The organism is Herbaspirillum seropedicae (genome assembly GCF_001040945.1).
Classification (GTDB): Bacteria; Pseudomonadota; Gammaproteobacteria; order Burkholderiales; family Burkholderiaceae_D; genus Herbaspirillum; species Herbaspirillum seropedicae.
Genome location: NZ_CP011930.1, coordinates 3698188 through 4620933 on the forward strand (window position 1 = coordinate 3698188; position 922746 = coordinate 4620933).

Sequence of the window (922746 nt, forward strand, 5' to 3'; positions counted from 1 at the left end):
CAAGCACCTCGTCGCCACCGCCGCCCTGACCCTCGCCAGCCTCGCCTCGGGCGTGGCCATGGCGCAAGACAAGCAATCGATGAACAAGCCCGCCGTCGAGAAGTGCTATGGCGTTTCCATGGCTGGCCAGAACGACTGCAAGGCCGGCGAAGGCACCACCTGCGCCGGCACCGCCAAGATGGATTACCAGGGCAACGCCTGGAAGAACGTGCCGGCCGGCACCTGCACCTCCATCAAGACGCCGCGCGGCATGGGTTCGCTCAAGCCGGTCTGAGTCGACGGGAGACCGTGGCCATGACAGCACACCTCCTCAGCGCCGGCCTGGGCCTGAAGCCGCAACACTTCGACGCGGCGCTGGACTGCACCGCACCGGGCCTGTGGTTCGAAGTCCATCCGGAGAACTACCTGATGGACGGCGGCCCCCGCCTGGCCTGGCTGCAAGCCATCCGGGAGCATCATCCGGTGGCCTTGCACGGGGTGTCGCTGTCATTGGCCGGGCCCGATGCGCCCGATCCGGTTCACCTGCGCCAGCTGGCGCAGCTGGCCGCCCGCATCGAACCGGTGCTGGTGTCCGAACATCTGGCCTGGTCGCGCGCAGGCGGACATTACCTGCCCGACCTGCTGCCAGTTCCGCGCACCACCGAGACACTGGCGCGGCTGGCCGCCAACATCAGCCGCACCCAGGATGGGCTCAAGCGTCGCATCGCCCTGGAAAATCCTTCCCATTACCTGCGCATGGACCAGCACAGCTGGAGCGAGCCCGAATTCCTCCACGAGCTGGTGCGCCGCACCGGCTGCGGCTTGCTGGTCGACGTCAACAATGTCCACGTCAGCGCCTGCAACCTGGGCATCGATGCCCGCCAGTATCTGGACCAGTTGCCCGTCGATGACATCCTCGAAATCCATCTCGCCGGCCACAGCGCCGACGCCAGCCTGCCCGGCTTGCTGGTCGATTCGCACGATGCCCCGATTGCCGCGCCGGTGTGGGCGCTGTACCAGCATCTGCTGGCGCGCACCGGTGCGCGTCCCACGCTGATCGAACGCGATGGCAACGTCCCCGCTTTCAAAGAACTGATGGCAGAGCGCGAGACCGCCGCGACGCTGTTGCAGGAGACTGCCGCCGCGCCCCAGGAGCAGACCGCATGAACGCGCCCGCCACCCGCTATTACGACGCCTTCCTGCAAGCGATCCTGGAAGGCCACAGCAATGACGACGCGGTCGCCGCGTTGCTGGCGCAACCGGCCTTCGCGGTCTATCGCAATACCATCTTCAAGGGCTGTGTCGATGCCCTGGTCGCCAACTATCCGACCGTGCGTCGGCTGGTAGGCAGCGCCTGGATGGAATCGGCCGCGCTGCAGTTCGCCCGTCACCACCTGCCGCGTCAAGCCAGCCTGATTGCCTATGGCGAAGGCTTTTCCGAATTTCTCTGCACAGTGGAGGCCGTGCGCGAACTGCCCTACCTGCCGGGCGTCGCCGCACTGGACCGTTGCTGGACCGAATCCCACCTCGCCGCTGACCAGCCCATGCTGGCGGTGGCGGCCCTGCACATCGCACTGGAGGCCGGCCAGGATGTGACGCTGGTCCCGCATGCCTCCAGCCGCTGGCATCACGATATGCAACATCCGGTCTACACCATCTGGAGCGCCAACCGCAGTGAAGACGGCCAGGCCGAACTGGCCCCTGAATGGCGGGGCGAAGGCGCCCTGCTCACGCGCCCACACGCCCAGGTGCAATGGCAGCCGCTGAGTCTGGGCGCATGCCGTTTTCTCGACGCCTGCCGCGACGGCTTCAGCATTGCCCGCGCCGCCGGCCAGGCGCTGGAACACGAACCGGATCTGGATATCGCGACCATGCTCGGCCAATTGATCCAGGCCGACGCCTTCACCTCGTTTTACTGAACGGAGTCCCCCATGAACCAGCCCACCTCCCTACCCGCGACCATTACGCCTTCTCCCACCCTCTGGAACCGCGCCGCCGATCTCGCCACGCGCCTCATCAGCGACAGCTTGCTGGCCCTGGTGGCGCGCGTGGCGGTGGCGGCGATCTTCTTCCTCTCTGGCCGCACCAAAGTCAGCGGTTTCCTGGACATCAAGGACAGCACCTACATCCTGTTCCAGGAAGAATACCGCCTGCCGCTGCTGCCACCCGAGCTGGCAGCGCACCTGGCCACCTATGCCGAACACTTTTTTCCGTTGTTGCTGATCCTCGGCCTGTTCACACGCGGCGCCGCGCTGGCGCTGCTGGGGATGACGGCGGTTATCGAGATCTTTGTCTATCCCGATGCCTGGCCAACCCATCTCTCCTGGGCCGGATTGCTGCTGCTGCTGGTAGCGCGTGGTGGCGGTGCGTGGTCGCTGGACCGTCGCTTCGGCCTGCGTTGAATGAGGCGCCGATGAACAAGCTCCAAGCCAGTCCCCTGGCGCAGATCATCGAAGAACAGTTCGCTGCCGCTTTCGCCCATCATGCGGCGGGCCGCCTGGAAGAGGCCGAAGAAGACTATCGTGTCACCCTCGCCATGGAAGAACACCATGCCCCGACACAGCACTATCTGGGCATGCTGCTGCACCAGCGCGGGCGACATGAAGAAGGCGTGACGCTGATGCGCCAGGCCGCCCTTGCAGCGCCGGCCGATGCCGATTGGTGCAACGATATTGGCAATGTGCTCTTCGCCTGCAGCCGCTTCGACGAGGCCGCCCAGGCCTACCAACAGGCATTGGCCCTGCGTCCCGACGATGCCCAGCTATGGACCAACCTGGGCGCCACACGGCGGGCGCAAGGGCAGCATCAGGCGGCTATCGCCGCCTGCGAACAGGCACTGGCAACAGCACCGCACTCTCTCGCAGCCCTGCATCAGCTCGCAGAAATCCATGCCCATCTGGGCGACCGCATGCAGAGCTCGCGCTACCAGTGCATGGCCTTCGTGCTGCCGCCACACGAGGGCAAGTCGCGCGAGTTGCTGGCGATCTCGTTCTACTTCCTGGGACGCGTGGCCGAAGCGGCCGAGGTGTGCCGACGATGGCTGCAGGAAGAACCCGGCCATCCTATCGCCAACCACATGCATGCCGCCTACGCCGGTCTGCCCAGCCACACCGTGCCACGCGATTACATCGTGCGGCGCTTCGATGACTATGCCGATCACTTCGACAGCAACCTGGTGACGCACCTCGACTATCGCGGACCGCAAGTGCTGAACGCGGTGCTGCAGGCCAGCTTGCCCGCCAACGCAGACATGCGCGTGCTCGACGCCGGTTGCGGCACCGGCCTGTGCGCCCCGGTACTGGCGCCTTACGCACTCTCGCTGGAAGGCGTCGATCTTTCTTCCAACATGTTGCGCCATGCCGCACAACATGGCCGCTACAGCACGCTGGCGCAAGCCGATGTGGTGGAATGGATGACGGCGCATCCGTCCCGCTACGCGCTGATCGCCGCCTGCGATGTGCTGATCTACTGCGGACAGCTGGCGTCGTTCTTCACGGCGGCTCAGCTGGCCTTGCAGGAAGGTGGCCATCTTGTCTTTACGGTTGAGCTGGCCGGCGCAGAGCGGCCCGATTCCTACTATCTGCACGCCAGCGGCCGCTTCCGCCACCAGCGCGCCTACATCGAAGACTGCCTGCACGCCGCTGGCATGCAAGTCGTGATGTTGCGTGAGGAAAGCCTGCGCGTGGAAATGCAACAGGCCGTGCCGGGACTGGTAGTCCTGGCAAGACGCTGAAAACAGCGCAAGTATCGGCCCCATTTCGGCATGCCGGCAGTCATCTGCATGCCAGAACGGCAACGCAGCAGCAGGAGATATGTCCGCAGCACAACATGACTGCAAGAAGTTTCGTTTTTTTCTCGCACTTTTCGACCAAGGTACAGTCGTACCGACATCTGGCATGGCTTAGAATAGCCACAGCTCACGACGTAATCGATTAGTACGTACCGGCCTGCGGCGCGGTGAATCCCCGCTCTTCCTTGCTTGCAGGCACCCACGGTGCGCCATCTGAAGAGGAAAACGTAATGACGCAGTCACCCAAAAACATGTCGGCGCTGATGTGTGAACTCAGCGTGGCGCTGGCGGAATTGTCCGAGAAGATGAGCAATCTCTCCGTCACCCTGGAAAATTCCTACCTGGAATCGAATGCCCCGGAATCGGCCGCCATGCTGGAAGCCGCCCGGGAAACCATCGAGAAGGCGCGCAGCAGCTGAAGCCAGACTGATCGGAAATCGTATCGCCCTGGCTAGCTCGCCTCATCCTGCAGCCGACAGCCGGCGCGCCCCCGCACGGGGATGCGCCGGCGCCTCACAACACCTCATTCCCTCGCTCAGAAGTCATACTTCAGCTCAGCCAACACCGTGCGCTGCGGGAAGGGATGAAACAGGAAGTAGGACCTATTTCCCAGGTTGTCCACGCCCAACGCAGCACTCCAGTGCCGATCGAAACGATAGCGCAGCCGCGCATCAAAGACCGTGTAGCCATCGAAGCCCTGGTAGGTGTGGGTGTTGATATCGGTATTGTCCACCGTTGCATAGACCCGTGCGCTGTAGCGTCCGGCCAGCGTATAGGTCCAGTGTTCGTCAGGCTGGTAGCTGGCCACCAGCGTCGCGCGCCACTCTGGCACGTAGGGCGTACGCTGTCCTACCGAAGAGGCGCCGGCGATGGTGGGCACATAAGCCTTGTTCTCCAGGATGCGGGCATCCACCCAGGTCACGCTGCCGTTGAGGGAAAACCCGCGCACCAACACATCATTGCGCTCGAAGGCGGCCTCGATGCCGCGCTGACGGGTGCGGTCCACGTTCTGGGTGAACGAGGCCACGCTGCTACCGATGGTGGAGGATTGCGAGATGAGGGCGTCGCTCACCCGTTCCTCGAACAGCGACACGCGCCACTTGCCCTGCCCTTCCTTCAATTGCCTTTCGATCGCCAGTTCAGTGGACCAGACCTTCTCGGGCTTGAGATTGGGATTGGCCTGCAGGAAGACACTGCCCACCGACACATTCTGGTACAGCTCGCCCACCGTCGGAAAGCGCAGTGCGCGCCCGGTCGAGAGCGTGACCAGCCAGTCCTCGGCAAGCGCCCAGGCCAGCGTCGCCTTGGGCGATAAACCGCTGTGACTGACCTCGGGCTGCGTCACGGGGAAGCCCACGCCACTGCCGTTGGTCGAATAATTGAATCCGCCAAACGCACGCCACCATTCGTAACGCGCGCCCAGCGTGGCTTTCCAGCCAGGGGAGAAACGCCAGGCATCCTGCGCCCACAACGCCGAGGTGGTGGTCTTGCCGCGTGAATCGGCATTGAGCGCGCCAGCGCTGCCGCTGCTCCAGTTGCTGGTGTTCCAGGTGGGAGTGGCCAGGGTATAGCGGTCGTAATGCGCACCGACACTGATGACCTGGGCGCTCCCCTGCGGCCGCCAGATGCCCTTGGCGTCGAGCGTACTCCAGCCGGTGCCGCTGGCGTCAGCGATGCTGCCCGCCCCGGCCAGCCCAGCCGGCAAGGTAGTGGTCGAGGTGCGTGTGAGGTCGCGCGAGGAGGAGATCGCCGATGCCGCCACTTGCCAGTCCCAGACGCCATCGGTATGACTGCGCACTTCCAGCCCCTGCATCCACTGCTGCTGTTCCACCGTATTGCTGTTGAAGCCGCTGGTATAGACCGGTGCGCCCACCGCATTGCGCAGGAAGGTGTGCGGAGTGGCGTTGGCCTGGTTCTGCCAGAAGCCCAGCGTATAGGTGGCCGTGAGCGTGGGTGTGAAGTCATAGGACAGCTTCAGGCGCGCCGTGTCCTGCACCGTGTGGGTCAGGTTGCCCGCACCCAGCACCTGGATATTGCGGCCCAGCCGGTCCTGCGTGGCGACCGCCCCTGTGCTGCCGGCAGGCGCAGTGGCGGCGGTGACGTAGGTCACCGGCGGGGAATAGCTGTCCAGGTGATTGACCGAGAAGCGCCAGGCCAGCGCCCCGCTGCGATTGCCCAGGCCGACGTTGACCTCCTGGGCGCGATAGGTACCGGAGACGCCATACTGGCTGAAATCCTGCTGCGCATACTGGGTCTTGATGCTGGCCTCGAAACGCTCGGGCATGCGGGTGGTGATCTCGGTGACTGCTCCGTAGGAATTGCCCGGATACTCGGCCGCAAAGGGCCCATACATGACATCAATGCGGGCGATTTCCTCCGGCGCCACCATGAACCAGCGCGGCGAGCCGTTGCCATTGTTGTTGTTCACCAGCGCCGAGAGCAGGATGCCGTCGGCATACACCAGGCTGCGCGCGCTGGCGTTGACGCCGGTGGTGCGGGTGGCCAGCGGCGACTGCGTATCGCCGATGTAGCGCTTGCGCACCGACAGGCTGGGCAGGTACTTGAGCGCATCGGCGCTATCGGTGACGTTGATGGTATCGGCGGCGGTATCGGCCGTGACGCTGGCGCTGGTCTGCGGCAATTGCGTGCGCTGCGGCGCTGCGACCGTACCGCGCACCTCGATGGTGGGCAAGGCAGCCGCATCACTGGCCTCGACAGCGCTCTGCTGGGCCAGCGCAGCGCCGCTCCAGGCCGACAGGACAGACAGTATCAGCCGGCGCCTGCGCAGGGGGAATGGGTTCATGGCGAAGGAAACCTGATCTTGTCGGGCAATGCGCGCAATCGCACCCGCGACTGCCGTAGGCGTCGCACTCCCCGTTTTTTGTCCGCGCAATCTAGCATGCAGGCGCATCACTGCGAATGCGGAAGCCATGCCGCCATCTGGCAGGCAAACGCCTACCCGGAGAAAATCTCCTTGCGCCACAAGGATTTAGCACCGACAAGCAGGATAAAAAAAGGGCTGCGACATATTGCCGCAGCCCGGAAATACAACAGAGAGGAGTAGTGATTGGACTCCAATTCGCCGCCCCGCCCCTTAATCCAAATCAAACCTGACGCGCACCGATGCAAGTCGCACCGCCCTTCACAAGGAACGCTCCAGCCACCACAACAGCAACAGCAGCGGCAGCGCGCAAAGAATGCGCCGCGCCAGCCAGGGCGTGCGCGCCGGCCAGTAACTGAGCGACAGCACCTGCAGGATGCCGGCCAGCGTCAGCACGCCAATGCCTCCCACCACGCCAATGCTCCAGCCCTGCATGCCAATGGCCACCGCCAGGCTGGCCAGCAGCGCCAGCGCACCCAGCCAGCGCAAGCGCTGCCGCAGCGCCGGTGCAGGCTCGGCGCCGCGACCATGCACATCGGCGTAGTGACGGTCCATTGCCAGCGCCAGCGCGCTCCAGGCGCAATAGGCCAGGCCCAGCGCCAACAGGAAACCCGAGAGCGTCATGCCGCCTCCTTGATCAAGGCGCCCTGCCTGCCCGGCTGCACCGCCGCGGCGGCGCGCTGCCTGCGCTGACGGCGCGCCAGGATGCGCTCGGCCAGCCACAGCGACGCCCCCAGCGCCAGCATAGTGAGATCGAAACCAGCCACGGGCCAGGGACCGCGTCCCAGCAACAGCGTCACGCCGAGATGGGAATGCGTAGTGAAGATGTTGAGCACCACAATGCCCGCAAACAGCAGCGCCCCCGCCCCCAGTTGCACCCGCCACATCGCCAGGCCCGGGCGCAGCTGCGCCAGCACCGCCGCCACCGCCCAGGCGATGAAGAAGACATTGATCTCCGCCTGGGGCCGCTGCGTCATCTCCAGCGGCAGCAAGCGGTTGGCCCAGAAGTAGCTGGCAAAGGCGATCGGCAGGCCGGCAATGGCGCCGATATTGAGTGCATCCACCAGGCGCAGGCCCCAGCCGGGACGCGCCCCCTGGGCGATGGCCTTGGCCTCTTTCTGGCGCGTCTTCACCGCCCACAGCAGGGCCCCGCTGGCCACCATCAGGTAGCCCGACAGACCGCACAGGAAGAACAGCCAGCGCAGCCAGGGATCCGCAAAATGCCCCAGGTGCAAGCCATAGAGCACCGCACGAGTCACGCCCGTATTGCTGGGCTGTTCCCCCACGCTGGCCTTCTGCACGCCGCTCACGCCATCGAAGACCAGCGCCGGTTGCAGATAGGACAAGGTGGCCGCCTTCTGGCGCGTGAGCACCACGGTAGCCTTGGCGTCCCCCGGGTGATTGATCGTCACCAGCGCCAGCGGCGCGCCCTGCCAGTGCTGCTGCGCCTGCGTGACCAGCGGCCCGATGGCCGTGAGCGGCGCGGCCTGTCCGGCAGCCTTGCCGCGCCCCGCGACATTGGGAAAGACCTCCTCGAAGAAGGCGCTCTCGCCACCCTTGCCAGGGTAGGCCGTCTGCACGCCCCAGGGCATGATCATGAACATCAGCGTGACCAGCCCGGTGTAGGTGATCATCAGATGGAACGGCAGCGCCAGCACCGCCGCAGCGTTATGGGCATCGAGCCAGGAACGTTGGCCCTTGTTGGCGCGGAAGGTGAAGAAATCCTTGAAGATACGCTTATGGGTGATCACCCCGCTGACAATGGCCACCAGCATGAAGAGCGCACCGATGCTCACGATCCAGCGCGCCCACTGCACCGGCATGTAGTGCAGGTCGAAGTGCAGGCGATAGAGGAACTCACCGCCCCGCGTTTCGCGCACGGCCGCCATCTTCTGGCCGGTCGTGACATCGACCAGCTCGCTGGTAAAACGGCTGCGCGCGCTGCCCGCCGGGCCATCCTTGGGCGGCGGCGCGATCCAGCCCACCCGCATGGCCACGCTGCGCGCCGACGGCAGGCTGATGAACCAGCGTTCGGCCTGCGGCGCCTGCTGCTGCAAGTGCGCGATGGCGCGTTCCACCGCCAGCGGCTGCGGCACCGGCTGACGCTGAGTGGCGTGCAGCTCGGGCATCATCCAGAAACTGATCTCGTCCTTGAAGTAGCTGGCCGAGCCGCCGGCAAACACCAGCAGCAACAGCCAGCAGACCAGCAGGCCGCTCCAGGTATGCAGCCACGCCATGGACTGCCGCAATCCCTCCTTCATGCCGCCACTCTCCCCATCCAGGCCGCCAGCGCCAGCACCAGGGCCGGCGCCGCCAGCCCGGCCCAGGCGCGCCAGGCGCTGCGGGCCGCGAAGACCCAGATCACCGCGCAGGTAAAGATGGCGAAGGACAGCATGGTCGCCGTCATCACCGCATCGGCCCGGCTCATGGGCAGATAGCGCGCCGCCACCACAGTACACAGGGCCGTGAGCAGATAGCCGCCGGCAACGGCGGCCACCACGCGGGAGAGCACGGCCAGGCGGTAGGCCAGGGTCGGGCTGCAGACAGGTTTCAGGCTGAACATAGGATCAATGCTGGATCAATGCGGGATCAAGGTGACATCAAGGCTGGATCAATGGCCGGACCGCTTACTTGTTGGGCTTGGCCGCCGGCGCTGCCGGCAGCGCCTTCATGCCCTTGGCCTGGACCAGCGAGAGCGTGGTCACGAAACTGGCCGTGTCATAGGGCTTGCCGTCACGCTCGCCGGCCGTCTTGTCGGTGTGGTGGACCTCCGCCACATAGACGCCCTGCCAGGGCAGATCGAACTGCACCAGGCCCTGTTCGTCGGAATGGGCTTCCTTCATCCAGCCCGACGGCGTCACCAGGCCGACCTTGGCCTTGGGCAACGCCGCGTTCTTGTAGGTCACCTTGAACTGGCCCGGCTTGCCAGTGGGCAGCAGGTCCAGCGTCAGGCGCGGCTCCTGGGCCGCCGCCGAGGTCACCAGACGCGCCGCCGGGGTCCAGGCGGTGCGGGTGGGCGTGGCCGCGTGCTTGTTCTCGAAGACCGGATAGTGCGCATCCTCCGCCACGAGGGATTCGCCCTGCCCCGCCTTGGCTGACAAGCTGAAGGCATCGGACTGCTTGCTCAACGCCAGCGTACGGTCGCCCTGGGCGCTGATGAGCACGGCGCTGGGCGAGACGAACTTGTCCAGCAGGCCGGGCGAGACTTCGCGCAGGTTGTCACCGAACTCGCCGAAATACAGTTTCGCCTCCTTGCCATCCTGCTGCAGCCAGATCTGGTGCGCCGATGCCGGCAGCGCCAGCAGGAGGGAGGTGAACAAGCCGGAGACAATCGCCAGACGCTTCATAGACGGATTCCTTTCGAATGAGGGGAACAAGTGGTTTGGTTGTGCAGGAGCGTGGATGCAAGGCGGCACGTCATGAAGCAAGCCCATGGCGGCCTGCCCCGACGCTTGGCGCGGCCATGCTGCGATCCCATCGGGATCGATATTATTTGAGAATGATTATCAATTATATTGTGGATTATAGGTATCGACAAGCATTCACGGACCTCAAGGGCCACTGTTCCGGGCGGGTGCAAACAGGGTATGATCGCTACCCGTTTGAACGCGCCCGCCGCGCTGGGCGCATTTCCGCCCAGCGGCCCGGCCCGCGCCCCACTGCACTACCAGGAGAGATTGTCCCCCATGCTTCGCCGCAACCCATCCGGCCACCGGCCCCAAGTCCACGAATCCGCCTATGTCGACCACACCGCCATCCTGTGCGGCAAGGTGATCGTCCACGAGAACGTCTTCATCGGTCCCTATGCGGTGATCCGCGCCGACGAAGTCGATGAGCATGGCGAGATGGAACCCATCATCATCGGCGCCCATTCCAACATCCAGGATGGCGTGGTGATCCACTCCAAGTCAGGCGCCGCCGTGACCATCGGCGAGCGCACCTCCATCGCCCACCGCGCCATCGTGCACGGCCCCTGCACCGTGGGCGACGATGCCTTCATCGGTTTCAACAGCGTGCTGTTCAATTGCAGCATCGGCGCCGGCTGCGTGGTGCGCCACAATGCCGTGGTGGATGGTTGCGACCTGCCGCCGGGGTTCTATGTCCCCTCTACCGAACGTATCGGGGCCAAGACTGATCTGTCGACCATTCCGCGGGTGACGGTGGCGGCGTCAGAGTTTTCTGAAGATGTGGCGCGGACTAATAATGAGTTGGTGTTGGGGTATAAGAAATTGCAGAATGAGTTTTGAGGTTGTGGGGGTGGTTTAGGAATGGAAGATCCGGCTTCTGGAGAAAGGAAGGCCGGATTTTTTATTGGTTGCGGAGCGGGAATATCTACGGAGATTCTCTGATCTATAGAGGCTGGAAAACCTGGATCAAGTCGGTGTTTAGAGTGAGCAGGTTTGGCTGGGTCATTACATCTGGGTCTGAATTTTGCGGAAATTCTCAGATCTTCAGACGGATGGAAATCTTGAGCAAGTCAGTTTTTAGAGTGAGCAGCTTTTGACCTGCGCCGGTAATTTGCCGCCAGTCAGGCAGTGAGTCGGTTGTCAAATTACCGACGCAGGTCAAATCACTTACCCGATGCATTTCTGCTCCTGTTTTTTAGACTTTCTCAATCGGCGAACTATTTATTTAAAGTCATCCAACCAATCTCCCATCGGATCTCTCGAATACTTAAAATTATAGTCCCCAAATTTTCTTACAAAATCAGCAACAATAGCATCACTCACGTCAATTTCATGAAATTCATTTCTACCCCTATCAGTTTGAACATAGATTCTCTCAATTTCAATTTCATTATTTTTATTCTTCTTACCAATGACTTTTGCTTTATAAAATAGAGCCGATCTGCCACCGCCCAGCATTGGAACTACGTTAAGTATTGGATAAATTACATTTGGATCAGAAATCTTAACTTTTACAGGAAAGTCAAAGTTTTCCGGATAATGTTCCCCAAGAAGAAACAATCCATTTTCTTGATCAACAAGCCATCCTGTTATTTCAATGATGGCATCTGTTGAAATAAAATTAGAGCCAAGCAATTCTTTCACATCCATTATTATTTTCCAATCACGATTGAATTTGCGCTATTTTTCATTGCATTATCCAGAATACTTGCACGTACACCACGCGGTCCTGCGGAAGGGTCTCGTGTCATGTAATACAGTACACCGTCAACCTTCGCTACACTATCAACAATGAAAAAATGATTATTTACATTCACAATTACTGTTTTACCATCTGCTAATGCGCGGTTCAGCTCTCCGGGGAACATATTAAGGTTCACAGTGTTTTTTACACCAGCCTTACTGATAACATCGGACAGTTCTGCAGTGTTTACGCCTGAAGGGCGAATACCCTTCTCAAAACTGCCGATTACATTTTCCAAAGTTACTGAAGCACCAGTATTATCAGTAATCGTCATCGCAGCGCAAGCCGGACCACAAACTGGCGCATCGCCCTGCCGAATAACTGAGCCCGTTGGTTGATACGGGATAGTATTAGGTGCGTTAACAGCGGCTCCTGCGCCGTCAATTGGGCCCGACCGTCCTCTAGTTGCTCCAGAAGGATTTATAGCAGCCGCCTGATTCAGAGCCGTTCCCGCTGCGCTCAGCAGCCCCACGGCGACATTTTCTAATCCAGCTTGATCACCATTTCTTAGTTCCTCCACCCCAGTACCAAGCTGATAGCCTGCTTGCGCCATCGCCACCAACCTGATCAGGTCGCCGACCGGCCCCGACATCACCTCAAGGGCAGGAGAACCGATTGCCGCTTGAGCCTGATGTACATCCTGGATACTTTGCAGCTGCCGTGCGAATAGCGCTAGTTCAGGCACGTCAGCTGGCTGCACAGAAGAACCTGGCCCCGCCTTCAACAGGAATTGAGCCGCTGCAGATCCATTTTGTTGCGCGTAATACGCGATGTAGAGGAACAATTCATTCTTTTCCGCACTACTCAATGAGTCTGGATTAGCATGATATGCACTCAATAATTGGTCGCTGCGATTGTCGAGATAATTTAGCGCCAACAAAACTTGCGCGCTTTCGCTCCTTCCTTTTACAGGATTAACCAATTTATCAAGGAAGCTTTGATTGTATGCTTTTTTTAGCTTGGCAAGCGCCTCATTCCGCTTGGCATTGGTTTTATCACCAAGGAAATTGTTCGTCACCGCATTTTCGGAAATATTGCCGCCTATAGCTGCATCAAGTGGAGTCCCGCCTGCAATTCCAGCCAATACGGTACCGGCAACCGTGGATAATGCGATAACCGTTTTACGCTGATTATCATTAAGCTTTTCTGGATGGAATTTTCCGTCTGCATCATAAGCATCCGGATACAATTCGCGCGTTATGGCTTCTGCGGCAAGCTCTCCTGTGGCCCCTGCAAGTGCACCGGCTCCGGCATGGGCGCCGTTAGCTGATGCAAGGATTCCTCCTAATATTGCATGACTTAATACCTGGGCACTCTTGTTCTCGTTTCCAGGTTGAGAAAAATAGCGACCAATAGCATCCGCCAGATACGGGGCGCTGGCATTGGCTAACAGTTGCCCAGCACTCTGACCACCGAGGCCACCAATCACAAGAGTCGTAATGGCTTTAAGAGCCCGCTTATTCTCGCCGCCATCTTTCCATTGGTCTGCTTCTGCACCCAACAGCAGGGCCTGTGTTTGATCGCCATTCTGTGCGGCATTGCTGGCTGCTTGTCTCAGCTCCTTCTCTTTTGACTCCGCATAGGCGCCTGCTAGCTGAGCAACCTGTTGCCCAAAAGCCCGCGTAATCTCTGCCTGCGCTTCAACATCGGCCTGCAGCTCCTGCCCATTCCACGTCTTAGCTATCTTTCCGCTGGTATCACGCTCACTGCTCACATCAGCATTGATGCTCGCAATGGTCTGTTCAGCCGTCTTCCCTGTCTTGGCCTGCTGGGCAGCATCATCGGTAATCTTGATATCAGCCTGGCTGATCCCGCTCCGGGTCGTGCTGCTATCGCTACCGCTGACATTCCCCCTCCCGAGCGCGCTGCCAGCAAGTCCCAGCACCGAACCTGCCAGATTCGTCCCCATACCCACGCTTTGGCTCTCGGCCTTGAAGTCACTCCGGTTCTTGATATCGGATTGCGTCAAGGTCTCAGTCGTCAGGCTATTCTTCCCATCGGCAGCAGCCTTATCCGTGCTGGCAATCTTCGCCCCCTTCAGGTCCGTATTGCCCGCCACATTGATCTGGAATCCATCGTCCCCAGCCTTGATGCCCGATTGCTCATTCACACTGGCGTAATTCCCATCCACACTGCTACGCGCCAGGTTGAGACTGCCGCTCATCCGCCCCATCCCCGCCGAGATACTCACCCCTGCGCTTTGCTGGCGGCTCTTGTAGGTACTCGTGTCCTGCAGGCTTTCGATATTGAGATTACCGCTGCCGCTGGTGCCGACGTCGATCACCACCTGCTTGCCGCTGGCCACGGCTCCCTTGATCGTGGTATCCGTGCCCGATGCAATGGTGAGCTTGTTGCCCGCATCAACATGCGTATTGACCTGCGCAACATCACTCCCGTCACCACGCCCCCGGCTCCCCGACAAGCCTGCATTGACAAGGAAGCCATCGGTGCCTATCGAGATCCCCACCGATCCCGACATCGCCTTGTTGCTGCTGCTCTGTTCGGTTGTGCTTTGTGCTGCCAGCAGGCGCACTTCATTGTCGGCTTTCAGGAGCGTGTTGGCTCCCGATCTGATATCGCTACCCTGCACGATGACGTTGCTGTCCGCACCACCACCCTGCGCCGTCAGGCTGATGTTGCCACCTGCATTGAGCGTGGAGCCGCGTGCAGTGCTAGCACTGGATTGGCTGTGGTTCTCGCTCTTGCTCGCGCCTACGCTGATGGCCAGGTTGATGCCGCCGGCCTTGTCGGCTGCCGTGGCGTCGCGGGTCTCGGGCTTCTTGTCGGCCCCGAGCTTGAGATCGCCGTTTTCATCGAGGGCATTGGTGCGGACTTGCGGATTGTCTTTGCCATCGACCGCAAAGCCTTGGCCGGTCCGGACGGCATCCACTGCATTCTTGCCCGCAAAGCCGATATTGGCCGCCGCCAGCAATTGCATCCGTCCGCCCGAGGTACTCTTGGCCGCCTGCGCCATCTGCTGCGCCGTCTGAATCGCTGACAACACCGGGCTGGTGATCTGTATCGTCAAGCCGCTTTGCTTGAAGACCATATCCTGCGTGCTACGCTCGGTCTCCGCCGCGGCCAGGATACTGATCTGCTTGGCCACCACATCAATATCGCCCTTCGGCGCCAGCACATTGCTGCCGCTCTGCGTATAGGCATTGCCCGCCTTGATCGAGACATTGCCATCAATGCTGCCCACGTTGGACGATACGGCAGTGCTGTTGACAGTGGTGTTCTTATTATCCAGCTCGCGCGTGCCGATGGTGAAACCCAATCCCCCTCCACTCAACAGACCGCTGCTCTTCTTGTTGCTGCCCTCGGCGGATTCGACCTTGTCACTGGCGGAGGCGACCGTAATATTGTTGGCCGCCACCAGCGAAGTTCCGGCGCTCGATACGACGTTGCTGCCGACGATGCTCATGTCCTTGCCCGCTTGCAGCACTGTCGTGTCACCGCTCAGGGTGCTACCCACGGCGTTGGTGTAGGCGCGCTTGCCATAGCTGGTGCGCGTGGTGCTGGAGAGCAGGCCGCGTGAGGTGCTTTTCGCGTATTCGCTGTGACTCTGGAAAGACTCTTCGGAGACGACGTTGATGTCGCCAGTGGCCGCTACTTCCAGCGCCTTTCCAGCAGTGATACTGCTAGCGGCCACCTTCACATCGGCTTTCTCCATCAGGCCCGCTTTGATACTGATGCCGCCAGCGGCATCAATGTTGCTGCCTCGTACCGCGACGCTCTCGTCATCGGCTCTACTGTATGACCTGGAGGCCGCGCGGCCGATCGTAGATTCAGCTCTGTCCAACGCTGCGCCTATCGTCACGGCGCGTCCTGCCATCAACGAACCGTTGCCACTGCCATTGGTGCCGATGGCTACCTGCGCGGCAGTCAAGCTCAGATCGCGCTGCGCCACCATGGTCAGGTCACCGCCCGCGTTGACGGTCGATCCTACGCTGCTAACACTCTGCGCGTGACCAAAGTAACCGCTGAAGTTGGCGTCATAGGTGCTGCCGGTCTTGACAGTACCCAAATTGATATCGCGGCCCGCGCTCATGGAAAGCTTGCCGGTGGCGGCGTCTCCGGAACGGCCACTGGCCACCGTTGCACCGAGGTTGGTGATGTCTGCGCCGGCGGTGATGGTCAGGTTCTTGTCGGCGGCGATGCTGCCCTGGTTGGACAGGGAGGTATAGCTGCCGCTGGTCTGGCCATTGTTGTAGGTCTGGGTAGTGGTGAGCGTTTCGTTGCGCACGTTTCTCCCCGCGCTGATCACGATCTCGTCGCCGCTGATGCCGCCGCCCAGGTTGGCGATATCGTTGGACGCCACCAGTACGGTGCGGCCTGTGCCGCTGGCGCGACCATCGATGAAGCCACCCTTGTTGCTGATGTTCTCGGCCTGGATGGTGATGTTGTCGCCGCTGACCAGGGCGCCGCTGTTCTTGAGCGCGTCCTTGTCAATATGGGCCAGATAGAGCTTGGGCACCAGGACCTCTTCGGTGCGTCCATCGGGCAGGACGACCTTCTGCGTTTCCAGCCAGACGATGTCGCTGGTCAGGTGGCTGACCTGGTCCGGCGTCAAGGCCACGCCAGGACGCAGGTTCCAGCTTTGCGCCACGCTCACGGCATTGTTCAGCAGCTTCTGGTATTGGGAGTCGTCGTTAAAGCTGCCACTGGGCCGTCCCGTCAGTTGCGCCATCTGCTCGCGCACCATGCGCTGCTCGTAGAAGCCGTCGCCCAGGCGTTTCTGGGTGGTGGAGGGATCGACATTGAGCGCGGTGAGCAGGTAGTCGCTGCTGAGCCAGGTGCGGCGGTCGGTGAACTGCGTGCGAGTCTCCAGCAGGTAGTTGCCGCTGGTGGCTGGGACGAACATGGGGTTGGGTCGGACCGGAACAGGCGCGTCGGGAGCCGTTGCGCCAGGGCGCGCGCTGGCGTCATTGAGCACGCTGCCTACTGACTGGCCGCTGCCGGTGGTCAGGGTCAAGTCGCTACGGATGTTGGCGGCGCTTCCGGCGGCAATGTCGGCATTGCTGAAATTGCGCGCCATTATGTTGACGCCTTGCTTGCCGACAATGGCCCCTTGGGTGGTGCCGATCACTTCCGAGATGTCGGGCATGCTGTAGCCGGTCACGGTGCCGCCGGTGGTGACGAAATTGCCGTCGAAGCTGTGCCGGCGATACAGGGTCTGGCCAAGGTTGTTGATGTCGGCGTTGCCGCCACCGAGCCACAATGCACCGCTAACCACGATATTGCTGAACTCATTGTTCAGCGACTGGGCGATGCGGATATTGGCATTGCCGCCTGCACGAATTTCCGCCACCGCTCCGGCGCCTGCCGCGAGCCGGTCTTCACTGGCGGTATGGTGTGCATTGCGGGTCAGTTCCAGCGAATCATGCTGGGGCGCCAATGCGCGCTGCGTGTCGCGCCGGAAGATGCCGTTGGGATCGGTATAGTCCACCTCCGCCACGAAGCGTACGCAGTTGGTGGTGCAATTGCCGTACTGGTTGGAATAACCCGGCATGGGCTGCCAATTGACGTCGCCGCGGCCATTGCGCGGATCATCGCCGCCTGCCACCTTGTCGGGGTTGCTGACGTTGTTCCGTTGCTCCGTGAAATACACCACTCGAGTGCCGTCGGTTGCACTGCCTCGGGTGACTTGACCGAAGGTAGCCCAATTACTGGAAAGACCTTTATAGAAAACGGTATCGTCGGCATGCGTGCGGATCACGGCCCTGCCGATCACGTAGCCGTCGGGGGTGATGATGCTCTTGGTCTCCAGCACATCGGCCGGATTCACATACAGCATTTCGTAGAAGTTGAAGTTGGAGGAATCAGGCTTGTAATACATCTGATTGCCGCCGTTGTGCCACCAGGAAGGAGCCCGCATTGCATAGGTCTCATCCAGCGTACGCACGGTGGTGACAGCCACACCGCTGCGGGTGTTGCGCACGTTCACCGCTGCGATGTCGAGATTGCCACCGGCTTCGATGACCGAATCTTCGTTGACGATCTGCGCCGTGTTGTTGACCAGCCCATTGGCGTCCCGCACGCCATTGGCAGCGATGGCCATGTCGGCGCTGCTGTAGATGATGGCCTTGCCCCGGTTGGCCAGCATCTCGGTCAGCCAGAGCGACATGCCGTTGCCCGCTCCCAGCAGGGCGTTGGCGCCGGTGTTTTCCAGTGTCCTGGCGTTGACCACGAGATCCTTGCCAAGGATGGTCGCGCTGTTGAGGATGCTGTCGGCGGTGATGTTGAGTTGCCGGTTCGCACTGATCTCGCCGGCGTTGTCGAGGCGATTGAGTGCGGTGAGCGTGATGTCTGCCGCCTGCAATGCTGCGCCGCTGCGATTGCCGATATTGGCGGCGCTCAGCGTGAGGGTATTGGCTTGCACGCGACCTGCGTTGTCGTAGTCGCCCTGCATGGTGAGATTGAGGTCACTCACTGCGCTGAGCCGCCCGTTGGCGCCCTGGACCAATCCTTGTTGCAGCGTAAAGGCGGCGTTGCTGCGCGTGCCGATGCTGCCGTTGTTGCGCAAGCCCTGTACCCCGGCGCGGATGGACTGCGCGGTGATGCTGCCATCGTTGCTCAACATGCCATCGGCTGTCAGACCCAGCTGGCCAGCGGCCTCGATGTTGCCGGTATTGCTGATGTCTGCGGCGGCGTTGCCCTGAGGCTGGGTTGCGCTGATCGAGATATCGCCCGCCGCCTGCACCTTGCCGCTGTTGTTGACCGCACCATGCGTATCCACCTCGACATTGCCGGTAGCCGCGCTGATGGCGCCGCTGTTCTGCAAGCTGGCAGCGGTGAGCGTCACCCCGCTCTGCGCGCTGATCGTATTGCTGTTGTTGATGCCCCCATCTGCCTGGAGCTTGACCGCGGCGGCCGAGGACGCAACGCTGCCGCTGTTGACGATATCGCCACCCTGCCCCGTTGCACGGACGCCCAAAGACGCCGTGGCGGCCAGGGAGCCGCTGTTCTCGATACGCCCCGCCGCTGTCAGCGTGAGCTCGCCAGCGGCGGCGCCGATGGCGCCGGCATTGCGCACGCCGACCCCGGACTCGGTGCCGACCAGCACGATCTTGTTGGCGTACATCCCGCCCAGTTGCGCGACGTCGATGCCGAATTGCGGCTTGGCGGGGTCCGCGCTCACGGCGGTCACTGTGGTGTTGTCGGCATTGACCTGGTTGGTCCCGACGGTGACTTTCAGTTCCTTGCTCCAGATGCCGGCATTGATCTTGGCGGCGCGGGCGATGAGGTCGGTGAAACTGGACTGGCTGTCATTGAGGCCATTACCCTTGATGCTCACCACGCCACCCCGCACCAGATAACCGTCCAGGCTGCCATTGTTGATGATGGGCGTGCCGGTGGTGAGGGTGCTGCGGCTGGCGTTGATGAAACCGCAGCCGTCGCAGGTCACGCCCGAGGGATTGGCGATGATCACCTGGGCGCGGTCACCCGCCACTTCCACAAAGCCGCGCAACATGCTGGGATTGCTGGAATTGACTTCGTTGAGGATCACCCGCGCCGTGCCGTTGGCGAGGTTGGGATTGCGCTGGACCCATCCACCCAGCTGGGTCTGCACGTCGCTGCGGGAATTGTTGAGGATCGCGCCAGCGCGGTTGACGTCGAACTGGCTATAGGTATTGCGCGAAACGCCCGCTGCGCTCGGCGTCTGGATGTTGACCTGGGGAATGCCATTGGCGGTATTGACCACCACCGGCTGTTGCGCGCGCGGCGCGTTGGGGTCGGCGATGATCTGCGCATAGGCGCGCGGCATCGTCGTCACGAGCGCGCCTGTGGCCAGCAGCACGGCCAGTCCGATCCAGCTCAGGCGCGCCATGGGCAGGCCGCCGAGGGCCACGCCTGGGCGGCTGCCCACGGCGCGCTTGCCGGCGCAGGCGCGGGTGGTCTCGGCCACGGCCATCAGCAGGCCACGGGTCTTGTTGAAGATGATGCGATAGCAAAGCTGGTTCATGATGTTGCTTTCTTGTTGTCGTTCATGCGCGTAGGCTGGCCGGTCAGAAAGACCACATCAGACTCATGCCGGCGGTGAGGGGGGAGGTCTTGAATCGGTCTGGCTGGGAAATCGGCACGCCGGCGAAGACTTCGTAATTGGTGCGGCCCAGCGCACCGCGCAGGCCCAGTACTGCGCCGGCCAGGCGGCGTCCGACCAGCAGCTCCGTGGAGGGACCGCCGACTTCGCCATAGTCCAGGCCGGCATAGATCTCTTGCTTGCTCGCGCCCAGGGCGGCGGCCAGTTCATTGCGCACATACCAGCCGCGCTCGGCCAGCAGGTTGCTCTCGCCATCGAAGCCGCGCACGCTGTAGCGCCCGCCGAGCGAAAACTTGTCTTGCGGGGTCAGGGGCGTGCGGTTCCATTGGGCGCGCGCGCCCAGGGTGTAGCGCATGGCCTGTTTGCCCCAGGGCATGGGCAAGGCAAAGGGAGCGTTCAGGTTGAGGTCGGCGGTCATGAGACGAAAGCGCGAAGTGCCTTCGCCAAAGGCTTCCTCGGGCGCGGCCATGGCGTCGAAGGCGCCGGTGCCACGCTTGTAGGCCAGGGCCAGATCCAGGGTTCCCTCGCCGATGAATTCGCGATGCGCCAGCCCCATCTCCCAACCGGCCACGCGACGGCGCTGCACCTGCACTTCGGTGTCATCGACATAGTTGCTGGAAGAGCGCACGAAGCCCTTGAACGAGAGCGTGGTCTTGCGCACGGCGTCGCGGTAGACCAGGCGGCTCAGTTTCAATTCGTTGGTCTCGCTCTGGCCGCTGTAGAGATAGGTCTGGTTGATGCCGGCCACGGCCTGGTGATAGCGATTGCTGCTGTTGGTGAAGGCCAGCGCCCAGTAACCCAGCGGCAGCGAGTAATGCACCACCTGGCTCTGGCTGCCGCGCGCGCCGGGGTCGCCGCCGCCCAGATCGTGGCTGAAGCTGATGTAGAAGAGATCGTTGAGGGTGAGCCAGTTGTCCAGCGAGACGGTGGCGCTGCCCTGGTATTTGCCGGTGGCCTTGGTGCCGCTATCGTCCACCGACAGGGTCAGGCGAATGGGGATGCCCTGCTGGTAGCTGATGACCAGGTCGCTGTCGCCGGGGGCCGCATCCTTGCCTTCGCTGGGGGCGATCTGGACGTCGGCCTCGGCGGTGGGGACGCGCTTGAGGTTTTCCAGTCCTTGCTCGATGTCGCGCAGATTGAGGAGATCGCCGGGCGATGCCGGCAGTGCATTCCACTGGGTGGCGCGGGGATCGGCATTGTCGGCAAAGCGGATCGCGCGGATCTTGCCTGGGACGATGGTCAGGCGCAGCTCGCCGCTGGCAATATCCTGCGGCTGGGCCAGTATGCGTGTGGTGACGTAGCCGCGGGCGACGATGGCGTTTTGCAAGGCCGACATCACGGCGTTGATCCCCTGCACGCCCAGGCAGCGCCCGCCGGGATTGGCTTCTGGCAGATCGAGCAGCCAGTCGAAGCGCGCGCTGCCGGGGCCATCCAGCACGACGCGATGCACCGCAAAGCACGGTGATTCCTGAGCGGGGACGGCCTCGGCTGCCGCACCGGGTTGCGCCGGCAGGCGTACGTCGGGACCGCGCTCCTGCTGCCGGCGCAATTCGCGCTCGCGCTCTTGCTGGCGCTGGAATTGCTGCGTCGACAGATCGGCCTGCGCCCAGGCGCTGGACATCACGCCCGCCTGGCACAGACACAAAACGATGGGCAAAAAGCTGCCCCTCCCACGCAGGCGCACGTGCCTGCGCAGGCTCCCCTGAGGATCCTGGCTCATTGTTGTCTTGTTGTTCTGGTGAAACTGAAGTGGGTGCGGGGCGTCGTTTGATGGCCCCACTGCCTGGCTGCGGGGCAATTTCCACGCGGAAATGGTGCCGCACAGCAATTTTACCTAAAATTACAATCTCATTGAACAGGAACGTAACAGGTTGCGCTCGATCAGCGGCGATATGGCCAACTTCGTTGCTCTGTTACACCCTCATGGGGAAGTTACACCAAAGAAATAAAAAGTCAATATCTGTTAAATATAAAAGTCATCAGGGAACAAAAAACAATCAACCGCGCAAAAGTATTAAATATAAAACCCAATAATTTCCCATCTAACAACTTGGGGGAGCTTGCGTGGCCAACGACGACGCGTTGTTGATCACTATGGCCGGATCACCTCAGTGACTCACTGCCGATCCCGAACGCGCATCGGCAGCAACTCCCCGGCGCTCCCGCACTCAACTACCGCGATAAGTGGAATAAGCCCACGGCGACACCACCAGCGGCACGTGGTAATTCTGGGATGCATCGGCAATGCCGAAGGCAATCACCACCTCATCGACGAAACGCGGTTCCGGCAACTGCTCGCCCTGGGCGGCGAAGTAATCACCGGCGGCAAACACCAGTTCGTACTTGCCCACCTGCAGCGCCTCACCGGCCAGCAGCGGTTCATCACAGCGGCCATCGCTGTTGGTGACGGCCTGCTTGAGCAGGGTCTTGCCGACCGGCCCGACGGCATACAAGGCCAGCTTCACGCCCACGCCCGGCTTGCCCTTGGTGATGTCCAGCACGTGCGTGCTCAGTTTGCCCATGATGTGTTCCTTTCCCTGATGGTTGAATGACTGAATGATTGAATGACTGAATGCTTGGATCGTAGGATGCTTGGCTTGATGACCAACCGCGATCATATACGGCCTCGCCGGACTGCCTATACGCACCTGCTTATATCCGCCATCGCGGCAGTGGGTCACGCGGGCCACCTTCTTCAGCGTTTTCAGTCGCTACCTTGCGGCCCATTCTCACGCTCTGCGACGGCCAGAATTCTCGCTCCACAAATCGAATTTTTAGCGGTCACAGTCCGCTAGCGGCTACCTATACTCGCCCAGATCCGACATGGAGGTAACGATATCCGCCGCTACCCGCCGATGCCGGATACCGCCCTCAATCTGTTCGCCAGCCAAGCCTGTCGGCCCTTTCCGACCCTCGCGCAATCTGTGATGCGCGCTCATCGCCAGCCAAGAGATTCCTCAACCCTTTCTCTCGGAACCTGTCATGAGCTTTATCAAGAGTCGCAAACACGCGTCGCCGGCCCACGCCGCGCGGCTTCCTTCGCTGGCCGTCGCCAGCGCGCTGCTGCTGCCGGTCATGGGCGCACATGCCCAGACCTCCGGCAGCGGCTTGCCGCCCACCCGGGTCGACGGCGCCCGCGAATCGCCCTACAAGAGCGAGTATTCGGCCTCGCCCAAATACACCCAGCCGCTGGTGGATACGCCGCAGACGCTACAGATCCTGCGACGTCCGCTAATGGCGCAGCAGGCGGCCACATCGCTGTCCGACGTACTGCGCAATACCCCGGGCGTAGGCGCCTTCTTCCTCGGCGAGAACGGCAGCACCAGCACCGGTGACACCATCTACATGCGCGGCTTCGACGCCACCGGGGTGATCTTCGTGGACAATGTGCGCGACCTGGGCGCGATCTCGCGTGACGTCTTCAATATCGAACAGGTGGAAGTGCTCAAGGGCCAGGCCGGCACCGACAATGGCCGGGGCTCGCCGACCGGTTCGATCAACCTGGTCACCAAACAGCCCGAGCTGGTCGATGCGGTCACTGTCTCGGCGACCTATGGCAGCTGGATCCAGAAGCGCGCCACGCTGGACTGGAACCGCATCCTGGACGCTGACCGCGGCCTGGCGCTGCGCCTGAACCTGATGAAGCAGCATAGCGGCGTGCCGGGTCGCCATGTCGTCCACAATGCCCGCGACGGGTTCGCGCCCTCGCTGGCCTTCGGGCTGAACACGCCGACCCGGATCTTCTTCAACTACCTGCACATCCAGCAGGACAACGTCCCCGACGGCGGCGTGAGCACCATCGGCCTGCCGGGCTATTCAACGCCCGACCCGAACCGCCCCTATATCAGCAACGCGCCCAAGGTCAGCACCAGCAACTTCTACGGCCACGTCAACGACTACAACCGGGTCAACACCGACATGACCACGCTGCGCGTGGAGCACGACTTCTCGCCCGACCTGAAACTGCAGAACACCACCCGCTATGCGCGCACTGATCAAGACTATCGCCTCAGCTCCTTCGTTGCGATCGGGGTGAAGACGGACCGATCCTCGGTCAGCCTGTTCACCCCTTCGCCGGAGGACCGCTCCACCTGGGAGGTGTCGCGCAACATCATCACCCGGCGCGACCAGAGCAACGAGATCCTGAGCAACCAGACCCATCTCACGGCCTCGTTCCAGAGCGGCGCCCTGCAGCACACGCTGGTGGGCGGACTGGAACTGACCCGCGAGCGGCAACATGCCCTCTCCTTCACCGGCCCCTCCCGACGTCCCCGGGCCAATCTCTACCAGCCCAATCCGGAATTCGACGACTCCGGCACCCTCATCAGCGTGAACGGGCGCAACAAAGGCCAGACCGATACCGTCTCGCTCTATGCGCTGGACACCCTCAAGTTCAACGAGCGCTGGTCCCTCAGCCTGGGCCTGCGTGAAGACTTCTATCGCACCTCCTTCGACGACACCAAGCCAAACGCTGGCGGACCGCTGCACAAATCGGGCGGGCTCTTCAACGCCAAGGTGGCGGTCGTCTTCAAACCCACCAGCTACAGCAGCCTCTACGCCCTGTACGCGAGCGCACAGCAACCGCCCGGCGGCGCCAACTTCAACCTCAGCGCCAGCCGCAGCAACGCCTCCCATACCGACTACGCCCCGCAGAAGACCGACACTGGCGAGATTGGTACCAAGTGGGAACTGCTGGATCGCAAGTTGATCGCCACCGCGGCCCTCTATCGTACCGAGGTCAACAATGAGGTGGAACTGGATAGCCTGACCAACACCTACTTCCAGACCGGCAAGAAGATCACCCAGGGACTGGAACTGGGCGTGACCGGCGATCTCAGCCCCACGGTCTCGCTCACGGCCGGTTACAGCCACATGCAGAGCCAGGTTTCGCGCGGCGCCCTGGTATCGGCCACGGGCGAGAATTTCCTGGCCTACGCCCCGCGTCGTTCCTTCACCTCCTGGGTCAGTTGGCGCTTGCCGCAGGGCTTTACCCTGGGCGGCGGGCTGCGCTACTCGGGCGGACTGCTGCGTGGCCGCGACACCAATGCGATCGGCACGCCCAAGGACACCGGCGCTTATTGGGTGGCCGACGTCATGGCCAGCTATGTCATCCACCAGCATGCAGAGATCCAGCTGAACGTGAACAATCTGTTCAACAACAGCTACGTCAGGTCCATCAACAAAAGCGGCTATCGCTACCTCCCCGGCGATGCGCGCAACATTTCCCTGACCGGCAATTTCCACTTCTGATCGCAGGCGGCGCTGTTAGCGCTGCCGCCCTGCACCTCCCCTGACGATGGCCACCGCTGATGGTGGCCATCGCGTTTTTGCCTCATCACCTTCCCCCATTGGCGCCTCGCAGCCCAGCCGCATCAACGCGACTTCTGCGCCACATCGCGCTGCGCTCGCCATCCTTTCCGCCAATCCGCCCGCGCCCGCCTCCCGCAAGGACGAACACAGGCGCGCCTGCGTCGACAACGAATCAGCGAAGAAAAAATTTAATAAACAAGAATCACTTTTATTTACATTTTATTTATAATTGTCACAGTCCCGTCGTTAAGTGACATTTCACCCGGTGCGGGATAAAAAAAACTAGATCAGCCAGCCGAACCGCCGGTCCCGGGCAACGCCATGCGCGCGCGCCCTCCTCCGACTGCATCACCGCCAGCCAAGAGAACACGCAACCATTCTCTCGGAACCTTGCTCATGACCTACATCAAAAGCCGCAAGCACGCGCCAAGTACGCGTGCTGCTTCCCTTGCCTCGACCAGCCTGTCGGCAGCCGTGGCCAGCGCTCTCTTGCTGCCGGCCATCGGCGCGCAAGCGCAAAGCGCCAATGCCGCCCTGCCCAGCGTGGAGGTGACCGCTTCCCAGGAACCGGCCTACAAGGCCGACAAGGCCTCTTCGGCCAAATACACCCAGCCGCTGGTGGACACGCCGCAGACCCTTACCGTGATCAAGCGTCAGCTGATCGACCAGCAAGGCGCCACCACCCTGACTGAAGCCCTGCGCAACAGCCCTGGGGTGGGCACCTTCTCCCTGGGCGAAAACGGCGCGACCAATACCGGCGACGCCATCTACATGCGCGGCTTCGACAGTTCCAGCGCCATCTTCGTCGATAGCGTGCGCGACCTGGGTTCGGTCTCGCGCGACATGTTCAACATCCAGCAGGTCGAGGTCCTGAAGGGCCCGGCCGGCACCGACACCGGTCGCGGCTCGCCGACCGGCTCGATCAACCTGGTCACCAAGCAGGCCGAGACCACCGACGCCTTCAGCGCCAGCGCCATGTATGGCAGCTGGAACCAGAAGCGCGTCACCGCCGACTGGAACAAGGTGCTCAATGCCGAGACCGGCACTGCGATGCGCCTGAACCTGATGAAACAGGACAGCGGTGTTCCCGGTCGCCACGAAGTCAAGAACGACCGCACCGGCCTGGCGCTCTCGCTGGCCCATGGCCTGGGCAGCGATACCCGTGTCTTCCTCGACTACCTGCACATGGAGCAGGACGATGTGCCTGACGGCGGCGTGCCCACCATCGGCCTGCCGGGCTACACCACGCCCGACGCCACGCGCCGCTTCCTGTCCTCGGCCGGGCGGGTGGACTCGTCCAATTTCTACGGCCTCACCAGTGACTACAACCAGGTCAACACCGATCGCCTGACCCTGCGGGTGGAACATGATTTCTCACCGGACCTGAAGCTGCAGAACACCACCCGCATCGGCAAGACGCACCAGAACTATCTGCTGACGGCCTTCATGGCGTCGTCGGCCAACCTGCTCACGCCCAACGCCAACGATGCGTCCAGCTGGACGCTGGCGCGCTCCCTGCCGACCATCAAGAACCAGACCAATACCATCATCACCAACCAGACCTACCTGACCGCCAAGCTCAAGAGCGGCAGCCTGGAACATACGCTCATGGGCGGGGTGGAGCTCACCCAGGAAAGGCAGAACAACAGTGGCGTGCTGACCAGCGGCACGCTGCCGGCGGTCAACCTGTACAACCCCAACCCCAACCCCAACGCCGGACGTGGCAACTGGATCATGGGCGCCGACCCGAGCACCAACGCCTGGGGCAAGACCGACACCGTGTCGGCCTATCTGTTCGACACTATCAAGGTCAACCAGCAATGGTCCTTCAACGGCGGCGTGCGCGTGGACCACTATGACACCAGCCTGGCCAATGGCTACCGCTGCGTGAGCTCGGGACGTGGCACCCTCTGCCCCACCGGTGTGGCCGCCGGCACGGCGTTCCGTCAGAGCTTCAGCACCAGCGGCAACCTGTTGAACTGGAAGCTGGCGGGCATCTACAAGCCCACCGACTACAGCAGCCTCTATGCGCTCTATGCGACTTCGCAGCAGCCGCCGGGCGGCAGCAGCTTCAGCCTGAGCGCCTCCAACAGCAGCGCCGACAATCCCAAGTTCGATCCGCAAAAGGCCAAGACCGCTGAACTGGGGACCAAGTGGGATCTGTTGAACAAGAAGCTGGCCCTCACCGCCGCCCTGTACCGCACCGAGATCACCAACGAAGTCGAACAGGACGCCACCTCGGGCCAGTACTTCCAGACCGGCAAGAAGACCGTGCAAGGCGTGGAACTGGGCGTGACCGGCGAGGTGACCCCGGACCTGTCGCTCACCGCCGGCTACACCTACATGAAGACCAAGGTGGACAGCGGCGCCATCGTCACTGCCAGCGGTGAAAACACACTGGCCTACACGCCCAGGCAGGCCTTCACCTCCTGGGCCACCTATCGCTTGCCCAAGGGCTTCACGCTGGGCGGTGGTGCACGCTATGTCAGCTCGCTGGTACGCGGCAGTGACAACCCCACCAGCGGCACGCCCAAGTACGCAGATTCCTACTGGGTCTTCGACGCCATGGCCGGCTATGTGGTCAACAAGAACCTCGACCTGCAATTGAATCTCTACAACATCTTCAACAAGGATTACGTTGCAGCGATCAACAAGAGCGGCTACCGCTATACTCCTGGCACGCCGCGCGCGGTGACCCTGACGGCCAACCTGAAGTTCTGATGCAGAGGGCTTGATCTGCCTCAGTCCCGGCGCCACCGCTCTTCTCTACAGTAGTGGCCCGGGCCTGCATTTCATGGCAAGGCCACCACGGCCCCTCCTCGCTGGAGGGGCTTTTTCATTCGCCACAGGAGAATCCCAACATGATGCTGCACATCCCCGAGGTCCTCAGCGCCGAGCAGGTGCGCCATATCCGCGCCGAGCTGGCGCGCGCCGACTGGGTGGACGGCCGCGCCACCGTGGGCGACCAGGGCGCGCGCGTCAAGCGCAATCGCCAGTTGCCGGAACATTCGCCGCTAGGCTTCAAGCTGGGCGAGATCATCCTGGAAGCCTTGCGCAAGAATCCCTTGTTCTTCGCTGCCGCCCTGCCCAAGAAGACCATCCCGCCGCTCTTCAACAGCTACGAAGGAGGCGAACACTATGGCCTGCATGTGGACGGCTCGGTGCGCAACCTGCCCAATGCAGTCGGGAGCATCCGCACCGACGTGTCGTCCACGCTCTTCCTCTCCGATCCGGAGGAATACGATGGCGGCGAACTGGTGGTGGTCGATACCTATGGCACCCACGAGGTCAAGCTGCCGGCGGGTGACCTGATCGTCTATCCCTCCACCAGCCTGCACCGCGTCGAGCCGGTCACGCGCGGCGCGCGGGTATGTTCCTTCTTCTGGACCCAGAGCATGGTGCGCGACGACTGGAAGCGCAGCATGCTCTTCGAACTGGATCGCAACATCTTCGGCCTGCGTGAAAAGATCGGCGATACCGAGGAAGTGCTGGGCCTGACGGGGCATTATCACAATCTGCTGCGGCAGTGGGCCGAGGTATAACGCGGTTCACCACGCAGATGACAAAGCGGATAAATCGTTTATATCATTCAACCGCTTCCAGGATCCAAAGAACAAGGCCGTGCGGGCTCGCCCCGGACGGCCTTTGTTTCGAGAGCGCCGATGACATTTCTTTTCACATATATTTGACATAATCATGTCGATATACAAAAATGCAGCCTCGATGAGGCGCGCTTGTGCGCCTTCACGCCACGCACAAGACCCCGGAGACATCTCAATGTCCAGGCTGCCCGACCATCTCGACCTCCACCTCATCCGCATCCTCTATCTCCTGCTGTGCGAGAAGAACGTGTCGCGCGTGGCCCTGAAGCTGAACCAGCCGCAACCCTCGATTTCGGCCTCGCTGCGCAAGCTGCGCGAGTTGACCGGCGATCCGCTGCTGGTGCGCGGCGCACGCGGCATGGTGCCGACCCAGCATGGCGAGAGCCTGTTGAAGCCGGCCAAGCGCATCCTCGACGAGACCGAGCGCCTGTTCATTCCCAAGACCGAATTCGTGCCGCAGGAAGAAGAGCGCATCTTCCACATCGCCGCGCCCGACTACATGAACACGCCCTTCTTCACCGAGGTGATCGCCCGCCTGCGACGCGAATCGCCGCGCAGCCGCATCGTCATCCATGCGCTCGGGCCGGATACCGACTATGTGCGCCGGCTCTCGGACGGCGAACTGGACCTGGTCATCGCCAACTGGGACGCCCCGCCCGCGCACCTGCATCTCTCCAAGCTGTTCGACGATCCCATCGTCTGCCTGATGCGGGCCGACTGCGCCTACGCCCGGCGCACTGCGCGGGAGGCCATGAGCGTGGAAGACTATCTGAGCCTGCCCCATGCCGCGCCCTCGCAGATCCTGCCGGGCTACCACGGCAGCATCGACAGCTTCCTGGAAAAGCAGAACCTGCGCCGCAATGTCGTGGTGGAGTCTGCCCACTTCCGCATGCTGCCCTACATGGTGGCGCAGACCGACCTGGTGCTGACGGCCGGACAGCAGTTCGCCAGTTTCTATGAAAAGCTGCTGTCCCTGAAAAGCTATGCCGTCCCGATCAAGTTTCCGCCGCTGCGCTTCTACCAGCTCTGGCATGAGCGCAGCCATCAGGCCACCGAACATAAATGGCTGCGCGCCCAGGTCGGCGCGGCGGCCAAGCTGCTGGCCCAGCCCCGCCGCTGACTGCGGACATGGCCGCAGCGCCGCCGTGATACGTCCAGAGCCATAACCACCAGAAGAAAGCGCTGATGCCATCCCGGCCAAGATGTTTTAAAGTCTCATCTGCGTCGAAGCGCCCACCGGGCGGGCCTGGGCGCAGCGTCCACGAGGACAATGACAAGCAACAATCGGCAGCGACAATCCGCAATGACAGATGAGCCGCGCCGTTTCCGGCATCACCAACCACGAACCAGCGAGGGAGCCGGCGATACGCCGGTCGGCAAGCACATGACGATCACACTGCAAGACCTGAACCAGGCTAGCGCCTCTGACTTCACCGCCGCCCTGCAGGGCATCTATGAGCACTCTCCCTGGATCGCCGAGCGCGCCGCCCCGCAGCGCCCCTTCAGCACCATCACGGCGCTCAAGCTGGCCCTGCAAAGCAGGGTCAACCAGGCCAGCCGCGCCGAGCAGCTGGGCCTGATCCGCGCCCACCCCGAGCTGGCCGGCCGCGCCGCCATCGCCGGCGAACTGACCGCCGAGTCCACCGGAGAGCAAGCCAAGGCCGGCCTGCACCTGTGCAGCCCGGAAGAGTTTGCCCGGCTGCAACAGCTCAATGCCGACTACAACGCCAGGTTTGGCTTCCCCTTCATCCTGGCCGTCAAAGGCCCGACCGGCGCGGGTCTGACGCGCCAGCAGATCATCGCCACCTTCACCCGCCGCCTGCGCAACCAGGTGGAAGACGAACTGCGCGAATCGCTGCGCCAGATTGGCCGCATCGCCGAGATCCGCCTCAACGAACTGCTCGGCCATCAGCCCACGCTGGGCGCGACCGTGATGCAATGGGCCGAAGAGATCGGCGCCCTGTCCGAAGAAGAGGGAGCGCTGACCTGTACCTACCTGACCGAGACGCACCAGCGCACCGCCGCCCAGATCGCGCAATGGATGCGCGAGGCCGGCATGCAGGTCCACATCGATGCGGTGGGCAACGTGGTGGGCCGCTATCAGTCCCCGCATCCGCAAGCCAAGACCCTGCTGACCGGCTCCCACTACGACACCGTGCGCAACGGTGGCAAATACGACGGCCGCGAAGGCATCCTGTTGCCGATCGCCGTGGTCAAGTATCTGCATGAACGTGGCGAGACCCTGCCCTTCCATCTTGAAGTGATCGGCTTCTCGGAAGAAGAAGGCGTGCGTTTCAAGAGCACCTTCCTGGGCAGCAACGCCATCACCGGTCATTTCGATATGGCGCTGCTCGACCTGCGGGACAAGGAGGACGTCACCATGCGCGAGCTCATCATCCAGGCAGGTCACGACGTGGCCGCCATTCCGCAGATCGCACGTGATCCGGCGGAGATCCTGGCTTATGTGGAAGTGCATATCGAACAAGGTCCGGTGCTGCTCAAGCGCGATTTGCCGGTGGGCATCGTTACCTCCATCGCTGGCAGCTCGCGCTATCTGGTGGATCTCAAAGGCGTGGCCAGCCATGCCGGCACGACACCGATGGACATGCGCAAGGACGCCGCCGCAGCGGCGGCGGAGATCATCCTGTATGTGGAACAGCGCTGCTCGCAGGACCAGCATGCTGCACTGGTGGGCACGGTAGGCCAGTTGCAGGTACCGCGCGGTTCCACCAACGTGATCCCTGGCGCATGCCAGCTCTCGCTGGACATTCGCGCCGCCACCGACGAAGTCCGACTGGCGGCCGTCAAGGACATCCTGGCGAAGATAGAAGAGATCTGTACACGCCGCAGCATCGACCTCAAGCTGGAAGAAACCCTGAGCGCCCCCGCTGCCCCGTGCGCGCCATGGTTGATGGCGCAATTGAGCGCCGCCACGCAACGCGCAGGCGTGCCGCCGTTCGAACTGGCCTCCGGCGCCGGGCATGACGCCATGGCCATGGTCAGGCTGACGGACGTGTGCATGCTGTTTACCCGCTGCGGCAATGGCGGCATCAGCCATAACCCGCTGGAGACGATGACGGCGGATGATGCCGAGGTATCGGGGCAGATCCTGTTGGACTTCCTGCGCAACTTCAAGGCAAAAATCTAATTATTTATATGATTTATATGGTTTATAGAATGACGCGTCTTCGATACGCGGCGTAGCCGCTACTCAGCCCGAACGGCCGGTAGCTGATCAAGAAAGATAATGCCGGCGACAGGCTGATCGAAGAAGAACCCGATGCCGCAGGCGAGCCAAGACAAAGCCGAAGGCGAGTCGGAGAAGAGCGAGATAGAAGGCGATTCAGAGAAGTGCGAGGCCGAAGGCGAGTCGGAGAAGTACGAGGCCGAAGGCGAGTTGGAGAAGAGCGAGGCCGAAGGCGAGCCCGTCTGGCCTGTCCCCTTAGAGCCAGCCGCCGCAGTGGCGCAAAAAGTGGGTCAGAAAAATAGTCGGAGCGAAGCGACTCTATTTTTCCCACTTTTTGCGCCACTGCGGCGGGGACCCTCCGAAGGAGGGCTGGATCTTAGGGGTCGCCTTCTTTTGCTTACTTTTCTTGGCGAGACAAGAAAAGTGAGCGGCTGCCGGGCCGCTCCCGGCGCGTTCTTCCGACCGGAGAAAGAAAGTCATTAAGCTAGAGCGCAGGAAAGCATTCCGTGCAGACCACCCCAGAAACCAGAAACCAGAACATCAGCATTAAACCAGCCTTAACGCCAACCAGAAACAGCATCACCCGGACCTAACCCACCCAACAACCCCACCCGTCGCAGCCGTTAATAGGGAAAGAAAGGGACTCCCCCTGTCACCTGCGCCGACCCGCAAGCCATCACCCAACAAGGAACCCAAGAAGGAGTCCATCACCATGCAAGCCCAAGCAACAGGCAAGACCCTGCTGATCAGAAACGCCCGCATCCTCGTCACCATGAACGAGAGCCGGGAAGAGATCCCCGACGGCGCCCTCTACATCAGGAACAACGTCATCGAGCAGGTCGGCCAGACCGCTGATCTGCCGCAAGACGCCGACGAGATCATCGACGCCCGCCACCACATCGTCCTCCCCGGCCTGATCAACACCCACCACCACATGTACCAGAGCCTCACCCGCGCCATCCCCAGCGCGCAGAATGGCGAACTGTTCAACTGGCTGACCAAGCTCTACCCGATCTGGGCTGGCCTCACCCCCGAGATGATCCAGGTGTCCACGCTGACCGCCATGGCCGAGCTGATCCTCTCGGGCTGCACCACCAGCAGCGACCATCTCTACATCTACCCCAACCAGACCCGCCTGGACGACAGCCTGGAAGCCGCCGCCCGCATCGGCATGCGCTTCCACGGCGCCCGCGGCGCCATGAGCGTGGGCCAGTCCAAGGGCGGCCTGCCGCCGGACCGCGTAGTCCAAGACGAAGCCGCCATTCTCAAGGATACCCAGCGCCTCATCGAGACCTACCACGACCACCAGCGCCACGCCATGCAGCGCATCGTGGTCGCCCCCTGCTCCCCCTTCTCAGTCTCGCGCGAGCTCATGCGCGAAGCCGCCGACCTGGCGCGTCACTACGGCGTTTCGCTGCACACCCACCTGGCCGAAAACGTCAACGACATCGCCTACAGCCGGGAGAAATTCAACATGAGCCCGGCCGAGTATGCCGAAGACTGCGGCTGGGTCGGCCACGACGTCTGGCACGCCCACTGCGTGCAACTGGATGCGCATGGCATCGATCTGTTTGCCCGCACCGGCACTGGCGTGGCGCACTGTCCCTGTTCCAACATGCGACTGGCCTCCGGCATCGCCCCGATCCGCAAGATGCTGGACGCCGGTGTGCCGGTCGGTCTGGGCGTGGACGGCAGTGCCTCCAACGACAGCGCCCACATGCTGGGCGAAGTCCGTCAGGCCATGCTGCTGCAACGCGTGGGCTTCGGCCCCGATGCCATGACCGCGCGCCAGGCGCTGGAAGTGGCCACGCTGGGCGGTGCCAAGGTCTTGAATCGTGACGACATCGGCGCGCTCAAGCCCGGCATGTCGGCCGACGTGGTGATGTTCGATACGCGTCAGATCGCCTTTGCCGGCGCCCTGCATGACCCGGTGGCGGCGCTGGTATTCTGCACACCGGCCAACGTCGACTGCAGCATCATCAATGGCCGCGTGATCGTGCGCGAGGGGCAGCTCACGAGCATCGAACTGGGGGCCGTGCTGGAGCGGCACAATCAACTGTCGCTGGCACTGGCGCAAGGGGTGGACTGACAAGATCAAGGAAAGCAAGCTGGCGGAAACACAGTCAGCCTCTCCGATCAAGCAGTCCCCGTGCGATGTTCCAGGCGAAGCATCGCACGGGGCTGCTTCATTGTTTCATTGCTTCATTGCTGCATCGCTTCCGCGCCCCCTGCGCCACCCGCGCAGACTAAGCGGCAAAAGAAATTAACCCAGGGCAACAAAAATTCCCAAAACCCCCGATCGCCATAAAACTGGCAAAATCTCGCCTGAGCCACACCCGATTCCATACCCGCGTATCACCAATGCGCAGCAACCAGCTCCAGCGCCCATCCCGATTTCCGTCCGACCTCCCGCTTATAAGGCCAGCTTGATACTGGCTATGTGATAGCCCTTACATTCCTCCCATGAAATTCAACGACATTAGCAACGTTGCCAGAACCATGCGAAAAGCCATTTTTTGCCTGCCCCTGGCCCAACTGCACCGGCATCCGTATCCACAGGCTGCACACCCCGCATGTCTTGCAGAGAACAAGAACGGACCCAACGGAGACCACCCACAATGAACGCCCTGAACAAGTTCTTCCGCCTGGATGAGAACGGCACCACCATCCGCACCGAACTGCTGGCCGGCCTGACCACCTTCCTGACGATGGCCTACATCATCTTCGTCAACCCCTCCATCCTCGGTGACGCCGGCATGCCCAAGGACGCCGTCTTCGTCGCCACCTGCATCGCCGCCGCCGTCGGCACCCTGATCATGGGCCTGTACGCCAACTACCCCATCGGCCTGGCGCCCGGCATGGGCTTGAACGCCTACTTTGCCTATGCCGTGGTCAAGGGCATGGGCTTCCCCTGGCAGGCCGCGCTGGGCGCGGTGCTGATCTCGGGCTGCCTGTTCCTGCTGGTGAGCGTGCTGCGGGTGCGCGAGCTCATCATCAGCAGCATCCCGCGCTCGCTGCGCACGGCCATTCCCGCCGGCATCGGCCTGTTCCTGGGGATCATATCGCTCAAGAGCGCCGGCATCATCGCCGCCAACCCCGCCACCTTCGTCACCCTGGGCGACCTGCACCAGCCGCCGGCGGTGATGGCCATCATCGGCTTCCTGGTGATCGTGGCGCTGGACCGCTTGAAGGTGCGCGGCGCGCTGCTCATCGGCATCCTGCTGGTGACGGTGCTGTCCTTCGTCTTTGGCGGCAACCACTTCTCCGGCATCTTCGCCGCCCCGCCCTCGATCGCCCCGACCCTGCTGCAACTGGATATCAAGGGCGCGCTGTCCATGGGCCTGCTCAATGTGGTGCTGGTGTTCTTCCTGGTTGAACTGTTCGACGCCACCGGCACCCTGATGGGCGTGGCCACCCGCGCCGGGCTGATGAAGGAAGGCAAGATGGAGCGCCTGAACAAGGCCCTCATGGCCGATAGCACCGCCATCGTCGCCGGCTCCCTGCTGGGCACCTCCTCCACCACGGCCTATATCGAAAGCGCCGCTGGTGTGCAGGCAGGCGGCCGCACCGGCCTGACCGCAGTGGCCATTGCCGTGCTGTTCCTGCTGTGCCTGTTCATTGCGCCGCTGGCCGGCGTGGTGCCGGCCTATGCGACCGCACCGGCGCTGTTCTTCGTGGCCTGCCTGATGCTGCGCGAGCTGGTGCATATCGACTGGGAAGACACCACCGAATGCGTGCCGGCCGTGATCACGGCGCTGGTGATGCCCTTCACCTATTCCATTGCCAACGGCCTGGCGCTGGGCTTCATCAGCTATGCCGCGCTCAAGCTCCTGACCGGACGCGCCAAGGACGTGTCGGTGGTAATCTGGGTCATCGCCGCGATCTTCCTGTTCAAGCTGATCTATCTGGGCGAGTAAGATACCCTACCGTCGGGGCGACCCCGGGCTCAGCAATGGGCCGCCCCGTCGGGATTGTGAAAAGAGCAAACACCACCATCGTCTGCAACAATCCTGTGCGGACAATCCGTTTCCTCTTTTGACAACCCCGGCACGTTTCTTGAATGCCATCTGGCCACGGGAGACACCACAGGCAGAGCGCCCACCCAGGGGCGCCCTGCCTGAAAGCAGATCCAACAATAAGAAGCACGCCCCACGATACGCCCTGGAGCGCGCCATAAAGCAGTCTGTTTTGTAGACAATTCACCAGAGTAAAGTCATGTCAGAAACGCACAGTTCCATCCAGTTCTATTTCCGCGGCCAGACCCATAGCGTGGCCGGGCATTCTCCTACCCGCACCGTTCTGCAGCATCTGCGCGAAGACCTGCACTGCACCGGCACCAAAGAAGGTTGCGCCGAAGGGGATTGCGGCGCTTGCACGGTGGTGGTGGGCGAACTGCAGGGCGAGCAACTGGCGCTCAAGACCGTGAACGCCTGCATCCAGTTCCTGCCCACGCTGGACGGGCGCGCGCTCTTCACCGTGGAAGACCTCAAGCAGGCCGATGGCAGCCTGCACCCGGTCCAGCAGGCCATGGTGGAATGCCATGGCTCGCAATGCGGCTTCTGCACGCCGGGCTTCGTGATGTCGCTGTGGGGCCTGTATCTGCGGCATGAGCAGGACGGCGTGACGCCCAGCAAGCGCGAGATCGACGACGCCCTTTCCGGCAATCTCTGCCGCTGCACCGGCTATCGTCCCATCATCGATGCGGCGCGCCGCATGGGCGAATTGCCCAAGGTGGAGTTCGACCGCGAAGCCATCAAGGCGGCGCTGCGCAGCATCGATCAGCAGCAGCCGCTCGCGCTCACGCATGCCGGCCAGACCTTCCACGCGCCGCGCACGCTGGCGCAACTGGCGCAGCTGCGCGCGGACCTGCCGCAGGCGCGTATCCTGGCGGGCTCCACCGATGTGGGCCTGTGGGTGACCAAGCAGATGCGCGAGCTGGGCGATCTCCTCTACATTGGCCGTGTGGAAGAGCTGCGCGCCATGCAGGTGCGGGACGAGATGCTGGAGATCGGCGCGGGCGTCTGCCTGGAAGAGGCCTATGCCGAGGCTGCCCGTCACTATCCGGAAGAACTGTCGGAACTGTGGCAGCGCTTCGCCTCGCTGCCGGTGCGCAATGCCGGCACCCTGGGCGGCAACCTCGCCAATGGCTCGCCCATCGGCGATTCCATGCCCTGGCTGATCGCGCTGGGCGCGCAGATCGTGCTCTACAGCGTGCGCGGCCAGCGCGTCATGCCGCTGGAGGATTTCTATCTGGCCTATCAGAAATCGGCCCTGCAGGCTGATGAACTGGTGCAGGCGGTGCGCATTCCGCTGCCACGCAAGGAGCTGCGTTTCCGGGTCTACAAGCTCTCCAAGCGTTTTGACCAGGATATCTCGGCGGTCTGCGCCGCCTTCGCCTTGCAGATGCAGGGCGATACCATCGTCCAGGCACGCATCGCCTATGGCGGCATGGCGGCCACGCCCAAGCGCGCCGCCCAGGCCGAGGCCGTGCTGCAGGGCGGTCCCTGGAGCGAAGCTCAGGCCCAGGCGGCCATGGCCGCACTGGCCCAGGATTACGCGCCCCTGTCGGACATGCGCGCCAGCGCCGCCTATCGCCTGCGCACGGCGCAGAACCTGCTCTATCGCTACTGGCTGGAAACCCGCAGCGACGCGCCGCTGGCGCGCCAGGAGCTACGGGCCTGCGCCGTTGACGCGGCATGAAGCAGCCCATCCAGCGCCGCCCCAGAATCCGCAGGAGAACGCCATGAACCAACATACCGAAGCCTTCCTCGCCCCGCTGGCCCAGCCGCCCCATGACTGGGCCGCCGTGGGCAAGCCGCATCCGCACGAATCGGCGCGGCTGCACGTCACCGGCGAGGCCGTCTATACGGACGACATCCCCGAACTGCGCGGCACCCTGCATGCAGCGCTGGGCCTATCGCAGAAGGCCCATGCCCGGGTGCGCGCCATCGACCTGGAAAAAGTGAAGGCTGCGCCGGGCGTGAAGGCCGTCTTTACCGCCGCCGATATCCCTGGTGACAATGAATGCGGCGCCATCCTCCATGATGACCCGGTGCTGGCCGACGGCCTGGTGCAATACGTGGGCCAGCCCCTGTTCATCGTGGTGGCCGACAGCCATGAACTGGCCCGCCGTGCTGCGCGCCTGGCGGTGATCGACTACGAAGAGCTGCCCGCCATCCTTACCCCGCGCCAGGCCCATGCCGCCCAGTCCTATGTGCTGCCGCCCATGCATCTGTCGCGCGGCGAACCGGCCATTGCACTGGCGCTGGCGCCGCACCGGCTGCGCGGGCAGTTCGATGTGGGCGGACAGGAGCAGTTCTATCTCGAAGGCCAGATTTCCTATGCCATCCCCAAGGAGGGGCGCGGCATGCATGTGTATTGCTCCACGCAGCATCCCAGCGAGATGCAGCACCACGTGGCCACCGTGCTGGGCCTGGCCTCGCACGATGTGCTGGTGGAATGCCGGCGCATGGGCGGCGGCTTCGGCGGCAAGGAATCGCAATCGGCGCTATGGGCCTGCGCGGCAGCGGTGGCGGCGGCGCGGTTGCAGCGTCCGGTCAAGCTGCGCGCCGATCGTGACGATGACATGATGGTCACCGGCAAGCGCCATTGCTTCGCCTATGACTACGAGATCGGCTATGACGACCACGGCCGCATCGTGGCGGCGAAGATCGAGATGATTTCGCGCGCGGGATTTTCCGCCGACCTCTCCGGGCCGGTGGCCACGCGGGCGGTCTGCCACTTCGATAATGCCTACTACCTCTCCGACGTGGACATCCGCGCCATGTGCGGCAAGACCAACACCCAGTCCAACACGGCGTTCCGCGGCTTTGGCGGCCCGCAGGGGGCGCTGGCCATCGAATACATCATCGACGACATCGCCCGCCATCTCGGACGCGATCCGCTGGAGATCCGCCGCAACAACTTCTACGGCCCCAGCGACGAGGAAGGACCGCAAGCCCGCAACGTCACCCACTACGGCCAGAAGGTCGAAGACAACATCATCCCTGCACTGGTGGACCAGCTCGAACGCAGCAGCCGCTACCAGGAGCGCCGCCAGGCCGTGGCCGCATTCAATGCCGGCAGCACGGTGCTCAAGAAAGGCCTGGCGCTCACGCCGGTGAAGTTCGGCATTTCCTTCAACGTGCCGCACCTGAACCAGGCCGGTGCGCTGGTGCATGTCTATACCGATGGCTCGGTGCTGGTCAATCACGGCGGCACCGAGATGGGACAAGGGCTCAATACCAAGGTGGCGCAAGTGGTGGCGCACACGCTGGGCGTGCCGCTGGAACGGGTGCGCTGCAGCGCCACCGACACCAGCAAGGTCGCCAATACCTCCGCCACCGCCGCCTCCACCGGCAGCGATCTGAACGGCAAGGCGGCACAGGATGCAGCCTTGCAGGTCCGCACCCGGCTGGCGCAGGTTGCGGCCACACTGTTGGGTGTGGAGCCGACGGCGGTGCGCTTTGCCGACGGACGGGTGATGGCCGGCGCGCAATCGATGGCCTTTGCAGAACTGGTGATGAAGGCTTACCTGCAACGGGTGCAGCTCTGGTCCGACGGCTTCTATTCCACCCCCAAGGTGCATTGGGACGCCAAGCGCATGCACGGCCATCCCTTCTTCTACTTCGCCTATGCGGCGGCGGTGTCGGAAGTGGTGATCGACACCCTGACCGGCGAATGGAAGCTGTTGCAGGCCGACCTGCTCTACGACGCCGGCCAGAGCCTGAACCCGGCGCTGGATATCGGCCAGGTCGAAGGTGGCTTCATCCAGGGCATGGGCTGGCTGACCACCGAAGAACTGTGGTGGAACAAGGACGGCAAGCTGATGACCCACGCCCCCTCCACCTACAAGATCCCGGCCATCTCCGATTGCCCGGCCCGGCTGCGCACGGAGCTGTTCCAGAACAGGAATGTCTCCGACACCATCCACCGCTCCAAGGCAGTGGGCGAGCCGCCGCTACTGTTGCCGTTCTCGGTGTTCCTGGCCATCCGTGACGCGGTCTCGGCGGTGGGCGGCCATCGTGTCAATCCGCCGCTGCGCGCACCGGCCACCAGCGAGGCCATCCTGGATGCTGTGGATGCGGTGCGGGCCGCCACGGCCTCGCGCTGATCCGGCCCGCGGAGAACGATCATGACGACATGGCTAGCCGCCCTGCGCAGGATGCAGCGAGATGCGACACCAGCGGTGCTGGTCACGGTGGCGCAGATCCAGGGTTCGACGCCTCGTGCGCCGGGTGCGCGCATGCTCTATACCGCCGATACCCAGTTCGACACCATCGGCGGCGGCCATCTGGAATGGCGTGCCGCGCAGATGGCCCGCGCCATGCTGCAGGCCCCGCTCGGCCAGCTGGCGGGCCAGCGCCGGCTGGAGCGTATCGCCCTCGGTCCCAGTCTGGGGCAATGCTGTGGCGGCGTGGTGTTTCTCTGCTTCGAACGCATCGCTACCGATGATGAGGCGATGCGCACCTGGCAGGCGCTGGAGCAGTCCTGGTCCAGCGGACAAGACCTCTGGCGCGCGGTACCGCTGGATCACGCTGGCGCGCAGTTGTTGATCGAAGGGAACATTGAAGACCTGCCACCCGATGCCTACGCGCACGGCCTGCCGCCGGACACGCTGGGGCAACAACGGCAGACCCGCCTGCTGCGCGATGCACAAGGCCGGCGCTGGCTGCTGGACTGGTGCCACGCCTCGCGGCCCCAGGTGGTGCTGTGCGGCGCTGGCCACGTCGGCCAGGCCATCGTGGCGGTCTTGTCCACGCTGCCCTGCCGCGTGCTATGGGTCGATGCGCGGGAAGAGATGTTCCCGCCCGGACTGCCTCCGCAGATCCGCACCGAGGCGACCGATGTCCCCAATGCGGCGGTCGACATGGCCGATCCCGGCGCGTATTTTCTGGTGATGACCCACAGCCATGCGCTGGACCAGCAATTGAGCGAGCGCATCCTCAAGCGCCAGGACGTGGCATGGTTCGGACTGATCGGCTCGCTCACCAAGCGTAGGCAGTTCGAGCACAGGCTGGCCGAGCGCGGCTTCAGCGCCGCCCAGCTGGAACGCATCACCTGCCCCATCGGCATCGACGGCATCGATGGCAAGGAGCCTGCCAGCATTGCCATCGCCGTGGTGGCGCAACTGCTGCAACTATGGGAAAAGCGCCAGGCTGCACCAGAGCTGCAACCCTCTCCAGCGGTCCTGGCCACACACGCTCTGGACGGCAGAGGCTGAAGGAACAACCCTGCCGTCACCCTCGGGAGCCGACGCACTGACAAGCGCAGAGGCACATTCCCGCTGCGATCCCCCCCTTCCCCCGGAAAGCGCCGCCCGCCGTGCGCCTTCCAGTATGATGACCACTGAATGGACGGTCTGCGCGCCTGCGTCCGTCCACCTTGAGGAAACACCATGAACACACCCTTGCACGCCTATCGCGCCAGCCTGCTGTACTTCACCAACGACCCGGCCTTCGACGAGCACGCGACCCGCTGGCATAGCGATGGCCTGCTGCTGGTGCAGGACGGCAAGATCCGCGCCGCTGGCGACTACGCCGAGCTGTCGGCCAGTCTGCCGCCGGAGGCCGTCACCGAAGACCTGCGCGGCAAGATCCTCTGCCCCGGCTTCATCGACACCCACGTCCACTACCCGCAGACCGACATCATCGGCTCGCCCGCCCCCGGCCTCCTACCCTGGCTGGACAACTACACCTTCCCCGCCGAACGCCGCTTCCAGCAGCCTGAGCATGCGGCAGAGGTGGCCGACTTCTTCCTGGCCGAACTGCTGCGCAACGGCACCACCAGCGCAGCGGTGTATTGCACGGTACACCCGCAATCGGTAGACGCCTTCTTCGCCGCCAGCCATGCCCGCAACCTGCGCATGGTGGCCGGCAAGTGCCTGATGGATCGCCATGCCCCCGACTTCCTGCGCGACACGGCCGAATCGGGCGTGCGCGAGAGCGAAGCACTGATCGGCCGCTGGCACAACAAGGGGCGCCAGCACTATGCGATCACGGTGCGTTTCGCTCCCACCTCCACGCATGAACAGATGAAACTGGCGGGTGAATTGGCCGCACAGTATCCGGATACCTATATCCAGACCCATGTGGCCGAGAATACCGATGAAGTGAAGTGGGTCAAGGAGCTGTATCCGGATGCGCGCAGCTATCTGGATGTCTATGACGGCTACGGCCTCATGCGCCAGCGGGCGCTGTATGCCCACTGCATCTGGCTGGATGACCAGGACCGCGCCCGCATGGCCGCCACGCAATCGGCGGCGACGCTGTGTCCGACCTCCAACCTGTTCCTGGGCAGCGGCCTGTTCGACTTCGCCCGCGCCGATGCGGCGCGCCTGCCCTTGTCAGTGGCCACCGACGTGGGCGGCGGCACCAGCTTCTCGATGTTGCAGACCATGAACGAGCTGTACAAGGTGGCGCGCATGGGCGGCACCTATCTGCCGGCCCAGCGCATGTTCTACCTGGCCACGCTGGGCGGCGCCCGCGCCTTGCAGCTGGAAGGGACCATCGGCAGCTTCACCCCCGGCTGCGACGCCGACTTCATCGTCCTCGATCCCCAGGCCACGCCCTTGCTGGCGCGCCGCAGCGCCACCACCGAGAACCTGGAAGAACAACTCTTCGCGCTGGCCATCCTGGGGGATGACCGGGCTGTTGCGGCGACCTACTCGGCGGGGGTGCGGGTGCATCAGCGCTGATCGACTACACCCACGCGGCGGCATTACGTTTCTGAGCCGCTCAGCGCGGCTGGTACAGATACAGGAAAGCCTCCACCGCCCGCTGTGCCGAGGCGTCCAGCTGGTCCTCGGCGATGTCGGTGACCACGTTGAGCATGCGCACTTCCATCCATTCGGCCTCCATCAGGCCGCGGTACTGCATGGCGGCCAGCCAGGGATCGGTGCGGTGCAGCTTGCCCTCCTCCATCTTGGCCTGGAGGAATTCGGCAATGCGCGTCCAGCCGCGCTTGGGGCCGCGCTCGTAGAGCAGCGGGCCCAGATTGGACTTGCCGGCATAGTAGATGCCGAGCCGCTTGACCGCGACGATCTCCGGCCGGAACACCACCCGCAAATAATGTCGCGCCAGGCGCAATAAACCGCCTTTCACATCGTCTTCATTGCGCAGGGCCATGAACAGTTCTTCAAACTGACATCCCACCTGCTTGATCATCACCTCCACGAAGATCTCTTCCTTGGAGTTGAAATAGTTGTACAGCGTGGCCTTGGAGCCGCCGATGCGGGCGGATATCTCCGCCATGGAAGCGGCTTCGAAACCGATTTCGTTGAACACCTCCGCAGCGATGTCGATCATCGCTTGCCGGCGTTCTTCACTCTTCTTGCGCATGAATTTTCCTGTGATGCGGGCCGCACGAGCGGCCGGTTCCAGATTATAGGCGGAGTTACCACCCAAAGCCGCCAGATTCACCTCAAATGCAGGCAAAAAACCTGTGTTGCCGCTTTGCCGCATAAAAACGAGCAATTTATCGCAACTGCCTTGACTATTCACAAAACCAAATACTATACTGAACTGTACGGTTATATAAGACGACGATCCTGCTTTAGTAGTTCACCTCACACCACGCCATCATGAATAGCAATTCATCAACCCTCGACCTGCCGATACAGCCGCCCCAGCGCTCCGGCCGCGCCTGGCCGCGCGCGGTATCAGTCTTAGCAGCCGTGCTGGCCGCCACGCTCATGGCTGGCTGCGCCTCCTTCAGCGACCTCGGCGAGCGCGCCCAGCCCAAGTCCATCGACCGCTACCAGAGCCAGCAAAGCCTGGCCGCCAGCGCGGTGCAGGCCGCCTGGCCGAGCGACCAATGGTGGCGGGTCTATGGCGACGCCCAGTTGAACGCCCTCATCGATGAAGCCCTGCAAAGCGCGCCCTCCATGGCGGTGGCCAAGGCGCGTCTGATGAAGGCCGAAGGTGCGGCCCAGCAGCAAGGCGCGGCGCTGTACCCGCAAGTGAGCGCCAACGCCTCGCTGGACCGGATGAAGCAGTCCTATAACAATGGGGTGCCGCCTGATTTCGTCCCCAAGGACTACAACAATGCCACCCGCGCCACCCTGGACTTCAGCTACGAGATCGACTTCTGGGGCAAGAACCGCGCAGCGCTGGCCGCCGCCACCTCGGAACTGGAAGCCAGCCGCGCCGACGCCGCCCAGGCCCGCATCACGCTGGCCACCTCGATCGCCTCGGCCTATGCCGAGCTGGCCCAGCTCTACGCCCAGCGCGATACCAACGAAGCCGCCCTCAAGGTGCGAGTGGAAAGCCTGGACCTGTTCAACCAGCGCTTCACCAACGGTCTGGAAACGCGCGGCTCGGTCAAGCAGATGGAAGCGCGCCGCGCCATCGCCCAGGCCGACCTGAAAGCCACCGACGAATCCATCGGCCTGCAACGCAACAAGCTGGCCGCCCTGCTGGGCGCGGGTCCGGATCGGGGACTACAGCTGACGCGCCCGCAGATCGACCTGTCCCGCCCCTTCGCCCTGCCGGCGCAATTGCCGGTGGAACTGCTGGGCCGGCGCCCCGACATCGTCGCCGCGCGCCTGCGCGCCGAGGCGGCTGGCAAGCAGATCAAGGTGGCGCGCGCGGCCTTCTATCCCAACGTCAACCTGACGGCCTATTTCGGCTTCCAGTCGCTGGGCATCGACATGCTCACCCGCGCCGGCTCCGATATCGGCAGCATCGGCCCGGCCATCTCACTGCCGATCTTCAATGGCGGTCGTCTGCGCGGGCAGTTCCGCTCGGCCAGCGCCAGCTATGACGAGGCCGTGGCCAACTATGACCAGGCCGTCACCCAGGCGCTGCAGGACGTGGCCGACGTCGGCGTGAGCGAAAAAGCCCTGGCCGGACGCCTGGCCGACGTGCAAGCCGCAGCGGACGCCGCCGAAGAGGCCTACCGCATCGTCAGCAACCGCTACAACGGCGGCCTGGCCACCTACCTCGACGTACTCAATGCGCAGGACACGCTCATCAGCAATCTGCGCCAGCTTTCCGATCTGCGATCGCGCATGTTCACCCTGGATGTGGCGCTGGTGCGCGCCCTGGGTGGCGGCTACCGCGCCGCCGACGACAGCAGCAGCCAGAACAGCGCCGACGCGCCCCTCCACGACACGCAAGCAAAAGGTTGATCATCATGTCCCATAGCGATTCCCAAGCCGCCCACACCCTGGCCGAAGAAGCCAAGCAACGCAATGAAGCCGCCAGCGCCGCGGCGGCCGCGCAAAAGCGCAAGAAGCTCTTTTCTATCTTTGGCGGCGTGGTCGCCATTGCCGCCATCGGCTATGGCGCTTACTGGTACCTGATCGGCTCGCGCTACGTCGAGACCGACAATGCCTACACCGCCACCGAGATCGCCACCGTCACCCCCGCCATCAATGGCATCGTGGCCGCCGTCGATGTGGTCGATACCCAGGCCGTCAAGAAGGGCGACGTGCTGGTGCGCATCGATGACGCCGATGCGCGCCTGGCGGTAGACCAGGCCGCTGCCGACCTGGATCGTACCGAACGCAAGGTCAAGGGCTTCTTCGCCAACGATGCCGGCCTGGCCGCCCAGGTGCTGGCGCGCGAAGCCGAGCAGAAGCGCGCCAGCGCCCAGTTGCTGTCGGCCCAGGCCGACCTCAAGCGCGCCGAGATCGATCTGCAGCGCCGCGAAGCGCTGGCCAAGTCGGGCTCGGTCTCGGGCGAAGAACTGAGCAACGCCCGCACCGCGCTGTTGACGGCCCAGGCCAACCTGAAGGCGGCCGAAGCGGCAGAAGTGCAATCACGCGCCAACATCAAGGCCACCCAGGGGGCGCAGAAGGCCAGCACCGTGCTGACCGCCAACACCACCGTGGACGACAACCCGGAAGTGGTGCTGGCGCGCGCCAAGCTGGAACAGGCCAAGCTGGACCTGGAACGCACGGTGCTGCGCGCCCCGGTCGATGGCGTCATCGCCCGTCGCCAGGTGCAGGTCGGCCAGCGCGTGCAGAGCGGCGCCACCCTGCTGTCGGTAGTGCCGCTGCAGCAGATGCACGTGGACGCCAACTTCAAGGAAGGCCAGTTGACCAAGGTGCGCATCGGCCAGCCGGTGACCATGAAGGCAGACCTCTATGGCGGTTCAGTGGAATACCACGGCGTGGTGACCGGCCTGTCCGGCGGCACCGGCTCGGCCTTTGCAGTGATCCCGGCGCAGAACGCCACCGGCAACTGGATCAAGGTGGTCCAGCGCCTGCCGGTGCGCATCTCGCTGGACCCCAAGGAGCTGGCGCAGCGTCCGCTGTCGGTAGGCCTGTCGATGGTGGTGGAGATCGATACGCGCGGCCAGATCCAGGCCGGTGACGCCCAGCGCAAGAGCGCCCGCAACGACAACGCCCAGGCTGCCGCGCTGTAAGCCAGGCCCGCGCCCCATCAGAAGAGGTTTCCCATGTCATCCACACTGAGCGCAGACGCGGCCGGCGCGCCCGCCCCGGCGCCGCAACCTGCGCCATTCGAAGCGCCCTTGAGCGGCGGCCAGCTGGTCGGCGCCGGCATCCTGCTGGCGGCGGCCAACTTCATCGCCGTGCTCGATACCACCATCGCCAACGTCTCGGTTTCCACCATTGCCGGGGCGCTGGGCGCCTCCACCAGCCAGGGCACCTACGTCATCACCTCCTATGCCGTGGCCGAGGCCATCACGGTGCCCTTGACCGGCTGGCTGGCCAACCGCTTTGGCACGGTGCGCGTGTTCATCCTGTCGATGGTGATGTTCGGGCTGTTCTCGGCGCTGTGCGGCATGGCCAATTCGCTGGGCATGCTGATCGCCTTCCGGGTCCTGCAAGGCCTGGCCGGCGGCCCCCTGATGCCGCTCTCGCAGACCCTGCTGCTGCGCATCTTCCCCAAGGAAAAAGCGCCCGCCGCCGTGGGCCTGTGGGCCATGACCACGCTGGTGGCGCCCATTGCCGGGCCGATCCTGGGCGGGGTGCTGTGCGACCAGTACAGCTGGCCCTACATCTTCTGGATCAACGTGCCGGTGGCGCTGATCTGCGGCTATATCGGCTGGCGCATGCTCAAGCGGTATGAAACCAAGATGTCCAAGCTGCCCATCGACCGGGTCGGCCTGGTGCTGATGGTGGTCTGGGTGGCCGCCCTGCAACTGATGCTGGACGAAGGCAAGGAAAAGGACTGGTTCGCCTCCACCGAGATCGTGCTGCTGGCGGTGACGGCCGTGGTGTTCTTCATCGCCTTCCTGATCTGGGAGCTGACCGAGCGCAATCCCATCGTCGACCTACGGGTATTCCGCCATCGCGGCTTCACCGCCAGCGTGACCACCATCTGCCTGGCCTTCGGCGCCTTCTTCGGCTCGGTGGTGCTCACGCCCCTCTGGCTGCAGGGCTACATGGGCTATACCGCCACCTGGTCAGGCTGCATCTCGGCGCTGACCGGCATCCTGGCCGTCATGACAGCACCGATGGTGGCCAAGATGTCCACCACCATCGATGCCCGCAAGCTGGTCTGCATCGGCGTGACCTGGCTGGGCTTCATCACCTTCCTGCGGGCCTTCAACACGACCGACATGTCCTTCTTCCAGATCGGCTGGCCGCTGTTCCTGCAGGGCATCGGGCTGCCGCTGTTCTTCGTGCCGCTGACCGGGCTGGCCTTGTCCAGCGTGAACGAAGAAGAAACCGCCTCGGCGGCGGGTCTGATGAGTTTCTGCCGCACCATGGCCGGCGCCATTGCCACCTCCATCGTCAACACCAGCTGGGAAAACGATGCCACCTACTTCCACGCCGAGTTGTCCGGCCTGGTCGATCGCGGTGGCGATGCCATCCATACCATGATGGCCTCAGGCATGAGCGCCGAACAGGCCACCGCCTCGCTGGCGCAGACAGTACAGAACCAGGCCGTGATGCTGTCCACCAATCACATCTTCATGATGGCGGCGGTGTCTTTCTCGCTGGCGGCCCTGGCCGTGTGGCTGGCTCCCAAGCCGACCCGGGTGGCTGACACCTCGGCGGCGCACTGAACCAGGCTGGCCCTTACCGCTCCCCTACAGTCCGTCCTCCCCTGCGGACTGGGCAGGCGACCGCTCCCGTGGTCGCCTGTTTTTTTTTGCCTGCCAAGCGCAGCGCCACGTTGTCAGCCTGTGCTGGCCGGCACTGGCAAACTGCATCGGCGAAAAAGATCAGTAGATCCTTCAATCGAATTCGACCCGCAGCCAGTGCCAGGCTTGGCTGCACCCGCCCAATGCGCGTACAATCCTCGCTCGAGCATGCGGACCACGGTCCGCATTTTTGATTTATGGCGCCCCGCCCGCCGGGACGCCAGCAGACTTCCCGCCGCCCGCCAGGGCCGGGACGCGGATCGATGATCCGCCCTCCGGACCAGCACGCGCGGCCTCGCATCCCCGAACTTGCAAGACGCGATCCACGCATCGCCATGAGTGACCAATGACCAAAGACCTCGCCGCCCATACTCCGATGATGCAGCAGTATCTACGCATCAAAGCGGACCACCCCAACACGCTGGTGTTCTACCGCATGGGCGATTTCTATGAACTGTTCTTCGAAGACGCCGAGAAGGCCTCACGCCTGATGGGCGTCACGCTCACCCAGCGTGGTTCCTCCAACGGCACTCCCATCAAGATGGCTGGCGTGCCCTTCCACTCGGTGGAGCAATACCTGGCGCGCCTGATCAAGCTGGGCGAATCGGTGGCCATCTGCGAGCAGATCGGTGACCCGGCCACCAGCAAGGGGCCGGTGGAGCGCAAGGTGGTGCGGGTGGTCACGCCGGGCACGCTGACCGATTCCGACCTGCTGCCGGAAAAGGCCGAACGCTGCCTGCTGGCCATGCAACTGGTGCCGTCGAAGTCGCGCAAGCAGATGCAGGTGGGGCTGTCCTGGCTGTCCATGGCTAGCGGTGCGCTGAAGATGATGGAATTCACGGTCGAGGCTGCGCTGCTGGATGGCCGCGTGAAGCAGGAACTGGAGCGCATCTCGGCTGCCGAAGTGCTGGTGGCCGACGGCCAGCTGGAATGGTGCGAACCGCTTTTGCCCAACCGCGCCGTGACCGTGCCGGACTGGCATTTCGACCAGCCCAGCAGTGAAAAGGCCCTGCTCGACCAACTGGGCGTGGCCACCCTGCACGGCTTTGGCGCCGACGGCCTGGGACCGGCCATCTGTGCAGCCGGCGCCCTGCTGCGCTACGCGCAATCGACCCAGGGACGTGGCCTGCAGCACGTGCGCACCCTGACGGTCGAATCCGAGAACGAATTCATCGGCCTGGATGCCGCCACCCGCCGCAACCTCGAGCTGACCGAGACCATCCGCTCGCAGGACGCCAACGCGCTGGCCCCCACCCTCTTCTCCACACTGGACCATTGCCGCACCGCCATGGGCTCGCGCCTGCTGCGCCACTGGCTGCACCATGCGCTGCGCGACCAGCAGGTGGCGCGCGCCCGTCATGCCGCCATCAACGCCCTGATGCGCACCGACGCCTGCTCGGGCCTGTCGGCCACGCTGGCGGCGGTGCCCGATATCGAACGCATCACCACCCGCATCGCCCTGCTGTCGGCGCGTCCGCGCGACCTGGCGGGCCTGCGCGCCGGCCTGCAGCAACTGGGCTCGCTGCGCGCCTACGTGGAGATGTGCGGGCGCGACGCCGACGCATCACTGCTGACGCAGCTGCACGAGGACCTGGCCACACCCGTGGAATGCCTGGACCTGCTGGAACGCGCCATCATGCTGGAACCGGCGGCGATGGTGCGCGACGGCGGCGTGATCGCACGCGGCTTCGATGCCGAGCTCGACGAACTGCGCGGCCTGTCCGAGAACGCCGGCCAGTACCTGCTGGACCTGGAAGCGCGCGAACGCGAACGCACCGGCATCGCCAACCTGCGGGTGGAATACAACAAGGTGCATGGCTTCTATATCGAGGTCACGCACGGCCAGACCGACAAGGTGCCGGAAGATTACCGCCGCCGCCAGACCCTCAAGAATGCCGAGCGCTACATCATCCCCGAGCTCAAGGCCTTCGAGGACAAGGCGCTGTCGGCCCAGGAGCGCTCGCTGTCGCGCGAGAAGTTCCTCTACGAACAGCTGCTGGGCGACATGGGCGCGCACATTGTGCGCCTGCAGGCCATCGCCCATGCACTGGCCCAGCTCGACACCCTGGTGGCGCTGGCCGACCATGCCGTGCGCAACAACTGGTGCGCGCCGCAACTGGTCGATGAGCCCTGCATCCAGATCGAACAGGGCCGCCACCCGGTGGTGGAAAACCAGATCGAGCGTTTCATCGCCAACGATTGCCAGCTGGCCGCCGAGCGCCGCCTGTTGCTCATCACCGGCCCCAACATGGGGGGTAAATCGACCTTCATGCGGCAGGTGGCGCTGATCACGCTGCTAGCCTATGTGGGCAGCTTCGTGCCGGCCACCAGCGCCGTGATCGGGCCGGTGGACCGCATCTTCACCCGGATCGGCGCGGCCGACGACCTGGCCGGCGGGCGGTCGACCTTCATGGTGGAAATGACCGAATCGGCCGCCATCCTCAACAATGCCACCGAACATTCGCTGGTGCTCATGGATGAGGTCGGGCGCGGCACTTCCACCTTCGACGGGCTGGCCCTGGCCTGGGCCATTGCCAAGCATCTGATCGACGTCACGCGCAGCTTCACGCTCTTTGCCACCCACTACTTCGAACTGACGCAGTTGCCCGAGATCCATCCGACGGCGGCCAACGTGCATCTCTCGGCAGTGGAACACAAGGACAGCATCGTCTTCCTGCACGCGGTACAGAGCGGCCCGGCCTCGCAGAGCTATGGCCTGCAGGTGGCGCAGCTGGCGGGCGTACCGGCGCAGGTCATCCGCGCCGCGCGCAAGCATCTCTCGGCGCTGGAAAGCCAGTCCATGCAGGCCACGCCGCAGTTCGACCTGTTCAGCGCCCCGGCATTCGCCACACCCGGGACACAGGATGAGCCGGACCCAGCCGATGAACGCAGTGAGTCCGATGCGGTCGAACCCGATCCGCTGGCGCAGGCGCTGCTGCAGACGCTGGCGCAGATCGACCCCGATGCGCTTACACCGCGCCAGGCGCTGGAGGCCTTGTATCAGCTGAAGGCCTTGCAAGCGCCGCAGTGAAGCGCAAGCCGCCGGCCCGACTCTTTCCCAGGAAACACGCATGAGCTTACGCCGTCTCCTGCCTCGCACCCTGCTGGCCTGCGCCTTGTTGGCGGCGGGCGCGGCGGTGGCGGCGCCGCTGGATTTTTCCTTCGGCGTCATCAATCATGCCGCCGCCGGCAAGGGCGAGGACACGCTTCGCCAGGCGCTGGCCGAGACCGATGCGGACAATCTGGCCTTCGTCGTCGTCAATGGCATCAAGTCGCCCTCGGAGAGCTGCGACGATACGCTCTACAACGCCCGCCACGAGCTGCTCTCGCAGGCCCAGAACGGCGTCTTCCTGTCCTTGGCCGGCAGCGACTGGATCACCTGCCGCGACCGTGAAAACCGCTCGGACGCAATCGAACGGCTGGCGCGCATGCGCGAGATCTTCTATTCCGGCGAATTCTCCCTGGGGGCGACGCGCCTGCCGATGCTGCGGCAATCCCTCACCCCCAAGTTCCGCAGCTATGCCGAGAATACCCGCTGGGAAGTGGGCAACGTGATCTTTGCCACGGTCAACCTGCCAGCGGGCAATAACCACTTCCTGCTCGATGGCGGGCGCAACAATGAATTCGAAGACAGGCTCATCGCCAACCGCAACTGGCTGCAGCACCTGTTCGCCTTCGCCGCGCTGAAGAAAAGCGCCGCCATCGTCTTCTTCAGCGATGGCAATCCCTTCGGCCCACCGCCAAAGCGCTCCTTCTTCCGCGCCCAGCGCGACGGTTTTGCCGAGACCCGACGGCTGTTTTCCGACCTGTCGGGCAACTTTGCCGGCCGCGTCCTGGTGGTCCACGGCCAGGCGCCCAAGCCCAAGACGCCCAGCCATATCCTCTGGACGGGCAAGCTAGGCAATGTCGCCGTGGGCGAGCGCTGGCTCAAGATCGTGGTGGACGACCATCTGCCGCAACTGTTTGCCGTGGCGGATGCGGACGGTGAGCGGCGTTGAGTCCAATTGAGTCCAATTGAGCCAGGTTGAGCTGGGCCACCCGAACCCTGAAACGAAACAACAACGCCCGCCGGATGACCCGGCGGGCGTTGTTGTTTCATCTTGCTTCCTCTTGCGGTGTCCGCCTGGTCCGCCAGACGGTGACCGATCCAGCGAGGTGATCAGTTCAGCGGCTGGCTGCGGAAGTGGTCGCCGGCTTCGCCTTCATCTTCGTCATGATGGTGGTGGTGATGGCCATGCGGACCATGCACGTGGCCATGGGACACTTCTTCCTCGGAGGCGGCGCGCACTTCGGTGACGGCCAGTTCGAAACGCAGGGCGATGCCGGCCAGCGGATGGTTGCCATCCAGCACGGCCTTGCCGTCGGCCACTTCGGTGACGGTGAAGATGACCGATTCTTCGCTATCGTCATCGGGCGAGCCTTCGAACTGCATGCCCACTTCCAGCGGTTGCGGCAGGCGCTCGACCGGCTCGATCTTGACCAGTTCGGAATCGTATTCGCCGAAGGCGTCTTCGGGCTCGACCTGGATGGTGGTGCTGTAGCCGGCTTCCTTGCCGTCCAGCGCTTCTTCGATCTTGGGCAGGGTGTTGTGGTAGCCGCCGTGCAGGTAGACCATCGGCTCACTGCTTTGCTCGATCAGGTTGTTCTGGGCGTCCGACAGCTTGTAGTTGACAGAAACGACGGTATTCTTCGCGATCTTCATCGTAAGGGTCCTTTGTATCGATAGTGGTGCGGGAGCGGCAGGCGCTGCGGTCTGGTCGCGCGGTACGCCTGCCACCCGGGTTGGGGCCTAAGAACCATCCCCCTGCCATTCCCGCAAGGCAAGGACTCTTTCAAAACGGTTTCTCGACTCCGTGATTATACCTGCATCAAACTTGGTGGCTGCCAATGGCTTGCTGCTGTGCCAGCCCGCCTATAATGGCGGGCATGAAAAAACTCGATCTGCTCGGCGGCATCACGCCCGCCCAATTCCTGCGTGACTACTGGCACAAGAAGCCGCTCCTGATCCGCAACGCCATTCCCGGCTTTTCCGCACCGCTGCCGCGCCAGGAGCTGTTCGACCTGTCCCGCCGCGACGATGTCGAATCGCGCCTGATCACCCACCGCGAAGGCGGCTGGGACATGCAACACGGCCCCTTCAACAAGCTGCCTCCCCTGAAGCAGAAAGCCTGGACCCTGCTGGTACAGGGCGTGAACCTGCACCATCCGGCGGCTGACGCCCTGCTGCGCCAGTTCCGCTTTGTGCCGGATGCGCGCCTGGACGACCTGATGATCAGCTACGCCAGCGACGGCGGCGGCGTCGGTCCGCACTTCGATTCCTATGACGTGTTCCTGCTGCAGGCCCACGGCCAGCGGCGCTGGCGCATCAGCGCCCAGGACGACCTGACGCTGGAAGAAGGCGTGCCGCTGAAGATCCTGAGCCACTTCCAGGCCGAAGAAGAGTTCGTGCTGGAACCCGGCGACATGCTCTATCTGCCACCGCATTACGCCCACGACGGCGTGGCCGTGGGCGAGTGCATGACCTACTCCATTGGCTTCCGCGCGCCGACCTACCAGGAATTGGGCGAGTCCTTCCTGGAATTCATGATGGACACCATCGACCTGCCCGGGCGCTATGCCGATCCCGACCTCAAGACCAGCGCCCGTCCGGCCGAGCTGCAGGCCGACATGATTGCGCGCATCCGCGATGAGCTCAACAAGATCCGCTTCACCGACGACGACATCACCATCTTCCTCGGCCAGCATCTTTCCGAACCCAAACCCTCGGTGTTCTTCGAGGCGCCGCCCCAGGAACTGTCCTTTGCTCGCTTTTTCCAGGGGGCCAAGAAACGCGGTCTGGTGCTGCATCGCAAGACGCGCATGCTCTATCGCGGCTCGCACGTCTTCATCAATGGCGAATCCTTCCAGGTATCCCGTCAGGACAAGGCCATCCTGGCAAGGCTCGCAGATCAGCGCATGCTGGAGAAAAACGACTTCGACTTGGCCTCCGAAGACCTGCTCGAAGCCCTGCATCAATGGCATGAAAGTGGCTGGATAGAATTTGTTTGAGATTTGTTTGAGATTAATGCAAAACTAAGCTTGAGCAATCTCGAAATCACTTGAGAATGCTCCGGAAAGCTGCGCCAACAAAGGCCTTCCGGGCGCATGGTCAAAAATGTAAGAACTTACAAATTCTTACGAATTAGAATGATTGCGGTGTGATTTCGGAAAAAAATAGCTATAATGATGGGCTGGAAAGTTTTCGTTGTCCGGAAAAGTTTCGGCAGTAAAAAGAAGCAAGAACCGAAGCACGACCGTAAGGTCATACCCTGCGGCGAAAGCCTCCTAGCTTAGAGCGATAATTACCGGTAATTATTCATCGCACAATTTTTAAATACTGAAGGAATATTCATGAAAAAGACTCTGTTGATCGCTTCGTTGTTGGCTGTTGCCCTGGCTGCTTGCGGCAAGAAGGAAGAAGCTCCGGCACCTGCTGCTGCTCCTGCTGCTGAAGCTCCGGCCGCTGCTGCTCCGGCTGCTGATGCAAAGCCGGCTGACGCCGCTCCTGCTGCTGACGCTGCCAAGCCGGCTGACGCCGCTGCTCCGGCTGCTGACGCAAAGCCTGCTGACGCTGCCGCTCCGGCTGCTGATGCAAAGCCGGCTGAAGCCGCTCCGGCCAAGTAATCTTCGGATTATTTTCGGAAAAAACCGGCCGCAAGGCCGGTTTTTTTTCGTCCCCACGTCCGTGCGGACAATCACGCACTCTCCCCCGCTCTCTCCCGATCCACGCCAGCGATGTTTCTGCGTGGCGCCCGCCGTACCGTCACCCCCCTCCAGAACGCGTCAATTGCGCCTACAGGCGCATTTCGCACGAGCTAGCTGCCGTGACTACTTACAAGGGGCTGACAAGCGCCAGCCGCCTGCTGTGACGAACAAGCGAGATCGCCTCCGATACGGCGACGCAGGCATGCGAAAGGAAAGTAAAAGGAAACAAAATGTTTCTGCTGCGGCGCAGCGCAGCCTGACAAGCGGCTGACCAGCTCGCTTTTCTTTCAGACGTCCAGCCAGCCAAAGCCCTCGGCCTGGCAGGCAATGCCGATGTTGCCGAAGGTCATGCCGAGCACGCCTTCCAGCGCGGCGCGGGCCAGCTCGGGCGTATTGTTCTGCTGGCTCAGGTGCGCGCCGATGACGCGCTTTAAGCGGCTCTTGTCGAGCATGCGCAAGATCTCTGCACTGGCGTCGTTGGCCAGGTGCCCATAGTCGCCGCCGATGCGACGCTTCAGGAAAGCCGGATAGGGCGAGCGATCCAGCATGTCGCGGTCGTGATTGCATTCCAGCAGCAAGGCGTCGCAGGCGCCCAGGGCTTGCACCAGATGGGCCGTCGGCTGGCCGGCATCGGTGAGCACGCCCAGACGGCGGTCGCCATCGCCGGCCACGTACTGGATGGGTTCGCGCGCGTCATGCGGCACGGTATAGGGGGAGAGTTCGAGGTCACCGATGGCCAGCTTCTGACCATCGGCGCAGAATTGCACATCGACATCGGTCGCCTGGTCGGCCACCGCCTGCCAGGTGCCATAGCTGAGCCAGACCGGGATGCGATAGCGGCGGGCGAACTTGAAGACGCCGCTGACGTGGTCCGAATGTTCGTGGGTGACGACAATGGCCGACACGTCCGAGGGGTCCAGCCCCAGGCGCAGCATGCGCCTTTCCGCTTCGCGCAAAGTAAAGCCGCAGTCCAGCATGACCGTGGTCCCGGAAGAGGGACGCTGGTCGCCGGCTGCGGCCGAGATCAGCAGCGCATTGCCTTCGCTGCCGCTACCGAGGCTCGCGAACTTCATCTGAGCCCCGGGTCCTGCTTACTTCAGCTGCTCGTTGAGCAGGCCCAGGATCTTGTCGGAGATGCCCGAGGTATCCGGACCGCCCTCGCCGTTCTGCACGACGATGTTGCTGCTGTCACTGCCAGCGCCCTTGACCACGATGCGGTACTTGGCGGCCTTCTTGTCCTTGTCCTTGGAGCTGAAGATGCGCGAGAAGAAGCCCTCGTCCTTCTTGTCCTTGGCGTCCTGGTTCTGGTCCACGTAGCGGACGTAGTAGATGCCCTGGCTGCGGTCGCGGTCTTCGACGGTGAAGCCGACGCGATCCAGCGCCAGGCCGACGCGACGCCATGCGCGTTCGAAGCCTTCATCCACTTGCACGCTGGTGCCGGCAGCGGTCTTCTGCAGGCGCGAACGGGCCTGCAGCGAGGGCGCATTGGCCACGGCGGCCTTGGCCTTGGTTTCCTCGGCGCCCAGGCGCACCATCAGGCGCGACAGGAATTCGGCTTCCAGGCCCGGGTCGGAAGGACGCGCGGTCCACACCGAGGTTTCCTTGGCCGAACCGGTCAGCACTTCTTCGGCGCCGCGATGGCTGATGAAGATCTCGGTGGTGCCGTTGGGGCCGCGCTCCAGGCGGGTGCGGAACTTGTCACGCTCGCCGGTGGAGTACAGCGAATCGAACACCTTGCCCAGCGTGTTGCGCACGAAGTCCTGGGGGATCTTGGCGCGGTTCTCGGCCCAGTCGGTTTCCATCACGCCGGTGTCGGGCGATTCGATGTTGATCAGGAAACCGCTGTCCTGCCAGAAATCCTTGATCTGCGGCCACAGCTGCTCGGGAGTCTGCTTGACCACCAGCCAGCGCTGCGAGCCATCGCGCTCGATGCGGATCTCGTCGCCCTTGGCTGCCGGGGCCACCGAAGTGATTTCGTTGGCCGGACGGGTCTGCTGTTCCAGCTGATAGCCCGACGCGGTCGCCACGCCCTTGTTGGCTTCCGGAATGGCGTAGCGGTTGTCGCGCTGCAGCTGGGTCAGGTCGGGCGGCACTTCCAGACGCGGGCCGCGGGCTTTTTCCGCACTCTTGTAATCGATACGGTCGCCGTCGAGCAGGTTGCCGACGGACGAGCATCCTGCCAGGCCGGCCAGCGCCAGTGCGACGACAATGCTGCGTTGGGTAAGTGTGGCCGCCGAGCGGACAACCGGACGAACGTTCTTGCTATTAGTCATATCGTTACTATTGAAAGCGGAATCGAATTTCAGGAGACCTGCGCCGGAGCGGCCAAGCCGTTTATTTTAATACACCCGACTCGCGCAATGCCGCGCGCACGGTGTCGTGGTAAGCCGCCCCCAGCGGCGCCAGCGGCAGGCGCATGCCCGACGGGATCAGCCCCATTTCCTGCATGGCCCACTTCAGCGGCACCGGATTGGGTTCGACGAAGAGCTTGTTGTGCAGCGGCAAGAGCTTGTTGTTCAGTTCCACGGCGCGGGCGATGTTGCCGCTCATGGCGGCCACGCACAGCTCGTGCATGTCGCGCGGGGCGACGTTGGCCGTGACCGAGATGTTGCCGGCGCCGCCGTACAGCATCAGCGCGATGGCGGTGGCGTCGTCGCCCGAATAGACGGCGAAGCTCTTGGGCGCCAGGCGGATCAGGTCGGTGCCGCGGGCGATGTTGCCGGTGGCGTCCTTCACACCGACGATGCCCTTGACCTGCGCCAGGCGCAGGATGGTCTCGTTGCTCATGTCAGCAACCGTGCGGCCGGGCACGTTGTACAGGATCACGGGAAGATCGACCGACTCGGCGATCTTCTTGAAGTGCAGGTACATGCCTTCCTGGGTAGGACGGTTGTAGTACGGCACCACTTGCAGCGAGGCATCGGCGCCGACCTTCTTGGCGAATTCGGTCAGTTCGATCGCCTCGGAGGTGGAATTGCCGCCAGTGCCGGCGATGATGGGGATGCGTTTGGCGGTGTGCTCGACTGCGACCTTGATCAGTTCGCAGTGCTCTTCCATCGAGACGGTGGGGGATTCGCCGGTTGTGCCGACGATGACGATGCTGTCCGTTCCCTCGGCGATATGCCAGTCGATCAGCTTGCGCAGGCCGTCGTAGTCGAGGCTGCCGTCCTGATGCATGGGAGTGACGATTGCAACAATGCTGCCCTTGATCATGATGTACGTATTTTGGTGATGGTCAAAATAAAGGCCTGATTGTAGCGGATAGACGCCTCAACAGGTCAATTTGGGGCCGACTGAGATGAAACCGGACGTAAAAAAGAGTGTCCGCCCCCCTGCAGCCGCCTCAGAGCGGCTCGCGCACGCCCCGATTCAATAGCCCAGCCCCATGGCCTCGCGCACGTCGCGCATGGTTTCCTGGGCCAGCTTGCGGGCTTTTTCGCAGCCATCGGCAACGATGGCGCGCACCAGCGAAGGATCGTCCAGGTAGGGCTGGGCGCGTTCCAGCATCGGCTGCTGCTCTTGCAGGATGGCGTCGATGACGGGCTGCTTGCATTCCAGGCAACCAATCCCGGCCGAACGGCAGCCCTTGGCGGCCCATTCCTTGACCTCCGCCGACGAGTAGACCTGGTGGAATTGCCAGACCGGGCATTTGTCGGGGTCGCCCGGATCGCTGCGGCGCACGCGTTGGGGGTCGGTGGGCATGGTCTTGACCTTCTTGGTCACCGATTCCTTGTCTTCCCGCAGGGCGATGGCGTTGCCGTAGCTCTTGGACATCTTGGCGCCATCCAGCCCCGGCAGGCGCGACGCCTCGGTCAGCATGGCCTGGGGCTCGGTGAGGATCAGCTTGCGGCTGCCCTCCAGATAGCCGAACAGGCGTTCGCGGTCGATCATCGACAGGTTCTGGGCATCGTCGAGCATGGCCTTGGCCTGCTCCAGCGCCTCGTCGTCGCCCTTTTCCTGGAATTGCGTACGCAGTTCTAGGTACAGCCGGGCGCGCTTGCTGCCCAGTTTCTTGGTGGCGGCCAGGGCCTTTTCCTCGAAGCCCTTTTCCTTGCCGTAAAGGTGGTTAAAGCGGCGCGCAATCTCGCGCATGATCTCGATATGCGGTACCTGGTCCTCGCCCACCGGCACCTGGCTGGCACGGTAGATCAGCACGTCGGCCGCCTGCAAGAGCGGATAGCCGAGGAAGCCATAGGTGGCCAGGTCGCGGTCGGCCAGCTTTTCCTGCTGGTCCTTGTAGGTCGGCACGCGCTCCAGCCAACCCAGCGGCGTGGCCATGGACAGCAGCAAGTGCAGTTCGGCATGCTCGGGCACGCGCGACTGGATGAACAGCGTGGACTGCGCAGGATCGACACCGGCGGCAAGCCAGTCGATGACCATCTCCCAGGTGCTGGTCTCGATCACCGAAGGATCGTCGTAGTGGGTGGTCAGCGCATGCCAGTCGGCCACGAAGAACAGGCAGGGCAATTCGGATTGCAGCTTGACCCAGTTCTTGAGGGCACCGTGATAGTGGCCCAGGTGCAGCGCGCCGGTGGGGCGCATGCCGGAGACGACGCGGTCAGGATACATGGCGGTTGGCTCGTGGTCGGTAGTCGGTTGAGGCTGGATGCATCATTGGAACAGCAGGGTAATGGGATAAGTGATCAATTGCAGCAGCAGGCTGGCCCCGTACATCACCGGCGCCATCCACCAGGTGTAGATGACCTTGGCCAGCACCAGCGCCATGACGATGAAGAATCCGTAGGGCTCGATCTGGGCAAACTTGTAGGCGTAGCGGTTGGGCAGCAGGCTGGTGAGGATGCGACCGCCATCCAGCGGCGGGATCGGGAACAGGTTGAAGGCGAACATGACCAGGTTGGTCAGCACCCCAGCCTTGGCCATGAGCATGAAGAATTCTTCCTGCACCCCGCCCAGCGCCAGCGCATAGATGGTCAGTGTCCACAGCAGCGCCATGAAGAAATTCGCCGCCGGGCCGGCCAGCGAGACCCAGGCCATGTCGCGCTTGGGCTTGCGCAGGTGGCCGAAGTTGATCGGCACCGGCTTGGCGTAACCGAACAGGAAGGCGCCGCTGGTGGCGAAGTACAGCAGGATGGGAATGAGGATGGTGCCGAAGGGATCGATGTGCTTGATCGGGTTCAGGCTCATGCGGCCCATCGAATAGGCCGTATTGTCGCCAAAGAACTTGGCGGCGTACGCATGCGCGGCCTCGTGCAGGGTGATGGCGAAGAGCACGGGCAGCGCGTAGACCGCGACAGTCTGGATGAGATCGTTCATGGGCCGGGATTTTATCAGAGGGACAATACGGGTTCCGGGAATTGGCGGTTTTCCGGTCCGCGCAGACAAGAATAAATCACTTAGGCAGCCTGCAACCCGAATATTCCAGCATCCCCCCTGCCCTGCCGCACCAACACCGGCTGCTCGTCGTCGGTGAGGTCGATGACGGTGGTAGGCTCCAGGCTGCAAGCACCGCTGTCGATGACCAGGTCGATCTGCTTTTCGAGGTGGCTGCGGATATCTTCCGCGCTGGTCAGCGGCAAGTCGTCGTCGGGCAGGATCAGGGTGGTCCCCAGCAGCGGCTGGCCCAGCTCTTCCAGCAGCATATGGGCGATGCGGTTTTCCGGCACACGCAGACCGATGGTCTTGCGGGACGGGTGCGAAAGCCGACGCGGCACTTCCTTGGTGGCTTCCAGGATGAAGGTATAGGCGCCCGGCGTGGCGGCCTTGAGCAGGCGGTACTGGCGGTTGTCCACCTTGGCGTACTGGGCGATTTCGGAGAGGTCGCGGCACAGCAGCGTGAGGTGGTGCTTTTCATCGACGCCACGGATGCGGCGCACGCGTTCGACCGCATCCTTGTTGTCCAGCTGGCAGACCAGGGCGTAGCAGGAATCGGTAGGCAAGGCCACCAGGCCGCCCTTGTGGATGATCTGCGCGGCCTGCTTGATCAGGCGCAGTTGGGGGTTGTCGGGGTGAATCTCGAAAAACTGGCTCATGAGGCGGTTTCCAATTCCAAATTCAAATTCAAAAATTCCGATTCGTAAAAAGCACAACGGCGGTGTCGCCACCGCCGTTGTCGCTGTCCGCAGGACTCAGCGTTGACCGCGCAGGGCGGCAATACGCTGTTCCAGCGGCGGGTGCGTCGAGAACAGTTCCATCACGCCAGGCTTGTCGCTGATGCCCAGTGCGGCCAGGTTCTGCGGCAGGCCCTCGGGCGAGAAACCGCCCAGGCGCGCCAGTGCATTGATCATCGGCTGGGGCGTGCCCAGCAGGCGGGCGGCGCCGGCGTCAGCGCGGAACTCGCGATGGCGCGAGAACCAGGCCACGATCAGCGATGCGCCGATGCCAAAGACGATCTGGCAGACCAGCACCGTGACGGTATACCCGATGCCGGGACCGGAATCATCGCTGTTGCGGCGCAGGGCCGAGTCGACGAAGAAGCCCACCACTCGCGACAGGAAGACCACGAAGGTGTTCACCACGCCCTGGATCAGCGTCATGGTGACCATGTCGCCATTGGCGATGTGCGCCACCTCGTGGCCCAGCACCGCTTCCACTTCGTCCTGCGTCATGCCCTGCAGCAGTCCGGTCGAGACCGCGACCAGCGCCGAGTCCCGGAACGCGCCGGTGGCGAAGGCGTTGGGTTCGCCGTCATAGACCGCCACTTCGGGCATGCCAATGCCAGCGCGCTGGGCCAGCTTGCCTACGGTCTGCAGCAGCCAGGCCTCGGTGCCGTTCATCGGCGTCTGGATCACGCGGGCGCCGGTGGACCACTTGGCCATGGTCTTGCTCATCAGCAAGGAGATGATGGAGCCGGTGAAACCCACCACCAGCGAGAACACCAGCAGCATCGGCAAATTCAGGCCGGAGCGGGTCAGGAAGCGGTCTACGCCCAACAGCGACAAGATGACGCTCATCACGACCAGCACGGCGATATTGGTCGCGATAAACAGCAAGATGCGTTTCATGGGGAAAACTCCTATCAGGAAAGTGGTTATTAGATAGGAATCCGCTCCCGGAATTCAAGTGCAGAGCTTACAGCGCCCAGTCGTGCCAGACCGGCTTGACACCCTGGGGCAGGGGCGGCAAGCCGCCCAGGTCCACCCGTGATTCGCCTGGACCGTGGAAGTCCGACCCCATCGAGGCCAAAAAGCCATAATGGCGCGCCACCTGGGCGTATTGCTGGTACTGCTCCGGCGTGTGGCTGCCGGTATTGACCTCGATGGCCGCGCCGCCGAGCTGCCTGAATTCGTCGAAGAAGGCGCCGAACTGGGTCTCGCTGTATTTGTAGCGGCCCGGGTGGGCGATCACCGCCACCCCGCCGGCCCCGCGGATCCAGCGCACGGCTTCTTCCAGCGTGGCCCAGCGGTGCGGCACGTAGCCGGGCTTGCCTTCGGTAAGGTAGTTGGCGAAGACTTCCCGGGTATCGCAGCAGCGACCGCACTCGACCATGAAGCGGGCGAAATGGGTGCGCGAGATCAGGTCCGGGTTGCCCACATGCTTGAGCGCGCCTTCATAGGCCCCCGCCACGCCATGCTGCTCCAGCTGCGCGGCGATCTCGCGGGCGCGCCGTTCGCGGCCGTTGCGAGTGGCGGCCAGACCCTGCACCAGCGCAGGATTGGTTTCGTCGATCTGCAGACCCACGATATGCACCGTATGGCCAGCCCAGGTCACTGAAATCTCTACGCCGCCCACATGCACCATGCCCAGGGCCTGGGCCGCGGCACGGGCGCGCGCCACGCCATCGATCTCATCGTGGTCGGTCAAGGCCCACACTCCCACGCCATTGGCCTTGGCACGTGCTGCCACCTGCTCGGGCGGCAGCAAGCCGTCGGAGACGTTGGAATGGCAATGCAGATCGAACTTGAGCTCAGACATAGACAATGCGCGATGACACGGGCCGGTCGCTTGTGGCTGCCGCCGATCAGGGGATGCAGTAAGGTTGGAATGGGTCTATTTTACGCCCTTCCCCCCGGCCCCGCTCAGACCGGCTGTTGCAGGAAGGCTTCGATCAGTTGCGCCAGCTGCTCGGGCTGGTCGTGGTGCAGCATGTGACCGGCATCGGCGATCATCTCGACCTGCACGCGCGGGATGCAGGCGATGCGCCGGTCGATCTCTTCGCGCTTGAGCGAGGCCGGGCCGAAGAAGCGCCAGATGTCGCTGTCGATAGCCTCTATCCACAGCACCGGCGCGGTGATGCGACGCCAGCAGGCCATCATCTCGTCGGCGCGATACAGGATGGGGCTGACCTGCTTGTGCGCCGGATCGCCCAGGATCTGCCACAGGCCGCTGTCGTCCTGCTGCGCCCAGTGCTGGGCCAGGAAGGCAGCACGTTCATCGGACAGGCGCGCATTGTTCCTCTGTAGGCGCTGGGCTACTTCTTCCAGGGTGGCATAGCCGCGCAGCACGGGACGGTTGCGCACCTCGTCCATCCACTGCGCAAACCGTCCGGGCGCCTGCTCCGGCTGGGTCGCGGGCAAACCCAGTCCCTCCAGGTTGATCAGGCGCTTGATGCGCTGCGGCCGCACGCCGGCATAGAGCGTGACGACGTTGCCGCCCATGCTGTGGCCCAGCAGGTTGATGGCTTCCGATCCGGCGTAGTGATCGATGATGGCGTCCAGATCGGCCAGGTAGTCCGGGAACCAGTAGGAGTCGGCCTGGCTGCGCTCGGTCAGGCCGAAGCCGCGCCAGTCGGGCGCGATCACATGCCATTGCCCTTGCAGGGCGTCGACCATGAACTGGAAGGATGCGGACATATCCATCCAGCCATGCAGCATGAAGATCTTGGGCGCCTCCGGGTCGCCCCAGTGGCGCACGTGGTAGCGCAGACCGCGGATGGTCAGGAATTCGGAGCGGGAAGCTGTCTTGGCGACGGTTGGGCGCATGGCGTTCTCTTTGTTATGGTGTAACGGCATCAGATCAAGCCGCAGAGTATAGACAAAAGAGAACGATCGTGCGTCAAGTCGCTTGATTCAGGGCAGAAATCGGCCGAGGTCGAAGGTGGAGGCATGGCCGACCTGGGCAAAGTTCTGCTCCAGCCATTCCGCCGCACGCTCCCTGCCCTGCTGGAACAGGCTGCCGATGAAACTGGCCTGGGTATTGAGCTTGGAGAGGTTGGTGAGCTGCTCCATGAGTTCATTGGCGTCGATCATGTGCATGTTCAGCTGGCGCAGACGCCGTTCCAGCGAACCGAAGGCCAGGGTCGAGTTCTCGGCCTCGCGCTTGGCCAGCGCCAGTGCGCTCAGTTCGGTGAAGAAGGCCGAACTGAAGCTGATCTCGGACAGACGCTGGCCGATATCGTGCGTGGAAGTCGGCGTGCCGGCGCGGCGGCTGGGATGCAGCAGCACGACCATGACATCTCGTGCCGCGCAGGCATGCAGCAGCGGGAAGATCGGCGGGTTGGCGGTCAGGCCGCCATCCCAGTAGGCTTCTCCCTCGATCTCGATGGGCCGGTGCAGCGACGGCAGACAGGCCGAGGCCAGCAGCGCCTCCACGGACAGGTCGGCATTGCGGAAGATCTTCAGGGTGCCGGTGCTGACCTGGGTGGCGGCGATGAAGAGTTTCAATTCCCGTTGCCGGCGCAGCCTGTCGAAGTCCACCTGTTCCAGCAGGATGTCGCGTAGCGGGTTGATGTCCAGCGGATTGAGCTGGGTGGGCGAAAAGAAGCGCGTCATCGCCAGCAGCGCCTGCATGCCAGGCATGGGAGTGGGATTGGCGATGACTGGCGCGCCTTCGGCATTGATGTAGTCCAGCGGCGCGCCTGTGGAGAGCGCCGTCCAGAAGCGTTCCAGCGCCGCACGCGCGCCCTCGCGGCCATCCTGCACATAGCCCTGGGCCAGCACCACCGCATTCATGGCCCCGGCGGAAGCACCGCTGATGCCTTCGAACCCCAGGCGGCCATCTTCCAGCAGACGATCCAGCACGCCCCAGGTGAAAGCGCCGTGCGAGCCGCCACCTTGCAGGGCCAGACTGATGATCTTGTTCGACATGATGTCCTTTTCCTCGGTCACATCACAGGGCCTGTCACGCCCGCGTCACCACATAAGCTTATGCTGCACTGCACGATCATGGTATAACAGGAACACGGCTGGAGAAAAGTGCTGCATCAAGGCAACATTCTGGCAAGCATGCCCTTCAGCTCAGCCATTGTAACGAGGTATCGACGTAACGACGGACACTGCAGAGGACACATGAAATCGATTTGCGTATATTGCGGCTCTTCTCCCGGCGCGTCTCCGGCCTATGCCGAGGCGGCGCGCAAGCTGGCGCGGGAAATGGTGAACAACAACATCGCCCTGGTCTATGGCGGCGGCAATGTCGGCCTGATGGGCATCATCGCCAGTGAGGTCATGCAACTGGGCGGCGAAGCCACCGGCGTCATTCCCAAGGCCTTGCTGGACAAGGAACTGGGCCATGACGGCCTGACCCGCCTGCACATCGTCAAGGACATGCACGAGCGCAAGGCCATGATGGCCGAGCTATCCGACGGCTTCGTGGCCATGCCGGGCGGCATGGGGACGCTGGAAGAACTGTTCGAAGTGCTGACCTGGGCGCAACTGGGCTTCCACTACAAGCCGATCTGCCTGTACAACGTGAATGGCTTCTACGACAACCTGATCGCCTTCGTCGACCACCTGGTCTCGCAGCGTTTCGTCAGCAGCGACCAGTCCGGCCTGATGATGCATGAGGCCGATCCGGCCAGGCTGATCCAGCGCTTCCAGACCTTCACGCCGACCTACAAGACCAAGTGGGCGGATCGCGAGGCGGTGGCCAACCTGTTGCCCTGAGGCTGCGGCTGCGGCATCATCAGCAGCAACAAGCACAACGCCCGTCGCTCTTGCGAGCTGACGGGCGTTGTCGTTTGGTGCGAGGTCGGACCTGATCAGGCGTCGAGCGCCTGGCGGAAGTCCGCCACCAGATCATCGGTGTCTTCCAGGCCCACCGAGACGCGGATGAGCGACTCGGCAATGCCCATGCTGGCGCGGCGCTCGGCCCCCATCTCGTAGAAGATGGTGTGCGCCACCGGGATCACCAGCGTGCGGGTGTCGCCCAGGTTGCTGGTGGGGATCGCCAGTCGCAGGCGGTTGAGGTAATCGAAGCAGTCGATGCCATCCTTCAGTTCGAAGGACATCAGGCTGCCGAAGGAGCGGAACAGCGCCTTGGACAAGGCGTGCTGGGGATGCGACTCTAGCCCCGGGTAATACACCGCCGCCACCCGCTCATCGGCTTGCAGCATCTGCGCCAGGGCCAGGGCGTTCTTGCATTCACGTTCCTGGCGCAGGGCGATGGTCTCGGCGCCGACGGCGATGTGGTGCGCCGCTTCTGGGCCCAGCGAACCACCAAAGTCACGCAGCGCCTTGGCCCGGATCTGCGCCATGCCCCACTGCGGAGCGGGATTCTTCTTGTAGTTCTCGGCGATGTGGGGATAGCGGGTCCAGTCGAATTCGCCCGTGTCGGTCAGCGCGCCGCCCAGCGCATTGCCGTGGCCGCCGATGGACTTGGTCAGCGAATTGACCACCAGGCCCGCACCCACCGTCTTGGGACGGAACAGGTAGGGCGAGGTCATGGTGTTGTCCACCACGTAGAGGATGCCGCGTTCGCGGCACAGCTCGCCGATGCGCTTCAAGTCCGCCACCTGGGTGCGCGGGTTGGCGATGGTTTCCACGAACACCAGGCGGGTATTGGCCGTAATGGCTGCTTCCACGTTCTTCACGTCGGTCGCATCGACCATCGACACCTTGGCGCCCTGCGCCCCTACCGTCATCCACAGGCTATTGGTATTGCCGAACAGGAAAGCCGAGGACACCACATGATCGCCCTCGCGCAGCAAGCCCTGGACGATGGCGCCGATGGCCGCCATGCCGGTGGCAAAGCAGATGGTGGACTTGCCGTCTTCCATCTTGGTGATCTTGTCTTCCAGCGCGGCCACCGTCGGGTTGCCCTGCCGGCCATAGCGGTAGCCGGGCTGCTTGCCCTGGAACACTTCGGCCAGCTGGCGGGCGTCTTCATAGCCAAAGGTGACGGAAGTGTGGATGGGCTTGTGCAGCGAACCATGCTCGATGCCCTTCTGGCGATCGCTGTGGAGGATGGTGGTGGTAAAGCCGTAGGTCTTTTTATCGTTCATCGCGGAAATCGGAAAGGCTGGATAAGCAGCGCCGGCAAGCGCAGCGCCGAAGGCAAAATGATAAGCCAGAACGCCAGGACAGGTACGCCAATAAGAAACGCCGGCGCCGCGTAAGCGGCCACCGGCGTGCTGTTCAAGTCCCTGGACGGGCGCGGATCAATCCACGCGGGCCAGATTCAGGTTCAGCTGCGAACGCACTGCATCTTCCAGCGCCGGCTTGGGATTCTTGCGGGCGTATTCGATGCGGTCCAGGTATTCCTGGGTGATGTCGCCGGTGATGTAGTGACCATCGAAGCAGGAGGCTTCAAACTGCTTCAGGGCCGGGTTGGCGTCGGAGATGGCGCGCTTCAGGGCTTCCACGTCCTGGTAGACCAGGGCGTCGGCAGTGATTTCGCGGCACACTTCCTCTTCGCTGCGGCCGAAGGCGATGAGCTCGTCACGGGTCGGCATGTCGATGCCATAGACGTTGGGGAACTTCACCGGCGGTGCGGCCGATGCGAAGATCACGTTCTTGGCGCCCGACTCGCGGGCCATCTGCACGATTTCCCGGCTGGTGGTGCCGCGCACGATGGAGTCGTCCACCAGCAGCACGTTCTTGCCCTTGAATTCGCTGCCGATGGCGTTGAGCTTCTGGCGCACCGACTTCTTGCGCAGCGCCTGGCCCGGCATGATGAAGGTGCGGCCGATGTAGCGGTTCTTGATGAAACCTTCGCGGTACTCGATGCCCAGCTTCAGCGCCAGTTCCATGGCGGCCGGACGCGAGGAATCGGGGATCGGCATGACCACGTCGATCTCGCCGTGCTTGAACTGGCTGCGGATCTTGTCGGCCAGGAATTCACCCATCTTCAGGCGGGTGGCGTAGACCGAGGCGCCATCGATGATGGAGTCCGGACGGGCCAGGTAGACGTATTCGAAGGCGCAGGGGTTCAGCGACGGGTTCTCGGCGCATTGCTGGTTGTACAGCTTGCCGTCGTTGTCGATGAAGATCGCTTCACCCGGATTGACGTCGCGCAAGAAGCGGAAGCCCATGCCTTCCAGCGCCACCGACTCGCTGGCCATCATGTATTCGACGCCCTTGTCGCTTTCATTGAAGCCCAGGCACATCGGACGGATGCCGTACGGATCGCGGAAGCCCAACAGGCCATAGCCGGCGATCTGCGCCACCACGGCGTAGGAGCCGCGCACGCGCTTGTGGACCATGGCCACGGCCTTGAACAGCGCCGCCGGGTCCAGCGAATAGCCGGTGGTGGCTTGCTGGATCTCGTGGGCCAGCACGTTCAACAGCACTTCGGTATCGGAATCGGTGTTGATGTGGCGGCGATCGTTCTTGAACATCTCGATCTTCAACTGTTCCGCATTGGTCAGGTTGCCGTTGTGCGCCAGGATGATGCCGAAGGGGGCATTGACGTAGAACGGCTGCGCTTCTTCTTCCGAGGAAGAGCTGCCTGCGGTCGGATAACGCACCTGGCCGATACCGGTGTTGCCCGGCAGCGAGCGCATGTTGCGGGTGCGGAACACGTCGCGCACCAGGCCGTTGGCCTTGTGCATCGAAAAACCGTTGCTGTGGTTGGTTGCGATCCCCGCCGCATCCTGGCCGCGATGCTGCAACAGCAGCAGTGCGTCATACAGCATCTGGTTGACGGGACTATGAGAGACGATACCGACGATGCCACACATGGTGGACTCCTAACGAAAAACGAAAACGAAAAAGAACCGCGTTGCCCTCCCCGCCCGACCCGCCCCGCCACGGGGCGCTGCCATCACACAGGGGTGGCGAAACTCACATGCTCGGCCAGCTTGCCCGGCAAGTAGGGCAATACCGCTTCGGCGGCCTGCTCGACCCAGGGACTGAAGCGGGCTTCCTTCCAGAACGCCTGCTGCGGAATGGCCGTGGTGCCGCACAGGAGCGCCGCCACCACCACCAGCAGGACGCCGCGCGCCACCCCGAAGAAACTGCCCAGGGTGCGGTCCAGCAGCGTCAGGCCCGTGGCCTTGACCAGTTCGCTCAAGGTGCGCGCCACCAGCGCCACCAACAGCCGCGTCCCGATGAACAGGGCGATGAAGGCCACGATCAGTCGCGTCAGCTCGCCCGGCACCATCTCGGGCAGCATGGTCGCCAGCGCCTCGCCGTAGGTATCGGCCACCACCAGGGCGACCACCCAGCCCGCCAGCGACAACACCTCGCGCACCAGCCCACGCAGCGTGCCAATGATCACGGAACATCCCAGGATCAGCAGCACCAAGTAGTCAAATATCGTCACGATGACAACAATATGCGGCTATATGCAGCCAAATTCAAGCAGGAACAATCGTGGCATTCAGGCCCAGCTTCTTGATTCGGCCTCCCATGCGCTCCGCTTCCTCGCGGCTGCCGAAGGGGCCGACGCGGATGCGCGTGCGATCGCCAGCCTGGGTGGCGATCTTTTGTGTATAGGAGTGAATCCCTGCGGCGCTGAGCTTGTTGCGCAATTCATTGACCTTGTCCTGGGTCGCCAGCGCGGCAACCTGGATGACGAACTTGCCGCCCGAGGCGGCCGGTTTCTTCTCCGCCGGAGCCGCTGCAGCGCCGCTCTTGCCTTCCAGGATCGCCAGGGCGCGCGCCGAATCGTCATGCGCCGAAGGTGCGGACGCCTTGGGCTTGGCCGCTTCCTTCTTGGGCTCTTCCCGGTGCTCGACGACGATGGGCTTCTTTTCCTCGATCTTGGGTGTGGGCTTGTCGGCCGGCTTTTCAGCGGGCTTTTCCACTGGCTTCTCTATGACCTTCGGGGCGACCGCCGCCACCGGCGGTGTGGCCGGCTGGGTTGCCGCCGGTGCAGTGGCTGCAGGCGCCGGGGTCGTAGCGGGCTCAGGGGCGATACTGGCGGGCTCGACGATCTCTTCCTTCTGGTCCAGCGAAGCCTGCTTGGCGTCACCCGCAGCCGGCTGGGCCGCACCGGAGGCCGGCTGGTCCTTGGAGGGAATCTGGATGGCGATATCGTCGTTGAGCGGCTTGGGCTCGGAATCGAGGATCATCGGCAACACGATCACCACCGCCAGCGCCAGCGCGACCGCACCGATCAGGCGGCGACGGGCGCGTTTCTTTTCCGGCAACAACGGATCGGCGCCGCCATCCTTGCCGGCCTTGGCCCGCGTACCGGTGGCGCGGCCGGAGGTATTGGCAGTGCTACGGCTGCTGCGGCTGCGAATGACGGAAGACTGCTCTTCGGAACGCGAACGGAAAGCGCCTTGATCGGAAGCAGCGTCCTGCTTGTTTTTACGGAAAAACGAGAACAAGCCCATGCGGAGTCGTCTTGAATTGATCTGAATAACTTGGAAAGGCTGCCCGGCCAGTCAGGTCCTGGCACCGCCGGGCGTGGCGGCCGGCTCCGGAAATCGGGTTCGGAATCAGTGCAGACCCGGACGGCGCGCTTGCATCACACCGGCCACGGTCAGGAATGACCCGAAAACCACAATTCTATCATTCTCCCCTGCTCTGCTTAATGCATTTGCATAGGCAGCGGCGGGCGTGGTGAAGGTTTCGATGCTGCGCGCCGCGTCCCGCCTGAATTCTGGCTGCACGCCGGCTCCCAGCAGGGCGTCCTTGAGCTGTTGCGCGCTGGCCGCGCGCGGCAGCGGCAGGTCGGTCACGCACCAGTGGTCGATCTTGTCCTTCAGGTGCCCGATCACGCCTTCGATGTCCTTGTCCAGCATGGAGCCGAATACCGCGTAGGTGTAGGGATGGAAGCCCATGTTGTCCAGGTTCTGCGCCAGCGTGGCGGCGGCATGGGGATTGTGGGCCACGTCCAGGATCACCAGCGGCTGGCCCGGCAGAACCTGGAAGCGGCCCGGCAGCTCCACCGTGGCCAGGCCGGTACGCACTTCCTGGGCCCCCACGGGCAGCACCTCGCGCAGCGCCTCGAGCGCGGCCAGCGCCGCCGAGGCGTTCAGCAGCTGGTTGGCCCCGCGCAGGCTGGGATAGGCCAGCGAATTGCGGCGCATGCCGCGCCCGCCATAGGCCCATTGCTGCTTGTCGCCCTGGTAGTTGAAGTCGCGCCCCATGAGCCACAGGTCCGCACCGATCTTCTCGGCATGGGCGATGAGCGACTTGGGCGGCAGCGGATCGCCGCACACGGCCACCTTGCCGGGACGGAAGATGCCGGCCTTCTCGAAGCCGATCTCTTCACGCGTCTCGCCCAGGTATTCGGTATGGTCGATATCGATGCTGGTGACGATGGCCACATCGGCATCGATCACATTGACCGCATCCAGGCGGCCGCCCAGGCCGACTTCGAGGATCACCACGTCCTGCCGGGCATCGGCCAGCAGCTTCATGATGGCCAGGGTGGTGAATTCGAAATAGGTCAGGGAGATATCGCCGCGCTGCGCCTCCACCGCCTCGAAGGCGGCGATCAGCTGGGCGTCGCTGGCCATGTCGCCGGACAGGCGCGCGCGCTCGTTGAAGTGCAGGAAATGCGGCTTCATGTAGAGGCCTACGCGGTAACCGGCGCGCAGCAGGATGGATTCCAGCATGGCGCAGGTGGAGCCCTTGCCATTGGTGCCGGCCACCATGATGACCGGGCAATCGAAGTGGATATCGAGCTTCTGCTTGACCTGCATGACGCGCTCCAGGCCCATGTCGATCTGCTTGAAGTGGCGTTGTTCCAGCAGGGCCAGCCATTCATTGAGGGTGGTGGGCGTGGGGGAGGCTTGGGAAGTCATGGCGCGTCTCGGTGGGTGAAGCTACTGCACAAAAACGAAATACGAATTACGAATTACGGGACTGTTCCGCAATCCATGCGATACAGATTGCCGTTCGTCCTGAGTAGCGGCATGACCGCGTATCGAAGCCTGTCCTGAGCTCGCCGAAGGGGCGCTCCGTCCTGGCTGGCTTGCACAATCCACAATCCTGTGCGCCTTCGATACGGCCCTGCGGGCCTACTCAGGTCGAACGGTAGATGGGCGCTTCGAAAGAAGCATGTCAAAAAACAAGGCCCGGATTTGCACTTCTGCAAATCCGGGCCTGAAGTATAACGCTTATCAGGAAACCGTTTCGGCGGCCTGGTTTTGCAGCAGCGCCAGCAGATGGGCGATTTCCTCACGCATCTTGCGGCGGTCGACGATCATGTCGATGGCGCCCTTGGTGACCAGGAATTCAGCACGCTGGAAGCCTTCAGGCAGCTTCTCGCGCACCGTGTTCTCGATCACGCGCGGGCCGGCAAAGCCGATCAGGGCCTTGGGTTCGGCCATCACCACATCGCCCATGAAGGCAAACGAGGCCGACACGCCGCCCATGGTGGGGTCGGTCAGCACGCTGATGAAGGGCAGTTTCTTTTCCGACAGCTTGGTCAGCATGGCCGTGGTCTTGGCCATCTGCATCAGCGACAGCAGGCCTTCCTGCATGCGCGCACCGCCCGTGGCGGTGATGCAGATGAAGGGCACCTTCTGCTCCAGCGCCGCCTGGGCGCCGCGCACAAAGCGCTCGCCGACCACAGAGCCCATGGAGCCGCCCATGAATTCGAACTCGAAGCAGGCCACCACGACCGGCAGGGTCATGATGGCGCCGCCCATGACCACCATGGCGTCGGTTTCGCCGGTGGATTCCATGGCGTCCTTGAGACGATCGGGGTACTTCTTGCTGTCCTTGAACTTCAGGGTATCGACCGGCAGGGCTTCCTGACCGATCTCATAGCGGCCGCCTTCGTCGAGCAGGGCATCGAGACGAGCGCGGGCGCGGATGCGCATGTGGTGGCTGCACTTGGGGCAGACATGCAGGTTGGATTCCAGGTCGGTACGGTACAGCACCGCTTCGCAGGAGGGGCACTTGACCCACAAACCTTCCGGGATGGCTTTGCGGCTGGTGGAGCCGCGTTGAATCTGGGGTGGCAATAACTTCTCGAGCCAGCTCATAGAGACCTCATAGATTTTTCCGGTGGCGCGCATTGTACCAGAGCCCACCGAGGGCGGATGTAAAGCACGGTCATGCTTTCCGGCAGGCAAGAACATCTCCTGTTCCTGCGGGCAGCAGCTGCGGTCGCCTTGTCAAAAAACAAAGCCTCCGGCAGCCACCGGAGGCTTGTCACTTCCTTCCCCCCTGCCCTGGCGGGCCGAGGTCACCCCCTTCAGGCATCCAGCGCCTGGCGGATATCGGTGACGAAGGCTTGCACCGCGTCACAGGCCTGGTCTTGCGGGGTATTTTCCAGTTCGGCGATGATGCGGCTGCCGATGACGACCGCATCGGCCACGCTGCCCACGGTACGGGCGGTAGCGCCGTCACGGATGCCAAAGCCCACCGCAATGGGCAGCTTCACATGCTGGCGGATGGCGGCGATGCGCTCGGCCACTTCAGCCGTATCGATGTGACCCGCGCCGGTCACGCCCTTGAGCGAGACGTAGTAGCAGAAGCCGCTGCTGACGGCCGCCACCTGGCGGATGCGCTCTTGCGAGGAGGTCGGCGCCAGCAGGAAGATCGGGTCCATGCCCTTGGCCTGCATCTTCTGGGCGAATTCTTCACATTCCTCGGGCGGATAGTCCACCACGATAGTGCCATCCACGCCCGCTTCGCTGGCCGCCGCGATGAAGGCGTCCACGCCAAAGCGCTCGATCGGATTGGCATAGCCCATCAGCACGATGGGGGTGTGGGTATTGGTCTTGCGGAATTCGCGCACGTAGCCCAGCACGTCATGGGTGCTGATGCCGAATTTCAGGGCGCGCTCGCAAGCGCGCTGGATCACCGGGCCTTCGGCCATGGGGTCGGAGAATGGCACGCCCAGCTCGAGGATATCCACGCCACCGGCCACCAGCGCGTGCAGCAGCGGCACGGTCAGCTCGGGGGCCGGGTCGCCGGCGGTGATGAAAGTGATCAGGGCCTTGCGCTTTTGCTCGGCCAGTTGGGAAAAGGTGGTCTGGATTCTGGACATGATGTTGTGAAGTTTTTTGTCGAACCAGCCGGCAGGCCCACAAGGACCGGCCGGCACGTGCGGGCCAGGCCGGGGATCAACCCTGGCGCTGTTGCACGGTATGCATGTCCTTGTCCCCCCGGCCGGACAGGTTGACCAGCACGATCTGGTCCCGCGGCAAGGTGGCCGCCAGCTTGGCCGCATGGGCCAGTGCGTGGCTGGACTCCAGCGCGGGGATGATGCCTTCGATGCGGCAGCAGGTATTGAAGGCTTCGAGCGCCTCGTCATCGGTGATGCAGGCATAGCTGGCGCGACCGCTGTCCTTGAGCCAGGCGTGTTCCGGGCCCACGCCCGGATAGTCCAGGCCGGCCGAGACCGAGTGGGTCTCGATGATCTGGCCGTTGGCGTCCTGCAGCAGGTAGGTACGGTTGCCGTGCAGCACGCCGGGCGAGCCCAGGGTCAGCGAGGCCGAGTGACGGCCAGTGTCCAGGCCATCGCCGGCGGCTTCCACGCCGACCAGCTTGACGTCCGGGTAGTCGATGTAGGGATAGAAGATGCCCATGGCGTTGGAACCACCACCCACCGCCGCCACCACGTAGTCGGGCTGGCGCGAGGCGATTTCCGGCATCTGCTGGATGCACTCGTTGCCGATCACTGACTGGAAGTCGCGCACCATCATCGGATAGGGGTGCGGACCGGCCACGGTGCCGATGATGTAGAAGGTGGTCTCGACATTGGTGACCCAGTCGCGCATGGCTTCATTGAGCGCATCCTTCAGGGTCTTGGAACCGGACTCCACCGGCACCACCTTGGCGCCCAAGAGGTTCATGCGGTAGACGTTCTGCAATTGGCGCTTCACGTCTTCACTGCCCATGTAGACGATGCATTCCATGCCGAAGCGCGCGCAGATGGTGGCCGTGGCCACGCCGTGCTGGCCGGCGCCGGTCTCGGCGATGATGCGCTTCTTGCCCATGCGCTTGGCCAAGAGCGCCTGGCCGATCACGTTGTTGATCTTGTGGGCGCCGGTGTGGTTCAGGTCTTCGCGCTTGAAGTAGATCTGCGCGCCACCCGCCATCTCGGACCAGCGCTTGGCGTGGTACACCGGGCTGGGACGACCGACGAAATGCTTCAGTTCGGTATGGAATTCGGCCAGGAACTGCTCATCGTGCTGGTAACGCGCATAGGCCTCGCGCAGCTCGTTCAAGGCCAGGGTCAGCGTTTCGGACACGAAGCTGCCGCCGTACGGGCCGAAATGGCCGCGGGAATCGGGCAGGTTGTAGTGGGCCGTCTGGTGCAGGGCGGCGGCAGGAATGGCTTGACGCTCGGCGAAACCGCCGAGGGGATTCAATTCTTTCATGATGTTCCTCTGAAACTCTTTAAGGGGGCTACGCCGAGGTAGCATCGGCCAGACGCACAGCCTGGATGAAGGCTTCGATCCTGGCGGCGTCCTTGATGCCCTTGGCGGCCTCGACACCACTGCTGATGTCGACCGCGTAGGGACGAACGCCTGCGACCGCCTCAGTGACGTTGTGTACGCTCAAGCCACCACTCAAAACGGCCCGAGGCGCGAGTTCTTTTGGAATGAGAGACCAATCGAAAACCTTTCCGCTGCCGCCATACTCCTCGACCAGGGTGTCGAGCAGCAATCCGGTGAAAAACGGACTGGCAGAGCGATATGCCTGCTCATATTCTAACAAATCCGCGGGCTGCGTCGAACTTCCTATTCTGGCGGCGCGCATGAAGGGTCTGACAACGGCGCGGGCAATCGCCGCGCACTGCTCGGGCGTCTCGTCGCCATGGAACTGCAGCACGGTCAGCGGCGCCTGGGCCAGCACCTGCTGCACCTCGTCCAGGGTGGGATTGACGAACAGGCCGACGATGCTCACGAACGGCGGCACGGCGCGCGCCAGTTCGCCCGCGCGCTCGGGTGTGACGTAGCGCGGGCTCTTGGGATAGAACACCAGGCCCATCGCGTCGGCGCCAGCGGCCACGGTGGCGCGGACATCCTCTTCACGGGTCAGGCCGCAGATCTTGATGCGGGTACGGTGCGTCATGGACTTGCCTCTTTGCAAATACGTGGATTACAGCCAGGGCCAGGCGCGGCTCTCCTGCGGCAGCGCCCAGGCATCGGGATAGTCTACCCGCGCCAGGTAAAGCCCGTCGGGCATGAAGGTCGGCGCGGCGCGGCTGCGGTCGCGCAGGGCCAGCACCTGGCCCATCCAGTCGGGCTCCTGCTTGCCGCTGCCGACCACCACCAGCGAGCCGACGATATTGCGCACCATGTGATGCAGGAAGGCATTGGCCTTGAGGGTAAAGACAATCATGTCGCCATGGCGGCGCACCGCGATGCTTTCCATCTTGCGCACTGGCGACTTGGCCTGGCATTCGACGGCGCGAAAGCTCGTGAAATCATGCTCGCCGATGAGGTGCTGGGCGGCGCGGTGCATGCGGTCGGCGTCCAGCGGACGGAAGGTCCAGCCGGCCTTGCCGGCCAAGAGCGGTGTGCGCACGGCGTGGTTGTAGAGCACGTAGTGATAGGTACGGGCAATGGCCGAAAAGCGCGCATGGAAGCCGAACTGCGACAGGCTGTCCGCCCCCGCGCGATCGGCCCCATGCAGCTCAGCGGCCTGGCTGGCGGCACTGGCGATGGCGGCGTCATCCACATAGGGCAGTTCGCAGGCCCAGCGCACGGCAATGGTGGGCGGCAGGAAGGCATTGGTGCCGCGCACCCAGGAAAAGCTGTCGCGGGCGATGGGGGTATCGAAATGGACGATCTGCTCCAGCGCATGCACGCCGGAGTCGGTGCGGCCCGCACAGGTGGTGGCGATGGGCTGGGTGCTGAAGCGCTGCAGCGCGGCTTCCAGCTGATCCTGTACGGTCTGCCGGTGTGGCTGGGTCTGCCAGCCCTGCCAAGAAGCGCCGTCGTATTGCACGCCCAGCACCACGCGGCGCAGGCCTTCGGCTTGGGGATCGAGTTCTGTCATGGAATCTGGCTGGCCGGCGGCGCGCACTCCGTGTCCGGGGTGCCGCGGCCGGCTCGATGAAAACAAACGGGCAGCTCATGCGAGCTGCCCGCGAGATGACGCTATTGTAATCGCTCAGGCCAAAGGCTTCAGCCCAGGCCGGCCATCATTTGCTTGGCCCGCGCCACCTGGGCGTCGTTGCCGCCGCGCATGACTTCTTCCAGCAGTTCGCGCGCACCTTCCTTGTCGCCGATTTCCTCGTAGGCGGCGGCCAGGTCCAGCTTGGTCGTCATTTCTGCCTCGAAGGCCGATTCCTCGTCCTCTTCCAGCAGGTTGGTGGCCGACGGCGGTGCGCTGGCTTCATCGGGCAGGCTCAGGTCCAGGTCGGAGAGGCTGCTGGCCTGGGGCTGGTCATCCAGGCTGTCCAGCAGCGTCGAGGCCGAGGCGGCTGCGGTGGAAGCCGGCAGCAAGGGCTCGTCGGCGTCGGGCTTGGCGCCGTTCTCCAGGTCGAGGTCGAAGTCGATATCCTTGCCCAGGTCCATCGGTGCAGGCGCCGGGGTGGCGTCGGCGCGGATCTCGGCGCTCTTGAAGTCATCGAGATCGAACTCCATGCCGGCCTCTTCCGGCTCCGGCTCGGGTTCCGGCTCAGGCTGGCCGCCGTAGAGCGGATTGGTCGGATCGATCTCCAGGCCCAGCGCGGCCGCCTTGACCCAGGTTTCGTTGAGACCGCCGCTGAGCGCGTGCAGGTTCAGGGCCACCCGGTTGAAGGCCGCCACGTCGTTGCGCTTGGCGTAGATCTCCAGCAGCTTGGCGTGCAAGGCCTGGCGCTCCGGCTGGGTCTGCAGGGCCAGCTTGAGGATGTCCTCGGCCTGCTCGTCGCGGCCGTAGGCGATGTACATGTCAGCTTCGGTGATGGGATCGACCGGGGCTTCTTCGGCGACCGTTTCGGCCACGGCAACCGGCTCGGCAACGGCCTCCACAGCAGGCTCAGCGCTGACCGGCGGCTCCGGCTCCGCCGCCACGGCGGCTGCGACCGGCTCAGGCTCGGGTACGCTCGCAGGCTCAGGTTCGACGGCGGGCTCGGCGGCCGCCGCTTCATCCTTTTTCTTGCGCCGACGCATGGCCAGCACCCCGCCGCCACCGGCCAGCAGCGCGACCAGCACGCCTGCGCCAGCCAGCACGTAGGGGTTTTCCTTGATCTTGTCGACGAAGCTGCCACCGGACTTCTCGGCCGGCTTGGCCGCCATCGGGGGCGTGGCGGCAGGTGCTGGCGCTGGGGCCGGCGCAGGAGCCGCCGCCGCAGGCGCATCAGCAGCAGGTGTCGCGCCCTCGGCTGGCTTGACCTCGGCGTTGGCCGCCGGGGCTGCCGCTGCGGGCGATTCGGGCTTGGCCTCCTTCTGTTGCGCGCTGAGGTCGGCAATGGTCTTGTTCTTCAGCTCCAGCAGCTTCTGCAGGTTGTCGACGTTCTTTTCGAGATCCTTGACGCGGTCGTTGGCTTCGGCCAGGGCGCGTTCGGCCGCGGCCTTATCCTCGGCGGCGGCAGCGCCAGCGTTACCGGTCTTGCCACGGCCCTTGTTGGCGCGCGATAGCTCCAGCCGGTCGCGTGCTTCCTGTGCGCCCGAACGTTCTTCCACCCGCGTGGTGATCTTGCCACCGCCGCTCTGGCGGCTGGCGCCGGGCTTGCCGGCCGGCGCACTGGCGACCTGGCCCGCGAGCTTGTTGCGGTAGGCGTTGAAATCCTGGGCCTGGGCCACCACCATGCCACGCGCTTCAGTCTGATCCACGGCGGCAGCGGTGGGCTGGTCGGGAATGGACAAGATCTTGCCGGCGCGCAGGCGGTTGATGTTGTTGCCCATGAAGGCGTCCGGATTGGCGCGATACAGGGCGATGAGCATCTGGTCCAGCGAAACGTTGGCCTGCTGGTTGCGGGCTGCGATGCCAGCCAGCGTGTCGCCCGGCTTGACGCGATAATCCCCCGTCTTGCCAGCCGGCGCAGCAGCAGCCTGGCCGGTGGCGCCCTGCACTGGCGCGGCAGGTGCTGCGGCAGAGGGGCTGGCGGAAGCCGGCGTGCTGTCGGGTGCAGCCTGCTGGCGACGGATCAATTCTTCGGCCAGCGCCGACGGTGCGGGCCGCTGGACGATATTGCTGGCGGGCTCTTCGCTGCTCACAGGGATCGGCGCGCTGCTCGTCGGCGCGGCAGGGGCTGCAGCAGCAGGCGCTGCCGTAGTAGAGGCAGACGCCGCCGCAGGTGCGGGTGCTGCCGCAGCAGCGGCCTGGGTTGCCGCAGCCGGGGCTGGCGCCGGTTCTGCCGCCGCAGCGGGCGCTGCCGGCGCAGCAGCGGCCTCGCCCTTGGCGGCGGCGCCTACGGCATTGCTCGGCGTCAGGGGCGCGACCTGGGCATTGCGCGGCGACTTGCTGTCGGCCGGGTCGAGCAGGAATGTATATTCACGGATCAGGCGGGAATCGCCGGCGCTCAACTCCAGCAGCAGATCGACGAAGGGATCGCTGACCGGCTGGGACGAACTGATGCGGATGAAATGGCGGCCCTGGCGCTGCTCCACCGCGAAGGACAGCGAACCAAGCACCGGGTTGTAATCGACATTGGCGCGCCGGAAGGCTTCGGCGGGGGCCAGTTTGGCGGAGAGCTTGCCGGCCTCTTCGGCGCTGACGGCCGTGACTTCGATCTCGGCCCGCAGCGGCTGGCCCAACGCGGACAGCACGGTCAGCTTGCCCAAGGAGGCCGCCTGCGCGCCCAGCGGGACGGCCAGCGCCAGGGCCACGGCGGCGCTCAGGGTCTTGATCTGGGACAGGTGCGGCTTCTTGTTGGTATTCAGAGGCATGTTTTAATTAACTTAGAGAAACGTTCCGCTGGAAACCCGTCACGCTCGCATTGGATTCGGTGGAAGCCGTGAATGGGGCTGGTGTTGCGCGGCCTGGCATGGCGGCCGGCGCCACTTCCACACCTTGCTCCAGGCGATTCGCCTGGGCGAATGAGCAGGATCAAGGGGGCAGCACAAATCCATTTCATCAAATCCAGCAGCGCGACGACCACTACCGTACTCGCATGTTGGTTTTCATGAAATGAATGGGCTTTTCAAATTATCATCAAGTACTTACACCCGCAAGTGTACTTAACTTCTCAAGATGAGAAAAACCCGCCGCCCCTCCCTTGCGGGAAGAGCGGCGGGCTATTGTTGCAGACTGACAACGGGATAGGCAAGTGCTATCGCGCTTAAACCACATCCAGCCTGCTCAGCTTGTCACGCAAATTACGCCAGGTTGCCCAGGATGATGCGCAGCATGCGACGCAGCGGTTCGGCCGCGCCCCACAGCAGCTGGTCGCCGATGACGAAGGCCGAGATATATTCCGGACCCTGGTTCAGCTTGCGCACGCGCCCCACGCCGATCTCGAGGCCGCCGGTGATGGACGCCGGGGTCAGCTCCTTGACCGTGATGGCGCGGTCATTGGGCACCCACTTCACCCACTGGTTGCCGGCGCGGATGATGGACTCGATCTCGGCCAGGGGCAGGTCGCGCTTGAGCTTGATGGTCAGCGCCAGGCTGTGGCAGCGCATGGCGCCGATGCGCACGCACAGGCCGTCGACCGGGATGATCTGCTCGTTGCCGAGGATCTTGTTGACTTCGGCCTGGCCCTTCCACTCTTCCTTGGACTGGCCGTTTTCCAGTTGGGCATCGATCCAGGGGATCAGGCCACCGGCCAGCGGCGCGCCGAAGAACTCGGTGGGCACGTCTTCACGGATGGTCTTGGCGACCTTGCGGTCGATGTCCAGGATGGCCGAGGACGGGGTGGCCAGCTCGTCGGCGACCGCCGCGTTGATCACGCCCATGCCCTTCAACAGTTCGCGCATGTGATTGGCGCCGCCGCCGGAAGCAGCCTGGTAGGTCATGGAGCTGACCCACTCGACCAGGCCTTCCTTGAACAGGCCGCCCACGCCCATCAGCAGGATGGAGTTGGTGCAATTGCCGCCGATGTAGTTCTTCACACCCTTGGCCAGCGCATCCTTGATGACGTTGTTGTTGACCGGGTCCAGCACGATGACGGCGTCATCCTTCATCCGCAGCGAGGACGCGGCATCGATCCAGTAGCCGTCCCAGCCGGCAGCGCGCAGCTTGGGGAAGATCTCATTGGTGTAGTCGCCGCCCTGTGCGGTGATGATGATGTCGCATTTCTTCAGCTCGTCAATGCTGTTGGCGTCTTTCAGCGTCGTTTCCTTTTTGGCAAACGACGGCGCCTTGCCGCCCGCATTCGAAGTCGAGAAAAACACCGGTTCGATGTGATCGAAATCACCCTCGTCCTGCATGCGTTGCATCAGGACCGAACCCACCATTCCACGCCAGCCAACCAAACCAACCAGTTTCATCATCTTTCCCTATTTAGAACATCCATGGTGAACAAATCAGATTGAACACATATGCGCCGGACCATCCGGCATTTCAAGCGTCCCGCCGCACCCGGCAAGGGTCGGCGGGCAGCATTGATCTCAGGCGAGGGCCTTGACCACGGCCTCACCCATCTGCTGGGTATTGACCTTGGTGCAGCCTTCTTCATAAATATCGGCGGTGCGCAGACCTTGCGCAAGCACTTTCTTCACCGCGTTCTCGATGCGGTCGGCCTGCTCGGCCTTGTTCAGCGAGAAGCGCAGCATCATCGCCGCCGACAGGATGGTCGCCAGCGGATTGGCGATACCGCGGCCGGCGATGTCGGGTGCCGAACCGTGCGAAGGTTCATACAGACCTTTGTTGTTGGCATCCAACGACGCCGAAGGCAGCATGCCGATGGAACCGGTCAGCATGGCCGCCGCGTCTGAGAGGATGTCGCCGAACATGTTGCCGGTGACGATGACGTCGAAGTTCTTCGGCGCCTTCACCAGTTGCATCGCGGCATTGTCCACGTACATGTGCGACAGTTCCACGTCCGGATATTCCTTGCCCACTTCGGTGACGATGTCCTTCCAGAACTGGAAGGTCTCCAGCACGTTGGCCTTGTCCACGCTGCACAGGCGCTTGCCGCGCTTGGCGGCGGCCTGGAAGGCGACATGGGCGATGCGGCGGATTTCCGGTTCCGAATAACGCATGGTATCAAAACCTTCGCGTGCGCCCTTGAAGGGGCCGTCCGGCGCTTCGCGCATGCCGCGCGGCTGGCCGAAATAGATGTCGCCGTTCAGTTCGCGCACGATCAGGATGTCCAGGTTGGCCACCAGCTCGGGCTTCAAGGACGAAGCGCCGGTCAGTTCCGGGTAGCAGATCGCCGGGCGGAAATTGGCGAACAATTGCAGATGCTTGCGCAGGCCCAGGATGGCTTGCTCGGGGCGCAGGGCGCGTTCCAGCTTGTCGTACTTCCAGTCGCCGACCGCACCGAAGAGGATGGCGTCGGCTTCCTTGGCCAGCTTCAGGGTGCCGTCCGGCAGCGGGTGGCCGTGGGCTTCGTAGCCGGCGCCGCCGACCGGGGCGGTTTCCATCTCGAACTTCTCGTCCAGCGCGTTGAGCACGCGCACAGCCTCATTGACGATTTCGGGACCGATGCCGTCACCCGGCAGGATAGCAATCTTCATGGCTTCTCTTTCTCTGTGTTTCCAGCCGCGCTGGAAGACGTTCTTGGAATAGGTAAGGACAGTAACGACAAGGGCGGCCATCTGACCGCCCCGTGCTGTTGTCTCAGCGATCCTCTCAGATCGTGTTGCTCAGCCAGGGCTGTTCGTGCAGGTGTTTCTCTTCGTAGGCACGAATGGTGTCGGCTTTGCGTAGGGTCAGACCGATATCGTCGAAACCGTTCAACAGGCAGTACTTGCGGAATTCGCTGATCTCGAACGGATAGGTCTGGCTGCCATTGGTGGTGCTGACGATCTGCTTTTCCAGATCGATGACCAGGCGATAGCCCGGGAAGGCCTTGACTTCATTGAACAGGTGATCGACCTGTTGCTCGGTCAGCACGATGGGCAGCAGGCCGTTCTTGTAGCAGTTGTTGAAGAAGATGTCGGCGAAGCTGGGGGCGATCACGGCGCGAAAGCCAAACTGGTCCAGCGCCCAGGGCGCGTGCTCGCGCGAGGAGCCGCAGCCGAAGTTCTTGCGCGAGAGCAGGATGGACGAACCTTGATAGCGCTCCTGGTTGAGTACGAAATCCGGGTTCAGCGGGCGCTTGCTGTTGTCCATGCCAGGCTCGCCGTGGTCCAGATAGCGCCATTCGTCGAACAGGTTGGGGCCGAAGCCGCTGCGCTTGATCGACTTCAGGAACTGCTTGGGGATGATCGCATCGGTATCGACGTTGGCGCGGTCCAGCGGCGCCACCAGTCCTTCATGCACGATAAATTTATTCATGAGCTTGGCCTCGGTGGGCGGGGCGCTTGTTCTGCCCTGCCCTTCCTGTTTTCTGTTCAAAAACTGAAGCTGCGGCACGCTGGCCGCAGCCTGTTGCAATTTACTGCTTACTTCTTGCTGGCGTCCTGCATCTTCTCGCCGACCTTTTCGACATCCTTGCCGAAGCCGTTGACGGTGTTGCAACCAGCCAGCGCACCCAGGGTGACGGCCAGCAGAACCAGAGCGGAGATTTTTTTCATGGTTGTCTTCTCTCGAAAAGATTCACAAGCAGATGCTTACAGCGAGCGCACGTCCACGAAGTGGCCGGCAATCCCCGCGGCGGCGGCCATGGCCGGGCTCACCAGGTGAGTACGACCACCGGCGCCCTGGCGGCCCTCGAAGTTGCGGTTCGAGGTCGAGGCGCAGCGCTCGCCCGGTTCCAGGCGGTCGGCGTTCATGGCCAGGCACATGGAACAGCCCGGCTCACGCCATTCGAAGCCGGCGTCGCGGAAGATCTTGTCCAGGCCTTCGCGTTCGGCCTGTTCCTTGACCAGGCCCGAACCCGGCACCACCATCGCCAGCTTGACGTTGGAGGCGCGGAACTTGCCGCGCACCACCTTGGCGGCTTCGCGCAGGTCTTCGATGCGGGAATTGGTGCAGGAGCCGATGAAGACCTTGTCGATGCGGATGTCTTCGATCGGGGTGTTGGGCTTCAGGGCCATGTAGGCCAGGGCCTTTTCCATGCCGTCGCGCTTGGTCGGGTCCTTTTCCTTGTCGGGATCGGGAACGCGGGCGTCCACCGCCACCACCATCTCGGGCGAAGTGCCCCAGGTGACTTGCGGCTTGATCTCGGCGGCGTTCAGTGTCACCACCATGTCGAACTTGGCGCCCGGGTCCGAATGCAGGCTGCGCCAGTAGGACACGGCGCGCTCCCAGTGCGGACCGGAGGGCGAGAAGGGGCGGCCCTTCAGGTATTCCAGCGTGGTGTCGTCGAAGGCCACCATGCCGGCGCGCGCACCGGCTTCGATGGCCATGTTGCAGACCGTCATGCGGCCTTCCATGGACAGCGAGCGGATGGTCGAGCCGGCGAATTCGATGGCATAGCCCGTACCGCCGGCGGTGCCGATCTTGCCGATCACGGCCAGCACGATGTCCTTGGCGGTGACGCCGGCCGGCAGCGCGCCGTCGACCTGCACCAGCATGGCCTTGGACTTGCGCGCCAGCAGCGTCTGCGTGGCCAGCACGTGTTCCACTTCGGAGGTGCCGATGCCATGGGCCAGCGCGGCGAAGGCGCCGTGCGTGGAAGTGTGCGAATCGCCGCAGACCACCGTCATGCCCGGCAGGGTCGCGCCCTGTTCAGGGCCGATCACGTGAACGATGCCTTGACGCTTGTCGTTCATGCCGAAGTAGGTCAGGCTGTATTCCTTGGCGTTGCCGTCCAGCGTCTCCACCTGCAGGCGCGAGATGGGATCGGCGATGCCGTGGGCACGATCCGTGGTGGGGACGTTGTGGTCGGCCACCATCAGGTTGGCGGAATTGCGCCAGGGTTGGCGACCGGCTAGCTTGAGGCCTTCGAAGGCTTGCGGGCTGGTCACTTCATGGAGCAGGTGGCGGTCGATATACAGGATGGCGGTACCGTCATCTTCCGTATGAACGACGTGCGACTCCCAGAGTTTGTCGTAGAGCGTCTTGAGCATGTTGCGGCCTGGCGAAACTGAAAAGGGATGCTGGTCAGGAAAATAGCATTTGATTATGCCATAAAGTGATAGGTCTGACCTCCCTGCCGTGTTTTCCGCCGCGCCGCAACAACAGTGAATAATGCTGCAAGGTCTCGAAAAAAGCGCAGGCGCTGCGGCAGACGTAAAAAATCCGGCATTTCCCCCACTCGCAGGAGAAATGCCGGATGCGTGCCGCCTGCGCCGCGCGCGGATCAGCGCCTGCGGGTCTGCTGATAGAGCGGCTCGACCCGCTGCGCATAGACCGTCAGGTCGGCGATGCGCTCGCTGCTGGAGGGGTGGGTGGACATGAACTTCATCGGCTCTTCGCCGCCCAGGCTGGCCATCTTCTGCCAGAGCGTGACGGCCGCCTTGGGGTCATAGCCGCCACGGGCTGCCAGTTCCACGCCGATGCGATCGGCCTCGGTTTCATTGGCGCGCGAATTGGGCAAGCCCATCAGGCCCATGTACAGGTATTGCCCGCCCTGCTTGCCCACATCGCCCAGCCCCAGCAGGGCTGCGCCGATGGAGATGGCCGAATTGGCCACCACCTGCTGGGAAGCGCGCTCGCGGGCGTGCTCGCGCAGGGCGTGGGCGATTTCGTGCCCCATCACGGCGGCCAGTTCATCGTCGCTGATCTTGAGTTTCTCGATCAGGCCGGTATAGACGGCGATCTTGCCGCCGGGCATGCACCAGGCATTGGTTTCGTCGGAACTGAGCACATTGACTTCCCAGTTCCATTTCAGCGCATCCGGACGGAACACGCCGGTCTGCGGGATCAGGCGACTGGCGATATTGCGCACGCGCTGCACCTGCGCGGCATTGCGGTTGAGCAGCCCCTTGGACTTGGCCTCGGCCAGCACCTGGGCGTATTCCTTGCTGGAAGCCGCATCCATTTCTGCCGAGGAAACCAGCATCTGCTGCTTGCGGTCGATGCCGACCGCGCCGCCTTGGGTGGTCTGGACGGTTTCGCAGGCCACCAGCCCCGCCAGGGCTAGGGCCAACAGACTGTTCTTGATGATAGGTTTGAGCACCATGCCCGCACTCCTTTTGAATAATTGATCTTGAGTCAGGTATCGGCCTGCCGTGCGGCGGTGCGCCGCAGGTCAGCCAGCCTTGAGCCGCTTCGACCCGGCCCGCAGCAATTCGGTTCAGCCGCCCGATGCCGGGCGGCCAGCGGCCTGGTTCAGCGCAGCACCGGCGTATCGACCTTGACATCGCCGCACTGGGCGCGATGGCGCAAGGCATGGTCCATCAGCACCAGCGCCAGCATGGCTTCGGCAATGGGCGTGGCGCGGATGCCCACGCAGGGGTCGTGGCGGCCGAAGGTTTCCACCGCGATCGGCTGGCCGCTCTTGTCGATGGACGGGCGCGGCGTGCGGATGCTGGAGGTGGGCTTGATGGCGATCGAGGCCGTGATGTCCTGCCCGGTCGAGATGCCGCCCAGGACGCCGCCAGCGTTGTTGCCGACGAAGCCTTCCGGAGTCAGCGCATCGCCATGCTCGGACCCCTTCTGCGCCACCGAGCGGAAGCCGGCGCCGATCTCCACACCCTTGACGGCATTGATGCCCATGAGGGCAAAGGCGATCTCGGCATCGAGCTTGTCATACAGGGGTTCGCCCAGGCCCACCGGCACGTTCTGCGCCACCACGTCGATGCGCGCGCCGATGGAGTCACCGTCCTTGCGCAGGGCGTCCATGTAGGCTTCCAGGCGCTCGATGATGCTGGCGTTGGCAGCGAAGAAGGGGTTGTTGGGCACGTGTTCCCACGACTCGAAGGGAATGGCGATCTCGCCCAGTTGGCTCATGCAGCCTTTGAAGGTGGTGCCGTACTGCTCGAACAGCCACTTCTTGGCGACGGCCGCGGCGCCCACCACCGGCGCGGTCAGGCGCGCCGAGGAGCGGCCGCCGCCGCGCGGGTCGCGGATGCCGTACTTGTGCCAGTAGGTGTAGTCGGCATGGCCGGGACGGAAGGTATCGAGAATGTTGCCGTAGTCCTTGCTGCGCTGGTCCTGGTTGCGGATCAGCAGCGCGATGGGGGTGCCGGTGGTCTTGCCTTCATAGGTACCCGAGAGGATTTCGACGGTATCGGGCTCCTGGCGCTGGGTGACATGGCGGGAAGTGCCGGGACGGCGGCGGTCCAGTTCCGGCTGGATGTCGGCCTCCGACAGCGTCATGCCCGGCGGGCAGCCATCGATCACGCAGCCGATGGCCGGGCCGTGGGATTCGCCGAAGGTGGTGACGGTGAAGAGCTTGCCGAAGGTATTGCCGGACATGGTGGGATTCGCGCAAAAGTGGGGAAAGTCGCGATTTTACCAGTCCCGGGCGCTGCCGACGAGCCGCAGCGCCCTTCCCCATCGGGCTGCTACTTCCACTGGCCGCGCAGCTCGCGCACCTTTTCCTGCAACAGCTCGGGACTGACCTGCTCCGGCGGGATCGCCTCGCCCACCGCCAGTTCCAGCCGCGAGAACAGGCCGCGCTTGAAGGTGCGCGCCACCGGATTGCTGGGATCGCGCGAGAACAGGCTGCCCCACAGGCCGCGCAAGGCCATCGGCAGCACCGGCACCGGGCTGCGGGCGATGATCTTCTGCACACCGCCCTTGAAGGGATTGAGTTCGCCATCGCGGGTGAGCTTGCCCTCGGGGAAGATGCACACCAGCTCGCCCTCATGCAGCGCCTGGGCGATATCGACAAAGGCCTTCTCGGTCAGCCACGGGTCTTCCTTGACCGGCGCGATGGGAATGGCGCGCACGTTACGGAACAGCCAGGACATCACCGGAATCCTGAAGATCTGATGGTCCATCACGAAGCGCACCGGACGCGGACTGGCCGCCATGATGGCGATGGCGTCGACATAGCTGACATGGTTGCACACCAGCACCGCCGGTCCCTGCTCGGGAATGGCCTGGCCATTGATGATGCGCACGCGGTAGAAGGTATGGATCAGGATCCACGCCAGGAAGCGGATCAGGAATTCCGGCACCAGCGAGAAGATGTACGCCGCCACCACGCCATTCATGATGGCCGTGGCCAGGAAGATCTGCGGGATGCTCAGCCCAGCCTTCAGCAGCACCATGGCCACCAGGGCCGAGACCACCATGAAGAGCGCGTTCATGATGTTCATCCCGGCGATGGTGCGGGAGACGTGAGCCGGATCGCAACGGGTCTGGATGAGCGCAAACAACGGCACGATGTAGAGCCCGCCGAACACGCCGATGCCCAGGCAATCGATGAGGATGCGCCAGCTGCCGCCCTGGGCCAGGAAGCCGCCCAGGTCCAGCATCGCCGTCGGCGTCACATAGGCCTGGCTGGCGAAGTACAGCTCCAGCCCGAACACCGACAGACCGATGGAGCCGAACGGCACCAGGCCGATCTCCACCTTGTGGCCGGAGAGCCGTTCGCACAGCAGCGACCCCGCGCCAATGCCCACCGAGAACACCGCCAGCAGCAGCACGAAGACGCTGTGGTCGCCATGCAGGTAGTTCTTGGCATAGACGGGAAACTGCGCCAGCATGATCGCGCCATAGAACCAGAACCAGGAATTGCCCAGCAGCGACAGGAACACTGGCCGATTGCGACGTGAGTAGGCGAGGTTGCGCACGGTCTCGGTGAAGGGATTCCAGTTCACCTTCAACTCAGGCACCGGCGCCGGCGAGAGCGGAATACGCAGGCTGGCCAGCCAGCCCAGCACGGCAATACCAATGGTCATGCCGGCCACCAGATGCAGCCCCCAGGGCTTGTGGACCACCAGCACCGCCCCCAGGATCTCGCCCAGCAGGATGCCCACGAAGGTCCCCATTTCGATGAGGCCATTGCCGCCGATGAGCTCTTCGCGCCGCAGTTGCTGGGGCAGGTAGGCGTACTTGACCGGTCCGAACAGGGTGGAATGGACGCCCATGCCGATCACGGCGGCCACCAGCAGCCACAGGTGGTGCGTCATCCAGCCATAGGCGGCGATGCCCATGATGGCGATTTCCAGCAGCTTCACGAAACGCGCCACCCGGCCCTTTTCCAGCTTGTCGGCCAGTTGGCCGGAAGTGGCCGAGAACAGGAAGAACGGCAGGATGAACAAGCCCGGGATGAGGTTGTTGAGCAGCCCCGGGTCCAGGTCCGTCCAGGACAGTGCGTCATAGGTGAGGATGGTCAGCAGCGCGGTCTTGAAGACGTTGTCATTGAGTGCGCCGAGGAACTGGGTCCAGAAGAAGGGGGCGAAACGCCGCTGGGTGAAAAGCGTGAACTGGCTGTTCTTTTGCATGGGCAATCAGGTCAGGGAAGCAAAGTGCGCAGCCTAGCAGGCTGTGCCGGAATGACAACGACACCAAAGGACAATAAAAAACCGCTCCAGAAGGAACGGTCATGGCGACGCCGCCAGCCCGGCAAGGGCGGCGGCGATGGCGCGGGGAGATGCGCTCAGGCGTTGCCTTCGCGCTCTTCCTCCTCGGCCGGCCAATCGCGGATGTAGGCCTTGAGCATCTTGTTCTCGAAGCCCTGAGCGTCCAGCACCGCCTTGGCCACGTCGTAGAAGGACATCACGCCCAGCACGGTGCGCGCTTCCATCACCGGCACGTAGCGGGCGTGCTTTTCCAGCATGATGCGGCGCACTTCGTTCAGGTCGGTATCGGGTGTGACGGTGATGGGTGCGTCGTTCATGTGCTTGCGCACGGTCGAGCCGCCCAGTTCGCCGCCATTCTTGTGCAGGGTCAGCAGGACTTCGCGGAAGGTCAGCATGCCGACCAGGTCGCCGTATTCCATGACCACCAGCGAACCGATGTCTTTTTCCGCCATCGCAGCCACAGCCTCCTGGATCGGGGTGTCCGGCGTGACGGTGAAGAGGATGTTGCCCTTGACCTTGAGGATTTCAGAGACTTTCATGATGTCGTCCTAGTTGTATGAAGCTGTTTTGACTGTAGGCGATGACGCCGGGAAAATCCAATTCATGGGGGCAACAGGATAACTGATCCTGTATGCAGCCGCTGGCGAGCCGCCAAACCCGCACCCATGCAGGGATGCACTGCACATGGTACGGGCAAGCAGCGCGTTTGGGCAACCGCCGCATACATGGCGGTGCAGTATTGCCCTGCATCATCATCGATGCGCCGGAAATGAAGGATTGAATCTGGCCGCGCCGCTGACTAAGCTGGAAAGGCCAGGCCCCTCCGGAGAAGCCCATGTCCGCTACCCTGCCCGAACGCCACTACGCCAGCTTCAGCGAGTTCTACCCGATCTATCTGGGGGAGCATGCGCACCGGGTCAACCGGCAGCTGCATTTCCTGGGGTCCACGCTGGCCCTGCTGTGCCTGTTGCTGTTGCTGCTCACGCACCAGTGGTGGTGGCTGGGCGTGGCGCTGCTGTGCGGCTATGGCTTTGCCTGGGCCGGGCATTTCCTGGTGGAGAAGAACCAGCCGGCCACCCTGCGCCACCCGCTCTATTCCTTCATGGGCGACTGGGTGATGTATTGGCAGATGCTGACCGGTCAGGTTTCCTTCTGAATGACCGGCTGACCGGCAGCGGCCCGGCTCACTCCGACGCCTGGCGCTCCCAGATGCGACGGCGCTCGGCCAGCGGCACCGCCGCGTAGGGCGTGGCCGCGGGAGCAGACGCAGCAGCCTCCATCGCTTGCTCTTCCAGCGCGGCGCGCCGGGCCGCATCGGCGCTGCAGTAATCCTCCAGCGATTGCGCCAGGACGGCGTCGATGGCGCCCTCTACCCGATGGACCAGGCCCTCTTCTTCGCCCGCCTGGGCCAGCACGGCCGGATCGAACACGAACAGACGGTACACCCGCGCCAACTGGATCGTGCTGGGATTGGCCACCAGGGTCCAGCGGTCCATGTCATCGGTGATGCGGCGGTTCCAGCTGCTGCGGCGGCTGTTGCCGGGCTTGACCGAGGCCACCCAGCCCTCTTCGCTCATCCTGGCCAGTAATTGCTGCAGCTCTCCCAGGCCCAACCGGGTGGCGCGGCGCACCTCATCCATGCTGACCACGGCCGACTCCACCCCGACCCGCGCCGCATGCAGGAAGCGCAAGACCTTGATCGCATCGATGAACTCCGCCCCCGGCGAGGCCACATGCCACCAGCGCTCATAGCGCACCACCGGCAGCGCCGCCGTCAGCAGCGCACCGAAGAGCGTGATCATCCACATCATGTAGATCCACACCAGGAAGATCGGCAGCACCGCCACCGTGCCATAGACCATGGTGTAGGTCGGAAACTTGAGGATGTAGACGGCGAAGAGCCGCTTGGCGATTTCCAGCCCGATGCCCGCCAGCAGGCCGCCGGCCAGCGCATCACGCCAGTCCACGGTCTGGTTGGGGACGGTGCTGTAGAGCAGCGTATAGGCCAGCGTCGAGAACATCAGCGAGACCAGCGTATAGAAACTGGCCCCCAGCCAGGGCAGGCTCTTGACGGCGCCGCCGGTGGCGGTGGAGAGATAGGAGGTTACGCTGATGGAGACCCCGATCAAGAGCGGCCCCAGCGTGATGATGGCCCAGTACACCAGCACGCGCTGCACCAGCGGACGCGACTTCTTGACGCGCCAGATCTGGTTGAACACGCTCTCGATGGTGGACATGGTCAACACCGAGGTCAGGATCAGCACCACCCCGCCCACGGCCGAGATGCGCGCCGACTTGGCGGCGAACTGGTTCAGGTAGCCCAGGATGGTGTTGGCCACGCCCTTGGGCATGAGGTTCTCGACGAAGTAGGCTTCCAGCGAGGCGCGGAAGGTCGAGAACAGCGGAAAGGCCGTAAACAGCGCCAGCGCGATGGTCAGCATCGGCACCAGCGACAGGATGGTGGTAAAGGTCAGGCTGCCGGCCACTTGCGGCAGGCGGTCCTCGCGCAGCCGCCGGCCGGCGAAGCGCAACAGGTCGCTCAACTGCTCTCGGGTCAGGCCACGCATACGGGACAGGGAAATACGCACAGGGGACATCGGTTTGACTTCTCTCGGCAACAGCGCAGGAAGACCGTTCCCGCCACACCATGGTTCCAGCCGCAACGGCGGGCTCGCCGAGGGCAACGTTGGCGATTATCGCCCAAGCTGGCGGCAAATGTCCGCAAAAAGCGCAGGATGCGCGAAAGTTTCACTCATAGAAGTCATGACATGTAGCAAAAGGCTGAAGATCTGCCCCTTTTCCTGATGCCTATGCACAAATAAACGGAAATATAATAGTCCGCATGACGACCTCCGCCACCTCTTCTACCGCTGTGAACGCTGCCTCCAACGCCACCATCCTGGTGCTGTACTACTCGCGCCATGGCGCCACCCGCAAGCTGGCCGAACTGATCGCCCAGGGCGTGGAAAGCGTGCCCGGCTGCGATGCCCGCCTGCGCACCGTGCCGGCGGTGTCCACCGTGGCCGAGGCGGTCGAGCCGGACGTACCGGCCTCCGGCGCGCCCTATGTGGAAGCGTCCGACCTGGAAGAGTGCGACGGCCTGGCGCTGGGTTCGCCCACGCGCTTTGGCAACATGGCTGCGGCCATGAAGTATTTCTGGGATGGCACCGCGCCGCAATGGCTCTCCGGTGCGCTCACTGGCAAGCCGGCCTGCGTATTCACCTCCACCGGCAGCCTGCACGGCGGTCAGGAAGCCACCCTGCTGAGCATGATGATTCCGCTGCTGCACCACGGCATGCTGCTGGTGGGACTACCCTACTCCCACCCGGAACTGATGAATACCCACAGTGGCGGCACGCCCTACGGCGCCAGCCATTGGGCGGGCGTCAACGGCAACCAGCCGCTGTCGGACGACTCGCGCACCCTGGCCATCGCCCTGGGCAAACGGCTGGCGGAAAACGCTATCAAACTACGGAGACCATCATGAACAGCCGCGCGCGCTATTTCCACCTGGGAGCCTGTTCCAGCCTGATCGCCCTGATCCTGCTGGGTCTGGCGTGGGAACTGGTGCTGGCGCCCTTGCGCCCGGGCGGCTCGTGGATGGTGCTCAAGGTCTTGCCGTTGCTGCTGCCGCTGCGCGGCGTGCTCAAGCGCGATGTCTACACGCTGCAATGGTCGTCCATGCTGATCCTGGTCTACCTGGCCGAAGGCCTGGTGCGCGCCACCAGCGACGCCGTCCACCTGTCGATGCAACTGGGCTGGGTGGAGGTGGCGCTGAGCCTGCTGTACTTCCTGTGCGCCCTGCTCTACCTGCACCCCTTCAAGAAGGCCGCCAAGGAAATCGCCCGCCAGGCGATCCAGAAGGCTTCCCAGTAAATCCTCAATCCCTCTCTCCCAGGCGCGTTCGCATGCGCGCCTGCGCCGCTGCCATGAATGAATTCCTGCAAGCCTGCCGGGCCGCCATCGGCGCGCCCCATGTGCTCACCGACGCCCACGACACCGCCGGCTACCTGACCGACCAGCGCGGCCGCTATACCGGACGCGCCCTGGCCGTGCTGCGTCCGGCCGATAGCGCCGAAGTGGCGGCGGTGGTCAGGCTGTGCGCGCAGTTCGCGGTGCCGCTGGTGCCGCAGGGAGGCAATACCGGACTGGTGCTGGGCAGCGTGCCGGACCAGCAAGGCAATGCCGTGGTGCTGTCGCTGCGCCGGCTCAACCGCATCCGCGCCGTCGACGCCCTCAACAACACCATCACCGTCGAATCCGGCTGCGTGTTGCAACACCTGCAGGAACAGGCCGCCGCCGCAGGCCGGCTGTTTCCGCTCTCGCTGGCAGCCGAAGGCAGTTGCACCATCGGCGGCAATCTCTCCACCAATGCCGGCGGCACCGGCGTGCTGCGCTATGGGAATACCCGCGAGCTGTGCCTGGGGCTGGAAGTGGTGACGGCGCAAGGCGAGATCATGAGCAGCCTCAAGGGTCTGCGCAAGGACAATACCGGCTATGACCTGCGCGATCTCTTCATCGGCGCCGAAGGCACCCTGGGCGTGATCACCGCAGCGGTGATGAAGCTCTTCCCGCAACCGCGCGCCCAGGTCACCGCGCTGGCGGCGCTGCCCCACCCGGCGCAGGCGCTGCAGCTGCTGCAGCTGGCGCAGGCGCATTGCGGCCCGGCGCTGACCGGCTTCGAATTGATGTCGGACTTCTGCCTGCAACTGGTGCGCAAGCACTTCCCCGAGCAGCGCCTGCCCTTCGACCGGCCCCATCCGCAGTACGTGCTGCTGGAACTGTCGGACAGCGAATCGGAGGAACACGCCCGCGCCCTCTTCGAAGGCCTCATCGGCACAGCCCTGGAGCAAGGCCTGGTCGACGACGCCGTCATCGCCGCTTCGCTGGCTCAGTCGCGCGCGCTGTGGCGGCTGCGCGAAAGCATCTCCAGCGCCCAGGCCCACGAGGGCAAGAACATCAAGCACGACATCTCGGTGCCGATCTCGCGCATCGCCGAATTCATCGCCGCCACCGACGTGCTGGTCCAGCAGGCTGCGCCCGGCTGCCGCATGGTCACCTTCGGCCACCTGGGCGACGGCAACCTGCATTACAACGTCTCGCCGCCCGAAGGCGTGGCCGACCGCGACTTCATCGCCCGCCAGGCGGCCATCAACCGGGTGGTGCATGACAGCGTGGACCGCTTCGGCGGCTCGATCTCGGCCGAACACGGCCTGGGGGCGTTGAAACGCGAGGAAATCACGCGATATAAATCGCCGGTGGAACTGCAACTGATGCGCGCCATTAAACTGGCGCTGGATCCGCAACAGCTGATGAATCCGGGCAAAGTTCTCTGAAGCCCGCAGCATGAACGGATAAAGCCAGCCGGCGCCGACCGGCGGCAGTGACCTGCCCCCAGGGAGGGTAGCGCGCCGGGGACGGCGCGTCTGCTGAGAACCCATTTCACCGGCGAGCTCACCATGCATCTTTCCCCCCTGCCACGCCAAGGCCTGGCATTGCTCCTGGCGCTGTGTCTGAATGCGTCCAGCCAGGCCGCCGTCTACAAATGCCAGTACGACGGGCTCACGACCTATAGCGACCATCTGTGCCAGCAGGCCGGCACGCTGTCCACTCCGCCCTTGCCCACTGTCCCTGCCTTCAAGGCCGCGCCAGCGCCGCCATCCCCGTCGACGCCGCCCCACGCGCCAAGGGCCTCTCACGCGCGCAGCGCCACCACCGCCCAGCGGCAGCGCTGTGGCCTGCTGGCGCAACAGCACCGCTGGGCGCAAGAAGACTTGCAAGCCGCGCGCAGCCTGGCGCAGCCGCCCGGTTCGGGCAAAGTCGAGCAGGCCCGGCGCAAGCTGCAGCGGCTGGAGCAACGCTTGCGCCTGCAATGTCCAGCCCCCTGAGCCATGCGCCGCCAGCCGGGAGCTGCGGACAACAAAAAGGGACGGACGCCAACCGGGCCGTCCGTCCCAACCTCCCCCTCAGGAGCCTGCCGGAAACGCCGGCCTTGTGGCGCAGCGCTTCCTATGACTGCATCTTTGCATCAAGCCCGGAAGAGCAATCCGAAGAATAAGCGGCGATGCCGCCGCCAATTTGCGGGATAGCAATGCGACCGCCCTGCGGCCGCCTTCAGGCGGCGCTCTTGTGCCGTTCGCGCATGGTCTGCAGGAACAGTTCCGGCGTCATGGGCCGCCCCATCAGGTAGCCCTGCAAGGCATCGCAACCGGCCGCGGTCAGGAAATCCTGCTGCTCCACCGTTTCCACGCCCTCGGCCACGATGCGCAGGTTCAGCGTACGGCCCAGCGCCACGATGGCCGAGACGATGGCGGCGTCTTCGCCGTCCTGCCTGAGCTCGCGCACGAAGCCGCGGTCGATCTTCAACTCATTGGCGGGCAGGCGCTTGAGATAGAGCAGGCTGGAGTAGCCGGTGCCGAAATCGTCGATGGAGATTTCCACCCCCAGGTCGGCAATCTGGCGCAAGGTCTGCAGGCTGGCCTCGGTGTCATGCATGGCGGTGGATTCGGTGACTTCCAGGGTCAGGCATGGCGGTGGCAGCTGATGGCGTTCCAGGGTCGTGCGCACCACTTCCAGCAAGTGCGGATCGGCGAACTGTAGCGCCGACAGGTTCACTGACATGGTCCAGTCCACATAGCCCAGGGCGAACCACTCGCGCATCTGGCGGCAGGCCTCGTCCAGCACCCAGGCACCGATGGGCAGGATCAATCCGGAACGTTCGGCCAGGCCGATGAACTGGTCCGGGGCCACCAGCCCATGCACCGGATGCTCCCAGCGCAGCAAGGCCTCGGCGCCCAGCACCGGGCCAGCGGGCAGGCTGAACTTGGGTTGATACACCAGGCGGAACTGGCCGCGCTCCAGCGCCACCCGCAGGTCCTGCAGCCATTGCAGCTGCTGCTGGGCGTTGGCGTTCATGGAGGGTTCGAAGAAGTGATAGCCGTTACGGCCGCTGCGCTTGGTGTGATACATGGCGGCATCGGCATTGATGACCAGGTCATGGCGGGTCGCGCCATCCTCCGGATAGATGGCGATGCCTACGCTGGCTGAGACGCGCAGTTCGTGCTGGTCCACCTTGAAAGGCTGGTTGACCGCCTCCACCAGCTTCTCAGCGACGCCCATGGCGTCTTCCGGGGTGTTCAAGTCCACCAGGATGACGAATTCATCGCCGCCCAGGCGCGCCACCGTGTCATTGGCGCGGGAACTGCTGGTCAGGCGCTGCGCCACTTCCACCAGCAGGCGGTCGCCCACATGGTGGCCCAGCGAATCATTGATGGCCTTGAAACCATCCAGGTCCATGAACATCAGCGCAAAATGGCCCTGCTCGCGGGCAGCCTTGTTGATGGCCTGGTTCAGGCGGTCTTCCAGCAGGGTGCGGTTGGGCAGACGGGTGAGCTGGTCGTGCAACACCATCTGGGTCAGCTCTTCATTGGCTGCGGCCAGCGAACGCGCCAGCTTGGCGGTGCGCGACTCCAGACGGGCGTCCAGCACCGAGGTCAGCAAGGCGATGGTCAGCGCCGCCAGCGTCACCACGATGATGAGCACGGCCAGCCAGCCTGGCGCCACGCCCTCCCGTGCCGACAGACAGATGGAGTCGCGGCTGAAGCTGGCCGCCCCCATGCCGGTGTAGTGCATGCCGAAGATGGCGATGCCCATCACTACCGAGGCCCCGCCACGGGCCGCCCTGACGTGCGGCGTGTTCCTGCGCAGGCTGAAGGCGATCCACAAGGCGGCTGCCGAGGCGGCGATGGCAATGGCCACCGAGGCCAGGAACAGGAACAGATCGTAGGCGATGCCCGGCTGCATGCGCAGGGCGGCCATGCCGGTATAGTGCATGCAGGCAATGCCGATCCCCATGAACAGGGCGCTGCCCAAGAGGCGTCGGGTCGGCAGTTCGGGACGGGTGACGATCCACAGGGCGAAGCCGGAGACGGCGATGGCAATCACCAGCGACAGCGCGGTGATCCCGGCGTCATACCCCAAGGCGATCGGCAGGCGGAAGGCCAGCATGCCGATGAAATGCATGGACCAGATGCCCAGTCCCATGGCCACGGCGCCGCCAGCCAGCCACCAGCGCGCCGCCCGTCCATGCTGGCTGGCCGTGGTATTGATGCGTTCGGCCATGTCCAGCGCCGTATAGGAGGCCAGGATGGCGACCAGCAATGAGACGACAACCAGCAGCTTGTCGTAGGTGGCAATGAGCATGGCGAAGGGTGCGACGTATCGAGACTATCGGGATTATCGGGACTGCGGTTGAGGGGGGCTCCAAGGGCCGGACCGGCCAGCGCCGCCCATGGGGGCAATGGAGGTCAGCTTAGAGGCGGCAGTATTGTCACACAATCAGGAAATACCCGTTATCAGACAGACATCTTCCACCCCGCAGTGAGGCATTGCGTCACCCCAGGCAACTTTCTCCGCGCCAACCGATCTGTAATGCCAGGCGCCTCGCTGCGTCGCTGCCCTTGCCGGTGCGATGGCCCGGCGCCAGAACAACAACATGCGAATACAACAAGGACACCATGTTCAGCCCACGCCATTGCCTGCCCCGTCTCCCCCTCCCCTTGCGATCCGTCGCCCTGGCCCTGTGCGCCCTCGGCGGCAGCTTGCTGATCGGCATGCCGGCCCATGCCGGCATCACGCTGGTACAGCCGCCCAAACGCATCGATGTCAGCAAGCCCCTGGAACTGACCCTGCTGGTCAGCGAGGAAGACCAGCCCGAACGCACCTACACGCTGCCGTCCACCCTGCTGGTGGCCGCCTCGGCCGACATGATCCCGCCCCAGCAGATCAGCTTGCAACGGGTCGATAGCGAGGGCAGCATCACCCTCAGGCAAGGCCAGTTCCGCAAGCTGCGCTATCGCGGCATGCTGCCAGAACGGCTGCGCGGCATGGTCCGCATCGAGCCCATCGGCATGGATGCCGCGCCGGTGCTGGTGGCCGTGGTACGCCCCGATGCCGCGCTGGGAGCGCTGCCGGAGTCGCCTGACCTGATCAACACGCCCCTGGCCGACTCCTCCAGCACGGTGGCGCCAGTGGCGCCCTCGGCCACGGTCTTCACGCCCGGGGCCGATGCCTCGCCGCTGGATAGCGCCCCGGCGGCCGAAGACATCCTCTCCAACAACCGCCGCCTGTCCTTCAATGAACCGATGTACTTCAGCGTCGGCAACAGCGGCGGCGACACCAACGCGCGCTTCCAGCTCAGCTTGAAGTTCCGCCTGTTCGTGCCGGACGATCCACGCTCGCGCGGCCCGCTGGACAATCTCTACCTGGGCTATACCCAGTTCTCGCTGTGGGACCTGTCAGCCCCGTCGGCGCCCTTCCGCGACACCAGCTACCGCCCCAGCCTGTTCTACTACCTGCCGGACGTGGGCATCCAGAACCGCGTCTTGAGCCGCATCGGCATTGCCACCGGCCTGGAACATGAATCCAATGGCCGCGACGGCGCGCAGTCGCGCAGCATCAACACCTACTTCATCGAACCCAGCTTCAACTTCGGCAACCTCAACGACTACCACTTCAAGGTCGCGCCCAAGGTCTATGCCTATCTCGGCCCCACCCGCGACAATCCCGACATCGGCGACTACCGCGGCCACATGGACCTGAAGCTGTCCTATGGCAAACCCGATGGGCTGGAAGTGGCCACCATGCTGCGCAAGGGCCGGCTGGGCGGCACGCTGACCAGCCAGACCCAGGTCTCCTACCCGCTCTCGCGCCTGTTGCCGGGAACGGCCGGCTACCTGATGGCGAGCTATTTCCACGGCTATGGCGAGAGCCTGCTGACCTACAACCAAAAGGATCGCGCACAGTTCCGCATCGGTTACGCGCTGTGGCGCTGAAGCCCGGTCATGGATGACAAAACGGGGATGCCTGGCATCCCCGTTTTTGCTGGCGAACCTGCACTGCGGATCAGGCCACCGGTGTCCGCAGGGTGACGAATTCCTCGGCGGAAGTCGGATGGATACCGATGGTGGTATCGAACTGGGCCTTGGTCGCACCGCATTGCAGGGCCACCGCAAAGCCCTGGATGACCTCGCCGGCGTCACCGCCAACCATGTGCACGCCCAGTACGCGATCAGTACGGGCATCGACCACCAGCTTCATGAAGGTGCGTTCGGTATTGCGCGAAAGCGTGTTCTTGAGCGGCTTGAAATCAGTCTTGAAGATCCTCAGTTCGCCGAACTGCTGGCGCGCCTCTTCCTCCGACAAGCCCACCGTGCCCACATTGGGATGGCTGAACACCGCCGTGGGAATATTGGCGTAGGACATGCCGCGCTCGCCCTTGCCGAACAGGCGCGAGACCACGGCCATGGCTTCGGCCAGCGCCACTGGCGTGAGTGCGACGCGATCGATCACATCGCCCACGGCCAGGATGGACGGGACACTGCTTTCGAAGTCCTGGTTGACTTCGATCGCCCCATTGGCCTTGAGCTTCACGCCAGCCTCTTGCAGCCCCAGGCCGGCGGTGTTGGCCGTGCGCCCCGTGGCGAACAGCACGCACTGCGCCGACAGCGCCTCGCCATTGGTGAGCCGCACCGTCTTGACGCTTGCCTCGCTTGCCTCGCCCGCCTGCTCCGCCTCGATGGCTTCGATGCTGGCGTTGAAGACGATACGGATACCCTTCTTGGCCATCTCGTCAGCCAGATGGATGCCAAGATCAGCGTCCATATTGCGCAGCAGACGCTCGCGCCGATACACCAGGGTCACCTCGCAGCCCAGGCCATTGAGGATGGAGGCCAGTTCAACGGCGATATAGCCGCCGCCCAGCACCACGGCGCGCTGCGGCAGCGCCTTGAGATGGAAGAAATCGTCGGAGGTGATGCCCAGCTCGGCGCCGGGGATGGCCGGCTTGTCGGGACGTCCGCCAGTGGCCACCAGGATGTGGCGGGCGGTGAAGCGCTGGCCATCGACATTGACGGTGTGGGCGTCCTCCACCTTGGCAAAGCCGCGGTGCAGGCTGACCTTGGCGTTATCGAGCAGGCGCAGGTAGATGTCGTTCAGGTGGGCGATCTCGCGGTCCTTGTTGGCCATGAGCGCGCTCCAGTCGAAACTGGGCTGGCCATTGAGCGTCCAGCCATAGCCAGCCGCGTCGGCGAACTCCTCGTGGTAATGGGCGCTGTAGGACATCAGCTTCTTGGGGATACACCCCAGGTTCACGCAAGTGCCGCCCAGGTCGCCCTTCTCGGCCAGGCCGACGCGCGCACCGGCCTGGCTGGCGAAACGCGCTGCGCGCACGCCGCCGGAGCCGCCGCCGATGGTGAAAAGGTCATAGTCGTATTGGCTCATGGTGGCTCCAGGGATCTGCGCCAGGCGCGCTGGCAGGTTCATCGGTTCGGTCGTGCAGGGGTTATGCGGGCGGCGCAGCGTTTTGCAAGGGCTGGCTGCGCTTGCCATCGAGCGCGCGCATGACCAGCAGCACCGGCGCCAGTCCGACCAGCACGATGGACAAGGCCGGCAAGGCCGCCTCGCCCAGGCGCTCATCGCGCGCCAGGTTGTGGGCGATCACGGCCAGGGTATCGGTATCGAAGGGTCGCAACAGCAAGGTGGCCGGCAGTTCCTTGACCACATCCACGAACACCATCAGGGCCGCCACCGCCAGCGAACGCCACAGCAAGGGCATATGCACGCGCCAGGCAATGACGGCGCGCGAACTTCCCAGGCTGCGCGCCGCTTCATCCAGGCTGGCGGGGATGCGGGTGTAACCGGACTCCACCGACTGCACCGCCACCGCCGTGAAGCGTACCAGATACGCATAGATCACGCCCAGCGAGCTGGCCGTGAGCAAGACCCCCAGGCCCGCCCCCGGCCACAGCGATTGCAGCCAGGCCACCGGCAACAGGATGCCCACCGCGATGACCGAGCCAGGGATGGCGTACCCCATGCCGGCCAGCCGCGCCGTCAGGCGCAGCAATGCTGCTTGCAGGCGCGGCAGGCCGCCGCTGCGCAGCGCAAAGCACAAGGCCAGGGCCAGCACGATGGCGGCCAGCGCGGCCATGCCGCCGAAACGGAAACTGTTCCACACCCAGCCGGCATAACGGCCGACATCGAACCCCATCCCCTGCCCAGCCTCACTCCACCACAGGCGCAGCAGGATCGCCACCGGCAGCACAAAGCCCAGCACCACCGGCAGGCCGCACACCAGCCAGGCCAGTGCGGTCTGGGCGCGCGAGAGCACGGGCAGGCGCGCCTCGGCGCCATCATGGCCACGTCCGCCGCGCGTGGCGGCAAAGCGCATGCGCCCCTGTTCGCGCCGCTCCAGCCACAGCAGCACGGTCACGAACAGCAGCAGCAGCGACGCGTACTGGGCCGCAGCCAGGCGGTCATCCAGCACTACCCAGGCCTTGTAGATGCCGGTGGTGAAGGTGGTCAGGCCGAAGTAGGCCGAGACCCCGTAGTCGGCCAGCGTCTCCATCAGCGCCAGCGCCGCCCCGGCGGCCAGGGCCGGGCGCGCCAGCGGCAGGGCCACGCGTACGATGCGTTCGGACAGCGGTGCGCCCAGCATGCGGGCCGCTTCCATCAGGTGGGTGCCGCGCTCGCTCAAGGCATTGCGGGCCAGCAGGTAGGCATAGGGATAAAGGGTGAGCACGAACATGCAGATCGCCCCCGGCAAGCCGCGCACTTCCATCCGAAAGCCGGGGAACCAGCCCCGCAGGGTGCTCTGCACCACGCCGGCGTACTGCAGGAAATCGGTATAGGCGTAGGCCGACACATAGGCCGGCATGGCCATGGGCAGCAGCAAGGCCCAGGAAAACCAGCGCCGCCCGCGAAATTCGAAGAGGCTCACCGTCACCGCCGTGGCGCCGCCCACCACCACCACCCCCAGCGTGACCATCAGCGCCAGCCATCCCGAGGTCGCAAGGTAGCCCGGCAGCACCGTCTCTGCCTGCTGGCGCAAGGCGTCCAGGCCTTCGGCGTCCAGCCCGAACCAGGCGCAGAGGATGCCGAGGATGGGCAAGGCGATCAGGACAGCGAGCAAACCGATGAAATGCATAGGGAACCAGACCCGTGAGGACAGAATGAAGGAAGACGCGGGCGCATGCGCTACACTGCGCAAACCCCTTCGCAAACGCGAATTGTAACCATTTCATTGAGCATGCCCATGTTTCTGGAAGTCGAACACCTCAGCATCCGCTATCCGCGCACGCCTGCACCGGCCGTGGACGCCGTCTCACTGCGCCTGGCGCCGGGCGAACTGGGCGCGCTGATCGGCCCTTCCGGCAGCGGCAAGACCAGCCTGCTGCGGGCAGTGGCCGGCCTGGAGCCGGCCCAGGCGGGGCTCATCCGGCTGGACGGCCAGTTGCTCGAAGGCGGCGGGGTGCGCGTGCCTGCCGAACAGCGGCGCATCGGCATGGTGTTCCAGGATTTCGCCCTGTTCCCGCACCTGAACGTGGCCGACAATATCGCCTTCGGCCTGCGCGGCCGCGACAAGCGCGAGCGCAGTGCGATCGTGGCCGGGATGCTGGCGCTGGTGGGCCTGCCCGAGGCCGGCGCCAAGTTCCCGCACCAGCTCTCGGGCGGCCAGCAGCAGCGCATTGCACTGGCGCGCGCGCTGGCCCCGCAGCCGCGCCTGTTGCTGCTGGACGAGCCCTTCTCCAGCCTGGATGTGGAATTGCGCGAACGCCTGGCGCACGACGTGCGCGACATCCTCAAGCGCACCCACACCACCGCGTTGATGGTGACCCACGACCAGATGGAAGCCTTTGCCGTCGCCGATGTGGTCGGTGTGATGCGCCAGGGGCAACTGGAGCAATGGGATACGCCGTATGCGCTCTATCACCGTCCGGCCACCCGTTTTGCCGCTGATTTCATCGGCCATGGCGTGCTGTTGCAAGGGCAGTTGCGCGGGCCGGATGCGAACGCGCAAGCGCTTGCCAGCCGGCCAGCAACGGACCATCACCAAGGGGATGAACAGGAAGAAATCGAAGTAGAAACCGCCGCCGGATTGCTGCGCGGCGTGCCGCTGCATGCGCTGCATGGCCAGCAAGCAGCCCAGACCAGCGAGGTCGACGTGCTGTTGCGCGCCGATGATGTGATCCACGATGATGCCTCACCCTTCCGGGCGAGAGTGGTGCGCAAGTCCTTCCGCGGGGCGGAATTCCTCTACACGTTGGCGCTGGAGAACGGCCAGACGCTATTGTCGCTGGCGCCCTCGCATCATGATCACGCCGTGGGCGAGTGGATAGGCATCAGGCTGGAAGTGACGCATCTGGTGACCTTCGCCAGGACCGAGTCGGCCTCGGCGGGCCTGGCTGTGGCAGCTGTAGCACCCGCGGCACCTGTGGCACTTGCGCCCATGGCTGCCGACGCGACCGAACTGGCGCACGAAGCTTCGCGCCGCTGATCCACGCGGGCCGGGCGGCCCAGCGCGTCAACGACCAGCCAGTCAAGGGCGCGCCGCATCAGGCGCGCGCCTTCGACAGGACCAGCAGCCAGCGGCGCAGCAGCAGGATTTCCAGATGGCCCGGCTCGATGCCGGCGCTGCACTCGATGACCGGATTGACCCGGTAGCGGCGCACGTAGGTGTCGCGGCAGATGAAGATTTCCCGGCGGCCCAGGCGGATGCTGAGCGAGGACGGGCTGGACGAAGAAACAGCGAAGCGAGCGTCGGAAGCAAGATCAAAGTGGGTCATGGCAGCGATTCCTCTTCTTGTCTGTAAGAGGCTTCACTTTAGCACAAACACTGTATGCATACACAGTATTTTTTGTACAGTAGTATGGCTGCCATGGCGAGCATACAACAACCCGCCCCACCCTGCCCGCCGGCTGTCGCGTCTAGGCCACGCCCGCCGCCAGGCGCGCCCGTACGAAGCCGATATGCTCGCGCAGGACATAGAACTGGTCAGCAAAGGCCAGCGGCATCTTCATGCGGTTCACGGCCATCTCGATCTCGTCCAGACGCTTGAGGATATCGGCCTGCTCCTGCGGCGAATCACGCGAGATACCACGTTCCAGCGCGATGAGCTCGCCATACCAGCGATAGATGCGCGAACGCACCCGCCAGCCATAGAGCATGGGCACCAGGCGTATCCCCGGAATGAGCAGCAGGATCACCGGCAGCACGATCACCACCGCCCGGTCCAGCAGGCTGGCCAGCCAGAAGGGCAAGGTGCGGTAGAAGAAGGTCTTGCCCGACTTGTAGTAGCGCGCCGCATCGTCGCTGATGCGGTATTCATGTTCCAGCGGGGCCGGGAACTCGCCGGCCTTCTGCATCACATTGGCCTTGCCGTGGACTTCGTGGGCGGCCTCGATGAGCAGGTCCGAGAGCGCCGGATGCAGGTCTTCACGCGCCACCAGTTCGGCGGTGGGTGCGATCAACTGGGTGTCGCGCGCCGGCAGGTTGCGCGCCAGGTCAAAGACGCCCATGGGCATCTTCAGGGTATTGAGGTAGCGGAAGCGCCGCACATAGGCCTCCGCCTGCGAGAAATCCAGCAGGCGGACGCCGGGCGCGCGCAGCAGCTTGCCCATGGTCGCCACCGAGACCGAGTCCCCCATCAGGAAGGCCGCATCGATCTTGCCGCTGGTCAGCGCCTGCGCAGCCTCGTCGCCGCCGATGTTGAGCAGCTGGGTAGCGCCGCCGGCCTCCACGCCATTGGCCTTGAGCAGCGTGGCGGCCAGCACGCTGGAGCCGCTGCCCTGACCGCCGATGGCGATGCGTTTGCCGGCCAGCTCGGAGAGCTGACGCAGCGGCGGTATCGGCTTGCCCTCCGCATTGATGGACGCACTGCGGTAATAGACCGACACCGGCACATAGGAAATACTGCCCAGCGACACCAGCGAGCCCATCGCATCCGCCGGCACCGCACCGGCCAGGCCGCCCTGGACGAAACCGACGTCGATGTCCTGGTCGCTGTCGACCAGGCGTTTGAGGTTGTCCAGGGAACCGCCGGTCTCGACGATATCGAGCTTGATGCCATCGCGCGCCAGGATGGTCTTGTAGCGCTCCGCCACGCGCCAGAAGTTGCTGTCCTTGGGACCGGCGGCGATGGTGATGGACGATGGCGGCGCGGGCCGGATCAGCCAGATCACCAGCCACGCGCCCACCAGGATCAGCAGGATGATGGGACCGAAGCTGACAGCCAGGTCGCGCCAGGAGATGGCCACGAAGCGCGCCCGTATCCGGGTGGCCGAAGGCGCATAGGCGGAGAGTTTCTTGTCTTTGAGCATGCGCGCTATTCTAGCCGCGCCTAGCGGCTTTGACGCGCACGAGCTTGTAACACCATGCAGGGCCGGGCGAGCGACACCCGGCCCGCAGGCATCAGGGCGTCAGCGCATCAGGGCATGTACTGCCCGCCGTTGACATCGATGATCTGCCCGGTCACGTAGCCCGACATCTGTTCCGACGCCAGGTAGAGGAAAGCGCCGCTGCATTCATCCGGCTCGCCGATGCGGCCCATGGGAATGGTCTTGCGGAAGCCTTCCAGCTGTTCCGGTGTAGTAAAACGTTCCTGGAACGGCGTCATGATCACGCCCGGCGCCACCGCATTGACGCGGATCTTGTCGGCCAGCAATTCCTTGGCCATCCCCCGCGTGAGGGTGCTGACAAAGCCCTTGGAGGCCGCATAGATCAGCGCACCGGGGCCGCCCCCATGGCGCGCCGCCACGGACGTGACATTGATGATGTTGCCGCCGCCCTGGGCGCGCATGACCGGGATCACCGCACGGGTGAAGGCCACCACCGAGCGGGCGTTGATGTTGATGATGTCGTCGAAGAGTTCATCGGTGACCGTTTCCAGCGGCGCACGCTTGACCAGCGCCCCGGCGTTGTTGATGAGCACATCGATGCGGCCCATCTGCGCCACCGCCTTGGCCACTGCCGCGTTGATGGCCGACGTATCGCGCACATCGGCGCCGATGGTGATGGACTTGCTGCCCGCGGCGCGCACCTCGGCGGCGACGGCCTCGGCTTCCTTTTCCGAGCTGTTGTAGTGCACCACCAGATGGGAACCCCGGGCCGCAAAGGCCCTGGCGGCGGCCGCGCCGATACCGGTGCTTGCGCCGCTGATGAAGACGACTTTTCCTGCCAGATCCAGCATGCTGTTCTCCTGTCAAAGAAACGGTTGATCACTCATGCTCCGGCTTGTCATGGGGCGGCCCTTTAGCGCCTGCCGGTATCGGGTCTTGTGAGGGACGCCGCGCGCCAGGCGCTGCGGCCGTACTGCCACGCCACCGTTGTGGAATGCCGCACAGGCCAGGCTGGCGGCAACGGCGGCGCTTGCTGCGTTCAGTCGTGGACCGATTCGTTGCGATTGCGGCCAGCGCTGCGGTAGGCATCGCGCACGCGCATCAGATGATGGCGCATGGCCTCGGAGGCCTTCTGCGGATCACGCGCCTTGAGCGCGTCCAGGATCTGGCGGTGGTCCTGCAGGCTGCGCTCCAGCGTAGCCGGGATGCGCGAGGTGATGGAACGGCTTTTCTTGCCCAGCATGTAGAGGCTGCCGGCGATGCTTTGCAGGAAGGGATTATTGCAGGCCTCGATGATGGCTTCGTGGAATTCCACATCGGCGGCCGCGAAGGCAGCGGGATCCGACAGCAGGCGCGCCTCGTCCTCGACATTGCGCGCCAGGCGGTCCAGTTCGGCGTCCTCGATATGGGTGGCGGCCAGCGCAGCCACACCGGTCTCGATGATGAGACGGGCATCGAAGAGCGACTCCAGCGTACCCGGGTTGAGGTCGATGATCATCTCCAGCGGCTCCAGCAGCTCGCGCGTTTCCAGCGAACTGACGAAGGTGCCCTCGCCCTGGCGGATGCGCAGCAGCCCCAGCAGCGCCAGCCCGCGAATGGCCTCCCGCACCGCAGGACGGCCCACGCCCAGCATGGCCGCCAGCTCGCGCTCGGGCGGCAACTGCTGGTCGGGCTTCAACAGGCCGCTGCGGATCATGGTCAGCAGCCGCTGGGCAACCTGTTCGGAAATGGATTTCTGGACGATGGGGTCGAAGGACATGCTCTCTGGATACCTGCCTGTAGGGGTGAATCACTGCCGTCTCGGCAATGTTGTCCTGCCCCGCCGGCCCGGCGCTTGCGGGCGGCGTAAGGTAAGACCAATTGGGAGGTGAGGATAGGTATCGGGGCGGCTTGTGTCAAGCAGCGGGCCTTTGGTGCAATGCAAAAGCAATGGACGGTCTCTGCTCAGGTCCGACGACGGGAATTTCGCGCTCTCGCAGGCCCCCGCTCATGGGATAAAGGCGCCGCAGATGGTGTCATCAATTTGACGAAGATGGTTTTCAAGCGGATTTTTCCTTGTCGCTCGTCGCTCATGTCCTGCAGTCCGGACATGAGTTCATCAAAGAGCTGGCGACGAGGACGATTTTTGGTGTTCATCCCGCAACCATATAAAACTTCGAAGGAAGATTCTATCGGCATAGAGGGTAGCGCCACTTCACCGCGCACATCATTCCTGCCGAAGCGGCTAGGCATCTGGTACGCTACGCTGCCTCTCCCGCCAAGCCGCCAACTTCACTGCCTAGCCCCCATGAACCTGCGTTTCGTCGAGGCCTTCCACTGGGCCGCCTCGCTCAAGAGCATCACCCGCGCCGCCGAGAAACTGCACATCACGCAATCGACCATGTCCAGCCGCATCGCCTCGCTGGAAGAAGAACTGGGCGTGGTGCTGCTGGACCGCCGCGAAAAACAGTTCCGCCTCACCGTGGCTGGCCAGCGCTTCCAGCGCCTGGCCGTCAAGCTGCTGGACATGCAACGCCAGATCCGCCAGGAGCTGGGCGGCCACAGCGCCGGGCCGCTGGCGCTGCGCATCGGCAGCATCGAGTCGGTGGTGCATAGCTGGCTGCCCGCATGGCTGCAGGAAATCCGTTGCCGCTATCCTGACTTCGCCCTGGAACTCACCGTGGAAACCTCGCCAGTGCTGACCGAACAGATCCGGCGTGGCGCCCAGGACCTGGTCTTCACCTCCACGGTCGGCAGCGATACCGCCGTGCGCTCGCGCCTGATGACGCCGATGGAGATGGTCTTCGTCGGCCACCGCGAGCGCTTCGGCACCCGTTCCCATACGCTGGAAGAACTGGCTGCGCACGACCTCATCACCTTCCAGCGCGGCTCGCAGCCGCACCAGGGGCTGCTGCAACTGTGCCAGGAATGGGGTGTGGCCAATCCGCGCATCCACGCCATCTCCTCCATCTCGGCCATGGTGCAGCTGGTCGAAGGCGGCTTTGGTGTGGCCACCCTGCCGCGCGCCTCGGTGCGCCAACTCACGCGCCGTCTGCCGCTGCGCATCCTGCGCTGCCAGGCGCAACTGCCTGCCTTGCAGATCCATGCCAGCTATCGCGAAGATCCCAGCTCCAGCCTGGCCGAATTGGTGCTCGATTCGGCGCTGGAACACGCCCGGCGCGCACAAATAAAAGGCCGCACCGCAGAAAAATGATGCCCTGGCATGGAAATCGCTATAGTGATTTTTCCATTGTCGTCATCGAATAAATCGATAACAAAAGATATAAATTTTTTGTTGGACGCTCTCCCGGCACCCTCCTAAGATCGGCTCCATTCCAGGAAGGAGACCGCCATGCCAGAGACTGCCACTGCCTTGTCCACCGCACCGCATCAGCCCGCCCCACCGCCGGCCCTGTCGGCCGCATCCACCGCGCTGGAAGTGCGCCTGGCCGCCCGCAGCGGCGCGTTCAGCGGCCACACCAGCGGCGTGGCCAGCGCCCACGTGCAGGTCAACCTGGCGATCCTGCCTGCTGCGCTGGCCGATGATTTTCTCGCCTTCTGCGAGCGCAACCCCATTCCCTGTCCTCTGCTGGCTGTCTCGGAACCCGGCTCCCCGGCCCTGCCCGCGCTGGGCCTGGACCTGGACGTGCGCAGCGACGTGCCGCGCTATCACCTGTGGCGCCATGGCGAACGCGTGGCCGAGGTCAGCGACCTGCGCGAAGTGTGGCGCGATGACCTGGTCACCTTCGCGCTGGGTTGCTCCTTCTCCTTCGAACATGCGCTGCTGGCCGCTGGCATTCCACTGCGTCATGTCAGCGAAGGCCGCAACGTGGCCATGTATCGCACCAATATCCCGACCCAGCCGGTGGGCGTGTTCCAGGGACCGACGGTGGTCTCGATGCGTCCATTGAAGGCGGCCGACGCCATCCGCGCCATCCAGATCACCGCACGCACCCCGCAGGTGCATGGCGCACCAATCCATATCGGCGATCCAGCGCTGATCGGGATTGCCGATATCGACCATCCCGATTACGGCGAGGCGGTGGATATCCGCGCCGATGAGCTGCCGGTGTTCTGGGCTTGCGGGGTCACGCCCCAGGCCGCCATCGTCGCCGCCCGGCCCGAATTCTGCATCACCCACGCTCCCGGCTACATGCTGGTGACCGACAAGCTCAATAGCGAACTGCTGCTCGAACCGCAGGCCTAGCGCCTGTACGACCTATCGTTTTCGATCACCGGCTGCGCTTGCTTCGCCTGGCCGGATGATGTCGCACGTCAGTGATTTACATACTTTGATTACAGGGGATCATCATGTGGCTGCAAGAAACAACGACATCCGAGCGGCGCACGCTCACGGCGACCTTCACCGGCTATGCGGTGGATGGTTTTGATTACATGATCTACACCTTCCTCATCCCCACGCTCCTGGCGGCGTGGAGCATGAGCAAGGCCGAAGCCGGCTACATCGCTACCGGCGCCCTGCTGACCTCGGCCATCGGCGGCTGGGCCGCAGGTGTGCTGGCCGACCGCTATGGCCGGGTGCGGGTGCTGCAATGGACGGTGCTGTGGTTTGCGTTCTTTACCTTCCTCTCCGGTTTCACCACGTCCTTCGGCCAGTTGTTCTTTACCCGCGCCATGCAGGGTTTCGGCATGGGGGGGGAATGGGCGGTCGGTTCGGTACTCATTGCCGAGACCATCTCGGCCCGCCATCGCGGCAAGGCCTCGGGGCTGGTGCAGAGCAGTTGGGCGGTAGGCTGGGCGGGTTCAGCGCTGGCGTTCTGGGGCGTCTATGCGGTGCTGCCGCCGGAGACCGCATGGAAGGTGTTGTTCTGGATCGGCGTGCTGCCAGCCCTGCTGACGCTCTACATCCGCCGCGCCATCAGCGAGCCCGCCGTCTACCTGGCTACCCAGGCCCGGCTGCGCGAGAGCGGCCAGCGCGGCAATTTCCTGCGCATCTTCCATCGCGACCTGCTGCGCACCACCTTGCTGGCGAGCCTGCTGGCCACCGGCATGCAGGGCGCGTATTACTCGGTGACTACCTGGCTGCCGACCTTCCTGAAGACCGAACGCCATCTGTCGGTGCTGGGCACGAGCACCTATCTGCTGGTCTTGATCGGCGGCTCCTTCTGTGGCTATCTCACCTCGGCCTGGCTGTCCGACACCATCGGTCGTCGCCGCTGCTTCATGCTGTTCGCCGCGATGGGCATCGTGCTGGTACTGAGCTATACGCAGATGATCATCACCGATGCCTGGATGCTGGCGTTGGGTTTCGTGCTGGGCTTCTTCCTCTCGGGGATCTTTTCGGGGATGGGGGCGTATCTGTCTGAACTGTTCCCCAGCGATGTGCGCGGTTCAGGACAGGGGTTCTGCTACAACTTCGGACGTGCGGTCGGGGCGATCTGTCCGGCGCTGGTGGGCTATCTGAGCAACAGCCTGCCGCTGGGGCAGACCATAGGCTGGATTGCGGCAGGCTGTTATGGGTTGGTGATCGTGGCTTGCCTGGTCCTGCCCGAGACGCGCGGCAAGGAGCTGGAAGCGGTCGCAAAGGCTTTCTGATTCTCCCCCGTTTTCCCTTGCAAGAGGCCGGCTGGATGCCGGCCTCTTGCATTTTGGCGCGCCTCTGGCTTGCCTGCGCCCACCGCCTTCCTGCCCTATACTTGCAACTCGCCGCGGTCAAGCGGGTCTGAAGAACCCGCGCCCCCGTCACAAGAACAACCTACCGCTGCACTCATGGAAATCGTCTTCACCGTGTTGATCCTGCTGCTGGCCGTCGCCGTCTCCGGCGTCGTCGCCCGGCTGGCGCCCTTCAAGCTGCCCCTGCCGCTGTTCCAGATCGCGCTGGGAGCGGTGCTGGCCCTGCCCATGTTCGGGCTGCGCATCAGCTTCGATCCTGAATTGTTCCTGCTGCTGTTCATCCCGCCGCTGCTGTTCACCGACGGCTGGCGCATGCCCAAGCGCGAGTTCTTCCGGCTGGCGCGCCCCATCCTGGCGCTGGCGCTGGGCCTGGTCATGTTTACGGTGGTCGGGGTGGGCTACTTCATCCACTGGATGATCCCGGTCATCTCGCTGCCCTCGGCCTTTGCGCTGGCCGCCGTGCTCTCGCCCACCGATGCCGTGGCGGTCTCCTCCATCGTCGGCAAGGGGCGCTTGCCGGCCTCGATGCAACATGTGCTCGAGGGTGAGGCGCTGATGAACGATGCCTCGGGCCTGGTGGCCTTCAAGTTCGCCATTGCGGCGGTCATCACCGGTACCTTCTCGCTGCTGGACGCCAGCATTTCCTTCGTGCTGATCGCCGCCGGCGGGGTGGCTGTGGGCCTGATCGTAGCCTGGGGCTTCGGGCTGATCCGCCGCAAGATCATCGAATGGGCTGGCGATGAACCGGGCATCCAGGTGGTCTTGCTGCTGCTCATCCCCTTCACGGCCTACATCTTCGCCGAACACTTCGGCCTCTCGGGCATTCTGGGCGCGGTCGCGGCGGGCATGCTGATGCCCTATCTGGAAACCGCCGGCGGCGAGTCGGCCGCTACCCGGCTGCAGGGGCGCAGCATCATGACGATGCTGGAATTCGTCTTCAACGGCATGTCCTTCCTGCTGCTGGGCCTGCAATTGCCGGGCATCGTCAGCCTGGCCCATATGGACGCCAAGATGGCCGGCAATGTGCCGGTGTGGCACCTGTTCGTCTATATCGTCGCCATCACGCTGGCGCTGGTGGTGCTGCGTTTCGTCTGGGTCTGGATCAACCTGCGCATGCGCCGCTTTGCCTCGGCGCTGCGCGGCCAGAGCGGGCGCAATCGCAAGTTCGACCTGCGCCTCATCAGCATCACGGCGCTCTCCGGGGTGCGCGGGGCGATCACGCTGGCCGGCGTGATGTCCATTCCGCTGCTGCTCAAGGAACATACGCCCTTCCCAGCGCGCGACCTGTTGATCTTCCTGGCCACCGGGGTGATCGTCTGCTCGCTGCTGCTGGGCAGCCTGCTGCTGCCGTGGATGCTCAAGGACCTGCAACTGGATGCCGAGGTCAAGCGCCGCCGCGCCGAAGAGATGATGGCCCGGCTGCGCCTGTCGGAGGCGGCCGTGCGCAGCATCGAGACGGCCCAGGAACGCATCGGCATGAACCTCGATGAGAACGACCTGGCCCTGCTCACCGAAGTCAGCGGCAGCCTCTTGGCGACCTACCGGATGCGGATGAATGCGGAAAGCGATTCGGAAGAAACCCAGCGCGCCGCCAACCGATTCAAGCAGTTCGAGCGCGAACTGCGACTGGAGGCGATCCGCGCCGAGCGGCTGGAAGTGCACTACCTGCGCGCCGAGCAGCGCATCAATGACGAGACCTTCCTGATGCTGATCAACCAGATCGACATGGCCGAGACCTGGCTATTGGGCTCGCTCAATGCCCCCGGCCAACATCACTGAGCGCGCTGCGCTCTTCGGAAAAGCCAGGCCAGCAAGCACAAAGCCCGCATCGCCACTGTGCATGGCGATGCGGGCTTTGTCGCAGAAGAAGGGGATTCAGGCGACCGAATTGACGGTCGTGCCGATGATCTCGCCGGTCGCATTGCGCGACGCCTGTTCGCGGCGATTGCGCTCCTGGCGGGCGTTTTCGGCGCGGGTTTCATCGCCCTGGATTTCTTCCAGGCGGCGCTGCTCGGCCTTGACCGCAGCAGCAGCCTCTTCGGCGCGGCGCACGGCGACCGGATCATTGGCCTTGCCCGTGGTGGGCGCATTCCCATTGGGGTCGGAGACGACAGCGTTGACGGCGGAGGCGATGTCCATGGCCATGATGGGCTCCTTTGATACGAAGGACGAGAAATGAATGCTGGTGGCGACAATATGTGCCGTCCAGTGAGGCGAATGTCGCTATCTTACGCCCATTGCCGCGCTCTGCCACAGGAAAAACCTGACATCGCCCATTTTTTGCGCTGACGCCACCTTCATTCTTGCCTGCGTGGCAAGAAATCATGGAGGGCCGATATCAGCCTGGAAACTTCCTCGCCAGGCAGCGCGGCGGTTCAGTGGCAATCCGGCACGTTCTGGTCGAGGTAGACCTCGAAGGCGACGTTATTGACCCACTTCCTGATGGCATTGAGCCAGAACGCATCGTTCCATCTGGCCGCCGCCTGTCGGGCCGCGGCCAGGTCGGCGGGATCATTGCCGCGCACTTGCAATACCAGGACCTGGCGGCTCACCGGGGCCAGTTGGGCGGAGAATTTCTTCCACTCGGGCAGCTTGAGCAAGACTTTCAGAAGGGTGTCGTCGTGCACGGCGGCGTCGCACTGGCCGATGCGCACGGCCAGCAGCGAATCGGCCGGGGCCGGCATCACTTTTTCGATGGCGCCGTAGCGCGCGCTCAGGGTGCCGACATAGGGAGATCCGCTGGAGACACAGACGGTGCGCCCCTTGAGGTCATCCCATTTGCGGATGGTGGTATCGCTGCGCATGATGGCCATGCCGCCGGCGCTGTAGCCGGTCGGGATGAGGGTGGCGTCGGCGGCGCTGGCCTGGGCCGGGTCCACGCGCGTGAGCACGACATCGGGACGCACCCCCTTGAGCGCGGCGCGGTCGGCGACGTTGGGCTGCAGATCGGCCTTGAGTTTCCATTGCGCGGCAAGATCCTCGGCCAGCACGGTGGCGATGTTCTCCGGTGTACGGAATTTCATGCCGCCCTTGTAGACCGGCGGTACGTGGTCCAGCCCGATGCGCAATTGCTCGCTGCGGCGGGCGTCATCGAGCACGCCTGCCTGGGCGGCTCCGACCAGCAGGCAGACCGACGTGAGCAGCGTGTAGCGGTAAAGGGCGCGCATGGAGGGGCCAGCCTTAGACGTACTGGTACTTCAGCAGACGATGCTTGAGGTTTTCCAGGATCACCTGGTCGATCAATGCGGCCAGGATGGCGATGGTCAGGATATTGGCCATCACGCCGACCATGTCGGCAGTCTCGCCCGAATAGGCCAGCGTGCGGCCCAGGCCCTTGCCGAAGCCCACCAGCATTTCCGCCGAGATCAGCGCGCGCCAGGCGTTGCCGAAGGCCAGTTGGGCGCCGGTGATCAGTTCCGGCATCACCGCCGGCAGGTAGACCCGGCGCAGCATGGACAGCCGCGAGGCGCCCATCACGCGGGCCGCCGAGACGTGGACCTGCTGCACGCTCTCGGTCGCGTTCATCACCGACAGCGCCGCCGGGAAGAAGGCGGCGATGGCCACCACCACCACGATGGGCAGGTTGCCAAAACCCATCAGGATCAGGAACAGCGGCACCCAGGCAATCGACGGAATCGATTGCAGGATCACGATGGCCGACTTGAGCACTTCACGGAAGAAGAACAGCACCGCACCGACCAGCCCGAAGCCGATGCCCAGCACCAGCGCCGAACCATAGCCCATGCCCAGGCGATAGAGGCTGCCGAAGAGCGCCAGGCGGAAATTGCTGGACTGCACCTCTTCCCACAGCCGCGCCGCCACCGAAGGCACGCCCGGCATCAGGAAGGACGGCAGCGACCAGGCCGCGATCTGCCACATCAGGAGGATGAAGACGATGGCCAGCACCATGGCCAGCTTCTTGCGGATACCGGTAACGCGACGCTGAGAGCTCATAAGGACAGGAAAGACAATGGCCGGACACGGTCCGGCCAGATTAAAAAAACATAAAAACTACTTCGGCATCACATCCCAAACCGTTCGGGCTGAGTAGGCCCGAGAGGGCCGTATCGAAGACGCTCCGACGATCACAGCTTGCGCGCGTTCTGCCACGACAGGTCGGTGATGGAGTTCACGTCGAAGGGCTTGCCGTCACGGGTCTTGAGCGAACCTTGCGACTGGAGGATATCGGCGATCTCCTGCATGCGGTCCTGGTCCTTCTTGCTGATCTTGGGCGTGAAGGTCTGGCTCTTGATGGCGTCGCGGATCACGTCTTCGCGCAGCATCTCGCCATGCTTCAGGGTCTTCAGTGTAGGCTCGGCGATGAAGTAGCCGGCGATCAGCTTGGAGGCCTCGGCAGGCTTCTTCTGCAGCAGGGTGATGGCGTCGCGCTGGGCGTCGAGCGACTTCCAGACGGCCTCACGCTTCTTCTTCAGGGTCTCGCCGGAAGTGATGACCACCATGCAGGGGAAAGGCCAGACTTCGCCGATTTCATAGACCTGCTTGACCGGCGCGATCAGTTGCGCGATGCGCGCCTGCGGTTCGAACAGGAAGGCGGCATCGACGCGCTTGCCCACCAGCGACTGCACCGCCACCTGGGGCGAGACGCCCATCACATTGACGTCATCGGCCTTGATGCCGGCGTCGCGCAGCACCACGCCCTTGAGCACGGTGTCGGCGGTGCTGCCCTCGGCCTGCGACGCCAGGGTCTTGCCCTTGAGGTCGGCCACCTTGTTGATGCCGGAGTCTTCACGCGCCACCAGGGCGTGATAGCCCAGTTGCGCGCCGCCGACCACCTTCAGGTCCGCGCCCTTGGAGGCCCAGGCCACGGCATTGGAAAAGCCGAACACGCCACTGTCGAGCTGACCGCCGACGATGGCCTTGACCAGGTCGGTGCCGGACTTGAACTCGATCAGTTCCACATCCAGTCCGTACTTCTTGTAGAGCCCCGCTTCATAGGCGGCCATGGCTTGCGCATCGTCCATGACGCGCAGGTAGCCGATCTTGAATTTTTCCAGCGCAAAGGCATTGCCGGAAAATGCCAGGGCGGCGGCGGTGATGGCGGGCGCCAGGATGCGTGCGAGTTTCATACTCCTACCCCTTCAATGTTTTTGGCAAATTCGTCCTGCTCGGCGTGGATGCCCAGCAGGCAGAGGATGTCGCGGCGGATGGCCGCAAATTCGGACAGGTCGTGCGTCTTTTCGTGATGCACGAGATTGAATTCCTTCAAGACCTTGGCCGGACGCGGGCTGAACACGAAGATGCGGTCGGCCAGGAACAGCGCCTCATCCACATCGTGGGTCACCAGCACCACGGTCGGGCCTTGCTGGCGGATCAGGTCGCGCAGGGCGTCCTGCAGGGTCATGCGGGTGAGCGCATCGAGGGCCCCAAAGGGTTCGTCCAGCAGCAGCGCTTTGGGCTGCGAGATGAAGGCGCGCGCCAGGGCGGCGCGCTGGCGCATGCCGCCGGAGACCTGGTGCGGATAATAGTGTTCGAAGCCCTTGAGCTTGACGTTTTCCAGCCAGACGCGGGCCTGCTCGGCAGCCTTCTTCTTGTCCACGCTCTGGAATTCCAGCGCCAGCGCCACATTCTGCTGCAGGGTCAGCCAGGGATAGAGTGCGTTCTCCTGGAACATCAGGGTGCGCTCGGGATGGGGGCCACGGATGGTCTGACCGTCACCGGCGACGCTGCCGCTGCTGGGCTTTTCCAGGCCTGCCGCCATGTGCAGCAAGGTGGACTTGCCGCAGCCGGAGGGGCCGACCAGCGCGACCAGCTCACCCGATGCGATCTCGCGGGTGAATTCCTCGATCACGTGCAGGTCGCCGAAATGCTTGGCGACATTGTTGAAAGATAGCTTCATGTGGTCCTGCGGATGGTCCGCGCCAGGGATGGGTGGAACGGGAAGGAGCGTCGGCCCGCGGCACGGGCGCCACCATGGGCCGCTGCGGTCTCCCCCCTTTTATTCAGGCATGCACTGTACTGTTGCCCGCTATGCAAAACAACTACTTAATAATCGTATGCTTATTCGTATTTCGAATAAGAAAGCAGCCGAAATTGCATAAGGCCGTCAGGCTCTCGTCAGTTTCCATTCCGACAACAAGCTCTGCACGTCCGGATAGCGCAGGCGCACGCCCAGCTCTTCCTTGATGCGGCGATTTTGCAGCCGGCGCGACTCCGACATGAACGACAGCATCATAGGCGAGACGCTGCGTTCCAGTTCGGCACGCGGCAGCCGGGGCGGGCGCGCCAGGCCGGCGGCATCGGCCACGGCGTCGAAGTAGTCACCCATCTTCAGTTCGGTATCGTCCACCGCGTGGTAGAGGCGATTGGGCGCGCCCAGGCGCAGGGCGGCCAGACTGACGCGGGCCAGGTCATCGGCGTGGATGTGGTTGGTATGGACGTCTTCCTGCGCCAGCAGTGCGGGCAGGCCCTTGTGCAGGCGCTCCAGCGGCAGGCGGTCGGCGGCATAGATGCCCGGCACGCGCAGGATGGAAAGCTTGCCGTGACGCCGCCGCGCCCAGGCCCGCAGCACCGTTTCGGCATCGACCCGACGCACGGCGCGGGTGTTCTGCGGATTGACCCGACGCGTCTCGTCGAAGCTTGCGCCAGCGCAATCTCCGTAGACACCGGTGGTGCTGATATAAACCAGGCGCGCGCCCTCGGGTAAAATGGCGGCCAAATTGCGGGTACGGCGGTCGATGCGGCCCTCGGACTGCGGCGGCGCCAGGTGCACGATGGTCGGCGCCAAGCGCGCCAGGCGACCCAGGGTATGGGGCGCATCGAGGTCAGCCACGATGGGGACGGCCCCAGCGGCGCGCAGTTCGGCGCAGCGCTCGGGGTTGCTGGTCACGGCCAGCACGCGGTAGCGCGGCAGCAACAGCGGCAGCAGCCGCAGGCCGACATCGCCGCAGCCCAGGATCAGTACGCGGGGCAGGCCCAGTTTTTTCACGGTATTCAATCCAAATTTATCCAGAAGCAGAATTGTATGAGTTTCCAAGTCACAGTCCAGCCTAGCGGTCGCCAATTCACCTGCGACGCCGACGAATCCATCCTCACCGCCGCCATCCGCGCCGGTGTCGGCCTGCCCTACGGCTGCAAGAACGGCGCCTGCAGCTCCTGCAAGGGCAAGCTGGTGTCCGGCCAGGTCGAGCACGGGCCGCACCAGGAGCGCGCCCTGTCGGCGCACGAGCAGCAATTGGGGATGGCCCTGTTCTGCGTGGCCAAGCCACAGAGCGATGTCACCATCGAAGCGCGCGAGGTGGCCGGCGCGGGCGATATCCCGGTGCGCAAGCTGCCGGTGCGCGTGGCCAAGCTGGACAAGGTGGCCGACGACGTCATCGTCCTCTCGCTGCAACTGCCGGCCAATGACCGCCTGCAATACAAGGCCGGCCAGTACGTGGAATTCCTGCTGCGCGACGGCAAGCGCCGCAGCTACAGCATGGCCACCGCCCCGCACAAGGATGAGCACATGAGCCTGCACATCCGCCACCTGCCGGGCGGGCTGTTCACCGACCAGGTCTTCACCACCCTGAAGGAACGCGACATCCTGCGCATCGAAGGCCCGCTGGGCACTTTCTTCCTGCGCGAGGATTCGGACAAGCCCATCATCCTCCTGGCCTCCGGCACCGGCTTTGCGCCCATCAAGGCCATCGTCGAGCAGCTCGAACACGCCGGTTCCAAGCGTCCGGTCACGCTGTACTGGGGTGGCCGCCGCCCGCAGGACCTGTACATGGACGCGCTGTGCCAGCAGTGGGAGCAGACGCTGCCCAACTTCAAGTACGTGCCGGTGGTCTCCAACGCCCAGGCCGAAGACAACTGGAGCGGCCGCACCGGCTTCGTCCACCGCGCCGTGATGGAAGACTTCCCCGACCTGTCGGGCCACCAGGTCTATGCCTGTGGCGCACCCATCGTGGTGGAATCGGCACAGCGCGACTTCAGCGCCCAGTGCGGCCTGCCGCAAGACGAGTTCTATGCCGACTCCTTCACCTCCGAAGCCGACCTGGCCAAGCCGGTGGCCGACAGCCCGGCCGCCTGAGCCTCGGGCGCGGGCCGCGCTGGTGTCATGCCAGCGTCACGCGCCTCTGCCAAGATGCCGCGCAAGCCTGATGCGGCGCGGCAGGGACGGATGCGATGCAAATGCAACGGCAGCCCGCCGGATGTGGCTGCCAGCGGCGCCGGTGGGAAATTTCTTTTTGACGCTCTGCGCAAAACGTCCTAATATTGACCGCATGATCGCCAACGCCACATTTTTACGACGCCGCAGCCAACCTGAGAAAGGTTTGCTGCTGCGCGCGTGAAGTGAAACGAATCGCGAAGCCACAGGCAAACCCTGTGGCTTTTTTTTATTCGCCATTTTGGGTCTGTCGTGCGCCTGCCGCCTAGCGCTTAGTGCTCATGTGTCAGCAACGGTCTGCACCACCCTCCCAACCACCCTATTCTTGCAGGAGCCTATCGATGCAATACAGCCAGTCCGACGCCAACAAGCTGATGTACGTCACCAACCGCCCCGAGCTGGTCTTTACCGAAGGCCATGGCATGTGGCTGACCGACCATAACGGCAAGCGCTATCTCGACTACCTGCAAGGCTGGGCGGTCAACACCCTGGGCCATGCCCCGCAGTGCATCGCCGACGCTCTGGCCGCGCAGAGCAAGAAGCTGATCAACCCCTCGCCGGCCTTCTACAATGAGCCTTCCATCGAGCTGGCCAAGCTGCTGACGGCCAACTCGGTGTTCGACCGCGTCTTCTTCGCCAACAGCGGCGGCGAAGCCAACGAAGGCGCCATCAAGCTGGCCCGCAAGTGGGGCAAGAAGAACCCGGCAGCCGACGGTTCGGCGCGCTTCGAGATCATCACCTTCAAGCACAGCTTCCACGGCCGCACCCTGGCCACCATGTCGGCCAGCGGCAAGGATGGCTGGGACACCATGTTCGCCCCGCAGGTGCCGGGCTTCCCCAAGGCCGTGCTCAATGACCTGGAGAGCGTCAAGGCGCTCATCGGCGAGCACACCGTGGCCGTGATGCTGGAGCCGGTGCAGGGCGAAGGCGGCGTCATCCCCGCCTCCAAGGAATTCATGCAGGGCCTGCGCAGCCTGACCAAGGAAAAGAACCTGCTCTTGATCGTCGATGAAGTGCAAAGCGGCATGGGCCGTACCGGCCAGCTGTTCGCCTACCAGCACTCCGGCATCGAACCGGACATCATGACCCTGGCCAAGGGCATCGGTGGCGGCGTACCGCTGGCCGCGCTGCTGGCGCGTGAGGAAATCGCCTGCTTCGAAGCCGGCGAACAAGGCGGCACCTACAACGGCAACCCGCTGATGACCGCCGTGGGCGTGGCCGTGATCAAGGAACTGTTGAAGCCCGGCTTCATGGAATCGGTGCGCGAGCGCGGCCAGTACCTGCGCCAGCGTTCGCTGGAAATCTCCGAGAAGTACGGCTTTGAAGGCGAGCGTGGCGAAGGCCTGCTGCGCGCCCTGCAACTGGGCCGCGACATCGGCCCGCAGATCGTCGAGGCCGCCCGCAACCTGGAACCGGTGGGCCTGCTGCTGAACTCGCCGCGTCCCAACCTGCTGCGCTTCATGCCGGCCCTGAACGTGACCAAGGAAGAAATCGACCAGATGTTCTCCATGCTGGAAGAAGTCCTGGCCAAGATCGGGAAGTAAGCGATGACGGGGCGTGTGCGGATTGCTTCGATGCGGATGGCGGTTGCGCCATCCTGCCTGTCCCCCCTCGCGGCGCGTTGCACGGCAGTCTGTGCGGCGCTGGTGCTGGCCGCTTGCAGCACCACACCGACCGCGCCCCCCATCGAACGGCTGCCCGGCGCCCCGCAATCGCAGGCGCCGGCGCTGCCGGCCACCGAGAATGGCAACGAGGTGGCGCTCTACGCCCTCTCCCTGATCGACACCGGCTACCGCTTCGGCGGCAAGAACCCCTCCGCCGGCCTGGATTGCAGCGGCATGGTCAGCTACATCTTCGGCCAGGCCGCCAACTACCGCATCAGCGGCAGCGCCGCCGACATCGCCCGCCAGGGCCGCCAGATCGATCCTTCGCAGTTGCGCGCAGGCGACCTGGTGTTCTTCAACACCATGAACCGTCCCTTCTCGCACGTGGGCATCTACCTCGGCGATGGCCGCTTCGTGCATGCGCCCTCCACCAATGGCAAGGTGCATATCACGCGCATGGACAATCCCTATTTCTCGCGCCGCTTTGAAATGGCGCGCACTTACTTCAACTGAGTGTCGCTCTTGCGGACCGCGCGTTTGCGCGGCCGCTCCTGCTGCTGCACCCGGTCACCATACTCGCGGATCAAATTGGCGCTGTAGCGCGTAAAGGCAATATCCATGTGCCGGCGCATGGCCGCGCGCGCCTGTTCGGGATTGCGCTGGCGTAGCGCTTCCATCACCAGTGCATGCTCGTCGATGGCCTCCTGCCACACGCGGGTGCCGTCGAAATGGCTGTGCAGGCGCTTGAACAACGGTCCCAGGCGGGCATCGAAGAGCTGTGTCACCAGCCCCACCAGCACGCTGTTGCCGGTGGCTTCGGCCAGGCGGATATGGAACAGCCGGTCGGCCTCGAGCGGATCGATGCCGGCCTGGGCGTTGGAGATCATCAGCGCATAGGCTTCCTCCACCGCCGCGATCTGCTGCTTGCTGCCATGCTGGGCGGCGGCATAGGCGACCTCCCCTTCGATCATCTCGCGCGCCCGGATCAGCTCCAGCGGGCCTTCCTCGCTGGAGAGATCGATGCGCCGCTCGCGCTGCACCGGCGGGCAGACATAGATGCCCGAGCCCATCCTGACCTCGATATGCCCCTCCACCTCCAGGGCGATGAGCGCCTCGCGCAGCGAGGGCCGGCTCACGCCCAGCTGCAGGGCCAGATCGCGCTCCGAAGGCAGGCGCGAACCCACGGCGAATTCGCCTTCCACGATCAGCTTGCGCAACTGGTCGCTGATCTGCCGGTACAGCCGCTGCGGTTCGATCGCTTCGATGGGCATGATGGCCTTCAGTTCAGGGTGGCAGGGAACTCCAGATCATAGGCCGCGCCGGCCTCGCGCAGCATGGGCGCAATGGTCGGATGCAGGGTCACGCCCTGCGCCAGTTGCTCGGCGCGACGCTGCATGCCGCGGTCACCCGGCATGCGCACCTGGCCGACGCCAGGGCGTGGCGGATTGGCGCGGCAGGCCTGGGCGATATGGTCCATCTGGCGCTTGAAGTCCTGCTCGCCGCCAAAGGCCGACGGGTCATAGAGCGACATGAACACCGTCGCGCCCCAGCCCGCCGCCGGATCGGCCCGGCCAAAGCCGGACAGGCCGCCGGTGAGCGCCTCGATCAGCACCGCCAGCCCGAAGCCCTTGTGCCCCGCCGACAGCCCGCCCAACGGCAGGATGGTGCCCGGCGGCGTGGCCGAGAGCACGGCCGGGTCGCGGCTGGGATGGCCGGCGCCGTCGATGAGCCATTCTTCCTCGAACTGCTTGCCGGCCTTGTGCAGGCGGTTGCTCATGCCATTGGTGGTGATGGAGGCCGAGATATCGACCAGGAAGGGCGTGCCGGAGGTAGGAATGCCGGCCGCAATGGGATTGGGCGTGAACACCGCCTGAGTGCCCCCGAACGGCGCCACGCTCTGCACCGCCGGATCGGAACTGGCCAGGATCATCATGAAGCCCTCCTGGGTGGCGCGCAGCAGGTAGGCCGCCAGGCAGGCGATGTGATGGCTGTGGTGGATGGTCAGCGAGGCGGTACCATAGTCGCGCGCCTTGGGGATCAGGGCATCGATGCCCTGGTGCACCAGCCAGGGACCCGGCAGGCGGCGGCCATCCCAGGCCAGCGCGGCGGCCCGTTCGGAGAGCACTTCGGGCTGGCCGGACTTGGCCATCGCGCCTTTTTCCAGCTCCTTCACATAGGGGGCCAGCAGCGCCAGGCCGTGGGTATCATGGCCCAGCAGATCGCCATCGACCAGGGTGGCGGCGACGCTGTCGGCCTTGTCGGCTTCCAACCCGGCCTTCTGCAGCAGGGTGGTCGCGAACTGACGCAGCGCATCAGCGGAAAAACGTTCGGGTGCAGCCATTGCAACAACCATCCTTTCCTTGCTTGTCTTCACGAGAGAAACCGGTTTGCCTCACGCCGTGGCCAGGGTCTTCCTGCGCACCAGCTTCAATGCCAGCGGCAGCAGCCACAGCAGCAGCGTGATCACGCCCAGCGTGCCGGCAATGGGGCGCTCGAAGAAGGCCAGGAACTGTCCATCCGCCTTGATCATCGAGGTCACGAAATGTTCTTCCAGCATGCCGCCCAGCACCACGCCCAGCACCGCTGGCGCCACCGGGAAGCCGTTTTCTTCCATCACATAGGCCAAGAGACCAAACACCAGCATGATGCCCACATCGGTCACGCTGTTGTTGGTGGCGTAGGAGCCGACGATGCAGAAGAGCAGGATCAGGGGCATCAGGATGCCACGCGGAATGGACAGGATACGCTTGGCCATCTTGATGCACCAGAAGCCCAGCGGCAGCATCAACAGATTGGCGAGGATGAAGACGATGAAGATGGCATACATCGACACCGGGTTTTCCACGAAGATCATCGGCCCCGGGTTGAGGTTCTTCATGTAGAGCACGCCGATGACGATGGCCGTGATGGAGTCACCGGGGATGCCAAAGACCAGCGCCGGAATCCAGGCCCCGGCCAGCGCCGAGTTATTGGCCGCGCCTGATTCGACGATGCCTTCCGGGTGGCCTGTGCCGAATTTTTCCGGCTCTTTGGACAGCTTCTTGCTCATCGCATACGACATCCAGGCCGCGATGTCCGCCCCCGCGCCGGGCAAGGCGCCCACCAGCGTGCCCAGGACGCTGCCGCGCAATACCGACTTGGGATACTTGATCATCAGGCCCCACATGCCCTTGAAGACATTGCCCACCCGACTCTCGGCCACCTTCATGCTGAAGTCGCGCGAGACCGCAAAGCGCAGCACCTCCGACATGGCGAACATGCCCACCATCAGCGGCACCAGCGACACCCCGCCCAGCAGGTCCGGTTGGTCGAAGGTGAAGCGCGGCGCCCCGGCCGGATTGCCCATGCCGATGGAGGCGATGAACATGCCGAGGAAGAGTGACACGAAGCCTTTGAGCGGATTGTCGGAGGCAATGAAGATGGCGCAGGTCAGTCCCAGCAAGACCAGCCAGAAATACTCGAAGGAAGAGAACTTCAGCGCCAGCTCGGCCAGTGCGGGCGCCGCCAGGATCAGAACGAAGGTGCCGAACAGCCCGCCGATGACCGAGAACACCAGGCTGGCGCCCAGTGCGATCTCGCCCTGCCCTTTCATCGTCATCGCGTAGGCTTCATCGGTATAGGCAGCCGACGAGGGCGTGCCCGGAATGCGCAACAGGCAGCCCGGGATATCGCCCGAGAAGATCGCCATGGCCGTGGCCGACACCATCGCGGCAATGGCCGGCACCGGCGGCATGAAGAAGGTCACCGGCACCAGCAAGGCCACCGCCATGGTGGCCGACAGGCCGGGCACCGCGCCCATGAAGAGCCCGAAGATGGATGACCCGAGGATCACCGCCAGCACGTAGGGATCGAAGACCATCCCGAAGGCCGCATAGATATTGGCGAACATGTCGTCTCCTTACCAGGCCAGGGGCGTGAGGATGCCCCAGGGCAGCGGCACCTTGAGCAGCTTGTAGAAGATGGTGTGGATGATCAGGGCGCAGGCCAGGGCCGTCGGCACGGCCGTCAGCAGGCGGGTGCGGAAGGTCACGAACAGCACCAGCAGCAGCACGAAGGCGGTCGGCAGGAAGCCCAGCGGCTCCGAGACCCAGATGTAGAACAGCAGCGAGGCCGGCACCAGCAGGAAGGCCAGCACCGCATGGCTATTGCCGATCCATTCGGGCAGCGTGAACCAGTGCGCATCCTGATCCGCTGCGTCGGTGGTGGAAAAGGTGGAGACATGCGCCGAGCGCGCCTTTGTCTTGCGCAAGCCGCGCAGGCCGCGCAAGACCAGCAGCACGGCGCAGATCAGCAGGCCTACCGCCAGCGCCTGCGGAAAGACGTTGGGGCCGATATCCTGCCCCATCGCAGGCAGGCGGGAAGAAGCAATCCAGAGCACGACCGCAAACAGCGCGACCACCAGCCCGGACAAGGCATCATTGATTTTCATGGCAGCGATCCTGAATCCTGAAAAAGAGACGACAGCAGACAGCACACGTGCGCCACGCCGCAGATGCAGCGGGGCGCACGCGTTCAGGACATTACCTGGCCATGCCCAGGGTCTTGAGGATGGCGCCCATGTCGGCGTCGCTCTTGTCCATGAACTTGCCGAACTCGGCCGAGTCGGCATACATCACGCCGAAGCCGCGCCCGCTCATGAAGTCCTTGTAGTCCTTGCTCTCGTAGATCTTCTTCAGGCTGGCCGACAGCCGCGTCTGCACCTCCGCCGGCAAGCCCTTGGGCGCGACGATGCCGCGCCAGGCGCCATTGGTCCAGCCGCTGCCAGTCAGGCTCTTGAGGGTCGGCACCTTGGGATAGAGCGCGGCCGGCTCGTTGGCCATCACCACCAGCGGCACGGCCTTGCCGGCATCGATCAGCGAGCGCGCTTCCGGCAGCGAGGCTGCAACGATGTCCACGCCCCCGGCGGCCAGGTCCACCATGGCCGGCGCTGCGCCATTGGAGGGGACGAAGCGCACCGCATTGGGCGCCACCTTGAGATCATTCAACATGCCCGCCAGGCCCAGGTGCCAGATACCGCCCTGCCCGGTGCCGGACGCCTTGAGCTTGCCCGGATTGGCCTTGATGGCCTTGAGCAGGTCATCGAAGCTCTTGTAAGGCGAATCGTGGCTCACCGTCAGCGCGGCCGGGTCGAAGTTCATCAGCGCCAGCGGCGTGAAGTCGCGCGGCGTGAGCTTGGTCAGGCCCTGGTGGTGCATCATCGAGATTTCCACCGTGGCGATGCCGATGGTGTAGCCGTCCGGTGCGGCGCTGGCGATGGCCTGATGGCCCACCGCGCCATTGCCGCCGGTGCGGTTGACCACGTTGACGGGCTGGCCCAGGTCCTTTTCCAGCAGCGCGCCGATGATGCGCGCGGTGGCGTCGGTGCCGCCGCCGGCGCCCCAGGGCACCACCAGCGTGACCGGACGCTCGGGCCAGGCGGCGAAGGCGCAAGGCGCGGCCAGGACCGAGAGCGCCACGGTGCCGGCCATGAGGGATTTCAATACGGTTCTGCGGGTGCTTTTGCAGGTGTTGTTGCGGCTGCTTTTGCTGATAAAGGGCATGTGTCTCTCCTCCGTTGTCAGGCGGGGGAAACGCTTGGCAAAGGGCTTGTCGTTTCCACCAGGGGTACCTGCGTGAGAGCGCCGGTCAGGCCGGCTTTGTTGGTCTCGTGTCCAGCGCAGGTGCGGATGCCTTGCTGCTTTTTTCTTGGTGTCCGTAGCGTCCCGGACTTATGTTCCCGACATCGCCTGAGCAGCCCATCGAGGAGGCGGCTAGCACCATACTCAAGGGCCAACAGGTAATGTGGTCTGACCAGCGGGACCTAGAATTTCACATCCTCCCGGCAGTGTCAAGGATGAATGGTACGCATCAAAATAATTCATCTTCGCTGCCACGCAACAAAATCCACCACCCGCAAACCCTTGCCCCGCCTGGATTACAGCAGAGAGGCCGCAATTCTGTCATGCTGCACAAGCGCATCGCAACACCACAGCGGCGGCACATCGAAAAAGCTTTCCCGCCTTCTGGTATTACCACTTGACCAAACAAATCTGACTGCAATAGACTCGCAGCCAATCATACAAGTCACGTCGCATCAGCGTGCTTTGCTACCGTCGGGGACGGGGCAGGCTGCAGGGCAGAACGGGACGGCACAGACCCAGCCGCGACAGACCCTGCCCGCGGCCTCAGGCAACGGAGACATCGCTTTGACCTATGCAGCGACGAGTGCGAACCGCAGGACACCGCTTGGCTGGGCGCGCAACGCCGCCGCCATGGCGGCAGGCAGCGTGCGAGCCCGCCGCGCCTTGCATCGCGCCTCTTCTTTCGGGTCCCTGCTGGCCTTCCTGCTGATCGATTTTTCCCGCTATTTCTTTGACCAGGGCGACAGTCATCCTGTCCCCGCGCGCGTCCCCGCCTGAACCTGAAGCCTTCAGCTTCACCAGGCCAGACGCGCCCCGGCAGCACAGAACCGCTCTGCAGGCCTACCCGGCCTGCAGCTCATGGATTCACGCGCAGCCTGCACAGGCAGGCCGCGCCAGGGAAAGACAATGACTGACGATACCAAGAAATCCACCCGCCGCAGCCAGGCCTGGTTTGGCCGCCAGGACCGCGATGGTTTCATCTACCGCTCCTGGGTCAAGAACCGCGGCATTCCGCACGACCAGTTCGATGGCCGTCCGGTGATCGGCATCTGCAATACCTATTCCGAACTGACTCCGTGCAATTCGCACTTCCGCGCCCTGGCCGAACAGGTCAAGATCGGCATCTGGGAAGCCGGCGGCTTCCCGCTGGAATTCCCCGTGATGTCGCTGGGCGAGACGCTGTTGCGCCCCACCGCCATGCTCTACCGCAACCTGGCCAGCATGGATGTGGAAGAGTCGATCCGCGCCAATCCGCTCGATGGCGTGGTGCTGCTGATGGGCTGCGACAAGACCACCCCGGCCCTCCTGATGGGCGCGGCCTCGGTGGATGTGCCCACCATCGGCGTGTCGGGCGGGCCGATGCTGTCGGGCAAATATCGTGGCCGTGAACTGGGTTCCGGCACGGGCGTGTGGCAGATGTCGGAAGACGTACGCGCCGGCAAGATGACGCAGGAAGAATTCTTCGAAGCCGAGAGTTGCATGCACCGCTCGCACGGTCACTGCATGACCATGGGCACCGCGTCCACCATGGCCAGCATGGTCGAGGCGCTGGGCGTGGGCCTGCCGCACAACGCCGCCATCCCCGCCGTGGATGCGCGCCGCAATGTGCTGGCCCGCAATGCCGGCCGGCGCATCGTGCAGATGGTGGAAGAAGACCTGGTGCTCTCCAAGATCCTCACGCGCCAGGCCTTCGAGAACGCCATTCGCGTCAACGCCGCCATCGGCGGCTCCACCAATGCGGTGATCCACCTGCTGGCCATCGCCGGGCGCATCGGTATCAAGCTGGACCTGAAGGACTGGGACGACATCGGCCAGCAACTGCCCTGCCTGCTGGACCTGCAGCCGTCGGGCAAATTCCTGATGGAAGATTTCTACTACGCTGGCGGCCTGCCAGCGGTGATCCGCCAGCTGGAAAGCGTGATCGACAAGACCGCCCTGACCGCCAACGGCAAGACCCTGTGGGAGAACTGCCAGGACGCGCCGAACTGGAACGAGGAAGTCATCCGCTCCTTCGACAAGCCGTTCAAGGAAGCCGCCGGCATCGCCATCCTCAAGGGCAACCTGGCGCCGGACGGCGCCGTCATCAAGCCCTCGGCGGCCACCCCTGCCCTGCTCAAGCATCGCGGTCGCGCCGTGGTCTTCGAGAACAGCGACGACCTGCACAAGCGCATCGACGACGAGAACCTGGATGTGGATGAAACCTGCGTGCTGGTGCTCAAGAACTGCGGCCCCAAGGGTTACCCCGGCATGGCCGAGGCGGGCAACATGCCGCTGCCGCCCAAGATTTTGCGCAAGGGCATCACGGACATGGTGCGCGTGTCGGATGCGCGCATGAGCGGCACCGCCTATGGCACCGTGGTCTTGCATGTCTCGCCGGAAGCGGCCGCAGGCGGTCCGCTGGCGGTGGTGCAGAACGGCGACTTCATCGAGCTGGACGTGGAGGCGCGCAAGCTGCATCTGGATGTGTCGGATGAAGAACTGGCGCGCCGCCGTGCGCAATGGCAAAAGCCCGAGCTGCCGCCACAGATGCAGCGCGGCTGGGTCAAGCTCTATGTGGATCACGTGCAGCAGGCCAACCAGGGCGCCGACCTCGATTTCCTGGTCGGCAAGAGCGGGCCTTACGTGCCCAAGGACAATCACTGAACCGGCCTGCCCTTGCCGCTTGCAACGGCGGCGAGGGCAGCAAGAATTTTTAAAGCCAACCGGCTAGACCGAATTCCACCTGCAGCAACGCATCAGGCATCACAGGCTTCACAGGCTTCAAAAAAGCAGCATTAAGCAAAAGTTAAGGGTCATTGAAACAGCATTAAATTCATCTTGATACCAGCATCCGTCGTACCCCGGGACCACGGTACAGCCACACAAGCGGCGGCCGTATTCCAGGAAGTAGTTGCATCAGGTGGACCAAGACAACCATCACGGAGACGAGCAATGAAAGTACTGATCACGGACTACGATTTCCCCGACGTCGACCTGGAGCTTGCGCTCTACAAGGAAGCCGGCGTGGAAGTGGTGACCGCGCAATGCCGCACGGAAGAGGAGGTCATCGCTGCCTCCGCAGGCTGCCAGGGCCTCTTGGTGCAATACGCACCGGTGAACGCCAAGGTCTTTGCGGCCCGCCCTGAAATCCGCATCGCCAGCCGCTATGGCGCGGGCTTCGACACCATCAACACCGCCGACGCCGCCGCCCATGGCGTGTGGGTGGCCAACTCGCCCGACTATGGGGTAGGCGAAGTCGCCACCCATGCGCTGGCGATGGCGCTGGACCTGATCCGCAACATCACCGTCTATGACCGTGCGGTCAAGGCCGGCGAATGGCACTACACCACCGCCGGCATCATCCCGCGCGCCTCTGATCTCACCATCGGCATCATCGGCCTGGGCCGCATCGGCAAGCGCATGGCGCATATCTCGCGCAATCTCTTCAAGCGCGTCATTGCCTATGATCCCTACATCATCGATGGCGACTTCCCCGCCTATGTGGAGCGCGTCGGTCGGGAGGAACTGTTCCGCCAGGCCCATGTGGTCTCGCTGCATACGCCGCTCAACGACGAGACCCGCAACATGATCGACGCCTCCCTGCTCGATCTGCTGCAAGCGCAGAGCTACCTGGTCAATTCTGCCCGCGGCGGCCTGGTCAAGATCGACGACCTGCTGGCGGCGCTGGAAAACGGCAAGCTCAAGGGTGCAGCGCTGGATGTGCTGCCAGTGGAGCCGCCGCAGACAGCTTCGGCTATCGTCCAGCATCCGCGTGTGCTATTGTCGCCGCACGCGGCCTTCTTCTCGGATGTCGCGGCGCGTGAACTGCGACGCAAGGCGGCCAAGAACCTGATCGACTGGGACCGCACCGGACGGCCCTCCTATGTGGTCGTCCAGGGCAAGAACAAATAAGTAAAAAAAACCAGTAAAAAACAAGTAACAGATAAGCACAAATAATCATCAACCCCGGCAACGGGGCGCCAATGCAGCACCCTCGCCTGCGGCCAGCCGGCGAGGCATCAGTGTAGAAAACAGAAAAAAGGGGGCTCCGGAGATCCCCCACATGCCCCCAACGGGCATGCCTGAACAAAGTGCGTTGCGGCCGTCTCCTTCTGGAACCGGTTCCGCAGCGTCGATACGAGGATATACACGAGGAGCATTTGATGGCATCAGTACAGATCCGCGCAGTCAAGAAACAGTTCGGCAGCACCCAGATCATCCGGGGCGTCGACATCGATATCGCCGATGGCGAATTCACCGTCCTGGTGGGCCCTTCCGGCTGCGGCAAGTCAACGCTCTTGCGCATGCTGGCGGGACTGGAAGAGATCACCGGAGGCGAGATCCTCATCGGCGGCACCGTGGTCAACAACGTCCAGCCCAAGGACCGCGACATCGCCATGGTGTTCCAGAACTACGCGCTCTACCCGCACATGACGGTGCGCGACAACATGGCCTTTTCGCTTACGCTGGCCAAGAAGGACAAGGCCTTCGTGGACGAACGCGTCAAGAAGGCCGCCGACATCCTGGGCCTGAACCAGCTGCTGGACCGCTATCCGCGCCAGCTCTCCGGCGGCCAGCGCCAGCGCGTGGCCATGGGCCGCGCCATCGTGCGCGATCCGCAGGTGTTCCTCTTCGATGAACCGCTCTCCAACCTCGACGCCAAGCTGCGCGTGCAGATGCGCACCGAGATCAAGGAACTGCACCAGCGCCTCAAGACCACCTCCATCTATGTGACCCACGACCAGATCGAAGCCATGACCATGGCCGACCAGATCGTGGTCATGCGCGATGGCCTGGTCGAGCAGCGCGGCCGTCCGCTGGACCTGTACGACTACCCGGCCAACCTGTTCGTGGCCGGCTTCATCGGTTCGCCGGCCATGAACTTCATCCCCGCCACCCTGCGCCGCAACGCCACCGGGGCCGAGGTCGAGTTCGCCGATGGCACCCGTGTGCCCGCTCCCTATGGCGCCGCCCTGCAGGGCAATGACGGCCAGAAGGTGACCTATGGCGTGCGTCCCGAACACCTTTCCATCGGCGCAGCCGGGCAAGGCATCGCCACCAAGGTCATCGTGGTGGAACCCACCGGCGCCGACACGGAAGTGTTCTCGCGCTTCGGCGACACCAGCCTCACCTCCATCTTCCGCGAGCGCCATGACTTCGGCGCGGGCGACGTGATCCACCTGGTCCCCGACCACAGCCGCACGCACCTGTTCGATGCCGAGTCGGGCAAGTCGCTGGCAGGACGCTGATTCGAGCAAGCAGCACCGCAGTACCGGCAACACCGTAGCGCAGCATCAGAAGAACAAGAGTCCATCCGCGCCAGCGCAGTAGAGGCGCGGTCCAATTCGACTTTCAACCGAAGGAGTAGGAGACATGAGCAAGCTGACACGACGCGAATTCCTGGTGACCAGCGCCGCCGCCGCCGCGGCTACCGGCATGGGCGCGAACGCCTTTGCCGCAGGACCGGGCGCGGCTGGCGCCGACAGCATCAAGTACCCCATCGAGCAGGGCGCCACCCTGCGCGTGCTGCGCTGGAAGCGTTTCGTCCAGGGCGATGAAGACCTGTGGAACGCCAACATCAAGAAGTTCACCGAACTGACCGGCGTGGCCGTGCGCACCGACAGCGAAGGCTGGGAAGACGTGCGTCCCAAGTCGGCCGTGGCGGCCAACGTGGGCAGCGGTCCGGACATCGTGCTGGGCTGGTTCGACGACCCGCAGCAATATCCCACCAAGCTGGTCGACATGACCGACCTGGCCGATTCGCTGGGCAAGCGCTATGGCGGCTGGTACGACGTCTGCCGCAAGTACGGCACCAAGGACGGCAAGTGGATCGCCCTGCCGCTGGGCGTGATCGGCAATGCCCTGGTCTATCGCGAAAGCCAGATCAAGGCGGCCGGCTTCGACGCCATTCCCAAGGACACGGCCGGCTTCCTCAAGCTGTGCCAGGCCCTCAAGGCCAAGGACACGCCGGTCGGCTTCGCCCTGGGCAAGGCCGTGGGCGACGCCAACAACTGGGCGCACTGGCTGTTGTGGTCGCACGGCGGCAAGCTGGTCGACAAGAGCGGCAAGGTCGCCATCAATTCGCCCGAGACCCGCGCGGCGCTGGAATACGCCAAGCAGCTCTACGCCACCTTCGTGCCCGGCACCCTGTCCTGGCAAGACCCGTCCAACAACAAGGCCTACCTGGACGGCCAGATCAGCATGACCGCCAACGGCATCTCGGTCTACTACGCCGCCAAGAACTCGCCGGACCCCAAGCTGCAGGAGATCGGCAAGGACACCCTGCACGCGCACTTCCCCATCGGTCCGGTGGGCAAGCCTTCGGAGCTGATGCAGATCACCCAGATGATGGTCTTCAAGCACACCAAGTATCCCAATGCGGCCAAGGCCTTCGTGCAGTTCATGTTCGAGCCGGATCAGTACAACCCGTGGATGAAGGCTTCCATCGGCTACGTCAGCCAGTCGCTGAAAGCCTATGAGAAGAACCCGATCTGGACCGAAGACCCCAAGGCCACGGTCTACCGCGACTCGGCCTCGCTGATGCTGGACCATGGCCACGAAGGTCCGCTGGGACAAGCCTCGGCAGCCTGCATGGCCGACTACGTGGTGGTGGACATGGTGGCCGAGGCGGCCTCGGGCGCCAAGACCGTGCAGCAGGCCATCGACCGCGCAGCCGATCGCGCCAAGCGCTACTACAAGGCTTGAGGCCAGCGCCGTCAGCGTGAAGGACAAGGCGCCGGGTTCCCTCGGGACAGCGGGCAAAGGGGCAGGTTGTCAGGGCCTGCCGACCCGGCGCCGCAGCGCTGACGCAAGGCGACACGTCACAACCGTACCGGCCGCAGGACTGCCCTGCGGCCCTTTCATCGAGGCACATCATGCTATCCCGATTCCTGAACAACCGTAACGTACTGGGCATGCTGTTCATGGCCCCGGCCGTGATCCTCTTGGTGGTGTTCCTGACCTACCCGCTGGGCCTGGGCATCTGGCTGGGCTTCACCGACACCAAGATCGGCGGCGAAGGCAGCTTCATCGGCCTGGACAACTTCACCTACCTGGCCGGCGATTCGCTGGCCCAGCTGTCGCTGTTCAATACCGTGTTCTACACGGTCAGCGCCAGCATCCTCAAGTTCATGCTGGGCCTGTGGCTGGCCATCCTGCTCAACAAGAACGTGCCGCTGAAGACCTTCTTCCGCGCCATCGTGCTGCTGCCCTGGATCGTACCGACCGCGCTGTCGGCGCTGGCCTTCTGGTGGCTGTATGACGCGCAGTTCTCCGTCATCAGCTGGGCGCTGCACAAGATGGGGCTGATCGACCGCTATATCGACTTCCTGGGCGACCCGTGGAATGCGCGCTGGTCCACCGTCTTTGCCAACGTCTGGCGCGGCATTCCCTTCGTGGCGATCTCGCTGCTGGCCGGCCTGCAGACGATCTCGCCGTCGCTGTATGAAGCCGCGGCCATCGACGGCGCCACGCCCTGGCAGCAGTTCCGCCATGTGACGCTGCCGCTGTTGACGCCCATCATCGCGGTGGTGATGACCTTCTCGGTGCTGTTTACCTTCACCGACTTCCAGCTGATCTATGTGCTCACCCGTGGCGGTCCGCTCAATGCCACCCACCTGATGGCCACGCTCTCGTTCCAGCGCGCCATTCCTGGCGGTGCGCTGGGTGAAGGCGCGGCGCTGGCAACCTACATGATTCCCTTCCTGCTGGCAGCGATCATGTTCTCGTACTTCGGCCTGCAACGTCGCGGCTGGCAACAAGGAGGTGACAAATAATGGCCAAGAAAAAAGACGACCAGCAGGAAACCCAGGGCATGGATTTCCTGCAATCGACCCCGCGCAAGTGGGTGACGATCTATATCCCGCTGCTGATCTTCCTGTTCGTGCTGCTGTTCCCGTTCTACTGGATGGTGATCACGGCCTTCAAGCCCGACAATGAATTGCTCTCGCAGTCGGGCAACCCGTTCTGGGTGATCGCCCCGACGCTGGCGCACTTCAAGAAGCTGCTGTTCGATACCCAGTATCCGGCCTGGCTGTTGAACACCGTGATCGTCTCGGTGGTCTCCACCTTCGCCTCGCTGGCGGCCAGCGTCTTTGCCGCCTATGCGATCGAACGGCTGCGCTTCCAGGGTTCCAAGCAGGTCGGGCTGGGTATCTTCCTGGCCTACCTGATCCCGCCTTCGATCTTGTTCATCCCGCTGGCGGCGATCGTGTTCAAGCTGGGCCTGTTCGACACGCGCTGGGCGCTGATCCTGACCTACCCGACCTTCCTGATCCCGTTCTGCACCTGGTTGCTGATGGGTTACTTCCGCTCGATTCCCTATGAGCTGGAGGAGTGCGCCTTGATCGACGGCGCCACCCGCTGGGAGATCCTGGTCAAGATCATCCTGCCGCTGGCCGTTCCTGGCCTGATCTCGGCGGGCATCTTTGCCTTCACGCTGTCGTGGAATGAGTTCATCTATGCGCTGACCTTCATCTCCTCCTCCGAGGTGAAGACGGTGCCGGTGGGCATCGTCACCGAACTGGTGGAAGGCGACGTGTATCACTGGGGCGCGCTGATGGCGGGTGCGCTGCTGGGCTCGCTGCCGGTGGCGGTGGTGTATTCGTTCTTTGTGGAGTATTACGTGTCGGGGATGACGGGAGCGGTGAAGGAGTAGCCGCTCACCGATCCCGCCCTGCAAAGAGAAAGCCCGGCGTTCGCAAGAACGCCGGGCTTTTTGCTGCGGGTGTCAGCAGACTACGCAGTGCTTACTGCTTGGCCACGGGCGCGCTGCCCGCCTCCACCGTCTTCTTCTCCGGCAGTTGCTTGCGCACCTTGGCCACATCCGATGCACTCACCGAGGAAGCCTGGTTGCCCCAGCTGCTGCGGATGAAGGTCACCACCTCCGCCACTTCCTGGTCCGACAGGCGGCTGCCGAAGGCGGGCATGGCGAATTGCGTCGGGGCCTTGTGGGTCCAGGGCATTTCGGCGCCTTCCAGCACGATGCGAATCAGCGAGGCCGGGTTCTCGGCATTGACCGTGGGCGACAGGGCCAGGCTCGGGAAGGTCTCGTCATAGCCCTTGCCGCTGCTGCGGTGGCAAGCCGCGCAGTTGTTCAGGAAGGCCATCGCCCCCGGACTCTGGTCGCTACCCTTGCGCAAGGCCTGGTGGGTCTTGTCGTCATAGGCCAGGGCCGGCGTGCCGTCCTTGACCGGCTTGAGCGACTTCAAGTACTTGGCCATGGCCGAGAGATCTTCCTCGGTCATGTACTGGGTACTGTTGGCGACCACGTCGGCCATGCCGCCAAAGGCTGCGGAATGGCTGTTGCGGCCGGTCTTGAGGAAGGCCACGATATCCGCCTCGCTCCAGTTGCCCAGACCATCGCGGCCGTCGCCGCGCAGGTTGTTGGCCAGGTAGCCATCGATGACGCCGCCGGAGAGGAACTGGCTGCTGTCATTGGACAGCGCCTTCTCCTGCATGCCCACGCCGCGCGGCGTGTGGCAGGCGCCGCAGTGACCCAGGCCTTCGACCAGGTATTGGCCACGGACCAGGGGACTGTTGTCCTCGGGACCATCGACCGCCACTGCCGGTGCGAACACCTTGCGCCAGATCGACAGGGGCCAGCGCATCGACAGCGGCCAGGTGATGTCCACCCCGCGATTGGGCGCAGGATCAGCCTGCACGCCATGCATGAAGTAGGCATACAGCGCCTTCACGTCAGCCGGCTTGACCTTGGCGTAGGACGGATACGGCATGGCCGGATAGAGCGAGGCGCCATCCTTGCGGATGCCGTGACGCAGGGCGCGGTCGAAATCCTCTTCGCTGTAGTTGCCGATGCCGTTTTCCTTGTCCGGTGTGATGTTGGAGGAATACACCGTGCCGATGGGCGTGGCGATGGCCAAACCACCGGCAAAGGGCTTGCCACCCTTGGCGGTGTGGCAGGCCACGCAGTCACCGGCCTTGGCCAGGTATTCGCCACGCTGCACCAGCTGCTGGTCGGCCGAGGGCGCAGCCGGATTGCTCTGCGCTGCGGCGGTCAACGCGGACAGCGACATGACTGCCGCGCAGGCGGCGATGAAATAATGCTTGATCATGGTCGTCATCCTTATGCCTGCACCAGCGGGCCGGGGTTTTTCAGATACTGCTCACGGATGGCCTTGGCAGAGTGATACGCCAGCGCCGTGACCAGCCCGGTCGGGTTGTAGCCCATGTTCTGCGGGAAGGCGCAGGCGCCGTAGACGAACACGTTGGGCACATCCCAGCTTTGCAGGTACTTGTTGACCACGCTGTTCTTGGGCGTGGTGCCCATGATCGCGCCACCGGTCAGGTGGGTCGATTGATAGACCCGGGTATCCCAGGACGAACCGGTCTTGCGCACCGCCTTGACGACCTTTTCCGGATTCATGGCCTGGCCGACCTTTTCCATCTGGCTGGCGATGTAGGTCAGCATCTTGCCTTCGTTCTCCTTCCAGTTCAGGGTCAGGCGCAACAGCGGCTGGCCGTTGGCATCCCTGTAGGTCGGGTCCAGCGACAGGTAGCAATCGCGATAGGCCATCACCGAACCGGACATGCCGATGGTCAGGGTGCGCTGGTAGGCATCCTGCACACTGGCCTTCCATTCGGAACCCCAGCTGGGCACCTTCTCGCCCGGCATGGTGCCGGCCTGCTTGATGGGACGGCCGCCATAGCGCACGTGACGGATCGAGGCGCCGCCGATGAAGCCCAGCGGACCGTGGTCGAACTGGTCGGCGTTGAGGTCATCCATGCCCACGCCACCGGCGCCGGTGCCGATGAAGGGGTTGAATTGCGTGCCCTTGGGCATGATCACGTTGATGCCGCCGTTGTACTGGTAGGCAAAGTTCTTGCCGACCACACCTTCGCCGGTCACCGGGTCATACGGCTTACCGATGCCCGAGAGCAGCAGCAGGCGCACGTTGTGGGTCTGGAAGGCGGTCAGCAGCACCAGGTCGGCGGGTTGCTCGACCTCGCGCCCCTGGGCATCGATGTAGGTGACACCGGTGGCGCGCTTGCCGGAGGCATCCAGGTTGACCTTGATGACCTGGGCCTTGGTGCGCACCTCGAAGTTCTTGCGCTTCAACAGCACCGGCAGGATGGTGGTCTGCGGCGAGGCCTTGGAATACATGTAGCAGCCGTAGTTTTCGCAGAAGCCGCAGTAGTTGCAGGGGCCGATGCGCACGCCGTACGGATTGGTGAAGGGTTGCGAGGCATTGGCCGCCGGGGCCGGATAGGGGTGGTAACCGACATCGCGCATGGCCTTCTCGACCAGCGACGCGCTGTACTGGTATTGCAGCGGCGGGGTCGGGAATTCGTCGCTGCGCTCGCCTTCCAGCGGATTGCCGCCGGGGACGATCTGGCCCTTGAGATTGCCGGCCTTGCCGGAGACGGCCATGACCTTTTCGGAGAAGTCGTAGAAGGGCTCCAGCTCCTTGTAGGTCACGCCATGGTCCTGGATGGTCATGTCCTCGGGGATGAATTTCTTGCCGTACTTCTGCTCGTGGTGGGTGCGCATTTCCAGCTCTTCGGGCAGGTTGCGGTACATCATGCCGTTCCAGTGGAAACCAGCGCCGCCCACGCCATCGCCCAGCAGGAAGGAGCCATGCTGGCGGTACGGCACGGCCACATCCGAGAGGGTGTGACGGATGGTCACGGTCTCGCGCGAGAGGTCCTGGAACAGCGCGCCGCGCACGGAGTATTTCAGTTCATCGACGGCCTTGGGATAGGGCGTGTCGGTATTGGTGTCACGCATGTCGCCGCGTTCCAGCGCCAGCACGCTCAGGCCGGCTTCGGTGAGCTCCATGCCCATGATGGAGCCGGTCCAGCCCAGGCCCACCATCACTACATCCACTTTGTCTTTTTTGATAGCCATGATCAGCCCTTCTCTCCCAGAATCGACACAGGGCCGTATGGATACTTGACGTTGTATTGATCGACCCAGTCGGCGAAATCAGCGCGCGCACCGGGGAAGCCGACCATCTTCCAGCCTCCCATCTTCTGGTTGCCGCCATACATCGGGTCGGCGAAATAGCCTTCCTTGGTATTGCCCAGCATGAAGTTGAAGAAGGTCTTGGCCGGCACGGTCTCGAAGCTGATCTTGCCGCCGTCCATCATCTTGAGCACTTCCAGCTGCTTGGCCTTGTCGAGTTCAGCGAAGACCTTGCCGTGGTTCTTGCTGCACCAGTCGTTGCAGGCGGCGATGCCCTGGCGATAGATGTCGCGCGGCACCAGCGAGAGCTGGTAGCCCAGTTCGGGCACGCTGTCCGGATGGAAGGGACCTTGCATGTACCACAGCTTGCCGGCCCCATAGGGGGTTTCCATCTGGCGGTCGATGAATTCGGGCACGCCGGTTTCCAGCGCACCGGCGCCGTACTGGTCCGAGGGGATGAGGTGATCAACGGCGGCGTTGAGGAAAGCCCATTCGGCTGCCGTGAAGTAGGTGGGGGTATAGGCGCGGGGCTTGCCCGGCTCGCTGCTGTCGGCCATGGCGGCCTGGCTGACGGCGACGGTAGTGGCGCCACCTAGCGTGCTTGCGGCTGGGACGATGGCCAACACCTGGCGCAGAAAGCGCCGCCTGGGCTCTTTATCTTGTGACATGACTATCCTTTGGACTGGAATGGACGAGGGGTACCTGGACCGTGGCACGATCCGCCGCGCAAGCAAGCAAACCCTTGCGCGACGGATGGATGCGGTCTCTTGTTATTGCGGGTGATGCACCCCTGCCCCACCGCTACGGGCACGGTCGGACAAGGGCAAAAACAGGGAAGCTCAGGCCAGCACTTCGCCGAAGAAGGCCTGCAACGCCACCGCCGCACGCTGGGCGGTCTGGCGGTGATAGAAGAAGCCGGGGCTGTTGGCGTCGGGATCGGTAAAGGAGTGAGCGGCCTGGCCATAGTTGACCAATTGCCAATCGATATGGAGTGCGCTCATCTCGTCGATGAAGCCATTGACCTGCTCGCGCGGCACCGAGGGGTCCTGTACGCCATGCAGCACCAGGACCGCGCCCTTGACCTTGCTCTGGGCGGGCGCCGGGGTATCGAGCGCGCCGTGCAGGGACACCGTGCCGCGCACGTCGGCGCCGTCACGCGCCAGTTCCAGCGCAGCCGTGCCACCGAAGCAGAAGCCGCAGGCGCCCAGCCGGGCGGCATCGAGCTTGACGAAGCTCTGTTCACGCAAGACCTTCAACACGCCATGCATGCGCTTGCGCAGTTCGGCGCGGTCCTTCTTCAGGGGGATGATGGCGGCCAGGGCTTCGTCCGGATTGGCCGGACGCAGGGTCTTGCCGAACACATCGGCCACCAGGATGGCATGGCCCGCACCGATGGTGGTGGCGGCAATCTCCAGCGCCTGCTGGCGCAGGCCGAAGTAGTTGGGCACGGTCACCACACCCGAGACCGGCGGCTGGGCCTTGTTGTAGAGCAGCACGCTTTCGTAGGCGATGCCATCGGCGCTGTGGGCGATGGTCTCGATGCCGAGGTCGGTAGCGGGAATGCCGAGCTTGTCGGCGATGGCGGCGGTATTCCAGGGTGTGGACATGAGGGCTCCTTTGGGTGGCCAATGCCGGTGTGGAGACCGGCATCGAGGAAACTTTTATGCTTTGGCGCGACGCTGCGATCGGACCGCAACCGGGCCAGGATGAGCCGACCCTTGTCCGGACGCAGACCTCAACAAGTCGGCAATGTTCGCACAAATGGTGCATTCCTGCAGGAGGTCAGACCACTGGATCTCGTCAAAATGCGAGGCTCATCCATACATTGCCCCTACAAGGCGCACAGGATTGGTCCCAGCTTGACTTTTTACTGCGAGCAATAGATTCTTGCCCCACCCATCGGCAGACTCATCCTATAAATCCAACATCAGCGAGCGTCCATGAACGAACCTTCCGACCTGCCCAGCCAGGCAACGCCCCCCTTCTCCACTGTCCTCAACACTGCAGCACCGGTCAAGCCTGAAGCCTTTTCCTTCAGTGGCCGTGGCGGAGAGTACTTCCGCATCTGGATCGTCAACCTGCTGCTGTCCATCGTCACCCTGGGCATCTACTCGGCCTGGGCCAAGGTGCGGCGGCTGCGCTATTTCTACGACAACACCTCGGTCGCCGGCGGCAGCTTCGACTACCACGGCAATCCGATCGCCATCCTCAAGGGGCGCATCATTGCGGTGGTGCTGCTGGCGGTCTACAACTTCGCCGGCGCAGCAAGCCCGCTACTGGGCCTGGCGGCCGCACTGCTGCTGGTGCTGGCCGGTCCCTGGCTGCTCTGGCGCAGCCTGCAATTCAAGCTCTACAACACCAGCTATCGCGGCATCCGCTTCGGCTTTCGCGGCAGCCTGGGCGGCGCCGCCCGCAACTTCCTGATGTGGCCCATGCTGGCCAGCATCTCCCTGGGACTGCTGGCGCCGCTGGCCTACCAGCGTTTCAAGCGTTACCAGCACAGTGAGGCGCGTTTCGGCGCGACCCACTTCTCCTTCCATGGTTCGGTAGGGGCGTTCTACAAGACCTTCCTGATCGGACTGGGACTGTGGCTGGGCGGCATCATCGTGATCTTCGTCGGCTTTGGCGGCATCACCCTGATCCAGATGGTCCATGCGGGTACAACCGCAGTGTTCAGTCTGATGCTGATGGTGCTGGCGCTGTATGCATGGACTTTCCTGGCCCTGCCGCTATGGATGACGCTGCTGCAGAACCTGGTCTGGAACAACACCCGCCTGGGTGAGCATCGCTTCCAGAGCGATATGCGCTGGGGCCGCACCGCCTTCATCGTCTTCACCAATGTGTTGGGTGTGGTCTTCACGCTGGGCCTGTACACCCCCTTCGCCCAGATCCGCATGATGCGCTATCGTATCGAATCGCTGACACTGCTGCCGGCCAGCAGCCTGGACGACTTCGTAGCGTCCAGCGAAGCGCACGGCTCGGCCACCGGTGAAGGGCTGGGCGACCTGCTCGACTTCGACCTGTCGATGTAAGCCCATGTCAGTACTCGCCTCCTACTACGACGGCAGGACCTCGCGACGACACCAGGTGACCCTGGAGGTCGTCGCCGGCGTGGCGCAGGTGCGCGGAGAGATCGAACGGGATTGCCCGATCGGGCAGTTGCGGGTCTCCGAACGTTTTGCGCGCGCGGCACGCAAGGTCAGCTTTCCCGATGGGGCCTATCTCGAGATCATCGACGGCGCGGCCTTCCGCGAGTTGCTGCAGGAAACCGGCCACCAGGACTCCCTGGTGGTACGCCTGCAGCAAAGCTGGCGTCATGCGCTGGCGGCTTGCGCCGTCCTGGTCGCGGTGGTGGTGCTGAGTTATGTCTACCTGCTGCCGCTGGCCGCGCAAGGCATTGCCGCCACGCTGCCGGTGGCGGTGGATCGCCAGATCGGCCAGGGCACGCTGGAATTCCTCGACCAGCACGTGCTGGCCCCCAGCCAGCTCGATGCACGGCGCACCCAGGCCATCACGGCGCGCTTCCGGGCCTTGACGGCGCCGCTGCCGGATGCGCCGGATTACCAGATCGTGTTCCGCAAGAGCCGTATCGGCCCCAATGCCTTCGCCCTGCCCTCAGGGCAGATCGTGGTGACCGACGAGATCGTGCGGCTGCTGGATGATGACGACGCTCTCATGGGCGTACTGGCTCACGAGCTGGGCCATGTGCATCGACGCCACCTGATGCGACGACTGATCCAGAGTTCAGCCATTGCGGCCACTGCCACGGTGCTCTTCGGCGACGTCTCGGCGGTACTGGCCAACATCCCGACGGTGTTGCTGGATCTGAAGTACTCGCGCGATATCGAGCGCGAGGCGGACGACTACGCCATCGCCATGTTCAAGGCCAATGGCCTGCCGCGCCAGAAGCTGGCGCTGGTATTCGAAAAGCTGGAAAGCGCCGGCAAGGACGACCCGGCCTCGCCTTACCTGTCCAGCCATCCGGCCAACGACGAACGCATTGCACACATCCTCGGCGCCCGCTGAGCGACCTGACCGATCCTGACGAAAATGAAAAACCCGGGGCGCTGACGCGGCCCGGGTTGGCAGATGAGGCTGGATGACTGAATCGGCGATTCAGCGATTCATCGACGCTGCTCTTCCTGCGACATGCTCGACAAGCCCGAATAGAGGCTGCAGCAATGCGGCGCGCCGCGATGCGAGCCGGTGTCGAGTTCACTGGAGTCGTTGAGAAAATCGACCAGCTTGCGATAGAGTTTTGCGAAGTAGTTCATGACTTACCCCCTTTCACTGTTTTCTGATGGCAGCACGACAAGCCCGTCTGCCAGTGCCGGTGAGTCCATGGTCTACACTCATACGGCCGGCACGAACCGTATAAATTGTTTATATCATTTATTCTATGTGCATGCAGCGCTGGCGTCTATCGGGAATTCCCCGACAAAGGTGTGGGTGTTGCGTGTAGTCATCACTTCCAACTGACCTACATGGCCCCTGCGTGGGACTGCAGCCATTGCCGGAAAGCCGCCATGGCAGCGGTCTGCGGGCGCGACTTCAAGCTCGTGAGCCAATAGGCGCCCAGCACGATGCGCTGTCCGAAAGGGCAGACCAACCGCCCCTGTTGCAGTTCGCGCTCGAACATCAGCACCGGCAGCAGCGCCACACCGGCCTCCTGGGCAGCCGCTTCGGCCAGGGCCAGCGACGAGTCGAACACGAAGCCCCGCAAGGGTGGACAAGCTGCACCCGCCGCCGCAAACCAGCGCCCCCATTCGTCGCTGCGATAAGAGCGCAGCAGCGTCTCCGCCCCCAGGTCGGCCGGCGAGCGCAGGCGCGCCGCGATGGCGGGCGCACACATGGGCGCCAGCGGCGCTTCGAACAGACGTTCAGCCTGTGTGCCATGCCATGCACCATCGCCAAAACGGATCGCGTAATCGAGCCCCTCACCGGCCAGGTCGACGCGATTGTTGTTGGTCAGCAGGCGCAGGTCGACGAAGGGATGCTGCTGCTGGAACTGGCGCAGCCGCGGCATCAGCCACCCCACGGCGAAGGTGCCGACCACCCCCACCGTGAGCACCTCGCGCCGCCGGCCATCTTCGAACTGGGCCAGCACATCGGCAATGCGGCCAAAGGATTGCGCCACCACCGGCAGTAGCGCCAGCCCCTCATCAGTCAAGGCCAATCCGCGCGGCAGACGCCGGAACAGCGCCACGCCCAGGCGCTGCTCCAGGTTCTTGACCTGCATGCTCACCGCCGTCTGGGTCACGCTCAGTTCCTCGGCGGCGCGGGTGAAGGAGAGATGGCGGGCCGAGACTTCAAAGGCGCGCAAGGCATTCAGGGGCAGGTACATGGCGACTCCAGGCATCAGTTTTTCTTGGGCTTGCACCCAATTATCATGAATTGTGGGACCTGCCGCTACTGCCTATGATGCAGCCCTGTCGCCATCATTCATCGAGGAGAATTCATGTCCGGAAGACGCCATTTCCTTTCTCTTGCAGCGCTCATTGGCGCTGGCCTGATCAGCCGCAGCTGGGCCGCTGACACCAAAAGCACAACTAAAACTGAGGACTCCAGCGCACTCACGGCGCGCTTGTCGCGGCTGGAAGCCGATATCGGCGGTCGCCTGGGCGTATCGCTGCTGGACACGGCCAGCGGTCGTCATTGGGGCTATCGCGCCGACGAGCGCTTCCCCATGTGCAGCACCTTCAAGTTCCTGGCAGCCGCTGCAGTATTGCGCCGGGTGGATCAAGGCCAGGAGCAGCTGACGCGCCGCATCGTCTATCAAAAGCAAGACCTGGTGCCCTACTCCCCCACCACCGGCAAGCACACCGGCGGCGCGGGGCTGTCGATGGCGCAACTGTGCGAAGCGGCCATGACCCTCTCCGACAATACCGCCGCCAACCTGATGCTGGCGAGCATGGGCGGGCCGGCGGGACTGACCCGCTTCGTGCGCACGCTGGGCGACGAGCTGACCCGGCTGGATCGCAATGAACCCACCCTCAACGAAGCCGTCCCCGGCGATCCGCGCGACACCACCACACCAGCGGCCATGACTGCCGACCTGCGCCAGCTGGTGCTGGGCAATGCGCTCACCCCGGCCTCGCGCCAGCAGCTCACGCAATGGCTGATCGCCAACCAGACCGGCGCCAAGCGCGTGCGCGCCGGCCTGCCCGCCAGCTGGAAAGTGGGCGACAAGACCGGCACCGGACGCCTGGGTACGGCCAATGACATCGGCGTGGTGTGGACGGCGCAGGGCGCGCCGCTGCTCTTTGCGGTCTATCTCACGGAAAATGCAGCCACCGACGCAGGGCGCGACGCCGTGCATACCGAAGTAGGCCGACTGATCGGCCAGTTGATGAGCTAGGTCGGAAGAAGGCGCTCAGCCGGCAAAGTCCAGCCACACCGCGCCGATGCCGTGCAGTGCGGCCTCCACCCGCCGGCCGCCGCGCGCCATCTGCAGGCCGGTGCAAGACCCCGTGGTGATGATCTGCCCGGCCCGCCAGGGCTGGCCACGGCGGGCGCAATGCAGCGCCAGCCAGCCCAGCAGCGGCCACAGGTCAGCGGGATTGCCGCCGGTGGTGTGGCTGACCTGTTGGCCATCGATGCTCAGGCTGGCCTCGATCTGGCGTAGCGACAGCAGGTCTGGCAGTGCTTGCGGCGCGCCGGTCACCAGTGCGCCATGGCTTTGCAGGTCGGCCATGCCAGCCCAGGGATTGGTACAGGGAGGATGCCCCAGGCGGGTCTCCACCACCTCGATGGCGGGCAGGATGGCGTCGAAGACGGTGCGCAGCTCTGCCTCATCGGGGAGTTGCTCGCCCGGATCGTAGTCGCGCCCCACCCGCAAGGCCAATTCCACTTCCAGCCCGCGCATGCGCCATTGCGGCCCGGCCAGCGTGGTCCCGGAAGGCAGCACGCCCGAGGCCGGCAAGGGCGCGCAGCCGGGCGTGCCGCCATCGCCCTTGCTGCCGACCTTCCATCCGCCGACCGGGCCCAGGCGCAGCAATTGCGCATCCTGCACGGCATAGGCCGTCTCGGCATCGCCCACGGCCAGCCGACGCCAGTCCAGGGCCAGGCCGCTGTGGCGGGCGTCGAGCAGAAGTTGGGTAGCGGCGTCGATGTGCATGCGCGAAGTCTCCAGGGCAAAAATGAATGCAGCGCATTGTACTGGCTGGCAGCGCCCGCGCCCACTTGCAGCGCGGCAATGAACTCGCCGCCGCCAGCGCACTCGGACCGGGATGCCGATAATGGCAGTGGACGCTTGACTTCGAGCGCACTCCAACTTCTAGACTGCTTGCCATGACGACTTCCCTGACCATTGCCCAGGCGGCCCAGGCCACCGGCCTGTCGGTGCATACCCTGCGTTATTACGAACGCATCGGCCTGCTCGATCCGGTGGAGCGGCGCGACAACCACCATCGCCGCTACACCCAGGAAGACCTGGACTGGATTGCCTTCCTGAAGAAGCTCAAGGCCACCGGCCTGCCGGTGCGCGCCATGCTGCGCTATGCCGAGCTGCGCCGGGCCGGCAATACCGTGGAAAGCGTCAGCCAGCGCAAGGCCTTGCTGCAGGCGCATACGCTTTGCGTACAACACACCCTGGCCGAGCTGCAGGAAAACCTGGCGGTATTGCAGCACAAGCTGGTCCTCTATGAAGCGCTGGAGCAGCAGGCCAGCGCGGCCGGCCGCGACACCGCGGCCAGCACTTCTCACCCTGAAAGGATGGCATCATGAGCGAACCCCTCACCTCGCACCTGCAAGCGCACTCCCCCGTCGGCACCCGCCGCCTGGGCAGCAATGGCCCGCTGGTCTCGGCCATCGGCCTGGGCTGCATGGGCATGAGCGACTTCTACGCCCAGCGCGACGACGCCGAATCCCTGGCCACCATCGACCGCGCCCTCGAGCTAGGCATCAACCTGCTCGATACGGCCGACATGTATGGTCCCTACACCAATGAAGAACTGCTGGGCCGCGCCATCAAGGGCCGCCGCGACAAGTTCTTCATCGCTACCAAGTTCGGCATCCGGCGCGATCCCTCCGATCCCGGCGCACGCGGCGTGGATGGCAGCCCGGCCTACATCCGCCAGGCCGTGGAAGGCAGCCTCAAGCGCCTGGGCGTGGAGACCATCGACCTCTACTACCAGCACCGCATCGACCCCGCCACGCCCATCGAAGTCACCATGGGCGTGCTGGCCGACCTGGTGCAGGCGGGCAAGATCCGCTACATCGGTCTGTCCGAAGCCTCGGCTGCGACGCTGGAGCGGGCGCACCGGGTGCATCCGGTGACGGCCTTGCAAAGTGAATATTCCCTATGGACACGCGATCCCGAAGCGGAGGTGCTGGCGGCCTGCCGCACGCTGGGCATCGGCTTCGTGGCCTACAGCCCGCTGGGACGCGGCTTCCTGACCGGCGCCATCCAGCGCTTCGAGGATCTGGCCGAGGATGACTTCCGCCGCAGCAATCCGCGCTTCCAGGGCGAGAACTTCGCGCGCAACCTGCAACTGGCGGAAAAAGTGAAGGAAATGGCCGGGCAACATGGCTGCACGCCCAGCCAGCTGGCGCTGGCCTGGGTGATGGCGCAGGATCCGCACATCGTCCCCATTCCCGGCACCAAGCGCCGCCGCTATCTGGAAGACAATGCCGGCTCGGTTGGCGTGAAGCTGGCGCCCGAGGACCTGCAGGCGCTGGATGCGATCTTCCCGCGCGGGGCGGCGGCCGGGGAACGCTATACCGACGCCAGCATGAAGATGCTCAATGGCTGAGGCCGCAGCCCGACACCGGGCCGCTCAGTCCTCGCTGCTGGCCGCCGGGTGCTGGGCCAGTGGCACGAAACGGTTGCTGGCCGCATCCAGGGCCAGGATGGAGCCGGATTCGATGTCATAGACCCAGCCATGCAAGGCCAGCCGTCCCTGCGCCAACGCCACGGCTACCGACGGATGGGTGCGGATGTTGTTGAGCTGGGCGATCACGTTCTCGCGCACCATGCCGTCGATGCGGTCCTTTTCGGTGGCGTGCGGACGCGACTCGTTGATCATGCGCGCCGCATCGGTGTGGTGCAGCCAGTTGCGCACGGCCGGCATGTGGTCCAGGCAGGCACAGGTGGCCACGGCGGTCATCGCGCCGCAATCGGAATGGCCGCAGATGACGATATCGGACACCTTCAGCTGCGCCACCGCATATTCCACCGTCGCACTCACCCCGCCCGGCTCGGGTCCGAAGGAAGGCACGATATTGCCGGCGTTGCGGATGACGAACAGGTCGCCCGGCTCGCGCTGGGTGACCAGTTCCGGCACCATGCGGCTGTCGGAACAGGAAATGAACAGCGCCTTGGGGGTCTGCCCGGTGGCCAGGGTCTTGAACAATTCCTTGCGGCTCGGGAAGACTTCCTGCTGGAAGCGCAGGAAACCGTTGATGATGTCGCGCATGGTTGGCGTTGCCTTCGTTCTTAAAAGCGACATTATGACGCGGATTTAGGCGAAGCCGGCACCGCCCGTCTTTACGCCAAGAAGAAGGCCGCCGCGGCACGGTCTGCCGGTCTGCTTTATACACAAATATCGAATTTCTTCTAGAGACCGCTCACATTTCCCTTTGATAGTCTTGCCCGCTCGATGCGCCCATGGGGGCAATGCACACAGGTGCCGCATCAGTCTGTGCGCCGTCCGGCGGACAGCTTAATCACCACATCGGGGGAACAAATTGATGAACAACAGGTATGTCACGACCGTGGCGGCAGTTGTCATGGTCTCGGCGCTCGCGGGATGCGCCTCGGAGGGCTCGCGCAGCGTCGCAGTAGTCAAGGTCGCCAGCGCCGGCCAGGCTTACCAGGGCGCGCGCAGCCCGATCGCCGTGGGCAAGTTCGAAAACCGTTCCAGCTACCTGCGCGGCATCTTCTCCGATGGCGTTGACCGCCTGGGCAACCAGGCCAAGACCGTACTGATCACCCATCTGCAGCAAAGCAACCGCTTCTCAGTGATGGACCGTGACAGCATGAGCGAACTGGCCCAGGAAGCCAAGCTGAACCAGCAGACGCAGAGCATCAAGGGCGCCAACTACGTGGTCACCGGCGACGTCAGCGAGTTCGGCCGCAAGGAAACGGGCGACCGCCAGCTCTTTGGCATCCTCGGTCGCGGCAAGTCGCAGGTGGCCTACGCCAAGGTCAGCCTGAACATCGTGGACGTGAACACCTCGCAAGTGGTCTATTCGGCCCAGGGCGCGGGTGAATACAGCCTGGACAACCGCGAGATCATCGGCTTCGGCGGCACCGCCAGCTATGACTCCACGCTCAATGGCAAGGTGCTCGACCTGGCCATACGCGAAGCGGTCCAGAACCTGGTGACCGGCATCGATTCCGGCGCATGGAAGCCCTGACCCGACCCCTCCACGCACGCAAGAGACTGACCATGATGAACAAGAAGCTCGCTGCCGGGTTCGCCCTCGGCCTGGCGCTGACCCTCTCCGGTTGCGCCAGCCAGAAGCCGAAGACCCTCTATGGCTGGGGCAACTACCAGGACCAGTTGTACAGCCACTTCAAGAACGAAGGCAACGGCCATGAAGCCGAGATCGCCGCGCTGGAAGAAAACCTGCAGAAGATGCGCGCCCGGGACGAAGCCGTTCCGCCCGGCTATCACGCCCATCTGGGCATGCTCTACGCCGCCGCCGGCAAGGATGATCAGCTGATCCTGGCCTTGCAGACCGAGAAGGCGCTGTTTCCGGAATCGACGGCCTACATGGATTTCCTGATGAACAACTACAGGAAGGGAGCGACAAAATGATCGCCGGAAAATGCAAGGTGCTGGCCGCCGCTATGCTGGTGCTGCTGGCCACCGGCTGCGCCACCCAGCCGCAGAAACCCTACGACTATGCCGAGTTCAAGGCGGCTCGTCCGGCCTCCATCCTGGTGCTGCCGCCGGTGAACACGTCTTCCGAAGTGATCGCCCCCTATGGCGTGCTGGCGCAGGCCACCGAGCCGCTGGCGGAATCCGGCTACTACGTGATTCCGGTCTCGCTGGCCGCAGCGACCTTCCGGCAGAACGGGCTGAGCAATCCCGACGAGATCCATGAACTGCCCGCCCCCAAGCTGCGCGAGATCTTCGGCGCCGACGCGGCGCTGTACATCAAGATCACCCGCTATGGCACCTCCTACCAGGTGGTGCAGAGTGAAACGCTGGTGGCCGCCGAGGCCAGGCTGGTCGATCTGCGTTCGGGCAAGCTGTTGTGGGAAGGTTCAGCGCGTGCGTCCAGCCTGGAACAGCAACAGCAGAACTCCAACGGTCTCATCGGCATGCTGGTCTCGGCGGTGATCAATCAGATCGTCAACACCACCAGCGACGCCAGCTACAAGATGGCCGGCATCGCCAGCCAGCGCCTGCTGCGCGCTGGCAATCCCAACGGCCTGCTGCATGGGCCGCGTTCGCCGCAATACCAGAAGGACTGAGCCCGCCCGACCCAAAGCGGCTGCAAGCACAAAGCGCCGCTGCGAGATGATCGTGGCGGCGCTTTCTCGTAGGTCTGGCAAAGACTGCCCGACCGTCCGGACAGGATCAACTGCCAGCCAGCTGGTATTTGCGGATCTTGTCATAGAGCGTCTTTTTCGGGATGCCCAGTCTTTCAGCAGCCACGGCCACACTGCCCTCGCTGTCCTTGAGGGCAGCGGCGATCAGCCCGGCCTCGAACTGCTCGACCTGCTCGGGCAAGCTCGACAGGACAGGCACGGCCGACGAGACCGCGCTAGCCGCCATCTGCTCCACCCCCAGCACCCAGCGGTCGGCGAAATTGCGCAGTTCGCGCACATTGCCCGGCCAGTCGCGCTGCTGCCATTGCTGCATCTGCGCGGCGCTCCAGGCAGGCGATTCGCGCCGATAGCGCACCGCAGCCGCCTGGCAGAAGTGGGCCAGCAGCAACGCGATATCCTCGCGGCGCTGGTTCAGCGCCGGCAGATCGATGGCCACCACGCCGATGCGGTAATACAGGTCTTCGCGGAACTGCCCTTCGGCGGCCAGCTTGAGCAGGTCGGCCTTGCTGGCGGCCACCACGCGGCAATCGATGGCCACCGACTCATTGCCGCCCAGACGCTCCAGCCGGCGCTCCTGCAATACCCGCAAGAGCTTCACCTGCAGGGCCAGCGGCATGCTCTCGATTTCATCCAGGAACAGGGTGCCGCCATTGGCGTATTCCAGCTTGCCGATGCGGCGCTTCTGCGCACCGGTAAATGCGCCGGGCTCGTGGCCGAAGATCTCGCTCTCGAACACGGTCTCCGGCAAGGCCCCGCAATTGAGCGCCACGAACGGCCCCTTGCGGCCACTGGCGGCATGCAGCTGGCGCGCCACCACTTCCTTGCCGGTGCCGGTCTGGCCATTGATGAGCACATCCACATCGGCCGGCCCGAGGCTGCGAATGAGGGTGCGTACGCGCTCGATGGCAGGCGACTGGCCCACCAGCGGCGGCAATTCCGGATCGTGCGCCCAGGCTTCGCGCAGGCGGCGGTTTTCCAGCACCAGGTTGCGCTTTTCCTGGGCGCGCAGGGCGATTTCCAGCAAGGTATCGGAACTGAAGGGCTTCTCGACGAAGTCATAGGCGCCGGCGCGCATGGCCTCGACCGCCATGCCCACATCGCCGTGACCGGTCACCACGATCACCGGCAGGTCGTGGTCGATGGCCACCACCCGCGCCAGCACGTCCAGTCCCGACAAACCCGGCAGGCGTACGTCGCTCACCACCACACCGGCAAAGTCGCGCGTGATCAGCGGCAGCGCCTCTTCGGCGCTGCCGCAGGCGGTCACGGCAAAGCCGCCCAGTTCCAGCGCTTGCGCCGTGGCGCGGCGCACCGTTTGCTCGTCCTCGATCAATAAGGCGCTGGCTGCGCCGCCTGGCTTGTCCATCAGGTCTCCATCTTCAACAGCGGCAACCGCACCACGAACTCGGCGCCGCCCTCTTCATGATTGTGTGCGCTCAACTGGCCGTTCATCGCCTGCACGATGGACGATGAAATGGCCAGTCCCAGGCCCAGTCCCTTGCTGGAGGACTTGGTGGTAAAGAAAGGTTCGAACAGGTGGGGTGCGACCTCGTCAGCGATGCCGCCGCCCGAGTCGCGGATGCGCACCAGTGCATATCCGCCCGCGACTTCCAGCACGACCGCAATGCGCTTGTGCTCGGCCTCTTCCACCGCATCCAGCGCATTGCGCAGCAGATTGACGAGCACTTGCTCCGTGCGCACCACGTCGCCGGTCACACAGGCGGCAGCGCGGATGTCGATGCTGATCGTCGCACCCAGCTTCTGGCATTCGCTGGCCAGCAGCAGGCTGGACGCCTCGATGGCCTGGCTGAGATCGACACAGGCCACGGCCTCGCCGCTCTTGCGCGCAAATCCCTTCAACTGGGCGATGATCTTGCCCATGGTGGCGCTGGCGCTGCTGATGTACTCCAGGTTCTCGACGGCCTGGGCGCTTTGCCCGCGCGCCAGGAATTTCACCGCATTGTCGGCAAAGGCGCGAATGGCCGTCAATGGCTGGTTCAGCTCATGCGTGACGCCAGCAGCCATCTGCCCCAGCATGGCCAGCTTGCCGGCCTGCACCAGTTCATTCTGGGTGGTGCGCAGCAGCGACTCGGTCTGCTGCAGTTTCTCGTAGCGGGCTTCCAGCGCCTGGTTTGCCGCCGTCAGTTGGCCGGTGCGCTCGGCAATGCGCTGCTCCAGCTCAGCGGCGGCGCGGCGCAAGGCGTCGCGGGACGCCATCCTCTCTTCCAGACGGCGGCGGTGCTGGTACCAGGCCAGCAAGGAAATGGCGAGCGCCAACATCAGCAGCGCACAGGCCATGGTCCAGAGCATGGCCGTGCGCTGCATGCGCGCCTGCGAGGGAAACAGCATCAGCTGCCACCCCAGCCGCCCCACCGGGCGCGAGACATGGCTGCCAAAGCCGCTCTGCAAGGCCGGCGGCAGCGCCGACACCGGCGTGATGGGCAGGTCGGCATACTGGTGCGTCCCGGCCAGCGCCTGCTGCATCGGCGGGCTCAGGGCCTGCAGGCTGTGGTATTTCCACTCGGGCCGGTTGCTCAGGAACACCACGCCGCCGGCATCGGTGAGGGTGATCGGATCGGCGCTGCTGCGCCAGGTGTGCTCGAACTCGGCCAGGTCCACCTTCACCACCATGACGCCGATGGGCAGGTCGCCTTCGGCCTGGTCCTGGCGGCGATAGATGGGCTGGGCGATGAAATAGCCCGGTTCGCTGGAGATATTGCCGATGCCATAGAAGCGCCCTGCCCGCCCCTGCACAGCCTCGCTGAAATAGGGGCGGAAACCGAAGTCGCGGCCTACGAAGCTGAATTCATCGTCCCAGTTGCTGGAGGCCAGGGTCAGCCCGCGCCGGTCGAGCATGAAGATGCTGACTGCCTGCGATTGCTGCTGGATGGTCTTGAAGGCGCGATTGAGACGATCTACCGCCAGCACATCGTCCGGATGCTGCAAGACCTGCCGCACATCGGCCTGGAAACCCAGGGCGAAGGGCAAGGCCTCGTATTTCTGCAAGATGGACTCCAGGTCCAGGGCAGCGATCTGCAATTGCGCCGCGCCCTGGGTCTTCTGGTCCACCTCGGCCTTGCGTAGCGCCAGACGATAGGTGATCCCGCACACCAGCAGGGTGGCGACCAGGAACAAGGTCAGGATGAGCAGGTTTCGTCGGGCGCGCATGAAGAGAAAGGTCGAAAGCAGCGCGGCGCCCCGCAGGGCGCCGCGTTGAAGGCGTCATGATAACGCGCCCTGCGCCATCGGACGCAGCGGTGCTTGCCCCGACCGGTCAAGCCGGCTTGTGCAGCTTGCCGGCAGCGGCATCGGCCTCGCCCTGATGCTCGTCCGGGTTCATGGCGACATCGCCCTTGAGGTGGCCGTCGCGTTGCGGATCAGGCATGCGCAGGCTGATGATCAGCGCCACCAGGCACAGCGCGCTCACGTACCAGTAGAAGGCCGACTCGATCCCGGCCGACTTCAGCGACAGCGCCACGAATTCGGCCGAGCCGCCAAAGATGGCGTTGCCGACCGCATACGACAGACCCACGCCCAGGGCCCGCACTTCCGGCGGGAACATCTCGGCCTTGATCAGGCCGCTGATGGAGGTGTAGAAGCTGACGATGGTCAGGGCCAGGATGGCCAGCGCCATGGCCACGCCGGGGCTGCTGACATCCTTGAGGAAATGCAGGATGGGGAAGGTGCCGACCATGCCGAAGAAAGCGAAGCAGAGCATGGAGTTACGGCGGCCGATCTTGTCGGAAATGGCGCCGAAGATGGGCTGCAGGATCATGTAGACGAACAGCGCGCCGGTCATGACGCCGTTGGCCACTTTCGGGTCCATGCCGGCAGTGTTGACCAGGTACTTCTGCATGTAGGTGGTGAAGGTGTAGAACATCAGCGAACCACCGGCGGTGAAGCCCACCACGTTGAGGAAGGCGCGCTTGTGCTGCAGCAAGCCCTTGAGCGTGCCGGCGTCCTTCTTCTTGCGCGCGCCTGCCGAAGAGGTCTCGGCCAGCGAGCTACGCAGATACATGGCCACCAGCGCACCGACCGCCCCCAGGACGAAGGGTACGCGCCAGCCCCAGGCCATCAGCTCGGCCTTGGTCAGCCACTGCTGCATGCCGAACAGCACCAGCACCGCCAGCAGCTGGCCGCCGATCAGGGTCACATACTGGAAGGAGGCGAAGAAGCCACGACGGCCATTGGGCGCCACTTCGCTCATGTAGGTCGCCGAGGTGCCATATTCACCGCCCACCGACAGGCCCTGGAACAGGCGCGCCAGCAACAGCAGCGCCGGCGCCCAGGCGCCGATGGTGGCGTAGGTCGGCATGACGGCCACGGCCAGGGAACCGCCGCACATCATCAGCACCGAGATCAGCATGGAGGTCTTGCGGCCATGCTTGTCGGCGATGCGGCCAAACAGCCAGCCACCGATCGGACGCATCAGGAAGCCGGCGGCGAACACGCCAGCGGTATTCAACAACTGGCTGGTCGGGTCACCCTTGGGGAAGAAGGCCGGCGCGAAGTAGATCGCGCAGAAAGAATAGACATAGAAGTCGAACCATTCGACCAGGTTGCCCGAGGAAGCGCCAAGGATGGCAAAGATGCGCTTGCGGTATTCCGCCGCGCTCAAGGGGGTGCTCGCTTGCGTGGTGTCACTCATGGAAATCTCCTGTGTGGGCCGCACCTCGTCCGCAGTGGATGGGGGCAGCGGGTCGTCTTGCTTTTCTTGGGTAGGAACAAGGCAGGCGGAGACGCGACATGAAGCTGTCCATGTAGCAACGATGCTGGCCCGCATCAGGGGGTCTGTCTCCGTGCTTGCTTTTGTTTTGTTCGCTTATTGCAGGCTTCGTGCCAGCACAAGGCGACCCACGCGAGCGCGCCAAGTCATTGATTCAACAGGAAATATTCAAGAGCCAGCACTCAGGCCGAATGCGAGCAATGCGGATTCCCGGAATCCCGCCCTGCCGACTGTCCGGGAATCCATCCATCCCGAACCGCTGAGTCCATGAAAAAGCGGCGCATGCCTTTCGACATGCGCCGCTTTCACGGTCTGAAGGAAAGCAGGCCGAGCCTGCAACTCATCAACCTATCAGCCTATCCGCCTAGCCTGCGATCAACGCTCCGACAGCGCATCCATGACGCACAGGGCCGTCATGTTGATGATGCGGCGCACGGTGGCCGACGGGGTCAGGATATGCACCGGCTTGGCGCAACCCAGCAGGATGGGGCCAATCGCCACGCCATTGCCCGACGCCGTCTTGAGCAGGTTGTAGGCGATGTTGGCGGCATCGATGTTGGGCATGACCAGCAGGTTGGCGTCGCCCTTGAGCGGCGAATCCGGAATCACTGCATTGAGCAGCTTGGAATCCAGCGCGGTGTCGCCGTGCATTTCGCCGTCCACTTCCAGCTCCGGCGCGATCTCGCGCAGGATGGCCAAGGCTTCGCGCATCTTGCGGGCCGATTCGCTGTTGCTGGAACCGAAGTTCGAATGCGACAGCAGCGCGGCGCGCGGATGCAGGCCGAAGCGGCGCATTTCCTCAGCGGCCAGCATGGTGATCTCGGCCAGCTCGCGGGCGTTGGGGTTCTCGTTGACGTGGGTGTCCACCATCACCAGTTGGCGATTGGGCAGGATCACCGCGTTCATCGCCGCATAGACATTGACGCCTTCGCGCTTGCCCAGCACCTGGTCGATGTAGTGCAGGTGCAGCTGGGTGGTGCCGTAGGTGCCGCAGATCATGCCGTCGGCGTCGCCCTTGTGGATGGCCATGGAGCCGATCAGGGTGTGGCGACGACGCATTTCCAGCTTGGCGTACTGCTCGGTGACGCCCTTGCGGCGCGACATCTCCAGGAAGGTCTGCCAATAGTCGCGGTAGCGGTTGTCGAAGTTGGGGTTGATCACCTCGAAGTCGGTGCCGGCGCGCAGGCGCAGGCCGAACTTCTGGATGCGCTGCTCCAGCACTTCCGGACGGCCCACCAGGATGGGCTTGGCCAGGTTTTCATCGACGATCACCTGCACCGCACGCAGCACGCGTTCTTCTTCGCCCTCGGCGTAGACGATGCGCTTCTTGGCCTCGGCGGCCTTCTTGGCGACCTGGAAGATCGGACGCATGAAGGTGCCGCTATGGTAGACGAACTGCTCCAGCTTCTCGATATAGGCGTCCATGTCCTGGATGGGACGGGCGGCCACGCCCGAGCTTTCGGCGGCACGCGCCACGGCCGGCGCGATCTTGATCATCAGGCGCGGGTCGAAGGGCTTGGGAATGATGTATTCCGGGCCGAAGGACAGGTTGGCGATGCCATAGGTGGTGGCCACGATATCGGACTGCTCGGCCTGGGCCAGCTCGGCGATGGCGTGCACCGTGGCGATCTCCATCTCGCGGGTGATGGTGGTGGCGCCGGAATCGAGTGCACCACGGAAGATGTACGGGAAGCACAGCACATTGTTGACCTGGTTCGGATAATCCGAACGGCCGGTGGCGATGATGGCGTCGTCACGCACGGCCTTGACCTCTTCCGGCAGGATTTCCGGGGTCGGGTTGGCCAGCGCCAGCACCAGCGGACGCGCCGCCATCTGCTTGACCATCTCGGGCTTCAACACACCGGCGGCGGACAGGCCCAGGAAGATGTCGGCGTCCGGAATCACCTCGGCCAGGGTGCGGGCCTCGGTTTCGCGGGCGAAACGTTCCTTGTCCGGATCCATCAGTTCCTTGCGGCCCTTGTAGACCACGCCGGCCAGGTCGGTGACGTAGATGTTCTCGATGGGGAAGCCCAGGTCGACGATCAGATCCAGGCAGGCGAGCGCAGCCGCGCCGGCGCCGGAGACCACCAGCTTGACGTTCTTGATGTCCTTGCCCACGACCTTCAGGCCGTTCAGGATGGCCGCGCCGACGATGATGGCGGTACCGTGCTGGTCATCGTGGAAGACCGGGATCTTCATCTTCTCGCGCAGCTTGCGCTCGATGTAGAAGCATTCCGGCGCCTTGATGTCTTCCAGGTTGATGCCGCCGAAGGTCGGCTCCAGGGCCGCGATGACGTCGATCAGCTTGTCGGGGTCGGTCTCGTTGACTTCGATGTCGAAGACGTCGATGCCGGCGAATTTCTTGAACAGCACGCCCTTGCCTTCCATGACCGGCTTGGAAGCCAGCGCACCGATGTTGCCCAGGCCCAGCACGGCGGTGCCGTTGCTGATGACGGCCACCAGGTTGCCACGGGCGGTGTAGCGGAAGGCGTTGAGCGGGTCGGCCACGATTTCTTCGCAGGCCGCGGCCACGCCGGGAGAATACGCGAGGGAGAGATCACGCTGGTTGGTCAGCAGCTTGGTGGGCGTGACAGCGATCTTGCCCGGGGTCGGAAACTCATGGTAGTCCAGCGCTGCCTGACGAAGTTGCTGACGCACTTCTTCTTTCTTACTGATCATCGAATCCATACTCTGTATTCTCTAGTTGACTTGCGAAGAGGGACGATTCTAGCAGAGGTCGGCCCCCAATCATAGGCCGACGGACTCATGCTGCCCCGCGCAAAGCCTTTTCGGGACTGGCTTTGCGGCCTGTCAGGCGAAGCCCATGATGTTCGCGAACATGCGCTTTCAAGGCTTAGATGACGTCCGGTTGTCGTGTGATACGCGCAATTGCGCGCAGCTTGATTTCCCATCCCACAGGCTGCCAGTCCCTGTCCGGGGATGGTATTGGGGAAAACCCCTAGCGCGCTGATGCAGCGCAACCAAGCCTGTGCGCAGCGCAACATCGGCGCAGATGCGCGATATTGTGCTCCAGAAGCCATGACGGATTGGTTACAATCCCCGCATGCTTTCCGAATTCGAACTCATCGCGCGCTACTTCAGCCGCCCGCCCGCTCCCGACAGCCGCACTGCGCTTGGCGTGGGGGACGACTGCGCGTTGATGACGCCAGCGCCGGGGATGCAATTGGCCATCTCCAGCGACATGCTGGTCTGCGGTCGCCATTTCCTGCCTGACGCCGATCCCTTCACGCTGGGCCACAAGTGCCTGGCCGTCAACCTGTCGGACCTGGCCGCCATGGGCGCGCAGCCGATCGCCTTCACGCTGGCGCTGGCGCTGCCGGAAGCCCGCGCCGACTGGCTGGAACCCTTTTCGCGCGGCATGCTGGCGCTGGCCGATGCGCATGGCTGCGAACTGATCGGCGGCGACACCACCAAGGGACCGCTGACCATCAGCATCACCATCTTTGGCGAAGTCCCGCCGCAGCAGGCCCTGCGCCGCGATGCCGCGCGCGCCGGCGATGATCTCTGGGTCTCAGGCACGCTGGGCGATGCGCGCCTGGCCCTGGCCGCCTATCGCCAGGAATGCTCGCTCAACGCCGAGGAACTGGCGCTGGCCGCGCCGCGCATGCATGCGCCCACCCCGCGGGTAGCGCTGGGCCTGGCCCTGCGCGGCATCGCCCACGCCGCCATCGACATTTCCGACGGCCTGGCCGGCGACCTCGGCCATCTCCTGCAGCGCTCGCACGTCGGCGCCACGCTGGACGTGGACGCACTGCCCGCCGGCGCAGCGCTGCAACAGCGCGACCTGCACCTGCGCCGCCGCTTCACCCTCTCCGGCGGCGATGACTATGAACTCTGCTTCAGCGCCCCGGTGCGCCAGCGCGACGCCGTCTACAAGGCAGCCCAGGCCGCCGGCACCGCCGTCACCCGCGTCGGCAGCATCGACGCCGCCCCCGGGCTGCGCCTGCTGGACGCCTCCGGCGAAGCCCTGCAGGAGACGCCGGATTCCTTCGACCATTTCCGTTCATGAACCAAGCTTCCACGCCCTTCCCGCCGCCGCCCGCCGCCCCCAGAAAACGCAAGCCCACACCGCATTTCATGCTGGCCCATCCGGCCCACTGGATCGCCCAGGGCTTTGGTAGCGGCCTCTCGCCCATCATGCCCGGCACCGCCGGCACGCTCTTCGCCTGGCTCTCCTATGCCGTGCTCAGCACCCGCTGGCCGCAGGTGTTCACCGCCGCCAACTGGCTGGTCATCATCGCCGCCGGCTTCATCATCGGCATCTGGGCCTGCCAGCGCACCGGGCAGGCGCTGAACTCGCCCGACGACGGCAGCATGGTCTGGGATGAGATCATCGCCTTCTGGCTGGTGCTGGTGCTGGTCACGCCGGCCAGCCTGAAGACGCAGTTCGCCGCCTTCGTGGTGTTCCGCTTCTTCGACATGGTCAAGCCGCCGCCGATCGCCTGGTTCGACCGCCGCCTCAAGGGCGGCTTCGGCGTGATGTGGGATGACATCGTGGCGGCCTTCTATACCCTGCTGGTGTTTGCGTTCTGGCGCACTTACTGGTGATGTGAAGTGAACAATCATCCTCTGTCCGATACAAGAAATCCTGACATGGGAGTATGCTAGCGTCGTTGATCAACCGACCGCGACCCGGCCCGCTACCGATACCGGGATCGCGGCACAGCTGAGGATGAGACTCATGGACAGCACCTTAGACCTAGCCACCCGCGTCGGCCAGACGCTCAAAGCCAAAGGCCTGCTCCTGGCCACTGCCGAGTCCTGCACCGGCGGCGGCATCGCCCACGCCATCACCGAAATCGCCGGATCGTCGGAATGGTTCGACTGCGGTTTCGTGACCTACTCGAACGCTTCCAAGAATGAATTGCTGGACATCTCCGAAGCCCTGATCGCCCAGCACGGCGCGGTCAGCGAAGAGATCGCCGGGGCCATGGCCGAAGGCGCCGTTGCCAACAGCAGTTCGGACGTGGCCGTATCGACCACCGGCATCGCCGGCCCCGGCGGCGCGGTGCCGGGCAAACCGGTCGGCACCGTCTGCTTCGGCTGGCGCGTGGGTGACAAGACCTATACAGAACGGCTGGTCTTCAAGGGCGACCGCCAACAGGTGCGCGCCCAGACGGTGGAGCACAGCCTCAAGGGTCTGCTCAAGCTGCTGGCCGACTGAAGCGGCATCGCCCCGCTCAAGACAAAGGCGGCGCTCCGCACGGAGACGCCGCCTTTTTCATGCATGCGCAGGCCGATTCGGATGCAGATCAGCGGAAGCGGTTGATGGCGTCGCGCGTCTCGATGGCCACGCGGCGCGCCGCCGCAGCGAAGTCCTCGCCGGCCTGCGGCGTGGCGTAGAGGATGGCGCGCGAGGAATTGATCATCATGCCGGTGCCGGCGGCGGTCTTGCCAGCGGTCACGGTGGCTTGCACATCCCCACCCTGCGCACCCACGCCCGGCACCAGCAGCGGCATGTCACCGATGATGGCGCGCACCTGGGCCAGCTCCTGCGGGAAGGTGGCGCCGACCACCAGACCACATTGACCGTTGGTATTCCACTTCTCGGCCACCAGGCGCGCCACATGCTGGTACAGTGGCTTGCCATCGACTTCCAGGAATTGCAGGTCGGAGCCGCCGGCGTTGGAGGTGCGACACAGCACGATGACGCCACGGTCCTTCCATTCCAGGTAGGGCGAGACCGAATCCCAGCCCATGTAGGGACTGACGGTGACGACGTCGGCGTCGTAGCGCTCGAAGGCTTCGCGCGCGTACTGCTCGGCGGTGGCGCCGATGTCGCCGCGCTTGGCGTCCAGCACCAGGGGGATGTCAGGGTAATTGCTGCGCAGATAGGCGCAGATGCGTTCCAGTTGTTCTTCCGCGCCCAGCGCGGCGAAATAGGCGATCTGCGGCTTGAAGGCGCAGGCGGCTTCGGCGGTGGCATCGATGATGGCGCGGCAGAATTCGAAGATCGCGTCAGGCTTGCCCTGCAGCTCGGCCGGGAATTTCTTGAGGTCGGGATCCAGGCCGACGCACAGCAGGGAATTGCGCGAGGTCCACGCAGCGTTGAGTTTCTCGATGAATGTCACGGTGATGCCTTTAACTGAAAGATGCGCTATTGTAGCGCGCCGGCCTGCCCCAATCTCGTTTTTTGACTGATGTTCCGCGGTTTTCACAGAACATCGGGCACTTCATGCAGGTATTCTGGTCTCATGCGCTCCCTTTGCTTCACTTTTTGCTACGAGGAATGACAAAATGAAAAAACTCTTCGCCTGGCTGGCCATCGCCCTCACGGCCCTCACCCTCTCCGGCTGCGGCTACAACGACTTCCAGGCCAAGGATGAAGCCACCAAGGCCGCCTGGGGCGAAGTGGTCAACCAGTACCAGCGCCGCGCCGACCTGATCCCCAATCTGGTCAACACCGTCAAGGGCTATGCCGCCCACGAGAAGGACACCCTGGAAGCCGTCACCCGCGCCCGCGCCGCGGCCACCAGCTTCCAGATCACCCCGGAAGTGCTCAACGACCCCAAGGCCTTCGCCAGATTCCAGGAAGTGCAGGGCCAGTTGTCCTCGGCGCTGTCGCGCCTGATGGCCGTCTCCGAGAACTACCCGCAGCTCAAGGCCGACACCAGCTTCCGCGACCTGCAATCGCAGCTGGAAGGCACCGAGAACCGCATCACGGTGGCCCGCCAGCGCTACATCGCCGCCGTCCGGGACTACAACATCCTGGCGCGCAGCTTCCCCACCAATCTCACGGCCAAGCTGTTCAACTATGAAGTGAAGCCCTCCTTCACGGTGGAAAACGAAAAAGCCATCTCGACCGCCCCCACGGTCAACTTCGGCAAGTAAGCCGGGAGTTCGGACTTGGCCATGCGCAAGTTGCTCCTGAGCTGCTGGCTGCTGGCGTGGCTGGCCCTGGCCGGCCCGGCCCGCGCCGATGACGGCCTGGTGCCGGTGCCGCCGCTGTCGGGGCATGTGATCGACCAGGTCCACCTGCTGCAAGCACAGCAACGCCAGGCGCTCGAAGGCGTGCTCACCGAGATCGAGCAGCGCACCGGCAGCCAGATCGGCGTGCTGCTGATGTCGTCCACCGCCCCCGAAGCCATCGAGCAATACAGCATCCGCGTGGCCGACGCCTGGAAGCTGGGCCGCAAGGGCATCGATGACGGCGTGATCCTGATCGTCGCCAAGGACAATCCCAAGTCCCTGCGCCGCCTGCGCATCGAAGCCGGACGCGGCGTGCAGGGCAGCCTGACGGACGCGCAATCCAAGCGCATCCTGGAAGACGTGATCGCCCCGCACTTCCGGCAGAACGACTTCTATGGCGGCCTGGCCGCCGGCGTGACGGCCATCACCACCCTGCTGGAGCAGGAAAAGCTGCCACCGTCCAAGCGCCAGGCCAGTACGGCACAGCCCAGCGATGGCGGTGGCTGGATCACCTTGCTGGTGATCGGGCTGTTCCTGGTGGTGTTCTTCAGCGTGCTGCTCAAGTCCCGACGCGGCAGCCGCAACAATCTCAATGACAATGACTGGGGACGCGGCCGCAGCACCACCGCAGGCGTCATCATCGGCAGCATCCTGGATGAAGCCGCCCGCCAGGCCAGCTCCGGACGCGGCTGGCCGCGCTCAGGTGGTGGCGGTGGCTTCGGCGGCTCGTCGGGAGGCGGGTTTTCCGGCGGTGGCGGCAGCTTTGATGGCGGCGGCGCCTCGGGAGACTGGTGACATGCCTCACAACAATACCTCCCCTTCCCTGCCTGCACGCCTGCTGCACCACCTGCGCATGACCCGGGCGGCAGCACGGCGGGCATTTCCGTCCACCACGCTCAAAGCCATCCAGGCCAGCATCGGCGCAGGCGAGCGGGAGCATCGCGCCCAGGTGCGCGTGATCGTCGAAGCGGCGCTGTCACTGGGCGCCGTGCGACGCGGCGACAGCGCCCGGCAGCGCGCGCATGAATTGTTTTCGCATTACCGCATCTGGGATACCGAAGAAAACTGCGGCGTCCTGGTCTACATCAACCTGGCGGACCGCAAGGTGGAGATCGTGGCGGATCGCGGAGTCAATGCCCGTGTCACGCGGGAGCAATGGCAGCAAGTCTGCCGCGCGATGACAGCCGGCTATGCCCAGGGTGAATATGAAGCCAGCACACTGCAGGCGCTGGCGAGCCTGCACGAGATCCTGAGGAAGGTCTTGCCGCGGGAACCGGATGCCGCCGGCGATATGCACAACGAACTCTCCGACAAACCCTTGTTGCTCTGACGCGATGAAGATGCTCTTCTGGCTATTAGCGCTGGTCGCGCTGTTCTTCATCCTGCGACTGATCCTGCGCCGCTCGACGCGGCCGCAGCAGCACGCCCTGCTGCCGGCGCGTTATCGCCCGCCCTCCTACTACAACAGTGTCAGGTACTCCAGCCCCGGTGTAGCCGGCGGCAATGGCGCCGCCTGGGCCGGCGATGCCAGCAACGGCTCCGACGGCACTGCCGATGGCGGCAGCAGTGGAGACTGTGGCGGAGGAGATGGCGGCGGTGGCGGCGATGGCGGTGGCGGCGGCTGCGATTGAAGCCGCCGGCCTGCTGATCAACCGTTCTCGTAGACCCACTGCAACAAGGCATCCTGCGCCTTCTGCCCATTGGGCGCAGCGGGATGATTGATCAGGAACACCACCACATAGGTCTTGCCCGAAGCCGCCTGCACATAGCCTGCGATGGAGCGCACGTCATTGAGCGTGCCGGTCTTGATGTGCGCCTGCCCGGCCACGCCCTGGGTCTTCAGGCGGCGGCGCATGGTGCCGTCATAGCCGACCAGCGGCAGCGAGGAAACGAATTCCGGCATCAGCGGCGAGCGCCAGGCCTGCAGCAGCACATTGGCCAGCAAGCCAGGCGTGACGCGCTCGATGCGCGACAGCCCGGCGCCGTTCTCGATGGCCAGGCCATTGGTATCGATGCCCTTGTCGCCGAGCCAGCCACGCACCGCGCGCGCAGCATTGACCGGGTCGCCAGGCTGGCCGGTCATCTCCGCCCCCAGGGTGAGCAGGACCTGACGCGCCATCACGTTGTTGCTGTACTTGTTGATGTCGCGAATCACCTCGGGCAGCGCGGGCGACTGCACCTCCACCATCATCCGCGCCGACGGTGTGACCTGCCCATCGAGCACGCGACCTGCAAAGCGGCCGCCGAGATCGGCCCACATCTGCGCAAAGCTCGCCCCCACATACTGCACATTGCTCATGCGATAGGGATGCACATACCACACGCGCGCGCCGCAATCGGCGGAATAACTGCCGCTGAAGGTGGCGCCGCTGGCGTCGTTATTGAGCATGAGCTTGCCCTGCCAGTCGCCGCAAGGCTCCTGCGACAGGCGCGGCGGCGTGATGGTGAAACCGGCCATGGGCGGGTCCATGCTCACCGAGACCGTACCACTGGCCGCATCCGGCTCGAAGCGGAAGGCCTGGGTGCGATAGTTCAGCAGCAGCGCGTCGGGACCAGCGTTATAGGGCTTTTGCGGATCGCCGTCGAACTGCGCCGGATCATAGCTGGACGGCGCAAAATAGCTGCGGTCCAGCACCAGGTTGCCGCGGATATCCTGGATGCCGCGCGCGCGCAACTGGCGCAACAGCAGCCAGAAATTCTCCAGCACCAGCTTGGGATCGCCGCCGCCCTTGAGGATCAGGTCGCCATTGAGCACGCCCCCGGACAAGGTCCCGTCGATATAGGCCTGGGTCTTCCAGGTAAAGGTCGGCCCCAGCATTTCGAGGGCGGCGTCGGTGGTCACCAGCTTCATCACCGAGGCCGGGTTGAAAGGCTGGCCGATGTTGTTGGAGACCAGCACGCGCTTGCTGCCCTCGGTATCGATCACCAGCACGCCGGTATTCTGTTGCGGGATATGCGCCACCCGCAGCGCGCCGACCACCGCAGGCGGCAGGCTCTGGGCGGCGGCATGGCCCATGGGCAACAACAACACCGCCAGCAGGGGCAGGCAAGACAGACGGGAACGAGGAAGGCGAACAGGGAGGCGCAGCACAGGACGAAGCATGATGGAACCTGGAATGAGGGTCCATCATTATAGGGGAAGCCGTCTGCGCCTTGCCCGGGGGAGCCCGACGCCGACCGCTTGCGCCAGGTCAGGAATGATCACTTGCGGACATGAGCATGTCACTGCGATATGCGACAATCTTCGCCTACTGTCAGGGAGGCCCCATCCCGACGGCGAACAGGACCCAAGAAAAATACCACCATGCCCTCCAGTTCCCCTCCGTCGCACAAGACCGCGCCGCTGCATGAGCGGCTGGCGCTCTGGCGCGAGCTGCTCAATCCGCTGGCGCTGTTCAGCCAGCGTCCCGGCCACCCCGACGATCCGCCACCGGAGGCACTTATCGGCAAGGGCGTGCGTTTCGTCAAACGCATCTATCTGTTGCGCACCATCGGGCTGGGCGTGGGATTCTTCTGCGTCGCGGCGGCTTTCGTGCAGCAGCCGGTGGCCTGGCCGCTGTGGGCGCTGCTGGTCTTCCATGGCTATCTGTGGCCGCAGGTGGCGCGCGCATGGGCGCTCGCAAGCCGCATTCCCTACCGCGCCGAACGCCGCAACCTGGTGATCGACGCCGCCTTCGGCGGCTTCTGGATTGCCGCCATGCAAGGCAATCTGGTGCCCAGCGCCGTCATCCTCAGCATGTTGTCGATGGACAATATCGCCGCCGGCGGTCTGCGCCTCTTCATGCGCGGTCTGTACGCCAGCATCGCCGCCTGCGCGCTGGGCTGGTGGCTGCTGGATGCGCACTGGTCGCCGCAATCGGACCTGCCCACCATCCTGGCCTGCCTGCCGATGATGGCGCTCTATCCACTGGCGCTGGGCAAATCCACTTACGAAATGTCCAAGAAACTGGCCGAGCGCTCGCGCCAGTTCGAGGTCGTCAGCCAGATGGATGGCCTGACCCACCTGTTCAACCGCCGCTACTGGGAGAGCCTGCTCATCGAGGAATTCAGCCAACGCCGCAAGGCGCCTGGCGCACAGCAGAAAGAGTCCTTCCTGCTGCTGCTCGACCTGGACCATTTCAAGCGCATCAACGATACCCATGGCCACCTGGTAGGCGATGAAGTGTTGCGCAACTTTGCCCAGCTGCTGCGCATCCATCTACGTAAAGAAGACCTGATCGGGCGGTATGGCGGCGAGGAATTCGTGGTCATCCTGCGCAACATCGCCCATGCCGACGCGCTGCATCTATCGCAGCGCCTGGTCGAGCGGGCGCGTGCCAGCCAGGACGGCGTCAATAAGCTATACGGTTGCACCGTCAGCGCCGGACTGGTCCCCTTCACCTCTGACATGGAGGCGCATTTCGTCTGGCTGCAGCGCGCCGACCATGCGATGTACTGCGCCAAGGCAAATGGCCGCGACCGGCTGGTGGTCTGGGAAGCTACGCTGGTCCGCAACGCCGAGCCGGCAACGGTATGCTGAATCCTGCGGACGCAAAAAAGACCGATGTCTTCGGGGCCGCCACGAGACCACTGTGAAGACATCGGCCTAGGGAAATCAAGGGCGGGGCGATCGGCAGACCAGATAGGCTAGGTTCCTTGGAAAAATGCCTGTGCCGATGCCCGGCCACTGCCGCAACGAGCGGCAAAGCGGGCTGCGAAAAGCCCGCTAGATTAGCACTGGCAGTGCCTCCAGTACTAAAAGCGCGAGCAGTGCGCCAAACACTGCGCCCACTGCCCTCAAACTGGTACGCACCAGCCGCGACGCCACCGGCACCTCGCCACAGAGCAACAGCCCCGCCAGCGCCATGGGAAGGAAGAACATCAGATTGTTCATGATGAGGTTGGGCATGATGCGTCTCCTTGTCGAGTTTTTATGATGCTGACCTGACTCTTGCGGGGCTTGCCTCAATCTGAGTATAGGCCGCACACCATAGAAGACAAGAGCAACACTCCCAGAATCGGTGCTGCACAGCAGCGTGGACGCGGGCTTCGCGCCGGGATGAAGCATAAGACGTCAGATCAGCGCTTGTTGCAGATGCACAAATTTTCGGCATCCGGTGGTGAATTGCCTTGACCCATTTTTCTGCCCGGGCGTAGAATTCGCCCGTTCTCATTTTCTGGAGTCCCTCTCATGGGCACTTGTTCGGGTGACAGTTGTTGCCGGTTAATGACCGGTTAAGCCTCGGCAAGGATTTCAGCAGGACTTCTTCCTGTCGTCATCTTGCACAAGGCAGATGACGGCATCTCATGTCGGCAGCGCACGGCCTTTATCCTGGCCGCGATCACGAATCAGCAGCGCCGCTGACAACGATATTCCCTCACAACGACAGATCGACGATCGACCGCCGCAGACACGGCGTCAGCACGCATGCCGCATCACGACCGCCCTGCCCGCCTTCGCGCCGGCAGCCGATCGTCTGATGCCGGCTGGCGTATTGGCGCAGCATTTTCCGCATGGCCAGCCGCCATGCGGCAGCACGTCTGCCTGCGCCATCAGGCGCCGATGACAGGGGCTCCGCTCAACCAGGCGGAGGCTGCAATGCGACAGACATATCCATCATGAACACGCGAAGACCCAGCGCGCCGCATCCGGCCGCCCGTTCTTAGCGGGGGCCGGCCACGGCGCTGACCCCGATGCCGGCCCGCACCCTGCTGGCCGACGCGATGCAAACCGCTTCGTCCCCGGGACGAAGACCAACAAGAAAAGAAGCACGCCATGAATCTGAACCTGCTGAAAGAAACCTTTGTCAGCTTCATCCGCGCACGCGGTATGGATCGCCACTTCCGCCGCCTGGGCATGGACATGTTCCGCAGCGCCCCGGTCACCAAGGAAGTCCCGCAAACCCTGGCCGAGCAGCTGAGCGACGCCTCCCGCAGCCACGTCCAGGACCTGCTGCAACGCCTGCATTCGCGCCCCGATGGCCTGACCGAATCGGAAGCCGACGCCATCCGCGCACACAGCGGCCCCAACGAAGTCGAGCACGAGAAGCCGCTGACCTGGTACGTCCACCTGTGGCACTGCTACAAGAACCCCTTCAACCTGCTGCTGACCCTGCTGGCCGCCGTGTCCTTCTATACCGAGGACATGAAGGCCGCCATCGTCATCGGCACCATGGTGGTAGTTTCCACGCTGCTGCGCTTCGTCCAGGAAGCCCGCTCCAACACCGCCGCCGACAAGCTCAAGGCCATGGTCAGCAATACCGCGACCGTGATGCGCCATGACCAGGTCGAAGAGATCGCCGCCGAAGCCCAGCGCTACTTCGACGTCACCCTGCACCCCAAGGGCGCGCGCCGCGTCGAAGTGCCGATCCGTCAGTTGGTGCCGGGCGATATCGTGCTGCTCTCCGCTGGCGACATGATCCCCGCCGACCTGCGCCTGTTGGCGGCCAAGGACCTGTTCGTGAGCCAGGCCGCCATGACCGGCGAATCGCTGCCGGTAGAGAAATTCGTCACCCCCAGCAACCTCAATACCAGCAGCCCACTGGAGTTGGACAACCTTTGCTTCATGGGCACCAACGTGGTCAGCGGCTCGGCCACGGGCGTGGTGCTGACCACCGGCAAGCGCACCTACTTCGGCGCCCTGGCCGAGCGCGTCACCGCCACCGACCGCACCCCGACCGCCTTCCAGGCCGGCGTGAACAAGGTCAGCTGGCTGCTGATCCGCTTCATGCTGGTGATGACGCCGGTGGTGTTCTTCATCAACGGTTTTACCAAGGGTGACTGGGTCGAGGCCTTCCTGTTCGGCCTCTCGGTGGCCGTCGGCCTGACACCCGAGATGCTGCCCATGATCGTCACCTCGACCCTGGCCAAGGGCGCAGTGGCGCTCTCGCGCAAGAAGGTGATCGTCAAGCGGCTGGACGCCATCCAGAACTTCGGCGCCATGGACGTGCTGTGCACCGACAAGACCGGCACGCTCACCCAGGACAAGATCTTCCTGGAGCGCCATACCGACATCCACGGCGAGCCCGACGACGAAGTGCTGCAATACGCCTACCTCAACAGCTACTACCAGACCGGCCTGAAGAACCTGCTGGACGTGGCCGTGCTGGAACACGCCGAACTGCAGCGCGAGATGTCCATCGCCTCGGCCTATCGCAAGGTCGATGAAATCCCCTTCGACTTCCAGCGCCGCCGCATGTCGGTGGTAGTGTCCGAGCGCGAAGATCACCACGAACTGATCTGCAAGGGCGCAGTGGAAGAGATCGTCTCGGTCTGCTCGCGCGCCCGCGTCAATGGCGAAGTGGTGCCGATGACGCCGGCCCTGCTGGAAGAAATCCGCGCCACCACCGGCAGCCTCAACGCCGAAGGCCTGCGCGTGGTCGGCGTGGCCGCCAAGGACCTGCCGCCGACCAAGGAGGTCTATAGCCTGGCCGATGAATCGGATCTCGTGCTGATCGGTTACATCGCCTTCCTCGATCCTCCCAAGGAATCGACCGCCCCCGCCCTGGCCGCGCTGCGCGCACATGGCGTGAAGGTCAAGATCCTGACCGGCGACAACGAACTGGTCACCGCCAAGATCTGCCGCGAAGTCGGGCTGGAGGTCAAGGGCATGCTGCTGGGTTCCTACGTCGAGAAGATGAGCGACGCCGAACTGTCGGAAGCGGTGGAAACCGTGACCGTCTTCGCCAAGCTCTCGCCCGCCCACAAGGAACGCATCGTGCGCGTGCTGCATGACCGTGGCCACGTGGTCGGCTTCATGGGCGACGGCATCAACGACGCCCCGGCCCTGCGCGCCGCCGACATCGGCATCTCGGTCGATACCGCCGTGGATATCGCCAAGGAAGCGGCCGACCTGATCCTGCTGGAGAAGAGCCTGATGGTGCTGGAAGAAGGTGTGCTGGAAGGCCGCAAGACCTTCGCCAACATGCTGAAATACATCAAGATGACGGCCAGCTCCAACTTCGGCAATGTCTTCTCGGTACTGATCGCCAGCGCCTTCCTGCCCTTCCTGCCGATGCTGCCCTTGCATCTGCTGGTGCAGAACCTGCTGTATGACGTCTCGCAGATCTCGATTCCCTTCGACAACGTCGACAAGGAATTCCTGGAAAAGCCGCAGCGCTGGGATGCCGGTGACATCGGCCGCTTCATGGTCTTCTTCGGACCGATCAGCTCGATCTTCGACATCACGACCTTTGCGCTGATGTGGTTCATCTTCGGCGCCAGTTCACCGGAACATCAAACCCTGTTCCAGTCCGGCTGGTTCATCGAAGGGCTGCTGTCGCAGACGCTGATCGTGCACATGATCCGCACCCGCCGCATACCCTTCTTCCAGAGCCGCGCCTCGTGGCCGCTGATGGGGATGACGCTGATCATCATGGCCATCGGCATTGCGATCCCGATGACGCCGCTGGCGCATTACTTCAAGCTGGAGGCGCTGCCGCTGTCCTACTTCCCGTGGCTGGTAGGAATTCTGGTGGCGTATGCGGTGCTCATTCAGGGGATGAAGGGGTGGTATGCCAAGCGGTATGGGTGGCAGTGAGCGTTAGCGTTAGCGTACAAGCCCCGCAAGTCAATCAGCTTGGTCAAGCTGATCAAGTAAGAAATGAAAATGCCTGCTCTTGGGAGCAGGCATTTTTTTACTTGTGCCATTCGTCGCGCGATCCTTGTGAGGCAGGAGCCGGACTGACTGCAACGCTATCCATTAAGTACGTTTCTATTCACCTTCAAAGGATCTATCGTAACCATCCAGTTGCAAAGCACGCGCCTTGGTCAGCTCCATCCAATACGAAGTTGCGGTCAGTTGAAATATCGTTCCCTGCTGTGCAGCGACGATTCTAGAGATGACCTCGCCATCGGCATCTCTGAATTTGATCCATGCTCTTTGAGAAGCGCGCAGGACTTCCTGCTGCGCAGCCGGTAGCCGGCTCATCAGATGCAGGTATGACTTATTCAATTCCTTATCCCACATCTGTCTCGCCTGATTCGTGGCCTCTCTCATGCCGACGGTAGAAGAGTCCTTTTCGATAGCACGCTGGAGCCAGATATCAATTGGATGCGCTTTCTCTTGCGCAAAACTGGTCGCACACACTGAAAACAGAAGCAAGATCGAAAACTTCTTCATCACTTCAAACATATCTATTCCTATCAATACGAGCGCAAATTTGGCCGCTCCACAAGGAACGCCGGAATGCCCTGAGTGGGGAAAGAAGCAGCCTGCACTTCGTCCATCAGGCTGGCACACACCGGATCGCCCGTCTCCCCTAACGGCGGCAGTATCCGCGCTCGATCAATCACGAACGTCATCCGATGGTGTTGACGACATTACCACTGGCGTCACGGATAAACGTCTTCTGCACAAGCCAGGAAACATTGGGCAGTTGAGCCAACTGATAGCTGCCCGCCCGCGCAAGCAGTGTGTGCGCGAAGTCTTGCGCGCACGCAGAGGTCATTGTGATCACCACACGTTGATCGTAGGTGGCCACCCCACACGTCTCTCCAGGCTCGAACTGAAGCCGCCAATCGCGTCCTGCCAGCGTAAAGGGTCTTCCGAAAGGAATCCGCAGCGGCAGCAGCTTGCACAGTTCACCTGCCTGGCGAGCGCCCAGGGTCACCTCAGTGAGAGGCGAACGCAGCAGGCGCCTGCGCTGCGCGATGCCCAAGACATCCGTGTACATGAATCCGCTACTGGAGCCGTCACGCTCCATGCCCGCATTCACCTGGCTGGCCAACGCCGGATCATCCAGCAATGAGCCACGATCCAGGTCCGTAATCCACAATGGCATATGGGGCAGCAGCGCATCCAGGAGATCTTGCGGCGACCATTGTTTTGCTGCGTGCTCTTCTTCCAGGGTGAGGCCGACTACCTGGATAAATCGCAGGTGGCCATTGGGGGTGTCCAGCGCTGGCAGCTCCGGATCACTGGTCATCGCCATGGAGCAGATTCGGGTATCCGTGTCGAGTGCAATCGGACCGTTGGCGGACATCCATTGACCTGGCCTGAAGACATTACCCGTGCTGAAGACATAGCGCGCCAGATTCTGCAGCAACGAAAACACCCAGCTTGGTGGCTCTGTGCTTCCCGGGGCTGCCTGCAAGCGGAAAGTCAGCTCAAAGCCGTAGCCGCTCTCTTCCTGGTCCTCCTGCTCTTTATCGTATAGTTCCGAAAAACCATAGGTCACATAGTGCCAATGCGGCACCGGATGGGAACGGTAATAGACGCTGATGCCATCCAGGGGATCCGGCCCGCCTAGGCGATGCTTGATCAGCGTGCCCATGTGCAGGGGAACCTGGTCCCCATAGAGCGCTGCAAGACTGGCATCGATAGCCGACCAGCCCACGGCATCGACATCGACATCGACATCATCTTGCGAATTGGAAGAATTGAAAGAGTTAGTTTTCTGATCCGTCACAGTCACTCCATTCGATTGCCGATCTGCAAAGATTTTATAGGGAGCGGTGAGCAAAACACCGCATAGCCACAGCATGGACAGGTAAACATAACTTCGGATCTCTCCAATCGTGCTAACGCAGGCCTCGGTTTCTACCCATCACCCCAAAAGACGCTTCTGAAAACGTTTCATCGCATCAGCAAAAACATCGGTCTGATCCAGAGCCCGGGCCAGCACCAGAGCCCCCTGAATCCCTCCCACAACTTCCTCGGCCAGCATCCTGGCTTCCTTCGGTTTGCGCCCCGTCCGCACCAGTGCGGACGCGAGCGCGTCGATCCAGGCGGTAAAGTAATCGCGGACCATCACGGCAAATCGATCGCGCTCGTTGCCCAGCGCGAATACACCCACCAGGCAAACCCGCTGCCCGGAAAGGAAATAGCGGCTCACATCGTCGAACATGGCCTTGATCCCTGCCTCGGCGTCCTCATGCTCAGCGAGCGATTCAAACACATGCCGCCTGAACCACGCATCCACGTGGCCCAGCACGGCCTGCGCCATTTCCTCTTTGCCGCCAGGGAAAAAGTGATAGATGCTGCCCCGGCCAAGCTTGGTGCCTTCGCTGATGCGCGCCAGACTCGCACCCTCGAAACCATAGGTGCGAAATACCTCCGCCAGCAGGGGGATCACATCTTCCTTTTCCGCAATGACTCTAGCCATTCCTCTTCCTTAGATACCGAAATCGCTCAACCCCGGATGATCGGCTGGGCGTGGGCCGCTATTGTCCCACAGGAATTTGCGTTCTTCCGGCTTGATCGGATGCTCGTTGATGCAGGCGTGACGGTGGTGCATCAGGCCCTGCTCGTCGAATTCCCAGTTCTCGTTGCCATAGGCGCGGTACCACTGGCCGGAATCATCATGGTACTCGTAGGCGAAACGCACGGCGATGCGCGCGCCGTCAAAGGCCCACAGCTCCTTGACCAGGCGGTAATCCAGCTCGCGCGTCCATTTGCGCTTGAGCAAGGCGGTGATGGCTTCGCGGCCCTGGGCGAACTCGGCGCGATTGCGCCACCAGCTGTCTTCGGTATAGGCCAGCGCGACTTTTTCGGCATCGCGGGTATTCCAGCCATTCTCGGCAAGACGGACTTTTTCGATGGCGGTTTCACGTGTGAACGGCGGAAGTGGCGGACGGATCGACATGGTTTTTCTCCTTGAATGTACTGAACAACACACAATGTACTGTTCGGTACAGACAATATAGACCGGTCACCTTGGCTTGGCAAGCTATTTATGGAGACATGTCCTATCCGCAACACTCGTCGGGAGGGCTGGTCGGGGCTGCAACAGCGAGGGATAGAGCTGGCTCCAATGCAAAAAGCCCGCTCCAGGGAGCAGGCTTTCAAGGGGAAGATCTATACAAGGGATGGATAGGAACTGGTCAACGCGACCTGCGGACCAAGCGAAACCAGGACGGTGGAGAACCTTACGGTTTGCTATCGGTCTTTGGAAAGTCAAGCATGCCATTGCTTTCCTCTCTTTGATCAGGAGCCGCCGATGTCCACCCTCAATGTCGTTCCCGACAGCCCTGCCGCTACGCCGTACTTGGCCAAGGCGCGCTATCTCATCGTGGCGGGATGGGTGCTGTTCATGATCTCGCTGGGTCTGCCTTTGCAGAACAATGATCTGGGATACGTGGCCTTGCTCTATTCATTCGTCTTTCTGACGTCCATCGTCGAGCGACCGGACCCGCAACTGATCTGGATGGGCAGTTACGCGCTGGTCAACACCGGCCTGATCGCCTCCCTCTTCATGACCAGGAAGGGACGCCTGATCAGCCATCCGGGATGCTCCCTCTTCTTCGCGCTGGCGGCCCTGGACACCTTCTTCGCCCCGCTATTCGCCAAGGAATTCAGCCAGTACCCGGCATTCTGGTGCTGGTCCGCTTCGGCGATCCTGGTCGCTGCGGGAATGAATCTGGCCCGTCTGCGCCAGCAGGATCATCTGGGCGCGCGCCACTAGGTCTGGCGCTTGCATGGGCGGCGATGTCAGGCGAGGGCCGGCTAGCGCCGTGGCAACCTCACCGTCACCATCGTCTGCAACTGATCGTCAGAGCTCATGCTGATACTGCCGCCATGCGCCTTGACGATCTGCTGCGCAATGAACAGCCCCAGTCCCAGCCCTTCCTTGCGGCCAGCCTCGCGCTCGCCGCCACGGAAGGGATCGAAGATCACCGGCAACAGATCCGCCGGAATCACGCCCCGGTTGGCGATGACCATCACGACCTCATGCTCGCTGCGGCCATCGATGCCGATGCAGATCGGATGCCCCGGCTCGCCGTGTTGCAAGGCATTGCCCAGCAGGTTGGCGGCAACCTGGGCCAGGCGGTCGCCGTCCCAGTAGCCGTTGTCGTCACCTTCGATGCGGCGCTCGATGACGCTGCCGGGATAGGTGGCCTGGTATTCCTGCACGACCCGTTCGGTGATCTCGCCCAGGCAGGCGCTGGCGCGCGCCAGCGGAATGCCACCGGCCAGGCGGGCGCGGGCCAGGTCGAGCATGTTCTCGATCAGCTTGGCCATGCGCTTGCCGCCATTGAGGATCTGTTGCGAGGCTTTCTGCGCCACTTCTTCCTTGTAGGTCCGCTGCAGCAGCGTGGCGGCCATCATCACGGCGCTTAAAGGGTTGCGCAGGTCGTGGCCGAGGATGGCGACGAACATTTCGTTCAGGCGCAGTGTCTCGGTGCGTTCGCGCAACTCCAGCGCCAGTTGCTGCTTCTGGCGATACAGCTGGAAGAAGACCTCGGCCTTGTTGCGCAGGATGTGCGGCTCGATGGGCTTGTAGAGGAAATCCACCGCCCCGCTCTCGTAGCCCTTGAACAGGCGGCGCTCGTCGCGCACGCCGGCGGTGACGAAGATCAGGGGCACGTTGCGGGTGCGCTCGCTGCCACGGATCAGCTCGGCCAGTTCGAAGCCGTCCATGTCGGGCATCTGCACATCGATGAAGGCCAGCGCCACCTCGTGCACCAGCAACAGTTCCAGCGCTTCCAGGCCCGAGCGGGCCAGCAGCAGTTCGACATCGTCGCGTTGCAGCAGCGCCGACAGGGCCAGCAAATTTTCGTCGAGATCATCGACCAGCAGGAATTTCACCCGTGGCAGGTCTCTGTCCTTATGTTGTTCTGTCACCTGCGTTCCTTTTCTTGGGCAAGCCCGCTTGCGCCCAGGGTGCGCAGCAGATCGGCGATCTGCTGCAGCGTGAGCACGTAATCGATGTTTCCCATGGCCAGCGCCTGCGCCGGCATGTACGGCACCTGCGCCTGCTGCGGACTCTGCACCACCGTCACGCCACCGGCGCGGGCGATGGCCTGCATGCCGGCTGCACCGTCATGGTTGCCGCCGGTGAGCAGGATGCCCAGCAGGCGCGGTCCATAGACATCGGCAGCGGACTCGAACAGCACATCGATGGCCGGTCGCGAGTAGTTGACCAGTTCGTCATTGGACATGGCCAGGATGGGTCCGTCCTCGCTGCGGTCGACCAGCAGATGATAGTCGGGCGGCGCGAAATGGATCACCCCGGCCTGGGCCGGCTCCTTGTCCTGGGCTTCCACCACCGGTTGGCGGCAACGGTCGGCAAAGATCTGCGCCAGGAGGCTGGGCCGCTCGCGCGGCAGATGCAGCACCACCATGGTCGCCACTGCGGCGCCACGCCGCAGCGCCGGCAGGATCTCCGACAAGGCTTCCACGCCGCCTGCCGAGGCGCCGATGACGATGGCCTCGATGGGGCGCGCAGCCAGCTCGGGCAGGGGCAGCTCGCTCACAGGTCTCCCTTCTTCTGGAAGATGCGGTCTTCCCGCACCACTTCTTCAAAGGCCACGGCGTGACTGGAAAAACGCAGCGACTCCTTGGAACCCAGTCCCAGGAAGCCCTTGCGCACCAGCGACTCGCGAAACAGGCCCAGCGCGCGCTCCTGCAACTGCCGGTTGAAATAGATCAGCACATTGCGGCAGGAGACCAGGTGCATTTCGGCGAAGACGCTGTCGGTGGCCAGGCTGTGATCGGAGAACACCACGTTCTTGCGCAGGGACTTGTCAAACACGACCGCACCATAAGCGGCCGTATAGTAATCCGAAAGTGAAGTTCTTGCCCCTGATTTCTGGTGATTATTGGTAAAGCCAGCAATACGCTCCAGGTCATAGACCCCGGCCTCGGCCTTCTTCAATGCACTCTGGTTGATGTCGGTGGCGTAGATGATGCTGCGTTCCAGCAGTCCCTCTTCACGCAGCAGGATGGCCAGGGAATAGACTTCCTCGCCACTGCTGCAGCCGGCCACCCAGATCTTGAGCGAGGGATAGGTGCGCAACAACGGCACCACCTTCTCGCGCAGCGCCAGGAAGTAGCTGGGGTCGCGGAACATCTCGCTGACCTGCACCGTCAGGTATTCCATGAGCAGCGGGAATACCGCGGCATCATGCAGCACGCGGTCCTGCAGCTGCGACAGGGTCTGGCAGTCGAAGCGGATCATGGCCGTGGCCAGGCGGCGCTTCAAGGAAGCACCGGCATAGCCGCGGAAATCACAGTGATACTTCAGATAGATGGCGTCCAGCAGCAACTGCATCTCGATATCGAAATGCCGGTTGGCCAGGGCCTGGTTTATTTGGGCATCCATACACGTACCAGCGACAACAGTTTTTCCACGTCCAGGGGCTTGGCGATATAGTCATTGGCGCCAGCGGCCAGGCATTTCTCCTGGTCGTCCTTCATCGCCTTGGCGGTCAGGGCGATGATGGGCAGGCGCTTCCACACGGCCTGCTTGCGGATCTCGCGCATGGCGGTCAGGCCATCCATCTCCGGCATCATGATATCCATGAGCACCAGGTCGATGGGCGCATCGGGCTTGTCCTGGCTGCGTTGCAGGGCTTGCAGCGCCTCGCGGCCATTGCGGGCGATCTCGACCTTCATGCCCTTGGGCTCCAGCACCGAGGAGAGCGCAAAGATATTGCGCACATCGTCTTCCACCACCAGGATGCGACGGCCTTCGAAGACCGTCTCGCGGTCGCGCGCGACCTTGAGCATGCGTTGGCTCTCGGCCGGCAGCGTGGTCTCGACCTGGTGCAGGAACAACGTGACTTCGTCAAGCAGGCGCTCAGGCGAGCGCGCATCCTTGATGATGATGGAGCGCGAGAAGCGGCGCAGGTTCTGCTCTTCCTCGGCCGACAGCGAGCGGCCGGTATAGACGATCACCGGCGGGAAGGCCACGTGCTCCTGCTCGGCCATCTTTTCCAGCAACTGGTAGCCGGACAGGTCGGGCAGGTTCAGGTCCATCACCATGCAATCGAAGGTGTTCTGGCGCAGCCGGGCCAGCGCGTCGGCGGCGGTGCGCACGCCGACCAGGTTGATGTTCTCGCCGGCCAGCAGTTGGCGGATGCTGTCGAGCTGGCGGGCGTCGTCCTCGACCACCAGCACATGGCGCAAGCCCTGCAGGAACTTGGCTTCGAGCTTGCGGATCGCGCCAATCAGTTCTTCGCGCTGCACCGGTTTCAGGGCATAGCCGATGGCGCCGCGCTCCATGGCTTCATGCGAATAATCAGCCACCGAGACCACGTGCACCGGGATGTGGCGGGTCTTGGGATTGCGCTTGATCTGGTCCAGCACGCCCAGGCCGGAGAAGTCGGGCAGGTTCATGTCCATCAGGATGGCGCTGGGGCGATACATCTCGGCGGCGGCCACGCCCTCGTTGGCCGAATGCGTGACCACGCACTGGAAGCCCATCTCGCGGGCCAGGTCGCGCAGGATCATGGCGAAGGCGGCATCGTCCTCGATCACCAGGATCAGGCGCGAGGAAGTCTCGATGCGGTCGCGGTCATCATCGATGGAAATCTCTTGCAGGCGCTGCGGCGCGGCGGCCGCCGGGGTGCGGTTGATGCGCACGTCGGGGGCGGTGGCCACGTGCGCGGCCTGCAGGGTCGAGGCCGCCGCTGCGGCTGCCGGCGTGGGCTCCGGGGCGGTGTTGCTGACGGCCTGCTCGCTGCTGTAGAGCGGCGGCAGGGACAGGGTGAAGATGCTGCCCTCGCCCAGGCGGCTGGTGACGCGGATGTCGCCGCCCAGCAGATGGGCCAGGTCGCGCGAGATCGACAGGCCCAGGCCGGTGCCGCCGTATTTGCGATGCGTGCTGCCATCGGCCTGGCGGAAGGCTTCGAAGATGAACTGGTGCTGGTCTTCGCCGATGCCGATGCCGGTGTCGCGCACTGCGAAGGCGATGCGCCCGCCTGCATCGGGATAGATGCGCAGGCTGACTTCCCCCTTCTCGGTGAACTTGATGGCGTTGGAAAGCAGGTTCTTGAGGATCTGGCCCAGGCGCTGGATGTCGGTTTCCATGCGCTGCGGCACGCCCGGCTCCACTTCCACCTTGAAGCCCAGCCCCTTCTGCTGGGCCGTGATGGCGAAGCTGGCGCTGAGCTCGTCGGCCAGCTTGGTCAGGGGGAAGGATTCAGGGACGATGTCCAGCTTGCCGGCCTCCATCTTGGAGAGGTCCAGGATATCGTTGATCAGCGCCAGCAGGTCGTTACCCGCCGAAGAAATGGTCTGGGCGAAGCGCACCTGCTCATCAGAAAGGTTGCCTTGCTTGTTGTCGGCCAGCAGCTTGGCCAGGATCAGGGTGGAGTTGAGCGGCGTGCGCAGTTCATGGCTCATGTTGGCCAGGAATTCGCTCTTGTACTGGTTGGCGCGCTCCAGCTCAGTGGCCTTTTCCACCAGCACCACCTGGGTCTTGGCCAGGTCGTCCTTCTGCAGTTCCAGCAATTGCGTCTGTTCTTCCAGCTGGGCATTGGTTTCTTCCAGCTCGGCCTGCTGGGTCTCCAGGCGCAGCTGCGAGGCCTTCAGTGCCTGGCCCTGCTCTTCCAGCTCTTCGTTGTTGACGCGCAGCTCTTCCTGCTGGGCCTGCAATTCCTCGGACTGGCGCTGGGTTTCTTCCAGCAGTTCTTCCAGGCGGGTGCGGTCCTTGGAGGAACGCACGGCGATGGCGATCTGGTCCGACAGGCGCGCCAGCAATTCCTCTTCTTCCGGTCGCACCTGGCGCAGGAAGCCCAGCTCGAACACCGCCTGGACCATGCCGTCGGCGCTGGCCGGCACCACCATCAGCTCACGCGGCTGGCGGCGGCCCACGGCCGACGAGATGGTGAGGTAATCCTCGGGCACGTCCTTGACGTGCATGGCGCGGTTGAGCTTGGCGGCCTGACCCAGCAGGCCCTGGCCGCTGTGCAGGGTGCGCGGGCCGTCGGCGTCGTCCAGGGCATGGCTGGCAAAGCGCTCGAAGTCGCCGCCATCGCTGCGCAGGTAGATCGCGCCGACCTGGGCGTTGAGATAGGCGGTGAGGAAGGACAGGGTATTGTCGCCCAGCGCATCGAGCCGTTGCTCGCCTTGCAGGCGCTCGGCCAGGCCCATCTGGCCGGCCCTTATCCAGGCCTGTTTCTCACGCTGGCGGTAGTCGCGCGAGGTGGTCATCGCTGCGGCCACGATGAGCACCAGCAGCAGCCCCGAGCCGCCCCAGGCGACCGCCGTGGAAAAACTCACCGCATCGCGCCAGTCAGACTGACGGGCGGCCAGCAGGTCGCGTTCTTCTCCTTCCATCTCGCGCGCCAGGGTGCGCACGCGGTCCATGGACATCTTGCCGCGATCTGACTGCACCACCGCCAGGGCGGCGGCGGCATCGCCCTTGCGGCGCAGGTCGATGGTCTCGGCGAGTTCCTGCAGCTTGTCGTTGGTGATGCCTTCGATCTGCGACAGGCGCTGCAACTGGTCCGGGTTGTCGGCCAGCAGTGCACGCAGACGGGCGATCTCGCCAGGCAGCGCCGCGCGCGCCTGGTTATAGGGAGACAGATAGCTCTCGGTGCCGGTCAGCAGGTAGCCGCGCTGGCTGGTCTCGGCATCCTTGAGGGTGGACACCAGGGACTGCAACTGCTCGCGCACCTTCATGGTATGGGACACGGCATTGGCCGCCTGGCCCCGGCTGACCGAGGCTTCATAGGTAAACAGGGCGATGAGGACCACCGCCAGGATGGCGACGGCAAAGCCGATCAGCGGCCCCAGCGGCAGCGGCGGACCGGAAAAGGCGCCCTTGCCCTGGCGCTTCAACATGGCAATACGTTCTTCTGCTTGGCTGGAATAAACCCGCACGGCGCGCTCCATTGTTCGAATCGTTAGTCGAGCTGCGGGGGCTCTGCGTCCCCCTCCCCTTGTATTGCTGCCAGGAAAGCCGGGATTATACGTCCGGTCCTGGACTTGCACAGAAACCTCGCGTGGCGGCTCCGGTTTCCAAACCCGGCTAGGACAGGCGCGGACAGATTCGGTTCAATTCCCCGCCAGGCCGGCGGCAATATTGATGGACAGGCCGATGATGGCGGCGTTGAAGACGAAGCAGATCAGCGAGTGCGCCAGCACCGTCTTGCGCAGCGCACGCGTGGCCACGCCGACATCGGAGGTCTGCACGGCCACGCTGATGGTGAAGGAGAAATAGAGGAAATCCCAGTAGTCGGGCTGGCGCTGCCCATCGGGAAAGCGCAGCGGCAGCGCCTGGGGATCATCATCCTCGGCATAGAACAGGCGCGCATAGTGCAGCGTGAAGATGGTGCCGATCAGCAGCCAGGCCCCGAAGACGGTCGAGGCCGTAAACGCATAGCGCAACAGCTTGCTGCGGTCGCCATGGCTGTTGCCGGCCAGCTCCAGCAGGATCGCCAGGAGGCTGGCCACGGCCGCCACGCAGACCATCACCAGCACCACCTGGGCGCTCTCGTCCTCGGTCTCGGCCAGACGGCGCACGGCCTCGGCGTCGGCCCGCAGCATCATCAGCCACAAGCTCAGCAGATAGAACCAGACCCCGGCGTTCCAGCCGACCAGGCAGCGCCCGGTCCAGGTGGTGGCCGGCAAGAAGACGGCGGCGACGATCCCGACGGCCAAGCCGATGAGCAGACGGGGGTGGACCTGGACGATCTGGCGGGCAACGGACATATTCTTTTTCTGTAAGGGCTAGCCCATCAGGGGCGGTCATGGGCGCGGCCTCAGCAGGCCGCGCCGTGAAGCTGGATGGTCAACGGCGTCAGAACATCAGAACTCATGCTCCTTGAGGGCGCGCTGGGCGCGTTCGCGGGCGCTGGCCAGGGCTTCCTCTTCGGTGGGGAAGATGCCCACGGGGATATAGGTTTCCGCCAGTTCCGGCTCGCGCGCCAGGCGCACGAAGACCTGCGCCTCAAAGGCATGGTCGGGTTTCTCGACCGCATCATAGCGGGCGATGTGGGTACCGCTTTGCAGGACCTTGTCACTCATGTTGCCTCCTGGTTCATCAAGATGGAGCCGGTTGGACAGGGCCTTGCGCCCGAGGTTCGGCGCTGCGTTGGCTCAGGCTGCCGGCGGCGCCAGCGGGAAGCGCACCGTGAAGATGGTGCCCTGCCCTTGCTCCTTGCAATCCACGCTGATCACGCCGCCATGGTCGTGGGCGATCTCGCGCACGATGGCCAGGCCCAGGCCGCTGCCAGCCACCTTGTCGTTGGCGCGGTAGAAACGATCGAAGATCAGCTCGCGGTGTTCGGGCGCAATGCCCGGTCCCGAATCCTCTACGGAGAGCACGGTGGCGTCCTGCTCTTCCAGGCAGCGCACGGTGACCGTGCCGTGTGGCGGCGAATAGCGCACCGCATTGTCGATGAGGTTGTCGATCAGGTCGCTCAGCAGGAAGCGGTCGCCGCGCAGACGGGCCGGCCGCAGGTCGAAGCCCAGGTCGATGCGCTTCTTGTCGGCCTCTTCGATGAAGTGCTGGACCGACTCTTCCACCAGCTTGTCCAGCGACAGTTCTTCCAGCTTGCGGCTTTCGAACAGGCCAGGTTCGGAGCGCGCCAGCGCCAGCAGCTGGCGGCTCTGGCGGATCATGCGCTCCACCGAGGAATTCATCATCGCCAGCGAACGGGCGGTGTCGGGCTGGTCCTGATGCTTGTCATGCAGCAGTTCGAGCTGCAGCTTCAGGCCCGTGAGCGGGGTGCGCAACTGGTGCGCCACATCGGCCATGAAATTCTGCTGGGCCTGCTCACCCTTGTTGATGCGCGCCATGAGCTCGTTCATCGCCACGATCAGCGGTTGCAGCTCCACCGGCGCACCCCGTCCATCGATGGCGCCCAGCTTGCCGTGGTCGCGCTGCTCCAGGTTGCGCTGCAGGCTCTTCAAGGGACGCAGGCCGCGCCGCACCGCCACCAGCACCACGAAGATGGAGGCGAAGGTCAGCGCCCCGTCCAGCACCAGGAAGGACAGCAGGATAGTGTAGTGGGCGCGGTCGCGCTTGCGGATGGTCTCGGCCACGGCGACCCAGATCACGCCGTTCTTGACCCGCACCTGCATGGCGGCGATACGCACCGGCTCACCGCGCATCTCGCCATCGTAATTGATGGGACGGTCGAAGACGTCGCTTGCCGGCAGTTGCGGGAAGCCCTTGTCCCCCACCACGATCTGGCCCTCGGTATTGCGCACGGCGAAGAAGGTGGTGTCGGAATGGTTGCTGCGCAGGATCTGTTCGGCCTGCTGGGTCAGTTCGGCGGTGGTGCGCTCCTGGCGGTGACGCACCTGGGCGTACAGGCCCCAGGTGGAATCCATCAGGTTCTGGTCGAAAGCGTGCTGGGCCGGCAGCCAGGCCAGCCAGTAGGTCAGGCCTGCGCCGATCAGATTGACCAGCAAGAGCGGCGCGATCAACCACTTGAGCAGGTCGCGCCGGATGCTGGAATGCATTGCGGTCATGCGGTCTGCGGCGGGCTCAGGCCTCGCTCTTTTCGAGCATGTAGCCGAAGCCGCGGATGGTGCGGATGGCCACGCCCGAATCAGCGATCTTCAGACGGATGCGCGAGACATAGACTTCCACCGCATTGATGGTGAAATCCTCGCCCCAGGGCAGCACGGCGTCGATGATCTGCTGCTTGGAGACCACGCGCGAAGCATGTTGCATCAGGTATTCCAGCACAGTCCATTCCCGCAGCGACAGTTCGATCTTGCGGCCATCGATGTCGGCGCGCTTGGTGGCATTGTCCAGCGACAGGCCGCCCACCGTCAGTTGCGCCGGCTGCGGTGCGCTGCGGCGGATCAGCGCCTTGATGCGCGCCACCAGTTCAGGCGTGGCGAAGGGCTTGACCAGGTAATCATCGGCGCCCAGCTCCAGCCCATGCACGCGGTCGGGGATGGTGTCGCGCGCGGTCAGCAGCAGCACCGGCGTATTGTTGCCAGCCGCGCGCATGCGCCGCAGCACTTCGAAGCCATCGATGCCGGGCAGGCCGATGTCCAGCACCAGCACAGCGGCATTGAACCGCTGCGAGAGGGCATCGTTGCCATTGTTGACCGTATGCACGGTAAAGCCGTGCGAATTGAGCACGCGCGAGAGGCCGTCGGTCAGGACCGGGTCGTCTTCGACCAGCAAAACATTCATAGGGACGTTGTCAAAAAAAGGCGCAAAAACGCTGCGTAACCGGTGCATCGTATTGCAGCCGCGACGATGCTGCAAATCAGGCGACTCCCGATCAGGCTGGGGGACGGCGATGAGTGTTACTTTTTCGTCACATTCAGGACGGCGTCAGCCTGATGACAGGAATTTGTCAGACTCCCCCCTTATTCTTGCCGCCCATGCGAATGAGAATCCAACTCATTTGCATACATAACAATACTGGTCATCAGCCAGCCAAACGGTCTTCCTTGTGGAAGCACGGAGTAGCCAGCCATTCGAGCCGGTCCTGCGCGAGCGGGATCGGCTCATTGTTTCCGACTCCACTTCAACACAAGAAAAACATGAACCGTCTGACTCCGATTGCCGCCGCTTTGGTGGCCACCTTCGCCGCTCCTCTGTCCCTGCACGCCCAGCAGGTTTCCCCGACTACCACCAGCGCCGGCAAGCCTGCCGCCGACGGCCAGCTCGCTCCGGTGACGGTGCAAGGCCAGCGCGATGATTTCGCCAGCACCGGCACGGCCCTCACCAAGCTGCCGGCCGACCTGCGCGACGTGCCGCAATCGGTGACTGTGGTGAACAAGGCGCAGATGCAATCGCAAGGGGCGAGTTCGCTGTCCGATGCGCTGCGCAACGTCTCCGGCATCACCCTGGGCGGCGCCGAGGGCGGCCAGATCGGCAACAACATCAACCTCAATGGTTTCTCGGCGCGCACCGACATCTACCTCGATGGCTTCCGCGACCGTGGGCAATACTATCGCGACACCTTCGCCATCGATGAAGTGGAAGTCCTGATGGGCCCCTCTTCGATGCTGTTCGGACGCGGCTCGACCGGCGGCATCATCAACCAGGTCAGCAAGAAGGCCAACCTGAAGGCGGCCACCGAGATCTCTGGCTCGATCACCACCAATGGCCTGGTGCGCAGCACCGTCGACGTCAACCGCCCGCTGTCGGACACCTCGGCCCTGCGCATCGAAGCCATGGCCCAGAACGGCGCGGCCAGCACGCGCAAGCAGACCGATGTGCAAGACTTCGGCCTGGCCGGCTCCTATGTCTGGGGCATCGGCACCCCCACCGAAATCACCCTCTCGGCGCTGCTGCAACACAACCAGGACCAGCCCGACTACGGCCTGCCGCCCTTGAACGGCCATCCCGCCAACGTCGGTCGCGACACTGCCTATGGCCTGAACAGCGACCGCACCATCCAGGACGTGGCCTCGTTCAACGTCGGCGTCAAGCACAAGATCGCGCCCGACGTCACCCTGCGCAACCAGACCCAGTTCAACTACGTCCACACCGATGCGGTGGAGACGGCGCCCAACACCATCGGAACCGTCTCGGGCGCTGGCTTCACGCAGCTCGTCAATGCCTCCAGCAACCTGCCACTGTCCAGCCTGTTCGTGCGTGGCCAGAGCCATGACCGCGTCATCACCGACTATTCCATCTTCAACCAGACCGAGCTGACCGCCAAGTTCGCCACCGGCAGCATCAAGCACGATGCGGTGGTCGGCGTGGAAGTGGGGCATGACGGATACGACAACCAGAACTACTATCGCAACGGCAGTTGCAACGGCACTGCGCTCAATGCCAACGGCGCCACCACCGGCTACGTGGACTGCGTCCCGCTGCTCAACCCCAGCTACAGCGCGGCCGGCAGCAGCGTGAGCTCGAGCACCGGAAACCGCGCCGGCGGCAGCGCCAACACCGTGGCCGCCTATGTGGGCGACACCGTCGAACTGGTACCGCAATTCAAGCTGGTCGGCGGGTTGCGCTATGACCGCTACATCGCCAGCATCACCAACTCCATCGCCAGCGCCCGCACGCCAGCGGCCGCCAGCCAGACCATCAATTTCCTGAGCCTGCGCTCGGGCGCGATCTGGCAACCGACCTCGGCCCAGGCTTACTACGTCTCCTATGGCACCTCGTTCAATCCCTCGCTGGAACAGCTGACCGGCACCCAGGGCCAGCAGAATCTGGACCCGGAAAAGAACCGTTCCTATGAACTGGGCGGCAAGTGGGATCTGGCTGATGGCCTGGCCCTCACGGCCGCCGCCTTCCAGATCACCAAGGACAACGCCCGCAGCCAGGTCGCTACCGGCGTCTACGCACTGGCGGGCAAGGTGCGCGTCAATGGCGCCCGCGCCGGCGCCACCGGCCACATCACGCGCGAGTGGCAGGTCGCAGCCAACTACACCTACCTGGGCGCCAAGGTGCTGGAGGGCGCAGCGGGCGACAACTCGGTCGGCAAGGTCCCGGTCAATACCCCCAAGCACACCCTGACCACCTGGACCACCTACGACCTGGCCCCGCACTGGCAGATCGGCGGCGGCGCCAGCTATATGTCGCAGCGTTATGCCGACGCGCCCAACACCGTGCAGGTGGGCGGCTATACCCGGTATGACGCCATGCTGGCCTACACCACCAAGGCCTACGACATCCGCCTGAACCTCTACAACCTGAGCAACAAGATGTATTACGACGCGCTGATCCAGTCCGACGGCGGCCGCTCCGTCCCGGGTTCGGGCCGCACTGCCCTGCTGTCGCTGACCTATCGCATGTAAAAAAAAGAAAAGAGGACGCGCCCATGCTCATCACCATTCCCCAACTGCTGGATACACAAGCCCTCCAGACAGTGCGCAGCCTGCTGGAGCAGGCCGGCGAGGCCTGGGTGGATGGGCGCGTCACGGCCGGCTATCAGGGTGCGCCGGTCAAGTTCAACCAGCAGATCGACGAGCATTCCGAAGTCGCCCTGCAATGCCAGCGCATCATCGTGTCGGCGCTGGAGCGGCACCCGCGCTTCATCAGCGCGGCGCTGCCCAACCTGATCTACCCGCCCATGTTCAACCGCTACGGCGAGGGCATGCACTTCGGCGCGCACGTCGACGGCAGCGTGCGCATCCATCCGCACAATGGCCGCAAGCTGCGCACCGATGTCTCGGCCACGCTGTTCCTGGCCGACCCGGGCGATTACGATGGTGGCGACCTGCAGATCGATGACAGCTATGGCGCGCACAGCGTCAAGCTGGCGGCGGGAGACATGGTGCTCTATCCGGCCACCAGCCTGCACACGGTCACGCCGGTCACGCGCGGGGTGCGCCTGGCCTGCTTCTTCTGGGTGCAAAGCCTGGTGCGCGACGACGGCCAGCGCCAGCTGCTGTTCGACATGGACAACGCCATCCAGCGCCTGAACCAGACCGAGGCCGATGCCCTGGCCCGGCGTACCCTGGTGGGCTGCTATCACAACCTGCTGCGGCAATGGAGCGATACCTGATCGCCCCCTCTTTCAAATTATTTATATCGTTTTACGTTTACTTGAAGTAGCGCGGATCCATCTTGCGGAACACCCAGGCCGACGCCAGCGTGATCGCGCCGACGATGGCAAAGGTGATCTGGAAGCTGGCGTTGGTAGCCGTGCCGACCTCGCTCTTGAAGAGATTGACCATGGTCCCACCGATGGTCACGCCCAGGCCGATGGCCAGCATCTGCACCATGGAAAAGAGACTGTTGCCGCTGCCGGCGTCGCGCTTGTCCAAGCCCTTGAGGGTGACGCTGTTCATGGCCGCGAACTGCATCGAGTTCGATGCACCGAAGATGGCCAGTTGCACGATGGCCGCCGTCAAGGGCCAGTCCGGCGTGATCAGCGCAAAGGACATGATGGCCGCGCCGACGATGGCCGTATTGACCAGCAGGAAGCGGTCATAGCCGAAGCGCTTGACCAGCGGGGCGATCCAGGGCTTGGCGATGGTGCCGGCAATGGCCGCCGGCAGCAACACCATGCCAGCATGCAGGGGCGAATAGCCCAGCCGCACCTGCAACAGCAGCGGCAGCAGGAAAGGCACCGCCGAGGAACCGATACGGCAGACCAGGTTGCCGGCCAGTCCGATGCTGAAATTGGGTTCGCCAAACAAACCCAGCCGAAACAATGGCCGCGGATGAACCGAGGCATGTCGCCAATAGCCAAGTACTGTAAGCGCCGCCACGACGAACAGGGCGATGCTCCAGCCGGTACGGTGGCTGTCGAACGGCACATCCAGCGCCAGCGAAAAGGCCACCATGCAGGCCGAGAGCAAGACACACCCCAGCAGATCGAAGCGCGGCGTGCCGGCAAGGCTGTCATCGGGAAGGAAATACAGCACAGCGCCCATGCCCAGTACGCCAACTGGCAGGTTGATCAGGAAGATCCAGTGCCACGACAGGCTTTCCACCAGCCACCCGCCCAGTACTGGCCCCACCACCGGGCCGAGCTGCCCGGCAATCGAGATCGACGCCAGCGCAGCGATGTACTGCGCCCCCGGCACCGCCCGCAACACCGCCAGCCGCCCCACCGGCAGCAGCATGGAACCGCCCAGCCCCTGCACCACGCGGGCCGCCAGCAGCATGGGCAGGCTGGACGCCATGGCGCACAGCAGCGAACCCAGCGAAAACAGCAGGATCGCCGCGAAATACATGCGGCGTGTGCCGAAACGGTCAGCCAGCCAACCCGAGGCCGGGGTCAGTGAGGCCATGGTGAGGGTGTAGGCCACCACCACCGGGTGCATGTTCAGCACCGGCTCGCCCAGGCTGCGCGCCATGGCGGGCAAGGCGGTATTGACGATGGTGGTGTCCAGCGTCTGCATGAAGAAGCCGGACGCGACTATCCACAGCAAGGCACGCTGGGTGACCGGATCATTGATGGAGGCAGAAGCAGAGGTAGAAGGAGAGGACGGGGTGTCGCGCAGACGGGGCGGCTGGTTGGCAGACATGGCGAAGGAAGAATGGGAAACGTGCCGACAAGACAAGGCGGGCAAGGCAGGGAGACGGTACAGACAAGCTCGCCGTATCCCCGCGCACTACCGCGACATTCTACGCCCTTGGGCGTTTCCCATCAGAAGGCTTGCGGACGCCACTTCAGCAGACGCCGTTCCAGCGCATGCAAGAGCCAGTCCGCCGCCAGCGCCACCACGGCCAGCACGATCATGGCCGCGAACACGCCGCTGGCGTTGAATGCGCCCTGAGCGGTAGAGATCAGCAGGCCGATGCCCTGCTTGGAACCGAGGAATTCCCCCACCACCGCGCCCACCAGGGCAAAGCCGAAACTCACATGCAGGCTGGCCAGGATCCACGACAGCGCCGAGGGGATCACCACGGCCATGGTGACCTGACGACGCGAGGCGCCCAGGATCTGGGCATTGGCGATCATGTAGCGGTCGGCCTCGCGCACACCCTGGAAGGCATTGGCAAAGACCACGAAGAACACCATCACCACTGCCAGCGCCACCTTGGACGCCATGCCCAGGCCGAAGGCGATGACAAAGATGGAGCCCAGCACCACGCGTGGAATCGAGTTGGCGATCTGGATATAGAGGCTGAAGACATCCGAGAGCAGCTTGTTGCGGCCCAGGACGATGCCGGCAATGACACCGGCCACCGAACCGATCAGGAAGCCCAGCACGGTCTCTTCCAGCGTCACCAGCACCTGGGTCCAGAGCGGGCCCTGCGAGGTGCCTTCGACCATCCAGTCATAGATCTGCGCCACGATCAGGGAGGGTTGCGAGAAGAAGAAGGGATCGATCCAGCCGATGCGCGCGCAGACTTCCCAGCCGCCCAGCACGATCACCAGGATAGCGATGCGCAGGCCGATGACCAGTTGTTTTCGTGCGCGGATCTTGCGCTGGGCCTCGGCTTCGACGGCGGCGATGTCCATCGTCGCGGCGGATTGGCTGGCTTGTGCTTGTGTCATGAGACTCCCCTGTATTTCAACAATGATCAATCACGCGATATGGACTTCTTCACGCAGGTCAGCCCAGATTCTGCGCGAGATATCAATGAAGCGCTGTTCGTAGCGCACTTCTTCCATCACCCGCGGACGCGGCAGGTCGATGGGATAGACGCTCTTCAGGGTCGCCGGACGGGCCGTGAGCACATAGACCTTGTCGGCCAGGGCAATGGCCTCTTCCAGGTCGTGGGTAACGAACACCACCGAGCCCGAATGGGCCGACCACAGGCGCAGCAGTTCGTCCTGCATCAGGGTGCGGGTCTGCATGTCCAGCGCCGAGAAGGGTTCATCCATGAGCAATATCTCGGGACTGTTGATGAAGGTCTGCGCCAGCGCCACGCGCTTGCGCATGCCGCCGGAGAGCTGGTGGGGATAGTGGTCGCCGAACTTGTCCAGGCCCACGCGGCGTATCCATTCATCGGCCAGCGCATGCGCCTGGGCCTTGGGCTGGCCCCGGAACAGGGGACCGGCGGCGACATTCTCGCGCACGCTGCGCCAGGGGAAGACGGCGTCGTTCTGGAACACGAAGCCGATGCGCGGATCGATGCCATTGACCGGCTGCCCCATCACGCGCACCTCGCCCAGGGTGGGCTTGAGCAATCCCGTGATCAGCGACAGCGTGGTCGATTTGCCGCAACCGGTGGGGCCGACCACGGCGACGAATTCGCCCCGCGCCACGCTCATGGAAAAATCACGCAGCGCCACCGTGGCCCGGCCATCGGCAGTGATGAAGCGGCAGCTCACGTTGCGCAATTCGATGGCCGGGGTTTCCTGCGCCGCCTGGCCGGCGGGCGTGAAGGCGTGCTGGTTGATCGCATTCATCGTGGGGCTCTTTCGTGGCTGAGGTTGATTTCAACTTGACTGGGGTGGAGTACGCCCCTGACGCGCCGGCGCGCATCATGGCGCATATCGTTTATATCGTTTATATGGTTTCCGGGAAGACTGGCCATCGGCCAGTCCCGCCTCATTTCACGGCATTGACGAATTCATCCGTATAGGTCTTGGACAAGTCCACATGCTTGCCCTTGACGTTGGGATTGAAGCCCGACAGCACGGCCAGCACGGTTTGCGGCCCACCCTTGGGCATCTTGCCGTCCTGCGAATACATGGGCAGCGAATTGGTGAGCGCCTGTATATACAGCGGCTTGTTGTTGCCGTAGTAGTCCTTGGGCATCTTGTCGGCGATCTGCTCGGCCGTGTGCGTCTGGATGAACCTGAGCGTCTTGACGAAGGCGCGCGCCAGCTTCTGGGCGTCTTCCTTGTGGCTGTTGAGCCAGCTGCGCTGTACATACACGCTGGAAGCCGGATAGAGTCCGCCCAGCGCCTTGACCGTGCCCTCCACGGTGCGCAGGTCCACCAGCACCTGGGCGTCGCCGGTCTTGAGCAATTGCGAGGCGGTCGGCTCGGTGGTCATGCCGGCATCGATGCGACCCTGCTTCATGGCGGCGATGAAGGTATTGTCCGCTCCCACCGGCAGCACCGAGAACTGCTTGGAGGTGATGCCGTGGCGCGAGGCCAGGTATTGGGTCAGGAAGTTGGTGGACGAGCCCAGTCCGGTCACGCCCAGGGTCTTGCCCTTGGCGTCGGCCATGCTCTGGAAGTGCGGTGCGGCCTTGGTGGACACCAGTTCCACCTCGCCCGGCACCTGGCCCAGGATGACGATGGCAGTGATTTCCTTGCCCTTGGTCTGCAGGTCGATGGAGTGGTCATAGAAGCCGACCACCGCCTGCACTGCACCGGCCAGCAGTTCGTTCTCGGCGTCCACGCCGGCCGGCTGCGATTGCAGTTCCACGTCCAGGCCTTCTTCCTTGAAATAGCCCAGTTGCTCGGCCAGCTTGGCCGGCAGGTAGACCATCTTGTTGATGCCGCCGACCATGATGGTGATCTTGGCCGCAGCCCAGGCCGGAGCCGGCGCGCCGGCCAGCACGGTGCTGGCGATGGCCAGGGACAGCAGGCCCTGGCGGATGTGCTTGTTCACGTTACCTCCTGGAATCGATGCGAAAGCCTGCGGATTCTAAGATCTCTTCATGCAGGCCGCAGCAGTCACTTCACCTGGTCCACGAACTCGTTGGTATAGGTCTTGGACAAGTCGATGTTCTTGCCCTTGATATTGGGATTGAAACCGGCCATCACCTTCAGGACCTGTTCGGGCCCGCCGGCGGGCATCTTGCCGTCGGGCGAATACATGGGCAGGGACGCCTTGAGCGCCTGCACATAGATGGCCTTGCTGCCGCCGTAGTAGTCCTTGGGCATCTTGTCGGCGATGTCTTCGGCCGAATGGGTCTGAATGTAGCGCAGGGTCTTGACGAAGACGCGCGCCAGCTTCTGCGACTCGGCCTTGTGGCTGTTCATCCAGGAGCGATGCACATAGAGGCTGGAGGCCGGATAGAGCCCGCCCAGCGCCGCCTTGGTGCCGTCGACGCTGCTCATGTCGACCAGCACCTTGGCCGCGCCCGAGGCCAGCAGGATGGAGGTGGTCGGCTCGGTGGTCCAGGCCACATCGACGCGCTTTTGCTTCATGGCGGCGATCAGGGTATTGCCCGCGCCCACCGGCAGGATCGAATAATCGCCCGCCTTCAGGCCGGCCCGATTGGCCAGGTATTGGGCGATGAAACTGGAAGACGAACCCAGCCCGGTCACGCCCAGGGTCTTGCCCTTGAGATCGGCCATGCTGCGTACGCTGTCGGCCAAGTCGGCGCGCACCATTTCCATGCCGCCCGGCACCAGCAGCAACTGGGCGATGGAGGTGACTTCCTTGCCCTTGCTCTGCAGGTCGATGGAATGGTCGTAGTAGCCCACCACGGCCTGCACCGCGCCGGCCAGCAATTCATTTTCGGCATCCACCCCGGCCGGCTGCGACTGCAGCTCCACGTCCAGGCCTTCTTCCTTGAAGTAACCCAGGCTTTCGGCCAGCTTGGGGGGCAGGTAGATGAGCTTGTTGATGCCGCCGACCATGATGATGATCTTGTCGGCCGCACGGGCCTGCGGGGCCGCCAGGCCGAGCGCGCAGGCGGTGATAGCGGTGCTGACAGTGATGCCCAGGGTGAGGAGCCTACGGCGCAGGCGGCCGTTGAGGGCGGGCCAGACGCAAAAATCGTCACGCATTATGATTATCTCCTGAATATTTTGACTAGGATGGTCGGCCGCCATCTTCAGTTCTTGTAGACTTGCGGACCTATTCTAAGAAGCCGAAACCTTCATCCAGCTTTCCAAAAAACGGCTTTTTGCTTTGCAACGCAACAAAAAGGCACTTCAACAGAAGTCCGGAACCTGCTCGGAACAAGCTCAAAAGAACCTCAAAAGAACCTTAAAAGAATCTTGAGAGAATCGGAAAAGAATCTTAAAGAACCTCAAAAAACACGAGACTAGCGCATGAAATTGCTCCTCATCGAAGACAATCCCCAGCTTGCCCACTGGCTGGAGCAGATCCTCAAGGAACACAAGTTCAAGGTCGATATCGCCGCCGATGGCGAGATCGCCGACCAGGTGCTGCGCGACGAGAACTACGACGTCGTGCTGCTGGACCTGATGCTGCCCAAGCTGCACGGCAAGAATGTGCTGCGCCGCCTGCGCGAGCGCCACAATGGCGTGCCGGTCATGATCCTGACCGCCAGCGGCTCCATCGACGAGAAAGTCGAATGCCTGGGCGCCGGGGCCGATGACTACCTGGTCAAGCCCTTCGAGATCCGCGAACTGGTGGCCCGCATCAAGGTGCTGGTGCGCCGCCAGACCCCCGACAAAGCCGCCGAGATCCACTGCGGCAACCTGGTCTATGACAGCAATACGCGCCAGTTCGCCGTGGGCGGCGTGACCCTGGCGCTCCCGGCGCGGGAGCATGACGTGCTGGAAGTGCTGATCCTGCGGCAAGGCAAGACCGTCTCCAAGACCGCGCTGATGAAGGGCGTCTTCAGCCTCTCGGAAGAACCCAGCGCGGACGCCATCGAAGTCTATATCTCGCGCCTGCGCAAGAAACTGGATCGTTCTGGCGCGGCCATCATGACCCTGCGCGGTCTGGGATATCTGCTGCGCCAGAGAGATTGAATGATCGACAGCCTGCGCCTGCGGCTGCTATGGTGGCTGCTGATCCCGATGGCGGTGTATGTGGGCCTGTCCACCAGCGACGCCTATGACAACGCCGTTTCCAGCGCCACCCTGGTGCAGGACCGCGCCCTGCTGGCCTCGGCCCGGATGATCGCCGGTCAGGTCGGCTGGAACGATGGCGCGCCGGTGGTCTCGGTGCCGCCGGCGGCGCTGGAACTGTTCGCCTCGCCGGCTCAGGACGCGGTCTACTACCAGGTGCTGATGGACGACGACACGCTCCTGGCCGGCCGTCCCGACTTCCCCGCCGCGCCTGATTTCGCGGCGCTCTACCCGGTCTACAGCACGACCAGCTTCAATGGCAAGCCGCTGCGCGTGGTCAGCTACATCCGCGCACTATTCGACGAAGGCACCCTGCGCATGGTGGCCGTGTCGGTCGGCCAGACCATGCAAGGCCGCCAGGAAATGATCGATGACCAGTGGCACGCCTCGCTGCGCCGCCAGATCGTCTTGCTGCTGCTGGCCATCAGCCTGGTGGTGCTGGGCCTGACCATGGAATTGCGACCGCTGCTGGCGCTCAAGGATGAGCTGGCCACGCGCCGGCCAGATTCGCTCACGCCGCTGCGCGCCGGCGGCCTGCAGCAGGAACTGCGCCCCATCGTGGAGGCGATCAACCAGTACATCTTCCGCCTCAACGCCCAGGTGACCGTGCAGAAGCGCTTCGTGGCCGACGCCGCGCACCAGTTGCGTACCCCCCTGGCGGTGATCGATTCGCAGATCCAGTTCGCGCGACAGCTCGACGATCCGGCCAGGGTGGCGCAGGTGCTGGCGTCATTGCAGGAAGGCAGCCGCAGCATGACCGACCTGACCAACAAGCTGCTCCTGCTGTCGCAGGCCGAAGCCTCCGACAGCAGCGCCTTCCCGCGTGCGCCGGTGGACCTGCTGGCGGTGTCGGCGATGGTGCTGGAAGAACTGTCCGGACTGGCCCTGAAGAAGGGCATCGACCTCGGCCTGGAGACCACGCTGGAGAGCGCCATGGTCAACGGCAACGAAGCCCAGTTGATGGGCATGCTGATGAACCTGATCGACAATGCCCTGCGCTATACGCCCGAGGGCGGCAAGGTCACCGTGGGGCTGGAGAAGAAGCGTAGCCAGATGATCATCACCGTGAGCGACAATGGCCCGGGCATTCCGGCCGAGGTGCGCGAGCGCGTGTTCGAGCGCTTCTATCGCAATGCCGCGCCGGACCAGCCCGGCTCGGGGCTGGGCCTGGCCATCGTGCGCGAGATCGTGCAGGCTTCGCAGGGGTCGATACGGCTGGATGCCCCGGCACAGGGGAGCGGGCTGGTGGCGACGGTGAGCTTGCCGGCATTGCAGAGCTGAATTTCTTGGTGAAAACATCCACGAACCGTTCGAACTGAGTAGGCCACTTGGGGCCGTATCGAAGGCGCACCGGCCGCTACCCAGTGCGAACGGTCCGTCAATAGCCTCGTACTGATCTCAGCGCTTGAGAGCGCAGCGATACAAAAACGCACAGCCCGCACAAGAACCGATCAAAAAGTATCAGCCCGCTGCGCGCTTTTGGCGTGGAGCGCCACGCCCTGCCCTCGTACTCTTGCTCCTGCCGTCCAACCGGCCGACCTGACTGCTGTCCTGCTCCCCCCGCAGCGCAAGCGCCAGGCGTGATCGATAAAAACATCAGGAGACAAACCGTGAACAAGATCTGCTTGGGCGCCGCGTGCGCCGTCCTTGGCGCTGCCCTGCCCTTGGTGGCATCGGCGCAGTCCTGCAATGTCCCCGTGCTCAAGGTGCTGGCGCAGAAGAGCCTGGGCCTGACCGTGATGGAAAAATCACTGGCCGATTACCAGAAGCGCAGCGGCACCCGCATCGAGATCAGCTACTTCGGCGAGAACGACCGGCGCGCCAAGTCGCGCCTGGACGCCGCCACCAAGGCGGGCTCCTACCAGGTCTACTACGTCGACGAGGCCAACGTGGCCGAGTTCGCCTCGGCGGGATGGATCGTGCCGCTGCTGAAGTATTTTCCCAAGGATGCCGATTACGACGACTTCCTGCCAGGTCGCCGGGCCGTCGCCAGCTACAAGGACGTGGCCTACTTCGCCCCGCTGATCGGCGGTTCCGACTTCCTCTTCTATCGCCGCGACCTGCTGGAAAAGGCCGGCCTGCCGGTACCGCGCACGCTGGACGAACTGGTGGCCGACATCAAGAAACTGCATTCGCCGCCCAGCGTCTATGGCTGGGTGGCGCGCGGCCAGCGCGGCTCGGGTATGAATGTGTGGCGCTGGGCGCCGTTCATGCTGGCCCAGGGCGGCCAATGGACCGACAAGAACAACCAGCCGGCCTTCAATTCGCCGGCGGCAGTCAAGGCCACGCAGCTCTATGCGGACCTGTTCAAGTACGCGCCCCCGGGCGCGGCCACCTATGACTGGAGCAATGCGCTGGAAGCCTTCCGCTCGGGCAAGGTGGCCTTCATGATCGAGTCCACGCCCTTTGCCGACTGGATGGAAGACAGCAGCAAGTCCAGCGTGGCCGACAAGGTCGGCTATGCCCGCCCGCCGGCGCCGCTGCCTTCGGCGGCCTATGGCCACGGCCTGGCCATCTCCGCGGTGGGCGCCAAGGATGAATGCACGCGCCAGGCCGCGGGCAAGTTCATCGCCTTTGCCACCGGCAAGGAACAGGAGCAGGCGCGCCTGCGCGAAAAGGTCTTCAGCGACTACAACCGCAGCAGCACCATCCAGAGCGATTACTTCCAGAAGAACGTCAAGCCGCAGATCCTGGCTGGCCTGAAGGACACCACGCCGGTGTCCAAGCTGACCATCTGGCCCAGCCCGCAATGGCCGGACATCGGCGACAACCTGGGTGTGGCGCTGGAAGAGGTGTTTACCGGCACGCAGAAGGATATTACCCGCGCCCTGGACGAGGCTGCGCAATATGCGCAGGACGCCATGGAACACGCGCGTAAATAATTTCCTTCCCCATTCGCCCTACACGATGTAGCCGCCCTGGTCCCGTCACGGACCACGGCGGCCTCCGGAGTCCTGCATGTTCAATCGTGGAAAGACCTCGCTGCCCTACCTGTTCCTGGGACCGTCACTGCTGGTGATGCTGGTGCTGGGCCTGGTGCCGACCGTGGCGGCGATCAACCTGGCGCTGAAGAACCGCGTGCTGCGCTACCCCGACAGCGACTATGTGTGGCTGCGCAATCTGGAACGGCTGATGTCGGACCGGCGCTTTCTCAATGCCATCGAAGTCTCGGCGGTCTGGGAGGTGGTGACGGTGCTGGGTGCAGTCATCGTCGGCATCGCCATCGCCGTCTACCTGTTCGAGAACGTCCATGGCAAATGGCGGCAAGCCATGTGCGTGCTGCTGATCACGCCGGTGCTGCTGCCGCGCGTCTCGGCGGCCTTCATCTGGAAGTTCATGTATTCGCCGCTGACCGGCATCCTGGGCTGGCTGCTGGGACTGGTCGGCATCCATGACACGGCCTTCCTGTCCGACCCGGCCCTGGCCCTGTATGCGGTGGCGCTGGTCGATATCTGGCAGTGGGGCCTGTTCTTCGCGGTGATCGTGTTGAAGTTGCTGGAGACGCTGCCGCCCGAACCGCTGGAGGCGGCCCGGCTGGACTATGCACGGACCTGGCAGGTCTACGCCTATATCGCCCTGCCCATGCTCAAGGGGCCGCTGATCAGCCTGGTCTTCATCAAGATGGTGGAGTCGCTGCGCTCCTTCGACCTGATCTACGTGATGACCAAGGGCGGTCCCGGCGTGGCCACCGAAACGCTGGACATGTATGCCTATGCCCAAGGTATCGGGCTGTCGGGCAAGGTCTCGTACGCCTCGACCATGGCGGTGCTGATGATGATCGCCACTACGCTGATCTTTACCCTGATCTGGAAACGGGTGAGCAAATGGGAAGATTGATCACACGCTGCGCCGTCTGGGGCGTGGGCATCGTGCTGGTGCTGGTGGCGGTGTTTCCGCTGTTGTGGGCGCTGCTCAATTCGGTCAAGACCTTGCTGGATATCGTCACGCCCACGCCGCGCTTTCTCTTCACGCCAACGCTGGAGAACTACCGCCAGGTCATCGGCAGTCCGGAAGTGCTGGTGGGACTGACCAACAGCGCCGTCATCGTCGGCAGCGCCGTGCTGCTGGGGACCTTCATGGGCGTGCCGGCCGCCTATGTGATTGCGCGCTATCACGTGCCGGGTAAGCGCGATATCCAGTTCTTCCTGCTCTCGCTGCGCTTCCTGCCGCCGGTAGCGGTGGCCATTCCATTGATCGCCATCTGGGTGGACCTGGGGCTGTATGACACGCGCTTCTCCATGATCGTGACCTACCTGCTGACCACGCTCTCGACCATCACCTGGCTGTCGATCCCGGTGTTCCAGCGCATGCCGCGCGAGATCGAGGAAGCGGCCACCCTGGACGGCTACGGTCCCTATGCGGTGTTCTGGAAGATCGCCCTGCCCAACTGCGCCACGACCCTGCTGGGCGGGATCATCTTCAGCTTCGTGCTGGTCTGGAACGAACTGATGATCGCCCTGGCGCTGACCTCGTCCAACAGCGCCACCCTGCCGGTGGTGGCGTCGGCCTTTACCTCCATGGGGCAGGAAGTGCCCTGGGGCGTCATCAACGCCTCCACCGTGCTGCTGGCGCTGCCGCCCCTGATCTTTGTGGGCGTGCTGAGCCGACTGTTGAATTCCATGCTCAAAGGAAAATAAGGAGATCCCATGCAAGCCCTCGTACTCGAAGCCACCCGCGAACTCAAGCTGCGCGAGATCGACCTGCCGCAACAGATGGGCGCGCAGGATGTGCGCATCCGCATCCACACCGTGGGCATCTGCGGCAGCGACCTGCACTACTACACCCATGGCAGCATCGGCCCCTTCAAGGTGGAAGCGCCAATGGTGCTGGGCCATGAAGCCTCGGGCACCGTCATCGAAGTGGGCAGCGCAGTCAGCCACCTCAAGGTCGGCGACCGCGTCTGCATGGAGCCGGGCATCCCGCGCCTGGATTCGCCGGCCACGCTGCGCGGCATGTACAACCTCGACCCTGCGGTGCGTTTCTGGGCCACGCCTCCCATCCATGGCTGCCTGACCGGCAGCGTGGTGCATCCGGCGGCCTTCACCTACCGCCTGCCGGACAACGTCAGCTTTGCCGAAGGGGCCATCGTCGATCCGGTCGGAATGACCAACGACTGGAGTGAATTGACGATGCCGGATCTACAGGCCGGGTTCGATGAGAAGCTGCATCAGCGCAAGATGATTGCTGACCTGCTCGCGCTGACCGAGCACCACGTACGCCAAGAGGCCCGCCAGGAAGTGGTCTTCAGCGATGCGGTTGCAGAAGCCTCGGCGCACCATCCGGATGGCGATATCTACAACGGCTTGAAGACCTTGGGTGCCATGTTCAAGCTGGGCGGGATAGACCGTCATGAGAAGAAGCTCCAGGAACAGCGCAAGAAATACGGCGAGGACCTGGCCGGACGCCAGCAGGCGGCGGCTGATGATGCCTGGCATGAATTGACCCATGACAATGGAAAACCGACGCTGGACGAAGCGGCGATGAAAGCCTTTCCGGCGATCTACGATGCTGCGCTCAAGCAATTTGAACCGCAACTTTTGCAACTGCTGATGGCGCATCTCGGCTGGCTCAAGAGCGAGCAATTGGCCAACTGGATGGAGGGTGTTCATGACGATGCGGACATCCGCAGTGGTTATGCTTACAGCGAATCCATGTCGCAATGCATCGGCAAGGCCGTCTGTTCAAAGCCATGTATTGATCAACTCGCCAGTTGGATCTCCAGTGGCAATCTTCAAGACAAACGCAATCTCTATGTCCGCGCCTTGCTGCTCAACCAGGCAGACATCATCGCAGCCACCGAAACGCAGTTCAAGGGTAGCGACTTCCAGTTAGAGAACATCCTCCATGTCTACAAAGGCGCTGTCATGCGCTTGGACGATCCGAAGCAGGCGGAGCAACTGATTGATCGCTTGGCGCTGACCACAGGCAATGTAATTGTCAAAGCCATCAGTGGGAGCAGTAGTGCCCTCGCACGAGCAATTGCACTGACTCACCTTCAGCTATTGGGTGGCGTCGGCATCAAGGTCAGCAACATGAGCCGTACCGATGTAGCGCGATGGGCGATCGCACAGGCGAAAGAACAAGGCATACAACTGGAGACAGACCGAAAGGAAACCAGAGTCGATGCGCGCAACCAAGCGCGAAAGGCAGTCAAGCAGGCCAGAGTTCAGAACCACTTCTTCTACGTGCTGGACATCGGCGCTCTTGAAAAGGATGGCCGCATCGCGCCAGGAAGCATCAAGGGTATTGGTATTCCTGGGGTTACCACGGCGAAGAATTGGCTTGGATCGGGATCACCGCGAGACTTCAAGCTTGGCGTCATGACCATGATCGTACAAATGGCGGCGTTGCAATTCGCCATGACAGATCTGGACAATAACGATCAGTTCAATCAGTGGGAAACGCGCACAAAAGCTGCGTTGGCAATTATCAGTCTGAGTGCAACGATGGTCGAGATCGCGATGGTAAGCGTTGAGAAATCGGTGGAGCACCCGCTGGCAGTATTTATCCGGAACCAGTGGGCGGTAGACGCAGAACTCGTTAGCACTATCCTAAAACGTGCTCGTAAAGCCGGAATGGTAGCTGGCGTCTTAGCAGAACTTTATGACCTCGTATTTAATGCTCCGCAAGAATTCAAAGACGAAAACTACCTTCTTATGGCGCTGTATGTGCTGAACGGGATATTAGGAATAGGCATCGCCTTGGCAGCCTATTATGCAATCACATCCATATGGGCACCGCTTCTACTTATATCCTTTGCCGTAGGAATCGCCCTCGCTTTGGTTAACAACAGTCAGCTAAAGACTTGGATTTCCCGATGTGATTTCTCTCTTGGAGAAAAATATAGTTCTTTCGAGGACCAAATTAAGGCCTTCAACGGATAGCCGGAACTTGACTTATGGATGAACGCATCTTTTCCTATAAGGCTGGCGCCCCGATTCCTGCTTGGGATTTGGAACACAGGCTATCTATTCACGAACCAGTCGCTCCGGAATGTAAAGATACTGGCACGGTGTTTAGAGTCAATTCCACGTACATGGATGTTACCGATCAGCCATATAGAGATAGGCAGTGGCACGCAGGTGGAGTCCTTACCTCCTGCATCGGCGTTGCCGCCCCATTGGGGCTCATCGGCTATATGTTGATCCATCCACCGAGAGAGTTTGTCTTCACCTTGGCAATAGTCTGGTTAGTACTTCTGGCTAGTTCCGCCACCTTTGCGTATCTGACTTGGAAGTACGGCAAGGATGAGTTCTTCGCATTGAAACGCCGCCCAATCCGATTCCACCGAAAGGAGAAAAAAATATATGCGATCCGTCATCGCCGATTTTTTTCCAAGCCGGGCCAAGGTGATTTCGCATGGGAGATTGCATGGAACGAGAACGCGATCTTCTGCATCCACAAACGGATAGTCAACTACAGGCCCAGCTACCATATAAGGCACTACGAAGTAGACCAAGACGGCAACGTCATTCGTGCCTTCTCGATTGGCCGGACGTGGGAAGGTAAACGAAATCTTCAAGGCTTACTATCGCAATGGAACTATTGGTGCTGGTACATGAATCACGGACCAGCCGATTTACCCAGGCCGCCGCTCTACTTCAAAGAACACGAAACCGCGCTGGAGAGCTTCCTGTTCTGCCTCTACGACTTCGGCACACGCGCCAGCGTCGCTTATCGTATTTCGGTAATGCCGTTCGTCCTGCTGATGACCAGTCATCGCCTCATGGCATTGTGGACTTGCCGCGACCCCGTCTGGCCACAGGCCATCGAGGCACTCAGCACCATCGAACCTGGCGATCCTTACGATGAACCGAGGGGCGGAACACCAACAGGCTGGGGAGAAACCGCGCAGGCCATCGAGCGAGGCGAATACCCCTATGACCCGAAGAGCGACATGAAGGTATGGCGCGGTCAGAAAGATCCGGCCCGGAATGCCTTGCTTTGGGCTGAAGACATTCCTCCCCGGTATTAGGATATTTCCATGGACGAACGAGCGTGCCCGAGCAATTTCGGACAGCCCATTCCAGAATGGGATCTTAGACATCGTCTACCCATCGATAAGCCGGTCAGTTCAGAGCGCAGAGACACCGCAACCATCTTTAGAATCAACTCGACTTATATGGATGTTACGGATCAGCCATTTAAAGATCGGCAATGGCTAGCGGGTGGGGTATTCATTGCCGCTTTCTTTTCAGCATTATTCGCTGTGACATTAATAAGGATTGTCCTAATTCCTGTACCGACGATTAGCATAGGGGTAGTTGCTGTCTACTGCGCATTAATCGGCTCATTGATTCGCGTCACATATATGGCGTTCAAATATGGTCGCGACGAATTCTTTTCACTAACCCGCCGCCCCGTACGCTTCAATCGCAAAGAAAAAAAAATCTATGCCATCCGCCGACGGCGATTCTTCTCCAAGCCGGGCCAAGGCGATATTACATGGGAAATTCCTTGGGATGAAAATGCCATTTTTTGCATTCACCGTGGTGTGGCCCATCACCGCCGTTTCTACGATATTCGATATTACGAGGTTGACCATGACGGCAACGTCACACGTACAGTCGCAATTGGTAAAAAATGGGAAGATGAGGAAAGTCTGGGAGATCTCCTCGCCCAATGGAACTACTGGTGCTGGTACATGAATCATGGTCCAGCAGAATTACCCAAGCCTTTGTTGTTCTTCAAGGAGAAGGAGAACAGCCTGGAGAGCTTTCTGTTCTGCATGTACGGATTCGGCATGCGCGCCAGCGCAAATTATCGCATCTCCATGATGCCGTTCATCTTGCTAATGACCGGATTCCGCCTCATGGCACTGCGGACCTGCCGCGATCCCATCTGGCCTGAGGCAGTCGCCAAAATCAGCATCATCGACCCCGGCGACTCATTCGATCAGCCCGGGGGAGACACGCCAGTGGGTTGGGCGGAAACGGCTCTTGCTCTTGAACGTAACGAGTATCCCGACGGTGACAAAAGAGAAATGAAAAATTGGACGGGTGAAAAAAAAACCTGCTCTTAACGCGCTCCTTTTGGCTAAGGATGTTCCACCAAAAAATTAGTTCTTCATCGGGCATTCTAGGTCGCACAAGCATTAACGATGGCGTATTCGAAAAAATGGAATTCGAGAATGGATGAACGCGTATTTCAATTCAACGTTGGCCAACCCATTCCTAATTGGGATCTGCAACATCGCTTGAGTATCGAACAAGCTGTTGACCCAGGACACAAAGACTCTGCGACCCACTCCCAGCAGTGATGTCGATTCACTACTGAGGAGCGATCGGCTCCACGAAAGAAAGAAAAACAAAGCAGTTATCGAAGCAATTCAACAGACTTCATGCAGATCCTCATGCAACATCTGCGCTTCCCGATCCGGCCTGCTGAAGTCTTCACCGCCTTCCTCGGGACATCCATTTTTCCCGCAGAAGGAAACGCATGCATTCCCATACTACCCGCTGGGACAAGCTCACCCGGCAGCGCCAGCACAATCGCATCCTGCAACTCTTCTTCATCAATGACGACGCCCCCGACGCCGAACTGCTGATCAATCGGCTCGAGGCCAGCGAGGCCCTTAGCCGCGACTACGTGTACACGCTCGAACTGCTCAGCGATGACGCCCACATCCCGCTGGACGCCATGATGGGCAAGCTGCTGCGTGTGGCGCTGACCCGCGCGGACGGCACGCAGCGCCATTTCACCGGCTATGTCGAGCGCTTTGCCTTCCTGCGCAGCGATGGCGGCATCGCCTTCTATGAGGCCCGGCTGGTGCCCTGGCTAGCGTTCCTGGCTTCACGCCACAACAATCGCATCTTCCATCACCTGAGCCTGGAAGGTCTGAGTGCAGCGATCTTTCGTGCCTATCCCATGCATGCCCGATGGGACTGTCAGCTCCGCCATGGTGATCCGGTTCGCACCGAGATGTTTCAGTTCGACGAGAGCGACAGCAACCTGTTGCATCGCCGCTGGGAGGACGCGGGCTGGCATTACCACTACGAACATCAGGCGGACGGCCATCAATTGAGACTGTCGGATGATTCGACCTATGCCAAACCGATCGATGGAACAGGTCAAGTCCCCTTCCAGCGCCATGGCGGCGCCATCGAGGAAGATGGCATGGCCCAATGGTCTGCGGTGCGCCAGTTCCAACCCTCCAGCACACGCCTCTCCAGCTATGATTTCAAGGCGGCGCGGCCACAAGAGGTGGAAGTACCGACACTGAACAAGCAAGGCGCGGTACTACAGGTAGAACATTATGAATATGCAGGCGCCTACGGATTCGCCAATCGTGACGACGGCGACCGCCAAAGTCGCCTGCGCATGGAGGAGTTCGAGGCCGCGGCGCAGGTGTTCGAGGGCACGGGCAATTGCCGCTTTCTCCAGCCGGGCCGGACCTTCCGCCTGACAGGACACTTTTCGGGATCGGCGGCCTCGCATGACCACGACCGGGATCCGGAATTGCTGATCATCAGCGTGGAGCACAGTGCGACCAACAATTATCTGCAGGACTCGGAAACACCACCTTTCTATGCCAACCGCGTGCGCTGCGTGCGCAAACGCATCCCGTGGCGTCCTGGTCGCAGCTATTACAGTCAGCCGACCGCCTTGCTCGGCATACAGACCGCCACCGTCGTCGGTCCCGCCGGAGAAAACCTCCATGTGGATGAGTATGGCCGGGTCAAGGTGCAGTTCCACTGGGACCAGATCGGCCGCAACGATGAACGCAGCTCAGCATGGCTGCGGGTCGCCAGCAGTTGGAGTGGTGGCGAGCAGGGCCTTGTGTCCGTCCCCCGGATCGGGCAACTGGTGATCGTGCAGTGGCTAGGCGGCCATCCGGATCGCCCGATCATTACCGGCTCGGTGGTGAATCAGCTCAACATGCCGCCTTGGACCTTGCCTTCCCAGTCGGCCTTGTCCGGCATGCGCAGCCGCGAACTGGCGCCCCGGACGGGCAACGCACCTGGCGGACGATCCGGCCATGTGCTCTTCGACGACACCCATGAGGCCATCCAGACACAGGTGCGCAGCGATGCCTTCGACAGCCAGCTGGCGCTGGGCCATATCACCCGCATCGAACGCCATGCCGGTCGGCAGGACGCCAGGGGCGAAGGCTTCGAGTTACGCACGGACGCCCATGGTGTTGTCCGTGCCGCACAGGGCCTATTACTCACCAGCGAGCCGCGGCCAAAGGCACATAGACACACCACCGACATAGGTGAAACCGTCGCCCGCCTCACACAGGCGCGCGGCACCGTGGAGAGTCTGAGCAAGCTGGCCCAGGAACACGAGGCACAAGACAAAAATGCCGATCAGTACGATGCTGCACAGGCGATCAAAGCACAAAACGATGCTATCAAAGGTGACGGAGCCGCCAAGGGCGGTCGCTTCCCTGAGTTGACCGAACCGCATCTGGTTCTCTCCAGCCCTAGCGGCATCGAGGCCAGTTCAGGCGCGTCCACCCACCTGGCCAGCGCTGAACATGCCGCCCTCACTGCCGGCAGCCACATTTCCTTGGCTGCCGGCAAATCCTTCTTTGCCAGCGCCGCCGAAAAACTGTCGCTGCTGGCCTATCGGCTCGGCGCCAAGCTCATCGCGGCCAGCGGACGGGTCGAGATCCAGGCGCAGAACGATGGCATGGAGCTCCTCGCGCAAAAGGTGGTGGACATCATCAGCACCCGCGACTGGATCAATCTCAAGGCCAAGAAAGGCATCCGTCTCAATGGAGGGGGCAGCGAACTGGTGATTGCCGAGGGCATCACCGGCTTTACGCAAGGCGCGCATCACGTCCATGCCGCCGATCACCAAACCCTGGGCCCGCAGGGCAGGCCCGCCGAATTCCCCGGTTCACGGCTCTGCCCTGCGCGCGCCAGCGGTGCGGCGCAGTCCGGCAGCGCCAGTGTTGTGCTGTCCTGATTGTGCGAGGAGAACGCATGCAAGCCATTTCGTTTCCCGATGAGGTCATCACCCATGGCCAGGTGCTGGTGGAACCGGCCAATCTGGATCCGCGCTCGCCCTTGCACGAACTGCCCATGCACGTGTGCGAAGTCGGGCGGATCAAGGACGCGGATGACCTGACGCCCAGGCTCATCGACATGGCCACGCTCACTGCCGACCAGCAGCAATGGATGACCACAGCGCTGCGCAGTGCGCCCCATGCAGAAGAGCCTCCCATCCTGTGTGCCTGGCTGGAGAGCGCAGCGGATCCCGAGCGCCTCGTGCGCAGCGTCACACGCTTCCTGATCGGCCCCGGCGTGGAGGACCGCCAGATCTACTGGCGCTATTACGACCCACGCGTGCTGGCACTAACCCTGCAATTATTCTCTGACGAACAAACCCGCGCCCTGCTGGGGCCGGTCACGCAGTGGCGCTTTCCCTGGAGCGGCCACTGGTGGAGCGTCACCGGGCCGGGCGAGGAGGTCGACGTGCTTGGCGGTAGTCGGCCGGCCTGGCCCGACGCCAGCCAGTGGCACAGCCTGGCGCACTGCGATGTGCTCGACAGGGTCCTGCGGCAGCTGCCGGAGAAGCTGGCCGCGTGCACGCCGCCGGAAATCCTGCTGTATCTGCGGCGCGGCGATTCGGCCTTGATGCGCGCACGAAAGGTACTCAAGCTCACCGACCCCGGTGAACTGACGGAGTACGCCTTACATTGCCTGCGCTATGGCAGCGCTTTTCTGGACCATCCCCCACTGCATGGTGCCTGGCCTGCGCTGGCCAGTGGCGAGCTCAGCTGGAACGCCCTGCTCCAGCGGCTCGGTCCGGATGATTATCGGCAGATGGACGCTGTGCGTCATCTGATTTCCCCTACCACAGGAGCAGCACGATGAACGGATGCAATTTCTGCGACAAGAAAGGCTTGCTGATCTATCCGGTGCGCTATGCCGTGGCCAGTCCTTATGGCGCGGCAGGAGTACCGGGGCTTTCCGGCAATTTCAAGATCGAGGGCGCACCGCAGTCTGCCGGTGCGGCGAAATACAGCTTGCGGGCGCTGCGTCCTGGCTATCTCTATACCTATGACGAGAAGCGCAGACGGCTCAAGGCTTATGTGGTCATGCCGACCGGACACCTTTGGCACTATCCGCTGGAGTACAACCCGCCCCATCCGGCGAAGCTCCGTTTTGCCTGCACCGATCCAGGCGAGCTGGTGCGCGCCTATTGCGTCGACATCCCCCACACGGCGTCCGACCCGGCCGGCAACTTCTGGATCGGCTGGTCCAATGTGCAATGGACCAAGGCCTTGCTAAAGAAGGTCAGTGACGCGGGCTGGCGCAAGAAGCACATGCAGTGCATCGATATCCCGGCGATGCTGGCAGGCAGTGCGGTCCATACCGGCGAGTTCAACGCGAGTGCGGACAAGGTGGCGCATTTCGTAGCGGACGAAGCCGCCATGAAAAAGGCCTACGCCTTCAGCAACACGCCCATTGAATCCGAGACACGCAAGCTCGCCACTGCCGTGCGTTTCAAGGCGATCATGGCGGAGCACGGGCCGCATCACAAAGGTTACATTGCCGCGCTCAATGATCCGGTCGGAATGACCAACGACTTGAGTGAATTGACGATGCCGGACTTGCAGGCCGGGTTCGATGAAAAGATGCATCAGTCAAAAATGATTGCCGACCTTTTGACGATCACCGAGCAAAGCGTGCGCAAGCAGGCTCGGGAAGACGTCGAGTTCAGCGACAAGGTTGCGGAGATGTCGGCCAACCATCCTGATGGCGACACCTACAACAGTGCGAAGACCGTGTTCGCAATGATTAAGGCGGGCGGCCCCGGACGCTATGCCGAAAAGCAGAGGGAAAAGCGGAAAAAGTATGGGGAAGATCAGGCCGGCCGCATGCAGGCCGCTGAAGACGAGGCATGGTATGACCTGACACATGACAATGACAAGCCGACGCTGGACATGAAACGAATCGAGGAGTTTCCCGCGCAGTACGAAGCCGCACTCAGGGAATTCGAACCGCGCTTTCTACAGCTGGTGATGGCGCATCTTGGCTGGCTCAAGAGCGAGCAATTAGCGAACTGGATGGAGGGCGTTCATGACGATGCCGATATCCGCAGTGGTTATGCTTACAGCGAATCAATGTCGCAATGCATCGGCAAGGCCGCTTGCTCCAAGCCATGTATTGAGCAGCTTACGCGATGGATCTCCAGCGACGATCTCAAGGACCGGCGCAACTTGTATGGCCGCGCCCTGCTGTTCAATCAGGCCGATATCATCGCCGCGACTGAGACGCAGCTCAAGGGCAGCGATATCCAGTTCGAGAACATCCTCAACGTCTACAAGGGTGCTGTTGAGCGGTTGCACGATCCGATGATTGAGGAGCAACTGATTGATCGTTTGGCGCTGACAACAGGTAATGTAGTTTCAAAGGCCATCAGTGAAAACAGCAATGTCCTGGCGCGAGGACTGGGGAGAATCCACCTTCATCTGCTCGGTGGTGCCGCCATCAAGATCAGCGACATGAGAAGTGAAGACGTGGTGCACTGGGCTCTCTCTCAGGCACGCGAACAGGGTATCAAACTTGAGACACGTCGACAGCAAACCAGAGCAGACGCCCGCCAAGAGGTAGCCCGCGTACGCAAGGAAGTCAAGGAAGCTAAGGTGGGTCAGCGCTTCATCGCCTACGAGTTGGATATCGCCAAACTTGAAAAGGAAGGGCGCATCGCACCGGGAAGCATCAAGGGCATTGGCCTTCCTGGCGTTGCCATGGCGCAGAAGTGGCTTGGGTCTGGATCACCGCGTGATTTCAAGCTTGGCGTGGTGACCATGATCGTACAGATGGTGGCTCTCACATTTGCGACGAAAGATCTTGCGAACAACGATCAATTCAACCGGCTAGAAACACGCTTGAAAGTAACGCTGGCAATCGTCAGCCTGACAGCGACCATTGTAGAAATTGCAGCGGTAAGCGCTGACCCAGCGATGGAGCATCCATTGGGAGCGTTTATTCGGAGGCAATGGGCGGTGAGCGAAAAGGCTTTAGAAAGAATAATAAAAGGAGCTAGATTTTTCGGGGCTCTCGCAGGAGTCGTGGCAGGTTTCTACGACATCTTGGTCAACTCATCAAATGCCAATAAGGCCGGGGACGAAAGGCTATCCGATCTATATTTCATCAATGGAATATTGGGAATAGTGCTCCCGGCCGCGATCTATTTCTCGATAGGCGCAATAGCTTGGCCTCTCTTCATTTTTTCTTTCGTGGTAGGAATCGCAATAGCTTATTACAACGCCAGCGCATTAAAGAATTGGGTGGCCCGCTGCGAATTTTCAACCGGTGAAAAGTACAACTCCTTTGAGATGCAATTGAAAGCATTTAACGATGCGACGGGAGGATGACCTATGGATGAACGTATATTTCAATTCAAATCAGGCCAAGCCATACCTGAATGGGACCTAAGACATCGTCTCCATATTCAAAGATCTGTTGGTCCTGAACGGAAAGACTCATCTACGATCTTCAGAATCAATTCCAGTTACATGGATGTTACAGATCAACCCTATCGGGATCGTCAATGGCAGGCTGCTGGGGTGCTCACCTTTCTCCTGGGAATCGCTGCATCACTTTTTTATGGCACCAGCGTCATGCAAAACTCAAGCAACAATCCTGATAGCGATCCGATCATGTCAATTTTCTTAGTAATGGCAGCAATTTCAATGTTGGGATTTTTTTCCTTCAAATACGGTCGAGACGAATTCTTCTCATTGAAACGCCGTCCTATCCGCTTTGATCGAAAACAGAAAAAAATCTATGCCATCCGCCGTCGCAGATTCTTCGCCAAGCCGGGTCAAGGCGATATCACATGGGAAGTTCCCTGGGATGAAAACGCCATCTTCTGTATCCATCGCGGCGTGGTCCATCACCGGCACGTCTACCATATTCGACACTACGAGGTTGACCAGGACGGCAATGTATTGCGTGCATTCTCGATCGGTCGAAAATGGGAAGGTGATGAAAGCCTGGAAGATCTTCTCTCGCAATGGAACTACTGGTGCTGGTACATGAATCACGGCCCTGCGGAGTTACCCAAGCCCCTCCTCTTCTTCAAGGAAAAAGAGAACATGCTGGAGAGCTTTCTATTCTGCATGTATGACTTCGGTATGCGCGCCAGCGCAGCCTACCGCATCATTATGATGCCGGCCATTCTTCTGATGACCAGTCACCGCTTGATGGCGCTCTGGACTTGCCGCGCACCGATCTGGCCTGACGCTGTTGTCAAGGTCAGCGCCATTGAACCTGACGATCCTTTCGACCAACCTTCGGGCCCCACTCCGGTAGGTTGGGCCGAGACAACACATGCCATTGATCGCAACGAATATCCCGATGGCGACAAAAGAGAAATGAAAAACTGGAGTGGAGAAAAGAATCCTACAGTTAACGCTCTACTCTGGGCCAAAGACGTTCCTCCTGAACATTAAAGCATCGGCAAAAAAAACGTATCTCGCAAAGGCGGGAACCAGAACGACGTGGGGCAAGAATGGACGAACGCATATTCCAATTCAAAAAAGGCCAGCCAATTCCAGAATGGGATTGGCAGCATCGCTTAAGCATTGACCAGCCTGTTGGCCCTGAATGCAAAGATACCGGCACGATCTTCAGAATCAATTCCACTTATATGGACGTCACTGATCAACCCTACATGGATAGGCAGTGGCAAGCCGGTGGGGTGCTCGTTGCCTGCATCGGCATCGCTGCATTTCTCTCGTTTTCGATAAGCGCAGTACGCCATTCCCTCATCACGCGTCAAAGCATTCCAATGCTGACGATCTTCATCGTTGTATTCGCGCTGTCCGCCTTAGCGTTTATCGCCTTCAAATATGGACGCGACGAATTCTTCGCATTGAAGCGACGTCCTATCCGCTTCAATCGTAAAGAGAAAAAAATCTACGCCGTCCGTCGTCGGAGATTCTTCGCCAAGCCAGGTCAAGGAGACGTCACCTGGGAAATTCCCTGGAATGAACATTCGATTTTCTGTATTCATAGGGGAACATCCAACCACCAGAATACCTATCACATTCGACATTACGAATTAGATGAAGACGGCAAGGTTGTGCGAGCGTTTGCGCTCGGTCGAAAGTGGGAAGCCAAGGAAAACCTCCAAGGTTTGCTCTCTCAATGGAATTACTGGTGCTGGTATATGAATCGAGGTCCGGCTGAATTACCCAAGCCGCCGCTCTTCTTCAGCGAGCGCGAAAATACCCAGGAGAGTTTCCTTTTTTGCTTGTACGACTTCGGCCTGCGAGCCAGCGCTTCGTACCGAATTGCGATGATGCCATTCATCCTAGTTCTAACCAGTCATCGTCTCATGGCGATGTGGACCTGCCGTGATCCTATCTGGCCAAAGTCAGTGGAAGATTTCTGCGTACTTGAACCTGACGATCCTTACGATCAACCGAACGGCAATACACCCATCGGTTGGGGAGCCACCGTGCTTGCGAAACAACGTGAGCAATATCCCCACGATCCAAAGTGTGAAATGGAAACATGGCGCGGTGAAAAAGATCCTGCTCTGAATGCCTTGCTTTGGGCTGCAGACATTCCTCCACGAAATTAGGAATTCCCATGGATGAACGTGCGTTCCCCTATAAAGTCGGCCAGCCTGTTCCTGAATGGGATTTGAGGCACCGCCTGCCCATCGAGAAACCAGTCAGTTCCGAATGCCAAGATGCCGGCACCATCTTCCGAATCAACTCCACTTACATGGATGTGACGGATCAGCCATATATGTATCGGCAAGATCAAGTCTTTTTAGTACTGATCTTCGCTTTTACTTCGGTAATTCTCGCGGTGGCTCCAATATGGCTTTTTTCAAACTCCGTACCAGACCTGGACATAGGGACGGTTGTCATCTTCGGTATCGCCATCGGCACATCGATACATTACGCACGGATTACCTTCAAGCATGGGCGAGACGAATTCTTTTCATTGCGCCGCCGTCCTATCCGCTTTCATCGGAAAGATAAAAAGATCTACGCCATCCGACGCCGCCGGTTCTTTGCAAAACCAGGCCAGGGCGATGTCACATGGGAAGTTCCCTGGAATGACAGTTCCATTTTCTGCATCCACTACGGCATGGTTCATTTCAGACGTGTCTACCATATTCGATGCTATGAGGTCGATCAAAACGGTAACGTCATACGTGCTTTTTCCATCGGCCGGAGTTGGCAGGAGCACGAAGGATTGGAGGGTCTACTAGCCCAATGGAACTATTGGTGCCGGTACATGAATCAAGGCCCCGGGGGAATTGCCATCGCCGCGACTCTACTTCAAGGAGCGGGAAGACAGAGCAGAGAGCTTCCTTTTTTGCATCGGTGGTTTTGACGTACGCATCGGTCCGATCTTTCTTCGGCTGTTAATCATACCGTTCGTTCTGATGGAGACCAGTCACCGCCTTCTGGCACTCTGGACTTGCCGGGATCCAATCTGGCCTGACGCAGTGGCCAAGCTCAGTGCCATTGAAACCGACGATCCTTTCGATCAACCGTCAGGGCGCACTCCGGCAGGTTGGGCGGAGACAACACATGCCATTGATCGCAACGAGTATCCCAACGGCGACAAACGAGAAATGAAAAACTGGCACGGCAAAAAAGACCCCGCCGCCAACGCTCTGCTCTGGGCACAAGACACCCCACCCCTCCTCAAATGAAAGCCCCCCATGAAAGACCAACAAGGTAGAGCCGTGATCCGCCTGGGTGACAAGACCTCCCACGGCGGCGAAGTGATTTCAGCCAGCGATACGCTCAAGGCCATGGGCAAAGGCGTTGCGCTTGAAGGGGATATGACGACCTGCCCCAAGTGCAAGGGGCAATTCGCCATCCAGCCAGGCGGTGGCAACAGCACCCGCAAACATCATGGCAAACAAGTCGCCTATCACGGAGATACGACGACCTGCGGCGCCAGCCTGATTGCATCGCTTTAAGCGCTTTAATCGCTTCAGGCCGTCACGGCAAGCAAGACCATCACTGCCCGTCCTCGGACTGCTCCTTGTTGATCTCGGCGAACTTGGCCGCCATGGTCGGATTGCCCCGCGTCAAGCGCTTGATGGTCACATCCTGCGCCTTGTCATTGGCCAGGCGCAGGTTGCGGTCGGTGCCCAGCAAGGCTTCCTTGGTCTTCTGCAAGTGGTCGATGGACTTGTCGATCTCGTCGATGGCGGTCTGGAAGCGGCGCGAGGCCAGGTCGTAGTTCTTGGCGAAGGCCGCCTTGAAGGTGTCCAGCTCGGATTCGAAGTTGGTGATGTCGATGTTCTGCGCCTTCACCAGCGCCAGTTCGTTCTTGTATTTCAGGGAATTGAGCGCGGCATTCCTCAGCAGCGTGATGATGGGAATGAAGAACTGCGGGCGCACCACGTACATCTTGGGATAGCGATGGAAGACATCGACGATTCCCGTGTTGTAGAGCTCACTGTCCGGCTCCAGCATCGAGACCAGGACGGCGTATTCACAGCCCTTTTCCTGGCGGTCCTTGTCCAGCTCCTTCAGGAAATCTTCGTTGCGGTTCTTGGTGGCGGTGCGATCGCTCTCGTTCTTCATCTCGAACATAATGGAGACGATCTCGGTGCCGCCTTCATCCGTATCGCGGAAGATGTAGTCGCCCTTGCTGCCGCTGCGGGCGTCATTGTCCTTCTCGAAATAGGCGCGCGGAAAGGCGGTGGCGCGGATGCGGTTGAATTCGGTCTCGCAGTGCTGCTCCAGGGTTTCGCCGACCATCTTGGTGGAGAGCCGCGCCTTCATGTCGCGCAGGCGCTCGATCATGTCTTCGCGATCCTTCAACTGGGTTTCGTACTTGTCCTTCAGGGATTGCTCGGCCAGCTGCTTTTCCAGCTCGGAGCGCATGAGGCTGCTCTTGAGCTCGTCGCGCTCCTTCTCCACCGCACCGACGGCTTCGTTGACGGCCAGCTTCTGGGACAGTGCAATGGATTCCATGCGCGCCTTGAGGGTCTGGATTTCGGCGTCCTTGTCGCTGACGGTCTGCTGCAATTGCTGCGCCAGGCGCGCTTCGGCCAGTTGCAGGTCAGCTTGTTTTTCCTTCCGGGCCTGCTCCAGGTCGTAGGCCAGCTTGTCGCGCTCGCGCTCCACCTGGGCCATGGCTTCGGCCACCGCCATCTTCTGGGCCAGCTCGCCGGCTTCGAGCCTCGATTTCAGTTCCTGGATCTCGGCATCACGGGCCGCCGCGGCCTTCTGCAACTCCGCCTCGGCCTTGGCGCGGGCCAGTTCGATGGCGTTGCGCTTGTCCTGCTCGGCCAGTTCCAGGCGCTCGTGCAATTGCTGCTCGAAGGCGCTGTCGCGGACTTGCGCGAGGATGTCGGCGTAACCGGCTTCATCGATCTTGAAGGCTTTGTTGCAGTAGGGGCAGATGATGTCGTGCATGAGTAGTCGAAATCCTGATGGGCGGGTGAGCGGTGCTGGCTAAAAGAAAGACGACAATGCGGTCAGCGGAAAAATGGGATCGGAAACGGGCATGCGACCAGACTGCATCGCGCTTCATTCATCCGATCGTCGATTCAGCAAGCAGTTGGCTCATTCACTATTGTGCGAAGACTTCTTGCAGCGCTTCCAATGTATGCGCAAGGGTCTTGTCGGTTACGCGACCGAGTTTCTTGACCAACCGCTCTTTGTCGAGCGTGCGCATCTGATCCAACACGATGAGCCCTTTTTTCTTCTCAAACGTGATGGGAACTCGATACGGTGCGGGCTTACTGCCTGTGGTCATCGGAACGACAATCACCGTGCGCAGATAATCATGCATCTCTGCCGGCGAGACAACAACGCATGGCCTGGTTTTATTGATTTCGCTACCCACTGTTGGGTCGAGCGCAGCCAACCAGATTTCTCCGCGCCTCACCATTCCAAGTCCTTGTCACCATCGTTTGCAAACTCAGGCCAGACAAGGGCGTCATCGTGCGCAGCCGCAATTTTCTGACTCGCTTGAGCCCAACCCTCTCGCGGGCGCTTTTCCAACTTGCGGATCACGATCTTGTCGTCTTCAACGTCAATATCGATATCCTCATCGACAAGCATTCCGATCTTGGCCAGAAATGGCTTGGGAATCAGTACACCTTGCGAGTTACCCATTTTGCGGATTGATGTCTTCATTGGTCTCACCGAGTCAATACAATGTTGTTACTTCAAATAGCCACGTCCATACAATGTTATTACAACGTAGGTGAAACATCTATCACTGAAATACATCAGCAAACATATATATCTCATAAAGTCTTTGAATCGAGTGAGCCATCATAACCATGATCAGGTGCTTCTGGCGCTGAGAGACCGTGGGCGATGAAGCGTGGTGCAAGTGCGGGCTGCTTCAGCCAGCGATGGAGGGTGGGGGAGACGCAGGGGGGAGATCCGTAGCGCCAATGCGAAAAGCCCGCACAAGGCGGGCTTTTCTGAATTTTGGTGGAAAGTGCAAGGTTTGAACTTGCGACCCCTGCAGTGTGAATGCAGTGCTCTACCACTGAGCTAACCTTCCATACCTGACTGGCTTTTTGCTGCAGCGCCAATCGAGAAGCGAGATTATGCCAATGTTTTTCGTCCTGCGCAAGTGCTTCGTAAATAATTCTTCATTTTTATCGAAAGCGCTGCCGTACGACGACAAAGACCCCAGCGCTGCGCCGTTTCACGCTGCCTCTGCAGTCGCCTCCGGCGGCGGCGGTTCGAAACGCCAGACGCAGCTGCCGCGGGCTTCCTTGTCGAGCTGGTTCAGCACATCTTCATGCAGACCCAGCTCTTCCTCGCTGGCCGCCACCACGATCACCTCGGCCAGCGGCGCCAGCTCCAGCTTGCCCTCGCCTTCACTGACATCTTCCTCCGCGCCCAGATCCATGGTCAGGGAATTCTGACCACGGGTCATGGAGAGATAGACTTCGGCCAGCAACTCCGCATCCAGCAGCGCGCCGTGCAGGACGCGGTGGGCGTTGGAAATGCCATAGCGGTCGCACAGCGCATCGAGCGAATTGCGCCGGCCAGGGTGCAGTTCCTTGGCCATCTGCAGCGAGTCCACCACGTCGATCACGTGATCCTTGAAGGGCGGCAGGCCCAGCAAGGCCAGTTCGGCATCGAGGAAGCCGACGTCGAAGGGGGCGTTGTGGATGATGATCTGCGCCCCGCGTACATAGTCGAGGAACTCGGCGGCGATCTGCTTGAAGGTGGGCTTGTCGGCCAGGAATTCGGTGGTCAGGCCGTGGACGGCCAGCGCGCCTTCTTCGGAGTCACGCTCGGGGTTGATGTAGAAATGCAGGTTCTTGCCCGACAACTGGCGGTTGAGCACTTCCACGCAACCGATTTCCAGGATGCGGTTGCCGTTGCGTGGCGAAAGGCCCGTGGTTTCGGTATCGAGGATGATCTGACGCATGTTTGCTCCTGCTGATGCTGTTGCTTGTGCTGATACGGGGGACTGCTGCGGATGGAACGACGGACGTGTCTTTAAATACTTTCCACGCCGCGATTGGCCAACTGGTCGGCGCGCTCGTTGCCGGCGTGGCCGTTGTGACCGCGCACCCAGCGCCACTCTACCTGATGCTGCTGCTGGGCGGCGTCCAGCGCCTGCCAGAGGTCGGCATTCTTGACCGGCTCCTTGCTGGCGGTCTTCCAGCCACGGGCCTTCCAGCCGTGGATCCACTCGCTGATGCCCTTCTGCACATACTGGCTGTCGGTATGCACCACCACTTCGCAGGGGCGCTTGAGGGCATTGAGGGCCTGAATCACCGCCATCAGTTCCATGCGGTTGTTGGTGGTGTTGGGCTCGCCGCCGAAGATTTCCTTTTCCTTGCCGCCGGCTACCAGCAAAGCGCCCCAGCCGCCACGGCCAGGGTTGCCCTTGCAGGCGCCATCGGAATAAATCTCTACTTTGTCCATGCTCTTCAATCTATCTGCACTATTTGCTTACAGGCTCGGGTGGCCGGGCCGCGATGATACCTGATCGCGCCGCCCTGCTCCCGGTTTGTTCAGTCGATCTTCAGTCGGTCTTGTGGATGCGGTTGGTCACTGGCACGCCACGCGGCGCCTTCACTTTCTGGCGCTGCAGGGCCGGGCCGATCAGGCGCATGCCGGGCACGCGCTTGATGGCCTGCACGATGTAGACCGCGCCCAGATAGGGCCACCAGCGGTCGCCGGCCTTTTCCATGAAGCCGAAACGGTCCAGCCATTGCGTGGTCTCGCAGGGCGGCGCATAGCAGCCGAAGTGGCCGCGATTGACTTCCATGTTCAGCAGCTTCAACCAGTCCTTCAGGCGCGGCAGGCGGATGAATTCGCCATCCTGCGGCAGGAAGTGCGCGCCGGTCAGCCGGCCGGCGACCTGCCGCACGCCCCACAGGCTGCTGGGATTGAAGCCGCAGATGATGACCTGGCCTTCCGGGATCAGCACGCGCTCGACCTCGCGCAGCACCTGGTGCGGCTCGGCAGCAAACTCCAGCACGTGCGGCAGCACTACCAGGTCCAGGCTCTGGGTGGCAAAGGGCAATTCACCAAAGTCGGGGATCACCACCTGCGGGATCTCCAGCTCGGACTGGCCCTCTTCGGGCATGCTCTTGTCGGCCAGCCAGCGGTAGGGCATGCGGTTGGCCTGCAAGGCGTGGATCTGGGGCGAGCCGATCTGCACGGCGTTGAAACCGAAGATGTCGGCGGTCAGCGCATTGAGGTGACGCTGCTCCCATTGGCGCAGGTAATTGCCGGTGGGCGTCTGCAACCAGGCCGCGAGGTCTATAATTTCCGCGTTGCTAGCGTTTTCAGCAAGTTCAGCCTTGTCAGCCATCTCTTCTTTCGCGCCTCATGACCCAGCCAGCCAAGCCAGCCCAACCGGATCAGAAAACTTCATTGGACGTCCTGGCCGTACCGGCGTTCGACGACAACTACCTATGGATCATCCACGACGGGCGCTACGCTGCCGTGGTCGATCCCGGTGACGCCGTGCCTGTACTGGCCGCATTACAGGCCGAGGGCCTGACACTGGCCGCTATTCTACTGACTCATCATCACGCTGACCACGTCGGCGGCGTGGTCGAACTGGCAAGACAGGCCGCCAGCGATACATTCCCCATCATCCCGGTCTACGGGCCTGCCCGTGAGCAATCCCGCATCAAGGGGATGACAGTCCCGCTGCACGGGAATGACCAGGTGGATATTGCCGTGCTGGGCCTGCGTCTGGAAGTCATCGAAGTGCCCGGCCATACGATGGGCCATATCGCCTACCATGCGCCCGAGCAAGCCATGCTCTTCTGTGGCGACACCCTCTTTGCCGGTGGATGCGGCCGGCTCTTCGAAGGAACGCCGCAGCAGATGGTGGATTCGCTGAGCCGGCTGGCCAGCCTGCCGGGGCAGACCGCGGTCTACTGCGCTCATGAATACACGCTCTCCAACCTGAAATTTGCTGCTGAGGTGGAGCCCGGCAATGCCGAGCTGCACGCGCGGATCACCCGGGAGCGCGCGCGCCGGGAACGCGGAGAACCGACGGTGCCGACCAGCATCGCGCTGGAGCGCCAGACCAATCCCTTCCTGCGCGCAACCGAAAAGGAAATCCTGGATTCGTTACAGAAAGCAGGACGTTTGAAGGAGTTGGACGAAGTTAGCAGCTTCGCGGCACTGCGCGAATGGAAGAATAGCTACAAATAAGCCGATGTTATGCGCGACTTAGGGCCAATTCCCTGCCAAATCAAGGACTTGCCTTTGTAACAGCGCCAATTTTTACTTGACTGCGGAAAAGGGTCTTCCGTACACTCCTCCAATTCCCCAAATCGGGCGCCAGTGGTTTTACGTTTTTTTACGAACTGGTGTCCTCTACGCGCCACGCCGGGGAAACCCGCTGCTTCCGCCCTTGCATCAGCCTCGACCTGCACGCGCCCGCGACCGCATTCCGGTCGGCCGCAGACCAGAGGTGACGAGCTTCATCACAGCTCTGCCACGGAAGCGCCGCACGCTAACTTTTGCCTCTGGCACAGGATATCGCCCACATGCAGCGTACTTTGAAACAACTCGCCATTGCCGCCCTGTTCTGCGCTGGTGCCCCGCTGCTCTCCTACGCCAACGATATCTCGATCTACCCCGCCCCCTTCAATGCGATCAATCCCGAACTGGCTGGCAATGCCCTGCCGGGGATGAATGACATCGACATCTGGACGCGCATCCGCAAGGGCTTCGGGATTCCGGATCTGGACAATTCGCTGGTGGAGAGCCAGACCCAGTGGTACAGCTCCCGCCCTGACTACATCCAGCGCACCACGGTGCGCGCCTCGCGCTACCTGTTCCACGTCGTGCAGGAACTGGAAAAGCGCGGCATGCCCACCGAACTGGCGCTGCTGCCCTTCATCGAGTCGGCCTTCAATCCGGAAGCGCTGTCCACCGCCAAGGCAGCCGGCATGTGGCAGTTCATCCCCTCCACCGGGCGCGACTACAACCTCAAGCAGAACATGTTCACCGACGAGCGCCGCGATGTGCTGGCCTCGACGGACGCGGCGCTGACCTACCTGCAGAAGCTCTACGGCATGTTCGGCGACTGGCAGCTGGCGCTGGCGGCCTACAACTGGGGCGAAGGCTCGGTGCAGCGCGCCGTCAACCGCAACCTCGCGGCCGGCATGCCGATCGACTTCAATACACTGTCGGCGCAGATGCCCAACGAGACACGTAACTACGTGCCCAAGCTGCAGGCGGTCAAGAACATCATCGCCAACCCGGCTGCCTTCGACATCGCCCTGCCCAAGGTGGACAACCAGCCCTACTTCGTCACCATCGGCAAGACCCGCAACATCGACGTGAAGGTCGCGGCGCAACTGGCCGAGCTGTCGCTGGACGAGTTCAAGGCCTTGAACCCGCAATTCAACCGCCCGGTCATCATCGGCGGCGAAGACACCAAGATCCTGCTGCCGGAAAGCAATGCCGAGAAGTTCAAGGCCAACATGTCCAAGTGGACGCAGGCCTTCTCGACCTGGACCGCACACACCGTCTCCAGCGCGCGCGAGCGCATCGAGACCATCGCCAGCAAGTTCGGCACCACCCCGGAAGTGATCCGCAGCGTAAACCAGATCCCGCCGCGCATGGTCTTGAAGGCCGGCTCCACCATCCTGGTGCCCAAGACGGAAGAGACCGCCGCGCTCGATACCGACCTGACGCCCGAAATCGCCGACAACGCCCGCCTGGCCATCGCCCCGGACGTGCCGGAAACCCGCCGCATCTATGTGAAGGCCGGCAAGCGCGACACCCTGGCCGGGATCGCCAGCCGCTATCGCGTGACCGTGGCGCAGATCAAGGAATGGAATGGACTCAAGCGCGACACCCTGGCTGCTGGCCAGAGCCTGCAATTGCAGGTCCCCAATGTCGCCGGCCACGCCACTACGCGGGTAGCCTCCCATCATCGTGCCGCGCCGGCGCGCCGCCAGGTCGCCTCAGCCAAGGCGCCGGTGCGCAAGGCTGCGCCGGCCCCGGCGCGCAAGGTCGCCGGCAAGCCCTTGACGCTGGCCTCGGGCAACGACGCACGCAAGCAATAATCCGGAGGAAACCGGAGGAGACCCGGGCGGCCTGACCGCCCAACACAAGAAGACGCGCCTTAAGCACGGAAACAAGAACAACGATTGCAGTCTGCATGGACCCGAAGCCCCGGAGCTGATCCGGACTTCGGGTTTTCTTTTTGTCCTGCGGCCCGGGCGCGGTTCAGGGGGCCGCTTCGGCGTAGGTGGCAGCCGCCACCAGCCGGCGCGTGTATTCCTGCTGCGGTTGCTGCAGCACCTGGGCGGTGGCGCCGCTCTCGACCACCTTGCCATCCTTCATCACGATCACCTGGTGCGCCATGGCTTGCACCACGGCCAGGTCGTGGGTGATGAAGAGATAGGCCAGTCCATGCCGGCGCTGCAATTCGGCCAGCAGTTGCAGCACCTGCTGCTGCACAGTCACATCCAGCGCCGAGGTGGGCTCATCCAGCAGCAGCAGCTCGGGTTGCAGCACCAGCGCACGGGCGATGGCGATGCGCTGGCGCTGGCCGCCGGAGAATTCATGGGGATAACGTTCCAGCACGGCGGCGCTCAAGCCGACCTCTTCCAGCGCGGCGACGATGGCCTGGCGCTGCTGCTCGGCGCTTCTGTCGGGATGATGCAGCTCCAAGCCTTCGCCGACGATCTGCTCGACCGTACGGCGCGGCGAGAGCGAGGCGAACGGATCCTGGAACACCACCTGCATGCGCGAGCGCAAAGGCCGCAGCTCGCGCTGTGGGCGCTCGGAAATGGGCACGCCGTCGAAGCGGATGCTGCCCGCCACGCTGGCCGCTGACAGCCGCAGCAAGGCCATGCCCAGGGTGGACTTGCCGGAACCGGATTCACCGACGATGCCAAGGGTTTCGCCCCGGCGCAATTGCAGGTCGACGCCATCGACGGCATGGAAGGCGCGCTTGGCGAACCAGCCCTGCTTGATGTGATAGGTGCAGCGCAGCCTTTCTGCCTGCAAGACCACGGGCGCATCGGCTGCCACGTCGGCCGCATTGCGTTGCGGCCGGCTCTGCAACAGCTTGCGTGTGTAAGGCTGCTGCGGATTGGCGAACAGCTCGGCCACGCTGGCGCTTTCCACCAGCTTGCCCTTCTCCATCACGCCGACGCGGTCGGCGAAGTGGCGCACCAGGTTCAGGTCGTGCGAGATGATGAGCACGGCCATGTTCTCTTCGCGCTGCAACTGGTTCAGCAGCGCCAGGATCTGCACCTGGATGGTCACGTCCAGGGCCGTGGTCGGTTCGTCGGCGATCAGCAGCTTGGGCTTGCAGGCCAGGGCCATGGCGATCATGGCGCGCTGGCGCTGGCCGCCGGAGAGTTCATGTGGATAGGACAAGGCCCGGCGCGCCGGCTCGGGGATGCCGGTCTTTTCCAGCAGCGCCACGGCGCGCCGGGCGGCGTCACGGGCGTTGAGGCCTTCGTGATGCATCAGCACTTCGGCGATCTGGTTGCCGATGGTGAAGAGCGGGTTCAGCGCCGTCATCGGTTCCTGGAAGATCATCGCCACGTCGTTGCCGCGCACCTGCTGCATCTGGCGTTCACTCTTGGCCAGCACGTCCTGGCCGTCCAGCAGGATGCTGCCTTCGTAGCGGGCGTCCTGGTTGAGCTGCATCACGGCCAGTGAAGACACGGTCTTGCCTGAGCCGGATTCGCCCACCAGGGCGAACTTCTCCCCGGGTGCTATGGCAAAGCTCACGCGGTCCACCACCACGGTATCGCCGAAGCGCACCGTCAGGTTATTGACTTCCAGCAGCGCGGCGCTCATGCCTTCCTCCGTACATCCAGGGCATTGCGCAGGGCATTGCCGATATTGGTCAGCAGCAGCAGGGTCACGGTGAGGACCACGAAGGTGGACAAGGCGATCCACCAGGCATCGAGATTGTTCTTGCCCTGCGCCAGCAATTCACCCAGGCTGGGCGTGGACGGCGGCACGCCCAGGCCGAGGAAGTCCAGGCTGGTCAGCGCCAGGATGGCGGCGCTCATGCGGAATGGCAGGAAGGTCACCACCGTGGTCATGCTGTTGGGCAGGACGTGACGCCAGATGATGAGGCGATCCGGCAAGCCCATGGCGCGGGCCGCCTGGATGTATTCCAGGTTGCGGTTGCGCAGGAAATCGGCGCGCACGTAATCCGACAGGCTCATCCAGCCGAACAGCGACAGCAGCACCAGCAGCAGCCCCAGGCTGGGCTGGAAGATCGACGAGAAGATGATCAGCAGGTACAGCTCCGGCATGGAGCCCCAGATCTCCAGCAAGCGCTGGGTGAACAGATCGGTACGCCCGGCGAAGTAGCCCTGCACCGCCCCGGCGGCCACGCCCAGCACCACACCGATGAAGGTCAGCGCCATGCCGAACAGCACCGAGACGCGGAAGCCATAGAGCAGGCGCGCAAACACATCGCGGCCGCGGTCATCGGTGCCCAGCCAGTTCTCGCTGGAGGGGGCGGCCGGGTTGGGCTGCTTGGCGAAGTAGTTGAGAGTGTTGTAGCCGTAGCGATTGGGCGGATAGAGGACCCAGTTGCCGTCCTTGCGCAGTTGCGCCTGGATGAAGGGGTCGAGGTAGTCCGCCGGCGAATCGAAATCGCCGCCGAAGCTCTTGTCGGAATAATCCTGGACGATGGGGAAGATCAGCTTGCCCTGGTAGCGCGCCATCAGGGGCCGGTCATTGGAAATCAGTTCCGCGCCCAGGCTCAGCACGAACAGAAGGGAAAACAGCCACAGGCTCCAGTAGCCGGCACGGTCAGCGCAAAAGCGCAGCCAGATCCGGCGGCCGGGCGAGATCGAGGGGGCCGGGGAAGTGGTCGTGCTCATTTGGCCAGGCTTTCGAATTGGACGCGTGGATCGGCCCACACATAGCAAAGATCCCCCACCAGCTTGACCACCAGGCCGATGAGGGTGAACAGGTAGAGCGTTCCCATGACCACCGGGTAGTCGCGCCGGATCGCCGACTCATAGGCCAAGAGGCCCATGCCGTCCAGCGAGAACAGGGTCTCGATCAACAGGCTGCCGGCAAAGAAGGACGCGATGAAGGCCGAGGGGAAGCCGGTCACCAGGGGAATGAGCGCATTGCGGAACACGTGCTTGTACAGCACCCGGCGCTCGGAGAGGCCCTTGGCGCGCGCGGTGAGCACGTATTGCTTGCGGATTTCCTCGAGGAAGGTATTGCGGGTGAGCATGGTGATGACGGCGAAGGACCCGATCACGGAGGCCGTCACCGGCAAGGTGATGTGCCACAGGTAATCGGTGATCTTGCCCATCAGCGAGAGGCTTTCCCAGTTGTCCGAGGTCAGTCCGCGCAAGGGGAACCACTGCACGAAGCTGCCGCCGGCAAACAGCACCAGCAGGAACACGCCCAGCACGAAGCCCGGAATCGAATAACCGACCAGCACCAGCCCGGTGGTGGCCGTATCGAAGCGCGTACCCTCGCGCACCGCCTTGGCAATGCCCAGCGGCACCGAGATCAGGTAGCTCAACAGGAAAGTCCATAGTCCGATGCTGATGGAGACGGGCAGCTTGGATTTGACCAGCGTCCAGACATCGCCATGATGGTAGAAGCTCTTGCCCAGATCGAAGGTGAGGAAGCCCTTCAACATCGTCCAGAAGCGCTCCACCGGCGGCTTGTCGAAACCGTAGAGCTGCTTGATCTCGGCGATGCGCTGCTCGTCGATGCCCTGCCTGCCGCGATAGGCCGAGGCCCCGCTGGCGGCGCCGCCACCGGAGGCTTCACCACCGCCGCCACGCCCTTTCATCTCCAGCATGGCCTGTTCCACCGGGCCGCCCGGCACGAACTGGATCACCGCAAAGGTGATGGCCACCACGCCAAAGAGCGTGGGGATCATCAACAGCACCCGCTTCACTATGTAGGACCAGATATTCATGCCTGCCACCATCCTCGTTCAAGCCCGGCGCTGCCGGCCTTTGCCTTTGCCGTTGCCTCTGCCCTTGTATTGCAGCTCGTCGTCATCGTCCCTTCTCCTCCCACCAGGTGCTGATCACGTAGGGATCGGCCTGGTAATACAACGGCGCCACCTGGGGAATGCCGAAGCGGTTCTGGTAGGCGATGCGGTGCGTCGAGGAATACCAGTGCGGCACCACGATGTACTTGTGCAGCAGCACCCGGTCCAGGGCGCGCGCGGCGGCCGTCAGCTTGACGCGGGTGTCGGCCGCGATCACGGTCTGCACCAGCTGGTCCACCACCGGGTCCTTCAGGCCCCAGGCGTTGTTGGAGCCTTTTTCATCGGCTGCGCGGGAGCCGAACATGTCCAGCAGTTCATTGCCGGGACTGCTGGTATCGGGGAAGCGGATCGAGGTCATGTCGAAATCGAAATCTTCCATGCGCTTGGCCACCAGCGCGTAATCGGCGCTGCGCTGGACCACGTCGATGCCCAGCGTGCGCAGGTTGCGGGCGAACACGCTGATGACGCGCGACATCGAACTCTGGTCATCGAGGATTTCAAAGGATAGCGGCACGCCCTGGGCGTTGCGTACCGCGCCATCGCGATAGACCCAGCCTGCCTGCGCCAGCAGTTCGCGCGCCTGGCGCAGGTTGGCGCGCAGCGACGACGGGGGATTGGTCGACGGTGGCACCGGCGCCGGACCGAATACCGCCGGATCGATCTTCAGGCCCTTGGCCTGCAAGGACTTCAGCAGGGCCAGCTCATCGCCCTGCGGTTCGCCCGTGGCGGCCAGGTCGCTGTTGTTGAAGAAGGAATAGATGCGGGTGTACTGGCCGTAGAACAACTGGCGGTTCATCCATTCGTAATCCAGCGCCAGCCCGATGGCCTGGCGCACGCGTACGTCCTTGAACTGGTCGCGCCGCAGGTTCATCACGAAGCCCTGCATGCCGGCGCCGTTGGAGTGCTTGAATTCTTTCTTGATGATGCGGCCATCGCGGAATTGCGGGCCGGTATAACTGCGCGCCCAGTTCTTGGCGCTGTATTCCACCACCACATCGAACTCGCCAGCCTTGAAGGCTTCCAGCCGCGCCAGGTCATCCTTGTAGAAACGGTAGACGATGCGCTCGAAGTTGAACATGCCGCGTCGCGCCGGCACGTCCTTGCCCCAGTAATCAGGATTGCGCTTGTAGGTGATGCTGCGGCCAGTGTCGTAGCGTTCGATCAGATAGGGGCCGGTGCTGATGGGCGGGGTCAGCTGGATCTGGTCGAAGGGCGTGCCCTGCGCCCACTTCCGCGAAAACACCGGGACGCTGGCGACGATCAGCGGCAGCTCATGGTTGCTGCTGGCGAAGTCGAAACGCACCGTGGACGCATCCACCACCACGCAAGCCTTGACGTCGGCAAAGACCGACTTGTACTGCGGCGCGCCCTTGGCCATCAGGGTGTCGAAGGAATACTTCACGTCGGCGGCGCTGACCTTGTCGCCATTGTTGAAGCGCGCCTTGGGATTGAGGTGGAAGGTCATGGACATGCGATCCGGGGCCAGTTGCATGTCGTCGGCCAGCAAGCCATAGACGGTCGCCACCTCGTCACCGGAAGACACGGCCAGGGTCTCGAACATCAACTGGTCCAGCCCGGCCGCGGCAACGCCCTTCATCGACATGGGATTGAACTTGTCGAAACTGGTGCGACGGTCGGGATTGGCCAGGTAGAGCGTGCCGCGCCGGGGCGCGTCGGGGTTGACGTAGTCGAAATGGCTGAAGCCGGGACCGTAACGGGGCGTGTCGTACAGGGAAAAGGCGTGCTCGGCGCGAGCGGGGGCTGGGGCGTGGGCCAGCACCGTGGCCAGCAGGCAGGAAAGGAGAAACTTGTGCTTCTTCAGGGGCTTGACCATGCGTTTGTCTGTCTGCGCTCAAAGCGTTGATGTCATGGGGCAGGCAAAGCCATGCCTGCCAGCGGAAACGAGTCCGATCGGCGCATTGTAAAGAGTGGAACGATTACAGGGAAGCAATTAAAACGCCTGTGAAGGCGGGAGGAAGCATCCATGAAGTATCAATGCAGTATCAATGAATCCCCCGCCAAGCGCCGGCAAAGAGGCGGCCCATCCCGCCACCCTGCCCAGCCTGGCAGGGCGCAAAGGTTGCCGCGCCTGCCGCAAGCCCCTACAATCCGGGTCTGTCCCAGCCCGGCGACCGCCCCCTGCGCGGCGCCGCTAACATCACCGGCCGCGCCGCGCCTGCTTCTGCCCCGCAGAGAAGCGCACTACGCGGCGGACCACACGGAGTCAACATGGCATTTCTGCAAGGCAAAAAAATCCTGATCACCGGCTTGCTGTCCAACCGTTCCATTGCCTACGGCATCGCCCAGGCCTGCAAGCGCGAAGGCGCCGAACTGGCCTTCACCTATGTGGGTGAGCGCTTCAAGGACCGCATCACCAAGTTCGCCGAAGAATTCGACAGCAAGCTGGTCTTCGACTGCGACGTCGGCAGCGATGAGCAGATCAATGCCCTGTTCGCCGACCTGGGCAAGTCCTGGAGCCAGCTCGACGGTCTGGTCCACGCCATCGGCTTTGCGCCCTCCGAAGCGATTGCCGGCGATTTCCTGGAAGGCTTCTCGCGTGAAGGCTTCAAGATCGCCCACGACATCTCCGCCTACAGCTTCCCGGCCATGGCCAAGGCCGCCATGCCGCTGCTGTCGTCCAATGCAGCCCTGCTGACCCTGACCTACCTGGGCTCGGAACGCGTGGTCCCCAACTACAACACCATGGGCCTGGCCAAGGCTTCCCTGGAAGCTTCGGTGCGCTACCTGGCCGAATCGCTGGGCCCCAAGGGCGTGCGCGTCAATGGCGTCTCGGCCGGCCCCATCAAGACCCTGGCCGCCAGCGGCATCAAGGGCTTCGGCAAGATCCTGGGCGCCGTGGCCGCCACCGCCCCGCTGCGCCGTAATGTGACCATCGAAGACGTCGGCAATGCCTCGGCCTTCCTGCTCTCCGACCTGGCCTCGGGCATCACTGGCGAGATCACCTATGTGGATGGCGGCTTCTCCCGCGTTGTGGGTGGAATGGCTGAATAATCAAGCACCACCCACAATAAAGAGACAGTTTCTTGAAATAGCTTCGTGCTAATTTCGAGCTTTTCAGGTATGATTCGCCTTGTGCATTGCAATAACCAATGCGCAGGCGAATCGGACGTGAAATCTGTCCTGCAGAGTTTCCAGCCGTATCCGCCCAAGCAGCTTCGCAAGCCTTACCTGTCATAACGACAAGTTCCCAGTAAAAGCCCCCCGCCCCTGGCATCCCTTGATGATGCCGTCCCGGCGCAAAGCTTTTGTGCCGAAATTTCTTTGTATTTTTCATAGTCATTTCGTCGGTTGGCGTTGCTTTTTTTCGTTCAGGCACTCGATGCCCGGCGCGCTTGCGTGCGCCCGTCTCGTGCCTGGCGTTCACTTTCACGAAAGAGATTATGACTTTTGAAGCACTCGGCCTGAACCCTTCGATCATCAAAGCCCTGACCGAAGCAGGCTATACCTCCCCGACCCCGGTCCAGGAAAAAGCCATCCCCGCCGCCATCAGCGGCCAGGATCTGCTGGTGTCCTCGCAGACCGGCTCGGGCAAGACCGCCGCCTTCATGCTGCCTTCGCTGCACCAGCTGGCAGACCTGCCGCCGGCGCCGCAAGCAGCCCGTACCCCCAACCAGGAACGCCAGGCCAGCCGCGCCCGTGGCGAGCGTCCGCGTTACCAGCCGGCACAGCCGAAGATGCTGGTGCTGACCCCGACCCGCGAACTGGCCCTGCAAGTGACCACCGCCACCGACAAGTACGGCGCCTACATGCGCCGCGTGCGCGTGGTGTCCATCCTGGGCGGCATGCCGTATCCGAAGCAGATGCAACTGCTGTCGCGCAACCCGGAAATCCTGGTGGCGACCCCGGGCCGTCTGATCGACCATATGGAGTCCGGCAAGATCGATTTCTCGCAACTGCAGATCCTGGTGCTGGACGAAGCTGACCGCATGCTGGACATGGGCTTCATCGACGACATCGAAAAGATCGTCGCCGCCACCCCGGCGACCCGCCAGACCATGCTGTTCTCGGCCACGCTGGACGGCGTGGTTGGCAACATGGCCAAGCGCATCACCAACAATCCGCTGACCATCCAGATCGCCAGCTCGTCGACCCGTCATGAAAACATCATGCAGCGCGTGCACTTCGTGGATGACCTGTCGCACAAGAATCGCCTTCTGGATCATCTGCTGCGCGACACCAGCATCGACCAGGCCGTGATCTTCACCGCCACCAAGCGTGACGCCGACACCATCGCCGATCGCCTCAACATCGCCGGTTTCGCTGCTGCCGCACTGCATGGCGACATGCACCAGGGCGCCCGCAACCGTACCTTGAACAGCCTGCGCCGCGGCCAGGTGCGCATGCTGGTGGCCACCGACGTGGCTGCCCGCGGCATCGACGTGCCGGGCATCACCCACGTGTTCAACTACGACCTGCCCAAGTTCGCTGAAGACTACGTCCACCGCATCGGCCGTACCGGCCGTGCCGGCCGCAATGGCGTGGCGATCTCGCTGGTGAACCACGCCGAAGGCATGCAGGTCAAGCGCATCGAGCGCTTCACCAAGCAGACCATTCCGGTCGATGTGGTCGAAGGTTTCGAGCCGAAGAAGTCGGCTGCTCCGCGCAGCCCGCGCAAGCCGGGCGGCTGGCGTCCGGGTGATGGCCGCAGCAACAACGGCCCGCGTTACGGCGCCGGCAACCGCGAAGGTGGCGGTCATCGCGAAGGTGGTTTCGGCGGCAATCGTGAAGGTGGCCATCGCGAAGGCGGTTTCGGCGGTAATCGTGAAGGCGGCTACAACCGCGAAGGCCGCAGCTTCGGCGGCGCCAAGCCGGGCAACGGCCCGCGTCGCGAGGGTGGCGGCGGTGGCGGCTACAAGGGCAATGGCGGCGGTTTCCGCGCCGACGGTCCGCGCCGCTCCTACGGCGATCGTTGATCGCTGGACGCTGTCCTGATGTTGAAAAGCCGCTTCCTCGGAAGCGGCTTTTTCTTGGGCGGGATCATCGACATCTGATCATGCCAGCAGCCAATGACCATTGCGCTTGATTTCGTCATGCATGGCGTCGGGTGCAAGATCCAACTCGCCGGGCCAGGTCACTACACCTTCGATCAAGCGGACCTGGTTGAACTGGGCCTGATCCTTCAAGGATGCAAAGACTCCCCTAAAAAAGCTTGGGAGAAAGCTGACCCGACCTTCCACCCCATCCCTGAAGCGAACCTGCAACGCATATTCACCGCAAAGTTTGACTTCCACTACGTCCCATTGCATGGCGGATGCCCCTCAGGTAAATCGGTTCAATCCGATTTGGCTTATTCCCTCCCGCGGGCCATTTTACAAGCATCGCGGAGCGACTGCGATTCCCTCCAGCCGCAGAACGAACTCAAGCGGAACACTGCCCTCCCTGCCCCGCCTGCAAAGCTCGCACGTTATCGGCAATGGCCTGCACCGCCTGTCCCACCGCCTTCTGCGTGGCGGCCACTACATCCGCATTGGCGCTGCCTGCCACGCGCTCGACCACCGTCAGACGGCAAGCCGCGCTGCGGCGGTCGTCGGAGCGGGTGATGGTCCAGCCGAAGCTGGCCTGGACCTGGCCATTGCGCATGGCGTCGAAATCGCGCAGTTCGACGTTGATGCGATAGCTGGGCTGGTCCGCCGGACGCCCGCCGCGCGAGACATCGATGGCGCCCAGCCTGGCCGCCACCCCCGCCGCCAGTGCATCGCGCAACTCATTGTTGAAGGGCGAGGACCAGCGCTCCTGCTCCAGCACATCCACCCGCGTGGCATCGCTGCGCACCACCAGCTGCGGTCGCGCCAAGCGCTCGGGCACAGCCACCGGCATGACTTCGATGAAGGTCTGCGGCCCCTGGGCGGCGCTGCGTGCGGTCGCGCCTGCGTCGGTGGGGGCGGCCAGGGTGTAGAACTGCGTGGGCGGGGTGCTGCCGCAGGCGGTCAGCAGGCCAGCGGCCAGCGCCGCTGCGCCCAGGGTCTTGAGGGAAAGGCTCTTCATGGCTTGCATCATGGCTCCTGTTTGCCCCGGATCAGCGATTCCGGATGCTGTTGCAGGTAATCGGTGAGGATACGGATCGAGGCCGCGGCCTTGGACAGTTCCTGCATGGTCTGGCGGATGTCCTGCTGCAGCGGTGCGTCGTCCGACAGCGTGCGCTCGGCTGCATTGAGGGTCTTGCGGGCATCCTTCATGGCCGCCTGCATCTCGGGCGCGATATCGTTGTTGATGCGCGCAGCGGTCTGCTCTGCGGTGGACAAGGTCTTGTTCAAGGTCTTCAGCGTAGTCTGCAGATCACGGCCGATCTCGTCGAAGGGCACCTTGGAAAGCTTGCCGGCGATATCCGAGAGCTGCTGCTGCAATTCATCCAGGCTGCCCGGGATGGTGGGCAGTTCCAGCGGCGTCTTGTCTGGATCGATCTGGGCCGGCTTGGCCTTGGGGAAGAAATCGATCGCTACATACAGCTGGCCGGTCAGCAGGTTGCCGTTGCGCAGCTGGGCGCGCAGGCCGCGCTTGACCAGCGTGCGCAGCAGATGCGCATTGGAACGGCGTTGCTCGCCGGTCTCTTCCTGGAAGCGGCGGCCCAGGCGCTCGGGATAGATCTGCACCACCACCGGCATGCGGAATTCGCCGCGCGCCTTGTCATACTCGACGCCAATGCTCTTGACCTCGCCCAGCACCACGCCGCGGAAGTCCACCGTAGCGCCCGGCTGCAGGCCGCGCAGGGACTGGTCGAAATACAGCAGCGCAGTCTGCGGCACGCCGTCGGGCTCCTTCATGGCGGCGCTTTCATCTTCCACCAGCGCATACTCGGCGCCTTCCTTGGCGGGTGCGCTCACGCGGTCCTCATCACGGTCACGGAAGGCGATGCCGCCCAGCACCACGGTCGCCAGCGCCTGGGTGTGCAGCTTGAAGCCGCTGGCGTTGAGCTCCATGTCGAAGCCGCTGGCATGCCAGAAGCGCGAAGTCTGGGTGACGAACTTGTCATAGGGCGCATTGACGAAGATGCGCAAGGTCACGCCACGACCATCGGCATCGAGGTCGTAGGCCACCACCTGGCCCACCTTGATGCGGCGATAGAAGATGGGCGAGCCGATGTCCAGTGAACCCAGATCATTGGTATGCAGCACGAACTGGCGGCCGGAAGCGTCGCGTGTGACGATGGGTGGCTGTTCCAGGCCGACGAAGCTCTTCTTGCTCTGCTCGGAGGCGCCAGGATCAGCGCCGATATAAGCGCCCGACAGCAGCGTGCCCAGTCCCGAAATGCCCGAGGCTGCAATGCGCGGACGCACCACCCAGTAGCGCGTGTCTTCGGCATCGAAACCGGCGGCTTCCTTGTTGAGCTGGATGCCCACCAGCACGTGCGAACGGTCCGGGGCGAGTTTCAGGGTCTGCACCTGGCCGATTTCCACATCCTTGTACTTGACCCGCGTCTTGCCCGCCTCCAGCCCTTCGGCGGAGCGGAAGGTCACCGTGACCAGGGGGCCGCGATCGATCAGGATCTTGGCTACCAGCGAGAGGCCGACCACAGCGGCGATGATGGGAATGAGCCACACCAGCGATGGCAGCCAGTTGCGCTGGCGCGTGCGGCGGGGCTGCAGCAGCGCCGGCTTGTCCTCGGGGGTGTCAGGTGGAGTCATGCGGGTTCCTGTTTCTTGTTGGCAGGGGGAGTCGGGTCGGCATCGTCCCAGATCAGGCGTGGATCGAAGGCCAGCGAAGCCAGCATGGTCAGCACCACCACCGCACCGAAGGCGGCGATGCCGATGCCGGCGTGGATATTGGCAAAACCATGGATCTTGACCAGCCCGGTCAGCACCGAGACCACGAAGACGTCCAGCATGGACCAGCGGCCGATGGCCTCGACCAGGCGATACAGCTTGGCGCGTTGCAGGCGCTGCCAGCGGCTGCGGCGGCGCGCCGAGAACACCAGGATGCCCAGCGCCACCAGCTTGAACAGCGGCACCAGGAAGCTGGCCACGAAGACCACCAGCGCCAGGCCCCATTCGCCCGAGGTCCAGAAATAGATGACGCCGGAGAGGATGGTGTCGCGCTGCTCGTCGAAGAGCGTGCGGGTGACCATCACCGGCATCAGGTTGGCCGGGATGTACATGATGCAGGCCGCGATCAGCAGCGCCCAGGTGCGGGTCAGGCTGTCGATCTTGCGTACGTGCAGTGGCGCGTGGCAGACGCCGCAGCGTTCACCGGCCTGCGCATCCTGCCAGACCGTGCCGCAGTGATGACAACCGATCACGTCCAGCGACGCGGCCTGCTGCACCGGCAGGTCTTGCGCGCCGTCCTCGGCCAGGCCGGCGGAGGTGGCGGCGGAGGTGGATGCAGGGCGGCTCACGGACGGACCTCGCCGCTGCCCTGGTGCTGCTCCCACAGATGCCAGAGATAGCGCGGGTTGAACGACACCACCACCGTCAGCAGCACGGTCAGGCCGCCGAAGGACCACAGCGCCGGGCCGGGAATGACCTCGGCGATATTGGAGAGCTTGATCAGCGCCACCAGGATGCCCAGCATGAAGACTTCGATCATGCCCCAGGGGCGCGCGACCTGCATCAGCCGCAGCAACAGCACGAAGCCGGGCGGGCGCTGGCGGCGCGAACCCGGCATGAGCAGATAGAGCAGCACGAAGAGCTGGATCATGGGAAACAGCAAGGTCGTGGCCAGCACCAGCAGCGCCACTTCCGACATGCCGTCGCGGGTGAGCGCTACCACCGCACCCATCAGCGTGGTATCGGCCGACAGGCCCTGCAGCTCGATGGTCACGATGGGAAACACATTGGCGATCACGAACAGGATCAGCGCGCCGATGGTCAGCGGCAGCAGGTGCTCCAGCCTGCGTCCGGTGTCGCGCTCGAGCTCGGCGTGGCAGCGCAGGCAGCGGGCCACCTCGCGCTGGCCCAAGGTGGGGCGCTGGTAGACGGCGTCGCATTCTTCGCAAACGATCAGGTCCGGACGTTTCTGCATGGATGAGGATGGCTGGAGGCGCAGGGCGCTCTGCGGTTCGCTGTGGTTTTATGTTGTGTTGTGATGACCCGGCAAGACCGCAACGGCCATTGCCGGGCTTCGGTTGGAGCGCATTCTCTGGCCGGCGTTCCATCACGACAGGCCCTGTGCGGCGGCCGGACGCAAAATAAATGACTCACTGGTTATTAATTAGCAGCGATTGTAGCAACAAATTGCCGGGACTCTGGCAGAGTTTTATCTGGCTTTTCCTTCGCCCGGCCAGATAGCGCTTGACAAGATCGCCGTCGATCTTCTACATTGAACAGATGACTTCCGCAGCAACATTCTCCCTACGCCACAACAGCGCCAGCGCCCTGCTAGCGTTGCTACCGGTGTCGCTACTACTAGCCTCGCGCTAAAATCCGTATTTCCTGCCGTACCCGCTGATTCCACGCGATCCGGCAAACCCAATCAAATCCAGCAGCACCGGCAGTAAAACCAGGCAGTGACGCGCCAGCCGTACCGAGCCGACGTCGCAGCCCTATCAGGCGAAGCGATCATGCATTCGAAGACCAGCACAATCCGCACTCCGCGCCGGCAGCCATGCCAGCCAGCCCGCGCGCGGCGGGAGACGCCGCCTCTGGCTCTATGACGGGTTGTCTGGCCACGCGCCCGTGGCAGCCAGGCAACCCGATCCGCCACATCTGACGCACTCAAGCATTGCAGCAAGTCCAGCATCCCAGCAAATCCGAAGACTAAGAGGTCCATCATGATGTTAAGCAACCCCGCCGCCAAATACCGTCCCTTCCCGGCCATTGACCTGCCCGACCGCACCTGGCCCAGCAAGGTCATCAACACCCCGCCGATCTGGATGAGCACCGACCTGCGCGATGGCAACCAGGCCCTGATCGAACCGATGAACGCCGAACGCAAGCTGCGCTTCTTCGAACTGCTGCTGAAAACCGGCCTGAAAGAAATCGAAGTGGGCTTCCCCTCGGCCTCGCAGACCGACTTCGATTTCGTGCGCAAGCTCATCGTCGAGAACCGCATTCCCGATGACGTGACCATCATCGTGCTGACCCAGTCGCGTGAGGAACTGATCCGCCGCACCATCGAATCGCTGGAAGGCGCCAAGAAGGCCATCGTCCACCTGTACAACTCGGTGGCTCCGGCCTTCCGCAAGATCGTCTTCAACATGTCGCGTGAAGAGATCAAGAACATCGCCGTCACCGGCACCCGCCTGGTCAAGGAACTGACCGATGCGCGTCCTGGCACCGAATGGCGCTTCGAATACTCGCCCGAATCCTTCAGCACCACCGAACTGGATTTCTCCAAGGAAATCTGCGACGCCGTCTGCGAAACCTGGGGCGCCAGCCCGGAACGCAAGGTGATCCTGAACCTGCCCTCCACCGTCGAATGCGCCACGCCCAACGTCTATGCCGACCAGATCGAATGGATGTGCCGCAACCTGAAGGATCGCGCCAGCACCATCATCTCGGTACACCCGCACAATGACCGCGGCACCGCCGTGGCCTCGGCCGAACTGGCCGTCATGGCCGGCGCCGACCGCGTCGAAGGCTGCCTGTTCGGCAATGGCGAACGCACCGGCAACGTCGACCTGGTCACGCTGGCGCTGAACCTGTACACCCAGGGCGTGAACCCGGGCCTGGACTTCTCCGACATCGACGTGGTGCGCCAGGTGGTGGAAGAATGCAACCAGATCCCGGTGCACCCGCGCCATCCGTATGTGGGCGACCTGGTCTTCACCGCCTTCTCCGGCTCGCACCAGGATGCGATCAAGAAGGGCTTCGCCAAGCAGCAGCCCGACGCCATCTGGGAAGTGCCCTACCTGCCGATCGACCCGGCCGACCTGGGCCGCAGCTATGACGCCGTCATCCGCGTCAACAGCCAGTCCGGCAAGGGCGGCATGGCCTACCTGCTGGAACAGGAATACGGCCTGGCCCTGCCGCGCCGCCTGCAGATCGAGTTCTCGCGCGCCATCCAGCGCGAGGCTGACGCCACCGGCAAGGAAATCGCCGCCTCCGACATCCACGCCATCTTCCAGCGTGAATACCTGGAGCGCGTGGAGCCGTATGTCTACCGTGCGCATCGCATGTCCGAAGACAGCTCCAAGGCCGAGTCCATCAACATCGAAGTCGATATCGTGCGCAATGGCCAGCCGGTGACCGTGCGCGGCAGCGGCAACGGCCCCATCGATGCCTTCGTGCATGCCCTGGGCCTGGACATCAAGCTGATGGACTTCCATGAACACGCCATCGGCGCCGGCGCCGACGCCAAGGCCGCCAGCTACATCGAGCTGCGCCTGAACGAAGCGCCGACCGGTTTCGGCGTGGGCATCGACGCCAACATCGTTACCGCATCCTTCAAGGCCGTGCTGTCTGCCGTGAACCGTCAGATCGCCATCAGCGAGAGCGCCAACCAGGCCGGCTCTTCGCAAGCCAAGGCTGCCTGAAAACGGAACATCGCCGGCGATCCCGGCATGCTTCCCTGAGCGCAACGCCGGCCTACAGGCCGGCGTTGTTTCGTTCTGCCCCCCTTTCTCGTTTTGCATTTCGCAACAGTTCACCCTCGCCTGCTTGCCGCTCTGCTGGGCTGGCCGATCTTTCCCGAGGTCAACGGGCCGCACCCTCAGCGCCGATGGCAGTACGCGCATCATCTTCCTGATCATCAGCGTGGCGGCCTTTTGTCGCATCGCTGCCACGTTGTCGCTTAGCAATGCCTATCTGCTCCAGCTCTCGGCGCTGTGCTGGGCGCTGGCCTTCCTGCTGTTCGTGGCGCGCTATGGTGCATGGCTGCTGCGCCCGCGCCTGCGCTGAAAAGACTACGTTTTCCCTGCGCCCCGCCTCGCCAATCGCGGGGCATTTTTTTTGGGCCGCGTCATGGCGCAAGCTCAGCCGTTGCGGAATGCGTGCGCGGAAGTTGATTAGGGTCACGCAAATTTGCGTAATTGGTGAGTTTTCAAAATACGTAACTCGCTTATTATTAATTTTTCTGGGGGTCCATCAACAAGTCGCTGTTCATTTTTCGGGGGAAAAATAATGCGCTTCAACAATCTGAGTATTGCCACACGCCTGGCCATTGCGTTCAGCATCCTGATCCTGGTGATCGCGGGCATCGTCGCACTGGGCCTGGCCCGCTTGGCTGATATCAACAAAGCGCTCGACCTGGTGGTCAATGACCGCTACAAGAAGATCGCCATCATCAATACCATCTCGGGCAAGGTCGACGATGTCGCCATCTCCCTGCGCAACCAGTTGCTGATGACCGATCCGGCGCAGATTGCGGCCGAGCAGAAGACCATCGAAAGCCTGTCCGCCGAGAATACCAAACTCTACGACGAGCTGACCCGCCTGGTCGCCAATCCCGAGGCCAAGGCCAAGCTGGACAAAGTCACCGAAACTCGCAAGAGCTACGCCGCCTTGCGCAAGCAGATCGACAAGCTGCAGAGCTCGGGTGACAAGGATGCCGCCATCAAACTGATGCTCAGCGAAATGGTGCCCCTGCAGAAGATCTACTTCAGCCAGCTCGACGAACTCTCCGACACCCAGCAGAAGCTGATGGACCAGTCCGTCGATCAGGCCGAAGCCGCCTATGAGACGACTCGCATGATCATGGTCATTGCAGGGGTGCTGGCGGCCACGTTCGCCGCCTTCATCGCCTGGACCATCTCGCGCAGCATCACCCGCCCGCTCAGCCGCGCCGTCGAAGTCGCCGAAACGGTGGCTGCCGGCGACCTCACCGCCGTCATCGCTGCCCACTCCAATGATGAAACCGGCCGCCTGCTGCAGGCGCTGGCGGCCATGAACCAGAAGCTCAAGGCCATCGTGCTGGAGGTGCGACGCGGCACCGATTCCATGGTCACCGCCTCGACCCAGATCGCCACCGGCAACCTCGATCTTTCCTCACGCACCGAAGAGCAGGCCAGCGCCCTGGAAGAGACCGCCTCTTCGCTGGAAGAACTGACCTCCAGCGTCAAGCAGAACGCCGATCACACCCGCAAGTCCAGCGAGCTGGCGGCCAATGCCTCGCAGGTCGCCAACCAGGGCGGCCTGGCGGTCAAGCAAGTGGTGCAGACCATGGGCGCCATCAACGATTCTTCCCACAAGATCGTCGACATCATCAGCGTCATCGACGGCATCGCCTTCCAGACCAACATCCTGGCCCTGAACGCCGCCGTGGAAGCGGCGCGCGCGGGCGAACAGGGACGCGGCTTTGCGGTGGTGGCCTCGGAAGTGCGCGGCCTGGCGCAACGCTCGGCCACGGCCGCCAAGGAAATCAAGGAGCTCATCAACGACTCCGTCAACCAGGTCACTTCCGGTACCGAACTGGTGGCGCAGGCCGGCAGCACCATGGACGCCGTGGTCAACAGCATCGAGCAGGTCAGCCATATCGTCGGGGAAATCTCGGCCGCCACGCGCGAGCAGAGCGATGGGATCGAGCAGGTCAACCAGGCCATCATGCAGATGGACAACACCACCCAGCAGAATGCCGCGCTGGTGGAAGAAGCCGCCGCTGCCGCCCAGGCCCTGCAAGACCAGGCGCAACGGCTGCTGGACCTGGTCGGCGTATTCCGCCTGGATGAGGTGGGCGGCAGCGGACCGGCGCCCAGCGCGGTCGCTCCGGTCGCTCCAGTATTGCGCAAGGTCAGCGCTGCGGCCCCGCGCGCCACCAAGAGCTTGCCGGCCAAGCCTGCCGCACCCGCCGTCACGAACGCACCGGCGGCACCGGCGGCACCGGCCCTGCCCGCCAGCAAGCGGGAAGACAAATCGGAAGAGTGGGAAACCTTCTGAACCCGGCCGTGCCAGGGCGCTAGCCCTGGCGCGCCAGGCGGATGCCGCTGACCTGCCAGCGCGCCGTCGCCGGGAAGAAGTTGCGATAGCTCAGCCGCGCATGGTTCAAGGGCGTGGCCGAGGATGAGCCGCGCAACACGTACTGGTTGACCATGAACTTGCCGTTGTATTCGCCCACCGCACCGGCAGCGGCGACGAAGCCGGGGTAAGGCGCGTAGCTGCTGCTGGTCCATTGCCAGGCCACGCCGAAGAACTCGCGCCCGCCGCCCTGCAGGTGCGCAGCGGCATGCTCCCATTCCGCCTCGGTCAGCAGGCGCGCGCCCGCCCAGCGGGCATAGGCATCGGCCTCGTAATACGACAGATGCACAGCCGCACGATGCGGCTGCAAGGCCTGCACGCCATATTCGGTAAACTCGCTCCACTGTCCCTGCGCATCCCTGCGCCAGTACAGCGGATGGCGCAGCGCCAGTTGCTCCTTCCAGTCCCATCCTTCGGCCAGCCACAGGCTAGGGTCTTGATAGCCGCCGGCCTGGATGAAGTCCAGGTATTCGGCATTGTTGACCAGCCGCGAAGCGCACTGGTAAGCCTCGACGAACTGGCGGTGGCGCGGCGTCTCGTTATCGAAACAGAAGCCCGGCCCGGCATGGCCGATCTCCACCACGCCGGCCTCGATGCGATGCCATTGCAGCGCCAGCTCGGCCGGATCGTCGAGCGGCACACTCTCTGGCAGCGGCTGGTAGGCGGGCTGGAGCGGATTGAGCGAGAGCAGCATCTTGATGTCGGTCAGCATCAGCTCCTGATGCTGCTGCTCATGCTGCATGCCCAGTTCCAGCAAGCTGAGGAACTGCGCCAGTTGCGGCTGGGCGTCACCGCCGCCGGCGGCCACGGCGCTAGTGCTAGCGCCATTGGCGTCGAGCGCATCGATCAGCAGCAGCATGCGCTGGTCCACCTGCTCGCGATAGGCCAGCACCTCGGCCAGCGCAGGGCGCGTGAGCATGCCGCGCTGCGGTCGCGGGAAACGCTCGCCCACGCCCTCGTAGTAGGAATTGAACAGCATGCGGAATTGCGGATGGAAGGGCTTGAAGCCGCTCTCGAAGCGCTCCAGCAAGAAGGTCTCGAAGAACCAGGTGGTATGGGCCAGATGCCACTTCACCGGACTGGCGTCGGGCATGGCCTGGACACAGCAATCCTCGGGCGAGAGCGGCTCGGCGATCACCAGCGACTGCCGTCGCAATCGCCGGTAGCGGTCACCCAGCTTCTCGCGGCTGCGATGGTTGAGCTGATGGAGGGCGGCGTCGATGACGGCATCGATGACTGCCGAGGTGGCCGGGTCGGATTGGCTGTCAGCGATGAGGTGGGGTGACGTCGGCATCGCAGTGCTGGGTGGGGACATCCGTTCTCCTGCAAGAAAAGTTCAGCGCAAGATCAGCGCACAATCAGCGCGGCCGCGCATGGCAAACCGCAAACCAGCGCTGCGGGTCGCACCACATCTGGCAGTCGCCGAAACCGGCCTGGGCCAGCAGGTCGGCGATTTCGTCGGCGCGGAACTTGTGGCTGTTCTCGGTATGGATGCGCTCGCCCTGGCGGAAGGTGCGGCGCCCGCCCGGCCAGCGCACGATCAGGTCACGGCGCGCTTCCAGGTGCATTTCTACCCGCTGCTGGGCTTCGTCGTAGAAGGCCAGGTGACGCCAGTCCCGCGCATTGAAGTCTGCGCCCAGCAGGCCATTGATGTGGTTCAGCGCATTCAGGTTGAACGCCGCCGTGACACCCAAGGCATCGTCATACGCCGCTTCCAGCACCGCGCTGGGCTTGACCAGGTCCAGCCCCAGCAGGACGCCGCCGGCAGCGTCGGGCAGCGCCGCGCGCAGGCGGCGCAGGAAGACCAGCGCCTCATCCCGATCGAAATTGCCCAGCGAAGAACCGGGATAGAAGAACAGGCGACGCTCCCGCTGCACCTGCGCCGGCAACGCCAGCGTGCTGGAAAAATCCATGCCCAGCGGCAACATGGGAATATCCGGAAAGCGCCGCTGCAAACCCGCTACCGATTGCTGCAGGAATTGCGCCGAGATATCGACCGGCACGTACTGGCGCGGCCGCAGGGCTGCAAACAGGCTGGCGGCCTTGGCGCAATTGCCGGCCCCGAGGTCGATCAGGCAGGCGTCCTGGCCGACGGCGGCGGCGATCTCATCGCGGTGCTCGGCGAAGATGGCGGCCTCGGTGCGGGTGGGGTAATACTCGGGCAAGGCGCAGATGGCTTCGAAGAGCTTGCTGCCCAGGACATCGTAGAAATACTTGGGGGAAATGAAGGCGGCCGGCGCGGTCAGGCCGGTCACCAGTTCGGCGCGACGCTGGCGGTCTTCGGACAGGCTGTCCAGGTCAGCGGGGATCAGAGCGGGTTGGGCCAAGCGTGTCTCCTTGCCTATGCATAGGCTGGGTGGGGATTGGATGTTGCGCCAGAGATGCCGCGCCAGGCAATGGCTGACAGGCAACTTTGCGACATTGCGCTACACTGCATGGGCGGCGCAAGCGCTGCGCCGCCCGGCTTTACCGATGCTTGTTCCGACTGAGGCATACCGCGGTGGTTCAACGCGGCAATAAGATTTTCCGCTGCAGGTGATGGTCCATTGGTCCATTGGTCCACTGACCACTGACTGACAATACGCTGCCTGCCTTCCGACAACCCAGTTCATTCCTATGTCTTCCACGCCCAGTTCCTCACCCTTGCCTGCCCAGGCAGGCCACCCTGCCGACGACCACGCCGCGGACTCCCCCACCGCCCGCAAATCGGCCCTGGCGGCGCTGCGCGGCCTGCTGCCTTTCCTGGCGCCCTACAAGAAGCAGTTCCTGCTGGCCGGCCTGGCACTGGTGGTGGCGGCCGCCGCCACGCTGGCCGTTCCCTATGCCTTCAAGCAGATGATCGACCTGGGCTTTGGCGCGGCCGGCAGCAAGAGCGCCAGCCACATCAACCTGTACTTCCTGGCGCTGTTCGGCGTGGCCTGCATCCTGGGCGTGGCCACGGCGCTGCGCTTCTACATGGTGTCGTGGCTGGGCGAACGCGTCACGGCCGACCTGCGCAGCGCCGTCTATGCGCACGTGGTCACGCAGAGCCCCGAGTTCTTCGAGACTACCAAGACCGGCGAAGTACTCTCGCGCCTGACCACCGACACCACCCTCATCCAGACCCTGGTGGGCACCAGCATTTCCATGGCCCTGCGCAATGCGCTGCTGTTCATCGGCGGCATGAGCATGCTCTTCTTTACCAGCGCCAGGCTGACCTCGATCATCATCGTCATGCTGGCGGCGGTGGTGCTGCCCATCGTCTTCTACGGCCGCCGCGTGCGCAAGCTCTCGCGCGCTTCCCAGGACCGCGTGGCCGACGCCTCGGCCATGGCCGGCGAAATCCTCAACGCCATGCCGACCGTGCAAGCCTTCACCCATGAAGAGATCGAGGCGCGCCGCTTCGCCCAGTCGGTCGAGCGTGCCTTCGGGACAGCGATGGAACGCGTGCGCGCGCGCTCGCTGCTGACGGTGGTGGCCATCCTGCTGGTGTTCGGCGCGATTGTCTTCGTGCTCTGGCTGGGTGCGCACGCGGTGATGGAGGGCAGCATGAGTGGCGGCGAACTGGGCCAGTTCATCCTCTACGCCTCGCTGGTAGCGGGCTCGCTGGGAGCACTCTCGGAAGTGATGGGCGATACCCAGCGCGCAGCCGGCGCCACCGAGCGCCTGCTCGATCTGCTGGCGGCGCACTCGCCGGTGCAGTCGGTACTGCTGCCCGAAAAGCTGCCGCCGCGTACCGCCAACGGCGCCGCGCTGACGGTGCAGGGGGTGGACTTCCACTATCCCTCGCGTCCCGGCCATCCCTCGCTGACGCAACTGTCGCTGACAGTGCAGCCGGGCGAGACGGTCGCCATCGTCGGGCCCTCCGGGGCGGGCAAGACCACGCTGTTCCAGCTGCTGCTGCGCTTCTATGATCCGCAGCAGGGCCAGATCCTCCTCGATGGCGTCGATATCCGCTACCTGGACTTGCAGGCCCTGCGCGGCGCCATCGGCATCGTGCCACAGGATACGGTGATCTTCTCGGCCAATGCCATGGAAAACATCCGCTTCGGACGCCCTGAGGCCAGCGACGCCGAGGTCATCGCCGCCGCCCAGATGGCCGCCGCGCACGAGTTCATCGAACGCCTGCCCGGCAGCTATGCCTGTTTCCTGGGCGAGCGCGGCGTGCGCCTCTCCGGTGGCCAGCGCCAGCGCATCGCCATTGCCCGCGCATTGTTGAAGAATCCGCCGCTGCTGTTGCTGGACGAAGCCACCAGCGCCCTGGACGCCGAATCCGAACGACTGGTGCAAGGCGCTCTGGAAGCGGCCATGGTGGGCCGCACCACCCTGGTCATCGCGCACCGTCTGGCGACGGTGCAGCGGGCTGATCGCATCATCGTGCTGGAGCATGGCCGCATCGTCGAGAGCGGCACCCATGCCGAGCTGGTGGCGCGCGACGGCCTCTATGCCGGACTGGCGGCGCTGCAGTTCCAGACGCAATGACGACCGCGCCGACGCGTCCGCGCAAAATCGCCTAGACTGCGGCTTTTGCCAGCCAACGACATGACCGGAGTCCTGCATGAGTAGCCACCTGTTCTCGCCCCTGCCCCTGCGCGGCGTAACCCTGCCCAACCGCATCGCCGTTTCGCCGATGTGCCAGTATTCGGCCGAAGACGGCTTCGTCAACGATTGGCACCTGGTGCACCTGGGCAGCCGCGCCGTGGGCGGCGCCGGGCTGGTGCTCATGGAAGCCACCGCGGTGGTCGCCGAGGGCCGCATCAGCAGCGCCGACCTGGGCATCTGGAAGGATGAACACATCGCGCCGCTGCGCCGGATCACCCGCTTCATCGAGCAGCAAGGCGCGGTGCCCGGCATCCAGCTGGCCCATGCCGGCCGCAAGTCCAGCATCTTGCGCCCCTGGGACGGCCCCGCCGGCAGCGTGCCGCCCTCCGCCGGCGGCTGGACGCCGCAAGCGCCATCGGCACTGCCTTTCGACGATGGCTACAGCACGCCGCAGGCGATGAGCGTGGAACAGATCGGCGCCCTGGTGCAAGCCTTTGCCGACGCCGCCCAACGCGCCCTTGCCGCCGGCTTCAAGGTGATCGAACTGCACGGTGCGCACGGCTACCTGGGCCACCAGTTCCTCTCGCCGCTGAGCAACCAGCGCTCCGATGAGTATGGCGGCAGCTTCGAGAACCGCATCCGCTTCCTCCTGGAGATCACCCGCGCCACGCGCGCGGTCTGGCCTGAAGAACTGCCACTGCTGGTGCGCCTGTCGGCCACCGACTGGGTCGACGGCGGCTGGACGCCCGAGGAAACCGTCACGCTCTCGCAGCGCCTGCGCGAGTTGGGAGTGGACCTGGTGGATGTCTCCAGCGGCGGCAATGCCCCCAAGGCCGTCATTCCGGTCGGCCCCGGCTACCAGACCAGCTTTGCCGCCCGCGTGAAGGCCGAGGCCGGCATCGCCAGCGGCGCGGTGGGCATGATCACCGACGCCATCCAGGCCGAACACATCCTGCGCACCGGTCAGGCCGACCTGGTGCTACTGGCGCGCGAACTGCTGCGCGATCCGTACTGGCCGTTGCATGCCGCGCAGCAATTGCGCGAAGAGGTGGCCTGGCCGCCGCAATATGTACGGGCGGCGTCCAGCAAGACGCCGTTGCGGCCGGAGGTGCAATACGGTTTGAAGGAACAATGACACGCTGCATTGCTGCAACCAGTCGGACTGCGTAGCCACGCCTTCGATACGATCCTGGCGGATCTACTCAGGACGAACGGCATGCGATGGATCGTTCATGAAAAAATGCCGATCAGTTCTACACTGTGAACTGATCGGCATTTTTCTTGCCCTGAAGCCGGACCGCGCAATCAGCCCGGACGACGCTTGTGGCGGATGTATTCGATGATGCCCGGCAGGATGGACAGGATCACGATGGCCACGATCAAGAGGCTCAGGTTCTTCTTCACGATGGGCATGTTGCCGAAGAAATAGCCGGCATACGCGAAGCTAGCGACCCAGGCGATACCGCCGACGACGTTGTAGAGGAAGAAGCGGGTATAGGTCATCGCGCCCACACCGGCAACGAAGGGCGCAAAGGTGCGCACGATGGGGGCGAAGCGGGCAATGATGATGGCCTTGCCGCCGTGCTTCTCGAAGAAGGCATGGGTCTTGTCCAGGTACTCCTTCTTGAAGATGCGTGAATTGGGCTTGTCGAAGACCTTGATGCCCAGCATCTTGCCGATCTGGTAGTTGGTGCTATCGCCCAGGATGGCGGCCACGATCAGGGTCAGCACCATCAGGTTGATATCGTAGGCGCCGGTGGCGGCCAGCGCACCGGTGACGAACAGCAGCGAGTCGCCCGGCAGGATGGGCGTGACCACCAGGCCGGTTTCGCAGAAGATGATCAGGAACAGGATCAGGAACAGCCAGGGTCCATAGGAAGCGGCCAGCTCGGCCAGGTGACGGTCGATATGGACGATGAAATCGACCAGGAACAGAAGAATATCCATAAAGCCTGAAAATGAGAGAAAGCGGCATTGTACCAACTGCTCACGTCGCTCCTGCAAAAAAATCCCGCCTCCACAAAACGCCCTGCAAGCCTTGCCGGGCAAGCTCTTCAGTAGGCCGTCAGACTTGCAAAGCGGCGCCTGACGCCGTCTTGCATTTCTTTACCAGCCTATCCCCGCAAGTTGTCGCCACGGGCTCCGATATCAGTCACAGGCAGCGCAGCGCGCTTGCCACTGCCGACCGAACTTTCCATCCACCGCCGCAAGCGCACCCCGGAGAACATGATGAAGACCCCACTGCTGCATCTGCTGGACAAGACCCTGGACGCCCTCCCCCTGACCGCTGCGGCCATCTGCTTGACTGTACTCTCCTGCATCCTCTCGGGAGTGATGCGAGATCTGCTGCTGCAGGCCGATCTCGACATGCTGGCCGCCGCCGTGGCGCTGCTGCCGCTGACGACGGTCTTGCTGGCCTTTGGCTGGAGCATGCGCTCGCCGCGCCAGCGCTTCCCACGTCGGCAGCGCTCGCCGCGCCAGACCGAGGTGGAGCGGCGCAAGGCCCTGCTGCGCGCTACCTACGATATCGAAGAACGTTCCTGACACCCCGTCTGCGGCTGCCCCGACGCTGCCTCAGTCGGGCAGGCCGTCGCCGGCCAGGATCATCTCGGCGGCGCTGAGCAAGTCGCCTTCCAGCCCGGCGCGGGCTTTTTCTGGCGAGCCCGCGCGCAAGCCCTCCAGCAGCCGCGCATGGTGAACCAGCGCCGGCGCTTCGGCCAGGCGCCGCGAACCGGCGCGCAGGTCGAGGTTGATCACCGGCCCGACCTGCAGCCACAACCCGGCGATCAGGTCCACCAGGGTCGGCATGCCCGACCCCTGATAGGCGGCAAAATGCAATTGCTTGTTCAGGCGGATGACCAGGTCCACATTGGGCCTCTTGCGCTTCATCTCGACCGACAGGGTGTCATGCAGACGCGCCACTTGCTCCAGTCCCACCGCATCGATATGGCGGGCGGCATGTTCGATGGCCAAGCCCTCCAGCGCCAATCTGATCTTCAGCAATTCACGAAACTTGCCCTTGGTCATGAGCGGCACCCGCATGGCGCGGTTGGGCAGGATTTCCAGCGCGCCCTCGGCGGCCAGCTGGCGCACTGCTTCGCGCACCGGCATCGGACTGGTGCCCAGTGCATCGGCCAGGCCCTTGAGCGTGAGCTTCTGACCGGGCCGCACCTGCCCCGCCTGGATCAGCTCGCACAGGTCCTGATACACCCGCTCGGACAGCGTGGCGTGCTGGATCTTGCGCATGGTGGAAAGGTCGGCGATGAGGGTCGGGTCCATGGCGATGTGTGAAAATTTTTTGCGGATTATATCCAAGCACTGCGCAGACCACTGACCGGACTATCGCGCCCAACCAGCCGTCCGCCCAGCCAAACTATCTGACCTTGCCGCAAAAGCCGCCTGCAGCCTGCCCGGGCGGCCGCTTTCCCGCGGCATGCCACTGTCCCTGCGGTCAGGAATGGCGAGTTGACGCTCCTGATTCTATTCAATACATTTGATCACATGTCAAATAAATGACATGCAAACGATATCCGCAGACCGCAAGGGATCGGCGCCCCACCTGGCCGACGCGCCCCTGCGCGACCACACAAGGCAAGGACATCTCCTCATGGACCTGAATCTGAAAGACCAGAAAGTCATCGTCACCGCCGGCGCCCAAGGTATCGGCCTGGCCATCACGGCCGCCTTCGTGGAGGCCGGCGCACACGTCCACATCTGTGACGTCAGCGAGGACTTCCTCGCCAGCGCACGCGCACGCTTCGGCCACGCCCCGGTCAGCTACAGCCGCACCGACGTCAGCAGCGAGCGCGAGGTCGACGCCATGTTCGCCGACCTCGCGCAGCGCTGGAGCGGCAGGCTGGACGTGCTGATCAACAATGCCGGCATCGCCGGCCCCACCTCGCCGGTGGAAGAAGTGGCACTGTCCGACTGGGACCAGACCCTTGCCGTCAACCTCACCGGCCCCTTCCTCTGCACCCGCCGCGCCGTGCCCCTGCTCAAGAAGAACGGCGGCGGCGCCATCGTCAACATCTCCTCGGTGGCGGGCCGGCTGGGCTTTGCGCTGCGCACGCCCTATTCGGCTTCCAAGTATGGCGTCATCGGACTGACCGAGACCTGGGCTATCGAACTGGGGCCGTCCCACATCCGCGTCAACGCCGTGCTGCCGGGCATCGTCGAGGGCGCGCGGCAGGAACGCATCGTCGCCGCCAAGGCGGCCGCCTATGGCATCGGGCATGAAGAGATGCGCCAGCGCTTGCTGTCCAGGGTCTCGCTGCGCAAGATGGTCACGGCCGAGGACATCGCCAACCAGGTCATCTTCCTCTGTTCCCCTGCAGGCGCGAGCATCAGCGGTCAAAGCCTGTCGGTGTGCGGCAATGTCGAAGTGCTGGGGTGACCGCCCATCCAGGCCAACAGGAAAAACCAGCGCAACACCCCATCCCATCCCCCCCTACAACTACGCAGATCAAAGGAGCACACAGCATGGCCCAGCCGCGAAAAGTCATCATCACCTGCGCCGTCACCGGCGCCATCCATACGCCCTCGATGTCCCCCTATCTGCCGGTGACACCCGAGCAGATCCGCGACGAAGCCCTGGCCGCCGCCGAAGCCGGGGCGGCCATCGTCCACCTGCATGCGCGCGATCCCGGCAACGGCAAACCCACGCAGGACCCGGACGCGTTCCGCAAGTTCCTGCCGCAGATCAAGGCCCGCTCCAACGTGGTGATCAATCTCACCACCGGCGGCGCGCCCACCATGGGCGTGGAAGAACGCCTGCAACCGGCCTTGCAGTTGAAGCCCGAGGTGGCGTCGCTGAACATGGGCTCGATGAACTTCGGGCTGTATGAAATGCTCAACCGCTTCAAGGACTTCAAGTACGACTGGGAACAGCCCTACCTGGCCGGCTCGGACGACCGCATCTTCCGCAACACCTTCAAGGACATCGCCTACATCCTGGAATCCTGCAGCGCCAACCAGACCCGCTTCGAGATCGAGTGCTACGACATCGGCCATCTCTACACGGCGGCGCATTTCATCGATCGCGGGCTGATCAAGCCGCCCTTCCTGATCCAGTCGGTGTTCGGCCTGCGCGGCGGCATCGGCAATGATGTGGAAGACGTCATGCACATGAAGCGCACCGCCGACCGCCTGTTTGGCCAGGACTACTTCTGGTCGGTACTGGGCGCCGGGCGCGGCCAGATTCCGATTGCCACGATGGCCGCCGCCATGGGCGGACATACCCGCGTGGGGCTGGAGGATTCGCTCTGGGACGGCCCCGGCAAGCTGGCCAGGAGCAATGCCGACCAGGTGCGCCGCATCCGCACCGTGATCGAAGCGCTCTCGCTGGAAGTGGCCAGCCCCGAGGACGCCCGCGCCATGCTCAAGCTCAAGGGCGGCGACCAGGTCGGTTTCTGAGCGGGCGCTGCCCTGGCCAGGCCGGAGCCGCAAGGGTCTCCGGCTGGCTGCCCCTCCTTGCTGCAATGACAAGCTGGCCGGCCATCGGGTGCCGGGCGTGCCGATACGCTACAATCCCCCATCTTCCGGCCTAGCGGCCAGCCTCCCAGACATTGCAATGAAACAATATCAAGACCTGATCCAGGACGTGCTCGAGAACGGCTCCTGGCAAGACAACCGCACCGGCATCCGCACCCTGAGCATCCCCGGCGCGATGATGCGCTTCGACCTGCAGAAGGGTTTTCCGGCGGTGACCACCAAGCGCCTGGCCTTCAAGTCGGTGGTGGGCGAGCTGTGCGGCTTCCTGCGCGCCACCCGCAGCGCGGCTGACTTCCGCGCGCTGGGCTGCAAGGTCTGGGACCAGAACGCCAATGAAAACGCCGACTGGCTGGCCAATCCCTTCCGCAGCGGCGCCGATGACCTGGGTCCGGTCTACGGTGTGCAATGGCGTCAATGGCCGGCCTACAAGCTGATCGACGCGGCCCACACTACGCAGATCGAGGCCGCCCGCAGCAAGGGCTTTGCCATCGTGTCGTCGCTGCAGGATGAGGGCGTGGAGAAGGTATTGCTCTACAAGGCCGTAGACCAGTTGCGCGAATGCCTGGACACCATCGTCAACAATCCCGGCAGCCGCCGCATCCTCTTCCATGGCTGGAACTGCGCCGTGCTCGACGAAGTCGCCCTGCCGGCCTGCCATCTGCTGTACCAGTTCCTGCCCAACCAGAGCACCGGCGAGATCTCGCTCTGCCTGTACGTGCGCAGCAATGACATCGGCCTGGGCACGCCCTTCAACCTGGCCGAAGGCGCGGCGCTGCTGCACCTGGTGGCGCGCCTGACCGGTTACAAGCCGCGCTGGTTCAGCTACTTCGTGGGTGACGCCCATATCTACGAAAACCATATCGACATGGTCAAGGAGCAGCTGACGCGCGCGCCCTACCCGCTGCCGCAACTGGAGATCGCCGACCGCGTGCCCGAATTCGCCCGCACCGGGCGCTACGAGCCGCAGTGGCTGGAACTGGTCGAGCCATCCGACTTCTCGCTGGTGAACTACCAGCACCATGCACCGCTGACCGCGCCCATGGCGGTCTGAGCCCCCTGTGCAAGCCAGGCTGGCCGCACGCCAGCCGGCCTGCGCCTCCCTGGAGACATGCATGCACACTCCCACCCCACTGATGCAACGACTGGGCCTGGCCCATCCCATCATCCAGGCACCGATGGCGGGCAGCTCCACCGTGGTCATGGCTGCCGCCGCCTCCAATGCGGGCGCGCTGGGTTCGCTGGCGCTGGGCGCGTCCAATGCCGAGCAAGCCCGCGAGGCGCTGGCGCAATTGCATGCGCTGACCGAAAAACCCTATAACATCAATGTCTTCTGTCACCAGCCCGCCGTGCTGGACAGCGAGCGCGATCGCGCCTGGCTGGCCCATCTGCAACCGCTGCTGGACGAGTTCGGCGGTCGTATCGCCGCGCCTTTGAAGGAGATCTACCAAAGCTTCAACGCCGACACCCAGATGCAACAGGTGGTGCTGGAACATGCGCCTGCCGTGGTCAGCTTCCACTTCGGTCTGCCGCCTGCTGACGTGATCGGCGCGCTCAGGCAGGCCGGTATATTGCTGATGGCCACCGCGACCAATCTGGATGAAGCGCGCCAGATCGAGGCCGCCGGGCTGGACGCCATCGTCGCCCAAGGCTTCGAAGCGGGCGGTCATCGCGGCATCTTCGACCCAACCAAGGATGAACAGATCGGCAGCTTCGCGCTGCTGCGCCTGCTGGTGCAGCACACCCGGCTGCCGGTGATCGCGGCCGGCGGCATCATGGATGGCCACGGCATTGCGGCCGCGCTGCAGCTGGGCGCGCAGGCGGTGCAGATGGGCACCGCCTTCCTGTTGACGCGCGAATCGAACGCCAATGCGTCCTACCGCGCCCTGCTCAAGAGCCCGCGCGCGCAGCATACCCGCGTCACCGCAGCCATTTCGGGCCGGCCTGCGCGCGGCATCGTCAACCGCTTCATGGAAGAAATCGATACCCCCGCCGCGCCGCCGATCCCGGCCTACCCGGCCGCCTACGACGCTGGCAAGCAACTGCATGCGCTGGCCGCGGCCAGGGACGTGCATGAGTTCGGCGCGCACTGGGCCGGCCAGGGCGCGGCGCTCATCCGCGATGGCTATACGGTGGCGGAACTGGTGCACCTGCTGGTGCAGGAGTGGCAAGCCCAGCAGGCCTGAGCATTGACCTGAGGAGCAGCCTGAGACCGCGCCTGCTCAGGAAACGCTGCTGGTGCCCGAATCGCCCGGCGCCTGGCTATCCTGCCAGCCGCCACCCAGCGCCTTGTACAGCGAGACGGTGGCCTGCAGGCGCTGCAGCTTGATCTGGCCCAACTGGTTCTGGGCTTCGGAGAGAGTGCGCTGGGTGTCCAGCACCACCAGCAGGTCCTCGGCCCCGGCGCGATAGCGGATCTCGGCCAGCTCGAAGGCGAAACGGGCCTGGTCCACTTCACCTACCTTCAGGCGGTAACGCTCTTCCAGGCTACGGATCGCACCGAGCGCCTTTTCCACTTCGGAGAGCGACGTGATGACGCGCTGCCGGTAGACCTGCACCAGCTCTTCCTTCTGCGCGATGGCCAGGTCACGCTGGCCGCGCAGCTTGCCGCCGTCGAAGATGGGAGCGATCAATCCCGCGCCCAGGTTGGCGAACAGGTTGGGACCGTCGAACAGCGACAGCAAGGCGCTGCTCTGTGCGCCGGTGGAACCGGTCAGGGTGATGCTGGGGAAGAGTGCTGCGCGCGCCACGGCCACGTTGGCATTGGCGGCCGCCAGGCTGGCTTCGGCGCGACGGATATCCGGGCGGCGGGTCAGCAGTTCCGAGGGCAGGCCGGCGGAGATGCGCGGCATCTGGATGCGCGCCAGGCCTTTTTCTTCCACCTTGAAATTCTGCGGCGGGCGGCCCAGCAGGATGGCCAGCGCCGTCTGGGCGTCCTGTTCCTGCTGCTGCAGGTCGGGGATGAGCTGGCGCTGGTTGGCCAGGGCCGACCGCTGCCGCGCCAGGTCCAGCGGCGAAGCCGAACCGGCGCGGCTTTGCGCCTCGACCAGGCGCAAGACGCGCTCGGCATTCTGGACGTTCTGGCGCGCAATGGCCAGACGGTCGCGCAGCGACAGCACCTGCAGATAGGTGGAGACGATGCCGCTGGTGACCGTCAGGGCGACCGTCTCGCGGTCGTAGCGGTTGGCGCGCAAAGTGGCCTCGGCAGCCTCGACGCCGGCCCGGTTCTTGCCCCAGAAATCGATCTCGTAGCTGACCTGCAGGCTGGCGTTGGCCGTGTTGGTGGGCGTGCCACCGGAGATGGGAATCTCGCGTGCAGCGCCAGCATTGATGCCGGCGCTGGGCAAGAGCGGCGCACCGGCGATGCGGGCCTGGGCTTCGGCCTGCTTCACGCGTGAATAGGCGGCGGCGATCTCGTAGTTGTTGCGCTGCCCTTGCTCCACCAATTCAGACAGTTCATTGCTGCCAAACTGCTTCCACCAGTCGGTATCGGGCCAGAGCTGCTCGGCGTGGGCGACATCGGCCGAGGCGCCGCCGCCCCATTTGTCGGGCACCTGCATTTCCAGGATGGGATCGGTCTGCACTTCGCGCATGGCGCAACCGCCGACGGCCAGCACCAGCGCGGCCGCCAGCGCCACGCGGGTGAACGCGGGCAACATAATGGGACTAACGGGGCAATGGGAGGAACGACTCGATCTCATGGGGCTGGTGCATCCAAACAGGGGACAGGAGGCCGCCCTGGCGGCAGGGCCTCTACTCTACATCAAGCAAGGGCAGACACGGCGTTCACTGGCGCGCAGCGGGCGCAACCGTGCTGGCCGCCGGGTTGGCCGGCAGCAGCACCTGCTCGCCTTCCTTCAGGCCCGACAAGACCTGGGCGCGCTCGTTATCGCGGATGCCGATCTTGATCTTGCGGGTTTCCAGCTTGCCATCGGCGAGCACTACCTTCACGGTCTGGGTGCCATCCATGCCCGGCTTGGTCACCAGCGTGCGCGGAATGGTCGGCACATGCTCGGCGCGCGCCAGCACGAAATAGACATCGGCGCTCATGCCGCTCATCAATTCACGGCTGGGGTTGGCCACGTCGAAGAACACCGTGTAGAAGGCCTTCTTGCCCTGGCGACCGGAGTCGTCGGTGGGCAGCAGCATGATCTGGCGCAGCTTGCCGCTCCAGCGCTTGCCGGGATAGCCAGGGGTGGTGAAATAGGCTGTCATGCCCTTCTGCAGCCGGGTCACGTCTTCCTCGGCCACCGGCACCTGCACGGTCATGCGCGACAGATCGGCGATGCGCATGAGGGCTTCCTGGTTGGCGGCCACCATCTGGCCGGGACGCGCATTCAGGGTCACGATGGTGCCGCTGACCGGCGCTTCGATGCGGGTCTGCTTCTGCACCGCCTCGTCCTCGCGGATGGCTGCTTCGGTCTGCTGGATCTGGGCATTGGTGGCGTCCACTCTGGCCGCTGCCGCATACATGTTCATGCGGCTGGACTCATAGGATTCTTCGCGGGTGGCGTTCTCGGCCTTCAACTGGGTCTGGCGCTGGAATTGCAGCTGGGCGAAATCGAGCTGGGCATTCTGCCCGGCCAGCTCGGCCTTCAGGCGCGCCAGCGTGGCGCGGTTGTTCTCGATGCGGCTGCTCTGCACCGCCGGAGCAACGGTGGCCAGGAGCTTGCCCGCCTTGACGGTCTCGCCCACGACTACGTCCACGTCGGAAATCTGCCCGGCCACCTTTGACCCCACATCCACATAATCCTGGGCCACCACATTACCGGTGGCGTTGACGACCTGCTCCAGGTCGGCGCGCTCCACGGTCACCGTCTCCAGCTTGACCGGAATCGGCTTGGGCGCGGGCGGCGGCGGTTGCTGCCGCGAATACAGCCAGTAACCGCCACCCAGCACGATCACCAGGGCCACGCTGCTCCACCAGGCCTTCTGTCGGGTCGGGGCATGCGTGGTGGGGACGATATGGGGAAGCGGGTCGTGCGGCTCGGTCATGATGGCTCGCGGCAAACGATACAAAAAAACGATACAAAAAAAGGGATACGACAAACGATACGACAAAGGGGATACGAAAAAATCATCCCAGAAAATGATGACGGCCGGATGTCCCCGGCCGTCACAGCATTGCCCGCCCCCTCAGGCGGCCAGTGCTTGCGGTACTTGCTGGCCCAGCGCGACGCGCCAGTCCGGATGGATCTCCGGCGCGCCACTCCAGACCGCCTGGTGCAGCTGGGACAGCAAACCCGGTTCTTCCAGGATGCTGTTCTTCTGCTTGTCGCTGAGCGCGTCCGGTCCCTCCCTGAGCGCGGTGCGCACCAGCTTCTCGCGCAGGTGCTGGGTGAACTGTGGCACCTGCGGATGGGCATGGGCGGTGGCGCATACCAGCGCATTGAAGGAGGGATCGACCACAGCCTCGACGAAGCCCGGCAGCGGCGGCGTTTCCTGCAACAGGCGCACGGTCTCGCGCAGCTCGAACGGTGGCGAGGTCTCTTCGGGGATCTTGAACAGACCGGCGCGGCGGAAGCCGCGTCCATACGTCACCCGCGAGGACAACACCGACACCGGCACCGACACCGCCAGCGAACCGGCGATGGGGATCAGCCACCAGATGAAGGAAGGATTGAGCCAGTAGACCAGCGCGCCCCAGGCCACGCCCAGCAGCGAATGCCAGCCATGGCGGCGCATCGCCTCGCCCCAGCCGGTTTCGTTGTCGGCCCGCGGGGGCGACTTCCAGCCGGCATTCCAGCCCAGGAAAGCACCCAGCACGAAGCGGGTATGGAAGAGCATGCGCACCGGCGCCAGCACCATGGAGAACAGCAGTTCGATCACCATGCTCAGGAACAGCGCCAGCGCGCCGCCGAATCCACGCGCGCCCTTCACCGCAAAGAGCAGCACGGCCAGGATCTTGGGCAGGAACAGGATGGTAGCCGTGGCTGACACCAGCGCCAGGGCCTTTTCCGGATGCCATTCCGGCCAGATCGGGAAGAGCTGGCGCGGCGAAGTGAAATACTGCGGATCGATCAGCGTATGGGCCGCCAGCAGCACCGTGGAGAGGATCAGGAACAGCCCCCACAGCGGCGCCGACACATAGGCCATCACGCCAGTGACGAACACGGCGCGGTGCACGATGTGCATGCCGCGCGCCAGGAACAGGCGGAAGTTCATCAGGTTGCCCTGGCACCAGCGGCGATCGCGGCTCAACTCGTCGAGCAGGTTGGGCGGCATCTCTTCATAGCTGCCGTCGAGGTCGTAGGCGATCCACACCGACCAGCCGGCGCGGCGCATCAGTGAAGCCTCGACGAAGTCGTGCGACATGATGGGCCCGGACAGGTTGCCCTTGCCCGGCAGCGGCGCCAGCGCGCAGTGCTTCATGAAGGGCTGCAGCCGGATGATGGCGTTGTGGCCCCAGAAGTGCGACTCGCCCAGTTGCCAGTAGTGCAGGCCGGCCGTAAACAGCGGCCCGTACACGCGGGTGGAGAACTGCTGGATGCGGGCATACAGCGTATCGCGGCCCGCTGCGCGGGGTGCGGTCTGGATGATGCCGGCACCCGGATGGGCTTCCATCAGGCGGGTCAGCTTGGTGAGGCATTCGCCGGTCATGACGCTGTCGGCGTCCAGCACCACCATGTAGCGGTAGTCCGCGCCCCAGCGGCGGCAGAAGTCATCCAGGTTGCCGCTCTTGCGCTTGACGCGACGGCGGCGATGGCGATAGAAGATGCGCCCGAAGCCGCCGGTCTCGCGGCAGAGGCGATTCCATGCAGCGGTTTCGGCTGCGCAGATGTCGGCCTCGCCGCTGTCGCTGAGGATGAAGAAGTCGAAATGCTGGATCTGGCCGGTGCGCTCCAGCGACTCATAGGTCGCCCGCAGGCCCGCGAAGACCCGCGCCACATCCTCGTTGCAGATGGGCATGACGATGGCGGTGCGCGCCTCGGGCGCGATCTCGGTATTGCCGGCCTTCTCGTGCGAGATCAGGTATTTGTCGTCGCCCCGCATGAGGACCAGGAACCCGGTCATGGCCGTCCAGAAGCCCGCCGACACCCACAGGAACAGCAACCCGAACAGGAACAGCACCACCATTTCCAGCGGCTTGGTGCCGTGATACGGCAGCACGTCGCTCATGAAGTAGGTGGCCATCGAGGTCTGCAACACCATCAGGATCAATAGCGTGATACGGCGCACATTGCCCGTATGCTGCCAGTGGCCCTTGGGATCGGGCGCCTCGGACTGGTCCAGGTGATCTTCGATGTAGCGCGGTTCGTCGTCCACCGGCGGGGGCGTTTCCACCACCTTGGCGCGGCCCTTGCGGGCGCGCCGCCAGCGGCTGGGACGGCGTTCCAGGCGGCGGTTTTCTTCTTCCACCCAGCGCGAGAACGGATTGAGCTCGCCCCAAGGACGCGGCACCATGGACTTGCGATGCATGGGCGGCCCCACCGGAATGCGCGGCTGGCCGCGTTCCTGGCCGATCGGTGGCACGGGGGCGCCCTGCACTGTCAGTGCAGCCTGCGCAGCGGGGACGGCAGAGGGCGTGGCAGCCGGATAGAGCAGGCGCAGGCGCGCATCGACCGAGGCCTGCGCAGCGGGGCCGGCCTGGCTAGCGTCAAGGCCAGAGGCCTCGGCCAGCACGCGGTGCAGATCGGCCACCGGATCACCGGAGCCGATCGCCCCCGCCCGCGCTGCCAGGTCCTGGCGTTGCTCAGGCGACAGCGGCAGGCGCGCGAGATAATCGTCGAGCGCCTGCGAAGCTGCCGAAGTCTGCCTTAGTTGGGGGGTAATATGTAGCTCCACGTTTCAGACAAGGTTGTGCCGCCATTGGCGTTGCGCAGGAAACCGCGCAGCTCGACAGGCTTGTTTTCTTCAGTCCGGCGCAGCTTGACTTCCACGCGCCAGCCGCCGGTCGCTTCATTCTTGCGGGTGGTCACGCTGGCCAGCTTGCCATTGGCATCGGCCTCGACCACCCCTTCCACACGCGCATTGGCGGGCAGTTTCTTGAGGTTGCCGCCGTCGAAGTCGATCGACAGCTGCTGCACATCATCGGTCTTGCCTTCCTGCTTGGGCCGGTAGCCGTGACCGAACAGGGTCTGGGTGACATAGGCCAGGGGCGGACGCTTTTCATTGTCCTTCTGCCACGACAGGCGGTATTCCACGTTGAACGGCTGGCCCGGCTTGGGCAGCGTATTGGGAATCCAGTAGGCCACGATATTGTCGTTGGTCTCGTCGGGCGTGGGGATCTGCACCAGCTCCACGCGCCCCGAACCCCACTTGCCCTTGGGCTCGACCCAGGCGCTGGGACGGGCCTGGTAGTTGTAGTCCAGGTCTTCGTAATGCGAGAAGCTGCGATCACGCTGCATCAGGCCAAAGCCCAGCGGATTGTCGAAGGAGAACGAGGTCACCAGCAGGCGCTTGGGGTTCACCAGCGGACGCCACAGCCATTCGCCCGTCCCCGACTGCATGGCCAGGCCATCCGAATCATGCACTTCCGGACGGAAGTCGTCGGCCGGACCGGGCTGGTTCTCGCCAAAGAGGAACATGCTGGTCAGCGGGGCGATGCCCAGCTTGGTCACGTTGCTGCGCAGGTAGAGCTGGGCCTTGACGTCCATGACCGTATCGGCGCCCGGCTTGAGCACGAAGCGGTAGGCCCCAGTGGCGCGTGGCGAATCCAGCAGCGCGTAGATCACCAGTTCCTTCGATTCGGCGGAGGGACGCTCCAGCCAGAATTCGGTAAAGCGCGGGAATTCCTCGCCCGAATAGAGCGCGGTGTCGATGGCCAGGCCGCGTGCCGACAGGCCGTAGCTTTGTCCCTTGCCGAGCGCGCGGAAGTAGCTGGCGCCGTGGAAGGTCAGCACATCATCCTTGACCTTGGCCGAATTGACCGGGAAACGCACCCGGAAACCGGCAAAACCGAGGTTGCGCAGGCTGCGCGGATCAACGCTGCGGGTGGCGCTGTAGTCGAACAGCGCGGGATTGAAATGGATCTCGCGCACCGCATCGCCGACCACTTCATTGACCTTGATCGGCTCGGTATAGCTGGCGCCGAGGTGGATGAAGGACAGTTCGAAGGGCAGCTTCTGGGCGCGCCAGTAGGACTTGTCGTCGCGGAAATAGATCTGGCTGGCCTGTTCGTAGCTCAGGTCCTTGAGGGACTTGGGCAGCTCGTCGGCGGGCTTCTTGTAGGACTTGCCGGCCAGCGCCTTGGCGCGGGCGGCGACCGTATTGAAATCGAACGCCAGGGCGGCCTGCGGCAGCGCCAGGGCCAGCAAGCCCGCAAGGGTTGCCGGAACGGCAAGCCGACGCCACCAGGATGATCGTAAGGCGCTGCGCTCGCACAAAGGTGCGCAGGCAGGCCCGGAGGTGGTGTGAAGCAGCATTATTGTTTTGTCTGACATGCAATTTTCTGGTTGAGTGCCTTCCGCTGGCGCAGAGGCTGCAGCGCCGGCCCGGAAAGCAGGCGCTAGTTTACCCAAATGTCGTGGGGAGTGTTCGTATAGATGGGAGGTTCCGCATCAAAGTGCAAGCTTGATGGTCAGCAAGCTGCCCTCGCCCACCCAAGTGCTGCGTGCTCGCAGGAGCACGGTTTCAGGTATAAAGGCAGGCGCAGGTGCAGAAAGTTCCGTGGCGCAGCATGGCTGCTGTAACATTATGCGTCTGAAGACAAGCTCGCCGGCCCTTGCGCCGGCCTGCTCCCACCCATCCCAGGCAAGACAGCATCCGCATGACCACCTCCTCCGGCCAGCTCACCCTCATCGTCGCCACCGACCTCAACAACGGCATCGGCATCAACAACACCCTGCCTTGGCGGCTGCCGGAAGACCTGGCGCATTTCAAGCGCACCACCTCGGGCCATGCCATCCTGATGGGACGCAAGACCTTCGATTCCATCGGCCGCCCCTTGCCCAACCGTCGCAACATCGTCATCACCCGCAATGCCGGCTGGCAACATGACGGGGTGGAAACCGCGGGCTCGCTGCAGGAAGCCGCGGCCCTCTGCGCCGGTGCGCCGGCCTTCATCATCGGCGGCGCACAGATCTATGCCGAGGCGCTGCCCCTGGCCGATCGCCTCATCATTACCCGCATCGCCCAGACCTTCGACTGCGACGCCTTCTTCCCGGCGCTGGACCAGCAGGTCTGGCAGGAAACCGCGCGCGAAGAACACCACTCCGAAACTTCCGGATTGGACTACGCTTTTGTGACATACGAAAGACGTTGAAAGCAGGCCGCAGGCAAGCTGTTGTTTTTTCCCATTTTTGCATAAACTGCCCAGCTCTTTGGCGCATATTCCGCACACGCGGCGCGCATATCTGCGACAATCCCGCTTTCATTTTTTCCGGCGCGCAAGCACTGCCAGCCCAGGCGCTTTTCCTTTGACCCCTGCGCGCGCCCGCCTACCCGGCCCCAGCGCGCGCGAAGCCTGGAGAATTCCATGAAATTCCGATTCCCCATCGTCATCATCGACGAAGACTTCCGCTCCGAAAACACCTCGGGCCTGGGCATCCGCGCCCTGGCCGACGCCATCGAAGCCGAAGGCATGGAAGTGCTGGGCGTGACCAGCTACGGCGACCTGGCCCAGTTCGCCCAGCAGCAGTCGCGCGCCTCGGCCTTCATCCTCTCCATCGACGACGAGGAAATGGGCGCGGGTTCCGACGAAGAGACCGACCACGCCCTCAAGGCCCTGCGCGCCTTCGTGAGCGAGATCCGGCACAAGAACGCCGACATCCCCATCTACCTCTACGGTGAAACCCGCACCTCGCGCCACATCCCCAACGATGTGCTGCGCGAACTGCACGGCTTCATCCACATGTTCGAAGACACCCCGGAGTTCGTGGCCCGCCACATCATCCGCGAAGCCAAGTCCTACCTGGACGGCCTGGCCCCGCCGTTCTTCCGCGCCCTGGTCGATTACGCCCAGGACGGCTCCTATTCCTGGCACTGCCCCGGCCACTCCGGCGGCGTGGCCTTCCTGAAGTCGCCCGTGGGCCAGATGTTCCACCAGTTCTTCGGCGAACGCATGCTGCGCGCCGACGTCTGCAACGCCGTGGAAGAACTGGGCCAGTTGCTGGACCACACCGGCCCGGTGGCCAACTCGGAGCGCAATGCGGCGCGCATCTTCAATGCCGACCACTGCTACTTCGTCACCAACGGCACCTCGACCTCCAACAAGATGGTCTGGCACTCGACAGTCGCCCCTGGCGACATCGTGGTGGTGGACCGCAACTGCCACAAGTCCATCCTGCATTCCATCATCATGACCGGCGCGATCCCCGTGTTCCTGATGCCCACGCGCAACCACCTGGGCATCATCGGCCCGATCCCGCTGGAAGAGTTCACCCTGGAAAGCATCCAGAAAAAGATCGAAGCCAACCCCTTCGCCCGCGAAGCCAAGAACAAGAAGCCGCGCATCCTGACCATCACCCAGTCGACCTACGACGGCGTGGTCTATAACGTCGAGACATTGAAGGACATGCTCGACGGCGAGATCGAGACCCTGCACTTCGACGAAGCCTGGTTGCCGCACGCCACCTTCCACGACTTCTACAAGGATATGCACGCCATCGGCAAGGACCGTCCGCGCGCCAAGAAGTCGCTGATCTTCTCGACCCAATCGACCCACAAGCTGCTGGCCGGCCTCTCCCAGGCCTCGCAGATCCTGGTGCGCGAATCGGAAACCGTGAAGCTGGACGAGGACGCCTTCAACGAAGCCTTCCTGATGCACACCTCGACCTCGCCGCAATACTCCATCATCGCCTCCTGCGACGTGGCGGCCGCCATGATGGAAGCGCCGGGCGGCACCGCCCTGGTGGAAGAAAGCATCCTGGAGGCGCTGGACTTCCGTCGCGCCATGAAAAAGATCGACCAGGAATTCGGCGATGAGTGGTGGTTCCAGGTCTGGGGCCCCAACAGCTTCGCCGCTGACGGCATCGGCGAGCGCGAAGACTGGGTCATCAAGGCCGAGGACGACTGGCACGGGTTCGGCAATCTGGCCCCGGGCTTCAACATGCTGGACCCGATCAAGGCCACCATCGTCAACCCCGGCCTGGCCTTGAACGGCCAGTTCGGCGAGACCGGCATCCCCGCCTCCATCGTGACCAAGTACCTGGCCGAGCACGGCGTGATCGTGGAAAAGTGCGGCCTGTATTCCTTCTTCATCATGTTCACCATCGGCATTACCAAGGGCCGCTGGAACACCCTGGTGACGGCGCTGCAGCAGTTCAAGGACGACTACGACAAGAACCAGCCGATCTGGCGCATCCTGCCCGAGTTCGCCCAGCGCAACCCACGCTACGAGCGTCTGGGCCTGCGCGACCTGTGCCAGCAGATCCACGAGACCTACCGCGCCTATGACGTGGCCCGCCTGACCACCGAGATGTACCTCTCGGACATGCAGCCGGCCATGAAGCCTTCGGACGCCTTCTCCAAGATGGCGCACCGCGAGATCGAGCGCGTCCCCCTGGACGAACTGGAAGGCCGTGTCACCTCGATCCTGCTCACCCCCTATCCGCCGGGTATTCCCCTGCTGATCCCGGGCGAGATCTTCAACAAGACCATCGTCGACTACCTGAAGTTTGCACGTGATTTCAACGAGAAATTCCCCGGCTTCGAAACCGACGTGCACGGTCTGGTCAAGCGCGAAGTCAACGGCCGCCGCGATTACTTCGTGGACTGCGTCAAGCAGTAAGCCTCAGCGCTGCCAGTAAAACAAACAGCCGATGCCTGCGAGGGCATCGGCTGTTTGTTTTTGCTCCGGCAGACGCGCCGTCAGAAAGTACCGAGATAGAAGAAGCCCGCCAGGGCCCCGCCAAACAGCAACCACAGCGGATGGATCTTGGTCTTGAGGGCGATGATGGCAGTGGCCGCCGTGATCGCAGCGAGGAAGCCGTGGGTGATCGACGCCTGCGTGATCAGCAGCGCCGAAGCCGCAACCAGCCCGCCCGTGACGGGCAGCAGGCCAGCCTGCACATGCCGCCGCCAGGGCTTGTCCTTGAACCTCTCCCATACGTGCAACATGATGATGGTAATGATGGACGAAGGCCCGAACTTGGCCAGGCTGGTCACCAGCATCCCCCAGAAACCGGCCACGTGCCAGCCCACCAGCGTGACCACCATCAGGTTGGGACCGGGTGCAGCCTGCCCCAGGGCAAACAGCGCGCTGAAATCCTCGGCGCTCATCCACTGGTGGACTTCCACCACCTGGCGCTGCATCTCCGGCAGGATGGTGTTGCCGCCACCGAAGGCCAACACCGACAACTGCGTGAAGATGATGACCAATGCGATCAGGGTCTGGCTCATTGCGCGCCCTCCTTCTTGCCCTCATCCTGCACGGGCACACTCTGCGGCTTGGCCGCAAAGCGCTCGCCGTAGCGGGCGGTGAGGACCACGCTGATGGGCGTCATCACCAGCATCACCCACAGCAGCGGAATGCGCAGCAAGGCGATGGCCACGAAACAGACCACTGCCACGCCCGCCAGCACCAGGTTCTTGCGCAGCGGCAGCGCGATCTTCACCGCCATCTGGATCAGCAGCCCGGCAGCCGCCGCAGCCAATCCCGCGAAAAGATGCTTGACGTTGGGATCATGCTGGAAGTGCTGGTAGATCATGCCCAAGAGGATCACCACCATGGAAGGCACGGCGATCAAGCCGGTAACGCCAGCCAGTGCGCCCTTCCAGCCGCGGAACTTCATGCCCAGCGCTACCGACAGGTTGATGATGTTGCCGCCGGGGAGGAACTGGCACAGCCCTAGCAGCTCGACGAATTCAGGATCGGTCAGCCATTTGCGGCGCTCGACGATCATGCGGTGCGCCAGCGGTAGCGCGCCGCCGAAGGCGGTCATGCCCAGGCCGAGAAAGCCCAGGAACAGTTCTCTGGTAGTAGGGACAGGCCGCTCGGGGGCCAGGAGGTCAGGAGTGCTCATCATCATCTCGTGCAGGCGCGGCGTGATTGCCGCATGCATGAAAGGCTACTCTTGGGGAGGGTTTTTGTCTAATATATGTCAGACACCCTATCCATATTATTACGATATGCCACCTTCCATCGACCTGCGCCTGTTGCGCTACTTCATCGCCGTGGCCGAAGAAGGCCACCTGACCAAGGCGGCCGAGCGCATCGGCATCCAGCAGCCACCGCTGTCGCAGCAGATCCGGGTGCTGGAGCGCGAACTCGGCGTGACCCTCTTCAACCGCCTGCCGCGCGGCATGGAGCTCACCGACAGCGGCGCCGCCCTGCTCATCGATGCGCGCGCGCTGCTGGCGCAGCTCGATACGACGGTCGCCAGCGTACGCCGCATCGCCCAGGGCAAGATGGGGCGCATCGCCGTGGGTTTCACCGAATCGGCCTCGCTGCATCCCTTCGTGCATTCGGTCATCCGCGCCTTTCGCGCCGATGCGCCGGATGTGGCCATGACCGTCGAAGAGAGCAACACCAACGAACTGATCGAAGCGCTGCGCGGCAAGCGGCTGGACCTGGCCTTCGTGCGTTCCCCCGTGGGCGACTCGGGGGGCCTGACGATAGAGACCATGCTGGAAGAAGACATGGTCGCCGCCCTCCCCATCGATCATCCCCTGGTCGATGGCGGCAAGCGCAAGAGCATCGCCCTACACGCCCTGGCCGAGGAATCCTTCATCATGACGCGCCGGCCCAACGGTCCCGGCCTGTACGACACCATCATCGCCGCCTGCCACGCCGCTGGCTTCTCGCCACAGGTGATCCAGGAGGCGCGCAAGAATCTCTCCACGCTCTCGCTGGTGGCCGCAGGCGTAGGGGTGACGGTGATCCCGGCGTCGATGACGCGAGTCAATGCGGAGGGTGTGGTGTATCTGAAGCTGACCGGCGCACCCGACCTGAAAGCGCCCTTGCACCTGGCTTACCGGACGGGCAGCATCAGCGGTGCGGCGCGCTTGATGCGGGAAGAGGCATTGAAATTGAGTGCGGGGCGCAAGCGACGCTGAATCCGGCAGGCATATTGCCGAGATAGGGCAATGCGTTGATCGATACAAAAATGGCTTCCCCCAGGAAGCCATTTTTTATTGCCGATATGGTTTATATCGTTTTCAGGTCTTGGGCAAGGTCACCCCATGCTGCCCCTGGTACTTGCCACCGCGATCCTTGTAGGAAGTCTCGCAGACTTCATCGCTCTCGAAGAACAGCACCTGGGCGCAGCCTTCGCCAGCGTAGATCTTGGCTGGCAGCGGCGTGGTGTTGGAGAACTCCAGGGTGACGTAACCTTCCCATTCCGGCTCGAAGGGCGTGACGTTGACGATGATGCCGCAGCGCGCATAGGTGGACTTGCCCAGGCAGATCGTCAGTACGCTGCGCGGAATGCGGAAGTATTCGACGGTACGCGCCAGCGCGAAGGAGTTCGGCGGGATGATGCAGACATCGCCCTTGAAATCCACGAAGGACTTCTCATCGAAGTTCTTGGGATCGACGATGGTGGAATTGATGTTGGTGAAGATCTTGAATTCGTCGGCGCAGCGGATATCGTAGCCATAGGACGAGGTGCCGTAGGAAACGATCTTGCTGCCGTCGGCCGCCGTGCGTACCTGCCCCGGCTCGTAAGGTTCGATCATTCCTTCCTGCTCCGCCATGCGGCGGATCCACTTGTCTGACTTGATGGCCATGGTGTTCAACGTATCCAAAGAATCCGGCATTTTACGCGAAAACCGGCCCGGGTTGGGGCATCCCGGGCCATCGCAGGGCTCCATGACCTGCCGCGGCAGCCCGGCGGAGCTGGGCGGCTCGGCCTAGCGCCCCCCGCCAAACAGGGACTTGAAGAAGCCCACCCGCTCGCGCTGCTGGCGCTCATAGAACGGTTTGGTCTCGGCCAGCATGTAGTCGGCGATGCCGTTGCCGGGCTCCACGCGCAACATGTCCACTGCCGTATTGGCTGGCGCGTGCTGTGCGATCACCGGGCCGACTTCGCGCATCACCCGTTCCATGTGGCTCGCAGGGAGGTCGATGCCGACCACCAGCGCAGGCTGCGGGTCATGGGCCGGGTCATGCATCATGGACAGGTAGGCGGCCTTGACCTTGTCATGGCGCGCGAACAGCGTCGACAGCGCCTCCAGCATGGCCTGCGGCGGCTGCGCGGGGCTGCCCAGCTGCACGCTGCCGCCTCCACCCACCTCACGCGCCACGGGCACGCCGCCGTTATCCTCCTGCAGGACATGAGCCACTTCGCCGGGCACGAAATACTTGGCGTGGGGGCTGTCCGGATAGAGGATGAAGATCGTCCGCCCATCGCCACACATGCGGAACAGCTCGCGCACCGTCATGCCCACGCAGGAGGCGTCTTTGTCGAAGGCTTGCTCGATCTCCAGCAGGGAACTGAACATGGGCAGCATCATGGCCCCATCGTCACCGGGCCAGCGCATGATCTGGACCTGCTCGCGGTTGCCGTCCGGCGGCGGGTTGCCGCGCACGAAGACGGTGGAATCCAGCAGCATGCGGTAGAAGGCGGGCCGCGCTTCCGGGTCGCCCCGGGCGCGGAGCAAGGCTTCTTCAAGGGGAGACAGGGATGGGGAGGTTTCGGCTTGCATGGCGCTCTTTCTGGTTGTTGGGGGGACCATGCCGCCCCGGTAGCGGGACCGGAGCAAGGCGACTCTTCGAACCGGCCGCGCAAGGAAGGTTCCCAGAGCACGGGAGATGGGCGACAATGCAGTTCCCTTTCCAAGGAGCAACCCCATGTTGGCATCTATCGCGCGATGGCTGAAACAATGGACCCGCCCGATCCCGCCTGCGGCTGGCGAAGGCAGCCGCGACCAGTTGCCGCCACCGGACGGGCGCGCGCTTGCCGACTGGGGGCCCACCGTGTACCTGCCGGGCCACGGACAGATGTCCCTGCGAAAGGCCCTGCCCAAAGTCGCGACCATGGAGCAGCCGGCGCTGGTCAGCGAATGCATCATCCACTCCTCCGGCTACCTGCGCCAAGCCGGCATCGAGCGCGCCGTGCGGCTCTCCGACACCCGCTACCTGCCCCTGATCGCCATGCGCCTCAACGACTGGAGCGCAGCCGTGCGCCAGGCTGCGCGCCAAGCGCTGGAACAGTACCGCGAAACGCATGCAGCTGCCGACTTCGTCCCCGCACTGACCGCCCTGCATGGCGCCGCGCGCGGCCAGCGCGCAGACCATGCGTGGATCGCCGCGTTCATGCAAGGGCTGGCGGCAGAGGACGGACCGGACTGGCTGCTGCCTGCACTGCGCGCGCGTGACCCTCAACTGCGCCGTGCAGCCTATGGGCTGGCGCTGGATCATCTGCCGCAACGGCGCGCAGAGCTGGTGACATTCGGTCTGGCCTCGCGCGATCTGATGCAGGCCCACCGGGCGTTACACGCCTTGCTCCAGCTCGATGAAGATGCGCGCCTGGCGTGCATTCCCCTCGGTCTGCGCTCGCCCTTTGGACAGGTTCGGCAATTCGCCGTCGACCATGCTCCCGCTGCGCTGTCCAGGGAACAATTGCTGAGGCTGCTGTTCGATCCGATGCCGCGCATACGCCAGACGGCCGCCAGGCAATTGGACGCAGCAGGCGAGGATGTGGCAGCTCATGTCAATCAGGCCTTGCTTGAAGGACAACTGGCCGCCCGCGAGCTGTGCGCGGCGCTGGCGCTGTTGGTGCAGAACCGGCAGCCTGGCGTGGAAGTGCTGCTGCGCGACTACGCCAAGGATCCGCGCGAGCGGGTGCGACGGCAGGCCTTGTTCCTATGGGCAAGCAGTTTGCCGCAAGAGCGCGATGCCGTGGCCGCGCTTGCCTTGCAGGACAAGGCTGTCTCGGTATGCAAGCTGGCGGTGCAGCTTGGCCGGGCCGGAGCCTATGTCAGCTTTGCGGACATCGCCGCCATGCTGCGCCAGCATGGCCATCAGACGATCGCCTTGTCACTTTGCGCGCGTCATCCTTGGGATTTGATGGCCTGCATCGCGCTGATCGATAGCCTCGAGCAGCCCCAAGCGCATCAGGATGAACGGCTGCGCGCCGCCCTGGCGCCGTGGCTGGACAACCCCGGGCATGGCTGGACGAATCCGCAACGCTGGCATGTCGAGTTGATGGCGCAGTTGGAGGGGGTGCGGCGACTGCGGCGTATCGTGCCGCCGGAGTGGCATGCGCAGTTGCAGAATTTGCTAGGGAACGCAGGAGCATGAACGGCGATGCAGTGGAGACTCCAGCCTCACCGCTGCATACTCTCCCAAACCTTCTGCAAGCGCTTCACCGACACCGGCATCGGCGTCTTCAATTCCTGTGCATAGAGCGACACGCGCAACTCCTCCAGCATCCAGCGGAACTCGGTCATCTTCGGATCCGCCCTGCCGGCGCGGTCCTTCAGGGCGCGTTGATACGGCAGCGCCACCGAATTCCATTCCGCCAGCAATCGTGTATCACGTGCCGGATCGGCGCGCAGCTTGTCCAGCCGCACGTTGATGGCCTTCAGATAACGCGGATAGTGACTCAGATTGCCGTAATCGGTCTCGGCCACGAAACGCTTGCCCACCAGTTGCGATAGCTGCGCCTGCATGTCAGCCGCTGCCTGCGCGTGCGCCTTGATGCCTTGCAGTTTCTTGGGCAGGGCATGGTACTCGGCCAGTATCTGGCCGCACAGGCGGGCAATCTCGTTGACCAGCAAACCCAGCCGGGCCTTGCCTTCATCACGGCGGCGATTGAACTCGTCGGCGTTGCGCGGCAGCGGGTCCTGCAGGAAGGCGCGCTCCAGGCCGGCATTGAGGATCTGTTCGCGCAATTCTTCCTGCGAACCCAGGGCCATGAATTGCATGCCCATCTGCTGCAGGCCCGGAATATTCTTTTCCAGGTACTTGAGCTGCTCCTTCATCTGCAAGGCAAACAGACGACGCAGCCCGGCATAGTGGAAGCGCGCCGCCTCGGCCGGATCATCAAAGACTTCCAGGTCACAATGCGTCTTGCGGTCCACCAGCGCGGGGAAACCGATCAGCGTCTGCGCCTGCTTACCGCTGCCGCGTGTAATCTCCAGCAACTCAGGCAATTCACCAAAACTCCAGCTGGTGAGGTTGCTGTATTCGCCTACCGAAGCCGGCGCAGCAGCAGCCGGCGCGGCGCTGGTCCCGCCCTTGCTGGTGGCGGCGGCGGGCGAAGGCGCGGCATTGTCCTCGTCCTCGCGGGGAGCAATGGCCACCTGCTCGGCCAGCTTCTGGAACTGCTGGCGCGCCTGCCCGCCGAACTCGGCTTGCAGGGCGGCGAGGTTGCGGCCCATCTCCAGCTGGCGCCCATGCTCATCGACGATCTTGAAGTTCATCGCATGGTGGGCTGACAGCGTTTCCTGCTTGAAATCGCTGGGCTTGACTAGCAGGGTGATCTGCTCGCGGATATCAGCAATGATGGCGTCGATGAGGTTGCCGCGACCAAAGGCCTTGCGCTCTTCCATGCGCTCGCAGAAGCGGGCGGCGTAGTCGGGCAGCGGCACGCAATGGCGACGCAGCTTCTGTGGCAAGGACTTCAGCAGCAGATGCACCTTCTCCTTCAACATGCCCGGCACCAGCCATTCACAGCGATCCGCCGAGACCTGGTTCAGTGCATACAGCGGCACGGTCAGCGTGACGCCATCACGGGCAGCGCCGGGTTCGAAGTGATAGCTCAAGGCCATGGCGATGCCTGCCACGTTCATGGTCTTGGGGAACAGCTCCGTGGTCACACCAGCGGCCTCGTGACGCATCAGGTCGTCACGGTTCAGGTACAACAGCTTGGGATCGGCGGCAGTGGCCTCCTTGTGCCACTTCTCGAAGTCCACGCCATTGCAGATGTCATGCGGGATCAGCTTGTCGTAGAAACCGATGATGAGCTCATCGTCCACCAGCACATCCAGACGGCGCGACTTGTGTTCCAGATTCTCGATCTCGCGCACCAGTTTCTGGTTGTGCGCGAAGAACGGGGCGCGGGTCTCGAAGTCGCCGCCGACCAGGGCGTCGCGGATGAAGATCTCGCGTGCTTCAGCCGGATTGATCTTGCCGTAGTTGATGCGGCGCTGGCTGTACACCACCAGCCCATACAGCGTGGCGCGTTCGGAGGCGGTGACCTGGGCCGCGCGCTTTTCCCAGCGCGGCTCGCCCCAGGATTTCTTCAACAGGTGGCCCCCCAGCTTTTCCAGCCATTCGGGCTGGATGTTGGCCACGCAGCGTGCATACAGGCGGGCAGTATCGACCAGCTCGGCGGCCATCACCCAACGCCCCGGCTTCTTGGTCAGATGCGCGCCGGGCCAGATGTTGAACTTGATGCCGCGTGCACCCAGGTATTGCGCATCGTCCTCGCTCTTGAAACCGACGTTGCCCAGCAGGCCCGTCAGCAGCGCCAAGTGCAGCTGATCGTAGGTGGCGGGGGCTTCATTGAGACGCCAGCCCTGCTCCTTGACGATGGTCAGCAATTGCGAATGGACATCGCGCCACTCGCGCAGGCGCAGTTGCGAGAGGAAATTCTCGCGGCAATGCTCCTGCAATTGCCGGTTCGATTTCTTGTGGGCGATGGCGTCTTCGAACCATTTCCAGATCTTGAGGTAGCTGGCGAATTCGGACTTTTCATCGGCGAATTTCTTGTGGGCGTTGTCGGCCGCATTCTGCGCATCCATGGGCCGGTCACGCGGGTCTTGCACAGACACGGCGGCGGCGATGATCAGCAGTTCGGTCAGGCAGGCATTGTCGCGGCCGGCCAGGATCATGCGGCCCACGCGCGGGTCCAGCGGCAGGCGCGCCAACTGCTTGCCCAGCGGCGTCAGGCGGTTCACGCCGCCCTGCTCTTCCACCGCGCCCAGTTCCTGCAGCAGCTGGTAGCCGTCGGCAATGGCGCGGCCCAGCGGCGGTTCGATGAAGGGGAAGCTCTCCACATCAGTCAGATGCAGCGACTTCATGCGCAGGATCACCGAGGCCAGCGACGAACGCAGGATTTCGGGATCGGTGAACTTGGGACGCTGCAGGAAATCCTGTTCGTCATACAGACGGATACACACACCCGCCGCCACCCGGCCGCAACGACCGGCGCGCTGGTTGGCCGCCGATTGCGCCACCGGCTCGATCTGCAACTGCTCGACCTTGTTGCGGTAGCTGTAGCGCTTGACCCGCGCCAGGCCGGCATCGACCACATAGCGGATGCCGGGCACGGTCAACGAAGTCTCGGCCACATTGGTGGCCAGCACGATGCGGCGTGCATTGCTGGTCTTGAAGACGCGCTCCTGCTCTTGCGCGGACAGGCGCGCAAACAGCGGCAGGATTTCCACATGCGGCGGATGATGCTTGCGCAGCGCTTCGGCGGCATCGCGGATTTCGCGCTCGCCGGGGAGGAAGACCAGCACGTCGCCCGCGCCGATGCGTGCCAGTTCATCCACGGCATCGACCACGGCGTCCATCAGGTCGCGCTGCTCGCGGTCCTTCTGGGCCTGGCTGGCGCGCCCCTCGGCGCGCGCCCGCGCCTGCGCCACCTCGGTGGAGACGCCGCTGCGGTCGGCATTGTCGATGGGCCGGTATCGGATCTCCACCGGATACAGCCGACCCGAGACCTCGATCACCGGCGCCGGCACGATCTCGCCCTTCACCTCACGCCCGAAATGACGGGCGAAGCGGTCGGCATCGATGGTGGCCGAGGTGATGATGATCTTCAGGTCGGGACGCTTGGGCAGCAACTGCTTCAGGTAGCCCAGCAGGAAATCGATGTTGAGGCTGCGTTCATGCGCCTCGTCGATGATGATGGTGTCGTACTGGCGCAGCAGCGGATCGGTCTGCGTCTCGGCCAGCAGGATGCCGTCGGTCATCAGCTTGATCCACGCGCCCTTGGACAGCGTGTCGTTGAAGCGCACCTTGTAGCCGACCAGCTCGCCCGGCGGGGAATTCAATTCCTGCGCGATCCGTTTGGCGGTAGAGGATGCGGCGATCCGGCGCGGCTGGGTGTGGCCGATCAGGCCCTTTTCTCCACGGCCCAGCTCCAGGCAGATCTTGGGCAATTGGGTGGTCTTGCCGGAACCGGTCTCGCCGCTGACGATGATGACCTGGTGCGCCCGCAGCGCCGCGGCGATCTCGTGGCGGCGGCCAGAGACGGGCAGCTCTTCGGGGAAAGTCACCGGCGGCAAGGGATTGCGCAATGGCGCAGGCGCGGGCGCGGCCTCGGCGGCAGAGTCGGTGCGGCGTGGACCGCGGGCGTCGCGCTGTCCGCGCGCGCGCTCCTGCTGCGGGTTCTTCTGCGGCTGGGCGGCGGGGGCTGGGGTGGGGGCTTTGGTAACAGACATGAGGCCGACATTATACCTGCCACAGCCCGCCCGGTCAGGCTGCAGGCGGCTGCGGGGGCGATGGGGCCGTCCTTTGAGGTGATGTCAGGCCGATTGCTTCCGGATTGCAACAGCTGGGACCGAAATCGGGCCGCAAACGCCCATGGGCCAACGGATGGGCGCGACGCTGGTTATAATGCGCGTCATGGAAAAACAGACCGAATTCGTCAACTGGCTGCGCTCCGTCGCGCCCTATGTCCACGCCTTCCGCGGCAAGACCTTCGTGGTCGCCTTTCCGGGCGAGCTGGTCACGGCCGGCGACCTGCAAGTGCTGGCCCAGGATCTCTCCCTGCTGCATGCGCTGGGCATCCGCGTGGTGGTGGTGCATGGCTCGCGCCCGCAGGTGGCCGAGCAGCTGGCGCTGCGCAATGTCGAGGCGCGCTTCCACAACGGCCTGCGCGTGACTGACAGCGCCGCCCTGGAATGCGCCAAGGAAGCCGCTGGCGAATTGCGCCTGGACATCGAGGCCGCCTTCAGCCAGGGCCTGCCCAATACGCCCATGGCCCATTCGGCCATCCGCGTGATCTCGGGCAACTTCGTCACGGCCCGCCCCATGGGCGTGATCGATGGCGTGGACCTGCAACTGACCGGCGTGGTGCGCAAGATCGCCGCCGACGTCATCCAGCCCATCATGAACGCGGGCGGCATCGTCTTGCTCTCGCCGCTGGGCTTCTCACCCACCGGCGAAGCCTTCAACCTGACCATGGAAGACGTGGCCGTCTCGGCGGCCATCGCGCTGCGCGCCGAAAAGCTGATCTTCCTGTCGGAAACGCCGATGATGACCGACGCCGGCGGCGCCGAAATCCGCGAACTGTCCTCGCACCAGGCCGAGGCCGTGCTGTCGGCCGGCTTCCTCTCGCCGGAAGCGGCCTTCTACCTGGCCAGCGTGGTCAAGGCCTGCAATGCCGGCGTCTCGCGCGCCCACATCGTGCCCTTCGCCACCGATGGCTCGGCGCTGCTGGAGCTGTTCACCCACGATGGCGTGGGCACCATGGTCACCTACGAAAACCTGGAAAGCCTGCGCCAGGCCACCATCGAAGACGTGGGCGGCATCCTCAAGCTGATCGAACCGCTGGAAGCCGACGGCACCCTGGTCAAGCGGGGCCGCGAACTGATCGAACGCGAAATCCACTATTTCTCGGTCATCGAGCACGACAACGTCATCTTCGGTTGCGCCGCCCTCTATCCCTTCCCCAAGGAGCGCATGGGCGAGATGGCCTGCCTGACCGTGAACCCCGAAGTGCAGGGCCAGGGCGATGGCGACCGTATCTTGAAGCACATCGAGACCCGCGCCCGCGAGGCCGGCCTGACCAAGCTCTTCGTGCTGACCACGCGCACCTCGCACTGGTTCTTGAAGCGCGGCTTCGTGCTGGCAGGCGTGAACGACCTGCCGCAAGACCGCCAGCAGATCTACAACTGGCAACGCAAGTCACAGGTCCTGATCAAGAACCTGTACTAAGTTTTCCGTCAGGACGTGAGCAGGCTCAACCGCTGACACCCATCGCAGGCCCGCCCGTCCCAGGCATTTCATCTTAACGAACCAAGGAATCGACATGGCACGCATGGTCCACTGCATCAAACTGAACAAGGAAGCCGAAGGCCTGGACTTCCCCCCGTACCCCGGCGAACTGGGCAAGCGCATCTTCGAGAACGTCTCCAAGGAAGCCTGGGCCGCCTGGCTCAAGCACCAGACCATGCTGGTCAACGAAAACCGCCTGATGCTGGCCGACGCCCGCGCCCGCAAGTACCTGGCCGCGCAGATGGAAAAGCACTTCTTCGGCGAAGGCGCCGACGCTGCCGCCGGTTACGTGCCGCCCAGCGAATAAGGCCGCGCCCCGCTGGGGCCGCCACCCGGAACGCCGCCCTGGTCCGCCACGGCGGCGTTTTTATTGCCCCCGCGCCAGCCGCGCTAAGCACTACAATGCGGATTCCTTTTCCGATTCATGCAGGAGTCCACTTTGTCCTTGCGTTGTCCGCGTCTTGCCCTCCTGGTCCTGAGCCTGGGTTTCTTCCTTTCCGTCCCCGCCGCGCAGGCTGCTACTGCAACTGCTGATGCTGCGCCGCCAGCGGCCATCAAGTCCCTGCCAGCGGGCGTAAGCGCCGGCCCCAGCGCCGAAGGCATCAGCGAATACCGTTTCGCCAACGGCTTCAAGCTGCTCCTGCTGCCGGACGACTCCCAGCCCACGGTCACGGTCAACATCACCTACCTGGTCGGCTCGCGCCACGAGAACTATGGCGAGACCGGCATGGCGCACCTGCTGGAACACCTGATGTTCAAGGGCTCGCCGCGCCATCCCAGCATTCCGCAAGATTTCAGCAAGCGCGGCATGAACTTCAACGGCACCACCTGGCTGGACCGCACCAACTACTACGAGACCTTCCAGGCCAGCCCGGACAACCTGCGCTGGGCCATCGCCATGGAAGCCGACCGCATGCTCAACTCGAAGATCGCCCGCAAGGACCTCGACAGCGAGATGACCGTGGTGCGCAACGAGTTCGAAGCCGGCGAGACCTCGCCCACTCGCGTGATGTTGAAGCGCATGCAGAGCGTGGCCTATGACTGGCACGCCTATGGCCGCAACACCATCGGTGCGCGCAGCGATATCGAGAACGTGCGCATCGAGAACCTGCAAGCCTTCTACCGCACCTACTACCAGCCCGACAACGCCGTGCTGCTCATCGCCGGCAAGTTCGATGCGGCCCAGGTGCTGCAATGGGTGGACCAGAGCTTTGGCCGCCTGCCCAAGCCCAAGCGCACCCTGCCCGCGTTCTGGACGGTCGAGCCGACCCAGGACGGCGAACGGCAATTCGTGATCCGCCGTCGCGGTGACCAGCAACTGGTGGCGCTGGCCTACAAGATGCCCTCCGCCCTGCACCCCGACGCCACCGCCCTGGGCTTTGCCGCCGACATCCTGACCGACACGCCCAATGGCCGCCTGCACAAGGCGCTGGTGGAAACCGGCATGGCCACCGAGGTCTACGCGATGCCCTTGGAAGGAATGGCCCCTGGCCTGCAGATGATGGTGGCCAAGGTCAAGGTCGGCGGTGATCTGGACGCGGTGCGCCAGGCCATGATCAGCGCCGTCGAATCCTTCAGCACCCAGCCGCCCACGCCCGAGGAAGTGGCGCGCCTGCATCGCGAAGCCGCCAACAGCTTCGAAACCCTGCAAAACAATCCACAACAGCTGGCCGTGGCGATGTCCAACGCCATCGCCCGCGGCGACTGGCGCTTGCTCTTCATCGAACGTGACCGGATGCAGCGCCTCTCCAGCGCCGATATTGCCGCTGCAGCGGGCCGTTACTTCCGCCGCGACAACCGCACCGTCGGCCTCTACCTCCCCGACGACCATCCCCAGCGCGCCGAGATCCCCACCGCCCCGGCTCTGGATACCCTGCTCTCGCAATACCAGCCGCGCACGGCCATTGCCTCCGGCGAAGCCTTCGATCCGGCCCCGGCCAATATCGAACAGCGCACTACCCGCATCGCCCCCGGCCAGCCGCCCCATACCGCCCTGGACCTGGCGCTGCTGCCCAAGCAGTCACGCGGCCAGACGGTATCGGTCAGCCTGCACCTGCGCTTTGGCGACGCCCAGAGCCTGTTCGGCCAGCGCAACGTGGCCCAGTTGACCGAGGCCATGCTCATGCGCGGCACCGACAAGCTGGACCGCCGCCAGCTGGCCGATGAATTCGCCCGCCTGAAGATCAATGGCAGCCTCTACCGCTTCCAGACCACCCGCGAGAACCTGGTCCCGGCCATTGCCCTGGTGGGCGAGGTGTTCCGTCATCCACGCATGGATGCGGCCGAGTTCGAGCAATTGAAGAACGAGACCGTGGCCGGGCTGGAAGCGGGTCGCAAGGACCCTGACACCCGTGCAGGAGAGGCGCTGTCGGTCCACTTCGACCATTACCCGGCGGGCGACTGGCGTGCCGCGCAGACGCTGGAGCAGCGTATCGCCGCCGTGCGTGCTGTGACGCTGGAGCAGGTGAAGGATTTCCATCGCCGCTTCTACGGCGCATCCCAGGGCGAGCTGGCGGTCGTGGGCGACTTCGACCCCGCCCAGGCGCGCAGCGCCATTGACCAGGCCTTTGGCGGCTGGACCAGCGCCGCGCCCTATGCACGGGTGTTGCAGACCTGGGCCGATATCCCCGCCAAGCGCCTGCTCGTCGATACCCCCGACAAGGAAAACGGGGTCTATTTCGCCCGCCAGAACATTCGTCTGAGCGACACCGATCCCGACTACCCGGCCCTGGCCGTGGCCAACTTCCTGCTGGGTGGTTCCAGCCTGAAGTCGCGCCTGGCCGACCGCGTGCGCCAGCAGGACGGCCTGTCCTACGGCATCTACAGCGGTCTGCAGGTGGCCGCCCTGACCGACGCCGGCCACTTGACCATCTACGCCATCGCCGCGCCCCAGAACCTGGACAAGGTCGATGCCGCCGTCCGTGAAGAGATCGCCCTTGCCCTCAAGGACGGTTTCAGCGAAGAGGAATTGCAGCGCGCCAAGTCCGGCATCCTGCAACAGCGCAACCAGCAACGCGCCGGCAACGACAATGTGGCCGCGACATGGACCTTGCTGATGAACCAGGACCGCAACTTCCTGTGGCAGCAGGAAATCGACCGCAAGCTGGCCAGCCTGACGCTGGCCCAGGTCAACGCGGCCTTGCGCAAGTATGTCGATCCGGCCCGCATGACCACCGTCATCGCCCGCGACGAGACCAAGGTCCGCAAGCCCTGATGGCATGAGGTGGCGCAGCCGCGCCCTTCATGAATGCGCCCAAAACAAAATGGCCGTGTCGCGATGACACGGCCATTTTTTATCCTGCATTGACTGCTGGCTTAACTGCTCTGGCTTAACTGCTGGTTTGATTTCTTGTTGACTATTTACCGATGCCCAACTGAACCAGGCCAGTACCAACAATCACTACAAGGCAAATTGCAAGTCAAAACGGCGGTCAGGACCTCCCTCAAAACTCCAGCTTCTTCACCCCGTCAGCCGTGCCCAGCAGGCAGACATTGGCCCCCTGGCGCGCGAACAGGCCATTGGTGACCACGCCGACGATGTTGTTGATCTTGTCTTCCACATCAGCCGGATCGGTGATGGACAAACCCAGCACATCGATGATGTAGCAGCCGTTGTCGGTCACCACCGGCTTGCCATCCTTGACCCGCAGGCGCGGCTCGCCGCCCAGCGCCGCCAGCTTGCGCGCCACCACCGCATGCGACATCGGGATCACTTCCACCGGCAGCGGGAACTTGCCCAGCACCTCCACCAGCTTGGAGCCATCGGCGATGCAGACGAACTTCTGCGCCACCGAGGCCACGATCTTCTCGCGCGTGAGCGCCGCGCCGCCACCCTTGATCATGGCGCCGCCGCCATTGATCTCGTCGGCCCCGTCGATATACACCGGCATGGTCTCAACCTCGTTGAGATCGAAGACGGTGATGCCGTGCGAGCGCAGGCGCTCGGCCGTGGCCTCCGAGGAAGCCACGGCGCCCTTGATGCGGTGCTTGATCTTGCCCAGTTCATCGATGAAGAAATTGGCAGTGGAGCCCGTTCCCACACCGATGATCTCGCCATCGACCACATATTCGATGGCGGCCTTGGCCACGGCCTGCTTCAGTTCGTCTTGAGTCATGATTTCTTGTTAATAGAACGTAAATAAAAACTTGATTCCCCACGCCGCAGAACTTACCAATTCTCAAATCATTAATTCTCAGCATGCGGGAGAAAAAATCTCAGTGCGCATCGTCCGGTTGCTCATCCAGCGTCTCGAAGAGCGCGATCTGCAAGCGCGAATGCAGCTTGACCAGCTTGCTCCACAGCAACCACAACAGCCCCGCCGCGCCCGCCAGCACGAAGGCCAACAGGTTCAGCGGCGGCAGGATGCTGGCGCTCAGCACGAAAATGAGCAGCATGATGCCGACGATGGACATGATGGGCAAGACCTCGGAGACGATCTTGCGCACCCCCGAAGTATACGCTCCCGCGAACTCGGGCTTGACGCTGACCTCCGCCAGCAGCATCGAGAGGGCTTGCAGCTTGCGGTAGGTAGCGATCAGGAAGGGCAACGACAGCACCAGCGCGCAGCCCCAGATGATGGCCTTCTGCACATCCGGGTCCGGGGTCCAGCCCGACAGCTGGCGCGAGAGCCCATCGACGAAGAAGGCTCCGCCCAGGAAGATCGCGATCACCAGCGCCAGGTTGACCATCACCTGCATCAGGATGCGGCGGATGATGCGCGTGAGCTCGGCGCGGTCGCCGGTAGGCTGCAGGCTTTCCAGCCAGCGCGAATACATGCCCATCAGGCCCGAGACCCGCGCCGGCACCAGCGTGACCGCCTTGGCCGAGAGCGGGTCGGCGGCCTTGATGAGATAAGGCGTCAGCAAGGCAGTGACGGCCGAGACCGCCACCACGATGGGATAGAGGAAATCGCTGGTGACCTTGAGGCTCTGGCCGAGCGCCGCGATGATGAAGGAGAACTCGCCGATCTGCGCCAGGCCCATGCCCACGCGCATGGGCGTGCGCCCGCCCTGCCCGGCAATGAAGGTCCCCAGACCGCAGCTGATGAGCTTGCCGAAGACCACCGCCAGGGTAATGACCGTGATCGGCATCCAGTACTTGACCAGCACATTGGGATCGAACAGCAGGCCGATGGCCACGAAGAAGATGGCCGAGAACATGTCGCGGATCGGCTCGACCAGGCGCTCGATGCGGTGCAGGTGGCGCGACTCGGCCATCACCGCGCCGACCAGGAAGGCCCCCAGCGCCACGCTGTATTGCAGCTTCATCACCAGCAGGCAGAAGCCGAACAGCACGCCCAGCACCGCCACCAGCAGCATCTCGTTGCTCTTGAAGCGGGAGATGAAGCTGAGCAGGCGCGGCACCGCCAGGATGCCCACCACCAGCGAGACCGTCATGAACAGCACCAGCTTGCCCACCGTGGTAAAGACTTCGGTGGAATCCACCGAGCCGCTGGTGGCCACGCCCGAGAGCAGCGCGATCATGCCGATGGCCAGGATGTCCTCGACGATGAGGATGCCGAAGATGATCTGGGCGAACTTCTCGTTCTTCATGCCCAGCTCATTCAAGGCCTTGACGATGATGGTGGTGGACGACACGGCCAGCATGGCGCCCAGGAAGATGGCGTCCATCCGCTTCCAGCCGAAGTAGAGGCCGATCTCGTAGCCGATCCAGATCATCAGCAGGATCTCGGCGGCCGCGCCGATGAAGGCCGTCGCCCCCACCTTGGCCAGTTTCTTGAGACTGAATTCCAGCCCCAGCGAGAACAGCAGGAAGATCACGCCCAGCTCCGAGAGGATGTGCACGGTCTTTTCATCCTGGATCAGGTCGTAAGGCGGAGTGTGCGGGCCGATGATCACGCCCGCCACGATATAGCCCAGCACCACTGGCTGCTTGAGCTTGTTGAAGACGACGGTGACGATGCCGGCAATCAGCATGATGATCGCCATGTCCTGGATGAATAACTCGACTTCGTGCATCGTACGGGGATTCCTTTCTGGTTGAGGTGGCGGCGGATGGAGCGGGTCCAACGGCAACCGTGTCTTGATCGCGGCGCAGCCCGGTTGCAGTGCTCACTGCGGCCATGCCTGCGCCATTTTGCAGCGCCCTTGCACCACGACAGGCTTTGCTGCGGCCAGGAAGGCTGGCGCAGAGGTGGCGCGGTGCTCGATGTCAGGGATGTCTGGTGCTGCTGGCGGGCCGGCGAACGGCCGGCGCTGGGTGCTGATCTGTGTCCGCTCTTGGTGCGTAGGGTCGCGGCGGCAAAGGCGCAAGGGACGGCCCTCGCCACGGGATTCCCCGAAAATAACACAAGAGGCAACCCGCCCGCAATGCAAACGACACGGCCAACCGGCCCTGTCGCGTAGAAAGTTAGTAAACCTCGGGCATTTCCCTCAGCGCCTCGGTCAAGGGACTAACAAAGCAGCAATGGCGCCGCCAGGCATGAAACCTGCTAAATGGAAAGTCTCGCGCAGCGGGAGATCATCCGGGCGGCCGGCCGGCTCACCCCGGCACGCGCACCAGCACTTCGGCAGCCTTTTCGTCGAAGGCGATGCGGGTCGTGAACTTGGCGCGCTTCATCGGGAAGCGCGACTGGAAATGGCGCACATTGCCCGACCCGGAAATGACCCGCCGCACGAACTGGTAGTAGGCGTCCATGTCGATGACGTGCACCGCCAGGAAGTAGTCGTATTCGCCCGAGACGAAGTAGCACTGCATGACCTCGGCCTCCTTGGCCATGCGCTGCTCGAAGTCCTGCATGTGCTGGTCGGACTGGTTGTTCAGCGAGATTTCCAGGAAGGCCAGCATGCCATAGCCCAGCGCGAAGGGGTCCACCATGGCCACCTCGGCGCTGATGATCCCGGCCTCGCGCAGGTCGCGGATGCGGCGCAGGCAGGTGGGTTGCGAAATATGCAGTTTCTCGGCCAGCACGCGGGTGGAAATCTGGTTGTCCTTCTGCAGCATGTTGAGCAGTTTGCGGTCCACCTTGTCGAGCGTGTGATGTTTGGCAGCCATGGGGGCAAAAGTCAGGAGGGTTTTATTTGGGCAAGCCGCTTAAAAAAAACTTGGCGAAGCCGATTCTTATGTTGTACCGTCTGCATTATTCAGAAAGTCGGGGACGAAAGCAAAGCGGGACGCCCAGCCCCCGCAACAGGGATCTGAATAAAGCTTGAGTAGTGAGACAAATTAAAAGTGGTCAATTCAATCTACAGAGGAATTCTATGAAACTCAAGAGCGCCATTATTCCATTAACCGCTGCAATCGGCCTGGCCTTCGCAGGCGCCGCGTATTCCCAGGAAGTCGTCAAGATCGCCCACGTCGGCCCGCTGTCCGGCCCCAACGCCCACATGGGCAAGGACAACGAGAACGGCGCGCGCATGGCCGTGGACGAACTCAACGCCAAGGGATTCACCATCGGCGGCAAGAAGGTCAAGTTCGAGCTGGTTGGCGAAGATGACGCATCCGATCCGAAGCAGGCCACTGCCGTCGCCACCAAGCTGGTCGACCAGAAGGTCGCCGCCGTGATCGGCCACCTGAACTCGGGCACCACCATCCCGGCCTCCAAGATCTACAGCGACGCCGGCATCCCGCAGGTCTCGCCGTCGGCGACCAACCCCAAGTACACCCAGCAAGGCTTCAAGACCGCCTTCCGCGTGGTGGCCAACGACGCGCAGCTGGGCGCAGCCCTGGGCAAGTATGCCGTGCAGAAGCTGGGCACCAAGCAGATCGCCGTGATCGACGACCGCACCGCCTATGGTCAGGGCGTGGCTGACGAATTCGCCAAGGGCGCCAAGGCGGCCGGCGGCACCATCGTCGGCACCCAGTACACCAACGACAAGGCCACCGACTTCAACGCTATCCTGACCTCGCTCAAGGGCAAGAAGCCCGACGTGGTCTTCTTCGGCGGCATGGACGCCGTGGGCGGCCCGATGCTGCGCCAGATGAAGCAGCTGGGCATCAGCGCCAAGTTCATGGGTGGTGACGGCATCTGTACCGGTTCCCTGCCGGGCCTGGCCGGTGACGGCCTGGGCGACGACCAGGTGATCTGCGCCGAAGCCGGTGGTGTGGACGAGGCTGGCAAGAAGGGCATGGACGACTTCCGCGCTGCCTACAAGAAGAAGTTCGGCATCGACGTGGTCTACAACGCCGCCTACGCCTATGACGCCACCATGACCGTGGCCGACGCCATGGCCAAGGCCGGCTCCGCCGATCCCAAGAAGTACCTGCCCGAACTGGCCAAGATCAGCCACAAGGGCGTGACCGGCGTCATCGCCTTCGACGCCAAGGGCGACATCAAGGATGGTTCGCTGACCCTGTACACCTACAAGGGCGGCCAACGCACCCTGCTGGCCGTGACCAAGTAATCGGTTGCGACAGCAGGCCGGCCCCTGGGCCGGCTCAGGCGACATGCCAAGCAAATGCCCCCGGTGCAAGCCGGGGGCATTTTTGTTGATACGATTTATACGATTTATACGGATACGCGCTTATACGGTTCCGGGCGTCCTCAGGCGCGCAGCGCCTTTTCCAGTTCCGCCTTGTTCATGCTCGAGCGGCCCTTGATCTTGCGGGAAGCCGCTTCAGCATAGAGCTGCTGATAGGTACGACCACCCGGGCCGCTATGCGAGCGCAAACCGCCGCGGCGAGCGGAAGACATATCCTCGGTCGAAGTCTTGCTGGCCGTTTTGGATTCGCCATGGCGGGCGCGTTCCTTGTTGACGGTGCGCGCCGCGATCTCCTCGGCGCGCTTGGTCCCGGCCCCGTGCTTGAGGGCGCCGGACTTGATGTGTTCGTACTGGCGTTCGCGTTTATTACTCCATGCAGCCTGGGGCATGATGACCTCCTCATGAAGATGAAGACGATGAAGACGGCGGATGTCGCTCGCCCATGCCTACATCCTAGTCACGGCCGCCCTGCCCTGCCATCCTCCGGGCGCTGATATGCCTGTAGGAGAGGCAGCGACGCCGGTTACGGCCCGATGCTCAGCGGATGCCCGGCGAGGCAGATTTCCCGCCAGGCAATATCGCGACAATGATAAAGCTGTACAACCTTTCGCCACCGGGCCAGTCCAAACGCTTCAACCACAGGGAATGCGGGAGGACTTAGTGAAAAAGATCATGGCCATGTTTGGCCTCGTGCATGGGGTGATTGCGGTGCTGTTTGCAGCGGGCGCGCTTGCCCTGATCGCGATTGCCGCGCGCATGGGATTTGAAGCGGTGATGGAAGGATGGGGCCTGCCGCAGGCCCAGGCGCTGATCGAGGCCATCGGGATCCTGGCCGCGGCAGTGGTGGCCTTTCAGATTGCCGAGACCATCACCGAGGAAGAGGTCGTCCGCGACGCCAACATCAGCGCCCCGACGCGGGTAAGGCGTTTCCTGTCGCGTTTTTTCGTGGTGGTGGTGGTCGCGCTGGCCATCGAGGCGCTGGTAATGACCTTCCGCGCCGTGCATGAAGAGCCCGAAGAGCTGGTCTATGCCGCCGCCCTGCTGGCCGGCACCGGCGCGCTGCTGGCCGCGTGGGGCTATTTCATTTATTGCAACCGCGTGGCCGAGGAACTGGAGCCGGACGCCATGGAAGAGGCCAAGGAAGAGGACAAGAAGCTGGATAACTGAGCCGGGCTTTTCCTCGCCGTATCGTCCCGCAGCAGGTGTCCAGGGCTGTACCTTGGGGAAGGACGGCGGGGAATTTTTCTGCAGGGAGTGGAAGAAGGAAAAAGAAACGGCTATAATCGCGGACTTTTGCTGATGTAGCTCAGTTGGTAGAGCAACTGATTCGTAATCAGTAGGTCGACGGTTCGATTCCGCCCATCAGCACCAGAATAGAAGCGGCTTGCAGTGATGCAGGCCGCTTTTTTTTGCTCCGCAATTCTGGCTTTGCTCCGCAATTTTTTCACATACGAGCATGGACCCGGAAATGGCCCGCTTCTTTACGCACCGGCTCCGGATGCAAAAGCGCCCGAGCTCGGCTTGTTCACTTCGTGGGTATGACCTTCTTCGTAGCCCAGATGCCCACACAGACCGGCACACCGACCCAGGTCAGCACCTGATGGCGGATGGCCTGGCCCATGTCGCTCATGCTCGGCCATAGGCCGGCCAGGCCGTCCAGGGCGAGGAAACTCTCATCGATGGAATACACCTCCAGGCGCGGGCTATATTGGCGCAGCACCTCGGTGACGCGGTTGCTCATGTCGGCGTAGAGGGTGTAGTTCGAAGAGAGCGCCACGATGCCGTGCTGGCGCGCCAGCTCCTGCATCATGAACCAGGGCGCGGCCATCTTGATGCCCAGTGCCTTGGCCTCATTGGAGCGCGCCACCGTGCACCCGTCATTATTGGACAGCACCACCACGGGCCGGGCCCTGAGCTTGGGGTCGAAAACACGCTCGCACGAAACGTAGAAATTATTGACGTCAACCAGGGCGAAGCCTGCCCGCCTGGCCTGACTTGGCCGCTGGCTGCTCACAGCATCTTCCTGGCTACGCCCACCACCACGCCGAAGACTTCCAGCACCTCGCCGTCGCCGAAGCGGATCGGACGGAAATCAGGGTTCTCCGGATGTAGCTCATAGGCGCCGTTGACCAGGCGCAGGCGCTTGATGGTGAACTCCCCGTTGACGATGGCCACCACGATATGGCCCGGCTGGGGCGAGACTGAGCGATCCACCACCACCTTGTCGCCCTCGACGATGTGCGCGCCGCTCATACTCCAGCCGGCCACATCGAAAAGGAAGGTGCAGGCAACGCGATCTACCAAGTATTGATTCAGGTCCAGCGGATCAGCGGTGTAATCGGCTGCCGGGCTTGGGAAGCCGGCATGGAGCTTGTGCGTGATGTGCAGGGCCAACGGCCCGCCGACGAACTGGATCGCTGGTACGGGCTGTATCATGCTTCCTGGCGGTGCTGGCGCGGGATAGGTGAGGCTTGACATATTGATAACGGGAAACGGCGAGCGATCAACGGAACTGTACATACGTACAGTATAAATCACTTTTTCGGCCCCGCGCGCGGTTGCCCCCACCCCCGCGCCTGCTCGCTACATCGGTCGGTTTTGACGCAAATTTGCGTCAAGCGTCCAAGCCCGTCCGGCCTTGCTCGACGTTCCGTCCAGCAGTCACAAAATTTGACGCATTTTGATGCATCCGCGAGCCACTTTTGAGTGCGAGATGGACAGTAGACACGCATGAGGGGGAAATTTGTGAGTTGAAAAAAAGCCCGCTAAAAAGCAGGCTTTTGGGGGAGGGCGAATTAGAGCGTCATTTCTTTACGGTCTTGGCCGCCGCTTTACGCGGAGAGCTCTTTTTATTCGGGGAATGCTGCGAAGAAGCAACTTTTTTCTTGGACTGGTTCCCGAATGCCGCGAGAACACGCTCAACAGCGGCCCTATCCTCGGGCACGCTGCGACGCCCTTGATAATCCCAACGTAGAACTGCACTCATAGCTGACTCCTCAAAAAAACCGACAACAAAGTATTATCGGTTGCATTCGCTTCAGAGAATTATAACCAATCCGGTGGGTTATTTAGCGCCAGTGGCGTTTGAGAAACAAATTTCAACATTTGTGTCACAGTACCGTCAGCCCGGGTATCAAGAGTATGTTGTTCTGTAGCCTCTGCTCTCAATTTCAACAACAATCCGTGCTCAGAAGTTGAAATCAGAAGCTGCCTTGGCATGGGGGCTCCCGCCTCGCCCCACAAGCCAATTGACCGTAACGGATTGTGCTCTCGCTGGTTAGAGCGATCTACCATACCAGCACAAGTAATTGACAATACCGACGAGCCGGGATCCTCTGCCAGAACCGTTGCATATCTCCCTGGCCAACGCAAAGGTAGCTGAGGCCCATCCATCAGCAGCGCCAAAATGAGATTTGGACCGACAGCCCGTATCACTGGCATAGCCGGATCACTACGGGCCAAATCCTCACATACAAGTACTGTCAAAGAAAGATCTTTGCCAATCGAATAAAACGGTAAGTGTCGTTCAGAAATATCAATATCTTCCCACCACTTACTGGATTTGGACGAACGGGCAAATGACAATCCATAACGATCAACCTGACTTTTATCCAATCGCCAGCGGTGATGTTTAGACTGAATACTCGTTAGCCCTCCTGCTCCACCAGGCAAAAAGGAAAAGGTTCTCGCGCTGTTTCTAGCTCTTCCTTTAATATTCTTGAGCGTCCCCGTAATCAAGAGCGGCAAATTTTCTTTTGTCAACGCGGACGCAACCTCGTACGCCAGCTCATCTGAAAGTGCGCACTCAGGCATCACAACGGCATCGATATCCCCGTCTCCCACGATACGCGCTTTTTCGAGCAACGGTTTTATTAGATGTTCAACTAACATCTTCCCACTGATCCTCTTTCGATCCTTTGTCAGTAGCCACATCTGCTTTAGCTTAAAAAATGCAGCCGTGTGCAAACCTTTGGTCAGCTCTACAGGATCCACCGATAATCGAAAAGATTTATCGGGAACAGTAAACGGAAATGGGATGATCAGCAATCTCAAGCCATTTTGAGCAACATTATAAGGTTGAGCCATAAACCACGAAGGCTTAACTTGAGACCTCGCAGGCAGCAGGGCAAGATGGTGACTGAGAGACCGCACCGTACACCCTACTGAAGCCGTAATTGATTTTGGCAAGACCACCGCCATTTCTGGAGGAACAAACGCACATACCGAATAAGGCGTATGAGGCAACTTCGACACTTTGCTATCTGAATCCGGCGTCAGACTCAGCATCGCATAATCGGCAAAAACTGACGGAGGCGACTTAGGTTTGCTGCGATCAGGCTCCCATCCAATCCCCACCGATGCCTCGTCGGCGACAGCAAACATAGTCAAGAGAATCCGTACCAATTCTTCGTGCGCGACAACACCATCTATTGCGTAGGTGCCGTACTTTTTTAATAGCTTTTCCCATAACGCCTGCAAGCGGCGTGGGACGTCAACATCTCTTTTCCACTCATTGGATATTTCTTTGACACGTCTCAAAAATTTCTTGTGCTCTGTGGAATCATCAAGACTGGGACCCGCAAATGTATAACATCCCGACTGCTCGACGATGGTGCCAATCACCGCAAACAAATCTGGCGGCCAGAATGGACATGGCTCCCATATTGCATCACCATTGATAAACGCATCCCGATTGGTGCCGTCTTTCATCAGGGTTTTAATAACTTCAAAAATAGTCAATTTCTCTCCCCGTATATTTTTACTATTTCTGCTTCATCTACGAGTGTAAATAATCTACTTTCAAATGGGTGTTCGACTTAATGAAATGTAGGTGCAGAAAAACTAATTTTAGTATGCCTGTTGAATTGCGTTTACAGATTATCCACTTCTCCCGTTGCGAGCCAAATACAAAGGCCAACTTGACAGGGCCTTTGTATAAAACTCTAGGGATTTCTGACGGTAATCGGAGTGCGAGCGGGTAGTGGCTCCCTAATCCAGTTGGTCGCGGCGAGAGCTCTCTGACCCTCTTCATAAATATTCGGGTTGTTATCTAAAGCACGCAAAGTGACGATAATAATTACCCGTACCGGCTTAGCGAGACGTGGCTCTAATGCTCTTTTGAGTAATGTCGCCTGAAGAGCCCAGTTTGTTCCGGACTTGCCGTTGGGAAAACTTCTGCGATAGATCTTGATCGGAGACCACTTTCCGCCATACTCGACTTGCGCCTGTTCATGGCCGGTAGTTCCAAGCTCACCTTTAGCAGGAACTTGACCCTTAAACTGAATTTTTCCCGTGGCGTCCGGCTCCAGTAAGCCGAATCCAACATCAACGTTAACCCGTACATATTCCGCGCCCGCGTTGGGATCGAGAACGGGTGCGTAAGCAGCCGTGATAATCACTTCGCAATTTAATTTGCCTGCCTTGAATAGCGAGGGGGGAATAGGGAAGGGACTCTTTCGCCATTTTGTAGATTCGGTTATGTCCAACTCGAACATCATCGTGAAGCTCGAGTTTGAGTCATAGAGTACGCTCAGCGGATCTAGAGGAGTCCCAGACCCAAAATACCGCTTCTCTGTCGCAGACCTTTCTGGAGAATTTATTTCAGCGCTATGCACCAGGAGCGCCTTGACGATATTAGGTGTGACAGTAAATCTATGTTTCCGAGCGCCTCCCTCCAATTGTCTCCATGTATGTGCTGCTAGCGCAGATATGATAGGAGTGGCAAAACTGGTACCACACAAAGTAGCAATAGCGCCGCCGGGAGAAAGAACATTTAGGCCAACACCTGTGGCGTCTAAATTATGGTCGGCATTTCCTCCTAAATGGGCGAGATCCGGCTTCGGAGTGAAAAGGGGGCCAGGACCCCGGCGCGAATAGGGCGCAGGCTCGCCAATTTTGACAAGACTTGATGCATTCTCCAAATGCGCAACAGCACCTACAGTTATGGCGCGTACTGAGTCACCGGGACTCGAAAGCCTATCGGACAACGTGTTGTTTGTGACGGGCCAACTACGACGCGGTAGATCAACATAGTTGCCCGCTGCCACAACAAAGAGAACGCCATGCGCATCGCTCAACGCATCTAATTCGCGCCCGAATTCGGTAAATTCCTCGTCTGAGACTTCATTCGCTCCTAGCGACAAATTCCAAATTTTCACGTCGGACGCTTTGGCGACAGCCTCCCTCAAGCGGATAATCAGGTCACCAATGCGCGAACCAGGAACCTCTAGTGCGCATACATCGTGCACACGGCAAGGTGAAGATGGGATTAGCGTATGATTCAAATTCAATCCAGCGCTATCAACTAACAATGAGCCAACTGCCGTGCCGTGCACATAGTCGGTATCCGGCGGGAGGATATAGGTGTCACGCTTCACAATCCACGGATTCAAGATAGCTGTAAGAGGATCAACGCCCGTATCAAAGACCGCAACAACAGGTAAATCAGCGCTTGGTTGTAGAGCCGTGAAAGTAACATGCTGACGAGTGCCGCGAGTGGACGCGTGAGGCCAAACCAATGGCTCGGGCTCAATTCGCCGAATTGCTGGGAACGATGCAAGTAACAGGAAACGTTCTTGGGTGAACTTTTTGTTTGTCTCGACGAAGAAAATGGGAATGCCAGCACTATGCGAAAACTCTTCGTACTGGATATGATTTTCCCGTAGTAATGCCCTGAATTTATTTAAAACGTGGGTACGCTGCTCTACGGAGCTATAGCGGAAAAGTCGGATTTTCAAGCGCCGCTCTGACAAGATCACGGCTTGCCATAACTCCTTCTTCGACATCTCCCTCCATTGCAGAGGGAACCTCCGCTTGAGCCCCCAGGGCTCGAAGCGCTCCACTGCGCTTATGTTGGCTCGCACCGCTTTGACGTTGCGTGTAGCGACTACCCGATCAAGCTTACTTAGGTTGACTTGGGTGGCCGTTACTAACATCTCGTCCATAGCACCGTGGCCTACAGGGGTCATTTCCGCTTCGGCGGCTATGGTAAGAGGGCGATGTGATTTAGCAACTGCAATATCTCTTAGACGAAAAATCAATATGCCAGGTATGTCAGGATGGAGGCTGCTCTCTCTTTCAATCTCCAATGCTGCTTTTTCAATCGTGCGGCGCAAAAATCGCCTAAGCTCAGGTGTAACAGGGACGAGCTCCTTTGCTCCACCCCCACCATTTACTTCTACCGCTGACAGATCAGACGGTTGATACCCAATGTGTGCAATTGGATTGTCCCGAAGAGACTTTTCCCTAACTATGCCCTCTCTTTTCTTCGCCATCCTCTTCCTTTGTTAGTTGTGAAACTTTTCTTATCGAAATTGAATACAGACGCGATAATTCCCTTAATGAAAATATCTTTCGTTCCCACTTCCTTAGCCAACAAATCTCGTCTTCCAATGAAGGTAGAGCGACCCGCTGTACTAATGCCAGAGATAACCCTAGACGCTTGAACAATTCGGCTGGATCAATAGCGGTCGCGCCAGCGAAGATTGCTGTGCGCTTACTATCAAGCACGATCTGTTCTATGAGTGCCCCTGATATCCCCTCAGACTTCTCGGCAAGCAAATCAAAGTCTAGAGCACTGGAAGAAAACTTCCCTAACATTTCCTTCCAGAGCTCTTTTCTTAATTGAAAATCTGGTAGCGGAAGTGGCACCCTAAAAGGAAATCTTCGCCATATCGCGCTGTCCAGAAGTTGATCATGATTTGAAGCCGCAACCACTATCGTATTCTCGGACAAGGCGTCGAGGTTCTGAAGTAGAGATATAACGACTCGCTGGAGTTCTCCAACGTCTCTCTCATTGCCACGCGCGCTACCTAACGCATCAAACTCATCCAGGAACAATACACACGGCCTTTGTTCAACGTATTCAAAAACCTGTCGCAAATTTTTACTTGTTTGGCCTAACAAGCTGCTTATTAGCGTGTCGCAACGTACTGTTAGTAACGGAAGTTTTAGTTCACCCGCAATCCAACGCGCAGTCTGAGTTTTCCCCGTGCCTGGTGCTCCGTAAATCAATAGTCTAAGAGGTGACGCTGCCTCAGACGCTTGGAGCGCATCGTAATATCGAACCGTGTTAAGAAATTCTCTGATTCTAGAATCTACACCACTTGGAAGATACAGTTTCACTGCATCAACCATAGGATGACTTACATCAACCGTATGCATTCGACTTTCGGTGTCGATCGGTAGGCCAGTAGAAATTCTTCCAGCGTCTTGCGCATGAGCTATACCTGTCGGTGCTCTTGCCAGCCTTTCGCGAACCCGCAAAGCCTGTTCCCGATTCCCTTCTTGCTCTAATTTGTCCGCTAGAAGGCCTGCATAATTGGCGGCCATGCTCGAGTTTGCCCGCAAGGCCCCATCAATAATCTTCAAGATTTCTGAGAGGTGCGGAAATACTTGAGTGTCTGTTTTTGACATAATTAACTCCAAATTAGTGCACATCGTAACGGATTAAGAGCATTTCGTCTCGGTTTTCGATGGTTTTGTTTCGCGACTCGATGTCGCGCGACGTTATTTTACTGTATAAAAACACAGTAACATATCTGCGTCCAATGTTTGGCGTAAGAAACAGATGATTTCCCTTTTTGTAGCGGGAATTGGTTTCTTTTTTGAAATAATTCTCAAAAGAAATTTTGCACTTGCGCGCTATCCGACATAGGCGCGTTAGGTGGGAAGGGCATAGGAAGCTTGTTCCTGCTGTGCTGGCAACGGAGAATTGCTAATTGAGCATCAGGGGCGATACCATATACAAAATTGCGTTCGCGTTTTTCACCGAACGGTAGAGATTACTATCGCATTTCGCAACGGAAGTTCTTTTCCACAACTCCAGATCGAGCGGGACTATAACCGGCTTTGTGAGCCGCTGACTTTTTTGAATTTGTGGAGCAAGAATCCACATAAACTATTGATCTAATGAAATTACTTCTAGATTTTCCGTCCCTTGGGCAGGCGCGCTATGTTAGCTTCACTCGCTGTTTCTAAACAACAAATTCCGCCCGTGATTTGAATATACAAACGCCCGCACAATGCGGGCGTTTTTTCTTGCAAGTTCGATGTCCGCTGCTGGCCGATTGCGGACATTGATTCTCTATAGCCGCCCAGCTCCATGTCCGTCGAACATAGTGCAAATGTGAAATTGCCTTATTGACGTCGTTGGATGAACTCAAGCAATTCCTGGAAAAAGTCCACCTTCAGTTCCGAACCATATAGATCTGATGCTTGCATAAACCTATAGTAATCAGACAGGCACCGCTCCGCCAACTCGAACCTTGATTTTGTAGACGACACCAAATAAGCGATCTGGCAAAAGCGAGCAAAATGACTTGAATCATATCTCCATTCAAATGGAGGAATATTCGACAAGTAAATATCGAGCAACTGTTCCTCAGACCGCACCGACAACAACACCTGTTCCATAAACAATTTGAACGGGCCTGAGAATATATCCGGCAAATCTGGTTCCTTTGTACTCAGATTCAGGCGGTAGTTTATAGAGTCCCATATCAGCGGCCAAGTGAACCAACAAGCCGGTCTCTCTTTATTCATCTGATCAATTGCCAATCGTATTTCAAAAGGTAAATACGGCATCTGATGCGCAAAAAAAGAGCGGACGGATGAAGCGTTAAAACCAAAATCGAATTCATATCTTTGAGTCCGTGAAAGATAACGGACTGCTAAAAGTGACTCAACGTCGGTACCACGAGAGCCATTGCAAACGAAGTAACTTATGTCACTCGAATTGACCTTCTGCTCAGGAAGAAACGAAAACCCCAGGCCCTCAAGTTGCTCGATCACTATGCGATGTTTTTTCATTCGACGTTAAAGTCAAAAACTGTAATTTTTGAAGTGATGTTGAAAGTCGGCCTCTGGCCGATAACAGACATCTTTAGCGATTCACAAGGAGAACGATTGCCGAAAAGATCATGCCCCAAAACACCAAAACGCCTGCCAACCCCATCAGCATGAGAATTTGGCTCAGATAACGTAGGTCTGACCGGGATTGGCGGAATTTATCATTTATTATTGCAAGGAATAGGATGGCGAACCCCGAACAAATCGTGAAGAAGATGGTGCCGCTGATACCGTCCGAAACAGCCCGGTTCCCCGCTTTCAACCACCAGGAATAGGACCGATCCATGAAGCTCATTACAGTTAGCCATTGAATCGCTATAAAGACGGTCGCAAGGACCAGTCCAATTTTTGTCTTCATTGAAAATGAGGAAGTTTAATTACAGGCCTTTTACCAATAGGACTACGCCAAGGACCATTCCTGGCTGATTGCGGACTGTACAAGTGCGATTCGTTGAGAGGTTCCTGAGACGTCTGCTTCTGGCCGTTAGTGGACCTTTTTTGACGAACTGTTGCGAACATAAGATGAAGTTCGCAGCAGCTAATTAACAAATCTCTTTCTCAATCCAACGGACGTCGCTCGGCGCCAGGGTTTTCCAGTCACTATCATCTACACCGAACTGCGAAGCGGCCTCTACACGTGCTTCGGCTAACGATGTGTAAAGGTGATCACCTTCGCTACCACCTGGTTCCGGATATTGTGTCCGATAACGAATCAGCAGCCAGACATAATCTCCACATTCGTCCGCAAGCGGCGCGAGTACGAGAGAACCTATTTCAAGGTTGTGCGGCATTGGGCGAAGATTATCAGCAACTTGCCATTGTGGGAGAGATTCAAATTGGCTCACGGTCAAGTCGCTTCGATCAGTAAATGATCCCAAAATGATTGAATCGTCGATCCATGTTTGGAATGGAGTGCTCCTGGCCGATTGTCAATCACGCCGGTTTCGGCAACGGACTACCATCCTCAAAAACACCTAGTTCAGTACGTGCCATGAGAACCAGTTTCTCAATCAGCGAAAATGGTAGCTCGTCGATAAACAAAGAGACTGTCAGCGAATGATCAGCATCGCATCTGAAGACTTCGGCAAGGACTTTTCCAATGGGATCTACTAGCTCCACGCCTAGGCCATCACGGATAACGTCCGACGCAATCTGAAACCGATATTCCATACTGCCCTTTCTAAAGATTCGGAACGTCCGCTAATGGCCGATAGAAGACGTCATATTCCATGTCTTTAGCAAGTCTGTTCGCACTGGGAGCCTATGCCGCCGAACGTTGCGAGAGAACAAAAAACATTTCCTCTTCATTCTCGTCAAATGCCGCATCATGTCGGAATCCGACTTACCAGTCGTACGCTTCACCCTCATCGCCTACGATGACGGCCCCTAGAGCAAAAGCGAGCTTAGCCGCTGCGACATGCGTTAGGTCTCTGGAAGACTGAATGTTCTCCGTAGCTTTGAATGAAACTTGGCCATGCATGAAATGGAAGCAAGGCACCCATTGCCCCATCTCTAAAAGTATTTCTGCGGTGCCGGCATGACTATCAATGGAGATTACTTCACCGCTTGAAGGATTCACGGCGGACGTGTTTTTACTGGCAAGCCTGACTCCGTCCAACTGGCTCACCGCGGCATTCCACTCGTCAATGGTCAGAGGATGATGCTTCCGCTCGATGTGAAGTTCGTAAGCCATTTTTCTTTAGTTAATTTGTTAGCCATTGGATTGCCGAGGGCCTTTTCCCATGTAGTCCGATTCTGGCCGTTTACGGACGTCCATCGGAAACGAACTGACTCAGCAAGCTCCGTGAATTTTCGCTGCCAATGACGCCAAATTCTCTAATGCATGAGATTGATAAGATCTGCCGCTTCAGCTTAAGACAGAATCCCCCCGCCAATCACCATGCCGAGAATTCCTAAGATATAAGCCAACAGGAATTTCCCATAGAAGCCGTGCCTTTTAGCAATCAAGAAGGCATATCCTGGAATCACAAAACACAACACGCCTTTTGAAGCACTTACCGTAAACGTCTTAAGCGTCACATATACCTGTGCGGCCACCATTACCGCCAGCCCCACAAGCAACACTCCCGTTCCTACTGTACTCATTACCCCACCCTTTTTATCAATTTAGGAATCAACCATGTGAGTTTAATTGATTAAATTCCTGTGAGGCAATAATTTGGCGCGACTGTGCACTCAAATGCCAGATCTTTAAGGCCTGCAGTCTTTGAACTTATGATCACTTCCCGGAGAGGGGCGGATTTGGCATGGATCTTCGGAATGGAAGATAGCCAGACCGTACTTTCGAACGAAGGCGGTTATGCTTTGATCAACGTCCGTTTCTGGCCGGAAGCGGCCTTATTGAAATGTCGTTTTGACAAGTGCTGCCCAGTCTGACTTTGCCTCTTCACCGGACAAGAATATCTTTATCGTTGGAGCCCAAAATTCCCCCTCCCTTACGGCACACTCCAAGGTCGAATCTTGGAACGTGAAGACATAGTGAACTAGGTCTGCCATAAATCTGCTGCTGCCATAAATCTGCTGCTGTCATGATTTGGATGCACAGCGTTCCGTCGATCAAGTTCAGCAAGCCAGGAAGAATTCTCGATCCGATGAACGCTGTAGCGCTTTAGACCGAACTGGGCAAGTGGATGCCCACCTAGTGCCTCATCGTTTGGAGATCCAAAGCGGAATGAATTGACCAATGGAAATTGAATCAGGGCGATTTCATCTCTTTGGGTGAAGTATCGCAAACACAATTTTGTCTCGGTCGCTAATAAAGTGACTTCAGAGGAACTACTTGGTATGGGCCAAGAATCAAGCAAAATGACAATCGGCGATGGCATGGTTTCCTATTCTATTAAGACGTGAGCGGCTGCTTATGGCCGATGGAAGACGTCAGTTCATTGAGCCGTCATTATCCTTCCGCGAAAACTACGGCATCCTAATCGGGAACATACCTAAGATATTTCTCAGTAAGAAATGGTTGATTCCAGGATCTGTCCAAAATCGTGTTTTTGCAAGTCCAACTTCGATATATTCCGCTCGCTTCTTCAACTCCTGCGGATGTAAATTACCGTCGTTCGCGGTTGATACTTCGCCTAAATTATCGAGCTCGACTGATGCAAATACGCCATCAATTCTACCGAGCAAAAACCTGGCAGTAAGCACCGTCCAGACATCGTCATTGAGCCAAAAGATAAGCAATGGCTGTTCGTACCCCTCTGTTGCATCGAGTATCTTCCTCGCCGCCACTTCGTTCGAAATTAAAAAACCATTCCACAAACAAGATTCAAGGCGATTTTTTCTCGCACGCCACAATATCCGATTTTCATACCATTCCAATTTCTTCATTTCAGAGAAATTACTAAATTTTTGATCATAGGATTGACCACTTCTGGCCGATTGCGGTCTTCACGAATAGCCGTCTTAACTGATCACTGATCCTAGCTTCTTAAATTCTCGGCATATTCCAAAGAGCAGGTAAATCAGAGAAGTGCCCCCATTCAGACCACGATGCGCTAGCTTGATCTACGGGTCTTGAGGCTAACCTCCATTCAGGAGGGTCTGGAAAACCATGCCAAGTATTTTGGATCAGGATCAGATCCTCGCTATCAAAAGTGGCATAGAAAGCAATCTCATTCGATACAAACCAATCACGGCTTTGTCCAAAAATACCTTTCTGCGGGAAGTTATCGAACGGAGTAGCCAACCAAGAGATCTTCTTCATTGCACGCTCGTGGAAGCCTAATTCTTGTGCATCCGCGGTCGCTCCTTCTATATCCAATGGGATCGGCTCCCATTCAGGCGATACGTCGTCTCGGCGGTAAATGCTCATAGAGTCTCAACATAGGGGGGGAAGACAGCTTCTGGCCGATTGCGGACCTCGGCAGATCATAGTGAATATGCGCGCTTTCTCCAGAAGCGATAACCACTAACAAAGAAAATTACTCCAGAACCAAATGCCAACCAGATAGATTTACCGATGATTGGAGAGTCTGCTGGCAGATCTAACATCCTTGCACCAAGAAACGGCAAATACCAAGCACCGAAGAAAACACACAACCACGCGAGCATTAGACATGCAAACACTAATTTCCCGAAAAATGTGTAATCACGAGGCGGAGACGATAGCAACTGAATGAAGTCATTTTGCGTGGTTAGAGGAATGCCGGCCTCAGTATGCCGATGCGCGCATATGCCCACGCCCAAAGGGATAAACACCACGGCACCAGTCGTTGCACCAAGAAATAAAATTACAAAGTCGGTCATCTGTAAAAATTAATAAGTAACAATGACGGCTTCTGGGCACCACCTAACAGCTATCGATGGCATGCAGCTTCGAGGTTGCGTGATAAGTCCCCGGGAAGAACATCGTATCCGGTTGCTCGTTCGCCTGACCAGTTCAAGCCTGCCAATAGACCATCGTTCTCCAAACCAGGAATCCAGCGAGCGAAAAATTCATCCAGACTGATTGCAACGATTTTGAAACCAAAATATGCCGAGACATTCTTCACGACCAAAGTCGCTCTGGATTCAGACGACCAAAACGGTATTGCCCGGCCGCTGCTAGTTGATTTTGGCGCAGGAAAACCTGCAGCGTCTCTTATTGTCCAAATTACCTTCGACGCCGCGACTTCGGAATAGAACGCAGTTGCGTGAGCTGATGAAATCCCCATTTCTTAAATTTTTATCAATAATTAAAGGTAGCACCTGGCCGATTGCGGACATTGGAGACTTTAGCAAACAATCGCATTCTGGAACGAAAATTCCGCTTCGCAATTTTTAAACGACCGAGGCCCAATAAGGGCTTACGAGGCTCTAAATTTCTCAATTGCGAAGCAAAAATCGGCCTAGCTATCTGATTTCTATAGTTTTCGCACCGGACTTGTAATCAGGCGCTCCGCACGAGAAAACGCCCGCGACCTGCGGGCGTTTTTTGCGCTGAGGATGTCCGCTTCTGGCCGGAAGCGGACCTTAAAACATCTGTTAAGAATATTCTTCAGAAATTACATATGCGTGTCTGGCTTGATCAATCAGGAGCACGCCTCCCCACAGCGCTGCAACAATGATCCATGCAAGTAGTGCACTCCTTCTTTTTTCAGCAGTGCGGATGATGCGAAAAAACGATATCACGTGCATCACCAAAATGATGAGGAGAAATGGCCAAAGTACGAAGAATACATAGAAGGCATCTCCCGGACCGCCAGGAGTTCCCTCCTCACCATCGATTGGCCATATGCGAGATGCTAGTAGCAAGTAAAGCGCCATTCCAGCAAGGTTGCAAAGAGTCCAAGTCGAGTACGTAGGCAATGGTTTGCTCGGGAGTCGCATAGAAAATATCTGGTTCTTCGGATATGCAATTTATGACCGCAAGAGCTAGGGCTACAGGAGTCCGCTTCTGGCCGTAAGCGGGCGTCCATTAAGTCAGATTTCATTCCGAGCTCCCGTCCTCACGCCAATATTTCCATTCACCGGACTCGACTCCGTGCTCATACTGGCCCTCTGCTGCCAATTGACCATTTTTATGAAAATCGCGCCAAGTGCCGTGCTCATGGCCGTCAACATAATTCCCGTCGGACTGCAACTCGCCCGATGGATAGTAGGCGCGGAAGAGACCGTGCCTCAGCCATCTTGAGCCATCTCGTGAAAGATAGCGAGAATATCGAAACTTCAATTCGCCAGTCTCGTAGGGGATTTCTGCAATGTTCAGTTCCGCCATGGTGTTAGATCGTTAATGGATCGGGGGCTTACTCATAGTTTTTCTGGCTATTTCATCGCTCTATGCTTTAACCGACGTCCGCTTCTGGCCGATAGCGGAATAAATGCGAAGTTAGTCCGGGCGATCCTACTTGGCCCGCATCTCGTCGGAGACGAAGCCGAGGTCGCAGACGGAACAATAATACCCCTCAACAAATTGCTCCAGAGGTGCATCGCTGATTTTCTCTGGATTGCATTCATCCACTGCGAGTTGATCCTTGCGCCTATACCCAGCGCGCTCCTCTAAAAATAGGGCCTTCGGACTCGCTCGACCAATGAGGACTGTTTTCCTACGGACATGCGTGCTTGAGCCGCATTTTGGACAGGTGTCAGTATTTTTCATCACCATATTCCCCCAAGACTTGAGTGCTTTCCAGCACAGATATTGTCCGATTGCGGATGCAGTGCATCGCACTTTATCACCGCCCGCGACGCCTGCCTATTTGAGGGTAATTAGACGAAAGCCATTCCAATTAAATCAAGTACTTACCGATGCCTGCTAATGGTTTGAATAGCCCGGCCTCCCCACCCTAACCTGCTGTTTGTTATAAATTGTCAGCCACTAGGGTAGCCATTCCGCAATCAGTAGTTCGACGGTTCGACTCCGCCCGTCAGCGCCAATAAGATCAAGCAATCAAGCCAACTCTTCGGAGTTGGCTTGATTGCGTTTCAGCCCGGTGCAGGCAATGCATAGATTGTTGCGAAGACCTGGAACTTAGGCCGGTTGACCAGATTTTGCAATTGGCTTCGGGTGTTGGTCAGAAACCCCAGGATCCAGGGCACTAGAACTCTCAGACTGCTCAAGCGCAGTAATTTTTAACTGGGCGGTCCATATGCCCATACTGCGCAGGCTGGCAAAGTCAGGATAGACGTTTGCAGTATCCCTCAGCAATTCGACCCTCTTTCCCTTTTTCAGCTCTATGGCCAATCGCCAACCGCCGCCAATTTCATAGCCAACGATCATTACTTCAAACCCGCGGTAGGAATAATTAAAGGTCAATGAAGCCACAAGCGGCCCTTAGGGTTTAGGCGGGGGAGTCGCGGGTGTCGCGCCTCCGTCTGCACGTGGAATGGGTGCGCGGCTTAATAACGTTGTGTGTGATTAAGTATTATCGCCAGCTCTGCAGATACATCACAGAATGATGGGTTTCGCTTTCCTGCAATATAAGAACTATTGCAGATAACTACAAGCTCAACAGGGAAGACTCAGGCCGCAGGAAAGCGTTTCTCGTCTCGACCAATACCTCTGCCATCATCACGAGTTCCTGAAGGGCGCGGCCTTGGCTTGAACGGTGACCCGAGAGGTGTGTTCACTGGCAAGAGTCCCGCCAGACGGAGCGGCGAGAAACTGTTTTTTCAGACCGGAGCGATGTTCGGAAGCGAACATGTGGACTCTCCCCAAAGACCGCAGGCCATCATCGTTGCGTTATAGAGCTGCTGACCGCTCAGACGATCAACCGCCCGCGCATCAAAGTCCCGCAGAAAAATAGCCGGCCCGGCTGGCAGCCATTGCCATGCGTAAGCTTGCGAACGATTCCGTTTGCTGAAGAAATTTTCTAAAAAAGCTACCAACTGTACACCGACCTTCGCTCTTTTGTTTAATTACTCGTTTTTATTGTGGAATAACACACACACTTTTGCTCTTAGGGAAAATTCGAGAACTCCATATGGTCTGATCTTGAAGGGTTTAGCCAGGAAGGATAACACTCGGATTTTTGATATGGATTAAATAGCTCGCATTCAATTTCAACCATAAAAGGGGGTTCCATGTTCAAACACATGAAAATCGGCACGAAGCTTGCGCTGGGGTTCGGGGCGCTGGTCGTTCTCACCATTCTCGTCTCGGGCATATCGTTAAGCAGTATTCGCGCCCTGACAAGTTCGATCAAAGCCGTTCTCGCTGTACAAGATCAAAAGTTGGCGCCCTTGTATGCTGCGCGGGAAGCCCTGGATCAGACTGGCATCGCCGCTCGTAATGCCTATGTTTTCCGCAGTGACGCCGACGCTCAGAAAGAGCTGGCGATCGTGGATGAGCAGAAGCAGTTATATCTGAAGGCCATCAAAGATCTCGGGCCCCTGTTCGCCGGGAACAAGGAATTTGAAAAAGTGCGATCCGGGATGTTGCAGATGGCGGAAGAACTCAAGCGTCCTCGGCTCTATCGCGAAAGCGGGAGATCCGAGGAGTATCGTGATTTCCTTGTCAATGAATGCAGCCCTTTGCGGCGCCAGATCGTCTCGGATATTGGGACCGTCCTTGCTCAGGTAGAAGCGGAAAACAACAGGGCCCAGGATGCGACGGACAAAATGGCCCAACTGGCCGCTCTTACCGTTGCAGTGTTGACGCTCGTTGTGGTCGTCATTTCCATCCTCATCGCCGTCCTTCTTACACGAGGGTTGCTGAAACAACTCGGCGGAGAACCGACGTACGCGGCGCAGATCGCGCAGCAGATCGCCGACGGCGATTTGACCGCAAACGTCCAGACCAAAACTGGAGACAACTCCAGCCTCTTGTTTGCCATCAAGAACATGCGTGACAGTCTGGTGTCGATTGTTGCCCAGGTCCGGCAAGGCACTTTCACTATCGAACAGGCCTCCTCTGAGATCGCTTCAGGCAATCTTGATCTCTCGTCGAGAACCGAACAACAGGCCAGCTCGCTGGAAGAAACGGCGTCCGCCATGGAAGAGCTGATGACCACCGTCAAACAAAACGCTGACAACGCAAAACAGGCAAGTCAGCTTGCCGTTTCTGCTTCAGAGGTCGCCAGTCAAGGAGGCGAAGTGGTCGCCCAGGTGGTGACGACGATGGATGGCATCAACGCGTCTTCGCGAAAGATCGTGGACATCATCAGTGTCATCGACGGTATCGCCTTCCAGACGAATATCCTTGCACTCAATGCGGCGGTGGAAGCCGCCCGTGCAGGGGAACAAGGACGCGGCTTTGCGGTTGTGGCATCGGAGGTCCGCAGTCTGGCGCAGCGCAGCGCGACCGCGGCGAAGGAAATTACCGAATTGATCAATGATTCAGTCAGCCAGATCGAGCGTGGCAGCAGCCTGGTGGAGCAAGCTGGGCAAACCATGGAGAACGTAGTCAACAGCGTCAAGCGGGTGACGGATGTGGTTGCCGAAATATCAATGGCCAGCCAGGAACAGAGCCACGGGATTACCCAAGTCAATACCGCGATCACTCACATGGATGAGGCCACGCAACAAAATTCGGCACTCGTGGAAGAAGCCGCCGCAGCAGCCAATTCCATGAAGGAGCAGGCTGGTGCATTGTCGGGGCTGGTCGCGACCTTCCGACTGGATGCCCAACAAGCACGCCAATCAGGCTATTCCCAAGCGTCCGCGCCCGCTCACGCCCATCACGTGACGGGAAATCTGCCCCTACTTAACTAGGATTCTGCGCCTTTTTGAATTGAATAAACGAACGCCCGCACCAAGCGGGCGTTCTGCCAAGGAAGCGAGGCAATTATCTCGGCCTCCCCCTGTAGGGACATCCCTAGCGCTCGGCTATCAGGTTCTTCCCGATATAGCTCATCGGTTCAACCGTGTATAAAGAGCGAGATAAACAGGGAGGGCGCATGCTGGAGGCAGTGTGGGAAAAGATAGTTGATCGTTATGTGCAGGAAATCCGTGCATTAGGAAATAAGGCGGAACAGGGGGAACTGGTAGGCGATCTGGTGCGAAAGAAAGTAAGAAAATGCCTGATTGAGATGCATGCATCAGGTGCGGAGCCGGAAGATATCCGAGCGATCTTTGGCAGTCTGGAAATTCAAGCCCGCGTCCCCTGCCCGGTTTCGGAGCCGAGATTATTTCAGCTGCTGACCGCAGCAAGAGCGCATGCCGAATTTCTGCTATTCATTGAAGAAAACCGCAAATCATGTGCTCGCTCGGATGGAAAGGGCGAAGACCTCGGCCCTTTTCATTAGGCGGTTTCGATATGGTCGACAGGCACAGCAATTCTTACCTTGGGGCCTGAACATTCTCGCCGCACTTTCAACTGCGTATATAAGCGCCCAATCCTGCCACCAACGCCGCAAATGTCACAGCGCAGCGTGGACTCGCTCGCAAATCCTCATGCATGGCTACCCAGGTTTCCATCTTGAGTGCGAATTGCCTGGGCAGAAGACGCACCAGGGCAACGTCCCTCGCCGCTAGCGCCACCTGGCAGATGCCGATGCCGAAGCCGGCGCGAATGGCGGCCAATTGCGCCAGATCGCTGTCGGTGCGCAAGGCCAGGGCGGCGCGCGACAGCCAGGGGATTTGCTTCAGTACGTTGCGCACATAGGCGCTTTCCTGGTCGAAGCCGATGAGCGTATGATCGGCCAGCGCGTCAACCGATTTCGGTGCGCCGTGGACCGTGAGGTAGGACTGGTGGGCATGCAGCCCCAATTCAATGCTGCCCAGCCGCTTGGCGACCAGCGCATCCTGCGCCGGCCGGAACATGCGCACGGCGATATCCGCCTCTCGCTGCAGCAAGTCATCGGCCTTGTTTGACAGGACCAGTTCGACGCGCAGCTCCGGATGTCGATGCCTGAGCGCCGCCAGGATAGGCGGCAGCACTTCCACGCTGATGACTTCGCTGGCGGTCAGCCTGACCGTACCGCGTACTTCCTTACCCTGGCTACTGGCAGCCCGGCGCAACGCGGCCGAGTTGGCGGCAATCGCGGCCGCATAGGGCTTGAGTTCCAGGGCAGCATCGGTGGGCGAAAAACCGTCGAAGGAGCGGACGAAGAGTTTCAGTCCCAGCGTCGATTCCAGGTTTTCGATATGGCGGCCTACGGTCGGCTGCGTCAGGCCCATCTCGCGTCCGGCCGCTGACAACGATCCCGTCTCCAGGACCTTGAGGAAGCTACGGTACCACTCCCAGTTAGGTTCGATATCGGCCATGGTATTAATTAATGTATAGGTGCTAGGCTAATTTATGCAATTTTCATTGGCGCGTCAATTTCGCACAATGGGGTCTCTTCCAACCACACCCTAAGCAAGGAGCATCCCATGTCCAAGATTGCCCTGTTCGGCGCTGCTGGCGCCATCGGTCGAAGCATCGCCTCTGCCATCAGCGCCCAAGGCCAGCATTACCGCGTTGTAGGTCGCAGCGAGGAGACCTTGCGCCAGACCTTCGGAGCAGACCCGCGCGCCGAGATCGTCAGTTGGGACCCCGATTCACCTGCTTCGGTGGAAGCCGCCGCGCACGGCATCGACACGCTGATCTACCTGGTCGGCGTCCACTACACGCGGTTCGAGCTGCATCCCGAACTGATGCGCAAGACCTTGGCCGGCGCCATCAGCGCTGGCGTCAGGCAGATTCTCCTGATCGGCACGGTGTACCCCTACGGTTTGCCGCAGACCACCCCGGTGCGCGAAGACCACCCGCGCGCGCCGCATACCTTCAAGGGGCGCATGCGCAAGGCGCAGGAAGATCTGCTGATGCAAGCGCACACCGAAGGGCGCATCCGCGCGGCCGTGCTGCGCCTGCCGGACTTCTACGGCCCCGGCGTCGAAGCCAGCCTGTTGCATGGTGCGATCAAGGCGGCTGCGCAAGGCGGCACGGCGGACATGATCGGGCCACTGGATCGTCCACACGAGTTCGTGTTCGTGCCTGACGTCGGACCGGTCGTGGCGAAGCTGGTCGGCACCCCGGCTGCATTCGGCAAGATCTGGCACCTGGCTGGCGCGGGCGTGACGACGCAAAAAGCGCTGGTTGCCGAAATGGAGCGCCAGACCGGACGCAAGCTGAAAACCCGTGTGGTGGGAAAAACCATGCTGCGGCTCATCGGCATGTTCAATCCGGTGATGCGCGAGCTGGTGGAGATGCATTATCTGCAGACGCAGCCGGTGATCATGGATGATTCGGCGCTTCAGCAGTTGATCGGACCGATAGAAAAGACGTCCTACGCTGATGGCATCCGCAAGGCGCTCATGGGCTAGGGTAAGTTGGCCATCGGAGTCGCGCGAGGGCCAAGGACGACGATGTCGGGATGACAAGACAACTGTTCCGGTGAAATGCGGGAGAAATTCAGGTTTGTTCCCTCCTTTAAACAGTTAGACTTTTCTCATACTGCCGGTAGCAGATGCCCCCTCAATGCGTGTACTCACGCATTACCTCTCAAGGAACCAATGCGATGATCATTTCCGGCACCCAGGCTTCACCCCAAGCGCCCGCCAAGCTGAGTTCTCCTTTGCCTCAGACCGCAGCAGATCCGGCCACCAGCCAGGCAGAAGATTCGGCCAAGGTCACGATTTCCTCCAAGGCCTTGCAGAAAGCCAGCGACGCTGAGGGAAAGACTGATGAGCTTGCAAGTCCGTATCGTTTGACGGGCCCGGCCACCCTGGTCAGTTCCTTGAACCCCGTCGTTTATCAAATGCCGGAAGCCTTGATAAAGGAAATGGAGGTCCGCGGCAAAGAGGAGGCGGCCCGCAATCAGATCAGCTCGCAGTACGCACGCGATCACCAATACCAGACCGTCGGGCAGGTACTGGTCAACGGCAAGCTATTTGCCGAAGTCAATGATGCTGGCGGTTATGCCTCCGTAAAGAATTCCATTCCCGGGCTGAGTGACGCCGCCCTGAATCCTCAGGAGCGCCTGGAAGAGATCGCCCAAGCCTTGAAGGGCCAAGGAAAGGTGGAAATCAGGTATGCCAATTTTGAGCCCGGCATTGGTGGCTCGGGAGGCCCTGGAGCGCCGGAATCCATGCTCCCATCCTTTACGGCGCGAAACATCCATGACATCTTCGCGGAAGCCATTGAAGCGGCCGGGCGTTTGCGTGCCGCGTCATTGCAAGCGTCAGAGTCCAAGGCTTCGTAGAAGCGGCTGTAATGCCCGACCAAAAGCCCGCTCAAAAAGGCAGCTCCAAGGTGTCAATACGGATATGAACAGCAGGCATTACCCTGCTCGCGATATGAAGCCTGGTCATCCTGCTAGTTGGGCCATTTTATTGAGATGACCTCTTTTGGCCAGTGCAGGCCTTCACGCAATCAGAAATCTTTCCATTGAACTGTCGACAAAGCAGGAGCCGGCTGGAAGTCTTATCCACTTCGAAAATCTTCCTCTTCAGCGAAGCCGAAACAATCGCTTTGATTTATTTCACCGGCACTGTGACTGCGGGCTGAATCACCCGACGGGTCGTTCTATCACCTTCCCATGTTCCCAGTGGCAGCAGTCTGATTTCCGTGCGACCGGCGAATTGCGGATACTTCTTTCTGATGATGGCCAAGTCTCGATCCTGGCGATCCCGGATCTCAGGAGATGCGTCTGCTATTACTGGAAGGCCGAGCACGTTGTTGCCTTCGGCGAGGTTCAGGTGCAGATTGCCAATATATTGGACTTTGCCGGCCTCTACCTGAAACTCCAGGGGGACCATCTTCTCCGATGGCGAAAGGGTATATCCAGCGCTGCGGACTAGACGCCATGATGAGATAGTATGCCTGCCAGCGGGTAATGAAATGGCGAGGACCTGACCATAGCTGTCCTTGAACTGGCTTCCCATACGAATCGTCACATGCTCAGCGAGCGCCTCCAGACGCCTGGCCGGGACAGGCGCACCGGGAATGTCTTCGTCCAGATAGAACATGGCCTGAAAATTTCGGGATCCGATGCGATCAAAGGAAACCGAGGCAATGACGATGCCTTGATCCGGATTGTTATCCAACGAAAAATTGCGATCCACGTTCGATACGGCACAACCAGTCAGCAATATGGCAAGCAGACAAAGAACAGCACTTTTGTAAGACATCTTTATTATTTCCCCCGGGATTATTTTTAGAGAACTGTAGCAGAAAATTTATCTGAGGTGATTCAGTTGCAGATCTGCTTACAGACCTCGGCGGCCGAAGCAAACATCTGCATCCGGCAACGAAAATTCCGCTTCGCGATTTTTACACGACCGATGCCCAATCAGAGCTTGCTAGGTGTCAAATTTCCCCATTGCGAAGCAAAAAAAGCTTATACATCTAATTTTATTGAATTCTGCCCGGGACTTATAATCAAGCGCTCGAGACAAAACGCCCGCAATCCGCGAGCGTTTTAATGTGCTGACAATGTCCGATTGCAGACTTCACCAAAGACGTTTCAATTCCTGGCCTTATTCCATATTGTTAGTATGAGCCAAGATGTATAGGCCGCTTTCCTTAGCCCAATTGCAGGCTAATTTTTCTACTTCTGGGAATGTTAGGAAATAGGACAACATCTGACTACGGAGCCTCCGCGAGAGGAAGCATCTCTATCGCCTCCACCCAAATCGATTTACATTTAAATGTTCCCTCCATGCCCCAAGAGGACTCGATGCTTACACTCGCTACCCGCGTATTTCCCGACGCATCGACGGAGATCTCGAGTGACGAAATAACGTTCTGAACGCCGAAGTTTGAAATTGCGAGATCGTGAATTCCCAGAAAGACGAGATGCACAAGCATGTTCTTGTTCATACTCAAATGATACTGAGACGTTCCAATTCCAATCTGCTCATACCTTCGGACATGAATACTAAGGCGCATTGATGCCTTTTCTTCAGGGTCGAGGCCTGCTTCACGATCAAGAAGAACAGCGACCACTTCATCATCGTGAAATGACGGCCACTCACCAAGTTCAGACACTAACTTTTCTGAACCATCGATGAATTCCGTAATCTTCATGGGCGCACGCTAAATTATTGAACTGCTTCCGAGAGTTATTTCCGACCGCTTATTAGCCAACCTACAATCAACCCAAGCGGCAAATCAACGGTCAGCATCTTTTGCTTCGCAGTCACTCCCCGCCACCACCGCACTTGCTCCACGAGCTTTACCGCACGCCCACTCCATCCAGAAACAGATCAGTCAAATGCGCAATACGCGATTTCGTCGTACTGCCCTGTTCGATGCTGAGTGAAATCGCGGTCACCATGCAGACGAGGTCATCCACCGACACGTCCTTGCGAATGGCGCCCGCCTTCTGGGCGCGCAAGAGCAAGCGCCGGGCTTCCTCGCCGCTGGCGCGGCACCCCGGTGTGCCGCTCTTGAGCACCGTCCCCAAGGCCGCAGCCAGTCCGCGATAGTGACAGGCATGCGCCACCAGATCCTTGATGAAGGCGCGCACGGAAGCATCAGGGTCGAGCTTGTCGTCGCGCCGCCGGCTGGCCTCGGTCAAGGCCATGAGGCGCTCGTCGTTGGTTGCGGCAAGCAATGCCTCCCTTGTCGGAAAGCGACGATACAGCGTGCCGATCCCCACTTTTGCGCGCTTGGCGATGTCGTCCAGAGAAGCGTCAGCCCCGCGTTCCAGGAACACCTCTTCGGCCGCAGCCAGGATGCGCTCGCGATTGCGGGCGGCATCGGCTCTCAGGGTCGGCTCTTCCGTCAGGGGCAGTTTGTTCGTCATATTCAAAGATGCTTGCAAAAGTGGATGATATCTCCACATAATAAGTGGAGCAATTCTCCACTTTTAAAAGGAATGAACATGGCAAAGCGATTCGAAGACAAGGTGGTCGTGGTCACCGGTGGCAGCGAGGGAATCGGGCTGGCGACCGCCAAGCTATTTGCGGCCGAAGGCGCCCGGGTCTATGTGAGCGGGCGCAGGGCCGACAAGCTCGAGCAGGCGGTCCGGGAGATCGGCAATGGCGCCGTCGGCGTGCCAGGTGACGCGGCCAAGCTGGACGATCTGGATCGTCTTTATGCTCGCGTCCAGGCCGACCACGGAAGACTCGATGTGCTGTTCGCCAATGCCGGCACCGCCTCGACCGAAGCCAAGCCGTTGGGGATGATCGGAGAAGAAGACTTCGATGGGCTCTTCAACCTGAATGTGCGCGGACTGTTGTTCAGCGTGCAGAAGGCGCTGCCTTTGATGTCGCAAGGGGGCGCAATCGTCCTCAACGGTTCCGTCGCCGGCGTCAAAGGATTTCCGGGCCAGTCGCTGTACAACGCCAGCAAGGCAGCGGTGCGCTCGTTCGCGCGCAGTTGGACGGCGGATCTCAAGGAGCGGGGAATCCGTGTGAACGTGGTGGCGCCCGGCGGAACCGAGACGCGCCTGATGCGCGATTACCTTGAGGCACGTCCCGGGATGGAAGACGTATTGAAGCAAGTTGTTCCCCTGGGGCGTCTAGGCGAGCCGGATGAGATCGGGCGCGCGGTGCTGTTCCTGGCGTCGGCCGAGAGCAGCTACATCGCGGGTGTCGAGTTGTTCGTGGATGGGGGCTCTGTCGCTGTCTAGGGCAAGACAACCTAGTGCAAGTGTTCAGCGCTCTTGCGCGCTAATCGGTGAACCCGCCTTCAGTGATCGAAGGCGGTTTCCTCCCGCCAGCTCAACGGCGTGCAATCGATTTCCCAGTATTGAGGACCGCACCAGAAATGATGCCGAAGATCCGATCTGCCCGCGAGGCATGGGAAGGCTGCTCGCGCAGCCAGGCCAGCGCTGCGATGAGGTCGAACAGTTCTGCTCCGTCCAGGTCGGCGCGCGCCTTGCCATCGGCCTGCGCGCGAGACAGCAGCGCGGCGCCTGCGGCGCGCAAGCTGACGCATGAGGCGTGCAACGCGGACTCATGATCTTCGATGGCGCTCACCATGGGCGCAATCACGCCGCGATGCTCGTGCGTGAAGGCAATGATTTCCTGCAACCACTCCATCAGCGCGGCAGCGGAATCGTCCGCGGCCTGCAGCTCATCGGCCCTCTCGGCCAAGGCCTCGAAGCTCGAGCGCAGCAGTGCCTCCAGCAGGGCTTCACGGGTCGGGAAATGGCGATACAGCGTGCCCAGGCCGACCTCGGCTCGGCGGGCGATATCCCGCAAGGAAGCATCGCTTCCCTGTTCCATGAAGACCGTCCTGGCAACATTCAACAGGTGGTCGTAGTTCTTTTTTGCATCTGCGCGCATAGGGCTCCTTGACAAACGGAACACAGCTCCGTATATTCGGAGCACTGTTCCGATCACGATACCCCATTTTGTCAAAAGGAGAAAGCCATGACGCCAGCAACCATGAAGGCCATCCAACAGCATGCGTTCGGCGGACCCGAGGTCCTGCGCTATGAAGACGCCCCCGTTCCCGAACTGCAACCTGGGGAGGTGCTGGTGCGCGTGCACGCGGTTGGCCTCAATCCGCCTGACTGGTATTTGCGCGAAGGCTACAAGATGTTGCCGCCAGAATGGCAGCCGACGGTCGCCTTCCCCTTGATCCTTGGCACCGATATTTCCGGGGTAGTCGAGGCTGTGGCCGATGACGTCAAGGACTTTGCTGTCGGCGACGAGGTGTATTCGATGGTGCGCTTCCCCAGCGGCCTGGCTGGTGGCAGCCGGGCGTATGCGCAATACGTCAGCGTTGCGGCAAGCGAGATCGCGCTCAAGCCCCAGCGCATCAGCCACGCGCAGGCTGCTGCGGCGCCGATGTCCTTGCTGACCGCATGGCAGTTCATGATCGAGCTGGGGCACGATATACAGAATCCGCTCCAGCCACACCGGCATGAACCCGTGCCGCTGAAGGACAAGACCGTCGTCGTCAACGGTGCGGCGGGTGGCGTGGGCCATTTCGCGCTGCAATTGGCGAAATGGAAAGGGGCGCGCGTCATCGCCATCGGTTCGGGCGGGCATGAGGCGTTCCTGCGCGACCTGGGTGCTGATGAGTTCATCGATTACACCAGAAGTGCCGCTGAAGACGTGCTCAGTGATGTCGACCTTGTCATCGACGCAGTCGGCGGACCGGCCTCGGGGCGCTTCTTGCGCACGCTCAAACGAGGTGGTGCGCTGTTTCCGATATTCCCGCTGGGCTTCTCCGGCGCAGAAGAAGCGGCCAGACTGGGGGTCAATGTCTCGACGACACAGGTCCGTTCAAGCGGCGCGCAACTTCAGCAGCTTGCCGGCCTGCTCGACAGCGGGGTAGTCCGCGTCGCCATCGACAGTACGTTTGCCCTGCAGGATGCTGGCAAGGCGCATGAGCGCGCGGCACAAGGGCATATCCGTGGAAAGATCGTCCTGTCCGTCATCGATCAAGGGTGAGCTCCATGGCGTCGCTCAAGGAAGCCATCGAGGATCTCTTCAACAACCGGCTGCTCACTGCCGAGGAGGCCGTGGATCGGCACTTCGCGCCGACGTTTCGTCAACGCGTGAATGGAAGCTGGATCGACCGCGCCAGCTTTCTGGCTGCCATCGTTTCACTGCGGGCATCGGTGGATCGCGTCGAGGTCACGGTGCTCGATGAATTGTCGGAGGGCAGCCGTTATGCCGAGCGCCATCTGATCGATCTGTCAAAGCGCGACGGCAAACAGTTACGCCAAGAGGTGTATGTGTTTGCGCAGCGCGCTGACGATGGCCGCTTCGGCCAGATCGAGGAGACTACGCTAGCGCTCGGCGCTTGATGCAGTCTCAGTGCGCCCCTCCCCTAGATCGACCGCACTCTTCCACACCCCGTCTGCGCGTGGCCAATCATCTTGGTCAAGCCAACGCCGCCTGGGTCTCTGCAACCAGCACCCGCACCAGTTCAGCCGCAGGAATGGCTTCGGCACGTCGGCGGCTCATCCCTGCGGCCTGCCCGGCCCAGAGCGACATGAACTCGGGGCGGTTGGCCTGGCCAGCGGCTTTGCGGATTTCGGTAGTCAGTGCATGCTGGACCGGATAGGCGGGCAGCTCCTGCTCGTATCGCCCCATGCGCAGCATGAAGTCGTTGAGGATGCCGCGCGCCGGGCGGCCGGTAAATGTCCGGGTGGTGCGCGTGGAGGTGTCGGTGGAGAGGCGGATCTTTTCCTGCCATGCCGCGTGGATGGGGGACTCCGCCGTCATCAGGAAAGCCGTTCCGAGCTGCGCGGCCTGCGCGCCCAATGTCAATGCGGCTGCGATGCCGCGGCCATCCATGATGCCGCCTGCAGCGATGACAGGAAGCGCGACTGCATCGACGATCTGCGGCACGAGCGCCAGGGTGCCGATCATGCTGGCGTCGGGATGACCGATGAAGGTCCCGCGGTGGCCGCCAGCCTCGGCCCCCTGTGCGCAAATGGCATCGGCGCCATTGGCTTGCCAGGCAAGCGCCTCGGCCACGTTGGTGGCGGTTCCGATGACCAGGCTGCCGGCAGCGTGCAGGCGCTCGATGGACGCTGCGTCGAGCAGGCCGAAGGTAAAACTCGCCACCGGCGCCTTCAGCGCGATGAGCGCATCAAGCTGCTCACGAAATTCTTCGCAGTATCGCTCGGGCGCGGCTGCCGGCGGCAGGCCCAGCTCGGCCCGTATAGGCTGCAGCCGGTCCAGCGCGTCACGGATCTCGCCGGGCGTCGGCGCGGGTGTTTCCAGGACAAAAAGATTGACGCAGAAAGGTTTGGTGGTCAGGGAACGAATGGCGTTGACCTTCGTGCGCATCGTCTGGACATCGAAATTGGCCGCCGCCAGCGCACCGATGCCGCCGGCATTGGAAACCGCCGCGACCATCTCCGGCGTGGAACCGCCATTCATGGGGCCCTGGACGATGGGAAAATCGATGCCGAACTTGCGGGTCAGCGGGGTGGACAGTGAACGTGGCATCAGCGGTATCTCTCGATAGGGAAGAAAAACGGATGACTTGATTCTTCAAGTAATCGGGGCATTCGGCCAATGCCATTTTTCTTCTTGCAGTGTGGAGGTGGATGGCCTATGCCGGCCTGCGGCCTCAGCCATTATCCGCTTATACCCTGAAGATCCCTCCAGGCATATTCCAGTTGCAGGGCGACCAGGTCCGCAGTACTGCGTCCATACCGCTGGGAGATCGCCCCGAGCGACCGCTCCAGGTGCGCCGCAGGAGGGATATCTCCCGCCAGCGTAAGCGTCAGGCCGCTGGCCTTGCTGTTCTTGTCCGCGTCTGCCTGCACCGGCTGGGCATGCAACAGCAGGCCATCTTGGCTCATCACTTCGGATTGTTGTGCGATGAGCACAGCCTGGGAACGATAGGTCCGCGACCAGGGATCGGCAGTCAAGGCCAAGGCGATCCCATCGACACCTGGCTCGACCAAGATCCGGACCTCTTCATGCAGATAGAAGGCGGCGCGATTGGCGATCACGCGCCAGAGGTGGCGTGCCTCCAGTTGAAAACCTGCGCTCTCATGCTGGGCGCTGTAACCGGCTAGCCCCAGCTGCGCGGCCAAGCGCCGTGCGGCCGCCGCTCCGGCAATGGCTTCGACGATGGCCAGCGAGGCCGGGATCGAGGCGGTTACGCCAGTGGTGGTCATGACGCTGCGGTCTACCACGTATCGGCGATCGCGTATCCAGCGCAGGGTCGGATGGGCGCTGCGCAGGTCGTCGATGGCATACCAGTGGGTGGTGGCGTCGCGTCCGTCCAGAAGCCCGGCCTTTCCGAGGACCTTGGCTCCTTCGCAGATACCCGCAATGAAGGCATCGCCGGCGAACTGCTTCTTGATCCATGCAATGATCCGCGCATCCCCCTCGCCATGGAAGGCCGGGACGATCACGTAGTCGGCCCCCTCCGGGTGCATCGCATCGAAGGCATCGAGCGTCTGTTGCGACGTCATCGACAGTGCGGGCATGAGCGTAATGCTACCCGCCAGCGGGGAGACGACGACGACGTCAGCCGCGCCCGAGCGCGTCAGGATCGCATGGGGAATCATCAGGTCGGTGGTCTCGGTACCGATATTGTCGGCCACGATGGCGACCAGCGGGCGCTTGCGTTTGGCCGGACGTGGTGGCGCTACGTCCGCGTTTGCGCTCACTGCATGGCTACCAGCAGAGACCACTACAATGGCAGCCGTTGCCAATTTCGCCGTCATCCTGGCCAGGAATTCTCGTCTGTGCATCGTACCGTTCCGGTAAGACTGTAAGGGATGAGGATCTTAGGACGGTTACGGATACATCGCCATGACAGAGATATCGGATTTCCTGCCACATCGTCCCAGCCATCTGGCGGCCCGTACGGTTGTTTTCATCGCCTTCGACGGCGCCGAGCCGCTGGACCTGATGGGGCCGATCGGTGTGTTCTCGCGCGCAGAAGAACTCGCGCCGGGCAGCTACGCGCTGCGCGTGGCCTCGGTCGACGGCGCCCTGCTCAGGACGCGGTCGCCGCTGAGCCTGGCCGGCATCGTTCCCTTGTCGTCCATCGAGGGGCGACTGGACACGGTCCTGGTGGCCGGTGGCCATGAGCAAGCCATCCACCAGGCCGCCACAGAAGTCGCCCTAGTGGAGTGGCTGAACCGCCGCGGCCGGCAGGCGCGGCGCATCGGCAGCATCTGTACCGGCGCCTTCGTCCTGGGTGCGGCGGGCTTGCTGGATGGACGGTATGTCACCACGCACTGGGCCGCCGTGGATCTGTTGCAGCAATACTTCCCCAAGGCCAAGGTCGATCCCGACGCGATCTACCGGATCGATGGCCCGATCTGCACCTCGGCCGGCGTCACCACCGGCATCGACCTGGCGCTGGCCCTGGTGCGGGATGACCTGGGCCAGGAAATCGCCAGCGCCATCGCGCGCGACCTTGTGCTGTTCCTGCATCGCCCGGGGCGGCAGCAACAGATCAGCGCCACGCTGGTGGCGCAGCAATCGGCGGGCGACCTGTTTTCGGCGCTGCTGGTCTGGATGCTCGATCATCCGCAGGAGGACATGAGCGTGAATGCACTCGCCGAACGTGCAGCGATGAGCCCCCGCAATTTCGCCCGCCGATTCCTGCGCGAAGTCGGCAAGCCGCCGGGACAATATGTCCTTGAACTGCGCATCGACCATGCCTGCCGCCATCTTGAAAAAACCGGCTGGAGCATTGAGCGTATCGCCGAGCGCAGCGGCTTGAAGAATGCCGACACCCTGCATCGGGTCTTTCGCCAGCATCTGGGCATGACGCCGGCGCAATACAGGGCGCGTCTGGCCGAAGAATAATCAAGACTTTTTCGTAAAGAAGCACGCCAGCTTGCGCGCTTCTATCGACCTCAGCCTCAGCCTCGCGCATTCACGCCATGATCAGTGAGCGATGCACACTCACCCCTGCCATCACGCCCGACGCCGACGCCATGGTGCCATTGCTGAACACCAGCGCCGCATCGCCGGCGGCGAACACATTGGCCACCGAGGTCTGGCGCATGTCATCGGTGCGGATGTAGGGTCCCATCGGCCCCTGCTCGAAGGCGCAGCCCAACTGCATGGCCAGCGGACTGGACATGTGGACGCGCGGCCCCACGAAGATCGCACCGATGGGCAGGGTGCGACCATCGGCCAGCTCCACCGCATCGATCTCGGGCGCGCTGCCGAGGATCCTGACGACGGGTGTGCGCTCGATGACGACGCCGCGTTTGCACATCTGTTTCAGTTCCGCCTCTTCCGGTTCAAACTGGCCCTGGGTGAAATAGGTGGTCGGCCCCCAGTCCGGCAGCAGGATGCCCTGGTGGGTGGAGTGCGGCGAGGTGGCGATCACGCCCAGCCTGCGGTCGCGGACTTCGTAACCGTGGCAATAAGGACAATGAATCGCGGTCTGCCCCCAGCGCTCCTGCAGGCCAGGAATGGCCGGCAGCTCGTCGCGCACGCCGGTGGCGAGGATCAGCCGGCGCGCGCGGAAATGGCGACCATCTTCCAGCGTCACGCTGGCGCCGTCGGCATCGGCGCTCGCCTGTTCGGCGTAGGCCACGACCAGTTCGAAGCTGGGATAGGCCATCAATTGCTCCACCGCGATGGCCATGATCTCATGCGGCGGCGTACCGTCCTGGCCGAGAAAACCGTGGGAAGCATCCGAGAAACGATTTCGCGGCTGGCCGGCATCGATCATCAGGACCGTGCGGCGGGCGCGTACCAGTTGCATGGCGGCCGATGCGCCGGCAAAGCTGGCGCCGACGACGATGACATCGTATTGCATGGTGTCTCCTTTCAAGAGCGCAGGCGTGAGCGGCCCCTCACGCGCTGGCGGGCAGGCGTGGAGGCGGAAAAATCAAACGGGAAACCTGACAAATGGCCGTCAATGCGGCGGCGGTCGCCACGTATGGAAATGCGGACCGACATCCTGGGCCAGAGCCGCCAGGGTGATGCCGGCCAGGCGCTGATCGAGGATGCGGTTGGCTTCCTCCATCACATCGTCGAGGGCGCGGTTGACGGCGATCTCAACCAGGCAACCGGGCGATTCCTCCCTCGCGCCCAGCGTCACCAGGCGCTCGCCCAGCGCCTGCTGGACCTGGAGCAGGCTGATCTCCTCCATCGGCCGCGCCAGCGACCAGCCACCGCCGTGTCCCTTGGTGGACGTGACGATGCCCGCCTCGCGCAGCCCGGCGAAGGTGCGGCGGATGACGACGGGATTGGTGTTGACCCAACCGGCGATCTCTTCCGAGGTCATCGGTGCGTCGGTGCGTTGGCCCATGTGCAAGAGAATGTGCAGGGCAATGGAGAGGCGGTCGCTGCGTTTCATGTAACTTATATTATTACGTAACAAGGGATGCGTCAAACCCGCAAGATATTCCCGTATCACTGGCTACGTATTCAGTTCGCAGCTCAACCTCGTCGCAACATCTTGCCAAGCTGCGCAACAGCGGCACGCGTGATATCGCGGCCTGTCCCCCGGATAGGGGATAATAGCGCCCACTCTCGTTTCAGCCTCATCTGGCTCATCATTGGAAATACGCCATGGAAATCAAAGTCAACTTCCTCGACAAGCTGCGTCTTGAAGCCAAGTTCGACGACTTTACCGTCATCGCCGACCAGCCTATCCGCTACAAGGGAGATGGCTCGGCGCCTGGCCCCTTCGACTACTTCCTGGCGTCCTCGGCGCTGTGCGCAGCCTACTTCGTGAAGCTGTACTGCAATACGCGCAACATTTCCACCGAGAACATCCGGCTGTCCCAGAACAATATCGTCGATCCGGAAAACCGCTACCAGCAGACCTTCAAGATCCAGGTGGAACTGCCGGCCGACATCGAGGAGGCGGATCGCCGCGGCATCTTGCGCTCCATCGAGCGCTGTACCGTCAAGAAGGTGGTCCAGCAAGGGCCGGAATTCGTCATCGAGGAAGTGGAAAGCCTGGACGCTGATGCGCAATCCCTGCTGACCCTCAAGCCCGAGGCCGGTGTGAGCACGCACATCCTGGGCAAGGATCTGCCGCTGGAACAGACCATCGCCAACATGTCGGGCTTGCTGGCCGAACTGGGCATCAAGATCGAGATCGCTTCCTGGCGCAACATCATTCCCAATGTATGGTCGCTGCACATCCGCGACGCGCACTCGCCCATGTGCTTCACCAACGGCAAGGGCGCCACCAAGGAAAGCGCGCTGGCCTCGGCCCTGGGCGAATACATCGAACGCATCAGCAACAACCACTTCTACGCCGGTTCCTACTGGGGCGAGGACATCGCCAACGCCGAGTTCGTGCATTACCCCAATGAGCGCTGGTTCAAGCCCGGGCGCGGAGACAAGCTGCCCAAGGAAATCCTGGATGCGTATTGCCTGGGGATCTACAACGCCGATGGCGAGCTGCGCGCTTCGCATCTGGTCGATACCAATTCCGGTAACGCAGAGCGCGGTATCTGCTCGCTGCCTTACGTACGCCAATCGGACGGCGAGGTGGTGTATTTCCCGTCGAACCTGGTCGAGAATCTCTTTGTCAGCAACGGCATGAGCGCCGGCAATACCCTGCCCGAAGCGCAGGTGCAATGTCTCTCCGAGATCTTCGAGCGCGCGGTCAAGCGTGAAATCCTGGAAGGAGAGATCTGCCTGCCCGACGTGCCCCAGGAAGTGCTGGCGAAATACCCCGGCATCGTCGCAGGCATCCAGGGCCTGGAAGAGCAGGGTTTCCCGGTGCTGGTCAAGGATGCCTCGCTGGGCGGCGTCTATCCGGTGATGTGCGTGACCTTGATGAACCCGCGCACAGGCGGCGTCTTTGCCTCCTTCGGCGCCCACCCGAGCTTTGAGGTGGCGCTGGAGCGCAGCCTGACCGAACTGCTGCAAGGGCGCAGCTTCGAGGGTCTCAACGATCTGCCCCAGCCGACCTTCGAGAGCAATGCCGTGACCGAGCCTAACAACTTCGTCGAGCACTTCATCGATTCGTCCGGCATCGTGTCGTGGCGCTTTTTCAGCGCCAAGCCACACTACGAGTTCGTGGAATGGGATTTCTCCAGCCAGGGCGACCATGCCAACGCCGAGGAGGCCGCTACCCTGTTCGCCATCCTCGAGGACATGGGCAAGGAAGCCTATGTCGCGGTGTACGACCAACTGGGCGCCACGGCTTGCCGTATCCTGGTGCCGGGCTATTCCGAGGTGTATCCGGTGGAAGACCTGATCTGGGACAACACCAACAAGGCACTGCTGTTCCGCGCCGATATCCTGAACCTGCATCGCCTGGACGACGAGGCCCTGGCCGCCCTGCTCGACCGCCTGGAAAACAACGAGCTGGATGAGTACTCCGATATCGCCACCCTGATCGGTATCGACTTCGATGAAAACACCGTCTGGGGCCAGCTCACCGTGCTCGAGCTGAAGCTGCTGATCCACCTGGCCCTGCAACAGTTCGAAGAGGCGCATGAACTGGTTGGCGCCTTCCTGCAGTACAACGACAACTCGGTCGAACGCGGTCTGTTCTACCAGGCCCTCAATGTCGTGCTGGAAGTGGAACTGGATGAGGAATTGGCGCTGGAAGACTACGAGACCAACTTCCGCCGCATGTTCGGTAACGAGCGCATGGACGCCGCCATCGGATCGATCACCGGAAGCGTGCGCTTCTTTGGCTTGACGCCGACCAGCATGAAGCTCGAAGGCCTGGACCGCCATCAACGCCTGCTCGACAGCTATCGCAAGCTGCACAAGGCGCGCGCCAGGTTTGCGCAAGCGGCTGCGGCGGCCTGATCCGGACCATCAGACGGGGCTTTGCCTGCTTCGCAAGAGGCGGCGGCCCCGTGCTCTCTTCCCCCTCCCTGTTCCTTTCGCTTCCTCACCAACCTGGCTGCGGTCTGCACGTAAGCGTTTCTCCTACTGGCTTGTCAGAGTTCCTGAACATGGCTTTTAGGGAAACGCCTGATCCCGCGCTACAGGTCACCGTTCCATAATTCTCTGTCGGTCCCATTTCTGCGGGCCACTTCTTGTGGGTTCGCACATGCATGGAGCGTCGGGCACTTCTACCGTACTGGTTGTTGAAGACAATAGCGAAGTCCGGGCGCTTTATTCTGAAGTGCTAAGGAGCGACGGATACCGCGTGCTCGAGGCGGCGAATGGGACACTGGCCCTGAGCGTCCTGTTTGATCGCCCGGGAGACGTGGACGTGATCCTGACCGACCTGCGGATGCCGTTGATGGACGGTCTGGAGTTGGCTGAAACACTAAAAGCGGATGAACGATTTTCGGCAATACCCCTCGTACTGTTAAGCGCCACCCCGATGACGAACTCCTGGCATGCGAGAAAGAACTTCGCCGCCTTGCTGACCAAGCCCTGTCCATTGAATCTGCTGCTTTCAACCATTGAAGCCGTGCTCTAGCCAGCGATCGTTTTGCAATCGATGTCAGGGTGAGCGGATCTGGTCGCGCCATCCGCTCGTCCACGCCCCGCTGCGGCTGTAGCACCTCCACGATTTACTCCTTGAAGAGATGGGTCAGCACATTCAATAACTAACAAGAGAAAAAGCTATGTCTGGAAGACCGATCCTACGATTGTCCGACTTCATTCGTTCGCGCATGGAACCCATCCTCGAAGCCTGGGAGGCATTTGCAAAGACGATTCATCCTCCTGCCTTGACGATGGATTCGAAAGCCTTGCGCAATCACGCTTCGCTGATGCTCGCAGCCATTGCCGACGATCTGGAGAAGACACAGACCGAGGAGCAGGAGATCGCGAAGTCGGAAGGACGGGCGCCCGCCCACGCTGACGACACCGCAGCGGAGACCCACGCCATCGCCAGGTTGTTGTCGGGGTTCAGCGTTGAACAGCTGGCTTCCGAATATCGGGCGCTCCGTTCCAGCGTATTGCGGCTGTGGGCGAAGGAGTGGAAAGAAGGATATGAAACCAACGTGGATGACATTACGCGGTTCAACGAGGCGATTGATCAGGCCCTCGCGGAATCGCTGGCCCGCTATACGAAGCTGCTGGATCAGTCGCGCAACCTCTTCCTGGCCATATTGGGACACGACCTGCGCAACCCGCTGGGGGCGACCATCCACGGCGCGCAGATCATGCTGCTGGCAGAGGATATCGACGATAGGCACCGCAAGATTGCGGCGCGCATCTACAACAGCGGGCAACGCATGAGCAAGCTGGTCGCCGATCTGCTCGACTATACCCGGACCCATCTGGGATCTGGACTGCCACTGGAGATCAGCTCCGCCAACGTGGGTGACATCGCGCAACGTGTCATTGACGAAATCTCCACGTCACACCCCGACAAAGTCATCACCTTGAAGACGTCGGGCGAGCTCAATGGAGAATGGGACAAGGAGCGCATTGCGCAGGCCATTTCCAATCTGCTGGGCAATGCCGTGCAGCATGGCGCCACTGGCGAAGCGATCAAGGTAGAAATTTCGGCTTCTCGAGGTGAAGTCCATGTGGCCATCAACAATAAAGGCCCCCTGATCCCCGAGGAAAAGCTGCATACGATATTCGACCCGCTCGTGCGCCTCGTCGCCAATGGCGGAGAAGGATCCGGGCAAGGCGGCAGCATGGGACTTGGGCTCTATATCGTCAGAGAGGTGGCAAGCGCCCACGGCGGCTCCGTTACGGCAAGCTCCTCGACGGCAGAAGGCACCACCTTCACGATCCGACTGCCACGCGATCCATCGAGGCGGCCGGCGGACCACCAGGCATCACCGCAGGTCCGTCACTGGGAAGGCGACAAGTGAGCTGACGCCTCCTCAGCGCACCCACCCTTTCGCATCCTTTCGCATCACTGGATCAACGCCACCCGCCCTCCATGCGGATATCGCCGCTGCCCAGAACATGGGTCCGGATAGTCGTCGGCCTGGTCAGCAAGGTGATATCCCCGCTTCCCTGAAGCGACAGGTCTGCTTCTTCGCTAGGGCCAAGCTTGACCTCCCCTGAACCGACCACCTTCACGGTGGCGCGCAGGTGTTCGAGCAGGCTCAGGTCGATCTCGCCCGAGCCCATCACGTTCGCCGTCACGTGTTGCGCGCGTCCTGCGACCCGGATGTCGCCGCTGCCACAGAGCTCCAGGCGCAAGGCAGCCTGGGAGACGTTGAGCAAACGCAGATCGGCGCTACCCACCGTTGACCAGGTTTCGATGGCAGGGCCTTCCAGCTCCAGCCGAAGATGGTTGCTATGGAACAGACGCCATTTGAAGCGGCCACGCAATTGCTGGCTATCCAGGCGCACGTGTTCGATCAGCCACGCTGGGCCACGCAACACCGCCCGCGCCTGTTCGGCGGGTCGCCAGGACACTTCTGCGGGCAGGCGGATGACCATGCGGGAACCTGGTATCCAGGCCAGTTCGCGCTCGGTGTTGTCGCCCACGCGCTGGCGGCGCTGCCTCATGCCAGTCCAGAAACGTTTTACCGCCCCAAGCCATCCACCCGCCTCATCGCGCAAATCTGCGAGGTGTTCGCGGCCCAGCCACACGGGATCGCCCAGCGCTGCCGCCGTGGCCTCCTCGCTGCGGCCACTGGCGGAGGATTCATCGAAATGGTTGCGATAGTCCGCAAGGATGTCGTCGATCTCACTGGGCGCAGCGCCGTGCAAGGCGCTGCGTAGGGTTCGCAGGAACTCTTCCTTATTCATGGGTGACTCCGAGGATGGAATTGACGGAGGCAGTGAAGCGCTGCCAATCCTGTTTCTGGGCCGTCAGCGACAACAAGCCTGCTTCGGTGAGACGGTAGTACTTGCGCGAAGGCCCGCTCTCGGACTCCTGCTGGTAGCTGTCGACCAGGCCGTCGGTCTGCAGGCGGCGCATCAATGGATAGATCGTCCCTTCCCCCATGTCGACCGCCTGCGCAAGATTGCGCGCCAGGTCATAGGCGTAACTGTCACCCTGGGCGAGCAAGGCCAGCACGCAGAGCTCGAGCACGCCTTTCTTCAACTGGCTGGGGATGTGATCGGCCATGGCCTGCTTCCTTCTGTTCAAGTGAGGTATAGCTTATAGCAAGCTACCTTGCATTGCAAGTTAGCTTGCCCCATCGGTGTTTGGCTGACTAGGCAAGCCACCTGGCATGCCTCTCACCCATCTTGACCTGACCAGCGCTAGCGCATATCCAGTCGGTCGCGCAGCCGATTACGCATCAGATCCGAGGCAGTTTGACGCAGGGCATGGACGTATCTGCCACGCGTTTCCAAGTGCGTTGCTTGGTGAAAGTGTTCAGCGCGAGCTGGCGGGTCGCACAGGCGAGAGACGACCCTTGGAACGGATGTTCCCGGACCGAGTTAGCTGGGGTAGGAAGGATCGTATGATCCGAAGATGGACCTTCGCAAACCGAAACGTACACTACTGACACTCAATTCGCAGATCGGTGATGAATCCCTCTCTGCGCTCAAGTGCTGATAATGCTTCCGATCCAAGGTCTCGCGCGACCAGGTTCATCAGGCCCTCGGAAAACACTACGTATGCACCTATGCTGTTGCTGAAGAAGCTGCTTTCGTGGGGCACAAAGAAGGCGTACTTCGCAGAAGACACTAACGGAGAGGCGCGATTGTCTGTGAGGGCGATCACATTCAAACCAGCGTTACTGGCCGCTTGAGCTACCTCGGCGACGATGCGGGTATAGGGTGAGACGCTGGCCACGACGAGCACATCGCCGCGTTGCAACTGAGCCAAGCCCTCAGCGATACCCTGCCCTGGCGCATCCAGAAGACTGACTTCCGAACGTATCATTCCGAGCCCGTAGCAGAGAAAACTCGCCAGTGAGTGCATCTGGCGAACACCATAAATGCGGACATGTCTGGCGCGGGCCAATAACTTTACGGCGCCACGCAATTCAACTGCGGAGAGCTGCGCCAAGCAACTCTCCATGTTTCGCGCTGATTCCGCAGCAAGCTGCGCCACGGCCAGAACATCACCTTCATGGCGCCCAGGTCCGTCGGTGATCAAGCGCTGCGCCTGCTGGCTGTAGAAATTACGGTGCGAGCTGGCCAGCCCATCCCTGAAAACGTTCTGAAAATCGACGAATCCGCTATATCCTAGCCTTGTCGCCAGTCGGGTCAATGTTGATGCATTGACCCCCAACGAGGCAGCCAGGTCAGTAATACTGCGAACAGCGACTTCCTCGGGACGCTCAACCAGCTTCGCCAAGACTGCATGCGCCTTAACGCCCAGTGAGAATTCCGCTTTTCCACGTCCTATACGGACGGTCAAAGAACGCAGCTCCTCAACTGTTCGCGGAACGGAATCGTCTCGCGATTCAGTCGTGCTTGCACGCTTAATCTTGTTTTTCAGCTCTGCGGCCATCGATCATATGGAATTGCGGTGGTCCATTTCTGGAAGAATAGACCTGCCATTCTATTCGATTCCGGGAAACACGGATATCAGCCGTGGCCAACGTATTCTCGTGATCGCAATCATCGGACGCATCCCGATAAATTGGGAAATTCTGGTTATCTTGATTGCGCAGGATCGCGAGCGCATCTTTACTGGGATCGGCTGAGTCGGCGAGCAGTTGGTCACCGACGATTTGCCGCCATCCAGAAGACCCGGTAATTATTTGCGGACGATCACGCAATGACCGATGAATCATATGGTTTGCATGCAGCGAGGGAGCCTCTACCACTTGAATCGAACAATGCGTATCGATGAATTCCACACTCAGCAAATCAGGAGAATCACGATGCGCCAAAGTCAGATGGAATCCTCCTGCACGAGGCGACTCATTTAACAGACGTGTGGCGCCGGCAAGATCCCGCTCGCCTAGAAGAGCACGGACCAGGACCATCCGAGGCACGCCTGCTCCGACATGCAATCCGCGTAGATTATTGACGGTCACAGCCAAACCTGAATCCGTCACGGCGATTGTATGACCAGGTAACGATGCAGGATATACAAACGAGGAAAATTTGACGCCGCCCACATCCATTTCTGCGATTGCGCAGTGCCCCGCGAAACCAGGATCTCCATCCTCATTGTGAACCAGTCCCCTGACATCTCTGCCAGGAAGAAGAACTGTCGTGCATCCGTCTGGAGTCATCGCCAGGACATCACCGCGACAATTCCAAAGAAAGACATCCTTGAGAGGCAGCCCCAACCCATGGGCCATGCCTTCAAGCTCCCGCCAGCAACTCGGATGCCTCTCCCGCACCAGCGCTTCCATGTGCGCAAGCTTGTCGCTATCGCGCCAGCACATGACCTTATGCCAGGCGGGACTATGGATGAGGTGCTCATGTACGGCCTCTCTGCCATATTCTCCTAGCGCCAGACCAGCGTCATATGGCGTTCCAGATATCTTCAGGTATTTCAGCATAGTGGTGTTACTCGACATGTTTCAAGAATTCGCGCAGCCTGGGGTTGCAGGAATTTTCTATAAGTTCACCCGGGTTTCCGTCAATTGCAATATGACCGTTCTCCATGAAAATCAGACGTGTCCCAACCCTTCTCGCGAAAGAGATTTCGTGAGTAACGACGATCATAGTCATGCCTTCCTCCGCCAGTGATTGCATGACGCGCAGAACTTCCTGGCGAAGCTCTGGATCAAGCGCCGAGGTCGGCTCATCGAACAACATCAACTTGGGACGTACGGCAAGTGCGCGTGCAATGGCGACTCGTTGTTGTTGGCCACCTGACAGTTCATTCGGATAATGATGTTTCCGCTCAGCGAGGCCGACCTTGGCCAGAAGTTCACTAGCCAGGGCATTGGCCTCTTCCGAAGAAGCGCCTCTCACATGGCGCGGACCAAACGCCACATTTTCCAATGCCGTCAGCTGCGGAAAAAGATTGAACTGCTGAAACACCATTCCAGCTTCCTGCCGGATCGCACGAACGCTCGAGCTTCCACTGAGTACGCTGATACCGTCTACCAGAAGATCGCCACCATCGATCTCCTCCAGAGCATTGATACACCGTAGCAGCGTCGACTTCCCCGAGCCGCTGGGACCGATCAACACCACGACCTCTCCTTTGCGGATGGTGAGATTGATACCATCCAGCACCACGTTGCTGCCGAACCGCTTGCTCACCGATTTGAATTCAACCATCGCCGCTTCGGCGATCAATGTCCGCTCTGGTTTTTGTTGATTCATCATAGGATCCGCATCCTCTTTTCGAAGGTCCGCAACGCGTATGTCATTACACCGATCATGCACAGATAAATGGCGGCCACAGCAATCCAGATTTCAACCGCTCGGAAATTTGCCGCCATGATCTCTTGACCTTGCCTGGTAAGTTCTCCGACGCCAATGACGATGAACAGCGATGTGTCCTTCAGGCTGACGATAAACTGATTGCCCATTGCCGGCACCATCCGTCGTATTGCCACCGGGCCTATCACGAACGCAAGGACTCTCCACACCGGAAGGCCCAAAGCAAGGCCAGCTTCTCGCAATCCACGTGGCACTGACAAGAAAGCTCCACGGACGATCTCGGCAATATAGGCCCCCGAGTTGACAACAATTGAAGTGACCGCTGCCGTCATGGGATCTACGCGTATTCCCAGGAGCACCGGCAAAGCGAAGTAGATGAACATCACTTGCACGACGATCGGTGTCCCTCGGACGAACTCCACATACCCAAAACCAATTCCCTTCAATAAGGTATTGCCGTATGCACGCATCAGTCCAGCCAAGAGGCCGACCAGCGTGCCGCCAACCAGGCCTGCGGCCGTGATCAGCACCGTGACCTTCGCCCCTTCCAAGAGCGCAGGCAACGAATCAGTAATGACCGAAAAATCGAAATCCACCGTCTATCTCCCCAATTTCCTCTGCGCGCCTCACTGCTTCGGCGGCTCCGCTCCGAACCACTTGCGGTAGATTTCCGCATATCGCCCATCCGCCTTGATCTTGGCCAGAGCGGCATTGACCTTCGGCACCAAAGGGCTACCTTTGGGGAAACCGATCCCGTACTGATGCGCCATCATCTGGGTACCGACAACTTTTGCCCTGCCTTTTCCTGCAGTAGCGATGTAGTACAGGACATTCGGCGTATCGTGCATCGCCGCGTCCACGCGGCCCGTCTGCAATTCAAGATATGCGTTATCGATATTGGGGAACTGATGCAACTCGGTTGCCTTGAAATTTGCCTTCGCGTAATCAAATGCGGAGGTTCCGCTTTTAACCGCGAGCGCCTTGCCAGCCAGATCCGCGACACTCTTGATGGAACTGCCGACCGGCACCATCAGCGAGAAACCGCTGTCGTAATAACCGTCAGAAAAATCAATCACCTTCTTCCGCTCGTCCTTGATGGTGATACCCGCCAGAGCCACGTCAACATTCTTGGTCTGAAGCGCAGGAATAATGCCGTTGAAGTCCATGGGCTGCAGCTTGTATGTCACCCCGATGTCCTTTGCAATGGCGTCCCAGAGATCGATGTCAAATCCCACGTATTGGTTACGGTCCTTGAATTCGAAAGGAACGAAGGCGGTGTCACAGGCCACGACAAGAGTCTCCGCTCGGGCACTGGCGCCAACAACGGATAAAGCTACCAACGACGCAAAAACCAGCTTTGCAAAAGGCAATTTCATGATGAACCTTTCAAAAGGGAGGGAAGCAAAGAGCAAGGATCTACAAGTGCATTTGCGACGCAAGCACACAAGCAAGTATAGTTGCACGCAAACGAATAATGCAAAATTATTTGCATATATATTTCTATCGGCTGTACGGGGACTATAGGCGCCCAAGCCCGCAGACTTTTGTAGGGCAGATGCTGCTGGGCGTGGACTATTTGGGGCAGGGAGGACCGCATGAGCGCACGACTGCCTTCCAAGCCAGTGGAAAATGAGGAAACTCGCGACGCTCAGTCACGCGAGTCAATCCACACCAACAGCATCGTCATGCTTGCAGAGCTCCCCCCTGGGCAACGATATCGATGCGTACGGGCGTATCGGCTATATCAGTCGCTGGGCGGAGTGGTGAGCCAATCAAGACGTAGCCGCCTGGCGTACAGGCGTACGGATCGCAGTACGGGGACGTCAGTGCGAAAGGATCTTTGAGAGAAACTGCCTGCTACGCGCTGAGTGATCGCCTCCGCCAGCAAAGAAATCATCCTTGCTGCGGTCTTCGACGATGCTGCCCTGATCCATGAAGATCACACGATGCGCAACCATGCGGGCGAATCCCATTTCATGGGTAACACACACCATGGTCATGCCTTCCTGCGCTAGCTCGACCATGACGTCCAGTACCTCGTTGACCATTTCCGGATCGAGTGCCGAGGTGGGCTCGTCGAACAACATGCAAATAGGATCCATGGCCAGAGCGCGGGCAATCGCGACGCGCTGCTGCTGCCCTCCGGACAACTGACCAGGATATTTTCCGGCATGTGCTTTCAGGCCGACACGCTCTAGATATTTCATGCCGTGCTGGTGAGCCTCATCCTTCTTCCGGCCCAGTACCTTTATCTGCGCCAACGTCAGGTTCTGGATGATCGTCAGATGTGGAAACAATTCAAAATGCTGGAACACCATGCCGACCCGCGAGCGTAATCTGGGCAGGTTCGTGCTGCGGTCGTTGACCTTGACGCCATCGATCGTGATGCTGCCTTCCTGAATCGGCTCCAGCGCATTGATGGTCTTGATCAGTGTCGACTTGCCTGACCCCGAAGGTCCGCACACCACCACCACTTCTCCTTTGGCAATGACGGCGTTGCAAGCGGAGAGCACCTTGAAGTCGCCGTAGTACTTCGATACATCTTGCAGCGTGATCATGTTGCAACTTTCTTCCTGTAACGCTTGACCATGAGCGACATGGAAAAGCAGATGATGAAATACACCGCACCTGCGACAAACAGCATTTCGATGATGCGGCCATTGCGCTCGCCAATGCTGTAGGCACGTCCGAAGAAATCGGCCAATGCACTGACATAGACCAGCGACGTATCCTGGAAGAGGACGATACCTTGCGTGAGCAGAAGCGGCACCATGTTGCGGAAGGCCTGGGGCAGGATCACCATGCCCATGGCTTGCGGATACGTCAGGCCCAATGCATAGGCGGCGGCCATCTGTCCGCGCGATACGCTATTGATGCCGGCGCGGATGATCTCGGCGTAATATGCCGCTTCAAACAACGCGAACGCCACCAGGGCCGAAGTCATGCGCAGGTCGTTGGCCGGCGACAGACCGAACAACTTTTGCAGCAACTGGGGCACGATCAGGAAGAACCACAACAACACCATCACCAGCGGGATGGAGCGGAACAGGTTCACATACCCTGCGGCAAACCATTGCAAGGGACTATGCCTGGACAAGCGCATCATCGCCAGCAGCGTACCCCAGACCATGCCGAACACAATCGCGACCAGCGTGATCTTGAGCGACACCAGCAAGCCATCGCCGAGCACCCTGAGTGCCGCCGGTGTCACCGCACTGAAATCGAATTCGTATGCCATGCCTGTCTCCTTCACTTTCCAGCCATGCCGGGCAGGCTGGTCTTGCGTTCCAGTATCCGCATCAGGGACATGACACAGATATTGATCAGCATGTAGGCCAGCGTGACCGCAATAAATGCTTCATAGGGCTGGGCGGTATAGTCAACCAGTTGGCGCCCTTGCGCGGCAAGCTCCAGTAGGCCGATGGTGGAGGCCACGGCCGAGTTCTTGAAAATGTTGAGAAATTCTGAAGTCAGCGGTGGCAGCACGATGCGCATGGCCATCGGCAGCAGCACGAAGAGATAGGTCTGCCCCAATGTCAGGCCCAGCGCCAGACCAGCACCCTTCTGGCCGCGCGGCAGGGACTCGATGCCCGACCGCACCTGTTCGCAGACCCGGGCCGCCGTGAACATGCCGAGGCATAGCATCGCCATGACGAACTGTTGCGTCATCGGTGGAAGCGCTTTGACTGCATCGCCCCAGGGCAGCAATTCCGGCATGGCGAAGTACCAGATGAAGATCTGCACCAGCAGCGGCACATTGCGGAACAGTTCCACATAACATGCCGCAAAACCGGACAAGGCGCGGTTGGGCAAGGTCCGCAGGATGCCCAGGAAAGTCCCCAGGACCAGCGCCAGGATCCACGCAGACAGACCAAGTGCGACCGTAACGCCCAAGCCCGAGAGGAGCCAGTCGAGATAGGTCTGCCCCGTGCTCGGCGCCTGGAGGAATACTGACCATTGCCATTGGTATGCCATCGCTGCTTCCTTCTCTGACGCTCAGAGCACAGTTTCGGCGAAGGGCAGGTCCCCCTCGCCTTGTCCTTCGGCCCGCATGCCGAAGGCGTTCAAGGTCATCGCCACCAGTGCGTAATAGCCCAGCAACCCCACCAGATTGACGACGACCGGCAGGCCGAACATCGCAACGGCTGCTGCGTAGGTGCGCTCAGAAACACGCTTGTCGCGGTATAGCTCATTGGCAAAATTCCAGATCACCCGCTCGTCCTCCAGCGGGAAATCCGGCGTGGCGCCCTGACGAATCTGTTCTGCGACATCAGGCAGGATCCCCGCTTCGACGGCGATCGGCAGGTGGATGTGCCATTCCGCCTGTGATTGCCATGCAGCCGCCGTCGCGAGGATCGCCAGTTCCGACAACCGCAGCGGCAGGCCCGTCTCATAGCGGCAGAAAGCCCCAAGCCGCTGCGCCAGCTCGCCCAGCGCAGGACTGTGAATCCAGGCCACGAAAGGACCATTCAGATTTTTTCGCGGCCCGGCAAGAATTGCATCGAGCATGGCGGTCTGCTCGGACGTCATCTGCTCACGGACGATGGCGGGCAGGCGGTTGGACTTGGTCATACGTGTCTCCTCGAGGATGGGCGTGGCAACTTCCTGCCTCAATCCATCGGCTTGTCGCTCGGTGTCGCATACAACTTCATGACGGTGTCCGACATCGGGAAGTTGAAGCTGACGTTCTTGGGTGGAATCGGGAAGGTGAACCACTTGGCATATATCTTCTTGATCTCGCCGCTCTTCATCAGGCCGGACAGCGTGTCGTCCACCAGTTGCTTGAATTGCGGATCATCACGGCGCACCATGAACGCATACGGTTCTGCACCGAAAGGATTGCCGGTCAACACCCAGTCATTGGGCTTTTGCGCAGTGGTACGGGCTCCTGCCAGCAGAACGTCATCCATCACATAGGCCGCCACGCGACCCGATTGCAGGATCAGGAAGGCTTCGCCATAGTCCTTGGCGCTCTGGATCTGCATACCCATCTTGCGGTGCTCATTGAGGTTGCGCAGCAGCTGCTCGGACGTGGTGCCGGCATTGGTCACCACCGCCTTCCCGGCCAGGTCGGGGAAGTCCTTGATACCGCTGTCGCGCTTGGTCAAAATGCGGCTGCTGGCGACGAAGAAGTTGGTCGCGAATGACACCTGCTGCCAGCGGCTTTTCAGATTGCTGGTCACGCCGCATTCGAGATCGATGGTGCCGTTCTGCAGCAAGGGCGTACGATTCTGCGACGTGACCGGCACCATGCGCACCTCCAGTTTGGCCGCGCCGATCTTGGTCTTCACCGCATCAATCACCTTATTGCAGAGGTCTTGCGAATAGCCGATCACCTGCTGGTTCTCGTCGTAATAGGAAAACGGAATGGAGCTGGTACGATGGCCGATGGCGATCAGGTTGGCGTCCTTGATCTTCTGCAGCGTGGGGCCCAATGCGGAATCCGCAGCACAGGCTTGCTGTGGCAGTACGGCCAACATCATGGACAGCATGGCGGCCGGTACGGCCAGATTGACTAGGCATTTCATCGTTTACCCTCCTTGTAAAATATGGCTCTCAATGGGTTCAGGCGACCGATGCCGCAACGGCGTCGGACAGTCGTTGCACGATTTCGCTGATATCGTTCGACGAGGCGATGAACGGCGGCGCCAGCAGGATGTGGTCACCATTTTTGCCGTCGATAGTGCCTCCCATCGGATACACCAGCAGACCACGCTTCATGGCTTCGGCCTTGACACGGGCATGGGTGCGCAAGTCGGGGGACAGTGGCAGCTTGCTGCTGCGCTCGGCCACCAGCTCCACGCCCACGAACAGGCCGCGGCCTCGGATATCGCCCACATGCGCCTGGTCGCCAAACGCCTGGCGCAACTCGCTACGCAACTGTTCTCCGCGCTGGCGAACGTTTTCCAGCAGGCGCTCTTCCTGAATCGTTTTCTGTACGGCCACGGCCGCGGCGCATGCCGTCGCATGACCGATGTAGGTATGGCCATGCTGGAAGAATCCCGAACCTCGCAACACGGCATCGTAGATGTGGTCGCTGCAAATCATGGCGCCTATCGGCTGGTAGCCGGCGCCGAGCCCTTTTGCAATCACGACGATATCGGGTACGACGCCATCCTCTTCGCAAGCGAACAGATAGCCGGTACGGCCCATGCCAGACATGACTTCATCCAGAATCAGCAACACACCGTATTTATCGCAGACCGCCCGGATCTTGCGGAAGTAGTCCCCTACCGGAGGGACTGCACCGGCTGTTGCGCCAACCACCGTTTCGGCTACGAAGGCGATCACCTGATCGGCGCCGAGGGAAAGAATCTTCTGTTCCAGTTCATCGGCCAGGCGTTGTACATATTGCACATCACTTTCGCCGTCGGCGCGGTTGCGATAGGCGTAGCAGGGTGAGACGTGGTGCGCCTCGATGAGCATCGGCATGAACATTTCGCGACGCCATGCGTTACCGCCGATGGCCAGCGCACCCAGCGTATTGCCGTGATAGCTCTGCCGGCGCGCAATGATATGGCGGCGTTGCGGCTGGCCGACTTCGACGTAGTACTGGCGCGCCAGCTTCAATGCCGCCTCGACCGCTTCGGAGCCGCCTGACAGGAAGTAGACATGGTTGAGCGATCCTGGCGCAGCATCGGCCAGCATCGCTGCCAATTCTTCTGCTGGCGCAGTGGTAAAGAATGATGTGTGGGCATAGGCCAGTTCGCCGACCTGCTTGCGAATGGCTTCGATGACACGTGGGTGGCCATGCCCAAGACATGACACGGCAGCACCGCCGGAGGCGTCGATGTAGCGCTTGCCATCCTGGTCGATCAGTTCCATGCCTTCGCCGGCAACGGCCATGGGAAGTTTGCTACGGGGATTGCGATGGAAAACATGGGTCATTGCGTCTGTCCTTTTGCCTTTGCCTTTTGATGCGCAACGGGACGCCATGGCCAGAATGACCTGCCATGCAACATTCGTTGCGTTGAGAATTTGAGACGCAATATAAATGAACAAAATCGTCAGTGCAACATATGTTGCAAATATATTTTCAAATGATTTTTATGGTGCAATTGCGGCATTTTTTTGGTGCGTAGAATCGCCGGGAAGCACACCAATGGCGCATTTGCGGCGATGTCGTCGTGCAACATTGCCTCGCAAACCAGAAGGGCGAGAAGAGGAGAAGAGGAGATACGCAGGTGCACGAGGCACCTGGCAAAACGAGCGCGGAAGGTCTAGCGGACGATGTAGGCGCCGGTGCTGTGCAGATCACTTTCTGCCAGCTCCAGGCGCCTGACTGCGTGCTCATCGTCAATAGAAATCACCAGTTCTATCAAGCTTTCCGCAATAGCGGTAGCAGCAGCCATGGATGGGAAAAAGGAGGGACTTTCGTGGGAAAACAGGATGCAATGGTCGGCCTTCAGAGCGATTGGCGCGACAGCGCTGTCCGTCAATGCGATCAATTTGGCGCCGGCCTGCTTGGCGGCTTCGGCAACCCGCACTGCCTCGGTCGAGTACGGCGCAAAACTGACTACTATCACCGCATCATGTGCAGCGATGGCGCGCAACTCCAGCTCGATCGAGCCTTCGCTGCCCCGCACCAGCGATACCGATGTCCGGAACAGGCGATACAGGTAATGCAGCAGGAAGGAAATGGAAAACGCGGCGCGAAAGCCTGCGATGTGGACGTGATGAGCCTTCAACAGCGCCCGTGCGGCGCCCAGCATGCGGTCGGCGCTCTTGGGCTCCGACGCATCGAGATTGGCGCGCTGCGCGGTAAATAGCTCGGCCACCAGCTTATCGCTATTGCTGCGCCGGACAATGCTCTTCGCTTTGAATGCATAGGCCTTGGGCTCCCCGGCCAGCCGCTCGACAAAGAGCGCGCGCAACTCCGCCCAACCGGCAAATCCCAGATGCTGGGCGAGACGCACAAACGTGGACGGTTGCACCTGGGCTTTTTGCGACAGGGCGCGCATGGTCGACACGGCCACTTCGCCGGGATTGTCCAGCAGGAAGGCGGCGCCTGCCTGGAACTGCGGTCGCATATCAATGAAACGTTCTCGGATCAATGCTTCCAATTCACTGAAACTGCTCGGAGGTCGTGCGGCTTTGCTCATAGATGTCGGCTGGAACATTTGAAACAAGTCGATGGTAGCAAAGATTGCTCTTGCTCGTGCAACATCTGTTGCATCGACAGACCTCCAGGCTGCCGCGCCGATCACATCCAGGAAGGTCCGCTATCGCGCCGACAGCCGACCTTCCTCACATTCCGGTGGTTCAGAACCCAGGTAATTTCGTGCTAACGGTCTCATCAGTTCTTGGCGCAGGGGCCAATCTTTCCGGAGTAGATAGTCATCCACCCTCTGGATGAGCTTACGTTACAACGGCACCACGACCATTTGGCAGCGAAGAGTTTTCGTCCAGGAACTGGAAGATGCGGACCATGGACGTAAGTTGCTGAGCCTCGTGTCGGAGCGATTGCGCTGCGGCGGCGGCTTCCTCCACAAGCGCGGCATTCTGCTGCGTCACGTCATCAATTTGGATGATTGCTTGATTGACTTGCTCGATGCCCTTGGTTTGCTCGTGACTTGATGCGCTGATTTCACCGACTATGCTTGAGACACGTTCGATGCCGGAAACTACGTTATCCATTGTCTCCCCAGCCTGCTGAACTAACTTGTTTCCTTTTTCCACAGTGTCGACAGAATTGTCGATAAGCTGCTTGATCTCCTTGGCCGCAACAGCCGAACGTTGAGCCAGGTTGCGGACCTCACTTGCCACCACTGCAAAACCTCTTCCACCTTCGCCCGCGCGAGCGGCTTCCACTGCGGCGTTCAACGCGAGAATATTCGTTTGAAAGGCGATACCATCGATGACACTGATGATATCGACCACTTTTTTGGCGGATGTCTCAATCTGATTCATCGTTTCCACGACATCCTTTACCAATTTGCCGCCTTCCACTGCGACTTGAGTCGCTGATAGCGCCAGCACATTTGCCTGGTCCGCATTCCCGGCATTTTGGCGAACAACGGATGTTAGTTCTTCCATGGCAGACGCGGTTTCTTCCAACGAACTCGCCTGCTCTTCGGTTCGCGACGAAAGATCCATATTGCCCTTGGCGATTTCGTTGGTGGCAATAGATATCCGATTTGCACTTGATCTAATACCCGAGATCATATCAATCAGTCGCTCTTGCATTGCCCTCATCGAAAATAACAAGCTGCTACGATCATTGTTCGTAACGTCAACGTCGTAGGAGAAATCGCCACCGGAGATTCTCTGCGAAACAGCAACGGCATACGCTGGTTCTCCTCCGAGCAAGATCATCACATTACGTATCAGCCAATACCCGATGACCAAGCCCGTCAGGGCAGCTACAGCGCCCAGGGCGATACTCAACATCAGCATCCGCTTGCTAAACGCATCCATCTCCTCTTTACTTTTACCGACATCTGCATTTTTGGTTTTAATCAACGCTAATACCTGTTCTCGAATTCTTCTCCAAACTGGTGTTTCCTCGGTTGTCAGCGCCTTGATCGCTTTGTCCGGGTCAGAAGCGGCTAGCTCTACGATCTTTTTCTGCAACTGCAGTTGTTGTTGACTGAGTCCGGCAATCTCTTCAATCTTCTGAAAATAGGCAATATCGTCTCTGGTCAATTCAGCGCTCGCCGCAAGTGCATCACTGAATCCCTTGCGTGAATCGTCCAGATTCTTATATGCCGCCTGGTTTTTGGGATCCAGGACGATATTGCGAAGCGCTTGCCCCATCTGCAGCCCATTCGTGTAGAGCGACGTCACCGCGTTCAGCGTTGCCTGATCGCGCATCAGAAACACGTCAAAACGATCTCTGATATTGAGCATGCTGGACATGGCCACGCAAAGCGCGGATATGAAAGACAAGCAAACTAACGCCATACCGACGGTCATTCTCGTTTTAAGCTTCATCTTTCTTTCTCCATCGCAATTCGCGCCAGGGAATCAGGCATGGTTGAAGCCGAGATATCAGCTATCTCGGTACGGATGAATCCCGCTCGACATGGCCCCAAGGATAAAGTGTCAGAACTGGAAGGACGCCGGCCATTGCGCACCAATAATCGCCGTCAACTGGACCAGAGCAAAAATCACGCCAGCCAACCTTCCGATCCCATGTTGCGACCCCGACGCACTCCTGCTAGCGCAACCGCACCCCATCCGCCCATTCAGGACGTAACCGATAATTTCATATTTTGCTTGATCAATTACACCGACACTCCTTGATCAATAAAAGCCTCCGTCATTGTAGAGTCGCATTACCCACAGGGAACAGATACCACTGGTTTGCCAATATCGATGCTGACTACCATGAATGACATCCCTATCGCAATGCCCCTAAATCCCTATGTGACGATTCCGCCCTTATGCTTTACGCTGCAAACAGTTAGATTAGATTGTTAGATTGACGAAAAATAAAAAGTCCGAGAGCCACCCTCGAAGGTGCTCCGAGACAACGGAGACGCAATACCACCCTGCCTGCCCCTCGCCGCCCGCTGCCCCTGGTCTGCGGCGTCGATGCGCGTCTTGCTTGCCGTCTCCGAATGTTGTCCAGGCTGGAACGAAATTTGCATCCGCTTACACAAAACAACAGGAGCCGCGCCATGCATTCCGATCATTTTTCCGTCCATGCCGTGCAGTTTTCGGACGTGGACGAACAAGCCAGCATGCTCACCGGATGGGAGCAGGAATATCAGCAACTGGGAAGCGGTCGCTTCGACGGCGCGCTGGGCATGGTGCAGACCGAGGATTTCTGTTTCATCCGCGAGCGCACCAATACCGCCCTGCATGAGCGCATGGTGCCGCCGCCCGGACAGATGGTCATCGGCATCTGCAACAGCAGCGAGCGGGGCCACCTGCTCAATGGCCGGCCGCTCGGGCAAGACCAGCTGATCGTGCTCGACGGCAGCCGGGCCCACCACATCCGTACCACGGGTCCCATCGAACTGATGGGGATCTCGATGCAGCGCGATCTCTTCCTCTCGCAATTGCATGAGCAGGATGACGCCAGCGTGCGCAAATGGCTGGACCTGTCGGTGCTGCAGCTGGATCCGGCGACGGCCGGCATGCTGCGGCACTACTTCTCGCTGGCCTTTGATCTGCTCAATACCGCGCAGGGCAAGACGGTACACCCGATCAGCCCGCGCGCACTGGCTTCCACGGTGATCAGCAACGTCGCCCTGGCGCTGTCGCTCAATCATGGCAGCAATGATCTCGAATCCACGCTGCCCTCGCGCCAGCGGCGCGAACGCATCGTGCAGAACGCCATCGACTATATGCGCGCCCATGCCGGCGAGGAAATCGGCATCCTCGATGTCTGCCGCGCCACCCACGTCAGCCGCCGCACGCTGCAATACTGCTTCGAGGAGCGGCTCGACATCTCGCCCCTGCAATACCTCAAGGCCCTGCGCCTCAATGCCGCCCACCGTGAGATCAAGCGCCGTACCGGCGAGGACCGCGCCCATGATCGCCATGCCACCATCGGCAACCTGGCGGCCCTGTGCGGTTTCAACCATCCCAGCCGCTTTGCCTCCGAATACAAGAAGATGTTCGGCGTCCTGCCTTCGGAGACGGTGCTGCGCGCGGTCTCCGATGCCTGAGCCAGGCGGCGTGGGCGCATTGGTATCGGGCGTTACCATCTGCGCCCGCTCCGCCTCCTTGCCGCGCTGCTTGCGGGCTTGAGCAATCTTGGGGCGAGGGCTTAGCCGATTTTGGCAAAACCGCCCTGTCCTGGACTGAGGCGCCTGCCGGAACACCCCCGCTCCACTACGATCCGTTGCTGCATGGATAGCTTGCCCATCCGGGCGCCGCCATAAATGCGAGTATTTATACCTATAAAATCGACCAATTGGTCGATTTATTTTATTTTGATCAACAATCAGTGCCCTGAAAAGCGGTGAGATTCTGCGGCCGACATCGTCCATTGGTGTTATACCAGATCGATTTAAAGCTTTCCCCTAGTCGATCGACCTTCCTAAAGTCCGCTCCTGCATTCGCTTTTTCAGCTTCTGCCCCATTTTCGTCCAGCGCCGTCTTTGTTGGTTTCTGAAAATTGCTAAAAGTGGCTAACAGCTTCAACGGCGTCCCTTCTACAGTCTTCTTCGTCCACTGTTCCCAAAACTACACCTATCAAGGACAACGCCATAAGCGAGTCAACATCCCATTCCTGCGCAGTCCTGGCGGAATGCGGCCCCGCCCGACCGGGTGAGGCGATAGGGGCGACCCCGCGCGTCTTGGGAATCGGTCATCCATCCGGACTGCGTTGCCGTCTTCCCCGGGCCAGCACGCAAGCCGAACTACGCGACTCGCACCACCAATAGGGAGAACAGCAATGAAGATCACCAAGATGAGCGTCACGGCCTTGGCACTGGCCGCCGCTTTCGCGCACGCCGCCACGCCGGCCGACCTGGGCGCCAGCCTCACGCCGCTGGGCGGCGACAAGGCCGGCGGCAATGGCGTGCCGGACTGGAAGGATGAAAACGTGACGCTGCCGGGCTGGTCGTATGGCAAGTTGCGGCGCGACTTCTTCAAGTACAAGGACGACAAGAAGAGCGAGACCATCGACGCCTCCAACGTCGACAAATACGCCAGCAAGCTCAGCGCTGGACAGATCGCCCTGATCAAGCAGATCAAGGGCTACAAGATGGATGTCTACCCCAGCCACCGCTATTGCAGCGCCCCCGATTTCGTGGTGGACAACACCAAGAAGAACACCAGCGCCAAACTCGGCGCGGACGGCTGGAGCCTGGCCGAGGCTGTGGTGCCGGGCATTCCCTTCCCGCTGCCCAAGAGCGGCGAGGAAGTCATGTACAACAGCAAGATGCGCTATCGCGGCGTGGCCCAGGAATGGAAGTCCACCATCACCGCCGTGTCGCCGCGCAAGGGCGGCAGCGAATGGATCAAGGCGGGTTCGCAGCAGACCATGTTCTTCCCCTGGGCCGCCAAGGGCAGCGTGAACCTGTCCACGCTGCCGCCGGTGGAGTACTACACCTACTTCGCCTACAACTCGCCGACCGCACTGGCCGGACAGGCGCTGTCGCTGACCACCTTCCTCAACCAGCCCGGTGGCGAAACCTTCTACTACTTCCCCGGCCAGCGCCGCGTGCGCCGCATGCCGTCCTACGCCTATGACTCGCCGCAGATCGGCATGGAAAACCAGTACACGCTGGATGAACCCATGGTCTTCAACGGCACCATCGACCGCTTCGACTGGAAGCTGGTGGGCAAGAAGGAAATGTACGTTCCCTATGGCAGCTTCGGCGCGACCGATTTCAAGGCCAAGTTCGAAGATGTGGCCGGTGAGGAATACATCGCCGAGAACGCCCGCCGCTACGAGCTGCACCGCGTCTGGGTGGTGGAGGCCACCGTCAAGGCCGGTGTGCGCCACCTGGCGCCCAAGCGCACCTTCTACGTGGATGAAGACAGCTGGAACCTGGTGGCCGCCGACGACTACGACGCCCAGGGCAAGCTGTGGAAGCACCGCGAAGCCTACATCATTCCGGTCTATGAGACCGGCAGCTGCGACCAGGCCGGCTTCACCCAGTACAACCTGGCCGAAGGCCGCTACGTGTTCGACCTGCACTCGGCCGGCACCGGCAAGGACATGGCCTGGGAAGTCGATGGCAAAGGCAACCCCCGCGCCAAGGCCAGCTTCTACAGCGCCGACAACCTGCGCGCCATCAGCGATCGCTGAGCGATCCTGAGACGGCATCTGCAACGGGAGAGGAACAACAATGAACAAGCAAATCCACTACAAGATCATCGCCCTGGCAGCCGCGACGCTGTGCAGCGGCGGTGCACAGGCCATGACCTTCGAGGGTGAGACGGTGTCCGGCAACTTCGATTCCACCGTGTCCTTCGGCGTCGGCGTGCGCGCCAGCAAACAAGCTTGCGGACTGGTGATCGGCAGCAGCGCCGGCAACGCCGCTGGGGCCAGCGGCCCCAGCGCACCGGGCGGCTGTGCCGATGCGCTGTCGTCGCTCAATGACCAGGGTGACCTGAACTACAATCGCGGCGACCGCTTCACCACCTACCTCAAGGGCACGCATGAACTGCTGCTGAACATGCCGGAGGATGTCAAATTCCTGGGCCGCGTGAGCTGGCTGCGTGACTACTCGGCCACCCGCAACACCGGCAACATCAGCGGCGGCAACCCCACCGGGCGCTCGCTCTCGGACGACGCCACCAATGAGCTGCATTCCAAGGTGCGGCTGCTGGACCTGTGGGTCAGCAAGTCCTTCGACCTGGGTGAGGAACGCGCCCGCATCCGCGTGGGTAACCAGGTGGTGAACTGGGGCGAGAGTCTGTTCATCGCCGGCGGTATCAACCAGACCAACGCCATCGACATCATGCGCCTGTCCAATCCGGGCACGCAGTTGAAGGAAGCCATCCTGCCCGCGCCCATGGTCAACTTCGCCATTGGCCTGGGCCGTGGCTTCTCGGTGGAAACCTACGTGCAGCAAGGCTGGGAGAGCAACTACTTCCCGCCGGTGGGCAGCTACTGGTCCACCGCCACGGTGGGCATCGGCGCCGAGGCGCTGGGCGTACCGGTTACCAGCCGCCCGCGCTCCACCGGCCAGTACGGCGTGGCGTTGCGCTATACACCGCCGGGCGCGGACGTGAACTTCGGCCTGTATGTGATGAACTACCACGACAAGTCGCCCGTGCTGTCCACCGCCAACACCCCCAGCGGACTGGGCTATTCCTACCTGGAAGACCGCAAGATGGTCGGCCTGTCGGCCAACTTCCCGCTGGGCAACTGGGCCATCGGCACTGAACTGTCGTATCGGCCCAAGGATCCGGTATCACTCAATGGCTCGGTACCGAATGCCAATGGCGGCTTCTGCATGGTCAATGGCAAGTGCTATGTCGAGGCCGAGAAGTACCAGCTGGCCGTCACTGGGCTGCTGAGCCTGTCGCCCAGCGAACACGGCAGCGTGCTCAAAGCCCTGGGCGCCGATACCGCTACCTTGATGGTCGAAGCAGTGGCGATCAAGTATCCCAACCTGAAGAGTTCCTATGGCGGCATTCCTGTGGCCGCAGGCCTGTGGGGCTGGGGTTACGACACCACCGCCAACGCCAACCGCACCCTGGCCAATGGCGGCAACACCGCCGGCGTGGGCAGTTCCACGTCGTATGGCTACAACTTCGACTTCAGCTGGGTCTACGATGGTTCGGTGATTCCGGGCTGGCAGGTGATTCCGGAGGTCTACTTCTTCCACGCTGTGAAAGGCCGCACGCCCAATGCCACGGCCACCTTCATGGAAGGCGCGAAGATGGCCAACTTCACCGTCACCTTCATGCAGAACCCGGCCAAGTGGCAGGTGGCGCTGAACTTCGCCAAGTTCTGGGGCGGGGCCAGCGTGTTCGATCAACCGCTGCGTGACCGCAGCTTCTACGGCATGACCGTCAGCCGCAACTTCTGAACTGCTGCGCCCGGCCCCTCCACGGACCGGGCGCTGCCCTTGCTGCCGCCTGCGGGCGGCAATTGCATTTCCACCAGACCCACGACCGAGACCTCGCACCATGGCCGCCACCCCTTCCCTGTTCAGCCTGGATAGACTCGAAGCCAGCCTGTTCCGCCTGCGTATCCCCATCCTGGCCTTGCTGCTGGCCTTCACCGCCGTACTGTCCTATTTCGCCCTGCAATTGCGCATGGACGCCGGCTTTGAAAAGCAGATGCCGACCCATCACGAATACATCGACACCTTCAAGCAATACCGCGACGACGTGCTCGGCGCGAACCGCTTGAACATCGTGCTGCGCGCCCGTCATGGCAGCATCTGGACCAAGGAGGGACTGACCCGCCTGTCGGAGATGACCCAGGCCGTCATGTTCCTGCCCAACATCAGCCGCCTGGGCGTGCAGTCGCTGTGGACGCCCAACACCTTCGTCAACGAGATCACCGAGGAAGGCTTCCGTGCCGATCCGGTCATCCCCGGCACAGTGATTCCCTCGGCGCTCACGCCCGAGATCATCGAGCAGATCCGCAACACCGCCATCAACGGCGGTTTCGTCGGCACCCTGATCTCACGCAACCAGGACAGCGCCATGATCGTGGCCGAGATCAACGAGTTCGACGCCAAGGGCGAGAAGGTCGACTATCTCGCCTACAACAAGCTCTTGAATGACTTGCGCGCCAAGTACGAGAACGCCGATTTCGAAGTCCAGATCATCGGCTTTGCCAAGCAGATCGGCGATGTGGCCGATGGCGCCGAAGGCGTAGTGAAATTCTGCATCATGGCCTTGCTGCTGACCGCCATCGCGGTGTACTGGTATTGCCGTTCGCTGCCCTTCACGCTGTTGCCGGTGGCCTGCTCGCTGGTGTCGCTGGTGTGGCAGTTCGGCACCTTGCGCCTGCTGGGCTACGGACTCGATCCCCTGGCCGTGCTGGTGCCCTTCCTGGTGTTTGCCATCGGCGTTTCACATGGGGTACAGCAGATCAACACCATCGTGCGCGGCATCGCCAGCGGACAGTCCTGCGAGGCCGCCGCCCGCGCCAGCTTCAAGGGCTTGCTCATTCCGGGTGTGCTGGCCCTGGTCACGGCCCTGGTGTCCTTCGTCACGCTGGTGATGATTCCGATTCCCATGGTGCGCGAGCTGGCCATCACCGCCTCCATCGGCGTGGGCTACAAGATCATCACCAACCTGGTCATGCTGCCGCTGGCGGCCTCGCTGCTCAAGGTCGGCAAGACCTATGCCGATGCCGCCATGCGCGCCCAGCAGGCGCGCGGCCGCTGGCTGGCGGTGCTGTCGCGCTCGGCCCAGCCGAGGGTGGCGCGCAGCATCGTGGTGATCACGCTGCTGGTGCTGGCCGGCTCAGCCTGGTACAGCCATGACCGCCTGGTCGGCACGCTCCAGCCGGGCGCACCGGAGCTGCATGCCGACGCCCGCTACAACCGCGACGCCCGCTGGATTGCCGACAACTACGGCAATGGCCTGGACTGGCTGACGGTGATCCTGGCCACACCCGCCAACTCCTGCGACCAGGTGCGCTTTGGCCGCTACCAGGACCAGTTCGATACCGTCATGCGTCATGTGCCGGGGGTGCTCTCGGTGAGCTCCTTCGCCGACCAGATGAAGATCTACAACGAAGGCTATAACGAAGGCAATCCGGCCATGTTCACGGTGCCGCTGGACGCTGGCAACTATGCCGCGCTGGCCGTGGAAATCGGCCGCGTGCGCGGCTTCCTGTCCAAGGACTGCAACATGCTGGCCAGCCACCTATTCCTGGCCGACCACAAGGCCGCCACCATCAATGGCGTGATCCAGGCCGTCAAGCGCTACCGCGACCAGCACAAGCTGGAGGGACTGGAGATCCGCCTGGCTGCCGGCAACGCCGGCGTGATCGCGGCCGTCAACGATGAAGTGGAAAAATCCGAACTGCCCATGATGCTCTACGTCTATGGCGCGATCGTCTTGCTGGTGTTTGCGGTCTATCGCGACTGGCGCGCCATCATCGCCTGCTGCCTGCCGCTGACGGTGGCCACCTTCATCGGCTATGCCTTCATGAAGCAGCTGCAGATCGGCCTGACGGTGGCCACGCTGCCGGTGATGGTGCTGGCCGTGGGCATCGGCGTGGACTATGCCTTCTACATCTACAACCGCCTGCAACTGCACCTGGCGGCAGGGCTGGCCATCGAAGAGGCCTTGCACAACGCCATCCAGGAAGTGGGCATCGCCACCATCTTCACGGCCATCACCCTGGCCATCGGCGTGGCGACCTGGTCCTTCTCCGACCTCAAGTTCCAGGCCGACATGGGCAAGCTGCTGGCCTTCATGTTCCTGGTCAACCTGATCATGGCGATGACCGCCCTGCCCGCCTTCGCGGTGGTGCTGGACAAGATGTTCCCGCGCAAATCGCCCATCAAGCTCAACAGCGCCCTGGCGCACTGATCGCAAGGACGAGTCATGACCTTCTTCAAGACATCCGCCATTCCCCTGTCCCTGGCCCTGCTGGCCGCCAGCGCCGCCGGTGCAGTGTTCGCCCAGGCCGCCGCGCCCGTCACGCTGGCCGCAGCCCGCACCGACGCCCACGCCCTGCACAACATGATGCTGGGCGCGGCCCGCGCCGGCAGCCGCATCGTCGCGGTGGGAGCGTATGGCTACATCATCCTCTCCGACGACGGCGGCGCCAGCTATCGCCAGGCCGACCAGGTGCCGGTCGATACCACGCTGACCTCGGTCAGCTTTGCCGATGCCTCGCAAGGCTGGGCGGCCGGCCATGGCGGCGTGATCCTGCACACCGCCGATGGCGGCAAGACCTGGGCCTTGCAGCGCAGCGATACCAGCGTGGACCAGCCGCTGTTCTCGATCTGGTTCGCCAACGCCAATGAGGGCTGGGCAGCGGGATTATGGTCACTGCTGCTGCACACCCAGGACGGCGGCAAGAGCTGGCAGCAGGTCAAGCTGCCCGCCGCGCCCGGCCAGCAACGCGCAGACCTGAACCTGCTGCATATCTTCCCTGGCCGGGATGGCGCGCTCTTCGTGGCGGCCGAACAGGGGGTGTTGTATCGCTCCCGCGATGGCGGCCAGCATTGGGAAGCGCTTGCCACCGGCACCAAGGCTTCACTGTGGAGCGGCGTGAGCACAGCCTCCGGCGCCATCGTGGTCGGCGGCCTGGGCGGCAAGCTGCTGCGCAGCGACGACGGCGGCCAGCATTGGCAGGTGATCGCCTCGCCGACCAGCGGCTCCATCACCGCCTTGCGCAGCGAGGGCAACCAGGTGATGGCCAGCTCGCTCTCGGGGGCATTGCTGGCGAGCGACGATGATGGCCGCCAGTGGCGCATCAAGGCTACTGCCCGCGATGCACTGACCACGCTGGAATTGCAGGAGGGCCGGGCCGAGCGGCCACTGGCCTATGGCAAGGGTGGGCAGGCGAAGCTGGAGGTCAGCGCCTCGCGCTAGCGATCACGGGGGCGGTGCGAGCGCATCGTCGCCTGTTTTTCCTGAGTCGTGGGGTGGGCGTGTATCGAAGCGGGGACTGAGGTGCGCCTTCGATACGGCCCGTTGGGCCTGCTCAGGACGAACGGTAGTCGTGGCATCCGCATCAGATGAATGCAAAAGAGGATATCCGCGGATATCCTCTTTTTTCATTCGCACCCAGCGCTAGGGCTTACTTCTTCAGGCTGATCACCTGTGGCTGGGTCACGCCCTTCAAGCCTTCCTGGCCAAATTCCACGCCCCAGCCCGAACGCTTGTTGCCGCCGAAGGGCACCATGGGATGCACCATGCCATGCTGGTTGACCCACACCGTACCGGCCTGCAAGCGCGTGGCCACCTGCGCTGCGCGCTGGCTGTCGCTGCTCCAGACCGACGCCCCCAGGCCGACATCGAGCCGGTTGGCGTTGGCGATGGCCTGCTCGAGATCGCTGTAGCGGATGATGGGCAGCACCGGGCCGAACTGTTCCTCGTCCACCAGGCGCGCGCCATCGCGCAGTCCGGTCACCAGAGTGAGCGGATAGAAATTGCCCGGGCCGTCCGGCAGCACGCCGCCGCAGACGATGGTGCCGCCCTCTTCGCGGGCGCTTTCCACCAGCGCCACGACCTTCTTCAACTGCATCGGATTCTGGACCGGCCCCATGGCGATCCCCGGCTGCAGGCCATCGCCCATGGGCAGCGCAGCGATGATGGCCTTGAGCTCATCGACGATCTGGTCATGCAGCGCGTCGGGCACATAGAGCCGCTTGGCGCAGGCACAGGTCTGCCCCATGTTGAGGAAAGCGCCCCAGAACAGACCCGGTGCAATCGCCTTGGGATCGGCATCGTCCAGCACGATGGCCGCATCATTGCCGCCCAGCTCCATGGTGGTCGGCGTGAGGTTGCGCGCCGCAGCGGCGACGATGCGCGCACCGGTCGCTCCCGAGCCGGTGAACATGATCTTGTTGACGTCGCCATCCTCCACCAGCATCGCGCCCACGCTGCCATCACCGCTGACGGTATTGAGCACGCCCGGCGGCAAGGCGTCGGCCACCACGCGGGCCAGTTCCAGACCGCACACGCTGGTGTATTCCGAAGGCTTGAGCACCACGGTGTTGCCGGCATAGAGGGCGGGAATGACCTGCCAGATGGAAATCATCAGCGGCCAGTTCCAGGGGGCGATGGCGGCGATCACGCCATAGGGCTTGCGGTGCAGTTCATCGCGCCGGGTCTCGTCCTCGAACACCACTTCCGGGGCCAGTTCCAGGCTGGCGGTGGCGCGCGTCCAGGCTTCGCAGCCCCACAGTTCGAAGCGCGATCCCGGCACCTGGTCCGGACCGACGCCGCCCAGAGGACGCCCCTGTTCCTGCGTCACCAGCGTGGCCAGGCGCTCAGCGTTGGCGGCGATGGCGTCGGCCACGCGATTCAAGTACTCGCGCCGTTGCACCAGGCTCAACGCGGCCCAGGCCGGCTGCGCCTGGCGCGCGGCGGCCACGGCGGCGGCCACTTCGATGGCGTCGGACTGGGGAAAGCGGCCCATCACCGCGCCAGTGGCGGGATTGTGGGAATCGCGCTGGCGGCTGCCTGCGCGCAGCTGGCCGCCGATGATGTTGGATGCGATGTGCATGGAGTCTCCTTTTTTCAAAAAAAAGACCGCCGGGCCGGGGCGCAGGCGGTCAATGATGACAAGCTTGGGAAAGCCTTATTTCTTCTTGTTCAGTCCGAGGGTGGGCGTCTCGTCGAAGAAGTTCCAGGGCTTCAACAGGACGTGCACCCATTCGGTCGGCATGATGGGCCACTCTTCGGCCCGCGCCACGTGGGTGGTGCCAGTGGTCAGCCAGACCACATCGTCCTGGTTGACGATGGACTGGTTGTCCTTGACGAAGGCGCCCAGGCCGGTGTCTTCATGCGAGCGGTTGGGATACTTGCCTTCCGGGAAGCGCTGCTGCGGGTCATAGCGGGTGACCCACAGCTGACGGTCCATGAAGCTCAGGCGCTTGTTGAGCCATTCGTCCGGCGAGAAGTTGGCGCCCTTGGCGATCGGATGGGTGCCGCCCGCATAGGGGATCAACTGGTAGGACACCGGATTGCCGACCTTGTTGAACTTGTTGGGATTGCTCAACAGCCGGATGGTCGAGGCATCGAACTTCTGCGCGGCCTGCTGCTCGGTCTCGGCGGTGCGCTGCACGGTCTGCATGGTGCTGCTGCGCGGGCCGCCAGGGGTATTGGGCAATACCACCGGATCGACTTCGGTGAGCGAATTGTTCTGGCCATCCACATCCAGGTCGAGGCGGAAGTTGTAGATGTGCTGGTGCGTGGTGCCGACGATGTTGTGATCGATCAGCGTGCCGTAGCGGGTATCCTCGGCGGCGCTGGCGTCACGCATGGTGGAAGACTTCACGCCCTTGACGGCCTCGATGCCGGTGGCGCCGGCATTGATGCCGATGGTGCCGTTCTCGGCAAAGACCCAGTCGAAGATGTAGTCGTAGTTGCCCACCGTGCTGATCCAGCGGATCACCAGTTCGCGCCGCTCCACCGAGAGATTGGGCTGGCCGTATTCCTGGTGCTTGAATTCGGGGCCGGCATAGCGCTCGAATACCCCGATGGCGCGCGGGATGGTGCGTGGCTTGCCACTGGTATCGGCCAGGGTGGCGTCGAGCAGGACGACGTTGTCGGGGGCGTCCTTGCCGCGTTCGATGGGTGAGGTCAGGGTGCCCATGCCATATTCGCCGGAATCCAGATAGGCCTTGAAATACCAGCCCACATCCGGATCACCGTAAGGCACGATCATGCCGCCCAGCGAACCCTCATACATGATCTGGCGCTTCTTGCCGTGGTCATTGTAGGTGACGGTGGAGAACATCAGGCCCACGCGCGAATCGAGCTTGAAGTGCATCTCCCAGTTGCGCCAGCGCAGGGTGTTGCCGGTGATGGTGTAGTTCTTGCCCTCAGGCTCGCTGATGTCCAGCGGCTTGGGCGGCGGCACCAGGGCGCGGCCGCTGCCGTCATAGCCGGTGGGCTTCATCGGCACGGGAATGACGCCATTGTCTTCGATCTTGATGACCTTCTTCTGCACCAGATCGACCACCGCCACCAGGTTCTCGATGGGATGCGCCCAGTAATTGCCATCGCCCACATCGAGGTAGCTGACCACCTTGAGCAGGCGGGCGTCTTCCTGCAGGGCGTCCTTGCCGCCGAAGTAACCCACGGTCAGCGGTGTGGCCACCACCTTCTTGATATCGGTGATGCCGCGCTTGGCGAGGGCCTGGGCGTATTCGGGGCTGCTCTCCATGGCGTTCTGGACGGTCGCGAAATCATCCACCAGCACCATGCCATGCACGCCCTCCTTAGGCTCCCAGCGCGTCACATTGCGCTGCCCCAGATCCACCGTGCCTTCGATGACCTTGCTGCCATCGAGCAGGGTGAAATCAGCACGTCGCGCAATGGTCTGCCCACGCTCGCCCAGGGCGAACTTCCAGACCTGCTCCTTGGGTGGTTCGGCCAGGGTGATCTCGGTGAAGCGATAGTTGGGCTGCCAGCGTCCGCTGGCCTTCAACACCTCCAGCGCGGCATTGATCTCATCGGCACTGAGCGGATTGAGCGGATGCGGTACGGCCTCGATCTGGAAGGTCTTGTCCAGGCTGGGCGCGAAGACGGTATTGATGAATTCGTCCGAGACATAGGGCTGGCCGCCCTTCATCACCAGCGGCACCGGCAGCTTCACGCTCTGGCCGTTGACCAGCGCCGTCGTGGCGCGTGGCTTGACGCGCACGGTCACGCTGTTGCGCTGGATGGTCCACAAACCGGCATAGGCATCCCAGCGCACGGTGGCGCCGAAGTCTTCCATGGTCTTCTTCAAGGGCAGCATATGAGCGGCCGCGCCGTGGGCCGCTGCCGGCAGCGGCCCCAGCAAGGCAGTGGACAGACCGGCGGCGGTGAGCGTAGTCAGCGCCGCCTTGAGCAGGGGGCGGGAACGGAAACGATTGGAGGTCATGGTCGGAACATATCGGTGAGGATAGGGTGTGCACACATTATTGCGTTCCCCTTCCGCACGGACGTAGCCCGATTTGGCAAACCTGCAGCCTTCCTCCGGTGGCCCGATGCAGGCTTGCCTGCTCCCGCAGCCTGCGTTTCAGCGCAAACCCTGGTGCTCCCCCCTGCCGATGACCTTCTGCGAGCGCGCCCAGCGATGCATGGCAGCGCCGATTTGCCGATTCTGGATAGGCTTGTTCAAGCGGATGCGCGCCGACGACGTGATCAAGCTGGGACGTGATCGACGAGAAAGCAAAACGCGAGGAAATGTGAGAAAGCACCAACATCAGAACGTCAATCCACTCAAATTTTCACGTAATCGCCAGTTCACATCTGGAAATTTCCCGGCAAGTACGGCGTCTTCTTGTTCCAGATCAGATTGCCGGCATTTCCCGCTTTCCTTTATTTCCGCCGACGCTAGTCTGTATGAAACGTCGAACGCCATCCGGGGGGAAAAGCGTCATGTATATCGTCTGTCTGATATTTGCCATTTTGGCTCTCGTTGGTTGCATAGGGGTGGCCACCATGTTCTTGAAAAACCGTAAATACATCGAGCAAGATGCGCTGGAGGCGGCGCGCCGCATGTTCCGCGCCGGCCAAAATGACGATCAGACCGCCGCGAAATAGAAGACCATCAACGGATCCCCACGCAGCTGCCACCTGAGCCGGCGCGGGGAGCAGACCGCCACGCATCCACCTCAGAAGAAGCGGTAACCCACTCCAACGGCAAAGCTGACATAGCGCGAATCGCTCTTGGGCTCATAGTAGGCAAGTCCGTTGGCGGTGCGCACGTTGGCGCTGCGCCCGTACCTGAAGGCGTAGTAGTCCACGCCGGCGCTGGCGTGCAATGCCGGGGTAAGGGCGTAGTCAATGGACAGGGCGGCCTTGTAGAGCTGCGAATTGCCCAGGCTGGTGGAGAAGGCATTGCTGGCCTGGGCCGAGTCGCTGTTGGCCACATCGATGTGCGCATCCACGGTGCGCGCCAGGATGGCCGTGGCGCTGACCACCATCTTGCTCATGACGTTGGCCTGCAGCATGAGGCCCACGCCATACGAGCCATGTCGATAGGTCTCGCCGGCATTGACGCCGCGCTGCCATTCATGGTGGCCGATGTCGGCGAACGGGGTCAGCAGCAGACTAGGGTGCAGCGTGAAGGCTTTGCCGAGCCGCAGGTTGTAATCGGTCAGCACCGCACCGGAGCTCGCCGTGACCGAGCCGTAATTGCCACCGCTCATCAACGCGCCCACGTAATGGGTATGGCCCCGTTTGCGGGCATAGGAAAACTGCAGGTAGTCGTTGCCCAACCAAAGATCACGCATGATCACCGCTGTGATGGCGCCTCCGGGCACGGTGCCTCTCTCCGTATCCAGGACGGTGTCATTCTTGCCGTCGCGCTTTTCGGTGTAATCGATATTTCCGGACAGGTACTGGAGCGCTATCTGGTTATCGGCCGACAGGATGTCCTGGTTCGCTTTGCAGGTGCTACTGGAGAATACGGCGGCCGCACAGGCCACGATGATGAATCGGTCTTTCATGCTCCCCTCCTGTTTTTCTATGCCCGAATGGCAGCTTGATTCTAGGAGGTCCGACATGAAAACCTGCGCACGCGAACAGAGTTTTGCCAGCATCAAGAATGCCTTAGCATTCCTTTGCGGTCGCTGGGCAATGTGCAGAAATCTTGACATCAAGCAAAACTGACTCGCAATTTTATGGGGGATTTTCGCTGCGTCGCGAACGCTGACAGGCAGGCAGAATGACTGACAAAACACTGACACCTCCACACGTCCTCCACACTCTCCGCACAAAATCCTTGCATTCCTGCTCACACGACAAAACATCCGACCGCCCGAATTTCCGCTTCCGGCCTGGCTCAAATGCCTTCCCTTGCGCTTGCCGGCGGGCCTGGGCAGGAATATTTTTACAGATGAGAATTTCTCTTATAATTCCCAACGTACTCTGTGGCGCGGGGTCCATGGGCTGGTGATGAGACCAGATTCATGGCACAGACGCCGTCAGTCAAGTTTGACTCGCATTTATTTGCAAGCTGCCAGATGAGTTCCTATCCGATATCCGACCATCCCCCTGCCATGAGCAGGATCGAAGCCATTTTCATCGAGCATCATGGCTGGCTGCGCACGCGCCTGCGGCGCAGCGTCGGTGACGCCTTCACGGCCGAGGATGTGGCGGCGGAGACCTTCACGCAGTTGCTGCACTCGCCGCCACCGCAGGAAGTCAGGGAACCACGGGCCTTGCTGACGACGATCTCGCGCCGCATCGTCTATGAGCTGTGGCGTCGCCGCGACCTGGAAGAAGCCTGCCTGCAGGCGCTGGCCCATGTGAGCGGCGATGTCCAGGCGATCTCGCCGGAAGACCAGCTGCAACTGCTGCAGGCCCTGCGCGCCATGGACCAGGCGCTGGCCGGTCTCTCGGCCAAGGAATGCGCCGCCTTCCTGCTCTACAAGCTCGATGGCCTGACCTACCAGGCCATCGGCGCGCAATTGCGCATCACGCCCAGCGTGGCGCGGCGCTATGTGGCCAAGGGCCTGCTGCAATGCTACAAGGCCGCCGGCTTCGCGCCGCTGGAATAGACCACGGCATGGGCAAGGATGAAAAGATCGTCGAGCAGGCCATCGAATGGATGCTGCAGCTGGAGCAAGGCGACTTGCCGCCCGGCGAGCGCGCCGCCTTTGAACAATGGAAGGCGGCCGATCCGCGCCACGCGATGGCCTACGCCAACCTGAGCCAGTCGGTGCAGCAATTCGACGTCCCGCGCCAGGTGGGTGCAGCGCCGGTGATCTTGCGCAACACCCTGCAACAGAAGAGCAAGCGCCGCAAGGCGCTCAAGCGCATCGCTGCGCTGGCCGGGCTGGCGGTGGGCGCGGCTGCGCTGCTGGACCGCGTCACGCCGGTCGCTGCGCTCACCGCCGACCTGCACACCGGCACCGGCCAGCGCCAGCGCACCACGCTGGCCGATGGCAGCATCATCACCCTCAATGCGCGCAGCGCCATCGACCATCTGATCTCGCCCGTGCTGCGCCAGGTACGCCTCTTGGAGGGTGAAATCCAGGTCCAGATCGCAGCGGCCAATGCGCTGCCGTTTTCCATCGAGACGGTCCATGGCAGCGTGAGTGCAACGGCGGGCACGCTGATGCTGGGCTTGCAGCCACTGCGCACGGATCTCGTGGCGCAGCAGGCGGCGGCGCTGCTGAGCACCCGCAATGGCCAGCACGCCACGCTGGCGGCAGGCCAGCGCACCTGGTTCGACCAGGACGAGATCGGCGCGCCGCGTGCCGCCGGTGGCGCAGAGAATTCCTGGGTGGAAGGCTATTACACCGCCTCCGACAATTCGCTGGAGGAAGTGGTGGCGGCCTTGCGGCCCTATCGCAAGGGGCTGCTGCGCCTGGACCCGGCGGTGGCGCAGTTGCGCATCAGCGGCGCCTTCCCGCTGGACGACACCGACCGCGCCCTGTCGGCGCTGGCCAGCGCGCTGCCCATCACGGTCAACCGGGTCAGTCCTTACTGGGTCAGCATCAGCGGCCGCTCCTGACCTCTCATCCATTCATCAGCCCTCCCATGCCCGCGCGACGCCTTGCCCGCCTGATGGCGCACTGCCTGGCTGCCACGCCGGCGCTGCTGGCCGTGACCTGCGCGCCCACCGTCCAGGCCGCTGCGGCCGGCCTGGTCCAGCCGCAGGCGGCGCTGTTCGATTTCCAGGTCCCGGCGGGGACGATGGAACAGGCGCTGGTAGCCATTGCGCGCTCGGCCGGGGGTATCGTGCTGTTCGACCCGGCGGCAGCGGCCAGGCTCAACTGCGCTGGCGTACAGGGCAGGTTCACCCTGGAGGCGGCCCTGCGGCAAGCGCTGGCGGGCAGTCCGCTGGAACTGGTCAGCCATCCCGATGGCTCATTCGGCGTGCTGCGCGCCAGCGTACCCGCTGCCCTGAGCGCCGACCCCGCCACTCCCGAACACTACAATCCACCGCTGCCGCCGGTGCTGCGCTCGGGCCAACGCGATGCGGGCGACACCAGCCACGGCTATGCCGACAGCGGTTTTCTGGCCACCGAAAGCCGGCTGGCCACGCGCAATGAGATGCCGCTGTCTTCGCTCCCGGTATCGCTTCAGGAAATCACCGGCGGCCTCATCGAGAGCCAGCAGTCGCAATCGGTGGTGAGCAGCCTGCAGAACATCAGTTCGGTCGCCTATGGTCGCGGCGATGGCGTGGACCAGGCCGGCACGCTCTACGTGCGCAGCTTCGTCGCGCCGGTCATGCGCGATGGCTGGGGCGACCTGGTCTCGCTGGTCAATGCCACCAATGGCCGGGTCTCGGGTTCGCGCGCCATCACCTCGCTGGATGTGCCCACGGCGGCCATCGAGCGGGTGGAAGTGCTGGGCGGGGCCGACTCCATCATCGTGGGCGGCCCCATGGAGCCGGGCGGCTCCGTCAACATCGTGACCAAGCAGCCGGTGGCCGACACGCTGCGCGAGCTGACCCTGGAGGTGGACCAGCGCGGCCACCGCCGCAGCGCCCTCGACCTCGGCGGCAGCCTGTCGGCGGACCGCGCCTGGACCTATCGCACCATCGTCTCGGTCACGCACGACAAGCGCACCCTGGATGGCTACGACGGCGCGCGCGAGTTCTATCTCGCTCCTTCCCTGGGCTACAAGGACGCCAGCACCTCCGTGGTGGCAGGCCTGAGCCATCAGGTGGCGCGCACACCCTTCGGCGGCTACCAGAGCGCACTGCTGGGCGAGAACGGCCCCGGCCCGGACCTGCGCAGCGCCCCTTGGGGCCGGGCCGACGACCGCAGCCTGGCCACCAAGACCGAGCTGTTCTATCGCTGGGAACAGGCGCTGGGCGAAGACTGGCGCTTCACCAGCCGGGCCAGGATCAACCGGCTGCGCTACCGTGCGGCGGGCTACACCAATTGCGCGCCGGTGGACCTGGATGCCGGTACCGGCGTGTGCGTGGCCGACCAGTCCCTGCTGCAGACGGACAGCATCAGCCTGGACAACAATGTCTCGTACAAGATCGTCAGTGGCCCATGGCAGCACCGCATCATGGCCGGCGCCAGCTTCTCGCGCACGCGGCTGCGCAGCTACAGCGATGGTGACAACAGCGTGGCCGTCAATGTCCCCTGGCCGCCCTCCCAGGCAGCGCTGCCGCCGCTGAGCGGCCAGCCCAGCCTGACCGGGGGCGATGACGCCATCTATACCTCCAACCTCTACCTGCAGGACCAGATCACCTGGCAGCGCTGGTACGCGCTGATCAATGCCGGCTACGAGCGGGAGCGCAACAATTTTTCTTCGGATGTGGATGCCGATGGCGTGCTGCGCGATACCTCGCCGCCGCGCAATGTCCCGGTCTACAACCTTGGCCTGGCCTATCGCCTCAGCCAGAACGCCACGCTCTACGCCAACTACTTCCGCAGCTTCACGCCCGGCCAGGTGCTGCTGGACTCCAGCCTCAACGGCAGCCGGCCCGGCATCAACTCGGCCCCGGCCACCACGGGCAGGTCGGCCGAGATCGGCCTGAAGCTGGAGTTGCTGGAGCGGCGTGCGGTGTTCACGGCGGCGCTCTTTCGGGCCACCCATACCAATGTGCTGCAATCGGTCTTTGCCGACGCCAGCGCGCCCCTGAACCGCTATGTCCTGCTGCCCTCGGCGGTGAGCCGGGGGTTGGAGCTGAACCTGTCGGGCCGCCTGGCGCGCGGCTGGAACCTCATCGCCAGCTACAGCTATAGCCTGTTCCATCCCGCCCCGGGGCCGGAACAGGACAGCCGGCTGGGGCAGTTCCCCCATCACCGGGCCAGCCTCTGGAGCACCTATGACCTCCAGTCCGAGGCATGGCGCGGCTGGGGATTCGGCTTGGGCATGACCGCGCGCAGCGGCTACACCGCCGTCAGCGACGCCGACACCCAGGTGCGCATCGGCGGCCAGACCCGCACCGACGCCAGCCTCTACTATCGCCGCCCCGGCAGCCGCACCACCCTGGGCATACGCAACCTGTTCGACCGCCGCCTCTTCAGCGACTTCGCTACCAACCTGATCGGGGTGGAACCGGGACGCACCCTCACGCTGACCCACATCATCGAATTCTGATGGGCCCCGCCCCGCCGGGGGCCTGCGAAAAAAATTTGTAACAGACCGTCATTTTGGCCGGCCCGTTGCACAAGCAAGACAGAGAGAACGATTTCTCTGTGTTCATCGTGCAAGGAGACGATCCATCATGACTTCCCTCAGTCTGCCTCATCATCCCGGCCCTTACGGGCTGTTGCTGGATACCCAGGAGCCTCTGCTGGCCTGCCTGAGCCTGTTGCTGTTCGCCGTGGGCTTCTACCTGGTCTGGCCTGGCATCGCCCTGTGCTACCGGCAGCTGCGCATGAGCGCCGGCTGGCTGGCCGCCCCTGTCCAGCGTATCCAGCCAGCCCAGCCCGCCCGCACGCCGGGCGAAGGGGCGTCCGCTGCGCGCCCGGTCCATCTGTGGAGTGCGCCCGATCATCCGCGCGCGCTGGGCTCCAGGCTGGCGCGCCAGGTGAAGCTGGCCAGCCGCTATCTGCTGCATCCCGCCCTGACCCGGCGCTGGCTGGATTTCTGGAACCTCAGCGCCACCCATCGCGCCCTGGCCGTAGCCGCGCCGCGCCTGCTGGACAAGGTCTATCGTCCCTACCAGTCGCTGCAACTGAGCCGCGCCGAGCGCCTGGCCCTCCTCACCAGCCACTATGACTTCATCATCCGCAAGGGGCTGGCCCCGCTGGTCCTGCGGGCGGCGCGGCAAGCGGTCCCGGTGGCCTGCTTTGCGGGCAAGTCGGGGGATCGCTACGAGGTGCGGCTGGCGGCCATCGACAGCCTGACCCTGGAGGGCGAACTGGCCCTGCATCTCTATCACGGCGACCAGCACCTGTTCTCCACCGCCTTCAGCGTCTGCGCGCAAGAGAATGGTTGGGAGCTGCGCGTAGGTTGCCTGCAAGGTCCGCGCGGCCAGCAGACCCGCGAGCGGGTGCGTCATGCCACCCGTGACCTGTTCGGCCTGCGTCCCAAGGCGCTGATGATCCGCCTGGTGCGCGCGCTGGGCGTGGCGCATGGCTGCGCCCGCGTGGTGCTGGTCAGCAATGCCCACCGGGTAGCGCGCCATCACTGCCGGCGCGAACACGTCCATGCCGATTACGACGCCTTCTGGCAGGAACTGGGCGCGGCCCGACGCAGCGACGGCGACTACGAGCTGCCCTGCGACGAGGCCGTCAGCGACATCAACGCCCTGCCCTCGCGCAAGCGCGCCGAAGCCCGTCAACGCCTGGCGCTGACGCAGCAGGCGGCGCTGGCGATGCGCTGCGCGCTGGTGCGCCCGATCCACTGAATCTCCCGAAGGAGGCAGCATGGCAACTTCGACCGGATCCATTTCGACCTCGGCAGGCCCGCTGGATGTGGCCAACCTGGTCAACCAGCTCGTCTCGGTGGAGAGCAAGTCGCGCCTGACGCCCCTGGCCAGCAAGGCGGACAGTTTCAATGCGCTGATCTCGGCCTACGGCAAGCTGGGCACTGCCCTGACGACCTACCAGAACGCCCTGGCCGAGTTGACGGCGGCCAAGTTCAGCGCCCAGAAAGCGGCCGTCAGCAACACCGGCCGCAGCAGCGACGGCAAGAGCGGCAATGACGCCGTGAGCGCCGACATCAATAGCGACGCCTCCACCAAGGCCCAGGCCCAGATCATCAAGTCGGCCGGCTTTGCCAGCGGCCATCTGTTCAAGGCCGGCGACTCCGTGGCCATCAAGGTCGGCGAGGCCAGCCCCCACTTCATCACCCTCAAGGCCGACGCCACCATCAACGGCCTGCGCGATACGATCAATGCCGCCCGCGCCGGGGTGACGGCCAGCGTGGTGCGTGATGACGCCGGCGATCATCTGGTGCTGGAATCCAATACCGCCGGCACGGCCAACCTGCTCAAGGTGCGCGCCAACAACAGCCTCTCGGCCATCAGCTTCGATGCACAGCAGAGCCGCCCCGGCGCCATGACGCAGACCCAGGCGGCGCGCGACGCCACCAGCGCGGCGCCGGGCAGTTACGCCATCAGCGTGGAGCAACTGGCGCAGTCGCACAAGCTGAGCTCGGCCGGCATTGCGCCGGGCAGCACCTTTGACCTGGGCGTGCTGGCCATCAAGGCCGGCAGCGGTTCGACGACGCTCATCAAGCCGGCCAGCAATACCCTGGCGGGAGTACGCGACGCCATCAATGCCGCCGCAGCCGGTGTGAACGCCTCCATCGTCAGCGATGGCAAGCAGGAACACCTGGTGCTGACAGCCAAGGAGAGCGGTGCGAACAATGCGCTGCGCATCTCCGGCACGGGCGATTTCGCGGTGTTTTCGTCGGACCCGTCCGGCAACGCCAGCACGGCCTCGGTGACGCCCGAGAAACGCTTCAGCCAGGGTGCGGTGAACCTGAGCGTGGGCGCCCGCACGATCAGCCTCAAGCCAGCCAGCGCCACTGCCGGCGCCGCGCCAGGCCTGGCTGATGTGGCCCGCGCCATCAATGAAGCCAAGGCCGGCGTGAGCGCCACCGTGCAGCGCGAAGGCCAGGGCGACAAGGCCGTTGAACGCCTGGTGCTCAGCGCCAGCGGCAGCGATCCGGTCAGCCTGCGCGGCAGCGGCGACTATGCCGTGCTGGCCGCCAGCGCCATGGGCCAGTTGCAAAAGCCGCAGGATGCGCGACTGAGCATCGATGGCGTGGCCATCACTGCGACCAGCAATACGATCAAGGACGCCATCTCCGGCGTGACCCTGAACCTGAACAAGACCACCTCCGCCACCGACAAGCTCACCCTGGCCATCAGCAATGACAGCAGCGGCGTGGGCGCGGCTGTCAACAGCTTCGTCAATGCCTTTAACACGCTGGCCAAGGCGATGGCGGAGATGACCCGGCAAGCGCCGGCCAAGGTCCGTGGCCAGGCGGGCGAGCAAGGCCTCTTGGCCGGCGAATCGATGGTGCGCGCCCTCACCGGAGAACTGCGCAACGCGGTGCTGGCCAGCATGCCGGGCAACGCCCTGGGATCGCTCACGGCCATCGGCGTGGGCTTCAAGAAGGACGGCACCCTGGACCTGGACAGCGCGCGCCTGGCCAAGGCGGGCGAGCGCAATTTCGAGGCGGTGGCGCAGCTGTTCGCGGGCAAGGAGGGCCTGGTGGCGCGCACTCGCTCGCTGCTCGACAAGGTGCTGGGCGAGCAGGGGCTGCTGGCCGGCAAGACCCGCGGCCTGCAGGGCAGTCTCAAGATCGTGTCCGACCAGCAGGCCGCCGCCCGGGCGCGGCTGGCCAACCTGCGCGACAGCTACACCAACCAGTTCAATCGCCTCAACGTGACGCTATCGAAGATGCAAGCCTCGCAGAACTACCTGACCCAGCAACTGGCGCGCCTGCGCCGGCCCTGAGCCGATAGCGGCATCACCACGACCCTAGAACGGAGTAACCAGCATGAGTTTTCAACAGGGGCTCAGCGGCCTGCACGGCGCCAGCAAGCATCTCGATGTCATCGGCAACAACGTGGCCAACGCCAGCACCGTAGGCTTCAAGCAGGGACAAGTCCAGTTTGCCGACGCCTACGCCAATTCCATGAACCGCTCCGGCAACTCTCCGGTAGGCATAGGCGTGACCGTGGCCAACGTCAGCCAGGCCTTCACCCAGGGCAATATCGCCACCACCAACAACGCGCTGGACGTGGCGATCAATGGCGATGGCTTCTTCCGCATGGCGGCCAGCCTGACTGACCAGTCGCCGCGCTATGGCCGCAACGGCCAGTTCCAGTTGAACAAGGACGGCTACCTGATCAATCCCAGCATGAACGGCGCCTACCTCACCGGCTATCCGGCCGGGACCAACGGCGGCGATCCCGTGCCGCTCAAGATCGATACCGCCACCCTGCCGGCCACCGCCACCACGCGCGTGAGCACCAAGGTCAACCTGGATTCGCGCAAGAGCGTGCCCACCGTGAGCCCATTCGATCCCGCCAATCCGAACAGCTACAGCAATTCCACCGGCGCCACGGTCTATGACAGCCTGGGCAATCCCTATTCGCTGCAGACCTTCTACGTCAAGGGCGCCGCCACGGGCACGCCGCCCAGCACCACCTGGTCGGTCTATGCCACGCTGGACGGCAAGACCATCATCAATGCGCCGCCCGCCACCGGCCCGCAATTGCTGGGCACGCTGCGCTTCGACGCCACTGGCGCGCTCACGGCCAGCACCGGCATGTCGCTCAACCTGAGTACCTTGGCCAAGGGCGGCGCGACCTTCCCCGGCCCGATCGCACTGGGCTATGCCGGCTCGACCCAGACCGGTTCGGCCTTCGCCAACCTGGCCCAGAGCCAGGACGGCATGCCGCCGGGCACGCTCTCCAGCTTCAGCATCGGCAAGGATGGCAGCATCATCGGCGCCTACAGCAACCAGCAGACCCGGGTGATGGGCCAGATCGTGCTGGTCAACTTTGCCAATCCCCACGGTCTCCAGCCGATCGGCAACAACCTCTACCAGGCCTCGGAGGCGGCCGGCAGTGCGCTGGTCGGCACGCCCACCACCGGCGCCTTTGGCGCGCTGCAGGGACGGGCCGTGGAGCAGTCCAACGTCGACCTGACAGCGGAACTGGTCAACATGATCGTGGCGCAGCGCGTCTACCAGGCCAATTCGCAGACCATCAAGGTGCAGGACACGGTCTTGCAGACCCTGGTCAGCCTGCGCTGAGGGTGACGGTCATGGAAAAGCTGATTGCCCGTGCTGCCGCCTGCAATGACAGCTCGTCGCAGCCCAAACGGCCGGTCCTGAGCGTGCCGGTCGCGCCGGCCATGCGCGACCTGATCGACACCGCCCTCAACACCGTCATGGAACAGGCCGCCGCCGAGGCGGGCCTGAGCCGCGGCACGCTGGGCCGCTGCGCCGACTACGCGCTGGTCGGCGCGCGCGTCTTGAGCGTGCTGCTCGACCATCCCTACGAGGCCGTGTCGGGCGGCGAGATCATCGATTGTGGCGGTGGCCTGTACGTGGTGTTGCAGCCGGGACGGGAAGCGCGCCGACGCGCGCGCAGGCTGTCCGAGCTGAGGGATTACCACTGCTGGATCGAAGCCTGGTATCCCCTGCCCGATGGCAGCCGGCGGCGCGAGACCATCGATTTCACGATGCGTCATGACCGCCTGGTGGCCGAGGTGTTTTCCTTGCCCTATACGCGCGCGCAGCCGCCCTCCTATCTGTGGGAATGGCAGGACCAGATCGCTCCGGTGCCGCAGGAGGCCCGCGCCCATCTCTCAGCCAACGGCCGCAACGGTGCATGGATGTGGGCGGACAAGGATTGCCAGCGCCTGCTGAAGAAATACGATGCCGATCACCAGGCGCTGCTCGACCGGCTGGCCGGGCAGGTCTTGCATGCGCTGATGCAGGTCTTGCTGCTGGAGCGCCCCGACACCACCCGCAGCGCTTAGGCTGCGCGTAGGCAGCTCATAGGCAGCACGCTCAGCGGCGCAATTCGGCCATGATCTTCTCGGCCAGGAAATCGCAGGGCGGACGCTTGGACTTGGTGCTGCGCGCCAGCACCACTTCCAGCGGCGCGATATCGGGCAGGCCGTGTGCATGATCGAGCAAGGTAAAGTGCGGCGGCACTGCGCAGCGCGCCAGCGGCGCAATCGCCAGGCCGGCTTCGACCATGCTCAAGAGGCCCATCAGGCTGGGACTTTCATAGGAGGTGCGATAGCCTATCCTGGCCTTTTCCAGACTGCGGATGGCGTTCTCGCGCGCCACGCTGCCAGGCAGGAACACGGCGATGGGCAAAGGCCGCTCGCGCCAGAGATCGCTGGCGCTGGGGACGGTGGCCCACACCATCGGTTCGAAACGGATGAATTCACCAGAGATGCCCTTGACCCGCGTCGCGCACACCAGATCGACCGTACCGTCCTTGACCATGGGCGCCAGCGCCGAACTGGGCAGGCCGACCACCTGGATTTCCACCTTGGGATAGGTCGCCGAGAATTTCTTGAGAATCGAGGGCAGCAGCGACGAGGCATAGTCATCCGGCACGCCGATGACCACGCGCCCGGTCACATCAGGCCGCACCACCGCGGCCCAGGCCTCATCGCGCAGGGTCAGCATGCGCCGCGCATAGGTCAGCAAGACCTCGCCGTCCTGGGTGGGAACGACGCTGCGCGGCTTGCGCAGGAACAGCGGCTTGCCCAGCGCCAGCTCCAGCGTCTTGATCTGCATGCTCACCGCGGACTGGGTCCGGTGCACCAGTTCGGCCGCCCGGCTGAAGTTGCCGGTGTCGGCCACGGCCACGATCATGGCGAGCACATCCAGGTCGAGAGTTTTCATGAGTATCAGAAAAATTGATAGCAACAATAAATATTACGCGATTTTCTTGGATTAAATCCTCGGGCATAGTGCGCTCAAAGGAATTTTTCCCCCATGAATGCACGTACCGACGCCACCCTCTTTGCCGATCCTGACCTGCGCCTGCTGACTACCCGCAGCGGCAGCCGCATCCCTTTCCTCAGCCAGGGCAGCGGCGAACCGCTGGTCTTCGTCCACGGCTCGCTGTGCGATTACCGTTACTGGAAGGGCCAGGTGGCGGCGCTGTCGCGCCATTTCCACTGCATCTCCGTGAGCCTGAGCCACTATTGGCCGGGGCTGCAGGATGAGGCGGGCGCATCCAAGGAATTTTCGTGGGCCGCGCACGCCGAGGAGGTCGCAGACCTGGTCGCCGCGCTGGGCCTAGGCCCGGTGCATCTGGTGGGGCACTCGCGCGGGGCTTGCGTCGCCTTCCACGCGGCACGCCAGCATCCGCATCTGGTACGCACCCTGACCCTAGCCGATCCAGGCGGTCCGCTGCAATCGGACAGCGCCGCCGAGGCGGCCTTGCCGCCGGCCACCCAGGCCCTGCGCGCGCGGGTGGCCGAGCTGATCGAGGCAGGCCAGACTGAGCAAGGGCTGGAGATGTTCGTGGATTCGGTCAGCGTGGCGGGAGCCTGGAGCCGCAGTCCGGCGGGCTTCCGCGCCATGGCCTCGGCCAATGCCGCGACCTTGCCGCTGCAATTCAAGGATGCGCTGCCGGCCTATACCGAAGAAGATGCCGCCGCCCTGCGCTGCAAGACCCTGCTGATCGGCGGCGAGAAAAGCCCGCGCATGTATCGCGACAACATCGCGGCGCTGTCGCAATGGATCCTGACGGCCGAAGAACACGTCATCGCCGGCGCATCCCACGGCATGAACGTCTCGCATCCCGCCGCGTTCAATCGTGCGCTACAGGCCTTCCTCGAGGCGGCCTGAGCCAGCAGCCTGACAACAGGCTTGCAATAACAACAATCAAGGGGAGTGACAGAGGTGGGGTCGCACCCGCCGTTGCTTTGCGCAACGGCAGCCGATTGGATGCGGGACAGCAGCGCTGGGGGGCAGCGTTACATCAGAGCAGTTCTTCTTCCTTTTGCCGGGCGTCTTCCCGGACATCTTCGATAAGCCTGCGCCGGTCCACCTTGGCGCGCCGGTTGGCGGCGTGGACCTCAGGGCTGATGGGGGTGGCCGTCATCAATTCCTTCAGATCGGCCGTACTTTCGTCATATCGTTGCGGCATGCTTGCTCCTGGCTGGATCAATCGAGATTCGAACTCAACTACGTACCACGGATGTGCAGCAGCCCGGCTGGGCCGGACTCAACGCAATCGTGTTCCCGGGGCACGGTGCAACTAGAACCCATTTCATAAATAGGCGTGAGATGCGTTCTAGGGCCCGGTGAGCGACGATAAGGTCTTCTGTGAGTATAAATCATTGCGCCGCAACAGGGCAGATTTACTCGGCCCCTGTCGAGGAGGCAACATGCATGAAAAAACCGGCCAGCGGCCGGTTCGGGATGACAAGGCAAAGCCGGCTCAGGCGGCCTGTTTGGCTTGCAGCATCGATTCTTCCAGCGCCATCAGCGATTCGATGGCGGCGATCAACAGGCCGATGCGGTGGCGGCGGTAGATCAGGCGTTTTCTAGAGCGGTTGTTCATGGTTTCTCCTGCGGCCAGCCTACGCGGCTGGCGGTTTCACTGACAAGGCCGTGGCAAGGCGCGCAGCGCGCCCCACGTCCGGGAAGGCGACATTATAGCCGAGCCCGGGCGCTCCCCCTCTCAGACGATGCAGCGGGTGCGGTAGCACTGGCTGAACAGGCGGGTCGCTTCCAGCCCCGGCGGCAGATGATGACAAGCAGGGCTCAATGGCGCCACCAAGGCGTCCAGCCCCGCGTCCAGGTGGGAAGGCGCCTCCTGGTGCGGCTGCTCCGGCTGCTCCGCCACGCCCTGGCGGCCGCGCGCCTGCGCGCGGAAGCTGGGCTGGCGGGGTGCGTCGTCCCAGCCGGTCTCGATCCATTCGCGGATGACCTGCTTTTCATAGCCATTGAAGACGCCGAACATCTCGCCGCCCGGCGCATCGATGAGTCGCCAGAAGCGGCTGTGTCCGGCCGGCTCGCCACGCAGGATCCATTTGCCCTGTTCCATCGCCGCCAGGAAATCGCGCATGCCCTCGGGGCGCTCCAGCCATTGATTGACGGTCTTGCCGCCAATGCGGCAGTAATCCGAATGCATCATCCGGCCAAAGGCGGCCTTGTCGGCCAGCACGCGTTGCACTTCCTGGTCCAGATCGAAGGAGCCGATCACGCCCAGCGTGCTCGCCCCCAGTTCATTGAGCAGGTAGCCGCGCCGCATGCGCTGCAGGAATTCTTCCCGGTCCGGCCATTGCGCGGCGGCCTCCAGGACTGCGTCGACGGCCTTGCGGGCGTGGCCGCTGGCGGCGTTATCGATGGTCACGTGCAGCGTGAAATAGTAGGGATCGATGCCGAGTTCGTTGAGTTCGTAGGCCGTGATCAGCAGGTGCAGCGGCAACTGCTCGTAACCCAGGTTGAAGCCGAACATCTCGGGAATGAATTCGTCGCCGTGCCAGCCCAGCGCCAGTTGCAGCGCTCCCTGCACATAGTGCGCCTGCGAGAGCCAGTCGGCCTGCTCGCAGCCATGGGCCTGCAGGAGACTGCGATACAGGCTCACGTGGTTCATGGCGACCTCGCCATCGCCCAGCTCTTCCAGATAGGTCAGGATCAGGGGACGAAACACCGGATCGCGCCAGTGCTTCACGGCGCTGTAGAGCCAAGCGCCATCGACCAGCTTGGTGGGCGCCACGCGCAGCAGGAAATTGAGCGCATGGGCGCGCCCCGAGAAATACTGGCGCGGCGCGCCGGCGCGGCGTTCCTGCAGATAGGCCTCATAGGCCACGCCAACCTGGGCGGCGCGGGCCTGCATCCAGGCGGCCATGTCCTGGCCCGCGGGGGGCAGCTCGCAGGGCAGCGCCTGCGTCGCCTCCAGCTGCGTCACCAGATAGCGGCGCGCCTGGGCCAACGCCGCCGCATCGGGCTCGGCCACATTCAACTGCGCATAGATGCGCGCCGGCAACAGCCCGGCGCCGTGGGGGTCGTGGTGGGGATCACTGTTGGGGTGATATCGGCGGGAAGCCGATGCGGCTGCCTGCATTTCTTCCAGGGTGGCTTGCATACTTCCTCGCGCAAATGGACATTGCGCCCAGCATGCGATGTTCGCGCCGGCAGCGCTATCAGCCAGGGGCCAGCGCTGCTGTCGGAGAACGCCGCCATCCGGGTAGGACGACGGGACTGCCAAGGCGGCGGCGCCTGTCAGAGGGGCGGCCAGCGCCGAAAGGATTGTCTTGGCCGGGCAGATATCCGATAATCGCGGCCATGAACGATACCGCACAACGCCCCAGCTTCCCCGACCGCCTCTCGGTCGATCCGCGCAGCCCGCATTACGTCGCCGCCATCTTTGAATTCGACGTGGGCATCAAGCTCAATGGCAAGGAATTCAACAACGTCAGCGAATACTGCATCAGCGAAGGCTGGATCAAGATTCCCGCCGGCCGCGCGCTGGACCGCAAGGGCAATCCGATGATGACCAAGCTCAAGGGCCAGGTCGAACCGTTCTATCGCTGATCCGCCTTACTCCGCACTGTCACCCAGAGGCCCGCATTTTCGTGCGGGCCTTTTCTCTTAGCGGCAACATTGTCTGTCTGCCAAGCTGCGCACGCAAAACGACCCGCGCGAGAAGCGTCTTCCTTCCAGGCAAGGGCCACGTATCAGGCTGCCGAGGCATCCCTACGCCGCCGCGCCAGTATCACCCCCAACAGTCCGATCCCCAGCATGGCGCTGGAGGCTGGTTCGGGGACCTCAGCCTGACGCGAACTGACAGTCAGGACCGGGGTGACGGAGTGCAGCTCCTGACCACGGGAAGGAGCCGGATGCGCGCGCAGTTGCAGCTCCACAATGGGGTTGCGCGACCAGTCGATGGCGCGCAGGGCGGCGTTGAGGTCGCTCAATTTGCTCACCGAGGTCCGATAGTCCTGCAGCGGTTGCCTCGTTCCCTCCCGCACGCCCTCTGCGAAGGTATCGGTCCATAGATTCCGGTTACCCTGCCTGAGGGCGACGTACAGATAATTGGACGCCGGATCAGAGGCTCCCCAGCCCTGGTCAAAGGTGCGGGAGCGGCCAGTTACAGCTGTGAAAGTCCGGATTCCCGGCGTGATGAAAACACCCAGCACGCGCTCATCCTTGATTCCTCGGGAAGCACTGCGATCGTAACGGTCCACCGTAGCGGACTGCGTAACGATGGTCGCCGATGCGCAGGTGCTGAAAGCGGCCAGAAACGCCAGGCTGGCAAAGGTGCTTTTGAACGAAGACATGTTGGTTTTCTCAAAGAGTATTGACGGGGATGGCGGTGTGGCGATGGATATCTTCACGCATAAAACATGCCATTCAAACAAGCTCTTTGAAAATCAGCTACTTGTCTTTTCGGGCCTCTGCACTCCTGCCCATCATGTAATATTCTCCGACAGTAACATCTGTTACCATTTTTATGATGTCTTCCACAAGCCTTTACCGGTGGGGTTTTGCGTCACTTCCCTATTTTTATGATGCATTTCAAAAAACAGGTTTTATTAGAAAAGTGGACCACCACGGCATTTCCTGAAGAGACCTGCTGCGCCTGATTTCCGCTTCGGCAATGCAGGCGCAGTCGAGGTTTTTTACACTGTCACGGCGCGCTGCCCCAGGCGGAATACTGCCACCGCCTGCACCAGTTCCCGCGCCTGGCCGGACAAGCTGATGGCCGCTGCCGCGCTTTCTTCGACCAGGGCGGCATTCTGCTGCGTGGTGGTGTCCATCTGGGTGACGGCCTGGCCGACCTGGGCAATCCCCGTATTCTGCTCGGCGGTGGCGGCGTTGATGCCGACCATGATGTCGCTGACGCGGCGAATCGAGGTCACGATCTCTTCCATGGTCTTGCCGGCCTGGTCGGCCAGTTGGGTGCCCTGCCCCACCTGCTCGACGCTGGCGGTGATCAGTTCCTTGATCTCGCGCGCAGCGGTCGCCGAACGCTGGGCCAGGCTGCGCACTTCGGTGGCGACCACGGCGAAGCCGCGTCCTTGCTCACCTGCGCGCGCCGCTTCCACGGCGGCGTTGAGGGCCAGGATATTGGTCTGGAAGGCGATGCCGTCGATGACGCCGATGATGTCGCTGATGCGATCCGAACTGGCATGCAGCCCCTGCATGGTCTGCACCACCTGCTGCACCACCTGGCCACCCTGACCGGCCACGTGCGCGGCCTCACGCGCGAGGTCACCGGCCTGGCGCGCGCCGTCGGCATTCTGCGCTACGGTCGACCCCAGTTCTTCCATCGAAGCGGCGGTCTGTTGCAGGGCGCTGGCCTGTTCCTCGGTGCGCTTGCTCAGATCGGCATTGCCCTGCGCAATCTGCGCGCTGGCCGTGGCCACGCTCTCGGAATTGCTGCGCACGCTGCTGACCACCGTGCTCAGGCGGGCGGTCATGGCCTGCATCGCGGTGAGCAGGCGTGCCACTTCATCGCTGCCGTTGATCTGCACATGCTGGGTCAGGTCGCCCGCAGAGATCGCTTCGGTCAGGCGCACGGCGTCGTTGATGGCGCTGGTGGTAGCGCGGGTGATGGCCACCATCACCCACAGGGCGGCCGCGGCCAGCAGGCCCAGCAGCGCGCACAGCATCAGCAGCTCATTGCGTACGCGCGGAATCTTGGCTTGCAGCTCATCGCGCATCAGGTCGAAGGAAGCATTGACCAGCACGAACTGGGTATCGATGATGCGCGTCATCGTGGCGACCCATTCAGGCGCCGGCATGCTCAGGTTGTCGGCGCGGATGATGGCGCTGTCGGCCAGCTTGAAGCCTTCTTCGGCGGCCTTCAGGGCCTCGGCTCGGGCGCGTTCCAGATTGGCCGGCAAGGCATGCCGGCCAGCCGCCAGCGTCAGCGACTTGCGCGCGCTGTCATAACTGCGGCGGGCGCGATCGGCCAGGTTTTCCAGACGGGCGCGCTCTTCCGCGCTGGCTTGGCCTCGGCCCAGCATGACCGCACCGCGCGCCCGGGTCTGGCCCAGTGCTTCGGTCAGTTGCGGCAGTTCGTTCATCACGGCGCGCTGCACGTAGAAGAGCGCTGCTTCGGCCTCCAGCGCCAGGCCGGAGCTGTTGGCCAGTTGATCGATGAGGTCGAGCTCGAGGGCGATCAGTTCTGCGTGCTGCAGGTTGCTCTGGGCGCCGGTGATGGCCTTGGAGGAGACGGCCTGCGCCAGTGCGCGCCACTGCGAAGCGACGCGTTCCAGCGATTCCATCAGCTCCTTGTCCTGCAGCGGCAGGATGCCGGTGCGTACACGTTCCAGCGTGGCCTCCACCTGCTTCTGGCGCTCGGCGCGGTCAGCTGCGCCTGCATTGGTGTCGGAAAGATAGAGCGCCGACAGGCCGCGATGCTGCTGCATCTGCTTGAGCATCAGCAGCAGATCGCGCCCCGGCTCCACCGCCAGCTGCTCGCGCTCGGCGATGGCCAGGTCTTGCAGGTTGCTACGCACCAGCAAGGTGGTCGGAACGATGAACAGGAGAAAAGCGAGTGCGCCGATCAGGGCGAACTTGCGTGAGAATCGGAGATGATTGATCAAGGAGCGCATGGGCTTGTTCTTTGAATTAGGTGGAGGATCGTCATTGATCCCTGTGATGGTTTGCCCGCCAGCGCTTCGTTACGCTGCCGATCCGCACCGTTGCGAATCTTGTAGAGCGGCAATTCTAATGAGGCTGCGTTTTTTTTCTAACTGATTTCGTTCGCGACGCGGCTTTGTTGTTGTTTAATTCCGACCGTCTCGCCTCGGCAGAGCTCATCCGCAGAAACACGAGTATTCACAGAGTCCGTGGACAGGACGCGAGTTCCCAGATGCGCCGATTAAATTTCCCGACGGCACAAAACACACCAAACCTCATACCGATCACGGTGCTTAACGCAAGGGGGGAATGGCCGCAGTGGACTCGATGCGCAGATCGGTTTCGAATTTTTGCAGCACCGCGCGCAGCTCGCCGCGTTTTTGCATCGTTTCCAGTTGGGCGTTGATGCGCGCCAGGTGCTTGATGCAGGGACTGGCCTTGCTCAGGGCCAGATAGTTGTCAGTTTCACTGACGAAGGGACGCAAGGGCATGAAGCGGTCTTGCTGCTGCGTCTGGTTCAGATAGATCATGCCGCTGTAATAGCCGGTGAGGAGATAGTCGATCCGTCCCGAATCGAGCTTGGTGAAATTCATGTAAGTCTTTTGCGCGGTCTCGATGATCAGGTTGTCGCGCATGAACTCATCGAAGCCGCCGCCGAACTGGTTGCCCAGCGTGATGGCGCCACGCTTGCCGACCAGATCTTTCCAGCCGCCATAGGCGAAGCGGCGGTCACGGGCGACGAAGACCGCAATGGGATTGACGAACAGCGGTACCGAGGTAAAGGCCAGGTATTGCTGGCGTTCGGGCGTTATCTTGAGCGAGGCGATCATGGCGACTTCGCCACTCTCTGCGGCCTTGAGCACGCGGTGGAAGGGACCGACGTAGCGCACCTCGAAAGGAATGTTCAAGGCCTCCAGCGCGCGGGTGGCGATCTCGATACTGGCGCCGGTGAGGTGCTTGCCGTCATACCAGTGCAAGGGGGCGTAATCGGAATCGGCCGACACCACCAGCCTGGTGCATTCGGCCGCGCCGGCGGCAGGTGCGATCATGACGGCCAGCGACAGTGCGTAAGCGGACAGCAGTTTGAACATGGTCCCTCCCCCCGTATCGGTTTGCTTGTAATCGCGCTGTGATCGCAATTCTGCAATATCGTTCTGCTGCCAAGCATAACCCTGTTTGGCGCGACAGGCCAAACCGGATATCGACCTTCGTGCTTGCTGCGATCAATCTCTCCACGAGGCCAGACCCACCCGTTCGGCCTGCTTGCCCTAGAATGGCGCTTTTTGCCTGCGCGGGAACCCATCCGCCCGGACCACCGTACACACTGGATCTGCGTAATGTCTGCAATGCATCATCACGAAATCGGCCGCGGCGTCGGCCTGTCGGTACTGGCCTCGGCGCTGTTCGCGCTGCTCTCCGGCTATACCCGCCTGCTGGCGCCGCTGGACGGCAATGACATCTTCGGCTGGCGCATCCTGGCCACTGCCGTGGCGGTGCTGGCGCTGATCGCCTGGCGCGGCCAGTTGTCGCGCCTGCGGGCGGCCTGCGCCGAGCTGCTGGGCAGCCCGGGGCGTTGCCTGCTGCTCCTGCTGATGGCGGCTCTGCTGGGTTTCCAGCAATGGCTGTTCCTGTGGGGCTCGGTCAATGGCCAGGCGCTGGAGGTGTCGCTGGGCTATTTCCTGTTGCCGCTGTCGATGGTGCTGGTGGGCCGCCTGCTCTATGGCGAACGGCTCAACCTGCTGCAGCGGCTGGCGGTGCTGCTGGCCTGCATCGGCGTGGCGCATGAGATCTGGATGACGCGCAGCTTTTCCTGGCCCACCCTGGCCGTGGCGCTGGGCTATCCCCCCTATTTCATCCTGCGCCGACGCCTGCAGCTGGACTCGCTGATGATCTTCGCGGTCGAATTGCTGATCCTGGCGTTGCCCGCCCTGATCGCCGTGGCGCTCGGGGACACGCTGGCCACTACCCTGCGCACCCCGGCCATGCTGTTGCTGCTGCCTGGCCTGGGGCTGCTGAGCATGGTGGCGCTGGCCTGCTATCTGCGGGCCGGCAAGCTCTTGCCGATGGGGCTCTTCGGCGTGCTGGGCTATGTCGAGCCGATCTTGCTGGTGCTGGTCGCCATCGCCGTGCTGGGGGAGTCGCTACCCCTGGCGCAATTGGGCACCTATGTGCCGATCTGGCTGGCGGTGCTGCTTACTGCTATGCACAGTGCCAAGTTGATGCGACAAACGCCGCGCTAGCCGCCAAACAAGGCGGCTTTTCGCGATCTCTTCGCGGCGCTGACGCCCTCGCCTTCTTCCTATACTGGCTTCAAGGCGGCTCCCTGGAGAGGGAGACCGGTCACCTGGAGGGGGAGAAAACCATATGCATCCGCTACTGGCAAAAGCGGGCTCGCACGCGCGTCATTCGGTCGCGCGGCGGGCCCGGCTGTTTGTCGTCCTGATCTGTGCCGCCATCGCCGGTGGCCACCTGTGGCAAAGCATGACGGCGCGGGGAGTGCAACTGGAAAACAACCGCAGCTATTCCGGCAACGTCGCCAAGGCGCTGGCGCGCCATGCCTACGATGTGTTGCAGGCCACCGACGGACTGCTGCTGGACATGAGCGACCGCATCGACAGCGTCGGCATTGCCCACGCCCGCCTGGTGGACCTGATGCCGATGCTGCGCCGGCTCTCCTCCGAGATGCCCCAGCTTGATGGGCTGTATGTCTTTGATGAACACGGCAAGCGCTTGCTGACCTCTTCCGCACCGCCCCTGGCGCCCGCCAACAACAGCGACCGCGACTATTTCATCTGGCATCGCGACCATGATGACGTCGGCCCGCACGTCGGAAAAGCCTTGCTCAGCCGCAGCACGGGGCGCTGGATCATCCCCATGTCGCGCCGGCTCAATCATCCGGATGGCAGCTTCGCGGGCGTGCTGCTGGCCACGCTGGATATCAACCACTTCAACCAGTTGTACCGCACCGTGGAGATCGGCAAGGGCGGCTCCATCGCACTGCTGCTGCGCGATGGCACGCTGCTGACCCGGATGCCCTTCGATCCCGGCTACATCAATCGCGACTTCAGCCAGGGACGGCTGTTCCTGGAAGGCTTGCCGCACAGTCCGTTCGGCTACCTGGAGGTGGTGTCGCCACTGGATGCGCGGCAGCGCTTCCTGTCCTACCAGGCCGTGGACAAGTATCCGCTGGTGCTGGTGGTCACGCTGGCGCGCGAAGAGGCGCTGGCTGACTGGAAACAGCAGACCTTCGTCTATGGCGCGGCCGTGCTGCTGTTGCTGGCCATCATCGGGGTCTTTGGCTGGCGTCTGGTCGGCCAGATCGAATTGCGCCTGCGCGCCGAAGACCGGGCCTTGCAGGCCATGGGTGAATTGCAGATGGCCAACCATCGGCTGGAAATGCTGGCGCATCAGGATGGACTGACGGGGCTGGCCAACCGGCGTCACCTGGATACCATGCTGGAGACCGAGTTCAAGCGGGCCGAACGCAGTGGCGCGGCGCTCGCGCTGATCATGATCGATGTCGATTTCTTCAAGCAGTACAACGATCTCTATGGCCACCAGGCCGGCGATGAATGCCTGCGCCGCGTAGCGGGCGTGCTCAAGGAGCGGCAGCGACGGCCCGGCGACCTGGCGGCGCGCTATGGCGGCGAGGAAATGGCGATGCTGCTGCCGGGCACGGACGCCGAGGGCGCCTGCGCGGTGGCCGAGAAACTGCGGGCAGGCATCCAGGCGCTGGAACTGCCCCATCGCGGCAATCCGGTCGGGGTGGTGACGGTGAGCGTGGGCGTGTGTGCGCTGGAACTGCTGCCCAGCGCTGCGCGCTCGGTGCAGGCGTTGCTGGGCGCTGCCGATGCCGCCCTCTACGAAGCCAAGCACGAGGGACGCAACCAGGTCCGCCTGGCCGCGCCAATGAAAACGGCGCCCTCGGGCGCCGTGTCCTAGGGCGGCTGATTGCAGCTTATTGCTGGTGGTAGGAAGTCACCAGGTCCACTTCATTCTTGGAACCCAGGAACACCGCCACGCGCTGGTGCAGCTTTTCCGGCTGGATGTCGAGGATGCGCCGGGTGCCATCGGTGGCCGCGCCGCCGGCCTGCTCGACGATGAAGGCCATGGGGTTGGCTTCATACATCAGGCGCAGCTTGCCGGGCTTGTTGGGTTCGCGGGCGTCGGCCGGGTACATGAAGATGCCGCCACGATTGAGGATGCGATGCACGTCGGCCACCATGGAGGCGATCCAGCGCATGTTGAAATCCTTGCCGCGCACACCGGTGGAACCGGCCAGCATTTCATCCACATAGCGCTTGACCGGCGGGAACCAGTGACGCTGGTTGGAGGCGTTGATGGCGAATTCCTTGGTGTCTTCGGGAATCTTGATGTCCTTCTGGGTCAGCACCCAGGCGCCCATTTCGCGGTCCAGGGTGAAGCAGTGCACGCCGTCGCCAGTGGTCAGCACCAGCACGGTCTGCGGGCCATACACGGCGTAGCCGGCGGCGACCTGCCTGGTGCCGGGCTGCATGAAGTCCTGCTCGGTCGGCTCGGTCATGCCCTCGGGCGCCTTGAGCACCGAGAAGATGGTGCCGATGGAGACGTTGACGTCGATGTTGGAAGAGCCATCCAGCGGATCGAACATCAACAGGTATTCGCCCTTGGGATAACGGTTGGGAATACGGTGGATGGTTTCCATTTCCTCGGAAGCCATGGCCGCCAGGTGCCCGCCCCATTCGTTGGCTTCCAGCAGGATCTCGTTGGAGATCACATCGAGCTTCTTCTGCACTTCGCCCTGCACGTTCTCGCTGCCGGCGCTGCCCAGCACCTCGCCCAGCGCGCCCTTGCCGACGGCGTGCGAGATCGACTTGCAGGCGCGGCCCACGACTTCGATCAAGAGGCGCAGTTCGGACGGGATCTTGTTGTGCAAGCGCTGCTGCTCGATCAGGTGTTGCGTAAGACTGATGCGTTTCATGATGGTCTTCCTTGCCTATCGGATGGTAAAAATATAAACAATATAAAAAATATCGATGATCAGTTGGCCAGCGCCTTGGTGACCACTTCGGCCACATCGCGCGAGAGCTTGGGCGCGGCCGCCACCTGTTGCAGCGCCAGGCGCATCTTTTCCTGCAGGGCCGGGCTGTACTTGCGCCAGCGGTCCAGGCTGCGCGCCAGGCGCGCCGCCACCTGCGGGTTGCTGGCGTTGAGGGCGATGACCTGCTCGGCCCAGAAGCTGTAGCCGTTGCCGTCGGGCGCGTGGAAGGCCGAGGGATTGCCGTTGCAGAAGCTGAAGATCAGGCTGCGCGCGCGGTTCGGGTTCTTCAGCGTGAATGCGGGATGCTCGGCCAGGGTGCGTACGGTGTTCACATCCGCGTTGCGGGCGGTGGCCTGCAGGGTGAACCACTTGTCGATGACCAGGGCTTCCTGCTCGAATTCGGCGTAGAAGCGTTGCAGCGCCTCGCTCTTGCCGGGCGCGGCGCTGTTCAAGATGGCCGAGAGTGCGGCCAGGCGGTCGGTCATGTTGTTGGCCTGCTGGTCCTGCTGCTGCGCCAGGGTCATGGCTTGTTCATCATCCAGCTCGGCCAGGTAGGACAGCGCCACGTTCTTGAGCGCGCGGCGGCCAGCCGAGGCGGCGTCCGGACTGTAGTCGCCGGGGGTCTGGTTGGCGTGGTAGGCGGCCAGCAGGTCCTCGCGCAGTTCACGCGCCAGCGAGCGACGCAGGAACTGGCGCGCTACGTGGATGGCGTGCGGATCGATGATCTCCATCTGTTCGGCGATCATGGTTTCCGAAGGCAGCGTGAGCACCAGTTCGCGGAAGGCCGGGTCCAGCGCTTCGTCGCGCAGCGTGGCGCGCAGGGCGTTGGCCAGGGCGCCGTCGTGCTCCAGGTTGTTGAGCACGGTATCGACCGAGACCACATGCCCGGACTGGCGCGCGGCCTGCACGGCCACGGTGAGGTTTAACAGGCGACGGGTGGCTAGGCGCTGGCCGGCTTCCCAGCGATTGAAGGCGTCGCTGTCATGGGCCATCAGGAAGGCCAGCTCGGCATCGCTGTAGTCGTATTGCAGCAGTACCGGTGCGGAGAAGCCGCGCAAGAGCGAAGGCACCGGTTTTTGCTCGACGTTGACGAAGCGGAAGCTCTGCTTGGCCTTGGTCAGCTCCAGCACGCGGGTGGTGGGACCGGCCTTCTTCTCGCCCTCGAGCGTCAGCGCCAGGTCACGGCCCTGGGCATCCAGCAGGCCCACGGCCACCGGGATGTGGAAGGGCTGTTTCTTCTTCTGGCCGGGCGTGGGCGGGCAGCTTTGCTCCAGCGTCAGGGTCAGGGTCTTGCGCTTGGCGTCGTAGTCCACGCTGGCTTGTACCTGGGGCGTGCCAGCCTGGCTGTACCAGCGCTCGAACTGCGACAGGTCGCGGCCGTTGGCGTCAGCCATGGCGGCGCGGAAATCGTCGCAGGTCACGGCTTGGCCGTCGTGGCGCTCGAAGTACAGGTCCATGCCCTTGCGGAAACCGTCGCGGCCCAGCAGGGTCTGGTACATGCGCACAACTTCAGCGCCCTTTTCATAGACGGTGACGGTGTAGAAATTATTGATCTCGACATAGGAGTCGGGACGCACCGGGTGCGCCATCGGGCCGGCGTCTTCCGGGAACTGCGCCTGGCGCAGCACGCGCACGTCGTCGATGCGCTTGACGGCGCGGCCACTGTCGCTGCCGATCATGTCGGCCGAGAATTCCTGGTCGCGGAAGACGGTCAGGCCTTCCTTCAACGAGAGCTGGAACCAGTCACGGCAGGTGACGCGGTTGCCGGTCCAGTTGTGGAAGTATTCGTGGCCGACCACGGCTTCGATGTTGGCAAAGTCGACATCGGTGGCAATGCGCGGATTGGCCAGCACGTACTTGGTGTTGAAGATGTTGAGGCCCTTGTTTTCCATGGCGCCCATGTTGAAGTCCCCCACGGCGACGATCATGAAGCGGTCCAGGTCCAGGTCCAGGCCGAAGCGTTGCACGTCCCAGGTGATGCTGTTCTTGAGCGAATCCATGGCGTGCTGGGTCTTGTCGAGGTTGCCCTCTTCCACCCAGACCTGCAGCAGCGCATCGCGGCCCGAATGCAGGCGTACGGTTTCTTCCTGGCAGACCAGGTTGCCGGCCACCAGGGCGAAGAGGTAGGAGGGCTTCTTGAACGGATCTTCCCACTTGGCGTAGTGGCGGCCGTCGGGCAGATCCCCCTCTTCGATCAGGTTGCCGTTGGACAGCAGCACCGGATAACGGGCCTTGTCGGCGCGCAGCATGACGGTGAACTTGGCCATCACGTCCGGACGGTCGGGGAAATAGGTGATCTTGCGGAAGCCCTCGGCCTCGCATTGGGTGAAGAAATTGCCGTTGGACACATACAGGCCCATCAGGGACGTATTGCGATCCGGATGCACCAGGGTCTCGATCTCCAGCACCACCTTGGCCGGCGCGGCGGGGATGGTCAGCACGCCGCCAGCGATGCGGAAGTCCCCCTTGGCCTGGGTGAGCAGCTTGCCGTTCAGGCGCAGGGCCACCAGTTCCAGCTCTTCGCCGAAGAGCACCAGATCGCGGCTTTTGGCTGCCGGATTGCGGGTCATGGTGATGCGGGTGGCCACACGGGTGTCAGAGGGATCGAGGTCGAAACCCATTTCGACGGTGTCGGCCAGGTAATGGGGGGCGGCGTAGTCTTTACGGTAGATCGTCTGGGGCGTATCGGTGCGCATGGAGGCCTGTCCGGAAGGGAAATAGAAACGGAAATGGAGATGAAAAGTGAACGCGACGGCAGTCGCAAGCTAATTCAGGTGCAGCAAAAACCTGATTTTACCAATCATCCCGCCGACAGCGGATGGATTTGCCCCTGCCTCTGTCACAGACCAGACTGCGCGGCCATGGTTCGCACCAGACCACGCAGGACGCTGCCGCACTACAATGGAGGCCATGGTGCGCACCAGACCGGGGCAGGCAGGATAGAAATGCCCACAGCACGGTCCTAGCACTGCGGCCTGGCGCCGCCTTTTCCGACTGGAGTTCCTTCATGAAACGCTGGATTTACCCTTTGCTCGCGCTGGCCACCCTGCTGCTCTCGGGCTGCGCCACGGTGATCGACAACAATGTCACCTCCTTCCACGCCTGGACGCCGTCCTACAACGACAAGCCCTACGCCTTCGCGCCCACCAAGGAACAGGAAAACAACCTGGAATACCAGAACTACGCCAGCCTGATCCGCCAGGAACTGCAGTTCCTGGGCTTCACCGAGGCCAAGGAGGCGCGCCAGGCGCAGCTGCAGGTCAGTTTCAGCTATGGCATGAATACGGAACAGGTGGTGGTCACGCGGCCCGCCTACGATCCCTTCTTCTATGGCCCCGCGCCCGGCTGGGGGCGCTTCGGCCCGCGCCCGTTCGGCTTCTACGGCCCCTATGGCCCGTTCTATGATCCCTTCTGGTATGGCGGACCGATGCAAAGCACCAGCTATCCGGTGTTCCTGCGCCGGTTGCAGATCGGCATTACCGAGGCCGGCGGGGGCAAGAAGCTCTTCGATGTGGTGGTGGACAGTGAAGGCAGCCGCGCCGGACTCGCCGCAGCCATGCCGGCCATGGTGCGCGCCGCCTTCGACGACTTCCCCGGCCCCAGCGGGGTGACGCGCCAGGTCCGCATCAAGGTGGACAAGGACGGCCAGCCGATGGACTGAGGCTGGCCACCGCTAGTTGATGAAGCGCCCGCCGCTGCCGATGGCGGTGAGGTCGACAAAGTCCGAGCCGCTGTGGTCGGTGCGGCTGAAGTGCTGGCTGAAGCCGCCGCCATCGTAGTTGGCCGGGGAAATCGTCTCCAGCGCCCGGATCAAGCCTTCCCGGGTCAGGGCGCGGCCAGCACGGCGCAGGCCTTCGACCAGGGTGCGGGCGGCGATATAGCCTTCCAGGCTGAGGAAATTGTCCACCGCGCCCGGATGCTGGGCCACCGCCTTGCGGTATTCATAGACCAGCGGCAGGCGCGCCTTGTTGGGGAAAGGCACGACCTGGGCGATCTCCGCCCCTATCCCGCACTCCTTGAGTCGAGCCGACAGCGATAGGCTGCCTACGAAGGAATAGTGCGAAAAACCGCCCAGGTAGCCCGCCTGGCGCATGCGCGCAATGAGCGCTGCCGCCGGCCGATAGGAGACCACCTGGATCACCACGTCCGGCTTGACCTTCAGCAAGGCCTGGGCCGCGCCCTCCACGGCATCGCTGTTGCGCTCCACGGCGGCGGTGCCGACCAGGGTCAGCCCATAGACCAGGGCGCGCAGGCGCAACTGCTCCAGCATGCTCTTGCCCAGCTCATCGTTCTGGTAGAACACCGCCACCTTGCGGCGCCCGGTGCCTTGCAGCTGGCGCAGCAGGAAGTCGGTCTCCTGGGCATAGCTGGCGCGCACATGGAAGATCAGGCGATTGAAGGGCTCGCGCAAGGCCAGCGCCCCGGAGACCGGAGCAAACAGCGGCACGTTGGCCTCGCGGATGGCGGGCAGCGCCGCCAGCGTGGTGGCCGTGCCGGAATAGCCGAACAAGGCAAAGACCTTGTCGCGCCAGATCAGTTGCTGGGTATTGGCGGCAGTGCGCTCGGGCTCATAGCCATCGTCCAGGCTCAACAGCCGCACGCGTCGGCCATGCACGCCGCCCTTGGCGTTGACCATGGCGAAATAGCTCTGCGCACCGACCAGGAAATCCCGGCCCAGATCGCTGGCCGGTCCCGAGAAAGGCGCCGACTGCCCCAGCACCACTTCGGTCGCGCTGACTCCGTCTTCGGCGGCGGCCCCCACCGCCAGCAGCGACATTGCAAGCCCCAGGCAACCGCGCAGGCGGTGGCACCAGTTCCATCCCATCTCCCTCTCCTGGCAAAAATGTTCTCTCTGGGCGTGGTGCAGTGAAAGAACAGTTCACTGCCCACGCCAAGGAGGCATTTGACGGCCTGGATCGGTAAAAATGCGCTAATGACGCATAGTCTTCATGAATTCCCGATATCTTGCGAGATCGATGCCGAACTAATTCGATAAAAGACTAGGAAAAATACGCTTCGCTGGCAAAGGTGATGACGACGATCAGCAACACCGCGCTGATGAGCACCAGCAGCAGGCGACCGAACTTGGGCGAGCCATCGGCCCCGGCGGGCTGCTCCGGGGGATGGTCCATGGGATTGGCGCGCTCCGGTGGGCGGGATGGCTGGTCCATGGGCGGGCTCAGGGAATGAGGATGGTGGAACCGGTGGTCTTGCGGCCTTCCAGATCGGCATGGGCCTGGGCCACATCCTTCAAGGCATAGCGCTGGTTGATCTCGATGCTGATCTTGTTGCCGAGGACCATGTCGAACAGGTCGCCAGCGGTCGCATCCAGTTCGGCGCGGGTGGAAGTGTAGTTGCCCAGCGAGGGACGGGTCAGGAACAGCGAGCCGCGCGAGGCCAGCTCGGACACGCCGAACGGCGCCACCGGACCGGAGGCATTGCCGAAGCTGACCATCATGCCGCGCGGACGCAGGCAGTCCAGCGAGCCCAGGAAGGTATCCTTGCCGATGGAGTCATAGACCACCTGCACGCCGCGGCCGCCGGTGAGCTCCTTGACGCGCTCGACGAAGTTCTCGGTCTTGTAGTTGATCACATGGGCCGCGCCGTGCTGCAGGGCCAGGGCGGCCTTTTCATCGCTGCTGACGGTGCCGATCAGGTTCACCCCCAGCGCACGCGCCCACTGGCAGGCGATCAGGCCGATACCGCCGGCGGCAGCGTGGAACAGGATGGTGTCGCCCGGCTGCACCGCGTAGGTCTGGCGCAGCAGGTATTGCACGGTCATGCCCTGCAGCATCATGGCGGCGGCGGTATCGAAGCTGATCGCGTCGGGCAGCTTGACCAGGATGTCAGCGGGCATGACGCGCTCTTCGGCATAGGCGCCATTGGGACGGCCGGCATAGGCGACGCGGTCGCCCACCTTGAAGCCGCTCACCCCCGCGCCGACTGCCTCGATGGTGCCGGCAGCCTCCTGGCCCAGGCCGGCGGGCAGGGGTTGCGGATAGAGGCCCGCGCGGAAATAGCAATCGATGAAGTTCAGGCCGACGGCGGCGTGGCGGATGCGCACTTCACCCGCGCCCGGCTCCCCCACCTCGACGTCCACATATTCCATTACCTCGGGGCCGCCGGTCTTGCTCATGCGGATTGCTTTTGCCATCTGGGTCTCCTTGTTCGCAGTCAGTTTCAAGCCTGGAAATTCACTTCGGGTGAGGCAGTATAGAACGCCTCAGCGCTTCTTGCGCGACAGCAGCCACATGCCCGCCAGCACCAGCGCCGTACCCACCAGCTGCAGGGCGGTGATGGGCTCGTCCAGCAGCACCGCGCCCATGAAGAGCGTCGAGACCGGTCCCACCAGCCCGGCCTGGGCCGCCGTGGGCGCGCCGATGCGGGCCACCGCCACCATGGTCAGGAACACCGGCAGCACGGTGCAGAACACGGCATTGAAGAGTGACAGCTGGTACACCGGCGCCACCTGGGTGAGCAGATCGGCGGGGGCGCGCAGCACGAAGAACTGGATCACGCAGGCCACGCTGGAGACGCACATGGCATAGGCCACCAGCCGCACCGCGCCCACGCGCCGCACCAGCTCGCCCGAGGAAATCAGGTAGATCGAGTAACTGAAGGCCGAGCCCAGCACCAGGGCGCTGCCGAGGATGACATCGCTGCCGCCGACGTGCAGGTCATGCTGCAACACCAGCACGGTGCCGAAGTAGGACACCAGCAAGGCCGCCCATTCGATCCAGCCGAACTTGCGCTTGAAGAAGAAAAAGGCGATCAGCATCACGAAGGAAGGCGTGAGGAACAGGATCAGCCGCTCCAGCCCGGCAGAGATGTATTGCAAGCCGAGGAAATCAAGGAAGCTCGACAGGTAATAGCCCATCAGCCCCAGCACCACGATGCGCCAGCCATCGCCCCGTCCCAGCGGCGGCTGGGTGCGCGCCTTCCACAGCGCCACGGCGGCGAACATGGGGAAGGAAAACACCATGCGCAGCGTGATGACCATGACGGCATCGACGTGATAGCGATACATCAGCTTGGCCACGATGGCCTTGGCGGAAAAGAAGACGGCGCCGACGATGGCGAGCAGGAGCCCGCCCAGGAAGGCCTGGCGCGGAGTGGGATGGGGAGTGGCGGCAATCATGGCCGCGATTGTAAACCTTGTCACGGCGCTGCGCCCGGGCCACCGGGGCGCAGCGCATCAGCGCTTCTTCATCAACGCTTCTTCATCAGCGAGCCCAGCACGCCGCGGATGAGCTCACGCCCCACCTGCGAACCGATGCTGCGCGCCGCCGACTTGACCATGGCCTGCAAGGGCGAATCGCTGCGGCGGTTGCCGCCGTTGCCGAAGATGCCGCCGGCAGCATCCTTGAGCAGATCGCCCAGTCCGCCACCCTCGCCCTGCTGCGGGATGGGCTGAGGCTGCGGCTGCGATTGCTGCGGCGGGATGCGCGTGCCGCCGCTGGGACGCGAGGGACTGGCGGGTCCCGGGGCGCTGCGGCCGGCCGAGGCGCCCCAGGCATTGTCATCCACCGGTGATGGCGCAGGCGCGGATTGCGGCACAGACTGAGGAGCGGCTGGCGGCTGCTGGACGGCACGCCCTTTCAGGCGTTCATAGGCCGATTCGCGGTCGATGGCCTGTTCATAGACGCCCGCCACCAGTGAGGAGGCGATCAGCGCGCGCCGTTCGGCCTGGCTGAGCGGGCCGATCTGCGAGGCCGGCGTGAGCACGTAGCCGCGCTCGACCATGTTGGGCCGGCCCTTCTCATCGAGGAAGGACACCAGCGCCTCGCCCACGCCCAGTTCCGTGATGGCCTGGGCGGTATTGAGCATGGGATTGGGGCGGAAGGTCTCGGCGGCCGCCGTCACGGCCTTCTGGTCGCGCGGGGTGTAGGCGCGCAGGGCGTGCTGCACGCGGTTGCCGAGCTGGCCCAGCACGGTGTCGGGAATATCCAGCGGATTCTGGGTGACGAAATAGATGCCCACGCCCTTGGAGCGGATCAGGCGCACCACCTGCTCGATCTTCTGCAGCAGTGGCTTGGGGGCTTCGTCGAAGAGCAGGTGGGCTTCGTCGAAGAAGAAGGCCATCTTGGGCTTGTCCAGGTCGCCCACCTCGGGCAGGTGTTCGAACAGCTCCGAGAGCATCCACAGCAGGAAGGTGGAATACAGGCGCGGCGCGTTCATCAGCCTGTCGGCGGCGAGGATGTTGATGACGCCGCGTCCGTGGGCGTCGGTCTGCATCCAGTCCTCGATGTTCAACATGGGTTCGCCGAAGAAACGGTCGCCGCCCTGCTCGTCGATGCCGATCAGGCCGCGCTGGATGGCGCCCACGCTGGCCGCCGAGATGTTGCCGTATTCGGTCTTGAACTGGGCGGCGTTCTCGCCCACGTGCTGCAGCATGGCGCGCAGGTCCTTGGTGTCCAGCAGCAAGAGGCCATGGTCGTCGGCGATCTTGAACACCAGTTGCAGCACGCCCTGCTGGGTGTCGTTGAGGTTGAGCATGCGCGCCAGCATCAGCGGCCCCATGTCGGAGACGGTGGCGCGCACCGGATGGCCCTGCTCGCCATAGACATCCCAGAAGGCCACCGGCGCCGCCGCCCAGGCGGGCTCGGGCAGGCCCAGCTGGGCCAGGCGCGCAGCGGTCTTGGGCGAGGCGCTGCCGGCCTTGCCCAGGCCGGAGAGATCGCCCTTGACGTCGGCCATGAAGACCGGCACGCCGATCTCGGAGAGCGCCTGGGCCAGCACCTGCAGGGTGACCGTCTTGCCGGTGCCGGTGGCGCCGGTGATGCAGCCATGGCGGTTGGCCAGTTGCGGCAGCAGGCACAGTTGCCCGCCGGAATGGGTGGCGATGGGAAGAGGATGAATCATGTCAACTCGGCCTTGAAGGCAAAAAATCACGAAGAGGCGGTATGGTAAAATGCCCGCCCGATTATAGTCAGAACCTGGCGGCAGGAAGTGCATTATCGGTCCTGTCCGAGCCTGGCCCTGATCTGCGCCGATCCGTCGGTTGCGCGCGCCGGCCTGGCCGGAACGCCCCGGATCGCTGCAACAGGACGGTTCTGCCCCACCACCCTCGCAGGAAAGATTCAACATGGCTGGACACAGCAAATGGGCCAATATTCAGCATCGTAAAGGCCGTCAGGATGAAAAGCGCGGTCGCGTCTGGACCCGCCTGATCAAGGAAATCACCGTCGCGGCCCGCATGGGCGGCGGCGACCCGGACACCAACCCGCGCCTGCGCCTGGCCGTGGACCGCGCCTCCGACGCCAACATGCCCAAGGACAACGTGACCCGCGCCATCCAGCGCGGCACCGGCGCCCTGGATGGCGTGAACTATGAAGAAGTGCGCTATGAAGGCTACGGCATCAATGGCGCGGCCATCATCGTCGATTGCATGACCGACAACCGCGTCCGTACCGTCGCCGAAGTGCGCCACGCTTTCTCCAAGTTCGGCGGCAACATGGGGACCGAGGGTTCGGTGGCCTTCCTGTTCAAGCACTGCGGCCAGCTCATGTACGCCCCCGGCACGGATGAGAACGCGGTCATGGAAGCTGCGCTGGAAGCCGGCGCCGAGGATGTGATCACCGATGAGGAAGGCGGCATCGAAGTGCTGACCGCCCCCAACGACTTCTCCGCCGTGAAGGCCGCCATGGAAGCCGCCGGCTTCAAGGCGGAAGTGGCCGAGATCACCATGAAGCCCTCCACCGAAACCGTGTTTGCGGGCGAGGATGGCGTCAGGATGCAGAAATTGCTCGACGCGCTGGAGAACCTGGATGACACCCAGGAGCTCTATACCAATGCCGTGATCGAAGAATAATTCACATCGTTCTCACATTTCGCCACCCTTATTTCCTCTAATCCCATGAAAATCCTAGTTGTCGGCTCTGGTGGCCGTGAACATGCCCTGGCCTGGGCCATTGCCAAGTCGCCGCGCATCCAGACGGTCTATGTCGCTCCCGGCAATGGCGGCACCGCGCTCGACGAGCGCCTGCAGAACATCGCCATCACCGATCCCGCAGCCCTGGCCGACTTCGTCGAGCAGGAGCATGTGGCGCTGACCGTGGTCGGTCCGGAAGGCCCGCTGGCCGCCGGCATCGTCAACGTCTTCCGCGCCCGGGGCCTGAAGATCTTCGGCCCCACCAAGGAAGCGGCGCAGCTGGAAAGCTCCAAGGACTTCGCCAAGGCCTTCATGCAGCGCCATGCGATCCCCACGGCCGAATACCAGACCTTCTCGGACGTGGCCGCCGCCCATGACTACATCGCCAGCAAGGGCGCGCCCATCGTCATCAAGGCCGACGGCCTGGCCGCTGGCAAGGGCGTGGTGGTCGCCATGACGCTGGAAGAAGCGCATTCGGCGGTCGACATGATGCTCTCCGACAACAAGCTGGGCGACGCCGGCGCGCGCGTGGTGATCGAGGAATTCCTGGCCGGCGAAGAAGCGTCCTTCATCGTCATGGTGGACGGCAAGAACATCCTGCCGCTGGCCACCAGCCAGGACCACAAGCGTCTGCAAGACAATGACCAGGGCCCCAACACCGGCGGCATGGGCGCCTACTCGCCCGCGCCCATCGTGACCCCGGCGCTGCATGCGCGGGTGATGCGCGAGATCATCATCCCGACCGTGCAGGGCATGGCCAAGGATGGCATCCCCTTCTCCGGCTTCCTGTATGCCGGTCTGATGATCGATGCCGAGGGCAATCCCAAGACGCTGGAATTCAACTGCCGCATGGGCGATCCGGAAACCCAGCCCATCATGGCGCGCCTGAAGACCGATCTGCTGACCGTGTTCGAACATGCCGTCACCGGCACGCTGGACAAGATCGAGCTGGAATGGGACCGCCGCACCGCGCTGGGCGTGGTCATGGCCGCGCATGGCTATCCGGAAGAACCGCGCAAGGGCGACCTGATCACCGATATCCCGGCGGAAACCGCCGATTGCGTGACCTTCCATGCCGGCACCACCCTCAATGGCGAGAAGCTGACCACCTCCGGCGGCCGCGTGCTGTGCGTGGTGGGCCTGGGCGACAGCGTGAAGGTCGCGCAGAAGCATGCCTATGACGCCGCCGACCTGATCCACTTCGCCGGTTCGCAGATGCGCCGCGACATCGGCTGGCGCGCACTGAAGCGCTAAGCCAGGCGAGACGCCACCGACGTCCCCCGCAACGCCCCGCGTGTTGCGGGGGACTTTGTTTTGGAACCGGGCCGTCCTGCAACAAAACGCCGTGGCGGCGGACTAAGCAGCACCGCCCCGCCACGACTGGCAACGACCCGCAACAACAGAAGAAAAGGAAATCCGATGTCTGACCATCTGCTCAACTTCGACACCCTCATCAATCTCTACCTGGTCCCCTTCGGCCTGAAGGTGATCGCCGCCATCGTCATCTGGATCGTCGGCGGCATGTTCATCAATACCCTCTCGCGGATCGTGCGCCGCGTGCTGACTGCGCGCCAGTTCGAGACCACCCTGATCAACTACGCCAGCTCGGCCATCCACGTGATCCTGCGCGTGCTGCTGGTGATGGGCATCCTGGAAGTGTGCGGCATCCCCACCACCTCCTTTGCCGCCATGATCGGCGCGGTCGGCGTGGCGCTGGGCGTGGCCTGGTCGGGCCTGCTGTCGAACTTCGCCGCCGGTATCTTCCTGGTGGTGCTGCGCCCCTTCAAGGTGGGCGACTACATCACCGCCGCCGGCCAGACTGGCACCGTCTCCGATATCGGCCTGGTGACCACCATCATCACCACCGACAACAACCTGCGCGTGATCATCGGCAACAACAAGCTGTTCTCGGAAAACATCATCAACTACAACGTCAACGCCACCCGCCGCACCGACCTGCGTTGCCAGATTGCCTACAGCGTCGATCCACAGCAGGCCATCGCCAAGCTCAGCGAGCGCATCAAGGCCATCCCCAATGTGTTGCAGACGCCGGCGCCGGGCATCGTGATCCAGGAATTCAATGCCACCGGCACCCTGATCGCCCTGCGCGTCCACGCTCCCACGCCCAATTTCGGCCAGGTCTACAACGACGTGCAGAACGCCATCGCCGAGGTCTGCCTCAAGGAAGGCTGGCCGGCCCCCGCCACCTACCAGGTCGCGGTGCCGCTGGCGCAACCGCCGCAAAGCTGAGGCTAAGGCCCCACAACACCGGTCCGCGGCAGGCCTCGGACCGGCTTTTGCCGCCCCAGCGAGGGGCTGGCAAGGTACAATGCCCGGTTGGAACGCATTTCCGTCCAGTAACCGTGCATCAGAGCGACCGTCCGTGACCACCCATTCCAACGCCTCCACCAACACCGCAGCCGTCAAGGCTTACCTGCAGGACCTGCAACAGCGCATCGTCGCGGCTCTGGAAGCCGCCGATGGCAAATCCTTCCTGTCGGACTCCTGGGAACGCCCCGAAGGCGGCGGCGGCACCTCGCGCCTGCTGGAAGAAGGGAATCTGCTGGAGCGCGGCGGCGTTGGCTTCTCCCATGTGATGGGCAAGAACCTGCCGCCCTCGGCCGCAGCCAACCGCCCGCACCTGGCCGGGCGCGCCTGGGAAGCCATGGGCGTATCGCTGGTGCTGCATCCGCGCAACCCCTACGTGCCGACGGTACACATGAACGTGCGCTTCTTCACCACCCATGCCGAGGGTGAAGAAGCGGTCTGGTGGTTCGGCGGCGGCATGGACCTGACGCCCTACTACGGCGTGGAGGACGACGCCCGCCATTTCCACCGCACCTGCCGCGATGCGCTGCAGCCCTATGGGGATGAGCTCTACCCGCGCTTCAAGACATGGTGCGACGACTATTTCTACCTGAAGCACCGCAAGGAGCCGCGCGGCGTGGGCGGCATCTTCTTCGACGATTTCAACGCCCTGCCCTTCGAGCAGGCCTTTGCCATGCAGCGCAGCGTGGGCGACGCCTTCCTGGCCGCCTACCTGCCCATCGTGGCGGCGCGCCGCGATACGCCGTATGGCGAGCGCGAACGCGACTTCCAGGCCTATCGCCGGGGACGTTACGTGGAATTCAACCTGGTCTTCGACCGGGGCACGCTGTTCGGCCTGCAATCGGGAGGACGCACCGAATCCATCCTGATGTCGATGCCGCCGCTGGTGAAATGGCGCTACGACTGGCATCCCGAGCCCGGCAGCCCCGAGGCCGCGCTGTATTCGGACTTCCTGGTCCACAAGGAATGGCTGTAATGGCGCCGCCTGCGGCGCAGCGCTGCATTGCCGTGCTGGGCGGGAGTTTCGATCCGGTGCACAATGGCCATGTGCGCCTGGCCGAACATTTCGTGCAATTGCTGCAGCCCGATGAGCTGCGCATCATTCCGGCCGGCAATCCCTGGCAGAAGCATGGTCTGCAGGCCAGGCCGGCGGACCGCGTGGAGATGGTGCGGCGCGCCTTCGACCGCCAGCAGGTGCCAGTGGTCATCGATGAGCAGGAAATCCGTCGCGCCAGCGCGACCTATACCATCGACACCCTGCGCGCCCTGCGGGCCGAGCTGGGACCGCAGGTCTCCATCGTCTTCCTGATGGGTGCGGACCAGCTGCAACACCTGGATACCTGGCAACACTGGCAGGAACTGTTTGACCTGGCGCACCTGTGCGCCGCCTCCCGGCCCGGCTTCGAGCTGGCCGACGCCCACGTGCCGCCGGCCGTGAGGGAAGAATTCAAGCGGCGCAACGCTGCGCCGCAAGAGATCCGCAGCACCACGCACGGATACGGCTACCTGGCCCTCGGGCTGGCGGTCGATATCTCATCGACTGAAATCCGTGCCCAGCTGCAACGCGGCACCCGACCCGATTCGCTGATCCCGGGCAGGGTGCTAGACTATATCGAACAACAACATCTGTACCGAAATTAATCCAATGGACATCAAAAAACTGCAAACCCTGGTCGTGGACGCGCTGGAAGACGTCAAGGCGCAAGAAATCCGCATCTATGACACCACCCACCTGACCAGCCTGTTCGACCGCGTGGCAATCGCTTCCGGCACCTCGAACCGCCAGACCAAGGCGCTGGCCGCCTCGGTGCGCGACAAGGTCAAGGCCAAGGGCGGCAACGTCGTCAGCGTCGAAGGCGAAGACACCGGTGAATGGGTGCTGGTGGACCTGGGCGACATGATCGTACACATCATGCAGCCGGCCATCCGTACCTACTACCGCCTGGAAGAAATCTGGGGCGACAAGGAAGTCAAGCTGGGTGCGGCCAAGCGCACCGGCACCTCGGCCGCCGCCAAGCGCGCCGCCGCCGACGAGGCGCCGGCGCCCAAGACCCGCCGCACCCGCGCCCAGGCCGAAGCCGTCGAAGCCAGCCAGGCCCTGGACGACGACGAGGACGCACCGAAGAAGCCGGCGCGCAAGCCCCGCACTACCTCGGCCACCAGCGGCGCCCGCGCCGCCACCGGCACGACCCGTACCACCCGCACCACGGGTACCAAGACCACCGCCGCCAAGACCACCACCACCCGTGGCACGGCCGCCGGCAAGGCTGCCGCCGGCAAGGCTGCCGCCCCCAAGGCCGCCACCACCCGCAAGGCGGCAGCGCCCAAGACCCCGACCGGCAAGACCGTGCGCGTGGCCCCGGCCAAGAGCGAGACTGCCAAGAAGCCGGCCGCCAAGCGTTCCAGCAAGGCTTGATGCAGCTGGTCATCGCCGCCGTCGGCCACAAGATGCCGGCGTGGATAGAAACCGGCTTCCAGGAGTATGCCAAGCGCATGCCACCGGAATGCCGGATCATCCTCAAGGAAATCAAACCTGTCGAACGCTCCGGCAGCCGCACAGCGGAAACCGTGATGGCGCAGGAGCGCGAGAAGATCGAAGCCGCGCTGCCCAAGGGCGCGCGCGTGATCGCGCTGGACGAGCGCGGGCGCGACTGGACCTCGGTGCAGTTGTCGCAGCAGCTGGTCCAGTGGCAGCAGGATGGCCGCGACGTGGCCTTCGTCATCGGCGGCGCCGATGGCCTCGATCCCGGCTTCAAGGCCGGCGCCGATACGCTCATCCGCATCTCCAGCATGACCCTGCCGCACGGCATGGTGCGGGTGATGCTGGCCGAGCAACTGTACCGGGCGTGGTCGATTACGCAGAACCATCCGTATCACCGCGCCTGAAATCGTCCACCGCCGGCGCCCTGTGCAATGCGCCGGCTTTTGACTTGATGGCTCCATGAAACCAGCGGATCAGAAAATCTACCTCGCCTCGAAAAGCCCGCGCCGACGCGAGCTGTTGCGCCAGATCGGCATCGATTTCGAACTGCTGCTCTCGGACAAGGAAGTCGACGAGAGCGTGCTGCCCGGTGAAGCGCCGATGGACTATGTCGCCCGCGTGACCCGCGCCAAGCTCGACAGCGCCCAGCAGACCATGATCCTGCGCCAGTTGCCGCACCGCCCGCTGCTCTCGGCCGATACCACCGTGGTGGTCGATGACCTGATCCTGGGCAAGCCCGCCGATCACGACGAGGCCGTGCGCATGATCTCCCTGCTCTCCGGCCGCACCCACCAGGTCTTGACCAGCGTGGCCGTGGGCGTGACGATGGGCGTGGAAACCCAGGTCTGGCAGATCGTGCAGCAATCCGACGTCAGCTTCGCGCCGCTCACAGAACAGGCCATCGCCGCCTACTGCCATACCGTCGAGCCTTATGACAAGGCCGGCGCCTACGGCATCCAGGGACTGGCGTCGGTGTTCATCAGCAATATCGTAGGCAGCCATTCCGGTATCATGGGGCTGCCGCTATTCGAGACGGCTCAACTACTACAACAAGCGGGCGTTCGAATCCTATGAGCGAAGACATCCTCATCAACATCACCCCGCAGGAGACGCGCGTGGCGCTGATCCTGCAAGGCGCGGTCCAGGAACTGCACATCGAGCGCACGCTCTCGCGCGGCCTGGCCGGCAACATCTACCTGGGCAAGGTGGTGCGGGTGCTGCCGGGCATGCAATCGGCCTTCATCGACATCGGCCTGGAACGCGCTGCCTTCCTGCACGTGGCCGACATCTGGGAAGCCCGTTCGCACGATGGCCAGAACACACCGGCCATCCCCATCGAGAAACTGCTGCACGATGGCCAGAGCATCACCGTGCAGGTGATCAAGGACCCCATCGGCACCAAGGGTGCGCGGCTGTCCACGCAGATCTCCATTGCCGGGCGCATGCTGGTCTACCTGCCGCAGGACAAGCACATCGGCATTTCGCAACGCATCGAGAACGAAGCCGAGCGCGAACTCTTGCGCAGCAAGGTGCAGGCCCTGCTCCCGCCGGAAGAAAAAGGCGGCTTCATCATCCGCACCATGGCCGAGGACGCCTCCGACGCCGACCTGCAGATGGACGTGGAATACCTGCGCAAGACCTGGGCCACCATCGTCAAGCAGGGCAAGACCAACCCCGCGCCCACGCTGCTGCACCAGGACCTGTCGCTGGCGCAGCGGGTGCTGCGCGACTTCGTGGGCGACCACACCGCCACCATCCAGGTCGATTCGCGCGAAAACTTCCACATGCTGCAGGAGTTCGGCGCCATCTACACCCCTTCGGTGCTGACCAAGCTGACGCATTACCGGGGCGAGCGTCCCCTGTTCGACCTGTATGGCGTGGAAGAGGAAATCGAGCGCGCCCTGGGGCGGCGGGTCGATCTGAAGTCGGGTGGCTACCTGATCGTCGACCAGACCGAGGCGATGACCACCATCGACGTGAACACCGGCAGTTTCGTCAACGGCCGCAATTTCGACGACACCATCTTCAAGACCAACCTGGAAGCCGCGCATGCGATCGCGCGCCAGCTGCGGCTGCGCAACCTGGGCGGCATCATCATCCTGGACTTCATCGACATGGAGAGCACGGAGCATCGCCAGGCCGTGCTGGCCGAGCTGGGCAAGGCCTTGCAGCGCGACCGCACCAAGATTTCGGTGTCGGGCTTCTCCACGCTGGGGCTGGTGGAGATGACCCGCAAGCGCACCCGCGAATCGCTGGCCCACATCCTCTGCGAGACCTGCCCCGCCTGCAAGGGCCGCGGCCAGGTCAAGACCCCGCGCACGGTGTGCTACGAGATCCTGCGCGAGGTCATGCGCGAGGCCAAGCAGTTCAACCCGCGCGAGTTCCGCATCCTGGCCTCGCAGGTGGTGGTGGACATGTTCCTGGAAGAGGAATCGCAACATCTGGCCATGCTGGGGGATTTCATCGGCAAGCCGATTTCCTTGCAGGTGCAGAGTGATTATCAGCAGGAGCAGTACGACATCATCCTGATGTGACACGAGCCCTCCCAGCCAGCGCCATAGCAAGCTTTTCACCGACGGGCTTGCGCATTCCTTGATCAATAGCGCATTGCTGGCGCTGATCAAGGAAGAACGCAATTCAAAAAATACACACCAGACGTGCAGTTTGTGTCAGATTTCGCATGCATTACAATGCGCACTTTGCCGCTCAAGCCGGTCACGCGCCATTGCCTTCCATGCCTTTCTACAGCTCTCTCGCCGTTTTCCTCCTCGTGGCACTCTCTCTGGTCGTCCCCAGCGGATTCTCGCTGGGGTCCCTCATGCTGATGCTCGGCGCAGCAGTCCTGCTACGCAAGGGCAAGCCACGCGCGATTCTGTATCGCGAAGACTGGCTCATCATGCTGGCGCTGCTAAGTTATTTCTTCGTCAATGCCGGGCTGAACCTGGTACATCAAGCACCTGGGCGTGAATATGATGCCCCGCTGCGCTTTCTCCTGGCCATCCCGGCGCTGTTGCTGCTAAGGGCCTACCCGCCGCGTCCGGGCGCGTTATGGACAGGCGCGGCCATCGGAGCGGTCGGGGCAGGCTTGCTGAGCCTCTGGCAGTGGCTGGCCGATGGCGCCGCCAGGCCTGGTGGCAGTACCAATCCCATCCAGTACGGCAACATTGCCGCCCTGCTGGCCATCTTGGCAGCATGTGGCCTGGCGCGCGCCATCCGGCTCCAACAACCGTTGCGCTGGAAGCTAATGCATGCGGCGGGCCTGATCCTAGGATTGACAGCGAGTATTCTCAGCGGCAGCCGTGGCAGTTGGCTCGCCTTGCCAGTCTGCGCTACCCTGGCGGCTTGGCTGCTCCTGCGTGCCGGTTATGCTCGCCTGGTGCTGCAGTTGGGCGCCGGTTCGCTGGCGATGCTGGTCTGCCTGGCGTTGCTGCCGCAGTCCCCCTTGTCCGCTCGCCTGCGACTGGCACTGGCGGAGACCAACGACTATGTCCAGCGGGCCGACGCAGACTCATCCGTGGGTACCCGCCTGGAAATGTGGCGTATCGGCATGCAATTGGCGCCCCAACACTTGCTGGTCGGGTGGGGCAAGCAGGGCATGATCGACGCCAAGCACGAGATGGTAAGCCAAGGCCAGGCCTCCCCCTCGGTGGATGAACACACCCACCTGCACAATGAATACCTGGATGCACTGGTCAAGCGCGGGATTCCCGGCTTGGCCGCCCTGCTGGTCCTGTATCTGCTGCCGCTGTGGCTGTTTCACCGACAGCGGCGCCTTGCAGCGGGGTATGAAGCCCGCCTGGCGGCTAGCGCCGGGGTCATGATGGTGCTGTCCTATCTGGCCTTTGGCCTGACGCAGGCGTTCCTGACACACAACAACGGGGTGATGCTGTACGCCTTCCTGTGTTCAATCTTGTGGGCCCTGTGCCAGGAACAGGCCGTCCATCCGGCGAACACGGCATAATCTCTCTTTTTCGTCACCCGCATTACCTGCAAGCAAGGATTCCCGGATGCTGTCCAACAACATGAAACGCCTCGCCGCGCTGCACTGGCCTTACAAGAAGCGCCTGGCGGTCGCGTTCATTGCCATGATCGTCACTGCGGCCACCGAACCGGTGGTGCCCTATATCTTCCAGGTATTGCTGGACAAGGGCTTCGTGGGCAAGCCGGCGTTTTCGCTGTGGCTGGTGCCGGTGGCGGTGATCGGCATCTTCTTCATCCGCGGCATCGCCACCTTTACCAGCTCTTACATGATGACCTGGGTCTCGACCCGCATCCTCAATGAGCTGCGCCGCCAGATGTTCGCCCGCATGCTGGACCTGCCGCTGCACTTCTATGCCACCAATACAGTGGGCAAGGTCATCAATTCCATGATGTTCGAGGTCCAGCAGATCATCGACATGGTCACCAAGGTGTTCACCTCCATCCTGCGCTCGGCACTGACCGTGCTGGGCCTGCTGGCCTGGCTGCTGTACCTGAACTGGGTGCTGACCATCGTCACCCTGGTGCTGCTGCCGCTGGTGACCCTGGTGGTGCGCACCACTGGCAAGCGCTTGAAGAAACTCAACCGCGATTCGCTGGCGGTCAACGCCGAGATGACCCAGGTCATCGAGGAAACCACGCGCGCGCAGCAGGTCATCAAGATCTTCGGCGGCCAGGACTACGAGAAGGAACGCTTCAACCGCCGCGCTGAAAACCTGCGCAGCTACACCATGCGCATGACGGCGGCCTTCTCTTCCACGGTGCCGATCACCCAGCTGATGACGGCTACTGCCGTGGCCGTAGTGATCGTCATGGCCCTGATCCAGTCGGGCAATGGCCAGATCACGGTGGGCGGCTTCGTCTCCTTCATCACCGCCATGCTCATGCTGCTGACGCCCTTGAAGCAGCTGGCCGAAATCAACGGCCCCCTGCAACGCGGCATGGCCGCCGCCGAAGAAGTCTACAAGCTCATCGACAAGACCACCGAGCGCATCACCGGCGAGGCCCTGGCCGGGCGCGCTACCGGCCAGCTCGATTTCGTCGAGGTCGGCTTCGCCTATCCCGGCCATGAACAACTGGCCCTGAAGAACATCAACCTGCATGTTGAAGCTGGCGAGACCATCGCCTTCGTGGGCATGTCCGGCGGCGGCAAATCCACGCTGGTGAGCCTGATCCCCGGCTTCTACTCCTGCAGCAGCGGCGAGATCCGCCTGGATGGCCGCGACATCGAGACCATCTCGCTGCCAAGCCTGCGCCAGCAGATCGCCATGGTCAACCAGAATACCGTGCTCTTCGATGACACCCTGGCGGCCAACATTGCCTACGGCGATGCCAATCCGGACCCGGCACGGGTCGAGGCCGCCGTGGAGGCCGCCCACCTCACCGACGTGGTGGCCGGGCTGCCCGAAGGCCTGCAAACCCGCCTGGGCGACAATGGCTCGCGCCTCTCGGGCGGCCAGCGCCAGCGCGTGGCCATTGCGCGGGCGATCTACAAGGATGCCCCCATCCTGATCCTGGACGAAGCAACCTCGGCGCTGGATACCGAATCCGAACGCGCCGTGCAGGCCGCGCTGGATCGGCTGATGCAGGGCCGCACCACCTTCGTGATTGCACACCGCCTCTCCACCATCGAACGCGCTGACCGCATCGTGGTGCTGGCCCACGGCCAGATCGCCGAGATCGGCACCCACCAGGCGCTGCTGGAACAGGAAGGCGTCTATGCCAACCTGTACCGCCTGCAGTTCTCCCAACAAGCCTCGGTCTGAACATGAGCACGCAAGCCACCCTGATCCCCGCCGACCTGCTGAAGAAATCGGACAAGATCCTGTTCATCGCCCACCTCGCCCTTGGCGACTTCACCTACCTGCAGAATTTCTTCAAGGCCTTCGCCGCGCAGCATCCTCACCTCAAGGTCCACCTGTGGGTCGATGAAGTACGCCGCACCGCCGACAGCAGCCAGTGGCCGCATCTGCAGAAGTACGCGCTCTACGACTGGACGGCGGCCTGCCCCTTCTTTGCCAAGGTCTATACCCGCACCTACAGCCCGGCGCTGTACCGCGACAGCATCGAAGAAGCGCGCGCCGAGCACTACCCCATCGTGGTTTCGCTGGCCACGCTGCGCCCGCACCTCTACGCCGGCCTGGCCCGCGAGATCAGCCCCGAGGGCTGGGTGGTGGGCATGAAGAAGAAGGTCTCGCTGCTGCAACCGCATCACCTGCTGGCCTACCGCAAGCTCGATGCGGTCATGCCGCCTTACCGCAGCAGTCAGCCTGAGCACCACATCAGCGACGTCTATGCACACTGGTTCCGGCAACTGAGCGGGCTGGAAGTCACCGGCCAGGCGCGCTTCCCCTTCGTGGACATCCCGCCGCAATGGCGCCAGTACGCGCAAGACCAGCTGGCGGCCTGGCAGTTCGCGCCGCGCACCGGCAAGCTGGTCTTCATCAACCCCTATGCCAAGACCAGGAAACGCTGCTGGCCGCTGGAGCATGTGGCCGACCTGATCCAGGCCATGCAGCAGCGCGAGGGTTGGCAGGATGCCCGCGTCATCGTCAACGCCGTGCCCCAGGAACTGGCCCACGCCCGTGAGGTGATCGGCCGCTATGGCCTGCAAGGCACTGAACTGTTCAGCGCCGAAGAAAACTTCTTCCAGCTGCCCGCCATGCTGGCTGCCTGCGACCTGATCATTTCGGTGGAAACGGCGGTGATGCACCTGGCCAATGCGGTCCATGTGCCGGTCATCGCGCTGATGCGCCAGAAGAATCCAGAGTGGGTGCCGGTCGATCGCGCCCACAGCACCGTCATCACCGCGCCGGGCCGCCGCGACTGGGTCAAGGCGGTCTCTGTCGAACAAGTCATGAAAGCCATCTGATGAACGTCCCCACCCAAGAAGAAATCAAGGCGCACCCCGGCAACGGCAAGCCCTCCTTCCATATCGCGTTCTGCGTCGATAACAATTATTTCCGCGCCATGGGCGGCACCATCGCCTCCATCGTGGCCAACAATCCGGACCAGCACTTCACCTTCCATGTCCTGGCCTTCGAGGTGTCGGAAGACCACCAGCGGCGTCTGAAGCAACTGGAAGCCATGTATCGCGTCAAGACCGAGCTGCACCTGCTGGACCTGAACGATTTCACCCAGTTCTCGCACTTCCTGGGGCATTCCCATTATTCGCTGTCGATCTTCACGCGCCTGGTGATCCCCACGGTGCTGGCCGAGGTCACCGACCGCGTGCTCTACCTGGACGCCGACATCCTGTGCTTCAACCGCCTCGATGCGCTGGTGGACATGGACATCTCACAGGACATCGCGGTGGTGGTGCCGGACGCGCCAGTGACGCTGCAACGCCGTGTGGCTGCGCTGGAGCTGGCGCACAAGGAGTATTTCAACGGTGGCGTCATCTTCATCAACATCCCCAAGTGGCTGGCCGAGGACATCACGCCCAAGACGCTCGACGCCCTGCTCAACAGCAAGACCGACATGCGCTTCAATGACCAGGACGCGCTCAATATCGTCCTCAATGGCCGCGCCCGCTATGTCTCGCCGAAGTGGAACTACCTGTACGACCTGATCCACGACCTGAACGTCAACAAGTTCGCCCTCAAGCCGGTGGGCAAGGCCATCTTCGTGCACTTCGCTGGCGCCGTGAAACCGTGGGCGGCGTGGAGCCGGCATGAGGCCTGCACGCTGTTCCGTCGCTATCTGGACATCTCGCCCTGGGCGGACATGGCGCTGGACCAGGAGCCGCGCAATACCAAGGAATTGCGCATGCATTCGCGCTTCATGTATCGCCAGGGGCGTCCGCTGGAAAGCCTGAAGTGGTATCTGCGCTATCTCGGCAAGCGCGCCGCCAAGTAAGAAAGCCGTACCTGCACCATGACCTCGTCCGCATCCATGCTCCAGAATCCAGCGCATTCCACGACCGCCGCCGATGCGGCCTGGCATATCGCCTTCTGCGTCGATAACCATTACTTCCGGGCGATGGGGGCCATGCTGGCCTCGATGGTGGCCAATAACCCGGGCCGTCGCTTCGTGTTCCACGTCTTCGCCTTCGCCATTTCGGACGACAATGCGCGCCGCATGCGCAGCATCGAAGAGAACCCCAACATCAAGGTAGTGCCGCATCTGGTGGCGCAAGAGACCTTCGCCGAGTTCGGGGAGATGATCGCCAAGTCCTATTATTCGCTGTCGACCTTCACGCGCCTGATCGTGCCAGCCACGCTCAAGGACCAGACCGACCGCGTGCTCTACGTGGACGCCGACATGCTCTGCGTGGGCAGCCTGGAAGAACTGATGGGTATGGATCTGGACGGCACCAATGCACTGGTGGTCGATGATGTGGGCTGGGAAGCGCCGACCGGTCGCGATGGCCGCTATTCGGTGCTGGGACTGAAGCATCCGCGCTACTTCAACGCCGGCATGCTCTACATCAATATCCCCGAATGGGAAAAGAACAAGGTCAGCGAAGCCGCCATCCGGGCGCTGGTCTCCAACCCCGACAAACTGACCTTCAATGACCAGGACGCGCTCAACATCGTCCTGGACGGGCAGGCGCGCTATATCCCGGTGAAGTGGAACTACATCTACAGCATGATCGCCGACCTCAAGCAAGGCCGGCAAACCATGAGCCCGGTGGGTGATGCGCGCATCATCCACTTTGCCGGCCTGGTCAAGCCGTGGATAGACTGGAGCGGCCATGCGGCGCGCGAACTCTATCTGCGCTACCACACCTTGTCAGCCTGGTCCGACCTGCCCCTGGACGCGGCGCCGCTGAACCACAAGGAAATGCGCGTCTATGCGCGCTTCCTGATCAAGCGCGGCGACTATGCCTGCGGCCTGTACTGGAACGCCCGCTTCCTGCTGACGGCGCTGCGCAGGAAGCTGCGCCGCTGATCAACTGCGCGACTCTTCCCCGCGCAGCATGCCCCACAGGATGACCATGGTGAAGCCCAGGGTCATCACTCCCGAGTTATGGGCCAGGAACACCTGGGAAAAACCGAAACCGATGTAGTTGACGATGAGCAGGACGCCACCCAGGGCATAGGGCTTGGCTTGCTCAGGCGCAGACTTCAGGCGCGCGATGAACAGCCTCAACGGCACGAAATACAGGGCCAGCAGGACCAGCAGACCAGGGACGCCGCGCTTGACCAGGGCGTCCAGCCATTCGTTGTAGACGTGGTTGTTGCCAGACATGAGGGCGTTGATCTTGCCGGCTTCGATCTGGCCGGTCTCCCACTGCACGAAACCCGCCTTGCCCATCCCCAGCACTGGCGCTTCAGCCACCGCCATGGCGCCAGCGCGCCACATTTCCATGCGCGTGCCGATGGAGCTGTCGGCATCCTTCTTCTGCATGTAGGTCGAGGCTTCGGAAAAGGCCAGCGATATCCGCGCGCGGAAGTCCGTGCTCGGCATGACGGTAAAGACGATGGCGATGGCCGCCACCAGCGCGGCCAGGCTGCCCCAGACATAACGCGCGGGAATGGAGCGGCTGTAGTACACGCAAAGGATGAGCAAGCAGATCGGCAAGGCCACCCAGCTGCCGCGGCTGCCAGTGAAGAGGGAACCCATCAGGCCCATGACGCCGCCCACGATCAACAGCGCCACCCACGCCCGCGCGGCCCGTTGTTGCATCGCCCAGGTGATGCCGGTCAGGCACAGGATGCCGATGATGAAGCTGATGTCGCCGTACTGGATGGCGTTGGTGTAGCCCGTGGCGCGCACGTTGTGGGCAAAATACTGCCAGCCTGCGAACACGCCCGCGCCGATGCCGCCCAGGATCAGGCCCGACCAGAAGGCCGCTGGTGCGGGCGGATAGGCGCGCAGCAGCAGCAAGGCGGCTGCCGCCAGGAAGAAGCGCAGCGGCAGGTCATATTCCTTGCCGCTCTCGTGGTGCAGCAGCAGCATGGCAACGGTGACGGCGAAGTAGGCCAGCAGCACGGCGAGGATCAGCCTGTCCTCACGATTCAGGGTGGTGCGCACCGACTTGTTGACCAAGGTGAGGCTACCCAACGCCAGCAGCACCGAACCGACCGAAAAACCACTGGGAACAATCAGGGAAATGGCCGAAAAGAGAAAAACCGAGAACGAAGTGAAGCTGCCCATCTAAGTAACATCCTGTTTTAGTTTGAATTGACGAGGGTCAAGCTCCCTCGCTGGTTCCGATCAGCTGCCATGAGCTGCCATCCTCTGCGCACGCTGGACCTCGGGACCCTCCCCCGGTCTCTTGTCGTAAGGTCCTGCGCCGCAGTTCTTGAACTTCAAGGCCGAATCAATACTCGACCACCACCGCTTCCTTGCCAAACGAAGCCACCAACGTCGACTGCAGGCTATCGCTGGGATTGATCCGCCAGGCGTCGCCCAGCACCACCTCGCAGGCCGCATCGGCCTGCTGGTAGCGCATCACGAAGGGCAGCCCCTGCTCCTGCCGATGTGCGGACAAGGTGTCGCGCAGGTGGTTGGGGTCGATCGCCTTGTTGATCGACACCACCATGCGCACACCGTACTGGATGCGCGCCGCGCCCAGGTCCATCACCTTGTCGGCAGCCACCCGCAATCCGCCATTGAAGCGGTCTTCCGAGACCTTGCCCGATACCACCAGCAATTCATCTTCCTTGATGAGGTGCTTGAAGGGTTCGAACAATTCGTTGTAGATCGTGGCCTCGATCACGCCCGTGCCATCGTCGAGCGTGCAGATCACCAGCTTGCCGCGCTGGGTCATCTGCACCCGCACGCCGGTGATGATGCCGGCCAGGCTGCGCGGCTCCCAGGAGGGTTCCAGGCTGGCGATCTTGGTGCGCACGAAGCGGCGCACTTCCTTTTCGTAAGCCGAGAACAGGTGGCCGGACAGATAGAAGCCCAGCGCGCCCTTCTCTTCGGTCAGGCGTTGCTTGTCGCTCCAGGGCGGCACCTGCACGTATTCCAGCGGCGCTTCCAGATCGCTGTCATCGCCGCCGAAGAGACTGACCTGATTGGCCGATTTCTCGGCCTGCTCGGCGCTTTCCCAGGCCAGGTTGACCGAGGCCTGCAGGACGGCGCGGTCGACCTTGAAGCAGTCGAAGGCGCCGGCCCGGATCAGCGAATCGATGGTGCGGCGGTTGATCTGCTTCTTGTCCACCCGCTTGGCGAAATCGAACAGGTCCTTGAAGGGACCGCTCTTGCGCGCTTCCAGGATGGCTTCGATGGCGTTCTGCCCGGCGCCCTTGACGGCCCCCAGGCCATAGCGGATCTGGGTGGCCTTCTTGCCCGGCTCGCCCACCGGCATGAAGCGGTAGTCGGACTTGTTGATGTCCGGCGGCAGGATGGCCAGCTTGCAGATATCGATCGCGTCTTCGATCAGGATCTTGACCTTGTCGGTATCTTCCATGGCCAGCGACAAGTTGGCGGCCATGAACGCGGCAGGGTGATGGGCCTTCAGGTAGGCGGTGTAATAGGACAGCAGCGCATAGGCGGCCGCGTGCGACTTGTTGAAGCCGTAGCCGGCGAACTTTTCCATCAAGTCGAAGATTTCATCGGCCTTGGCCTGGTCCAGCCCGTTCTTGGCCGCGCCTTCGCGGAACAGTTCACGGTGCTTGGCCATTTCCTCGGCCTTCTTCTTGCCCATCGCCCGGCGCAGCAAGTCGGCGCCGCCCAGCGAATAGCCGCCGATGACCTGCGCCATCTGCATCACCTGCTCCTGATAGACCATGATGCCGTAGGTCTCGGAGAGGATGCCCTCGGTGCGCGGGTCAGGATAGTCGAAGGCTTCGCCGTGCTTGCGCTTGCAGAAGTCGGGGATCAGGTCCATCGGACCCGGACGGTACAGCGCCACCAGCGCGATGATGTCCTCGAAGCGGTCAGGACGCGCATCCTTCAACATGCCTTGCATGCCGCGGCTTTCCAGCTGGAACACGGCGACCGTCTTGGCCTTGGTCAGCAGTTCGTAGGAGGGCCGGTCGTCCAGCGGCAGCTTGGCCAGATCGAAATCGGCCATGGCTGGATCGAGCATGCGGATGTAGCGCACCGCCCGGTCGAGGATGGTCAGCGTGGTCAGGCCCAAGAAGTCGAACTTCACCAGGCCGACCGCTTCCACGTCGTCCTTGTCGTATTGCGAGACCACGCCGGAGTCGCCACCCTGGGTATAGAGCGGGCAGAAATCGGTCAGCTTGCCGGGCGCGATCAGCACGCCACCGGCGTGCATGCCGATGTTACGGGCAATGCCTTCGACCTGCTGGGCCAGGCCCATCAGCTGCTTGACCTCTTCCTCGTTCTCCAGCCGTTCCTTCAAGAGCGGCTCTTCCTCGATGGCGTCGGCCAGGGTGACCAGCTTGCCCGGCTTGAAGGGGATCAGCTTGGAGATGCCATCGCAGAAGTTGTAGCCCAGGTCGAGCACGCGGCCCACGTCGCGCACCGCACCCTTGGCGGCCATAGTGCCGAAGGTGGCGATCTGCGAGACCGCCTCCTTGCCGTAACGATCCTTCACATACTGGATCACGCGGTCGCGGCCTTCCTGGCAGAAGTCGATGTCGAAGTCGGGCATCGAGACGCGTTCGGGGTTCAGGAAACGTTCGAACAGCAGGTTGTAGCGCAGCGGGTCCAGGTCGGTGATCAGCAGGCAATAGGCCACCAGCGAGCCGGCGCCGGAACCGCGACCAGGGCCGACGGGCACGCCATTGTTCTTGGCCCACTGGATGAAGTCCGCCACGATCAGGAAGTAGCCCGGGAACTTCATCTTGATGATGGTGTTGTTCTCGAACTCCAGCCGCGCCTCATAGCGCGGACGCTGCTTCTCACGCTCGGCTTCGTTGGGGAACAGTTCCTTCAAGCGCACTTCCAGCCCGGCCTTGGTCTGGGCCACCAGGAAGTCGTCGATGGTCATGCCATCCGGGGTGGGGAAATCCGGCAGTTGCGGCTTGCCCAGTTGCAGCACGAGGTTGCAGCGCTTGGCGATTTCCACGGTGTTGGCCACGGCGCCCGGCAGGTCGGCGAACAGCTCGACCATCTCGGCCTGCGACTTGAAGTATTGCTGTTCGTTGAAACGCCTGACCCGGCGCGCATTGGCCATGATCTCGCCTTCGGCGATACAGGTGCGGGCTTCGTGGGCGATGAATTCTTCCGGGCTCTGGAACTGGATCGGGTGCGTGGCCACGCACGGCAGGCCCAGCTTGGCGCCCAGGGCGACGCTCTGGCGCACCTGCACTTCCATGTTGGCCTGGCCGGCGCGTTGCAGTTCCAGGTAGAAGGCGCCGGGGAAGATCTCGGCCCAGCGGCGCGCGCAGGCTTCGGCCTGGGCCAGGTTGCCGTTGTCGATGGCCTGGCCGATGTCGCCCATGGCGGCGCCGGACAGGGCGATCAAGCCATTGCCGCCCTCCTGGTGGCGCAGCGCGTCCAGCCATTCCATGCGCACTTCGGCGCGGCCCTTGTACTGGTTATTGAGCCAGGCTTGTGACAATACTTCGCACAGTTGCAGGTAACCGTGACGATTCTTGATCAGCACCAGCAGGCGGAAGGGCTTTTCGCGGTCGGCATCGTTGGTGATCCACAGGTCGCAGCCGGCGATGGGCTTGACGCCCTTGCCGCGCGCTTCCTTGTAGAAACGCACCATGCAGAACAGGTTGGCGAGGTCGGTCACCGCCAGGGCGGCTTGGCCATCCTTGGCAGCGGCCTTGACGATGTCGTCGATACGCACCAGGCCGTCCACGATGGAATACTCCGAGTGCATACGGAGGTGTACAAATTGCGGGGTAGTCATGGGGCGACATTTTACCGGACCTTGGCACGGCCGCCCCTGCCGCAAGCTCGGCTTTTGTCAGGAAATTGGACTTTGTTGTGAATGATTTACGCAAAATCGGCCACCGGATCGAGACGGGCTGCCTTGATCTGCATCAGAGAAGCGCCACAGCGCGGGGGCGCAGCCCGCCAAATAGCTGCGGACGCCCTGCCCGCCCGTATATAATGCTGACAATTCAAAGACTTAGAGCTGAGTAACGAACCATGCAGTCCCCCGATACACCCTACGTCAACATTGCCGCCTACAAATTCGTCAGTTTCGACGACACCGCTGAAAAGCGTCCGCAATTCCTGGCCTTTTGCCAACAGCACAACCTGCGCGGCACCGTGATCCTGAGCCCGGAAGGCATCAACCTCTTCCTGGCCGGCCTGCGCGCCGACATCGACGCCTTCCTGGCCTGGCTGCGCGCCGATGCGCGCTTTGCCGACCTGATCGTCAAGGAAAGCTATTCCGAGAAACAGCCCTTCACCCGCATGCTGGTCAAGCTCAAGGCCGAGATCATTACCATGAAGCATCCGCTGATCAAGCCGGAACTGGGCCGCGCGCCCTTCGTGGAGCCCAAGGACCTCAAGCGCTGGCTGGACCAGGGCCATGATGACGAGGGCCGTCCGGTGGTGATGGTGGATACCCGCAACGGCTTTGAAGTCGACGTCGGCACCTTCGACAACACGGTGGACTACCGCATCAGCAAGTTCACCGAATTCCCCAAGGTCATCGAAGACCACAAGGCCGATTTCGAAGGCAAGACCGTGGTGACCTTCTGCACCGGCGGCATCCGCTGCGAAAAGGCGGCCATTCATATGCAGAACATCGGCTATGACCATGTCTACCAGCTCGAAGGCGGCATCCTGAAGTACTTCGAAGACGTCGGCGGCGCCCACTACCAGGGCGATTGCTTCGTCTTCGACTACCGCACCGCGCTGAGCCCGGAACTGAAGGAAACCCAGACCGCGCAATGCTTCGCCTGCCGCGCCGTGGTCACTCCGCGCGAGCAGCTCTCGCCGGATTACGTCCCGGGCAAGTCCTGCCCCCATTGCGCCGGCAAGCAGCAGGCGGCGCAGGAAGCCAGTTCCGCCGCAGCCTGATCGCCACGCCGCCCAGGCCAGGAAAAAGCCGACCCTTGTGAGGTCGGCTTTTTTACATCTTCACTTCTTCGATATACCAAATGAAGATTACTTCTTGAACCGGGCCGCCGTTTCCACCACGCGCGCACCAAACAGCTTGGCCGTTTCCAGGTCACCCGGCAGTGGGCCCTCTTCCGGCGAGGAATCCGACGGGCTTTGCGCCATCAGGCCCGAGAAGGAACCGACGAAGTTGATGTCGTTGCGTTGCGCGGCCTTGCTGTTGGCAGGCATCAGGCCGGTGCCGACCCAGATCATGCTGTGCTGCATGCCCAGCGTGAACAGGTAGTGCAGGGTCGAGAGCTTGTCGCCGTTCATGGTGGCCGAGTTGGTGAAGGCGGCGCCGACCTTGTCCTTCCACTTCTGGCTGAACCAGGGCTTGGAGGAGGCGTCGGCGAATTTCTTGAACTGCCAGGACACGGTACCCATGTAGGTCGGCGAACCGAAGATGATGGCGTCGGCCGCATCCAGGCTGGCCCATTGTTCATCGGTGATGGTGCCTTCGGCGCTGATGGCGATCAGCTCGACATTGGCACCGGCAACGCCGGCAGCACCAGCCTGTACCGCTTCAGCCTGCTTCTTGGTGTGGCCGTAGCCGGAGTGATAGACGATGGCAACTTTGGTCATGACGAAATTCCTTCTCTAGAGAGTGAGGTAACACGGGAAAAACCGCCGGTGTGATCGGTACCGGCGGAGGGGGCTACTGCAAACTGCCTACGACATCCGGGCGCTGAAGTTCTCAGCGCGGCAGGTCGAACAACAACACTTCAGCCTTGTCGCCACCGCCGATCTCGATGCGGTCGACCGCACTGAGCTTGACGGCGTCGCCGGCTTCCAGGGCCTGGCCATTGACGCTGATCTTGCCGCGAGCCACATGCACATAGCCCAGGCGGCCTTGCGGCAGGGTGTACTCGGCGGTTTGGGCGCCGTCGAAGAGGCCCGCATACAGCTGGGCGTCCTGGTTCATGCTGACCGAACCGTCGCGGCCATCGGCCGAGGCGACCAGACGCAGCTTGCCGTCCTTGTCAGCCGCCGAGAAGTGCGCCTCCTGATAACCCGGTTCAGCGCCGGCGCGGTCAGGCATGATCCAGATCTGCAGGAAGTGCGTGGTGCCGTCCTGGGAGTGGTTGTACTCCGAGTGACGCACGCCCGTGCCTGCACTCATGCGTTGCACGTCACCGGGACGGATCACGCTGCCATTGCCCATGCTGTCCTTGTGGGCCAGTTCGCCTTCGAGCACATAGGAAATGATCTCCATGTCGCGGTGGCCGTGCGTACCGAAGCCCTGGCCGGCGGCCACGCGGTCTTCGTTGATCACGCGCAAGGGGCCGAAGCCCATGTGCCTGGGATCATAGTAGTCCGCGAATGAAAAGCTGTGATACGAATCCAGCCAACCGTGGTTGGCGTGGCCACGATCGTTCGCTTTGCGAATTTCCATCATGTCAACACCTCTTTCTTCAGTAAGGTACGCACCGGAATTGGTTTGTACAAAATGTTTGTCGATGGCGTCACTATAGTTGCTATCTTTTTCGCAGATAAGGTCTAAAATCCGTAGTGTTCATTCAAAAAATTTAAACAAGTGGAAGTCTCGTGAACCTGACCCTCGAATCCCTGCTGATCCTGGACATGATCGACCGCAAGGGCAGCTTTGCCGCGGCCGCGGTGGCGCTGGACCGCGTGCCCTCGGCGCTGACCTATAGCGTGCGCAAGCTGGAAGACGACCTCGACGTCTTGCTGTTCGACCGCCGTGGCCACCGCGCCCAGTTGACACCGGCGGGCCTGCAGTTGTTGCAGGAAGGGCGTCATCTGCTGCTGGCGGCCAATGACCTGGAGCAGCGCGTCAAGCGCACGGCGACCGGTCGCGAGACCGAATTGCACATCGTGCTCAACAGCCTGATTCCCTTCGACAAGATGCTGCCCATCATCGCCGCCTTCGATCGCGAACAGTCCGGCACACGGTTGCGCTTCACTCCCGGGGTGCTCACCGGCGCCTGGGAAAAGCTCATCGAGGGGCGCGCCAACCTGGTCATCGGCGTCACGCTGGACGGCCCCGAGGTGGTGCGCACCAGCGGCCGCTTCCAGATGCAGGAACTGGGGGCGGTGGACTGGGTGTTCGTGGTAGCCCCGCAGCATCCCCTGGCCGGGGTCGAAGAACCGCTTTCCGCCGAACTGGTCCGCAGCCATCGGGCCATTGCGGTGGGCGACAACAGCCAGTCGCTGCCCACCCTGACCATGGGCCTGCTGTCCGGCCAGGAGACGCTGACCGTAGCCACCGTGGCCGACAAGCTGCAAGCTCAGTTGGCCGGCCTGGGCTGCGGTCATCTGCCGCGTATCTGGGCCGAGCCCTACCTGGCCTCGGGCGCGCTGGTGGAAAAGCAGACGCTGGCGGCCAAGCCGAATGACAACTTCATGGTGGCCTGGCCCAAGGCTGAGCAGGGCAAATCCTTGAAATGGTTCATCCAGCACCTGGCGCAGCCGCATGTACGCCAGTCGCTGATCGGACCGGTACCGATGCGGGGGCCAGCGTGAGCTGCCACGCCTATGTCGGCCGCTTTGCGCCCTCGCCTTCCGGCCCGCTGCATGCCGGCTCGCTGGTGGCGGCCCTGGCCAGCTATCTGGACGCGCGCGTGCATGCTGGCCGCTGGCTGCTGCGTATCGAAGACATCGACGAAACCCGCACCGTGCAAGGCGCTGCACAGGACATCATCGCCACCCTGGCAGCGCTGGACATGCGTTCCGACGGCCCGGTGCTGGTGCAGAGCCAGCGCAAGGCGCGCTACCAGCTGGCGCGCGATCGGCTGGGCGCACTGGCCTACCCCTGTGGTTGCAGCCGCAAGGAAATTGCCGATTCACGGGTGGGTACCGCCAGCGACGGCGCAGCCCTCTATCCTGGCACCTGCCGCCATGGCCTGGCGCCAGGAAAGCAGGCGCGCACGCTGCGCCTGCGCGTGCCCGACCCGGGCCAGGCAGGTGAACTGGTGCAATTCGAGGATCGCTGGCTGGGTCCGCAGGCGCAGCACCTGGCCGCCGAGGTGGGCGACTTCGTGCTGCAGCGGGCCGACGGTTTCTGGGCCTATCAACTGGCCGTGGTGGTGGATGACGCCGAGCAGGGCGTGACCGACATCGTGCGAGGAGCAGACCTGCTGGATTCGACAGCACGACAGATCTACCTGCAAGGCCTGCTGGGCTATCCGACGCCGCGGTATCTGCACGTGCCGTTGCTGATGAATGAAACCGGAGAGAAGTTTTCCAAGCAGAACGGCGCGCAGGCGCTGGACCTGAACCAGCCGCTGCAAGCACTGCAGCAGGCGGCCGCCTTCCTGGGACTGGACACGGGCGCCGCCCGTGACAGGGAGGGATTCTGGGCCCTCGCGCTCACCGGCTGGCAAGCGCGTTTCGGCCCCCGTTGAAGAGCAAGATCAGCGCTTGGGCATGCCGCCCAGCAGCGCCGCCACCTTGGCCTTGGGACGATTGTTCTTGGCCAGTTCCGGCTTGGTGGAGACGGTCTCGACGGCGCTCGGTTCGTAGGGCTTGAGGAACCACGGATCGACTTTCTCGCGGCGCATCGGCGCAGCGCCTCCTTCGCGGCTGCTGCGGCTGCGCTCGCCACGATCACTACGGTCGCCGCGATCGCTACGCTCACCCCGCTCGCTTCGTTCGCCACGCTCGGCACGATCACTGCGTTCATGACGCGCGCGCGGGGCAAACCCGGTCAGCTCGGCGCGTTCGAACTTCTTCTTGATCAGCTTCTCGATATCGGTCAGCAGGCGGTCGTCCTTGTCGCAGAACAGGGAGATCGCATCGCCCGATGCGCCGGCACGGCCGGTGCGGCCGATACGGTGGACATAGTCTTCGGCGTTATAGGGCAGATCGTAGTTGATCACACAGGGCAGCTCGGCGATGTCCAGCCCGCGCGCGGCCACGTCGGTGGCCACCAGCACTTCGATCTGGCCCTGCTTGAAGGCTTCCAGCGCGGCCATGCGCTCGGACTGGGTCTTGTCACCGTGAATGGCCGAGGCCTTCACACCTTCGGCCACCAGGGTGCGCGCCAGGCGGGAAGCGCCGATCTTGGTATTGGAGAAGACGATCACCTGCTTCAGTTCGCGCTGGCGGATGATGAAGCTGACCGCATCGGCCTTGGCCGCTTCCTCGACCTTGTAGATGGTCTGGGTCACGTTTTCGGCCGTGGCATTGCTGCGCGCCACTTCGATGGTGACCGGGTTGTTCTGGAAGCTGGCGGCCAGCTTCTTGATTTCCGGCGAGAAGGTGGCCGAGAACAGCAGGTTCTGGCGCTGCTTGGGCAAGAGGTTGATGATGCGCTGCAGGTCCGGCAGGAAGCCCATGTCCAGCATGCGGTCGGCTTCGTCCATCACCAGGATCTGGGTCTGCGACAGGTTCACTGTCTTTTGCTGCACGTGGTCCAGCAGGCGGCCCGGCGTGGCGATGACGATCTCTACGCCGGCGCGCAGGATCGCGGTCTGCGGGGCCATGTCCACGCCGCCGAAGACCACCGTGGAACGCAGCGGGGTGAAGCGGCAGTAGGCAGCCACGTTGTCGGCGACCTGGTCGGCCAGTTCGCGGGTGGGTGTCAGGATCAGGGCGCGCACCGGATGGCGGGCGGGCGAGGCGCTATGGCTGGCGTGCTGCAGCAGGCGCTGGATGATGGGCAGCGAGAAGCCGGCGGTCTTGCCGGTACCGGTCTGGGCGGCGCCCATCACGTCCCGGCCTTGCAGCACCACAGGAATGGCCTGGGCCTGGATCGGGGTCGGGTGGACGTAGCCTTGTTCGGCCAGGGCCTTCAGGATGTCGGGCGAAAGGCCGAAATCTTCAAAGCGGACGGCGGGTGCAGCCGGTGCTGCGGACGCGGACGTGGTGTCGGACATGGTGTATTGCGAACGGTGCGACAGCGCCGCGGCAGCCGCCCTGGCGGCTCCGGTGCATGGGGTGCATGCGCACGGGTTCTGATTGCTTTCTGTGTTGATGTGTTACGGGCGAACCGGCCAAACCTGCACGGCCGGGCGCTTCGAATGATGCAAAGATGCTGACCGGGCCAGCTGCTGCCAATTGCCCGGAACTGCGTATTATACGCCGCATCTCCTTGCACTTCATGACAGTTTGGTGTCCGGGCCCGGCCAGCCGTGGCAAAACGTCTGCAAAGGGCGCTGCCACGGGGCTCGTGCTGTGATCAGCCAATGGTGATATTGATGTCCGGCAAGCCGTCAACATGGCCTTGCAGCTTGTCGCCCTTGACGACAGCCCCCACGCCTTCAGGCGTCCCAGTGAAGATCAGGTCGCCCGGGAACAGCTCGACCAGGCCCGACAGATAGGAGATGGTCTCGGCCACGCTCCAGATCAGGTCCGCCAGGTCGCCCTGCTGGCGCACTTCGCCATTGACCTTGAGCCAGACGGCGCCCTGGTCGGGGTGGCCAGCCTGCGCCACCGGCACGATGGGCGCGCAGGGGGCGGACTGGTCGAAACCCTTGGCCATGTCCCAGGGGCGGCCCAGCTTCTTGGCCTGGCTCTGGATGTCGCGGCGGGTCATGTCCAGGCCCACGGCGTAGCCGAACACCAGTTCCAGCGCCTGTTCCACCGGGATATTGCGCCCCCCCTTGGCCAGCGCCACCACCAGTTCGATCTCATGGTGATAGTCGGAAGTGGCGACCGGATACGGCACCACGGAGTCGGTGGGCACGACGGCGTCAGCCGGCTTCATGAAGAAGAACGGCGGCTCGCGGTCCGGATCGTGGCCCATTTCACGGGCGTGGGCGGCGTAATTGCGCCCTACGCAATAGATGCGGCGAACCGGGAAAGCTGCACCGCCGACCACGGCAACCGTGGCCTGGGCGGGGGCGGGAATGGCAAAGCTCATCAGGAAGACTCCGTCGTGGCGAAAATGTTTGTTGTTGGTACCGGCACAGATCGTCAGACAACGATGAACACCAAGTTGTCTGACATCGTCGTAGTGTAAAAGAAAAGTCACCGTCCCGCTTGCGGGCCGGCGCACGCGCCTCGAGCGCAGATATAGGTGGCAATTCGGCCTGTAATCCACTGGCTAAAAACGGGCGAATTTGGGACACTGGCAAGAACTCATTGCATCGACAGGCATGAGATGCGTTTCAGCTTCATGCCGGCCCTGCCGCCTACCCGCCTTCTTACCCAGAACAGAACAACACCATGCGTCAGCAAGCCAACGCTAACCAGATCCTGCTGCAAAAAGCCCTCGCCCTGCATCAAAAAGGCCAACTGGCCCCGGCCGAAGAACTCTACAAGAAGGTGCTGGTGAAGCTGCCCCGGCACTTCGAAGCCAACTACCTGTATGGCATGCTCAAGCTGCACCAGGAAGACTGGGAAACCGCCGAAGCCCAGCTGGCCAAGGCCATTGAACTCAATCCCGATCACCTGGACACCTATTTCGACCATGCCGGCGCGCTGGCCCACCTGGGCCGCGACGACGAGGCGGTGGCCCGTTACGACCTCGTCCTGACCGTCAACGCCGACTTCGTCGAGGCCTTGCTCGCGCGCGGCGCCGCGCTGCGCCGCCTGGGCCGCAACCGCGAGGCGCTGGCCGATCTGGAACGCGCCACCGCGCTGGCGCCCGACAATGCCGACGCCTGGTTCCAGCGCGGCAACGTGCTGCACGACAGCTACGCCTACGGCGACGCCCGCGAAAGCTACGAACGCGCTGTCGCGCTGCGCCCCGACTTCATCGAGGCCTGGTTCAACCTCGGCAATACCTGCAAGGACGGCAACCAGCTCGACCAGGCCCTGCGCGCCTATGACCGCGCCCTGGAAGTACAGCCGGACTTCTTCGAGGCGATTTCCAACCGTGGCTACGTGCTCTTCAAGATGCAACGCCCGGCGGAAGCCCTGCAGGCCTACGATCGCGCCCTGGCGCTGGACGAGCGCGCGCCGGACCTGTGGTTCAACCGCGGCTCGACGCTGGAACAGCTGTACCGCTTCGAGGAAGCCAGCGAAAGCTACCGCCGCGCCAAGGCCCTCAAGCCCGATGCCGGCTCGGCGACCTGGAACGAGGCCCTGATGCAACTGCGCCAGGGGGACTTCGTCAATGGCTGGAAGGGTTTCGAGACACGCTGGGCGACCGAGCAGATGCGCGGCCAGCAGCGTCAGTTCATGCAACCGTTGTGGCTGGGCGAACAGCCGCTGGAAGGCAAGACCATCCTGCTGCACGCCGAACAAGGCTTTGGCGACACTCTGCAGTTCGTGCGCTACGCGCCGCTGCTGGCGGCCCGCGGAGCGCGCGTGATCCTCGAAGTGCAGCCAGCGCTCACGCGCCAGTTGGCCGGACTGCCGGGTGTGACCCAGGTCATCGGCACCGATCATTTCATGCGTCCGCCCTTCGACTTCCACTGCCCGCTGATGAGCTTGCCGCTGGCCTGCAAGACCTTCAGCGAAGCCGACATTCCGCGTGCGCCCTACCTGCTGCCGGAGGCCTCCAGCTGGGCCGCCTGGCACCAGCGCCTGCCGCGCAACCGCGCCCTGCGCGTCGGCCTGGTGTGGGCAGGCAGTTCGGCCCAGACCCATCCTGATGCGGTGCGCATCGATGGCGAGCGCTCGCTGCCTTTCGCCACGCTGGCGCCATTGGTAGAGCTGGCGCGCGAGCATGCCGCACTGGAGTTCTATTCCCTGCAGGTCGGCCAGGACGCCGTAGCGCAACTGCATGCCCATCCGCTGGCAAGCCTGGTGCGGGACTGCTCGCCCGAACTGCACGACTTTGCCGAAACCGGCGCGCTGCTGGCCAATCTGGACCTGCTCATCACGGTCGATACCTCGGTCTGCCACCTGGCCGGGGCGCTGGGCCGCCCGGTCTGGCTGCTCAATCGCCACAACGGCTGCTGGCGCTGGCAGGTGGAGCGCGAGGACAGCCCCTGGTACGGCGGCATGACCATCTTCGGCCAGCGCACCGCCGGACAATGGGACGAGGTCATCGCGCGCGTTCGGGCAGCCTTGCAGCAGCAGCTGGCGTGATGCGGCCCGGCGCTGGAACCTGAAGCGCCGCCTCCCCTCATAACCTGAAGGGAGGTTCATCTCCTCACCGACCACACTGGCGATCACGATGGCCGGGCGCACCGCTGCGCCAGCCCCAAGAACACAAGGATAACAACATGCAACACGTTCCCACCTCCCCTGCCGGACTGCACGCTGACGGTCCGCGCCTGCTGGCCGACATCGGCGGCACCAATGCCCGCTTTGCACTGGAAACCGGCCCCGGCCGCATCGAGCAGGTACAGATCCTGCGCGGCGCTGACTATGGCGAATTCACCGATGCGGTCCAGGCCTACCTCAAGCTGGCAGGCCACCCGCCGGTGCGCCATGCGGTGGTGGCCATCGCCAACCCGGTGCAGGGCGACCAGATCAAGATGACCAACCACGATTGGGCCTTCTCCATCGAAGCGGCGCGCCAATTGCTGGGATTCGAATTGCTGCTGGTGGTCAATGATTTCACGGCCCTGTCGATGGCCGTGCCGCAACTGCGCGCCGATGAGCTGCAACAGGTCGGCGGCGGCGCACCCAAGCCGGGAGCACCGATCGGGCTGGTGGGCGCCGGCACCGGACTGGGCGTGGGCGGACTGCTGCATGCCGACGGTCACTGGCTGCCGCTGGCCAGCGAGGGTGGCCATGCGGCCTTTGCCCCGGCGGATCCGCGTGAGGCCGCCGTGCTGGCCTATGCCTGGCAATTCCATGAGCATGTGTCGGCCGAACGGCTGGTCTCGGGTCCGGGACTGGAGCTGATCCATCGCGCCTTGCTGGCCATCGATGGCCATCCCGCTGCCGAGCTGAGCGCAGCGCAGATCGTGGAAGGCGCACGCCAGCATGGCGATGCGCTTTGCCAGGAAACGCTGGCGCTGTTCTGCAGCATGCTCGGCACCGTGGCGGCCGACCTGGCGCTCACGCTGGGCGCGCTGGGCGGCATCTACATCGGCGGCGGCGTAGTGCCGCACCTGGGCGACTACTTCGCCCGTTCGCCCTTCCGGGCGCGCTTCGAGAACAAGGGACGCATGTCCGTGCTCACCAAGGCCATTCCCACCTATGTGATCACGGCGGAGTATCCGGCCTTCACCGGGGTCTCGGCCATCCTGGCGGACCGCCTGGCGACACAGCAGTAAGCCTGGCCGCTTCAATGCAAGGCCGATGTGCTGCCATGCGCGTCGGCCGGTCTGGCGGAGCAATCGCGGCGGCTGGTACTGGATGGGCGCTGCTACGGGGGAAAGGTACTGCGGGAGAACTGCGGAGATAAAAACGGAAGGAGGCGAGCCTTGTCTGCGGCACTTGCGGGAAATGGCTGTGGCTGCTTCGTTCCCGACCTGACCAGGTTGACCATGCCACAATGCGCAGGGGCCCGCCGGGGTGAATTGTATCTCAAATCACACCGACCGGGCCAGCTAATTCATTCGGGGCAAGCAGGAGCGGCGCTGCCGCGCGAAATACGTAAACCATTTACGCATTTCGCCGCCCCTGGAACATCAGATGCCCAGGTCTTGCCAGATGGCGTCCACACGCTTCTTAACGTCCTCGTCCATGACGATGGGCGTACCCCATTCACGACTGGTTTCACCCGGCCATTTATTGGTGGCGTCGATCCCCATCTTGCTGCCCAGGCCGCTGATGGGCGAGGCGAAATCGAGGTAATCGATGGGCGTGTTATCCACCATGACGGTGTCGCGCACCGGATCGACCCGCGTGGTAATGGCCCAGATCACTTCCTTCCAGTCGCGGATATTCACATCCTCGTCCACCACCACGATGAACTTGGTATACATGAACTGGCGCAGGAAACTCCATACTCCGAACATCACCCGCTTGGCGTGCCCGGCATAGGACTTCTTCATCTGCACCACCGCCATGCGGTAGCTGCAACCTTCTGGCGGCAGATAGAAATCGGTGATCTCGGCAAACTGCTTCTGCAGCAGCGGCACGAACACCTCATTGAGGGCCACGCCCAGCACGGCCGGTTCATCGGGCGGTTTGCCGGTATAGGTGGAGTGATAGATGGCGTCGCGCCGCATGGTGATGCGGTCGATGGTGAAGACCGGGAACCAGTCCTGCTCATTGTAGTAACCGGTGTGGTCGCCATAGGGACCTTCCAAAGCATGCTCGAATCCGGAGGCATGCTTTTCATCCGGATAGATATGCCCCTCCAGCACGATCTCGGCCGAGGCCGGTACGCGCAGCTCGCTGCCCATGGCCTTGACCAGCTCGGTGCGGCTGCCGCGCAAGAGGCCTGCAAACTGGTATTCGGACAGGTTGTCCGGCACCGGCGTGACCGCACCTAATATAGTGGCCGGGTCGGCGCCCAGCGCCACCACGACCGGATAGGGCTTGCCCGGATTGGCGATGCAGTGCTCGCGGAAATCCAGCGCACCACCGCGGTGGGCCAGCCAGCGCATGATGACCTTGTTCGGCCCCAGCACCTGCTGGCGGTAGATGCCCAGGTTCTGGCGCTTCTTGTGCGGCCCCTTGGTGACCACCAGGCCCCAGGTGATCAGTGGCGCAATGTCGCCCGGCCAGCAATGCTGGATCGGCAGGCGCGACAGGTCCACATCCTTGCCTTCCCACACCACGTCCTGGCAAGGCGCCGAGCCGCGTTCCTTGGGCGCCATGTCCCACAGCGACTTCACCAGCGAACCGAGATCGAGCACATCCTTGATGCCCTTGGGCGGCTCAGGCTCCTTCAGACGCGCCAGCAGGTGGCCGATGCGGCGCAGCTCGCCGATATTGTCGGCCCCCATGCCCAGCGCCACACGGTGCGGTGTACCGAAAAGATTGGCAAGCACCGGGATATTTTTTTGATCGACATGCTCAAAAAGAAGCGCCGGACCTTCCGCCCGGAGGGTGCGATCGCAGATCTCGGTCATCTCCAGATGCGAGGAAACAGGGTGAGAAACACGCTTGAGCTCCCCTTTTTGTTGCAACTGGGAAATAAAATCGCGTAGATCAGTGTATTTCATACTTTTTAACAAATTTCTTTTTGCATCACAGCCGGCTTAGCTATTCCCGGCAAACGCTTGATTCTATTGATTTTTGAGGAAAGGCCACGCGCAATATGAGACACAAAAGTTATAAAGAACTATTTTAATAGTATTGACTCGATATAAAGTGGCTTCTACAATGCGCCCACTCTCAACCGAAGAGCAGAGCCATGAGCTCGTAGAGGCTTGCAGTAAAACAGTCAAGTCAAGCAAGGTATCCAGGGACACGGGGTCCCAGTAACTCAAAGAAGTGTCATCCAGGGCGTCAGCCCTACTCCCCGAAACACTGCCATCCGACGGCAGGGCCAGCAGGCCTCGCGGATGGCCTTGCCGTAACGCCTTGCGACGGTAACGAATAGATTGCAGCGACGACAGCACAGCCGTTTGGTCTTCACTTCTTGGCCAGGCGCGCCCTGTTTTTGCCGCAATAACGCAGGAGGTTCAATGTCCAACCAAGCCACCGAGGCGCCTTTATCAGGCACCTCGCAGATGCTTCAGCGCGTCTCGCTCCGGAATCTCTCCGGCAACGCGCGTATTGCCCGTTTCTTTGGTATCGCCCATCGTCTGCTGACAATCCTGGGTATCGCCGCCCTGTTCGTACTGGGCCTGATGTTCTTCAACCCTGATCTGGCTGACCGCCTGATCAGCATGTCGCCCTTTAGCACCGACGAGGTGCAGGAAGCCGATGCGCCGTCCACCCCGGTCCTGGCCGACCTGATGGCGCCCACGGCGCCGGTCGCGACCGTCAGCGCAATGGCCGGTGCGGCCGCCGCCACGGCAGTCCAGACGGCGCCCATGGCAGCCCAGGAGCTCACGCCCGAACAACGCCAGTTGCTGGGCACCCCGCGCCAGCAGAAGCTGGTCACCAACTGGCTGGCCAAGCGCTATCGCGTGGCCACCGACGCGGCCGACATGCTGGTCTCGGCAGCCTACCTGACGGCACGTGACATCAAGCTCGATCCGCTGCTGATCCTGTCGGTGATCGCCATCGAATCGCGCTTCAACCCCTTCGCTGAAAGCCCGATGGGCGCACAAGGGCTGATGCAGGTGATGGCCAAGGTCCACCACGACAAGTTCCAGGAACTGGGCGGCATCAAGGCAGCGCTGAACCCCGTGGCCAATATCCGCGTCGGTTCGCAGATCCTGAAGGAATACGTCACCCGTGGCGGTTCGGTCGAAGCTGGCCTGAAGAGCTACGTCGGCGCGGCTGACATGGCCAATGACGGCGGCTATGGCATCAAGGTGCTCTCGGAGTACCAGAACCTGAAGCAGGTCGCCATGGGCAAGAACGTCTCGATCTACACCACTGCCACCGTGAAGCTGCCCACCCCCGGTGTGTCGGCCAGTGCCGAGCAGCCCAAGCCGGCCAGCAACAACGTGGCCGCGGCCGCCAAGCCCAAGGCAGAAGAACAGCTCGCCGCCCTGTAAGGGCAGCGTGTTGCGATTTGAATATTACCGGTATTCAGGACGCGAAAAAGGAGCCCTCGGGCTCCTTTTTTTTTGACCTGCTTATATATAGAGAAGAGATAGAAGTGCTCTAGTGCGCCAGTGCGGATCAGGCGGCCTTGCGGCGCTTCTCGAAGAACACCCGCAGGCGCGCCACGGCCTCTTGCAGGTTCTCCATCGAGGTCGCATAGGACAGGCGGATATAGCGGCGCGCCGTGAAGGGCCCGAAATCCAGGCCCGGCACCAGCACCACGCCTGCTTCGTTGAGCATGTCCAGGCTCAGTTGATCCGCATCATCGGCCAGCGCGCTGCAATCGGCATAGACATAGAAAGCGCCATCCGGCATGACCGGCACCGTGAAGCCCAGGCTTTCCAGCGCCGGTACGATATAGTCGCGACGACGCTTGAACTCGGCCTTGCGCTCTTCATACAGGGCGAGGGTCTGCGGGGTGAAGCAGGCCACGGCCGCATGCTGGGCGATGGAGGATGCGCAGATCAACAGGTTCTGCGCCAGCTTCTCCACCTGCGGCACCAGCGCCGGCGGCAGCACCAGCCAGCCCAGGCGCCAGCCGGTCATGTTGAAATACTTGGAGAAGCTGTTGATGACCACCACGTCATCGCCCAGCGACAGCGCCGAGAACGGTGCGCCCTCATACGACAATCCCTGGTAGATCTCATCGACGATGGTAAAGCCGCCGCGCTGGCGCACTTCGCCCACGATGGCGCGCAATTCGTCGGGCAGGATGGAGGTGCCGGTGGGGTTGGAAGGCGAGGCCAGCAGGACGCCACGGGTGGCGCTGCCCCAATGCTCGCGCACCATTTGCGCCGACAGCTGGAAACGATGTTCCGGCCCGCTGGCGATGAGCTTGGCGCGCCCTTCGAAGGCCGCCACGAAGTGACGGTTGCAGGGGTAGCTCGGGTCTGGCATCAACACTTCGCTGTCGCGCTCCACCAGCGCCGCACAGGCCAGCAACAAGGCGGCCGAGGCGCCGGCAGTGACCACGATGCGCTCCGGCGCGATCTCCAGGCCGTAGACACTGCGGTAGTGATCCGAGATCGCCGCGCGCAATTGCGGCAGGCCCGTGGCCGAGGTGTATTGCATCTTGCCCTCGGTCATGGCGCGGGTGGCCGCTTCGACCACCGCGGGCGGCGCGGTGAAATCGGGCTCGCCGATGCCCATGTGGATCAGGTGACGCCCCTGCTGCTCCAGTACGGCAGCCTTCTTGGACAATTCCATGACATGGAAGGGGGCGATGTGCTGCAGGCGTGCAGCCAGTTGATTCAGGTTCATGCACTCATTCCGGACAACAGGGAGAAGAACAGGGAGAACAATGGGACGCGGGTACAACGCGGTACATCGGCACAGCAACAACCAGCCAGCCCGTCCCGCAGGACGGGCTACATCGATCAGCGACGGCCCGCCGCTTCCACTTCGGTAGCGCGGGTCTGGGCAGCGAAGCGGTCCAGCACGCCATTGACGTACTTGTGGCCATCGATGCCGCCAAAGGACTTGGTCAGCTCCACGGCTTCGTTGATGACGACCTTGTAGGGAATCTCGATATGGTTCTGCAGCTCGTAGGCGCCGATCAGCAGGGCAGCGTGTTCCACCGGCGAGAGTTCCTTGATGGGACGGTCGATCAGCGGCGCGAGGCCGGCGCGCAGCTTCTCGGCATCGCGGATGGCGCCGGTGAGCAGCGTATCGAAATGCTCGGCGTCGGCCTTGTCGAAACCGTGCGCCTCGCGGATATGGGCTTCGATGGCGCCCGCGTCCTCGTGGTTGAGCAACCACTGGTACAAGCCCTGCAACGCGAACTCGCGCGCGCGGTGACGCGGGGTGCGGTTCTTGTTCGAATTGGCGTGTTGAGTTTTGTTCGACATGATGAATGCGGCCGGAGCCTTGAATGACTATGACAGATACTGATGAATGCACATGCCGGCCCCGGGCCGGCACGGGCCGTGTCCGGAAGCAGGAGCCCGGACGCGGCGCAAAGGGACTTACTCTTCTTCGGTGACCTGGCCGAGCTCTTCCAGGACGATGGCCAGGTTGGCCATTTCCACGGCCACGCGGGCAGCGTCAGCGCCCTTCTCGGCCATGCGGACTTCGGCCTGCTCGTCGTTCTCGGTGGTCAGCACGGCATTGGCGATGGGGACGCCAAAGTCCAGGCCGATACGGGTGATGCCCGCGCCGGATTCGTTGGAGACCAGCTCGAAGTGATAGGTCTCGCCCCGGATGACCGCGCCCAGCGCGATGAGGGCGTCGAACTGTTCGGTCTCGGCCATCTTCTGCAGGGCCAGCGGGATTTCCAGCGCGCCCGGCACGGTCACGTGCAGGATGTCCTCGTCGGCCACGCCCAGGTGCTTGAGCTCGGCCAGGCAGGCGGCCAGCAGGCCGTGGCAGACGTCTTCATTGAAACGCGCCTGCACGATGCCGATGCGCAAGCTCTCGCCATTGAAGTCTGGGTCATAGGTTCCGATGGTCATGGCTGTTCCTTCTCGATAGGTTGACTTGCGTAATTGCTTGATTTCTTGCCGCAGCGCTCATGCGCCTTCACGGGCCTGGTAACCGGTCACTTCCAGCTGGAAGCCGGTCATCGACGGCATCTTGCGCGGGCTGGCCAGGAGCTTCATCTTGCACACACCGAGATCCTTGAGGATCTGGGCGCCGATGCCATAGGTGCGCAGGTCCATGCGGTCCGCGCGGCTGGGCTTGGCGGCCTCGGGCGTACCGACCTTGTTCAATGCGCCGAACTGGTCGAACATCTGCTGGGCCGACTCCTCGCAATTGAGCAGCACGATCACGCCGGACTCGGCTTCCTGCACGGCCTTCATGGCAGCGGCCAGGTTCCAGGAATGGGTGGTCACGCCGGCGTCCAGCAGGTCCAGGATCGACACCGGCTGGTGCACCCGTACCAGGGTTTCACGGCCGGGCTGGATGTCGCCGCGCACCAGCGCCAGATGGGCGCCGCCGGAGGGCGTATCGCGGTAGGCGATGGCCTTGAAGGCGCCGTGGGCGGTCTGCATCTCGCGCTCGGCCACGCGTTCGATGATGCTTTCGTTGCGGCTGCGGTAATGGATCAGGTCGGCGATGGTGCCGATCTTGAGCTTGTGCTTCTCGGCGAACTCCAGCAGGTCCGGCAGGCGCGCCATGGTGCCATCTTCCTTCAGGATCTCGCAGATCACCGACGCGGGCGTGAGGCCGGCCATGGCGGTCAAGTCGCAGCCGGCTTCGGTATGACCGGCGCGCATGAGCACCCCGCCCTTCTGCGCGCGCAGCGGGAAGATGTGGCCCGGCTGCACCAGGTCGGACGGCTTGGCGCCCTTGGAGGCGGCCACCTGGATGGTGCGCGCGCGGTCGGCGGCGGAGATGCCGGTGGTCACGCCTTCAGCGGCCTCGATGGAGACGGTGAAGTTGGTGCCATAGGGCGTGCCATTGCGGGTGGCCATCAACGGCAGGTCGAGCTGGTCCACGTGTTCTTCGGTCAGCGTCAGGCAGACCAGGCCACGCGCATGCGTGACCATGAAATTGATGGCTTCGGGCGTGACGAAGTCGGTCGCCAGGACCAGATCCCCCTCGTTTTCGCGGTCTTCTTCATCGACCAGGATCACCATGCGGCCGGCACGGAGTTCGGCGACGATTTCTTCGGTTGTTGCAAGTGGCATGTTCACGCTCTTTTCCCTGTTGGAACCCGCTATTTTAAAGGATTGCGGGCCTGCTCCGCTGGCCAATTGCGCCAATTATGCCGGCAACGCTGCCTGTGCAGCCTGGGTGCGCTGCAATGCCTCCAGCAGCAGCGCCGGGTCGCCCAGCGCCAGCCGTTTGGAATCCGACAAGGTCTGGCGGAAGGCGCGTGCTCCCGGCATGCCGGCCATCAAGCCCAGCATGTGCCGGGTGATGCTGTTCAAGCGCAGGCCCCGGCCATTGTCGCCATGCAACTCCAGCTGGCGTTTGATATAAGGCAACATCGCCTCGATCACCTCGGCCCGGCTGCGCTGCAGGCCGCCCTCAAGAGCAGCGTAGTAGCGGGCATCGAAGCCAGCCATCAGGTAGGGGTTGTGATAGGCCTCACGGCCCAGCATGACGCCGTCCACATGCTTGAGGTGCTCATCGATCTCGGGCAGGGTCTTGATGCCGCCGTTGATGAGGATTTCCAGCGACGGGAAATCCTTCTTCAACTGGTAGGCGTAGTCGTACTTCAGCGGCGGGATTTCACGGTTTTCCTTGGGGCTCAGGCCCTTGAGGATGGCATTGCGGGCATGCACGATGAAGGTCTGGCAGCCAGCCTCGGCGATCTGGCCGACGAAATCGCGCACGAAATCATAGGACTCGACCTCATCGATGCCGATACGGTGCTTCACGGTCACGTCGATGGAGACCGCATCGCGCATGGCCTTGACGCAATCGGCCACCAGCGTCGGCTCGCCCATCAGGCAAGCGCCGAAGGCGCCCTTCTGGACCCGCTCGGAGGGGCAGCCGCAGTTCAGGTTGATCTCGTCATAGCCCCATTGCTCGCCCAGCTTGGCGCTGTGCGCCAGGTCAGCGGGTTCGCTGCCGCCCAGTTGCAGGGCCACAGGATGCTCCTGCTCGTCGAAATCCAGGTGGCGCGGCACGTCCCCATGCAGCAGCGCACCGGTGGTGACCATTTCGGTGTAGAGCCAGGTGTGGCGCGTGATCTGGCGATGGAAGACGCGGCAGTGGCGGTCGGTCCAGTCCATCATGGGGGCGACCGAAAGCGTTCGAGGCGGTAAACTCGGGCTATTTCCAGCACTGACGCGGCTTTCCACCGCCTTATTGGCCACTTCAGACTTCACGATATTTCACGAAAATAAATGGTTTATCATTCGCCATTGGACAAAAATCAGATGGCGACATTCCAGAAAATTGGCAAGCGTTGGCGTGCGAGGATTCGGAGGAAGGGATTTCCCGCGCAGAGCGAGATGTTCGACACAAAGCCGCAGGCACAAGACTGGGCTTCGCGGCAGGAAGCCGACATGCGGGCGCTCAAATTTCAGGACGTGCGTATCATAGCAGACAAGACCCTCGGGGCCGCGATAGACCGATATACAGAAGAGCAGACCCAGGTCAAACCGTTGGGCAAAAACAAAAAGGCCGTGTTAGCAACCTTGAAACGGCATCTTGGGAAGCTAACAATGCCAGAGCTGTTGAATTGCACTAAAAACCGGCCCACTTTCCCCGGAAATTTGCATCCTAAGTTGACCCATGTTTAGACCACAATCCTGCTCATGACAGCGAGCAGGAGAACGGAGTGATAGACGTGGCCCTACTTGGAATCATTCGACGCTGGTACATCAGAGACCGCATATCGATTAGGGAAATCGCCCGCAGGCTCGACATTTCCCGAAACACTGTTCGTCGCTCCATTCGAACGGAGGCGATTGAACCTTCCTATCCCAGCAGGAAATCATCGAGTTCGCTGGACGAATTCGCGCCCCAACTCACCGCCTGGTTGAGCGCTGAGGCAGTCAAATCTCGCAAGCAAAGACGAACCCTGAAACAGATGTTCCTGGACCTTAAGGAGTTAGGTTACAAGGGGTCGTACGACCGCGTCGCAGCCTTCGGAAGGCGGTGGAAGGTGGGTCAGATGGAGAGGGTCAATTCTGCGAGCAAATCAACAATCTGGGATGCCGTCGACGACATTCGGAACGGAAAAATTACTCCGCTCCTGGTTCAGAATGGCATCGAGGAAGCCGGTGTGTATGCGGTGTTTCATGCAACGAAGTACATGCCTCCTCGTGTGCGGGCCATGCTAGATTTCCTTGTGATGAAATTTGATAGTGCCACGTCAGAGTTGCTCACGATGCCCAATTCCGGGACATTTAAACCTCAGAAAAAAGCCGCGGCGCGTCGATGATTGTGTTGAGAGAAGTCTTAGACTACCGTGTAGAGAAATGCTGAAGTCCGCAATCGGCCAATTTGAGGCATTCAATTGTCCTCATACAATGCGTATCCCGTTAATGAATCTCACGCAATGAATCAAGTGCATCTCATTGAAGGCCCTGTCGGGGCTGGAAAAACCACCTTTAGCACCGTCTTGGCGCAAAATATCGGAGGTATACATATTGCCCTCGACGAGTGGTTCGCCAGGCTATTTAGTCCTGATCGCCCCGAAGGTGATTTTGTCCCTTGGTATGTCCAGCGCAAAGAACGCTTGTTAGACCTGATCTGGATTCATAGCCAGAAAATACTGGATTCAGGGCGAGATGTTGTACTGGAGCTCGGCTTGATCCAACAATTACCTCGAATGGCATTTTGCCGGCGAATCGTAGAGGAAGGATTTTCACTTCGTATCCAAGTGCTTGATGCCCCTCTGGAACTTCGACGCGAACGCGTCCGACGAAGGAATGAGGAGAAAGGTCCCACATTCTCAATGCTTGTGCCGGCTCACATATTCGAAATCGCGAGCGCACTTTGGGAGCCGCCGGATGAATTTGAGCGTGAGGAATTCGATATTGATTTCGTCAGCACTAGCTCGATAGCGCCGACTCTTAGCTAAAAAATATGATAAACATTAGAAAATCACACCGCGAGGATGGTGATCGAGTGCTGGAAATCTGGCGCAACGCCGTGCTGGCCACGCATGATTTTTTGAGTCCGACTGACTATGCGGAAATTACCGGTGAAGTCCGGGATTTTCTTCCAGATGCTCCACTGCTATTAGCCGTCGACGAGAACGACAGACCGTTGGGCTTCATGTTGTTGAACGACTCGCACATGGAGGCGTTGTTTATCGATCCCGCTCATCATGGCAAAGGAATCGGCCGTGGCCTTGTCGAATACGCATTAGGCTTATCGCCTTTTCTGACGACGGATGTCAACGAACAGAATGAACAAGCATCCGCGTTTTACTTGCACTTGGGCTTCGTCAAGACAGGGCGATCGGAACAGGACGGTCAAGGACGTCCTTACCCGCTGCTTCATTTGCAATTTCGGGCCCAGCGGTCAATCTAGTGTCGACGTGGTTCGCGAGCAGTGTCGAGACATAGGGCATTGCAATTTCGTAAGCGCCGCAATCGGCCAGATACGGTCATTCACGCGCAAGGGGATTAAAGGGACGCGAAAAAAAGCGAGCTACGGCGCAGGCTACCCCTAACGAACAAATAAGATATCCGGCCAACAGTCCCAGCTTTACCTCCGATGAAGCGGTGATGGGAGGGATTGCGGTGCGCATTAGGCCCAGGACGATCAGGTGAAACAGGTAGATTTCGTAGCTAAGGCCACCGCAGAACGCCAGGAATGAGTATCCCGCGGACCTTGCCGCTACAGTTTTTCCAGAGGCGCCGGCCAGCAGCAGAGCGGTTCCCAGCGCCATCGCAGTCACGCCCAGTACATTGCTACGGGAAATCGGCCAACACAGATAGAGCAATGCCATCGCCAGGATCGTCATGCACTGCAGCCAGCGCGTTGAGATCCACGGATGCGTGCCTCGTGCAACCAGGATCGCCGTACAGCAGCCGATGGCAATGCCGTCAAAGCAAGCCAGGTACGCATACAGAAAGCCACCTTCATCTCCCTGGTGCGCCAAGCGGTATAAGGGGCCCGCCACGATGAACAGCAGGCAGAACGCACCGATGAAGAGCGGCCTGCGCAACGTCAAGCAGACCACCGGAAACGCCAGATAGAACACCCCCTCCACGGAAAGCGACCAAAGCACACCCAGCGGATAGTTCACCCAGCCATGCTGCGCAATCAGTACGTTCATCCAGAAGGTGAGGCTGGCCAGGGCGGTCATCCACATCGGCAGCGGCGGCTCGCCAAATCCGCGGTTCTGGAAGAGCGTCCCGCCCAGCGCGGCCAGGAGCGACACCATTGCCAGTAGCAAGAACATGCATGGCAGTATGCGCCACGCGCGCAGCGCGTAGAAGCGCCTCGCATCGATGGCGTCGAGCCGCCCCCATCGACGCAAGGTGTTGGCCGTCATCAGATAGCCGGAAATCACGAAGAAAATGGTGACGCCATAGTTGCCGTTGCGAGCGATCGCCTGCACCACGGGGGTAGCAAAAATCGTTGCCGGCACGGTATCTTTGAGCGGGTAGGCGATGTTGAAATGATGGAACAACACCAGCAATATGGATACGCCGCGCAGGACATCGATACGCGCATTGCGCTGGGCGATGCTCATCGCGGTCGACCTGCGAGATGATCGGTCAACGCCGGAAGGTCGTCCAGCAGGCCGTCACGAGCCCTCAGGCCAGCATTGGGCTGGGTCGGACGATCGTCCTGGATAAGGCGGGCGAACACGAGCTTCCGGTCGTCCTTGATCGCCCAGCCCACGAACCACCCATAAGCATGCGCAGGATCGTAGCGCCCATCGGAACCCGGTGAACCGGTGCCGGTCTTGCCGTGGATCTCCCAGCCGTCCGGCGCGGCCGTGATGCGCGTGATCCTGCCGGTCATCTCATACGCGCGTGCGTTGACCGGTAGTTGCCGGTTCACCAGCCTGCGCAGGAAAGCGATCTGTTCCAAAGGCGAGATGCGCAGCGATGAATTGATCCATGCTCCCTTTGTGCCATTGCGCTTGCCCGGTTCACCCGACACGTCCTGGTTGCCATAGCGGAAATCGCGCGTATAGCGTTGAAACCGCGTCGCCCCCAGCTGCTGCGCTACACGCTGCGAAAACCAGACTACCGAATACTGTATCCATCGGCTGGCATCGGTGGGCTGGCGCCAGGCAGCGCCGCCCCAGTCAGGGTATTCCGGCTGATAGGGCCAGGCCGGCGTATGTTCGTCCTGCAGGACGCCGGCATCGAAGCCCATCAGGCTGATGGCGATCTTGAAGGTGGAGGCCGGTGTGAAGCGGCTGGTGCAATCTCCGCTCTGGACGATGGAACCGTTCTCCGACGCGTCGGCCACGATGGTGCATATCGTCCGTGCCGACGCCGCGGTCGAGATAATCCCGCCTGCGATCAGGGCCGCGAACATCCTTGTCTTGCGCATTTCTACCTCTTCAGCATGATTAAAAGAATTGATTTCATCGGTGACGGGTGCCCGCTATGGCTTCTCGCCTCAGCCGAACGCGTGTCACCACGATGGCCGGGGCGGTGCAAGTGCGTTGGAGGCCAGCCGGCTTTCCAGGTCCGCAAAATGGTCGAGAAACCAGACGGTGTTTCCGCGATTGGATTCTCGGACATAGTCAGTAAGCGCCCGACTGGCATCAAGATGGCGGCCGAGCTGGCCGAGAATGGCGAGCGGCATGCGGTAGTTCACGAAGCGCTGGACAAGCCGGCCCGCCAATCCAGAGGACAGATGAAAAAAGGATTCGTCCAGGCAGCTGGCATCGATGGCCACCAGCTGCACACAGTGCTCCCATGCGGCACTGAGCAGGGAGTCCGTATCACCTTCGCTGGCAATACGCCCTTCCTGGGCCGGGCAATGCAGTATTCGGACCGGGCCCATCGAAATGATCACGCTTCTCATGGCATGCCGCGCGCGTCAGGCGCGAGAAGAAATGCCTGGATGGTTTCTGCTTCACGGGTGATGAAGTGAAAGGCCTCTGGCCTCCAGTGTATGCAGGCGTGCGGCACGCACCGTTCTAGCCGCACCCGCGTGTGGGCCGAATCAAGCAGCACGTCTTTTCCTCCCAGCACGGCCATGACTGGCATGGCCAGGGAACCCAGAGCAGCATCGCTGAACCTGGGTAGCACGATAGGTTGAATACGCGCATGCAGGCCGATGTATTCCATCAGCGAGGCAAGCTTGGCGTGGAACGGCGACAGCGTACCGGCAACAGGCCCGATCACCATGCGGCGAATCCTGCGCAATCCCCACTGCCCGAGCATCAAACAGGGCCAGGCTTTAAGCAGGAATGCCCGTTGCCGTCCGATGCCGGCGGGCGAGATGAGCACCAGTTGCGCTACCCGCCCTGGACGCGATACTGCGTAGCTCAGTGCCATCCAGCCACCCAGCGAAATGCCGGCGAACGAGGCGTTCACCACTCCAAGCCCATCCATCACGTCGTCGAGCCAGCATAAGGCCGCGTGACTGGTGGGAACCAGGCGGGATGGGGCGCTCAATCCAGGCTGGCCTGGCATGTCAAGGATATGGACGCGGAAATGCCGCGCCCATGTCGCTGCGTCCGCCAGCCAGCTTGCCGCGTTGGCCTGGGCGCCATGCAGCAGCACCAGCGGCGGCCTGTCGGACGGGCCGCAGGAAAGGACGAAGGTTTCCCCGATGCCGCTTGGCACCATGCAGTGGCTATGGGGGACCGGCCACTCGTCCAGCAGATCGCGATAGCGTGCCAGGGCAAGGCGCTCTGCATCACGCGTCCTGAATATCGGCGTCATTGCGCCGCGCCAAGAAAAGAGTCGAGTGCCTCCAGCACCGATGCGGCCTCTCTGGGCGAAGCAACCAGGATGATCTTCAGATGGCTTTCCAGCGGGTTATAGGCGGTATCAAGATGCATGGGCTGACCGTGCCCTCTCCGGCTGTTCAGCAAAGCCTGCAGGTTGGTTGCGATGCGGCTGGCAAATTCGGCCGATATCCCGGGTACCTCTACGATGCTCGTGGTACGTGCCGCAATTTCGCCTTGGTTCGCGACTGGCGCCGCCAACCCGGCAAAGTCATTCAGGTCCGGACCGGAAATCCGATAGGACTTGCCGATCTTGGAGGCCCGTAGGCGGCCCTCCTTGATATGGCGTAGCACTGTCTTGACGTGCAATTTGAGTTGCCGGGCGACTTCTTCAACGGTGTAGGTGTTTCCATGCATGATGCCATTCTATACCGAAATTATCCTAAATGTTACCAATATAGGTAGCAATTGGGATATTTCCAAATTCCTTCTTGAACCGCAACCCAACTCGCGGCAGCCGCACGTAGGCTGGGACACGAGGGGCGCATGAGCGAATGGCCGCCTTCGGAAGACGATGGAAGGTGGGACCAGATGGCAAGCGGCCATCCCGCAAGCGAGGCAACATGGATTGCGCTGTTTCCTGTGGCGGATCATCGCTAAGTGAGCCTCCCCGTTATCGAACGGACGTCCTTGTTTATACGACGGTCCGCCTAGCTGCCTGTCGAAATGAAGGGCTAAGGGGTTACTCCGACTTACCCAATCAAATCGAATAATGATTTTTTTACCTCGGCTTATTCCCGCAACTAAGTCGCCTTGAGCCGCGGATCATCCAGCATCCGCCAGGCTCTGCGTTCTACGGTGATCAGGCCGGATTCCATCACATAGCTGTGGAGCCCCCCCTTCCAACGCCAGCTTGGCGTTCTGCCTCCAGCACGATGGTGATGCCCTAATGCTAGAAAGGTGGGGAGTAGCTGCTCCATCTATTTGCTGATCGCTGGAACCAAATATCCGTTTATAGCTGCCTCATCGGACATGTCGATGGCACTTGCCAAGATACTGGATCGCCCTTTTCGGAAAGTATTCAGCCGCCGTCAGCTTTAAACTTGGCTCACTCTGATGAGCTCGATCTTCATCAGGGCTATCAACGCTTGCCAACAACCCGATAACTCTTTCCTGTGCGAACAATCTGGACGAAGCCTTCTTCACCGAGGTGCATACCGGCGATAAGCAGTTGGTCCGCACTCACCATATCCAGCAAATGAACCCGGGTTGCCGTCGCCAGATGCGGATCGAGGTCGAATGCAATGGAGACGTCGGGGCGAGCGATCTGTAGGTGCGGGAAATGCACGATGTCGCCCCAGATCAACAGACCCTGCCCATTTGAGTTGATGTGATAGCCGCAATGTCCGTCGGTATGTCCAGGCAGCAGCTGGGCGCTAATGCCGGGAAGGACCTCGCCGCCGGCGAAGGTGCGCAGCCTGTCCCGATACTTGACGAATACCCGGCGCGCGAAGATGAAATTTCCGCGCGCCCGCTCGCTGGCGCGGCAGAAATTGGCGTCGTTCTCCCAGAAGTCCAGTTCCTGCCCCTGCACTACCAACTCCGCATCGGGAAAGGCGCGGTCTCCTGCGCTATCGAGCAGGCCACCAATGTGGTCGGGATGAGCATGGGTCAGAAGGACTGTATCGATGTCGGAAGGCAGCACTCCGGCCCGCTTGAGATTGTCCTGTAATCGGCCGCCCCATTGCTTGAAGCCACCGGCGCCGGCATCGACCAACACGGTTTGCGTCGGGCTGCGAATCAGGTAGCAATTGATATGGATGGCAGAAGGGTCGCTCATCCCTGCCGCATGCTGAAGCCTGGTCGCCTCTGCGGGATCGATATTGGACAGCAGCTCCAGAGGTGCGCTGAGAAAGCCATCACTGATGGCGGTGACAGAGAAATCACCGATTTGCTTAGTGGGGAAATGCATTTTCGTTTCGTTGGCTGTGGGTAGGAATCAATGCCTTGCGCTGATGGACTGCGCGGCATAGGCGAAACAGCGGATACGCGTCAGCAGTCCGGTATGGTCCTGGATGGCCTTGTCCAGTTGCTGCATGAACTCTTCCAGGACGGCCGGCGTCCTGTTTGCCGACATCCGATAGCGGATGTCGACGAACGCAGGATGGCCCGTCCCATGACCGACCGCGACGTAGATGATGTGGATGTTCTCGGGCAGCGCCTCCAGAATCTTCGTGCAGAGCTGTGCGCAGCGCGCGGTGAGCCGATCCAGGGATTGCGCCGCGGGCATCTGGTCCTGGCGGATGTAGAAAGTGAGATTGGGCATCGTGCTAGCTCGCGCTGACGATGGCCGGCTCGCTACTGCTGCGCAGTTGCGCAGTCATCGGAGCATAGAGATGCAGTCCTTCGGGCAGGGCAAGACCGTTGATGTCGGCGGGATCGGGCAGGACCGCCATCCATCTCCATTCCGGGGATTTTTCCAGGGCGACGGCATGCAGGATCGATGGCGATAGCCCCATCGTTATCAAGGGGTCGGGGCCACGCGCACTGAGCAGCAGGTACTCCCCGCTACGCACCGCAGGCGCAGTACCCGATGTTTCATAGAGATTGCGATGCCAGTCAGTGATGTGTTGTTGCCATCGAGCGAAATTGCCACCGCCTTTTCGCCGGTATTCGTCAGAGAGAAGCACGTCGTGATGGTCAATGGTATGCAGCGCGAGATAAACCGGGCAGCGTTCGCTCAAAGCCCTGAATCGCTGCGAAGTGTGAAAGCCGCGCACGGAGATGAGGGCGGGCAACTTTTCCAGGCTGTAGAAATCGTTCCATTCTGCTTCGCTGATGGGGTCGGCGAAGCTGCATTCGACGGTATAGATCATAATGATGATGGGCCACGGCCACCCTTGTGGCAGCCTGCTTGGTTGAGGAGTTGTCATGATAGGCAGCCCATCCCGGCCAATAAATCGATATTTAGGCAAGCTTCACTGACAAAAAGTAAAGCTGTCGTGATCAACCCGGTCAAGGAACACGATGCGGCGCAGAATTCCCAGCAACAGCTCACTGATGGCATTCGAGGCCGCGGCGCGTCACGGCAGCTTTGCGCGTGCCGCGGAAGAACTGGCCTTGACGGAAGGTGCCATCAGCCGCCAGATCAGCCGCCTGGAAGGGTTTCTGGGAGTGACACTGTTCGAGCGGATCGGCAACCGCGTGCGCTTGCTGCCGCATGGCCAACGTTATGCCAGCCACGTCCGGGAAACGCTGGAGCGCCTGGACCGAGACAGCCAACATCTGATGTCCCAACCTCCCAACGGAGCCAGCCTGGATATCGCGGTCAGCCCTACGTTTGCGATGCGCTGGCTGATTCCCCGCCTGCCGCGCTTCGCTGCCCTGCATCCGCACATCACGGTGCATCTCTCTGAACGCATGGAGCCGTTCCTGCTGCCTGGTAGTGGCCTGGATGCAGCGATTCATTTCTTACATCCGGCCTGGACCGGGATGCAGACCTATTCCCTGCTTGACGAGGTGCTGGTGCCGGTGTGCCATCCCGCCCTGGTAGCAGGAACGAGCGGAGTCCCCGCCCTGGACGCTTTGCCGCGCCTGCACCGGCGTCAGAATCACGATGCCTGGCAGCGCTACGCCGCGCAGACCGGAATCAGCCTGAGCCATTCTGCGCAAGGTCCCCGCTATGACTTGCATGGAATGCTCATCGAGGCCGCATTGGCTGGTCTCGGCGTAGCGCTGGTGCCGCGCCTGTATGTGGAAACGGAATTGGCGCAAGGCCGTCTGGTCGCGCCATGGCCACAGGACAGCCGCATCTCCAAGACGTTTTGCCTTGTGCTCCCTGAGCCGTTGCAACTTGGCAGCGAGCCTCTCAAGGCGTTCGCACAATGGATTCTTGAAGAATCGAGTCCGTTGGCCGGACTTGAATGAGCGAATGGCCGCCTTTCGTATGACCACGTGGCTCCCTCCGGAAGGCAATGAAAGACGGTCAGGTGGAGCGACTCATCCTGCGAGCGAATCATGAATGGCTATGTCCCCCGGATGATGCGGTTCATCGGCGCAGAAAACGCGCGTGAGATGGCTTGGGCCAGCGCAGCCGAAATCATGAAGTAGGCGGGCAGGAGCACCATCTTTCCTCCTCCTGATACGGCCTCTTCATGCGCGATTTCCCGCGCGAGCTGAATGCCTGGACAGTCGATTCGTTCCCCATCCAGCGCGTGCGCAAGAAACTGCGTCTGGGACAGCACGAGGCTGGCAAGATCTTCGGCGGTGGCATCAATTCGTTTTCGCGCTATGAGACGGGCTAGGTCAAGCCGCCTGTCTCTCTGGTGAAGCTGCTCGGCGTGCTCGACCGCCATCCAGAGTTGCTGGACGAGGTTCGGGCGCGGCAGGTGGCAAGCCTGGGCCGGTGAGCGGCGCCATGTGAGACCATTCTGCCGTAGGCATTGGTGAGCGCATCCGAGAAGCGAGGCAGGCGCGCAGGCTCTCTCAAGAGGCGCTGGCGCTAGAGACCGATGTCACTCATGGTGCCGTCTTCATGTACGAACGTGGGGCCAATTTGCCGTCGGTAGAGACGTTGCTGCCTGAATCGAGGTCAGATTGCTGGAGGCAATCCTTATTATCCAACATCGGACTCCTCTACAGCGATAGCATCAAACTGACTTCGGCATAGCCGAGATGTCGCTTATCGGCAAGAAGCGGACTTCTGACGCTTATCCCCGCCTTGGTAACCGCCGCGCCTGTCCAGCACCTTCCAGTTTGATTTTCTAATCCCGCCCCGTGTGCCTACAGGCCTTCCGACTATGCAAATTCTGCGCGTAGTGGACATAAATTGGACAAAAAACACTAGCAACCCATTACCGATAGGACATCTAGGCCTAATTCGCTCCAGTCCATCATGGGCGCAACAGACAGCGTGCGCGGAGGCAAGGCTTTCTTCATAAGCTGACGAAATGCTTCAAGGTTCTTGGTTGCCTGCGGACGAGCCAGGCACAACGGTCTGCGCTGCGCGGCAGACGGGCAAGCGTTCGGGCTCCAGCCGTGGCGGCAAATAGAAAGCCCGCAAGGCTTGCGCGTTGCGGGCTGGTGTCCCCTCTATCCTCTTCGAGATAGGATTTTTCGTACAGCGGACTCGATTCTGCACCACAATCCGGCAGCCGTCATTTCGCAATGCACAAAAACAGCGCAACACAAACTATTTTGGACAAACGTTCATCTCATGCAGAGATGAAAAGCAACAAAGTGATTCAGGTCCCACCTGCCTGGCAGGCGCTCAGGGGCGAGCGCGCTGGCTTGCCGGAGAACGGCAAAAAAAAAGCCCACAACCGAAGTTGCGGGCTTGAATCCAATTCTTTAGGAGGAAATTGGAGGAGACAGGTGTAACTATATGGCAGTGCATCATGGCTGTCTGCTTTATTGTGCTGATATCAGTTATTCACAAACCTCATATCAACACCTCCCAGCCTGTCTCCCGGGTGCCCCGCTTCTGCCAGGCCGCCCTCCCGCATCAGATGGATTCTTCGCGCGAGGCCTTCTTGCGCTCATGTTCCTTCAGGTGACGCTTGCGCAGACGGATGCTCTTCGGGGTGACTTCGACCAGCTCGTCGTCCTCGATGAATTCCACTGCGTATTCCAGCGACAGTTCGATCGGCGGCACCAGGCGCACGGCTTCGTCGGTACCGGAAGCGCGCACGTTGGTCAGCTGCTTGCCCTTGATCGGGTTGACCACCAGGTCGTTGTCGCGCGAGTGGATGCCGATGATCATGCCTTCATACACCGGGTCGTTGTGGCTGACGAACATGCGGCCGCGATCCTGCAGCTTCCACAGTGCGTAGGCCACGGCGGCGCCGTCGTCCTGGGAGATCAGCACGCCGTTGCGACGGCCGGCCAGTTCGCCCTTGGTGGTGTCAACCGGCTTGTAGTCATCGAAGACGTGGCTCATCAGGCCGGTGCCGCGGGTCAGGGTCATGAATTCACCCTGGAAGCCGATCAGGCCACGCGCCGGGATGTGGTATTCCAGGCGCACACGGCCCTTGCCGTCCGGTTCCATGTTCTGCAGGTCGCCACGACGACGGCCCAGTTCTTCCATGACGCCGCCCTGGTGGGTCTCTTCGACGTCGACGGTCAGGTTCTCGTACGGCTCTTCGCGCACGCCGTTGACCATGCGGAACACCACGCGCGGACGCGAGACGGCCAGCTCGAAGCCTTCACGACGCATGTTTTCGATCAGGATGGTCAGGTGCAATTCACCACGGCCCGACACTTCGTAGGTCGAGTCGTCGTTCTCGGCCTGCACCACGCGCAGGGCCATGTTGGACTTCAGTTCCTTTTCCAGGCGGTCGCGGATCTGGCGGGTGGTGACGAACTTGCCTTCGCGGCCAGCCAGCGGCGAGGTGTTGACCATGAAGTTCATGGTCAGGGTCGGTTCGTCGACCTTCAGCATCGGCAGGCCGTTGGGCGCATCCGGGGAACAGATGGTGGAGCCGATGCCGATTTCCTCGATACCGTTGATCAGGACGATGTCGCCAGCCAGGGCTTCATCGACCAGCACGCGCTCCAGGCCCTTGAAGGTCAGCACCTGGTTGATGCGGGCCTTGGTCGGCTTGTCGTCCGGACCATTCATCCACACCACGTCCTGACCGCCCTTGACGCGACCGGCCAGGATGCGGCCCACGCCGATCTTGCCGACGTAGGAGGAGTATTCCAGCGAGGTGATCTGCAGTTGCAGCGGTGCGTCCGGATCATCCTTGCGGGCCGGGACGTACTTCAGGATGGCGTCGAACAGCGGCTCCATGTTGCCCTCGCGCGCTTCCGGATCCAGGCTGGCGTAGCCGTTCAGGCCCGAGGCGTAGATCACGGGGAAGTCCAGCTGCTCTTCGGTCGCACCCAGCTTGTCGAACAGTTCGAAGGTGGCGTTGATGGCCCACTCGGCGCGTGCGCCCGGACGGTCGATCTTGTTCAGGACGACGATGGGCTTCAGGCCCAGGGCCAGCGCCTTGCGGGTCACGAAGCGGGTCTGCGGCATCGGGCCTTCCTGGGCATCCACCAGCAGCAGCACCGAGTCCACCATCGACAGCACGCGCTCGACTTCACCGCCGAAGTCGGCGTGGCCTGGGGTGTCGACGATGTTGATGTGGGTGCCCTTGTATTCCACCGCGCAGTTCTTCGACAGGATGGTGATGCCGCGTTCCTTTTCGATGTCGTTGGAGTCCATCACGCGGTTGTCCACTTGCTGGTTGTCACGGAAGGTGCCGGACTGGCGCAGCAGCTGGTCCACCAGGGTGGTCTTGCCGTGGTCAACGTGGGCGATGATGGCGATGTTGCGAATTGCGCGGATATTGTTTGACATGGTGAATGTGGTTGGGAATGCCGATTCTCGGGAGGCGCGCATTATAGCATGTTGCGACGCATGAACTTTGGAAAAACCTGTGTTATCAACGGCTTGCCGCTGCTTCGGGGCGGTCCCGGAAGTCGCGCTGCAAGCCGCTTCGACGCTATCTGTCCTCAGGCGGTGGAGACCAGCCGTTCGGGGGCCAGGATGGCGTATTCCTGCAACAGTCCGGTGCCCAGCAAGGCAGCATCGGAACTGCGGTAGACGCGTACGCGACCAGTCTGCTGGGGCACAGCCACGCCTTCCTTGCCCAGCGGCAAGCGCTGGCCGTGCAGGAAGCGGCGCGCCAGCTCATCACTCAGTTGCACCGCAGGGAAGCTGCGCAAGAGGCCATCCACCGGCAACAGCAGGGCCTTGCGGGCTTCCAGCTCACCGGCGGCGTCAACGCTCTCCAGCGTGACCGCGCCCTCCAGCGTCAGCGGACCCACGCCAATACGGCGCAGCGCATTGAGGTGCGCGCCGCAGCCCAGCACCTCGCCGATATCTTCGCCCAGCACGCGGATGTAGGTGCCTTTGCTGCAGGTGACGCGGATGCGCAGCATCGGCGCCTGGTAATTCAGCAATTCCAGCGCGTGGATGGTGACGTTGCGGGCTTCGCGCTCCAGCGTGATGCCGGCGCGCGCATATTCGTACAAGGGCTTGCCGTCGCGCTTCAAGGCCGAGTGCATGGGCGGCACTTGGCTGATAGGGCCACGGAATTGCGCCATGGCCGCTTCGATCTGCTCCACGCTGACCTCGACGGGACGCTCGCTGAGGACCTGCCCTTCGGTGTCGCCGGTATCGGTGCGCACACCCAGGTGGACCACTGCCTCGTAGGTCTTGTCGGCTTCCAGCAAGTCCTGCGAGAACTTGGTGGCTTCGCCGAAGCACAGCGGCAACAGCCCCGTCGCAAACGGGTCCAGCGTGCCGGTATGGCCCGCCTTGGGCGCATTGAGCATGCGCTTGGCGCGGATAAGCGCGTCGTTGGACGACAGGCCCACCGGCTTGTCCAGCAACAGCACGCCATGCACGGGCACGCGCGGAAGACGTGGCGTGCGGACCGGCTGGCCACGTTTGGCGCGCGGTTGCGCAGTATCAGGAGGAGCGGACATGGTATCCGCCGTCGTATCGTCGGCCATGAAATGCAAGAACGGCAAGAACGGCCTCACGCTCCGATGAAGGAAGATGCAGACCGGTGTGAAGAAAATGAAGAAAACTGCAAGACTGCGCACGCAGCCGGCGCCGCCGCCCGCATAGCGCGGCCAGGCGTCAAGCCTCGTCGTCCGAATCCTTGGCGCGGGTAGCGTTGGCTTCGTCGATCAGGCGCGACATTTCAATGCCGCGTGCAGTCGAGTTGTCGTGCACGAAATGCAGTTCCGGCAGGGTGTGGATGGTCAGCCTGCGGCCCAGCTGGGTGCGCAGGTAACCGCCCGCCTTGCGCAGGCCGGCCAGGGTGTTCTTGATCGCCTCGGGGTTGTCCACCAGCGTGGTGAAGAAGACCTTGGCGTGCGCGTAGTCCGGCGTGACCTGCACTTCGGTAATGGTGATCATGCCCACTCGCGGATCCTTCAGCTCGAAGGCGATCAACTCCGACAGGTCGCGCTGGATCTGGTCGGCGACGCGCAAGCCGCGTCCGGGAATGGATTTGCTGTGTTTTGCCATGCTTTAAAAAAACAATCCGCCGAGGGCGTGGCGGGAGGATTCCCGCGTTGCTGCGACGGATCTTGCCAGTGAGGCCGGCGCATCGCGAACGATACGCCGGCGTATTGCATTACAGGGTACGGGCGACTTCCTGGACTTCGAAGATCTCGAGCTGATCGCCCACTTCGATGTCGTTGTAGCCCTTGAGAGACAAACCGCACTCGAAGCCCGACTTGACTTCCTTGACGTCGTCCTTGAAGCGCTTGAGCGAGTCCAGTTCGCCGGTCCACACCACCACGTTGTTGCGCAGCAGGCGCACTTGCGAGCCACGCTTGACCAGGCCTTCGAGCACGTAGCAACCGGCGATCGAGCCAACCTTGCTGACCACGAACACCTGGCGGATTTCCACCAGGCCCAGCGCCTGTTCGCGCTTTTCCGGAGACAGCATGCCCGACATCGCGGCCTTCACCTCGTCCACCGCATCATAGATGATGTTGTAGTAGCGGATGTCCACGCCCGAGGCTTCGGCCAGCTTGCGTGCGGAGGCGTCGGCACGGGTGTTGAAGCCGATGATGACCGCCTTCGAAGCGACCGCCAGGTTGACGTCGTTTTCGCTGATGCCACCCACGGCGGCATGCACCACCTGGACGCGCACTTCGTTGGTCGACAGCTTCTGCAGCGACTGCACCAGCGCTTCCTGGGAACCTTGCACGTCGGTCTTGATGATCATCGGCAGGTTCTTGACCTCGCCTTCGGTCATCTGGTCGAACATGTTTTCCAGCTTGGCGGCCTGCTGCTTGGCCAGCTTCACGTCGCGGAACTTGCCCTGGCGGAACAGGCCGATTTCGCGCGCCTTGCGCTCGTCGGTCATGACCACCACTTCTTCACCGGCGGAGGGCACTTCGGTCAGGCCCTGGATTTCCACCGGCAGGGACGGGCCTGCCTCGGCGATGTTCTTGCCGTTTTCATCCAGCATCGCACGCACACGACCGTAGGCCGAACCGGCCAGCACGACGTCGCCGCGCTTCAAGGTACCGGACTGCACCAGGATCGTGGCCACCGGGCCGCGGCCCTTGTCCAGCTTGGCTTCGATCACTAGGCCACGGGCTGGCACTTCGACCGGGGCCTTCAGTTCCAGCACTTCGGCTTGCAGCAGGACGTTTTCCAGCAGCGAGTCGATGCCTTCGCCGGTCTTGGCGGAGACGGGGATGAACGGGGCGTCGCCGCCGTATTCTTCCGGCACCACTTCTTCGGCGATCAGTTCCTGCTTGACGCGGTCGGGGTTGGCGCCCGGCTTGTCGATCTTGTTGATCGCCACCACCAGCGGCACACCGCCGGCCTTGGCGTGGGCAATCGCTTCCTTGGTCTGGGGCATGACGCCGTCGTCGGCGGCCACCACCAGAATCACGATGTCGGTGGCCTTGGCGCCGCGGGCACGCATGGCGGTGAACGCCTCGTGGCCCGGGGTATCCAGGAAGGTGATCATGCCGCGCGGGGTTTCCACGTGGTAGGCGCCGATGTGCTGGGTAATGCCGCCAGCTTCACCCGAGGCCACCTTGGTGCGGCGGATGTAATCCAGCAGCGAGGTCTTGCCGTGGTCGACGTGACCCATGACGGTGACCACCGGTGCGCGCGGCAGCGCTTCCGCGTCGCCGTGTTCTTCGCCTTCGACCAGCAAGGCTTCGGGATCGTCCAGCTTGGCGGCGTGGGCGCGGTGGCCCATTTCTTCCACCACGATCATCGCCGTTTCCTGGTCCAGCACCTGGTTGATGGTGACCATCTGGCCCAGCTTCATCAGGTGCTTGATGACCTCGGACGCCTTGACCGCCATCTTGTGGGCCACTTCGGCCACGGTGATGGTTTCGGGCACGTAGACATCATGCACGACCGCTTCGGTGGGCACCTGGAAGTTGCTTTCACGCTGGTCATCGCCATGCGAATGACGACGGCCCTTGGGGCCGGCGCGCCAGCCGTCGCGACCACCGCCACCGGTGGCGCCGCGCGACTTCATGCCGCCGGTGCCACGCTTCTTGGCATCATCCTGCCAGGTGGAGGAGACATTGGCCGACTTGATCGACTTCTTGTCTGCGGCCACGGCTGGCTTCTTGTCATCCTTCTTCTCGCCCGGCTTGGCAGCGGTGGCCGGCTTGTGCAGCGTGCCTTCGGAGGTCTTGGCGGCGGCCGGAGCAGGCTCAGGCGCCTTGATGACGCGACGCGGCGCATTCATCATGGCCTTGATCTGCGCCACTTCGTCTTCCACGGCCTTGCGCGCACGATCAGCGGCGGCAGCACGGTCAGCGGCTTCCTTGGCGGCGGCTTCAGCCTTCTTCTTGGCTTCTTCGGCGGCAGCGCGCTTCTTTTCTTCGGCAGCCGGATCGACCGCCGGAGCCGGCGCGGCAGCAGCGGCAGCCGGTGCAGCGGCCTTGGCCTTTTCGGCTTCGGCAGCAGCGGCGGCGGCTTCAGCAGCCTGGCGCTTGGCTTCGGCTTCGGCTTCTTCGCGGGCGCGTTGCTGTTCCAGTTCGGCTGCCTTGGCCTGGGCGGCGCGTTCGGCCTCCAGTTGCGCCAGGCGCTCCTGCTGGGCCTTCAATTCGGCCTGACGGCGAGCCTCTTCCTGCTCACGTTCCTGCGCTTCGATGGCCGGGTCGCGCTGAGGCGCCGCAGCACGCGCTGCGGTCTCTTCCACGCCGGGCTCGTCACGCTTGATGAAGGTGCGCTTCTTGCGCACTTCCACCTGGATCGTGCGCGATTTGCCGGTTGCATCGGCCTGCTTGATCTCGGTGGTTTCCTTGCGGGTCAGCGTGATCTTTTTCTTCTCGCCTTCCGGCGCGGCCCCGCGCGAACGGCGCAGGTGTTCAAGCAGGCGGTCCTTGTCTTCCTTCGACAGGGAATCGGATGCAGAGCTCTTCTCGACCCCGGCCGAACGCAGCTGGGTCAGCAGCAGGTCAGCAGGCATCTTAAGCTCGGTGGCAAATTGGGCAACGTTGTTACTCGCCATTCAGTCCTCTTTTCTATGTGGCTCGGCAGATGATGTGGAGACGCTCCGCTTTTCAGCGGCCTTCGACAGCGCTCCATGCCTTGGCCTGCAGGGCCTTGGCGCGCTCATCGTATTTGGAATCGATGAGCTTCATTTCATCGTCGGTCACATCTTCAAATGCATTTTCAATCAGTTGGCGCGCGCGCTCGGAAGGCAGGGCCAGGATCGCGCCGAATTCGTCATAAGCCAGGCCGGCGAAGGCCGGCAGCGTCTTCACGCCAGCCAGGCCCAGCTTGCCGGCCAGCACACGGTCCAGGCCTTCGAAGTTGATCAGCTCCTCTTCCATGCCTTCCAGGCCTTCTTCGGAGGCGATCGCTTCGGTCACCAGGGCGTCGCGGGCGCGGTTGCGCAGCTCATTGACGGTCTCTTCGTCGAACGATTCGATCTCGAGCATCTCGTTGATCGGCACGTAGGCGATTTCTTCCAGGGTCGAGAAACCTTCCTCGACCAGGATGTCGGCCACTTCCTGGTCAACATCGAGCTTTTCCATGAACAGCGTACGGATCAGCGCGGTCTCGGCCGCCGACTTGTCGGCCGATTCCTCGGCCGTCATGATGTTGATCTGCCAGCGCGTCAGTTCGGCTGCCAGACGCACGTTCTGGCCGCCACGGCCGATGGCGATGGCGAGGTTCTCTTCATCCACCACCACGTCCATGGCGTGCTTTTCTTCATCGACCACGATGGAGGTGACGTTGGCCGGGGCCAGCGCGCCGATGACGAACTGCGCCGGGTCTTCCGACCACAGCACGATGTCCACGCGCTCGCCACCCAGTTCGCCGGTCACGGCCTGCACGCGCGAACCGCGCATGCCCACGCAGGTCCCGATGGGGTCGATGCGCTTGTCGGCGGTGTAGACGGCGATCTTGGCGCGCACGCCCGGGTCGCGGGCGGCCGACTTGATTTCCAGCGAGCCTTGTTCGATTTCCGGCACTTCCAGCTCGAACAGCTTCATGATGAATTCCGGCGCGGTGCGCGACAGGATCACCTGAGGACCACGGGCGCTGCGGTCCACGCGCAGGATGTAGGCGCGGACGCGGTCGCCGATGCGCAGGTTTTCCTTGGGGATCATCTGGTCGCGCGGCAGGCGGGCTTCGATCTTGCCGGATTCGATGATGGCGTCACCGCGCTCCATGCGCTTGATGGTACCGGTCACCAGGGCGTCGCCACGGGCCAGGAAATCCGCCAGGATCTGCTCGCGCTCGGCGTCGCGGATGCGCTGCAGGACGACCTGCTTGGTGTCCTGGGCGAAACGGCGGCCGAACTCGACGGATTCGATCGGATCTTCGATGTACTCATCGACTTCGATATCGGGGAACTGTTCCTTGGCTTCGAACAGCAGCACTTCTTGGTCGGGCAGCTGCAGGCCGGCCTCGTCGGGCACCACGTGCCAGCGGCGGAAGGATTCGAACTCGCCGCTTTCACGGTCGATCGAGACGCGAATGTCGACCTCGCCTTCATAGCGCTTCTTGGTAGCCTGCGCGAGCGCATGCTCCAGGGCGCCGAAGACGACTTCCTTATCGACGTTCTTTTCGCGCGCCAGCGCATCGACCAACAACAAAATTTCGCGACTCATCCTTTGCGACTCCTAAAATCGACCTGCGGCACCAGGTGTGCCTTATCCACATCGGCCAGCGTGAAATTCAACACGGCGGCCGACCCATCGTTTGCTTCAAATTCCAATACCAGTTCCTCACCCTCGGGCTCGCGCAGCACACCTTCGTAGGTCTTGCGGTTGGACGTGCCGGGCAGCGGTACACGCAGCTTGATGACGGCTTCGCAATCGACGAAGCGCACGAAGTCCGAGAACTTCTTCAGGGGGCGGTCCAGCCCGGGCGAGGAGACTTCCAGACGTTCATAGAGCACGTTTTCAACGGTGAAGACGTGCAACAGCTGATGCGTCGCCTTCTCGCAATCCTCGACGGTGATCGAACGCGCTTCTTCTGCTTCAGGGTCGAACGGGAAATCGATGAAGACGCGCACCAGACCGCGCGGCGCCTTCTCGAACTCGACCAGTTCGTAGCCCAGGCCCGAGAGGGTGGATTCGATCAGCTCCAGCAATTGCAAGACTATTTCTCCATCAGGATGCCGGTTTGCCAGCGGGGGCAAGCAGACATCTAAAATTGATCAGCAAAAAAAAAATGGGCATCTGCCCATCTTTTGTTATCTCACGCAACGCGAGATCACACATCACGCGAACCACCGTACTTCCATCGTTCATGGCGCAGGCGGATCTATCAATGATTTATCACATATGCGATTCGCGGCAGGTTGCGTTTAACTAACACATTATAACCGATTCAGGTATCGGCAGCAATTCCAGAATGGGCCGAAATGAGTCCAAAACGTCAAAAACGTTCATAAAAAACCTCATCGACGCAGACTCATCAGCCCATCAAGCGCACGCTACGCGATCGCGCTTGCCTGCCGGAAATGTGCAGGCAAGCGCAGTCTCGCAGGCTCAGCGACCGCCGCGACGGCGATTCATGCCCGGCAAACCGCCGAGCATGAAGTTGGGCGCACTGTTGCCGCCGCGTTGCGGACGGTTGTTGCGACGCTGGCCGGCATCGGGGAAGCCCAGCGCGGTCTGCAGCGGATCGGGCTGGCGGCTCTTGGGCTGACCACCCTTGTTGCCGCCACCATAGCCACCACCCTGGTTGCCATAGTTGCCGCCTTGATTCCCGTAGTTGCCGCCCTGGTTGCCGTAATTGCCGCCACGGCCCTTTTGCGGCCCCTTGTTCTGCATCGCATTGCCACGCGGGCCATTACCGTTGCCCTGCCCCTTGCCTGCATGGCCGCCGTTGCCGGACTTGCCTTCGCCGGCCTGCTTTTCCAGGCCACAGGCCGCCATCAGGTTGCGCACGGCGTTTTCTTCCAGCTCTTCCCAGCGACCGCGACGCAGGGTCTGCGGCAGGGTCATGGCGCCGTAGCGCGTACGGATCAGACGCGAGACGGTCAGGCCGACGGCCTCGAACATGCGGCGCACTTCGCGATTACGGCCTTCGCCGATGGTCACGCGGTACCACTTGTTGACGCCTTCGCCTCCACCATCGGCGATACGCGAGAACTGCGCCGGGCCGTCATCGAGCTCCACGCCGGACAGCAGCTTCTGGCGCATGCCTTCTTCCAGCTCGCCCAGCGTGCGCACGGCATACTCGCGCTCGATGTTGTAGCGCGGGTGCATCAGGCGGTTGGCCAGGTCGCCGGAGGTGGTAAACAGCAGCAGGCCTTCGGTGTTGTAATCCAGGCGGCCCACCGCCAGCCACTTGCCGGCCTTCATGGTGGGCAGGCGGTCGAAGACGGAATTGCGGCCTTCCGGATCGGCATGGCTGACGATCTCGCCGGCAGGCTTGTGATAGACCAGCACGCGCGGCGGGCGCTTGCTCACCTTGCGCTGGATCAGCTTGCCGTTGATGCGCACGGCATCGGTGGGCAGGATGCGCTGGCCGATGTGGGCGGGCTCGCCATTGACCGAGACGCGGCCGGCCACGATCAGCTCTTCCATGTCGCGGCGCGAACCCAGGCCGGCGTCGGCCAGCACCTTGTGCAGCTTGGGAGCATCGTCCTCGGCGGTCAGGTCGCGACGGCCGTTCTTGCCGCGCATCTGATGCGGCTGGCGCGCGCCGCCCTTGGGGTTTTCGTCGCGGTCATAGGCTTCGGAAGTGACGTAGGAGAAGATATCGTCCACCGGCTCGGCGGCGCGCAGACCCAGTTGCGGCGCCTTGGGCTTCTTGCCGTTCTTGTCGAAATTCTTCTTGCCCTGCTGGCCCTGGCCGTTCTGAGCATTCTGGCCACCCTGGCCATGGCCCTTGCCAAACTGGCCGCGCGGCTGTTGCTCGGGTGCAGCGCCGTTATCGGCCTTGCCGGGAACACCACCCTCGGCGCTGGCGGCAGCGCGTTGCGCGGCACGATTGTTGCGCAGTGCGCGCGGACCGCGCACGCCACGGCGGGCAGGCTTGTTGCGATTGGGATCGGCGGGCGCATCCAGCAGCACCGGCGGCGCCACCACCTCGTCGCCGACCGTGACGATCACCTTGGGCAGCTCGGCCGGCGCCGGGGCAGCGATCTGCTCGGCCTCGACCGGCTTGGCCTTGCCACGCGGCTTGGCGGTCTTGGCCGGCTTGGCCTTGGCCGGTGCATCCATGTCCAGGCTCATTTGCGCAGGCGCGGCAGCCTCGGCCACTTGCGGCTCTTCAGCCTTCTTGGCGCGCGGCTTGGTGGCGCGCGGCTTTTTCTCCGGCGCCGGAGCTGCAGCCGCCTCGGCCACTACCGCCGCTTCGTCAGCCGCTGGTTTCTTGGCGCGCACGGCGCGCTTCTTGGGCGCAGGCGCAGCGGTATCGGCCGCTTCGGCCGCCGCGGGCGCAGCAGCAGGCGCATCGGCGCTGGCCGCCGTCTTGCGGGTGCGCTTTTTCACCGGCTTATCGGCGGCAGCGGCGTCGGCCGCAGCAAGTTCGACCTGGGTGTCGTCTTTGGAACTAGTTGGCTTCATTCTTCGAATCTTGATGTGGCGGACGTGCGTCGTCTTCCCGCTCTTCGGCCCGCTCGGTGGTGTCGTTATGCTCGCCTGTCGCTTCTGCATCGGCGGCTTCGATGGCGTCTGTGCCTGTTACGGCAAGGTCTTGCTCAAATGGTTCATGCGTTTGCGCAGAATCGTCTGCCTCGCTGGGTGCTGCTGCGGCGGCGTCCTCATCCCCGTGGACGTCCGCTGCCTCGGCTTGCCCGACGGCTTCTTGCTCTGCCGCGTTCACTTCGGCGAGGGCTTGGTCAACAGTTTCAGGCGATGGTGTCGCCTCTGCCGATTCAGTCGCTTGGGTTGCGGCGCTGTCTTGCAGTTCCGCCTCGTCCTGGGGCGCCTGGGCTGACTGATCGTCCTCTCCGGACTGCTCATCGGCAGGCCGCTCCTGCTCTTGTCCCTGCTCTTGTCCCTGCTCTTGCTCTGCCAGCGCGGCCACGCCGCTTTCCAGCGCCTGCAGCTCCAGCAGGGCGCCCTGGGCTGCCGCTTCGCCGCTGACCTGCTGCAGCGGCGGCAATTCTTCCAGCGCACTCAGGCCCAGGTCATCCAGGAACTTGCGGGTAGTGGCAAACAGGGCCGGCCGTCCCGGCACGTCGCGATGGCCGATCGATTCGATCCAGCCGCGCTCTTCCAGCATCTTGATGGTCTGCGAATTGACCGCCACACCCCGGATGTCTTCAATGTCGCCGCGCGTCACCGGCTGGCGGTAGGCAATGATGGCCAGGGTTTCCAGCGTGGCCCGGGTGTACCTGGGCGGCTTCTCGGGATTGAGGCGCTCCAGGTAGACCTTCATTTCCTTGCGGCTCTGGAAGCGCCAGCCAGTCGAGAGGCTGACCACTTCCACGCCCTTGTCGGCCCATTCGGTGCGCAGTTCGTCGAGCATCTGCCGGATCATCTCGGCATTGATGTCGCTGCTCTCCTCGCTCTCGGGATCGACGTACAGCTTCTTCAGATCATTGATCGACAGGGGCTCATGCGTGCACAGCAATGCAGTTTCGAGGACTTTCTTGGCCTCAGCAATATTCATGTACCACTCTTGTGCGTCTTGTTGTTAACAAAAGTTCGGCTTGCAGCTTGGCTCCAGCCCGCCATGCCTGCGACGACTCCGCCCTCGGACAAGCCAGGTGCGGCAAGTCTGGCGCAGTGTTGGCGCAATGCTGGATGCAGCGGCGCTGCCTTCCGGTATTTGGAGATTGAATGAGCTGGAATCTAAGACCCGGGCAAATCGGCGTCGCGGAGGTATCGCGCTTTCGCAAAGCCGTCTTGTCGCGGGGTTGCGGACGGCCGACCTGCACCTTTTCAACTACCGGCCTTGCGTCATGGTTCCGTTATTGGCCGCACAGGCTGCGGCGATGGGGCGCAAGGCTTAAAAAAGTACTGCGCGGAGTGTAGCACAAACAAATCCGGCGATGCAGCCTGTTGCAGCCTGCGGACAATTATTTGCATGACAGGACCTGACCTGCCTGCGCCTGCTCGCTCATCCAGGCGGTAAATACCGCGACCTCCATGGGCTTGCCAAAGTAATAACCCTGTACTTCATCGCAGGCATTTTCCTTCAGGAAAGCATGCTGTTCCTCATCCTCCACTCCTTCGGCGATGACGCGCAGGTTCAGGATATGCGCCAGCGAGATGATGGCCTTGACGATGGCTGCGCTGTCGGCGTCGCGGACGATGTCGCGCACGAAGGACTTGTCGATCTTGAGTGCATCGACCGGGAAGCGGCGCAGGTAGGACAGGCTGGAATAACCGGTGCCAAAGTCATCCACCGAGATCTGCAAACCCAGGCGTTTCAAGGCATGCAGGGTGGCGACGCTCTTCTCGGCATCCTTCATGACGACGTTTTCGGTGATCTCCAGCTCCAGCCAGGACGCCGCCAGTCCGCTCTGCGCCAACACCCCGGCCACGAAATCGGGCAGGCTCTGGTTCAGCTGCCGCGGCGACAGGTTCACCGCCACCGGGATAGGCGGCAGCCCAGCCTGCTGCCATGCCTGGTTCTGCCGGCAGGCGGTACGCAGCACCCATTCGCCGATGGGCACGATCAGCCCGGCCTCCTCGGCAAAGGGAATGAAGCGATCCGGCGGCACCATGCCCTGCTGCGGCGACTCCCAGCGGATCAGGGCTTCGGCGCCGATCAAGCGGCCGTCCTGCAGGCTCAGCTTGGGCTGGTAGTACAGCTTGAACTCGTCCTGGTCGAGTGCGCGGCGCAGGTTGATCAGCATTTCCAGCCGATTGCTGACCTGGCTGTCCATCCACGGCGCGAAGAACTGGAAATTGTTGCGCCCCTGCTCCTTGGCCCGATACATGGCCGAATCGGCGTGCTTGAGCAGGCTTTCCACATCCTTGCCGTCGGCCGGATAGCGGCTCACGCCGATGCTGGCGGTGACCTGGAACTCGCGGTCACCGGCCTGCCAGGGCCGCGCCACCGCCGCCAGGATGCGCTGCATCACCTCGGCGATGCCCGCTTCGCCCTCGGTCTGGTTCTGCAACACCAGCACGAATTCGTCGCCGCCCTGGCGCGCCACCATGTCGGCCTCGCGCAGGCAGGCCTGCAAGCGCTGCGCCACGGTCTTGAGCAGCTCATCGCCGACCTGGTGCCCCAGGCTGTCATTGATGAACTTGAACTGGTCCAGGTCCACGAAGGCCACGGCCGTCAGCGCCCCCTTCTGCCGCGCCACCCGCAAGGCGCGCTGCAGGTGTTCGTGCAACATGTTGCGGTTGGGCAATCCGGTCAGGGCGTCGTGGGTGGCCTGGTGGCGCATCTCGGCCTCATGGGCCTTGCGCTCGGTGATGGCCTCTACCGTCCCTTCGTAGCAGCTCAGCTTGCCGGCCTCGTCATAGACTGCGCGGGCGTTTTCGGAAATCCAGATGATCTCGCCGTCGCGGCGGTAGACCCGCGACTCGAAATTGGACACCGAGCCCTGCTCTTCCATCAGCCGCATGAACTCCTGGCGGCGCTCCGGTTCCACGTAGAGCTGATGGCTGATGTCGCGCAGCCCCACGATCAGGTCTTCCGGGGAGTGGTAGCCATAGATGCGCGCCAGCGCCGGATTGACCGCGATATAGGTGCCGTCGGGCGTGGTCTGGAACACCCCTTCGATGGCGTTCTCGAAGATGCTGCGATAACGCCGCTCAGCCTCCTGCAGGGCCTGGGCCGCCTCCTTGCGCTCGGTCACGTCCTGCAGGAAGCCCTCTATCGCCTCTACCTGGCCGTTGGCGTTGTAGATCCCCACCCCGCGCTCCCACACCCAGCGCACCGCGCCATCGGCCCGCACGATGCGGTATTCGATATCGATGCGGCGACGCTCGCGCATGCAGGCGTCGACATGGTTGCGCACCAGGGTGCGATCCTCGGGATGGGTCAGCTCCAGGAAGGACAGGCGCTGGTTCAGCAACAGGTCTTCCGGCAGATAACCGGTCAGCGCCAGGCAACCTTCGCTGACAAACTCCATAGTCCATTGCGCGTCGTCGCGGCAGCGATAGACCACGCCATCGAGGTTGACCAGCAGGGTTTCCAAGAGCCGCGGCGAGCGCGGGATGGCCACGACGGCCCTGTTCTGGTCCGGGTCCGGGCGGCAAGAAGCCGGTGAGGCAGCTGTTTTCATAACGACATGTAATGTCTCGCCCCGCCAGGCGGGCAGGCGGAGTGTGTGGTGGTAAGTCGATGAACCCGGACGCCGAATCCCCGCGGCGGCTGGGTGGATGATTCAATGAAGCAATAACGATGCCACTGCCGTAAAAACCGCGTCCATCCTCAGCCCGTCCGCAAATCGACCGGAAACACCCCTCAGTTCGACGCGCCCGCCCTCTGGGCCAAGGCGTTAGAATCCGGATGAGCTGTCGCCAGGGCTGTGAGCACGTCAGCGTCGGCTCGACCATGACAACCATCGGACTCTCTTATGTGGGCAAACCGCTATCTGGCCTTCTGGGCTGCACTCGTTCTCACCGCAATACTGCTGGCGCTGGCCGCCAGCCACCAACTGGGCTGGGGCTGGGGGCTGATCCCGCTGGCGCTCACGGCCGTGGGCCTGCATGACCTGCTGCAGAAACGCCATGCGGTACTGCGCAACTATCCCATCATCGGCCACTTCCGCTTCATGTTCGAAGCCATCCGGCCTGAACTGCGTCAGTATTTCTTCGAAGACGAGATGGATGGCCGCCCCTTCTCGCGCAAGAAGCGCAGCATCGTCTACCAGCGCGCCAAGGCCGAGGTCGACAGCCGCCCCTTCGGCACCGAACTGGACATGCAGCAGGCCGGCCATGAATGGATAGGCCACTCGCTGTCGCCGACCAAGATCGCCAGCCATGATTTCCGCGTCATCGTCGGGGCGGACCGGGCCCAGCCCTACTCGATGTCAGTCTTCAATGTCTCGGCGATGAGCTTTGGTTCGCTCTCGGCCAACGCCATCCGGGCGCTCAACCAGGGCGCCAAGAAAGGCAACTTCGCCCACGACACCGGCGAAGGCTCGGTCTCCGAATACCACCGCGAATTCGGCGGCGACCTGGTCTGGCAGATCGCCTCGGGCTACTTCGGCTGCCGCAATGCCGATGGCAGTTTCAACGACGAGAAATTCACGGCGCAAGCGCAATCGCCGCAGATCAAGATGATCGAGGTGAAGCTCTCGCAAGGCGCCAAACCCGGCCACGGCGGCGTGCTGCCGGCCGCCAAGATCACCCCGGAAATCGCCGCCACGCGCGGCATTCCCATGGGGGTGGACTGCATCTCGCCGGCCGTGCACTCGTCCTTCTCCACCCCCATCGGTCTGCTGGAATTCATCGAGAAGCTGCGCGGCCTGTCCGGCGGCAAGCCGGTCGGCATCAAGCTGTGCGTGGGCCACCCCTGGGAATTCTTCGGCATCGCCAAGGCCATGCTGAAGACCGACATCGTGCCGGACTTCATCACCGTGGATGGCTCCGAAGGCGGAACCGGCGCGGCCCCGCTGGAATTCGTCGACCACGTCGGCATGCCGCTGCAGGAGGGGCTGGTCATGGTGCATAACACGCTGGTGGGAATTGGCCTGCGCGACAAGGTCAAGATCGGCGCCAGCGGCAAGATCATCACCGCCTTCGACGTGGCGCGCACGCTGGCGCTGGGGGCGGACTGGTGCAATTCGGCGCGCGGCTTCATGTTCGCGCTGGGCTGCATCCAGTCGCAGAGCTGCCACACTGACCGCTGCCCCACCGGCGTGGCCACCCAGAACGCCGACCGGGCCCGCGCCCTGGTGGTGCCGGACAAGGCCGAGCGCGTCTTCCGCTTCCACCAGAGCACCCTGCACGCGCTGCAGGAGCTGGTGCAGGCGGCCGGCCTGCCGCATACCTCGGCGCTGCGCCCGCATCACATCGTGCGGCGCATCAACGACCATGAAATCCAGCTCATGTCCAACGTCCTGAAATACCTGCAGCCCAATGACTTGCTGGACGGCAATTATCGCTATCGGGTCTATGAAAAGTTCTGGCCCATCGCCCGGGCAGAAAGCTTCCATCCGGAATTCTGAGCGCAGGCTGGCGCAGGACGATAAAAAACCCGCAGTTCGGACGAGCTGCGGGTTTTTTCATCTCCGGCCTGGTTGCAAGGACCTGGGCGGCATTGGACGGAACAGGAATGGATTACTTGCGCTTCATGAAGAAGATGAACTCGTGCTCATCATTCTGCGACTGCTCCAGCAGATCGTTGCCGGTCTGCTTGGCAAAGGCCTGGAAATCGCGCACCGAACCGGTATCGGTGGCGGTCACCCTGAGCACCTGTCCACTGGCCATGTCGGCCAGGGCCTTCTTGGTCTTGAGGATGGGCAGCGGACAGTTCAGACCGCGCGCATCGAGTTCCCGGTGAAATTGAATGGCCATTACATCGACTCAAAATGGATCACGACGAAAACGATTTTACTGCAAAATGCGCCGACTTGATGCATTGCACAAGTTATGTTGTTTTCGCCGCACTAGGCTTGTGCAAAAGCAATCAATTTCCGCCCGAACGGAACGTGGCGTCTTGCCTCTTGCCGGTGGCTTACTTCAGCACCTGCGGGGTAGCGATCGGCGTACTGGAGCCGGCAAACTCGACATACTGGACGTCCAGCCCGCGCCGACGCATCCAGTCTGCCACCGCATGGCCGGTGCCGGCCGGCCAGGGACGCAGGTCGGCCGCCTCGGTGAGCCGATATTCCACCAGTTCCGGCGACAGTCGGATCGAGCCGCTCGCCTTGACGTAGTAGGCGATGATCAGCTCGTTCTTGCGCATGAATTCATAGACGCCGATGAGCTCGATCTCCTGGGCGTCCAGGTCGGTCTCTTCCTTCAGTTCGCGGGCGATGCCCTGTTCGGGCGTTTCGTCGCGTTCCATGAAACCGGTGATCAGGGCAAAGCGCCCTTCGGCCCAGGCGGCGTTGCGTGCAGTGAGCATCTTGCCGTCGATTTCGACCAACGCGGCCAAGACCGGCAAGGGATTGTCCCAATGCGTCCAGTGACCATCGGGACAGGCCAGCCGGACTTTCCCAGCCTCGCCTTCATCGGCGCGCAGCTCCAGCGATGCTGCGCAGACCGGGCAGAACTTGAATTGACTCATGCGCGCTCCGGACCGAGGGCCAATGAAGATTACAGCTTGGACTGGACCCAGCCCGCCACGCCTTGCAGCGCGCCCGGCAGGGCTGCCGGCTCGGTGCCGCCCGCCTGGGCCATGTCCGGACGACCGCCCCCCTTGCCGCCGACCTGCTGGGCGACGAAGTTGACCAGCTCGCCAGCCTTGACCTTGGCGGTCGCATCAGCGGTCACGCCAGCGATCAGGCTGACCTTGCCATCCTTGACACTGCCCAGCACGATGGCGGCGGTCTTGAGCTTGTCCTTCAACTTGTCCATGGTCTCGCGCAGGGTCGCCACATCGGCGCCTTCCAGCGTGGCCGCCAGCACCTTGATGCCGTTGATGTCGACCGCCTGGTTGACCAGCTCGTCGCCCTGGCTGGAAGCCAGCTTGGACTTGAGTGAAGCCAGTTCCTTTTCCAGCGCCTTGACCTGATCCTGCACCTGGCCGATGCGCGGCAGCAGTTCTTCCGGCTGGGTCTTGAGCGCCGCAGCGGCTTCGGCCACGCGGCTCGACAGCGATTGCACCAGCGCCAGCGCACCTTCGCCGGTGACAGCTTCGACGCGACGGATGCCGGCCGCAACGCCGCCTTCCGAGACGATCTTGAAGAGGCCAATATCACCGGTACGCGTCACGTGGGTACCGCCGCACAGTTCGGTGGAGGTGCCGATGGAAAGCACGCGCACCTGGTCGCCGTACTTCTCGCCGAACAGCGCCATGGCGCCGGCGGCGATGGCGTCGTCGTAGCCCATCAGTTGCGCGCCGGTGGCCACGTTGGCCAGCACTTCGCGGTTGACGATCTCTTCCACACGACGGATTTCCTCGGCGGTCATCGGGGCGTTGTGGCTGAAGTCGAAACGGGTCTTGTCGGCATCGACCAGCGACCCCTTCTGCGACACATGCGAACCCAGCACTTCGCGCAGGGCCTTGTGCATCAGGTGGGTGGCCGAGTGGTTGCGCATGGTGCGGGCGCGCTGGTCGGCATCGACCTTGGCTTGGACGGCGTCGCCGACGGCCAGGCTGCCCTTGATCAGTTGACCGTGGTGGCCGAACACCTCGGCCTGGATCTTTTGCGTGTCCGCCACGGCGAACAGGCCATTGGCCGCTTCCAGCGCACCGGCGTCGCCGCACTGGCCGCCGGATTCGGCGTAGAACGGCGTGGTGTCCAGCACCACGATGGCGTCCTGGCCGGCCTCGATCTTCTGCACCGGGCTGCCGGCCACGTACAGGGCCACCACCTTGGCCGACTGCGCCAGCGATTCGTAGCCGACGAAGCGGGTCTTGTCGCCGGTGTATTCGATGGCCGCGGCCATCTTGAATTTGCCGGCGGCGCGGGCGGCGCTCTTCTGGCGTTCCATGGCGGCGGTAAAGCCCGCTTCATCCAGCTCGACATTGCGCTCGCGGCAGATGTCGGCGGTCAGGTCCAGCGGGAAGCCGTAGGTGTCGTACAGGGTGAAGGCGGTTTCGCCATCCAGCTTGCCGGTGTTGGCGGCCAGCGCGGCTTCCAGGATCTTCATGCCGTGTTCCAGCGTTTCGCCGAAACGTTCTTCTTCCTGCTTCAGGACCATCTCGACGCGCTCGGCGGCTTCCGGCAGTTCCGGATAGGCCGCACCCATCTGCACCACCAGGTCCTTGACCAGCTTGTGGAAGAAGGGCTTGGTCTGGCCCAGCTTGTGGCCATGACGTAGCGCGCGGCGGATGATGCGGCGCAGGACGTAGCCACGGCCTTCATTGCCGGGGATGACGCCGTCGACGATCAGGAAGGAGGTCGCACGGATGTGGTCGGCGATCACGCGCAGCGAGGCGTTGGACAGATCGGTCTCGCCGGTTTCGCGGGCGGCGGCCTTGATGAGCGCCTGGAACAGGTCGATCTCGTAGTTGCTGTGCACGTGCTGCAGGATCGCGGCCAGGCGCTCCAGGCCCATGCCGGTATCCACGCAAGGGGCCGGCAGCGGGGTCAGGGTGTATTCGCCGGTGGCCGGGTCGAGCTGGCGGTCGAATTGCATGAACACGTTGTTCCAGATCTCGATGTAGCGATCGCCGTCGGCGTCGGGGCTGCCCGGGGGACCGCCCCAAACGTCCGGACCGTGGTCGTAGAAGATTTCGGAACAGGGACCGCAGGGACCGGTCTCGGCCATCTGCCAGAAGTTGTCCGAGGCATAGGGTGCGCCCTTGTTGTCGCCGATGCGCACCACGCGCTCCGGCGGCAGGCCGATGTCCTTGGTCCAGATGTCGTAGGCTTCGTCGTCGGTCTGGTAGACGGTGGCCCAGAGCTTGTCGGCCGGCAGGCCGTAGACCTGGGTCAGCAGCTCCCAGGCCCACTTCAGCGATTCACGCTTGAAGTAGTCGCCGAAGGACCAGTTGCCCAGCATCTCGAAGAAGGTATGGTGACGCGCGGTGTAGCCGACGTTTTCCAGGTCGTTATGCTTGCCGCCGGCGCGCAGGCAGCGCTGCACGGAGGCCGCGCGCACGTAGTTGCGCTTGTCGGTGCCCAGGAACACGTCCTTGAACTGAACCATGCCCGAATTGGTGAACAGCAGGGTCGGGTCATTGCCCGGCACCAGGCTGGAGGAGCGGACGATGGTGTGTTCTTTGGATTCAAAGAATTTCAGAAACTTGTCGCGAATTTCGGCTGAGTTCATGTTCGAAGACGGATAAATGGGCCAGATGCCGCCACAGTAGCGCCAGCCGGACCCGGATGATGGTCGGTGCAAAAAACGATTGCGAACCAACGATTATACGTGATCCGGGCGCCATTAGGCCGCCTTCGCCAGCGCGGCCGATCTCGGCGATACCGGCGGTATCGCAGGCCGGCACTGGGCCCAGGCGAAAAAAAACCCGCCGGGGTGACCCGACGGGTTACAGGTTCGGCTGATGGCGCTGCGCGATACCCTGCGCGCGCATCCCTTAACAGTATCAGCCGTCCCTTCCGGTAAACCGGTTGGCAGGGAGACCCGGACTCAGGCGCCCTTGTTGATCGGCATCGAAGGCGCGGCCTTCTTGGCGTGCTTCTTGTGCTTCTTCTGCTTCTTCTTGGCGTGCTTCTTGTGCTTCTTGGGCGCGGGCTTGGCGGCCGGTGCTTCGGCGGCGGGAGCCGGGGCAGGTGCGGGCTGTGCCATGACCGGCATGGCGAAGGCGGCGACGAGTACGGCAGCCAGCAGTTTGTTGATCTTCATCGTTTTCCTCTATCTCTCAGTGTTGTGTGCTTCCACAAGTCCACCGGCGTGCTCACTGGCGCCGGCCTTGTGCATCCTTAACGCAAACTTTTTGCGCCACGTTGACAACAACTGTCGACTGCCCTCCAGTTGTTCTCCCCGTGTGCAAATCATAGCCAGCGCGCGGCGATTCAGTCCGCCGGTAAGAGCATCATTTCCGGTTCATTTCCAAACTGCGCGATGAACGGTGAACCGTTGGGATCAGCCTGGATCGGCCGGGATCAGATCGATGCGGTCGGTGCAGAAGGCGTCCACGCCCCAGGCCGTGATCTCGGCGGCACGCGCCGTCTCGTTGACGGTGTAGCAGAACAGCCCGTAGCCGGCCGCCTTGACGGCGGCCGCCAGGGCCGGCGTGAGATGCTTGTGGTTGGTGTGCAGCGCCACGGCCTGCAATTGCGCCAGCCGCGCCTGCCAGTCATCCGGGATCACCTCCACCAGGAAGCCGCGCGGCAGTTGCGGCGCCGTTTCCTGGACCGCCAGCAGGGCCTCGAAGGAGAACGAAGACAGCACCGGCAGCGCCGCGCCCGCGTCCCTCGCGAAACGCCGCGCCACCGCCTGCGCGGTCAGCTCGGCGGTGCGGCGGGCGGCCGCTGGCGTGGCCGGCTTGATCTCGACGTTCATCCAGATGCCGTGCTCCTGGCAGAAGTCCAGCGCCTGCTCCAGCGTGCAGAGGCGTTCGCCGGCAAAGACCGGATCGCGCCAGGTGCCCGCATCGAGTTCGCGCAACACGGCCCAGTCGGTCTCGGCGATCTTGCCGCTGCCGGGCAGGGTCCGACCGCGCTCCGGGTCGTGCATGAGGATGGGGACTTCGTCGCGGGTGAGCATGACGTCGAACTCGACCGCCCGATAACCGTATTGAAGCCCGGCGCGAAAGCCGGCCAGGGTGTTTTCCGGGGCCAGGGTGCCGCCGCCGCGATGGGCCAGGATCTTGGGATAGGGCCACATGATGTTCTCCGTCCAGGTGAAGGAAAGTCCGATGGCCGCATAAGGTAGAGCAGTTCACGCCCGGCCACAAGCATTCCACCGCCCCGGACCGACCGTCGGTCGCAGCTCGCTGGCGCGGGCGGGCGCGCACAGGCATGCTGGCCCCATTCCTTCACTGCCCAGCGAGATCATCATGCCCGACATCGCTCCCACCCCGACCGATCCTGACTACGCCTGCGCCGAGCGCCGTGTGGCCCGGCAACTGGGTTTCCTGCGCCACCTGGCGCTCTACCTGGCCGTCAATGCCGGGCTGGTCCTGCTCAATCTGCTGGACCGTCAAGACCATTGGTGGAGCCTGGGGCCTCTACTTGGCTGGGGAATCGGGGTACTATTCCACGCCTTGAGCGTATTCGCACGCTTTCCCGCCGGCATCAGGCAGGCGATGATCGCGCGCGAACTGCGCCGCCGCTGACGGACTTGCGCCCTCGGCGGCCCGCCCGCATTCCCAGACCACACGCATGAGTTCACCAGACACTTCCGTTTCGCCCCGTATCATCCTGCTGCTGCGCGAGCTGGCCCGCGCCCTGCTGCCCACGCTGCTGATCAACCTGATGTGCGCGCTGGCCGTGACCTACCTGCTGCGCATCGGCGACGGCTTCTATGAAAACCTGCAGATATCGATGTGCATCGGCCTCTTGGCGATGTTGCTGATCAATGGCGCGCGCCTGCTGATCTGGGGGGACGATGAGCCCAACAAGCTCGGCTTCGCCGTGCTGCTGGCCGTGCTGGCGCCGCTGGCGGTGCTGCTGGGACGGGTGCTGGCCACCCTGCTGCTGGGTCAGCCCGTGGTGAGCCTGGTGCCCGAGCACAGCGACAACATCATTGCGGTCATGGTGCTGACCTTCCTGGTCTGCTTTGGCGCCACGGTGTTCTTCTGGAATCGCCAGAAGATGGCCACCCTCCAGGCCCACGCCAGCGAAGTCGAGAAGCATGCCGTGCTGGCCCAGCTGCAGACGCTGCAGGCGCAGATCGAACCGCACATGCTGTTCAACACCCTGGCTACCTTGCAATCGCTCATCAGCACCGATCCGCTGCAGGCCGAGCTGATGCTCAACCAGCTGGTGCAATACCTGCGCACCACCCTGTCGGCCTCGCGTGCCGACAGTTGCTCGCTGCAACAGGAATTCGACCTGATCAAGGCCTACCTGGGCCTGATGTCGCTGCGCATGGGCCTGCGCCTGTCCTACACCCTGCAACTGCCGTCGCACCTGGGCCGGCTGCGCCTGGCGCCGATGCTGTTGCAGCCGCTGGTGGAAAACGCCATCAAGCATGGCCTGGAACCCAAGGTGGACGGCGGCAACTGCACCGTACGCGCAGCGGTCCACAACGACATGCTGGTGCTGAGCGTGCTCGACACCGGCGTGGGCCTGCCCACCAGCGTGAGCCTGAACCAACCGCCCGCGCAGAAGGAACCGGTCATCGGCATGCATTTCGGGCTGGACAACATCCGCGAGCGCCTGTCCACCCTCTACGGCCCGCTGGCCGAGCTGATCATCACCCACAACGTCCCCGCCGGCGCGATGGCGCAGATCACCATCCCGCTCAAGTCGCTCAAGAGCGCCCACCGCAGCGGCAAAGCGGGCCGCTCGCCCGCGCTGTAAGCCCCGGAGCATCCAGCATGGCCGTATCCGCCCTCATCGCCGAAGACGAACCCCTGCTGGCGCGCGCCCTGCAGAACACCCTGCAACGTTGCTGGCCGGAACTGGAAACGCCGCGCTTGGCGGCCAATGGCGTGCAAGCCTTGGAGATGGCGCTGGAAAGCCTGCCGGACGTGCTTTTCCTGGACATCCGCATGCCCGGCCACAGCGGACTGGAGGTGGCGCGTGAGCTGGCCGAGCAATGGCCGCAGCGGCAGCCCTTCCCGCTGATCGTCTTTGTGACAGCCTATGACGAGCATGCGCTGGAAGCCTTCGAGCGCGCCGCCATCGACTACCTGCTCAAGCCGGTCAACGAAGAGCGCCTGGGCAAGACCGTGCAGCGCCTGCGCGCACTGCTGGCGCAACGCGCCGCCAGCAGCCAGGAGCTGCACCTGGAACAGGCCCTGGCGCAACTACGCCAGCTGGTCAGCGCCGACAGCCCGGTCGCGGCTGCGCCGCCGGCCCGTCTGGAGGTCATCCGCGCCGCCGTCGGCAACCGCACCCGCCTGATCCCGGTGGAAGAGGTGATCTACTTCGAAGCCACCGACAAGTATGTCAACGTCGTCACCGCCGATGGCCAGGCGCTCATCCGCACCAGCCTGCGCGAACTGATCCCGCAGCTGGACCCGGGCCAGTTCTGGCAGATCCACCGAGGCACCGTGGTCCAGGTGCGCAAGGTGGAGGCCGCCGTGCGCGACGAGGCCGGCAAGCTCTCCCTGCAACTGCGTGGCCGGCCCGAGAGGCTGGCGGTGAGCCGGCTGTTCGCCCCGCTGTTCAGGCAGATGTAGGACCGCCGACCTCAACGGCCATAGTAGTAGCCTGGCCCATAGTACGGGCGGTAGTAATGTGGCTGCGGCGGCCCGGCCGGCACCACCACGCAGGCCGACAAGGTGGCCGCTGCGACAGCGGCGGCGACGATGAGCTTGAGCCACGATTTCATGATCTCTCCCAGATTCAATTTGATTACGGGACCGGGCAAAACGCCCATCCACGCAGGCAGGTTGCCAGCGCAAGACCATGACATGTCATGCAGAGCCGTATCATCTGTAACAAGAAAACGGCAGCCCGCGCGCCACTGGCGGCAAAAAATGCGCCTGGAGCGGGCGCACAGGCCGATGAAACCGGGCGCGTAAGGTAAAATGCAGGCCATCTGAATAAACAGGCCCCCTCCCCCGATTCATCTCATGAGCAACGAACTGAAAAACGGACATACCCCTGCCCCCTCCACCAATTTCCTGCGCGGCATCATCGAATCCGACCTGGTCTCGGGCGTCTACGCCCAGCGCAGCAACCGTGAAGGCGAAGCCCTGCCGCAGGTGGTGACCCGTTTTCCGCCCGAACCCAACGGCTACCTGCACATCGGCCACGCCAAGTCGATCTGCCTGAACTTCGGCCTGGCCGCTGACTACGCCGGCCGCTGCCACATGCGCTTCGACGACACCAATCCCGAGAAGGAAGAACAGGAATACGTCGACACCATCCTGGACTCGGTCAAGTGGCTGGGCTTCTCCTGGGAGCATGAAGGCAAGTCGCACCTGTATTACGCCAGCAACTATTTCGACGTCATGTACGCCTGCGCCCAGGCCCTGATCCGCAAGGGCCTGGCCTACGTGGACGAGCAGAACGCCGAGCAGATGCGCGAGAACCGCGGCACCCTGACCGAACCCGGCAAGAATTCCCCCTGGCGCGACCGCCCAGCGGAGGAATCGCTGCGCCTGTTCGAGGAAATGCGCGACGGCAAGCATCCGGACGGCTCCATGATCCTGCGCGCCAAGATCGACATGGCCAGCCCCAACATGAACCTGCGCGATCCGGCCATCTACCGCATCCGCCACGCCACCCACCACAACACCGGCGACAAGTGGCGCGTGTACCCGATGTACACCTTCGCGCATCCCATCGAAGACGCGCTGGAAAACATCTCGCACTCCATCTGCACCCTGGAATTCGAAGACCAGCGCCCGTTCTACGACTGGCTGCTGGAACAGCTGGCCGAGGAAGGCTTCTTCAAGAAGCCGCTGCCCCATCAATACGAATTCGCCCGCCTGAACCTGACCTACATCATCACCAGCAAGCGCAAGCTGCGCCAGCTGGTCGATGAAAAGATCGTCTCCGGCTGGGACGACCCGCGCATGCCCACCATCGTCGGCCTGCGCCGCCGTGGCTACACGCCCGAGGCGATCCGCCTGATGTGCGACCGCACCGGCGCCTCCAAGAACAACAGCTGGATCGACTTCAGCGTGCTCGAAGGCGCCCTGCGCGAAGACCTCGACCCCAAGGCCCCGCGCGCGGTGGCCGTGCTGCGTCCCTTGAAGCTGATCATCGACAACTTCCCCGAAGGCGTCTCCATCGATTGCAGCGCCCCGGTCTATCCGCCCGCGCATCCGGAACACGACACCGCGCACCGCCACTTCCCGATTACCAAGGAACTGTGGATCGAGCGCGAAGACTTCATGGAAGAACCAACCAAGGGCTACTTCCGTCTCTTCCCCGGCAACAAGGTGCGCCTGCGCTACGGCTACGTGGTCGAATGCACCGGCTGCGACAAGGATGAACACGGCAACGTCATCGCCGTGCACTGCAACTACTTCGAAGACAGCAAGAGCGGCACCGAAGGCAGTTCCAACTACAAGGTCAAGGGCAACCTGCACTGGGTCAGCGCCGAACACGCCCTGGCCACCGAGGTGCGCCTGTACGACCGCCTGTTCTCGGACCCGCATCCGGACGCGGGGGGCAAGGACTTCCTGGCGGCCCTGAATCCGAACTCCAAGGAAGTCATCACCGCCTACCTGGAGCCGACCCTCAAGACCGCCCAGCCGGGCGAGATCTACCAGTTCGAACGCCACGGCTACTTCGTGGCCGACCGCGTCGATTCGACCGCCGGCCAGCCGATCTTCAACCGCGCCGTGACACTCAAGGACAGCTGGGGCAAGTAAGCCTGAACAGGTAAAGTCGGACCCGGGAGGGTCCGGCCAGGGGAATTCGGCCACAGGGCCACACGGGCGGCAGCGCGCCAGCCGTCCGTGCCATGGGAAGGCGCAGCTGGGCGGCAGCCGCCGCCAGCAGAGCAAGGGGAAGGCTCATGTTCGAGCAGATCAAGATCCAGCGCCTGTCGATGTCGTCCATCTACAAGCTGCTGGCCGTGGGTACCACGTTTTCGCTGGTGCCGTTTTCGACGCTGATGGGCGTGCTCTCGCTGTTCGGTGCACAAACCATCACCTGGGATGGCAAGCACCTGATCGGCTACGACGGCCTGATCGCCTCGCCCTTCATCGGCCTGTTCCTGTCGGCCTTCATCACGCTCTTCATGGGCACCATGTGCTGCATCGGCCTGTGGCTGTATTCACTGTGGCGCCCGCTGTCGCTGAAGGTGGAAGCGGTGGACAACCTGGATATCGACAAGCTCATTCGCGAAAGCGAAGAGGCCATGGCGACCCGCGACTGAGGTCCAGCCCGCATGAGCGCCACCGCAGCTGTCCGGCTGCGGTGGCGCATCAGAAGAGATCAGAATATCTTCATCCACTTCAGGAAGGCCACGGTCGCCACACCGAGGCCGCCCATCACCCCCATCACGATCCAGAACGAGGCCTCGTCATGCAGGCCCGGCAGCCCCGCCACGTTCATCCCGAAGATCCCCGACACCAGCGTGGCCGGCATCAGCAATGCGGTCAGGATCGACAGCGCCATCAGGTTGCGGTTCATCTGTTCCGACATCTGCGAGGCAATCTCTTCCTGCAGCAGCTTGGCGCGTTCATAGACTGCTTCCACGGTGGAGTGCAATTCATTGAGTTCGTCCAGCGCATGGGTCAGGTCTTCCAGCGCCGCCAGCGGCACCCAGGACGGGCGCAGGCGATGGAATTGCGCCAGGATGCGCCGCTCCGGCGCGATATAGCGGCGCAGCTCGGCCAGTTGGCGACGGATGCCGGAGAGCTCGCTGCGGTCTTCCGCACGGCGGTCCGAGAGCACCGAGAATTCGATGTCATCGACCTTGTCATTGAGCTTGTCCAGGCGCGCATTGAAGCCATCGGCCAGGCAGCGCAGCAGCTCGGCGAACAAGTCCATGGGATTGTCGAAGTCGCCGCCGTCCAGCACCTTCTGGCGCAGCATGTTAGTCGACAACAGCGGCTGAGTGCGCAGCGTCAGCAGGCGCGTGCGGTCCAGGTAGAAATGCAGCGCACCCTTCTCGGTGCCGGTGTCGCCGATCTCCATCTTCATGTCGGTCAGCGTGCCATAGACGCCGTCGGGCGTGGCATGCAGGCCGGGATGGGTATCGCTGCTGAGGAGGAATTCGGTGATGTAGTCGGGAATACCGCTGTGGTGCTGCATCCAGTGCTGGATCTTCACATCGGCGGTCTTCACGTGCAGCCAAGTGAAGGCGGGCTCGACGGGCCGGTAATCGACCAGGTCGTTCCAGTTCATCTGGCGCGCGCGCCCCTCTTCGAAACGGAATGCACAGATGAATCCGGCCGGCTCATAGAGCAGGTGCAGGGCTTGCGGGGTGTCCGGCGGATTGTGCATGTGCGGCCAGGTCAGTAGGAAGCTTCAAGAACGAGGCATTCTAACGACCGTCTTTGACAGATTTGTGACAGCGCCGTGACGGCGCCTGCCCGCACCCGCCGGATCAGTAGTTGAAGTTGCGGTTGCCCCAGGCTTCGCGTGCGGCGCCGCAGACCCGGATCTGGGCCTCGTTCATGCCGGAAGTGCCGTTCAACTGGCATTGGTCGGAGACCGACTTGGCCTCCTCGATATTGGCGCGGAAGTAGGCGTAATCCTTCTTGCCGGACTCAGGCTTGCAGGCCGACAGCAAAGGCATCGCGATGCACAGCAGCGCTGGCAGGCGGAGGGCAGAGTTCATGCGGTGTTTTCCCTGAAAACCAGGCCAGGCCCGGTGAAAGGCAGCGGCGCGTCCCGGCTCCTTCCCCAGGGCCGTTGTGGCGCGATTTCCACTCAAAAGCTACGCTGCGACGCCGCAGAGTATAGACAGCAAATCAGGATTGCTCAACGGAAATCTACCCCTTGTCAGCAGCCTGTCATCCAATAAAAAGGCCGGTCCCGAAGGACCGGGTCCCGAAGGACCGGCCTGCACAGGGTGTCAGACGGGCGTCAGGCTGTTATCAGCCCGACAAGCCGTCGCAGTATCAAGCGCGACGCTTGAGCAAGGCGTGCAGGATGATGGCGCCAAAGGTGGCGGTCCCGATGCCGCCCAGCGCAAAGCCGCCCAGCTTGAGGGTAAAGTCGCCTGCCCCCAGCACCAGGGTGACGGCCGCCACGATCAGGTTGGTGTTGTTGGAGAAGTCCACCTTGTTTTCCACCCAGATGCGCGCCCCCGAGATGGTGATGAGGCCGAACACCACGATCGACACGCCCCCCAGCACCGCGCCAGGAATGGTCAGGATGACGGCGCCGAACTTGGGCGAGAAGCCCAGCAGGATGGCGATGACTGCCGCCACCACGAAGACCAGGGTCGAATAGATCTTGGTGACGGCCATCACGCCGATGTTCTCGGCATAGGTAGTCACGCCGGTGCCGCCCACGCTGCCCGAGAGCATGGTCGCCAGACCGTCGCCGACGAAGGCGCGGCCGATGTAGCGATCCAGGTTCTGGCCGGTCATGGCCGACACCGCCTTGATGTGGCCCAGGTTCTCCGCCACCAGGATGATGGCCACCGGGGCCAGCAGCGCCATGGCGCCCGCGTGGAATACCGGGGCGGCAAAGTGCGGCACGCCGAACCAGGCGGCATTGGCCACGGTGGAAAAATCGATCGGCTTGCCCAGGCCCAGGCCATTGGTCAGCACCGCATACAGCACATAGGCCAGCAGCAGGCCGACCAGGATCAACAGGCGTTGCAGCATGCCACGCGTAAACACCGCCACCCCACCCACGCAGAGGATGGTCGCCAGCGCCATCCAGCTATCGAAGCTGCTGCCGGAGACGCCCTTGACGGCAATGGGCGCCAGGTTCAGGCCGATCACCGCCACCACCGCACCGGTCACCACCGGCGGCATCAGCGACTCGATCCAGCGCGTGCCCACACCAGCGACGATCAGGCCGATCACGGCGTAGACCGCGCCGCAGGCGATGATGCCGCCCAGCGCCACGCCCAGGTTGGTGTTGGGACCGGAACCGGCATAGCCGGTCACGGCGATGACCAGGCCGATGAAGGAAAAGCTCGATCCCAGGTAGCTCGGCACCCGTCCGCCCACCAGCAGGAAGAACAGCAGCGTACCCACGCCCGACATCAGGATCGCCAGGTTGGGATCGAAGCCCATGAGCAGCGGCGCCAGCACGGTCGAGCCGAACATGGCCACCACGTGCTGCACACCCATGGCCAGGGTCTGCGGGGCCGGCAGCCGCTCATCGGCGGCAATCACGGCGCCCTGGCCGTCGTTGGTGCTTTGGCGCAGCCGCCATTGGGGGAAATACGAACCCGACATGGAGATCCCTTTCGTTGTGGATTTGTTTTGATGAATGGACGTGGAGACGAAACGGGGGCTAGTGTATTGAGCGGACGCACAAATAACAATTGCTGCCGCCCGCCGCCGCAAAAAAAAATCCGTAAAACAATTCGGCCCCGCCGCCTGCTGCCGCTGCACGGTGCAAAAAACATCGGCAAACCCGGCCCCTGCCCCAAAACGGAACAGGCGTTTGCGCAAACGGGGCCGCCTCCTCACAGGCATGTTTCTTGCGGATCGGGAAAGGTTAGAATTCGCTCCCGCCTTCGTTCCGCCATGTCGATGATCAACCTCACCACGCCCGCCCTGCTCTTTCCCGCCACCTCGCTGCTGCTGCTGGCCTACACCAACCGCTTCCTGGTGCTGGCGCAACTGATCCGCAATCTGCAGCACCAGGGCCAGAACGACGAGCGCGGCCTGGTGATCCGGCAGATCCTCAACCTGCGCAAGCGCATCGTGCTGACCCGCTACATGCAGGCGCTGGGGGTGTCGAGCTTCATCATGTGCGCCATTTCCATGTTCCTCATCTTCGTGGACCGCAACCGCGCGGCAGAAGTGCTGTTCGGCCTGAGCCTGTTCCTGCTGGTGCTGTCGCTGCTGGTCTCGCTGTGGGAGATCATGATCAGCACCCGCGCCATCGAAATCACCCTGGAAGACATGGCCCACAAGCTCGAACGTGCGCCCATCGTGGTCGAATGAAGGCTGGCCCCCGCCTCGCTTGAACCCTTTTCACGGCCCCGCAAATTCTATTGAACGCCTGTTGCGTCCGAAAATGTGATAATCGGGCAGCCCCGACCGGCGCACCACGGCGCCGGGGAGCCCTCTCAAGACTAAGGAGACCCACATGATCCTGGAACTGGCGGACATCCGCATCCAAGCCGGCAAGCAGGCCGAGTTCGACGAAGCCATCCAGCGCGGCATCGCGCAAACCATCGCCAAGTCCAAGGGCTATCTCGGCCATCAGGTCCAGAAAGGCGTCGAATCGCCCGAGCGCTACCTGCTCATGGTGCGCTGGGCAACGCTGGAAAACCACACCGTGGACTTCCGTGAATCGCCCGCCTTCACCGAATGGCGCGGCATTGTCGGCCCCTTCTTCGCCGGCGCCCCGCAGGTCGAGCACTTCGCCCTGCTGAGCGGCTCCGACTAAGCCCCCCTGACCGCTTCCCCGCAGCGGCCCAGCACGCCGCCGCGGAACGTTTGTGGCGGCGCCCAGACTAAGCGCGTACCCAGGACGTGTACTGCCGCACGTTTTGTGACCCGCGCCGCCACGACAAGAGCGCCCGTTCATCCGGGCGCCAGGATGACCAGGATGACCACACTGCCCCGCTCCCTCCGCTCGCCCCTCCCTGCCCTGGCCGCCCTGCGCGCCCTCGCCTGTGCGCTGGGCGTGCTGCTCGCGCTTTCCGGCTGCAACAGCGAGAGCAGCGATGAACAGCGCCAGGCCGACGTCATCGGCAATTTCTACCGCATCCATCTGCACAACCACGCCCCCGGCCTACCCTCGGCGGACGAACTCAAGCAATTCGAACCGCTGCTCAGCCACGCCCTGCAGGCCCTGCTGACCCAGGCCGAGGCGGCCGAGGCGCGCTACCATGCCGCCGCCGGCCCGCAGGCCGCGCCGCTGGTGGAAGGCGACCTGTTCACCTCGCTCTACGAGGGCGCGACCTCCTTCGCGGTGCAATCCTGCGACAGCGACGCCCAGCGCTCGACCTGCGAGGTGGCCTTCCGCTACCAGAAGGACGGCGCCGATGAATCCTGGAAGGACAAGATCCTGCTGGTGCGCGAAGGGCAGCAATGGCGCATCGATGACATCGAGTTCATCGGCAACGACCAGTCCAGTCAACGCGAATACCTGACCGACACCCTGGCCGACGCCATCAGCCAGGTCCAGTAGGCCGCGAGACGGCCTGGCTCGCCCCGCCCGGCCCGGGCAGGCGAGGGCGGAATTGGCGGCTTTTTGGCGATGTGTTCTCTGGCTTCCGGATGAGGTGCAACGCGTAAGATCGCACCTGACAGGCTGGTCGGCGGCCCGCCAGCGCTCAGCGGCGCCCGGCAGGCAGGACCGCCAGCTCGATGGACGGGCGGCAGTCTGCCGCGCCGTCCCTTTGTGCGTGCGCCATGGCAAGCAGCCCGGCCAGATATAGAACCCCAGATAAAACCGATGACAAGCCGCCCGCTCCAGCGGACGGCACAGGGAGAGATGGATTGAAGCGGATCGGCAAGATACTCGTGCTCGCTACCAGCCTGCTGCTGGCGGCCTGCTCGTCCAATGAAGAGAGCGCGGCCAAGGAACTGGTCAAGGAGTTCTACCAGACCCATGCCTCCACCCGCCCCAGCGGCGCGCTCACGCTCAAGGAACTGATCACCTTCCGCCGCTTCCTGTCGGTGCCGCTGTTCGACCTCCTCAAGGATGTCTCAGTGGCAGAGGAAGCCCGCGTGACCCAGGCCGCGTCCCGTGCGGACGATGAACCGCTGCCGGCGCTGGTGCAAGGTGATCTCTTCACCACCAACCCCAACGGCGCCTCGACCTTCCGCATCGTCCAGTGCGAAGCGCAGGAACGCGAAGCCAGCTGCGCCGTGGAACTGATCTTCAGCGACGCCAAGCTGCAATCGCCGGCCAAATGGACCGACAAGGTCGTGCTGGCGCGCGATGCGCGCGGTTGGGTGATCGACAACATCCAGTTCGCGGGCGGCCCCGCACCGATGCGCAGCGGCACCCTGCAAGAGGCCATGCGCAAGGTCCTCAAGCGCGACGCCGCGCCCTTGCAGTAGATCTGCCCCGCCCTGGACGGGACCGTCCAAGTCCTTCGAGAATACCGCCCTGATCCCCCCTGCGCCACCGGCGCCAGGGGCGATCTCGCCGCAAGGCGCCTTGCAAGGCTCTATAATCGCGCGATTCCCCTAGAAGCCCGCTGCGATGTCCAACCACACCTTCCTCTGGCACGACTACGAAACCTTTGGCGCCGTGCCGCGCCGCGACCGTCCCGCCCAGTTCGCGGCCGTGCGCACCGATGCCGAACTCAACGAGATCGGCGCGCCCATCATGATCTACTGCAAGCCCGCGCCGGACTACCTGCCCGACCCGGTGTCCTGCCTGATCACCGGTATCACGCCCCAGCACTGCCTGGCACACGGGCTGCCCGAGCATGAATTCGCGGCCCGGATCGAACAGGCCCTGGGCGAACCCGGCACCATCGGCGTGGGCTACAACACCATCCGCTTCGATGACGAAGTCACCCGCTTCATGTTCTGGCGCAACCTGATCGATCCCTACGCCCGCGAATGGCAGAACGGCTGCGGCCGCTGGGACCTGCTGGACGTGGTGCGGCTGACCTATGCGCTGCGCCCGCAGGGCATACAGTGGCCGAAGAAGGACGACGGCAGTATCAGCTTCAAGCTGGAACATCTGTCCAAGGCCAATGGCCTGGTTCACGAGGCGGCCCACGACGCGCTCTCCGACGTGCGCGCCACCATCGCCCTGGCGCGCCTGATCCGCCAGAACAATCCGCGCCTGTTCGACTTCGCCCTGGCCCTGTACAAGAAGGACAAGGCCGCCGCCGAAATCGGCCTGCCGGTGCCGCGCCCCTTCCTGCACGCCTCCGGCATGTTCCCGGTCGCGCATGGCTGCCTGGCGCTGATGTGGCCGCTGGGCATGCATCCCACCAACAAGAACGAAGTCATCGCCTGGGACCTGCGCCATGACCCCAGCGAACTGGCGACCCTGGACGCGGCCACCGTGCGCGAACGCCTCTTCAGCAAGCGCGACCAGTTGCCCGAGGGCGTGGAGCGCCTGCCGGTCAAGAGCATCCATCTGAACAAGTCCCCCATGGTGGTGGGCAGCCTGAAGACCCTCTCCGCCGAGCGCGCCGCCGAACTCGACATCGATGTCGAGGCTGCCCTGCGCCACGCCGACAAGGCCGCCGCCCTGCCCGACCTGACGAGGCTGTGGAGCGAGGTCTACCAGCGCGAGAGCGAAGGCCCGGCAGATGTGGATGAGGACCTGTACGGCGGCTTCATCGGCAACGGCGACCGCCGCCAGTTGAACCAGTTGCGCGCCCTCTCGCCGCAAGCCCTGGCCACGGCCAGCGTGGCCTTCGACGACGCCCGCCTCAATGAGATCCTGTTCCGCTATCGCGCCCGCAGCTTCCCCGAGACCTTGAGCCCCGAGGAAGCGCAGCACTGGGAAGAGCACCGCGCCGCGCGCCTGTTCGAGGGCGCTGGCGGAGCCCGTACGATTGCGCAACTGTTCGAGCAGATCGACCAGTTGCAGGAAGAAGCGGACGACGAACGCACCCAGGACATTCTGGGCGCGCTCTATGACTATGCGGAAATGATCGCGCCCGCCAACCAGTAAGGCAGGCCCAAACCGGTCGTCTCTACTGCGCGGCCGGCTTGCCCTGCGACTTGAGCTTCATGATGAAGGCGCGCAGGGCCGGCTGGATCTCTTCGAACAGCGGATGCTGGCGGTTCTTGAGCATCACCTCACTGAATAGTTTGAGGCCCAGCGCCAGCTGGGCGCTGGTGTCGCTGTCGAACTGGCCATTGCCGCGCAGCCGGGCGATGATGCCGAAGAGGTCATCATGATTGCCCGCCTCGAAGCGGATGGGCTCATGCAGCGTCTGCCCTTCCGAGGCCGTGGCCAGGTGTTCCAGGGTGATGCGGTAGCGGTGTTCTCTCATGTTCTTTTCCTTCCTTTTCCTTCTCTTGTCAGGATGGCGCTGGACCAGCGCTCAGACGCGTTCCACCGCCACGGCGGCGCGGTCGATGATGTCGATGATGGCATGCAGTTCTTCCCGGGCCAGCTTGCCCTTGGCCAGGCGTGTATGCAGGGCCATGCGGAAGTTCTGCACAGCGCGCTGCAGCTCGGGCGAGTCGGCGTCCGGACGCTCCTGGCGGCGCAGTTCGAACTTGCGCAGCACCTGCTGCAGCGCCGCCACGTTGTCCTTCTCTTCCAGGTGCGCCTGGCCCTCGGGGCTGAGGGTGTAGAGCTTCTTGCCGCCGTCCTCGCCTTGTACCGAGGCATAGCCCATTTCTTCCAGCAGGGTCAGGGTCGGATAGATCACGCCCGGGCTGGGGCTGTAGCCGCCGCCCACGAGCTGCTCGATGGCCTTGATCATGTCGTAGCCGTGGCGCGGCTTTTCCTGCAACAGGTGCAGCATGACGATGCGCAATGCGCCCTGCTCGAACATGCGCGCACCGCGACCGCCGCCCTCGCGGCCGCGGGGGCCGTGGTGACCATGATGCGCGCGCGGACCGCGCTGCTCATCGTCGTCGAACATGCCGCCGCCATGGTGCGGGCGGTCATCACGCTGGTGCTTGGGGCCGTGGCCGGGCTGGCCTTGATGGCCAAACAGATGCTTGAACATGGTGTGTTTCCTTCGTGTCGGGTGGTTGGGGCAGCGACTGACGCACGCTGCGTGTCGATCGATATAGCCAAGATATATCTTAATCAGCAGCATTTCAAGATATATCTTAATAATATTTTCATTGCATCGGGGCAATGTGGTGAAGCAAAAAGCTTCACCGTCAGCCCGGTGACATTGCCAGGCGCGCAAAAGTGCTACCTTCTTCATGCCGCATCCACAACAAACGCCACCAGGAGACCCGCATGACCCAGCCCGCCGCCCCAAGCGCACCCATCGGCCGCTTCCCCATCCCCGACCTGGACAGCCTGCCGGAAGACATCCGCAGCCGCATCCTGGCAGTCCAGGAAAAATCCGGCTTCATTCCCAACGTATTCCTGGTGCTGGCGCACCGGCCTGATGAATTCCGCGCCTTCTTCGCCTACCACGACGCCCTGATGGACAAACCCGGCCGGCTCACCAAGGCCGAGCGCGAGATGATCGTGGTGGCCACCAGCAACGCCAACCAGTGCCAGTATTGCGTGGTGGCGCATGGGGCGATCCTGCGCATCCGCGCCAAGGATCCGCTGCTGGCCGACCAGGTCGCCATCAACTACCGCAAGGCCGATATCAGCGAGCGGCAGAAGGCCATGCTGGACTTTGCGATGAAGGTGTCGGCCAGCGCCTGGGCAGTCGGCGAAGAGGATTTCGCCACGCTGCGCAAGCATGGCTGGGAAGAGGAAGACGCCTGGGACATGGCCGCCATCGCGGCCTTCTTCGGCATGTCGAACCGGCTGGCCAATGTGACCAGCATGCGGCCCAACGACGAGTTCTATCTGATGGGACGGGTACCGCTGCAATGAAGATGAAGAGCCAGCAGGCTCATTGACGCGCCCGCTTCAGCGCTGGCCCGCATGCCAGCGCGCCACCCCTTGCAGGCAGTCGCGCAGGTCACCCTGTACCAGTTCGGCGGCATGGACCAGCATGAGATTGCGCGGCAGGCCGAAGTCTTCGATCAGCATACCCTGGCGGCAGTAGCCGGGTGCGCCCTGCGGCACCTGGCTCAGCAGATCCTGCGCGGGCGTGTTGTAGCCCCAGACCTTCTTGCCCCGTCCCACCGCATAGCCGATCTCGAAGACGGTGCCGGAATCCGGCTCGTGGCCGCGAAAGTCGCAGACATTGGCGACCACGTAATCGGCCGAGTCGATCAAGGCGATGTTGATTTCGTAGATGCGACGGGCCACCTCGGCCTTGTCTTCGCCGCTGACTTCATCATCGCCCGGGCACAGCGCCACCAGGCCCAGTTCGGCGCACCACTGCTTGATGCGCGCCTTGTGCCGGGCATAGTCAGGCTGGAAGACATCGGGGCCGGCCATATAGATGCGGGGTTGCGCGCTCATGCTTGATCCTGTGGAGGGTGCAGAAAACCGGCAGGATAGCGCATCGCCCAGGGCTGCGGTATCAGGAGGACTGCGCCGCGACCTGCGCCACCATCTCGGCGCGGTCGAAGTCAGCGGCGAAATCATCCACCGCGACGCTCTGATGGCCGTATAGGGCGAAGGCGTCCAGCGCCTCCTTCTCCTGCAGCGACAGCAGCCCGCGTTCCAGCGCCAGCGCGCTCCAGGCGGTGAGCTCCAGCAGGCTCTGCGGCATGGGCGGCAGCTTGCCCTCGCGGATGTCGGGCTTGAGGCGATGCTCCAGCTGCTGCACCACCGGCGTGAGCGCAAAGGCCTGTTCACCGCAGGCCAGCGGATCGCCCGCGCGCGGCAGGTAGGCATCGGCCAGCAGGCGCTCGCGGCTTTCGCCTGGGGTCTGCATGGCCTTGGCCACGTGCGTGCCCAGCACATCGGCGGGCTTGCGGTACGGCAGGCCCAGCGGGAAGATCGCCAGCCGCAGCGCGAACGCCACGAAGGGATTGGGGAAGTTGTGCAAGACCTCGACGATGGCTTCCTGGGCCCGGTTCAAGGCCTCCTGCACCGACCAGTCCACATAGGGCAGGTCGGCCTCTTGCCGGCCCTCGTCCTCATAGCGCTTCAACGCCGCCGAGACCAGGTAGAGCTGCGAGAGTACATCCCCCAGCCGCGCCGAGATGCGCTCGCGGAACTTGAGCGTGCCGCCCAGCACCGCCATGCTGGCGTCGGTCAGTAAGGCGAACGCCGAAGACAGGTGGACCACCGCCCGGTAATAGCGGCGCGTGGCATGCGCAGCCTGCGCCGGCGCCGCCAACAGCCAGCCGCCGCTGAGCCCGCCCACCAGGCTGCGCGCTGCATTGGCCGCCACGAAGGACAGGTGTCCGAACAGCAGGCGATCGAACTCCTGGACGGCGCGCTCGCGATCTTCATCGGCGGCCGCGGCCAGTTCCTTGAGCACATAGGGATGGCAACGGATCGCCCCCTGCCCGAAAATGATGAGGCAGCGCGTGAGGATGTTGGCGCCTTCTACCGTGATGGCAATCGGGATCTGCTGGTACACCCGCGCCAGGAAGTTGCCCGGCCCCATGCAGATGCCCTTGCCGCCGATCACGTCCATGCCGTCATTGACCACCATGCGCCCGCGCTCGGTGATGTGATACTTGGAGATGGCCGAGATGACCGAGGGTTTCTCGCCCGCATCCACGGCCAGCGCCGACAACCGCCGGGTGGCGTCCATCATGTACAGATGCCCGCCCATGCGCGCCAGCGCTTCCTGCACGCCTTCGAACTTGCCGATCTCGATCTTGAACTGGCGGCGCATGGCGGCATAGCCGCTGGTGCCGCGCACGGCCATCTTGGAAAAGCCGACGCTGGAAGAAGGCAGCGAAATGGCCCGCCCCGCCGCCAGGCATTCCATGAGCATGCGCCAGCCGCGCCCGACCTGGGCCACGCCGCCGATGACCCATTCCATAGGGATGAAGACGTCCTTGCCCTCGGTCGGTCCATTCTGGAAGACCGCATTGAGAGGCCAATGGCGGCGCCCCGTGACCACGCCCGGATGATCGGTGGGAATCAGGGCGCAGGTGATGCCGGCTTCGCGCTCGCCGCCCAGCAGGCCGTCCGGATCGCTGGCCCGGAAGGCCAGCCCCAGCACGGTGGCAATCGGCGCCAGGGTGATGTAGCGCTTGCTCCAGGTGACCCGGAAGCCCAGCGTCTCGCGCCCCTCATGCACGCCCTTGCAGACGATGCCGATATCGGGAATGGCCGCCGCATCCGAGCCCGCATAGGGACTGGTCAGGGCAAAGCAGGGAATCTCCAGTCCCTGGGCCAGGCGCGGCAGGTAGTGGTTCTTCTGGACTTCGGTACCGTAGTGCAACAGCAGTTCGGCCGGCCCCAGCGAATTGGGCACCATCACCGCAATGGCCGCCGCCGAACTGCGCGAGGCGAGCTTCATCACCACTTGCGAATGCATGTAGGCCGAGAACTGCTTGCCGCCGTACTGGCGCGGGATGATCATGCCCAGGAAGCCCTTGTCCTTGATGAATTGCCAAGCCTCGGGCGGCAGGTCCTGGGTCTTCACGGTGGCGTCCCAGTCGCTGACCATGCCGCACAACTGCTCGACCTCGTTGTCGAGGAAGGCCTGTTCTTCAGCGGTCAGGCGCGGCGCCGGCAACGCGAACAGGCGCGACCAGTCCGGCTTGCCGGAGAACAGTTCAGCATCCCACCACACCGTGCCGGCCTCGATGGCGTCGCGCTCGGTGGCCGACATGGCCGGCATGATCTTGCGGAAGATATCCAGGGCGGGACGCGTCATCAGCGCTTGGCGCACCGACCGGATGGCCACCAGCAGCGTAGGCGTGAAGAACAGGATCGCCAGCAGCACCAGCACCGGCCATTCGATCTCGGCCAGGCGCGCGCCCAGCCAGAGCAGCACCGCCTCCGCCGCCAGCCAGGCCCAGGCGCTGGCGCGCATCATCATGAGGGCCAGCGCACTGGCAATGAGAAGGATGAGCCAGATGATCATGTCGCCTCCTGTGCTGTTGTCGTTCTTGGGTTCTCGGGAGTGTGGCACGCAATACCGGCAGCGCCAAGCGGCCAGGCTGCGGGCTCAGCGTACCCCGCCAGCTCAGCCGGTGGAATCGGACAGTGCAGTCTGCCCCCGTCAGACAACGCCTGACAAGCCGCGGCCCCATGGCATCCATTACAATCCCGGCATTGCAGACAGCAGCACCGGAGAAGACATCATGAAATGGGAAGGCAATCGCGAAAGCGACAACGTGGAAGACCGGCGCGGCGAGGATGGCGGTGGTGGCGGCTTTGGTTTCGGCGGCCGCTCGATCGGCCTGGGCACGGTGGCAGTGGCCCTGGTGGCGTCCTACTTCCTGGGCATCAACCCGCTGACCATGCTCAGCCTGCTCTCCGGCGGCAGTCCCGCCCCGGTGCAGCAGCAGGCCCCGGCGCACAAGCCTTCGCCCAACGACCAGATGGCGCGCTTCGTCGCCACCGTGCTGGCCGATACCGAAGACACCTGGGACAAGATCTTCGCCGCCAACGGCAAGCAATACGTGCGGCCCAAGCTGGTGCTCTTCTCCGGCAGCACGCCCACGGCCTGCGGCACCGGCCAGAGCGCCACCGGCCCCTTCTACTGCCCGGGCGACCAGAAGGTCTACATCGACCTGTCCTTCTATGAACTGATGAAGCAGCGCTTCAAGGTCTCCGGCAATTTTGCCCAGGCCTATGTGATCGCCCATGAAGTGGGCCACCACGTGCAACATCTCATGGGCATCTCCGACAAGGTCGATGCGGCCCGCCGCAACGCCACCGAGAAGCAGGCCAATGCCATGTCGGTGCGCCTGGAGCTGCAGGCCGACTGCTTTGCCGGCGTCTGGGCCTATCACGCCAACCAGGCCCGCCACATCCTGGAAGAAGGCGATATCGAATCGGCCCTGCATGCGGCCTCCGCCATCGGCGACGACGCCCTGCAGCGGCAGGCGCGCGGCGTGGTCGTGCCCGATTCCTTCACCCACGGCAGCTCCGCGCAGCGCATGACCTGGTTCAAGCGCGGCATCAGCGAAGGCAAGGTCAGCGCCTGCAATACCTTCGCCGCCAAGGAACTCTGATTTTCTGATTGCCTGACATCACAACGAGGAGACGCAACGCATGACCCTATCCTACTGGTGCATCCTGATCGCTGGCCTGATGCCAGTGCTGACCATTGCCGTAGCCAAGTATGGTCGCCGCGATTTCGACAATGCCGAACCGCGCGCCTGGCTGGACAAGCAGACCGGCGTGCGTCGCCGCGCCGACTACGCCCACCGCAACCATTTCGAAGCCTTCCCCTTCTTTGCCGCCGCCGTGCTGGTGGCGCAGCAGGTCGGCGCGCCCCAGGGACAGATCGACATCGCCGCACTGGTCTTCATTGCGGCGCGCATCCTCTACACGGCGCTGTACCTGAGCGACAAACCCTCGGCGCGCTCGGCGGTGTGGATCATCGGCTATCTCAGCGTGATTGCCCTCTTCGTCATCGCCGCGCGCGCGTGAGCGGGGAGCCCATCATGAGCCACCCCGCCGCCCCGCAACTGGCCCTCATGCGCGCAGCGCTCGACGACCTGCGCACCGGCCGCGCCAGCATCGCCGATCTGTGCAGCGCCTGGCGCGCCCGCAGCGACGTGATGAACGCCCTGCCGCCGCGTTACCAGCAGGTCGCCGAAGACCTGCTGGGACGCCTGGAAGCAGGCAGCCTCTTTACCGAAGAGAGCTGCTCCTTCAGTCAGAAAGACCTCACCGACAGCCTCTCGACCTGGCTGGACAAGGCGCAGCAGACGCTGGCGAGCGACTGAAAAGCGCGATGAAGCCGGACTTGGAAGTGCTCACCCATTTCCTTGCTCTTGTCCCTCCCGTTCGGACTGAGTAGGCCCAAAGGGCCGTATCGAAGGCCTGACTCCCGTGCGTCTTCGATACGCGGCTATGCCGCTACTCAGTCCGAACGGTAGTGTCAGCGCCTCTCCCTTAGCCAAAAGAACTAGTCCTTCCGGCAGCTCCCCTCCTCCTTCTCCCTTCCCCCGCCTCACCGACGGACCGATATGGCCCGCCTGCCCTGATCGCTAAGCTGAAGCCATCGATCAACATCCGCAGGAGGCTCCATGTCCGACCCGCGCAAGGCCAACGGGGTGCTGGCGTCCAGTACGCTGGCCTTCACTGTCTGCTTCACCATCTGGATGATGTTTGGCGTGATCGGCATCCCGATCAAGAACGCCCTGCATCTCAACGAAACCGAATTCGGCCTGCTCACCGCCATGCCGGTGCTGACCGGCTCGCTCATCCGTGTGCCGCTGGGCATCTGGACCGACCGCTACGGCGGGCGCATCGTCTTCTTCCTGCTCATGCTCAGCACCGTCATCCCGATCTGGCTGATCTCCTATGCCCATGCCTTCTGGCACTTCCTGGTGCTGGGCCTGTTCGTGGGCCTGGCCGGCGGCTCCTTCTCGGTCGGTACGCCCTACGTGGCGCGCTGGTTCAAGAAGGAACGCCAGGGGCTGGCCATGGGGGTGTTCGGCGCCGGCAACTCGGGGGCGGCGGTCAACAAGTTCATCGCGCCGGTGCTCATCGCCAGCGCCGGCTGGACGCTGGTGCCGCAGGTCTACGCTGGCCTGATGCTGGCCGCGGCCCTGATCTTCTGGCTAGGCTCGGCCACCGATCCCAGCCACCAGGTCAGTTCCGACACCCGCTTCATGGACCAGGTGCGCATGCTGCGCGATCCGCGCGTCTGGCGCTACTGCCAGTACTACTCGGTGGTCTTCGGCGGCTATGTCGGCCTGAGCCTGTGGATGGTCAAGTACTACGTCACCGAATACGGCTTCGACATCCGCCACGCCGCCCTGCTGGCGGCCTGCTTCTCGCTGCCCGGCGGCGTGCTGCGCGCCCTCGGAGGCTGGCTGTCCGACCGCTTCGGCGCCTATCAGGTCACCTGGTGGGTGATGTGGGTGTGCTGGGTGGCCTTCTTCCTGTTGTCTTATCCACAGACCGATTTCGTCATCCAGACCGTGGGCGGCCCGCAAGCCTTCCACATCGGCCTCAATCCGGTGCTGTTCACCATCCTGCTGTTCGTGGTGGGCGTGGCCATGGCCATCGGCAAGGCCTCGGTGTTCAAGTTCATCTCCGACGACTACAGCAGCAACATCGGTGCGGTCTCCGGCATCGTCGGCCTGGCCGGCGGACTGGGAGGCTTCATCCTGCCCATCCTCTTTGGCCTCGCGCTGGACCTGACGGGCGTACGCAGCTCCTGCTTCATGCTGCTCTACGGCACGGTCTGCATCTCGCTGGTGTGGATGCATTTCCAGTTCCGCCGTGAATACCCGCAGACATCATCGGTCGCCCCGGCAGCGCCGGTCACATCTGACGCTGCCTGACTTCCCTCTCTCAAGGACACCCATCATGAACCACGTACTGCAACGCTGGGAGCCGGAAAACCCGGACTTCTGGCACAAGCAAGGCGAGCAGATCGCCCGCCGCAACCTCTGGATCTCCATCCCCTGCCTCATGCTGGCCTTCGCGGTCTGGATGCTGTGGAGCGTGGTGGCGGCCAACCTCGACAAGGCTGGTTTCCACTTCAGCAAGGACCAGCTGTTCTTCCTGACCGCCCTGCCGGCGCTGTCGGGGGCGACGCTGCGCATCTTCTATTCCTTCCTGGTGCCGGTCTTTGGCGGCCGCAAATGGACCGCCATCTCCACCGCCAGCCTCTTGATCCCGGCCATCGGCATGGGCCTGGCGCTGCAGGACCCCACCACCCGCTATTCCACCCTGCTGGGCCTGGCGCTGCTGTGCGGGCTGGGCGGCGGCAACTTCAGCTCCAGCATGGCCAACATCAGCTTCTTCTTTCCCAAGGCGCGCAAGGGCTACGCCACCGGCATGAACGCTGGCATCGGCAACCTCGGTGTGTCGGTGGTGCAGTTCGTCACGCCGCTGGTGATTGCCTCGGCCATGTTCGGCAGCGCGGTGTCGGGCCAGGGCTTCCTCTTCCACGATCCCAAGAGCGGCCTGGAGAGCAGCTTCTGGCTGGCCAATGCCGGTTTCATCTGGGTCCCCTTCATCATTGCCGCAACTGTCGCAGCCTGGTTCGGCATGAATGACATCGCCTCCGCACACGCCTCGCTGGCCGACCAGGCGGTGATCTTCAAGCGCAAGCACAACTGGCTGATGTGCTGGCTGTACGTCGGCACCTTCGGCTCCTTCATCGGTTTCTCGGCGGCCTTCGCCATGCTGATCAAGGCCGAGTTCCCCGAGATCGCGGTGGCGCAATACGCCTTCCTGGGCCCCTTGGCCGGTGCGCTGGCGCGTCCGCTGGGCGGCATGATCTCCGACCGCGTGGGGGGTGCGCGGGTGACCTTCTGGGTGTTCCTGGCCATGGGCCTGATCATCCTGCTGGGCATCCTGCCGGCGCTGCATACGCACCAGTTCATGCTCTTCCTGGCCTCCTTCATCGGCATGTTCATCCTCACGGGCCTGGGCAATGGCTCCACCTTCTGCATGATCCCCGTGATCTTCCAGACCGAGCGCGAGCGCGCCGTACAGGGCCAGGGCGAGGCCGCGCAGCAGCAGGCGCGGCTGGACGCGGGCAAGGAATCGGCCGCCGTGCTGGGCTTCTCGGGCGCCATCGGGGCCTATGGCGGCTTCTTCATCCCGCAGAGCTTCGGCACCTCCATCAAGATGACCGGCGCGCCGGACATGGCCATGTATGTCTTCATCGCCTTCTACGCCAGCTGCATGGCCATCACCTGGTGGTACTACGCGCGTCGTAACGCGCCCATGCCGTGCTGAGCCCAGAACCCATTTCATAAATAGGCGTGAGATGCGTTCTAGTTCTTTCGAACTAGGCGGCCTCCTCCTGCTGGCAGGGGCCGGCCGCCAACTCGGCGAATAGGCGCGAGGCCGCCGCTTTCCTACACTTTCATCAGTCAACGCAGGTGGGTATCCACCCACGCAACCGAGGATTCACGATGAGTCATTTTCTGGACCGATTGAAATTCATGTCGCGGGTGAAGTCCACCTTCGCCAACGGCCATGGGGCGGTGGTCAATGAAGACCGCCAATGGGAAAACGCCTACCGCAGCCGCTGGCAGCATGACAAGGTGGTGCGCTCCACACACGGGGTGAACTGCACCGGTTCCTGTTCCTGGAAGGTCTATGTCAAGAACGGCCTGATCACCTGGGAAACCCAGCAGACCGATTACCCGCGCACCCGTCCCGACCTGCCCAACCATGAGCCGCGCGGCTGTCCGCGTGGGGCTTCCTACAGCTGGTACGTCTATTCAGCGCAGCGGGTGAAGTATCCGATGATCCGGGGCCGCCTGATGAAGCTGTGGCAGGAAGCCCGCAAGACCATGGAACCCGTCCAGGCCTGGGCCGCCATCACGGGCGACGCCGCCAAGGCGCAGCACTACAAGTCCGTGCGCGGGCTGGGCGGCTTCGTGCGGACCGACTGGGAGACCGCCAACGAGATCATCGCCGCCGCCAATGCCCATACCATCAAGGAATATGGCCCGGACCGGGTGGTCGGCTTCTCGCCCATCCCGGCCATGTCCATGGTCTCCTATGCCGCCGGGGCGCGCTACCTGAGCCTCATCGGCGGGGTGCCGCTGTCCTTCTACGACTGGTATTGCGACCTGCCGCCAGCCAGTCCGCAGGTCTGGGGCGAGCAGACCGACGTGCCGGAATCGGCCGACTGGTACAACGCCGGCTATCTGATGGTGTGGGGCTCCAACGTGCCACTCACCCGCACGCCCGACGCCCACTTCTACACCGAGGTCCGCTACAAGGGGACCAAGACGGTGGCGGTCTCCTCGGACTTCGGCGAGATGGTCAAGTTCGGCGATATCTGGCTGGCCCCGCGCCAGGGCACCGATGCGGCGCTGGCCATGGCCATGGGGCATGTGGTCCTCAAGGAATTCCATCTCGAACGTCCCTCGCCCTACTTCCGTTCCTACGTCAAGCAATACACCGACCTGCCCATGCTGGTGCGCCTGGTCGAGCGCGATGGCCGCTACCTGCCGGAACACCTGCTGCGCGCCTCGCAACTGCCGGGCCAGCTGGAAGAAGCCAACAATGCCGACTGGAAGACCCTGGCCATCGATGCCGCCACCGGCGAGATCGTCGCCCCCAACGGTTCCATCGGCTATCGCTGGGGCGAAGGCCAGGTCAATGACGGCGCCAAGGTCGGCCGCTGGAACCTGGAAAGCCGCGACGGCCATTCCGGCCGCGAGATCGATCCGCTGCTCTCGCTGGTCGAGGCGCATGACGAGGTGGTGGCGGTGAGCTTCAACTACTTCGGCGGCGACGACGCCGAGCAATTGCTGGAGCGCCGCGTGCCAGTGCGTCACGTGCGCCTGGCCAATGGCAGCACCGCACGGGTGGCCACGGTGCATGACCTGATGATGGCCAACTATGGCGTGGACCAGGGCCTGGGCGGCGACGTCCCCCGCTCCTACGACGACGACCTGCCCTATACCCCGGCCTGGCAAGAGAAGCACACCGGTGTGAAGCGCGAGCTGGTGATCCAGGTGGCGCGCGAGTTCGCCCAGAACGCCCACGATACCGAGGGCCGCAGCATGGTCATCCTGGGCGCGGCGCTGAATCACTGGTACCACAACGACATGATCTATCGCGGCATCATCAACCTCTTGATGATGTGCGGCTGCATCGGCAAGTCCGGTGGCGGCTGGGCCCACTACGTCGGCCAGGAAAAGCTGCGTCCGCAGTTCGGCTGGGCGCCGCTGGCCTTCGCCACCGACTGGGTGCGTCCGCCGCGGCAGATGAACAGCACCAGCTTCTTCTATGCCCACACCAGCCAGTGGCGGCATGAAAAGCTGGGCTTGGACGAGATCGTCGCGCCCACCGCCGACCACGACAAGCTGGCCGCCATGAGCATGATCGACATGAACGCCAAGTCCGAACGCATGGGCTGGCTGCCCTCGGCGCCGCAGCTGGAAACCAATCCGCTGGATGTCTGCGACGCCGCCCAGGCGGCGGGCCAGAGTCCGCAGGACTATTTGAAGGCGGCGCTGAAGTCGGGCGCTGTCAACATGAGCTGCGACGACCCCGACAACCCCAAGAACTTCCCGCGCAACATGTTCGTCTGGCGTTCCAACATCCTGGGCAGTTCAGGCAAGGGCCATGAGTATTTCCTGAAGTACCTGCTGGGCACCCAGAACGCCCTCTTCGATGATGCCGCTGAGGCCATCCGCCCCAGCGAGGTCAAGTACCGCGAGCAGGCCGCCGAAGGCAAGCTGGACCTGCTGGTGACGCTGGACTTCCGCATGAGCACCACTTGCCTGTACGCCGACATCGTGCTGCCCACCGCGACCTGGTATGAAAAGGATGATCTCAACACCTCCGACATGCATCCCTTCATCCACCCCTTGAGCGAAGCCGTGCAACCGCTATGGGACAGCAAGACCGACTGGGAAATCTACAAGGGCCTGGCCAAGAAGTTCAGCGAGATCGGCGGCGAGCACCTGGGCACCCGCAGCGACATCGTCCTGCAACCGCTGATGCATGACACGCCCGCCGAACTGGGCCAACCCTTCGAACCCAAGGACTGGAAGAAGGGCGAATGCGATCTCATCCCCGGCAAGACCGCGCCCAACTTCGTGGTGGTGGAACGCAACTACCGCGACATCTACAAGAAGTTCACCTCGGTGGGCCCGCTGCTGGACAAGCTGGGCAACGGCGGCAAGGGCATCAACTGGAATACCGAACATGAAGTGGGCGAACTGGCCGGCTTGAACAAGCGCGTCACCGAAGCCGGCGTGAGCCAGGGCCGTCCGCGCCTGGACACGGCCATCGATGCCTGCGAGATGATCCTCACCTTCGCGCCGGAAACCAATGGCCATGTCTCGGTCAAGGCCTGGGAAGCCCTGGGCAAGATCACCGGGCGCGACCACACCCATCTGGCGGTGGGACGCGAGCACGACAAGATCCGCCTGCGCGACGTCCAGGCGCAACCGCGCAAGATCATCTCGGCGCCGACCTGGTCCGGACTGGAATCCGAAGAGGTGAGCTACAACGCCGGCTACACCAATGTGCATGAATACATTCCCTGGCGCACCCTGACCGGACGCCAGCAGTTCTACCAGGATCACCGCTGGATGCTCGACTTCGGCGAAGGCCTGTGCGTCTACAAGCCGGCCATCGATACCAAGACGGTCGCGCCCATGCTGAACCGCCATCCCAATGGTGAAAAGGAGATCGTGCTCAACTTCCTCACGCCGCACCAGAAGTGGGGTATCCACTCCACCTATTCGGACAACCTGCGCATGCTCACCCTGAGCCGTGGCGGACCGCATGTGTGGATCTCGGAAGACGATGCCAGGCGCGCCGGGCTGGTGGACAACGACTGGGTCGAAGTCTTCAACAGCAACGGCACGCTGACAGCGCGGGTGGTGGTGAGCCAGCGCATCCCGGGCGGGATGTGCCTGATGTATCACGCCCAGGAAAAGATCGTCAACACGCCCGGCGCGCAACTGAGCGGCCAGCGCGGCGGCATCCACAACTCGGTCACCCGCGCCGTGCTCAAGCCGACCCACATGATAGGCGGCTACGCGCAGCTGTCCTATGGCTTCAACTACTACGGCACGGTGGGCAGCAACCGCGATGAATTCATCGTCCTGCGCAAGATGAACAAGGTGGACTGGCTGCAAGGCTCTCTGGAAGAAAGGACTGCATCATGAAGATACGCGCACAAGTGGGCATGGTGCTCAACCTGGACAAGTGCATCGGCTGCCACACCTGTTCGGTCAGCTGCAAGAACGTCTGGACCAGCCGCGACGGCGTCGAATACGCCTGGTTCAACAACGTCGAGACCAAGCCTGGCATCGGCTATCCGAAGCAATGGGAAAACCAGGAGAAATGGCAAGGCGGCTGGCAGCGCACCGCCGAGGGCAAGCTGGAACCGCGCCAGGGCGGCAAGATGCGCATCCTGTCCAATCTCTTCGCCAATCCCAACCTGCCGGCCATCGATGACTACTACGAGCCCTTCACCTACGACTACGAGCACCTGCAGAAAGCCCCGCTGATGCAGACCCCGCCCACGGCGCGCCCGGTCTCGGTGCTGACCGGCAAGAAGATGGACAAGATCAGCTGGGGCCCGAACTGGGAAGACGACCTCGGCGGCGAATTCAGCGCGCGCAGCCAGGACGTGCTCTTCGAAGGCGTGCAGAAGGAAATGCACAGCACCTTCGAATCGACCTTCATGATGTACCTGCCGCGCCTGTGCGAACACTGCCTGAACCCGGCCTGCGTGGCCTCCTGCCCCTCGGGCTCGGTCTACAAGCGCGAGGATGACGGCATCGTCCTGGTGGATCAGGACAAGTGCCGGGGCTGGCGCATGTGCATCTCCGGCTGCCCCTACAAGAAGATCTACTTCAACTGGAGTTCGGGCAAGGCCGAGAAATGCACCCTGTGCTATCCGCGCCTGGAAGCCGGCCAACCGACGGTGTGCTCGGAAACCTGTGTGGGCCGCATCCGCTACCTGGGCGTCATGCTCTACGACGCCGACCAGATCGAAGCCGCTGCCGCCGTGGAAAACGAACAGGATCTCTACGAAGCCCAACTGGCCTGCTTCCTCGATCCGCATGATCCTGCCGTGATCGCCGAGGCGCGCCGCCAGGGGATCGCCGAGAGTTGGCTGGAGGCGGCACGCAAGTCGCCCGTGTACAAGATGGCGATGCAATGGAAGATCGCCTTCCCGCTGCATCCGGAATACCGCACCCTGCCCATGGTCTGGTACGTACCGCCGCTGTCGCCCATCCAGAAGGCCGCTGAAGCGGGCCAGATGGGCATGCAAGGGATGATCCCGGACGTGAAGTCGCTGCGCATCCCGCTGCGCTACCTGGCCAACCTACTCACGGCCGGCAAGGAAGCGCCGGTCTTGAGCGCCCTGGAACGACTGCTGGCCATGCGCGCCTACAAGCGCGCCGAGACCATACACGGCCAGCGTGACGAGGCCCTGCTGCAACAGGTGGGACTCACTGCCGCCGAGGTGGAAGACATGTACCAGACCCTGGCCATCGCCAACTACGAAGACCGCTTCGTGGTGCCGTCCTCGCACAAGGAAATGGTGGAAGACAGCTTCAACGAGAAAGGCAGTTGCGGCTTCAGCTTCGGCAATGGCTGTTCCGGCGGCGCGTCCGAAGGCAGCCTGTTCGGCAAGAAGCCGCAGGGCAGCGTGATCTTCGTGGACATGCCCAAGTCGCGCAAGAAAACCCCGCTCACCGAATGACACCGAACCAAGGGACCATGATCATGCCGCAACCCATCTACCGCATCCTCTCGGCACTGCTGAGCTATCCGCAGCCCGAGCTGATCGACGCCCTGCCCGAGATCAGCCAGGCGCTGCAAGCCGAACCGGCGCATCAGGCAGCCTTGCAGGACTTGCTGGAACACCTGCGCCAGACGCCGCTGCTGCACCTGCAGGAAAGCTATGTCGATACCTTCGACCGCAGCCACGCCCTGTCGCTGCACCTGTTCGAACACATCCACGGCGAGAGCCGCGACCGTGGGCAGGCCATGGTGGACCTGCTGGAAGAATACCGCCGTCATGGCTTCGAACCGGTCAGCGCGGAGTTGTCCGACTACGTGCCGCTGTTCCTGGAATTCCTGAGCCTGCTGGAGCCAGACACCGCCAGCGCCCTGCTGGGCGAAGCCATCCATGTGCTGGCTGCGCTGGGCCAGCGCCTGCAACAGCGCGACAGCCTCTACGCCAGCGCCCTGCTGCTGCTGACCCGCTTCACCGATATCGCGCCGCGCCAGCAGGATGAACCACCGGTGCGCGACATGGACGAGGCCATGGAAGTCTTCGGCCCCGGCGCCGATGGCGTGGAGCCGCTGCTGCGGCCGGCCATGGCGAACATGAACATGAGCGGCGTGCAGCCGCTGCATTTCCATCCCAGGCCCGCGGAGGTCCGCGCCGGCCAGACCTCGGGGAGACTCTCATGAACTTCACCACCTACCTGCATCAATTCCTCTACGGCATCTACCCCTACATCGCCCTGACGGTGTTCTTGCTGGGCAGCCTGGTGCGCTTCGAGCGCGAGCAGTACACCTGGAAGAGCGATTCTTCCCAGCTGCTGCATGCGGGCCGTCTGCGGCTGGGCAATATCCTCTTCCACGTCGGCGTGCTCGGACTGTTCTTCGGTCACCTGGTGGGCCTGCTCACGCCGGTGATGGTGTGGGACGCGCTGGGCGTGACGCACAGCTTCAAGCAACTGGTGGCCATGGCCGCTGGCGGCCTGTTCGGTTCGCTCTGCCTGGCGGGCTTGCTGATCCTGATCCACCGCCGCCTCACCGACGCCCGCATCGCCGCCGTCACCCGCCCCGGTGACAAGCTGCTCTTGCTATGGCTGCTGGTGACGCTGGCCCTGGGCCTGTCCACCATCGCCGAATCGGCGCAGCACCGCGATGGCCACATGATGGTGCTGCTGATGACCTGGGCGCAGCACATCGTCACCTTCCGAGGTGATGCGGCCAGCTTCATCGTCGGGGCGCCGCTGCTGTTCAAGCTGCACCTCTTCATGGGGCTCACGCTGTTCGTGATCTTCCCCTTCACCCGGCTGGTGCATGTGTGGAGCGGCTTTGCCACGCTGGGCTACCTCGGTCGCGCCTGGCAACTGGTGCGTCCGCGCTGAGGCATCATGGCCGCCTCCACGCATCCGCCTGCCGTGCTGCAAGACCGCTTCGGCCGCCGCATCAGCTACCTGCGGATATCGGTGACGGACCGTTGCGACCTTCGTTGCAGCTATTGCCTGCCCAAGGGGCATACCGGCTTCGAGGAACCGCAGAACTGGCTGCGCTTCGATGAGATCAGTCGCGTCGTCGCCGCCTTCGCCCGGCTGGGCGCCGGGCGGGTGCGGCTGACCGGCGGCGAACCGCTGCTGCGACGCGGCCTAGCGACGCTGGCCGCGCAACTGTCGGCCTTGCCGGGTGTGGATGAGCTGTCGCTGTCCACCAACGCCACCCAATTGCACAAGCATGCCGCCAGCCTGCGCGCGGCGGGCGTGCAGCGCATCAACGTCAGTCTGGACAGCCTGGACCGCGCCTGCAGCGCAAGCATCACCGGACGCGACAGCCTGGCCAGCGTGATGAGCGGCTTAGAAGCGGCCAAGGCCGCCGGCTTTGCGCCCATCAAGATCAACATGGTGCTGCTGCGCGGCGTCAACGAGCAGGAAGTCCCGCAGATGGCGCAGTTCTGCTTCGAGCATGGATTCATCCTGCGCCTGATCGAAACCATGCCCATGGGCGCGACCGGACGCAGCAGTCCGGCGCTGGAACTGGGTCCGCTGCGCGAGGCCCTGGTGGCGCGCTTCGGCCTGCGTCCGCTGGCCGCCGAGCTGGGCGGCGGGCCGGCGCGTTACTGGAGCACGCCCGATGGGCGCAGCACGATAGGCTTCATCTCACCCATCAGCCAGCACTTCTGCGCCACCTGCAACCGCGTGCGCCTGTCCGTGGATGGCACGCTCTACCTCTGCCTGGGGCAGGAAGAGCGATTCGAACTGCGTCCCCTGCTGCGCGCCGGGATCGACGATGCCGGCCTGGAGAGCGCCATCCGCGCAGCGATCGAACTGAAGCCGGAACGCCATGAATTCAACGAGGCGCCACAGAAGATCGTGCGTTTCATGTCACAGACGGGTGGCTAGCCGGACTGCCTGTTGCAGTTTCCCAGGCTTTCTGCTGCTTTTTTAAGAAACATTGACTTGGCTTCCATACATGCTGGCAACGATGGGCATAGACTGCCTGTCGTTCCCGCCCCGAGTACCCTCATGGACCCTGCCGCCGCTCCCTTCGCGCCCTTGCCCCCGCACAAGCGCCTGACCTTCCGCATCCTGCTGATGACCCTCATCGGCCTGGGCCTGACCATGACGGCCATCGGCTATACCCTGCTGCTGTCCTGGCAATTGGAAGGCGGCGGCACCGTCATCAATGAAGCGGGCAGCCTGCGCATGCGCTCCTACCAGCTGGGACTGGCGCTGGAAATGCACCAGCGGGACAGTGCGGTGCTGCCGGAGATCGAACGTTTCGACCAGATCCTGCGTAGCCTGCATACCGGCCAAGGCGACCAGAGCGGCCAGGGTGGCCAGCCCAGCTTCGTGCCGCCGCGTGGTCCCATCCACGAACAGTTGCTGCGCGTGCAAGATGGCTGGACGCATCGCATGCAGGTCCACGCACGCGCTGCGCTTGAGACCGCTGATCCGGTGCTGCGCCGCCAGGCCATCACGCTGTACCTGCAGGAATTGCCCGACTTCGTGGATGACATCAACCTGCTGGTCGCCCTGGTGGAAGCCGACCTGGCCGGCAAGACCACCTGGCTGCGCCTGTGCCAGACCGCACTGATCTTCCTGGCGCTGGCGGCCAGCATTGCCGTGCTCTACCTGCTCTACCTCTGGATCGTCGGGCCGGTGCGGCGCATGCAGGCCGGCATTGCGCGCATGTCCATGAACGACCTCGACGTGCGCCTGCCCATCGAGTCGGCCGATGAATTCGGCCAGCTCGCGTGCGCCTTCAACCAGATGGCCGACCATGTGCGCAGCGTGCATCGCACCCTGGAACAGCGCGTAGCCGAGAAGACCGCGCAGCTGCAGGAACAGAACGACGAAGTCAGCACCCTCTACGAAGTCACCGGCTTCCTCTCCGGCGCGCACGCCATCGAGGCGCTGTGCGGCGGCTTCCTGCAACGCATCATGGCGCGCCTGCAGGCCGATGGCGGCACGGTACGCATCCTCGACGAACGCGGTCATCTCCACCTGACCGTGCATGAGGGGGTATCCGAGGCCATCATCGAAGCCGAGCGCTGCCTCAAGGTCGATGACTGCCTGTGCGGCTCGGCCACGCAGCAAGGCGTGATCATCGTGCGTGACTTCCACGAACTGGGTGAGCGCCGCCGCTACCGCTGCAAGGAAGAAGGGGCGCGCTCCATCGGCATCTTCCAGATCCTGGTGCGCGAACAGGTCATCGGCAGCTTCTCGCTGCACTTCTCGCACCCCCGCGAGATCAGCGCCGATGAACGTCGCCTGCTGGAAACCCTGGGCCGGCACCTGGGCTCGGCCATCGAGAACCAGCGCCTGATCGCCCGCGAAAAGGAATTCGCCATCGCCAACGAACGCAACCTGCTGGCGCAGGGCTTGCACGACAGCATCGCCCAGGGCCTCAACTTCCTCAACCTGCAGGTGCAGATGCTGGAGGATTCACTGGCGCGCGACCGCCTCGACGAGATCCGCGACATCGCGCCCCTGCTGCGCACCGGCGTGCAAGAGAATTACGAAGACGTGCGCGAGCTGCTGCTGAACTTCCGCACCCGCCTGCAAGACAGCAATCTCGACTCCGAGATGCGCAAGGCGCTCGACAAGCTGCAACGCCAGAGCGGATTGCAGGGCCAGATCACGCTCACCGGCGACGGCCCGCCGCTGGCGCCGGAACAGCAGTTGCAGGTGCTGTTCATCCTGCAGGAAGCCTTGTCCAACATCCGCAAGCATGCGCGTGCGCAACAGGTGCAGATCAGCGTGGACAACCGCCAGGACTTCCGCATGACCGTGTCCGACGACGGCCACGGCTTCACGCTCGAATCGGCCCGCGCCAAGGGGCTGGAACACGTAGGCCTGCGCATCATGCAGGAGCGCGCCGAACGGCTGGGGGCGAACCTGGAGATCGACAGCCAGCCCGGCCACGGCACCCGCATCGCCCTGACGCTGCTGCGCCAGGAACGGCTGGTGGCCTAGCCGGCAATCTCACGCACAGACAGGAAAGAAGATGGCAATCCGTATTCTGCTGGTCGATGACCACACCCTCTTTCGCAGCGGCATCCGCCTGCTGCTGCAACGGCACCCCGACATCGACGTGGTGGGCGAGGCCGTCGATGGGCTGGACGGCGTCAAGCGCGCCCTGCAGCTGCGTCCCGACGTGGTGCTGATGGACCTGAACATGCCCGGCCTGTCGGGCCTGGAAGCCATGCAGCTGATCGTGCAGGACCTGCCCGAGACCGCCGTGCTGATGCTGTCGGTCTCGGAAGAAGCCGACGACCTCACCACGGCCCTGCACAATGGCGCGCGCGGCTACCTGCTCAAGAACATCGAGGCCGACTACCTGGTGCAATCCATCAAGCGCGCCGCCGCGGGCGAACCGGTGATCTCCGAATCCATGACCGCCAAGCTGGTCATGCAACTGCGGGCTGGGGCCGGCAACCCCGCCGCCAGCGCCGCCGAGCCCACCGACAAGCTCACCGCACGCGAACGCGCGACCATGGTCTGCATAGCGCGCGGCCAGAGCAACAAGGAAATCGCGCGCAGCCTGGAAGTGGCCGAAAGCACCGTCAAGATCCATGTGCAGAACCTGCTCAGGAAGCTGCAGCTCTCCAGCCGGGTGCAGATAGCGGTGTATGCTGTGGAACACGGCCTGGACAAATCGTCCTGACCGGCGTACCGTACCGCTCCGCCCGGGCCTGCCCCGGGCACCGTCCAGGACAGAAAGCCCATGCAAAAGATCACCTTCCCCCTGCAAGACCACCCTTATGTGGAACTGAACCAGCTGCTCAAGCTCTGCGGCCTGTGTGACAGCGGCGGCGCCGGCAAGCAGCTGGTGGCCGAGGGGCATGTGCGGGTCGACGGCAAGCCCGAAAGCCGCAAGACCTGCAAGATCACCGCTGGCCAGAAGGTCAGCCTGGGTGACGTGCAGATCACGGTCGTGGCGCAATGAGCCTCCAGCCGCAGGCCGAGGAGCTGCTCAGCTTCTGGTTCGGCCCCGACTGGGACCGCCTGCCGGCGCACCAGGTGGCCGAACGCCAGAAAGCCCTGTGGTGGAGCAAGAACCCCGAGACCGACGCCCTGTGCCGCACGCGCTTCGAGCCGCTGGTGCAGGACGCCGCCGCCAACCGGCTCAGCGACTGGGCCGATACGCCGCGTTCACTGCTGGCCCTGGTGCTGCTGCTGGACCAGTTGCCGCGCAACATCTACCGCGACACCCCGCAAGCCTTCGCCTTCGACGAACTGGCGCGCCAGTGCACCCATCTGGCCCTGGCCATGGGCGTGGAGCAGGAACTGCCGGCCATCGCCCGCGTCTTCCTCTACCTGCCGCTGGAGCATTCCGAAGACATCGACGACCAGCACTACGTGGTGCAGCTCATGGGCGCGCTGGCCAAGGCGGCCCAGGGCGAGGACAAGCCGGCCTTCGATGGCTATGCCGACTATGCCCGCCGACACCTGGCCGTCATCGAGCGCTTTGGCCGCTTCCCGCACCGCAACCGCATCCTGGGGCGCGCCTCCAGCGCCGAGGAAAGCGCATTCCTGAAGCAGCCCGGCTCCTCGTTCTGAACTTTTCGATAGTGGACCACTGAAAGCGCCTCCTGCTGGAGGCGCTTTGCGCTTTTGCCTACACTCGCGGCTTTCCATGGAGGAATGCCGCATGCGCGCGCCAGCCCTAGTCTCCGGTTTTTCCCTGATCGAAGTGCTGGTGGCCATGCTGGTGGTGGGGACCGGGGCACTGGCCATGGTCATGCTGCAACTGCATGCCCTGCGCAGCAGCCACGACAGCGCCCTGCACGCCCGCGCTACCCTCATGGCGCTGGAACTGGCCGAATTGCGCGCCGCCCTGGCACCGGCCCCGGGCATGGCCGATCCCACCCTGTTTGCATTCGACGGTGGTCGCGCTCCAGGCTCGCACATCGCCTGCAGCAACACCCCATGCAGCGCCGCCGACTTCGCCAGCGCAGCCATCGCCGACTGGAGCGCACGCCTGGTGCGCGGGTTTCCCGGCGCGCGGGTGGCGGTCTGCCGTGATGGCGGCCAGACGCCGCAACAAAGCTGGTCCTGTGACCACACCCCCGCTGCGCCGGTGATCTTCAGGCTCTCCTGGCGGCGACCGGGGACAGCCAGCGCAGCCGCGCTGCCGATGCTGACCCTGGCGCTGGGCCACTGATGCGCGCGCCATCGTCTCCACGCAGGCAGGCCGGCCTCACCCTGGTCGAACTGATGGTGGCGCTGGCCGTGGGGCTGCTGGTGGTGCTGGCCGCCGGCGTGCTGCTGCAACAGGCGCGCGAGAGCTACGAAGACATCGACGACGCCAGCCGCGTCAACGAGACCGGCCGCCTGGTGCTGGATCACCTGCAGCAAGCGCTGCGCCAGGCCGGCCACCTGCCCTGGGAAGACCTGCGCCAGCCACCGGCGCTAGCCGCCGGCCTGCGCGGAGTGGACGACAGCCGCCAGGCCGAACTCCATGATCCGGCAACCGGCCAGTTCGGCGGCAGCACCGGTGATGGCCTGCATCACAGCGACCTGCTGATGCTGGGCCTGTTCGGCGCAGCGCCTGCCAGCCGCGCTCAGGTCGGCAACTGCAGCGGTGCGCCCGCGCCCACCGGCCCTCTGGAAGAGTCGGCGCGTCACTGGATGATCTACTACATCGCCGCCGGTTCCAGCGGCGAACCCGAACTGCGTTGCCGCTACCAGGGCCGCCATGGCGTGTGGACTTCCGACGCCATCGCCCGAGGCGTGGAAGCCATGCAGTTGCGCTACGCCATCGACAGCGATAGCGACGGCGCGCCCGATCAATGGCGCGATGCCTCCGACATGTCAGCGGCGCAGTGGTCCCAGGTGGTGCTGGTGCAGATCGCGCTGCTGGTGCGCGGCGAGCGGCAACGGCCCCGCGACGTCGTCAGTCCACGCCGCTACGAACTGCTGGCCGCGCCCCCGCCGACCCCGCCCGGCTGGACCGTGGACGCCGCCCCCGGCGAGGACAGGCGGCGCGCCGTCTTCCGCGCCACGGTCTTGCTGCGCAACCTGCGCTCGCCTGGAGCAGGCCCATGAAGCACACGCGCCAGCGCGGCGCCACCCTGATGATTGCACTCACCCTGTTGAGCCTGATCCTGTTGCTGGGCGCAGCGGCGACCTCGCTGCTGTTGCTCTCCGAGCAGGCTGCCCGCAATCACGCCGAACACGCCCAGGCCCATCTGGCCGCCCAGGCCGCGCTGGACGATGCCTGCCTCGACCTGCGCCAGGGGCGTGCGCCCAGCAAGGATGCCGCCGCACCGCAGGCAGGCTGCCGCCACGACCCGGCAGGCGCTGGCTGGTGCCTGGGACGCGCGCACCGCAGCACCTGGCAAAGCGCGCAGTTGCATGGCGCGCAGGCCATCTCGGCGCAGTACGGGCAGTTCACCGGACGCCGCTTCCCCGCTCTGCCGGGTATAAGCCCACCGCGCTACCTGATCGAGCAGTTGACCGACGGCGCTGCCGCCACCGGCGCTGACGACACGACCACCGCGCTGTACCGCCTCAACGCCATCGGCTATGGCCGTGATGGCGCGCAGGTGGCGCTGCAGGCGCTGGTGCGGCATCCCGACCCGCACGCAGCGCCTGCCAGTTGCCGCACCCTGGCCTGGCGCCCGCTTTTCCTTCCCGACATGGAGTGAGCATGACACCCTTCCCGCCCCCTTTCCTCTTGATCCGCCGGCTTCACCGCCAGCCAGGCTTCACCCTGACCGAACTGATGGCCGCCCTGCTGGTGGTGATGGTGCTGGCCGGACTGAGCTGGAGCAGCTACCAGCACGCCGTCCTGAAAGCGCGCCGCGCCGAAGGCCGCGCCGCCCTGCTGCAAGTGCTGCTGCAACAGGAGCGCCAGTTCGCCTACCAGCAGCGCTACCAGGCCTTCGAGCCCGCCCAGGGCGTGCCGGGCGAGAGCGACGACTTCAAATGGTATTCCGGCGGCACGCCCCAGACCAGCGCCTACGCCCTCTCGGCGCGCGCCTGCGACGGCGCCTCGCTGGACAGCTGCGTGCTGGTGACGGCCACCCCGGGCGGCCCCGGCGTCCATGCCGGTTTCAGCGACAGCGCCTGCGGCCGGCTCCACGCCGACAGTCGCGGCGGCCGCAGCGCCGATGGACCGGACTGCTGGTGAGCGCATGGACGCGCGCGGCTTCACGCTCATCGAGCTGATGGTGGTGCTGCTCATCGTCAGCCTGCTGCTGGCCGCAGGCGTGCCGGCGCTACAGCAGGCCGCGGCCGAACAGCGGCTGGTCGCCGCCGCCAACCAGTTCTTCCACGGCGTGAGCCTGGCGCGTGCGCAGGCGCTGCGCCACGCCCGCCGCGCCGAGATGCGCCCCAGCGACGGCCTGCATTGGGAGCGCGGATGGCAGATCGAGGTCGGCCAGCGCGTGCTGCGGCGCGAGCCGGCGCTGCCCGCCGGCATCAGCGTGGCCCATACCGCCGGCGGCGAAGTGCTGGGCTACCAGCCCAATGGCCAACCGCTCACCCGCGGCAGCTGGCACTTCAGCAGCGACGGGCGCAGTCGCGTGGTGGTGATCAATTTCCTGGGCCGCGCGCGGGTCTGCAATCCCGCCAGGGAGACCCAGTGCAGCAAGGCCGAGCTTGACTGAGCCGGTCTTGCCGCCCGGCCAAAGGCGTGTATATTGGCGGGCATCGCCCGGGCCTGCCTGGGCAGCTTTCTCTATCGCCCATGACTTCCATCACCGAACCGCTCTACCAATTCGAGATCGAGAACGACCAGCAGGCCATGGCGCTGGCCCTGATCCAGGCCGGCTTCGGCATGCTCGACACCACGCCCAATCCGCGTGTGGGCTGCGTCATCGTCAAGGACCAGCGCATCATCGGCGCCGGCTTCACCCAGCCGCCCGGCGGCAACCACGCCGAGATCCAGGCCATGGCCGACGCCGCCGCGCGTGGCCACGACGTGCGCGGCGCGACCGTCTACGTCACCCTGGAACCCTGCAGCCACTTCGGCCGCACCCCACCCTGCGCCGACGCCCTCATCCGTGCCGGCGTAGCGCGGGTGGTCGCGGCCATCGCCGACCCCAACCCCATGGTGGCCGGACAGGGCCTGGCGCGCCTGCAGGCCGCCGGCATCGAGGTCAGCTGCGGCCTGCTGGAAGAAGAAGCGCGCGACATCAATATCGGCTTCCTGCACCGCATGCGCACCGGCCGCCCCTGGGTACGCATGAAGAGCGCCGCCAGCCTGGACGGCAAGACCGCCTTGCACAATGGCGTGAGCCAGTGGATCACCGGCCAGGCCGCCCGTGACGACGGCCACATCTGGCGCGCCCGCGCCTGCGCCATCATGGCCGGCATCGGCACCATCCAGAAGGACGACGCGCAACTGACCGTACGCGCCATCGAGACCCCGCGCCAGCCGCGCCGCATCGTCATCGACAGCAAGCTCATCGTTTCACCCGAGGCGCGGGTGATCCAGGGCGGCAACACCTGGGTCTTCACCGCCACTGACGACCGCGACAAGCGCGCCGCCCTCGAAGCCGAGGGCGCCGAGGTGATCCTGCTGGCCAATGAGCAGGGCAAGGTCGACCTGCCCGGCCTGATGCGCGAACTAGGCCAGCGCCAGATCAATGAATTGCACGTGGAAGCCGGCGCCCGGCTCAATGGCGCATTGCTGCGCGAAGGCTGCGTGGATGAACTGCTGGTCTACCTGGCGCCGTCCCTGATCGGCGACGGCCGCAACATGTTCGAGCTGCCGCCGCTGGAAGACCTGTCGGGCAAGATCGGCATCCGTTTCCATGAGGTCAAGCAGGTCGGGGCGGATTTGCGTATCCTTGCTCGTTTCGAATGATCGCGTTTGGATTTCTCTTTTTTAGATTTTCGTCTCAGGACTGAACCATGTTTACAGGAATCGTCGCCGCCATCGGCACCATCACTTCCGTCACCCCTCTGGCCGCCGGCCCGGACGCTGGCGTGCGCCTGACCATTGACGCCGGCAGCCTGCCCATGGCCGATGTGGGACTGGGCGATTCGATCGCCCTGAACGGCGCCTGCATGACCGTGGTCGAGAAGACCGCCAACGGTTTCACCGTCGATGTCTCGCGTGAAAGCCTGCGCCTGACCGCCGGCCTGGACGCCCCCGGAGAAGTCAACCTGGAAAAAGCCCTGACCCTGGCCGAGCGCCTGGGCGGCCACCTCGTTTCCGGCCACGTCGATGGCCTGGGCCAGGTGCATTCCTTCGAGCCGGTGGGCGAATCGCGCGAACTCATCGTCGATGCGCCCAAGGCGCTAGGCAAGTACCTCGCCTACAAGGGATCGATCGTGGTCAATGGGGTGTCGCTGACGGTCAACCGCGTGGAAGACCTGGCTGAAGCCTGCCGCTTCTCCATCAACCTGATTCCGCATACGGTGGAAGTGACCACGTTCAAGCATCTGAAGGCGGGTAGCAAGGTCAATCTGGAGATCGATCTGATTGCGCGGTATGTGGAGCGCATGCTGTCGTCCTCGCAGGCTTCCTGATCCCTCGTCCTTGCGCAGGCCTTGCCCTAGCGCCGGCCTGCGCTGTTCATTTCCGCAATCACCGCCCTGCACACGGAACTGTCCGCATCGGCCAGCGGGAACAGCACCGTGTAATGATGCGTATCAGGCACCACATGATGCGCCACCACCTGCGGCCAGCAATTGGCCATCACCGCCGCCTGCAGGTGGAATTGCAAGGTCTCCAGTTCACCGATGATGGTGTGCACGCGGGTCTGCGCCGGACCCGTCTGCAACACTGGCGAGAGCGCATCGGCGCGCACCTGATCCAGCGTCAGCGCCTTGTTGAGCGACGTCGGGATCAAGGGCGCCAGATCGAATACACCACTGATGGCGAACACCGCCTGTACCGGCATCCTCCCCGGCTGCGCGGCGACAAAGGCCGCCAGATGACCGCCCGCCGAATGCCCCATCAGCGAGATGCGATCCACATCGATGCCGAGACGCTCGGCCTGCTGCGCAATGGTGGAAAGACAGGCCTGCACCTCCTTCACCATATCCTCGATGCGCGCCTGCGGCGCCAGCGAATAATTGATCACTGCCACGCTGATGCCCGCCTTGACGTAAGGCGCAGCAATGAAGCCGATATCGCGCTTGTCGCCCCCTTGCCAATAGCCGCCGTGGATGAACACCAGCAAGGGCCGCTGCGCGCCCTCTGCACGATAGAAGTCGAAACGCTGCAGCGGCGCGTCACCATAGGAGATGTCGGACTCGGTCAGCAGCGTATCGGCAATGGCGGCGGTGGCCTGCTGCCACTGCTGCAGCACCTGGGGAAAATCCGGGAAGGCCGCCTTGAGGTTGTAACCCGCCTCGCACTCGGCGACGGGACAAAGGACGCGACGGGTGTCCGTACTGATGCTGATGCCGGAATGAAGCATTCAATTTTCCTTAAGGCTGATTGCCACAGCATTAACCACGAGTTAATGGCTCATTGTTCATTGTTCATTGCCCGGAGAAGCCAGGTGCTAGACGCTCAGATACTGATCCCACAATTCCGTCTGCACCGACAGCTGCGCCGAATCGCCCTGCCAGACCACCTTGCCCTTTTCGAGAATGGTGTGCTGGTCGGCAAAGCCGATCAGGCGCTTGATGTACTTGTCGATGACGATGATGGTCAGGCCGTATTCGCGCAGGGCTTTCAGGCAGGACCAGATTTCCTCGCGCACCAGCGGCGCCAGGCCTTCGGTGGCTTCGTCGAGGATCAACAGATGCGGATTGGTCATCAGCGCGCGGCCGATGGCCAGCATCTGCTGCTCGCCGCCGGAGAGCTGCCCGCCGCCATTGTGGCGGCGCTCCTTCAGGCGCGGGAACTGTTGATAAATCTTTTCCAGTGTCCACGGATTGTCGCGGCCATTGCGGCGCGCCGCGAAGGCGGAAAGATTTTCTTCCACGCTCAGGTTCTTGAAGATCTGCCGTCCTTCCGGCACGATGGCCATGCCGCGGCGGGCAATGGCGTCAGCACTGGCGCTGTGGATGGCTTCACCACGGAAGCGCACCACGCCGCCGGTCGGGCGATTCAATCCGAGGATGGTGCGCAGCGTGGTGGTCTTGCCCATGCCATTGCGGCCCAGCAGGGTTACCACTTCGCCTTCCCTGACCTGCATGTCGATCCCGAACAGCACCTGGCTCGCACCATAGCCGCCGGTCAGGCCTTCCACTTCCAGCAAAGCACTCATTGCGTTTCCTCCTCGCCCAGGTAGGCCAGCTTGACCTCGGCATTGGCGCGGATCTCGTCCACGCTGCCGGTGGCCAGCACCGCCCCCTGTACCAGCACCGTCATGCGGTCGGCGAGGGCGAAGACGGCCTCCATGTCATGTTCCACCAGCACCACCGTCAGCTCCTCCTTGAGGGACTGGATCAGCGCGATCATGTCGCCGGACTCCTCATGCCCCATGCCGGCCATCGGCTCATCCATGAGCAGCACACGCGGACTACAGGCGATGGCCAGCCCCACGTCCAGGCGACGGCGGGCGCCGTGCGAGAGCTGTGAGGACAATTGATGCACCACCTTCTCCAGGCCCACCCGACGCGCCACCGTCATCGCCGCCTCGCGTGCAGCGCGATCACCGGCGCTGGCGTGGAAGAAACCATAGCTGCGATGCTGGCCGCGCTGCACGGCGACCTGGAGATTCTCCAGCACGCTCAGTTCATCGAAGACACTGGTGATCTGGAACGAACGCACCAGTCCTGCCGCGACCCGGGCCTGCTCGGCATGGCCATGCATGGGCTGGCCGAACAGGTGGATCTCGCCCGCATCGGCCGCCAGCGCCCCCGAGAGCAGCGACAGCAAGGTCGTCTTGCCCGCCCCGTTGGGGCCGATGATGGCGTGCACCTGGCCGGCAGCAATCTCCAGATCCACATCGCGCGTGGCGGCGAGGCCACCGTAGTTCTTCTTGAGGCCCTTGACCACGAGCGCCAGGGCTGCCGGTTCACGCACCATGCTGCTCTCCCTGCTTGAGTGTCTTGCCGATGCTGACCAGTGAACTGACGCCACGCGGCGCCACCATCACCACCAGCAAGAGGATCAGGCCGACATAGATCTGCCAGTATTCGAAATGGGTGGACAGCACCTCTTCCAGCAACAGGAAGGCCGCTGCCCCCAACAGGCCGCCGTAGAAATAGCCGACCCCGCCCAGCGCCACCATCACCAGCAGGATGCCGGACTGTGACCAGTGCAGCAGCTTGGGACTGGCGAAGAGATTGCTCATGCCGATGAGACTGCCGGCGATGCCCGCGATGACGGCGGCAATCACGAAGGCCGCCAGCTTGTAGCGCAGCGCCGGATAGCCAATGGCCTGGGCGCGCCGTTCGTTCTGCCGGATCGCATTCAAGGCCAGCCCGAAGCGCGAGGCCAGCAGCCGCTGCAGCAAGATAAAGCTGGCCGCCAGCCAGGCCAGCACCACCCAGTAGAAGGCGTTGTCACCGCTCATGTCGAGACCGAAGCCCAGCAGCGGACGCGCCGTCACCTGCAAACCATCGTCACCGCCGTAATACCGGAAGCCCACGAAGAAGTAGTAGAACAATTGCGCCAGCGCCATGGTGATCATGATGAAATACACCGCCCGCGTGCGCAGTGCAATCACGCCGATGACCAGCCCCACCAGGGCCGTCACCAGCGCGGCGAGCAGCCAGATCAACCAGGCGCTGGTCACGCCATGGAAACTGGCGATGGCCGTGACGTAGGCGCCCAGACCGAAGAACACCGCATGGCCGAAGCTGACCATGCCGCCGTAGCCAAGGATGAAATTGAGGCTGGCCGCCACCATCGCAAAAATCAGGATGCGGGTGAGCACGCCGATGTAGTACTCCATCCCGCTGGCCTGCGCCAGCAAAGGCAACAGCAGCGCCAGGACGAGCAACAGGGGAATGAACAGACGTTGCATGGAACTCCTCAGGTACGGGCAGGGAACAGACCGCTGGGTCGCCAGAACAGCACCGCGATCATCACCAGATAGATCATCATCGAGCCCAGCGCCGGACCGACCGAGGCCGCCGCATCGGCGCTGAGGAACAGCGCGAACAGCTGCGGCAGCAAGCTGCGCCCCAGTGTATCGACCACCCCCACGATGAGCGCGCCGATGGCCGCGCCCGGCACCGAACCGATGCCACCGATGACCACCACCACGAAAGCCAGGATCAGCACATCGTCACCCATGCCGGCCTGCACCGCCACCAGCGGCCCCAGCATGATGCCCGCCAGCGCCGCCAGCAGTAGCCCGAAGCTGAACACCAGCCGGAACAGCAGGCGGATGTTGATGCCCATGGCCGTGACCATCTCCAGGTTGTTGGCGCCGGCGCGCACCCACATGCCGATCCGGGTGCGATTGATGAGGAAGTACAGCGCAATGGCCACCACCACGCCCACCGCCATCACCAGCAGGCGATAGCTGGAATACGGCAGTCCGAACAAATTGACCGGACCGGCAAAGGCCGCCGGCATGTTCAGCGGCAGCGGCTGCGGCCCCCAGATCATGCGCACGCCATCATTGAAGATCAGGATGAAGGCAAAGGTGGCCAGCACCTGCACCATGTGGTCCTTCTGGTAGAGCCGCCGGAACACCACCCACTCCAGCAGGAAACCCAGTGCAGCCGTGGCCGGCAGCGCCACCAGCAGACCCAGCCAGAAGGAACCACTGGCGCCGGCCACCACCGCCGCCACGTAGGCGCCGATCATGAAGAAGCTGCCGTGCGCCAGGTTCACGAAGTTCATCACGCCAAAGATCAGTGTCAATCCTGATGCGATCAGGAACAGCATGACGCCGAACTGCAGACTGTTGAGCACCTGCTCGAAGATCAGATTACCCAAGGTGCACCGTCCTCATGGCATCTTGCATTGGCCGACATAGGCATCGACGTGGTCCGTCAGCACCGTCTGCGTCATGTTGTTGACGTACTTGCCGTCGGCGCCCTTGGTCACTACCCGGGCATACTGGTTCTGGATCGGGAAATGGTTGGCCGCAAACCTGAACCCACCGCGCACCGACTTGAAGTTGGCCGTCTTGATCGCCGCGATCAGGGCTTCGCGGTTCTCGACCTTGCCGCCGACGGCCTTGACGGCGCTATCGATGAGCATGGCCGCGTCATAGGCCTGGGAGGCAAACATCGAGGGCTGACGACCATATTCCTTGAGGTAGGCCGCCACGAAGGCGCGGTTCTGCTCATTGGGCAGGTCACTGGACCACTGGCCGGTATTGGCCACGCCAGCGATGAGGTCGCCGTTGGAGAGCATCTGCTGGTCGGCGTCATAGGCGGGCATCACGCGCACGATCTTGGGGTCCATGCCGGCGGCCGCATATTGCTTCACGAAATTCACCCCCATGCCACCCGGCAGGAAGAAATACAGGGCATCGATATTGGCGGCGCGCAGCTGGGCGATCTCGGTGGCGAAATCGAGCTGACCAAGCTTGGGGAAGAGTTCGACGGCGGGATCTTTCTTCAGGAAGCGCTTGAAGCCAGCCGAAGCATCCTTGCCCGCCGGATAATTGGGGGCGATGATGGCCACGCGCTGGTAGCCCTTGTCGGCCATGAGCTTGCCAGCCGCTTCATGAGCGGCGTCGTTCTGGTAGCTGGCGCTGAAGAAATACGGGTTGCAGCCCGCACCGGCCAGTTGTGCCGGACCGGCGTTGGCGCTGACCACCACGGTCTTGCTGGCGAAAGCGGCAGGCGCCACGGCCAGCAGGATGTTGGAGTAGACGAAGCCGCTCAGGATATCGACCTTCTCGCGCTTGATGAGACGGTCCGCGCCCTGCTTGGCGGCGTCGGGACTGAACTGGTCGTCCACCACGATGACTTCGGCAGGCACGCCGCCGAGCTTGTTACCCAGGGTCTTCAAGGCCAGCATGAAGCCCTCGCGTTCATCCACGCCCGGCGCGCTGGCCGGACCACTCAGCGTGGTCAGGAAGCCCACCTTCACCACATCGGCCGCCTGGGCGGGCAGGCTTGCGCCCACCGCCATCGCCATCATTACCGCACCTGCCACTTTGCTCAGTCGATTCATGCCTGGATTCCCCTCTAGGTTCTATGGTTTGAATTCGGTGTGAAGCTGCAATGCCGTGAAGCTGGCGCGCATGGTCGCGCATGACACCGGAGCATCACGCGCAACGACCCGGAAACTATTTCCGCAGGTCTGCCCTGGAAACGAAGGCATCGGCAAAGAACGCCGTCTCCGACAACCCGCAGGCGGCCGTGAAATCGCGCCGCGCTGACTCTACCACGACCGGCGCGCCACAGGCATAGACCTGATATTGCTGCATCGCAGGCACATCCTGCATCACGGCCCGGTGGACCAGGCCGGTGCGACCGCTCCAGCCACTGGTCGCATCGGCCTCCGAGAGCACCGGCACGTAGTCGAACCACGGCAGGCTCGCCGCCCAGTCACGGCACAGGGCATCGAGATACAGATCGGCTGCACGGCGACCGCCCCAGTACAAGCGCATCGCACGGGTGCTGCCGCTGGCGATGGCTTCTTCCACCAGCGCCTTGACCGGAGCAAATCCTGTGCCACTGGCCAGCAGGATCAGCGGCTGCGTGCCCTCGCGCATGAAGAAGCTGCCGGCGGGTCCTTCGAGCGAGAACTGCTGACCCGGCTGCATACCGTTGAAGAGGCGGTCCGTGAACAGTCCGCCGGGCAGGTGGCGCACGTGCAGCTCCAGCAGATCACTGCCGTCCTTGGCATAGGTCGCCATGGAATAGCTGCGGCGCTGGCCATCTTCCAGCAGCAGGTCGATGTACTGGCCGGCGCGATACGACAGCGGAGCAGCACAACGCAGACGCAGGATGGCCACATCCGGGGCGGCGCGGGTGAGGCTTTCCAGGGTGGCCTGTACTTGCTGCGCTGCTGGTGCGGGGCTCGCGACGGTGAGCACATCGCCCCCACCGCCCTCCCCGCCCACCCCGATCTCGACCCGGCCCGCGACCACGCGCACCGGGAAGCTGCGCACCGCCTCCGTCACCGGCGCACAGCGCGGTGCGCCGCTACGGATGTCGAACAGGCCCTGGTGCAGCGGACACTCGACGCAGCCATCTTCCACATAGCCATCGGAAAGCTTGGCATTGCCATGGGTACACAAGTCCTTGAGCGCAAAGATTTCCTCGCCCAGGCGAAACACCGCCACCGCCTGGCCGCCCGCTCGGGCTGCCGCCACCTCGCCCTCGGCGAAATCATCGGCATGGCCGACATCGAACCACTCGCTCATGGCCGCCTCAGATCGGGGTGGCCAAGAGGGTCGCCACGCGCAACGTGTCGTAGATCACGCGGCGACGGGCATAGCGCCAGCCGGCCTCGGTCTTGACCACGCGGTCTTCATAGCGTCCCGCCTGATAGACGAAGGACTCGCCGTTCTGCAGCGTCTGCACCACCACATAGCTGGAGTGCGCATCGACCGAACCATCGGCGTTCTGCGTGAACACCAGGCCGGAGCTCATGTGGCGATAGGTATGCGCCTCGTAGATGTTGGCGTGGCGCAGCGAGAGCACGCGGTCGTGCAGCATCTTCTTGCTGTCGCAATAGATGATGCCGATCGGCAGGCCCTCATCGGCGTTCTCGCGCGGCACGATCTCGTACAGGCAATCGTCGGTGAAGAATTCCGGCCATTGCTCCAGCCGGTCATTGTCGAGCGCATGCACGTAGCGTTCCTGCAATTGGTGCAGCTCGAACCACAAGCTCATCTGTTCCGTGTTTTGCATCTGCTTTGCCTCGCTCATGCCTTCTCGATGGACGGGAAGCCCATCAGTTTCTGGTAGCCCATCCAGAACTTGCGGATCAGGCTTTCGGTGATCAATGTGTCTTCCTGGTCGGGGTTGTCGCGCGCCATGTCGATCACCGAGCATTGATCGGGATCGCGGGCCGTGCCACGCTGCACCAGTTCGGTGGCCTCGGTGTCTTCCATCGAGATGTAGCCGGCCGGCCCCACCAGGTTGGCCTGCTTGATGCGCAGCGCGCGCAGTTCGGGGGTATCGTCTTCGTAACCGAAGAAGTGGAAGACCAGCTCGAAGTTGCTGGGCCCCTTGGGCAGCAACTGGCGCGCCACGAGCGTGTTGTGGATCTGCTGCACCACCAGCTGCGGGAAGATGGGCTGGATGTGGTTGGTGGTCAGCTCCTCGAATTCCTTGATCTGGCCCAGCACCGACGGGTCCTGCAGCGAGAAACCCTCGTCGAAGGAACGGATCTCCTGCTGCTTGTAGGCATCGGCCGTCTCCACTTCATTCTTGGTAGCGGTGATGATGCTGTGCAGGCCGTGATGCTTGTCGGCCAGCGAGCGCGCCTTCATGCCCACGCGGAAGATGTTGAAGGTGGTGTGGAACAGGTGCAGCAGGCTGGCGTGATACGGGTCCTTGACGTTTTCCAGGTAGAGCTTCCAGTTCGACTTGGAATACTGGCGCGTGCAGCCGAGGTAGACGATGGGCTTGTGGAAGATGCGGTCGATCCACGGACGCATCTCGGCGCCGATGTAGTCGGGCAGCGCTTCCACGGTCTCGCTGAAGGTGGCGAAGACCAGGCCCTTGTAGCTGTCCACGCGCAACTGGCGCAGGCCGTGGCATTTCGGATCGAAGTCCTTGGCCATGCCGGTAGCGCCCTTCTGGCCCCGGCGGAACGGCACGCCCAGCAGGTTGCCGCGCGAATCGAAACTCCATTGATGGTAAGCACAGCTGTGCGAGCTGGCATTGCCGCGCGGGGTGCGGCAGACCATTGCGCCCCGGTGCGAACACTTGTTGACCCAGGCCGCCAGGGCGCCATCCTCGGTGCGGGTGACCACGACCGGGGTATCGCCCACGAAGGTGCTCTTGTAATCGCCATTGTTGGGAATCTCGGCTTCCAGCGCCAGGAAGCTCCAGGTTTCGCCCCGGTAGATGCGCTCCTGTTCCAGGTCATAGACCTCCCTGGAGCTGAATACCTTGTACGGGGTGCGCGCCCCGTCGGTGCGGGGGAATTGCACCAGCGGTGCATAGCCTTGCTGTTCAAGCGGAGTGGATGTATTCATGCTGCGGTCCTCATCGTTGGATGCCAGGTGGGGCCTGGACGATGAGCCATCTTAGGCAGACCGCCCGAGGACGGATATCCGCCATTTGCATACTTGCCGACCAGTCTTGTCCGTTTTTTGCACAGCCGCTTCGTTATACCCAAAAGGTATGCAGCATGCCCAAATCGGTCTTGGACACCAGCACCGCTTTGTTTCTATCATTCCTCCCAGGTCAGACATTGTCAGCTTTCGCCATCCCTTTTCCACGGACTGCATCTTGAATCCCACCCTCCCCGCCACCTCCATCGAAACCGTCGAGGTCCTGCTGCTGGACGTTCCCACCATCCGCCCGCATCGTCTGTCGATGACCACCATGCATCGCCAGACCCTGGTGCTGGTGCGCATCACCGGCAACGATGGCGTGGCCGGCTGGGGCGAGGCCACCACCATCGGCGGCCTGGCCTATGGCGAAGAAAGCCCGGAAAGCATCAAGGTCAACATTGACACCTACATCACGCCCTTGCTGCTGGGTGCGGATGCCAACCAGGTCGCCGCCCGCATGCACCACATCGATGAACACGTGCAAGGCAACCGCTTCGCCAAGTGCGCTATCGAGACTGCGCTCTCGGATGCGCTGGCGCGCCGCCTGGGCGTGCCCTTGTCCACGCTCTTCGGTGGGCGCGTGCGCGACAGCCTGCCCATCGCCTGGACCCTGGCCAGCGGCGACACCGCCCGCGATATCGATGAAGCCGAGAAGATGCTGGCCCAGCGCCGTCACAATCTCTTCAAGCTCAAGATCGGCGCGCGCACGGTGCAGCAGGATTGCGCCCACGTGGCCGCCATCAAGCGCGCCCTGGGCGAGCGTGGCAGCGTGCGCGTGGATGTGAACCAGGCCTGGACCGAGACCGAGGCCATGCTGGGCATGCAATGGCTGGCCGACGCCGGTGTGGACCTGGTGGAACAGCCCATCGCCGCCAGCAACCACGACGGCCTGCGCCGCCTGCGCCAGAAGAACCGCATCGCCATCATGGCCGATGAAAGCCTGCACGGCCCGCAAGACGCCTACCAGCTCGCGCGCGCGGGCGCCGCCGATGTCTTCGCCGTGAAGATCAACCAGTCCGGCGGACTGGCCGGTGCGCAGCAGGTGGCCGCCATCGCCAGCGCCGCCCAGGTCGAGCTGTATGGCGGCACCATGCTCGAAGGCGCCATCGGCACCATGGCGTCGGCCCAGCTGTTCGCCACCTTTGGCACGCTGGCCTGGGGCAGCGAACTGTTCGGCCCGCTGCTGCTGACCGAAGAAATCCTGGCCACGCCGCTGCGTTATCGTGACTTCGCCCTGGAACTGCCGACCGGTCCCGGCCTGGGCATTACCCTGGATGAGGATCGCGTCAACGCCCTGCGCCGCGACCGCAAGACCCCGCTGGTCTCGCTGGTCTGAAGGCGCAAGCCCGAGACCGGACGGACCGCCCCACCCCACACATATCCAACCAGAGACAGGAGAGACAAAGTGGACAAGAAAGCCATCGACGCCGTACTGCAAAAAATCGAAAGCACCGAACTCGCGGAGGGCAACCAGCGTGTCAAGACCGTCGTCAACCGCCTCGTGCGCGACATGTTTTATACGATTGAAGAACTGGATGTGCAGCCGGAAGAATTTTGGGCTGCCGTGGATTATCTGACTTCGGCCGGCAAGTCCGGCGAGTTCGGCCTGATCGCCGCCGGCCTGGGTTTCGAGCATTTCCTCGACCTGCGCATGGATGAAGCCGAAGCGCGCCGTGGCGTGCAGGGCGGCACCCCGCGCACCATCGAAGGACCGCTGTACGTCTCGGGCGCACCCGAGCAGAAGGGCTTTGCGCGCATGGACAAGGACCCCCAACCGGGCGACACCCTCTTCATGCAAGGCCAGGTCTTCGACGAGCACGGCAAGCCGCTGGCCAATGCGCTGGTGGAAGTCTGGCACGCCAACCACCTGGGCCGTTATTCCTTCTTCGATCCGGACCAGAGCCCGTTCAACCTGCGCTGCTCCATCCGTACCGACGAGCAAGGCCGCTATCGCTTCCGCAGCCGCGTGCCGGTCGGCTACAGCGTGCCGCCAGGTGGCGCGACCGATCGCCTGCTGACCAAGCTGGGCCGTCATGGCAGCCGTCCTGCGCACATCCACTTCTTCGTCACCGTGCCGGGCTATCGCAAGCTGACCACGCAGATCAATATTGCGGGCGATCCGTACCTGTGGGATGACTTCGCCTTCGCCACCCGCGAGGGCCTGGTGCCGGAACTGAAGCACGTCACCGACCCAGCCGAGATCCGCAAGCATGAAGTCGATGCGCCCTTCTATGCCATCGAGTTCAACTTCAACTTGCTGCCGGAACAGGCTGACCTGCCCAAGGCCGATATCAATCGGCCGCGGCTGGCGGCTTGAGACGGTCGGGCAGCGATCGGACCTTGATCTGATCTCATGCTGATCAGCAGGACTCCCGTTCGGACTGAGTAGGCCCACAGGGCCGGATCGAAGACGCGCATGCCTGTACCCTCCGCAACACCTTCGGAGCGCCTTCGATACGCGGCTGCGCCGCTACTCAGTCCGAACGGGAGGAGGTGAGGCAAGACTGAGCAAGAGCCTGCGGACCCAATGTACGCTACTCCCGCCTATCGAATCTTCCTGACTCCCGTTCGGACTGAGTAGGCCCGCAGGGCCGTATCGAAGACGCACATGCCTGCACCCCCGCAACACCTTCGGAGCGCCTTCGATACGCGGCTGCGCCGCTACTCAGTCCGAACGGGAGGAGGTGAGGCAAGACTGAGCAAGAGCCTGCGGACCCAATGTACGCTACTCCGGCCTATCGAATCTCGACTCCCGTTCGGACTGAGTAGGCCCGCAGGGCCGTATCGAAGACGCACATGCCTGCACCCCCGCAACACCTTCGGAGCACCTTCGATACGCGGCTGCGCCGCTACTCAGTCCGAACGGGAGGAGGTGAGGCAAGACTGAGCAAAGGCCCGCGGTCCAAAGACCAGCGAGTACGCCATATCGATCAGGTATATTCCTGCGCATGCAAGCGCGCAATCGTCGCGGCCGTGGTGCGCAGTCTTTCCAGCAGCAACGACCGGTCATTGGCGCGGAAATTCATGATCACCGGCGAATGCACGCCCTTGTTGGACAACGGCCGGTACACCACATCCGAACGATGCAAACCCTGCACCGAACGCGGCACCAGGGTCACGCCCACACCGGCTGCCACGAGACCAATGGCGGTCTGCATCTCGTTGGCTTCCTTGACGATGGACGGACGCAATGCACGACTGGAAAAGATGTCCAGCACCTGGTCCGCATAGCTGGGACGCGGTCGCGCCGGGTAGAGGATGAAACGTTGCGCCGCCAGTTGCGCCAGCGTCACCTTGTTGCGCGCCAGCAGCGGATGCCCCAGCGGAAACACCGCCACCAGCGGCTCTTCCACGATGGTCTCGCAGACGATGTCGGGATCGCTGATGGGCAAGCGCCCGAAGCCCACGTCGATGCGTCCGGACTTGAGCGCCTCGACCTGTTCCATGGTCACGATTTCCGAAAAACCGATCTCGATCTCCGGCATCTCGGTGCGGAAACGCTTGATCATCTCCGGCAACAGACCATACAGGGCCGAAGGCACGAAGCCGATGTTGAACCAGTGCTGCCGCCCACGGGCGATCACGCGCGTGCCCTCCTCGATCTGTTCCAGCCGGGACAATACCTGCAAGGTCTGTTCATAGAAGAACTTGCCCGCCATGGTCAACGCAATCGGGCGCGAGGCGCGGTCGATCAGTTCTACCCCCAGCATCTCCTCGAGCTGGCGGATCTGCCGGCTCAGGGGTGGCTGGGCGATGTGCAGCAACTCGGCTGCGCGGCTGAAGCTGAGCGTGCTGGCGACGGCATTGAAATACTTGAGATGACGCAGTTCCACTATACCTCCGAGGCATACCATGATGCAGATTTGATATTGTACGTTCTTGCGCCAAGGGCATAGAATCCAAGGCCAGCGGGCCAGAGAGCCACGCGTCCAGAGCAACGAGGCCCGCGTCCACGGCAGCAGGGTCCGTCCAGAAGACCGTAGAGGAGACCGACATGCATCAACCCGCCCACGCAGGCGTCCTTTGGCCTGCCCATCCCCGACGACGCCCGCACCCGGGCACGAAACTTGCAACTTCCTGACAGTGAACGCCGTCGCCGCTGACTGAGGGAAAGCAGGCAGCGCGCACTGCGTTTGCACAGTCCATGAAGGTGCAGGGCATCGCGGCGCATGCGTCGCATGCCGGCAGCAGCACCCCTACCCGGTATCACCGCCCCTCCGCCGCCCGCACTGTGCGGACGGGCAGCGTTAAGAGGTTAACATGCTCAACACTGTCCACGCGCTCAGTCTGGAGCCCCTGTATCGTCGCCGCGTCTTCCAGTCCAGCCGCAAGGTCGACTGTCACGCCCAGGTCGCCAATGAACTGTCCGAACATGACCTGTTCTGGAAGGGTGACGATGTCGATACGGTACTGTTCAAGGCTGCCATCCAGCAGTTGCAGATCTTCATGCTCAAGTATGGCGCCGAGGTGATCGTGCGCCCGCGCCTGTTCAATGGTTTCGCGCTGGTCCACATGACGCTCTCGGGCAGTGCCGAGATCGAATCGGATGGCCGCAAAGTGTGCATCCCGCAAGGCCACACCGCGCTGATCGCACCAAAACGGAATCTGCGGCTGTGGTGGCAAGCCGGTTCCGAACAATTGATCCTGAAGGTGCCGCTGGCGCTGTTCGAGGAATTGCGCGCGGCCGGCCAGAGCGCTCCGCTGGAGCTGCCGTCGGTATTGCTGTTGCCGCCGCAGGCCGCACCCTACTGGGACTTGCTGATCCAGTCGCTGCTGCGCGTGCTGGCCCTGCCGGAGCAAGGGCAAGGCCAAGGCCAGGGCGAATGGGTGCGCCACTTCGAACGCAGCGCCGTACAGTTCCTGCTGTCGCAATTGACCAGCACGGTCGAGCCTGTGACCAGTCCGAGCGGCGCACAGCGCGGCGCCAGCCAATGCGCCGACAGTCTGGTGGGCGCGGGCAAGCTGCAACGCCTGGACATGCTGGAGCGCTACATCCGCAGCCGCCTGTGCGCACCGCTGGCGCTGGCCGACCTGGCTGGTGCGGCCGGCGTGAGCGTACGCACGCTCAATGCGCTGTGCCACCAGCAATACGGCGTGGCGCCGATGGACCTGCTGCGCAACATCCGCCTGGATGCCGTGCGCGAACGCCTGCTCACGCATCCCGGCGCCAACGTCACCGACACCGCCTTCGAGTTCGGCTTCGGGCATCTGGGCCGCTTCTCGGCCTACTATCGCGAGCGCTTCGGGGAATTGCCCAAGCAGACCCGCGGCATGCTGCGCTAAGGCCCGCTGGCTGGCCTTGACAGTCCCGTCGGATCGTCGCGACGGGCACAGCGCATATACTTATGAGAAATTATTGCTTGGCGCTGGCTCCATGCTCGCGCTAGCTTCTCGGGTGCGCCTTGCCCTTCCCGCATTCCATCAACGATAAGAGAGACGACATGCCAGACAACCCGCAATGGAAATTCGAAACCATCTCCGTGCATGGTGGTTATGATCCCGATCCGACCACCCGCGCCGTGGCCGTGCCGATCTACCAGACCGTGGCCTTTGCCTTCGACGATACCCAGCATGGCGCCGACCTGTTCGACCTGAAGGTCCAGGGCAATATCTATTCGCGCATCATGAACCCCACCCAGGACGTGCTGGAAAAACGCCTGGCCGCCCTCGAAGGTGGTATCGGCGCGCTGGCGCTGGCGTCGGGCCAGGCGGCCGTGACCTACGCGATCCAGACCATTGCCGAGGCCGGCGACAATATCGTCTCCGCCTCCACCCTCTATGGCGGCACCTACAACCTGTTCGCCCATACCCTGCCGCAATATGGCGTCCAGACCCGCTTTGCCGATCCGCGCCAGCCGGCTTCCTTCGAGCCACTGATCGATGACCGCACCAAGGCCATCTATATCGAATCCATCGGCAATCCGCTGGGCAATATCACCGACATCGCCGCCGTGGCCGACATCGCGCATCGCCATGGCGTGCCCCTCATCGTCGATAACACGGTCGCCACGCCCTACCTGCTGCGTCCCTTCGAACATGGCGCCGACATCGTGGTGCATTCGCTGACCAAGTACCTGGGCGGCCATGGCACCACCCTGGGCGGGGCCATCGTGGATTCGGGCAAGTTCCCCTGGGCCAAGCACAAGCAACGCTTCAAGCGCCTCAACGAACCGGATGTCAGCTATCACGGCGTGGTCTATACCGAGGCGCTGGGCGAAGCGGCCTATATCGGCCGCGCACGCGTGGTGCCACTGCGCAACATGGGCGCGGCGCTCTCGCCCTTCAATGCCTTCCAGATCCTGCAAGGCATCGAGACCCTGGGCCTGCGCCTGGACCGCATCACCGCCAATACCCTGGCCGTGGCGCAGTACCTGAAGCGTCACCCGAAAGTACGCTGGGTCAACTATGCCGGCCTGGAAGACCATCCCGACCATGCGCTGGCGCAGACGTATTTCAAGGGCCGCGCTTCGGGCGTGCTGACCTTTGGCGTGGCCAATGGCCGCGAGGGCGGTGCGCGCTTCCAGGATGCGCTGCAATTGTTCACGCGCCTGGTCAACATTGGCGACGCCAAGTCGCTGGCCACGCATCCGGCCTCCACCACCCACCGCCAGCTCTCGCCCACCGAACTGGAAAAGGCGGGCGTGACCGAGGATACGGTGCGTCTGTCCATCGGCATCGAGCATATCGATGACTTGCTGGCCGATCTGGAGCAGGCCTTGCAATCGGCCTGAGCTCTCCCGGCCCGAACCGGCCGTGCTGCATCAGGACAATGGCTCCGCATGACGGAGCCATTGCCTTTTCAGGGCTGCAGGGGGTCTTGGCCCAGCTCCAGCGGCGTGACGCCGGGGACGCCCTGGCGGATCAGGCGGCTGTAGTCGCCCTGCGCACTGCCCTCCAGGGCGCGCCCGGTAATGCGCCCGGCCTGGCGCAACTGCGCGAAGGAATAGCCCGGCGTGAGCACGCCATGGTCGAACACGTAATCGGCGAAGTAGCCCGACAGCAGCAGCCGGTAATCCAGCGGCAGCGCGGGCGAGAGACGGCGCGCCAGTTCGAAGACGATGGTGGTGCAATTGCTGGTGAGGGTGTTGTAGAAGCGCGGATGCTGGCGTAACTGCGAGGCACGCTCCAGGTAGCCGAGGAAGACTTTACGTAACTGGTCGTGACGTAACTGCAGACGGTAGAGATAGACATCTTCGCCACGCGCATTGGTACGGGTGCGGATGATGTCGCGCTCATCGGCGGCGACGATGACGGTTTCGAACTTGCGGAAGAATCCGCCCAGGGCCGAGAAGGCTTCACCGCGTTCACGACGGATTTCCAGCGAGAACACCAGCCGCCTGCCATCGGCAAACCCGAACGATACCAGCGTATGGGCAATGGCCGGCCCCATCCAGTAGGACAGCAGCAGGTCCGCCGAGACCAATTGAGCGAGATCGTACTGGCGCGATTCCCAGCTGATGTCGTAGTCGGTCTCGGTGCGCCAGTCGAAGTTGCGCACATTCTCCAGCCGCACGATATCGCCCTGCACCTGCGGCGCCAGCATGCGCGCCACATCGTCGGCCCATTCCCGCTCATGACTGGGGCGGATGCCGTGCCACCATACCGCCATTGCCAGGGTCGCCAGCGCAAAGGCCGGCAGCGCCCAGCGCCAGTGGCCAGGCGCACCCGCCAGCGCGGCATACGCCGACAGGGCCATGCAGCACCACAGGCCGCTGGCCAGCATACGCCCCCAGGCCGGTCCCGGCAGCTGGAACCACAGCGCCAAGCCGCCCCATAGGCCCAGCCCCAGCGTGAGCAGGCCCAGCACGATCAACAACGCTATCTGGAAAAAAGCCATCGGCACATCTTCTTGTCGGAGTCATCAACAGTCCCGGCGCTGCCGGGTCAGCCCATTGTAGCGGCCTGCACCTGCACCGGCTTGCTGGCGCGCAGCGCGGCGATCATGTTACGCACCGCCGGGGCGCGTTCGAAGCGGCGATAGACCGCCGCCACCTCCGACACCACCGCGGCCCCGGCGAGCGCCCGGTAGCTGACGTTGGGCAGGTTCACCACCGTGGTCAGCACGCCCGGCACCACGGCCACGCCCGCTCCCACGGCTACCTCGGCCAGCACCGCCAGCAGCCCGCCGGGCCGGCTCACCCTGCGCGGGGCAAAGCCGCCGCGCCGCCACACTTCGCGACTGCCCAGTTCCTGCTCGGGGAGGATGAAGTCTTCACCGGCCAGGGCGCGCGAACGGATCGCGCCCGGCTTGCTGGCCAGCGCGTGATCCGTGGGCAAGGCCAGGCAGAAGCGATCGCGCAGCAGCACATGCGATTGCAGCGTCTGCCCCAGCGGCACGGGCAAGCGCACGAAGGCGATATCGAGCTTGCCCTCTTCCAGCGCCGCACCCAGCTGCAGCATCGGCCACTCGCGTGCATGCACCAGCACCTGCGGCCAACGCTGGCGAAAGGCGCTGAGCTGCTGCTGCAGGATGCCGCCGAACACGGCTGAGCCGACATAGCCCACTTCCACCCGCCCCATCTCGCCGCGCCCGGCGCGACGACCGGCATCGATGGCCTGTTCGAAGCGCGCCAGCACGGCGCGCGCCTGGACCACGAAATCCTCGCCGGCCGAGGTCAGCGCGATGGCGCGCTTGCCGCGCACGAACAGTTGCGCCTGCAACTGCCGTTCCAGCTGCTGGATCTGTACGCTCAGGGTGGGCGGCGCGATGCCGAGGACCTCGGCGGCGCGGGCGAAATGCAGTTCCTCGGCAACGGTGAGGAAATAACGCAGGTGTCGCAATTCCATCGTATAGGGCTCCTTGGCGATGGCGGCAAAAGGGAATGGACTTGGAATGACTTGATTAGCTTATACCTAATCAAGTGCTTGAAATCCATGATTGAAGCGAATCATGGATCTTGTTTCAATGAAGGCCCGTTCCTCTTGCCCTTTAGCCTTTACCCTGCCGCCATGTCCCTGCGCCTGTCCACCTCCGCTGGCCGTATCCTGCTGACCGGATCATTCGGCTGCGCCATGACGGTGCTCGACACCAATGTGGTCGGCATCATCCTGCCCACGGTGGCGCGTGACCTGGGTGCGTCCTTCAGCCAGATCGAATGGGTGGTCAGCAGTTACGTCCTCTGCTTTGCCGCCCTGCTGCTGCCGGCCGGCGCCACCGCCGACCGCTATGGCCGCAGGCGCGTGCTGCTCGGGGGCATCGCGCTCTTTGCGCTGACCTCGCTGGCCTGCGCGCTGGCCCCCTCCGCACAGGCCCTGTATGGGGCGCGCGCCTTGCAGGGCGTGGGTGCGGCCTTCCTGCTGGCGCCGGCGCTGGCGGTGATCGGCCACGCCTTCCATGACGAAGACCAGCGCGAGCGCGCCTGGGCGCTCTGGGGTGGGATCATGGGCCTGACCATGGTGCTGGCCCCGCTCATCGGCGGCGTGGTCAATACCCTGCTGGGCTGGCGCTGGGCCTTTGCCGTGAACCTGCCGGCCTGCCTGCTGCTGGCCGTGGCGGTGTGGCGGCATGTGCCGGAGTCGCGCAATCCCTTGCCGCGTCCGCTGGACCCGCTGGGCATCCTCAGTTCCTCCAGCGCGGTCTTCCTGTTGACTTGGGCTCTGATCACCGGGCCGGAACACGGGTGGACCAGCGTTGCTTGCGTCGCCCGCGGTCTGGGTGGCGCTCTTTTATTGGTGCTCTTCATCGCCTGGCAGCGTCGCGCTGCGCATCCGATGCTGGAGCTGTCGCTGTTCCGTCACGCCGGCTTCGTGGCGGCGGTTGCGGCCATGTTCGCCTATGCCGCGTCGGCCCAGGTGATGGCGTCGCTGCTGCCACTGTTCCTGCAGAACGCACGCGGCCTGAGCGCCTGGCAGACCGGACTGGCGATGCTGCCCTTTGCGCTGGCCATGCTGCTGTTGCCGCAGGTGGGCAGCCGGCTGGCCCGCTGGCTATCCTCACCGCAGATGCTGGCGCTGGGACTGGGCGTGACGGCGCTGGGCAACCTGCTGATGATCCAGGCGGCGCTCTCCGGGGCCGCCGCCTGGACCGCGCTGGGCATGGCGGTGCTGGGCAGTGGCGGCGGTTTGTTGAATGGACAGACGCAAAAGGCCATCATGGGCAATGTGCCGCGTGAACGCGCCGGCATGGCCTCGGGGATCAGCACCACGGCGCGCTTCACGGGCGTGCTGGCGGGCTTTGCGGGACTGGGGGCGGTGCTGGCCGACACGGCGCGGCACGCCATGCAGAACGCCCTGGCAGCACTGGATGCCTCAGCCAGCGCTGCCGCCTTCGTGGAACGCGCCATGGCCGGTGACCTGGCGCAGGCCGCAGCCCTGCTGCCGCAACACGGCCAGGCTGCCGTGATGCTGGCGCGCCAGGCCTATGCCCAGGGCTTTGCCCACGCCTTTGCGGCAGCGGCGCTGCTGGCCGTGGCCACGGCCTTGCTGGTGCTGTGGTCGATCAGGCGGACGGCGCGCCCAGCAGCGCGGCCAGGCGCGGCAGCACGGCTTCGGCGTCCGCCTGGAGCTTGAGGGACAGCAAGGCGTCGGCGCGGGTCACGCCGCGGTTGATCGCCGCCACCGGCTTGCCCGCCTCGGCCACCATGCGCGGCAGCCGAAAGCCCGACAACACCATCAATGACGACCCCACCACCAGCATGGCGTCACAGGCGCGCGCGGCGGCCTCGGCCTGGGCGCTGCGGGCCGCTGGCACGCCATCGCCGAAGAACACCACATCCGGTTGCAGCACCCCGCCACAGGCCGGGCAATCGGGCACATGGAAGGCGGCGTCGGCCTCTGGTTCAAGCTGGGCGTCGCCATCAGGCAAGGGTGCGGCCTGGAGGTGGGTGAAGGCTGGATTGCAGCGCGCCAGTTCCTGCTGGATCTGGGTGCGCGGATAGACGCTGGCGCACGCCAGGCAGCGCACCGCATGGATGCTGCCATGCAGCTCGATGACCTCGCCGCTGCCGGCCTGCTGGTGCAGGCCATCGACGTTCTGCGTCACGATCGCCCCGAGGTAGCCCGCCTGCTGCAGTTGCGCCAGCGCCCGGTGCGCGGCATTGGGTGCGGCTTGCGCCAGGCGCGGCCAGCCCAGCATGCTGCGCGCCCAGTAACGCTGGCGCGCCGCAGCGCTGCGGCGGAATTCATCCCCCTGGATGGGCAGGCGTCCACGGCGTACGCCGGCGTCGTCACGGTAGTCGGGGATGCCGGAGGCAGTGCTGATGCCGGCCCCGGTCAGCACCACCACCTGGCGATGGCGACGCAGGAGCTGCGCCAGCGCTGGCAGGGCGGCGGCGGGGTCAGTGGACCCGGTGGACCCGGTGGACTCGATGGGCTCGGTGGACAACGCTAACCCGGTCAGGATCTGGCTCATGGGAGGACTCGCTGGACGATGACAGCCCAGAGCCTACGCGAAATGGCGGCCGGCTGCTCGCGCCATGGGTCGCCTCGGCTCAGAGCTTTTCGGTCTCGCCACTCTTGGGCTGCCACTTCATCAGCCGCTTTTCGATCACGCCCACGGCCAGGTCCAGCACCAGCGCAAAAATGGTCAGCACGACGATGCCGGCAAAGACGGTGTTGATGTCGAAGGTCCCTTCGGCCTGCAGGATCAGGTAGCCGACGCCGCGCGCCGAGCCCAGGTATTCCCCCACCACCGCACCGACGAAGGCCAGGCCGATGGAGGTATGCAGGCTGGAAAACACCCACGAGGTGGCCGAAGGCAGGTACACCGTGCGCAGCAGCTGGCGCGCATTGGCGCCCAGCATGCGGGCATTGGCCAACACCACCGGGCTGACTTCCTTGACGCCCTGGTAGACGTTGAAGAAGACGATGAAGAACACCAGCGTCACCGCCAGCGCCACCTTGGACCAGATGCCCAGGCCGAACCACATCGCAAAGATCGGCGCCAGGATCACGCGCGGCATGGAGTTGGCCGCCTTCACATAGGGATCGAGGATGGCCGAGGCGGTCGGCGAGAGCGCCAGCCACAGGCCGATGGCCAGGCCGAAGACAGTGCCGATCACGAAGGCCAGCACGGTTTCGGTCAGGGTGATCAAGAGGTGGGAATAGATTTCAGCGGGGAAGCTGAGCGTGAAGAAGGTGGTGTCGCCGATACCCACCTCCAGCGAGCCACTGCCCACCGTAAACCATTCCCAGATGCGCTGCGCCACCTTCAGCGGTTCGCCGAAGAAGAAGGCGGTCTGCGGATTGCGCGTGGCGACGTGCCACACCACCAGCACGATGGCCAATACCATCAACTGCCAGAAACGGATGTTCTTGTGATTCGGTTTAAATAATTTCCACATGGTGCTGGTTCTCTTCCCTGATCTTTTCGCTGTCTTTTCCGCTGCGGCTTAGGCGGCGCGCTTCTGTTGCTGATACCCCTTGAGCACTTCATCGCGCAGCACGTCCCAGATCTGCTGGTGCAGTTCGACGAAGCGCGGGTGCATGCGGATCTCGGCCACATCGCGCGGGCGCGGCAGGTCGATCCTGAATTCGCCGATGGGATGGGTGCCGGGGCCGGCGGCCAGGACGATGACGCGGTCGGACATGGCAATGGCTTCGTCGAGGTCGTGGGTGATGAAGAGGACGGCCTTCTTCTTGGCATTCCACAGGTCCAGCACTTCGTTTTCCATCAGTTGGCGGGTCTGGATGTCCAGGGCGGAAAAAGGTTCGTCCATGAGGATGATGTCGGGGTCCAGGATCAGCGTCTGCGCCAGCGCCACGCGCTTGCGCATGCCGCCGGAGAGCTGGTGCGGATAGCGGTCGCCAAAGCCTTGCAGGCCCACGCGCGCGAGCCACTGCTCGCCCAGCTCTGCGGCGGCCTTTTCTTCATGGCCGCGATATTGCAGGCCGGCGATCACGTTCTGCAGGGCGCTGCGCCAGGGCATCAGCGCTTCGGCCTGGAACATGTAGCCGGCGCGGCGGTTGATGCCCTTGAGTTCTTCGCCAAAGACCTTGACGCTGCCCGAGGACGGTTGCAGCAGGCCGGCGCCGACGTTCAGGAGCGTGGACTTGCCGCAGCCGGTGGGACCGACCACGGAAACGAATTCGCCCGGCGCAATCGCAAGATCGGTATTGGCCACGGCGGTGTAGCGCTGGGAACGGTCGTCCTTGGAGACGAAGGTGCAGGTGATGTTGTCGAACTGGAGGGCTGGCGTCATGGCAATGCGGGCCGGTGGGGCCACGGTGGATCAACGGAAAGAGGATGGCAGCGCCCAGATGCGCAAATGCCCGTTGCCGGGCATCTGCGGTCGCTGCAATGGCTGCGCATCAACGGGGAGCGCCGCGCTTACTTGTACTTGGCGTTGGCCTTCTGGACGAAGGAGTTGGTGAAGGTCTTGGACAGGTCGATCTGCTTGTCCGCCAGCGAAGGCTCGAAGGCCTTCAAGGTGCGCAGCGCGGTATCCGGGCCGCCCGGCGGAAAGTAGCCGTCCGGCGAGATGGCCTGGCGCACCTTCATGAAGGCATCGATGTAGAGCGAGCGGTCGCCCAGCAGGTAGCTCTCCGGCACCGCCTTGATGATGTCGGAGGGACCGGCCTTCTGGATCCACTTCAGCGCCCGCACCATGGCGTTGGTCAGGGCCTGCGTGGTGTTGGGATACTTCTGGATGAAGGCAGCCGGGGCATACAGGGTGGCCGCTGGCATCGGGCCGCCGAAGACGTCATTAGTGTCCTTCAGGGTGCGGGTATCGGCGATGGTCTTGATTTCCTTGCTCTGCTCCAGCATGGAGATCACCGGATCGAGGTTGGCGATCGCATCGATCTGTCCCGAGCGCACGGCCGAGATGGCGCCGGCTGCGGCGCCCACGCCGATGAAGGAGACATCGCTGGGCTTCAGGCCCGCCTTGGCCAGCACATAGCTGGCCATGACGCTGGTGGAGGAGCCCGGTGCGGTGACGCCGATCTTCTTGCCCTTGAGGTCGGCCACGGTCTTGTAGTTGGGCATGGTCTTGTTGTTGACCGCCAGCACGATCTGCGGCGCCCGGCCCTGCAGCACGAAGGCTACGATGGGCTGGTTCTTGGCCTGCATGTTGATGGTGTGCTCATAGGCGCCCGAGACCACGTCGGCGCTGCCGCCGACCATGGCCTGCAGCGCCTTGGCGCCGCCAGCGAAGTCGGAGATCTCGACCTGCAGGCCTTCATCCTTGAAATAGCCGAGCTGTTCGGCAATGGTCAGCGGCAGGTAGTAGAACAGGTTCTTGCCACCCACGGCGATGGAGACCTTGGGTTTTTCCAGCGCCTGCGCGCCGGCGCTGCCGTTGAAGGAAAAGTAGCCGGCCAGGAACAGGCCAGCGGCGATCAGCAATTGCTTCCAGCTCAATTTCATTATGTCTCCTCCGTGTCGTGGATGGGGGTGCTGCCTGTTGTGATGATGCTCGTACGGGACCCCGGGCAGATCACCGTCGCCTTGCTGCACTGCTTCAGACCACGCCCTGGTCCCGCAGCATCTTGATGTGGGCCTCATCATACCCCAGCGATTGCAGGATTTCATCGCTGTGCGCGCCCAGTTCCGGGCCCAGCCATTTGGTCTGGCCGGGAGTCTCGGACATCTTGGGCGTAATGCCGGGCAGCTTGACCGGGGTGCCATCGGCAAACTGGTGCTGCTCGAACATGTCGCGCGCGAGGAACTGGGCGTCGTTCATCATGTCCTTGACCGAATAGATCTTGCCCACCGGGACATCGGCGGCCTGCAGCGTGGCCAGGGCCGTTTCGATGGTCTGGGTGCTGCACCACTGCTGGATGGCGGCGTCGATTTCCTCGGTGCGGGGCACGCGGCCATCGTTGCGCGCCAGGCCGGGATCATTGGCCATGTCCTCGCGGCCGATGGCGCTCATCAGGCGCTTGAAGATGGCGTCGCCATTGCCGGCGATGACGATGTTCATGCCCTCGCCGGTGGTGTAGGTGTTGGAGGGCACGATGCCCGGCAGTGCGCCGCCGGTGCGCTCGCGCACCACGCCGGCGAAATCGAATTCGGGGACCATCGATTCCATCATGTTGAAGACGGCCTCGTACAAGGCCACGTCCACCATCTGCCCCTGCCCTGCCACGCAATCGGCGCCCTGCTTGCCGTTCCAGCGTCCGCCGGTGACGTCGCGATGGCGCAGCGCCATCATCGCGCCGATCACGCCGTGCAGCGCGGCGATGGAGTCGCCAATGGAAATACCGATACGCACCGGCGGGCGGTCAGGATGGCCGGAGACGTAACGGATGCCGCCCATGGACTCGCCGATGGCGCCAAAGCCCGGCAGGTCGCGCAGCGGCCCGGTCTGGCCGTAGCCGGACAGGCGCACCATGATGGTGGCGGGATTGAGCTGCTTTAAGTCCTCATAGCCGAGCTTCCATTTCTCCAGCACGCCGGGGCGGTAGTTCTCGATGATGACGTCGGCTTCCAGGGCGAGCTTGCGGGCGATCTCCTGGGCCCGCTCGTCCTTCATGTTCAGGGTGATGCTCTTTTTGTTGCGGGCCTGGACCGACCACCACAGCGAGGTGCCGTCCTTCAGTACCCGCCACTGGCGCAGCGGATCGCCATTGCCGGGCGCTTCGACCTTGATCACGTCAGCGCCGAATTCGGCCAGCATGCGCGAGCAGAACGGTCCTGCGATCAGCGTGCCCAGTTCCAGTACCTTGATGCCGGCCAGCGGGCCGGGCTTGGATGTGCCTGTGGTCATCGTGCTTGCACCGGCCGCCTGAGGGAGCGATCCGGTGTTCTCCTGTTGATCGATGGGGTGGGACCTGGCTCTTGTGGGTGGGGAGGCCAGTGTCCTGACTGCGGGCGGATGCATCTGCACCCTGCACGGCTGGCGATGCGGCGGCGCGCGGGTCGGTAGACTGGGCTGGCGCCGCCAGATCGCCTGACGTCGTACGTGCAAGCCGGCAGCCGTCATTCTATTGCAGCATGCGCCTGATGTCGCGCATTTTGCCCGTCATTGCAGACGACTTGCCTGCAAGTTTTTCATCTGAAAACGATTCCGGCCAGACTCAGGTGGTGCGACGGTCCAGCATGGCGCGGGCGATGGTGCCGGCGTCCACGTATTCCAGCTCGCCGCCCACCGGCACGCCGCGCGCCAGGCGACTCACCTTCAGGCCGCGGGCCTTGAGGGTTTCGCTGATGTAGTGGGCGGTGGCTTCGCCTTCGTTGGTGAAGTTGGTGGCCAGCACCACTTCGCTGACCACGCCATCGGTGGCGCGGGTGATGAGTTTTTCCAGGTGGATGTCGCGCGGGCCGATGCCGTCCAGTGGCGAGAGCCGGCCCATGAGCACGAAGTACAGGCCCTTGAAGGTCAGGGTCTGCTCGATCATGACCTGGTCCGAGGGCGACTCCACCACGCACAGCTGGGTGTGGTCGCGCTGGCTGTCCTGGCAGGTCTCGCAGACGACCTGCTCGGTGAAGGTATTGCACAGGGCGCAGTGACGGATGGTGTCCAGCGCCTTGGCCAGCGACTGGCTCAGGTCGGCGGCGGCGTCGCGGTCGTGCTGCAGCAGGTGGTAGGCCATGCGCTGCGCGGTCTTGGGGCCGATGCCGGGAAGCCGGCGCAGCGAGTCGGTCAGGACGGTGAGACTGGAGGGCGTTTTCAATTGCGGTCTACGGAATAGCGGAAAGCTTCCAGCGCCTCGGCCGTCATGGAGGGGACGAATTCGATGATCTCGTATTCGGCCACGCCGCCGATGAAGAAGGGATCGGATTCCATGATGGCTTCGATCTCGGCGCGATCGGCGCAGTCGGCGATGATGATGCCGCCGGTGCGCGGGACCTTGCGGCCCGACATCAGGAACACGCCCTCGGCGTATTGCTGGTTGAGGAATTTCTTGTGCGCGGTCAGCAGGGCGTCGATGTCGCCTGCCGGCTTGGTATACGTGATCGAGACGATGAACATGGAGCCTCCACTAAGCAATCCTGCATTCCATCATAACCCACTCTCCTGCGCGGTCTGGTCTGCCCCGAGGGCGCTGCCCCGGGGTGCAGCCAGCCTCAGAACGGCATCTTGAAGCCCGGCGGCAGCGGCATGCCGGCGGTCACGCCCGACATCTTTTCCTGGGCGGTGGCTTCGGCCTTGCGCACGGCGTCGTTGAAGGCGGCGGCGACCAGGTCTTCCAGCATGTCCTTGTCGTCAGCCAGCAGCGACGGGTCGATGGAGACGCGCTTCACGTCGTTCTTGCAGGTCATCACCACCTTCACAAGGCCGGCGCCGGACTGGCCCTCGACCTCGATGCTGGCCAGTTGCTCCTGGGCCTTCTTCATGTTGTCCTGCATGGCCTGTGCTTGCTTCATCAGACCTGCCAGTTGACCTTTCATCATGCTCATGCTCCTTGTTTCAATTCACGGGATTCTATCGCGTTTGGCCCGCAGGCCGGCGACTCAACGGGGCTGGATCGATCCTGGCACGATGGAAGCGCCGAATTCGCGCATCATGGTCACCACGAAAGGATCGTTCTTCATCTTGTGCTCGGCCTGGCGCTGGCGTTCTGCGCGCTCGGCCTCGGCGACCGCATTGGCGGTGTCGGCGACGGCGCCGATCTCGGTCTCGACGCGGATTTCCTTGCCGAAGCGTTCACTCAAGGCTGCCGTCAGCTTTTCGACACTGCCGGAAGAGCGCAGGGTTTCCAGCGGGATGCGCAGGTGGAAGCAGACGTTGCCGCCATTGAGCGGCTCGCAGCGCACCAGTTCACTCTGGAAAGCCATCTGGTGCGCCACGCCGCGCAGGGAGGCGAGGCTGGCGGCCAGGGTCGGCCAGTGGCCGTCCCAGCCCAGTTCGGCGGCGATGCGGGCGGTTTCCTGCTGCTGCGCGGGGGTGGCGGCCGGGCGCTGCGGCGCGGGTGCGGCGGGCGGCGCTACGGCGGCGGGCTCAGTTTTTTTTTCAGCGACCTCGGCCATCGGGATGGGCGGCGGCATGGACGAGGCGGCACCGGTCTCTTCTTCCCATGGCGGAATCGCATCGAAAGGCGGCGGCTCGGGCATGTCCGGCGGCATCGACGCAGCGGCGCGTTCGGCCCTGGCGGCGGGTGCAGGCGGTGCGGACGGGGCCGGGGCTGCAGCCGGTGCAGGCGCGGGCGTGGCGGCTGCGGGAGCCGCTGGCCGCGCGGGGGCCTTGCCCCCCTTGCCGCCACGCAAGGCCATCAGGGCGGCTTCACGGGCAGAAGTGGGTGCGGCCGGCGCGGCTGCCTGGACGGGCGCCGACGGGGCGGCAGCGGGAGCGGATGCGGCAGGGACCGCAGCCGCAGGAGCGGCCGGCGCTGGCGCGGTGGCGGCTTGGGTACGGCTGACCGGGGCGCTGGTCACGGCCACTTGCGGGGCCATCAGCGGCGCGGCCTGACGCGGTGCGGTCGGTCGGCCACCTGCGGCAGCCGGTGCAGACGAGGCGGCCGGTATGGGCGCAGTGGCGCTGGCGCTGACCGGACGGAAGGCCAGCATGCGCAACAGCGTCATGCTGAAACCGGCGTATTCATCCGGGGCCAGGCCCAGCTCGTTGCGGCCATGCACGGCGATCTGGTAGAACAGTTGCACATGTTCCGGGCTGAACTGGCCGGACAGGCGCAGGATATCTTCGCGATTGGGCAGGTCGTCGGCCAGCGCGGCCGGCACGGCCTGGGCCAGGGCGATCTGGTGCAGCAGCGTGCCCAGGTCTTGCAGGGCGGCGTTATAGGACAGGCTGCGGGTGGCCATGTCGTCGGCCACGCCCAGGAGGGCTGCGCCATCCTGCACCGCCAGCGCATCGAGGATGCGGATCAGGTAGGACTGGTCGAGCGCGCCCAGCATGCCCTGCACGGCTTCCAGCGTGACCTTGCCGGCGGCATAGGCGATGGCCTGGTCGGTCAGCGAGAGCGCATCGCGCATGGAACCGGAAGCGCCCTGCGCCAACAGGCGCAGGGCCGGCGCATCGAACTCGATGCCTTCCTGGTTCAGGATGTTGTCGAGATGGCCGATGATGTGGCCGGGCGGCATCTGCTTCAGATTGAACTGCAGGCAGCGCGAGAGCACCGTCACGGGAATCTTTTGCGGGTCGGTCGTGGCCAGGATGAACTTGATGTGCTCGGGCGGCTCTTCCAGCGTCTTCAGCATGGCGTTGAAGGCGTGGTTGGTGAGCATGTGCACTTCGTCGATCATGTAGACCTTGAAGCGGGCGTTGGAGGGCGCATAGATGGCCTGCTCCAGCAGTTGCGCCATCTCGTCCACGCCGCGGTTGGAGGCCGCGTCCATCTCGATGTAATCGACGAAACGCCCGGCGTCGATGGCCACACAGGCTTCGCACACGCCACAGGGGGCGGCAGTGATGCCGCCCGCGCCATCGGGACCGACGCAGTTGAGCGACTTGGCCAGGATGCGCGAGAGCGTGGTCTTGCCCACGCCGCGGGTACCGGTGAAGAGATAGGCGTGGTGCAGCCGCTGCTGTTCCAGCGCGTGCGTCAGCGCGCGCACGACGTGCTCCTGGCCTACCAGGGTGTCGAAGCTGCGGGGACGATATTTACGGGCAAGAACTTGATAGGACATGAGGTGGCTGCTGTCGGCTTTTTGGCTCAGGGGGGCATTTTAAGCTATTTCGCCGCCCGTATCGCCTTTGCCTTGCCGCCATCGCCTGCATCGTTCATCCGGCCTGGGCGCGGCGGGTTTTCTTGCGTTCGTACATGAGCGCATCGGCGCTGTGCTGCAAGGCCGCCAGATCGGCATGGCGGGCCGCATCATACTGCACCACACCGACGCTGTAGGCCAGCGCATAGGGGCGCGGACGCAGCACATTGAATTCGCGCACGGACTGCGCGAAGTGGGCCAGCACGGTATCGGATTCGGCCAGGTCAGCATTGGTCAGGAAAACGGCGAACTCGTCACCGCCCAGGCGGGCGATCACATCGGATTCGCGGAAGCTGGAAGACAGCAGCGCGGCGAAATCGACCAGCGCGGCGTCCCCCTCGGCATGGCCGAAGCGGTCGTTGATCTGCTTGAACTGGTCCAGGTCGAAATACAGCATGCAGGCAGGCCAGTCCATGCGTCGGCTGTTGGCCAGCGCATGCCGGGCCAGTGCATCGAAGCCGCGCCGGTTGGATATGCCGGTCAGTTCATCGATGGTCGCCATCCTGACCGCGGTGAGCTCCTGCTCGACCATCGCGGCCAGGTCCTTGAGGAGGGCGCGCTCATCGGCGTCGAAGCTGCGCGGGACGGTATCGACCAGGCACAGCGTGCCCAGCGTGAAACCGCTCTCGCTCTTGATGGGGCAGCCGGCATAGAAACGGATGAAGGGTTCGCCGGTGACTTGCGGATTGCCGGAGAAACGCGGGTCCAGCGTGGCATCGGGCACGATGGTCATCTCTTCGTGCAGGATGGCGTGGGCGCAGAAGGAAACCTCGCGCGAGGTCTCGGTGGCGTCGCCCAGCCCGACACAGGACTTGAACCACTGGCGGTTGACGTCGATCATCGTCACCACCGCCATGGGCACGTCGAAGAGGCGACGGGCCAGGCGTGTCAGGCGGTCGAAACGTTCTTCGCGGGGAGTGTCGAGGATGCGCAGCGAATGCAAGGCGTCGATGCGGGCAGCTTCATTGGCGGGTAGCTCGGCGATTCTCATATTCGTAGGCGCACGGTGGAGAGTTTTGCCCTGATTTGCGGCTTGCAATCGGCCCACTTTAACCTCAAATTTTTTGAGAAACAAGAATTTGTTGTGATGCTCACCCCAACACGGCGGCAGGCGCGGCATCGCAGCAAAACCTGATCGGGATGGCGGCCCCCTTGCCCTGCCCTGCCATCTCGCCGGCGCGCTTGGCCGGTCTTATCCGGCGGGACTTACTTGCCGTTGCCGCCGGGCTCGGCCGCCATGGGCTTGGCTTCCCGGGCCGGGCCCTTGCCCGGCTTGGACGACGTGGTCGCCGCAGCCTCGGCGCCCGGCCTGGACTGGCCGTTGACGGTCAGGCCATAACCCGAGAGCTTGGTTGCGCTCTTGTCCTTGATGCCCTTGACGCGCTTTTCCAGATCGCCCCAGTCCTTGAAGGCGCCGCCCTTCTGGCGCTCCTCCAGGATGCGCTTGGACATCGAGGGCCCGATGCCGCGCACCCCATCCAGAGCGGCCTGGTCGGCCTTGTTGACATCGACCTGGGCCATGGCCAGCCCGGTGCAGAAGATGAAACCGAGAATGAACAACAGGGATTTCCTGAACATGCTGCTTCCTTTCGACTATGCAGTTGAGATGGAAAACAAAAAGGCAGCACATCCAAGGATGCACTGCCTTTGCTCAACGACGCCGCAGGCGGCCTGTTGACAGTAAATCAGCTAGAAAACCGGCTTCAAATCAGCCCAGCAATTCCTCGCGGGTGACGGTGGCGGTGCCCAGCTTGCCGACCACGATGCCGCCGGCGCGGTTGGCCATGGTCACGGCCTCCACCAGCGATGCGCCAGCCCCCAGCATCACGGCCAGCGTGCCGATGACGGTATCGCCCGCACCGGAGACATCGAACACCTCGCGCGCCATGGTCGGGAAGTGCGTAACCTCGCCATCGCGGTACAGGCTCATCCCCTCTTCCGACCGGGTCAGCAGCAACGCTTCCAGCTGCAGCTCGGCGCGCAGCTTCTGGGCGCGGGCGGTGAGATCGTCCTCGTTCTTCCACTGGCCGACGATACGCACCAGCTCGGACTTGTTGGGCGTCAGCAACGATGCGCCCACATAGCGCTGGAAATCATCGCCCTTGGGATCGACCAGGATGCGCTTGCCGAGCTTGCGGGCGGTGGCGATCATCTCGGCCACATTGACCAGGCTGCCCTTGGCGTAGTCGGAGAAGAGGATGACGTCGTAGTCGGCCACCAGGGTATTGAACTGCGTGAGCTTGTCGCGCAGCACGGTATCGGTGGGAGCTTCCTCGAAATCGATGCGCACCAGCTGTTGCTGGCGACCGATCACGCGCAGCTTGACGATGGTGGAGATGCTGGGATCGCGGTTGAGATGGCTGGCAATGCCCATCTCGCGCAACATGGCGTCCATCACGCGGGCCGGTTCGTCGTCGCCGGTCACGCCCAGCAACGCCGTCTGCGCGCCCAGGCTGGCGATGTTGCGCGCCACGTTGGCCGCGCCCCCGAGGCGCTCTTCCTTGCGCTCGACCCGCACCACCGGAACCGGGGCTTCGGGCGAGATGCGGTTGACTTCGCCGAACCAGTAGCGGTCCAGCATCACATCGCCCACCACCAGGATGCGGGCGTTGCTCCAGGCAGAGACGAGGTCTTTGTTCACGTTATTGTCCACGGGCGAGAAGCGAACGGCCGATGCCATAGTATTCGATGCCGCTGTCGGCCATGAGCTGCGGATCGAAGAGATTGCGGCCATCGAAGATGACCGGGTTCTTCAGCGTCGCCTTGACGCGCTCGAAGTCGGGGCTGCGGAAGGCCTTCCATTCGGTGACGATGGCCAGGGCGTCGGCATCCTGCAGCGTATCCATGGGCGAGGTGCCGAAACGGATGCGCTGCAGCAGCGCGGCGTCGTCGGCAAAGTCCAGCTGCAGCACGCGCGAGGCTTCCTTCATGGCTACCGGGTCATAGACCGCCACGGTGGCGCCACGACGCACCAGTTCGCCGATCAGCACGCGCGAGGAAGCCTCGCGCATGTCGTCGGTGTTGGGCTTGAAGGCCAGGCCCCACAGCGCGAAATGCTTGCCGGCGAGATCTTCGCCGAAGCGCGCCACCACCTTCTTGCCCAGCACATGCTTCTGCAGGTCATTGACCTGTTCGACGGCGCGCAGGATCAGCAGCGACTGGTCATAGTCGCGCGCAGTACGTTCCAGCGCCTGCACGTCCTTGGGGAAGCAGGAACCGCCGTAGCCGCAGCCGGCGTACAGGAAGCTGTGGCCGATGCGCGGGTCCGAACCGATGCCGTGGCGCACCGATTCGATGTCGGCGCCGACCTTGTCGGCCAGGTTGGCCAGTTCATTCATGAAGGAGATGCGCGTGGCCAGCATGGCGTTGGCGGCATACTTGGTGAATTCGGCCGAGCGCACGTCCATCCAGTAGGTGCGTTCGTGGTTGCGGTTGAAGGGGGCGTAGAGCTTCTTCATCAGGGTCTGGGCGTGCAGGCCTTCGGGGCTCTGGTCGTGGCCGATGACGATGCGGTCGGGGCGCATGAAGTCTTCCACCGCGGCGCCTTCCTTGAGGAATTCGGGGTTGGAGACCACCGAGAAGCTCAGCTCGGTCTTGCCGCGCTGAGCCAGCTCGTCGGCGATGGCGGCCTTGACGCGGTCGGCGGTGCCCACCGGCACGGTGGACTTGTCCACCACGACCTTGAAGCCTTCCATGTAACGGCCGATGTTGCGGGCTGCAGCCAGCACATATTGCAGGTCGGCAGAACCGTCTTCGTCAGGCGGGGTGCCCACGGCGATGAACTGGATATCGCCATGCGCCACGCTGGCGGCCACATCGGTGGAAAACTGCAGGCGACCGGCCGCGCGGTTGCGCTCCACCACTTCTTCCAGGCCGGGTTCGTGGATGGGAATGCCGCCATTGTTGAGGATGTCGACCTTGCGTTGATCGACGTCGAGACAGAACACGTCGTTGCCCAGTTCGGCCAGACAGGCGCCGGTCACCAGGCCAACATAGCCGGTGCCGATGATAGTGATTTTCATGGTGTTTCCAGGTTCTTCAGTACAGTACGCAGTAAGGCCAGCCAGCAGCCTCAGTTCATGACATTGAGTTCTTCGGTGCGGCGCGGCGGATAGGTTTCCCAGCGGCTGCAGCCAGGGCATTGCCAGTAGAACTGGCGCGCCTTGAAGCCGCAGTGGCTGCACTGGTAGCGGGCCAGCTTCTGCGTATAGCCATGCACCAGCGTCTTGACCACCGACAGTTCCGAACGGGCGGTTTGGGGGGCGTTCATCATGCGCGCCTCCAGGAACTTGTCCAGGGCCAGCAGCGTGGGGGTGCGGCGCAGTTCATCGCTCACCAGCAGGTTGGCCGCGTCCACGCCATCGACTTCGAGCACGGCCTTGAAGACCACTTCCAGCAGGTCGATCGAGGGGGCTTCGGCCAGGTAGGCGCGCAGCAGGTTGATGCCTTCCTGCACGCGACCCACTGCGACATAGCCATCCATGAGACGCTGCGCCACCAGGGCGGTATGCGGCACGCTCTGGTGTTCCACCCGGCGCCAGGTTTCCAGCGCACCTTCGATGTCGCCCTGGGCGCGCAGGGCGTCACCCATGAGCATGGTGGCGCGCACGCTCTTGCGGTCGGCGGCCAGGGCTTTTTCCAGCAGCGCCATGGCGGCTTCGGTATTGGTGCGCACCAGCTCATCGGCAGCCAGCTCGCAATAGAACTGGGCGATCTCGCGCTGGCGGCCACCGGCGCCGGTGGCTTGCAGGATCTCGGCGGCGGAGATGGCGCGTTCCCACTCCTTCTCGCGCTGGTAGATTTCCAGCAGGGCGCGGCCGGCCTGGGCGCTGTACTGGGTATCGATGAGCCTGTTGAAGCTTTCTTCGGCGCGGTCCAGGAGACCCGCCTTCAGGTAATCCTGGCCCAGTTCATAGAGAGCATGGCCATGATGTTCCGCCGGCAGGTCGGGACGCGCCAGCAGGTTCTGGTGCACGCGGATGGCGCGTTCGGTCTCGCCACGGCGGCGGAACAGGTTGCCTAGCGCAAAGTGCAACTCCACCGTCTCGGGGTCCAGCTTGACGATCTCGATGAAGGCGTCGATGGCCTTGTCAGGTTGCTCATTGAGCAGGAAATTGAGTCCCTTGAAGTAGCCGCGCGGCAGCGTGCGGGACTCGGAGAGCAACTGGTTGATATCCACACGCGCGGCAATCCACCCCAGGCCGAAGAAGACCGGGATGCCGAGCAACCACCAAAATTCAAATTCCATAAAGAGAGGGGGACGATTAGAGGATGTGCTGCGCGGTGATCACGCTGTCAGGCTGGGGCGGCTGGGCCTGCACCTGGGCGATCTCTTCCTGCTGCTTCTGGATCTGCGACAGCGCCTTCTTGTAGCGCGCGGCTTCGCGGCGGTGACGCAGCACCAGCGGGGCCATGGCCAGCACGCCCAGCACGGCGCCGACGACGAAGAAGGCCAGCAGCACCAGCACCAGCGGGTCGGTGCGCTCATAGCCGAGGAAGAAATGCAGGGTCACTTCCTGGGTGTTGCGCAGCGCGAAGAAGAAGAAAAAGACGAACAGGATGGCCGCGATCAATCGGGAAATAATTTTCATGGCGTAATCCTTTCTGGCGGGTCGTTGTGAGGCCCGGAAGGCAAGTCCGACCGCATCGCGGTAGGGATGAAAGCGCAAGTTCACTGCGTTGGCCGCGAATTTGGGCCCTTTTCCCGTGCTTTTCCGAGTCAAAGCGGGATTGTACGTGAAAAAAAACGGCATCCAAAGATGCCGTTCATTTTGTTGACCTGCCTTTACACCGGCTCGCCACGCGCTTGCGCAGGTGGTTTGCCGGTCGGGGGCGGTCAACCAGGACTGCCCGATACTGCAAGACTGTACTTCCCGGATGGCCCAGCCGGTTCAATCCTCGCGGATTGGCTGGCCGACCATCGCATCCACGCGCTCGCGCAATTCCTTGCCCGGCTTGAAGTGGGGCACCCGTTTTTCGGGGACCATCACCTTGTCGCCAGACTTGGGATTGCGGCCGATACGCGGCGGACGGCGGTTGAGCGCAAAGCTGCCAAAACCACGGATCTCGATGCGCTGGCCGGTCGCGAGAGCGTCGACCATGGCATCGAGGATGGTTTTGACCGCGTAATCCGCATCCTTGGCGACAAGTTGCGGATAACGCTCAGCCAGACGGGCGATCAGCTCCGACTTTGTCATCGTGAGCGGAAGATCAGTTCTTGTTGTCGAGCTTGGCCTTCAGCAGCGCGCCCAGGCTGGTGGTGCCCGAAGCAGCGTTGGAGTCAGCCGACATCTTCTGCATGGCTTCCTGGGTCTCGGCGTTGTCCTTGGCCTTGATCGACAGCTGGATGCTGCGTGCCTTGCGGTCGATGTTGATGACCAGGGCTTCGACGGAATCGCCAACCTTCAGGTGGGTGCCGGCATCTTCCACGCGGTCGCGGGAGATTTCGGAAGCGCGCAGGTAGCCTTCGACTTCGTCGGTCAGCTGGATCACAGCGCCCTTGGGCTCAACCGACTTGACGGTACCGGTCACGATCGCGCCCTTGTCGTTCAGCGCAGCGAAGTTGTTGAACGGGTCGCCTTCCAGCTGCTTCACGCCCAGGGAAACGCGCTCGCGTTCCACGTCGATGGCCAGCACAACGGCTTCCAGCTCGTCGCCCTTCTTGAACTTGCGCACGGCTTCTTCGCCAGCTTCGGTCCAGGACAGGTCGGACAGGTGCACCAGGCCGTCGATGTTGCCCGGCAGGCCGATGAAGACGCCGAAGTCGGTGATCGACTTGATCGAACCCTTGACCTTGTCGCCCTTCTTGTGGCTCATGGCGAAGTCGTCCCACGGGTTCGGCTTGCACTGCTTCATGCCCAGGGAGATACGACGACGCTCTTCGTCGATTTCCAGAACCATGACTTCGACTTCGTCGCCCAGCTGGACAACCTTGTTCGGGGCCACGTTCTTGTTGGTCCAGTCCATTTCGGAGACGTGCACCAGGCCTTCGATGCCTTGTTCGACTTCCACGAATGCACCGTAGTCGGTCAGGTTGGTGACCTTGCCGAACAGGCGGGTGCCTTGCGGGTAGCGACGCGACAGACCGGTCCACGGATCGTCGCCCAGTTGCTTCACGCCCAGGGAGACGCGGTTCTTCTCTTGATCGTACTTCAGGACCTTGGCGGTGATCTCTTGGCCAACCGACAGCACTTCCGACGGGTGACGCACGCGACGCCATGCCAGGTCGGTGATGTGCAGCAGGCCGTCGATGCCGCCCAGGTCAACGAACGCACCGTAGTCGGTGATGTTCTTGACGATACCGGTGACGACGGTGCCTTCCTTCAGGGTTTCCATCAGCTTGGCGCGCTCTTCGCCCATCGAGGCTTCGATCACGGCGCGGCGCGACAGCACCACGTTGTTGCGCTTGCGGTCCAGCTTGATGACCTTGAATTCCAGGGTCTTGCCTTCGAACGGGGTGGTGTCCTTGACCGGACGGGTGTCGACCAGCGACCCCGGCAGGAAGGCGCGGATGCCGTTGGTCAGCACGGTCAGGCCGCCCTTGACCTTGCCATTGACGGTGCCGGTGACGATCTCGCCAGACTCCATCGCCTTTTCCAGCGAGAGCCACGATGCCAGACGCTTGGCCTTGTCGCGCGACAGGATGGTGTCGCCGAAACCGTTTTCCAGGGATTCGATCGCAACGGAGATGAAGTCGCCGACGTTGACTTCGACTTCGCCGTTGTCGTTCTTGAATTCTTCAACAGGGATGAAAGCTTCGGACTTCAGGCCGGCGTTGACGATCACGAAGTTGTGATCCAGGCGCACGACTTCTGCCGAGATGACTTCACCCGAACGCATGTCCTGACGCGACAGCGATTCTTCGAACAGAGCAGCAAATTCGCTGGAGGTATCAACACCTGCAGCGATAACGGTAGTGGTAGACATAAAAGAAAGTAAGAAAGATTGGCCGGTATCCGTGTGATGCAATCATGCCGACTTGCACTGCCGCCTGCGTTGCCGCCGACGACATGGGTACTGGGTTAGGTTTATCAACACCCGTCAGACTTTGCATCTGCCGGGCACCAATGGCACTACGGGTACAACTACGGGTACAACAAGGACTTGCCCCTTGCGGGTCTGGAAAGCGCCTTTGCAGGCGGCTTTCAGTGCCCCAGGGCAGCGTACCAGCTGAGTACCTGCTGCACCGCTTCGTCAGCGGTCATGTCGGATGTATCCAGGTGATATGCGCCCTCCGCAGGCTTCAAGGGGGCTGACGAGCGACTCATGTCGCGTTCGTCGCGCTCCTTCAAATCTCTGGAGAGGTCTTCGATATTAGCAGAAAAACCCTTGTCAATCAATTGCTTATAGCGTCTTGTGGCGCGCGCTTCCACAGAAGCGGTCAAAAATACCTTCAGACGGGCGCCAGGGAAGATGACGGTGCCCATGTCGCGGCCATCGGCGACCAGGCCGGGAGGTTTCCTGAATGACAATTGCAGGCCGTACAAAGCCTGGCGCACCGTGATCAGGGCGGCGATCTTGGAGGCGGTGTTGCCGACTTCCTCGGCGCGGATGGCCTGGGTCACGTCTTCATTGGAGAGGAAGATGTGGGCGCCGTCGAAATGGCAATGCAGGTGCTCGGCGGCCTTGGCCAGCGCGTGCTCATCATTGAGCGCAATGCCCCGGCGCAGCACCGACAAGGCCGTCAGGCGGTACAGCGCGCCCGAGTCGAGATAGTGGAAACCCAGTTGCTGGGCCACCTTCTGCGCCACGGTGCCTTTGCCCGAGGCGGTGGGGCCATCGATGGTGATGACCGGTATCTTTGGTTTTTCCATGGCCTGAACCCTGAATGAACAAATAATTTAGTAGTTTTTGCCTAATGCACAGGGTGTATCAGATCAAGGTTTGCTCGGCAATCTTTTTGAAGACATCGAAATAGTCGGGGAAGGTCTTGGCCACGCACTTGGGATCATTGATGCGCACACGGTTGCCGCGACGCAATGCGCCATCCAGCGATGCCAGCGAGAAACACATGGCCATGCGGTGGTCATCATAGGTGTCGATGGTGGCCGTGCCGATCTCGGCCGGCGGCGTCACGGTGAGGTAGTCGGCGCCCTCTTCCACTTGCGCGCCCAGCTTGCGCAGTTCGGTGGCCATGGCGGCCAGGCGGTCGGTTTCCTTGACGCGCCAGCTGGCGATATTGCGCAGGGTGCTGGGACCGTCGGCATACAGGGCCGCCACGGCAATGGTCATGGCGGCATCGGGGATGTGGTTGAAGTCGGCATCGACGGCCTTGAGCGGGCCATTGGAAGACGCCTCGATCCAGTTCTCGCCCATGGTGATGGTCGCGCCCATCAGCTCCAGCGCCTCGACGAAGCGCACGTCACCCTGGATGCTGTCGCGCCCCACGCCTTCCACGCGGATCGGGCCGCCGGTGATCGCGCCGGCCGCCAGGAAGTAGGAGGCCGAGGAGGCATCGCCTTCGACATGGATGCTGCCGGGGCTGCGGTAATGCTGGCCCGGCTTGATGATGAACTGCTGCCAGCCGTCGCGTTCGACCTCCACGCTGAAGCGGCGCATCAGGTTCAGGGTGATTTCGATGTAGGGCTTGGAGATCAGTTCGCCAACCACGTCGATCTGCATGGCTTCTTCGCGCGCCATCAGCGGCGCGGCCATCAGCAGCGCGGTCAGGAACTGGCTGGAGACATTGCCGCGCACCTTCATGCGCGACGAAGTCAGCTGGCCGCGGCGGATATGCAGCGGCGGATAGCCCGGATTGCCGGTGTAGTCGATGCGCATGCCCACCGCATTCAAGGCATCCACCAGGTCGCCGATGGGACGCTCATGCATGCGCGGCACGCCGTGCAGCGTGTAGTCGCCGCCCAGCACGGCCAGGGCGGCCGTGAGCGGACGGATGGCGGTGCCGGCGTTGCCCATGAAGAGGTCGGCCTGGTGCACCGGCAACACGCCGTTGACGCCGTGGACGATGTAATCCTGGGTGCCTTCGATCTGCTCCCACTTCACGCCCAGCGTCTGCAGGGCCATCAGCATGACCAGGGTATCGTCGGAGGCCAGCAGGTCGAAGATGCGGGTGGTGCCGCCCGAGAGCGCCGCCAGCAGCAGGATGCGGTTGGAGATGCTCTTGGAGCCGGGCAGCTTGACCGTGCCCTGCACGTGATGCACCGGAGCCAGGTCGATATGGCGGGGATAGGAAGGCTGTTTCATCGTCATGGTTTTCTGTGGATGAATCGGGCCGCCAGAGCGGCAAACATATAAGCGTTAAGGGCTGTTAAGGGGCTGCAGGGACTGTTGATTCAGGACGCCTTGCGCTCGGCCGCCTCGATGGCGGCCGCCCACTGCTGGCGCGCATGCTGGGCGCTGGCATAGATCTTCTCGATGCCGGGGCCATCGCCAGCGGCGATCATGGCGCGGATGTTCTGCAACTGCAGCAGATAGGCATCGACTTCGGTGAGCAGCGCATCGCGGTTGGCCAGCGTGATATCGCGCCACATCTCGGGCGAGGACGCAGCAATGCGTGTGAAATCCCGGAAGCCGCTGGCTGCGTACTGGAACAGCGTGGCCGCATGCGGCTTGGCGGCGATGTCGTCCACCAGCGCAAAGGCCAGCACATGCGGCAGATGGCTCACCGATGCGAACACGGCGTCATGCTCCTGCGGCGAGAGGCGGTGGATGACCGCGCCGCAAGCACGCCAGGCGGCAGCGACGATCTCCACGTCGGCGGCGTCATTCTCGGGCAAGGCGGTAATCACCACCTTCTTGCCCTCGTACAGCTCGGCCAGCGCGGCTTCCGGACCATGTTTCTCGCGTCCGGCAATCGGATGGGCGGGGATGAACTGGACAATACGATCGCCCAGCGCCATGCGCGCAGCCGCCACCACATCGCTCTTGGTGCTGCCGGCATCGGTGACGATGGCCTGCGGCTCCAGGTGCGGGGCGATAGAGGCCAGGATAGGGCCGGTCTGCGCCACCGGCGCGGCGACCAGGATCAGGTCAGCGCCCTGCACGGCGCTGGCCGCATCGGTGGCCACGGCGTCGATGATACCCAGCTCGCGGGCGCGTTCCAGGCTCTGCAGGGAGCGGCCCACGCCGACGATATGCGCGGCCTGGCCGGCGCGGCGCAGGGCCAGGGCGAAGGAGCCGCCGATGAGGCCCACGCCGAAGATGACGACTTTCTTGAACACGTTGGACTCTGGCTGGATGGAGATCGGGATGGCCGGCACTTACAGGCCCAGCGGATAGGAACCCAGCAGCTTGAAGAAGGCGGCGTTCTGGCGCAGCTCTTCCAGCGCCTGGGCAACCTTTTCATCCTGCTCGTGACCTTCCAGGTCGACATAGAAATAGTATTCCCACGCCCCCATGCGCGCCGGGCGCGACTCGAAGCGCGTCATCGACACGCCGTGACGCGCCAGCGGGGCCAGCAGATTGTAGACCGCGCCGGCCTTGTTGGGCACCGACAGCACGATGGAAGTCTGGTCACGGCCCGAGGGCGCGGTCCGCAGCCGACCGATCACGGCAAAGCGGGTGCGGTTGTGCGGATCGTCCTGGATGTGGGCGTTGACCGTCTGCAGGTTGTACTTCTGCCCGGCAATCTCGCCGGCAATGGCGGCCACGCTCTGGTCTTCACCGGCCATGCGGGCAGCCTCGGCATTGGAGGCGACGGCCTGGCGTTCGATGGACGGATAGTTCTGGTTCAGCCAGGCATTGCACTGGGCCAGCGCCTGCGAGTGGGCGCAGATGCGGGTGATGCCCTCCATCTTGCCGCTGGCGGTCATCAGGCTGTGATGCACGGGGATGGACACCTCACCGCTGATGGTCAGGGTGGTCTGCAACAACAGGTCGAGGGTGCGATTGATCACGCCTTCGGAAGAATTCTCGATGGGCACCACACCGAAATCGGCGGTGCCGGCTTCGGCATCGCGGAACACTTCATCGATGGAGACGCAGGACAGGCCTTCGATGGCGTGGCCGAACTGCTGGTACACCGCCTGTTCGCTGAAGGTGCCCTCAGGGCCGAGGTAGGCCACCACCACGCGCTTTTCCAGCGCGCGGCAGGCCGACATTACTTCACGGAAGATGGTCTGGATATCGGCGCCCAGCAAGGGACCGGGATTGCGGTCGGCGGCGCGGCGCAGCACCTGGGCTTCGCGCTCGGGGCGGAACACCGGGGCATTGGTCTCGGCCTTGACGTGGCCCACTTCCTGCGCGACGCGGGCGCGCTGGTTCAGCAGGTCGAGGATCTGCGCATCGATGGCATCGATCTTCTGGCGCAGGGGCAGCAACTTGTCGTCACTCATCTTGGTCTTTCTCAGTCTGCTCGCCGCGCGCCGGCGCGAAGACCGGCCTGCGGCGCACATGGCGTGGCATGGCGTTGGCTAGGCGCACGGCCATGGCCGGCACCGCACGGGCTGTCCGCCCGCAGAGGTGCAGGCCTCAGCCGTGCTGCTTTTCGAAGTCTTTCAGATAATCGACCAGGGCCTGTACGCCCTCGATCGGCATCGCGTTGTAGATCGATGCACGCATGCCGCCGACCGACTTGTGGCCTTTCAGCTGCAGCAGGCCGCGCTCTTTGGCGCCGGCCAGGAATGTGTCATTGAGCGCATCGTCACGCAGGAAGAACGGCACGTTCATGCGGGAACGGCAGTCCGCTGCGATGCGGTTGCTGTAGAAATCGGTGCTGTCCAGGTAGCCGTAGAGCAGGCGGGCCTTGGCGATGTTGCGCGCTTCCAGCGCCGCCACCCCGCCCTGGCGCTTGATCCACTGGAACACCAGCCCGGCGATGTAGATCGCGTAGGTCGGCGGGGTGTTGTACATGGAATCGTTGTCGGCCACGATCTTCCAGTCGAAGGCCGAGGGGCAGAACGGCAGCGCGTGACCCAGCAGGTCTTCGCGCACGATGACGATGGTCACGCCGGCCGGACCGATGTTCTTCTGGGCGCCGCCGTAGATGACGCCGTATTTCGACACATCCACCTCGCGCGAGAGGATGTGCGAGGACATGTCGGCCACCAGCGGTGCGCCGTCGGTGTCGGCCGCGACTTCCGGTGTGTATTGGTATTCGACGCCGTCGATGGTCTCGTTGCTGCAGATGTGCACGTAGGCGGCATTGCGCGAGAGCTTCCAGTCGGCGCGCGCCGGGATGCTGGCGAACTTGCGGTCGGCCGAAGAGGCGGCCACATTCACGGTGCAGTAACGGCCCGCTTCCTTGATCGACTTGGTCGACCAGGAACCGGTGTTGATGTAGTCGGCCACGCCGACTTCGTGCTTGCCGGCCGGCGAACGCAGCGCCGCCAGGTTCATCGGGATGATGGCGTTCTCGGCGATGGCCCCGCCCTGCAGGAACAGCACCTTGTAGTTCGACGGAATGTTCATCAGCGCGCGCACGTCGGCCAGCGCGGCCTCGATGATGGACATGTATTCCTTGCCGCGATGGCTCATCTCCATGACCGACATGCCGCTGCCATGCCAGTCCAGCATCTCGTCGGCTGCCTGTTGCAGCACTTCCTTGGGCAATACCGCCGGACCGGCGGAAAAGTTATAGACCATTTCTGCGTTCGCCATCAAAAAAGGCGGCAGGCGCGTTGCCCACCGCCCAGGACTTGCTACTTACTCGCCAGCGGCAGGAGCCTCGCTGCCGGCGCCCTCGGCATTGTCGCCTTCGACTGCATCTTCCACATCGGACTCGACCACGCGTTGCAGGCCGGACAGCTTGGTGCCGTCTTCCACGGCAATCAGGGTCACACCCTGGGTGGCGCGACCCATCTCCCGGATCTCCGAGACACGGGTGCGGATCAGCACGCCACCGGTGGTGATCAGCATGATCTCATCGGTGGAATCCACCAGCGTGGCGGCCACGACCTTGCCGTTGCGTTCGCTGGTCTGGATGGCGATCATGCCCTTGGTGCCACGGCCGTGACGGGTGTACTCGGTGATCGGAGTGCGCTTGCCGAAGCCGTTTTCGGTGGCGGTGAGCACGGACTGCTGTTCGTTCTCGGCCACCAGCAGGGCGATGACCTGCTGGGTTTCTTCCAGGTTCATGCCGCGCACACCGCGGGCGGTACGGCCCATCGGGCGCACGTCGTTTTCGTCGAAGCGCACGGCCTTGCCGCCGTCCGAGAACAGCATCACGTCATGCTGGCCATCGGTCAGCGCAGCGCCGATCAGGAAGTCGCCCTCATCCAGGTCCACTGCGATGATGCCGGCCTTGCGCGGATTGGAAAAGTCCGACAGCGGGGTCTTCTTGACCGTGCCCAGGCTGGTGGCCATGAAGACATAGCGGTCATCCGGGAAGCTGCGGTTGGCGCCCGACACCGGCAGGATCACCGTGATCTTCTCGCCATCCTGCAGCGGGAACATGTTGACGATGGGCTTGCCGCGCGAATTGCGCGAACCCTGCGGCACTTCCCACACCTTCAGCCAGTACAGGCGGCCACGGTTGGAGAAGCACAGGATGTAGTCGTGCGTATTGGCGATGAAGAGCTGGTCGATCCAGTCGTCATCCTTGGTCGCCATGGCTTGCTTGCCGCGACCGCCGCGCTTTTGCGCGCGGTACTCGGAAACCGGTTGCGACTTCATGTAGCCGGTGTGCGAGAGTGTGACCACCATGTCCTGCGGCGTGATCAGGTCTTCGGTGGCCAGGTCGGTGGCGTTGTGCTCGATGGTGGAGCGACGTTCGTCCTTGGCGCCGATGCCGAAGTCGTTCTTGGCGGCGTTGAGTTCGTCGGTGATGATGGCGGTCACGCGGGCCGGCTTGGCCAGGATGTCCAGCAGATCGGCGATCTGCGCCATCACGTCCTTGTATTCGTTGACGATCTTGTCCTGCTCCAGACCGGTCAGGCGTTGCAGACGCATCTGCAGGATTTCCTGGGCCTGTTCGTCGGAGAGCTTGTAGAGACCATCGGACTGGATGCCGTAATGGGCCGGCAGGCTTTCCGGACGGAAGGCTTCGATGCCGCCTTCATTGGCCTCGCCGGCGCGGGCCAGCATCTCACGCACCATGGACGAATCCCAGGCGCGCGACATCAGTTCGGCCTTGGCGATCGGCGGGGTCGGTGCGGCACGGATGATGGCGATGAAGTCATCGATATTGGCCAGCGCAACCGCCAGGCCTTCCAGCACGTGGCCACGTTCGCGCGCCTTGCGCAGTTCGAACACGGTGCGGCGGGTGACCACTTCGCGGCGGTGCGACAGGAAGCATTCCAGCAATTGCTTGAGGTTCAGCAGGCGCGGCTGGCCATCGACCAGCGCCACCATGTTCATGCCGAAGGTGTCTTGCAGCTGGGTCTGCTTGTACAGATTGTTGAGCACCACTTCCGGCACTTCGCCGCGCTTCAATTCGATGACCACGCGCATGCCCGACTTGTCGGACTCGTCGCGCAGGTCGGAGATGCCTTCGAGCTTCTTGTCGCGCACCAGCTCGGCGATGCGTTCGAGCAGCGCCTTCTTGTTGACCTGGTAGGGCAGCTCATCGACGATGATGGCGATACGGCCTTCGCGACCATACTCTTCGAAGTGGGTCTTGGCGCGCATGACCACGCGGCCACGGCCGGTGCGGTAACCATCGCGCACGCCCGAGACGCCATAGATGATGCCGCCGGTGGGGAAGTCCGGCGCCGGCACCAGCTCGATCAGTTCATCGATGGTGCATTGCTCGTTGGCCAGCAGGTGCAGCGCGCCATTGATCACCTCGGTGATGTTGTGCGGCGGAATGTTGGTGGCCATGCCCACGGCGATGCCGGAGGAGCCGTTGACCAGCAGGTTGGGGATACGGGTCGGCAGGACCGAGGGTTCCTTTTCCTTGCCGTCGTAGTTGGGCACGAAATCGACGGTTTCCTTCTCGATGTCGGCCAGCAGTTCATTGGAAATCTTGTCCAGGCGGCACTCGGTATAACGCATCGCAGCCGCGCCGTCGCCGTCGATGGAACCGAAGTTGCCCTGGCCATCGACTAGGGTATAGCGCAGCGAGAAGTCCTGGGCCATGCGCACCAGGGTGTCATAGATGGAGGCGTCGCCGTGCGGGTGGTACTTACCCATGACTTCGCCGACCACGCGCGCGCATTTCACGAACGGGCGGTTCCAGACGTTGTTCATCTCGTGCATCGCATACAGGACACGGCGGTGCACCGGCTTCAAGCCATCGCGCACATCCGGCAGTGCCCGGCCCACGATCACGCTCATGGCGTAATCGAGGTAACTCTTGCGCATCTCTTCTTCGAGGGAAATGGGGATGGTTTCTTTAGCGAATTGATCCATTGGAGAGTCGAAAGATGTTTCTCGGTCAAAAAAATCACACCGAGCGGGCCTTGCCCTTGGACATGATCAGAACAGCACATTCTAGCACGCCGGAGCCCCCAAAACCCCGTTTGCGCGCCCGCCAGCCGCCTCGAGCCAGCGCCCCAGACCGCGCCACCGCCCTCCCGGCGCGCGAGAGCAGCCGTGCTGCCGCCATAAAACGCCTATATATATTAGAAGGGGCAGGATGACCTGCGCAGGCGACCATTCGTCTTTCCGGCCGGATATTGATGCCCACCGGCAAACCGCACCGGGAAGAAAGTTCCGCGTTCGCGAACTTCCGCTGACCTCATCAAGAAATATTGCGACATTAGGGGAGCCCCACAGGCGAGACAATACCCGGGAGAAAAAGGCAACTACTTGCCGCAACGAAAATGGCCGAACTGTATGAAAAATAAGGATATTCTTAAAAAAAGCGAAGTTTTTCGGCCCCTGATGGAACAAAAACAGCCCGAAAATATCCCGTTGCGAAGAAACAACACAGTCCCAAAAACGTTGTCTGGACCAATTGGCAAGCATCGCTCAAGGGCAATCCGTGTGGCAGAATGGCGGCTAAGTTCATTGCAAGCCCCATGGAACAAGGGCCTGTGACGACCTGAACACATGATATTATTCATTTTTTGATGTCGTAATCTTGTAGCGCAGTTTATCTGCGGATATCTCACCCGAGAGGAGAAACATGAACAAATTAGCAAAACTCGTCTTCGCTGCTGCGTCCGCAGCCATCGCTCTGTCGGCAACTGCTCAGGAAACCAAGGACATCAAGGTTCGTCCGAACAGCCTGTACCTGCAAGATGGTCGTGACGTCGTTACCCGCAGCGGTTACGGTCTGTGCTGGCAAACCGCTTACGTGAACGGTCCGTGCGAAGAACCGCCCGCACCGGCTCCGGTTGCTGCTGCTGCTCCTGCCGCTCCGGCTGCTGCAGCTGCTCCGACCTCGGAAAAGGTCACCTACGCTGCTGACGCGTTCTTCGATTTCGACAAGGCAACCCTGAAGCCGGCTGGCAAGGCCAAGCTGGACGAACTGGTTGGCAACCTGAAGGCCATCAACCTGGAAGTCATCATCGCTGTCGGCCACACCGACTCGATCGGTTCGGTTGCCTACAACCAGAAGCTGTCGGTTCGCCGCGCTGAATCCGTGAAGGCCTACCTGGTCTCCAAGGGCGTCGAAGCCAACCGCGTCTACACCGAAGGCAAGGGCAAGTCGCAACCGGTCGCCGACAACAAGACCGCTGCTGGCCGCGCCAAGAACCGTCGTGTGGAAATCGAAGTTGTGGGTACCCGCAAGTAATCGATTGACGCTACAAGGCTCAATGAACCCCGCTTCGGCGGGGTTTTTTTATTCCTGTTTCGTTTGCGCTTCAAGATGGTTTCAGAAGCCGCCTTGATCTGGCGCGGCCAACTTCGATGGCGTCTTTGGGCTATCATTAGGCCCTATGAATACGACCACCGCACCCCAGGCGAACGTGAACGCCGATCCCCAAGAGATCCAGAAATTCAGTGAACTGGCCCATCGCTGGTGGGACCCGGGTTCCGAATTCCGCCCCCTGCATGAAATCAACCCGCTGCGCCTGGAGTGGATCAATGCGCGCGCCCCGCTGGCCGGCAAGAAGGTGATCGACATCGGCTGTGGCGGCGGCATCCTGGCCGAATCGATGGCCCTCAAGGGCGGCGATGTCACCGGCATCGACCTCTCCGACAAGGCCCTGAAAGTGGCCGACCTGCACAGCATGGAATCGGGCGTGCAGGTGCGCTATGAAAAGATCGCCGCCGAAGACATGGCCGCCCGCGAAGCCGGCCAGTACGACGTGGTCACCTGCATGGAAATGCTGGAGCACGTCCCCGATCCCGCAGCCATCGTGCGCGCTGCCGCCACCCTGGCCAAGCCGGGCGGCAAGCTGTTCTTCTCCACGCTCAACCGCAACATGAAGTCCTACCTGATGGCCATCATCGGCGCCGAATACGTGCTGCGCCTGCTGCCCAAGGGGACCCACGACTACGCCAAGTTCATCACCCCGGCCGAACTGGCGCACTACACCCGCCAGGCCGACTTGCAGATCGACGGCTTCAAGGGCATGGGCTACAACCCGCTGACCAAGATCTATTCGCTCAACGACGATACCAGCGTCAACTACCTGGTGGCCTGCACCAAGCTGGCCTGATCTGGCTGACCAGCATCAGGATTGCCCGCTCTGCATGAGCGGCAGTCCTGATGCCCCTCCCTCCCTCTCGTTTTCATTGTCTCCGCCATGCCCTTACGCCCTCCGCGCGCCATCCTGTTCGACCTCGACGGCACGCTTGCCGATACCGCCCCCGACCTGGCCGCTGCCGCCAATTTCCTGCGCCAGCAACGCGGCCTGGAAGACGCTCCCTACGAGCAGTTGCGCCCGGTCGCATCGGCCGGCGCGCGCGGACTGATCGGCGCAGCCCTGGGCATCCGTCCGGGCGAGGATGAGTATGAGGAACTGCGCGTGCGCTTTCTGGATCGCTACCAGGCCAACATGACCACCCACAGCCGCCTCTTCGACGGCATCCCTGAATTGCTGGTCCAGCTGGAAGCGCGCGGCATCGCCTGGGGCATCGTCACCAACAAGGCAGCCCGCTTCACCGATGTACTGGCGCCGCAGATCGGCCTGGGTCATGCCGGCTGCATCGTCTCCGGCGATACCACGCCGCATTCCAAACCGCACCCCGCCCCGCTGCTGGAAGCCGCCCGCCGGCTACAGCTGACGCCCGAGGATTGCTGGTACGTCGGTGATGACCTGCGCGACATCCAGGCAGGCAAGGCCGCCGCCATGCCCACCATCGCCGCCGCCTGGGGCTACTGCGGCCACACCGAACCTGCGGGATGGGAGGCCGATGCGCTATTGCATGCGCCATTGCAGATCCTGACCCTGCTGGACTGACCCCTTCCGCGCGTGCGGCCAGGGAACCCTGGTCGTCGCCGCCTCCTCTCAGTACCGTCCTCTTGCTGGCCGCCGCCCTCACAGCGGCGCGCCATCGCATTAGAATGACGGCTGCAGTCACGCCGCGTCGGCAACCAGAACAATCACGATCAGAACGGTCACGCTGCCCACCGGGCGCAGCAGCGCCGGCATCGACAAGGGAAACACCTCATGAGCAAGCCGGGCCTCGCCTCACTGACCAAGCAACCTGCATGGCAACGCCTGCGCCGCCCGCTGAAGTGGCTGGCGTGGATGCTGGCGGTCCTGCTGGCGCTGGCCGCGCTGAGCTGGGCCGCCCTGCCCGCGCTGGTACGCAAGCTGGCCGTCGAGCAGACCCAAGCGCAACTGGGCCGCAAGCTGGACGTCGGCGCGGTGAGCTTCAATCCCTTCCGCCTGGCGCTGCAGGTCTCCGACATCACCCTCTACGAAGCCGACGGCAAGACCCCTTTCCTGGCCGTCCAGTCCCTGCTGGTGGACGCCTCTTCGGCCTCGCTGCTGTGCCTGGCGCCGGTGCTGGATGAAGTGCGCCTGAGCAAGCCGCAACTGCGGGTGCAGCGCATCGATGCCGACCAGGGCGGCCACTACAATTTCTCCGACATCCTCGAACGCCTGGCCGCCCAGCCCAAGAGCGAAGGCCAGGCCCGTTTCTCGCTGGCCAACGTGCAGCTGCAGGATGGCGCGATCCACTTTGAAGACAAGCTCACCGGCAAGACCATCGACATCGCCGCCCTGCAAGTCGGCCTGCCCTTCATTTCCAACCTGCCGGGCAACATCGACAGCTTCGTCCAGCCGCAACTGTCGGCCACCATCAACGGCACGCCCCTGCACCTCAAGGGCCGCAGCAAGCCCTTCAGCAGCACGCTCGAATCGGCCTTCGCCATCGATATCGAGCGCCTGGACCTGGTGTCCTACCTGCCCTTCGTCCCGATGGAGCTGCCAGTGCTGCTCCAGAGCGGCCATCTCAGCACACGCCTGGACCTGGGCTTCAATCGCCAGCAAGACAAACCCACCATCACGCTGGCAGGCGACGTGGTGCTGGACGATATCGCCGTGGCCGACCGCGCCAAGGCGCCGCTGCTCAAAGCCCGGCAACTGGCCGTCAAGCTGGGCCAGTTCGACGTGCTCGCCGCCAGCGGCCAGATCAGCCAGGTGACCCTGGAACAGCCGCAGATCTGGGCCTCGATGAACGGCCGTGGAGAGATCAACTGGGTGCGCGCCCTGGCTGCTCCTGCCACAGGCAAGCGCACCGCGGCCAGCCAGGCAGCGACCTCCGCGCAAGCTTCGGCCATCGTATTGCAGCAGTTGAACGTGCGCGACGGGCGCGTGAACTGGCGTGACGAAGCCAACGCCTCGCCAGCCCAGAATGTGCAGCTGAGCGGCATCGAGATCGACGCCGCGCAACTGTCCACCGCAGCGAACGCCCAGCCCGCCACCCTGAAAGTCACGGCCATCGAGAATGGCCATGGCCGCCTAGGTTTCGAAGGGCAGGTCGCGCCGCTCAAGCCGGCCGTGGCCGGCAAGCTGACGCTGGCCGGCATCGATCTGGCCGGCTATCGCAACTACCTGCACCGCGCGCCGGTGAGCGGCTTGGCCGGCAAACTCTCGGGCAACAGCACCCTGCAATGGCGCGACGGCCACCTCAAGCTCGACGACAGCACCGTGGAACTGGCCAGCCTGCAGCTCACCCCAGAGGGCAAAAGCACACAGCCCATCAGCGTCGAATCGCTCAAGCTGCGTGTGCAGAACGTCACCGATACTTTCGACCAGGCCATGCCGCTGACGCTGCAGGCGCGCCTGGACAAGAACGGCAGCGCCGACATCACCGGCCAGATCGCGCCGCACCTCAAGAATGCCGATCTCGACCTGGACCTACGCGAGTTGCCCATCGCTCCCGTCCAGGGCTACTTCACCGATATCCTCAACGTGAGCATCAGCAATGGCGCGCTCAGCGCCAAAGGCAAGCTGGCGCTGACGCTACCGCTGCAACAGCAGAAGTTCGCGCTCGACTACAAAGGCAACGCCGCTATCGCCAACCTGCGCATGCAGGACAAGCTCACCTCCACCGACTTCCTGCGCTGGCGCACCCTCACCCTGGCCGGCATCAACGCCAAGCTGGGCGGGCGTGCGCAGATCGCGCTGGACAAGGTCACCCTCAACAGCTTCTACGCCCGCGCCATCCTTTCCGAAAAGGGACGCCTGAACCTGCAGGACATCCTGGTGGCCGACGGCCAGCCGCAGGGCTCGATCACCGACGACAGCAAGAAGGACGACAAGGAGAACCGCCGCGACAGCAGCCGCAAGAGCGTCTCCAGCACACCGGTCACCAGCCCGGCAGCGCGCGCGGACGCCCCCATCGTCAGGGTCGGCCAGGTCGTGCTCGAAGGCGGCAACATCAACTACACCGACAACTTCGTCAAACCCAACTACACCGCCAACATGACAGGCCTCGCCGGCAGCATCGGCGAGATCTCTTCCGAAAAGCCGCAACCCGCCCCCGTGAACATCAGCGGCAAGATCGACAACGACGCGCCCCTGCAGATCTCGGGCGCGCTCAATCCGCTGTTCAAGCCCATGTACCTGGACCTCAAGGCCAGCGCCAACGGCGTGCAGCTGCCGCGCCTGACGCCCTACTCGGCCAAGTACGCCGGCTATCCCATCACCAAGGGCAAGCTGTCCATGGACGTGCAGTACAAGATCGAGAACGACAAGCTGGTCGCCCAGAACGATCTGCGCATCGAGCAACTGACGTTCGGCGAACGGGTCGACAGCCCCAACGCCACCAATCTGCCGGTGATGCTGGCGGTGTCGCTGCTCAAGGACCGTAACGGCAACATCAACCTGAACCTGCCCATCTCGGGCTCGCTCTCCGATCCCGAGTTTTCGGTGGGCGGCATCATCGTGCGGGTGTTCGTGAACCTGATCGCCAAGGCCGTGACCTCGCCCTTTGCGCTGATCGGCTCGATGTTCCGCAGCGACGAGAACATCGGTGAATTGCGCTACATCGAGTTCCCCGCCGGCTCGGCCGAGATCGATGCCGAGGTGCGCAAGAAGCTCGATGCGCTCGGCTACGTGCTGCACGAGCGCCCCGGCATCAAGCTCGACATCATGGGTCGCGTCGATCCCCAGGTCGACGACCAGGGTCTGCGCAAGGAAGCGCTGGAGCGCCAGATGCGCGGCTACAAGCGGGCCGAGCTGATCGCCCGCGAAGGCCAGCCATCCGGCCCGGTACGCCTGACCGACGTCGAGCGCAGCAAATACCTGGAACGCGCCTACAAGGAAGCCAAGTTCGACAAGCCCCGCAACATGATCGGCCTGGCCCGCTCGCTGCCGCCGGCCGAGATGGAAAAGCTGATCCTGGAGCACACCCAGGTCAGCCCCGACGACCTGCGCAGCCTGGCGCAGCGGCGCGCCGACCAGGTCCGCAACTACCTGCAGGAGCAAAGCGTGATCGAACCTGCGCGCATCTTCCTGATCGCCCCCAAGCTGGACGGCGCGGGCATCCCCGACAAGGAGCCCAAGGCGCGAGTGGACCTGACGATACAATGAGCGCCGCCGGCTCTTGAAAAGGCCGGCGCTGCCCATACCATAGGGAGTAGGTTATAATTGACCTCCCGCCGCACTGGCGGGCGCATCTTTCGAGATGCAAGCGTAATACGCAAGTTCATGCGCCCAGCGGGATTTGCGAAGCTTCAACACCACGGGGCCGACTTGGTTTCGACAGGGGTTGCAAAGCGGAACAGGGCATGCCGAGGACTGGTTACCTCGTTAATCCATCCGGAACTGCTTAAATGCAAACGACGAATCTTACGCTCTCGCAGCGTAAATCGCACCTAGAAACCTAAGAAACTTCTAGCTCTACAGCACTTCTTCCCTGGGGTGTGCTGGCAACAGCGGTAGAGTCATTTACAGGGAATCGTGGCGTATCGGGTTACTTGATACGTCATTAAATCCAAGGTAACTCGTCCTGTCGAAGCGTGTGCGTCCGCGTCGCCAGGATTAAAACCAATTGGCTGCACTACGCATGTAGAACTGTCTGTAGAGTGCTTCTGGACGCGGGTTCAATTCCCGCCGGCTCCACCAACATCACGACCACCAGCAACCGGCGCCAAGCAGGTTTCTGGTGGTTTCGTCTTTCTGGCCCGACATCCCTAGCGGCCCGCCAAGATCGCGGCGCCTCGTCACAACGCTGACTGAGCATCCAAGCTTATCGAATGAACAAGTTTGCGATCGGGGCGATGCGCTCCATGCCGTTCTTGAATCATTTGTTAGAGAATCAGGTACACACTCAAAAGCGCCCTCATCTGCCCTCAGATGAACAAAACGTAAGCTATCGGCAACGATTACATTGCGCATAAGCCCCCTGGACGTGGCTTTCCGCGTTTCCCGGTGAAAAAATCGTGTTATTTGAAGAGGGTTTTGTCGTACCATTGCCGGGTCTTACAAAATGTAACATTCAAGACGCCCGGATAAATGCCGTCAATAAAAAAGAAAACGGCATGTTCCCTGATGCTCCTCCAGTGCAAGGGCATAACGGCATGCACCGGGGAGCAGGGGAATCCGGTAGATAACACCGCCAGAAAGAAGCCTCGGGGCTTTCGACGATATGTATTCAGGGGATGTCAGTTTTTCAGTTGCCGCGCATGCGCAATGGGTTCCGGGTATCGAATCCGCCATCGATTGGCAACAATGGATCAGGGGTGATCGCCAGACGGCCGGTTCGGGGGAACCAGCGGTCAAGGCCATGCCGCCCATGCTGCGGCGGCGTACCAGTCCGGTGGGCAAGCTGGCGCTGGAAACGGCCTACGGCGCATTGACCGCTGCGGCGTCCCATCCCTCCCACGACGCCCGTCCCGCCGCCTCGGACCTCGACATCCCGGTCGTCTTTGCCTCGCGCCATGGCGAATGCGCGCGCTCGGTGGAGTTGCAGATGGCCCTGGCCGAAGCCGCGCCGATGTCACCCACCGCCTTCAGCCTGTCGGTCCACAACGCCAACGCCGGCCTCTTTTCCATCGCCCGCGGCAGCGCGGCCAACACGGTGGCCATCGCCGCCGGCCAGAGCACGGTCGAACACGCCGTCATCGAAGCCTGCGGCCTGCTGGCCGATGGCGCGCCGCAGGTCCTGGTGGTGGTCGCCGATGCGCCGCTGCCGACGATGTTTGCCGATTTCGCCGATGAACAGGAAGAACCCTGCGGCTGGTCCTGGCTGATCCAGGCGGCCGATGAACAGGACGCCTTGCCCACGCTCTCGCTGCAATGGCAGCAGGCGCCAGCGGGCGGGGACGTGGACGTGGCGTCCCACGCCAACAACGCCGCTGCAGGCGCTGCCGCCGTGCTGCGCTTCTTCCTCGATGCGGACGCCTCCACCCTGCACCGCCACGCCGACGGTCGCCGCTGGCAATGGATGCGGCATGCTTGATCGGGTCTTCGCGCTGATCGACCGTGGCTGGCGCATCCTGGCCACGGGCATGTGCTTTGCGCTGTTCGGCCTGGGTGGCCTGCTGTTGCGGCTGGTGGTCTTCCCCATCCTGCAGCTGCTGGTGCGCGACGCGCAGCAGCGCGTGCTGTGGGCGCGCCATATCATCCGCCTGGCGTTTCGCGCCTTCGTCGAACTGATGCGAATCTGCGGTGTGATCCGTTATGAAATCTCGGGCCTGGAACGCCTGAACCGCAATGGCCAGTTGATCCTGGCCAATCACCCTACGCTCATCGACACGGTGCTGCTGATGGCCTTCGTGCGCCACGCCGACTGCATCGTCAAGAACGCCCTGTGGCGCAATCCATTTACCCGCGGCCCCATCCGCGCCGCCGGCTACATCAGCAATGACCAGGGACCGGACCTGATCGAGGATTGCATCCGCTCCATCCGCAGCGGTGGCAATCTCATCATCTTCCCCGAAGGCACCCGCACGCCCACGGACGGCCAGATCAGCCTCAAGCGCGGCGCCGCCAACGTGGCGGTGCGCTGCGGCTGCCCCATCACGCCGGTGCGCATCCGCTGCACGCCGGTGACCCTCTCCAAGGGAGAGAAATGGTGGCAGGTGCCGGCCAGGCGCGCGCACTTCCGCCTGCAGATCGGCGACGACCTTCACCTGGACCACATCATCGGCGCCGGCCAGCCGCACCCTGCCGACAATCCCACGCTCGCCGCCCGGCAGCTGACGACCTACCTGCAACAGTACTTCATGAAAGAGAACTAGGCGATGCAAGACCTGGAACAAGATATCAAGCAACTCATCATCGAGGCCCTCGACCTGGAAGACCTGGCCCCCGAGGACATCGACAGCGCCGCGCCCCTGTTCGGCGATGGCCTGGGCCTGGATTCCATCGACGCGCTGGAACTGGGCATGAGCCTGCAGAAGCGCTATGGCATCAAGCTCTCGGCCAATTCCGAAGAAACCCGCAAGCATTTCGCCTCGGTGCAGGCGCTGGCTGCCCTGGTGGCCAGCCACCAGGCCACGGCCTGAGCAGCCTCCACGCTGCACGCACCCTGACGCCCCCTCCCAGCCATTAGCAAGAGAAGCACATCATGACCACTCTGACACCTGACATGACCAAGGACGAAATCACCGTGTGGATCGTCGATATGCTGCACGAGATGTTCGAGATCGACAAAGCGGCCATCACGCCCCAGTCCAACCTCTACACCGATCTCGACATCGACAGCATCGACGCCGTCGACATCGTGGTCAAGCTCAACCAGACCACCGGCAAGCGCATCCAGCCCGACGTCTTCCGCAGCGTGCGCACGGTGCAGGACGTCGTCGAGATCCTGGCGACCCTGATGCGCGAACAAGCGCACGCGTGAGCGCATGAAGCCTCCCGCGATGCCCAGGCTGGCCACGCTGGCCGGTCCGCTGTTGATCCTGCTCTATCCCCTGTTGATCTGGTACGCCCACGGCAAGCTCGAGCCACGCACCCTGGCCTTGTCCCTGGTGCTCATCGCCGTGGTGCGCCTGTTCGCCACCCGCACCGGCGGCCCCCTGCGCTGGATGGGCGTGGCCGCCCTGGCGCTGGCCGCACCGGCCGTGTACTGGAATGCGCTGCTGCCGCTGAAGCTCTATCCGGTCGCCATCAGCGCCGGCATGCTGGCCCTGTTCGGCTACAGCCTCTACAAGCCGCCCACCGTGATCGAACGCATGGCGCGGCTGGGTTCGCCGGACCTGCCGCTGTTCGTCATCGCCTATACGCGCCGGGTCACCCAGGTGTGGTGCCTGTTCTTCGCCATCAATGGCAGCATCGCCCTGGGTACGGCCCTGTGGTGTTCGCCTGCGGTATGGTCGATGTACACCGGTGTCATTTCCTACATCGCCATGGGCCTGCTGTTTGCCGGCGAATACCTGGTGCGCCTGTATGTACGGCGCCAGCATCATGCGTGAGGCGTCCGCAATGACGGCCGCCCCACGGCTGGACCTGCTGCAACTGCCGTTCCTGGCCTTTGCCGGCGCAGACGTGATCGGCTGGCGTGATGGTGTGGCGGTCACGCACGCGTCCTGGCGCGCCGAGCTGCGGCGCTGGCAGCACCTCGTGCAGACCACACCGGGACAGCGCATGGCGCTGTTCCACCACGACACCCTGCAGTTCGCGGCGGCCCTGTTCGCGATCTGGCTGGCGGGCAAGACGGCCTACCTGCCCAGCGACGCCCTGCCCGACACCTGCCGTCAACTGCAAGGTGAGGTCGATGCCTTCCTCGGCGAGTTCGGGGCGCATTGTCCGGCCTTGCACCCTGCCGGCGATGCAGCGGAAGGCGATACGCCCGACGCCTGGCCGACCTTGCGCGCCGACTTTGGCGGACTGGTGGTCTATACCTCAGGCAGTACCGGTCTGGCCCAGGCCATTCCCAAGCAACTGGGCCAGATGGCCAATGAAGTGGCTACGCTGGAGGCGCTCTTCGGCGCAATCGTGGGCGAGGCCGAGGTCATCGCCACGGTCTCGCACCAGCATATCTACGGCTTGCTCTTCAAGGTCTTGTGGGCGCTGTGCGCGGGACGTCCGGTGCACGCGGGCAGCGCCTTCTTCCCGGAAGACCTGCAGCGCATGGCCGGCGCGCGCCCGTGGATACTGCTGTCCAGCCCGGCGCATCTGAAACGCCTGCCCGAACAGGGCGCCCAGCCGGATGCGCGCCAGCTGCGCGCCATCTTTTCCTCCGGCGGTCCATTGCCGGCCCAAGCTGCCGCCGATAGCGCGCGCCTGCTGGGCCAACGCCCGCTGGAAATCTATGGCAGCTCCGAGACCGGCGGTATCGCCTGGCGTCAGCCGCAGACCGATCCCTTGCAGCGTCAGGAACACTGGCAAGCCATGCCAGGCGTGGAGGTACGGCTGGGCGCCGAGGGCGAGCTGGAGGTACGCTCGCCCCACCTGCCCGATAGCGCCTGGTTCGGCATGGCCGACCGCGCCGCGCTGGTGCCAGGCCAGCCAGGACAGTTCGAACTGCGTGGACGTAGCGACCGCATCGTCAAGCTGGAAGAAAAACGCATCTCGCTGACCCGCATCGAGCAACTGCTCAACGCCAGTCCGCTGGTGGAAGACGTGCGCGTGATCGTCCACCAGGGCCGCCGGGCGCGCCAGTTCATCGCCGCCTTCGTCGTCCCGAGTGCGCCCGCGCACGCCATGCTCGCCGCGCAAGGCAAGCTGGCGCTCAATACGGCCCTCAAGGCCGTATTGGCCGGCGCCATCGAATCCATCGCCCTGCCGCGCCTGTGGCGCTACCTGCCGGCGCTGCCGGTGAACCCGCAAGGCAAGGTCACGCTATCGGCGCTGACTGCGCTGCTGGAGAGCCCCGCGGCCGCTCCCGTAGTCAGCGCCCCGACCCTGCCGCAGGTCAGCGAACTTGAACGCAGCAGCGAACATGTGCAACTGGCGCTGGATATTCCTGCCGACCTGCTCTATTTCCGGGGCCACTTCCCCGGTTCGCCCATCCTTCCGGGCGTGGTGCAGACCGACTGGTCGCTTGCCCTGGGTCGGCGCTACTTCGACCTGCCGCCGCACTTCCTGGGGCTGCAGGCCTTGAAGTTCCAGCGCGTCATCACGCCGGGCATGCGCGTGCTGCTGGACCTGCAATTCGAGGCGGGCAAGTCGCAGCTGTCCTTCCGCCTGCATTCCGAGGGCGGCCAGCATGCCAGCGGACGCTTCCTGCTGGGGGCGGCATGAACGCATCGGTCGCCCACCGCACCGTGGTCGTGATCCCGGTGTTTGACCACGAGCACGCCATCGGCGCGGTCGTGGCCGCCGTGCGCAGCCATGGCCTGCCCTGCATCCTGGTCGACGATGGCTGCAGTCCGGGCTGCGCCGCAGTGCTGCGCCAACTGGCTGCGGCCGACCCGCAAGCGACCACCCTGCTGGTCCATCCCCACAACCAGGGCAAGGGCGGCGCCGTCATGACCGGCCTGCGCCACGCCGCCGCCGCCGGCTACACGCACGCGCTGCAGATCGACGCCGACGGCCAGCATGACAGCGCCGATATCCCGCGTTTCCTGGCCGCTTCGCAGGCGGCTCCGCAAGCCGTCATCAACGGCAGGCCGGTCTACGACGAGAGCGTCCCCAAGGGGCGGCTCTACGCCCGTTACCTGACCCACGTGTGGGTGTGGATCAATACGCTCTCGCTGGAAATCGTCGATTCGATGTGCGGCTTCCGGCTTTATCCGCTGGCGCCGACGCTGCAGCTGATCGACCGCACCACCATCGGCCGCCGTATGGATTTCGACACCGAGATCCTGGTCCGTCTCTACTGGCGCGGCCTGCGCGTGCACAACCTGGCCACGCGGGTGCGCTATCCGGCCGATGGTGTCTCGCACTTCCAGGTCTGGCTGGACAACGTGCTGATCTCGCGCATGCATGCCCGCCTGTTCCTGGGTATGCTGCTGCGCGCGCCGCTGTTGCTGGGGCGTAGCTGCTGGCGCCGCCTGGGCGTGGGCGTGGGCGGACGCAAGCCATGAGCGCCCCCTCGCGCACGCGCCACTGGGCGCAGATCAACGAAGTCAGCTTCGTGGCCGGCATGCGCTTGCTGTTTGCGGTCTATCGCCTGCTGGGCCGGCTGCCCTTCCGCCTCATGCTCTATCCGGTGCTGTGCTGGTACATCGCCGTCAATGGTCCGGCCCGCTGTGCTTCGCGCCGTTTCCTCGAGCAGGTCCGGCGCTATCGCCCGGACTTGCCGCTGCGGACCGGCATCGCCGGGGTCTTGCGTCACTTCGCCGCATTCGGGGAAAGCCTGCTCGACAAGATGCTGCTCTGGGGTGGCCTGTTCCCGGTGGAGCGGGTCCAGCTGCACGGCAGCGCCCACATCACCGACGCCATCGCCGCCGGACGGGGCGGGCTCATCATCTGCACCCATCTGGGCAACCTCGAACTGTGCCGCGTGATCGGCCGCCAGCATCCCGCGCTCAAGCTGACGGTGCTGGTCCATACCCGTCATGCCCAGGCCTTCAACCAGATGCTGGCCCAGCTCGATCCGGGCAGCCAGCTCAACCTGATGCAAGTCACCGAGATGTCGCCGGCCACCGCCATCGTGCTGGCCGAGAAAGTGGCCCAGGGCGAGTTCGTGGTCATTGCCGGCGACCGGGTCCCGGTCTCGCCCCAGCCACGGGTCGCGCATGCCTCCTTCATGGGCAAGAATGCGCCGTTCCCGATCGGCCCCTATGTCATGGCGGCGCTGCTGCAATGCCCGGTCTACCTGATGTTTTCGCGGCGCAGCGCCGAGGGCGCGGAGGTGAGCTTCGAGGCGTTCCGCCAGCAGATCATCCTGCCCCGCAAGCAGCGCGACCAGGTCCTGGCAGAGCTGGCCGCCGCCTACGCAATACGACTGGAAGCACATTGCCTGCAAGCGCCCTACCAGTGGTTCAATTTCTATGATTTCTGGGCCGATTCGGCCCTGGACGAACACCATGCCTCACACTGACCTGACTTCTTCGGCCAGCAGCACCCCCATCCGCTTCGGCGCCCAGCCGCTTGCCATCGAGGATGTGGTTGCGCTGGCGCGGCGCGAGCGCAGCGCGCAACTGCACGACGCCCCCGACTTCCGCGCGCGCATCGCACGCGGCGCGGACTTCCTGGACCGCCTGCTGCGCGAAGATGGCACCATCTATGGCGTCACCACCGGCTATGGCGATTCCTGCACGGTCACCTTGCCGCCCGAGCTGGTGCCGGAATTGCCGCATCACCTCTACACCTACCACGGCTGCGGCCTGGGTGCGTTGTTCACGCCGGAGCAGGCGCGCGCCATCCTGGCCGCTCGTCTGAACTCCCTGTGCCAGGGTTTCTCGGGCGTGAGCGTGGCGCTGCTGGAACAGATCACCGGCCTGCTGCAGCACGACCTGCTGCCACAGATTCCTTGCGAGGGTTCGGTGGGCGCCAGTGGCGATCTCACCCCGCTGTCCTACCTGGCCGCCGTGCTGTGCGGTGAACGTGATGTCTGGCGCGAGGGCGCCACCGTGCCCGCCGCCCAGGCGCTGGCGGCCGCCGGCATGACGCCGCTGCGCCTGCGTCCCAAGGAAGGCCTGGCCATCATGAACGGCACCGCCGTCATGACCGCGCTGGCCTGCCTGGCCTTCGACCGCGCCCGCTACCTGTGCCAGTTGGCCACCCGTATCACGGCCATGAGCAGCTTCACGCTGGATGGCAACGCCCACCATTTCGACGCCACCCTGTTCTCGGCCAAGCCGCATCCGGGCCAGCAGCAGGTGGCGGCCTGGCTGCAGCGCGACCTGCCCTGCGGCCAGGCGCACCGCAATGAAAAGCGTCTGCAGGATCGCTACTCGGTGCGCTGCGCGCCGCATGTGATCGGGGTGCTCAACGACGCCCTGCCGTCACTGCGCCAGTTCATCGAGAACGAACTCAACAGCGCCAACGACAACCCGCTGATCGACCCGGACGGCGAGCGTGTGCTGCATGGCGGCCATTTCTATGGCGGCCACATCGCCTTCGCCATGGACAGCATGAAGACCGCCGTGGCCAACGTCGCCGACCTGCTCGATCGCCAGATGGCCCTGATGGTGGACCAGCGCTACAACAACGGCTTGCCGGCCAACCTGTCCGGCGCGCAGGGTGCGCGCGCACCCATCAACCACGGTCTGAAGGCGCTGCAGATCAGCGCCTCGGCCTGGACTGCCGAAGCCCTCAAGCTGACCATGCCGGCCTCAGTGTTCTCGCGCTCCACCGAATGTCACAACCAGGACAAGGTCAGCATGGGGACCATTGCCGCGCGCGACTGCCTGCGTGTGCTGGAGCTGACCGAGCAGGTCGCCGCCGCGCTGCTGATCACGGTGCGCCAGGGCGTATGGCTGCGCAGCCAGCGCCAGCAGGTCGGCGACACGCCCTTGCAGGATCTGCCGGCAGGCCGCCTGGCCGCGATGCAGGCGGCGCTGTCCGAGGATATCGCCGTGGTCGCCGAAGACCGCATGCTGGAACCCGACCTGCGCCTGCTGCTGCAGCGCATCCGCGCCCAGGCCTGGAGCCTGTATGACTGAGACCGTCCTGCCTGCGGGCAAGCTCACCCTGGCCAATTCGCCCTGGCGCGGCGAAGTCGAATTGCAGATCCAGTTCTATGACCTGGACCCGATGGAAATCGTCTGGCATGGCCGTTATGTCGAATACATGGAAGCCGCGCGCTGCGCCCTGCTCGACGGCATCGGCTACAACTATCCGGCCATGAAGCAATCCGGCTATGGCTGGCCTGTGATCGACCTGCACCTGCGCTATGCCGCGCCGGCCCGCTTCGGCCAGCGCATCCGCGTGAAGGCGGCCATCGTCGAATGGGAAAACCGCCTGCGCATCGATTACCTCATCAGCGACGCCGCCAGCGGCGCCCGCCTGACCCGCGCCTCCACCGTCCAGGTGGCGGTGCAGATGAACAACCACGAGATGTGCTTCGTATCGCCGCCGGTGTTGTGGCACAAGCTCGGACTGACGCCTCCTGCCCCATGAACACACGCTCCCTCCTCTGCTCGCTGGCCTTGCTGGCGCTCCTGCCCACCGCCCGCGCCGCCGCGCCCGTGCAACAGATCCAGGCCACCCTGGCCAAGCCGGCCGTGATGTGCGGACGCTTCGACCAGACCAAGCAGCTGACCGGCATCAAGAAGCCGCTGCAGGCCTATGGCCGCTTCTGCGTCCTCAAGGGGCGCGGCATCCTGTGGCAGACGCTGCAACCGTTTCCCAGCACCCTGCGCATCACCCGCGACGCCATCGTGCAGATTCAGGATGGCCGCGTGGCCATGAAGCTCGATGCGCAGCAGGAACCGGTGGTGAAGATGATCAACAGCGTCCTGTTTTCGCTGCTGGCGGGTGACCTGAGCCAGCTTGACCAGCTCTTCGAACTCGACGGCAGCCTGCGCGACGGCCACTGGCAGGTCGCCCTCAAGGCGCGCCAGCCGGCGCTGGCCAAGGCTATCGGCGACATCAGCCTGGCTGGGGCCAGCTATGTGGACAAGGTCAGCATGAAGGAAGCCAGCGGCGACCGCACCGACATCAGCTTTTCCGCCATCAAGACCGGAGAGGGCGCGATGACGGCAGAAGAAGGAGCGCTGTTTGACTAAGCCGGCCCGCCACCTGCAGCGACTGCCGCGACTATTGGCGCTGGCCTGGCTGCTGGCCGTGCTGCTGGTGGCCGGCCATAATGCCTGGCTGTGGCTGGGCCAGCGCGCCAGTCCCGACACCGACATCCTGGCGCTGCTGCCGGGCGCCAGCAGCAAGGACGCCGTACGCCAGCAGGCCTTCTCCCACATGGTCGACTCGGCCCAGCAAAAGCTGGTGGTGCTGGTCGGCGACCGCGACTGGAAGCGCGCCCAGGCTGGCGCACAGGCTTACCTCACGGTCCTGCATGCGCATGCCGACCTGGTCGCGCCCATCAACGACGACAGCGCGCAATGGCAAAGCCAGTGGCTGGGCAGCCTGGACCGCAGCCGCAGCCTGCTGCTGGGCGACGCCCAGCGCGCCCAACTGGCCACGACAACGGCGCAGCAGTGGAACCAGCGCGCCCTGGGCGGCCTGTACGGCGCCTTTGGCGGCCCCCGCCTGGGCGCCTGGCAGGATGATCCCTTCGGACTCTTCGGCGACTGGGTGCAGGAGCGCGCCAGGGAGACGCCGGTGCGCCCGCGCGATGGCATGCTCTTCGTGGAACGCGATGGCGTGAGCTACGCCCTGCTGCTGCTGGAGTTGAAGGCCCCGGCCTTCTCCATGCAGGCGCAGGAGCAGGTGGTGCCGCTGCTGGCGCAGGCGCGGCGAGCCGCGCGCACCCAGGCCGGCGAAGTCGTCAGCGGCGGCGTAGTCTTGCACGCCGCCGCCGCCAGCGCCCAGGCCAGCAGCGAAAGCGCCACCATCGGCGCGGGTTCGCTGCTGGGCATCCTGCTGTTGATGTGGCTGACCTTCCGTTCGCTCAAGCCTATCCTCTACATCGCCCTGTCCATCGCCGTCGGCTGTCTGGGTGCGCTGTCGGTGAGCATGCTGGTGTTCGGCAAGATCCATCTGCTGACCCTGGTCTTTGGCGCCAGCCTGATCGGCATCGCCCAGGACTATGGCATCTACTTCCTCTGCGCGCGTCTGGCCGCGCCGGCTACGCAGGACTCGGCCACCCTGCTGCGACGTCTGTTGCCGGGGCTGGCGCTGATGCTGCTGGCGGCGCTGATCGGCTATCTCGGCATGGCCTTGACGCCCTTCCCCGGCTTGCAGCAGATGGCCGTGTTCTCGGCGCTGGGACTGGTGTTTGCCTGGCTGACCGTGGCCTGCTGGTTCCCGCAGCTGATCGGCCCGCAGACCCTCTGCGCAACGCCGCGTGCGCAAGGCTTCGGCCAGAGCATCGCGCGCTGGCCCGACCTGCTGGGCGGCTTCGCCTGGCACCTGGTCCTGCCCGCTGCGGTGGCGCTGATCGGGCTGGCCATCGCCGGCGTCGCCCGCCTGCACAGCAGCGATGACATCCGCGCCCTGCAGAAGAGTCCGCCCGAATTGCTGCAGGATCAGATGCGCATCAGCCAATTGCTGGAGTTGGCCGCGCCGGTGCAGTTCTACCTGGTGCGCGGCGCATCGGCCGAGGCCGTGCTGCAACAGGAAGAAGCCTTGCGCGAGAAGCTGCAAGCGCTGGTGCAGCGCAAGCTCATCACTGGCGTGCAGGCAGTGTCCAACTGGGCGCCCTCGCAACAGCGCCAGCAGGACAACCTGGCCCTGCTGCGGCGAGCGCTGCTGGAGCCCCAGGGCGAATCGCCCGACGCCGTCACGCTGACCGCACAAGCCATCGGCGAGAGCCCGCAGTGGGCGCAAGCGCTGCGCCAGCGCATGCTCGACAAGACCCAGCCGATCACGCCCGAGGAATTCCTCGCCACCCCGGCCGGGGCAGCCTCGCGGCACCTGTGGCTGGGCCAGGTGGACGGCCAGTTCGCCAGCATCGTCGCCCTGCGCGGGTTGACCGACTATCGCCAGCTCGGCCAGCTGGCCGCCGTCGCCGAGGGGATGCCAGGGGTGCAATGGGTGGACAAGGTCGGCGAGATCTCGTCGGTGCTGCGCCAATACCGGATCTACATGGGCTGGGCGCTGCTGTGCGCCTACGCCGCCATCTTCGCCCTGCTGGCGCTGCGCTACCGCCGCCGCGCCTGGCGCGCGCTGGCGCCGCCGCTGCTGGCCTCGCTGCTGACGCTGGGCCTGTTCGGCTGGCTGGGCCAGCCGCTGCAACTGTTCCACGTGCTGGCCGGACTGCTGGTGCTGGGACTGGGCGTGGACTATGGCATCTTCCTGCTCGAATCATCCCGGGACCAGCGTCCGCATGCCTGGCTAACCGTCGCTCTGTCGGCAGCCAGCGCGCTGCTGTCCTTCGGCTTGCTGGCCTTGAGCCACAGCCCGCCGCTGCACGCCTTTGGTCTCACCATGCTGTGCGGCATGCTGCTGGTGTGGCTGCTGGCCCCGCTGTTCACCCATCCCGGCCCTGCCGCGCACGCTACGCCAGACGCGCAGCCGGACAAGGAATCCGCATGAAGCCCACCCTCCTGCTGGCCGCCGCCAGCGCCGCCATGATCCTGCTGCTGGGCGGCTGCGCCAGCCCGGTTACGCCCGATACCCGGCCGTCGGCTCGGCTGTCGCTGCGCCTGGCGCCGGCCGCCCTGGGACAGAGCATCAGTCTGCAACAGCACCTGAAGGTGGAGCGCGGCAGCCGCATCGACGAACTCGATACCGCCCTGGAAATCGATGCCGAGCATCTCGACCTGGTCGGCCTGGCGTTCGGCCAGCGTGTCATGTCGCTGCACTTCGACGGGCGGCAACTGCAGGTGTGGCGGCATGCCCTGCTGCCCAGCCAGGTACAGGGCGAAGATGTGTTGCAGGATGTGCAACTGACCCTGTGGCCCGCCGAGGCCATCCGCCAGGCGCTTCCCGAGGGATGGGAGTTGCGCGAAGCCCAGGCTCAACGTACTCTCCTGCTCCACGGCGAAAAGATTGCCGTGATCGACTATCCCGACCAGCGACGCTGGGGCGGCACAGTGATCCTGAACAATCTGCGTTACCACTACAAGCTGACGATACAGTCAGTGGTGACCTCTGAATGACATCGCCACACGCATGAGCCTTTATCTGAACGCCCTCGGCATGGTCTGCCCGCTCGGCAGCGCGCATGACGCCATCCGCACGCGCCTGCTGGCCGGCGTGAGCGGCCTGCGCGCCGATGCGCGCTACCTCGATGCCCATGGCGAGCCCTTGGCCCTGGGCGCTGTGCCCGATGACACGCGCCTTCCCGAGGACGACCACCTGCCGCTGCGCGAACGCAGCCGCAACAACCGCCTGGCCCTGGCCGCGCTGCAACGCATCCGTGTGCAGGTCGATGCCGCCATCGCGCGCTATGGCGCAGAGCGCATCGGCATTGTGCTCGGCACCAGCACCTCCGGCATCGCCGAAGGCGAAGCCGCCTTTGCCGCACGCGCAGCCAGCGGCAGTTTCCCGCCCGGCTATCACTACGGCCAGCAGGAGCTGGGTTCGCCCGCCACCGCGCTGCAACTGACGCTGGGCACCACGGGTCCGGCCTATGTGCAATCGAGCGCCTGCGCCTCCAGCGGCAAGGCCATCGCCAGCGCCGCGCGCCTGCTCAACATGGGGCTGTGCGATGCGGTCCTCTGTGGCGGCGTCGATACCTTGTGCCAATTCACCATCGCCGGCTTCACCGCGCTGGAATCGGTGAGCGCGCAGCGCTGCAATCCGCTCTCGCTGCATCGCCAGGGCATCAACATCGGCGAGGGCGCGGCCCTGTTCCTGCTCACGCGTGAACCGGCGGCGGTGCAACTGAGCGGCTGGGGCGAGTCCTCCGACGCCTATCACATCTCCGCGCCCGACCCCGAAGGCCGGGGCGCGCAACTGGCCATCGGCCAGGCCCTGCGTCGCGCTGGCCTCACCGCGAGCCAGATCGACTACATCAACCTGCACGGCACGGCCACGCCGCAAAACGATGCGATGGAATCGAAGGTGGTGCAGGCGCTGTTCGGCCTGGAGGTGCCGGTGAGTTCGACCAAGCCCTTCACCGGCCACACCCTGGGTGCGGCCAGCGCCATCGAAGCCGGACTGTGCTGGCTGTTGATGCAGGATGACAACCCGGACGGCCTGCTGCCGCCGCATCTGTGGGATGGCGTAGCCGATCCGGCGCTGCCGGCGCTGGCGCCGGTCCAGGTCGGACAGCGGCTGGGACGGCCGCTGCGGCATGTGCTCTCCAATTCCTTTGCGTTTGGCGGCAGCAACGTGGCGCTGGTATTTTCGCGCGGGGAGAACGCATGAGCCCGACCCTGCCAACGATCCCGCCGATCGAGCAATTGCTGCCGCACGCCGCGCCCATGATCCTCATCGACCGCGTAGTGGCGGTCAATGAAGAACAGCTGCAGGCCGAGCTGGAGATCCGCCCCGACAGCCTCTTCCACACCGGCAGCGGTGTGGGCGCGTGGGTGGGCATCGAATACATGGCCCAGAGCATCGCTGCCTGGGCCGGTTACCAGGAACTGCGCCAGGGCGGCCGCGCCAAGATCGGCTTCCTGCTGGGCGCGCGGCGCTACAGTTGCTCGGTACCGGAGTTTGTCACCGGCCTGCGGCTGGGCGTGTCGGTGCAGTTGCTGCTGCAGGCGGAGAACGGACTGGGGTCCTTCGACTGCCGCATCACCGACCTGGCAACCCAACAAGAACTGGCGCAAGCCACCGTGTCGGTGTTCCAGCCGCACGATGCAACACACTATCTTCAAGAAGGCATGGCATGACCACAACGGGAGCACACAGCATTTTCGTCACCGGCTCGAGCCGGGGCATTGGCCGCGCCATCGCGCTGCGCCTGGCGCGCGAAGGATACGACATCGTCCTGCACTGCCATGCGCGGCGCGACGCCGCCGACCAGGTCGCGGCCGAGATCGCCGCGCTGGGCCGCCAGGTCCGCGTGCTGCAATTCGACGTGGCCAATCGCGAGCAGGCCGCGCAAGTCCTGCTGGCCGATGTGGAACAGCACGGCTGCTACTACGGCGTGGTCTGCAATGCCGGCATCACCCGCGACAACGCCTTCCCCGCCATGCCCGGCGAAGACTGGGACAGCGTGCTGCGCACCAACCTGGATGGCTTCTACAACGTGCTCAATCCTTTGGTCATGCCCATGGTGCGCCGACGTGCGGCGGGCCGCATCGTAACCCTGGCCTCGGTGTCGGGACTGATCGGCAATCGCGGCCAGGTCAACTACAGCGCCGCCAAGGCCGGCGTCATCGGCGCCACCAAGGCGCTGGCGCTGGAACTGGCCAAGCGCGACATCACCGTCAATTGCGTCGCCCCCGGCCTGATCGATACCGACATGACCGAAGACGCCCCCATCGATGAGATCCTCAAGCTGATCCCCGCCCGCCGCGCTGGCAAGCCCGAGGAAGTGGCGGCCGCCGTGGCCTTCCTGATGTCGCCGGATGCGGCCTACATCACGCGCCAGGTGATCTCGGTCAATGGAGGCCTGGCATGACGCGTGCCCGCACCGAGCGCCGGGTAGTCGTCACCGGCATGGCCGGCATCAGTCCCATCGGCACCGACTGGAATAGCGCGCTGGCGCAGTTGAAGTCCGGCAGCAACGCCGTGCAACGCATGCCGGGATGGGATGAATACGTCGGCCTGCACACCCGCCTGGGCGCACCGGCGGCGGAGTTTTCGCTGTCCGAACGCTATAACCGCAAGACCACCCGCAGCATGGGCCGGGTCGCCCTGATGGCCACCCGCGCCAGCGAGTGGGCGCTGGCCGATGCCGGGCTGCTGGACGATCCCCTGCTCAAGAGCGGGCAACTGGGCATCGCCTATGGCTCCTCGGCCGGCACCCCTAACGCGATTGCCGACTTCGCCATGATGTTCGCCGAAAAGAATACCCGCGACATCAACGCCAACACCTATCTCAAGATGATGGCCCACACCGCGCCGGTCAACATGGGAGTGTTCTTCGGCATCACCGGCCGCATCATCACCACCTCCAGCGCCTGCACCTCGGGCAGCCAGGGCATCGGCTATGCCTACGAGACCATCCGCAGCGGCCGCCAGCTGGCCATGGTGGCCGGCGGCGCGGAAGAACTGTGCGCCACCGAAGCGGCGGTGTTCGACACCCTCTACGCCACCAGCGTGCGCAACGACACGCCCCAGGTCACGCCCAGCCCCTTCGATCGCGACCGCGACGGCCTGGTGCTGGGCGAAGGCGCCGGCAGCCTGATCCTGGAAGACCTGGAACACGCCCAGGCGCGTGGCGCGCACATCCATGCCGAAATCGTCGGCTTTGGCACCAACAGCGACGGCGCCCACGTCACCAATCCCAATGCCGCCACCATGCAGGCCGCCATCCAGATGGCGCTGGACGATGCCGGCCTGCCCGCCTCGGCCATTGGCTACATCAACGCCCACGGCACCGGCACGCGCCAGGGCGACGTCGCCGAGACCCAGGCCACCGCGCGCGTATTCGGCAAGGCCACGCCCATCAGCTCGCTCAAGAGCTACATGGGCCACACCCTGGGCGCCTGCGGGGCGCTGGAAGCCTGGCTGTCCATCGAGATGATGCGCCACGGCTGGTTCGCCCCGACCATCAACCTGCAGCATCCCGACCCCGACTGCGGCGAACTGGATTACCTCACCGGCAATGGTCGGGCGCTGGAGTGCGAGTACGTGATGTCGAACAACTTTGCCTTCGGTGGCATCAACACCTCGCTCATTTTCAAGCGCTGGCCCTGAACCGGGCCTGCTTTGCAGTTCCCCTGTCTCCACCCATCACAAGGAAAACAAAGCCATGAAGACCTCCTCCCTCGCCCTTGCTGTGACCCTCGCGCTGAGCGCCGCCCTGCCAGCCCAGGCGCGCGACACCAAGCACCTGCTGCCACTGGACAGCGCCAGCAGCATGAAGGACAAGGAAGGCGTCCTGGATGGCTCGGTCAAGTTCTATTTCGCCGGCCAACCGCACCCGGCCGTGCTGGAAAAGATCTCTACCGATGTCACCAACATGAAGACCAATGCCTTCGGCAAGAGCGATGAAGAAGCCTGCAAATGGGCCTTCCTTTCGGGCCTGGTGCAGCTGCACAAGAAGGCCAAGGAGCTGGGCGGCAATGGCGTGGTCAACATCGTGAGCTACTACAAGAAGAACGAGATGGCCAGCGCCACCGAATTCGAATGCCATGCCGGCGCGACCATGGCCGGGGTCGCACTCAAGGGCGACATCGTCAAGCTGGGCAAGTAAGCCGGCAATGCCCTCCAGCCTGGCCTGGATCGTGGATGGCCGCCGCATGGTCCAGGCGGGCCGGCGCGCAGCCATCCCGGCGCACCTGGCGGCGCTGCTGTCACCCAGCGAACGCAGCCGCCTGCAGGGTTTCCGGCGCGCGCCACGCGCCTGCGAATTCCTGCTCGGCCGGCTGCTGATGCGCCGTGCGCTGATGCAGGGCAGCGCTGGCCGTCTGGAAGAGATCGAGGTCGAAGAGCGGCCCGGCTATGCCCCCATCGTGCGCATCGCCGGAGTGCTGGCCGATGGCGTCGCACAGCCCGCCGTGAGCCTCTCGCACAGCCGTGGCTGGATCGCCTGCGCCATCGGGATGGGCACGCCAATCGGCGTGGATATCGAAGCGCCACTGGCTGGACGCGATCTGGCCACGCTGGCCGGGCACGCGTTCACGCCGGCAGAGCTGTCCTGGCTGGCGCTGCAGGCCAAGGACGACGCCGGATCCAGGGAAGACGCCTTCTATCGCCTGTGGTGCGCCAAGGAGGCCGAATACAAATACCGTCACCACGCCGGAGAGCACCATGCACTCGCCGCCAGCGTGCCGCCCACGCTGCATCATGAACGACAGCCGCATTACCACCTGTGCATCTGCAGCAGGGCGGAAGCCGGGCAGCACCGCAGCGAAGAGATCGCGCTGGAGGCCTTGCTGGAATGGACCGCGGGCCGCGGCTCGAGCGGCTGATCCATCTTCCGGGCAAACGCCATCAACACAGTAGCCAGCTAGTAGCAACCAGGTAGCAATACAGCAGCAGCAACACGGCAGCAATACACAAGAACACACAACCACGCTGACACATCAAGGGGAAAACCATATGTCCGCATCACGCACCTGGCTGCTTGCAGCCGCCACCCTCCTGTTGACCACCGCCTGCTCCACGCCGGAAGAGCGCATGGCCAAGCTGCAGATCAAGCAGCAGCGGCTGGAAATCAAGGCGCAGCAGGCGGCCCAGCGCAACGAAGTCATCAGCAAGGCGCAAGGCGCGGCGGTCATCGACCAGCGCGCTCCGTTCGAAAACGTCCTCAAGGCCCTGGCCAATTGCGACGCCAGCTTTGCGGCCACCCTGGGCCAGTTCCCGGAAGCCTTGTCGCCCGCCTTCGTGGTCACCAGGAAGGGCAAGATCGCCAGCATCGACGTGCCTGACCGCCGCACTCCTGGCCGCGACCGCGTCGCCGCTGCCGGTAGCGCCCTGGCTTATGGCCAGACCCTGAGCGCCTACTATGACGAAAGCGTCGAGATCAACGGCCAGCCGCAGAAGATCAGCTGGGGCTTCTACAGCCCCTCCACGCCGGAACAGCTGGCCAGGATCCTGGGCGCGGCCATTCCCAACTTCAAGCGCACCAGCCGCGAACTGAACGGCAACTACGTGCGCATGGAAATCTTCGATCGCGGCGGCTGGCATCGCACCACCCGTTTTGATTACTACCGCGGCCAAGCCAATGTGCTGGGTGAACGCACCCTGGTCATCGAACCCTCGCGCGACCCCGCCTTCCCTGGCAGCCGCATCGGCTGCTCGGTGCGTGGATCACAGGTGGCCCAGTTCCAGGATGAATTGCGGCCCGAGGTGGATTGATATCTGCTGAAAGGCTAGGACTGCCGTGCGGTTCCATGCGTCCTGCGCCCGGCAGCACGCTCTGCAAAAACAGAACGGCCGCTGATGCGGCCGTTCTTTTGCTTCCTTCCTTGCTACTTCACTTCAGCGCCAGCGATCGCCCGACCGGCAGGTTGGCACGCCGGCCCATCGCGCCGACCACCGCTGAGACCGGACCCGGAGCCGGCGAATGAGCGAGCTTGAAGGTGGACACCAGTCCCGCCAGCTGCTCTGCTTGCGTCTTCATCGAGTTGGCTGCCGCTGCAGCTTCTTCGACCAGGGCCGAATTCTGCTGGGTGGCTTCATCCATATGCGTGATGGCCAGATTGACCTGCGCGATGCCATGACTCTGCTCCTGGCTGGCGTGCGAGATCTCGGCCACGACATCGGTGACGCGCTTGACGCTGGTGACCACGTTTTCCATGGTCGCACCGGCCTGCCCCACCAGGCTGCTGCCCTGCTCGATCTGCCCGACCGAATCATTGATCAGGTCGGTGATCTCCTTGGCCGCCGTGGCGCTTCTTTGCGCCAGGCTGCGCACCTCCGAGGCCACCACCGCGAAGCCGCGACCTTGCTCGCCGGCGCGGGCCGCTTCCACCGCCGCATTCAAGGCCAGGATGTTGGTCTGGAAGGCAATGCCGTCGATGACGCTGATGATGTCCACGATCTTGCGCGAGGAAGCATTGATGCCTTCCATGGTGCTGACCACCTGCCCCACCACCTGCCCGCCCTGGCTGGCCACGTCCGAAGCCGACACCGCAAGCTGGCTGGCCTGGCGGGCATTGTCGGCATTCTGCTTCACCGTCGACATCAGTTCTTCCATGGCCGAGGCCGTCTCTTCCAGCGCGCCGGCTTGCTGTTCCGTGCGGGAAGACAGGTCCATGTTGCCGGTCGCAATTTCGGCCGAGGCTTGCTCGATGGCGTGCGTTCCTTCCCTCACCTTTCCGACGATGGCGGCCAGGTTGTCACGCATCTTCTTGATGGCGAACAGCAGACTGGTGGTGTCGCCCGGCTTGGCGTCGACATCCGCAGTGAGATCCCCTGAGGCGATCTGCTGGGCAATGTCAGCCGCATAGGCCGGTTCGCCGCCCAGTTGCTTGAGCAGACTGCGTGTGATGACAAATGCGACAAGGGCAGAAATGACAGCCACGATGCCGGTCAGCACGGCAACCAGCGAGGAGGCCATCGCCGCCATATCGACCGTCGTCTGATGCGCCTTGATGTTGTCGGCATCGGCCTCTTCGATGACCTTGTTGATATCCAGCACGATCTGGCGGCGCAGCGGGCTGCATTCGTTGACCAGGAAGTCGCGGAACTCTTCCATCTTGCCACTCTCCCGGTAGATGCGCGGCCGTTTCAGTTCTTCGGCCATCTGCAGCAGGCCGGTGCGCACTTTGTCAAATCCCTTGTGGCCGACGAAATGCGGTTCCATGTCTTTGAGGGCCTTGAGGTAGATCTGCTTCTGCTCATCGACGATGGCCAGCTCTTTCTGCGCGTCGGCCTCGGTACGGAATACATAGGCATTACGCGCCGCCAGGCCGGTCTGGTCGAGCGCTTCCCGCGCCAGGTACAACGGCAGGAGCCGCTCGACCTGGACGTCGTCTGCGGCCTTGATGGAGCCTGTCAGCCGGTTGATGCTGAACAGCGAAATGCCGGCCAGTATGATCGTCAGCGTCAGCAGCAAAGCAAACCCCAGTGACAGCTTGGTGCCGATCTTCATGTTCTTGAATCCACTCATGGATGTTCCCTCCGAATTAATCATTAATACGAGTTTTCGATAGAAGTGAATTCAGTGAGAATCAATCTATGTCGGAACCGACTATAGACGAAGCCCTGCGGCAAGGATTTAGGAGAATTCCTGATAGGGACGAGCTTTGATGCGATAACGACAAGCAATGCGAGTTATCGGCGTAGGGAAGGGAAAGGAAGTGCCTCCGCGCCAGCATGGCGGGCCGCGCAGGCCAGCGCTCTGTGCGGATGTGGATGGGAATCGCTGCCAACGAGCCCTAGACGCCCCTGCACACGCCAGGCCTAAGACTGGCTCAGTCGCGCCCGCCCGCTGGCGGACGCCCATGCCAGGCATCCTCCAGCAGGGCATGCAGGGCTTCGCGCTGCAAGGGACGCGGATTGGCATAGGCATTCTGCAAGGCGATCTCGGTGCATTGCGCCAGGGCCTCATAGGGCATGCCCAGTTCCTTCAGGGACAGCGGGGCGTGCAAGGCGCGCGCCAGCGCATAGACGCCCTGCGCGGCGTCCTCGACCCCGAGGGCGCGCGCAATGCGCTGCATCGCCTGCGGGGCGGCGGCAGCGTTATAGGCCAGCGCATGCGGCAGGATCACCGTGTGCGTCTGCGCATGTGGCAAGTTGTAGCTGCCGCCCAGCGTATGGCAGAGCTTGTGATGCAGCGACATCCCCACATTGCCCAGCACCGTGCCGCACAGCCAGGCGCCATACAGGCAGCGGCTGCGGGCGTCGATATCGTCGGCGCGCGCGGCCAGCTGCGGCAGACCTTCGGCCAGGGCGCGCAGACCTTCTTCGGCCAGTAGCGACATGATGGGATTGGCGTCGGGCGCATACAGACCCTCGGCGGCGTGCGCCATGGCGTTGATGCCGCTGGTGACCGACAGGTCCAGCGGCAGCCCCAGGCTCAGCGCGGGATCGTAGATGACCGTGCGCGGCAGCACCCGGGCATCGCGCCCGGTCTTCTTCCGTCCCGCCTCGGTGAGGCCATAGATCGGCGTCATCTCGCTGCCCGCGTAGGTGGTGGGAATGGCCAGGATAGGCAGTTCCGACTCCAGCGCAATGGCCTTGCCCAACCCCATGGTGGAGCCGCCGCCGATGGCGATGGCGCAATCCGCGCCCAGCGCGCGGGCGACCTCGCGGGCGTGGCGGGCGGTTTCTATCGGCACGTGCATCACCGCCTGGTCGAAGATGCCGGCGCAGCGCGCACCGATGAGGGCGGCCACGCGTTCGGCCTCGGCGCGCTGACCGGGCGTACACAGCACCAGGGCGCGCTGCGCGCCCAGCAGTTCGGTCTCGCGCACCAGGTGCTGCAGGCTGCCGTGGCCGAAGATCACGCGGGCGGCGGCGCTGGTATAGGTAAAGGCTTGCATGGCGATAGGCTCGGTGGGCTCAGTAGGCGCGAAGGCTGGTCGTTGGCGTGCGTGACGTCGTCAGCCTACTTGCGCAGGGGATTGAGGACGAAATCATAGTCCAGCGTATAGAACGGCTGCTCGCACTGTGTGCCGTCGGGAGCCGTGCCGGCGGGATGGCACGGCCAGTCGGCGATGAGGGTGGAGCGTACGCCGAAGACCGCGTCCGAATCGAGATAAACGTCGTCACGCCGGAAGACGTGGGTGATGAGCGTTTCATATCCCTCGGCCTGGATGCGGAAATGCAGGTGCGCCGGCCGCCAGGGATGGCGACCCAGCTTTTCCAGCATCCGTCCCACCGGACCGTCATGGGGAATCGGATAGGGATTGGCCAGGATGCTGCGGAAATGATAGCGCCCCTCGGCGTCGGTGAAGAGCGTGCCGCGGGCGCGGTACTGGTCCAGGTCGGCGTATTGCACGTCATAGAAGCCGTTTTCATCGGCCTGCCAGACTTCCATGCGGGCATGGGCCAGCGGCCGGCCATTGCGCCCGCGCACGCTGCCGCTGACGAAGCAGGGCTCGCCCTTGGCGCCATTGGCGATATCCGCGCCCAGCGGGTACTGCGGCGCATCTTCGACGTGGAAGGGGCCGAACACGGTGGCCTCGGTGCATCCGGCGGGCTTGTGGTTCTGCTGCGCCATGACCAGGGTGGACAGGCCCAGGGTGTCGGAAAGCAGGATGAACTCCTGGCGCTGGTCCGAGCAGATCTGCCCGGTCTCGGTGAGGAAATCGATGCCGGCAAACCATTCTTTCTCGGTCAGCTTGACCTCGCGGGCGAAGGCGTGCAGATGCTGGACCAGGCTGGTCATGATCTCGCGCAGGCGTTGGTCGGTCAGCCAGGCGTGGCGGGACAGGACGGCTTGGGTGATGGTGTCTTCGTTCAGGTTGAGCATGGTCTCCTCCTTGGCAGGATGCATTATTTTTCCGGTGAACGGTAATATAAAGGGCAGTTGCGCCCGGATATATGCACAAATCGGAAAACTGTTTTCCACTTCGGGCCAGGAGCTGGCATGGATCGCTGGAGTCAATTCGAACTGTTCGTCCAGGTGGCCGAACTGGGCAGCCTGTCCCGCGCGGCCGAAGCGCTGGGCCTGTCCAATGCCGCCGCCAGCCGGGCGCTGGCGGCCCTGGAACAGCGCCTGGGCGCGCGCCTGGTGGAACGCAGTACGCGCCGGCTGGGCCTGAGCCGTGCTGGCGAGGACTTCTACCGCCACTGCAAGGCGGCGCTCACGCAGATGAAGGAGGCCGAGCAACAGGTCAACGCCGCCAGCGCGGCGCCCAGCGGCACGTTGCGCATCACCTCGTCGCTGTCCTTCTGCATGAAGCACATCAGCCCGCTGCTGCCGCGCTTCCACCAGCGCTATCCCGAGGTCAGGCTCGAGGTCATCGCCGCCAACCGCTACATGGACCTGCTCGACAGCGATATCGACCTGGCCATCCGCACCCGCGAATTCGAACCCGACGCCAACATCGCCGTACGCCGCCTGGCCACCACCCGCCGCATCCTGGCGGCCGCGCCAGGCTACCTGGCCGCACGCGGCACGCCGCGCACCTTGGATGATCTGGCCCAGCATGACCTGCTGGTCTACAGCCACGCCAAGGAGCCCAACCGTCTGCATCTGAGCGGACGCGACGGCAGCCAGCGCACGCTGGAAATCAAGAGCCTGATGCAGTCCAACGATGGCCAGATCATCCGCGCCGCCGCCCTGGAGGGCTTGGGCATCCTGATCCAGCCCAACTACATCATCTACGACGACATCGTGGCGGGCCGCCTGGTGCCGGTCCTGGACGAATGGGACCTGCCCCGCCTGAGCATCAACATCGCCTATCAGGGACGCAAGCATCTGCCGGCCCGGGTCAGGGTCTTCATCGATTTCCTGGTACAGCATTTCGAAGAGATGGACTACGAGCGGAAATGGACGCGCTGAGCTGCGACGCCGAAAAATACCTTTCGGTAAATAATAATACCGATCAGTAGCAAACCCTTGCGATTGAGGTTAAGCTAGCGCATGGCTGCCATTTCACCAGGAGTCGTTCCCATGTCCATCGCTTGCCTCTCCGCTTGCCCCTCCGTCTTCCTGCGCATGCGTTCCGCACGCCTGGCCGCGTGCGTGCTGCTGCTGGCCACCGCCCTGGCGGCGCTGCCCGGCCACGCTGCGGCGTCCTGGCGCGAGGCCCTGCCTGCGGCCCAGCCCATCGGCAGCGGTACCATGACCTGGCTGGGTTTCCGCATCTACCAGGCCACCCTGTGGGCGAGGCAGCGGCCGCTGGATCCCAGCCAGCCCTTTGCCCTGCAGCTGGACTACAAGGTCAAGATCAGCCGCGACAAGCTGGCCAGCACCTCCGTCGAGGAAATCCAGCGCATGAGTCCCACGCCCATCGCCGCGGCCACGCTGGCGCGCTGGAAGGAAGAGCTGGTGCGCGCCTTCGTCGATGTGGCCGATGGCGATGAGCTGGTAGGCCTGTACCTGCCGGGGCGCGGCATGCGTCTCTACGACCGCGACAAGCAACTGGCCGAGATCGCCGACCCCGAGCTGGCGAAAGCCTTCTTCAACATCTGGCTGGGCCAGCCCAGCCGCGACGAGGGCCTGCGGCGCCGCCTGCTGGGGGAAAATCCTTGAGCACTGCCGCCAGGCGCGGCCAGGACGCTGCCTACGGCTTGCTGGGCGCACCGCTGGCGATGGCGGCCTTGCCGCTGTTCGTCCAGATCCCGGCCTACTACGCCAGCCATGTCGGCCTGGCGCTGGCGCCGCTGGGCTGGGTGCTGTTCGGTGCGCGCCTGCTGGACATGCTGCAAGACCCCGTGTTCGGCCACCTGCTGGATCGCTCGGCGCAGCGCCAGAAGCGCTGGATGGCCATGGCGGGCGCCGTGCTGGCCGTGGCCTTCGTCTGCCTGTGGAAGCCGCCGCATGATCCGCAAGCCGCCATGCTGTGGCTGGTGGCCATGCTGGTGCTGGCCTACGGGGCGCATAGCATGCTCAGCATCGCCTACCTGTCGTGGGCGTCGCGACTGCCGGAGAAGGGCTTGCGCGCCGTCGCCTGGCGCGAGGCGGCGGGACTGGCCGGGGTGATCGTGGCCAGCGTGATCCCGGCCGCCATCCTCGCGGCCGAAGCCAGCCAGATCGATGCGCGCATCACCTTCTACTGCGCCGGCTTTGCCGCCTTGCTGGGGCTGGCATTGCTGGTGCTGCTGCGGCAGAACCCGCCGCCGCCGCAGGCCGACGGCCATCACTGGAAGAGCGCCCTGCGCGGCCTGTGGGAGACCCCCGCCTTCCGCACGCTGTTGCCGCCCTACCTGCTCAATGCCCTGTCGGCAGCGATTGCGGCCACGCTGGCGCTGTTCTTCATCGAGGATCAATTGCAGCAGGGCCGGCTGGCCGGGCTGTTCCTGGCGGCCTACTTCGGCGCCGCGGCGCTGGGCTTGCCGCTGTGGGGCGCGCTCTCGCGCCGCGTCGGCGCGGTGGCCTGCTGGCGCTATGCGATGCTGCTCTCGGTGGCCGGCTTCATCGGCGCAGCGCTGCTGGGGCCGGGTGATCGCCTGGCCTTCCTGGCGGTATGCCTGGCCACTGGCGCAGCGCTGGGGGCCGACCTGCTGCTGCCGCCGGTGCTGCTGGCGCGCTCGGTGCGGCAGGCGCAGGCCGTGGGCGTCGCCTTCGGCATCCTCACCATGCTGGGCAAGCTGGCCCTGGCGCTCTCCGGCATCGCACTGCCGCTGCTGGCGGCGCTGGATTACCGCCCGGGCCAGGGTCCCAGCGTGAGCTTGCCGCTGGTCTATGCGCTGCTGCCCTGCCTGCTCAAGCTGCTGGCCTGGCAGGTGCTGGGGCGCTATGGCCGCCGCTTTCCTGATTCCGGACAGGCATGAGCAAGGACCCTTCCGCCCCGCCCCGGGCCGCCACGCTGCGCCTGATCCTGGGCGACCAGTTGAACCCCCGGCATTCCTGGTTCGACCAGTGTGACGACCAGGTGGTCTACCTGCTCATGGAAGTACGCAGCGAGACCGACTATGTACTGCACCACGCGCAGAAGGTCCTGGCCCTCTTTGCGGCCATGCGCGACTTCGCCGCGCGTCTCAAGGCTGGCGGCCACCGGGTGCGCTACATCCGGCTCGACGACCCCAGCAACCGCCAGTCGCTGGTGGACAATCTCAGCGCCCTGGCGCGGCACTACCAGGCCAGCCAGGTGCAATGGCAGGCCCCCGACGAGTGGCGTGTCGATGAGGCGCTGCGGCAGTGGGCGCAAGCACAGCCGCTGCAAACCTCCATGGCCGACAGCGAGCACTTCCTCACCGATCGCCACGAACTGCCCCGCCTCTTCAGCGGCCGCAAGCAGTGGCTGATGGAACATTTCTACCGCCAGATGCGGCGGCGCTTCGAACTGTTGCTGGAAGCCGACGGCAGCCCGACCGGCGGCCAGTGGAACTTCGACCACGACAACCGCAAACGCTGGCCCGGCACGCCCGCCGAGCCGGCCGACTGGCGCCAGCCGCACGATCACAGTGCGCTCTGGGAGATGCTGCAGGCCTGCGCGGTGCCGACCTTCGGCGATCCCCAGGCCAGCCAGTTGCGCTGGCCGCTGAACCGCGAAGAAGCGCTGGCGCACCTGGAACACTTCATCACCCATGCCCTGCCCTGCTTCGGCGACTTTGAAGACGCCATGAGCAGCCGCGCCCAGCGGCTGTTCCATTCGCTGCTGTCGTTCGCCCTGAACGTGAAGATGCTGCATCCGCTGGAAGTGGTGCGGCGCGCCGAAGAAGCTTACCGCGAGGGCCAGGCGCCGCTGGCGGCGGTGGAAGGCTTTGTGCGCCAGATCATCGGCTGGCGTGAATACGTGCGCGGCATCTACTGGTCGCAGATGCCCGGCTATGAAGACCGCAATGTGCTGGACCATGGACTGCCGCTGCCGGCCTGGTTCTGGACTGGCCAGACCCGCATGCGCTGCCTGCAGCAGGCCATCGGCCAGTCCCTGCAGAGCGCCCACGCCCATCACATCCAGCGCCTGATGGTGATCGGCAATTTCGCGCTGCTGGCCGGCCTTGATCCCAAGGCCCTGCACCAGTGGTACCTGGGCGTCTACATCGATGCCTTCGAATGGGTGGAATTGCCCAACACCCTGGGCATGAGCCAGTGGGCCGACGGCGGCATCATCGCCACCAAGCCCTATGTCAGCAGCGCCGCCTATATCGGGCGCATGAGCGACTATTGCCAGGGCTGCGCCTACGACCCCAGGCAGAGGCATAGCGAGGACGCCTGTCCTTACAACGCCCTCTACTGGGATTTCTTCCTGCGCCACCAGGAGCGCTTCGGCAAGAACGCCCGCATGGGCATGGCCTACCAGCAGCTACGCAAGATGGATACGCAGGAACTGGCCCGCCTGCGTGAACGCGCGGCTCACCTGCGCGAACGCCTGGACCAGCTCTGAGGCGGCGGCGGGCGTCGCGGGAGCCGACGCAGGCGGCTGAAAAATAACAGAAACTGACGAAGTCGCACGAAATCGCTGCATAATGCAAAGAAAAAGTTCCATCCAGCACAAGTGTCGTCCCGTCATCGGGAAATCTCTCCTCGGCACTGTTGTTTTTGAAGAAAAACGATTATATTGAATTTAAATTCTATCTAATGAATTTGATTTATTTGTGTAAAACACTGATAATAGAGCTATGAAAACCGCAAAGACTAGCAGCCCCGAGGTGTGTACCACGCAAGAAGCGGCCCACATCCTTGGCATTTCGGTGTCCTCGGTTCAGCAACTGGTGGAAGCCGGCATCATCGAAGCCTGGAAGACCAAGGGCGGCCACCGCCGCATCCCGTTGACCGCCGTGCACGCCTACAAGGCTACGCCTGGCAGCGCTGGCGATGCCGGTGAACACGGCCGCAGTCACGTCGCGCAGCGCGCCGGCAATGGCCGCACCGCCGTGCTGGTGATCGAGGACAACCAGTTGCAGCGCGAGCTGTACGCCAAGGCACTGGCCTCATGGGGGCTGCCGCTGGACCTGGTCTATTGCGAGAATGGGTACAAGGCGCTGCTGGAAATCGCGCGCAGCAAGCCCGATGTGGTGCTGGCCGATATCGTCATGGAAGGCATGGATGGCTATGAAGTCGTCAAGACCATCCTCAACGATCCGCAGCTGCGCGATGTCAGCATCGCCATCGCCAGCAGCCTGGACAAGGACGAGATGGCGCAGCGCGGCGGTATTCCGGCGGGGGTGGTGTTCTTCCCCAAGCCGATCAATTTCGATGAACTGCGCGGCTACATGCGTGCCTGCTGTGCCCGCAGGGAGCGCGAAGCCCGATAAACCAACGGCGAAGGCCAGAGTGCTTCATGGATGACCGGAAACAACAATCTTTCCCGCTCCGGTTTGCGCGCATCGATCTGCGCGTAGCCCTCTCGCTGTTTTCGCTGTTGCTGATCTGCGGGCTGTGGCTGGGGGCGTTCAAGGAGCTGCAGAACAGCCGCAATAACTATCTCGACGATGCGCGCCGCGACGCCCAGTCGCTCTCGCGCCTGTTCCTGGAACACGCCTACCGCACCATCGAGGCGGCCGACCAGGCCGCGCTCTACCTGCGCTACCGCTACGCCGAGCGCGGCAATGCCCTGAACCTGGCCACCGAGATCGACAACGGCCTGGTGGCGCGCAATGTCTACAACCTCTTCTCCATCGTCGACGCCCAGGGCGACGTGGTGCTCTCCAGCAAGCCCTTCACGCCCGTCAACCTGGCCGACCGCGAACATGTGCAGGTCCACATGCAAGGCGGCCAGGACCAGCTCTTCATCAGCAAGCCCGTGCTGGGCCGGGTTTCCAAGAAGTGGTCGCTGCAGATCACGCGCCGCATCAACCGCCCCGATGGCGGCTTTGGCGGGGTGGTCGTGGTGTCGATGGACCCGCAATACTTTACCCGGCTGTACCACCAGATCGACGTCGGCCATCACGGCGTCATCACCCTGGTCGGGGCCGACGGCGTGGCGCGCGTGCGCCGCACCGGCGACATGGACGCCATGGGCGAACAGGTCGCTGGTGGCAAGGTCTATGCGGCCATGCTGGCCCAGGGCAGCGGCACCATCGAAGCCGTCAGCAAGATCGATGGTCGCGAACGCCTGTACGCCTTCCAGAAGCTGCGCGATTATCCCTTGTTCGCCGCCGTGGGCATTGATCTCAAGGAAAGGCTGGCGCCGTATTACCGCGAGCGCGAACGCACCCTGATGCTGGCCGCCCTGTTGTCGGTGGCGGTGCTGGTCTTCAATGCGGTGCTGCTCTGGCTGGCCGGTTCGCTGGTGCGCAGCCGGCGCGAGGCGCTGCAGGCCAACCAGGCCAAGTCGCGCTTCCTGTCCAACATGTCGCATGAATTCCGCACCCCCTTGAACGGCGTGCTCGGCTATTCCGACGCCCTGCGCGAAGAGCTGGGCGAATCGCCCCTGGCGCAATACGCCGTGGCCATCCACGACAGCGGCAACCGGCTGCTGGACCTGGTCAACGCCATCCTCGAAGTGACCGAACTGGAAGACCGCCGGGTCGCCGTCCACCTGGATCCAGCCAACATCCGCGAACTGGTCGGCCAGGCCATCGCCCGCCATTACCCGCAAGCCCAGGCCAAGGGCCTGCCACTGGAGTGCCGCATCGGCGAGGATGTCCCGCAGATCCTGGTCTGTGACGAGCGCAAGATCCAGCGCGTGCTGGACAACCTCATCAGCAATGCGGTGCGCTATACCGACCATGGCCGCGTCATGGTCGAGGTCGAACGCAGCGGGCCGCAGCAGTTGACCATGCGCATCAAGGACACCGGCATCGGCATTGCCGCCAGTCAGCAGAATGACATATTCGAGAAATTCACCCAGGCCGACGACAGTCCGCGGCGCAGCCAGGAGGGCGCAGGGCTGGGATTGACCATCGCCCAGCGTCTGGTCATGCTCATGGGCGGTCAACTCGTGCTACAGTCGGAACAGCACCAAGGTTCTACATTTAGCTTCACTCTGCCATTACAAGAGCCGAAGTAGCAGTCACCCAAAACTACAAGAGCGGGGAGCAATAGTGCAGCCGGGCCAAGACCCACACCAATATCGCCACATCGATCCCAGCGCGCTGTTGCAAGCCGTTGGGGGAGACGCCCGCACGGTCGCGTCGCTGGCCCGGACCTTTGCCGACAGCGCCCCCGAGATCTTCGCCCGGCTGGCGCAGGCCGTGGGCGAGGGCAAGGCTGAGGCGGCGCGCCACGAGAGCCATGCGCTCAAGGGCATGAGCGCCCTGTTCAACGCCCGCGCGCTCACCGAGCAGCTGCAGCAGACTGAAGCGGCCGCGCGCGCCGGCAGCTTGCCGGCGCCGGAACAATGGACGCAGCTGCAAGCCTCTTTCGAGCAGGCGCTGGAAGAGATCCGGCGCTACGCGCAGTCGGCAGGCCCCGCCTGAGCCCACCCTGTGCTGTGCGTGTGTTGACGACATGAACGAACCCCTCCCCAACGATCAGCGCAAGACGCCGCGCATGCGCATCTCCGCCCTGACGGTGGGCGCACTGCTGCTGATCCTGCTGACGGTCACGGTCATCGTTTCCGGCACGCTGCTCTATCGCGCCAGCCTCAATGACTGGCGCAACGACCTCTCCACGCTTTCCACCGTGCTGGCCGAGAACACCGCCCAGACCATGTCCTCGGCGCGGCTGGTGATCGACAGCATCCAGGCCGACATTGAACAGGCCAATCCGACCGACCAGCAACAATTGCAGCGGCATGTGGGCAGCGTCGAGTTCTCGCAGATCATGCGCGAAAAGATCCGCGGCCTGCCTTTCATCAGCGGCATCGGCGTGGCCAACGCCGAGGGCCGCATCCTGGCGCTGTCGCGGGTATATCCGGCCCCGCCCATCGACCTCACCGACCGCGACTACTACCTCCACCATCGCAGCTCCGACTCCACCGCCGACTTCGTCGGCGAGACCGTGCTCTCGCGGGCGGGCGGCGTGCCGACCTTCTACGTCAGCCGCCGCGTCAACGATCGCCAGGGGCGGCTCCTGGCCATCATCGTCATCGGCCTGCCCTGCGCCTTCTTCGAGACCTTCTTTGACAACGTCACCCGCGACAAGCCCTTCTCCATCGTGCTGGCGCGCAAGGACGGCAAGACCCTGACCTCCACCGACCTGCTGCCGGAGCAGGGCCAGCGACGCAGCATCACGCCGCTGGCGCAGTTGCATCCCAGCATGCCGGCCGACGATGAGGGCCGCCAGTCGCACGTGTTCATGCAGTCGCACTGGCTGGGCATCCATCGCCCGGTGCGCAACTGGCCCATGTACCTGGAAATCGGCGTCACCGACGAGGTCTATTTCGGCGAGTGGATGGAATCCATGTATCCGCTCATGCTGGTGGCCGCCATCAGCCTGGTCGGACTGATCGGCGGTTTCGTGCTGACCTGGCGCCAGGTGCGGCGGCGCGAAGAGGACGCCCTGCTGGCCACGCGCCTCAAGGAAGAGGCCGACCACGCCAACGAGGCCAAGTCGCATTTCCTGGCCATGGTCAGCCATGAGATCCGTACCCCCATGAACGGCATCCTGGGCCTGTCCGAACTGTTGATGGAATCGGGCCTGAGCAGCAAGCAGCGCGACTATGCCGACAGCATCCACGGCGCTACCGGCGGGCTGGTGCGCATCATCAACGATATCCTCGACTTCTCCAAGATCGAATCCGGCAAGCTGGACCTGGAAATGGTGGCCTTCCACCCGGTGCGGCTGGTGCAGGAACTGTCCGATCTCTACCGCCCTTCGCTGCAGCGCAAGGATGTGCAATTCGACCTGCACCTGGATTGCCCGGAGAACCTGAGCGTAGTGGGTGATCCCGCGCGGCTCAAACAGGTGCTGGGCAATCTGCTGAGCAACGCCATCAAGTTCACCCAGGCCGGCCATGTCCAGTTGAGCATGTCGGCGCGCCAGGATGAGAGCGGGCCGAGCCGCTGGCGGCTGTTCTTCGCCATCACCGACACCGGCATCGGCATCTCGCCGGAGGCGCTGCAACAGCTGTTCCGCCCCTTCGCCCAGGCCGACAGTTCGATCTCGCGCCGCTTTGGCGGCACCGGACTGGGCCTGGCCATCAGCAAGAACCTGGTCGAACTGATGGGCGGGACCATTGCCTGCCAGAGCATTCCGGGCGAATCGACCCGCTTCAGTTTCGAGATCCTCTGTCCCGAGGCCAGCACGCCGGCGCCTGAACCGGTGAGCGAGGCGGCTGCACCTGCGCCCGCTACCGCGCTGGCGACGACAGCGCCGGCTTTGCCGCCTGCCGCCGAGGCGCCGGGTACGCTCATGCCCCCCGACAACGCTCCCCAGCCGCCATCCAATGTCGATGCGTCGGCGACAGTACTCCCCTCGCTGCTGGCGGGAGCGCGCATCCTCATGGCCGAAGACACCGAAATCAACCGGCAGTTGCTGCGCATCCTGCTGGCCCGCAAGGGCTGCATCCTGCAGGAAGTGGAAAACGGCCTGCAGGCGGTGGAAGCCATCCGGACTGGCCACTATGACCTGGTGCTGATGGACTGCATGATGCCCATCATGGACGGCTACCAGGCCACCGCCGAGATCCGCGCCCACGAAGCAGCGCGTGGTCTGCCCCGCACTCCCATCATCGCCCTCACCGCCAGCGCCATCGAGGGCGACCGCCAGCGTTGCCTGGACGCCGGCATGGACGACTACCTGAGCAAGCCCTTCACCCAGGTCGGGCTGATGCAGACTGTGGAAAAATGGCTACAAAAGTCGTAAAAAAGTAAATTCAGCAAATAAATAATGCAACTGCTTAAATTGTTTTATTTGATTTATTTGTAGTACGTGATTATGATGACTCCATCAGGCATAGAAATGCCTTCAGCAAGACTCAGGGGGAGTCATCATCATGAACTGGTTCTACAATCTCAAGATTGCTCACAAGCTCAACGCCGCCTTCCTGGTGGTGCTGGTCTTCATCATCGGCCTGGGCGGCTTTTCCAGCCTTGAGCTGGCCGCCGTCAACAAGAGCTCCACCGACATCGCGCGTAACTGGCTGCCCAGTATTGACGCGCTGTCCAAGATGAGCCTGGCGCTGGCCCGTTCGCGCAGCTTCGACATGCAGCAACTGCTGACCGCCGACAAGCAGGAAGAAAAGGCCTCGCGCGAACGCGCTGACAAGCAGATGGCCACCCTGCTCAAGGAAGTCGCCCGCTACGGCAAGCTGGTCTCGGAACCGCGCGAAAAAGAGCTGTACCCCGAGATCGAGCGCAACATCGCCCTCTACAAGGAAGCCCACGAGCGCATGAGCGCCCTGTTCGAGCAGGATCAGAAGCAGGCTGCACACGCCCTGATGAACAGCACCTCGACGCCTGTGTACCGCAAGCTGCAGGAGCAGATCGGCGAGCTGAGCGAAGTCAACAGCAAGGGCGCCGCCCTCTCCGACGCCGACGCTGACCATATCTACGGTCAGGCCAACATGGCGATCCTGGCGCTGGTGACGACCTGCGTGGTGCTGGCCATGGCCCTGTCCTGGTGGATCGCCCGACTGGTCGCCCGTCCGCTGGCCAATGCCGTGGACATCGCCCGTCAAGTGGCCGCCGGCGACCTCACGGCCGACATCCCCACCGCCCACCGCGACGAGACCGGTCAGCTGCTGGAAGCGCTGCGGCAGATGAACGGCAACCTGCTCAATATCGTGCGGGAAGTGCGTCAAGGCACCGACACCATCACCACCGCCTCGGCCGAGATCGCCACCGGCAACATGGACCTGTCGTCGCGCACCGAACAGCAGGCCGGCGCGCTGGAAGAAACCGCCTCGGCCATGGAAGAGCTGACCTCGACCGTGCGCCAGAACTCCGACAACGCCCGCCAGGCCAACCAGCTGGCGGTCAACGCCTCCGAGGTGGCCCAGGCTGGCGGCACCGTGGTGGGCAAGGTGGTCGCGACGATGAGCGCCATCAATGATTCCTCACGCAAGATCGTGGACATCATCGGCGTCATCGACGGCATCGCCTTCCAGACCAACATCCTGGCCCTGAATGCCGCAGTGGAAGCGGCCCGGGCCGGCGAACAGGGCCGCGGCTTCGCCGTGGTGGCCTCCGAGGTGCGCACCCTGGCCCAGCGCAGCGCTGCGGCGGCCCACGAGATCAAGGCGCTCATCGACGACTCGGTGGCCAAGGTCGATACCGGCAGCAAGCTGGTCGACGAGGCCGGCCAGACCATGAACGAGGTGGTGGCCAGCGTCAAGCGCGTCTCCGACATCGTGGCCGAGATCACCGCAGCCGGCGCCGAACAGACCCAAGGCATCGAGCAGATCAACAACGCCGTGGTGCAGATGGATGAAAACACCCAGCAGAACGCCGCCCTGGTGGAACAGGCTGCCGCCGCCGCCAAGGCCCTGCAGGAGCAGGCCGGCCGCCTGAGCGAAACGGTCAGCGTGTTCCGCCTGGACGCGCAGCATGTGCCGGTGGTGGTCAGCCGCGCCGCTGCGACGGCCCAACCTGAACGCGATATCACACCGGCGCGCCCGGCCCTGGCCCAGTCCCGCAGCAAGGTCATGGCCCGTCCCGCCCACAGCAACACCAGCGCCAGCGCCGAGCAGGGCGACTGGGAACAATTCTGAAGAGAGAGAAAACCATGGACTCCTTCCAAAAAGAAATCGACGAACGTACCAACCTGACCTCCACCAACAAGTTCGAACTGCTGCTGTTCCGCCTGGGCACGCCCGACGGTTCCACTGACAAGCCCGGCGAACTGTATGGCATCAACGTGTTCAAGATCCGCGAGATCGTCCCGATGATGGACATCACCGCCGCCGCTGGCATGCGCTCGCCGATGATGGGGATGGTCAATATCCGCGGCCAGGTCATGTCGGTGGTGGACCTGCCGGCGGTGGCCGGTTGCAAGGCCGGCCACGGCAACAACATCCTGCTCATCACCGAATTCGCCCGTCACACCCAGGCCTTCGCGGTGGAGTCGGTGGAAGAGATCGTGCGCCTGGACTGGAGCCAGGTGCTGCCGGCCGATTCGCACTCGCCGGGCAGCCTGGTCACCAGCATCGCCCGCCTGGATTCGGAAGTCGACGGTGGACGGCTGGTGCAGGTGCTGGATGTGGAACACATCCTCAACCTGGTCTCGCCGGTCAAGGAACAGATGCAGCCCGCCCCGCCTGGCGCGGCCGAACTGAAGCTCAAGCCGGGCGCGGTCGTGCTGGCCGCGGACGACTCGCGCATGGCGCGCGCCCTGATCGAGCAATGCCTGAAGGACCTCAACCTGCCCTTCATCATGGAAACCGATGGCCTGCAGGCCTGGAAGAAGCTGCAACAGCTGTCCCAGGCCGCCGCCCAGGAAGGCAAGCCGCTCACCGACAAGGTGGCCATGGTGCTGACCGACCTGGAAATGCCGGAGATGGACGGCTTCACGCTGACCCGCAAGATCAAGGCTTCGGATCAATACAAACAACTGCCGGTGGTGATCCACTCATCGCTGACCGGCTCCGCCAATGAAGACCATGTGCGTTCGGTGGGCGCCAATGGGTATGTGGCCAAGTTTTCCCCGCCGGAACTGGCAGCAATGCTGCGCCAGGTGCTGCCCCCCTGACAGCCCCTACTGCAGAGCCAGTGACGGCGCTTTTTACAAGCGCACGGCCGACCAGCCTGTCGGCCGCCCCGACGCCGCCAGTTCGCTGGCGGCGTTGTCGTTGTTGTTGTCGGTGTGATGTGGTCTTTGCCGCGCAGGATGAAGGAATCCTGACCGGCTTGCGCTATCTCAAACTCCTTCGAATTCAAGCTCTTAGAATGAAAGTGAACGTTCCTTCACCCGGCCCAGGCGCCGGGCCCTCCTCCTGAGCGTCTCCGCCAGCGACCGGCGTTGCGGTCACATCCTGTTCCGGGAGCCAGACCATGTCAGAGGCCGACCTTTCCCCCCGTATTCCCGCCTTGCTGGCGGCCATGGATGCCGAACATCGTCACGTGCTCGATGGCGTGGCTGCGCTGATGCTGGTGCCGCAGGAGCGCTTCGGCGCAGCCTATGGGGCGCTGGTGGACGAGATTGAAGAAGGATTCCGGCAGGAAGAGCTGATGATGGACGAGATCGACTATCCCACCCTCAAGGCGCACCGGCGCGACCATGCCGAGCTGCTGGCGCTGCTGCACCGGCTGCGTCCCTACCTGGAAGAAGGCAATGCGCCGCTGGCGGACATTGTCATGGGGATGATCCCGCACATGCTCATCCGCCACATGTCGGCGATGGATCAGGAACTGGCGCTGGCGCTGCGCCAGCAGGAAGGACACACAGTTGCGGGCGCTGAAGTGGCTAACGTGGCTGAGGTGGCTGAGGCGGCGGAAGGGGCTCAAGCGTCCAGCGCTGCCGGGCTGTCAGTCGATGCCGGCTGCGGTCCGCGGATGATTTCCGGTCCGCTGCCATAGTCGGCCAGCGTGGCGCAATAGAAGGCGACGAACTCCTCGACCGGCAAGGGCCGGGAAAACAGCCAGCCCTGGGCGAAGTCAACGCCCCGCTCGGCGAGGTAGGCGGCCTGTTCCAGCGTTTCCACCCCTTCCGCGACGATGTAGAGCTTCAGGCTCTTGGCCATGGCGATGATGTGATCGATCACGGCGCTGGTGGCCGCGCCGGTGCCGATGGTGCTGACGAAGGATTTGTCGATCTTGAGCGCATCCATCGGCAAGCCCTGCAGGTATTGCAGGTTGGAATAGCCGGTGCCGAAGTCGTCCAGCGCCATCGAATGCCCCATTTCGCGGGCGCGCGCCAGGGTCAGACTGGCTGAGGCGATATCCATGCAGCCGCGCTCGGTGGCTTCCATCCACAGCTGTTCGGGGCGGATGTCGCTGCCGGCCAGGGCCTGGCTGACCACCTCGAGGATGCGCCCGGTCTTCATGTCCTGGGCGGCGACATTGATGGCAATGTGCAACGCCCGGTCCTGGCGCAAGGTGTCGCGCATTTCCCTGACCACGGTATCGACCACCAGATCGGTCAACGGCAGGATCAGCCCGCTCTCCTCGGCCAGCGCAATGAAGAAGTCAGGCCGCACGATGCTGCCATCGGGCCGCCGCCAGCGCAGCAGCGCCTCGGCGCCGATGCAGCGGCCGCTGGCCATCTCGATGATGGGCTGGTAATGGACGATGAATTCCTTCTTCTTCACCGCCAGCTGCAGGTCGGCCAGCGGTGACAGGCGGGCCTGCGAGACCCGCAGCACCAGCATCACCAGGCCAATGCCCAGCAGGATGCCGACCGGCAGGAACCAACGCTGCTGGCCGGTCATCTCTTCCAGTACATGATCGCCATCGACGATGGCCGCGGCGGTCCAGCCATCGCGGCTGACGGTGGAGATGAAGAAACCGTCCACGTCCTGCCTGCCCAGTCCGTCCAGCGCATGCTCGGCGACGCCCGCTGCGACCGGGCCTCCATACTGCGCCACCGGGCCGAAACCATTGCGCGCCAGCACCACATGCACGCCCTTCTCCAGCACCACGTCCACGAAACGCAGGCGATGCACCAGCGCACTGTGCGCGCCATACTGGATCGACAGCATCGTGGGCCCATCAGCGACGAAGGAGCGCTGGTCCAGCGCCACCTCGACACCGTCGGCCGTGGTAAAGACCGGCTCGGCCTGCCGGCGCCGCCGCGCGCCGACGCTGCTGTCCCAGGAGGTGCACTTGAGCTGGCCATGTTCGTAATAGCCCATCTCCTCGATGCTGCGGGAATTGACGCTGATCAGGCGCATCTGGGCAATGTGCTCGTCCGAACAGGGCAACAGCAGCAAAGGCGACAAAGACTTCAGCGAGCGCTGGGTCTCGTCGAAACTGTGCGCGGCGCGCGCGATGACGCTCTCGGCATAGCGCGCCAGACGTTCATGCTCGGCCTGCGCCACGGCCTGGCGCGACAGCCACATCATTGCCGCCACCGGTGCAATGGCCGCCACTGCCGTGGCCACGATGGTCCATGCCACGATCCTGTTCTTGTTGCTCACCCCGTCCTCCGATGGCTGCCCGCTGGCGACCGGAACGGCGCAGGACGGGCAGGTTCAAGGCGAATGCGTTCGCCGGATACTCATCATTAGACCCGCATTAAACAAATAAATCAATTTAAACATTTATCGATCGATCCCCCATGGCCTCGCGAGGACCGGGGGCGCTAGGCGAAACGCCCCGTTCAGCCGGCCAAGGAAGGCGAAGATCCGCTTCCCAGGCGGATCTTGCGAGATGCCATCCAGGCAAGAACAAGTTGGACTGGCGCAACGAATTAACTATTTATATCTATGCGGAATCATTTTTTTGGTTTATTTGGTTTTTTTGTGTTTTAATGATTCCAGTGCTCAAGGTTTCCACAGAGAGGATGAGCCAAGCCAGGCCAACGTAGCCGTCAGCGAGAGAGCAAGGGGAGCCGATCATGGGACATTGCGACGTATTCGAGGTCAGTCAGGTCTGCCCTCTGCCCGCAGCCAAGGAAGAGGCTCCCGACTTCTGCGCCCTGATCAAGGCCAACGCCCGCTACCGCCACATCATCGGCAATACCCCGGCCATCATCTACAGCAGCGTGCCCTCGGGCGACTTCCGGCTGACCTTCGTGAGCGAGAACGCCTCGCGGGTGCTGGGCTACGAACCCTGCGAGATGCTCGATGATCCCAATTTCTGGTTCAACCACATCCATCCCGACGACACCGCCCAGATCTTCTCCAGCCTGGCCATGCTCTTCGTGGAAGACCAGAAGATCTATGAATACCGCTTCCGCACCAGCAATGGCAGCTACCTGTGGATGCACGATACGCTGCGCCTGATCCGCGACCCTGACGGCACGCCCCAGGAAGTCATCGGCCTGATGACCGACATCACCGGCCGCAAGGAAATGGAAGACACCCTGCAACGCCAGGCCGAAGAACAGCGCAAGCTGATCGAACAGCTGAAGATGGCGCAGGCGCAGCTGATGCAATCCGAAAAGCTGGCCTCCATCGGCCAGCTGGCCGCGGGCGTGGCCCACGAGATCAACAATCCGATCGGCTTTGTCAGCGCCAACCTCAATACCCTGGGCAACTATGTGGCCACGCTGCTGGAAGGCATCCAGCTGCATCAGTGCCTGCAGGGCGGCGCGCTGCCTGCGGCCATGGCCCAGGAACAGTTGCGCAGTTTCGAAGCGCGCGCCGACCTGGCCTTCCTCAGCGAAGACGTGACCGAGCTGCTGGCCGAATCCAATGAAGGATTGCAACGGGTGCGCAACATCGTGCAATCGCTCAAGGACTTCTCGCGCATCGGCGAGAGCAACTGGCAGATGACCGACCTGCATCGCGGCCTGGACAGCACTCTCAACATCGCCAACAACGAGCTGAAGTACAAGGTCAGCATCGTCAAGCAATATGGTGAACTGCCGCTGGTCAAGTGCCTGGCCTCGGAACTGAACCAGGTCTTCATGAACCTGCTGGTCAACGCTGCCCAGGCCATCAGCGAACGCGGCACCGTCACCATCTGCACCGCGCGCGCAGGGGACAAGGTCAGCGTGAGCATCAGCGACACCGGCCACGGCATCGCACCCGAAAACCTCAATCGCATCTTCGAACCCTTCTTCACCACCAAGCCCGTGGGCAGCGGGACCGGCCTGGGACTGTCGCTGTCCTATGGCATCGTCAAGAAGCATGGTGGTGACATCCGGGTCAGCAGCGCACCAGGCTGCGGGACCACCTTCACGATCGAGTTGCCCATCGATCCAGCCAGTGTCCTGGCGCAATCCAGCGCCACGGAAACCTCAGGAGAAGCATCATGAGTGCCATCCACAGCCATGAAATCGACACCCTGCAACAGGCCGATCCCTTTGCCCTGCCGCCGCCCTGCGTGCTGCTGGTGGACGATGAACAGAGCATCCTCTCGGCCTTGAAGCGCACCTTCCGGCCCCAGGGCTACCGCCTGATCATGGCCACCAGCGCCGAAGCGGCCCTGGAGATGATGGCGGCCAGCGAGGTCGACCTGGTGATCTCCGACATGCGCATGCCCGGCATGAACGGCGCCCAGTTCCTGGCCAAGGTGCGCCAGCAATGGCCGTCCACCATGCGCATCCTGCTGACAGGCTATTCCGAGATCGGCAGCACCATCTCGGCCATCAATGATGGCGGCATCAACCACTATCTCTCCAAGCCCTGGGATGATCGCGAACTGCTGCTCATCGTCGCCCACGCCCTGGAAGAACAGCAGCTGCGCAAGCAGAAGATGGCGCTGGAACGCAAGGTGCGCGAGCAAAACCTGCAACTGGCCGACTTCAATCGCCAGCTCGAACGCCAGGTGCAATCCCGCACCGAGGAACTGCGCCAGACCGTGATGTTCCTGGAGAGCGCGCAGGAAGAAGAGCAAAAGTCCTTCCTCTCCATGCTGCGCGTGTTTTCCGACATCAGCGAGCTGCGCGCCGGGCTGGCCACGGGCCAGTCGGCCCGGGTAGCGCGCTGGTGCGAACAGCTGGCGCTGCGCATGGGCATGACCACGCACCATGCCCGCGACACCATGATGGCCGGCATGCTGCACGGCATCGGCAAGCTGGAATTGCCCGACGAACTGGTGCGCAAGCCCATCGAAAAGATGAACAGCGATGAAGTGCAGCGCTTCCTGTGGCATCCGGTGCGGGGGCAGATGCTCCTGACGCCCATCCCCAGCCTGGCGGAGTCGGGCGAAATCATCCGCCACCAGCACGAGCGCTACGACGGCCGCGGCGTACCGGAAAGCCTGTCGGGCGACGCCATTCCGCTGGGTGCGCGCATCCTGGCGGTGGTGCGCGATTTCGAGGGCCTGTGCAATGGCGGCATCACCAGCCTCAATGCCTCGCCCGAAAAAGCCCTGTCCATGCTGCGCGCCCACGCCGGCCATCGCTACGATCCGCTGGTCGTGGAAAGCTTCATTGCCATGATGGAAGAACAGCAGATGGCCCTGGAACAGCAGACCCGCCTGCTGGCCACGCAGGAACTGCGGGTGGGCATGAAACTGGCCGAAGACCTGCGCACCAAGTCTGGCGTATTGCTGCTCAACAAGGACCATGTGCTCGACGACGCGCTGCTGGCAAGGCTGCGCCGCTTCGAGCAGCTCGATGAGATGCCGCTCAAGGCCAGGATCGTCTTGCACTGAACCCGCTGCGCCGCAGTCCCGGGCCTGGCGGCCAGCCGCAGGCTCGGGAATTTCCTGATTGTCCGCCAGCGTCGTCGGGCGGATGCTATGGCCCCAGGGCCATGTTCGCATTGGGGGGAGGCGAACGCATCAGAAAACCAAGACAAGAGAGATACCCGTCGACCATGACCAGAGTCACCCGCAACACCGTCGTCTTCCTGCTCATCACCTTGCTGTTCATGCTCGCCGGCGCGGCCACCGTACGCTACCTGAACGAGCGCGAACTGCATGACAGCCTGGCCGTGGACAGCCGCTGGATCGGCGACGACATCGAATCCCTGCTGCGCCGCTATGAACATGGCCTGCGCGGCGAGCGCGGCGCCATCCTGGCCATCGGCGAACATGCGCTCACGCGAGAGCGCCTGTTGCGCTACATGGACAGCCGCGACCTGGCCACGGAATTCCCCTGGGCCGGCGGCTTCGGCTTCATCCGCCATGTCCCGCTGTCCGCGCGCGCAGCCTATGAGCAGCAGGTGCGCCAGGGACGCATGCTGTTTCCGTCCATCACCCAGCTCGCCGAGAATCCGGGCGAGCTGTACGTGATCGAATACATCGAACCGATAGAGGCCAACCGCAAGGCGCTGGGGCTGGACATCGCCTCTTCGCAGGCACGCCGCTCCGCCGCCGACCACGCCATGCTCACCGGCCGGGCCGAGCTGACCCCGCCCATCCACCTGGTGCAGAAAGACGGGGCGTCGGCCAATGCCTATCTGTTCCTGCTGCCCATCTATGCCGGCTCGGTTACGCCGCCCACTCTGCATGAACGTCAGGAAAAGATCATCGGCTGGGCCTATGCGCCGCTGTCGGTGCACGACATCATTTCCGAACTGAGCCGGCGCTGGAAGACGCACGCGCTGGAAGTCCTGATCAAAGACGCGGCGGCGGACGGGGACAATGTCGAACTGTTCCGCAGCGACGGTTTCGATGCGCTGGCGCAGGACAGCGGATTGGACTCGGCCCTCTCGCTGTATGGCAGGACCTGGAAGCTGCAGCTGCGTCCTTCGACGGACTACCGCCAGACGCACCAGTTCGTCAGCGACCGCGCCATGCTGCTCTCCTGCGGCAGCCTGCTGGTCCTGGCGCTGGTGATCGCGCTGGCCTACCAGACCTATTCACGCCGCGAGGAAAAGCTGCAGCAAGCCCAGGCGCTGCTGGCCGCCGTGGTGGACAGCTCCCCCGACGCCATCGTCACCACCGATGCCCTGGGCCGCATCAGTTCCTGGAACCGCGGCGCGGCCGACTATCTGCCATCCAGCCCGGCGCAGGCGCTCAACACGCCCCTGGCGCAGCATCCCGACCTGCGCGAACTGGACGCGCGCGCGGCGTCCGACGCGAGCGGCCAAACCACGCCCCATATCGTCAGCCTGCACGGTGCGCCGGTGCGCTACGCCTCGGCGCAGGTGTTCGCCTTGCATGACCGGGCTGGCCGCGCGGTGGGCAAGGCCTTCATGCTGCGCGACATCACCCACGAAAAGAACATCGAGCGCCAATTGCAGCGCATCAACGAAGAACTGGAATGGACGGTGCAGCAGCGCACCCAGGCCCTGCATCAGGCCAAGACCATGTTGCAGACCGTGCTCAACGTCATGCCTTCGCTGGTGGCCTACTGGGACCGCCACCTGATCAACCACTTCGCCAACGCCGCCTACGAGCGCGCCTTCCAGCGCGAAGCCGGCCAGCTCAACGGGGTCTACATGCCTGACCTGGTGGGCCCGGCGCTGTTCGAGAAGGCGCTGCCGCATATTAAGGGCGTGCTGGCCGGCGCGCAGCAGACCTTCGAGCGTAGCGTCGACGATCCGGTGCTGGGCGCCAGGCACATGCTCACCACCTACATTCCCGAGATCGGCGACCTGGGCGAGGTGACCGGCTTCTATGTCGTGGCCCATGACGTCACCGAGATCACCCACAACCGCAACCAGCTCTCCGAGACGCTGGCGCAGAACCAGTCGCTGCTGGACCAGGTGCAGGACGCCAACACCCTGCTCAACAACGTGCTCAGCTCGGCCAAGGGCGTGGCCATCATCGCCACCGATACCGAGGGCCTGGTGACACTGTTCAACAGCGGCGCCGAGCAGATGCTGGGCTACCGCGCCGAGGACGTCGTGGGCAAGCTCAAGGAAGAGCATTTCTCGTCCCGGCCCGAAGCCGCCCTGCCGGGCCAGGACAGCCATACCGAGCTGCTCTACCGCCGCCATGACGGCGCGACCCTGCCGGTGGCGCGCCAGCAGACCTCGATGTTCGACCATCGCCAGCGCCACCTGGGCTATCTCTACATCGCCCTGGACGTGAGCCTGCAACGCCAGCAGGCCTCCGCCCTGGCAGCTGCGCGCGACCAGTTGGTGCTGGCCGCCGAAGTGGCCAAGCTGGGCGTATGGGTCTGGGACAAGGACAGCGACGTGCTGGAATACAACCCCCAGGTCGCCGAGATCTACGGCTTCGGCGATCGCGGTGGGGCGCCGCGGGTGAGCACCTATGCCGACTGGCGCCGACGGGTTCACCCGGACGACGTGGATTATGTCGAAAAAACCTTGCGGGCTGGGCTCGCCGTCGATGGGGACCATGAACCGGTGTTTCGCGTGGTGCGCGACGATGGCGGCATTCGCTACGTGCAGGCGCGCGCCTACGTACAGCGCGACGGTGCGGGCAGGCCCGTGCGGGTGATCTGTATCAATCTGGACATCACCCAGCGCATCGAATTCGAGAACAACCTGGTCGATGCCCGTCTCAAGGCCGAACAGGCCAACTCGGCCAAGAGCCTGTTCCTGGCCAGCGTGAGCCACGAGATCCGCACGCCCATGAATGGCGTACTGGGCATGATCCAGCTGCTGCAGCGCACCCAGCCGCTGCCGGCCCAGCAGGACTACCTGGACAAGGCCGAGATCTCGGCCAAGTCCTTGCTGAACCTGCTCAATGACTTGCTGGATTTTTCCAAGATGGATGCAAAGCAGTTGCAGCTGGACCTGCAGGCGTTCGAGCTGGAGCGCTTCGGCCACAACCTGGCCGCCGTGCTGGCGGGCAGCCCGCCGCAAGCGGGCGTGAGCCTGCACATCGCGCTCGATCCGCAATTGCCGCGCCGCCTGGTGGGCGACGCCCATCGCTTGCAACAGGTGCTGGTGAACCTGACCGGCAATGCCCTCAAGTTCACCCACCAGGGTCACATCGATGTGCACTTCACCCGCCTGGACCCCTTGCCCGGACGCACCGTGGCCTTGCGGGTGGAAGTCAGCGATACCGGCATCGGCATCGCCGCCGACCGCCTCGACGACATCTTCGACGCCTTCACCCAGGCCGAAGCCTCCACCACCCGGCGCTATGGCGGCACCGGGCTGGGACTGGCCATCAGCAAGCACCTGGTCGGCCTCATGGGCGGTCAGTTGCAGGTCAGCAGCGAGCCTGGCCGCGGCAGCCGCTTCTGGTTCGACCTGCAATTGGCGGTCGACGATGACAGCGTGCTGGGCCCGGCTGCCGCCGACGACGCTGCCCGACCGCAGCCGCTGCAGGCAGCCAGCCACACAGCCGGCTCCCGTGCTCCTGAAACAGCGCGCTCCGCGCCGGATGCGCAGTGCCTGCAGGGCGTGCAGATCCTGCTGGTGGAAGACAATCCTGTGAACCGCCAGGTCGCCAGCGAACTGCTGGCGCTCTCCGGTGCGCAGGTCACCTGCGCCGACAGTGGCAGCATGGGCGTGGCCATGGCCTGCGATCCAGCGCGCCACTTCGACCTGGTGCTGATGGACCTGCAGATGCCCGGCATGGACGGCATCGAAGCGACCCGCCGCATCCGCGGCCAGTATGAGCTGCGCGGCCTGCCGATCCTGGCCATGACCGCCAATGCCTCGCCGGAAGACAAGCAGCGCTGCATCGAAGCCGGCATGGCCGGGCACATCGCCAAGCCTATCGACATCGCCACCCTGATTCCGGTGCTGCTGGCCCATCTGCACCATGAGCGTCCGGTCCCCGAAGCCGCCCCCCAGGCTGTGCCGCAGGACCTGGCCGACGACCGCCTGAGCGTGGAAGATTATTCTTCCATCCTGCACCGCTTCCAGCAGGCCAGCGATATCTATCGCACCACCCTGGATGCCGCCGGCCCCGAGCTGGAGCGGCTCCTGGCGCAATACTGCGCCGCGCTGGCGATGTCCCCGGAGCAGGCGCAGGAAGCGATGGCAGCGCTGGCCCAGGCCAGCCACGCCTTGCGCGGCGTGACCGCCACCATCGGTGCGCGCGGCCTGGCGGCCTATTTCGGCGCGCTGGAGCAGCGCTGCCGCCAGGCCATGGCCGGGCGAACGCCGGACCTGGACTGGCTGGAGCGCTGCCGCACCGAGATGGACGCCTGCCAGCACGACGCCATGCTGGTGCGGCAACGGCTGGTCATGCAGGCGCTGCGTCCCCCTGCCAGCGATGCGGGGCCGGCAGCTGCGGCGCTTGCCACGGTTGCGGCTTCCGATTTTCCTGATAGGCAGCGCCTGCGCGAATTGCTATTGTCCAACAATCTGGAGGCGCTCGACCTGATCGAAACCCTCGGCAAGCGACATGGGCTGACGCAACAGGAGCCCTACCGGCAACTGAACAGGCTGATCGAGAAACTGGACTTCGCGGCTGCGCTGACCTGTCTCGATCACCACTTTGGAGATGCGACTTGAAACAGATACTGGAAGAACTCTCCACCCTGCGCGGCGGCCGCCCCAGGATCCTGCTGTGCGACGACCAGCCCATCAACATCCGCCTGGTCAACGCCCTGCTCAAGGGAGACTACGAGATCTTCATGGCCACCAGCGGCCTGCAGGCCATCGAACTGAGCGAGAGGGTGACGCCGGACCTGATCCTGATGGATGTCAACATGCCCGGCCTGAACGGCTATGACACCTGCGCACGGCTCAAGCAGAACACCCTCACGCTGGGCATTCCCGTGATCTTCCTGACCGGACTCAAGAGCGAGGAAGACGAGGTCAAGGCCTTCGAGGTGGGCGGCGTGGACTTCATCAGCAAACCCATCAACGGCACCGTGCTCAAGGCGCGCGTGCTGACCCACCTGACCCTGAAGCTGCAATCGGACTTCTACCTCAATATCGCCGTGACGGACTCGCTCACGGGCCTGTTCAACCGCCGCAAGTTCGACAGCGAACTGGCCGAGAAGTGGGAGCTGTGCAAGCGCTCCGGCCAGGCCATGTCCTTGCTGCTGATCGATATCGATCACTTCAAGCAATACAACGACCACTATGGCCACCAGGCCGGCGACCATTGCCTGGCCGAAGTGGCGCACACCATCCGCTCCAATTTCCATCGCAGCTATGACTGCGTGGCGCGCTATGGCGGCGAAGAATTTGCCTGCATCCTGCCCATGACCGGACGCGAACAGGCCATCAGGCAGGCCCAGGAAGTCTGCCATTCGGTCGCCCGCCTGCACCTGCCGCATGCCCGCTCGGACACCTCGGCGTGGGTAAGCCTGAGCATAGGCGTGGCCACCATGATTGCGCCCGATCACAACGCCAGCCCGGTTGCCCTCTTGGCCCTGGCCGACAAGAACCTGTACGCCGCCAAGGCCAATGGCCGGGCGCAGGTGTTTGCTGCCGAGCTGCCCCTGTTCAATGACGCGGCCTGAGCCGCCTCCTGCTTGCCCTTCACGGCCGCACTGACACTTGCGGCCGTCCTTGCCTTGTGCTTTCCGTCTTCCCCTTCTGCTCCGCCGTCTTTCCCTTCTGATCGCCGTCTTTTCCTTTTGCCCCCCTGTCTTTCCCTTCTGCCTCCCCTCCCCGCCTGCTGCCCCGATGGTCACGTCCGCAGGGGCGTTCCCGCCACATTTATCGAACTTCTTCTAGGTAAAGTTGGAATTCATTCGAGATTTCATGCGTTATTTACCTGACCAATCGACTATTTTCGACGACACGGCGACACTTCATTCCGCCTTTCCGCATGTTCCGCCTAGCCGGAGCAAAGGCAACTCCGGTTCGCCTTAGCGGATAAGGCCTCCCTCTTCGAATGTTCTGTCTCAGTCAAGGAATCGCACATGACCAATGCACATCTCGCCCATATCGTCGGTGGGGACGATAGCCTGGGTGGCCCGCTGGGGCGCCTTCTGGAAGAAGCTGGTTTCCACGTCGCGCATCATCGCTCGGCCGACCAGTTTCTCGAGCACGCCACCGCCACCGGTCCCGGAGGACTGGTGCTCGCAGTGAACATGCGGAATATGGATGCTCCCCAATTGCGCAGCCTGCTCGATGAAAAGAAAGAAGGTATTCCCCTCATCGTCATCACGGGCAACCAGCCGGGGGCGGCGCCGCTCGGGCAAAGCAGCGCGCAGCAAGAACCCGAAGTCGCGCAGCAACTGGTGGCGGCCTTTCGCGAAGCGCTCATGCCCTACGATGAAAGCGCCCCGCATCAACAGCAGCGCCGGATACACCAGGCCCGCCTGGCGACGCTGACGCGACGCGAGCGCGAAGTGCTGATGTTGCTGGTCAAGGGGAGATTGAACAAACAGATCGCCGCTGAACTGGGCACCTCTGAACGCACCGTGAAGGCGCATCGGCAGCAGGTCATGCGCAAGATGTACGCTGGTTCGCTGGCCGAACTGGTGGCGGCGATGACGCGCTACTAAAGGAAGCCCGTGCTGGTCCTGCTGGCCGCACTGGCCATCCCTCTGCCGTCCCGGCGTGTCAGCCGGTGACGGTTTCCTCCGACTCCACCCGATTGCGCCCGCTGCGCTTGGCCTGGTACAGGGCCTGGTCAGCGCGCGCATAAGCCTGTTCGAAATCGCTGCCGGCGGTGGCCCAGGCCACGCCGAAGCTGGAGGTCACCGGCCGCGCCGGCAGGCAGCCGAAGCGCTCGCCGGCAATCGCCTGCCGTATCCGTCCGGCCAGCACCACTGCGGGCTCCAGCGCCATGCCGGGCAGCAGGATGGTGAACTCTTCACCGCCCACCCGCCCGATCACCCCCACGCCATCGACCGTCGTGCGCAGCCGCGCGACCAGCTCGCGGATCACCGCGTCGCCGGTGGGATGGCCAAATTCATCATTGATGCGCTTGAAGAAATCGATGTCCAGCACCACCAGCGACATCGGCGATTTCTGCAACACCTGGTGGGCACGCTCGAACACCGCGCCGCGATTGAGTGCGCCGGTGAGATTGTCGTGCCGGGCCTTGTAATCCAGCTCGTCGCTCAGTTGCTGCAAGCGCGCATTGAGCTGGTTGAGCTCGCGCTCGGTGCGGTCGCTGCGCGAGATGAGACGGCGGCTCTGGCGCATCAGCTGGCCGTAGTGCTGCACCAGCTCCTGCAGCGCCGTGCGGTAGGCGCTCGGATCCGGCGCGGCCATGGCCAGCACGTCGTTGGCGCGTTGCAGGGCCAGTGCTTCCTGTTCGAAGAGATCGACCTTGCTCATCCGTTCGATACCGCGTGATCGTGGAACACCAGGGCGGGAAAATCTTCCTGCAGCTCCTGGCCGAATTCGAAGATGGTGTCGTCGTCCTCGTCGTGGTACCAGTTGAGGATCACTTCGGTGCCCGCCTCGGCTTTCTCATTGAGGGCGTCGAACAGGGAAAACAGCATCTTGGTGCTGGAGCTGTTGAAGTAGGCCAGCGCCACGTTCACGGTGAGTGGTGCGTCGGCGCTATCATCGGCCAGGAAGCGGCGCAGCGTGGCGATGATCTCGCCCCAGAACTGGGCCGCATTCTCGGGATAGGATTCGCCCTTGAGCGAAAGCTGGCGCTGCTCGAAGCGGAAGTCCACCTCGGGTGAGCTGGCGCTGGCAGCGATGAAAAGATTGTCCATGATGTCGTGTCCGGAATAGGCTGGGCCGTCGCGCAGGCCGCCTCAGATGGTGGCCCGCAGGTAGAAGGTCTGTGCGCCATCAGCCTGGGGGGCAGAGAATTCGAATTCCAGCGGAGCGCTGGCGTCACGCGCCACCGTCAGGAAACCCAGGCCCGCCCCCTTGCTGTCGACGGGCGTCTCGGCGCGCAGCATTTCCTTGTAGGCCGACTTGATCTCTTCGTTGGTCAGCGAACGCAGATGCTCCAGCTTGACGCGCAGCTTCTCGGCCATGTCGGCATCGACCGGATTGGCGCAGTGCAGGTAGTAGTGTTCGTCGGTCTGGGTGATGAAGACCGCGCCGTGGCGCATGGACGGCTCGGTGACCTTGCCTTCCTTCTCGTGCAGGTCGGCCGAATAGTGGACGATGTTCTGCGCCATCTCGATGAAGGAAGAAAACAGCTTGCGCCGCGTCTGGCCCACTGCGCCAGTGTGCTCGGCGCGCAGCTTCACCGCTTCGGCCATGGCGGCGATGATGGTCTGGGAAAAATAACCGACGTAGTAGAACACGATGTCGCGCCGCGCTACGTAGCTGTGGAGTTCAGTCCACTGTTGCTGGATGCCGTTCATGCCTGTACCTCATGCTGGCTGGAGAAGACGCCGCCGATGCGAGCGCCGAAGAAGCTGATATCGTCGCGGCGGCGCTGCGCGCCCTGGTAATCCCGATGCACATCCATGAGCGTGCGGCCCAGTTCGGCCAGCGGCAGGCGACGGTATTCCAGCAGCGTGCGACGCAGGCGCTGCTTGCCAAACGCAATGTGCTTGGCGCCGCCGATCTGGTCGATGATGCCATCGGTGCAGACGAACACCATGTCGCCATCGGCCACGGGCAGGCAATGGTTGGTCCATTGCATGTCCTCGGGCGTATCGACATAGCCCAGCCCGACGCGCTTGCCCTCGACGGTCTGCACCTGCTCGTCTGCCGCGGGCAGCAGGAACAGGGCCATCTTGGCGTTGGCGCAGGTGAGCGTGCGGCTGGCGCTGTCGAACCAGAAGAAACAAGCGTCCATGCCGTCATCCGATTCCGAGGGCTTGTCCTGCGCGCCATGCTGACCCAGCACCCGTTTCATGCTGCGGTTGACTTCCTGCATCAGGCGCGCCGGATCGCGCGGGCCGTGCAGCTCCAGCGCCTGCTTGAGCGCCGAGGAGGCGATCAGGGTCAGGAACGCGCCCGGCACGCCATGGCCGGTGCAATCGGCCACGGCGGCGAACCAGCCCTGCGGATGCTCTTCGAAATGGTAGAAGTCGCCACCGACCACGTCACGCGGCTCCCAGATCAGGCAGGCATCCTGCAGCGCCGCTCCCATGGCCGCACGTGAGGCGCTGAGCATGGCGCGCTGGATCACGCTGGCGTAATCGATGCTCTGCATGACCTGGCGATTCTTTTCCACCTGCAGGTCCACCAGCTCGCGCATGAGGGCCAGGCCCGAGCCCAGGCCATTGAGCTGGCCCTGCTCGACGATCATGAAACCGTCGGCCAGGGTCTTGTCGCCCGAGGCCACGGCCAGCGCGCCCAGGGTTTCGATGGGCGTGTCGGCGTCGACGATGAGGGGATCCTTGTCCATGAAGGCGATGCAGCTCTTGCGTTCATAGAGTTCGCGATGGTAGGGCTTGGACATCTGCGACATGAAGATATGCCGGCTGATGAGCCCGATGGGACGCTGCTGTTCCACCACCGGCAGGCTGACCAGCTCCTTGTGCTGGTCGAAGATCTCCAGCACTGCAGCATTGTTCTGATCGAACTGGACGACCGGCACCTGCACCGCCAGCGCCCCCGCTGTCGGTTGGAACAACTTGCTCCCTGTCGCCGGAGTCAGACTGAAATGACTTTCCACAGTGCTCGCCCGCGTCGTGATGTTTTGGATAGAGGGCGGATCATATTTCATTGCTGTGACAACAATGTGACGCTGTTGAGCGACAAACTGGGGATCAGGCGAGACGCACAGTTTCATTCGGTGGTGAACAAGCTTCGCAGTTGGTCACGGCTTGATCCGAAGGTAGCGTGTGACGGTTTCCCAAGTCCCATGCCAGTGCGCCAGATCTGGGCAACGCCAATGAATCAGTGACTGGATGCTGGCCTGCAAGTGCGGCAAGGGATCGCTCAGGATGGGCTCATGATGCGCAATCCGGTTGCGGAACCGCCGCAGGCATTCAAGTTCGGCGTGGATGGTCTGTCGCACCAGCGCAGGCTGCGTCGGGTGAGGGAAATGGGGAAAGCACGGCAGCACCTGGCTATCCCATATGCGGCCCTGGTAGCGCGCAGTGAACATGTGGCACCAGAAGGCAAACTTGAGTTCGGCAATGACTTTGCCCGTAGCGCCGATGGGCATTTTGGCGCGGGCGCGCTGCAGCTCGGTTCGAGGCTGGAAATGGGGTCCACCGGGATTGGCCAGGCTGCGCTCGAAATTGCGATTCCATGGCCAGTCCTGTCCGTAGACGGCGCAAAGCGCGTTGTCCACGGCATTACGCATGCTGACCTCGCACACATGGAGCGATGCAAAGAAAGCCGCCGACATCAAAGCATGCCAACTGTATTTTTCTACTGCACAGGTGGTGGCCGAAAAACCGGCCGCGTCCTCAAAGGTGGCCAACCGTGCTGCCGAGAGCGCGCAGGTGATGTTGTGGATCTGCGCTATCGTCAAGACATTGCTCATGCTCCATCTTCCTAATTGTTGGTGCGTGTGCTACCATTTTTCGGTGAGCTTGTGGACACGCGGGCGTCAGCCTCCCCCACAGGACAGATGATATGGAACACGGCCCACTTCGGTGGGCCGTTTTTCATTTCAGGCATGGACGATCAAATTTGTTGGGGTGTGCGTCCCCTTCGTCAGATCGGGAAAAAGCTGTGAAGCGCCGGCTTGATCCACCACACCGGCTCATCTTCAGCCTCTCCGTCATCATCGTCAGTGAGCCACTGCACCCACATCAGGGTGCGGGACTACAGACCCCGGCGCGCGCCGCTTCTACCATGAACGATCATTCCATGGAGGACAGCATGAGCAAAACCGAAATCGACGCCCTTCCAGCCCAGCACCAATCCCACCAGCCCGGCAGCGAGCAACAGATGGAGCCGCGCCCGCACAGCGCTCCGGCCGGCGAGCCAGGGCGGCGCCTGGCGGGCAAGGTGGCCTTGATCACCGGCGGCGACAGCGGCATCGGCCGCGCCGTGGCGCTGGCCTACGCCCGCGAAGGGGCGCGCCTGGCCATCGTCTATCTGGATGAAGAAGAGGATGCGCGCCAGACCCAGAAGGATGTGCAGGCGCTGGATGCTCCTTGCCTGCTGCTGCCCGGCGATGTCGGTTCGCCCGAGTTCTGCCGTAGCGCCGTGCGCGCCGTGATGGATGCCTATGGACGACTGGATGTGCTGGTCAACAATGCGGCCCAGCAGTACCCCGCCCAGAGCATCGAGGAGATTTCCCAGGCGCAGCTGGAGCACACCTTCCGCACCAACATCTTCTCGATGTTCTACATGGTCAAGGAAGCCATGCCCTTCCTCACGCGCGGCGCGCGCATCATCAACACCACCTCGGTGACGGCCTATCGCGGCAGCAAGCATCTGGTCGACTATGCCGCCACCAAGGGCGCCATCGTCGCGTTCACGCGGTCGCTGTCGCAACAGCTGGCCTCGGCAGGCATCCACGTCAATGCGGTGGCGCCCGGTCCGATCTGGACGCCGCTGATCCCGGCCAGCTTCAGCGCCGAAGAAGTCGCCAGCTTCGGCAAGAACGTGCCGCTGGGCCGCCCGGGACAACCCGATGAGGTGGCGCCGGCCTATGTCTTCCTGGCCACCGAGGGCGCATCCTACATGACCGGGCAGGTACTGCATCCCAATGGCGGGGAGATCGTCAATACCTGAGCATGTCTGCAGACATCGCTCGCCGCAATCCCTACAAGGAACCACCATGAGCACCACTACCCAGACCGTTTTCGATACCGGCAATGTCGGCCAGTCCAGCCAGCAGATGAGTTCGTCCTCGTCTTCCATGCTGACCTGTATGCAGGCCTGCCAACAGTGTCATGAAGCCTGTCGCAAGGCGGCTTTCGGCATCAGCCCGCCGGCGGCGCAGGAGCTTGCCGCGGACGACGTGCGGATGCTGCTGGAGTGCGCCGAGCTGTGCCAGCTGTCGGCCAACTGGCAATTGGCCGGCTCGCAGTATTGCCGCCAGATCTGCGGCGTCTGCGCCGCCCTCTGCCGCCAGTGCCAGGCCCGCTGCAACGACAACGACGGCATGCAGGAATGCGCAGCGGCCTGCCAGCGCTGCGCTGAAAGCTGCGAAGCCATGAGCAGCATGGCCTAGGCAGGCTCAGGAAAACCCCGATGGCGGCCATGTTGCCGCCAGTGCATGATGAGCTTGTCCTATGACTTGCAGAGAGTCCATCATGCACAAGACCGCCCTGATCGCCACCGCCCAGCCCGAAGTCAGCCGCGCCCTCACCGAGTGGCTGGCCATCAACGACATCGACATCCAGATCGCCAGCAACGGCAGCGACGCCATCGAGCACATCGCCCTGGACCGGCCCGACGTGGTGCTGGCCCAGTTGGCCATGGAAGGCATGAGCGGCCTGCGGCTGGCGCATTACCTCAAGGCACAGAAGCAGCTGGCCGACGTGCCGGTGATCCTGCTGTGCCGTGACGAACGCGAAATGGACCTGGTCAAGGGACAGTGGCCGGCCTTCCTGTGCGGCGGCGCGCTGCATCCCGCACTGATTTCCGAACTCAAGCGCGAGCTGGTCAACTAGTCTTGTTCACACGTCGGCGGCGGCGCCACTGCGCCACGCCGAATCCGCCTCCCACCATCGCTGCCAGCAGCAGCGCCGCACTGACGGCGCGATGCCGCGCCACCCAGCCCCGCGCGCCGCGCCACGCCTGGACATAGGGGAACCGCGCTGCGGCGGCAAAATCCGGCTCCACGCAGTTCTGCCCGAAGTCCGCCGAAAACGGCACCGCTGCTCCCTCCTTCACGTAGCGCCGATAAAGTTGCTCTGCGCGCGGCTGATCGTAGTAGACAAAATTCACCCCCTGGCACAGCACCGCCGCAAAGGCCTGCGAACGCGGCGGCAAGGCGTCGGCTGCCTTCATGACGTAGTCCGCCGCCACGTCACGGTAGTGGAAGCGCTTGTAGGGCTTGGCCTCGCTGGCGGCATAGCGCTGGCGCTCGCCATCGGTCACCAGGGGGCCCGGCAGATCCGCCTGGGCGCGGGCTTGCGGGTTGTCCGGAACGGGTCTTGATTCGTCTGCATACATGCCCGTGCCGCGTCCGGCGCCGCCGGGGTAACTGCCGCCATAGACGGCGAAATCCGGTCCCTGTTCGTAACCCATGATTTCCATGCCCTGGCGCCGCGCGATCAGGGCCGCCTCATACCAGCCCTGGGCGCGGCTGTTGGCGCGCCAGGCATGCTGGCCGCGTTCCAGCGCCCGGCCATAGTCGCGGGCCTTGGCGCGCAAGCGCCAGGCGTCCGGGGTTTCGCGGCCCTCGGCGTCGTAGCTGCTCTGCACGAAGCGCTCGTCGCGCTCATCCGGGAAGTAGGCCAGCGCGTCCTCCACCCGGCCCTCGCGTACCAGCCGCCGCGCCAGCAACTGGCGCAGGTTGTCTTCCACCGTGATGGCCGACAGGCCCACCGCCGCCCAGCGTCGCGACTGCCGGCCTTGCTGCTGCTGGACCGCCTTGGCCACGGCTTCGGGCGCGGGCATGGGAGACGCCGGCGCATGGGCGTCCACGTAGGTCTTCAGTTCATCGACGGTGAGCACCCGCTCGGCCACATAGGCGAGGTCATTGTAGTAACCGTACATGCCGAAGTAGCCATTGCCCGACTGCCGCGCAGTCTCGCTGGCGGCGCGATGGAACTGCGCCAGCGCCTCCACGTACTGGCCGCGCGAGAGCGTCAGCACGCCCTGTTCGCCCATGAGCAGATTGGCGTTGCCCGGCTCCAGGCTGGCGTCGTTGCGCGGGAAGGCTTGCACGGCGCGCGTATAGGCTTGCACGGCGGCCTCGTTATCACCCCGGCGTAGCGCCAGCTTGGCGCGCACCCACCAGGCCAGCGCCGTGTCCTGACGGCCCGCCAGCGACGCCGCCAGTTCATAGCGGCCCGTGCGATAGGCCAGTGCGGCCACACGATCAGCGCCGTCGATCTTTTCCAGCCCGCGCCGCTTGAGCGCATCGATCAGGTTCACCAGGATAGGGCTAGGTTTGAGCGTATCGCTGCGCGCCGCATCGGCGTACCCGGAAGAACCGCTGGTGGGCGCAGTGGGATCGTAGTCGTAGCCGCCGGCCTGGGGCCCCTCGCCCACATCCCCCAGGCGCGCCAGGGCATAGGCCACCAGCAGCCTCTGCGCCACGGCGTCATCGATGAGCGCTGCGCTTCTTTCAGCATTGCCCAGGTTCCACGCGGCCAGCGCTTCCAGCGACGATTGCGCGCTGGCCGAGCCGCGCGCGGCCTGCTCGGCATAGAGATGGATGGCTTGCTTGAAGTCCGCCGGGGCGATGCTCTGGGCGCAATCGCGGCCTTCATTGAAATCGGACCAGTTGCACGATCCCGCCTCCCCCACCAGCATCAGCCGCGCCTGCTCGCCATAGCTGGCCACGGCCAGTCCCATGGGATCAGCAGCGCCGGCCACCGCCAGGGCGCGCGCCTTGGTGAAGCTGGCGATGGCCTGCTCGCGCCTGCCCTCGATGGCGTGCAGGCGACCCAGCATGTAGGCCGCCCACACGGCGCGTTCGCTGGCCTGTTGCGGCGGCAGCGCCAGCACGGCCTCGAAGCGCTGGCGCGCCGCGGCCAGCGCATTGGCGCGGAAATCCTGGGCGGCGGCGGTGTAGAGTCGGATGGCCGGCGGCAAGGCCGCGCCGGCCGCGTAGGCGCTCTCGCCATCGGCGGCGGCGCGCATGGCCTGCAGCGCGGTCCACTGCGCCGCATCCAGCCGGCCCTTCTCAATCATGCGCAGCGAACGCGGATCATCGGGCTGACCCACCGCTTGCTCGTAGCCGCTGCCTTCATCGGCTTGCAGCTTGTCTGCGGGCGTCACCAGATGCGCGGCTTCCCAGGCGAAGGAATTGGCCGGCGTGTTGCGCAGGGCGCCGACGCGGTCGTCCAGCAACTGCATCGGGAAGTCCGGGCCGCAGGCCACCACCGTGGCTGCGCCCAATACCAGCAGGCCGCTGGCGGCATAGGCGAGTTTCTTCATGCGGCCCATGCTGCTGTTGGCCGAGTGCTGCATCTGTTTCATCAGGATCCCATTTCCAGTGTGATATCCGGCGCGGCCCCGCCCTCGGCGCAGCGCAGCCAGCCAATGGTGCGGCTGGCGCCAGCGCGGAGCAGGCCGGCCTGGCCCAGGCGCAGGTAGCGCCCCTGGGCATCGTTTTCCAGCGTGTAGCCATTGATACCGTCACCGCTGCAGACGTTCCCCGCTGATGCAGCATCGCCTGCCCGGACCTTGATCCGGACACGCAAGGGCAAGGACACATCGGCGTTGCCCTCATTGTTCAGGCGGATGTCGCTGGGCGTATTGCCGCCCTGCCCGGCGACCAGTTGCACCTGCAGCCCGGGCTTGAGGGGCTTGCCTTCCAGCACGGCGATCCAGGTCGAGAGGCTCCAGGCGCGGCGATCATCGCCGGTCGGCAGGCGGAACCAGGTGATGCCGGCCATGCCCGCTGGCGGCGAGGCCTGCAGTTGCGCCACGAAGCGCGCCATCACCTGCGGGTCGACCATCAGTTCGTTCCCCAGGCCACCGGCCAGCAGCGGGCGTTCGCTCTCCACGGCAGCGATGCGGCCCTGCGCATCCCAGCTTACCCGCGCGCCATAGGCCGGCAGCGCCACATGCCAGGGGCGGCGCGTACGCTGGGCGTACTGGTGCAGCCAGTCCTGGGCCAGACGGGCGTCGAAGAGGCCCAGGCGCGGGTCCAGCACGGCATGCACCTGCAAGGTCGATTCATCGGCCACCGCCAGCAAGGACGCCAGCTGCGGGCTGGACAGCCAGGTCGGCAAGGCGGTCACGGCCAGGTCCAGCGGGGCCACCCGCGCCTTGAGACTGCGCAGGAAGGCGATGTATTCCGGCAGGCGCGCCGTGGCGCAATCGTAGTCGATCTCCAGCGCGGCGGGCTGCAGGCCGCGCCGGCGCCAGGCCGACAGCCGTTCCAGCAGATGGTCCTGGATGGCGGCGGCGTCCAGGCGCGCCAGTTGGCCGTTGATGCGCACGGTCATCAGTAAGGGCCGGCCCGTATTGGCCAGCGCCTCGACATCCGGATCGATGTCGATCCAGCGCCCGGATGCGCCCAGTTCCGCCGCCAGCACGTGCCAGCGCGCCACATGCGCATGGGAAGCCGACAGCGCAGTGCGCAGCGCCGGCGTCCACTGGCGCTGCCAGATGTAGGCGTCCTGGGGCAGGCGCGCTCCCGGCGCGGGAGCGCGGGAACAGGCCGCCAGCAGCAAGGCCAGCAGCATCCAGGACAAGCCCCGGCAAATGCGTCTGCAGGAGCGCTCGGGCAGGAAGGCGAAGGGCATGGTCGAAGTCGTGGTCGTGTCGGCTGTCGCCCGGAATGGGCGGCATTGTACGGACCAGGCGCGCAAAAAGACAAGGCCCGGCGCCTTGCGGTCACCGGGCCTGAGCCTGCGGGAGAGGGAGCGATCAGGCCCGGTAGCCCTTGCTGCTCATCGGCACGAAGGCCAGCAGCACGCCCAGGATGGACAGCCCAATCACATACAGCGCCGGACCTTGCGGGTCGGCCTTGATCCACAGCGAGATCAGCACCGGCGTGAGGCCGCCAAAGACGGCGTAGGCCATGTTGTAGGCGAAGGACAGGCCGGTAAAGCGCACCGGCGGCGGGAAGGCGCGGGTGGAGACGATGGGGGTGAGCGAAATGCTGCCCACGAACAAGCCCACCAGGGCATAGCCCCACACCAGCGACTCCGGCGAGCCAGGCAGTTGGCCATAGAACCACCAGGTGGACAGGCCCAGGCCGCCCCAGCCGATGATCATGCTGGCGCGGGTGCCGATGCGGTCGCACAGCCAGCCGATGGCCAGGCAGCCGATGGTCAGCATCAGGGTGCCGGCGCAGTTGGCCTGCATCACCAGCTTGGGCGAGAGGTGGTGCACGGTCTGCAGGTAGGACGGCGTCATCAGGATCACCACCACCACCGCGCCGGACAGGCACCAGGTCATGCCGGCGGTCAGCACGCTGGCGGCGCGGTGCTCGCGCAGCACGGTCTTCAAGGGCAGTTCATTGGCTTCTTTGCGGCGGGCGGCCAGTTCGCGGAATACCGGCGTCTCTTCCAGGTAGCGGCGCAGGTAGACCGACACCAGGCCGAACACACCGCCCAGGATGAAGGGAATGCGCCAGGCATAGCCGGCCACCTCGGCCGGTTCGAAGGCGCTGTTGATGAAGATGCCCATCAAGGAACCCAGCAGGATGCCGCCGGTGATGCCTGCGGTCAGCGAGCCCACGCCGAAGCTGTAACGGTTGGCCGGCACGTGCTCGGCCACGAACACCCAGGCGCCCGGCATTTCACCGCCGATGGCCGCGCCCTGCAGGGTGCGCATCAACAGCAGCAGGATGGGCGCGGCCACGCCAATGCTGGCATAGGTCGGCAAGAGGCCGATCACCAGCGTAGGTACGGCCATGAGGAAGATGGAGAGCGTGAACATGCGCTTGCGTCCGATCACATCGCCATAGTGGGCAATGATGATGCCGCCCACCGGGCGCGCCAGGTAGCCGGCGGCGAAGATGCCGAAGGTCTGCAGCATGCGCAGCCATTCCGGCATGTCGGCCGGGAAGAACAGCTTGCCGACCACGGCGGCAAAGAAGACGTAGATCACGAAGTCATAGAACTCCAGCGTGCCGCCCAGGGCCGACAGGCCCAGGGTCTTGTAGTCGGAGGACGAGAGGGGGCGATGCTGGGACTCGTTCAAGGCCCCGGTAAATTCAGCAGAAGTGGTCATGTTGGTTCAGTCGAAGCAAGGGCAATATCCCGCCCCGCACCGGCCGGGCGCGAACGCCAAGGCGGTGCAGCGGGCCGGAGGGCCTGCCTGATCTTTTCTGGGACGGGTGATCGCGGGCGAAGCGCCGGCGAAGGACAGAATCAGCGGAAAACGTAAAGCGAAGAACTACGATTTAGCGTCGAAACCTGACTAAATGATACCTGAAAGCGGCAGAACTTTCGCGTTGCAGCATTTCTTGCGGCGTTTGTCGCCGTGGGCAGCATGGGAAGAGCAGCGGGATCAGGCAGCCTGGCCATCGGCATTCATCGGCATTCATCGGCCGGGGCGGGTCCCGCGCCAATGCGAGCTGACGGAGGACGAAGCAAAGCCGGGCGAGCCTCTGCACTCGCCCGGTGGGCAGACCCTGTCACGAGCGCAGTGCGCTCAGGGTTCCAATACGATATCGACCGAGGAATTGCGCCGCAGCATCAGGAAGCCTTCGCCATAGATGTTGCGAATCTGCATAGGCGACTCCTCCAGGGAGCGCAGTTTCTGGCGCACGCGGTAGATCAGGGCGTCGATGCGGTGGGCGTCGTATTCCTCGCCGCCGGAGCGCAGCAGGTCGAACAACTGGCCATGCGAGACCGGATAGTTGGGACTTTGCAGCAGCGCGGCCAGGGCCGTGCTTTCCTTGTCGGTGAACTGCAGGGCGGTCACACCGTTGCTGGAGAGCCGCCCGGAGCGGCGGTTGAAGGCCCACTTCTCGGACTGCGGCGAGCTCTGGTGCGGCACGGTCTTCATGCGCCGCGCCAGCGCGGTCAGGGTGGCCGAGACTTCTTCGAGCTTCACTGGCCGGGCCAGATAGTAGTCCGCGCCATCGCTCATGCAGCGGATGCGTTCTTCCATGCGCTGGGCCGCGGTGAGGACGACAATGCCCATGGACGGAAAGTGCTGCCGCAGCGACGCCAGTTCCGGCAAGAGGCTGCCGTCAGGCAAGCCGACGTCGGTCAGGAGGATATCGGGCTGGCGACCCCTGAGCACTTCGCGGGCCTGGCCCAGGGTAGCGCAGACCGAGGTCTCGTAACCCAGATCCCCCATGTGGGCGCTTAGCGAATTGCGCCAGTCGAGATCGCTTTCAACGATGAGTACTTTCATGACTGTAGTGTTCCGGACGGAGCTGTTCTTATGATTGCCGGAGCATCCCCCGTACTGTTGTACGTGCATCCGGGTCAGCTTGCTGACACGGAGATGCTTTCCATAATCACAACGTTATACAGAAAATATCTGCGCATAAAATCATAAAACCTCGCAGACCCCTTACAACTGAAACCTGCGCCTGCAGCGGCTTTCAGCGCAGCAACTGGGTCACCGTGGTCAACAGGTGATCCACGGAACAGGGCTTGAGCAGAAAGGCCGAGATTTCCGGCACGCGGGCGTTCGCCGCGGGCAAGTTGGCGCTGATCAACGCCACCGGGATATGGCCAAAGCGCTCATCGGATTTGATGTAGCGCGCCAGCTCCATGCCATCCATGCGCGGCATGCGCAGGTCGGTCAAGACCAGCGAAGGCGCTTGCGACTGCATCAGGGCGATGGCCTCCACGCCATCACTGGCGGCCATGACCGAGAGGCCTTTGTGCGCCAGGATCTCGCACAACAAGTCGCGCGAATCTGGGTGGTCTTCCACCACCAGCACGGTTTTCTGTTTGCTTCTGGACATCTTCTTCCCCCTCCCGCACGTTGTACTGGGCTCAGCGCTGGCCTGACAGACCAGGTGACTTCTTGTGAAGGATAGTGATGGTTGGCGACCAATCGCGGTATCAGGAAATTCCTGACGAGACTGACAACATTGCCCGTCCCCAACAATCTGGGGTCGCACGGCCAAGGGAGGCGCGACAGAGGAGGAAGAAAGGAAAATACGGAAAGGGAATCAGGGACGGCCAGGCAGCAGCCGCCCGATCTCCTCGAGCAGGCGATCGAAGAACACCGGCTTGCGCAGGAACAGGTTGTGACTGGATTGCGACAGATCGTGGCGCTCCGGCGCGCCGCTGCACAGGATCACCGGCAACTGCGCCCCGCCCGGCAGGCGGCGCAGCGCTGCACACAGCTCCAGCCCGTTCATCACCGGCATCATGCAGTCGGAAATGACCAGGTCGGGCCAGTGCTGCCGGGCCTTGTCCAGCGCATCGGCGCCGTGGCAGGCAGTGATGACGCGATAGCCGTGCAGCTCCAGCAGCATGGAATAGGTGTCGGTGATGTCGACCTCGTCATCGACGATCAACAACAGCGGCAAGGCCGCCTGCGGGAGCGCTGACGCAGTGGACATGGTCAGCGTCCATCCACCAGAGGGGTACTGGCGGGCGACACCAGGCCATCGATCTCGATGCCGGCGTCGGAGATGTTCATCAGGCGGGCAGCGCCGTCATAGCCATTCTCGCGCAGTTTCATCACGGCAATCTGGCGGCGGTTGACGTCGTCCTTGACCACGTATTCCAGCAGCATCATGTTTTCATAGAGCTGCGAAGAACTGGGATCGACCTGCGGGCGAGACTCGCGGAAGTAAGGCAACTGCTCGGTGATGAAGGTGGTCACCCCGCGCGCGCGCAGTTCATTGGTCAGCGCCACCAGGAAGGGACGCATGCGCTGCGGCTGCACTACGATGCTGCGCAGGCCATCGACACCGTCGATGAGCAGGCGGGTCACGCCGCGCCGGGCGATGTCGTCCAGCATGCGCTTGGCCAGGTCGTCGCAGAGCATTTCCAGCGGCAGTTGCCACATCACCTGCAGGGCCCCGCTGTCGATATGGGCGTCGAGCTGCATGCCCGCCTTGCGCGCCTTGGCCAGCAGGCGTTCGGGCGATTCATAGAAGCCCAGGATCAGGCATTGCTGGCCATCCTTCAAGCCCTGCTCGATGAAATGCAGGCCCATCAGGGTCTTGCCCACGCCGGGGCTGCCCAACAGGCAGGTCAGCGAACCGCTGACCACACCGCCGCCGATGCACTTGTCCCAGGACGGGATGCCCACGCTGACATAGCGATCGGAAGTGCCCGGCACCTTGCCGGCGCGGGTGGCGGTGGCCTCGAAGCGGGGGAAGATCTCGACCCCGCTCTGGTTGATCTCGAAGACATGCTTGCCCAGCAAATGGTTGGCCCCACGCAGCTTGAAGACCTTGATCTCGCGCACCAGCTGCATGCCGGACTCGTACTGGCTCAGTTCGATGACGCCATCGACCAGGGTGTTCTCGGACTCGGGCAGGTTGCCTTCCACGGGCGAGAGCAGCAGCGTGGTGCAATTCATGGTGAAGACCAGGGCATTCAGCGAATGCATGAATTCGGACAGGTTCAGGTCCGAAGGCCCGGAATCGCGCACCGAGCGGAAGCCATCGATGATCAGCATGGCCGGACGGTGCCGGCTCAGTTCGGCGCTGATCATGCGCAGCAGACCGCGCAGCCCCTCGCTGGCCAGCGCGGCATAGCCGCTCAACATCTGCATGCGGTCGCCGACCAGGCTTTCGTCGAAGAAGTCGAAATTGCTCACATGATTGAGCATCTTGGCATGCGACTCGGCGATGAGCGTGAGCAGCATCACCTGGTTGCCGCCGCGCGCCTGCGCCCAGCCGATCTGGGAGGCCAGCGTGGTCTTGCCGCTGCCGGCCAGGCCCTGGATCAGATAGAGGCTGCCGGCCGGCAAGCCGCCGCCGAGGATCTCATCGAACCCGGCGATGCCCGTGCTGAGCAGGGAAATGCGGCTGGGCCGCCCACCCGTCGGGGCTGGCGGAAGGGACTGCGGTTGCTCGTTCATGTGGATGAATGCCTGGTCTCGTAGTGGCGAAGGAGGTGACTTTTCATGTGATTATACGTTCGCGCCTGTGATGACTATGGTTGTCATACAGACCGAAAGTTGCATACCCGCGCCAAACAAACTTCCTGACATCGCCCAAGTCGGCGCCGGAGGGCGTCGATATGCATGGCAATCTCATCAATGGGCGACGCCGCCATGCATATTCCTTCCCTACCTCCCTCCCCCATCCCGGCCGCCGGCAAGGACGGCGCTGCGCCCCTGGCCGCAGACGCGGCAGGTGCGCCGGCCCCGACCGCCTCCAGCATCGTGACCCTGTCGGAACAGGCGCGCCAGCAAAGCGATCAGCACCTGCAGCAAAGCGTGCTGGCGGCCCTGCCTGATGGACAGGAGCAGGCCGCGCTCATGCAGGTGCAAATGCAGGCCAGCCTGCGCAAGCAGTTGGACAAGCTGCTCAAGCGCACGGCACTGCTGGAAATGGATGTCTTTAGCGAATTGCGCGAAAAGCTGCGCGCGCAGCTGCTGCAAAAGCCGGTCTTGCCGCCCACACAACGGCAGGCCGCCGACGAGCAGTTCCTGCAACGCCAGCGCGACCACCTGCCGCCGACGGCGCCAGGCACAGACTGAGCCTGCCGACTCAGCGCAGCTTGAATACGCTGACCGTGGCGGCCAGGCGGGAGGCCTGTTCCTGCATCGATTGCGCGGCCGCGGCGGCCTCTTCGACCAGGGCGGCGTTCTGCTGGGTGACTTCGTCCATCTGCGTGACGGCGCGATTGATTTCGTCGATGCCCACACTCTGCTCGGTGCTGGCCGCCGAGATCTCGGAGACCACGTCGGTGACCCGCTTGACGCTCTCCACCACCTCCGACATGGTGGACCCGGCCTGACGCACCAGCGATGTGCCGGCGCCGACCTTGCTGACCGAATCGTCGATGAGCTGCTTGATTTCCTTGGCGGCCGAGGCCGACCGCTGCGCCAGCGAACGCACTTCCGAGGCCACCACCGCAAAGCCGCGTCCCTGTTCACCCGCGCGGGCCGCTTCCACCGCCGCATTCAGGGCCAGGATATTGGTCTGGAAGGCAATGCCATCGATGACGCTGATGATTTCCACGATGCGATTGGAGGCCTCGTTGATGGCTTCCATGGTTTCCACCACCTGCCCCACCACGCCGCCGCCGCGCGCGGCCACGCCTGAGGCCGCCATGGCCAGCTGGTTGGCCTGGCGGGCATTGTCGGTGTTCTGCTTGACGGTGGAGGTCAGTTCTTCCAGCGCCGAGGCGGTTTCTTCCAGGGCCGTGGCCTGCTGCTCGGTGCGGCGCGAGAGATCGAGGTTGCCGGTGGCGATCTCGGTAGAAGCCGTGGCGATGCTGTCGGTGCCGCTGCGCACCTGGCCTACCACCTTGCGCAGGCCTTCGTTCATGGTGTCCAGGGCCTGCATCAGCTGGCCGGTCTCATCCTTGCTCTGGACCTGGATCTGCGCGCCCAGGTCGCCCTCGGCCACGCGTCGGGCGATGTCCACGGCGTCCTGCAAGGGACGGGCGATGATGCGGGCCACGTACAGCGCCAGGCCCATGCCGATGGCCAGCGCCGCCGCCAGCAGCACCAGCACGCCTACGCGCGACTTGCTGAAGGTGTCGTCGGCATCAGCGGTGGCGGCATTGCCGCCGTCCTGGTTGATCTTGATGAGCTTTTCCAGGTCGCCCAGGATCTGTGGATAGAGCTTGTTGGAATACCCCAGGAAGAGATCGCGCCCCTGGGGATTGTCGCGCGCCAGGAAGGCCGCCACGATCTTCTTGTGCTCCGCCAGGAACTCGCCGATCTGGCCCGCGACCTTGGTATAGAGCTCGCGCTCGGGGACGTTGTCCAGGCTGGCTTCGTAATCCTTCATGGTCTTGTCCAGGCCAGTGAGGATGGCCTGGCTGCGCGAGACCAGGCCATTCATGGCCTCGACATCGCCGTCATAGATGGCCAGTTGCGATTCGGTGCCGCGCAGGCGCACGAAATACAGCTTGAGGTCGCCCAGCTTCTTCTGCGCCGGCATCCAGTCGGTGGAGATCTCCGAGGAGGCGTTCTTCACCTTGGCCAACTGGGAGATGGAGAAGATCCCCAGGATCGCCATCAATACCAGCACAGCCAGAAACGCCAACTGCAACTTCCTGGCTATCTTCAGATTCTTGAACCATCCCATCATTGCTGCCCCCCTGATTGAAAGACCCGCTTGTCCCCGCTGCTGCATCGGCAGCGAGTCGACATGAGGTTCGGGCAACATTATCCCCAGCGTCTTTTGCGTTCAATCGCCGGAAGAGAGGGCCAATTACGTAGCAGACCAGCCATGCCGCAGCAGGCATGGACGAAACGGCAAGCGCAGCCATTGCGCAGATGCCGTTCTGCAACAGCGCCTGAAAGTTCAGGCAAACCCTGTTAGGATGCGCACCGTTCCAGGCTTTTGCCGCCCCTTTCTCCCGACCACAAGACGCATCGTCTTGGCTACGGCAGGCCCCTCACGCCAGGCTGACTTCCGCGCCAAGCACATGCAGGACTCGCCAATGAAACGACTCTCCAACAACGTGACGATGTCGCGACGCAGCCTGATGCTGACCGGCGTCAGCATCCTGGGCAGCTATGTCGCGCTCTCCAGCCTGCCCTCCTGGGCCATCCCTGCGGCCGACAGCCCGCAGCTGGCGCCCTTCATGCGCCTGTCCGGACTGCTGGTCAATCACCGCCTCAATCCCGCCATCGGCGCGCGCATGCTGGAAGTGGCGGCGCGCGAGCACGCCGGCCTGGACGCACTGATGAGCACCCTGCTGGCCCTGGCCCAGAGCAAGCAGGCGCGCAAGGTCGAGGACTTCTATGCCGACATCCCGGCCGGCCCGCAACAGGCGCTGGCCCAGTGGATCATCTTCGCCTGGTACACCGGCTGTTCCTCGGCCAAGCGCGACGCCGCCGTCTTTACCTATGAAGAAGCGCTGACCTACCAGACCACGCTGGACGTGGTGGCCATTCCCTCCTATGGCCTCAGCGGTCCCAACCGCTGGTCCCAGCGCACCGTGCCGCTGGCTGACATGCCGCGCTTCTGAACCCTGCAACCTGGAAGAATCATCGTATGAACAGCAATAACAAGGCCGAGGTGGTCATCGTCGGCACCGGCGTGGTGGGCGTACTGATCGCCGAGCAACTGCTGAACGCCGGCATCCCGGTGCGGATGCTGGAAGCCGGTCCGCGCGTGGCGCGCGCCGAGGTGGTGGAGAACTTCCGCAACCTGCCGCTGGCGCTCAAGGGCGATCCGTCCTCCTGCTATCCGCCGCGTCCCTGGGCGCCGCATCCCATGCCCTCCAGCGAGAACCCGGACGATCACTACCTGGAACTGTCCGGCCCCGACAAGTACGCCCAGACCTTCATCCGCTACGCCGGTGGTTCCACCTGGCACTGGGCCGGCACCTGCTGGCGCCTCACGCCCGAAGACATGCGCCTGCACAGCCTCTACGGCGTAGGCCGCGACTGGGCCTTCGGCTATGACGTGCTGGAGCCCTACTACACCCGCGTCGAACACCAGCTGGGCATCTGCGGCCCGTCGGACCCGGCCCTGCAATGGCCGCCGCAACGCTCGGCGCCCTATCCGATGCCGGCCCTGCCCTTCAGCCCCGGCGAGCAACGCTTCACCGAAGTGGTCCAGGCGCTGGGCTATCGCAACATCCCCACGGCGCAGGCGCGCAACAGCGGCATGCCCTACGACGACCGTCCGGCCTGCTGCGCCAACAACAATTGCGTGCCGGTCTGCCCGGTCGGCGCCAAGTACGACGCCGCCACCGCACTGGCGCGCCTGGAAGCCAAGGGCGCTACCATCCTCACCGACGCCGTGGTCTACCGGGTCGATACCGATGCCAACGACCGCGTCGAGGCCGTCAACTATTTCGACGCCAACAAGCTCAGCCACCGCATCACCGGCAAGATCTTCGTGCTGGCCTGCAATGGCATCGAGACCCCCAAGCTGCTGCTGATGTCGGCCAACAGCCGCAACCCGCACGGCCTGGCCAACCGCTCCGACCAGGTCGGCCGCAACATGATGGACCACCCGCAGCTGACCATGACGCTGACCCTGTCCGAACCCTACTGGTCGGGCGTGGGTCCGGTGGTCAACAGCGGCATCATGGAAACCTCGCAGGGCGCGTTCCGCTCCGAACACGCCGGCGCCTACTTCCGCTACAACAATTTCGCGCGCAACCGCTTCGTCACCTTCGCCGCGCTCAAGAAGGGTCTGGTAGGCCAGGCGCTGGATGAAGAAATCCGCCGCATGACCGCCTGCACCGCCGACATCGTGCTGGCGCACGAAGTGCTACCCGACGCCGAGAACCGCTTGACGCTCTCCAGCAAGAAGGACTGGCTGGGCCTGCCGCGTCCCGCCATCCACTATGACGTGGGCGACTACACCCGCCGGTCGGCCGAACTCTATTCGCTGCCGATCGGCCGCAAGATCGCCGAGGCCATGGGCGCCACCGACATCAAGGTCAGCCCCAAGTTCGCCCAGAGCAAGCACATCATGGGCGGCACCATCATGGGCCTGGACCCGGCCAATTCGGTGGTCGATCCCGACTGCCGCGCCCACGACCATGACAACCTGTACCTGCCCGGTGGCGGCGCCATGCCCAGCACGGCCTGCGGCAACAGCACCATCAGCATGGCGGCGCTGGGCCTCAAAGCGGCCGACGCCATCCTGCGTCAATTGCAGAAAGCCTGAGGCCGAACATGCACAAGACTCTCTTGACCGTCCTGCTGGCCGCGCTGATGGCTGGTTCTGCCCTGGCGCAAACCACCGACAGCAACACCACCCCGAGCGCCGACGCAACGGCATCCGCAGCTGCGCCAGCGCCCGCACCGGCCATCTCCCCCGAGGCCGCCCTGATCGAGCGCGGCCATTACCTGGCCATCGCATCGGACTGCATCGCCTGCCACACCGCACCGCGCGGCAAACCCATGGCCGGCGGCCTGGCCATTGCCTCGCCGGTGGGCGAGATCATCGCCACCAACATCACGCCCTCCAAGACGCATGGCATCGGTAATTACACCGAGGAACAATTTGCGGCGGCCCTGCGCCGGGGCGTGCGCGCCGATGGCGCCAACCTGTATCCGGCCATGCCCTACACCGCCTATGCGGCCCTGAGCGACGCCGACGTGCAGGCGCTGTATGCCTACTTCATGAAGGGCGTGGCCCCGGTGGATGTGGCCACGCGCCCGACCGACCTGCCCTTCCCGATGAACCTGCGCTGGTCGATGAAGGCGTGGAATGCGCTCTTCCTGAAGGAGCAGCCGCTGCCGCCACAGCCGCAGCGTTCGGCGCAATGGCTGCGTGGCCGCTACCTGGCCGAAGGTCCGGCGCATTGCAGCACCTGCCACACGCCGCGCGGCTGGCTGATGCAGGAAAAGCCCGACCTGCAACTCGCCGGCGCCCAGGTCGGCCCCTGGTACGCGCCCAATATCACTTCCCATCCCAGCGCCGGCATCGGCAGCTGGAGCCAGGATGATCTGGTCGCCTACCTGCGCACGGGCCGCCTGGAAGGCCGCGCCCAGGCTGCCGGCAGCATGGCCGAGGCGATCACGCACAGTTTCTCCAGGCTGACCGAGGAAGACCTGCGCGCCATTGCCGTGTACATCAAGGATCGTCCGGCCATCGCCACTGGCGATGCGCAAGGCAGCGGCAGCCGCTTCGACCAGGGAAAGGCCGGTAACGCCCTGGCGCAGTTCCGTGGCCGCACGCTCAGCGCCGAGAGTCCGGAAGAGATCCGTGGCGCGCGCATCTTCTCGGCCAGCTGCGCCTCCTGCCATGGCTACAATGGCCAGGGCAGCCGCGACGGCTACTATCCCAGCCTGTTCCGCAACTCCGCCACCGCAGGCGTGAATGCCAACAACCTCATCGCCACCATCCTCTACGGCGTAGACCGCGAGACGGAGCAAGGCGGCCATGTCTTCATGCCCCCCTTCGGCGACCAGCCCAATGCGCTCAACAAGCTCTCCAATGCGGACGTGGCGGCCTTGTCCAACTACCTGCTGAAGTACTATGGCAAGCCTGCAGCCACCGTCAAGGCCGAGGACGTGGAAGTGATCCGCCAGGGAGGGCCGCGTTCGCCGCTGCTGCTGATGGCGCGCATCGGCATGGGCGTGGCCGTCGCGGTGCTCGTGCTGCTGTTGCTGGTGGGCCTGATGGTGGCCTTGCGCAAACGGCCTGATCCGGAACACGACTGGAAATAGCGTTTCCCCTGTGGATAAGAAAACCGCTGTTCCCCTTGCAAGGAACAGCGGTTTTTCTTTGTGCGGATGGTACGGCTTGCGCGGCAGCGGCTGGGCGTTGGGGTCACCCAGCTTCTCCAGCGGGATGCGGTAGGTCCGCATGACCGTGATGGCCGTGATGGCCGTGCCCAGGTTCTGCGCGATGGCCATGGCCGAGACGCGGGCGCGGGCCGGGAACAGGAAGACAAGCTTGACGTCACGAATTCCAGGTATATAATAAAACTTATATAGAAGGAGGAGTCATCATGCTCACATTCAAAGTGACAACCGTAGGTGCATCAGAAGGGCTGATTCTGAACAAAGAGGCCAAGCGCATTCTGAACGTTCAGAAAGGCGACACCTTATACCTCACCGAGGCTCCGGATGGTGCAATGCGTATTACGCCGTACAACCCCGAATTTGAGCGGCAGATGACGCTGGCCGAGTCGATCATGCATGACGACCGCGAGATACTGCGCGTGCTTGCTAAATGACTTGGCAGTGGGTTCTACGCGAAACGTTATTCGCGGTCCACGATAAGCAGCTTGCTGTGCATGGTGGTTTGGCAGGGATCCGGGACCTTAACGCAGTTGAGTCGGCGCTTAATCGGGCGAGAAATCTCGACTCTTACGGTAAACCGCCGCCAGACGTTGCCGATCTCGCAGCGGCCTATATCTACGGTCTCGCTACCAGTCATGGGTTCAGCGATGGATACAAGCGCACCGCATGGGTGATGGGTCGTCTTTTCCTTATGCTCAACAACCAAACTCTTGTGTTTGAGCAGGTCGAGGCGATCAACTTCATGTTGTCCGTTGCGGCCGGTGACCTGTCAGAGAACCAAGTTGCAGACTGGGTGAGACGCCACCTGGGTTAGCAGTTTTCCTGCTGATTCAATGCGGGCAATTTGGGGAGGATAAGAAAACCGCTGTTCCCCTTGCAAGGAACAGCGGTTTTTCTTTGTGCGGATGGTACGGCTTGCGCGGATCAGGACTTGGCGTAGCGCCCCGCCACTTCAGCCTCGGCGCGCAGACGGTCATACTCGTTGCGCGGCAGCGGCTGGGCGTTGGGGTCATCCAGCTTCTCCAGCGGGATGCGGTAGGTCTCGCGTGCCGACAGCGCGGCCAGGGCCGAGACGATCGTGATGGCGAAGGCGATGCTGCCCACGGTCAGCCAGATATTGCTCGATCCCGGCGGGGCGACGGCGGTGAACAGCGCCGGCAGCATGGCCGTGATGGCCGTGCCCAGGTTCTGCGCGATGGCCATGGCCGAGACGCGGGCGCGGGCCGGGAACAGCTCCGGATAGAAGCTGGGGAAGACCGCGTTATACCCCTGGTAGACCACGCCCCACATCAGGATAGACATCACGAAGGCCAGTTCGACATTGCGGATGCTGATGGCGTACAGGTAGGCGAAGGCGAACAGGCCCGCCAGCAGCGAACCCACGATGATGGGTGGACGACGGCCGATGCGGTCCGACAGCTTGCCCACATAGGGAATGACCAGCACGGCCACGATATTGCCCACCACCGGAATCCACAGGTAGACATCCTTGGCAAAGCCGATGCCATAGGCCGGCTGCACCGCATAGGCCGCCCCGAAGATGGTGGCCACCACCGGGATGACATTCATCAGCGCCATGCAGACCACGCGCAGCATATTGGGCGAGCAGTCACGGAAGGCATCGACCACCGGCGAGCGGCGCTTGAGTTCTTCCTTGTCGGCGGCCTTGAAGACCGGCGTCTCATCGACGGTGCGGCGGATCACCCAGCCGGCGATGATGACCAGGAAACTGAGCAGGAAGGGAATGCGCCAGCCCCAGACATTGAACTGCTCGGCCGGCATGTAGTGCGCCAGCGGCAGGAACACGGCGGCGGCCAGGATCTGCCCGGCCTGCACGCCCTGCAGCGTGAAGCTGGAGAAATAGCCGCGCCGTCCGAACGGTGAGTGTTCCAGGATCATGGAGCTGGCCCCGGAAATCTCGCCGGCCACGGCAAAGCCCTGCGCCAGGCGCATGATCACCAGCAAGGCCGGCGCCCACAGGCCGACCTGGTCATAGGTCGGCAACAGCCCCACCCCGATGGTGGAAAAACCCATCAGGAACATGCACCACAGCAGCACCTTCTTGCGGCCATGGGTATCGCCCAGGTGGCCCAGCACGAAAGCGCCGATGGGACGCGCCACATAGCCCACCCCATAGGTCGCCAGCGAGGCGATGATGGCCGTGGTGGGGTCGCCCTTGGGGAAGAACAGTTGCGGGAAGATCAGCGACGCCGCCGTGGCGTAGATGAAGAAGTCATAGTATTCCAGCGCCGAGCCGATCCAGCCGCTGGCGGCGGCCTTCTTGCTCTGCTGGTGATGTGCATTGGATTGCGTGGATTGCATGGTGTCTCCGTCTGGTGATTCCGGTGATGCTGGGCAAGCCGCCCTGGGTGGAGCGGGCCGGCTTGCGGGGATGAGGTCAGAAGCGATGCAGGATGCCCATCTGCAGGCCGACCAGGCTCTTGCCGTTGATGTCGGCCCCGGCCAGGTTGCTGCCCGGACCGGCCGAACCGCTGAAGCGCCAACCGGCATTGGCCTGGTTCTTCATGTAATTGGCAAAGCCGTACAGGGTAGTACGCTTGGACAGGTCGTAGTACGCGCCGACGTTGCCGCCCTGCGCGCCGCCCTCCTTGTGGGAGGTATCGACCATGACGCCATAGAGCGCGCCGATGCGCAGCTGCGGCGTCAGGCGATAGTCCGCCGAGATCTGGTAGACGTTGTAGAAGCGCTGGACGTTGGCGTCGTTGCCGGCGAAGAAGTTGTTGGGATTGCTGACATTGTTGAGTATCGTGGCGGCATTGTTGCCGTTGGTGTTGGCGGTGGTGTTATTGCTACGCACATAGGCCAGGTACACCTTGCCCGGACCATAGTCGTAGTTGAGGTAGACATTATGGTATTGCACCGCATTGTCGTACAGCCCCCCGGCATTGGGCTTGGCCATCAGGCCGGCATAGCCCGCGCGATAGGGGCCGTTGATGTAGTCGATGCCGAGCTGATAGACGCCGCGCCGGCCCAGGCCTTCGCCGGCGGTCTCCGGCATCGCATAGTGCAGGTCGATCTGCAGGCCCGCCCAGCGCGGCGACTTCCAGGACAGGTCATTGTCGAAGCGCGAAGGCACGCCAAAGGTATTGATGATGGAGCCGTAGGTGGTGCGCTCGGTATAGTCGATGGCGCCGCCGATGAAGAAGGGCACGCTGTTCTGGCGGCCGATGCGGAACTCGCCGGCCGCAGGCGTCTTGATGCCGACCCAGGACTGGCGGTCGAACAGGCGCGTCCCATCGGCCTGGGCGCCGGTATCGGCGGAAAAGCCGTTTTCCAGTGTGAAGGTGGTGGCGTAGCCGCCGCCCAGGTCTTCGTATCCCTTGAGGCCAATGCGGCTGCGCAGGATGGCGCCGTCATTGAGCGCCCACAGGCTCTTGCCGCTGCTGCTGCGCATATAGCCCAGGTATTGATCGAGGGTGCCGTACAGGGTCACGTTGCTGGCGCTCTGGGCCAGCGCGCTGCCGCTGGCGGCCAGCAGCAGGCCCATGGCCACGGGGGTGCGGATGGATGGCTTTGTCATGTCTCGGTCTTCTCTGTTGTGTTGTTCTGTCGTTCTGCTTTTGCCAGCGCAAGCGCTGCCCGGCCAGCGCGGGCCTGGCGGTCGGAACTGCTTGATGGGAAAGAGGGCAAGGCGCTGCGGCAGCGGTCTACGCTGCGCCAATCAGCTGGATGGGGGCCAGGTGCTCATGTCGTCTCCTCTAGGTTGATCGTAGTCACGGTCATGCGCATGCGCAGTGCGCGCTGTTGCATGCCGACGGTTCTTGTTATTGTCCTTGCCGGATTTTTCCGGATTTCTGCTTCTAGGCAAATGCCGGTTCGCGCACGCGCAGGCCGCGCCGCAACACCTGGTCGGTGACCCACTTGGCCGAGCGTCGGGCGCGCTCGGCCACCACGGCCGGCGACATCTGCAGGTAGTCGTCATTGAAGACTTCGAAACTGTAGTCGCCGCGATAACCGCCGCGATGCAGGCGCCGCACCATGTCCGAAAGTTCAGCCGAATGCTCGCCCTCGCCGGGGAAGACGCGCAGGTGGCGCGCCGTCTCCAGCCTTTCCTCGGGGCTGCGGATCTCGCGCCACATGAAGTCCGACAGCTGCACCATCACGATACGGCGGCCAGGGATGGCGTCCAGGTCTTCCAGCGTGCCCCGGTTGGCCAGGATGTGGAAGGAATCGATGACCACGCCCAGGTTGGCGTGATCGGCCATCTCCACCACTTCCCAGGATTGCATGTACTGGTTGATATGACGGCCCCAGGACAGCGCCTCGAAACCCACCCGTATGCCCAGCGGCACGGCCAGGTTGGCCAGCTTGCGCAGGTCGCGGGCGATGTGGGCGGTGTCACCGCTGGCATGCTGCGAGGTCGAGGAACACACCAGCAGCAGCGGCGCACCGACCGCCTTGCAGATCTGCAAAAGGTTCTTGGCGACGTCGATCTTGTAGTCGTGCAGGGTGCCTTGCAGGCCTTCGTAATCGCGCATGACCTGGATGCCGGTCACGCGCACGCCGCTCTCGCGCACCAGTTTCACTGCTGCTTCCAGCCCGCCGGGATAGCCCACCAGGTCCTTGGACCACAGCATCAACTGTGAAAAACCGGCGGCCCGGGAAGCCTGCAACTTGGATTCCAGCCCACCCGGCAGGGTGATGGTATCCATGCCGAAATTGTCGAGGTTCACAATGCCTCCAATGCACGGAAGTCGTCTGCGGACACGCCCGGCCAGCCGAACAGCTCGAGGTAGAGCGGGGCCTGCTCGATGAGCATTTCCTTGCCCTTCTGAATGCGGCAGCCCAGCGCCTGCGCCTGCACCAGCAGCTGGCTCATTTCGATCTTCATGCCGCAGTCGGCGACGATGGCGTCGCGGCGCACGCCCTCCAGCGCGAAGGGCATCGGGTCGCCCACATGCATGCCCAGCGGCGTGCAGTTGACCAGCAGATCGAAGCCGCTCGCATCAGGCTGGGCAAAGCCCACGCGGGTGGCCGGGAAGGCGGCTGCAGCGCGCGCCAGCAAGGCTTCTGCGCCAGCGCGGTTGGTATCGAAGACACTGATCTCGGCCACGCCCTGGGCCGCCAGCGAGGCCACGATGGCGCAGCCCACACCGCCGGTGCCGACCACCAGCGCGCGGGTCTGGTTCCACACCAGCGGACGATCGGCGGCAGTGCGCGCCAGGGCGCGGATGAAGCCCTCGCCATCGATCAGGTCGCCCCAGATGACGCCGTCGGCATCGCGATACACCGCATTGCAGGCCCCGGCCACGCGGGCGCGCAGGGTGGATTGCTCGACCGCCTCCAGCGTCATGGGCTTATGCGGGATGGAAACGAAGATGCCGCCCACGTTCTCGGTCTTCATGAACATGCGCACCGCCTCGCAGTAACGCTCCGGTTCGATCTTGAACGGGATCACGCGGGCGTCGATGCCGTGGTGCTCGAAATAGGCATTGAACAAGGTCGGGGCCTTCACCTGTTCGACCGGCCAGCCGATGACGGGGAAGATGCGGGTGGTGCCTGTGATTGCCTTCATAGGTTTATTTCTTTTCTTTCTGGCTGCGCACCAGTTCGAAACTGACGCCGCCCTTGTAGAGCTGGGTGAGCGCACCGCGCTCGCTGATCTGGGTGGGAGCGCGATCGACGAAGACCACGCCGCGTTCCTGCAATTGCCGCACGGCCTGCAAGACATCAGGCGTGCCCAGGCCCAGGCGCAGCAATTCTTCTTCCCAATGGATGTCTTCGGTGCCGGCGGGCGGTTCCACCAGCTGGATGTAGAACTGGCGGCAGGGCGAGACCAGCAGGCTGCCCTTGGGCAGGATGCCGAAGAACTGCCCTTCCGGCAGGACCGAAAAACCCATCAGGGTCGAATAGAAGTCGATCCACTCGCGCAGGCGATCCGGCTGCACCGCCTGCACCAGGCCGAAGAAATGCAGGCCGGCCAGCGCACTGGTCTGGCGGCGCTCCTGGCTGGCAGGCTTGAAATCGACGTCGTAGATGGAAAAGTCGCGATAGCGATCGACGAAATAGATGATGGAATCGCCACAGCCATGCACGCCCGGAATATTGAGTTCCATCGCCCCCGCGCGGGTCGGGATGGCCCAGGCGCCCAGCTCGGTGACGCGCCGGTAGGCCTCGTTGGCGTCGCGCACGCGCAGGGCGATGGCGCTCAGGCTGGTGGCCTGCACCTCATGGTCGAAACCGGCCCAGGCGGTGGCGTCGGCATTGACGATCACGTTCATCTCGCCCTGGGTGTAGAGCACCACCTCGCGTGAACGGTGGCGGCCGACCTGTTCGAAGCCCATGCGCTCCAGTACCGCCCCCAGCGCCAGCGGCTCGGTGGTGGCGTATTCGATGAACTCGATGCCATCGATGCCCAGCGGATTGGTGGGGACAGGATTGTTTTCTATGGTGTTCATCATGATCCCGATGATTTGTCTCGGTGGCGAGTATAGCCAAGGCCCACCCCCTCAAAAAGGTCGAAAATCGGTCAAACGTGCGATAATCGCGCAACTTGTTCGCCAATCACTCATTTCTCGGTTTTTTTTACGATGATCGACCAAAGCCCGGTAGACCTGGACATCCAGAAGCGCGATCTGATCGAAGGCCTGATGAAGGGATTCGACGTCATCACCGCCTTCGACAGCGATTCGCCCCAGCTGAGCGCCAGCGAAGTTGCCGAGCGCGTGGGCCTGACCCGCAGCGCAGCGCGGCGTTACCTGTTGACGCTGGTGCACACCGGCATGGCCGCCTCCGACGGCAAGAAATTCTGGCTCATGCCGCGCCTGCTCAACCTGGGCCAGTCCTATCTGGAATCAGCGCGGGTGCCGCGCGCGGTGGTGCCCTTCCTGCAGCGGCTGACGCAGCAATTGCAGGAATCGACCAACTTTTCCCTGCTCGATGGCGACGAGATCGTCTATGTGACGCGGGTGACGGCGGCGCAACTGGTCAATGCCGGTTTCGAACCCGGCACCCGCCTGCCGGCCTACACCACCACGGCTGGCCGGGTGCTGCTGGGCATGCGCGAGGATGCCGAGATCCAGGCCTATCTGGAGCGCGTGAACCTGATCCCGCACACCCACATGGCCATGACCGACAAGGCCGCGCTGTTCCAGGAGATCCTGACCATGCGCAGGCAGGGCTATGGCATCACCGAGAACCAGTTCGAGATGGGCATGCGCGGCATCGCCATTGCGGTCAAGAACCGCAATGGCCGTGTCATCGGCGCGCTCAGCGTGACCTCCAACATCGCCGCCTGCTCGCGCGAGGAAGCCATCGCACGCGGCGTGCCGGCGCTGCAGACTACGGCCAATACGTTGATGATGTGGGTATGAGGACGAAGGATCAGGGATGAACGAACGGGACAAGAACGGCCCCGCCGACGACAGCAGGGAGGTGTGCGAGCCCACCGAAGGCGGCCTGTCGCGGCGCGACTGGATCGCCGGCCTGGAGAAGGGCCTGCTGATCCTGGAAGCCTTCGACTTCGACAACCAGCGCATGACCTCGGCCCAGGTGGCCGCGCGCACCGGGCTCTCACGCACGGCGGCGCGGCGTTACCTGTTGACGCTGGAACACCTGGGCTATCTGCACAGCGAAGGCAAGACCTTTGCATTGACGCCACGGGTGCTCAAGGTGGGCTGGTCGTATTTCGATTCGGCGCCCTTGCCGCGCATCCTGCAACCCTTCCTGCAACAGATCACCGGGCAGACCGGCGAGGCCGTCTATGCCAGCGTGCTCGACGGCTGGGACCTGGTCTTCATCGCCCGCAACGGCGCCACCCGCGTGATGACCACCGGCTTCGTGCTGGGTGCGCGGGTGCCGGCGCAACTGGCCTCGCCCGGCATCGTCATGTTGAGCGCGCTGCCCGAGCAACAGGTACGCGACTGGCTGGCCACCTGCGCCATGACGCCCTTCACGCCGCACACCATCACCGATCCGGATCAGCTCTACGCCTTGATCGCGCAGGCCCGCCAGCTTGGCTATGCAGTGGTGGAACAGCAATTGCAGACCGGCGTGCGCGGCATTGCGGTGCCGCTGAAGAATCGCCATGCCAAGGTGATCGGCGCACTGAGCCTGAGCCTGCCCATGGCCGCCGAAGCGCGCGAGCAGACGCTGGCGCGCATCCTGCCGGCCTTGCAGCAGGCGGCCAATGCGCTGATCAACCTGGTCTAGGGCCTGTTCACATTCAGAGTTCGGTGAAGACAGTCTCGGCAGCCAGGCGCGACTTGGGCAGCTTGGCATTGAAATCATCCGCGCCGCTGTAGCCCAGGCCCACCAGCACCACGCTGGTCAAGCCCTGCTCGCGCAGGCCCAGTTCTTCATCCAGCACCTTGGCATTGAAGCCTTCCATCGGCACCGCATCCACTTCCAGCGCAGCCGCGCCCAGCAGCAAGGTGCCCAGGGCCAAGTAGACCTGCTTTTCCATCCAGTGCTGGGCATCCTTCAAGTCATAGCGATGCAGGTTGCTGTAGAGCAGGCGCGACCCACGCTGGCCGGCCTTGGCTTCGGCATTGACGAAACGGCCATCGGCTTCTTCCTTCTCCAGCAGCGCTTCCAGATGCGATTCGCTGATGGCGGTGCGGGCGCACAGCACCAGCACATGCGAGGCATTGAGGATCTTGCTCAGGTTGTAGGGATAGCCCGCCTCAGCGGCCTTGCCGATGCGGGCCTTGCCGGCCTCGCTCGAGGCCAGCACGAAATGCCAGGGCTGCGAATTCACCGACGACGGCGACAGGCGCAACAGCTCGCGCAGTTCGGCGATGAGGTGGTCGGGGATCTTGCGGGAGGGGTCGAAGGCCTTGGTGGAGTGGCGCTTGCGGGCGGCTTGGAGCAGGCTCATGATAATTCCTTGAGGTCGATGATAGGGAACCGCAGCAAAGAGGGGCAGACGGTTGGCTTGCCTGACATCATCGGCCAGAACAGCATGCCGAAACAGCCCAGTGCAGCGGAAACATTTTCAAAAAATAATTGAAAGTATGAAAGTACAATAGCGCAGCTAACGTCATGCGACTCGCTCCTCCCGTTCGGACTGAGTAGCGGCGCAGCCGCGTATTGAAGGTGCTGCTTCCGTTCAATCGACGCGACCTGCGCCTTCGATACGGTCCTGCGGCCCTACCCAGTCCGAACGGTGGTTTTTCCATCCGCTACCTTGCTATCCAGTCTCATCATGATCCGCCTGGAAGACCTCGCCATCTTCGTCTGCGCCGCCGACAACGGCAGCCTCTCTGCCGCTGCGCGCCAGCACGACGTCACCCCCGCCGTGGCCAGCGCCGCCATGAAACGCCTGGAAGGCGAACTGGGCGCGCGCCTGCTGGCCCGCTCCACCCGCAGCCTGCGCCTCACGCCCGACGGCGAGCGTTACTTGCAGCATGCCCGCAATGTGCTGGCCGAGGTCAATGCCGGACGCGACGCCGTGGCCCATGGTCGGCGCGTGATCGGCGGCAACCTGTCGCTGTCGGCGCCGTCGGACTTCGGGCGCAACCTGATCGGTCAGTGGCTCGATGAATTCCAGGCCCAGCATCCGGCGGTGAGCCTGCAGGTGCATGTCAGTGATCGCGTCGCCGATATGTACCGACAGCCGGTAGACGTGGCCATCCGCTACAGCGCGCCGGACGACTCCAGCCTGGTGGCGCTGCCGCTGGCCCCCGACAATCGCCGCGTACTGTGCGCCTCGCCCGACTACCTGGCCCGGCATGGCCGACCGCGCAGCCCGGCCGACCTGCGCCAGCACAACTGCCTGCGCTATGTGCTCTCGGACACCCTGCATTCGCAATGGAATTTCTTCAAGGACGACGAACCGGTGCAAGTCCAGGTCAGCGGCGACCGCACCTGCGACGATGGCGAGCTGGTACGCCGCTGGGCCGTCAATGGCCGGGGGATTGCCTACAAGTCGCGCCTGGACGTGCTGGCCGACCTGCGCAACGGCAGGCTGGAAGCGCTGCTGGAAGATTATGAGGGCGAGCCTTCTCCGCTGCACCTGGTCTGCACGCACCGCATGTGCGTCTCACCGACCGTGCGCGCCCTGCGTGAATTGCTGGGCGAGCGCATCGCCCGCTACCTCAAGGATCGCTGAAAGGGCCTTCAACCCTTGGTCGCCAGGCGACGCAAGCCCAACGAAGGCAGCGCCGGCAGCACCAGGCCCAGGCACAGCAAGCCCATGCCCAGCACCAGATCGGACGAGAGACGTTCGCCGAACACCAGCGAAGACAGCGTCAGCCCCACCACCGGCACGCCCAGCATGCACACCGACACCGTGACCGGCGACAAGCGCTGGGTCATCTGCAAGACGATCAGGAAAGTCAGGGCCGTGGCCAGCGGGCCGGTGTAGGCGATCACGCCCCAGGCATGCGGATCGGCCAGGAAGCTGGGGGCGCCATCCACGGCCAGGGCCAGCAGGGACAAGGGCAAGGCCGCCACCAGGGTCTGCCAGGGCAACAGCGCGAAGTCCAGCTTCACGCCCGGGCTCATCTTGATCTGCAGGATGTTCATGGCCCACGACAGCGAAGCCACGCCCAGCATCAGATACCCGATCATGCTGTGCAGGTCTGCATGCAGCAGCGCCGGCAGCACGATCACGGCCATCCCGGCATAGCTGCAGACGGTGGCCAGCGATTGTTGCGGGCTCAGCTTCTGCTTCAACACCAGCGCCGCCCCCGGCACCACCCAGATCGAGGTAGCGTAGGCGATCAGCGAGGCGCGGCCCGGCATGACGAAATGCAGCGCGCCCGTGACCAGGGCCGTGAACAAGCCCATCTGCAGCACCCCTACCCCCACCACCACCGGCCATTCCTGGCGGGTCGGCAGGCGCAGCTTGCCCAGCACGACCGCGATCACGAAGCTGAGGATGGCCGCCGACAGGAAGCGGCTGGCCGCGAACCACAGCGGCGGAATGAACTGGCTGCCGAACTTCATCACCGGCCAGTTGCCGCCCCAGATGCAGATGGCCAGCACCACGCACACCAGGAACAGGCGGCTCATCGACGCAGGCGCAGGCGAGAGCGCAGCCGGGCGGGCGGCAGCGGCGGGTACGGTAGGGGTAGCGACGGCGGTGGACATCTCGGACTCCAGGAAAGTGGCAGGAGCGCGACAGCCGGAGCAGCCATGAAAAAAGGCCGTTCCGATGCATGTTGCAGCGCATCCAAACGGCCTTCATGGTAGAGAAGAGAGTGCAAATAGTGCTGCCGTATTGACGGCTAAAAACCGTCTTCGGCGGCATTTAATACTGCCTAAAATCAATTTTATAAATATTTATACTGCTGATTCTTTTTTGTGCAGCATGCAGCCCTGCAACAGCCCGTTCCTCCGGGCCGTCTGCCCCCCTTGGTCTCACTGCAGCAAAGGCTGGGCGGACGTAACGGCGGGCGCGGTGCGGCCACGCTCCAGCGTGAACACGCCCACCAGGCGCACCAGCTTGTCGGCCTGGTCCTGCAGCGACTGCGCGGCCGCGGCGGCCTGTTCCACCAGGGCGGCGTTCTGCTGGGTGGTTTCATCCATCTGGGTGATGGCCTCACCGACCTGTTCGATGCCCGAGCTCTGTTCATGGCTGGCCGTGGCGATCTCGCTGACCACGGTGGAGACGCCCTGGATGCTGGAGACCACCTCCTGCATGGTTTGCCCGGCGCGCTGCACCAGGTGGGTACCGGCATCGACCTTGCCCACCGAGTCATCGATGAGCTGCTTGATTTCCTTGGCCGCCGCTGCCGAGCGCTGGGCCAGCGACCGCACTTCCGAAGCCACCACCGCAAAGCCGCGTCCCTGCTCACCGGCGCGCGCTGCCTCCACCGCCGCGTTCAGGGCCAGGATATTGGTCTGGAAGGCGATGCCATCGATGACGCTGATGATATCGACGATCTTGCGTGAAGACGCATTGATCGATTCCATGGTCTGCACCACCTGCCCGACCACCTCGCCGCCCTGGATGGCGACCTGGGCCGCGCCCGAGGCCAGCTGGTTGGCATGCTGGGCGTTGGCGGCGTTCTGCTTGACGGTGGCGGTCAGTTCTTCCATGGTGGAAGCGGTTTCTTCGAGCGAACCGGCCTGCTGCTCGGTGCGGTTGGACAAGTCCATGTTGCCGGTGGCGATTTCATCGACCGAGGTCTTGATGGATTCGGTGGCCTGCTTGATGCCGTGTACGGTATCGACCAGGCGGTCGCGGGTATAGGCCACGGCGGCGACCAGGCTGTGTTCATCGCCCTGGGTGGTATGGATGACGCCGGTGAGGTCGCCGGCGGCGATCTTGCGCGCCATCTCGGCGGCCTCGCCGGGTTCGCCGCCGATGGAGCGGAAGATATTGCGCGAGACCATGCCGGCGATGAGCGAGAGCAGCACGCCCAGGCCGATCAGCACGACCACGGCCTGGATGAGCGCGCGGCGGAAGTCGGCCTGGATATCATCGGAGTAGACGCTGCAGATCAGATCCCAATTCCAGGGCTTGAAGCGTTTGACGAAGCCCATCTTGGGGCTGGGCTGGTCGCTGCCGGGGCGGGGCCACCAGTATTCGAGGTAGCCCTTGCCGGCGCCTGAAGAGCCGGTGGCGGCGATCATCTTGTAGAGTTCGTTGCCCTTGGCGTCTTTGAAGTCGAGCATGTTGCGGCCATCGAGCTTGCTGTTGATGGGGTGCATGACGATGACGGAGTTGGCATCCACCAGGGTGACGTAGCCGTCGCCGGTATAGCGCTGGTCGCGTATGCGGGCGATGGCGGCTTTCTGCGCGTCTTCGCGACTGAGCTTGCCGTCGCTTTCCAGCTTGGCGTAGCCGGCGATGGTGGTGTAGGCCATTTCGGTGACATCCTGCAGACCGCGCTCGCGTTCGGCGATCTGGAGGTCGCGGGTCTGGTAGGCATGCCAGACGGAGAGGAACAGCAAGGCCATCCATGAAAACACCAGGGGAAGCCAGAGTTTTTTCTTCAGTGAGAGATTGTTCATCTTGGACTTGAGCGTGGTCGTTATAGGAAGTCAGGATGTCAGGAAGTGGGCTGACTATGCTGACTAATAGGTGGGGTGGCGCGGGTGCGCTTGCTCTTCCTTGCCCTTGCACTTGCTGTCCTTGCTTGGTCGCAAGTCGTGACGGTCCCCGGTTTCCCCTTCGATGTTTACGGTCGGCAAGTGCGTTGGCTAAAGGGCAAATGTGCAAATAGTCGATAAATTATTTTTATTTTCTCGTTGCGCAAGAGAGTTTTGATTTGTTTTTTTAGGGGCTGGGTTATTTGCACTGAATGCTTTCCTGCGCTCTAGCTTAATTCTTATCTTTCTCCGGTCGGGAGAACGCGCCGGGGGCGGCCCGGCAGCCGCTCACTTTTCTTGTCTCGCCAAGAAAAGTAAGCAAAAGAAGGCGACCGCTACTGCCCCGCCCTCCTTCGGAGGGTCCCCGCGTCAGCGCACATAAAAACGGGAAAAATAGAGTCGCTTCGCTCCGACTATTTTTCTGATCCGTTTTTATGCGCGCTGACGCGGCGGGTCAGAAGCGGACGGCCGGTCCGGCTCGCCTTCGGCTTCGCCGGGGGCTCGCTGGCGCTTCGGCTCTCTTCGATCACATACTTTCCGTACTTTTTAGTTTTTTCTTCCTCTTCCTCTTCCTCTTCCTCTTCCTCTTCCTCTTTCCTGCCTTTGTTTTTCTTCTAAATAATTTCCCCCCGTTCGGACTGAGTAGTCGCGCAGCGACGTATCGAAGGCGCTCCGAAGTCAAGCCAAAGCCGCAGGCGAGTCGGAGAAGTGCGATGCCGAAGGCGAGCCCGTTCAGGTTTTTCCCCTTAGAGCCAGCCGCCGCAGTGGAGCGAAAAGTGGATCAGAAAAATAGTCGGAGCGAAGCGACTCTATTTTTCCCACTTTTCGCTCCACTGCGGCGGGGACCCTCCGAAGGAGGGCTGGATCTTAGGGGTCGCCTTCTTTTGCTTACTTTTCTTGGCGAGACAAGAAAAGTGAGCGGCTGCCGGGCCGCCCCCGGCGCGTCCTTCCGACCGGAGAAAGATAAGAATTAAGCTAGAGCGCAGGAAGAAATTCCGTGCAGACTACCTAGAAAGAAATTCCATGCAGACTACCTAGAAAGAAATTCCGTGCAGACTACCCAGGAAGAAATCCCGCGCAGACCACCCCGGACTAAAATAAAACACCCACAAAAACCAAGGAGACAAAAAACATGAAAGACCACCACCCCGACATCCTAGAGAGAGAAGACCAGCAAGGCATCACCACCCTGACGCTAAACCGCCCCCAGCATTTCAACGCCCTCTCTGAAGAAATGCTCACAGCCCTGCAAGCCCAGCTAGACGACATCAAGAGTGACAGCACAGTACGCTGCGTCATCCTGGCCGCCAACGGCAAAGCCTTCTGCGCCGGCCACGACCTGCGCCAGATGCAAGCCACACCGCAACAGACGTACTACGAAGCCCTGTTCCATCGATGCAGCCATCTGATGCAATCGCTGCGCGAACTTCCCGTCCCCGTCATTGCCAAGGTACAAGGCCTGGCCACTGCCGCAGGCTGCCAGCTGGTCGCCACCTGCGACCTCGCCATTGCAGCCGAGAGCGCCCGCTTCGCCGTTTCCGGCATCAACGTCGGCCTGTTCTGCTCCACGCCCGCAGTAGCGCTCACACGCAACCTCCCTATCAAGCGCGCCTTCGAGATGCTGGTCACCGGCAAATTCATCGACGCCGCCACCGCAGCCGCCTGGGGCCTCATCAACCAGGCCGTGCCAGAGCAGGAACTCGACAGCGCCACCCAGGCACTGGCGCGCGAGATCTGCAGCAAGCCCGCCATCTCGATCGCACGCGGCAAGGCCATGGTGTACCGCCAGCAGATGATGGCCCTGCCGGACGCCTATGCCCATGCCGCCGAGGTCATGGCCTGCAACATCATGGACCCCGAGGCGCAGGAGGGTATCACCGCCTTCCTCGACAAGCGCAAACCCAACTGGGCGGCTCCCACCTGAACACCCCGTCCGGCATCCCACATGGACTGGACAATCGGCGACGCTGACGGCAAGATGCGGCATCCTCATCGCTGTCCATTCCAACAAGCTGCCCATGCAAGCCGACTACGCCACCATCCTGCAATGGATCTACCTGTTCAATTCACTGGCCCTGGCCCAGCTGGCCCTCAAGCAACTGGGCCGGCGGCGCAAGGCGCGCGCGCTGGAACAGCGCTTCCGTGCGGCCCAGACGGCCGAATGGCGCAACACCGCGCCGGACTTCCTGACCTCGCGCCTGGGCGCCCCCCACGCCCAGCAGAGCGTTGACGACGGCGCTACGCTGTACCGCTGGCGCGGTGAGCGACACTGGCTGGAGGCGCGCTATCGCGAAGGACAATGCGAGAGCGTGGACGTCTCCGATCACCTGGAAGAAAGCTTCCCCACCGTCAATACCTATTTCAATTGCGCCGTGCTGGCCGCGCTGGTCTGCGCCTGGAAATTCTCGGGCCTGGCCGATGCGCCGGACTTGCCGGTGGCCGCCGCGGGCAAGCAATACCTGGCCAATTTCATCGTCTTCCTGGCCGGCGCCTGGCTGCTCTCCTTCGTGCTCAAGCGCCAGCGCCTGCTGCTCAACCTGGGCTGCATCGCGATGGTGGTGCTGGCGCTGCCGCTGCTGAACTGGCCTTGACGCCTTACCGCGGCATCCTCATTCGGCCACCACATCGGCCACCCGGTAACCGACACCGATCTCGGTGAGGATGTGCACCGGCTGGGCCGCATCGCGCTCCAGCTTCTGGCGCAGGCGCTGCATGTAGATGCGCAGGTAATGGCCGTCTTCCGCATGCGAAGGGCCCCATCCGGCCACCAGCAACTGGCGGTGCGTGATGACGCGTCCGGCATCGCGTAGCAGCGTGGACAGCAGGCGATATTCGATCTGCGTCAGATGCAGCGCCTCGCCATGACGGCTCACGCTGCGCGCTGGCAGATCCACCACCACATCGCCGAGCCGGTAGCGGCCACTGGACTGGCCCGCGCTGGACGCGCGCGCATGACGGCGCAACTGCGCGCGCATGCGGGCCAGCAGCTCGGGCATGCCGAAGGGCTTGACCAGGTAGTCGTCAGCGCCGGCGTCGAGTGCTTCCACCTTTTCCGATTCCTGGGTGCGCGCCGACAGGATCACGATGGGTACGCTGCTCCAGTTGCGGATCTCGCTGATGACCTGCTTGCCATCGCCATCGGGCAGGCCGAGGTCGAGGATGATCAGGTCGGGCTTGCGGGTGCCGGCTTCGGTGACGCCCTCACGCGCGCTCTTGGCTTCGTGGACGACGAAGCCTTCCTGTTCCAGGGCGCTCCTGACCAGCTTGCGGATATGCGGATCATCCTCGATGAAGACGATGTTGCCTGCGTGTTCTTGCATGGTGTGTCCTTATTCCTCGGGCGGGGCCGGCTGGGTTTCCACCGGCAGCGTGAAGCAGACCGTCGCGCCCTGCCCGGCTTCCTGCGGCGCGATCCAGATGCGGCCCTGGTGCGCCTCGATGATGGCGCGGCAGATGGCCAGCCCCAGGCCGACGCCGGGGGTGGCCGATTCATTGTCGCCCCGCGTGAATTTCTCAAAGGCGTGCTGCGTCATGGTCGGCGGGAAACCGCGTCCCTGGTCCATCACGCAGACCTTGACCTGGGGCGCGCCATCGCCGTGCTCGACGTGGGCGCTGATGCCGATGGGCGTGCCGGGCGGCGAATACTTGATGGCGTTTTCCACCAGGTTGGCCAGCACGCGCTCCAGCAGCACGGCGTCCACCCGCAGCAAGGGCAGCTCAGGCGCGATGCGGGTGTCCACCTGCCGCCCTTCGAGCGCCTTGGCCAGCAGGCGCAGGGCCGAGCCGGCCAGTTCTTCCAGCGCATTCCATTGTCGATTGAGCGTGACCACGCCGGCTTGCAGGCGCGCCATGTCGAGCAGGTTGTTCATCAGGCCGACCATCTTCTGCGACTGTTCGCTGATGGTGCGGGCCATGGCGCGGGCGTCGTCGTCCAGCCGGGCATTGGCGGCCAGCACGTCGGCGCTGCCCACCAGCGAGGTCAGCGGCGTGCGCAGGTCATGCGAGATGGCCGAGAGCAGCGAATTGCGCAGGCGTTCGGACTCCATCGTCACCAAGGCATCCTGGGCCACCTCGGCATAGTGCAGACGCTCGATGGCCATGGCGATCTGCGAGCAGAAGATCTCCAGCATCTGGCGGTTCTCGGGCAGCGCCAGTTGCGCCGCGGCAAGCTGGCGCTCTTCCTCGCTGGGCGCTTCGATGGCGAAGGCCAGCACGCCGCGGGTGCGCATGGTGGCCGTAAGCGGCAAGTACAGCGCCGCTGCCGAGGGCAAGGTGGCGGTGCCTTTGCCGGCGGCCTGGCCATTGTCATAGACCCACTGCGCCACGCCGGCGTCGACGTTCCTGAAGACATGCGCAGCGCCGCTGTCCTGCTCGGGCTCGGCCAGGCGCAACTGGTCGGCGCTGTCGGGCAGGAAGAAGGCGATGCGCGCACCAAACACGGCGGCCAGGTGACGGCGACCGATCTCCAGGATCTGGTCCAGCGTCAGCAGCGCCGACAATTCCTTGCCCAGCATGTAGAGATTGGCCGCTCGCGCCTCGCGCTGCATGGCCACGCTGGCCTGGCGACGCAGGCGCGCAGCGAGCGAACTGATGAACAGCGACACCGCCAGCATCACTGCCAGCGTCAGCAGGTATTGCGCGTCGGAGACCGTGATGGAGAAACGCGGATCGACGAAGAAGAAATCGAAGGACAGCACCGACAGCACCGACACCAGCGCCGAGGCGGCACGGCCATAGCGCATCGCCACCAGCATCACGCCCACCAGGTAGAGCATGATGACATTGGCCGGGTGCAGCTTGCCATCGAGCAGGAAGGCCAGCGTGGTCGTGATGGCGCAGCTGGCCACCGCCCACAGCGTGCCGCGGGTGCGGCGGCGGCGCGTGAGCAGGGCTTCGGCGGCGCTGGCGGCGCTATCGGGACTGGCGGGTTCGTGCTGATGGCGGGTGCGGCTGCGGGCGATGGTGTAGAGATCGATTTCGCCGCCGCTGCGGGCGATGCGCTGGGCCAGCGTGCCACGCGGCCAGCGCAGCAGGCGACGCAGACCGCCCTCTTCCTGGCCGATCACCAGCTTGCCGGCATTGCGGCTGCGGGCAAATTGCAGCAGGGCCGCGGCCAGTTCCTCGCCGCTGATGCTGGCCGTTTCCGCGCCCAGCGAGTGCGCCAGCTTGAGGTAGCTCACCACCCGTTCGCGCGCCTCCATGGCCTGGCGCTGACCGGGCAGGTCCACATGCACGGCCAGCCATTGAGCCTGTAGCTTGGCGGCCAGGCGCGCGGCTTCGCGGATCAGCCGTTCTTCACCGGAGCCGCTGCCGATGGCCACCACGATGCACTCGCGCGCCTGCCACAGCTGGGCGATGGAACGGTCGGCGCGATACTGGCGCATGTCGGCGTCGACCCGGTCGGCGGTGCGGCGCAGGGCGATCTCGCGCAGCGCGATCAGGTTGCCCTTGCGGAAGAAATTGCGTCCGGCCTTCTCGGCCTGCTGGGGCAGGTAGACCTTGCCCTGCTGCAGGCGCGCCAGCAATTCGTCCGGCGGGATATCGACCAGCATGACATCGTCGGCTTCGTCGAAGACGTGGTCGGGGACGGTTTCGAAGACGCGGATACCGGTGATCTGGCCGACCACATCGTTGAGGCTCTCGATGTGCTGCACATTGAGGGTGGTGTAGACATCGATGCCGGCGCGCAGCAGTTCGTCGATGTCCTGCCAGCGCTTGGCATGGCGCGAACCGGGCACGTTGGAGTGGGCCAGCTCGTCGACCAGGATCACGCCGGGCTTGCGCTCGAGGGCGGCGTCCAGGTCGAATTCCGGCAGTTGCCGGTCGCGGTAGGCCACCATGCGCATGGGCAGGCGCGCCAGTCCAGCCAGTTGCGCTTCGGTCTCGGCGCGGCCATGGGTCTCGACCACGCCGGCCACTACGTCCCCCCCTTGCGCAGCCAGCGCCTGGGCCGCTTCCAGCATGGCGAAGGTCTTGCCCACGCCGGCCGAGAAGCCAAAGAAGATCTTCAGGCGGCCGCGCGCCTGGCGCTCTTCGTCGCGCATCACGCGTTCGAGCAGGTCGTCGGGATCGGGGCGGGTCGTCATGTCGGGGTTATCGGGGTTGGAGCATTGTAGTGGCAAAAGGCCGGTGCTACCTAGACGTAGCACCGGCTGCGGCGGGCCTCTCCATTGCCGTTCGGACTGAGTAGCGGCGCAGCCGCGTATCGAAGACGCTCCTGAGCCTGTCGAAGGAGGGGGCGCTACGCTGCCGACTCATGCAGAGCAGTCGGCGTACCCTTCGATACGACGCTGCGCGTCTACTCAGGGCGAACGGGTCGGAGGGTGATCCTATTGTCTGGCATCCGTCTTGGGCAAGGGGGCCGCCGCATCCAGCGCCAGATTGAGCTTAAGCACATTCACGCGCGGTTCACCGAACAGCCCCCATTGCGGCGCCTCGCTGTTGACGCGGATCAGTGCGCGCACCTGCTCCACGGTCATGCCCCGCTCACGGGCCACGCGGGCGGCCTGGAAGTCGGCGGCGGCCGGGCTGATGTGCGGGTCCAGGCCACTGGCCGAGGCCGTCAGCAGGTCGATGGGAATGTCGCGGCGGTTCTGCGGATCGGCCTCGCGCAGGGCCTTGGCGCGTTCTTCGGCGGCTTGCTTGAGGGCCGGATTGGTCGGCCCCAGGTTGCTGCCGCCCGACGCCATGCCATTGTCGGGGAAGGTCCCGGCCGCCGAAGGCCGGCCCCAGAAGTAGGCCGGGCTGGTGAAGTTCTGGCCGATCAGTGCCGAGCCGACCACCTGGCCCTGGCGTTCGATCAGGCTGCCATTGGCCTGCTGCGGGAAGAAGGCTTGCGCCAGGCCCGTCACCAGCAAGGGATAGAGGCCGCCCAGCAATACGCCCAGCAGGATGAAGAGCGTGATGGCGGGACGCAGGGGATGGGGTGTGGAGGTGTTCATGTGACTATCCTTGAGAAACGGGTATCAGGAAATCAAGTTCAGACCAGGCCGAAGGCGCTCAGCAGCAGGTCGATCAGCTTGATGCCCACGAAAGGCACCAAGAGGCCGCCCACGCCATAGATCAGCAGGTTGCGGCGCAGGAGCACGGCTGCACCCAGGGCGCGATAGCGCACCCCGCGCAGGGCCAGCGGAATCAGGGCCACGATCACCAGTGCATTGAAGATCACCGCCGACATGATGGCCGAGTCGGGGCTGGCCAGGTGCATCACGTTGAGCGCGCCCAGTTGCGGATAGCTGCCCACGAACATGGCCGGGATGATGGCGAAGTACTTGGCCACGTCGTTGGCGATGCTGAAGGTGGTGAGACTGCCGCGTGTCATCAGCATCTGCTTGCCGATCTCGACGATCTCGATCAGCTTGGTCGGATTGGAATCCAGATCGACCATGTTGCCGGCTTCCTTGGCGGCCTGGGTGCCGCTGTTCATGGCCACGGCCACGTCGGCCTGGGCCAGTGCGGGCGCGTCATTGGTGCCATCACCGGTCATGGCCACCAGCTTGCCCTCGGCCTGGTGCTGGCGGATCAGGGCCAGCTTCTGTTCCGGCGTGGCCTCGGCGAGGAAATCATCAACCCCGGCCTCGGCGGCAATGGCGGCAGCGGTCAGGCGGTTGTCGCCGGTGATCATGACGGTCTTGATGCCCATGCGGCGCAGCTCGCCAAAGCGCTCCTTGATGCCGCCCTTGACGATGTCCTTCAACTCCACCGTGCCGAGGATGCGGATCGGTGCGCCCTGGTTGATCATGGCCGCCTCGGCATGCCATTCGATGACCACCAGGGGCGTGCCGCCACGGCGGGCGATGGATTCGATATCACTCTCGACCTGGGCCGGCAGGCGCTGGTCGGCGGCGCGGGTGAGCTTGCGGATGGCGTCGGCGGCGCCCTTGCGGATGCGGCGGTGCCCCAGGTCGATGCCGGAGACGCGGGTCTGCGCCGAGAACGGGATGAATTCCGCGCCCAGGTTGGCCATCTCGCGCTCGCGCAGGTTGAAGCGGTTCTTGGCCAGCACCACGATGCTGCGGCCTTCCGGGGTTTCATCGGCCAGCGAGGCCAGTTGCGCCACATCGGCCAGCTCGCGCTCTGTGACGCCCGGCGCCGGCATGAAGGCTGCGGCCTGGCGATTGCCCAGGGTGATGGTGCCGGTCTTGTCCAGCAACAGCACATCGACGTCGCCGGCGGCTTCCACCGCCCGGCCGGAGGTGGCGATCACATTGGCCTGCATCATGCGGCTCATGCCGGCCACGCCGATGGCCGAGAGCAGGCCGCCGATGGTGGTCGGAATCAGGCACACCAGCAATGCGATCAGGGCCGTCACCGAGACCGGCGAGCCCGACCCGGCGGCATTGACCGAGAAGATCGAGAACGGCAGCAAGGTCACCGTCACCAGCAAGAACACCAGCGTCAGCGCCACCAGCAGCAGGGTCAGCGCCAGTTCATTGGGGGTCTTCTGGCGGCGCGCGCCTTCGACCATGGCGATCATGCGGTCCAGGAAGGCTTCGCCCGGATTGACCGAGACGCGCACCACGATCCAGTCCGACAGCACCCGGGTGCCGCCGGTGACGGCCGAGAAGTCGCCGCCGGATTCGCGGATCACCGGGGCGGATTCGCCGGTGATGGCGCTTTCATCCACGGTCGCCACGCCTTCGATGACTTCGGCGTCGGCCGGCACGGTGTCGCCCGCTTCGATGAGCACCAGGTCACCCTTGCGCAGGCTGTCGCCTTCCACCACTTCGCACTGGCTGGCCAATACTTGCATGCCATCGCCACGGACGTGGTCGGCGCGGCGCAGCTTCTTGGCCATCACGCTCTTCTTGACGCCGCGCAGGGCGGCAGCCTGGGCCTTGCTGCGGCCTTCGGCCAGGGCTTCGGCGAAGTTGGCGAAGAGCACCGTGAACCACAGCCAGGCGGCGATGGCGAAGATGAAGCCGGCCGGCGCCTCACCCTGGCCGACGGCGGCCTGGATGAACAGCAGCGTGGTCAGGATGCTGCCCAGGTAGACCACGAACATCACCGGATTGCGCCACTGCGCGCGCGGCGAGAGCTTGCGGAAGGAATCGGCCAGGGCCGGCTTGACGATCTTGGGATCGAACATCCAGCGCGCGGTCTGGGCGGCCGAAGGGATGGCTTCAGGCGTGACCGTTGCGCTGGCGGAGGTATTGCTGGAAGGGGTAGTCATAAGGGTATCCGTTGCGGGTTGCTGCGTCGGGCGCCATGCCCGGCGCAATCCATCCAATCATTTACATCGCCATCATCTGCAGGTGCTCGACCACCGGTCCCAGCGCCAGCGCCGGCACATAGGTCAGCGCCCCCACCAGGATCACCGCGCCGATCAGCAGCGCCACGAACAGCGGGCCATGCGTGGGCAAGGTGCCGGAGGTGGCGGCCAGGCGCTTCTTGCCGGCCAGCGAACCGGCCATGGCCAGCACCGGCACGATGATGCCGAAGCGGCCCAGCCAGGTGCAGATGCCGGTGGTGATGTTGTAGTACGGCGTGTTGGCCGAGAGTCCGGCAAAGGCGCTGCCGTTGTTGTTGGCCGCCGAGCTGAAGGCGTAGAGGATTTCGGAGAAACCGTGCGCACCCGGATTGGCGATGCCGGCCAGGCCCGCCTCCACCATCACCGAGAGCGCCGTGAAGATCAGCACCAGGGCCGGGGTCATGAGGATGGCGATGGACATCATCTTCATGTCGAACACGCCGATCTTCTTGCCCAGGTATTCGGGTGTGCGGCCGATCATGAGGCCGGCGATGAACACCGCCAGCACGGCGAAGATCAGCATGCCGTACAAGCCCGAGCCGACGCCGCCGAACACCACTTCGCCCAGCTGCATCTGCAGCATCGGCACCAGTCCGCCCAAGGGCGAGAGTGAGTCGTGCATGGCGTTGACGGCACCGCAGGAAGCGGCCGTGGTGATGGACGCAAACAGCGCCGAGGCCGGGATGCCGAAGCGGGTTTCCTTGCCTTCCATCATGCCGGGGCCGGAGGCGTGCAGCGAAGCCAGCATGGGATTGGGTTGCGACTCGGCATACATCAGCACCAGCGTCATGACCACGAACAGCAGCGTCATCGCCGCCAAGATGGCCCAACCCTGGCGACGGTCGCCCACCAGCACGCCGAAGCTGGTGCAGAGCGCCGCCGGAATGATGAGGATGGCCAGCATCTGCAGGAAGTTGGAGAGCGGCGTCGGGTTCTCATAGGGGTGGGCCGAGTTGGCGTTGAAGAAACCGCCGCCATTGGTGCCAATCATCTTGATGGCTTCCTGCGAGGCCACCGGCCCCATGGGCAGGGTCTGCTTGTCGGTGCTTTGCGCTTCGGTCACCGGTTCGCCCTTGGCGTCCTTGAGCGGCTGCCCTGCGGCGTCCAGCTTGGGCACGGTGTAGTGCGTCACTTCCAGGGTCTTCACGTCCTGGTAGGCGCGGAAGTTCTGGATGCTGCCCTGCTGCACCAGCACCAGCGCCAACACCACCGACAGCGGCAGCAGCACATAGAGCGTGCTGCGCGTCATGTCGACCCAGAAGTTGCCGATGCCCTTGCTGCTGTGGCGGGCAAAGCCGCGGATGAGTGCGAACGCAATGGCGATGCCGGTGGCCGCCGACAGGAAATTCTGCAGCGCCAGCGCAGCCATCTGAGTCAGGTAGCTCATGGTGGATTCACCAGCGTAGCCTTGCCAGTTGGTATTGGTCACGAAGCTCAGCGCCGTGTTGAAGGAGGAGTCCGGGCTGACACTGGCCAGCGCTGCCGGGTTCAGCGGCAGCCATTGCTGCAGGCGCTGCAACAGGTAGACCGCGATGGCGCCGATGAAGTTGAACAGCACGACGGCGATGGCATATTGTTTCCAGTCCATCTCGTGTTCGCGGCTGATGCCGCAGAGACGGTAGAAGACGCGCTCGATGCCGCCGAAGAGGCGGTTGACGCGTGACTTGCCTTCCATCACGCGGGCCATGTACCAGCCCAGCGGCAGGGAAAGCAGCAGCAGGACCGCCAGGTAGAGGCCGAGCTGGTAGTAGTTGTTGCTGTCCATGTCAGAAATCCTCCGGCTTGATCAGGGCGTAGACCAGGTACAGCAACAGGGCGACGGAAACCGCCAGCCCCAGCGCATACATGAGGTTCATTTCTGCTCCCCTTCCTGCCGTTCCAGACGGCTGCACAGGGCGATGAAGGCCCACATCGAGAGGCCGCAGACGAGCAGCATGCCTATGTAGAGAAAATCGCTTTGCCACATTTCCCACTCCATTGTTGACGTTGTTGCGCTCTCTTCCGGGGACGGAAGCGGAGACAGTCGAACGATAGGGAAAGCAGCATTAAATCCCGGTAAATGTTTCGCGCAGGAGCGTAAACAAAACGTAAATGAGACGGTTCGGCTCGCCAGCGCAAGAGATGGGGCGGACGCAGGGGCTGATGAAAAATCTCACCTCCCGTTCGGACTGAGTAGCCCCGAAGGGGCGTATCGAAGGCAAGCCGGCGCAGGAAATGAAAGAAACGTATCGACTGATGAAAAATCCCACCTCCCGTTCGGACTGAGTAGCCCCGAAGGGGCGTATCGAAGACACACCGGAGATGGCGTCACCAGGGAATGCGGACGGGAACGATCGACGGCGCGCCTTCGATACGCCCCCTGCGGGGGCTACTCAGTCCGAACGGGAAGGAAAAACCAGGAGGAATAACAAGAATGCGTAACGGGAAGGTAATGGGAAGGTAACGGGAAGGTAACGGGAAGGTAACGGGACGAGTAACGGGACGAGTAACGGGACGGAGTAACTGAAAGGTGTTGTGAGCAGCAGCGACACGCCGAGCAAATCAGAAATCGCCGACGCGCCCCAGTTCGATGCGGTTCTTGCCCAGGCGCTTGGCGGCGTACATGGCCTTGTCGGCCATGGAGAGCAGTTCTTCCGGGCCGATCTCGCCGTCCAGGTCGGGCTGGTAGACGGCCACGCCAATGCTGCTGGAGATGTGGACAGTGGAATGGGTCAGCTCGAAGGGTTCGCGGATGGCATGCAGGATCTTCTCGGCCACCATGATGGCGTCCTGCTGGCTCTGGAGGTTTTCCAGGATCACCACGAATTCGTCGCCGGCCAGGCGCGCCACCGTATCGACATCGCGCACCGAGGCTTGCAGCCGGCGCGCAAACTCCACCAGCAGTTCATCGCCGGCCTCATGGCCATAGCGGTCATTGATGCCCTTGAAGCCGTCGAGGTCCATGAAGAACAAGGCCAGCAACTGGTGTGCGCGGCGCGCGCGCATCATGCCTTCGGGCAGGCGGTCGCTGAAGGCGCGGCGGTTGGGCAGGCTGGTCAGCACATCGGTGAGCGCCAGCTCACGCATCTGGTCGCGGAAGGCCAGGCGCTCGGTGATGTCGTGCAGGAAGGCGATGAACAGATGGCCGCTCTGGCGCTTGACATGGCCCACCGTGATCTCGACGGGCAACTCATGACCATCGCGATGCAGGGCCTGCAGTTCGATGCGATTGTTGATGACCACGCTGGTGCCGTCCTTGAGGAACTGCGCCATGCCGTGGTTGTGCGCCGCCCGCATGTCGGAGGGGATGATCAGCTCGGCCATGCTGCGTCCCATGACGGTATCGCGCGGCCAACCCAGCAAGAGCTCGGCCTGGCGGTTCCATTCCACGATGTGACCGTGTTCGTCGGCGGCGATGAAGGCGTCCTGGGCGTTTTCCAGGATGGCGCGCAGCTCGGCGGCGCTTTCTTCCAGCTGGATCTGGTTGGTCTGCTGCTGGTCCAGGGCCTGCTGCAGGGCCGTCGCGGTCTCGTGCAGGCGGCTGGTGCGTTCGACCACGCGCTCTTCCAGGCTCTCGTTGAGCGAACGCATTTCGCGCAGGTAGCGCTCTTCGCGCTCGACCATGGTGCCCAGGGCGGAAGACAGCAATTGCAGCTCGCGCACGCTGGTCACCAGCGGAATCTCGACTTCCTGCAGACCGGCGGCGCGCTGTTCCAGCGCCGCCGACAAGGCATTGATGGGCGCCACCAGGCGGCGGGTCAGCATGAAGGCCAGCAAGACCAGCACCGCGCCGGCCAGCGCACCGACCACGATGACGCGCCGCTCCAGATCACGGAAGGCTTCCAGGGCGACCGTCTCGGGCTGGCGCACGATGACGGTCCACTTCAGCTTCATCTCGCCGCCCTGCCCGGTGCGTGCATAGCCGGTGACGTAGCGACGGCCATCCGGCCAGGTCTCGATGAGCGAGCCGCCTGCGCTGGAATGCTGCGCGGCGCGGAAGCTGGCCGTATCGATCTTGGTCTCTTCCATGTCCTTGGGGCCGAGGATGACGGTGCCGTCGGAACGCACGATAAGCACGTCCACGTCATAGCGGCTGCTGGTGGGATTGAGCAGCTTGGAGGCGATCTCGCGCGCCCAGCCCCAGGACAGGTGCATGCCCATCACGCCGATCATCTGGCCTTGCATGTTGAGCACCGGCATGGAGAGATCGACAAAGCGCCAGGGGTCGGACTGCGGCGGCAGTTTCTTTTCCAGCAGCACGGCTGGATGGTAGTCGGCGGCGTACTCAGTCTGCTGGCCTTGCTGGAACCACGGCCGCTCGGCCACGCTCATGCCTTCCAGCAGGCCCTTGGTGGCCGCCAGCACGGTGCCGTCGGGCCTGGCCATGCCGATCCAGGCATAGTGCGGCACGTTGCGCTGCAACTCCTCGAGCACCGCCCGTATGTGCGCCGGGTCCTGGGCCTGGCGGATGGAGGGGCGCGACACCAGCAGGCGGATATCGATCTCGCGCTCGGCCATGCCGCGCTCGAGCGCATCCTGCATCTGCCAGGCCAGCTGCTTGAGGCGCGTCTCGACTTCCGAACGCGCGTAACCGCGGGTGAACTGATCCACCAGGATCAGCACCGACACGGTCGTGACGAGCACAGTGACAACCACCCCCAGCGTGATCAATGACGACAGGTTCGGCGGAGATGGGGCTTTTTTCTTATTCAATTGATACGCTTGGTACGAACTGCAGCAATACGGCTGGATGCATGACGGCTCCCCGGTGAACCGCATCGCGCATCTCACGCCTATTTATGAAATGCGTTCTAGGTATTTCGGCATCTTGCCAGAACACCTATGGTTTTTCATCGCATTTCCAGAAAAAGTACGAGAAATTTTTACCAAGAGGCAAAAATCACCAATACTCCGCTTCCGCATCAGCCAACAAAAGATCTGGAGCGGCCAGCACAAAGGGATGCCGACATTTTTCCCGCAATGCGGGAAATGCAAAAAGACAACGCTCCGACTGGAGGATCAAAGGCCGGCGCAGACGCCATCGGCACGCGGATCGGTCGCGCCCTCGATGAGGCCGTCGGGATGCACGCAGACTGCGCCGGCATGGCCCATCATGTCGGCATAGTCATCCACCACCTGCACCTCATGCCCGGCCCGGCGCAGGGCCTGGATCGTCGCTTCGGGGATGCGGCCTTCGAGCTTGAGGTTGGTGGAGACATCGCCCCAGGTGCGCCCCAGCAGCCAGCGGGGCGCGCTGACGGCGGCCTGCAGGTTCTGGCCGAACAGCACGTGACGGGTAAAGACCGCGGCCTGGGTCTGCGGCTGCCCTTCTCCCCCCATGGTGCCGAAGGCCAGGGTGCGGCCATCGTCCAGCTGCGCCAGCGAGGGGTTCAGCGTATGGAAGGGCAGCTTGCCCGGTTGCAGCTGGTTGACGCCCTCGTCGAGGGTGAAGCTGGCGCCGCGGTTCTGCCAGACGATGCCGGTGTCCGGCACGACCACGCCACTGCCGAATTCCCAGAAGATGCTCTGGATGTAGCTGACCACGCGGCCCTGGGCATCGGCTGCGCCCATCCAGATGGTGTCGCCCGGGCGGGCCGGATGCGGCCAGGGAGCGGCGCGCTGCATGTCGATGTGGCGCACTTCCTGGTCCAGCGCACCGGCCAGGAGCCACTGCGCCGCATCCACGCGCATGTGGGCCGGATCGGTGACGTGCTGGTTACGCAGGATGAAGGCGCGCTTGGTGGCTTCCACCAGGCCGTGGAGATGCGCGAAGCCGTCGGCCTGGGTGACGCCCAGGCGGTCGAACAGGCCAATGATCATCAGCGCCGAGACGCCCTGTGTCGGCGGCGGCAGGTTGTAGACGCGACCTGAACTTAACTGCACCATCAGCGGCTGCACCACTTGCGCGCGGAAGGCTTCCAGATCGCTGCGGCGCAACGGGCTGCCGGCCGCTTGCAGGCCAGCAGCAAGGGATTGCGCCAGGTCGCCGCGATAGAAATCATCCAGTCCGGCCTCGGCCAGGCGCGACAGGCTGGCCGCCAGCGCTGACTGTTTCAGCACCTTGCCCTGGGGCGGGACGCCGTCGGCGGCATAGGTGGCGGCAAATCCTGGCTGGTCTTTCAGCTCGCTCCATTTGTCGCGCGTGAGTTCGTGCTGCGAGCGGGTGACAGGTATGCCCGCCTGCGCATGGCCGATGGCGTCGGCCAGCAACACCGGCAGCGGCAAGCCGCTGGCAAACCGCTGGGCATGCTCCAGCGCCGCGGCCCAGCCCGCGACCGCGCCCGCCACCGTCAAGGCGGCATGCGGACCACGGGTGGGCATGGCGCGGTAGCCGCGCTCGGCATAGAAGGCCTTGTTCGCCAAGGCCGCCGCGGGTCCGCAGGCGCGGATGGCCACCGGGGCGCGGCCCGGCTCGCTGATGAGCCAGAAGCCGTCGCCGCCGATGCCGTTCATGTGGGGATAGACCACCGCGATGGTGGCGGCGGCGGCGACCATGGCCTCCACCGCATTGCCGCCCTGGCGCAGGATCTGCGCGCCGGCCTGCGCGGCCAGGTGATGCGGGGCGCTGACCATCCCGCCCAGACAGGTCTTGCTGTACAACATGCTTGTCTCCCGATGCTCTTGTGTTTTTTATCGTGCTGCGAAGGCCTGGATGATACCTGTATCGGGGCAACCCCTCAGTCAGGGTGGTCCATCCGCTTTTCGAAACGGAACATCTCATCGAGCATCTCCGGGCCGGACTGCTCGTCCCGATGCGGCCCGGGGTGCTGGTGGTGATAGAACTCCACGATCTTGAAGCCGCACTTGTTGAGGTAGAAATGGATGTTGCGTTTCTCGAAGTAAGGGGTGTGGGTCTCCCAGACCCGCGTCTGCGGATAGGCCCGCTCGATGGCCTGCCAGGCCTGCGTGCCCAGGCCCCGCCCGTGCGCCTGCGGGGAGATGAAAAAGAAATCCAGGCTGTTGTGTCCGCTGTGGGCGTCGATGATCAGGACCGCGCCGCCGACCGGCTGTCCTTGCCGCAGCAGGCGATAGCTAACCGCATTGGCGGCCTGGCAGGAAGCATAGACATCCTCCACGCTGGGGATCAGTTCGTCTTGCGGCTGGCCAAAGGCTTCCTGCGCGCCCGCGGTGAAGGCCTCTTGCAGGGCGCGTGCAAATTCGGCGAGGTCGCTTTCCTGCAAGCGCTCCAGGGTGACGAGATCGGGGTGGTGCGGTGCGTCCAAGCTTAGGCTCCTCTTGATGCCGTCCGCGCCTCATGCGCGGACCAGAGCCTGCCATTATCGGCGCCAATGATGGGAATAAGATGGGCGCTTGATGGGGATTGGATGCAGAAAAGACGCAGGCCACGCTGCTGCGGCAGCGTGGCGGCAGCGCGATGGGCCTCAGATCGTGACCGGCTCGCGCAAGGCCTGGCGCGCTTCGGCGGCGATCTCGAAGGAGTGCAGCCGCGCGGCGTGATCGAAGATCTGCGCCGTGATGATCAGCTCGTCGGGCGCATGCTCGTCCATGAAGGCTTGCAGCCCATCCTGGACGGCCTGGCGATCACCCACCACCGCGCAGGCCAGCGAACGCGCCACATGCGCCTGCTCGCCCGGCTGCCACAAGGCGTCGATATCGTCCACGGGCGGGCGCAACTGGCCGGGCGTGCCACGGATCAGGTTCATGAACTGCTGCTGCAGCGAGGTGAACAGGCGCTCGGCCTCGCGCTGGGTATCGGCGGCGAAGACGTTCAGGGCCAGCATCACATAGGGCTTCTTGAGCGTGGCCGAGGGCTTGAAACGTTCACGATAGATCTGCACCGCCGACTTCATGAAACCCGGCGCGAAGTGCGAGGCGAAGGCAAACGGCAGGCCCAGTTCGGCAGCCAGCTGGGCGCTGAACATGCTGGAACCCAGGAGCCAGATCGGCACCTTCAGGCCGGCGCCGGGGACGGCGCGCAGGGTCTGGTAATCGGCGGGATCGTCGAAGTAGTCTTGCAGTTCCTGCACGTCCTGGGGGAAGGTGTCGGCGGTATCGCCGCCCATGTGACGGCGCAGGGCGCGCGCGGTGCGCTGGTCAGAACCGGGAGCGCGACCCAGGCCCAGGTCGATGCGGCCGGGATAGAGCGACTCCAGCGTGCCGAACTGCTCGGCAATGACCAGCGGCGAATGATTAGGCAGCATGATGCCGCCGGAACCGACGCGAATGCTGCGGGTGTTGGCGGCCACATGCGAAATCACCAGGGCGGTGGCAGCGCTGGCGATGCCGGGCATGTTGTGATGCTCGGCCAGCCAGTAGCGGTGGTAGCCCAGCGCTTCGGCGCGCTGCGCCAGTTCCTTGCTGTTGTTGAAGGCCTGGGCGGCGGTGCTGCCCTGGTTGATCGGGGATAGATCGAGGACGGAAAACGGGATCATGAATGGGTCCTTGTGGGCGCGGCAGGATCACCGCCGCGCCGGGTTGCCGGGATGGTGGCCCGGAAGGCGGCAGGCGTTCAGTCCAGCTTGACCACCAGCTTGCCGAAGTTCTTGCCTTGCAGCAGACCCATGAAGGCCTCGGGCGCATTCTCCAGCCCTTGCACCACGTCTTCGCGATAGTGCAGCTTGCCTTGCTTGAGCCAGTTGCCCACTTCCTGCTGGAAGGCGGCGTGCAGGTCGGGACGGTTGACGTAGTAGTCGAAGATGATGAACCCCTGCACGCGCATGCGCTGGGTCAGCGTGCGGCGCAGGATCGCGGCGCTGTCGGTGGCCAGCGTGCCGCCGTTGTAGTGCGCGATGAGGCCGCACACCGGCACGCGGGCGTGGATGTTCAACAGCGGGAAGACGGCGTCGAGCACGGCGCCGCCGACGTTCTCGAAATACACATCGATGCCGCGCGGACAGGCGGCCTTCAGTTGTTCGGGGAAGTCGGCAGCACGGTGATCGATGCAGGCGTCGAAGCCCAGCTCCTTGACCGCCGCTTCGCACTTCTGCGCACCGCCGGCGATACCCACCACGTGGCAGCCGCGCAGCTTGGCGATCTGGCCGACCAGGGACCCCACCGCGCCGGTGGCTGCAGCCACGACGACTGTTTCACCAGGGCGCGGCTGGCCGATGTCGATCAGGCCGGCATAGGCGGTATAGCCGGGCATGCCCAGCACGCCCAATGCATGCGAGGGATGGGCGAAGCCGGCGGGCAGCTTGTTGACGCCCGTGCCATCGGAGACGGCGTATTCCTGCCAGCCGGTGTAGGCCATCACCAGGTCGCCTTCCTTGAATTCAGGATGGCGCGAGGCTTCCACCCGCGAGACCACGCCACCGGTCATGACGCCGCCGATCTCCACCGGCGGTGCGTAGGACGGCGCATCGCTCATGCGGCCGCGCATGTAGGGGTCCAGCGACAGCCACTGGCCGCGCAGCAGCAGTTGCCCTTCTTCCAGCGCCGGAACGGCCACTTCTTCGAGGCGGAAATTGTCGGCCGTGGGCGCGCCGGTGGGGCGCGAGGCCAGCACGATGCGGCGGTTGGTCTGGGGAGTCGTCTTTGTCATGGGGGAATCCTTTCCTGTTGAAGTTCGTCGGAAGATGTAGGCGCGGCTCAGCCAAGCTCAGCCCGCCTCATCCGGCCTCAGGCAGCACCAGCACCCGACGGGTGACCAGCATGGCCGCCTCCATCGGAGCGCGGTCGCGGCTCAGGCGCGACAGCAGGCTCGCGCCCAGCCATTGCTGGTACAGCATGGTGGCCGTGGCCAGCGGATGCAGCACGGTATGCAGGGAGCCTTCTGCTATCCCTTGGGCGATGCAGGCGGCGATGCGTTCGATGAAGGCCTGGGTGCCCTGGTGCAGGGCCTGGCGCATATCCTCGGAGAGGTCGGCCACCTCGGCGGAGAGCTTGACCACCAGGCAGCGTTGCTCCAGTTCCTGGCAGCACTGGCTTTCCAGCCAGTAGCCCCAGTAGGTCAGCAGGCGCTCGCGGGCGCTGGCGCCATGGGCGGGGTCGCCCAGCACACGCTCCAGCGACTCCAGGTAGCCGGCCACGTAGTGCTCGATGAGCTCGCGCCCGTATTGCTCCTTGGAACCGAAGTAGTGATAGAACGATCCCTTGGGAATGGCCGCCGCCGCCAGGATCTCGGACAGGCCGACGCTGGAGTAGCCTTTCTGGGCAATCAGGGCGCGCCCGGCCATGAGGATGTTGCGTTTGTTTTCGCCGTAATGTTCTCGCATGGCGACTATTCTAACGAAAAATTAGACCGGTCGTCTAAGACCGGTCTTTTTCACCTCCGCTGCCCTGCGCCCGCCATCAATGCCTGGCGCGATCCTCGGGCGGAAACAAGGGCCACACCAGCAACGCTACCACCGCGATAGCAAGCCAGACCGCCGGCCATCCCTGCCAGTGCAGCAAGGGCGGAATCGCCTGGGCGGCCAGGAAGAAGACCAGGAACACGCAGCTATTGCCCAGCCCCAGCGCGGTGCCCACCTGCCCTGCCCCGGCCACGACGGCCAGCTCGGTATAGGCCACGCCATGCCAGGCCGACACCACCACGCCGGCCGCCACCAGCAGCGGCGCCAGCACGCCCAGCAGGCCGAACAGCGCGGCGCTGGCCAACGCACAGCCGCGCAGGTAATCGCGCCGCTGGCCGCGCCGGTCGGTCCAGCGCCCGCTGGCGATACGAGCTGCCGCCGCGCCCAGCTGGACCAGGGTCAGCAGCACGCTGATGGCCAGCACACTGGCCTGTGCGCTTTCCTGCAGGAAGATGCCGCCAAAGCTCAAGAGCGCCACCTGCGGCGCGCACAGCAAGCCTATCCCCAGGGCCAGGCGCCACACCAGCTTGCTGCGCAAGGCCATGCTGGCGGCGCCGACGACCGGCGCTGCGCCGTGTGCAGGCGCGACCGGGGCTTCGCGCAGCCAGCGCAAGACCAGGCCCACGCTGGCCAGGCAGGCCGCCATCAGGGCCGCAAAGACCGCGCCGAAGCCGGCCTGCGCGGCCAGCGTAGGCAGCAGCAATGCACCCAGGCCGCCGCCCAGCGGCACGGCGGTCTGGCGTATGCTCATGGCCAGCCCGCGCTCGCCTTCGCCAAACCAGCCCATGATGGCGCGTCCGCTGGCGCCGTTGACGCTGCCCCCCAGGAGACCGGCCAGCATCAGGCCCGCACACAACCAGGCAAAGCTGGCCGCACCCTGGCCAGGCAGGGCGTACAGCATCAGCAAACCGAGTGCGGCGCTGGCGCCCAGCAGTCCGGCCAGCAAGACCTTGCGGTCACCCCAGCGGTCCGTGAGCACACCCCAGGGCAGCTCGCCCAGGGCCACGCCCAGGCTGAGCAGACCCAGCGCCAGGCCCAGCTGGGTATTGCTGAGCCGGTAATCGCTGCGCAAGACGACCGAGGTCACCGGGATGCCCGAGAATACCGCCGAGAAGCTGGCATTGGCGGCCACGCCGGCGGCCAGGACTTTCCAGCGATGGGGTGAGGGTGAGGGCGATGGGCGCGGGAGGACAGGGGCGGCAGCTTGCATGGCGGACTCCGGAGGTGGTCATGCCGTGCAGTGTGCTGTGCAGCGTCATGGCTTGAATGTCATAATTCCGTCCATTCAGGCCATTTGACGTTTTCTGCACCATGCCCCTGCGCGAGACCGCCTTCCTCATCTTCGCCGATTGCAGCATGCTGGACTTCACCGGTCCGCTGTCGGCCTTCGACGCGGCCAACCGGCTCGCGGGCAAGACCCTGTACCGGCTCACGCTGTACTCCGAACCTGGCGGCATGATCCGCAGCTCCGCCGGTGCGCTGATCCATACCGAACGCATTGGCCGCACCAGCTTCGATACCCTGATCGTGGCCGGCGGCGGTGCGCCGCGCGAGGGCCTGGTCTCGCCGGCGCTGCGCCGCCACGTGCTGCGTGCGGCGGCGCGCTCGCGCCGTATCGCCGGCATCTGTACCGGCGCCTTCGTGCTGGCCGCCACCGGCCTGCTCGATGGCAAGCGCGCCACCACGCACTGGCGCATGGCCGCCAAGTTGCAGCAGATGCATCCGGCGGTCAAGGTGGACAGCGACCGGATCTACTCACGCGATGGTGCGGTATGGACGTCAGCGGGCATCTCGGCCGGCATCGACCTGGCGCTGGCCTTGATCGAAGACGATCATGGCGTGGAACTGGCGCGCTCAGTGGCGCGCGAACTGGTGGTCTATCATCGCCGCCCGGGTGGGCAGTCGCAGTTCTCGGCCTTGCAGGAGATGGATGGAGGATCGGAGCGCATACGCCGAGCACTCGGTTTTGCGCGTGAACATCTGCACCAGGCGCTCACGGTAGACCTGCTGGCCGAGGTGGCCTGCCTGAGCCGCCGCCAGTTCGACCGCGCCTTCGCTGCCGAGACCGGCCAGACACCCGCACGCGCCATCGAGCAGATGCGCGCCGAAGCGGCGCGATTGCGCATCGAGCAATCCCAGGACACGCTGGAGAGCATTGCCCGCGCCACCGGCTTCGGCGACGCCGACCGCATGCGGCGCGCCTGCCTGCGCCTGTTCGGCCAACCGCCCCAGGCGATGCGCCGGCTGGCGCGCGCCGAAGACGATCAGGACAGGCTCAGCGCGCCGTCAGGCGTACACGCGTGATTTCAGAGGGCGCCAGCAGGCGCTTGGGCGGTCCCCAATAGCCGGTGCCGCGGCTGACGTAGACCCACAGTCCTTGCAGCCGCTTCAGCCCTGCCACATAGGGCTGCTGCAGCGGCACGAAGAAATTCCACGGGAAGAACTGGCCGCCATGGGTGTGGCCCGACAACTGCAGATCGAAGCCCGCCTCGGCGGCAGCCTGGGCGCTGCGCGGCTGGTGCGCCAGCAGGATGCGCGGATGGCCATCCGGCGCATCGGCGATGGCCGCATGCGGATCGCTGCGATGGGCTGGATCGAAGTGATGCGCGGTGTAGTCGGTCACCCCGGCCAGCACCAGGCCGGCATCGTCATGGCGCAGCACCACATGTTCGTTCATCAGCACGGTGAGGCCCAGTCGGCGCACTTCCTCGATCCATTCATGGGCGTTGGAGTAGTACTCGTGATTGCCCGTGACGAAGTAAGCGCCATGGCGCGCACGCAGTTGCGCCAGCGGCGCGGTATGCGGGGCCAGCTGGCGCACGCTGCCATCGACCAGGTCGCCGGTGATGGCGACCACGTCCGGGGAGAGGGCATTGACCTTGTCCACGATGGCTTGCAGGTAGGGAGCCTTGATGGTCGGGCCGACGTGGATGTCGCTGATCTGCACGATGCTGAACCCCTCCAGCGCCGCCGGCAGGTTGGCGATGGGAACGCTGACCTCGACCACGGCGGCGGTGCGGCGGGCGTTGAGGTAGCCGATCACGGTGGCGACCGCCGTCAGCGCCAGGGCCAGCCAGGCGGTCAGCTCGATCATCTCGTGCCGCTGGATGGGCGACAGCGGCAGCCACGGCAGCAAGGCCAGCGCGATGGCGCGCAGGAGCGTAGCCAGCAAGGCCGAGGAAAACGCGCCCATGGCCAGCATGCCCGCCCAGGACAGGCGGTCGGACCAGACCTCCGGCAAGCCCTGGCGCTTCAGGTAGGGCGCCACCAGGGCGATGGGCATGAGCAGGAAGGACAGCGCCAGCACGACGCCGCCCAGAGTGATCCAGCCGGCCTGGGTGCTCAGCGCCGGCAGCAGCTGCCAGCCGATCCAGACATGCAGGGCCGCCAGCAGGCCCAGAAAGACAGCGACTCCGACATAGCTACGACGCATGGACAGCCTTTTTCGAGGGAGGGGAAACGGGGACCGAAAGAATACGAAGGATTGCCATAAAGCAAACATATGGCGATAGGCTAAGCTCTTTTCAAGCAATTTCTTCGAAAACAACCGTAAACCCTCGCCAAAATAGAGCAAATTTCGGTAAGGCCGACAGTACATGAAGAAAAAGTCAGCATCGGTCATGCAAGAAGACGCTCAGAGGAGGATAATATTGCCTCTATCCCCCGTTTTTAATTTGCGCGCCCTGGCAGCTGAGCTGCCCCGATGTTTCGTTTCGGCCCAGGACGCGCCTGCTTCATTGGAAGAGTTATTTTGAGTTCAAGCAAAACCAAGCGCTGGCATGGCAACGTGGAAGCGATCAAGGCCGAATTCCTCAACGGCGTGATCACCCAGATGACGTCCTATGGCGACCGTGTGCACTTCAGCATGTTCGGTTCGGTGCAGAAGCCGCACTACGAAGTGATCAATAGCTTCGACAAGAAGATGGCCTTCGACGGCAATCACCACTTGCACCGCGCCGAGGAAAGCGAGTTCGGTCCCGGCAACGTGACGCCCATCTTCACGCTGGACCAGATCAAGCGCATCGTCGCCACCGGTGGCAGCGGCACCCGCAGCACCCCGCGTTCGGCGCGCGCCGCCTCGGCCCGCAGCGCCGGCGGCACGGCCCGCCCGACCACCGCCGCCGCCCGTGCGCGCGAAGCGGTGGACAGCGAGAAGTACGCCTACTTCAAGGCCAACCGCCACATGCTGCCCGATGAGATCAACCAGCATTCCGATGAGATCAGCAAGCTCATGCTCAATGGCATGTCGGCTGAACAGGCTTTCGGCGAAGTCATTTCCAAGTACTTCGACTGAGCCGGGCGCTCGGGCCTGTCCTGACGGCAAGCGGGAAGCGCCGAACACCAGACACCAAACGCCAAACGAAAATGGCCGGAGACATATCTCCGGCCATTTTTTTGCCTGGGGCGCGGGTGAGCCCGCCAGCCTGCAGCATCAATAGAACTCGGGGACGATCATCGAGTCCGGCACCGGATGGCGCTCGTAGTCTTCATGACGCTCGCGCTCCGGCAGCAGCACCGGCGGATGCGGCACTTCGGCATAGGGCATCTGCTGCAACAGGTGATGGATGCAGTTCAGGCGGGCCTTCTTCTTGTCCACCGCCTGCACCACCCACCAGGGGGCTTCGGGGATGTGGGTGCGTTCCAGCATCACTTCCTTGGCCTTGGTGTATTCCTCCCAGCGGCGGCGCGACTCCAGGTCCATGGGGCTCAGCTTCCACTGCTTGAGCGGATCGTGGATGCGCGAGAGGAAGCGCAGGTGCTGCTCTTCATCGGTGATGGAGAACCAGTACTTGATGACCTGGATGCCGGCCCGGGTCAGCATGCGTTCGAATTCGGGCACGGAGCGGAAGAACTCCTCGTACTGTTCATCCGAGCAAAAGCCCATGACGCGCTCCACGCCGGCGCGGTTGTACCAGCTGCGGTCGAACAGCACGATCTCGCCGGCTGCCGGCAGGTGCGACACATAGCGCTGGAAATACCACTGCGTGCGCTCGCGGTCGTTGGGCGCGGGCAAGGCTGCCACGCGGGCCACGCGCGGGTTCAGGCGCTGGGTGATGCGCTTGATCACGCCCCCTTTGCCGGCCGCATCGCGCCCTTCGAAGACGATCACCACCTTGTGACCGGTCTGCACCACCCAGTCCTGCAGCTTGACCAGCTCGCCCTGCAGCCGGAACAGCTCACGGAAATACAGACGGCGATACTCCTTCTCTTCCTCGCCGTGGGCGCTGGAGAATTCGCCGGTGACCGGATCTATGGTACGGTCTTCCAGCTCCAGTTCCATTTCTTCGTCATAGCTATCGGCCAGCTCACGGTGGACGCGCTTGACCAGTTCTTCCTTATCCATCATGTCCTCGTATCCAAGATAAAGTGGCGAACGCGGCACTCCTCTTCGCCTGAAAAGTGCGTGACAACATACCTGCCCATTGTGACCAAGACATGACAGGCGGTTAACATCGGAATCGAAGCCCGCCCGGACAGGCGCATGTCCCGCCATCCTGCGCCAACTGGCGGGAAAGCGCCATGATGCCGCACAGAACCTGGCGGGCGAAAATACGCTATAGTCCCGAAAACGATTCCGGCATAACAGCATGACACTTACAGAACTCAAATACATCGTGGCCGTGGCCCGGGAAAAGCATTTCGGCCATGCAGCAGAAGCTTGTTTCGTCGCCCAGCCCACGCTGTCGGTGGCCATCAAGAAACTGGAAGATGAGCTGGGCGTGGTCATCTTCGAGCGCGGCGGCACCGAGGTGTCGGTCACGCCGCTGGGCGCGCAGATCGTAGCCCAGGCCGAGCGCGTGCTGGAGCAGACCGCCGCCATCAAGGAGATCGCCAACCAGAACAAGGACCCGCTCTCGGGCCCCTTGCGCCTGGGCATCATCTATACCATCGGCCCCTACCTGCTGCCCTCGCTGGTCAAGACCATGATAGAGCGGGTGCCGCAGATGCCGCTGATCCTGCAGGAGAATTTCACCACGCGCCTGATCGAACTGCTGCGCCAGGGTGAGCTCGACGCCGCCATCATGGCGCTGCCCTTCCCTGAACATGGCCTCAACGTGCTGCCGCTGTACGATGAAGAATTCATGGTCGCCCTGCCGCGCCAGCACAAGTGGGCCGAGCGCAAGGAAATCGACGCCCGCGAACTCAAGAGCGAGACCATGCTGCTCCTGGGCAATGGTCACTGCTTCCGCGACCAGGTGCTGGAAGTCTGCCCGGAGATGTCGCGCTTCTCCACCAATGGCGATGGCATTGCGCGCACCTTCGAGGGGTCTTCGCTGGAAACCATCCGTCACATGGTGTCGTCAGGCATCGGCGTGACCGTGCTGCCGCGCGCCTCCATTCCGGATGTCGACACCCGCGACGGCATGGTGCGCTACGTCCCCTTCGTCGCCCCGGCCCCCTCGCGTCGCGTGGTCATCGCCTGGCGCAAGAGCTTCACCCGTCAGGCTGCCATCGATGCGGTGCATCAGGCGGTGTTGGCTTGCAAGCTCAATGGGGTGCAGATGCTCACCGACGAGACCGCCTCCACGACCTGACCCGGCATCGTCCGAGCACGGAAAACGGGCCTCGCAGTGCGAGGCCCGTGTCGCTTCTGCTTACGCAATACAGAAAAGCTCAGCCAATGCGACGGGTACTCTTCACATCAAACCAATGCACATCCCCCGCCCCGAACGACGCCCCGATGCGCTGACCCGTCCTGACCTGCACATTGGCCGGGCAACGCAGCACCAGGGCCTGTCCGCCGCAGCGGGCATGCACCAGCAGTTCCGCGCCCAGCGCCTCGACCAGTTCCACCTCCAGTGACAGCTGCGCCGCCGAGCCATCCAGGATGGGCAGCAGGTGCTCCGGCCGCACGCCCAGGATGCGCTCCTGGCCGGCCGCGCCGGTCAGCGGCTGGGGCAGGCGGAGGATATCGGAGGCGTTCCCCTTGCTGACCTCGAAGCTGGCGCCATCGGCGGACAGCTTGCCCTGCAGCAGATTCATCGGCGGCGAACCGATGAAGCTGGCCACGAAGGTCGTGGCCGGGCGCGCATACACCTCAGCGGGCGTGCCGATCTGCTCGGCCACGCCACGGTTCATCACGATCATGCGCTGCCCCAGCGTCATCGCCTCGACCTGGTCGTGGGTCACATAGAGGCTGGTGGTGCGCAGGCTGGCATGCAGCTTCTGGATTTCCAGGCGCATCTGCACACGCAGCTTGGCGTCCAGATTGGATAGCGGTTCGTCGAAGAGGAACACCGCCGGCTTACGCACGATGGCGCGCCCCATGGCCACGCGCTGGCGCTGGCCGCCGGAAAGCTGGCGCGGCGTGCGCTCCAGCAGCGCGCCCAGTTCGAGGATGGCGGCGGCGCGCTGCACACGCGCGTCGATCTCGCTCTTGGAGAGTCCCTGGATCTTCAGACCATAGGCCATGTTCTGGTACACCGTCATGTGCGGATACAAGGCATAGTTCTGGAACACCATGGCGATGTCGCGCTCCTTGGGTTCCAGGTCATTGACCACGCGATCGCCGATGACGATCTGGCCGCTGCTGATCTCTTCCAGACCGGCCACCATGCGCAGCAGCGTGGACTTGCCGCAGCCCGAGGGGCCGACCATGACGATGAATTCGCCATCGGCGATCTCGGCGTCGATGCCATGGATCACGTCGACTGCCTTGGTGCCCGCGCCATAGGTCTTGCGCACTTGCTTGAGATGGATTGCTGCCATGGTTGTCAGTCTCTAACTATGTAAATGATATAAATTATTTCTCGGAATCGACCAGGCCCTTGACGAACCATTTCTGCATCACCACCACTACCAGCCCGGGTGGGAGCATGGCCAGGATCATGGTGGCCATCACCAGGTTCCATTCCACCGCCGAATCGCCGCCGGAGATGAGCGTCTTGATGCCGATGCCGATGGGATACATGCTGGTGTCGGTGGCGATGATGAGCGGCCACAGGTACTGGTTCCAGCCATAGATGAACATGATCACGAACAGCGCAATGACATTGGTGCGCGACAGCGGCCACAGCACATCCTTGAGGAAGCGCAGCGGCCCTGCCCCATCGATGCGCGCCGCTTCTGCCAGCTCGTCGGGCACCGTCAGGAAGAACTGGCGGAACAGGAAGGTGGCCGTGGCCGAGGCGATCAGCGGCACGCTCAGGCCGGCATAGCTATTGAGCATGCCCAGGTCGGACACCACCTGGTAGGTCGGCGTGATGCGCACCTCGACCGGCAGCATCAGGGTGACGAAGATCATCCAGAAGAACAGGCCGCGCCCGGGAAAACGGAAATACACGATGGCAAAGGCCGACAGCATCGAAATCGAAATCTTGCCGATGGCGATGATGAGCGCCGTGGCCAGACTCACCCACAGCATGTGCAGCACCGGCGGGGCGGTGACCTGGCCGGCGGCGCCCTTGAAGAGCACGGTACTGTAGTTGTTCATGAATTCCCCGCCCGGCGCCAGCGACAGCGGCGACAACGCCGATTGCTCGGCGCTCTGGGTACTGGCCACGAAAGCCACATAGAGCGGGAAGAACACAATGAGCACGCCCAGCACCAGCACCACGTGACTGAGGAAATCGAGGATGGGACGGCGTTCGATCATGCGCTCACCTCTGCACTGGGGAAGAAGAAAAGATCATTCATGTGGTCGGCCTTCATGCGTATTGCACTTTCTTTTCAACGTACTTGAACTGCACCACGGTCAGCAGGATCACCAGCGCCATCAGCACCACCGATTGCGCCGCCGAGCCGCCCAGGTCGCCGCCCTTGAAGCCATCCGAGAAGACCTTGTAGACCAGGATCTCGGTATCCTTGCCAGGACCGCCGTGGGTGGTGGCGTCGACGATGACGAAGGTATCGAAGAAGGCATAGACCACGTTGACCACGAAGAGGAAGAAGGTGGTCGGCGAGATCAGCGGGAAGACGATGGTAAAGAAGCGCTTGACCGGCCCCGCGCCATCGATGGCAGCGGCTTCGATGAGCGACTTGGGGATCGATTGCAGGCCGGCCAGGAAGAACAGGAAGTTGTAGCTGATCTGCTTCCAGATGGCGGCGATGACGATGAGGATCATGGCGTGGGTGCCATTGATCATGTAGTCCCACGGCAGGCCCAGCCAGCTCAGCACATGCGAGAGGATGCCCAGCGAGGGACTGAGCAGGAACATCCACAGCACCCCGACCACCACCGGCGAGACCGCATAGGGCCAGATCAGGAAGGTCTTGTAGATCGAAGCGCCGCGGCGTACGCGGTCGGCGAAGACCGCCAGCAGCAAGGACAGCGCCAATCCGAAGAAAGCCACCAGCGCCGAGAAGATGGCCGTGGTGCGGAAGGATTCCAGATAGGTCGGATCGCCGAAGAGGGTCTTGAAGTTGTCGAACCAGACGAATTCGGAATAGCCGCCAAAGGCATCCTGCAACAGCATGGACTGGTACAACGCCTGCACCGCAGGCCAGAAGAAGAACAGCAAAGTGATGATGATCTGCGGTGCCACCAGCAGATAGGGCAACCACTTCGAGGTGAAGCGCGCGCGTTTTTCCACGATCGTTCCAGCCAGGGATCGCCTGGCCGCAGAAGTTGGATGAATCGGAAGCGGATGTCAGCTTCCTGACATGGTCAAATGGAAGCCGGCGCTGCGCTCCGCGATCACTGAGCACATCGCCGGTTCCTGCCCCGTCACCGCGTTCAGGCGGGACGGAGCACCTTACCAAAAGGAATTACTGGTTGCCCTTGTTGGCCTTCTCGAAGCGGGCCAGCAGTTCATCGCCGCGCTTGACGGCCGAGTCCAGGGCGTCCTTGGCGCTCTTCTTGCCGGTCCAGACGTTTTCCAGTTCTTCGTCGAAGACCGTGCGGACCTGGGCGTAGTTGCCCAGGCGCAGGCCGCGCGACTTCTCGGTGGTCTTGACGATCATCTGCTTGACCGCCACGTCGGTGCCTGGATTGCGCTCATAGAAGCCGGAGCTCTTGGTTAGCTCGTAGGCAGCCTTGGTGACCGGCAGGTAGCCGGTGTCCTGGTGCCACTTGGCGGCCACTTCCGGCTTGGACAGATAGCTGAAGAACTTCGCCACGCCCTTGTATTCGTCGGCCTTCTTGCCGTTCATCACCCACAGCGAGGCGCCGCCGATGACAGTGTTCTGCGGTGCGCCCTGCACATCGTTGTAATACGGCAGGGTGGCCACGCCGAACTTGAACTTGGCGTTCTTGCGGATATCGGCATAGGCCGAGGACGAGCCGGTGATGATGGCGCATTCGCCCGCGTTGAACTTGGCGTTGGCCTCGTCCTTGCGACCGGCATAGGTGAAGTAGCCCTGCTTGGCCCAGTTCGACAGGTTCTCGATGTGGCGCACGTGCAGGGGGCTGTTCATCTTCAGGCGGGCGTCCAGGCCGCCGAAGCCGTTGTTCTTGGTCGCCAGCTCGACGTTATGCCAGGTTGAAAACGATTCCAAATGCACCCAGGATTGCCAGGTCGTGGTGTAGGCGCACGCGGCGCCGCTGGCCTTGATCTTGGCGGCCATGCCGACGAATTCCTGCCAGGTCACGGGTGGCTTTTCCGGGTCCAGGCCAGCCTTGGCGAACATGTCCTTGTTGTAGAACATGATGGTGGTGGAGCTGTTGAAGGGGAAGGACATCATGCCCTTGGGGGTCGAGTAGTAACCCGCCACCGCCGGCACATAGGCATTCTGGTCGAACTTCTCGCCGGCCTGGTGCATGACTTCATAGACCGGCTTGACCGCGCCCTTGGCGTAGATCATGGTGGCCGTGCCCACTTCGAACACCTGCAGGATGGCGGGCGCATTGCCGGCGCGATAGGCGGCGATGGCCGCCGACATCGATTCGTCGTAGGTCCCCTTGTAGACCGGCACGATCTTGTAATCGCCCTGGGTCTTGTTGAAGTCGTCGGCCAGGGCATTGACGCGCTCGCCCAGGGCGCCGGTCATGGAATGCCACCAGGTGATCGCGGTAGCGGCGAAGGCAGAGGAAGTGATCGTCGCCAGGACACCGGTCGCGATCAGCGTTTTCATCATGTTCATCAGAGGGGACCTCTCGAAAAAATGGGTTTTGATGCTAACAACGCTCCATGACAGCCGCGTTACATTAGCCGCCCTGCCCGCCCAGGGCAAAGGAATTGCACGCGGCAATGCAGCACAAACAGGGAATGTCTCGAAAAAATTTATTACTTTTTTATAAGAGCGGTGGATTGGAACACAGCTCATACCGTCTTGCGCACTCCAGCCTTTGCACCTTGTCAGCAGCCTGCCAGGCAGGCCAATAAAAGCACGACAGTGCTAAAACGGTCACGCGAATTATAATGCGGACTTTCGATTTTGCGGACATTCCATGGACAGGCTCAGGCTCTACGCGCTGCTGGTGCGCGCCCACAAACCCATCGGCATCCTGCTCTTGCTGTGGCCGACCTTGATTGCGCTATGGCTGGCAGCAGGCGGCGTGCCGGACTGGCGCATCCTGGTGATCTACATTGTGGGTACGGTGCTGATGCGTTCCGCCGGCTGCGCCATCAATGACTATGCCGACCGCAACTTCGACCGCCATGTGAAGCGCACCGAACAGCGCCCCCTGACCTCCGGCAAGATCAAGTCGTGGGAAGCCCTGATGGTGGCGGGCGTGCTGGCGCTGGTATCGTTCCTGCTGATCCTGCCGCTCAATGCGCTCACCTTGCAGCTGTCGGTGGCGGCCGTCATCATTGCCGGCACCTATCCGTATTTCAAGCGCTTCTTCGCCATTCCCCAGGCCTACCTGGGCATTGCCTTCGGCTTTGGCATCCCGATGGGCTTTGCCAGCGTGACCGGCACGGTGCCGCTGGCGGCCTGGGTGCTGCTGGTGGCCAACATCTTCTGGGCGGTGGCCTATGACACCGAGTACGCCATGGTGGACCGCGACGACGACCTCAAGATCGGCATCAAGACCTCAGCCATCACCTTCGGCCGCTACGACGTGGCCGCGGTCATGCTGTGCTACGCAGTGGCGCTGGCGCTGATCTGGATGGTCGGCCTGCAATACGGACTGGGGCTGTGGTTTTCGGCCGGCATGCTGGTGGCCTGCGGCTTCGCCGTGTATCACTACACCTTGATCCGCGAGCGCGACCGTATGCGCTGCTTCGCGGCCTTCAACAACAACAACTGGCTGGGCGCGGCGATCTTCGCCGGCGTCGCGCTGGATTACCTGATGCGCTGAGGCGCTCACGCACGGCTACGGGAGACGAGATGGAAGCAGAATTCTGGCTGGAACGCTGGCGCGACGGGCGCACCCATTTTCACCAGTCGCGGGTGACGCCGCTGCTGCAGAAGTATTGGCCGTCACTGGCGCTGCCCGCCGGAAGCACCGTGCTGGTCCCCCTGTGCGGCAAGTCGCTGGACATGCTGTGGCTGGCCGAACAGGGCCATCGCGTGCTGGGTGTGGAGTTGTCGGAACTGGCCATCACCCAGTTCTTCAGCGAGCACCAGCTGGTTCCGTTGGTGCATGAGAGCGCGCAAGGCCGTCATTACGTGGCCGGCAACATCGAACTGATCTGCGGTGACATCTTCGCGCTGGAAGAGGCGACCCTGGCCGCCTGCGCCGGGGCCTACGACCGCGCCGCCCTGATCGCCCTGCCCCCGGCCATGCGTGCGCGCTACGTGACCGAGGTCTATGGCAGGCTGCCCGCCCAGGCGCGCAGCCTGCTCATTACCTTGGAATACGACCAGCAGAAGATGGACGGCCCGCCGTTTTCGGTGAGCGAGGAAGAAGTGCTGCGCCTGTATGCCCCGCACAGCGAAGCCCAGGCCATCGACCGGCGCGACATCCTGGACAAGGAACCCAAGTTCCTGGAACGTGGCTTGAGCGCCCTGGAGACGGTGGTCTATCGCTTGCAGCGGCGGGAATGAATCGAAGGCGGCCAGCGCATCAGCCAGGCTGCCAGGGCCATTGGGAGCTCATGCGACGTGACGCTGTAGATCATCGAGTTTGATTTCCACCGTGTGCTTGCCGCCTTGCTGGACGCTCTTGTCGCTGGCATTGGCCACGGCGCTCAGAATCGCCTTGATCTCAGCATCGGCGAAGCGCCGCAGGGCTTCGCGCATTAGCGGCTGGTAACCGATATTGTGGATGCGGGCGATCTGCTTGAAGGTCTCGATCAGGTCGCGATCAAGGCGGATGGAGATCGCTTGCATGCCTTGGGCCTCATCAATTTCCCGCTCCAACTCTGCCGATGCACGCTTGACGTAGCGCGCATCCCGGCCCAAGGTGCCAGATTCCCAGTTTTCAACACTACCTTTGATCTTCTTCGGAGCTGTCATTCGCTTCTCCTCAAATAGCGACGCCAAAACGACGCGCCTCATTTTCCATACTTCTCGTAGATCGCAATTTCGATCTCGTTAGGGTCGTAAGCCGTCTTGAGGTGGCGCGTCCCATTCTTGAACACATAAACGATCTTCAACAGCCGACCGGCGTGCGTCTCGGCAATAAACCACAGCGTCGGCGGATCGGTCTGATTATCTTCGCGCTCATCCAGAAGATTGACGCCGCACTTGTTGACGAAGCACTCAGCAATCTCCTCTTCGCTGACCGGCGGCACTTTCTTGTTCAGCTTGGCGCGCACCCCAAGGGAGATAGACAAAGCCCCCATCTTTCACCTCATCATGTATATACATAACAATCGCTCGAACATCAAGACCATTTCACTCAACCCTCTTAAAAGCCATAATTCATGCCATTTTGCGAGGAAAGAAGATGTTCAGAATTCTATTTGTATATACAAGATTTCCGACCAAAAGGACGAAGCTAGGGCGAATGCCTCGCATGAATACGAGGCATGAACTCAGTGAGATTGCTTAACGGGATCGGATCGAGTGAGCAGGCAGGCTTTGCGCTCAGAAAAAGGCGTTGGAGCCCATGTTGATGAACAGGCCCTAGACCTCAGCCGTGGTCCGCACCACCGTCACCCGGCTGATGAAGAACTCATCCTCCACCACCACGCGAAACGGTACGGCGGCGACGTTGAAGCCGGGGCCGCCTTCGTCGTCCCATACCTGGGCCAGCGCGTCGAACTCGCGCGGGCTCATCTGCAGCATCTGGGCGCTGATCACGAAGGTCGCGCCTGGCTTCTGTTTCCTGACGATGTCTTCCAGCTTGGCCATCGAATGTCCTGACTCTCTTCTCTGTTGCGCCGGTCTCAACGCGCCGGCAGCACGGCCATCACGTTGATCGGCTTGCCATTGCGGCGGATCTCGAAATACAGCTTGACCTTGTTGGTGTCGCTGTTGCCCATGGTGGCGATCTGCTGGCCACGGGTGACGGTCTGGCCTTCCTTGACCAGGATGGTCTTGTTGTGCGCATAGACCGACAGCAGCTGCGGGGTGTGCTTGATGATGACCATGTTGCCGTAACCACGGATGCCATGGCCGGCGTACGTCACCTTGCCGGCAGCGGCAGCCACCACCGACTGTCCTTCGCTGCCGATGATGTCGATGCCTTTCTTGTAGCTGTCCGCACTCGGGGCGGACTTGCCGGCGGTCGGCCAGCTCCAGTCGACCTTGGCCTCGGCGCCGGCCGGCGCGTCGTCATCCTGGGGCTTGGCCGCCGGCTTGGCGGTCGGACGGCTGGGCGCGGGCTTGCGCGAGCCCGAGCCCGATGCCGACGGCGAGGAAGACGCCGCCGGACGCGGACTCTGCCCCGCGCCGGTGCGCGCCACCACACCCACAGGCGGACGCACCAGGATACGCTGGCCGACTTCCAGGTCGTCCGGATTGCGCAGGCGATTCCAGGTGCGCAGGTTGGCCGGGCTCTGGTCGAAGTCGCGCCCGATGCTGTAGAGGGTATCGCCGCGTTTGACGGTGTAGTAACCATCGCTGTCGGCGGTGGAGGCACAGCCCGCCAGCAACAGGACCAGGGCCAGCGGCAGCGCCGCCAGCGCGGTGGTTCGGTGGAACTGTCCCATCAGGCCTTGCCGAATTCGTCGCCCAGTTCCTTGCTGCGCACGGCGGCTGCCTGCAAGGCCTTGACGATGGCGTCTTTCACGCCCGATTGCTCCAGGCTAGTGAGGGCCGCGTAGGTGGTGCCACCCTTGGAGGTGACGCGCTCGCGCAGGGTCGCCACCGATTCCTCGGAGCGGCGCGCCAGTTCGGTCGCACCCTCGAAGGTGGCCTTGGCCAGTTCCAGGCCCTCGGCAGGCGACAGGCCCAGCTGCGCAGCGGCCTGCTCCATCGCTTCCAGGAAGTAGAACACATACGCCGGGCCACTGCCCGAGACTGCCGTCACGGCATCGATCTGCGCTTCATCGGACAGCCACAGGGTCTGGCCGACCGCCTTGAGGATGGAATCGGCCTGCGCGCGCTGCAAGGTCGAGACCTTCTCATGCGGCACCAGGCCGGTGATGCCCTTGCCGATCAGGGCCGGGGTGTTGGGCATGGCGCGCACGATGGCTTCATGGCCATCCAGCCAGCGCGACAGGTCGACCATGCGGATACCCGCGGCGATCGACACCACCAGTTGCGCACCGATGAAGGGCTTGAGGCTGCCCACCACGTCGCGCATCTGCTGCGGCTTGACCGCCAGCACCACTACGTCGGCGCTGGCCAGCGCGCCATCCATGGCTGGCGCCACCGAGACGCCGAACCGGTCCTTGAGCGAGGCCAGCGCCTGGGCATTGAGATCGACCACGTGGATGTCCTGGGCGGCGGCGACCTTGCCGACCAGTCCGCCGATCAAGGCCGCTGCCATGTTGCCGCCGCCGATAAACGCTATCTTCACTTCTGCTCCTTGTGTGTGCTTGCGCTGCTGCTATGTGATTGAAAAATTCAGGCGTAGTGCCGCGCGCCGAAAATGGCGCTGCCGATGCGCACGATGCTGGCCCCTTCGGCCACGGCCGCGTCCAGGTCGGCCGACATGCCCATGGAAAGAGTATCGAGCGCCAGCCCCTGGGCCTGCAATTGCGCCAACAGGCTACGCACCGCGGCAAAGGCGGCGCGCTGCTGCGTCACGTCCTCGCTGGGCGCGGGGATGGCCATGAGGCCGCGCAGCTTCAGGCCCGGCAATTGCGCCACCTGGGCGGCCACCGCAGGCAGTTCTGCGGGATCGAGGCCGCTCTTGCTGTCTTCGCCGCTGATATTGACCTGCAGGCAGACATTGAGCGCGCCCAGCGCGGCTGGCCGCTGCTCCGAGAGCCGCTGGGCGATCTTGAGTCTATCCACCGAATGCACCCAGTCGAAGTGCTCGGCGATGGGCCGCGTCTTGTTGCTCTGGATGGGGCCGATGAAGTGCCATTGCAGAGGCACATCCGGCGCCAGCAGCGGCAGGGCCGCGATCTTCTCCAGCGCTTCCTGCAGGTAGTTCTCGCCAAAGGCGCGCTGCCCTGCCCGCACCGCCTCCAGCACCGCCTGCGGGCCGAAGGTCTTGGAGACAGCCAGCAGCTGCACCGCGCCAGCGGGCCGTCCGGCGCGCTCGGCGGCGGCGGCGATCTGCTGTTGTACGTGTTGTAAGTTCTGTGCGATTGACGACATAATCCGGGGCCGGGAGGGCTAGCCTGCGGGGAAATAAACAGATTGACGATGATTGACGATGTAATCCTCGCAAGGATTATAAATGGACATTGCCGTGCTACTGGCATTTGCCGTCAGAAATCAGGCCTCCGACCTGCATCTATGCGCCGGCATGCCGCCCCTGCTGCGGGTCCACGGGGCGCTGCGCCGGGTCAACCTGCAAGCCCCCACCGGCCCCCAGCTGCAACAATGGCTGCAGGCGCTCATGCCTGCGGCCCTGCATCCGCGCTACGCCCAGGGGCGTGAATGCGACTTCGCCATCGAGCTGGCCGCGCTGGGGCGCTTTCGCGTCCATGCCTTCCTGCGCCAGGGCGGACCTGCCGTCGCCATCCGCCACCTGGGCCGCGAACCGCCGACCCTGGCGCAACTGGGCGCACCGCCCCTCTGCGCCGAGCTGGCCGAGCGTGCAGGCGGGCTGGTGCTGGTGACGGGCCCGACCGGCGCGGGCAAGAGCAGCACGCTGGCGGCCATGATCCGCCACCTCAATGAAACCCGCGCCCTGCATATCCTGACCATCGAAGACCCGATCGAGTTCATCCACACGCCGCAACGCGCCCTGATCAGCCAGCGCGAACTGGGCACCCACACGGCGGATCTGCCCGCCGCGCTGCGGGCCGCCTTGCGCGCCGATCCCGACGTATTGCTGGTGGGCGAACTGCGCGACGCCGACACCATCCGCTTAGCGCTCACCGCCGCCGAAACCGGCCATCTGGTGCTGGGAACCCTGCATGCCGCCTCGGCGGCGCGCACCGTGGAGCGCATGCTCGACGTCTTCCCGGCGGGCGAGAAGGAACCAGCGCGGGCCATGCTGGCCGAGTCGCTGCAAGGAGTGATTGCACAAACCCTGCTGCCCACCGCCGATGGCCGCGCCCGGGTGGCGGCGCACGAACTGCTGGTGGCCACGCCGGCCGTGCGCAATCTCATCCGCGAAGGTCGCAGCGCGCAATTGCTGTCGCTGATGCAGGCCGGCGCGGCGCAAGGCATGCAGACGCTGGAAGCCGCCCTGCAGCGCCTGCATCAGCAAGGCCGTATCAGCGCGCAGACACTGCGCCAGCACCTGGGGCAGGAGCCTCAAGCAGGCCCTGGCATGGCGGTTTAGAATGGCGGCCATCCAGATTCCATTACGGAACAGCAAGGAGGACTCTGCATGACCACCATCTATGATTTCCAGCCCCGCCTGGCCAATGAACAAGCGCTGCCGCTGGAACAGTTGCGCGGCAAGGTGCTGCTCATCGTCAATACCGCCAGCAAGTGCGGTTTCACCCCGCAATACAACGGGCTGGAAGCCATCCATCGCCAGTTCCATGCACGCGGACTGGAAGTGCTGGCCTTCCCCTGCAACCAGTTCGGCGGGCAGGAACCCGGCAATGCCGAGGAGATCGGCGCATTCTGCGAAAAGAACTACGGCGTGAGCTTCCCGCTGTTTGCCAAGATCGATGTCAATGGCGACCAGGCCGATCCCCTGTTCCAGTACCTGAAGAAGGAAGCCCCGGGCCTGCTGGGCAGCAAGGCCATCAAGTGGAATTTCACCAAGTTCCTGGTGGGCCGGGACGGCAAGGTCTTCAAGCGCTATGCGCCGCAGACCCGTCCGGAAGAAATCGTCGCCGACATCGAGGCGCTGCTGGCCGCATAAGGCGATGGCCCAACTGTGTTTTCATTGCCGATGCCGATCGCGTGGAGGGCGGCAGTGCGGCAAGGAAATGCAAAACGCCACGGAAATGACTTCCGTGGCGTCTTCCCTGCAGCTCAATTCCTGATCAGCTCCTGATCAGTTCTTGCTCTGATCGACCAGCTTGTTGGCCTTGATCCAGGGCATCATGGCGCGCAACTTCTCGCCCACGATTTCGATCTGGTGTTCGGCGTTGATACGACGACGCGACATCAGGGTCGGTGCACCGGCCTTGTTTTCCAGGATGAAGCTCTTGGCGTATTCACCGGTCTGGATGTCTTCCAGCACCTTCTTCATCGCCGCCTTGCTTTCGGCGTTGATCACGCGCGGGCCGGTCACGTACTCGCCGTATTCGGCGTTGTTGGAGATCGAGTAGTTCATGTTGGCGATGCCGCCTTCATAGATCAGGTCGACGATCAGCTTGAGTTCGTGCAGGCACTCGAAGTAGGCCATTTCAGGGGCGTAGCCAGCTTCCACCAGGGTTTCGAAACCGGCCTTGATCAGTTCCACGGTACCGCCGCACAGCACGGCCTGTTCGCCGAAGAGGTCGGTCTCGGTTTCTTCGCGGAAGTTGGTTTCGATGATGCCGGCACGGCCGCCGCCGTTGGCGGTCGCGTACGACAGGGCCAGGTCACGGGCGCTGCCGGACTTGTCCTGGTGCACAGCGATCAGGTGCGGCACGCCGCCACCCTGGCTGTAGGTCGAACGCACGGTGTGGCCGGGGGCCTTGGGGGCGATCATGATGATGTCCAGGTCGGCGCGCGGCACGACTTGGCCATAGTGGATGTTGAAGCCGTGGGCGAAGGCGACGGTGGCGCCTTGCTTGGCGAACGGGGCGACGTTTTCAGCATAGACCTGGCCGATGTTTTCGTCGGGCAGCAGAATCATGATGACGTCGGCGTCCTTGACGGCGTCGTTGACCTCAGCCACCTTCAGGCCGGCCTTTTCAGCCTTGGACCAGGAAGCACCGCCACGGCGCAATCCGACGGTGACCTTCACGCCGGAATCCTTCAGGTTCAGGGCGTGGGCGTGGCCTTGCGAACCGTAACCGATGATGGTCACGTTCTTGTTCTTGATCAGCGAGAGGTCGGCATCCTTGTCGTAGAAGACTTTCATGAATTTCCCATAATAAATAATTTATATCATTAATAAGATTTACCTGTGTTCAGGCCACGGCGTAGGCCGGATACGCAGGCATGGCCTGGTCGCGCACATGCGGGATATCCAGCTGCCGCAGCTTGCGGTACAGCGATGCGCGGCACATCCCCAGTTGCCGCGAGGCGGCGGAGATGTTCCAGCGGCTGCCATTCAAGGCATCGATGACGCGCGTACGCTCATCCCGGTACGGATCGCCGGAAGAACGCTCGCGCCCTGCTTCCCCCTCGGCTCGTGACGTGAAGGGACGGATCTGGGCTGTGCGGGTGATCGGATGCACCTCGGCCAGCGTAGCAGGCTGGAACTGCATCAATTCCTCGGGCAGGTCGCGCACTTCGATGCGTCCGCCATTCATCACCGCACAGCTGTAGCGGATCACCGCATGCATCTGGCGCAGGTTGCCCGGCCAGGGATAGGCCAGCAGCCGTTGCAGCGCGGCCGCCTCGATGACGCTGTCATCGGCCGGTCGGCCAAGCTCCTCGGTGATCATCTGCATCACCAGGCGGCGGCGGTCGCTGCGTTCGCGCAGCGCCGGCAGACGCAGCACGCCCCCGGCGACACGGTAGTAGAGGTCTTCGCGGAAGCGGCCTTCGGCGATCAGGGTCTTGAGATCCTGGTGAGTGGCGCAGATCAGTTGCACGTCCACCGGCACCGGGTGCCGCGCGCCCAGCGGAATCACTTCACGCTCGGACAGCACGCGCAAGAGGCGCGTCTGCAAGGCCAAGGGCATGTCGCCGATCTCGTCGAGGAAGAGCGTGCCGCCATCGGCCTGCTGCACCTTGCCCTTCATGCCGCCTGGCAGCGCGCCCGAGAACGCCCCCTTGCAATAGCCGAACAGTTCGCTCTCGGCCAGGCTCTCCGGGATGGAGGCGCAATTGACGGCGATCCAGCTGGCCCGGCGGCGCGCGCTGTAGTCATGCAGGGCGCGTGAGAGATATTCCTTGCCGGTCCCGGTCTCCCCCAGGATCAGCACGGGGATGCCCCGATCGATCAGGCGCTTGCCGCGCTCGATCAGGTCGTGCATGCATGCATCGCCAGCGGCGAGCTGGTCGATGTCGCGATAACGCGGGGCATGGCGGGAAGAAGCGGAACGGGCAGCAGTGCTGGTGCGAACGTCACTGTCCGCCTCAGCCTCGGCCAAGGGCTGCTCTACCGGGGTGGTCGGCATGATGGTCTCCTGTCTTGGACTGCTTTTTTGTCGAGCCGGCTTCCCTCGGGGCAGGCTCTTTATACGCGGGATCGCGCTGTGGGCGGCCCGGAGACATGTCGCAATGGCACGTCTGCGGCAAAGAATAGCCAGACAATCCCATGACTTCCAATACAATGTACAGACAGAATCAATACCTTGAAGGTATCAAATGATCGAGTTGAGACACCTCACTTATTTCCGCACCGTAGCAGAAACCCTGCATTTCGGCCGCGCGGCGGAACTGCTGCATATCTCGCAACCGCCGCTGACGCGCCAGATTGCGGCGCTGGAGAAGGAGCTGGGGGCGCAATTGTTCGACCGCAGCAAACGGGCCATCCAACTGACCGCCGCCGGCAAATATTTTTATCGCGACACCACAGAAATTTTCAAGGCGCTGGAGCGCGCCAAGCGCAATGTATCCTCGTCGAGTACCGGCAAGAGCGGTGCGCTCAAGGTCGGTTTCATGATGTCCACGGCCTATAACATCCTGCCTTCGGTGACGCGCCACTATTCGGCCGCCTATCCCGAGGTGGACATGCGCCTGACCGAATACGTCCCCAACCTGCTGGCCACCGACATCGAGGACGAGAAGATCGATGTGGGCATCATGTATCGCCCCGAAGACTGCCGGCGGCTGGATAGCCACACCATCTATGCCGAACCGCTGCTGGCCGTGCTGCCGCGCGATCACCGGCTGGCAGGCCGGCAATCCATCTCGGCCGCCGAACTGGCCGAGGACGCCTTCATCAGCATCCCGCGCATGATCGCTCCTGTGGTGTATGACCTGATCCAGCAGCACTGCCAGTTGCACGGATTCCGCCCGCGCATCGTGCTGGAAACCAATCTCCAGCAGACCATCGTCAACCTGGTCGGCGAAGGCCTGGGCGTGGCCCTGGTGCCGACCTCGATGCAGGCCATGCACCTGGACACCACGGTATTCAAGCCCCTCATCGGCGCACCGATGGTGGAGGTGGCGGTGATCTGGAACAAGGACAACACCAATCCTTGCATCCGCACCTTTGCGGAGACGGCGGTGGAGGTGTGGGGGAGGATGCAGCCGGGGAATCAATGACCGGACATAGGGCGCTTTGGTCTAAGGACGAGCGGTCTTGGTCTTGGGCGTTCCATTTTCCAGGGGAGGTATATCCGCTGCCCAGAGCAATGCATTCAAGACTGGATCCTTCTCGCCGCGCCAGTTTTCCATTGTTCTTTTTGCGCCATCGGGATAATCCTTGCGATTGATCGCGTGAGTGGTCTCGGCCCAGCCTATGGGAGTACTGCCGCGCGGTTCATCGTGGGGATCGTCGAACTCGATACCGCTGACTCTGCCAACATAGTCTGGCCAGACAGGATCGCGGCAAGTCCAAAGGGCTATCAGGCGCAGGCAGGTCATGAACAGAATAAACGGCATCATCGTTATCCGATAAGCCCCACTGGCACGCATCCCAAAGTCGTACATGCAGAACAGAAAACTCTCCAGCATGTCCTCTTTTTCCTTGAAGAAAAGCAGTGGCTTGGGCAATTCTTCCGGGCCGTGATTCATGTACCAGCACCAGTAGTTCCACTGCGACAGCAGGCCATCGAGGCATTCTTGCCCTTCCCATTTCCGGCCGATCGAAAAGGCACGGACAACGTTACCGTCTTCATCCACTTCGTAATGACGGATGTGATAGGCGTACTTGTTGTTGGCCGATCCTCTATGAATGCAGAAGATGGCGTTTTCGTCCCAGGGGACTTCCCATGTGATGTCTCCTTGTCCCGGCTCAGCGAAGAAGCGGCGGCGACGGATGGCGTAAATCTTTTTCTCTTTTCGATTGAAACGAATCGGCTTTCTGCTTAAGGAAAATAATTCATCGCGCCCCAACCTAACCGCGATGTAGCCAAACAAACCGAGACCGAGAAAAACGACAAGCCAAGGGAGGATTAAAGTGATAGCGAATTCTTCAGGTGGATGAAGGAGCATGAATCCGGCAAGCCATAAGAATGACAACGCTCCAAAGCAAGCAATGAGGACCGCTCCGGATTGCCATTGTCTGTCTCTGAATGGCTGGTCTGTTACATCCATATAGGTAGAGTTGATCCGAAAAATCGTACTCGTGTCCTGGCACACTGGCCCAACAGGTTGATCAATGGGTAAGCGATGTGTCCAATCCCATTCCGGAATCGGCTCGCCGGCTTTGTATCGAAAGACACGTTCATCCATGTTTCATCAAGTCCGGAGGAATCTCAGCTGCCCACAAAAGGGCATTGGCCACTGGGTCCTTTTCACCGCGCCAGTTTTCCATTGCTTTTTTATCGCCGTCGGGATATTCCCTGCGGTTCAACGCGTGGGTTGTCTCAGCCCATCCTACCGGTGTTTTTCCGCGCGGCTCATCGTAGGGATCGTCGGGGGCGATAACGCTGACTTTTTTGACATACTCAGGCCAGACAGGATCGCAGCAGGTCCAAAGGGCCATCAAGCGATGACTGGTCAAGAGCAAAATGAAAGGCATCATGCTAATGCGATACGCCGCACTAGCGCGCATCCCCAAGTCATACATGCAGAACAAGAAACTCTCCAGCATGTTTTCCTTTTCTTTGAAGAAAAGCAGTGGCTTGGGCAACTCTTCCGGACCGCGATTCATGTACCAGCACCAGTAGTTCCACTGCGACAGCAGGCCATCGAGGCATTCTTGCCCTTCCCACTTCCGCCCGACCGCAAAGGCACGAATCACGTTACCTTCTTTATCCACTTCATAATGACGGATGTGATAGGTGTTCCTGTGATTGGAATATCCGCGGTGAATGCAGAATATGGCGTTTTCATCCCAAGGGACTTCCCATGTAATATCGCCTTGACCAGGCTTGGCGAAGAACCGGCGACGCCGAATGGCGTAGAGTTTCTTCTCTTTACGATTGAAACGGATGGGACGGCGCTTAAGCGAAAAAAATTCGTCTCTTCCGTGCCGGAAAGCGAGGTAACCGAACAGAATAGTGATGGCCAAGCAATAGAGGTCACCAAGAATTCCGCCGGCATCCGGATACAGTACTCTCGTCAGGTAGTAGCTCCACATTCCCCCGACCACCCCTAAACAAGAAACCAGGACGCCTCCCGCCAGCCACTGTCGTTCTCTGTACGGCTGGTCTGTTATATCCATAAAAGTCGAATTGATCCGGAAAACGGTACTTGTATCTTGGCACTCCGGACCAACAGGGTTGTTGATGGGTAAGCGATGCTTCAGATCCCATTCGGGAATGGGGTGACCAGCTTTAAATTGAAAGATGCGTTCATCCATGTTTAATGAAGTTTGGTGCAATTTCAGCTGCCCATAAAAGGGCATTGGTCACAGGATCCTTTTCACCGCACCAGTTTTCCATTGTTTTTTTATCGCCATCGGGATAATCCTTGCGATTGATCGCGTGGGTCGTCTCGGCCCAGCCTATGGGGGTGCTGCCGCGAGGTTCATCGTGGGGATCATCGGATTTGATACCGCTGACTCTGCTGACATAGTCTGGCCAGATGGGATCGCGACAAGTCCAAAGGGCTATCAGGCGAAGGCAGGTCATGAACAGAATAAACGGCATCATCGTTGTCCGATAAGCCGCACTGGCGCGCATCCCAAAGTCGTACATGCAGAACAGAAAACTCTCCAGCATGTCCTCTTTTTCCTTGAAGAAAAGCAGTGGCTTGGGCAATTCTTCCGGGCCGTGATTCATGTACCAGCACCAGTAGTTCCACTGCGACAGCAGGCCATCGAGGCATTCTTGCCCTTCCCATTTCCGGCCGATCGAAAAGGCACGGACAACGTTACCGTCTTCATCCACTTCGTAATGACGGATGTGATAGGTGTACTTGTGGTTGGCCGATCCTCTATGAATGCAGAAGATGGCGTTTTCGTCCCACGGGACCTCCCAGGTGATGTCTCCTTGTCCCGGCTCAGCGAAGAAGCGGCGGCGACGGATGGCGTAAATCTTTTTCTCTTTTCGATTGAAACGGATCGGCTTTCTGCTTAAGGAAAAGAACTCATCGCGCCCGAACTTCACTGCAATATAAACAAACAAGACGAAACTGAGGAAGACGACAAGCCAGAGAAAAAGTAGAGTGATAACGAATTCCTTAGGAGGATTTCGGAACATGAAGACTGCAAACCATAAAATTGATGCCGCTCCAAAGCAAGCAATAAGGACACCAGTAGCTTGCCACTGTCGCTCCCGATACGGCTGATCAGTAACGTCCATGTAGATTGAGTTGATCCGGAATATCGTACTGGTGTCCTTGCGCTCTGGCCCAACAGGCTGATCAATGGGTAAGCGATGTGTCCAATCCCATTCTGGAATCGGCTCGCCGGCTTTGTATCGAAAGACACGTTCATCCATGGTTCATACGCCAATTCGGCGGAGTATCCTCGCTCCACAGCAGCGCGTTGACAGCGGGATCCTTTTCTCCCAGCCATTCGTTCACTTCTTTTTGGGGATCATACGGATACTCGTTACGGTTTATGGCGAGCAGGGTGTCGCCCCATCCCACAGGAGTTGAGCCGCTTGGCTCATCAAAGGGATCACCAGGTCGCACAACGCTGACTTTTTCAACAGCCGCAGGCCAGATCGGATCGCGACAGGTCCAAAGTGCCATCAAGCGATGACTGGTCAGAAGCAAGATGAAGGGCATCATTGCAATGCGATACGCGGCACCGGCACTGGCACCGAAGTCATAGAGACAAAAAAGGAAGCTTTCCATAGCGCTTTCGCGTTCGCAGAAAAACAAGGGAGGCTTGGGCAAATCCTCCGGTCCTCGATTCATGTACCAACACCAATAATTCCATTGTGACAGGAGGCCCTGAAGATTTTCCTTCTGCTCCCACTTGCGACCAATCGCAAAGGCACGGACGACGTTACCCTCTTCATCTACCTCGTAGTGACGGATGTGATAGGTGTTCTTATGGTTGGAAGATCCTCGGTGAATGCAGAAAATCGCATTTTCATCCCAAGGGACTTCCCAAGTAATATCGCCTTGACCTGGCTTGGCGAAGAATCGACGACGCCGAATAGCGTAGATCTTTTTCTCTTTGCGATTGAAACGGATGGGACGGCGCTTAAGTGAAAAAAATTCGTCTCTTCCGTGCCGGAAAGCGAAGTAGCCAAACAGAAACGTAATGACCAGGCAATACAGGTCACCCAGAATTCCACCGGCATCCGGATAAAGTACTCTCGTCAGGTAGTAGCTCCACATTCCCCCGACCACTCCCAAACAAGAGACCAGGACGGCGCCTGCCAGCCACTGTCTTTCTCTGAAAGGCTGGTCTGTTACATCCATGAAGGTTGAATTGATCCGGAAGATGGTGCTGGTGTCCTTGCATTCGGGACCAACCGGATTGTTGATGGATAAGCGATGCTTCAGATCCCATTCAGGAATGGGGCGACCAGTTTTAAATTGAAAGATGCGCTCATCCATGTCTAGGCCTCCACTGAGTCACGATATGCCTTTAACTGTCCTTCGAATGATCCGTATTTTTCTCCAAGACCAAATTCGCAACGGGATATCCAAGTTTTTAGCGCACTGTCGTTCACGAGCGCTATCGCTATCGAAACCAAAAAAGACGAAACAAGAAATGGCCAGAAAATACCGCCGATAGTGCTGTAGGCAGCGATGGAAATTCCAGCAGAAAGCGTTCCATTCGCTAGATACAACCAACCAAGGAGCTGTTTTTTTTCTCCAAATGCCACGCGAGCGCTAACGGCAATATCGAAAGCGCCCGCCAGGATGCCTGCCCCCATACCTGCCAGACGGGCCCCCTGGATGATCTTTCCCAGTTTCTTGTCGATCGCCCACTGTCCATAAATAAACGCCCCCGATGGATGCCCCACGGATTTCTGCACACTGACCGCCACCGTTTCAACAAGGGTGGCCGTCAAGCTCACAGCCGCCACAGCTGCCTTGACCTGCGTCTCCCGTTCATTGAACTGGTCATTGTGGGCCAGATCATCCATCGCGAAGTTCAACGCCAGCATCTGCACGAGCGTGGTCGCCACCCCCAGCTTGAATTCGGCTGGCACCGAGGATCCCAGCCACTTCTGTGCCAGCGCGATATCGGGAATGGAGATGCCCTTGATGCTCCCTGCGGCGATGCGCCCCTCCCGTTCCAAGCTGGCGATATCGAGTTCGTAAGCAATCATGCGCCGCCCCATTGCCGAACTCCTGACTGCCCCCTTGGCCTGGTGATACGCATCACGCCTGGTCTGCTGCCGATCTGTCTTCAGTTCGATGCCTTGGGCTTTAGCCTGTTCAATCGCCCAGCGCGACACATCAGCAGCACTCATGTTGCTCGCCTTGATCGTCACGCCCGCCAGCAGATGCAGGTGGATCATCGCCAGAGAACGCGCCACGCTCTGGCTGGCATCACTGAGACTCTTACCGATCACATTGGCCGTCGTCAGTGCAAGGCGGTCGATCAGCTGCGGTGCGTACGGGGTGACATCAAGCCGGGCTACTGCCCCCTTGTAGAGATTGAGGATATTTTCGAACTGGATATCACTGCCCTTGAGTTGCGACTCGGTCGCGGCAATCAGGTCTTCCTGGTTGTACAGAAGTGCGCGTCCAAAAAGGTTACCCGGATCGGAGAGACGGCTCCGAGACAGCCAAAGCGCCAGCTGATCCTGACAGGCTTGCGACGCAACCGCCTTGCCGATGCATTGCGCCAGCGACTCGCTGTAGGCGTGACCGCTGCGAATGTCGTTGACGTCATGTACGCCCTCCATCCAGTTGGCCAGTTGCTCGCTCTTGAGCCATGCGACATGGGCCGTCACCAGTTTGAGAAAGCGGGGCTCGAATGCCTTCAATGCAGCGTCATAGATGGCGGGAAACGCCTTGAGCTTTTGCTGGTCCAGCGTCGGCTTGCCATCATCATGGGTCAATTCATGCCAGGCCTCATCTTCGGCCGCCTGCTGGCGCGCCGCCTGATCAGCACCATATTTCTTTCGCTTCTCGCTCTGCTTGCGGACGTAGCGTGCAGGACCGCCAGCCTTGATGACGCCCCACACGGTCTTCAGGCTGCCATAGGTATCACCGTCTGGGTAGTTCTCCGACATCTGCGCCACCTTGGCGTCAAAAGCGATAGCGTTGCGTGCCTCCTGCCGTACGCCCTTTTCGGTCATCGTCAGCAGGTCGGCGATGGTCTTGGCCTGGTAGAGCTTTTCGTCAAAGCCGGCCGCAAGACCCGGAACGCACAACTCGCTCAGGTCATTGGCGACGCCCACCGGATCATTGACGGCGACCACGTAACCCTTGTGATGCGGCGCCTGGGCAGTCATGATGTCGGCCATCTTGCCAGCCCATGCGTGACGCTTGTTCTCCTCTGCAGGCGGTGTATTGCTGAATGAAAAGGCCTTGGCCATCTCGCTCACATCGGCGGCGAAATGAGCCACGTGTTGCTTGCTGGCGTTGAACTCTCCCGTATGGGGCGCCGTGCCGGCCAGCATGGCCGCCACATCGATGCATTGCATGTGCTTCTTGCGCCAGTTCGTTTCGCTGACTTTCTTTTGCAAAGCCTTGGTCCATGTCGTATTGGACCAGCCTATCCAAAAGCGGGTGGCAGGATCGCTGGGCGTATGGGCGATGTCAACACAATAGGCCCGTACGATTTCTCCAGGGTCAATGCAGGAGAAGGGTATCCGTCCCGGATGGGGAGGGGTGTATTCAAGCGGAAAATTCCACAGATGCCCGGTAGGCATCACGACGTAGGCCTTGAGCCGTGCGCGACGCTCGTCGTAGGTATAGAGATAGCCGGGCCTTAAAGCCCGCAAGGTATAACGTGCTTCGCCGATCTGCTGGGGTGCGCCTTCGATTCTGAAATTGCCGGAAAGCGCCGGCACAGCCTGAGCGCCATAAGGACTGGCCACGGCATAGCGGACCGGATAGATCAGCAAGCCTCTTTTGTCGCAATAGTTGCATGTCAACATCGCTGCGTTCCTGTTGAATCATCAGTCCCTCCGGCGCTTGACCAGTGCAGGCTGAAAAGAAAAACGCAGATGTTTGCATGACGACATGCTCACGTCTGTTGAAATACTGCGATAAATCCCAAGCATTTAAAGTTGAGCACACCTACCGCGGTCAATCTGATCAGCACGAAAAAAAGCCCGGACGCTCTTGGACGCCCGGGCATCAAACCGCAGCAGGTCGGCTTCCACGCCCGCCTGGCTGCGATCAACAAACAACTTTCAATGCAGCGACATCATCCCGCGCAACGCAGTGACAGGCCGCCATCGACGATCATGTCCAGCCCCGTGATGTAGCGCGCATGATCGGAAGCCAGGAACAGCGAGGCATGCGCCACATCCCAGGCATCGCCCATGAAACCCATCGGACATTGCGCATTGCGCTTGGCCCGCATCTGTTCAATGTCGCCGCCGTAGGAAGCCTTCAGGGGCTCGCGGATCATCGGCGTATCCATCATGCCGGGCAAGACGCAGTTGGCGCGGATGCCCATGGGCGCGTACTGCATCGCCACGTTCTTGGTGAAGGCCAGGATGGCTGCCTTGGTCGCGGTATAGCCCAGGTAGGGAAAACCGATCCAGCGCAGCGCCGCCAGCGAGGAGATGTTGACGATGGCGCCTTTCCTCTGCTTTTCCATGATGGGCAACACATGCTTGTGGGTCAGGAAGAGACTGGTCTGGTTCACCGCCACCAGCCTGTTCCAGCTCTCTTCGCTGGTCTCCACCGGGCCGCCGACATCGGCGATGCCGACATTGTTGTGCAAGACGTCGACCCGCCCGAAGTGATCCATGGCAGCCTCAGCGATGGCCTTGACCTCGGTGTTGCGCGAGACGTCGGCGGCTAGCACTTCGCAGACACCGCCTTCGCTGCGGATGATGTCCTGGGTCTGCAACGCGGCCTCGATGCTGCGGTCTACCGCCAGCACCCGGCCACCCTCGCGGGCGTACAGCACGGCGGCGGCCTTGCCATTGCCCCAGCCCTCGCCCACTGAACCTGCGCCGGTGACGATGATGGCCTTGCCTTGCATGAGCTTGTCCATGATCGCCCTCTCAGATTTCCAGCACGCCGCCGGCGACGAAGCCGCCGTCGACTGGAATCACATGGCCGGTGATGTAGGCTGATTCTTCCGCCGCCAGATAGCAGACGGCCGAGGCGATCTCATCGGTGGTGCCGTAACGGCGCATGGGAACCAGGCGGTAGTAGCTTTCACGGGTCTGTTCCGAATGCATGGCCTGGGTCATAGGCGTATCGACCGGCCCGGGAGCGACGCTGTTGACGGTGATGCCGTACTGCGCCAGCTCGATGGCCATCTGTCGTGTCAGGCCAATGACGGCTGCCTTGGACGTGCCATAGGCGGTGCGTCCGGCGCCGGCGCGGATGCCCGAGATGGAAGAGATATTGACGATGCGTCCCCACTGCTGTTTCACCATCAGCCGCGCAGCATGCTGGCCGGCCAGCAGCACTCCGGTCACGTTCACGTTCATGGTCTGCAACCAGTTCTCGAGGGGATAGTCGAGGAAGGAATAGGTCCGCGCCACGCCGGCATTGTTGACCAGCACGTCGCAGCGGCCATAGTCCTTCTCGATATGGGCGAAGGCGGCGGCAATCGACTCCGGGCTGCCCAGGTCCATCTGCAGCGGCGCTGCGCGATGGCCGGCGGCCACCAGGGCGTCGGCGGTCTTGCTGGCGGCGTCCAGGTTGATGTCGGCCACCAGGACCGTGTGACCTTTGGCGGCCAGTTGTTGCGAAATGCTGGCGCCGATACCCATGGCTCCGCCCGTCACGAGCGCCACGCGGGCGCCGCTATCATTGCGATTCATATTGTCTCCGTGGATGTGGGCGGCCCCGGAAGAGGGAAAGGGGCCGCCGTTTTTAATTCGTCGTTGGCAGGTCAATCATGGAGGCTTCCCGATCGCTCGCAAGACTATTGAGGGGATCAGAGGAAACCGATGGAAATCCAGGGCACGAAGGCCACCACCAAGAGCGCCACCACCAGCGCCGCCAGATAGCCCCAGACCCGGTTGAAGACACCATCCGGCGACACCTTGCCGATGGCGCAGGCGGCATAGAAGCCCACGCCAAAGGGCGGTGCAAACAGGCCGATGCCCATGGCCAGGATCACCACCATCGCATAGTGCACGTCATGCACGCCCAGCGAACGCGCCACCGGGAACAGCAGCGGCCCGAACAGCACGATGGCGGGAATGCCTTCCAGCAAGCTGCCCAGCACGATGAAGATGACGATGGTGATCAAGAGGAAACCGACGCCACCGCCCGGCACGCCCTGCATCAACGCCACCAGCTTGGCCGAGAAGCCCGACTGCGTGAGCGCCCAGGCCATGGCGGTGGCCATGCCGATGATGAGCAGGATCGCGCCCGACAGGGCGGCCGACTCGATGAGCATGGGGTAGAGGCGCTTGAAGCTCAGGTGCCGCATGAACAGGTGCATGATCAGCCCGACCACCACCGTATAGGCCACGCCGATGGTGGCCACTTCGGTGGCCGTGGCCACGCCTTCGATGACCGCCACGCGGATCAGCATGGGCAGCGCCAGCGCGGGAATGGCGGCGATCAGGGTCTTGACGATCAGCGAGAGCGGCGCGCGCTTGACATCGGGCATCGGCTCGCGGCGTGCGCGCATCCAGCACACCACGGCAATGGCGATGGTGGCGATGGCCGCTGGCATGAGGCCGCCGATGAACAGCGCCGTGATCGAGACGCTGCAGACCGCGCCGATGGTGATCAACACCAGGCTGGGCGGAATGGTCTCGGTCATGGCGCCGGAGGAAGACAGCAGCGCCACCAGCTCTTCCGGCTTGGAGCCGCGCTTCTTCATCTCGGGGAACAGCGCCGGGGCAATGGCCGCCATGTCGGCCGCCTTGGAACCGGAGATGCCCGAGACCAGGAACATCGCGCCCAGCAGCACGTATTGCAGACCGCCGCGCACGTGGCCCAGCAGCGCGGCCATGAAGTCGATCAGGGTCTTGGCCAGGCCCGACATCTCCAACAGCGAACCGAGCAGCACGAACAGCGGCACCGACAACAGGATCAGGCTGGACATGCCCTCATCCATGCGGCTGACCACGATCATCAGCGGCGCCGTGGTGGCCAGCGCCAGGTAGGCCATGGTGGCGGTGCCAAAGGCAAAGGCAATCGGAATGCCACCGGCCACGCACACGCCGATGAGCAGCACGAAGAAGACGATCAGGTTGTAGTTGCCCATGCCCAGCAGCATGGGCTTGGCCAGCCACAGCGCACCGCCGATCACGGCCACCACGGCGAGGGCCGACAGCAGCAGGCGCATGGTCGTCATCGCGGCCATGCGCGAGACCGCCGCCAGCAGCATCAGGATGGCGCCCACCGGCAAGGCGGCGGCGCGCAGACCATCGGGGATTTCCAGGGCGGGCGTGGTGATGGGCATCTGCTCCACCGCATGATCCACGGCGGGATGGATCACCATCAGCACGAAGATGCAGACCACCAGCGCTGCCACCGTTTCCAGCCAGATGCGCCCTTTCTCGGAACACTTGTTGATGATGGCGGTGAGCCGCATGTGCTCGCCGCGATCCAGCGCCAGCACCGCCCCCAGCATGGAGAGCCAGATGAAGAGGATGGAGGCCAGTTCATCGGACCATACCAGGGGATCGTGCAGGGCGTAGCGGTAGATCACGCCAGTGAGCAGCACCACGGTCTCGGCCAGCACCAGGGCGGCGGCCACCGCGCCGACCAGGTGCATGACCATGCGGTTCAGGGCGACCAGCGCGCGCGCAACCGGGTTCATGTTGACCGGGGCGCGGTAAGTCATTGCAGCTTCCATCATCAAGCTCCAGCGAAATGGATTCAGGGCGGGAGACGCGCCAGCCAGCCAGCCAGCCAGCCAGACGGCGGCGACCTCTCCCGCTCATTGGCTCATGGACTCATGCACTCATGTACACGTGCAGTCGTGTACGCATGGGACCATGGCCCGGCAAGAGGGCCTTTCAGGCCAGCTTGCCGGTGTACTTCTCCAGCAAGGCCCAGGGCTCGTCACCGAACTTCTTCTTCCACTCGGCATAGAAACCGGCGGCGCGCAGCTTGGCGCGGAAGGAATCGGCGTCGGCATTGTTGAAGGCCAGACCCTTGCCCTTCATTTCATCGACCAGCGAATCGTTGAGCTTGCGCACGTCGGCGCGTTGGTTCACACCGGCTTCGTTGATGATGCGGGTCATCAGTTCTTGCAGGTCCTTGGGCAGGCGCTCGAAGGACTTCTTGTTGCCCAGGAACCAGAAACCGTCCCACATGTGATTGGTGATGGAACAGTACTTCTGCACCTCATAGAGCTTGGCCGTGGAGATGATGGCCATGGGGTTTTCCTGGCCTTCCACGATCTTGGTCTGCAGGGCCGAATAGACTTCGGCGAAGTTGATCGAGGTCGGCGCCGCATCGAAGGCCTTGAACATCGAGGTCCACAGCGGGCTGGGCGGCACGCGCAGCTTCATCCCCTTGAGATCTTCGGCGACCTTGATGGGCTTGGTGCTGTTGGTGATCTGGCGATAGCCGTTGTCCCAGATCTTTTCAAACGCGAAGAGGGTGGACCTGGCTTCGATCTGCTTGCGCACATGCGCGCCCAGCTCGCCATCCATGGCCGGCCAGACCTGGCTGTAATCCTTGAAGGCAAAGCCGATGCCGGAGATCTGCGCGGCCGGCACCAGGGTGCCCAGGATCAGCGGCGAGAGCGTGAAGAAATCGATGGCGCCGGCGCGCACCTGCGAGAGCATGTCGGTGTCGGTGCCCAGCTGGTTGTTGGGGTAGAGCTGCAACTCGATGCGGCCCTTGGATTGTTCGGCGATGGCGGCGGCCATTTCCTTGGCGCGCGCATTCATCGGGTGGGTGACCGGCAGATTGTTGGCGTACTTGAAGGTGAACTCGGCCGCATGGGCCGACGTCGATACCAGGCCGGTCGCGGCGGCGGCCGAGGCTACCGAGGCGGTCTTCAGAAAATTGCGACGCGTGATCTTGCCAGTGGATTGTGCCATCTGCTTGTCTCCTGTTTATCTGTTTGTATTTGATGTTGCTGAATCCGACGCTGCCAGGGCTTGCTGGATCGGGCGTGCAGCTCCCTGTCCCGGGTTGTCAACACTGCCTGTGCATCGATAGAGCAATTTGGATGCCAAGCCTCCGAAGCTCCCCCGGCGGCGTGACCATGTCCCTCATCGTTATCGGCACTGCGCCTGTATTCTCTGCGATAAGGGCAGGCCTGTACAAGCGCGCAAAGCGGGCAGCGGGTATTTATTTGCATGCCGGCATGCTGCGACACCTGTCGCATGGACTGTCGCCGCACTGTCGCAGATGTCGACACCTGTCTGCGCTGTCCCAGGATGATGGAGGGCAACAAAACCGTGTTGCGGTGCAATGATTTACGTTAACGTAAAGTACGTGCTATCTTCATGCCGTCGGTGGCCGCGCCCTGCCCTTTCCTGCTTTTTCCTGCATGCCGGGGCCGTCTACCGATCACATCAGCACGCATCAACATCAACAACAAAGCGAGACCCGGCGCGGCTTTGCGCCGGCCCTCTCAGGAGACGGGCAATATGCAGGCCGGCCTGGCGGTGGTTTCGCCATCTCCGGCTGCGCGATGTCAGGACAAGGGACCCGCACGACCGCCTGCATGGGGTGGTGAACGAGGTCCTGCGCGTGGCACCGATTTTGCATATTGCCCTTGTGTGAAACGGAGCGACCATGCTCCATCGACCTCGTCTAAGACGGACACAAGGACTCAAGGACACACCATGACTGCTTCTGCATCCTCACCCTGCATCACCGGCTGGCATCATTCCCAATTCGGCAAGCTCGACGGCATCGATCCGGAAGTGCTGATCGGCCAGGTCGCCAAGGCCGCCATCGAACACGCCGGGCTGCAACCGGAAGACATCGATTCGGTCCACGTCGGCACCTTCAATGCCGGCTTCCTGTACCAGGACTTCCCTTCTTCGCTGGTGCTCAACACCTTGCCGCAGCTGCGCTTCAAGCCGGCCACGCGCCTGGAGAACGCCTGCGCCACCGGTTCGGCGGCGATCCATTCGGGCTTGCAGGCGATCAAGGCCGGCGAGTCGAAACACGTATTGGTGATCGGCTTTGAAAAGATGACCGAGCTGGCCACGCCACAGGTGGGCGAGGTGCTGCTCAAGGCCTGCTATGCCAAGGAAGAGGCGGGCATCCCGGGCGGCTTTGCGGGTGTGTTCGGCAAGATCGCGCAGAGCTACTTCGATCGCTTCGGCGACCAGTCCGATGCGCTGGCCATGATCGCGGCCAAGAACCACAAGAACGGCATGGTCAATCCCTATGCCCACATGCGCAAGGATTTCGGTTTCGAGTTCTGCCGCAATGTCTCCGACAAGAATCCCTATGTGGCCGGCCCGCTCAAGCGTACCGATTGCTCGCTCATCTCCGATGGGGCCGCCGCGCTGGTGATCAGCGCCGCCGATGTGGCCAAGGCGATGCCGCGCGCCGTGCAATTCCGCGCAGCGGTCCACGTCAATGATTTCCTGCCACTGTCGCGCCGCGATCCGACCCGCTTCGAAGCGGCCGAGCTGGCCTGGAAGAAAGCGCTGGGCGACGCCAGCCTTACCCTGAATGATCTCTCCCTGGTGGAGACCCACGACTGCTTCACCGTGGCCGAGCTGCTGGAATACGAAGCCATGGGCCTGGCTCCGCACGGTCAGGGCGCGCGCGTGATCGCCGAAGGCATCACCGCCAAGGATGGCAAGCTGCCGGTCAATCCGTCCGGCGGACTGAAGTCCAAGGGGCATCCGGTGGGCGCTACCGGCGTGTCGATGCACGTGATGGCGGCCATGCAGGCGGCCCATGATGCGGGCGACATGCAGATCGCCAATGCGCGCTATGCGGGCGTATTCAACATGGGCGGCGCGGCGGTGGCCAACTATGTGAGCATTCTGGAGCGGGTGAACTGATTGCCGCTGCGCTCAGTAAGCTGATGCCTTGCTTTCCGTTCGACCTGAGTAGGCCTTGCAAAGGTCTACCCGGTCCGAACGGGCTTGAGAAGATCAATAAGAAAAACAAAAAGCAGCACGCCAATTTCCATTAGAAAAATCGGGACGAGTGAGACGATGTTAAGCAAAGTCATGAACCTGGGCCGCCTGCTGTCGGATGTGGCGCGCCGTTTTCCGGATGAACCGGGACTGATCCTGGCGCAAGGCGCCGCCGATGGCAGCGACCGCCTGATCCCCTGGCGCGAGATCAATGCCCGCGTCGATGCGCTGGCCCACGCGCTGACCCGGCGCGGCGTGAAAAAGGGCGACAAGATGCTGGTCCACTCGCGCAACAACCAGCAGATCTTCGAGAGCGCCTGGGCCGCCTTCAAGATGGGCGTGGTCTGGGTGCCGACCAATTTCCGCATCACGCCGCCCGAGGCCGCCTATCTCGGCCAGTCCAGCGGCGCTTGCGTGATGCTGTATGACCGTGGTTTCGCGCAGTATGTCGATGCCGTCAAGGCCGCCTCGCCCGCATTGGAACATGTGGTGGCGCTGGCCGATGCGCGCGCCGGCGAACTGGATTACGAAGCGCTGGTGCGTGAAGGCAGCGGCGCGGCCTTCCGCGAAGCCGAAGTCGATTACGACGATCCGCTCTGGTTCTTCTACACCTCCGGCACCACCGGTCATCCCAAGGCGGGCATGCTCTCGCATGGGCAGATGGCCTTCGTGGTCACCAATCATCTAGCTGATCTCATGCCGGGCCTGACGCATCAGTCGCGCTCGCTGGTGGTGGCGCCGCTGTCGCACGGCGCGGGCGTGCATGCGGTCATCAATACCGCGCGCGGCGCGGCCAGCATCCTGCTCTCTTCCGAGCGGCTGGTGGTGGAGGAAGCCTGGCAGCTGGTCGAGAAATACCGGGTGGACAACCTGTTCACCGTGCCCACCATCGTCAAGATCCTGGTCGAGGATGAGTCGGTGGATCGCTATGACCACAGCTCGCTGAAACACGTGATCTACGCCGGCGCGCCCATGTATCGCGCCGACCAGGTCTATGCCTTGAAGAAGCTGGGCAAGGTGCTGGTGCAGTACTACGGCCTGGGCGAGGTGACCGGCAACATTACCTTCCTGCCGCCCTATCTGCACTTCGAGGATGACGCCCATCCGCAGGCGCGCGTGGGCACTTGCGGCATGCCGCGCACTGGCATGCAGATCGCCATCCTCAACGACGATGGCCAGGAACTGGCGCCCTTCGAGACCGGCGAGATCTGCGTGCGCGGACCGGCGGTGTTCATGGGCTACCACAACAATCCCGAGGCCAATGCCAAGGCCTTCAAGCATGACTGGTTCCACACCGGCGACCTCGGACATGTGGACCAGGATGGCTTCCTCTACATCACGGGGCGCTCATCCGACATGTACATCTCGGGCGGCTCCAACGTCTATCCGCGCGAGATCGAGGAAGCCCTGCTGACGCACCCGGCGGTGTCGGAGGTGGCGGTGCTGGGCGTGCCCGATCCCAAGTGGGGCGAGAGCGGACTGGCGGTGATCGTCTGCAAGGCCGGGCAGCAGGTCGACGGCGAGGCCCTGCTGGCGCATCTGGAGTCGCGTATCGGCAAGTACAAGTGGCCGCGCCGCTTCATCTACTGGGACAGCATGCCCAAGTCGGGTTACGGCAAGATCGTCAAGAAACAGATCAAGGCGCTGCTGGAAGAGCAAGGCGAATATCGCCTATGAAACTCTCCAGCAGACCAGGCCCCTCCATGGCCAGCGCCGGCTTCCTCGAAGTGCGCAAATTCCTGCATGCAGGCCAGCCGAGCTATCCGCGCACGCTGGACCTGGAGGCCGATCCGGCCGAGGAATTGCGCATCACGCTGCAAGCCGGCACGCTGGTCGGCCCGGCCTTGCGGCGGGTGCTGGCGCGCTATGGCCAGCGCGGCGGTGTGGGCCGCTTGTGTGGCGGGACCGCGCGGCGCCTGCATTACCACCGCATCGAACAGACCGGCGACGCCAGCCGGCCCTATGACTATGGACCACCGCACGTGCTGGAAGGCGTCATCAGCTTCGTGACGGGCGCCATCACCATCGGCCAGAACGCCGATGGAAAGGTTCTACTGCATTGCCACTCAGGTTTCATCGATGGCGATGGCACGCTGCATGGCGGCCATCTGCTGCTCGACACGGTGGAGGTGGGCGACGATCCGCTCATCCTGCGCCTGTGCCTGTTCTCTCGCAGCGCCTTCGTCGTCAACAGCGATGAAGAGACGCACTTCAGTCTATTGCATCCGACACCCATGGAATGATGATGACGCTCCCCGCCCATGACAGCGATTTCCTCGACGACCACATCCACGTAGAACAGGGCCAGCTCGGCAAGCTGGTGATGGCCCGGCTCAAACCCAACCAGGACCTGACCGAAAGCGTGGAAGCGCTGTGCCGCCAGCACGGCATGGACAAGGCCATCGTGCGCGGCGCCATCGGCAGCCTCATCGACGCCCATCTGCAATACGCCACGCCGACCGGCCTGCGCGAGATGGAGGTCAACGGCCCCGGTGTGGAAATCCTCAATGTCTTCGGCGAGATCGGCTTTGCCGATGGTCCGGCCAGCGCGCATCCGCTGCAGGGCGTGGTGGCCGATACCGAGGGCCGCATCTTTGCCGGGCGCTTCGTGCGCGGGGCCAATCTCTCTTTCATCACCATCGAGATCACCTTGCAGGAATGGATTGCGGTCAAGCAATCCGAGCCGCTGCCGGCCTGATCCTGCGGTACTCGTCAGGCTCCCGTTCGGCCTCACCCGCCACGGCCCGTTCGGCCTCACCCGCCACGCCCCGTTCGGCCTGAGTAGGGCCGACAGGCCCGTATCGAAGGCAGCGCGCTGGCGGCTGCGCATTTGCATGCACGTCTTCGATACGCGGCTGCGCCGCTACTCAGTCCGAACGGGTGGTGGGTCGCTTTGGAAAGACGAACTGGTGGCGGGTCGCTTTGGAACGGCAAGCGAACGACAGTGATCCCCTCGCCAGAATGAAAAATGCCGCCCGGCTCATCACCGGGCGGCATTGTTCAACGCTTGAACTGAGTACCGAAATCAGGCTTCGGTATGCAGCTTGGCTTCGGCTTCCTGTTCGATCTCGACTTCGGCGCGGGCCGCTTCTTCTTCGGTCATCAGGCCGCCTTCCCACTTGGCCACCACGGCCGAAGCGATCGAGTTGCCCACCGCATTGGTGGCCGAACGACCCATGTCGAGGAAGGTATCGATGCCCAGGATCACCAGGAGGCCCGCTTCCGGAATGTTGAACTGGTGCAGCGTCGCGGCGATCACCACCAGGGAAGCGCGCGGCACGCCGGCAATGCCCTTGGAGGTCAGCATCAGCACCAGCATCATGGTGATCTGGGTGGAGATGGGCATGTGGATGCCATAGGCCTGCGCAATGAACAGCGTAGCGAAGGTGCAGTAGATCATCGAACCGTCGAGGTTGAAGGAATACCCCATCGGCATGACGAAGCTGGAGATCTTGCGCTTGACGCCAAAGCGGTCCAGCGCATCGAGCAGCTTGGGATAGGCCGCTTCCGAGCTGGCCGTCGCAAAGGCCAGCAGGAAGGCTTCCTTGATCAGGGCCAGCAGGTGGAAGATGCGCTTCTTCAGGAAGATGAAGCCCACCGCGATCAGGATCACCCACAGCAGCACCAGCGAGAAGTAGAAGTCACGCATGAACACGGCGAAGCTGACCAGGATCTCCAGGCCATTGACCGCGACCGTCGCAGCCATCGCGGCGAACACCGCCACCGGGGCGAACTTCATGACGTAGACGGTGATCTTCAGCATGGTGTGCGAGAGGTCATCGATGACCGCCAGCAGGTGCTTGCCGCGCTCGCCCAGCGAGGCCAGGGCGATGCCGAAGAACATGGAGAACACCACCACCTGCAGCACTTCATTCTGCGCCATGGCTTCGACGATGGACTTGGGCACCAGGTGGTTGAAGAATTCCTTGACCGTGAACTTGCTGGTGGCCAGACCGGCGCCGGCAGCGTCCGGCGAGGGCAGCGCCACGCCCGCACCCGGTTGCAGCAGGTTGGCCATGATCATGCCCAGCGCCAGCGACACCAGCGAGGCGATGAAGAACCAGGCCAGCGACTTGCCGAAGATGCGGCCCACCGACTTGGCGTCCCCCATGTGGGCGATGCCGACCACCAGGGTCGAGAACACCAGCGGTGCGATGACCATCTTGATGAGGCGCAGGAACAGGTCCGAGGCGATCGAGATGTAGCCGGCCAGCTCCTTGGCCTGGGCCTTGTCGTTGTGGCTGAAAATGAGATAACCGACCAGGATGCCCAGCAGCATGGCTGCAAAGATGTAGGCGGCTTGTGGAATGCGTTTCTTCATGTGTTCTCCTGCCCTCGCTCGCCATCGGCGCATGCGCCGGTGAGAGGACGATGATGTGGCTTGCGGATGACGTCGGCCGGTGCAAAAGACAGGGACGCCGGTGCTATGGATTATCGGTATTGGTCCGTTTCTGATGAGAAACTAGGACCGGTTTTTTCCCGTCAAGCGGAAAAAAGCACGAAGCTTATTGACTTATGCCCCCTGCCGTCAAGCCGCTTCGAAAAAATAGGGTCAAAATGCCTCTAGTGTGAACAAAATGCTCACAAAAAAGCCCCGCAAAGCGGGGCTGGTGTTGTGTTGCGAGAAACTTTGGCGCTTTCCCGGAGGCCGGATGCGGCCTGGTCAGCTCGTCAGCAAATCGTCAGGAAGGCGCTTGCAGAGCGGCGTCCAGCAATTCGATCCAGTGCCGCACGGGCGTGTCGGTGCCAGATTGCAGATGCGTGACGCAACCGATGTTGCCGGTGACGATCATGTCGGGATCGGTGGCCTGCAGCTTGCTGATCTTGTTGTCGCGCAGGCGATAGGACAGCTCCGGTTGCAGGATCGAATAGGTGCCGGCCGAGCCGCAGCAGAGGTGACTGTCGGCGCACAGTTGCACATCCACGCCGGCCGCGCGCAGGATGCCCTCGACCTTGCCGCGGATCTTCTGGCCGTGCTGCAGCGTGCAGGGCGGGTGATAGGCCACGCGCTTGCCGTTGAAGTCCTTGAGCTTGTGCTTCAGCGCTTCTTCGAACTCGGGCAGGATTTCGCTGATGTCGCGGGTCATGTGGGAGATGCGGCGCGCCTTTTCGGCATAGACCGGATCGTGCTGCAGCAGATGGCCATACTCCTTGACGGTGGAACCACAGCCGGAGGCATTCATGACAATGGTATCGGCGCGGATGCCATCGCGTCCCTCGATGTAGGGCCACCAGGCGTCGATGTTGCGGCGCATGTCTTCCAGCCCGCCCTCCTGGTCATTCATGTGATAGCGGATCGCGCCACAGCAGCCGGCCTTGGGCGGCGCGAACAATTGCACACCCAGCGCATCGAGCACGCGCGCGGTGGCGCTGTTGATGTTGGGGGACATCGAGGGCTGCACGCAACCTTCCAGATACAGCATCTGGCGCGCATGCGTGCGCGTGGGCCAGGCGCCCGCCTCCTGCGGCAGCGGCACCTTGTTCTGCAACAGCTTGGGCAGCAGCGGACGCAACATCTGTCCGGCCTTCATGGCGGGACGGAAAATCCACTTGCGCGGCACCAGCTCCTTCAGGGCCGTGCGCATCACGCGCTGCGACAGCGGTCGCGGCACCTGTTCTTCCACCACCTTGCGGCCGATATCGACCAGGCGGCCATACTGCACGCCGGAGGGGCAAGTGGATTCGCAGTTGCGGCAGGTCAGGCAGCGGTCCAGGTGCGATTGCGTCGCGGCGGTGGCGGGCTTGCCTTCGAGCACCTGCTTGATGAGATAGATGCGGCCGCGCGGTCCATCCAGCTCGTCGCCCAGCAACTGGTAGGTGGGACAGGTGGCGGTACAGAAGCCGCAATGCACGCAGGAGCGCAGGATGCTGTCGGCTTCCTGGCCGGCCTGGGTGTTGCGGATGAAATCGGCTAAGTTGGTCTGCATGATGATCGCTGGCTAGAGGGAGCGCTTACAAGCTGGCATACAGGCGGCCAGGGTTGAAGATGCCCTGGGGGTCGAACTGCTGCTTGAGGCGGCGATGGAGGGTTTCCACTGCGGGCTGCAAGGGATGGAAGACGCCAATGGCCTTGTCGCCGCCGCGATGCAGGCTGGCGTGACCGCCCACGGCCAGCGCGGCGGCGCGAATGGTGACGGCGTCCACATTGCCCTCTGGCCGCAGCCAGCGCTGCGCACCGCCCCACTCGATCAGCTGGCGGCCCGGCAGGTCGATGGGTGCGGCCACCGAGGGCAGCGACAGCCGCCACAGCGGCGCTTCTGCATCGGCGAAGAAGGGATGGGTCTGCTCGCGCAGGTCGGTCCAGTAATCGTCAGGATTGCTTAACTCGGTGCCGCCCAGCTTGGCGATGGCTGAATCAACGGCGGCCTGCGCGCCCGACAGGCGGATCGTCAGCACATTGCCGACCCAGGCGCTGGCCACCAGCGGCAGCGGCTGGCCGGCGCTCTGGTTCAACAGGCGCAGTGCGCCTTCCTGGTTGATCTCGAAGACGCGGGTGCTGCTGGCGATGGGGCGCGGCAAGACCTTCAGCGACACCTCCAGGATCAGGCCCAGCGTGCCCAGCGACCCTGCCAGCAGGCGCGAGATATCGTAGCCGGCGACGTTCTTCATGACCTGTCCGCCGAAGTGCAGTGGCTCGCCCTGCGCATCCATCAGCACGGCGCCCAGCACGAAGTCACGCACGGCCCCGGCACTGGCGCGAGCAGGCCCGGACAGGCCGGCAGCGACCATGCCGCCTACGGTGGCGGCGCCGCCAAAACTCGGCGGCTCCCAGGCCAGCATCTGGTTGTGCTGCGCCAGCGCAGCATCGATCTCGGAGAGCGGCGTACCGCAGCGGGCAGTGATGACCAGCTCGGTGGGCTCGTAATCGATGATGCCGCTATAGGCCCGCGTATCCAACAGCTCGCCGGACGGTGTCTGACCATACCAGTCCTTGGTGCCGCCGCCGCGGATCTGCAGGGGGCGGCCAGCCAGGATGCGTTCGCGGAAGGAGGCCAGCACGGCGTCCAGGTCTTGTTGTGCTTGCTCTTGCATGGTCAGAATCTCGGCAGATCGGGGAAGCGCAGCTGGCCGCGCTGCACATGCATCTTGCCGTACTCGGCGCAGCGATGCAGGGTGGGAATGGCTTTGTCCGGGTTGAGCAGGAAGGCCGGGTCGAAGGCGCGCTTGAGCTTGAAGAAGGTCTCGCGCTCGGCGGGCGAAAACTGCACGCACATGGAATTGATCTTCTCGATGCCCACGCCATGCTCGCCGGTGATGGTGCCGCCCACTTCCACGCACAGCTCCAGGATCTCGGCGCCGAACAGTTCGGCGCGGTGGAATTCATCGGCGATGTTGGCATCGAAGAGGATCAGCGGATGCAGGTTGCCGTCACCGGCATGGAAGACGTTGGCGCAGCGCAGGCCGTATTTCTTTTCCATCTCGGCGATGCCCAAGAGCACCTGCGCCAGCTTCTTGCGCGGGATGGTGCCATCCATGCAGTAGTAGTCGGGCGAGATGCGGCCTGCCGCCGGGAAGGCGTTCTTGCGGCCGGACCAGAAGCGCAGGCGCTCGGCCTCCGACTGCGAGCAGGCGATGGCGGTGGCGCCGCTGGCATTGAGCACGTCGGTCATGCGGCCGATTTCTTCTTCCACTTCTTCCACGGTACCGTCGGATTCGCACAGCAGGATGGCTTCGGCGTCGATGTCATAGCCGGCCTTGACGAAGGGTTCCACCATGCGCGAACTGGTCTTGTCCATCATCTCAAGGCCTGCGGGAATGATGCCGGCGGCGATCACGTTGGCCACCGCATTGCCGCCCTTGACCACATCGTCGAAGGAGGCCATGATCACGCGCGCCGCCTGTGGCTTGGGCACGAGCTTGACGGTCACTTCGGTGACCACGCCCAGCATGCCTTCGGAGCCGATGAAGACGGCCAGCAGGTCCAGGCCCGGCGCATCCAGCGCGCCGCTGCCCAGCTCCACCACCTCGCCTTCGATGGTGACCATGCGCACGCGCAGCACGTTATGCACGGTCAGGCCGTATTTCAGGCAATGCACGCCGCCCGAGTTCTCGGCCACGTTGCCACCGATGGAACAGGCGATCTGCGAGGAGGGGTCCGGCGCGTAATAGAGGCCGTGCGGGGCCGCCGCTTCGGAAATGGCCAGGTTGCGCACGCCGGGCTGGACCACGGCGGTGCGGGAATACTTGTCCATCTGCAGGATCTGGTTGAACTTGGCCGTGGACACCACCACGCCATCGGCAATCGGGGTGGCCCCGCCAGAGAGGCCGGTGCCGGCGCCGCGCGGCACGATCTGCACCTGCAACGCGTGGCAGGTCTTCATGATGGCCACCACCTGGGCCTCGTTCTCGGGCAGCACCACCACCATGGGCAACTGGCGGTAGGCGGCCAGGCCGTCGCATTCGTAGGGACGGGTGTCTTCCTCGTCGCAGAGCACGCAGTGCGCGGGCACGACCCGGCGCAGGGCATCGACGACTTCACGCTGGCGAGCCGGCGCGAAGGACGGTTGGACTGGAGCATTCATGCTGGACCTCGGCGGTTGGCTAGGCAGGCGTGGGTGTGGACGTCCCTCTTGCATCCGATGACACGGCGCACGCTGTCTCGTTTGTTGTCAGCCCGCCTGGGACGGGCTTTTTCAGTCCGACAAGTGTAACGAATTTTGCCCGCCTGCACGGCGCCGTGTTGCCCGGCGGCCCACTGAAAAGAATTGCCGGCCGCCGTGAATTATTTTCAGGGCGGCCGGAAGCGGCCAAGCAAGGCCAGGTGAGGCAAAAGCGCGTCAGATGTTGCGGAAGGCGTTCTGCATCCAGCTGATGAAGGTATCGACCTCGGGCCGCTCGCGCACGGCGCGCTCGTAGACCACGTAATAGGCGTGCGGCGGGGTGCGCAGGCGGATGTCGAACAGTTCCACGATCTCGCCGCGCGCCAGCAGTTCTTCGGCAAAGTGCTGGCGGGTCAGGCCCACGCCATAGCCATGGCGCACCGCTTCCAGCAACAGGCCCAGGTCATCCACCCGCAAGCCCGCCGAGGGCTCTACCCAGTCCTTGAGGCCAGCAGCCTCGAACCAGGGCTGCCAGGGTTCCAGCGCCGAGCGCAGCAGGGTGGCCTGCTTGAGGTCGGCGGGCGACTTCATCGGCGGGAGGGTCTTCAGGTAGGCCGGGCTGGCCACGGCGAAGGCGGGTTCCTCGAACAGCTTCTCGGTGATGATGTTGGGATAGTTGCCGGCGCCGAAGCGGATCTCGACATCACTCTCCGACAAGGACAGGTCATACAGCGGCACCGAGAGGTAGAGCTCCACCACGATCTCCGGATGGCGCTGGGTGAAGTCGGCAATGCGCGGCATGAGCAGGTGACGCGCGAAGGTCGGCGGCAGCATCACCTTGATCTTGGGCTGCACGGCGGCATTGCGGTGCGGCATGGGGAAATCGGTCAACGTGCGCAAGGCGCTGCGGACCACGTCGAGATAGCGACGACCGAATTCGGACAGACCGATGGAGCGGCCATCGCGATAGAACAGGCGCTCGCCGACGAATTCTTCCAGCAGGCGGATGCGGTGCGACAGCGCCGACGGGGTGATGCACAGCTCCTCGGCGGCAATCGCAAAGGAGTTGTGGCGGGCTGCCGCTTCGAAGGCGGACAGGGCATGGACGGGAGGTAGGCGGGTGGCCATGGGTGGTGGATTCCTGCTGCTTGTTCAACCAACAAACTGATGAAAACTAACAAACGGGTGCTGCTTAACGGGAGCGGCTCCGTCAGAACACAAGAGCGACCGTTCGGACTGAGTAAGCCCCTTGGGGCCGTATCGCAGCCGCACAGACGGCGCGCCTTCGATACGCGGCCGTGCCGCTACTCAGTCCGAACGGGCAGTATTGATCTCAACGGCAAGCACGCTCTTCGGCCAAAAGCTAACACTTACTGCTCCCAGCGCAAGATCTTGCCGGGATTCATGATGTTCTTGGGATCAAGCGCATGCTTGATGGCGCGCATGACGGCGATGGCGCCCTCGCCATGCTCCTGGATCAGGAAGTCCATCTTGTGCAAGCCCACGCCGTGCTCGCCGGTGCAGGTGCCATCCATGCCGATGGCGCGCGCCACCATGCGTTGGTTGACGCCTTCGGCACGGGCGATGTCGGCGGGATCGTTGGGGTCCACCATCATCTGTACGTGGAAGTTGCCGTCGCCGACGTGGCCGATGATGGCGTGGGTCAGGCCCTGCTCTTCGCAGTCGGCCTTGGTGGCCAGCACGCATTCGGCCAGGCGCGAGATCGGCACGCAGCAATCGGTGGAGATGGCGCGCGCACCGGGACGCAATTGCAGCAGCGCGAAGTAGGCGTTGTGACGGGCGGTCCACAGGCGGGTGCGGTCTTCGGGGCGGGTGGCCCATTCGAAGCCGAGGGCGTGGAATTCCTTGGCAATATCCTGTACCAGCTCGGCCTGTTCCTTGACGCCGTTCTCGCTGCCGTGGAATTCGAACAGCAGCAACGGGTTGACCGGCAGGCTCAGCTTGTCGTGGGCATTGATGGCGCGCACGCCGTTTTCATCGAGCAGCTCCACGCGCGCCAGCGGCACGCCCATCTGGATGGTCTGGATGACGGTGTTGACCGCATCGGCCACGGTGGGGAAGGAGCAGATCGCCGCCGAGATCGCTTCGGGCTGCGGATACAGGCGCACGGTCACTTCGGTGATGATGCCCAGCGTGCCTTCGCTGCCGACATACACGCGGGTGAGGTCGTAGCCGGCCGAGGACTTCTTGGCGCGCGTACCCGTCTTGATGATCTCGCCCTGGGCGGTGACCACGGTCAGGGTCAGAGTGTTTTCCTTCATCGTGCCGTAGCGCACGGCATTGGTGCCGGAAGCGCGGGTCGAGGCCATGCCGCCCAGCGAGGCATCGGCGCCGGGATCGATGGGGAAGAACAGGCCGGTATCCTTGATCTCCTGGTTCAACTGCTTGCGGGTCACGCCCGCCTGGACGGTCGCGGTCAGGTCTTCGGCATGGACGGCCAGCACCTGGTTCATCTGCGACAGGTCCACCGTCACGCCGCCCTGCAGGGCCAGCACATGGCCTTCCAGCGAGGTGCCGGCGCCGTAGGGGATGATGGGGGTGTCGTACTGGCTGCACAGCTTGACGAAGGCCGCCACTTCCTCGGTGCTGTGGGCGAAGACCACGGCGTCGGGCAGCATGGGATCGTAGGAGGATTCGTCGCGGCCATGGTGCTCGCGCATGGCCAGGGTGGTGGAACAACGGTCGCCGAACAGGGCCTTGAGTTCGTCAAGCAGGGCCTGGGGTACGGGCCGTTTCAGTTTCCGGGCGTCAACTAGGTGATTCATGCGGTTTCTCTCAGGTGTCTCGTGTCTCGGTCGTTGTTCTCGGTCTTATGGGTGGGAGATGCAGGGCCGGTGAAGCGGCATCCCCTGCCGCTCCAGTGGACTGACCACTGATCCAATCGATGAATTTTACTCTCTTGCGGGCTAGAGTTTGCGCAAATGTCCCGGCCCAAGCTAGCTCGCTGGGCAAATCAAGTGAATTGTTTACGCCATTTTCCGTCCCATGCGGTCGCGCTCGCAGCGGGTGGGAAGCGCTTGCCTTGAGCGAGGCTTGCCCTTAAGCTGCCCCGATCAACAAGGAGCAATGATGGGCAACCGACTTTCCAAGATCGCCACCCGTACCGGCGACGATGGCAGCACCGGCCTGGGCGATGGCAGCCGGGTGGGCAAGGACAACCTGCGTATCCAGGCGCTGGGCGATGTGGACGAACTCAATTCGCAGCTGGGCCTGCTGTTGTGCGAGAGCCTGCCGGCCGCGCTGCGCGAGGAGCTGGTCTCGATCCAGCATGACCTCTTCGACCTGGGCGGGGAACTGTGCATCCCCGGTTACACGGTGCTGGCCGATGCCCACCTGGCGCGGCTCGACGCTCTGCTGGAGAAGTACAACGCCACCCTGCCCCCGCTGAAGGAATTCATCCTCCCCGGCGGCTCTCGTACGGCAGCGCTGGCCCATGTGTGCCGCACCGTATGCCGCCGCGCCGAGCGCAGCGTGGTGATGCTGGAAAAGGCCGAGGCCGGCGTGAACGCCCCGGCGCGGCAATATCTGAACCGGCTCTCGGACCTGTGCTTCGTGCTGGCGCGGGTGCTCAACCGTGAGGCGGGCGGACAGGATGTATTGTGGCAGAAGGGGCGGGAACGCTGATCCGCCCTTCCCTCGCCCAATAACAAATAACAAACGCCCCGCGGGAAACCGGCGGGGCGTTTGCTTATTTATTTATTTATTTTGTTTATTTAATTTATATCTTTAGCGTTGACTTATACAGATGGTGTCAGCTGATCAGCCATTGTTGACCACCAGCTTGGGCTGATCCTTGCCGAATCGTTGGGCGATGGAGTCGGCGATGCCATTGGCGTCCAGACCGCACTGGGCCAGCAGTTGCGCGGCATCGCCATGGTCGATGAAGCGGTCCGGCAGTCCCAGATGCAGAATCGGCTTGTTGATGCCGGCCGCTGCCAGCGCCTCGGAGACGGCCGCACCGGCGCCGCCCATGATGCAGCCCTCTTCCACGGTCACCAGGGCATCGTGCGAGGCGGCCAGTTGCTTGACCAGTTCCACGTCCAGCGGCTTGATGAAGCGCATGTTGGCCACCGTGGCATTGAGCTTGTCGCCCGCGCCCAGGGACGGGGCCAGCAGGCTGCCGAAGGCCAGGATGGCGACGTTCTTGCCCTGGCGGCGGATCTCGCCACGGCCCAGGGGCAGGGTCTCCAGCGTCTGGTCCACTGCGGCGCCGATGCCTGCGCCGCGCGGATAGCGCACCGAGGCGGGACCGGGATACTGATAGGCGGTAGAGAGCATCTTGCGGCACTCGTTCTCGTCGGAGGCCGCCATCACCACCATGTTGGGAATACAGCGCAGGAAGGCCAGGTCGTAATTGCCGGCGTGGGTCGCTCCATCAGCGCCCACCAGGCCGGCGCGGTCCAGGGCGAAGGTCACGTCCAGGTTCTGCAGGGCCACGTCGTGGATCAGCTGGTCGTAGGCGCGTTGCAGGAAGGTCGAGTAGATCGCCACCACTGGCTTCATGCCTTCGCAGGCCATGCCGGCGGCAAAGGTGACGGCGTGCTGTTCGGCGATGCCGACGTCGTAATAGCGATTCGGGAATTTCTTTTCGAAGTCCACCATGCCCGAGCCTTCGCGCATGGCCGGGGTGATGCCGACCAGCTTGTCGTCGGCAGCGGCCATGTCGCACAGCCAGTCGCCGAAGACCTTGGTATAGGTGAGCTTGCCGCCGGCGCTGGGCTTGATGCCTTCGCTGGGGTTGAACTTGCCGGGACCGTGGTAGAGCACCGGATCGGCCTCGGCCAGCTTGTAGCCCTGGCCCTTCTTGGTGACCACGTGCAGGAACTGCGGTCCCTTGAGGTGCTTCAGGTTCTGCAGCGTCGGCACCAGCGAGTCGAGGTCGTGGCCGTCGATGGGGCCGATGTAGTTGAAGCCGAATTCCTCGAACATGGTGGCCGGCACCACCATGCCCTTGGCATGCTCTTCCAGGCGCTTGGCCAGCTCCAGCACGGGACCGGGCAGCACCGACTTGCCCACGTCGCGTGCACGGGCGTAGAACTTGCCCGACATCAGGCGCGCCAGGTAACGGTTCAGCGCGCCCACTGGCGGCGAAATCGACATGTCATTGTCGTTGAGGATCACCAGCAGCTTGACGTCTTCATGCACGCCCGCATTGTTGAGCGCTTCGAAGGCCATGCCGGCGGTCATGGCGCCATCGCCGATGACGGCGATGGCGTGGCGGTCCGAGCCTTGCGTACGGGCAGCCAGGGCCATGCCCAGGGCGGCCGAGATCGAGGTCGAGGAGTGCGCGGTGCCGAAGGTGTCGTACTGGCTCTCGATGCGGCGCGGGAAGCCGGAAATGCCTTCCTGCTGGCGCAGCGTATCCATGCGCTCGCGACGGCCGGTGAGGATCTTGTGCGGATAGGTCTGGTGACCCACGTCCCAGACCACGCGATCCTCGGGGGTGTTGAAGACGTAATGCAGGGCGATGGTCAGCTCCACCGTGCCCAGGTTGGACGACAGGTGGCCGCCGGTCTTGGACACCGAGTCCAGCAGGAAACCGCGCAACTCTTCAGCCAGGGGCTTGAGCTGGTGGCGGGACAGGCGGCGCAGGTCGGCCGGGTCGTTGATGGTGTTGAGGAGCATCTTTGTTACCGTGTTGGGGTCTGAAGGCCGCGCTTGCCGGAAGCTGGCATGGGGCGCGGTCCGTCTTCATGCCTGGGGTTACGTCGCTTAAGTCTTTCTTTGTACGATCAGGTCGGCCAGTTCGCGCAGGCGGCGCGCCTTCCCGCCGAACGGGGCCAGCGCCTCATGCGCATCGGCCTGCAGCCTGCCGGCCAGGGCCTGCGATTCCGCCAGGCCGAGGATGGACACATAGGTCGGCTTGTTGTCGGCGGCGTCCTTGCCGGCGGTCTTGCCCAGCGTGGCCGAGTCGGCGGTGGCGTCGAGGATGTCGTCGACCACCTGGAAGGCCAGGCCGATGGCGCGGGCGTAATCGTCCAGCGCCGCGCTTTCGGCGGCCGTCAGCGCCTTGCCGCCCAGCGCGCCCAGCAGCACGGCCGCGCGCAACAGGGCGCCGGTCTTCAGGCGGTGCATCTGTTCCAGTTCGGCCAGCGACAGGGTCATGCCCACGCTGGCCAGGTCGATGGCCTGGCCGCCGCACATGCCCACCGAGCCGGCGGCCTCGGCCAACAGCTTGACCATGCGCAGCTGACGTGCCGGCAGGCCGGCGTCGGCGCTGCCCGCTTCACTCTCCAGCGGCGCGGCCAGGGTGTCGAAGGCCTGCGCCTGCAGGGCGTCACCGACCAGCAGTGCGGTGGCCTCGTCGTATCGGATGTGCACGGTGGGCTTGCCACGGCGCAGCGCATCGTCATCCATGCAGGGCATGTCGTCATGCACCAGCGAATAGACGTGGATCATCTCGACTGCGGCGGCGGCGCGCTCCAGCAGCGCGCGCGGCGTATCGAACAGCTCGCCGGCGGCATACACCAGCAGCGGGCGCACGCGCTTGCCGCCATCCATGGCGGTGTAGCGCATGGCTTCATGCAGCCGCGCCGGCACCACCGAGGCGGACGGCAGGAAACGGTTCAACACCTCTTCCATGCCACTCTGCACCTGGCCCATCCACTGGGCGAATGCCGGTGCGGCTACGACGCCGGGGGCAGCCATTGGTGCGCTCATCCTTCTTCCCCATCCATATCGGCGGCCTGGAAGGGCTTGAGCATGTCGCCTTCGAGCAGCTTGACCTGGGTATCGACCTTGTCCAGTTGGGCAGCGCAGAACTTGACCAGTTCCGAGCCGCGCTTGTAGGCGGCCACCGAGGCTTCCAGCGGCAGTTCGCCGGCTTCCATCTGGGCCACGAGCTGTTCGAGCTCCTGCATGGCCTGTTCGAAGGAGGCTGGCAGGGGAGCGGAAGCAGCGGAGGCGGCGGATGCGGTGGCAGAGGTTCTAGGCATATCGACCCATTCAAAAATCTAACCCGTTATTTTAGAACAAACCGGCGAATCCCAAGTCAATCGGGGGCGTGGATTTGACGCCGCATTGCACGAAACATTTCGGGCCGGGATCGTAAATTCGGCCAAAATGCTGGCATTTTGGCCACAAAACCCGGCCCCTTATAGGGGTTTTGTGGCATAATCCACGGTTCTGTCCAAAATTTCCTCTTCATATTATTTGAACATAGGTTTTTGCGGATTTTCTTCCTTAGGTTGGTGCAAATTAATTTGGGGGCGGAAATGTCCGATCTTGCTACTTTTGCCAAATTGGCGCGTTCAAACGCGCAACTTCCAGTCCACGTCTACTTCGACGAACCGCTCTATCAGCGGGAACTGAAACAACTCTTCCAGCAAGGACCTCGTTACGTCGGCCATGAGCTGATGGTGCCCGAAGCGGGCGACTACTCCACTTTGCCGTGGGAAAACGAAGGCCGCATGCTGGTGCGCAACGCGCAGGGGATCGAGCTGGTCTCCAATGTCTGCCGTCATCGCCAGGCCAAGATGCTCGACGGCCGCGGTCATGCCAGCAACATCGTCTGTCCGTTGCATCGCTGGACCTATGATCTGAAGGGTGAACTGATCGGTGCGCCGCATTTCGGCCAGACACCGTGCATGAACTTGTCCAAGACACCGCTGCAGAGCTGGAACGGCCTGCTGTTCGAGGCCAATGGCGTCGACATCGCCGACAAGCTCAAGAACCTGGGCGTGACGCGCGACCTGGACTTCTCCGGCTATCTGTACGACCACACCGAAGTGCATGAGTGCGACTACAACTGGAAGACCTTCATCGAGGTCTACCTGGAGGATTACCACGTCGAGCCCTTCCATCCGGGCCTGGGCAATTTCGTCAGCTGCTCCGATCTGAAGTGGGAGTTCGGCCGCGACTACAGCGTGCAGACCGTGGGCGTGAACCACGGCCTGATCAAGTCCGGTTCGCCCACCTATGCCAAGTGGCAGGAAAAGCTGCTGCAGTTCTCCAATGGCAAGCCGCCCAAGTTCGGCGCGATCTGGCTCACGCTCTATCCCAACATCATGGTGGAGTGGTATCCGCATGTGCTGGTGGTCTCCACGCTGTGGCCGACCGGTCCGCAGAAGACCACCAACGTGGTGGAGTTCTACTATCCGGAAGAGATCGCCCTCTTCGAGCGCGAGCTGGTGGAAGCCGAGCGCGCCGCCTACATGGAGACCTGCGTGGAGGACGACGAGATCGCCCTGCGCATGGATGCCGGCCGTCGTATACTCATGGATCGCGGCACCAGTGAAGTCGGGCCCTACCAGTCGCCCATGGAAGACGGCATGCAGCACTTCCACGAGTGGTACCGCAAGCAACTGGAGGTGCCGCCCGGCACAGCCACCACACCATAAAGAGGCCAAGGGCCAGCAGGGGAAACAGATGCAGAGGCAGGCAAGGCGGCAGAACGACCACGCAAGCAACCTGCAAGACCATCACGACGCCTCCCCGGCTGGCGCGGCCCGCAGCGGGACAATGACGGCAGCAACGGTTCACTCCGTTGCTGCCGTTGTTGCTTGTGCTGCGGCCTGTCTCCCTGCTCCTGCCCTACTCTCCTGAATCGGACACCATGCAATCGCTCTGGATGCTTGTCGCATCATTCCTGTTTTCCATCATGGGCGTGTGCGTCAAGCTCGCCAGTGACTACTACAGCACGTCTGAAATCGTGCTGTGCCGGGGCCTCATCGGCATCTCGGTGATCGCCGCCCTGGTGCGCGTGCGCGGCGGCACCTTCCGCACGCCCTTCCCGCGCGACCACCTCATCCGTGGCGGCGTGGGCGTGATCTCGCTGTGGCTGTGGTTCTATTCCTTCAGCCTGCTGCCGGTGGCCACGGCCACGACGCTGAACTACATGTCCTCGATCTGGATCGCGGTGATGCTGTTTGCGGCGGCCTGGTGGCAGGGCAACAAGAAATTCGAGTGGGGCCTGGCGGCCACCGTGGTGCTGAGCTTCATCGGCGTGGCCCTGCTGATGCGTCCTTCGCTGGACGCCGACCAGTTGCTGGGCGGGGCGATCTCGCTGTTCTCGGGGGTGCTCTCGGCGCTGGTGTACCTGCAGGTGCGCAAGCTGGGGTTGCTGGGGGAACCGGAATATCGCGTGGTGTTCTACTTTTCACTGACCGGCGTACTGGCCGGCCTGGTGGGCAGCGTGGCCACTGGCCGCGTGCCGCTGTGGCACAGCCATTCGTGGCAGGGCGCGGCGCTGGTGATCATGATAGGCTTGACCGCCACGCTGGCGCAGATCGCCATGACCCGCGCCTACCGGCTGGGCAATACGCTGGTCACGGCCAACCTGCAATATACGGGCATCGTGTTTTCAAGCCTGTTTGGCGTACTGGTCTGGAACGATGCACCGGGCTGGCTCGGCTGGCTGGGCATGGGCGTCATCCTGGCCAGTGGCCTGTTGGCGACCTATCACAACCATCGCAGCAGCCAGATCGCCGCGCGCAACTTGCCCAAGGTCGATCCCATTGCCACCGAGGTATAGGCCTGCCAGACCTGCGTCATCCATTGCCGCATCCAAGACAAGGAGAAACCATGATCTACCAAACCCTCATCAGCGCCAGCGAATTGAAGGCGCGCGCCGCCCATATCAACCTGGTGATCGTCGATTGCCGCCACGACCTGGCCAATCCCGACTTCGGCCGCCAGGCCTATGCCGCCGGCCATCTGCCGCAGGCGCGCTTTGCCCATCTGGATGAGCTGCTCTCCGGCCCCAAGACCGATGCCGCGGGCCGCTTCCATGGCCGCCATCCGCTGCCGGACCGCCAGCAGTTCGTGCAGGCCATGCGCGCACTGGGCATCAACAATGACACCCAGGTAGTGGCCTATGACGCCCATGGCGGCATGTTCGCCGCGCGCCTGTGGTGGCTGCTGCGCTGGATCGGCCACAGCGACGTGGCCGTGCTGGACGGTGGCATGGCGGCCTGGCAGGCCATCGGCGAGCCGCTCAGCGCCGAGACGCCGGCGCCAGCCACACCAGGCAGCATCCAGGATCTGACTTCGCTGGTGCAGACCGTCGATGCCCAGGCGCTGGTGGAGAACATCAAGACCCAGGCGCTGCAGGTGATCGACGCCCGCGCACCGGATCGTTTCCGCGGTGAGAACGAGACGCTGGATGCGGTGGGAGGCCATATCCCGGGCGCGAAGAACCGCTTCTTCAAGGACAACCTGCAAGCCGATGGCCGCTTCAAGGGGGCGGCGCAACTGCGCGAGGAATGGCTGACGCTGCTGGGCGATCCGCAGGCAGCGGTGATGCAGTGCGGCTCGGGCGTGACGGCCTGCCATAACCTGCTGGCGCTGGAAGTGGCCGGATTGGCTGGTGCGCGCCTGTATCCGGGATCGTGGAGCGAATGGAGTTCCAATCCGCAGCGGCCGGTCGCCACCGGAAGCTGATCCGCTGCCCTCGGCCTCAGCCGGGGGCCGGAGCGGACAGGCCCGCCTCGTGCAGGCGGGCCACGAAAGCCTCGACGAACTGGCCGACCATGGCGGGCGCATCACGCCGGCGCAGCAAGGCCACTTCGGAGTGGAAATCAGGATCCTTCAGGGCCGGGAAGCTGACCCCGGCCGCCAGCGAGGTGCTGGCCATGCTCTGCGGCACCACGGCGATGCCAAAGCCGGCGTTGACCAGGCTGAGCAGCGAATTCTTGCGCGAGGTGGCGCGCGCCACGCGGGGATAGAAGCCATGCGCGATACAGCGCTCGGCCACCAAGTAGCTCAAACCGCCGCGATCACGATGCGGCACCGTCACGAAGAATTCATCCCGCAATTCGGCGATCTCCACTTCCTGCCGCTGCGCCAGCCTGTGTCCGGCCGGCACCGCCGCCACCAGGCGTTCGCGATACAGCACCGTGCTCGCCAGGTTGGGATTGGCGCGCAGGATGGGCAGGCGCGCCAGGCCGATATCGGCGCTGCCCTCGACGATCTCGCGGGCCTGGTATTCGGACGGCGCCTGCGAGATTTCCAGCGAGATGCCGGGAAAGGCCTTGAGCGCTTCGTTCAACATTGGTCCCAGCGGCGCGGTCAACGGCACCGAGCTGGAATGCAGCAGCCGCAGGGCGCCATGCTCGCCCTTGCCGATGGTGCGGGCCTGGGCCACGGCGCGGTCCAGGTCGAGCAGGATCTTGCGGCTGCGCTCATAGAAATCCTGGCCGGCCTGGGTCAGCTCGAAGGTCTTGGCCTCGCGTCTGAGCAGCACCACATCGAGATCGGCCTCCAGCTCCTTGATCTGCCGGCTCAGCGCCGACTGCGCCACGAAGAGCCGCTCGGCGGCCCGGGTATAGCCACGCGCCTCGACGATCTCGACGAAATAACGCAACTGCCGGATGGAAATCATGCCTGCCCTCCTTGGTCGATGCACTCGACCATATCGTTTTGAGATGGCGCGCCGCCCCATTTGATATTGGCCCCGGGCGCAGCGCCAGCCTACAGTAAAGCCATCTGCAGCGCCCATCCCGGGTGCGCCCTGATGAAAGGATGGCCTGTGCTCGACGACCTCGTCCTCTTCCTTGGCCTCGTTGGCTTCGTGTTCAGCATCGGCATGCGCTGGGTGCTGCGCCAGTCTGTCGATGAGCGCCGCAGCACACCGACCAGGACCGGCCAGGACGAATTCAGTGCGCGTGCGCCTGGTGTGTCAGCGCCAGCACGATCAGTACGCCAGCGGCGATCAGGATCACCTGGGGAATCGTCTCGCGCAGCGTGGCGCGGCGTTGCATCTGCGGCATCAGATCGGAAACGGCGATGTAGATGAAGCCCGAGGAGGCAAAGACCAGCACGAAGGGAATCCACTGCATCCCGCGCTCCAGCATGAAATAGCCCAGCACGCCGCCGGCCACGGCCATGAGGCTGCAGATGAGATTGTAGACATAGGCGCGGGTGCGCGAGAAACCGGCATTGAGCAACACGATGAAGTCGCCGATCTCCTGCGGGATCTCGTGGGCGATGATGGCCAGGCCGGTCACCAGGCCCAGGTGCGGATCGGCCAGGAAGGCAGCGGCGATGAGGATGCCATCGGTGAAATTGTGCAGGCCGTCGCCCACCAGGATCATCCAGCCGGCCTTGCCGGCTTCTTTCTTGTCATGACCGTGATGATGGCCGTGGCCGTCATCTTCGTGATGGTGGGAGTGGCGCAGGATGGCGGTCTTTTCCAGCAGGAAGAAGGCCAGCAGGCCGCCCAGCAGCACCGCAAACAGGGTATGGGGCTCGGCCTGGGACTCGAAGGCTTCAGGCAGCGCATGCAGCAGCGAGGTGGACAGCATGATGCCCACCGACAGGCTGACCAGGCGCTCCACCATCTTCGACAACAGGGCGAACGAAAACACCGCAGCCGCGGTGATGCTGACCGCGCCGGCCAGGGTCGTGGCCAGCAGGATGGAAATGAGTGTGGAGTCGATGACAGGCCTCTCGTCATTGCCGGGCGCTGCCGGCCTGCGCCCAAAGCCCGCTATTGTACGCCCGGCGCAACCGCCATGCCATCGGTGCGGCCAGCGCCGGCCAGCAAGAGCGGATTGATGATCAGCACGATCTGGCCATCGCCGAGCACGGTCGCGCCGACCACGCCGGCCAGGGTGGCCAGTTGCGGACCGACCGGCTTGACCACCACTTCGCGATTGCCGCTGACATGGTCGGCCAGCACGGCCATGAGTCCATCATCGCGCTTGATGAGCAGGACATAGGCCGAATCGCTGCCCTCCCCGGCGGGCTCGGGGGCTTCATCCAGCAGGCAATGCCAGGGATGCAGGGCTAGCCGGGAGCCCTGATGCTCCAGTGATCGTTCCGCCAGCGCCTGGCGGGCCTGCGGGCCGCGCAGTTGCACGATGCTGTCGACCAGCATGGAAGGAATGGCGAAATGCTGCTGCCCATGGCGCAGCAGGCAGACATGCTGGACCGCCAGCGACAGCGGCAGATACAGCGTGAACTGCACGCCCTGCCCGGGCTGCGAATGCACCCGCATCCAGCCGCCCAGCGCGGCCACTTCCGAACGCACCACATCCATGCCGATGCCGCGACCGGCCAGTGCCGAGACCTGCGGCGAGGTGCTCAGGCCGGGCTGGAAGATCAGATCGGCCAGGCGCGCCTGGCTGGCCTCGGCCAGGCCGGCGGCGCCCAGTTCCAGGGCCTTCTGCCGGATTGCTTCCAGATCCAGTCCGCGCCCGTCGTCGCTGACGCGGATGACGGCCTCATTGCCTTCGTGGGTGGCCTGTACGGTCAAGCGCCCCACGGCAGGCTTGCCCTCGGCCAGCCGCTGCTCGGCGCTCTCGATGCCATGCACGGCGGCGTTGCGCAAGAGATGCTCGAGCGGCCCCATCAGCCGCTCCAGGATGGCGCGGTCGATCTGCAGGCGGCAGTTGGACAGGTCCAGCGCCAGCGGCTTGCCGGTCTCGGCGGCGACCTGGCGCACCAGGTGCTGCATGCGCACTTCCATGCTGTTGAACTTGACCATGCGCGCATACATCAGCTCCTGCTGCAGCTCGCGCGTATGCGCGGCCTGCTGGCGCAAGCCCTCGCGGGTGCTGCTGACGCCTTCCTGCAGCCGCCGCTGGTGCAGGCTGGCCTGCTCCAGGCGGGCCGCAAGGCTGTGCGCCAGCGCCTGCATGGCGGCCGCGGCGTCGCCGCCATCCTGCGCCTGCGTCCCGCTCTGACGCAGCCATTGGCGCAGCTCTCCAGACAGCCGCATGAGCTGCTCGCCCAGCGCCTTGCTCTCCGATTGCAGGCTGCCGACCTCATTGTCCAGGCGCGACCGTGCGATGGAGACCTCGCCGACCTGGTTGAGCAGCTTGTCCAGCACCGTGGTGCGGATGCGGATCAGTGGCGCCGGCAGCACCGGTGCACGCGCGCCGCCATCGGCCGAAAGCAGCAGGGCGGCCTGGGTGAGTGCGGCGAAATGGTCCAGTGCAAGGTCGTGCAGCCCCAGCAGCGTTTCCAGTGCGGCCAGCGTTGCGCTGCTGCGATCGTGAACACCTTCGATGCCGGTCTGCACGCCGCGCAGCGCCGTTTCCATCTGGTGCAGGCAATGGCTCAGACGCCGCGCCCCGACCATGCGTGCGCTGCCCTTGAGCGTATGCAGCGGCCGCGCCAGCCCGGCCAGTTCGGCATCGGCCACGCCCTGGCGCAAGGCCTCCAGACCCTCGCCGATGCTGCTCATCAGTTCCTGCGCCTCTTCCAGGAAGACCGGCAGCAGCGCCTGGTCGAGCTCGTCCTGCAACCCCTCCCATTGTTGCTCACGCGGCGCCAGCCAGGGCGCAGGCGCGGTATCGCGGGCGGCGGGCGAGCTGCGCATGCGCGGCGGCTGCGATAGCGCGGCCAGCTCTTCCAGCGCCACCCGGTTGCTGCCGCGCTGGGCTAGTGCAGCGACGGCACGCTCGATGATGTCCAGCGCCGGGATGTCGAGCCCCTGGCCGGGCGGTTGCGCACACTCCAGCACGCGCAGGATGGCGCTGGCGCAGGCTTCCAGGTCGGCCGCGCCGGCGCTGCGGGTGCAGTCGCGCACTGCGGTGAGCGTGCGCAGGTACAGCGGTGGCGCGGGACAGACCAGGCCGCTGTCGACCCGGGCGCGCCAACTGCTGCCCTGCTGGCGCAGGATCTTCAGCAGGGGCTGCAAGGTTTCCTGCAACGCGTCGTTAGCGGGCAGATCAGGGGGCGGATCGGAGGACGGATGGGAGGGCAAAGCGCAGTGCATCGACAAGAACAGCAGTTCAGGACACCGTCACGCGGAAGCGCGACACCGAATTTTCCAGCTGGCGCGCGGCGGCCCACAGCTCTTCATACAGCGCCGATACCTGCTCCCGGCTTTGCTCGATGATGTCATTTTCGGTCAGGATGCCCTGAATCTGCTGCGCCACGCCGTTGGCCGAGACCGCCTGTTCGCGGGTCGAACCGGCCATGCCCTGGATGAGCTCGGCAAGCTTCTCGGAGACGCTGCGGATATCGGCCAGGGCGCTGCCGGCCGCGTCCGAGAGCACGGCGCCTTCGGTCACGCCGGTGGTGGACTTGTCCATGGCCACCACGACATCGCGGGTATCGGCCTGGATCATGCGCACCAGCGCGCCGATCTCGCGGGTGGCGGCGCTGGAGCGTTCGGCCAGGTGCTGCACTTCCTCGGCCACCACCGAGAAGCCGCGTCCGGCCTCGCCGGCGGAGGCTGCCTGGATGGCGGCGTTGAGCGCCAGCACGTTGGTGCGCTCGGTGATGTCGGAGATCAGTTCGGTGATCTCGCCAATCATCTGCGAGGACTCGCCCAGCCGAGTGATGCGGCCCGAGGTTTCCTGGATCTGTTCACGGATGCCGTTCATGGCCTTGATCGCATTCTCCACCGCCCGCTCGCCGCGTTCCGCAGCCAGCACCGCGTGACGGGCGACGTCGGCCGATTCGTCGGCCGATACCGAAATGCCGGTGATCTGCATCGACATCTCCAGCATGGCCTGGGCGATGCGCTGGATGCGGCGCGCCTGGGCGCGGGCTGCGGCGCCCAGTTCGGTGGTGGTGCCGCGCACCTGCTCCGAGCTCTGCGACACCTTGGAGGCCATCTGGGTCACTTGTTCCACCAGCGCGCGCAGCGCCTCCACGGTGTGGTTGACCGAGTCGGCAATGGCGCCGGTGACGTCGTCGGAGACGGTGGTGCGTACGGTGAGGTCGCCGTCGGCCACCTTCTGCAGTTCGGTCATCAGGCGCAGGATCGCGGTCTGGGTCAGATGATTGACGCGCATGGCCTTCTCTTCCTCCTGCTGGGCCAGTTGGCGCTGCAGTTCCGCCTGCTGGCGGCGGGCCTCGGCGGCGGCGGCGTTGTTGCGGCTGCTCTGCAATTGCACCAGGGCGATGCCGATGGCGCTCAACAGCGCCATGACCATCGTGACCAGCATGGCCCAGAAGGTCCAGGAACGCGACTTGAGGGCAATCCGATAGTCGTCCTGGAGCTCGGTGAGCTGGCGCTTCAAGGTCTCGTTCTCGACGAAGACCAGGCGCTCGGCCTGCTTGGCGGCGATGAAGTTCTGCAGATGGCCGAGGATGCCGGCAATCTGCGGCTGGTATTGGGCGAAGACGCGTTCAAGCTCGTCGAGTTTTTCGCGCAGGTCGGGATCGCTGGCCGGACGCAGGCGCAGCATCTCATTGCCGTCGCGCAGGCTGGTCAGCTGGTCGCCGAAGGCCGTGATGTCCTTGCCGAGCATGAAGGCCGTCTCCGGATTGACGCCCTCGGAGGTCAGGAATTCGTTGGCGCTGCGGCCCAGGCGCAGGGTCAGCATCACCAGCTGGCTGGCCGCGTTCATCTCGCGCGGCGTGGGACGGCTTTGCGACTGCAGCATGGAAATCTGCTCGCTCAGGTCCAGCATCACCGGCAGCAACTGGTTGAGCCGCTTGAGGGTGGCGCCAAATCCGGTCAGTTCCTTTTGCAGCGCGAGTATGTTCTCGGCGGCCAGGTCGCTGCGTCGCCACAGCCGCGTGATGCTCTCCAACGCCGGCTTCATGGCCGGCTCCGGCAGGCCGATGGTGTTGCCCTGGTAAGTACCGCCGCTGGTGAGCAGCAACAGCCCCCGGTTGAACTCGACCCGGCTTTGGGCCAGTTGCACGAAGGCCTCGGGATTGCCCTGGATGGCGTTGGGCACGGCCTTGCCCAGGCGCTGCGAGTGCATCACCAGGTCAGAGGCGATGTGGGTCTGCAAGGTGGCGTGGATGTACAGGCGCGAGCCCAGCCACAGGAACAGGAACAGACCGGCCAAGGACAGCGCCAGGATGCCCAGCAGGATGCGCGTCTGGGTGCGCAGCGCGAAGCGGTGCAGGTAAGGCAGGCGCATGCGCGGCCCGATCTCGATCCGGGCGTGCCCGGCAGAGGCGTTGGAAGAATTGGACGCGCTGGGAGAGGTGGCCTGAGCCCGCTCTTTCGATCGGGTGGGCAAGATCAGTTTCATGGCCGGTGCTCCAATCCTTCTTATTTCCTGATGCTGTGGTGACGATGCTGGCATTGTTCGGTCGCGGCCTTGCAGAGAGCGCAACACTAGCGCCCCACTTGCAGAAATGCCTCATGCTTTGCCAGTGCCGCCAGATCCAGTTCATCCCAACAGGTGCCGCCCTTGTCTTTATAACGCCCGTTAACGGTCGGCAATTCGATTCGGTCATCGTCATTTTTCGAGATTGGTGTCATTTCTGAGATATCGCGCAAACCCAGCACCGCAGAAATCAGCAATCCGCACTGCGCCGCCAGGGTCGGCGCCAGCACCAGGGCGTGACTGCCCGGGCCGGTGGACTGGGCCGGCGCGCCGGACAGGGCGGCCAGGTCGGCAATACCGACCAGGTTGCCACGCAGGTTGAGCAGGCCGAGGAACCACGGCCGCGTGGCCGGCACCGGGGTCAGGGACTGGCCATCCAGGGGAACGATTTCACTGGTATGCGACAAGGGGATCAGGCAGGCTTGTGCGCCGATGGCCACGGCCAGACGGCGCGAGCTCTGGCTCTCATGGTCGCAGGCTTGCATGCGTTCGATCAGGGAAGCCTGGAAGCTCTGCAGGTTTTCGCGGGACCGCATGGATGGAGACGACGCAGCGGCCTGCGTGTTGATGACGAAATCCTTGGTATGGGGCATGCCCGCCTCTCGGAACGGTAAGTCAAACCAGTCCCCCACCTCGGCCTGGGCCGTTGTGTTTCTTTGGACTGTGGATGCATGGCCCGTCGTATGCGACCGGAATGGCGCGATCGCGACGTGGCGATACGGCTCATCCGGGAATGCAGGCCTCGGTGTCGATAGGGGCAAGCTGGGAGAGGATCGGAGACGCCCCCGCGTCTGTGTTCCGGCACTGCCCAGCTTGTGCTGCTCGTGCTGAGATTCTACCCAGAAACACCCGCATCTTTGCTACACAGCAAAGAGATTGATGCCTGCCAATATCAAAAATGATGAAAAAAAACGACGAGTTTCAAATTTGATATAAATCAAATTCAATAACTGAAGAAAAAAGGGGATGGGAGTGATGTTCCATCAGGCAGGAAGACACCACGGAGGACGGCACTTCCGGGCCACTGCCGGGGCCGCGAAGGCAGCGCCGGCAGGGCCTGCAGGGTCAGGCGATCAGATCGCCACCATCTCGAAGTCTTCCTTGCGGGCGCCGCATTCCGGGCAGGTCCAGTTGATGGGCACGTCGTCCCAGCGCGTTCCGGGGGCGATACCTTCGTCCGGCAGGCCTGCTTCTTCGTCGTAGATCCAACCACAGATCAGGCACATCCAGGTTTTGAATTCGGTTTGGCTATTGGTCACGGCTGACTATCCCTAAAATCAATCAAGTAAAATGCTAAGTCAGCTATCTTAATCTAGTCGCCGTGCAAAACCAAACTCCTCCCCTCATTCTGAGCTTCGGCGCTGCCGACCCGGTCGGCGCCACCGGCGTGCAGGCTGACCTTGCCACCTATGCCGCCATGGGGTGCCATGGGCTGTCGGTGATCACGTCCCTGCTCATCGGTGATACCGCCCGCGTCGAAGACGTGCAGGTGGTCGAAGTGGACTGGGTCGCCGACCAGGCCCGCGTCATCCTGGAAGACATGGCGGTGGCGGCCTTCAAGGTCGGCAACGTGGGCAGCATCGAGAACATCTCGGTGATCGCCGAGATCGTCTCCGACTACCCGGACGTGCCGCTGATCCTGGATCCCTTCACCAGCGCCCTGGCCAACCAGGAAGACGAGGACGACCGCCTCATCGCCATCCGCGAGCTGCTCATCCCCCAGGCCACCCTGATGGTGGCGTCAGCCGGCGAACTGGCGCGCCTGGCCGAGACCTGGCGCGAGCCGGTGCCGGGCGATGCGCTCATGCTCGACGCCATGCGCATCATCGAGATGGGCTGCGAGTACCTGCTGGTGACCAACACCCAGACCGACCTGCAGGAAATCGCCAATTCCCTCTTCGACGAGTCCGGCCTGGTGCGCCAGGACGCCTGGCAACGCCTGCCGGGCTCCTTCGTGGGCGCGGGCACGACGCTGTCGGCCGCCATGGCGGCGATGCTGGCCAATGGGCTGGAAGTACCGCTGGCGGCGGCCGAAGCGCAGGAATTCACGCTCGCCGCGCTGGCCAATGCCCAGCGCATCGGCATGGGCAAGCTGGTGCCCGACCGCTATTTCTGGGCGCGCGAATCCGAAGATCCCACCGATCTGGACGCGCCCCCTTCCCTCAACTGAACTGAACCTGGACCCGTTTCCCGCAAGCTCATGACCAAGACCAATGCTTCCCTCTTCGCCCGCGCCCAACAGAGCACGCCGGGCGGCGTCAATTCCCCGGTGCGCGCCTTCCGTTCGGTAGGCGGCACGCCGCGCTTCATCGAGCGCGCCGAAGGCCCCTGGTTCTGGGATGCCGAAGGCAAGCGCTACATCGACTACATCGGTTCCTGGGGCCCGGCCATCGTCGGTCACGCCCATCCGGAAGTGATCCAGGCGGTCCAGCAAGCCGCGGCACGCGGGCTGTCGTTCGGTGCGCCGACCGAGGCGGAAATCGAGATGGCCGAGGAAATCATCAAGCTGGTGCCGTCCATCGAGCAGATCCGCCTGGTCTCCTCCGGCACCGAGGCCACCATGAGCGCACTGCGCCTGGCCCGCGGCGCGACCGGGCGCGACAAGATCATCAAGTTCGAAGGCTGCTACCACGGCCATGCCGACTCCCTGCTGGTGAAGGCCGGCAGCGGCCTGCTGACCTTCGGCAACCCGACCTCGGCCGGTGTGCCGGAAGATTTCGCCAAGCACACGCTGGTGCTGGACTACAACGACGCCGCGCAACTGGAAGAAGCCTTCAAGACCGCCGGCAACGAGATCGCCTGCGTGATCGTGGAGCCGGTGGCCGGCAACATGAACCTGGTGCGCGCCTCGGACGAGTTCCTGCGCACCATGCGCCGCCTGTGTACCGAATACGGCGCCATCCTGATCTTCGATGAAGTGATGTCGGGCTTCCGCGTGGCGCGCGGCGGCGCGCAGGAATTGAATGGCATCGTCCCCGACCTGACGGCGCTGGGCAAGGTCATCGGCGGCGGTCTGCCGGTGGCGGCCTTTGGCGGCCGTGCCGAGGTCATGAAGCATCTGGCGCCGCTGGGTGGGGTTTACCAGGCCGGTACGCTGTCGGGCAACCCGGTCACCGTGGCCGCCGGCATGGCGACCCTGAAGATCATCCAGCAACCGGACTTCTACACCAACCTGAGCACCCAGACCCGCAAGCTGGCCGATGGCCTGGCCGCCGCCGCCCAGGCCGCTGGCGTGACGTTTGCCGCCGACGCCATCGGCGGCATGTTCGGCCTGTACTTCGACGCCAAGGTGCCGACCAGCTACGCCGAGGTCATGCAGGGCGACAAGGAACGCTTCAACCGCTTCTTCCACAAGATGCTGGACGCTGGCGTGTACTTTGCGCCCTCGGCCTTCGAAGCCGGCTTTGTCTCGGCGCAGCACAGCGACGCCATCATCGAAGAAACGGTCGCTGCCGCAGCACGCGCCTTCAGCGAGCTGGGCTGACTTGCAGCAAAAGCGCTGCGGCCCATGCGTGTTGGGCCGCAGGCAAAAAAAAGGACGCCATGGCGTCCTTTTTCTTCATCTGGCCCAACCGTGCGTCGGACCGCAAAACTGGCTCGCTTACACCGAGAACGACGAGCCGCAACCGCAAGTGGTCGTGGCGTTGGGGTTCTTGATGACGAATTGCGCACCTTCCAGATCGTCCTTGTAGTCGATCTCGGCGCCCACCAGGTACTGGTAGCTCATCGAGTCGATCAACAGCTGGACGCCGTTCTTGCTCATGGTGGTGTCATCTTCGTTGACGATTTCATCGAAGGTGAAACCGTACTGGAAACCCGAGCAACCACCACCCTGCACGAACACGCGCAGTTTCAGGTCGGGATTGCCTTCTTCCTCGATCAGCTGGGCCACCTTGGCGGCTGCGCTGTCGCTGAAGTTGATCGGGGCGGGCATGTCGGTTTGTTGCAGTTCGGCTACGGCATTCATTTCGGGCTCCTGCTGGGCTTGAGGCGGATCAATACGGGATCGATAAAGTCATTATAAGCCCTTGCGGATTTTCATGCTTCCGACGATGCAGCCAGCTTCAGTACCGGAGCCTCTTCGGCCTGGTCATGACTGAGCTTGCCCGACACCAGCGCGCCGCCATGCATCTCCAGCGCCTTGTAATAGACATTCCCGGTAATGCGAGCCTTGGGTTGCAGCTCCAGCAGTTCGCTGGAATGGACATCGCCGATGATCTCGCCGTTGACGATCAGGTGCGCCGCATGCACCTGGCCGACCACCTTGGCATGCTCGGAAATGACCAGCACGCTGGGCTGTCCGGTCTCGGCGTTGATATTGCCGTTGATGTGGCCATCGATGCGCAGGCCGCCCTTGAAACCGACGTCGCCCTTGATGGATGTTGACATGCCAATCAGGCTGTCGATCGTGCTTTTGGTCTTGCGTGTAAACATGGAATCACCTCACAGATCTACCGACTGCTGGGCACGTACCTGGCCTCGGTCGAGAACTCGGACTGCAACCGACTTGATGGACGCCCCTTCAGGAATATTCAGCAAACCTTCCACCCTCTGGTAATACTTGAATGCGAGCCGATAACGCGCGAGGTCGGTCGAATTACTTTCCGGAAAGTTGATGATAGCACTCTTGCCGCCCTGCACAATATTGACACTTAGTTGTAGGTTTCCTGCAAATTGCTGCGTACCGCCGCCCCCCTGCATCACCAGCACCCGATAACGCAGCTGGTTGGGGGCTGCCTGCTCGGCCTTGAAGCGCTGGATGGTGATACCAGGCGCACCCAGGTTGGTGGGCAGCAGGCTGTCAAAGAAGGCCAGATCTTCCTTCTGCCGGTTGATCTCGGCTTCCAGGTTCTTGACCTGGGTAGCCAGCTGGGCCTGGGCCGACTGGGCAATCTTCAGTTCATTCTGCGACGCATTGGAGGCCGATTGCAAGCGTTCATTTTCGGCACTGAGCTTTTTGACCTGCTCACTCAGCTGCTCGACCTGTTCACTGGCGTCGCCCTGCAGTTGCAGGCCGGGCAAGTGATTGCGGCCCAGCTGGTAGGTCCACACCGCCGCCGCCGCGCCTACGGCAACTACCACAGCCCACAGCAAGGCCATCAGCGGCCAGGGCAGATGCCGCTTGATGGTCATCTTCGGCGCCGAGATCGTCATGCGCCGACGCAATAGGCGGTACTTCACGGCAGAACCGGGACTTGCTGCAAGCCAGTGGTCTCATCCAGCCCGAACATCAGGTTCATGCACTGCACGGCCTGGCCGGAAGCGCCCTTGACCAGATTGTCCTGGACCACCAGCACCACCACGGTATCGCCGTCGCCAGGACGATGCACGGCCAGGCGCAGCATGTTGGAGGCACGCGTGGTGCGGGTCTCGGGGTGCGCGCCGAAGGGCAGCACGTCGACGAAGGGTTCGTCCTTGTAGGCGTCTTCGAACAGCGCCTGCAGGGCGGCGTTGTCGATCTCCTTGGTCAGGCGCGCGTACAGGGTGGAATGCATGCCACGGATCATCGGCACCAGGTGCGGCGTGAACAGCAGGCCGACCTTGTCGCTGGTCAGGTGCGACAGGCGCTCGATGGTTTCGGGCGAATGACGGTGGCCGGAAACGCCGTAGGCCTTGAAGTTATCAGAAGCTTCCGAGAACAGCAGGCTCAGCTCGGCCTTGCGGCCCGCCCCGGAGACGCCCGACTTGCAGTCGGCGATCAGGTGCGAGGCGTCGATCACGCCGGCCTTGAGCAGCGGGGCGTAGCCCAGTTGCATGGTGGTCGGGTAGCAGCCCGGATTGCCCACCACGCGCGCCTTGCGGATGGCTTCGCGGTTCAGTTCGGGCAGGCCGTAGGCGGCTTCCTTCAACAGATCGGTGCAGCTGTGCGGCAGCTTGTACCACTTCTCGAAGGCGGCCACGTCCTGCATGCGGAAATCGGCAGCCAGGTCGATCACCTTCACGCCCGCTGCCACCAGCTCAGGCGCCTGCGCCATGGCCACGCCGTGCGGGGTGGCGAAGAAGACCACGTCACAGTCGGTCAGCCTGGCCTTGTCAGGCGAGGAGAAGGCCACATCCACACGGCCACGCAGGGACGGATACATCTCGGCCACCGGCATGCCGTCTTCCTTGCGCGAGGTCACCGCCTGCACCCGGGCTTCCGGGTGGGTAGCGAAAATACGCAGCAATTCGACGCCGGTATACCCGGTTCCGCCAACGATACCTACCTTGATCATGTCTGGTCCTTGCGAAAAATGGCGAAGAAAATACGCCGTGGCGGCCTGCGCCTGACGCGCGTGCAAAATACACGCTGGAAAGCGTTCAATTCTAGCAGGAGAATATTTCCCGCTGATTTCCGGCCGGGAAGTTATTCCTGTAAAAAATGGAAATTATCGCAGCGATTGCCCCCGGGCCAAGCTCGGCAGCACTGCGGCGAGAAAAGCAAAAAGCCGCCGGCATGGATGCCGACGGCTTTCCGTAATGCAAGAAACGATTAACGCTTCGAGAATTGCTTTGCGCGACGTGCCTTGCGCAGACCAACCTTCTTACGTTCGACCTCACGCGCGTCACGGGTGACGAAGCCTGCGTTGGACAGAGCCGACTTCAGGCCGGCGTCGTAGTCGATCAGGGCGCGGGTGATGCCGTGGCGAACAGCGCCGGCCTGGCCGGATTCGCCGCCACCGTGGACGTTCACCTTGATGTCGAAACGTTCGACGTTGCCGGTCAGTTCCAGCGGCTGACGGATCACCATCAGGCCGGTTTCACGGGAAAAGTACTCAGCGGCGGGCTTGCCATTGACGATGATGTTGCCCGAACCTGCCTTGATGAAAACACGCGCCACTGCACTCTTGCGACGGCCGGTTCCGTAATTGTAGTTACCGATCATGTCTGTTCCTTAGAGGGCGAGGGGTTTCGGTTGCTGCGCGGCGTGCGGATGGTTGCCATCTGCATAGACCTTCAGCTTCTTGATCATGGCGTAGCCCAGCGGACCCTTGGGCAGCATGCCCTTGACGGCCTTCTCCAGCGCACGGCCGGGGAAACGCTGTTGCATCTTCAGGAAGTTGGTTTCGTAGATGCCGCCCGGATAACCGCTGTGGCGGAAATAGGTCTTTTCAGTGGCCTTGGTTCCGGTCACGCGCAGCTTGCCTGCGTTGACGACGACGATGAAGTCACCGGTATCGACGTGCGGAGTGAATTCGGGTTTGTGCTTGCCGCGCAGTCGGAGTGCCACTTCGCTGGCAACACGTCCGAGGACCAAGTCCGTCGCGTCAATCACGAACCACTCGCGCTGAACCTCATGGGCTTTAGCGGAAAAGGTCTTCATGTTTGACTTTCTCTATCAATGTATAAACGCTCAAATGGCGGTTCCGCTCATGCGGGCCAGCCGGCGGATGCCTGCTGTCCTTGGTGTTTCGCTTCGCGGACTCATCCTTTTATCTTCCCGAGCGCATGGGAAAGCCCGCAAGTATAGCCTTTTCAAGGACTTAGCGTCAAAAGGTTTCGCGGGATTTGTGGCGGGAACGGTGCGCCTGGGCCGATTGCTTCGAGCTTTTCGTTTCCTGCTGGACAATTTCAACACCAGGAAGCCGAAAAATGGACAAAAAAAACCCGGACACTGTGGTTCCGGGTTTAATCCACACCATTGAGGAGGGTGGAGGAGACATCGTTACGTGCTGCAAAAACTTCCGTTGAATTGAATATAGCAAAGCGCTTTGTGCGTTGCAATAAGATTGTGGCCTCTAAATTGTAACTGTCTGAAAGCGGCGTCACATTTGGGTTACAGAGAGCTGGGCTGATGAAAACACAGCAGAAAATGAATGTCTAACCGACAATTTTTCTGCGGCGCAAAAATTGCCATCCAATCTCAGCCCACCCTCCTCGCCCCAGCCGCCGCTGCGCCCCGGCCGATCCAAAGCTACAATACCGGCCTTCACTCAACCGATTGGGACGATACAGATGGAATGCACAGTGCGCTGGACCGGCTTGTCCGGCATGACCTTCACAGCTGAAACGGGCTCGGGCCACCTGTTGACCATGGATGGCGCACCCGACGGCGGCGGCCGCAACCTGGCGCCGCGTCCGATGGAAGTGGTGCTGGCCGGCACGGGCGGCTGCACCGCCTATGACGTCGTGGTGATCCTGCGCAAGAGCGGCCAGGACGTACGCGGCTGCGACGTGACCCTCAAGTCCGAACGCGCCGATACCGACCCCAAGGTCTTCACCAAGATCCACTTCCACTTCACTGTGCGGGGCCGCAATCTCAAGCCCAACGTGGTGGAGCGCGCCATCAAGCTGTCCCATGACAAGTATTGCTCGGCCTCGATCATGCTGGAGAAGACTGCCGAGATGACGCACTCCTTCGAGATCATCGACGACCTCACCGACACCTCCTCGGCAGCCGCGCAACAACAGTAAGCGGCGCAGCGCTCACGAAAAAAGCGGCCGAGGCCGCTTTTTTCATGTCCCGCCAGGCCCTGCCTCAGATGCGGTAAGCCACCGTGGTCATGACCTTGGCCATGGCCTTCATCAAGCCCTTGACCGGCGCCGGCATCTCGGCTGCACCCAGGTCGCGCGCAGCCTGGCCGTGCTCGATCTCGTCGATGCGCATCTGGTCGACGATGGCGCGGGAGCGGTTGTCCTGCGCCGGCAGCTTGTCCAGATGGCCCATGAGGTGATGCTCGACCTGGCGCTCGGTCTCGGAGACGAAGCCCAGGTTGCGCGCATCACCCAGACGGGCGGCAATGCTGCCCAGCACATAGGCGCCGCCATACCACAGCGGATTGAGCAGGCTGGTGTGCGAACCCAGCTCGCGCAGGCGCTCGGCGGTCCAGGCCAGGTGATCCTCTTCCTCGATGCCGGCGCGGGCAAAGGCGTTCTTGATCTCGGCCTTCTGCGCAAAACGCCCCTGGGCGTCGTACAGCGCCTGGGCGCACACCTCGCCGACATTGTTGACCCGCATCAGCCCGGCCGCGTGGCGCTTCTCGGCCTCGCTCATGACACCATCCGGCAGACCGCGTCCCGGATTGGGACGACTCTCGAACACCACGCCGTTGATCACGCGCAGGGCCTTGTCGAAATCGCTAATCAGTTCATCGACGAATTGCATACAGCTCGCCTTTCTCTTGCTATTGAGGACATCCCGGCCAGCTCGCCGCCGGGGACGGAGGAACAGGGTCGATGCGCCTATGCGCTCAGACCATCTTCCAGTTCATCTGTTCACCGGCCGACAGCGGCACCACGGTTGCCTCGCCCATGGGCAGTTCAGCCGGGATGGACCAGGTCTCGCGCTTCAAGGTGACGGTGCCGGTATTGCGCGGCAGGTCGTAGAAGTCCGGGCCGTTGAAGCTGGCGAAGGCTTCGAACTTGTCCAGCGCACCCGCGCTGTCGAAGGCTTGCGCGTACAGCTCCAGGGCATGCAGCGCGGTATAGCAGCCGGCGCAGCCACAGGCGTGTTCCTTGGCGCCCTTGGCGTGCGGGGCCGAATCAGTGCCGAGGAAGAACTTGTTATTCCCCGAGGTGGCCGCGGCCACCAGCGCCTTGCGGTGGGTCTCGCGCTTCAACACGGGCAGGCAGTAATAGTGCGGACGGATGCCGCCCTTGAAGATCTCGTTGCGGTTGAACAGCAGGTGGTGCGCCGTGATCGTGGCGGCGGTGGGCCCTTCGCCGGCCAGCACGTAGTCGGCCGCTTCCTTGGTGGTGATGTGCTCGAACACCACCTTCAGTTCCGGCATGGCCTGGCGCAGCGGCTTCATGATGCGCTCGATGAAGACGGCCTCGCGGTCGAACAGGTCGATCTCGGGATCGGTGACTTCGCCGTGGACCAGGAAGGGCATGCCTACTTCCTGCAGCACTTCCAGGGTCTTGTAGCACTTGGAGAGGTCGGTCACGCCGGCATCCGAATTGGTGGTGGCGCCGGCCGGATAGAGCTTGACCGCCTTGACGAAGCCGCTTTCCTTGGCGCGGCGGATCTCATCGGGAGGGGTATTGTCGGTCAGGTACAGCACCATCAGCGGCTCGAAGGACATGCCTTGCGGCAGCGCGGCCAGGATGCGCTCGCGGTAGGCGCCAGCCTGGGCGGTGGTGGTCACCGGCGGCTTCAGGTTGGGCATGACGATGGCGCGGGCGAACTGGCGGGCGGTGTGCGGCAACACGTCCTGCATGGTGGCGCCGTCGCGCAGGTGCAGGTGCCAGTCGTCCGGGCGGGTGATGGTCAGTACGTTGCTCATTGCGGATCTTTCGGTCTTGGTGTGGGTGTCGGTCCGAGGATGACGGATCAGGCGAGGCATCCCGGCGGATGCGGGCTGTGGAGAGCCAGCCGCGATGTCTTCAGGATCGACATTCTACCGTAGCCGTCAAGCACCCCGGCGCGCCCGCCCTGCCCGCTTTTGATATAGCCCAAACGACAAGGGCCGCCCCGTTGCCGGAGCGGCCCTTGCTGCAGGACAGGCTGGCGCGATCAGTGCGTGATGATCTTGGCCAGGAAGTCGCGTGCGCGTTCCGAACGCGGCTGGGCGAAGAACTCGTCCTTGGCGCAATCCTCGACGACCACGCCCTTGTCCATGAAGACCACGCGGTTGGCGACCTTGCGGGCAAAGCCCATTTCGTGGGTCACGACCATCATGGTCATGCCTTCCTGGGCCAGGCCGACCATGACGTCGAGCACTTCATTGATCATTTCCGGGTCCAGCGCCGAGGTCGGTTCGTCGAACAGCATGGCGATCGGGTCCATCGACAGTGCACGGGCAATGGCCACACGCTGCTGCTGGCCGCCGGAGAGCTGGCCAGGGAACTTGTCCTTGTGCGCCAAGAGGCCCACGCGGTCCAGGTACTTCAGGCCCTTTTCGGTGGCCTCTTCCTTGGAGCGGCCCAGCACCTTGATCTGGCCGATGGTCAGGTTCTCGCGGATCGAGAGGTGCGGGAACAGCTCGAAGTTCTGGAACACCATGCCGATGCGCGCGCGCAGCTTGGACAGGTTGGTCTTGGGGTCGCCCACCGAGACGCCATCGACGGTGATGGTGCCTTTCTGGAACGGCTCCAGGCCGTTGACGGTCTTGATCAGCGTGGACTTGCCGGAACCGGACGGGCCGCACACCACCACCACGTCGCCCTTCTTGACGGAGGTCGAGCAGTCGGTCAGGACCTGGAAGCTGCCGTACCACTTGCTGACATTGTTGAGTTCGATCATTTGATTCTCCTGGATTTCTGAATTCTGGATTCACTGGCCGCCAGCCTGTCGCATTAGCGCACGGGCGGCGGCCGTCAAAGGCATTAGCGGATGATGGCGATCTTCTTCTGGAAGCGCTTGACCAGGGTCGACAGACCGAAGCTGAGCACGAAGTAGACCACGGCCACGAACAGGTACATTTCCACCAGGCGGCCATCACGCTGGGCGATCTTGGAGGCGCTGGTCACGAAGTCCGGCACCGAACCCAGCACGTAGACCAGCGAGACGTCCTGGAACAGCACGATGGTCTGCGTCAAGAGGATCGGGGTCATGTTGCGGAAGGCCTGCGGCAGCACCACGTTGCCCATCATTTGCCAGTAGTTCATGCCGATCGCATAGCCGGCGAACACCTGGCCTCGCGGGATGGACTGGATGCCCGAACGCATGATCTCGCAGTAATACGCGGCTTCAAACAGGATGAAGGTGATCAGGGCCGACTGGAACGCACCGACCTGGATAGGCTCGGAGGCGCCAATCATCCAGGCGCCGATGAAGGGCACCAGGAAGTAGAACCAGAAGATCACCAGCACCAGCGGAATGGAGCGGATCAGGTTGACGTAGGTCGTGGCGATGAAGGACAGCGGCTTGTTGGACGACAGGCGCATCATCGCCAAGAGCGTACCCAGGATGATGCCGCCGGCCATGGCCGAGAAGGTCAGGATCAGCGTGAACTTCAGGCCGGTCGTGAACAGGTAGAACCAGGAACGCTGGATGACGTCGAAATCGAAATTGCTGAACATGGATCAATGCCCTCCTGCGCTGGTGCTGCCGCCGGTGATGTAGCCCGGTACGGCGGTGACCTTTTCCAGCAGACGCGCCATGAACAGCGCGATGACCGAAATGATCACGTAGATGATGGTGGCGCCGGTCAGGGCCTCGAAGGTCTGGAAGGTGAACTCACGCATCGAATAGGTCGCAGCGGTCAGCTCGACCAAGCCGATGGTCAGCGCCACCGAGCTGTTCTTGATGATGGCGGCGAATTCATTGGTCAGCGCCGGGATGATGATGCGGAAAGCCATCGGCAGCAGCACATAGCGATAGGTCTGCACCGGGGTCAGCCCCAGCGCCGCACCGGCCATGCGCTGGCCGCGCGGCAGCGCCTGGATGCCAGTGGTCACCTGCACCGCTACGCGGGAAGAGGTAAAGAAGCCCAGCGCCAGGGTCGCGGTCACGAAGGAAGCGTCCGGCAGGCTCTTGATCCAGTCGCCGATGAAGGCCGGCAGCAGCTCGGGCATCACGAAGTACCAGAGGAACATCTGCACCAGCAGCGGAATGTTGCGGAACAGTTCCACGTAGCCGTTGGCGATGCGCACGACCCAGGGCTTGGTGGTGGTACGCAGGGTACCGAAGATGGTGCCAAGGATCAGTGCCATGATCCAGGCGCAGGCCGCAGTGGCCAGGGTCCATTTCAGGCCCGCCAGCAGCGTGTCGATGTAGGGGATACCATCGGGAGACATCTCCCAGAAGATCCCCCAATTCCAGTTGTAATGCATAAATGGCCTCGTCTGTGTATCGAAGTCTGTGTTCTGTCGGGCGCGGTCACCAGGCAAATGCCGCGCCGCTTGTTTTGTGTTCGGTCGCCAGGCGCCGCCGACGATCTTGCCCCCAGGCAAGCGCAGCGGCGCTGGCTAAACAAAACGGGGGACAGGCCCCCGTTTCGTCAGATTGCACCAGGCAATACGCCGATTACTTCTTCTTGCCCATGTTCTTCTGGGCTTCCGGCACGACAGCATAGGCAGCCGGATCGTAGGAGTCGGTCGGCTTGGCCAGCACGGCCTGCAGCTGCGGGCTCATCGGAACGTTCAGGTTCACACCCTTGGGCGGGATCGGCGACTGGAACCACTTGGCGTAGATCTTCTTGATGTCGTCGCCCTTGTAGACCACGGTCAGCGCATCGTCCACGACCGTCTTGAACTCCTTGTCACCCTTGGGCAGGATCAGGCCGTACGGCTCCACCGACAGGGCTTCCGAGGACACCTGGTAGTCGCCAGGAGCCTTGGAGTTGGCCGCCAGCGAGGACAGCAGGATGTCGTCCATCACGAAGGCGGCGGCACGGCCGGTTTCCACCATCAGGAAGGCTTCGGCGTGATCCTTGGCAGCCAGGATGTTCATGCCCAGGTTGCGTTCGGCGTTCAGCGCAGTGATCTGCTTGAGGTTGGAGGTGCCGGAGGTCGAGACCACGGTCTTGCCCTTCAGGTCTTCCAGCGTCTTCAGGTTGGCTGCCTTCTTGGACAGGAACTTGTTGGCGGTCACGAATTCGGTCACCGAGAAGGCCACCTGGTTCCAGCGCTCCTGGTTGTTGGTCGCGGAGTCGCAGGAGATATCGGTGGTGCCGTTGGCGATCAGGGGGATACGGGTGGCCGAGGTCACCGGAACCATCTTGATGTTCAGCGAGGTCAGGCCCAGCTTCTTCTGGATCGCAGTGGCGGCCTTCAGGCACAGGTCGATCGAGTAGCCTTGGTAGGACTGCTTGTCATCCAGATACGAGAACGGAATCGACGAATCGCGCACGCCCAGCGTCAGCGTGCCGGAGTCCTTGATCTTCTTCAGACGACCAGTGAATTCTTCAGCGTGAACCGAGCTCATCAGCACGCTTGCACCGACCAACACCCCTGCTAGCTTCAATAACTTCATTGTGTGACCTCCTGGAAAAATTTTTTACGTAGTGTATCAAAAGGCCTCTCCCCGAAACAGCGCAAACCGCCCGTGGAAAAGGCCGTCGGCTCTATTGAAAAGCCTGTTGTTGTTCTCTGCCGTGATGCCTATTTTCTGCCTTAACTCTCTGCTTTACCAGCCTTGTCTGCCCGCCCCTGGTCGTCCACTTGCTAAAAACCACCCCCACGGCGAACCCACTGCTGGCACATTACTCATACGCAACTCGGCGGGCGCATTGTACGCCATCTGCCCCCGGGTCATGCAATCCGCAAAAACCCTCATCAGGCCGAGGCGTCGCCAGGCGCCTCATCAACACCCTTGGCCCGCACGCACCGAGGCAAACCAATATCGCCATACGGCAGCGATAACGGGATTCCTTCGAGCAATATCCATGCCAGAACATCCTGGTTGCACGCATGCGCGCAACGCATACCAGGTGGCGCCAGACGAACAGGACATGCGCAAGCAACGCAGCGGATGGAGAAATGCGGGAACAAGGGCAGGACTGCCGGAAAACCGCGCCCCAGGCAGGCTGGCGAGGCGGTCAGTAATGCGGGATGGAAGGCTGGAGAACAACGATCGGCAGCGATGGACACCACTACCAGGAAGACGCATGCGATCAGGCCGCTCGCATGCGCCGGACGCACATGCGGCAGCGCCCGGCATGCACATGCCGGGTCCGTCCTGAATCAGTGTGCGCCGCAAGGCCAGCCGGCCTGCGGTGCGCGTATGCACTGCAACCACGTCTCCTCCTTGACCTTCTCAATCGGCCGACGATCTTCTATCGGATCGTCTTGGGCCGGGTCACCCCGGTCGCCCGGGGGTGCTGCGTGATGGAATTACGGATACAGGCCGCGCATCTCACGCGCCTGCAGCACGCGGGTGCAAGCCACGATGAAGGCTGCGGTGCGCAGCGACACCTTCTTCTCGTCGGCCAGCTGCCAGACGGCGGCGAAGGCTTCGCGCATGATGCGGGTCAGGCGCAGGTTGATCTCGTCTTCGGTCCAGAAGAAGCTGGAGAAATCCTGCACCCACTCGAAGTAGCTGACAGTCACGCCGCCGGCATTGGCGATGACGTCCGGCACGATCAGCACGCCCTTGTCGCGCAGGATGTCGTCCGCTGCCGGCGTGGTCGGGCCGTTGGCGCCTTCCAGGATGATCTTGGCCTTGATCTGGTTGGCGTTGGCCTCGGTGATTTGCTGTTCCAGTGCAGCAGGCACCAGAATGTCGCAATCGACCGACCAGAATTGGGCGCGATCGGTGATCTCATCGGCGCCAGCGAAGCCCTTGACGCTGCCGTTCTTGGCGACGTAGGCCTGCAGCGCCGGTACATCCAGGCCACCGGCGTTGAACACCGTGGTCACGTGATCCTGCACCGCGACCACCTTGGAGCCGGCCTCGGCGAACAGGCGTGCAGCGATGCCGCCGACGTTGCCGAAACCTTGCACCGCCACCTTGGCGTCCTTGATATCCAGGCCGCGCTTGGCAGCGGCTTCGCAGCCCACCACGAAGACGCCGCGACCGGTGGCTTCATGACGGCCCAGGCTGCCGCCCAGCGAAATGGGCTTGCCGGTGACCACACCGGAAGAGGTGCTGCCCTGGTTCATGGAATAGGTGTCCATCATCCAGGCCATGATCTGCGAATCGGTGTTCACGTCCGGCGCCGGGATGTCCTTGTTGGGGCCGATGATGATGCCGATCTCGCTGGTGTAGCGGCGCGTGACGCGCTGCAGTTCACCGCGGGAGAGGGTCTTGGGATCGACACGGATACCGCCCTTGGCGCCGCCATAGGGCACGTTCACGGCCGCGTTCTTGATGGTCATCCAGGCCGACAGCGCCATGACTTCCGACAGCGTCACGTCCTGGTGGAAACGCACGCCGCCCTTGCCGGGGCCGCGCGAGGTGTTGTGCTGAACACGGTAGCCCTCGAAGTGGGCGATGGTGCCGTCGTCGCGCTCGATGGGCACATCGACCACCAGCATGCGCTTGGGACGCTTCAGGGTTTCGACCCAGCGCGCCAGCGAGCCCAGGTAGGGCGTGACGCGGTCGATCTGTTCGAGATAGACGCCCCACGGACCGATGCCGTGCGGGACGAGATAGGAAGGCACTTCGTGATTAGGTACGTTCGACATGATGCAATCGCTCCTTTGGGTTGCCGCGCTGTTGAGGACAAATATAGGCTTCCAAATTCCGACGTTCGCCAGGGCATGTTACTCCGTGATCACCTGCGCGCAAATCCTGCCTTGAGGCAAGGCGGCGCATGGCACGGAGGCGCGCCATGCCAGCCCGACGCCTCCTGCGCCTGCTGGAAATTCGTGCCTGTCCGATTCAGCGCCGCCATCGTAGCCAGCCGGCCAATCCTAGGCTAATGCTTTGTGAGCATGTAACTATGCATGCCATGCATAACCATGCAGAACCCACTTCCTATACGGGATTGCGGGTGATCAACAAGGATTTTTTTGGCGTATTCAGCCCTTTTCGGCGGCACGTCCTGCCTTGCCACCGGACGTGCGCGCACTCCCCTTGCCCCCCTCCTGGCGCTGCGCATCGAGCTCCACCAGATACTCCCACAAGCGCGCCACCAGCGCCTTGCCAGCGCGCTGCGCAGTGGGGCGTTCGCGGTAGAGGCGAATCTCCATTTCCACTTCCCATTCCCCGGAGGGCACATCGGTGCGCGCCAACTGGCGGTTACGTACTTCGCGTACCACCGAGGATTCCGGCAGGAAAGCCACCCCATGGCCCTCCAGCGCCATCATCTTGAGGCTCTCCGACATGTCGGTCTCATAGTGCTTGTCCAGGTGCAGCGGGCGTTTGGTATCGGCCATCATCAGCTCGACCATGCGTCCCAGATAGGCGTTGCTGGTGTATGAGAGGAAGGGAACGGGAGCCTTGGCGCTGCCCGGGAAAACGTAATCGGGCTTGCCATTGCGGTCGCAGCGCGAATAGGGACGCAAGGTTTCCGTGCCCATGGTCAGCATGTCATAGCGGCTGCTATCGAGCTGCACCGGCTGGCGCGGGTGGTGGTAGCAGAGAAGCAGGTCGCAGCCGCCTTCGACGATGGTCATGACGGCGTCGTGGACATTGAGGGCGATGAGGCGCGTATTGATGGCGCCAAAGCCGGATTCCAGCGCGCTCAACCACTTCGGCATGTAGGTCAGCGACAGGGTATGCGGCACCGCAAAGTCGATGGTGGTCTGCGCGGTGGGACGCTTGCCGCGCAACAGCGCGCGCGTGTTGTTGATCTGGCCGAGCATGGCCACGGCCTGCTCGTAGAAGACTTCGCCGGCGGCGGTCAGGCGGGTGGGATAGGAGGTGCGGTCGATCAGGTCGGTGCCCAGCCAGGCCTCCAGCGACTGGATGCGTCGCGAAAAGGCCGGTTGCGTCACATGCCGCAACTCCGCCGAGCGACTGAAACTGCGCGTTTCCGCCAGGGAGACGAAATCCTCAAGCCATTTGCTTTCCATTGCCCGCCCACTTCCCGTTCTAGGTCGAATGGCGAATTGTGCCGCTGCGCCCGCGCCGGCGCAAGCTGCCCGCGTTCAGCGCTGCTGCGCAGGCAGCATGACGCTGGGTTCGGCGCCCGGCTCGGCTGGCGCTGCCACCGCCTCCAGCAGCGGCGCAGGGGAGCCGCCCTCCTCGTCCGCGCCGGCCTGCTGGCGCAGCCACATCTGCGCGTACAAACCGCCGGCCATCAACAGTCCGGCATGGGTGCCGCGCTCGACGATGCGGCCATGGTCCAGCACCAGGATCTGCTGGGCATTGACGATGGTCGAAAGACGGTGAGCGATGACCAGCGTAGTGCGCTCACGGGCGATCTCTTCGAGCTGTTGCTGGATCGCCTGCTCGGCGCGCGAGTCCAGGGCCGAGGTGGCCTCATCGAAGATCAGGATGGCCGGGTCCTTGAGCAGCGTGCGGGCAATGGCCACGCGCTGCTTCTCGCCACCGGACAGCTTCAGGCCGCGCTCGCCGACCATGCTGGCATAGCCGTCCGGCAGCGATTCGATGAAGTCGTGGATATAGGCTGCCTTGGCCGCAGCGACGATCTGCTCGCGGGTCGCACCGGGCTTGCCATAGGCGATGTTGTATTCGATGGTGTCGTTGAAGAGCACCGTATCCTGCGGCACGATACCGATGGCCTGGCGCAGCGAGGCCTGCGTGACCGTGCGCAGGTCTTGGCCGTCGATGCGGATCGCGCCGGCATCCACATCATAGAAACGGTATAGCAGCCGTGACAGCGTGGACTTGCCCGAACCGCTATGTCCCACCACCGCCGTGGTGGTGCCGGCCTGCACCGTGAAATCGACATCGAAGAGGATCTGGCGATTACGTTCATAGCTGAAATCAACGTGATCGAAATGCAAGTTCGCTCCTTGTGTCTTCAAGGGCTTTGCATCGGCGCTGTCGGCCACTTCGCGATGTTCTTCCAGCAGCGAGAACAGACGTTCCATATCGGCCAGGCTCTGCTTGATCTCGCGATAGAGCACGCCCAGGAAGTTCAGCGGAATGTAGAGCTGGATCATGAAGGCATTGACCAGCACCATGTCGCCCAGGGTCATGCTGCCATCGATGACGCCCACTGTTGCGCGCCACAGGATGAGCGTGACCGCGATGGCGATGATCGCCGACTGGCCGGTGTTGAGCAGCGACAGCGAACTCTGCGACTTCACCGCCGCGCGTTCATAGCGCTGCAGTCCTTCGTCATAGCGGCGCGCCTCGAATTCCTCGTTGCCGAAATACTTGACTGTCTCGTAGTTGAGCAGGGAATCGATGGCGCGGGTATTGGCGTGCGAATCCAGCTCGTTCATGGTGCGCCGGAAATGCGTGCGCCACTCGGTGACCGTGATGGTGAAGAGGATGTAGCACACCAGCGCGCCAGCGGTGATGACGGAGAACCAGACATCGTAATGCGTGATCAGATAAGCCAGCACCAGGGCGATCTCGATCAAGGTCGGCAGGATGGAAAAGAGCGTGTACGACACCAGCGAAGAAACACCTCGCGTGCCCCGCTCGATGTCGCGCGTCATGCCGCCGGTCTGGCGGTTGAGGTGGAAGCGCAGCGACAGCGCATGCAGATGACGAAACACCTGCAGCGCAATGGTGCGTACGGCGCGCTGGGTGACGCGGGCAAACATCAGTTCGCGCAATTCGGTGAAGAGCGCAGTCGCCAGGCGCAATGCGCCATACGCCACCAGCAGGCCCAGCGGCAGCACCAGCAGCGCCTGCGGATGGGTGGGCGTGATGGTCATGGCGTCGACCAGCCGCTTCAACACCAGCGGCACGCCCACATTGGCCAGCTTGGCCCCGACCAGGAAAGCCAGCGCCAGCAGCACGCGCCACTTGTAGGTCCACAGATAGGGCAGCAGCGTCCTGACCACTTCCCAGTCGCCGCGCTGGCGTTGGATGGGGGCTTGGGGCGAGGACGAGGAATTCGGATAGCGGCGCATTGGGCAGATGACTGGGAAGGAAGGTAGGCATCGCAAGACAGCAGGAGCGCAACATCCGATACACTAGGCCCTTGCCGCGCCTGCGGGCGCAAACCCGAATTATAAGAGCCATCCCGGCGCGCCGCCGGAGCTCACCTACGAAGGAGCCTTCCATGTCATCCACCGTTCCCGAACTTCCACCGGGCAAGGCGCCGCAACTGCGCGTCATGCCCATGCCCTCCGACGCCAACGTCTATGGCGACGTCTTCGGCGGCTGGATCATGGCGCAGGTGGACATTGCCGGTTCGCTGCCGGCCACGCGCCGCGCCAATGGCCGGGTGGCGACCATTGCAGTCAATTCCTTCCTGTTCAAGAATCCGGTATTCGTGGGCGACCTGCTGTCCTTCTACGCCGATATCGTCAAGGTGGGCAATACCTCCATCACCGTCAATGTCGAGGTCTATGCCGAACGCAATCGCCTGCAGACCGAGATCGTCAAGGTCACCGAAGCCACGCTGACCTACGTGGCCACCGATGAAAACCGCAAGCCGCGCCCGCTGCCGCCGCTGGACCCCAGCCGTGAAGCCGGGCTGAACCCGGTACTGTAACGGGCCGGCCTGCGGGATGAAAAATTTTCAGCCCGCAGGGCGGGCGTGCTGCGTATCGTGGCATATACGCGGCATATCGTTCCATCCCGCTCAGTCACCGCCACCGTTTCCCTTATCTGACCATGACTACCAACAACCGCCCCCACGTCCTCATCGTCGCCCGCCTGCCGCAGCATCTGCTGGACCTGCTGCAGCAGCACTACACCTGCCACAACCTGATCCTGCAACCCCACAGCGAAGCCGAACTGGCCGCCATCGCGCCGCAGATACGCGGCATCGCCGCCAATGGCGAGGCCAAGGTCAGCCGCGAGTTCATGGCGCGCTTCCCGGCGCTGGAGATCGTCTCGGTGTTCGGGGTGGGCTATGACGGCGTGGATGTGCCGGCCGCGCGCGAACGCGGCATCCACGTCACCCACACCCCTGACGTGCTCAACGACGATGTGGCGGACCTGGCCATGGCGCTGATGCTGGCCACCGCCCGCAACGTGGTGCGCGCCGACCGTTTCGCCCGCAGTGGCGAGTGGAAGAAAGGGCCCTTCCCCTTCACCACCAAGGTCAGTGGAGCGCGCCTGGGCATCGTCGGCCTGGGCCGCATCGGCCAGGCCATTGCCAAGCGCGCGGCGGCGTTCGACATGCAGATTTCCTATCACAACCGCTCACGCAAGGACGTTCCCTACACCTACGTGGACAGCATCACCGCGCTGGCCCGGGAAGTCGATTTCCTGGTGATGATCACCCCGGGCGGCGCAGGCACGCGCGCACTGGTCAATGCCGAGGTGCTCGAAGCGCTCGGCCCCAAGGGATTCCTCATCAACGTGGCGCGCGGCTCGGTGGTCGATGAAGCCGCGCTGATCGCCGCGCTCAAGACCGGCGTCATCGCCGGCGCCGGGCTGGATGTGTTTGCCGATGAGCCCAATGTGCCGGCCGAACTGGCGGCGCTGGACAATGTCGTGCTCACCCCGCATATGGCCAGCGGCACCCTGGTCACGCGTACGGCCATGGCGGACCTGGCCTTCAACAACCTGCAGGCGCATTTCAGCGGCGCCGGCGTGATCTCGCCAGTGCCGGACTGAGCCTTCGTTTTTCCTCACGGGAGAACAAGAAAAAAGGCCGCCGCCGGATCACTCCGGCAGCGGCCTTGTCATTCCACGTTCAGGTTCAGGCGGCTTGCTTCTGCTGCGCCTTGGCCGGCTCGTCGCGCAGTTCACGGCGCAGGATCTTGCCCACATTGGTCTTGGGCAGTTCATCGCGGAACTCGATGTACTTGGGCTTCTTGTAACCGGTGAACTGCTCCTTGCAGTAGTCCATGAGCTGCGCGGCGCTCAAGGTCTTGTCCTTGCGCACCACGAAGAGCTTGACGGCCTCGCCGGTGTGCTCGTCCGGCACGCCCACGCAGGCGCATTCCAGCACGCCCGGGTGCTGCGCCACCACGCCTTCGACCTCATTGGGATAGACGTTGAAGCCCGAGACCAGGATCATGTCCTTCTTGCGATCCACGATCTTGGTATAGCCGCGCTCGTCCATCACGCCGATGTCGCCGGTCTTGAAGAAGCCGTCCGGCGTCATGACCTTGGCGGTCTCGTCCGGACGCTGCCAGTAACCCGGCATCACCTGCGGTCCGCGGATGGCGATCTCGCCGGGCTGGCCCAGCGGCACCGGCTGGCCGTCATCGTCGAGGATGGCGAATTCGGTAGAGGGCAGCGGCAAGCCGATGGTGCCGGTGTACTCGTCGATGGTGCAGGGATTGGCGCTGGCGATGGGTGAGGTTTCCGACAGGCCGTAGCCTTCGATGATGGGGCAGCCGGTCAGCTTCTTCCACTTGTCGGCCACGCTCTTCTGCACCGCCATGCCGCCGCCTACGCAGCAGCGGTAGCCGGAAAAATCGAGCCGGGCGAAATCGGCATTGTTGAGCAGCGCGTTGTAGAGCGTGTTGACGGCCGGGAAGGTGTTGACCTTGTACTTGGCCAGCTCCTTGACGAAGCCGGGGATGTCGCGCGGATTGGGGATCAGCAGGTTGAGCGCCCCTTCGCGCGTGCCCAGCATGTTGCACACCGTCAGCGCGAAGATGTGATACAGCGGCAGCGCACAGACAAACACCAGCTGGTCGATGGGCTTGCCGGCCTTCAGCGCCGGGGTCAGCCATTCCTCGGCCTGCAGCACGTTGGCCACCAGGTTGCGGTGGGTCAGCACCGCGCCCTTGGCCACGCCCGTGGTGCCGCCGGTGTACTGCAGGAAAGCGATGTCGTCGTGGGTCAGCGTGACCGGCTGCAAGGTCTTGCCGCGCGCCTGCGACAGCGCCTGGCTGAAGGTGATGGCGTTGGGCAGCGACCAGGCCGGCACCAGCTTCTTGACGTGGCGCACCACCAGGTTCACCAGCGTTCCCTTGAGCGCGCCCAGCAGCTCGCCCATGCTGGCCACGACGATGTGCTTGATGTTGGTGTGGGCCACCACCTTCTGCAGGGTGCAGGCAAAGTTTTCCAGCACGAAGATGGCTTCGGCGCCGGAGTCCTTCAACTGGTGTTCCAGCTCGCGCGCGGTATAGAGCGGATTGACGTTGACCACGGTGTAACCGGCGCGCAGGATGGCGGCAATGGCGATCGGATACTGCAGCACGTTGGGCATCATGATGGCCACGCGCGCGCCCTTCTGCAGGCCCAGGCCTTGCAGCCAGCCGCCCAAGGCGCGGGAGAGACTATCCAGTTCACGGTAGCTGAGGTACTTGCCCATGCAGACATAAGCCTGGCGGTCGGCATGCTGGACGAAGGCTTCGTCGATCATCTGCACCAATGACCCATAGCGGCCAGGGTCGATCTCGGCAGGAACGCCTGCGGGATAGGAAGCAAGCCAGAATCTTTCCATAGTGTGTCCTCAGTCTCCGGATAACGTGCGCTGGGGCTGGGCGGGGGAACGAGGCCTCCGCTTGGCGCGCACAGCAAAAAAAGCACGAGTGTTTTTTTATTTAACGCAGATGCTATCCAGCATTGGCCCGGCGAGCAAGCTTTTTAAGCCTGGAACGGCAATATTTTGCAAAAAGCCGCCGGGCCAGCCGACCCGTTGACCTCGATGGCAAGAGCGCTACCCGGCATGATACGCCGTGGCCGGCCGCCTGGGCTGGAATCACTGCCTGGCGGCAACATTGTAGCGCCTGTGAAGTGCAGCTCAGCCCGCCAGCAGGCCCTGCGCCGGCAGCTTTTCCACCTGCACCAGCACGTCGTAGAAGGTGGGCGCATGGCCCATGTCGGTCAGGCGCTGGCTGGTGACTTCGTTGGCGTTCTTGCCATCGGCGGCAAACTTCTTCCACCAGATCGACAAGCCCACCACTAGCCCCACACGCGCCTTGTCGGTCACACGCACGCGCGCCTGCAGGCTGCCGCGGTCATTGAAGATGCGCACCATGTCACCCTGGGAGATCCCGCGCGCGGCGGCGTCCTGGGGATGCATGTCCAGGTGCGGCTCGCCTTCGGTATCGCGCAGGCTCTGCACGTTGACGAAGGAGGAATTGAGGAAGTTGCGCGCCGGGGGCGAGATCATTGCCAGGGGATACCTGGCCGCCAACTGCGGATTGCTGGCCACCGATTCATAAGGCGGGATGTAGGCAGGCAAGGGATCCAGTCCAGCCGCCTTCATCTGCTCGGAGTAGAACTCGCACTTGCCCGAGGGCGTGGCAAACCCGCCTTCGGCAAAGGGCGCGACCGGCACGGCCAGGCGCTGCCAGCCCTTCTGCTTCAACTGTTCCCAGTCGTAGCCGGCGCTACGCGGATCATCGCGCTTGAACGCCACGGCCGCCAGCTGGTCATCGCTGTCCTGGAAGCAGTCCTCGGTAAAGCCCATGGCCGCCGCCAGCCGACGGAAGATCTCGGTATTGGGCTTGGCCTCGCCCATGGGGGCGATGGCGGCGTTGTTGGCCATGATGTAGACGTGACCATAGGAAGCATGCACGTCGATGTGTTCCAGCTGCGTAGTGGCCGGCAGCAGGATGTCGGCGTAGTCGGCGGTATCGGTCTGGAAATGCTCCAGCACTACCGTGAACAGATCCTCGCGGGCAAAGCCCTGGGCCACCTTGGCCGACTCCGGCGCGACCGCCACCGGATTGGAGTTATAGACGATCAGCGCTTCCACCTTGGGACCGAAGTCCGCCGACGCCGGATGGAGCAAGGCATCGCCGATGGTGCTCATGTTGATGACGCGGGCGGGCTTGCCATGGCCGGCGGCAAGGTCGGGCCGGCTCAATGCGGCCGCATCCTTGGGGAAACTGTCCGACACCGACATCTGCACACCGCCTGCGGGATGGCGCCACGCTCCCACCAGCGCCGGCAGGCAAGCCACATTGCGCGCAGCCATGCCGCCGCCACGCACGCGCTGCAAGCCGTAGTTGGCGCGGATGAATACGCCTTCGCCGGCCAAGGCCACGCGGCCGTATTCCCGCGCCAGGTTCAGCACTTCCTCGGCGCTGATGCCGCACACCTCGGCGGTGCGCGCCGGCGTCCACTCGGCCACGCGCTCGCGCAACTGCTCGAAGCCCAGGGTATGGCGGGCGATGTAGTCATGGTCCAGCAGGTCTTCGCTGATGAGCACATGCATCATCCCCAGCGCCAGCGCTGCATCGGTGCCGGGCAAGAGGGCGATGTGCTGATGGCATTTCTCGGCGGTGAGCGAGCGATAGGGATCGATGGCGATCAGGCGCGCACCATTGCGCTTGGCGGTTTGCACGCGGGTCCAGAAGTGCAGGTTGGAGGCGATAGGATTGCCACCCCAGATCAGGATCAGCTTGGCATGGTCGACCTGTTCCAGGTCCGCCCCGACGCGTGCGCCGATGGTGTAGCGATAGCCCGCGCCGCCGGCCGAGGCGCAGATGGTGCGTTCCAGCTGCGAGGCGCCGAGGCGGTGGAAGAATCGTCCGGCCATCGATTCACCCTGCACCTGGCCCATGGTGCCGGCATAGCTGTAGGGCAGGATGGCCTGCGGATCGCGCAGGGCGATCTGGCCCAGGCGCTGGGCGATGGTAGCGATGGCCTCGTCCCAGCTGATGCGCTCGAACTTGCCTTCCCCCTTCTTGCCTACGCGACGCATCGGGTGCAGCAGCCGATCCGGATGGTAGGTGCGTTCGGCGTACCGCGAGACCTTGGTGCAGAGTACACCCGCAGTGGGCGGGTGCGCCGGATCGCCGCGCACCTCGGTGGCCACGCCGTCCTTGACGGTCACCAGCAAGGCGCAGGTATCGGGACAATCGTGAGGACAAGCGGCGCGGACGATGGTGGTGGTCATGGCAGGATCGGCGAGAGGAAAAGGATGAATGCGGGAATGCAGGACTACAGAACTAAAGGACAAAAGGACAAAAAGACCAGAGGTCGGAGATACAGAGGACCAGCAATACAAGCCGACAACGGCACAGCAGCTACTTTATCTTAAAATGCCTCATCACGACTCCCGCGCAGACCCACACATGCCCGCCCTCCAGCACTTCTGGCGCGACCCCGCCCTGCCCTTTCTCGAAGGACGCCGCGCCACCGGCAGCCTGTCCTGCTATGCCCCGCATACGCACGACAGCTTTTCCATCGGCATCGTCGATGCCGGCCACAGCATCTTTGCGCTGGCCGAGCACAGCCAGCCCATCGCGCCCGGCGACGTGGTGCTGGTGCGCGCCGGCGACGTCCATTGCTGCAACCCGGCCGACCTGCAATGCTGGAGCTATCGCATGTTCCACATCGAGCACGGCTGGCTGTCCACGCTGCTGGCCGAAACCCCGGCCACCCGCGGCCTGCCTGAGCGCATGCGCTCGCAGGTGCTGCGTTCGCCGCAAGCGGTGCAACTGCTCGACCGCATGACGCTGGCGCTGGACCACGATGCCAGCGAACGTGTGGCCGAGGTCATCACCTGCCTGCAGGAAATCATGCTCTTGTGCGCCGAAGCCTGCGCCCACGATGCCGCGCCCCTCACCGAGGACGCCCACGGCCTCGGACGCGCCTACGCGCATCTGCAGCAGCATTGCCGTCGCAGCGTGAGCCTGGACGAACTGGCCGAGGTGGCGGGCATGGGCCGCTACCAGCTGATCCGCCAGTTCCGTCGCCGCTATGGCATGACCCCGCACGCCCTGCAATTGGACATGAAGATCCGCCAGGCCCGCACCCTCTTGCAACAAGGCGCCAGTGCGGCCGACGCCGCCTATGACACCGGCTTTGCCGACCAGAGCCATTTCCATCGCGCCTTCAAGTCACGGGTCGCGGCCACGCCGCTGCAGTACACGCGCCGTTGAGCGTTCAGGCGCTGCGCGTGACAGCCAGCGCCGCCGCCGCCACCATCAGCAAGAGTCCGGCCACGCGCTCCACCATCGGCAGGGCCCGGTCCAGCAGCGCCGCCACCCGCGGCTGCGCCATCAGGCAGACCAGTCCCGCATCCCAGGCCAGCACCGCGCCGAACATCCACACCCCATAGAAGAGCTTGCGCGGGAGGCCGGTATGGGCCTCCACCATGAGCGTGAACAGGCCGAAATAGAACAGGCCGTTCTTGGGATTGAGCAAGGCCGACAGGAAGCCCGCACCGACACCACGCCAGGCCGCTGCGGCCTGACGCCCCGCCGACCCAGGCCATGGCGCTGGTTCGAGGCTGGCGCGCATGAACATCCATCCCAGCCAGGCCAGATAGAGGCTGGCCAGCCATTGCATGGCCACCAGCAGGGCCGGGCTGTGCTGCAGCAGGCTGAAGCCGGCGATGGCCAGCGCGATATACAAGCCATTGGCCGCAGCGATGCCAGCACTGGCGGCCAGGCCATAGCCGCGTCCATGGCGCAGCGCGCCGCGCACCAGCAGCAGGAAATCAGGACCAGGACTGGCCAGCGCCAGCAGATGGGCGCTGGCCAGAAGCAGGAATTCGGAAGAAAACATGGGGGGCCTCCTGTGCAGATGTCCGCTGTAAAAAAAGCGCATGCTAGACAGGCACAGGAACGCTGTATTGAACGAAATTGCACAGCGCGCAGTTGGCAGTTGGTCGCAATCACGCCAGTGAAACCACCTTCGCGGTGGAGGTACTGACCGGAGAGTTCGGCGCCGACGCCGAGCCGGCCATGGGCTGGGACCGTGCAACCAGCACAATCCCAGCGTCGATTTCGACCACGACCTGCGACCCATCGGCACCACTGACCGGGTGCGGCTGGCTGAGACATCTCTTTCGATAAAGCAAGCCCGAAAACAGGACCTGAATCGCCGAGGCAGTGCCCCCCTGCCTCGTTGACGGCAATCGATCAGTGAAGGATAGCGACGACCTGCCGACCGAATGCGATCAGGTAGCCTCCGTGCTGACGCTGCCAGTGCTGTGCGACTTCCATATCAGGAAACCAGTTGGTCTGGAAGTCACAGAACTGGCCAAGCTCGAAGCGATAACGGTCCAGCAACGAAGCGGGCCGTGCATCGATCTGCCTGACACATGCTTCCCAACAGGAAAAGCCGATTTCACGCGCCAGCGTGTGCAGCAGATGTTTCAGTTGGAGACTTTCCCGCAAGGCAAACAGCTCACTGACCGACAACTCAGGCGTGACCGACATGGTCACAATGCGGCGCACGATGGGGAGAGCTTCATAGTTCCTGCCGCTGCGGGCGGTGCGCAATAGCCGTTTGCCATAGCGTCGCAAGAAATCACTGTTGCACAAGGCCGGGCCGAAACCTGCCATGACGCCATGCGTGGAGTGGGGATAGTGAGAAGACCACATACGTTTCCTTTCATCAGTCGTTTTCCGCTACGACGGTCAAGGTGAAACGCTGGGTTCGAAAAGAAGGTGACACTGGGCAGATCACTGGGCAGATGCATCGGCTTTCGCGGAAACGGGCGCCCTGCCGCGCCCGCGCTGCGCATTCTAACCGCTGAAGACGAGGTTGCCAATACACCAGCCGCACCGTTCTCGGCACACATTCCCTTGTATTGGCGATGCGGCGGCTTTCAGGCATGATGGCGAGCACACAGGGGAGAGCGGCACACAGCTCCGCCGAAATAATGAAAAAGGAAGAAACCTTGCACACGCTCGCCACCATCCTGATCCTGCTGGTCGCCCTGGAACACGTCTGGATCCTGATCCTGGAAATGTTCCTGTGGACCAAACCCCTGGGCCTGAAGGCCTTCGGCCAATCGCGCCAAGCCGCCGAAAGCAGCCGTGTGCTGGCCGCCAACCAGGGGCTCTACAACGGCTTCCTGGCCGCCGGGCTGTTCTGGAGCCTGAGCACCGGCGACCGCTCGGTGCAGTTGTTCTTCCTCAGTTGCGTGCTGGTGGCCGGCATCTATGGCGGCCTCACCGCCAAGCGCACCATTCTCTATGTCCAGGGCCTGCCCGCCCTGCTGGCGCTGTTGGCGGTACTGGCGAGCTGATCAGACATAAAGTTTCCCGGTCTGCGCGCCGTTAACAAGTTTCCCGATGGCATCACGCATCGACCAGACAGCAGCATTCCGGCCATCCGATGCCGGAACGACAACATCGGCTACGGGCCGAGGGAAAGCCTCATGAAACAGATCAAACTCATCCTCAAGGACGAAATCTACGATTCGCTGGAGCGCGATTACCAGAACTTCGTCCGCTTTTCCACCAAGATCGACTCGGGCTTCGTGAAGCCTTCCTTCGACAACTACCTGCTGGCCAAGCTGTCGGAGAACAGCAATTTCCTTACCGAAGAAGCCGTGCAGCACCTGATGCTCTCGGGCCAGTATGCCTGGGCGCGCCGGGCCATGGACAAGGACTTCCCGGACGTGGTCCAGATCCTCATCGAGCAGGCCGCCAATTACGGCTTCTGGATCGCGGTGCGTCACGACTGGGGAACAGACGAGCTGGTGGCCGCCTCCAAGGCCTGGGCCATGGCCATCATCAAGCAGGCCAAGGGCGATGAAAGCCAGGTCGACGTGCTGGCCGCGCAGATCAAGGCCTCGGCCACTAGCATCGCGGTGGTGCAGGAACGTCTCAAGACGCCGGCCTCGCAACTGGCCCACGCCATGGTGCAGGAACTGCGCGAGACCCATATCGCCATCGAACACGCCTCGGGCATGGTGGCGCGCGAGAAGCTGGGGGCCATGCGCACTCTGCTCAAACTGGGACGGGCCTACGGCAATGTGTCCGAAAAGGCCGAACAGGACATGATGGAAAAGCTCAAGCGCGAAAAGCCCTGGCTCTTCGACGAAGGTCCCAAGGGCTTCTGGGGCCATGTGGCTGCCTGGTGGCGCGGGGTCTGATCGCTAGGCGCAACCGCAAGGCGACATGACTGCGAGACAACAAAGGCCTGCCGACATACGCTGTCGGCAGGCCTTTGAACTTTTTCCCGCGGCTATTTGCTTGTCGGGCGGACATCACTGTGCCGGCATGCTGTGGTCGGGGTCGCGCATGAGGCGGATGTCGCCATACCAGGCTTCCATCTTCTGGCTGGTGTTGTCGGTATCGGTGAGCACGCCCACGCCGACGAGGCGGCCGGGCTTTTCGCCAAAGATGCGTTCGTAGTCCTCGGCGACGTTGCGCTGGTAGCGGCGCCACTGTCCCACATGGGCCGGGCCGCTTTCGGCCACCATCATCTGGATGCGGCCGGTGCGGCCATTGGCGATCACGGTGCCGACTTCGGCCTTGCTGTCCCAGACATACATCAGCGTGGCATAGGGCAATTCATGGCCCGTCAGCAGCTTGGCCGTGTCGAAGAGGATGGTGTCCATCAGCGAGAGCTTGTCATGGTCGCCATCGAAGGCCAGCACGATGCGTACCGGTGAATCATCGGTCTCGCGATAGCGCAGGTCGGCCGTGGGGATCAGGCCGGCCGTCTTCCAGCTCCAGCTCAGCCAGGGTTTCTTGTTGATGTCGATATCGACCGGATGACGCAGTCCCGAGGAGGCGCGATCGGCCCAGGCGTGCAGGACGCTGCGGCCATTCTCATCAATCAGCCGGTATTCGGTGGGGATCTTCTTGCGCGTGAAGGTCAGCGGCTCCCAGCCTGCCGGCAGGCCCCCGGCGGGATTGCTGGAGAACAGCGCCAAGGCCTGGTCCAGCCTAGCCTGCTTGGCCTGCCTGGCGCTGGCATCCAGCGGCGCCGGCTGCTGTGCCGAGCATCCAGCCAGCAAGGCTGCGCCGGCCACACAGGCCGCCCCCAGGATGTGACGCATGCAGGAAGAAGCAAGAACAGGAAAGGCAGCGTGACGCACAGGGCCACGCAGGAAATGCAGAATCATGAAGAGCAACCGGAGAGAGCGCGGCCACCCCGACCGCAGACGAAGGCTAACAGGAAATCGCCTTACTACGACATCGGGGAAAACCCCAGACTGCAAAAAAACGTCAGGAAGCAACAGCTCAGCGCATGGCCATGCAAGGCAAGGCAAGGCCCGCTCAGTTTTGCTGGCGCAGGATCTGGATGAACATCTTGGCCAGCGAAGACAGGGTGGTGTTCTTGCGGGTGACGATGCCGTAGTGCTCGATGCGGGTCTTCAGGTTCACCGGCAGGATGCCCAGCATCTGCTTGGCGGCGAAGAAGTGGGCGATGTCCAGCGGCATGACGGCCACCATGTTCGATTGCGCCAGCAGGGTGATGGTGACGAAGGGCGAGGCGGTCTCGATCACGTTGCCGGGCACCTTCACCCCCTCCAGCTTGAACTCGTGCTCGATCCAGATGCGCATGGGCATGTTGCTCGAATAGAGGATCCAGGAGGCCTCGGCCAGTTCCTGCAGGCGCACCTTCTGGGCTGTGGCCAGGGGATGGTCGATGCCGCTGACGATGCACATGGGCTCGCCGCGCAGCATTTCGTAATGATAGAGGTTGGGCTGGGAGCTGACCGAGGAGCGCCCTATCATCAGGTCGATGCGGCCCTGGTCCAGCAGCAGCAGCTGGCGCGCGCTGGTGTCTTCGCTGATCTCGATGGAGACTTCCGGCTGGATCTCGCGCAGGCGCGAGAGCGCGCGGGTGACGAAGGGCGCTGCTCCCATGATGGTACCAATGGCCAGACGGCCGCCGCGACCGCTGATCATGTTCTGCAATTCATCGCGCAGGTTGGCCACGTCGCTCTGGATCAGGCGCGCGTAGCGGATCACGCAGCGTCCCAGCTCAGTGGCCTCGATCCCACGCGGGGAGCGGTCGAACAGCGTCACCCCCAGCGCATCCTCCATTTCATGCAAGGCCTTGGTGGCCGCCGGCTGGGTCATGTGCATGACCTCGGCGGCCTTGTGCAGCGAGCCCTGCTCGTCGAGCGCCGTCAGCAAGGCGACCTGGCGAAACCGCAGGCGGCTGACGATGGACCCCACCGAGGGCAGCTCGCTGGCGCCCTCGCCGAGTCGGTTATCACCCGATGAATTAAGCTCATTAGACATCGCTGCACTCGCCTCTTATAGTCAGTCCGGAAAAACCACAATGCTAGCGCATCTATCGACCTGCCAAGGCGATGCGTGAAAAAAGCTCAGGAGACGTTGGCAGGAGCGATGGCAAGCGCGCACCGGCATTCCTGCCGCCTGCGAATGCCCATCGCCTGCTAGCCGCCTGCCTGGCTGACCAGAACCGACATGGCGGACAGACAAGGAGACCCGGTGAGGCTGATTCAATACCGCGACCGCGCAGGAACCAGGGCCACTCCAAGCTGCGCCACTGTTCCTTCGGCCCCGAGCTGCTGGTGGGGTTGCCGCCGGCGCACCTGGTGGGCATGACCCGCATCCGCCGCAATGGCCGCGTGATCTGGGAACAGGAATTCCTGACCGGTCCCGACAACATGTGCCACAGCATAGAGAACCTCGAATATCACTACTTCAAGTATTCGCATCTGCTGCATGCCGGCGATGTGCATGTGCATTACATGGGCGCGGCCAACCTGTCCTTCGCCTACAGCGTGCGCACCGAGGATGGCGACAGCATCGAGATCAGCATTCCCGACTTCGGCGCGCCGCTGGTCAATGGCATCGCGCACGTGAAGTCGGCATTCCGGCCGGGTGGCGTCAAGCCGCTGTAACCCGACCCAGGCGCGCCGCAAGGCGCAAAGCACCCAGGCAATCATGCCAAGGCCCTGACCCCGAGGTCACACAACAAGAGGCCGACCCAGGAAAACTGCAAAGGAGACCACCCTCATGCTGATGCATCACCCTTCCCCCGGCTCTGGATCATCGGAGCGCCGATGAATTACACCTTCGATTTCATGAGCGTCTTCGCCAACTGGGATCGCCTGCTCATGGGCGCCTGGCTGACGATACAGCTCTCGGCGCTGTCCATCGTGCTGGGCTTCGCCGTCGGCACGCTCTGTGCGATTGCCGGCAAGAGCCGGCTGGCGCTGGTGCGCGGCCTGGTGCTGGCCTATGTCGAGATCATCCGCAATACGCCGCTGCTGGTGCAGGTGTTCCTGGTGTTCTTCGGCCTGGCCAGCATCGGCTGGAAACTCTCGGCAGAGACCGCCGCAGTCATTGCGCTGACCGTCAACGTCGGCGCCTATACCACCGAGATCATGCGCGCTGGCATCAACTCCATCCATCCCGGCCAGATCGAGGCGGCCGAATGCCTGGGCATGTCGCGCTTCCATGTCTACTGGCATGTGGTGTTGCTGCCGGCGGTGGAGCGCGTCTATCCCTCGCTGACCAGCCAGTTCATCCTGCTCATGCTGGCCTCCAGCATCACCTCGCAGATCTCGGCCGAAGAACTGACCGCCACCGCCAACCTGGTGCAGTCGGAAACCTTCCGCAGCTTCGAGGTGTATGCGGTCATCGCGGTGGCCTACCTGGTGCTGTCCTTCCTGTTCCGTGGCGCGTTCTGGGCAATCAGCCAGATCGCCTTCGTGCGCAAGCGCAAGCTTGGCACCAACCTGTAAGGAGCGGCGATGAACGCATTCAGTTTCCTGCATGTGGAGTACCTGCTGCAAGCGGCGGTCTGGACCGTGGTGCTGTCGCTGGTGGCCTTCGTCTTCGGCGGTGTGGCCGGCTTCGTGATCGCCTTGTGGCGGGTCTCGCCCAATGCCGTGCTGCGCGGCATTGCCAGCGGCTATATCCAGGTGGTGCAGGGTATTCCGCTGCTGGTGATCCTGTTCGTAGCCTACTTCGGACTGGCTATCGCCGGCTTCAAGCTTACCCCGCTGGTGGCGGCCGGCATTTCCTTTGCGATCTACTGCGCCGCCTTCCTCGGCGAGATCTGGCGCGGCTGCATCCAGGCGGTGCCCAAGACCCAGTGGGAAGCCTCGGAATGCCTGGGCTTCAACCGCTTCGAGCAGCTCACCAAGGTGATCCTGCCGCAGGCGGTCAAGATCGCCACGCCGCCTACCGTGGGTTTCATGGTGCAGATCGTCAAGAACACCTCGCTGGCCTCGGTGATCGGCTTCGTCGATCTCTCGCGCGCCGGCCAGATCATCAACAACTCGACCTTCCAGCCGTTCACCGTGTTCGGCTGTGTCGCCCTCATCTATTTTTGCCTGTGCTTCCCGCTGTCGGCGCTGTCCAAGCACTTTGAAAGGAAATTGAATGTCAGCCATCGTTAAGATCAAGGATCTGCACAAGAGCTTCGGCAGCAACAAGGTGTTGAACGGCGTGTCGCTGGATGTACAGAAGGGCCAGATGGTGGCCATCATCGGCAAGAGCGGTTCGGGCAAGAGCACGCTGCTGCGCTGCCTGAATGGCCTGGAAAAGGTGGACGCCGGCGACATCCAGGTCTGCGGCCATGACATCCACCATCCGGACAAGCTGAACCTGCGCGAGCTGCGCAAGCAGGTCGGCATCGTCTTCCAAAGCTACAACCTGTTCCCGCACCTGACCGTGGAGCGCAACATCACCCTGGCGCTGACCACCATCAAGAAGATGTCGACCGAGCAAGCCAAGACCATCGCCCACAAGGTCTTGCAGCTGGTAGGCCTGGAGAACAAGAAGGATGCCTATCCCGAGCAGCTGTCGGGGGGCCAGGCGCAGCGCGTGGCCATTGCCCGTTCGCTGGCGATGGCGCCGGAACTGATGCTCTTCGATGAAGTGACCTCGGCGCTGGACCCGGAACTGACCGCCGAAGTGCTCAAGGTGATGGAAGACCTGGCGCGTGGCGGCATGACCATGGTGCTGGTCACGCACGAGATGGCCTTTGCCCGCAAGCTGGCCGACGTGCTGGTGTTCATGCACCAGGGCCAGGTGTGGGAGATCGGGCCGCCGGATGAACTGTTCAGTCATCCGAAGACGGCCGAATTGCAGAAGTTCGTATCCAGCGATCTGTGAATCCGGTTCGCATGCCCCTTGTTTTCAGCAGCAGCACACAACCACTCAGGAGACTTCAATGAAAAAACTGCTCAGCTTCACCAGAAAAGCCGCCGCTGTCGTGCTAGGCCTGGCTTGTTTCGCCCAGGCCGCGCATGCCGATGCACTGGCCGACATCAAGGCGCGCAAGAAGGTACTGGTCGCCATCGACCTGGGCGCGCCGCCCTTCGGCATGACCAACGCCAAGCTGGAACCGCAGGGCTCGGACGTGGAAACCGCGCGCCTGCTGGCCAAGGACCTGGGCGTGGAACTGGAGATCGTGCAGGTCACCGGCCCCAACCGCATCCCCTTCCTCATGACCGGCAAGGCCGACATGGTGATCTCCTCCTTCTCGATCACGCCGGAACGCCAGAAGGTGGTGGCCTTCACCCAGCCGTATGGCGCATCGCAATTCGTGGTGGCCGCCCCCAAGGGTGAAAACATCAAGAGCCTCAACGACCTGGTCGGCAAGCGCGTCGCGGTGGTCCGCGGCAACATGCAGGATTCTCTGCTGACCCCGATCGCGCCCAAGGGAACCAACATCGTGCGCTTCGATGACGACGCCACCGTGACCGCAGCCATCATCTCGGGCCAGGTCGATGCATTGTGTACACCCAATTCGCTGGCCTCGGCCATTGCCAAGCAGAACCCGTCCAAGAACCTGGAAACCAAGTTCGCCATCAAGGACATTCCCTATGCCATCGGCCTGCGCAAGGGCGAGCCGGCACTGGAGAAGTGGCTCAACGAATGGATCAGCGCCAACCTGAAGAACGGCAAGCTGCCCGGCATCTACCAGCAATGGGTGGGCAGCCCCATGCCTGACCTGGCGCAGTTCGCCGCCAAGTAATTTCCGGCATGCCGCGCCCCACCGGGTGCGGCATGCGCCCGCCGCGTCTGCGGCCAGCCCGTAGCACCCACGTTCTCACCGAGATCAACATGAAAGCACACTCTCCCGTCATCCGCCTGAACCCGGTCGATGATGTCGTCATCGCCCGCCAGCAGCTCATTTCCGGCACCGTGCTGCAGGACGAAGGCGGCCTCAAGGTCCAGGGCCTCATCCCCGCCGGCCACAAGATGGCCACCCGCGCCATCACCGCTGGCGAACCGGTCAAGCGCTATGGCCAGATCATCGGCACGGCCAGCCAGGACATCGCGCCGGGGCAGCACGTCCACACGCACAACCTGGCCATGGCCGAGTTCTCGCGTGAACACCATTTCGGCGCGGACGTGAAGCCGGTCGATTTCGTCGCCACCCCGGCCACCTTCATGGGCATCGTGCGTCCGGATGGCCGCGTGGCCACGCGCAACTACATCGGTGTGCTGACCTCGGTGAACTGCTCGGCCACGGCCGCGCGCGCCATCGCCGACTACTTCCGCCGCGACATCCATCCAGAAGTGCTGGCCGACTATCCCAACATCGATGGCGTGGTGGCGCTGACCCACGGCCAGGGCTGCGCACTGGATTCGCAGGGCGAGCCGCTGCAGATCCTGCGCCGCACCCTGGCCGGCTACGCCACCCATCCCAACTTCGCTGCCGTGCTGGTGGTGGGCCTGGGCTGCGAGACCAACCAGATCTCGGGCCTGATGGAAAGCCACAACCTGAAGGAAGGCGAATACTTCCATACCTTCACCATCCAGGGCACCGGCGGCACCGCCAAGACCGTGGCGCTGGGGATCGAGAAGATCAAGAAGATGCTGCCCAAGGCCAATGACATCAAGCGCGAACCGGTATCGGCCAAGCACCTGACCCTGGGCCTGCAGTGCGGCGGTTCCGATGGCTATTCGGGCATCACCGCCAACCCGGCGCTGGGCGCGGCGGTGGACTTGCTGGTACGCCATGGCGGCACGGCCATCCTTTCCGAGACGCCCGAAATCTATGGCGCCGAACACTTGCTCACCCGCCGTGCGGTCTCGCCGGAAGTGGGTGAGAAGCTGCTGGCGCGCATCGCCTGGTGGGAAGAGTATTGCGCCAAGAACGACGCCGAGATGAACAACAACCCCTCCGCCGGCAACAAAGCCGGGGGGCTCACCACCATCCTGGAAAAGTCGCTGGGTGCGGTCGCCAAGGGCGGCACGACCAATCTGGTGGATGTCTACAAGTATGCCGAGGCGGTCACTGCGCGCGGCTTCGTCTTCATGGATACCCCGGGCTACGATCCGATCTCCGCCACCGGCCAGGTCGCGGGCGGCGCCAACATGATCTGTTTCACCACCGGCCGCGGTTCGGCCTATGGCTGCGCACCGGCGCCTTCGCTCAAGCTGGCGACCAATACGGCATTGTGGCAACGCCAGGAAGAAGACATGGACATCAACTGCGGCGAAATTGCCGACGGAAACGTCACGCCCCAGGAGATTGGCGAACGCTTCTTCCAGATGATCCTCGATACCGCCTCGGGCAAGAAGACCAAGAGCGAGCTGCATGGCTATGGCCAGGACGAGTTCGTGCCGTGGCATATCGGTGTCTATACCTGAGTTGACCTGATCCAGATCATCGGGGCCCGGTTGCGGCTGGGCTACCTTTTATCGATCTTGTCGGTCTTGTCCGTCTTACCCGTCTTACCCGTCTCCCCCTGCAGAACAGAACCATCATGGCGACACCCGCTTCCCGTGTAGTCCGGGTCCGCCTCCCACATAAGGAATCAAGAACATGGCACACACCTTTTCGCTCCAGGCGCATCTGCCTGAAGACCACGCCCAGGCCACGCTGATCGGCCGCATCTGGCAACCGGGCGTGGGTCCGGTGCTGGTCAGGATCGATGCCGATGGCGCCTATGACCTGACCCTCATCGCCGCCACCTCCAGCGAATTGCTGGAGCTGGACAATCCTGCGGCCGCCGTGCGCTCGGCCACCAACATGACGCGCATCGCCACGCTGCAAGAGCTGCTGGATAACGCCGATGCGGCCGGCCGCGATACCTCGCGGCCCTGGCTGCTGGCGCCCATCGACCTGCAAGCGGTCAAGGCCAGCGGCGTGACCTTCGTGGCCAGCATGCTGGAACGGGTGATCGAGGAACAGGCCCGTGGCGATGCCGGCAAGGCCGAATCGGTGCGCAAGGCCATCACCGCCGTCATCGGCGACAACCTCTCCAGCGTAGTGCCAGGCTCGCCCGAGGCCGCGCGCTTGAAAGAAGTGCTGCTGGATCAGGGCGTGTGGTCGCAATACCTGGAAGTGGGCATCGGCCCGGATGCGGAAATCTTTACCAAGGCGCAACCGATGTCCTCGGTGGGTCTGGGCGACGAGGTCGGCATCCATCCGAAATCAGCCTGGAACAACCCGGAACCGGAAATCGTGCTGGCCATCAACAGCCGCGGCAAGGTGGTGGGCGCGACGCTGGGCAACGATGTCAACCTGCGCGACTTCGAAGGCCGCAGCGCCCTGCTGCTGGGCAAGGCCAAGGACAACAACGCATCCTGCGCCGTCGGGCCTTTCATTCGCCTGTTCGACGCAAACTTTTCAATTGACGATGTGCGCCGCGCCGAACTTACAATGCGGGTCGATGGTACGGAAGGCTTTACGCTCAAGGGCAGCAGCTCCATGTCCATGATCAGCCGGGATCCGCTGCAGCTGGTGGAACATGCGATCGGCCCCAACCACCAGTATCCGGATGGACTGGTGCTGTTTCTGGGCACCATGTTCGCCCCGACCCAGGACCGTTTCGGTCCCGGCCAGGGCTTCACCCATCAGGTGGCGGACATTGTCACGATCTCCACGCCCAAACTGGGCGCGCTGGTCAATACGGTCAACTTCAGCGATCAGACGGCGCCGTGGACTTTCGGCCTGACGGCGCTGTTCAAAAATCTGGCCGACCGCAAACTCATTTAACCGCAAAGGAACAAGCATGTCCGCATCCACTGGCCGCCTCGCCGGCAAGACTGTCCTCATCACCGCTGCGGCCCAAGGCATTGGCCGCGCCTCCACCGAGCTGTTTGCGCGCGAAGGTGCGCGCGTGATCGCTACCGACATCAGCAAGCCCCACCTGGACGAACTGGCGGGTATCGCCGGCGTGGAAACCCATCTGCTGGACGTCACCGATGACGCCGCCATCAAGGCGCTGGTGGCCAAGATCGGGACCATCGATGTACTGTTCAACTGCGCCGGCTACGTGGCGGCGGGCAACATCCTGGAATGCGATGACAAGGCCTGGGACTTTTCCTTCAACCTCAATGCCAAGGCCATGTTCCACACCATCCGCGCGGTGCTGCCGGGCATGCTGGCCAAGAAGGCGGGCTCCATCGTCAACATCGCTTCGGCGGCCTCGAGCGTGAAGGGCGTCGCCAATCGCTTTGCCTATGGCGCATCCAAGGCGGCAGTGGTCGGCCTGACCAAGTCGGTGGCGGCGGACTTCGTGGCGCAAGGCATCCGTTGCAACGCCATCTGCCCGGGCACGATCGAATCGCCCTCGCTGAACCAGCGCATCAGCACCCAGGCCAAGGAAACCGGCAAGAGCGAAGAGGAAGTGCGCGCCGCCTTCGTCGGCCGTCAGCCGATGGGGCGCATCGGAAAGGCCGAGGAAGTGGCGGCGCTGGCGCTTTACCTGGCCTCCGACGAGTCCAACTTCACCACGGGTTCCATCCACATGATCGACGGCGGCTGGTCCAACTAAGCTCATCGACGGGGACAACGGACGGCATGCTGCGGCATGCCGTTCCTGTTTGGGCCGGTGCGTCTGCGATCGGGCTGATCAGGTTTATCAATCAACGGCGCAGCGGCATAATAGGCGCTTTCCTTCCGATCAGGTTGCTGCCCATGTCCGTTCCCTCCCCTTCTGCCGCCGCTGTCACCGTCGCCTTCCCGGAACCGATGCTGCTGGGCGAATCGCCGCTGTGGCATGCACAAGAGGCGGCCCTGTACTGGATCGACATCCCCGGCAAGGCAGTGCATCGGCTCCATCCCGAGAGCGGCCAGCACAAGCGTTGGGACCTGCCGGAGGAACCCGGCAGCATCGTCCGCCACGCCCAAGGCGGGCTGGTGGTGGCGATCCGCACGGGCATGTTCCACCTCAATACCGATACCGGCGCGCTCACCTTGCTGCTGGCCGCCCCCTACGACAGCAGCCGCATCCGGTTCAACGATGGGCGCTGCGATGCCTCGGGCCGTTTCTGGTGCGGGACCATCTACGAACCACGTGACCGCGATGGCGGCACGCTGTATTGCTTCGAACGCAACGCCTTGCGCGACGCCCATCACGCGGTCGTGACCTCCAACGGCTTGGCGTTCAGCTCGGACCAGCGGCTGATGTATCACGCCAACACGCCGGCGCACCGCATCAACCTCTACGATTACGACCTGGCCACGGGCGCGACCAGCAATTGTCGTCTGCTGCGCCAGTTCGACAGCGACAAGAGCGCCCCGGACTATGGCGGCCGTCCCGATGGCGCCGCCGTGGACAGCCAGGGCGCATACTGGTGTGCGATGTTCGAGGGCGGCCGGGTCTTGCGATTGTCGCCGCAGGGCGAGATCCTCCAGGAAATCCGCCTGCCGGCGCGTTGTCCGACCATGGTGGCGTTTGGCGGCGATGACTTGCGCACGCTCTACATCACCACCGGTCGCAATGGCCGCAGCCCGGCCGAACTGGCGCAGTATCCCGAGTCGGGGTGCGTGCTGGCGGTGCGGGTGGACGTGCCGGGACAGCTGGAATACAGCTATCGACCATAATGGGCCGGACCTTGTTGTGGACCATGACTTCGATGACGCCAAAATCGGACACGCGAGTATGCATTCTGTACGATTGTGAGAAAATAGCGCCCTATCGCGGACATCAAGATCCGCACGGAATCCCTGCAAAGATATCCTTCAAAACTATTTACGCGTTGAAAGACAATCCATGACTAAACTGAAGAGCCTGGTCGCCAAGATCGCATTCGCTGGTGTGGCCGCCATTGCGGTCCAATCCCCGAGCTACGCCATCGACGGCATGTCGCTGGAGTACGGTACTGGCAACAGCACCCAGCTGGTGCGTCTGGGCGCCCAGTTCAACTGGGGTCCGAACTGGAATTTCTGGCAATCCAACGGCACCCATATCGGTGGCTACTGGGATCTGTCGCTGGCCAACTGGCGCATGAACCACTACAACAACACCAATGACAGCGGCAATCTGGTCGACCTGGGCCTGACTCCGGTGCTGCGCTTCCAGCGTGATGATGGCAAGGGTTTCTATGGTGAAGCCGGCATCGGCGTGCACCTCTTCTCCAAGCTCTACCGCAACAACGACAAGGTGCTGTCCACCGCCTTCCAGTTCGGCGACCACATCGGTGCTGGCTATGTGTTCAGCAATGGTCTGGACCTGGGCATCCGCCTGCAACACTTCTCCAACGGCGGCATCAAGCAGCCTAACGGCGGCGTGAACTTTGCTGTGGCGCGTGTGGCCTACAAGTTCTGATGACAGAACCTTGAAGCAGTGAAAATGAAGAAGCCGGCTTTGCCGGCTTTTTTATTGTCTGGATTTTCCGCGGCATGGCTGCCTGGGTGCTTGATGGTACGCTCGATGGTCCAGGTCCAGTCAATGAAAGCTTGATCCGAAAGACCGGATTTTCGCCTGTGCATAAATTAACTGCCGAGGCGGCTGCGTATCCGCGTTGTGCATAAGTCTAACTATTGGACTTCTGGACAGGCCTGGGGATCAGGCTTTCCAGCCGATCCCATGCGAAAACACTAATATCGATGTGAGTCACCGGCATGCTTGAAGAATCGTAGTGGCAATCTTGGCTGTGTATAACCCAAGGGATTGAAATGCCAGCGATGGCTGAGAGACGGATACGCAGATGGAGATGGAAACGTAACTTAAATGCCAGCGCAAAGAATACGGACGCGGAAAAGCAAAAACCCTCGCTACTTGCGTAACGAGGGTTCTTGGGAGTAACAAGCCTGACGATGACCTACTTTCACACTGGTTGCAGCACTATCATCGGCGCGAAGTCGTTTCACGGTCCTGTTCGGGATGGGAAGGGGTGGTACCAACTTGCTATAGTCATCAGGCATAACTTGTAAAGTCAGTTGCTCTCGCTGGAGCAGCAACCAACCCAAACTGGAAGAAGTATTTTAGATTCTGGGGTGTGATGCACTAGGGCAAACACAATATATGCTCAACTTGTCTATAACAGAGCTAATGTTATAGGAACAAGCCGCACGGGCAATTAGTATCAGTTAGCTTAACGCATTACTGCGCTTCCACACCTGACCTATCAACGTCCTGGTCTCGAACGACCCTTTAGGGGAATCTAGTTCCCGGGAAGTCTCATCTCAAGGCGAGTTTCCCGCTTAGATGCTTTCAGCGGTTATCTCTTCCGAACTTAGCTACTCGGCAATGCCACTGGCGTGACAACCGATACACCAGAGGTTCGTCCACTCCGGTCCTCTCGTACTAGGAGCAGCCCCCTTCAAACTTCCAACGCCCACGGCAGATAGGGACCAAACTGTCTCACGACGTTTTAAACCCAGCTCACGTACCACTTTAAATGGCGAACAGCCATACCCTTGGGACCGGCTACAGCCCCAGGATGTGATGAGCCGACATCGAGGTGCCAAACTCCCCCGTCGATATGAACTCTTGGGAGGAATCAGCCTGTTATCCCCAGAGTACCTTTTATCCGTTGAGCGATGGCCCTTCCATACAGAACCACCGGATCACTATGTCCTACTTTCGTACCTGCTCGACTTGTCAGTCTCGCAGTTAAGCACGCTTATGCCATTGCACTATTAGCACGATGTCCGACCGTACCTAGCGTACCTTCGAACTCCTCCGTTACACTTTGGGAGGAGACCGCCCCAGTCAAACTGCCTACCATGCACTGTCCCCGATCCGGATAACGGACCAAGGTTAGAACCTCAAACAAACCAGGGTGGTATTTCAAGGTCGGCTCCACAGAAACTAGCGTTCCTGCTTCAAAGCCTCCCACCTATCCTACACAGATTGGTTCAAAGTCCAATGCAAAGCTACAGTAAAGGTTCATGGGGTCTTTCCGTCTAGCCGCGGGTAGATTGCATCATCACAAACATTTCAACTTCGCTGAGTCTCGGGAGGAGACAGTGTGGCCATCGTTACGCCATTCGTGCAGGTCGGAACTTACCCGACAAGGAATTTCGCTACCTTAGGACCGTTATAGTTACGGCCGCCGTTTACTGGGACTTCAATCAAGAGCTTGCACCCCATCATTTAATCTTCCAGCACCGGGCAGGCGTCACACCCTATACGTCCACTTTCGTGTTTGCAGAGTGCTGTGTTTTTATTAAACAGTCGCAGCCACCATTTTATTGCAACCCTTTTGTCCTTCTGGCGCAGGCCAGTCAAACTACTTGGGCGTACCTTATCCCGAAGTTACGGTACCAATTTGCCGAGTTCCTTCTCCCGAGTTCTCTCAAGCGCCTTAGAATACTCATCTCGCCCACCTGTGTCGGTTTGCGGTACGGTCTCGTTAGACTGAAGCTTAGAGGCTTTTCTTGGAACCACTTCCGATTGCTTCGCGAACAAGTTCGCTCGTCTCACACCCTTGAATTACGCTGCCGGATTTGCCTAACAGCCTTCTTCGATGCAAAAACCGGGACTTCCAACACCCGGACAACCTTCCGCGATCCGTCCCCCCATCGCATCTAACGACGGTGCAGGAATATTAACCTGCTTCCCATCAGCTACGCATCTCTGCCTCGCCTTAGGGGCCGACTCACCCTGCTCCGATGAACGTTGAACAGGAAACCTTGGGCTTACGGCGTGCGGGCTTTTCACCCGCATTATCGCTACTCATGTCAGCATTCGCACTTCTGATACCTCCAGCATCCTTTACAAGACACCTTCACAGGCTTACAGAACGCTCTCCTACCATATCCTTACGGATATCCGCAGCTTCGGTGACTGGCTTAGCCCCGTTACATCTTCCGCGCAGGACGACTCGATCAGTGAGCTATTACGCTTTCTTTAAAGGATGGCTGCTTCTAAGCCAACCTCCTGACTGTTTTAGCCTTCCCACTTCGTTTTCCACTTAGCCAATCTTTGGGACCTTAGCTGGCGGTCTGGGTTGTTTCCCTCTTGACGTCGGACGTTAGCACCCGGCGTCTGTCTCCCAAGCTCGCACTCATCGGTATTCGGAGTTTGCAATGGTTTGGTAAGTCGCGATGACCCCCTAGCCATAACAGTGCTCTACCCCCGATGGTGATACTTGAGGCACTACCTAAATAGTTTTCGGAGAGAACCAGCTATTTCCAGATTTGTTTAGCCTTTCACCCCTATCCACAGCTCATCCCCTAATTTTTCAACATTAGTGGGTTCGGTCCTCCAGTGCGTGTTACCGCACCTTCAACCTGGCCATGGATAGATCATCTGGTTTCGGGTCTACACCCAGCGACTGAACGCCCTATTCGGACTCGATTTCTCTGCGCCTTCCCTATTCGGTTAAGCTTGCCACTGAATGTAAGTCGCTGACCCATTATACAAAAGGTACGCAGTCACCCCTTTCGAGGCTCCTACTGTTTGTATGCACACGGTTTCAGGATCTATTTCACTCCCCTTCCGGGGTTCTTTTCGCCTTTCCCTCACGGTACTGGTTCACTATCGGTCGATTACGAGTATTTAGCCTTGGAGGATGGTCCCCCCATGTTCAGACAGGATTTCACGTGTCCCGCCCTACTTGTCGCAAGCCTAGTTCCACACCATCGATTTCGCATACGGGGCTATCACCCACTATGGCCGGACTTTCCATTCCGTTTTGCTATCGTTGATGCTAAATCTTGCAGGCTGATCCCATTTCGCTCGCCACTACTTTGGGAATCTCGGTTGATTTCTTTTCCTGTAGCTACTTAGATGTTTCAGTTCGCCACGTTCGCTTCGTTACCCTATGTATTCAGATAACGATGACCTTACGGCCGGGTTTCCCCATTCGGAAATCTGCGGATCAAAGCTTGTTTGCCAGCTCCCCGCAGCTTATCGCAAGCTACTACGTCCTTCATCGCCTGTAATCGCCAAGGCATCCACCATGTGCACTTATTCGCTTGTTCCTATAACGTTAGCCTCTTTTGCAAGAGCGTTATAAAGAAGCGTTGAGTTTTAGCGTTTGCCGTATTCCAAAGTAAGTCTTCTAATTGCTAAGATCACTTCGTAATACTTTGATTGATACAATCACACCCATTTTTACTTTCGCAAGAACCGAAGTCCTGGCGATCGTTTAAATGAATCTTTACTTCTTCCAGATTGTTAAAGAACAAAAACAGCCATTGATCGTAAAAGATCAAACCTAAATCACTACGCCAACTTGAACGCTGACTTAGGTTTGACATTTCTTGGTGGAGGTTGACGGGATCGAACCGACGACCCCCTGCTTGCAAAGCAGGTGCTCTCCCAGCTGAGCTAAACCCCCGAAACCTTGGTGGGTCTGGTTGGGCTCGAACCAACGACCCCCGCGTTATCAACACGGTGCTCTAACCAGCTGAGCTACAGACCCGCTTGGATCAGTATCAGTAGCCAGTCAGTGACGTTTGCCACAGACCGCGCTTCACCAAATAACTGTTCTTTGAATTACAGCCGATAAGTGTGGACGCTTAACTTCGTGCGCACTCTAGAAAGGAGGTGATCCAGCCGCACCTTCCGATACGGCTACCTTGTTACGACTTCACCCCAGTCACGAATCCTACCGTGGTGAGCGCCCTCCTTGCGGTTAGGCTACCCACTTCTGGTAAAACCCGCTCCCATGGTGTGACGGGCGGTGTGTACAAGACCCGGGAACGTATTCACCGCGACATGCTGATCCGCGATTACTAGCGATTCCAACTTCATGGAGTCGAGTTGCAGACTCCAATCCGGACTACGATACACTTTCTGGGATTAGCTCCCCCTCGCGGGTTGGCGGCCCTCTGTATGTACCATTGTATGACGTGTGAAGCCCTACCCATAAGGGCCATGAGGACTTGACGTCATCCCCACCTTCCTCCGGTTTGTCACCGGCAGTCTCATTAGAGTGCCCTTTCGTAGCAACTAATGACAAGGGTTGCGCTCGTTGCGGGACTTAACCCAACATCTCACGACACGAGCTGACGACAGCCATGCAGCACCTGTGCGCCGGTTCTCTTTCGAGCACTCCCAAATCTCTTCAGGATTCCGACCATGTCAAGGGTAGGTAAGGTTTTTCGCGTTGCATCGAATTAATCCACATCATCCACCGCTTGTGCGGGTCCCCGTCAATTCCTTTGAGTTTTAATCTTGCGACCGTACTCCCCAGGCGGTCTACTTCACGCGTTAGCTGCGTTACCAAGTCAATTAAGACCCGACAACTAGTAGACATCGTTTAGGGCGTGGACTACCAGGGTATCTAATCCTGTTTGCTCCCCACGCTTTCGTGCATGAGCGTCAGTGTTATCCCAGGGGGCTGCCTTCGCCATCGGTATTCCTCCACATATCTACGCATTTCACTGCTACACGTGGAATTCTACCCCCCTCTGACACACTCTAGCCGTGCAGTCACAAATGCAATTCCCAGGTTGAGCCCGGGGATTTCACATCTGTCTTACACAACCGCCTGCGCACGCTTTACGCCCAGTAATTCCGATTAACGCTTGCACCCTACGTATTACCGCGGCTGCTGGCACGTAGTTAGCCGGTGCTTATTCTTCAGGTACCGTCATTAGTTCTGGATATTAGCCAAAACCGTTTCTTCCCTGACAAAAGAGCTTTACAACCCGAAGGCCTTCTTCACTCACGCGGCATTGCTGGATCAGGGTTGCCCCCATTGTCCAAAATTCCCCACTGCTGCCTCCCGTAGGAGTCTGGGCCGTGTCTCAGTCCCAGTGTGGCTGGTCGTCCTCTCAGACCAGCTACTGATCGTCGCCTTGGTAGGCTTTTACCCCACCAACTAGCTAATCAGATATCGGCCGCTCCAGGAGCATGAGGTCTTGCGATCCCCCACTTTCATCCGTAGATCGTATGCGGTATTAGCTAATCTTTCGACTAGTTATCCCCCACTCTAGGGCACGTTCCGATATATTACTCACCCGTTCGCCACTCGCCATCAGGAGCAAGCTCCTATGCTGCCGTTCGACTTGCATGTGTAAGGCATGCCGCCAGCGTTCAATCTGAGCCAGGATCAAACTCTTTAGTTTAATCTCTGTTTTGTGCCATTTCTGGCTACCCCGAAGGGCATCGCTCTCTCAAAATACTGACAGGTAATTTCTTGCGAACTTACCTATATTTCTTGTGAGCATTTAATATTTAAAGTTTCCAGAACCGAAGTTCTGTCGCACTTCATTAAACGCCCACGCTTATCGGCTGTTAATTTTTAAAGATCTTGTCTGCCGCAAACGCGCTTGGCGCTGTTTGCATCGCTGCGAATCGTTTTGTTCGTCAGCAGCAGAGAAACGAGATTATGTAGCAGCTTGTTTATCGCGTCAACTACTTTTTTGCGATTCGCTTTAAATTTTTTCGTCTTCGCTTAACTGCCGCTTTGACTACTTCCATTTAAAACGCCCTACAAACTGCTTCACTACTCTTTGCTTCGCCGACCTCCGTCGCTCTGTTTTTCAACTTCGCTTCGTGTGTCGCGTCAGCAGGGGGCGAACTATAGCAACCCACCATCGGCTGTGCAAGCCCTTTTTGAAAAATAATTGAAATAATTTAGAAGATAGCCCTGGCGACCTCCTCTTGATCAGCAGCAAACCCAAGCCACACAAGGCTTTGCGGGCAAAGGCGGGATATTCCCCTGCACAAAAAAATAATGGCCGCCCTGCCGGGCGGCCATTATTGAGCGCGGCGATCGATCAGGAATGCTTGAATACTGGCTGGCGTTTTTCCAGGAAGGCCTTCATCCCCTCCTTCTGGTCTTCGGTAGCAAAGCAGCTATAGAAGAGCGCCCGCTCATACTTCATCCCCTCCGAGAGCGTGGTTTCATAGGCGCGATTGACCGAGTCCTTCACCATCATGGCCACCTGGCGCGGCATCTCGGCAATGATGATCGCTGCAGCCATGGCTTCCTCCAGCAGCTTGTCCGCGGCCACGATGCGCGAGACCAGCCCGGCGCGCTCGGCCTCCTCGGCATCCATCATGCGCCCGGTCAGAGCCAGGTCCATGGCCTTGGCCTTGGACACTGCGCGCGGCAGGCGCTGGGTGCCGCCGGCGCCGGGCACGATGCCCAGCTTGATCTCTGGCTGGCCGAACTTGGCGTTGTCGGCGGCAATGATGAAGTCACACATCATCGCCAGCTCACAGCCGCCGCCCAGCGCGTAGCCGGCCACCGCCGCAATCACCGGCTTGCGGATGCGGCGCAGGGTTTCCCAGTTGCGGGTAATGAACTCGCCCTTGAAGACATCCATATAGTCATAGCCGGCCATGGCGCTGATATCGGCGCCTGCGGCGAAGGCCTTTTCGCTGCCCGTGATGATGATGCAGCCGATCTCCTCCTGCGCATCGAAGGCCAGCAGGGCCTCGCCCAGCTCGGTCATGAGGCCGTCGCTGAGGGCATTGAGGGCCTTGGGACGGTGCAGGCGGATCAGACCGACCTTCTCGTGGGTTTCGACCTGGATATTTTCGTAGCTCATAGGGTCTCCTTCTTATCGATGAATCGGGTGGCAGTGACGGCGTGGCAGCAATCCGTCATGGCGAACCGCAAGAATAAGGCAAAAATCGGGAGGAAGTCCGACCTGGCGCAATGACTGTCCATAATTTCATGCAGGCCCGGCGGTGCAAGACTATATTTGAGTCATCCCATCAGCGCCCCTGGGGCGCATCATTGATCTACATAGATAAGGAGGCCACCATGTTCAAGACCATACTCGTTCCCACCGACGGCTCCGAACGCTCGGACAAGGCCATTGCCACGGCGGTGGACTATGCCAAAAACAGCGGTGCGCGCCTGATCGGCATCACGGTGGCCGAACCCTACCCCTTCTCGCCGCTGGCCGAAAGCTCCATGGCCATCGACCCGGCGCTCTATGAAGAGAACGTCAAGACCCTGGCCCAGCAGCACATCAAGAAAATCACCGATGCCGCCACAGCGGCTGGCGTCCCCTGCCAGACCGAGATCGTCATGTCCTTCAATCCCGATGAGGAAATCATCAAGGCGGCGCAACTGCACGCCTGCGACGCGATCTTCATGGCGTCGCACGGTCGCAGCGGACTCTCGCGCATCTTCCTGGGCAGCAAGACGCAAAAGGTGCTGACCCATTCGACCATTCCGGTGCTGGTGTTGCGCTAAGCAAAGGCAGCGGTACCTACGACGCAAAAAAGCCTGATCCCGGATGAGATCAGGCTTTTTTATTTCCAAAAAGAAATGTCGATCAATTACCCGAAGGCGGCGTCATTCCCTTGGGCAGCAACACCCACATCATCCCACGCTGCTTCATCGAGCCAGCGCGATCCTCGGCCTCGTCACCAAAGCCCCAGAAGTAATCAGCCCGCACCACCCCACGGATGGCGCCGCCGGTATCCTGCGCCACCACCAGTCGCTGCAGAGGACGATCGCTATTGGGCAGGGTCGTGGCCAGGAATACCGGTGCGCCCAGCGGCACATGCTGCGGATCGATGGCGATGGAGCGCTGCGGCGTCAGCGGGATACCCTGAGCGCCCTTGGGCCCCTTGGAGGGATCAGGCAGCTTCTCTTCCTTGAAGAAGACATAGCTGGGGTTGGCGTTGAGCAACTCTTCCTTGCGTGCGGGATTGGCCTGGACCCAGGCCTTGATGTTCTGGGCCGAGGCCTGTGACAGTTCCATCTCACCCTTGTCTACCAGATAACGCCCGATGGATTTGTAAGGACGGCCATTCTGATCGGCATAGGCCAGGCGAATGGTTTCGCGCGATTCGGGCAGGTAGACACGGCCCGAACCCTGCACCTGCAGGAAGAAGGCCTCCACCGGATCATCCACCCAGACGATTTCCTTGCCGGCCAGCGCATTGCCCTGCATCAGTTCAGCCCGGGTGGGGTAAGGCACGACCTTGCGGCCTACCACCTTGCCACGCAGGCGCAGGTTCTTCAATTCGGGATAGACGCTGGCCATGTCGATGGTCAGCAAGTCGTCGGGGGCCTGGTACAGCGGTGTCTGGTAGGGGCCGCTGCGCCGGCGCGAACCGCGCAGCAAGGGCTCATAGTAGCCGGTGACCAAGCCGGTATCGGTGCCGTCCTGGTTGTAGAGCTGGTAAGGCGTGAAGTAGGTCTCGAAATACTGACGCAGCAGACCGAGGTCACTGCCATTGACCTGCTGGGCCGCCGCGCAGGCGGCGCGCCACTCCGGCTTGCGGATCATCACCGAACAGGACGATTGCACTGCCGGCCAGGCCTCGCGCAGGTCGTCATTGTTCCATCCTGGCAACTGCGAGAAGCTGGTGGCGCGCATGGCCGGACCGGGCTGGGCCGTCGGGCGGGGTGAGGGCTGGCTCACGCCGGGCGTGGTGACAGGGGTGGTCTGGCAGGCCGCCAGCAGGACCGCGACCGAGATGGCCATCGCGGGTACACTGAGACGCCGGAGCGAAGAAAGCTTGGTGAAACGATTCAATGACATCGGAGACAGATTCATGTTGTGGTTGATCCTGGAGGCTTGCGCCGCCTTCTTCGTGCTGGTCTTCATCGTCTGGTGGACCATGTTCTCGGGCCGCAAGGAAAAAAATGGCAGGCCCGTGGCCAAGCAACAGAAGCAAGCGCGCGAGACCACAGACAGCGGACCGCGCTGAAAAATCCGCTGGCCTGCGCCAAACCCGGCATGTCAGTGCAGGGTGCGCGGCAGCGAGAGGACGAATTCGGGAATGCGCACGTCGAACTGTTCGCCATCCTCGGCCACGCAGAAGTATTCGCCGTGCATGCTGCCCTGGGGCGTCTTGAGCGAGGTGCCGCTGGTGTATTCGAACTGTTCGCCCGGCTGCAGGAAGGGTTGATGTCCCACCACGCCCAGCCCGCGCACTTCCTCGACGTGGTTGTTGGCGTCGGTGATGACCCAGTGGCGCGAAATGAGCTGCGCCGGCACGGTGCCGGTATTGACGATGGTGATCGCATAGGCGAACACGTAATGCGAACGCGATGGATCGGATTGCTCCTCCAGGTACTGGGTCTTGACCGTCACCGTGAACTCATACGCTGCCATGGAATTTCCTGTCTTGTGAATGTGGCTGGCGGCCCATCGATGAAGCATCGAGGCAGCCACCCCCGATTGCACACGAATTCCGCACCCAGCGCAAGCCGCTACGCCAGCCAAGCTCGTCAGCGGCGCGTGACAAGGTAGAATAGCGCCTTTGCCGCCCGCGCCCCAGGCGCAGGCGTCGCCGTCGATTCAGCCATCCTTTCTCTACAGCCATGCCGACCTACCGTATCGCCCCCAGCATCCTGTCCGCCGATTTCGCCCGCCTGGGCGAGGAAGTGCGCAATGTCGTCGCCGCCGGCGCCGATTTCATCCACTTCGACGTGATGGACAACCATTATGTCCCCAACCTCACCATCGGCCCGCTGGTGTGCGAGGCGATCCGCCCGCATGTGCAAGTTCCCATCGACGTCCACCTGATGGTCAAGCCGGTGGACCGCATCATTCCCGATTTCGCCAAGGCCGGCGCCAACCTCATCACCTTCCACCCGGAAGCCTCCGAGCACATCGACCGCTCGCTGCAACTGATCCGCGACAATGGCTGCAAGGCCGGGCTGGTGTTCAACCCGGGCACGCCGCTGCACTACCTGGATCACGTGATGGACAAGCTGGACATGGTCCTGATCATGTCGGTCAACCCCGGTTTCGGCGGCCAGTCCTTCATCCCCGAAGCCCTGAAGAAGATCGCCGAAGTGCGCCGCCGCATCGATGAGTCCGGCCGCGACATCCTCCTGGAAGTCGATGGCGGCATCAAGATCGAGAACATCGCCGCGGCCGCACGCGCCGGCGCCGACACCTTCGTGGCCGGCTCGGCCATCTTCGGTAAACCAGACTACAAGGCCGTCATCGACGCCATGCGCGCCGAGCTGGCCCAGGTCTGATCGGCCTGCCCTCCTACGAACAGACCACAAGGTTTCCCTGGCATATGAGCAAGCTGACCAATATCAAGGCCGCCATCATCGACCTCGACGGCACCATGCTGGATACCGCCGCCGACTTTCATGTGGCGGTGAACCGCATGCGTGACGACCTGGGTCTCACGCCCCTGTCCCAGGAAACCATCGTCAACTTCGTCGGCAAGGGTACCGAGAACCTGATCCGCCGGGTACTGGCCGTGGACTACGCCGAAGACGAGGCCGCACAATACTTCCAGCAGGCGCTGGCAGCCTGTACCGAGCACTACCTGGCCATCAACGGCGACTATTCCTCGCTCTACCCGGGCGTGCTCGAGGGTCTGCAAGCCCTGCGCAACAAGGGCCTGCGCCTGGCCTGCGTGACCAACAAGCCACTGGCCTTTGCCGTACCGCTGCTGCAGAAGAAGGGCCTGCGCGATTTCTTCGAGATCGTCTATGGGGGCGATTCCTTCCCCAAGAAGAAGCCCGATCCCATGCCGCTGCTGCAGGTGTGTCAGGATTTCGCCCTCGCGCCGGCACAGGTGGTGGCCATCGGCGACTCCAGCAACGACGCCCAGGCGGCCCGCGCGGCGGGATGCCGGGTCCTCAATGTTCCGTATGGATACAACCACGGAGAATCTATACACGACGTCGATTCGGATGGTATAGTTTCGACGCTTGTAGAAGCAGCGCAGCAAATCTCGGTGGACTGACAGCCTGTCAGCCTGCCGGTCGATAGACCGAAGATCCAACCGCGACCCCACATCAATGTTTCGTAACAACAAACGAACCGCTCAACCGACAGCCGCCCCTGAGGCCTGGCTGTGGCGACGCTGGCAATTCCAGGCTCTGTAAATGACGCCTGGACCTGGCCGCACCTGCGTGCCGGGTCGTTTGTTGTAGTACCCGCATCCCCCCGTATTTTCCTTAACGACACCGCTGACGAGAGTCCGCCGCTGTCCACGGTCATCGTGTGCATCGCGCATTGCGCCTGCACACCGCCAGTGGGCAGGCCCGCGTGCCCTACAATGGCGGTCTGGAGTGAAACATGACCGAACTCGAATTCAAATCGCTGGCCACCGAAGGCTACAACCGCATCCCCCTGATCGCCGAAGCCTTCGCCGACCTGGAAACCCCGCTGACGCTCTATCTCAAGCTGGCCCAGAGCCACCACACCGGCAAGAATACCTTCCTGCTGGAATCGGTCGTGGGCGGCGAGCGCTTCGGCCGCTATTCCTTCATCGGCCTGCCCGCCTCGACCAAGATCCGCTGCAGCGGCAAGCAGATCGAAGTGCTCAAGAATGACGTGGTCATCGAAACCGCCGAAGGCAATGCGCTGGAATTCATCGCCCAGTACCAATCCCGCTTCAAGGTCGCGATCCGCCCCGGCATGCCGCGCTTCTGCGGCGGCCTGGCCGGCTACTTCGGCTATGACGCCGTGCGCTACATCGAGAAACGCCTGGAAGACAGCGCCCCCAAAGATACGCTGGGCCTGCCCGACATCCAACTGCTGCTGACCGAAGAACTGGCCGTCATCGACAACCTTTCCGGCAAGCTCTACCTGATCGTCTATGCCGATCCCACCCAGCCGGAAGCCTTCTCCCGCGGCCGCCAGCGCCTGCGCGACCTGCGCGCCATGCTGCGCCGCCCGGCCGATGCGCCGGTGACCACCGGTTCGGTGCGTACCGAGACCATTCGCGAATTCCCCAAGGACGAATATCTGAAAGCCGTGGCCCGCGCCAAGGAATACGTGATGGCCGGCGACCTGATGCAGGTGCAGATCGGCCAGCGCCTCAAGAAATCCTATGTGGATTCGCCGCTGATGCTGTACCGCGCGCTGCGCTCGCTCAATCCCTCGCCCTACATGTACTTCTACAACTTCGGCGACATGCAGATCGTCGGTGCTTCGCCGGAAATCCTGGTGCGCAACGAATCCATCGGCGAAGGCCAGAAGAAGATCACCATCCGTCCGCTGGCCGGCACCCGCCCGCGCGGCTCCACCATCGAACGCGATGAGCAGCTGGCGCGCGAACTGCTGGCCGACCCCAAGGAAATCGCCGAACACGTGATGTTGATCGACCTGGCCCGCAACGACATCGGCCGCATCGCCACCACCGGCAGCGTCAAGGTCACCGACCAGATGGTGATCGAAAAATATTCCCACGTGCAGCACATCGTCTCCAACGTCGAGGGCATCTTGAAGCCCGGCATGTCCAACCTGGATGTGCTCAAGGCCACCTTCCCGGCCGGCACCCTCTCGGGCGCGCCCAAGGTGCGCGCCATGGAAATCATCGACGAGCTGGAGCCGACCAAGCGCGGCATCTATGGCGGCGCCTGCGGTTATCTCTCCTTCGGTGGCGAGATGGATGTGGCCATTGCCATCCGTACCGGCGTCATCAAGGATGGCACGCTGTACGTGCAGGCGGCCGCCGGCATCGTGGCCGACTCGGTGCCGGAAATGGAATGGGAAGAAACCGAAAACAAGGCGCGCGCCGTACTGCGCGCTGCTGAACAAGTGCAAGATGGCCTGGACGGAGAAATCTAAATGCTGCTGATGATCGACAACTACGACTCCTTCACCTACAACCTGGTGCAATACTTCGGCGAACTGGGCGAAGAGGTGCTGACCATCCGCAATGACGAGATCACACTGGATGACATCAGGAAACTGAACCCCGAGCGCATCTGCCTCTCCCCCGGCCCCTGCAGCCCCAAGGAAGCCGGCATCTGCGTGGACCTGTTAAAGGAATTCTCGGGCAAGCTGCCCATCCTGGGCGTGTGCCTGGGCCACCAGGCCATTGGCGAAGCCTTCGGCGGCAACATCATCCGCGCCAAGCAGGTGATGCATGGCAAGACCTCCAAGATCGCCCACACCGGCGTAGGCGTCTTCCAGGACCTGCCCTCGCCCTATACGGTGATCCGCTACCACTCGCTGGCCATCGAACGCGCCACCCTGCCGGATTGCCTGGAAGTGACGGCCTGGACCGATGATGGCGAGATCATGGGCGTGCGCCACAAGGAGTTCGACCTGCAAGGCGTGCAGTTCCATCCCGAGTCCATCCTCTCCGAGCACGGCCACGCCCTGCTCAAGAACTTCCTGAGCGGCAGCGCCCACGGCTGAGACCATCACATCACAAGAGACAAGACATGCCCATCACTCCCCAAGAAGCGCTGCTGCGCTGTATCGAACACCGCGAGATCTTCCACGATGAAATGCTGACGCTGTTCCGCCAGATCATGAGCGGCGAGATGTCGCCGGTCATGATCGCTGCCCTCACCATGGGCCTGCGCGTGAAGAAGGAAAGCATCGGCGAGATCGCCGCCGCCGCCCAGGTCATGCGCGAATTCGCGACCAAGGTGCCGATGGCCGACACCTCGCGCCTGCTCGACATCGTCGGCACCGGTGGCGATGGCGCACACACCTTCAACATCTCCACCGCTTCCATGTTCGTGGCCGCGGCGGCCGGTGCGCGCGTGGCCAAGCATGGCGGGCGCAGCGTGTCGTCCTCGTCCGGCAGCGCCGACGTGCTCGAGGCACTCGGTGCGGACATCAACCTGCAACCCGAGCAAGTGGCGCAATCGATCGCCCAGACCGGCATCGGCTTCATGTTCGCCCCCAACCACCACGCCGCCATGAAGCACGCCGCGCCGGTGCGCAAGGAGCTGGGCGTACGCACCATCTTCAACATCCTCGGTCCGCTGACCAATCCGGCGGGGGCGCCCAACATCCTCATGGGCGTGTTCCACCCCGACCTGGTCGGCATCCAGGTGCGCGTGCTGCAACGCCTGGGCGCGCAACACGCCATCGTGGTCTGGGGCCGCGACAACCTGGATGAAGTCACGCTGGGCGGCGCCACCATGGTGGGCGAGCTCATCAATGGCGAGATCCGCGAGTACGAGATCCATCCGGAAGACTTCGGCCTGTCCATGTTTGCCAGCCGCAACTTGCAGGTCAGCAATGCGGCCGAATCGAAGGAAAAGATCTTCGAAGCCCTGCGCGGGGAACCCGGTCCGGTACACGACATCGTAGTCATCAATGCCGCCACCGCTCTGTATGCGGCCGGTGTTGCGCCCTCGATTGCCGAAGGCCTGCAGACGGCGCGCGCCACCATCGCCTCCGGCGCGGCCCGCGCCAAGCTGGACCAGTTCGTCCAGGTGACCCGCCAGCTCGGTGGCAAGCACTGAGCCGACATCCGACACTCGATATTCGATACCTGACAGGAGCCCCATGTCCGACATCCTCAACAAGATCCTCGACGTTAAGGCCGAGGAAGTGCGCATCGCCAAGAAAGAGCGCGACCTCGCCAGCCTGCGCCGCGATGTCGAAACCGACAGCGAGCTGCGTTCCGAACTGCGCAACTTCGAAGAGAGCCTGCGCGGCAAGATCGCCAACGGCCAGGCCGGCGTGATTGCCGAAGTCAAGAAGGCCTCGCCCTCCAAGGGCGTGATCCGTCCCGACTTCAAGCCCGCCGAGATCGCCGTGAGCTATGCCGAACATGGCGCGGCCTGCCTGTCGGTGCTCACCGATGAACAGTTCTTCCAGGGCTCGCCGGACTACCTCAAGCAGGCACGGGCCGCCTGCGCCCTGCCGGTGCTGCGCAAGGATTTCATGATGGATCATTACCAGATCTATCAGGCGCGCTCCTGGGGCGCGGACGCCATCCTGCTGATCGTGGCCGCGCTGGACCATGGCCTCATGGCCGACCTGGAAGCCTGCGCCCACGAGCTGGGCATGAGCGTGCTGGTGGAAGTGCATGACCAGGCTGAACTGGACGCAGCCCTCAAGCTCAAGACCCGCCTGTTGGGTATCAACAACCGCAACCTGCGCACCTTCGAGACCACACTCGACACCACGCTGAACCTGCTGCCGCGCATCCCCCCGGAAAAGCTGGTGGTCACCGAATCGGCCATCGCCACGCCGGACGACGTCAAGCGCATGCGCGATGCCGACGTGCATGCCTTCCTGGTTGGCGAAGCCTTCATGCGTGCGCCGGAGCCGGGCGTAGAGCTGGCGCGCCTGTTCGCCTGATTGCCGCACGCACGAACAAACCTCGCCCGGTGCAAACCGGAGCGAGGTTTTTTTACGTCCCGAGAGTGACGACCTGAGCAGCGATCAAGCCGAGAAACCGCCATCGATCATCAGGTTGGCACCGGTGATGTAACCCGATTCCGGACCTGCCAGATAAGCCACGAAGCTGGCGATTTCTTCGGCCTTGCCATAGCGCGGCAGCGCCATCAAACCCGTCAGGGAGGCCGCGAAGTCACCGCTGGCCGGGTTCATGTCGGTATCGACCGGACCGGGCTGGACGTTGTTGACGGTGATGCCACGCGGACCGAGGTCGCGGGCCAGACCCTTGGTCAAGCCGACCAGCGCCGACTTGCTCATGGCATACACGGCACCGCCGGCAAAGGGAATGCGGTCGGCATTGGTGCTGCCGATGCTGATGACGCGACCGCCCTCGCCCATGTAGCGCGCGGCCTCCTGGGTCGCGACGAAGACGCTGCGCACATTCACGGCCAGGGTACGGTCCAGGTCTTCCAGCTTGAATTGGTCCAGCGGGCCCATGGCCAGCACGCCGGCATTGTTGACCAGGATATCGAGGCGACCAAAGGTCTCGGCGGCCAGGCGGATGGCTTGTTGCAGGGCGGCAGCATCCGCGCTGTCGGCCTGGATCGCCAGGGCGCGGCCTCCCTTGGCTTGCACGCTGGAGACCAGCGCCTGCGCCTTGTCCGGCGAACTGACATAGGTGAAGGCAACGGTCGCGCCCTCGGCGGCCAGGCGCTGTACGATGGCCGCGCCGATGCCGCGCGAACCGCCTTGCACGAAGGCAACCTTGGAAACCAGGGTGGAGGTGGAAACGGCGGCTTGTTGGTCTTGCTTGCTCATGATCTTGCTCCTTGAAGGTGATGGATTGGCCCCGTCGGCCTGCGCCTGGGTGTGCTGCGGGCGGCTGTGTGCGTCCGGGTTGAAGCAAGTATCGGCGCTGGATTATGTGCTGACTAGCCGGCAATCCCTATCTTCTTTTTAAACCATTGGTTTAGAATCGAGCGATGGAAACCATGACCAGCATCGAATGCTTCGTCGCTGCGGCCCACGCCGGCAGCTTTTCGGCGGCGGCGCGCCAGCTTGGCCTGACCTCGGCGGCGGTGGGCAAGAATGTGGCGCGGCTGGAGAGTTCGCTGGGTGTGCGGCTGTTTCATCGCAGCACCCGCAAGCTCTCGCTGACCGAGGCGGGCGAACGCTTCCTGCAGGAAGTGGGCGGCGGCCTGCAAGCCATCCGCAGCGCCGTGGCCAACCTGGCCAGCGCGGGCGGGCAGCCGGCTGGCACGCTCAAGGTCAGCATGGGGACGGGGTTCGGGCGGCAATACATCGTGCCCTTGCTGGGGGAATTCCTGGGGAGATATCCGGGCATCCAGCCGGACTGGCATTTCGAGAACCGCCCGGTCGATCTCATCAGCGAAGGCTTCGACGCCGCCATCGCCGGCGGCACCGAGCTCTCACCCGGCGTGGTGGCGCGTGAGCTGGCGCCGGCGCACCGGGTCTTGCTGGCGTCGCCCGCTTACCTGGATGCGCACCCACCGCTGCACTCGCCGGCCGATCTGGCCGAGCATGCCGGCATCCTGATCCGCTCGCCGCAGACCGGCCGCGTGCGGCCCTTCTCGCTGCGCGACCGCAGCGGCCAGCAGGCCCCGGTCACGCTGCAGCAACGCATGACGATGAGCGACGCCAATGCCGCCTGCGAGGTGGCCGAGGCGGGCTTGGGCATCACCCTGGTCGCGATGCCGCACGCGCTGCCGTATCTGGAAGGCGGCACGCTGGTGCGGGTGCTGCCGGACTGGTATGTCGACACCGGCATGCTCTCGCTCTACTTCACGGCAGCCAGGCTACTGCCGGCCAAGACCCGCGTCTTCGTCGACTTCGTGGTGGAGCACTTCCGCCGCGAGCGCCTGGCCGAGCGCTTTTCCGCACAGCGCTAGGGCCTGTTCAGCGCTTGCCCGGCGCGGCCCGCATGCCGCCGCCGATGTTGCTGCCGGCGTCGCGCGCCAGGCCGCGATAACCGATCACCGAGATCAGGGTCACCACACCGGCCATGGCAAAGGCCCACTGGAAATCGCCCAGGGTGAAATGCGCACCGCTGGCGTCGATCGCCTCGCCACGCAGGGCCGCAGCAATGCGCAAGGCCAGCGCGCCGAAGGCGATGCCCATGCCGATGGTCATCTGCTGCGCCACGCTCCAGAGCGTGCTGGCCGAAGACTTGCGGGCATCACTGATATCCGCATAGGCCAGCGTGGCCAAGGTCGAGAACTGCATCGAGCGTGACAAGCCGTAACAGAAGATCACGCCCAGGATCACCGGCAACGGTGTGGCGGGCGTCAACAGGCCGCAAGCGATGATGAGGCCACCCGCGATGGCGGCATTGTTGACCGCCACGCTGCGAAAACCGAAGCGCTGCAGGATGCGCGTGGTGAAGGCCTTCATGCCGAGGTTGCCCAGCGCGGTCGCCAGCAACAGCAAGCCCGACTGGAAGGCGGTGAGCCCGAAACCGATCTGGAACATCAGCGGCATCAGGTAAGGCACGGCATCCACCCCGATACGCGTGAGCGAACCGGTCAGCACCGTCACCGAATAGGTCGGAATGCGCAAGTTGGAAAAATCCAGCAGCGGATGTTCGATGCGCTGCATGTGACGCCAAGCGCCATACCCCAACACCACGCCCAGCGCCACGAAGCCGAGCGCCACCTTGATGTTGGATTCCATGTGGCTGGCGATTTCGGTGCCATACAAGAGCGAGGTCAGCGCCGCGCCCGAGAGCAGGAAGCCGACCAGGTCCAGCGGTCGCTTGCTCACGCCATGTTCATTGCGCACCACCATCATCACCGCAGTGAAGGCAGCAAGACCAAATGGCACGTTCATCAGGAAGATCCAGTGCCACGAAGCATAGGTGGTGATAAAACCGCCGATGGACGGCCCCACCACCGGCGCCACGATGGCCGGCCAGGTGATGGTGGCGATGGCTTTCATCAGCCTGTCCTTGCCGGTGCTGCGCACCACGATCATGCGCCCGACCGGCACCATCATTGCCCCGCCCAGCCCTTGCAGCACACGGGCGGCGGTGAACTCCCAGACGTTCTGCGAAAAACCGCACAGGATGGACGCCAGCGTGAAGATGGCAATGGCCATGCCGAACACCGTGCGCGAACCGAAGCGGTCCGCCACCCACCCACTGATGGGGATGAAGACCGCCAGCGTGAGCATGTAGGCGGTCATGCCCAGGCTCAGTTCGTTGGGTCCGACACCGAATGACTGCGCCATCTGCGGCAGGGCCGTGGCGATGATGGTGGTGTCCAGATATTCCATGAAGAAGGTCGCCGCCACGATGTAGGGCAACATGCGCACGCGTGCGTCGGTCAGGCTATTGTCGTTGGTTGCCACGTTGTTTTCGCCTCTGCTTTCTGGATGCTCCATGCGAAACGCCGGCATGTGCCGGCGCTTGCATCAGGAGAATGATCTATATTCCCTAAATTATTTATATCAATAAAAATATTAATATAAATATTAATATCAATAGAACTTCAGGAAGTGCATCAGCAGCTGGATCACGATGACGCCGCCGATGAGCCCGCCGCCGAAATAGACGATCACACCCAGGAACATGTTGGTGCGCCGCTGCTCGGCCAGCAGCTTGCGGATCAGCTCGGTGTTCTGCGGCTGGCTGTCGCCTTCGGTGTAGCGCGTCAGCGCCTGATGCGCCAGGCGCGGCAGCTCGGGCAGCAGGCGGCTGTAACGCGGCACTTCCACCTTCAGCTGTTCGACGAAACCGCGCCAGCCGATCTGCTCGCTCATCCAGCGCTCCAGATAGGGCTTGGCGGTCTTCCACAGGTCGAGGTCGGGATCGAGCTGACGGCCCAGGCCTTCGACGTTGAGCAAGGTCTTCTGCAACAGCACCAGCTGCGGCTGCACTTCCACATTGAAGCGGCGCGAGGTCTGGAACAGGCGCAGCAGCACCTGGCCGAAGGAAATGTCCTTCAGCGGCCGATCGAAGATCGGTTCGCAGCAGGCGCGCACCGCCGCTTCCAGTTCATCGACGCGGGTATCCTTGGGCGCCCAGCCGGATTCGATGTGGGCCTCGGCCACGCGCTTGTAGTCGCGGCGGAAGAAGGCCAGGAAATTCTGCGACAGGTAATCCTTGTCGAAATCGTTGAGCGTGCCGACGATGCCGAAGTCCAGCGCGATATAGCGGCCAAAGCTCTCCGGCGCCACTGACACCAGGATGTTGCCGGGGTGCATGTCGGCATGGAAGAAGCCGTCACGGAACACCTGGGTGAAGAAGATCTCCACGCCATCGCGCGAGAGCTTGGACAGGTCCACACCCTCGGCGCGCAGGCGCTCGGTCTGAGAGATGGGAATGCCATGCATGCGCTCCATCACGATCACCGAGGGCGAGCAATAGTCCCAGTACATCTCCGGCACCATCAAGAGCGTGGACTCGGCGAAGTTGCGGCGCAACTGGCTGGCGTTGGCGGCTTCGCGCATCAGGTCGAGCTCGTCGTGCAGATATTTGTCGAACTCGCCCACGACTTCCTTGGCCTTCAGGCGGCGGCCATCGGCCCACAGCCGTTCCAGCCAGTCGGCGGCGACGTGCATGAGGCCGATATCGTGGTCGATGATGTCGCGCATACCCGGGCGCAGCACCTTGACGGCGACTTCCTTGCCATCCTTCAGGGTGGCGAAGTGGACCTGGGCAATCGAGGCCGAGGCCACCGGAGTGCGCTCGAAGGTGGCGAAGAGCAGGTCGGGATGCGCGCCCAGCGATTTCTCGATCTGCTTGACCGCCAGTTCGGAATCGAAGGGCGGCACGCGATCCTGCAGCAAGGTCAGCTCGTTGGCGATGTCCGGCGGCATCAGGTCGCGCCGGGTCGAGAGTACCTGGCCGAACTTGATGAAGATGGGACCGAGGTCTTCCAGCGCACGACGCAAGCGCTCACCGCGCGGCGCGGACAGGTCGCGCCAGAAGAAGATGCGGTTGATGATGCGGGCAATGCGCGGCGGCGCGAATTCAGAGGCGATGATTTCATCCAGGCCATAGAGAATGGCCACGCGGACGATCTTGAGCAGACGCATGGAACGCAGCAGCATCAGCGACGCTCCAGCTTCTCGATGCGCTTGGACAGGCGTTCCAGATCATCGCGCAGGCGCACGACGTCGGCGGAAAAGTCCTGCAACTGGCGGGGGCGGATCAGCATCGGTTGTTCTTCCAGGAAATACTCGGCAAGGTTGTCGGTGAGCTTGCGGCCGGTGCTGCGGGCCGCCTCGAACAGGCCGCGTGCGCCGGAGACGATGCGGGTGGCGGCGACATCGCCGACCACGCGGGACAGGTCATCCTCGGCATCCCAGCGCAGCGTCTGGCTCAGTTGCGAGATCGCATTGGCGAAATCGGCATCGCCTTCCAGCTTGACGTAGGACACGGCACGCTCGCGGTTGGCGGCAATCAGCGGCAGGTCGGAAAGCTTGATACGGATAGTGACATTGGCCGGCGCATCGGCGGGCACATCCTGCAGGTAGCCATCGCCGGCCACTTTCAGGCGCAGTTGCATGACGCCGGTATCGATGCAGGCCACCTTGCCGGCATGGGCGATGAGCGTGTTGCGCGCCCACGGCTCCTGCGCCAGCAGATGGTTGATCGCCGCTGCGGCGGGTTTCATCGGGTCGAGGGCCAACGTGGCGGGATCAGGCAGCACGGACATGGATTCCAAAGGCGGGTTAGGCCAGGTTCAATAACAAGGACAAAGACAAAGTCAAAACGCGGTCAGCCAGGCAATCAGCGCCGCAAAAACAAAACCGCCCGCAAAAGCCGGGCGGTTTCAAGTGTAACAGCTTGGCGGGCAGGCAAGGTTCGCACCAGGCGGGTTCCTTGATCCGGCACCGCTATCAGCTAACGGCTACACCTGCTGGATGCCGGCCAGCACCCAGCCGCCGCTGCCGTTGAGCGGCTTGGACAGGTTCCAGATTTCGGCGAAGGGCTCGGCCGAGACATCCGGGGCTTCCTTGATCAGTCCCTGGAAGCGCACCGTGGCCAGGTAATCGAAGGCCATGGTCTCGATGCCTAGCAATTGCGCATCCAGCTGGACCACATCGGTGGCGTTGGGGGCCGCGCCCCGTTCGGTCAATTGCATGCGCAGCTCGGCAAACATCTCGGGGGTGGTGAATTCGCGGATGTCGTTGACATCGGCGCGATCCCACGCCGCCTGCAGGCGGATGAAATAGGTCTTGGCATTGCGCACGAAGCCGGCCGTATCAAACCCTTCCGGAATGCCCCATTGCTGGATCTGCGCCGGCTGGGCCGCAGCGCCATACGCATTGCCTTGCAGGGCCGGCGGCGGGTTGATGTCGCGCAGTCCGGAACCGATCTCGGGGGTCGCGCCGGCAGCGCTGCCGATGGGGCTCACACCCGGCATGGGCGTGGCATAGGCCGGATTATTGTTCTGCGCCTCACGGCCGCGGGCAAACATGCGGATCAGGAAGATCACCGCCGCGCACAGCAGTGCGATGGTCAGCAGCGACCCCAGCAGGCCGCCCATGGCGCCGCCAATGCCGAAGTGCGACATCAGCGCGCCCAGGCCAAAGCCCAGCAAGGCGCCGCCCAGCACATTGCGCCAGGGGCTGGCTGGCTTGGGCATGGGTGCGCTTTGCGGCGTGGCGGCCGGCGTCGAGGGACGGTACGGGGTGGCCGAAGGCTGGCTGTAGGATGGCGAGGACGGTGCCGCCTGGCGCGAGTAATTGGACGATTGCTTGCCGAAGGAGCCGCCACCGCCCAGGCGCTTGGCCTCGGCGGGCGACATGATCAGGGACAGCGAGGTGATCGACAGCAGCAGTGCGAGCAGGAGTTTTTTCATGGGCTTGCCTCTTGTGGATGATGCCGAGATGGCGGGCGACCAAGGAAAAAGCAAGCCCGTCGATTCGGAGCGGTCATTGTCGCCGGGCAGAATTAAGCCAGTCTTAATGCCGCTGCGCCCAGCATTTCTTACATCTTAATGCCCGTATGCAGCGCGGCCACACCGGCAGTCAGGTTGAAGTATTGCACGCGCTCCAGGCCCACCTGTTCCATCATCTGCTTCAGGGTTTCCTGGTCGGGGTGCATGCGGATCGATTCGGCCAGGTAGCGATAGCTGTCGGCGTCGTTGGCCACCTTCTTGCCCAGCCATGGCAGGACCGAGAAGGAATAGACGTCATAGGGTTTCTTCAGCGGCTCCCAGACCTTGGAGAATTCCAGCACCAGCAGCTTGCCGCCGGGTTTGAGCACGCGGCGCATCTCGGCCAGGGCGGCATCCTTGTGGGTCATGTTGCGCAGGCCGAAGGCCACCGAGACGCGGTCGAAGTAGTTGTCCCGGAAGGGCAGCTTCTCGGCGTCGCACAGCATGGTGGGGGTGACGATGCCCTGGTTGAGCAGACGGTCGCGACCCACGCGCAGCATGGATTCATTGATGTCGGTATGCCAGACCTCACCGCTGGGGCCGGCCTGCTTGGCAAAGGCCTTGGACAGGTCGCCCGTGCCGCCGGCAATGTCGAGCACCTTGAAGCCAGGACGGATGCCGGCCTGGGCGATGGTGAAGGCTTTCCAGAGACGATGCAGGCCCGCCGACATGAAGTCGTTCATCACGTCGTACTTGGCGGCGACGGAATGGAACACTTCCGCGACCTTGCGGACCTTCTCTTCTTCTTTGACGGTCTCGTAACCGAAATGGGTGGTGTTGGTCATGGCTAGGCCTGTAACAATGAAGACGACATTATAAGAGACGGGCCAGCGCAGAGCTTGCCCTGGATCAGCAGCAGGGCTTGAGACTCAGTGCGCATGACCGCAACCGTGGCCGCCGCCCGCCTCGGGCTGATGATCCCGCCCGCTGTCCCGCGTGAAACCGGCGGCTTCCAGTTTCTGCAGATAGGCTTCCCACAGCGCGGCCTGGTCGCGACCGAGCTGGTAGAGGTAATCCCAGGTGAAGATGCCGCTGGCGTGGCCATCCGAGAACAGCGGTTTGACGCCGTAGTTGCCGACCGGTTCGATGCCGTGGATCTCCACCTCGCGCTTGCCGGTCTGCAGTACTTCCTGACCGGGACCGTGGCCGCGCACTTCAGCCGAGGGCGAATAGACCCGCATGAGCTCGAAAGGCAGCGCATACATCACGCCATCATCGAACTCGACTTCGACCACGCGCGAGAGCTTGCGCACCTTGAAGGAAACGGGAACCGGAGAAGACGGGGCGCTCATGGGCTCTCCCTTGTGAAATTCGTGAGAGGAAACGCAAGCCCGGCCAGGTCATTCCAGACCGGGACTGCAGGTGCAGATCAGGCCGTCAAACCCGCCGCATCGAGCTGCCGGCGCACCGCCTCGCGCAGCTGCGGCAGCCGTGCGCGACGTGCTGCAATGCTGGCGGCGTCAGCGGGCCGGCGTGGCTCAGCCCACACCGGGCTGGGGAAATGACGGTCGTCGGTGAAGCGCGGGATCACATGCCAGTGCACGTGCGGCGTCATATTGCCCAGCGTAGCCAGGTTGACCTTCTCGGGCTGCATGACTTCGCGCAGGGCAGCTTCCACCGCCCACACCGCATTGGCCATCAAGGTGCGCTGCGCCGGGGCGAGGTCGGTCATTTCCTTGACGTGCTCATGGCAGATCACGCGGCAAAAGCCCGGGTAATCGGCTTCGTCCACCAGCACCACCCGGAAAACCGGGTGCTGCCACAGCACTTCGCCGCCGTCTCCGGCGCACAGCTCGCAGGCGGGAACCACAGATGCGCTCATGGCTTACACCAGGATGCGTTCGATGCCGCCATTGTTGGCGCGCTCGACGTATTCCGGCATCCAGTTCTCGCCCAGCAGGTGACGCGCCATCTCGACCACGATGTAGTCGGCCGTGGTGCCGGCATCCTCGTTGTAGCGCGACAGGCCCTGGAAGCAGGACGGGCAGGAGGTCAGGATCTTGACGTCGCCGGTGAAGCCGTCGGCGCGCACCTTGTCGCTGCCCTTACGCATTTCCTCTTCCTTGCGGAAGCGCACCTGGGTCGAGACATCCGGACGCGACACGCCGAAGGTGCCCGACTCGCCGCAGCAGCGATCGTTCTTCTCGATCTTCTGCGCATCTATCGTGGTGATGAGCGAGTTGACGGTCTTCAGCGGGTCCTGCTGCTTCATGGGGCTGTGGCAGGGATCGTGGTACATGTAGCGGGTACCGGTCACGCCTTCGAGCTTGACGCCCTTCTCCAGCAGATATTCGTGGATGTCGATGATGCGGCAGCCGGGGAAGATCTTCTCGAATTCATAACCCTGCAACTGGTCGTAGCAGGTACCGCAGGACACCACCACGGTTTTGATGTCGAGGTAGTTCAGCGTATTGGCCATGCGATGGAACAGCACGCGGTTGTCGGTGATGATCTTCTCGCCCTTTTCGAAGTCGCCGGTCCCGCGTTGCGGATAGCCGCAGCACAGGTAGCCCGGCGGCAGCACGGTCTGTACGCCGACATTCCACAGCATGGCTTGCGTGGCCAGACCGACTTGCGAGAACAGGCGCTCCGAACCGCAGCCCGGGAAGTAGAACACCGCTTCCGTATCGGCCGTGGTGGTCTTGGGATTGCGGATGATGGGGACGATCTTGTCGTCCTCGATATCCAGCAAGGCGCGCGCGGTCTTCTTGGGCAGGTTGCCCGGCATCTTCTTGTTGATGAAGTGGATCACCTGCTCCTTCACCGGCGGCTTGCCGACGGTGGCGGGCGGTTTCTGGGTCTGCTTCTTGGCAAACTTCTTCATCAGATCGTTGCCCAGGCGCTGCGCCTTGAAACCCCACTGCGTCATCACCTTGCGGGTGGCGTTGATGGTGGCCGGATCGGTGGCGTTGAGGAAGAACATGGCCGCATTGGTGCCGGCATTGAAGGACTTCTTGCCCATCTTGCGCAAGAGATTGCGCATGTTCATCGAGACATCGCCGAAGTCGATATCGACCGGGCAAGGCGTGACGCACTTGTGGCAGACCGTGCAGTGGTCGGCCACATCCTCGAACTCTTCCCAATGCTTGATGGAAACGCCGCGGCGGGTCTGCTCTTCGTAGAGGAAGGCTTCCACCAGCAGCGAAGTCGCCAGGATCTTGTTGCGCGGCGAGTAGAGCAGGTTGGCGCGCGGCACGTGGGTCGAGCAGACCGGCTTGCACTTGCCGCAGCGCAGGCAATCCTTGACGCTGCTGGCAATCGCGCCGATGTCGCTCTGCTGCATGATCAGCGATTCGTGGCCCATCAGGCCGAAGGACGGCGTGTAGGCATTGGACAGATCCGCTTCCATGCCGGGCAGGTTCAGCAGCTTGCCCTTGTTGAAGCGGCCTTCGGGGTCTACGCGCTTCTTGTATTCGCGGAATTCGCCGATCTCGTCTTCGGTCAGGAATTCCAGCTTGGTGATGCCGATGCCGTGCTCGCCCGAGATCACGCCATTGAGCGAGCGGGCCAGCTTCATGATGCGCGCCACGGCGACGTGGGCATCCTGCAGCATTTCGTAATGGTCGGAATTGACCGGGATGTTGGTGTGGACGTTGCCGTCACCGGCGTGCATGTGCAGCGCCACGAAGACGCGGCCACGCAGCACGCGCTTGTGGATGGCCTGGCATTCTTCCAGGATCAGCTTGAAGGCCGCGCCCGAGAAGATCTGGCGCAATTGCGCGCGCACTTCCTGCTTCCAGGAGATACGCACGGTGCGGTCCTGCACCACGTGGAAGACGGCGGCTTCGGGCTGGTCGACCAGACGCTGCTCGAATACCGGCAGCATCTTTTCCAGGCCCAGTGCGGCCAGTTCGCCCTTGGCTTCACCCAGCGGCTTGTCCAGGTTGGCCAGCAGGTAGGACCAGCGCGCATGGGTCTGCTCCAGCAGGCTTTCGGCCTGGTGGACGCGGTCTTCCAGCATCTCGGCGGCGGGGATGTCGTCACCCTCGGCGTCGTCGCTCTTGCCCAGCGGCAGGTTGCCCTTGACGAAGAAGCTGTCCAGTTCGGCCAGCAGTTGCAGCTTGTTCTTGATCGACAGCTCGATGTTGATGCGCTCGATGCCGTCGGTGTATTCGCCCATGCGATTGAGCGGGATCACCACGTCTTCGTTGATCTTGAAGGCGTTGGTGTGCTTGGCAATGGCGGCGGTACGCGAGCGGTCCAGCCAGAATTTCTTGCGCGCTTCCGGGCTCACGGCCACGAAGCCCTCGCCCACGCGGTTGTTGGCCATGCGGATCACTTCCGAGGCGGCGGCCGCCACGGCGTTCTCGTCGTCACCGACGATGTCGCCGATCAGCACCATCTTGGGCAGTACACCGCGCTTGGACTTGGTGGCATAGCCGACCGCGCGCAGGTAGCGCTCGTCCAGGTGTTCCAGGCCGGCCAGGATGGCGCCGCCCTTCTTGGTCTCTGCGTCCAGGTAATCCTTGATTTCCACGATCGAGGGAATCGCATCGCGCGCCTGGCCGAAGAACTCCAGGCAGACCGTGCGGGTCTGCTTGGGCATCTTGTGCAGAATCCAGCGGGCCGAGGTGATCAGGCCGTCGCAGCCTTCCTTCTGCACGCCGGGCAGACCGGAGAGGAACTTGTCGGTGACGTCCTTGCCCAGGCCTTCCTTGCGGAATTTCTTGCCGGAGATTTCCAGGATCTCGGTCTTGAAGACTTCGGTCTTCTGGCCCTTTTCGCCGGGGTGCGACCACTCCAGCTTGAAGCGCGCCACTTCCACGTCGTGGATCTTGCCCAGGTTGTGGTCCAGGCGGGTCACTTCCAGCCAGTCACCCTGAGGATCGACCATGCGCCAGCTGGCCAGGTTGTCCAGGGCGGTACCCCACAGCACGGCCTTCTTGCCGCCGGCGTTCATGGCGACGTTGCCGCCGATGCAGGAGGCTTCGGCCGAAGTCGGGTCCACCGCGAAGACGAAACCGGCCTTTTCCGCCGCATCCGAGACGCGCTTGGTGACCACGCCCGCGCCCGAGTAGATGGTGGCGTAGGGCTTGTCCAGGCCGGGCAGGATTTCCATCTCGACCGCGCCCAGTTGCTCCAGCTTTTCGGTGTTGATGACGGCCGACATGGGCGTGAGCGGAATGGCGCCGCCGGTATAACCGGTGCCGCCGCCGCGCGGGATGATGGTCAGCCCCAGTTCGATACAGGCCTTGACCAGGCCGGCCATCTCGTCCTCGGTGTCGGGGGTGAGCACCACGAAGGGGTACTCGACGCGCCAGTCGGTGGCGTCGGTCACGTGCGAAACACGCGACAGGCCATCGAACTTGATGTTGTCCTTGGCGGTAAAGCGGCCCAACACCTTGGTGGCACGCTTGCGCAAATCATAGGTCTGGCGGAATTCTTCGGCGAAGTCGGCAATGGCCTTCTTGGCCGCCTTCAGCAAGGCTTCCACGCTGGCGCTGCGGCGCTGGGCCTCGGCGTCGCCGGCCTCGGCCTGGTCGGTGGCCAGGCGGCGCTTGTCGACTTCGCCCAGGCGATGGTTCAGTGCTTCGATCAGCGCGGCGCGGCGCTTGGGGTTGTCCAGCAGGTCATCCTGCAGATAGGGATTACGGCGCACCACCCAGATGTCACCCAGGACTTCATACAGCATGCGCGCCGAACGCCCCGTCTGACGCTTGCCGCGCAGCTCGTCCAGCAGGGACCAGGACTCTTCGCCCAACAACCGGATCACGATCTCGCGATCGGAGAAGGAAGTGTAGTTGTACGGGATTTCGCGCAAGCGCGGGGGCGTGGCGCCATGCGGCGCGTCTGTAAGCAAGGCCTGGATCTGTGCGGGGGCGTTCATCGATGTATGAGGTAAATCTGCTGCCGGAGGTGCATTTTAGCCTATTGGCAAAACTCGCGATGGCCTGCGCCCGTTTTGGACGGGCTTGCATGAGCTTAGCGGGGCCTTGTGAGGCTGATCGGCGACGTTTGCAGCGACTAGCGCGGCGATAGGCTCTGCCAATTGAATTTATAAATACAATCAATTTCTTATAATTGATTGCAAAAATCTATAATTCATCCAGACATCAGGGGAATGCCCTGAACCCATTCCCACGAGGAGGATCCCATGTTGCAGACCCTGATGACCGAATTCCTGGAAAACCTGGCCATCACCCTGGCCGACTATGCCCAATGCAAGGCCTGAAGCAGGCCGGATCCACATACCAAGGAGCTCACCATGCACACCGCCATCCTCAATGAAGACACCGGCCTGGCCATGACACTGAAGACCCGCCACTTCGCCGTACTGGGCGTGACGGCCACCTTCCTGGCCATCCGCCTGGTCGAAAGCCTGGCCCCGACCCTGGCTGGCTGATTGCCACGCCGGCCCTGCAGACGACGACGGCGCCCTGGCGACGCCGTCCTGCATTCTGCTGGCCGACATCTACGCCAGCCAGTCACCCACACGGTGCCAGAAGCCATCCGGCACATTCAGCAGCAGCCAGGTCATCAGCACGTAGCGGATGAACTTGCCGATGGCCATATACACCACCGAGGGCCAGAACGGCAGGCGCAGCCAGCCTGCCAAGGTACAGATGGGGTCGCCTATGCCGGGCAGCCAGGCCAGCAGCATGGTCTTGGCGCCGAAGCGTTCCAGCCAGTGGAACCAGCGTGTGGAGCGCTCCTTGGCGAAGGCCTGCTTGGCCCCATAGCCCATCCAGTAATCGACGATGCCGCCCAGGGTGTTGCCCAGCGTGGCGATGAGGATCACCGGCCAGAACATGTCCGGGCTGGCCTTGATGACGGCGAAGACGGCCGGCTCCGAGCCCAGCGGCAGCAAGGTCGCCGAGACGAAGCTGATCAGGAAGACGGAGGTCAGGCCCACCGTGGGAATGGCGAGGATGTTGAGCAGCCAGAGGACGGCGGATTCGATCATGCAGGCGGGAAGATGGATTGAAGGGGCTGGCCGCAGCCAGGCGAGTCGCCATCCCTCACACTTTGTCTGAAGAATGGCACAGCGTGCATTCTAGCTGGTGCCGCCGGGCCTGAATTCAAGAAGCGAAGGAAGGTTCACTCTCCCCCGCCCGCCACGTCCGCTTGCCGACGCCGCCCCCGGCTCCTTTATAATGTCCAGTTCCCCTGGCCCCGATCGGCTATCACCCGACCCGGCCCAGCAGGAATCCCAAGCGGCTTACCCAGCCTTTTTTCCCTTTACCTGATTGCGATATGACCGCGCCTGAACCCGCTGCTGCTCGCCTGACTTCACTTCACTGATGACCAACATGAGTAACGATTATCTGAAAAAGATCCTGACCGCCCGCGTCTACGACGTCGCCCAAGAAACCCCGCTGGAACTGGCGAATACGCTGTCGCAAAGGATTGATAATCGAATTTACTTCAAGCGTGAAGACATGCAGAGCGTGTTCAGCTTCAAGCTGCGCGGCGCCTACAACAAGATGGCCCACCTGACGCCGGCGCAACTCAAGCGCGGCGTCATCTGCGCCTCCGCCGGCAACCACGCCCAGGGTGTGGCGCTGTCGGCCGCGCGCCTGGGCTGCCGGGCGGTCATCGTCATGCCCACCACCACCCCGCAGGTCAAGATCGACGCCGTCAAGGCCCGCGGCGGCGAGGTGGTGCTCTTCGGCGACTCCTTCACCGATGCCTACGAACACGCGCTGACGCTGGAAAAGAAGCAGAAGCTGACCTTCGTCCATCCTTTCGACGACCCCTACGTGATCGCCGGCCAGGGCACGGTGGGCATGGAAATCCTGCGCCAGCATCCGGACCCTATCCACGCCATCTTCGTGGCCATCGGCGGCGGCGGCCTGATTGCCGGGGTAGCTTCCTACGTCAAGGCAGTGCGCCCGGACATCAAGATCATCGGCGTGCAGACCACCGATTCGGACGCCATGGCGCGCAGCCTCAAAGCCGGGCGCCGCGTGGCGCTGCCGGACGTGGGCCTGTTCTCGGACGGCACGGCGGTCAAGCTGGTCGGTGAAGAAACCTTCCGCATCGCCAAGGAACTGGTGGACGAAGTCATCATCGTCGACACCGACGCCGTCTGCACCGCCATCAAGGACATCTTCCAGGATACCCGCAGCATCGTGGAGCCTGCCGGCGCCTTGGCGGTAGCTGGCGCCAAGGCTTACGTGGAACGCGCCAAGGCAAGCAAGAAGCCGATCAAGGGTGAATCGCTCATCACCATTGCCTGCGGCGCCAACATGAACTTCGACCGCCTGCGCTTCGTGGCCGAGATGGCCGATGCGGGCGAGGCGCGCGAAGCGGTCTTCGCGGTCACCATTCCGGAAGAACGCGGCAGCTTCCGCCGTTTCTGCGAAACCGTGGGGCCGCGCAACGTCACCGAATTCAACTACCGCATCAGCGATGCCAAGGCGGCGCACGTGTTCGTCGGCATCCAGGTGTCGGCAGCCGACGAGGCCGGCAAGATCGCTCGCAACTTCGAGAAGGCCGGCTTTGGCGTGCTCGACCTGACCCATGACGAACTGGCCAAGGTCCACATCCGCCACCTGGTCGGCGGCAAGAGTGACCTGACCGGCGACGAGTTGCTGTATCGCTTCGAATTCCCGGAGCGTCCGGGTGCGCTGATGAAGTTCCTCTCCAGCATGAACCCGGGCTGGAACATCAGCCTGTTCCACTACCGCAACCAGGGGGGGGACGTGGGCCGCATCCTGATCGGCCTGCAGGTGCCGAAGAAGGAAATGAAGGAGTTCCGCGCCTTCCTGGCACAACTGGGCTATCGTCACTGGGACGAAAGCAAGAACCCGCTGTACAAGCTGTTCCTCGGCTAAGACCGACGCGGCGCGCCACCCCAGTGGCGGCGCGCCGCGGCAGCATCACTGAACGTCATCAGCAGCACCGCAGGAGTATCCACATGGACCACACCAACCCGTCCGCATCCCCCGCCAGCCATTCGCCAGAGAGCTCGCCGCTGGGCAAGAGTTCGCAATATCCGACCCATTACGACCCCAGCCTGCTGTTTCCGATTCCGCGCGCACCCAAGCGCGCCGAATTGCAGATCAGCGGCACCCTGCCCTTCTTCGGCGTGGATCTCTGGACGGCCTACGAGATTTCCTGGCTGAACCTGCGCGGCAAGCCACAGATCGCCATCGCCACCTTCATGGTGCCGGCCGATTCACCGAATATCATCGAATCGAAGTCCTTCAAGCTGTATCTGAATTCCTTCAACCAGGAGCGCCTGGAAAGCGCCGACCAGTTGATCGACAAGATGCGCACCGACCTCTCCGCCGCCGCCGGCGCCCAGGTGCAGGTGGCGCTGACCGAACCGGCGCAGTTCGGCCAGTTGCAGTTCGGTGAACTCTCCGGCCTGCTGCTGGACCGGCTGGATGTGGAGATCGAAGCCGCCGCCAGCGGCGCTCATCCGGACGGCAGCCAGCTGCGCGCCAATACCGAGGAAGCCACCGTGGAGGAAACCCTGGTGTCGCACCTGCTCAAGTCCAACTGCCCGGTGACCAGCCAGCCTGACTGGGGCAGCGTACAGATCCAGTACGTGGGCGCGCCCATCGACCAGGAGCGGCTGCTGAAGTACATCATCGGATTTCGCGAGCACAACGAGTTCCACGAACAATGCGTGGAACGCATCTTCACCGACATCCTGCGCTACTGCAAACCGCAGAAGCTGGCGGTATATGCCCGCTACACCCGGCGCGGCGGGCTGGACATCAATCCCTGGCGCAGCAATTTCTCCAGCGCCAAGCCGCCTTCGCAGTTGCGCAACGCGCGCCAATAAACCCTGGTCAGTAAGTAGCCCGTTGCCGGTGCGCGGCCTCGTTGAGGGCCGCACACCGTCACAAAATTGTTAGCAAATCTTGCAAAAGCACGTTTGTCACCTTTGGCGGACTGCCGCCGTGCCGCATATTTGGTAACATCTTGCCCTTCTGCAATATGAAGGATAACGGGAAACTTTTGGCACAATCCCTGTCAATCCTGCATGGCCCATGCATGAGTTTGCCTGGCCGTGCGATGTCCCACCATCGTTTTTTTAGCAATCCTGCCCATCGCCACGCTCCTGCTCCGCTTTAGCGCAGCCGTGGGGCTTTAGCCTGTAGTTGACAATAAATATGATAACCACCACCTCCTCGCATCCGCGCACCCCGACCCCTGCTTCGCCACTGCGCGCCTGGCGCCGCCTGGCGATGGTCGCCACCGCCGCCATTGCATTGGCTCCCGTCGCGCACGCCGAAGACAACCAGTACAGCCTGTGGCAGCAGACCAAGGACCACGCCGCCAACATCTGGAACCAGGGCGAAAGCGAGCTCTATCTGTCCGGCGTCGCCCACCACGGTCGCGGCACCTACACCAAGGAAAAGCTCAACGAGCTCAACGAACATGCCTGGGGCCTGGGCTACGGCAAGACCCTGCGCAATGAAAAGGGCGACGATGAATCCTTGTACGGTTTCGTGCTCAAGGATTCGCATCGCCACCCGCAGTACATGGCCGGCTACGCCTATGAATGGGTCTTCCCGATCGCCAAGACCGGTCTGGAAGTCGGGCTGGGCGGCACGGCCATGTTGATGAGCCGCCAGGATTACTTCCACAGCGTCCCCTTCCCGGTGCCGCTGCCGCTGGCTTCCATCGGCACCAAGAAAGGCAAGATCATGTTCGCCTACGTGCCGCGCCTGTCGGCCAACAAGAACAACGGCGACGTGCTGCTGATCTTCGGCCGCATCGAAATGTAATATCAGCGGGCATGGCGGGGGTCACCCCGCTGTGCCGCCGCCCGTGTGTCCGCTTGCATACACTGGGCTCTCGAAGTTTTTCTAGAAAAATCCTCAAAAAACACCGGAAACTGACTTGATTGGCAACAAGTTTCCGCGCATCATCGCCGCAGATGGCGCATCTTGCGGCAATTCCCTTCATTCGGCCCGAATTCACCTCCTGTTCGGCGCTTTCAAAGCGTTACCTGCCTCCCAAACAGGCCTATAATCCAGCTCAAAGCTTCAGCCTGTAGCAATTCCTTGAGCGTCATGACTAATCTTGCAAAAATCCTGTCTCCAGAAAACGTTGTTCTGGATCTGGAAGTCTCCAGCAAAAAAAGAGCTTTCGAACAAGCCGGCCTGACCTTCGAAAACAACAGCGGCATCGCCCGCTCCACCGTTTCCGAAAACCTGTTTGCTCGCGAGCGCCTTGGCTCCACCGGGCTTGGGCATGGCGTGGCCGTGCCGCACGGACGCATCAAGGGATTGAAGGCGCCGCTGGCGCTGTTCATGCGGCTGGCCGCGCCGATTCCCTTCGAGTCGCCCGATGGCCAGCCGGTCAAGCTGCTGGTGTTCCTGCTCATTCCCGACCATGTGACGCAGCAGCACCTGGAAATCCTGTCGGAAATCGCCGAGATGTTCTCCGACGACGCCTTCCGCAATGAACTCACCCATGAACCCGATCCTGCCGTGGTCCACGCCCGCATCGTGACCTGGCAGACTTCGATGGAAAAGGCCGGCTGAGGCCGCCCTCTTCCCTTCACCGCCACGCCAGTCAGACCGGAGCTCCATGCCCACCTATTCCGCGTTGTCGATCCAGCAGCTCTACGAAGAAAACCGCGAATCCCTGCAACTGGGATGGTTCGCCGGCTTCCCCGGCGGTGAGCGCCTCATCTCCGGCGACGCCGTCTCGGCCTCGGACCAGGTCGGCCACCTGAACCTGATCCACCCTGGCCGCATCCAGGTCTTCGGCCATCAGGAAATCGAATACTACGACCGGCTCTCCAACACCTCGCGCGCCTACCAGACCGCCGAACTGGTGACCGGCGAGCCGCCAGCCTTCATCATCGCCCAGGGCTTGTCCACTCCGCCCGATATCCTGGCGGTCTGCGACGAAAAGAACATCCCGCTGTTTTCCACGCCGCTGCCGGCAGCGCAGGTGATCGACTACCTGCGCGTGTACCTGTCCAAGAAACTGGCGCAGCAGATCACCATGCACGGGGTGTTCATGGATGTGCTGGGAGTGGGTGTGCTGATCACCGGCGAATCCGGCCTGGGCAAGAGCGAACTGGGCCTGGAACTGATCTCGCGCAGTCACGGCCTGGTGGCCGATGATGCGGTCGAATTCGCCCGCATCGCTCCCAACATGATCGAGGGCCGCTGCCCGCCGCTGCTGGCCAACCTGCTGGAAGTGCGCGGCCTGGGTCTGCTGGACATCAAGGCCATCTTCGGCGAGACCGCCGTGCGCCGCAAGATGCGCCTCAAGCTGATCGTCCACCTGGTCCGCCGCAGCACCCTGGAAGAGAACTACGAACGCCTGCCGCTGGATGCGCAATATGAAGAAGTGCTGGGCCTGCCCATCCGCAAGGTGGTCATCCCCGTGGCGGCGGGCCGCAACATCGCGGTGCTGCTGGAAGCCGCCGTGCGCAACACCATCCTGCAACTGCGCGGCATCGATACCCTCAAGGAATTCATCGAGCGCCAGCGGCGCGCCATGAACGGCGAATAAGCGCCCTCGATATCCCGTCCGCCGGGAATGGATGCGCGCTCTGCGAGCAGCTTGCGCAATGCGTTATTATTGTCGGCATGCGAATCGTTCTGATCACCGGCATCTCCGGCTCCGGCAAATCGGTAGCACTGCATGTGCTCGAAGACGCCGGCTATTTCTGCGTCGACAACCTGCCACCGTCCCTGCTGTGCGACCTGGTGCAGACCCGCATCCAGGAAGGCGCCAGCAGGCTGGCCGTGGCCACCGATGCGCGCAGCGCCGATTCCCTGGCCACCCTGCGCCACGACATCGACCAGTTGCGCGCCGACGGCCACGACGTCAAGGTCTTCTTCCTGACCGCCTCCAGCGAAACCCTGATCACCCGCTTTTCCGAGACCCGTCGCAGCCACCCGCTGTCACACCGCCTGCTGCCGGGCGGCAATCCCAGCGACCGCCTGACGCTGTCCGAATGCATCGAACTCGAGAAGGAAATGCTGGCCGACATGCAGGAGATCGGGCTGGTGATGGATACCTCGCAGTTGAGTTCCAACAAGCTGCGCGGCTGGATCAAGGACCTGGTGGACCTGGAGCGCTCGCCGCTGACGCTGCTCATCGAATCCTTCGCCTTCAAGCACGGCCTTCCACTGGATGCCGACCTGGTCTTCGACGTGCGCATGCTGCCCAATCCGCACTATGACCTGGCGCTACGCCCCTTGACCGGACGCGACCAGCCGGTCATCGATTTCCTCGATGCCGATGCCGAGGTGGCGGAGATGTTCAACGATATCCGTCGCTTCGTGGAAAAGTGGCTGCCGTCCTTCAAGGGCGACAACCGCAGCTACCTGACCGTGGCCATCGGCTGCACCGGCGGCCAGCACCGTTCGGTCTACCTGGCCGAGCGCCTGGCCAGCCATTTCCGCGCCACCGAACAGGTGGTGTGCCGCCACCGCCAGCTAGACCGTCGCCAGCAGGTCGTCGCTGCGCAAAGCCCCCAGCAGTAGTTTCTTGACCGGGGCCGGCAGGGGCGCCTCGCCCAGCCGCGCCACCGGATACCAGACCAGTGCGCCCTCGGCGATGCGCTGGCTGCGGCTCTGCATGGCGACCTGGAACGGCGCCACATGCAGCTTGAAGTGGGTGAAGACGTGCGAGAACGGTTGCAGCTTGCGGCAACCCTGCAGCTCGCCGTAGGGGGCCACCAGCGTGCGCACGGCAGTATCGAACTGCGCCGCACCACCCACGGCGATCTCGGGCAGCGACAACAGCCCGCCCCAGATGCCACTGTCAGGACGCTGCTCCAGCAAGACATCCTCGCCATGGGTGATGACCAGCATCACCGTCTCTCTTTCCGGGACCGCCTTCTTGGGCTTGCTGACCGGCAGTTCGGCCACGCGGTCCTGCGCCAGCGCCACGCAGCGCCCGGCCAGCGGACAGCGCTCGCAGGCCGGCTTGCCGCGCACGCACAGGGTTGCGCCCAGGTCCATCAGGCCTTGCGTATAGGATTCGATATCCTGGTCGGGCAGCAAGGCCACGGCCCGCAGCCAGAGCTTGTCTTCAATGGGCTTGGCGCCCGGATAACCATCAATGCCGAACACCCGCGCAAAGACGCGCTTGACGTTGCCGTCCAGGATGGCGGCGCGCCGCCCATAGGAAAACGCCGCAATGGCCGCCGCCGTGGAACGGCCGATGCCGGGCAGGTCGGCCAGCAGGTCGGGATCATCCGGAAAACGCCCACCATATTGCTCCACCACGCGCTGGGCGCACTTGTGCAGGTTGCGCGCCCGGGTGTAATAGCCCAGCCCGCTCCACAAGGCCATGACATCCTCGCTGGGCGCGGCGGCCAGGGCGAATACATCCGGGCAGCGTTCCAGGAAACGCTGGTAATAGGGAATGACCGCGGCCACCTGGGTCTGCTGCAGCATGATCTCGGAGAGCCAGACGCGATAGGCGTCGCGGGTGTTCTGCCAGGGCAGCTTGTGGCGGCCATGCTGCTTCTGCCAGGCGATGACCGCCGCCGAGAAGGATGGATCTTCGTACTGCCCGGCCTCGGCCGAGGCTGGCGCCTTGCGCCGTGATTCGACGACACCCTTCATTTCTGGCAGCTCACGCAATAAAAAGTGGAACGCTGCCCCTGCTTGATCTGTCGGATCGGGGTGGCGCAGATGCGGCAAGCTTCGCCGGTACGGTTGTAGACGAAGTAATTCTGCTGGAAATACCCCGACTGGCCATTGACGGCAATGAAGTCGCGCAAGCTGCTGCCGCCCTGCTCGATGGCGGCGGCCAGGGTCTCGCGGATGGCTTGGGCCAGGCGTTCATAGCGCGGCAGGCTGATCTTGCCGGCCGCCGTCTTGGGATGGATGCGCGCCTTGAAGAGGCTTTCCGAGGCATAGATGTTGCCCACGCCCACCACGATGTCGCCGGCCAGCAATACTTGCTTGATGGGAGCGCTGCGGCCCCGGGTCTGCCTGAACAGCTCGCGGGCAGTGAATTTTTCTTCCAGCGGCTCCAGCCCCAGGCTGCGCAGCAGCAGATGCTCTTCCACCGCGCCGTCGGCCAGGTCGTGCCAGAGGATGGCCCCAAAGCGGCGCGGGTCGGTCATGCGCATGACCTGTCCGCCGACTTCGAGATCGAAGTGATCGTGCTTCTGCGGGGCGATGCCCGGCGGCAGGATGCGCAGGTGGCCCGACATGCCCAGGTGCACGATGAGCGTGCCATGGTCGAAATGGATCAGCAGGTACTTGCCGCGCCGACCGGTGCTGCGGATGACGCGCCCGCGCAGCAAGGCCTCCAGGCCGACCGGAAAGGGCCAGCGCAGGCCGCTATGGCGCATGACGACGCCGCTGACGGTACGCCCCTCCAGGTGAGGTGCAACACCGCGGCGGGTAACTTCGACTTCTGGTAATTCTGGCATCTGGCTGTTTTGACGGGACAACTGGCAAGCATTGCCGGGAAGGCCCATATGATAATGCAGATGCCGAAAACAAGACCTTGGTGCAGACATTGCAAGCTGCACAAGGCGGCTTGTCAAAGATGGATTACACTGCGCTGTCAGCATAGCCGCAGTTGTTACGCGTAAAATCGAACCCTCCGAAACATCAGGATGACATCTTGAAAAAAACCATCGCCCTCCTCACCAGTTCCCTGCTGCTGACGGCCTGCGCGAGCTTCCAGCCGTCCGGCGAGAAGGCGAATGCCACGGCGGCCCAGGACCAGAAGAGCGCTTCGGCCAAGGCGGCCGCCCGCAAGAAGACGCCCAAGGCCAAGGTCCAGCAGCAGGAAGATGCGCTGCCCGCCGTCGAATTGAGCGAGGACATCCTCTACAAGGTGCTCACCGCCGAGATCGCCTTCCAGCGCGGCCAATGGCAGCCGGCCTACGTGACCATGCTGGCGGCCGCCCAGCAGACACGCGACCCGCGCCTGGCCAAGCGCGCCGCCGAGATGGCGGTGACGGCGCGCCAGCCCAGCGAAGCGCTGGTGGCGGTGCGCCTGTGGACCGAACTGGCCCCGCATTCGGATGAAGCCCTGCAGAACTACCTGGGCCTGATCATGCTCTCGGACAGCGTGGACGAGATCGAACCGTTGCTGACCCAGCGCCTGGCCGACGCCGCCCCGCAGGCGCGCGGGCCGATGCTGCTGCAGATCCAGCGCCTGCTGGTGCGCGCCAAGGACAAGCAGGCCAGCTTCGCCATCCTGCAAAAGATCAGCCAGCCCTACGGCGACCTGATGGAAACCCACCTGGCCCTGGCCCAGGGCGCCTTCAGCGTGGGCGACACCACCTATGCGCAGCGCGAGGCGCGCGCCGCCATGAAGATCAAGCCCGATTCCGAACTGGCCGTGCTGACCGCCGCCCAGGTCGCGCCGGACAACAAGGAAGCCACCAAGCTGGTCACCGAGTTCCTGCGCAAGTATCCGGATGCGCGCGAAGTGCGCGTAGCCTATGCCCGCACCCTGGTCGAGCAGAAGGACTACAAGGACGCCCGCACCCAGTTCGAAGCCCTGCTCAAGGAAGACGGCGAAGACCCGACCACGCTGTTCGCCCTGGGCGTGCTGTCGGCCCAGACCGATCAGCTCAAGGATGCCGAGTACTATCTGCAGCGCTACCTGCAGGTGCTCTCGGCCATGCCCGAGGAAGACCGCGATCCCAGCCAGGCCATCCTGCTGCTCTCGCGCATCGCCGAGGAGCGCCGTGATATCGATGGCGCGCTGCGCTACCTGGACCGGGGCGAGCCCGGCACCGAAGGCTATGTGAACATCCAGGTCCGCCGCGCCCAGCTGCTGGCGCGCAAGTCCGATATCGAAGGGGCGCGCAAGGCGCTGGAAGCGGCACAATCGGAATCGACCAACGACGGTGAACAACTGCAACTGCTGCAGGCCGAATCGGCCCTGCTGCGCGACGCCAACCGCAACCAGGAGGCCGCCGATGTCATCAAGGCCGGCCTGGAGCGCTTCCCCAACAATACCGACCTGCTCTACGACTACGCCATGGTGCTGGACAAGCTGGGCAAGTACGACGAGATGGAAGCGTCCCTGCGTCGGGTCATCAAGCTGGCCCCCGGCAACCAGCATGCCTACAACGCGCTGGGTTATTCGCTGGCCGATCGCAATGTACGCCTGCCCGAGGCGCTGGAACTGATCAGGAAGGCCGCCGAGATGGCGCCCGAGGATGCCTTCATCGCCGACAGCCTGGGCTGGGTGCTGTTCCGCATGGGCCGACTGGATGAGGCCGAGACGCAGATGCGCCGCGCCTATGGCCTGCGCCCCGACGCCGAGATCGGCGTGCACCTCGGTGAAGTGCTGTGGACCCGCGGCAAGCAGGACGAGGCGCGCAAGATCTGGCGTGACGTCGCCCAGAAGGATCCCGCCAACGAAGTCCTGAAAAGCACGCTCACGCGGCTCAATGTGAAGCCATGAGTCGCAGCCGCTTGCTGATGCAGGCCAACACGGCCTGCCTGGTGACCTTGGTTGCGCTGCTGGCCGGTTGCGCCACAGTCTCGCAGGATGCCGTGCCGACCAATGCGACGGCGCCCGCCTACCAGAACAGCATCGAGATCGATGGCCGCATCTCGGTGCAGTACGAGCAGGATGATCGTCCGCAATCGCTGCACGGCAGCTTCTTCTGGAAGCAGACCGCACAGGAGCTGAACCTGGAGATGTTCTCGCCGCTGGGCCAGACGGTGGCCACCATCAACGTCAAGCCCGGCATCGCCACGCTGGTGCAGTCGGGACGCGCGCCGCAGGTGGCCACTGACGTCGATGCGCTGGCGGCGCAATCGCTGGGCTGGCCGCTGCCGGTCTCGGGCATGCGCCAGTGGCTGCAAGGCAGCGGCATCGATGCCGCCGGCAAGCCCTTCGTGGCCAAGGCCGGCGACAACGACGCCAGTTTCGCCACCCGCGATGGCTGGCGCGTCACCTATGCCAACTGGGAGAGCGATGCCGCCAGTGGCCAGGTGCGCCCCAAGCGCATCGACCTCGTGCGCAGCACCACGCAGGCCGGCAAGGTATCGATCCGCATTGCTATCGACAACTGGAAGAAGCCCTGATTCCTCTTCATCCGGCATCACGTTTCACCTTCAACCGAACAATCCGCACTGCGCATGACCACCATCCTCACCGCCTGCCCGGCGCCGGCCAAGCTGAACCTGTTCCTGCATGTGACCGGCCGCCGTCCGGATGGCTATCATCTGCTGCAATCAGCCTTCCAGCTCATCGACCGCTGCGACACCCTGGACTTCGCGGTACGCGACGATGGACGCATCATCAGGACCAACGAAGTGCTGGGCGTGCCCGCCGAGTCCGACCTGGTGATCCGCGCCGCGCATCTCCTGCGCGACGCCGCAGGCCGCCCGGAGCTGGGGGCCGACATCACCGTGCACAAGGTCCTGCCCATGGGCGGTGGAGTCGGCGGCGGCTCTTCCGATGCGGCGACGACCTTATTGGTCTTGAATCATTTATGGAAATGCGGCTACAATCGCGCCTCGCTGATGGAGATGGGCCTCAAGCTCGGCGCTGATGTTCCCTTCTTCCTGTTCGGCCGCAATGCATTCGCAGAAGGTGTGGGCGAAGAGTTGTCGGTGCTGCGTACCGCGGATTGCTGGTATGTGGTGATCGAACCGGGCGTATCTGTTCCAACCTCGATAATTTTTTCTTCAAAGTTGTTGACAAGGGATACGCAACCCGTCAGAATAACGGACTTTCCTGATGCGACGAAACAAGTTGCTTCCAGCTTCGGGAAAAACGATCTGGAAATGGTGGCAACCGCGCATTTCCCCGAAGTTGCAGCAGCAGTCGAATGGCTGGGCAAATTCGGGAATGCAAGAATGACCGGATCTGGCGCCTGTGTGTTTTGTGCATTCGAACACGAACATCAGGCAGACGAAGTGCTCAAGACATTGCCTTCGCGCTGGATCGGCTGGAAAGCCAAAGCGATGCAGGAACATCCTCTCGCCCATTTAGTGCAGTCGTAAAGAGAATTGAGAATTGGTTTGACGAAGACGCAGCGCCTGATGATGAGCGCGCCGGCACGGCAAACAGCAAGTTGCGTAGGGGAATCGCCAAGCTGGTTAAGGCACCGGATTTTGATTCCGGCATTCCAAGGTTCGAATCCTTGTTCCCCTGCCATTTAATTCGGACAGGCCTTTCGTTCAGGCCCGGGTCCAGTCAGAAAAATAAGCCGTCAATGTGAGACCACCAAGTCAAGCATTGTCGGCTTTTCGACTTTTTAACGATTGCATTCAGGGATACCCACATGGCACTTGAAAACCTGATGGTTTTTACTGGCAACGCCAACCCCGAACTGGCGCGCGGCGTCGCTGAGAAACTCGGTATCCCGCTGGGCAAGGCCAATGTTTCCAAGTTCTCCGACGGCGAAGTCATGGTCGAGATCAATGAAAACGTTCGCGGCAAGGACGTCTTCGTGCTGCAGTCCACCTGCGCACCGACCAATGACAACCTGATGGAAATCATGATCATGGTCGATGCCTTGAAGCGCGCATCGGCCGGTCGCATCACCGCCGCCATCCCCTACTATGGTTATGCCCGCCAGGACCGCCGTCCGCGTTCGGCGCGCGTGGCCATCTCGGCCAAGGTCGTGGCCAACATGCTGCAGGAAGCCGGCGTCGAGCGCGTCCTGATCATGGATCTGCACGCAGACCAGATCCAGGGCTTCTTCGATATCCCGGTGGACAACATCTACGCTTCGCCCATCCTGCTGGGCGACCTGGTCAACAAGAACTACGAAGACCTGCTGGTGGTCTCGCCCGACGTCGGCGGCGTGGTGCGCGCCCGTGCGCTGGCCAAGCGCCTGAACTGCGACCTGGCCATCATCGACAAGCGTCGTCCCAAGGCCAACGTCTCGGAAGTGATGAACATCATCGGTGAAGTCGAAGGCCGCAACTGCGTCATCATGGACGACATGGTCGACACCGCCGGCACCCTGACCAAGGCCGCTGAAGTCCTGAAGGAACGTGGCGCCAAGAAGGTCGTGGCCTACTGTACCCACCCGGTGCTGTCGGGTCCGGCGATCGAGCGCATTGCCAATTCGCCCCTGGATGAACTGGTGGTCACCGACACCATCCCGCTGTCGCCGGCTGCACGCGGCTGCCCGAAGGTGCGTCAGCTGACCTGCGCCGACCTGCTGGCCGAGACCTTCAAGCGCATCACCAAGGGTGACTCGGTGATGTCGCTGTTTGCTGAATAAGATTTTGCATTCGCCTCGCTGCGGCGTTGTTGTGTTGTAGTCGTAGCAAGGTTTTTCCGTATTCCCTGGTCGCGGGGAATATTTACCTCACGGGGCAACCGTCGCTTGATCGATTCAACGACGAGTCCCGCCAACATTGGAGTTATCAAATGAAAGTGATCGCCTTTCCGCGTAAAGAACAGGGCACCGGAGCGAGCCGCCGCCTGCGTCGCGCGGGTCAAACCCCGGGTATCGTCTACGGTGGCACCGCTGCCCCGTTGAACATCGCTGTTGACCACAACGCGCTGTACCACGCCCTGAAGAAGGAAACCTTCCACTCGTCCATCCTGGACCTGGAAATCGAAGGCAAGGTCGAGCAAGTGCTGCTGCGTGACTTCCAAGTCCACGCTTACAAGCAACTGGTCCTGCACGTTGACTTCCAGCGCGTGGACGCTTCCCAGAAGCTGCACACCAAGGTGCCCCTGCACTTCGTGAACGCTGAAGTCTCGCCGGCCGTCAAGCTGCACGGCGGCATCATCAGCCACGTCGCTGCCGAACTGGACGTGACCTGCCTGCCGAAGAACCTGCCTGAGTTCATCGAAGTCGACCTGGCCAAGCTGGACGTCGGTCAATCGATCCACCTGGCTGACCTGAAGCTGCCCAACGGCGTGACCGCCGTGACCCAGGAAAACCTGACCATCGCCACCGCCACCGTGCCGGCCGGTCAAGTCTCCGCTGAAGGTGAAGCTGCTGCTGGCGGCGCTGAAGAAGCCAAGTAATCCGCTTTTTCCGCCTCAAGAAAAAACCCGCAAGCGCAAGCCTGCGGGTTTTTTTCATTGTGGAGCAGGAACGACGGCGCGAGCTTCTGCGCGCCGCGCTCATCGACCTCACTTCTGCGCCGCCCCACCCGCCACTGCACCGGCAGTCGCGCTACCCGAAGCCGCACCCACCAGCGCGCCGGTCGTGGCGCCCTTGGCCAGCAAGGGCGTAACGTGATCGAGGAACTGTCGACCCTCGGGGGTCTGGCTCAATGCCGCCAGCATGCCGGTCAGCTTGGTGCCGCCGGCCGGGGTGAACAGGTCACCCAGGCTGGCCACACCCTGCTGCATGTCGCCGGCGTTGGCGATCACCTTCAGGTCGGCATGCTGCATGGCGCGCGCCATTTCCAGGCCGACATCGCGGCCCACCTCGACCTGCTTGATGGTGATCAGGTATTGCTGGTACCCGGCATTGGCGCCGATTTCCTTGGCCAGCTGGATCTGCGTAGTCACTGGCGCCATCAGCATGGCCTGCTCAGCAGCGGCTGCCGCCTCGCCACGGGCGCGGATACCATCGGCTTCCTTGAGCGCGGCGGCCAGGTCGCCTTCGGCCTTGGTGGTGACGGCCTGCTTCTGGGCGTCGGCATTGATGACCTGCACCTGCTTCTGCGCATCCGCATTGACCACGGCCACCTGCTTTTCCTGCTCGGCCCGCACTGCCGCCACGTCACGGGCGATCTCGGCGCCGCGCACTTCCTGCACCTTCTTCACGTCCATATCGCGCTCGGTGGTGGTCTTGGCGGCCGCCTTGATTTCCTGCTGGGCCTGCTCGTTGGCGATACCGACCTGCTTTTCCTTTTCCGCCGTGCGCAGGCCGATCTGCTGGGCCGCATCCTGGCGCTGCACTTCCACGGTCCGCTTGGCGTCGATCTCGGCCAGCTCGGCCTGGCGCTGGTTCTCGGCGACCTTGACGCGGCTTTCCATGTCGATGCGCGACTTTTCCTTGGCCATCACATTGTTGATGACATTGCTGCCATTGGCATCGCGCAGGTCCATGAATTCGATGGTCTTGACCGGCAGCACGCCCCATTGCGAAATCTGCTCCTGCACTTCCGCCGTGAATTGCGCGCCCAGCTCGGCGCGCGACTGCATGATGTCTTCCAGCGCATTGGTGGCCAGCACGCGGCGCACTGCGCCCTGCAAGACGGCCTTGAGGTCGGTGTGCAAGGCGTCGAAGGTGGCCACGCGCTGGGCGGCCGTCTCGGCATTGTCGACGCGGAAGAAGGCCACGGCGTCGATGACGAAGGGCAGGCGCTCCTTGTCATAGGCTTCGTAGTTGTTCAGGGCGACCTGGAAGATGCTTTCCGGGAATTCGGTCACCGTGATACCCAGCTTGGGCACCCAGCTAGGCCAGGCGTAATAGGTGTTGCCGGCTGGCTTGCCACGGCCATAAGGGGTGCTGGAGTGCGACGTCTGGACGATGTGCACCATGTTGGTCGGCACCACGCGCCGCAGGGTGACGGCAATGATGAAGATCGCGATCAGCAGCAGGGCCGCCGCCGCGATCAGACCCAACTCCAGGATATTCAGATTATTCATACCTCTCCTTGTGGATGAAAGACGGATGAGCTTGGACTCATCAGGACGGCAGAAATTGCACATGCGCCAGACCTTCGACGAGGTCTTTCAGCGCCCGTACAGCTTCCGCAGGGCTCTCATCCTACAAGAAATTTTCCCTAACGCAATTCTCTCCAAAAAAGAGAAGCGAAAAAGCGAGGTATTTCGCCAGGCGGGCTTATTTGCCCTCATGAAGCCAGGCCGCCCGCTGGCGCGCCGCCGCCACCGGCTTGGCCAACGCCTGGAGGCTGACCTGGGGAGCGGTATCGGCCTTGAGCCTGACGCTGAACTCCATCAACTCGTCGCGGCGGAAGGCGTGAATGCGCACGGTGTCATTGAGTCGATAGCGGGCCAGCAAGCCATCCGGTCCCGACGCCGGCACGCGCAGGCCATCGATGGCGACCAGCTTGTCGCCGGCCGACAGGCCCGCCAGCATCGCCGGACCGCCCTCATACACGGCGGCCAGCTTGGCGTCGCCACCTTCCTTGCCGATGCGCGCACCGAGCCAGGGCTTGGCGTCGGCCGGGACGTTGGCTTCATAGGCCACGCCAAAGGCCGGCAGCAAATCCTCAAACGGCACGTCCTCGGTGCCACGGATGTGACGGTCATGGAAACGCTTAAGGTCCGCGCCGCTCAACTCTTCCATGATGGCCAGGATCTCGTCTTCCGGCACGCCCTGCTGCTTGCCCTCGTAGAAGTCGCGGCCATAGCGTACCCACAGACCGCGCATCACATCATCCAGCGAACGGCGACCACGGGTCTGGGTGCGTATCGTCAGGTCCAGCCCCAGCGCCACCAGCGAACCCTTGGTGTAGTAGCTGACGATGGCGTTGCTGGCGTTTTCATCCTGGCGGTAATACTTGACCCAGGCATCGAAGCTGGACTCGGCCACGCTCTGCTTCTTGCGGCCCGTGCCGCGCAGCACGCCGGTGACGGTCTTGCCGACCAGCTTGAGGTAGTTGTCGGTATCGATGACGCCGGTACGCACCAGGAACAGATCGTCGTAATAGCTGGTGAAGCCCTCGAAGAGCCACAGCAGCGAGGTGTAGTTCTCCTGGCGCAGGTCATAGGGTGCGAACACCGCCGGCTTGATGCGCTTGACGTTCCAGGTGTGGAAATACTCATGGCTGCACAGGCCCAGGTAGGTGCGGTAGCCATCGGTCTGCTCCGGCTTGCCCTTGACCGACAGGTCGGCGCGCGCGCAGATCAGCGCAGTCGAGGCGCGATGTTCCAGGCCGCCATAGCCATCGCCCACGGCCAGCGTCATGAAGACATAGCGATCCATGGGCGCACGCTTGCTGCGCGGCTCGAAGAAGGCAATCTGCGCTTCGCAGATCTTCTTGAGGTCCTCGCACAGGCGCGCCAGGTCCAGGTTGGGAACGCGACCGGTAATGACCACGTCATGCGGCACGCCATGCGCCTGGAAGGTGGCCAGGGCGAAATCGCCGATCTCCACCGGGTGGTCGATCAGCTCGTCATAGTTCTGCGCCACGTAGGTGCCGAAGCCATAGCGCTTGGCCTTGAGCTCGGACATGGCCGTGGCCACGCGCCAGCGCTTGAACTCCTCGCCTTCGGGGCGGACCAGTTCCACCACGTGTTCACCCTGTTCGAAGCCATGTGCGCACAGGAAGACGCTGGTGCCATTGAAGAAGCCGTGAGTGCGGTCCAGATGCGCGGTGCGCACCGACAGATCCCAGGCATACACCTGGTAGTGCAGTGTCAGTGCTCCCTTGCAGGGAGCGGCTTGCCAGGTGTGCTTGTCGAGCTTCTTCACGCCGACCTTGCGGCCATTGCATTCACCGCGCAATTGCACGATGTTCTTGCCGAATTCGCGGATCATGTAGCTGCCCGGAATCCAGGCCGGCAGCGAGAAGACCTGTCCCTCGGCCGCTGGCGTGTCGACGGTCACGCTGACGTCAAAGAGGTGGGAGGCGGGATCGAGGGAGGTGATGCGGTAGCGGATCGGGGTTGCCATTGCGATATGCGGTAGGGATGGTGCCGGCAGGCGGCGATGGCCCATTTTACACTCGCCGCCGCAGCACATGGCGCGCCTGCCATGGACGAAAAAAAACCGGACCGACTTGCGTCGGCCCGGGTCCAGGGTCAAATGAAGCTAACCGTTTAACCGTTAAAGCGTTCTAATCATTCAAACCATTCAAATCATCTAAATCATATAAATCGTTTGCAGCCATCCAACCGGATCAGCGCGGCAGCAACGAGGAACCCATCAGGAACTCGTCCACTGCGCGAGCGCACTGGCGGCCTTCGCGGATCGCCCACACCACCAGCGACTGGCCACGACGCATGTCGCCGGCAGCAAAGACCTTGTCCACCGAGGTCTTGTAGCAGCCTTCACCATCAGTGGTGGCCTTGGCATTGCCACGGGCATCCTTCTCGACGCCAAAGGCATCCAGCACCTGCTGCACCGGCGAGACGAAGCCCATGGCCAGCAGCACCAGGTCAGCCTTGATCTCGAATTCCGAATCGGGCACTTCGACCATCTTGCCGTCCTTGAACTCGACGCGTGCGGCGATCAGCTTTTCGACCTTGCCGCCCTTGCCTTCCAGACGCTTGGTGGTCACGGCGAAATCGCGCTGGCAACCTTCCTCGTGCGAGGAAGAAGTGCGCAGCTTGATCGGCCAATAGGGCCAGACCAGCGGCTTGTTTTCCGACTCGGGCGGTTGCGGCATCAGTTCGAACTGGGTCACCGAGGCAGCGCCGTGACGGTTGGAGGTACCGACACAGTCAGAGCCAGTATCGCCACCGCCGATGACGACCACGTTCTTGCCGGTGGCCATGATCTGGTTCTTCAGCTTGTCGCCGGCATTGACCTTGTTCTGCAGCGGCAGGAAGTCCATGGCGAAATGCACGCCCTTCAGTTCGCGGCCGGGCACCGGCAGGTCACGCGGAGACTCGGCGCCACCGGCGATCACCACCGCATCGAATTCCTTCTTCAGTTCTTCGGGGGTGACGGTTTCCTTGGACCAGTTGTTGACGGTCTCGGGGAAGTCCTTGCCGACGAACACACCGGTGCGGAAGGTGACGCCTTCGGCCTTCATCTGTTCCACGCGCAGGTCGATGTGCGACTTTTCCATCTTGAAGTCGGGGATGCCATAACGCAGCAGGCCGCCGACGCGGTCATTCTTTTCGAACACGGTCACGTCGTGACCGGCGCGCGCCAGCTGCTGGGCAGCGGCCAGGCCGGCAGGACCGGAACCGACCACGGCGACCTTCTTGCCGGTCTTGATGGCGGCCGGTTGCGGCACCACCCAGCCGTTTTCCCAGCCCTTGTCGATGATGAAGTGCTCGATCGACTTGATGCCCACGGCGTCATTGTTGATGCCCAGGGTGCAGGCGGCTTCGCAGGGCGCCGGGCAGATGCGGCCGGTGAACTCGGGGAAGTTGTTGGTCTGGTGCAGGGTGTCCAGGGCTTCCTTGTAGTTGCCGCGATAGACCAGGTCATTCCAGTCGGGAATGATGTTGTTGACCGGGCAGCCGTTGTTGCAGAAGGGGATGCCGCAGTCCATGCAACGTGCGCCCTGGATCTTGGCGTCGGCGTCGCTAAGGTGCAGGACGAACTCCTTGTAATGCTTGGTGCGCGCGGCAGGCGCCTCGCTGGCCTCTTTCAGGCGCTGGTATTCCATGAAACCGGTTGCTTTTCCCATTTTCCTCTCACATTCTCGCTAAGGATGCGGCGGGCTGCGCTCTCACTCTGGGTGGCGCCACGCCCGCCGGCGTGCTTGATTGATTAGTCCGATCACTGCCTGACGATGGGTCAGGCGGCGACCTTTTCCTTCTTCGTTTGGGCAGCGGCGGCCAGTTCGGCCAGCGCACGCTTGTACTCGGTCGGGAACACCTTGACGAACTTGGCGCGCGACGCCGCCCAGTTATCCAGCAGGTAGCGCGCACGCGTGCTGCCGGTGTACTTGAAGTGGCGTTCAATCAAGCCGCGCAGGATGGCTTCGTCGGTCTGGCGTTCGCCACCGCGCTGCAGGCTGTGCCAGATGTCGCGGCCCAGGGTCTGCTCCTGCTCGGTGTCGGACAAGACCTTCTCCAGGCTGACCATCGAGGTATTGCACTTGCCGGCGAAATCGCCCTCCGGGTCATACACGTAGGCGATGCCGCCCGACATGCCGGCAGCGAAGTTGCGGCCGGTGTTACCCAGCACCACCACGGTGCCGCCGGTCATGTATTCGCAACCGTGGTCGCCGGTGCCTTCCACCACCGCGGTGGCGCCGGAGTTACGCACAGCGAAACGCTCGCCGGCCACGCCGTTGATGAAGGCTTCGCCGCTGATGGCGCCGTACAGGACGGTATTGCCGGAGATCATGTTGTCCACCGCACGGCCACGGAACTCGGTGTTGGGACGCACGATGATACGGCCACCCGACAAGCCCTTGCCAACGTAGTCATTGCCTTCGCCGACCAGGTCCAGGGTCACGCCCTTGGCCAGGAAGGCGCCAGCGGACTGGCCTGCGGTACCTTGCAGCTGGATGTGGATGGTGTCGTCCGGCAGACCTTCGTCACCGTAACGCTTGGCCACTTCGCCCGAGAGCATGGCGCCGACGGTGCGGTTGAGGTTCTTGATCGGGGAGATGAAGGACACCTTCTCGCCCTTTTCCAGCGCGGTCTTGGCTTGTGCAATGAGCTTGTGATCCAGCGCCTTGTCCAGGCCGTGGTCTTGGTGGTCGGTGTGGTACACCGGCAGCTTCGACTCGGGCTGATGGAAGATGCGGCTGAAGTCCAGGCCCTTGGCCTTCCAGTGGGCGATGGCCTTGGAACGGTCCAGCAGGTCGGCGCGGCCGATCAGCTCATCGAACTTGCGGATACCCAGTTGCGCCATGATCTGGCGTGCTTCTTCGGCGATGAAGAAGAAGAAGTTGACCACGTGTTCCGGCTTGCCGGAGAACTTGGCGCGCAGCACCGGATCTTGCGTAGCCACGCCCACCGGGCAGGTGTTGAGGTGGCACTTGCGCATCATGATGCAGCCTTCGACCACCAGCGGGGCGGTGGCGAAACCGAATTCGTCCGCGCCCAGCATGGCGCCGATGACGACGTCACGGCCGGTCTTCATCTGGCCGTCAGCCTGCACGCGGATACGGTTACGCAAGCCGTTCAGGACCAGGGTCTGCTGGGTTTCCGCCAGGCCCAGTTCCCACGGGGAACCAGCGTGCTTGATCGAGGACAGCGGCGAGGCACCGGTGCCGCCATCGTGACCGGCGATCACCACGTGATCCGACTTGGCCTTGGCCACGCCGGCAGCGACGGTACCGACACCCACTTCGGAGACCAGCTTGACCGAGATGGAAGCACGCGGGTTGACGTTCTTCAGGTCGTGGATCAGTTGCGCCAGATCCTCGATGGAGTAGATGTCATGGTGCGGCGGCGGCGAGATCAGGCCCACGCCCGGCACCGACACGCGCAGCTTGGCGATGTATTCCGAGACCTTGTGGCCGGGCAGCTGGCCACCTTCGCCAGGCTTGGCGCCCTGGGCCATCTTGATCTGGATCTGGTCGGCCGAGATCAGGTATTCGGCGGAAACGCCGAAACGGCCCGACGCCACCTGCTTGATGCGCGAACGCAGCGAGTCGCCTTCCAGCAGCGGGATATCGACTTCGATATGTTCCTTGCCGATTTCCGACGCCAGGGTCGCACCTTGCTTGATGGGGATGCCCTTCAACTCGTTGCGATAACGGTTGACGTCTTCACCGCCTTCACCGGTGTTGGACTTGCCGCCGATACGGTTCATGGCGATGGCCAGGGTGGCGTGGGCTTCGGTCGAGATCGAGCCCAGCGACATGGCGCCGGTGGCGAAACGCTTGACGATTTCCTTGGCCGGTTCCACCTCATCGATCGAGATCGCCTTGGACGGGTCGATCTTGAACTCGAACAGGCCGCGCAGCGTCATGTGGCGCTTGGACTGGTCGTTGATGATCTGGGCGTATTCCTTGTAGGTGTTGTAGCTGTTCGAACGGGTCGAGTGCTGCAGCTTGGCGATCGCGTCCGGCGTCCACATGTGCTCTTCGCCACGGATACGGAAGGCGTATTCGCCACCGGCGTCCAGTGCGTTGGCCAGCACCGGGTCGGCGCTGAAGGCGGCGGTGTGCAGGCGCAGCGCTTCCTCGGCCACTTCGAACACGCCGATGCCTTCGACGTTGGAGGCGGTACCCTTGAAGTACTTGTCCACCAGCGCCTTGGACAGGCCGATGGCTTCGAAGATCTGCGCGCCGCAGTAGGACATGTAGGTCGAGATGCCCATCTTGGACATGACCTTCAGCAAGCCCTTGCCGACTGCCTTCTGGAAGTTGTAGATGGCCTTTTCCGGCGACAGGTCGCCCGGCAGACCCTTGGCCATGTCGGCCAGGGTGTCCATCGCCAGGTAGGGGTGGATCGCTTCGGCGCCATAACCTGCCAGCAGGGCGAAGTGATGGGTTTCACGGGCCGAGCCGGTTTCCACCACCAGGCCGGTGGAGGTACGCAGCCCCTTGCTGACCAGGTGCTGGTGGATGGCCGAGGTGGCCAGCAGGGCCGGGATCGGCAGTTGCTCGGCATCGACCTTGCGGTCCGAGATGATCAGGATGTTGTGGCCCGACTTGACCGCATCCACGGCCTTGGCGCACAGCGATGCCAAGCGCGCTTCGATGCCTTCCTTGCCCCAGGCGACCGGATAGCAGATGTTCAGTTCGTAGGACTTGAACTTGCCGCCGCTGTGCGCGCTGATGTTGCGCAGCTTGGCGATGTCGTCATAGTCCAGCACCGGCTGCGACACTTCCAGGCGCATCGGCGGGTTGATGTTGTTGGTATCCAGCAGGTTGGGCTTGGGACCGATGAAGGACACCAGCGACATGACCAGCGCTTCGCGGATCGGGTCGATGGGCGGGTTGGTCACCTGTGCGAACAACTGGCGGAAGTAGTTGTAGAGCGGCTTGTTCTTGTTGGACATGACCGCCAGCGGCGAGTCATTGCCCATGGAACCGATGGCTTCCTCGCCACCGCTGGCCATGGGGGCCATCAGGAACTTGACGTCTTCCTGGGTGTAGCCGAAGACCTGCTGCAGGTCCAGCAGCTTCAGGGACGACGAGGGCTGGCGCGGCTCTTCCTTCAACTCATCGAGCTTGACGCGCACCGAGTTGATCCACTGCTTGTAGGGCTTGGCGTTGGCGTAGGTGTCCTTCAGTTCCTTGTCGTCGATGATGCGGCCGGCGTCCAGGTCGATCAGGAACATCTTGCCCGGCTGCAGGCGCCACTTCTGGATGATCTTGGATTCGGGAATGGGCAGCACGCCCGATTCGGAAGCCATCACCACCAGGTCGTCATCGGTGACGATGTAGCGTGCCGGGCGCAGACCGTTACGGTCCAGCGTACCGCCGATGTGACGGCCGTCGGTGAAGGCCAGCGCAGCGGGGCCGTCCCACGGTTCCATCATGGCGGCGTGGTATTCGTAGAAGGCGCGACGGTTGTCGTCCATCGAGGTGTGGTTTTCCCAGGCTTCGGGCACCATCATCATCATCGCCTGCGGCAGCGGATAGCCGGCCATGACCAGCAGTTCCAGTGCGTTGTCGAAGCTGGCGGTGTCGGACTGGCCTTCATAGATCAGCGGGAACAGCTTCTTCAGGTCCGCACCCAGCACGGCCGACTGCATCACGCCTTCGCGGGCGCGCATCCAGTTGAAGTTGCCCTTGACGGTGTTGATTTCACCGTTGTGGGCGATCAGGCGGTACGGGTGGGCCAGCGGCCATTCCGGGAAGGTGTTGGTGGAGAAGCGCTGATGCACCAGGGCCAGGGCCGAGACGCAGCGCTCGTCCTGCAGGTCCTTGTAGTACACGCCGACCTGGTCGGCCAGCAGCAGGCCCTTGTAGACCACGGTGCGGGCCGACATCGAGGGCACGAAGAATTCCTTGCCGTGCAAGAGGTTCAGCGCCTGGATGGCGTGGCCGGAAGACTTGCGGATCACGTAGAGCTTGCGTTCCAGCGCATCGGTGACCATCACGTCCGGGCCGCGGCCGATGAAGATCTGGCGGATGACCGGTTCCTTTTCACGCACAGTCGGGGACATCGGCATGTCGCGGTCCACGGGGACATCGCGCCAGCCCAGCACGATCTGGCCTTCGGCCAGCACCGCGCGCTCGATTTCCTGTTCACAGGCGATGCGGGAAGCGTTTTCCTTGGGCAGGAAGACCATGCCCACGCCGTATTCGCCGGGCGGCGGCAGGTCCACGCCCTGCTTGGTCATCTCTTCACGGTAATACTGGTCAGGGATCTGGATCAGGATACCTGCACCGTCACCCATCAAAGGGTCGGCACCGACTGCACCCCGGTGATCCAGGTTCTTCAGGATCAGCAGGCCCTGGTCCACGATGGAATGGGATTTCTTGCCCTTGATGTGGGCGATGAAACCGACGCCGCAGGCGTCATGTTCATTTGCTGGGTCGTAAAGGCCTTGCGCGTGCATAACGGTACTCCACCACTTTGACAGTAAGGATTTGAAGAATAGTGCACTGCACCCAATAGTTCAATGAAAATAAATGGGGTCGGAGTGTAATTAAATTCCCTAGAATTTTCAGGATTTTTAAATTAGGGACACAGTGAAAGCAAGCGCATCCAAGTATTTGATTCCAAAGGATTATTTCAGGAGCAGCAGTTACTCTTGCTGTTCGGCATCATCCTCGGCGTCAATGTCGGTCACGCCCAATGCTGGCCGGCCGCGCTTGGCCGGACTGACCCGTCGCCGCGTCACGCGCTCCAGGCCATGCTTGAATTCATCCGATCCCAGCGCCCAGCCCTTGAGGGTAGCGTCGGTGATGCGTTGCACCTCGGCCGCCGGCAGGCCTTCTTCGGTGAGCTGGCGATAGGCGATCTCGCGGTCGAAGGGAGTGTTGCCAATCGACCAATACTGCGGGTGATCCGTGATCAAGCCATCCTGCTTGGCCCCGATATGGTGCATGTAGCTGGACCAGGGGTAATCGCCGGGGCTCACGGTCAGCCCGCTGCGCACCGGATTGAGCTCGATGTAGCGGCACACCGGCAAGAGATACAGATCCGGATCGATGACGGTGGCGCGGTAACGCCCCTGCCACAGGGTGCCGCTGCGGCCATGCTTCTGGTTGAAATAGGGAACATAGTGCCGCCCTACCCACTGCATCATCCGTGCCAGGCCCTGATCGTCGCTGGGCGTGGCCAGCAGGTGCAGGTGATCGGGCATGAGCACGTAGGCATGCACGGCCACCTTGAATTGGCGCGCGGCGTCCTTGAGCCAGCCCAGGAAGGCTAGATGATCGTCGGCATCGCGAAACACGATCAGGCCATCATGGCCACGCTGGATGATGTGATGAGGTTGATGAGGGACAACGAGACGGGGAAGGCGGGCCATGACCGATACGCTAGCAACCTGAAGAAAGGAGCGCACATTCTAATGCACTCCGTCCCCAATAAAAGCATCCTGGCACCACCATGCCAATTTGGCATCGGAATAACGAAAAATGTTGAGTGACGATTTGGGAGGCAATCCGGGCGAAAAAAAACCGGCCAGATTGCTCCGGCCGGACAAGCCCCACGTTGAATTGTTGACAAGTACCGATCAGGCGGCGCTGTTTTCCTTCTTCTTGTCCTTGCTCAGCGCCAGGCTGGCGATGATGGAGACCACCAGGATGGCGCCCACGATGGACAGCGACCACACCACCGGCACATGGAACCAGTAGGACGCCAGCATCTTGAAGCCCACGAACAGCAGCACCAGCGCCAGGCCATACTTGAGCAGGTGGAAACGTTCTGCCGAATCAGCCAGCAGGAAGTACAGCGCACGCAGACCCATGATGGCGAACATGTTCGAGGTGAAGACGATGAACGGGTCCTTGGTGATGGCGAAGATGGCCGGAATGCTGTCCACCGCGAAGATGACGTCGGAAATCTCGATGAGCAGCAGCACCAGCATCAGCGGGGTGAAGTAGCGCACGCCATTGACGCGGGTCGTGAATTTCTCGCCGTCGTAGTCATTGCTGATCTTCAGGTGGCCGCGCAGCCAGCGCAGCAACGGGTTGTCGCCGAGGTCCGCTTCCTTGTCGGCGAAGATCAGCATCTTCACGCCGGTAAAGACCAGGAAAGCGCCGAACACGTACAGGATCCAGCTGAACTGCGCGATCATCCAGGCGCCCAGCAGGATCATCACGGCGCGCATCACGATGGCGCCGACCACGCCGTACAGCAGCACGCGGCGCTGCATTTCAGGCGGCACGGCGAAGTAGCTGAAGATCATCAGGAAGACGAAGATGTTGTCCACCGACAGCGCCTTCTCGATCAGGTAGCCGGAGAGGAACTCGGCCCCTTTCTGGTTGGCGAACTCGCGCCCCACGTGGGCATCGAGATACCACCACATCAGGCCAGCGAACACGAAGGCCAGCGACACCCACACCGCCGACCAGCCCAGCGCCTCCCTGGGCGACACACGATGGGCATTGCGGCCGCCCAGGGCGAACATGTCCACCGCCAGCATACCCAGCACGAACAGGATGAAACCAGCCCACATGGGCCAGCTGGCAAAGCTTTCTACGCCATTCACGATTGACCTCTCTTCTTTGTTTTATCTATCCAGCTTGGTGTTGATGGCTTCCGGTGACCTCTTCAATCGAAATCGAAGATCTCGCCCAGGAAACCTTTCTTCTTGCGCTTGGCATCGTAGCCATAGCCACCGTGATGATGGCGCTGCCCGTGATGCTCGCCACGCTCGTAGCCGCCATGTCCGAAGCGCAGCTCCTGCGCAGGCGCTGCCGGACGCTGGGCCGGCGCCGGCGCCGCCGTGGCGGTCGCCGAACGCTCGATGAGCTTATCGAGCTCACCGCGATCGAGCCAGACACCGCGGCATTGCGGGCAATAGTCGATCTCGATGCCCTGGCGTTCCGAGATCAGCAGATGCTGAGAGGTGCAGACGGGACATTTCATCAGGCTTCTCCTCATGTCAGTGGTCATTCCAGCGCCGATGCGACATGCAGCGGACAATGGCGCTACTCTAGGTGAAATCGATACGCATGAAAATTCGAATATTCTGAGATAATCCATCGGAAAAACCGAAGTATCCGATTTGCGCAAAAGGAATCCGATGGCCGGTCTCAACTACAAGCACCTGCACTACTTCTGGACCGTCGCCAAGACCGGCGGCGTGGCGCGCGCCAGCGAGCGGCTGCACCTGACGGCGCAGACCATCAGCGGCCAGCTCAGCCTGTTCGAGGAAAGCCTGGGCTACCCCCTGTTTCGCCGCGTGGGCCGCCGTCTGGAACTCAACGATGAAGGCCGCATGGTGTTCGACTATGCCGAACGCATCTTCAGCATCGGCGAGGAGTTGGAAGAGGCGCTGCGCCTGCGCCCGGGCGGCCGCGCCCTGCAACTGCGGGTGGGGGTGGCCGACGCGGTGCCCAAGGCGATTGCCTACCTGCTGCTGGAAAGCGCCCTGGCCATGCAAGACCCGATCCGCATCATCTGCCGCGAAGGCAAGCTCGACGTGCTGCTGGCCGATCTGGCGCTGCACAAGCTGGACATCATCATCGCCGACAGTCCCATGCCGCCCAATGTCGACGTGCGCGGCTACCACCACCTGCTGGGCGAATGCGACACCAGCTTCTTCGCCACCCCTGAGCTGGCCAGGCGCTACCGCAAGGGTTTCCCCGGCAGCTTCGACGGTGCGCCCTTCCTGATGCCCGGCGAAGACGCGGCCGTGCGCCCGCGCCTGCTGCGCTGGTTCGAGAAGGAAAAGATCCGCCCGCGGATCACCGGCGAATTCGATGACGGCGCCCTGCTGCTGGCCTTCGGCGACGCCGGCGCAGGCATCTTCGCCGCCCCCGCCGCCATTGCGGCGCAGATCCGCAAGCAATACGGGCTGGTGGAGATCGGCCGCACGGAGGCCATCCGCGAACAGTTCTACGCCATCTCGGTGCAGCGCAAGCTGACCCATCCCGCCGTGCTGGCCATCCAGTCGGCCGCGCGCGGCAATCTCATCGTGGGCAGTAGCCGCTGAGCAGCAAAACAGCAGGACAATGGTTGTGCCGTCTGTAACAAATGGCCGGCCGTTTCTTAACAGATACCGTGATCAGACCAGTGTGAGAATGCATTCCCGCACAACAGGACAAGACCCACGCCCTCAAGTTGACAAAACCCTGACGGCAAGCATTGATGCGCCGCAAACCCAGGCGGGAAGCGGGCAAACGAGGAAATGAAAAGCGTCTGGAGAAAAGAAAAACCCCACGTCCATTGCTGTCCGTGGGGTAAATCCCATTCTCGGGGGGGGAGAATGGAGGGGGAACTTCAATATAAGAAAATCAGCGGTCCGAGGCAGCGCTTTTTACAAATGGTTACACCCTGTTCATATCCTGTAGATATGCTGCAAAAAAACTCATATTCGCAACCGCCTCACTGAATCAAATATATCAAACGCTCGCCATAAGTAAAGCACGCAGGGCCAGAAAGGAGGCGCTGTAACGCTCGCGCCGGCTGATCAGGAAGGTGGTGATCCGGCCATCCCGGCCCAGCGAGTGGGTGGCGAAGCCATGGGGCTCCATCTGCATGGCAATCACCGAGCGCGGCACCACGGCCACGCCCGCCCCAGCCGACACGCAGGCCAGGATGGCGTGATACGAGGCCAGCTCCAGCGTACGCGGCAGCTGGCGGCCGGCCCCGTGACCGGCAAACCAGGCCTCGGCATGACGGCGATAGGCACACCCCTGTTCGAAGACGATCAGCGTATCGAGCATCACCTCCTCGGGCGCCCGCACGCGCCGGTGGCTGCGCGGCGTGACCAGCAGCAGTTCTTCCCGGAACAGCGGCGTGGCGTCGAAGGCCGGATCGCTCACCGGCCCGGCCACCAGCGCCGCATCGAGCTTGCAGGCGCGCACCTGGGCCATGAGCACGTCAGTGGGCGCGGTGGACAGTTCCAGCCGCACCTCCGGCCAGCGCTGGTGGAACTCGGCCAGCGGCCCCGGCAGACGGCTGGCGGCAGCGCTCTCCATGGAACCGATACGCAGACGTCCGCGCGGACTTTGCGGAGCGACGGCCTGCCTGGCCTCCTGGGCCAGGTCGAGGATGCGTTCAGCATAGTCCAGCAGCGCCTCGCCGGCAGCGGTCAGCACCATGCGGCGGCGATCCCGCACGAACAGCGGCACCCCCATCGATTGCTCCAGTTGCTTGATGCGCGTGGTCACATTGGATTGCACCCGGTTGAGCCGCTCGGCCGCGCGGGTGACCCCGCCCTCGGCGACCACGGTACGAAAGATCTCCAGTTCGGCCAGTTCCATATCTATCTCCAATAAAGATGGATTCATCCTTATTATTCATTTTTTCGAATGAATGAAACACGATAGCATAGTCGCTCATTGTTCATACCCACCTCGCCATGCACCAGTCTTCCACCGCCCCAGCCTCTTCCTTGCCGCGCTCGCCGGCGCAGCGCAACCGCCTGTCCTGGAAGGTCTGCCTGGCCGGCATGGTGGCCTTGTCGGTGGCGATGGGGATCGGGCGTTTCGCCTTCACGCCCTTGCTGCCGCTGATGCTGCACGAAGGCAGCCTGAACCTGCAGATGGGTGGCTGGCTGGCCACGGCCAACTACCTGGGCTATTTCGTCGGCGCCATGGCCTGTGCGGTGCATCGCAGCAAGCGCGGCGTGCGCATGCTGCGCATCGGCCTGGTGGCCACCATCCTGCTCACGCTGGGCATGGGCCTGCTGCAATGGAACTGGCTGTGGCTGCTGATGCGCTTCCTCTCGGGCGTGGCCAGCGCCTACGTCTTCGTCTACACCGCAGGCTGGTGCCTGCATCAGCTCACGCAATTGCAGCGTCCCGAGCTGGGCGGCGTGATCTTCTGCGGTCCCGGCCTGGGCATTGCGCTCACGGGCCTGCTGACCGGACCGATGATCTCGGCCGGCTGGGTGGCCGCAGGCGGCTGGATTGCCTACGGCATCATCGCCTTGGGACTGACCGCCCTGGTCTGGCAGACCTTCCGCTTCGACGCCGGGCAGGGACAGGCCAGCGCCGCGACGACCACCACCGATGCCAGCGCACAGGAGTCCCCCCGACAGAAACGGGAAGTCACCGTGCAAGTCATTGCTTATGGCATCGCCGGCTTCGGCTACATCATCACCGCCACCTTCCTGCCGGTGATCGCGCGCCAGGCGCTGCCGGGTTCGGCCTGGCCCGACTACTTCTGGCCCATCTTCGGGCTATCGGTGGCCGCCGGCGCCTTCAGCGCCACCCGTTTTTCGGTCCACACCGACCAGCGCCTGCTGCTCACGGCGGCCTACCTGATGCAGGCGGCCGGCGTGCTGCTCTCCATCCTCTTCCCCAACGCCTGGGGCTTTGCACTGAGTTGCCTGCTGCTGGGGCTGCCCTTCACGGCCATCACCCTGTTCGGCATGCGGGAGGCGCGTCGCCTGCGCCGCGAACAGGCCAGCAGCCTGATGGCGCTGATGACCGCCGCCTACGGCATCGGCCAGATCGCCGGCCCGCCGCTGGCCACTTCGCTGGTCCATGCGAGCGGCTCCTTCACGCCTTCGCTGTGCGTGGCGGCCATCACCCTGATCATCGGCGCCGCGCTCTACTATCGGCTCACTCGCACCCACCGCCTGCCCATCCACTGAATCCTGCGTCCACCAACAAATAACGCCCGCCACCCCGATGGGGTGCGGGCGTCAGTTACCGTCAGCGACCACTAAGAAGCAGAGCGTCAGCGGAAGGCCGGCTCGGCGAAGCTACGCAACTTACGGCTGTGGACCTGCTCGATGCCATTGTTGCGCAACAGCTCCAGCGCGCGGATACCGATCTGCAAGTGCTGCGCCACGCGCTGCTCGTAGAAGGTATTGGCCATGCCGGGCAGCTTGATCTCGCCATGCAGCGGCTTGTCCGACACGCACAGCAAGGTGCCATAGGGAACGCGGAAGCGGAAGCCGTTGGCCGCCACCGTCGCGCTCTCCATGTCCAGCGCAATGGCGCGACTCTGCGAGAAGCGCAACAACGGCGTGCGATGGTCGCGCAGTTCCCAGTTGCGATCATCCACCGAGGCCACGGTGCCGGTACGCATGATGCGCTTCAACTCATAGCCATCCAGCCGAGTGATGCTGGCCACGGCGTCCTGCAAGGCCAGCTGCACTTCGGCCAGCGCCGGGATCGGCACCCATAGCGGCAAGTCGTCGTCCAGCACATGGTCATCGCGCACATAGGCATGCGCCAGCACGTAGTCGCCCATGCGCTGCGAGGCCGACAGACCGGCGCAGTGGCCCAGCATCAGCCAGCCGTGCGGACGCAGCACCGCCACGTGGTCGGTGACCGTCTTTGCATTGGAGGGGCCCACACCGATATTGACCAAGGTGATGCCGCTGCCATCGGCCCGCTGCAGGTGATAGGCCGGCATCTGCGGCTGGCGCGCCGGCGCCACGCCGGAAGCGGCGCGGGTCTCGGCGCCTTCCTGATTGGCGCTCCAGGTGGTGACATTGCCGGGCTCGACAAAGGCGGTGTACTGGCGGCGATAGGCCAGCTCGTCCGGATCGTCGGTGGGCTCCATCAGGCGGCGGCCCAGGCGCACGAACTCATCGACGTAGAAGGCATAGTTGGTGAAGAGCACGTATCGCTGGAACTGATCCGGCGAGGTCGCCGTGTAATGGCGCAGCCGATGCAGTGAATAATCGATGCGCGGCCCCGTGAACAGCGCCAGCGGATGCGGCCCTTCGCGCCAGGCGCCGTTGTCCACCTCATAGGTCCCGTTGGCGATGCGGTCATCCATGGTGGCCAGGTCGGGCAGGTCGAAATGATCCGGCAGCGTGCGCAGGTGTTCAGGGTCCAGGCTGCCCTCGACGTGGATGCCCTCGGGGAAGGCGAAATGCACTGGGATGGGCATGTCGCTCACGCCCACCTCCAGCGGCACTTCATGGTTCTGCAAGATCAGGCGGAACTGCGCCAGCAGGTATTGATGGAACAGCTTGGGACGCGTCAACGTGGTCTGGTAGCAGCCAGGGCCGGCAACGAAGCCGAAGGACTGCCGGGTATCGGTATGGGTGGACTTTTCGGTCGTGATGCGGACGAAGGGATAGCAGGCCCGCACCCGCTGCTGATCCATGGGCTGTCCGCTGGAGAACTGGCGGAAGGCATCGCGCAGGATGGCCGTGTTGTGCTCGTAGATCTCCAGCACGCGCGCATAGGCGGCGTCGGGGTCGGTAAATTTTTCGGTGGCAAACATCATGATTCTCCATCATCGCCGCGCGCCGTACCCGGTGTGGCGTGCGCTGGCACGGCGCGGCCGGTCGTGGCCGGTCATTCATCGGAATTGCTGTGCGCAGCACCATCTTACCCGAGAGTGCAACTTCTCCGGCAGTGCAAGACCAGGGTCGCAGGGGAGCACAGGGGAGCGCCGTCAGCCCCCCGTCAGTTGCGAGTCAGACAGCATCGGCACGCTCTGCAATGGTGCCGCAAAGGCTCATCGAGGTGCAGGCAATCCCGCTCCCGGTGCAGCTTTCTCATCCCCTAAAAAAACCTTTGATCCTCACGCGAGCCAGTGCTATCGTGTGGGCGCTGCGCCGTGGAACGGCTCATCCATCCAGGGCAATAGCGGATCAGACCGGCTGGCGCAGTCCATAAAACAATATCCAATCCACAGTCAGAGGCACACATGCTCATCAGAAAAATCTTCCAACCCTTCCTGGTCCTGCTCTGCCTGGTCGCCGCCGCGGCCGCGCAAGCGCAAAACCTGCCCAACGTGGTGATCCTGGCCACCGGCGGCACCATCGCCGGCACCGGCGCGACCACCACCACCACGGTCGGCTACACCGCCGCCAAGGTCGGCGTGGACGCCCTGATCGCCGCCGTTCCCGAGCTCAAGAAGGTCGCCAACGTGCGCGGCGAGCAGGTCATGCAGATCGCCAGCGAGAACATGAACAACGACGCCTGGCTCAAGCTGGGCAAGCGCGTCAACACCCTGCTGGCGCAGAGCGACGTGGACGGCATCGTGATCACCCACGGCACCGACACCATCGAAGAAACCGCCTACTTCCTGGACCTGGTGGTCAAGAGCAAGAAGCCGGTGGTGATCGTGGGCGCGATGCGTCCCTCCACCGCCATCAGCGCTGACGGCCCGATCAACCTGTACAACGCCGTGCTGCTGGCCGGCTCCAAGGAAGCCATCGGCAAGGGCGTGCTGGTGACCCTGAACGACCAGATCAATGCTGGCCGCGAAGTGACCAAGACCAACACCTCCACCCTGGATACCTTCAAGACGCCTGAACTGGGCTTCCTGGGCTACATCCAGGGCAGCAAGCCGTACTTCTATCGCCAGTCCACCCGCAAGAACACCGTCGACACCCCGTTCGACATCATGAACCTGGACAAGCTGCCGCAAGTGGACATCGTCTACGGCTACGCCAACATGAACCCGATCGCACTGAACGCCTTCGTGGCCGCTGGCGCACAGGGCATCATCCACGCCGGCGTGGGCGATGGCAGCCTGAACAACACCGTGGTGCCGTCGCTGACCGAAGCCCGCAAGAAGGGCGTCGTGATCGTGCGTTCCAGCCGCGTGGGCCAAGGCATCGTGGCGCGCAATGGCGAAGCTGACGACGACAAGCTGGACTTCGTCGTCTCCGACACCCTCAACGCCCAGAAGGCCCGCATCCTGCTGATGCTGGCCCTGACCAAGACCACCGACACCAAGGAAATCCAGAAGATGTTCTGGGAGTACTGATCCGGCCAGGCGCTGCGCGCGCCTGACGCATCACCTTGCTGGTCCCGGCCCGCTGCCTGTGCAGCGGGCTTTTTATTGGGCGGCGCCTGGGGACAGCTCGGGGGGAGGCCGGGTGGAACCAAGCTCGTCCACGTTCACTCTGTAGAGTTCACTGGAATCCACCAGCGACCAGCGTCAACTTATCCGGCCACCCCGGCGCGCACGACCACAGGAGAACATGATGACCAGCCGCCGCCGCTTCCTCTGCGCCACGGGCGCCACTGCCACCGCTGCCGCCCTGTCCGCCCTGGGCCTGCCGTCCGGCGCACTGGCCGCGCAGGGCATAGAGACCAGCGCACCCCAGCCCTTTTCATTCGCGCAATTGATCGAACGCGCCCGCCAGATGGCAAGCACGCCCTACCAGCCAGCAGCCGCCGCGCCGGCCGCCATCCTCGACCGCATCGACTACGACGCCCACGGCAAGATACGCTTCAAGCCCGACAGGGCCGCCTTCGCCACAGGACCAGGCCCCTTCCCGCTGACCTTCTTCCACCTCGGCAAATTCTTCCGCGTCCCGGTGCGCATGTTCCTGCTGGAGGGAGCGGGCGACGCCACCGCACCGACCCAGGCGCGCGAGCTGCGCTACCGCGACGACTACTTCGACATGCCCGCCGACAGTCCCGCCCACGCCCTGCCGCCCGGCAGCGGCTTTGCCGGTTTCCGCTTCCAGGAAAGCCGGCTGGGCGACCAGCAGGTCAAGGACTGGCGCAAGAACGACTGGGTGGCCTTCCTGGGAGCCTCGTATTTCCGCGCCATCGGCGACCTCTACCAATACGGCCTGTCCGCGCGCGGCGTGGCCATCGACGTGGCCGTGGCCGGCAAGAGCGAGGAATTCCCCGACTTCACCCAGTTCTTCTTTGAGCCTGGCGCGCCCGGCAGCGATACCGTAGTGGTCTATGCCCTGCTGGACGGCCCCAGCATCACCGGCGCCTACCGCTTCGCCATGCAGCGCGGCCAGGGCGTGACGATGGAGATCGACAAGCAGCTGTTCCTGCGCCGCGACGTGGAACGACTGGGGCTGGCCCCGGCCACCTCCATGTACTGGTATTCGGAAACGGTGAAAGGCACCGGCGTGGACTGGCGGCCGGAAGTGCATGATTCCGACGGCCTGGCCATCTGGAACGGCGCAGGCGAACACCTGTGGCGACCGCTCAACAACCCGCCGCGCACGATCGCCTCGAGCTTCGCCGACCGCCAGCCGCGCGGCTTCGGACTGATGCAGCGCGACCGCGACTTCGACCATTACCTCGACGGCGTCCACTATGAGCGCCGCCCCAGCCTCTGGGTAGAGCCATTGGGAGATTGGGGCGAAGGCCAGGTGCAACTGATCGAATTGCGCACCGACGATGAGATCCACGACAACATCGTCGCCATGTGGGTGCCCAAGGCTGCCGCCCGGGCCGGGGACCGATATCAGCTGCGCTACCGCCTGCACTGGCAGAGCGAGACGCCCTTCCCCAGCGCACTGGCGCGCTGCGTAGCCACGCGGCTGGGACGCGGCGGCCAGCCGGGACAGCCGCGCCCGCCGCAGGTGCGCAAGTTCATGGTCGAGTTCAAGGGGCCGCCGCTGCAAGCCCTGCCTTTCGGGGTAAAGCCCGAGGCCGTCATCAGCGCCTCGCGCGGCAGCATTTCCTATGTCTATACGGAAGCCCTGCCCAACGGCGTGCCCGGCCACTGGCGCGCGCAGTTCGATCTCACCGCAGAAGGAGAAGAGCCTGTTGAGCTGCGGCTGTTCCTGCGCCACCAGGGGCAAGCGCTGAGCGAGACCTGGCTGTTCCAGTACCATCCCTTCATTGCGCGCGAGGTGTATTGAGGGTGTGGAAGCGCTTGAAAGATTTTTTTACCTGCCCTCGAAAAAATGTTTGTACTTTTTAGAAAAGCTCCTTATAATCTCGTTCTTTCGCGGCTGTAGCTCAGCTGGATAGAGTACTTGGCTACGAACCAAGGGGTCGTGGGTTCGATTCCTGCCAGCCGCACCATATGTAGTAAAAAAAGGGTCCATCGCAAGATGGGCCCTTTTTTGTTTTGCGCATCAGCGCCCAGCTCATCCTCTCCAGCTCATCCTCCATTTCTCGCGCTCACCGACGAGCGATTGCGCCGTCGTCCGACATGCGCAAACCGCCCCGCTGGCGATAATCAAGGCTCCCCTTCCCTCTACCTCTAGCACAGGAGCCGCGATGAAAAAGCTCTCCCTCTTCATGCTGGCTGCCGGGTCATTGGCCATGCTGGCTTGCGCCCGACCCGTGAAGCGCCAGTACGACGACATCAACCGTCGCCGCCGCACCGAGACCGACGCCGGCATGCCGCGCACCCTGGGTGAACAAGACATGCAAGCCGTCGCGCAGGAAAGCAGCATGGTCGCCCCGCCCGCCCAGCAGCACACGCCCAACAGCGCCGCACCGTCACAACCCGCCACGGCCGATGCCGCTGCGCGCAAGGACGGCGATTTCGCGCCGCCCGTCGGGGCCTGAGCTAGCGCTGCACCAAGCACTCAGCCAAGCACTCAGCGGCGCATCAGCCGCACTCAGTCACGCTTCTGCCCGGCCTGGCCACCCCAGGCCGCCGGCAGCATGCGCGTCAAGGTCGCGTCCTTGCGCACGCGATGGTGGAAGGTCGCCGCCGCCACATGCAGGGCCACGACCACCCACACCACCCAGTCGCCGAGGAACTTGTGGACCGCGAAAATGGGCGTCTCCACCTGTTCAGCCGTGAGCTGCCAGGTGTTGGCGATCCAGGCGAACAGCGCCGTCTCGCGGAAGGCCGGAATGATGAACAGGCCGAAATTGGTCGGATCGTAGGTATTGAGATAGCCCGTCAGCGGCATGACGATCATGAACAGGTACAGCGCCCAGTGCGCCAGCCGCGCCAGCAGGTGCTCCAGGGCGCTGCCCGGCACCGGCGCCGGCTCCACATTGATGAGGCGCCAGACCAGCCGCGGCACCACCAGCACCCCGATGCTCACGCCCAGCACCCAGTGGATATTGAGCAAGGGAATCACCAGCGCGCCATTGGGTTCGATGCCGAACAGGGCCGGCTTGATGCTGGTCTCCGGATCGATGAACCAGATCACGTAATAGACCACGATGTAGGCCAGGATGAAGGCCACGGCCATGGACCAGTGGAACAGCTTGGCGATGGAACCGAAACGCTCGGCGGTGTTTTTCAGCATGATCTTCCCTCTTCTGCGCAAATGCGGCGCCAGTTTAATCCATGCGCAGCGCAGCAATGCGCTCAGCAGCAGCAGCCAGCGCCTGCGCCTTCTCGGCGTCGCCCATGGCCACTCCTTCTGCGCGCACCACGCTCACGTCCACGATGCCGAGGAAGCCCAGCAGGTCGCGCAGATAACGCTCCTGGTGATCCAGCGCCGCCTCGGCCGTGCCCTCCGCATATTGCCCACCGCGCACTGAGGCGATGTAGGCGCGGCGTCCCTTGAGCAAGCCTTCCGGACCGGCATCGGTATAGGCGAAGGTAGTGCCGGCCACGGCCACGCGGTCGATCCAGGCCTTCAGTTGGGAGGGCAGCGAGAAGTTGTACATCGGCGCGCCGATCACCAGCAGGTCGGCCTGCAGCAATTCGTCCAGGCAGGCCTGGCCCAGCGCCAGGTCGGCGCGCAAGGCCGGATCGTCCACCTCGGCCCCGCCGAAGGCGGCCAGGTGCTCTGCCGACAAGTGCCGGGGTGCAGCAGCGGCCAGGTCGCGATAGATCACCTCCAGGTCCGGTTGCAGGCTGCGCAGATGCGCCACGATATCGGCCGAAAGCTGGCGGCTGACGGAATGTTCACCCAGGATGCTGGTGTCGAGATGCAGGAGTTTCATGGTCATCTATCAATCAAAAAATTGAAATTATTTATATCGTTTATATCATTTATATCGATTATATCTTTTGTGCAAAAGACGATGCGCAGCGTCTCAAGGCTTGGCCGCCACGCCTTCAACCGGCTTGAGCACGCCCTCCTTGGAAAAGGGCAGCACCTGCCCAAGGCGGTTCACCAGGATCGTCGTCAAGCCCTGCGGCGCACTCCACAAGACCTGCCAGCTCACGCCCTCGTCACGGCTTTGCAGGATCTTGCCTTCCAGCGAAGCGGCTGTCAGCAGCCCAGGCGTGGCCTGGACGCGGGTAATGGAGCCACTGGTGGGCAGCGCCACGGTCTGCCACTGGCTGCCGCCATCGGTGCTGCGCAAGAGCTTGCCGCCCAGGCCGGCCACGATGAGCGCCCCCGCCGGCTGCGCCACCGCCCCGCTCCATAGCGATGCCTTGCTACCAGTGGCCAGGATGTCCCAGTGCTGGCCCGCATCGGTGCTGCGGAACAGCGTGCCTTGCTCAGCGGCCAGGTAGAGCGTGTCGCCGCTGCCAGGGAAGAAGCGCAGCAGGTTCAGGTCGCTGCGCTTGCTGCCTGCGGCCACTGGCAGGTGCAGGGTGGTCCAGGTCTTGCCGCCATCCTCGGTCTGCAACAGCAAGGACCACAGGCCCGCCGCCCAGCCATGCTCACGGTCGCGGAAATAGACCGTAAACAAGGGCTGGTCCACATCGGTGGCGCTGCGCTGCAATTGCCAGGTCTCGCCGCCGTCGGCGGTATGGATCACCACACCGCCATGTCCGACCGCCCAGCCCTCCTTGTCATCGACAAAGCTCACCGCGGTCAGCGTGAAATCCACCGGCACCTGGCGCGCCTGCCGCCATTGCCTGCCGCCATCGTCGGAGAGGATCACCTCGCCGCGCGCCCCCACCGCCACCACACGCTCGCCGGCCAGTGCGGCATCGAGCATCATGGCGCGATCGGCAAAGCGATCCGCCACGGCAGCACGCACCGGCACCGGCTCCATTCCCTGCGCCGCCGCCAGCGTGCTGCAACCCGCCAGCGCCAGCCACAGCAATGTCTTCCAGACGTTCATCACATCGATTCTCCCGTGCATCATCATTTGCCCTGCCGCCTCAATGGTTCATCATGCTGTTGACCTTGATCTTGCCCTTGCGCGGGAACATCCGTTCCAGCACCACAGCAAAGGCCGGCAAGGCGGTCATGGCCATGATCAGGTTGACGATGAACATGAAGGCCAGCAGCTTGCCCATGTCGGCCTGGAACTTCAGCTGCGAGAAGGACCAGGTCGCCACACCGATGGCCAGCGTGATGGCGGTAAAGATGGTCGCCACGCCGATTTCCTGGATCGATTTCTCCAGCGCCACGGCGATGGCTTCACCAGCGGCCAGGTGCATCTGCAGACGACTATAGATATAGAAGGCATAGTCCACGCCAATGCCCACGGCCAGCACCATCACCGGCAAGGTCGCCACGGTCAGCCCGATCTGCAGCTGCTTCATGAAGGCATAGCCGATGAAGGTGGCCACGGTGAGCGGCAGGCAGCAGGCCACCACGGCGCGCAGGTCGCGATAGACTGCGAACACCAGCACGATGATGGCGGCATAGACATACAGCATCATCGGCAGCTCCGACTTTTCCACCTCTTCATTGACAGCCGCGATCACGCCCGCATTGCCCGCAGCCAGGCGGATGGTCAGGCCCGGCAGGGGATGCGCGGCGCGATACTGCTTGACCGCCGCGATGATGCCGTTGATGGTGGAGGCCTTGTGGTCGGTCAGGTAGAGGTGGGTGGCCAGCATGCTGCAATCCTTGGAGAGGAAGCCGCGCACCCGCCCGATCTCCACCGCCAGCGCCGCATAGTTGGCCGGGTCCAGCGGCACCGAATACATGCTGGGATTGCCCTCGTTGTAGCCTTCGTTGTAGATCTTCATCTGCTCGGCGAAGGAGCTCACCGACATCACCCCCGGCACATGGCGCATGGCCGCATCGAACTGTTCCTGGTAGCGCCCGAAGGCCACCTTGTCGCAGGAATTCTCGGGCGTGGCCAGGATCACCGAGAGCCAGTCCAGGCCAGTGTCATAGTTGTCCGAGATGGACTTGGCATCGAGGTTGTAGCGCGAATCGGCGCGCAGCTCGGGCGCCCCCGCCTGCAAGGTGCCCACCAGACGATCGCTGCTGTACCAGACCGAGGCGGCAAACAGCGCCAGCGTCACCACGACGATCACGCGGGCATTGCGCGGATGGGCCGCGCGGGCAAACACCTGCAGCCAGCGCGCACGCTTCTGCTGGGCGCGCATGGCGGCGTCGGCATAGGCCTTGTTGACCTTCAGCAGCGAGGCCGCCAGCGGCAGCATGACCAGGTTGGTGATGATCTTGTAGCCCACGCCGATGGAGGCGGTGATGGCCAGCTCCTTGACCATGGGAATGGGAATGAGCGTGAGCGTGATGAAGGAGACGAAGGCCGTCACCAGCGCCAGCACGCCCGGCACCAGCAGGCCACGGAAGCTGGCGCGCGCCGCCTCTTCGCAGCCCATGCCGGCGGCGATGCCGCGCACGATGTAATTGATCTGCTGCACCCCGTGCGACACGCCAATGGCAAACACCAGGAAAGGCACCAGCACCGCCAATGGGTCCAGCCCGTAACCCAGCAGGTGCAAGGTACCGAACTGCCATACCAGCGACACCAGCGAACAGACGATGGGCAAGAGCGTAAAGGGCAGCGAACGGCAATACCAGTACACCGCCAGCGCCGTCAGCAGCAAGGCCATGATGCAGAACTTGAGCACACCCTGGGCGCCATCGGCCACATCGCCAATCTGCTTGGCAAAACCGATGATCTGCACTTCGAAGTCGGCGTTCTCGTACTTGGCGCGCAAGTCGTTCAAGAGCTTGTTGTAGGCCAGGTAGTCGACCTTCTTGCCGTTGGCGTCGAATTCATTGATCTCGGCAATGATCATGGCGCTGTCCTGCTTGCGCGAGACCAGCGTACCGACGAAGCCGCCGTTGTTGGCGCTGTCGCGAATGCTGGCGATGACCTCGGGCGTCAGGCTCTCCGGGGTGACCGTGCCCGCGATGACGGGATCGGCGCGAAAGCCTTCTTCGGTGATCTCGTTGACGAACGTATTGGGCGTCCACAGCGACTGCACGCCCAGGCGATTGACGTTGGGCAGGAACATGACGGCCTGGGTCATGGCGTTCAGGCGCGTCAGCCCTTCCTTGGTCCAGATGCTGCCGTGGCGGGCGCGCAGCACGATGTTCAAGCGATTGGCCCCGAACAGTTCGTCGCGGTACTGATGCTGCGTGGCGACGTATTCATGGTCCGAGGGAATCTGTTTCTCGAAGCCGGCGTCCATGCGCAGCTGCAGCGAGAACACCGCCATGAGCGCTGTGAAGGCCAGCAGCGCCAGCAGGATGGCGACCCGCGCGCGGAACGCCAGCGCCTCCAGGCGCGCCAGGCTGAGAAAGCCGTTGAGAAAACGCATAGTGATCCTAGTCCAGCAGGAAAGACATGACACGACCGGAACGGACTACGCCCTCCGAGAGGGCGCAGTCCGACCGGGATCAGAAGTTGTAGGTCGCGGTAGCGCCCACGAAATTGCGACCCCGCAGCGGCTGGTCGAAGATCGTGTCGCCGCCCCAGAACATGGCGTAGTTGAGCGAGAACTGCCACTTGGCCGGGTTCTGGATGAAGCTGACGATGAAGTTGGCCGACTTCGCCCCCTGCATGAAGGTGCCCGCGAAGTTGGGCGTGCGTCCATGCAAGGCCTGGAAGTAGAAGATCTCCGGCACCACCTGCCAGCCCGGGATCAGCGAGCCGTCGTAGACCCAGCTGAAGTCCAGGTTGTAGCCATAGGAAAGCGCGGTACCGACGCTGGGCGGCGTACCGGCGCCGGTGGCGCGGGCGTTGGCGGAGGTGTCGTAACCCCAGCCCCAGTTGCCGGCCGCCACCGGGATGCCCTGGTAGGCGCTCTTCATGTTGGGATAGTAGATCCCCACTGCTTCGGCCATCAGGGTCGCGGTATCGGCCCCGCCCAGCGCCTTCAGGATGGTCGGGTTGTCGCTGGGCGTCATGCTCAGCAGGCCCGTGACGGCCAGCTGGTACTTGGCGGTCTCGACATAGCAATTGCCGTTGGCCAGGCAGCCGGTGCCGTTGGTGGTGGGGCTGTTGCCGGCGGTGGAGGTGTTGAGCGTGATCGGATCCTTGGGGCGATACGACAGTTCGGTGCCGACCGCCCAGTTACCCACCGGGAAGTTCATGCTGGCGCCGATCATCTTACGGTCCTGCAGGTAGGAATAGCCGAAGCCCGACAACGACGAGGTCGACGTCGACATCACCGGCGACTTGTCGTGGTAGTTCATCAGGTACAGGCCGAAGTTCATCTCGCTGTCCTTGGGGCTATAGCGCAGCGCCACGCCATACTGGCCGCTGGAACGCGGCGTGCTGGTGGTCGGCACGCCCAGCTCCGGTGCGCCGTTGCCGATGGTGCCAATCGACCAGTAGCTGCCCACCGGCGGGAAGTAGTTGCGCTGCCAGCCTTGCTGCAGATAGGTCTCGATGCTGAAGCCCTTGCCCAGGCCGGTAGCGAAGTTGACCATCGGCGCCGGCAGCACCGCTTCCTTCATCTGCGTACCCGGTTGCGACAGGCGCATCAGGTCCAGCGCGTTGGTCTGGTTGATACCGCCCGGGATGAACAGGCTCTCGCCCCAGTTGACCACCTGGTTACCGACACGCAGGCGGGCGCGCTGGTCACCGATGGAAAACTCCTTGCTCACCCACAGATCCAGCAAGCGGGTCTTGTTGCTGACCTGGCCGGACGCATTGCCGGGGAAGGTGCTGCCACCGCCGCCGCTGACGTAGCCGGTGGTGCTGGTGGCGGCGGCGAAGTCGCGCATCCAGCTCACCCGGCCCAGGAACTTGAAATCGTCCGGCAGCTTCAGCATCAGCTCGTGGGTGCCCTTGAGATAGGTGGTAAAGGCGCTGCCCCGGTCGTAGTTCAGGTTGCCCTGGTCGTTGTACTGCGACAGCGAATCGGCGCAGCCCGCCGGCGCACCGGCGCCGGTCGGACCGGAGGGCTGGCCGCCGTTGACCGTGCCGATGATGCTGCTGCAACCCGGCTTGGCGGCACGGATGCCAACGCCCAGCGTGACCGTGGAGTCAAAGTTGCCCGAGACCGATTCGGTCTCGAAGGTAAAGGCCTGGGCGTTGCCCGAATACAGACAGGCCCCCATCAACGGCAACACCACCGGCAACATCCTTGGCAGCGCCGATCCCGTGCGCCGCAGCTTCTTACGCAATTGCATCTTCATGGTTTTCCCTTCCCCGTCAAGGTATGTCAAAGAGCGCTACGCTGGCATCAGCGGTCGCTGATGGCGCGCAGGTTGTCGGCGCTGTAGAAGTTGTCACGCAGGCGCGGATTGTCCTTGGCCTCGGTCTCCCAGCGGATGTCCTTGCCGGTGCCGGCCGAGTGCGAATCCATCAGGTAGCGGCCTTCGGCCAGGTTGTACTGGGCAAAACCGGAGAGGTCGCAGGCGCCGGTCTCATAGACCGGAATGATGTAGCCCTCACGGTGCTTCCACAGCTTGTTCTGGGCGTCGTAGTCATCGGAGAGCACCAGGTTCCAGCTATCCTCATCGACATAGAAGGTGCGCTTGGGCGCCAGGTGGCGCACACCCGGCTTGACCGTGGCTTCCACCACCCAGACGCGGTGCAGCTCGTAGCGGCGGGCGTTCTCGGCCACGAAGTCAGGCTTGGCGATGTCGTCGAAATTGGCCTTGAAGTTGTTGGCCCCGAAACTGTTGTAGGCGATATAGATTTCTTTTTTTCCGACCAGCTTCCAGTCGAAGCGGTCCATGGTGCCGTTGAAGACGGTCGGTTCATCCATGGTGTACTGGTTTTCCATGCCGATCTGCGGTGCATCGTAGGCATAGGACGGCATGCGGCGCACGCGACGTTGGCCAGGGAAATAATAGAAGGTCTCGGCGCCGGGGCGGTTCAGGTAGGTGGTCACCGTCAGCGCCTGGCCGGCCAGTGCGGTGGGCGAAGAATAGGCGACGTAGGTGTAGAACTCGACCCCGCCCAGCGTGGAGAGCTTGGTGCTGCCCTTGACGTTGGAGGGATAGAACAGCGTCAACTGCTGGCTGGCCTTGATCCACTCATTGCTGCCCTTGCGCGGCGAGACTGCCGTGATGGTATTGGGGAAGTCCACGCCCAGGCCGCGATAGCGCATCTTGCTGTTGTACATCACTTCCAGGCCGGTCTTGGGCAAGGGGAAGGGAATGCCCGGCACATTGGCTTCGGCCAGGCTCCAGCCGTCAGCGCCGATCTTGCCGTCGGCCACGTTCTTCTTGGTATTCTCGACCACGAAGTCCGGCGCCGCACAGTAGCGGTGGGTGGGATAGATATCCATCTTGTAGCCCTTGACCTGCTTGATCAGGGCCACCTGTCCCGGCGTGAGATGGTCGGCGTACTTGTCCACGTTGGAGGCATCGATGACCTCGGTGGGCTTTTCATCCTTGTACTTGAAATAGTCCTTGCGCAGCTTGCCGTAGGACCAGCCCGGCAGTTCCACGTTTTCCGCCTTCCATTCCGGCACGCCCTGGCCGGCAGCCTTGTCGCCGCCCAGCGGTGTCAGGGTAGTGCCCAGATCTTGCACCGAAGCAGCGTGCGCCAGCGTCGCGCCCACCGCCAGGATGGACAAACCGAGGATCGTTCTCTTCATGACCACTTTCTCCAATTGACTCAAGCCTGTTGCGATTGATGAGGAATCAGGCAGGATGCCCGGCCGAGGCCCGGTATCCTGCTTTTCAGGTTCACAGCGAAGCCAGACCCGCACCGAAGATGTCCAGCCCCTTGAACATCAGCGAGCGCGGAATGGTCAGCGAAGGCATCACGCGCATGACGTTGGTATAGCGGCCGCAAGGAATCATCAGCACGCCATGACCGACCACGTAATCCATCAGCTTGCCCAGCTTCTCGCGCGAGAGCGGTTCGCGGGTTTCGCGGTTCTCCACCAGCTCGATGCCGATCATCAGGCCGCGTCCGCGCACCTCGCCCACCCAGGGGCTGTTGAAGCTGCGGATGCGTTCCTGTGCTTCCAGGCCCAGGGTGTGGGCGCGGTTGACCAGGTCCAGGCGCGGGTCTTGCAGGATGCTGATGTTGGTCAGCGCCACCGCCGCCGAGATTGAATTGGCGGCGAAGGTATTGGGCTGCGAACCGTCGGGGATCTTGGCAGCCAGGTCCGAGCGCATCACCAGGCCGGCCATGGGCATGTCGCCGCCGATGCCCTTGCCGAAGGTCAGCATGTCGGGCTTCACGCCGGAATGCTCCACCGCCCACATCTTGCCGGTGCGGCCAGCGCCAGCCTGCACTTCATCGACGATCAGCAGTGCGCCGCTGCGGTCGCAGGCTTTGCGCAGGATCTGCAGGAACTCCGGCGACGGCGGCACGTAACCACCCTCGCCCTGCACCGGCTCGACGATCACGGCGGCCACGTCATCGGCCGCGGTATAGGGGGTGTTGAGCAGGTAATCGACGTACTCGCCGGCGATCTGCTCGGCGCTCTTGTGGCTGGTGTCGAAGGGGAAACGATAGGCGTAGGGATACGGGGCGTGGATCACGCCGCCCATGAAGGGACCGAAGCCCTTGCGGTAGGCAGTGCCGGTGGTGAGCGCATTGGAGGCGTTCCAGATGCCGTGGTAGCCGCCGTGGAAGGCGATGATCTGGTGGCGGCCGGTGACGCGCTTGGCGAACTTGACGGCGGCTTCCAGGGCATCGCTGCCGCCCTGGGTGAAGAAGGTGATGCAATCACCGCGCAGGCCATCGGGCATGATCTCAGAGATCTTGGCGGCCAGCTCGGTGCGCTTGGAGCTGTTGACTTCCATCGAGTGCATCAGCGATTCGGACTGCTTGCGGATGGCTTCGACCACGCGCGGATTGCAGCGCCCCACGCTGCTCACGCCCACGCCAGCGGAAAGGTCGATGAAGGTATTGCCGTCCGGGTCCTTGAAGGTCACGCCGAAGGCCTGGTCCATGGCGATGGGCATGCGGCCGCCGCCGCGCGCCATCGATTCGGTGCGGGCCGACAGTTCCAGCGCCGCCGCGGTCTTGGGACCGGGGTAGGTGGGCGTTACCATCTTGGGAGCGTCGGTGAAGTTGAGCGACTCCAGTTCTGCTTCGATCATACAATTACCTTTCCATAGCGTTTTCGGGAGAGTGTCCGCCTGCGCCAGCGGCAAGCGAGATACCGGGAACCGCGCCGCCAGGAAGCGGACAATCTGCTCCTTGCGGCATGACTGGATTAAAACCCTTGCGCCGGATTAGCCATTAGCCCAAATGAGCAAGTCATCAAGAGCAGCCGGACGGGGAAGGAAATAATTTGCGCCGGCCCGCCATCCTGGCCGTGGCGCACGATATCGGTGCGGCCTGGCGACAGGCGGTGGCGCTCTTCCCCGGCGAGAAACGAAGAAACGAAGAAACGAAGAAACGGAGCAACGGAGAAACGGCCCCGGGAAAAGCCAAAAAAAATGACGGCCTAGGCCGTCATCAAAGGCACAGTCAAGCGCCGTGGACTCACATCCAACCACCAGAAATCATGTCATTGCGCCAGCAAGGGCAAGCCGGACGCCACCGCCGGGAGCGTCTCCGGCACAGGGCCGGCGGCGATGCGGAATACCGACACCGTCCCCAGCAGGTTGCCGGCCTGCTGGCGCAGGCTTTCGCTGGCCGCCGCGCTCTGCTCGACCAGGGCGGCATTCTGTTGCAGGGCGTCATCCAGTTGCCGGATGGCCCCCTCGACCTCGGCGATATCACCGCTCTGGGCCAGGCTGGCCTGGCTGATCTGGGCCACGATGGCCGAGACGCTGCGCACCGCCGCCACGATCTCTTCCATGGTCTGCCCGGCCTGGTCCACCAGGCGCGCACCGGCCTGGATGCGCGCCACCGATTCATGGATCAGGGTCTTGGTCTCGCGCGCGGCCAGCGAGCTGCGCTGGGCCAGCGAGCGCACCTCGGTGGCGACCACCGCAAAGCCGCGCCCCTGCTCGCCCGCCCGCGCCGCTTCCACGGCGGCGTTGAGGGCCAGGATATTGGTCTGGAAGGCGATCCCATCGATGGTGCCGACGATCTCGGAGATGCGCTGTGAACTGTCTTCGATGCCGCGCATGGTCTGCACCACCTGCTGCACCACCTGTCCGCCCTGCAAGGCCACGGCGCTGGCCTGCTGCGCCGTGCTGCTGGCCTCGCGGGCATCGTCGGCATTCTTCTGGACGGTGGCGTTGAGTTCGTTCATGGTGGCGGCCGTCTCTTCCAGTGCGGCGGCCTGGGCCTCGGTGCGGGTCGACAGGTCGGCGTTGCCGGAAGCGATCTCGACGCTGGCCGTGGCCACGTGCTCGGCTTCGCGCCGCACCCCGGCGACGATGCCCACCAGCGCATGCTGCATGCGCTGCATGGCCGAGAGCAGTTGCGCGATCTCGTCACGTCCGTGGACGACGATGTCCTGGTCGAGCGCCCCTTCGGCAATGCGGTTGGCCGCCTCCACCGCCCGCCGCAACGGTGTGGCGATGCCACGGATCAACAGCCGCGCCAGCCCCAGCGTACACAGCAGCGCCGCCACGCTCACGGCCAAGAGCGCGCGCCAGGCGGAGCGATAGGCCTGCTCGCCATCGACGACCGAAGCGGCGGATTCCTGCGAGACCGAATCGCTGATGAACTTGAGGATGCTGGCCATCTGCTCATACGGCTGGGCGCTGTCGGCGGCCAGCATCAGGGCTTCCGACGACTGGCCGGCCTGGGCCAGGGCCACGGCCTTGCCGGCCAGTTCGCGATAGGCTTTCCAGCTGGCCACCAGTTGCCGGCTGGTGGCGCGTTCGTCATCATTGCTGGCGAAATCGACCAGGATCTGGAGGTACTTCTCGGCATAGGCCAGGCCATCACGCCTGGCCTCTTCCGCGGCCTTGCCGCCGCTGCCATCATCGGGCAGCAGTGACAGGGTCACGCCCATGCGGTATTGCGCCATGCCGATGCGGATGCCCGAGACCGATTCCATGGCCGGGACATTGATGCGCCCCAGCTGATCGACCTGGGTATTGATGCGGCTCATGCGGTCATAGGAAAAGACAGCCATGCCGATGAGCATCAGCAACAGCAGACAAAAGGCCAGCCGCAACCTGGCGGCGATGCTGAACCCCGCGAACCACTGCCTCATGTTCCTTCCCCCCTGCTTGGATGCGCGTTGTTCAGGCTGGCACGTGGGTGATCTGGCTGATCATCTTGGTGACCAGGAAGCTCTCGAAACCTTCCACCCCACCCTCGCTGCCGAAGCCGCTCTCGCCGATGCCGCCAAAGGGCAGCTCGGGATGCGCCATGCCCGAATGGTTGATGTTGACCATGCCGGCCTGCAGGTCGCGGGAGACGCGGTGCGCCGTGTCCAGCGATTGCGTGAAGACATAGGAAGCCAGTCCCAGCGGCAAGGCATTGGCCATGGCGATGGCTTCCTCCGCCTGGCTGAAGGGCGTCACCGCGGCGATGGGGCCGAAGGGTTCTTCCTGCATCACCCGCGCCGATGGCGGCACGCCCGTAATGAGCGTGGGCGCATAGAAATGGCCACGCTGGCCCAGGCGCGCGCCGCCCGTGACCAGCTCGCTGCCCTGGGCCAGGGCGTCGTCGATCAGGCCCTGCACCGCTTCGAAGCGACGACCGTGGATCAACGGTCCCATCTGCACGCCGGGTTCATGGCCGGGGCCGACCTTGATCTGCAGCAGCGCTTCGGCAAAGGCCGTGACGAAACGCGCATAGATTCCCTTCTGCACATAGAAGCGCGACGGCGAGACGCAGACCTGGCCCGCATTGCGGGTCTTCAGCCGGGCCAGCAGACGAGCGGCCGGCTCCACCTCGGCGTCATCGAACACCAGCACCGGCGCATGACCACCCAGCTCCATGCTCATGCGCTTCATGTGCAGCGCCGCCTGCGCGGCCAGCTTGCTGCCCACCGGCACCGAGCCGGTGAAAGAGATATTGCGCACCAGCGGCGACTCGATCAGGTGCTGCGAAATCTCCGACGACACCCCCGAGACGATATTGAACACACCCGCCGGCACCCCGGCGTCATGGAACAGCTGCGCCATCAGCACGATGGCCGCAGGCGACTCCGACGGTCCCTTGAGCACCACCGTACAGCCGGCCGCCATCGCGGCTGCGACCTTCTTCATCGCCTGGCCGAAGGGAAAATTCCAGGGACTGATGGCCGCGCACACACCGACCGGCTCGCGCACCACCAACTGGCGCACCTCGGGATGACGCGCCCCGACCACCCGGCCATACAGGCGGCGGCCTTCCTCGGCGTGCCAGTCCAGGTGTTCGGCGGCATTGATGATCTCGGCCACGGCGTCGGCCAGCGGCTTGCCGTTGTCCATGGTGATGGCCGGCGCCATGGCCTGGGCACGCTCACGCGCCAGCGCGGCGGCCCGGCGCAGGATGTCGGAGCGCTCCAGCGGCGACACCTGGCGCCACTGCTGGAAGGCGCGGTGGGCGGCCTGGATGGCCTCCTCGATATCGGCGCGCTCGGCCCAGGGCAGGCGGCCCAGCACGTCGCCGGTGGCCGGATCGCGCACCTCCTGGTAGCGCCGGCCTTCGACGCCATGGAAACGTCCATCGATATAGAGCTGTAGATCTGGATACATGGGTATCACCTTGAAAATGGCAAAAAGAGGCGGCCTAGGCGGCGACCTGGTCGAGGTAGCGCGCCACCACCTCCGGCGCATCCCCGGCACGGCCGGCGGCGGCGATGAAACGGTCGGGACGCAGCAAGACCCAGTCCACGCCCTTTTCCTTGAACCAGGCATTGAGCTTGTTCTCATAGTCCTGGATCACCACGCCCGCGCCGGCCAGCACCTGCCCACGCGGACCAGAACGCGAACGCACGCCCTGCAGGTAATCGCAGCCAAACGCTTGCATGCGGCTGCGCAAGCCGGGTTCGGCCGCGGCCAGCACATCGCAGCGCCAGCTCAGCAGCACGAAGCGGCCGCCGCACAGGTCATCGAGCCGCATCACCTCGCCCGCACCGTTCTCCACCAGCGATTGCAGGAACATGCGTCCCACCAGATCGCTGCGATTGCGCACATCGTCCTGCATCACGGCCTGGCTGCTGAAGCTGGGCATGGGCTTGAATTTCATCTGCAGCACGTAGTCACGCACCCGCGGAATATCCTTGATGGCCAGGAAGAACTTGTCGCGGCACCAGGCCAGCAGGCGGTTCTTCTGCGACAGCACCGCGCCGAACAGATCGGCCAGGTCGATCATGGCCTTCACGTGGGCGTGACGCTCCTCGTGATAGCTGGCCAGCAGCTCGGGCTTCATCCGGCCCTGCAGCACCCAGGCCAGCTTCCAGGCCAGGTTGAAGGCATCGCGCAGGCCGGCATTGAGCCCCTGCCCGATCCAGGGCGGCGTGATGTGGGCGGCGTCGCCGGCCAGGCAGATGCGCCCGCACACCAGCGAACCCGCCACCCGCGAATTGTGGGTATAGACCCGCGCGCGGATGATGTTGAGCGCATCGACATCGCGCACATGTTCGCGCAGCAGCTCGCGCACCTTTTCCGGCGCCAGCATCTGCTCGCCATCCTCGCCGGGGAACAGCATGAATTCCCAGCGCCGCACGCCATAGGGCAGGGCCAGGCAGACATAGGGGCGCTGCGGCTCGCAGTGCAGCGCCGTATAGGGTGCATCCAGCGGATCACCATCACACTCGATGACCACCCACTTGGCCGGATGGGTCTTGCCCTCGTAGGGCAGCTTGAGGATCTTCTCGCGCACGGTGCTGCGGCCGCCATCGCAACCCACCACGTATTGCGCGCGCAGCGTGGCCTGCGCGCCATGCTCATCGATGATGCTCGCCTGCACGCCCGCTTCGTCCTGCACCAGGTCCAGCAGCTCGACGCCCGAGCGCAGGCTGACATGTTCAAAACGGCGCAGACCCAGACGCAAGGTCGCCTCGCCCAGCGGCTGCGAGAACAGGTTGCGGCGATACCAGCCAAACTCGCGCGTGGTCGGCTGGATCTCGGCGAAACAGCGACGGTCGGCGGTGTACATGCGCATGGGCACGTTCTGGATCACGTCGCGCACGATGGCGTCGGCCATGCCGGCGGACTGGAAGGTGCGCAGCGCTTCGTCATCGATGCCGACGGCGCGCGGATAATCGAGCACATCGAGATTGCGCTCGATGAGCAGGGTCGAGATGCCATAGGTGCCCAGCAGATTGCCCAGGGTCACGCCGACCGGGCCGGCGCCGACGATGAGCACCTGCGCTTGCATGACCTGCGCTGGCACGGCCGGCTGCTGTCCCACTGCGCTCATGAAGCGCTCCCGCCCATGGGCGCCGGGGCGCTGGTGAGCAGGCGGCTTTCCTGCTGCACCAAGAGGCCGCGCACCTGCTTGCGGAATTCGGCGAACTGCGGATCGGCCAGCAGCGCGGTGCGCCGGCGCGAACGCTCTTCCAGGCTGTCGAAGGCCCAGTGGTAGACCAGCTGGTTCAGGTCGCCGCTCTCGGGAATCATCATCGCCACCAGATTGCCCAGGATGCGCACCTGGTGCTCGCGGCCACATTCGTTGTAGATGCGCACGTAGTCGCGCACCCCGCCCGGCACCATCGTATAGGTCCGCAGTTCGTGGATCATGGATTCTCCTCTACCGTCTCGTGTTGTTCTTGCGCCAGGAATTGCCGCACCACCTCGGCAAAGGCTTCCGGCTGGTCGTCGTGGATATAGTGGCCGGCGTCGGCGATGGTGCTGGTCAGGATGCGCGCATTGAGCTGGCGCATCTCGGCGGCCATCTCGGCCGACAGGTAGTCGGAACGCTCGCCGCGCACCACCAGCGTGGGACACATCAGGGCCATGATGTGCGGCCGCAGGTCGACCACGCGGCTGAGGTCAGGCGAGAGTCGCGTGCTGCTGATGCCGACGTGGTCATAGCGCCAGGTATAGCCGCCCTGTGCGGCTGGCTTGAGCATGTTGTGCAGGCGCTGCTGGCGCGCCTCTTCGGTGACCGACGGACGCAGCGCGCGCATGAAGGTGCTGGCCTCGTCCCAGCTGGCGAAGTGGCTGGGCGTGGTGGCCAGTTCGCGCCGGATGCGGGTGGCGCCGGGACTGTTCTCGAAGGCGCCGGGGCCGGCGTCCTCGATGATGAGCCGACGCACCTTGGCAGGATGGCGGGCGGCATAGACGATGGCGTTGATGCCGCCCATGGAGTGGCCGAGCAGGTCGAACTGGCGCAGGTTCAGGCGCGCCACCAGCGCTTCCACGTCGGCCACGTAGGCGTCGGTGTAGTAGTTGGCGCCGGCGTCCCAGTCGCTCTGCCCACGCCCGCGCTGGTCCAGGGCGATGCAACGGTAGCCTGGCGGCAGCCGTTGCGCCAGGTCGCCAAAGGTCTCGCCATAGCCGCGGATGCCGTGCAGCAGCAGCAGCGGAAAACCTTGCGGATCACCCCATTCGGTGATGTGGAAATTCAAGGCCGACAGGGTCAGCAAATAATCTCTGCGCTGCATGATGGTCTCCGTAGCGGATGCGCCCAGGGTCCTCAGACCAGGCCGTCCTGCCCCTTCACCTCGGAAGCCTTCAGCCCGCCCAGGCGGGCGTTGAGGCGGCCACGGGTGGCGAAGGCCCAGATCAGCACCACTTCGTCGCGGTTGGGACCATCGTTGAACTGGGCGCTGACGGTGTCGTAATGGGAGCGCACATACAGCGCATCCTTGTGCGCCAAGGGGATATCGATGATGGTGCCGGGGCCACCGCGCTTGCCCGTCGACGGCACCCAGGACTTGGCCCCGCCCACGCCCTCGCGCACCGGATTGGCGGCCGGGTTGGTCAGCAAGGCATTGCCGTGTTCGTATTCACCATCCACGCCCACCAGGCAAGCCTTGCCATAGCTCTCGATGGCCTGGCCCTGGGCCGCCTCGCGGATGCGGCGGGCGAATTCCTGGCCCAGCAGCGGCGAAGGCTCGATCCAGGACGACAGGTCTTCGACATACTTGCCAGCGAAGGGATTGTGGAGGCAGGCGGCAATGACGATCTTGCGCAGCGGCGCGCCATCGGCCTCCTTGCCGCTCTCGCCAGCCAGGGTGTCTTCGATTTGCAGGAACCACTTGCGGATGTGGAAGTTGGCGAAATTGGGGCTCTTCATGGAATGTCCTTTGAACGATGCAATACAGTGCAATGGGATGCAGGCAAGCGGATAGCTGGCGCGGCCTTACAGCGGGTCCAGATGGAAGCTGTCGCTGGGGGCGTTGTACTGGCCCAGCAGGCGCTTGCCTTCTTCGTCGTCGTGCGCGGTCTCGAAGAAGAATTCGAAACGGTGTCCGTCGGGGTCGTGGAAATAGATGCCGTAGCCGACCTTGTGATCGGTGATCTTGAAGATCTCGATGCCCTTGGCGAGCAACATGCCGTAGAGGCGGCGGAATTCCTCCATGTCGCCCTCCACCTCCAGGCCGTAGTGCTGCATGTTGACCTCGCCACGCACGGCCTGGCTGGGTTCTTCCACACGGATGAGTGCGATGTCGTGGTGCTTCTTGCCGAAGGACAGGAACACCCAGCGCTCGGCGCGGGCCGTGACCGTCATGCCCAGCACGTCTTCGTACCAGGGCGCCGAACCATGCGGGTCCTTGACGAACAAGGCCAGGTGGGTGCGGCGGATGCGCGGCTTGATCACCGAAGCTGCGCTAGCGGCGGGGGTGGCGGTTGCGGACATGACGCCCTCCTTTGTCTAGTCGATCGATTGCGGATGGGCGTGCACCGGCGCCACGAAGGGCGTCCACGCCACCGAGGTGATTTCGCTGAAGTCGCGCCATTCCTTGTACCAGCTGCGGCCGCCATCGGTAGAGCGCAGCAGGTAGCCGTACTTAGTGCCAGCGAAGAGCAGTTGCGGGTCCGACGGATGGCCACCAAAGGCCCACACCGTGGAATTGGGTGCGGTATGCAGCACGCTGGCCTGCCAGTTCTGGCCGCGATCCTCGGAGCGGTAGATGCGCGTGCGCGTGCCGGGCGTACCATCGCCAATGGCCAGCAGCAATTGATTGCCCTCTGGGTCCAGCGCCTGGATGGTGCGGGTGTAGTACATGCCGTCGAAGCGTTCCTTGGAGGCCTTGGCCGTGAAGCTGGCGGCATCGTCGGTGCTCTCGCAGACGGAGTTGACGGTCACCACCACATGCTTGACCGGCGCATCAGCGGTCGCGGGCAGCACGGTGATGGCGTGGATGTCGGAATTGTTGATGCCGCGGCCAGGGGTATCGATGCGGGTCCAGGTGTCGCCTTCGTCATTGCTGCGCCAGGCGCCGCCCTCTTCCACGCCGAACCAGACTTCCTGGGGCGCATCGGCACGTACGAAGATGGTCAGGATGCGCGGCTTGTGGACGCCCGAGCAGAATTCCGGCAGTTCCACGTCCAGCTGTTGCCACGACAGCCCGCCATCGCGCGAGCGATACATGCGGGCGCGCGATGGTGCGCCGGTGCCGGCGAAGACCAGCTTGGGATTGCTGGGGCTGAAGGCGATCGACCAGACGGTCTGGTCATCCGCCGGCGAGGCAATGCGCTTGAAGTGCGCGCCGCCGTCGGTGCTCAGGCAAATGCCCGCATCAGCCCCCGCCAGCACGCGTGCGGGATCGGAGGGATCGACGGCCAGGCTGCGCACCACACCGTCGAATTCGATGGCTTCCTTCAGGCCCAGGCGGTGCCAGGTCGCGCCATTGTCGACGCTGCGCACGATGCCTTGGCCGGCGGTGCCGACCAGGATGGTTCCTTGCATGATGGTGTCCTCTTCAGTCATTCAATATGTCGGTAGCGGGTCAGATATAGATGCCGCGGGTGATGCCGCCATCCACCGCAATGGATTCGCCGGTGATGGCCGCCGCACGTGGCGACGCCAGGAACAGCACGACGTCGGCGATCTCTTCCACCTGCAGCACGCGGCGGATCGGTGTGGCCTTGGCATAGTTCTGCTCGACCTGTTCGGGGGTGAGGCCTTGCAGCTTGGCTTCCTTCTCATAGAGCTCGTGGATGTGCGGCGTCTCGACCACGCCGGGATGGATCACGTTGACGGTGATGCCGTCCGGGCCCAGCTGGTCCGACAGGGTCTTGGTGAGATGGCAGATGGCCACGTTGCGCATGCCGGACAGCTGCTTGCTGCCGCGCCCGGTCAGTCCGCCGATATTGATGATGCGGCCATAGCCGCCAGCACGCATGTGCGGGGCGACCGCCTTGGCAAAGCGCATGTAGCCGACCACCTTGATGTTGATGTCTTCGAGCAGGCCTTCGGGACTGGCATGCTGGATTTCCGAACGCACCAGACCACCCGGATGGGCCGCGCCATTGACCAGGATGTCGATGCGGCCGAAATGCTGCGCCGCCTGCGCCACGGCCGCTTCCACCTGTTCGGTATTGCTCACGTCGGCAGCGACCGCGATGACTTCGGTGCCGGTGCTCTGGCTGAGCGCACTGGCCACTTCTTCCAGCTTGCCCTTGCTGCGCGCCACGATGGCCACGCGCACGCCTTCACGCGCCAGCGCTTCGGCCACCGCCCGTCCGATGCCCAGGCTGCCGCCAGTGACGACGGCGGCCTTGCCTTGCAGTTTCAATTCCATGCTTGCTCCTTGTTCAATGCCAGGTCATGCCTGTGATGAGGAAAATGATTTACAGCGCCATCTCGATGAGCGCAGGCCCCGTGCCGGCAAAGGCCGCCTGCAGCTGCTGCTGCAATTGCTGCGCGGTCTCGGCGCGCGAAGCCGGCACGCCATAGGACTGCGCCAGTCCCACCCAGTCGATGCGCGGATGGTCCAGCGCCGTCATCTGCGCGGCGCGCTCCCCCAGGGGGGCGCCGTCGCGGCGCAGTTCGTTGCGCAAGATGGCGTACTGGTGATTGGCGGCGATGAGCACCACCACCCTGGCGTTTTCATGCGCCAGCGACCACAGGGTCTGGATGGTGTATTGCGTGCTGCCATCCGAGAGCAGGCCGACCACGGTACGGTCCGGGCAAGCCACCGCCGCCCCCAGCGCCACCGGCAAGCCCTGGCCGATGGCCCCGCCGGTATTGGTCAGCACCGTATGCGGACGGGCCGCGTCCGAGACGGCATAGAAGGGATAGCCGCAAGTGCCGCCCTCGACCGACACGATGGCGCGCTCCGGCAGCTCGCGGGCCAGCACGGCGGCGATCTTCTGCGGCGTCAGCTCGCCCTCGGGCAGCGGCGGCAGCGCGTGCTGTGGCGTCACATAGGCCGGCGCACCCAGCGCATCGGCCAGTTGTTCCACGCGCCCGGCAGCGGGACGGCCCGGCAGGCTGATGGTCAGCAGGCGCTCCGGCGCCACCAGGGCGCTGGGATGGCCGACATAGCCAAAGTAGGTGATCGGCGGCAGCGCCCCCACCAGCACCACCAGGTCCGCGTCATCGAGGACCTTGCGAGCCGGCTCGGGGAAATAAGGCAGGCGATCAAAGGACGGCAGACCCTGGCCGCGCTCGGCGCGCGCCGGGAAGGTTTCAGCGTAGACACTGCATCCGATGTGCGCGGCGATGCGCGCCACGGCGCGCTGGGCGCGCGCGCCCAGGCCGCTCTCTTCACCGCCGCCGCCCAGCAGGAAGACCACCCGCTGCGCGCCCTGGAGACGCGCCAGCGCCTGATCCGCACGGTAGTCGTCGGCTTGCCCGGTGTCTTTTTCAGTGGCCGCAGCAGGGCTCGCCTCCGCCATGTCCGCATACTGGAAATCAGCCGGGAAGATCAGCGTGCTGCCCTGCCCCCCAGCGGCGGTGCTCTGGCGCACCGATTCTGCGGCGGCCGCAGCGATGTCGGCAGTGCCGGTGATGCGGTGGACCCAGCCCGAGACCGGATGCGCCAGCGATTCGATATCCGAGCTCAGCGGCGCGTCGTAGGGCAGGTGCCAGCTGGTATGGTCGCCGATGATGTTGACGATGGGGGTGCGGGCGCGGCGGGCGTTGTGCAGGTTGGCGATGCCATTGGCAAAGCCCGGCCCCAGGTGCAGCAAGGTGCTGGCCGGACGGCCCAGCATGCGGCCATAGCCATCGGCCGCACCGGTGCAGACGTTTTCCTGCAGCGCCACCACGCAGCGCAGCTTGGGGAAACTCTCCAGGCCACGGACCAGGTCCAGTTCGGTGGTGCCGGGGTTAGCGAAACAGGTGTCCACGCCTTGGTCCAGCAGACCGGCCCATAAGGCGTGCGCTCCAGTGTATCGGGTCATTTCTCTTCCTTTGCCGCCAGCGGCCAGCGCCGCGCAGGCGCTTCTACGAGGTTGAACAGACCAGCCAGGCCGCTGCGGCTGGCTGGTTTGCGGCATCGCAATCAATCCGAAATAAAATCATGTATTCTCGTATAGACGAAATTTGTCCATAATTCCGCTTTCCGGATTAATGATTTATTGCTTGATTTTGAATATAAGAGATTTGTGCAATAGGCTTGAGCCCAAATCGGCAATTGGTTGCCGCCGCGCGTTCCCGCGACGTGGGTGGCCGTACAATAGCCAGCCGCTGGCCTCCCTGATGCCCCTGTTGTCCCTGTTATCCCCGTCGTCCTGTTGCCCTGTCGTCTTCACTGCCCTAGACCATGAATAGCCTGAGCCGCATGCTGGAAGTCCTGACCTTGTTCAAGCCCAGCCAACCCGTCATCGACATCGAACTCATCTGTGCGCAGCTGGGTTACACCCCGGCCAGCGCCTATCGCTATGTACGGGAGCTGGGCAATGCTGGTCTGCTGGTGAAGATGCCGCGCGGCTATGCGGTCGGGCCCAAGGTGATCGAACTGGATCGCCACATGACGCAGTTCGACCCGCTGCTCTCGGCCAGCCGCGACATCGTCGGTGACCTGGTGGCGCAGACCGGGCTGGAGTTATTGATCAGCGAGTTGTATGGCTCGACGGTGATCACCATCCTGCAAGAGTCGGGCAGCAATGATGCGCGCCTGAACTTCGGGCGCGGCACGCCCATGGACCTGTTCCACAGCGCCACCGCGCGCGTGATCCTGGCCTATCTGCTGCCGCGCCAGCTGCGCAAGCATTTCGATGGCGCCAGCGCCGAAGAGCTGCGGCTGGTGGGCAGCAACTGGCGCGATTTCTCGAAGGTGATGCTGAAGATCCGCAAGGATGGCTATTGCGTCAGCGAAGGCGAACTGGACGCAGGCAAGACCGGCATCGCCGCGCCCATCTTCGATGAGAAGCAGCGCATCCTGGGCAGCATCACGCTGGCCGGCAATACGGAACGGGTCAATGCCTTCAATCGGGAGTTTCTGTCCGGGCTGATTACGGATGCGGCGCGCAAGATTACGGCGCGGATTGCGGGCTGAAGCGCACGCAAAAAAAACGCCGGTCCCTCGACCGGCGTCCCTGACCTGGTGACAGGCGTTCCTACTGGAATATCTTCTGCGGCACACGCCGCGCCGTCTGCGACGGCAACTCCCCAAACAAGGCCTGATAATCCTCGGCGAAATGGCTGAGGTGGAAAAATCCCCAGCGTGAAGCGATGTCGCCAATCGAGGCTTCCTGGTGGGTGGTGGACAACAGCTCGCGTCGCACGCCGTTCAGGCGCACGCAACGCAGGTAATTCAACGGCGTGGTCTCGGCCACCGTCTGGAAACTGTTCTGCACCGTGCGCCGGCTCACCTGCAGGCGCTGGCAGACCTCGAAGATGCTGGGCACATTGGCGGCGTCGACGATGGTCTGGCGGTGCAGCTTCTCGACGATATAGCTGCGGGTGGTGCTCATCTGGCGCACGGGGTCGCAGTCGGGGGCACAGAGCAAACCCAGCAGCTCGCCCAGCAACGAGGACTCCAGCGCCTGCTCGCGCTGCAGGGTCTGCACGCTGGGCATATCGGCCTGGCGCGGGCCATCGTCGAACTGCAGCATGGCATGCGAAAAGAGCGTCAGCAGCCGCTCGCGGCAGGCGCGCAATCCCTTGGGCGGGACCTTGATGACGGGCTGCTTGAGCAAGGCCGCGATGCGGTCGGGATCGGGCATCTGGTGCAGATGCTCTTCGAACAGGTCGCGGTCGAAGGTCAGCGAGAGCAGGTCGGTGTCCATGGGCATGTGGAACATGAACTCCTCGCCACCCTGCAGGAACAGGATGCTCTTGTCATCGGCTTCGCGTCCCTGCACGTGCGCTGCGCCCGGGGCGGCGATGGGGAAGGCAAAGCAGATCTGGTCCCTGGGCGCCTCGCCATGCTGCACGACGCGCTTGTTGATGCGCTCGCGGAAGGCGTGGCAACGCCGGGTCGACAACTGCATCAGCGAACTCTCCAGCTTGCCCGCGGAAATCTGTGCATAGGTCTGCTTCCATGCGCCAATGGCGGCGGCATGCACATGTACGTCCTGAAAACGGTGAATGCTTTGCAACATGGTCTCTCTCCAAGTGAACCCCGCTTGCTCCCGGCTAGCGTGGCTCTATCTCCATGCATTTAACGTGCCTGCATTTTTAGTTTTTGTGCGTGTGGCCGACATCGGTATCAAGAACCACGATGGCATCGGGTCTGGGGGCCGTGTGGCTTCTGCCTGTTTGTCTTCTTGCTTCTCTATTTTGTGCAAATTTATCTCAAAGCCAAAATTTAGCAAATACTTTTACAATTTTCCAAGCTTTGGTGATGCGCTTTTCAAAATAGTGCAACTTTAGTTTTTTATGCACAACATCAATGCAGACCGGGCAACTATTGGGCAGGCGATCATTCCCGTGCAGCAATACCTCGCTGCCCGGTTGCGCCGAATTGCTCATTTGGGCTAACTGCGCCGCCCTGCAATCGTTACATTCTGGCTGCATGCAGGCGCCTCTGCGTAACTCCCTGCGTAAGCGGCGCGCAAGCTGCCGCACGCCGTATCCCTCGACAACCGCCAACACGAGAATGAGCATGTCTCTCCATCTTCAGCACTTTATTGCAGGCGAGGCCACCGAGGCCTCCGACGGCCAGCGCATGAACCTGGTCAATCCCATCAACGAGGAAATCTACGCCAGTGCAGCGCAAGGCACGGCAGCCGATGTGGCGCGCGCAGTCGCTGCGGCCAAGGCGCAACTGGAAGGCGGGGCCTGGAGCAAGCTCTCGGGCCTGCAACGCGGACAACTGCTGCACAAGCTGGCGGCGCTGGTCGAGCGTGATACCGATCTGCTGGCCGACATGGATGCCCGCGCCATCGGCCGCTCGCCCATGGAGCCGCGCATGATGGATGTGCCCAATGCCATCAGCCATCTGCGCGCTGCGGCCGGCTGGGCCAACCAGATGGAAGGTCGCACCATTCCCACCGCTGGCTATATGGGCAAGCCCACCTTGTCCTATACGGTGCGCGAACCGATCGGCGTGGTCGGGGCGATCCTGCCGTGGAATGCGCCGTTGATGATCACCAGCTGGAAAGTCGCGGCGCTGCTGGCGGCAGGTTGCACGGTGGTGATCAAGCCGGCTGAGGAAACTCCGCAGTCGGCGTTGCACCTGGCGCGCCTGGCGCAGGAGGCAGGCTTCCCGGATGGCGTGATCAATGTGGTGACCGGCTATGGCAATAGCGTCGGACGCGCCCTGTGCGAGCACCCCGATGTGGCCAAGATCAGCTTTACCGGCAGCCCCGAGGCCGGCCGCGCGATCCAGCGCATTGCCGGTGAGCAGTTCAAGCGCGTGACCCTGGAGCTGGGCGGCAAGAGTCCGCAGATCGTCTTTGATGACGCGCCTTTCGAGGATGCACTCTTCGGTTGCACCCTGGGCCTGTTCGTCAACCAGGGCCAGGTGTGCGCGGCGGGTTCGCGCATCCTGGTGCAGCGCAGCCTGGCGCAGCGCTTTGCCAAGGCGCTGGCCGAGGCCGCCGCCGGCATCACGGTGGGCGATCCCAGCCAGCCGGGTGTGCGCATGGGGCCAGTGGCCAAGAAGGCCCAGTTCGAGCGCGTGAACCGCTACATCCAGCAAGGCCTGGATGAGGGCGCCACGCTGCTGGCCGGCGGCGTCTCGCGTCCGGACAAGGGCTGGTTCGTGCAGCCGACCATCTTTGCCGATGCCAACAATGGCATGAGCATTGCCCGCGAGGAAATCTTCGGGCCGGTGGGCACCATCATCAGCTTCGATACCGAAGAAGAAGCCATCGCCCTGGCCAATGATTCCAAGTACGGACTGGCCGCTACGGTCTGGACCACCAACCTGGCGCGCGCGCATCGCGTGGCTGCGGGTGTGAAGGTGGGTGCGGTGGGCGTCAATTGCTGGAGCCCGCTGGACGCCAACCTGCCCTGGGGCGGCATCAAGGACAGCGGCATGGGACGCGAAGGCGGTCTGGCCGGTGCACTGGCCTACACCGAAGAAAAGACCGTGACCGTGCTGCTGGCTTCCTGAGCCTTGCCCTCTTCTCTCCTGATGGACGCAACGCGGCGCGAGCTGCGCTGCGTCCTTTTTTCATCCTTGCCCTGCTGCTGACATGTCCACTCAACCCACTGCCTCGCTCACTATCGACCTGCCCGCCATCGTGGCCAACTGGAAGACGCTTTCCGCACGGGTGGCGCCGGCGCGCTGTGGTGCGGTGGTCAAGGCCGATGCCTATGGACTGGGGGCGACCATGGTGGTGCGCGCGCTGCTGGACGCCGGTTGCCGCGAATTCTTCGTGGCCCTGGTCAGCGAGGGCGTGAGCCTGAAGCAGACGCTGGCGGACCGTTGGCCCAAGGGTGCGCGGCTGCACATCCTGAACGGAACGCTGCCGGGGGATGAACTGCTCTGTCTGCATTACGGCCTCACGCCCGTGCTCAACAGCCTGGAGCAGGTGCGCAGCTGGCAAGGCTATGCGCGCCAACTGGACTTCCCGTTGGCCGCTGCGCTACAGGTCGATACCGGCATGGCGCGGCTGGGGCTGGCGCCGGCAGAAGTGGCGCAGCTGACCGAATCGCGCGCGGGCCTGGCGGGCATCGCGCCGACCTTCCTGATGAGCCACCTGGTCAGCGCCGAGGAAACCGCCAATCCGCTGAACCAGCATCAGCTGGAACGCTTCGTGGCGATACGTCGGCACTGGCCAGAGATTGCCGGGTGCCTGGCCAATTCCTCGGGCATCTTCCTCGGTGCGGATTTCCACTTCGGCTGTGTGCGGCCAGGGGCGGCCTTGTACGGGGTGCATCCGGGCGGCGCGGGGCCCAATCCCATGCGCCCTGTGTTGCGCCTGCAGGCGCCGCTGATCCAGTGGCGCGAGCTCCAGGCCGGCGAATCGGTGGGCTACAACCACACCTGGCAAGCCAGCCGCCCGACCCGCGTGGGCACGATCGCACTGGGCTACGCCGATGGCTATCTGCGCAGCGCCAGCAATCGCGGCGTGCTGCGACTGGAGGGAGTCGAGGCGCCGCTGATCGGGCGTGTCTCGATGGACAGCATCACCGTGGACCTCAGCGCCATCGATCCGGCGCGCTTGCGCCCTGGCCTGCTCTTCGATGTGCTGGATGCGCAGCAAGACATCAACGCCCTGGCCGTGCAGGCCGGCACCAATGCCTATGAGATCCTGACCAGCCTGCGCCATCGCTATCGCCGTCACTACCTGGAGTGAACGCACGCTGCTGTGGAGGCAGCGATGAAAAAAACGGGCCTTGCAATATTGAATTGCAAGGCCCGTCTTTCTTGTGGCGACGCGGTTGGGCGCGCTTACAGTTTGTGGCTGCCCAGGGCGGCGAAGCGCAGGGGTGCGCAGCGGCGCAGGCGCGTGGCCAGCATCACGCCCAGCACGATGGCCAGCGGGATCATCGAACACAAGGCATAGGACATCGAGCGGCTGGCGCCGGTGAGGACATCGAAATGCAGGATGGCGGTGCTGAGAATGTAGAGCAGCGCCAGCAGCGACACGGCCGGCAGGATACGCACGCGCCAGGCGCTGTTGCAGGCCTCGGGGCGGCGGCGGAAATAGCAGATCACGGCGGCCGAGGTCATGATCATGAGCAGCATCAGGCACAGCGCGGCCAGGCTGGAGAACCAGGCGAACAGGTGCAGGATGGGATGGGCGTCGAAGACGGCGAAGAGCGTGACGACCACGGCGGCAATCGCACTTTGTAGCGCCGACCCCATGTGCGGGCTCTGGTAGGTGCGGTGGGTGGTGCCCAGCAGGCGATGCAGCAGGCCATCGCGGCCCACGGCGTAGAAGTAGCGCGCAGCCGAACTGTGGAAGGCCAGCAGGCCGGCATAGATGCTGATGACGAAGAGGATGCGGATGACGGCTGTCAATCCCGGTCCTGCATAGTGATCCGACATCAGGTAGATGAAGGCGGTCGGATCCTGCATGCCCTCGAGCAGCTTGACCACCTTGTCGCTGCCGGCGCCGATGATGAGCGACCAGAGCGAGATGCCGTAGAAGCCGCCGATCAGCAGCACCGAGGTATAGGTGGCGATGGGGATGGCGCGCTTGGGGTTCTTGGCTTCTTCGCCATAGATGGTGGTGGCTTCGAAACCGATGAAGGCGGCAAAGGCAAAGAGCAGGCCGATGGAAGGCGTGCCGCTCATGACGTTGGCGGGGGAGAAGGAATCCAGGTTGACGCCACGGTCGCCGCCCGAACGCAGGATACAGAAATCCAGCACCAGCACCGCCAGGTACTCGGCTACCACCACCACCGAGAGCAGGCGCGCCGACAGGTCGATGTTGCGATAGCCGAGGATGGCCACGCTCAACATCGCCACGGCGGCATAGACCCACCAGGCCAGATGGATGCCGAAGATGTCCGAGAAGGTCGCCGACATCACGCCGCCGAACATGCCATAGAGTCCGATCTGCAGGATGTTGTAGGCGAACATGGCCAGCACCCCGGCCACGCCGCCGGCGATGCCGCCCAGGCCGGCGCTGGAGAAGGCATAGAAACCACCGGCATTGGTGACATGGCGCGCCATGGTGGTGTAGCCCACCGAGAAGGCCAGCAGCAACAGCAGGATCAGCACCAGCAAGGCCGGTGTGCCGGCGCCATTGCCGAGCATGATGCCGATGGGAAAACCACCGGCGATGACGCTCAGCGGACTGGCGGCAGAGACCACGAAGAAGATGATGAAACCCACGCCCAGGGCGTTCTTGCGCAGCGCATTCTCTTCTTTGTCTTGGGTAGTGCAATCGACCTGGCTCATCGGACCCTTACCTTATCTAAAAACACTTGCGTCTCGTCATCGCCTTGATCGTCTCGTGCTTGCAGCGAGGCAAGCGATCATCGGCGTCTTCCGCGCCCGGCGGGCAGCGTGAGGGGTGATGGCATTCTAGAGAGGTGCGGCTTTTTTCTTTAACCCAAATTGGCAGCTAGGTCGCGCCATCCCGGTAGGGCCGCTGCATCAGTGCAGACGATTGTAGGGCGGAAGAAAACGGTGTGGCGCAAGGCCGATGAAGAAAATGCAAGAGCCGGCCCGCGCTGTGGCGGGCCGGCCTCAGTTGCTGACGCAACGCTGACGGAAAAGGAAAAAACTCAGCCCGCCAGCCGCCGCTCGATCAGTTCATAGGCGCGCAGCAGGCCGGCGATGCGCGCATGTTCGAAGTCGAGGTAGAGCGGGCTGTCCTGGCGATACCGCACCAGCCGCTTGCCTTCATGGAAGATGCGCAGGGCCAGGCTCCAGCCATTGTGCCCCTGGACGGCGATGACGCGGATGTCATGCCCGCGATACTGCGCGTGATGGACCTGCTCGCGGTCATTGAGCAGGCGCTTGCCATACAGGCGCAGGTCGGCGCGCGGGCACATCATCGCCCCTTGCGCGCCAGGCGCTGCGCACAACCCAGCACCAGCACAAAGAACACCGGCACGAACAGCACCGCCAGCACCGTGGCGCTGACCATGCCGCCGAAGACGCCGGTGCCGATGGCGCGCTGCGTCTCGGCGCTGGCGCCCGATGCCAGCATGAGCGGCACCACGCCCAGCGCAAAGGCCAGCGAAGTCATCAGGATGGGGCGCAGGCGCAGCACCGAGGCCTTGATCGCCGCCTCGACCAGCCCCATGCCTTCACTGCGCAGCTGGCGGGCGAACTCGACGATCAGGATGGCGTTCTTGGCGGACAGGCCGATGACGGTGATCATGCCCACCTTGAAGAAGACGTCATTGGGCATGTCGCGCAGGATCACCGCCGCGACCGCACCCACCAGGCCCAGCGGCACTACCAGCATTACTGAGAGCGGGATGCTCCAGCTCTCGTAGAGCGCTGCCAGCACCAGGAACACCACCAGCATGGACAAGGCCATCAGCATGGGCGCCTGCGCCGCCGACAGGCGCTCCTGCAGGGACTGTCCGGTCCAGGCCACGGCAAAGCCCGGCGGCAACTGCTGCGCCAGTCTTTCCATCTCGGCCATGGCTTCGCCGCTGGCCACGCCCGGTGCGGCGCTGCCGGAGATGCGCACCGCCGGGAAGCCCTGGTAGCGCTGCAACTGCGTGGGCGCCTCGCGCCAGGAAGCCTTGACCAGTTCGGCCAGCGGCACCATGCCGCCGCTCTGGTTGCGCACATACAGTTTCATCACATCCTCGAGCTGCATGCGCGCGCTGGCCTGGGCTTGCAGGATGACTTGCTGCATGCGCCCGGCGTTGGGGAAGTCATTGACATAGAAGGACCCCATGGCCGCCGACAAGGTATCGCTGATGCTGGAGAACGACACGCCCAGCGCAGCGGCCTTGTGGCGATCGATCTCCAGCTGCACGCTGGCGCCTGCCGGCAGGCCGTCGGAATAGACGCCGCTGAGCTTGCGGCTCTTGGCCGCCAGCGCCAGCAACTGGGCCTCGGCCGCCTTGAGCGCGGCATAGCCCTGGTTGGCGCGGTCCTGCAGACGCATGGCGAAGCCGGAGGAATTGCCCAGTTCTTCAATGGCCGGTGGCAGCAGGCTCATGACCATGCCATCCACGCCGGACTCCATGGCCGCCTGCGCCGCCATGGCCTCGGCGGCGGAAGTGGAGCCCTTGCGCTCCTTCCAGTCCTTCAGTTCGGTAAAGGCCATGGCCGCGTTCGGGCCTGAGCCGGAAAAGCCGAATCCCAGCACCGACAGGTTCGCGCCGATATCCTCGCGCCCCTTCAGATAACGCTCGAACTGATCCACGGCGCGCGCCGTGCGCTCGGTGGTGGCGTCAGCCGGCAGCTGGAAGGAGGTCATGAAATAGCCCTGGTCTTCTTCCGGCAGGAAGGCCGAAGGCAAGGCCTGCATGCCCACCACCAGCAAGCCCGACAGGGCGGCATACACCAGCATCATGCGCAGACCGCGTGCGATCAGCCGGCCCAGTGCCGATTCATAGCGGGCGGTGAGCCGGTTGAACGCGCGGTTGAAGGCGCCGAAGAAGCCGCGCTTGTCGTGATGACCGGCCGGGACCGGGCGCAACAGCGTGGCGCACAGGGCCGGCGTCAGGCTCAGGGCCAGAAAGGCCGAGAACAGGATCGATACCGCCATGGCCACGGAGAACTGCCGATAGATCACGCCCACCGAGCCGCCGGCCAGGGCCATGGGGATGAAGACGGCGGTCAGCACCAGGGTGATGCCGATGATGGCACCGGTGATCTCGCCCATGGCCTTGATGGTGGCTTCGCGCGGTCCCAGGCCTTCATGCGCCATGATGCGCTCGACGTTTTCCACCACCACGATGGCGTCATCGACGATGATGCCGATGGCCAGCACCATCCCGAACATGGTCAGCACGTTGACCGAGTAGCCGGCCAGCTGCATCACCGCCAGCGTCCCCAGCAGCGCGATCGGTGCGACGATGGCCGGGATGACCGTATAGCGCACGTTCTGCAGGAACAGGTACATCACCAGGAACACCAGCACCATGGCCTCGATGAGGGTCTGCACCACCTTCTGGATCGAGATCTTGACGAAGGGCGCCGTGTTGTAGGGCAGCGAGAAGGCCATGCCCTGCGGCAGGCTGGGGCGCAGCTCTTCCATGCGCGCCTGGATGGCCGCCGCAGTGCGCACCGCATTGGCTCCCGGCGAGAGCTGCACGGCGGCGACACCCGCGGGCTTGCCGTTCTCCCGATTGGCAAAAGCATAAGACTGCGCACCCAGCTCCACCCGGGCGACATCGCCCAGCAACACGCGCGAACCATCCGCCTTGGCCTTGAGCACGATGGCGGCGAACTGCGCCGGCGACTGCAATTGCCCCTGGACCGTCAGCGGCATGGCGATCTGCTGGCCGCGTACGGCCGGCGCATCCCCCAGGCGGCCCGGCGCGATCTGGGCGTTCTGCTGGCTGATGGCCGTGCTGATGTCGGTCACGGTCAAGCCATAGGCATTGAGCTTGAAGGGATCGAGCCAGATGCGCATGGCCTGTTCGGCCCCGAACAGTTGCACCCGCCCCACACCTTCCATGCGGCGCAGCTCTTCCACGATGTTGCGCGCCAGGTAATCGTTCAGGCGCACTTCGTCATAGCGGCCATCCACCGAGGTGAGGCTGACCATGAGCAGGAAACTGGAAGCGGCCGACTCCACCGTCACGCCGTTCTGGCGCACTGTCTGCGGCAGGCGGGCTTCGATGGCCTTGAGCTTGTTCTGTACATCCACCTGGGCCAGCTCGGGATCGGTGCCGGGCTTGAAGGTGACGCTGATCTGGGCGGTCCCCGAGGTATCGGCCGAGGACTCGAAGTACAGCAGGTTCTTCACCCCCGAGAGCTCGCGCTCGATCAGGCTGATGACGCCGTCGTTCATGGTCTGGGGCGTGGCGCCCGGATAGGTGGCGTTGATCGAGACCGTCGGCGGGGCGACCGAGGGATAGCGCGCAATGGGCAGCTGGCTCATGGCGATCACGCCGAAGAGCACGATGAACAAGGCGACCACCCAGGCAAAGATGGGACGGTCAATGAAAAAACGAGGCATGCAGAAACTCCATCAGTCGGGCAGGCGATGCGCGCCGGGTCGGCGGGATGACAGCATTTTTGCCCCTTAGGGCAGGCCGACAGTACAATCGCGAGCGAAGGCGGAGTCTGGGCGATGAGCGTGATGATTGCGCGATACAACGATGGAGTTTTGATGGAGAAGGAAAGATTGTCCCCCATGCACACCGGTGAACCGGCCCCGACCACAGCGCCGCCAGCGGCTGGCGCCCTGATCCTCATTGCCGAGGATGCGCCCGAGATCGCCGAGATCCTGGCCGCCTACCTGGCCCGCAATGGCATGCGTAGCGTGCATGCCGCCGATGGTGCGCGGGCGCTGGAGCTGCATCTGGCGCTCAAGCCCGACCTGGTGCTGCTGGATATCCAGATGCCGCAGGTCAATGGCTGGCAGGTGCTGTCGCAAATCCGCCAGCGCGACAATACCCCCGTCATCCTGCTCACCGCCCTGGACCAGGACGTGGACAAGCTGACGGGCCTGCGCATCGGCGCCGACGATTACGTGGTCAAGCCCTTCAACCCGGCCGAGGTGGTGGCGCGGGTGGAGGCAGTCCTGCGCCGCAGCCTGCCGCGCGAAGAGCGCGATGACCGCCAGGTGCTGCGTGTTCCGCCATTCGTGATCGACTTCGAGCAGCACGAGGTGGTGGCCGAGATCGAGGGGGTGAGCCATACCCTGGTGCTCACCCTGACCGAATTCAAGCTGCTGGCCCAGCTGGCGCGCGCGCCCCGCCGCGTGTTCAGCCGCGCCGAGCTGCTGGCCTCCTGCCTGCCCGAAGGCGATACGCTGGAACGCACCGTGGACAGCCACGTCAGCAAGCTGCGCAAGAAGCTGGAAGACCTGGGCATCGCCGGCATCCCGGTGAGCATACGCGGCGTGGGCTACCGCTTCCAGCAAGGCAGTTGAGGAGAGGCTGGTGAAGCACGGGACCTTCTTCTCGATCTGGCGCAGCAAAGGACTGGCGCGCCAGATCGTCACCGCGGTCGTGGTCCTGGCGGTGGCGATCATGCTCATGGTGCTGCTGGGTTCGTATGCCTTCTATTCGACCATGTTCATCTTCTTCCCCACAGCCATGTCAGCGCCGGACAGCTGGCTGCCCTCGCCGGTGGAGTGGGGCTGGATCCTGGTCACCACCCTGATCGGCCTGTCCATCGCGCTGTGGGTGGCGGTGCGGCTGTCGCGCCGCATCCTCACGCCCCTCAATTCGGTGGCTACCAGCCTGCGTCGGGTCGCGCAGGGCGACCTGTCGGCGCGTGCCGCCGCCGAACGGCAACCGCTGGACGAGGCCTGGCAGCTCATCAATGACTTCAATGCCATGGCTGAGCGGCTGGAGCGCGTCCAGCAGGAACGCATCTTCTGGAACGCCGCCATCGCCCATGAACTGCGCACGCCGGTGACGATCTTGCGCGGCCGCCTGCAAGGGCTGTCGGACGGCGTGTTCCAGCCCGAACCGGCGCTCTTCTCCAGCCTGCTGGCCCAGGTCGAAGGCCTGGGCCGGCTGATCGAGGACCTGCGCATCGTCGGCCTGGCCGAGAGCGGCCATCTGCGCGTGCAGCTGCAGGAGACCGATCTGCAGGCCGACATCATGACCGTGCTCAAGGCCTGCGAACCGGCGCTGCAGGAGAAGGGCTTCCGGCTGCTGCTGGAGACTGGCGTGCAGCGCAGCCGCTGCGATCCTGTGCGTATCCGCCAGGCGCTGCTGGCCTTGCTGGAAAACGTCTTGCAGCACGCCTCTCCAGGGCCCCTGCGCATCAGCACGCGCAGCCTCGCCGGCATGCACAGCCTGTGCGTGGAAGACAGCGGCCCCGGCATTGCCGCCAGCGATGCGCAGATGATCTTCGACGCCTTCCACCGTGGCGCGCGCGCCGGCGACGCCCAGCAGAAAGGCAGCGGCCTGGGGCTGGCCGTGGTGCGCGCCATTGCCAGCGCGCATCATGGTACGGCCGATTGCCGCGCCTCAGAGCTGGGCGGCGCTTGCTTCGAAGTGCGCTGGCCTCATTGAGCAATGATGTGTATATTTTCTTCAGGCAGTTGGCTGGAAGAATGAGCACATAAAGCTCACAAAGCTCACAAAAATCACGAACATCAGAGGGGTCAGACAAACTCGGCGGACCAAGGGGGGGACACCATGCGCAGATCCGGAGCAAGGCGGGTGCTGGCGGGCGTGTTGTTGCTGTGGGCGTTCATGCAGGCCGGATGGGCGCAGGAGCGCAAGACCATTGCACTGGGTTTCACCGGCCGCTTGTCCGAGCCGATCGCCCAGAGCGCGCTGCAGGGCGCCCAACTGGCCATCGACGAGGCCAATGCGCTGGCGGCAAAGCGACGCTCGCCACTACGCTTTGAGCTGTTGCCGCAGGACGATCACGGCAACGAGAACTTCGCCGTCAATATCGCCCGCTATTACGTCAAGGAAAAGGTCGCCGGCGTCATTGGCCCCTGGAGCAGCGATGCCGCCCTGGCCACTGCCGCGATCTATGAAAGCGCACAGATTCCGCAGATCGGCTTTACCGCCACCAGCAGCCAATGGACCGGCATGGGCAACCGTATGCCCTTCCGTGTCGTGGGCGGCACCCGCGAGCTGGCCGCCACGCTGGCCGAGGTGGCCACGCGCTCGCTGCAGGGACGACGCATCTTCGTGATCCAGAGCGACGCGGCCTATAGCCGCGCACTGGCCGACACGCTGGTCGAGAACCTGGGCGGCAGCGCCCAGCAGATCGCACTGGCGCGCTACCAGGTGGGTCGCCGCAGCACCGACTTCCATGCCGCGCTGAAGGCGGCCGAAGCGCACCAGGCCGATGTCATCGTCTTCGTGGGCCTGTATCCGCAAGCGCGGGCCTTCATCGACGGAGCCAACCGGACCCGCACGACGGCGCGCCTCCTGCTCACCGGCGGCGCCAGCAACCTGAGCCTCCCAGCGCCGCTGGAACTGCGCCTGCATGTGCTGGAATACGAAATCGCCCGCCCCCATTGCCCGCAATGGAAAGTGGTGACGCAAACCTACCAGCGCCGCTTCGGCGCCGCGCCCACCACGTACTCCTTCTACGCCTACGATGCCGCCAGCGTGCTGACCGCCGCCATTGTCCAGGCTGGCAGCGACAATGGCGACAAGATCGCCACCGCGCTGCACCGGATGCGCCATGCAGGGCTGCATGGAACGTTGAGCTTCGACGCCACCGGCGCCAATGCCCATCCGCGCTATACCTTGTTGCGCTATCAGGAGCGGTGGCAGGCGGTGGAGGTCTTTGCGCCGGGCAGCGCCAATGCACGGCAGGAGGCGTGCAGTTAGCGTTTGGCCTCAGATATCCCGCGCACCCGGCCAAAATGACAAACCCCTCGTTCCGGGAGGAAGCGAGGGGTTGCCTGGGAAGCGCAGGCTACCTTATGCGGGTAGCCTCTCATGCATGGCGTCAGAACGGAATATCGTCATCCATATCCGAGAAGTTGGGCGCCGGACGCTGGGCCGGCTGCTGGCGCGGAGCACTGCTGCCACCACCACCGCCGCCACCGGCGCTCTGACGCGGAGCGCCGCCGCCGTAGCTGCCGCCACCGCCGCCACCATAGCCGCCCTCATCCATGCCGCCGCCACCGCCGCCCTGGCGGCTGCCCAGCATCTGCATGGTGTCGGCGATGATTTCGGTGGTGTAGCGCTCCACGCCTTCCTTGTCCTGCCACTTGCGGGTCTGCAGGCGGCCTTCGACGTAGATCTGCGAACCCTTCTTCAGGTACTGGCCGGCGATTTCAGCGAGCTTGCGGTAGAAGGTGATGCGGTGCCATTCGGTGAGTTCCTTCTTTTCGCCGGTGTTCTTGTCCTTCCAGCTCTCGGTCGTGGCCACGGCGATGTTGGTGACGGCTTCGCCATTGGGCATGTAGCGCGTTTCCGGATCGCGTCCGAGGTTACCGACGATGATGACTTTGTTGACCGATGCCATTGTTTCTCCTGAATACGTTTAGGCTGTTGCACCCGCCGCCGGCGCAGAGCGGCGCGGCAGGTTTTTCATGTTAGCCGCGATTATAAGCCAGGTCAGCGTGACCACAGCCGATAACGCAAAGACCTCCGAAATCCCGACATTTTGCTTGATCCATCCCCCCAGGGCGCCGCCGCAGGACAGTCCCAGCGCCTGCAGGGTGTTGTAGACGCCCAGGGCGGCGCCCTTGGCGGCGGGCGGTGCGATGCGCGACACCAGCGAGGGCTGCGAGGCTTCCAGGATGTTGAAAGCCACAAAGAACAGGAACAGCAGCGCCACCAGCATCCACCAATGTCCCAGCGGATGGGACAGCACCGCCCAGAAGCCCAGCTGCACCAGCAACATCAGGCCGATGGCGCCCAGGAAGACCTGTTTCATGCGGCCATACTTCTCGGCCACGAAGACCGGCGGCAGCATCAATACGAAGGACGCCAGCACCACCGGCAGGTAGATCTTCCAGTGCTCACCCAGCGGCAGGCCGGCCAGTTGCACCAGCGCGCCGGGCACCACCATGAACATCGCCACCTGGGTCAGGTGCAGCGTGAATACGCCGAAGTTCAGGCGCATCAGCTCGCCATGGCGCAGCACTTCCCTGAGCGGCACCCGCCGGGCCTGGACCAGCGGCGCGGCCGGTACGACCCATACCACCACGGCGATGGCGATCAGCGAGAGCACGCCGGTCAGGCCAAAGATGCCGCCCATGCCGATGGACTTGTAGAGCAGCGGCGAGGCCACCATCGAGACCGCGAAGGTCACGCCGATGGACGCGCCCACCATGGCCATGGCCTTGGTACGGTGCTCTTCGCGGGTGGAGTCGGCGATGAAGGCCGTGATGGCCGCCGAGATCGCGCCGGAACCCTGCAAGGCCCGCCCCACCAGCAGCCAGATCACGCTGGTGGCGGCGGCGGCGACGAAGGAGCCCAGCGCGAAGAGCAGCAGCCCGATCACGATGATGCGCTTGCGGCCATAGCGGTCCGAGGCGATGCCGTAGGGGATCTGGCCGAAGGCCTGGGCCAGGCCGTAGATGCCCAGGGCGATGCCGACCAGGGTGTCGTTGTCGCCGCCGGGCAGGCTGTGGGCGTGCACGGCAAAGACCGGCAAGACCAGGAACAGACCCAGCATGCGCAGGGAAAAGATGGAAGCCAGGGAGGCGCTGGCGCGCACTTCGGCGCGCGACATGCCGGCTTTGGCGGGCTGTGCGGATGAACTCGTGGCGTGAGACATACAGGTAAAGACTGGCGTTGGCGGCCGCGCCGCCTTTCATGAGGGCGGCACTGGCGAGCAAAGACGCTATGGTAACAGCATCGGCCAGCCCGCCGTCAGGTTGAGCTAGGACCGCCCGGTCGATTGTTCTCAGTGAATTGTGGTGCGTCAAACCAACACTTCAAGGGACGACAGGTTAACCATGGAAGAATTATGACGACATGAACTGACAAATTTGTCAGTGAGTAGATTCTTTATGCCAAAATATCGAACTGCTCATTTTTCCTGCCATTTCCTATAAAAGCTTGCGGCGTCAACGATTGACTTTTCGCAAAGCAACATACCCCGCCAAGAAAAATAAGCCGATCACGTGTATCGAGGGGGAGAAGACCCTGTTCGACGCAGCGAGCAAGACGCTCGTGCTACGTCGCCGCGGTTTTCCATATTGCAATTTTTCCCGCGGGCCCTCTGTTGGCTCGCATTCAGTGTCCAGTATGTTCTTGATCAAATCGCCCGCCATCAACAAGGTAGGCCCATCTGTTAGCGCAACGCCCGCATCGACCTACGGTGAACGGGCCACCTTCGCTCGCTTCGGCTGGCTGCTGCTGGTCTTAGCCGGCCTGGCGTGGCTGCTGCCGGGCATCTTCGGACACGGTCCCTGGAAGCAGGACGAGACCTATACCTTCGGCGTCATCCATCACATGCTGGTCTCGGGTGAGTACCTGGTCCCCACCAATGCGGGCCAGCCTTTCATGGAAAAGCCGCCCTTGTATTACTGGACGGCCATGCTGCTGGCCAAGCTGCTCTACCCGCTGCTGCCCTACCACGAGGGTGCGCGGCTGGCCAGCGTGCTCTACAACCTGGTCACGCTGGTGTTCGTGGCGCGTATCGCCCAGTTGATGTGGAACGAGCGCCGGGTGCTGAGCCTGCCGGTGCTGGGGACGGTGGCCCTGTTTGCCGGCTCCCCGGGCATGATCAAGCACGCCCACGACATGTTCACCGATGTGGCCCTGGTCACCGGCGGCGCTATGGCCATCTATGGCCTGCTGGCCATCGCCCTCAATGAAGAGCGTCGCGCCCCGTCGTGGTCGGCCGCCTTCTGGTTCGGCCTGGGCGTAGGCATTACCCAGATGACCAAGGGCCTGTTCGTGCCGCTGACCTTCGCCGCCACGGCCATGGCCGTGGGCGTGCTGGTGCGCCCCTGCCGCAGCCTGTCGTACTGGAAGATGGTGGGCGCAGCCGTGCTGGTGTCGCTGCCCTTCTTCGTGGTCTGGCCGGCCTTGCTGGCGCAGCATTCGGTGCCGCTGTTCATGGAATGGTTCTGGGACAACAACGTCGGCCGCTTCTTCGGTTTCTCGGTCTATAAGCTGGGCTCGGACAACGATCACACGGTGATCCTGCGCGCCCTGATCGGCTTCGCCCTGCCGGGCTCGGTACTGGCCGTGCTGGCGCTGGCCACCGGCGACTGGCGTCAGACCGGCTCGCCGCGCGTGGCGCTGCCGCTGGCCTTCGCGGCCATCAGCCTGGCGGTGCTGCAAAGCTCGGCCACGGCGCGCCAGCTCTATCTGCTACCGGTGCTGCTGCCGCTGGCCTTGCTGGGCGCGCGCGCCATCGCGCGGCTGCCCAATGCCTTCCACCTGGGCTGGGACTGGTTCTCGCGCATCGCCTTCGGTGTGCTGGCGGCGGCGATCTGGGCGATCTACGTGGTCTCGTCCCTGCCGGCGGCGGATCATCACTGGATCGACTTCATGGGCCAGTGGCTGCCGCTGAACTTCGTCACGCCCCTGCAACCGCTGGCGCTGGCTGCCGCTGTCGGCATGAGCGTCCTGTGGCTGTGGGGTCTGGGCCAGTTGCGCCTGGCCGGCCAGTGGCGCGGTGCATTGAGCTGGTTTGCCGGCATCACGTTGATGTGGGGCCTGGCCTTCACCCTGCTCTTGCCCTGGGCCGACTATGGCAAGAGTTATGAATTTGTCTATACCGACCTGAAGCAGCAGATCGCCGCCCAATGGCAGGACGGCGACTGCATGGCCAGCGAGAACCTGGGCGAATCCGAGGCGCCGATGCTGTATTACTACACCGGCATCCTGCATCAGCCCATCGATGGCGTCTATCAGACCCAGTGCCGCTGGGTGCTGCTGGAAACACCAGGCAATACGCCGCTGCCGCAGGGCCAGTGGAAACTGTTCTGGGAAGGCCGCCGCGATGGTGACGATGGGCAACTGCTCAAGGTCTACCGGCGCGCCGACTGACGGCCGCCATTGGCGACACTGCGCAAGCCGGCTTCGCGCCGGCTTTTTTCATGGCTGTGCTTTCATTTTGGGCAGCCGTTCCCACATGGGATTTCTGCCACTGTGGCCGCGCCTGTGGGCCCTGCCCAGTCCTGTTATAGTTACATGTTGTCCCACCGCTGCTCCGCGCACGGCGTCATTGCACGCGGGGGCAGGAAACCCCTAGCTGAAGGCATCCATGGAAGAAATTCGCATTCGCGGCGCGCGCACGCATAACCTCAAGAATATCAACCTAGACCTCCCCCGCAACAAGCTCATCGTCATCACCGGGCTGTCCGGTTCGGGCAAGTCATCGCTGGCCTTCGATACGCTCTATGCCGAGGGTCAGCGCCGCTACGTGGAGTCGCTGTCGGCCTATGCGCGCCAGTTCCTGCAACTGATGGAAAAGCCCGATGTGGACATGATCGAAGGCCTGTCCCCGGCGATTTCCATCGAGCAGAAGGCGACCTCGCACAACCCGCGCTCCACCGTGGGCACGGTCACCGAGATCCACGACTACCTGCGCCTGCTGTACGCCCGCGTCGGCACGCCCTACTGCCCCGACCACCCCGAACATCCGCTGGAGGCCCAATCGGTCTCGCAGATGGTCGATGCCGTGCTGGCGCTGCCGGAAGACACCAAGCTGATGATCATGGCGCCGGTGGTAGCCAACCGCAAGGGCGAGCATGCCGACCTGTTCGAAGAGATGCAGGCCCAGGGCTTCGTGCGCTTCCGCATCCAGAGCGGCACCGGCACGGCCAAGGTGTATGAAGTCGATGACCTGCCCAAGCTCAAGAAGACCGAGAAGCACACCATCGACGTGGTCATCGACCGCGTCAAGGTCAAGGCGGACATCAAGCAGCGCCTGGCCGAGAGCTTCGAGACCGCGCTGCGCCTGGCCGATGGCCGCGCCATCGCGCTGGAGATGGACAGCGGCAAGGAGCACCTGTATTCCAACAAGTTCGCCTGCCCCATCTGCGGCTATTCGCTGCAGGAGCTGGAGCCGCGCCTGTTCTCCTTCAACAACCCCATGGGCGCCTGCCCGGAATGCGATGGCCTGGGCCATATCGAGTTCTTCGATCCCAAGCGCATCGTCGCCTTCCCCAACCTGTCGCTGGCCTCGGGCGCGATCAAGGGCTGGGATCGCCGCAACCAGTTCTATTTCCAGATGCTCACCAGCATCGCTGCCTACTACGGCTTCGACCTGGATGTGCCCTTCGAGCAGCTCGACGACAAGGCCCAGCAAGCTGTGCTCTATGGCTCGGGCCGCCAGACCATTCCGTTTGCCTACGTCAACGAGCGCGGGCGCACCGTGGTCAAGGAGCACACCTTCGAGGGCGTGGTCAACAACCTGCAGCGCCGCTATCGCGAAACCGATTCGATGGCGGTCAAGGAAGAGCTGGCCAAGTTCATCAACGAGAAGCAGTGCCCGTCCTGCCATGGCGCGCGCCTGCGGGTGGAAGCGCGTTACGTGAAGGTGGGCAGCGGCAAGCAGCAGCGCGCCATCTATGAAGTGGCCGCTACGCCCCTGCGCGAGACCCTGTCCTTCTTCGAGACCCTGAAGCTGACCGGAGCAAAGAAGGAAATCGCCGACCGCATCATCAAGGAAATCGTCTCGCGCCTGACCTTCCTCAACAACGTCGGCCTGGACTACCTCTCGCTGGAACGCAGCGCCGATACGCTCTCCGGCGGCGAAGCCCAGCGCATCCGCCTGGCCTCGCAGATCGGCTCGGGCCTGACCGGTGTGATGTATGTGCTGGATGAACCTTCCATCGGCCTGCACCAGCGCGACAACGACCGCCTCATCGATACGCTCAAGCACCTGCGCGACATCGGCAACACCGTGCTGGTGGTGGAACACGATGAAGACGCCATCCGCACCGCCGACTACGTGGTGGACATGGGTATCGGCGCGGGCGTGCATGGCGGTGACGTGATCGCCCATGGTCCACTGCCGGACATCCTCAAGAACAAGAAGTCGCTGACGGCCAAGTATCTCAATGGCTCGCTGGAAATTGCGGTACCCAAGAAGCGCACCCCCTGCGACGAATCGCGCATGCTGACCATCAGCGGCGCCACCGGCAACAACCTGAAGAACGTCGACCTGGAACTGCCGGTGGGCCTCTTGACCTGCGTGACCGGCGTGTCCGGTTCGGGCAAGTCGACGCTGGTCAACGATACCCTGTACCTGTCAGCGGCCCGTCACCTGTATGGCTCGCAGACCGAACCGGCCGCGCATGAGGCCATCGGCGGACTGGAACACTTCGACAAGGTCATTGCCGTGGACCAGGCCCCGATCGGCCGCACCCCGCGCTCCAACCCGGCTACCTACACGGGCCTGTTCACGCCGATCCGCGATCTGTTCGCCACCGTGCCCATGGCCAAGGAACGCGGCTACAGCGCCGGGCGCTTCTCCTTCAACGTCAAGGGCGGCCGCTGCGAAGCCTGCCAGGGCGATGGCGTGATCAAGGTGGAGATGCACTTCCTGCCGGACGTGTACGTGCCTTGCGACGTCTGCCACGGCAAGCGCTACAACCGCGAGACGCTGGAAGTGCAGTACAAGGGCAAGAACATCACCGAGATCCTCGACATGACGGTGGAAGACGCGCACGAGTTCTTCAAACCCGTGCCGCTGATCGCCCGCAAGCTGCAGACGCTGCTGGATGTGGGCCTGGGCTATATCAAGCTTGGCCAGAGCGCCACCACCCTCTCGGGCGGCGAGGCGCAGCGCGTGAAGCTGTCGCTGGAACTGTCCAAGCGCGATACCGGCCGCACGCTCTATATCCTGGATGAGCCGACCACCGGCCTGCACTTCCACGATATCGACCTACTGCTCAAGGTGATCCATCGCCTGCGCGACCAGGGCAATACGGTGACCATCATCGAGCACAACCTGGATGTCATCAAGACCGCCGACTGGATCATCGACCTGGGCCCCGAGGGCGGTGCGGGCGGCGGTCGTATCGTGGCCGCCGGCACGCCCGAGGAGGTGGCGAAGAACCCGGCCAGCGTCACCGGCAAGTACCTGGCGCCGCTGTTGAAGAAGAAGTCGAAGTAAAAAAAGAAGTCCGGACTTGCGCGCGCGCAAACGATACAGATTTTGCCTGCATCTGTATCTTGCGCGCCGCCGGCCTTGGCATACAGTCATGCACCTGGCCGCCATCCGGCGCACAATGAAGGCTGTCTCCTCCATCGGGAGGGGGCTGCCGTGCAACCCCGAAAGTCTTCCATGTCCAAGCCGCTCTCATCCACCCAGGTCGCCTTCTTCCGCGAACAAGGCTACCTCCTGCTCAAGGGCATGGTCCCTGCCGATCTGCGCGAGCGCATGCTTGCCGTCACCCGGGACCACCTGCAACGCGCCGTTGCGCCCCTGGAATACGAAGCCGAGGTCGGCTACGAAGGCGCGCCCGCGTCGCTGGAGGCCGAGGGTGGTCGCACTGCCAGGCGCCTGCGCGCGGCCTGGCAGCGCGACCCGGTCTACCGTGAATGGGCCGGCAGCCGCGCGCTGGTCGCCATCCTGCACCAATTGTTCGACGAGCCGGTCTGCATCACCCTGGCGCACCACAACTGCGTCATGACCAAGCACCCCGCCTTTGGCACGGCCACTGGCTGGCACCGCGACATCCGTTACTGGTCCTTCCCGCGCAATGAACTGATTTCCGTATGGCTGGCGCTGGGCGCGGAAACGCCAGAGAACGGTGCGCTCAAGTTCATCCCCGGCTCGCACAAGCTCAAGCTGCAGCCGGAGCAGATGGATGAACTGGACTTCCTGCGGCCCGACGTGGCCGCCAACCAGGCCCTGTTCGCGCAGGGAATCGCGCTGTCGTTGGAGCCGGGCGACGTGGTGCTGTTCCATAGCGGGCTGTTCCACGCGGCTGGCCGCAATGATAGCGACCAGGTCAAGTGTTCAGCCGTGTTCGCCTATCACGGCGCGAGCAATCCGCCGCTGGCCGGCACCCGTTCGGCCGCTTCCGAAGACTTGCCGCTGGAGGACTGAGCGGCCACGGGCGGCGCGCCCAGGCGTTCAGCGCTGTGCGCGCCGCCCAGCCGGAATGCGCTCATGGCCAGGCTGAGCTTCTCGGCCTGATCTTCCAGCGCCTGTGCGGCCGCAGCGGCCTGTTCCACCAGCGCGGCATTCTGCTGGGTCGAACTGTCCATGAGCACGATGGCGCGGTCGATCTCCTGGATGCCCTGGCTCTGCTCCTGGCTGGCCGAGCTGATCTCGCCGACCATGTCAGTGACCTTGCGCACTGCGGTCACCACTTCTTCCATGGTCTTCCCGGCCTGGTCCACCAGGGCGCTGCCCTTGCCGACCTTTTCCACCGAATCGTCGATCAGGTCCTTGATCTCGCGCGCCGCTGACGCCGCGCGCTGGGCCAGCGAGCGCACTTCGGACGCCACCACTGCAAAACCGCGCCCCTGCTCACCGGCGCGGGCCGCTTCCACGGCGGCGTTGAGCGCCAGGATATTGGTCTGGAAGGCGATGCCATCGATCACTGCGATGATATCGACGATGCGCGTGGAGGACTGGTTGATCGAGGTCATCGTATCGACCACCTGGCGCACCACTTCGCCACCGCGCACCGCCACCTCCGACGCCGAGGCCGCCAGTTGATTGGCCTGGCTGGCATTGTCGGCGTTCTGCTTCACCGTGGAGGTCAGCTGCGCCATGGCCGAGGCGGTCTCTTCCAACGAACCGGCCTGCTGCTCGGTGCGGGCCGACAGGTCGAGGTTGCCGCTGGTGATTTCCTTGGACGCCATGGTGATGGTCTCGGTGCCTTGCCGCACCACGGCCACGATCTGGTACAGTCGCTGGGTCATGTCCTTGAGCGCCTGCATCAGCTGGCCGGTCTCGTCCTGGCTGCGCACCTCGATCTGCCGGCTCAGGTCGCCGCCTGCCACGGCCTGGGCAATGCCCACGGCTTGCGTGAGCGGCTGGGAGATGGCGCGCACCAGCAGCCAGGCCTCCAGCACGGCCACGATCAAGCCTGCGCCCATGGCCAACAAGGCCATCAGGATCAGTTGCCGGTAGCGCTGCTGTTCATGCTCGTAGAGTTCGCGCCCCACGTTGATCTGCAGTTCCTTCAGGTCGGAGAGGGTCTGGTGGACGGCGTCCCATTGCTTGCGCATGGCGCCGCTGTAGATATCGTCAGCGCCCTGGAAGCTGCGCTTGCGCAAGGACTCCACCGCCGGCATCACGCCTTCGTCGGCATAGTGCTGGCGCTGCTTGAGCAGACGCTCGAGCAGCGTGGATTCTTCCGGCGTGAGGTAGGTGGCCTGGTAGCTCCTGATGACGGGCTCTACCGTCTTGAGGTTGTTGACGAGGAGATCCAGGCGCCGGTCGATCTCGTTGGGATCCCAGCCTTCGCTGGAGTCCAGCGTGATGATGCCGTAGATGCCGGAGCGAGCCGACTCGAGCGTTGACTCGATCTGCTCCAGGTAGGCATAGGCGACCAGCCGATCCTCATAGAGCGAACGCATCTTCTCGTTGGTGGAATGGAGCGAGACCAGACCGACGATACCCGAGGCCAGCAGCATGATGGTCAGAAAGCTGATCGCCAGAATCAGCCGAATCTTGATCGAGAATTTGTTCAACGCCCTCTCCTATGGTCGTGATGTGGATGACCATGGGAGTATCACTCAAGAGCGCAGTAGGTTTGCTGACATTTGCTGACCTTTCCTGACAGGCCGACGCTGTCCGGCTATTTGCTCAGCAGGCGTTTCTCAGCCCGCAACAGGCTTTCCGAACTGCCGCGCAACACCACGATGTCGCCCGCCATCAAGACGGTCTGTTCAGGTGGTTCGATACGCTGCTTGTTGCGCCGCAGGCTGGCCACCTCGGCGCCGCAGTGCGCGCGCAGGTCGATCTCGGCCAGGGTGTGGCCCAGCGCGCTGGCGCCGCCGATCAGGGTCACCGCCTGCAAGCGCACGTTCATGCCGACCCCGTCGGCCTCGCCATCGGACATGCCGTGGAAGTAGCCGCGCAGAGAGGCATAGCGCTCGTCCCGCGCATCCTGCACGCGATGCACCACGCGCCGCAGCGGCACGCCCAGCATCACCAGCGCATGCGAGGCCAGCATCAAGCTGCCTTCGAGCGCCTCGGGGACGACTTCGGTGGCGCCGGCGGCGAGCAGCTTTTCCAGATCGGCATCATCGTGGCTGCGCACGATCACCGGCAATTCCGGCTCCAGTTCAGCGGCATGGTGCAAGACCTTCAGCGCCGAGGGCGTGCTGGCATAGGTCACCACCAGCGCAGCAGCGCGGTGGATGCCGGCGGCCACCAGGCTCTCGCGGCGGGCGGCGTCGCCATAGGAGACATTGGCCCCGCCATTGCGGGCGTCCTGCACCAGTTCGGGGTCCATCTCGAGGGCGTGGTAGGCGATGCCTTCCTCTTCCAGCAGACGCGCCAGGCTCTGGCCGCTGCGGCCGAAGCCGGCGATGATCACGTGCTTCTGTACCCCCATGGTGCGCGTGGCCAGTTGCGTGAGGGCCAGCGATTGCAGCATCCATTCATTGGCCGAGAACTTCATGACGATGGCGTCGGACTTGGCCAGGATGAAGGGCGTGGCCAGCATGGACAACACCATCGCCGCCAGGATCACCTGGATGAGCATGGGATCGACCAGCTTGAGGCCGCCCGCCTGGCTGAGCAGCACGAAGCCGAACTCACCCGCCTGCGCCAGCCCCAGGCCGACCCGCAGCGCCACCCCGGGCGTGGACCCGAACAGCCGCGCCAGCGCCGCGATCAGGCCGAACTTCAGCAACACCGGTCCGGTCAGCAGCAACAGCACCAGGAACCAGTGGTCGATCACGGTGCGCACGTTGAGCAGCATGCCGATGGTGATGAAGAACAGACCCAGCAGCACATCGCGGAAGGACTTGATGTCTTCTTCCACCTGGTGCTTGAACTCGGTCTCGGAAATGAGCATGCCGGCGATGAAGGCGCCCAGCGCCAGCGACAGGCCGGCCTTTTCGGTGATCCATGCCGCGCCCAGGGTGATGAGCAGCAGGTTGAGCATGAACAGTTCCTGCGAGCGGCGCTTGACCACGATGCGGAACCAGCCGCGCATGAGCTTGCTGCCAAAGAACAGCAGCAGTGCCAGCACCACCAGGGCCTTGCCTGCGGCCCAGCCCAGCGTGACCATGATGTTGCCGGACTCGTTGGCCAGCGCTGGCACGACGATCAACAGCGGCACCAGCGCCAGGTCCTGGAACAGCAGCACGCCCAGGATGCGACGACCGTGTTCAGTCTCCAGCTCCAGCCGCTCGGTGAGCAGCTTGGAGACGATGGCCGTGGACGACATGGTCAGCGCGCCGCCCAAGGCAAAGGCCGCCTGCCAGCTGATGTTGAAGAACTGCGGCAGGAAGGTCGCCGCCCCCCATCCCAGCACCATGGTGGCCGCAATCGTGGTGGCCACCTGCGCCACGCCCAGTCCGAAGACGATGTGACGCATGGCCGAGAGCTTGGCCAGCGAAAATTCCAGGCCGATGGAGAACATCAGGAACACCACCCCGAACTCGCCCAGGGCGTGGGTGGTTTCATTGTCCTCGGCAAAGCCCAGGCCGTGGGGACCGATGATGATGCCCACTACCAGGTACCCCAGCATCGGCGGCAATTGCATCATGCGGAAGGCCACCACGCCGAGCACTGCGGCAGCCAGCAGGAATAAGGTCAGTTCCAGTCCGGAAAACATGTCTGGTTCAGTTTCTTGTAACGATGATAATTATTTTGTCTGTAGCGCGACCGCCATCGCCCCCCTTGCGCCTGCCGGCGGCACGCACCGGGATGAAGCGCTTTACTTCATCGCCAGTCCAGGTCGGAAGCATATTGCTTCATGCAACCATTGGGTAGCCACCATTTTCGCAACGCCTCCCGGACGACCTCCGCACTGTCGCCGTCCACGGCTTCCGCTGGCCGGCAATCCCCTGTGGCACGCTGCTGCGCTGCGATGCGGCGGGTTGCCGCGGGTTCGCATGTCAGCATTTCCTTACATCTGGCCAGTTGTCTGGCAAGTTTTTTGCTTTGCTAATTCGTTTATACTTCGGTTATGAGTGTAACCGATGACAAAACCACGCCTGCATCTTTTTCGGCCGGGGCCGCCCGCCGCGCCATCGAACTGGCGCGCCAGACCCTGCAGATCGAAGCCGATGCCATCCTGGCCCTGAAGAACCGCCTTGGCGACGACGCCAGCGAACCGCTGGCCCAGGCCGTCCACCTGTTGCTGCAGTGCAATGGCCGCGCCGTTGTCTCGGGCATCGGCAAATCCGGCCATATCGGCCGCAAGATCGCCGCTACCCTGGCCTCGACCGGCACGCCCTCGCTGTTCATGCATCCGGCCGAGGCCGCCCATGGCGACCTGGGCATGGTCACGCCCAATGATGTGTTCATCGCCATCTCCAATTCCGGGGAAACGGGCGAGCTCATGGCCATCATGCCCATCGTCAAGCGCATGGGCGCGGTGATCATCGCCATGACCGGCAATGACAATTCCAGCCTGGCGCGCATGGCCAACGTGCATCTGAACGTGGGCGTGGACAAGGAAGCCTGTACCCTCAACCTGGCCCCCACCGCCAGCACCACGGCCACGCTGGCCATGGGCGATGCGCTGGCGGTCTCGCTGCTGGATGCGCGCGGCTTCCTGGAAGAAGATTTTGCCCGCTCCCACCCCGGTGGCGCGCTGGGCCGTCGCCTGCTCACCCATGTGCGCGACGTCATGCGCAGCGGCGACGCCATTCCGGCAGTGAGCCCGGATGTCTCGCTGTCGCAGGCGCTCATGGAGATCACGCGCAAGGGCATGGCCATGACCGCCGTGGTGGATGCGGACTTCCGCCCCATCGGCGTGTTCACCGATGGCGACCTGCGCCGCCTGCTCGAACGCGGCCAGGACTTCAGCCAGTTCCGCATCGCCGAGATCATGCACGCCAATCCGCGCACCGTGAACCAGGACCAGCTCGCCGTGGACGCGGTGCAGCTGATGGAAGAATTCCGCATCAACCAGCTGCTGGTCACCGATGCCCAGGGCGTGCTGACCGGCGCCCTGCACATCCATGACCTGACCCGCGCCAAGGTGATCTGATGACCGCGCCCTCCTTCGCCAGCACCCTGCCGGCAGCCGCCCTCGAGAAGGCAGCCGGTATCCGCCTGATGATCTTCGACGTCGATGGCGTGCTCACCGACGGCGGTCTGTTCTATGGCGAAGACGGCGAGGCCTTCAAGCGCTTCAACGCGCTCGATGGCCATGGCATCAAGTTGATGCAGCAGTTCGGCACCGCCGCAGCCATCATCACGGCGCGCCAGTCGCCCTATGTGCTGCGGCGCGCGCGCGATCTGGGCATCGCCCATGTGTTCCAGGGCGTGCATGACAAGCGCCAGGCCTTCGAGCAGCTGTTGCAGCATACCGGCCTCAACGCCAATGTATGCGGCTATCTCGGCGACGATGTGATCGACCTGCCGGTGCTCACGCGGGTGGGCTTTAAGGCTTGCGTGGCCAATGGCCACCGCGAGGTCAAGCTGCGCAGCCACTACGTGACCCAGGCCAGCGGCGGCAATGGCGCCGTCCGCGAGATCTGCGACCTGGTGCTGGCCGCGCAGGGCAACTACGAGGCGGCGCTGGCGCCGTACCTGGCATGAGCGGGCGCAGCGGCGAACGTGCGGCCGACCGCATCCGCATCGGCGTGATCCTGGTGCTGCTCATCGGCGCTGCCCTGGGCAGCCTGTGGGTGCTGCAGTCCATGCGCGCGGCCGGCGACCAGCAGGCCGCGCAACGTCCGCGCGGCAAGCCCGACTATTATCTGGAAAACTTCAGCTACGTGAAAATGGGGCCGAACGGCCTGCCGCGCTACGATATGTCGGGCGTGAAGATGGTGCACTACCCGACCGACGATTCCTTCGAGATCACCAAGCCGGTGGTCCACAACCTGGACCAGGGCAAGCCGCCCATGGAGCTCTATTCCGATACCGCGCGCGTCACCGATGAGCAGACCCAGATCCACATGTACGGCAACGCCAACGCCATCCGCGCGCCCTACAAGGGGCGCGAACAGATGCAGGTGGTCTCGGACTACCTGTTGCTGTTGCCGGATGACGAGATCGTCAAGACCGACAAGCCGGTGGCCATGACCATGGGCACGACCCGCCTCAACGGGGTCGGCATGGTGGCCAACAATGCGACCCAGGTCGTGCAGCTGTTCGGCAATGTGCGCGGCTACTACGAACCGACGCCGAAGAAACGCTGACCATACTGATTCGCGCCCCCCGATATTCCGTCAGAACAATAACGCCAAGACCCGACCAGACAGGATTTTATGAAACGCTCATTGCTACTTCCGTTGCTGATGCTGGCTGCCCTCAGTGGCGTGGCGCGCGCCGAGAAGGCCGACACCACCAAGCCCACCAACATCGAAGCCGACCAGATGGTCTACGATGACGTGCGCCAGGTGAAGACCTTCACCGGCAACGTCGTCATGACCCGCGGCACCCTCATCATCAAGGCCGGCCGCGTGGTGCTCACCACCGACCAGTACGGTTATGAAAACGCCGTGCTCTACGCTGCCCCCGGCTCGCTGGCGACCTTCCGCCAGAAGCGTGACGGCGGCCCCGACCTGTGGATCGAAGGCCAGGCCGAACGCATCGAATACTCGGAACAGACCGAAGTCTCCAAGCTGTTCCAGCGCGCCCATATCCAGCGCATGGATGGCAAGCGCATCACCGACGAAGTCAATGGCGAGTTCATCTCCTACGACAGCCGCGCCGAATTCTATTCGGTCAACAATACTGCCAGCGGCCAGAGCAAGCCGGGCGCGGGCCGCATCACGGCCGTGATCCAGCCTCGCAATCCGCCGCCGGCGCAGCCGGGCCAGCCCGCCCAGCCTGCTACCCCGCAGCCCACCCAGCCCGGAAAGGATCAGTAAGATGGCAGCAAGCTCGCTGGTCGTGCGCGGCCTGAAGAAAAGCTATGGGGCGCGCCAGGTGGTGCGCGACGTTTCCATGGAGGTGCGCAGCGGCGAAGTGGTCGGCCTGCTCGGCCCCAACGGCGCTGGCAAGACGACCTCGTTCTACATGATCGTCGGTCTGGTGCCTTCCGATGGCGGCGAAATCGATCTGGACGGAGAGCCCATCTCGCGCCTGGCCATCCACAAGCGCGCCACGCTGGGCTTGTCCTACCTGCCGCAGGAAGCGTCGGTATTTCGCAAGCTGACCGTGGAAGACAATATCCGCGCCGTGCTGGAACTGCGCCAGGAAGACGGCAAGCCGCTCTCCCGCGACGAGATCGAAGGGCGCCTGAACAACCTGCTGCACGAATTGCAGATCGAGAAGCTGCGCGAGAGCCAGGCCCTGTCGCTGTCGGGCGGTGAACGCCGGCGCGTCGAGATCGCCCGCGCACTGGCCACCGATCCGCGCTTCGTGCTGCTGGACGAGCCCTTTGCCGGGATCGACCCGATTGCCGTGATCGAGATCCAGCGCATCGTGCGCTTCCTCAAGGAACGCGGCATCGGCGTGCTCATCACCGACCACAATGTGCGCGAGACCCTGGGCATCTGCGATCGCGCCTACATCATCAACCAGGGCACCGTGCTGGCCAGCGGCAACCCGGAAGAGATCATCGCCAACGAATCAGTGCGCCGCGTTTATCTGGGCGAGCACTTCCGCATGTAACCCAGGCACAGGCGCAAACGACCAGGACACCGGCATTGCAACCAGCGGGCCACGCCGCTTCCAGAAAGAAAGATGAAACAGTCGCTCCAGTTACGTACCTCGCAGCATCTCGCATTGACGCCGCAATTGCAGCAGTCGATCAGACTGCTGCAACTGTCGACGCTGGAATTGCACCAGGAGCTGGAGCAGATACTGACCGACAATCCCCTGCTGGAACGCCTCGACGACGCGCTCGACAATTCGGTGCGCCTGCTGGCCGATGGCGCCGTCTCGGCGGCCCCCTCGAGCGGCGTGAGCGAGACCACCGGCAGTGAGGCCAGCAGCGAAGCCGCTCCCGCAGCGGCCGATGGCGAATCCAGTTTCGAGTACCAGGACACCGCCCCCGAGGGCGTGAGCGGCGACTCCGACTGGAGCTTCGACGATGTGGCCCGCAGCGGCAAGTCGCCCGATGACGAAGACGCCCGCCCCCAGCTGGAAGCGCACGAAATCACCCTGCGCGAACATCTGCTGGAACAGATCCGCGTGACGGCGCGCACGCAGCGCGACCGCGCCCTGCTGGAACTGCTCACCGATGCGCTGGACGACAGCGGCTATCTGGAAGAGCCGCTGGAAGACATCCTCGCGCGCCTGCCCGAAGAGTTGGGCGTGGACCTGGAAGAACTCTCCATTTCGCTGAAGCTGCTGCAAAGCCTGGACCCGGCGGGCGTGGGTGCGCGCAGCGCTGGCGAATGCCTGGCCCTGCAGATCCGCCGCCTGCCCAAGGTGCCCTTCGTCACGCGCCGGCTGGCGCTGAAGATCGTGGAAGATTACCTGCCGCTGTTTGCGCAGCGCGACTTCAACAAGATCAAGAAGGCGCTCGATTGCGATGACGAAGACCTGCGTGAAGCGCAGGCCGTGATCCGCCAGTGCCGTCCGCACCCCGGCGCGGAATTCGCGCGCGATGCCTCCGACTATGTCGTGCCGGACGTGATTGTCAAACAGACAAAGAACGGCTGGCAGGTCATGCTCAACCATGAGGTCATGCCCAAGCTGCGCGTCAACGCCATGTACGCCAGCGCGCTCAAGCAGGCCAAGGGCGAAGGATCGCTATCCTCGCAGTTGCAGGAAGCCAAGTGGCTCATCAAGAACATGCGGCAACGTTTCGATACAATTTTGCGCGTCGCGCAGGCCATTGTGGAACGTCAAAGAAACTTCTTTTCACATGGGGCAGTCGCCATGCGCCCCCTTGTGCTACGTGAAATTGCTGATACACTGGGTCTACACGAGAGCACTATCTCTCGCGTGACAACTCAGAAATACATGCTCACACCGCATGGCATGTTTGAGTTGAAGTACTTCTTCGGTAGCCACGTCGCAACTGAAACCGGAGGCGAAGCTTCCTCCACCGCGATACGGGCGCTGATCAAACAGTTGATAGGAGCCGAAAACCCGCAGACCCCATTATCCGATAGCAAGATTGCGGATATGCTGGCAGAACAAGGCATGGTGGTCGCGCGACGCACAGTCGCCAAATACCGCGAAGTGTTGAAGATTCCGCCAGTCAATCTCCGCAAGTCCCTCTGAGTTTTTCCTCAGTTTTTCTGCAGTACCGTTGCTGTGTTCCGGCAAGCATCCCGCTGATGCCCATGCCATCCGACACGAAGACCGTGCCCGTGGTACAGCTGCAGCAAGGATGAATTGCACGAACCTCCAGTGACTTCACGATAGGAGTCTTGTATGAATCTGACCATCAGTGGACACCACCTCGAACTGACCCCCGCCATCCGGGAATACGTGCAAAGCAAGCTGGCCCGTATCAAGCGCCATTTCGACAACGTGATCGACGTCAGCGTGATCCTGAGCGTAGATAAACTCACAGAAAAGGAAAAGCGCCAAAAAGCGGAAATCAACGTCCACATCAAGGGGAAGGATCTACATGCGGAAAGCATTGCGCACGACCTCTATGCAGCCATCGATGCCCTGATCGACAAGCTCGATCGCCAGGTCATCAAGCACAAGGACAAGTTGCAGGAACATCACTCCATGGCCAAGCGCCTGCCTGAAGAAGCCCCGGACGACGCGGTCGCCGGCGCGGCATGATGCCTTGATCTTCAAGCTTTCATGAGCAAAGGGCGCGCAAGCGCCCTTTTTCATTCATGTCCCCGCACCGGCGATCATTGCCCGGTAGAAAATCCGCATAGGATATAAATAATTTACCTCGTCGGTGGGCTTCGCGGTGGGCTTCGACTTGAAGGCGCCGATGGCGACCTTATCTTTTCCACAGCCCTTCGGATCAGGAAAATGATTTTGATACAAAGCATTTCCCGAAGACAATATTTCACCAACCGCAAGACAAGTCGCCCGTCCGACTCCAACGCACGCGGCGGCTTTTCCCTATAATGTCGGCAATCCCATTTTTAAAGGCATAGCCATGAGCGACGTCCAATCCTGGATCAAAGAAACCGTGACCCAAAACCCTGTCGTGCTGTTCATGAAGGGCACCGCGCAATTCCCGCAATGCGGCTTTTCCGGCAAGGCCATCCAGCTGCTCAAGGCCAGCGGCGCCGAGAACATCGTCACCGTAAACGTCCTGGAAAGCCCGGACGTGCGCCAGGGCATCAAGGAATACTCGAACTGGCCCACCATTCCCCAGTTGTACATCAAGGGTGAATTCGTCGGCGGCTCCGACATCATGAGCGAGATGTACGCCTCGGGCGAACTGCAGACCCTGATCAAGGGCTGATCTTTTTCGCGCCTGAAGCTCCCGTGAGCGTTTCTTCCAGCCGGCCGCGCCAGCGCCTGATCGTCGCCATCACCGGCGCGACCGGCGCCATCTACGGCGTGCGTTTGCTGGAACACCTGCGCAAGCATGGCCAGATCGAAACGCATCTGATGGTCTCTGAAGCCGGCGTGCTCAATCTCCACCAGGAGCTGGACATGCGGCGCAAGGATGTGGAAGCGCTGGCCGACGTGGTGCACAACGTGCGTGATGTAGGCGCCTGCATCGCCAGCGGTTCCTTCGCTTCCACCGGCATGGTGGTGGCGCCCTGTTCGATGAAGACCCTGGCCGCCGTGGCGCATGGCCTGTCCGACAACCTCATCACCCGCGCAGCCGATGTGGTGCTCAAGGAACGCCGCCGCCTGGTCCTGATGGTGCGCGAAACTCCCTTCAACCTGGCGCACCTGCGCAACATGACCGCCGTCACCGAGATGGGCGGCGTGATCTTCCCTCCCCTGCCCGGCTTCTACCAGCGCCCTGCTTCCATGGAAGAGATGGTGGACCATACGCTGGGGCGCGTGCTGGACATGTTCGGGATCTCCATGCAGCTCACGCCGGAGTGGCAGGGCATGAAAGGTGGAGCGGATTGAAGCCGCATACACACGCTATAAAAAACGCGCCGCAGATTCTCCTGGCGGCGCGTTTTTCTTTTGGCCTATCGCGGCCCCTGGCATCGTGAATCAACCACGCCCGATGTAGGGCATCTTGGTCGCCATCACCGTCATGAACTGCACATTGGCCTCCAGCGGCAGGCTGTCCATGTAGAGGATGGCGCGGGCCACATGTTCGGCATCCATGGTCGGCTCGACCTTGGTGGAGCCGTCGGCCTGCAGCGTGCCCTTCTTCATCAGCGTGGTCATGTCGGTGGAGGCATTGCCGATGTCGATCTGCCCGCAGGCGATATCGTAGGCGCGGCCATCCAGCGACGTGGCCTTGGTCAGGCCGGTGATGGCGTGCTTGGTCGCGGTATAGGAGGCCGAGAACGGACGCGGTGCATGCGCCGAGATGGAACCGTTGTTGATGATGCGGCCCCCGCGGGGCGACTGGTCCTTCATGATGCGGAAGGCTTCCTGGGAGCAGAGGAAGACGCCGGTCAGGTTGATATCCACCGCTGCCTTCCACTGCTCCACGCTCAGCTCTTCCAGCGACACGGGCGGCGCGAAGATGCCGGCATTGTTGAACAGCATATCCAGACGACCGAAGCGCTCGCGGGTCTTGGCGAAGAGCTGCTTGACCGACGCCGGGTCGGTCACGTCGGCGGCCACGACCAGCGCATTGGGGCCGTCTTCGCCGGCCAGCCTGACGGTCTCCTCCAGGGCGTCCTGGCGGCGTCCGGCCAGGGCCACGCCATAGCCTTCGCGCAGCAGCGCCAAGGTGATCTGCCGGCCAATGCCGGAACCTGCGCCGGTGACCAGCGCGATGCGTTTGGGTGCTTGGGGTGCTGCCATCGGGTGTACTCCTCAATGTGGCTCATGGACGGGGTGCATCACGGGCCGATAAAAAAAACCGCCTGTGATGCACAGGCGGTTTTCACTATAGCAAACACGCAGCGGGGCCAGATGAGAGATTTTCAATCCGGCCAGCCGCCGTTCATCTATCGCCCTATACCGTGGACGACAAGGGCTTGGCCGTATCGATGCCCAATGTACGCGCTGCTTCTTGCAGCCGCGCACGATCATCACCCCACACTTCGCACAAGGCCGTGTAAGCAATCCAGCGCGCATCGATCTCGAAGAAGTCGCGCAGGTTCACCCGCGTATCGCTGCGGCCAAACCCATCCGTCCCCAGCGTCACATACGGTGCCGGCACAAAGGCGCGGATGCTCTCGGGCAAGGTGCGGATATAGTCGCTCACCGCAATGACCGGCACAGCACTGCCCTGCAACTGCTGCGTCACATACGGCAACGCAGCGCTGCCCGCCAGGCGCTGCGCACGCTGTGCCGCCACGCCATCGCGCGCCAGCTCGGTATAGCTGGTCACGCTCCAGACCTCGGCCTCGATCTGCCAGTGCTGTTGCAGCAGCGCTGCCGCGGCCACGGCTTCCTTGAGGATAGGGCCGGAACCCAGCAGACGCGCCTGCGCCTGCGGCTTGCGCGCCAGGCAGTAGAGACCGCGCAGGATGCCGTCCTGCACGCCTTCAGGCAGGCTGGGCTGGGCCTCGTTCTCATTGGTAACGGTGATGTAGTAGAACACGTCGTCACCGCGTTCCATCATGCGGCGCATGCCCTCATCCAGGATCACCGCGAGCTCATACGCATAGGCCGGATCGTAGGAAACACAGTTGGGAATCGAGGCTGCCGTCACCAGGCTGTTGCCATCCTGGTGCTGCAGGCCCTCGCCGCCCAAGGTCGTGCGCCCCGAGGTGGCGCCGATCAGGAAGCCGCGTGCACGCTGGTCCGCCGCGGCCCAGATCAGGTCGCCGATGCGCTGGAAACCGAACATCGAGTAATAGATGTAGAAGGGCAGCATCGGCGTGCCATGCACCGAGTAGGCAGTGGCCGCAGCGGTCCAGGAGGAAATCGCTCCGGCTTCGGTGATGCCCTCCTCGAGGATCTGGCCATCCTTGGCTTCGCGATAGTAGAGGATGGAGCCGATATCTTCCGGCTCATACAGCTGTCCCTGCGACGAATAGATGCCGACCTGGCGGAACAGGTTGGCCATGCCGAAGGTACGCGCCTCGTCAGCCACGATGGGCACCACGTACTGGCCGAAGTCCTTGTCCTTCAACAGGTTGCCGAGCTGGCGCACCAGCGCCATGGTGGATGACATCTCCTTGCCATCGGCTTCAAGCGCGAACTTGCTGTGCGCCGCCAGCGGCGGCACCGCGCGTCGCGCCTGGCCCGCCTGACGGCGCGGCAGGTAACCGCTCAGGGCGGCGCGGCGCGCATGCAGGTGCTTCATCTCGGGACTGTCATCGGCCGGCTTGTAGAAGGCCAGCGCGCGGCACTGTTCATCGCTCAGCGGCAGCTTGAAGCGGTCGCGGAATTGCAGCAGGCTCTCTTCATCCAGCTTCTTCTGCTGGTGCGTGGTCATCTTGCCTTCACCGGCCGCGCCCATGCCATAGCCCTTCTTGGTCTGCGCCAGGATCACGGTCGGCTGGCCGCGATGCCGGGCCGCAGCCTGATAGGCCGAATAGATCTTTTTCATGTCGTGGCCGCCCCGGCGCAGGCGATTGATTTCCTCATCGGTGAGGGTGGCGCCGATGGCGCGCGTACCCGGCGTCTGGCCGAAGAAATGCTGGCGGTTGAAGGCCCCATCGTTGGCGGCGAAGGTCTGCAATTGCCCGTCCACCGTGCGGTTGAGGGCATCGACCAGTTCGCCGTCCTTGTCGCGGGCGAACAGGCCGTCCCAGTCCGAGCCCCACAGCAGCTTGATGACATTCCAGCCAGCCCCGGCAAAGAGCGTTTCCAGCTCATCGACGATATGGCCATTGCCGCGCACCGGACCATCCAGACGCTGCAGGTTGCAGTTGACCACGAAGATGAGATTATCCAGCTTCTCGCGCGAGGCCAGCGAGAGCGCGGCCAGCGACTCGGGCTCATCCATTTCGCCATCGCCGAACACGCCCCACACCTTGCGGCCCTGGTCTTGCAACAGGCCGCGATGCTCCATGTAGCGCAGGAAGCGCGCCTGGTAGATGGCGTTGATGGGGCCGATGCCCATGGAGCCGGTGGGGAACTGCCAGAACTGCGGCATCAGCCACGGATGAGGATAGGACGACAAGCCCTGCCGTCCCACCCGCTTGGCCTCGATCTCGCGGCGATAGTAAGCCAGGTCATCCTCGCTCAATGCGCCTTCGAGGAAAGCCCGCGCATAGATGCCGGGCGCCGAATGCGGCTGGAAATAGACGACGTCGCCGGCGAACTGCTCATCGCGGGCGCGGAAGAAATGGTTGAAGCCGACCTCGAACAGGTCCGCGGCCGAGGCAAAGCTGGCGATATGCCCGCCCAGTTCGCCATAGGCGCGGTTGGCGCGCACCACCATGGCCAGCGCGTTCCAGCGCATGATGCTGGCGATGCGTTCCTCGATGGCCTGGGCGTCCGAGCCGCCGGGGAAAGGCGGCTCCTGTTCGGGCCGGATGGTGTTGACGTAGGGGGTATTGCGCGCATCACGCCAGTTCACGCCCCATTGCTGGGCCGCTGCCGACAGCCGCGACAGCAGGAAGCGCGCACGTTCCGGCCCCGCCTCGGCCAGCACGCTTTGCAGGGCTTGCAGCCACTCCTGGGTTTCCTGGGAATCGATGTCGATATCGCGCGCGATATCGCTGTCACTGGGGCGGGACATGTCCACTTCCTGTTCTCCTGTCTGTGCGCGCCGGGCCGGCGCATCGCGGTAGGCACAAAAACTGCAACCACTGCAATCGCTGCTATGCAAAGAGACAAAAAGCCGGTAAAACACAGGCCGCGCCATCCGTCTCCTAGCGCCCGACGCCTTTTCGGTCTGGTCTTGGTTGAGGGCTTGCTTGCATGATGGGACTATGGGACTACCGGACTACGATACGCCGGATGCTCCCGCATGAGTCACTTAAAACAGGAAGTTGCCTTACAATATTCAGCATCCAGTGCTGCAAAACTGAAACTGACAGAATTAAATTTCGATAATGGAACTCGATACCACCGATTTGCGCATCCTGAACATCCTTCAGGAGAACAGTTCGATCAGCAATCTGGAGCTGGCCAGCCGCATCAATCTCTCGCCCTCGCCGACCCTGGCCCGGGTCAAGCGGCTGGAATCGGAAGGCATCATCTCGCGCTACGTGGCGCTGGCCGATCCCCACCTGCTGGGCTTGAAGGTCAACGTCTTCGTCAAGGTGATCCTGGAGCGCCAGGGCGCCGAAGCGCTGGCCCAGTTCGAGACGGCGGTGAGCGCCTTCGATGAAGTGATGGAAGTCTATCTGATGACCGGCGATGAGGATTACCTGCTGCGCATCGTGGTGCCCGACCTGCTGACGCTGGAACATTTCATTGTCGATCACCTGACCAAGATCCCCGGCATCAAGAACATCCGCTCCAGCTTTGCACTCAAGCAGATCAAGTACAAGACCGCCCTGCCCACGCCCAAGATCAAGACGCGCCGATGAGCATGGGCGATGCTGGGCGGTAAAGAATGGACGCCTGCACCATCAAGTAACAATGGATCACGTTGAATTACGTTGAATCACATTGTGCCCAAGAAAAATCGCCGCTCCGGACAAGCCGGTAGCGGCGATTTTGCCAACAAGCTGTTCTCGCCATCATCAGAAGCCGTTCGGACTGAGTAGGCCCTTGGGCCGTATCGAAGGCGCTTTTGAGGCTGGTGGTCGAAGCAGATACGCAGGCGCGCCTTCGATACGCGGCTACGCCGCTACTCAGGTCGAACGGTAGTCGGTAGTGGGTAGTGGATAGTGGGTAGGCACTGGTCAGGAAAGCACTACGGCGCCTACGATAAACGCCAGCGTTTCCCCCCGGGCGCCACGAGGTCATCGCGGCGACGGCGTGGATGACCGGGCAAGCCATCCAGTGACTCGCGCGTCAGCGCTTCCTGCACCGGCGCGGCAGCCTCGCTGACATCGCACCAGCGCTCCACCATTTCCACCACGCAGCGCGCATAGCGCTCGCCATCGATGGGCTTGGGCAGGTAGGCGGTGGCGCCCGCATCCAGCGCCTCGCGTTCGCCTTCGGTGTCATGGGAAGGAAAAACCACCACCGGCGCCTCTGCAAGATGGCTGCTGGCGCGCAACTCGCGCAACAGTTCCAGGCCATCGCCGCATTCCATGTCGGACTCCAGCAGGATCAGGCTGGGCGTGGCGCAATCCCCGCTGCGCCGGCCGCTCAACAGGCAGCGGCGCGCCGTGGCCACGTCCTGGCAGGCGCGGAAAGCGCAATGCAGGCCCGCTCGCCACAAGGCGAACCGCGCCAGCTCAGCCGCTTCCGGGCTGGGATCGATCATGATGATGCTGGGGAAACTCATTCTGCTAGGCAAATCCTGTCGTACCGCAACGGCCATGGCGTGATCGGCCACGGCAATAGCAAACGTTTTACAGGACTGCCCGCGCCCTTGGCATCGGGAAATTCCTGAGCCCCCGCCGGAATTTCCCCAGGGCAACGCCCCCAGCGCCTGCGCCTACTTCAGCGGCAGGTAGATATCGGTCAACAGCTCGCCCGGCGGCGTGTCGGGCAGCAGGTTGAGATAGTGGAAGTAGAGCGGAAAATCACGCAGCTCCTCGCCGCTCTCCGGCAGCCACTGGCGATACAGCGGATAGATGCTGTCGCCCAACCGCTCATGCGCACCGACGTGCCGCACGCGCGCGCAGCGTCCTCCCGGGATCAGCGATTCCACCACGCCCTGGGCATTGCCCGGCAGATCGCCTTCGAGCTCGCCACAGATGCCGAAGCGGAACTGCTCCGGCGGGGTGGTATCGGGATTGTCCCAGGCCAGGCCGAAGGTGCGGCAACGCTCCACCGGCGACAGGCCCGACGCCTTGCGCCAGGCGATGAATTGCGCCACCGTGGCATTGAGCCCATTGACCGGCCCGCGATGGGCCAGCAGGGCGATACGGATGGGTTCGACATGGGTGATTTCGACTTGCACGTCCACTTTCCTTTCAGGGATGCGGAATACGAAACGCTCGTGCCAGGATGGCCAGTCCGGTGCGCGCCGAAATTGCGAAGGCGACTGACCGAAGGCGCTCCTGAAGGCGCGCGTAAAGGATTCCGGGTTTTCGAAACCGGCTTCGAGGGCGATGTCGATGATGCGCCGCTGCGGCTGGAAGGCCAGTTGCAGGCTGGCATGCTTCAAGCGCATCAGCAGGATGTAGCGCGCCACCCCCACGCCGGTGAAATCGGCAAACTGCCGCTGGAAATGGAACCGCGAAAAATGCGCGACGTTCGCCAGCTGCTCCACCTCCAGCGGTGCATGGAGATGCGCTTCGATATGGTCGAGCACGCGCTCGAATCGGGCTTGATAGGCTTTTTTGCGTTCGTCACTCATCGTGTCCTCGGTTCACGGGACGTACTGTGCAAGAATTGGCGGCACAAATCCTGACCGAAACTGCGCATCCTGCTGCATCCTCGATGCCGGGGCTGGCCGCCGCGATGGTCGTCATGTTAAAACACCGGCTTTGCCGCCACCCGTCTTTTCGCCCATGCCTTCCTTCATCGTGCTGATGCTGGCCATCTGTGCCGTCTGGCTGCCCGCCCTCCGCCTCACCCGCCTGTCCGTTCCACCCTGGATGCCGCTGCTGTTGCTGGCCGTGACCATGGGCTGGCTCGACGGCCAGCTCAAGGCCGTCGCGGTGCTGGGCATCGTGGTACTGGGAACGCTGGCATGGGGATCGACCCATGCGCTCCACGCATGGCAACGCCGCTGCCTCCTGATGCTGGCGCTCTTGCTGGCGCTGCTGATGGCGCTGCATCGCTGGCCTGGCTTCATCAATACGCTGGTCGTGCCACCCACGCATATCACGGCCGATGCCCGGCCTTTCATGCTGTATGCCAACTTCGACAAGGGTGTGGCCGGGCTGCTGTTGCTCGCCCTCTTGGCGCCACGCTGTCATGCGTGGAGGGAATGGCAGGGCGCGTTGCGCCTGACGCTGCTGCCGGGTCTGGTCACCATCGCCCTGGTGATGGGCCTGGGCTGGCTCATCGGGCTGATCAGCCCCAACCTGAAATGGCCTGGCTTCACGCCACCATTCCTGGCCATCAACCTGTTGCTGACGGTGGTGGCCGAAGAAGCCTTCTTCCGTGGCGTGCTCCAGCATCGCCTGCAGCAGGCCTGGCAGGGGCTGCGCGGCGGCGCGGTACTGGCGTTGATCTTGTCGGCGGTGTTATTCGGCGCGGCCCACCTGGGCGGCGGGCTGGCCTATGCGGCGCTGGCCACCGTGGCCGGGGCCGGCTATGGCTGGGTGTTCCAGCGCACCGGCCGCATCGAGGCGGCGATCGTGCTGCACTTCGCGCTCAATGCGGTGCACTTCATCGGCTTTACCTATCCGGCGCTGGCCTGACGCCAGCAGGCCCGGCGCAAGCAGGCATTCCGGGGCGATCCAGCGGCCCTGCCATCGCCCCGCGCCGCGCCTCAGAATGCGCCGACGTAGTTTTCCGCCAGTGCGGTCGACAGCGCCCGCGAATTGACGACGTTCTCCAGCTCGGCGCGCTGGATCTGGCGCTGGAAGGGTGAGGCATCCTCGAAGGTATGCAGCATGCTGGTCATCCACCAGGAGAAATACTCGGCGCGCCAGATGCGCTTCAAGGCCTGCTCGGTGTAGGAAGCCAAGCCTGCCTCGCTGGCGCTGCGGTAGAAGTCGTCGATGCCCTGGGCCAGGCGCTTGACGTCGCCCACGGCCAGGTTCAATCCCTTGGCCCCGGTCGGCGGCACGATGTGGGCGGCATCGCCGGCCAGGAACAGACGGCCATGCTGCATCGGCGTGGACACGAAACTGCGCATGCCGATGATGCCCTTCTGGAAGATCTTGCCTTCCTTGAGACGCCAGCCATCGCCGTTTTCCAGGCGGGTGTGGAATTCATTCCAGATGCGGTCATCGCTCCAGTTGTCCACGCTGTCCTTGGGATCGCACTGGAAATACAGGCGCTGCACTGTGGGCGAACGTGTGCTGACCAGCACGAAACCGCGCTCATGCTGGGCATAGATGAGCTCATCCGAAGAGGGCGGCGCTTCTACCAGCACACCGAACCAGCCGAAGGGATAGATGCGCTGGTAATCCTGGCGCTTGCTGTCGGGAATGGCCGGGCGCGAGACGCCATGGAAGCCATCACAGCCGGCGATGAAATCGGCCTCCAGCGTATGCTGCTCGCCCTCGTGCATGAAGCGCACGCGCGGCTTGTCGGTCTCGACGCCTTCGATGCTGGTGCCGCTGACACTGAACAGCAACTGCCCCTGCGCCGCCAGGCGTGCCGCCACCAGGTCCTTGATGACTTCATGCTGGGCATAGACGGTGATGGCCTGGCCAGTCAGTTCGGTCAGGTCGATGCGATGACGGCGGCCACCGAAGGCCAGCTCGATACCGTGATGCAGCGCGCCTTCACGCTTCATGCGCTCACCCACACCGGTCTCGGTGAGGATGTCCATGGTGCCTTGTTCCAGCACGCCGGCGCGGATGGTGGATTCGATTTCCTCGCGGCTGCGCGTTTCCAGCACGACCGATTCAATGCCCTTGAGGTGCAACAGGTGGGACAACAACAAGCCGGCGGGGCCGGCGCCAATGATGGCGACTTGGGTACGCATGGTGGAGGTCTCCGGGTAAGGATCACATGCCGTCTCCGCTCTTCACGCCCGATTGCATGAGGCCCGGAAACGGCAAGAGGTCATTTGTTTTTTCTTGATCTGGCAGGAATCTTAGCTGCCGGACGGTGAATAAAAAATGGATGATCCCGCCAAATACTTGTACTATTTTTACAGCGCACGACAACAAGACCCGAGCCCCGCGCACAGGATGGAGACCCTCATGCCCTTGCCTCGCAGCAAACCCCGCACCAGCGACGTGCCGCAATTCTCCTTGTATGGCGAGGCTTCCAGGCCGGAGGACGCCGAGTCTGTCCATATCGAACTGATCGAGACACGCAGCCGCGTGCACGACTGGCATATTGCACCGCACACCCATGCCGGCCTGTTTCAGGTACTTTTTTTAATGTCCGGCCATGTCAGCGCCTTGATGGAAGAACAGGTCTGGGAATACGACGGCCCGGTGGTGCTCACCATCCATCCCTCTCTGGTACATGGCTTCGATTTTTCGGAACAGGCGGTGGGTTTCGTGCTGACGGTAGACCCGCACGTGGTCTTCTCAGCCGGAGCGGGCGAAGGACATGGCGAACTGTTCTCGCCCTTGTTCCTGCGGCCCATGGCCATCGAACTGGGGCGCGCGCCGGACTTGCGCGAGCGCATGGAAACCCTGCTGCGCCTGCTCATCGCCGAATCCGCCGCCCCCCGCACCGGCCACACGCTGATGCTGGAATGGCTGGCGCGCAGCGTCATGCTGCTGCTGGTGCGGCTGGAGGCAGACCACCGCTCGGCCGAGCTGACCGGGCGCGGCGACTTTGAATTGTTCAGCCGCTTCCGCGCCCTGGTGGAGCAGCATTTCAAGCAGCAGTGGCAGGTCGCGGTATATGCCGACAAGCTGCGCATCACGCCCAGCCGCCTCAACCGCCTATGCCTGAAGCTGGCCGGCCACTCCGCCTTCGACCTGGCGCAGCAGCGGCTGATCCTGGAGGCCTGCCGCAAGCTCACCTATGTGCCCTCGGGCGTGGCCACCATCGCCTACGAGCTGGGCTTCCAGGACCCGGCCTACTTCAGCCGGCTCTTCAAGCGCCACATGGGCGTGACGCCCAAGGAATATCGCCGCACCCACGTCGAGGAATGAATTCCCGCTATCCCCGCCACGCCGCCACACTCCTGCCGTTCGGGCTGAGTGGGCCCGCAGGGCCGTATCGAAGCCGCTCTTGTGATGGCGACCAGGCGCCAGGAAGGCATCACAGCAGCGCGCCCAATTCCACCTGTATCTTCAGCATCGCCGGCAGACAACGTTCCACCATGTCTTCCAGCTTCATCCGTCCCGCATGCACGCTGATATTCATCGCCGCCACCACCTCGCCACGGAAATTGCGCACCGGCACGGCCATGGTGCGCAGACCCAGTTCCAGTTCCTGGTCCACCAGCGCATAACCCTGCACGCGGGCGCGCGCGATTTCCAGTCCCAGGCGTTCGACATCGGTGATGGTATGGGCGGTAATGGCTTCCGGCTGGGCGCGGGCGAGGATGGCATCCAGCTGCGCCGGCGGCAGGTTGGCCAGCAGGATGCGGCCATTGGCGGTGCAGTAGGCCGGCACCCGCGTGCCGGGCTGCAAGGTGGTCGACACCAGTTGACCCGCGCTGACCGCCGCCACACAGACCAGTTGGTCATGATCGAGCACCCCGCAGGAAGCCGCCTCGCCCAGCGAGTAGGCCAGCCGGTACAGCAGCGGCTGCACGATGCGCGGCAGGCGCGCCGAATGCAGGTAGGACTGGCCCAAGCGCAACACCATGGGCGTGAGAGAAAAGGTCTTGTTGTCGTGCCGCATGTAGCCCAGGTGCGTGAGCGTGATGAGATAGCGGCGCGCGGCCGCGCGGGTGAGACCCGTCAACTGCGCCACCTCGGCAATGGTCAGGCGCGAGCGCTCCTGGTCAAAGGCTTCGATGACCTGCAGGCCCTTTTCCAGGCCGGCGACCAGGTCGCGCTTGAGAGGCCCCTCGTCGGCATCTCCTGGCTCTTCATCGATTCGCTCTTCTTGCATGCTTCCTTCCCTGCCCTGTGGATAAAACAAGCTGACTCAAACACGCTGACCTGCGCCGTTTTCCGTCTGCAGCAGAAAATCGGCCATTTGTGCGATTCTCGCACAAAGCGTGCGCAGGGCGCATATGCTGCGCTGCATTGGCCTTGAGAGCAGCGCATTGCTTGCCTACTATCTGTCCACACCCAAGCACGGCGCGCCCATCGCACATTCCGGCAGGCAAGGAATCCGAGGACGCCGCCGCGTCATCACCGCCGACCTGAGGAGACCTCATGCAATTCGATGCCATCGAACCCGGTGTCTATCCGGAACTGATCTATCCCCCCTACAAGTCCACCGTCAAACGCGGCCCCACGCAAGCGCCGCTGCGCGTGCGCGACGAGATCGCCACCGGCACCAACCTGTTCGCTTCGCCCAAGCTGATCCTGCCGCACGACATGGACCTCACCAAGCAAGGCAAGGGCGAGCCGCTGGGCGAAAAGATCGTCGTCACCGGCCGCGTGGTCGATGAAGATGGCAAGCCGGTGCGCAACTCCCTGCTGGAAGTCTGGCAATGCAATGCCGCTGGCCGCTACTTCCACAAGAAGGACCAGCACGACGCCCCGCTGGACCCCAACTTCACCGGCTTCGGCAAGATGCTTACCGATGATAACGGGCGTTACCGCTTCGTCTCCATCAAGCCAGGTCCGTATCCCTGGGGCAATCACCACAAGGCCTGGCGTCCGGCGCACATCCACTTCTCGCTGTTCGGCAATGTGTATGCGCAACGCCTGGTGACGCAGATGTATTTCCCCAATGACCCACTGTTCGCCTACGACCCGATCTTCCAGAGCATCCCCGACGAAGCCGCGCGCCAGCGCCTGATCTCGCGTTTCTCGCTGGAAGAAACGGTCGACGACAAGATGCTGGGTTATGAATTCGATATCGTCCTGCGCGGCCGCAACGCCACGCCCATGGGCATCTGAGAACGAGGCAGGAGACCACATGAGCAACATCACCACTTCGCAAACCATCGGCCCCTTCCCGCACGAAGCCTGGGCCTGGGCCGTGGAACTGACCTCCCGCGTGGACAGCAGCGCGCCGCAGGTCAAGATCAACGGCGCCATCCTCGACGGCGACGGCGTCCCCATCAATGACGCCTGGGCCGAAGCCTGGCTGCCCGGCAGCGCCCCGGTGGAAAGCGCGCACGCCATCCCCGGCTATCGCCGCGTGCCCACCAATGAAGAAGGCGGCTTCGCCTTCTCGATCTCGCAGCCGCAGGCGCCGGCCGGCAAGCCGGTGGCCTACGTGACCGTGTTTGCGCGCGGCCTGGTCAAGCACCAGTTCACCGCGGTGTTCCTGGAAGACGATCCGGCGCTGGCGCAATCGGCGTTGCTCGAACAAGTCCCGGCCGACCGCCGCGACACGCTGATCGCCCGCAAGCAGCCCGATGGCAGCTACCTGTGGAATATCCACATGCAAGGCGCACGCGAGACGGTATTCTTCGACTACATCTGAACGCCCGATCCGGCGTGACGATCCTGGGGATCCACAGGCCATGGCCTGTCGGATCCCGCTTGCATTGGATCGCGCCGGGCGGGCAAGCACTGGAGACTTCATGAGCGTTTCGATCTTCGACAGCTTCCTCACCACTTCCGAGATGATCGCGGTGTTCGACGACCAGGCCGTGGTGCAAGCCATGCTGCGCTTCGAGCAAGTGCTGGCCGAGGCCCAGGCCGCCGAAGGCGTCATCCCCGACGCTGCCGCCCGCGCCATTGCCAGCGTCTGCCGCGCCCCGCTCTATGACATCCCGGCCCTGATCGTCGCCGGCCGCCGCGCCGGCGCCCTGGCCATCCCACTGGTCAAGGAATTGCAGCGCACCGTCGCCCTCTACAGCGAAGAAGCTGCCACCCACGTCCACTGGGGCAGCACCAGCCAGGACGTGCTCGATACGGCCATGGTGCTGGTCACACGAGAAGCGCTGCGCCTGGTGGAGGGCGAACTGGAGCAGCTCTCGCGCCGCCTGCTGGACCTGGCGCAATCGCATCTCGACACACCGGTGCTGGCGCGCACCCTGATGCAACCGGCGCAGGTCACCAGCCTGGGCTTGAAGTTCTGCAACTGGGCCGCGCCGCTGCTGCGCTCGCGGGCGCAATTGCAGGCGCTGGCCGAACGCGCCCTGCAGCTGCAACTGGGCGGCGCAGTCGGCACGCTGACGGTACTGGGCGAGAAAGGCCCGGCAGTGGCGGCCCGCATGGCCGCCGCGCTGGAACTGAAGACCCCCGAGGCGGCCTGGCATACCCAGCGCGACCAATGGATCCGCCTGGGCGCCGAGATGGCCGTGCTGGCCGGCAGCCTGGGCAAGATCGCCACCGACCTGTCGTTGATGGCGCAAGGAGAAATCGCCGAACTGGCCGAACCCTCCGGCAATGGCCGTGGCGGTTCCTCGGCCATGCCGCACAAGCGCAATCCGGTGTCTTCCATGATCGCGCTGGCCGCCGCTGCACGCGCTCCGCAACAGGCAGCCGCCCTGCTGGCTGCGATGTCGCAGCAGCACGAACGCGGCCTGGGCAACTGGCAGGCCGAACTGGCCGAATGGCCGGCGCTGTTCCTGGGCGTGCATGGCGCGCTGCGGGCGCTCAACGATGCCTTTGCCGGGCTGGTGATCGACGCACCGCGCATGTTGCGCAACATCGATGCCCTGCAGGGCCTGGTCTTTGCCGAGTCCGCTTCCATCGCCCTGGCCGGCGTGATCGGCCGTCCGCGTGCGCACAGCCTGCTGGAACAATTGACACGCAAGGCCGTGGCCGATGGCGCGCAACTGGTCGATGTACTGGTCGATGCCGTGCAGGCCGATGCGCAACTGCGCAAGGAGATCGACCTGCCCATGTTGCGCGGCCTGTTCGATCCGGTGCAGGCCACCCGCCCCGCCCGCCGCATCGCCGAAGGGCAGCTTGAGCATTTGCGCACACTGCTGGCGCAGTGAGCCGCTGCATTCTCCACCTCCAATCACTACACCGAGACCAAGAGAACACATCATGAGCTACGATCCGCTGGACCACGATTTCGAGCGCGGCATGCGCAACCGCCGCAGCGTACTGGGCGACCAATGGGTAGACCGCTCGGTGGCCAATGCCACCAACTTCAATGCCGATTTCCAGAACCTGATCACGCGTTTCGCCTGGAACGAGATCTGGGGCCGTCCCGGCCTGGACCACAAGACCCGCCGCATCATCGTGCTGGCCATCACCATTGCACTGGGCCGCTGGGAAGAATTCGAGCTGCACGTGCGCGCCGGTCTGACCGCTGATCCGGCCACGCGCTTGACGCCCGACGAGATGAAGGAAGTCATGATCCAGGCTGCGGTGTATGCGGGCGTCCCGGCAGGCAATACCGCCTTCACGCACGCGCAGAAGATCCTGCGTGAAGTGGGCGAGCAGATCGGTTACGCAGTGGCGCCGCAAGCGCCGGCTGCGAGCGTGCATCCGGGCGTGGGTCGCGAGGGCCGTACCGCGTCTTCACCGGCATTGCATTACACGGTGCGCGAGCCGCGCAATGGCAAGGCGCCGCGTCATACGGTGGTGCTGTCGCATGCGCTGGGCACTGACTTGATGATGTGGGATGGACTGGCCAATCAGCTGGCAGCCGATTGCCGGGTGATTGCCTATGATCACCGCGGCCATGGCAGCTCGGAGAAGGCCGATGGGCTCTACAGCATGGCTGACCTGGCCGATGATGCGGCGCGGCTCTTGCGTGAGCTCGATAGCGGGCCGGTGGTGTGGGTGGGCTTGTCCATGGGCGGCATGGTGGGGCAAGAGCTGGCCTTGCGGCATCCTGGGCTGGTGCGGGCGCTGGTGCTGGCCAATACGACCTCGGCTTATCCGGATGCGGCGCGCGAGGCCTGGCAGCAGCGGATTGCGACGGTGCGCGCGGAGGGGATCGAGGTGATTGCCGATGCGGTCATGGGGCGCTATTTCCATGAGGGTTTCCGCTCTGCACAGGCGGCTACTGTGGCGCGTTATCGGCAGCGGCTGGTCACGACCGATGCGGTGGGCTATGTGGGGTGCTGTCATGCGGTCGGGACGGTGGATACTGCGGCTCGACTTGGGTCTATCCGGGTGCCGACGCTGGTGATTGCGGGGGAGCTGGATCAGGGGACGCCTGTGGCCATGGCGCAGGCTTTGGTGGACGGCATCTCTGGCGCGCGGCTGGCAGTCATTGCCGGGGCTTCTCATGTCAGTGCGGTTGAGCAGCCTGCTTTGTTTGCTGAACTGGTTTGTGGGTTTATTGATGGGATTTGATGTTTTACCGTTTTGGGTAGTCTGCACGGGATTTCTTCCTGCGCTCTAGCTTAATTATTTTCTTTCTCCGGTCGGGAGAACGCGCCGGGGGCGGCCCGGCAGCCGCTCACTTTTCTTGTCTCGCCAAGAAAAGTAAGCAAAAGAAGGCGACCGCTACTGCCCCGCCCTCCTTCGGAGGGTCCCCGCGTCAGCGCACATAAAAACGGGAAAAATAGAGTCGCTTCGCTCCGACTATTTTTCTGATCCGTTTTTATGCGCGCTGACGCGGCGGGTCAGAAGCGGACGGCTGGTCCGGCTCGCCTTCGGCTTCGCCGGGGGCTCGCTGGCGCTTCGGCTCTCTTCGATCACATACTTTCCGTACTTTTCAGTGTAGGTCTTCGCTCTTTTGTTTTTCTTACTTATAAATAATTTCCCCCCGTTCGGACTGAGTAGTCGCGCAGCGACGTATCGAAGGCGCACCGTCCCAAGCCAAAGCCGAAGCCGAAGGCGAGTAGGAGAAGTGCGAGGCCGAAGGCGAGCCCGTCTGGCCTGTCCCCTTAGAGCCAGCCGCCGCAGTGGAGCGAAAAGTGGATCAGAAAAATAGTCGGAGCGAAGCGACTCTATTTTTCCCACTTTTTGCTCCACTGCGGCGGGCACCCTCCGAAGGAGGGCTGGATCTTAGGGGTCGCCTTCTTTTGCTTACTTTTCTTGGCGAGACAAGAAAAGTGAGCGGCTGCCGGGCCGCTCCCGGCGCGTCCTCCCGACCGGAGAAAGATAGGCATTAAGCTAGAGCGCAGGAAGAAATCCCGTGCAGACTACCCAAAACACAAAACAAAATCCGCCGCCAAAAACAACAAACCGGCGGTAACCCACAACGTAAAAATCAAACCCCAGGATCCCGCACCTTCTCCACCTGATCAAACTCCACGTTATAGAACTCAGCCCCACGCAACTCAGCCTTGCGCATATAAACGGTCTGCACGATATCCCGAGTCGCCGCATCGACGGCAACCGGCCCCCGCACACTCTCCCAGCTCATCCCCTTCATCGCCGCCAGCAGCTTGTCCCCATCCGCATCCCCCCCGGTCTTCTTGAGGGATTCATACAAGAGATGCATCCCGTCATAAGCCCCCACGGAATGGAAGTTGGCCCGCATCCCCTTGTTCGCCTTGGCCATCGCCTCCACATACTCCTTGTTGGCCGCAGAAGGATGCGCCGCCGAATAGTGATGACTGCTCACCACATCCTTGGCCGCAGCACCGATGCCCGCCATCAGGTCATCATCGAGCACATCGCCGGTACAGATCAGACGAATCCCCGCCGCCGCCAATCCCCGTTCGGTGAACTGCTTCAGCACCGCCGCCCCCTCACCGGAAGGCACAAAGACAAACAAAGCCTGCGGCTTGGCGTCCTTGACCCGCTGCAGGAAGGGCGCATAGTCCGGATTGCGCAAGGGCACCCGCACACTCTCCATCACCTTCCCGCCGGCTTCACCAAAGGTCTTCACGAACACCTTCTCCGCATCCAGCCCCGGCCCGTAATCGGAGACAAAGGTCACAACACTCTTGATGCCATTCTTCGCCGCCCACGAGGCCAGCGGCGCAGTCACCTGCGCCAGCGTAAAGCCGGTGCGCACGATGTAGGGCGAGCGCTGCGGGATGATCGACGTCGCCGCTGCGGTCACGATCATCGGCGCCTTGGCCTGCGTCGCAATGGGCGCAGCCGCCAATGCCAGCGGCGTCAGGCCGAAGCCCATCAGCACCTGCGCCTTCTCGCGTGACACCAGCTCCTGCGCCAGGCGCTTGGTCACATCGGGCGAGACGCCGCCATCGTCCTTCAATACGATCTCTACCTTGCGCCCGGCCACGCTGTCACCATATTTCTGCTGGTACAGCTTCACCGCCGCTTCGATCTGCCGACCCGTAGAGGCAAACGGCCCCGACATGGGCACGATCAGACCGACCTTCAGCACATCGGCTGCACGCGCCAGCATGGGCGCTCCCCCTGCGACCAGCGCAGTCCCTGCCAGCATCACCTGGCGACGCCGGGTGTTGATCATCTCGCTCATCATGTCTCCTCTCGTTCTAATTGGTATAAATGATTTACAGCGTACGGCATCGACTACAGATCCAGCACCAGCAAGGCACTTCTGGCGCGTGAACAGCAAGGCGTGAACTGGTCATTGGCGGCGCGTTCTTCATCGGTGAGGTACTGGTCGCGATGATCAGGCTCGCCCTCCAGCACGCGGGTGAGGCAGGTACCGCAGATGCCCTGCTCGCAGGAGACCGGCACGTCTACGCCATGCTCGCACAGCACCTGGATGACCGTGCGTTCGGGAGGAATGGTGTAGACCTGGCCGCTGCTGGCCAGCTTGACCTCAAAAGCGCCATTGCCATCGGCCTTGACCGGCGCGGCGCCAAAGTATTCGAAATGCACCTGCGCTTCCGGCCAGCCGCGTGCGCGGGCGGTATCGACGACATGGGCGATGAAGCCGGCGGGACCGCAGACGTACAGATGCGTGGCAGGATCGGCCTGCGCGAGCAGCGCATCGAGATCGAGCTTTTGCGCCGCCTCGCCGTCGTCATAATGATGGACCACGCGGGCCGCGAATCCCGATGCGGCAATGCGTTCGCGAAACGCCTGGCGCGCAGGAGAACGGGCGCAGTAATGCATCTCGAAGGAAGCGCCCGCAGCGGCCAAGGCCTCGGCCATGCAGAGGATGGGGGTGACACCGATGCCGCCGGCCAGCAACAGGCTGTGCTGCGCGGGGACCAGGGCGAACTGGTTGCGCGGTGCGCTGATGGTGAGGATGTCGCCGAGCTTCAGCGCCTCATGCACCGCCACCGAACCGCCACGCGAATTGACATCGCGCAGCACGCCGATCTGGTAGCGGTGCTGCTCGTGCGGGGCATTGCACAGCGAATACTGGCGCACCAGTCCACCCGGCAGATGCACGTCGATATGCGCGCCTGCGGTGAAGGCCGGCAAGGCTGCGCCATCCACGGCGACCAGCTCCAGAGCGATGATGTCGTGGGCTTCCTCACGGCGCGCCGCGACCTTGACCTGCAATGTCGTCATGGCCGCTCCTTAGGCTGCTGCGGGCTGGCCATCGCCGGCTTCGCGCGCCAGCCATTTGTCCAGCACCTTGCGCGATTGCACGCCGCCGGCATCGATGTTGAGCGCCAGCAGGCGGCGCTCGGGATGGCGCAGCAGATTGGCTTGCTGCAACTCCAGCATCTCGCGGTCCTCGCCGAAGATCTTGCCCTGGCCTTCGCGGATGGTGTCGGTTAACTCCTTGTCCTGGGGACGGAAATGCCGCGCCATGCCCCAGAAATACCAGTGCGAGGTTTCGGTCTCGGGGGTGATGAAGTCGACCACGATGGAAGAGGCCTTGTGTTCCGGCCCGGCTTCGTAACCACCATGACCGGCATGGGCCACGCCGACTTCGATCATCACGTGGCTGGGGGGCGAGAAGCGGCAGATCTGCCAGCGGTCCACCGGCACATCATCGGCCAGGCCGTTGCCGCGCAAGGCCATGCGCCAGAATGGCGGCGGCATGATGTTGTCCATGAAGCGGCTGGTGATGACCTGCTCGCCCTCGACGCGGGTATTGACGGGCGCTTCGTCGATTTCCTTCTGACCGATGCTGGAGGCGTGGACGTAGGTCTCGTGGGTGAGGTCCATGAGGTTGTCGATCATCAGGCGATAGTCGCAATTGATGTGATACAGACCGCCGCCATAGGCCCACTCCGGATTGTCGGCCCATTCGAGATGATGGATCTGGGCCGGGTCGGCCTGTTCCTTGTCGCCGGGCCAGACCCAGATGAAGCCGTAGCGTTCTTCCACCGGATAGCTGCGGATGCAGGGAAAACCGCGCACCCGCTGTCCCGGCATGCTGATGGCCTTGCCGTCGCAACCCATTTCCAGGCCGTGGTAGCCGCAGACCAGTTGGCCCTCGCGGACGAAGCCCAGGGACAGCGGCGCGCCGCGGTGCGGGCAGAAATCCTCCACCGCCGCGACCTTGCCTCCGGCGCCGCGATAGAACACGATCTTCTCGCCGCAGATCTGGCGGCCCAGGGGCTTGCTGTCGATTTCGTCGGGTGTGCAGGCGACGTACCAGGCATTCTTGGGGAACATGACGGTCTCCTCTTGGGTGAATTCCTCAATGGGCGCGCAGCCACAGCCGGCGCCTTGATCAGTCTTCGGTCTCTCGTTGTATCGAACTCTGTGTCGATCATTCCGCAGTTCTGTTGATCCAGATCCTGTCGGGTCTCTTGGCTTTTTGTTTTAATATTCAGTACACTGAATGTATGAGAAAAGTATCCGCCAATCGGCGCTGCAAGTAAACTCGTCACGGCGGTTTTTTCGCAGTTTTTTTGCAGTTTCCATTGCGCGCCGCATCAATTGACGCCGGGCAAGCGCAACGGCGACGACCGCGCCTACCAGACCCATGCACTGATCCTTGCCACCATGTCCAGACCTCCCAGCCACAGCGACGAAAGCCCTCTGACCGATCTCTACGAGCATCCCGGCCACTTGTTGCGGCGGGCGCAACAGATCTCGGTCTCGATCTTCCATGACGAGATCGGCGGAGTGGTCACGCCGGTGCAGTATGCGATCCTGCGCATGCTGTCCAATCACCCCGGCATCGACCAGGTGACGCTGGCCGGACTGGTGGCCATCGATACCTCCACCGGCGCGACGGTCTGCGCCCGGCTGGAAGAAAAAGGCCTGCTGCTGCGCGAGGTGATCCCGCACAATCGCCGCCAGCGTGCGCTGCGCACCACGGCGGCCGGCGAAGCCTTGCTGGAAGAACTGACCCCGGGCCTGCAGCGGCTGCGCAAGCGGATCCTGGCTCCGCTGGAGGAGGCCGAGCAGCGCCAGTTCATGGCCTTGCTGGACAAGCTGGTGCAGTTGAACAATCCTCAGAGCCGCGCACCGCTGGCCCGGTTGCAGGACGAGCGCTGCGACGAAGACTGACACAGCACACGCTGTGCGCCGGCAGGGAACAGGGCGGCCGCCAGGCCACGCAGCCAGGCATTGCCGGCATCCTTGTGATACTTGCGGTGCCAGTGCTGCTTCAGGTCCAGCATGGGCATCTCGAAGCCCGGTTCGACCAGCCGGATCCCGGCAAAGCGCACGACGAACTCACCGAAGGCGCGCGGCACCGTGGCCACCAGATCGGAAGTCGCCACCAGCAAGGGGATGGCCATGAAGTGCGCCGTCGAGAGCACCACCCGCCGCCGGATCTTGCGGCGGAGCAGGAAGCGCTCGCACATGGGCTGGTCGCGTCCCTCGGCCTTGACCACGATATGCCCTGCCGCCTGATAGTGCTCCAGGCTGATCTTCTGCGCCGGCAAGGGATGCCCGGCGCGCAGCAGGCAGACGAAATCTTGCGAGAACAAGCGCTGCTGGAAGAAATTCCTGTTCCTGAGGTCGGGAAAATATCCGATCGCCAGATCGACTTCGCCACTCTCCAGCGCCGCCACCAGCTCGGCCGGCGCCATCGTCACCGTCACCACCGAGGCGTGTGGCGCTTCATCGCGGATACGCTCCAGCAAGCGCGGCAGCAGCATCAACTCGCCAATGTCCGAGAGCGCCAGCACGAAACGCTTGGTGGTGGTGGCCGGGGTGAACTGGTCGCTGGAGAGCACTTCGGCATGCACCCGCTGCAGGATCTCGCGGGTGGGCCCGATCAGGCTGACCGCCCGCGGGGTAGGTTGCATGCCGCGGCCGGTCTTCACGAACAGCGGGTCCCCCAGCGCGCTGCGCAACTTGTTGAGCGCCACGCTCACCGCTGGCTGGCTCATGTCCAGCTTTCTTGCGGCCGCACTCACGCTGCGCTCTTCGAAGACCGCCAAGGCGATCGGCAGCAGGTTGAGATCGAAATTGGCCATCTCTCCTCCATTCCCCAGATGAAAGATGCCGAACATACCGCGCCTGAAAACGGATACCAATTCCAATATCGAATAAACGTTATTCGTAGTTAATGGATTTTCAAAAAAACTGATAAAGGTATGATTACGCGAGGCAGTTTCCGCATGGATACATTCCAGCATTGCGCGGCGACGCTCCACCACAAGCGCAGCCGCAACGGCCCGGCCAGGCCAGCGCGAAATCCGCGCGGCCAGCCGGCCCTGCAAGGCCCACGCGCCCCGCCCTGCCGGCCCGGCCTTTGTTCACCAGCCAGCCGTCGGGACTTTTTGTGCAGGTTCCGACAGATAAAAAAATGCTCAAGAAAATCAAGGTCGGGGACCTGGTCCTCGGAATGTATTTCTGCGGTTTCGAGGCCAGCTGGCTGGCGCACCCGTTCTGGAAGACGCGCTTCCTGCTCAGCCGCGAGAGCGATCTGCAGCAGGCCCGCGCCAGCGGCATTGCCTATTGCTGGATCGATGTCTCACGCGGGCGGGATGTGGCAGGCGCGGCGCCGGCGAAAGCCGAGGCAGCCGCCGCACCGGCGAGCCCCGACCAGAGCGCCGCCACGCACGCCGGCGCCGACGCCGATCGCGCCAGCGCCGTGGCCCTGCGCGAGCATGCACGCGAAGTCACCCGCCAGATGTTCAACGCCGCCCGCATGGGCAAGATGGTGGAACTGCCGCAGTGCGTGGCATTGGTCGAAGAGATCGCCTGCTCGGTATTGCGCGATCCGAACGGCTTGCTCAGCGTGTTGCGGCTCAAGCTCAATGACGAATATACCTACCTGCATTCGGTGTCGGTCTGCGCGCTGGTGATCGGCCTGGGCCGCACCCTGGGACTGAGCGAGGCGGCCTGCCGCGAAGCCGGACTGAGCGGCTACCTGCATGACGTAGGCAAGGCCTTCATCGATGACGAGATCCTCAACAAGCCCGGCAAGCTGACCGCAGAAGAATTCGCCCTGATCAAGCGGCATCCGGAACTGGGCTACCAATACCTGATCCAGACGCCGGACATGCCGGCCTATGCCAGCGATGTCTGCCGCCATCACCATGAGCGCCTGGATGGACGCGGCTATCCCGATGCGCTGCCGGCCGAGTCGATCACGCTGTATGCGCGCATGACGGCGGTCTGTGATGTCTATGACGCCCTGACCTCGGAGCGGCCCTACAAGCATGGCTGGGATCCGGCTGAAGCGATCTCGCAGATGGCCCGCTGGGAGGGCCACTTCGACCGTCGCCTGCTGCTGGCCTTCGTCAAGACATTGGGGATCTATCCGGTGGGTTCGCTAGTGCGGCTGGAATCGGGCGTATCAGGGGTGGTGATCCGCCAGAACCCGGCGGACCTCACGCGCCCCGTGCTGAAGGTCCTGCATCTGCAGGGACCGCATGAAACCACCATCGGCGGCGTACTCGATCTGATGGCCTGGCCGCGCACGGACACCATCATCGGACGCGGCGATGAAGAATGGACGCGCCTGCGCCAGCAGGATGCGGCCCATGCCCACCGACCGCGCGACGGCGCAGCGGACCAGCAGCGCTCGTGCTAGCTCCCCTAACTGCGGACCATCCTCCGGTGGGCGCAGGCTACGGCGGCTCAAGCCACCGCGACCAGCCGGTCCAGCTTGTCGCCATCGGCCAGCAGGCTCTGGCTGTCCGAGGCATGCACGATGCGACCACGGTCGAGCACGATGGCGCGCTGGGTCAGCGACAGCGCCATGCGCGCATGCTGCTCCACGACGATGACCGACATGCCCTCCTCGCTGACCAGGCGGCGGATCACCTTCAGCAGTTCCTGCACGATGATGGGGGCCAGCCCTTCCATCGGTTCATCCAGCAGCAGGATGCTGGGGCTGACCATCAGCGCGCGCGCAATGGCCAGCATCTGCTGCTCGCCACCCGAGAGCTGGTTGCCCATGTTGTGGCGGCGCTCGTGCAGGCGCGGGAAGATCTGATAGATCTTTTGCAGGTCCCATTTGCCACCGCGCTCTACCACCGTCAGGTGTTCTTCCACCGACAGCGAGGGAAACATGAAGCGCTCCTGCGGCACCCAGCCCAGGCCCGCATGGGCGCGCTTGTGGGTGGCCACGCGGGCGATATCGCCGCCGCGCCAGCGGATGCTGCCGCCATGCAGGCGGGTCAGTCCCATGAGGGTGATGAGCAGGCTGGTCTTGCCCACGCCATTGCGTCCCAGCAGGGCCAGGCTCTCGCCTTCCTGCATCGTGAAGGACACGTCTTCCAGGACGATGGATTGACCGTAACCGGCGCTTACCCTGTCCAGTGCCAGCAACTCAGGCATGTTCGGCCTCCCCCAGATAGACTTCCTTAACGCGCGGATCGGCCGCGATCTCGGCGGGTGTTCCCTCCACCAGCACCTTGCCGCCCACCAGCACGGTGATGCGTTCGGCAAAGCGGAAGACCAGGCCCATGTCATGTTCGATGAAGACGATGGTGACCTCGCGCGGCAATTGCGCGATCACCTCGAAGAGCTCGCGGCTTTCCGCCGAGGGAATGCCGGCCGCCGGTTCGTCCAGCAGCAAGACCTTGGGCTGGGTCGCCAGCGCCAGCGCGATCTCGACCAGGCGCTGCTTGCCGTAGGCCAGGTTGCGGGTGAGGCTGTTGGCTTCCTGGGCCAGCTTCAATGAGGCCAGCAAGGCCATGGCTTCGTCCACCACCTCGGTCTGGCTGGCCACGGTCTGGTACCACTTGTATTGCAGGCCGCGCCGCTCCTGGATGGCCAGCACCACCGACTCCAGCACCGTGAGGCCGGCGAAGAGCGTATTGATCTGGAAGGTGCGGGTCATGCCGCGCTTGACGCGCGCATGCTGGGGCAGCGCGGTGATGTCCTCGCCGCCGAACCAGACCCGGCCGCTGCTGGGCGCAAAGCCGCCGGTGAGCAGGTTGATGAAGGTGGTCTTGCCCGCGCCATTGGGCCCGATCAGCGCATGGCGCGCGCCGGGCGCAAACGTCAGCGAGATGTCGCTGTTGGCCACGAAGCTGCCCCAACGCTTGCTCAGGCCTTCGGTGCGCAGTGTGGTATCGGCCTGATGTGCTTGCTTGCTCATGCGCGACCTCCCTTGAAGAACTTGTCACGCAGCACGGCCAATCCCCCCAGCAGCCCGCCGCGTGCGAACAGCACGATCACGATCAGCAACAGGCCGATCCAGAATTGCCAGTAGGCCGGGTTGAGCCCGGACAGGTAATCCTGCGCCAGCATGTAGACCAGCGCCCCGACCAGCCCGCCATAGAGGCGGCCGGTGCCGCCCAGCACCAGGATGATGAGCAGCTCGGCCGAGCGCGGGAAACCCAGCACATCGAGTCCGACGAACTGCGTGGTCTGGGCCAGCAACGCACCGGCCACACCGGCAACCGCCGCCGCCACGGTGAAGATCACCACCAGGCGACGATTGACGTCCGCACCGATGGCCGGCATGCGACGGCCACCCTCGCGGATGCCGCGCAGGCCCAGGCCGAAGGGCGAATTCACCAGCCGCCGCAGGATCACGAAGAGCAGCAACAGCACCGCAAAACTGTAGCCATAGGCGACGCGGCCATTGAGGTCGAACTCGAAGACGCCGAAGATCTTGCCCATCACCATGCCGGACAGGCCATCCACGCCGCCGGTGATGAAGGCCGCCTTGTTGGCTGCCTCGAAGAGCATCAGGCCGATGCCCAGGGTCACCATCAGGCGCGTCAGGTCAGCCCCGCGCACCACCAGGAAACTCACCAGGAAACCGGCGATCGCCGCCACCACGGCGGCCAGCAGCAGGCCGGTGATCGGCTCGCCCCAGCCATGCACGGCCAGCAGGCCCGCTGTATAGGCGCCCAGGCCGAAGAAGGCGGCATGGCCCAGCGAGACGATGCCGGCATAGCCCAGGATCAGGTCCAGCGACACCGCAAACAGGCCCACGATCATGATCTGGCTGATCAGCACCAGGTAATCAGGGAAGATGAAATAGGCCGCCACCGGCAAGAGCCAGAAGAGGATCTCCAGCAGCGTCCAGCGGTCATTGGGCAGCCGCAGCACAGGCTGCATGGCCGACGGGTTGGGGGTATTGGGGGTATTGACGCTCTTCATCCGCGCCTCCGCATCAGACCGGCCGGGAACAGGATCAGCAGCACCACCATCAGGCCATAGATGACGAAGGCGCCGATCTCCGGCACATAATACTTGCCGGCCACGTCGAACACGCCCAGGATGAGCGCGGCCAGGAGCGGCCCCTTGATGGTGCCGGCCCCGCCCACGGCCACCACCAGCAGGAAGTAGACCATGTACTTGACCGGGAAGGTCGGATCCAGTCCCAGCACATCGATGCCCAGTCCGCCACCGAGACCGGCCAGTCCCGAGCCGAGCGCAAAGGTCAGGCTGAACACACGGCTGACATTGATGCCCAGGCCAGCGGCAGCGACCTGGTTATCGACCGAGGCGCGGATCTGCGCACCGAAGCGGGTGCGCTCGATCAGCAGGCCCAGCGCCACCGTGACGATCACCACCACGCCGATCAGGAAGACCCGGTACGCCCCCACCTCCAGCCCCAGCAACGAGATCTGGCCGCGCAGCCAATCCGGCAGCACCACCGGTTGCTGGGTCGGTCCCCACTGCCAGGTCGCGCCGGCCACGGCCATGAAGGTCAGGCCGATGGAAAACAGCACCTGGTCCAGGTGGCTGGCCTTGTAGAGGCGACGGTAGAGCGAACGCTCGAGGACCAGGCCGACGATGGCCGCGGCGATGAAGGCCAGCGGCAAGGTCGCCAGGAAGGGGACGCCCATGCCGTTGAGCAGGGTCACGCAGACATAGCCGCCCAGCATGGCGAAGGCGCCGTGCGCGAGGTTGATGAAGTTCATCATGCCCATCGTCACCGACAGGCCCACGCTGATGAGGAAGAGAAGGCTGCCGTAGGCAATGCCATCGAAGAGGACGCCGAGGAAGTTGCCTAGCATGAGGCGTCTCCCCGGCAGCAAGGGCGAGGAATGGGCGCGCGCGTATACGGCGCGCCTTCATGATGCAGATGCATGATGCGGGTTGTCTCCTTCTGGCCTGCGGCTCTGTTTTTTGTGGCCGCTTGGTAATGGATATAAATTATTTCCCTATTTTGCTGCGTCCGCCTCAATTTATGCTTGATCAATTTTCACGAAGACATTGGTGATCTTCATCATCGGCCCATCACACGCGCTCGATCACCATCGCGATCCCCTGCCCCACGCCGATGCACATGGTGCACAACGCGTAGCGGCCACCGGTGCGTTCCAGCTGGTAGGTGGCAGTGGTCACCAGGCGCGCGCCGCTCATGCCCAGCGGATGGCCCAGTGCAATGGCGCCGCCGTTGGGATTGACACGTGCATCATCATCAGCCACGCCCAGTTCGCGCAGCACGGCCAGGCCTTGCGAGGCGAAGGCTTCATTGAGTTCGATCACGTCCATCTGGTCGATAGTCATCCCTAGCTGCGCCAGCACTTTCTTGCTGGCCGGGGCCGGGCCCATGCCCATGATGCGCGGCGCCACACCAGCCGTGGCCATGCCCAGGATGCGGGCGCGCGGCTTGAGCTGGTACTTTTCCACCGCTTCGGCACTGGCCAGCAGCAAGGCGCAGGCGCCATCGTTGACGCCCGAGGCATTGCCGGCAGTGACGCTGCCGTCGGGCTTGACCACGCCCTTCAGGCGCGCCAGCGCTTCCATGCTGGTCGCACGCGGATGCTCATCCTGGGTCACGGTGATGGGGTCGCCCTTCTTCTGCGGGATCACCACCGGCACGATCTCCTGCGCCAGCGTGCCATTGGCTTGCGCGGCAGCGGCCTTGGCCTGGCTGCGCACGGCGAACTGGTCCTGGTCTGCGCGGCTGACCTTGAAGTCGACGGCGACATTCTCCGCCGTCTCGGGCATGGCGTCGACGCCATACTTCTGCTTCATCAGCGCATTGACGAAACGCCAGCCGATGGTGGTGTCCTGGATCGCCGCCTGGCGCGAGAAGGCGCTGTCAGCCTTGCCCATCACGAAGGGCGCGCGGGTCATCGATTCGACGCCGCCGGCGATCATCAGCTGGGTCTCGCCGGACTTGATGGCGCGCGCGGCCGTGCCCAGCGCATCCATGCCGGAGCCGCACAGGCGGTTGATGGTGCTGCCCGGCACTTCCTGCGGCAGGCCGGCCAGCAGCAGCGACATGCGCGCCACGTTGCGGTTGTCTTCGCCGGCCTGGTTGGCGCAGCCATAGATGACGTCATCGACGGCCTTCCAGTCCACCTGCGGGTTGCGCTCCATGAGTGCGCGCAGCGGCACGGCGCCGAGATCATCGGCGCGTACGTCCTTGAGCGCGCCGCCATAACGGCCGATGGGGGTGCGGATGGCGTCACAGATAAATACGTCTTTCATGGATTCCTCACAGCGATGACAACAATAAGGTCGATAGAACGGGCGGGCTCAGGCCGCCGGGCGCAGCGGCGCGCCGGTCAGCTTCTGCAGTTCGTCGAAGGACAGCCCCTCGACGATCTCGCGCACCTGCAGGCCGTGCGGGGTCACGTCGATGACGGCAAGGTCGGTGTAGATGCGGTTGACGCAGCCGATGCCGGTGAGCGGATAGGAGCAGGCCTCCACCAGCTTGCTTTCGCCAGTCTTGGTCTGGTGGTCCATCATCACGAACACCTGCTTGGCGCCGATGGCCAGGTCCATGGCGCCACCGACGGCGGGAATGGCGTCGGGCGCGCCGGTGTGCCAGTTGGCCAGGTCACCCTTGGCCGAGACCTGGAAGGCGCCCAGCACGCAGATGTCGAGATGGCCGCCACGCATCATCGCGAAGGAATCGGCGTGATGGAAATAGGCGCCGCCCGTCAGCAGCGTGACCGGCTGCTTGCCGGCATTGATGAGGTCTTCGTCTTCCTCGCCGGGAGCGGGCGCGGGGCCCATGCCCAGCACGCCGTTTTCGCTGTGCAGGAAGATTTCCTTGTCCGCCGGCAGGTAGTTGGCCACCTTGGTGGGCAGGCCGATACCCAAGTTCACGTAAGCCCCTTCAGGGATGTCCTGCGCCACGCGGGCGGCGATCTCTTCGCGGGTAAAGCGCTTCATTGCTGTGCCTCCTTGGTTTGCACGATCCGCTGCACGAAGATGCCGGGCGTGACGATGTTTTCCGGATCGAGCTGGCCCAGCTCCACCACTTCGCTCACCTGCGCGATGGTGCATTTGGCGGCCATGGCCATGATGGGACCGAAGTTGCGCGCCGTCTTGCGATACACCAGGTTGCCCCAGCGGTCGCCGCGCAGCGCCTTGATCAGCGCGAAGTCGGCATGGATGGGCGACTCCAGCACGTAATGGCGGCCATTGATTTCGCGGGTTTCCTTGCCTTCGGCCAGCATGGTGCCGTAGCCGGTCGGGCTGAAGAAGCCGCCGATGCCGGCGCCAGCGGCGCGGATGCGCTCGGCCAGGTTGCCCTGCGGGGTCAGTTCCAGTTCGATCTCGCCGCTGCGGTAGAGGGCGTCGAACACCTGCGAATCGCTCTGGCGCGGGAAGGAACAGACGATCTTCTTCACGCGCTTGGTCTTGAGCAATGCGGCCAGGCCCGTTTCGCCGTTGCCGGCATTGTTGTTGACGATGGTCAGGTCGCGCGCGCCCTGGGCGATGAGCGCATCGATCAGGGCCGAGGGCATGCCGGCATTGCCAAAGCCGCCGATCATGATGGTGGCGCCGTCATGGATGTCGGCCACCGCCTGCTCCAGGGAGTCAGAAATTTTATTGATCACGTTGCTCTCACTTTAGATGCGGCGCGTGCAACTGCGCCTGCTGGATGCCCGTCGCACGTGTTCACCAGGTGCAGCCAGGCGGGTTACGGGCTCGTCTGCGTCGGTGTGGGCGGCCATGCGCGGGTTGACTTTTTCTGCACCGCGATGTTCGATCACCGAACTAATGTTTGATTTTCGCACAAAAAGAGTTTAGCGATCCGGCTTGACGGCCGTCAAGAAAAACCCGCAGGATGTGTTCGCTTGCCGCACAAACCGTTAGAATCCTGACGCACTCTTGTCCAACTCCAACCTGAGCCCATCCGCGCCCATGCCCACCACTCCCGCCGCCAAGCCCCGCAAGAGCGCGCCCAAGCGCGCTGCCGCCGAGCCCGTCCGCAAGGCCCGCAAGCCGGCGCCCGAGCCGGCCGCCGAAGCTGAAGCCGAACGCGAGCTGACCATTGCCCAAGAGATCGACGCCCTCACCGATCCCAGCTTCATGACCTCGCTGGCGCGCGGGCTGGCGGTGATCCGCGCCTTCAGCGATTCGCGCCGCAGCCTGACCATCGCCCAGATCAGCCAGAAGACCGGCATCCCGCGCGCAGCCGTGCGGCGCTGCCTGCATACCCTGAAACAGCTGGGCTATGCCGATTCGGACGTCAACAACTTCTCGCTGCGCCCCAAGATCCTCACGCTGGGCTACTCCTACCTGTCGTCCACCCCGCTGACCGTTTCGGCACAGCCCTATCTGAACAACATCAGCCGCACCCTGGGCGAGTCCTGCTCGCTGGCGGTGCTGGACGACCATGAAGTGCTGTATGTGGCACGCTCGGCGGCCTCGCGGGTGATGTCGGTGGCGCTCAATACCGGCAGCCGCCTGCCGGCCTATTGCACGTCGCTGGGCCGGGCCATGCTGGCGCACCTCCCGGAGGATCAGCTCAAGGCCTATTTCGACAAGGTCAAGCTGCGCGCCCTGACCGAGAAGACCGTGGTGTCGCAGAAACGCCTGCGCGATATCCTGGCCGGCGTGCGCGCCAATGGCTATGCGGTCATCGATGAAGAGCTGGAAGTGGGCCTGCGTTCCATCGCCGTGCCAGTGCGCGGCGCATCGGGCAATGTGCTGGCCGCACTCAATGTAGGCGCACAGGCCGCGCGCGTCTCGGTGGCGCAGATGGAGGAGGAAATCCTTCCCGTGCTCTTGCGCGGCGCGCAGGAACTGTCGGTGCTGCTGCCCTGAAAAAACCGGTCCGGCCCCCTTGCGGCAGCCGGACCGAAGGCAAGGGCAGCGACTGCCCTTGCGATACTGCGGATGTCGGCGCACCCTCGCTGGCTTCCGGGTGCGCCATCCTCCTCAAGAGCGTTTCAGCTCAGACGCGCAGACATCCACGCTATCAGAAGGTATGACGGATGCCCGTCATCACGCCCAGCTGGTTCTTGCCTGCACCGACCGTGCCGCCCGCATCGAGGGCGACGCTGGAAGTACCGCCATTCTTGATGTAGCCCAGCGAGCCATAGACGGCCGTGCGCTTGGACAGGTTGTAGGTCAGGCGCGCCACCGACAGGGTCACATCGTTGGGGCTGTTCTTCACATCCAGGCGCGAGACCTGCGCATCCAGCACCAGCGCCACGCTCAACGGATAGCTCACGCCCAGGTAGTAGAGATCGGAATCGGTATTGGTATTGGCCGCTGCACGGGTGCGGCGGTCCACCACGCCACCGCCGATCTTGACGTCGCCCAGCATGAAGTAGCCGTTCAGGGTCACGCGCTGGTCGGTGTTGTCGCTGCTGGTCATGCCATTGGATGCACCGGTATTGCCGTAGAGGATGTCATAGGAACTGGTCACGCCCCAGCCCTTGCCATCGTAGCCGAGCAAGGCCGTGACCTGGCGGCAGGCCTTGCTGTTGCCGGCCACTTCGCCCGGGCAGTTGGTGGCCGCAGGGCCGGCCGGACCGGCGGCATCGCGTCCGAAGCTGTAGGTGGCGCCGACGGTGAAGCCGCTGAAGTTGCCCAGGTAGCCGATGGCGTTATCGCTGCGGGCATTGGGCAGATAGGCGTCGATGCTGCCGATGGCGAAGAGGTTGGGCCCCATGACATCAGTCTTCAATTGCGACAGATAGGTCATGTTGACTTGCCGGCCCAGCATCAGCTGGCCCCAGCTGTTCTTCAGGCCCACATAGGATTGCCGTCCGAACAGGCGGCCGCCCTGGCCCATGGCGCCAGTGTCAGGCGCAAAGCCGGACTCCAGCACGAACATCGCCTGCAATCCACCGCCCAGGTCTTCGGTTCCCTTGAAGCCGATGCGCGACGGGAAGCTGCCGGTCAGCGAAGGCATCTTGAAGACCGAGTTGCCGTTGGCGTTGGCGTTGGTGGTATAGACCACGCCGGTATCGATGATGCCGTAGATGGTCACCGAACTCTGCGCCATGGCCGAACTGGCGCACAAGGCAGCGGCCAAGGCTACTGCGTGCAAGCTGATTTTTCTTGTCATTACTGTCTCCTCCTGATTTCAATGAAAGATGAGTGGCTGGTCTGCTGCCTGCGCGTCCCTCCTCATGACGCGCGGGCGATTCGCTGCTCGCCTGCCGGGTGGGCTTGGGTACGCCCACGCCTTCTGGTGCTGCTGATATTGCCTGTTGCGAATACCACGGTACCAAGGCGAGCGACATGGCAGGCGCGGGCCAAAGGAAGCCCCCGCCCCATGGCCCAGGCCATCGGCATGCTTGCTACCGCAACGCCAGGGGCGTCACGTCAAGAAAACGGATTGATCGACACCACAAATCAGGCGTCGCAGGATGAAGCGTCTCTTTGCTTATTTTTTATAACTTTTTATTAGCCGTTCGGTTATCGCACATCGGTTTGTTAACCGAACAGATGGTGCGATACTATTGTCCGCACCGAAGCTTTGTCAACAAGGCGAGCCAAGGAAGGGAAATCGATGCGTCGTCCGTCTGCAACAGTCGGACCGGCGATGAGACAATCAGGACGGCAGCAGAACCGCTCACTCATTGCTACACAACACAATCACAAAGGAGACTGAAACATGAGGTTCAAGAAGATTGCACTGCTGGCCGTGATGGCCGCATCGGGCGGCTTGCTGGCGTCGCTGGCGCAAGCCCAGGAAACCATCAAGGTCGGACTCATCGCCGCCTTCTCCGGCCCCTTCGCCGACTACGGCAAGCAGATGGAAGGCGGCATCAAGGCCTACATGGCGCAGCACGGCGACCAGGTGGCGGGCAAGAAGATCCAGATCATCATCAAGGACACCACCGGTCCCTCGCCGGAGATCGCCAAGCGCCTGGCGCAGGAACTGGTGGTGCGCGAGAAGGTGGACTTCCTGGCCGGCTTCGGCCTCACGCCCGAAGCGCTGGCGGTGGCGCCCATCGCCGAGCAGGCCAAGAAGCCGATGATCATCATGAACGCCGCCACCTCGGTGATCACCACCAAGTCCAACTACATCGCGCGCTTTTCGATGACGCTGCCGCAGGTCTCCGGCCCCATGGCGACCTGGGCGCTGAAGAACGGCATCAAGCGGGTGGTCACGCTGGTGGCCGATTACGGCCCGGGCATCGACGCCGAGACCGCCTTCAAGACCAATCTGCTGGGCGGTGGCGGCCAGGTGCTGGAATCGATCCGGGTGCCGCTGCGCAATCCTGAATTCGCGCCCTACATCCAGCGCATCAAGGACGCCAAGCCAGAGGCGGTGTTCATCTTCGTGCCGGCCGGCGAGCAGAGCATTGCCTTCATGAAGGGCTATCGCGAGCGCGGACTGGCCGAGGCCGGGATCAAGGTCATCGCCACGGGCGATCTCACCGATGACCACGTCATGCCCGCCATGGGCGAATCCACGCTGGGCGTGATCACCACCTTCCACTATTCGGCCGCGCATGATTCGCCGGAGAACAAGGCCTTCCTGAAAAGCTTTGCCGCTGCCAATCCGGGCGCTGGCCGGCCCAACTTCATGGCGGTGGCGGCCTATGATGGCATGAACGCGATCTACGAGGTCAGCAAGAAACTGAACGGCAAGATCGACGGCGACCGCGCCATGGCCATCCTCAAGACCATGAAGTTCACCAGCCCGCGCGGCCCGATCGCCATCGACCCGGCCACGCGCGACATCGTGCAGACGGTCTATGTGCGCAAGGTCGAGAAGATCGGCAATGAAGCCTACAACGTCGAGTTCGACAAGTTCGAGAACATGAAGGACACCGGCAAATAAACGCCCCTCCTTACTCCACGGAAACGCCGGTGATGCAGCGCACACCGGCGTTTTTGTTTGCGCCTGCGCCAGCCACGCGGGCCGACGCAAGCCTTCACCTCTGCAAGGCCGTCGATGCGATGCGGCGCAACATGGCAGCCCTGCTTTTTTTGTTCGGCTACCGCCCGGTTTTATTTTTATCGCACAGACAAAAACACAGATGGCGCTTGCGTTTACCGAACATTTACTTATACTGAAAAACAGTTCTAACTTATAACTAATTTCGAGACCGGTGACGACGCCACGACGGGCGACCTCCAGCATCATCAGAACAATCAAAGCCAACGACCAGAGACAATGAACCAGCACAGCGAGCTCCTTGACATCCAGCAGCATGGCGCGATCGCCGAGATCACGCTCAACCGCGCCGCCAAGCGCAATGCCTTGAACGATCCGCTGGTGCGCGCCATCCGCGATTGTTTCGAGAACCTGCCCGAGGGCGTGAAGGTCGCCATCCTGCGGGGCCATGGCGAGCACTTCTGCGCCGGCCTGGACCTGTCCGAACTGCGCGAGCGCGACACCACCGAGTCCCTGCACCATTCGCGCATGTGGCACGCCGCCTTCGAACAGATCGCCTTTGGCCGCGTGCCGGTCATCGCGGTGCTGCATGGCGCTGTCATCGGCGGCGGCCTGGAACTGGCGGCGGCAGCCCATATCCGCGTGGCCGAACCGAGCACCTTCTATGGCCTGCCGGAAGGCCAGCGCGGTCTCTTCGTCGGCGGCGGCGGTTCGGTGCGGATCTCGCGCCTCATCGGCGTGGCGCGCATGACCGACATGATGTTGACCGGACGCGTGCTCTCGGCGGAAGAAGGCCATCAGGCCGGCATCCCGCAATACAGCGTGGACGCCGGCGCCGGCATGGACAAGGCGCGCGAACTGGCCGAACGCATCGCCCGCAATGCGCCCATGACCAACTATGGCGTCATGCATGTGCTGCCGCGCATCCATGACCAATCGATCCAGGACGGCCTCATGACCGAATCGCTCATGGCCGCCGTGGCCGGCAGCGATCCCGATACCAAGGGACGGCTGGCGGCCTTCCTCGACCTGAAGCAGAACAAGGTCAAGCCAGTCTGATCCTTGAGCGCCTCGAGCGCGCAGCCGATCGGGCAGCAGGCATCAAGCATCGAGCAAGTCAGTCATACAGCGCAGCAGATAACAACACATCTCCCGGCACTGACCGGGAGAATCACACCACAGAGACATGTATGAACACTCCACCTCGCTATCGCAGCTTCAGGTTCGGCATCGGCGGCGTTGACGTCGTGCCGGGCGCCGACGGCGTCTCCATCGTCAAGACCCGCCAGCCGCTGGACGCCTATCCGGCACGCCTGACCGACAAACTGATCCACTGGGCCACGGTCGATCCCGATCGCACCTACATGGCCCGCCGTGACCAGGATGGACAATGGCGTCGCATCAGTTACGGCCAGGCGCTGCAAAGCGCGCGCCGCATCGGCCAGGCGCTGCTGCAGCGGGGTCTGTCGGCGGAGCGCCCGCTGCTGATCCTCTCCGAGAACGACCTCGAGCACGCCATGCTGGTGCTGGGCTGCCACTATGCGGGCGTGCCGTATGCGCCGGTGTCGTCGGCCTACTCGCTGCTGTCCAAGGATTACGCCAAGCTGCGCCACGCGGTGCAGTTGCTCACCCCCGGGCTGATCTTCGCCGCCCATGGCGAGAAGTTCGCCGCCGCCGTCAATGCGGTCGCTCCGGAGATCGAATTCGTCGTCACCGAAGCACCGCCGGCCGGGCGCGAATGCACGCTCTACGCCGAACTGGAAGCCACCCGCGCCGGCGACGAAGTCGAGCGCGCCTTTGCCGCCACCGGTCCCGAGACCATCGTCAAGTTCCTCTTCACCTCGGGCTCGACCAAGATGCCCAAGGCGGTCATCAACACCCAGCGCATGATGTGCAGCAACCTGCAGATGATCGTGCAGACCTTCCCCTTCCTGGGCGAAGAGCCGCCCATCCTGATCGATTGGCTGCCGTGGAACCATACCTTCGGCGCCAACCACAACGTGGGCATCGTGCTCTACAACGGCGGCACCATGTACATCGACGAGGGCAAGCCCACGCCGCAGGGCCTGGCCACCACCCTGGCCAACCTGCATGACATTTCCCCGACCGTGTACTTCAACGTGCCGGTCGGCTGGGAAGGCATCGCCCACGCGCTGGAGAAGGACCAGGCCCTGCGCGAGAAATTCTACAGCCGGCTGCGCATGCAGTTCTATGCCGGCGCGGCCCTGGCGCAACCGGTGTGGGACAAGCTGCACGCCACTGCGGAAGCGACCTGCGGCGAGCGCATCGTCATGTGCTGCGGGCTGGGCATGACCGAGACCTCGCCCTCGGCGCTGTTCGTGGCCGATCTGGAGGTGCAGGCCGGCCAGATCGGCATTCCCACGCCGGGCATGGAAATCAAGCTGGTCCCCAATGGCGACAAGATCGAGATCCGCTATCGCGGCCCCAATGTCACGCCCGGTTACTGGCGCGCACCGGAGCAGACCGCCGAGGCTTTCGACGAGGAGGGTTACTTCCGCTCGGGTGATGCGGTGCGCTGGCTGGACCCGGCCCATCCGGATCGCGGCTTCATGTTCGATGGCCGCGTGGCCGAGGACTTCAAGCTCTATACCGGCACCTGGGTCAGCGTGGGTCCGCTGCGCGCACTGATCGCGCATGAAGGCGCGCCCTATCTGCAGGACGCCGTCATCACCGGCCAGGACCGCAAGGAAATCGGCATGCTGATCGTCCCCAACATCGAGCGCTGCCGCCAGCTGGCGCGCCTGCCGGCAGAGGCGTCGCGCGCCGAGGTGCTCAATGCGGCGCCGGTGCGGGACTTCTTCCAGGGCGTGCTGGATCGCCTGCAGAGCCACGCCACCGGCAGCTCCAACCGGGTGACGCGGGCGCTGGTGCTGGTCGATCCGCCCTCGTTCGATCGCGGCGAAATCACCGACAAGGGCTCCATCAACCAGCGTGCGGTGCTGACCCATCGCGCCGCCCTGGTGGAGACACTTTACGCGGGTACCGATCCAGCCGTGCTGACCGTACAGCCTGCGCTCTCACCCGCTCATTGAGGAAGCATCAGACATGGCACAAGCAGCGTTCTACTCCAGCTTCAAGGACATCTGGCTCGTCGGCGGCGTGCGCACGCCCATGGTGGATTACTGCACCAGCTTCAGCCAGCTCTCGCCCACCGACATGGGCATCAAGGTGGCGCGTGAGGTATTGGCGCGCACTGGCATCGACCCGGCTGACATCGGCTCGGTGGTGGCCGGCAACATGGCCCCCGGCGACGCCTACCAGTACATGCTGCCGCGTCACATCGGCTTGTATGCCGGGGTGCCGATCAGCACGCCGGCCATCATGGTCCAGCGCATCTGCGGCACCGGCTTCGAACTGATCCGCCAGGCCGGCGACCAGATCGAGCGCGGCTATACCGAGGCGGCGCTGATCGTGGGCAGCGAATCGATGACGCGCAATCCCATTGCCGCCTTCGGTCATCGTAGCGGCTTTAAGCTGGGTGCACCGGTGGAATTCCAGGACTACATGTGGGAAGCGCTGGTCGATCCGGCCCCCGGCATCACCATGCCGCAGACGGCTGAGAACCTGGCGAAGAAGTACGGCATCACCCGCGCCGAGGTCGATGAATACGCGGCCTATTCCTTCGAGCGCGCCCTGAAGGCGCAAGCGGCGGGCTTCCACGCGGGCGAGATCGTGCCGGTGGTCAACGAGACCTTCCGCCTCGACGGCTACAACGACCGCCACATCAAGCTGCAGGGCAAGCTCAGCGAGGCCGCCGCCGATACCCATCCGCGCCCCTCCCCGGTGGAAGTGCTGGCCAAGCTGCGCACGCTCTATCCGGATGGCGTGCAGACCGGCGGCAACAGCTCGGCGCTGGTGGATGCGGCGGCCGCCACTATCGTCGCTTCCGGCGATTACGTACGCCGCAACGACAAGGCGCCGTTGGCCCGTGTGGTCGCAGCGGCGGTCGCGGGCGTGCCGCCGGAGATCATGGGCATCGGCCCGGTGCCGGCCATCCGCACCCTGCTGGAACGCAACGGCCTGACGGTGGCCGACATCGGCTGCTTCGAGATCAACGAAGCGCAAGGCGCACAGATCGTGGCGGTGGAACGTGAGCTGGGCATCGATCGCGAACGCCTCAACGTCAACGGCGGCGCCATTGCCCTGGGTCATCCGCTGGCGGCGACCGGCGTGCGCCTGTCGATCACCGCCGCGCGCGAGATGAATCGCCGGGGTGCGCGCTATTGCGTGGCGTCGGCTTGCATCGGCGGCGGCCAGGGCATTGCGCTGCTGCTGGAAAATCCCTCGGCTTCCCACTGATAGTCTCATTGAACAAGGACAGACTTCATGCAACTGCAAGGACAAGCCGCCCTGGTCACCGGCGGCGCCTCGGGACTGGGTGCAGAGACCGTGCGCCAGCTGGTACAGGCCGGCGCGCGTGTCTCCATCCTGGACGTCAACATGGAAGCGGCCCAGGCCCTGGCCGATGAACTGCGCTGCCACGCCGTGCGCTGCGACATCACCGACAGCGACTCGGTGGAGACCGCACTCCAGGCAGCCCAGCAAACCAACGGCGCACCGCGCATCCTCATCAACTGCGCCGGCATCGGCGGCGCCAAGCGCATGGTGGGTAAGGATGGCAAGCCGATGCCGCTGGAGGACTTCAGCCGCATCGTCAACGTCAACCTGATCGGCACCTTCAACGTGATCCGCCTGGCCGCCGCTCGCATGGCTGCCGCAGAAGCGCTGGCCGAGGGCGAGCGCGGCGTCATCGTTGCTACCGCCTCGGTAGCCGCCTTCGATGGCCAGGTCGGGCAGGCCGGCTATGCTGCCTCCAAGGGCGGCATCACCGCCATGACCCTGCCGCTGGCGCGCGACCTGGCGCAATACGGCATCCGCGTGGTCACCATTGCGCCGGGGCTGTTCTTGACGCCGCTGCTCTACAAGCTGCCGGAAGAGGTGCAGCAATCGCTGGCGTCGTCCATCCCCTTCCCCAAGCGCCTGGGCAAGGCAGAGGAATATGCGCAGCTGGCCTTGCATATCGCCACCAATCTTTCGCTCAACGGCGAAGTGATCCGACTCGATGGCGCATTGCGCCTGGCACCGCGTTGAGCACCGAGGAGCACGCATGAGCAAAACCATCATTCATCCAGTGCGCGTGGAGTTCGGCGATTGCGATCCGGCCGGCATCGTCTACTTTCCCAATTTCTTCCGCTGGTATGACGCGGCCTCGCGCAACTTCTTCCATGAATGTGGCGTGCCGCCCTGGCGCGATACCGAAAAGACGCGCGGCATCATTGGCACGCCCGTGGTGGACATCAGTTCGCGCTTCGTGCGGCCGGCCACCTATGGCGACCGCATAGAGGTGCATTCCAGCATCGTCGAATGGAATGACAAGACCTTCGTGATGCAGCATGAGATCAAGCGCGATGGTGAGCTGCTGTGCGAAGGACGGGATGTGCGCGTCTTTGCCATTCGTCATCCGGACGATCCTGCGCGCATCAAGGCCATTCCCATTCCGGCAGATATCAGGGAGATGTGCAGTTGAACAGCAACCCTCCTCCCGTTCGGACTGAGTAGGCCCGCAAGGGCCGTATCGAAGACGCTCCGGCGCATCTTCGGCGTATCTCGGCGTGTCTTCGATACGCGGCTGCGCCGCTACTCAGTCCGAACGGGAGTCAATGCACCGGCGGCGCGCGGTGCAGGCGAACCGGCAGCAATCAGCAACATTCAGCAGCAACCGAGGCAGGACACATAAGCCCTGCCCGTCATAAATCGAGCATTCGATACATAAATACAAAGGAGACGGAGATGAAGACGAAACTGGCAATCAAGGCAGGTGTGCTGGCAGCGATGCTGGCCTGTGCAGGCATCGCGCATGCCGAACTGACCATCGGGGTGGTGATGTCGTTGACCGGTCCGGGCTCGGGCCTGGGCATTCCGGCCAAGAACGGCTTTGCGCTGTGGCCCGAGACCATCGCGGGCGAAAAGGTCAAGATGATCATCCTCGATGACGCCACCGATCCTACCCAGGCCAGCAAGAATGCGCGCCGCCTGGTGGCCGAGGACAAGGTCGACCTCATCATCGGTTCGGCCGCCGTCCCGCCCACCCTGGCCATTGCCGACGTGGCGCTGGAGACCCAGACGGTGCAGCTGGCCATCTCGCCCATCGAGACCGCCGAGGGCAAGGATGCCTGGACCTTCCGCCTGCCGCAGTCCACTGCGGTCATGGCCGGTGGCGTGGTGAACCAGATGAAGAAGTTGGGCGTGAAGACCATCGGCTTCCTCGGCTATTCGGACTCCTATGGCGAGAACTGGCTCAAGGAGGTGCAGCGCCTGGCCACTGCGGCGGGCATGAAGATGGGCACGGTGGAGCGGTTCTCCCGCGCGGACACCAGCGTCACTGCGCAAGCCCTGCGCGTGGTCAGCTCCAATCCGGACGCCGTGCTGGTGGTGGCTTCCGGCAGCGGTGCGGCCATGCCGCACAAGGCTCTGATCGAACGCGGCTACAAGGGCAAGATCTTCCAGACCCACAGCGCCGCCTCGCGCGACCTGATCCGCCTGGGCGGCAAGGATGTGGAAGGCGCCTACGTCATCTCCGGTCCTGCCGTGGTGCCCGAAGCACTGCCGGACAGCAATGCGTCCAAGAAGCTGGCCATGGATTTCGTCACCCGCTACGAAAAGCAGTTCGGCGCGGGCAGCCGCAATCTCTTCGCGGCGCATACCTATGACGCCCAGTTGGTGCTGCAGAAGGTGGTGCCGGAAGCGCTGAAGAAGGCCAAGCCCGGCACGCCCGCCTTCCGCGCTGCCTTGAAGGAAGCACTGGAAACCTCGGGACCGATCCAGATCACGCAGGGCACGCTGAACTATTCGCCCAAGGACCACTTCGGCCTGGGTGACGATGCCCGCATCATGCTGACCATCCAGAACGGCAACTGGAAGGCGGTCAATCCGTAATCCGTCCTGTCCTGTCCGCGCGGCGGCGCAAGGTCTCCAGCTTGCGCCGCCGTTTTCCAGCCTGACGTTTTCTGCACCACACCCTAAACATGGACTCCTCCATTGCCGCCATCCTGACCCTGGATGGCCTGACCAACGGCATCGTCTATGGCTTGATCGCCATTGCACTGGTGCTGGTCTTCACGGTCACCCGCATCCTCTTCATTCCGCAGGGGGAATTCGTCGCCTATGGCGCGCTCACCCTGGCCATGCTGCAACAGGGACAGCGCCCTGGCCCGCTGTGGCTGCTGCTGGTGCTGGCGCTTTGTGCAGCGGGCATGCAGGCCGCCTCACTGCTGCGCGCCGGCCAGGCGGCGCTGTTGCCGCGTGCGCTGCTGGGCACGCTGGGTGTGCCGCTGGTCATTGCCGCGCTGGTGTGGTGGGCCGCGCCCCAGCAGTTCGCGCTGCCGGTGCAGGTCCTGCTGACGCTGCTGCTCATCACGGCGCTTGGGCCGCTGATGTACCAGGTGGTCTATGAATCGATGGCCGATGCCAGCGTGCTGCAACTGCTGATCGTCTCGGTCGGCATCCACCTGGCCATGACCGGCCTGGGACTGGTGTTCTTCGGTGCGGAGGGCTTCCGCACGCCGGCCTTCTGGGATGAACGCTGGAACCTGGCGTCGTTGACGCTCAGCGCCCAGACCGTGGTGGTGGTGGCGGCCGCGGCCGCGCTGCTGGTGGCGCTGTGGTTCTTCTCTGGGCGCACGCTGTATGGCAAGGCGCTGCGCGCCACGGCGGTGAATCGTCTGGGGGCGCGATTGATGGGAATCTCCACGACGCTGGCTGGCAAATTGTCCTTTGCCGTGGCAGCGTTTATCGGTGCTCTGTCGGGCGTCTTGATCGGTCCGATGAGCACCATTTTTTATGACTCGGGTTTCCTGATCGGCTTGAAGGGTTTCGTCGCCGCCACCATCGGTGCGCTGGCGAGTTTTCCGGCGGCCGCAGGAGGCGCGCTGCTGGTGGGCCTGCTGGAATCCTTCAGTTCCTTCTGGGCCAGCGACTTCAAGGAGGTGATCGTGTTCCTGGCGCTGCTGCCCATCCTGCTGTGGCGCTCGCTGGTCATACCAGCGCATGACGAGGACGAGGAATGAGCATGAACAAACGAATCCCTCTCTACGCCCTGCTGGTGGTGCTGGCCCTGTTCCCGCTGCTGCCCACGCCGCAGTTCTGGGTGATCCAGGCCAACTACATCGGGCTCTACGCGCTGGTGGCCATCGGCCTGGTGCTGCTGACCGGCATCGGCGGCATGACCTCGTTCGGCCAGGCGGCCTTCGTCGGCATGGGCGCCTATACCACCTCCTATCTCACCACCGTGCATGGCGTGTCGCCCTGGCTGACGCTGCCGGTGGGCCTCTTCATCACCGGCGTGTCGGCCTATGTGCTGGGCCGCATCACGCTGCGCATGTCGGGCCACTACCTGCCGCTGGCCACCATCGCCTGGGGCATCAGCCTGTACTTCCTGTTCGGCAAGGTGGATTTCCTGGGCAAGTACGACGGCATCTCCGGCATCCCTGCACTGCAACTGGCGGGACTGGACCTGGCCAAGGAACGCCACCTCTACTACCTGATCTGGGCCATCGTGCTGGCCGCGGCCTGGGTCTCGCTGAACCTGCTGGATTCGCGTGCGGGCCGCGCCATCCGCGCCCTCAAGGGCGGGCGGTCGATGGCCGAGGCCATGGGCGTGGATACGGGGCGCTACAAGATCCTCATCTTCGTCTTCGCCGCGCTGCTGGCGTCGGTCTCGGGATGGCTCTTTGCGCACATGCAGCGCACCGTCAATCCCTCGCCCTTCAGCCTGGCGATGGGTATCGAGTATCTCTTCATCGTGGTGGTCGGCGGCATTGCCCATATCTGGGGTGCGCTGCTGGGCGCGGGCGTGTTGAAGCTGCTGTCGGACCAGTTGCAGGTGCTGCTGCCGGCGCTGCTGGGCGATGGCGGCAGTTATGAGAGCATCGTCTTCGGCCTGATCCTGATCCTGTTGCTGAAGTACGCAGGCGGCGGCCTGTGGCCGTGGGTGCGGGCGCTGTGGCTGCGCGCTTTCCCGACTGCACCGGCGCCGCTGCGGGTGGCCCATGCGACGGCGATGGACAAGCGCGCCGCCGTGGCGCGCGGGGCGCCGCTGTTGGAGGTGGACCAGATCAACAAGCGCTTCGGCGGACTGGTGGCGGTCAATGATGTGTCCTTCAAGGTCAAGGCGGGCGAGATCGTCGGCCTGATCGGGCCCAATGGCGCGGGCAAGTCCACCACCTTCAACCTGGTGACGGGCCTCTTGCACGCCAGCGGCGGACGCGTGGGCTTCAATGGCCGCGATATCGCCGGACTGCCGGCGCGGGCCATCGCCCGCCTGGGCATTGCCCGCACCTTCCAGCACGTACGCCTGCTGCCGGGCATGACGGTGCTGGAGAATGTGGCGCTGGGCGCGCACATGCGCAGCCAGCAAGGATTCCTGAAGAATACGGTCAACGCCATGCTGCACCTGGAACGCGCCGAAGAACAGGCGCTGCTGGATGAGGCCGCACGCGCCCTGCATCGCGTCGGCCTGCAGCATCTGATGCATGAACAGGCGGGCAACCTGGCGCTGGGCCAGCAACGCATCCTGGAGATCGCCCGCGCCCTGTGCTGCGATCCGCTGCTGCTGTTGCTCGATGAACCGGCCGCAGGGCTGCGCCACCTGGAAAAGCAGGCCCTCTCCAAGGTGCTGCAGGAATTGCGCGCCGATGGCATGAGCATCCTGCTGGTGGAACATGACATGGAATTCGTCATGGAACTGACCGACCACATCGTGGTGATGGAATTCGGCGCCAAGATCGCCGAAGGCACGCCACAAGAGATCGCCCGGCATCCCGCCGTGATCGAAGCCTACCTGGGTGGAATCGAATGAGTGAACTGGTCCTCGACGTCGCGCAGCTGCGCGCAAGCTATGGCAAGGTGCAGGCGCTGCACGACATCCATCTCAAGCTGGAACGCGGCAGCATCGCCACCGTCATCGGCCCCAATGGCGCGGGCAAGTCCACGCTGCTCAACGCCATCATGGGCGTGCTGCCGGCGCAGGGAACGGTGCGCTACCAGGGCCGCTCGGTGGAACGCTGGAGCCTGGAACAGCGCGTGATGGCTGGCATCGCCCTGGTGCCGGAGCGGCGCGAACTGTTCTCTACCATGAGCGTGGAAGACAACCTGCTGCTGGGCGGCTTTCGCCGGCTGCGCTTGCGGCAGGCGCAACCGCTGGACCAGCTGGCCACCGTCTTCGACCTGTTCCCGCGCCTGAAGGAGCGGCGCAGCCAGCAGGCCGGCACGCTCTCGGGCGGCGAGCGCCAGATGCTGGCCATCGGCCGCGCCATGATGGCCAAGCCGCAACTGCTGATGCTGGATGAACCCAGCCTGGGACTGGCGCCGCGCATCGTCAAGGAAATCCTGCATATCGTTTCCGAATTGCGCACGGCGGGGATCTCGGTGCTGCTGGTGGAACAGAATGCGCGCGCGGCCTTGCAGACCGCCGACTACGGCTATGTGCTGGAACTGGGCAAGGTCACCCTGCAAGGGGAGTCTGCGCAGCTGGCGGGCGATCCGCAGGTGATCCAGGCCTACCTGGGATTTGGCAAGAAGGCGCAGGCCGAGGTGGTGGCGGCTTCCTGAGCCCTTGGCGTTTTCTGCACCATGGCATGACAAAAACACATCACACGAGGAGACCAAGATGAAGAAGCTTTTCCTGCTGCTGGCCGCACTGATCCTGAGCCTGCAGGCGCATGCAGCCAGTGACGCCGACAATACCACGCTGACGCCGCCGCAACCCAAGCTGGCCTTCCTGGCGCGCTTCTCGGTGGACCTGGTGGCGCCGATATGGGAACTGGGGAAGACTTCCGACCTGGGCCGCCGCCGCATCATCCCGATCACCGGCGGCAGCTTCAAGGGCCCGCTGATCAATGGCGAGATCCTCAACAACGGTGCTGACTGGCAGACCGTGACCGCCGACGGCCTGGCCCTCATCGATACGCGCTACCTGCTCAAGCTGGACGACGGCGAGCTGGTCTACCTGCAAACCCGTGGCGTGCGCTACGGTCCGCCGGAGGTGATGGCCGAGGTGGCCAAGGGCAAGCCGGTCGATCCTTCGCGCTATACCTTCCGCCTGTTCATGAACTTCGAGACTGCATCCAAGAAATATGACTGGCTCAACCGCGCCATGGGCGTGGGCTATGCGATGCGCCTGGGCAATGCGGTCGTGTACGACGCCTACCTGTTGAACTGAGGCAGCGCGGGTGATGACCATGCATTATGCCCCTCCCCTGCGCGACTTCGCCTTCGTGCTCGACGAAGTGCTGCAAGCGCCACAGGTCCTGCGCGCCCTGCCGGCGCACGCCGAGATCGATGGCGATCTGATGATGCAGGTGCTGGAAGAAGCTGGACGCTTCGCCGCCGATGTGGTGGCGCCATTGAACGGTATTGGCGATCGCGAGGGTTGCCGTTTCAAAAATGGAACGGTCACGACGCCGCCCGGATTTGAGCGCGCCTACGCGCAATTCTGCGCCGGCGGCTGGCCGGCCCTGGCCTGTGCGCCCGAGCATGGTGGCCAAGGCTTGCCGCATGTGCTCGACTGCGCGCTCTATGAAATGCTCAGTGCTGCCAATCACGGCTGGACCATGTATCCCGGCTTGCTGCACGGCGCCTATGCCTGCCTGGCCGCACACGGTTCAGCGGCCTTGCAGGCGCGCTACCTGGACAAGATCGCCAGCGGTGAATGGCTGGCCACCATGTGCCTGACCGAGGCCCAGGCCGGCAGCGACCTGGGCCAGTTGCGCACGCGCGCCGTGCCACAGGACGATGGCAGCTATCGCCTTAGCGGCGACAAGATCTTCATCTCCGGCGGTGAGCATGACCTGACGCCGAACATCGTCCACCTGGTGCTGGCCCGCCTGCCCGATGCGCCTGCTGGCAGCAAGGGACTGTCGCTGTTCCTGGCGCCGCGTGTGCTGGACGATGGCAGCCGCAACGGCGTGCATTGCACGGGCATCGAACACAAGATGGGCATCCATGGCAGCGCCACCTGCAGCCTGCATTTCGAGCAGGCGCAGGCCTGGCTGGTCGGCGAGGCCGGACGGGGTCTGGCCGCCATGTTCGTGATGATGAATGCGGCGCGCCTGCATGTGGGTGCGCAGGGGCTGGGACTGGCGGAGGCTGCCTACCAGCGCGCCAGCGCCTATGCGCGCGAGCGCCGCCAGTCGCGCGCGCCGGGCAGTTCCGGCAACGACCTCATCGTGCATCACCCGGCGGTGCAGAAGCTGTTGATGGAACAACGTTGTCGCATCGAGGGCGCGCGCTTGCTGACCTGCTGGGCGGGACTTCTGCTGGATCTGGCCGAGCATGATCCCGAGGCGGCGCTGCGCAGCCGACACCACGAGCGTCTGGAATTCATCACGCCGGTGATCAAGGCCTTCCTCACCGATCAGGGATTCCAGTGCGCCAGCCGCGCCCTGCAGGTCTTCGGAGGCCATGGCTATGTGGTCGAGACCGGCATCGAGCAGTTCATGCGCGATGCGCGCATCACCATGATCTATGAGGGGACCAACGAGATCCAGGCCATCGACTTCCTGATGCGCAAGGTGCTGGGCGACGAAGGCCGGAGACTGGACGATTTCCTCGGGCTTGTGCGCGCTGACATTGCAGAGGCGTCAGGGCTTGGAGAACAAGCGCGCTTGCTGGGCGAGGCTGTGGATAAATTAAGGATCTTTGCCTCGCGCATTGCTGCCGCCGCGGCGCAGGCGCCCGCGCTGCCCTATTATGTGGCCGACGAGATGCTGCGCCTGTGCGGCCATGTCGCGCTGGGCTGGATGTGGCTGCGGGCGGGGCGGCGCGCGCTCTCGGCGATGGCGCAGGACCCGCTCTGGTACGGCGGCAAGCGGGATGCCGCGTGCTATCATTTCGCCTTTGTGTTTGCGGAAGTCCAGCAGTTGAGCAGCGTCATCGAAGCTTGCCTGGCCACCGGGCTGCCGCCTCTTCCCACCGACCTGGATCACCATGCTGCCCAAGAAGCCAGCTGATTTCGACTCCGACGACGATGCGGCGTCCAGCGCGCCGCTGGACCAGCAGCTGCTATTGAGCCTGGTCGGCTACAACTGCCGCCGCGCCTATATCACCATCATGCCGCTGTTTGAAAAGCGCATGGCCAAGTTCGAATTGCGGCCGGTGGATTTCACGGTGCTGAGCCTGCTAAAGGCCAATCCCGACATCAACCAGAAACGCCTGTCCAAGGCGATCAACGTTTCCCCGCCCAACCTGGCAACGCTGCTGGACCGCCTGGAGCAGCGCGGCCTGGTGCTGCGCCAGCGCAATCCGCAAGACCGGCGCTCGCAGGTGCTGGCCTTGACCACAGCGGGCCTGCGCATGTGCACCAAGGCCGAACAGACGGCCATCGAGCTGGAGCTCAAGGCCACCGAGATGCTCTCGGACGCGGAACGCGCCCAGCTGATCGGGCTGCTGCAGAAGATGTTCCTGCCGCAATAGGTCCCTGCACTGTCCCTGCACTGTCCCTGCACTGTCCCTGCGCGCTCCTGCCTCAGCGCAGGAAGACCAGCTCGGCGTAGCTGGGATTGGCGTGTTCGCGCTGGTAACGCTTCAGATCTTCCAGTACCTGGGCACGGGTGAGACCGCCCTGATGGGCGCTGGCCGTCGCTGTCTGGGTGGTGGCCGGCTCAGTCTTCGCCTGCACCTGCTCGCCCGCGTGGGCGCTGAAGACGGCCACGGAAAGGGCGGCGGCCAGGCCGAGTTTTTTCATGCTGCTCTTCATCATCTGCTCCTGGAATGCCAGCGGACATGCGTTCATGCATATCGCTTATCAATGCTTCATTCCCATGCAGCAATGTTATCGCCCTCCTCTTTCCGGAAAAACCGTCGTGGCCGCAATGCTGTATTGCAACAATCGTAAGAATCGGTCCCGAAAGCCCGATCTGGACGGCTTTTGGCGGTCTCTACGGGGTTTTGTCTGCATGAGGATCAGTCAGAATCACTACTGCAAAAAAATCTTATAAATAATTTACAGGGAGCAGGAAATGAAAATCGGCACCAGGCTGGGCGGTTCCTTCATGCTGGTCACGCTGCTGACATGCGCGCTGATCGTGGCATCCACACTCACCCTGACCCAGATCGGACGGCACTGGAACGATTTTTCAGGCACCGTGCTCGGCAAGCAGGACTACGCCACCCAGGGCTACATCAAGCTGGGCGACGGCGTGCAGAACTTCAAGAACTACGTGGTGCGTGGCAAAGACTACGACCGCCACTTCCTGGCTGACATGGACGCCATCGTCCGGCTCATGGAGCAGTATCGCAAGCTGGGCGTGGACAATCCCAAGGAAGAGGCGCTGCTGGAGAAGATCAGCAACGGCGAGCGTCGCTATCGCGAGGCGCTGGCCAAGGCCCAGGCCATGAAGGCGGCGGGCGCCAGCCCCAGCGAGGTCGATGCGGCCATCAGCGGCGCGGACAAGGTGCTGGGCGCGGGCTTCTCGGGCTTGCTGGCCATTGCGCGCGAGAATGCCGGCAGCACCGGCGAACAGATTTCCTCGGCCATCGGCGCCGGCAAGTCCCTGAGCCTGGCGGTGGGTGCGCTGGTGGTGATCCTGGCGCTGGTGCTGGCGGTGCTGGCCACACGCTCCATCACCCAGCCCATGCGCGAGGCGGTGCGCATCGCCAAGACCGTCGCGGCGGGGGATCTGGGCAGCCGCATCGTGGTCACGCGCAAGGATGAGACTGGCGAACTGCTGCAAGCCTTGAAGGAGATGAATGCCAGCCTGCAAAAGGTGGTCGGCGGCGTGCGCGAAGGCAGCGATACCATCGTGACCGCCTCCACCCAGATCGCTGGCGGCAACCTGGATCTGTCGGCCCGCACCGAGGAACAGGCCAGTTCGCTGGAACAGACCGCGGCGGCCATGGAGGAGATCACCTCCACCGTGCGGCGCAATGCCGATCATGCGCGCCAGGCCAATGCGATGGCCGGCTCGGTTTCGGAAGTGGCCTCGCGCAGCGGCCTGGTGGTCTCGGACGTGGTGGGCACCATGGATGAAATCCAGGCCTCGGCGCGGGAGATCGAGGAGATCATTTCGGTCATCGACGGGATTGCCTTCCAGACCAATATCCTGGCGCTGAACGCGGCCGTGGAAGCAGCCCGCGCCGGCGAACAGGGACGCGGCTTCGCCGTGGTAGCTGCGGAGGTGCGCTCGCTGGCCCAGCGCTCGGCCACGGCGGCCAAGGAAATCAAGGACCTCATCGGCAATTCGGTGGAAAAGATCGCCGCCGGCAGCAAGCTGGTGCAGGCCGCCGGGGCCACCATCGAGGAACTGGTGCGCAGCGTACGCGACGTCACCCAGATCATGAGCGAGATCAGCGCCGCCAGCGGCGAGCAGGAATCGGGCATCGAGCAGGTCAACCAGGCCATCGCCCAGATGGATACGGTCACCCAGCAGAACGCCGCCCTGGTGGAAGAAGCCGCCGCCGCCACGGAAGCGCTCAAGGCGCAGGCGCGCCGGCTGGCCGAATCGGTGAGCGTGTTCCGGTTGGGCGGCGGGCAGATGGCCTGACAACGCCGCTACGAGCGCGCCCGGCCCTCCTGCTCAGGGGCGCTGGGCGCCATTGACGGCCAGGTACACCGCATACAGCGAGGTCGTGGCCGTGATGAAGAGACGGTTTCCACGCGGTCCGCCAAAGACCACGTTGGAGACCACCTCGGGGATGAGGATCTTGCCCAGGAGCGTGCCGTCGGGCGCGTAGCAATGCACACCGTCGCCGGCCGAGGTCCAGACATTGCCCTGGGCGTCGAGGCGGAATCCATCTGCCAGGCCAGGATCGATGGTGGCAAACACTTCCCCGACCTTCAGGCTGATGCCATCGACCACGTCGAAGACGCGGATGTGATGCGGTCCACCGGCACGGTGGGTCAATCCGGTATCGGCGATGTAGAGACGACGCTCGTCAGTGGAAAACGCCAGTCCGTTGGGCCGCTCCAGGTCGCTGGCGACGATGCTGATCTCGCCGCTGTCGCCATCGATGCGATAGACATTGCAGGCGCCGATCTCGCTCTGCGCCTGGTAGCCTTCGTAGTCACTGTTGATCCCGTAGTCGGGATCGGTGAACCAGATCGAACCATCCGATTTCACCACCACATCATTGGGGGAATTGAGCCGCTTGCCCTGCCAGTGCGAGGCCAGCGTGGTGATGCTGCCGTCGTGCTCGGTACGCACCACGGCGCGCCCGCCATGCAGGCAACCGACGATGCGTCCTTCACGGTCCAGCGTATTGCCATTGTTGAAGTTGGAAGGCTGGCGGAACACGCCCGCACCCGCGCCCTCGGACCAGCGCATCAGGCGGTTGTTGGGGATATCGCTCCAGATCAGCTCCTGGGTGGCAGGCAGCCACACCGGGCCCTCGGCCCAGCGGCAGCCGGTGTAGAGGCAATCGACCTGGGCGGTGTCGATGACCATGCGGCGAAAGCGCGCATCGAAGTGCTGGAAGGGAGTCTCAGGCAGGGACATTGGATTTCCTCATCATCAGGTTGGATCGCCTCAACGATACTGGCGACGGCGGCCGGAGCACACGATCACCGCGATGATGATCAGCCCCGAAAGCACCGAACGCTCGCCAGCCGACAGGCCGACCACGTTCAACAGCGTATTGGTGAAATACAGGAACAGCGCCGCGCCCCAGATGCCCGCCACACTGGGCCGGCCACCGGTGACGCTGGTGCCGCCGATGACCACCACGGCCACCGACATCAACAGATATTCATTGCCCATGTCCAGGGATGCGCCACCGGAAAAGCCGGCGATCAGCAAGGCGCACAACGCGGCAAACACCGCGCACAGCACATAGCAGAGGCAACGGATGCGCTCCACCCCGATGCCGGCCAGCCAGGCGGCGCGGGCGTTCTGCCCGACGGCCGAGAGGAAGCGCCCGAACAGGGTGCGCCCCAGGATCCAGGCCAGGCCCAGCGCCACGGCCAGCACCAGCCAGGCCAGCTGCGGCACATGCAGCAACCAGCCGGTGGCAAAGCTGGCCAGCAACTGCGGCGGCGTGATCTTCAAACCCTGGCCCACGTGGATGGCCAGCGATTGCAGGATGAAAGACGAAGACATCGTCGCGATGATCGGTGGAATCTGCAACAGCCTGATCAACAGGTAATTGGCCAGGCCGATCCCGACACCCACGCCCAGCGTGACCACCAGGCCCAGCAGGATGCCGCCGTCCTCGCCACCCATGGTGCGCAAGCCCAGCGCCCCGGCCAGGGCGATGGTGGAGGGAATGGAAAGATCGATGTTGCCCGGGCCGGTGGTCACCACCAGCATCTGGCCCAGGCCCACCAGCACCATCAGCGCGCCGAAGGAAAACGCCGACAGCCCGATGTTGACCGCCGCGTCCGGCCCCGCCACTGCCAGCGTGGCCAGCCACAGCAAGGCCGCGCCGAGGAAGGACCAGACCCAGGGACGCTGTTCCAGCGTGCTGCGCAGGCGGCTCATTGACGTTCTCCCCGTGCCGACAGCAGGATGCGCATGGACAGCACGATGATCAGGATCGCCCCCTGCAGGCCGATCTGCCACTTGGGCGCGATGTTGAGGAAGGACAGGAAGGACGCTGCGATACCGAGCGTGATCGCCCCCAGGGTGGCCCCGATGGGTGAGACCTTGCCGCCGATGAAGCTGCCGCCGCCGAGGATCACGGCGGCAATCGAGATGAGCGTATAGCGCTGGGCGATGTTGGCGTCCGCCGAGGTAGTGATGCCCACCAGGGTCAGCGCCGAGAGGATGCCCAGGACGCCGGCCAGGCCATACATCAAGGCCTTGGCGCGCACCACCGAGCCGCCGCTGCGCACGATGGCCTTGGGATTGCCTCCCGCTCCGCGCAGGCGTACGCCGGTGGAGGAGCGCATCAGGAACCAGTGCGCGCACAGGGCAATGAGGACGGCGTAGACGATGGGCGTGGGGATGACGGGAATGGCCAGGTTCATCACATCCTGTATCCATTGCGGCGTGGCCCCGCCCGGCATGGGCAGCAGGATCAGCGCCCAGCCGCCCCAGACGAAGGACAGGCCCAGCGTCACCACGATGGAGGGCAGGTCAAACAATTCGACCAGCGCGCCGATGGCCGCATACAGCAGCACGCAGGCCACCAGTGCGGCCACGCCCAGCACGGGGCGCTCGGGCAGCCAGGTCACGGCGATGCAGGAGACCAGGCTGATGAAGGCGCCGATGGACAGATCCAGGTCATTGACAGCAATGATGCACAACTGCGCCATGCTGGCCAGGATCATCGGCACGGCCAGGTTCAGCAGCAGGCCCAGGCCGAAGTAGCTCATGGTGTTGGGGTTGATCCAGAAGATCGGCGCCAGCACCACGGCCAGGGTGGCCATGGGCAGCAGCAGGGTCTGGATCTCATGGCGGGACAGCACGCCCATGCGCCGCTGCGCAGTGACGGTGGCGGCAGAGGTGGCGCTCATGCTCGGGCTCCTTCCAGGGGCGCAGCGGCGGCATCGGCGGCGGCGCGGGCATTGCCGAAGGAGGCGGCGATGATGCGCTCCTCCGACAGCTCATGACGGGCCAGCTTCAGGGTGACCTGCTGCTGGTAGAAGACATAGGTGGCGTCGCAGTATTCCAGCTCGTCGTTCTCGGTGGTGTACCAGACGAAGCTGCGCCCGCGCGCGGCTTCGGCGCGGATGAGGCGATACATGTCGACCTTGGTGCCAAAGTCCACGCCGCGCATGGGATCGTCCATCAGGATCAGCTCGGCGTCCGAGGACAGCGCACGGGCGAACAAGACCTTCTGCTGGTTGCCGCCCGACAGTGACAACATGTTGTTGTTCAGGTCGGGCGTGCGGATGGCCACGCGTTCATGCCACTGGCGGCCCAGCTCGCGCTCGGCGGCGCGGTCCACCACACCGCCGCGCGCCAGGTGCGGCAGCTCGCGGATACTGAGATTGCCCAGGATGCTCCACAAGGGGAAGTTGCCATCGCGGGCGCGATCCCCCGCCACGAAGGCCACCCGCATCTTGCCGCGATAGCGTTCGAAGAGCTGGATCAGCATCTCGGTCTGGCCCTGCCCCGCCAGCCCCGACAGGCCAATCACCTGGCCTTGCCGCACGGCCAGGGTGGACACCGCCGAAGTCGCCGGCAAGGCGATCTCCAGCAGGCTTTGCGCGGTGGAGTCGGCGTGCTCGACCTGCTGCTCGACCTGGCGCTCGATCTGCTTCTGGTCGGCGTGGCCCATGGCGTGGACCAGCGCTTCGCGGCTCAGGTTGGCGCTCTGGTCGCTCAGCACCAGCTGGCCATCGCGCATGACCGCGATGTAATTGCAGCAGTCGAAGATCTCGCCCAGCATGTGCGAGATGAAGACCAGGCTCATGCCATCCTCAAGCCGATGGCGGATATAGGCGGTCAGGCGGGCTGCCGTCTGTGCATCGAGGCTGGAAGTCGGTTCATCGAGGATGAGCAGGCGCACCGGTGCATCCACCACCACGAAAGCGCAGGCGATTTCCACCATCTGGCGCTGGGTGATGCTGAGTTCGCCGACGATGCGGTCGGGATCGATGCCATGGCCGGGGAATATCTCATCGAGCTTTTCCGTGACCAGCCGCCGCGCCCGGCGACGCCAGCCCCACCCCTTCAAGGAGGGATGGAACACGCACAGGTTCTCGGCCACGTTGAGGTTCTGGCACAGCGAGAGCTCCTGGAATACGCAGCGCACGCCCAGCCGGTAGGCGGTCTGCGTGGTGTAGGCGGGCTGGGCCTGCCCATCCAGGACGATCTGGCCATCATCACTGGCCAGCACCCCGGCCAGCACGTTCATCAGGGTGGACTTGCCCGCGCCGTTATGGCCGACCAGGCCCCAGCACTGGCCGGGGAGGATATCGAGGCTGACATCTTGCAGCGCCTTGACCGGACCAAAGGACTTGCGGATGTGCGACAGGCTGCACAAGGCCGCCGAGGGGGGATGACTGGCGTTCACGATGGATCACCTGTGTTCTGATGCAGTGGATGCCCCCGCAACACCGGTGCGCCGCCCTCGGCGGGACGGTCACCACCGGCGGCGGGGCTGGACTTACTTGGACTTGGGTGCGTCGAGCAGCTTGACGGTATCGGCCTGGGAGAAACCGATGTCGGCCACGCCGCCCTGCGGGGTCTTGGCCAGGGCCTCAGGCAACTGCTCTGCGGTCAGGTAGAGCAGCGGCGCGACGATATCGACATCCTTGGGGATCTTCTTGCCGGCCAGCACCTGCTGCGCCACCCAGAAGGCCACCGTCACCGCGCCGGGCGGGTTGGAGGCCGAATAGGTCTTGTAGCCGCTGGGGATCTGGGTCTTCCACCATTGCAGCTCATCTTCGCGATTGCCCAGGATGATGATGGGCAGCTCGCGGTTGGCGGCCTTGAAGGCTTGCGCCACGCCGAAGCCGTCACCGCCCTGCGTGACCACGCCGTCGATCTTGGGCAGGGTCGGCAGGATGCCGGCCACGGCCTTCTGCGCCACGGTCTGGGCCCAGTCGCCATTGACCGAACCCACTACCTTCAGGCCCGGATGCTTCTTGAGGCCATCCATGATGCCGGCATGGATTTCACCATCCACGGAGACACCGGCCAGGCCGCGGATTTCGAGGATGTTGCCCTTGCCGTTGAGGCGCTCGGCCAGGTAATCGATCTGGCGCTCGCCCATCTTGCGGAAGTCGAAGGTGACGCGATAGGCGCAGGGTTCGGTGACCACGCCGTCATAGGACACCACTACCACGCCCGCAGCGCAGGCTTTCTTGATGGTGCCATTGAGAGCGGTGGGAGACGCCGCATCCACCACGATGGCCTTGTAGCCCTGCAGGATCAGGTTCTGGATCTGCTGGGCCTGTTCGGTGGGCTGGTTCTCGGAGGTGGTGAAGGCAGGCGCGGCCGCCACCAGCTTGCGCTTGACCGCATCATCGGCGGTGGCCGCCCAGGTCTTGAGCATGGACTGACGCCAGGCGTTGGCAGCATAGTTGTTGGACAGCGCAATCTTGGCTTGCGAGGTGTCGCCGGTGGCGACCTGGGCGCTGGCAGAGCCAGCGGCGAGCATGAGGGGGATGGTGCTGGCTGCGATGGCCGCGAGCTGCAGCCCGACGCCGCGGCGCCGTACAAATGCGTTCATATTGTCTCCGTTGTTGGCTTTCAAAGCGGACATCCTGCACATCCGCGTTTTCCTGCTTTTTACTTTGTTTTTGCTTTATGAACCGCTCGAGCCTGGCAGGCGCATGCCTGCAGAGGTCAAGTTGTATGACGATTTATTCTAGAGAGCAGGTATGAAGATGTCAAATGGTCAGACCACATGAAGACGGCGGTTTGACTATCCCCGGCATTGCATGTGACCAACAATTACCCTGAAATGGTAAGCACACTGTTCGTCAATGTGCGGCTAATCAGCAGTGATCTGTTTCTATATACTGCCAAATCTCTCTAACAGCGGGAAGCTGCACTTATTTTGCTTTCATGCAGGCTGACCAGCTGCAACCGCAGCCGAGGCTACCTGACCTGACTTCTTTCTGCTGCCGTTTGCCGTGAGAGCACGAATCTCGAGTGCATCTGCAGGGCAGCACGGGGGCACGGCGGCCATTTGCAACTCATCACTTCGGGGCAACAAGAACAATGAAACTCTCCATCGTCAACCGGCTGTATATCCTCATCGGCGCCGTGATCATCGGCTGCGTCGTCCTCGCCGGCGCCAACATGGTCAAGATGAACCGCACGTACGCCGACGCCAGTTTCGCCAGCGAGAACGTGGTGCCGAGCCTGTTGAGCCTCTCCACCATCACGCAGGGCATCAACGGCATGCGTATTGCGACCTGGCGTTATCTTGCGCTGACCGAGTCGGTCGATCGCGGCGCCATCGAAAGCAGCTTCAACAGTGCAAAGAAAAGAGTCGAAGACGCCCTGCAAAAGTATGAACAGGAACAGCTTGCCGACGCCACCGACAAGGAGTTGCTCCGGGCGGTCCGTGTCAGTTATCAGGAGTTCGACAAGTCACTCGCCGAGGCGCTGAAGCTGGCCAACGCAGGCCAGTGGAATGAAGCGCGCGCCCTGCTGGCCAACAATCAGCCCGTGATCGACAGGTTGAACAAGGCAATGACCGAACTGCGCGCCTACAACGAGAAGATCAGCCAAGCCGGCGCCCACAGGGCGCAGGAGACCATGGCGGCGGCGCGACTGCATGCCATCCTGATCAGCGCGGCAGTCATTGCCGTGGTGACCCTCATGGGCCTGCTGATCGCACGCAAGATCGCCCGCTCCCTGGCCGAAGCGGTAGAGCTGGCCGAAACGATTGCCGAAGGCGACCTGACCCGCGAGATCGACACCAGCAGCACCGATGAAATCGGCCACCTGATGGCGGCGATGGCCAAGATGAATCGCAACCTGGTCACCATCGTGGCGACCGTGCGCACCGGCGTCAACACTGTCGCGGCAGCTTCCAGCCAGATCGCCACGGGCAACATGGATCTGTCGGCGCGCACCGAACAGCAGGCCAGCTCGCTGGAGCAGACCGCTGCCGCCACCGAAGAGCTGACCTCCACCGTCAAGCAGAACGCCGAGAACGCCCTGCAGGCCGATCAACTGGCCAGTGCCGCGTCCGGTATTGCGGCCGAGGGTGGCGAGGTGGTGAAGCAGGTGGTGACGACGATGGAGGAAATCCGCAGCTCCTCGCTCAACATTGCCGACATCATCTCGGTGATCGATGGGATCGCCTCCAGACCAACATCCTGGCCCTGAACGCCGCAGTCGAGGCCGCCCGTGCAGGCGAGCAAGGGCGCGGCTTTGCGGTCGTCGCCACCGAGGTGCGCAGCCTGGCGCAGCGCAGTGCATCGGCGGCCAAGGAGATCAAGCAGCTCATCGATGATTCCGTGAGCAAGGTCGAGAACGGCAGCCAGTTGGTCATGAGCGCCGGCAATACCATGCAGCAGGTGGTGGAGAGCGTGCGCCGGGTGACTGACGTGGTCACCGAGATCAGCGCCGCCAGCCGCGAGCAGAGCCTGGGCATCGAGCAGGTCAACCAGGCCATCAGCCATATGGACCAGAGCACCCAGGAAAACGCCGCGCTGGTGGAAGAAGCAACGGCGGCAGCGCAGTCGCTGCAGGAGCAGGCGCGGCAGTTGGAGCGTGCGGTGAATGTGTTCAAGCTGCGGCAGGAAGCGATGGACATTCTGGAGATGGAGGATCACCGTGTTACTCAGACTCTGCCCGGGCGCGAATTGTCCTTGCTGCCGGCGCCACAAGTCGAGGGCTAAGAGTAGATAGTCATCAGCAGCAGACTATGGCGGCGTCAGCGATGGCGCCGCTAGGCGAAAATCTTCGCCACCAACTGCACGGACGGACGCATGATCGCCGGCATTCCCTACCTCCCCACAACAGAAGCATAACGGCCAACACGCGCCGCACCCTGCCCGTCCCACTCCGCAGACCTTGTTCTCCCCCATCAGAAATCGAATTAAGTGGACGAACTTCAATAAGTGCTGAAGCGTCGGATGCGAGCATTCGCTTCCACTTCCAAAATACGGGTGTCGCTCGTTTCGGGGCGATAACGTGGTATGCCTGCACCATCAGGCTATGTGCAATTTTTAGATCTTATTGATTTCCATTTGCTGGCAATCCGGCACGATCACTTCATCAAGGCGCAGGCGGCAGAACCGTGCCGGTGTTCGCCATTTCTGTTTCACACCGGCACCAGCCAGAAAAAAGGAGATTCGACGTGGTGTTCCTGCTTATTGCCACCTACCTGTTGGTCAGCGGCCTGGCGATGTGGCTACTGCTGTTTCCTTCCGGTAGAGCGCAGACGCTGCGTTTCCTGCAAACCCGGTGTTCCCGTCTGCGGAACCGCTGGGAACGCTACAACGACAGGGGAGACCAGATGATTGCCGAGGTCACATCGAACATCCGTAGCTCACTGACATCAAGACTGAACTATGTACGCAAAAATTACTTAGTCTTATCAATCATCGTTGCCTTGTTGATCGGCCCAGCCATCGTTGCGCTTCTATTAGCCGGCAAATCCATGTTGCAAGGATTCGACGATACCCAGCGGGCGACCAATTCTCAGATCGCGGAACTTTTGAAGGGCGAGCAACTCGTAGCACCGCCTCCGCTGCCGCCAGACATGTTCACCACCGCTGAAGTCGTACAAGTCCGTCCGATGCTTGTCGATGCCAGCCGCAACTGGCAACTGCTCAATCCTGAATACGCCCAACGCCTGCTCCTGGTTTTCAAGATCATGAAGGAAAAGCATGGCTACGAGATGGCGCTGATTGAGGGCTACCGGAGTCCGCAGCGGCAGAACATGTTGGCCGGGATGGGCGGCGGTATCACGAACGCAGCGGCCTTCCAGAGCTACCATCAATACGGCCTGGCCGGCGACTGTGCTTTCGTCAGGAACGGCAAGCTGGTGATCAGTGAGAAGGATCCATGGGCCATGGCCGGTTATCGCCTCTACGGCGAGGTCGCCGAATCGGTAGGACTGACCTGGGGCGGCCGGTGGAAGCTGATGGATTTCGGCCATACCGAATACCGTATGCCGGGAGTGATGAAGAAGTAGTTCGCGACGCGGATGCGTTCTAGTAATCCGACGAAAGTCAGGCTGTAAAAAATATTGGGGGATATACCATGAGCAGGCCAACCATCTGGGAGGACAAGCGCCCGCGCGGCGAAATCAGCATCGGAGGTTACGGCTAGGTCGCCACGACTGTCTATGCAGAGCAGCACATCACGACAGGGGTAGGGCTCACAATAATAATAATAAAAACACATAAAGCAAACGCTGATGAGCAGACAGATAATGCGGAGCCTGTTGAGCGCCGCAATCTTCTTGGTCACTTGGGTGATATTCATCGCCTACTGGTTCGGCATCAATCACCGGCTGGATCGCGGTGACGCCATTTTTTGTCTACTACCGATGCTTCCAGCCGGGTTTCTCCGGCTGCCGTGGGGCGCGGCCAGGGCTTGGAACGCGCTGAAAGCGACTGTCAGCGCGCCGATCTGCGCCGTGTTGCCAGGTGAACCAGAACCGCCGCCGCAATGCCGATGGCCTCGAGCCATGGTAGCTAACGCATGGCGCTCCGCCTTGGCCACCGAGGCCAGCAACCCGCTGCAAAAATCTCGACAGAGGCCACCGCGTCAACAAAGGGTAGCGGAGTGGTCCGATCTGTCTCGGCTGATCGCCAGTAGCGGCGATCGGCACAGCTCGCAGTTATAGCTGTTTCAGTCCGGCTACGACCGCAGCACCCTCGGCCTCTGATCAGCAACTGTTTCAGGGACCGCAGAACAAAAACTCTCACCCCAAGCGCTCACATCATGCAACGACTCTGGAAAATTCTCAGCGACACGCGCGTTCTCACTCTCCTAGGATTTATGGCGCTGGCCGCCGTGCTTTTCATCGGCGCGGAGCAGCTGGAACTAGCCCCGATCTGGCCAGCAGTGCTGTTCTGCGCGCTGTTGCTAGCGTGGCTGGCATTGCGGCGCTACCAGCGCTGGAAGGCACAGCGCGCGGCGACCAAGCTGGAAAATGTACTAGAACAGCAAGCCGCCCAGCCGCTGCCTGTGGGCAGCGAGGCAGCCCGCCACGACGACGTGGCCGCCCTACGCCAGCGTATGCTGGAAGCCATCAACACCATCAAGACTTCCAAACTGGGACAGAAGTCGGGCGCAGCAGCCTTGTACGAACTTCCCTGGTACATGGTCATCGGTAATCCGGCGGCTGGCAAAAGTACTGCCATCGCCAATTCCGGACTGCAGTTCCCCTTCGCCGACAAGGGCGGCAAGATCGTCCACGGCGTCGGCGGGACACGCAATTGCGACTGGTTCTTCACCACCGATGGCATCCTGCTCGATACCGCCGGGCGCTATTCGGTGTACGAGGAAGACCGCCGTGAATGGTTCAGCTTCCTTGGCTTGCTAAAGCGCTATCGCAAACAGGCGCCGATCAACGGCATCATCATTGCCGTCAGCATTGCAGAACTGACCGGCAATCGTCCGGAATTCGCCATCAATCTGGCCAAGAACCTGCGCCAGCGTGTGCAAGAGCTGACTGAAAAGCTGGAAGTCTTTGCCCCGGTGTATGTGGTCTTCACGAAGACCGACCTGATTACCGGCTTCAACGAATTCTTCCTCGATAGCGAACGTGGCGAACGCGACCGCGTCTGGGGTGCGACCCTGGCCTACGACCGCAAGCACAGCGGACAGGAAGTGAGCAACTTCTTCGACGAGCGCTTCGATGAACTCTATGCCGGCCTCAAGGAGATGAGCCTGGCCAACATGGCCGTCAAGCGTGGCGAGAATCTGGCGCCGGGCGTACTGACCTTCCCCTTGGAATTCTCGGCCTTCAAGGGCGTCCTGCGCTCGTTCGTGACGACCTTGTTCGAAGAAAATCCCTTCCAGTTCAAACCGGTCTTTCGCGGCTTCTACTTCACCAGTGCTCTTCAGGAAGGAGCTACCCTGGGCGCCTCGGCGCAGCGTATCGCTGATCGCTTCGGACTGACGCTGGAAGATCAACCCCAACGCGAAGTCCTCTCAAAGCAAGGCTTCTTCCTGCATAACCTGTTCAAGCAAGTGATCTTCGCCGACAAGCAATTGGTGGCGCAGTACACCAGTCGCAACAAGATCCGCATGCGCTATCTCACTTTCTTCGCCGCATTGGCCATGCTGGGCGCGCTACTGGGCGGCTGGAGCTGGTCTTACATGGGCAATCGACAGTTGGTGGCCAATGTGCAGGCCGACATGGACAAGGCCATCAAGCTGCAAGAAAAACGTCTGGATCTGCAATCACGCTTCGAGGCACTGGAGATATTGCAAGATCGCATCGAACAGCTGGACCGCTATCGCTCTCATCGCCCAGTCTCGATTGACCTCGGACTGTATCAGGGCGACCTTCTCGAACGCAAGCTACGAGAGGAATACTTTGCCGGGATCAAGGAAATCATGCTGAAGCCGGTAGCCTCCAGCATCGAGAACTACCTGATCGAAGTCAATGCCAATTCCAGCAAGTTGGAACCGATGTCGAGGCCGCCTCAAGCCGATAGCCTCGCGACAACTGGCGACAACAACATCCATGCTGGCAACGCCCTGCGGACCTACAAGGACAGCTCGGCTACCAATGTGGAAGATGCTTACAATGCGCTCAAGACCTACCTGATGCTATCGGACAAGTCGCGCGCCGAAGCCAGTCATCTGAACGACCAGATCACCCGCTTCTGGCGTGGCTGGTTGGAAACCAACCGTGGCACCATGCCGCGCGAACAGATGATCCGTAGCGCCGAGCGACTTATCAGCTTCTCGCTGGAGCAGATCGATGATCCGTCCTGGCCGACCACGGAAAACAAGCTGACGCTGGTCGACCAGACCCGAGAGAACTTGCGCCACGTGGTGCGTGGCATGCCGGCCCGTGAGCGCGTATATGCCGATGTCAAGGCACGTGCTGCGACCCGCTTTGCCTCCATGACCGTGGCGCGTATCGTCGGCGACAAGGACCGCGAACTGGTCATGGGCAGCTACGCCATCCCCGGCACCTTCACCCGCAACGCCTGGGAGAAGTTCGTGGAGGACGCTTTCAAGGAAGCCGCCAACAAGGAACTGCAGAGCGCCGACTGGGTGCTCAAGACATCCTCCAAGGAGGACCTGACGCTGGAAGGCAGTCCGGAGCAGATCCAGAAAGCCCTGGTCTCGCAGTACAAGAGCGAATACGCCCGCGAGTGGCAGAAATTCCTTCAAGGCGTGAGTATCGTCGAACTACACAATCTCGACGACGCTACCAATGCCATGAACCGCCTGGGCGACCCGCTGACCTCTCCGATCAACAAGGTCATCAGCACGGTGTACGATGAGACCTCGTGGGACAACCCTTCGCTCATCGGCTCCGGGCTGGCCACCGCCAGCAGAGGGCTCAGCGGGTGGTTCAAGGAGACTGTCTTGCGTCGCTCCCCGGCCCCGCCACCTGCTCCGCCACAGCTCAATACCGATGGCGGCGCCGCCATCCCGATGGGACCGGTGGCCCGCGAGTTTGCAGGCGTGGCACGACTGGTGGTAAGCAAGGACAAGGGCAATTCGCTCATGCGCGGCTACATGGAAAATCTCTCCAAGCTGCGTACCCGCCTTAACACCATCAAGAACCAGGGTGATACCGGTCCTGGCGCCAAACAATTGATGCAGCAGACGCTGGACGGCAGCGGCTCGGAGCTGTCAGACGCACTCAAGTTCGTGGACGAGGAAATGCTACCCGGCCTCAACGATCAGCAGAAGACCACGTTACGGCCCTTGCTGGTACGTCCGCTGGTCCAGGGCTTCAATGCCTTGGTACACCCGACCGAAGGTGAGCTCAACAAGATCTGGCGGGCTCAGGTTTACGAGCCATTCCAGAACAACTTGGCGACCAAGTATCCATTCTCGCCCAGCTCAAAGATCGAGGCTAACAGCGGCGAGATCAACACCGTCTTCGGTGAGAGCGGCGCCATCTCGAAGTTCGTGACCACAGCCATGGGACCACTGGTGGTGCGCCGGGGTGACACCCTGTCTCCGCGCAAGTGGGCTGACATGGGCATCACCCTCTCGCCTGCCATCACCACCAGCTTCGCCGATTGGATCAGTACCCACGGCAGTACCGGCGCCGGTGGCGGCGCAGGGGATGCGCAGACGGTGTTCCAGATTCAACCCCAGCCAGCGCCGGGCGCGCTGGAATACACCATCGAAATCGATGGCCAGCAACTGCGCTACCGCAACACTCAGGCCCAGTGGGTCAACTTCGTCTGGCCCAACCCGCAGGGCTCACCAGGCGCGCGGGTGACTGCTGTGACCTATGACGGGCGCACGGTGGAAGTGGCCAGCCAGCCGGGACGCTTTGGACTGGAGCGTCTGATAAACACTGCCCAGCGCAAGCGCAAGGACAACGGAGCCTTTGAGCTGTCATGGACCAATGAAGGCGTTACGGTGATGGTGAGCCTCAAGATCATCAGCAGCGCCGAAGTCTCCGGCAACGGCAGTGGTACCGCACGCGGTACAGCCGGCCTGCGCGGACTGAAGTTGCCCGAAACCATTGCAGGCGGCGGCTCGGCGCTGCAAGCACAACCACAGACGCTAACCACCACGACAGGGGCTACGCAATGAGTGCAACCGGCACCCATATCAAGATCGGCTATTTCGGCAAAATTCCAGCTCGGGGAGACTTCATCAAGGCAACCGACCAAGCGGCCCTGATCACTCTGCTGGATAACTGGCTGGCGCAGGCCATGGAGCTACTTTCACGTGATGCGCGATGGAAGATCATCTACGACGGCGTCAAACCCTTGCATTTCGTCGTCATGGGACCGCGCAGCCGGCGAGCCGTGGCAGGCCATCTGCGCGCCAGCAGCGACCAGTCGCAGCGACGCTTCCCTTTCATCTCGATGAGCGCCTTCGATATTGATGACCCGGTCGCCTTCGTCGGCAACAGTCCCCTGATTCTTGCAAGGCTTTGGTCGCGTATGGAGTCGCAAATCCAGGAAGTGCTGACTACGCCAGATCCCGGCCAGTCCCTGCAAGCCATGGCCTCGACTACGGTGGAACTCGACATCGACAGCAACGGCTACGGCTACGGCGCGGCATTTACGGACTTTCTGGAGCTTCATACCACCGGCTCGCTGCAGCAGATGCTGGCCGACGCCGGCTTCAACGGTAATCTGCGCCAGTTGTTGTTAGCCCTTGGGTTGCTGTTACACCCGGTGATGGTCAGCACATCCAGCCGTCTCGACAAGAACCTGATCTTGCCGCTGCCTCACGACACGATGTACCGAGGCCTGGTCGCCAGCTTCTGGATGCACCTGATCACGCCATTCCTGACACGCGCCGATTTTGAGTTGTCCTTGTTCCTCACGCGAATGGAGGAGCAACCTTGCATGTTCCTCGGCTTCTCAGGCGCGTCTCCACGGACCTTACATTCAGTCATGGATACCGTGGCCGGCGCAGAACACAACATATCGTTTGACGATGCTGAGTGGGTCGAAGAGCATGTGGGCGGCAACTACGGCGTTCAGAAACTCTCCAGCTACCTGGCCCATCCGGAGCTCTCGCTCAGATCGGCCATCGACTCATTCCACGACGCTTTCACTGGAGCCTGAATCTTGAAGACGAACATTCTCTCCCTTTTCTATCGGCTGGCGTTGAGCGCGGTCTGCTTGTCCTGCACCACAAGCGACGCGCAAAACCTCGCCCCGCCCGTGGCCACCCCAGCACCGGGCCAGGTTCTGGTCACCGGAACTGTCCCGGACGAAGCCAGCAAAGCAGCAGCGCTGACGCGCCTGCGCGAACTCTACGGTCACGACCGGGTGGTAGACCAGATTTCGGTCGGCCCGGTGGTCTTGCCCGCCAACTGGAACAACCATGTGCAGAAACTGATCTCACCCAACCTCAAGGCGGTCAGACAGGGCCAATTGAAGATCGACGGCACCAACGTGAGCATCTCGGGTGAAGTCTCCCATGAAGCGCAACGCCAGCAGATCGCCAGCGACATGGCCACCAGCCTCAATTCATCCTATATCATCAACAATGGCTTGCGCGTCTCAACGTCTGAACAAGGAGTGCTGGACAACACCCTGGCCAATCGCGTTGTGTCCTTCGAGAGCGGGCGCGCCACGCTCACCCCTGAAGGCAAGCGCATCCTCGATGAAATCGCTGCGACCATGTTGCAGCTCAAAGGTAGGCGCGTCGAGATCATCGGCAATACTGACAACGAAGGCCTGCGAGCAAGCAACATCTCGCTTTCTCTGGCCCGCGCAGATGCGGTCAAGGCTTACCTGAGCACCAAGGGCGTCGATGACAGTCTTCTGACCACGTCTGGCCAAGGTCCGGATCGCCCTGTGGCATCCAATGCCACATCCGAAGGACGCGCCAGGAATCGCCGGATCGAGTTCCGGATCGCCAAGTAACAGGGACTGCAGACTTCCTCCCAAAGAAAAAGGAACCGCTGCGAACCGGTTCCTTTTCTTCTGGCCTCATGCTTGGATATGCTCAATCCTGCTGTGGCGCCTGCAATCCCAGTAATT

The 922746-nt window shown here is 63.1% G+C and carries 794 protein-coding genes, 6 tRNA genes, 3 rRNA genes, 2 other RNA genes and 3 pseudogenes (2 of these 808 cut by a window edge); 369 read left to right on the forward strand and 439 right to left on the reverse strand.

Features of this window, described 5'->3' with window-relative positions; all coding sequences use genetic code 11:
* The 6 genes from ACP92_RS16175 to ACP92_RS16200 form a co-directional block, all read left to right on the forward strand.
* On the forward strand, positions 1 to 274 hold the 3' portion of the coding sequence (locus ACP92_RS16175) for a BufA1 family periplasmic bufferin-type metallophore (RefSeq protein WP_013235183.1). Its footprint begins 5 nt before the window's first position; only the last 274 of its 279 coding nucleotides appear in the window; its start codon lies off the left edge, out of view; the stop codon is at positions 272 to 274.
* A 20-nt stretch (positions 275 to 294) separates the two neighbouring features.
* Positions 295 to 1146: an MNIO family bufferin maturase gene (bufB, locus tag ACP92_RS16180; protein ID WP_013235184.1), complete on the forward strand. Its 852-nt coding sequence runs from the start codon at positions 295 to 297 to the stop codon at positions 1144 to 1146.
* Positions 1143 to 1898 (forward strand): HvfC/BufC N-terminal domain-containing protein, encoded by a 756-nt coding sequence (locus ACP92_RS16185; RefSeq protein WP_013235185.1) that lies wholly within the window; start codon positions 1143 to 1145, stop codon positions 1896 to 1898. The genes bufB and ACP92_RS16185 overlap by 4 nt, the downstream gene beginning before the upstream one ends.
* A gap of 12 nt (positions 1899 to 1910) precedes the next feature.
* Entirely contained in the window at positions 1911 to 2381 is a 471-nt protein-coding gene (locus ACP92_RS16190; RefSeq protein WP_013235186.1) for a DoxX family protein, read from the forward strand.
* A gap of 11 nt (positions 2382 to 2392) precedes the next feature.
* Positions 2393 to 3712, forward strand: a complete 1320-nt coding sequence (locus tag ACP92_RS16195) for a tetratricopeptide repeat protein (RefSeq protein WP_013235187.1) — start codon at positions 2393 to 2395, stop codon at positions 3710 to 3712.
* Positions 3713 to 3999: 287 nt separating this feature from the next.
* On the forward strand, positions 4000 to 4188 hold the full coding sequence (locus ACP92_RS16200; RefSeq protein WP_013235189.1) for a hypothetical protein: 189 nt from the start codon (positions 4000 to 4002) through the stop codon (positions 4186 to 4188).
* Positions 4189 to 4304: 116 nt separating this feature from the next.
* Here the strand turns inward: ACP92_RS16200 and ACP92_RS16205 are convergent, their stop codons facing one another.
* The 5 genes from ACP92_RS16205 to ACP92_RS16225 form a co-directional block, all read right to left on the reverse strand.
* The gene (locus ACP92_RS16205; protein WP_013235190.1) at positions 4305 to 6572 is read right to left on the reverse strand and encodes a TonB-dependent receptor; all 2268 of its coding nucleotides are present in this window, start codon (positions 6570 to 6572) and stop codon (positions 4305 to 4307) included.
* Between the two features lie 339 nt (positions 6573 to 6911).
* Complete coding sequence (locus ACP92_RS16210; RefSeq protein ID WP_013235192.1) at positions 6912 to 7274, reverse strand: DUF3325 domain-containing protein; 363 nt, start codon at positions 7272 to 7274, stop codon at positions 6912 to 6914.
* A complete protein-coding gene (locus tag ACP92_RS16215) occupies positions 7271 to 8911 on the reverse strand; it encodes a PepSY-associated TM helix domain-containing protein (protein ID WP_013235193.1) in 1641 nt (546 codons plus the stop codon). Before ACP92_RS16215 ends, ACP92_RS16210 begins: the two co-directional genes overlap by 4 nt.
* Entirely contained in the window at positions 8908 to 9213 is a 306-nt protein-coding gene (locus ACP92_RS16220) for a DUF3649 domain-containing protein (RefSeq protein ID WP_041311007.1), read from the reverse strand. Before ACP92_RS16220 ends, ACP92_RS16215 begins: the two co-directional genes overlap by 4 nt.
* 64 nt (positions 9214 to 9277) lie before the next feature.
* Complete coding sequence (locus ACP92_RS16225) at positions 9278 to 9997, reverse strand: cobalt ABC transporter substrate-binding protein (protein WP_013235194.1); 720 nt, start codon at positions 9995 to 9997, stop codon at positions 9278 to 9280.
* Between the two features lie 339 nt (positions 9998 to 10336).
* Here ACP92_RS16225 and ACP92_RS16230 point away from each other — a divergent pair, with 339 nt between their 5' ends.
* Positions 10337 to 10897 carry a gamma carbonic anhydrase family protein gene (locus ACP92_RS16230; RefSeq protein WP_013235195.1) on the forward strand — a complete coding sequence of 187 codons (561 nt, stop codon included), beginning with the start codon at positions 10337 to 10339 and terminating at the stop codon, positions 10895 to 10897.
* Between the two features lie 381 nt (positions 10898 to 11278).
* On the opposite strand, the gene ACP92_RS24645 is transcribed toward ACP92_RS16230, so the two are convergent.
* From ACP92_RS24645 to uraH, 4 genes are all read right to left on the reverse strand, one after another.
* Entirely contained in the window at positions 11279 to 11707 is a 429-nt protein-coding gene (locus ACP92_RS24645; protein ID WP_156181799.1) for a hypothetical protein, read from the reverse strand.
* A 2-nt stretch (positions 11708 to 11709) separates the two neighbouring features.
* The gene (locus tag ACP92_RS16235) at positions 11710 to 19767 is read right to left on the reverse strand and encodes a two-partner secretion domain-containing protein (RefSeq protein WP_013235196.1); all 8058 of its coding nucleotides are present in this window, start codon (positions 19765 to 19767) and stop codon (positions 11710 to 11712) included.
* Between the two features lie 43 nt (positions 19768 to 19810).
* A complete protein-coding gene (locus ACP92_RS16240) occupies positions 19811 to 21466 on the reverse strand; it encodes a ShlB/FhaC/HecB family hemolysin secretion/activation protein (protein ID WP_041311010.1) in 1656 nt (551 codons plus the stop codon).
* Between the two features lie 547 nt (positions 21467 to 22013).
* Positions 22014 to 22367, reverse strand: a complete 354-nt coding sequence (gene uraH, locus ACP92_RS16245) for a hydroxyisourate hydrolase (protein ID WP_013235198.1) — start codon at positions 22365 to 22367, stop codon at positions 22014 to 22016.
* Positions 22368 to 22827: 460 nt separating this feature from the next.
* Between uraH and ACP92_RS16250 the strand changes: the two genes are divergently transcribed.
* From ACP92_RS16250 to guaD, 13 genes are all read left to right on the forward strand, one after another.
* Positions 22828 to 25095 (forward strand): catecholate siderophore receptor Fiu, encoded by a 2268-nt coding sequence (locus ACP92_RS16250; RefSeq protein ID WP_013235199.1) that lies wholly within the window; start codon positions 22828 to 22830, stop codon positions 25093 to 25095.
* Positions 25096 to 25141: 46 nt separating this feature from the next.
* Complete coding sequence (locus tag ACP92_RS24650) at positions 25142 to 25384, forward strand: hypothetical protein (protein ID WP_156181800.1); 243 nt, start codon at positions 25142 to 25144, stop codon at positions 25382 to 25384.
* Between the two features lie 167 nt (positions 25385 to 25551).
* Entirely contained in the window at positions 25552 to 27876 is a 2325-nt protein-coding gene (locus tag ACP92_RS16255) for a catecholate siderophore receptor Fiu (protein WP_041311012.1), read from the forward strand.
* A gap of 140 nt (positions 27877 to 28016) precedes the next feature.
* A complete protein-coding gene (locus tag ACP92_RS16260; RefSeq protein WP_013235201.1) occupies positions 28017 to 28697 on the forward strand; it encodes a Fe2+-dependent dioxygenase in 681 nt (226 codons plus the stop codon).
* A 235-nt stretch (positions 28698 to 28932) separates the two neighbouring features.
* The gene (locus tag ACP92_RS16265; protein ID WP_013235202.1) at positions 28933 to 29877 is read left to right on the forward strand and encodes a LysR substrate-binding domain-containing protein; all 945 of its coding nucleotides are present in this window, start codon (positions 28933 to 28935) and stop codon (positions 29875 to 29877) included.
* A 264-nt stretch (positions 29878 to 30141) separates the two neighbouring features.
* Complete coding sequence (locus ACP92_RS16270; protein WP_013235203.1) at positions 30142 to 31905, forward strand: allantoate amidohydrolase; 1764 nt, start codon at positions 30142 to 30144, stop codon at positions 31903 to 31905.
* A 132-nt stretch (positions 31906 to 32037) separates the two neighbouring features.
* Positions 32038 to 32427: a hypothetical protein gene (locus ACP92_RS16275; RefSeq protein ID WP_013235204.1), complete on the forward strand. Its 390-nt coding sequence runs from the start codon at positions 32038 to 32040 to the stop codon at positions 32425 to 32427.
* A gap of 229 nt (positions 32428 to 32656) precedes the next feature.
* Complete coding sequence (locus ACP92_RS16280; RefSeq protein WP_013235205.1) at positions 32657 to 34033, forward strand: 8-oxoguanine deaminase; 1377 nt, start codon at positions 32657 to 32659, stop codon at positions 34031 to 34033.
* A gap of 529 nt (positions 34034 to 34562) precedes the next feature.
* A complete protein-coding gene (locus tag ACP92_RS16285; RefSeq protein ID WP_013235206.1) occupies positions 34563 to 35861 on the forward strand; it encodes an NCS2 family permease in 1299 nt (432 codons plus the stop codon).
* Between the two features lie 298 nt (positions 35862 to 36159).
* Positions 36160 to 37644 (forward strand): xanthine dehydrogenase small subunit, encoded by a 1485-nt coding sequence (gene xdhA, locus ACP92_RS16290; protein WP_013235207.1) that lies wholly within the window; start codon positions 36160 to 36162, stop codon positions 37642 to 37644.
* 43 nt (positions 37645 to 37687) lie between these two features.
* On the forward strand, positions 37688 to 40057 hold the full coding sequence (xdhB, locus tag ACP92_RS16295; RefSeq protein ID WP_013235208.1) for a xanthine dehydrogenase molybdopterin binding subunit: 2370 nt from the start codon (positions 37688 to 37690) through the stop codon (positions 40055 to 40057).
* A gap of 21 nt (positions 40058 to 40078) precedes the next feature.
* Positions 40079 to 41167: a xanthine dehydrogenase accessory protein XdhC gene (gene xdhC / locus ACP92_RS16300; protein ID WP_013235209.1), complete on the forward strand. Its 1089-nt coding sequence runs from the start codon at positions 40079 to 40081 to the stop codon at positions 41165 to 41167.
* A 174-nt stretch (positions 41168 to 41341) separates the two neighbouring features.
* Positions 41342 to 42640, forward strand: a complete 1299-nt coding sequence (gene guaD / locus ACP92_RS16305) for a guanine deaminase (RefSeq protein ID WP_013235210.1) — start codon at positions 41342 to 41344, stop codon at positions 42638 to 42640.
* Positions 42641 to 42680: 40 nt separating this feature from the next.
* Here the strand turns inward: guaD and ACP92_RS16310 are convergent, their stop codons facing one another.
* Positions 42681 to 43283, reverse strand: coding sequence for a TetR/AcrR family transcriptional regulator (locus ACP92_RS16310; protein ID WP_013235211.1), 603 nt, complete (start codon positions 43281 to 43283; stop codon positions 42681 to 42683).
* 242 nt (positions 43284 to 43525) lie between these two features.
* Here ACP92_RS16310 and ACP92_RS16315 point away from each other — a divergent pair, with 242 nt between their 5' ends.
* From ACP92_RS16315 to ACP92_RS16335, 5 genes are all read left to right on the forward strand, one after another.
* A complete protein-coding gene (locus ACP92_RS16315; RefSeq protein ID WP_013235212.1) occupies positions 43526 to 45073 on the forward strand; it encodes an efflux transporter outer membrane subunit in 1548 nt (515 codons plus the stop codon).
* Positions 45074 to 45078: 5 nt separating this feature from the next.
* On the forward strand, positions 45079 to 46314 hold the full coding sequence (locus ACP92_RS16320) for an HlyD family efflux transporter periplasmic adaptor subunit (protein ID WP_013235213.1): 1236 nt from the start codon (positions 45079 to 45081) through the stop codon (positions 46312 to 46314).
* A gap of 33 nt (positions 46315 to 46347) precedes the next feature.
* A complete protein-coding gene (locus ACP92_RS16325; protein ID WP_013235214.1) occupies positions 46348 to 47925 on the forward strand; it encodes a DHA2 family efflux MFS transporter permease subunit in 1578 nt (525 codons plus the stop codon).
* 424 nt (positions 47926 to 48349) lie between these two features.
* Positions 48350 to 51034, forward strand: coding sequence for a DNA mismatch repair protein MutS (gene mutS, locus ACP92_RS16330; protein WP_048348596.1), 2685 nt, complete (start codon positions 48350 to 48352; stop codon positions 51032 to 51034).
* 40 nt (positions 51035 to 51074) lie between these two features.
* Complete coding sequence (locus tag ACP92_RS16335) at positions 51075 to 52001, forward strand: hypothetical protein (protein WP_013235216.1); 927 nt, start codon at positions 51075 to 51077, stop codon at positions 51999 to 52001.
* Positions 52002 to 52162: 161 nt separating this feature from the next.
* Here the strand turns inward: ACP92_RS16335 and ACP92_RS16340 are convergent, their stop codons facing one another.
* The gene (locus ACP92_RS16340; protein WP_013235217.1) at positions 52163 to 52705 is read right to left on the reverse strand and encodes an FKBP-type peptidyl-prolyl cis-trans isomerase; all 543 of its coding nucleotides are present in this window, start codon (positions 52703 to 52705) and stop codon (positions 52163 to 52165) included.
* Positions 52706 to 52929: 224 nt separating this feature from the next.
* Between ACP92_RS16340 and ACP92_RS16345 the strand changes: the two genes are divergently transcribed.
* A complete protein-coding gene (locus tag ACP92_RS16345; protein ID WP_232284857.1) occupies positions 52930 to 54051 on the forward strand; it encodes a cupin domain-containing protein in 1122 nt (373 codons plus the stop codon).
* Between the two features lie 342 nt (positions 54052 to 54393).
* Positions 54394 to 54666, forward strand: a complete 273-nt coding sequence (locus ACP92_RS25090) for a hypothetical protein (RefSeq protein ID WP_075259113.1) — start codon at positions 54394 to 54396, stop codon at positions 54664 to 54666.
* 368 nt (positions 54667 to 55034) lie between these two features.
* Here the strand turns inward: ACP92_RS25090 and ACP92_RS16355 are convergent, their stop codons facing one another.
* The 10 genes from ACP92_RS16355 to ACP92_RS16400 all read right to left on the reverse strand — a co-directional run bounded on the left by ACP92_RS16355 (position 55035) and on the right by ACP92_RS16400 (position 64730).
* On the reverse strand, positions 55035 to 55820 hold the full coding sequence (locus tag ACP92_RS16355) for an MBL fold metallo-hydrolase (protein ID WP_013235219.1): 786 nt from the start codon (positions 55818 to 55820) through the stop codon (positions 55035 to 55037).
* An 18-nt stretch (positions 55821 to 55838) separates the two neighbouring features.
* The gene (bamC, locus tag ACP92_RS16360) at positions 55839 to 57020 is read right to left on the reverse strand and encodes an outer membrane protein assembly factor BamC (RefSeq protein ID WP_013235220.1); all 1182 of its coding nucleotides are present in this window, start codon (positions 57018 to 57020) and stop codon (positions 55839 to 55841) included.
* 61 nt (positions 57021 to 57081) lie between these two features.
* Positions 57082 to 57960 carry a 4-hydroxy-tetrahydrodipicolinate synthase gene (dapA, locus tag ACP92_RS16365; protein WP_013235221.1) on the reverse strand — a complete coding sequence of 293 codons (879 nt, stop codon included), beginning with the start codon at positions 57958 to 57960 and terminating at the stop codon, positions 57082 to 57084.
* Between the two features lie 156 nt (positions 57961 to 58116).
* On the reverse strand, positions 58117 to 59316 hold the full coding sequence (locus ACP92_RS16370) for a tryptophan--tRNA ligase (protein WP_013235222.1): 1200 nt from the start codon (positions 59314 to 59316) through the stop codon (positions 58117 to 58119).
* 42 nt (positions 59317 to 59358) lie between these two features.
* A complete protein-coding gene (locus ACP92_RS16375; protein WP_013235223.1) occupies positions 59359 to 60021 on the reverse strand; it encodes a site-2 protease family protein in 663 nt (220 codons plus the stop codon).
* Between the two features lie 80 nt (positions 60022 to 60101).
* Entirely contained in the window at positions 60102 to 60737 is a 636-nt protein-coding gene (locus tag ACP92_RS16380) for an L-threonylcarbamoyladenylate synthase (RefSeq protein WP_013235224.1), read from the reverse strand.
* 96 nt (positions 60738 to 60833) lie between these two features.
* Entirely contained in the window at positions 60834 to 61709 is an 876-nt protein-coding gene (gene htpX, locus ACP92_RS16385) for a protease HtpX (protein WP_013235225.1), read from the reverse strand.
* Positions 61710 to 61776: 67 nt separating this feature from the next.
* Positions 61777 to 62619, reverse strand: coding sequence for a 3',5'-nucleoside bisphosphate phosphatase (locus tag ACP92_RS16390; protein ID WP_041311020.1), 843 nt, complete (start codon positions 62617 to 62619; stop codon positions 61777 to 61779).
* Positions 62620 to 62723: 104 nt separating this feature from the next.
* Complete coding sequence (locus ACP92_RS16395; RefSeq protein ID WP_013235227.1) at positions 62724 to 63626, reverse strand: alpha/beta fold hydrolase; 903 nt, start codon at positions 63624 to 63626, stop codon at positions 62724 to 62726.
* Between the two features lie 87 nt (positions 63627 to 63713).
* Complete coding sequence (locus ACP92_RS16400; protein ID WP_013235228.1) at positions 63714 to 64730, reverse strand: patatin-like phospholipase family protein; 1017 nt, start codon at positions 64728 to 64730, stop codon at positions 63714 to 63716.
* 201 nt (positions 64731 to 64931) lie between these two features.
* Between ACP92_RS16400 and ACP92_RS16405 the strand changes: the two genes are divergently transcribed.
* Positions 64932 to 65528, forward strand: a complete 597-nt coding sequence (locus tag ACP92_RS16405; protein WP_013235229.1) for an LOG family protein — start codon at positions 64932 to 64934, stop codon at positions 65526 to 65528.
* Between the two features lie 95 nt (positions 65529 to 65623).
* Here ACP92_RS16405 and ACP92_RS16410 read toward each other — a convergent pair whose 3' ends face one another.
* From ACP92_RS16410 to ACP92_RS16505, 20 genes are all read right to left on the reverse strand, one after another.
* Positions 65624 to 66865 (reverse strand): cystathionine gamma-synthase family protein, encoded by a 1242-nt coding sequence (locus ACP92_RS16410; RefSeq protein WP_013235230.1) that lies wholly within the window; start codon positions 66863 to 66865, stop codon positions 65624 to 65626.
* A 156-nt stretch (positions 66866 to 67021) separates the two neighbouring features.
* Complete coding sequence (purF, locus tag ACP92_RS16415) at positions 67022 to 68542, reverse strand: amidophosphoribosyltransferase (RefSeq protein ID WP_013235231.1); 1521 nt, start codon at positions 68540 to 68542, stop codon at positions 67022 to 67024.
* Between the two features lie 83 nt (positions 68543 to 68625).
* Entirely contained in the window at positions 68626 to 69126 is a 501-nt protein-coding gene (locus tag ACP92_RS16420; RefSeq protein WP_013235232.1) for a CvpA family protein, read from the reverse strand.
* Between the two features lie 34 nt (positions 69127 to 69160).
* On the reverse strand, positions 69161 to 70144 hold the full coding sequence (locus tag ACP92_RS16425; RefSeq protein WP_013235233.1) for an SPOR domain-containing protein: 984 nt from the start codon (positions 70142 to 70144) through the stop codon (positions 69161 to 69163).
* A gap of 105 nt (positions 70145 to 70249) precedes the next feature.
* Positions 70250 to 71563: a bifunctional tetrahydrofolate synthase/dihydrofolate synthase gene (gene folC / locus ACP92_RS16430; protein WP_013235234.1), complete on the reverse strand. Its 1314-nt coding sequence runs from the start codon at positions 71561 to 71563 to the stop codon at positions 70250 to 70252.
* Positions 71564 to 71881: 318 nt separating this feature from the next.
* Positions 71882 to 72751 carry an acetyl-CoA carboxylase, carboxyltransferase subunit beta gene (gene accD, locus ACP92_RS16435; protein WP_013235235.1) on the reverse strand — a complete coding sequence of 290 codons (870 nt, stop codon included), beginning with the start codon at positions 72749 to 72751 and terminating at the stop codon, positions 71882 to 71884.
* A gap of 212 nt (positions 72752 to 72963) precedes the next feature.
* Positions 72964 to 73761 carry a tryptophan synthase subunit alpha gene (gene trpA, locus ACP92_RS16440; RefSeq protein WP_013235236.1) on the reverse strand — a complete coding sequence of 266 codons (798 nt, stop codon included), beginning with the start codon at positions 73759 to 73761 and terminating at the stop codon, positions 72964 to 72966.
* Between the two features lie 76 nt (positions 73762 to 73837).
* Positions 73838 to 75097 carry a tryptophan synthase subunit beta gene (gene trpB, locus ACP92_RS16445; protein WP_013235237.1) on the reverse strand — a complete coding sequence of 420 codons (1260 nt, stop codon included), beginning with the start codon at positions 75095 to 75097 and terminating at the stop codon, positions 73838 to 73840.
* Positions 75098 to 75125: 28 nt separating this feature from the next.
* Complete coding sequence (locus ACP92_RS16450; protein ID WP_013235238.1) at positions 75126 to 75794, reverse strand: phosphoribosylanthranilate isomerase; 669 nt, start codon at positions 75792 to 75794, stop codon at positions 75126 to 75128.
* A gap of 27 nt (positions 75795 to 75821) precedes the next feature.
* Positions 75822 to 76724 carry a tRNA pseudouridine synthase A gene (locus ACP92_RS16455; protein WP_013235239.1) on the reverse strand — a complete coding sequence of 301 codons (903 nt, stop codon included), beginning with the start codon at positions 76722 to 76724 and terminating at the stop codon, positions 75822 to 75824.
* 128 nt (positions 76725 to 76852) lie between these two features.
* Positions 76853 to 79543: a motility hub landmark protein FimV gene (locus ACP92_RS16460; RefSeq protein ID WP_013235240.1), complete on the reverse strand. Its 2691-nt coding sequence runs from the start codon at positions 79541 to 79543 to the stop codon at positions 76853 to 76855.
* A gap of 429 nt (positions 79544 to 79972) precedes the next feature.
* Positions 79973 to 81085, reverse strand: coding sequence for an aspartate-semialdehyde dehydrogenase (gene asd, locus ACP92_RS16465; RefSeq protein ID WP_041311023.1), 1113 nt, complete (start codon positions 81083 to 81085; stop codon positions 79973 to 79975).
* 120 nt (positions 81086 to 81205) lie between these two features.
* Complete coding sequence (leuB, locus tag ACP92_RS16470; protein WP_013235242.1) at positions 81206 to 82276, reverse strand: 3-isopropylmalate dehydrogenase; 1071 nt, start codon at positions 82274 to 82276, stop codon at positions 81206 to 81208.
* Positions 82277 to 82391: 115 nt separating this feature from the next.
* Entirely contained in the window at positions 82392 to 83039 is a 648-nt protein-coding gene (leuD, locus tag ACP92_RS16475; protein ID WP_013235243.1) for a 3-isopropylmalate dehydratase small subunit, read from the reverse strand.
* Between the two features lie 107 nt (positions 83040 to 83146).
* The gene (locus ACP92_RS16480; RefSeq protein WP_008330868.1) at positions 83147 to 83278 is read right to left on the reverse strand and encodes an entericidin A/B family lipoprotein; all 132 of its coding nucleotides are present in this window, start codon (positions 83276 to 83278) and stop codon (positions 83147 to 83149) included.
* 36 nt (positions 83279 to 83314) lie between these two features.
* Positions 83315 to 84715 carry a 3-isopropylmalate dehydratase large subunit gene (gene leuC, locus ACP92_RS16485; protein ID WP_013235244.1) on the reverse strand — a complete coding sequence of 467 codons (1401 nt, stop codon included), beginning with the start codon at positions 84713 to 84715 and terminating at the stop codon, positions 83315 to 83317.
* A gap of 233 nt (positions 84716 to 84948) precedes the next feature.
* Positions 84949 to 85770, reverse strand: a complete 822-nt coding sequence (locus tag ACP92_RS16490; protein ID WP_013235245.1) for a M48 family metallopeptidase — start codon at positions 85768 to 85770, stop codon at positions 84949 to 84951.
* A 149-nt stretch (positions 85771 to 85919) separates the two neighbouring features.
* On the reverse strand, positions 85920 to 87008 hold the full coding sequence (aroC, locus tag ACP92_RS16495; RefSeq protein ID WP_013235246.1) for a chorismate synthase: 1089 nt from the start codon (positions 87006 to 87008) through the stop codon (positions 85920 to 85922).
* Between the two features lie 89 nt (positions 87009 to 87097).
* A complete protein-coding gene (locus ACP92_RS16500; RefSeq protein ID WP_013235247.1) occupies positions 87098 to 88987 on the reverse strand; it encodes an MFS transporter in 1890 nt (629 codons plus the stop codon).
* A gap of 155 nt (positions 88988 to 89142) precedes the next feature.
* Positions 89143 to 89604 carry a CBS domain-containing protein gene (locus tag ACP92_RS16505; RefSeq protein WP_013235248.1) on the reverse strand — a complete coding sequence of 154 codons (462 nt, stop codon included), beginning with the start codon at positions 89602 to 89604 and terminating at the stop codon, positions 89143 to 89145.
* 296 nt (positions 89605 to 89900) lie between these two features.
* On the opposite strand from ACP92_RS16505, the gene ACP92_RS16510 reads away from it, so the two are divergent.
* Positions 89901 to 90221 (forward strand): Mpo1-like protein, encoded by a 321-nt coding sequence (locus ACP92_RS16510; RefSeq protein ID WP_013235249.1) that lies wholly within the window; start codon positions 89901 to 89903, stop codon positions 90219 to 90221.
* Positions 90222 to 90249: 28 nt separating this feature from the next.
* Here the strand turns inward: ACP92_RS16510 and ACP92_RS16515 are convergent, their stop codons facing one another.
* Positions 90250 to 91662, reverse strand: a complete 1413-nt coding sequence (locus tag ACP92_RS16515) for a YihY family inner membrane protein (RefSeq protein WP_013235250.1) — start codon at positions 91660 to 91662, stop codon at positions 90250 to 90252.
* Between the two features lie 245 nt (positions 91663 to 91907).
* On the opposite strand from ACP92_RS16515, the gene wrbA reads away from it, so the two are divergent.
* The 4 genes from wrbA (at position 91908) to ACP92_RS16535 (ending at position 94953) form a co-directional block, all read left to right on the forward strand.
* Entirely contained in the window at positions 91908 to 92552 is a 645-nt protein-coding gene (gene wrbA / locus ACP92_RS16520) for an NAD(P)H:quinone oxidoreductase (protein WP_013235251.1), read from the forward strand.
* On the forward strand, positions 92549 to 92941 hold the full coding sequence (locus tag ACP92_RS16525; protein WP_013235252.1) for a DUF2069 domain-containing protein: 393 nt from the start codon (positions 92549 to 92551) through the stop codon (positions 92939 to 92941). The genes wrbA and ACP92_RS16525 overlap by 4 nt, the downstream gene beginning before the upstream one ends.
* Before the next feature lie 53 nt (positions 92942 to 92994).
* Positions 92995 to 94401 carry an FAD-binding oxidoreductase gene (locus tag ACP92_RS16530; protein WP_041312090.1) on the forward strand — a complete coding sequence of 469 codons (1407 nt, stop codon included), beginning with the start codon at positions 92995 to 92997 and terminating at the stop codon, positions 94399 to 94401.
* Between the two features lie 123 nt (positions 94402 to 94524).
* On the forward strand, positions 94525 to 94953 hold the full coding sequence (locus tag ACP92_RS16535; RefSeq protein ID WP_041311028.1) for a hypothetical protein: 429 nt from the start codon (positions 94525 to 94527) through the stop codon (positions 94951 to 94953).
* A 226-nt stretch (positions 94954 to 95179) separates the two neighbouring features.
* On the opposite strand, the gene ACP92_RS16540 is transcribed toward ACP92_RS16535, so the two are convergent.
* The gene (locus tag ACP92_RS16540) at positions 95180 to 97267 is read right to left on the reverse strand and encodes a putative bifunctional diguanylate cyclase/phosphodiesterase (protein ID WP_013235254.1); all 2088 of its coding nucleotides are present in this window, start codon (positions 97265 to 97267) and stop codon (positions 95180 to 95182) included.
* 314 nt (positions 97268 to 97581) lie between these two features.
* Here ACP92_RS16540 and ACP92_RS16545 point away from each other — a divergent pair, with 314 nt between their 5' ends.
* A complete protein-coding gene (locus ACP92_RS16545) occupies positions 97582 to 98898 on the forward strand; it encodes a phospholipase A (protein WP_013235255.1) in 1317 nt (438 codons plus the stop codon).
* Positions 98899 to 98968: 70 nt separating this feature from the next.
* Here ACP92_RS16545 and gorA read toward each other — a convergent pair whose 3' ends face one another.
* The gene (gene gorA, locus ACP92_RS16550) at positions 98969 to 100345 is read right to left on the reverse strand and encodes a glutathione-disulfide reductase (protein ID WP_013235256.1); all 1377 of its coding nucleotides are present in this window, start codon (positions 100343 to 100345) and stop codon (positions 98969 to 98971) included.
* A gap of 61 nt (positions 100346 to 100406) precedes the next feature.
* On the reverse strand, positions 100407 to 102050 hold the full coding sequence (locus ACP92_RS16555; RefSeq protein WP_013235257.1) for an ABC transporter permease: 1644 nt from the start codon (positions 102048 to 102050) through the stop codon (positions 100407 to 100409).
* Positions 102051 to 102158: 108 nt separating this feature from the next.
* Here ACP92_RS16555 and ACP92_RS16560 point away from each other — a divergent pair, with 108 nt between their 5' ends.
* A complete protein-coding gene (locus ACP92_RS16560) occupies positions 102159 to 103400 on the forward strand; it encodes an ABC transporter ATP-binding protein (protein ID WP_041311030.1) in 1242 nt (413 codons plus the stop codon).
* Positions 103401 to 103458: 58 nt separating this feature from the next.
* Here the strand turns inward: ACP92_RS16560 and ACP92_RS16565 are convergent, their stop codons facing one another.
* The 5 genes from ACP92_RS16565 to ACP92_RS24975 all read right to left on the reverse strand — a co-directional run bounded on the left by ACP92_RS16565 (position 103459) and on the right by ACP92_RS24975 (position 107377).
* On the reverse strand, positions 103459 to 103689 hold the full coding sequence (locus ACP92_RS16565) for a hypothetical protein (protein WP_041311032.1): 231 nt from the start codon (positions 103687 to 103689) through the stop codon (positions 103459 to 103461).
* Positions 103690 to 103831: 142 nt separating this feature from the next.
* Entirely contained in the window at positions 103832 to 105223 is a 1392-nt protein-coding gene (locus tag ACP92_RS16570) for a TAXI family TRAP transporter solute-binding subunit (protein ID WP_013235259.1), read from the reverse strand.
* A gap of 107 nt (positions 105224 to 105330) precedes the next feature.
* On the reverse strand, positions 105331 to 106092 hold the full coding sequence (locus ACP92_RS16575; RefSeq protein ID WP_013235260.1) for an SDR family NAD(P)-dependent oxidoreductase: 762 nt from the start codon (positions 106090 to 106092) through the stop codon (positions 105331 to 105333).
* Positions 106093 to 106280: 188 nt separating this feature from the next.
* Positions 106281 to 107000 (reverse strand): FadR/GntR family transcriptional regulator, encoded by a 720-nt coding sequence (locus ACP92_RS16580; RefSeq protein WP_013235261.1) that lies wholly within the window; start codon positions 106998 to 107000, stop codon positions 106281 to 106283.
* 185 nt (positions 107001 to 107185) lie between these two features.
* Complete coding sequence (locus ACP92_RS24975; RefSeq protein ID WP_156181801.1) at positions 107186 to 107377, reverse strand: hypothetical protein; 192 nt, start codon at positions 107375 to 107377, stop codon at positions 107186 to 107188.
* 151 nt (positions 107378 to 107528) lie between these two features.
* On the opposite strand from ACP92_RS24975, the gene ACP92_RS16585 reads away from it, so the two are divergent.
* From ACP92_RS16585 to ACP92_RS16600, 4 genes are all read left to right on the forward strand, one after another.
* Positions 107529 to 108434 carry a LysR family transcriptional regulator gene (locus tag ACP92_RS16585; RefSeq protein WP_013235262.1) on the forward strand — a complete coding sequence of 302 codons (906 nt, stop codon included), beginning with the start codon at positions 107529 to 107531 and terminating at the stop codon, positions 108432 to 108434.
* Between the two features lie 138 nt (positions 108435 to 108572).
* Complete coding sequence (locus ACP92_RS16590) at positions 108573 to 109427, forward strand: putative hydro-lyase (protein WP_013235263.1); 855 nt, start codon at positions 108573 to 108575, stop codon at positions 109425 to 109427.
* Positions 109428 to 109531: 104 nt separating this feature from the next.
* Positions 109532 to 110776: an MFS transporter gene (locus ACP92_RS16595; RefSeq protein ID WP_013235264.1), complete on the forward strand. Its 1245-nt coding sequence runs from the start codon at positions 109532 to 109534 to the stop codon at positions 110774 to 110776.
* Positions 110777 to 110950: 174 nt separating this feature from the next.
* Positions 110951 to 112633 (forward strand): Na+/H+ antiporter, encoded by a 1683-nt coding sequence (locus ACP92_RS16600; RefSeq protein WP_013235265.1) that lies wholly within the window; start codon positions 110951 to 110953, stop codon positions 112631 to 112633.
* 96 nt (positions 112634 to 112729) lie between these two features.
* Here the strand turns inward: ACP92_RS16600 and ACP92_RS16605 are convergent, their stop codons facing one another.
* From ACP92_RS16605 to ACP92_RS16630, 6 genes are all read right to left on the reverse strand, one after another.
* Positions 112730 to 112999 (reverse strand): hypothetical protein, encoded by a 270-nt coding sequence (locus ACP92_RS16605; protein ID WP_041311033.1) that lies wholly within the window; start codon positions 112997 to 112999, stop codon positions 112730 to 112732.
* 230 nt (positions 113000 to 113229) lie between these two features.
* On the reverse strand, positions 113230 to 114021 hold the full coding sequence (locus tag ACP92_RS16610; protein ID WP_013235266.1) for a type 2 periplasmic-binding domain-containing protein: 792 nt from the start codon (positions 114019 to 114021) through the stop codon (positions 113230 to 113232).
* Positions 114022 to 114034: 13 nt separating this feature from the next.
* On the reverse strand, positions 114035 to 114808 hold the full coding sequence (locus ACP92_RS16615; protein WP_013235267.1) for an ABC transporter permease: 774 nt from the start codon (positions 114806 to 114808) through the stop codon (positions 114035 to 114037).
* A 131-nt stretch (positions 114809 to 114939) separates the two neighbouring features.
* Positions 114940 to 115941, reverse strand: coding sequence for an ABC transporter substrate-binding protein (locus tag ACP92_RS16620; protein WP_013235268.1), 1002 nt, complete (start codon positions 115939 to 115941; stop codon positions 114940 to 114942).
* Positions 115938 to 116711, reverse strand: coding sequence for an ABC transporter ATP-binding protein (locus tag ACP92_RS16625; protein WP_013235269.1), 774 nt, complete (start codon positions 116709 to 116711; stop codon positions 115938 to 115940). Before ACP92_RS16625 ends, ACP92_RS16620 begins: the two co-directional genes overlap by 4 nt.
* 207 nt (positions 116712 to 116918) lie before the next feature.
* The gene (locus tag ACP92_RS16630) at positions 116919 to 117800 is read right to left on the reverse strand and encodes an NAD-dependent epimerase/dehydratase family protein (RefSeq protein WP_013235270.1); all 882 of its coding nucleotides are present in this window, start codon (positions 117798 to 117800) and stop codon (positions 116919 to 116921) included.
* Between the two features lie 36 nt (positions 117801 to 117836).
* Here ACP92_RS16630 and ACP92_RS16635 point away from each other — a divergent pair, with 36 nt between their 5' ends.
* The 3 genes from ACP92_RS16635 to ACP92_RS16645 all read left to right on the forward strand — a co-directional run bounded on the left by ACP92_RS16635 (position 117837) and on the right by ACP92_RS16645 (position 121081).
* Complete coding sequence (locus ACP92_RS16635; protein ID WP_013235271.1) at positions 117837 to 118886, forward strand: CDP-6-deoxy-delta-3,4-glucoseen reductase; 1050 nt, start codon at positions 117837 to 117839, stop codon at positions 118884 to 118886.
* A gap of 419 nt (positions 118887 to 119305) precedes the next feature.
* Entirely contained in the window at positions 119306 to 120508 is a 1203-nt protein-coding gene (locus ACP92_RS16640; protein ID WP_013235272.1) for an acetylornithine transaminase, read from the forward strand.
* 36 nt (positions 120509 to 120544) lie between these two features.
* A complete protein-coding gene (locus ACP92_RS16645; RefSeq protein ID WP_171941721.1) occupies positions 120545 to 121081 on the forward strand; it encodes a C40 family peptidase in 537 nt (178 codons plus the stop codon).
* Here ACP92_RS16645 and ACP92_RS16650 read toward each other — a convergent pair.
* The 5 genes from ACP92_RS16650 to ACP92_RS16670 all read right to left on the reverse strand — a co-directional run bounded on the left by ACP92_RS16650 (position 121069) and on the right by ACP92_RS16670 (position 126036).
* Positions 121069 to 121839 (reverse strand): FadR/GntR family transcriptional regulator, encoded by a 771-nt coding sequence (locus ACP92_RS16650; RefSeq protein WP_013235274.1) that lies wholly within the window; start codon positions 121837 to 121839, stop codon positions 121069 to 121071. The two genes, ACP92_RS16645 and ACP92_RS16650, sit on opposite strands and share 13 nt — an antisense overlap.
* A gap of 8 nt (positions 121840 to 121847) precedes the next feature.
* Entirely contained in the window at positions 121848 to 122909 is a 1062-nt protein-coding gene (locus ACP92_RS16655) for an Ldh family oxidoreductase (RefSeq protein WP_171941720.1), read from the reverse strand.
* 51 nt (positions 122910 to 122960) lie between these two features.
* Positions 122961 to 124457, reverse strand: coding sequence for a tripartite tricarboxylate transporter permease (locus ACP92_RS16660; RefSeq protein WP_013235276.1), 1497 nt, complete (start codon positions 124455 to 124457; stop codon positions 122961 to 122963).
* Between the two features lie 9 nt (positions 124458 to 124466).
* Entirely contained in the window at positions 124467 to 124997 is a 531-nt protein-coding gene (locus ACP92_RS16665) for a tripartite tricarboxylate transporter TctB family protein (protein ID WP_048348598.1), read from the reverse strand.
* A gap of 91 nt (positions 124998 to 125088) precedes the next feature.
* Entirely contained in the window at positions 125089 to 126036 is a 948-nt protein-coding gene (locus tag ACP92_RS16670; RefSeq protein ID WP_167578411.1) for a tripartite tricarboxylate transporter substrate binding protein, read from the reverse strand.
* A gap of 369 nt (positions 126037 to 126405) precedes the next feature.
* On the opposite strand from ACP92_RS16670, the gene ACP92_RS24660 reads away from it, so the two are divergent.
* From ACP92_RS24660 to ACP92_RS16700, 7 genes are all read left to right on the forward strand, one after another.
* On the forward strand, positions 126406 to 126966 hold the full coding sequence (locus ACP92_RS24660; RefSeq protein ID WP_013235279.1) for a hypothetical protein: 561 nt from the start codon (positions 126406 to 126408) through the stop codon (positions 126964 to 126966).
* Positions 126967 to 127095: 129 nt separating this feature from the next.
* Positions 127096 to 128832, forward strand: a complete 1737-nt coding sequence (locus ACP92_RS16675; protein WP_013235280.1) for an IlvD/Edd family dehydratase — start codon at positions 127096 to 127098, stop codon at positions 128830 to 128832.
* Between the two features lie 288 nt (positions 128833 to 129120).
* On the forward strand, positions 129121 to 130080 hold the full coding sequence (locus ACP92_RS16680) for a C-terminal binding protein (RefSeq protein WP_013235281.1): 960 nt from the start codon (positions 129121 to 129123) through the stop codon (positions 130078 to 130080).
* Between the two features lie 251 nt (positions 130081 to 130331).
* Positions 130332 to 131417, forward strand: coding sequence for an ABC transporter ATP-binding protein (locus ACP92_RS16685; RefSeq protein ID WP_013235282.1), 1086 nt, complete (start codon positions 130332 to 130334; stop codon positions 131415 to 131417).
* Between the two features lie 124 nt (positions 131418 to 131541).
* A complete protein-coding gene (locus ACP92_RS16690; protein ID WP_013235283.1) occupies positions 131542 to 132873 on the forward strand; it encodes an ABC transporter substrate-binding protein in 1332 nt (443 codons plus the stop codon).
* 170 nt (positions 132874 to 133043) lie between these two features.
* Positions 133044 to 133943, forward strand: a complete 900-nt coding sequence (locus ACP92_RS16695) for a carbohydrate ABC transporter permease (protein WP_013235284.1) — start codon at positions 133044 to 133046, stop codon at positions 133941 to 133943.
* Positions 133943 to 134824 (forward strand): carbohydrate ABC transporter permease, encoded by an 882-nt coding sequence (locus ACP92_RS16700; RefSeq protein ID WP_013235285.1) that lies wholly within the window; start codon positions 133943 to 133945, stop codon positions 134822 to 134824. Before ACP92_RS16695 ends, ACP92_RS16700 begins: the two co-directional genes overlap by 1 nt.
* Before the next feature lie 91 nt (positions 134825 to 134915).
* Here ACP92_RS16700 and ACP92_RS16705 read toward each other — a convergent pair whose 3' ends face one another.
* The 4 genes from ACP92_RS16705 to ACP92_RS16720 form a co-directional block, all read right to left on the reverse strand.
* On the reverse strand, positions 134916 to 136241 hold the full coding sequence (locus ACP92_RS16705; RefSeq protein WP_013235286.1) for a c-type cytochrome: 1326 nt from the start codon (positions 136239 to 136241) through the stop codon (positions 134916 to 134918).
* An 11-nt stretch (positions 136242 to 136252) separates the two neighbouring features.
* Positions 136253 to 138034 carry a GMC family oxidoreductase gene (locus tag ACP92_RS16710; protein ID WP_013235287.1) on the reverse strand — a complete coding sequence of 594 codons (1782 nt, stop codon included), beginning with the start codon at positions 138032 to 138034 and terminating at the stop codon, positions 136253 to 136255.
* A 2-nt stretch (positions 138035 to 138036) separates the two neighbouring features.
* Positions 138037 to 138759, reverse strand: a complete 723-nt coding sequence (locus ACP92_RS16715; protein WP_013235288.1) for a gluconate 2-dehydrogenase subunit 3 family protein — start codon at positions 138757 to 138759, stop codon at positions 138037 to 138039.
* Positions 138760 to 138930: 171 nt separating this feature from the next.
* Positions 138931 to 139698: a dienelactone hydrolase family protein gene (locus ACP92_RS16720; RefSeq protein ID WP_013235289.1), complete on the reverse strand. Its 768-nt coding sequence runs from the start codon at positions 139696 to 139698 to the stop codon at positions 138931 to 138933.
* Between the two features lie 333 nt (positions 139699 to 140031).
* On the opposite strand from ACP92_RS16720, the gene ACP92_RS16725 reads away from it, so the two are divergent.
* Entirely contained in the window at positions 140032 to 141123 is a 1092-nt protein-coding gene (locus ACP92_RS16725) for a YjgN family protein (RefSeq protein WP_013235290.1), read from the forward strand.
* A gap of 4 nt (positions 141124 to 141127) precedes the next feature.
* Positions 141128 to 142117 (forward strand): M48 family metallopeptidase, encoded by a 990-nt coding sequence (locus tag ACP92_RS16730; protein WP_013235291.1) that lies wholly within the window; start codon positions 141128 to 141130, stop codon positions 142115 to 142117.
* A 98-nt stretch (positions 142118 to 142215) separates the two neighbouring features.
* Here ACP92_RS16730 and ACP92_RS24875 read toward each other — a convergent pair whose 3' ends face one another.
* Together ACP92_RS24875 and ACP92_RS16735 are read right to left on the reverse strand one after the other, a co-directional pair.
* Positions 142216 to 142365 carry a hypothetical protein gene (locus ACP92_RS24875; protein ID WP_013235292.1) on the reverse strand — a complete coding sequence of 50 codons (150 nt, stop codon included), beginning with the start codon at positions 142363 to 142365 and terminating at the stop codon, positions 142216 to 142218.
* Between the two features lie 206 nt (positions 142366 to 142571).
* On the reverse strand, positions 142572 to 143435 hold the full coding sequence (locus ACP92_RS16735) for a LysR family transcriptional regulator (RefSeq protein WP_013235293.1): 864 nt from the start codon (positions 143433 to 143435) through the stop codon (positions 142572 to 142574).
* 114 nt (positions 143436 to 143549) lie between these two features.
* Here ACP92_RS16735 and bla point away from each other — a divergent pair, with 114 nt between their 5' ends.
* The gene (gene bla / locus ACP92_RS16740) at positions 143550 to 144449 is read left to right on the forward strand and encodes a class A beta-lactamase (protein ID WP_013235294.1); all 900 of its coding nucleotides are present in this window, start codon (positions 143550 to 143552) and stop codon (positions 144447 to 144449) included.
* Positions 144450 to 144464: 15 nt separating this feature from the next.
* Here bla and ACP92_RS16745 read toward each other — a convergent pair whose 3' ends face one another.
* A complete protein-coding gene (locus ACP92_RS16745) occupies positions 144465 to 145208 on the reverse strand; it encodes a 2-keto-4-pentenoate hydratase (protein WP_013235295.1) in 744 nt (247 codons plus the stop codon).
* Between the two features lie 173 nt (positions 145209 to 145381).
* Between ACP92_RS16745 and ACP92_RS16750 the strand changes: the two genes are divergently transcribed.
* Both ACP92_RS16750 and ACP92_RS16755 read left to right on the forward strand, forming a co-directional pair.
* The gene (locus ACP92_RS16750; RefSeq protein ID WP_013235296.1) at positions 145382 to 145816 is read left to right on the forward strand and encodes a MerR family transcriptional regulator; all 435 of its coding nucleotides are present in this window, start codon (positions 145382 to 145384) and stop codon (positions 145814 to 145816) included.
* Complete coding sequence (locus ACP92_RS16755; protein ID WP_013235297.1) at positions 145813 to 146844, forward strand: aldo/keto reductase; 1032 nt, start codon at positions 145813 to 145815, stop codon at positions 146842 to 146844. The genes ACP92_RS16750 and ACP92_RS16755 overlap by 4 nt, the downstream gene beginning before the upstream one ends.
* Positions 146845 to 146868: 24 nt before the next feature.
* Here ACP92_RS16755 and ACP92_RS16760 read toward each other — a convergent pair whose 3' ends face one another.
* A complete protein-coding gene (locus tag ACP92_RS16760) occupies positions 146869 to 147507 on the reverse strand; it encodes a carbonic anhydrase (protein ID WP_013235298.1) in 639 nt (212 codons plus the stop codon).
* A gap of 274 nt (positions 147508 to 147781) precedes the next feature.
* Between ACP92_RS16760 and ACP92_RS16765 the strand changes: the two genes are divergently transcribed.
* Genes ACP92_RS16765 through ACP92_RS16775 form a run of 3 tightly spaced genes read left to right on the forward strand, consistent with a single transcriptional unit; the run spans position 147782 to position 149516 of the window.
* The gene (locus ACP92_RS16765; RefSeq protein WP_013235299.1) at positions 147782 to 148450 is read left to right on the forward strand and encodes a CsgG/HfaB family protein; all 669 of its coding nucleotides are present in this window, start codon (positions 147782 to 147784) and stop codon (positions 148448 to 148450) included.
* 32 nt (positions 148451 to 148482) lie between these two features.
* Positions 148483 to 148854 carry a DUF4810 domain-containing protein gene (locus tag ACP92_RS16770; RefSeq protein WP_013235300.1) on the forward strand — a complete coding sequence of 124 codons (372 nt, stop codon included), beginning with the start codon at positions 148483 to 148485 and terminating at the stop codon, positions 148852 to 148854.
* Positions 148851 to 149516 (forward strand): DUF799 domain-containing protein, encoded by a 666-nt coding sequence (locus ACP92_RS16775; protein ID WP_013235301.1) that lies wholly within the window; start codon positions 148851 to 148853, stop codon positions 149514 to 149516. The genes ACP92_RS16770 and ACP92_RS16775 overlap by 4 nt, the downstream gene beginning before the upstream one ends.
* 106 nt (positions 149517 to 149622) lie before the next feature.
* Here ACP92_RS16775 and ACP92_RS16780 read toward each other — a convergent pair whose 3' ends face one another.
* From ACP92_RS16780 to ACP92_RS16795, 4 genes are all read right to left on the reverse strand, one after another.
* Complete coding sequence (locus ACP92_RS16780; protein ID WP_013235302.1) at positions 149623 to 150960, reverse strand: sigma-54-dependent transcriptional regulator; 1338 nt, start codon at positions 150958 to 150960, stop codon at positions 149623 to 149625.
* Positions 150960 to 152762 carry an ATP-binding protein gene (locus tag ACP92_RS16785; RefSeq protein WP_013235303.1) on the reverse strand — a complete coding sequence of 601 codons (1803 nt, stop codon included), beginning with the start codon at positions 152760 to 152762 and terminating at the stop codon, positions 150960 to 150962. Before ACP92_RS16785 ends, ACP92_RS16780 begins: the two co-directional genes overlap by 1 nt.
* A gap of 106 nt (positions 152763 to 152868) precedes the next feature.
* A complete protein-coding gene (locus ACP92_RS16790) occupies positions 152869 to 154242 on the reverse strand; it encodes an MFS family transporter (RefSeq protein ID WP_013235304.1) in 1374 nt (457 codons plus the stop codon).
* 453 nt (positions 154243 to 154695) lie between these two features.
* A complete protein-coding gene (locus ACP92_RS16795; RefSeq protein ID WP_013235305.1) occupies positions 154696 to 157008 on the reverse strand; it encodes an NADP-dependent malic enzyme in 2313 nt (770 codons plus the stop codon).
* A gap of 376 nt (positions 157009 to 157384) precedes the next feature.
* On the opposite strand from ACP92_RS16795, the gene thiL reads away from it, so the two are divergent.
* The 3 genes from thiL to ACP92_RS16810 all read left to right on the forward strand — a co-directional run bounded on the left by thiL (position 157385) and on the right by ACP92_RS16810 (position 159505).
* Entirely contained in the window at positions 157385 to 158350 is a 966-nt protein-coding gene (thiL, locus tag ACP92_RS16800) for a thiamine-phosphate kinase (protein ID WP_013235307.1), read from the forward strand.
* Positions 158347 to 158889, forward strand: a complete 543-nt coding sequence (locus tag ACP92_RS16805) for a phosphatidylglycerophosphatase A family protein (RefSeq protein WP_013235308.1) — start codon at positions 158347 to 158349, stop codon at positions 158887 to 158889. The genes thiL and ACP92_RS16805 overlap by 4 nt, the downstream gene beginning before the upstream one ends.
* A gap of 133 nt (positions 158890 to 159022) precedes the next feature.
* Positions 159023 to 159505 carry a CinA family protein gene (locus tag ACP92_RS16810; protein WP_013235309.1) on the forward strand — a complete coding sequence of 161 codons (483 nt, stop codon included), beginning with the start codon at positions 159023 to 159025 and terminating at the stop codon, positions 159503 to 159505.
* Between the two features lie 88 nt (positions 159506 to 159593).
* Here the strand turns inward: ACP92_RS16810 and pyrF are convergent, their stop codons facing one another.
* A complete protein-coding gene (gene pyrF / locus ACP92_RS16815; protein ID WP_013235310.1) occupies positions 159594 to 160412 on the reverse strand; it encodes an orotidine-5'-phosphate decarboxylase in 819 nt (272 codons plus the stop codon).
* A gap of 166 nt (positions 160413 to 160578) precedes the next feature.
* On the opposite strand from pyrF, the gene ACP92_RS16820 reads away from it, so the two are divergent.
* From ACP92_RS16820 to ACP92_RS16835, 4 genes are read left to right on the forward strand one after another with little or no spacing between them, the layout of a single operon-like run.
* Complete coding sequence (locus ACP92_RS16820; protein WP_013235311.1) at positions 160579 to 161172, forward strand: LemA family protein; 594 nt, start codon at positions 160579 to 160581, stop codon at positions 161170 to 161172.
* A 21-nt stretch (positions 161173 to 161193) separates the two neighbouring features.
* Positions 161194 to 162045, forward strand: coding sequence for a TPM domain-containing protein (locus ACP92_RS16825; RefSeq protein WP_013235312.1), 852 nt, complete (start codon positions 161194 to 161196; stop codon positions 162043 to 162045).
* 1 nt (position 162046) lies between these two features.
* On the forward strand, positions 162047 to 162580 hold the full coding sequence (locus ACP92_RS16830; RefSeq protein WP_013235313.1) for a TPM domain-containing protein: 534 nt from the start codon (positions 162047 to 162049) through the stop codon (positions 162578 to 162580).
* A gap of 4 nt (positions 162581 to 162584) precedes the next feature.
* Entirely contained in the window at positions 162585 to 162881 is a 297-nt protein-coding gene (locus ACP92_RS16835) for a hypothetical protein (RefSeq protein WP_049788077.1), read from the forward strand.
* 17 nt (positions 162882 to 162898) lie between these two features.
* Here ACP92_RS16835 and dacB read toward each other — a convergent pair whose 3' ends face one another.
* Positions 162899 to 164353, reverse strand: coding sequence for a D-alanyl-D-alanine carboxypeptidase/D-alanyl-D-alanine endopeptidase (dacB, locus tag ACP92_RS16840; RefSeq protein WP_013235314.1), 1455 nt, complete (start codon positions 164351 to 164353; stop codon positions 162899 to 162901).
* Between the two features lie 201 nt (positions 164354 to 164554).
* Between dacB and ACP92_RS16845 the strand changes: the two genes are divergently transcribed.
* Positions 164555 to 165769, forward strand: a complete 1215-nt coding sequence (locus ACP92_RS16845) for a diguanylate cyclase (protein ID WP_081441915.1) — start codon at positions 164555 to 164557, stop codon at positions 165767 to 165769.
* A 186-nt stretch (positions 165770 to 165955) separates the two neighbouring features.
* Here ACP92_RS16845 and ACP92_RS16850 read toward each other — a convergent pair whose 3' ends face one another.
* On the reverse strand, positions 165956 to 166138 hold the full coding sequence (locus tag ACP92_RS16850; protein WP_041311042.1) for a hypothetical protein: 183 nt from the start codon (positions 166136 to 166138) through the stop codon (positions 165956 to 165958).
* 867 nt (positions 166139 to 167005) lie between these two features.
* Between ACP92_RS16850 and mgtA the strand changes: the two genes are divergently transcribed.
* Positions 167006 to 169768: a magnesium-translocating P-type ATPase gene (gene mgtA, locus ACP92_RS16855; RefSeq protein ID WP_013235317.1), complete on the forward strand. Its 2763-nt coding sequence runs from the start codon at positions 167006 to 167008 to the stop codon at positions 169766 to 169768.
* Between the two features lie 174 nt (positions 169769 to 169942).
* Here mgtA and ACP92_RS16860 read toward each other — a convergent pair whose 3' ends face one another.
* The 4 genes from ACP92_RS16860 to ACP92_RS16875 form a co-directional block, all read right to left on the reverse strand.
* Entirely contained in the window at positions 169943 to 170362 is a 420-nt protein-coding gene (locus tag ACP92_RS16860; protein ID WP_013235318.1) for a lysozyme inhibitor LprI family protein, read from the reverse strand.
* Positions 170363 to 170528: 166 nt separating this feature from the next.
* Positions 170529 to 171638, reverse strand: coding sequence for a suppressor of fused domain protein (locus ACP92_RS16865; RefSeq protein WP_240727253.1), 1110 nt, complete (start codon positions 171636 to 171638; stop codon positions 170529 to 170531).
* A gap of 138 nt (positions 171639 to 171776) precedes the next feature.
* On the reverse strand, positions 171777 to 172334 hold the full coding sequence (locus tag ACP92_RS16870; protein ID WP_013235320.1) for a TetR/AcrR family transcriptional regulator: 558 nt from the start codon (positions 172332 to 172334) through the stop codon (positions 171777 to 171779).
* A gap of 9 nt (positions 172335 to 172343) precedes the next feature.
* Positions 172344 to 172814: a nuclear transport factor 2 family protein gene (locus tag ACP92_RS16875; protein WP_013235321.1), complete on the reverse strand. Its 471-nt coding sequence runs from the start codon at positions 172812 to 172814 to the stop codon at positions 172344 to 172346.
* A gap of 354 nt (positions 172815 to 173168) precedes the next feature.
* On the opposite strand from ACP92_RS16875, the gene ACP92_RS16880 reads away from it, so the two are divergent.
* Positions 173169 to 173633 (forward strand): hypothetical protein, encoded by a 465-nt coding sequence (locus ACP92_RS16880; protein ID WP_041311045.1) that lies wholly within the window; start codon positions 173169 to 173171, stop codon positions 173631 to 173633.
* A 41-nt stretch (positions 173634 to 173674) separates the two neighbouring features.
* On the opposite strand, the gene ACP92_RS16885 is transcribed toward ACP92_RS16880, so the two are convergent.
* From ACP92_RS16885 to ACP92_RS16920, 8 genes are all read right to left on the reverse strand, one after another.
* The gene (locus tag ACP92_RS16885) at positions 173675 to 174793 is read right to left on the reverse strand and encodes a hybrid sensor histidine kinase/response regulator (protein WP_013235322.1); all 1119 of its coding nucleotides are present in this window, start codon (positions 174791 to 174793) and stop codon (positions 173675 to 173677) included.
* Complete coding sequence (locus ACP92_RS16890) at positions 174790 to 175425, reverse strand: chemotaxis protein CheB (RefSeq protein WP_013235323.1); 636 nt, start codon at positions 175423 to 175425, stop codon at positions 174790 to 174792. Before ACP92_RS16890 ends, ACP92_RS16885 begins: the two co-directional genes overlap by 4 nt.
* Positions 175422 to 176273: a CheR family methyltransferase gene (locus tag ACP92_RS16895; protein ID WP_013235324.1), complete on the reverse strand. Its 852-nt coding sequence runs from the start codon at positions 176271 to 176273 to the stop codon at positions 175422 to 175424. The genes ACP92_RS16890 and ACP92_RS16895 overlap by 4 nt, the downstream gene beginning before the upstream one ends.
* A complete protein-coding gene (locus ACP92_RS16900; protein WP_013235325.1) occupies positions 176258 to 179740 on the reverse strand; it encodes a response regulator in 3483 nt (1160 codons plus the stop codon). The genes ACP92_RS16895 and ACP92_RS16900 overlap by 16 nt, the downstream gene beginning before the upstream one ends.
* Before the next feature lie 213 nt (positions 179741 to 179953).
* A complete protein-coding gene (locus ACP92_RS16905; protein WP_013235326.1) occupies positions 179954 to 180610 on the reverse strand; it encodes a DUF1345 domain-containing protein in 657 nt (218 codons plus the stop codon).
* Between the two features lie 96 nt (positions 180611 to 180706).
* Entirely contained in the window at positions 180707 to 180925 is a 219-nt protein-coding gene (locus ACP92_RS16910; RefSeq protein WP_041311049.1) for a hypothetical protein, read from the reverse strand.
* A gap of 72 nt (positions 180926 to 180997) precedes the next feature.
* On the reverse strand, positions 180998 to 182377 hold the full coding sequence (locus tag ACP92_RS16915) for a sensor histidine kinase (protein ID WP_013235327.1): 1380 nt from the start codon (positions 182375 to 182377) through the stop codon (positions 180998 to 181000).
* A gap of 16 nt (positions 182378 to 182393) precedes the next feature.
* Positions 182394 to 183056: a response regulator transcription factor gene (locus tag ACP92_RS16920; RefSeq protein ID WP_013235328.1), complete on the reverse strand. Its 663-nt coding sequence runs from the start codon at positions 183054 to 183056 to the stop codon at positions 182394 to 182396.
* A 356-nt stretch (positions 183057 to 183412) separates the two neighbouring features.
* On the opposite strand from ACP92_RS16920, the gene ACP92_RS16925 reads away from it, so the two are divergent.
* Together ACP92_RS16925 and ACP92_RS16930 are read left to right on the forward strand one after the other, a co-directional pair.
* Positions 183413 to 185629, forward strand: a complete 2217-nt coding sequence (locus tag ACP92_RS16925) for a TonB-dependent receptor (RefSeq protein ID WP_013235329.1) — start codon at positions 183413 to 183415, stop codon at positions 185627 to 185629.
* A 23-nt stretch (positions 185630 to 185652) separates the two neighbouring features.
* Positions 185653 to 186339, forward strand: coding sequence for a Fe2+-dependent dioxygenase (locus tag ACP92_RS16930; RefSeq protein ID WP_013235330.1), 687 nt, complete (start codon positions 185653 to 185655; stop codon positions 186337 to 186339).
* A 37-nt stretch (positions 186340 to 186376) separates the two neighbouring features.
* Here ACP92_RS16930 and mdtD read toward each other — a convergent pair whose 3' ends face one another.
* From mdtD to ACP92_RS16955, 5 genes are all read right to left on the reverse strand, one after another.
* On the reverse strand, positions 186377 to 187810 hold the full coding sequence (mdtD, locus tag ACP92_RS16935; RefSeq protein WP_232284858.1) for a multidrug transporter subunit MdtD: 1434 nt from the start codon (positions 187808 to 187810) through the stop codon (positions 186377 to 186379).
* A 122-nt stretch (positions 187811 to 187932) separates the two neighbouring features.
* Positions 187933 to 188787, reverse strand: coding sequence for an ABC transporter permease (locus ACP92_RS16940; protein ID WP_013235332.1), 855 nt, complete (start codon positions 188785 to 188787; stop codon positions 187933 to 187935).
* Positions 188788 to 188817: 30 nt separating this feature from the next.
* Entirely contained in the window at positions 188818 to 189645 is an 828-nt protein-coding gene (locus ACP92_RS16945; RefSeq protein ID WP_013235333.1) for an ABC transporter ATP-binding protein, read from the reverse strand.
* A 142-nt stretch (positions 189646 to 189787) separates the two neighbouring features.
* Complete coding sequence (locus tag ACP92_RS16950) at positions 189788 to 190801, reverse strand: ABC transporter substrate-binding protein (RefSeq protein WP_013235334.1); 1014 nt, start codon at positions 190799 to 190801, stop codon at positions 189788 to 189790.
* A 65-nt stretch (positions 190802 to 190866) separates the two neighbouring features.
* Positions 190867 to 191928 carry an ABC transporter substrate-binding protein gene (locus ACP92_RS16955; protein WP_013235335.1) on the reverse strand — a complete coding sequence of 354 codons (1062 nt, stop codon included), beginning with the start codon at positions 191926 to 191928 and terminating at the stop codon, positions 190867 to 190869.
* 267 nt (positions 191929 to 192195) lie between these two features.
* On the opposite strand from ACP92_RS16955, the gene ACP92_RS16960 reads away from it, so the two are divergent.
* The 15 genes and pseudogenes from ACP92_RS16960 (at position 192196) to ACP92_RS17030 (ending at position 211878) form a co-directional block, all read left to right on the forward strand.
* Positions 192196 to 192864, forward strand: coding sequence for a response regulator (locus tag ACP92_RS16960; protein ID WP_013235336.1), 669 nt, complete (start codon positions 192196 to 192198; stop codon positions 192862 to 192864).
* Positions 192865 to 194244: a sensor histidine kinase gene (locus tag ACP92_RS16965; protein WP_013235337.1), complete on the forward strand. Its 1380-nt coding sequence runs from the start codon at positions 192865 to 192867 to the stop codon at positions 194242 to 194244.
* 329 nt (positions 194245 to 194573) lie between these two features.
* Positions 194574 to 195845 carry an ABC transporter substrate-binding protein gene (locus tag ACP92_RS16970; protein ID WP_041311052.1) on the forward strand — a complete coding sequence of 424 codons (1272 nt, stop codon included), beginning with the start codon at positions 194574 to 194576 and terminating at the stop codon, positions 195843 to 195845.
* A 76-nt stretch (positions 195846 to 195921) separates the two neighbouring features.
* Positions 195922 to 196800: a carbohydrate ABC transporter permease gene (locus ACP92_RS16975; RefSeq protein ID WP_013235339.1), complete on the forward strand. Its 879-nt coding sequence runs from the start codon at positions 195922 to 195924 to the stop codon at positions 196798 to 196800.
* Positions 196788 to 197600, forward strand: coding sequence for a carbohydrate ABC transporter permease (locus ACP92_RS16980; protein WP_013235340.1), 813 nt, complete (start codon positions 196788 to 196790; stop codon positions 197598 to 197600). Before ACP92_RS16975 ends, ACP92_RS16980 begins: the two co-directional genes overlap by 13 nt.
* Positions 197601 to 197609: 9 nt before the next feature.
* Positions 197610 to 199847, forward strand: a complete 2238-nt coding sequence (locus ACP92_RS25240; RefSeq protein WP_048348600.1) for a T6SS effector BTH_I2691 family protein — start codon at positions 197610 to 197612, stop codon at positions 199845 to 199847.
* A gap of 14 nt (positions 199848 to 199861) precedes the next feature.
* Positions 199862 to 200938 carry a DUF6708 domain-containing protein gene (locus ACP92_RS16990; RefSeq protein ID WP_013235347.1) on the forward strand — a complete coding sequence of 359 codons (1077 nt, stop codon included), beginning with the start codon at positions 199862 to 199864 and terminating at the stop codon, positions 200936 to 200938.
* Between the two features lie 9 nt (positions 200939 to 200947).
* Positions 200948 to 201985 (forward strand): DUF6708 domain-containing protein, encoded by a 1038-nt coding sequence (locus tag ACP92_RS16995; RefSeq protein WP_013235348.1) that lies wholly within the window; start codon positions 200948 to 200950, stop codon positions 201983 to 201985.
* A gap of 416 nt (positions 201986 to 202401) precedes the next feature.
* A complete protein-coding gene (locus ACP92_RS17000; protein WP_013235350.1) occupies positions 202402 to 204876 on the forward strand; it encodes a type VI secretion system Vgr family protein in 2475 nt (824 codons plus the stop codon).
* 17 nt (positions 204877 to 204893) lie between these two features.
* The gene (locus ACP92_RS17005; RefSeq protein WP_041311054.1) at positions 204894 to 205787 is read left to right on the forward strand and encodes a DUF4123 domain-containing protein; all 894 of its coding nucleotides are present in this window, start codon (positions 204894 to 204896) and stop codon (positions 205785 to 205787) included.
* Positions 205784 to 208297, forward strand: coding sequence for a T6SS effector BTH_I2691 family protein (locus ACP92_RS24665; RefSeq protein ID WP_048348601.1), 2514 nt, complete (start codon positions 205784 to 205786; stop codon positions 208295 to 208297). Before ACP92_RS17005 ends, ACP92_RS24665 begins: the two co-directional genes overlap by 4 nt.
* 3 nt (positions 208298 to 208300) lie before the next feature.
* The gene (locus tag ACP92_RS17015; protein WP_013235353.1) at positions 208301 to 209377 is read left to right on the forward strand and encodes a DUF6708 domain-containing protein; all 1077 of its coding nucleotides are present in this window, start codon (positions 208301 to 208303) and stop codon (positions 209375 to 209377) included.
* 59 nt (positions 209378 to 209436) lie between these two features.
* Positions 209437 to 210513 (forward strand): DUF6708 domain-containing protein, encoded by a 1077-nt coding sequence (locus tag ACP92_RS17020; protein WP_013235354.1) that lies wholly within the window; start codon positions 209437 to 209439, stop codon positions 210511 to 210513.
* A gap of 8 nt (positions 210514 to 210521) precedes the next feature.
* Positions 210522 to 211605, forward strand: a pseudogene (locus tag ACP92_RS17025) (DUF6708 domain-containing protein).
* Between the two features lie 9 nt (positions 211606 to 211614).
* Positions 211615 to 211878 carry a PAAR domain-containing protein gene (locus ACP92_RS17030; RefSeq protein WP_013235356.1) on the forward strand — a complete coding sequence of 88 codons (264 nt, stop codon included), beginning with the start codon at positions 211615 to 211617 and terminating at the stop codon, positions 211876 to 211878.
* A gap of 40 nt (positions 211879 to 211918) precedes the next feature.
* Here the strand turns inward: ACP92_RS17030 and ACP92_RS17035 are convergent, their stop codons facing one another.
* From ACP92_RS17035 to ACP92_RS17065, 7 genes are all read right to left on the reverse strand, one after another.
* Positions 211919 to 213328, reverse strand: a complete 1410-nt coding sequence (locus tag ACP92_RS17035; RefSeq protein WP_013235357.1) for a DUF2130 domain-containing protein — start codon at positions 213326 to 213328, stop codon at positions 211919 to 211921.
* 157 nt (positions 213329 to 213485) lie between these two features.
* Positions 213486 to 213806 (reverse strand): type II toxin-antitoxin system PemK/MazF family toxin, encoded by a 321-nt coding sequence (locus ACP92_RS17040; RefSeq protein WP_013235358.1) that lies wholly within the window; start codon positions 213804 to 213806, stop codon positions 213486 to 213488.
* Positions 213800 to 214054, reverse strand: a complete 255-nt coding sequence (locus ACP92_RS17045) for an AbrB/MazE/SpoVT family DNA-binding domain-containing protein (RefSeq protein WP_041311057.1) — start codon at positions 214052 to 214054, stop codon at positions 213800 to 213802. The genes ACP92_RS17040 and ACP92_RS17045 overlap by 7 nt, the downstream gene beginning before the upstream one ends.
* 304 nt (positions 214055 to 214358) lie before the next feature.
* A tRNA-Val gene (locus tag ACP92_RS17050) sits at positions 214359 to 214433 on the reverse strand.
* 147 nt (positions 214434 to 214580) lie between these two features.
* Complete coding sequence (gene dnaQ, locus ACP92_RS17055; RefSeq protein ID WP_013235359.1) at positions 214581 to 215315, reverse strand: DNA polymerase III subunit epsilon; 735 nt, start codon at positions 215313 to 215315, stop codon at positions 214581 to 214583.
* A gap of 71 nt (positions 215316 to 215386) precedes the next feature.
* On the reverse strand, positions 215387 to 215818 hold the full coding sequence (gene rnhA / locus ACP92_RS17060; protein ID WP_013235360.1) for a ribonuclease HI: 432 nt from the start codon (positions 215816 to 215818) through the stop codon (positions 215387 to 215389).
* 100 nt (positions 215819 to 215918) lie between these two features.
* Positions 215919 to 216713, reverse strand: a complete 795-nt coding sequence (locus tag ACP92_RS17065; protein WP_013235361.1) for a class I SAM-dependent methyltransferase — start codon at positions 216711 to 216713, stop codon at positions 215919 to 215921.
* Between the two features lie 62 nt (positions 216714 to 216775).
* On the opposite strand from ACP92_RS17065, the gene gloB reads away from it, so the two are divergent.
* Together gloB and ACP92_RS17075 are read left to right on the forward strand one after the other, a co-directional pair.
* Positions 216776 to 217570, forward strand: coding sequence for a hydroxyacylglutathione hydrolase (gene gloB / locus ACP92_RS17070; protein WP_013235362.1), 795 nt, complete (start codon positions 216776 to 216778; stop codon positions 217568 to 217570).
* A 338-nt stretch (positions 217571 to 217908) separates the two neighbouring features.
* The gene (locus ACP92_RS17075) at positions 217909 to 219438 is read left to right on the forward strand and encodes a transglycosylase SLT domain-containing protein (protein ID WP_013235363.1); all 1530 of its coding nucleotides are present in this window, start codon (positions 217909 to 217911) and stop codon (positions 219436 to 219438) included.
* Between the two features lie 163 nt (positions 219439 to 219601).
* Here ACP92_RS17075 and ACP92_RS17080 read toward each other — a convergent pair whose 3' ends face one another.
* From ACP92_RS17080 to ACP92_RS17095, 4 genes are all read right to left on the reverse strand, one after another.
* Positions 219602 to 221191: an ABC transporter ATP-binding protein gene (locus ACP92_RS17080; RefSeq protein ID WP_013235364.1), complete on the reverse strand. Its 1590-nt coding sequence runs from the start codon at positions 221189 to 221191 to the stop codon at positions 219602 to 219604.
* Complete coding sequence (locus tag ACP92_RS17085; RefSeq protein WP_013235365.1) at positions 221188 to 222234, reverse strand: ABC transporter permease; 1047 nt, start codon at positions 222232 to 222234, stop codon at positions 221188 to 221190. Before ACP92_RS17085 ends, ACP92_RS17080 begins: the two co-directional genes overlap by 4 nt.
* On the reverse strand, positions 222231 to 223301 hold the full coding sequence (locus tag ACP92_RS17090; RefSeq protein ID WP_013235366.1) for a microcin C ABC transporter permease YejB: 1071 nt from the start codon (positions 223299 to 223301) through the stop codon (positions 222231 to 222233). The genes ACP92_RS17085 and ACP92_RS17090 overlap by 4 nt, the downstream gene beginning before the upstream one ends.
* Before the next feature lie 82 nt (positions 223302 to 223383).
* Entirely contained in the window at positions 223384 to 225213 is a 1830-nt protein-coding gene (locus tag ACP92_RS17095; protein WP_013235367.1) for an extracellular solute-binding protein, read from the reverse strand.
* A 395-nt stretch (positions 225214 to 225608) separates the two neighbouring features.
* Between ACP92_RS17095 and fabI the strand changes: the two genes are divergently transcribed.
* The gene (gene fabI, locus ACP92_RS17100; RefSeq protein WP_013235368.1) at positions 225609 to 226391 is read left to right on the forward strand and encodes an enoyl-ACP reductase FabI; all 783 of its coding nucleotides are present in this window, start codon (positions 225609 to 225611) and stop codon (positions 226389 to 226391) included.
* Positions 226392 to 226780: 389 nt separating this feature from the next.
* A complete protein-coding gene (locus ACP92_RS17105; protein WP_013235369.1) occupies positions 226781 to 228313 on the forward strand; it encodes a DEAD/DEAH box helicase in 1533 nt (510 codons plus the stop codon).
* 78 nt (positions 228314 to 228391) lie between these two features.
* Here ACP92_RS17105 and ACP92_RS17110 read toward each other — a convergent pair whose 3' ends face one another.
* From ACP92_RS17110 to ACP92_RS17130, 5 genes are all read right to left on the reverse strand, one after another.
* Positions 228392 to 228646 carry a DUF2442 domain-containing protein gene (locus ACP92_RS17110; RefSeq protein WP_013235370.1) on the reverse strand — a complete coding sequence of 85 codons (255 nt, stop codon included), beginning with the start codon at positions 228644 to 228646 and terminating at the stop codon, positions 228392 to 228394.
* A gap of 112 nt (positions 228647 to 228758) precedes the next feature.
* Positions 228759 to 229394, reverse strand: a complete 636-nt coding sequence (locus ACP92_RS17115) for a PqiC family protein (protein WP_232284946.1) — start codon at positions 229392 to 229394, stop codon at positions 228759 to 228761.
* Positions 229394 to 231022 carry a PqiB family protein gene (locus ACP92_RS17120; protein ID WP_013235372.1) on the reverse strand — a complete coding sequence of 543 codons (1629 nt, stop codon included), beginning with the start codon at positions 231020 to 231022 and terminating at the stop codon, positions 229394 to 229396. Before ACP92_RS17120 ends, ACP92_RS17115 begins: the two co-directional genes overlap by 1 nt.
* Positions 231019 to 231729, reverse strand: coding sequence for a paraquat-inducible protein A (locus ACP92_RS17125; RefSeq protein WP_013235373.1), 711 nt, complete (start codon positions 231727 to 231729; stop codon positions 231019 to 231021). Before ACP92_RS17125 ends, ACP92_RS17120 begins: the two co-directional genes overlap by 4 nt.
* Positions 231726 to 232355 carry a paraquat-inducible protein A gene (locus ACP92_RS17130; RefSeq protein WP_013235374.1) on the reverse strand — a complete coding sequence of 210 codons (630 nt, stop codon included), beginning with the start codon at positions 232353 to 232355 and terminating at the stop codon, positions 231726 to 231728. The genes ACP92_RS17125 and ACP92_RS17130 overlap by 4 nt, the downstream gene beginning before the upstream one ends.
* A gap of 748 nt (positions 232356 to 233103) precedes the next feature.
* Here ACP92_RS17130 and leuA point away from each other — a divergent pair.
* The 3 genes from leuA (at position 233104) to ACP92_RS17145 (ending at position 237145) form a co-directional block, all read left to right on the forward strand.
* Positions 233104 to 234807: a 2-isopropylmalate synthase gene (leuA, locus tag ACP92_RS17135; RefSeq protein WP_013235376.1), complete on the forward strand. Its 1704-nt coding sequence runs from the start codon at positions 233104 to 233106 to the stop codon at positions 234805 to 234807.
* Between the two features lie 124 nt (positions 234808 to 234931).
* Positions 234932 to 235171, forward strand: coding sequence for an NnrS family protein (locus ACP92_RS25245; RefSeq protein WP_013235377.1), 240 nt, complete (start codon positions 234932 to 234934; stop codon positions 235169 to 235171).
* 222 nt (positions 235172 to 235393) lie between these two features.
* The gene (locus ACP92_RS17145) at positions 235394 to 237145 is read left to right on the forward strand and encodes a methyl-accepting chemotaxis protein (RefSeq protein ID WP_013235378.1); all 1752 of its coding nucleotides are present in this window, start codon (positions 235394 to 235396) and stop codon (positions 237143 to 237145) included.
* Positions 237146 to 237164: 19 nt separating this feature from the next.
* Here ACP92_RS17145 and egtB read toward each other — a convergent pair whose 3' ends face one another.
* Both egtB and egtD read right to left on the reverse strand, forming a co-directional pair.
* Positions 237165 to 238538, reverse strand: coding sequence for an ergothioneine biosynthesis protein EgtB (gene egtB / locus ACP92_RS17150; protein ID WP_013235379.1), 1374 nt, complete (start codon positions 238536 to 238538; stop codon positions 237165 to 237167).
* Between the two features lie 43 nt (positions 238539 to 238581).
* Entirely contained in the window at positions 238582 to 239550 is a 969-nt protein-coding gene (gene egtD / locus ACP92_RS17155; RefSeq protein ID WP_013235380.1) for an L-histidine N(alpha)-methyltransferase, read from the reverse strand.
* A 289-nt stretch (positions 239551 to 239839) separates the two neighbouring features.
* Between egtD and ACP92_RS17160 the strand changes: the two genes are divergently transcribed.
* Both ACP92_RS17160 and ACP92_RS17165 read left to right on the forward strand, forming a co-directional pair.
* A complete protein-coding gene (locus tag ACP92_RS17160; RefSeq protein ID WP_013235381.1) occupies positions 239840 to 241684 on the forward strand; it encodes an ABC transporter transmembrane domain-containing protein in 1845 nt (614 codons plus the stop codon).
* A 76-nt stretch (positions 241685 to 241760) separates the two neighbouring features.
* Positions 241761 to 242879 (forward strand): NADH:flavin oxidoreductase/NADH oxidase, encoded by a 1119-nt coding sequence (locus ACP92_RS17165; protein WP_013235382.1) that lies wholly within the window; start codon positions 241761 to 241763, stop codon positions 242877 to 242879.
* 170 nt (positions 242880 to 243049) lie between these two features.
* Here the strand turns inward: ACP92_RS17165 and ACP92_RS17170 are convergent, their stop codons facing one another.
* Positions 243050 to 243691 carry a DedA family protein gene (locus tag ACP92_RS17170; RefSeq protein ID WP_013235383.1) on the reverse strand — a complete coding sequence of 214 codons (642 nt, stop codon included), beginning with the start codon at positions 243689 to 243691 and terminating at the stop codon, positions 243050 to 243052.
* Positions 243692 to 243916: 225 nt separating this feature from the next.
* On the opposite strand from ACP92_RS17170, the gene ACP92_RS17175 reads away from it, so the two are divergent.
* Positions 243917 to 244288, forward strand: a complete 372-nt coding sequence (locus ACP92_RS17175) for a hypothetical protein (RefSeq protein WP_240727256.1) — start codon at positions 243917 to 243919, stop codon at positions 244286 to 244288.
* Positions 244289 to 244318: 30 nt separating this feature from the next.
* Here the strand turns inward: ACP92_RS17175 and ACP92_RS17180 are convergent, their stop codons facing one another.
* Positions 244319 to 245023 (reverse strand): GntR family transcriptional regulator, encoded by a 705-nt coding sequence (locus tag ACP92_RS17180; protein ID WP_013235385.1) that lies wholly within the window; start codon positions 245021 to 245023, stop codon positions 244319 to 244321.
* Positions 245024 to 245351: 328 nt separating this feature from the next.
* Here ACP92_RS17180 and ACP92_RS17185 point away from each other — a divergent pair, with 328 nt between their 5' ends.
* The 4 genes from ACP92_RS17185 to ACP92_RS17200 all read left to right on the forward strand — a co-directional run bounded on the left by ACP92_RS17185 (position 245352) and on the right by ACP92_RS17200 (position 249417).
* Positions 245352 to 246137: an SDR family oxidoreductase gene (locus ACP92_RS17185; protein WP_013235386.1), complete on the forward strand. Its 786-nt coding sequence runs from the start codon at positions 245352 to 245354 to the stop codon at positions 246135 to 246137.
* 86 nt (positions 246138 to 246223) lie between these two features.
* Positions 246224 to 247156: a 3,5-dioxohexanoate:acetyl-CoA acetone transferase gene (gene kce / locus ACP92_RS17190; protein WP_013235387.1), complete on the forward strand. Its 933-nt coding sequence runs from the start codon at positions 246224 to 246226 to the stop codon at positions 247154 to 247156.
* Positions 247157 to 247313: 157 nt separating this feature from the next.
* Entirely contained in the window at positions 247314 to 248285 is a 972-nt protein-coding gene (locus ACP92_RS17195) for a thymidylate synthase (RefSeq protein WP_013235388.1), read from the forward strand.
* A gap of 61 nt (positions 248286 to 248346) precedes the next feature.
* Positions 248347 to 249417: an NAD(P)H-dependent flavin oxidoreductase gene (locus ACP92_RS17200; RefSeq protein WP_013235389.1), complete on the forward strand. Its 1071-nt coding sequence runs from the start codon at positions 248347 to 248349 to the stop codon at positions 249415 to 249417.
* Between the two features lie 36 nt (positions 249418 to 249453).
* On the opposite strand, the gene ACP92_RS17205 is transcribed toward ACP92_RS17200, so the two are convergent.
* From ACP92_RS17205 to ACP92_RS17220, 4 genes are all read right to left on the reverse strand, one after another.
* The gene (locus ACP92_RS17205) at positions 249454 to 250890 is read right to left on the reverse strand and encodes an efflux transporter outer membrane subunit (protein ID WP_041311063.1); all 1437 of its coding nucleotides are present in this window, start codon (positions 250888 to 250890) and stop codon (positions 249454 to 249456) included.
* A 127-nt stretch (positions 250891 to 251017) separates the two neighbouring features.
* Positions 251018 to 252226: an efflux RND transporter periplasmic adaptor subunit gene (locus ACP92_RS17210; protein ID WP_013235391.1), complete on the reverse strand. Its 1209-nt coding sequence runs from the start codon at positions 252224 to 252226 to the stop codon at positions 251018 to 251020.
* Positions 252227 to 252367: 141 nt separating this feature from the next.
* Positions 252368 to 255016, reverse strand: a complete 2649-nt coding sequence (gene mdoH, locus ACP92_RS17215; protein WP_041311064.1) for a glucans biosynthesis glucosyltransferase MdoH — start codon at positions 255014 to 255016, stop codon at positions 252368 to 252370.
* A complete protein-coding gene (locus ACP92_RS17220; RefSeq protein WP_013235393.1) occupies positions 254989 to 256614 on the reverse strand; it encodes a glucan biosynthesis protein G in 1626 nt (541 codons plus the stop codon). Before ACP92_RS17220 ends, mdoH begins: the two co-directional genes overlap by 28 nt.
* Before the next feature lie 326 nt (positions 256615 to 256940).
* Here ACP92_RS17220 and ACP92_RS17225 point away from each other — a divergent pair, with 326 nt between their 5' ends.
* Positions 256941 to 257435 (forward strand): dihydrofolate reductase, encoded by a 495-nt coding sequence (locus ACP92_RS17225; RefSeq protein WP_013235394.1) that lies wholly within the window; start codon positions 256941 to 256943, stop codon positions 257433 to 257435.
* Between the two features lie 213 nt (positions 257436 to 257648).
* Positions 257649 to 259901 carry an arginine/lysine/ornithine decarboxylase gene (locus tag ACP92_RS17230; RefSeq protein ID WP_013235395.1) on the forward strand — a complete coding sequence of 751 codons (2253 nt, stop codon included), beginning with the start codon at positions 257649 to 257651 and terminating at the stop codon, positions 259899 to 259901.
* A gap of 80 nt (positions 259902 to 259981) precedes the next feature.
* Here the strand turns inward: ACP92_RS17230 and ACP92_RS17235 are convergent, their stop codons facing one another.
* Positions 259982 to 260512, reverse strand: coding sequence for a chromate transporter (locus ACP92_RS17235; RefSeq protein ID WP_013235396.1), 531 nt, complete (start codon positions 260510 to 260512; stop codon positions 259982 to 259984).
* Complete coding sequence (locus ACP92_RS17240) at positions 260509 to 261141, reverse strand: chromate transporter (protein WP_041312128.1); 633 nt, start codon at positions 261139 to 261141, stop codon at positions 260509 to 260511. The genes ACP92_RS17235 and ACP92_RS17240 overlap by 4 nt, the downstream gene beginning before the upstream one ends.
* A 100-nt stretch (positions 261142 to 261241) precedes the next feature.
* Here ACP92_RS17240 and ACP92_RS17245 point away from each other — a divergent pair, with 100 nt between their 5' ends.
* Positions 261242 to 262168 carry a LysR family transcriptional regulator gene (locus tag ACP92_RS17245; RefSeq protein WP_041311067.1) on the forward strand — a complete coding sequence of 309 codons (927 nt, stop codon included), beginning with the start codon at positions 261242 to 261244 and terminating at the stop codon, positions 262166 to 262168.
* A 102-nt stretch (positions 262169 to 262270) separates the two neighbouring features.
* Here the strand turns inward: ACP92_RS17245 and dcd are convergent, their stop codons facing one another.
* Entirely contained in the window at positions 262271 to 262840 is a 570-nt protein-coding gene (dcd, locus tag ACP92_RS17250; RefSeq protein ID WP_013235399.1) for a dCTP deaminase, read from the reverse strand.
* 123 nt (positions 262841 to 262963) lie between these two features.
* Positions 262964 to 263758 carry an enhanced serine sensitivity protein SseB C-terminal domain-containing protein gene (locus ACP92_RS17255; protein WP_013235400.1) on the reverse strand — a complete coding sequence of 265 codons (795 nt, stop codon included), beginning with the start codon at positions 263756 to 263758 and terminating at the stop codon, positions 262964 to 262966.
* A gap of 106 nt (positions 263759 to 263864) precedes the next feature.
* Between ACP92_RS17255 and ACP92_RS17260 the strand changes: the two genes are divergently transcribed.
* Positions 263865 to 265355, forward strand: coding sequence for a hypothetical protein (locus ACP92_RS17260; protein WP_013235401.1), 1491 nt, complete (start codon positions 263865 to 263867; stop codon positions 265353 to 265355).
* 26 nt (positions 265356 to 265381) lie between these two features.
* Here the strand turns inward: ACP92_RS17260 and hrpA are convergent, their stop codons facing one another.
* The gene (gene hrpA / locus ACP92_RS17265; protein WP_013235402.1) at positions 265382 to 269449 is read right to left on the reverse strand and encodes an ATP-dependent RNA helicase HrpA; all 4068 of its coding nucleotides are present in this window, start codon (positions 269447 to 269449) and stop codon (positions 265382 to 265384) included.
* 184 nt (positions 269450 to 269633) lie between these two features.
* Here hrpA and argA point away from each other — a divergent pair, with 184 nt between their 5' ends.
* The 3 genes from argA (at position 269634) to ACP92_RS17280 (ending at position 274221) form a co-directional block, all read left to right on the forward strand.
* Positions 269634 to 270947, forward strand: coding sequence for an amino-acid N-acetyltransferase (gene argA, locus ACP92_RS17270; RefSeq protein WP_171941717.1), 1314 nt, complete (start codon positions 269634 to 269636; stop codon positions 270945 to 270947).
* Positions 270948 to 271041: 94 nt separating this feature from the next.
* Positions 271042 to 271314 (forward strand): oxidative damage protection protein, encoded by a 273-nt coding sequence (locus ACP92_RS17275; protein ID WP_013235404.1) that lies wholly within the window; start codon positions 271042 to 271044, stop codon positions 271312 to 271314.
* Positions 271315 to 271446: 132 nt separating this feature from the next.
* A complete protein-coding gene (locus tag ACP92_RS17280) occupies positions 271447 to 274221 on the forward strand; it encodes a M16 family metallopeptidase (RefSeq protein WP_041311076.1) in 2775 nt (924 codons plus the stop codon).
* Positions 274222 to 274450: 229 nt separating this feature from the next.
* Here ACP92_RS17280 and rpiA read toward each other — a convergent pair whose 3' ends face one another.
* The 3 genes from rpiA to ACP92_RS17295 form a co-directional block, all read right to left on the reverse strand.
* Complete coding sequence (rpiA, locus tag ACP92_RS17285) at positions 274451 to 275122, reverse strand: ribose-5-phosphate isomerase RpiA (protein ID WP_013235406.1); 672 nt, start codon at positions 275120 to 275122, stop codon at positions 274451 to 274453.
* A 100-nt stretch (positions 275123 to 275222) separates the two neighbouring features.
* Complete coding sequence (locus ACP92_RS17290) at positions 275223 to 276986, reverse strand: cation:proton antiporter (RefSeq protein ID WP_013235407.1); 1764 nt, start codon at positions 276984 to 276986, stop codon at positions 275223 to 275225.
* A 523-nt stretch (positions 276987 to 277509) separates the two neighbouring features.
* Complete coding sequence (locus tag ACP92_RS17295; protein ID WP_013235408.1) at positions 277510 to 278022, reverse strand: Lrp/AsnC family transcriptional regulator; 513 nt, start codon at positions 278020 to 278022, stop codon at positions 277510 to 277512.
* A 206-nt stretch (positions 278023 to 278228) separates the two neighbouring features.
* On the opposite strand from ACP92_RS17295, the gene ACP92_RS17300 reads away from it, so the two are divergent.
* Positions 278229 to 279371 (forward strand): branched-chain amino acid ABC transporter substrate-binding protein, encoded by a 1143-nt coding sequence (locus ACP92_RS17300; protein ID WP_013235409.1) that lies wholly within the window; start codon positions 278229 to 278231, stop codon positions 279369 to 279371.
* 140 nt (positions 279372 to 279511) lie between these two features.
* Here ACP92_RS17300 and ACP92_RS17305 read toward each other — a convergent pair whose 3' ends face one another.
* The gene (locus ACP92_RS17305; RefSeq protein WP_013235410.1) at positions 279512 to 279838 is read right to left on the reverse strand and encodes a hypothetical protein; all 327 of its coding nucleotides are present in this window, start codon (positions 279836 to 279838) and stop codon (positions 279512 to 279514) included.
* A gap of 283 nt (positions 279839 to 280121) precedes the next feature.
* Here ACP92_RS17305 and ACP92_RS17310 point away from each other — a divergent pair, with 283 nt between their 5' ends.
* Positions 280122 to 280616, forward strand: a complete 495-nt coding sequence (locus ACP92_RS17310; protein ID WP_041311079.1) for a hypothetical protein — start codon at positions 280122 to 280124, stop codon at positions 280614 to 280616.
* 128 nt (positions 280617 to 280744) lie between these two features.
* Positions 280745 to 280820 (forward strand) — tRNA-Thr (locus tag ACP92_RS17315).
* Between the two features lie 154 nt (positions 280821 to 280974).
* On the opposite strand, the gene ACP92_RS17320 is transcribed toward ACP92_RS17315, so the two are convergent.
* The 17 genes from ACP92_RS17320 to ACP92_RS25100 form a co-directional block, all read right to left on the reverse strand.
* Positions 280975 to 281463: a Y-family DNA polymerase gene (locus ACP92_RS17320; protein ID WP_013235412.1), complete on the reverse strand. Its 489-nt coding sequence runs from the start codon at positions 281461 to 281463 to the stop codon at positions 280975 to 280977.
* The gene (locus ACP92_RS17325; protein WP_013235413.1) at positions 281460 to 281885 is read right to left on the reverse strand and encodes a LexA family protein; all 426 of its coding nucleotides are present in this window, start codon (positions 281883 to 281885) and stop codon (positions 281460 to 281462) included. Before ACP92_RS17325 ends, ACP92_RS17320 begins: the two co-directional genes overlap by 4 nt.
* A gap of 609 nt (positions 281886 to 282494) precedes the next feature.
* The gene (locus tag ACP92_RS24670; RefSeq protein ID WP_156181802.1) at positions 282495 to 284189 is read right to left on the reverse strand and encodes a hypothetical protein; all 1695 of its coding nucleotides are present in this window, start codon (positions 284187 to 284189) and stop codon (positions 282495 to 282497) included.
* A 203-nt stretch (positions 284190 to 284392) separates the two neighbouring features.
* The gene (gene iteS, locus ACP92_RS17330; protein WP_013235415.1) at positions 284393 to 286723 is read right to left on the reverse strand and encodes a S8 family anti-phage peptidase IteS; all 2331 of its coding nucleotides are present in this window, start codon (positions 286721 to 286723) and stop codon (positions 284393 to 284395) included.
* Entirely contained in the window at positions 286695 to 287864 is a 1170-nt protein-coding gene (iteA, locus tag ACP92_RS17335) for an anti-phage ATPase IteA (RefSeq protein WP_013235416.1), read from the reverse strand. Before iteA ends, iteS begins: the two co-directional genes overlap by 29 nt.
* Before the next feature lie 723 nt (positions 287865 to 288587).
* On the reverse strand, positions 288588 to 289241 hold the full coding sequence (locus ACP92_RS24675; RefSeq protein WP_156181803.1) for a hypothetical protein: 654 nt from the start codon (positions 289239 to 289241) through the stop codon (positions 288588 to 288590).
* A 91-nt stretch (positions 289242 to 289332) separates the two neighbouring features.
* Positions 289333 to 289593, reverse strand: coding sequence for a hypothetical protein (locus ACP92_RS17345; RefSeq protein ID WP_232284861.1), 261 nt, complete (start codon positions 289591 to 289593; stop codon positions 289333 to 289335).
* Between the two features lie 247 nt (positions 289594 to 289840).
* Positions 289841 to 290143, reverse strand: a complete 303-nt coding sequence (locus tag ACP92_RS24680) for a hypothetical protein (RefSeq protein ID WP_156181804.1) — start codon at positions 290141 to 290143, stop codon at positions 289841 to 289843.
* A 497-nt stretch (positions 290144 to 290640) separates the two neighbouring features.
* The gene (locus ACP92_RS17355; RefSeq protein ID WP_013235421.1) at positions 290641 to 290991 is read right to left on the reverse strand and encodes a hypothetical protein; all 351 of its coding nucleotides are present in this window, start codon (positions 290989 to 290991) and stop codon (positions 290641 to 290643) included.
* Positions 290992 to 291170: 179 nt separating this feature from the next.
* Entirely contained in the window at positions 291171 to 291404 is a 234-nt protein-coding gene (locus ACP92_RS17360) for a hypothetical protein (RefSeq protein WP_013235422.1), read from the reverse strand.
* 398 nt (positions 291405 to 291802) lie between these two features.
* Positions 291803 to 292144 (reverse strand): hypothetical protein, encoded by a 342-nt coding sequence (locus ACP92_RS17365; RefSeq protein ID WP_013235424.1) that lies wholly within the window; start codon positions 292142 to 292144, stop codon positions 291803 to 291805.
* Between the two features lie 88 nt (positions 292145 to 292232).
* Positions 292233 to 292652, reverse strand: a complete 420-nt coding sequence (locus ACP92_RS24685) for a hypothetical protein (RefSeq protein WP_013235425.1) — start codon at positions 292650 to 292652, stop codon at positions 292233 to 292235.
* Positions 292653 to 292752: 100 nt separating this feature from the next.
* Positions 292753 to 293136 (reverse strand): hypothetical protein, encoded by a 384-nt coding sequence (locus tag ACP92_RS24690; protein WP_013235426.1) that lies wholly within the window; start codon positions 293134 to 293136, stop codon positions 292753 to 292755.
* 56 nt (positions 293137 to 293192) lie between these two features.
* Positions 293193 to 293570, reverse strand: coding sequence for a hypothetical protein (locus ACP92_RS24695; protein WP_013235427.1), 378 nt, complete (start codon positions 293568 to 293570; stop codon positions 293193 to 293195).
* Between the two features lie 50 nt (positions 293571 to 293620).
* On the reverse strand, positions 293621 to 293977 hold the full coding sequence (locus ACP92_RS25315) for a DUF2750 domain-containing protein (RefSeq protein ID WP_013235428.1): 357 nt from the start codon (positions 293975 to 293977) through the stop codon (positions 293621 to 293623).
* Positions 293978 to 294732: 755 nt separating this feature from the next.
* Positions 294733 to 295020 (reverse strand): toxin-antitoxin system YwqK family antitoxin, encoded by a 288-nt coding sequence (locus ACP92_RS24360; RefSeq protein ID WP_013235430.1) that lies wholly within the window; start codon positions 295018 to 295020, stop codon positions 294733 to 294735.
* Positions 295021 to 295773: 753 nt separating this feature from the next.
* Positions 295774 to 296067 (reverse strand): hypothetical protein, encoded by a 294-nt coding sequence (locus ACP92_RS25100; RefSeq protein WP_216665927.1) that lies wholly within the window; start codon positions 296065 to 296067, stop codon positions 295774 to 295776.
* A 758-nt stretch (positions 296068 to 296825) separates the two neighbouring features.
* On the opposite strand from ACP92_RS25100, the gene ACP92_RS17375 reads away from it, so the two are divergent.
* Both ACP92_RS17375 and ACP92_RS24700 read left to right on the forward strand, forming a co-directional pair.
* Positions 296826 to 298454, forward strand: a complete 1629-nt coding sequence (locus tag ACP92_RS17375; RefSeq protein ID WP_013235431.1) for a methyl-accepting chemotaxis protein — start codon at positions 296826 to 296828, stop codon at positions 298452 to 298454.
* A gap of 185 nt (positions 298455 to 298639) precedes the next feature.
* Positions 298640 to 298987, forward strand: a complete 348-nt coding sequence (locus ACP92_RS24700; protein ID WP_013235432.1) for a hypothetical protein — start codon at positions 298640 to 298642, stop codon at positions 298985 to 298987.
* Positions 298988 to 299054: 67 nt separating this feature from the next.
* On the opposite strand, the gene ACP92_RS17380 is transcribed toward ACP92_RS24700, so the two are convergent.
* Positions 299055 to 299948: a LysR family transcriptional regulator gene (locus ACP92_RS17380; protein WP_013235433.1), complete on the reverse strand. Its 894-nt coding sequence runs from the start codon at positions 299946 to 299948 to the stop codon at positions 299055 to 299057.
* A 108-nt stretch (positions 299949 to 300056) separates the two neighbouring features.
* Between ACP92_RS17380 and ACP92_RS17385 the strand changes: the two genes are divergently transcribed.
* Together ACP92_RS17385 and ACP92_RS17390 are read left to right on the forward strand one after the other, a co-directional pair.
* Positions 300057 to 300989 (forward strand): NAD-dependent epimerase/dehydratase family protein, encoded by a 933-nt coding sequence (locus tag ACP92_RS17385; RefSeq protein WP_013235434.1) that lies wholly within the window; start codon positions 300057 to 300059, stop codon positions 300987 to 300989.
* A gap of 194 nt (positions 300990 to 301183) precedes the next feature.
* Positions 301184 to 301867, forward strand: a complete 684-nt coding sequence (locus ACP92_RS17390) for a hypothetical protein (RefSeq protein ID WP_041311093.1) — start codon at positions 301184 to 301186, stop codon at positions 301865 to 301867.
* A 274-nt stretch (positions 301868 to 302141) separates the two neighbouring features.
* Here ACP92_RS17390 and ACP92_RS17395 read toward each other — a convergent pair whose 3' ends face one another.
* From ACP92_RS17395 to ACP92_RS17405, 3 genes are all read right to left on the reverse strand, one after another.
* Positions 302142 to 302795, reverse strand: coding sequence for a hypothetical protein (locus tag ACP92_RS17395; protein WP_013235436.1), 654 nt, complete (start codon positions 302793 to 302795; stop codon positions 302142 to 302144).
* A 457-nt stretch (positions 302796 to 303252) separates the two neighbouring features.
* A complete protein-coding gene (locus ACP92_RS24370; protein ID WP_013235438.1) occupies positions 303253 to 303693 on the reverse strand; it encodes an immunity 50 family protein in 441 nt (146 codons plus the stop codon).
* Between the two features lie 148 nt (positions 303694 to 303841).
* Positions 303842 to 304414 carry a TetR/AcrR family transcriptional regulator gene (locus ACP92_RS17405; protein WP_013235439.1) on the reverse strand — a complete coding sequence of 191 codons (573 nt, stop codon included), beginning with the start codon at positions 304412 to 304414 and terminating at the stop codon, positions 303842 to 303844.
* Positions 304415 to 304492: 78 nt separating this feature from the next.
* On the opposite strand from ACP92_RS17405, the gene ACP92_RS17410 reads away from it, so the two are divergent.
* Positions 304493 to 305242 carry an SDR family NAD(P)-dependent oxidoreductase gene (locus ACP92_RS17410; protein ID WP_041311099.1) on the forward strand — a complete coding sequence of 250 codons (750 nt, stop codon included), beginning with the start codon at positions 304493 to 304495 and terminating at the stop codon, positions 305240 to 305242.
* A gap of 91 nt (positions 305243 to 305333) precedes the next feature.
* Here the strand turns inward: ACP92_RS17410 and ACP92_RS17415 are convergent, their stop codons facing one another.
* Positions 305334 to 305900, reverse strand: coding sequence for a TetR/AcrR family transcriptional regulator (locus ACP92_RS17415; RefSeq protein WP_048348606.1), 567 nt, complete (start codon positions 305898 to 305900; stop codon positions 305334 to 305336).
* Positions 305901 to 305987: 87 nt separating this feature from the next.
* Between ACP92_RS17415 and ACP92_RS17420 the strand changes: the two genes are divergently transcribed.
* Together ACP92_RS17420 and ACP92_RS17425 are read left to right on the forward strand one after the other, a co-directional pair.
* Positions 305988 to 307016, forward strand: a complete 1029-nt coding sequence (locus ACP92_RS17420) for an NADP-dependent oxidoreductase (RefSeq protein ID WP_013235442.1) — start codon at positions 305988 to 305990, stop codon at positions 307014 to 307016.
* A gap of 5 nt (positions 307017 to 307021) precedes the next feature.
* Complete coding sequence (locus tag ACP92_RS17425) at positions 307022 to 307375, forward strand: hypothetical protein (protein ID WP_013235443.1); 354 nt, start codon at positions 307022 to 307024, stop codon at positions 307373 to 307375.
* Positions 307376 to 307451: 76 nt separating this feature from the next.
* Here ACP92_RS17425 and ACP92_RS17430 read toward each other — a convergent pair whose 3' ends face one another.
* Positions 307452 to 308528 carry an NAD(P)H-dependent flavin oxidoreductase gene (locus ACP92_RS17430; protein ID WP_013235444.1) on the reverse strand — a complete coding sequence of 359 codons (1077 nt, stop codon included), beginning with the start codon at positions 308526 to 308528 and terminating at the stop codon, positions 307452 to 307454.
* Positions 308529 to 308659: 131 nt separating this feature from the next.
* Positions 308660 to 309706 (reverse strand): DJ-1/PfpI family protein, encoded by a 1047-nt coding sequence (locus tag ACP92_RS17435; protein ID WP_232284862.1) that lies wholly within the window; start codon positions 309704 to 309706, stop codon positions 308660 to 308662.
* A gap of 145 nt (positions 309707 to 309851) precedes the next feature.
* Here ACP92_RS17435 and ACP92_RS17440 point away from each other — a divergent pair, with 145 nt between their 5' ends.
* Positions 309852 to 310859 (forward strand): GlxA family transcriptional regulator, encoded by a 1008-nt coding sequence (locus tag ACP92_RS17440; RefSeq protein ID WP_013235446.1) that lies wholly within the window; start codon positions 309852 to 309854, stop codon positions 310857 to 310859.
* Between the two features lie 70 nt (positions 310860 to 310929).
* On the opposite strand, the gene ACP92_RS17445 is transcribed toward ACP92_RS17440, so the two are convergent.
* Both ACP92_RS17445 and ACP92_RS17450 read right to left on the reverse strand, forming a co-directional pair.
* A complete protein-coding gene (locus tag ACP92_RS17445; RefSeq protein WP_013235447.1) occupies positions 310930 to 311826 on the reverse strand; it encodes an NAD(P)/FAD-dependent oxidoreductase in 897 nt (298 codons plus the stop codon).
* Between the two features lie 99 nt (positions 311827 to 311925).
* A complete protein-coding gene (locus ACP92_RS17450; RefSeq protein WP_013235448.1) occupies positions 311926 to 312369 on the reverse strand; it encodes an Rrf2 family transcriptional regulator in 444 nt (147 codons plus the stop codon).
* Between the two features lie 215 nt (positions 312370 to 312584).
* On the opposite strand from ACP92_RS17450, the gene ACP92_RS17455 reads away from it, so the two are divergent.
* From ACP92_RS17455 to ACP92_RS17465, 3 genes are all read left to right on the forward strand, one after another.
* On the forward strand, positions 312585 to 314795 hold the full coding sequence (locus ACP92_RS17455; RefSeq protein ID WP_013235449.1) for an OsmC domain/YcaO domain-containing protein: 2211 nt from the start codon (positions 312585 to 312587) through the stop codon (positions 314793 to 314795).
* 247 nt (positions 314796 to 315042) lie between these two features.
* Positions 315043 to 315420, forward strand: a complete 378-nt coding sequence (locus tag ACP92_RS17460; protein WP_013235450.1) for a response regulator — start codon at positions 315043 to 315045, stop codon at positions 315418 to 315420.
* Between the two features lie 196 nt (positions 315421 to 315616).
* Entirely contained in the window at positions 315617 to 316774 is a 1158-nt protein-coding gene (locus ACP92_RS17465) for a sensor histidine kinase (RefSeq protein WP_232284863.1), read from the forward strand.
* Between the two features lie 52 nt (positions 316775 to 316826).
* Here the strand turns inward: ACP92_RS17465 and ACP92_RS17470 are convergent, their stop codons facing one another.
* The 15 genes from ACP92_RS17470 to ACP92_RS25250 all read right to left on the reverse strand — a co-directional run bounded on the left by ACP92_RS17470 (position 316827) and on the right by ACP92_RS25250 (position 331100).
* Positions 316827 to 317666: a GIN domain-containing protein gene (locus ACP92_RS17470; RefSeq protein WP_013235452.1), complete on the reverse strand. Its 840-nt coding sequence runs from the start codon at positions 317664 to 317666 to the stop codon at positions 316827 to 316829.
* Positions 317659 to 317976 (reverse strand): PadR family transcriptional regulator, encoded by a 318-nt coding sequence (locus ACP92_RS17475; protein WP_374726423.1) that lies wholly within the window; start codon positions 317974 to 317976, stop codon positions 317659 to 317661. Before ACP92_RS17475 ends, ACP92_RS17470 begins: the two co-directional genes overlap by 8 nt.
* A 390-nt stretch (positions 317977 to 318366) precedes the next feature.
* Positions 318367 to 319326 carry a MurR/RpiR family transcriptional regulator gene (locus ACP92_RS17480; protein WP_013235454.1) on the reverse strand — a complete coding sequence of 320 codons (960 nt, stop codon included), beginning with the start codon at positions 319324 to 319326 and terminating at the stop codon, positions 318367 to 318369.
* A complete protein-coding gene (locus ACP92_RS24375) occupies positions 319298 to 320350 on the reverse strand; it encodes a C45 family autoproteolytic acyltransferase/hydrolase (RefSeq protein ID WP_013235455.1) in 1053 nt (350 codons plus the stop codon). The genes ACP92_RS17480 and ACP92_RS24375 overlap by 29 nt, the downstream gene beginning before the upstream one ends.
* Positions 320340 to 321110 carry a glutamine ABC transporter ATP-binding protein GlnQ gene (gene glnQ, locus ACP92_RS17490; RefSeq protein ID WP_269147540.1) on the reverse strand — a complete coding sequence of 257 codons (771 nt, stop codon included), beginning with the start codon at positions 321108 to 321110 and terminating at the stop codon, positions 320340 to 320342. The genes ACP92_RS24375 and glnQ overlap by 11 nt, the downstream gene beginning before the upstream one ends.
* A complete protein-coding gene (gene glnP, locus ACP92_RS17495; RefSeq protein ID WP_013235457.1) occupies positions 321107 to 321763 on the reverse strand; it encodes a glutamine ABC transporter permease GlnP in 657 nt (218 codons plus the stop codon). Before glnP ends, glnQ begins: the two co-directional genes overlap by 4 nt.
* Positions 321764 to 321793: 30 nt before the next feature.
* Positions 321794 to 322543 (reverse strand): glutamine ABC transporter substrate-binding protein GlnH, encoded by a 750-nt coding sequence (gene glnH, locus ACP92_RS17500; RefSeq protein WP_013235458.1) that lies wholly within the window; start codon positions 322541 to 322543, stop codon positions 321794 to 321796.
* A 447-nt stretch (positions 322544 to 322990) separates the two neighbouring features.
* Positions 322991 to 323725 (reverse strand): amino acid ABC transporter ATP-binding protein, encoded by a 735-nt coding sequence (locus ACP92_RS17505; RefSeq protein ID WP_013235459.1) that lies wholly within the window; start codon positions 323723 to 323725, stop codon positions 322991 to 322993.
* Positions 323722 to 324405, reverse strand: coding sequence for a glutamate/aspartate ABC transporter permease GltK (gene gltK / locus ACP92_RS17510; RefSeq protein ID WP_013235460.1), 684 nt, complete (start codon positions 324403 to 324405; stop codon positions 323722 to 323724). The genes ACP92_RS17505 and gltK overlap by 4 nt, the downstream gene beginning before the upstream one ends.
* Positions 324406 to 324416: 11 nt before the next feature.
* Positions 324417 to 325142 carry an amino acid ABC transporter permease gene (locus ACP92_RS17515; RefSeq protein WP_013235461.1) on the reverse strand — a complete coding sequence of 242 codons (726 nt, stop codon included), beginning with the start codon at positions 325140 to 325142 and terminating at the stop codon, positions 324417 to 324419.
* Between the two features lie 21 nt (positions 325143 to 325163).
* Positions 325164 to 325739, reverse strand: coding sequence for a carboxymuconolactone decarboxylase family protein (locus ACP92_RS17520; protein WP_013235462.1), 576 nt, complete (start codon positions 325737 to 325739; stop codon positions 325164 to 325166).
* 38 nt (positions 325740 to 325777) lie between these two features.
* Positions 325778 to 326659, reverse strand: coding sequence for a transporter substrate-binding domain-containing protein (locus ACP92_RS17525; protein WP_156181868.1), 882 nt, complete (start codon positions 326657 to 326659; stop codon positions 325778 to 325780).
* Positions 326660 to 326732: 73 nt separating this feature from the next.
* A complete protein-coding gene (locus ACP92_RS17530) occupies positions 326733 to 328055 on the reverse strand; it encodes an aspartate aminotransferase family protein (protein WP_013235464.1) in 1323 nt (440 codons plus the stop codon).
* 332 nt (positions 328056 to 328387) lie between these two features.
* On the reverse strand, positions 328388 to 329269 hold the full coding sequence (locus ACP92_RS17535) for a MurR/RpiR family transcriptional regulator (protein ID WP_013235465.1): 882 nt from the start codon (positions 329267 to 329269) through the stop codon (positions 328388 to 328390).
* Between the two features lie 256 nt (positions 329270 to 329525).
* Positions 329526 to 331100, reverse strand: a complete 1575-nt coding sequence (locus ACP92_RS25250) for a methyl-accepting chemotaxis protein (protein ID WP_013235466.1) — start codon at positions 331098 to 331100, stop codon at positions 329526 to 329528.
* Positions 331101 to 331789: 689 nt separating this feature from the next.
* Here ACP92_RS25250 and ACP92_RS17545 point away from each other — a divergent pair.
* The 5 genes from ACP92_RS17545 (at position 331790) to ACP92_RS17565 (ending at position 340091) form a co-directional block, all read left to right on the forward strand.
* Positions 331790 to 332785, forward strand: a complete 996-nt coding sequence (locus ACP92_RS17545) for a helix-turn-helix domain-containing protein (protein WP_013235468.1) — start codon at positions 331790 to 331792, stop codon at positions 332783 to 332785.
* Between the two features lie 731 nt (positions 332786 to 333516).
* A complete protein-coding gene (locus ACP92_RS17550) occupies positions 333517 to 334878 on the forward strand; it encodes a DUF1329 domain-containing protein (RefSeq protein ID WP_013235469.1) in 1362 nt (453 codons plus the stop codon).
* Positions 334879 to 334918: 40 nt separating this feature from the next.
* A complete protein-coding gene (locus ACP92_RS17555) occupies positions 334919 to 336610 on the forward strand; it encodes a DUF1302 domain-containing protein (RefSeq protein WP_048348607.1) in 1692 nt (563 codons plus the stop codon).
* Between the two features lie 100 nt (positions 336611 to 336710).
* Positions 336711 to 339080, forward strand: a complete 2370-nt coding sequence (locus ACP92_RS17560) for an efflux RND transporter permease subunit (RefSeq protein WP_013235471.1) — start codon at positions 336711 to 336713, stop codon at positions 339078 to 339080.
* A 15-nt stretch (positions 339081 to 339095) separates the two neighbouring features.
* Entirely contained in the window at positions 339096 to 340091 is a 996-nt protein-coding gene (locus ACP92_RS17565; protein WP_013235472.1) for a WD40/YVTN/BNR-like repeat-containing protein, read from the forward strand.
* Positions 340092 to 340299: 208 nt separating this feature from the next.
* Here the strand turns inward: ACP92_RS17565 and ACP92_RS17570 are convergent, their stop codons facing one another.
* Together ACP92_RS17570 and tynA are read right to left on the reverse strand one after the other, a co-directional pair.
* Entirely contained in the window at positions 340300 to 341730 is a 1431-nt protein-coding gene (locus tag ACP92_RS17570; RefSeq protein WP_013235473.1) for an aldehyde dehydrogenase family protein, read from the reverse strand.
* Positions 341731 to 341805: 75 nt separating this feature from the next.
* Positions 341806 to 344097: a primary-amine oxidase gene (gene tynA, locus ACP92_RS17575; protein WP_081441920.1), complete on the reverse strand. Its 2292-nt coding sequence runs from the start codon at positions 344095 to 344097 to the stop codon at positions 341806 to 341808.
* 500 nt (positions 344098 to 344597) lie between these two features.
* Here tynA and ACP92_RS24885 point away from each other — a divergent pair, with 500 nt between their 5' ends.
* Complete coding sequence (locus tag ACP92_RS24885; RefSeq protein ID WP_167578391.1) at positions 344598 to 344762, forward strand: hypothetical protein; 165 nt, start codon at positions 344598 to 344600, stop codon at positions 344760 to 344762.
* 71 nt (positions 344763 to 344833) lie between these two features.
* On the opposite strand, the gene ACP92_RS17580 is transcribed toward ACP92_RS24885, so the two are convergent.
* Positions 344834 to 345670 (reverse strand): hypothetical protein, encoded by an 837-nt coding sequence (locus tag ACP92_RS17580; protein WP_041311109.1) that lies wholly within the window; start codon positions 345668 to 345670, stop codon positions 344834 to 344836.
* Between the two features lie 552 nt (positions 345671 to 346222).
* Here ACP92_RS17580 and ACP92_RS17585 point away from each other — a divergent pair.
* The 7 genes from ACP92_RS17585 to ACP92_RS17615 all read left to right on the forward strand — a co-directional run bounded on the left by ACP92_RS17585 (position 346223) and on the right by ACP92_RS17615 (position 355588).
* On the forward strand, positions 346223 to 346723 hold the full coding sequence (locus tag ACP92_RS17585) for a sigma-70 family RNA polymerase sigma factor (RefSeq protein ID WP_231944357.1): 501 nt from the start codon (positions 346223 to 346225) through the stop codon (positions 346721 to 346723).
* An 8-nt stretch (positions 346724 to 346731) separates the two neighbouring features.
* Positions 346732 to 347682 carry a DUF4880 domain-containing protein gene (locus tag ACP92_RS17590; RefSeq protein WP_013235477.1) on the forward strand — a complete coding sequence of 317 codons (951 nt, stop codon included), beginning with the start codon at positions 346732 to 346734 and terminating at the stop codon, positions 347680 to 347682.
* A 26-nt stretch (positions 347683 to 347708) separates the two neighbouring features.
* Entirely contained in the window at positions 347709 to 350234 is a 2526-nt protein-coding gene (locus ACP92_RS17595) for a TonB-dependent siderophore receptor (RefSeq protein WP_013235478.1), read from the forward strand.
* 127 nt (positions 350235 to 350361) lie between these two features.
* On the forward strand, positions 350362 to 351489 hold the full coding sequence (locus tag ACP92_RS17600; RefSeq protein WP_041311112.1) for a VirK/YbjX family protein: 1128 nt from the start codon (positions 350362 to 350364) through the stop codon (positions 351487 to 351489).
* A 19-nt stretch (positions 351490 to 351508) separates the two neighbouring features.
* Positions 351509 to 353551: a flagellar filament capping protein FliD gene (gene fliD, locus ACP92_RS17605; RefSeq protein ID WP_013235480.1), complete on the forward strand. Its 2043-nt coding sequence runs from the start codon at positions 351509 to 351511 to the stop codon at positions 353549 to 353551.
* A gap of 43 nt (positions 353552 to 353594) precedes the next feature.
* The gene (flgE, locus tag ACP92_RS17610; RefSeq protein WP_013235481.1) at positions 353595 to 354857 is read left to right on the forward strand and encodes a flagellar hook protein FlgE; all 1263 of its coding nucleotides are present in this window, start codon (positions 353595 to 353597) and stop codon (positions 354855 to 354857) included.
* Between the two features lie 11 nt (positions 354858 to 354868).
* Positions 354869 to 355588, forward strand: coding sequence for a hypothetical protein (locus ACP92_RS17615; protein WP_013235482.1), 720 nt, complete (start codon positions 354869 to 354871; stop codon positions 355586 to 355588).
* A 31-nt stretch (positions 355589 to 355619) separates the two neighbouring features.
* Here ACP92_RS17615 and ACP92_RS17620 read toward each other — a convergent pair whose 3' ends face one another.
* Positions 355620 to 356471 (reverse strand): LysR substrate-binding domain-containing protein, encoded by an 852-nt coding sequence (locus ACP92_RS17620; RefSeq protein WP_013235483.1) that lies wholly within the window; start codon positions 356469 to 356471, stop codon positions 355620 to 355622.
* A gap of 93 nt (positions 356472 to 356564) precedes the next feature.
* On the opposite strand from ACP92_RS17620, the gene ACP92_RS17625 reads away from it, so the two are divergent.
* The gene (locus ACP92_RS17625; protein ID WP_013235484.1) at positions 356565 to 357425 is read left to right on the forward strand and encodes an alpha/beta fold hydrolase; all 861 of its coding nucleotides are present in this window, start codon (positions 356565 to 356567) and stop codon (positions 357423 to 357425) included.
* A gap of 133 nt (positions 357426 to 357558) precedes the next feature.
* Here ACP92_RS17625 and ACP92_RS24890 read toward each other — a convergent pair whose 3' ends face one another.
* The 3 genes from ACP92_RS24890 to ACP92_RS17630 form a co-directional block, all read right to left on the reverse strand.
* Positions 357559 to 357726 carry a hypothetical protein gene (locus tag ACP92_RS24890; protein ID WP_167578392.1) on the reverse strand — a complete coding sequence of 56 codons (168 nt, stop codon included), beginning with the start codon at positions 357724 to 357726 and terminating at the stop codon, positions 357559 to 357561.
* A gap of 294 nt (positions 357727 to 358020) precedes the next feature.
* On the reverse strand, positions 358021 to 358143 hold the full coding sequence (locus ACP92_RS25255; RefSeq protein ID WP_257785547.1) for a hypothetical protein: 123 nt from the start codon (positions 358141 to 358143) through the stop codon (positions 358021 to 358023).
* 120 nt (positions 358144 to 358263) lie between these two features.
* Entirely contained in the window at positions 358264 to 359673 is a 1410-nt protein-coding gene (locus ACP92_RS17630) for an iron-containing redox enzyme family protein (protein ID WP_013235485.1), read from the reverse strand.
* 200 nt (positions 359674 to 359873) lie between these two features.
* Between ACP92_RS17630 and ACP92_RS17635 the strand changes: the two genes are divergently transcribed.
* Entirely contained in the window at positions 359874 to 360122 is a 249-nt protein-coding gene (locus ACP92_RS17635; RefSeq protein WP_041311114.1) for a DUF3297 family protein, read from the forward strand.
* A gap of 143 nt (positions 360123 to 360265) precedes the next feature.
* Here the strand turns inward: ACP92_RS17635 and ACP92_RS17640 are convergent, their stop codons facing one another.
* From ACP92_RS17640 to ACP92_RS17650, 3 genes are all read right to left on the reverse strand, one after another.
* Positions 360266 to 360868 (reverse strand): PEP-CTERM sorting domain-containing protein, encoded by a 603-nt coding sequence (locus ACP92_RS17640; protein ID WP_013235487.1) that lies wholly within the window; start codon positions 360866 to 360868, stop codon positions 360266 to 360268.
* A gap of 342 nt (positions 360869 to 361210) precedes the next feature.
* The gene (locus ACP92_RS17645) at positions 361211 to 363151 is read right to left on the reverse strand and encodes a methyl-accepting chemotaxis protein (RefSeq protein WP_013235488.1); all 1941 of its coding nucleotides are present in this window, start codon (positions 363149 to 363151) and stop codon (positions 361211 to 361213) included.
* Positions 363152 to 363472: 321 nt separating this feature from the next.
* Positions 363473 to 364270: a substrate-binding periplasmic protein gene (locus ACP92_RS17650; protein ID WP_013235489.1), complete on the reverse strand. Its 798-nt coding sequence runs from the start codon at positions 364268 to 364270 to the stop codon at positions 363473 to 363475.
* 255 nt (positions 364271 to 364525) lie between these two features.
* Here ACP92_RS17650 and rarD point away from each other — a divergent pair, with 255 nt between their 5' ends.
* Positions 364526 to 365419, forward strand: a complete 894-nt coding sequence (gene rarD / locus ACP92_RS17655) for an EamA family transporter RarD (protein ID WP_041311117.1) — start codon at positions 364526 to 364528, stop codon at positions 365417 to 365419.
* Between the two features lie 124 nt (positions 365420 to 365543).
* Entirely contained in the window at positions 365544 to 367121 is a 1578-nt protein-coding gene (locus ACP92_RS17660) for a sensor domain-containing diguanylate cyclase (protein ID WP_013235491.1), read from the forward strand.
* A 16-nt stretch (positions 367122 to 367137) separates the two neighbouring features.
* On the opposite strand, the gene ACP92_RS17665 is transcribed toward ACP92_RS17660, so the two are convergent.
* On the reverse strand, positions 367138 to 368139 hold the full coding sequence (locus ACP92_RS17665; RefSeq protein WP_013235492.1) for a class 1 fructose-bisphosphatase: 1002 nt from the start codon (positions 368137 to 368139) through the stop codon (positions 367138 to 367140).
* A 59-nt stretch (positions 368140 to 368198) separates the two neighbouring features.
* Positions 368199 to 370895, reverse strand: coding sequence for an aminopeptidase N (gene pepN / locus ACP92_RS17670; protein ID WP_013235493.1), 2697 nt, complete (start codon positions 370893 to 370895; stop codon positions 368199 to 368201).
* A 311-nt stretch (positions 370896 to 371206) separates the two neighbouring features.
* Here pepN and ACP92_RS17675 point away from each other — a divergent pair, with 311 nt between their 5' ends.
* On the forward strand, positions 371207 to 371860 hold the full coding sequence (locus ACP92_RS17675; RefSeq protein WP_048348608.1) for a DUF4136 domain-containing protein: 654 nt from the start codon (positions 371207 to 371209) through the stop codon (positions 371858 to 371860).
* Positions 371861 to 371872: 12 nt separating this feature from the next.
* Here the strand turns inward: ACP92_RS17675 and ACP92_RS17680 are convergent, their stop codons facing one another.
* From ACP92_RS17680 to ACP92_RS17695, 5 genes are all read right to left on the reverse strand, one after another.
* Positions 371873 to 373024, reverse strand: coding sequence for an ABC transporter substrate-binding protein (locus ACP92_RS17680; protein WP_013235495.1), 1152 nt, complete (start codon positions 373022 to 373024; stop codon positions 371873 to 371875).
* A gap of 175 nt (positions 373025 to 373199) precedes the next feature.
* Positions 373200 to 373370, reverse strand: coding sequence for a hypothetical protein (locus tag ACP92_RS24895; RefSeq protein WP_167578393.1), 171 nt, complete (start codon positions 373368 to 373370; stop codon positions 373200 to 373202).
* Positions 373371 to 373378: 8 nt separating this feature from the next.
* Complete coding sequence (locus ACP92_RS17685; protein ID WP_013235496.1) at positions 373379 to 374353, reverse strand: quinone oxidoreductase family protein; 975 nt, start codon at positions 374351 to 374353, stop codon at positions 373379 to 373381.
* 69 nt (positions 374354 to 374422) lie between these two features.
* Positions 374423 to 375337 carry a DMT family transporter gene (locus tag ACP92_RS17690; RefSeq protein ID WP_013235497.1) on the reverse strand — a complete coding sequence of 305 codons (915 nt, stop codon included), beginning with the start codon at positions 375335 to 375337 and terminating at the stop codon, positions 374423 to 374425.
* A gap of 71 nt (positions 375338 to 375408) precedes the next feature.
* Positions 375409 to 377061, reverse strand: a complete 1653-nt coding sequence (locus tag ACP92_RS17695; RefSeq protein ID WP_013235498.1) for a helicase HerA-like C-terminal domain-containing protein — start codon at positions 377059 to 377061, stop codon at positions 375409 to 375411.
* A 223-nt stretch (positions 377062 to 377284) separates the two neighbouring features.
* Here ACP92_RS17695 and ACP92_RS17700 point away from each other — a divergent pair, with 223 nt between their 5' ends.
* The 14 genes from ACP92_RS17700 (at position 377285) to ACP92_RS17765 (ending at position 391751) form a co-directional block, all read left to right on the forward strand.
* Positions 377285 to 378010 carry a YebC/PmpR family DNA-binding transcriptional regulator gene (locus ACP92_RS17700; protein ID WP_013235499.1) on the forward strand — a complete coding sequence of 242 codons (726 nt, stop codon included), beginning with the start codon at positions 377285 to 377287 and terminating at the stop codon, positions 378008 to 378010.
* A 45-nt stretch (positions 378011 to 378055) separates the two neighbouring features.
* The gene (gene purD / locus ACP92_RS17705; protein WP_013235500.1) at positions 378056 to 379324 is read left to right on the forward strand and encodes a phosphoribosylamine--glycine ligase; all 1269 of its coding nucleotides are present in this window, start codon (positions 378056 to 378058) and stop codon (positions 379322 to 379324) included.
* 165 nt (positions 379325 to 379489) lie between these two features.
* Entirely contained in the window at positions 379490 to 380320 is an 831-nt protein-coding gene (locus ACP92_RS17710; RefSeq protein WP_013235501.1) for a mechanosensitive ion channel family protein, read from the forward strand.
* Positions 380321 to 380399: 79 nt separating this feature from the next.
* Positions 380400 to 381374 (forward strand): oxygen-dependent coproporphyrinogen oxidase, encoded by a 975-nt coding sequence (gene hemF / locus ACP92_RS17715; protein WP_013235502.1) that lies wholly within the window; start codon positions 380400 to 380402, stop codon positions 381372 to 381374.
* On the forward strand, positions 381374 to 382039 hold the full coding sequence (locus tag ACP92_RS17720; RefSeq protein ID WP_013235503.1) for a nicotinate-nucleotide adenylyltransferase: 666 nt from the start codon (positions 381374 to 381376) through the stop codon (positions 382037 to 382039). Before hemF ends, ACP92_RS17720 begins: the two co-directional genes overlap by 1 nt.
* A 4-nt stretch (positions 382040 to 382043) precedes the next feature.
* Complete coding sequence (gene rsfS / locus ACP92_RS17725; RefSeq protein WP_048348609.1) at positions 382044 to 382814, forward strand: ribosome silencing factor; 771 nt, start codon at positions 382044 to 382046, stop codon at positions 382812 to 382814.
* Entirely contained in the window at positions 382814 to 383284 is a 471-nt protein-coding gene (gene rlmH / locus ACP92_RS17730; RefSeq protein WP_006464668.1) for a 23S rRNA (pseudouridine(1915)-N(3))-methyltransferase RlmH, read from the forward strand. The genes rsfS and rlmH overlap by 1 nt, the downstream gene beginning before the upstream one ends.
* A 55-nt stretch (positions 383285 to 383339) precedes the next feature.
* Positions 383340 to 383954, forward strand: coding sequence for a Maf family protein (locus ACP92_RS17735; RefSeq protein ID WP_013235505.1), 615 nt, complete (start codon positions 383340 to 383342; stop codon positions 383952 to 383954).
* Positions 383951 to 385414, forward strand: coding sequence for a ribonuclease G (rng, locus tag ACP92_RS17740; protein WP_013235506.1), 1464 nt, complete (start codon positions 383951 to 383953; stop codon positions 385412 to 385414). The genes ACP92_RS17735 and rng overlap by 4 nt, the downstream gene beginning before the upstream one ends.
* A gap of 146 nt (positions 385415 to 385560) precedes the next feature.
* On the forward strand, positions 385561 to 386841 hold the full coding sequence (locus tag ACP92_RS17745; RefSeq protein WP_013235507.1) for an O-antigen ligase family protein: 1281 nt from the start codon (positions 385561 to 385563) through the stop codon (positions 386839 to 386841).
* A 46-nt stretch (positions 386842 to 386887) separates the two neighbouring features.
* Positions 386888 to 388624 carry a lipid A export permease/ATP-binding protein MsbA gene (msbA, locus tag ACP92_RS17750; protein WP_013235508.1) on the forward strand — a complete coding sequence of 579 codons (1737 nt, stop codon included), beginning with the start codon at positions 386888 to 386890 and terminating at the stop codon, positions 388622 to 388624.
* Between the two features lie 2 nt (positions 388625 to 388626).
* Entirely contained in the window at positions 388627 to 389730 is a 1104-nt protein-coding gene (locus tag ACP92_RS17755; RefSeq protein ID WP_013235509.1) for a glycosyltransferase family 9 protein, read from the forward strand.
* Positions 389730 to 390716: a glycosyltransferase family 8 protein gene (locus tag ACP92_RS17760; RefSeq protein ID WP_013235510.1), complete on the forward strand. Its 987-nt coding sequence runs from the start codon at positions 389730 to 389732 to the stop codon at positions 390714 to 390716. Before ACP92_RS17755 ends, ACP92_RS17760 begins: the two co-directional genes overlap by 1 nt.
* A 36-nt stretch (positions 390717 to 390752) precedes the next feature.
* The gene (locus ACP92_RS17765) at positions 390753 to 391751 is read left to right on the forward strand and encodes a glycosyltransferase family 8 protein (protein ID WP_041311122.1); all 999 of its coding nucleotides are present in this window, start codon (positions 390753 to 390755) and stop codon (positions 391749 to 391751) included.
* Here the strand turns inward: ACP92_RS17765 and ACP92_RS17770 are convergent, their stop codons facing one another.
* Together ACP92_RS17770 and dnaE are read right to left on the reverse strand one after the other, a co-directional pair.
* The gene (locus ACP92_RS17770) at positions 391752 to 392960 is read right to left on the reverse strand and encodes an O-antigen ligase family protein (protein ID WP_013235512.1); all 1209 of its coding nucleotides are present in this window, start codon (positions 392958 to 392960) and stop codon (positions 391752 to 391754) included.
* 166 nt (positions 392961 to 393126) lie between these two features.
* A complete protein-coding gene (gene dnaE / locus ACP92_RS17775) occupies positions 393127 to 396585 on the reverse strand; it encodes a DNA polymerase III subunit alpha (protein ID WP_013235513.1) in 3459 nt (1152 codons plus the stop codon).
* 242 nt (positions 396586 to 396827) lie between these two features.
* Here dnaE and ACP92_RS17780 point away from each other — a divergent pair, with 242 nt between their 5' ends.
* Positions 396828 to 397709, forward strand: a complete 882-nt coding sequence (locus ACP92_RS17780; RefSeq protein ID WP_013235514.1) for a sulfurtransferase — start codon at positions 396828 to 396830, stop codon at positions 397707 to 397709.
* Positions 397710 to 397796: 87 nt separating this feature from the next.
* On the opposite strand, the gene ACP92_RS17785 is transcribed toward ACP92_RS17780, so the two are convergent.
* Together ACP92_RS17785 and ACP92_RS17790 are read right to left on the reverse strand one after the other, a co-directional pair.
* A complete protein-coding gene (locus tag ACP92_RS17785) occupies positions 397797 to 398372 on the reverse strand; it encodes a flavodoxin family protein (RefSeq protein ID WP_048348610.1) in 576 nt (191 codons plus the stop codon).
* A gap of 112 nt (positions 398373 to 398484) precedes the next feature.
* The gene (locus ACP92_RS17790) at positions 398485 to 399186 is read right to left on the reverse strand and encodes a pirin family protein (RefSeq protein WP_013235516.1); all 702 of its coding nucleotides are present in this window, start codon (positions 399184 to 399186) and stop codon (positions 398485 to 398487) included.
* A gap of 149 nt (positions 399187 to 399335) precedes the next feature.
* On the opposite strand from ACP92_RS17790, the gene ACP92_RS17795 reads away from it, so the two are divergent.
* Positions 399336 to 400274, forward strand: a complete 939-nt coding sequence (locus ACP92_RS17795) for a LysR family transcriptional regulator (protein WP_013235517.1) — start codon at positions 399336 to 399338, stop codon at positions 400272 to 400274.
* On the forward strand, positions 400271 to 401155 hold the full coding sequence (gene gluQRS, locus ACP92_RS17800; RefSeq protein WP_013235518.1) for a tRNA glutamyl-Q(34) synthetase GluQRS: 885 nt from the start codon (positions 400271 to 400273) through the stop codon (positions 401153 to 401155). The genes ACP92_RS17795 and gluQRS overlap by 4 nt, the downstream gene beginning before the upstream one ends.
* Positions 401156 to 401164: 9 nt before the next feature.
* On the opposite strand, the gene ACP92_RS17805 is transcribed toward gluQRS, so the two are convergent.
* A complete protein-coding gene (locus tag ACP92_RS17805; RefSeq protein WP_013235519.1) occupies positions 401165 to 402628 on the reverse strand; it encodes a DEAD/DEAH box helicase in 1464 nt (487 codons plus the stop codon).
* 302 nt (positions 402629 to 402930) lie between these two features.
* On the reverse strand, positions 402931 to 403614 hold the full coding sequence (locus ACP92_RS17810; protein ID WP_013235520.1) for a fumarylacetoacetate hydrolase family protein: 684 nt from the start codon (positions 403612 to 403614) through the stop codon (positions 402931 to 402933).
* Positions 403615 to 403919: 305 nt separating this feature from the next.
* On the opposite strand from ACP92_RS17810, the gene ACP92_RS17815 reads away from it, so the two are divergent.
* Positions 403920 to 405731, forward strand: a complete 1812-nt coding sequence (locus ACP92_RS17815; protein ID WP_013235521.1) for a tetratricopeptide repeat protein — start codon at positions 403920 to 403922, stop codon at positions 405729 to 405731.
* A 137-nt stretch (positions 405732 to 405868) separates the two neighbouring features.
* Positions 405869 to 406870 (forward strand): glucokinase, encoded by a 1002-nt coding sequence (locus ACP92_RS17820; RefSeq protein ID WP_048348611.1) that lies wholly within the window; start codon positions 405869 to 405871, stop codon positions 406868 to 406870.
* 139 nt (positions 406871 to 407009) lie between these two features.
* Here ACP92_RS17820 and ffs read toward each other — a convergent pair.
* Positions 407010 to 407108, reverse strand: an RNA gene (gene ffs / locus ACP92_RS24380) — signal recognition particle sRNA small type.
* A gap of 119 nt (positions 407109 to 407227) precedes the next feature.
* Positions 407228 to 408712 carry a 4-hydroxy-3-polyprenylbenzoate decarboxylase gene (gene ubiD / locus ACP92_RS17825; RefSeq protein ID WP_013235523.1) on the reverse strand — a complete coding sequence of 495 codons (1485 nt, stop codon included), beginning with the start codon at positions 408710 to 408712 and terminating at the stop codon, positions 407228 to 407230.
* A 465-nt stretch (positions 408713 to 409177) separates the two neighbouring features.
* On the opposite strand from ubiD, the gene ACP92_RS17830 reads away from it, so the two are divergent.
* Positions 409178 to 410161, forward strand: a complete 984-nt coding sequence (locus ACP92_RS17830; RefSeq protein ID WP_013235524.1) for a lytic transglycosylase domain-containing protein — start codon at positions 409178 to 409180, stop codon at positions 410159 to 410161.
* Positions 410162 to 410288: 127 nt separating this feature from the next.
* On the opposite strand, the gene ACP92_RS17835 is transcribed toward ACP92_RS17830, so the two are convergent.
* From ACP92_RS17835 to dusA, 5 genes are all read right to left on the reverse strand, one after another.
* Entirely contained in the window at positions 410289 to 411470 is a 1182-nt protein-coding gene (locus ACP92_RS17835) for a pyridoxal phosphate-dependent aminotransferase (RefSeq protein ID WP_013235525.1), read from the reverse strand.
* A gap of 116 nt (positions 411471 to 411586) precedes the next feature.
* Positions 411587 to 412057: a transcription antitermination factor NusB gene (gene nusB, locus ACP92_RS17840; RefSeq protein WP_013235526.1), complete on the reverse strand. Its 471-nt coding sequence runs from the start codon at positions 412055 to 412057 to the stop codon at positions 411587 to 411589.
* A 117-nt stretch (positions 412058 to 412174) separates the two neighbouring features.
* Positions 412175 to 412660: a 6,7-dimethyl-8-ribityllumazine synthase gene (ribH, locus tag ACP92_RS17845; protein ID WP_013235527.1), complete on the reverse strand. Its 486-nt coding sequence runs from the start codon at positions 412658 to 412660 to the stop codon at positions 412175 to 412177.
* 57 nt (positions 412661 to 412717) lie between these two features.
* A complete protein-coding gene (gene ribBA, locus ACP92_RS17850; protein ID WP_013235528.1) occupies positions 412718 to 413839 on the reverse strand; it encodes a bifunctional 3,4-dihydroxy-2-butanone-4-phosphate synthase/GTP cyclohydrolase II in 1122 nt (373 codons plus the stop codon).
* A 75-nt stretch (positions 413840 to 413914) separates the two neighbouring features.
* A complete protein-coding gene (gene dusA / locus ACP92_RS17855; protein ID WP_041312159.1) occupies positions 413915 to 414961 on the reverse strand; it encodes a tRNA dihydrouridine(20/20a) synthase DusA in 1047 nt (348 codons plus the stop codon).
* Positions 414962 to 415006: 45 nt separating this feature from the next.
* On the opposite strand from dusA, the gene ACP92_RS17860 reads away from it, so the two are divergent.
* The 4 genes from ACP92_RS17860 to ACP92_RS17875 all read left to right on the forward strand — a co-directional run bounded on the left by ACP92_RS17860 (position 415007) and on the right by ACP92_RS17875 (position 417146).
* Positions 415007 to 415405: a hypothetical protein gene (locus ACP92_RS17860; protein ID WP_232284864.1), complete on the forward strand. Its 399-nt coding sequence runs from the start codon at positions 415007 to 415009 to the stop codon at positions 415403 to 415405.
* A gap of 38 nt (positions 415406 to 415443) precedes the next feature.
* Positions 415444 to 416049, forward strand: coding sequence for a winged helix-turn-helix transcriptional regulator (locus ACP92_RS25320; protein WP_013235530.1), 606 nt, complete (start codon positions 415444 to 415446; stop codon positions 416047 to 416049).
* 117 nt (positions 416050 to 416166) lie between these two features.
* Positions 416167 to 416691, forward strand: coding sequence for a P-loop nucleotide/nucleoside kinase family protein (locus ACP92_RS17870; protein WP_013235531.1), 525 nt, complete (start codon positions 416167 to 416169; stop codon positions 416689 to 416691).
* Positions 416692 to 416696: 5 nt separating this feature from the next.
* Complete coding sequence (locus ACP92_RS17875) at positions 416697 to 417146, forward strand: acetyltransferase (protein WP_013235532.1); 450 nt, start codon at positions 416697 to 416699, stop codon at positions 417144 to 417146.
* Positions 417147 to 417222: 76 nt separating this feature from the next.
* Here ACP92_RS17875 and ACP92_RS17880 read toward each other — a convergent pair whose 3' ends face one another.
* The 8 genes from ACP92_RS17880 to ACP92_RS17915 all read right to left on the reverse strand — a co-directional run bounded on the left by ACP92_RS17880 (position 417223) and on the right by ACP92_RS17915 (position 423359).
* The gene (locus ACP92_RS17880) at positions 417223 to 418317 is read right to left on the reverse strand and encodes an acyltransferase family protein (protein WP_013235533.1); all 1095 of its coding nucleotides are present in this window, start codon (positions 418315 to 418317) and stop codon (positions 417223 to 417225) included.
* Positions 418314 to 419132 (reverse strand): class D beta-lactamase, encoded by an 819-nt coding sequence (gene blaOXA / locus ACP92_RS17885; protein WP_013235534.1) that lies wholly within the window; start codon positions 419130 to 419132, stop codon positions 418314 to 418316. The genes ACP92_RS17880 and blaOXA overlap by 4 nt, the downstream gene beginning before the upstream one ends.
* An 84-nt stretch (positions 419133 to 419216) precedes the next feature.
* Positions 419217 to 419612, reverse strand: coding sequence for a DUF4180 domain-containing protein (locus ACP92_RS17890; protein ID WP_013235535.1), 396 nt, complete (start codon positions 419610 to 419612; stop codon positions 419217 to 419219).
* Complete coding sequence (locus ACP92_RS17895; protein WP_013235536.1) at positions 419609 to 420478, reverse strand: alpha/beta fold hydrolase; 870 nt, start codon at positions 420476 to 420478, stop codon at positions 419609 to 419611. The genes ACP92_RS17890 and ACP92_RS17895 overlap by 4 nt, the downstream gene beginning before the upstream one ends.
* Positions 420475 to 420900: a helix-turn-helix domain-containing protein gene (locus ACP92_RS17900; protein WP_013235537.1), complete on the reverse strand. Its 426-nt coding sequence runs from the start codon at positions 420898 to 420900 to the stop codon at positions 420475 to 420477. Before ACP92_RS17900 ends, ACP92_RS17895 begins: the two co-directional genes overlap by 4 nt.
* Positions 420901 to 421624: 724 nt before the next feature.
* Positions 421625 to 422455, reverse strand: a complete 831-nt coding sequence (locus tag ACP92_RS17905; protein ID WP_013235538.1) for an MBL fold metallo-hydrolase — start codon at positions 422453 to 422455, stop codon at positions 421625 to 421627.
* Between the two features lie 27 nt (positions 422456 to 422482).
* The gene (locus ACP92_RS17910) at positions 422483 to 422809 is read right to left on the reverse strand and encodes a hypothetical protein (RefSeq protein WP_041311128.1); all 327 of its coding nucleotides are present in this window, start codon (positions 422807 to 422809) and stop codon (positions 422483 to 422485) included.
* 4 nt (positions 422810 to 422813) lie between these two features.
* The gene (locus tag ACP92_RS17915) at positions 422814 to 423359 is read right to left on the reverse strand and encodes a hypothetical protein (RefSeq protein ID WP_041311131.1); all 546 of its coding nucleotides are present in this window, start codon (positions 423357 to 423359) and stop codon (positions 422814 to 422816) included.
* A 151-nt stretch (positions 423360 to 423510) separates the two neighbouring features.
* On the opposite strand from ACP92_RS17915, the gene ACP92_RS17920 reads away from it, so the two are divergent.
* The 3 genes and pseudogenes from ACP92_RS17920 to ACP92_RS25325 all read left to right on the forward strand — a co-directional run bounded on the left by ACP92_RS17920 (position 423511) and on the right by ACP92_RS25325 (position 425152).
* Positions 423511 to 424410 carry a LysR substrate-binding domain-containing protein gene (locus tag ACP92_RS17920; protein WP_013235541.1) on the forward strand — a complete coding sequence of 300 codons (900 nt, stop codon included), beginning with the start codon at positions 423511 to 423513 and terminating at the stop codon, positions 424408 to 424410.
* Between the two features lie 227 nt (positions 424411 to 424637).
* Positions 424638 to 424892 (forward strand): annotated as a pseudogene (locus tag ACP92_RS24390) (type II TA system antitoxin MqsA family protein); the annotation flags it as partial.
* A gap of 44 nt (positions 424893 to 424936) precedes the next feature.
* Positions 424937 to 425152, forward strand: a complete 216-nt coding sequence (locus ACP92_RS25325; RefSeq protein WP_354595786.1) for a helix-turn-helix transcriptional regulator — start codon at positions 424937 to 424939, stop codon at positions 425150 to 425152.
* Between the two features lie 834 nt (positions 425153 to 425986).
* Here the strand turns inward: ACP92_RS25325 and typA are convergent.
* The 9 genes from typA to ACP92_RS17970 all read right to left on the reverse strand — a co-directional run bounded on the left by typA (position 425987) and on the right by ACP92_RS17970 (position 440636).
* Complete coding sequence (gene typA / locus ACP92_RS17930) at positions 425987 to 427828, reverse strand: translational GTPase TypA (protein ID WP_041311133.1); 1842 nt, start codon at positions 427826 to 427828, stop codon at positions 425987 to 425989.
* Positions 427829 to 427983: 155 nt separating this feature from the next.
* Complete coding sequence (gene truB / locus ACP92_RS17935) at positions 427984 to 428961, reverse strand: tRNA pseudouridine(55) synthase TruB (RefSeq protein WP_013235543.1); 978 nt, start codon at positions 428959 to 428961, stop codon at positions 427984 to 427986.
* A gap of 157 nt (positions 428962 to 429118) precedes the next feature.
* Complete coding sequence (gene rbfA, locus ACP92_RS17940) at positions 429119 to 429511, reverse strand: 30S ribosome-binding factor RbfA (RefSeq protein WP_013235544.1); 393 nt, start codon at positions 429509 to 429511, stop codon at positions 429119 to 429121.
* A gap of 109 nt (positions 429512 to 429620) precedes the next feature.
* Positions 429621 to 432485: a translation initiation factor IF-2 gene (gene infB, locus ACP92_RS17945; RefSeq protein WP_013235545.1), complete on the reverse strand. Its 2865-nt coding sequence runs from the start codon at positions 432483 to 432485 to the stop codon at positions 429621 to 429623.
* A 52-nt stretch (positions 432486 to 432537) separates the two neighbouring features.
* Positions 432538 to 434097, reverse strand: a complete 1560-nt coding sequence (nusA, locus tag ACP92_RS17950; protein WP_013235546.1) for a transcription termination factor NusA — start codon at positions 434095 to 434097, stop codon at positions 432538 to 432540.
* Positions 434094 to 434588, reverse strand: a complete 495-nt coding sequence (gene rimP / locus ACP92_RS17955; RefSeq protein ID WP_013235547.1) for a ribosome maturation factor RimP — start codon at positions 434586 to 434588, stop codon at positions 434094 to 434096. Before rimP ends, nusA begins: the two co-directional genes overlap by 4 nt.
* A gap of 394 nt (positions 434589 to 434982) precedes the next feature.
* Positions 434983 to 437010, reverse strand: a complete 2028-nt coding sequence (gene rluB, locus ACP92_RS17960) for a 23S rRNA pseudouridine(2605) synthase RluB (protein WP_041311138.1) — start codon at positions 437008 to 437010, stop codon at positions 434983 to 434985.
* The gene (gene scpB, locus ACP92_RS17965; protein WP_013235549.1) at positions 436997 to 438061 is read right to left on the reverse strand and encodes an SMC-Scp complex subunit ScpB; all 1065 of its coding nucleotides are present in this window, start codon (positions 438059 to 438061) and stop codon (positions 436997 to 436999) included. The genes rluB and scpB overlap by 14 nt, the downstream gene beginning before the upstream one ends.
* 409 nt (positions 438062 to 438470) lie before the next feature.
* Complete coding sequence (locus ACP92_RS17970) at positions 438471 to 440636, reverse strand: putative bifunctional diguanylate cyclase/phosphodiesterase (RefSeq protein WP_041311141.1); 2166 nt, start codon at positions 440634 to 440636, stop codon at positions 438471 to 438473.
* Positions 440637 to 440930: 294 nt separating this feature from the next.
* On the opposite strand from ACP92_RS17970, the gene ACP92_RS17975 reads away from it, so the two are divergent.
* Entirely contained in the window at positions 440931 to 442526 is a 1596-nt protein-coding gene (locus ACP92_RS17975; protein ID WP_013235552.1) for an FMN-binding glutamate synthase family protein, read from the forward strand.
* A 112-nt stretch (positions 442527 to 442638) separates the two neighbouring features.
* Here the strand turns inward: ACP92_RS17975 and ACP92_RS17980 are convergent, their stop codons facing one another.
* The 5 genes from ACP92_RS17980 to ugpQ all read right to left on the reverse strand — a co-directional run bounded on the left by ACP92_RS17980 (position 442639) and on the right by ugpQ (position 447762).
* Positions 442639 to 442875, reverse strand: coding sequence for a sulfurtransferase TusA family protein (locus tag ACP92_RS17980; RefSeq protein WP_013235553.1), 237 nt, complete (start codon positions 442873 to 442875; stop codon positions 442639 to 442641).
* A gap of 160 nt (positions 442876 to 443035) precedes the next feature.
* On the reverse strand, positions 443036 to 443590 hold the full coding sequence (locus ACP92_RS17985) for an NUDIX domain-containing protein (RefSeq protein WP_013235554.1): 555 nt from the start codon (positions 443588 to 443590) through the stop codon (positions 443036 to 443038).
* A 29-nt stretch (positions 443591 to 443619) separates the two neighbouring features.
* The gene (gene alaS / locus ACP92_RS17990) at positions 443620 to 446244 is read right to left on the reverse strand and encodes an alanine--tRNA ligase (RefSeq protein WP_013235555.1); all 2625 of its coding nucleotides are present in this window, start codon (positions 446242 to 446244) and stop codon (positions 443620 to 443622) included.
* 318 nt (positions 446245 to 446562) lie between these two features.
* Positions 446563 to 446778 carry a hypothetical protein gene (locus tag ACP92_RS17995; protein ID WP_041311145.1) on the reverse strand — a complete coding sequence of 72 codons (216 nt, stop codon included), beginning with the start codon at positions 446776 to 446778 and terminating at the stop codon, positions 446563 to 446565.
* 240 nt (positions 446779 to 447018) lie between these two features.
* Positions 447019 to 447762 (reverse strand): glycerophosphodiester phosphodiesterase, encoded by a 744-nt coding sequence (ugpQ, locus tag ACP92_RS18000; protein WP_013235557.1) that lies wholly within the window; start codon positions 447760 to 447762, stop codon positions 447019 to 447021.
* Between the two features lie 172 nt (positions 447763 to 447934).
* On the opposite strand from ugpQ, the gene ACP92_RS24400 reads away from it, so the two are divergent.
* From ACP92_RS24400 to ACP92_RS18010, 3 genes are read left to right on the forward strand one after another with little or no spacing between them, the layout of a single operon-like run.
* Complete coding sequence (locus ACP92_RS24400; protein ID WP_013235558.1) at positions 447935 to 448213, forward strand: 2TM domain-containing protein; 279 nt, start codon at positions 447935 to 447937, stop codon at positions 448211 to 448213.
* Positions 448214 to 448259: 46 nt separating this feature from the next.
* A complete protein-coding gene (locus tag ACP92_RS18005) occupies positions 448260 to 449402 on the forward strand; it encodes a sensor histidine kinase (protein WP_013235559.1) in 1143 nt (380 codons plus the stop codon).
* A 17-nt stretch (positions 449403 to 449419) separates the two neighbouring features.
* Positions 449420 to 450226, forward strand: a complete 807-nt coding sequence (locus ACP92_RS18010; protein ID WP_013235560.1) for a LytR/AlgR family response regulator transcription factor — start codon at positions 449420 to 449422, stop codon at positions 450224 to 450226.
* A gap of 11 nt (positions 450227 to 450237) precedes the next feature.
* On the opposite strand, the gene ACP92_RS24900 is transcribed toward ACP92_RS18010, so the two are convergent.
* Positions 450238 to 450378: a hypothetical protein gene (locus tag ACP92_RS24900; RefSeq protein ID WP_167578394.1), complete on the reverse strand. Its 141-nt coding sequence runs from the start codon at positions 450376 to 450378 to the stop codon at positions 450238 to 450240.
* 244 nt (positions 450379 to 450622) lie between these two features.
* On the opposite strand from ACP92_RS24900, the gene ACP92_RS18015 reads away from it, so the two are divergent.
* Both ACP92_RS18015 and ACP92_RS18020 read left to right on the forward strand, forming a co-directional pair.
* On the forward strand, positions 450623 to 452374 hold the full coding sequence (locus tag ACP92_RS18015) for a glutamine--tRNA ligase/YqeY domain fusion protein (protein WP_013235561.1): 1752 nt from the start codon (positions 450623 to 450625) through the stop codon (positions 452372 to 452374).
* A 146-nt stretch (positions 452375 to 452520) separates the two neighbouring features.
* Positions 452521 to 452883, forward strand: coding sequence for a hypothetical protein (locus ACP92_RS18020; protein ID WP_041311147.1), 363 nt, complete (start codon positions 452521 to 452523; stop codon positions 452881 to 452883).
* Between the two features lie 59 nt (positions 452884 to 452942).
* Here the strand turns inward: ACP92_RS18020 and ACP92_RS18025 are convergent, their stop codons facing one another.
* From ACP92_RS18025 to ACP92_RS18035, 3 genes are all read right to left on the reverse strand, one after another.
* A complete protein-coding gene (locus ACP92_RS18025; protein WP_013235563.1) occupies positions 452943 to 453956 on the reverse strand; it encodes a transporter in 1014 nt (337 codons plus the stop codon).
* A 103-nt stretch (positions 453957 to 454059) separates the two neighbouring features.
* Positions 454060 to 454293, reverse strand: coding sequence for a hypothetical protein (locus ACP92_RS18030; protein WP_041311148.1), 234 nt, complete (start codon positions 454291 to 454293; stop codon positions 454060 to 454062).
* A gap of 283 nt (positions 454294 to 454576) precedes the next feature.
* Positions 454577 to 455872 carry a solute carrier family 23 protein gene (locus ACP92_RS18035; RefSeq protein WP_013235565.1) on the reverse strand — a complete coding sequence of 432 codons (1296 nt, stop codon included), beginning with the start codon at positions 455870 to 455872 and terminating at the stop codon, positions 454577 to 454579.
* A 300-nt stretch (positions 455873 to 456172) separates the two neighbouring features.
* Between ACP92_RS18035 and ACP92_RS18040 the strand changes: the two genes are divergently transcribed.
* From ACP92_RS18040 to sbcB, 5 genes are all read left to right on the forward strand, one after another.
* Positions 456173 to 456589 carry a DUF2721 domain-containing protein gene (locus tag ACP92_RS18040; protein WP_041312170.1) on the forward strand — a complete coding sequence of 139 codons (417 nt, stop codon included), beginning with the start codon at positions 456173 to 456175 and terminating at the stop codon, positions 456587 to 456589.
* A gap of 145 nt (positions 456590 to 456734) precedes the next feature.
* Positions 456735 to 457037, forward strand: a complete 303-nt coding sequence (locus ACP92_RS18045; protein WP_013235567.1) for an antibiotic biosynthesis monooxygenase family protein — start codon at positions 456735 to 456737, stop codon at positions 457035 to 457037.
* A gap of 162 nt (positions 457038 to 457199) precedes the next feature.
* Positions 457200 to 457784 (forward strand): DUF3828 domain-containing protein, encoded by a 585-nt coding sequence (locus ACP92_RS18050; RefSeq protein ID WP_041311150.1) that lies wholly within the window; start codon positions 457200 to 457202, stop codon positions 457782 to 457784.
* Between the two features lie 335 nt (positions 457785 to 458119).
* Positions 458120 to 458662 (forward strand): YqhG/Tai3 family protein, encoded by a 543-nt coding sequence (locus tag ACP92_RS18055; RefSeq protein WP_232284865.1) that lies wholly within the window; start codon positions 458120 to 458122, stop codon positions 458660 to 458662.
* Between the two features lie 145 nt (positions 458663 to 458807).
* Positions 458808 to 460244, forward strand: a complete 1437-nt coding sequence (gene sbcB / locus ACP92_RS18060) for an exodeoxyribonuclease I (RefSeq protein WP_048348612.1) — start codon at positions 458808 to 458810, stop codon at positions 460242 to 460244.
* 22 nt (positions 460245 to 460266) lie between these two features.
* Here sbcB and ACP92_RS18065 read toward each other — a convergent pair whose 3' ends face one another.
* Both ACP92_RS18065 and ACP92_RS18070 read right to left on the reverse strand, forming a co-directional pair.
* Complete coding sequence (locus ACP92_RS18065; protein ID WP_013235571.1) at positions 460267 to 460569, reverse strand: DUF3861 domain-containing protein; 303 nt, start codon at positions 460567 to 460569, stop codon at positions 460267 to 460269.
* Positions 460570 to 460620: 51 nt separating this feature from the next.
* Complete coding sequence (locus ACP92_RS18070; protein ID WP_048348613.1) at positions 460621 to 461256, reverse strand: PadR family transcriptional regulator; 636 nt, start codon at positions 461254 to 461256, stop codon at positions 460621 to 460623.
* A gap of 242 nt (positions 461257 to 461498) precedes the next feature.
* Between ACP92_RS18070 and ACP92_RS18075 the strand changes: the two genes are divergently transcribed.
* Positions 461499 to 462095, forward strand: coding sequence for a peroxidase-related enzyme (locus tag ACP92_RS18075; protein ID WP_048348614.1), 597 nt, complete (start codon positions 461499 to 461501; stop codon positions 462093 to 462095).
* Between the two features lie 36 nt (positions 462096 to 462131).
* Here the strand turns inward: ACP92_RS18075 and ACP92_RS18080 are convergent, their stop codons facing one another.
* Together ACP92_RS18080 and ACP92_RS18085 are read right to left on the reverse strand one after the other, a co-directional pair.
* Positions 462132 to 462632 (reverse strand): nucleoside 2-deoxyribosyltransferase, encoded by a 501-nt coding sequence (locus ACP92_RS18080; RefSeq protein WP_013235574.1) that lies wholly within the window; start codon positions 462630 to 462632, stop codon positions 462132 to 462134.
* Between the two features lie 61 nt (positions 462633 to 462693).
* A complete protein-coding gene (locus ACP92_RS18085) occupies positions 462694 to 465168 on the reverse strand; it encodes an acyl-CoA dehydrogenase (RefSeq protein ID WP_013235575.1) in 2475 nt (824 codons plus the stop codon).
* A 220-nt stretch (positions 465169 to 465388) separates the two neighbouring features.
* On the opposite strand from ACP92_RS18085, the gene ypfJ reads away from it, so the two are divergent.
* From ypfJ to ACP92_RS18190, 21 genes are all read left to right on the forward strand, one after another.
* Complete coding sequence (ypfJ, locus tag ACP92_RS18090; protein WP_048348615.1) at positions 465389 to 466264, forward strand: KPN_02809 family neutral zinc metallopeptidase; 876 nt, start codon at positions 465389 to 465391, stop codon at positions 466262 to 466264.
* A gap of 40 nt (positions 466265 to 466304) precedes the next feature.
* Positions 466305 to 466685, forward strand: a complete 381-nt coding sequence (locus ACP92_RS18095; protein ID WP_013235577.1) for an MAPEG family protein — start codon at positions 466305 to 466307, stop codon at positions 466683 to 466685.
* A 14-nt stretch (positions 466686 to 466699) separates the two neighbouring features.
* Positions 466700 to 466984: a hypothetical protein gene (locus ACP92_RS18100; protein ID WP_013235578.1), complete on the forward strand. Its 285-nt coding sequence runs from the start codon at positions 466700 to 466702 to the stop codon at positions 466982 to 466984.
* A gap of 303 nt (positions 466985 to 467287) precedes the next feature.
* Positions 467288 to 468553 (forward strand): MFS transporter, encoded by a 1266-nt coding sequence (locus tag ACP92_RS18105; RefSeq protein ID WP_013235579.1) that lies wholly within the window; start codon positions 467288 to 467290, stop codon positions 468551 to 468553.
* A gap of 22 nt (positions 468554 to 468575) precedes the next feature.
* Complete coding sequence (locus ACP92_RS18110) at positions 468576 to 469961, forward strand: NarK family nitrate/nitrite MFS transporter (RefSeq protein WP_269147551.1); 1386 nt, start codon at positions 468576 to 468578, stop codon at positions 469959 to 469961.
* Positions 469962 to 470140: 179 nt separating this feature from the next.
* A complete protein-coding gene (locus ACP92_RS18115) occupies positions 470141 to 473869 on the forward strand; it encodes a nitrate reductase subunit alpha (protein ID WP_048348616.1) in 3729 nt (1242 codons plus the stop codon).
* Positions 473866 to 475419, forward strand: coding sequence for a nitrate reductase subunit beta (gene narH, locus ACP92_RS18120; protein ID WP_013235582.1), 1554 nt, complete (start codon positions 473866 to 473868; stop codon positions 475417 to 475419). The genes ACP92_RS18115 and narH overlap by 4 nt, the downstream gene beginning before the upstream one ends.
* Positions 475420 to 475442: 23 nt before the next feature.
* Positions 475443 to 476135 carry a nitrate reductase molybdenum cofactor assembly chaperone gene (gene narJ / locus ACP92_RS18125; RefSeq protein WP_013235583.1) on the forward strand — a complete coding sequence of 231 codons (693 nt, stop codon included), beginning with the start codon at positions 475443 to 475445 and terminating at the stop codon, positions 476133 to 476135.
* On the forward strand, positions 476132 to 476824 hold the full coding sequence (narI, locus tag ACP92_RS18130) for a respiratory nitrate reductase subunit gamma (RefSeq protein WP_013235584.1): 693 nt from the start codon (positions 476132 to 476134) through the stop codon (positions 476822 to 476824). Before narJ ends, narI begins: the two co-directional genes overlap by 4 nt.
* A gap of 6 nt (positions 476825 to 476830) precedes the next feature.
* Positions 476831 to 477832: a GTP 3',8-cyclase MoaA gene (gene moaA, locus ACP92_RS18135; RefSeq protein ID WP_013235585.1), complete on the forward strand. Its 1002-nt coding sequence runs from the start codon at positions 476831 to 476833 to the stop codon at positions 477830 to 477832.
* Between the two features lie 123 nt (positions 477833 to 477955).
* Positions 477956 to 479908 (forward strand): HAMP domain-containing protein, encoded by a 1953-nt coding sequence (locus tag ACP92_RS18140; RefSeq protein ID WP_013235586.1) that lies wholly within the window; start codon positions 477956 to 477958, stop codon positions 479906 to 479908.
* A gap of 31 nt (positions 479909 to 479939) precedes the next feature.
* Positions 479940 to 480599, forward strand: coding sequence for a response regulator (locus ACP92_RS18145; protein ID WP_013235587.1), 660 nt, complete (start codon positions 479940 to 479942; stop codon positions 480597 to 480599).
* Between the two features lie 60 nt (positions 480600 to 480659).
* The gene (locus tag ACP92_RS18150; RefSeq protein WP_013235588.1) at positions 480660 to 480881 is read left to right on the forward strand and encodes an RNA-binding S4 domain-containing protein; all 222 of its coding nucleotides are present in this window, start codon (positions 480660 to 480662) and stop codon (positions 480879 to 480881) included.
* Positions 480878 to 481495, forward strand: coding sequence for a DUF924 family protein (locus ACP92_RS18155; RefSeq protein WP_013235589.1), 618 nt, complete (start codon positions 480878 to 480880; stop codon positions 481493 to 481495). Before ACP92_RS18150 ends, ACP92_RS18155 begins: the two co-directional genes overlap by 4 nt.
* A gap of 91 nt (positions 481496 to 481586) precedes the next feature.
* Complete coding sequence (gene pilV, locus ACP92_RS18160) at positions 481587 to 482099, forward strand: type IV pilus modification protein PilV (protein WP_013235590.1); 513 nt, start codon at positions 481587 to 481589, stop codon at positions 482097 to 482099.
* Positions 482099 to 482983, forward strand: a complete 885-nt coding sequence (locus ACP92_RS18165; protein ID WP_013235591.1) for a PilW family protein — start codon at positions 482099 to 482101, stop codon at positions 482981 to 482983. Before pilV ends, ACP92_RS18165 begins: the two co-directional genes overlap by 1 nt.
* Complete coding sequence (locus ACP92_RS18170) at positions 482980 to 483585, forward strand: pilus assembly protein (RefSeq protein WP_041311155.1); 606 nt, start codon at positions 482980 to 482982, stop codon at positions 483583 to 483585. Before ACP92_RS18165 ends, ACP92_RS18170 begins: the two co-directional genes overlap by 4 nt.
* Before the next feature lie 2 nt (positions 483586 to 483587).
* Positions 483588 to 484070 carry a type IV pilin protein gene (locus ACP92_RS18175; protein ID WP_013235593.1) on the forward strand — a complete coding sequence of 161 codons (483 nt, stop codon included), beginning with the start codon at positions 483588 to 483590 and terminating at the stop codon, positions 484068 to 484070.
* Positions 484051 to 484548 carry a GspH/FimT family pseudopilin gene (locus ACP92_RS18180; protein ID WP_232284868.1) on the forward strand — a complete coding sequence of 166 codons (498 nt, stop codon included), beginning with the start codon at positions 484051 to 484053 and terminating at the stop codon, positions 484546 to 484548. The genes ACP92_RS18175 and ACP92_RS18180 overlap by 20 nt, the downstream gene beginning before the upstream one ends.
* Positions 484549 to 484628: 80 nt before the next feature.
* Positions 484629 to 485750, forward strand: coding sequence for a bifunctional diaminohydroxyphosphoribosylaminopyrimidine deaminase/5-amino-6-(5-phosphoribosylamino)uracil reductase RibD (gene ribD, locus ACP92_RS18185; protein WP_048348617.1), 1122 nt, complete (start codon positions 484629 to 484631; stop codon positions 485748 to 485750).
* A 47-nt stretch (positions 485751 to 485797) separates the two neighbouring features.
* Positions 485798 to 486418, forward strand: coding sequence for a riboflavin synthase (locus tag ACP92_RS18190; protein ID WP_013235596.1), 621 nt, complete (start codon positions 485798 to 485800; stop codon positions 486416 to 486418).
* A gap of 26 nt (positions 486419 to 486444) precedes the next feature.
* On the opposite strand, the gene ACP92_RS18195 is transcribed toward ACP92_RS18190, so the two are convergent.
* From ACP92_RS18195 to andAc, 9 genes are all read right to left on the reverse strand, one after another.
* Positions 486445 to 487314 (reverse strand): alpha/beta hydrolase, encoded by an 870-nt coding sequence (locus ACP92_RS18195; protein WP_013235597.1) that lies wholly within the window; start codon positions 487312 to 487314, stop codon positions 486445 to 486447.
* A gap of 87 nt (positions 487315 to 487401) precedes the next feature.
* A complete protein-coding gene (locus tag ACP92_RS18200; RefSeq protein ID WP_013235598.1) occupies positions 487402 to 488112 on the reverse strand; it encodes an ABC transporter ATP-binding protein in 711 nt (236 codons plus the stop codon).
* Positions 488109 to 488876 (reverse strand): ABC transporter ATP-binding protein, encoded by a 768-nt coding sequence (locus tag ACP92_RS18205; protein ID WP_013235599.1) that lies wholly within the window; start codon positions 488874 to 488876, stop codon positions 488109 to 488111. The genes ACP92_RS18200 and ACP92_RS18205 overlap by 4 nt, the downstream gene beginning before the upstream one ends.
* Positions 488866 to 489819 (reverse strand): branched-chain amino acid ABC transporter permease, encoded by a 954-nt coding sequence (locus ACP92_RS18210; protein ID WP_013235600.1) that lies wholly within the window; start codon positions 489817 to 489819, stop codon positions 488866 to 488868. Before ACP92_RS18210 ends, ACP92_RS18205 begins: the two co-directional genes overlap by 11 nt.
* Before the next feature lie 8 nt (positions 489820 to 489827).
* Positions 489828 to 490742: a branched-chain amino acid ABC transporter permease gene (locus ACP92_RS18215; protein ID WP_013235601.1), complete on the reverse strand. Its 915-nt coding sequence runs from the start codon at positions 490740 to 490742 to the stop codon at positions 489828 to 489830.
* Between the two features lie 12 nt (positions 490743 to 490754).
* Positions 490755 to 491933, reverse strand: a complete 1179-nt coding sequence (locus tag ACP92_RS18220) for an ABC transporter substrate-binding protein (protein ID WP_013235602.1) — start codon at positions 491931 to 491933, stop codon at positions 490755 to 490757.
* 115 nt (positions 491934 to 492048) lie between these two features.
* Positions 492049 to 493131 carry an anthranilate 1,2-dioxygenase ferredoxin subunit AndAb gene (gene andAb / locus ACP92_RS18225; protein WP_013235603.1) on the reverse strand — a complete coding sequence of 361 codons (1083 nt, stop codon included), beginning with the start codon at positions 493129 to 493131 and terminating at the stop codon, positions 492049 to 492051.
* Positions 493132 to 493138: 7 nt separating this feature from the next.
* The gene (gene andAd / locus ACP92_RS18230) at positions 493139 to 493639 is read right to left on the reverse strand and encodes an anthranilate 1,2-dioxygenase small subunit AndAd (RefSeq protein WP_013235604.1); all 501 of its coding nucleotides are present in this window, start codon (positions 493637 to 493639) and stop codon (positions 493139 to 493141) included.
* Complete coding sequence (gene andAc / locus ACP92_RS18235) at positions 493636 to 494916, reverse strand: anthranilate 1,2-dioxygenase large subunit AndAc (protein ID WP_013235605.1); 1281 nt, start codon at positions 494914 to 494916, stop codon at positions 493636 to 493638. Before andAc ends, andAd begins: the two co-directional genes overlap by 4 nt.
* 256 nt (positions 494917 to 495172) lie before the next feature.
* Between andAc and ACP92_RS18240 the strand changes: the two genes are divergently transcribed.
* Together ACP92_RS18240 and catA are read left to right on the forward strand one after the other, a co-directional pair.
* Positions 495173 to 496333 carry a muconate/chloromuconate family cycloisomerase gene (locus ACP92_RS18240; RefSeq protein ID WP_013235606.1) on the forward strand — a complete coding sequence of 387 codons (1161 nt, stop codon included), beginning with the start codon at positions 495173 to 495175 and terminating at the stop codon, positions 496331 to 496333.
* 69 nt (positions 496334 to 496402) lie between these two features.
* Positions 496403 to 497314, forward strand: a complete 912-nt coding sequence (gene catA / locus ACP92_RS18245) for a catechol 1,2-dioxygenase (protein ID WP_013235607.1) — start codon at positions 496403 to 496405, stop codon at positions 497312 to 497314.
* Positions 497315 to 497927: 613 nt separating this feature from the next.
* Here the strand turns inward: catA and ACP92_RS18250 are convergent.
* The gene (locus ACP92_RS18250; protein WP_013235608.1) at positions 497928 to 498830 is read right to left on the reverse strand and encodes a LysR family transcriptional regulator; all 903 of its coding nucleotides are present in this window, start codon (positions 498828 to 498830) and stop codon (positions 497928 to 497930) included.
* Positions 498831 to 499257: 427 nt separating this feature from the next.
* Between ACP92_RS18250 and ACP92_RS18255 the strand changes: the two genes are divergently transcribed.
* Positions 499258 to 500280, forward strand: coding sequence for an AraC family transcriptional regulator (locus ACP92_RS18255; protein ID WP_013235609.1), 1023 nt, complete (start codon positions 499258 to 499260; stop codon positions 500278 to 500280).
* A gap of 158 nt (positions 500281 to 500438) precedes the next feature.
* Positions 500439 to 501728 carry an O-acetylhomoserine aminocarboxypropyltransferase/cysteine synthase family protein gene (locus tag ACP92_RS18260; protein ID WP_013235610.1) on the forward strand — a complete coding sequence of 430 codons (1290 nt, stop codon included), beginning with the start codon at positions 500439 to 500441 and terminating at the stop codon, positions 501726 to 501728.
* A 68-nt stretch (positions 501729 to 501796) separates the two neighbouring features.
* On the opposite strand, the gene ACP92_RS18265 is transcribed toward ACP92_RS18260, so the two are convergent.
* Both ACP92_RS18265 and ACP92_RS18270 read right to left on the reverse strand, forming a co-directional pair.
* Positions 501797 to 502834, reverse strand: a complete 1038-nt coding sequence (locus ACP92_RS18265; protein ID WP_013235611.1) for an Lnb N-terminal periplasmic domain-containing protein — start codon at positions 502832 to 502834, stop codon at positions 501797 to 501799.
* A gap of 47 nt (positions 502835 to 502881) precedes the next feature.
* The gene (locus ACP92_RS18270) at positions 502882 to 503784 is read right to left on the reverse strand and encodes a LysR family transcriptional regulator (protein ID WP_013235612.1); all 903 of its coding nucleotides are present in this window, start codon (positions 503782 to 503784) and stop codon (positions 502882 to 502884) included.
* 162 nt (positions 503785 to 503946) lie between these two features.
* Here ACP92_RS18270 and ACP92_RS18275 point away from each other — a divergent pair, with 162 nt between their 5' ends.
* The gene (locus tag ACP92_RS18275) at positions 503947 to 505506 is read left to right on the forward strand and encodes an MFS transporter (RefSeq protein WP_041311158.1); all 1560 of its coding nucleotides are present in this window, start codon (positions 503947 to 503949) and stop codon (positions 505504 to 505506) included.
* Here ACP92_RS18275 and ACP92_RS18280 read toward each other — a convergent pair.
* The 23 genes from ACP92_RS18280 to gyrA form a co-directional block, all read right to left on the reverse strand.
* Positions 505436 to 506347: an NAD-dependent protein deacetylase gene (locus ACP92_RS18280; protein WP_013235614.1), complete on the reverse strand. Its 912-nt coding sequence runs from the start codon at positions 506345 to 506347 to the stop codon at positions 505436 to 505438. The genes ACP92_RS18275 and ACP92_RS18280 overlap by 71 nt on opposite strands.
* A 79-nt stretch (positions 506348 to 506426) precedes the next feature.
* On the reverse strand, positions 506427 to 507278 hold the full coding sequence (locus tag ACP92_RS18285) for an ABC transporter permease (protein ID WP_013235615.1): 852 nt from the start codon (positions 507276 to 507278) through the stop codon (positions 506427 to 506429).
* A gap of 48 nt (positions 507279 to 507326) precedes the next feature.
* Positions 507327 to 508136: an ABC transporter ATP-binding protein gene (locus tag ACP92_RS18290; protein ID WP_013235616.1), complete on the reverse strand. Its 810-nt coding sequence runs from the start codon at positions 508134 to 508136 to the stop codon at positions 507327 to 507329.
* Between the two features lie 128 nt (positions 508137 to 508264).
* Positions 508265 to 509302 (reverse strand): ABC transporter substrate-binding protein, encoded by a 1038-nt coding sequence (locus ACP92_RS18295; protein WP_013235617.1) that lies wholly within the window; start codon positions 509300 to 509302, stop codon positions 508265 to 508267.
* A 94-nt stretch (positions 509303 to 509396) separates the two neighbouring features.
* Entirely contained in the window at positions 509397 to 510644 is a 1248-nt protein-coding gene (locus tag ACP92_RS18300) for a CaiB/BaiF CoA transferase family protein (RefSeq protein ID WP_013235618.1), read from the reverse strand.
* Between the two features lie 310 nt (positions 510645 to 510954).
* On the reverse strand, positions 510955 to 511551 hold the full coding sequence (gene recR / locus ACP92_RS18305; protein WP_013235619.1) for a recombination mediator RecR: 597 nt from the start codon (positions 511549 to 511551) through the stop codon (positions 510955 to 510957).
* The gene (locus ACP92_RS18310) at positions 511548 to 511850 is read right to left on the reverse strand and encodes a YciI family protein (RefSeq protein WP_013235620.1); all 303 of its coding nucleotides are present in this window, start codon (positions 511848 to 511850) and stop codon (positions 511548 to 511550) included. Before ACP92_RS18310 ends, recR begins: the two co-directional genes overlap by 4 nt.
* Before the next feature lie 95 nt (positions 511851 to 511945).
* Entirely contained in the window at positions 511946 to 512272 is a 327-nt protein-coding gene (locus ACP92_RS18315) for a YbaB/EbfC family nucleoid-associated protein (protein WP_008331542.1), read from the reverse strand.
* A gap of 60 nt (positions 512273 to 512332) precedes the next feature.
* On the reverse strand, positions 512333 to 514462 hold the full coding sequence (locus tag ACP92_RS18320) for a DNA polymerase III subunit gamma/tau (RefSeq protein WP_048348618.1): 2130 nt from the start codon (positions 514460 to 514462) through the stop codon (positions 512333 to 512335).
* A gap of 94 nt (positions 514463 to 514556) precedes the next feature.
* Positions 514557 to 515531 (reverse strand): sensor domain-containing diguanylate cyclase, encoded by a 975-nt coding sequence (locus ACP92_RS18325; protein WP_013235623.1) that lies wholly within the window; start codon positions 515529 to 515531, stop codon positions 514557 to 514559.
* Positions 515532 to 515746: 215 nt separating this feature from the next.
* Positions 515747 to 516118, reverse strand: coding sequence for a ComEA family DNA-binding protein (locus ACP92_RS18330; protein ID WP_013235624.1), 372 nt, complete (start codon positions 516116 to 516118; stop codon positions 515747 to 515749).
* A 130-nt stretch (positions 516119 to 516248) separates the two neighbouring features.
* On the reverse strand, positions 516249 to 517220 hold the full coding sequence (gene rfaE1, locus ACP92_RS18335) for a D-glycero-beta-D-manno-heptose-7-phosphate kinase (RefSeq protein WP_216666006.1): 972 nt from the start codon (positions 517218 to 517220) through the stop codon (positions 516249 to 516251).
* Complete coding sequence (locus tag ACP92_RS18340; RefSeq protein ID WP_013235626.1) at positions 517183 to 518562, reverse strand: UDP-glucose dehydrogenase family protein; 1380 nt, start codon at positions 518560 to 518562, stop codon at positions 517183 to 517185. The genes rfaE1 and ACP92_RS18340 overlap by 38 nt, the downstream gene beginning before the upstream one ends.
* A 50-nt stretch (positions 518563 to 518612) precedes the next feature.
* Positions 518613 to 519788, reverse strand: coding sequence for a lipopolysaccharide assembly protein LapB (gene lapB / locus ACP92_RS18345; protein ID WP_013235627.1), 1176 nt, complete (start codon positions 519786 to 519788; stop codon positions 518613 to 518615).
* A 16-nt stretch (positions 519789 to 519804) separates the two neighbouring features.
* On the reverse strand, positions 519805 to 520131 hold the full coding sequence (locus ACP92_RS18350) for a LapA family protein (protein ID WP_013235628.1): 327 nt from the start codon (positions 520129 to 520131) through the stop codon (positions 519805 to 519807).
* A 300-nt stretch (positions 520132 to 520431) separates the two neighbouring features.
* Positions 520432 to 520737, reverse strand: a complete 306-nt coding sequence (locus ACP92_RS18355) for an integration host factor subunit beta (protein ID WP_006462119.1) — start codon at positions 520735 to 520737, stop codon at positions 520432 to 520434.
* Between the two features lie 13 nt (positions 520738 to 520750).
* Entirely contained in the window at positions 520751 to 522466 is a 1716-nt protein-coding gene (rpsA, locus tag ACP92_RS18360) for a 30S ribosomal protein S1 (protein ID WP_081441923.1), read from the reverse strand.
* A gap of 218 nt (positions 522467 to 522684) precedes the next feature.
* A complete protein-coding gene (gene cmk / locus ACP92_RS18365; protein WP_013235630.1) occupies positions 522685 to 523353 on the reverse strand; it encodes a (d)CMP kinase in 669 nt (222 codons plus the stop codon).
* A gap of 58 nt (positions 523354 to 523411) precedes the next feature.
* A complete protein-coding gene (aroA, locus tag ACP92_RS18370) occupies positions 523412 to 524743 on the reverse strand; it encodes a 3-phosphoshikimate 1-carboxyvinyltransferase (RefSeq protein WP_041311160.1) in 1332 nt (443 codons plus the stop codon).
* An 89-nt stretch (positions 524744 to 524832) separates the two neighbouring features.
* The gene (locus ACP92_RS18375) at positions 524833 to 525720 is read right to left on the reverse strand and encodes a prephenate dehydrogenase (RefSeq protein WP_013235632.1); all 888 of its coding nucleotides are present in this window, start codon (positions 525718 to 525720) and stop codon (positions 524833 to 524835) included.
* Between the two features lie 39 nt (positions 525721 to 525759).
* Positions 525760 to 526833, reverse strand: coding sequence for a prephenate dehydratase (gene pheA / locus ACP92_RS18380; RefSeq protein ID WP_041311162.1), 1074 nt, complete (start codon positions 526831 to 526833; stop codon positions 525760 to 525762).
* Between the two features lie 136 nt (positions 526834 to 526969).
* Positions 526970 to 528082: a 3-phosphoserine/phosphohydroxythreonine transaminase gene (gene serC / locus ACP92_RS18385; protein WP_013235634.1), complete on the reverse strand. Its 1113-nt coding sequence runs from the start codon at positions 528080 to 528082 to the stop codon at positions 526970 to 526972.
* A 60-nt stretch (positions 528083 to 528142) separates the two neighbouring features.
* Complete coding sequence (gene gyrA / locus ACP92_RS18390; RefSeq protein ID WP_013235635.1) at positions 528143 to 530788, reverse strand: DNA gyrase subunit A; 2646 nt, start codon at positions 530786 to 530788, stop codon at positions 528143 to 528145.
* Positions 530789 to 531506: 718 nt separating this feature from the next.
* Between gyrA and ompA the strand changes: the two genes are divergently transcribed.
* From ompA to ACP92_RS18510, 25 genes are all read left to right on the forward strand, one after another.
* A complete protein-coding gene (gene ompA, locus ACP92_RS18395; RefSeq protein WP_013235636.1) occupies positions 531507 to 532118 on the forward strand; it encodes an outer membrane protein OmpA in 612 nt (203 codons plus the stop codon).
* A 145-nt stretch (positions 532119 to 532263) separates the two neighbouring features.
* A complete protein-coding gene (gene ubiG / locus ACP92_RS18400) occupies positions 532264 to 532989 on the forward strand; it encodes a bifunctional 2-polyprenyl-6-hydroxyphenol methylase/3-demethylubiquinol 3-O-methyltransferase UbiG (RefSeq protein WP_013235637.1) in 726 nt (241 codons plus the stop codon).
* An 87-nt stretch (positions 532990 to 533076) separates the two neighbouring features.
* Positions 533077 to 533733: an HAD family hydrolase gene (locus ACP92_RS18405; protein WP_013235638.1), complete on the forward strand. Its 657-nt coding sequence runs from the start codon at positions 533077 to 533079 to the stop codon at positions 533731 to 533733.
* A 210-nt stretch (positions 533734 to 533943) separates the two neighbouring features.
* Positions 533944 to 537318, forward strand: coding sequence for a DUF748 domain-containing protein (locus ACP92_RS18410; RefSeq protein WP_013235639.1), 3375 nt, complete (start codon positions 533944 to 533946; stop codon positions 537316 to 537318).
* Between the two features lie 153 nt (positions 537319 to 537471).
* Positions 537472 to 537852, forward strand: a transfer-messenger RNA (tmRNA) gene (gene ssrA / locus ACP92_RS24405).
* A gap of 523 nt (positions 537853 to 538375) precedes the next feature.
* Complete coding sequence (locus ACP92_RS18415) at positions 538376 to 539188, forward strand: beta-ketoacyl synthase chain length factor (RefSeq protein WP_081441924.1); 813 nt, start codon at positions 538376 to 538378, stop codon at positions 539186 to 539188.
* Complete coding sequence (locus ACP92_RS18420; protein ID WP_013235642.1) at positions 539181 to 539969, forward strand: lysophospholipid acyltransferase family protein; 789 nt, start codon at positions 539181 to 539183, stop codon at positions 539967 to 539969. The genes ACP92_RS18415 and ACP92_RS18420 overlap by 8 nt, the downstream gene beginning before the upstream one ends.
* 3 nt (positions 539970 to 539972) lie before the next feature.
* A complete protein-coding gene (locus tag ACP92_RS18425; protein WP_013235643.1) occupies positions 539973 to 540236 on the forward strand; it encodes a phosphopantetheine-binding protein in 264 nt (87 codons plus the stop codon).
* Positions 540237 to 540298: 62 nt separating this feature from the next.
* A complete protein-coding gene (locus tag ACP92_RS18430) occupies positions 540299 to 540577 on the forward strand; it encodes an acyl carrier protein (protein WP_013235644.1) in 279 nt (92 codons plus the stop codon).
* 4 nt (positions 540578 to 540581) lie between these two features.
* The gene (locus tag ACP92_RS18435; RefSeq protein ID WP_013235645.1) at positions 540582 to 541148 is read left to right on the forward strand and encodes a COG4648 family protein; all 567 of its coding nucleotides are present in this window, start codon (positions 540582 to 540584) and stop codon (positions 541146 to 541148) included.
* Positions 541149 to 541158: 10 nt separating this feature from the next.
* Positions 541159 to 542919 (forward strand): ApeI family dehydratase, encoded by a 1761-nt coding sequence (locus tag ACP92_RS18440; protein ID WP_013235646.1) that lies wholly within the window; start codon positions 541159 to 541161, stop codon positions 542917 to 542919.
* Positions 542916 to 543704 (forward strand): glycosyltransferase family 2 protein, encoded by a 789-nt coding sequence (locus ACP92_RS18445; RefSeq protein ID WP_013235647.1) that lies wholly within the window; start codon positions 542916 to 542918, stop codon positions 543702 to 543704. The genes ACP92_RS18440 and ACP92_RS18445 overlap by 4 nt, the downstream gene beginning before the upstream one ends.
* Positions 543701 to 544663 carry an LpxL/LpxP family acyltransferase gene (locus ACP92_RS18450; protein WP_013235648.1) on the forward strand — a complete coding sequence of 321 codons (963 nt, stop codon included), beginning with the start codon at positions 543701 to 543703 and terminating at the stop codon, positions 544661 to 544663. The genes ACP92_RS18445 and ACP92_RS18450 overlap by 4 nt, the downstream gene beginning before the upstream one ends.
* On the forward strand, positions 544650 to 546230 hold the full coding sequence (locus ACP92_RS18455) for an HAL/PAL/TAL family ammonia-lyase (protein ID WP_048348619.1): 1581 nt from the start codon (positions 544650 to 544652) through the stop codon (positions 546228 to 546230). The genes ACP92_RS18450 and ACP92_RS18455 overlap by 14 nt, the downstream gene beginning before the upstream one ends.
* On the forward strand, positions 546223 to 546687 hold the full coding sequence (locus ACP92_RS18460) for an acyl-CoA thioesterase (protein WP_013235650.1): 465 nt from the start codon (positions 546223 to 546225) through the stop codon (positions 546685 to 546687). The genes ACP92_RS18455 and ACP92_RS18460 overlap by 8 nt, the downstream gene beginning before the upstream one ends.
* On the forward strand, positions 546684 to 547295 hold the full coding sequence (locus ACP92_RS18465) for an outer membrane lipoprotein carrier protein LolA (protein WP_013235651.1): 612 nt from the start codon (positions 546684 to 546686) through the stop codon (positions 547293 to 547295). The genes ACP92_RS18460 and ACP92_RS18465 overlap by 4 nt, the downstream gene beginning before the upstream one ends.
* Positions 547288 to 549720, forward strand: coding sequence for an MMPL family transporter (locus tag ACP92_RS18470; RefSeq protein ID WP_013235652.1), 2433 nt, complete (start codon positions 547288 to 547290; stop codon positions 549718 to 549720). The genes ACP92_RS18465 and ACP92_RS18470 overlap by 8 nt, the downstream gene beginning before the upstream one ends.
* Positions 549717 to 550286 carry a DUF3261 domain-containing protein gene (locus ACP92_RS18475; protein WP_013235653.1) on the forward strand — a complete coding sequence of 190 codons (570 nt, stop codon included), beginning with the start codon at positions 549717 to 549719 and terminating at the stop codon, positions 550284 to 550286. The genes ACP92_RS18470 and ACP92_RS18475 overlap by 4 nt, the downstream gene beginning before the upstream one ends.
* 13 nt (positions 550287 to 550299) lie before the next feature.
* Positions 550300 to 551499 (forward strand): beta-ketoacyl-[acyl-carrier-protein] synthase family protein, encoded by a 1200-nt coding sequence (locus tag ACP92_RS18480; protein ID WP_013235654.1) that lies wholly within the window; start codon positions 550300 to 550302, stop codon positions 551497 to 551499.
* Complete coding sequence (locus ACP92_RS18485) at positions 551496 to 551969, forward strand: hotdog family protein (RefSeq protein ID WP_041311165.1); 474 nt, start codon at positions 551496 to 551498, stop codon at positions 551967 to 551969. The genes ACP92_RS18480 and ACP92_RS18485 overlap by 4 nt, the downstream gene beginning before the upstream one ends.
* Positions 551966 to 552703, forward strand: a complete 738-nt coding sequence (gene fabG, locus ACP92_RS18490) for a 3-oxoacyl-ACP reductase FabG (protein WP_013235655.1) — start codon at positions 551966 to 551968, stop codon at positions 552701 to 552703. Before ACP92_RS18485 ends, fabG begins: the two co-directional genes overlap by 4 nt.
* Complete coding sequence (locus ACP92_RS18495) at positions 552700 to 553944, forward strand: beta-ketoacyl-ACP synthase (RefSeq protein WP_013235656.1); 1245 nt, start codon at positions 552700 to 552702, stop codon at positions 553942 to 553944. Before fabG ends, ACP92_RS18495 begins: the two co-directional genes overlap by 4 nt.
* 55 nt (positions 553945 to 553999) lie before the next feature.
* Positions 554000 to 554443: a hypothetical protein gene (locus ACP92_RS18500; protein WP_013235657.1), complete on the forward strand. Its 444-nt coding sequence runs from the start codon at positions 554000 to 554002 to the stop codon at positions 554441 to 554443.
* A 7-nt stretch (positions 554444 to 554450) separates the two neighbouring features.
* Positions 554451 to 555161: a 4'-phosphopantetheinyl transferase family protein gene (locus tag ACP92_RS18505; RefSeq protein WP_041311167.1), complete on the forward strand. Its 711-nt coding sequence runs from the start codon at positions 554451 to 554453 to the stop codon at positions 555159 to 555161.
* 130 nt (positions 555162 to 555291) lie between these two features.
* The gene (locus ACP92_RS18510; protein ID WP_013235659.1) at positions 555292 to 556050 is read left to right on the forward strand and encodes a hypothetical protein; all 759 of its coding nucleotides are present in this window, start codon (positions 555292 to 555294) and stop codon (positions 556048 to 556050) included.
* Positions 556051 to 556168: 118 nt separating this feature from the next.
* Here ACP92_RS18510 and ACP92_RS18515 read toward each other — a convergent pair whose 3' ends face one another.
* The 3 genes from ACP92_RS18515 to ACP92_RS18525 all read right to left on the reverse strand — a co-directional run bounded on the left by ACP92_RS18515 (position 556169) and on the right by ACP92_RS18525 (position 560113).
* Positions 556169 to 557806 (reverse strand): methyl-accepting chemotaxis protein, encoded by a 1638-nt coding sequence (locus tag ACP92_RS18515; protein WP_041311169.1) that lies wholly within the window; start codon positions 557804 to 557806, stop codon positions 556169 to 556171.
* Positions 557807 to 558110: 304 nt separating this feature from the next.
* Entirely contained in the window at positions 558111 to 559181 is a 1071-nt protein-coding gene (locus ACP92_RS18520) for a maleylacetate reductase (RefSeq protein ID WP_013235661.1), read from the reverse strand.
* Positions 559182 to 559246: 65 nt separating this feature from the next.
* Positions 559247 to 560113, reverse strand: a complete 867-nt coding sequence (locus tag ACP92_RS18525) for an intradiol ring-cleavage dioxygenase (RefSeq protein WP_041312192.1) — start codon at positions 560111 to 560113, stop codon at positions 559247 to 559249.
* A gap of 117 nt (positions 560114 to 560230) precedes the next feature.
* On the opposite strand from ACP92_RS18525, the gene ACP92_RS18530 reads away from it, so the two are divergent.
* The 11 genes from ACP92_RS18530 (at position 560231) to ACP92_RS18580 (ending at position 573594) form a co-directional block, all read left to right on the forward strand.
* The gene (locus ACP92_RS18530; RefSeq protein WP_013235663.1) at positions 560231 to 561148 is read left to right on the forward strand and encodes a LysR family transcriptional regulator; all 918 of its coding nucleotides are present in this window, start codon (positions 560231 to 560233) and stop codon (positions 561146 to 561148) included.
* A gap of 111 nt (positions 561149 to 561259) precedes the next feature.
* Entirely contained in the window at positions 561260 to 561841 is a 582-nt protein-coding gene (locus ACP92_RS18535; protein WP_013235664.1) for a chalcone isomerase family protein, read from the forward strand.
* A complete protein-coding gene (locus ACP92_RS18540) occupies positions 561838 to 563082 on the forward strand; it encodes an MFS transporter (RefSeq protein WP_013235665.1) in 1245 nt (414 codons plus the stop codon). The genes ACP92_RS18535 and ACP92_RS18540 overlap by 4 nt, the downstream gene beginning before the upstream one ends.
* Complete coding sequence (locus tag ACP92_RS18545) at positions 563079 to 564638, forward strand: cryptochrome/photolyase family protein (RefSeq protein WP_013235666.1); 1560 nt, start codon at positions 563079 to 563081, stop codon at positions 564636 to 564638. The genes ACP92_RS18540 and ACP92_RS18545 overlap by 4 nt, the downstream gene beginning before the upstream one ends.
* Positions 564639 to 564873: 235 nt before the next feature.
* A complete protein-coding gene (locus ACP92_RS18550) occupies positions 564874 to 565509 on the forward strand; it encodes a response regulator (RefSeq protein WP_013235667.1) in 636 nt (211 codons plus the stop codon).
* A gap of 26 nt (positions 565510 to 565535) precedes the next feature.
* A complete protein-coding gene (locus ACP92_RS18555) occupies positions 565536 to 567206 on the forward strand; it encodes a sensor histidine kinase (RefSeq protein WP_013235668.1) in 1671 nt (556 codons plus the stop codon).
* 34 nt (positions 567207 to 567240) lie between these two features.
* A complete protein-coding gene (locus ACP92_RS18560) occupies positions 567241 to 567615 on the forward strand; it encodes an Hpt domain-containing protein (protein WP_041311170.1) in 375 nt (124 codons plus the stop codon).
* A 31-nt stretch (positions 567616 to 567646) separates the two neighbouring features.
* A complete protein-coding gene (locus ACP92_RS18565) occupies positions 567647 to 569944 on the forward strand; it encodes a hybrid sensor histidine kinase/response regulator (RefSeq protein ID WP_013235669.1) in 2298 nt (765 codons plus the stop codon).
* Between the two features lie 130 nt (positions 569945 to 570074).
* Positions 570075 to 571790, forward strand: a complete 1716-nt coding sequence (locus tag ACP92_RS18570; protein WP_013235670.1) for a methyl-accepting chemotaxis protein — start codon at positions 570075 to 570077, stop codon at positions 571788 to 571790.
* A gap of 14 nt (positions 571791 to 571804) precedes the next feature.
* On the forward strand, positions 571805 to 572767 hold the full coding sequence (locus ACP92_RS18575) for a chemotaxis protein (protein WP_013235671.1): 963 nt from the start codon (positions 571805 to 571807) through the stop codon (positions 572765 to 572767).
* A 302-nt stretch (positions 572768 to 573069) separates the two neighbouring features.
* Positions 573070 to 573594 carry a bacteriohemerythrin gene (locus tag ACP92_RS18580; RefSeq protein WP_081441925.1) on the forward strand — a complete coding sequence of 175 codons (525 nt, stop codon included), beginning with the start codon at positions 573070 to 573072 and terminating at the stop codon, positions 573592 to 573594.
* On the opposite strand, the gene ACP92_RS18585 is transcribed toward ACP92_RS18580, so the two are convergent.
* Positions 573519 to 575153, reverse strand: coding sequence for an EAL domain-containing protein (locus ACP92_RS18585; RefSeq protein WP_013235672.1), 1635 nt, complete (start codon positions 575151 to 575153; stop codon positions 573519 to 573521). The genes ACP92_RS18580 and ACP92_RS18585 overlap by 76 nt on opposite strands.
* A gap of 419 nt (positions 575154 to 575572) precedes the next feature.
* Between ACP92_RS18585 and ACP92_RS18590 the strand changes: the two genes are divergently transcribed.
* From ACP92_RS18590 to ACP92_RS18610, 5 genes are all read left to right on the forward strand, one after another.
* A complete protein-coding gene (locus tag ACP92_RS18590) occupies positions 575573 to 576937 on the forward strand; it encodes an ATP-binding protein (protein ID WP_013235673.1) in 1365 nt (454 codons plus the stop codon).
* Positions 576934 to 578280 carry a response regulator c-di-GMP phosphodiesterase, NosR family gene (gene nosR / locus ACP92_RS18595; protein ID WP_013235674.1) on the forward strand — a complete coding sequence of 449 codons (1347 nt, stop codon included), beginning with the start codon at positions 576934 to 576936 and terminating at the stop codon, positions 578278 to 578280. The genes ACP92_RS18590 and nosR overlap by 4 nt, the downstream gene beginning before the upstream one ends.
* Before the next feature lie 164 nt (positions 578281 to 578444).
* A complete protein-coding gene (locus ACP92_RS18600) occupies positions 578445 to 582956 on the forward strand; it encodes a CHASE domain-containing protein (RefSeq protein ID WP_041311172.1) in 4512 nt (1503 codons plus the stop codon).
* Positions 582953 to 583915: a diguanylate cyclase gene (locus ACP92_RS18605; RefSeq protein WP_013235676.1), complete on the forward strand. Its 963-nt coding sequence runs from the start codon at positions 582953 to 582955 to the stop codon at positions 583913 to 583915. Before ACP92_RS18600 ends, ACP92_RS18605 begins: the two co-directional genes overlap by 4 nt.
* A 405-nt stretch (positions 583916 to 584320) precedes the next feature.
* Positions 584321 to 584908, forward strand: coding sequence for a response regulator transcription factor (locus ACP92_RS18610; RefSeq protein WP_013235677.1), 588 nt, complete (start codon positions 584321 to 584323; stop codon positions 584906 to 584908).
* Between the two features lie 58 nt (positions 584909 to 584966).
* Here ACP92_RS18610 and ACP92_RS18615 read toward each other — a convergent pair whose 3' ends face one another.
* The 5 genes from ACP92_RS18615 to ACP92_RS18635 all read right to left on the reverse strand — a co-directional run bounded on the left by ACP92_RS18615 (position 584967) and on the right by ACP92_RS18635 (position 588768).
* Positions 584967 to 585689, reverse strand: coding sequence for a GGDEF domain-containing protein (locus tag ACP92_RS18615; protein ID WP_013235678.1), 723 nt, complete (start codon positions 585687 to 585689; stop codon positions 584967 to 584969).
* Complete coding sequence (locus ACP92_RS18620) at positions 585686 to 586078, reverse strand: DUF1987 domain-containing protein (RefSeq protein WP_013235679.1); 393 nt, start codon at positions 586076 to 586078, stop codon at positions 585686 to 585688. The genes ACP92_RS18615 and ACP92_RS18620 overlap by 4 nt, the downstream gene beginning before the upstream one ends.
* 42 nt (positions 586079 to 586120) lie before the next feature.
* The gene (locus tag ACP92_RS18625) at positions 586121 to 586684 is read right to left on the reverse strand and encodes a SiaB family protein kinase (RefSeq protein WP_013235680.1); all 564 of its coding nucleotides are present in this window, start codon (positions 586682 to 586684) and stop codon (positions 586121 to 586123) included.
* Entirely contained in the window at positions 586681 to 587949 is a 1269-nt protein-coding gene (locus ACP92_RS18630; protein ID WP_013235681.1) for a PP2C family protein-serine/threonine phosphatase, read from the reverse strand. Before ACP92_RS18630 ends, ACP92_RS18625 begins: the two co-directional genes overlap by 4 nt.
* 144 nt (positions 587950 to 588093) lie before the next feature.
* Positions 588094 to 588768, reverse strand: a complete 675-nt coding sequence (locus ACP92_RS18635) for a hypothetical protein (RefSeq protein ID WP_013235682.1) — start codon at positions 588766 to 588768, stop codon at positions 588094 to 588096.
* Between the two features lie 341 nt (positions 588769 to 589109).
* Here ACP92_RS18635 and ACP92_RS18640 point away from each other — a divergent pair, with 341 nt between their 5' ends.
* The 3 genes from ACP92_RS18640 (at position 589110) to ACP92_RS18650 (ending at position 590854) form a co-directional block, all read left to right on the forward strand.
* On the forward strand, positions 589110 to 589970 hold the full coding sequence (locus ACP92_RS18640; protein WP_041312208.1) for an SDR family oxidoreductase: 861 nt from the start codon (positions 589110 to 589112) through the stop codon (positions 589968 to 589970).
* A 46-nt stretch (positions 589971 to 590016) separates the two neighbouring features.
* Positions 590017 to 590412: a four-helix bundle copper-binding protein gene (locus ACP92_RS18645; protein ID WP_041311174.1), complete on the forward strand. Its 396-nt coding sequence runs from the start codon at positions 590017 to 590019 to the stop codon at positions 590410 to 590412.
* Between the two features lie 82 nt (positions 590413 to 590494).
* On the forward strand, positions 590495 to 590854 hold the full coding sequence (locus ACP92_RS18650; protein ID WP_013235684.1) for a response regulator: 360 nt from the start codon (positions 590495 to 590497) through the stop codon (positions 590852 to 590854).
* Here the strand turns inward: ACP92_RS18650 and ACP92_RS18655 are convergent.
* The 7 genes from ACP92_RS18655 to ACP92_RS18685 all read right to left on the reverse strand — a co-directional run bounded on the left by ACP92_RS18655 (position 590847) and on the right by ACP92_RS18685 (position 599822).
* Positions 590847 to 593327, reverse strand: coding sequence for a tetratricopeptide repeat protein (locus ACP92_RS18655; protein ID WP_013235685.1), 2481 nt, complete (start codon positions 593325 to 593327; stop codon positions 590847 to 590849). The two genes, ACP92_RS18650 and ACP92_RS18655, sit on opposite strands and share 8 nt — an antisense overlap.
* 8 nt (positions 593328 to 593335) lie before the next feature.
* The gene (locus ACP92_RS18660; RefSeq protein WP_041312211.1) at positions 593336 to 594544 is read right to left on the reverse strand and encodes a DUF3142 domain-containing protein; all 1209 of its coding nucleotides are present in this window, start codon (positions 594542 to 594544) and stop codon (positions 593336 to 593338) included.
* 190 nt (positions 594545 to 594734) lie between these two features.
* On the reverse strand, positions 594735 to 596045 hold the full coding sequence (locus ACP92_RS18665; RefSeq protein ID WP_013235687.1) for an MFS transporter: 1311 nt from the start codon (positions 596043 to 596045) through the stop codon (positions 594735 to 594737).
* 423 nt (positions 596046 to 596468) lie between these two features.
* A complete protein-coding gene (locus ACP92_RS18670) occupies positions 596469 to 597179 on the reverse strand; it encodes a response regulator transcription factor (protein ID WP_013235689.1) in 711 nt (236 codons plus the stop codon).
* Between the two features lie 193 nt (positions 597180 to 597372).
* Positions 597373 to 597741, reverse strand: a complete 369-nt coding sequence (locus tag ACP92_RS18675; RefSeq protein ID WP_013235690.1) for a response regulator — start codon at positions 597739 to 597741, stop codon at positions 597373 to 597375.
* Between the two features lie 210 nt (positions 597742 to 597951).
* Entirely contained in the window at positions 597952 to 598347 is a 396-nt protein-coding gene (locus ACP92_RS18680) for a response regulator (RefSeq protein WP_041311178.1), read from the reverse strand.
* A 2-nt stretch (positions 598348 to 598349) separates the two neighbouring features.
* Positions 598350 to 599822, reverse strand: coding sequence for an ATPase domain-containing protein (locus ACP92_RS18685; protein WP_013235692.1), 1473 nt, complete (start codon positions 599820 to 599822; stop codon positions 598350 to 598352).
* 165 nt (positions 599823 to 599987) lie between these two features.
* On the opposite strand from ACP92_RS18685, the gene ACP92_RS18690 reads away from it, so the two are divergent.
* Positions 599988 to 600446, forward strand: coding sequence for a hypothetical protein (locus ACP92_RS18690; protein ID WP_156181809.1), 459 nt, complete (start codon positions 599988 to 599990; stop codon positions 600444 to 600446).
* Positions 600447 to 600456: 10 nt separating this feature from the next.
* Here ACP92_RS18690 and ACP92_RS18695 read toward each other — a convergent pair whose 3' ends face one another.
* Complete coding sequence (locus tag ACP92_RS18695; protein WP_013235695.1) at positions 600457 to 602007, reverse strand: methyl-accepting chemotaxis protein; 1551 nt, start codon at positions 602005 to 602007, stop codon at positions 600457 to 600459.
* A gap of 358 nt (positions 602008 to 602365) precedes the next feature.
* Here ACP92_RS18695 and ACP92_RS18700 point away from each other — a divergent pair, with 358 nt between their 5' ends.
* The 5 genes from ACP92_RS18700 (at position 602366) to ACP92_RS18725 (ending at position 606954) form a co-directional block, all read left to right on the forward strand.
* Positions 602366 to 602896, forward strand: coding sequence for a sorbitol dehydrogenase family protein (locus tag ACP92_RS18700; RefSeq protein WP_171941758.1), 531 nt, complete (start codon positions 602366 to 602368; stop codon positions 602894 to 602896).
* 26 nt (positions 602897 to 602922) lie between these two features.
* Complete coding sequence (locus ACP92_RS18705) at positions 602923 to 604554, forward strand: GMC family oxidoreductase (RefSeq protein WP_013235698.1); 1632 nt, start codon at positions 602923 to 602925, stop codon at positions 604552 to 604554.
* Positions 604555 to 604562: 8 nt separating this feature from the next.
* The gene (locus ACP92_RS18710; protein WP_013235699.1) at positions 604563 to 606062 is read left to right on the forward strand and encodes a cytochrome c; all 1500 of its coding nucleotides are present in this window, start codon (positions 604563 to 604565) and stop codon (positions 606060 to 606062) included.
* Positions 606063 to 606346: 284 nt separating this feature from the next.
* Positions 606347 to 606574 carry an AbrB/MazE/SpoVT family DNA-binding domain-containing protein gene (locus ACP92_RS18720; protein WP_013235700.1) on the forward strand — a complete coding sequence of 76 codons (228 nt, stop codon included), beginning with the start codon at positions 606347 to 606349 and terminating at the stop codon, positions 606572 to 606574.
* Positions 606571 to 606954 carry a type II toxin-antitoxin system death-on-curing family toxin gene (locus ACP92_RS18725; protein WP_013235701.1) on the forward strand — a complete coding sequence of 128 codons (384 nt, stop codon included), beginning with the start codon at positions 606571 to 606573 and terminating at the stop codon, positions 606952 to 606954. Before ACP92_RS18720 ends, ACP92_RS18725 begins: the two co-directional genes overlap by 4 nt.
* A gap of 110 nt (positions 606955 to 607064) precedes the next feature.
* On the opposite strand, the gene ACP92_RS18730 is transcribed toward ACP92_RS18725, so the two are convergent.
* From ACP92_RS18730 to ACP92_RS18750, 5 genes are all read right to left on the reverse strand, one after another.
* Positions 607065 to 608462, reverse strand: a complete 1398-nt coding sequence (locus tag ACP92_RS18730; protein WP_013235702.1) for an MFS transporter — start codon at positions 608460 to 608462, stop codon at positions 607065 to 607067.
* 76 nt (positions 608463 to 608538) lie between these two features.
* Positions 608539 to 609681, reverse strand: coding sequence for a porin (locus ACP92_RS18735; RefSeq protein WP_013235703.1), 1143 nt, complete (start codon positions 609679 to 609681; stop codon positions 608539 to 608541).
* Positions 609682 to 609961: 280 nt separating this feature from the next.
* Positions 609962 to 610834 carry a sugar phosphate isomerase/epimerase family protein gene (locus ACP92_RS18740; protein WP_013235705.1) on the reverse strand — a complete coding sequence of 291 codons (873 nt, stop codon included), beginning with the start codon at positions 610832 to 610834 and terminating at the stop codon, positions 609962 to 609964.
* A complete protein-coding gene (locus tag ACP92_RS18745) occupies positions 610831 to 611676 on the reverse strand; it encodes a shikimate dehydrogenase family protein (protein WP_013235706.1) in 846 nt (281 codons plus the stop codon). The genes ACP92_RS18740 and ACP92_RS18745 overlap by 4 nt, the downstream gene beginning before the upstream one ends.
* A gap of 4 nt (positions 611677 to 611680) precedes the next feature.
* The gene (locus tag ACP92_RS18750; protein ID WP_013235707.1) at positions 611681 to 612562 is read right to left on the reverse strand and encodes a 4-hydroxyphenylpyruvate dioxygenase; all 882 of its coding nucleotides are present in this window, start codon (positions 612560 to 612562) and stop codon (positions 611681 to 611683) included.
* Between the two features lie 129 nt (positions 612563 to 612691).
* On the opposite strand from ACP92_RS18750, the gene ACP92_RS18755 reads away from it, so the two are divergent.
* Together ACP92_RS18755 and ACP92_RS18760 are read left to right on the forward strand one after the other, a co-directional pair.
* On the forward strand, positions 612692 to 613474 hold the full coding sequence (locus ACP92_RS18755) for an IclR family transcriptional regulator domain-containing protein (protein WP_013235708.1): 783 nt from the start codon (positions 612692 to 612694) through the stop codon (positions 613472 to 613474).
* 16 nt (positions 613475 to 613490) lie between these two features.
* On the forward strand, positions 613491 to 614312 hold the full coding sequence (locus ACP92_RS18760) for an IclR family transcriptional regulator domain-containing protein (RefSeq protein ID WP_013235709.1): 822 nt from the start codon (positions 613491 to 613493) through the stop codon (positions 614310 to 614312).
* Positions 614313 to 614325: 13 nt separating this feature from the next.
* On the opposite strand, the gene nfsB is transcribed toward ACP92_RS18760, so the two are convergent.
* Positions 614326 to 614979 carry an oxygen-insensitive NAD(P)H nitroreductase gene (nfsB, locus tag ACP92_RS18765; protein WP_048348620.1) on the reverse strand — a complete coding sequence of 218 codons (654 nt, stop codon included), beginning with the start codon at positions 614977 to 614979 and terminating at the stop codon, positions 614326 to 614328.
* Between the two features lie 327 nt (positions 614980 to 615306).
* Between nfsB and ACP92_RS18770 the strand changes: the two genes are divergently transcribed.
* Complete coding sequence (locus ACP92_RS18770; protein WP_013235711.1) at positions 615307 to 616212, forward strand: LysR family transcriptional regulator; 906 nt, start codon at positions 615307 to 615309, stop codon at positions 616210 to 616212.
* Between the two features lie 8 nt (positions 616213 to 616220).
* Here the strand turns inward: ACP92_RS18770 and ACP92_RS18775 are convergent, their stop codons facing one another.
* Together ACP92_RS18775 and ACP92_RS18780 are read right to left on the reverse strand one after the other, a co-directional pair.
* A complete protein-coding gene (locus ACP92_RS18775) occupies positions 616221 to 617195 on the reverse strand; it encodes a DMT family transporter (protein ID WP_013235712.1) in 975 nt (324 codons plus the stop codon).
* Positions 617196 to 617465: 270 nt separating this feature from the next.
* On the reverse strand, positions 617466 to 619064 hold the full coding sequence (locus ACP92_RS18780; protein WP_013235713.1) for a methyl-accepting chemotaxis protein: 1599 nt from the start codon (positions 619062 to 619064) through the stop codon (positions 617466 to 617468).
* A 1210-nt stretch (positions 619065 to 620274) separates the two neighbouring features.
* Between ACP92_RS18780 and ACP92_RS18790 the strand changes: the two genes are divergently transcribed.
* The gene (locus ACP92_RS18790) at positions 620275 to 621066 is read left to right on the forward strand and encodes an enoyl-CoA hydratase (protein ID WP_013235714.1); all 792 of its coding nucleotides are present in this window, start codon (positions 620275 to 620277) and stop codon (positions 621064 to 621066) included.
* Positions 621067 to 621160: 94 nt separating this feature from the next.
* A complete protein-coding gene (locus ACP92_RS18795; protein WP_041311184.1) occupies positions 621161 to 621733 on the forward strand; it encodes a hypothetical protein in 573 nt (190 codons plus the stop codon).
* Positions 621734 to 621751: 18 nt separating this feature from the next.
* On the opposite strand, the gene ACP92_RS18800 is transcribed toward ACP92_RS18795, so the two are convergent.
* The 13 genes from ACP92_RS18800 to ACP92_RS18860 all read right to left on the reverse strand — a co-directional run bounded on the left by ACP92_RS18800 (position 621752) and on the right by ACP92_RS18860 (position 639834).
* Positions 621752 to 622462, reverse strand: coding sequence for a response regulator (locus ACP92_RS18800; protein ID WP_013235715.1), 711 nt, complete (start codon positions 622460 to 622462; stop codon positions 621752 to 621754).
* A gap of 9 nt (positions 622463 to 622471) precedes the next feature.
* Positions 622472 to 625228 carry a sensor histidine kinase gene (locus tag ACP92_RS18805; protein WP_041311185.1) on the reverse strand — a complete coding sequence of 919 codons (2757 nt, stop codon included), beginning with the start codon at positions 625226 to 625228 and terminating at the stop codon, positions 622472 to 622474.
* A gap of 243 nt (positions 625229 to 625471) precedes the next feature.
* A complete protein-coding gene (gene kdpC / locus ACP92_RS18810; protein WP_013235717.1) occupies positions 625472 to 626083 on the reverse strand; it encodes a potassium-transporting ATPase subunit KdpC in 612 nt (203 codons plus the stop codon).
* Between the two features lie 38 nt (positions 626084 to 626121).
* On the reverse strand, positions 626122 to 628314 hold the full coding sequence (kdpB, locus tag ACP92_RS18815; RefSeq protein ID WP_013235718.1) for a potassium-transporting ATPase subunit KdpB: 2193 nt from the start codon (positions 628312 to 628314) through the stop codon (positions 626122 to 626124).
* A gap of 61 nt (positions 628315 to 628375) precedes the next feature.
* A complete protein-coding gene (gene kdpA / locus ACP92_RS18820) occupies positions 628376 to 630157 on the reverse strand; it encodes a potassium-transporting ATPase subunit KdpA (protein WP_013235719.1) in 1782 nt (593 codons plus the stop codon).
* A gap of 1 nt (position 630158) precedes the next feature.
* On the reverse strand, positions 630159 to 630248 hold the full coding sequence (gene kdpF, locus ACP92_RS18825; RefSeq protein WP_041311187.1) for a K(+)-transporting ATPase subunit F: 90 nt from the start codon (positions 630246 to 630248) through the stop codon (positions 630159 to 630161).
* Between the two features lie 685 nt (positions 630249 to 630933).
* Entirely contained in the window at positions 630934 to 633150 is a 2217-nt protein-coding gene (locus ACP92_RS18830) for a diguanylate cyclase domain-containing protein (protein WP_013235720.1), read from the reverse strand.
* A gap of 240 nt (positions 633151 to 633390) precedes the next feature.
* Positions 633391 to 634974, reverse strand: a complete 1584-nt coding sequence (locus ACP92_RS18835; protein ID WP_013235721.1) for a gamma-glutamyltransferase family protein — start codon at positions 634972 to 634974, stop codon at positions 633391 to 633393.
* A gap of 74 nt (positions 634975 to 635048) precedes the next feature.
* On the reverse strand, positions 635049 to 635594 hold the full coding sequence (locus ACP92_RS18840) for a GNAT family N-acetyltransferase (RefSeq protein WP_013235722.1): 546 nt from the start codon (positions 635592 to 635594) through the stop codon (positions 635049 to 635051).
* A 159-nt stretch (positions 635595 to 635753) separates the two neighbouring features.
* Positions 635754 to 636764: an LLM class flavin-dependent oxidoreductase gene (locus ACP92_RS18845; protein ID WP_013235723.1), complete on the reverse strand. Its 1011-nt coding sequence runs from the start codon at positions 636762 to 636764 to the stop codon at positions 635754 to 635756.
* A 77-nt stretch (positions 636765 to 636841) separates the two neighbouring features.
* Complete coding sequence (locus ACP92_RS18850) at positions 636842 to 637873, reverse strand: NADP-dependent oxidoreductase (protein ID WP_013235724.1); 1032 nt, start codon at positions 637871 to 637873, stop codon at positions 636842 to 636844.
* A 67-nt stretch (positions 637874 to 637940) separates the two neighbouring features.
* The gene (locus tag ACP92_RS18855) at positions 637941 to 638546 is read right to left on the reverse strand and encodes a TetR/AcrR family transcriptional regulator (RefSeq protein WP_013235725.1); all 606 of its coding nucleotides are present in this window, start codon (positions 638544 to 638546) and stop codon (positions 637941 to 637943) included.
* 76 nt (positions 638547 to 638622) lie between these two features.
* Positions 638623 to 639834: an MFS transporter gene (locus tag ACP92_RS18860; RefSeq protein ID WP_013235726.1), complete on the reverse strand. Its 1212-nt coding sequence runs from the start codon at positions 639832 to 639834 to the stop codon at positions 638623 to 638625.
* A 101-nt stretch (positions 639835 to 639935) separates the two neighbouring features.
* On the opposite strand from ACP92_RS18860, the gene ACP92_RS18865 reads away from it, so the two are divergent.
* Complete coding sequence (locus ACP92_RS18865) at positions 639936 to 640928, forward strand: GlxA family transcriptional regulator (RefSeq protein WP_013235727.1); 993 nt, start codon at positions 639936 to 639938, stop codon at positions 640926 to 640928.
* On the opposite strand, the gene ACP92_RS18870 is transcribed toward ACP92_RS18865, so the two are convergent.
* A complete protein-coding gene (locus tag ACP92_RS18870; RefSeq protein ID WP_041311188.1) occupies positions 640900 to 642057 on the reverse strand; it encodes a metallophosphoesterase in 1158 nt (385 codons plus the stop codon). The genes ACP92_RS18865 and ACP92_RS18870 overlap by 29 nt on opposite strands.
* Before the next feature lie 318 nt (positions 642058 to 642375).
* Here ACP92_RS18870 and ACP92_RS18875 point away from each other — a divergent pair, with 318 nt between their 5' ends.
* Positions 642376 to 642918: a hypothetical protein gene (locus tag ACP92_RS18875; RefSeq protein ID WP_041311189.1), complete on the forward strand. Its 543-nt coding sequence runs from the start codon at positions 642376 to 642378 to the stop codon at positions 642916 to 642918.
* 138 nt (positions 642919 to 643056) lie between these two features.
* Here the strand turns inward: ACP92_RS18875 and ppk2 are convergent, their stop codons facing one another.
* Positions 643057 to 643968, reverse strand: coding sequence for a polyphosphate kinase 2 (gene ppk2, locus ACP92_RS18880; protein ID WP_041312217.1), 912 nt, complete (start codon positions 643966 to 643968; stop codon positions 643057 to 643059).
* A gap of 244 nt (positions 643969 to 644212) precedes the next feature.
* Here ppk2 and ACP92_RS18885 point away from each other — a divergent pair, with 244 nt between their 5' ends.
* Positions 644213 to 645160 (forward strand): LysR substrate-binding domain-containing protein, encoded by a 948-nt coding sequence (locus tag ACP92_RS18885; protein ID WP_013235731.1) that lies wholly within the window; start codon positions 644213 to 644215, stop codon positions 645158 to 645160.
* A 79-nt stretch (positions 645161 to 645239) separates the two neighbouring features.
* On the opposite strand, the gene ACP92_RS18890 is transcribed toward ACP92_RS18885, so the two are convergent.
* From ACP92_RS18890 to ugpB, 4 genes are all read right to left on the reverse strand, one after another.
* Positions 645240 to 646334, reverse strand: coding sequence for a sn-glycerol-3-phosphate import ATP-binding protein UgpC (locus tag ACP92_RS18890; protein ID WP_013235732.1), 1095 nt, complete (start codon positions 646332 to 646334; stop codon positions 645240 to 645242).
* A 34-nt stretch (positions 646335 to 646368) separates the two neighbouring features.
* Positions 646369 to 647220, reverse strand: coding sequence for a sn-glycerol-3-phosphate ABC transporter permease UgpE (ugpE, locus tag ACP92_RS18895; protein WP_013235733.1), 852 nt, complete (start codon positions 647218 to 647220; stop codon positions 646369 to 646371).
* 52 nt (positions 647221 to 647272) lie between these two features.
* The gene (ugpA, locus tag ACP92_RS18900; RefSeq protein ID WP_013235734.1) at positions 647273 to 648157 is read right to left on the reverse strand and encodes a sn-glycerol-3-phosphate ABC transporter permease UgpA; all 885 of its coding nucleotides are present in this window, start codon (positions 648155 to 648157) and stop codon (positions 647273 to 647275) included.
* A gap of 175 nt (positions 648158 to 648332) precedes the next feature.
* Complete coding sequence (gene ugpB, locus ACP92_RS18905; protein WP_013235735.1) at positions 648333 to 649646, reverse strand: sn-glycerol-3-phosphate ABC transporter substrate-binding protein UgpB; 1314 nt, start codon at positions 649644 to 649646, stop codon at positions 648333 to 648335.
* Between ugpB and ACP92_RS24905 the strand changes: the two genes are divergently transcribed.
* The 3 genes from ACP92_RS24905 to ACP92_RS18915 all read left to right on the forward strand — a co-directional run bounded on the left by ACP92_RS24905 (position 649552) and on the right by ACP92_RS18915 (position 651497).
* A complete protein-coding gene (locus ACP92_RS24905; protein ID WP_167578369.1) occupies positions 649552 to 649803 on the forward strand; it encodes a hypothetical protein in 252 nt (83 codons plus the stop codon). The genes ugpB and ACP92_RS24905 overlap by 95 nt on opposite strands.
* 150 nt (positions 649804 to 649953) lie before the next feature.
* Positions 649954 to 650808 carry a 4-hydroxybenzoate octaprenyltransferase gene (gene ubiA / locus ACP92_RS18910; RefSeq protein WP_013235736.1) on the forward strand — a complete coding sequence of 285 codons (855 nt, stop codon included), beginning with the start codon at positions 649954 to 649956 and terminating at the stop codon, positions 650806 to 650808.
* Between the two features lie 29 nt (positions 650809 to 650837).
* Positions 650838 to 651497, forward strand: coding sequence for a thiopurine S-methyltransferase (locus ACP92_RS18915; RefSeq protein WP_013235737.1), 660 nt, complete (start codon positions 650838 to 650840; stop codon positions 651495 to 651497).
* A gap of 48 nt (positions 651498 to 651545) precedes the next feature.
* Here the strand turns inward: ACP92_RS18915 and ACP92_RS18920 are convergent, their stop codons facing one another.
* The 6 genes from ACP92_RS18920 to ACP92_RS18945 all read right to left on the reverse strand — a co-directional run bounded on the left by ACP92_RS18920 (position 651546) and on the right by ACP92_RS18945 (position 655109).
* Entirely contained in the window at positions 651546 to 651908 is a 363-nt protein-coding gene (locus ACP92_RS18920) for a BrnA antitoxin family protein (protein WP_041311190.1), read from the reverse strand.
* A 38-nt stretch (positions 651909 to 651946) separates the two neighbouring features.
* Positions 651947 to 652237, reverse strand: a complete 291-nt coding sequence (locus ACP92_RS18925) for a BrnT family toxin (protein ID WP_013235739.1) — start codon at positions 652235 to 652237, stop codon at positions 651947 to 651949.
* 283 nt (positions 652238 to 652520) lie between these two features.
* Complete coding sequence (locus ACP92_RS18930; RefSeq protein ID WP_013235740.1) at positions 652521 to 652748, reverse strand: hypothetical protein; 228 nt, start codon at positions 652746 to 652748, stop codon at positions 652521 to 652523.
* A 35-nt stretch (positions 652749 to 652783) separates the two neighbouring features.
* Entirely contained in the window at positions 652784 to 653548 is a 765-nt protein-coding gene (locus ACP92_RS18935) for a peptidoglycan DD-metalloendopeptidase family protein (RefSeq protein WP_013235741.1), read from the reverse strand.
* Positions 653548 to 654360: a pyrroline-5-carboxylate reductase gene (proC, locus tag ACP92_RS18940; protein ID WP_013235742.1), complete on the reverse strand. Its 813-nt coding sequence runs from the start codon at positions 654358 to 654360 to the stop codon at positions 653548 to 653550. The genes ACP92_RS18935 and proC overlap by 1 nt, the downstream gene beginning before the upstream one ends.
* Before the next feature lie 47 nt (positions 654361 to 654407).
* Positions 654408 to 655109 carry a YggS family pyridoxal phosphate-dependent enzyme gene (locus ACP92_RS18945; RefSeq protein WP_013235743.1) on the reverse strand — a complete coding sequence of 234 codons (702 nt, stop codon included), beginning with the start codon at positions 655107 to 655109 and terminating at the stop codon, positions 654408 to 654410.
* A gap of 82 nt (positions 655110 to 655191) precedes the next feature.
* Here ACP92_RS18945 and ACP92_RS18950 point away from each other — a divergent pair, with 82 nt between their 5' ends.
* Positions 655192 to 656247 carry a type IV pilus twitching motility protein PilT gene (locus ACP92_RS18950; protein WP_013235744.1) on the forward strand — a complete coding sequence of 352 codons (1056 nt, stop codon included), beginning with the start codon at positions 655192 to 655194 and terminating at the stop codon, positions 656245 to 656247.
* 48 nt (positions 656248 to 656295) lie between these two features.
* Positions 656296 to 656781, forward strand: a complete 486-nt coding sequence (locus ACP92_RS18955) for a glutathione peroxidase (RefSeq protein WP_013235745.1) — start codon at positions 656296 to 656298, stop codon at positions 656779 to 656781.
* Between the two features lie 135 nt (positions 656782 to 656916).
* On the opposite strand, the gene ilvC is transcribed toward ACP92_RS18955, so the two are convergent.
* Complete coding sequence (gene ilvC, locus ACP92_RS18960) at positions 656917 to 657933, reverse strand: ketol-acid reductoisomerase (protein ID WP_013235746.1); 1017 nt, start codon at positions 657931 to 657933, stop codon at positions 656917 to 656919.
* Between the two features lie 49 nt (positions 657934 to 657982).
* Positions 657983 to 659140, reverse strand: a complete 1158-nt coding sequence (locus tag ACP92_RS18965; protein WP_041311191.1) for a sigma-54-dependent Fis family transcriptional regulator — start codon at positions 659138 to 659140, stop codon at positions 657983 to 657985.
* Between the two features lie 190 nt (positions 659141 to 659330).
* Between ACP92_RS18965 and ACP92_RS18970 the strand changes: the two genes are divergently transcribed.
* Positions 659331 to 660233, forward strand: a complete 903-nt coding sequence (locus ACP92_RS18970; RefSeq protein WP_013235748.1) for a LysR family transcriptional regulator — start codon at positions 659331 to 659333, stop codon at positions 660231 to 660233.
* A 21-nt stretch (positions 660234 to 660254) separates the two neighbouring features.
* On the opposite strand, the gene ACP92_RS18975 is transcribed toward ACP92_RS18970, so the two are convergent.
* The 9 genes from ACP92_RS18975 to ACP92_RS19015 all read right to left on the reverse strand — a co-directional run bounded on the left by ACP92_RS18975 (position 660255) and on the right by ACP92_RS19015 (position 672145).
* Complete coding sequence (locus ACP92_RS18975) at positions 660255 to 661364, reverse strand: DUF6708 domain-containing protein (protein WP_013235749.1); 1110 nt, start codon at positions 661362 to 661364, stop codon at positions 660255 to 660257.
* Complete coding sequence (locus ACP92_RS18980) at positions 661357 to 662436, reverse strand: DUF6708 domain-containing protein (RefSeq protein WP_041311192.1); 1080 nt, start codon at positions 662434 to 662436, stop codon at positions 661357 to 661359. The genes ACP92_RS18975 and ACP92_RS18980 overlap by 8 nt, the downstream gene beginning before the upstream one ends.
* Entirely contained in the window at positions 662429 to 663517 is a 1089-nt protein-coding gene (locus ACP92_RS18985) for a DUF6708 domain-containing protein (protein WP_013235751.1), read from the reverse strand. Before ACP92_RS18985 ends, ACP92_RS18980 begins: the two co-directional genes overlap by 8 nt.
* Positions 663510 to 664592, reverse strand: a complete 1083-nt coding sequence (locus tag ACP92_RS18990) for a DUF6708 domain-containing protein (RefSeq protein ID WP_013235752.1) — start codon at positions 664590 to 664592, stop codon at positions 663510 to 663512. Before ACP92_RS18990 ends, ACP92_RS18985 begins: the two co-directional genes overlap by 8 nt.
* Before the next feature lie 2 nt (positions 664593 to 664594).
* A complete protein-coding gene (locus ACP92_RS18995) occupies positions 664595 to 667096 on the reverse strand; it encodes a T6SS effector BTH_I2691 family protein (protein WP_013235753.1) in 2502 nt (833 codons plus the stop codon).
* Between the two features lie 272 nt (positions 667097 to 667368).
* Positions 667369 to 668169 carry an SDR family NAD(P)-dependent oxidoreductase gene (locus ACP92_RS19000; protein ID WP_013235755.1) on the reverse strand — a complete coding sequence of 267 codons (801 nt, stop codon included), beginning with the start codon at positions 668167 to 668169 and terminating at the stop codon, positions 667369 to 667371.
* A 10-nt stretch (positions 668170 to 668179) separates the two neighbouring features.
* Positions 668180 to 668950, reverse strand: a complete 771-nt coding sequence (locus ACP92_RS19005) for an SDR family NAD(P)-dependent oxidoreductase (protein WP_013235756.1) — start codon at positions 668948 to 668950, stop codon at positions 668180 to 668182.
* A 116-nt stretch (positions 668951 to 669066) separates the two neighbouring features.
* Complete coding sequence (locus tag ACP92_RS19010) at positions 669067 to 670950, reverse strand: TRAP transporter large permease (protein WP_048348621.1); 1884 nt, start codon at positions 670948 to 670950, stop codon at positions 669067 to 669069.
* A gap of 160 nt (positions 670951 to 671110) precedes the next feature.
* Positions 671111 to 672145 carry a TRAP transporter substrate-binding protein gene (locus ACP92_RS19015; RefSeq protein WP_013235758.1) on the reverse strand — a complete coding sequence of 345 codons (1035 nt, stop codon included), beginning with the start codon at positions 672143 to 672145 and terminating at the stop codon, positions 671111 to 671113.
* A gap of 753 nt (positions 672146 to 672898) precedes the next feature.
* Between ACP92_RS19015 and ACP92_RS19020 the strand changes: the two genes are divergently transcribed.
* From ACP92_RS19020 to ACP92_RS19035, 4 genes are all read left to right on the forward strand, one after another.
* Positions 672899 to 674080: an acetyl-CoA acetyltransferase gene (locus ACP92_RS19020; RefSeq protein WP_013235760.1), complete on the forward strand. Its 1182-nt coding sequence runs from the start codon at positions 672899 to 672901 to the stop codon at positions 674078 to 674080.
* 138 nt (positions 674081 to 674218) lie between these two features.
* Positions 674219 to 675835, forward strand: coding sequence for an acyl-CoA synthetase (locus ACP92_RS19025; RefSeq protein ID WP_269147552.1), 1617 nt, complete (start codon positions 674219 to 674221; stop codon positions 675833 to 675835).
* Positions 675832 to 676401, forward strand: coding sequence for a PPC domain-containing DNA-binding protein (locus ACP92_RS19030; protein WP_041311194.1), 570 nt, complete (start codon positions 675832 to 675834; stop codon positions 676399 to 676401). The genes ACP92_RS19025 and ACP92_RS19030 overlap by 4 nt, the downstream gene beginning before the upstream one ends.
* Positions 676402 to 676403: 2 nt before the next feature.
* Complete coding sequence (locus ACP92_RS19035; protein ID WP_156181810.1) at positions 676404 to 676856, forward strand: PPC domain-containing DNA-binding protein; 453 nt, start codon at positions 676404 to 676406, stop codon at positions 676854 to 676856.
* A 327-nt stretch (positions 676857 to 677183) separates the two neighbouring features.
* Here ACP92_RS19035 and ACP92_RS19040 read toward each other — a convergent pair whose 3' ends face one another.
* The 6 genes from ACP92_RS19040 to ACP92_RS19065 all read right to left on the reverse strand — a co-directional run bounded on the left by ACP92_RS19040 (position 677184) and on the right by ACP92_RS19065 (position 685484).
* The gene (locus tag ACP92_RS19040; protein WP_013235764.1) at positions 677184 to 678479 is read right to left on the reverse strand and encodes a dicarboxylate/amino acid:cation symporter; all 1296 of its coding nucleotides are present in this window, start codon (positions 678477 to 678479) and stop codon (positions 677184 to 677186) included.
* 361 nt (positions 678480 to 678840) lie between these two features.
* Positions 678841 to 680085, reverse strand: a complete 1245-nt coding sequence (glcF, locus tag ACP92_RS19045; RefSeq protein WP_013235765.1) for a glycolate oxidase subunit GlcF — start codon at positions 680083 to 680085, stop codon at positions 678841 to 678843.
* Between the two features lie 25 nt (positions 680086 to 680110).
* Positions 680111 to 681190 (reverse strand): glycolate oxidase subunit GlcE, encoded by a 1080-nt coding sequence (gene glcE, locus ACP92_RS19050; RefSeq protein WP_013235766.1) that lies wholly within the window; start codon positions 681188 to 681190, stop codon positions 680111 to 680113.
* A gap of 2 nt (positions 681191 to 681192) precedes the next feature.
* Positions 681193 to 682680 (reverse strand): FAD-linked oxidase C-terminal domain-containing protein, encoded by a 1488-nt coding sequence (locus tag ACP92_RS19055; RefSeq protein ID WP_013235767.1) that lies wholly within the window; start codon positions 682678 to 682680, stop codon positions 681193 to 681195.
* 255 nt (positions 682681 to 682935) lie between these two features.
* Positions 682936 to 683826: a LysR substrate-binding domain-containing protein gene (locus tag ACP92_RS19060; RefSeq protein WP_013235768.1), complete on the reverse strand. Its 891-nt coding sequence runs from the start codon at positions 683824 to 683826 to the stop codon at positions 682936 to 682938.
* A 242-nt stretch (positions 683827 to 684068) separates the two neighbouring features.
* Positions 684069 to 685484: an FAD-binding oxidoreductase gene (locus ACP92_RS19065; protein ID WP_013235769.1), complete on the reverse strand. Its 1416-nt coding sequence runs from the start codon at positions 685482 to 685484 to the stop codon at positions 684069 to 684071.
* A gap of 304 nt (positions 685485 to 685788) precedes the next feature.
* On the opposite strand from ACP92_RS19065, the gene ACP92_RS19070 reads away from it, so the two are divergent.
* Positions 685789 to 686343, forward strand: a complete 555-nt coding sequence (locus tag ACP92_RS19070) for a cob(I)yrinic acid a,c-diamide adenosyltransferase (protein ID WP_041311195.1) — start codon at positions 685789 to 685791, stop codon at positions 686341 to 686343.
* 135 nt (positions 686344 to 686478) lie between these two features.
* On the opposite strand, the gene dxs is transcribed toward ACP92_RS19070, so the two are convergent.
* The 3 genes from dxs to ACP92_RS19085 all read right to left on the reverse strand — a co-directional run bounded on the left by dxs (position 686479) and on the right by ACP92_RS19085 (position 689654).
* Entirely contained in the window at positions 686479 to 688344 is a 1866-nt protein-coding gene (dxs, locus tag ACP92_RS19075; RefSeq protein WP_013235771.1) for a 1-deoxy-D-xylulose-5-phosphate synthase, read from the reverse strand.
* Between the two features lie 87 nt (positions 688345 to 688431).
* Positions 688432 to 689379 carry a polyprenyl synthetase family protein gene (locus ACP92_RS19080; protein WP_041311197.1) on the reverse strand — a complete coding sequence of 316 codons (948 nt, stop codon included), beginning with the start codon at positions 689377 to 689379 and terminating at the stop codon, positions 688432 to 688434.
* Positions 689376 to 689654 carry an exodeoxyribonuclease VII small subunit gene (locus ACP92_RS19085; protein ID WP_013235773.1) on the reverse strand — a complete coding sequence of 93 codons (279 nt, stop codon included), beginning with the start codon at positions 689652 to 689654 and terminating at the stop codon, positions 689376 to 689378. Before ACP92_RS19085 ends, ACP92_RS19080 begins: the two co-directional genes overlap by 4 nt.
* Positions 689655 to 689933: 279 nt before the next feature.
* Between ACP92_RS19085 and ACP92_RS19090 the strand changes: the two genes are divergently transcribed.
* The 3 genes from ACP92_RS19090 to ACP92_RS19100 all read left to right on the forward strand — a co-directional run bounded on the left by ACP92_RS19090 (position 689934) and on the right by ACP92_RS19100 (position 693099).
* Complete coding sequence (locus ACP92_RS19090; protein ID WP_013235774.1) at positions 689934 to 691058, forward strand: aromatic ring-hydroxylating oxygenase subunit alpha; 1125 nt, start codon at positions 689934 to 689936, stop codon at positions 691056 to 691058.
* Positions 691059 to 691273: 215 nt separating this feature from the next.
* Positions 691274 to 692191, forward strand: coding sequence for a DMT family transporter (locus ACP92_RS19095; protein WP_013235775.1), 918 nt, complete (start codon positions 691274 to 691276; stop codon positions 692189 to 692191).
* Between the two features lie 50 nt (positions 692192 to 692241).
* The gene (locus ACP92_RS19100) at positions 692242 to 693099 is read left to right on the forward strand and encodes a sulfurtransferase (protein ID WP_013235776.1); all 858 of its coding nucleotides are present in this window, start codon (positions 692242 to 692244) and stop codon (positions 693097 to 693099) included.
* A gap of 16 nt (positions 693100 to 693115) precedes the next feature.
* On the opposite strand, the gene ACP92_RS19105 is transcribed toward ACP92_RS19100, so the two are convergent.
* From ACP92_RS19105 to ACP92_RS19130, 6 genes are all read right to left on the reverse strand, one after another.
* A complete protein-coding gene (locus ACP92_RS19105) occupies positions 693116 to 694039 on the reverse strand; it encodes a LysR family transcriptional regulator (RefSeq protein WP_013235777.1) in 924 nt (307 codons plus the stop codon).
* A 274-nt stretch (positions 694040 to 694313) separates the two neighbouring features.
* Positions 694314 to 695072: a ZIP family metal transporter gene (locus ACP92_RS19110; protein ID WP_085943904.1), complete on the reverse strand. Its 759-nt coding sequence runs from the start codon at positions 695070 to 695072 to the stop codon at positions 694314 to 694316.
* A 74-nt stretch (positions 695073 to 695146) separates the two neighbouring features.
* The gene (locus tag ACP92_RS19115; RefSeq protein ID WP_232284871.1) at positions 695147 to 697303 is read right to left on the reverse strand and encodes a chemotaxis protein CheA; all 2157 of its coding nucleotides are present in this window, start codon (positions 697301 to 697303) and stop codon (positions 695147 to 695149) included.
* Between the two features lie 94 nt (positions 697304 to 697397).
* Entirely contained in the window at positions 697398 to 699605 is a 2208-nt protein-coding gene (locus tag ACP92_RS19120; RefSeq protein WP_041311201.1) for a methyl-accepting chemotaxis protein, read from the reverse strand.
* An 86-nt stretch (positions 699606 to 699691) separates the two neighbouring features.
* Positions 699692 to 700276 carry a chemotaxis protein CheW gene (locus ACP92_RS19125; RefSeq protein ID WP_013235781.1) on the reverse strand — a complete coding sequence of 195 codons (585 nt, stop codon included), beginning with the start codon at positions 700274 to 700276 and terminating at the stop codon, positions 699692 to 699694.
* A 480-nt stretch (positions 700277 to 700756) separates the two neighbouring features.
* The gene (locus ACP92_RS19130) at positions 700757 to 700909 is read right to left on the reverse strand and encodes a rubredoxin (RefSeq protein ID WP_034311797.1); all 153 of its coding nucleotides are present in this window, start codon (positions 700907 to 700909) and stop codon (positions 700757 to 700759) included.
* Positions 700910 to 701004: 95 nt separating this feature from the next.
* Here ACP92_RS19130 and thiD point away from each other — a divergent pair, with 95 nt between their 5' ends.
* Positions 701005 to 701853, forward strand: a complete 849-nt coding sequence (gene thiD, locus ACP92_RS19135) for a bifunctional hydroxymethylpyrimidine kinase/phosphomethylpyrimidine kinase (protein ID WP_013235783.1) — start codon at positions 701005 to 701007, stop codon at positions 701851 to 701853.
* Positions 701854 to 701883: 30 nt separating this feature from the next.
* Positions 701884 to 703167 carry a glutamate-1-semialdehyde 2,1-aminomutase gene (gene hemL / locus ACP92_RS19140; RefSeq protein WP_013235784.1) on the forward strand — a complete coding sequence of 428 codons (1284 nt, stop codon included), beginning with the start codon at positions 701884 to 701886 and terminating at the stop codon, positions 703165 to 703167.
* A 117-nt stretch (positions 703168 to 703284) separates the two neighbouring features.
* Here hemL and erpA read toward each other — a convergent pair whose 3' ends face one another.
* The 6 genes from erpA to rplM all read right to left on the reverse strand — a co-directional run bounded on the left by erpA (position 703285) and on the right by rplM (position 706986).
* Entirely contained in the window at positions 703285 to 703650 is a 366-nt protein-coding gene (gene erpA / locus ACP92_RS19145) for an iron-sulfur cluster insertion protein ErpA (protein ID WP_008331898.1), read from the reverse strand.
* Between the two features lie 71 nt (positions 703651 to 703721).
* Positions 703722 to 704117 (reverse strand): bactofilin family protein, encoded by a 396-nt coding sequence (locus ACP92_RS19150; protein WP_013235785.1) that lies wholly within the window; start codon positions 704115 to 704117, stop codon positions 703722 to 703724.
* A 9-nt stretch (positions 704118 to 704126) separates the two neighbouring features.
* Positions 704127 to 704837 carry a DUF6776 family protein gene (locus tag ACP92_RS19155; RefSeq protein ID WP_013235786.1) on the reverse strand — a complete coding sequence of 237 codons (711 nt, stop codon included), beginning with the start codon at positions 704835 to 704837 and terminating at the stop codon, positions 704127 to 704129.
* A gap of 23 nt (positions 704838 to 704860) precedes the next feature.
* Positions 704861 to 705898 carry an N-acetyl-gamma-glutamyl-phosphate reductase gene (argC, locus tag ACP92_RS19160; RefSeq protein WP_013235787.1) on the reverse strand — a complete coding sequence of 346 codons (1038 nt, stop codon included), beginning with the start codon at positions 705896 to 705898 and terminating at the stop codon, positions 704861 to 704863.
* A 257-nt stretch (positions 705899 to 706155) separates the two neighbouring features.
* Positions 706156 to 706548: a 30S ribosomal protein S9 gene (gene rpsI / locus ACP92_RS19165; protein ID WP_006461968.1), complete on the reverse strand. Its 393-nt coding sequence runs from the start codon at positions 706546 to 706548 to the stop codon at positions 706156 to 706158.
* Between the two features lie 9 nt (positions 706549 to 706557).
* Entirely contained in the window at positions 706558 to 706986 is a 429-nt protein-coding gene (rplM, locus tag ACP92_RS19170) for a 50S ribosomal protein L13 (RefSeq protein ID WP_013235788.1), read from the reverse strand.
* On the opposite strand from rplM, the gene ACP92_RS24720 reads away from it, so the two are divergent.
* Complete coding sequence (locus ACP92_RS24720; protein ID WP_156181811.1) at positions 706985 to 707308, forward strand: hypothetical protein; 324 nt, start codon at positions 706985 to 706987, stop codon at positions 707306 to 707308. The genes rplM and ACP92_RS24720 overlap by 2 nt on opposite strands.
* Positions 707309 to 707618: 310 nt before the next feature.
* A complete protein-coding gene (locus tag ACP92_RS19175; protein ID WP_013235789.1) occupies positions 707619 to 708077 on the forward strand; it encodes an OsmC family protein in 459 nt (152 codons plus the stop codon).
* A gap of 64 nt (positions 708078 to 708141) precedes the next feature.
* On the opposite strand, the gene coq7 is transcribed toward ACP92_RS19175, so the two are convergent.
* The 9 genes from coq7 to ACP92_RS19220 all read right to left on the reverse strand — a co-directional run bounded on the left by coq7 (position 708142) and on the right by ACP92_RS19220 (position 718985).
* The gene (gene coq7, locus ACP92_RS19180) at positions 708142 to 708768 is read right to left on the reverse strand and encodes a 2-polyprenyl-3-methyl-6-methoxy-1,4-benzoquinone monooxygenase (RefSeq protein ID WP_013235790.1); all 627 of its coding nucleotides are present in this window, start codon (positions 708766 to 708768) and stop codon (positions 708142 to 708144) included.
* An 85-nt stretch (positions 708769 to 708853) separates the two neighbouring features.
* The gene (pyrC, locus tag ACP92_RS19185; protein WP_013235791.1) at positions 708854 to 709888 is read right to left on the reverse strand and encodes a dihydroorotase; all 1035 of its coding nucleotides are present in this window, start codon (positions 709886 to 709888) and stop codon (positions 708854 to 708856) included.
* Between the two features lie 230 nt (positions 709889 to 710118).
* On the reverse strand, positions 710119 to 710847 hold the full coding sequence (locus ACP92_RS19190; RefSeq protein WP_013235792.1) for an amino acid ABC transporter ATP-binding protein: 729 nt from the start codon (positions 710845 to 710847) through the stop codon (positions 710119 to 710121).
* Positions 710848 to 710930: 83 nt separating this feature from the next.
* Positions 710931 to 711626, reverse strand: coding sequence for an amino acid ABC transporter permease (locus ACP92_RS19195; RefSeq protein ID WP_013235793.1), 696 nt, complete (start codon positions 711624 to 711626; stop codon positions 710931 to 710933).
* A gap of 3 nt (positions 711627 to 711629) precedes the next feature.
* Entirely contained in the window at positions 711630 to 712379 is a 750-nt protein-coding gene (locus ACP92_RS19200) for an amino acid ABC transporter permease (RefSeq protein WP_013235794.1), read from the reverse strand.
* 193 nt (positions 712380 to 712572) lie between these two features.
* Positions 712573 to 713520, reverse strand: coding sequence for an amino acid ABC transporter substrate-binding protein (locus ACP92_RS19205; protein ID WP_013235795.1), 948 nt, complete (start codon positions 713518 to 713520; stop codon positions 712573 to 712575).
* 860 nt (positions 713521 to 714380) lie between these two features.
* Complete coding sequence (locus ACP92_RS19210) at positions 714381 to 715673, reverse strand: Glu/Leu/Phe/Val family dehydrogenase (protein WP_013235796.1); 1293 nt, start codon at positions 715671 to 715673, stop codon at positions 714381 to 714383.
* Between the two features lie 336 nt (positions 715674 to 716009).
* Positions 716010 to 717005: a LysR family transcriptional regulator gene (locus tag ACP92_RS19215; protein WP_013235797.1), complete on the reverse strand. Its 996-nt coding sequence runs from the start codon at positions 717003 to 717005 to the stop codon at positions 716010 to 716012.
* 75 nt (positions 717006 to 717080) lie between these two features.
* On the reverse strand, positions 717081 to 718985 hold the full coding sequence (locus ACP92_RS19220) for an ABCB family ABC transporter ATP-binding protein/permease (RefSeq protein ID WP_013235798.1): 1905 nt from the start codon (positions 718983 to 718985) through the stop codon (positions 717081 to 717083).
* A 152-nt stretch (positions 718986 to 719137) separates the two neighbouring features.
* Here ACP92_RS19220 and ACP92_RS19225 point away from each other — a divergent pair, with 152 nt between their 5' ends.
* Together ACP92_RS19225 and ACP92_RS19230 are read left to right on the forward strand one after the other, a co-directional pair.
* The gene (locus ACP92_RS19225) at positions 719138 to 719572 is read left to right on the forward strand and encodes an acyl-CoA thioesterase (protein WP_013235799.1); all 435 of its coding nucleotides are present in this window, start codon (positions 719138 to 719140) and stop codon (positions 719570 to 719572) included.
* 122 nt (positions 719573 to 719694) lie between these two features.
* Entirely contained in the window at positions 719695 to 720645 is a 951-nt protein-coding gene (locus tag ACP92_RS19230; RefSeq protein ID WP_013235800.1) for a 2-hydroxyacid dehydrogenase, read from the forward strand.
* 85 nt (positions 720646 to 720730) lie between these two features.
* Here the strand turns inward: ACP92_RS19230 and ACP92_RS19235 are convergent, their stop codons facing one another.
* On the reverse strand, positions 720731 to 722431 hold the full coding sequence (locus ACP92_RS19235; protein WP_013235801.1) for a long-chain-fatty-acid--CoA ligase: 1701 nt from the start codon (positions 722429 to 722431) through the stop codon (positions 720731 to 720733).
* 300 nt (positions 722432 to 722731) lie between these two features.
* Complete coding sequence (locus ACP92_RS19240) at positions 722732 to 724837, reverse strand: molybdopterin-containing oxidoreductase family protein (RefSeq protein ID WP_013235802.1); 2106 nt, start codon at positions 724835 to 724837, stop codon at positions 722732 to 722734.
* Positions 724838 to 725015: 178 nt separating this feature from the next.
* Here ACP92_RS19240 and ACP92_RS19245 point away from each other — a divergent pair, with 178 nt between their 5' ends.
* Entirely contained in the window at positions 725016 to 725825 is an 810-nt protein-coding gene (locus ACP92_RS19245; protein ID WP_041311204.1) for a helix-turn-helix transcriptional regulator, read from the forward strand.
* Positions 725826 to 725829: 4 nt separating this feature from the next.
* Here the strand turns inward: ACP92_RS19245 and ACP92_RS19250 are convergent, their stop codons facing one another.
* Both ACP92_RS19250 and ACP92_RS19255 read right to left on the reverse strand, forming a co-directional pair.
* Positions 725830 to 726453 (reverse strand): LysE family translocator, encoded by a 624-nt coding sequence (locus tag ACP92_RS19250; protein ID WP_013235804.1) that lies wholly within the window; start codon positions 726451 to 726453, stop codon positions 725830 to 725832.
* A 356-nt stretch (positions 726454 to 726809) separates the two neighbouring features.
* Complete coding sequence (locus ACP92_RS19255) at positions 726810 to 727274, reverse strand: hypothetical protein (RefSeq protein WP_041311207.1); 465 nt, start codon at positions 727272 to 727274, stop codon at positions 726810 to 726812.
* Positions 727275 to 727573: 299 nt separating this feature from the next.
* Here ACP92_RS19255 and ACP92_RS19260 point away from each other — a divergent pair, with 299 nt between their 5' ends.
* Positions 727574 to 727924 (forward strand): DUF1304 domain-containing protein, encoded by a 351-nt coding sequence (locus ACP92_RS19260; protein ID WP_041312227.1) that lies wholly within the window; start codon positions 727574 to 727576, stop codon positions 727922 to 727924.
* Between the two features lie 132 nt (positions 727925 to 728056).
* Entirely contained in the window at positions 728057 to 728776 is a 720-nt protein-coding gene (locus tag ACP92_RS19265) for a DUF4088 domain-containing protein (RefSeq protein ID WP_013235806.1), read from the forward strand.
* 114 nt (positions 728777 to 728890) lie between these two features.
* On the opposite strand, the gene ACP92_RS19270 is transcribed toward ACP92_RS19265, so the two are convergent.
* Together ACP92_RS19270 and ACP92_RS19275 are read right to left on the reverse strand one after the other, a co-directional pair.
* Complete coding sequence (locus ACP92_RS19270) at positions 728891 to 729688, reverse strand: DUF3047 domain-containing protein (RefSeq protein ID WP_156181812.1); 798 nt, start codon at positions 729686 to 729688, stop codon at positions 728891 to 728893.
* Between the two features lie 220 nt (positions 729689 to 729908).
* Complete coding sequence (locus ACP92_RS19275; protein WP_013235808.1) at positions 729909 to 730883, reverse strand: LysR family transcriptional regulator; 975 nt, start codon at positions 730881 to 730883, stop codon at positions 729909 to 729911.
* Positions 730884 to 731179: 296 nt separating this feature from the next.
* On the opposite strand from ACP92_RS19275, the gene ACP92_RS19280 reads away from it, so the two are divergent.
* The 10 genes from ACP92_RS19280 to ACP92_RS19325 all read left to right on the forward strand — a co-directional run bounded on the left by ACP92_RS19280 (position 731180) and on the right by ACP92_RS19325 (position 740134).
* Positions 731180 to 731512: a hypothetical protein gene (locus ACP92_RS19280; RefSeq protein ID WP_240727263.1), complete on the forward strand. Its 333-nt coding sequence runs from the start codon at positions 731180 to 731182 to the stop codon at positions 731510 to 731512.
* A gap of 162 nt (positions 731513 to 731674) precedes the next feature.
* A complete protein-coding gene (locus ACP92_RS19285) occupies positions 731675 to 732358 on the forward strand; it encodes an amino acid ABC transporter permease (RefSeq protein ID WP_013235810.1) in 684 nt (227 codons plus the stop codon).
* 9 nt (positions 732359 to 732367) lie between these two features.
* Positions 732368 to 733018: an amino acid ABC transporter permease gene (locus ACP92_RS19290; protein ID WP_013235811.1), complete on the forward strand. Its 651-nt coding sequence runs from the start codon at positions 732368 to 732370 to the stop codon at positions 733016 to 733018.
* Positions 733002 to 733736 carry an amino acid ABC transporter ATP-binding protein gene (locus ACP92_RS19295; protein ID WP_013235812.1) on the forward strand — a complete coding sequence of 245 codons (735 nt, stop codon included), beginning with the start codon at positions 733002 to 733004 and terminating at the stop codon, positions 733734 to 733736. Before ACP92_RS19290 ends, ACP92_RS19295 begins: the two co-directional genes overlap by 17 nt.
* 58 nt (positions 733737 to 733794) lie before the next feature.
* Positions 733795 to 734601 carry a transporter substrate-binding domain-containing protein gene (locus tag ACP92_RS19300; protein ID WP_013235813.1) on the forward strand — a complete coding sequence of 269 codons (807 nt, stop codon included), beginning with the start codon at positions 733795 to 733797 and terminating at the stop codon, positions 734599 to 734601.
* Positions 734602 to 734690: 89 nt separating this feature from the next.
* Entirely contained in the window at positions 734691 to 736226 is a 1536-nt protein-coding gene (locus ACP92_RS19305) for a UxaA family hydrolase (protein ID WP_013235814.1), read from the forward strand.
* Between the two features lie 175 nt (positions 736227 to 736401).
* Positions 736402 to 737577, forward strand: coding sequence for a fumarylacetoacetate hydrolase family protein (locus tag ACP92_RS19310; protein WP_013235815.1), 1176 nt, complete (start codon positions 736402 to 736404; stop codon positions 737575 to 737577).
* 16 nt (positions 737578 to 737593) lie between these two features.
* Positions 737594 to 738358 carry an SDR family oxidoreductase gene (locus tag ACP92_RS19315; protein ID WP_013235816.1) on the forward strand — a complete coding sequence of 255 codons (765 nt, stop codon included), beginning with the start codon at positions 737594 to 737596 and terminating at the stop codon, positions 738356 to 738358.
* A gap of 143 nt (positions 738359 to 738501) precedes the next feature.
* Positions 738502 to 739410 (forward strand): SMP-30/gluconolactonase/LRE family protein, encoded by a 909-nt coding sequence (locus tag ACP92_RS19320; protein ID WP_013235817.1) that lies wholly within the window; start codon positions 738502 to 738504, stop codon positions 739408 to 739410.
* 169 nt (positions 739411 to 739579) lie between these two features.
* Positions 739580 to 740134 carry an acyloxyacyl hydrolase gene (locus ACP92_RS19325; RefSeq protein ID WP_013235818.1) on the forward strand — a complete coding sequence of 185 codons (555 nt, stop codon included), beginning with the start codon at positions 739580 to 739582 and terminating at the stop codon, positions 740132 to 740134.
* A 483-nt stretch (positions 740135 to 740617) separates the two neighbouring features.
* On the opposite strand, the gene rrf is transcribed toward ACP92_RS19325, so the two are convergent.
* From rrf to ACP92_RS19355, 6 genes are all read right to left on the reverse strand, one after another.
* Positions 740618 to 740730, reverse strand: a 5S ribosomal RNA gene (gene rrf / locus ACP92_RS19330).
* Between the two features lie 137 nt (positions 740731 to 740867).
* Positions 740868 to 743739, reverse strand: a 23S ribosomal RNA gene (locus tag ACP92_RS19335).
* A 283-nt stretch (positions 743740 to 744022) separates the two neighbouring features.
* A tRNA-Ala gene (locus ACP92_RS19340) sits at positions 744023 to 744098 on the reverse strand.
* 7 nt (positions 744099 to 744105) lie between these two features.
* A tRNA-Ile gene (locus tag ACP92_RS19345) sits at positions 744106 to 744182 on the reverse strand.
* Positions 744183 to 744300: 118 nt separating this feature from the next.
* A 16S ribosomal RNA gene (locus ACP92_RS19350) occupies positions 744301 to 745833 on the reverse strand.
* Together the 16S, 23S and 5S rRNA genes with 2 tRNA genes alongside form the textbook arrangement of a ribosomal RNA operon.
* A 654-nt stretch (positions 745834 to 746487) precedes the next feature.
* The gene (locus ACP92_RS19355; RefSeq protein ID WP_013235819.1) at positions 746488 to 747264 is read right to left on the reverse strand and encodes an enoyl-CoA hydratase; all 777 of its coding nucleotides are present in this window, start codon (positions 747262 to 747264) and stop codon (positions 746488 to 746490) included.
* A gap of 218 nt (positions 747265 to 747482) precedes the next feature.
* Between ACP92_RS19355 and ACP92_RS19360 the strand changes: the two genes are divergently transcribed.
* Positions 747483 to 747920, forward strand: a complete 438-nt coding sequence (locus ACP92_RS19360; protein WP_013235820.1) for a universal stress protein — start codon at positions 747483 to 747485, stop codon at positions 747918 to 747920.
* An 82-nt stretch (positions 747921 to 748002) separates the two neighbouring features.
* Here ACP92_RS19360 and mltA read toward each other — a convergent pair whose 3' ends face one another.
* Positions 748003 to 749235: a murein transglycosylase A gene (gene mltA / locus ACP92_RS19365; RefSeq protein WP_013235821.1), complete on the reverse strand. Its 1233-nt coding sequence runs from the start codon at positions 749233 to 749235 to the stop codon at positions 748003 to 748005.
* Between mltA and ACP92_RS24910 the strand changes: the two genes are divergently transcribed.
* Positions 749234 to 749389, forward strand: a complete 156-nt coding sequence (locus ACP92_RS24910) for a hypothetical protein (RefSeq protein WP_167578395.1) — start codon at positions 749234 to 749236, stop codon at positions 749387 to 749389. The two genes, mltA and ACP92_RS24910, sit on opposite strands and share 2 nt — an antisense overlap.
* A 32-nt stretch (positions 749390 to 749421) precedes the next feature.
* Here the strand turns inward: ACP92_RS24910 and apaG are convergent, their stop codons facing one another.
* Positions 749422 to 749796, reverse strand: coding sequence for a Co2+/Mg2+ efflux protein ApaG (gene apaG / locus ACP92_RS19370; RefSeq protein WP_013235822.1), 375 nt, complete (start codon positions 749794 to 749796; stop codon positions 749422 to 749424).
* A gap of 209 nt (positions 749797 to 750005) precedes the next feature.
* On the opposite strand from apaG, the gene rpe reads away from it, so the two are divergent.
* The 6 genes from rpe to trpC all read left to right on the forward strand — a co-directional run bounded on the left by rpe (position 750006) and on the right by trpC (position 755712).
* Positions 750006 to 750671, forward strand: coding sequence for a ribulose-phosphate 3-epimerase (gene rpe, locus ACP92_RS19375; RefSeq protein ID WP_013235823.1), 666 nt, complete (start codon positions 750006 to 750008; stop codon positions 750669 to 750671).
* A gap of 44 nt (positions 750672 to 750715) precedes the next feature.
* Complete coding sequence (locus ACP92_RS19380) at positions 750716 to 751396, forward strand: phosphoglycolate phosphatase (protein ID WP_013235824.1); 681 nt, start codon at positions 750716 to 750718, stop codon at positions 751394 to 751396.
* A 335-nt stretch (positions 751397 to 751731) separates the two neighbouring features.
* Complete coding sequence (trpE, locus tag ACP92_RS19385) at positions 751732 to 753228, forward strand: anthranilate synthase component I (RefSeq protein ID WP_013235826.1); 1497 nt, start codon at positions 751732 to 751734, stop codon at positions 753226 to 753228.
* Complete coding sequence (locus ACP92_RS19390; RefSeq protein WP_013235827.1) at positions 753229 to 753804, forward strand: aminodeoxychorismate/anthranilate synthase component II; 576 nt, start codon at positions 753229 to 753231, stop codon at positions 753802 to 753804.
* Positions 753805 to 753830: 26 nt separating this feature from the next.
* Complete coding sequence (gene trpD / locus ACP92_RS19395; protein ID WP_013235828.1) at positions 753831 to 754868, forward strand: anthranilate phosphoribosyltransferase; 1038 nt, start codon at positions 753831 to 753833, stop codon at positions 754866 to 754868.
* A gap of 43 nt (positions 754869 to 754911) precedes the next feature.
* Entirely contained in the window at positions 754912 to 755712 is an 801-nt protein-coding gene (gene trpC, locus ACP92_RS19400) for an indole-3-glycerol phosphate synthase TrpC (RefSeq protein ID WP_013235829.1), read from the forward strand.
* An 84-nt stretch (positions 755713 to 755796) separates the two neighbouring features.
* Here trpC and ACP92_RS19405 read toward each other — a convergent pair whose 3' ends face one another.
* Entirely contained in the window at positions 755797 to 756570 is a 774-nt protein-coding gene (locus ACP92_RS19405) for a 3-oxoacyl-ACP reductase family protein (RefSeq protein WP_013235830.1), read from the reverse strand.
* 164 nt (positions 756571 to 756734) lie between these two features.
* Between ACP92_RS19405 and ACP92_RS19410 the strand changes: the two genes are divergently transcribed.
* Entirely contained in the window at positions 756735 to 757661 is a 927-nt protein-coding gene (locus ACP92_RS19410; RefSeq protein WP_013235831.1) for a LysR family transcriptional regulator, read from the forward strand.
* A gap of 7 nt (positions 757662 to 757668) precedes the next feature.
* On the opposite strand, the gene ACP92_RS19415 is transcribed toward ACP92_RS19410, so the two are convergent.
* The 8 genes from ACP92_RS19415 to ACP92_RS19450 form a co-directional block, all read right to left on the reverse strand.
* A complete protein-coding gene (locus ACP92_RS19415; protein WP_013235832.1) occupies positions 757669 to 759165 on the reverse strand; it encodes an MFS transporter in 1497 nt (498 codons plus the stop codon).
* Positions 759166 to 759246: 81 nt separating this feature from the next.
* Complete coding sequence (gene ubiB / locus ACP92_RS19420; RefSeq protein WP_013235833.1) at positions 759247 to 760821, reverse strand: ubiquinone biosynthesis regulatory protein kinase UbiB; 1575 nt, start codon at positions 760819 to 760821, stop codon at positions 759247 to 759249.
* The gene (locus ACP92_RS19425; RefSeq protein ID WP_013235834.1) at positions 760821 to 761429 is read right to left on the reverse strand and encodes a ubiquinone biosynthesis accessory factor UbiJ; all 609 of its coding nucleotides are present in this window, start codon (positions 761427 to 761429) and stop codon (positions 760821 to 760823) included. The genes ubiB and ACP92_RS19425 overlap by 1 nt, the downstream gene beginning before the upstream one ends.
* 195 nt (positions 761430 to 761624) lie before the next feature.
* The gene (locus ACP92_RS19430; RefSeq protein ID WP_048348622.1) at positions 761625 to 762578 is read right to left on the reverse strand and encodes a Tim44 domain-containing protein; all 954 of its coding nucleotides are present in this window, start codon (positions 762576 to 762578) and stop codon (positions 761625 to 761627) included.
* Positions 762579 to 762706: 128 nt separating this feature from the next.
* Positions 762707 to 763441 (reverse strand): bifunctional demethylmenaquinone methyltransferase/2-methoxy-6-polyprenyl-1,4-benzoquinol methylase UbiE, encoded by a 735-nt coding sequence (ubiE, locus tag ACP92_RS19435; RefSeq protein ID WP_013235836.1) that lies wholly within the window; start codon positions 763439 to 763441, stop codon positions 762707 to 762709.
* A gap of 84 nt (positions 763442 to 763525) precedes the next feature.
* Entirely contained in the window at positions 763526 to 763948 is a 423-nt protein-coding gene (locus tag ACP92_RS19440) for a gamma-butyrobetaine hydroxylase family protein (RefSeq protein WP_013235837.1), read from the reverse strand.
* Positions 763949 to 764025: 77 nt separating this feature from the next.
* Positions 764026 to 764478, reverse strand: coding sequence for an HIT family protein (locus ACP92_RS19445; RefSeq protein ID WP_013235838.1), 453 nt, complete (start codon positions 764476 to 764478; stop codon positions 764026 to 764028).
* A gap of 3 nt (positions 764479 to 764481) precedes the next feature.
* A complete protein-coding gene (locus tag ACP92_RS19450) occupies positions 764482 to 768483 on the reverse strand; it encodes a DUF3683 domain-containing protein (RefSeq protein ID WP_013235839.1) in 4002 nt (1333 codons plus the stop codon).
* A gap of 378 nt (positions 768484 to 768861) precedes the next feature.
* Here ACP92_RS19450 and ACP92_RS24915 point away from each other — a divergent pair, with 378 nt between their 5' ends.
* A complete protein-coding gene (locus ACP92_RS24915; RefSeq protein WP_167578396.1) occupies positions 768862 to 768999 on the forward strand; it encodes a hypothetical protein in 138 nt (45 codons plus the stop codon).
* Between the two features lie 69 nt (positions 769000 to 769068).
* Here ACP92_RS24915 and ACP92_RS19455 read toward each other — a convergent pair whose 3' ends face one another.
* The gene (locus ACP92_RS19455; RefSeq protein ID WP_013235840.1) at positions 769069 to 769560 is read right to left on the reverse strand and encodes a YqaA family protein; all 492 of its coding nucleotides are present in this window, start codon (positions 769558 to 769560) and stop codon (positions 769069 to 769071) included.
* A 337-nt stretch (positions 769561 to 769897) separates the two neighbouring features.
* Here ACP92_RS19455 and ilvA point away from each other — a divergent pair, with 337 nt between their 5' ends.
* The 6 genes from ilvA to rapZ all read left to right on the forward strand — a co-directional run bounded on the left by ilvA (position 769898) and on the right by rapZ (position 776068).
* Positions 769898 to 771433, forward strand: coding sequence for a threonine ammonia-lyase, biosynthetic (gene ilvA, locus ACP92_RS19460; RefSeq protein WP_257785549.1), 1536 nt, complete (start codon positions 769898 to 769900; stop codon positions 771431 to 771433).
* Between the two features lie 83 nt (positions 771434 to 771516).
* Positions 771517 to 772392: an NADPH-dependent 7-cyano-7-deazaguanine reductase QueF gene (queF, locus tag ACP92_RS19465; protein ID WP_013235842.1), complete on the forward strand. Its 876-nt coding sequence runs from the start codon at positions 771517 to 771519 to the stop codon at positions 772390 to 772392.
* Positions 772393 to 772726: 334 nt separating this feature from the next.
* Positions 772727 to 773341 carry a hypothetical protein gene (locus tag ACP92_RS19470; RefSeq protein ID WP_041312235.1) on the forward strand — a complete coding sequence of 205 codons (615 nt, stop codon included), beginning with the start codon at positions 772727 to 772729 and terminating at the stop codon, positions 773339 to 773341.
* A 288-nt stretch (positions 773342 to 773629) separates the two neighbouring features.
* On the forward strand, positions 773630 to 774103 hold the full coding sequence (locus ACP92_RS19475) for a PTS sugar transporter subunit IIA (protein WP_013235844.1): 474 nt from the start codon (positions 773630 to 773632) through the stop codon (positions 774101 to 774103).
* 46 nt (positions 774104 to 774149) lie between these two features.
* Positions 774150 to 775088: an HPr(Ser) kinase/phosphatase gene (gene hprK / locus ACP92_RS19480; protein WP_013235845.1), complete on the forward strand. Its 939-nt coding sequence runs from the start codon at positions 774150 to 774152 to the stop codon at positions 775086 to 775088.
* 77 nt (positions 775089 to 775165) lie between these two features.
* The gene (gene rapZ, locus ACP92_RS19485; RefSeq protein ID WP_013235846.1) at positions 775166 to 776068 is read left to right on the forward strand and encodes an RNase adapter RapZ; all 903 of its coding nucleotides are present in this window, start codon (positions 775166 to 775168) and stop codon (positions 776066 to 776068) included.
* Here the strand turns inward: rapZ and mutY are convergent.
* Entirely contained in the window at positions 776021 to 777157 is a 1137-nt protein-coding gene (gene mutY / locus ACP92_RS19490) for an A/G-specific adenine glycosylase (RefSeq protein WP_013235847.1), read from the reverse strand. The genes rapZ and mutY overlap by 48 nt on opposite strands.
* The gene (mutM, locus tag ACP92_RS19495) at positions 777154 to 777975 is read right to left on the reverse strand and encodes a bifunctional DNA-formamidopyrimidine glycosylase/DNA-(apurinic or apyrimidinic site) lyase (RefSeq protein WP_013235848.1); all 822 of its coding nucleotides are present in this window, start codon (positions 777973 to 777975) and stop codon (positions 777154 to 777156) included. Before mutM ends, mutY begins: the two co-directional genes overlap by 4 nt.
* 197 nt (positions 777976 to 778172) lie before the next feature.
* On the opposite strand from mutM, the gene ACP92_RS19500 reads away from it, so the two are divergent.
* The 6 genes from ACP92_RS19500 to ACP92_RS19525 all read left to right on the forward strand — a co-directional run bounded on the left by ACP92_RS19500 (position 778173) and on the right by ACP92_RS19525 (position 783518).
* Positions 778173 to 779975, forward strand: a complete 1803-nt coding sequence (locus ACP92_RS19500) for a tetratricopeptide repeat protein (protein WP_013235849.1) — start codon at positions 778173 to 778175, stop codon at positions 779973 to 779975.
* Entirely contained in the window at positions 779972 to 780604 is a 633-nt protein-coding gene (gene lolB, locus ACP92_RS19505) for a lipoprotein insertase outer membrane protein LolB (protein WP_013235850.1), read from the forward strand. Before ACP92_RS19500 ends, lolB begins: the two co-directional genes overlap by 4 nt.
* Positions 780605 to 780658: 54 nt before the next feature.
* Positions 780659 to 781528, forward strand: coding sequence for a 4-(cytidine 5'-diphospho)-2-C-methyl-D-erythritol kinase (ispE, locus tag ACP92_RS19510; protein WP_013235851.1), 870 nt, complete (start codon positions 780659 to 780661; stop codon positions 781526 to 781528).
* Positions 781529 to 781605: 77 nt separating this feature from the next.
* Positions 781606 to 781682, forward strand: a tRNA-Gln gene (locus tag ACP92_RS19515).
* A 127-nt stretch (positions 781683 to 781809) separates the two neighbouring features.
* A complete protein-coding gene (locus tag ACP92_RS19520; RefSeq protein WP_013235852.1) occupies positions 781810 to 782760 on the forward strand; it encodes a ribose-phosphate pyrophosphokinase in 951 nt (316 codons plus the stop codon).
* A gap of 149 nt (positions 782761 to 782909) precedes the next feature.
* Positions 782910 to 783518 (forward strand): 50S ribosomal protein L25/general stress protein Ctc, encoded by a 609-nt coding sequence (locus ACP92_RS19525; protein WP_041311210.1) that lies wholly within the window; start codon positions 782910 to 782912, stop codon positions 783516 to 783518.
* A 108-nt stretch (positions 783519 to 783626) separates the two neighbouring features.
* Here the strand turns inward: ACP92_RS19525 and ACP92_RS19530 are convergent, their stop codons facing one another.
* The 7 genes from ACP92_RS19530 to ACP92_RS19560 all read right to left on the reverse strand — a co-directional run bounded on the left by ACP92_RS19530 (position 783627) and on the right by ACP92_RS19560 (position 796049).
* Positions 783627 to 785096 carry an SPFH domain-containing protein gene (locus ACP92_RS19530; protein WP_013235853.1) on the reverse strand — a complete coding sequence of 490 codons (1470 nt, stop codon included), beginning with the start codon at positions 785094 to 785096 and terminating at the stop codon, positions 783627 to 783629.
* A gap of 196 nt (positions 785097 to 785292) precedes the next feature.
* Positions 785293 to 787089: a M61 family metallopeptidase gene (locus ACP92_RS19535; RefSeq protein WP_013235854.1), complete on the reverse strand. Its 1797-nt coding sequence runs from the start codon at positions 787087 to 787089 to the stop codon at positions 785293 to 785295.
* A 226-nt stretch (positions 787090 to 787315) separates the two neighbouring features.
* Positions 787316 to 788779, reverse strand: coding sequence for a glutamate synthase subunit beta (locus ACP92_RS19540; RefSeq protein WP_013235855.1), 1464 nt, complete (start codon positions 788777 to 788779; stop codon positions 787316 to 787318).
* A gap of 110 nt (positions 788780 to 788889) precedes the next feature.
* Positions 788890 to 793566 carry a glutamate synthase-related protein gene (locus tag ACP92_RS19545; protein ID WP_013235856.1) on the reverse strand — a complete coding sequence of 1559 codons (4677 nt, stop codon included), beginning with the start codon at positions 793564 to 793566 and terminating at the stop codon, positions 788890 to 788892.
* A gap of 189 nt (positions 793567 to 793755) precedes the next feature.
* Positions 793756 to 794484 carry a transposase gene (locus ACP92_RS19550; protein ID WP_013235857.1) on the reverse strand — a complete coding sequence of 243 codons (729 nt, stop codon included), beginning with the start codon at positions 794482 to 794484 and terminating at the stop codon, positions 793756 to 793758.
* Between the two features lie 207 nt (positions 794485 to 794691).
* A complete protein-coding gene (locus ACP92_RS19555; RefSeq protein ID WP_041311212.1) occupies positions 794692 to 795669 on the reverse strand; it encodes a TerC family protein in 978 nt (325 codons plus the stop codon).
* Between the two features lie 62 nt (positions 795670 to 795731).
* Entirely contained in the window at positions 795732 to 796049 is a 318-nt protein-coding gene (locus ACP92_RS19560; protein WP_013235859.1) for a TFIIB-type zinc ribbon-containing protein, read from the reverse strand.
* A 157-nt stretch (positions 796050 to 796206) separates the two neighbouring features.
* Between ACP92_RS19560 and nhaR the strand changes: the two genes are divergently transcribed.
* On the forward strand, positions 796207 to 797118 hold the full coding sequence (gene nhaR / locus ACP92_RS19565) for a transcriptional activator NhaR (protein WP_013235860.1): 912 nt from the start codon (positions 796207 to 796209) through the stop codon (positions 797116 to 797118).
* A 409-nt stretch (positions 797119 to 797527) separates the two neighbouring features.
* On the opposite strand, the gene ACP92_RS19570 is transcribed toward nhaR, so the two are convergent.
* Complete coding sequence (locus tag ACP92_RS19570; RefSeq protein WP_041311213.1) at positions 797528 to 798391, reverse strand: LysR substrate-binding domain-containing protein; 864 nt, start codon at positions 798389 to 798391, stop codon at positions 797528 to 797530.
* Positions 798392 to 798489: 98 nt separating this feature from the next.
* Between ACP92_RS19570 and ACP92_RS19575 the strand changes: the two genes are divergently transcribed.
* Entirely contained in the window at positions 798490 to 799728 is a 1239-nt protein-coding gene (locus ACP92_RS19575; RefSeq protein ID WP_013235862.1) for a YbfB/YjiJ family MFS transporter, read from the forward strand.
* 86 nt (positions 799729 to 799814) lie between these two features.
* Here the strand turns inward: ACP92_RS19575 and ACP92_RS19580 are convergent, their stop codons facing one another.
* Positions 799815 to 801320, reverse strand: a complete 1506-nt coding sequence (locus ACP92_RS19580; RefSeq protein WP_041311214.1) for an AMP nucleosidase — start codon at positions 801318 to 801320, stop codon at positions 799815 to 799817.
* Positions 801321 to 801749: 429 nt separating this feature from the next.
* Between ACP92_RS19580 and ACP92_RS19585 the strand changes: the two genes are divergently transcribed.
* The 4 genes from ACP92_RS19585 (at position 801750) to ACP92_RS19600 (ending at position 805327) form a co-directional block, all read left to right on the forward strand.
* Complete coding sequence (locus ACP92_RS19585; protein WP_139972075.1) at positions 801750 to 802817, forward strand: type II asparaginase; 1068 nt, start codon at positions 801750 to 801752, stop codon at positions 802815 to 802817.
* A 220-nt stretch (positions 802818 to 803037) separates the two neighbouring features.
* Positions 803038 to 804669 (forward strand): OpgD/OpgG family glucan biosynthesis protein, encoded by a 1632-nt coding sequence (locus ACP92_RS19590; RefSeq protein ID WP_041311216.1) that lies wholly within the window; start codon positions 803038 to 803040, stop codon positions 804667 to 804669.
* An 89-nt stretch (positions 804670 to 804758) separates the two neighbouring features.
* Positions 804759 to 804835: transfer RNA gene (locus ACP92_RS19595), tRNA-Arg, on the forward strand.
* 198 nt (positions 804836 to 805033) lie between these two features.
* Complete coding sequence (locus ACP92_RS19600) at positions 805034 to 805327, forward strand: hypothetical protein (protein WP_013235866.1); 294 nt, start codon at positions 805034 to 805036, stop codon at positions 805325 to 805327.
* A gap of 53 nt (positions 805328 to 805380) precedes the next feature.
* Here the strand turns inward: ACP92_RS19600 and ACP92_RS19605 are convergent, their stop codons facing one another.
* The 17 genes from ACP92_RS19605 to ACP92_RS19685 all read right to left on the reverse strand — a co-directional run bounded on the left by ACP92_RS19605 (position 805381) and on the right by ACP92_RS19685 (position 825900).
* Positions 805381 to 806025, reverse strand: coding sequence for a cytochrome b (locus ACP92_RS19605; protein ID WP_013235867.1), 645 nt, complete (start codon positions 806023 to 806025; stop codon positions 805381 to 805383).
* 34 nt (positions 806026 to 806059) lie between these two features.
* Positions 806060 to 806671 (reverse strand): FMN-dependent NADH-azoreductase, encoded by a 612-nt coding sequence (locus tag ACP92_RS19610; RefSeq protein ID WP_013235868.1) that lies wholly within the window; start codon positions 806669 to 806671, stop codon positions 806060 to 806062.
* A gap of 93 nt (positions 806672 to 806764) precedes the next feature.
* Positions 806765 to 807748 (reverse strand): WD40/YVTN/BNR-like repeat-containing protein, encoded by a 984-nt coding sequence (locus ACP92_RS19615; protein ID WP_013235869.1) that lies wholly within the window; start codon positions 807746 to 807748, stop codon positions 806765 to 806767.
* 40 nt (positions 807749 to 807788) lie between these two features.
* Complete coding sequence (locus ACP92_RS19620) at positions 807789 to 810158, reverse strand: efflux RND transporter permease subunit (RefSeq protein WP_041311218.1); 2370 nt, start codon at positions 810156 to 810158, stop codon at positions 807789 to 807791.
* Positions 810159 to 810237: 79 nt separating this feature from the next.
* The gene (locus tag ACP92_RS19625; RefSeq protein ID WP_013235871.1) at positions 810238 to 811983 is read right to left on the reverse strand and encodes a DUF1302 domain-containing protein; all 1746 of its coding nucleotides are present in this window, start codon (positions 811981 to 811983) and stop codon (positions 810238 to 810240) included.
* A 47-nt stretch (positions 811984 to 812030) separates the two neighbouring features.
* On the reverse strand, positions 812031 to 813395 hold the full coding sequence (locus tag ACP92_RS19630) for a DUF1329 domain-containing protein (RefSeq protein WP_013235872.1): 1365 nt from the start codon (positions 813393 to 813395) through the stop codon (positions 812031 to 812033).
* A 91-nt stretch (positions 813396 to 813486) separates the two neighbouring features.
* The gene (locus ACP92_RS19635; RefSeq protein WP_013235873.1) at positions 813487 to 814857 is read right to left on the reverse strand and encodes an aspartate aminotransferase family protein; all 1371 of its coding nucleotides are present in this window, start codon (positions 814855 to 814857) and stop codon (positions 813487 to 813489) included.
* 413 nt (positions 814858 to 815270) lie between these two features.
* Complete coding sequence (locus ACP92_RS19640) at positions 815271 to 816878, reverse strand: methyl-accepting chemotaxis protein (protein ID WP_013235874.1); 1608 nt, start codon at positions 816876 to 816878, stop codon at positions 815271 to 815273.
* A gap of 31 nt (positions 816879 to 816909) precedes the next feature.
* The gene (locus tag ACP92_RS19645) at positions 816910 to 818352 is read right to left on the reverse strand and encodes an NAD-dependent succinate-semialdehyde dehydrogenase (protein WP_013235875.1); all 1443 of its coding nucleotides are present in this window, start codon (positions 818350 to 818352) and stop codon (positions 816910 to 816912) included.
* Positions 818353 to 818386: 34 nt separating this feature from the next.
* A complete protein-coding gene (locus ACP92_RS19650; protein ID WP_013235876.1) occupies positions 818387 to 820021 on the reverse strand; it encodes a bifunctional 3-(3-hydroxy-phenyl)propionate/3-hydroxycinnamic acid hydroxylase in 1635 nt (544 codons plus the stop codon).
* Positions 820018 to 820341 carry an NIPSNAP family protein gene (locus ACP92_RS19655; protein WP_041311220.1) on the reverse strand — a complete coding sequence of 108 codons (324 nt, stop codon included), beginning with the start codon at positions 820339 to 820341 and terminating at the stop codon, positions 820018 to 820020. The genes ACP92_RS19650 and ACP92_RS19655 overlap by 4 nt, the downstream gene beginning before the upstream one ends.
* Positions 820338 to 821207, reverse strand: coding sequence for an alpha/beta fold hydrolase (locus ACP92_RS19660; protein ID WP_013235877.1), 870 nt, complete (start codon positions 821205 to 821207; stop codon positions 820338 to 820340). The genes ACP92_RS19655 and ACP92_RS19660 overlap by 4 nt, the downstream gene beginning before the upstream one ends.
* Positions 821208 to 821239: 32 nt before the next feature.
* Positions 821240 to 821842, reverse strand: a complete 603-nt coding sequence (locus tag ACP92_RS19665) for an amino acid synthesis family protein (RefSeq protein ID WP_013235878.1) — start codon at positions 821840 to 821842, stop codon at positions 821240 to 821242.
* Positions 821843 to 821908: 66 nt separating this feature from the next.
* Entirely contained in the window at positions 821909 to 822406 is a 498-nt protein-coding gene (locus ACP92_RS19670; RefSeq protein WP_013235879.1) for a VOC family protein, read from the reverse strand.
* A gap of 15 nt (positions 822407 to 822421) precedes the next feature.
* The gene (locus tag ACP92_RS19675; RefSeq protein ID WP_013235880.1) at positions 822422 to 823459 is read right to left on the reverse strand and encodes a WD40/YVTN/BNR-like repeat-containing protein; all 1038 of its coding nucleotides are present in this window, start codon (positions 823457 to 823459) and stop codon (positions 822422 to 822424) included.
* A 40-nt stretch (positions 823460 to 823499) separates the two neighbouring features.
* Positions 823500 to 824294: an SDR family NAD(P)-dependent oxidoreductase gene (locus ACP92_RS19680; protein WP_013235881.1), complete on the reverse strand. Its 795-nt coding sequence runs from the start codon at positions 824292 to 824294 to the stop codon at positions 823500 to 823502.
* 49 nt (positions 824295 to 824343) lie between these two features.
* The gene (locus ACP92_RS19685; RefSeq protein ID WP_041311222.1) at positions 824344 to 825900 is read right to left on the reverse strand and encodes an acetolactate synthase large subunit; all 1557 of its coding nucleotides are present in this window, start codon (positions 825898 to 825900) and stop codon (positions 824344 to 824346) included.
* Between the two features lie 362 nt (positions 825901 to 826262).
* On the opposite strand from ACP92_RS19685, the gene ACP92_RS19690 reads away from it, so the two are divergent.
* Positions 826263 to 826997, forward strand: a complete 735-nt coding sequence (locus ACP92_RS19690) for an IclR family transcriptional regulator (RefSeq protein ID WP_013235883.1) — start codon at positions 826263 to 826265, stop codon at positions 826995 to 826997.
* A gap of 61 nt (positions 826998 to 827058) precedes the next feature.
* Here the strand turns inward: ACP92_RS19690 and ACP92_RS19695 are convergent, their stop codons facing one another.
* Together ACP92_RS19695 and ACP92_RS19700 are read right to left on the reverse strand one after the other, a co-directional pair.
* Positions 827059 to 828045: a helix-turn-helix domain-containing protein gene (locus tag ACP92_RS19695; protein ID WP_013235884.1), complete on the reverse strand. Its 987-nt coding sequence runs from the start codon at positions 828043 to 828045 to the stop codon at positions 827059 to 827061.
* Between the two features lie 193 nt (positions 828046 to 828238).
* Complete coding sequence (locus tag ACP92_RS19700) at positions 828239 to 828550, reverse strand: hypothetical protein (RefSeq protein WP_041311223.1); 312 nt, start codon at positions 828548 to 828550, stop codon at positions 828239 to 828241.
* Between ACP92_RS19700 and ACP92_RS19705 the strand changes: the two genes are divergently transcribed.
* Both ACP92_RS19705 and alr read left to right on the forward strand, forming a co-directional pair.
* A complete protein-coding gene (locus tag ACP92_RS19705) occupies positions 828549 to 830003 on the forward strand; it encodes an aldehyde dehydrogenase family protein (protein WP_013235885.1) in 1455 nt (484 codons plus the stop codon). The two genes, ACP92_RS19700 and ACP92_RS19705, sit on opposite strands and share 2 nt — an antisense overlap.
* Before the next feature lie 82 nt (positions 830004 to 830085).
* The gene (gene alr, locus ACP92_RS19710; RefSeq protein WP_013235886.1) at positions 830086 to 831192 is read left to right on the forward strand and encodes an alanine racemase; all 1107 of its coding nucleotides are present in this window, start codon (positions 830086 to 830088) and stop codon (positions 831190 to 831192) included.
* 95 nt (positions 831193 to 831287) lie between these two features.
* Here the strand turns inward: alr and ACP92_RS19715 are convergent, their stop codons facing one another.
* The 3 genes from ACP92_RS19715 to ACP92_RS19725 form a co-directional block, all read right to left on the reverse strand.
* Positions 831288 to 832745 (reverse strand): APC family permease, encoded by a 1458-nt coding sequence (locus ACP92_RS19715; protein WP_013235887.1) that lies wholly within the window; start codon positions 832743 to 832745, stop codon positions 831288 to 831290.
* A 329-nt stretch (positions 832746 to 833074) separates the two neighbouring features.
* Positions 833075 to 833347 (reverse strand): hypothetical protein, encoded by a 273-nt coding sequence (locus tag ACP92_RS19720; RefSeq protein ID WP_231944381.1) that lies wholly within the window; start codon positions 833345 to 833347, stop codon positions 833075 to 833077.
* The gene (locus ACP92_RS19725) at positions 833344 to 836445 is read right to left on the reverse strand and encodes an efflux RND transporter permease subunit (RefSeq protein ID WP_013235888.1); all 3102 of its coding nucleotides are present in this window, start codon (positions 836443 to 836445) and stop codon (positions 833344 to 833346) included. Before ACP92_RS19725 ends, ACP92_RS19720 begins: the two co-directional genes overlap by 4 nt.
* A gap of 177 nt (positions 836446 to 836622) precedes the next feature.
* On the opposite strand from ACP92_RS19725, the gene ACP92_RS19730 reads away from it, so the two are divergent.
* The 3 genes from ACP92_RS19730 (at position 836623) to ACP92_RS19740 (ending at position 839743) form a co-directional block, all read left to right on the forward strand.
* A complete protein-coding gene (locus ACP92_RS19730; protein ID WP_048348624.1) occupies positions 836623 to 837363 on the forward strand; it encodes a response regulator in 741 nt (246 codons plus the stop codon).
* A 10-nt stretch (positions 837364 to 837373) separates the two neighbouring features.
* A complete protein-coding gene (locus ACP92_RS19735) occupies positions 837374 to 838459 on the forward strand; it encodes an ATP-binding protein (protein ID WP_048348625.1) in 1086 nt (361 codons plus the stop codon).
* Positions 838460 to 838585: 126 nt separating this feature from the next.
* On the forward strand, positions 838586 to 839743 hold the full coding sequence (locus ACP92_RS19740; protein WP_013235891.1) for a branched-chain amino acid ABC transporter substrate-binding protein: 1158 nt from the start codon (positions 838586 to 838588) through the stop codon (positions 839741 to 839743).
* 121 nt (positions 839744 to 839864) lie between these two features.
* Here ACP92_RS19740 and ssb read toward each other — a convergent pair whose 3' ends face one another.
* Together ssb and ACP92_RS19750 are read right to left on the reverse strand one after the other, a co-directional pair.
* Positions 839865 to 840386 carry a single-stranded DNA-binding protein gene (gene ssb / locus ACP92_RS19745; RefSeq protein WP_013235892.1) on the reverse strand — a complete coding sequence of 174 codons (522 nt, stop codon included), beginning with the start codon at positions 840384 to 840386 and terminating at the stop codon, positions 839865 to 839867.
* Between the two features lie 18 nt (positions 840387 to 840404).
* On the reverse strand, positions 840405 to 841601 hold the full coding sequence (locus ACP92_RS19750; protein ID WP_013235893.1) for an MFS transporter: 1197 nt from the start codon (positions 841599 to 841601) through the stop codon (positions 840405 to 840407).
* Positions 841602 to 842119: 518 nt separating this feature from the next.
* Here ACP92_RS19750 and ACP92_RS19755 point away from each other — a divergent pair.
* The 3 genes from ACP92_RS19755 to ACP92_RS19765 all read left to right on the forward strand — a co-directional run bounded on the left by ACP92_RS19755 (position 842120) and on the right by ACP92_RS19765 (position 847889).
* On the forward strand, positions 842120 to 843874 hold the full coding sequence (locus ACP92_RS19755) for an ArnT family glycosyltransferase (RefSeq protein ID WP_013235894.1): 1755 nt from the start codon (positions 842120 to 842122) through the stop codon (positions 843872 to 843874).
* 217 nt (positions 843875 to 844091) lie between these two features.
* Complete coding sequence (gene uvrA / locus ACP92_RS19760) at positions 844092 to 846950, forward strand: excinuclease ABC subunit UvrA (RefSeq protein ID WP_013235895.1); 2859 nt, start codon at positions 844092 to 844094, stop codon at positions 846948 to 846950.
* A gap of 171 nt (positions 846951 to 847121) precedes the next feature.
* Positions 847122 to 847889 carry a phytanoyl-CoA dioxygenase family protein gene (locus ACP92_RS19765; RefSeq protein ID WP_013235896.1) on the forward strand — a complete coding sequence of 256 codons (768 nt, stop codon included), beginning with the start codon at positions 847122 to 847124 and terminating at the stop codon, positions 847887 to 847889.
* Here ACP92_RS19765 and ACP92_RS19770 read toward each other — a convergent pair.
* Positions 847817 to 849487, reverse strand: coding sequence for a methyl-accepting chemotaxis protein (locus ACP92_RS19770; RefSeq protein WP_013235897.1), 1671 nt, complete (start codon positions 849485 to 849487; stop codon positions 847817 to 847819). The two genes, ACP92_RS19765 and ACP92_RS19770, sit on opposite strands and share 73 nt — an antisense overlap.
* 107 nt (positions 849488 to 849594) lie before the next feature.
* Positions 849595 to 851586: a monovalent cation:proton antiporter family protein gene (locus ACP92_RS19775; RefSeq protein WP_013235898.1), complete on the reverse strand. Its 1992-nt coding sequence runs from the start codon at positions 851584 to 851586 to the stop codon at positions 849595 to 849597.
* A gap of 354 nt (positions 851587 to 851940) precedes the next feature.
* Here ACP92_RS19775 and ACP92_RS19780 point away from each other — a divergent pair, with 354 nt between their 5' ends.
* The 9 genes from ACP92_RS19780 (at position 851941) to ACP92_RS19820 (ending at position 858896) form a co-directional block, all read left to right on the forward strand.
* Complete coding sequence (locus ACP92_RS19780; RefSeq protein ID WP_013235899.1) at positions 851941 to 852969, forward strand: KpsF/GutQ family sugar-phosphate isomerase; 1029 nt, start codon at positions 851941 to 851943, stop codon at positions 852967 to 852969.
* Complete coding sequence (locus ACP92_RS19785; protein ID WP_013235900.1) at positions 852969 to 853523, forward strand: KdsC family phosphatase; 555 nt, start codon at positions 852969 to 852971, stop codon at positions 853521 to 853523. The genes ACP92_RS19780 and ACP92_RS19785 overlap by 1 nt, the downstream gene beginning before the upstream one ends.
* The gene (gene lptC, locus ACP92_RS19790) at positions 853520 to 854128 is read left to right on the forward strand and encodes an LPS export ABC transporter periplasmic protein LptC (protein ID WP_013235901.1); all 609 of its coding nucleotides are present in this window, start codon (positions 853520 to 853522) and stop codon (positions 854126 to 854128) included. The genes ACP92_RS19785 and lptC overlap by 4 nt, the downstream gene beginning before the upstream one ends.
* Before the next feature lie 69 nt (positions 854129 to 854197).
* Positions 854198 to 854803, forward strand: coding sequence for a lipopolysaccharide transport periplasmic protein LptA (gene lptA, locus ACP92_RS19795; RefSeq protein ID WP_013235902.1), 606 nt, complete (start codon positions 854198 to 854200; stop codon positions 854801 to 854803).
* 1 nt (position 854804) lies between these two features.
* Positions 854805 to 855548, forward strand: coding sequence for an LPS export ABC transporter ATP-binding protein (gene lptB, locus ACP92_RS19800; protein ID WP_013235903.1), 744 nt, complete (start codon positions 854805 to 854807; stop codon positions 855546 to 855548).
* A gap of 72 nt (positions 855549 to 855620) precedes the next feature.
* Positions 855621 to 857111 carry an RNA polymerase factor sigma-54 gene (locus ACP92_RS19805; RefSeq protein ID WP_013235904.1) on the forward strand — a complete coding sequence of 497 codons (1491 nt, stop codon included), beginning with the start codon at positions 855621 to 855623 and terminating at the stop codon, positions 857109 to 857111.
* Positions 857112 to 857264: 153 nt separating this feature from the next.
* Positions 857265 to 857627, forward strand: coding sequence for a ribosome hibernation-promoting factor, HPF/YfiA family (gene hpf, locus ACP92_RS19810; protein ID WP_048348626.1), 363 nt, complete (start codon positions 857265 to 857267; stop codon positions 857625 to 857627).
* A gap of 331 nt (positions 857628 to 857958) precedes the next feature.
* Positions 857959 to 858270, forward strand: coding sequence for a Grx4 family monothiol glutaredoxin (gene grxD / locus ACP92_RS19815; RefSeq protein ID WP_013235906.1), 312 nt, complete (start codon positions 857959 to 857961; stop codon positions 858268 to 858270).
* 23 nt (positions 858271 to 858293) lie between these two features.
* Positions 858294 to 858896, forward strand: a complete 603-nt coding sequence (locus ACP92_RS19820) for a UbiX family flavin prenyltransferase (RefSeq protein WP_013235907.1) — start codon at positions 858294 to 858296, stop codon at positions 858894 to 858896.
* A gap of 90 nt (positions 858897 to 858986) precedes the next feature.
* On the opposite strand, the gene ACP92_RS19825 is transcribed toward ACP92_RS19820, so the two are convergent.
* Together ACP92_RS19825 and mdeB are read right to left on the reverse strand one after the other, a co-directional pair.
* Positions 858987 to 859754, reverse strand: a complete 768-nt coding sequence (locus ACP92_RS19825; protein WP_013235908.1) for an SDR family oxidoreductase — start codon at positions 859752 to 859754, stop codon at positions 858987 to 858989.
* Between the two features lie 154 nt (positions 859755 to 859908).
* Positions 859909 to 862590 (reverse strand): alpha-ketoglutarate dehydrogenase, encoded by a 2682-nt coding sequence (gene mdeB / locus ACP92_RS19830; protein ID WP_013235909.1) that lies wholly within the window; start codon positions 862588 to 862590, stop codon positions 859909 to 859911.
* A 316-nt stretch (positions 862591 to 862906) separates the two neighbouring features.
* Here mdeB and ACP92_RS19835 point away from each other — a divergent pair, with 316 nt between their 5' ends.
* A complete protein-coding gene (locus tag ACP92_RS19835; RefSeq protein ID WP_013235910.1) occupies positions 862907 to 863386 on the forward strand; it encodes an Lrp/AsnC family transcriptional regulator in 480 nt (159 codons plus the stop codon).
* A gap of 338 nt (positions 863387 to 863724) precedes the next feature.
* Here the strand turns inward: ACP92_RS19835 and ACP92_RS19840 are convergent, their stop codons facing one another.
* The gene (locus ACP92_RS19840) at positions 863725 to 864255 is read right to left on the reverse strand and encodes a response regulator (RefSeq protein WP_041311224.1); all 531 of its coding nucleotides are present in this window, start codon (positions 864253 to 864255) and stop codon (positions 863725 to 863727) included.
* A 153-nt stretch (positions 864256 to 864408) separates the two neighbouring features.
* Positions 864409 to 865275, reverse strand: coding sequence for an AraC family transcriptional regulator (locus tag ACP92_RS19845; protein ID WP_013235912.1), 867 nt, complete (start codon positions 865273 to 865275; stop codon positions 864409 to 864411).
* 154 nt (positions 865276 to 865429) lie between these two features.
* Between ACP92_RS19845 and ACP92_RS19850 the strand changes: the two genes are divergently transcribed.
* Positions 865430 to 866287: a CPBP family intramembrane glutamic endopeptidase gene (locus tag ACP92_RS19850; RefSeq protein WP_232284872.1), complete on the forward strand. Its 858-nt coding sequence runs from the start codon at positions 865430 to 865432 to the stop codon at positions 866285 to 866287.
* 71 nt (positions 866288 to 866358) lie between these two features.
* Here ACP92_RS19850 and ACP92_RS19855 read toward each other — a convergent pair whose 3' ends face one another.
* Positions 866359 to 867525, reverse strand: coding sequence for a 4-hydroxybenzoate 3-monooxygenase (locus tag ACP92_RS19855; RefSeq protein ID WP_013235914.1), 1167 nt, complete (start codon positions 867523 to 867525; stop codon positions 866359 to 866361).
* Between the two features lie 220 nt (positions 867526 to 867745).
* On the opposite strand from ACP92_RS19855, the gene ACP92_RS19860 reads away from it, so the two are divergent.
* Entirely contained in the window at positions 867746 to 868657 is a 912-nt protein-coding gene (locus ACP92_RS19860; RefSeq protein ID WP_013235915.1) for a helix-turn-helix domain-containing protein, read from the forward strand.
* Between the two features lie 109 nt (positions 868658 to 868766).
* On the opposite strand, the gene ACP92_RS19865 is transcribed toward ACP92_RS19860, so the two are convergent.
* Positions 868767 to 869567 carry an IclR family transcriptional regulator domain-containing protein gene (locus ACP92_RS19865; RefSeq protein ID WP_013235916.1) on the reverse strand — a complete coding sequence of 267 codons (801 nt, stop codon included), beginning with the start codon at positions 869565 to 869567 and terminating at the stop codon, positions 868767 to 868769.
* Between the two features lie 269 nt (positions 869568 to 869836).
* Here ACP92_RS19865 and pcaH point away from each other — a divergent pair, with 269 nt between their 5' ends.
* The 4 genes from pcaH to pcaCD all read left to right on the forward strand — a co-directional run bounded on the left by pcaH (position 869837) and on the right by pcaCD (position 873844).
* Positions 869837 to 870529, forward strand: a complete 693-nt coding sequence (pcaH, locus tag ACP92_RS19870; protein ID WP_013235917.1) for a protocatechuate 3,4-dioxygenase subunit beta — start codon at positions 869837 to 869839, stop codon at positions 870527 to 870529.
* A gap of 19 nt (positions 870530 to 870548) precedes the next feature.
* Complete coding sequence (locus tag ACP92_RS19875) at positions 870549 to 871061, forward strand: peptidase associated/transthyretin-like domain-containing protein (protein ID WP_013235918.1); 513 nt, start codon at positions 870549 to 870551, stop codon at positions 871059 to 871061.
* Positions 871062 to 871161: 100 nt separating this feature from the next.
* Positions 871162 to 872529, forward strand: coding sequence for a 3-carboxy-cis,cis-muconate cycloisomerase (gene pcaB / locus ACP92_RS19880; RefSeq protein WP_013235919.1), 1368 nt, complete (start codon positions 871162 to 871164; stop codon positions 872527 to 872529).
* A 52-nt stretch (positions 872530 to 872581) separates the two neighbouring features.
* The gene (pcaCD, locus tag ACP92_RS19885; RefSeq protein WP_041311226.1) at positions 872582 to 873844 is read left to right on the forward strand and encodes a bifunctional 4-carboxymuconolactone decarboxylase/3-oxoadipate enol-lactonase PcaCD; all 1263 of its coding nucleotides are present in this window, start codon (positions 872582 to 872584) and stop codon (positions 873842 to 873844) included.
* 862 nt (positions 873845 to 874706) lie between these two features.
* Here pcaCD and ACP92_RS19890 read toward each other — a convergent pair.
* Genes ACP92_RS19890 through ACP92_RS19900 form a run of 3 tightly spaced genes read right to left on the reverse strand, consistent with a single transcriptional unit; the run spans position 874707 to position 877960 of the window.
* Positions 874707 to 875891, reverse strand: coding sequence for an ABC transporter substrate-binding protein (locus ACP92_RS19890; protein WP_171941790.1), 1185 nt, complete (start codon positions 875889 to 875891; stop codon positions 874707 to 874709).
* A gap of 53 nt (positions 875892 to 875944) precedes the next feature.
* Positions 875945 to 876901 (reverse strand): PDR/VanB family oxidoreductase, encoded by a 957-nt coding sequence (locus ACP92_RS19895; protein ID WP_013235922.1) that lies wholly within the window; start codon positions 876899 to 876901, stop codon positions 875945 to 875947.
* A gap of 9 nt (positions 876902 to 876910) precedes the next feature.
* Positions 876911 to 877960: an aromatic ring-hydroxylating dioxygenase subunit alpha gene (locus ACP92_RS19900; RefSeq protein WP_013235923.1), complete on the reverse strand. Its 1050-nt coding sequence runs from the start codon at positions 877958 to 877960 to the stop codon at positions 876911 to 876913.
* Between the two features lie 333 nt (positions 877961 to 878293).
* On the opposite strand from ACP92_RS19900, the gene ACP92_RS19905 reads away from it, so the two are divergent.
* Positions 878294 to 878803 (forward strand): MarR family winged helix-turn-helix transcriptional regulator, encoded by a 510-nt coding sequence (locus ACP92_RS19905; RefSeq protein ID WP_013235924.1) that lies wholly within the window; start codon positions 878294 to 878296, stop codon positions 878801 to 878803.
* Here ACP92_RS19905 and ACP92_RS19910 read toward each other — a convergent pair.
* Entirely contained in the window at positions 878749 to 879720 is a 972-nt protein-coding gene (locus ACP92_RS19910) for a LysR family transcriptional regulator (protein WP_013235925.1), read from the reverse strand. The two genes, ACP92_RS19905 and ACP92_RS19910, sit on opposite strands and share 55 nt — an antisense overlap.
* Positions 879721 to 880052: 332 nt before the next feature.
* Between ACP92_RS19910 and ACP92_RS19915 the strand changes: the two genes are divergently transcribed.
* Complete coding sequence (locus ACP92_RS19915) at positions 880053 to 881285, forward strand: cyclic di-GMP phosphodiesterase (protein ID WP_013235926.1); 1233 nt, start codon at positions 880053 to 880055, stop codon at positions 881283 to 881285.
* Between the two features lie 47 nt (positions 881286 to 881332).
* Here ACP92_RS19915 and ACP92_RS19920 read toward each other — a convergent pair whose 3' ends face one another.
* From ACP92_RS19920 to ACP92_RS19950, 7 genes are all read right to left on the reverse strand, one after another.
* Entirely contained in the window at positions 881333 to 882034 is a 702-nt protein-coding gene (locus tag ACP92_RS19920; RefSeq protein WP_013235927.1) for an ABC transporter ATP-binding protein, read from the reverse strand.
* Positions 882027 to 882800, reverse strand: a complete 774-nt coding sequence (locus ACP92_RS19925; RefSeq protein WP_013235928.1) for an ABC transporter ATP-binding protein — start codon at positions 882798 to 882800, stop codon at positions 882027 to 882029. The genes ACP92_RS19920 and ACP92_RS19925 overlap by 8 nt, the downstream gene beginning before the upstream one ends.
* Positions 882797 to 883813: a branched-chain amino acid ABC transporter permease gene (locus ACP92_RS19930; protein WP_013235929.1), complete on the reverse strand. Its 1017-nt coding sequence runs from the start codon at positions 883811 to 883813 to the stop codon at positions 882797 to 882799. Before ACP92_RS19930 ends, ACP92_RS19925 begins: the two co-directional genes overlap by 4 nt.
* A complete protein-coding gene (locus tag ACP92_RS19935) occupies positions 883810 to 884676 on the reverse strand; it encodes a branched-chain amino acid ABC transporter permease (RefSeq protein ID WP_013235930.1) in 867 nt (288 codons plus the stop codon). Before ACP92_RS19935 ends, ACP92_RS19930 begins: the two co-directional genes overlap by 4 nt.
* 223 nt (positions 884677 to 884899) lie before the next feature.
* Positions 884900 to 886102, reverse strand: a complete 1203-nt coding sequence (gene pcaF / locus ACP92_RS19940; RefSeq protein WP_013235931.1) for a 3-oxoadipyl-CoA thiolase — start codon at positions 886100 to 886102, stop codon at positions 884900 to 884902.
* Positions 886103 to 886150: 48 nt separating this feature from the next.
* On the reverse strand, positions 886151 to 886792 hold the full coding sequence (locus tag ACP92_RS19945; RefSeq protein WP_013235932.1) for a CoA transferase subunit B: 642 nt from the start codon (positions 886790 to 886792) through the stop codon (positions 886151 to 886153).
* Positions 886789 to 887463, reverse strand: a complete 675-nt coding sequence (locus ACP92_RS19950) for a 3-oxoacid CoA-transferase subunit A (RefSeq protein WP_013235933.1) — start codon at positions 887461 to 887463, stop codon at positions 886789 to 886791. Before ACP92_RS19950 ends, ACP92_RS19945 begins: the two co-directional genes overlap by 4 nt.
* A gap of 307 nt (positions 887464 to 887770) precedes the next feature.
* Here ACP92_RS19950 and ACP92_RS19955 point away from each other — a divergent pair, with 307 nt between their 5' ends.
* The gene (locus ACP92_RS19955) at positions 887771 to 888676 is read left to right on the forward strand and encodes an IclR family transcriptional regulator domain-containing protein (RefSeq protein WP_041311227.1); all 906 of its coding nucleotides are present in this window, start codon (positions 887771 to 887773) and stop codon (positions 888674 to 888676) included.
* A 154-nt stretch (positions 888677 to 888830) separates the two neighbouring features.
* On the opposite strand, the gene ACP92_RS19960 is transcribed toward ACP92_RS19955, so the two are convergent.
* Positions 888831 to 889928 (reverse strand): porin, encoded by a 1098-nt coding sequence (locus ACP92_RS19960; RefSeq protein ID WP_013235935.1) that lies wholly within the window; start codon positions 889926 to 889928, stop codon positions 888831 to 888833.
* Positions 889929 to 890138: 210 nt separating this feature from the next.
* Here ACP92_RS19960 and ACP92_RS25260 point away from each other — a divergent pair, with 210 nt between their 5' ends.
* From ACP92_RS25260 to ACP92_RS20025, 14 genes are all read left to right on the forward strand, one after another.
* Positions 890139 to 890273 (forward strand): hypothetical protein, encoded by a 135-nt coding sequence (locus tag ACP92_RS25260; RefSeq protein ID WP_276325956.1) that lies wholly within the window; start codon positions 890139 to 890141, stop codon positions 890271 to 890273.
* 207 nt (positions 890274 to 890480) lie between these two features.
* Complete coding sequence (locus ACP92_RS19965; protein ID WP_013235936.1) at positions 890481 to 891656, forward strand: ABC transporter substrate-binding protein; 1176 nt, start codon at positions 890481 to 890483, stop codon at positions 891654 to 891656.
* Positions 891657 to 891992: 336 nt separating this feature from the next.
* Positions 891993 to 892772 carry a crotonase/enoyl-CoA hydratase family protein gene (locus ACP92_RS19970; RefSeq protein ID WP_013235937.1) on the forward strand — a complete coding sequence of 260 codons (780 nt, stop codon included), beginning with the start codon at positions 891993 to 891995 and terminating at the stop codon, positions 892770 to 892772.
* A 131-nt stretch (positions 892773 to 892903) separates the two neighbouring features.
* Positions 892904 to 894766 (forward strand): feruloyl-CoA synthase, encoded by a 1863-nt coding sequence (locus ACP92_RS19975; RefSeq protein WP_013235938.1) that lies wholly within the window; start codon positions 892904 to 892906, stop codon positions 894764 to 894766.
* A gap of 13 nt (positions 894767 to 894779) precedes the next feature.
* On the forward strand, positions 894780 to 896033 hold the full coding sequence (locus ACP92_RS19980; protein ID WP_013235939.1) for a thiolase family protein: 1254 nt from the start codon (positions 894780 to 894782) through the stop codon (positions 896031 to 896033).
* A 27-nt stretch (positions 896034 to 896060) separates the two neighbouring features.
* Positions 896061 to 896825: an SDR family NAD(P)-dependent oxidoreductase gene (locus tag ACP92_RS19985; protein ID WP_013235940.1), complete on the forward strand. Its 765-nt coding sequence runs from the start codon at positions 896061 to 896063 to the stop codon at positions 896823 to 896825.
* 16 nt (positions 896826 to 896841) lie between these two features.
* Positions 896842 to 897261 (forward strand): acyl-CoA thioesterase, encoded by a 420-nt coding sequence (locus ACP92_RS19990; RefSeq protein WP_013235941.1) that lies wholly within the window; start codon positions 896842 to 896844, stop codon positions 897259 to 897261.
* Between the two features lie 263 nt (positions 897262 to 897524).
* Positions 897525 to 898670: an ABC transporter substrate-binding protein gene (locus ACP92_RS19995; RefSeq protein ID WP_013235942.1), complete on the forward strand. Its 1146-nt coding sequence runs from the start codon at positions 897525 to 897527 to the stop codon at positions 898668 to 898670.
* Positions 898671 to 898759: 89 nt separating this feature from the next.
* The gene (locus tag ACP92_RS20000; RefSeq protein WP_013235943.1) at positions 898760 to 899800 is read left to right on the forward strand and encodes a branched-chain amino acid ABC transporter permease; all 1041 of its coding nucleotides are present in this window, start codon (positions 898760 to 898762) and stop codon (positions 899798 to 899800) included.
* Entirely contained in the window at positions 899797 to 901590 is a 1794-nt protein-coding gene (locus ACP92_RS20005; RefSeq protein ID WP_013235944.1) for a branched-chain amino acid ABC transporter ATP-binding protein/permease, read from the forward strand. Before ACP92_RS20000 ends, ACP92_RS20005 begins: the two co-directional genes overlap by 4 nt.
* A complete protein-coding gene (locus tag ACP92_RS20010; protein WP_013235945.1) occupies positions 901587 to 902342 on the forward strand; it encodes an ABC transporter ATP-binding protein in 756 nt (251 codons plus the stop codon). Before ACP92_RS20005 ends, ACP92_RS20010 begins: the two co-directional genes overlap by 4 nt.
* Before the next feature lie 58 nt (positions 902343 to 902400).
* Positions 902401 to 902952 carry a DUF3237 domain-containing protein gene (locus ACP92_RS20015; protein ID WP_013235946.1) on the forward strand — a complete coding sequence of 184 codons (552 nt, stop codon included), beginning with the start codon at positions 902401 to 902403 and terminating at the stop codon, positions 902950 to 902952.
* Between the two features lie 13 nt (positions 902953 to 902965).
* Positions 902966 to 904741, forward strand: a complete 1776-nt coding sequence (locus ACP92_RS20020) for an acyl-CoA dehydrogenase (RefSeq protein WP_013235947.1) — start codon at positions 902966 to 902968, stop codon at positions 904739 to 904741.
* A complete protein-coding gene (locus ACP92_RS20025) occupies positions 904719 to 905204 on the forward strand; it encodes a MarR family winged helix-turn-helix transcriptional regulator (protein WP_013235948.1) in 486 nt (161 codons plus the stop codon). Before ACP92_RS20020 ends, ACP92_RS20025 begins: the two co-directional genes overlap by 23 nt.
* 52 nt (positions 905205 to 905256) lie before the next feature.
* Here ACP92_RS20025 and ACP92_RS20030 read toward each other — a convergent pair whose 3' ends face one another.
* The gene (locus tag ACP92_RS20030) at positions 905257 to 905475 is read right to left on the reverse strand and encodes a DUF4148 domain-containing protein (RefSeq protein ID WP_231944384.1); all 219 of its coding nucleotides are present in this window, start codon (positions 905473 to 905475) and stop codon (positions 905257 to 905259) included.
* Between the two features lie 274 nt (positions 905476 to 905749).
* Here ACP92_RS20030 and ACP92_RS20035 point away from each other — a divergent pair, with 274 nt between their 5' ends.
* Positions 905750 to 907273: a methyl-accepting chemotaxis protein gene (locus tag ACP92_RS20035; protein WP_013235950.1), complete on the forward strand. Its 1524-nt coding sequence runs from the start codon at positions 905750 to 905752 to the stop codon at positions 907271 to 907273.
* A 33-nt stretch (positions 907274 to 907306) separates the two neighbouring features.
* Here the strand turns inward: ACP92_RS20035 and ACP92_RS20040 are convergent, their stop codons facing one another.
* The 5 genes from ACP92_RS20040 to ACP92_RS20060 form a co-directional block, all read right to left on the reverse strand.
* Positions 907307 to 908224, reverse strand: coding sequence for an SMP-30/gluconolactonase/LRE family protein (locus tag ACP92_RS20040; protein ID WP_013235951.1), 918 nt, complete (start codon positions 908222 to 908224; stop codon positions 907307 to 907309).
* A 30-nt stretch (positions 908225 to 908254) separates the two neighbouring features.
* Entirely contained in the window at positions 908255 to 909205 is a 951-nt protein-coding gene (locus ACP92_RS20045) for an ABC transporter permease (protein ID WP_013235952.1), read from the reverse strand.
* Positions 909202 to 910140: an ABC transporter permease gene (locus ACP92_RS20050; RefSeq protein ID WP_048348743.1), complete on the reverse strand. Its 939-nt coding sequence runs from the start codon at positions 910138 to 910140 to the stop codon at positions 909202 to 909204. Before ACP92_RS20050 ends, ACP92_RS20045 begins: the two co-directional genes overlap by 4 nt.
* Before the next feature lie 38 nt (positions 910141 to 910178).
* On the reverse strand, positions 910179 to 911687 hold the full coding sequence (locus ACP92_RS20055) for an ATP-binding cassette domain-containing protein (protein ID WP_013235954.1): 1509 nt from the start codon (positions 911685 to 911687) through the stop codon (positions 910179 to 910181).
* 93 nt (positions 911688 to 911780) lie between these two features.
* Complete coding sequence (locus ACP92_RS20060; protein WP_041311229.1) at positions 911781 to 912848, reverse strand: substrate-binding domain-containing protein; 1068 nt, start codon at positions 912846 to 912848, stop codon at positions 911781 to 911783.
* A gap of 494 nt (positions 912849 to 913342) precedes the next feature.
* Here ACP92_RS20060 and ACP92_RS25265 point away from each other — a divergent pair.
* The 5 genes and pseudogenes from ACP92_RS25265 (at position 913343) to ACP92_RS20090 (ending at position 922629) form a co-directional block, all read left to right on the forward strand.
* Positions 913343 to 914976, forward strand: a pseudogene (locus ACP92_RS25265) (methyl-accepting chemotaxis protein).
* 461 nt (positions 914977 to 915437) lie between these two features.
* The gene (locus ACP92_RS20070; RefSeq protein ID WP_013235957.1) at positions 915438 to 916277 is read left to right on the forward strand and encodes a M15 family metallopeptidase; all 840 of its coding nucleotides are present in this window, start codon (positions 915438 to 915440) and stop codon (positions 916275 to 916277) included.
* A 755-nt stretch (positions 916278 to 917032) separates the two neighbouring features.
* The gene (gene tssM, locus ACP92_RS20080) at positions 917033 to 920833 is read left to right on the forward strand and encodes a type VI secretion system membrane subunit TssM (protein ID WP_048348627.1); all 3801 of its coding nucleotides are present in this window, start codon (positions 917033 to 917035) and stop codon (positions 920831 to 920833) included.
* A complete protein-coding gene (gene tagF, locus ACP92_RS20085) occupies positions 920830 to 921822 on the forward strand; it encodes a type VI secretion system-associated protein TagF (protein WP_013235959.1) in 993 nt (330 codons plus the stop codon). The genes tssM and tagF overlap by 4 nt, the downstream gene beginning before the upstream one ends.
* 3 nt (positions 921823 to 921825) lie before the next feature.
* On the forward strand, positions 921826 to 922629 hold the full coding sequence (locus ACP92_RS20090) for an OmpA family protein (RefSeq protein WP_013235960.1): 804 nt from the start codon (positions 921826 to 921828) through the stop codon (positions 922627 to 922629).
* An 82-nt stretch (positions 922630 to 922711) separates the two neighbouring features.
* On the opposite strand, the gene tssA is transcribed toward ACP92_RS20090, so the two are convergent.
* On the reverse strand, positions 922712 to 922746 hold the final stretch of the coding sequence (gene tssA, locus ACP92_RS20095) for a type VI secretion system protein TssA (RefSeq protein ID WP_013235961.1). The gene runs 1093 nt beyond the window's last position; only the last 35 of its 1128 coding nucleotides appear in the window; its start codon lies beyond the right edge, outside the window — the gene reads right to left on this strand; it ends in the stop codon at positions 922712 to 922714.

Excerpts from the sequence above, each read along its gene's own strand:
- ACP92_RS19380 (WP_013235824.1), top strand. The coding sequence starts at position 750,716 with ATGAGCAAGCTGACCAATATCAAGGCCGCCATCATCGACCTCGACGGC.
- iteA (WP_013235416.1), bottom strand. The coding sequence starts at position 287,864 with ATGTCAAAAACAGACACTCAAGTATTTCCGCACCTCTCAGAAATCTTG.
- ACP92_RS19195 (WP_013235793.1), bottom strand. The coding sequence starts at position 711,626 with ATGTTCAGCAATTTCGATTTCGACGTCATCCAGCGTTCCTGGTTCTAC.
- ACP92_RS24695 (WP_013235427.1), bottom strand. The coding sequence starts at position 293,570 with ATGACCGACTTTGTAATTTTATTTCTTGGTGCAACGACTGGTGCCGTG.
- ACP92_RS17245 (WP_041311067.1), top strand. The coding sequence starts at position 261,242 with ATGCCACCTTCCATCGACCTGCGCCTGTTGCGCTACTTCATCGCCGTG.
- ACP92_RS16910 (WP_041311049.1), bottom strand. The coding sequence starts at position 180,925 with ATGAGTGACAAGGTCCTGCAAAGCGGTACCCACATCGCCCGCTATGAT.
- ACP92_RS16575 (WP_013235260.1), bottom strand. The coding sequence starts at position 106,092 with ATGCTGGATCTGGCAGGAAAAGTCGTCTTCATCAGCGGCGCAAGCACC.
- ACP92_RS20020 (WP_013235947.1), top strand. The coding sequence starts at position 902,966 with ATGACCATGCATTATGCCCCTCCCCTGCGCGACTTCGCCTTCGTGCTC.
- ACP92_RS19615 (WP_013235869.1), bottom strand. The coding sequence starts at position 807,748 with ATGAACGTCTGGAAGACATTGCTGTGGCTGGCGCTGGCGGGTTGCAGC.
- ACP92_RS19550 (WP_013235857.1), bottom strand. The coding sequence starts at position 794,484 with ATGGCCCGCCTTCCCCGTCTCGTTGTCCCTCATCAACCTCATCACATC.
- ACP92_RS17440 (WP_013235446.1), top strand. The coding sequence starts at position 309,852 with ATGACAGAGATATCGGATTTCCTGCCACATCGTCCCAGCCATCTGGCG.
- ACP92_RS17035 (WP_013235357.1), bottom strand. The coding sequence starts at position 213,328 with ATGCACGACATCATCTGCCCCTACTGCAACAAAGCCTTCAAGATCGAT.
- ACP92_RS25250 (WP_013235466.1), bottom strand. The coding sequence starts at position 331,100 with ATGAAGCTTAAAACGAGAATGACCGTCGGTATGGCGTTAGTTTGCTTG.
- ACP92_RS16710 (WP_013235287.1), bottom strand. The coding sequence starts at position 138,034 with ATGGCTATCAAAAAAGACAAAGTGGATGTAGTGATGGTGGGCCTGGGC.
- ACP92_RS18340 (WP_013235626.1), bottom strand. The coding sequence starts at position 518,562 with ATGAAAATCACTATCATCGGCACCGGCTATGTTGGCCTGGTGACCGGC.
- ACP92_RS16190 (WP_013235186.1), top strand. The coding sequence starts at position 1,911 with ATGAACCAGCCCACCTCCCTACCCGCGACCATTACGCCTTCTCCCACC.
- ACP92_RS18500 (WP_013235657.1), top strand. The coding sequence starts at position 554,000 with ATGAAGACCTCCTCCCTCGCCCTTGCTGTGACCCTCGCGCTGAGCGCC.
- ACP92_RS17550 (WP_013235469.1), top strand. The coding sequence starts at position 333,517 with ATGAAGATCACCAAGATGAGCGTCACGGCCTTGGCACTGGCCGCCGCT.
- ACP92_RS24905 (WP_167578369.1), top strand. The coding sequence starts at position 649,552 with ATGGAATGCCACCAGGTGATCGCGGTAGCGGCGAAGGCAGAGGAAGTG.
- ACP92_RS16530 (WP_041312090.1), top strand. The coding sequence starts at position 92,995 with ATGAATGAATTCCTGCAAGCCTGCCGGGCCGCCATCGGCGCGCCCCAT.
- ACP92_RS17565 (WP_013235472.1), top strand. The coding sequence starts at position 339,096 with ATGACCTTCTTCAAGACATCCGCCATTCCCCTGTCCCTGGCCCTGCTG.
- nosR (WP_013235674.1), top strand. The coding sequence starts at position 576,934 with ATGAGTGCCATCCACAGCCATGAAATCGACACCCTGCAACAGGCCGAT.
- ACP92_RS19980 (WP_013235939.1), top strand. The coding sequence starts at position 894,780 with ATGGCACAAGCAGCGTTCTACTCCAGCTTCAAGGACATCTGGCTCGTC.
- ACP92_RS17995 (WP_041311145.1), bottom strand. The coding sequence starts at position 446,778 with ATGAAGATCAACAAACTGCTGGCTGCCGTACTCGTCGCCGCCTTCGCC.
- ACP92_RS19275 (WP_013235808.1), bottom strand. The coding sequence starts at position 730,883 with ATGTCTAATGAGCTTAATTCATCGGGTGATAACCGACTCGGCGAGGGC.
- ACP92_RS18460 (WP_013235650.1), top strand. The coding sequence starts at position 546,223 with ATGACTGAGACCGTCCTGCCTGCGGGCAAGCTCACCCTGGCCAATTCG.
- ACP92_RS18730 (WP_013235702.1), bottom strand. The coding sequence starts at position 608,462 with ATGCAATCCACGCAATCCAATGCACATCACCAGCAGAGCAAGAAGGCC.
- ACP92_RS19210 (WP_013235796.1), bottom strand. The coding sequence starts at position 715,673 with ATGTCGAACGTACCTAATCACGAAGTGCCTTCCTATCTCGTCCCGCAC.
- nfsB (WP_048348620.1), bottom strand. The coding sequence starts at position 614,979 with ATGAGCCTGCTCCAAGCCGCCCGCAAGCGCCACTCCACCAAGGCCTTC.
- ACP92_RS17700 (WP_013235499.1), top strand. The coding sequence starts at position 377,285 with ATGGCTGGACACAGCAAATGGGCCAATATTCAGCATCGTAAAGGCCGT.
- kdpC (WP_013235717.1), bottom strand. The coding sequence starts at position 626,083 with ATGAACACCTCCACACCCCATCCCCTGCGTCCCGCCATCACGCTCTTC.
- ACP92_RS17970 (WP_041311141.1), bottom strand. The coding sequence starts at position 440,636 with ATGAAAACAGCTGCCTCACCGGCTTCTTGCCGCCCGGACCCGGACCAG.
- ACP92_RS16750 (WP_013235296.1), top strand. The coding sequence starts at position 145,382 with ATGACGACTTCCCTGACCATTGCCCAGGCGGCCCAGGCCACCGGCCTG.
- ACP92_RS18620 (WP_013235679.1), bottom strand. The coding sequence starts at position 586,078 with ATGGACAATCTTTTCATCGCTGCCAGCGCCAGCTCACCCGAGGTGGAC.
- ACP92_RS19030 (WP_041311194.1), top strand. The coding sequence starts at position 675,832 with ATGAAACTCTCCAGCAGACCAGGCCCCTCCATGGCCAGCGCCGGCTTC.
- ACP92_RS18915 (WP_013235737.1), top strand. The coding sequence starts at position 650,838 with ATGGAAGCAGAATTCTGGCTGGAACGCTGGCGCGACGGGCGCACCCAT.
- gorA (WP_013235256.1), bottom strand. The coding sequence starts at position 100,345 with ATGAGCCAATACGACTATGACCTTTTCACCATCGGCGGCGGCTCCGGC.
- ACP92_RS18920 (WP_041311190.1), bottom strand. The coding sequence starts at position 651,908 with ATGACAGCTCCGAAGAAGATCAAAGGTAGTGTTGAAAACTGGGAATCT.
- ACP92_RS16785 (WP_013235303.1), bottom strand. The coding sequence starts at position 152,762 with ATGCGCGCCCGACGAAACCTGCTCATCCTGACCTTGTTCCTGGTCGCC.
- ACP92_RS19575 (WP_013235862.1), top strand. The coding sequence starts at position 798,490 with ATGCACCAGTCTTCCACCGCCCCAGCCTCTTCCTTGCCGCGCTCGCCG.
- ACP92_RS18035 (WP_013235565.1), bottom strand. The coding sequence starts at position 455,872 with ATGTCGGGTTCGTATTTCCCCCAATGGCGGCTGCGCCAAAGCACCAAC.
- xdhC (WP_013235209.1), top strand. The coding sequence starts at position 40,079 with ATGACGACATGGCTAGCCGCCCTGCGCAGGATGCAGCGAGATGCGACA.
- ACP92_RS16760 (WP_013235298.1), bottom strand. The coding sequence starts at position 147,507 with ATGCGCGACATCATCAACGGTTTCCTGCGCTTCCAGCAGGAAGTCTTC.
- ACP92_RS17875 (WP_013235532.1), top strand. The coding sequence starts at position 416,697 with ATGATAAACATTAGAAAATCACACCGCGAGGATGGTGATCGAGTGCTG.
- ACP92_RS19650 (WP_013235876.1), bottom strand. The coding sequence starts at position 820,021 with ATGAGCGCAGTGGGACAGCAGCCGGCCGTGCCAGCGCAGGTCATGCAA.
- ACP92_RS19625 (WP_013235871.1), bottom strand. The coding sequence starts at position 811,983 with ATGAAGATGCAATTGCGTAAGAAGCTGCGGCGCACGGGATCGGCGCTG.
- ACP92_RS24910 (WP_167578395.1), top strand. The coding sequence starts at position 749,234 with ATGTTGTGGTTGATCCTGGAGGCTTGCGCCGCCTTCTTCGTGCTGGTC.
- ACP92_RS24665 (WP_048348601.1), top strand. The coding sequence starts at position 205,784 with ATGAACGGATGCAATTTCTGCGACAAGAAAGGCTTGCTGATCTATCCG.
- ACP92_RS16765 (WP_013235299.1), top strand. The coding sequence starts at position 147,782 with ATGAACAACAGGTATGTCACGACCGTGGCGGCAGTTGTCATGGTCTCG.
- ACP92_RS16500 (WP_013235247.1), bottom strand. The coding sequence starts at position 88,987 with ATGCAAAAGAACAGCCAGTTCACGCTTTTCACCCAGCGGCGTTTCGCC.
- ACP92_RS24975 (WP_156181801.1), bottom strand. The coding sequence starts at position 107,377 with ATGAACACCAAAAATCGTCCTCGTCGCCAGCTCTTTGATGAACTCATG.
- cmk (WP_013235630.1), bottom strand. The coding sequence starts at position 523,353 with ATGGAAAAACCAAAGATACCGGTCATCACCATCGATGGCCCCACCGCC.
- ACP92_RS17300 (WP_013235409.1), top strand. The coding sequence starts at position 278,229 with ATGAAACTCAAGAGCGCCATTATTCCATTAACCGCTGCAATCGGCCTG.
- ACP92_RS16940 (WP_013235332.1), bottom strand. The coding sequence starts at position 188,787 with ATGACACAAGCACAAGCCAGCCAATCCGCCGCGACGATGGACATCGCC.
- uvrA (WP_013235895.1), top strand. The coding sequence starts at position 844,092 with ATGGAAGAAATTCGCATTCGCGGCGCGCGCACGCATAACCTCAAGAAT.
- ACP92_RS19635 (WP_013235873.1), bottom strand. The coding sequence starts at position 814,857 with ATGATCGAAGCAGAACTGGAGTCGCTCAACTTCACCGACGCTCCCAAG.
- pyrC (WP_013235791.1), bottom strand. The coding sequence starts at position 709,888 with ATGAGCAACGTACTGACCATCACCCGCCCGGACGACTGGCACCTGCAC.
- ACP92_RS18045 (WP_013235567.1), top strand. The coding sequence starts at position 456,735 with ATGATCCTGGAACTGGCGGACATCCGCATCCAAGCCGGCAAGCAGGCC.
- ACP92_RS17405 (WP_013235439.1), bottom strand. The coding sequence starts at position 304,414 with ATGACGAACAAACTGCCCCTGACGGAAGAGCCGACCCTGAGAGCCGAT.
- narH (WP_013235582.1), top strand. The coding sequence starts at position 473,866 with ATGAAGATACGCGCACAAGTGGGCATGGTGCTCAACCTGGACAAGTGC.
- ACP92_RS19910 (WP_013235925.1), bottom strand. The coding sequence starts at position 879,720 with ATGGCCAATTTCGATCTCAACCTGCTGCCGATCGCCTTGGCGGTCTTC.
- trpA (WP_013235236.1), bottom strand. The coding sequence starts at position 73,761 with ATGTCCAGAATCCAGACCACCTTTTCCCAACTGGCCGAGCAAAAGCGC.
- ACP92_RS16895 (WP_013235324.1), bottom strand. The coding sequence starts at position 176,273 with ATGGATGCCCAAATAAACCAGGCCCTGGCCAACCGGCATTTCGATATC.
- ACP92_RS18925 (WP_013235739.1), bottom strand. The coding sequence starts at position 652,237 with ATGGGGGCTTTGTCTATCTCCCTTGGGGTGCGCGCCAAGCTGAACAAG.
- ACP92_RS17985 (WP_013235554.1), bottom strand. The coding sequence starts at position 443,590 with ATGAGTCAATTCAAGTTCTGCCCGGTCTGCGCAGCATCGCTGGAGCTG.
- ACP92_RS24645 (WP_156181799.1), bottom strand. The coding sequence starts at position 11,707 with ATGGATGTGAAAGAATTGCTTGGCTCTAATTTTATTTCAACAGATGCC.
- ACP92_RS18290 (WP_013235616.1), bottom strand. The coding sequence starts at position 508,136 with ATGACGCCAGCCCTCCAGTTCGACAACATCACCTGCACCTTCGTCTCC.
- lolB (WP_013235850.1), top strand. The coding sequence starts at position 779,972 with ATGAGTCGCAGCCGCTTGCTGATGCAGGCCAACACGGCCTGCCTGGTG.
- grxD (WP_013235906.1), top strand. The coding sequence starts at position 857,959 with ATGAGCGACGTCCAATCCTGGATCAAAGAAACCGTGACCCAAAACCCT.
- ACP92_RS19300 (WP_013235813.1), top strand. The coding sequence starts at position 733,795 with ATGAAAAAACTGCTCAGCTTCACCAGAAAAGCCGCCGCTGTCGTGCTA.
- ACP92_RS18100 (WP_013235578.1), top strand. The coding sequence starts at position 466,700 with ATGAGCCACCCCGCCGCCCCGCAACTGGCCCTCATGCGCGCAGCGCTC.
- ACP92_RS16390 (WP_041311020.1), bottom strand. The coding sequence starts at position 62,619 with ATGTCTGAGCTCAAGTTCGATCTGCATTGCCATTCCAACGTCTCCGAC.
- ACP92_RS16655 (WP_171941720.1), bottom strand. The coding sequence starts at position 122,909 with ATGGCTGCACCCGAACGTTTTTCCGCTGATGCGCTGCGTCAGTTCGCG.
- ACP92_RS17790 (WP_013235516.1), bottom strand. The coding sequence starts at position 399,186 with ATGATGGAAATTCGCAAAGCGAACGATCGTGGCCACGCCAACCACGGT.
- ACP92_RS16730 (WP_013235291.1), top strand. The coding sequence starts at position 141,128 with ATGTCAGTACTCGCCTCCTACTACGACGGCAGGACCTCGCGACGACAC.
- ACP92_RS19630 (WP_013235872.1), bottom strand. The coding sequence starts at position 813,395 with ATGAAGAGAACGATCCTCGGTTTGTCCATCCTGGCGGTGGGCGCGACG.
- ACP92_RS18325 (WP_013235623.1), bottom strand. The coding sequence starts at position 515,531 with ATGAGAATCGCCGAGCTACCCGCCAATGAAGCTGCCCGCATCGACGCC.
- ACP92_RS17275 (WP_013235404.1), top strand. The coding sequence starts at position 271,042 with ATGGCACGCATGGTCCACTGCATCAAACTGAACAAGGAAGCCGAAGGC.
- lptB (WP_013235903.1), top strand. The coding sequence starts at position 854,805 with ATGGCAGCAAGCTCGCTGGTCGTGCGCGGCCTGAAGAAAAGCTATGGG.
- ACP92_RS17650 (WP_013235489.1), bottom strand. The coding sequence starts at position 364,270 with ATGTTCAAACTGCTGTCCGCTTACGCACTGTCGCTGGCCGTCATGATC.
- thiL (WP_013235307.1), top strand. The coding sequence starts at position 157,385 with ATGCTTTCCGAATTCGAACTCATCGCGCGCTACTTCAGCCGCCCGCCC.
- ACP92_RS17390 (WP_041311093.1), top strand. The coding sequence starts at position 301,184 with ATGATCATTTCCGGCACCCAGGCTTCACCCCAAGCGCCCGCCAAGCTG.
- coq7 (WP_013235790.1), bottom strand. The coding sequence starts at position 708,768 with ATGCAATTCGTCGATGAACTGATTAGCGATTTCGACAAGGCCCTGCGC.
- ACP92_RS24375 (WP_013235455.1), bottom strand. The coding sequence starts at position 320,350 with ATGTCGAGTAACACCACTATGCTGAAATACCTGAAGATATCTGGAACG.
- ACP92_RS24885 (WP_167578391.1), top strand. The coding sequence starts at position 344,598 with ATGTATATCGTCTGTCTGATATTTGCCATTTTGGCTCTCGTTGGTTGC.
- ACP92_RS19645 (WP_013235875.1), bottom strand. The coding sequence starts at position 818,352 with ATGTATCCAGATCTACAGCTCTATATCGATGGACGTTTCCATGGCGTC.
- purD (WP_013235500.1), top strand. The coding sequence starts at position 378,056 with ATGAAAATCCTAGTTGTCGGCTCTGGTGGCCGTGAACATGCCCTGGCC.
- ilvA (WP_257785549.1), top strand. The coding sequence starts at position 769,898 with ATGACCAACATGAGTAACGATTATCTGAAAAAGATCCTGACCGCCCGC.
- ACP92_RS17220 (WP_013235393.1), bottom strand. The coding sequence starts at position 256,614 with ATGTCAGACAAAACAATAATGCTGCTTCACACCACCTCCGGGCCTGCC.
- ACP92_RS16535 (WP_041311028.1), top strand. The coding sequence starts at position 94,525 with ATGCATCTTTCCCCCCTGCCACGCCAAGGCCTGGCATTGCTCCTGGCG.
- ACP92_RS18955 (WP_013235745.1), top strand. The coding sequence starts at position 656,296 with ATGACCACCATCTATGATTTCCAGCCCCGCCTGGCCAATGAACAAGCG.
- ACP92_RS16790 (WP_013235304.1), bottom strand. The coding sequence starts at position 154,242 with ATGAGTGACACCACGCAAGCGAGCACCCCCTTGAGCGCGGCGGAATAC.
- ACP92_RS19780 (WP_013235899.1), top strand. The coding sequence starts at position 851,941 with ATGAGTGTAACCGATGACAAAACCACGCCTGCATCTTTTTCGGCCGGG.
- scpB (WP_013235549.1), bottom strand. The coding sequence starts at position 438,061 with ATGAATATTGCTGAGGCCAAGAAAGTCCTCGAAACTGCATTGCTGTGC.
- ACP92_RS19440 (WP_013235837.1), bottom strand. The coding sequence starts at position 763,948 with ATGAGCGCCCCGTCTTCTCCGGTTCCCGTTTCCTTCAAGGTGCGCAAG.
- ACP92_RS19840 (WP_041311224.1), bottom strand. The coding sequence starts at position 864,255 with ATGAGTTTCCCCAGCATCATCATGATCGATCCCAGCCCGGAAGCGGCT.
- ACP92_RS19040 (WP_013235764.1), bottom strand. The coding sequence starts at position 678,479 with ATGAAGAAACGCATTCCACAAGCCGCCTACATCTTTGCAGCCATGCTG.
- ACP92_RS19070 (WP_041311195.1), top strand. The coding sequence starts at position 685,789 with ATGGGCAACCGACTTTCCAAGATCGCCACCCGTACCGGCGACGATGGC.
- ACP92_RS18720 (WP_013235700.1), top strand. The coding sequence starts at position 606,347 with ATGCTCACATTCAAAGTGACAACCGTAGGTGCATCAGAAGGGCTGATT.
- andAc (WP_013235605.1), bottom strand. The coding sequence starts at position 494,916 with ATGAATACATCCACTCCGCTTGAACAGCAAGGCTATGCACCGCTGGTG.
- ACP92_RS16700 (WP_013235285.1), top strand. The coding sequence starts at position 133,943 with ATGGCCAAGAAAAAAGACGACCAGCAGGAAACCCAGGGCATGGATTTC.
- ACP92_RS17980 (WP_013235553.1), bottom strand. The coding sequence starts at position 442,875 with ATGGCCATTCAATTTCACCGGGAACTCGATGCGCGCGGTCTGAACTGT.
- mdeB (WP_013235909.1), bottom strand. The coding sequence starts at position 862,590 with ATGTCCCGCCCCAGTGACAGCGATATCGCGCGCGATATCGACATCGAT.
- ACP92_RS16695 (WP_013235284.1), top strand. The coding sequence starts at position 133,044 with ATGCTATCCCGATTCCTGAACAACCGTAACGTACTGGGCATGCTGTTC.
- ACP92_RS17765 (WP_041311122.1), top strand. The coding sequence starts at position 390,753 with ATGCTCCAGAATCCAGCGCATTCCACGACCGCCGCCGATGCGGCCTGG.
- ACP92_RS19085 (WP_013235773.1), bottom strand. The coding sequence starts at position 689,654 with ATGCCTAGAACCTCTGCCACCGCATCCGCCGCCTCCGCTGCTTCCGCT.
- ACP92_RS16510 (WP_013235249.1), top strand. The coding sequence starts at position 89,901 with ATGTCCGCTACCCTGCCCGAACGCCACTACGCCAGCTTCAGCGAGTTC.
- ACP92_RS17755 (WP_013235509.1), top strand. The coding sequence starts at position 388,627 with ATGAGCACGCAAGCCACCCTGATCCCCGCCGACCTGCTGAAGAAATCG.
- ACP92_RS19255 (WP_041311207.1), bottom strand. The coding sequence starts at position 727,274 with ATGTGGTCTTCTCACTATCCCCACTCCACGCATGGCGTCATGGCAGGT.
- ACP92_RS18355 (WP_006462119.1), bottom strand. The coding sequence starts at position 520,737 with ATGACAAAGTCGGAGCTGATCGCCCGTCTGGCTGAGCGTTATCCGCAA.
- ACP92_RS18410 (WP_013235639.1), top strand. The coding sequence starts at position 533,944 with ATGAGCAAGCCGGGCCTCGCCTCACTGACCAAGCAACCTGCATGGCAA.
- ACP92_RS19005 (WP_013235756.1), bottom strand. The coding sequence starts at position 668,950 with ATGAATCGCAATGATAGCGGCGCCCGCGTGGCGCTCGTGACGGGCGGA.
- ACP92_RS17905 (WP_013235538.1), bottom strand. The coding sequence starts at position 422,455 with ATGCATTTCCCCACTAAGCAAATCGGTGATTTCTCTGTCACCGCCATC.
- ubiG (WP_013235637.1), top strand. The coding sequence starts at position 532,264 with ATGAATACGACCACCGCACCCCAGGCGAACGTGAACGCCGATCCCCAA.
- ACP92_RS19680 (WP_013235881.1), bottom strand. The coding sequence starts at position 824,294 with ATGGAATTGAAACTGCAAGGCAAGGCCGCCGTCGTCACTGGCGGCAGC.
- ACP92_RS17460 (WP_013235450.1), top strand. The coding sequence starts at position 315,043 with ATGCATGGAGCGTCGGGCACTTCTACCGTACTGGTTGTTGAAGACAAT.
- ubiD (WP_013235523.1), bottom strand. The coding sequence starts at position 408,712 with ATGAAATACACTGATCTACGCGATTTTATTTCCCAGTTGCAACAAAAA.
- ACP92_RS20005 (WP_013235944.1), top strand. The coding sequence starts at position 899,797 with ATGAGCATGAACAAACGAATCCCTCTCTACGCCCTGCTGGTGGTGCTG.
- ACP92_RS16610 (WP_013235266.1), bottom strand. The coding sequence starts at position 114,021 with ATGCGCGCCCTTTACCGCTACACGCTGCTCACGTCGGTCTGCCTGCTG.
- ACP92_RS17675 (WP_048348608.1), top strand. The coding sequence starts at position 371,207 with ATGAAACGCTGGATTTACCCTTTGCTCGCGCTGGCCACCCTGCTGCTC.
- ACP92_RS19905 (WP_013235924.1), top strand. The coding sequence starts at position 878,294 with ATGTCCAGACCTCCCAGCCACAGCGACGAAAGCCCTCTGACCGATCTC.
- ACP92_RS17910 (WP_041311128.1), bottom strand. The coding sequence starts at position 422,809 with ATGCCCAATCTCACTTTCTACATCCGCCAGGACCAGATGCCCGCGGCG.
- ACP92_RS17760 (WP_013235510.1), top strand. The coding sequence starts at position 389,730 with ATGAACGTCCCCACCCAAGAAGAAATCAAGGCGCACCCCGGCAACGGC.
- ACP92_RS17160 (WP_013235381.1), top strand. The coding sequence starts at position 239,840 with ATGTCTTCCACGCCCAGTTCCTCACCCTTGCCTGCCCAGGCAGGCCAC.
- ACP92_RS16230 (WP_013235195.1), top strand. The coding sequence starts at position 10,337 with ATGCTTCGCCGCAACCCATCCGGCCACCGGCCCCAAGTCCACGAATCC.
- ACP92_RS19240 (WP_013235802.1), bottom strand. The coding sequence starts at position 724,837 with ATGACCACCACCATCGTCCGCGCCGCTTGTCCTCACGATTGTCCCGAT.
- ACP92_RS18115 (WP_048348616.1), top strand. The coding sequence starts at position 470,141 with ATGAGTCATTTTCTGGACCGATTGAAATTCATGTCGCGGGTGAAGTCC.
- rlmH (WP_006464668.1), top strand. The coding sequence starts at position 382,814 with ATGCAGCTGGTCATCGCCGCCGTCGGCCACAAGATGCCGGCGTGGATA.
- ACP92_RS16260 (WP_013235201.1), top strand. The coding sequence starts at position 28,017 with ATGATGCTGCACATCCCCGAGGTCCTCAGCGCCGAGCAGGTGCGCCAT.
- ACP92_RS16315 (WP_013235212.1), top strand. The coding sequence starts at position 43,526 with ATGAATAGCAATTCATCAACCCTCGACCTGCCGATACAGCCGCCCCAG.
- ACP92_RS17625 (WP_013235484.1), top strand. The coding sequence starts at position 356,565 with ATGAATGCACGTACCGACGCCACCCTCTTTGCCGATCCTGACCTGCGC.
- ACP92_RS16410 (WP_013235230.1), bottom strand. The coding sequence starts at position 66,865 with ATGAACGATAAAAAGACCTACGGCTTTACCACCACCATCCTCCACAGC.
- ACP92_RS17290 (WP_013235407.1), bottom strand. The coding sequence starts at position 276,986 with ATGCACGAAGTCGAGTTATTCATCCAGGACATGGCGATCATCATGCTG.
- ACP92_RS19130 (WP_034311797.1), bottom strand. The coding sequence starts at position 700,909 with ATGTGCCTGATCTGTGGTTGGATCTACGACGAAGAAGCAGGCCTGCCG.
- ACP92_RS16280 (WP_013235205.1), top strand. The coding sequence starts at position 32,657 with ATGCAAGCCCAAGCAACAGGCAAGACCCTGCTGATCAGAAACGCCCGC.
- uraH (WP_013235198.1), bottom strand. The coding sequence starts at position 22,367 with ATGGGCAAACTGAGCACGCACGTGCTGGACATCACCAAGGGCAAGCCG.
- ACP92_RS17915 (WP_041311131.1), bottom strand. The coding sequence starts at position 423,359 with ATGATCTATACCGTCGAATGCAGCTTCGCCGACCCCATCAGCGAAGCA.
- narJ (WP_013235583.1), top strand. The coding sequence starts at position 475,443 with ATGCCGCAACCCATCTACCGCATCCTCTCGGCACTGCTGAGCTATCCG.
- ACP92_RS18015 (WP_013235561.1), top strand. The coding sequence starts at position 450,623 with ATGAGCAACGAACTGAAAAACGGACATACCCCTGCCCCCTCCACCAAT.
- ubiB (WP_013235833.1), bottom strand. The coding sequence starts at position 760,821 with ATGCTGCTGCGTTCCATGCGTCTGCTCAAGATCGTCCGCGTGGCCATT.
- ACP92_RS17690 (WP_013235497.1), bottom strand. The coding sequence starts at position 375,337 with ATGATTGCCGCCACTCCCCATCCCACTCCGCGCCAGGCCTTCCTGGGC.
- ACP92_RS16210 (WP_013235192.1), bottom strand. The coding sequence starts at position 7,274 with ATGACGCTCTCGGGTTTCCTGTTGGCGCTGGGCCTGGCCTATTGCGCC.
- ACP92_RS18710 (WP_013235699.1), top strand. The coding sequence starts at position 604,563 with ATGCACAAGACTCTCTTGACCGTCCTGCTGGCCGCGCTGATGGCTGGT.
- ACP92_RS17455 (WP_013235449.1), top strand. The coding sequence starts at position 312,585 with ATGGAAATCAAAGTCAACTTCCTCGACAAGCTGCGTCTTGAAGCCAAG.
- ACP92_RS18190 (WP_013235596.1), top strand. The coding sequence starts at position 485,798 with ATGTTTACAGGAATCGTCGCCGCCATCGGCACCATCACTTCCGTCACC.
- ACP92_RS18640 (WP_041312208.1), top strand. The coding sequence starts at position 589,110 with ATGAGCAAAACCGAAATCGACGCCCTTCCAGCCCAGCACCAATCCCAC.
- ACP92_RS18525 (WP_041312192.1), bottom strand. The coding sequence starts at position 560,113 with ATGCTCAACCTGAACGAAGACACCATCACCCAAGCCGTCCTGTCCCGC.
- trpB (WP_013235237.1), bottom strand. The coding sequence starts at position 75,097 with ATGAAAGAATTGAATCCCCTCGGCGGTTTCGCCGAGCGTCAAGCCATT.
- ACP92_RS20050 (WP_048348743.1), bottom strand. The coding sequence starts at position 910,140 with ATGGGCGTGCTGTCCCGCCATGAGATCCAGACCCTGCTGCTGCCCATG.
- ACP92_RS18275 (WP_041311158.1), top strand. The coding sequence starts at position 503,947 with ATGTCCCTGCGCCTGTCCACCTCCGCTGGCCGTATCCTGCTGACCGGA.
- serC (WP_013235634.1), bottom strand. The coding sequence starts at position 528,082 with ATGGTCTATAACTTTTCCGCCGGTCCGGCGGTATTGCCCAAGGAAGTG.
- ACP92_RS16900 (WP_013235325.1), bottom strand. The coding sequence starts at position 179,740 with ATGTTGAAGCGCCAGGGCAAGGGCGCCTTTTCCGGTCCGCCGCTGCCG.
- ACP92_RS17040 (WP_013235358.1), bottom strand. The coding sequence starts at position 213,806 with ATGGTGAGGCGCGGAGAAATCTGGTTGGCTGCGCTCGACCCAACAGTG.
- ypfJ (WP_048348615.1), top strand. The coding sequence starts at position 465,389 with ATGAAATGGGAAGGCAATCGCGAAAGCGACAACGTGGAAGACCGGCGC.
- ACP92_RS18095 (WP_013235577.1), top strand. The coding sequence starts at position 466,305 with ATGACCCTATCCTACTGGTGCATCCTGATCGCTGGCCTGATGCCAGTG.
- ACP92_RS20000 (WP_013235943.1), top strand. The coding sequence starts at position 898,760 with ATGGACTCCTCCATTGCCGCCATCCTGACCCTGGATGGCCTGACCAAC.
- ACP92_RS19540 (WP_013235855.1), bottom strand. The coding sequence starts at position 788,779 with ATGGGAAAAGCAACCGGTTTCATGGAATACCAGCGCCTGAAAGAGGCC.
- ACP92_RS16265 (WP_013235202.1), top strand. The coding sequence starts at position 28,933 with ATGTCCAGGCTGCCCGACCATCTCGACCTCCACCTCATCCGCATCCTC.
- ACP92_RS16650 (WP_013235274.1), bottom strand. The coding sequence starts at position 121,839 with ATGCCCATCGAAGCGATCGAACCGCAGCGGCTGTACCGGCAGATCAGC.
- ACP92_RS17520 (WP_013235462.1), bottom strand. The coding sequence starts at position 325,739 with ATGACCAAGTCCAACCGCCTGCCCGCCATCGTCCGTGAGCAGATGACG.
- ACP92_RS19755 (WP_013235894.1), top strand. The coding sequence starts at position 842,120 with ATGTTCTTGATCAAATCGCCCGCCATCAACAAGGTAGGCCCATCTGTT.
- ACP92_RS18590 (WP_013235673.1), top strand. The coding sequence starts at position 575,573 with ATGGGACATTGCGACGTATTCGAGGTCAGTCAGGTCTGCCCTCTGCCC.
- ACP92_RS17580 (WP_041311109.1), bottom strand. The coding sequence starts at position 345,670 with ATGAAAGACCGATTCATCATCGTGGCCTGTGCGGCCGCCGTATTCTCC.
- ACP92_RS18445 (WP_013235647.1), top strand. The coding sequence starts at position 542,916 with ATGAACGCATCGGTCGCCCACCGCACCGTGGTCGTGATCCCGGTGTTT.
- htpX (WP_013235225.1), bottom strand. The coding sequence starts at position 61,709 with ATGAAACGCATCTTGCTGTTTATCGCGACCAATATCGCCGTGCTGGTC.
- guaD (WP_013235210.1), top strand. The coding sequence starts at position 41,342 with ATGAACACACCCTTGCACGCCTATCGCGCCAGCCTGCTGTACTTCACC.
- ACP92_RS18085 (WP_013235575.1), bottom strand. The coding sequence starts at position 465,168 with ATGATCATCTGGCTCATCCTTCTCATTGCCAGTGCGCTGGCCCTCATG.
- ACP92_RS18705 (WP_013235698.1), top strand. The coding sequence starts at position 602,923 with ATGAACAGCAATAACAAGGCCGAGGTGGTCATCGTCGGCACCGGCGTG.
- ACP92_RS19890 (WP_171941790.1), bottom strand. The coding sequence starts at position 875,891 with ATGAGCGAGATGATCAACACCCGGCGTCGCCAGGTGATGCTGGCAGGG.
- ACP92_RS19775 (WP_013235898.1), bottom strand. The coding sequence starts at position 851,586 with ATGTTTTCCGGACTGGAACTGACCTTATTCCTGCTGGCTGCCGCAGTG.
- ACP92_RS16690 (WP_013235283.1), top strand. The coding sequence starts at position 131,542 with ATGAGCAAGCTGACACGACGCGAATTCCTGGTGACCAGCGCCGCCGCC.
- ACP92_RS16670 (WP_167578411.1), bottom strand. The coding sequence starts at position 126,036 with ATGGCCGGCACCGTGGCGCTCTCGGTCCTGGCCGCGCCTTGCGCCTTC.
- ACP92_RS16345 (WP_232284857.1), top strand. The coding sequence starts at position 52,930 with ATGAAAAAACTCGATCTGCTCGGCGGCATCACGCCCGCCCAATTCCTG.
- rplM (WP_013235788.1), bottom strand. The coding sequence starts at position 706,986 with ATGAAGACCTTTTCCGCTAAAGCCCATGAGGTTCAGCGCGAGTGGTTC.
- ACP92_RS17075 (WP_013235363.1), top strand. The coding sequence starts at position 217,909 with ATGCAGCGTACTTTGAAACAACTCGCCATTGCCGCCCTGTTCTGCGCT.
- ACP92_RS17695 (WP_013235498.1), bottom strand. The coding sequence starts at position 377,061 with ATGATTCATCCTCTTCCCATCGCCACCCATTCCGGCGGGCAACTGTGC.
- rpsA (WP_081441923.1), bottom strand. The coding sequence starts at position 522,466 with ATGTCTACCACTACCGTTATCGCTGCAGGTGTTGATACCTCCAGCGAA.
- ACP92_RS18265 (WP_013235611.1), bottom strand. The coding sequence starts at position 502,834 with ATGGCTTTTTTCCAGATAGCGTTGTTGATCGTGCTGGGCCTGCTCACG.
- ACP92_RS18050 (WP_041311150.1), top strand. The coding sequence starts at position 457,200 with ATGACCACACTGCCCCGCTCCCTCCGCTCGCCCCTCCCTGCCCTGGCC.
- ACP92_RS18945 (WP_013235743.1), bottom strand. The coding sequence starts at position 655,109 with ATGTCGTCAATCGCACAGAACTTACAACACGTACAACAGCAGATCGCC.
- aroC (WP_013235246.1), bottom strand. The coding sequence starts at position 87,008 with ATGTCCGGCAATACCTTCGGCAAGCTCTTCACCGTCACCACCTTCGGC.
- ACP92_RS17975 (WP_013235552.1), top strand. The coding sequence starts at position 440,931 with ATGTGGGCAAACCGCTATCTGGCCTTCTGGGCTGCACTCGTTCTCACC.
- ACP92_RS18070 (WP_048348613.1), bottom strand. The coding sequence starts at position 461,256 with ATGTTCAAGCATCTGTTTGGCCATCAAGGCCAGCCCGGCCACGGCCCC.
- ACP92_RS16455 (WP_013235239.1), bottom strand. The coding sequence starts at position 76,724 with ATGACAGAACTCGATCCCCAAGCCGAAGGCCTGCGCCGCGTGGTGCTG.
- ACP92_RS16355 (WP_013235219.1), bottom strand. The coding sequence starts at position 55,820 with ATGAAGTTCGCGAGCCTCGGTAGCGGCAGCGAAGGCAATGCGCTGCTG.
- pepN (WP_013235493.1), bottom strand. The coding sequence starts at position 370,895 with ATGCGCACCGATACGCCCCAGACGATCTACCGTAAAGACTACGCCGCC.
- ACP92_RS19530 (WP_013235853.1), bottom strand. The coding sequence starts at position 785,096 with ATGAATAATCTGAATATCCTGGAGTTGGGTCTGATCGCGGCGGCGGCC.
- ACP92_RS19010 (WP_048348621.1), bottom strand. The coding sequence starts at position 670,950 with ATGATGGAAGCTGCAATGACTTACCGCGCCCCGGTCAACATGAACCCG.
- ACP92_RS16395 (WP_013235227.1), bottom strand. The coding sequence starts at position 63,626 with ATGCGCCCAACCGTCGCCAAGACAGCTTCCCGCTCCGAATTCCTGACC.
- ACP92_RS24890 (WP_167578392.1), bottom strand. The coding sequence starts at position 357,726 with ATGCCGCAACGATATGACGAAAGTACGGCCGATCTGAAGGAATTGATG.
- ACP92_RS17090 (WP_013235366.1), bottom strand. The coding sequence starts at position 223,301 with ATGAATATCTGGTCCTACATAGTGAAGCGGGTGCTGTTGATGATCCCC.
- ACP92_RS16225 (WP_013235194.1), bottom strand. The coding sequence starts at position 9,997 with ATGAAGCGTCTGGCGATTGTCTCCGGCTTGTTCACCTCCCTCCTGCTG.
- ACP92_RS17185 (WP_013235386.1), top strand. The coding sequence starts at position 245,352 with ATGGACCTGAATCTGAAAGACCAGAAAGTCATCGTCACCGCCGGCGCC.
- dapA (WP_013235221.1), bottom strand. The coding sequence starts at position 57,960 with ATGATCAAGGGCAGCATTGTTGCAATCGTCACTCCCATGCATCAGGAC.
- ACP92_RS16565 (WP_041311032.1), bottom strand. The coding sequence starts at position 103,689 with ATGACCCACTTTGATCTTGCTTCCGACGCTCGCTTCGCTGTTTCTTCG.
- ACP92_RS17480 (WP_013235454.1), bottom strand. The coding sequence starts at position 319,326 with ATGGCCGCAGAGCTGAAAAACAAGATTAAGCGTGCAAGCACGACTGAA.
- ACP92_RS18695 (WP_013235695.1), bottom strand. The coding sequence starts at position 602,007 with ATGGGATGGTTCAAGAATCTGAAGATAGCCAGGAAGTTGCAGTTGGCG.
- ssb (WP_013235892.1), bottom strand. The coding sequence starts at position 840,386 with ATGGCATCGGTCAACAAAGTCATCATCGTCGGTAACCTCGGACGCGAT.
- ACP92_RS17325 (WP_013235413.1), bottom strand. The coding sequence starts at position 281,885 with ATGATACAGCCCGTACCAGCGATCCAGTTCGTCGGCGGGCCGTTGGCC.
- rarD (WP_041311117.1), top strand. The coding sequence starts at position 364,526 with ATGCATCATCACGAAATCGGCCGCGGCGTCGGCCTGTCGGTACTGGCC.
- ACP92_RS19055 (WP_013235767.1), bottom strand. The coding sequence starts at position 682,680 with ATGAATGCTCCAGTCCAACCGTCCTTCGCGCCGGCTCGCCAGCGTGAA.
- ACP92_RS18980 (WP_041311192.1), bottom strand. The coding sequence starts at position 662,436 with ATGGATGAACGCATCTTTCAATTTAAAGCTGGTCACCCCATTCCCGAA.
- truB (WP_013235543.1), bottom strand. The coding sequence starts at position 428,961 with ATGTCCGCTCCTCCTGATACTGCGCAACCGCGCGCCAAACGTGGCCAG.
- ACP92_RS18025 (WP_013235563.1), bottom strand. The coding sequence starts at position 453,956 with ATGCACAATCCGCCGGACACCCCGCAAGCCCTGCACCTGCTCTATGAG.
- ACP92_RS16920 (WP_013235328.1), bottom strand. The coding sequence starts at position 183,056 with ATGAATGTTTTGCTGGTCGAAGACGACCCGGTCCTGACCGACGGCCTC.
- ACP92_RS18635 (WP_013235682.1), bottom strand. The coding sequence starts at position 588,768 with ATGAGCAATGTCTTGACGATAGCGCAGATCCACAACATCACCTGCGCG.
- dcd (WP_013235399.1), bottom strand. The coding sequence starts at position 262,840 with ATGGCCATCAAGTCAGACAAGTGGATCCGCCGCATGGCGGAGCAGGAA.
- ACP92_RS19835 (WP_013235910.1), top strand. The coding sequence starts at position 862,907 with ATGGAACTCGATACCACCGATTTGCGCATCCTGAACATCCTTCAGGAG.
- ACP92_RS19090 (WP_013235774.1), top strand. The coding sequence starts at position 689,934 with ATGTCCGATCTTGCTACTTTTGCCAAATTGGCGCGTTCAAACGCGCAA.
- erpA (WP_008331898.1), bottom strand. The coding sequence starts at position 703,650 with ATGAATGCCGTAGCCGAACTGCAACAAACCGACATGCCCGCCCCGATC.
- hpf (WP_048348626.1), top strand. The coding sequence starts at position 857,265 with ATGAATCTGACCATCAGTGGACACCACCTCGAACTGACCCCCGCCATC.
- ACP92_RS16370 (WP_013235222.1), bottom strand. The coding sequence starts at position 59,316 with ATGTATCCTGACCGCGTCGTCTCCGGCATGCGCCCCACCGGCGCGCTG.
- ACP92_RS18480 (WP_013235654.1), top strand. The coding sequence starts at position 550,300 with ATGAGCCTTTATCTGAACGCCCTCGGCATGGTCTGCCCGCTCGGCAGC.
- ompA (WP_013235636.1), top strand. The coding sequence starts at position 531,507 with ATGAACAAATTAGCAAAACTCGTCTTCGCTGCTGCGTCCGCAGCCATC.
- ACP92_RS24650 (WP_156181800.1), top strand. The coding sequence starts at position 25,142 with ATGGCCACCGCTGATGGTGGCCATCGCGTTTTTGCCTCATCACCTTCC.
- ACP92_RS18750 (WP_013235707.1), bottom strand. The coding sequence starts at position 612,562 with ATGATGAACACCATAGAAAACAATCCTGTCCCCACCAATCCGCTGGGC.
- ACP92_RS19295 (WP_013235812.1), top strand. The coding sequence starts at position 733,002 with ATGTCAGCCATCGTTAAGATCAAGGATCTGCACAAGAGCTTCGGCAGC.
- ACP92_RS19525 (WP_041311210.1), top strand. The coding sequence starts at position 782,910 with ATGAAAGTGATCGCCTTTCCGCGTAAAGAACAGGGCACCGGAGCGAGC.
- ACP92_RS16925 (WP_013235329.1), top strand. The coding sequence starts at position 183,413 with ATGAACCGTCTGACTCCGATTGCCGCCGCTTTGGTGGCCACCTTCGCC.
- bamC (WP_013235220.1), bottom strand. The coding sequence starts at position 57,020 with ATGACTAATAGCAAGAACGTTCGTCCGGTTGTCCGCTCGGCGGCCACA.
- ACP92_RS17360 (WP_013235422.1), bottom strand. The coding sequence starts at position 291,404 with ATGAGTACAGTAGGAACGGGAGTGTTGCTTGTGGGGCTGGCGGTAATG.
- ACP92_RS18065 (WP_013235571.1), bottom strand. The coding sequence starts at position 460,569 with ATGAGAGAACACCGCTACCGCATCACCCTGGAACACCTGGCCACGGCC.
- ACP92_RS18205 (WP_013235599.1), bottom strand. The coding sequence starts at position 488,876 with ATGGTGCGTGAACCGGCAGCCCTGGCGCTCGTGGTCAAGGGCCTCAAG.
- ACP92_RS16560 (WP_041311030.1), top strand. The coding sequence starts at position 102,159 with ATGTTTCTGGAAGTCGAACACCTCAGCATCCGCTATCCGCGCACGCCT.
- ACP92_RS17085 (WP_013235365.1), bottom strand. The coding sequence starts at position 222,234 with ATGAGCACGACCACTTCCCCGGCCCCCTCGATCTCGCCCGGCCGCCGG.
- andAd (WP_013235604.1), bottom strand. The coding sequence starts at position 493,639 with ATGAGCGAGGCAAAGCAGATGCAAAACACGGAACAGATGAGCTTGTGG.
- ACP92_RS18455 (WP_048348619.1), top strand. The coding sequence starts at position 544,650 with ATGCCTCACACTGACCTGACTTCTTCGGCCAGCAGCACCCCCATCCGC.
- ispE (WP_013235851.1), top strand. The coding sequence starts at position 780,659 with ATGACCACCATCCTCACCGCCTGCCCGGCGCCGGCCAAGCTGAACCTG.
- ACP92_RS19155 (WP_013235786.1), bottom strand. The coding sequence starts at position 704,837 with ATGACGATCTCGGCGCCGAAGATGACCATCAAGCGGCATCTGCCCTGG.
- ACP92_RS25260 (WP_276325956.1), top strand. The coding sequence starts at position 890,139 with ATGGCCCAGGCCATCGGCATGCTTGCTACCGCAACGCCAGGGGCGTCA.
- ACP92_RS16820 (WP_013235311.1), top strand. The coding sequence starts at position 160,579 with ATGAAAAAACTCTTCGCCTGGCTGGCCATCGCCCTCACGGCCCTCACC.
- ACP92_RS18725 (WP_013235701.1), top strand. The coding sequence starts at position 606,571 with ATGACTTGGCAGTGGGTTCTACGCGAAACGTTATTCGCGGTCCACGAT.
- ACP92_RS17080 (WP_013235364.1), bottom strand. The coding sequence starts at position 221,191 with ATGAGCGCCGCGCTGCTGGAAGTCAATAACCTGACGGTGCGCTTCGGC.
- nhaR (WP_013235860.1), top strand. The coding sequence starts at position 796,207 with ATGGCCGGTCTCAACTACAAGCACCTGCACTACTTCTGGACCGTCGCC.
- glnQ (WP_269147540.1), bottom strand. The coding sequence starts at position 321,110 with ATGATGAATCAACAAAAACCAGAGCGGACATTGATCGCCGAAGCGGCG.
- rpsI (WP_006461968.1), bottom strand. The coding sequence starts at position 706,548 with ATGATCGGTAACTACAATTACGGAACCGGCCGTCGCAAGAGTGCAGTG.
- ACP92_RS18735 (WP_013235703.1), bottom strand. The coding sequence starts at position 609,681 with ATGACAAAGCCATCCATCCGCACCCCCGTGGCCATGGGCCTGCTGCTG.
- ACP92_RS17560 (WP_013235471.1), top strand. The coding sequence starts at position 336,711 with ATGGCCGCCACCCCTTCCCTGTTCAGCCTGGATAGACTCGAAGCCAGC.
- ACP92_RS25240 (WP_048348600.1), top strand. The coding sequence starts at position 197,610 with ATGCAAGCCCTCGTACTCGAAGCCACCCGCGAACTCAAGCTGCGCGAG.
- ACP92_RS17450 (WP_013235448.1), bottom strand. The coding sequence starts at position 312,369 with ATGAAACGCAGCGACCGCCTCTCCATTGCCCTGCACATTCTCTTGCAC.
- ugpE (WP_013235733.1), bottom strand. The coding sequence starts at position 647,220 with ATGATCGAACGCCGTCCCATCCTCGATTTCCTCAGTCACGTGGTGCTG.
- ACP92_RS18195 (WP_013235597.1), bottom strand. The coding sequence starts at position 487,314 with ATGCTTCATTCCGGCATCAGCATCAGTACGGACACCCGTCGCGTCCTT.
- ACP92_RS19960 (WP_013235935.1), bottom strand. The coding sequence starts at position 889,928 with ATGACAAGAAAAATCAGCTTGCACGCAGTAGCCTTGGCCGCTGCCTTG.
- ACP92_RS24690 (WP_013235426.1), bottom strand. The coding sequence starts at position 293,136 with ATGAGCATTTACCGCCGAGACGACGTATCGCCTGAATGGGAGCCGATC.
- ACP92_RS18435 (WP_013235645.1), top strand. The coding sequence starts at position 540,582 with ATGAAGCCTCCCGCGATGCCCAGGCTGGCCACGCTGGCCGGTCCGCTG.
- ACP92_RS18405 (WP_013235638.1), top strand. The coding sequence starts at position 533,077 with ATGCCCTTACGCCCTCCGCGCGCCATCCTGTTCGACCTCGACGGCACG.
- ACP92_RS16795 (WP_013235305.1), bottom strand. The coding sequence starts at position 157,008 with ATGGATTCGATGATCAGTAAGAAAGAAGAAGTGCGTCAGCAACTTCGT.
- ACP92_RS19895 (WP_013235922.1), bottom strand. The coding sequence starts at position 876,901 with ATGACGACATTGCAGGTCAAGGTCGCGGCGCGCCGTGAGGAAGCCCAC.
- ACP92_RS16275 (WP_013235204.1), top strand. The coding sequence starts at position 32,038 with ATGCCGCAGGCGAGCCAAGACAAAGCCGAAGGCGAGTCGGAGAAGAGC.
- ACP92_RS18150 (WP_013235588.1), top strand. The coding sequence starts at position 480,660 with ATGCAAAAGATCACCTTCCCCCTGCAAGACCACCCTTATGTGGAACTG.
- ACP92_RS19560 (WP_013235859.1), bottom strand. The coding sequence starts at position 796,049 with ATGAAATGTCCCGTCTGCACCTCTCAGCATCTGCTGATCTCGGAACGC.
- pheA (WP_041311162.1), bottom strand. The coding sequence starts at position 526,833 with ATGAGTGACGACAAGTTGCTGCCCCTGCGCCAGAAGATCGATGCCATC.
- ACP92_RS18830 (WP_013235720.1), bottom strand. The coding sequence starts at position 633,150 with ATGCGGTTCACCGGGGAGCCGTCATGCATCCAGCCGTATTGCTGCAGT.
- ACP92_RS17420 (WP_013235442.1), top strand. The coding sequence starts at position 305,988 with ATGACGCCAGCAACCATGAAGGCCATCCAACAGCATGCGTTCGGCGGA.
- ACP92_RS17640 (WP_013235487.1), bottom strand. The coding sequence starts at position 360,868 with ATGTCTTCGTTCAAAAGCACCTTTGCCAGCCTGGCGTTTCTGGCCGCT.
- narI (WP_013235584.1), top strand. The coding sequence starts at position 476,132 with ATGAACTTCACCACCTACCTGCATCAATTCCTCTACGGCATCTACCCC.
- ACP92_RS25315 (WP_013235428.1), bottom strand. The coding sequence starts at position 293,977 with ATGGGGATTTCATCAGCTCACGCAACTGCGTTCTATTCCGAAGTCGCG.
- hemL (WP_013235784.1), top strand. The coding sequence starts at position 701,884 with ATGACCAAGACCAATGCTTCCCTCTTCGCCCGCGCCCAACAGAGCACG.
- ACP92_RS19845 (WP_013235912.1), bottom strand. The coding sequence starts at position 865,275 with ATGAGTGACGAACGCAAAAAAGCCTATCAAGCCCGATTCGAGCGCGTG.
- ACP92_RS19585 (WP_139972075.1), top strand. The coding sequence starts at position 801,750 with ATGCTCATCAGAAAAATCTTCCAACCCTTCCTGGTCCTGCTCTGCCTG.
- ACP92_RS16645 (WP_171941721.1), top strand. The coding sequence starts at position 120,545 with ATGGCGGTTGCGCCATCCTGCCTGTCCCCCCTCGCGGCGCGTTGCACG.
- ACP92_RS19665 (WP_013235878.1), bottom strand. The coding sequence starts at position 821,842 with ATGAAGAGCCCCAATTTCGCCAACTTCCACATCCGCAAGTGGTTCCTG.
- ACP92_RS16540 (WP_013235254.1), bottom strand. The coding sequence starts at position 97,267 with ATGCTCATTGCCACCTACGACAAGCTGCTGGTTGTCGTCTCATTGCTG.
- ACP92_RS18645 (WP_041311174.1), top strand. The coding sequence starts at position 590,017 with ATGAGCACCACTACCCAGACCGTTTTCGATACCGGCAATGTCGGCCAG.
- ACP92_RS19740 (WP_013235891.1), top strand. The coding sequence starts at position 838,586 with ATGCGCAGATCCGGAGCAAGGCGGGTGCTGGCGGGCGTGTTGTTGCTG.
- ACP92_RS18690 (WP_156181809.1), top strand. The coding sequence starts at position 599,988 with ATGGCAATCTCATCAATGGGCGACGCCGCCATGCATATTCCTTCCCTA.
- rpe (WP_013235823.1), top strand. The coding sequence starts at position 750,006 with ATGCCGACCTACCGTATCGCCCCCAGCATCCTGTCCGCCGATTTCGCC.
- ACP92_RS19620 (WP_041311218.1), bottom strand. The coding sequence starts at position 810,158 with ATGCGTTTTCTCAACGGCTTTCTCAGCCTGGCGCGCCTGGAGGCGCTG.
- ACP92_RS16995 (WP_013235348.1), top strand. The coding sequence starts at position 200,948 with ATGGACGAACGAGCGTGCCCGAGCAATTTCGGACAGCCCATTCCAGAA.
- rng (WP_013235506.1), top strand. The coding sequence starts at position 383,951 with ATGAGCGAAGACATCCTCATCAACATCACCCCGCAGGAGACGCGCGTG.
- ACP92_RS19860 (WP_013235915.1), top strand. The coding sequence starts at position 867,746 with ATGCCCTTGCCTCGCAGCAAACCCCGCACCAGCGACGTGCCGCAATTC.
- ACP92_RS18615 (WP_013235678.1), bottom strand. The coding sequence starts at position 585,689 with ATGAGCAAGGTCGATCTCTTCGAACAGGAAGCACTGGCCCTGCAACGC.
- rfaE1 (WP_216666006.1), bottom strand. The coding sequence starts at position 517,220 with ATGGCATCGGCCGTTCGCTTCTCGCCCGTGGACAATAACGTGAACAAA.
- ACP92_RS24700 (WP_013235432.1), top strand. The coding sequence starts at position 298,640 with ATGCTGGAGGCAGTGTGGGAAAAGATAGTTGATCGTTATGTGCAGGAA.
- ACP92_RS16875 (WP_013235321.1), bottom strand. The coding sequence starts at position 172,814 with ATGTCGATCCGTCCGCCACTTCCGCCGTTCACACGTGAAACCGCCATC.
- ACP92_RS19450 (WP_013235839.1), bottom strand. The coding sequence starts at position 768,483 with ATGAACGCCCCCGCACAGATCCAGGCCTTGCTTACAGACGCGCCGCAT.
- leuA (WP_013235376.1), top strand. The coding sequence starts at position 233,104 with ATGATGTTAAGCAACCCCGCCGCCAAATACCGTCCCTTCCCGGCCATT.
- ACP92_RS18745 (WP_013235706.1), bottom strand. The coding sequence starts at position 611,676 with ATGAAGGCAATCACAGGCACCACCCGCATCTTCCCCGTCATCGGCTGG.
- ACP92_RS18800 (WP_013235715.1), bottom strand. The coding sequence starts at position 622,462 with ATGCAAGAACACGCAGGCAACATCGTCTTCATCGAGGATGATCCGCAT.
- ACP92_RS19475 (WP_013235844.1), top strand. The coding sequence starts at position 773,630 with ATGACTAATCTTGCAAAAATCCTGTCTCCAGAAAACGTTGTTCTGGAT.
- ACP92_RS19095 (WP_013235775.1), top strand. The coding sequence starts at position 691,274 with ATGCAATCGCTCTGGATGCTTGTCGCATCATTCCTGTTTTCCATCATG.
- ACP92_RS18475 (WP_013235653.1), top strand. The coding sequence starts at position 549,717 with ATGAAGCCCACCCTCCTGCTGGCCGCCGCCAGCGCCGCCATGATCCTG.
- ACP92_RS16450 (WP_013235238.1), bottom strand. The coding sequence starts at position 75,794 with ATGACGCACCGTACCCGCATCAAGATCTGCGGCCTGACCCGTGAAGAG.
- ACP92_RS20040 (WP_013235951.1), bottom strand. The coding sequence starts at position 908,224 with ATGTCCCTGCCTGAGACTCCCTTCCAGCACTTCGATGCGCGCTTTCGC.
- ACP92_RS16980 (WP_013235340.1), top strand. The coding sequence starts at position 196,788 with ATGGGAAGATTGATCACACGCTGCGCCGTCTGGGGCGTGGGCATCGTG.
- ACP92_RS20060 (WP_041311229.1), bottom strand. The coding sequence starts at position 912,848 with ATGAACGCATTTGTACGGCGCCGCGGCGTCGGGCTGCAGCTCGCGGCC.
- ugpB (WP_013235735.1), bottom strand. The coding sequence starts at position 649,646 with ATGAACATGATGAAAACGCTGATCGCGACCGGTGTCCTGGCGACGATC.
- ACP92_RS17620 (WP_013235483.1), bottom strand. The coding sequence starts at position 356,471 with ATGAAAACTCTCGACCTGGATGTGCTCGCCATGATCGTGGCCGTGGCC.
- ACP92_RS17170 (WP_013235383.1), bottom strand. The coding sequence starts at position 243,691 with ATGGATATTCTTCTGTTCCTGGTCGATTTCATCGTCCATATCGACCGT.
- ACP92_RS16200 (WP_013235189.1), top strand. The coding sequence starts at position 4,000 with ATGACGCAGTCACCCAAAAACATGTCGGCGCTGATGTGTGAACTCAGC.
- sbcB (WP_048348612.1), top strand. The coding sequence starts at position 458,808 with ATGTCCAACCACACCTTCCTCTGGCACGACTACGAAACCTTTGGCGCC.
- ACP92_RS19310 (WP_013235815.1), top strand. The coding sequence starts at position 736,402 with ATGGCACACACCTTTTCGCTCCAGGCGCATCTGCCTGAAGACCACGCC.
- ACP92_RS18350 (WP_013235628.1), bottom strand. The coding sequence starts at position 520,131 with ATGAAAATTATTTCCCGATTGATCGCGGCCATCCTGTTCGTCTTTTTC.
- ACP92_RS17630 (WP_013235485.1), bottom strand. The coding sequence starts at position 359,673 with ATGCAAGCCACCCTGGAAGAAATGCAGGCAGCCGCATCGGCTTCCCGC.
- hrpA (WP_013235402.1), bottom strand. The coding sequence starts at position 269,449 with ATGTCTGTTACCAAAGCCCCCACCCCAGCCCCCGCCGCCCAGCCGCAG.
- ACP92_RS18315 (WP_008331542.1), bottom strand. The coding sequence starts at position 512,272 with ATGATGAAAGGTCAACTGGCAGGTCTGATGAAGCAAGCACAGGCCATG.
- bufB (WP_013235184.1), top strand. The coding sequence starts at position 295 with ATGACAGCACACCTCCTCAGCGCCGGCCTGGGCCTGAAGCCGCAACAC.
- ACP92_RS17260 (WP_013235401.1), top strand. The coding sequence starts at position 263,865 with ATGGGCGACAATGCAGTTCCCTTTCCAAGGAGCAACCCCATGTTGGCA.
- ACP92_RS19700 (WP_041311223.1), bottom strand. The coding sequence starts at position 828,550 with ATGCTCATTCTCGTGTTGGCGGTTGTCGAGGGATACGGCGTGCGGCAG.
- leuC (WP_013235244.1), bottom strand. The coding sequence starts at position 84,715 with ATGCTCAAGACGCTCTACGACAAACTCTGGGAGTCGCACGTCGTTCAT.
- rbfA (WP_013235544.1), bottom strand. The coding sequence starts at position 429,511 with ATGGCAAAACACAGCAAATCCATTCCCGGACGCGGCTTGCGCGTCGCC.
- ACP92_RS18155 (WP_013235589.1), top strand. The coding sequence starts at position 480,878 with ATGAGCCTCCAGCCGCAGGCCGAGGAGCTGCTCAGCTTCTGGTTCGGC.
- lptC (WP_013235901.1), top strand. The coding sequence starts at position 853,520 with ATGAGCGGGCGCAGCGGCGAACGTGCGGCCGACCGCATCCGCATCGGC.
- ACP92_RS17015 (WP_013235353.1), top strand. The coding sequence starts at position 208,301 with ATGGATGAACGTATATTTCAATTCAAATCAGGCCAAGCCATACCTGAA.
- ACP92_RS18575 (WP_013235671.1), top strand. The coding sequence starts at position 571,805 with ATGGACTCCTTCCAAAAAGAAATCGACGAACGTACCAACCTGACCTCC.
- wrbA (WP_013235251.1), top strand. The coding sequence starts at position 91,908 with ATGACGACCTCCGCCACCTCTTCTACCGCTGTGAACGCTGCCTCCAAC.
- ACP92_RS19080 (WP_041311197.1), bottom strand. The coding sequence starts at position 689,379 with ATGAGCGCACCAATGGCTGCCCCCGGCGTCGTAGCCGCACCGGCATTC.
- kce (WP_013235387.1), top strand. The coding sequence starts at position 246,224 with ATGGCCCAGCCGCGAAAAGTCATCATCACCTGCGCCGTCACCGGCGCC.
- ACP92_RS16755 (WP_013235297.1), top strand. The coding sequence starts at position 145,813 with ATGAGCGAACCCCTCACCTCGCACCTGCAAGCGCACTCCCCCGTCGGC.
- ACP92_RS18930 (WP_013235740.1), bottom strand. The coding sequence starts at position 652,748 with ATGGCCAAGCTGGAAGACATCGTCAGGAAACAGAAGCCAGGCGCGACC.
- ACP92_RS16515 (WP_013235250.1), bottom strand. The coding sequence starts at position 91,662 with ATGTCCCCTGTGCGTATTTCCCTGTCCCGTATGCGTGGCCTGACCCGA.
- fliD (WP_013235480.1), top strand. The coding sequence starts at position 351,509 with ATGGCAACTTCGACCGGATCCATTTCGACCTCGGCAGGCCCGCTGGAT.
- ACP92_RS19415 (WP_013235832.1), bottom strand. The coding sequence starts at position 759,165 with ATGCCGGCGTTTCGCATGGAGCATCCAGAAAGCAGAGGCGAAAACAAC.
- ACP92_RS18415 (WP_081441924.1), top strand. The coding sequence starts at position 538,376 with ATGTATTCAGGGGATGTCAGTTTTTCAGTTGCCGCGCATGCGCAATGG.
- ACP92_RS16580 (WP_013235261.1), bottom strand. The coding sequence starts at position 107,000 with ATGTCCTTCGACCCCATCGTCCAGAAATCCATTTCCGAACAGGTTGCC.
- ACP92_RS17890 (WP_013235535.1), bottom strand. The coding sequence starts at position 419,612 with ATGAGAAGCGTGATCATTTCGATGGGCCCGGTCCGAATACTGCATTGC.
- ACP92_RS16850 (WP_041311042.1), bottom strand. The coding sequence starts at position 166,138 with ATGCCCAACCTCATCATGAACAATCTGATGTTCTTCCTTCCCATGGCG.
- ACP92_RS19220 (WP_013235798.1), bottom strand. The coding sequence starts at position 718,985 with ATGCGCCGCTATCCGAATTCCTCGTCCTCGCCCCAAGCCCCCATCCAA.
- ACP92_RS19175 (WP_013235789.1), top strand. The coding sequence starts at position 707,619 with ATGGAATGCACAGTGCGCTGGACCGGCTTGTCCGGCATGACCTTCACA.
- ACP92_RS17310 (WP_041311079.1), top strand. The coding sequence starts at position 280,122 with ATGGCCATGTTTGGCCTCGTGCATGGGGTGATTGCGGTGCTGTTTGCA.
- ACP92_RS19785 (WP_013235900.1), top strand. The coding sequence starts at position 852,969 with ATGACCGCGCCCTCCTTCGCCAGCACCCTGCCGGCAGCCGCCCTCGAG.
- ACP92_RS17395 (WP_013235436.1), bottom strand. The coding sequence starts at position 302,795 with ATGTCTTACAAAAGTGCTGTTCTTTGTCTGCTTGCCATATTGCTGACT.
- ACP92_RS16525 (WP_013235252.1), top strand. The coding sequence starts at position 92,549 with ATGAACAGCCGCGCGCGCTATTTCCACCTGGGAGCCTGTTCCAGCCTG.
- ACP92_RS18270 (WP_013235612.1), bottom strand. The coding sequence starts at position 503,784 with ATGGAATTGCGACACCTGCGTTATTTCCTCACCGTTGCCGAGGAACTG.
- ACP92_RS18295 (WP_013235617.1), bottom strand. The coding sequence starts at position 509,302 with ATGAAATTGAGCTGGAAGCAATTGCTGATCGCCGCTGGCCTGTTCCTG.
- ACP92_RS18865 (WP_013235727.1), top strand. The coding sequence starts at position 639,936 with ATGCCCCTGCGCGAGACCGCCTTCCTCATCTTCGCCGATTGCAGCATG.
- ACP92_RS19660 (WP_013235877.1), bottom strand. The coding sequence starts at position 821,207 with ATGCAGCGCAGAGATTATTTGCTGACCCTGTCGGCCTTGAATTTCCAC.
- ACP92_RS19730 (WP_048348624.1), top strand. The coding sequence starts at position 836,623 with ATGCACACCGGTGAACCGGCCCCGACCACAGCGCCGCCAGCGGCTGGC.
- ACP92_RS16255 (WP_041311012.1), top strand. The coding sequence starts at position 25,552 with ATGACCTACATCAAAAGCCGCAAGCACGCGCCAAGTACGCGTGCTGCT.
- ACP92_RS17780 (WP_013235514.1), top strand. The coding sequence starts at position 396,828 with ATGCAGTCCCCCGATACACCCTACGTCAACATTGCCGCCTACAAATTC.
- ACP92_RS18775 (WP_013235712.1), bottom strand. The coding sequence starts at position 617,195 with ATGTCCACCGCCGTCGCTACCCCTACCGTACCCGCCGCTGCCGCCCGC.
- ACP92_RS19285 (WP_013235810.1), top strand. The coding sequence starts at position 731,675 with ATGAATTACACCTTCGATTTCATGAGCGTCTTCGCCAACTGGGATCGC.
- ACP92_RS19965 (WP_013235936.1), top strand. The coding sequence starts at position 890,481 with ATGAGGTTCAAGAAGATTGCACTGCTGGCCGTGATGGCCGCATCGGGC.
- ACP92_RS17870 (WP_013235531.1), top strand. The coding sequence starts at position 416,167 with ATGAATCAAGTGCATCTCATTGAAGGCCCTGTCGGGGCTGGAAAAACC.
- ribBA (WP_013235528.1), bottom strand. The coding sequence starts at position 413,839 with ATGCCACTTGCAACAACCGAAGAAATCGTCGCCGAACTCCGTGCCGGC.
- ACP92_RS18005 (WP_013235559.1), top strand. The coding sequence starts at position 448,260 with ATGAGTTCACCAGACACTTCCGTTTCGCCCCGTATCATCCTGCTGCTG.
- ACP92_RS18845 (WP_013235723.1), bottom strand. The coding sequence starts at position 636,764 with ATGATCCCGTTTTCCGTCCTCGATCTATCCCCGATCAACCAGGGCAGC.
- ACP92_RS18580 (WP_081441925.1), top strand. The coding sequence starts at position 573,070 with ATGTCAGAGGCCGACCTTTCCCCCCGTATTCCCGCCTTGCTGGCGGCC.
- ACP92_RS19765 (WP_013235896.1), top strand. The coding sequence starts at position 847,122 with ATGTCCAAGCCGCTCTCATCCACCCAGGTCGCCTTCTTCCGCGAACAA.
- ACP92_RS18995 (WP_013235753.1), bottom strand. The coding sequence starts at position 667,096 with ATGTTGACATGCAACTATTGCGACAAAAGAGGCTTGCTGATCTATCCG.
- ACP92_RS17110 (WP_013235370.1), bottom strand. The coding sequence starts at position 228,646 with ATGCAATGGGACGTAGTGGAAGTCAAACTTTGCGGTGAATATGCGTTG.
- kdpB (WP_013235718.1), bottom strand. The coding sequence starts at position 628,314 with ATGACTACCCCTTCCAGCAATACCTCCGCCAGCGCAACGGTCACGCCT.
- ACP92_RS19655 (WP_041311220.1), bottom strand. The coding sequence starts at position 820,341 with ATGATCCACGAACTGCGGACCTATACGATGGTGCCGGGCGGGGTGCGC.
- ACP92_RS19955 (WP_041311227.1), top strand. The coding sequence starts at position 887,771 with ATGCCCACCACTCCCGCCGCCAAGCCCCGCAAGAGCGCGCCCAAGCGC.
- ACP92_RS19805 (WP_013235904.1), top strand. The coding sequence starts at position 855,621 with ATGAAACAGTCGCTCCAGTTACGTACCTCGCAGCATCTCGCATTGACG.
- ACP92_RS17410 (WP_041311099.1), top strand. The coding sequence starts at position 304,493 with ATGGCAAAGCGATTCGAAGACAAGGTGGTCGTGGTCACCGGTGGCAGC.
- ACP92_RS18670 (WP_013235689.1), bottom strand. The coding sequence starts at position 597,179 with ATGAAAGTACTCATCGTTGAAAGCGATCTCGACTGGCGCAATTCGCTA.
- ACP92_RS16715 (WP_013235288.1), bottom strand. The coding sequence starts at position 138,759 with ATGTCACAAGATAAAGAGCCCAGGCGGCGCTTTCTGCGCCAGGTGTTG.
- alr (WP_013235886.1), top strand. The coding sequence starts at position 830,086 with ATGTCCACTCAACCCACTGCCTCGCTCACTATCGACCTGCCCGCCATC.
- hprK (WP_013235845.1), top strand. The coding sequence starts at position 774,150 with ATGCCCACCTATTCCGCGTTGTCGATCCAGCAGCTCTACGAAGAAAAC.
- pcaH (WP_013235917.1), top strand. The coding sequence starts at position 869,837 with ATGCAATTCGATGCCATCGAACCCGGTGTCTATCCGGAACTGATCTAT.
- ACP92_RS18175 (WP_013235593.1), top strand. The coding sequence starts at position 483,588 with ATGACACCCTTCCCGCCCCCTTTCCTCTTGATCCGCCGGCTTCACCGC.
- ACP92_RS17595 (WP_013235478.1), top strand. The coding sequence starts at position 347,709 with ATGCCCGCGCGACGCCTTGCCCGCCTGATGGCGCACTGCCTGGCTGCC.
- lptA (WP_013235902.1), top strand. The coding sequence starts at position 854,198 with ATGAAACGCTCATTGCTACTTCCGTTGCTGATGCTGGCTGCCCTCAGT.
- aroA (WP_041311160.1), bottom strand. The coding sequence starts at position 524,743 with ATGAAACAGCCTTCCTATCCCCGCCATATCGACCTGGCTCCGGTGCAT.
- ACP92_RS18985 (WP_013235751.1), bottom strand. The coding sequence starts at position 663,517 with ATGGATGAACGTGTCTTTCGATACAAAGCCGGCGAGCCGATTCCAGAA.
- ACP92_RS16375 (WP_013235223.1), bottom strand. The coding sequence starts at position 60,021 with ATGAACGATCTCATCCAGACTGTCGCGGTCTACGCGCTGCCCGTGCTC.
- alaS (WP_013235555.1), bottom strand. The coding sequence starts at position 446,244 with ATGAACTCAGCCGAAATTCGCGACAAGTTTCTGAAATTCTTTGAATCC.
- ACP92_RS18485 (WP_041311165.1), top strand. The coding sequence starts at position 551,496 with ATGAGCCCGACCCTGCCAACGATCCCGCCGATCGAGCAATTGCTGCCG.
- ACP92_RS16960 (WP_013235336.1), top strand. The coding sequence starts at position 192,196 with ATGAAATTGCTCCTCATCGAAGACAATCCCCAGCTTGCCCACTGGCTG.
- ACP92_RS19190 (WP_013235792.1), bottom strand. The coding sequence starts at position 710,847 with ATGATCGAACTCAACAATGTCAGCAAGTGGTACGGCAGCTTCCAGGTC.
- ACP92_RS16240 (WP_041311010.1), bottom strand. The coding sequence starts at position 21,466 with ATGTCCAGCGCCTGGGCGCAGGCCGATCTGTCGACGCAGCAATTCCAG.
- ACP92_RS18450 (WP_013235648.1), top strand. The coding sequence starts at position 543,701 with ATGAGCGCCCCCTCGCGCACGCGCCACTGGGCGCAGATCAACGAAGTC.
- ACP92_RS17615 (WP_013235482.1), top strand. The coding sequence starts at position 354,869 with ATGGAAAAGCTGATTGCCCGTGCTGCCGCCTGCAATGACAGCTCGTCG.
- ACP92_RS18655 (WP_013235685.1), bottom strand. The coding sequence starts at position 593,327 with ATGCAGCACTCGGCCAACAGCAGCATGGGCCGCATGAAGAAACTCGCC.
- ACP92_RS18300 (WP_013235618.1), bottom strand. The coding sequence starts at position 510,644 with ATGACCACAGGCACATCCAAGCCCGGCCCGCTGGCCGGCATCAAGGTA.
- ACP92_RS19215 (WP_013235797.1), bottom strand. The coding sequence starts at position 717,005 with ATGGAAAGCAAATGGCTTGAGGATTTCGTCTCCCTGGCGGAAACGCGC.
- ACP92_RS17645 (WP_013235488.1), bottom strand. The coding sequence starts at position 363,151 with ATGCGCTCCTTGATCAATCATCTCCGATTCTCACGCAAGTTCGCCCTG.
- ACP92_RS16570 (WP_013235259.1), bottom strand. The coding sequence starts at position 105,223 with ATGCTCAAAGACAAGAAACTCTCCGCCTATGCGCCTTCGGCCACCCGG.
- ACP92_RS17830 (WP_013235524.1), top strand. The coding sequence starts at position 409,178 with ATGTCCAACCAAGCCACCGAGGCGCCTTTATCAGGCACCTCGCAGATG.
- pcaB (WP_013235919.1), top strand. The coding sequence starts at position 871,162 with ATGAGCGTTTCGATCTTCGACAGCTTCCTCACCACTTCCGAGATGATC.
- accD (WP_013235235.1), bottom strand. The coding sequence starts at position 72,751 with ATGAGCTGGCTCGAGAAGTTATTGCCACCCCAGATTCAACGCGGCTCC.
- trpE (WP_013235826.1), top strand. The coding sequence starts at position 751,732 with ATGACCGAACTCGAATTCAAATCGCTGGCCACCGAAGGCTACAACCGC.
- ACP92_RS19000 (WP_013235755.1), bottom strand. The coding sequence starts at position 668,169 with ATGGACAAGCTCATGCAAGGCAAGGCCATCATCGTCACCGGCGCAGGT.
- ACP92_RS17810 (WP_013235520.1), bottom strand. The coding sequence starts at position 403,614 with ATGAGCTTTGCCATTCCCGCCCCCGCCCAGGCCACGGTTGCCGTGGTC.
- ACP92_RS16930 (WP_013235330.1), top strand. The coding sequence starts at position 185,653 with ATGCTCATCACCATTCCCCAACTGCTGGATACACAAGCCCTCCAGACA.
- ACP92_RS17665 (WP_013235492.1), bottom strand. The coding sequence starts at position 368,139 with ATGAAACGCATCAGTCTTACGCAACACCTGATCGAGCAGCAGCGCTTG.
- ACP92_RS16945 (WP_013235333.1), bottom strand. The coding sequence starts at position 189,645 with ATGAATGCGATCAACCAGCACGCCTTCACGCCCGCCGGCCAGGCGGCG.
- ACP92_RS16205 (WP_013235190.1), bottom strand. The coding sequence starts at position 6,572 with ATGAACCCATTCCCCCTGCGCAGGCGCCGGCTGATACTGTCTGTCCTG.
- ACP92_RS17375 (WP_013235431.1), top strand. The coding sequence starts at position 296,826 with ATGTTCAAACACATGAAAATCGGCACGAAGCTTGCGCTGGGGTTCGGG.
- tynA (WP_081441920.1), bottom strand. The coding sequence starts at position 344,097 with ATGACCTCCAATCGTTTCCGTTCCCGCCCCCTGCTCAAGGCGGCGCTG.
- ACP92_RS17545 (WP_013235468.1), top strand. The coding sequence starts at position 331,790 with ATGCATTCCGATCATTTTTCCGTCCATGCCGTGCAGTTTTCGGACGTG.
- ACP92_RS18425 (WP_013235643.1), top strand. The coding sequence starts at position 539,973 with ATGCAAGACCTGGAACAAGATATCAAGCAACTCATCATCGAGGCCCTC.
- ACP92_RS16595 (WP_013235264.1), top strand. The coding sequence starts at position 109,532 with ATGTGGCTGCAAGAAACAACGACATCCGAGCGGCGCACGCTCACGGCG.
- ACP92_RS17045 (WP_041311057.1), bottom strand. The coding sequence starts at position 214,054 with ATGAAGACATCAATCCGCAAAATGGGTAACTCGCAAGGTGTACTGATT.
- ACP92_RS18510 (WP_013235659.1), top strand. The coding sequence starts at position 555,292 with ATGTCCGCATCACGCACCTGGCTGCTTGCAGCCGCCACCCTCCTGTTG.
- ACP92_RS18550 (WP_013235667.1), top strand. The coding sequence starts at position 564,874 with ATGAAAACCGCAAAGACTAGCAGCCCCGAGGTGTGTACCACGCAAGAA.
- ACP92_RS19020 (WP_013235760.1), top strand. The coding sequence starts at position 672,899 with ATGACTGCTTCTGCATCCTCACCCTGCATCACCGGCTGGCATCATTCC.
- ACP92_RS17530 (WP_013235464.1), bottom strand. The coding sequence starts at position 328,055 with ATGACCCATGTTTTCCATCGCAATCCCCGTAGCAAACTTCCCATGGCC.
- dacB (WP_013235314.1), bottom strand. The coding sequence starts at position 164,353 with ATGCTTCGTCCTGTGCTGCGCCTCCCTGTTCGCCTTCCTCGTTCCCGT.
- ACP92_RS16905 (WP_013235326.1), bottom strand. The coding sequence starts at position 180,610 with ATGTCCGTTGCCCGCCAGATCGTCCAGGTCCACCCCCGTCTGCTCATC.
- ACP92_RS18650 (WP_013235684.1), top strand. The coding sequence starts at position 590,495 with ATGCACAAGACCGCCCTGATCGCCACCGCCCAGCCCGAAGTCAGCCGC.
- ACP92_RS16505 (WP_013235248.1), bottom strand. The coding sequence starts at position 89,604 with ATGAAAGTCTCTGAAATCCTCAAGGTCAAGGGCAACATCCTCTTCACC.
- ACP92_RS16725 (WP_013235290.1), top strand. The coding sequence starts at position 140,032 with ATGAACGAACCTTCCGACCTGCCCAGCCAGGCAACGCCCCCCTTCTCC.
- ACP92_RS18420 (WP_013235642.1), top strand. The coding sequence starts at position 539,181 with ATGCTTGATCGGGTCTTCGCGCTGATCGACCGTGGCTGGCGCATCCTG.
- dxs (WP_013235771.1), bottom strand. The coding sequence starts at position 688,344 with ATGCTCCTCAACACCATCAACGACCCGGCCGACCTGCGCCGCCTGTCC.
- ACP92_RS19065 (WP_013235769.1), bottom strand. The coding sequence starts at position 685,484 with ATGAATCACCTAGTTGACGCCCGGAAACTGAAACGGCCCGTACCCCAG.
- gyrA (WP_013235635.1), bottom strand. The coding sequence starts at position 530,788 with ATGGATCAATTCGCTAAAGAAACCATCCCCATTTCCCTCGAAGAAGAG.
- ACP92_RS17735 (WP_013235505.1), top strand. The coding sequence starts at position 383,340 with ATGAAACCAGCGGATCAGAAAATCTACCTCGCCTCGAAAAGCCCGCGC.
- ACP92_RS19610 (WP_013235868.1), bottom strand. The coding sequence starts at position 806,671 with ATGAAACTCCTGCATCTCGACACCAGCATCCTGGGTGAACATTCCGTC.
- ACP92_RS20015 (WP_013235946.1), top strand. The coding sequence starts at position 902,401 with ATGAAGAAGCTTTTCCTGCTGCTGGCCGCACTGATCCTGAGCCTGCAG.
- ACP92_RS18770 (WP_013235711.1), top strand. The coding sequence starts at position 615,307 with ATGATCCGCCTGGAAGACCTCGCCATCTTCGTCTGCGCCGCCGACAAC.
- ACP92_RS18860 (WP_013235726.1), bottom strand. The coding sequence starts at position 639,834 with ATGCAAGCTGCCGCCCCTGTCCTCCCGCGCCCATCGCCCTCACCCTCA.
- ACP92_RS19205 (WP_013235795.1), bottom strand. The coding sequence starts at position 713,520 with ATGAAGTTATTGAAGCTAGCAGGGGTGTTGGTCGGTGCAAGCGTGCTG.
- ACP92_RS19750 (WP_013235893.1), bottom strand. The coding sequence starts at position 841,601 with ATGTCGCGCGCCGAAGTGCGCGCCAGCGCCTCCCTGGCTTCCATCTTT.
- ACP92_RS16675 (WP_013235280.1), top strand. The coding sequence starts at position 127,096 with ATGACTGACGATACCAAGAAATCCACCCGCCGCAGCCAGGCCTGGTTT.
- ACP92_RS17815 (WP_013235521.1), top strand. The coding sequence starts at position 403,920 with ATGCGTCAGCAAGCCAACGCTAACCAGATCCTGCTGCAAAAAGCCCTC.
- ACP92_RS18885 (WP_013235731.1), top strand. The coding sequence starts at position 644,213 with ATGACACTTACAGAACTCAAATACATCGTGGCCGTGGCCCGGGAAAAG.
- ACP92_RS18610 (WP_013235677.1), top strand. The coding sequence starts at position 584,321 with ATGACCAATGCACATCTCGCCCATATCGTCGGTGGGGACGATAGCCTG.
- ACP92_RS24685 (WP_013235425.1), bottom strand. The coding sequence starts at position 292,652 with ATGAAGAAATTGGAATGGTATGAAAATCGGATATTGTGGCGTGCGAGA.
- glnH (WP_013235458.1), bottom strand. The coding sequence starts at position 322,543 with ATGAAATTGCCTTTTGCAAAGCTGGTTTTTGCGTCGTTGGTAGCTTTA.
- ACP92_RS19015 (WP_013235758.1), bottom strand. The coding sequence starts at position 672,145 with ATGGCACAATCCACTGGCAAGATCACGCGTCGCAATTTTCTGAAGACC.
- ACP92_RS16490 (WP_013235245.1), bottom strand. The coding sequence starts at position 85,770 with ATGGTGCTCAAACCTATCATCAAGAACAGTCTGTTGGCCCTAGCCCTG.
- ACP92_RS18520 (WP_013235661.1), bottom strand. The coding sequence starts at position 559,181 with ATGCAAGCCTTTACCTATACCAGCGCCGCCGCCCGCGTGATCTTCGGC.
- purF (WP_013235231.1), bottom strand. The coding sequence starts at position 68,542 with ATGTGTGGCATCGTCGGTATCGTCTCTCATAGTCCCGTCAACCAGATG.
- ACP92_RS16215 (WP_013235193.1), bottom strand. The coding sequence starts at position 8,911 with ATGAAGGAGGGATTGCGGCAGTCCATGGCGTGGCTGCATACCTGGAGC.
- ACP92_RS17205 (WP_041311063.1), bottom strand. The coding sequence starts at position 250,890 with ATGTTGCCCGCGTTCACCCGCGTGGCGCTGGCGGCCGCGCTGGTGCTG.
- ACP92_RS24400 (WP_013235558.1), top strand. The coding sequence starts at position 447,935 with ATGCCCGACATCGCTCCCACCCCGACCGATCCTGACTACGCCTGCGCC.
- ACP92_RS18625 (WP_013235680.1), bottom strand. The coding sequence starts at position 586,684 with ATGAACGGCATCCAGCAACAGTGGACTGAACTCCACAGCTACGTAGCG.
- ACP92_RS18145 (WP_013235587.1), top strand. The coding sequence starts at position 479,940 with ATGGCAATCCGTATTCTGCTGGTCGATGACCACACCCTCTTTCGCAGC.
- ACP92_RS16320 (WP_013235213.1), top strand. The coding sequence starts at position 45,079 with ATGTCCCATAGCGATTCCCAAGCCGCCCACACCCTGGCCGAAGAAGCC.
- blaOXA (WP_013235534.1), bottom strand. The coding sequence starts at position 419,132 with ATGCGCAAGACAAGGATGTTCGCGGCCCTGATCGCAGGCGGGATTATC.
- ACP92_RS16195 (WP_013235187.1), top strand. The coding sequence starts at position 2,393 with ATGAACAAGCTCCAAGCCAGTCCCCTGGCGCAGATCATCGAAGAACAG.
- ACP92_RS18790 (WP_013235714.1), top strand. The coding sequence starts at position 620,275 with ATGAAAGACCACCACCCCGACATCCTAGAGAGAGAAGACCAGCAAGGC.
- ACP92_RS19640 (WP_013235874.1), bottom strand. The coding sequence starts at position 816,878 with ATGAGGCAGTGGTTCGCGGGGTTCAGCATCGCCGCCAGGTTGCGGCTG.
- ACP92_RS19570 (WP_041311213.1), bottom strand. The coding sequence starts at position 798,391 with ATGGAACTGGCCGAACTGGAGATCTTTCGTACCGTGGTCGCCGAGGGC.
- ACP92_RS18700 (WP_171941758.1), top strand. The coding sequence starts at position 602,366 with ATGAAACGACTCTCCAACAACGTGACGATGTCGCGACGCAGCCTGATG.
- mgtA (WP_013235317.1), top strand. The coding sequence starts at position 167,006 with ATGAATCTGAACCTGCTGAAAGAAACCTTTGTCAGCTTCATCCGCGCA.
- ACP92_RS17130 (WP_013235374.1), bottom strand. The coding sequence starts at position 232,355 with ATGCAGAAACGTCCGGACCTGATCGTTTGCGAAGAATGCGACGCCGTC.
- ACP92_RS17710 (WP_013235501.1), top strand. The coding sequence starts at position 379,490 with ATGTCTGACCATCTGCTCAACTTCGACACCCTCATCAATCTCTACCTG.
- ACP92_RS17295 (WP_013235408.1), bottom strand. The coding sequence starts at position 278,022 with ATGGCTGCCAAACATCACACGCTCGACAAGGTGGACCGCAAACTGCTC.
- ACP92_RS16845 (WP_081441915.1), top strand. The coding sequence starts at position 164,555 with ATGCCCTCCAGTTCCCCTCCGTCGCACAAGACCGCGCCGCTGCATGAG.
- ACP92_RS17380 (WP_013235433.1), bottom strand. The coding sequence starts at position 299,948 with ATGGCCGATATCGAACCTAACTGGGAGTGGTACCGTAGCTTCCTCAAG.
- ACP92_RS17365 (WP_013235424.1), bottom strand. The coding sequence starts at position 292,144 with ATGCCATCGCCGATTGTCATTTTGCTTGATTCTTGGCCCATACCAAGT.
- ACP92_RS16555 (WP_013235257.1), bottom strand. The coding sequence starts at position 102,050 with ATGCATTTCATCGGTTTGCTCGCTGTCCTGATCGCCTTGCCCATCCTC.
- ACP92_RS17785 (WP_048348610.1), bottom strand. The coding sequence starts at position 398,372 with ATGACCAAAGTTGCCATCGTCTATCACTCCGGCTACGGCCACACCAAG.
- ACP92_RS18140 (WP_013235586.1), top strand. The coding sequence starts at position 477,956 with ATGGACCCTGCCGCCGCTCCCTTCGCGCCCTTGCCCCCGCACAAGCGC.
- ACP92_RS16860 (WP_013235318.1), bottom strand. The coding sequence starts at position 170,362 with ATGTTTGAAGTGATGAAGAAGTTTTCGATCTTGCTTCTGTTTTCAGTG.
- ACP92_RS17065 (WP_013235361.1), bottom strand. The coding sequence starts at position 216,713 with ATGGCTGACAAGGCTGAACTTGCTGAAAACGCTAGCAACGCGGAAATT.
- ACP92_RS19060 (WP_013235768.1), bottom strand. The coding sequence starts at position 683,826 with ATGGCCACCCGCCTACCTCCCGTCCATGCCCTGTCCGCCTTCGAAGCG.
- ACP92_RS19855 (WP_013235914.1), bottom strand. The coding sequence starts at position 867,525 with ATGCGTACCCAAGTCGCCATCATTGGCGCCGGCCCCGCCGGCTTGTTG.
- ACP92_RS19995 (WP_013235942.1), top strand. The coding sequence starts at position 897,525 with ATGAAGACGAAACTGGCAATCAAGGCAGGTGTGCTGGCAGCGATGCTG.
- ACP92_RS19725 (WP_013235888.1), bottom strand. The coding sequence starts at position 836,445 with ATGCCTCGTTTTTTCATTGACCGTCCCATCTTTGCCTGGGTGGTCGCC.
- ACP92_RS19685 (WP_041311222.1), bottom strand. The coding sequence starts at position 825,900 with ATGACCCGATACACTGGAGCGCACGCCTTATGGGCCGGTCTGCTGGAC.
- ACP92_RS16705 (WP_013235286.1), bottom strand. The coding sequence starts at position 136,241 with ATGATCAAGCATTATTTCATCGCCGCCTGCGCGGCAGTCATGTCGCTG.
- ACP92_RS18890 (WP_013235732.1), bottom strand. The coding sequence starts at position 646,334 with ATGGCAGCAATCCATCTCAAGCAAGTGCGCAAGACCTATGGCGCGGGC.
- ACP92_RS19455 (WP_013235840.1), bottom strand. The coding sequence starts at position 769,560 with ATGATCGAATCCGCCGTCCTCTGGCTGCTCAACATCCTCGCCATTCCC.
- ACP92_RS18440 (WP_013235646.1), top strand. The coding sequence starts at position 541,159 with ATGACGGCCGCCCCACGGCTGGACCTGCTGCAACTGCCGTTCCTGGCC.
- ACP92_RS24895 (WP_167578393.1), bottom strand. The coding sequence starts at position 373,370 with ATGGACCAGCCATCCCGCCCACCGGAGCGCGCCAATCCCATGGACCAT.
- ACP92_RS16325 (WP_013235214.1), top strand. The coding sequence starts at position 46,348 with ATGTCATCCACACTGAGCGCAGACGCGGCCGGCGCGCCCGCCCCGGCG.
- ACP92_RS16735 (WP_013235293.1), bottom strand. The coding sequence starts at position 143,435 with ATGTACCTGCCCCTGAATGCCTTGCGCGCCTTTGAAGTCTCGGCCCGC.
- mutY (WP_013235847.1), bottom strand. The coding sequence starts at position 777,157 with ATGAAGGGTGTCGTCGAATCACGGCGCAAGGCGCCAGCCTCGGCCGAG.
- ACP92_RS19105 (WP_013235777.1), bottom strand. The coding sequence starts at position 694,039 with ATGATTTCCATCCGGCAGTTGCGTTATTTCGTCGAGATCGTCGAGGCG.
- ACP92_RS17465 (WP_232284863.1), top strand. The coding sequence starts at position 315,617 with ATGGAACCCATCCTCGAAGCCTGGGAGGCATTTGCAAAGACGATTCAT.
- ACP92_RS16775 (WP_013235301.1), top strand. The coding sequence starts at position 148,851 with ATGATCGCCGGAAAATGCAAGGTGCTGGCCGCCGCTATGCTGGTGCTG.
- ACP92_RS19150 (WP_013235785.1), bottom strand. The coding sequence starts at position 704,117 with ATGTTTACACGCAAGACCAAAAGCACGATCGACAGCCTGATTGGCATG.
- ACP92_RS16870 (WP_013235320.1), bottom strand. The coding sequence starts at position 172,334 with ATGGCTAGAGTCATTGCGGAAAAGGAAGATGTGATCCCCCTGCTGGCG.
- ACP92_RS18600 (WP_041311172.1), top strand. The coding sequence starts at position 578,445 with ATGACCAGAGTCACCCGCAACACCGTCGTCTTCCTGCTCATCACCTTG.
- ACP92_RS17305 (WP_013235410.1), bottom strand. The coding sequence starts at position 279,838 with ATGCCCCAGGCTGCATGGAGTAATAAACGCGAACGCCAGTACGAACAC.
- ACP92_RS19975 (WP_013235938.1), top strand. The coding sequence starts at position 892,904 with ATGAACACTCCACCTCGCTATCGCAGCTTCAGGTTCGGCATCGGCGGC.
- ACP92_RS18285 (WP_013235615.1), bottom strand. The coding sequence starts at position 507,278 with ATGTGGAAATTATTTAAACCGAATCACAAGAACATCCGTTTCTGGCAG.
- msbA (WP_013235508.1), top strand. The coding sequence starts at position 386,888 with ATGCTGTCCAACAACATGAAACGCCTCGCCGCGCTGCACTGGCCTTAC.
- ACP92_RS16665 (WP_048348598.1), bottom strand. The coding sequence starts at position 124,997 with ATGAAAATCAATGATGCCTTGTCCGGGCTGGTGGTCGCGCTGTTTGCG.
- ACP92_RS19675 (WP_013235880.1), bottom strand. The coding sequence starts at position 823,459 with ATGCAAGGAACCATCCTGGTCGGCACCGCCGGCCAAGGCATCGTGCGC.
- ACP92_RS17920 (WP_013235541.1), top strand. The coding sequence starts at position 423,511 with ATGCGGCGCAGAATTCCCAGCAACAGCTCACTGATGGCATTCGAGGCC.
- ACP92_RS18935 (WP_013235741.1), bottom strand. The coding sequence starts at position 653,548 with ATGGGACAGTTCCACCGAACCACCGCGCTGGCGGCGCTGCCGCTGGCC.
- iteS (WP_013235415.1), bottom strand. The coding sequence starts at position 286,723 with ATGGCGAAGAAAAGAGAGGGCATAGTTAGGGAAAAGTCTCTTCGGGAC.
- ACP92_RS18950 (WP_013235744.1), top strand. The coding sequence starts at position 655,192 with ATGGACATTGCCGTGCTACTGGCATTTGCCGTCAGAAATCAGGCCTCC.
- ACP92_RS18165 (WP_013235591.1), top strand. The coding sequence starts at position 482,099 with ATGCGCGCGCCATCGTCTCCACGCAGGCAGGCCGGCCTCACCCTGGTC.
- ACP92_RS18975 (WP_013235749.1), bottom strand. The coding sequence starts at position 661,364 with ATGGATGAACGTGTCTTTCGATACAAAGCCGGCGAGCCGATTCCGGAA.
- ACP92_RS19915 (WP_013235926.1), top strand. The coding sequence starts at position 880,053 with ATGCTCAAGAAAATCAAGGTCGGGGACCTGGTCCTCGGAATGTATTTC.
- ACP92_RS18805 (WP_041311185.1), bottom strand. The coding sequence starts at position 625,228 with ATGACGACCCGCCCCGATCCCGACGACCTGCTCGAACGCGTGATGCGC.
- ACP92_RS19245 (WP_041311204.1), top strand. The coding sequence starts at position 725,016 with ATGCCCGCCCTCCAGCACTTCTGGCGCGACCCCGCCCTGCCCTTTCTC.
- ACP92_RS25090 (WP_075259113.1), top strand. The coding sequence starts at position 54,394 with ATGAAAAAGACTCTGTTGATCGCTTCGTTGTTGGCTGTTGCCCTGGCT.
- ACP92_RS19035 (WP_156181810.1), top strand. The coding sequence starts at position 676,404 with ATGACGCTCCCCGCCCATGACAGCGATTTCCTCGACGACCACATCCAC.
- ACP92_RS20045 (WP_013235952.1), bottom strand. The coding sequence starts at position 909,205 with ATGAGCCGCCTGCGCAGCACGCTGGAACAGCGTCCCTGGGTCTGGTCC.
- ACP92_RS19230 (WP_013235800.1), top strand. The coding sequence starts at position 719,695 with ATGACTACCAACAACCGCCCCCACGTCCTCATCGTCGCCCGCCTGCCG.
- ACP92_RS17745 (WP_013235507.1), top strand. The coding sequence starts at position 385,561 with ATGCATTACAATGCGCACTTTGCCGCTCAAGCCGGTCACGCGCCATTG.
- ACP92_RS20010 (WP_013235945.1), top strand. The coding sequence starts at position 901,587 with ATGAGTGAACTGGTCCTCGACGTCGCGCAGCTGCGCGCAAGCTATGGC.
- ACP92_RS16830 (WP_013235313.1), top strand. The coding sequence starts at position 162,047 with ATGCCTCACAACAATACCTCCCCTTCCCTGCCTGCACGCCTGCTGCAC.
- ACP92_RS18430 (WP_013235644.1), top strand. The coding sequence starts at position 540,299 with ATGACCACTCTGACACCTGACATGACCAAGGACGAAATCACCGTGTGG.
- tagF (WP_013235959.1), top strand. The coding sequence starts at position 920,830 with ATGAGTGCAACCGGCACCCATATCAAGATCGGCTATTTCGGCAAAATT.
- ACP92_RS18210 (WP_013235600.1), bottom strand. The coding sequence starts at position 489,819 with ATGCAACGTCTGTTCATTCCCCTGTTGCTCGTCCTGGCGCTGCTGTTG.
- ACP92_RS19270 (WP_156181812.1), bottom strand. The coding sequence starts at position 729,688 with ATGCGTCACATCCTGGGGGCGGCCTGTGTGGCCGGCGCAGCCTTGCTG.
- ACP92_RS16640 (WP_013235272.1), top strand. The coding sequence starts at position 119,306 with ATGCAATACAGCCAGTCCGACGCCAACAAGCTGATGTACGTCACCAAC.
- ACP92_RS17000 (WP_013235350.1), top strand. The coding sequence starts at position 202,402 with ATGCATTCCCATACTACCCGCTGGGACAAGCTCACCCGGCAGCGCCAG.
- ACP92_RS18535 (WP_013235664.1), top strand. The coding sequence starts at position 561,260 with ATGTCCATCGCTTGCCTCTCCGCTTGCCCCTCCGTCTTCCTGCGCATG.
- ACP92_RS19920 (WP_013235927.1), bottom strand. The coding sequence starts at position 882,034 with ATGCCTGAGTTGCTGGCACTGGACAGGGTAAGCGCCGGTTACGGTCAA.
- pilV (WP_013235590.1), top strand. The coding sequence starts at position 481,587 with ATGCGCGCGCCAGCCCTAGTCTCCGGTTTTTCCCTGATCGAAGTGCTG.
- ACP92_RS17635 (WP_041311114.1), top strand. The coding sequence starts at position 359,874 with ATGAACGATACCGCACAACGCCCCAGCTTCCCCGACCGCCTCTCGGTC.
- ACP92_RS17385 (WP_013235434.1), top strand. The coding sequence starts at position 300,057 with ATGTCCAAGATTGCCCTGTTCGGCGCTGCTGGCGCCATCGGTCGAAGC.
- typA (WP_041311133.1), bottom strand. The coding sequence starts at position 427,828 with ATGTCAAACAATATCCGCGCAATTCGCAACATCGCCATCATCGCCCAC.
- ACP92_RS19580 (WP_041311214.1), bottom strand. The coding sequence starts at position 801,320 with ATGTTTGCCACCGAAAAATTTACCGACCCCGACGCCGCCTATGCGCGC.
- ACP92_RS17120 (WP_013235372.1), bottom strand. The coding sequence starts at position 231,022 with ATGACTCCACCTGACACCCCCGAGGACAAGCCGGCGCTGCTGCAGCCC.
- trpC (WP_013235829.1), top strand. The coding sequence starts at position 754,912 with ATGTCCGACATCCTCAACAAGATCCTCGACGTTAAGGCCGAGGAAGTG.
- ACP92_RS16380 (WP_013235224.1), bottom strand. The coding sequence starts at position 60,737 with ATGAGCCAGTTTTTCGAGATTCACCCCGACAACCCCCAACTGCGCCTG.
- ACP92_RS24915 (WP_167578396.1), top strand. The coding sequence starts at position 768,862 with ATGCACACCGCCATCCTCAATGAAGACACCGGCCTGGCCATGACACTG.
- ACP92_RS19265 (WP_013235806.1), top strand. The coding sequence starts at position 728,057 with ATGAAACAGATCAAACTCATCCTCAAGGACGAAATCTACGATTCGCTG.
- ACP92_RS16400 (WP_013235228.1), bottom strand. The coding sequence starts at position 64,730 with ATGTCGAACAAGATCATCAGTCTGGCCCTGCAAGGTGGCGGCTCGCAC.
- ACP92_RS17660 (WP_013235491.1), top strand. The coding sequence starts at position 365,544 with ATGCATCCGCTACTGGCAAAAGCGGGCTCGCACGCGCGTCATTCGGTC.
- ACP92_RS17345 (WP_232284861.1), bottom strand. The coding sequence starts at position 289,593 with ATGAGCTTCATGGATCGGTCCTATTCCTGGTGGTTGAAAGCGGGGAAC.
- dnaQ (WP_013235359.1), bottom strand. The coding sequence starts at position 215,315 with ATGCGTCAGATCATCCTCGATACCGAAACCACGGGCCTTTCGCCACGC.
- ACP92_RS16680 (WP_013235281.1), top strand. The coding sequence starts at position 129,121 with ATGAAAGTACTGATCACGGACTACGATTTCCCCGACGTCGACCTGGAG.
- ACP92_RS18965 (WP_041311191.1), bottom strand. The coding sequence starts at position 659,140 with ATGCCGACCACCCCGGTAGAGCAGCCCTTGGCCGAGGCTGAGGCGGAC.
- ACP92_RS19865 (WP_013235916.1), bottom strand. The coding sequence starts at position 869,567 with ATGCAAGAAGAGCGAATCGATGAAGAGCCAGGAGATGCCGACGAGGGG.
- ACP92_RS19945 (WP_013235932.1), bottom strand. The coding sequence starts at position 886,792 with ATGAAGCGCTTTACCCGCGAAGAGATCGCCGCCCGCGTGGCGCAGGAC.
- ACP92_RS19125 (WP_013235781.1), bottom strand. The coding sequence starts at position 700,276 with ATGCCCCATACCAAGGATTTCGTCATCAACACGCAGGCCGCTGCGTCG.
- ACP92_RS19430 (WP_048348622.1), bottom strand. The coding sequence starts at position 762,578 with ATGAAAAAACTCCTGCTCGCACTGCTGCTGTCGATCACCTCGCTGTCC.
- nusB (WP_013235526.1), bottom strand. The coding sequence starts at position 412,057 with ATGTCGAACAAAACTCAACACGCCAATTCGAACAAGAACCGCACCCCG.
- andAb (WP_013235603.1), bottom strand. The coding sequence starts at position 493,131 with ATGAGCGAGTGGTTCGATGTCGGCCATGCCGATGATTTCGCCGAGGGC.
- ACP92_RS19405 (WP_013235830.1), bottom strand. The coding sequence starts at position 756,570 with ATGAGCAAGCAAGACCAACAAGCCGCCGTTTCCACCTCCACCCTGGTT.
- ACP92_RS17005 (WP_041311054.1), top strand. The coding sequence starts at position 204,894 with ATGCAAGCCATTTCGTTTCCCGATGAGGTCATCACCCATGGCCAGGTG.
- ACP92_RS16340 (WP_013235217.1), bottom strand. The coding sequence starts at position 52,705 with ATGAAGATCGCGAAGAATACCGTCGTTTCTGTCAACTACAAGCTGTCG.
- asd (WP_041311023.1), bottom strand. The coding sequence starts at position 81,085 with ATGAAACTGGTTGGTTTGGTTGGCTGGCGTGGAATGGTGGGTTCGGTC.
- ACP92_RS18530 (WP_013235663.1), top strand. The coding sequence starts at position 560,231 with ATGGATCGCTGGAGTCAATTCGAACTGTTCGTCCAGGTGGCCGAACTG.
- ACP92_RS16745 (WP_013235295.1), bottom strand. The coding sequence starts at position 145,208 with ATGCACATCGACGCCGCTACCCAACTTCTGCTCGACGCCCGCCACAGC.
- ACP92_RS18495 (WP_013235656.1), top strand. The coding sequence starts at position 552,700 with ATGACGCGTGCCCGCACCGAGCGCCGGGTAGTCGTCACCGGCATGGCC.
- ACP92_RS17590 (WP_013235477.1), top strand. The coding sequence starts at position 346,732 with ATGGGCAAGGATGAAAAGATCGTCGAGCAGGCCATCGAATGGATGCTG.
- ACP92_RS17680 (WP_013235495.1), bottom strand. The coding sequence starts at position 373,024 with ATGGGATGGAACTGGTGCCACCGCCTGCGCGGTTGCCTGGGGCTTGCA.
- leuB (WP_013235242.1), bottom strand. The coding sequence starts at position 82,276 with ATGAAGATTGCTATCCTGCCGGGTGACGGCATCGGTCCCGAAATCGTC.
- ACP92_RS20035 (WP_013235950.1), top strand. The coding sequence starts at position 905,750 with ATGAAAATCGGCACCAGGCTGGGCGGTTCCTTCATGCTGGTCACGCTG.
- ACP92_RS19720 (WP_231944381.1), bottom strand. The coding sequence starts at position 833,347 with ATGATGTGCCCGCGCGCCGACCTGCGCCTGTATGGCAAGCGCCTGCTC.
- mdtD (WP_232284858.1), bottom strand. The coding sequence starts at position 187,810 with ATGTCTGCCAACCAGCCGCCCCGTCTGCGCGACACCCCGTCCTCTCCT.
- kdpA (WP_013235719.1), bottom strand. The coding sequence starts at position 630,157 with ATGGACAGCAACAACTACTACCAGCTCGGCCTCTACCTGGCGGTCCTG.
- ACP92_RS16590 (WP_013235263.1), top strand. The coding sequence starts at position 108,573 with ATGCCAGAGACTGCCACTGCCTTGTCCACCGCACCGCATCAGCCCGCC.
- ACP92_RS18170 (WP_041311155.1), top strand. The coding sequence starts at position 482,980 with ATGAAGCACACGCGCCAGCGCGGCGCCACCCTGATGATTGCACTCACC.
- moaA (WP_013235585.1), top strand. The coding sequence starts at position 476,831 with ATGGCCGCCTCCACGCATCCGCCTGCCGTGCTGCAAGACCGCTTCGGC.
- ACP92_RS19320 (WP_013235817.1), top strand. The coding sequence starts at position 738,502 with ATGTCCGTTCCCTCCCCTTCTGCCGCCGCTGTCACCGTCGCCTTCCCG.
- ACP92_RS20025 (WP_013235948.1), top strand. The coding sequence starts at position 904,719 with ATGCTGCCCAAGAAGCCAGCTGATTTCGACTCCGACGACGATGCGGCG.
- ACP92_RS24720 (WP_156181811.1), top strand. The coding sequence starts at position 706,985 with ATGTTTGACTTTCTCTATCAATGTATAAACGCTCAAATGGCGGTTCCG.
- mltA (WP_013235821.1), bottom strand. The coding sequence starts at position 749,235 with ATGAATCTGTCTCCGATGTCATTGAATCGTTTCACCAAGCTTTCTTCG.
- folC (WP_013235234.1), bottom strand. The coding sequence starts at position 71,563 with ATGACTTCCCAAGCCTCCCCCACGCCCACCACCCTCAATGAATGGCTG.
- ACP92_RS16975 (WP_013235339.1), top strand. The coding sequence starts at position 195,922 with ATGTTCAATCGTGGAAAGACCTCGCTGCCCTACCTGTTCCTGGGACCG.
- ACP92_RS16770 (WP_013235300.1), top strand. The coding sequence starts at position 148,483 with ATGATGAACAAGAAGCTCGCTGCCGGGTTCGCCCTCGGCCTGGCGCTG.
- ACP92_RS17505 (WP_013235459.1), bottom strand. The coding sequence starts at position 323,725 with ATGATCACGCTGCAAGATGTATCGAAGTACTACGGCGACTTCAAGGTG.
- ACP92_RS18030 (WP_041311148.1), bottom strand. The coding sequence starts at position 454,293 with ATGAACTCTGCCCTCCGCCTGCCAGCGCTGCTGTGCATCGCGATGCCT.
- ACP92_RS17180 (WP_013235385.1), bottom strand. The coding sequence starts at position 245,023 with ATGGACCCGACCCTCATCGCCGACCTTTCCACCATGCGCAAGATCCAG.
- xdhA (WP_013235207.1), top strand. The coding sequence starts at position 36,160 with ATGTCAGAAACGCACAGTTCCATCCAGTTCTATTTCCGCGGCCAGACC.
- ACP92_RS16805 (WP_013235308.1), top strand. The coding sequence starts at position 158,347 with ATGAACCAAGCTTCCACGCCCTTCCCGCCGCCGCCCGCCGCCCCCAGA.
- ACP92_RS19985 (WP_013235940.1), top strand. The coding sequence starts at position 896,061 with ATGCAACTGCAAGGACAAGCCGCCCTGGTCACCGGCGGCGCCTCGGGA.
- ACP92_RS17255 (WP_013235400.1), bottom strand. The coding sequence starts at position 263,758 with ATGCAAGCCGAAACCTCCCCATCCCTGTCTCCCCTTGAAGAAGCCTTG.
- ACP92_RS17020 (WP_013235354.1), top strand. The coding sequence starts at position 209,437 with ATGGACGAACGCATATTCCAATTCAAAAAAGGCCAGCCAATTCCAGAA.
- ACP92_RS19520 (WP_013235852.1), top strand. The coding sequence starts at position 781,810 with ATGGCACTTGAAAACCTGATGGTTTTTACTGGCAACGCCAACCCCGAA.
- ACP92_RS19600 (WP_013235866.1), top strand. The coding sequence starts at position 805,034 with ATGAAAAAGCTCTCCCTCTTCATGCTGGCTGCCGGGTCATTGGCCATG.
- ribD (WP_048348617.1), top strand. The coding sequence starts at position 484,629 with ATGACTTCCATCACCGAACCGCTCTACCAATTCGAGATCGAGAACGAC.
- ACP92_RS19875 (WP_013235918.1), top strand. The coding sequence starts at position 870,549 with ATGAGCAACATCACCACTTCGCAAACCATCGGCCCCTTCCCGCACGAA.
- ACP92_RS24360 (WP_013235430.1), bottom strand. The coding sequence starts at position 295,020 with ATGGCGGAACTGAACATTGCAGAAATCCCCTACGAGACTGGCGAATTG.
- ACP92_RS16810 (WP_013235309.1), top strand. The coding sequence starts at position 159,023 with ATGGACAGCACCTTAGACCTAGCCACCCGCGTCGGCCAGACGCTCAAA.
- ACP92_RS19225 (WP_013235799.1), top strand. The coding sequence starts at position 719,138 with ATGTCATCCACCGTTCCCGAACTTCCACCGGGCAAGGCGCCGCAACTG.
- ACP92_RS19715 (WP_013235887.1), bottom strand. The coding sequence starts at position 832,745 with ATGAGCCAGGTCGATTGCACTACCCAAGACAAAGAAGAGAATGCGCTG.
- ACP92_RS17570 (WP_013235473.1), bottom strand. The coding sequence starts at position 341,730 with ATGCACATCGCATCCAACATCATCGGCGGCCAGCTGCGCGCAGGCAGC.
- ACP92_RS16600 (WP_013235265.1), top strand. The coding sequence starts at position 110,951 with ATGGAAATCGTCTTCACCGTGTTGATCCTGCTGCTGGCCGTCGCCGTC.
- ACP92_RS19445 (WP_013235838.1), bottom strand. The coding sequence starts at position 764,478 with ATGAGCGCATCTGTGGTTCCCGCCTGCGAGCTGTGCGCCGGAGACGGC.
- ACP92_RS17230 (WP_013235395.1), top strand. The coding sequence starts at position 257,649 with ATGAAATTCCGATTCCCCATCGTCATCATCGACGAAGACTTCCGCTCC.
- ACP92_RS16235 (WP_013235196.1), bottom strand. The coding sequence starts at position 19,767 with ATGAACCAGCTTTGCTATCGCATCATCTTCAACAAGACCCGTGGCCTG.
- ACP92_RS19100 (WP_013235776.1), top strand. The coding sequence starts at position 692,242 with ATGATCTACCAAACCCTCATCAGCGCCAGCGAATTGAAGGCGCGCGCC.
- ACP92_RS18075 (WP_048348614.1), top strand. The coding sequence starts at position 461,499 with ATGACCCAGCCCGCCGCCCCAAGCGCACCCATCGGCCGCTTCCCCATC.
- ACP92_RS16480 (WP_008330868.1), bottom strand. The coding sequence starts at position 83,278 with ATGAAAAAAATCTCCGCTCTGGTTCTGCTGGCCGTCACCCTGGGTGCG.
- nusA (WP_013235546.1), bottom strand. The coding sequence starts at position 434,097 with ATGAGTCGCGAAATTTTGTTGTTGGTCGATGCGCTGGCGCGCGAAAAG.
- ACP92_RS18330 (WP_013235624.1), bottom strand. The coding sequence starts at position 516,118 with ATGTTCAGGAAATCCCTGTTGTTCATTCTCGGTTTCATCTTCTGCACC.
- ACP92_RS17115 (WP_232284946.1), bottom strand. The coding sequence starts at position 229,394 with ATGCAAGCCATGAAGAGCCTTTCCCTCAAGACCCTGGGCGCAGCGGCG.
- lapB (WP_013235627.1), bottom strand. The coding sequence starts at position 519,788 with ATGGAATTTGAATTTTGGTGGTTGCTCGGCATCCCGGTCTTCTTCGGC.
- ACP92_RS17515 (WP_013235461.1), bottom strand. The coding sequence starts at position 325,142 with ATGGCATACCAATGGCAATGGTCAGTATTCCTCCAGGCGCCGAGCACG.
- ACP92_RS19900 (WP_013235923.1), bottom strand. The coding sequence starts at position 877,960 with ATGTTCCCCAAGAATGCCTGGTACGTCGCCTGCACACCCGACGAAATC.
- ACP92_RS16965 (WP_013235337.1), top strand. The coding sequence starts at position 192,865 with ATGATCGACAGCCTGCGCCTGCGGCTGCTATGGTGGCTGCTGATCCCG.
- tssM (WP_048348627.1), top strand. The coding sequence starts at position 917,033 with ATGCAACGACTCTGGAAAATTCTCAGCGACACGCGCGTTCTCACTCTC.
- ACP92_RS18570 (WP_013235670.1), top strand. The coding sequence starts at position 570,075 with ATGAACTGGTTCTACAATCTCAAGATTGCTCACAAGCTCAACGCCGCC.
- ACP92_RS17105 (WP_013235369.1), top strand. The coding sequence starts at position 226,781 with ATGACTTTTGAAGCACTCGGCCTGAACCCTTCGATCATCAAAGCCCTG.
- rsfS (WP_048348609.1), top strand. The coding sequence starts at position 382,044 with ATGGACATCAAAAAACTGCAAACCCTGGTCGTGGACGCGCTGGAAGAC.
- ACP92_RS19120 (WP_041311201.1), bottom strand. The coding sequence starts at position 699,605 with ATGAAACTGATCTTGCCCACCCGATCGAAAGAGCGGGCTCAGGCCACC.
- rpiA (WP_013235406.1), bottom strand. The coding sequence starts at position 275,122 with ATGACTCAAGACGAACTGAAGCAGGCCGTGGCCAAGGCCGCCATCGAA.
- infB (WP_013235545.1), bottom strand. The coding sequence starts at position 432,485 with ATGGCGAGTAACAACGTTGCCCAATTTGCCACCGAGCTTAAGATGCCT.
- hemF (WP_013235502.1), top strand. The coding sequence starts at position 380,400 with ATGCCCGGTTGGAACGCATTTCCGTCCAGTAACCGTGCATCAGAGCGA.
- ACP92_RS17415 (WP_048348606.1), bottom strand. The coding sequence starts at position 305,900 with ATGCGCGCAGATGCAAAAAAGAACTACGACCACCTGTTGAATGTTGCC.
- ACP92_RS17240 (WP_041312128.1), bottom strand. The coding sequence starts at position 261,141 with ATGATGATGAGCACTCCTGACCTCCTGGCCCCCGAGCGGCCTGTCCCT.
- ACP92_RS17470 (WP_013235452.1), bottom strand. The coding sequence starts at position 317,666 with ATGAATAAGGAAGAGTTCCTGCGAACCCTACGCAGCGCCTTGCACGGC.
- ACP92_RS17200 (WP_013235389.1), top strand. The coding sequence starts at position 248,347 with ATGCACACTCCCACCCCACTGATGCAACGACTGGGCCTGGCCCATCCC.
- ACP92_RS16250 (WP_013235199.1), top strand. The coding sequence starts at position 22,828 with ATGAGCTTTATCAAGAGTCGCAAACACGCGTCGCCGGCCCACGCCGCG.
- ACP92_RS16835 (WP_049788077.1), top strand. The coding sequence starts at position 162,585 with ATGAAGATGCTCTTCTGGCTATTAGCGCTGGTCGCGCTGTTCTTCATC.
- ACP92_RS17880 (WP_013235533.1), bottom strand. The coding sequence starts at position 418,317 with ATGAGCATCGCCCAGCGCAATGCGCGTATCGATGTCCTGCGCGGCGTA.
- rnhA (WP_013235360.1), bottom strand. The coding sequence starts at position 215,818 with ATGGACAAAGTAGAGATTTATTCCGATGGCGCCTGCAAGGGCAACCCT.
- ACP92_RS19705 (WP_013235885.1), top strand. The coding sequence starts at position 828,549 with ATGTCTCTCCATCTTCAGCACTTTATTGCAGGCGAGGCCACCGAGGCC.
- ACP92_RS17165 (WP_013235382.1), top strand. The coding sequence starts at position 241,761 with ATGAGTAGCCACCTGTTCTCGCCCCTGCCCCTGCGCGGCGTAACCCTG.
- ACP92_RS19695 (WP_013235884.1), bottom strand. The coding sequence starts at position 828,045 with ATGTTGCAAAGCATTCACCGTTTTCAGGACGTACATGTGCATGCCGCC.
- rluB (WP_041311138.1), bottom strand. The coding sequence starts at position 437,010 with ATGAAGCCAACTAGTTCCAAAGACGACACCCAGGTCGAACTTGCTGCG.
- ACP92_RS16585 (WP_013235262.1), top strand. The coding sequence starts at position 107,529 with ATGAACCTGCGTTTCGTCGAGGCCTTCCACTGGGCCGCCTCGCTCAAG.
- ACP92_RS19425 (WP_013235834.1), bottom strand. The coding sequence starts at position 761,429 with ATGTCCGTGCTGCCTGATCCCGCCACGTTGGCCCTCGACCCGATGAAA.
- ACP92_RS16880 (WP_041311045.1), top strand. The coding sequence starts at position 173,169 with ATGTCCACCCTCAATGTCGTTCCCGACAGCCCTGCCGCTACGCCGTAC.
- ACP92_RS18780 (WP_013235713.1), bottom strand. The coding sequence starts at position 619,064 with ATGAACAATCTCTCACTGAAGAAAAAACTCTGGCTTCCCCTGGTGTTT.
- ACP92_RS19605 (WP_013235867.1), bottom strand. The coding sequence starts at position 806,025 with ATGCTGAAAAACACCGCCGAGCGTTTCGGTTCCATCGCCAAGCTGTTC.
- ACP92_RS19590 (WP_041311216.1), top strand. The coding sequence starts at position 803,038 with ATGACCAGCCGCCGCCGCTTCCTCTGCGCCACGGGCGCCACTGCCACC.
- ACP92_RS19325 (WP_013235818.1), top strand. The coding sequence starts at position 739,580 with ATGACTAAACTGAAGAGCCTGGTCGCCAAGATCGCATTCGCTGGTGTG.
- ACP92_RS18685 (WP_013235692.1), bottom strand. The coding sequence starts at position 599,822 with ATGAACGAGCAACCGCAGTCCCTTCCGCCAGCCCCGACGGGTGGGCGG.
- ACP92_RS18040 (WP_041312170.1), top strand. The coding sequence starts at position 456,173 with ATGATCAACCTCACCACGCCCGCCCTGCTCTTTCCCGCCACCTCGCTG.
- ACP92_RS19925 (WP_013235928.1), bottom strand. The coding sequence starts at position 882,800 with ATGAGCAAGCAAGCACATCAGGCCGATACCACACTGCGCACCGAAGGC.
- ACP92_RS18755 (WP_013235708.1), top strand. The coding sequence starts at position 612,692 with ATGATCGACCAAAGCCCGGTAGACCTGGACATCCAGAAGCGCGATCTG.
- ACP92_RS18850 (WP_013235724.1), bottom strand. The coding sequence starts at position 637,873 with ATGACAAAGACGACTCCCCAGACCAACCGCCGCATCGTGCTGGCCTCG.
- fabI (WP_013235368.1), top strand. The coding sequence starts at position 225,609 with ATGGCATTTCTGCAAGGCAAAAAAATCCTGATCACCGGCTTGCTGTCC.
- ACP92_RS19360 (WP_013235820.1), top strand. The coding sequence starts at position 747,483 with ATGTTCAAGACCATACTCGTTCCCACCGACGGCTCCGAACGCTCGGAC.
- ACP92_RS18220 (WP_013235602.1), bottom strand. The coding sequence starts at position 491,933 with ATGAATCGACTGAGCAAAGTGGCAGGTGCGGTAATGATGGCGATGGCG.
- ACP92_RS17770 (WP_013235512.1), bottom strand. The coding sequence starts at position 392,960 with ATGGGCAGCTTCACTTCGTTCTCGGTTTTTCTCTTTTCGGCCATTTCC.
- ACP92_RS19305 (WP_013235814.1), top strand. The coding sequence starts at position 734,691 with ATGAAAGCACACTCTCCCGTCATCCGCCTGAACCCGGTCGATGATGTC.
- mutS (WP_048348596.1), top strand. The coding sequence starts at position 48,350 with ATGACCAAAGACCTCGCCGCCCATACTCCGATGATGCAGCAGTATCTA.
- ACP92_RS17895 (WP_013235536.1), bottom strand. The coding sequence starts at position 420,478 with ATGACGCCGATATTCAGGACGCGTGATGCAGAGCGCCTTGCCCTGGCA.
- ACP92_RS18505 (WP_041311167.1), top strand. The coding sequence starts at position 554,451 with ATGCCCTCCAGCCTGGCCTGGATCGTGGATGGCCGCCGCATGGTCCAG.
- ACP92_RS24900 (WP_167578394.1), bottom strand. The coding sequence starts at position 450,378 with ATGAAATCGTGGCTCAAGCTCATCGTCGCCGCCGCTGTCGCAGCGGCC.
- rapZ (WP_013235846.1), top strand. The coding sequence starts at position 775,166 with ATGCGAATCGTTCTGATCACCGGCATCTCCGGCTCCGGCAAATCGGTA.
- ACP92_RS18010 (WP_013235560.1), top strand. The coding sequence starts at position 449,420 with ATGGCCGTATCCGCCCTCATCGCCGAAGACGAACCCCTGCTGGCGCGC.
- apaG (WP_013235822.1), bottom strand. The coding sequence starts at position 749,796 with ATGGCAGCGTATGAGTTCACGGTGACGGTCAAGACCCAGTACCTGGAG.
- ACP92_RS16220 (WP_041311007.1), bottom strand. The coding sequence starts at position 9,213 with ATGTTCAGCCTGAAACCTGTCTGCAGCCCGACCCTGGCCTACCGCCTG.
- ACP92_RS16310 (WP_013235211.1), bottom strand. The coding sequence starts at position 43,283 with ATGCGCAAGAAGAGTGAAGAACGCCGGCAAGCGATGATCGACATCGCT.
- ACP92_RS19200 (WP_013235794.1), bottom strand. The coding sequence starts at position 712,379 with ATGCATTACAACTGGAATTGGGGGATCTTCTGGGAGATGTCTCCCGAT.
- ACP92_RS18970 (WP_013235748.1), top strand. The coding sequence starts at position 659,331 with ATGATCGAGTTGAGACACCTCACTTATTTCCGCACCGTAGCAGAAACC.
- ACP92_RS18255 (WP_013235609.1), top strand. The coding sequence starts at position 499,258 with ATGCTCAACACTGTCCACGCGCTCAGTCTGGAGCCCCTGTATCGTCGC.
- ACP92_RS16780 (WP_013235302.1), bottom strand. The coding sequence starts at position 150,960 with ATGGACAAGCCAGGCGGCGCAGCCAGCGCCTTATTGATCGAGGACGAG.
- ACP92_RS16635 (WP_013235271.1), top strand. The coding sequence starts at position 117,837 with ATGAGTTTCCAAGTCACAGTCCAGCCTAGCGGTCGCCAATTCACCTGC.
- ACP92_RS18835 (WP_013235721.1), bottom strand. The coding sequence starts at position 634,974 with ATGTTGTACAGCAAGACCTGTCTGGGCGGGATGGTCAGCGCCCCGCAT.
- ppk2 (WP_041312217.1), bottom strand. The coding sequence starts at position 643,968 with ATGGATAAGGAAGAACTGGTCAAGCGCGTCCACCGTGAGCTGGCCGAT.
- ACP92_RS19250 (WP_013235804.1), bottom strand. The coding sequence starts at position 726,453 with ATGTTTTCTTCCGAATTCCTGCTTCTGGCCAGCGCCCATCTGCTGGCG.
- ACP92_RS24370 (WP_013235438.1), bottom strand. The coding sequence starts at position 303,693 with ATGAAGATTACGGAATTCATCGATGGTTCAGAAAAGTTAGTGTCTGAA.
- ACP92_RS19545 (WP_013235856.1), bottom strand. The coding sequence starts at position 793,566 with ATGCACGCGCAAGGCCTTTACGACCCAGCAAATGAACATGACGCCTGC.
- ACP92_RS19235 (WP_013235801.1), bottom strand. The coding sequence starts at position 722,431 with ATGGAAAGATTCTGGCTTGCTTCCTATCCCGCAGGCGTTCCTGCCGAG.
- ACP92_RS17195 (WP_013235388.1), top strand. The coding sequence starts at position 247,314 with ATGAAACAATATCAAGACCTGATCCAGGACGTGCTCGAGAACGGCTCC.
- ACP92_RS18665 (WP_013235687.1), bottom strand. The coding sequence starts at position 596,045 with ATGACCACTTCTGCTGAATTTACCGGGGCCTTGAACGAGTCCCAGCAT.
- trpD (WP_013235828.1), top strand. The coding sequence starts at position 753,831 with ATGCCCATCACTCCCCAAGAAGCGCTGCTGCGCTGTATCGAACACCGC.
- ACP92_RS19355 (WP_013235819.1), bottom strand. The coding sequence starts at position 747,264 with ATGAGCTACGAAAATATCCAGGTCGAAACCCACGAGAAGGTCGGTCTG.
- ACP92_RS19850 (WP_232284872.1), top strand. The coding sequence starts at position 865,430 with ATGCCTTCCTTCATCGTGCTGATGCTGGCCATCTGTGCCGTCTGGCTG.
- ACP92_RS16460 (WP_013235240.1), bottom strand. The coding sequence starts at position 79,543 with ATGCCTCTGAATACCAACAAGAAGCCGCACCTGTCCCAGATCAAGACC.
- kdpF (WP_041311187.1), bottom strand. The coding sequence starts at position 630,248 with ATGAACCTCATGTATGCGCTGGGGCTGGCGGTTTCCGTCGCCCTGTTG.
- ACP92_RS19535 (WP_013235854.1), bottom strand. The coding sequence starts at position 787,089 with ATGGCAACCCCGATCCGCTACCGCATCACCTCCCTCGATCCCGCCTCC.
- ugpQ (WP_013235557.1), bottom strand. The coding sequence starts at position 447,762 with ATGTGGCCCTATCCCAAGATCCTGGCCCATCGCGGCGGCGGCACCCTG.
- ACP92_RS19670 (WP_013235879.1), bottom strand. The coding sequence starts at position 822,406 with ATGTCCGCAACCGCCACCCCCGCCGCTAGCGCAGCTTCGGTGATCAAG.
- ACP92_RS16620 (WP_013235268.1), bottom strand. The coding sequence starts at position 115,941 with ATGAAACTCGCACGCATCCTGGCGCCCGCCATCACCGCCGCCGCCCTG.
- ACP92_RS17430 (WP_013235444.1), bottom strand. The coding sequence starts at position 308,528 with ATGCCACGTTCACTGTCCACCCCGCTGACCCGCAAGTTCGGCATCGAT.
- ACP92_RS18105 (WP_013235579.1), top strand. The coding sequence starts at position 467,288 with ATGTCCGACCCGCGCAAGGCCAACGGGGTGCTGGCGTCCAGTACGCTG.
- ACP92_RS16955 (WP_013235335.1), bottom strand. The coding sequence starts at position 191,928 with ATGCGTGACGATTTTTGCGTCTGGCCCGCCCTCAACGGCCGCCTGCGC.
- ACP92_RS17235 (WP_013235396.1), bottom strand. The coding sequence starts at position 260,512 with ATGAGCCAGACCCTGATCGCATTGGTCATCATCTTCACGCAGTTGTCG.
- ACP92_RS17445 (WP_013235447.1), bottom strand. The coding sequence starts at position 311,826 with ATGCAATACGATGTCATCGTCGTCGGCGCCAGCTTTGCCGGCGCATCG.
- ACP92_RS18555 (WP_013235668.1), top strand. The coding sequence starts at position 565,536 with ATGGATGACCGGAAACAACAATCTTTCCCGCTCCGGTTTGCGCGCATC.
- ACP92_RS18990 (WP_013235752.1), bottom strand. The coding sequence starts at position 664,592 with ATGGATGAGCGCATCTTTCAATTTAAAACTGGTCGCCCCATTCCTGAA.
- ACP92_RS18260 (WP_013235610.1), top strand. The coding sequence starts at position 500,439 with ATGCCAGACAACCCGCAATGGAAATTCGAAACCATCTCCGTGCATGGT.
- ACP92_RS17805 (WP_013235519.1), bottom strand. The coding sequence starts at position 402,628 with ATGTCCGACACCACGTCCGCGTCCGCAGCACCGGCTGCACCCGCCGTC.
- pcaCD (WP_041311226.1), top strand. The coding sequence starts at position 872,582 with ATGAGCTACGATCCGCTGGACCACGATTTCGAGCGCGGCATGCGCAAC.
- ACP92_RS16685 (WP_013235282.1), top strand. The coding sequence starts at position 130,332 with ATGGCATCAGTACAGATCCGCGCAGTCAAGAAACAGTTCGGCAGCACC.
- ACP92_RS16615 (WP_013235267.1), bottom strand. The coding sequence starts at position 114,808 with ATGAGCTCTCAGCGTCGCGTTACCGGTATCCGCAAGAAGCTGGCCATG.
- ACP92_RS18320 (WP_048348618.1), bottom strand. The coding sequence starts at position 514,462 with ATGTCCTATCAAGTTCTTGCCCGTAAATATCGTCCCCGCAGCTTCGAC.
- ACP92_RS16270 (WP_013235203.1), top strand. The coding sequence starts at position 30,142 with ATGACGATCACACTGCAAGACCTGAACCAGGCTAGCGCCTCTGACTTC.
- ACP92_RS16720 (WP_013235289.1), bottom strand. The coding sequence starts at position 139,698 with ATGTCCACACCCTGGAATACCGCCGCCATCGCCGACAAGCTCGGCATT.
- ACP92_RS18565 (WP_013235669.1), top strand. The coding sequence starts at position 567,647 with ATGAACGAACCCCTCCCCAACGATCAGCGCAAGACGCCGCGCATGCGC.
- ACP92_RS17860 (WP_232284864.1), top strand. The coding sequence starts at position 415,007 with ATGGTTTATCATTCGCCATTGGACAAAAATCAGATGGCGACATTCCAG.
- ACP92_RS19410 (WP_013235831.1), top strand. The coding sequence starts at position 756,735 with ATGGAAACCATGACCAGCATCGAATGCTTCGTCGCTGCGGCCCACGCC.
- ACP92_RS16915 (WP_013235327.1), bottom strand. The coding sequence starts at position 182,377 with ATGACCGCAATGCATTCCAGCATCCGGCGCGACCTGCTCAAGTGGTTG.
- ACP92_RS19390 (WP_013235827.1), top strand. The coding sequence starts at position 753,229 with ATGCTGCTGATGATCGACAACTACGACTCCTTCACCTACAACCTGGTG.
- ACP92_RS16625 (WP_013235269.1), bottom strand. The coding sequence starts at position 116,711 with ATGAAGCTATCTTTCAACAATGTCGCCAAGCATTTCGGCGACCTGCAC.
- ACP92_RS16185 (WP_013235185.1), top strand. The coding sequence starts at position 1,143 with ATGAACGCGCCCGCCACCCGCTATTACGACGCCTTCCTGCAAGCGATC.
- ACP92_RS20030 (WP_231944384.1), bottom strand. The coding sequence starts at position 905,475 with ATGAAAAAACTCGGCCTGGCCGCCGCCCTTTCCGTGGCCGTCTTCAGC.
- ilvC (WP_013235746.1), bottom strand. The coding sequence starts at position 657,933 with ATGAAAGTCTTCTACGACAAGGATGCCGACCTCTCGCTGATCAAGAAC.
- ubiA (WP_013235736.1), top strand. The coding sequence starts at position 649,954 with ATGGACAGGCTCAGGCTCTACGCGCTGCTGGTGCGCGCCCACAAACCC.
- ACP92_RS16605 (WP_041311033.1), bottom strand. The coding sequence starts at position 112,999 with ATGGCCATGGACATCGCCTCCGCCGTCAACGCTGTCGTCTCCGACCCC.
- ACP92_RS17835 (WP_013235525.1), bottom strand. The coding sequence starts at position 411,470 with ATGAACCTGAATCAACTGGCTGCACGCCTGCAGCACATCGCCCCCTTC.
- ACP92_RS17225 (WP_013235394.1), top strand. The coding sequence starts at position 256,941 with ATGACCACCTCCTCCGGCCAGCTCACCCTCATCGTCGCCACCGACCTC.
- ACP92_RS24875 (WP_013235292.1), bottom strand. The coding sequence starts at position 142,365 with ATGAACTACTTCGCAAAACTCTATCGCAAGCTGGTCGATTTTCTCAAC.
- egtB (WP_013235379.1), bottom strand. The coding sequence starts at position 238,538 with ATGTCCCCACCCAGCACTGCGATGCCGACGTCACCCCACCTCATCGCT.
- ACP92_RS16990 (WP_013235347.1), top strand. The coding sequence starts at position 199,862 with ATGGATGAACGCATCTTTTCCTATAAGGCTGGCGCCCCGATTCCTGCT.
- ACP92_RS17685 (WP_013235496.1), bottom strand. The coding sequence starts at position 374,353 with ATGGCAAAAGCAATCCGCATGAGCAAGACCGGCGGCCCCGAGGTAATG.
- gltK (WP_013235460.1), bottom strand. The coding sequence starts at position 324,405 with ATGGCATACGAATTCGATTTCAGTGCGGTGACACCGGCGGCACTCAGG.
- queF (WP_013235842.1), top strand. The coding sequence starts at position 771,517 with ATGGACCACACCAACCCGTCCGCATCCCCCGCCAGCCATTCGCCAGAG.
- ACP92_RS17900 (WP_013235537.1), bottom strand. The coding sequence starts at position 420,900 with ATGCATGGAAACACCTACACCGTTGAAGAAGTCGCCCGGCAACTCAAA.
- leuD (WP_013235243.1), bottom strand. The coding sequence starts at position 83,039 with ATGAATAAATTTATCGTGCATGAAGGACTGGTGGCGCCGCTGGACCGC.
- ACP92_RS19290 (WP_013235811.1), top strand. The coding sequence starts at position 732,368 with ATGAACGCATTCAGTTTCCTGCATGTGGAGTACCTGCTGCAAGCGGCG.
- ACP92_RS17525 (WP_156181868.1), bottom strand. The coding sequence starts at position 326,659 with ATGCTGTCCATGATGTTGGCCGTACTGCCACAGCAAGCCTGTGCTGCG.
- ACP92_RS18855 (WP_013235725.1), bottom strand. The coding sequence starts at position 638,546 with ATGCGAGAACATTACGGCGAAAACAAACGCAACATCCTCATGGCCGGG.
- ACP92_RS18310 (WP_013235620.1), bottom strand. The coding sequence starts at position 511,850 with ATGTTCATCGTCTCGATCACGTATACCAAGCCGGCAGGCGACATCGAC.
- ACP92_RS18180 (WP_232284868.1), top strand. The coding sequence starts at position 484,051 with ATGGACCGGACTGCTGGTGAGCGCATGGACGCGCGCGGCTTCACGCTC.
- ACP92_RS16545 (WP_013235255.1), top strand. The coding sequence starts at position 97,582 with ATGTTCAGCCCACGCCATTGCCTGCCCCGTCTCCCCCTCCCCTTGCGA.
- ACP92_RS17535 (WP_013235465.1), bottom strand. The coding sequence starts at position 329,269 with ATGAGCAAAGCCGCACGACCTCCGAGCAGTTTCAGTGAATTGGAAGCA.
- dnaE (WP_013235513.1), bottom strand. The coding sequence starts at position 396,585 with ATGACTACCCCGCAATTTGTACACCTCCGTATGCACTCGGAGTATTCC.
- ACP92_RS18515 (WP_041311169.1), bottom strand. The coding sequence starts at position 557,806 with ATGAGTGGATTCAAGAACATGAAGATCGGCACCAAGCTGTCACTGGGG.
- ACP92_RS18675 (WP_013235690.1), bottom strand. The coding sequence starts at position 597,741 with ATGTCCAGAAGCAAACAGAAAACCGTGCTGGTGGTGGAAGACCACCCA.
- ACP92_RS19990 (WP_013235941.1), top strand. The coding sequence starts at position 896,842 with ATGAGCAAAACCATCATTCATCCAGTGCGCGTGGAGTTCGGCGATTGC.
- ACP92_RS18795 (WP_041311184.1), top strand. The coding sequence starts at position 621,161 with ATGCAAGCCGACTACGCCACCATCCTGCAATGGATCTACCTGTTCAAT.
- ACP92_RS18200 (WP_013235598.1), bottom strand. The coding sequence starts at position 488,112 with ATGAGTGCTTTGCTGGAAGTGGAAGGCCTGACCGGCGGCTATGGTGCG.
- ACP92_RS17030 (WP_013235356.1), top strand. The coding sequence starts at position 211,615 with ATGAAAGACCAACAAGGTAGAGCCGTGATCCGCCTGGGTGACAAGACC.
- ribH (WP_013235527.1), bottom strand. The coding sequence starts at position 412,660 with ATGACCATCGGAACCTATGACCCAGACTTCAATGGCGAGAGCTTGCGC.
- ACP92_RS18760 (WP_013235709.1), top strand. The coding sequence starts at position 613,491 with ATGAACGAACGGGACAAGAACGGCCCCGCCGACGACAGCAGGGAGGTG.
- fabG (WP_013235655.1), top strand. The coding sequence starts at position 551,966 with ATGACCACAACGGGAGCACACAGCATTTTCGTCACCGGCTCGAGCCGG.
- ACP92_RS18465 (WP_013235651.1), top strand. The coding sequence starts at position 546,684 with ATGAACACACGCTCCCTCCTCTGCTCGCTGGCCTTGCTGGCGCTCCTG.
- ACP92_RS18020 (WP_041311147.1), top strand. The coding sequence starts at position 452,521 with ATGTTCGAGCAGATCAAGATCCAGCGCCTGTCGATGTCGTCCATCTAC.
- argC (WP_013235787.1), bottom strand. The coding sequence starts at position 705,898 with ATGATCAAGGTAGGTATCGTTGGCGGAACCGGGTATACCGGCGTCGAA.
- ACP92_RS16285 (WP_013235206.1), top strand. The coding sequence starts at position 34,563 with ATGAACGCCCTGAACAAGTTCTTCCGCCTGGATGAGAACGGCACCACC.
- ACP92_RS19970 (WP_013235937.1), top strand. The coding sequence starts at position 891,993 with ATGAACCAGCACAGCGAGCTCCTTGACATCCAGCAGCATGGCGCGATC.
- ACP92_RS25255 (WP_257785547.1), bottom strand. The coding sequence starts at position 358,143 with ATGAACAACCGCTCTAGAAAACGCCTGATCTACCGCCGCCACCGCATC.
- ACP92_RS19935 (WP_013235930.1), bottom strand. The coding sequence starts at position 884,676 with ATGCTAGGCAACTTCCTCGGCGTCCTCTTCGATGGCATTGCCTACGGC.
- ACP92_RS18680 (WP_041311178.1), bottom strand. The coding sequence starts at position 598,347 with ATGTCCACTGCGTCAGCGCTCCCGCAGGCGGCCTTGCCGCTGTTGTTG.
- ACP92_RS18280 (WP_013235614.1), bottom strand. The coding sequence starts at position 506,347 with ATGAGCCAGATCCTGACCGGGTTAGCGTTGTCCACCGAGCCCATCGAG.
- ACP92_RS19690 (WP_013235883.1), top strand. The coding sequence starts at position 826,263 with ATGAATAGCCTGAGCCGCATGCTGGAAGTCCTGACCTTGTTCAAGCCC.
- argA (WP_171941717.1), top strand. The coding sequence starts at position 269,634 with ATGGAAAAACAGACCGAATTCGTCAACTGGCTGCGCTCCGTCGCGCCC.
- ACP92_RS16405 (WP_013235229.1), top strand. The coding sequence starts at position 64,932 with ATGAAATCGATTTGCGTATATTGCGGCTCTTCTCCCGGCGCGTCTCCG.
- ACP92_RS16825 (WP_013235312.1), top strand. The coding sequence starts at position 161,194 with ATGCGCAAGTTGCTCCTGAGCTGCTGGCTGCTGGCGTGGCTGGCCCTG.
- ACP92_RS17585 (WP_231944357.1), top strand. The coding sequence starts at position 346,223 with ATGAGCAGGATCGAAGCCATTTTCATCGAGCATCATGGCTGGCTGCGC.
- glcE (WP_013235766.1), bottom strand. The coding sequence starts at position 681,190 with ATGCAAGAGCAAGCACAACAAGACCTGGACGCCGTGCTGGCCTCCTTC.
- mutM (WP_013235848.1), bottom strand. The coding sequence starts at position 777,975 with ATGCCAGAATTACCAGAAGTCGAAGTTACCCGCCGCGGTGTTGCACCT.
- ACP92_RS18080 (WP_013235574.1), bottom strand. The coding sequence starts at position 462,632 with ATGAGCGCGCAACCCCGCATCTATATGGCCGGCCCCGATGTCTTCCAG.
- ACP92_RS17555 (WP_048348607.1), top strand. The coding sequence starts at position 334,919 with ATGAACAAGCAAATCCACTACAAGATCATCGCCCTGGCAGCCGCGACG.
- flgE (WP_013235481.1), top strand. The coding sequence starts at position 353,595 with ATGAGTTTTCAACAGGGGCTCAGCGGCCTGCACGGCGCCAGCAAGCAT.
- ACP92_RS16335 (WP_013235216.1), top strand. The coding sequence starts at position 51,075 with ATGAGCTTACGCCGTCTCCTGCCTCGCACCCTGCTGGCCTGCGCCTTG.
- ACP92_RS17425 (WP_013235443.1), top strand. The coding sequence starts at position 307,022 with ATGGCGTCGCTCAAGGAAGCCATCGAGGATCTCTTCAACAACCGGCTG.
- glcF (WP_013235765.1), bottom strand. The coding sequence starts at position 680,085 with ATGCAGACCAACTTAGCCGATTTCATCCGCAACACCCAGGCCGGCCAG.
- ubiE (WP_013235836.1), bottom strand. The coding sequence starts at position 763,441 with ATGACCAACACCACCCATTTCGGTTACGAGACCGTCAAAGAAGAAGAG.
- ACP92_RS18545 (WP_013235666.1), top strand. The coding sequence starts at position 563,079 with ATGAGCAAGGACCCTTCCGCCCCGCCCCGGGCCGCCACGCTGCGCCTG.
- ACP92_RS19825 (WP_013235908.1), bottom strand. The coding sequence starts at position 859,754 with ATGGCAGCACCCCAAGCACCCAAACGCATCGCGCTGGTCACCGGCGCA.
- xdhB (WP_013235208.1), top strand. The coding sequence starts at position 37,688 with ATGAACCAACATACCGAAGCCTTCCTCGCCCCGCTGGCCCAGCCGCCC.
- ACP92_RS19930 (WP_013235929.1), bottom strand. The coding sequence starts at position 883,813 with ATGAAGAGCGTCAATACCCCCAATACCCCCAACCCGTCGGCCATGCAG.
- bla (WP_013235294.1), top strand. The coding sequence starts at position 143,550 with ATGTCCGGAAGACGCCATTTCCTTTCTCTTGCAGCGCTCATTGGCGCT.
- ACP92_RS17145 (WP_013235378.1), top strand. The coding sequence starts at position 235,394 with ATGCGCTTCAACAATCTGAGTATTGCCACACGCCTGGCCATTGCGTTC.
- ACP92_RS17095 (WP_013235367.1), bottom strand. The coding sequence starts at position 225,213 with ATGGTCAAGCCCCTGAAGAAGCACAAGTTTCTCCTTTCCTGCCTGCTG.
- ACP92_RS19315 (WP_013235816.1), top strand. The coding sequence starts at position 737,594 with ATGTCCGCATCCACTGGCCGCCTCGCCGGCAAGACTGTCCTCATCACC.
- ACP92_RS16660 (WP_013235276.1), bottom strand. The coding sequence starts at position 124,457 with ATGTTCGCCAATATCTATGCGGCCTTCGGGATGGTCTTCGATCCCTAC.
- ACP92_RS24660 (WP_013235279.1), top strand. The coding sequence starts at position 126,406 with ATGGTACGCATCAAAATAATTCATCTTCGCTGCCACGCAACAAAATCC.
- ACP92_RS17600 (WP_041311112.1), top strand. The coding sequence starts at position 350,362 with ATGACTTCCCTCAGTCTGCCTCATCATCCCGGCCCTTACGGGCTGTTG.
- ACP92_RS17355 (WP_013235421.1), bottom strand. The coding sequence starts at position 290,991 with ATGGCTTACGAACTTCACATCGAGCGGAAGCATCATCCTCTGACCATT.
- ACP92_RS18870 (WP_041311188.1), bottom strand. The coding sequence starts at position 642,057 with ATGCGTCGTAGCTATGTCGGAGTCGCTGTCTTTCTGGGCCTGCTGGCG.
- ACP92_RS17820 (WP_048348611.1), top strand. The coding sequence starts at position 405,869 with ATGCAACACGTTCCCACCTCCCCTGCCGGACTGCACGCTGACGGTCCG.
- ACP92_RS16425 (WP_013235233.1), bottom strand. The coding sequence starts at position 70,144 with ATGGGCTTGTTCTCGTTTTTCCGTAAAAACAAGCAGGACGCTGCTTCC.
- pcaF (WP_013235931.1), bottom strand. The coding sequence starts at position 886,102 with ATGAAAGACGTATTTATCTGTGACGCCATCCGCACCCCCATCGGCCGT.
- ACP92_RS17210 (WP_013235391.1), bottom strand. The coding sequence starts at position 252,226 with ATGACCGAGCCGCACGACCCGCTTCCCCATATCGTCCCCACCACGCAT.
- ACP92_RS17720 (WP_013235503.1), top strand. The coding sequence starts at position 381,374 with ATGGCGCCGCCTGCGGCGCAGCGCTGCATTGCCGTGCTGGGCGGGAGT.